Source organism: Dyella sp. CR10 (assembly GCF_055814425.1).
Window position 1 is genome coordinate 3459985 of record NZ_CP185986.1, and the last position, 906657, is coordinate 4366641.

A 906657-nucleotide genomic window follows, 5' to 3' on the forward strand; every position below is an offset into this window, starting at 1 on the left:
TCAAAAGCGCGGTGGACGGTGTGCTCTATCCATTTCCGATCAACCGGGACACGTTGAACCTGCTTTATGGCCTGAACCTCCGCGAGGTTGAAGCCGAAGCTTTCCTCGAGCGCGTACGGGAGCCACGCTCACCAACGGTCACTAGCGAAGATGTCGTGCTCAATAGCGTAGGAAGGGACTTGTACGAAAAGTTCTTCCTTAATTACACCCGCAAGCAATGGGGATTGGAGCCCTCTCAGCTTAAAGCCGGAGTGGCAGCGCGTATCCCCGTGCGAACCAGTTCTGATGATCGTTACTTCACGGATACGTTTCAGGCCATGCCTAAAGAAGGGTATACACGGATGTTTGAAGCGATGCTCAATCATCCAGATATCACCGTCGAACTGAATACGGATTTCGAAGATGTCCGGAGCATGATCAGCGCGACTCATGTTGTCTATACGGGACCAATCGACTCTTACTTTCGGTATTGCTTCGGTCGCCTCCCCTATCGCTCGCTTCGATTCGAGCACGAACACCTTCCCATTCCCCAGTACCAGGAAACCGGTACGGTCAATTACCCAAATGATTTTGCATATACGCGAATCACCGAGTTTAAGCACCTCACCGGCCAGCCCCATGAGGGCACCTCCATCGTCAAGGAGTATCCACAGGCTGAGGGCGATCCCTACTACCCCATTCCAAACACCGAGAACGAAGCGTTGTTCAAGCGGTACGAAGAGCTCGCCGCCGGCGAACCTGACGTCACCTTCGTTGGACGGCTAGCGCAATACCGCTACTACAACATGGATCAGGTCGTCGGCGCCGCGCTCGCTGCGGCTCGCCGACTGCTTGGCTGAGACTAACTATGCGCATTGCTTTTCTGTGCAAACGTTTCTATATGGCCAAGGACGTTATCCTGGATCGCTATGCGCGCCTGTATGAGATTCCTCGGCAACTTGCCCAGTTGGGGCACGACGTCCGCGGTTACTGCCTGAGTTACCAGGGCCATGAAGAAGGCCGCTGGTCTCACGAAGCATCCGACGGTCAGCTTGAATGGATATCGCGTTCCTTCGGAAGAAATCCGTTGAAGCTCGGCGCCTACCCGTTTGCATTGAAGCGCGACCTGTGCAGCTTCGCCCCCGATCTGCTGATCGGCGCCTCTGATATACCTCATATCGCGCTCGCCGCCTGGCTGTCTCGTCGCCTGGGAATTCCCTATGCGGTCGATCTCTACGATAACTTCGAAGGGTTCGGACAGGCAAAGCTGCCGGGCATGATCGGCGCTCTCCGCAAAGCCACACGCAACGCCTCGGTCGTCATGACCACCAGCGAGGCGCTGAAGGCCCATGTCATGGATACGTATCAGGCGCTCGGCCATGTCGTTGCCATGCCGAGCACCATCGACAGCAAGGTGTTCCATCGCAAGAACCAGGCCGACGCAAGGCGCACGCTCGACCTTCCCGACGACGCCATCTTGATCGGCACAGCCGGTGGCCTTTACCTCGACAAAGGGATCGGCACGCTATACGACGCATGGCATCGGCTAGCTCACGACTATCCGCGGTCACATCTCGTTCTAGCAGGCCCCCACGCTCCGCAAGCGCCTCCACCGTCCGGTTCCCGCGTTCACTACCTGGGCCAGCTGCCCCATGCAAGAACTGCCGACCTGTTCAACGCACTCGATCTTGGCGTGATCTATCTCCGCGACACGGTATTTGGGCGCTACTGCTTCCCGCAAAAGGCCTATGAGATGCTCGCCTGTGGCCTGCCCATCGTGTCCGCCAGAGTGGGGGCCATGACTGGCCTTCTAGGCGAAAGCGATCCAGGGCTTTATCAGGCCGACGATGCAGATGATCTGGCACGCGCAATCAAAGAGCGGCTCGATGGACAACGCCATACGCCTCCGCCGATCAAGGATTGGCAAGAGCTGATCCGGGATGTCGAACCCTTGCTACGCAAGGCAGCAGGAAACAACTCTAGAATCTAGCTTTCCTTCCCCAAGCCACATAGCCGTCGCCCAGATCCCAGCGATAGAACCATCGCTGTACCGTGCAAAATGGCGCAACCCATTTGTCGCTATACAGGGACAACGCCCTGGAAACCGCCTTTGGCTTGACTTGAGCGCTTTTTATGCTCCGCTGCTCGGGCGTCATGGCATCGTAGCTGCGATCGCCGCGTATCATCCAATTGGAAACGCGGCGAGTCACCTCAGTCACCGGATAACCATAATTCACTACTTCGACGTCCTCCGCACCTGACTGCAAAAGTAGGTCTTTCAATTGTTGCTTCTCGTAGCGACGCACATGCCCGACGATTTCGTCGGAACGACCAAATTTGCGGGCATGCGCCGGAACGGATAGAAGAATGCGCCCACCGGGCTTTAGATAGCGCATCCAGCCGCGAAAGACATCCAGGTCATCTTCGATGTGCTCCAGCACCTCGAATGCAAGCAGATAATCGAAGGACTCCGGAGGCAATTGATCCAGCGAATCCACCACCTTGATCCGATCTCCCGCGAAAGCCAGGTTCGCTCGCATCGCTTCGCGGCTATCCATACCCAGGTCATGGCAGGCGCCAGTAAATCCCTTTTCGAGGAACCAGCGGGTCATATATCCCGTACCCGCACCCATTTCGACGAACGTGCCCGCAGGCCACGAGCGAATTGCATCGCCGACACAACTCTCGCGGAGCACCAGCTTAGGTTGCTTCTTCATCTGGCCAACGCCTCATAAGTACTGGACGAATGCCAGCGCCAGGCTGATTCAATGATCCCGTAGATATCCCTCTGCTCAACCTGCCAGTCGAGTAATTCTCTCGCGCGCTCGCTGGAAGCCACCAGGGCGGCCGGATCGCCACTTCTGCGCGGCGCTGCGACGGAGGCAATGGGCCGGCCGGTGATTCGCCGAGCCGCTTCGAGTATCTGCAGCACACTGAAACCTTGACCATTGCCGAGATTCAGCACGTGCGCTCCTTCGTGCTCGCACAGGAATTTGAGCGATAGAAGATGAGCTCCGACCAGATCGCCGACATGCACGTAATCGCGCACGCAAGTCCCATCCGGCGTCGGGTAGTCGTTGCCGAAAATGCTGACCGTCGTTCCGTAAAGCGCCGCTCTTAGAATGTTAGGGATGAGGTGCGTTTCCGGCCAGTGCGCTTCTCCAATCACGGCGGTCCTACTCGCCCCCGCTGCATTGAAGTAACGCAGAGACATGGACCGCAACCCATAAGCGGATGCCGCATGGCTGAGCAGCCGTTCGATGGTTAGCTTGCTGCTTCCGTAGGGATTGACCGGCGAGAGCGCATGGGTTTCATCCACGCAGGCTGTAACCGGATTGCCATACACCGCCGCCGTCGACGAAAACACTAGACGGCCGACCTCGGCCTCGCGCATGGCCTCCAGCAGGTTGAGCGTGCCACTCACGTTGTTGCGGTAGTAGGCGTAAGGATCCCTGACCGAATCGCCCACAAGAGATAGCGCCGCAAAATGCAAGACGGCATCGATCTGCCGTCTTGCGAACGCGCTTCGCAACGCCTCGCGATCAAGAAGGTCGCCCACCAATAGCTCGCCCCACTGCGCAAGTTCACGATGGCCGGTCGAGAGATTGTCGAAAACAGTAACCCGATAACCTTCTTCGGCGAGCCGCTCGGACATATGCGAGCCGATATAACCCGCGCCACCCACGACGAGAATGTGAGTCATTCGTGCGTCCCCTCTTTTCCCGACTGAAAAGCAGCGCAGTCGCCTAACAATACGGCGTAGCTTTTAGCGATGTGGCGCCAATCGACCTTCCCGCTTACCAGACGATGGATGGCCGCAGCCGACTCTCTGGCACGTGAGGGCTCACGAAGCGTCCGGATCACCGATTCGGCCAGAGCTTGCGTATCTCGGGGGTTCACCACGACGCCGGCCATATCGCCGAGTAAATCCTGGACCCCAGCGACGTTGCCGGCCACGACCGGACACCCGCAACCTATAGCCTCCATCAGAGCCACCGGCAAACCCTCCTGGTCTCCCGCCGAATCGCGAACGAAGGGCGCCACGAAGACGCTGGCCCTCCGATAGAGTGCCGGCAGCTCCGCTTGCGGGACCGCACCGAGAAAGCGAATCGCTGAAGCAATGCCGAGCCTATCGGTTTGTTCCTTGAGTGCCCGCTCTTCGGGTCCAAATCCGGCGATCGTGAGAGTGGCTTCGGGATAGGCGGCCATGATGGAAGGCATGGCATCCAGGAGATGACGTAGTCCCTTTTTGGGCACCAGACGCCCGACGAACAGCAATTCGCTCGGGGATCGCACGGTGTCATCCGGTATGAAGCGCCCCTCCAGATCAGCGCCCATTGGCAGAATGTCGATGCGGCGAGGATGCAGCTGCTGCTGCGCCACTTCTTCCGCCATGGCGCTGCTCACTACCGTCATCGCAGCGGCATCGCCAGCCACGCGCCGCTTCAGGCGCCCTGCCAATTTGCCTTTCAGGCCGAAGAGATCGCCGCCATGAGAGGTCACCAAGAACGGTAGACCAAAGCGACGATACAAAAGGGAGGCCACCAGACCCTGCGGTATCAACCAATGTGCGTGGATCACTGCGATCCGTCGGTGCCGTGCAATTCGTCGCGCCGCAAAGTATTGGCCCAGCACGAAACCCGGTAAGAGCAACCATTTCCATCTCGCGCGACGCAGGTTGGCAGCGATACCGCCATCATTGACCAATGTTTGCAGAAGTCGCGGCGCATAGCGGTAGCGAATCACTTCTACGCCATCCAACTGGCCGCTTGCATCGGCACCAGGAGCATCCGGCACGACGGCGATGACGTCGAACGTCTCGACGAGACGCCGGCATAGTTCGTGAACAAAACCAGGCTCAGGATCACCGGCACAGCGAGGATAGGTGGAAGCCAGCACCAAGACAGCCGGCCGCGAGGTTTCAGTCATGGCGTCGATAGGTCAAGGCCGTGATCTGCTCAGATACCAGACCGATCAGGAACACGATGACCGCCGCGCTCCACATGAGTGTGCTCATGTTCGTCAGCCGACCTTCGCGCAGGAAAGTCCAGGCATAGTTCGCGCTACCAAGCAAAAAAAACACCACCGCCGTCGGCGCAAACAACTTCAACGGCGAATACAACGTCGCAATCTTGAAGATGATCAGCAGAAACCGGATGCCATCCTTCAACGGCTTGATGTGACTCTTGCCAACTCGCTGCGCCGCCTTGATCGGCAAATACGCCACCGGATACGCACTGCGGAAAAACGCCATCGTGCTGGTCGTCGGATAGGAAAACCCATTCGGCAACAGGTGCAGGAATTCGCGGAACCGATCGGCGCGCACCGCACGAAACCCTGACGTCAGATCAGCCACTTCGTGCCCGGTCATCCGCGTCGCCAGCCAGTTGTAGATCGTATTGGCCACGCCACGCCCGACGCCCGCCTGGCTGCTCCAGTCACGCGCGCCGACCACCATGTCATAGCCCTGTCCCAGCCGCTCGAGCATGCGATCGATGTCGGCGGGATCGTGCTGGCCATCGCCGTCCATGAACACCAGGATGTCGCCGCTGGCAGCGCGGGCGCCGCGCTTGATGGCCGCGCCGTTGCCCATCGAATAAGGGGAGGAAAGGCACTGCACGCCGGAAACGGCGCAGATCTCGCGGGTATCGTCCGTGGAACCGTCATCCACCACGATGATTTCCGCCTCCGGCTGCGCCGCCCGAAGGCGCGGCAGCAGATTCTTGAGTGCGGCGGCCTCGTTCTTGGCGGGCAAAACGATACTGATGCGGTCCAAAATGACTCCCCCGAGCGTAAACAGGAATGATAGCCCGCCATTCCTGCGGATGGCTGTGGTGGATTTGACGAAACGGCGACCTCCCAGCCGTCCGGTTCCGCTGTTTTTGTGGTTCGGGACTTGGACGACGCCTGGTTGCCATCCAAATGTGTGCCAGGAGTCACCATACCGTCACCCTGCCGCTCCGGCGGGTGACCCGCCGCGGCATCTGCGGTAAATTCCCCTCCAATCAGGGGGCTGGGCGACATTCAGGTTATGGCGACGCAAATGCAACCGTCACTGGCAGGCCTGTCGGGCATGGCCCGGCGGCTGGTGTCCGAAGGGGTGCTCCCCGAACCGGACGTGCGCAAGGCGGTCATTGATTCGGCCCAGCACAAGACCACGCTCACGAGCTGGCTGCTGGACAACGGCCTGGTCGACAGCGGCCGTCTCACCCAGATCGCTTCGGCCGAGTTCGGCATGCCGGCTATGGACGTATCCGCGCTCCAGCCCGCCAGCATGCCGCTGAACCTGATCAGCGAGGCATTGGTCAACAAGCATCACGCCCTGCCCCTGTTCAGACGCGGCAAGCGCCTATTCGTGGGTATCGCCGATCCGATGCAGTCCCACGCGCTGGACGAGATCAAGTTCCACTCCAACTGCATGGTGGAGCCGATCCTTGTCGAGCGCGCCCAGTTGCATCGGGTGATCGAGAACGCGCTCACGGCGATGAACGCCACCGTCCCCGACCTGGGCGGCGACGATCTGGAAGAGCTGGCGCTCGAGGCCGGCGACGATGACGGCGAAACCACCGGCATCGACGCGAACGCCAACGAAGACGCGCCGGTCGTGAAGTTCGTCAACAAGATCCTGGTGGATGCCATCCGCCGCGGCGCCTCGGATATCCATTTCGAGCCGTTCGAGACGCAATACCGGGTACGCCTGCGCATGGATGGCATGCTGCGCGCCGTGGCCAGCCCGCCGATGAAGCTCGCCGCGCGCCTATCGTCGCGCCTGAAGGTGATGGCCGGCCTGGATATCGCGGAGCGTCGCGTGCCGCAGGACGGCCGCATCAAGCTCAACCTGTCCAAGAGCCGCTCGGTCGACTTCCGCGTCAGCACGCTGCCTACGCTGTTCGGCGAGAAGATCGTGCTGCGTATCCTCGATGCATCCACCGCCAAGATGGGCATCGACAAGCTCGGCTATGAAGAGGTGCAGAAGCAGCTCTACGTCGATGCCATCCACAAGCCCTACGGCATGGTGCTGGTCACCGGCCCTACCGGTTCCGGCAAGACGGTGTCGCTCTATACGGCGCTCAATATCCTCAACACGGCAGAGCGCAACATCTCCACCGTCGAAGACCCGGTCGAAATCCGCGTCGAAGGCATCAACCAGGTCCAGCAGAACACCAAGCGCGGCATGACCTTCGCGGCGGCCTTGCGCTCTTTCCTGCGCCAGGACCCGGACGTGATCATGGTCGGCGAAATCCGCGACCTGGAAACCGCCGAGATCGCCATCAAGGCCGCGCAGACCGGCCACATGGTGCTGTCCACCCTGCATACCAACGACGCGCCGCAGACCATCGCGCGCCTGATGAACATGGGCATCGCGCCCTACAACATCACCTCGTCGGTGACCCTGGTGATCGCCCAGCGCCTGGCGCGCCGCCTGCACGACTGCAAGAAGCCCATCGACCTGCCACCGAACGTCCTCCTGGCCGCCGGCTTCACGCAGGAGGAGATCGACGCGGGCCTCACCCTCTATGAGGCGGTCGGCTGCGACAACTGCAACGAGGGCTACAAAGGCCGCGTGGGCATCTACCAGGTCATGCCGATGCTGGAGGAGATCCAGAAGATCGTGCTGCAGGGCGGCAACGCGCTTCAGATCTCCGAAGTGGCTCGCCAGGCCGGCATCAACGATCTGCGCGCCTCGGCCCTGCTGAAGGTCAAGCAGGGCGTCACGAGCCTGGCCGAGATCGATCGCGTCACCAAGGATTGAGGCCTGCCAGGCGTCCGGTTTTCGGGACGCCGGTAGCACTGGAGTTGCGCGCCAAGGCACGGATTGCCGGGGATTTTTGCACTAAGCTGCACCTAATTTGCGTCGGCCCGCAGCCGGCAGGTTCGAAGGGGGAATTTCCGTATGGCCACAGCAGTCACGGCAGCTAAAGACGCGCGCACCCGCGGTGCAGAGCGCGCCGCCGTCAGCCAGTTGACCATGTACGACTGGGTCGCGCTGGACAAGCGCGGCAAGCGCATGAAGGGCGAGATGCCGGCGAAGAACGCCTCGCTGGTGAAGGCCGAGCTGCGCCGCCAGGGCATGAACCCGCAGACGGTGCGCGAGCGCTCCAAGCCGCTGTTCGGCGCCAGCGGCAGCACGGTCAAGCCGCGCGACGTCGCCATCTTCAGCCGCCAGATCGCCACCATGATGGCCTCCGGCGTGCCGATGGTGCAGGCCTTCGAGATCATCGCCGACGGCCAGAAGAACATCCGCTTCAAGAACATGCTCGTCGATGTGAAGCAGAACATCGAGGGCGGCGCTGCCATGCATGAAGCGCTGGGCAAGTACCCGGTGCAGTTCGACGAGCTCTATCGCAACCTGGTCCATGCCGGCGAATCGGCCGGTGTGCTCGACACGGTGCTGGACACCGTGGCGACGTACAAGGAGCGAATGGAGGGCATCAAGAGCAAGATCAAGAAGGCCCTGTTCTACCCCGTGATGGTGCTGGTGGTGGCGCTGCTGGTCAGCATGATCCTGCTGCTGTTCGTGGTGCCCGTGTTCGAGCAGACCTTCAAGGACGCCGGCGCGGAACTGCCCGCACCGACGCAGATCGTGATCAGCGCCTCGCAATTCATGCAGAGCTACTGGTGGCTGGTGATCGGCGTGATCGTCGGCAGCGTCGTCGCCCTGGTCATGGCCAAGAACCGGTCGCAGAAGGTCGCGCACTTCCTGGATCGCCTGATGCTGCGGCTTCCGGTGATCGGCAACATTCTCCGCCAGTCCGCCATCGCCCGTTTCGCCCGCACCCTCGGCGTCACCTTCCGCGCCGGCGTGCCGCTGGTCGAAGCCATGGATGCCGTCGCCGGCGCCACTGGCAGCATCGTCTACGGCGACGCCGTACGGCAGATGCGCGACGACGTCGCGGTCGGTCACCAGTTGCAGCTGGCCATGCGCCAGACCGGCCTGTTCCCGAACATGGTGGTGCAGATGACCGCCATCGGCGAAGAATCGGGCGCCCTGGACAACATGCTGTTCAAGGTGGCCGAGTTCTACGAGGAAGAGGTCAACAACGCGGTCGATACCCTGTCCACCCTGCTCGAGCCGTTGATCATGGTGATCCTCGGCGTGCTGGTGGGCGGCATGGTCGTGTCCCTGTACCTGCCGATCTTCAAGCTCGCAGGCACGGTGTAAGCTTCCGCATCCGAGCCCCTCTCCCATCGGGAGGGGGGCTTTTTTTATCGCTATCGAGACGTCGCATGCCTGAGCTTCCTCTTTGGGCCTGGATCGCCGTGGCGGCCGTGCTTGGCCTGCTCGTCGGCAGTTTTCTCAACGTGGTGATCCTGCGACTGCCCGAACGCATGATGGCGATGTGGCGCGAGGAAGCGCGCGATGTGCTGGAAATCGGGGAAGAAGACGGCTCCGCTCCTCTTCCTCCCGGGATCGTCCGCGAGCCTTCGCATTGCCCGCACTGCAAGCATCGCCTGTCCGCGCTCGACAACATCCCGCTGTTCGGATGGCTGTTCCTGCGCGGCCGCTGCCGTTATTGCCAGGCGCCAATCTCCATCCAGTATCCACTGGTGGAATTGCTGAGCGGCGTACTGAGCGCCGTCATCGTGTGGAAGTTCGGGCCGACTTGGCCAGCCCTCGCCGGACTGGCCTTCACTTGGATGCTGATCGCGCTGGCCGGCATCGATTTCCGCACGCAGTACCTGCCCGACCAGATCAATTACCCCCTGCTGTGGATCGGCCTGCTGCTGAGCACGCTGCCGATGTTCGTCCATCCCGCTGCCGCGATCGTCGGTGCGGCCATCGGCTACCTCAGCCTGTGGAGCGTGTACTGGCTGTTCAAGCTGGCCACCGGCAAGGAAGGCATGGGCTATGGCGACTTCAAGCTGCTCGCTGCGCTGGGCGCGTGGATGGGGCCGGTCGCGCTGCTGCCGATCGTGCTGCTGTCGTCGCTGGTCGGCGCGGTGATCGGCGGAACGCTGATCGTGCTGCGCCGGCACCAGAAGGATGTGCCGATGCCGTTCGGTCCGTTCATCGCGATGGCGGGCTGGATCTGGTTCGTCGCCGGCGACGAACTGCTGCAGCTCTATCAGCAGTTGACGGGCCTGCGGTGAGCGAGCATCGCGCTTATGTCATCGCCCTGACCGGCGGCATCGCCGCCGGCAAGAGCGCCGTCACCCGCCGCTTCGAGGCGCTCGGTATCGCTGTCTACGACGCGGATATCGCCGCGCGAGAAGTGGTGAAGCCAGGCAGCGAAGGCCTGGAGGCGATCGTGCAGGCGTTCGGCCCCGGCGTGCTGGATGCGCAGGGCCAGCTGGACCGTGCCGCGATGCGCCGGCGCGTATTCGCCGATGACATGGCTCGCCACACGCTGGAAGGCATCACGCATCCCCGCGTGCGCCGCTGGCTGCGCGAGCGCGCCGATGCGGACCGCGGCCCCTACTGCCTGCTGGCCATCCCTTTGCTGGCGGAAAACATCGCGCATTACCGCTGGGTGGATCGCATCCTCGTGGTGGACGCGCCCGAACGCGTGCAGCTGGAACGCCTGACCCGCCGCGACGGCATCGACGAGGCTCTCGCCCGCAATATGATCGCGCGCCAGGCCAGCCGCGAGCAGCGGCTCGAACTGGCGGACGACGTCATCGTCAACGAGGGTGAAGAAGCGGCTCTGGATGCGGCCGTTACTGCCCTGCACGCGCGTTACCTGGCGCTTGCGGACGCCGCCCAGGCCTGAGGCTCAACTGCCCCAGAATCCCCGAATGCCAGCGACGCCCTGCCCGCCCAACGTCCTGGCCCGGGCCGCGTCGGCATCGCCCATCCCACCCAGCGCATAGACCGGCAACGAGGCCGCCTCGGCCAACTGGCCAAAGGCATCCCAGCCCAGCGGCGTGACGCCAAGATGCGTCATCGTCGCAGCCACCGGCGAGAGCGTGGCGAAGTCCGCACCCAGGTGCAGCGCCAGCGCCAGTTCGGCCGCGTCATGGCAACTCGCGCCGACCAGCTGTGTCCATGGCAACGGCCGTTCCGCCCAGGTAGCGAGCTGGGCGGCCTTGAGCTGCACCCCGACCCCTGGCCCCAGCGCACCCGCGCCGGCCACGTCGCCGTTGAGCAACAGGCAGGCGCCACGTGCGCGAGCCTCGGCCAGCAGTTCCGACGCCAACGCTCTTACCTGCGTTTGAGGCCAAGTCGGCAGGCGCAGCTGCAGCAACTGCTCACCACGCGCGAGCGCATCGCGCAGCATGAGCACGCAAGCATCAAACGCTTCTTCTGGAAGATCCGCCGGCGTGATCGGGTAGCGCACAGGCAGACGCAGCGCCTGCAAGATGGCGCGATCGGCCGGCGCCAGCGTGGCCAGATCCGCCTGCCAGGGGTCGATCCATTGCAGCGCCTGGTGTTCCAGCGTGGCCGGCACACCTTCCCAGCGATGCACCAGCCGCGCGTCGAGCAGCAAGCGCCGCTCGCCATAAGCCCAAGGGATGCGTGTCAGAGGATCGGCCACCTCGGCATCGATCCCCAGCTCCTCGCGCAGCTCGCGCACAAGCCCTGCATCGGCGGCTTCCCCCGGCTCCAGCTTGCCGCCGGGGAACTCCCACATGCCGGCAAGGTGCTTGCCGGGCGGGCGCTGGGCCAGGAGAACACGACCTGCGGCGTCCTGCAGGACGCCGGCCATGACGTGGATGACCGCAATTTCCTGCGAGGCACTCAAGCGCTGCGGATGTACTCGACCATGTCGAAATCGTAGGCGTGGTCGGCGTCTTTCTTGTGGTGCGTGCGCTTGACCTCGGTCCAGTCGCTGAAATGCACGCCGGGGAAGAAGGTGTCGGCGCCATCCACGGCGGCGTTCACCCAGGTCAGGTACAGCCGCTGCGCCTTCGGCAGCGCTTCGGCGTAGATCTCGCCGCCGCCGACCACCATGAGGCCGGTGCCGTCCGCGCGTGCCACGCCTTCAGCCAGCGAGCGCACGGTGACCTGCCCCGGAAAAGGCGCCTCGTGCTTGCGGGTAAGCACCAGATTGGTCCGTCCCGGCAGCGCCCGCCCCACCGACACGGCGGTGTTGTAGCCCATCAGCACGTACTTGCCGAGCGTCAGCTCCTTGAACCAGCGCAGGTCGTCTGGCAGGTGCCAGGGCAATTGGCCCTTGCGGCCGATGGCGAAATTTTCATCGAGCGCGGCAATCAGCGAAACGGCCATGGGGACTCCAGTTGTTGCGACCGGCGGGGAGGGGATCGGCACGGACCGGGGGGCGGCCCGCGTGCGCTAGCCGCGCATTCTACCCACGATCGCCATCATGGCGGTGAGCATTCGCCTGCTCGGGCCTGTCACACGGCGACCGGGGCCTTGATCGCCGGATGTGGCGCGTAGCCCTCGATGACGACGTCCTCGAAGCGGAAATCCTCCAGCGCTCGCACGTCCGGGTTCAACCGTAACGTCGGCAGCGTCCGCGGCTCCCGGGTCAGTTGCAGCCGGGCCTGCTCGAGGTGATTGTTGTAAAGGTGGGCATCGCCCAGCGTGTGCACGAAATCGCCCACGCCCAAGCCGCACACCTGCGCCACCATATGGGTCAGCAACGCGTAGCTGGCGATGTTGAACGGCACGCCAAGGAAGATATCGCCCGAGCGCTGGTACAGCTGGCAGCTCAAGCGGCCATCGGCGACATAGAACTGGAACATCGTATGGCAGGGCATGAGCGCCATCTTCGGCAGCTCGCCCACGTTCCACGCGTTGACGATGAGGCGGCGCGAATCGGGATTGCGGCGGATCTCCTCCACCACCCAGCGAATCTGATCCACCGTGGTTCCGTCAGCGGTGCGCCAGGCGCGCCATTGCTCGCCGTAGACCGGCCCCAGGTCGCCGTTGGCGTCGGCCCACTCGTCCCAGATGCTGACGCCGTGCTCGTTGAGGTAGCGGATATTGGTGTCGCCACGCAGGAACCAGATCAGCTCATGCACGATCGACTTCAGGTGCAGCTTCTTGGTGGTGACCAGCGGGAAGCCTTCGCGCAGGTCGAAACGCATCTGCCAGCCGAACACGCTGCGCGTGCCGGTGCCGGTGCGGTCGGCCTTGACGGTGCCGTGCTCCAGCACGTGGCGCAGCAGATCGAGGTAAGCGCGCATCTCTCACTCACTCCTTCGCCGGCATGGCGACGGTGTAGGGGCGCAGCGTCGGCGCCTTGCGGGACATCACCAGCAGCACCAGCCCCACCACGATCAGCGGCAGCGACAGGATCTGCCCCATGGTCAGCCAGCCGAACGCGAGATAGCCCAGCTGCGGGTCGGGCAGGCGCACGAACTCCACCGCGAAACGGAAGCAGCCGTACATCAGCGCGAACAGGCCCGACACCAGATAGCGCGGGCGCGGCTTCAGCGACACCAGCCACAGCACGGTGAACATCACCACGCCCTCGAGCAACATCTCGTACAGCTGCGAAGGATGGCGCGGCAGCCGGTCCGGCGCGTTGGGAAAGATCATCGCCCACGGCACATCGCCAGGCTTGCCCCACAGCTCGCCATTGATGAAGTTGCCCAGGCGCCCGAGCCCCAGGCCGATCGGCACCAGCGGCGCGACGAAATCCACCGTGTCGAAGAAATGCAGCTGATGGCGCCGCGACCACCACAGGCCCGCCGCCAGCACGCCGAGCAGGCCGCCGTGGAAACTCATGCCGCCGTCCCAGACGCGGAACAACGCCAACGGATCGGTCCAGATCCAGTGGATGTCGGTATAGAACAGCATGTAACCGAGGCGGCCGCCCACGATCACGCCCATCATCACGTAGAAGGCCAGGTCGCCGAGCGCGTCGCGCGACACCGGCAGGCGGCCCTGGCGACGGCGGTACTCGGCCAGCAGCCAGGCGCCGAGGAAGCCGCCCAGATACATCAAGCCGTACCAGTGGATCGCGAGGGGTCCCAGCCGGAAGGCCACGGGATCGATGGCAACGGTATACGGCATCGTCATGAGCAATAAGGCAGCTGGCAAAGGCCAAGTGTACCGGCCCCCGCCCGGCCCCGACAGGCGCCCTCGACGGGCTGCGTCCGGTGGCTATACTCGCCGTCGAACGCGGCCGCGGACTCGGGGGAGTCTCCTCGGCCCGCGCCGGGCCTGGATGCCGGCGACGTCGCGCGTTCGGTCCGGCGGGGGACGCTCCCGGCCACCGGGCCGATCACGGCAAGGGAGCGCTACAGGGGAGAAAACGCAATGTCGCATCGTTTCGCGCGGCCAGCGCTGGCCGCGCTGTGCCTGCTCATACCGGCGGCCATCCATGCCGCCGATCTGATTCCCGTCGAGGATTTCGCTCGCCATCCGCAGCTGCGCAATCCCAGATTGTCGCCCGACGGCAAGCACCTTGCGGTACGCATGGACGATCCCGCCAATGGCAGCTACGCGCTGGCGGTCTTCGCGGTGAACGACATGTCCAAACCGCTCAGCCTGCTGCGCATGCCGCGCTACCAGATCCCGATGGGCCTGGAATGGGTCAGCCCCACGCGGCTGGTCGTGCAGAAGGGCAAGCAGAGCGGCTCGCTGGATATTCCCACCTACTACGGTGAAGTCCTCGCCACCGATCTGGACGGCAAGCACATCGACTACGTCTACGGCTACGACAACGTCGGCAGCCGCGCCAGCACGCGCAACGGCGACAAGGGCTGGGGCTTCGTGGTCGGCAAGCCGTCGCCCACCAACGGTCACATCTACCTGGAAACGGAATCCTGGGACGACAAGGGCCATTACTCGCTGTACGACGTCGATACGGTGAAGAACAGCCGCCGCCTGATCGGCGACATCAAGGTCGACGGCATGAGCTTCATGGTCGGCGCCGACGGCGAGGTGCATTACGCCTACGGCAACGACGAGAACTTCGACTACGTGGTCTACCGGCGTGCCAACGGTGCCTGGAACGCCCTCGACACCAAGCACGACTATCGCAGCTTTGCGCCGCTCACTTATGCACCGGACAAGCAGCGCATCTACGCCCATTACTCCCAGAACGGCGGCCCCACCGAACTGATCGAGCAGAACGAGGACGGCAGCGACCGCAAGGTGCTCGCCAAAGATGCCTTCGCCAACATCGGCATGATCCAGTGGACGTCGCTGCCGACGCAGCCGTTCGCCGCCGCACCGAAGGCCGGCGTGCCCAAGCCCGTCTACATCGCGCCCGACCTGCCCGCCGCGAAGCTGCACATGGCACTCAGCCAGGCGTTCAAGGGCTTCGTCGATTTCATCGACTACAGCGAAGACGGCAGCCAGCTGCTGTTCTCCGTAAGCAGCGACCGCGATCCTGGCACCTATTACCTGATCGACACCAGGACCAACAAAGTCAGCAAGCTATTCAGCGCTTATCCGTGGATCGATCCCTCGCGCATGGCCGAACGCCGTCCGCTGCGTTTCAAAGCCAGCGATGGCACCGAACTGGAAGCCATCCTCACCCTGCCGCCCGGCAAGGGCGAGACCAACCTGCCGATGGTGCTGCTGCCGCACGGCGGCCCGCACGGCATCGACGACGACTGGTTCTACGACAACGACGCACAGTTCCTCGCCAACCGCGGCTACCTGGTGCTGCAGGTGAACTACCGCGGCTCCGGCGGCCGCGGCCGCAACTTCAACGAGAGCGGCTACCTGCAATGGGGTACGCGCATCCAGCAGGACCTGATCGACGGTGTGAAATGGGCGGTCGCCGAGAGCTACGCCGATCCCAGGCGGGTCTGCGTCTACGGCTCCAGCTTCGGCGGCTACTCCGCGATGATGACGGCCATCCGCGCGCCGGGCGTATTCAAGTGCGCCGTCGGCTACGCCGGCATCTACGATCTGGCCATGATGTACAAGAAGGGCGACGTGCGGGAGCAGAAGTCGGGGCGCAGCTATCTGAACACGGTCATCGGCAGGGATGACGCGGACCTCGCCGCCAATTCGCCGGACAAGCTGGCCGACAAGATCGACGTACCGGTCCTGCTGATCCATGGCGAGGACGACGAACGTGCCCCGTTTGCCCAGGCCAAGGCGATGCGCGCCGCGTTGGATGCGGCGCACAAGCCCTACGAATGGCTGTCCAAGCCCGGCGAAGGGCACGGCTTCTTCGCTGAGAAGAACAACATCGAGTTCTACAACACGCTGCAGGCTTTTCTGGACAAGCACATCGCCCAACTGGCGGCGACCCCATAGACCGTCCCTTGGTCGGACAAAATCATAAGAAAAAAGGGCGCCATGGCGCCCTTTTTTCTGTTTTGCCCCTACCCAAAAGCAGCAACGGCAAATACTTACGTTCACATAGATGACGCGACAGCAAGGTTGCACGAAGCTGTCACCTTGCTTTAACTTCGGGCTTACATCGCCCGCTCCCCGGCTTCGGCGATGCCGAGGCACGTCCGCTCCCCCAAGTGGGACATGCCATCCCAGATATCCAGGCGACCAGCATTTCGGGCTGGCGGCTGGCTATTTTTTGTTTGGAGTTCTCATAACAATGAAGCAAAAGACACTGCTGGCTACCGCCATCGCCGCAGCTCTCATGCTGCAGACGTGGTCGGTCGCGGCGCAGGATGCCGCCACTGCCCCTGCTCCCGCTGCTGACCAGTCCAAGGCCAAGAGCCTGGACACCATCACCGTGACCGGTTCGCGCATCCGCAGCGTGGATGTCGAAACCGCGCAGCCCGTCTTCTCGATGAGCCGCGAGGAAATCCAGAAGCAGGGCTACGTGAGCGTGGGCGACATCCTGTCGCACATCACCGCTTCGGGCGCGCCGGGCTATAGCCGTTCGGCCTCGCTGACCTCCAACACCTACGCCGGCAGCTCCACCGTCGAACTGCGTGGCCTGGGCGCCGCCCGCACCCTGGTGCTGGTCGACGGCCGCCGCTGGGGCACCAATGCCGACGGCTTCACCGATCTGGACACCATCCCGTCCTCGATCATCGAGCGCATCGACGTGCTGAAGGATGGCGCCTCGGCCATCTACGGCTCCGACGCCATCGCCGGCGTGATCAACATCATCACCCGCAACAACATCCAGGGCGGCGACGCCAACGTCTACTACGGCCAGTACGGCAAGGGTGACGGCGCGCGCCAGCAGTACGATTTCACCTGGGGCAACAAGATCGGCAAGCTGTCCTACGTGTTCAGCGGCACCTACGCCAAGGACGATCCGGTGTGGGCCAAGGACCGCGACTTCTCGCGCTATCCGAACGGTCCGCGCCATCCGAACTCCGGCCTGTCTTCGTTCGGTCCGGGCGGCCTGATCCTCAACGATCCCTCGGGCAACGGGCTGAAGCTCAACCCGGGCGGCAATCCGACCAACCTCGCCGATTACCACACCTACGATCGCTCCGTGGATAACTTCAACGCCGACCCGCAGATGATGCTGGTCAATGGCGCGAAGCGTAAATCGCTGTTCGGCAAGGCCAACTACGCGATCACCGACAACGTCACCGCGCACGTCGACGCCACCTACGTCGAGCGCACGGCGAACATCCAGATCGCCGGCTATCCGATCGGCACCGGCAACACCGGCGTGGCGCTGGATAAGGACAGCTACTACAACCCGCTGGGCAGCCAGCAGGGCTACGCCAATCCGCAGGACGTCGAATTCCTGCGCCGTGGCGTGGAGACCCCGCGCCTGACCAAGAACACCCTCAAGACCTACCGCTTCGGCGCGGGCCTCGACGGCGTGTTCCAGATCGGCGAGCGCAACTTCAACTGGGATGTCAGCGGGTTCTTCAACAAGAACAAGGGCGACATCTTCGGCACCGGCAACTACAACCTGATCAACCTCGCCAACGGCCTCGGCCCGTCCTTCATGGGCAGCGATGGTGTGGTCCGTTGCGGTCGCCCGGGCGCGGTGATCTCCGGCTGCACGCCGGTGAACATCCTGTCCGGCGCCGGCGGCCTGACGCCGGAAATGATGAATTACATCGGCGTCAACACCAACGGCACCTACGGCACCCAGACCGCCGGCTTCGCGGCCAACATCGGCGGTGACGTGGTCCAGCTGCCGGCTGGCATGATGCAGTTCGCCGCCGGCGTCGAATACCGCCGCGAGTCTGGCTACGACCGTCCGGATGCGTTCTCGCAGACCGGCAACTCCACCGACCTGGCCTCGGCGCCGTCCTCGGGCAAGTACAACACCAAGGAAGCCTACGCCGAGTTGAACATCCCGGTGCTGGCCGACCTGCCGTTCGCGAAGATGGTCTCGGTCGACCTGGCCAGCCGCTATTCGAAGTACAGCACCTTCGGCAGCACCACCAACAGCAAGTTCGGTCTGCAGTGGAAGCCGATCGACGACCTGCTGGTGCGCGGCAGCATCTCCGAGGGCTTCCGCTCGCCGACCATCAATGACTTGTTCGGTGGCCAGTCGCAGACCTTCGACGTGTACACCGATCCGTGCGATTCGCGCTTCGGCGCCGTGGCCAACGGCAACGCCAACGCCATTGCCGCCTGCCGCGCGGCCGGCCTGGCCCCGAACTTCGCCCAGACCGATGGTGCCGGCAAGCCGGTCGACTCCGCGCAGTCGGCGTCCACCACGCCGTTCCTGTCCGGTTCCAACGACAAGCTCAAGCCCGAAACCTCGCTCAGCAAGACCCTTGGCGTGGTCTACAGCCCGAGCTACATCGACGGCCTGAACGTGTCGCTGGACTGGTACAACATCCGCATCCGCAACGTGATCAGCAGCGTCACCTCCAACGACGTGCTGAACGATTGCTACCTGCGCAACATCGGCGCTTCCTGTGGCCTGTTCCAGCGTGACGCCAACGGCCAGGTCATCAACCTGGTGCACACGCTGACCAACCGCGGCCAGCTGGAAACCGAAGGCTACGACCTGAGCCTGTCTTACCGTCTGCCGAAGTTCTCGTTCGGCCAGTTCCGTCTGAACCTGGACGCGAACTACGTCGACAAGTACAACCAGACGCTCGGCAGCGGCGTGACGCAGTACAGCGCCGGCCAGTACTCCACCTGGCGCATTCGCAGCAACGCGAACCTCGACTGGACCTACGGCGACTTCGGCGCGACCTGGGGCGTCCGTTACTACTCGGGCCTGAAGGAAGATTGCGCGTTCGATATCGGCGGCGGTCCGGAGTGCAATCTGCCGAACTACTACGCACCGGGCGTGGGCATCACCCCGAAGCGTCAGGTCGGCGGCATCGCGTTCAACGACGTGTCGGTCCGCTGGACGGCGCCGTGGCAGGGCACCTTCTCCATCGGTGCCAACAACGTGTTCAACCGTACTTCCCCGATCTTCTACACCGCGTCGAGCAACTCGATCGGCAACAGCAGCTTCGTGGGTAACCCGTCGTACGACATTGGCCGCTTCTGGTACGTGCGTTACAACCAGAAGTTCTGATGCCCTTCATCGGGTAGCAAAAGAAAAAAGCCGCGGGGCAACCCGCGGCTTTTTTCATGCCTGCCGCCGCACGAAACAGACGGCGACCGATACCGTCGTCAGAGCAAGACCGGCCGGTCCGGCAGTTCGTCCGGCGTGTCCTTGTCGTTGCCCGGGAAATGCCGCGTCAGCAGTGCATGCGCATCCGCAATGCCCTGCAGGCAGCCTTCGCGCCAGTCGCCACGCGCAAAGCTCCCGCGCATGCGTGCGCAGACGGCATCCCACTCCGACGCCGGCACTTCGCGCGCGATACCGCGATCGGCCACGATCTCGATGCGGTGCTCTGCCAGCAGCACATAGAACAGCACGCCGCTGTTGTGCTCGGTATCCCACACGCGCAGCTGGGCAAAGACCTGCTCCGCACGCCTGCGTGCGTCGAGACCTTCCAGCACGTCCCACGGCGACAGCCGCGACTCCACCGCGAAGCACACCTCGCCCTTGTGCAGGCGCTCGCCCTCGCCGATGGCACGCGTCATCTCATCCAGTAGCGCAGACGGAAAAGCCCGGCGCATCTGGAACCAGCCAGCGCACAGATTGGTAAAGAAGCGTTGGGCGCGTCCCATCTCACCAGCTCCCCGAAGAACCGCCGCCGCCGAAGCTGCCGCCACCGCCGCTGAAGCCGCCGCCTCCCCCGCCACCAAAGCCGCCGCCGCCAAAACCGCCGCCGCTGCCCCAGCCACCGAAACCGCCCCAGCCACCGCCGCCGATCGAGCGGCCACTGCCCGCGGGAAGCAGCATCATCACGCCGCCGATGATCGCGCCGATCACCGCCGCGCCCGCCGTCGCCGCCAGCAGCCACAGCAAACCGCCGATCAGCCCGGCACCCAGTGGCGTGCGCAGCCAGATCCGCGCCCGACCCAGCACGCCGCGCAGGAACAGACCGGCGAACACACCGATGAGCAGCATCTCCTGCAAGCCCAGGCCGCGCGATTCACGGCGAGCCGGTTCCACCGGCGGTGGCAACGCTTCGTCGTTGATCAGCAGCGTGAGCGCGCCGATGGCATCGCTGATGCCGCCGTAGTAATCGTTGGTGCGGAACTTCGGAGCAATGTATTCGCGAATGATGCGGTTCGCCGCCGCATCGGGAATGGCGCCTTCCAGCCCATATCCCACCTCGATGCGCACGCGCCGGTCGTTCTTGGCGATCAGCAGCAGCACGCCATCGTCCGGCCCCTTGCGGCCGACCTTGTTGGCCTCGGCCACGGCCAGCGAGTACCCCTCGATATCCTGCGGCTGCGTACTGCCTACCATCAGCACGACCAGCTGCGCGCCCTTGCTCTTTTCCAGCGCGACAAGCTGACTGTCGAGCTGATCGATCTGCTGTGCGCTGAGCGTGCCGGTGAGGTCGGTGACGTGCCGTGCCAGCTTGGGTGGCGCATCGTCCGCGCGCACGAGCGAAGGCCCTGCCGCAAGAAGCAGCAGGGCCAGCAGGAGGAACGGCAGCCGCGCGAGGCGCCGCATGCTCATGTCAATGCGTCGCGGCCGGCGCGGGCTGCGGGCTGGTGCCGAAATCGACCGTCGGCGCGGTGGAGATCGCCTTCTCGTTCTCCACGGTGAAATTCGGCTTCACCTGGTAGCCGAAGATCTTGGCCGTCAGGTTGTTGGGGAAGGTACGGATCATCGAGTTGTATTCCTGCACCGACTGCACGTAGCGGTTGCGCGCCACGGTGATGCGGTTCTCGGTGCCTTCCAGCTGCGCCTGCAGGTTCTGGAACAGGCCGTCGGCCTTCAGCTGCGGGTAGTTCTCGCTGACCACCATCAGGCGCGACAGTGCGCTGGACAGCTCGCCCTGCGCCTGCTGGAACTGCTGCAGCTTCTGCGGATCGTTGAGCGCGTCGGGCGACAGCTGCATCGTGCCCACCTTGGCGCGCGCATTGGTCACCTCGGTCAGCACTTTCTCCTCGTGCTGCGCGTAACCCTTTACGGTATTGACGAGGTTAGGCACCAGGTCGGCGCGGCGCTGGTACTGGTTGATCACTTCCGACCAGGCGGCCTTGACGGCTTCGTCCTGGCGCTGGATCGCGTTATAGCCGCAGCCGGACAGGCCGAGGACGAGCAACAGCAGGGCGACTGCGCGAAGGAATTTCATGGGGTCGAGCTCCGATCCGGTGGAGCCCTCATTGCAGCATCCCGCAACAGCCTGCGCAATCTGGCCTTGCGCTCAACCGAGCCAGCGCGGTCCCAGGATCAGCCCCCAGCTCAGCGCCACCATCACCAGGAGCAGGAACACCGCCGCCGAGCCCATGTCCTTGGCGCGACCGGCCAGCTCGTGGAACTCGGGGCTGACTTTGTCCACGACCGCTTCCACGGCCGAGTTGAGCAATTCGGCCGACAGCACCAGCACCGCCGGCAGTACCAGCGCGATCTTCTCCAGCGCGCCGTGACCCAGCCACAGGCCGAGCGGAATCAGCACCAGCGCGAGGCAGGCCTCCAGGCGGAACGAGGCCTCGTGCCGCCAGCCGGCGCGCAGCCCCTTCATCGACCACTTGAAGGCGTTCCAGATTTGCTTGGGTCCGCGGATGCCGCTGGCAGCCATGATGAAGTCCGTGCGAAGCGCCGCCCGGGGCGGCAGACCATGCTGACCCGTTGCCGCGGAAGGGGTTCCGCGTCTCGAGTCGGCCACAAAACGGTCATGATGCCATAGCGTCCCCACGCAGCCTCCTCCTCCGCCGGAAGAACGCCGCAAGTGGCCGCCGTAACGCATTTTTTTGCGTCCCGTTCATGCCCCTCCGGCGCCACGGATGGACGGTGCCGCGGCCGGCTGCGCCTTCTCGCGAGACTCGCGCCGGGCCTTTCGTCGCAGGCAACTTAGAATGCGCGCATGAAACGCTCCCTCGCCCAGCAGCGCATCGGCCCCACCGCCCTCACCCGCACGCTTGCCTGGCTGCGCATCTGTGCCATCGCCGGGCAGAGCGTGGCGGTGCTGGTGTGCGCACTTTGGATGAAGCTCGACATCCCCCTGCTGCCGCTGATGGTGGGTATCGGCACGCTCGCCGTGTTTGCCGTCTATGCCGCATGGCGGCTGTCGCAGCCGTCACCCATGCGCGAATGGGAAACCATCCTGCACGTCGCGGCCGATACGCTGGAGCTGGGCTATCTGCTGTATTTCACCGGCGGCGCCAGCAATCCGTTCATCACGTTGCTGCTGGTGCCGATCGCCCTGACCGCCGCCGCCCTGTCGGTACGCGCGATCCTCGCCGTCGCCCTGCTCGCCGGCGTGGCCTACCTGGTGTTGCTGGGCTCGTATGTACCGTTGCCGGTGCCCGAGCATGCGTTCGGCCCTTCCGGCTTCAATCTACACGTCGCCGGCATGGGCGTGAACTTTGTTATTTCGGCGGTACTGCTGGCCTTCTTCACCAACCGGCTAGCACGTGCCGTACGTCTGCAGCAGGTGGAAGTGCAACGCGTGCGCGAACGCGCGCTGCGCGACGAAGGTATTCTCGCCATCGCCACCCAGGCAGCGGGCGCCGCGCACGAACTCAACACGCCGCTCTCCACCATGCGCACGCTGCTGCCGGAACTGCGCCGAGAACATGCCGGCGATACCGCGCTCGGCGAGGACCTCGCGCTGCTGGAGGGCCAGGTGGAGCGTTGCCGCACGATCCTTCGCGAGATGGTCGCCTTCGGCAAGGCGCAGCTTTCGCAGGTGCCCGAATGCACCACGCTGGACGGCTTCATCCATGGCTGCCTGGAGCGCTTCCAGTTGCTGCGCCCCGAGGCCGAACTCGACCTGCAGCTGGACGACGATGCGGCAGCCATCGTCCTGCGCACCCCGCCGGGTCTGCGCCACGCGCTGCTGAACCTGCTCAACAACGCATTCGAGGCTTCGTCACTCAACCAGTCGCAGGCCGTCGGCCTGATCGCGCGGCGCGAAGGCGGCTGGCTGGAGTTCGCGGTGCGCGATCACGGGCCGGGCTTCGTTCCCACCGGCGCGCCGGCCTCGCTGGGCCAGTCGCACAAGCTGACCGGGCTGGGCATCGGCCTGGCGCTGGCGGAGGCGACCGCAGAACGCCTGCACGGCGAACTCACCGCAACGGATGCGCCCGGCGGCGGCGCCGAAATGCAGCTGCGCTTGCCGCTGGCCGTGGTCGGCGCGCGGCGCGACGGCTGAGCGGGACACTTCGCCGCGCCCCCGGGCCTGCCGGTCAGGCTTGCGCGACAATACGCCCAGCACCCGTCCCGGAGGCCTCATGACCGACCAGCCCGCCCAGCCCCTGCTCATCATCGACGACGACGTGACTTTCGCGCGCGTCCTGGCCCGGGCCTTGAGCTCGCGCGGTTTCGAAGTCATCACCGCCGGCACCGCCGATGAGGCGCGCGCGCTGACTCGCCGCCATCATCCGCGCTATTGCGTGCTGGACCTGAAACTGGGCGAAGAGAACGGCCTGCGCCTGATTCCCGAACTGCGCTCGCTGGTGCCGGAGATGCGCGTGCTGCTGCTCACCGGCTATGCCTCCATTGCCACCGCGGTCGAGGCGATCAAGCGCGGCGCGCACGATTACCTGGCCAAACCGGTAGATGCCGACGCGGTGGTGCGCGCCCTGCTCGACGGCGACACCGCCCCGGCCATCGACGATGACGTGCTGGACGCGCCCGAAGCTCCGCTGGCATTGCGTCGCCTGGAGTGGGAACACATCCAGCGCGTGCTTACCGAATGCGACGGCAACATCTCCGAGACCGCCCGCCGGCTCGGCATGCACCGCCGCACCTTGCAGCGCAAGCTGAGCAAGCATCCGGTGCGCGAGCGTCCCGACCAGGAATGACCCGGCGGCGCTGCGACAACACGCCACCTTTCTCGTCACCGTGCCGCGGCTATCCTGCCAACCCTTGACCAGGGTCCAGGGTATGCCATTGAACCGTCCGCACCGCCGCCGTGCGCTTCCGCTGGCCCTGGCCGGGCTGCTTGCCGCTCCCGCCTTCGCCGGCCCTCAGCAGACCGCTGCGCCTGCCACGCTCGACGCTGTCCACGTCCATGCCAGCGACACGCAGGTCACGGAAACGCCCGCGGTGCAGGTGCGGGTCACCCGCGAGCAATTGCAAAAGCGCAATGTCACCGACAGCTCCGATGCGCTGAAGTACGCGCCCAATCTGCAGGTGCGCAAGCGCTATATCGGCGATCCCAACGCGGTGATCAGCGGCCGCAACGCCGGCACGCTGCAGAGCGCGCGCAGCCTGGTCTATGCCGATGGCCTGCTGCTGTCCAACCTGATGACCAACGGTTATGACGGCGCCCCGCGCTGGGGCATGGTCGCGCCGGAGGAAATCGGCGCCGTGGACGTGCTGTACGGCCCCTACTCCGCGCTCTATCCCGGCAATTCGCTCGGCACCACGGTGCTGATTCACACGCGCCTGCCGGAACAGCTGGTCGCCAGCGCCAGCGCGCAGTTCATGAGCCAGGACTTCAGCGATCGCTACGGCACCGGCGGCCATTACAACGGCCGCAACCTGGCCGCCACGCTGGGCAACAAGCAAGGCCGCTGGAGCTGGATGCTCACGCTCAACAAGCTCGACAACGACGGCCAGCCGATGCAGTACGCCACGGCCACCGCCGGCGGCAATGCCGCGCGCGCCGTGCCGGTGCAGGGCGCGACGCTGGATCGCAATCCAAATGGCAGTCCGCGCCTGGTCTATGGCGCCAATACTATCGAGCACACCGAGCAGACCCAGGCCAAGCTCAAGATCGGCGTGGATCTCACCGATCACATCGCCGCGCTGTTCACGCTCGGCTACTGGCACAACCATGCGGACGACCGCACGCGCAGCCTGATCCGCGATGCCGCCGGCCAACCGGTCTACAGTGGCGTGATCAATGCCTACGGCCGCACCTGGACCTTGCCCGTCAGCGGCCTGGCGCCGTCGGCGACGCGCGAGACGCACGCGCTCTACGGCCTGGAATTGAACGGCCGCTTCGACAACGGCTGGCGCTGGACCGCGGTCGGCAGCAAATACGACTTCGTGCGCTCGCAGACGCACAGCGCCAGCCTCGCGCCGCCCGTCGGGCCGCTCGGCGGTCCGGGCACCGTCGCCGATCTCGGCGGTTCCGGCTGGGAAACCTGGGACCTGCGCAGCTCCGGCCCGCTCGGCGACAAGCACATGCTCTACGCCGGCCTGCACGGCGACCGCTACGTGCTGGATTCGAACGTGCGCAAGGCCAGCGACTGGCGCGGCGATGCCGACGGTCCGCGGCAAAGCGCCTTCGGCGGACGCACTCGTACCTATGCCGCCTACGTGCAGGACGTGTGGAGTTTCGCGCCGGCCTGGGCGCTCACGCTCGGCGGCCGCTGGGAACAATGGCGTGCCTATGACGGCCTGCGCGCCAACGCGGCCACCGCAAAACGCTACGCCGACCGCCAGCGCACCGACTTCTCGCCGAAAGCCGCGCTCGCCTGGGACTTCGCCCAGGACTGGCAACTGCGCCTCGCCAGCGGCAAGGCGGTGCGCTACCCGACGGTGAACGAGCTGTTCCAGGGCAGCCTTTCCGCCAATGCCATCGTCAATAGCAACCCCGACCTGCGCCCCGAGCGAGACTGGTCCACCGATCTCACGCTGCTGCGCCAGCTGGCCAATGGACATTGGCGCATCTCGGTGTTCCAGGACCGTATCGCCGATTCGCTCTACTCGCAGACCGACATTACCGTCACACCTACCGTCACCAATATCCAGAACGTGGGCAAGGTGCGCATGCGCGGCATCGAGGCCGAGCTTGCGCTCAAGGATGTCTGGGTCAGCGGCCTGGACCTGCAGGCCAGCGTCGCGCTCAATCGCGCCAAGACGCTGGAAGACCGCCAGTACCCGCTCGCCGATGGCAAGTGGTTTCCGCGCATCCCCAAGGTGCGCGCCACGTTCGTCGCCGACTACCGCTTCGCGCCGGACTGGGACGCTTCACTGGCCGTGCGCCACTCCGGCCGCCAGTACGGCACGCTCGACAACAGCGATTTCGTGAACACCTATGGCGCGGTCAGCCACTTCACCGTGGCGGACGCGAAACTGCGCTGGAAGTTCGCGCCACAATGGACCGCCTCGGCCGGCGTGGACAACCTCACGAATGAGCATTACTGGGTCTACCATCCCTACGCCGGCCGCACCTGGTTCGGCGAAGTCCGCTGGGACTACTGACGGAAACCGCGCCATGCGCAAACACCTCGCCTTGCTGTTCTGCCTGCTCGCCCCAGCCGTGTCCGCGCACGAAGGACACGACATGCACACGGGCATGGCGATGCCCAAGGGTCCGGATCTCGGGGCCAGCGCCGCCATCGACGCCAAGGGCCGGCTGTGGCTGGTCGATGCCGCGGACGGCCACGTGCGCCTGCGCCATTCGGACGATTTCGGCCGGACCTTGAGCGCGCCGACGCCGGTGAACGTCGAGGCTGAGCCGATCTACGCGGAGGGCGAAAACCGCCCGAAGATCGCTTTCGGCTCGAAGGGCGAGCTCTACGTCAGCTGGTCGCAGCCACGCGCGAAACCGTGGACCGGCTTCGTGCGCTTCGCGCGCTCTATCGACGATGGCGCGCATTTCTCCGCGCCCATCACCGTGCATCATGACCGCGCCGAGATCACCCATCGCTTCGACGCGATGGCGGTGGATGGCCAGGGCCGCATCGTGATGGCATGGATCGACAAGCGCGACCTGGAAGCGGCCACCGCCAAGGGCAAGCCGTATCTGGGCGCCGCCATCTACACCAGCGTCTCCACCGACGGCGGCAAGACCTTCTCCGCCGAACGCAAGCTCGCCGATGAGACCTGCGAGTGCTGCCGCATCGCGATGGCGCTCACGCCGCAGGGCGAAGTCGCCGCGTTCTACCGCAGCATCTTCGGCGACAACATCCGCGACCACGCCTACGCCGTACTGCATGCCGACGGCCGCCCGCTCGAACCGCAGCGCGCCACCTTCGACGACTGGCACATCGCCGGTTGCCCGCATCACGGCCCGGGGCTGGCCATCGACGCGGACGGCGTGCGCCACGCCGTGTGGTACGAGGCCAAGGACAAGCCTGCCATCCGCTATGGCCAGCTCGAACCGGGCAAAGCACCGACCCATCTGCAGACCATGGCCGGCCCCGGCGCCAGCCATGCGGACATCGCCGTCAACGGCAAGCAGGTCTGGGTCGTGTGGAATCAGGTCGGCGCACAGGGCGCCGCGCTGATGCTGCGCGAATCGCGCGACGGCGGCCTGCATTTCGACGAAGCGCGCGGCATCGCCAACACGCCCGGCGCAGCGGCGTCGCCACAACTGCTGCTTTGGCAGGGCCGCGCCTTCGCCGCGTGGAACACCGCCGCCGGCTTCCGCCTGGTGCCGACGGAGGCACTGTGATCGGCCGCCTGCTGCTCGCCTGCGCATTGGCCCTGCCACTGTCCGCACAAGCCGGGGCACCGAGCGCGCTGAACGCCGAAGATGTGCCCGCGCTGCTCAAACCGCCGACGCACGGCGTGCGCGTGCTCGCGCTGTGGTCGCTGGATTGCGCCTATTGCGAACCCAACCTGCAGGCGCTGGCGAAACTGCAGCGCGCGCATCCGCGCGACATGGAATTGATCGCCATTGCCACCGACAGCCTCGACCAGCGCGATGCCATCGCCACCCGCCTGCACGATGCCGGCGTGGAAGCGCTGCCTGCGCGTGCTTATGCCGACGCCACGCCGGAGCGCATCAACTACCTGATCGATCCGGACTGGGGCGGCGAGCTGCCGCGCACGCTGGTGATCCGCGCCAATGGTCAGCGCACGGCAGTCAGCGGTGCACTGACGGCTTCGGTCTTGCGCGCCATCGCGCCCTGAGCGGGCGCCTCCAGCGACAGCTTGTCCAGCGCGATGACCGGCCGGCGACGTTCGGATGCCGGCGTCGTCCGCAGGACGACTTCATGGAAGCCCCGCGTCTGCGTTCCCGCGGAAATCAGCAGGCGCAACTGCCGGCACGAACCGTCGCCCCAGGTGCACGCCGCCAATGGCAAGTCGCCCATCAAGGCCTCGATGCGCAGACCGTTGGCCTCCGCTTGGTCGATGGCATGGAAGTCGAGGATCAGCACTCGATCCTTGTCGCGCGGCACGAACAACGTCGCGCGCGCGCCCTCCATGCCGGCACTGTTGGCCTCCTGTCGCCAACCCTCGCCCAGCAGTGGCTGCGCGGGCATGCCTTCGCCCACGCCGGAGGCAAATGGCAGCGACAGGACCGAACCCGCATGCTGCGCGCTGCCGCGCAGATCTGTCGCGCCCGCCGGCAATGTACCGGTCCAACCGGGCGCATAGACGCGATAGCCGTCCAGCTTGAACAAGGCGTCGCCGGGCCGCGCCGCGATGTCGGCCAGATCCGTGTACGGCTCGTCGACGACATACAGCGTGCCATCTTCCGGCCGGCCCTTGAGCAGGCCGATGCGCTGCGCAGTCCTCGCACGGTTGAAGGATTTCCAGTCGACACGCGCCAGCTGCACCGCATCGGTACCCATCCCGTGCCGCTGCGCGTAGAACGCGAGCGGTTCCCAGCCTGGTGCGAGCACGCGGGTCGGCAGCAGGCGCACACGCCGGTAGCGGGTGGCCGCGGCGTCCCAGAATCCGCCGGTCAGTGATACCCCGGCCGCCTGGTCCGCACGCGCCAGCTGCATGGCGCGCAGGTTTCTCACGCCAGCCTGGATGTCCACGGCCTGCAGTACCGCAAGCACCGCCAGCACGGCCACGAGCATGCGCGGCCGCAGCGCACGGGCCAGAACGAAAAAGGCGGCGGCCAGCAGCAGGTAGTACATCACCCAGAACAGCCGTCCGGTCGCCTGCACGGGCGAATGGGCCAGCCGCATCTCCAGACCGAAAGGCAGCGACAGATGCCATTGCGCCTGGCCGAACCCGATCGTGTTGGTGATCGCCAGCAGCGTAAACACCACGGCGAGCGTCCACAGCGGCCAGCGGATCGCCGGCCGCTCGGCCGATCGCCTGCGCACGAACAGCCATAGCAGCGCAGCCGCGACGCACAGGCCGATCCCGCCCAGCCCCAGGTAATTGAAGCCTTCGTATTCGCCGCCGCCGCCCGTGGGCGCGTTCCATCCCAGCGCCGACCAGCCGCCGCCATTGATCGGCGCCAGCAGGTTCATCTTGTAGAACCCGTAGCCATCCGCCTGCGCGGATTTTCCCGGCACCAGAAAGAACCCGGCGAGCCATGCCACGGCCGAAGTGAGCGCCGGTACCAGCACGATTTCCTTCAGCGGTACGGCCGCCCACCCCGTATTCCCCGCGCGGCGATCTTCGAGGATCCGGCGCAGGACATCCGCTGCCCAGATGCCTGCCACCATCAGGAACACATAGGCATGGATCAGAAAGCTCATCGGCACCAGCGCGAGCCACGCGGCCATCGAGCGGCGCCCTTGCAGCGATCCGCGCAGGTAAAGGTAGAGCGCGGCCAGCAACGGCCAGTGCGCGAACAGCGCGAGATGTCCGCCCAGGCGCTGAAGCATCGGTGGCGCAAGCACGAAGAACACCAGGCCGCACGCCTTCGCCCACCGGTTCTCCGTCGCCAGGCCGAGCAGGCGCCAGGCGAACCAGGCCTGCAGGATGAAGCACGCCAGCAGCCACACGCCGAAGTACTGGAACGGTTCCGGCAACCAGGCCGCCAGCAGCTTGAACGGCATGGCCAGCAGCGGAACCGAATCGGAGTAGAGCACCGACGAGTGGAACTCCAGCCCGTACGAAGGACTTGCGCCGAAAGGCAGCATCCACCGGTCGTGCCGATAGAAGGCCCAGCCGAGGTAACTCTGCGCGAGATCGCCCTGGGCAAGCCAGCGGATGTTGCCGAAGGACAAGCCGCCGCCGCCCATCACGATCCAGCAGGCGGCCAGGCCGAACAAGCAGGGAATCAACGCCTCCGCGCAAGCGCGGAGGCTGGGTTTACGGATAGGCACGTCCCTGGGCTTCCCTATATCGGCTTACGGATGGTTGTCGGACGCCGGCAACGGATCGCCCGCACCATCATCCTCGTCGCCGTAGATCGCCACGTGCGCGACGCCGTCGGCGCCCATCCAGCCACGGAACATGCCGTCGGTGTTGAACGGCATCGCCAGATTGCCGCTGGCGTCCAGCGCAATGGCGCCGCCGTTGCCGCCCATGGAAGGGATTTCCTGATTGATCACTTCGGCCGCGGCGCGCTTGAGCGGCACGCGCATCTGCGTCACGCGCATGCAGATCTCGTGCGCGGCGACGGTGCGGATATAGAACTCGCCCCAACCCGTGCCGGATACCGCGCAGCCGCTGTTGGCATAGGTGCCGGCGCCGATCAGCGGCGAATCGCCGACGCGGCCCCAGCGCTTGTTGGTCATGCCGCCGGTGGACGTGCCCGCGGCCAGGTGGCCTTCGCTGTCCAGCGCCACCGCGCCAACCGTACCGAAGTGCTTGGCGGTTTCCACGTCTTCGTGTGGGCGGTGCTCGGCGTCTTCCTTCAGCGCCTTCTGCAACTGCTGCCAGCGCTCTTCAGTGCGGAAGTACGACGGATCGACCAGCTCCACGCCATTGTCTTTCGCGAATGCCTCGGCACCGTCGCCGACCAGCATCACGTGCGGGCTCTTGTCCATCACCGCGCGCGCCAGCAGGATCGGATTCTTCACGCGATGCACGCCGGCGATCGCGCCAGCCTTGAGCGTGTTGCCATCCATCACCGCGGCATCCAGCTCGTTCTTGCCGTCGTGGGTGAATACCGCGCCCTTGCCCGCGTTGAAGTTCGGATCGTTCTCCAGCGCGGTGATCGCCGCCGTCACCGCATCCATCGCCGGCTTGCCCGCCTTGAGCTGGGCGTAGCCGTTCTGCAGTGCCTGCGTGAGCGCGGCACGCACGGCCTTTTCCCGGGCCGGACTCATGTCGCGCTTGATCACGCCGGCGCCGCCATGGATCACCAGCACCGGCGTCGTGGCATGGCTCATGGCGGACGCTCCGAGGACGGCAAGGGCGGCAAACAGGCGATGCAACTTCACGGTCGTTCTCCCCGGGATGGTCGCGGGCGAGTATAGCCAGGGGAGCGGCCGTACTCAGCCGAATGTCGCTTGCGGCCGCCCCTTTTTACGGACGAGCTCAACCGGCCTGCGCAATCCGGGCCTTCTCGCGCGCGGGACAGCCCGCTCTTGGCGTGATGTCGATGGCGTATCGATGCTTGCCGTCGAGCGCCATGCCTTCCACATGTGACGCCGAGTCCAAGGTGCCTCGCAGCTCAGGCCTGGCCAGCGACGCACCGGCACCGTCCTTCAGATCCAATGCCATACGGACATGCCCTTCCTGATCCGGAACAGCCGTGGCGTCGAGCGACCAGACATGCACGCTCACGCTGCCTTTCTCTCCCGGTTTCATGCACAAGGCCAGGCTGGCCTTGTCGGCGTGCCGCCGGCTGCCGTCGTCGCCGACGACGTCGACGGCCATGTCCAACTGGTATTCGTTCGCGACGGTCGCGGGCAGTGACCGAGCGGTCGATGCGGGCGCCGTCGCCGCATAGACAAAGCCGGATATCGCGGCGCAGGCACCAAGCATGGCGACGAACCCCGCACGACGAACGAGCGGACCGGGCAAAGGCAGATTCAACATGGCAATACGCTCCGAAAGTGGATGACGGGACGACCAAGAACAACCGGTAGGCAAGGCGAATGTCGCCTGCGGGGTTTTCAGCATTGCCAGCGCATAACTGCGCCGCCGACCGGCAAAACGGCGCAGGACGCGGGCGTCGCAGGCCAGTTCCTGATCCATGCGGAAGGCGCGCAGCGCCCACCAAGCCACAAGGCCCGGCCAGCAACACGCGGTGAAGACCAAGGCGCAAAGTGCCCACCATCCGTCCCGCCTTTCCGCGTGGGCTACTTCATGCGCAAGCACGAGCTCGCGCTCATGGGTCGTGTAGCGCTGTTCGAAGTCCCCCGGCAGGACGATGACGGGGCGCCATGCGCCAACCATCGACGGACCGACGGATGAGGAGATCGCGCGAATCACCGGCCATCGCCCATCAGGCATGACATAGCGGGTCGCATGACGCAGCTGCCGCGTATAGGCGCGCTGTGCCAAGCACGCGGCAAGCAGGATGATCACGACGCCAACCGCCCAGCCCCACAGCAGTGCAACATGCGCTTCGTTCTCTCCAGATCGGGTCGCCGCTGCCACTACCGGTCCGGCGGCGACGCGCCGCACTGCATCGGGCAGCGCGAATATCGCTGCGCTCGTCGAATGCGGCCACTGGCTGGCCAGCAGCGCGAACGGTGGCAGCAGCCAGAGCAGGAATGCCCGTTCCGCCCCTAGCCAGCGCCGACACGTCCGCCTCAAGGCGGCGACGGCGGCCATGCCGGCACATGCCGCCAGCTGTGCTATCCAAAGATGTGCCAGTCCATCAGAGCTGGTCATCGTCCAGCCCCTCCAGCAGCTTGCGCAGCTCGGCGACATCCTTGCGGCTCAACTTCCGCTGCTCCGAGAAATGCGCCACCAGCGGCGCGATGCGTCCGTCGAACAGCCGGTCCAGCAACCCCTTGCTCTCCTGCGACACGTACTGCTCGCGCGTCAGCCGTGGCGCGTAGAGATAACGCCGCCCTTCGCGCTCGGCCTTCACCGCTTTCTTTTTCAGCAGCCGGTTGAGCAGCGATTTCACCGTGCCCTCCTGCCATCCCTGCTGCGGCCCCACCTCGGCCAGGATCTCCTCGGCGCTGCGCGGCGCCTGGCGCCACAGCACCTCCATCACCACCGCTTCGGCTTCGCTGATCGACACGGCAAGGCTCCGTTTACATACGTAATCGCAATTACGATTACATGCGTAAACGAAATCGTCAAGCCGTTCCAGGAAACCCGGCTGCGACCTTGGTACAGCATGAGCCGCCATCGTTCCGTCGTATCCTAGGCAGCTGGCTCTCCCTGCTAGAAGGCATCGCAATGGACAAGGTTTACGCAAGCGCGGCGCAGGCTCTTGACGGGCTGCTGTTCGACGACATGACTATCGCCGCCGGCGGCTTCGGCCTGTGCGGCATTCCCGAGAACCTGATCGGCGCGCTGCTCGCGGCAGGTACCAAGGGGCTGACCATCGTCGGCAACAACGCCGGCGTGGATGATTTCGGCATGGGTCCGCTGCTCAAGACCCGCCAGGTCAAGCGCGTGTATGCCTCCTACGTGGGAGAGAACAAGGAGTTCGAGCGCCAGGTGCTGGCCGGCGAACTGGAGCTGCATCTGGTGCCGCAGGGCACCCTCGCCGAGAAGCTGCGCGCCGGCGGCGCCGGCATCCCCGGCTTCTACACGCGCACCGCCTTCGGCACCAAGCTGGCCGAGGGCAAGGAGACCAAGGTCTTCGACGGCAAGGAATACGTGCTGGAAGAAGCCATCCATGCCGACGTCTCCATCGTCAAGGCGTGGAAGGGCGATCGCCTGGGCAACCTCGTGTTCCGCAAGACCGCGCGCAACTTCAATCCGATGATCGCTACCTGCGGCAAGATCTGCGTCGCCGAAGTGGAGGAACTGGTCGAGGTGGGCACGCTGGAGCCGGACCAGATCCACGTCCCCGGCATCTACGTCGACCGCATCATCCAGGGCCCGTCGTACGAGAAGCGCATCGAATTCCGCACCATCGCCGGCGCCAACACCGGCAAGGAAAGCCCGATCCGCATCGCCATGGCGCAGCGCGCGGCGAAGGAACTGCAGGACGGCTTCTACGTCAACCTCGGCATCGGCATCCCGACGCTGGTTGCCAACTACATCCCGGCGGGCATCGACGTCACGCTGCAATCGGAGAACGGCCTGCTCGGCATCGGCCCGTTCCCGGACGACGCGCACGTCGACCCGGACCTGATCAATGCCGGCAAGCAGACCATCACCTCCCTGCCCGGCTCGAGCTTCTTCTCCAGCGCCGAATCGTTCGCGATGATCCGCGGCGGCCATATCGACCTGTCCATCCTCGGCGGCCTCGAAGTGTCCTGCACCGGCGATCTCGCCAACTGGATGGTGCCGGGCAAGATGGTCAAGGGGCCCGGCGGCGCGATGGACCTGGTCAGCGGCGTGAAGCGCGTGGTGGTGCTGATGGAGCACACCGCGAAAGACGGTTCGCCCAAGATCAAGAACCAGTGCGACCTGCCGCTCACCGGCAAGCAGGTGGTGGATCTGATCATCACCGACCTGTGCGTGTTCGAGGTCCAGAAGGGCAAGGGCCTCACCCTGATCGAGCTGCAGGACGGCGTCACGGTGGAAGAGGTGAAGGCGAAGACGGGCTGCGATTTCGCGGTGGCGTCGACGCTTGGCTGAAAACCTGGACCGCAGGTTGGGGTACGCCTTCGGCGCACCCCGACCTGTGTCAGGTGTTGCTCACTGGCAGCGGTTGCGGAAACCTTATTCGCGCCACGTGCTGATCCCCGTCGCGCGTCTGCAGCTCCATCGGCCAGGCGAAGCGTTCGCTGATGCGCTGCGCGATCGCCAGCTCGAAACCGTGGCGATCCACCTTGTCCGGCCCCATCGCCACCCGATTGGTCACCGTCACCGCGCCGGGGTGCACGGTGATCACGATGGTGCCCTCCTCCGCTTGCTGGCACGCATTGCGGATCAGCTGCCAGCACAACACCGCGAACACGCGCGGCGAACCGTGCAGGGCGAAGCGCGCCGGCTCTTCCAATTGCAGCGTCACGGGGCGCCCTTCCAGCAGCTCGCGCACATCGCGCAGCTCGCGCTCCAGCACGTCGTTGACGACGAAGTCTTCTTCGGTGAGGCCCTTGTCCGACTCGCGCGCGAGGATCAGCAACGCTTCCACCAAGGCTTCCATCTCGCGCGTGGCGCGCTTGATGCGTTGAACGGAGCGCTGGCCGAACTCGCCCAGCGCATCCTCGTCGGCCAGCATGTCGGCCGACATCTTGATCACCGTGAGCGGGCTGCGCAGCTCATGGCTGGCATCGCGGGTGAAATTGCGCTCGCGCTGGTTGTAGCCGGCGATGCGGCTGGCGAAGCCGTACAGGCCTTCAGCCAGCGTCGCGACATCCGCGTCGGTGCGCTGGGGCAGTTCGCCCGGCGACCATTCGCCCGCCTTGCGCTCATCCCAGGCCCGCACCGCCCTGGCCAGCCGGCGCACCTGCCGCCATTGCAGCCGTGCGATCAGCCAGGACAGCAGCGCAACCAGCACGATCGCTCCCAGCACCGCCGGCACCGGAAGCATGTCCGCAATGCCAAGCACGCACACGACGCCCACCGCCACGGCCTGCAGGCCGAACACCCAGGCCATGCGGCGATGAAAGGCGCCGCGGCGGACCACGTCCGCCGCCGTCGGTGAAAGCGCTGCGACCATCGAGCTACTTCGAGAAGGCCACCTTGGATGCGGAACCCGCCTCCAGCGTCGGCCGCGGCAGACCGCCCGACAGACCACCGGACTTGGACCCCGATCCAGGCGTCTCCGCGTCGAGATCGGCCAGGCGGTAGCCGGCCGAATGGATGGTGTGCAGCAAGGCACGGTCGAAGGGCTTATCGATCACGCGGCGCAGGTTGTACAGGTGCGAGCGCAGCGTGTCCGAATCCGGCAGCGTATCGCCCCAGATCTCCCGCTCGATGTCGCGCCGGCTCACCACCCGCGGCGATTCGCGCATCAGGATCGCCAGCAGCTTCAGGCCGATCGGCGACACGGTCAGCTCCTTGCCGCCGCGGGTCAGCCGCAGCGTGGCCGTGTCCAGCGTCATGTCGCCCACGGTAAGCACCTCGGTGGACACCTGGCGGCGGTCGCGGCGGATCAGCGCGCGCAGGCGCGCTTCCAGCTCGCGCACCTCGAACGGTTTAACCAGGTAGTCGTCGGCGCCCGATTCGAGGCCGACCAGCTTGTCCTCGAGAGTGTCTCGCGCGGTCAGCATCAGCACCGGCGTGGATTTCTTCGCCTCCTTGCGCAGCTTGCGGCACACCTCCAGGCCATCCATGCCCGGCAGCATCAGGTCCAGCACCACCACGTCGTAGCTGTTGGTCACCGCCAGATGCAGCGCGCTCACCCCGTCGGAGGCGTAATCGACCGAGTAACCCCGACGCTCCAGGAATTCGCCGACCATCTCGGCGATCTGACGGTTGTCCTCGACCAGCAGGATCAAACCAGATTGTTCGTCGCGTGAACTCATCCTTACCTCCCAGCACTTCACATAAGTGAAAGCTAACTTCGCCCGTGGTGAGCAGGGTGTGAAACGTTTTCGGGATCGTTCAGCGGAAGCCTCAAAAGACCTACGGGATCACTTTTTGGAGGTGGCGGGGCCAAGCAAGGGATGCAGGCCGCTCCACACATTCTCCAACACCTTGGGCTCGCCCGCCGCCTTCGGATGCAGGCCATCATCCTGCATCAGCGCCGGGTCCAGGGCCACGCCGTCCAGCAGGAACGGCACCAGGCCGGCACGCTTCTCCCTGGCCAGGTCCGCGTAGACCGCGCGCAGGCCGTCGCGGTACTGCGGGCCATAGTTCACCGGCAGCTCGATGCCCAGCAGCAGCACCTTGGCCCCGGCCTTCTGCGCGGCATCGATCATGACCGCCAGGTTCTCGCGCAGGGCCGCCAGCGGCAGGCCGCGCAAGCCATCATTGGCGCCCAGTTCCAGCACCACCACGCCCGGGCGATATTTTTCCAGCAGCGCCGGCAGCCGGTTGCGGCCGCTCAGCGAGGTTTCGCCGCTGATGCTGGCATTGATCGCCGTCCAGGCCGGCTCCATGTCGCTCAGACGTACTTCCAGCAGATGCACCCATCCCTGGGCGGTCGCAATGTTGTGCGCAGCCGAGAGGGAATCCCCCAGCACCAAGACGGTCTTCGTGGGTGCCGCCACCGCGGCGCCCGCCCAGCCCAGCCACAGCAGCACCAGCCAAAGGATCCGACGCATGACCGCTATTTCCCGTCCGCTTCTCGAGGCCCGCGATGTTAGCAAGTCGGTGCGCGGCCCCGAGGGACAGCTGGACATCCTGCGCGGCGTCAGTCTCCAGGTGCAGGCCGGCGAGAGCTTCGCCATCGTCGGCGCCTCCGGTTCGGGCAAGACCACCCTGCTGGGCCTGCTGGCCGGCCTGGACGTGCCGTCCGGGGGCCACGTCGCGCTGGACGGCCACGCGCTGGAAAGCCTGGACGAAGAAGCCCGCGCGGACCTGCGCCGGCGCCTGGTCGGCTTCGTCTTCCAGTCCTTCCACCTGCTGCCGGCGCTCACCGCCGAGGAAAACGTGATGCTGCCGCTGGAGCTGGAAGGGCGCGACGATGCGCGCGGCCGCGCCCGCGAGGCCCTGGAGGCGGTCGGCCTGGGCGCGCGGCGGCGGCATTACCCGGCGCAGCTGTCCGGCGGCGAACAGCAGCGCGTGGCGATCGCCCGCGCGTTCGTGCACGGCCCGCGCCTGCTCTTCGCGGACGAGCCCACCGGCAACCTGGACCAGCGCACCGGCCACCACGTCAGCGACCTCTTGTTCGCACTGAACCACGACCACCGCACCACCCTGGTGCTGGTCACCCACGACCCGCTGCTGGCCGAACGCTGCCAGCGCCGGGTGGAACTGCACGAAGGCCGCGTGATCGCGCGCGGCCCCGCGGAGCTCACCGCATGAGGCTGCTGCGCCTCGCCTTGCGCAGCCTGCGGCGCGAATGGCATCTGCCCGAACTGCGCACCCTGGCTGCGTCCCTCACCCTGGCCGTGGTCGCGCTGGGCGTGGTCGCCACGCTGGCCACCCGCATCGAGCGCGGCATGCTCGCCAACGCCGCGGAGCTGATCGGCGGCGACTTGGGCATCGGTTCGCCGCAGAAGCTTGCCGATGACTACGCCACTCGGGCGCGCGAGCGTGGCCTGGCGGTGTCGCGCGGCGCGGGCTTCCCCAGTGTCGCCTTCGCTCACGAACAGAGCCAGCTGCTCGACGTGCAGGCGGTGGACGCGGCCTACCCGCTGCGCGGCAAGCTGGAACTGCGCAACGCGCAAGGCGATGTCATCGGCCACGGCCCGACGGCGGGCGAGGTCTACCTGGACCACCGCGCCATGGTCGCGCTCAGCCTCAAGGCGGGCGACCACGTGCAGGTCGGCGGCCGCGACCTGCGCATCGGCGCCGAACTGGTGCGCCAGCCGGATGGCGGCGAACTGTTCGCCCTCGCCCCGCGCGCGCTGATGAACCTGGGCGATGCCGAACAGGCTGGCCTGCTTGGCACCGGCAGCCGCGCGCGCCATCGCCTGCTGGTCGCCGGCGAACCCGCGGAAGTCGCCGCATGGCGCCGCTGGGCACAGGCACAGAAGCTGCCGCAGGGGGCCGAGCTGATCACGCCCGAGCAGACCCAGGAACGCATGCGCACCGCCTTCGACCGCGCCAGCGCCTTCCTGCGCCTCACTGCCCTGCTCTCCGCGCTGCTGGCCGGCGTGGCCATCGCGCTGGCGGCGCAGCGTTACGCGCGGCGCAAGACCAACGAAGTCGCCCTGCTGCGCGCCCTGGGCACGCCTCGCCGGCGGGTGCTCGGCTTGTTGCTGGGCACGCTGGCCGCCCTGGCGATACCCGCCTCGCTGCTAGGCATCGTGCTGGCGCTGGGCATCGCGCAGGCTGCCTGGAGCTTCGCCAGCACGCTGTTCACCAGCGTGCCGGTGGCGTTGCCGTTGATGCCCGCCTTCGCCGCCGCCGCGATGGGCGTAGCGGTACTGGCCGGCTTCGCCCTGCCGCCGCTGGCGCGCCTGGCCGAAGTGCCGCCGGTGGCGGTGTTCCGCGAGAGCATGGCGCGCCGTGTGCGTCGCTTCGATGCGCTGTACCTGATCCCGGTGGCGGTAGCGCTGTTGCTGATCTGGAGCCAGAGCGGTTCGGCGCGCATGGCCGGCATCCTGGCCGTGAGCCTGGTCGGCGTGGCCGCTGTGGCCGCCTTGCTCGCGGCCCTGCTGCTGTGGGTAGCGCGTCGCGTCGCGCCCGGGGCACACCCGGCACTGCGCCTGGGGCTGGCCGCGCTCGCGCGCCGGCGCGGCATGAGCCTGCTGCAGGCCACCGCGCTCAGCCTGGGGCTGGTCGCGCTGTTGCTGCTGGCCATCGTCGCGCCCGCGCTGCTGGAAGGCTGGCGGCGCGAGCTGCCGGCCGACACGCCCAACTGGTTCGTGCTCAACCTGCAGGATGATCAGCGCGCCAGCTTCGAACAGGCGCTCGGCGGCCTCCGCGCGCAGCAGCTCAACATGCTGCCGCTGGCGGTAGGCAAGCTCACCGCGATCAACGGCCGCCCGATCGACCAGTTGCCGTTCAAGGACGAACGCGCCAAAGACTGGGCCGACCGCCAGCTGCGCCTGTCGTGGACGCAGGAACTGCCACCGTCCAACCAGGTCGTTGCCGGCCAGTGGACGGGTCCGAATCCGCCCGTGCCGGAAATCTCGGTCGACACCATGTGGCGCGACATGTTCGCGCTGAAGATCGGCGACACCATGAGCTTCAACATCGGCGAAGGTACGATCGATGCGCGCGTGGCCAGCGTGCGTCAGGTCGACTGGAGCTCGTTCCGGGTGAACTTCTTCCTGCTGCTGGATCCGGCGCACGCGAAGGACCTGCCGCACACCTGGATCGCCAGCTTCTACGTACCGCGCGGCAACGCCGAAGCGATGGCGCGGTTGTCGCGCGATTTCGGCAACCTCAGCCTGATCGACGTCGACGCGCTGCTCGACCGCGTGCGCGACATCGTCGACCGCGTCAGCCATGCCGTACGCTGGGTGCTGGCCTTCAGCCTGCTCGCCGGCGCGCTGGTGCTGGCGGCGGCGCTGGCTGCCAGTGCCGCCGAACGCCGGCACGAAGCCGCGCTGCTGCGCACGCTCGGCGCCCGCCGCGGTCAGCTGCGCCTGGCGGCGGCCTGCGAATTCGCCCTGCTCGGCCTGGTCGCCGGACTCACCGCCGCCTTCGGCGCGGCCGGCACTGGCTGGTGGATGGGACGCTCGGTGTTCCATATCGAGCATTTCGTGCCGCCCATGGGTCCGCTGCTGCTGGCGGCGCTGGGCGCAGCCGTCGTGGTGATGCTGCTGGGCCTGGCCGGTACGCGCAAAGTCACGCGTACGTCACCGATGCGATTGTTGCGCGAAGGCTGACGCGATTCGACAGCGACGATGCAACCTGTACCGTCGCTGCCGCTAAGATCGCGGCATCGTCATCCCGCGGACTGCGCATGTACACCCTCTACTACTCTCCTGGCACGGCCAGCATGGTCGTTCACCTGGCCCTGCTGGAAATCGGCGCGCCGTACCGGCTGGAACTGGTCGATTTCGACAGCGATGCGCAGCATTCGCCCGAATATCTGAAACTCAATCCCGGCGGCACCGTGCCCGTCGTCGTCATCGACGGCGAGCCGCGCTTCGAATCCGGTGCCCTGCTGATGGTGCTGGCCGAGCGCCATCCCGAAGCCGGGCTGATCCCGCCCCCGGGCACGCGCGAACGCGAGCTGTGGCAGCAATGGGTGGTGTACCTGAGCAATACCCTGATGTCGGCCTATCGCCTGTGGTTCTATCCCCGCGAGCTGGGCTACGAAACGCATACGCCGGAGATCCGCGCCGCCATCCAGCACCGCATCGAAGGCATCTGGGATCGCCTGGACGCGCATCTGTCCGCACACGGCCCTTACCTGCTCGGCGAGCGCTTCAGCGGCGCCGACCTGATGCTCACCATGCTGCTGCGCTGGTCGCGCAACATGCCGCGTCCGGCCACCGACTGGCCCGCGCTGAAGCGCCTGGCCGACCTCGTGCGTGCGCGGCCGAGCTGGAAGAAGCTCTACGAACTGGAAGGCCTTACCGAGTGGCAATGAGCAAACCCTTGCGCCAGCACCTGAAGGACGAATGGCTGCTGCTCGCCTTCGCCCTGCTCGCGCTGGTGCTGGCGCTGGCCGATCCGCACCCGGGAAGCGACTACCAGCGCTGGCTGCAGCTGCCCACGCTGGCCGGTCTGCTCGGCTTGATGATCGCGATCCAGGGCATCCGCGACAGCGGGCTGGTGCAACACCTGGCCGGCCTGCTGGTGGCACGGGCGCATTCGCAGCGCACCCTGGGCTTGTTGCTGGTGAGCATCACGGCGGTGCTGTCGATGGTGCTCACCAATGATGTGAGCCTGTTTTTGATCGTGCCGCTCACCGTCGCCGCGGGCGGGATCTCCAACCTGCCGGTGCTGCGTCTGGTGATCCTCGAAGCGCTGGCGGTGAACGCCGGTTCCACGCTCAGCCCGATCGGCAATCCGCAGAACCTGCTGGTGTGGCAGTACCTGCACCTGCCTTTCCTGCAGTTCGTCCGCGCCATGCTGCCCACGGCCGCCACCATGTTCGCCCTGGTTGCGCTGCTGACGTGGTGCTGGCTGCCGCGCGGACGCGTGGAGCTGCGCGCCGAGCAAGTCGATGGACACGCCGTCTCCGCCACGCAGGCCGTGCTGTCGATCGTCGCGCTGGCGATGATGGTGCTGATGATGGAGCACGGTCACGCCGAGATCGGCGCGCTGTTGCTGCTGGTCTCCTTCGCCGTGTTCGACTGGCGCCTGCTGGCGCAGCTGGACTGGCTGCTGCTGGCCACCTTCGCGGCGATCTTCGTCGGCCTGGGCCACTTCGCCGAGCTCGCATGGGTCAACCGGATGATGGACGCGGTGAGCCTCGATCATCCGCTGCATCTCTACGCCAGCGGCATCCTCGCCTCGCAGGTCATCAGCAACGTGCCGGCCACCGTCCTGCTGCTGGGCCGCGCGCCCGATGCGATGGCCTTGGCGGTGGCGGTGAATGTCGGCGGCTTCGGCGTGGCGATCGGTTCGCTGGCGAACCTGATCGCCTTGCGCCTGGCGAAACAGCCGCAGGGACTGCGGCTGTTTCATCGCGTGTCGATTCCGTTCCTGCTGGTGTGCGCGCCGCTGGTCTATCTGGTCACGCGCTGGCTGAGCTGATCAATCGTCATCGCGGTCGCGCGGCACGTTGACCTTGCCGCGCACGCCGGAGTGGTTCACGTCGCCGCTGCCCTTGGCGCCCAACGACAGGTCGCCGGCCACATCGCGCACCGTCAGGTCGCCCGAGCCCAGCGTATCGGCACGCACACTGCCGCCGACGCGCGTCACTGCCACGTCGCCCGAGCCGATGCTGCCCACGCGCACGTTGCCCTTGATGTCCGCGCCCTTGAAGTCGCCCGAACCGACCGCGCCTACGTCCACGCTGCCGACATTGCTCGCATCGACATCGCCCGAACCGATGCTGGCCGTTAGCGGGCCGTCGATGTTCTTGACGTGCAGGTCGCCGGAACCGACGTGCGCATCAAGCTGCTTCATGCCGTCCACCCAGCCTTCGCCCGAGCCGACGTTCAAGGCGACGGGCATCGATGGCGGCAGTTTCAGGTCGATCTTCAGTTCCGTGTAAGTGCGGCCGAAGCCCCAATGCGAGCGGTCGCGCCCCGCCTGGACGATCAGCGTGTCGCCCTCGCGGCGTTGCGTGACCACCAGGTCATCCAGCAGCTCCTGGCTGGAGGCGCAGGCCTGGCCAGTCAGCTCACCCACGCGCACGCCGCTGTCACCACGCAGGTGCAGGTCGTAGCTGCGCAGGTCGATCTGTACCGAGCGCACGCCATTGAGATCCAGCTGGAGATTGCGCGGGGCCTTGAACTTGCAGTCGTCGCCGGCGTGGGCGGCGAGAGGCAGCAACAGCAGGCCGGCAAGGAAGAGGTGACGCATCGGTATGGCTCCTGAGGGAAGTTCGGCGATGGGATGCGCCGGCACGCCAAAAGGTTGCAAGCCGCCCCGCGCAGGTCAACCGCCACAAGGCAGGGGCGTTGTCCAGACCCGACACCCGTCATGACCCGCCCCCTCTTTGCGCCGGCCGGCAACCGCATAACCACAACGACAACGCAAGAACCGCTGTTTGCCCAGCGATGGAACTTGAGGCGCGAGGACCCCAGACCTCGCGCCTCTCTCTTGTGGGGGCTAGTGGAGTCCTTCTCCCCTCCGGGGAGAAGGTGGCGGCAGCCGGATGAGGGGCGGGTGCTGGAGAAGGCGGTTCTACAGAGCGAGGCGCGCCTAAAAGAAAGCCCCTGCTTCTACGCTCCGTAGGCCCCCTCACCCCAGCCCTCTCCCCGGAGGGGAGAGGGGGTTAGAGGGCGCTACGACGTGAGCGTCTCGTCGCCCTTCACGCGCTGCCAGAGCGCCTCCTGTGCCTCCAGTCCACGCTCGGCCAACGGCATGCCTTCCTCGCGCGCGACGGCTTCCATCGCGCGGAAGCGCCGTTCGAACTTCGCGTTCGCATGCCGCAGCGCCTGGGAGAAATCCACCTCGGCATGGCGTGCCAGGTTGACCAGCACGAACAGCACGTCGCCGATCTCGTCCTGCAGGCGCGCCTTGTCGGCGCCCGCGGCGAACTCCGCACGCACTTCCTCGATCTCTTCCGCCAGCTTGTCCAGCACCGGCTGTTCGTCCGGCCAGTCGAAGCCGACTTTGGCCGCGCGCTGCTGCAGCTTCAGCGCACGCTTCCACTCCGGCAGGCCGCGCGATACGCCAGCCAGCGCGCTGTCGTCATGCGTTTCGCCCTTGGCGGCGCGCTCCTCGGCCTTGATCGCCTCCCACGCTTCGGTCTGCGCCTCGACATCGTCGTAGCTGACATCGTCGAACACATGCGGATGGCGGCGGATCATCTTGTCGCTGATCGCATGCGCCACGTCGCTGAAATCGAACAGCCCCTGTTCCTTCGCCATCTGCGCGTGGAACACCACCTGCAACAACAGATCACCCAGCTCGTCGCGCAGGTCGTGCCAATCCTTGCGGTCGATCGCGTCGGCCACTTCGTAGGCTTCCTCGATCGTGTACGGTGCGATGGTGGCGAAGTCCTGCTGCAAGTCCCACGGGCAACCGCCCTGCGGATCGCGCAGGCGGCTCATGATGGCTAGCAGGTCGTCGAGGCTGTGGCGCCTGGTGTCAGTCATGCGGTTCCACCTCGGCGTCGCGCAGGCGCGCGGCCCAGTCGATCGAACGATCGCCCACGGCGATGAATTCGGGGTTGATCAGGGAATCCTTGCGGTTGTAGCGCAGCGGGCGACCGGCCAGGTCCAGCACCAAGCCGCCGGCTTCCTCCACCACGCATTGCGCGGCGGCGGTATCCCACTCGCTGGTGGCGCCGCGGCGCAGATAGACGTCCGCATCGCCGCGCGCGACCAGGCAGAACTTCAGCGACGAACCCATCGGCATCTCGACGAAATCCTCGCCCACCAGATCGCGCAACAACGCGATGCCATGCCCGCCATGCGAACGGCTGCCCGCCACCACCGGCGGCTCGGCGACGCCGCGCGTGGCGATGCGCTGCCATGGCGCATCCGCCGCCATCTGACGCCACGCGCCACTGCCACGCTCGGCGGCGTACAGATCGCCCGTCACCGGCGCCAGCACCACGCCGAGCATCGCCTCATGGCCGTCGATCAGCGCGATGTTCACGGTGAACTCGCCATTGCGCTTGACGAACTCGCGCGTGCCGTCGAGCGGATCGACCAGCCAATAGCGCGTCCACGCCTGGCGCTGCGGCCACGGCGCGATGCGCGCTTCCTCGGACAGCACCGGCAGCTTGTCTGCCAGTCGTTGCAACCCCGCCATGATCACGCGCTGCGCGGCGAGATCCGCCTCGGTCACCGGCGAGTGATCCGCCTTGCGCTGCACTTCGAATTCCTGCGCGTAGACCACCAGGATCGCGTCGGCCGCCTCGCGCGCGATCGCGGCCACCTGCTCGAGCAATGCAGAGGCCGGCTGGCTCATGCCGGTTTGAACCGACCGGCCAGATACTCGCGGGCCATGAACAGCGCGGCGATCGAACGACCTTCGGTCACATCGTCGCGGGCGATCAGCTCGTGCAGCTCGGCGAGCTTCCACGGCACCACTTCGAGTTCTTCCGGCTCATCGCCTTCCAGGCGTTCCTCGTACAGATCCTGCGCCAGCACGATGTGCGCCATGTGCGTCATGTATGACGGCGACAGCGACAGGTTGTGCAGGATCTTGAGCTTGCGCGCGCCGTAGCCGATTTCTTCTTTCAGCTCGCGGTCCGCGCCCTGCTCGGCCGTCTCGTCCTGGTCCAGGCGCCCCTTGGGCAGGCTCAGTTCATAGCGGCCGACGCCGGCGCCGTATTCGCGCACCAGCAGCACGGTGTCGTCGTCGAGCATCGGCACGATGATCACCGCGCCCAGGCCGCTGCCTTTCAGGCGCTCGTAGGTGCGGCGCTCGCCGTTGGAGAACTCCAGGTCGAGCTGCTCCACGTGCAGGAAATGGCTGTCGTGCACGTCGCGGGTGGCATGGATGATCGGTGGTTTGCGCATCGGTGGATGTTAGCTCCGTAGGGCGGCGCGGAATCGCGCCAGTGCCTGCGCGTGCAAGGCGGGCGTGCCCGCCAGCACGCTGCGCGTGTCCAGGGTGAGCGGCTGGCCGTCCAGATCGGTGAACACGCCGCCGGCTTCGCGCACGATCACCGCCAGCGCCGCCACGTCCAGGATGTTCACGTCCGACTCGATCACCAGATCCAGGCCGCCGCGCGCCAGCAGGTGGTAATGGCAGAAATCGCCGTAGCCGCGGATGCGGTTGCTGTCGCGGATCAGCGCGCCGAGTTCGGCCCAGCGCGCGTCGCGCGTCAATGTCTTTACATTGCCGGTGGAAATCGAGGCCTGCGCCATCGCTTCGGTGCCGGCCACGCGCACACGTTCGCCGTCGAACCACGTGCCGCCGCCGGCGCTGGCCCACAGCGTTTCGCCGTAGACCGGTGCACTGGATACGCCCAGCACCAGCTCGCCCTTGTGCATCAGCGCGATCTGGGTGGAAAAGAACGGCGTGCGCCGCACGAAGCTTTTGGTGCCGTCCAGCGGATCGACCAGCCACATCAGCTCGCGCGCGTGGTCGTCCAGGCCGAACTCTTCGCCGTAGATGGCCGCCTCGGGCAGCGCTTTCTCCAGGATCGCGCGGATCGCCAGCTCGGCTTCGCGATCGGCCACCGTCACCGGCGTATCGTCGCTCTTGATCTCCACATCCACGCCGCGTCGCCAGTAATGGCGGATCACCTCCCCTGCCGCCTCGGCGGCTTCGCGCGCCGCGGACAGCGCCCGCGCCAGATCGGGTGCGCTCATCGATTCCCCTTGCCCATGATCGCGGCCAGTCCGCCGCTGCGTTGCAGATGCATGCTGCCGTCGGCCGCGAACCGGCCGAAGTTGGCCAGCCAGTCGCGCAGCGCCGGATCGGGCTCGCGCGGCCTGGCCTTGATGTCGTACTTCCAGCCCAGCGGGCTCAGCGCCAGATGGCCGGCCAGTTGCAGCGGGCCGTTGCCGTCGTCTTCCACGGTGGCATTGACCACCCCGCCGGCGCCATTGGCGCGCAACTGCAGGTTGCCGAAGGCCAGACCGCGCTCGACGCCCGCCAGGCGCGCATCGCTCCATTGCGCGGCGGCATCCAGTTCCAGCGGCCAGCGCCCCTGCATCACCACGCGAGCGCCGTCGATGACCAGCCGGCCTTCCACCGGCTGCGCCGCCGGTGCGACGCGGGCGGACAGCGCCGCCAGGTCGCCGTCCACGCGCACGCCGCTCCATTCGTCGCGCTTGGCGTCCAGCTTGTGCATGTGGCCGCTGAGATGGCCCCAGTCGCCCTGCAGGTTCACGTCCAGCCGGGTCTCGCCCAGCAGGGCGCGGCGCGAGAGCTGCCAGTCGAGCTGGCCCAGATCCGCGCCTTTCTCGGTGAGCACCCGCCCGGCATGGCCGTCCCACAGGGTGCCGCTGAGCCCTTCCAGCCGCAGCCCATGCAGGCGCGCCTCCAGCTGCGGGCGCACCCAGGCCGCCGGCAGGTACGCCACCAGCCAGGCCAGGGCGGAAACCAGCAACAGGAACAGCAGGATGGTGCGCAGCCGGATCAAAACGGGAGACTCCAACGGACAGGCGGGCTTGAGACAGCCGGCGCCGAGGTCCGATCATACCCGGATGAGTCCGAACGAAAGCCGCAATCGCACCCTCGCCGCGCGCGACCTCCGCCACCTCTGGCACCCCTGCACCCAGATGCACGACCACGCCGGCACCGTGCCGCTGCTGCCCATCGTCCGCGGCGAAGGCCCGTGGCTGGTGGACGCCGACGGCCGCCGCTACCTGGACGGCATCAGCTCCTGGTGGACCAACCTGTTCGGCCACGCCAACCCGCGCATCGGCGCGGCGCTCAAGGACCAGCTCGATACGCTGGAGCATGTGATCTTCGCCGGCTTCACCCATGAGCCCGCCATCGAGCTGGCCGAACGCCTCACGGCGATCACCCCGGCCGGGCTGGATCGCGTGTTCCTGGCCGATAACGGCTCCGCCGCGATCGAAGTGGCGCTGAAGATGAGCTTCCACTACTGGCTCAACCAGGGCCACGGCGAGAAGACCCGCTTTATCGCGCTCACCGGCAGCTACCACGGCGAGACCCTGGGCGCGCTGTCGGTCAGCGACGTGGCGCTGTACCGCAAGACGTATGCGCCACTGCTGCTCACCCCGATCCTGGCACCCTCGGCCGACACCTACGAAGCCGAGCCGGGCGAATCGCCCGAAGCCGTCGCCACGCGCCGCCTGGGCGAACTGCGTGCGCTGCTGGAGCAGCACGCGCACGAAACCTGCGCCGTCATCGTGGAACCACTGGTGCAATGCGCCGGCGGCATGCGCATGTACCACCCCAGCTACCTCACCGGCCTGCGCGCGCTGTGCGATGCGTTCGGCGTGCACTTCATCGCCGACGAGATCGCCGTGGGCTTCGGCCGCACCGGCACGCTGTTCGCCTGCGAACAAGCCGGCGTCGCGCCGGATTTCATGTGTCTCTCCAAAGGCCTCACCGGGGGCTTTCTGCCGCTGTCGGCCGTGCTCACCACCACGCCCGTGTACGAGGCCTTCTACGCCGAATACCACGCCGGCAAGGCGTTCCTGCATTCGCACAGCTACACCGGCAACCCGCTGGCCTGCCGTGCGGCGCTGGCGACGCTGGACATCTTCCGCGACGAACCGGTGCTGGCGCGCAACCAGGTGTTGGCGGCGCATCTGGCCAAGCGCCTGGCGCCGCTGCGCGATCATCCGCACGTCGCCGACGTCCGCCAGACCGGCATGATCGCCGCGGTGGAGCTGGTGCGCGACAAGGCCACGCGCGCGGCGTATCCGTCAGAAGAACGCCGCGGCCTGCGCGTGTATCTGCATGGACTGGAGCACGGCGCGCTGCTGCGGCCGCTTGGGAATGTCGTCTATTTCATGCCGCCGTACGTGGTGACCACGGACGAGCTGGATCAGCTGGTGGACGTGGCGATCGCGGGCATCGAGCGCGCTATCGCCGACTGAAAAAGCGCCCGGGTTCTCCCTGGCGCTTTCCAGACTCGTCATTCCATTCCGGCACAGGCCTGGCCAGCAACGACCACGCGCCCCCCGTCACTAGAACATCCAGGACGTCGGCATACGCACCGCCTCAATGCCCGCTCACACTCGGATCCAGCTTCCGCAACGCCGGCCCTAGCTGTCGCTCGCCGGTGCGGTCGATGTCTTCCTTGTTGTAGGCGCGCCCAGGCATGGGGATGCATTTGCCGTCCTTCGGCGGGATATGGCTGCCGGTCTGACGCAGGCAGTTGTGATCGTTGACCGGCCGCTGCGCCGACTTGGCGCTCGAACTGGCCGCCGGCGGCGTGTACGGCATGGTTTCCAAGCCCTCGACGCGACGGGTGCGCGCATCCTGCGTGGGCGGCGGTGTCTGTGGCGGGGTGTTCTGCGCCGCGATGGCCGCACTGGCCAGGGCGCCCACCAGCACGGTGGCGAACAGGATCGGTGACTTCGACATGGTTTCGGCCCTCATGCAGCCGTGGGTAACGACGATGCTGCGCCTGCCGGCGACCAACGGCAACCGCCGGTTGCGCGGCGCCTCGCCACGGTTCAGCTCAGCCGAGACGGGCGACGCGCGCCTGACGGAAATCCTCGCTGCGCCGCCCGCCAGCGGATGCGGCAAGCAGCCCGCGCCCCGCTTCGCTATCCTCCCCGCTCGTTTCCCGCTTCGTCAGCTGCACGCCATGCGCACCATCCGCATCTACGTCGACCAGCCTCTCGCCCTCGGCGCCGAATTCTCCCTGCCCGCCCAGGCCGGCGAACACGTCGCCCGCGTCCTGCGCATGAGCGCCGGCGATCCGCTGGTACTGTTCAACGGCGACGGGTGCGACTACGCCACCACCATCACCAGCGTCGGCAAACGCGACGTGAGCGTGCGCATCGACGCCAGCGAGCGCGTCCACAACGAATCGCCACTGCGCCTCACCCTCGCCCAAGGCATCGCCCGCGGCGAGAAGATGGACCTGATCGTGCAGAAGGCCACCGAGCTGGGCGTCGCACGCATCGTGCCGCTGCATACCGAACGCTCTGAAGTGAAGCTCGATGCATCGCGCGCGGAAAAGCGCCTCGCGCATTGGCGCGCCGTGGCGCAGAGCGCTTGCGAACAGAGCGGCCGCGCGTTCGTGCCGGAGATCGTGCCGGCGTTGCCGCTGAAAGCCTGGCTGCGCGATCTGCCGGCCGACGATGGCGCGTTGCGGTTGGCGTTATTGCCGGAGGGGACGGTGCAGGCGCGGGCGCTGGTGTTTCCGGCGAGTGGCGGCGTGCTGGTGGTGGGGCCGGAGGGTGGGTTGGGTGAGCGCGATATAACGGCGTTGGAAGCGGCGGCATTTCGCGGCCTGCGGCTGGGGCCGCGCATCTTGCGCACCGAGACGGCCGGACTGGCGGCATTGGCGGCGCTGCAGGCACTGCATGGCGATATTTGAGACATAACTGAGTTCTCGCCTGGCTCAACAACCCAAGCCCGCCCTCCTGATAAGCTCTCGCCAACGATTAAGCCGATAGGACATCGGGCATGAAGCGAACACTGCAATGGGCCGTGCTATGGACAGCCACGATCATCGGATCAGCCTTGCACGCATCACCCGCCACTGCATCTCAACCGTCCAACCTTCTCGTCAGCGCACCGTTCGCGCTGGACAAGGCTGGCGCTACGGCGCGCATCGACTTTCAGGTGAGCCCCGCACAGGTGCAAGGCAAGCGCCGCCTGATGATCGCTCTGGACTTTCCGCAGACCGAGCACGGCCAGATCGAAGATGCCATTCAACAGAATGATTTCCCGGTAGAGGTGGAGGTCTTTCTGGTGAGCAACGGCAAGTCCATCGCCGTGCCGACGCAAGACAATCAGGCCATTCTCCATTCCGCCCCCGGCGGGCAGGAGAGCACGAAGATCGCCCATCTGCATCTGTACGGCACCAACGGCGCGATTGCCAATGTGCTGATAACCGGCTTTCGCCCGAGCAGATCCGGCCACTACTACGCCCAAGTGAAGACAGTAGTGGATCTTCCGATCTTCGCGGGTGTGCACACGACTTTGAAGGTGGCACCGTTCTACAACACCGGTGAGTGAAGGAGCACTCGATGTCCGATCCGCAGAAATACTCGGTCACGATCTATGTGGCAGCACCGGGCACACCTCTGGCCAAGGAGGAGCCAGGAGCGACATCCACGCCAGGGCACATGTTCTATGCGATCAACGATGGCGTAGGAAAGCCGCAGAGTTTCGGCTTCGCACCCATCGAGCACGGCAGCATCGACGGCCCAGGCTTTATCTCGCGCGATGACGTGGAGAACTACAAGGACCCTCTGTACTCGCGCACCATGGAAATTTCCAAGGAGCAATACGAGAAGCTGAAGGAGTTCGGCGAGCGCCCGCAACAACATGGGTTCGATCTCAAGTACAAGGACGTGCGTAACAACTGCGTCGACTTCACCTGGGCCGGGCTCAATCACGCCGGCATCCAGCGCCAGAATCACATTGAGATTTCCGCACATAGCATCAGTACCACCACCGCCGGTCCAAGCATACGTATCCCCCTGCCGAGCCACAGTGATGGCAAGAGCGCTTTCCGACCAGCGCAGAACGTGGATGACGTAAAGAGCATCCAAGACCCGATACCCGGCAGCCAGCTCAATAAAGAACACGCCAATCCGATGCCGCATCGCAGGCCGCTGCAGTGGATGCTCAGTGATAGAGGGATGGATGACCCCAATCATCCAGGGTATGACATGTACAGGCAGGCCTATGCCGGCGTGGCCAAGCTCAACGCGCAGCACAACGTCGCGCCATCCGAGCGAGACAAGGATTTTGCCGCAGCGCTGGCCGTGCAGGCCAAGGCGCAGGGGTTGGACAGGATCGATCATGTACTGTTGAGCCCCGACGGCAGCAAGTCCTTTGCCGTGCAGGGAAATCTCAAAGGGGCCGGCATGGATCGGCAGATAGCAGGGGTGCTCACTGTAGAGGCCATCCATACATCCGCCCAGCAGAGCGCTCTTGCGTGGGATCAGGCAGCCGAGCAGGGACGGCAGGCGCAGGCTCAAGCCCAGCAGCATGGCGTGACGCAAAGCCAAGCGCAGCAGCAAGGGCCTGCGATGAAGCTTTCATAGTGCTGTGTTGACTATGGCGTGCTTGGCACGAGATTGTTCCGCCCATAGCCAGGCACCGCACAGGCTGGCGCGATAATGCGATTCCCGCGTCAGTCTTTGAACCATGCGACAGGCCAGCGGCCCCCGGCCCTCATAGGCGGCGGGATTTTCAAGTACGTCATTCGAGTGGATGGATGCGCCGAGCGGTAGCTACTCAATGCGGGCGGGATGCCAAAAAAGCCTGCCAGGTTGTGAAGCAAACTGGGTGGGAACAGTTTGCCGAATCGCCCAGCCTGGGGGCCGTGCCGATATCCGAATCGATGTAATCGATATAAGCCCCTTCCTTACAGCTCGCACATTGAGCCTCCACGCATCTATCAGCGATCCCTGACAGATTTCTTCGCCACGCTTCGCTAGCGTTGCTTTGTCGTTCGCGGTTTTCGCGACGACCACGGCCTCACCGCCGTGCAGCGCGGGCCGGATGGGGTGCAACCCATCCGACCCGCTGACCACAAACAACTTCAACGGAGTTGATCATGGCTGACATCGATCATAAGGCAGACCCGCGCCCTCTTCCCACCGAGGCGCTCCCCACCAACCCACTGGCTCGCCCCTACGACGTCCCAGACGACGTGGAAGATTCGCATCAACGCCTGCTCGCGCGCCTCGCCAGCATCAGCATGGCGGTGAACGTGCTCACCGGCTTGCTCGGCAATCACGAAGTCTTCCGCGATCAACAGGCCTGCGGCCAACCGACCGCACCCGGCGAATGGCCATTGCCACCCACGTGCGTCGAAGGCCTGCTCATGGCCGTCCACCACCTGAGCCAATACGCCGAATCGCTCAGCCTGGGGCCTGTACTGGTGGCCGAATCGGTGTAATCGATGCAAGCCCGCGGCGTGCCCTGTAAGCGGCACGCCGTGCTTCCGCCGCCCCACATACTTGCGGCCGAGAGGAATTATCTGGAGGAGTACGGCGAATTGAAGGGCAGCAGACTCCCCGTTATCGTCGATCACTCGAATCTAAAGCCATACCGGGTTAGTCGCTTCATCACCAAGGAGAGCTGAGATGGCTGAGAAGTTCTGCGAGCGAGCGATCTTCTTTTTGTTTGCAATCTGTCTAGTCGGCTCGGCAAGTGCCATCCCTCAAGCAACGGGCCCCGAGGCTTTGGCCGTACCTGACGCGATTCGATCCCTGCTTTCCCCCACTGATACGGTGCTGGCATTCAAGCGGCAGGACCAGTTGGACGGTACCCATACGGGGGCTGCCATGGTCGTTCGCCATGCATCGCACCAAGCTTCCACCGCCAATCCATGTGAGCTCGTGATCTTGCAAAGCAAGGGCACCGATTACCTCGTCGTAGATAAGACTGACAAGGCTGTGGATTGCCTCACCATCAGCTTTCCCAAGCGGGCCGGCGAGATGGACCTCAATGACAACCTCACGGTGAAGCCCAAGGAAATCGGCTACTTCAATGAGCGAGAGCGCGGCGGGCAAACCTATGTCTTCGCCTACTCCGCCAAACGATCAGCCTGGCACCTCACGCATGCAAGTTCGGTCTACACGCGACCTGGCGCAAGCAAAGTGGATGTCATTGAACTGACGGCCGACTATCCGGCCGACCTTGGCTGGATTCCCATGTCTTCGTTCGATCCTCGCCTTATCGCGAATGCTTTAGCCAAGCATCGCGTCGTTCATTGATGCCATAACGCAGGGATGCAAGATGCCGAAATTCAACGATAGCTCCGCCCTTTTATTCAAAGCCTGCATCGATGCGGGCATTACGTCACCCGCCGAGCTGGCCAACATCATGGGAAATGCATCCGTCGAAACCAAGGGCTTCACGACGATGCATGAGTCTCTCGGCTACACGACGGACGAAAATGTCGAAAGAGCAGTAAGCAGCGCTACACGCCGGAATACCAGGGAAGAAATCCAGGCAGCGATCGACAGCAAAGACCCCGAGAAAATGGCTCACATCCTCTACGGCGGCCGTCGCGACCTCGCCAACACCGAGCCTGGAGATGGCTGGCGTTATCACGGCAGGGGATATTTCCAATACACCGGTAGATACAACTACCGCACCTTCGGCGAAAAGTATGGCTATGACCTGGAGGGCAACCCCGATCTGGCTGCCGAGCCGGCGATTGCGACCAAGCTGGCTATTGCCTACTGGCGTGATGTTGTTCCGGAAACCGCGCGAACGGATGCGCGAGCCGCAGGACTGGCCATTAATGGCGGAGAGAATGGAGCCGACGATCGGGAGAAACGTTCGGCGGCTTGGGCTAAAACCATTACTCCAGAACTGGTCCAGGGCGTCCAGGACGGCACTATGACGCTGGAGCAACTTGCACAGGCCGGATTTGACGACGCACAACCACCCAAGGCTCGGCATCCAGATGGAACGCTGAGGCGGGGAGATTACGGTGACGATGTCCGAGACCTTCAGACTCAGCTCGCCAGGCTCGGATACACCGACCGGTCGGGAAATCCCTTGGAGGCAGACCGCCAATTCGGCCCCTCCACATACGCCGCAGTCGAAGCCTTCCAGCGCGATCATGATCTTAAAGTCGATGGCGTCGTCGGCCGGGACACCCGAGACGCTCTCAGCGAAGCCTCACAGCGCCTTGCCCCGCAGAGTTCCTATGCATGGCAATGCCCCGATCGCCTGGACGATCCCACCCATCCCGATAATGAGTTCTACCTCAGCGCGCGTGCCCTCGTTTATCAGCTGGACCATCAGAATGGCAGATCCCCCGACGCACGAAGCGACAACTTGGCTGCCGCATTGACCGTGTCCGCGCGCGCAAGCGGCTTGCAGAGGATCGACCAGATCGCCCTGAATGAAGACGCGTCAGTGCTATGGGGTGCCCAACGCCCATCCGGCGTCCGCGATCACTTCTTTGATCGGCATTGCAAAGTGGACACTTTGCAAGGACTCAACACTCCTATGGAACAAAGTGGAGCGCAGTGGCCACAAGCGATGCAGCAATTTCAGGTGCAGCAGGAACAGCGGGAGGCTCAACAAAAGCAAACCCAGCTGCAGAACCAACAGCAAGCCGACCAAGCACTCAACCGATAACGTCCCAAGTCAAACCTCTGAATTCCGGGCTCCTCCGATGCTCCGACAACGGTTTGGGCGCCGGAATGGCACTACTGCTATCGAGGGCCACATTGATCCGGAGATCATCGGCGTCTTTCGCGTTCTTGAAAGCTTCGTCCAGAGTCTCACCTGCAGAAAAGCAACCCGGAAGGTCCGGGACTACGAATACCCCAGGCGGCCACATCGCTCGATGTTTCAGTGGCAATGGGATATTTCATCGTTATCTCGTACACGAGCCAAGCCAACGGCACACCTAGAAGGTGCGCCGTTGCTGACATCCTCGATAACGCACTGTTCTCATCTCACGTGATAAAGCACCGCCGCGCCCGGCTTCGCCTCGAACGCCGGCACGGTGCGCTGCTTGAGCGCATTGCCCTTCGCATCCCACACAAGCGTCTCTTGCGGATACTCGTCCTTGCGCGTCATCGCATCGATCTGCTTCACGATCACCGCCGAACCTTCTTTCACCTCGGGGTTCCAGGTGAAAACACCGACCTCACCGTAGAACGCCGCCGGTGCATCCGCATCGAGGCGACGATCGGGACACATCACCAAGCCGCGTTCCAACATCACGCGCAATGCACCCACAGGCACCGCCTTCACCGTCGGCGTCGTGCGATCGGCACTATGCCCCGGGCAGACATTGGCGGAACGGGTAACCATGTCTTCGACGACTTCGCGATCCGATTGAGCGAAAGCCGGCATGGCCACAGCGGCGAGAACGAGGAAAGCGGCGGGGGACATCCTTTGCATGGTCTTACTCCTTGGCTGTTGGTGCCCCTGAGGGTAACAAAGGCGCGTTAAGTCGAATTAACGCAGATGTCACTTTTGAGACGGCTAAGCGATGAAGTAGACACCCTTATTGCCAGCCGTCTTGGACAGCGCCATCAATGATTGGATGATCGGCACGAGATCGCCAGGATCGCAATCGAGTTCATCGGTCTTCGACCATTGCATCGCTATGCCAGGAATATCGGCGTCTTCTTTCGCCGCCAGCGCCTTGACGAAGCGCACCGGGAGTTCGATCAGATCGAACGGCGCGCTTTCCTCGATCGGCAGCAGCTCGTGTCGATCGAAGTCGAATGCGTCGTCGGTGACGATCGAAAAGAGGTTGCTCAGATCGAGGTCGGTGATGCCTCCGAACTCGAACAAGTTATCAACTTCTTTGCGCTCGCCCGAGACATAGGCCATGGCTTCTTTGCGTGAAGCAGAGAAAAGTGAATTTGGACGAGACACGCGCACTCCAAGACAGCAATTTCATCGGCACCGAAAAAAGGGACCAGTGCCACTCAGGCATTCCGCGTCGAAAAATGCTGCCTACGCAGCACTTCTTTCGACACGCCGCCAAATATCCGACGTATCACGAGGCCACACTAAAGAAAGAGCTTTTTTGAACGCAGCGTCCTCTCGTGCCAATCGTTCAATTTCATCAACAACGACCGAACCGTTCTCAGCGATCACATTCTCCAATGGGCCAGCAGCCACATTCGAGAGAACAAGCTCTCCACTGTCTAAACGAATTACTTCAACGATCAAATCCAGGCAGACAGCAGGCTCTTCGTGAGCCAGCCGCCCCAGCTCCTTTCCCACACTTATGTGCTCTCGCGAAGCATTATCCGCTTGATGCGCATACTGAAGCGCCACCCAACCATTAGCGAGTTCGTCTTTAGTCATCTCTCACTCCTCTACTTGGGCGCGGGCTTGACGCTTTGCCATCGAACACCTCCGTGCGAGGATTGCCCTCGCTCCTAGGTGTCCGAGAAATCAGAGGTAGTCCATTCCGACCCCTTATAGTCGTGAAACCCAGTTTTCTTGCGTCAGCTATTTTGTGGCATCCAATTTCATCAAATCAGTGGCCAGCTTTCTATTGTAAGTGATTGCATATTTTTGTGCGGAACCCACGAGCAAGGAGTGCTCTTTGTCGCAAGGCGCATCAGTGGTTCCTTCAATGATCCTCTTGCCATGTTTGCGTACTAGCGGGTCTCCCTCTTCCATCCCAGGGACAACAACGACATACCCGTTGACCCCCACAAACCTATAGTCATGGGATGCGAAGGCCTTCGCCTCGTCTGCAATGGGGTCGCTCTTCTTGAGAGCGAGCAGGCCAGAGAGATCAACCCCCTGGCACTTCGATTTTTGTTCATTAGCGCAGCCGGATACGCCAAGGATTGCGGTAAGCACAATAAGGACGCGTAGATTAAGGCACTTCATACTTTATCCTTGAGGGTTGCCCCAAGTCATTGGCGACCGGATTTTCATTCTGATTTACGTTATTCATCCTGCCTGGGCCGTCATCATCCGTCGCAAAGATTAAATGTCCGAGTTCATGCGCGATCCCTCGCTCAAGAGAGCCACGTACGATACCTGCGGCTGTATACATGCAAGGAGAAAATGCAGGATCAATGTACATATTTTCTCCACCTAGGAACTCGGATTGGAATATATGCCCTGCTGTGATGTGGATCGTTTTTGGCGAGCCGTGTCTATACCAAGGTCCTTTGATGGCATCAAGCATCTCACCTCCTCGGCGAGTCGCAAACACTCTGTTGACCGCATCTATGACTCTCTGCTGCTCTTCGGGGGTGCCTCCCTCAACATATATCGGCTTCTCCCAGGGGAAAAGGAATAGGCCTAATGGATCGGAGAAGCGAAGCGGCGATGCAGCCACATAGCTATAGGTCGCCACTCCCGCGATCATCCCGAGTGGGTCACTTTGTACATAGCGACCTGCCGTTGAATCGAAGTCACGGTGGACGTTTTGATACAGCCCAGTCTCGAGATCGAAGTATTGGCCAGGGAATCGTAAGTTGAGGTTCTGCCCAGTGCTGGCGGCAGCCACCTCTCCAAACGGATTTGATCGAAATCCCCACTGCCAGGTAGACGAGCCGGTGGCATCACTAACTGCGCGTGGCGTGTTTAGCCCGTCCGCATGTACGTAGCTTACTGTCTTCGCAGTCCCGGTGCTGTCCACCATGGCAACCGGAAGATTGTCGAGCCAAATATAGATCCGATTTGCCACCCCGTATTCGCCAATAAGCTGACTGCCTTCGTTGTAGGCAAAGCGCTGATTGGCCGTGGCCACCTTGGCGACGCGTTGCCCCATTGCGTTGTAGGTATAGCTCGCTATGGTCTGGCCGTTACGCTGTACCACCGACATCCGATTACGGTCGTTGTAGCCATAGCCGAAGGCATCGCCGCCAGCCGCGCTACCCGTCGTGTTGCCATTGGCGTCATAGGATCGGGCACTGTTACCAATGCTCGTCAGCCAGTGTGTTCCCACTTGGTAGCCGTAGGTGCCGGCTGCCAATCCATTGGCTGTCTTGCTGAGGCGGTCACCGGTCTTGTTATAGGTGTACGCCTCAATGGTTTGCCCCTGCGCATCCTTGAGACCTGTGAGGCGATACAGCGGATCGTAGCTGTAGGTTTCGACAGCCGGATTGGCACCTGGCGCGTTGCCAAGCGCCGTGATGTTGCCCATTACATCCCGCGCAAAGTGCAGATTCAGCGCCGGGCTGACGACATCCGTCACCGCATAGTTGGCATCGTAGGTGCGCGTGATCGTCTGTCCATTGCCGAGCGTGTAACTGGCAATAGGCCCGAATGGCAGATAGCTGACATTGGTCACCACGTTGCCGGCGCCCGCACCGTTGGTGCCCGGCGGCAGCACGGTGACGGCGTTGATGCGGCCAGCGCCATCGCGCCCGTACTGGATGGCCGTGCCATCCGGTGTCCGCGTGCTCGCCAGACGGTCGGCCAAGGTGTAGGTGTAGCTCACCGCGTCGACATTCGTGCCCTGCGTCTGGGTCTTCTTCACCACATTGCCGCGGGCGTCATAGCAGTAGACCGTGGTGACGGCCGTTTCGACGATGCTGGTCAGGCGGCCGATCGGGTAGGAGCCGGCGCAGCCGGTGGCGCTGTCGGTTTCGTCATAGCGGTAGCTGACGTTGGCGTCGCTGTGCGGGTAGGTGGTGGCGGTGATGCGGTTGAGGGCGTCGTAGGTGCTGTTACTGACCACGCCGCGTGCGTCCTTGGCCTGGACGCGGTTGCCGGCGGCGTCGTAGACGTAGGTGGACGTGCCCGTGTCCGGGCTGTGCACGGCGGTGGTGTTGCCCAGGCCGTCGTAGTCATAGGTGGTGTTGAGGCCGTCCGGATCGCTGACGCCTTGCAGCTGGTCGCGGGCATCGTAGGCGAACACGCTCTGGGTGTTCTGCGTGGCGGTGTCGGTGCCGTTGTAGTTGTCGATGGTGGTGATCAGGCGATTGAGCGCGTCGTAGCCCTGCTTGCGCTGGATGCCCAGCGCATCGGCGCTGCGCACCAGATTGCCGTTGGCGTCGTAGCTGTCGCTGAAGCTGGCGTCGAACACCGTGCGGTTCAGGCCATCCTTGATGCCGGTGAGCTGCCCCAGCGTGTTGTAGCTGCGACCCAGCGAGCGGCGCAGGGTGCCGCTGGTATCGAAGGTTTCTTCCTTGGTCTTGTTGCCGGCCGCGTCCAGCGTGTAGTGGATGCGGTTGCCCAGGGCGTCGGTGATGTCGGTGAGGCGATGGGCGGCGTCGTAGGTGTAGGTAACTTTGACGTCATCCGGATCGGTGACCGAGGCCACGGTGCCGTAGGGGGTGTAGCCGATCTGGGTGACCGCGTCGTTGGACGAGGATGTGCCGTCGGTGTTGGCGCGGACCGTTCGGGTCAGCAACCAGCCGCGCGGGTGATAGGTGAAGTCGGTGAGGATGCCGTTGGCGTCGCGTTGGCGGGTGATGCGGCCGTTTTTGTCGTAAGCCACATAGGTGGTGACATGGCCCGCAGCGTCGGTGACTTGATAGAGATCGCCGGCGCGGTGACACGCACTGCCGGCCGTGCCGCAGCTGGATTCGTCGGTCCTCAGGTAGTAGCTGTAGTGCACCGTGCTGGTGAGATCGGTGCGCGGGCCGGTGACGCTGACTAGCAGGCCGGCGAGCGGACACTGCGTCGCGTCCACGGCATCGCAATAGGTATACGTCCAGCGACTCACGCCAGCGGGAGCCGTTCCCGATGCGGCACAGACATAGCTGGACGCCACGGATGGATCGATCTCGCAGCGAGCGATGACCTGTCCCGTGCCGTTGTAGGCCCAACCGCTGCTGGATACTGTGTTGCCGCCGGCATCGCTCACCTTGCGTGTCAGCGGAACGCGAAGCGTGGTGTTCCAGGCCAGCTGGGTGGTGCGCTGATTGGCCGTGCCTACCCCATCAACCTTCTGCTGCAACAAGCCCTTCGCGTCGAACGTGTAGCCGGTCGTGACGCCGTTCCAATCTTTGGCGGTCTGTAGAAAGCCCTTCGTGTCATAGGACATGCTCTGACCCATGCAATCGCTGCAGGCGGGACCGGTAACCGAGACCAGACGAGTTCCACCAGCGATATTCTGGAAGTTGTAGGTGCGTTGACTGCCGAGGTTGTCTGTCAGCGTGGTCGCATTGCCGCTGTAGCTGAGCGTGCTGGTGTCGACATTGCCGGCGAGGGCGCTGGCCGTGGCCATGCCGGTGGTGGTGTCGTAGATCCAAGTGGCGTAAGTCTGTTGGGTTTCATCGACCCAGGCCGTCAGGGCACGAGGAAAGGTGCTGTTCTCGTACTTGTAGCCGACCGCGCTGCCGTCCGCGTAGGTGACTGAGGTCAGTCTTCCCAACGGCTCATAGCCATACTTTACCGACGTGCCATCGGGCAATGTCAGTTGGCTCAGCAGCCCATTGTCGTTGTAGATGAAGGAAAGGGTTCGTCCGTGGTTGTCCGTCACGGCCTGGACGGTAGTGACATCACTGTTCGCCACAGTGTTATAGGTCACCGTCCGGGTATAGCCATCGCGTCCCACGATACGCAACAGATTGCCGTTGATGTCGTAGCTCTCAACATCCCCATTCTCCGCCGTGAGCGCGTAACCGTTACCCATGGGTGTCAACGTGATCTTGCTCTGCCCGTAAGATGTGCAGGCATCATGAAAGCAGGCGAAATAAAGGGATGTTCCATCGGGGCGAAGCACTGTCAGGCCGATACCCGCGTCACTGATACCTCCTGTGATGACCGACAAGCCATTCGTATTCAGGACAGGAACGACCTCACCGTTGGAGAGCTGGCATTGCCCACTGGCCGTGAACGTCGCGGTCACGCCGGCATAGGCGGTATTGGGGGGCGTGCCACCAAGACCCTGAGCGATATCCGCCACGCCTTGCACACATGCCGCAGAAGCCGATCCGTAGACACCGGATGTCGCCGAGCCTTGGGTGGTAACTCCATGAGGAGGTAACTTGGTAGCTTTGCCGATGGGGTAAAGGTGTCTTCCGGCGTATTCGTTCTGCCAGCCGGCAATGCCTACCTCGGGCGACAAGGGGTTGCTGTTGTAGTGGCGGGCGAACCGCAGCCGGCCGTCGCCGCTGCTGAAGTCCAGCGCCGACTCCGACATATTCCCTGTGCCGACTTCAATGGGGTAGGCCGTCGCGACGCGCCCCTGATCGCAATCGCAGTTACCTCCGCTGGCCGTGTCGCCTGGTAAGGCCAGGTAATAGCCAGCCTCGCAGGCCCATACACCGTAGTTCTTGTCATATATCCAGGCTGTAACGCTGTCGCAGCTATCTACTGTGTAGACGCCAAGAACGAACGTATCGCTTTTCTGCCCGAACGTGCACACCGAATTTGCGTACATCCAACGGGTGTACTGATGGTTGCTATAAGTTGACTGGACAGCGGCCATCTGCCACCCGGTCGGCACACAGGTGGGACTGCCATAGGGCCAGGTCGACGTGACATACGGTTGCCAGAACGCCTTCGCGTCGGCTTCCGACCACATGCCTTGATTACCTTCGCTGAGCTGAGTGCCAAGTTTTGCGGCGTTCCAATTCTGCGCATTAGCCGCAGGAGCCAAGGCCAATAGGCAGCATAAGAATGTAAGTAGCCAACATTTCATACGCAGTCCTTTAATGGTTGTTCTCTTCGCAAACAAAAAAAGGGCTGTGATCGCCAAAAGCGATCACAGCCCTTTTTGCATATAGATTCAGGAGCGGAAAGCTCGGAGAAAACCTCCAAGCATCTAGATCCGTCCATGGATATCCCCTAACCGCCGAACGGATCCCTACCGTTCAATAACATCTAAGATAGTTAGACACTCGTGAACTGGATGTCTTATCAGCCAACCAAGTCCAACATCTCACCGAGCTGCCCCTCAATCCCCTCAAGATCCGGAATCACCGCCACGTCATCCCGCACCAGCACCTGCGCCTTCACACCCGGCGGCAACGGCACGCCATCGTGCGTGGGAATGATCAGCTCTGCATTGAGCGTGGTCAGACGCGGAAAACCCTGCGTCACGACAGCCACGAACGGCAACTTCGGATTGCCACCAAGCGCCTTCAACACAGCAACACGCATCGCCAACGTCGGATCACCCTCTTCCGCGCCGGCCAGCTTGGTGAACGACACCAATGGCACGCGCCAGCCGCGCCATGAGATACGGCCGAGCAACCACTCCGGTGCATCCTCCACCGGCTCGGGCGTGGGCAGGGTGATGACTTCGGCCACGGTGGCGTTGGGCAGCAGCAGGCGCAGGTGGCCTACGGGGATCAGCACGCAACGGATTTCGCGCGGCAGGGGCTGCTCGCTCATCGCTGGAGTTCCTCTTCGATCAAACGTGCCGCCAGATCGGTCGGCGTTCCAGTGAAACTTGCCAGGCGCTCGGCTTCCACGCCGTGCACCATGTCGGCGTAGTGGTCGCCGGACGCCAGCTCCACCCACACCCTGCCGCCACGGTCGTGCACGGCTTGCGCGCCGGCAACCGCATCGGTACCGGGGCCGGCGAAGACGATGGCGACGGCGTCGCGGCCGAAGACGTTGGCGGCGGCGGTGAAGGTGACGTCGATCGACGGGTTCTGGAAGGAGAACACTTCGACCACTTCGGATTCGACGCGGCCGTCGCGCAGCAGGCGCACTTGCCGGTTGGCGGGCACCAGCAGCACTTCGCCGGCACGCGCGCGTTCGCCGTGGGCGGCAATGCGCACGGGCAATGCGGAGCGCTTGGCCAGCTTTTCCGCCAACGCATCCACCGAGGCTGCGCCTTGATGCTGCGTGAGCAGCACGGCCATGCGCAGGCTGGCCGGCAGCGCGGCGAGGAATTCGCACACCGAATCGGTGCTGTCCACCGTGGCGCCAAGCAGCAGCACGCGGCCGAGCGCGCTTTCCAGCTCGCCCAGCTGCATTTCGTGGCCGAAGGATTCGAAATCCGTCGGCGCGATGGCCTCTTCGATCGACACCAGCTCCAGCGTCATGCGCGGCTGCACAGTGGGCTCGACGGTTTCCACGTCGAGCGCGAGGTAATCCTCGGCGCTCATTTTCTCGATGCCGAAATCGTGCGTCTCCACGTCAGCGGGCATGCTGGTGGCGTCATCGTCCACCAGCGACCAGCCGGTATGCAGCGCCTCGGCGGCGGAGAGTTTCTCCACCTTGATGGGCGTGTCGGCGGGCATGAAGCTTTCGTCCAGCGGCGCGAGCGCGAGATGGTCGAGCTGGAACGCGGGACGTGGTGCGCTGGGCGGCGACGCCAGCGGCTCGGTCGGCACGCTCGCGGTGAGTTCGTCGGCCCGCGGCAGCGGCGCCGGGCCCTGGGTCATCAAGGCATCCGAGCTGAACTTGCTGCCAGGCAGCGGCGGCGGCTCGACGCGCTTGCGCTCCTCAGGGGCGCTTGCGGCGTGCTCGCCGAATGTGCCGTCGTGCAGCTCGGGCATCTGGTCGCCGAAATCCTTCAGGCCGCTGCCGAAGTCGTCCTCGGCGACGGGCTCGCCGGCATCATCGGCGGCCAGCAGTGCTTCGAGTTCCGCGGCGAGCGATTCGGACGCATCGGCCGCTTCGCCCATGGCGGGGGACAACAAGACTTCGGGCGACGCCTCGTCGTCGAGCATCGGCGCCACTGCTTCCGCGAAGGCAGGCCCCGCCTCCGCAACCGCCGCTTCGGGCGCTGCTTCGATGTCGGCGAACGCCATCGCCACCGGCGCCTCGGCGACAGCCGCCACCGCAGGCGCTTCGGCGGCGCGCGCCACCGGCGTTTCCACCGCCAGCGCGTCGGCCGGGCGCGGCGGATCGATATCGCCGTCGGCCAGTACTTTCACGGCGAGATGGCGCGCCCAGCGCGCGCGATCCCAGCCGTCCAGGCCGCGACTGGCCTGGGCGTCGTTGAACACGACGCGCGGCTGGTCGCCGTCGATCACGTCGTACAGGCGATCGATGTCGTCGGCCGCCTCATCGTCCAGGTTCACCACCACCACGTGAGCGCCCGTGCTTTGCAGCAGCTCGCGGCTCAACGTGGCGATGCCGCCCTCGTGCACGATACGGGCGCCGCGTTCACGCAGCGCCTCGCGCAGGTGGGACCCCAGTTCCGCATCGTCGAACAGCAGCGCAACGGCCGGGGCTTCAGCCATGGGCGGACTCCGTCGCCTGATCCTGCAGCGCACGCTGCTCCAGCACTTCGCTGATCTGCGCCAGCAGTTCGGCTTCCTGGTACGGCTTGCCGAGGTAGCGGTCCACGCCGATGTCGAACGCGCGCTGGCGATGCTTATCGCCGGTACGCGAGGTGATCATGATGATCGGCACGTTGCGCAGGCGCGGATCGCCCTTCATCTGCTCTGCCAGTTCGAAGCCGTCCATGCGCGGCATTTCGATGTCGAGCAGCATCAGGTCGGGCACGCGCTCGTGCAGTTTCTCCAGCGCATCCAAGCCGTCCTTCGCGGTGTGCACTTCGTATTCGTGGCGCTCCAGCACGCGGCCGGTGACCTTGCGCATGGTGATGGAGTCGTCGACCACCATCACCAGCGGACGGATGCGCTCCTCCTCGATGATCGGCAGCTCGACCGCGGTGAGGCCGCTGGCCAGACGCTCCTGGCGACGCACGATGCCGTGACGCACCAGTGGCGGCAGATCCAGAATCACCAGCACCGAGCCGTCGCCCATGATGGTGGCGCCGAGGATGCCCGGCACCGAACTCACCTGAGGGCCGACCGACTTCACCACGATTTCGCGCGAGCCGATCACGGCGTCGATGCGGATCGCGGCGCGCAGGTCGCCGGCGCGGGTCAGCAGCAACGGCAGCTGTTCGTCGCCCGGATGGCCGGCGGCAATGCCGAGCAGCTCGGCCAGGTCGTGGATGCCGTACTGCTCGCCGCCGTACTGGAAGGTCGGCTCGTACTCGGCCATGCGCGCAACCAGTTCGGCTGGGCTGATGCGGGCCACGCCCTGTACCGAGGTCATCGGAATGGCGAAGGTCGCCTCGCCGATGCGCACCAGGATGGCCTGGGTCACCGCGAGGGTGAACGGGAGGCGCAGCACGAAGGTCGTGCCCTGGCCCGGCTGCGATTCGACCGCGATGGAGCCGCCGAGCTGCTTGATCTCGTTGGCCACCACGTCCATGCCCACGCCGCGGCCGGCCAGCTGCGTGACGCTGCTGGCGGTAGAGAAGCCCGGCTGGGTGATCAGGGCGAGCAGCTGGTCGTCGCTGGGACGGCTGTCGGCGCGCAGCAGGCCACGCTCGATGCCGCGCTTGCGCACGGCCTCGCGATCGAGGCCGCGGCCGTCGTCGGTGACGCGCACCACCACCTCGGTGGCTTCGCGCGCCACGCGGATGCGCACCGCGCCTTCGGCCGGCTTGCCCGCCTTGCGGCGTTCTTCCGGCGTCTCGATGCCGTGCGCCACAGCGTTGCGCAGCATGTGCTCGAACGGCGCCTTGAGGCGATCGAGCAGGTTGCGATCCATTTCGCCGTGCGCGCCTTCCACGAACAGCTGGGCGCTCTTGCCCTGCTCCTGCGCGGCCTGGCGCAGCGTGCGGCGCAGGTTCGGCACCATCGTGTCGAACGGCAGCATGCGTGTGCGCAGCAGACCATCCTGCAGTTCCGAACTCACGCGCGACTGCTGGATCAGCAGCGTCTCGGCCTGACGGGTCAGGTCGTCCAGCATGCTCTGGATCGACACAAGGTCGGATACCGACTCGGCCAGCGCACGTGAGTACTGCTGCAGCTGCGAGTAGCGATCGAGCTCGAGCGGATCGAACACGCTCATGCCCGCTTCGCGATGCTCACGCTGGAAGCGCGCGATGATCTGCGCTTCGGTCTCGATTTCCAGCATGCGCAGCTGACTGCGCAGACGCTGCACGGTCTGATCCAGCTCGACCAGGTTGAAGCGGTAGCCGGCTACCTGCTGTTCGAGGCGCGAACGGTAGATCGCCACCTCGCCGGCATGATTGACCAGCGTGTCGAGCAGCTCGGAACGGACGCGGATCTGCTCCTGCGGACCGCGCGATTCGTCGAACTGGTTCTCTTCCGGCAGCAGTTCGGGCAGCTGCGGGGCACGTTCGGCCGGCGCGACGGCGCCGTCCATTTCGGCGGGCATCGTCGTTTCGCCGGCCATGCCGAGGAAGCGATCGATCAGTGCCTGCGGGTACTCGACGCCGCGGCCCTGCGACATGCGCTGCACCAGACCGTGCAGCGTATCGAAGCCGCTTTCCAGCGCGCGGATCAGCTCGCCGGTGCGCGCCGGGTCGTGGCCGACCGGGCTTTCCAGCAAGGTTTCGATCGCGTGGGTGAGATCGCCCACCGGCACCATGCCGGCAATGCGCGCACCGCCCTTGAGCGTGTGCAGATCGCGCTGCAGGCTGGCCAGGTGCTCCGCTTCGGTCGGCTCGGCGCGCCACTGCGCCAGCACGCCGTCGGAGTGGTCCAGGATCTCGCGCGCTTCCTCGGTGAAGATCTCCAGCAGATCCGGATCGATCTGGTCGTTGGTCCAGCTGCCGGCGTACTCGTTGGATGCCGTGTCGGCATGCGCCACGAGCGGAGCGACCTCGGGCGCTTCTTCGATCGGCGCCTCGACCACCGGCTCGGCCGCCGCGATCGGTTCCGGCGCGATGTCGGGCTCGGCCTCGACGGACGGCTCGGCGACATGCTCGTCCACCGGCTCGATCGTGTGCTCCACCGCCGGCACGTCGACGTGTTCGACGATGGGCTCGGCCACCGGCTCGATCACCGGCGCCAGATCGGCGAAGGACTCGGCTTCGAATACCGGGCCGACCTCGGCTTCTTCGACGTGCGCGTGAGCAGCGACAGGCTCATCGATGACAGACGGCGCTTCGGCAACCACCGGTTCCAGCGACACGTGCGTCGCCGGCGCATCCGCCAGCTCGGCCAGTTCGGCATCGACCAGCGCATGCGCGTGGACCAGCTGTTCGTCCGCCGGCTCGACCGAGTCGAGCGACAGTTCGATGTTCTCGCTGTCCTGGACGGCGCCGAGATCGACGCCTTCCAGTTCCATCGTCTCGATACCGGCCTCGTCGAACGCGAGGGTGTATTCCTGCGTCGTGGCGTGGGCGGCTTCGTTCGCCGGCAGGGCCTGCGCGGGCTCGTCGTCGACTAGGTCGCCGTACAGCGCGGCGAAATCGTCGATGCCGGTTTCGCTGACCGGCGCCGGCGTGGCGGCGACGCTGTCGTGCAGCGCTTCGGCGTCGTGCGTTTCCGGCTGGGCGGCTTCGAAGTCGCCCAGCGCCGCCATCAGCTCGGCGGTGAAGTCGTCCACCGGCGCTTCGGTCGTGGCCGGCGCGGCGTGTTCGCCGTGCGGCGAAGCCAGCTCGCCCGGCTGCACCGGCATGGCGGCATCCAGCGCCGCGGCCAGTGCACCTTCGTCGGCCTCGCCTTCGGCGGCCAGGTCGTCGGCCAGCGGTTCGAACAGCACGTGCGCGACCTGGGGTTCCGGCTGCGCGTCGCGCAGCTCGATCAGGCGCTGGATCAGCGCGTCCAGCTCCGGCAGCTGCGGATGCTCGGCGTCGAACTGGCCCATGATGTAATCGACGGCATCGGCACTCTTGCCGAGCAGATTCACGCCTTCCACCGACAGCGGCCGGTTGCCGGCGCGCAGGCGCTTGAGCAGGCTTTCCAGCGGCGACAGCAGCTGGGTCAGCAGCGGGATGTCGACCATCGCGATGGCGCCGTGCAGGGTGTGCACGGCGCGCAGCAGGCTGTCGTCCACGCGCAGCTCGCCGCTGACGCGGTTGATCGCGTGGCGGATGGTCTGCAGGTACTGCGCCACTTCGCTGCGCAGGATTTCCAGCAGCACCGGATCGACCGGCGGCAGCACCGGCGCAGCAATCGTCTCGTGCACTGGTGTGGGCGCCAAGGCTTCCGGCGCCGGCTCGATGTGCGCAAGCGTGGCGGCCGGAATGGCGTCGGCGGCCACCTGCGTGCGCGGCACGCGGCGACGCACGATGCGGCGCACCGTCTCGGTGGCGGCGGGCTTGAGATCTTCGACGCGGGCGTCTTCCTGGCCGCCGGCCAGGCGGTCTGCCGTTTCCATGATCGCGGCCAGCGGCGCGGTCGGCGCGCCCTCGCCCATCAGCGCGGCGCGCAACTGCGGCAGTGCGTCGATGGCGTGGCCGACCAGAGCCTGCACGTTGGGCGTCGTCGCGATGCTGTGGTCGAGCACGCGGTTGAGCATGTTCTCGATCTTCCACGCGTACTCGCCCAGCGCCGAGGCGCCGACCAGGCGGCCCGAGCCCTTGAGCGTGTGGAACGAGCGGCGGATCGAGGTGATGGCGTTCTGGTGTTCCGGATCGGCCAGCCACTTCTGCTGCGCTTCGCGCAGGTTATCGATCTCTTCCTGCATTTCTTCCAGGAAGATCTCGCGGATGTCGTCGTCGATGCCGTCGACGCTGACCTGGAAGCCGGCGTGAGCGTTGATGGCATCGGCTGCCGGCGCTTCTTCGACGACTTCTTCTTCGATCTCGATCCAGTCGTCTTCGTCGCTGGTGCCGGAAACGACCGGTGCGGACATGTGCTCGGTATCGACCAGGCGCAGGCCGGCCAGCTCGTGCGCGGAGGGCATGGGCGTGACGGCGTCGCCGACCACCAGGCCGCCGAGGTCATGACCCGGGGCGAGGCTGACGCTCTCGGTAAGCTCGTGCTCGGTGGTGATTTCCGGCGCGAAGGCCGGCGCGGGCGCGGCGGCTTCGGCTTCCGCCTCGGCCAGCGCGGTGCGCGGCGGCGGGGGCGGCCAGTAGCCGAGCGTGCTCAGGCTGTGCTCGGCCACGTCGAGGATATGTTCCAGGCCGCCGCGGTGTTCGCGCGCGGCTTCGAGGTAGTACTCCAGCGCAGCCAGCGCGTCGGCCAGGTGATCCATCTGCGCGCTGCTGGGCACGCGGCGGTCGCTCAGCAGCTCGTTGCCGACGAAGCGGCCAATGCCTTCGGCCAGCTCGGCCGGTCGCGGCGCGGTGAGCATGCGCATGGCGCCGGCCACTTCGTCCATCAGGCCCGGGACGTCGGCCAGCTCCTGGTGGCGCCAGCCCGACTCGATGAAGGCGACGATGGCCTCCTTCACCTTGCTGGTGTTGGCGGTGGCCTCGTGCATGAGCGTGGCGAGAATGTGCCGCGCCTCGCTGCGCGGCAACAGGTTCGCCGGCGTTTCCGGAGCGATTTCCTCTTCGGCGCCAAGGCTCTCGATGTGGTCGTCCAGCGAGGCTTCGACGTAGAGCAGCGCGCCGGCCACGTCGAGCAACAGCTCTTCGTCGGGCGCGCGCAGGCGGTTGGCAATGTCTTCGAGCACGCGGCGCTGCTCGGTCACCACGCGGCGCGGCACGCCGAGGGCGAGCATGCCCAGCGTGTCGCCCACGCGCTCGAGCACCTGCGTCTGCTCGCTGAGCGACGACGGGTCGGCGCCGGACTGGCGCAGGAACAGGTCGAGCGCTTCCTTCACGCGCAGCAGGTCTTCCTTGATCGCCTTGGCGACGGAATCCAGCAGCGCGCGGTTGTGGCCGGACATCGAACCACGGGCATGTTCCAGCTCGCCCGCGTCGGGCAGCAGGTGATCCAGACCGTAGGTACGGGCCAGCTGGTCCATGCGCGGGCTTCGCTGCTTGGACTGGGCCACCACGTAAAGCAGTTTGCGCGCCAGCTCGTCGGCATCGCCGCCGCGCATGGACGCTTCGCCCTGTTCGATCAACTGGCGGATGCTGCGATCGACCTTGCCGATCAGCTGGCGCACTTCGCCGGCCTGGGCCTTGAGCATGCCCTGCTGCAGACCTTCCAGTACGCCGGCGGTGATCCACCACAGGCGGCGGCCCGGCACGCTGTAGCAGCGCGCGGCGATCGCATCGAGCGTGCCGACCATGCCGGCCAGCTGCTGCTCGGCGGCCTGGCCACGGAACCACGCCAGCAGCTGCTGCTGGAAACGCAGGCGCAGCTCGGCGATACGGCCGTGCATGCGCTCGGCTTCGTCCTGGTTGAGCGCAGCGGGCGCGTTGTCCGGCAGCGCGGCTTCCAGGTTGGGCGAGAACAGCGCGGACTCGTGCAGCGCCTGCTGGCCGCGGCTGGCACGCAGCTCGTTGAGCAGCGGCAGCAGCACCACCGGTACGTCACGGTGGCCGCCGGACAGGCGTTCGAGGTAGTCCGGCAGCTGCATCAGGCCGCGCATCATCGCGGCATACGCTTCCTCGCGCTGGGTGACGTGGCCTTCGAGCAGCGCGATGGCGAGGTTTTCCATTTCCTCGGCCACCAGCGCGGCGCCGTACAGCTCCACCATGCGCAAGGTGCCCTGCACCTGGTGCAGGCTGTCCGCGCACGAGCGCATGACGCCGCGGTCGCCCGGGTTCTCGACGTAGGCCTCCAGCGCTTCGCGCGCGATGGACAGCGTCTCGTCAAGTTCGGGCTTGACCCACTGCAGGGTGGTGAAATCGATGTGGTCTTGAAGTCTCATGCGCCCCTCTCAGCGGCCGCGCAACACGCGTCACGCAACCGTCGAGGTTGCCCCCCTGTCCTCGGACGCGCCCTTGCCTGGCAAGCGCGCGCCCGTACCGTTGTGTCAGCCCGGCAGCTTGAAGTGAGCCACCGAACGTCGCAGGTCGCTGGCCAGCTGGGCCAGATAACCGATCGAGTCGGCCGTCTGGCTCGCGCCCTGCGAGGTCTGCGAGGTGATTTCCTGGATCGCGTTCATCGACTGCGAGATGTCCGTCGCGGCGATGGATTGCTCGCGCGCCGCGGCCGAGATGTTCTGAATCAGTGCGGACAGGTCGTGCGACACGCGTTCGATGTCGCCCAGCGCGCTGCCCGCGTCCTCGGCCTTGCGGGCGCCGGCCACCACTTCGGCGGTGGTCTGCTCCATGGAGTTGACCGCTTCGTTGGTGTCCGACTGAATCGCCTGCACCAGCGTTTCGATGCGCTTGGTCGCGCTGGCCGAGCGTTCGGCCAGGCGCTGCACTTCGTCCGCCACCACCGCGAAGCCGCGGCCCGCCTCGCCCGCCGAGGCCGCCTGGATGGCGGCGTTGAGCGCGAGGATGTTGGTCTGCTCGGCAATGTCGTTGATCAGTTCCACGATGGAGCCGATCTCCTGCGACGACTCGCCCAGCCGCTTGATGCGCTTGGAGGTTTCCTGGATCTGGTCGCGGATCGAGTCCATGCCCGAGATCGTCTCGCGCACCACCTCCGCGCCGTGTGAAGCGATGCGCACGGAGCGCTCGGCCACGTCGGCCGATTCGGCGGAGTCCTTGGACACGTTGTCCATCAGACTGGCGATCTGGTTGATCGCCGAGGTCGCGGTGCTGATCCGCGCCGCCTGGTGCTGCGCGGATTCGGCCAGGTGGCGGGCGGTGGTCTGGGTTTCCTGCGCCGACGACGACACCTGCTCGGAGGTCTCGTTGATCGTGGTCACCAGGGTGCGCAGCTCGTCGATGGCGTAGTTCACCGAGTCGGCGATGGCGCCGGTGATGTCCTCGGTCACGGTGGTCTTCACCGTCAGGTCGCCTTCCGCGAGCGAACCCATTTCGTCCAGCAGGCGCATGATCGCCTCCTGGTTACGCTGGTTCAGTTCCGCCGACTCCTGGAAGCGGCGGCGCTGGTCGCGCACCAGGGTGACCACCAGCAGGCCGGCGAAGGCGGCCGCGCCGATCGCTCCGAGCACGCCCCACCACACGTTGGGGAACAGGCGGCGCAGCGGCAGCTTGCCGATCTGCTCGGACAGTTCGTTCGCGCGCAGCAGCACGTTCTGCGAATCGAGCGAGGCCTGGTTGCCGGCGCGCTTCACTTCCGACAGGTTGCCGCCGGCGCTGACCAGCTTGGAGACCGGATCCTGCAGGCTGTCCCACTTGGTCTGCATGTCGCCGAGGATCTTGCGCGCGTTGGCGTCGTTCATCGAACGCACGCCGACTTCGGCATTGCCTTCCTGCAGACCCTTGAGCACCGAGCCGTACAGCTGGCCGTCGCGGGCCAGGCCGTCGGCGGCCGGCTGCGCGGCGTCGCCGCCCTGCAGGATCTCCTGCACGCGGCGGATCATGCGGTCGGCCAGCAGCATCTGGCGGGCGGAGGTGTAGGTCTGGTCCGCGCTGCCGCCGCGCTGCTGCAGGATGTTCACCACCTGCTCCATGCTGGAGTTCAGCACGGGCAGTTCGCGCGACAGGGTGCCGGCGCGCTGGGCCGAATCCAGCACCAGGGCCTTGTTGGAGAGGATCTTGCCGATGTCCGCGTCCAGCTGCTTCCACGCGCCACTCAGTGCGCCGACCGCTCGGCCCGCGGGCGAGGCGCTGTTGTCGGCGTAGGCCTGCATGCCGCTCTTGGCGTCGCCGGCATTCAGGCGCTGCACCGCCGAGTCGATGGCGTTGCGGTTGGTCTCCAGCTCCTTGAAGGAGTCGACGTTACCGTCGGACGCTTCCAGCGCGTACTTCGCCGTCTGCTGCGACAACACCTGGATCTGCGTGGTCAGGCCGATGGCCTGGCGGTCTTCGCTGTTCTTCGCGTTGAGCATGAAGAAGTCCAACGCCGCGAAGCCGATCGCCGCAACCAGCAAGACGATGAGGCCGGTATAGCCCCGTTCCTTGCCGACGCCCCCTGTAGTGCTCATGTTCGTTTCCTCACCCGTCTCGAAGCCGCGCCGGTCGCCCGGTGCGGCTGGGTCTGAAGCCCCTGATTCCGGCCGCGACCCGGCGCCGGTCCTACGTGATGCAGCGTTATGTCGTCAGGCCGCGGCCTGACGGAAGTCCGGCGCGCGTACCAGCCGCCCCATGCTGAATACCGCCAGCCGGGGCTCGCCCACCCTCTCGTCGACGAAGCGCGACAGGCGCGGATCGTCCTCCTGCTCGGCGGATCGGCGCGCCTCGGTATCGACCGTGCGCTGCCCGAACACTTCGTCCACCAGCAGGGCCACGTTGCCCGCACCCTGGCGTACCACCAGCAGGCGGCTGCGCTCGGTCTGCAAGGTGCGCTCGCCGAACAGGAAGCGCCCCAGGTCGACCACCGGCACCAGGTTGCCGCGCACGTTGGCCACGCCCAGCAGCCAGGACTGCGTGCCCGGCACGGGCGTCAGCGTCGGCACTGCCAGCAGCTCGCTGATCTCGTCGATGCCGCTGACGAACAGGCGGGCGCCGACGCGATAGCCGATGCCGCGCCACAGGCCCGGGGCCTCCAGCTTCTCCGGCGTATCGGAGGCGTGCGCCAGCGACAGGCGCTCGTAGCGCGCGAGGATCTCGAACGGGGAAAGGGTCTGGCTCATGGGGCGGACCTCATGCTGCGCTGGGCAGCAGGTCGTTGATGCATGCCAGGAGTTCCTTCTCGTTCACCGGCTTGGTGATGAAGGCGCGGGCACCCTGGCGCAGGCCCCAGACGCGATCGGTCTCCATGGATTTGGTGGTGATCATCACGATCGGTACGTCCTTGGTCACCGGGTCGCGCGTCAGCGTACGCGTCGCCTGGAACCCGTTCATGCCGGGCATGATCACGTCCATGATGACCAGGGCGGGCAGCTCGGCGCGCACGCGCTCGATGCCTTCCTCGGCATTGTTGACCGAATCGACCTTGTGACCGGCGCGCTCGAGCAGCGTGGTGAACACGCGCACGTCGGTCGGCGAGTCGTCGATGATGAGAATGTTGGCCACAGGTCCCCCTCAGCCCCTGTAGTCGGTGGTCTTACACCGTGACATGACGATGGATGGCTCCAAGCAGTTCGTCGCGGGTGAACGGCTTGGTCAGATACTGCTCCGCGCCCACGATGCGGCCCCGGGCCTTGTCGAACAGGCCGTCCTTCGAGCTGAGCATGATCACCGGCGTGGACCGGAACTGCGGATTGTTCTTGATGAGCGCGCAGGTCTGATAGCCATCGAGGCGCGGCATCATGATGTCGACGAAGATGATGGCGGGCTTCTGGTCAGAGATCTTGGCGAGCGCCTCGAAACCGTCGACGGCCGTAAGCACGTCGCAACCTTCCTTCTTCAGCAAGGTTTCCGCCGTGCGGCGGATGGTCTTGGAGTCGTCGATCACCATGACCTTGAGACCGGCCAGGCCATTTCCACTTATGTTCAAGTTCACACACCCCCCTGTGACCCGCCCCAGGCTCTCAGGTAAGACACGAAGCCGACAGCGCGGGGCCGTCGGCTCCATGTGGACGAATAAGAATCCCGCAAATGATTGCCCACCACATTGCCCGCTCGGTCGGCGGACAGTTGTGCGTGCTGTTTACCGCCTGCCCGGCGTGCCGTCAAGCCAAAATCCTCGTGGTTGAGCCGTGCGCCACGCCTTCAAGACAAGGCCGGGCAGCCTTGCCGCCTGTCATGCGCGTCGGCGAACATGCGCGCCATTCCCACCCCGTCGAGCCGAAGTGAAAGCGGCCACCCTACGGGACCCCCACTACCGGAGAATGACGATGGCCCTCTCGGTCGCCGTGCTGATGGATCCCATCGGCGCCATCAAGATTGCCAAGGACACCACCTTCGCCATGCTGCTGGAAGCCCAGCGGCGCGGCCATGCGCTCTTTTATACGGAACAGGGCGACCTGGCCGTGCGGGACGGCCGCGCCTGGGCCCGCCTGACTCCGCTCACCGTGAAGGACGACCCGTCCGGCTGGTTCAGCCTGGGCGAACCCCGCTGGCGGGACCTGGCGGAGATGGACGTGCTGCTGATGCGCAAGGACCCGCCGGTCGATTCCCAGTTCATCTACGACACCATGGTGGCGTCGCTGGCCCAGCGCGCCGGCGTGATGGTAGTGAACGACCCGCAGGCCCTGCGCGACTGCAACGAAAAGATGTACGCGCTGGACTTCAGCCAGTGCATGGCCCCCACCCTGCTGTCGCGCGACAAGGGCGAGCTGCGGCGCTTCGTGGCCGAGCACGGCGAGGTGGTGCTCAAGCCGCTGGACGGCATGGGCGGGCGCGGCATCTTTCGCGTGCGCAGCGGCGACAGCAACCTCAATTCGATGCTGGAAACCCTGCTGAGCGGCGGCCTGCACAACGGTGGCGGCCATGCCCAGTTCGTGATGGCGCAGAAGTTCATCCCGCAGATCAGCGCGGGCGACAAGCGCATCCTGGTGGTGGACGGCGAAGCGGTGCCCTACGCGCTGGCGCGCATCCCGCAGGGCGACGAGTTCCGTGGCAACCTGGCGGCCGGCGGCCGCGGCGAAGGCGTGCCGCTGACCGAGCGCGACCGCTGGATCATCAGCCAGATCGCGCCTGAGCTGAAGCAGCGCGGCCTGCTGTTCGTGGGGCTGGACGTGATCGGCGACTACCTCACTGAGATCAACGTCACATCGCCGACCTGCGCCCGCGAACTGGACAAGCAGTTCGGCCTTAATATCTGCGGCCAATTGTTCGACGTCATCGAACACCATATCCACGGAAAGCGGTCCGCGTGAGCCAGCCTGCATCTGCACCCCGGGGCGCCGATCTGATCGGCGCCACCTTGCTGTTTTCGCTGTTGCTGCACGGCGTGCTGGTGCTCGGCATCACCTTCGGCTACGTCAAGCCGCACCCCAGCCTGCCCACGCTGGACGTGACCCTGGTGGACGTGGCCAACCGCGAGCGGCCGGAGAAGGCCGACTTCCTGGCCCAGGCCAACAACAGCGGCGGCGGCGAAAGCGACAAGGCCGCGCGGCCGTCTCAGCCGTTCTCCGGCCCGCTGCCCAAGCCCGAGCCGGGCGTGGCCGAGCACGAACAGCAAGCCGCGACGATGCGCCCGCAGGAAGCCACTCCCGACAAATTGCTGACTACCACCGGCAACAGCCGCTTCAGCGTGAACTCCGACAGCGCCCAGCCGGACAAGACCGACAGCCCCTTGCCCACCGCCGATACCGATCGCGCGCGCATGGAGGCCGCCCAGCTGGCGGCCGAGAAGCGCCGCATGCAGGAGGCGTACGCCAAGCGCCCGAAAAGGAAGTTCATTTCCTCCAACACCAGCGAGTACGCCTACGCCGGCTACATGCGCAACTGGGTGGATCGGATCGAGCGCATCGGCAACCTGAATTACCCGGACGCGGCCCGCCGCCAGAAACTGCACGGCGACGTGCTGCTCACGGTCACCCTGGACCGCGAGGGCAAGGTGATGAACATCGAGGTGATCGGCAGCTCCGGCCAGAAGGTCCTGGACCAGGCCGCCGAGCGCATCGTGCGCCTCGCCGCGCCATTCCCGCCCCTGCCGCAGGGCGGCGACCGGGTGGACGAGCTGCACATCACGCGGACCTGGCAGTTCCAGGCCGACAACGTGCTGCATACGCGGTAGCCGGGCGGCAGCGCCAACTTCAGGTTGCGCGATCCGCGCGCCGCCGCTCCGCTTCACCCCCACCTAGCATCCCCAGCGCTTACAATGCCCGCATGAGCGCGCCCCGTCCTTCGTCCCTCGCCGGCCACTTCCTCATCGCCATGCCCAGCCTGGCCGAGCCGCCCTTCTCGCGCGGTGTCGCCTTCGTCTGCCAGCACGACGACGACGGCGCGGTGGGGTTGCTGATCAACCAGCTGTCCGAATACCGCATGGGCGACGTGCTCAAGCAGATGAAGCTTGAATGCGACGACCCCGAAGTGGCCGACCTGCCCGTGCTGATCGGCGGCCCCGTGCAGCAGGAGCGCGGCTTCGTGCTGCACCGCGAGCCGGGTCACTGGGAATCCAGCTACCGCATCGACGATCACTGGTCGGTGACCACCTCGCGCGACATCCTGGTCGCCATGGCGGCGGGCGAAGGTCCGCGCCAGGCCCTGATGGCGCTGGGCTACGCCGGCTGGAGCGCCGGGCAGCTCGAGCAGGAGCTGAAGGACAACACCTGGCTGACCGTGGAAGCCAACGAGCGCGTGGTGTTCCATACCCCGCTCGAGGAACGCTGGAGCGCCGCCGCCGGTCTGGTCGGGGTCAATCCGCTCCAGTTGCCGGGCTACGCGGGTCACGCATGAGCTGTGTGTTCGGTTTCGACTACGGCAGCCGCCTGCTCGGCGTCGCGGTCGGCAACCATTTCACTGGCCTGGCCCGAGCGCTCGCGGTAGTGCCGGTGCGCGACGGCGAGCCGGACTGGTCCCGCCTCGATGCCCTGCGCAAGGAATGGCAACCCGACACCCTGGTGATCGGCCTGCCGCTCACCCTCGAAGGCCAGGAACAGCCCGCCAGCCGCGGCGCCCGCCGCCTGGCCGAGCGCCTGCACGACCGCTACGGTCTGCCGGTCGCACTGGTCGACGAACGCCATACCTCGCAGGAAGCCGCGCGCCGGTTTGCCGGCGCGCGCGCCGCGGGCCTGAAGAAACGCAGCGACGCCGCCGCGATCGACGCAGAAGCCGCGGCGGTCATCCTGGAACGCTGGCTGGCCCAGCCCGCCGATATCCTTTCGCCGGCCGATCCGACGCCCTGACCTTACACTTTCGACGCCCCTATGACCTTGCGCCTGCGCCACCTGACCACCCTTGAAAACATGCCGCGCGAGACCATCGAGCGCCTGCTCGACCGCGCCGTCACCATGCGCGACGCCTGCGCGCACGGCACGCGCAAGCTCGACCTGCTCGCCGGGCGCACCATCCTCAACCTGTTCTTCGAGCCCTCCACGCGCACGCGCACCTCGTTCGAACTGGCCGCGCGCCGCCTCGGCGCGGACGTGATCAATTTCGACATCGGCTTCTCCTCCACCAGCAAGGGCGAGGAGCTGTACGACACGCTGCACACGCTCGAAGCGATGCACCTGGACGCGATCGTGGTGCGCCACAAGGCCTCCGGCACGCCGGAGGAACTGGTGCGCCACGCCATGAGCGGCGTATCGGTGATCAACGCCGGCGACGGCAACCGCGCCCATCCCACCCAGGGTCTGCTGGACGCGCTCACCATCCGCCAGCACCGGCCGGATTTCGCCACGCTGGGCGTGGTGATCTGCGGCGACGTGAAGCATTCGCGCGTGGCGCGCTCGGACGTGCATGCGCTCACCGCGCTGGGCGTGCGCGACATTCGCCTGTGCGCCCCGGCCGCGCTGATGCCGGACGAACACGAACTGCCGCAGTGCCAGCGCTTCACCGATTTCGACCAAGCCGTCGAAGGCGCCGACGTAGTGATCATGCTGCGCCTGCAGAAAGAGCGCATGGCCGCCACCGATCTGCAGGACGAGGCCGCCTACTTCCAGCATTACGGCCTGGACGCCCGCCGCCTCGCCCGCGCGGCGCGCAACGCCCTGGTGATGCATCCGGGTCCGATCAACCGCGGCATCGAGATCAGCTCCGACGTGGCCGATGGCGCCCAGTCGCGCATCCTGGAGCAGGTAGGCAACGGCGTATTCGTGCGAATGGCCGTGCTGAGCGAGATGCTGGCGCGACCCTGAGCTGCGCTCCAGCGAGGCCTGTGCCCGCTTTTCGCCCCGCACCGCCCGGGCGAAACGGGCATAATGTGCGGCGCAACAACCCACCTCTTTTATTCAGGGAATCGATATGCGAGTGAGTAAGCGCTACCTGGCGCTGGCTGTCGCCGGCGTGCTGCTGGCAGCCTGCGGCCACAAGGACAAGGATGCCCCGCTGGCCTTCGTGCCGGCCGATACGCCGTACGTGGTGGCCAACCTGGACGTGCTGGATGACGACACCCGCAAGGCGCTGCTCGCCCAGGCCGATGCCCAGCTGCCCAGCCAGCTGGCCCAGCTGAAGTCCGCCGCCGAAGAGATGAGCCAGAAGGACGCCGACACGGCCAACCTGCTCAAGGCCTTCATTGCCGAACTCGACGGCAAGAGCATCGAGGCATTCGCGCAGAACGCCGGCCTCGACATGAAGGGCCATTCGGCCATCTATGGCCTGGGCCTGGCTCCGGTAGTGCGCTTCGAACTGACCGACCCGAAGGCCTTCGACGCCTTCGTGGGCCGCCTCGAGACCGCCTACGGCAAGAAGCTCGACACCGCCACCGAAGGCAGCCAGAGCTACCGCAAGCATGTTTCCGCCGAAGCCGGCACCCAGGTGATCCTGGCCGTGGTCGGCAAGCAGGCGGTGGCCGCCGTGCTGCCGGCCGACGCGTCGCAGCCGCTGCTGCGCCAGGCGCTGGGCCTGGATCGCCCGACCAAGAGCATCCAGGACGACGACCGCCTGCAGAAGCTGGCCAAGGACAAGGGCTACAAGCCGTGGGCCGTGGGCCAGCTCGACCTGGTGCGCCTGCTGCCGCTGGTCGCCAGCGGCAAGGACCCGCTGTTCGCCGCCATGTACAAGGCGCACCAGCAGGCCGAATCGGCCAAGACCGGCGAGCCGGTGTCGACCCAGCCGGCCGTCTCGCCCGCCTGCGAGCCAGATGCCGCGCGCATCGCCGCGCGCATCCCCGCCATGAGCTTCGGCTACACCAAGCTCGACGCCAAGCATCAGGATCTGCGCTGGGACATCGCCCTGGCCAGCGACATCACCCAGGCCTTCGCCGGCCTCAAGGTGGAGCTGCCGGGCCTGGGCGCCGCCGGCGATGCGCCGATGGACGTCAGCCTCGCGTTGCCGATGGCCCAGCTGCGCACCTTCTGGGCCTCGCAGGCCGAAGCCGTGGCCGCCAAGCCGTTCGGCTGCCCCTCGCTGACCAACCTCAACGAAGGCTTCGCCAAGCTGGGCCAGGTGGCGCAGCAGGCGGCGATGCCGCCGTTCGGCGATCTGCTGGGCCTGCGCGTGTCGCTGGACAGCTTCGACGCCGGCACCGAGGGCGGCACGCCCAAGTTCACCGGCCGCGTGCTGGTGGGCAGCACCAATCCGGCCGGCCTGGTCGCGATGGGCAGCATGGCATCGCCCGCGCTGGCACAGCTGAAGCTGACGCCCGGCGGCAAGCCGGTCGCGCTGCCGCCGGAAATGACCGCCGCGCTCGGCCAGCCCGTGTGGGTGGCGATGGGCGACAAGGCGCTGGCGATGGCTATCGGCGAAGGCGAGGAAGGCAAGCTCGACGGCATGCTCAAGGCACCCGCCGGCGATGCCGGCCGCATGAGCCGCGTGCATCTGAGCGGCGACATGTACCTGTCGTGGATCAAGGCCATGGAAGACAAGTCGGACCGCCTCAAGGAGCTGACCGATTCCGTGAACCACGACGAGAACGGCGATGCCGAGGACGGCGACAAGGAAGAGACCGCCAAGGCCGCCTCCGCCGCCGAGCGTGCCAAGGCGCAGTTCGAGACCATGCGCAAGCAGGCCGAGCGCATCCAGTCGATCAGCGGCGAAGTGCATGTGGAAAACGCCGGCCTGGTGCTCACCAGCCAGACCGAGCTGAAGTAATCCTCAGCGAAAGCAAAGCAAGACCCGACGGGGCGCCAGCGGCGCCCCGTCTTTTTTTGCGCGCGGCACTTCTTTCACTGGCTATCCACGATTCGCCTACCTAGAATCCGACGCGCGCCATGACTCGATGAGGCGCCACTAGGCCGGACCCGGCGAAGAGGAAGGCAGGTTCCGGTTTCGAACTCGACATCGCTGTCCACACGGGGGGTGTGATGACTGCCGAGATCCGTCGCTGTTCGCAAGTCCACGCAGGCTTCGAGGGCTTTCGCCGCCGCCGCGGGCGATCGATCACGAAGCCTCCACGGTCGACCCTTATGCTCATGCCTGCGCGCGCAAGGCGCGTACGTTTTCCATTGCACAGGAGGTGTCAGATGGTCTTTGCACGATGGAACGCATCCGCGCCACGCTATCGCATCTGGTCGCCCCACGCCGCGGCGTCCGATAGCTGAAGTCGCTGCGACACGGCGGACTGATCCCGCCTTCCCTTTTTTTGCGCATCCGTTTCGACGCCAGCCAACTGGCCCCGTCGCACGCATGCGCCACCTGCACCAGCGCGGCTCATAGGAGAGCCGCGACATAAGCAGCGAAGCCGCCCGGCACCGGCCTTCACCTCAGGGGTACAACATGAATCGGACTTACCGGCTCGTCTGGAACCGCGCGCTGCGCGTGCTTCAAGTGGCTTCCGAACTGACGCGCGCGCACGGCGTCGACACCGCGCAGGCGACGAGGTCGCAACCGCGGCTCGCGCGTCGCGCACTGGCGCTGGCCTGTCTGGCCGCGTGCGGCGCCTTGCCGGTAGAGTCGGCGATGGCTGCCTGCTCGCCGATCAATCCGACCAATGGCGCCACGGTGACCTGCTCCGGTGCCGCCAATCCGCTCGCGCCTTCTTACGCGGCCAGCGCCGATAACCTCACCGTCAATCTTTCACCCGGCAGCACCGTCGGCGTGCTCCTCGGCCTCGGCGGCACCGCGATGTCGCTCTCCGGCAACGGCACGACGCTCAATAACAGCGGCACCATTGATCCTTCTCTGCTCGGCCTGCTCAGCCTGCTGTCTTCCGGCACGGTGATCGGCAACCCCATTCCAAGCCCGACGATCCCGGGCAGCACCGTGACCGTCAGCAATCAGGGCACGATGACAGGCACCACCGGCCTGCTTGGCTTGAATCTCGCCGACCTCACCGGCATGGCGCTGTCGGTGCAAAACGGCGTCGGCGGTACCACCACGATCGCCAACTCCGGCACCATCGGTTCAAAAAACCTGCTCGGCGTCACGGTGCTCGACGTGGATGCGCCGGTCATCGCCGTCTACGGCGGCGCCCAGGTCAACTTTGTCAACACCGGCACGATTACTGGCCGCACCGCGTTCGGGTCCTCCACCACCGGCAATACCTTCATCAACGCCGGCACGATCGGCGGCAGCGTGTCGATGGGCACCAACAGCACGAACACCTTCACCGCGGTGTCCGGGTCGAACGTCAGCAGCGGTACCAGCCTCGGGTTGAACCTGCTCGGCGTGCTGGGTCTCAGTATCAGCTTCGCGCCGACTGGACAGATCGACGGCGGCGCGGGCGGCAACAACACGCTGGTACTGCAGAACGTGCTGTCCGGCCCGGGCTCGGGCGCCGGTCCCACGGCGTCAGCGACGACTGTCTCGTCCAACACCTATGTCAACTTCCAGCATCTGACGGTGAACAGCGGCACCTGGAACCTGCAGGGGGCGCTGGTCAGCGGCGATGCCACGCTCAATGGCGGCGTGGCCATCTTCGACAACGACGCCAACTTCGGCAGCGCGTCGACCATCACATCCAACGGCGGCGGAATCGGCGCGAGCCTGAGCGGCGCGACGCTGAGCAAAGCGGTCAACCTCCATGCCGGCGGCCTCTACCTGGCCGGCGACAACAACTTCACGTTATCGGGCGTGCTGTCCGGCAGCGGCGCGCTGACCAACGACAGCACGCTCACCGGCAGCTCCCCCATCACGGTGACACTGGCAGCCGCCAACACCTACACCGGCGGCACCGTTATCAACAATGGCACCATCGCACTCGGTACGAACGGCTCGCTGGCCGCCACTGGCATGGTCAACCTCGCCGGCGCCACAAGTGTGTTCGACATCTCCGGCGCCAGCGCCGACCAGACCATCGGAGCGCTCTCCGGTGTTGTCGGCAGCACGGTCGCTTTGGGCGCACGCAGGCTCACACTGGGCGACGGCACCAACACTACCTTCGCCGGTTCCATCACCGGCACCGGCGGCATCGTCAAGCAGGACAGCGGCGTCTTCACCCTGAGCCACGCCAATACCTACACCGGCGGCACCAGCATCCAGGCGGGTACGCTGGCGCTCAGCGGCAGCGGCAGCCTCGCCTCCACCAGCGCGGTGACGCTTGGCGGCGCGACCTCGATCTTCGACATCTCCGGTGCCGCCACCGGCCCGACCATCGGCGCGCTCGCCGGCGTTGCCGGCAGCACGGTCGCTTTGGGCGCACAAAGCCTCACGTTCGGCGATGCGACCAACACGATCTTCGCCGGCGCGATCACCGGCACCGGCGGCATCATCAAGCAAAGCAGCGGCACGTCCACGCTGACGGGAACCAACACCTACACCGGCGGCACGACCATCAACGCCGGCACGCTCGCGCTCGGCCCCGGCGGTTCGCTTGCTTCGAGCGGAGCGGTGACGCTCGCCACCGGCAGCACCTTCGATATTGCGGCGGCCGGCCCGCAAAGCATCGACACCCTCGGCGGTACGGGCGGCACGGTGAACATCGGCGCGAATGCACTGACGCTCGCACCGACCGGCAGCAGCAGCTTCGCCGGCGCGATCGCCGGCAGCGGCGGCGTGGTGATCAACGGCAGCGGCACGCAGACGCTGACCGGAGCCAATACCTATACCGGCGGCACCAGCATCCAGGCGGGTACGCTGGCGCTGGGGGCGGGCGGGAGTCTCGCCGCGGGCAGTGCGCTCACGCTTGCCAGCGGCGGCACCTTCGACATCAGCGCATCAGGCAGCCAGACCATCGGCGCGCTCGCCGGCGCTGGCGGCACCATCAACCTGGGTGCGAACACGCTCAGCGTGAGTGGCAGCGGTGGCGGCAGCTTCGACGGCGTCATCCAGGGCACCGGCGGCCTGACCAACACCGCCAACACACTGGTGCTCAATGGCGCGAACACTTACACCGGCCCGACCCAGGTGCAGACCGGCAGCCTCATCGTGGGCGACGCGACACATACCTCCGCAACCGTAGGTGGCGATGTCAGCGTAGCCAGCGGCGCGTCGCTTGGCGGCTTCGGCACGATCGGCGGCAGCGCTTCGGTGCTGGCCGGCGGCCATCTCGCGCCCGGCAACCCCACCGGCACGCTCACGGTGAACGGCGATCTCACCCTGGCGCAGGGCAGCCTGCTCGACTTCTCGTTCGGCGCACCCGGGCCGAACTTCACCACGCCGGGCGTCGGCCACAACGTGGCCGTGGGCGGCAATCTCTCGATCAACGGGGCCACCATCAACCCGATCGATGCTGGCGGCTTCGGTCCTGGCTTGTACAACCTGTTCACTTACGGCGGCACGCTCACCGAAACCAATGGCGGCATCGCGCCACCGTCGGGCTTCACCATCCAGAACCTCACCGCCAGCAAGCAGATCAACCTGATCAACACCAACGGCCTGACGCTGAATTTCTGGAACGCCAACGGCTTGGCTACCAACAGCACCATGGGCGGCGGCAGCGGCACCTGGTCGCTGCCGCAGGCCAATTGGACCGATGCGGTCGGTTCGATCACGTCCACGCGCCAACCCGCCGACGCCTTCGCCATCTTCGGCGGCGCGCCAGGCACGGTGACCGTCGACGACGGTCCGGGCGGCTCGCAGCCGGTGACCGCGCTGGGCATGCAGTTCGCCAGCGATGGCTACCACCTCGTCGGTGGCACGCTCGCCCTGGTTCCACCATCGCCCAACGCGCTCAGCGAAATTCGCGTCGGCGACGGCAGTGCCGCCAGCGCGGGCTGGACGGCGACGATCGACAACACGCTGACCGGCCTGGGCCTCGACAAGACCGGCGCCGGCACCTTGGTCTTGAACGGCAGCAATGCGTACACGCAGAGCACCATGCTGAGCGCGGGTACCTTGTCCGTGAGCGCCGACGCCAACCTCGGCGCGACCAGCGCCGGCCTGGACTTCGAAGGCGGCACCCTGCGCGTCACCGGCACGACGTTCCAGTCCACCGCGCGCGCGATCACCATGGGCGCGGCCGGCGCGGGTTTCGATATCGCCGATGCAGCCAACGTATTCACTGTCAGCCAAGCCTTGAGCGGCAGCGGCGGCCTCACCAAACTCGGTGCCGGCACCCTGGTACTTATCGGCGCCAACACCTACAGCGGCGGCACCACGATCAGCGCCGGTACGCTGCAAGGCGACGCGACCAGCCTGCAGGGCAACATCACCGACGATGCTTCGCTGGTCTTCAGCCAGGGCGCTGACGGCAACTTCGGCGGCGCCATCAGCGGCACGGGCACACTGACCAAGCTCGGTACCGGCACGCTCACGCTCGGCGGCGCCAACAGCTATAGCGGCGGAACGACGATCAGCGCCGGCGCCTTGCAGGGCGACACGACGAGCCTGCAAGGCAACATCACCGACAACGCCTCGTTGATCTTCAACCAGGGTGCGGCCGGCAGCTTCGGCGGCATCGTCTCGGGCACCGGCTCGCTGACCAAGCTCGGTGCCGGCACGCTCACGCTCAGCGGCGCCAATACCTATAGCGGCGGCACCACGATCAGTGCCGGTGCGCTGCAAGGCGATACCACCAGCCTGCAAGGCAACATCACGGACAACGCCTCGTTGATCTTCAACCAGGGTGCGGCTGGCAGCTTCGGCGGCATCGTCTCGGGCACCGGCTCGCTGACCAAGCTCGGTGCCGGCACGCTCGCGCTCAGCGGCGCCAATACCTACAGCGGAGGAACGACGATCAGTGCCGGTGCGCTGCAAGGCGATACCACCAGCCTGCAAGGCAACATCACGGACAACGCCTCGTTGATCTTCAACCAGGGTGCAGCCGGCACCTTCGGCGGCATCGTCTCCGGCACCGGTTCGCTGACCAAGCTCGGTGCCGGCACGCTGACGCTCAGCGGTGCCAATACCTACAGCGGAGGAACGACGATCAGTGCCGGCGCGCTGCAAGGCGATGCCACCAGCCTGCAAGGCAACATTACCGACAACGCCTCGCTGATCTTCAACCAGGGTGCGGCCGGCAGCTTCGGCGGCGTCGTCTCCGGCGCCGGTTCGCTGACCAAGCTCGGTGCCGGCACGCTCACGCTCAGCGGCGCCAACACCTATAGCGGCGGCACCACGATCAGCGCCGGCGCATTGCAGGGCGATACCACCAGCCTGCAAGGCAACATCACCGATAACGCCGCGCTGATCTTCAACCAGGGCAGCAATGGCGTCTTCAACGGCTCGCTGTCGGGCAGCGGCACGCTGCTCAAATCCGGTGGCGGCAGCCTCACCTTCAATGGTGCCAATCCGTTCTCCGGCGCCACCACCGTCTCGGCAGGGACCTTGATCGTCGGCGACAACAGCCATCCGAGTGCCACGCTCGCCGGCGCGGTGACGGTCAACAGCGGTGCCACACTGGGCGGCATCGGCACCATCGGCGCACTCGATCTTTCCGGCACGGTGATCCCGGGCAACACCACCGGCACGCTGTCGGTGACCGGCAATGCAGTGTTCCGCAACGGCTCCAGCTACCAGGTCGGTGCAACGCCGACCGGCCAGGCCAGCCGCATCGCGGTCGGCGGCAGCGCGTCCATCCTCGGCGGCAGCGTGCTGGTGCTGGCGCAGCCGGGCAATTACGCGCCGCGCACCGACTACACCATCCTCACCGCCGCGCAGGGCGTCACCGGCCAGTTCGGCGCAGTGAGCGCGAACCTGCTGTTCCTGACGCCGACACTCAGCTATCTGCCCAATGCGGTGAACCTCCGGCTGCAGCGCAACGATGTCAGCTTCGAAAGCGTCGCCGACACCAGCAACCAGAAGAACACGGCCGGCGCGCTTGACCATCTGGACCCGTCCTCGCCGGTCTATGACGGCCTGCTCGGTCTTAATGCGCCGGACGCGCGGCACGCCTTCGACCAGCTCTCCGGCGAAATGCAGGCGAGCATCACCACCGCGCTGGCCGACGACAGCAGCTACGTACGCGACGCCATCAACAACCACCTGCTTGGCGCCAGCTACGGCGGCCAGAACGCCGAAGGCGCCACCGCCAACGGCACCATGGTATGGAGTTCGCTGTGGGGCCACTGGGGCGACCACGACAGCGACGGCAATGCGCACGACATGAAGGCCAATGGCAGCGGCCTGCTGGTCGGCGCGGACATGGGCTTCGACGAGCTACGCGTGGGCGGCGTGGTCGGCCACGGCCAGAACAGCCTCAACGTGCGCGAGGTCGGCTCCTCCGCGCATGCCAAGGCCAACTACGCCGGCCTGTATGCCAGCTGGAACCTGGGCAGCATCCGCCTGCGCGGTGGCGCGGCCTATGCCTGGCAGAAGATCGACACGACGCGCCGCATCGCCTACGGCCCGTTCTCCGGCACGGCCCAGGCCAGCTACGACGCCAACACCGCGCAAGCCTATGTCGAAGGCGGCTACGTCATCCCGTTCGGCCAGGGCACGGTCGAGCCCTACCTCAATCTCAGCCAGGTGCACGTGCGTACGGATGCGTTCACCGAACACGGCACGCCCGCGGCGCTCGCCGTGGACAAGAGTTCGTCCAATCTGTCCGCGGCGATCGCCGGCGTGCGCGGCACGCTGGACCTTGGCGCGGGCGGGCTGCATGCGTATGCCGGCGTGGGTTACCAGCACGCCTGGGGCGATCGCGTGCCGGAGCGCCGGCAGCGCTTCGTGGCCGGTACGGACGACTTCAATGTGTACGGCGTGCCGGTGGCGGACAACGCCGGCGTGGTCGACCTCGGCGTGCGCTTCCCGCTCAGCCACGTGGTCACGGTGGACTTCGGCTATCACGGCCAGTTCGCCAGCGACGCACGCGACCAGTCGGCGCGGCTGACGGTGAACGTGGCGTTCTGACCTGGGTGGCAGGGAGTCGCCGGATAACCGGCGGCTCCCTGCTCAGGGCGATGCCGTATCCGCATGGCGCACGCAGTTGCGCCCGGCGGATTTCGCGCGGTAAAGGGCCCGGTCCGCCGAGGCCACCAGGGGCTCGAAAGCCGGTGCCTCCTCGCCGACCGCCACGCCGATGCTGGCGGTGACGCGCAGGCGATGCCCGTTCAGCAGCACCGATGAATCGGCCAGCCCCGCGCGCAGCCGCTCAGCCAGCTCGCCGGCGTCGTGCCATCCCGCGCCCGGCAGGGTGAGCAGGAATTCCTCGCCGCCGTAGCGGCCGACCGCGTGCCCGGGCCATTGCACCACTTCGCGCAAGACCTTCGCCGCATGCACCAGCACGGCGTCGCCGCCTTCGTGCCCCCAGCGATCGTTGATTTGCTTGAAGCGATCCAGATCCAGGGCCAGCACGGCGAAAGGCCGCCGCTGCAGCATGCTGGCCGCCAAGGCACGGCGCCCTTCCAGCAGCATCGCGCCGCGATTGAGCAGGCCGGTCAGTGCGTCGGTGGAGGCCATGCGGCGCAGGTCCACCATCAGGCGCTCGGTGATCATCAACAACAGCGCAAAGTACGCAGCCAGGCTGATCACGATGCCTGCGACATAGGTCATCGCGACCGGCGCGCCCCCGCGGAACAGGTCGCCGCCCGCTCCGGGGCTCAAAGGCACGAACGGCCGGATCAGGAACAGCACGGCGTCGACCGCCATCACCAGGGCGAAGATGCGGCTGCTCAGCCGGATCTCGCGCGGGGCGAAACGCAGCAGGAGGGTGAAGCACCATACGTCCCAGATCACCGCCTGCACGCTGGCCAGGACGATGCGCGTGCGCAGATCGGGTACCGCGTAGGCGAACCAGGCGATGCCCGCGCCGTATACCAGGACGATCGCCAACGCCGCACCCCAACGGAAGCGCCGCCCAAGGTGCAGCGAAAGCCCCTGCACCATCAGGCTGCCGGCGAGCGCGATCGCCGTGTTGGCGACGACGATGGAAATGAAGTCCGGGATCTGTCCGCGCAACGAAATCAGCGTGATGCCCGCCGTCGACACCCACAGGCTGCCGACCCAGATACGCAGCGCCGGCTGCCCGCGCAGCACCAGCATCAGCGACGTGAAGCCGATGGATGCGCTGACAGCGGCCAGGAAACTGACGAAGATCAGGGTGGGGATATCGAGCTGCATGAGTGCCTCGCTCCGGCACCTGCCATGCCGGCCGCGTTCGATGGACGGTTGCAATACCGCCCCTTTAACGGCGGCATCTCGGGAAACTTGAACACAGTACTTGGCGCAGACAAGCATCGTCGGTGGTCCGGCGAGACGGCCAGGCCTGCCTTGCCACATTCCCGTTGACAAGATTCCAGCCCGGCGGCGTACGAACCATCCGATATCGCCACCGCGGCGCATCTACCTGCGCCAGGGCGTCAGCCATCATGTCCGCAACCGAAGTTTCTACCGGATGGGATGCCATGCGTTCGCTGCCCTCGCTTCATGCGCTCAAGATCTTCGAGGAAGTATCGCGCCATCCCAGCTTCAATCGCGCCGCCGAATCGCTGCACCTGACCCAGAGCGCAGTCAGCCGTCAGATTCGCCAGCTCGAAGATTTCCTTGGCGTGATCCTGTTCGTGCGCACGCCACAGGGTTTATCGCTCACCGACGCAGGCCGCTCACTGTCGGGCGAACTCAACAGGGCATTCGCCCACATCGAGCAGGCCGTGCACGTGCTGCGCATACCGGGCCTGCATGGCCGCCTGCGCATCCTCGCGCCGCCCACCTGGGCGACCCGCTGGCTCTCGCCGCGCCTGCACGTATTCTGCCGCCAGCACCCGACGCTGCTGTTGAGCGTGATCAATCCCGCGGCGGACCAGCCGCCAATGGACTTCGACTGCCGTATCCGCTTCGGCCGCGGTCCGGCCGCGCACGGTGACAGCCACCTGCTGGGCATGGAGCGCCACCTTGCCGTGGCGGCGCCTGCGCTGTGGCATGGCGGCGAGCTGGAGGCTTCGGCGCGGCTGCACATCCTGCATGAGGGCCGGCGCCTTTCGCTCTGGGAAGCCTGGCAACAGGCGGTGGGCATCGAACTGCCGGATGCAGGCAACCTGGAATTCAGCACACTGGACCAAGTGATCCATGCCGCCTGCGCCGGCGGCGGCATTGCTGTGGTGGATCGCACCATGATTGAACGAGAACTTCGCGACGGCGTCCTGCGGCCCCTGTCGCCGGTCGAAGTGGTCGGCCCTTACGGTTATTGGCTCGATGTCCCGCTGGACAAGCGCGGCCTGCGCAAGGTCGAAACGTTCTGCGCCTGGCTGCACCGGGACGCCATCGACGACACCTGAGCCGGAGCTGCTCAGGCCGTCGCGTTTTCCGTTCTCGCAGCCACCGGTCGCTCCGCGCTTGCGGGGTGCCCGCACTGCCCTGCTTCGCTCAGCGCGACGCCCTTGGTCTCCGGTGCCCACAGGAAGGAAATCGCCGCGCCGAACAAGAGCACGCCTGCAAGCACACCCATGGTGGCATTCAGGCCGAGCGCCGCGACGCTCACCGGCAGCAGGAAGGTGCTGGCCGCCGAACCCAGGCGGCTGGCCGCCGTGGCCAGGCCGATGCCGCAGGCGCGCACTTCGGTGGGAAAGCTCTCCGCCGGATAGACGCCAACCAGGTTACTCACCGCCGAAAGCACCAGGGTGAACAGCGCGAACAGCACCGCCGCCAGCCAGGTCATCGCCGGCGGCACCAGGATCAAGGCCGCCAGCGCACCGCCGAGCACGACAAATGAGCCGATCAGAAAACCCCGGCGACTGAAGCGCAACGTGCAGGCGATGCCGAGCAAGGCGCCCAGCACCAGCATGCCGTTGAGCGCCATCTCCGCGCCCAGCCCTTCGCTCAGGCCCATGCTGCTCAGGATCGACGGCAGGAAGGTGTAGATCGCGAAGTACGGCATCACGATGCAGATGAAGAAGGCGCAGTTGAACAGCGTGCGACGTCGATAGGCGGCGCCGAACAGACGGCCGAAACCGTGACGCCCGGGCTCGACGCGCTCGTCCAGCAGCACGTTCGCGCCCAGATGCTTGCGCACGACGCTGCGAGCCTCTTCCACTCGCCCCTTCTGCAGCAGCCAGCGCGGCGATTCCGGCGTGCCCGTGCGGGCGACCAGGATGCACACCGCCGGCACCGCCGACGATGCCAGCAGCCAGCGCCACGCATCATCGCCGAGCGGCAACACCGCCAGGCCGGCAAAGGTCGCGGCGACATAGCCGAAGGTCCAGATCACGCTGAACGAACCGAGCAGCGCGCCGCGGTTCCGCCGTGGCGCGAACTCGGCCAGCATCGCGTGCCCCACGCTGTAATCACCGCCAAGGCCCACGCCGATCAGCACGCGGACGAGGAACAGCTGCCATGCATCCTGCACGAAGAACTGCATGCCCGAGGCCAGCGTGATCAGTGCAAAACTCAGCACGAAGATCTTCTGTCGCCCGATGCGGTCGGACAGCCAGCCGAACACCAGGCTGCCGGCGAACAGACCGATCAGGGCGGAACTGCCGATCAAGCCCTGCCATACGGGGTCGAGCCCGAGCTGCGGCGAGAGCACTGCGAGCGCGCTGCTGATCAGGCCGAGAATGTAGCCGTCGGTCAGATGCGCACCGAAGGTGAGCGCGGCGATCTTCAGATGGAAACGGCCGATCGGCAGATCGTCGATCCTGACGGGCTGGACGGGCATGGCTCACCTCCGGTGTGGCGTGGATCCGGGAGCCCGACGGGCTCCATGAAAGCGCGGAGAAACCGCCGGCTATGTGGCCAGCCCACCCATCAGCAGGTACTTGATCTCCAGGTAGTCGTCGATGCCGTAGCGCGAACCTTCGCGTCCGGTGCCCGATTCCTTGATGCCGCCGAACGGTGCCACTTCGGTCGAAATGATGCCCTCGTTGATGCCGACCATGCCCGCTTCCAGGCCTTCGGCCATGCGCCACACGCGACCGATATCGCGCGTATACACATAGGCGGCCAATCCGTATTCGGTGTCGTTGGCCAGCTGCAGCGCCTGTTCTTCGTCGCGGAAACGGAAGCACGCCGCCACCGGCCCGAAGGTTTCCTCCTGCGCGATCAGCATCGAAGGGACCACGTCGGCCAGCACCGTGGGCTCGTAGAAGGTGCCGCCGAGCTCGTGCCGGCGTCCGCCACATAGCAGGCGTGCGCCGCCGGCCAGCGCGTCATGCACGTGACGCTCTACCTTTTCCAGCGCCGCGGCATTGATCAGCGGCCCCTGGTCGGTATCGCCGGCCTGCGCCGGGCCCACGCGCAGCTGGCGCACGGCTTTGGCCAGGCGCTCGGTGAAGGGCTCGAAGACGTCGTCTTGCACAAGGAAGCGGTTGACGCAGACGCAGGTCTGCCCCGTGTTGCGGAATTTGGACGCGATCGCACCCTGCACCGCCGCGTCGAGGTCGGCATCGGCGAACACCACGAACGGCGCGTTGCCGCCAAGTTCGAGGGACACCTTCTTGAGGGTGCCGGTGGCTTGCCGCGCCAGCAGCTTGCCGGTGCGCGTCGAGCCGGTGAAGGCGAGCTTGCGCACCAGCGGCGAGGACAACAGTGTCGCGCCGATCGCTGCCGCGTCTCCGGAGATCACGTTGAACACGCCGGCCGGTACGCCTGCACGCTCGGCCAGCACGGCCAGCGCCAGCGCCGACAGCGGTGTTTCCTCCGACGGCTTGAGCACCAGCGTGCAACCCGCCGCCAGCGCGGGACCGACTTTGCGCGTGACCATCGCAAGCGGGAAATTCCACGGCGTGATCGCTGCCACCACGCCAACCGGCTGCCTGGTCACCACGATGCGCGCGTCGGCGCGATGCGACGGAATCACGTCGCCGTAGACACGCTTGGCCTCCTCGCCGAACCATTCGAGGAAGCTCGCCGCATACGCCACTTCGCCGGCGGCCTCGGCCAGCGGCTTGCCCTGCTCGCGGCTGAGCAGCGCCGCGAGCTCGGCGCGATGCAGCAGCATCAGGTCCGCCCACCGACGCAGGCAGGCGGCGCGGTCGCGCGCCAGCGTCCCACGCCACGCCGGCAACGCGCGATGGGCCGCTTCGATCGCCAGCGCAGCTTCGTAGGTGCCGCCGCGGGCAACGTCCGCGACGACCTCGCCGCTGGCCGGATCGCGCACCGCATAGGTCGCGCCGCCGCGATGCCATTCGCCGCCGGTGTAATGCCCGGTTCTCAGCAGATCGTTCATGTCGCCTCCGTTGTCGCGAACGGCCCGCGCGCGGCGCCGGCGATGCGCGACAGACGCTTGCCCGCGGTGTAGTCGTTGATCAGGTCGCATGGCGTGTAGTTGCGTTCCAGTTCGTAGCGCTCGTCCTCGTCCAGGCGCATCGACAGCGCCGCCAACGCGCTGTCGAACTGTCCGGTGGAATCGGCGCCTACCAGCATGCAGTCCACGCCCGTGCGCGCCAGCACCCAGGCTTGCGCGATCTGCGCGCTGCTTACGCCGCGGCGTTGCGCGACGCGCTGCACCGAGCGGGCGATCGCCATCGAAGCCTCGTCGCCATACATCTCCCGCGTGAAACCGTCGGTCTGGTTGCGCGTAGATTGCGCATCGCCCGCCAGCAATCCGCGCGCCAGCGGACTGAACACCGATACGCCCAGGCCCAGTTCGCGGCAGAACGGAATCATCTCCCGCTCCTCTTCGCGATAGGCGCAGTTCAACTGCAGCTGCATGTTGATCGGCCGGTTCCAGCCATGCCGTTCGCAGGCGAGCAGGATCTTTGCCAGCTGCCCGGTGAGCATGGTGGACACGCCGATATAGCGCGCCTTGCCCGCGCGCACGATCTCGTCCAGCGCCTGCATGGTTTCCTCGACCGGCGTGCCGGTATCGAAGAAATGCAGCATGTAGATATCGACGTAATCCATGCCCGCGCGCGTCAGCGAGGCATCGATGCCGTCCATGATGTGCTTGCGCGAGTGGCCGCGGGCATTGATGCCCTCGCGCGTGCCATAGCCCACCTTGGTGGTCACCACGATGTCTTCGCGACGCACCAGCCGGCGCAGGATGCGGCCGACCACTTCCTCGCCGACGCCGGCCGAATAGAAGTCGGCCAGGTCGATGAAATTGACGCCGCGGTCGAGCGCGTGCCGCACGATCGGCTCGCTGCGAGCCTCGTCGAAAATCCACGGCTTCCATTCGGGCGTGCCCATGTTCATGGTGCCCAGGCATAGCCGCGATACCTGCAGGCCGGAGTGGCCCAGACGCACGTAATCCATGCCGGGCCCTCAGCCTTCGGGGGTGTAGAAGGGATTGCCGATGCGCGACGAGGCCGCGGCCACCGCCTCGCGCGAGGGCCGCGCCGCAAGCGCCGCGCGCAGCGCGGTTCGACAGGCCTCGACGTTGTGGCGGTAGACCGCGTCCAGGTCATCGCAGTCCGGGTTCACCCAGTTGGCGGTGACGATGGCCCAGTCGTCTTCCGCCTCTGGCGGCAAGGTGCCGTCCAGCAACGCGTCGGCCACGGCGCGGGCGATCCCGGCCTGCGAAGCGCCCCAGGTCGCATTCGCGTGCAGTTCGCCACGGATCTCAGCCTTGTTCACGTATAACGTCATCGGCTTGACCGGTACGCCCGGCTGCAGAATCACCATGAACGGGCAGTGCCCCTGGCTGGGCGAGGCCAGGCCGTTGGCAAAGGCCATGCCGGCCGGGCCGTTGCGCGGCCCGAGCAGGATGTTGACGTGAGCGGCATTGACGCCGGGGCCGGCAAAGCCTTCGCCGATGTAGAGGTCGCGAGGTTTCATGCGGGTAGAACACTCCATGAGGGCCGGTGGGGACCGGGCTGCGATGGAGGTTTAGCAGCGAGGACGAAGGCATCGCCAACGACGAAAGATCGGAAGGTTATGCTTCGAAATCGCATGACGGCGGCACTTCACCGCTGCTTCACATCGACCTGGGTGTGATCAACGCTTTGCACCAAGGTTGCGGCAGAGGTCAGACCAAGCATCCGGGGGAAAACAACATGCAGGCAGGACCGAGGGCGGGGGCCCTTTTTCGTCAAGCGGGAGTGACGGCGATTTACCTGATCGCACTGGTGGTGTTCCGCCAGATCTCCGTCAACCATTGGATCATCCTCACCGGCCTTCATCTCGCGGCGCTGTTGCTGGTGCCTTACCGGTACTGGCCGGCGCTGTTCGTCGGTGATACGGCGCGGCTCGCCTACGTCAGCTACACCTGCCTGGGCCAGTTCGGCCTGTTATGGGCGTTGGTGAACCTGATTCCGTTCGTCGCCTATGCGGCACCCATCGTGTGGTTCTTCCGGGAACGCTTGCGCCTGTTCCCCGATCGCGATGCGGTCAATGTGCCGGCGCTGATGGCCTGCTCACTGGCCGTCGCTGCGCTCGCCACCGCCGTGACCATCGGGCAGCTGCAGATCACGCCGCTGCCGCCAGGCTACGTGATCCATTACGGCGAAGTGATCGCGCGGCTGGTGCTCGGCAATTTCATGGGCGTGCTGACGGTGACCCCGATCGCCCTGGTCTGGCAACAGAGCGTTGCAGGCCGCTCCTGGCGGCAGTGGAGCCAGGGCCTGGCGGAAAGCCGGCTTTTCATCGAAAGCGTGTGCGCGCTCGTGCCCGTCGCCTTCCTCGCCTGGCTGGGCGCGCGCGATGCGCAGCTGCGCCCGGTCGCGCAGATGGCGATGTTCCTCCCCGTGGTCGTGCTGGCGATGCGCCATGGCTGGAAAGGCGCCGCGGTGGCCGGAACGATGGCCAGCCTCGGCATCGTGTTCCTGATGCCCGCCACCAACGACCTCGCGACATTGCAGGCCGAAACGCTGGTGGCCCTGGCGATCGGCACGATGCTGCTGATCGGCGCGCGCATGACGGTCAGCGACGGGCGCGCCGAGCAGCATCACGCGCAGATGCGCGTGGCTCTCGCGCTGGCGCAGCGCAACGTCTACCTGGGCGAAGCGCAGATGCGCGCCACCGCGCAAGGGCTGGATCACCTGCGCGGCTCCATCCAGGGCGTCTTCGATCTGATGCTGCGGCGATTGCGCCACCTGCAGCCGGTGGTGGACGAAGCCGGTTATCGGCAGCACGTCCAGCAGGCGCAGGAGCAGCTGTTCCGCCTGACCGATGCCATGCATCCATCACTGCTCGGCGAGCGCGGACTGCCCGCCGCCCTGGCGCACGGTGCCTTGCCGCGGCTGCTCAACGAAGCCGGCGTGAGGTACTGGTGCAATCTGCGCGGGCCCGTGAGCGGCTTCCCGCAGGCCATGCATCTGGCTGCCTATCGAATCGTGGCGGAAGCCATAGCCGCGGCTTGTGCCGACCGCGACGTATCGGACGTGCTGGTCAAGATCCGCTGCGGCACGCAGCATCGGCCATGGCTGGTGATCATGGTCGAGACGCGCAAGCAGCCGGCGCGGGCCTGCCAGGTGGATTGGGAAGGACTCCTGCCGAACCTGCGCCTGTGCGCCAGCGGCCTGGGCCACAAGGCCATCCGCGATCGTGCCGCGACGTTCGAAGGAAGCATGCGGGAACGGACTTCGCCCTATCGCAGCCGTCTCATGGTATCGCTGCTGGAACCGAACCATCTCCACGCCTGAGCGTGGAGATGGTTGGCATCGGGCTGCACGGACTCACTGCGCCTTGATGTTGCACTCCACCGGATCGCACGAGGCGTCGTTCGCGCGCATCGTACCGGTGCTGAGCGTCTGCACCTTGATATTGCATTCGACCGGATCGCATCCGGCGCCGTTCGCGCGCACGGTGCTCAGCGCCTGCACCTTGATGTTGCAGTCCACCGGATCGCATGTCGAAGCGGCGCTCAGGCGCAGGGTGCCGTCGCTCAGCGGCGTGGCCGTGATGGCGGTGGCGCCGTCGTTGTAGACCGTCGCCGGCGCGGCCGTGGCCGCCACCGCGACGGATGCCGCTGCCGGCTGGCTGGGCGTGGTCACCTGCGGCGCGAAACGGCCGATCGGCAAGGTAATGAACTGGCCGCCCACCGTACCCACGCTGCCGAGCACGTTGCCGTTGCTGTCGTTGACCTGGATATAGGTCACGCCACCCAATTCGAACCGGTAGACATGAAAGTGCGGATGGACGCTGACGTCCGCGGCGTTCGGCCAGGACTGGCCAAGACCGGTGGCCGGCGTGGCGGCGATGACGGCTCCGGAGGTAACGACGGCGAGCGACACTGCGAGAACTGCACGTGACATCAGACGCATGGTGAACTCCTTGGACTTGGTGGAAACGCAATCCTTCTCGACCGGAATCTAATCGTCCGGCGATGAAGAATAAGGCAAGGCAGAACGCCATATCCTGTGCCGTCCGGCCGCCAGGCACCATGAAAAAAAAGCCACCGGCTTGCGCCGGTGGCTTTCACGACTTGATCGGCCGGACCGGCATCTGACGATGCCGGTCCGTGTTTCGCAATTAGAAGTCGTAGCGGGCGGTGACACGGAAGTAACGCGGATCCGTGTAGTTCAGCTCGCGGTCGTACAGCGGGTTGACCGTGGTGCGGTTCAGCGCGTAACGATAGTTGTACATCGTCGGCGTCTGACGGTTCAGCACGTTGATCACGTCCAGCTGCAGGGTCAGCTTGTTGTCCATCCAGCCCGGCGTGTAGGCCGCATTGAGGTTCAGCTGGTAGGTCCACGGCGCGGTGCCGTGCGAGCCGCGCGGCGAGATCTGGTAATCAGCCGACGGTGCGGAGTAACCCTTCGAGCCCGGCGCCGTACCCGAACCGGCCAGGCCGCAGAACCAGTATGTGGAGCTGTTGTACAGGCCGGCGTCGGCGGTCGGGTAGTAGCTGGTGCAGTTCTTCGGACGGCCCGAAGCGGCGATCAGCGTCGCGCCGAAGCGCCACTCGGTGTTGAGCTGGTAGTAGCCGAACGCCTTGATCTGATGCGCGCGATGGTTCGGCAACGTGCCGTTGGAGCCCACCATCAGCTGCGGCAGATCCCAGTCCTGGGTGCGCGACACATCGGACTGGCCGCCGGCGCCGGTATCCAGGTCGGAGGCCAGCTGGCCTTCGGTGTTGCCGTAGTTGCGCGAGAAGGTGTACTCGACCTTGCCGTACCAGCTGTCGGCGAACGGATGCTCGACGAACAGATCGACGGCGTAGTACTTGCGCTTCAGATCGGGCAGCTTCAGATCCTGCTGGCTGTAATGCACTTCCTTCAGGCTGCCGTCGGCCTGCGGGATCAGGAAGGTGTTGCCGCGACCCGGGTTGAAGGTCAGGCAGCCGACGCCCTGGATGCAGGTGTCATCGATCGCGCTGCGCAGCTTGCGGTAGGTGAGCTTCGCGCCGTAGTTGAAGGTCGGCGAGATCTGCTGCTCCATGCCCAGGATGTACTCGTCCTGGAAGTGGGAGCGCAGGCCCTTGGCCGCCACTGTGCGCGGATCCGGCGCCTGGCCGCATTCCTTGTTGGTGGAGACGCCACCCGTGTTGGGGCAGATGGACGGGCTGGTCGGATCCACCGCGATCGGATTCAGGCCCTGCGGCACGCCGCTGCGCGGATCGACGCCGGCGTAGGTGAAGTACTGGTTGCTGATCAACGAGCCGGACACGCTGCGCACGGCGGCGTTGTTCGGCACGGCGAGGTGGTAGCGGCCAGCGTTGGCGAACACCTTCAGCGACGAGTCGCCGAACACGTCCCACGACGCACCCAGACGCGGCGCCAGCTGGTGGCGCTGCTTGATGTAGGCGTCGCCGTTCTTGTTGTAGTTGGTGAACTGCTCGTTGCGCAGGCCCAGCGACAGCAGCCAGCGATCGTTGATCTGCCAGCGGTCTTCGATGAACTGCGCCGCCTGGTCGGTTTCCACGCCGGCGCGCTGGGTGTTGTACGCCTTGTAGACGTAGTAGCCCTTCGCGCCGAGGCCGCCAGCCGAGGCCGGCGAACCGTACACGCCGTTGCTCGAATCGACCGCGGCGTTCGGGTCGGTCTGCTTGCCGTAGATCCACGCGTAGCCGCCGGCATATTCCTTGCCGGTGAACGACTTCGCGTTCTGCGCGTCGTAGCCGAAGCGGATGTCGTGGTCACCGAGGCGGTACTCGATGTCCAGGCGCCAGCCCTTGGTCTTGTCGTTCGCGCCGTCGAGCGGCAGGGTCGAGGTGGTGGCGGTCTGGCAGCTGTTGTACGTCTGGCCCGGCGCCTGACCATTGGCCAGCACCGAGATGTACGGACAGCTCGGATCGAAACCGTAATTGGTCTGCACGTGCTTGACGGTCTGCGTGCCGTACAGCGCCGACACGGTCAGGTCGTCGGTGATGTAGCCGGTGTACTTGGCGATATACAGGTCGCCGCCATCCTTGTTGTACACGCCGCCGGTCTGCGTGTTGCCGTGGCTCAGCGTCTTGTAGTCGTAGGCGTAGCGCTTGGAGGTGGTCTCGGTCTTGTCCGACACACCCGTGAATTCGAGGATGTGGTTGTCGGTGATGTTCCAGTCGATCTTCGCCGTCCAGCGCGGGATCTTGGTGGTGAAGTCGCTGTAGCCGATCTTCGAGGCCGAGGCCGCGGAGTTCGAGAACGAGCGCACTTCAGCGCCTTCCTGGCGGTTCACTTCGGCATTGATGTAGTAGAACAGGCGATCCTTGATCAGCGCGCCGCTGATGTAGGCGCCGACCGTGGACTTCCAGTACTGGTTGCGGTTGCGGTACTGGTACAGCGTGCCGTCGGTGGCCGCGTTGGTGGCCGCGCCGGTGTGCGGGAAGTAGTTGTTGCGCGGGCTGGCGCGCAGCGCTTCCGGTTCCCAGATGGTGTAGACGCCGCCCTTGGTCTGGTTCGAACCGCGCTTGGTGACGATGTTGACCACGCCGCCGGTGGAACGGCCGAACTCGGCGCCGTAGCCGCCGGTCAGCACCTGCTGCTGGTCGATCGCATCGAACGGCAGCTTGGTGAAGCCGATCGAGGTCAGCGGGTTGGTCACGGCGTAGCCGTTGATGAAATACGCGTTCTCCGACGACGCCGCGCCGCCGAAGCTGGGCGCGCCGGGGTAGCTGGAGTTGGGGATCACGCCCGGCGCCAGCAGCGCGGCGGCGGCGATGTCGCGGTCGATCGGCAGCTTGGCCAGCTGCTCGGAGGTCAGCACGGTGCGGGTGTCGACCGAGGACACGTCGATCGCCGGCAGGGCCGAAGCCACCACCGAGACGCCGTCGAGGTTCTTGGCGTCGGAAGCCGTCGCGGCGGACGCGCCGAAGGACACTTCCGTACCGCCGGCAATGCTCAGCTCGACGTTGTCGCGCGTGCTGACAGCCGCGTCGTTGTTCTTCAGCGTGACGGTGTAGCGGCCGGTCGGCAGCGAGCTGAAGCGGTAACGGCCCTGCGAATCGACCGAGGTCGTGCGGGTCAGGCCGGTGTCGACGTTCTTGATCTCGACGCTGGTGCCCGACTGCGGGGCGACTTGGCCGAAGATCGAGCCGGTGATGTTGGACTGAGCGAAGGCGCCGGTGCCCGCGAGGGCGAGGGCAACCGCCAGGGCCAGGGACGAACGCCCCTTAGGCCGCTTGGTGAAAGCAGCGAAATGACTCACGAGTTGTACTCCCATCAACTTGTTAGCAACGCAAGATCCGCAGTGGGTGCGGACCGGGGATGTGGGTCTTGCAAGCCCGGGGTGGGCCTTAGCTCAAAAGGACGAACGCTTGCTCCCGGACGGCTGACAGATCGCGGCCCCTCGATGGCGAGCCCCCCTCTCCTGGCCGTCCGGCCCCAAAGAGCAGCCGGTTGTATAGCGCAACATCGTACGAATCTCAACGAATTTGTAACGCCATTTTTTTGACTGTGTCACCAGTCATGCGTCGAGAAAATCCCCGGTTTTTTCGTAACTTGCTGTCGTCAAAGGCACGTTGACCATGCTGCGAAGCAGCACGCAAGCTTCGCGAAAGCTTACGAATGAGCAACCCCGCGCGCACGCTTTCTTCGCCTTGGTCATCGCGCCCTGAACGGTGCGCCAGGAATGGAAGCGATGTTCACGCCCGACCTGCTGGGATGGTCTCCGGGCATGCGAAAACGCGTCCCGACTGTCTCTCCGACAGCTTCCCCACTCTCAGGAGAGTTGCCATGCAGACTTCGACTTTGTTCCGCAAAACCCTGACCGCCGCAGGCCTGGCCGCCATCCTCGCCGCCATGCCGCTGGCCCAGGTCGCCGCGCAGGATGCCGGCGCAATGCAGAAGTCCACCACCAACCAGACCGTGCCCGACAAGGCCGCCGATGGCTGGATCACCACCAAGGTGAAATCCGAGCTGGCGACCACCAAGGGCATCAAGAGCGGTGACCTGTCGGTCACGACGACGGATGGCGTCGTCACGATCACCGGTACCGCCGCCAGCGCTCAGGAGAAATCGAAGATCGAGCAGGTCGCCAAGGCGGTGAAGGGCGTCAAGAGCGTCAACGCCGGCAGCGTAACCATCAGCGATACCGCCAAGTGACCGTCGCGCCGGTGACGCGGGAACAAAAAGAAAGGAGCCCTCGCGGGCTCCTTTCTTTTTGCATGCGTGTCGCGATGACGCGTCAGCGATAGAGCATGCCACCGCCGAACTGGTTGGAATCGCGCGACTCCTCCAGCTCAACGCCCTCCAGCCCCTGCGACAGCGTATGCGCATCGCCACCCTGAGCCAGCTTGATGCGCAGGCGTACTTCGTTGGAGCTGTCGGCGTGGCGCAGCGCGTCCTCGTAAGAGATCTCGCCGGCGTGATAGAGCTCGACCAGGCTCTGGTCGAAGGTCTTCATGCCGAGGTTGGTGGATTCCTTCATCACTTCCTTGAGCTTGTGGATCTCGCCCTGGCGGATGTAGTCCTGGACCAGCGGCGTGCCCAGCAGGATCTCCACCGCCACGCGGCGCGCCTTGCCGTCCGGCGTGGGGATGAGCTGCTGCGCGACCACGCCCTTGAGGTTCAGCGACAGGTCCATGAACAGCTGCGCACGGCGATCTTCCGGGAAGAAGTGCAGGATGCGGTCCATCGCCTGGTTGGCGTTGTTGGCGTGCAGCGTGCACAGGCACAGATGGCCCGTCTCGGAGAAGTTGATGGCGTGCTCCATCGTCTCGCGCGTGCGCACTTCGCCGATCATGATCACGTCCGGCGCCTGGCGCAGAGTGTTCTTCAGCGCGTTGTCCCAGCTGTCGGTGTCGATGCCCAGCTCGCGCTGGGTGATGATGCAGCCCTCGTGCTTGTGCACGTACTCGATCGGATCCTCGATGGTGATGATGTGCCCGGTCGAGTTGGCATTCCGGTAGCCGATCATCGAAGCCAGCGAGGTGGATTTACCGGTACCGGTGCCGCCGACGAAGATGATGATGCCGCGCTTGGTCATCGCCAGCTGCTTGATCACCGGCGGCAGGCTCAGCTCTTCGATGGTGGGGATCTTCGATTCGATCCGGCGCAGCACCATGCCCACGCAGTTGCGCTGGTAGAAGCACGACACGCGGAAGCGGCCCACGCCCTGCGCCGAGATGGCGAACTGGCATTCGTGGGTCTTTTCGAACTCTTCGCGCTGCGAGGGCGTCATGACGTTGAGCACCATGTCGCGCGACTGCTGCGCCGACAGCGGGCTCTGCGTGATGGGCACGATGCGCCCCTGCACCTTCATCGACGGCGCGACGCCGGCCGTGATGAACAGGTCCGAGGCCTTCTTGTGGACCATCAGCTTGAGGAAGGAGGTGAAATCGAAGTCGCTCATGGGCGGTCTCCTGCGGAGACTTGGATGGTGATCACTTGAACACGTCCTTGTTCCTGGCATACGCCGCGGCCTGCTGGCGCGTCACCAGGCCCCGCTTGACCAGGTCCTGCAGATTCTGGTCCAGGGTCTGCATGCCGTACTGCTGGCCGGTCTGGATGGACGAATACATCTGCGCCACCTTGTCCTCGCGGATCAGGTTACGGATCGCCGGGATGCCGACCATGATCTCGTGCGCCGCCAGGCGGCCGCCGCCGACCTTCTTCAGCAGCGACTGCGAGATGACCGCACGCAGCGACTCGGACAGCATCGAGCGCACCATCGGCTTTTCGCCGGCGGGGAACACATCGATGATGCGGTCGATGGTCTTGGCCGCCGAGCTGGTGTGCAGGGTGCCGAACACCAGGTGGCCGGTTTCCGCGGCGGTCAGCGCCAGGCGGATGGTTTCCAGGTCGCGCAGCTCGCCCACCAGGATGTAGTCCGGGTCTTCGCGCAGCGCCGAACGCAGTGCCTCGTTGAAGCCGTGCGTATCGCGGTGCACCTCGCGCTGGTTCACCAGGCACTTCTGCGAGGTGTGCACGAATTCGATCGGATCCTCGATGGTGAGGATGTGGCCGTATTCGTTCTTGTTGATGTGGTCGACCATCGCCGCCAGCGTGGTGGACTTGCCCGAGCCGGTCGGACCGGTCACCAGGATCAGGCCCTGCGGCTGCTCGATCAGTTCGCGGAAGATGCGCGGCGCGCCCAGGTCCTCCAAGGTCAGCACCTCGGAAGGAATGGTACGGAACACGCTGCCGGCGCCGCGGTTCTGGTTGAACGCGTTGACGCGGAAGCGTGCCAGGCCCGGAATCTCGAACGAGAAGTCGACCTCGAGGAATTCCTCGTAATCGCGGCGCTGCTTATCCGACATGATGTCGTAGATCAGCGAGTGCACCTGCTTGTGCTCGAGCGCGGGAATGTTGATGCGCCTGACGTCGCCGTCCACGCGGATCATCGGCGGCAGGCCGGCGGACAGGTGAAGGTCCGACGCCTTGTTCTTCACCGAGAAGGCCAGTAGTTCGGCGATATCCATGCATTCCCCTTCGAACGTTCAGCTTTGGCGCGATACGGGCGCGGGGAACGGTCGCAGGCGGCCGCCAAAACCTGGTTACTGCCACCCTGGCGGCCTTCCGGCCGGGTCCCCCTCGCAGCGGCCCGATACTACTCGCGGCGCGGCGACAGGGGCCAGTCTTTCGACTGGCCGATGTTTGAAAGTGATAACCAGGTGGGAGCGGGAAAGCGCGCCCTCAGGTGGCACTCCCCGCCCGTGCGCCTCTGGCATGTCGTGCGGCCCGCCACCCGCCTCCGCTAAGGTATGCGCCTCGTTACGTGGAAGGAGTCCTCATGACCCGCATCGCTTTCGTCGGTGGAGGCAATATGGCCCGCAGCCTGATCGGCGGGCTGCTCAAGACCGGCATTGCGGCATCCACCGTAAGCGTGGCCGAGCCGCGCGCGGACGCCCGCCAGGAACTGGGACGCGATTTCGGCGTGGCCTGCTATGCCGAAGCACGGCCGGCGGCGGCCGAGGCGGACGTGGTGGTGCTGGCGGTCAAGCCACAGGTGATGCCCGCCCTGCGCAATGAGCTGCAGGATGTGCTCAAGCAGCGCCGACCGATGCTGATCTCCATCGCTGCCGGCGTGCGCATCGACCAGCTCGAGCGCTGGTTCGGCGCCAGCCTGCCGATCGTGCGCTGCATGCCCAACACCCCGGCGCTGATCGGGGCCGGCGCCACCGGCCTGTGCGCCAATGGCCGGGTCAGCCCGCCGCAGCGGGCGCAGGCGCAGCACATCCTGGACGCCGTAGGCATGACGCGCTGGCTGGACGACGAGGCGCTGATGGATACGGTGACTGCGATCTCCGGTTCCGGCCCGGCCTATTTCTTCGCCTTGGTCGAGGCGCTGGAGGACGCGGCGGTAGCCCAGGGCATGCCGCGCGAGACCGCGCGCGCGCTGGCCGCGCAGACCTGCCTGGGCGCCGGGCGCATGCTGGCCGAGAGCGGCGAAGCGCCGGCCGAACTGCGCCGCCGCGTCACCTCGCCCAACGGTACCACCCAGGCCGCGCTGGAAAGCTTTGCCGCCGACGGCCTGCCGCGTATCGTCTCGCGCGCCGTCGCCGCCGCCACCCGCCGCGGCGAGGAACTGGCCGCTGCCCTGGATGACGCCTCGTGAGCTACCTGCTGACCGCCCTCGCCTTTCTGGTCGACCTCGCCTTCGGCGCGGTGGCCACGCTGTTCCTGCTGCGTCTGCTGGCCGAAGCCACGCGCGCGGATTTCAACAATCCGCTGAGCCAGTTCCTCTACCGCTATACCAATCCGGTACTGGCGCCGCTGCGCCGCGTGCTGCCGAACTGGCGGCGGATCAACCTGGCCGCCGTGCTGCTGTTGTGGCTGCTGATGCTGCTGCGGCGTGCGGTCGGCTACTTCCTGTCGGGAACCCTGCCCAATCTCCTGGGGTTGCTGATGCTGGGATTGGCCGATCTGCTGGATCTGGTGCTGCTGACCTACGTGATCCTGATCTTCGTCTGGTCGTTGTTCAGCCTGTTCTCGATGAATCACCGCCACCCCGTGCTACGCCTGGTCGGCAGCATCGTGGAGCCGGTGATGCGTCCGCTGCGCGGCAAGCTGGTCGCCGGCGGCCTGGATTTCTCGCCCTGGGTCGCCATGGTCGTGCTGATGCTGCTGCGGATTCTGGTAGCCGCACCCTTGACCGCGCTGGGCCTGCAGCTGGCCGCGTCGCACTGAGTGTTTTCCCAGGGAAAGCGCTCCGGGAAACCGGAGCGCTTTTCTTATGCGCGCCTCGCCCAGGCGGCGATGTGCCGGTGCAGCTCGTCCAGCCCGTCGAACAACGCGGCGGGGCCGGGCTGCAGGATGATCGGCGACTTGATCTCGTGGACGTCGCCGCTGCGTACGGCGGGGATCGCGTCCCAGCCCGGCCGCGCGGCAACGTGTTCCGGCCGGAAGCGCTTGCCGCACCACGAGCCGAAGATGATATCCGGCGCCTGCCGCACCACCTCCGCGGGATCCTCCAGGATGCGGTGCTTGGCCAGCGACTCGCCCGCCTGCCGCGGGAACACGTCCTCGCCGCCGGCGATGCGCACCAGCTCGGCCACCCAGCGGATACCGGTGATCAGCGGCTCGTCCCATTCTTCGAAATACACGCGCGGCCGCTTCGGCAAGGCCTCGGCCGCCGCACGGATCGCCGCGATGTGGCGCTCGGCCTCGCGCGCATACATGTCCGCCTTGTCGGCCGCACCCACCATGGCGCCCAGCCGGCGAATGTAGGCGAGGATGCCGTCCACGCTGCGGTGGTTGCTGATCCACACCTCCACGCCGGCCTTGATCAAGTCGCGCGCGATGTCCGCCTGCATGTCGGAGAAACCGATCGCCAGGTCCGGCTCCAGCTTCAGGATCTCGCCGATCTTCGCGCTGGTGAAAGCCGAGACCTTCGGCTTCTCCTTGCGTGCCCGCGCCGGTCGCACGGTGAAGCCGGAGATGCCGACGATGCGGTCCTCCTCGCCCAGCGCGTAGAGGACTTCGGTGGGCTCTTCAGTGAGGCAGACGATACGGCGGGGGAAGCTGTCGGCAGGCATGAGCGAAACGCGGCTATGGCGGAACGCGACAGTGCCATAGCGCGGTGGACCGCAAAAGCCGGGCGTCGGATCAATGCCCCAGCACGGTCACCGTGACACGCCGCTGGTGCGGATCGCGCCGATGCTCCCACAGGTAAATGCCCTGCCACGTACCCAGCGCCAGCTTGCCGCCATGCACCGGCAGGGTGAGGCTGACGCCGGTGAGGATGGAACGCACGTGGGCGGGCATGTCGTCCGGACCTTCGGCATCGTGCTTGAAGATCGCATCGCCGTCCGGCACGGCGCGCGCGAACCAGCGCTCGAGATCTTCGCGCACGGTCGGATCTGCGTTTTCGCCGATCAGCAGCGAGCAGCTGGTATGCGCGGTGAAGACGTGCGCGATGCCGGTGTGCACGCCGCTGGCCAGCACCGCCTCGGCCGCCTTGTCGGTGATGTCGCTGAAACCGCGCCCACGCGTATGCACGGTGAAGCCCTGCTGCGCGACGTGTCCGGCGGGTGCGGCGCGGGTCATGGCGGATTCCTCGGAGCCTCAGGGATACAGCATGCGATGGGTCCAGGTCTGCCCATGGCGGCTCCAGCGCACGCGCTCGTGCAGGCGAAACTGGGCGCCATACCAGAACTCGACCATGTCCGGCTCCACCACATACCCGCCCCAATGTGGCGGGCGCGTGACGTCGCGGCCTTCGAATTCCTGCTCGTAGCGGGCCACGCGCTGCTCGAAGGTGTCGCGGTCGGGCAGCGTCTGCGACTGCAGCGAGGCCCAGGCGCCGATCTGGCTCAGGCGCGGGCGGGAGGCGAAGTACGCATCGGACTCATCATCCAGCAGCTTGCGCGCCGCGCCTTCGATGCGCACCTGCACGCCTTCGCGCAAGGTCTTCCAGTGGAAGCACAGCGCCACCTGCGGGTGAACGCCCAGCTCGGTGCCCTTGTCGCTCTGATAATTGGTGAAGAAGCGGAAGCCGCGCTCGTCTGCTCCCTTGAGCAGCACGATGCGGGAACTGACCCGCCCGCCGGCATCGACGGTGGCGAGGGTCATGGCGGTCGGCTCAGGGTCGCCGCTCGTCCGGGCACCCTCCAGCAACTGTTGGAAGGTCTCGAGGATTTCGGGTTTCAGCATGGGTCTTGAATCGTGGCCGGCGCGCGTCATCATGCGCGGATGGTTAACGATGCTAGCACGCAGAATTCGACCCTGGCGGGTCTCCTGCTCGACCAGTACGCCGGACGCATCGCGCGCGCCAAGCGACCGTACCTGCTCGGGATTTCCGGCCTGCAGGGCAGCGGCAAGAGCACCCTGGCGCGGGAAGTGAAGACGCAGGCCGAGGCGCGCGGCTGGCCCACCGAAGTGCTGTCCCTGGACGATTTCTATTACAGCCGCAGCGACCGCGAGGCGCTCGCCCATCAGGTGCATCCGCTGCTGCGCACGCGCGGCGTGCCGGGCACGCACGAGATCGAACTGCTCATGTCGGTGCTGGCCGCACTTCCGCAGGCCTCGGAAAAGCTGCCGGTGACCTACCCGCGCTTCGACAAGGGACGCGATACCCGCGTGCCGCCGTCGCGCTGGCCCAAGGTCGCCCGGCCGCCCAAGCTCGTCATCCTGGAAGGCTGGGCGCTGGGTATCCGCCCGCAGTTGCAGTCCGCCCTCGAAGAACCCGTGAACGAGCTGGAGCGCACCGAGGATCCGGAAGGCGTCTGGCGCCATTGGGTCAACAAGCAGTTGCGCAGCTACCAGCCGCTGTGGCGCAAGCTCGATGCCCTGGTGGTGCTGCAGGCTCCCAGCTGGGAAGTGATCCGTCAGTGGCGCAGCCAGCAAGAACAAGAACTGTTCGCGCGGCACGCACCGCTGGCGATGGACGCCGGAGCGATGGTGCGCTTCCTCGCCCATTACGAACGGCTCAGTCGGCATGCGCTGGCGACCCTGCCGGCGATTGCAGATACCTGCGTTGAATACGACACACAGCGGCACGTGACCGGCCTCGCTCATTTCTGAGCCAGCCCCGCGCCTCCCGCCGATAGTGGATGCTCGCCAACCGCCGCTCGGCAATTAAGCCAGAATAAAAGCCGCGCTCCCCGAGCGCGGCCTAATGCATGCATTCCTTTATTTTAAATAAGCGGCTCATACCCCCATCCAAAAGCGTCATCCACAAGCAACATCTTATTTTCCCCAAAGCGCGAATTTCTAGATAGTTTTATTGACGAAGCGGAATACTCCACACTTAATTCGTATTAAGTTCGGGCACATCGACGAACGCCTGTTCGTCCCCGGCCTGAAAGTCGGCGAAATCGCCGAGCGCCTGCATCGCAGCAAGCAGACCGTCAGCACGCAGAAGCTCAGCGCCATGCGCAAGCTCGGCATCCAGCGCGACGCCGACCTGATCCGCTATGGCCTGGAGTCGAACCTGATCCCGCACGCCGCCGAAACGCTCACCGAGCGATCCGCGCCGCCGTCTTCCGGCAACTGACGTCGCACGCAGCACCTGCCGCGCTCAGCTGGCCCAGGCCCACCGCGCCACAGGGACATCGCCCTGCATTCCGCCAGCTCAGAAACTCCGGACCTCGAAAACCGGGACCAGCCTAGCCCGGAGCCAGCACCACGCACCACGACGGCCTGCTGGAAAGCGTGCCGTGGATCTGCCGGCATTGCGGCAAGGCGGACGTCGGGTCCGAACCGGTGGAGTACACGCAGGAACAGATGAAAGAGTTCCATGTCATCGCGTTCAACCTCAAGAGCGAGACGTTCTCGTTCGACGTCGGTCACGGCACGAACACGGCCCAGGCCGTGGAGCAGCCAGCGCTCAATGTCGCGGACCTGCTGGCCCAGCATGATGCTCCGCTGTTTGCGGAAGAAGCCAAGCCATGTACTAAAACGAGCGGCGCGCCCATGGCGCGCCGCTTTCTTTTTGTCGCCGCCTTGTTCGGGAAAGGCGAGCTCTATTCGACGATGAAGTTGACGCGCATGTTGACGCGCCACTCCGCGATGCTGCCATCGTCGTTGGTGACGACCTTGATGTCGTTCACCCATGCACCCTTGATGTGCTTGACCGATTTGGCCGTCTTGCTCAGCCCGTGCTTCACCGCGTCCTCAAGACCTTTGCTGGACGACGAACTGATCTCGATGATCTTCGCAACCGACATGGCTTGACCCTCCGGTTAGCCGCGCGGCGGCGCGGCGGCGCTCCCTCCGCGGAAAGCGGATGAGGCCGGCAGCCTCATCCTGACGAGGTCAAGGACATGTCAACGAAGCGCTCAGGCCTGAGGCTCCACCACCACCGCGGTGCCGTAAGCCAGCACTTCGGTCACGCCCTCGGCCACGTCGTTGGCGTCGTAGCGCATGGCGATCACCGCATTGGCGCCGTGCTCGGCTGCATGCTGCAACATCAGCTCGAAGGCCTCCTCGCGCGCTTTCTCGCACAGCTCGGTATAGATGGAGATATTGCCGCCGACCAGCGTCTGCAACGCCGCGCCCAGGTTGCCGATGACACTGCGCGAGCGCACGGTGATGCCGCGTACGATGCCCATCGGCCGGACGATGCGATAGCCGGGGATCTCGTTGCTGGTACTGACCATGGTGGGCTGGATGCGAGCGGTCATGACGGACTCCTGAAGTGGATGCGCGCCTGCATCCTCCCACACGCCCTCATCCCCGGCACCTGCCATCGGCTGGCCGAAGCTACTCCCCGGTGCCCTCGGGAAATTCGTCCTCCTGCAACGCGTAATCGCCATTGCGATAAGCCTGGAGAATCTCCCGCGCCCTCACGATGTCGGTCTCGTAGACCAGCACCCTGACACCGCCCACCGCCGTGGTCAGGAAGGGATTGGCTTGCACCAGATGAGCATCGCCCGCCACCGTCGCGATGCCTTCGGCCTCGAGCAGACCGCAGAGGATGTGCGCATCGGTGGGAACGAGAAAACGGGCCAGGCAGACGACGTCCATGCCCTCACGCCTTGCTTCCGCCGCGGCCTCGGCTTCCGGCGATGCCGATTCCAGCGGTGCCGGACCGATCATCAATTCGCGCGAACGCAGTTCTTCGAGCGCCACCTGCTTCGCTTCTTCCGTCATGTCGCCCGAGCGATAGCGGCGCAACAGCTCCTCGTCAGCCATCTGTTCGAAGCGTTGCTTGAGCACGATCCGATCCATGTCACGCCTCCTCCTGTGCGAGCATTGCAGGCAGCTTATAGCAGGGCGCGGTAACCCTCGCGCGCATCCGGCCAGTACGGTGCGAAGCCACTCGCCCGCAGGCGGCGGTTGCTCAGGCGCTTGCTGCCGATGCCGGCAGGCGCCGGCCCTTCCGCTGGCGGCGGGCCGCCTGCCATCGCGGCGAGCTGCGCATACAGCTCGTGCATCGGCAGCGGTGTGTCGTCCACGCCGACATAGACCGGCTCGATCCGCGGCAAGCCGAGCAGATGCGCGACGGCAGCCGCCGCATCGTCCACGTGGATGCGATTGGACCAGTGCGGCGGATGCCGCGGCGCTGTCGCCTGCCCTGCGCGCAATCGCTCCACCAGCTGCATGCGTCCAGGCCCATAGATGCCGGCCAGGCGCAGGCTCGCCGACGGCACCGCCCGCGCGGCGAGCCACCGCTCCGCTTCCAGCAGCACGCGTCCGTTGAAGCCAGGAGGGTCGGGCGGCGTGTCTTCATCCACCCACGCATCGCCATGCTCGCCGTACACCGCGCTGGAGGACACGAACAGCACACGTCGCGGCGGCTCGTCGGCAAGCGCATCGCACACGTGCCGCAGGCCATCGACGAAGACCGCGCGGTACGCTCCTTCGTCGCGCGCGCCGGGCGTGGGCGCATACACCACCTGGGTAATCCCGGCGGGCAGCTCGCGCAGCGTTTCCGGGCGGGTCAGATCGCCGCGCAGCCAGCGCGGCCCGTCCTTCGTCTCGGCTGCGGACGAACGCCGCAACGCCCACACTTCGTCCCCGCGCGCCAGCAGCCGGCGCGCCACGCGCAGGCCCAAGTCGCCGCATCCGGCCAGCAATACCCGCTCAGTCATGTCGGACCTGCTGTTAAAGTCGCCATATGAACCCCTCGAGCAACCTGTTCATCGTCGGTCCCACCGGCGCCGGCAAGACGTCGATCGGCCGGCGGCTGGCTGCGCATTATGGGCTGGCTTTCGTCGATCTGGACCAGGAGATCGAGCATCACTGCGGCGCCAGCGTGAGCACCGTGTTCGAAGTGGAAGGCGAAACAGGCTTCCGCCGCCGCGAGAGCGCTCTGCTCGATGCCTGCTCCGCACGTGACGGCGTGGTGCTGGCTACCGGCGCTGGCGCGGTGCTGGACCCGGCCAATCGCCGCCTGCTGACCGAGCGCGGCTACGTGTTGTGGCTGCAGGCGACGGTGGAACAGCAGCTCGAACGCCTGGCCCGCGACCGCAGCCGTCCGCTGCTGGCCGGCGAAGACCGCCGCGCGAAGCTCGAGGCTATGGCCGGCATCCGCACGCCGCTTTACCAAGACATCGCTGACCTGGTGATCCCGGGCGAGCACGAACTCGTCCAGGCCGCCAGCGAACGCAGCATCGCCCTGATCGACCAGCACTGGCAGCGCCAGCAAGCCGCATGAGCATGAACGACACGCACTCTCTCCGCACGATCGACGTCACCCTCGGCGAACGCAGTTATCCGGTCTGGATCGGCCCCGGCCTGCTCGACGACCGCGCACGCTGGCGCGCCATGCTGCGCGGCCGCCACGCGCTGGTGGTCAGCAACACCACGGTGGCGCCGCTGTATCTGGATCGCGTGGCCAAAGGCCTCGACGGCCTCAGCTGGTCCGCTTTCCTGCTCGACGACGGCGAGGCGCACAAGACCTTCGACAACGTCGGGCGCGCGCTGGACGCGCTGGCGCAGCTCGGCGCTACCCGCGATGCCTGCGTGGTCGCTCTGGGCGGCGGCGTGGTGGGCGATCTCGCCGGCTTCAGCGCAGCGTGCTGGATGCGTGGCATCGACTTCATCCAGATGCCGACCACGCTGCTGGCGATGGTCGATTCCTCGGTCGGCGGCAAGACCGGCGTCAATCTGCCGGCCGGCAAGAACCTGGTCGGCGCGTTCCACCAGCCACGCGCGGTGGTGGCCGACATCGACACCCTCGCCACGTTGCCGCAGCGCGAGTACCGCGCGGGCCTGGCCGAAGTGGTGAAGGGCGCGGCCATCGGCGAGCTGCCCTTCTTCGAATGGCTGGAGGCCCATGCCGACGACCTGGGTACGCGCGACACGGCCACGCTGATCGAAGCGATCGCGCGCAAGGTGCAGTACAAGGCCGGCGTGGTCGCTCGCGACGAAACCGAACAGGGCGAACGCGCCCTGCTCAATCTCGGCCACACCTTCGGCCACGCGCTGGAGACCGCCGGCAAGTACACCACCCTGCTGCACGGCGAAGGCGTGGCGGTGGGCATGCTGCTGGCCGCCCGGCTGTCCGAACGGCTCGGCATGAGCGATGCGGCCGCCACCGCTCGCCTGCTGCGCCTGCTCGAACGCCTGGGCCTGCCCACCGCGATCCCGCCGGGTATGGATCCGCAGGCCCTGCTGGCCCTGATGCGCCTGGACAAGAAGAACACCGCCGGCACGCTGCGGCTGATCCTGTGGCGAGGCATCGGCCGCGCCGAGATCGTCGGCGGCGTGGATGAGCGCGACGTACTGGCCGTGCTGCGCGAGGCGACAGCAGCGTGAAGACTCCTGCGACACCCGCGTACTCGCCGCCGGCCGGCCCGGCCTTCTAGAATGCGGGCCCTGCGGCCCACCGCACCCATCCACCATGCACCCTTCCATGCGCCTCTATCTGCAAACCGCGCCCAGCTCCGGCGAAGCGCCCCGCTATGCCCAGATCGTGCTGGAGCAGGATCTGCTCGGCGGCTGGACGCTGTACCGCGAAACCGGCGTGCAGGGCGGCAAGGCCACGCTCAAGCGCGAACAGTTCCTGGAGCGCGACGATGCCATCGCGGCATTCGAGAAGGCGCGCGACGCGCAGCTCAAGCGCGGCTACCGCCTGATGTTCAGCCAGGGCATGGACGGCCCGTACGGACGTTGAAATGACCGAATCCCTCAAGAACGACCGTTTCCTGCGCGCCCTGCGCCGGGAACCCACCGACACCACGCCCATCTGGGTGATGCGCCAGGCCGGTCGCTACCTGCCGGAATACCGCGCCACTCGCGCTCGTGCCGGCAGCTTCATGGCGCTGGCACAGTCGCCGGAACTGGCCTGCGAGGTGACCCTGCAGCCGCTGGAACGCTTCAAGCTCGACGCCGCGATCCTGTTCTCCGACATCCTCACCATTCCCGATGCGATGGGCCTGGGGCTCAGCTTCGCGCAAGGCGAGGGTCCGCAGTTCGCGCATCCGGTGCGCAATCGCGCCGACGTCGAGAAGCTCGCCGTGCCCGACATGGACGGGGAGCTGCGCTACGTAATGGACGCCGTGCGTCTGATCCGCCGCGAACTGCACGGTCGCGTACCGCTGATCGGCTTCTCCGGCAGCCCGTGGACGCTGGCCTGCTACATGGTCGAAGGCGAAGGCTCGCGCGATTTCGCCACGCTCAAGGCGATGTGCTGGAACGAGCCGAAGCTCGCGCACCAGCTGCTGGATACGCTGGCCCGCTCGGTGGCCGCCTATCTCGCCGCGCAGGCCGCCGCCGGCGCGCAGGCGCTGATGGTGTTCGATACCTGGGGCGGCATGCTCGGGCCCGCGCCGTTCCGCGAGTTCTCGCTGCGCTACATGGCGCAAGTGGTCGACGCGCTGAAAGCCGATGCGCACGCGCGCGAACTGCCGGTGATCCTGTTCTCCAAAGGCGCCAACCGCCACCTCGCGGCCATGGCCGACACCGGCTGCGCCGCACTGGGCGTGGACTGGACCATCGACCTGGCCGACGCGCGCGCCGCCGTCGGCGACCGCGTCGCGCTGCAAGGCAATCTCGACCCCGCCGTACTGCGCTCCAACCCCGACACCATCCGCCGCGAAGCGCGCGCGGTGCTGGACAGCTACGGCAACCATCCCGGCCATGTGTTCAATCTCGGCCACGGCATCACGCCGGAAGTCGATCCGGAGCACGTCAAGGTGCTGGTCGACGAAGTGCACGCCTACGGCCGGGCGCTGCGCGAAAAGGCGTAACAACCTGCCCCCTCTCCCCGCCGGGGAGAGGGCTGGGGTGAGGGGGCGGGCGGAGCGTAGAAGCGGGAGCGGAAAGCGCGCGTGGCTTCGTCGATCCGTTTTGGCGAGCCCCGGCCCCTCATCCGGCTGCCGCCACCTTCTCCCCCGGAGGGAGAAGGGTTCCCGATGCGAACCTTGCGCGGAGCCATGCCATGCTCACCAACCGCTCCATCCCCGCCTGCACCGTCATCCCCGAGCTCGCCTACCCCGACGTGCGCGAAGCCGCCACCTGGCTCATCCACGCCTTCGGCTTCCGCGAACGCCTGCGCATCGGCGGCCACCGCATCCAGCTGCATGCCGGGGATGGCGCCATGGTGATCACCGAGGGCGGCGGTACCGCAGCTATGGCCGGGCATGCAGTGATGATGCGAGTGACCGACATCGACGCCCATTTTGCCCGCGCCCGCGACGCTGGCGCCGTGGTACTCCGCCCGCCGGCGACCTACCCGTACGGTGAACGGCAATATACGGTGGCGGACCCGGGCGGCCACGTCTGGACCTTCACCGAGTCGGTGGCCGACGTAGACCCGGCCGACTGGGGCGGCGAACTGGTCGAGCCCTAGCTCTCGCGGACGGACCGCGGCGCCCCCATCTTTGGCAGGGCCAAGCCCCGGCCCTTACAATCCTGGGTCTTTACGCCCCGTTCCCACCCACGCGCCCGCCCCCGGGCGCGCCATGACGAGCCACCGATGGATAAGAGTTTCGAGCCCCGCCAGATCGAGTCGAAGTGGTACGCCCGCTGGGAAGCCAGCGGCGACTTCAAGCCGTCGGGGCACGGCGAGCCGTACTGCATCCTGCTGCCGCCGCCGAATGTCACCGGCACCCTGCACATGGGCCACGCCTTCCAGCAGACCGTGATGGACATGCTGGTCCGCTACCAGCATATGCGTGGTCTGAACACGCTATGGCAGGTGGGCACGGACCACGCCGGCATCGCCACGCAGAAGATCGTGGAGAACCAGCTGGCCGCCGCCGGCCAAAGCCGGCACGACCTCGGCCGCGAGGCCTTCGTCGAGCGGGTGTGGCAGTGGAAGGAGGAATCCGGTTCCACCATCACCAACCAGATGCGCCGCCTCGGTGTCGCGGCGGACTGGTCGCGCGAGCGCTTCACCATGGACGAAGGGCTCTCGTCCGCGGTGCGCAAGGTGTTCGTCGAGTGGTTCCGCGCCGGCCTGATCTATCGCGGCAACCGCCTGGTGAACTGGGATCCGGCGCTGGGCACGGCGGTGTCCGATCTGGAAGTGAACAACGTCGAGCGCGACGGCCACCTGTGGTCGATCCGCTATCCCACGGTCGACGGCACCGATAGCGTGGTGGTCGCCACCACGCGCCCGGAAACCATGCTGGGCGACGTCGCCGTCGCGGTGCATCCGGAAGACGAACGCCACGCGCACCTGGTGGGCAAGCTGCTGCGCCTGCCGCTGTCCGGCCGCGAGATCCCGGTAATCGCCGACGACTATGTCGACCGCGAATTCGGCACCGGCTTCGTCAAGATCACCCCGGCGCACGACTTCAACGACTACGCCATCGGCCAGCGTCACCAGCTCGCGCCGATCAACATCTTCACGCTGGACGCGAAGGTCAACGACAACGCGCCGGAGAAGTACCGCGGCCTGGACCGCTTCGAGGCGCGCAAGCGCGTGCTCGCCGACCTGGAAGCCGAAGGCCTGCTGGTCGAGACCAAGCCGCACAAGCTGCAGGTGCCGGTGAGCGAGCGCTCCGACGCGGTGATCGAACCGATGCTCACCGACCAGTGGTTCGTCGATCTGACCAGCGAGAAAGGCCGCAAGGCGATCACCGAGCCGGCGCTCGAGGTCGTGCGCTCCGGCGAAATCAAGTTCGTGCCGGAGAACTGGAGCACCACCTACACGCAATGGCTGGAGAACATCCAGGACTGGTGTATCAGCCGCCAGCTATGGTGGGGCCATCGCATTCCGGCGTGGTATGACGAGGCCGGCAACATTTTCGTGGGCGAGGACGAAGCCGACGCGCGCGCGCATGCCACCGTGCCGCCGGTGGGCGCGCTGCGCCAGGACGAGGATGTGCTCGACACCTGGTTCAGCTCCGCGCTGTGGCCGTTCTCCACGCTCGGCTGGCCGGCCGATGGCCCGGTCAAGAACGAGCGCGGCGAGATCGTGGCCGACTGGCAGCAGGACAAGATCTTCCTGCCCAGCGCGGTGCTGGTCACCGGCTTCGACATCATCTTCTTCTGGGTCGCGCGCATGGTGATGGCGACCAAGTACTTCACCGGCCAGGTACCGTTCCGCGAGGTGTACATCAACGCCATCGTGCGCGACGCCGAAGGCCAGAAGATGTCCAAGTCCAAGGGCAACACGCTGGACCCGCTGGATCTGATCGACGGCATCGAGCTGGAACCGCTGATCGACAAATCGACCAAGTCGCTGCTGCTGCCGCGCGACCGCGAGCGCGTGGAAAAGCGTATCCGCAAGGATTACCCCGCAGGCATCCCCGCCATCGGCACCGACGCGCTGCGCTTCACCTTCGCCGCGCTGGCCAGCTACAGCCGCACGATCAACTTCGACATCAAGCGCGCCGAAGGCTACAAGGCGTTCTGCAACAAGCTGTGGAACGCGGCGCGCTTCGTGCTGATGAACGTGGAGAACGGCGCGATCGCCGACGCCGGCAGCGCGCCGGCGACGGAAGCCGAGCGCTGGATCCTCACGCGCCTGAAGCAGACGCTGGCCGACGTCGAGCAGTACTTCGCCACGTATCGCTTCGACTTGCTCGCGCAGGAGCTGTACGAGTTCGTGTGGAACGAGTACTGCGACTGGTTCCTGGAGCTGTCCAAGCCGGCGCTCAGCGGCGACGACGCGAGCGCGGCCGCTTCCACGCGCCGTACGTTGCTGGTGGTGCTGGAGACGGTGCTGCGCGCACTGCATCCGATCGTGCCGTTCATCACCGAAGAAATCTGGCAGTCGGTGGCGCCGCTGCTGAGCCTGATGGACGAAGGCATCCTGCGCCGCGCCTGGCCGCAGGCCGGCGAGATCGTCGCGGACGAAGCGGCGACCGCCGAGATCGAATGGTTCAAGAACGTGCTCAGCGGCATCCGCCGCATCCGCTCGGAAATGAACATCGCGCCCGGCAAGACCATCCCGCTGCTGCTGGCCGATGGCGATGCGAGCGATCGCGCGCGCGCGGCGAAGTTCGCGGCGCAGATCGCCTTCCTCGCGCGCGTGGATGCGCCGCAGTGGATCGAAGCCGGCGCCGATGAACCGGCAGCCGCCGCGGCGGTCGTCGGCACGATGCGCGTGCTGATTCCGCTGGCCGGGCTGATCGACGTGGGTGCGGAAAAGGCGCGCCTTGCCAAGGAAATCGCCCGCATCGAGGGCGAGATCAAGAAGTGCGAAGGCAAGCTGGGCAATGCCAACTTCGTCGCCAATGCACCGGCGGAAGTGGTGGCGCAGGAGCGGCAGCGCATCGCGGACTGGGGCACGCAGGCGAATGCGTTGCGGGAACAGGCGCGCAAGCTGGGGTAAGGACCCTACCTGACTAGTGAACCCTTCTCCCCTTCGGGGAGAAGGTGGCGGCAGCCGGATAAGGGGCGGGTGCTCGCGATAGAAGCTCTACGGAGCATGGCCTGCTTTGGCGCTCCCTCTTCCATGCTCCGCAGGTTTCCCTGACCCCGACCCTCTCTCCGCAGGGGAGAGGGGGCAGGAGCAGCGTCATGGCGCGACCAGATCCAGCGCCATCACGATCGCATCCTCCCTGCCCTGCTTGGCGGGGTAGTAATTCGGCCGCCGGCCGATCTCTTCGAAGCCGATCGAGCGATACAGTGCCTGCGCCACCGGGTTGGACGGGCGCACTTCCAGAAAGACCCGCTCGGCGCCGTTCCAGCGCGCCACGTCCAGCAGGCGGCGCAGCAGGTGCCGGCCGAGGCCGAGGCCGCGATGTTGGCTGCCGATGCACAGGTTGAGCACATGGGCTTCGCCCGCCGCCACGGACAGCACGCCGTAACCTGCCATCTCGCCATCCACCCACAGCACCCAGCTCGGATGTCCGGCCCTCAGGCAATCACCGAAGATGCCTTCGCTCCACGGGAAGTCGTACGAGGCGCGCTCCATCGCCGCCACGCCGGGCAAGTCGTCGCGGCGCATGGCGCGGACTTCGGCATGGGGGCGTGCCACCGCCACCACGTCAGTGCCCCGGCTGCGCCAGCGCGCGGCGCAGACTGCGCAACGCGTTCCACAGGCGCCGCTTGCCGGCCCCATCCGCATGGATGCCGGCCGGCTCATCCGCCAGCACGATATGCGCCTGGTTGAGCACGGCGGCCGGCAGTTCGCGCCCCAGCGCACGGGCCTGGGTTTCGCCGAATACCAGGTAGGCACGTGCCAGCGGTGGCGTGGCGAGCTGGCCGTCGCGCACTTCGATGCGCGCGGCGCGCGCCAGCGCCGGACCGAAGGCGGTCAGGGCGCGGCCCAGCAGATCCAGCGCACGCGGCTCGCAACCGGCGGGCAGCACCACCACGCAGGCGCCTGCCGGCACATCCGCCAGGGGCGCCGGCACCACCGCCGGCGGCATCGGCGCCGCGCGCTGCACCCACGGCGTCACGCCGAGCGCGCGCAGCAGCCGCGCTCGGTGCGACGAACCGGAAGATACGGAAGCCACCGCGCTCATGCCGCCCCGCGGCGGCGGCGCCGGGTGGCGCGACCCCACAGAGTCATCGCCGGACCGGACAGCAAGTACAGCGTGAACACCACGAACAGCGCTCGCGGCGGATCCACGAAGAACGGAATCAGGACCAGCAGGCCCACGATGATCCACAGGAACGGCACGCGCTCGCCCTCGCCCATCGGCAGCGACTTGAAGCTGTAGTAGCGGAAGCGGCTGACCATCAGCATGCCGGCCACCACCGCCATGACCGGCGTGAAGAAACGCACCTCCGCGCCGGACACGCCGAACTTGTCCATGCTCCATACGAAGGACATGCACACCGCCGCGGCCGCCGGACTGGCCAGCCCCTGGAAATAACGCTTGTCGATCACGCCTACCTGGGTGTTGAAGCGCGCCAGGCGCAACGCTGCGCACGCCGCATAGACGAAGGCCGCCGCCCAGCCGATCTTGCCCCACAGCGGACCGTAGTCCTTCAAGGTCGACAGCGACCAGGTGTACATCACCAGCGACGGCGCCAGGCCGAAGCTGACCAGATCCGACAGCGAGTCGTATTGCACGCCGAACTCGCTCTGCGTGCCCGTCAGGCGCGCCACGCGCCCGTCCATACCATCCAGCAGGGCCGCCACGAACACCGCCACGGCCGCGTCGCTGTAGTTGCCGCCGATGCTGGTCACGATGGCGTAAAAACCGGCGAACATCGCGCCGGTGGTGAACAGGTTGGGGAGCAGGTAGATGCCCCGGTGCCGCGGAGGGCGGACTGGCGTGCTCTCGCTCATGGATCAATCCGTGACGGAATACGCGCAGTGTAAACCATCGCTTGAGTCCCATCCGTGCGGGTGCTAACTAGGGGCACCTGTGTTTTTCCCCTTTTTCCGGAGATGACCATGCGTCGCCCGTTGACCGCCGTCGCCCTGCTGCTGCTCGCTCCCCTGGCCCTGGGTCAGGCCTACAAGTGGACCGACGCCGGCGGCACCGTGCATTACTCCGATAGCCCGCCGCCGAAGGGCGTCCAGGCCAAGCGCATCACCACCACCGGCAGCGTGCAGCCGCTGGCCGAACCGGCCAAGCCCGCCGCCGGCAATACCTCGACCGAAAACCAGCCCGCGCAGGCGCAGGGTCAGCAGCCCGTGGCCGACACTCCGGAAAACCGCAAGAAACTCTGCGGCACGCTCAAGGGCAATCTGGAGATCCTGCGCGACAAGCGCCCGGTCGTGGTGCAGGAAGGCAAAGAGCAGAAGGTGCTGGACGACACCCAGCGCAAGCAGCAGCAGGCCACCGCCGAGGCCCAGTACAAGCAGTATTGCCCGAACGATTGACGCCATCGCCGGGCGGGCCGCCTGTCCCGGGCATGCGCCCGGGACACCATGCCGATCGCTATATAATCGGCTTATTTGCCCAACCGGAACGCCCCCGCATGCGCCTCAGCCATTACCACCTGGCCACCGTCAAGGAAGTGCCCGCCGACGCCGAGATAGCCAGCCATCGCCTGATGCTGCGCACCGGCATGATCCGCAAGCTCGCCGCCGGCCTGTACACCTGGGCGCCGCTGGGCCTGCGCGTGATGCGCCGGGTGGAGAAAGTGGTGCGCGAGGAAATGGACCGCGCCGGCGCGATCGAAATCCTCATGCCCACCGTGCAGCCACGCGAGCTGTGGGAAGAAACCGGCCGCTGGGAGAAGTTCGGCGGCCAGCTGCTGAAGATCCAGGACCGCAAGGAACAGGAGTTCTGCTACGCACCCACCGCGGAAGAAGTCGTCACCGACTTCGCGCGCAACGAGCTGAAGAGCTACAAGCAGCTGCCGGTCAACTTCTATCAGATCCAGACCAAGTTCCGCGACGAGATCCGCCCTCGCTTCGGCGTGATGCGCGCGCGCGAATTCCTGATGAAGGACGCCTACTCCTTCCATCTCACGCAGGAATCGCTGGGCCAGACCTATCAGGCGATGTACGACGCCTACACGCGCATCTTCACCCGCCTGGGCCTGAAGTTCCGTGCGGTGCAGGCCGACACCGGCGCGATCGGCGGCAACGCCAGCCACGAGTTCCAGGTGCTGGCCGACTCCGGCGAGGATGCGCTGGTGTTCTCCGATGGCTCCGAATACGCCGCGAACATCGAGAAAGCCGAGGCGCTCGCGCCCGCGACTACCCGCCCCGCCCCCTCCGCCGCGCTGACGCGCGTGGACACGCCCACGCAGAAGACCATCGAAGAGGTCGCCGCCTTCCTGAAGGTCGACCCCACGCGCTGCGTCAAGACCATCCTGGTGCAGGGCACCGATGGCCTGGTCGCGCTGTGCGTGCGCGGCGACCATGAAGTCAACGAGGTAAAGGCCGCCAAACTGGCGGAAATGCCGGGCGAATCCGTGCTCGCCAGCGAAGCGCAGATCCTCGCCGTCACCGGCACCCGCCCCGGCTTCATCGGCCCGGCCGGCCTGCCCGCGGAAATCCCCGTGATCGTGGACCGCAGCGCCGCCGTGCTGGCGGACTTCGTCTGTGGCGGCAACCAGAACGGCACCCACTACACCGGCGCCAACTGGGAGCGCGATGCGCGGGTCACCCGCGTGGAAGATATCCGCAAGGTCGTCGAAGGCGATCCCTCGCCGGACGGCAAGGGCACACTGCGCACCGCGCGCGGCATCGAGGTCGGCCATGTATTCCAGCTCGGCAACAAGTACGCCGAGGCGCTCAAGGCCACCGTGCTGGACGAGAACGGCAAGGCCCAGGTCATGCTGATGGGCTGCTACGGCATCGGCGTCAGCCGCATCGTGGCTGCGGCGATCGAGCAGTGCCATGACGAGGCCGGCATCATCTGGCCGGAAGCGATGGCGCCCTGGCGCATCGCCGTGTGCATGATCAACCCCAAGGGCCTGCCCGAGGTCACGGAAGCGGCCGAGACGCTGTACCGCCAGCTGCAGGAACGCGGCATCGAGGTGGTGCTGGACGACCGCGGCCTGCGCCCCGGTGCGATGTTCGCGGACATGGAGCTGATCGGCATCCCGCATCGCGTGGTGGTCAGCGAGCGCGGCGTGGCCGCCGGCACGCTGGAATACCGCGCGCGCCATGAAGCGGAAAGCCGCGCGATCGGCAGCGACGAGCTGTTCGCGCTGCTCGGCTGATTCCCGGTCCGCGCAACGCCCGAAACGGCCGCCCCAGGGTGGCCGTTTTCATTTGGACGGGTCTTATTTCACCCGGACCGGTGAATGGGCCGGCTAATACATACGTCGGCGTATTAATGACCCATTCGCGGCTCAATACCCGCCGGCCGGTATAGGCCTCATTCAAATTCCCTAAATGACCGCCATTAGCCCGTCGCAATACCGCGTATTTTGCAATTCCCGAGAAAATCCTACAGAATCCCTGGCGCATTGCGTTTAACACCGTGCACCCAGCATTTAAAACAATAGTGCCTACTAATGGCTCATCACCCCGGGAGTAGTCATGGCCGTCGATATCAAGAATCTCAACCATAACCAGCTCAACGACCTGATCGCCAAGGCGCAGGTACGCCAGACCGAACTGCGCAAGGAAAAGGTCGCCAAGCTGCGCGAAAAGATCCATGCGCTGGTGAAGGCCGAAGGCTTCAGCCTCGAGGACGTGTTCGGCCAGACCCGCGGCGGCGCCGGCAAGGCTCGCAAGAGCGGCGGCATCGTGCCGCCGAAGTACCGCAATCCCGCCGATCCGGAACAGACCTGGTCCGGCCGCGGCAAGCGCCCGCGCTGGTTCAACGATGCGCTGAAGGCGGGCAAGAAGGAAAAGGATCTGGCGATCTGATTTCTTCCTCGCCTTCGCAAAAAGAAAACGCCGGCCTTGCGCCGGCGTTTCTTTATTTCCAGTTCGATAATTCTTCCGAGCGTGCCCGGCGCGATGCGCCAACATCGCCGCAAGCAGCCCTTCCTTTTAAAGCGACCGCCGCGGCGCCACCAGCAAATCGCCGAACAGCAATCCTGCGACCAGTGAAATAAGCAGCGTCACCAGCAGTACGCCCGAATCGAAACCCAGCACCGTATCGCGCTCCAGCAGATAGGACACGCTGCGGAATCCCACGCTGCCGGGCACCAGCAGAATGATGCCCGGCTCGCGGATCACCGCGCCCGGCCGGTGCTTGTAGCGCGCGTAGACGTTGGCCAGCGCGCTGAGCATGAAGCCGCCGAGGAACACGCCGAACGGCGCGGCCGGCAGCGAGCCGGCGATCAGGCCGCCCCAGCGCGTGGCGAGATAGCCCAGGATCACCGCCCCCATCACTACTAGCCAGTCCCGAGGCGCTGCGCGGAACGCCATGGCGAAGGCGAAGGCCGCCACGAACAGCGCCGGCACCTCCGTCCATGACGCCAGCGGCGGCAAGGCGAAATCGCGCGGATAGAGGCCGAGCGCCGCGCACAGCTGCGCGCCGGCTACCGCGCCGAACGTCAGCTTGAGCAGCGTCGCCAGCGCGCCGCCCATCCTCGCCACGCCGGCCACCAGGTGCTGGCTGGAGATCTCGCGCACGCTGGTGGTCAATGCCATGCCGGGCATGAGCATGATCAGGCCGGCCAGGATCACCGACTTGATCGCCAGCGGCACCACCAGCGCGCTGATCAGGATCGCGAAGATCGTGCCTACCAGCGCGCAGATGGCCTCGCTCGCCACCGCCAGGCGCGGACGCGTCGCCGACAGCACGGTAATGGTGCCGATCATCAGGCCGATCACCGCCGTGGTGAGCAGGTCCGCCCACGAGCTGTGCAGCAGCAGCGCCACCACGCTGGCCGCGGCAAGGCCGTAGCTGACGATCACGCCGGCCTGTGCGCGGCGCGTATCCGGGCGACCCAGTTCGCGCAGCAGGCGGAAACCTTCGCGCAACTCCATCTGGCCGGCGATCACCTGGTCGGCGATCAGGTCGGCCTGGCACAGCCGCGCCAGATTCACGTCGCCAGGCGGCAGGCGCATCACCTGGGTGACCTGCGCCACGCCATCGTCGCCCTGCGCCTGATCGGCGAAGGAAATGATGATCGCGGTCGGACTGGACCACACCTCCGCCGCCAACCCCAGCCGCAGCGCGGAGCCGGCGATCGCCGTCTCCAGGCGCGGCGCCGACGTGCCGTACTGGTGCAACCGGCGCGCCAGCTCGACCAGGAAAGCGATGCGCGTGTTCAGCGCCGCGGTGGCGAACTGGTTCGGCGCCGGCTGGGTCGGCGAGGCGAAGCCGGTCTGGGAAGGAGGCGGGAAGCTCATGCCGCATTCTCACCCGGAAGCCGCTGGCTTGAATACGTTTGGCCGTCCGAACGCGCCCCTACATGAAATTGAGGTGGCAGCGCCCGTCGCCGAAACCGACGATCAAGCCCAACACCAGCATCGCCGCGGCCGCCCCGCCCAGCCAGGCGAAGCGGCGGCGCCAGCGATCCGGCGCGGGCTTCATCCATGCCGCCGCGCCCAATGCCGCCAGCACGACCGCCAACGTGACCGGCGCGCCCAGCAGCGCCGACAGCATCACGATAGTCAGCGCCCAGCCGAATGGATCGGCGTGCTCGCCGATGCACGCCATCAGGCTGCCGCCGAACACGAACGCGTAATAGAGGCCCGACGGCCAGGCCAGTGCGTACAGAAAGCGCCCGACAAAGGCGCCGACGCGCGCACCCGGAGAATCGCTCATGCCACCGGCTTCACTAGCAGGGTGTTGCCGTCCACCGCTACCACTTCGACCGTGCTGCCCGCCGGCAGATCCGGCCCGCTCACCAGCCACAGGCCATCGCCCACACGTGCCTTGCCGCGCCCGTTGACGATGGCTTCGGTCAGTACGTAGCGCTGGCCGATGTTCTGTTCGCCGCGGCGGTTGAGGCGCGGCGAACTGAGGTCCTCGCGCTGCAGGCGCGGCCGCAGCAGGTACCAGTAGGCCACGCAGGACAGGCAGGCGAGCACCACGAAGGCGATCGCCTGGGCGAGCATCGACAGCCCCGGCAGCAGCAGGGTCAACACCCCGACAGCCGCCGCGCCCAGGCCGATCCACAGCATGAAGTAGCCCGGCAACAGCACCTCCGCGCCGATCAGCAGCAGCGCGAGGATCCACCACAGGTAATGCGTTGCGATGTCAGCGAACATGATCGGCCCCCTTGCGTCCGCGTCAGACCGGCGGCGTGCGGCGCGCTGCGCCGGCCTTGTCCTGCTGCTGGCCCAGCGATTCCCTGGCCAGCTCGGCGATGCCCGCCAGCGAACCGATGATGCCGGTGGCCTCCACCGGCATCAGCAACATCTTCTGATTCGGCGAATGCGCCATCTCCTTCAGAGCCTCCACGTACTTGTTGGCAACGAAGTAGTTCAGCGCATTGACGTCGCCGCTGGCGATCGCGTCGGAGACCAGCCGCGTGGCCTGCGCCTCGGCTTCGGCCAGGCGGATGCGCGCCTCGGCCTCGCGAAACGCCGCCTCCTTCTTGCCGTCGGCGGCCAGGATGGCCGACTGCTTCTCACCATCGGCCTTGAGGATCGCCGACTGGCGCAGGCCTTCGGCCTCCAGGATCTGCGCGCGCTTCTCGCGCTCGGCCTTCATCTGCCGCGCCATCGAATCGACCAGGTCGCGCGGCGGCGCGATGTCCTTGATCTCGATGCGGTTGACCTTGACGCCCCACGGATGCGTCGCCTCGTCCACCACGCGCAACAGCTGCGCATTGATGGCGTCACGCTGGCTCAGCGATTCGTCCAGGTCCATCGAACCCAGCACGGTGCGGATATTGGTCATCACCAGTGCGAGCGCGGCCTGTTCCAGGTTGGACACTTCATACGCTGCCTTGGCGGCGTCCAGCACCTGGTAGAACACCACGCCGTCCACGCGCACCACCGCGTTGTCCTTGGTGATCACGTCCTGCGAGGGCACATCCAGCACCTGCTCCATCATGTTCATCTTGCGGCCGATGCCGTACATGAAGGGAATCAGGAAATGCAGGCCCGGCGTCAGCGTGCGGGTGTACTTGCCGAAGCATTCCACCGTCCATTCGAAGCCCTGCGGCACGATGCGCACCAGCTTGGCGATCACAATGATCGCGACGACGACCACGACTAGCGCTACAAGCGATCCCATTGCCTTAACCTCCCGTCCTGACGATGGGGCCGGAGTATAGGTGAGGTTGAAGAAAGCGGCGGTTACGTTATGTCGTACGCCATCACACCAGCTTGAGCGGCAGCAGCAGGCTGACGCGCAATCCGCCCTGTTCGCGGTTGGCGAGCGTGATGCGACCGCCGTGCGCCTCGACGATTTCGCGCGCCAGCGCCAGCCCGAGACCGGTCCCCGAACGCTTGGTGGAGTAGAACGGCAGCAACGCCTGCGCCAGCACCGTTTCGCTCATGCCCGGCCCGCGGTCGGCCACCTCGATGCGCACATCGCGGCCGATGATCGCCAGCGACAACGTTACGCCGTCCGCCGCGCTGCCGGATTCGTGCGCGTTCTTCACCAGGTTGATCAGCACTTGCTCGATCTGCGCCGCGTCGAACCAGCCCGGCTGTTCCGGCAGGCTGCCCTGCAGGCGGAACACGCAATGCAGCGAGAGGCTATCCAGGAATGGCCGCCACTGGATCGGCACCGGCTGCGGCGCCGGCAGCTTGGCGAAATTGGCATAGCCGGCGATGAAGCCGTGCAGATGCCGCGCGCGTTCGCCGATGGTGGCGAACACACCGGGCAGGCGCTCGGTCTGGCCACGCCGCGCCAGTTCGGCGCCGGAGTGCGCCAGCGAGGAGATCGGCGCCAGTGAATTGTTGAGCTCGTGGCTGATCACGCGGATCACGCGTTTCCACGTTGCCACTTCCTGCCGCGACAGCTCGCGCGTCATGCGCCGGAACAGCTGCAGGCGATGGGGCCTGCCTTGCAGGCGGAAACTGCGCTGCGACAGATGGAAGGTTTCCTCGCTGCCGTCCATCTCCACCGTGAGCAAGGCGTCCTCGCCGCCCTGTACCGCACGGCGCAGCGCTTCCGGCGCGTTCTCCAGCAGCTGGAGGAAATCCAGCCCGTGCAGGCTGCGCCCCTCGTTGAAAAGATGCCGCGCGGCGATGTTGGCGTAAGTAACGCGACCGATGCCGTCGGTGAGCACCAGCGCCACCGGCGTGTTCTGCACCACGGTATCGAGCAGCAGTTCGCGCTGCGCCAGGTTCTGCCGCTGCTCGCGCAGGGTCTGGCCCAGTGCGTTGTGCATGCGGATCAGCTCGCCCAGTTCGTCATTGCGCGTGGCGGCGATGGAAAAGCTGAAATCGCCATCACGATAGCTGGCCACCGCGCCTTCCAACGCGCGCAGCAGGCGACTGAGCGGATGCATCACCAGTCCGGCCAGCCAGATCGACAGCGGCACCGCCAGCGCCGCGCTTACCGCCAGCCCGCTCCACACGCCGAGCCCTGTCGGCTGCACGGTGACGCCAAGATCGTGCTTGAGCCACTGCAGCAGCTGCGGCAGTGGCCACTGTGTGAGCCCCAGATAGATCAGCGCGCCCAGCGCATAAGCCAGGAACAACAGCAGCGCGAGCCGCGCCTGCAAGCTGTTGAGGTGGCGCAGCACTCAGTTGCCCGTCGGCCGCGTGCCGACCGGTTGGCAGTTGGCGGCCGTCGGCCGGCTCGTGCACGTCGTGTCGGGGCGGCCGTTGAAGCGCGCGGGCGAGCTCGCGCGGATGCTCATGCGGCTGTTCTTGTCCTGGTCCTTGAAGCGGAAAGCGCCCTGCTGCCCGCGCGGGATCGCCGCGCTGCTGCCGTAGCTCACGCTGGACGCAGCCGCCGGCTTGCTCCAGCTGTCACTGGCGGCTGAGGCCGGCGGCGCCGACTGCGCCTGCGCCCATGCCGCCGTGCAGGCGACCGCCGCGGCTAGCCATCTCATCGATCGACGCATGTCGTTCCCCAGCGAAATTGGACCGGCGGCATCTTGATATGCGGCCGGTGAAGTGGGCAACCATCTTTAGGCATGGCTGCTTTTTTACTCCCTCCCCCCTCCGGGGAGAGAGTTGGGGTGAGGGGGCCGGGCGGAGCGCAGAAGCAGGAGCCTCTATGGGACTCCACAGCTCTACGTCCCCTGCGTCGCCAGCCCGTACCGCTCCATCCGCCGATATAGCGCCTGCCGCGACAAGCCCAGCGCCTGCGCGGCACGGCTGACCACGCCATCGGCCTTGTCCAGCGCGGCTTCCACCGCCTCGCGACTGGGCTCATCCAGGTTGCGATTGGCACTGGGCGCCGAGTGCGGCAGGTTGAGCTGCACCGGCGTCACGCGGCCATCGAAGGCCAGCAACGCGGCGCGTTCGATCGCGTTCTTCAGTTCGCGCACGTTGCCCGGCCACGCATAGGAAAGCAGGGCCTCGCGCGCCGTGTCGGTGAGCTCGGCCCGGCCATCCAGGAAATGCTCGGCCAGCGGCAGGATGTCGTCCACGCGATCGGCCAGCGGCGGCAGATTCACTTCGATCACATTGAGGCGGTAATACAGGTCCTCACGGAACGTGCCGGCGCGAATCATCGCCTTGAGGTCGGCATTGGTGGCGCTGAGCACGCGCACCTTGACCTGGCGCGTGCGGCCTGACCCCAAGCGCTCGAACTGGCCGGTTTCCAGCACGCGCAGCAGCTTCACCTGGCCCGACAGCGGCAGGTTGCCGATCTCATCCAGGAACAGCGTGCCGCCGTCGGCGAGCTCGAAGCGGCCCTCGCGTGCCTTGTTGGCCCCCGTGTAGGCGCCGGCCTCGGCGCCGAACAGCTCCGCCTCGATCAGCTCGCCCGGCAAGGCACCGCAGTTGACCGCCACGAACGCGCCGCGCTTGACCATGGAGTTGGCGTGCACGATCGCCGCGATGCGCTCCTTGCCGGCGCCGTTGGGCCCGGTGATCAGCACCGGCACCTCCGAGCGGGCGACCTGGCAGGCGAGCTCCAGCGTGCGCGCCATCGCCTCGGAGGCGAACACCAGGCCGCTGAGGTCGTAGCGACGCTGCAGATCCTCGCGGCGCTTGCGACGTTCGTTGCGCGCACGCGCCACTTCGCGGGTGGATTCCGACAGCTCCAGCAGGTTCTCCACCGTGGCCAGCAGCTTGGCGTCATCCCAGGGCTTGGCCAGATAGTCGGCGGCGCCGGCCTTGACCAGCTCCACCGCGGTTTCCAGGTGGGTCCACGCGGTCAGCAGGATCACCGGCAGGTCGGTATGACGCTGGCGAATCGCGCGGAACAGTGCGATGCCCTCCTCGCCCGACGTGGTGTCGGCCGTGAAGTTCATGTCCTGGATGACCACGTCGATACGTTCGTGCTCAAGCAGTTCCAGGCCCTGCTCCGGGGTCAGGGCGGTCAGCGGCCGGATTTCATGCAGGGAAAGCGCCAGCGACAGCGCCTCCCCCACGGCCGGGTTGTCGTCGATGATCAGAACAGTGCGCATGGGACTCTTGGGCATGCCGGAGTGGATGCATCCTGCCGGCAAAACGTTGCAATGACCATTGGCCTATACGGCGTCACGGGGCAGCGGCGGACGAAGCCGGCGTCTTGCCCGCGGCTTTCACACGGGCGATCCAGGCGTCGGTGCGCGCCTCCAGCACGTCCAGCGGCAACGCGCCGCCACCGAGGATCTCGTCGTGGAAGGCGCGGATGTCGAAGCGACTGCCCAGCTGGGTCTTGGCCCGCTCACGCAGCTCCAGGATTTTCAGCTGGCCCATCTTGTAGCCCAGCGCCTGGCCCGGCCAGGTGATGTAGCGGTCGGTCTCGGCCTGGATATCCGGCTCATCCTGGCTGGAATGGGCGTGGAAGAAGTCCACCATCTGCTGGCGCGTCCAGTGCTTGTAGTGCACGCCGGTGTCCAGCACCAGGCGATCGGCGCGCAGCAGCTCGTCCGACAGGCGGCCGTAGTCGGACAGCGGGTCCTTGTAGAAGCCGATGTCCTTGCCCAGCCGCTCGGCGTACAGCGCCCAGCCCTCGACGTAAGCGTTGTAGCCCGCCTGCTGGCGGAACGGCGGCAGCTTGGGCAGCGCCTGCGCGATGGAGATCTGCATGTGATGGCCGGGAATCGCCTCGTGGTACGCGGTCGACTCGATCGTCAGCGTAGTGCGGTTGGCGAAGTCGCCGGTGTTCACGTACACCTGACCGGGACGCGAACCGTCCGGCGTGCCCTGATGGTATTCGGCGCCGGGCGCTTCCTTCTCGCGGTACTCCTCCACCGGCATCACCTCGACCTTGCTCTTGGGCAGCAGGCCGAACAGCTTGGGCAGCTCCGGCTGCATCTGCGCGATGAAGCCGCGATAGCGGTCGAGGATGTCCTTGCGCGAAGTCGGATGCAGCTTGGGATCGCGCTTTAGCGCCTCGCGGAAGCTGGCCAGATCCTTGTAGCCCTGCCCCTTGGCGATGACGGTCATCTCGCCCTCGATGCGCTTGACCTCGGCCAGGCCGATCTCATGGATGCGCTGCGGGGTTTCCTTGGTGGTGGTCATCTGCTCGACGTCGAAGCGGTAGATCGCATCGCCGTTGGCCAGCTGCCACACACCGGGTTCGCTGCGGCCGTGCGGCGCGTAGTCCTTGGCCACGAACTGGCCGAGCTTGCGGTAGGCCGGCCGCACGTCGTTGTCGATGGCCGCGACGATGGCGTCGTGCAGGCGCTTGCGGTCGGCCTCGGACATGGACTTGGGGAAGCGCTTGAGCGGCTCGGCGAACGAGCTTTCCTCGCCGGCCGGCGTCGCGATGCTGTCGATCTGCGCGACCACTTTTTCCAGCAGGTAGCGCGGCGGCATCATGCCGTCCTTCAGGCCCTGGCGCGCGACTTCGGTGACCTGATCGAGCACCTGCGGGACAGCGTGCAGGCGCGCGAGGTAGTCCTCGTACTGCTTGGCGTTGTCGAACGGAATGGAGCTGACGAAGCCCGGCAGTTGCAGGTGCATGCCGTTCATCTGGTCCAGCGGCATCTCGTTGAGCTTCAGGTCGTAGCTTTTCAAGCCTTCCTTGAGCTGGCGCACCATCAACTGCTGGTTGAGCTTGTCGTCGTCGGAGAAGCCCGTCGTGTCGATCGCCTCGAAGCGCTTGAGGAAATCCGCATTGATCTTGCGCTCGGCCGCCTGGTGCGCGAGCGACGCATCGCTCCAGCGGTCGTTGTAGCGCAGGTCGCCCAGGATGGTGGCGAATTCCGGCGAGTTCTCCAGCGTGTGCTGCCACTGCTCGGCGAGCAGGTCGTTGAGCGCCTTGACCCGCGCGGCCACGCCGGCGGAAGGAGCGGTGGCGGTCGCCGCGGCGACCGGCTCGGCCAGCGTGACCGAGCCGAGCAGGCTCGCGCAGATCATCCAGGACACCAACTTCATTTCCAACCTCCGGGTGGCAAAGCGATCCGCGCACTGTAGCCGCCTTGGGGCTGTCCTGGCAGCCCTCAGCCGGAGCGCGTCGCCACCACCGGCGGTACCGCCGCCGCGCGTAACGCCGGCCCCAGCACCGCCAGCTGCCCCAGCCCCCACAGCACGACGGCGCCGACCGGCAGATAGAACACGGGCAGACGCGGCAGTTCGTAGTACTTCATCAGCACCAGGTTCAAGCCGAAGGCCAGCACCATGCCCAGCGCGATGCCGCCGCTGACGATCAGGAAGTTCTCGGTCTGGAAGTAATGCAGAATGTCGCCGCGCGTGGCGCCGATCGCGCGACGGATACCGATCTGCTTGCGCCGCTGCTGTACCCAGAAGCTGGTCAGGCCGACGATGCCCAGCGCGGTGACCAGCAGCAGCGCGCAGATCACGCCCACCAGCAGCATCGCCATCAGACGATCGTCGCGGAAATAGCTATCGCGCAGATCGCCCAGCGTCTTGCTGGCTTGCGTGTTGAGCACGGCGTCCGGCGCGATGCTGGCCATGCGCTCACGCGCCTCGCGCAGTACGCCCTGCAGCTTGTCCGGCGCGGCGCGCAGCAGATAGACGCCGGCTAGGCGCTCGCCCGGCTGCGCCTGCACGAACACCGACCACTCGCGCGTCTGCGCCGCGCCTTCGCCACCGCCCGGCCGGGCCAGGTGATCGACGACGCCGACGACGCGGTAATGCCGCGGGTCGCACCAGAACTCCTTGCCCAGCGGATCGGCGCCCGGCCACAGGTGCTCGGCGAGTGCGCGCGTCACCAGCACAGGGGCATCCTTGGGTGTGAAATCGGCGACCTCCGGGAGATCGCCCGGCCGCGGCGGGCTGCCGGCGACGACCTTGAGGCCCAAGGCCTGGAACGCGCCGGGTCCGGCCACGAAGAAATCGACCACGCCTGCCGCCTTCTGACTGGCCGGCTCCAGCGTGACACCGGCGGTGCCCGCGTGGTCGCCGAACGGCACAGCATTGATCACGCTGACCGACTCGACGCCGGGGATCCGGCGCACGCCTTCCAGCACACGGGCATTGAGATCGTTCGCCTTGGCCGGGTCGAAACCCGTGAGCGCCAGCTGCGCCAATGAGCTTTCGTCCACGCCGCTTTGCAGATGCGTCTGCTCCAGGCGATTGACGATCAGATAGAAGGCATTGCACAGCACCGCGCAAGCCAGGGCGATTTCCAGCGTGATCAGCAGCATGGCCAGGCGGTGGCGGCGCAAGGCGGCCAGAACGGGTTGGATGGGCATCGATGGCATCCGTATCGAAAGTTCGTCAGAGCGTCTTCAACTGCAGACCCGGCGCAACGCGGCTCGCCCGCCAGGCCGGTACGAAACCGGCCAGCAGGCTGGCGGCCACCGCCAGCGCAAACGTGGTCAGCAGCATCGGGCCATCCAGGTGCACCAGGTCGGCGTACTCCACCGGCTGGCTACGCACCACCCACAGGCCCAGCAGCGTCAGCATCCAGCCGCCTAAACCGCCGAGCAGCCCGATCAATCCGGCCTCCACCAGGAACTGCGCCAGCACCGTGCGCCGGCTCGCACCGAGCGCGCGACGCAGGCCGACTTCGCCGCCGCGGCGCAGGAATTTGGCCAGCAGCAGGCCCACCGTGTTGAACAAGCAGATCAGCAGGAAGGCGAACGCCAGCCACATCTGCAGGCGTGTATCGCTGGGCACCACATGGTTGAAGTCCAGCCACTGCATGAGGCCCATGACGCGCGAGTTGTCGCCGTGCACGAAGCGGCCGAGCACCTTCTGCTGCGCGGCGTAACCGGCCACGAAACGCGCGTAGTCGCTCACCTTGGCCGCATCGTTCAACTGCACCCACAGCATCACCCATACGCACGGAGACACTTCCAGATCAGGACCGGGCGTGCCCCAGCAGGTGAAGACATTGAAGCGGTCAGGCGCGATCTCGCGTGCGGTACTGAACGGCATGAACACATCTTCCGGGCGCGCGTAGAAACTCGCCGTCTTGCCTTCGGAGAAGCGTCCGCCGGCAACTTCGTAGAACTGCGGCGACGGACGCCACGCGCCGAGCACGCCGGCGATGCGCACATCCGCGCCGTTGAGCCGGAGCATGCGACCGGTGCTGTCGGCGCCACCGAACAGCTTGTCGTTGAGATCGGTGGAAATCACCACCGAACGGCCACGTCGTACGTCGTCGTCATCCGTCCATGCGTGCCCGTAGCGTAGCGGCACTGCGAACATAGGGAAGAAGTCCGCCGTGGTGGTCAGCACTCGCGCCATCAGCGGCGGCTGGTTCACATCCGGCGCGGTCAGCTTGAGCGCGAGGGACGTCACCAACGCCTGCCGGTCGGCGCGCTTGGCACTCCATAAATCCATCGCGGAGCGATAGTCCATCATGTCGCGCGGCTGGCTGGTCGGACTGGTGCTGTTGGTTGGATCCACCTGCGGGAAGAACAGCGTGCTGCTGCGCCCCGGCAGCGGATCGCCCGACAGCAGATGCACCACAGTCAGCGTAGTCATGCTGGCGCCGATGCCGACGGCGATCGCCAGCACCATCAGCGCCGTCAATACCTTGTTGCGCTTGAGACTGCGCAAGGCGAGATCGAGGTAATAGCCGAACATCATTTCTCCTTGAAAACGCCCCGCCCTGCGGCGGGACGCGCATTCAGACCGAGCGCGTCGCCACCACCGGCGGCACCGCCGCCGCGCGCAGCGCCGGGCCCAGCACGGCCGCCTGGCCGATCAGCCACAGCGCCAGCGCGCCGACCGGGAAGTACACCGCCGGCAGGCGCGGCAGTTCGTAATGCACCATCAGGAACAGATTGATGCCGTAGGCCAGCACCATGCCCAGCGCGATGCCGATCGTGGCAAGCAGGAAGTTCTCGGTCTGGAAGTAGCGCAGGATGTGCCCGCGCGTCGCGCCCAGCGCGCGCCGCACGCCGATCTGCCGGCGCCGCTGTGCCACCCAGAAACTGCCGAGGCCGACGATGCCGAGCGCGGTGACCACCAGCAACGCCACGCAGACGCCGATCAGCAGGCCGGTCATGGCGCGGTCGTTATCGAAGAACGCATGGCGCACCTCTTCCCAGGTGCGCTTCTGCCAGAAGATGCGCTGCGGATTGTTTTTCTTCAGCGCCGCCACCGCGGCCGTCAGCACGCGCTCGCGCTGATCGGGCGCGGTGCGGATCAGGTACTGGTTATCGTCGATCGACATCGGGATCATCATGCTGTACTGCCCTTCCGCATCGTTCCAGATCGAAGGGCGCACCAGATTCTTCACCACGCCGACGATCTGCAGCGGCACTTCCGAGCCCAGCCATATCGACTTTCCCAGCGCCGACTGACCGGGAAACAGGCGCTCGGCCATCGGCTGGGAGATCACCACGATGCGCGGCAGCCCTTCGGTCTTGCCTGCCCTGAAGGCTTTCGCCGCCTCCGACAGCTTGACGTAGTCCTCCGGCTGCAGCAGCCGGCCGGAGACCAGTTGCACGCCCAGGGTCTGGCCGATGTTCTCGCCGTAGTAGTTGGTGGCGTTGAGCGTCGGCTTGTTCTGCTTGGGATCGAGCTTGACACCGCTGTTGTTGGAAGAGCGGCCGAACGGCACCTGGTTCACCGACGCCACCTGAGTCACCCCGGGAATGGCGCGCAAGGCGGCCAGATCCGACATCGTGCGCGCGTGCTCGTCCGGCGTCTTGCCGATATCGGCCAGGGCGACCTGGATCAGCTCCTGTTCGGCCACGCCGCTGGGCATGTGGATGCGGTCGATGCGCTGGGTCACCAGGAACACCGCGTTGCACACGATGGCGCAGGTCAGCGCGATCTCCAGCACCACCAGCAGCGCCGTGGTCTTGTGACGGCGCAGGGTCGAAAGAATCGGACGTATGGCCATGGCCTCTCCTTACTGGCTCTTCAATTGCAGGGCGGGCGCGATCTGGCAGGCGCGCCAGGCCGGCAACAGGCCGGCGACGATGCTCGAGCCGACGGCCAGCACGAAGGTGACGCCGAGCATGGCCAGGTCCAGCCGCGCGAGCGAGGCGTAGTCGGCCGGCTGCTGGCGCACCAGCCACAGGCCCAGGAAGGCGAGCGCGAGACCGAGCACGCCGCCGGCCAGCCCCACGACGCCGGCTTCCATCAGCAACTGCTTGAAGATCTCGCGCCGGGATGCGCCCAGCGCCCGCCGCACGCCCAATTCGCCGGCGCGGCGCAGGAACTTCGCGAGCATCAAGCCCACGGTGTTGACCAGGCAGACCACCAGAAAGCCGATCGCCAGCCAGCTCTGCAGGCGCACGTCGCTGGGCACCACCTTCTGCTGGTCCAGCCATGCCATGACACTGCGAAGACGCACGTTCACCGGCCGCTGGAAGCGGCCAAGGGCCTTCTGTTCGCGCGAATAGTTCTCCAGGAAGGCCGTGTATCCGGCGGCCTGCGAAGGGCTCTCCAACTCCACCCAGAACTGCAGCCATACGCAGGTGGCACTCTCCAGCTGATCGCTATCGGCACCGCCGCGGCCCCAGCAATCCTGGCTGCCGTTGCGCGGCAGCTTGAGGTCGCGCGAGGTGGACAGCGGCAGAAACACCTCTTCCGATTCGGAGTAGTTGCCCACGTTGAGATCGTAAAAATGCGGATTGGGCCGCCACGTATCGAGTACGCCGATCACGCGGAACGCCGTGTCGTTCAAGCGCACGACCTCGCCGCGGCTGTCCTTGCCGCCGAACAGTTTCTCGTTGAGCTTGCGCGTAATCACCGCTACGCGCGCCTTGCCCTCGTCGTCCGCCTCGCTCCAGCCCTGCCCATACAGGAAAGGCACGTCGAACATCGCGAAGAAATCCGCGGTGGTGTAGCGCGAATCGCTGAAGAACGGATCCATATCCGCCGGTCCCGGCTGCACCGGCACCGCGCCGCCCGTCATCAACGCCTGCCGCGCCGCACGCTTGGCTTTGAGCAGGTTCATGCCGTCGATCCAGGTCAGCTGGAGGGGCGGCTCCTCACCTTCGCGATAGCCGTCCATGTCCTGCGGATCGAGCTGCGGATAGAACAGCCGCGCGCTCTTGGCCGGAATCGGATCCCCCGACAGCACGTGCAGCACCGTCAGCGTGGTCATGCAGGCGCCGATGCCCAGCGCGATGGCCACCACCATCAGCACGGTCAGCACCTTGTTGCGGCGGAGGCTGCGCAACGCCAGCTCCAGGTAATACGTGAACATGCCTTCTCCCCTTTCTGCCTTACGCCAGCCCCCGCGATCACACCGACCGCGTAGCCTCCACCGGCGACACCTTCGACGCACGGATCGCCGGCGCCAACACCGCCCCCTGCCCCAGCAGCAGCAACAGCAGCACCCCGCTCAACACGTAATCCATCGATAACCGGTGCATTTCGAAGCGCGTGACCAGCCACAGGTTCATCGCGATCGCCAGCACCACGCCCAGCACCACGCCGCCGCAACTGATCAACAGGTTCTCGGTCATGAAATAGCGCAGGATGTCCCGCCGCGTCGCGCCCAGCGCACGGCGCACGCCGATCTGCTTGCGCCGCTGACTCACCCAGAAGCTGGTGAGGCCCACGATGCCCGCCGCGGTGATGGCCAGCAGCACCAGCGAAATCAGGCCCATCAGCACGGCCATGCCGCGGTCGCCTTCGTAGGCCTGCTCGCGCACCTGGGCGAAGCTCATCACGCCTTTCTCGTCATCGAGCACGCGGCGCGGATTGAGGCGCAGCAGCGCGGCCCTTGCCTCGCGCATCGCCGAGTCCAGCTGGCCCGGTCGCACCCGTACGATGTAGCAGCTGTCGTAACTGCTGATCACTCGTTTGGGAATGATCACCCCGCGGTAAGCGAAGCCCGAAGCCCAGCGGCTCACGCTCTGTGCCTGAAGCAGGTCGATCACGCCGACGATGGTGGTCGGGCTGCCTGCGGTGTAGATGGTCTTGCCCAGCGCATCTCCGCCGGGGAACAGCTTGTCGGCCAGCGCGCGCGTCACTATCACCACCGGAGCGGCAAGAGGATCGCGCACACCCATGCTGCCGATTTCGTCGGCGCGGAAGTTGCGACCGGCGACCAGGCGCAGGCCCAGCGTGTCGACGAAACGTTCGTCGCCGAAATAGATGGTCGCTCCGGAAACGTCGTCCTGCTGGTCCGGCCGCAGCCGGATGCCGTCATCCCAGCCGCCGCCGCGCAACGGATACGAATTGCTGGGCGTCGCGTCCTGTACGCCTGGCAGCTGGCGCAGCGTGGCGAGGTCCGCGCGGATGTTGGCATCCAGCTGCGACGTGCTGGCCTTGCCGGCCCACTCGTTCTGCACGACGAAAATGTCCGGCTCGTCGATGCCGGTCGGCTCGGAGAGATGTGCAACGCGCTGTTCGATGATGAACAGCGCATTGCACACGATCGCCAGCGTGAGCGCGATCTGCATCGCGATCAGTACCGTACCGGCTTTGTGGCGACGCAGCGCGGTGAGGATGGGTTTGATGTCCATGTCGCTTCTCCCGCCCTCAGTTGGATTTGAGCTGCCAGGCCGGCTGCACCTGCGCCGCCCGCCAGGTCGGATAGAACGCGGCCACAACCGTGGCCAGCACGGCCACCAGCAGCGACAACGCCACCAGCGAGAGATCCAGATGCGCCAGCCGCGCGATCTGTGGCTGGAACACCAGGCCTACGCCCAGCATCCCCGCGCCGGTCAGCAGTACGCCGAGCGCGCCGCCGGTCAGGCCGACCATGCCGGCCTCCGCCAGGAACTGGCGGTAGATGTCGCCGCGCGACGCGCCAAGTGCGCGGCGCACGCCGATCTCCGACGAGCGACGCATGAACTTGGCCAGCAGCAGGCCGACGGTGTTGACCAGGCAGATGGCAAAGAAGCCCAGTGCGATCACCAGCGAGATGCGACTCTCCGGCGGCACAGCACGCTGGTAGCTCAGCCAGTCGTTGACGTCGCGCAGCCGTACATTCGGCGCCCAGGCGAAACGGCCGGCGCGGCGCATGTCTTGGGCATACGACACCAGGAACTGGTGATAGGCGGCCACGTCAGCCGCGCTGTCCAGCTGCACCCAGGGGCTGATCCACACGCATTCCCCGCGTAACCAGCCCTCGCGGCCGACGCCGCGCTTGCCGTCGCTGCCGCAATTGTTGTTGCCATAGGTATCGACGCCGTGTTCCACCGCGAAATGGAACGGGATATAGACCTGCGACGGATCGGCGTAGGCATTGTTGCTGAACATGTCGAAGAACCGCGGCTTCGGATCCCACTCGTCGGCGACGCCGACAACGCGATAGGCCTGATCGTCCAGCACGATCTCGCGCCCGACGCTGTTTTCGCCGCCGAACAGCTTCTGGTTGAGCTTGCGGCTGATCACGGCCACCGCCGCGCGCGCCTCGTCATCGGCCGGACTCCAGGCGCCGCCGTACTGAAACGGCACGTCGAACATCGGGAAGAAGTCGCTGAGCGTGGCGTAGCCCACCGCCTTGAATGGAAGCCGGTTGGCCTGTTGCGGCATCACCGACGGACCGACCTGGAACAGCACGGTCTGGCGCGCGGCCCGGTGCGCCTTCATCAACGCCAGCGCGTCGGTATAGGTGATCGCGTTCGGCGGCTCGCCCTTCAGGTTGTACTGCGGCCCGCGGTTGTCGATCAGCGGCACGAACAACCGGGACGACTTCTGCGGAATCGGATCGCCCGACACGGCGCGGAACACCGCGTAGGTAATCATCGATGCCGCCACGCCGAAGCCGATCGCCATCACCATCAGTGCGGTCAGCACCGGGTTCTTGCGCAGGCTGCGGGCGCCGAGCCGCAGGTTGTGGACAAACATTCCGCTCATGAGTCTCTCTGCAACGGGGGTGTCGGGGCGAACGCGCTCAGACCGAGCGCGTGGCTTCCACCGGGGGAACCTTGGCGGCGCGCATCGCCGGCGCCAGCACGGCCGCCTGGCCGAGCAGCAGCAGCGCGATCACGCCGACCAGCACGTAGGTGACCGATAGCCGGGCCATCTCGAACTGCGTGACCATCCACAAGTTCAAGCCGATCGCCAGCCCCGCGCCGATCACCACGCCGGCCGCGCCGATCAGCAGATTCTCGGTGAGGAAATAGCTGAGGATGTCGCGCTTGGTGGCGCCCAGCGCACGGCGCACGCCGATCTGCTTGCGCCGCTGGCCTACCCAGAAGCTGGTCAGGCCGACGATGCCGGCGGCGGTAATCGCCAGCAGGATCACGCAGATCACACTCATCAGAATCGCCATGCCACGGTCGTTCTTATAGGCGTCCTCGCGCACCTTCTCGTAGGTGCGCACGGCGCGCTCGCCGGAGATCACCCGCATGCGGTTGGTCTTGAGCAGGGTCGCCTGCGCATTCTTCACCACGTCGTCGAGCTGGCCCGGCTTGGCGCGGATCAGATAGATGGTGTACGTGCCGGTGAGCTGGATCGGCAGCAGGGTGACATTCTCGACGAAGTCGTTGGACCAGGTACCGGACCACGGCACCTGCAGCTTGTTGACGATGCCGATGATGGTGCTGGGCGGTATGTCTTTGCCTGAGAGGTAGACCTGCTTGCCCAGCGCATCGCCCTTCGGATATAGCTTGTCGGCCAGCGCCTTGGTCACGATGATCTGCGGCGCCGAGCGGACGGCTTTCGGATCGGTATCGATCACTTCGTCGGGCGTGAAGTTGCGCCCCGCGATCAGCTGCGCGCCATAGACCCCCAGTGCATGCGCATCGGCGAAGTACAGTGCGGTCTGTGCAGCCGGCTTGCCTTCGTTCTTGGGCACCAGGCTCACGCCGGTGGACCAGCCGCCCCCGCGCAGGGGGAACGAATTGGTGGCGATCGCGTCCTGCACGCCCGGCGTCTGCCGCAGCGCCTGCAGGTCGGCCTTGATCATCGGTGCGGTGTCCTTGTCGTCCGCCGACACCCAGCGATTGGCGATAGCGAGCACATTGTGCTCGTCCATGCCGGAAGGCCGCGACAGGCGTTCCACGCGCTGCTGGATGATAAACAGCGCGTTGCACACGATCGCCAGAGTCAACGCGATCTGCATGGCGATGAGCAGCGTGCCGGCCTTGTGGCGTTTGAGCGCGGCGAGAATGGGCTTGATCTGCAGCATGGTCGTCGCCTCGTCAGTTGGACTTGAGCTGCCAGGCGGGCTGCACTTGCGCCGCACGCCAGGTCGGATAGAAGGCCGCGATCACCGTGGCCAGGATGGCCACCGCCAGAGTCAGCAGCACCAGCGGAATGTCGAGCTTGGCCAGGCGCGCCACCTGCGGATCGAAGATCAGCGAGATGCCGTACACGCCCACGCCCGTGAGCAGCAGACCCAGCACGCCGCCGGCCAGACCGACTGCGCCGGCTTCGATCAGGAACTGCGCGTAGATCTCTTTGCGCGAGGCGCCGAGGGCGCGGCGCACGCCGATCTCCGAGGAACGCCGCAGGAACTTGGCCAGCAGCAGGCCGATGGTGTTGACCAGGCAGATCACCAGAAAACCCAGCGCGACCAGCAGCGAGATCTTCGCCTCCGGCGGCACCACCTTCTGGAAATCCAGCCACTGCACCACATTGCGCAGGCGTACGTTAGGCGCCCAGCGGAAGCGGCCGGCACGCTGCTGCTCGGCGGCATAGCCGGTCAGCCACTGGCGATAGGTGTCCGCGGCTTCGCTCGTGGGCAGCTCGACCCAGTAGCCCAACCAGATGCATTCGGAGCGCAGCCAGTTGTCCCAGCCCGGGCCCGGATCCTGGTTGCAGTTGTTGTTGCCGTTGCTGGATGTCTTCAGCTCGATCATACGGGTGAAGGGAACGAACAGCTGCGTGGGGTCGTCGAAGCCGCCCGTATTCACCGCGTCGAAAAACAGCGGCTGCGGGTCCCAATGATCCATCACGCCGACCACGCGGTAGTTGCGGCCGTCCAGCGTGATATTGCGGCCCACGCTGTTTTCACCGTGGAACAGCTTTTCGTTGAGCTTCTTGCTGATCACCGCCACCGCCGCGTGCGCATCGTCTTCCGCCGCGGTCCAGCCGCTGCCGTAGAGGAAGGGAATGTCGAACATCGGGAAGGCGTCGGCATACACGGCGTAAGTGTTCTCGCGGAACGGCAGCTGGCTCGCATCGGCCGGCACGATCGACACGCCCGCCGGATAGAGCGCCGTCTGGCGGAAGGCCTTGTGCGCGCGCATCAGGCCTATGGCGTCGGTATAGCTCATCGCCGCCGGTGGCTCGCCATTGTTGCGCTGGGCATCCTCGGGGCCCCAGTTATCGATCTGCGGCACGTACAGCACCGAGGACTTCTGCGGAATCGGGTTGTTGGAGGTGGCGCGGAACACCGAGTAGGTGGTCATCGAAGCGGCGACGCCGAAACCGATCGCCATCACCATCAGGGCGGTGAGCAATGGGTTCTTGCGCAGACTGCGCAGGCCGAGCTGGAAGTAGTAGGCGAACATCGTGGCGTCCGTCGCAGGGGGAAAGGGCCTCCCGCCGGAGCGGGAGGCGGCCTTGGACTGGCTTGCGGTCAGGCCGGCGCGCCGGCGCGCGCCTGGTGCTGATGGAAGCGCGGGTCTTCCGACAGATCGACCACCTGGCCGTCGATCACATGCACGTTGCGCTGAGCACGCGTGGCCAGTTCCGGATCGTGGGTGACCATCACGATGGTGGCGCCTTCGCGATGGATTTCTTCCAGCAGCTCCATCACGCCGCGGGCCATCTGCGTGTCCAGGTTGCCGGTGGGTTCGTCGGCGAGCAGCAGGCGCGGCGAGCCGGCCAGCGCACGGGCGATCGCCACGCGCTGCTGCTGGCCGCCGGAGAGTTCCGCCGGGTAGTGCTTGGCGCGCGAGGCCAGGCCCACGCGCTCCAGGGCATCCATGATGCGCTGCTTGCGCTCGGGCGCCTTCATGCCGCGATAGCGCAGCGGCACTTCTACGTTGTCGAACACATTGAGGTCAGGAATCAGATTGAACGCCTGGAAGATGAAGCCGATCTTCTCGTTGCGGATCTTGGAACGGGCGTTGTCGTTGAGGTTGCTCACCTCCACGCCGTCCAGGTGGTATTCGCCGCCGGTGAAGGTTTCCAGCAGGCCGGCGATGGTGAGGAAGGTGGTCTTGCCGGAGCCGGACGGACCGGTCACGGCGACGAACTCGCCTTCCTTCACGTCGATGTTGAAGTCGCGCAGCGCGTAGGTCTCCACCACTTCGGTGCGGTAGACCTTGGACAGGTGGGTCATCTTGAGCATGGTTGTTTCGTCCTTCGGTGATGGAGCTGGTGAATTAGCGGCTGATGGCGACGCGCGCCGCGTTCTTGAAACTGTCGGTACCGGAGATCACGATGCGGTCGCCTTCTTTCAGGCCGTCGAGGATCTCCACCTTGTCGATGCTGCTGGCGCCGACGCGGATCGGGTGCTTCTCGGCGATGCCGTCGCGCACGATGTAGGCATACGCGCCGCCGGATTCGTCGACGAAGGAACCGCGCTGCACGGCCAGCACGTTGTCGCGCTTGTCGAGCAGGATGCGCACGGACAGACGCTGGTTCTGGCGCAGCTGCTTGGGCGTGTCGCCTTCGAAGCGCAGGCGCGCAGCCACTTCACCGTTCACCACTTCGGGCGAGATGGCGCTGACCAGGCCCTTCCAGGTATTGCCGTTACCGCTGATCTCGCCGCCCATGCCGATGCCCAAGTCGCGGGCGAAGCTTTCCGGTACCTTCATTTCGACTTCCAGCTTGGACAGGTCGATCACGCTCAGCAGCTGGGCGTCCTTGGCGACGGTGGCGCGCTCGGCGATGAACAGCTGGCCGACCTGGCCGTCCACCGGCGACTTCACGTTGAGGTCGTCGACCTGGCGCTGCAGGTCCTTCACCAGCAACACTTGGCGGTCGTGTGCGAGCTTCTTGGACTTGATGTCGAAGTCGAGGCTGGCGCCGTCGTTGGCGAGGTCGGCCTTGGCGTGCTCGACGGTGATGCGCGCCTTCTCCACTTCGTCCTTGGCCTTGTCCACGTTCATGCTGGGCACGGCGCCTTGGGTGAAGGCCTTCTGGTAGCGCTGCAGGTCGCGCTGCGAGCTGGTCTGGTCGATGGTGGCGTTGTCGTAGGCCTTCTGCAGTTCGCCGCGCTTCTTCTTCGCATCGATCTGCGAACGCAGGAAGTCCACTTCCATCGCGTCGGCCGCGCTCTGTTCCTGCGCGAGCTTGTTGGTCAGCTCGGGACTGTCGATGGTGGCCAGCACCTGGCCCTTCTTCACCACGTCGCCGGCATGCACCTTCAGCGTGACCGCGCCGCCGGACGTGGCGTACAGGGTCGGGCTCACCGCGGCGACCACCTTGCCCTCGGCGGCGATGTCGCGCACGAACAGGCCGCGCTCCACGGTGCCGAAAGCCAGGCGCGAACCGCTGACCGAGGCGTCGGCGGAGAACAGGCGGCCGGCCTGCGGCAACACCAAGGCGAGCACGGCCACCACGGCCACGCCGGCCCCAATGACGATGGCCCGGCGCTTGCGGCTGGGCTTGACCTCGACCAGGCGGTCTTGAGCAGAGGTATCGCGAATCATCGATCGGTCCTTCGGCCACGCACATGCGCGGCCCCTGGACCGATATCAGCAAGCGGCGTGCCAAGCCGCGCGCCTGCAAATTCGCTCTATTTTTCAGTGGGTTGGAAAGAGCGTCCGCGGCGGATGGGCTGTCCGCGGACAGCGGCACGGACAGGCGGACAAGTGTCCGGACAGACGCGTCCGCCGGCTCAATCCAGGCGGGCGAACGCCAGCGCCTCGGCCCGTGCCACTTCCCGCGCGATGTCGTGACCGAGCGCCGAGAGCCGCGCGGCATCCCTGCCGCCGAGCACATCCATCTGGCCCAGGCGCCGCTGCGTGAAATGCAGCAGACGCGCGCCGGCGGCGCGGAACGGCCGCTGCACGCGATGGAAGACTGGTGCGTTCTCCGGCGTTGCGGCGCAAAGCAGGACGTCCCAGGCGAGGTAGTCGGTGTCCGGCAACAGGTGCAGGCGCGCGCGCAGGCGCCCTGCCGCGTCCACGCATTCGAGCCATTCGCGGGGACCGTCCACGCCGATCACACAGGACGCGAGCAACCAGTGCGTGTGCAGCAGCGGCGCGAGGTCTTCGCTTTCGGCCAGCCAGCCGCGCGCCGGATGATCGGGCGACCCGTCGCTGCGCATCGGCAGATAGAGCACCGTACCGAGCAGCGGCAGGCGCGAAGCCAGCGACGCCGGCGCGATACGCAGCCAGCGTGGCTGGCACGACGGCGCGAAGGCATGCGGACAGACCGCGGCGAGGGTATGGGCCAGCCAGCCGAACATGGCGCGCTCCTTGAAGAGGAGACCTTGGCTGGCGCGATGCGGGGAGCACGGCGCAACGCTGGCGACAGGCCTTGAGGAAAGTTGAAGAGTGCCGGCGGACGGCCGGCGGCAAGCGGCTTACTTGGTGAGGATCAGTTTGTCGTTGCGGGTGAGCCGCAGGTGGTACTCGCTGCCCTCGTGGGTGATCACCAGCTCGCGCTCGCCGGCCAGCAGGGCCTGACTGGAGACGCGGCGAGCCGAGGGCGCGGGTGAGGCCTGGGGTTTCAGGCGCAGCAGGCCGAGAGGACGAAGGTCGGCCGACTGGGGCAAGGCGGCAGGGTTGGACATGATGAGCGGACTCCGCATGGGTCAGAGGCGGAGTTGATGATAATCGTTCTCATTTACGTGTCAACCACCCGGTGCGGCGTGAGGCGGGGTGAGCCAACGGCGAACCCTGACGAACCCTTGCACGCTATCGCCGCGTTGGGGTTCGCCGCGCTCACCCCAACCTGCGCGGGCGGGTGGTGGGCCTGCCTCAGGCCACCGCCTGCTCGATCCGCGCCACCACCTCCGGCGTCAGCTGTGGCAGCAGCTCCAGCGCGTCGAGGTTGTGCTCCAGTTGCTCCAGCCGGCTCGCGCCCAGCATCACTGTGGACACCTGCGGGTTGACCAGACACCAGGCCACCGCGAGCTGCGCCTGGCTCGCGCCCAGCTCCGCCGCGATCGGGGCGAGCCGGCGCACCTTGGCAATGCGCTCGCCGCCCTCCTCCAGCACCGCCTTGCGCAGCCATTCGTAGCCCGGCTGCGCAAGGCGCGCGCCATCGGGTACGCCGTCGTTGTACTTGCCGGTCAGCAGGCCAGAGGCCAGCGGCGACCAGATCGTGGTGCCCATGCCGAAGTCGCGGTACAGCGAGGCGTATTCCTTTTCCACACGCTCGCGGTGCAGCAGGTTGTACTCGGGCTGTTCCATGCTCGGTGCGTACATATGGTTGTCCCGCGCCACGCGATGCGCTTCGGCGATCAGCGCGGCCGGCCATTCGCTGGTGCCCCAGTACAGCACCTTGCCCTGGCGCACCAGCGTGTCCATCGCAGCGACGGTTTCCTCCACCGGCGTATCCGGGTCGGGGCGATGGCAGAAGTACAGGTCCAGGTGCTCCACGCGCAGGCGCTGCAGCGCCTGGTGGCAGGCTTCGAGCACATGCTTGCGCGACAGGCCGCGCTGCGTCGGCAGCGGGTCCTGGCGCGCGCCGAAATACACCTTGCTGGATACGCAGTAGCTGTCGCGCGGAAAACGCAGGTCCGCCAGCACGTCGCCCATCAGCGTCTCGGCGACACCGTGGTTGTACACCTCGGCGTTGTCGAAGAAATTCACGCCGCGATCGTGCGCCATGGCGAGCATGTCGCGCGCGAGCGAACGGCCGACCTGCTGGCCGAAGGTGACCCAGGCGCCGAAGGACAGCGCGGAAAGCTGCAGGCCGCTCTTGCCGAGCCGACGATATTGCATGGGGATCTCCCGCGGAATGGAATCGCGCGAGCATGCCAAGAGCGCCCGGCCATCGTCCATGGGCGCGGCATGAAGAATGTTTCAGGTGAGCGGCCCCATCACACGGCAAGCGGTCTTGACCGCACGGCCGCACCCTGGACACTACGCCGACCCTTCCCGCGAACAGGCCTGTCCATGAGCAATTCCCGCGGCGCCCTCGCCACGTGGCGGAAACTTTCCCGGCTTCCGGCCGGCGCCTGGCTGTTCTCGCGCCTGATCTGCCTGAAGGCGCCCTACTTCGGCAGCATCCGCCCGCGCTTCGAGGAACTGCGCCCCGGCCTTTGCCGCATCCGCTTCGCCAAGCGCCGCGCGGTGCTCAACCATATCGGCACGGTGCATGCGATCGCGATGTGCAATCTCGCCGAACTGGCCGGCGGCACCATGACCGAAGTGACCATCCCGCCGACGCATCGCTGGATTCCCAAAGGCATGACGGTGGAGTACCTGAAGAAGGCCACCACGGATGTGGTCGGCGTCGCCGAGCCGCTGCTGCCTGAGGTTGGCGCCGAAGCGGCCGACTACCCGGTGCGGGTGACGGTGACCGACGCCAGCGGCGAAGCGGTGTTCCGCGCAACGATCACCATGTGGGTCAGCCCCAGGCGCTGACGCTCAACGCAGCCACATCAGTCCGACGCCGAGCACGATCGCGGCGAACACGCCGGCCACGACATCGTCGACCATGACGCCCAGGCCGCCCTTGAGGCGCCGGTCCAGCCAGCTGATCGGCCAGGGCTTGGCCACGTCGAACAGGCGGAACAGCACGAAGCCGACGGCCACCGCCCACCACGGCGCGAGCAAGGCCGGCAGCAGCGCGATCCACTGCCCGACGAATTCGTCCCACACCAGGCTGCGGTGATCGTCCACGCCCAGCGCGCGGCCGGCGACGGTGCAGGCCCACACGCCGAGCACGAAGGCCAGCGCGATCGCCAGCAGGTACAGCGGCAACGGCAGCTGCCGCAGCAACAGCCACGGCAGCAACGCGGCCAGCGAACCGAACGTGCCCTGCGCCTTGGGCGCCAGGCCGGACCCGAAACCGCAGGCGATCCAGCCGGCCACGGAGGAGGTAAGAATGCGGCGCTGCTCGCCGGTGAGGATCTTCTTGTCGCTCATGCGGCGAAATGATCCCAGCCCGCGGGCGTCGCTTCCAGCCAGGCGCCATCGTCGCCGCGTACGTGTACACCCTCGCCTTCCACGATGCGGCCGATCCGCGTGGCACCGCAGCCCAGGCGCGCGAGATCAGCCTGCACCTCCGCCGCGCGCGCGGCGGGCACGGTGAAGCACAGCTCGTAGTCGTCGCCGCCACCCAGGGCGAAATCGCGCGCCGTGGCGTCGTCGAACAACGCCAGCAGCGCGGGCGAACGCGGCAGCAGCGCGCTTTCGATCTCCGCGCCGACGCCGCTGGCCGTGCAGATATGGCCGAGATCGGCGACCAGGCCGTCCGACACGTCCAGGCACGCACTGGCCCGCTCGCGCAGCGCCAGCCCGGCGGCCACGCGCGGCATCGGGCGATGCAGCCGCTCCACCAGCCCGGCCGCCTGGGCACCCTCCGCGCCGCCGTGCTGCAACAGGTACAAGCCCGCGGCCGCATCACCGAGCGTGCCGGTGACCATCACCACATCGCCGGGCTTCGCGCCATCTCGGCGCAAAGCCTTGCCGGGCGGCACGAAACCATGCACCGCCACGCTGATGGCCAGCGGACCGCTGGTGGTATCGCCGCCGACCAGCGCCAGCCGATGCGGCTGCGCCAGCTGCGCAAAGCCTTCGGCGAAGGCCTCGACGAAATGCCGCTGCGCATCCGCCGCGCCGCCGCGCGGCATGGTCAGTGCCAGCAGGGCCCACGCCGGCGTGGCGCCCATCGCGGCGAGGTCGGACAGGTTCACCGCCAGCGCTTTCCAGCCCAGATCCGCCGGTGCCGTATCGCGCAGGAAGTGCACGCCCTCGACCATGGTGTCGATCGCCACGGCCAGTTCCTGCCCCTCCGGCACGGCCAGCACCGCGGCGTCGTCGCCGATGCCCAGGCGTACGTCGTCGCGCCCCTGCGCGGTGCGCTCGCGGATGCGGTCGATCAGGCGGAATTCCATGCAGTACCTGCTACGTCGAAAAACGCGGCAAGCAGAGCATCCGCATTCGCTTCGCGCAAGCGCCGCCCCTGCCGGTGGTCATGCAGGCGGCCACTGGCCACATCGCTAGAATCCGGCCGATCACAGCCTGAGGAGATCCGCCCATGCACGCCCGCCGATCCTTGCTGTTGCGCGCCCTGCTCCCCGCCTGCGCCGTGCTGGCCGCCGCGCCATTGCAGGCGGCCACGCCCGAAGAACAAGCGGTGCTCGCGCCGTTCCAGGCCCTGCTCGACGGCATCGGCAAGCGCGACCACGAGATGATGCGCGCCGCCCTGCTGCCCGGCGGCATGATCACGCTCAAGCGCGACGACAAGATCAATCAGCTGCATTTCGATGCATTCATCGAGCGTATTCCCGCCACGGGCACGCAGAAGCTGGAGGAGCGTATCCACGATCCGCTGGTGCGCATCGACAATGATGTCGCGGTGATCTGGACGCCTTACGAGTTCCTGATCGACGGCAAGGTCGATCATTGCGGCACCGATATCGCGCACTTGGTGAAGCGCGACGGCAAATGGCTGATCGCGGGGATCGGGGATAACCAGCGCAAGGAGTGCGGTCAGGCCAAGTGATCTGGAGGCGGGCCGGGCACCGCCCGACCCGCGGATGTTCGCGTCAGCGCGCGAAGACGATCGTCGGCTCGCCGTGATAGGTGCTGCGCTGCCATTCGCGGAAGCCGGCCTTCTCTGCCACGCGGATGGAGGCGAGATTCGCCGGCGCGATGATGCACACGGCGCGCATGTGCGGCAGCTCGGCGGATGCCCACGCGGTCGCCGCCGCCACCGCCTCGCTCGCATAGCCCCGGCCATGCACGGCCGAGGACAGGATCCAGCCGAACTCCAGCATGCCCCCCAGCGACGGATCGAGTTCGCGCCGGAAATCGGCGAAGCCGATGTCGCCGACGTAGCGGCCGCCGTCTTTCTCTTCCACGGCCCAGTAACCGTAGCCCAGCATGCTCCACAGGCCACGCCATGACAGCATGCGCCGCCAGGTTTCCTCGCTGGAGAACGCACGCCCGCCGAGGAAGCGCGTCACGTCCGGATCGGACCACAACGCGGCACAGGCGGGATGGTCTTCAGGCCGATGCGCGCGCAGCCGCAGCCGCGCGGTCTCCAGCACCGGCACGTCAGGGGCCGGCGCTGCTGTCATCAGTACTTCTTCTCCACCGCGCGCAGCTGGGCGGCCAGCTTGTCCAGCACGCCGTTGACGTAGCTGTGGCCGTGATCGGCGCCGAAGCGCTTGGTCACTTCGATCGCCTCGTTGATGATCACGCGGTAGGGCACGTCCGGACGGTACTTGAGCTCGTACCCGGCCAGGCGCAGCGCGGCGCGCTCGATCGGGTCGATTTGCTCGATCTCGCGGTCGACATAGGGCTTGAGGCTTTCGTCGATGGCCTGGACGTTGCGCTCCACGCCGTAGAGCAGATCCTCGAAGTACTCCTGGTCGGCCACTTCCATGTCCTGCTCATGGCGGAACTGCTCGATGACCGCCTTCATATGGCTGCCGCTGAGCTGCCAGGCGTAGAGCGCCTGCAGCGCGCGGCGGCGGGCGCGCGAGCGCGCGGCCAGGTCGATGCCGTCGGTGCGCTGGTTCATCCCAGCTTCCCGTAGAGGTTGACCATTTCCAGCGCCGCGATGGCGGCGTCGGCGCCCTTGTTGCCGGCCTTGGTGCCGGAGCGCTCGATGGCCTGCTCGATATTGTCGGTGGTCAGTACGCCGAAGGACACCGGCACGCCAGAGCCGTAAGCCGACTGGGCCAGGCCCTTGGCGCATTCACCGGCCACGAAGTCGAAATGCGGGGTCGAGCCACGGATCACCGCGCCGAGCGCGATCACCGCCGCGTACTTGCCGGAGTTGGCCGCCTTGTGTCCGGCCAGGGCGATTTCCCACGCGCCGGGCACGCGGATCAGGTCGATCGCCTCGTCCTGTACGCCGTGGCGCACCAGCGCGTCGCGCGCGCCGGCTACCAGCGCCTCGACGACGAAGCCGTTGAAACGGCCGGCGACGATGGCGAAGCGGCCCTTGGGCGTGGAGAAATCGCCTTCGATGATGTTCATGGGTATGCGTTTCCTGGGGCGTACGGCCCGTGTGGGCCGGTCATTTTACGGGATTTGCGGCAGCGTGCCCGGATCGGGCCGGGACGCGGCCCCGGCCAGGTGGGGATAACCGCCGAAAGACAGGGTGGCCTCGCCGCCGGCCACGCGCAGGCGGGCCGCGGCACCGAACGGCAAGGTGAACTTGTCCGGCTCGTGGCCGAACGGCAGACCGCGCACCACCGGCACCCGAGCCGTGCGGCCGATCTGCTCGAACGCGGCGCCGAGGTCGTAGCCGTTGTCGTAGGCTGCCGGCCGGCACTGGCTGAAATGGCCCAGCACCAGCGCCCGCTGCCGGTCCAGCACGCCGGACAGGTGCAGCTGGTACAGCAGGCGTTCGATGCGGTACGGCGGCTCGCCCACGTCTTCGACGAACAGGATGCCGCCGTCGATACGCGGGAAGTAAGCCGTGCCGATCAGGCTGCACAGCACGGCGAGATTGCCGCCCCACAGCGGCCCTTCCACGTCCAGCTCGCCTTCGGTCGGCGTCGTCCAGATCGCGGTGGATTGCGGCGCCTCGACGGTGCTCCAGAAGTGCTCCCACATCAGCGGGTGCAGTTCCGGCGCACCGAAATCCGCGCCCAGCATCGGGCCGCCAAAGGTGATCAGGCCGCTTTGCGCATAGAGCGCCAGCTGGATCGCGGTGAAGTCGCTGTGCCCGACCAGCAGCGTGGCGGTATCGGCCAGGCGCTCGCGCAGAGCGCCGTAATCGAGGAGCTCCAGCAACCGCGTGGCGCCGTAGCCGCCACGAATAGCCAGGGCGATGTCCGGCAGATGGTCCGCGCTGGCCAGCGCGTTCAAATCGGCGGCGCGCTGTTCGTCGGAACCGGCGTAGCGCAGTTCGGCACGCTCGAGCACGTTCTGCCCTTCCAGCGTGCAACCGGCAGCATGCAGGCGTGCAATCGCGCGTTTCATCGCGGCGCGGTCATGGGGATAGCCGGAGGGAGCGATCAGGCGGATGCGGGTCATGAGTGGTCTGGCAGCAGGAGGCGAGCGTCGAGTATGCCCGGCGCGCCGTGGCCGCCGGGTGGCGGCGCACGGGCGCTGGTCTGCTCACACGTACTCGGCCACTTCGAGCCCGAATCCGCCCAGGCCCACCAGCTTGCGCGGCGTGCCGAGCACGCGCAGCCGCTGCACGCCGAGGTCAACGAGCATCTGGGCGCCCAGGCCGAGCTGGCGCCATTCCTGCTGCTGCGCTTCCTCCGGCGCCTGTGTCGCGGGCTGGCGGTTGAGACGGCGCAGCAGCGCTTCGGGCGTGTCTTCGCCGGAGAGCACCAGCAGCACGCCGCGGTTTTCGTCGGCGATGCGGCGCAGCGCGGCGGTGACGGTCAGGCCCAGGTCGTCGCGTTGCAGATGCAGCACGTCGGACAGCGTGTTGCGCACGTGCACGCGCGTCAGCACCGGCGCGCCGTCGTCCACCTTGCCGCGCACCAGCGCGAAGTGCAGGCCGCGACGGATGGCGTCGCGATAGGCCACCAGCTGGAACGGACCGAACTCCGTCTCCACCTGCTCCTCGTGCACGCGCTCGATGGTCTTCTCGGTCTCGAGGCGGTAGCGGATCAGGTCGGCGATCGTGCCGATCTTCAGGCCATGCTTGCGCGCGAACACTTCCAGCTCGGGGCGGCGCGCCATCGAGCCGTCTTCGTGCAGGATTTCGATCAGCACCGCGGACGGCTCCAGGCCGGCCAGCGCGGCCAGGTCGCAGCCCGCCTCGGTGTGGCCGGCGCGGGTAAGCACGCCGCCGGGCTGCGCGGTGAGCGGAAAGATATGGCCGGGCTGGGACAGATCCTGCGGCTTGGCATCCGATTTCACCGCCACCTGGATGGTGCGCGCGCGGTCATGCGCCGAGATGCCGGTGGTGACGCCTTCGGCCGCTTCGATCGAGACGGTGAAGTTGGTCTGGTAGGGCGACGTGTTGTCGCTGACCATCGGGCGCAGGCCGAGCTGGCGCGTGCGCTGCTCGGTGAGCGTGAGGCACACCAGGCCGCGCGCCTCGCGCACCATGAAGTTGATGTCCTCCGGCCGCACCATCTGCGCGGCCATGATCAGATCGCCTTCGTTCTCGCGGTCCTCGTCGTCGAGGATCACGACCATGCGGCCGGCGCGGATGTCTTCGAGGATCTCGGGGATGGTGTTGAAGCTCATGGGGATTCCTTGGAAAGCGCCGCCATCGAGGGGCGGCGCGAAATATCAGGCGAAACCGTGACGCTTGAGGAAATCCGCATCCAGCCGCGGCGAGCCTTCGCCGCTGCCGATCAGCCGCTCGATGTAGCGCGCCACCACGTCCACTTCCAGGTTCACCGCATCGCCCGGGCGCCGTGCCTGGAAGGCGGTGTGCTCGACCGTATGCGGAATCAGGTTCACGCCGAACTGATGGCCGTTGACTTCGTTGACCGTCAGGCTGGTGCCGTCGATGCAGATCGAGCCCTTGGCCGCGATGTAGCGCGCCAAGTTGGCCGGTGCCTCGAATACCCAGCGCAGCGAGCGCCCGTCCGGCGTGATCGACACCACTTTGCCCACGCCGTCGACGTGCCCGGAAACCAGGTGCCCGCCGAGACGGTCGGCCAGGCGCAATGCCTTTTCCAGGTTCACCGGATCGCCCGCCTTGTGCTTGCCCAGCGTGGTGAGCGACAACGTTTCGTTGGAGACGTCGGCGCTGAAGCCGCGCGGCTCCAGGGTCACTGCGGTGAGGCAGACGCCGGAGACGGCGATGCTGTCGCCCAGCTGGACGTCGGCGAGGTCGAGATCGGCGGTATCGACGTACAGGCGCACGTCGCCGCCGCGCGGTTCGAGCCGCGCGATGCGGCCCACGCTCTGGATGATCCCGGTGAACATCAGCGCACCTCCTGCGCGGAGGCGGCGGTGGAACGAATTGTGTGAGACATGAAACGTTTCCCGCGTCGATGAGTCTGCGAAAAACGCCCCAAGGCGCATGGCAGGCGCACGCCCGCGAAGGCGTCCGCCATACCGTCTTCTCTCATCCGGACTTTCCGGAAGTCCCCTCGCCCAATCGCGCGAAGGCTTCCGACCGTCGGCTCCGGCATCGGACCGGATCTGCTGACCTTCCCCCTGGGGGAGGAAGCGCTCGCGGGCTCGTGTCGTACGCCCTTGCGGGCCTCCTTCACCTACCGCCGGTGGGGAATCGCACCCCGCCCTGAAGACGTCGTTGTGGTGTTCGCCGGGTTGCCCCGGCCGCGGGAGTCTAGCACCGGCAGGCGTTTCCCGGCGCGCACGCTGTGTCCGCCTACGGCGCCGCCGGTCGTGCGAGCCCGGCCGCCAGATAGTCGATCAAGGCACGCAGCGCCGGCGCCCGATCCGCGCCCGGCAACCAGACCAGCTGGATCGGCGAGGTGCTTATCTCCCACTCCGGCAGCACCCTGACCAGCTTGCCGCGCGCGACCAGGGCATCGGCCATGTAATCACCCTGGATGCCGATGCCGACGCCGGCCAGCAGCGCTTCGCGCGTCGCTACGGAGTCGTTGCAAGTGAGCACCGGATCGATTCGTACCGAACGCCGGCGGCGCCCCTGGCTGAATTGCCACAGCGTCCCCGTGCGCAGGCCGCTGAACGCGACGCAGCGCTGCGCCTTCAGTTCCGCGGGATCCGTCAGCGCGGGCGCCGCGGCGAGATACGAAGGCGATGCGCACAGATAGCGGCGCATGCCGTCGACGCGCCGTGCCACCAGCTGCGCATCGGCCAGCCGGCCCACGCGCACGGCCAGATCGATGCGGCCGGCGACCAGGTCGGCATACGCATCGTCGTACACCGCCTCGATGCGGATGCGCGGATGCCTGGCCATGAAACGCGCCAGCAGCGGCGCGACGCGCAGGCGGCCATAGGAGGCTGGCAGATTCAGGCACAAGCGTCCGGCCGGATCACCGCTGCGCGGCCGCAGGTCCGCGGCCAGGTCGAGCATCACCGCATCCAGCCGCTCGCAATGTGCCAGCAGTTGCTCGCCGCGCGGCGTCAGCGTCATGCGGCGCGTGGTGCGCAGGAACAGCTTGCCGCCGACGGCCGCTTCCAGCGAAGCGATGCGCCGGCTCAGTACCGATGGCGTGCAGCCGGCCTCATGCGCGGCGCGGGAGAAGTTGAGCCGCCGCGCCGCGATGGCGAAGCCGCGCAGCTCGCGCAGGCGGTTCGGGGTGAGCTCGAACGATTGATTCATAGCGCGAACAAAAGATGTGCGATATCGATGGATTATCACCTTTCGACGCGAAGGTCACCATGGTGCCATCTTCCCCGTCGAGGCATCGCCATGCGCACCTATCAGCTCTCCGCTTTCGGCCTCTCCGGCCTCACCCTCACCGACCAGCCCGCGCCGCGCCCCGGCCCCGGGCAGGTGCTGGTGAAGATGGAAGCGGCCTCGCTCAACTTCCGCGATCATCTGATGCTCAACGGCCAGCTGTACCGTGACGTGCCGCTGCCGATGGTGCCGGTCTCCGATGGCGCCGGCACGGTGCTGGAGGTCGGCGACGGCGTCACCCGCTTCAAGCCCGGCGACCGCGTCACCACGTTCTACAAGGCGCGCTGGCTCGCCGGCGCGATGCGCCCCGAGTGGGAAAGCGCCGACCTCGGCGGTCCGGGGCCCGGCGCGATGCGCGAGCTGGCTTGCTATGACGCTTATGCGCTGGCGCGTGCGCCATCGCACATGACTGCCTTGCAGGCCGCCACACTTCCGATCGCCGCGCTCACCGCGTGGACTGCGCTGGAACAGGCCCGCCTCACCACCGGTCAGAGCGTGCTGTTGCTGGGTACGGGCGGCGTGTCGCTGTTCGCCCTGCAGCTGGCGAAAGCGCGCGGCGCGAAAGTGATCCTGCTGTCGTCCAGCGATGAGAAGCTGGCACGCGCCAAGGCCCTGGGCGCCGATATCGGCGTCAACTACGCAAAGCTGCCCGAATGGAGCGCGGCGGTGCGTGAAGCGAATGGCGGACGCGGCGTGGACGTGGTGGTCGAAACGGTCGGCGCTTCGACCTTCGCGCAATCGGTGGAGGCGACGGCGATGCACGGCTTCATCGGCATCGTAGGATTCATGGGCGGACGCGAGGCTTCATTTCCCTTGGTGTCGGCGATCCTAAAGCGCGTGCATCTGCAAGGCATTTCCGTCGCCTCGCTCGAGGAACACGAGCGCATGGTCGAAGCGCTGGAAGCGATCCGGCTGGCACCGGTGCTGGATGCGGTCTACGGCTTTGGCGAACTGCATGAGGCGTTCGAGCAGCTCGCCGCCGGCAAGCACTTCGGCAAGATCGGCATCGATTTCACGAAGTGAAGCCGAGGGTCATTCCGGCGCAGGCCGGAATGACGCGCAGCCGAGCGCGTTACTCGCCGATCACCTGCCCCGTCTTTCGTCGGTACGCGCGCAGCACCTGGTCCATTACCCAGCTGGTGCGCGCGCCGCTCTCGGCGGTCGACGGACAGACGCCCTTTTCGCCGCGCAGCTCGCGCACGATGGTCTCGATCAGCGGCTGCTGGATATGTGCGGGATTGGCCACGCGGTGCTCGCGCAGGCCATCCTTCGTCTCCACCACGATCGGCCCGTCGCCGAACGTCGCAAAGCGCATGCTGCCGCGATCGCCGATCACTTCGATGCAGTCGTGGTGCTTGTAGCTGTCGAAGTTCCACAGGCCCGTGCCGAGCACGCCGCTGTCGAAGGCGAAGGACATCGCCACCGTGTCCTCCGGCGGATAGGCGCCCAGCTGATTGCCGGCACGCCCTTCGGCCGACACGATCGGCCCGAACAGCCAGTCGAGGATGTCCAGCGTGTGGCAGCCGATGTCCATGAACACGCCGCCGCCGGAGATCGCGGGCACCACGTGCCAAGGCAGATTCTGGCGGTCGTGATAGCGCGGATGGTGCGGTTCGTAGAGCACGCTGTTGACGATGCGCGGCGCGCCGATGACGCGCTCGTCGAACAGCAGCTCGCGCACTTTGTGGAAGCGCGGCAGCATGCGGCGGTAATACGCCACGAAGACCGCCACGCCCGCTTCGCGTCCCGCGCGCAGGATCGCCTCGCATTCAGCGTGGTCCAGCGCCATCGGCTTTTCCACGTACACCGGCTTGCCGGCGGCGATGCTCATCAGCGCGTACTGCTTGTGCGTGGACGGCGGCGTGGCCACATAGACCGCATCCACCTCCGGATCGGCGATCAGCGCAGCCGCATCGTCATACCACCGTGGCACCCCATGGCGCTGCGCATAGTCGCGCGCCTTGTCGCCATCGCGGCGCATCACCGCTACCAGCGCAGAGTGCGGCGCCTTCTGGAACCCCGGGCCGCTCTTAACCTCGGTGACGTTGCCGCAACCGATGATGCCCCAACGGATGACCTGCGTTTCGCTGCTCATCGGATCTCGAATTCCTTGCGGATGAATTGCTGGTGCCAAGCGTGGTACTGGTCCACTTCCGGATGGCGCGCGCGCTCGGCGATATGGTCTTCCAGCGCCGCGCGCACGACGGACTCCAGACTGGCCAGATAGTCCGGCGTGTATTGGCGATGGTCGAGCACGCCGAAGTGGCAGGTCGGCGCATGCCGCTTCGAATGGAAGCCCAGGTGGATGGTGATGCGCGGCTGCGCCAGCACGCCACCGTAGCCGCGGTGCACGGCGTAGTTGTTGTAGAACACTGCCTGCCCCGGTTGCAGCACCAGTTGCAGGCCTTGCTCCAGCTCGGGCTGCGCATCGACCGGCGCGATGCGCGGATCGTCGCCGAACAAGCGCCGCTCGGCCTCGTCCAGCGGCCGGCGATGGCTGCCCGGCACCAGCCACAGGCAGGGGTCCGGGGTGAGCGGGATGTTCACCTGCACGTAGTTGTAGTGGTACGCGTCGCTGAACCAGTGCGGGTCGATCTGATCGTCCGGGACCTGCATCAGGTCACGGTGCCAGCCCTGGCGATAGTCCACGCCGGCGTCCGCGCAGAACAGCGAGGCGCCGTCGATCACGATGTCCTCGCCGAGCAGATCGGCGGCGATGGCGCGCAAGGCCGGATGGCAGATCACATCCTGGATCGCGCGCACCTCCTTGCCGGGCTGCAGGAACTGCAGGTTCATCATGCGGCCGCGCTCGCCACGTTCGGCGCGCGTGGCTTCCACGCCGGCCGCATAGCGCGCGACGTCGTCCGCATCGAGCGCATCGCGGATCACGTAACCCTGGGTACGGAACTGTTCGCGCTCCGCTGCGGTGAGCATGCCGCGCACTCCTTCACTTCTCTGACGACAGGCGCCCGCGGCGCCAGGTCGGCGATTCTGGGTGCCCCTTCTGGAGCGGTCAAATGTGCTTCAAGCCGGGCGCAGGCGCAGGCGCAGGTCCTGGCCGAGCAGACGCTGGTCGATCAGCTTGAGGTTCCAGCGCGCGCCCATGTCCTCGAGCGCGGGCAGATGCAGCAAAGGCCGCGCGCTGTCGCCCAGCAGCAGCGGGGCGACATAGATCAGCAGTTCGTCCGCCAGCCCCTGCGCAAGCAGTGCGCCGCACAGCGTGGGACCGGCTTCCACGTGCAGCTCGTTGCAACCGCGCGCGGCGAGCATCGCCAATACGTCACGCAGGTCCAGTCCGTCGCGTTCCGGTTTCACCACGGCGCGCTCCACGGTCGCCAGATGCGCCGGCACGGCTGCGTCGGGAGCATGCAGCAGCAGCGTGGGTACCGCATCGTCCAGTACGTGGCTGCCGGCTGGCGTGCGCAGCGCGCGATCCAGCACGACGCGCAACGGCGGCGCGAAGGCCTCGCCTGCAGGCAGGCGCACGGTCAGCTGCGGATCGTCCGCCAGCACCGTGCCGCTGCCGGTGAGAATCGCCGAACTGCGCGCGCGCCAGCGTTGCACATCGGCGCGCGCGGCCTCGCCGGTGATCCATTTGGATTCGCCATTGGCGAGCGCGGTGCGGCCATCCAGGCTCATCGCCAGCTTCACGCGCACCCACGGACGACCGCGCTCGAAACGGCTGAAGAAACCGACATTGAGCTCGCGCGCTGCATCGCGCATCAGCCCGGAGGCCACCTCGATGCCGGCGTCGCGCAACTTGCCGATGCCGCGCCCGTCCACTTGCGGGAAGGGATCCTCCGCGGCGACCACCACCCGCGACACGCCGGCCGCGACCAGCGCATCGGCGCAAGGCGGCGTGCGGCCGTAGTGCGCGCAGGGCTCCAGCGTGACGTAGGCGGTCGCGCCGCGCGCCTGCTCGCCGGCGGCGCGCAGGGCAAACACTTCGGCATGCGGCTCGCCGGCGCGCGGATGAAAGCCTTCGCCCACCACGCGATCGCCATGCGCGATCACGCAGCCCACGCGCGGATTGGGCTGTGTGGTGAACAGCCCGCGCTCGGCCAGGCGCAGGGCCTGCGCCATCAGGGCGTGGTCGATGGGCGAAAAGCTGGCGGTCATGGCCGTCCTCTTGCGGTGGGACGGCACAGTCTATCGGTGCCTGCCCGGCGCGGCTCGCTCAGCGCCGTTCGTAATGCCCGGTGACGCCCTGCCCCAGGTGGGCGGTGAGACGGCCGGGGGCCAGCACTTCCAGCTCCATGCGCCGGAATACCGGCGTCGATGCGGCATAGCGATCCTCGCTGGCGCCATCGCTGCCGACGAGGAACAGGCGCCGGCCATCTTCCTCGTTATCGAACCAGCGCGCCGGCGCGGCTTCGCCCGGCATGGCCACGCCGATACGGCGCACCGCCGGCATGCCGGCGCGGGCGAAGCTCGCGCGGCCGTCGGGGCCGGCGGGCTGTCGCGCGCGATGGCCATCGGCGTACTCCAGCCACACCGGCGAGCCAGCCAGGGCGCGGGTCAGTGCCACCACGACGGTGTCGCCGGTGGCGCCCGCGTCGGCGTCCGTCGGCGGCACGGGCTGCATGCTTTCCGGACTGTTGCTGCCGTCGAGCGAGCGTCGCTTGACCAGGCGCAGCCCGGCCAGCGGCAGGCGGGCCGTCTCCAGCACGACCTGGCCGTCCTGGCGGCGCCAGCAGCCGTGCGCGCGCGCATCGGACGTACCGTAGGCGAGCAGGTATTCGAAGCGGCCGTCGGCCCGCAGCAGCAACTCGGAGCCGATTTCCTCGCCGTCGAGCACGTAGCGGCCGGCCAGCCCGGGGTCCGCCGGGCCGCAGCCCATGGCGGCCGCGTGGCCGGTGGCGAACAGAATCATCAGGGCGGCCGGGACGGCCTTCGACCAGAATGCGTGAACGCGCATGGTTCCTCTCCTTGGAAGCTGGCGGCGGGCGACCCTGCTCGCGCCTCGTTATTTCTTGCGCCGGGCTCCCGCTTCGCCCAGCAGCGACAACTGCAGGTTCTCCAGGCCGGGGAGATCGCGCTCGAGCTTCTCGATCTCTTCGCGGAACGCCTGCACGTCCTCGAATTTACGGTACACGGAGGCGAAGCGCACATACGCGACCTGATCGAGCTTCTTGAGTTCGCGCATCACCAGCTCGCCGATCTGCCGCGACGGCACTTCGCGCTCGCCGCTCTTGCGCAGGTCGTTGACGATGGTGCGCACCGCCACGTCGACCGCGTCGCTGGCCACCGGCCGCTTCTGCAGCGCGCGCTCGAAACTGACACGCAGCTTGCGCTCGTCGAAACTCTCGCGCCGCTCGCCGCTCTTGACGATCGCCGGCAGCTTCAGCTCCGCGGTTTCGTACGTGTTGAAACGCTCCCCGCATTGCGGGCATTCGCGCCGCCGCCGCACCGTGGTGCCGTCGTCGGCCAGTCGCGAATCGATCACGCGGGTGTCTTCATGCTGACAAAAGGGGCAATGCATGGGGCGCCATTAGACGTTCAGTCGGGCCGCCGTACAACCCGGCGCCGGCTCCTGCGCCCCGGAGCGAGGCGCAGGAAGCCCAAAGGGAGCGGCCTCGACCGACCTCGGCCTCAGCCGTAGACCGGGTACTTCCGGCACTGTGCGGTGACCTGCTCGCGCACCTTGGCCAGCACCGCTTCGTCGTTCGGTGCATCCAGCACGTCGCAGATCCAGCCGGCCAGGTCGATCACGTCCGCTTCCTGGTAGCCGCGGGTGGTGACGGCGGGCGTGCCGATGCGCAGGCCGGAGGTGACGAAAGGCTTGCGCGGATCGTTCGGCACGGCGTTCTTGTTGACCGTGATGTGCGCCTTGCCCAGCGCTTCTTCCGCATCCTTGCCGGTGACGTCGCGACCGATCAGGTCCACCAGCATGAGGTGGTTCTCGGTGCCGCCGGAGACGATCTTGTAGCCGCGCTGGATGAAGGTCTTGGCCATCGCCTTGGCGTTCTTCACCACCTGCTGCTGGTAGGTCTTGAAGGAAGGATCCAGCGCTTCCTTGAAGGCCACCGCCTTGGCGGCGATCACGTGCATCAGCGGGCCGCCCTGGATGCCGGGGAACACGATGGACTGCAGCTTCTTCTCGATCTCTTCGCCGGCGTCCTTGGCCACGATGATGCCGCCGCGCGGACCGCGCAGCGTCTTGTGCGTGGTGGAGGTGACCACGTGCGCGTGCGGCAGCGGGCTGGGGTACACGCCCGCGGCGATCAGGCCGGCGACGTGCGCCATGTCCACGAACAGGTAGGCGCCGACCTTGTCGGCGATGGCGCGGAAGCGCGCCCAGTCCATCACCTGCGAATAGGCGCTGAAGCCGGCCACGATCATCTTCGGCTTGTGCTCGAGGGCCAGGCGCTCGACTTCGTCGTAGTCGACCAGGCCCTGGTCGTTCACGCCGTACTGAACGGCATTGAGGATCTTGCCGGAGAGATTGACCTTGGCGCCGTGCGTGAGGTGGCCACCGTGGGCCAGGCTCATGCCCAGGATGGTGTCGCCCGGATTGAGCAGCGCGAAGTACACCGCCTGGTTGGCCTGCGAGCCGGAGTGCGGCTGCACGTTGGCGTAGGTGGCGCCGAACAGCTCCTTCAGGCGATCGATGGCGAGGCGCTCGGCCACGTCCACGTACTCGCAGCCGCCGTAGTAGCGCTTGCCCGGATAGCCTTCGGCGTACTTGTTGGTCAGCACGCTGCCCTGCGCCTCGAGCACACGCGGGCTGGCGTAGTTTTCGGAGGCGATCAGCTCGACGTGGTCTTCCTGGCGGCGCGCCTCGTCGGCCATCGCCTTGGCCAGCTCATCGTCGAAGCCGGCGATCGTCTCGTTCTTGGAAAACATCCTGACCTCTGCGGGTAGCGGGGGGATAGAGCCGGAAAGTGTAGCGCCCGGGGGGTTGGGGGGCCACCGCCGCAGGTCCGCAAAACCGCATACCGGCGCGTATCCGGGCGATCGGCCACCGCCGTTTTCCCGGCTTGCCGGGGCCCTCGCCCGGGCGCAGCATGGCTACCTTCTCCGCCCCCTGGAGTCCGCCCATGCAACAGCGTTCCCTCGGCAAGCAGCCCCTGCGCGTCTCCGCCCTCGGCCTCGGCTGCATGGGCATGTCGCCGGACTTCTACGGTGACGCGGATCGCGGCGAAAGCATCGCCACCGTGCACGCGGCGCTGGACGCCGGCGTCACCCTGCTGGATACCGGCGATTTCTACGGCATGGGCCACAACGAGATGCTGCTCGGCGAGGCCCTGAGCGGCCGACCGCGCGACGGTTACCAGCTCAGCGTGAAGTTCGGCGCCCAGCGCGGCCCCGCCGGCGACTGGCTCGGCTACGACGCGCGCCCGGTCGCGGTGAAGACCGCCTTGGCCTATTCGCTCAAGCGCCTGCGCACCGATTACGTGGACATCTACCGGCCGGCGCGGCTGGATCCGGCCGTGCCGATCGAAGACACCGTCGGCGCCATCGCCGACTTGGTCAAGGCCGGTTATGTACGGCATCTGGGGCTTTCCGAGATGAGCGCCTCGACCATCCGGCGCGCAAACGCCGTCCTGCCGGTCGCCGACTTGCAGATCGAATACTCCCTGGTCAGCCGCGGCATCGAGGAAGTCATCCTGCCCGCCTGCCGCGAACTGGGCGTGGGCGTCACCGCCTATGGCGTACTTTCGCGCGGCCTGATCAGCGGACACTGGAACACGGCACGCCAGACCGGTGCCCGGGATTTCCGCAGCCACAGCCCGCGCTTCCAGGGCGACAACCTGCGCCACAACCTCGATCTGGTGGAGCAGTTGCGCGAGCTCGCCGAGGCGCATGGCGCCAGCGTCGCCCAGATCGCCATCGCCTGGGTATTGGCCCGCGGCGACGACATTGTGCCGCTGGTCGGCGCACGCACCCGCATCCGGCTGCGCGAGGCGCTTGACGCCCTGAACGTGCGTCTCGGCGCGGAGGAACTGGCGCTGATCGAGCAGGCCGTGCCCAAGGGCGCGGTGGCGGGCGACCGCTACAGCGCGCAAGGCATGAGCTCGCTGGACAGCGAGCGCTGACTAGTCGCGCCGGCGCCGGTCCACGCGGTGGACGGCCGACACCATCACATAGCTGATGATCATCAGCAGCAGCCAGGAACCGAGCTTGCTCAGCGGGACGACGCTCCAGCCGTCCCGCTGCGCCGGATAGCGCCACGCGGCGGCGAAGGTGCCCACGTTTTCGGCCAGCCAGATGAAGGCGGCCACCAGCACGAAGCCCAGCAGCAGCGGCATGCGGCGGTGTTCGTGGCGCACGCGGAAGTGGATCCAGGTCGGGCCGAACAGCAAGGCCACCGCGACGAACAACAGCCAGCGCGCGTCCGGCAGAAAATGGTGCGCGAAAAAGTTGGCGTAGATCGCCAGCGCCAGCCACGCCGTCGCCGCGAAGGATGGATGGCGCGAGAAGCGGAAATCGAACAGCCGCCAGGCGCGCGCGATGTAGCTGCCGACCGCGGCGTACATGAACCCGGTGAACAGCGGCACGCCACCGATGCGCAGCAGCGAAGGCTCCGGGTATTCCCACGAGCCCATCGCGGTCTTGAACACTTCCATCGCCGTGCCGATCAGGTGGAACAGCAGGATGACCAGCGCTTCCTCACGCGTCTCCAGGCGCAGGCCCAGCAGCAGGCACTGCAGCGCCAGCGCGGCCAGGGTGAGGAAGTCGTAGCGCGCCAGCCAGGCGCTGCCTGGGTAGAACGCCCAGGTCAGCAGCAACAGGGCCAGCATGCCGCCGCCGAACAGGCAGGCCCAGGCCTGCTTGAGACCGAAGCAGACGAACTCGTGCAGCGCGCGGGCCCACGCGCCTCGCGCGGCCGCCCAGTCGTCCGCCCACGCATCCAGGCGCCACAGCTGGCGCGGCGGCATCGGAACCAGGGAATCCATGGCTGCGTTCTCCTTGAAATCGCGAGCGCGCAGCCTGACGTACGCAACTGGCCGGCCGGCTCCAAGGCATGGCTACGGTGAGGCGGCGACCGGCGGATACCCGGGCCGATACCGCCCCGCGACCGCCCGCGCCGTCACCGGGATGACCCGCCGACCCGCTATAATCTTGGGTTTAACCCAACGCCCTAGTGTCCTCGCCCACCCCCTGGGTCGGCGGCGCACGCCTCCGGAGGCTCCATGCAGTACATCTACACCATGAACGGGGTGAGCAAGATCGTTCCCCCGAAGCGCCAGATCATCAAGGACATCTCGCTCTCGTTCTTCCCCGGCGCCAAGATCGGCCTGCTGGGCCTCAACGGCGCGGGCAAGTCCACGGTGCTGCGCATCATGGCCGGCGTCGACACCGATTTTCAGGGCGAGGCCCGCCCGCAGCCCGGCATCAAGGTCGGCTACCTGGCGCAGGAGCCGCAGCTGGATCCGGAAAAGACCGTGCGCGAAGCGGTCGAGGAAGGCGTCTCCGTAGTGCTCGATGCGCAGAAGCGTCTGGAAGAGGTCTACGCCGCCTATGCCGAGGAAGGCGCCGACTTCGACAAGCTGGCCGCCGAGCAGCAGGAGCTGGAGAACATCCTGGCGGTGAACGACGCCCACGCGCTGGAGCGCCAGCTCGAAGTGGCCGCCGACGCGCTGCGCCTGCCGCCGTGGGACGCCAAGATCGGCCCGCTGTCCGGCGGCGAGAAGCGCCGCGTGGCGCTGTGCCGCCTGCTGCTGTCCAAGCCGGACATGCTGCTGCTGGACGAGCCGACCAACCATCTGGACGCCGAGTCGGTGGACTGGCTGGAGCAGTTCCTGCAGAACTACCCCGGCACGGTGGTGGCCGTCACCCATGACCGCTACTTCCTCGATAACGCCGCCGAATGGATCCTCGAACTGGACCGCGGCCGCGGCATTCCGTGGAAGGGCAACTACACCGAGTGGCTGGAGCAGAAGGACGCTCGCCTCAAGCAGGAAGCCAGCCAGGAGAAGTCGCGCCAGAAGGCGATCGAGAAGGAGCTGGAGTGGGTGCGCTCGGCCGCCAAGGGCCGCCAGTCCAAGGGCAAGGCGCGCTTGAACCGCTTCGAGGAGCTCAACTCGGTCGAATACCAGCGCCGCAACGAAACGAATGAGATCTTCATTCCGCCGGGCGAGCGCCTGGGCCAGGAAGTGATCGAGTTCAAGAACGTCAGCAAAGCGTTCGGCGACCGCGTGCTGATCGACGACCTGTCGTTCAAGATCCCGCCGGGCGCCATCGTCGGCGTGATCGGCCCGAACGGCGCCGGCAAATCCACGTTCATGCGGATGATCATGGGCAAGGAGCAGCCGGACTCGGGCGAGGTGAAGCTGGGCCACACGGTCAAGCTGGCCTACGTCGATCAGTCCCGCGACGCGCTCGATGCGAAGAACAACGTGTGGCAGGAAGTGTCTGGCGGTTCGGACATCCTCACCATCGGCAACTTCGAGATCCAGTCGCGCGCCTACATCGGCCGCTTCAACTTCAAGGGCACCGACCAGCAGAAGATCGTCGGCCAGCTGTCGGGCGGCGAGCGTGGCCGCCTGCACATGGCCAAAACCTTGCTGCAAGGTGGCAACGTGTTGCTGCTCGACGAACCGTCCAACGACCTGGACGTGGAAACCTTGCGCGCACTGGAAGACGCTCTGCTCGAATTCCCGGGCTGCGCCGTGGTGATCTCGCATGACCGCTGGTTCCTCGATCGCATCGCCACGCACATCATCGCGTTCGAAGGCGACTCGCACGTCGAGTTCTTCCCTGGCAACTACAACGAGTACGAAGCGGACAAGAAGCGCCGCCTGGGCGACGAGGCGGCGAAGCCGCATCGCGTGAAGTACAAGAAGCTGGCGTAAACGCCCGAACGCCCTCTCCCCTCGGGGAGAGGGCCTGGAGTGAGGGGCTGGGCGGAGCGTAGAAGCAGAAGCGGCAAGCACGCCACGCGCCATCGATCCTCTCCGGCGAGCCACCGATCCTCAGAAGAAGCACGTTTCAAACGACAGTTACCGCAAGACCCGCCCCTCACCCTGACCTCTTCCCGGAGGGAAGAGGGATGGATGGGTAAGGCAAGGGAGAAAGACATGCACTTCATGCAAGCCCTGCGAGCCGCATGGCAGCGCAACCACTCCCTGGTCTGCGTCGGCCTCGATCCCGAGCCGGCGAAATTCCCCGCTCATCTGCGCGACGACGCCGATGCCGTCTTCAAGTTCTGCGCGGCCATCGTCGACGCCACGGCCGACCTGGTCTGCACGTACAAGCCGCAGATCGCACACTTCGCCGCGCTGCGCGCGGAGGACGCGCTCGAACGCCTGATCGCTCACATCCACGACCGTCATCCGGGCGTGCCGGTGATTCTCGACGCCAAGCGCGGCGACATCGGCAGCACCGCGCAGCATTACGTCACCGAAGCGTTCGAACGCTTCGGTGCCGATGCGGTGACGCTCAATCCCTATCTCGGCCGCGACTCCATCCAGCCGTTCCTGGACCGCGCCGACAAGGGCGTGATCCTGCTGTGCCATACCTCCAACCCAGGTGCCTCGGACCTGCAGGATCTCGATGTGGGCGGCCGGCCGCTCTACCAGCACGTCGCCGAACTGGTCGCACGCGACTGGAACACCCACGGCAATTGCGCCCTGGTGACCGGAGCCACCTGGCCCGAGCAACTCGCCGAAGTGCGCGCCCTGGTCGGCGACGTGCCGCTGCTGGTGCCGGGCATCGGCGCGCAGGGCGGCGATGTGGAAGCGGTCGTCGCACACGGGCGCACCGCCGACGGCACGGGACTGATGATCAGCTCTTCCCGCGCCATCCTCTACGCCGGCAGCGGCGAGGACTTCGCGCAAGCCTCGCGGGAGGCCGCGCTGGACTTGCGCGACACGATCAACCGCTACCGGTAACGGCGCCGACGCAGTTCACTTCACGCCGCGACGCTGTCTTCCGCGCCGACGATCCGGTCGCGGCCTCGCGCCTTGGCCTCGTAAAGGCAGCGGTCCACGCGTTCGAGGCAGCCAACGTGATCGCCAGCCGCCGCCGGACGTGCGGCAACGACGCCGATGCTCACGGTGAGCCGCGGCGCGACACGCGATCTTTCATGCGGGATAACTGCCTCGGCCAGCCGGTCGCGCAGACGCGCAGCGCGCGCCTGGGCGGCGGCCGCATCGCTGCCTGGCAGCACCATCAGGAACTCTTCGCCGCCGAAGCGGCCGAGCAATTCCCGCGCACGCGAGGTTTCGCCGTCCAGCAGCGCGGCGACGCGGCGCAGGCACGCATCGCCGGCGAGATGGCCGTAATGGTCGTTGTATTCCTTGAAGCAATCGATATCGATCAAGATCAGCGACAGCCAGCCGTCCGCGCGCAGCGCGGCCTGCCATTCCGCATCGAGGAAGGCATCGAGCCGGCGCCGGTTGGCGACCCCGGTCAGGCCATCGCGGAAAGACAGTTCGGTCAGCTCGCGCTGGAGCCGCAGCAATTGTTCCTCGGCCTGTTTGCGTTCGCTGATGTCGAACATGAAGCCCACCAGCGCATCCACGCTGCCGTCCTCATGACGCACGACGTGGACGACGTCGCGAATCCATACGTACGCCCCTTCGCAGGTCAGGGCGCGATAGTCGGCTTCGTGATCCATGCCGGCCATGGACTGCGCGACGCAGAACTGCACGACCCGTTCGCGATCCTCCGGGTGGATGCGTTCGGCCCAGTCCTGCACCGTCGCCCAGCTGCTCTGCGCCCAACCTAGCAAGCCTTCGATCTGCGGCCCGATGTAACTGAAGCGTTGTGTGGCCCAATCGATCTTCCAGGGAATCGCGCGCGTCGATTCGAGCAGCGTCTTGTAGACGGCGCCATCCCATTCCATCCCGTTGTTCTGTGCAGCCATATGCCGCCCCTGCCCGGATACGATCGCATGGTCTAACCCCATGCCGTCCTGGCGGCTACCGGATCCGGTGCGAACTGCCGGCCCGATGCGCTCCTCGTCCCCCGCCGCCACCATACCCGAGCCGGACCGGGTTCGCGCAATCGCAAGGTGGCCGCCGAAGGTGAAGCTTCCACCCGGTGGTTGCCATACTGTCCCCGTGGTTCCACCCGTGGAAGACTTGCCATGCCTCGGTCCGATGTCATCGCGCTCTCTCGTCGCCGCCTGCTCCAGACGGCGGGGCTGGTACTGGCCGCGGGAGCACTGGCCCCGCTGCGGCTCATGGGTGACCCGGCGCCCCGCTCTCGCCTGATCCTCCTGGGCACCGCCGGCGGTCCCACGCCCAAACCCGACCGTGCCGCGCCTGCCAGTGCCATCGTCGTCGACGGCGTGGTGTACGTGATCGATTGTGGCAACGGAGTGGCGCGACAAATGGTGAAGGCTGGACTGGATCTCGGCGCGATCCGCCATGTCTTCGTCACGCACCAGCACTCCGACCACAATGCCGACTACGGCAACCTTCTTTGGCTGGCCTGGTCCGCTCGATTGCACACGCGCGTGGATACCTGGGGACCGCCGCCGCTGGCCGCGATGACGCGCGACTTCCTGCGCATGAACGAGTACGACATCCAGACTCGCATCAAGGACGAGGGACGTCCGCCGCTGGCACCGCTGATCGTGCCGCACGAGTTGAGCCGAGCCGGCCTGGTCATGCGCGATGAACGGGTCAAGGTCACCGCCGCGCTGGTGGCGCATCCGCCGGTGGCGCCAGCCTTCGCCTATCGCTTCGACTGCCCGGATCGTTCGATCGTGTTTTCGGGCGACACGCGCCCCACGCCCGCGCTGATCGAGCTGGCGCGCGGCGCCGACGTGCTGGTGCACGAGGTGATGTACGCACCCGCGCTGGAGAAACTCATCGCGTCCGAACCCAACGCGGAGCGCCTGCGCGAACACCTGCTGGCCAGCCATACCACCACCGAGCAAGTAGGCCGCGTCGCCACCGAGGCCGGGGTGAAGACTCTGGTACTCAACCACTTCGTCCCTGGCGGCGATCCGGCGCTGACCGACGAGGTCTGGCGCGATGCCGTGGCACCGCACTTCCAAGGTCGACTGGTAATAGGGCGCGACTTGCTGGAGCTGTGAATCAGTCCATCGCCGCCACGACGGTCCCGACGGAAGGCCTCGTGCGCCGCAGCCGCGCACGCAGCCAACGCTCGCATGGCGCCGACAGACAGCGCTCCACCGCGGCACCCAGCAACCAGCACAACAGCAACGCCGGCAGGTACCACAGCCATCCGCGCGCCATGTCGCCGCCGCTGGCCCGGAACAGGCGCACCACGCCGTACACCACGAACATGTGCGTCAGGTAGATCTCGTAGCTGAGCTGCCCCCAGCGGCGCAGCCAACCCAAACCGGGCAACGGCAGCGTCGCCTCGCGCTGGCGGCACGCCACCAGCACGCACAGCGTCGAGAAGGTGAGCAGCAACATCACGCCGTCCTGCAACAGCGGCCACCAGAACGGCATGGCGATGAACACTGCGAACAGGCCGATCGCGCCGACGACACCCAAGGTCCGGGTGGCCCAGCGCGGTGCCGTCCAATGCGCCACCGCCAGCGCGCCGAGTACGCCGGTGCCGATGGCGGACATGCCAGGCAGATACGCCTTCTCTTTCCAGATCTCGCTGGCTTGGTCGAGCGAAGACAGCAGCCACGGCAGGGCCACGGCGAACACGCACAGCAGCAGCGCCATCAGCGCATCGCGGCGCAACAGCAGGCACGCCAGCGGGAAGCCGAGGTAGAACACTTCCTCGATCGACAGCGACCAAAGCACATCCCAGTTGCCGGGCAGATAGCCGGTCTGCCCCTCGTACCAGTTCAGATGCAGGCCCATCGCAGCGAATACCGCGCGTGGCAACGACTGCCCCTCGCGCTGGATGACGTAATCCTTCACCCCTGCGAGATGCAGGGCACTCAAAACCACGACCAGCACCAGCAGACATGGCGCAATGCGCGCGAAGCGACGCGCATAGAAGTCGCGCACATCGATGCGCTCCAGCGCACCCCATCGGCCAATCGCATTGCCGGCAATCAGGAAACCGGAAATGACGAAGAACACGAACACCGCTTCGTAGCCGTTGAAGTTCAGCGCACTCAGCAGGCGCGTGGGCAGCACCTCGGCCAGCGCGGTTTTCTTGAGCGGAATGCGCAGCCCGATGTGATGCAACACCACCAGAAGAATGGCAAGGCCACGCAGCAGATCGATGCCGGGATTGCGAGTTGCCGGTGAAACGGAAGCTTTGAAGAGAGACATCGATCACTCGACGGTAGGGATAGAGATCGCGGCGGGATTCGCGCGCCAAGGTGCTGCGACTGGCCGCGCACTCATTCCTGCATGCGGGCCAATGCCGTACGGATCGCTTCGTGATCGGGTGCATCGAACGGCTGATAGATGTCGTCGCCGATCAGCCCGTAAACCTCCTGGAGATAGCGCTCGGCGCACTCGGGCAACGAAAGCCGGAGATAGGATCGGGCCAAGGTCAGCGATGGCAACGGCTGCCCGATCTTCAGGCAGCAGGGCCGCGGTCTCGGACACCGCGATGCTCTCCCGATACTTGCCTGCGGCGAACAGCGCCGCCTCCAAGCCGCTCTTGATCCGGCGATCGACATCCCGATCGGCAAGATGCCGGTCGGTGAATGCCGAAGCCCGTTCCCAGCGCTGCAATGCCTCGGCATATCGCTTGGCGGCGCCTAGGCCGATGGCTTCGTCGGCCAGTTCGAGCGCCTGTTCACCCACGGCCTTTTCGTCGTCCGGATCGCGCATGGCTTGGCCTCGTTCATCCCGTGCCGCATTAGAGCACGCTTCCCTCGTGCATCCGTGTCAACCGGGAGGATCGAGGCCGCCGCTATTGAAGCACGTGCACTAACTGGCGAAGGCTTTGACGATGGCCTCGGGCGAACGGCGCAGCAGGGTCAGGTTGAAGGTGAGCGCAAGGCGGCCGTCATGCGGCTCGCCGATGATGACGCCGGCTTTTTCCAGGCGAGCCTGCAAACCCTGGCGTCGCCCTTCGGCGATGTCGACGACATGGATATTGGTGCCGTTCTCGACGCGGCGCACGGCATAACCGTCCAGCTTCGCCAGGCCGTCGAGCAGCTTGTCGCCCGCGGCGCGCACTTTGGCGAAGCGCTCTTCGAAACCGTCGAGGCCGTCCAGCGCGAGCAGCGCTTCCTGCCAGCCGCGAAAGATGGTGCCACCGAAGATGTGCCGTGCATCGCGCGCCCTGGCGATCGTCGCTTTGGTGCCGGCGAGAATCGCACCGAAAGGCGCGCCCAGGTATTTGTAGAGCGATACGTAGACCGTATCGAACGGCGCTGCGTACGTCGCCGCGGAGAATCCTTCCGCACCACTGTTGAGCAACAGCCGCGCGCCATCCAGATGCAGGCCGATACCCTTGGCACGAGCGCGTTCGGCGATGGCCCGCACGGTGTCGAACGGCACCATCGCACCGTCGGCGCGGCGCACGGGGCTCTCCAGCGAGATCGCGCCGATCGGCAAGGGATAGGCCGCCTTCTCCGACACGGCGATTGCCGCATCTACTTCTTCCAATGTCGGCGCCGCGCGGCCCGGCGCCAGGGGCACGAGGTTGATCGCACTCAGCATGGTCACCGCGTCGCTCTCGTCGCAGTAGACATGGCTCTCCTGCTGCACGAGTGCGCGCTTCTTCTCGCCGCACAGCAACCGCAGGGCGACCTGGTTGGCCAGCGTGCCGGTGGGCAAGAAGGCGGCGTCTTCCTTGCCGAGCAGCTGGGCAAAGCGCTGCTCGAGTTCTGTCACCGCGCCGCCCTTGAGATAGAAATCACCAGCTTTGTCGCGGGCCTGCAGGATGGTATCCATTCGCGCCAGCGTGTCGCGTCCGTAGCGCGGGACATCGTCGCCCACGAGAAAGACGCTCTGATTGATGTGCTGCGGATCCTGCGGACTCTTCGGCGAAGCCGCCGCCCAAGCGGCCGGTGCGGCACCCGTACCCAGCGCGGCGAGCGAGCCGGCGACCAACGACGAACGGAGAAAGTCTCTACGGTCCATCACACGAGCCCCTGGCCTGGCGGATTGTCAGGGGCACCGTAGCATCGGTGCGAGGACGGTTTATCGGCCGAAGGTCATGGCTGTGCGGTCGCCGCGGGCAGGTCCGAGATCATCTGCCGTGCCAGACCTTCGTAGTCGTAATCGAAGTGATGGTCGCCGGGCTTCTGATAAACCTTGATCCACGCCGGCAGGCCGGCGGTGGCGCAGATGGTGTCGTCCTCGTCGTCCTTGCCGTAGTAGCACATCACGGGCGGATGCCCGTCCAGGGCGAGCAGCGGCGGGCGCGCATCGTAGTGCTTCACCGGGTTGAGCCACTGGAACAGGTTCTGCGTCTGCGTCTTGAACCAGCCCTCGACCATGTAGCCCTGCATCTCGATCTCGTAGCTGACGTCCTTGCTGGGCGACAGCAGCACCAGTTGCGCGACCCGCGCGCGGTTCTCCGGCTTCAGCCGCTCGATGATCGAAGGCAGCACGTCCGCGCCGAAAGAGAAGCCGATCAGCCACACACGCTGCTTGCCCAGCCTGGCGGTGGACTGCTCGATCAGCGCATCGAGATCGGCGGCCGAGGCATCGGCGTTGCTCTCTCGCCAGTAGTACTTCAACAGGCTCACGCCGATCACGGGCACGCCGTGCTTGGCGAGGATGGCGCCGAGCTGCTTGTCCAGGTCGCGCCAGCCGCCGTCACCGGAATAGAAGATGGCGACCACGTCGCCGCGCCCGGCCAACGGCTTCTCACCCGGCGCGGCGGGCACCTCGACCAGCGACTCGGCCATCGTGGCGTGATGCCAGGGTTGCCAGACGAGCACGCCGATGGCCGCGGCGGCGAGCACGATGCCGCCGATGACTTTGGTGATTCGTTTCATCGGCGCACCATACCCGATAGGCCGCCCGAGATCAGGCTGGCGATGTTGGCCAGCACCAGCGGCAAGGCGATGCCGGCGGGCACGGCCAGGTAGCGCGGCTCCCACTCCGGATCGAACTTGTCTTTGTACTTGTGCAGGCCGCGGAAGTTGTAGAAACGCTCGCCCCGGCCGAACACCAGCGCGCCCAGCCGGCTCCACAGCGGCGCGGTGCGCCGGTTCTGCAAGCCGGAGAACGGCGCCATGCCGAGATTGAACCAGCGATAGCCTTCCTGGCGCGCCCACAGCATCAACTCGATGAACAGGAAATCCATCACGCCGGCGGTGCCGTCCGGCAGGTGGCGCATCAGATCGACCGACGCTTCTTCCTTGCTGTCGGTGAGGAACAGGTTGGCGAATGCCACCAGCTCGTCACCCTTCCATACCAGCGCCATCCGCGTGCGGGCGAGATAAGCCGGGTCGAAGGTTCCCAGCGAGAAGCCCTTCTCGCGCACGCCCTTGTCGCGCATCCACGCGTCGGAGATGGACTTCAGGCGAGGAATCAACGCGGGCACGTCCTCCGCCGGCACGATCTGCAGGCGCATGCCTTCGCGGGTGAGCTTGTTGACGGTATTGCGCAGGACCTTCTTGGACTTGCCGTCGAGATTGAAGCTCTCCAGCGGCACGCGGGCCTCCTCGCCGATCTTCAGGAGGTTCATGCCCACTTCCAGATAGAGATCCAGATCCTGCGGCCGCACTTGGTAGAACAGCGGCCAGCCGCCGGCGCGCTCGCATTGTTCGCGGAAGGTCCAGACCAGTTCGCGGCGCGCATCTTCGTCCTCGCCCACGGGATCGCCCATGGCGACCCAGCTGCGGCCTTCCACGTCGTACATGATGAAGGCCTTGCTCTCGCCGTCGAACAGCAGGGTCTTGTCGCCCATCAGCGCCAGATGCCCCTGCGCCGAGGAATAGTGCTTTATCAGGGGGAGCGCGCGCGCCAGCTCTTCTTCGCCGGGCAGTTGCAGATGGGGCCGAGCGGGACGGATCAGGTTGGCCAGCGCGAACAGCATGCCCACCGCTGCCGCGCCCACCAGCGCGCGTAGCGCACGCGGCGCGCCGCCGTGATAGAAGCTGAATTCCCACCACAGGTTGGTGCTGTATTCGACGTGCTTGTAGCTGAAGGACACCAGCCATCCGGCGCAGCCGAGCACGGCGAGAATGGCGATGATCCAGCCCACCGAGAAGGTGGCACTGAACAGCGAAGCGCGGCGATAGAACAAACGGTGCGCAGGGGCGAGCCCCAGCGCCAGCAGCGACAGCAGAGTGGCTTCTTCGTAGTCGATGCCCTTGAGCAGCGACAGCACCGCACCGAGCAGCAGCAGCACCAGAGTCAGCACGTAGGCCGCGTCCAGTCGCCGCTGCAGTCCGCGCGCCAGGATCAGCAGCAGCATGCCCACCATGCTCGCCAGAAAGTGCGAGATCTCCAGCACCGGCAGCGGCAGCACGTGGCGCAGGATCTCCATGCGCCCAGGCAGCGCCGAGGTGGCCCCGGAGAACAGCAGCACCGCGCCGGAGACCAGCGTCAGGCCGGCGAAGAATGGCGGCAGCAGGCCGGTGAACCACGGTGCCAGCGGCACCTTGCCGGCGGCGCCGCGCGCTTCGCGCGCCAGCACCACTACGGTCGCCGCACACAGCGGCAGGAAGTAGTAGATCAGGCGGTACGCAGCGAGCGCGCCGAGGATCGGCGCCTCCAGGCCTTCGTTGCCGGTGGCGCCGAAGCCGGCCAGCATCACCGCCTCGAACACGCCCAGGCCGCCGGGCACATGGCTGACCAGGCCGGCGATCTGCGCCAGCACGAAGATCGCCATGAAGTGACCGAAGCCGGTATCGACCTCGTTCGGCATCAGCAGATACAGCACCCAGGCCGCCAGGCCCCAGTCCACCGCGCCGGTGAGGATCTGCCGCGCGGCGGTGACCGGTGATGGCCAGCTCAGCCGCCAGCGCCACAGTTTGAGCGGCTGGCGCAGCAGCTTGCTGCCGACCAGCCACAGCAGCGGGATCGCGGTCAGCACGATCGCCGCCGGCATGCGCAACGCCGCCATCGGCACGGTGGGTGGCACCGGCACCAGCAGCAGCGTGATACCGGTGAGCGCGAACAGGCCCAGCCAGAAGCTGGCCGTGCAGTACAGCACCACCTTGGCCACTTCCGCGGTGGACAGACCGGCCTGGATATAGAAGCGGTATCGGATGGAACCGGAGATCAGCAGCGCCATGCCCAGCGCATTGCTGAAGGCGTAGCTGATGAAGGAGATCAAAGTGACCTGCGCGCGCGGCAGCCTGCGTCCGATCGAGGCCAAGCCGAACCAGTCGTACAGGGTCATCACGCCGTAGCTGGCGGCGGTGAGCAGCACGGCCAGCACGATGCGATGGTTTTCCAGGCCGTGCACGTAGCGCGCGACCTCGCGGTAGCTCACCTCGCTGGCGAGCGAACGCAGCGCCCACAGGGCGAGGCAGAGCATGCCCACGGACAGCAGCGGACCGGCGAGCCGGCGCAGCCACGCCCCGCGGGGGCGCGTCAGGGCTTCTCCCGTCTCCGGAGCGTCCGCCCCTCTCTGCTCCACCACTCGACCCAAGGCCTCCACGACATGATTCAGGGCATGCGACGCATACCGGGCGTTCCTCAGCCGGTCCGCACACGTCATGCGCGACGGGCGGGCGCGAGCATGAGAACTCGTCCGCCACAGCCATCAAGCATAGCGTGTCGAACCTGTCTTAGGCCCGTCGTTTCCCCGCTGTTCCCCCTTGCCGCTGCGCGAACACCGGCACGACGGACAGACGGGCGCGGGACCGCGGCAGCGGTCGCGCCAGTGTAAGACGAACAAGGGAGCTGAAAATGACAACGGCCGGCAGAAGCCGGCCGCTATCGCCCAGGCCGCCGGACAGGCCGGCGGCGCGGATCCCGCAATTACGCGCCGCCGCGCGCCAGGCGGGCGACCCAGCGGTACAGCACGGCGACCACGGCGATGAAGGCCAGACCGCCCAGAATCTCCGCCATGTTCGCGAAGGATGGCGACACCAGCGCAAGTGGCGTCCCCTTGCCGGAGAACGCCACGATCGCCGCGATCACCACGCCGATGATGCTCTCGCCCACGATCAGGCCGGACGCGAGCAGCACGCCGAGCTGCTTGGTCGCCTCGGGCTTGGGGCCGCGATCCGCGCGGCGATCGAAGAACCAGCCGACCACCGAACCGACCACCACCATCAAGGTGCTGGCCGTCGGCAGGTAGATGCCCAGACCCACCGCCAGCGGCGGGATACGCATCTTGGTCGTGCGGGCGAGGATCGCGTCCACGGCGATCACGCCGACGCCGATCCAGACGCCGGTAATGATCAGGCTCCAATCGATATTGTTGGTGATCACGCCCTGGGCCAGCGCCGAGATCAGGCCGGCCTGCGGCGCGGGCAGCGCCGCCGGACCCGCGCCCGGCACGCCGGCGAAGCCATAGGCCTTGTTCAGCAGATCCAGCACCGGCGGGATCACGGCCGCACCGGCGATCACGCCGATCACCAGCGCCACCTGCTGGCGCCACGGCGTGGCGTCCACCAGCTGGCCGGTCTTGAGGTCCTGCAGATTGTTGTTGGCGATGGCGGCCACGGTGAAGATCACCGCGGTGGTGAACAGCGCGAAGGCGACCAGGGCCTTGCCCGCCTCGGCCGGCACATACGGCTTCACGCCGGCTACCAGCAGCAGCGCGGCGCCGATCACCACCAGGATGCCCACGCCCGAGAGCGGGCTGTTGGACGAACCGATCAGGCCCGCCATGTAGCCGCACACGGTGGAGACGAAGAAACCCATCAGCACCACATAGGCCACGCCGCCCACGGCCAGCACGGCAAGGTGATCGCCCAGGCCGCTGCTGTTGGCGAAATAGCCCAGCAGCCAGGCGATGGGCACGAAGCAGACCAGGGTGATCAGGCCCACGATGCCGATCGGGATGTCCTGCTCGGTGCGCGGCAAGGTGTCGGCCTTGCCGGCCTTGCGCACGCGCGAGGCTGCCATGGCCGAGGTCAGGCCGCTGATGACCGGCTTGACCAGCTTGGCCAGGGTCCAGATGGCGGAGATGCCGATGGCGCCGGCGCCGACGAAGCGCACCTTGTGGCTCCAGGTGGCGAGGGCCAGGTCGGCGACGTTGCCGGTGGCCGGTTCGAACGGCGAATAGAACGGTACGCCCCAGCCCCAGCCGATCAGTGCGCCGATCAGCATGGCGATGCCCACCGACAGGCCGACCAGGTGGCCGATCGCGAACAGCGCGAAGGAGAGATTGAAGTCGAAGCCGCTGACCGACCCCTTGCCGCCGACGCGGAAATAGCTGATCACGTCCGAGGCGAACACCTGGGTAGCCACCACCACGGCGAACACCGCCGACGTGATCGATCCCCACAGCACCGCCAGCAGGCCTGCCCTGCCCGCCTCCACGCCGTCGTCGGCACCCTGCTCGCCGGTGCTGCCGACCTTGAGCACCTCGGCGCACGCGATGCCTTCCGGATACGGCAGGTCGGAGTTGGTCACCAGCGCGCGGCGCAGCGGGATCGAATACATCACGCCGAGCACGCCGCCGAGCGCGCAGACCGCGAAGGAGGTCCAGAACGGGAAGCCGGTCCACCAGCCGATCATGATCATGCCGGGCAGCACGAAGATGATCGACGACAAGGTGCCGGCCGCGGATGCGATGGTCTGGACGACGTTGTTTTCCTGGATGGTCGAGCCGCGGAAGTTGCGCAGGATCGCCATCGAAATCACCGCCGCCGGGATCGAGGTGGCGAAGGTGAGGCCCGCCTTGAGGCCGAAGAAGACATTGGCGGCGGTGAACAGCAGCGTGATGACCACGCCGATGATCACGCCACGCACGGTCAATTCCTTGCGCACATCGGCGCCGGACGCGAGATGGGCGCTCACGAATGCTTTCCTTTCATCTGGAAACTCTCCCCGTTGGGTTGCTGCTATGGGCGGCATTGGAATGAATGCGGCGGCCGCTCGCCGAAGATGACCTGAATCGTCCTAGATTTGCCACATTTTCGCCCAGTAGCAAAGGGCGGTCGCGTCATCCCGCCTATTTTCGGAGCCCGTTGTGCATGCTTCTACGCCTGGCGCGGGCCCGCACCACTGCGCAACCGGCAAGCGCATCGCCTTGCCGGCGGCAGTCACCGCTTCAACTGCCCGGGTATTCGTCCCTGGCCAGGCTTTCCAGCAGCCAGCTGTGCGCGTGCATGCCCGCCAGCTGTCGGTGAGCGAGATAGCGCGCCGCGTATTCGGCGAGATGCCGCCAGCGCCGCGCGTCGTCTCGCAACTGGACAAGGTGCGCTCGCAGCACGCGGCCGGCCGGCGTACCCAGCCAGCCGGCACCCGCCCACTCCCGCGTGAACTGTCGCAACGCCGCCGCGGCGCAGACCGCCGCGGCAGCCTGCGCCAGCGCGTTCGCACGGATTTCGCGCAGACGCGCCGGCGCGAAGCGGGCCAGGCCCTCGTCCTCCAGCATCAACAGGCTGTTGCCCTGCAGATCGTTCAACAGGCGATCCAGATAGGTGCGCGGATAATTCCAGGCGGCATGCGCCTCCATGATCACTTCGCGCTTGCTCCGTGCTCTGATAAAAGTCGTTTTCACCTTGCTTTCCCTGCTTTCGTGAATTAGCGCCAAAACCCAGTAGGCACAATAAAATGCAACTATAAGTTGCACTCATAAACAATTCGAAATTGCCTACTTGCCCCGGCTGATCAACAACAATGGGAACTCGTCATTCGATCCCAGCGGATAGCGTCGTCCCGGCCGGCCGCCGCCCCAGCGAGAAGGAGTCTCCCTTGGCAATCAACGGCTTTGCACAGCGGCTGCACATGGCGATGGACTTGACCGGCATGAAGAAGGGCCGCGGGCGCGCGACCAAGCTCGCCGACATGTTCGGCGTATCACGCGAAACCGCGCGCAAATGGCTCAACGACATGGCGCGGCCGGAAACCAGGCGCATGACCGAGCTCGCCGGCCGCTTCGGCGTCGGCTTCGAATGGCTGGCCACCGGCCGCGGCGAGCCCAAGGGTTTCATGAAGGTGCAGGACGCGAGCGCGGCCTACCGTGTCGACAATCGCGAGCAGGCGCGGCTGTTCGGCCTGATCAGCCGGCTCACCCGCGAGCAGCGCCGCGCGCTGCTGATCATCCTCGAACAGATGGTTCGCAAGGACTAAGGCGCAGCCTAGTTGCCCTAAGAAAAAGCCCGCTCCGTAAGGAGCGGGCTGTGCTGTTTTTCGGACTGATGGCCGATGGTCAGTGATTGAGCACGATGTCCACGATCAGTCCCGTGGCCACGGCCGTCAGAAAGATTTCGCCATCGTCGCCGCGAATGTAGCGATAACCCGGCTCGGGTTGGCGCAAGTGATAGCGTTCGTAGTCGGTGACGTAATACGTGCGCTCGTAGTAGCGGTCCGGCAAGCGGTCGCCACGGCGATAGGCCTGCTTCTCCCAGCCGCGGTGCTTGCCATTGTCGTGGCGTCCCTCGTCCTTGGGGTTGTGACCGTGGCCATGATCGTCATCCCAGTCGTGATCTTTCGGCGCGGCCCACGAGGAGGCGCTCGCCGCGAGCAAGAAGGTGGCGGTGGCAGCCAAGGCCATTAGACGTTTCATGGCGACTCCGTACCCGTCAGGGTGTTGATGGAAAGGCGGCTGTTTCTGGCAGCCGACGCGATGCTAATGCCCGCAAGCGCACTTTCCGCTTAGCCAGGTGACTCGCAAATAAGATTATTCCTACGCCATGTGCCGCCGTTGGCAAAAAATAAGGACCCGCGTCGCCGCGGGTCCTTTCGATTGGTGGGCCGTGACAGATTCGAACTGTCGACCAACGGATTAAAAGTCCGCTGCTCTACCGGCTGAGCTAACGGCCCAAAGCATGAAGCCAAGCAGGCGATTTTAAGGTCAGCGTGCCTGGGGCACAAGCAAACGGTTCAGACGTAGCGCGTGGGATCAGGCAAACCGGCCTCGCGAAAACCCTGTGCGCGCAGGCGACAGGCGTCGCAGTGGCCGCAGGCCCGGCCCTGCGCGTCGGCCTGGTAGCAGCTCACCGTCTCGGCGAAATCCACGCCCAGGCGGTGGCCTTCGCGCGCGATGTCGGCCTTGCTCATCCGCATCAGCGGCGCGTGGATGCGAATGCCTGCTCCTTCCACGCCGGCCTTGGTGGCGACATTGGCCAGGTGCTCGAAGGCTTCGATGAAGGCCGGCCGGCAATCCGGATAGCCCGAGTAATCGACCGCATTGACGCCACACCAGATGTCGCTGGAACCGAGCACCTCGGCCCAGCCCAGCGCGATCGACAGCATGATCGTGTTGCGCGCCGGCACGTAGGTGACGGGGATGCCGCCGGTCTCGCCGTGCTCGTCCGCATCGAGCGGCACGTCGATGTCAGCGGTGAGCGCGGAGCCGCCGATCGAGCGCAAATCCACCTGCACCGTCTTGTGCTCGACCGCGCCAAGCAGTCGCGCCACTCGCGCGGAAGCCTCCAGTTCGGAGCTGTGCCGCTGGCCGTAAGCCACGCTCAGGGCATGCACCTGATAACCCTGTTCGCGCGCGATGGCGATGGTGACGGCCGAATCCATGCCGCCGGAAACGAGCACGACGGCTTTGCGGGGTGAGGTTTGAGACATGGGAAGCATCCACTCTTAGCGTCAGGCCGGTCACCGGCCGGAAAGCGCCACCGGCGACACAGGCCGGCGCGCGGAAACAGGCTGCATCAGCGAAGCTTCACGCGCCGACGCGACGGGGACATCAATGTCCCGGTGCGTCGTTCCACAGCAGCTTGTGCAGTTGCAGCTGGAAGCGCACCGGCAACTTGTCCGCGATGATCCATTCGGCCAGCTCGCGCGGCTGCATCTTGCCGTGCACGGGCGAGAACAGCACCATGCAGCGCCGGTCGATCGCCTGCTCGACGACCACGCCGCGCGCCCACTCGTAGTCGGCGCGACTGGCAATGACGATCTTGACCTGATCGTGCGGCAGCAGATGGTCGAGGTTCGACCACAGATTGCGCGCACTCTCGCCGGAGTCCGGCGCCTTCAGATCCATTACTTTGCGCACGCGCGGATCGACCGCCGCCACATCGAGCGCACCGGAAGTCTCCAGCGAGACTTCGTAGCCGGCGTCGCACAAGCGCTCCAACAGGATCAGGCAACGCTTCTGCGCCAGCGGTTCGCCGCCGGTCACGCAGACGTGGCGCGCGCCATGCGAGGCCACCTCGGCCAGGATGTCGTCCATGACGCGCCATTGCCCGCCGTAGAACGAATACTCGGTATCGCACCACACGCAACGGAGCGGACAGCCGGTGAGCCGCACGAAGACGGTGCGCCAGCCGATCGCGTCGGCTTCGCCCTGGATCGAATGGAAGATCTCGGTGATGCGCAGGCGTTCGGCCATGTCCGGCGTGGACGTGGTGGGCGCCACGTTCGCGTTGCCCTCGCTCACTGCCGGAACCTCAGTTGGCCGGCTGCAGCTGCAGGCGGCGCAGGCGCTCCTGGGCAAGGCCGGCAGCCTTGGAGCCCGGATACTTGGTGGTCACCGACTTCAGCGTGGCCTTGCCCGCATCGGCCTGTTTGAGTTCCAGCTGGCTGTAGCCGAGCTTGAGCAGCGCATCGGGCGCCTTGTCGCTCTGCGGATATTGCGAAAGCAGGCGCTGGAACGCCTCGACCGCGACACCGTAGTTCGTCGTCACGTAATAGGACTCGCCCAGCCAGTAGAACGCATTGGGCGTCAGCGGGCTGTCCGGATACTGCTGGATGAAACCGCGGAAGGCGCGCGACGCGCCCACGTAGTCGCCGCCGCGCAGCGTCTTGAACGCCGCGTCATAGGCAGCCTGGGCCGCGGCCTGGTCGGCCGGAGCGGCAGCAGGCTTGCCGTCCTTCTCCTTGCCCTTGCTCTTGGCATCCGCCGCGGCTGCGGCAGGAGCTGCCGGTGCGGCATTCGCACTGGCCGCCGGGGCGGGGGCTCCGCCGGCATTGGCATTGGCAGCAGCACTGCTGCCCGCGCCGCTTTCAAGACGACCGATACGCGAATCGAGATCCACGTACTGCGCCTTGTTCTTGTCCTGGGCCTCTTGCAGCTGGTGCTGCAATTCCTCGATCTGGCCTTGCATCTGCCGCACCTGCTGCTGCAGGGCCTGCATCTGATTGACCATGCCGATGCCGCCCTGGTCCTGATTCTGCGCCTGCTGCTCGAGCCGCGCGACGCGATCGGCGAGGCTGAGGCGAGAATCCTGTGCCGGTACGGGACCGGCAAAAAGCATGGCGGACGCGATCGCGCCCGCCATGCCTAGCCTGGCCGTGAAGCTGTTAGCCAGTCGCTTCATGCTTACTTCGCCGTGTAGACGATCTCGACGCGGCGGTTCTTGCCCCAGCAGTCTTCGTTGTGCTCACGGCACACCGGCTTCTCCTTGCCGTAGCTGATCACGTTCAGCTGGCTGGCCGAGCCGCCGGCGGCGGTCAGGGCACTGGAGACTGCGTTGCCGCGGCGCTCGCCGAGGCCGAGGTTGTACTCGCGCGTGCCGCGCTCGTCGGTGTTGCCTTCCAGGCGGACCTGAGCGGTCGGACGATCCTGCAGGTACTTGGCGTGGCACGCCATGATCTGCTGGAACTCCGGCTTGATCTCATCCTTGTCGAAGTCGAAGTACACGACGCGCTGACGCAGGCAGGCGTCACGGTCGAGATCTTCCGGGGTGTACTTGCCCGAGGTCGACGGCTGGGTGGTGGCCACCGGGGTCTGGTCAACCGGCTGCTGCGGCTTGACTTCCTGCTTCTTGGAGCAAGCGGCCGCGCCAACGCAAAGCAGGGCGACCAGGGCGACGCGAACGGTCTTATTCATGGTGAACGTTCCTTCAAACGGGTTTGAGTTCCGACAGTCAATAACGATTGCGGTTACAGGACAGTGATCGCCGGTGGACCGGCTGTTATTGTGACACCTTGGCGCCGACGCCGCGGTTTTCCGCGCCGCCGGCTCCGCCATCCGGACCCGAAGCCCAGTTGGCGACCGGGCCGACGAACGGGTTTTCCCCTTTCGCCGGCCCTGATCTTCGAGGCCTCCGCGCCCTGGGCGCGACCTGGCACTCAACGCTGCCGGTACGGTCCCCAGGAGGGTTCGCGCACATCGCCGTCGGCAAGCACGAGGCGCTGGCGAACCTGTCCATCGGCCGAAACGGCATACAGCACGCCGCGACGTCCTTCGGTAGCGGCATACAGCAGCATGCTGGCGTTGGGCGCGAAGCTCGGGGACTCATCGATCGGGCCCGGCGAGAGGAAACGCACCTGCCCACCCAGACTGCGGTCCATGACCGCGATACGATACACGTTCCCGTTGCCCTGCACCATGGCGACCTGCTTGCCGTCGTAGCTCACGTCGGCGCTCAGGTTGTTCTGCCCCTGGAAGCTGATGCGGTTGGCACCGCCGCCCGACGCGGGCATCTGATAGATCTGCGGACGGCCCGAACGGTCCGAGGTGAAGTAGATGCTCTGGCCGTCCGGCGACCAGACCGGCTCGGTATTGATGGCCAGGGTTTTGGTCAGGCGGGTCTCCTGGCGGCTGGCCACGTCCATCACGTAGATCTCCGGGTTGCCCGAGTAGGACAGGGAGACCGCCAGCTTGCTGCCGTCCGGCGACCAGGCCGGGGCGCTGTTGATGCCGCGCGGACGCGCCGATACCAGCTGGCGCTGACCGGTGGTGATGTCCTGCACATAGATGGCCGAGTTACCGCTCTCGAAGGAGACGTAGGCGATCTTCTTGCCATCCGGCGACCAGTGCGGCGACAGCAGGGACTCGCGCGAGCGAGCCACCACCTGCGGATTGAAGCCGTCCGAATCGGCCACGATCAGCGAATAAGTGGTGTTGTTGCCCAGGCCCACGGCGGTGATGTACGCGATGCGAGTCCAGAACGCGCCGCGCACACCCGTGATCTTTTCGTAGATCTGGTCGGCGATCTGATGGGCCACGCCGCGCAGGTCGCCGGCGGGGGCGGTGAAGGCCTGGGCCAGCAGGCTCTGCTGACGGTTCACGTCCCACAGCTCGTATTCCACCCGCAGCATGCCGCCGCCCGCATCGCTGATGCGGCCGATGGTGAGGAAGTCCTGCTTGAGCAGGCGCCAGGTGGGGAACTTGATGTCCGCACCGCGCGACGGCGTCTCGACGATCTCGCTCTTGGCCAACGAGCGGAATTTGCCCGAGCGGTTGAAATCGTTGCGGATGACGTCCGCGACGTCGGTCGGCAGCGGCGCGCCGCCCGCCTGGGCGAACGGCACCACGGCGATCGGGGTGGCGGTCTTGACGCCGCCGACGATATCGACGTTGAGCGACTGGGCTGCCACCGGACCGACGAATAACGCCGTGACCGCTAACAGGACGAGGGCGAAAACTGAGCTCAATTTGCGCATGGGCTTGGTCACTGCGGCCTGAAGGTAAAGTTGAGGGTGCGCTGGAACACGCTTTCGTAGCCCTTGTAGGGCAACGGCTGGGCGCGCAGCACGGCGTTCTCGATGGAGCGCTTGCCGGCATCGTCGTAAGGACAGCTCGCGTCGACCTTGGCGCTCATCACGTCGCCCCCTGGCAATTGCACGATATGCACGACGCACGGTGTGTTCGGCATGTTATCCGGGCGTGTCCAGTTCTGCGTGACCGCGTTCTGAATTGCAGCCAGGTACTGGCCCAGCAGGCCGGTATCGGGGCCATTGGTGCCGGTCTGGCGCTGCTCGGCATTCGGCAGGTTGGCCTCGCCGTCGTCCTTGGCGTTCTTCAGCTCTTCCAGTTGCTGCTTAGCCTGCTTGGCCTTGTTTTCCAGCTTCTGGCGCTGTATCTCGGCCTTGTCCATCTGAGCGAACAAGTCGTCGAGCTTCTTCTTCTCTTCTTTCTGCTTGGCCGCCTGGGCGTCCAGCTCCGACTGGCGCTGGCGCTGCTTCTCTTCCTGCTCGCGCTTGGCGTCCTCGGCCTTCTGGACGGCATCGGCCACGACTGGCTCCTGGTCCTTGATGTCCGGATGCTCGGGCGGCGGCGGCAGCGTCTTCACCACCGGCGCCTGTTCCTGCGGGGTCGGCGGGGGCACGGTGGGTGGCGGCGGCGTGCTGTCGGGCACCGGCTTGGTCTTCACGGCCTTCGGCGGCGGCGCACCGGTGGGGCCGACCAGGGTCGCCTCGATGATCTGGCCCGGCAGCTCCAGCGGCTTGGCGCAGGCGATCGGGTTCCAGCCCGCCGGCAGGTGCAGGGTCTCGAACAGGCTTTCGTAGAACGAGCACGGCACGATCGCGAGGGCCAGGAAGCCCACGATACCCAGGTGCAAAATGGCGGAAAGAACGACCGCCTTGGGCGTGCCTTTACGGTCTTCCATGCGTCCCGCTCGATTCGGGCTGGCTCATCAGGCCGATCTTGGACACGCCCGCCTCCTGCAGGATCGGCAGGATCAGGTACACCTTGCCGTAATTGGCGCGCTGGTCGCCCGCGACCAGCACCTGCAACTCCGGGTTGGCCTTCTGGAAGGCCGTGATCTTGGCCTTGAAGTCCTCGGCGCTGATCGGCTCACGCTTGGAGCCTTGCATGCTGAGGTAGATCTGGCCGTTCTCGTCGACCGAGACCACCACCGGGTCCTTCTTGTCCTGCAGCGACTTGGCCTTAGTCTGCGGCAGCTGGATGTCCACGCCGAGATTCATCATCGGCGCGGTCACCATGAAGATGATCAACAGCACGAGCATCACGTCGATGTACGGCACGACGTTGATCTCGGACTTGAGCTTGAAGCGCTTGTGGCGCGCGGAACTACGCATGAGGAAGCCCTCGGCTCAGGCCGCGTCGTCGGTCTGGATCTGGCGTTGCAGGACGGAGGAGAACTCCTCCTGGAACACCTCGTAGCGCGAAGCCACGCGATCGACCTTGTTGGCGTAGCGGTTGTAGGCCCACACCGCCGGGATCGCGGCGAACAGACCCATGGCGGTGGCGATCAGCGCCTCGGAGATGTGCGGAGCGACCACAGCAATGGTCACGTCCTTCATCTCGCCCAGACCCTGGAACGCGCCCATGATGCCGATGACCGTGCCGAACAGGCCCACGTAGGGGCTGATCGAACCGACGTTGGCGAGGAACTCCAGGTTGCGCTCCAGGCGCCCGATCTCGCGGGTGCCGGCCACGCGCATGGCGCGCTCGGTGCCATCGATCACCACGCGCATGTCGTGGGTGCGGCGCTGGCGCTGGCGCGCGAATTCGCGGAAGCCGGATTCGAACACGGTCTCCATGCCGCCGCCGCTGGCGTTGCGGCCGCTCACCTCGCGGAACAGCTGGGCCAGGTCGGCACCGGACCAGAAGCGCTCCTCGAAATGCTCCGCCTCGTCCATCGCGGACTTCAGCTGCTGGTGCTTGCGGATGATGATCACCCACGACAGGAAGGAGAACACCAGCAGCACGAGCATCACGAGCTGCACCAGGATGCTCGCTTCCGCGACGAGCTTGAAAATGTTCAGTCCACCGTTCATTGCTTGAGCGTTCTCCGCCGCGGGTTACTTGATTGGGGGTAGGCCGGGAATCAGGTCGGCCGGAATTTGGGTCGGGCGCATGCGGTGGAGATCCACGCAGGCCACGCGCACCTGCGCGCGGATCAGCTCCGTGCCGTCCGCCCGGCTTATCGTCTGGCCGAAAAGGATACTGGCTGCACGGCGCTCTTTGACCTCGACCGTCACGCTCAGTTCATCGTCCAGCACGGCAGCCCTGAGGAAATCCAGGTGCATCTCGCGCACCAGGAAGGCCAGCCCGGTGTCCGCCTTGACGGCTGACTGGTCGATGCCCTTGCCCCGCAGCCATTCGGTGCGGGCGCGCTCCATGAAGCGCAGATAGCTGGCGTGGTAGACCACGCCGCCGGCATCGGTGTCTTCCCAATAGACGCGAACCGGCCAGCGGAAGCTGTCCGGGACCGGAGCGAGCGGCGTTTCAGACATCGGTATCGTCCGTGGAGAACAGGTCGGCCGGCTGCGGCTGGCGTGGCGGCGGAGTAAGGCCCAGATGGCGCCAGGCCTTGGCGCTGGCCATGCGGCCGCGCGCCGAGCGGACCAGGAAGCCCTGCTGGATCAGGTAAGGTTCGACCACGTCTTCGAGCGTGCCGCGGTCTTCGCTGAGCGCTGCCGCCAGGGATTCCACGCCCACCGGACCGCCATCGAAGTTCTCGATGATGGTGATCAGCAGGCGGCGATCCAGCTCGTCGAAGCCCTCGGGGTCGACCTTGAGCATCTCCATCGCTGCCTGAGCGGCGGCGAGCGTGATCTGGCCGCCAGCGCGGACTTCGGCGTAGTCGCGCACACGGCGCAACAGGCGGTTGGCGATGCGCGGCGTGCCGCGTGAGCGACGCGCGATCTCGTGCGCACCCTCCGCTTCGCATGGGATGCCCAGGATCCGCGCCGAACGGCGCACGATCGCGGACAGCTCGTCGGGCGTATAGAACTCCAGGCGCTGCACGATGCCGAAGCGGTCACGCAGCGGCGCGGTCAGCAGGCCGGCGCGGGTGGTGGCACCGATGAGGGTAAAGGGAGGCAGATCCAGCTTGATCGAGCGGGCCGCCGGGCCTTCGCCGATCATGATGTCGATCTGGAAATCCTCCATCGCCGGATACAGCACCTCTTCGACCACGGGAGACAGGCGATGGATCTCGTCCACGAACAGCACGTCGTGGGGCTCGAGGTTGGTCAGCAGCGCGGCCAGGTCGCCGGCGCGCTCCAGCACCGGGCCCGAAGTGGAGCGCACATTAACGCCCAGCTCGTTGGCGATCACATGCGACAGCGTGGTCTTGCCCAGGCCCGGCGGACCGAAGATCAGCACGTGGTCCAGCGCGCCGCCGCGCTTGCGTGCGGCCTCGATATAGATCGACAGCTGTTCCCGCACCGCCTGCTGGCCGAGATACTCCGCCAGCCGCTTGGGACGGATGGAAGCCTCCAGGGCCTCGTCGTCCAGCTGGGCGGCGGACGTGATGATGCGGTGCTCGGCCATCGGGCGGGATAAGGAATGGGGGCGGGAATCGGTGGCGCGCGGCGCCGTCGGCGCATTCTACCCGTTCCCTCCCCTATTCCCTACCGCCGCGCGGCTTCCGGGCCGTAGGGCCCGGAGGCTCAGATCTCCACCTGTGCGCCCAGCTCGATCAGCCGATTGCCGGGAATCTGGAAGAAGGCCGTCGCCGGCAGCGCGTTGCGGGCCATGAAGGCGAACAGCTTGTCACGCCATAGCGCCATGCCCGGCCGGCGCTCGTCCGCGATGATGGTCTCGCGCGACAGGAAGAAGGTGGTGTCCATCATGTCGAAGGCCAGGCCGGCCTTCGAACAGCGCGACAAGGCCTGCGGGATGTTCGGGTCCTCGGCGAAGCCGAAGCGCAACTCCAGGCCGTAGAAATCGCCGCCCAGCGACGAAATCTGGATGCGCTCGTCAGCATCCGCCACCGGCGTTTCCAGCATCTCCACGGTCAACAGCACGTTGCGCTCGTGCAGCACCTTGTTGTGCTTGAGGTTGTGCAGCAGCGCATGCGGCACCGCGTGCTGGTTGGCGGTAAGAAACACGGCCGTGCCGGGCACGCGCAGCGGCGGATGCTCGCTGACGTTCTCGATGAAGGGTTCCAGCGCCAGGCCCGACTGCTTGATCTCGCGCACCACCAGCTCGCGACCGCGGCGCCAGGTGGTCATCACGATGAACACGGCCACGCCCAGCACCAGCGGGAACCAGCCGCCGTACTCGATCTTGATCACGTTGGCGCTGAGGAACGACAGGTCGATCGTCAACAGCAGCACGCCGGCGAATGCGACGGTGAGGCGGCTCCAGTGCCACTGGTATCGGGCCACCACCAGGGCCAGGATGGTGGTCACCGTCATGGTGCCGGTCACCGCGATACCGTAGGCCGCGCTCAGGTTCTCCGAGCTGCGGAAGCCCAGTACCGCGATCAGCACCATCACCAGCAGAAAGCTGTTGACCCACGGCACGAAGATCTGGCCGGACATCTCGCGCGAGGTGTGCACGATCGGCATGCGCAGGGAGTAGCCCAGCGACATCGCCTCGCGCGTCATCGAGAAGGCGCCGGAGATCACCGCCTGCGACGCGATCACCGTGGCGATGGTGGCCAGGCCGATCATCGGGTACAGCATGATCTTCGGCACCAGCTTGAAGAACGGGTTGTCGATCGCGTCCGGATGATCCAGCAGCAGCGCGCCCTGGCCGAAGTAATTCAACACCAGTGCCGGCAGCACGAAACTGAACCAGGCCAGGCGAATGGGCTTCTTGCCGAAGTGGCCCATGTCCGCATAGAGCGCCTCGGCGCCGGTCAGCGCCAGCACCACGCCACCCAGCGCGATGAAGGCCTGCATGCCGTGGGTCATGAAGAACTTCACGCCGTACATCGGGTTCAGCGCCAGCAGTACGTGCGGGTTCTGGGCGATCATGCTCACGCCCAGCGCGGCGATCACCAGGAACCAGATCACCATCACCGGCCCGAACAGCTTGCCCACCCGCTCGGTGCCATGCCGCTGCAACGCGAACAGCAGGAACAGGATCACCACCGAGGTCACCGGCACCACCCAGTGCGGCAGGTCAGGCACGGCCACCTTCATACCTTCCACTGCGGACAGCACCGAGATGGCCGGGGTGATCACGCCGTCGCCATAGAACAGCGCCGCCCCGAAGATGCCCAGAATGGCCAGGATCCAGCGCATGCGCGCATCGCCGCGCGCGCTGCGCAGGGCCAGCGCGAGCAGGGCCATGATGCCGCCCTCGCCCTTGTTGTCCGCACGCATGATGAAGACCACGTACTTCAACGAGACCACGATGATCTGCGCCCAGAAGATCAACGACAGCACGCCGAAGATGCTTTCCGGCGTGGGATGCATGTCGTCGTGGCTGAGCGTCGTCTGCAGCGTGTACAGCGGGCTGGTGCCGATGTCGCCGTAGACCACGCCGACCGCGCCCAGCGCGAGGGCGGCGAGGCGGCGCTTGGTGTCGGCATCGACGCCGTGCAGGGTGTCCTGACTCACTGGCTCAAGCTCCTAATGCGGCGCGCAGCGCCTTGCGGATAATGGCCTCGGCGCTGTCGCCCTCGGCGGCGACCTTCTGCACCAGCCGCGTGACTTCGGCAGGCTTGTAGCCAAGCTGCTGCAAGGCCACCGTGGCCTCGCCGGCGGGATCCAGCGGCGCACCTGCGCCCTTGCCGATCGCGCCGGGCAGGCTCACGGCCAGCCCGTCCACGCGGTCGCGCAGTTCCACCACCATGCGTTCGGCGGTCTTCTTGCCGATGCCGGGGATCTTGGTCAGCGCGACCACGTCGCCGGCCTGTACCAGCCGCGCGAAATCGTTGGTGGACACACCGGACAGCACCGACAGCGCGATCTTCGCGCCGATCCCGCTGACTTTCTGCAGATTGCGGAACAGCGCGCGCTCGGCCTCATGCAGAAAACCGTACAGCGCGACGCTGTCTTCCTTCACCGCGTAGTGCGTAAGCAGGGTCACTTCCTTGCCGGTGGGCGGCAGGTCGTAGATGGTGGACATCGGCGCCTCGAGCTCGTAGCCGACGCCCCCCACTTCGACCAGCAGCCACGGCGGCTGCTTGGAGACCAGCACTCCACGCAGGCGGCCGATCATCGGCGCCTCCAGGCAGTGCGGGGGATGCCGACGCGGGCGAGGCTCGCGCGGGTATGCGCGTGGGTCACGGCGATCGCCAGCGCGTCCGCGGCATCTGCCTGCAGAGGGCCCTTCAGGCCGAGCAATACGCCGATCATGTGCTGCACCTGGGTCTTGTCGCTGCGGCCACTGCCGACCACCGACTGCTTCACTTCCGTCGCCGCATATTCGTGCACCGCGATTCCCCGGCTGACTACCGCGCAGATCGCGGCCCCCCTCGCCTGCCCAAGCTTCAGGGCCGAATCGGCGTTGCGCGCCATGAACACGCGTTCGATGCCGCATTCATCCGGCCGATGGGCGGCGATGATGTCACACAGCTCGTCAAATATGCGTTTCAGACGGAGCGGAAAACTGGCCTCGCCCGCCACCGCCAGCGCGCCGTGGAATACGTGCGACAGCTTGCCCGCCGCATCCACGTCGATGATGCCCACACCGGTGCGCTGACTGCCCGGGTCGATGCCGATGATGCGGGTCATGGCGATGGCGTGACCACCGGCCGCCCGAGGGCGGCACGCGGCCTCACTCGTCTTCCGCGTCGTGCGGCAGCACGGCGTTGTGGTAGACCTCGTCCACGTCATCCAGGCCGTTGAGGCGTTCGAGCAGCTTCTCGAACTGCTCCAGCGCTTCGCCGGTGGGCGTCACCAGCGGTCCGTTCGGGCGCATCACCACGTCCGAGCTATCCACTTCGAAACCGGCCGCGACGATGGCCTTGCGCATGGCTTCGACCGCGATCGGGTCGGCAGCGAGCAGCACGGTGCCGACACCGTTCTCGATCACGATGTCTTCGGCGTTGTTCTCGATCGCCGACTCTTCCAGCTTCACCTCGAGCTCCGCATTGCCGCCGGTGTGCACCACCACCTGACCCACGCGGGTGAACTGGAACGCCACCGAATTGGTGGTGCCCATGTTGCCGCCGGTCTTGTTGAGCGCAGCGCGCACGTCGGCCACGGTGCGGGTCTGGTTGTCGGTGACGCAGTCGATGATCAGCGCGGTGCCGGCCGGGCCATAGCCCTCGTAGCGCACCTCGTGCATGTCGGCGCCGCCTTCGGCACCCGAGCCACGCTTGATCGCGCGCTCGATGGTGTCCTTGGTCATATTGGCCGCCAGGGCCTTGTCGACCGCCGCGCGCAGGCGCGGATTGCCGGCCGGGTCGGGCACGCCACCGCGCGTGGCGATGGTGATTTCGCGGATCAGCTTGGTGAACACCTTGGCGCGCTTGGCGTCTTCGGCATTCTTGCGACCTTCGATGGACGGGCCTCTACCCATGGCGTGTTCCTGGCTGCGATGCGTGCGGAAAGGGGCGGATTTTATCCCTTCCGCCCGGCGAACTGGCAAGGCGACCACTTCCGGGGCGCGGCGTCATGCCGCAGAGGCAGGCCCGACTCAGGCTGCGGGCGGGCCGAACCGGCCTTGCCTCAGGAAACAGGCGATCTGGCGTCCGGTCTCGGCGGAGAACAGCAATCCGGTGTGGTTGGCCTCGACCAGGCAGTGATCGGCGATGCCGGGCAACCGCGTCTCGGCTACTGCCACGGTACCGTCATGTTCGCCGTCAAGCTGCCCCAGCACGCGCCCCAGCCCGATCGGCAGGCGTCCGGCGATCACGCCGACTTCGCGCTTGCCGGTCCATTGGTCGAAGCCATATTCGAGCAGGGCGCGGTTGTGCCCGAGCAGCACGCCGCCACCGCGCCCCAGCGTGGCGAACGCGCGCGCCGCGGCACTGCCTTTGAGCGGCGAACCCAGGCAGACGATGCGTCCGCCCGGCAGGTCGCCGTCATCCACGCAGGCGCGCAGCGCCAGCAGGCCGCCGAGGCTGTGACCGACCAGATGCACCGGCCCGCCGTCAGGCGCCACCGTACGCATGCGCGCCTGCAGGCGCGCGATGGTCTGCTCCTGGGCGGCGGCCACGCTCATGTAGTCGAAGCGGTGCACGCGAAAGCCCGCTTCCATCAGGCGCCGGTGCAGCATGAGCAGCGCGAAGCCGCGCATCCACAGGCCATGCAGCAGGATCACGTGGTCGGTCATCAGGGACGGCGCGTCTTCAGAGCAGCGGGTTCCACAACAAAGAACGGCACGATAAACGGGGCCGCCGTCGCGGCGCCGCCCCGCCCATCACATATCCTCAAGACCGCAAAAACACTCAGCCGTTCGACGGCTCCACCGCCACCTTCACGTGCAGCTCCTTGAGCTGCACCTCCGGCACCGCCGACGGCGCATCCGTCATCAGGTCCTGCGCGCTGGTGGTCTTGGGGAAGGCGATCACGTCGCGGATCGATTCGGTGCCGGCCATCAGCGCCGCAATGCGGTCGATACCGAAGGCCAGGCCGCCATGCGGCGGCGCGCCGAATTTCAGCGCCTTGAGCAGGAAGCCGAACTTGGCTTCCGCTTCGTCCGGACCGATACCGAGCAGATCGAACACCGCGCTCTGCATGTCCGGCCGGTGGATACGGATGGAGCCGCCGCCGATCTCGTTGCCGTTGAGCACCATGTCATAGCCGCGGCTCACCGCGATCGCCGCGTTGGCGCGCAGATCGGCGATGTCGTCCACTTTCGGCGCGGTGAAGGGATGATGGAGCGCGACGAAGCGCTGCTCTTCCTCATCGTACTCGAACATCGGGAAGTCGGTGACCCACAGCGGCTTCCAGGCGTTCTCCACCATGCCGCGGTCCTTGCCGACCTTCAGGCGCAGCGCGCCCATGAAGTCGGTGACCGTCTTCCACTTGCCGGCGCCGACGAACACGATGTCGCCGTTCTGCGCGCCGGTGGCCTTGAGCATGGCCGTCAGCGCGGCATCGTCGAGAAATTTCGCCACCGGCGAATTGACGCCTTCGCGGCCCTTGGCCAGGTCGTCGATCTTGATCCACGCCAGCCCCTTGGCGCCGTACTTGGCGACGTACTCGGTCAGCTGGTCGATGTCCTTGCGGCTCAGCGCCGCGCCGTCCGGCAGGCGCAGCGCGGCCACGCGGCCGGACGGGTCGTTGGCCGGCTCGGCGAATACCTTGAACTCGACGTGCCTGAGCGCCTCGGCGACGTCGACCAACTCCAGCGCGATGCGCAGGTCCGGCTTGTCCGAGCCGAAGCGGCGCATGGCTTCGGCCCAGGTCATGCGCGGGAAGGTGGCGTCCAGCTCCACGCCCTGCACTTCCTGGAACACGTGGCGGATCAGCTCCTCCACGAAGTCCTGCACGTCCTTCTCTTCGACGAAGGCGAACTCGAGGTCGAGCTGGGTGAACTCCGGCTGCCGGTCGGCACGCAGGTCTTCGTCGCGGAAGCAGCGGGCGATCTGATAGTAGCGATCGAAGCCGGCCATCATCAGGATCTGCTTGAACAGCTGCGGCGACTGCGGCAACGCGTAGAACTGGCCCGCATGCACGCGGCTGGGCACCAGGTAGTCGCGCGCGCCCTCGGGCGTGGCCTTGGTGAGGATGGGCGTTTCGATGTCCTGGAAGCCGCGCGCGTCGAGATAACGGCGCAGCGCCTGTACCAGCTTGATGCGGGTGCGCATCATGCGCTGCATTTCCGGGCGGCGCAGGTCGAGGTAGCGGTAGGTCATCCGCATGTCCTCGTTGGGATTCTCGTGCAGCGCGAACGGCAGGTCCTTCGCGGCATTGAGGATTTCCACCTGGTCGGCCAGCAGTTCCACCGTACCGGTCTTGAGCTTGTCGTTGGCCGACAGGCGCTTGCGGATCGTGCCGGTCACGCGCAGGCAGTACTCGTAGCCGATCTCGCCGGCCACCGCGAACGCCGCGGCGTTGTCGCGCTCCACCACCACCTGAGCGATGCCCTCGTGGTCGCGCAGGTCGACGAAGGCGACGTGGCTTTGCAGGCGGAGGGTATTGACCCAGCCGCACAGGGTGACGGTCTGACCGATCAGCGCCTCGTCGATGAGGCCGCAGTAATGCGTGCGCATGCGCTTGAAACTCCGGGCCGCTTGGCGGCGTGATGCGTGAAAAGACCCGGAATGGTAACAGGGAGGGGCCGCGGCGCGCGCACAGGGAGACCGTCGCGACAGGGCGGAACCGGGACGCCCGCGACGATCCCGGCCCCGCCCGTGCCAATGCTTACCAGCGGCGATCCACCTGGAAGATGGCACGGCAGCCCTGATCCACCCAGATGCCGCGGCGATCCGTACCCCAGCTGTAGCCTTCCACGCAGCGCGAATCGGACAAACGCCGCACCAGCCTCACGCTGGCACCGCGCCCCAGATCCACCGGACACACCTGATAGCGCCCGCTGTTGCTGTCGCAGCGCACTTCGAATGGACGCCCCGCACCGGGGCCACCGCCCCAGCCCGGACCCTGGCCGGGATAGGGATAGCCGCCATCGTTCCAGCCCGGAGGACGCCCGCCGCCCCAGCCGCCACGCGCCGGGCCGAAGTTGGCGCGGCAGCCGCGATCGACCCATACGCTGCCCCGGTCGTTGCCCCAGGTCTGGCCGTACACGCAGCGGGTATCGGACACCTGCTTGACTAGCTGCGATTCGGGCCAGGGCGTGCGGCAGCGGACGAAACGGCTATCCGTGCTGGCGCAATAAACCGTCTGGCTACGGTCGTCCCAGCTCTGCGCGTGGACCACCGGCGCGCTCACGCCCCATCCGGCGACGATCACGGCCATCGCCCCTATTCCCTTGCTGATAGCGCTCATTGGATGCCTGTCCGATAGATATAAAAAGAAGGCGCCGCTCAGCGGCGACGTTCGACCTGAAAGATAGCTCGGCAACCCTGGTCGACCCAGATGCCGCGGCGGTCCCAGCCCCAGCTGTCGTCTTCCACGCAGCGAGAGTTGGACAGCTTGCGCGACATCCACACGTTGCCATCGCGCCCGATGCCCACCGGGCAGACCTGTTGCTCGCCGTGGTTGCTCTCGCAGCGCACTTCGACCGTTTCGACGTTGCCGCGGTCGTCATCGTCATCGTCGTCATCGTCATCGCGGCCACGCCCGCGCCAGCCGCCGCGCCCCGGACCGAAATTGGCGCGGCAGCCGCCGTCCACCCAGATGCTGTAGCGGCCATTGCTGCCCCAGTTCCGGCCTTCCACGCAACGGGTATTGGAAACCTGCTTGACCAGCGCCGACTCTTCCCACGGCGTCCGGCAATCGGACCGGCGGCCGTCGTTGCTGGCGCAATACACGGTCTGGCTGTTCTCGTCCCAGCTCTGGGCACGGACTGGCGACACCCCCGCCGACGCCCAGCCGGCGGCCACCAGGACGACCGCGAACATCCCCCTGCCGATAGCGCTCATCGCTTTCCACCCTGTGTTGAGGTGGGAGCCAAGCTAGCTCAGCCAGGGCAACGGCGATTGAATATCTTGCGATCTATCCGCAAGGAATTCACGGGCAGTCGCCCGGGGTTCAGTCGCCGCCCGAAGCCGCGGGAGCGTGGGCGGGAGCAGGTGCCGGCGCGCTGCCACCGCCGTCGCCGGCCAGGTTGCGCTTCTTGTCGCCGTCTTTCTTGAAGTCGGTCTCATACCAGCCGCCGCCGGCCAGGCGGAACTGCGGGGCGCTCACCCGGCGCTGCACCTTGTCCTGCACCGCGCACTCGGGGCACACGGAAGGATCGGGGTCGGACAGCTTCTGCAGCCGGTCGAAACGGTGACCGCAGCCGCTGCATTCGAATTCATAGATAGGCATGGTGACTCCGTCGTTCGGGCCGGCGCGGGCGCCGGCAACCCGCCATTATCGAGCCGAACCGGCCGATTTCAACGCCCCGGAGGGCTCTCGGGAGGCGGCCTCCGGGGCCTGGAGCCCGGCCATGGCGTGGGTTGCCACAGCTCGCCGGACACCGAAAAACCCGTCCAGATAAAACAGACTTGGACGTCTATACGGCTATTGACGCGGCATTCCGGCGAGGTCTAGCCTGCGATTGCTGCACTACAGCACGCATATTCTTAGATGGGGAGAACCGATGCACCAGCCTTACCGCAAGCTCGCGTACGCACTGTTGCTGGCCTTGTCGGCCGGCGCCGCCGGCGCACAGGACGCCGCGCCCGCCCCCGATAAAGCCAAGAACCTCGGCGAGGTGATCGTCACCGGCACACGCGCCGACAACCGTACCGAAAGCAGCTCGCTGACACCGATCGACGTGGTCTCGACCAAGGTGTTGCAGCAGACCGGCACCGCCGAACTGTCCACCGCGCTGGCGCGCATCATCCCCTCGCTCACCTTCCCGCGCCCCGCGGCGGCGGATACCGCCGATTCGCAGCGCCCCGCGCAGCTGCGTGGCCTCTCCCCCGACCAGGTGCTGGTGCTGGTCAACGGCAAGCGCTGGCATCCCGGCGCGATCATCCTCACCAACGGCGTGCTCGGCCGCGGTTCGCAGGCGGTGGATCTCAACACCATCCCGATGGCGGCGATCGACCATATCGAAGTGCTGCGCGACGGCGCTTCGGCGCAATACGGCTCAGACGCCATCGCCGGCGTCATCAACATCGTGCTGAAAAAGGGCGCCGAGGGCGGCTCGGTCGAACTGAGCGGCGGCCAGTACTCCGCCGGCGACGGCCGGCAATGGCAGGGCGCGGCCAGTTTCGGCTTGCCGCTCAACAACGACCAGGGCTGGCTGCGCTTCACCGTGCAGAACGGCCACCAGGACTACACCAACCGCTCGATGCCCAATCGCACCCGCGCGTGGGAAGGCACCACCCAGCGCTTCGGCGATCCCGAAGTGGGCGACCACAACCTGTTCCTCAACGGTCAGTACAACCTCACCCCGTCGGTGGAGCTGTACGCCTTCGGCCACGTGGGCAAGCGCGACAGCACCTCGCCGGCATTCTTCCGCAATCTCGCCAACAGCAACTCGGTGCCGTCGTTGTATCCCAACGGCTACCTGCCGCTGGAGAACGCCGATTCGCTGGATCGTTCACTCGTGCTGGGCATCCGCGGCAAGACAGCTGGCGGCTGGCGCTGGGACGTCAGCGCGAACTACGGCGGCAACCGCGTCTCCTACGCCACGCAAAACAGCGTGAACCGGGCCTTCCTGCACGACTTCGGCTATAGCCCGACGCGCTTCCACGACGGCATTCTCTCGGCCAACCAGCAGTCTCTCGATGTGGATCTCGCCAAAGAGTTCTCCACCAGCTGGTTGCCCAACCCGGTGACGCTGGCGTTCGGCGCGGAGTACCTGCGCCAGAGCTACAAGATCGATGCAGGCGATCTGCCTTCGTACTACACGGGCACCTCCGGCGTGTCCGGTGGCGCGCAGGGCTTCGGCGGTTTTCAGCCCGCCAATGCCGGCTCGCACTCCCGGCACGACGTGGCCGAATACGTCAGCCTGGAAACCAACCTCACCGACAAGCTCGGCACCTCGCTGGCCGTGCGCCATGAGGACTACACCGATTTCGGCAACACCACCTCCGGCTCGCTGGCCCTGCGCTACGACTTCACCGATCGCTTCGCCCTGCGCGGCAGCGCCTCCACCGGCTTCCGCGCACCGTCGCTGGCACAGCAGAACTATTCGTACATTTCCTCGCTGTACTACGGCGCCGGCAATTCGCTGGGCCTGCCGCCCGGCATCTACAACACCGGCATCGTGCCTTCCACCAGCAAGGTCGCCACGCTGCTCGGCGGCGAGCCGCTGAAACCGGAGAAGTCGCGCAACTTCACCGTGGGTGCAGTGTGGAATCCGATCGACCCGCTGAACCTCAGCCTCGATCTCTACCAGATCACCATCGACAACCGCATCGTGCTGTCCAGCAACCTCGCCACCAGCTCGGCGAAGGTGCAGAGCTATCTGGCCGCCAACGGCATCACCGGCCTCAATTACAGCGGCATCGCCTACTTCACCAATGCGGTGAACACGCGCACACGCGGCGTCGACCTGGTCGGCAGCTACTTGTTCGACCTGGGCAACGCCGGCACGCTGCAGACCACGCTGAGCTACAACTACAACAAGAACAAGGTCACCGACGTCAAAGCCAATCCCGCGGCGCTCGCCGCGCTCGGCCTCAACCTCAAGCGTATCGACCGCCGCGACCAGTACGGCCTGCTGGCCGATACCACGCCGCGCAGCAAGCTGATCCTCAGCAGCCTGTACAACGTCGACCACTGGAGCGTGAGCGGCACGCTTACCCGCTACGGCAAGTTCACGTCGTACAACTCGACCAGCGCGGCGCTGGACCAGAGCTTCGACGCGAAGTGGCTGCTCGACCTGGCGGTGAACTACAACCTCGACCGCTGGACCTTCACCCTCGGCGCGGACAACGTGTTCGACACCCATCCGGATCGCGTCATCCCCGCCAACGACAACAACGGCACCCTGCCCTATTCGGTGTTCTCGCCGTTCGGCTTCAACGGCGCCTACGTGTACGGCAAGCTGGCCTATCGCTGGTAACGACCGTCGGCGGCGGACGCCTCAGGCGTTCGCCGCCGACACCACGAGCACGGCCACCTCGGTCAGTTCGGCCAATGCGCCGCAGGTATCGCCGGTCATGCCGCCCAGGCGTTGAAGGCAGGCGCGCCGCCAAGCCGTGAACAGCACCATGGCGACAGCCAGGGCTTCGATGCCACGCAGGCCGAAACACAGGCATCCCACGGCCACCAGCGCCAACACTGTCGCGCACACCACGCGGGGCGCCCCGACCAGCGCTTCACCCAGGCCGCCAGCGCGCGCATAAGGCAACGCGAGAAACGCCGCCACCAGCACCGCACGCCCCAGCACTGGTGCCAGCCACAGTCCAGGCCACGCCGGTGCGCTGGCCAGTGCCGCGAACTTCAGCAGCAGCACCAGCATCAGCGCGACCACGCCCATCGGACCGCACGTCGGATCCTTCATGATCGCCAGCGTGCGCGCGCGATCGCCCATGCCACCGACCCACGCATCGGCGCTGTCGGCCAGTCCGTCCAGATGCAGCGCACCGGTCAGTGCCACCCATGCGGCGAGCACCAGCGCCGCGGCCAGCAACGGTGGCCAGCCGTGCACGGCCCAGGCCAATCCGCTCAACAGCGCTCCGAGCAACAAACCGACCGCCGGATACCACGCCAGCGAACGCGTGCGTGCCGCGGCATCGGCCAACGCCGTCGCCGGCACCGGCAGGCGCGTAAGGAACCCGATGGCGGCCAGCAGTCCGCGCATCAGGCCGCCGGCTCCGGCAGCCGCCAGGCAATGGGATGCAGCGACGCATGCGGCACGTCGATACCGGCCATGTCACCGTATGCGCGCCCTTCCACCAGGCAGCGCAGCAGGCGGATCGCACCACCATGCGTCACGACCAGCACCGGCCGGCCTCGTACTTCGCGCGCGACGTCGTCCAGTGCCGCGGCGAGGCGATCGCGAAACTGCGCGAACGTTTCCGCGCCCGGCGGCGGGTGCGCCACCGGATCGGCCCAGAAGCGAGCCAGCGCATCACCCTGGGTCTGCGCGATGTCTTCGATCGGCACGCCTTGCCAGGCTCCGAAGTGATACTCGGCCAGGCGCGCATCGATGCTCAGCGGCACACCGCGTGCCGCCGCCAGTTCGCGCGCGAAGTCCGCGCAACGCCGCAACGAAGACGACACCACCGCATCCCATTGCCGCTGTGCCACCGCAGCACGCAGCTGCGTCCAGCCCAGCGCGCTCAAGGGGTCGTCGAGCTGCCCTCGGTAACTGCGCTGTCCGGTGTCGCCATGCCGCAGCAGATCGATCGATGCGCTCATGCCTCCGATACCCCGGCCTGTTCGAACGTCGCCATGCCACCATGCAATGCGCAGGCGAGGCGCAGCAGCGGCAGCGCGAGTGCCGCGCCGCTCGCTTCGCCCAGGCGCAAGCGCAGATCGAGCAGCGGCTCCGCATCGAGCGCGCGCAGCAGGCTGGCATGACCGCGCTCGTGTGAGCGATGCGAGAACAGCATCCATGCGCGGCTGCCGGGTTGCAGCCTTGTCGCCGCCAATGCGGCGACAGTCGCGATGAAACCGTCCACCAGCACCGGCAGGCCCAGCTGCGCCGCGGCGATGTACGCACCGGCCAGCGCGGCGATCTCGAACCCGCCCACGCAGCGCAGCCAATCCAGCGCCGTCGCTGCCTCGCCATGCAAGGCCAAAGCGCTTGCGATCGCGCGGCGCTTGCGCGCCAAACCCTCTTCATCGACGCCGGTTCCCGCGCCAGTGAGAACCTCGGGCGGCTCGCCCAGCAGCGCGCAAGCCAGCGCCGCCGCTGCGGTGGTATTGCCGATGCCCATCTCGCCGCCGATGAACAGTTGCGCCTGCGCCGCATGTGCGGCTCGTGCACTGACGGCACCGGCCGCCAGCGCCATCTCCAGCTGCTCTGTCGTCATGGCCGCCTCCACCACGAAGTTGGCGGTCTGCGCCGCGATGATCGCCCGCCGCACGCCGGGAAGGTCGCCCGGATCGTTGACCGTGCCCAGGTTCACCACTTCCAGCGATGCGCCCAGCTCTCGCGCGAGCACGCTGATCGCCGCGCCGCCGGCGGCGAAATTGCGCACCATCTCGCCCGTCACCGCCTGCGGGAACGCGGACACGCCCTCGCCGGCCACGCCATGATCGGCGGCAAAGACGCTGATCCATACGCGCTCCAGCCCCGGTCGCGGCGTGCCTTGCAACGCGGCCAGGCGTACGGCGGCGTCCTCCAGCACACCCAGCGAGCCGGGCGGCTTGGTCAGCCGCGCCTGATGCGCGCGCGCCGCCGCGAAGGCGACTTCATCCACGGCGCGGCAGGACGCGCGCCACCAGGGCTTACTCATGGCAGATCTCCCTTGAGGGCCAGCGGCAAGCCTGCCGCGATGAACAACACGCGCTCGCAACGCGCCGCGAGGGACTGATGCAAGCGGCCGGCTTCGTCGACGAAACGACGACTGAGTTCGCCCAGCGGCACCACGCCGAGGCCGACTTCGTTACTCACCAGAATCACCGTGCCGGATAGCGCCGGCAGTACATCGAGCAAGGCTGTGCGCTCACGCATGAAGCACTCGCCATCCTCGTGGCCGAGCAGGTTGCTCAGCCATAGCGTGAGGCAATCCACCAGCACACAGCGGTCGGGGCGTGCATGCGCGCGCAAAGCCCCAGCCAGTGCGTGCGGTTCTTCAATGCTCAACCAGTGCGCGGGACGTTGTGCGCGGTGGTGGGCGATGCGCGCCGTCATCTCGCCGTCCAGCGCCTGCGCGGTGGCGATGTAGATCACCTCCTTGCCGGTCGCCGTCGCCATGCGTTCAGCCAGCGCGCTCTTGCCCGAGCGGGCACCGCCGAGGATCAGGCTGCGCACGGTGCGACTCCCAGCCACACGGCGAGACGGGCCGTATCCAGATGTGTTTCCACGGCATCGGCCAGGCGTTCCAGGCTCGCTTCGCGCAGCGCACGCACATCCACTGCTTCGGCGTCGCGCAGCCCGGCCCAGTGCAGCAACGCCGCCTGGGCCGATGGCTCGTCGAACAGGCCATGCAGATAGCTGCCGATGATCTGGCCGTCCGCCGATACCGCGCCATCCGCACGGCCGTCGTCGAGCCGACACAACGGCTGTCCCAGCGCGTCGCCGCGGGAGCGGCCGCAGTGAATCTCGTAGCCCTCCACCCCCGCGTCGTCGAACGCCAGCCGCCCGCGCACGCGATGAAGCTGTTTCTCGGCTTCCAGCGTGGTTTCCAGATCGAGCAGGTTCAACCCGGGACTGGAACCGGGCACACCCTCGATGCCGAGCGGATCGTGCACAGCGCGCCCCAGCATCTGGAAGCCGCCGCAGATGCCGGCGACCCGGCCGCCATAGCGCAGATGCCTGGTGATGGCCTCTTCCCAGCCATGGGCTCGCAGCCAGGCCAGGTCCGCACGAGTCGCCTTCGAACCCGGCAGGATGATCAGATCGCACGGCGGCGGCGCCTGGCCCGGCCCGACCAGACGTACATCCACCTGCGGGTGCGCGCGCAGCGCGTCGAAGTCGGTGTGGTTGCTGATGCGCGGCAGTGCCGGCACGGCGATGCGCAGAGCCGCATCGTCGCGCCCCGCATCGCGGGGCAACGCGTCCTCCGCTTCCAGATGCAGCCCGTGCAGATACGGCAGCACGCCGAGCACTGGCTTGCCCGTCTCCCTTTCCAGCCAGTCCAGCCCCGGCTGCAGCAGTGCAAGGTCGCCGCGGAAGCGGTTGATCACGAAACCCGCGACGCGTGCGCGCTCGCTCGGCGAAAGCAATGCCAGCGTACCGACCAGATGTGCGAACACGCCGCCGCGATCGATGTCCGCCACCAGCAGTACCGGGCAATCGACCGCCTCGGCGTAGCCCATGTTGGCGATGTCGCGGTCGCGCAGATTGATCTCGGCCGGACTGCCCGCGCCTTCCACCACCACCGCGTCGTAGCGCTGAACCAGCCGGCCATGCGCGGCGAGCACGGCATCCATGGCGATGCGCTTGTAAGCGTGATAGTCGCGTGCATCCATGCTGCCCACGGCGCGACCCTGCACGATCACCTGCGCGCCGATATCCGAGTTCGGCTTCAGCAGCACCGGGTTGAAATCGGTATGCGGCGCCACGCCGGCCGCCTGCGCCTGCACCGCCTGCGCCCGCCCGATCTCACCGCCATCCGCCGTCACCGCCGAGTTCAGCGCCATGTTCTGCGGCTTGAACGGCGCCACCGCCATGCCGCGACGATGCAACCAGCGGCACAGCGCGGCCACCAGTGTGCTCTTGCCCGCATCGGACGTGCAGCCTTGAACCATCAGTACGCGAGCGCTCATGGCGCGGCCTCCGCTGTCGTCGGTGCGCATTCGCTCAAGCTTGCCAGTGCAGCCTCCAGGCGCGCGAACGCCGCGTCGTCGCCCGGCAGGCCGAAGCGCAGGCTGGCCGGCTCGTCGAACAGGCGCACCAGTACGCCTTGCCGCGCCAGTGCGCGGTACAGCTGCGGCGCTCGCCGATCGAGACACCAGTGGAAGAACGCACAGCTCGCGCTCGGTGCGAGCCCGTACCGTTCCAGCAATGCCGCGAGCCTCGCACTGGTCATCCGCAGACGCTCGCGTTGCGCCGCCTGCCAGGCGCGATCGGCCAGTGCCAGCGCGAGCACGTGACGGGTCGGGCCGCTCAGCGTCCACGGCCCGAGCCGTTCGCGCAGCGCGGCCAGCAGCGCCGGGTCGGCGCTCACGAACCCCGCGCGCGCGCCAGCCAGGCCGAAGAATTTGCCCACCGAACGCAGCACGATCAGCCCCGGCCGCGCCGGCACCACGCAGAGACTTCGCTCGGGCGTGGCATCGATGAACGCCTCGTCCACTACCAGCCAGCCGCCGCGTCGCGCGAGCGCATCGTGCAAGGCGAGCAGATCGCGCCTCTCGAAACGCTCGCCGCCGGGATTGTTGGGATGGATCAGCACGATCACGTCATAGAGCGGCGCCTGCGCGAACAGCGCTTCGGCATCACGACATTCGACCGCGTGCCCGGCGCGCCGCCACGCCTGCGCGTGCTCGGCATAACCCGGCGCCAGCACGCCGACGCGCGAGCGATCGCGCAGCGCGGGCAGCGTCTGGATCGCGGCCTGCGAACCGGCAACAGGCAACCATGCGTCCTGGCCGTAATAAGCGCGCGCCGCGTCGATCAGATCATCCTCGTCTTCCGGCAGGCGATGCCATGCGGCCGCCGGCACCGGCGGCACGGGCCAGGCGAACGGACTGACGCCGGTGGACAAGTCGAGCCATGCCGCCGGCGCGATGCCGAACTCGCGCGCCGCGCGCCGCAACCTTCCGCCATGTTCAAGCATGCGAGTACCCCCGGTACAACCAGGCCACGATCCAGGCGACGACCAGCCACAGCACGACGCCGTTGCGCACCAGCCGCACCGCACGGCGGATCGTGTCTGCGCTTGGCGCGCCGCCCATTCCCAGCACCGGCCGCTCCTCCCACACGCCTTCGTAGGGCGCCGCGCCGCCGAGCTGTACGGCAAGCGCCCCCGCACCGGCCGCCATGACCGGCCCTGCGTTCGGGCTGTCCCAGGCGCGCGCCTGCATACGCCAGCAGCGCCACCCGGTCCGGGCGTGCCCGAGCACGACATAAGTCAGCGCGGTCAGGCGCGCAGGTACCGCATTGAGCACATCGTCCGTGCGCGCCGCCATCCAGCCGAAGCGGCCATAGCGCGCGTTGCGATAACCCCACATCGCGTCCAGCGTGTTCACGAGGCGGTACAGCACCGCCCCGGGCGCGCCCAGCAGCGCGAACCAGAACAACGCGCCGAATACCGCGTCGCTACCGTTCTCGAGCACCGACTCGGTTGCCGCCGCGGCGACCTGGCGCGCATCGAGCCTGTCGGTGTCGCGACTGACCATGCGCCCCACCGCCGCGCGCGCCGCGGCCAGGTCGCCTTGCTCCAACGCCGCGGCGACCGGCAGCGCATGCTCGCCGAGGCTGCGATGGCCAACCGCGAGATAGAGCGCGCCGACGCCGAAAGCCAGCTCGCCGGACGGAAGCCCCTGGAGCAGCACTGTGCACAACCAGGCCACGCCGGCGAACGGCAGCACCGCCAGGCACCAGGCGATAGCGCCCGCACCCCGCGCATCGCGATAGACGAACCGCTCCACCCGCTGCGCCCACCGCCCGAAGGCCACCAGCGGATGCGCGCGCCGCGGTTCGCCCAGCACTGCGTCCAGCAGCATGGCGAGCGTCAGCGCGAGCGCGCCGCTCATGGCAGGAACAGCCGCAGTGCCGCGTCCGGTGCGGAAGGGAAATAGACATGCACGAAGCTGGCCGTCAGCCGCTGCCGCCGATACACCGCTTCGCTCGCCGGTCCGCCGTCGGGATTGGCGGCGTAGGCGAGCACAGGTGCGTCGATCTCGGCGTGAGCGTAGTGGAAGGTGTGCCCGCGCAGCGTTCCTTCCGGCAGAGCCACCGATTGCATTCCCAGCCCGGCGAGCCGCTTGCGCACGACCGCCCAGCCGCGCAGCAATCCGGCCATCGAATGCGCATCGCCCTCACTCGCGGCCAGCGCATCGAGCAGGCTCAGCATGCCACCGCATTCGGCCAGCAGCGGTTTGCCCGCATCGACATGCGCGCGCAGCGCGGCATGCAGATCGGTCCGCTGCGCCAGGCGCGACAGGTGCAGTTCCGGATAGCCGCCCGGCAGCCACACCGCATCGCAATCGGGCAGCGCTTCGCCGGCCAGCGGCGAGAACCAGCACAGCGCCGCGCCAGCCTGCGTCAGGACGTCGAGATTGGCCGGATAGAGGAAACAGAATGCATCGTCTCGCGCGATGGCGATGCGGCGTCCACGCAACAACTGCGGCACCGCGGGTGCCGTCGCCGCGGCGAATGCGACCGGCGGCGGCAGCCTGACCGCGCCATCGGCCTCCACCGCGTCGGCCAGCGCATCGAGCCGCGCGTCCAGGTCATTCAACTCATCCGCCACCACCAGCCCGAGGTGGCGCTCGGGCAAAGCCAGCGCAGGATCGCGCGGCAGCGCGCCGAACCAATGCAGATCCGGCGGCAGGCTGCCGGCCAGCAGTTGCGCATGGTAGGCGCCGCCGATGCGGTTGGCCGCCACGCCGTGTACCCGCAATCCGTCGCGATAACGCGCCAGCCCGGTGGCGACGGCACCAAACGTCTGCGCCATGGCCGAGCCGTCGATCACGGCGAGCACGGGCAGGCCCAGGCGCTGGGCGAGATCGGCGCTGGATGTGCCGCCGTCGAACAACCCCATCACGCCTTCCACGAGAATCAGGTCGGCCTCGCCCGCTGCCGCGTATAGCCGCGAGCGCACGTCGTCTTCGCCGCCCATCCACAGATCGAGCTGGTACACCGGCGCGCCACTGGCACGCGCCAGCACCATCGGGTCGAGGAAATCCGGGCCGGTCTTGAACACGCGTACACGCCGGCCGCGCCGTGCATGGGCGCGCGCCAGCGCGGCGGTGAAGGACGTCTTGCCCTGGCCGGACGCCGGCGCGGAGACCAGCAGCGCCGGTGCGTGGCGCACGGCACTCACAGCTCGATCCCCTTCTGCGCCCGAATGCCGGCAGCGAACGCATGCTTGACCAGGCGCATCTCGGTCACCGTATCGGCGACCGCCACCAGCGCGTCCGGCGCGCCGCGTCCGGTGATCACCACATGCTGCCGCTCCGGCCGCGCCGCCAGCGCCGGCAGCACCTGCTCCAGCGTCACGTACTGCTTGACCAGGGCGATGTTGAGCTCGTCCAGCAGCACGAAGTCATGACGCTCGTCCGCCAGCATCCGCGCAGCGATGTTCCAGGCGGCCTGCGCCGCGGCGATGTCGCGCGCCTTGTCCTGCGTCTCCCAGGTGAAGCCCTCGCCCATCACGTGATAGTCGAGCATGTCCGGGAAGCGGCGGAAGAATGCTTCTTCGCCGGTGGAAAAACTGCCCTTGATGAACTGCACTACGCCGCAGTGGAACCCGTGGCCGAGCGAGCGCGCCAACATGCCGAAACCGGATGAGCTCTTGCCCTTGCCGTTGCCGGTGTTCACCACCAGCACGCCACGGTCGATGGTGGCGCGAGCGATCTTGCGATCGACCAGCTCCTTCTTGCGCTGCATGCGCTCGCGATGGCGCAGCACCTCCGGCGGCGTCGCGTCCATGCTCATGCGCGCGCCCCCGCGTGGCGCGACGCGGCAAGGCGAGCCACCGCCCAGTAGGCAACCAGCGCGACTGCCACGTAGCTCAGCGTAGTGCGCACGAACAGCGGACCCCATTGCCAAGCGCGGGCCAGGTACTCGCTCATGTGCGGCTGGGCATAGCGGCCGCCCAGCCAGTAGAAGGCCCCATTGGAGATCAGGAAGGACACCGACGCGGCCAGCGCCGCCAGCCCAAAGGCGCCGGCCAGCCTGCCCGGTGTCGGTGCCATCCGTATCGACCAGGCGCGGCCGGCGTACCACAGCGCCGCATAGGCCGGCAGCAGGAAGCTGTAGGCGGGCGTCACGCAGAAATCGCTGACACCCGCGTACGACACCGACACCCAGTCCAATGCCACCGCCAGCGCGATGAAGCCGGCGAATGCCAGGTGCCGGCGCAGCCACAGACCGCCGAGGAAGAACAGCGCCATCGACGCATCGGGCAGATGCAGCGCCGTGCCGAAGTGATGAAAACGCGTGGCGATCATCACCGCGGCGAGCGCGATGGCGAGCGGCGCGGAGAAACGCGGTGGCGTGGCGGTCATGGTTCGCTCCTGGAGGGATTCAGGTTCACTGCGCGGGCCGGTAGCTCACGCTCAGCATGGCGGTGCGGCCCGGCTGGTTGTAGAAGGCCGCGGTTTCGTAGTGCTTGTCGAAGGCATTGCGCAGGCTCAGCTGCAACTTCCATGCGTGGTCCAGCGCGTAGGCCAGGCGCAGGTCCGTCAGCGCATAACCGCCCAGTCGGCGCATATTGGCCAGGTCGTCGTAGCGGCGCCCCGCGGCGTACACGCTGGCGCCAACGCTGAAGGCGCCGAAGCTGCGGTCCGCATCGATGCGCGCGCTGCGTCCGGTGCGGCGCGGCAGCAGCTTGTCGCGATTGGTCGCGCTCCGGTTGCGCGGATCCAGCCAGGTGGCGGTACCACGCCATGTCCAACCCGCCAGCGTGGTCGACGCCACCGCCTCCGCGCCACGGATGCGCGCGCGCTCGACGTTGCCGGGGAGGCCGATCGAGGCGTCGTAGGCGATCAAGTCGCGGATCCGGTTCTCGAACGCGTTGACCGACCACAGGCCCCAGGCAGGCGTGCCGCGCAGGCCAAGCTCGTAGCTGCGCGAGCTCTCCGGGCGCAACGCGGCGCTGCCGTAGCCCGGGTAGTACAGCTCATTGAAGGTCGGCGCCTTGTAGGCGGAGCCGGCGCTGGCCGTAAGTCGCAACGCCGAAGCGAACTGCCAGCCCCACAGCAGACTACCGGTCGTCTTGCCGCCAAATTGCTGGTTGTCGTCATGGCGCAGGCTGGCCTGGAACGAGTGCGTGCCGAAGGTCTGCTGCCACTGGCCGAACACGCCGCGGTTGAGACGGCGATCGCGCGCGTAGGACGTACTGCTGTCCACGCGATCGCGCTGCCAGTCGTAACCCAGGCTCCACAGTCCGCCGCCCAGCGCAAGGTCGCCCTGCAGCGAACCCAGGTCGCGATGCGTATCGAATGTGCTGGTGTAGAGGCCGTTGAGATAGTTGTCGCTGAGGTCGGCGCTCTGTCCCGCGCTCAGCGTCATGGTGAACGCCTGATCAGGACGCCAATGCACGCGCGCACCGGCAACCTGCTGCACCACGTCGGCCTGATTGCTGGTCGATCCGTCGTACGCGTTGTAGCCCCAGCTGCGCAGCCATTGCGCGTCCGCATCCCAGGCTTCGTCGAAGCGATAGCCGCCCTTGAGCGACACGGAGCTGTCGCGGAAACCGTCGCGGTCCGGCTCGTCCACGAAACAACCCGCGCCGCGCGGCGATGGCTTGCCGCGGCAGGCGTTGATGCCGTCCGTGTCCTCGTGCGTGGCCTGCACGGCATACCAGCCATCGCCCACTTTGCCGCCGAGTCCGGCCGCGCCGCGGAAGCTGGCGTTGCTGCCGTAGCCCAATTCGAGATCGGGCTCGAACGCGCCGCGCGGGCGTCGCGTGAAGATCTGGATGACGCCACCCAGCGCCTCCGAGCCATACAGGCTGGAGAACGGGCCGCGCACGATCTCGATGCGCTCGACCTGCGCCACCGGGATGTTCTGGATCGACGGCTGGCCCAGCGTAGCCGAACCGATCTTCACGCCGTCGACCAGTACCAGCACGTGATCGGCTTCGGTCCCGCGCAGGAACAGCGAAGTCGCCTTGCCCGGCCCGCCGTTGTTGGCCATCGACAGGCCCGGCGTGCCCTGCAGCAGATCGGCCACGGACTGCGGCTGCAGGCGGTCGATGTCGGCACGGTCGATCACGGTGACCGATGCCAGCGTGTCGGCTTCAGTCTGTTCGGTACGGGTGGCCGTGACCACCACGCCGCGCAGATCGCTCGCCGGTTCGTCGGCGCAGGCAACAGCGGAAAACATAAGGAACGACGCGGCCGCGAGCGCGGACCGTCGCAACAACGGGAGAGGCAGTGACACTGGTGGCTCCTAGACCGCGCCAGCCCGCGCGGATCGCTTCGGGTCTGGACAGACGAAAGGAGCACACTGGACGGACGCACGGAGGCACGCTCGCCAGGAGCACGCCCACCGCATGTCCGGTTCACCTCGAGGCCGGTCTCCGGGCTCGCGAGCGAAGGCTGGTGCCTTCCCGGCCGGCGCCTTCCCATGCTCTTCAAGCACAGTGGCATTCGCTGGCCGTTGCTCGCCTACCGTTGCGGGGGCAGCTCCGGAATAGCCGTAAAGACGGCGCACCGGATTCCCGTTTCAACCACCGGCCAGGCCGGCGGTCACCTCAGGCGAGCGGCATCTTAGAGGTTCGCGACCGATGCGGCAAAGTCCGCGTCCCATCACCTCATCCATGCCGCGTGAAGAAGCATTAGACAGGCCGGCGCACCGGCCCCCTGCGTGTCCTGAAACTGTCCTGCCGGTTGCATCGGACTGAAACACCCATGCGGTGTCCTAGGCGGCGGTCATTCCACCCGCCGCCGGCCCGCCCATGCCGGCATCACCAGGAGTGCGGCATGAGCGAGAATCACGACGCCACCCGGCGCAACTTCCTCAAGATGGCCGCGGCCTCCGCCGGCGGACTGGCCGCGATATCGGCCCTGCCACCGGCCATCCGCCAGGCGCTGGCCACGCCGGCCGCCACGGTCAACGGCGATCTCAGCGATGTGCAGCACATCGTGATCTTCATGCAGGAGAACCGCTCCTTCGACCATTACTACGGCAGCCTGCGCGGCGTGCGCGGCTTCGGCGACCGCGTGCCGGCGCCGCTGCCCGGTGGCGCGCGTGATGTGTGGCACCAGCCATACAGCGGCAACACCGACGGCTACCTGCTGCCGTTCCGCATGGATACCTCGACCACCAGCGCGATCTGCGCCAGCGCGCCGGCGATGAGCTATCCGGTCGACACCGCCATCTTCAACAAGGGCAAGTTCGATGCGTGGAACACGGCGCGCGCAGCCGGCCTGGGCATGGGTCATTTCGAGCGCGCCGACCTGCCGTTCTATTACGCGCTGGCCGATGCCTTCACGATCTGCGACCACTACTTCGCCGCCACGCTCACCCAGACCAACCCCAACCGCCTGCACGCGATGACCGGCAGCAATGGCCTGTCGGTGGGCCAGGCGGCCGTGCTGGACAACACCGAGCCCAGCGCGGGCTTCACCTGGACTACCTATGCCGAGCGCCTGGAAAAGGCAGGCGTGAGCTGGAAGGTGTACCAGGAGAGCAACAACTTCGACGACAACGCGCTGGCCTGGTTCAAGAACTTCAAGCAAGCCAAGGCCGGCACGCCGCTGCACGACAAAGGCATGGCGACCGTGCCCGACCTGGTCGCCGCCTTCGCCGGCGACGTGGCCAACGACATGCTGCCGCAGGTGTCCTGGATCGTCGCCGCCGACTACCTTTCCGAACACGCCAGCTACAAGCCCGCTTACGGCGAGGATCTGAGCGCACGCCTGCTGGCCGCCCTGGCGTCGAATCCGGCGGTGTGGGCCAAGACCGCGTTCATCCTCAACTACGACGAAAACGGCGGCTTCTTCGATCACGTGCCGCCGCCGACGCCGCCGGCCTCGTCCGCCGACGGCCTGTCCACGGTAAGCGTGACCGGCGAGATCAACAACGGCCTGCCGATCGGGCTGGGTTTCCGCGTGCCGCTGATCGTGGTGTCGCCATGGACGCGCGGCGGTTGGGTGTGCTCGGAGGTGTTCGATCACACCTCGGTGCTGCGCTTGCTGGAGAAACGCTTCGGCGTGATGGAGCCGAACATCAGCGCCTGGCGCCGCGCGGTATGCGGCGACCTGCTCAGCGCGTTCGATTTCACCGGCACCAACACCAGCTGGCCCAGCCTGCCGTCGACCACCGGCTATACCGCCGCCGCGGACCAGCAATGCAAGAGCTTGCCCGCTCCGGCCATCCCGTCCGTGCAGGGCATGCCGGCGCAGGAAGCCGGCGTGCGTCCCGCGCGCGCGCTGCCTTACGTGCTGCGCGCGGACGGCCGCGTGGATGCCACGAGCGGACGCTTCTGGGTCGATTTCCATAACGACGGCGCGGCAGGCGCAGTGTTTCAGGTCTATGCGGCCAACCGCAGCGACGGTCCGTGGCGCTACACGGTGGAAGCGGGCAAGCAGCTGTCCGATTACTGGAGCGTGGCGCGCTATACCCAGGGCGTATACGACCTGGAAGCGCACGGGCCGAACGGCTTCCTGCGGCAGTGGCGCGGCAGCGTGACAACGGGCATGGGGCCGGCGCCGGAGATCGTCGCCGCCTACGATGCCAGCGCCAACCGCGTGCGCCTCAGCATGAGCAATACGGGCGGTGCGGCCTGCACGGTGACGGTCAGCAATGCCTATGCGAGCGGGGATGTGCGCATCTATGCGCTCGCTGCCGGCGCTACGGTCAGCGATACCTGGGCACTGGACGGCAATGCCAACTGGTATGACCTGAGCGCGACGGTGGCGGAGCTGGGCGGGTTCTGGCGGCGGCTGGCGGGGCATGTGGAGAATGGGCTGCCGAGCCAAAGTGAGCCGCGATAACGCGTTCCTTCTCCCCTCCGGGGAGTACGCGGGGAGAGCACATGGATGTGCTCTGCTCTGAGGAGCGAGGAAGGTGCCGGCGGGCGGATGAGGGGCGGGTGCTAGAGAAAGAAGTTCTACGTAGCGAGACATGCTTTGAGGAAAGGCTCCCGCTTCTACGCTCCGTAGGCCCCCCTCACCCCAACCCTCTCCCCGCAAGGGAGAGGGTGCAAAAAAAGCGCCCTTGCGGGCGCTTTTTCTCACTTCTTGCGAAACACCAGATGCCCGCCCTGCGCATCCACTTCGATGGTGTCGCCAGCGACGAAGCGGCCTTCGAGGATTTCCTTCGCCAGCGGGTTCTCCAGCTGCTGCTGCACCGCGCGCTTGAGCGGTCGCGCACCGTACACCGGGTCGAAGCCGACATTGCCCAGCAGGTCCAGCGCAGGCTCGCCGATCTCCAGGCCGAGATCGCGCTCGGCGAGGCGCTTCTCCAGGTTGGCCAGCTGGATGCGCGCGATGGCGCGGATTTGCTTCTTCTCCAGCGGACGGAACACCACCAGTTCGTCCAGACGGTTGATGAACTCCGGACGGAAGTGCGCCTGCACCACGCCGAGCACCGCCGCCTTCATCTTGGTGTAGTCCTCGTCGCTGTTGCCGCCGTCCAGTTCCTGGATCAGCTGCGAGCCGAGGTTGGAGGTCATCACGATGACGGTGTTGCGGAAGTCCACCGTGCGGCCCTGACCGTCGGTGAGACGACCGTCGTCCAGCACCTGCAGCAGGATGTTGAACACATCCGGATGCGCCTTCTCCACTTCGTCCAGCAGGATCACGCTGTACGGGCGGCGACGCACCGCCTCGGTGAGGTAACCGCCCTCCTCGTAGCCCACGTAGCCCGGAGGGGCGCCGATCAGGCGGCTCACGGAGTGCTTCTCCATGAACTCGCTCATGTCGATGCGCACCATCGCGTCCTGCGTGTCGAACAGAAACTCGGCAAGCGCCTTGCACAACTCGGTTTTGCCCACGCCGGTCGGGCCAAGGAACAGGAACGAACCATACGGACGGTTCGGATCGGACAAGCCGGCGCGCGCGCGACGGATCGCGTCGGACACGGCACGCACTGCCTCGTCCTGGCCCACCACGCGCTTGTGCAGCGCCGCTTCCATGTGCAGCAGCTTTTCGCGCTCGCCTTCGAGCATCTTGCTGACCGGAATGCCGGTCCAGCGCGAAACCACCTCGGCGATTTCCTCGTCGGTGACGCGATCCTGCACCAGCTTGAATTCGTGCTTCTCGGCCGCCTGCGCTGCGGCGAGCTGCTTCTCCAGTTCCGGCAGGCGGCCGTACTGGATCTCGCTCATCTTCGCGTAGTCCTGGCGGCGCTGCGCGCTTTCCAGTTCCACGCGGGCCTGCTCGATCTGCTCCTTGATCTTGGTCGCGCCTTGCAGCAGTGCCTTCTCGGACTTCCACACTTCGTTGAGGTCGGAGAACTCGCGCTCGAGCTTCTCGATATCGCTGTCCAGGTCGGCCAGACGCTTCCTGGAAGCCTCGTCGGTTTCCTTCTTGAGCATCTCGCGCTGGATCTTCAGCTGGATCAGGCGACGCTCCAGGCGATCCAGTTCTTCCGGCTTGGAATCGATCTCCATGCGAATGCGGCTGGCGGCCTCATCCATCAGGTCGATCGCCTTGTCCGGCAGCTGGCGGTCGGTGATGTAGCGGTTTGACAGCGTCGCCGCGGCGACGATCGCCGGATCGGTGATTTCCACGCCATGGTGCACCGAGTAGCGCTCTTTCAAGCCGCGCAGGATGGCGATGGTGTCTTCTACGCTCGGCTCGCCCACGAACACTTTCTGGAAGCGGCGCTCCAGCGCGGCATCCTTCTCGATGTACTTGCGGTACTCGTCCAGCGTGGTGGCGCCGATGCAGTGCAGCTCGCCGCGGGCCAGCGCGGGCTTGAGCATGTTGCCGGCATCCATGGCGCCGTCGGCCTTGCCTGCGCCGACCATGGTGTGCAGCTCGTCGATGAACAGGATCACGCGGCCTTCCTGCTTGGCCAGGTCGTTGAGCACGCCCTTCAGGCGCTCTTCGAATTCGCCGCGGAACTTGGCGCCGGCGATCAGTGCGCCCATGTCCAGCGCGAGCACGCGGCGATCGCGCAGGCCTTCGGGCACCTCGCCCTTGACGATGCGCTGGGCCAGGCCTTCGACGATCGCGGTCTTGCCCACGCCGGGCTCGCCGATCAGCACGGGGTTGTTCTTGGTGCGCCGCTGCAGCACCTGGATGGTGCGGCGGATCTCCTCGTCGCGCCCGATCACCGGATCGAGCTTGCCGCTCTCGGCGCGCGCAGTGAGGTCGACGCAGTATTTCTCCAGCGCCTGGCGCTGGTCTTCGGCGTTCTCGCTCTGCACCTTCTCGCCGCCGCGGAGCTTGTCGATCGCCGCTTCGAGCTGGGCTTTGGTGGCGCCGGCGGCTTTCAGCGCCGCGCCCAGCTCGCCTTTGTCTTCCAGTGCCGCGAGCACGAACAACTCGCTGGCGATGAACTGGTCGCCGCGCTGCTGCGCGAGCTTGTCGGTGAGGTTGAGCAGGCGCGTGAGGTCATTGCCGACGTGGATGTTGCCTTCCTGCCCGCTCACCCGCGGCAGGCGATCCACCGCCTCGGCCACGCGCTGGCGCAGCGTGGGCACGTTGACCTGGGCCTGGGTCAGCAGCGGCGCCGTGGTACCGCCCTGCTGGTCCAGCAGCGCGGTCATCACGTGCACCGGCTCGAGCATGTTGTTGTCGCGGCCGACCGCGAGCGACTGCGCGTCGGCCAACGCCTGTTGGAAACGGGACGTCAGTTTGTCCATCCGCATAAAGGTGATTCCCCGCAAGAAAAGGTTTGGCGGCCATGGCCGCTCACTGCCCGGCGAGATGCGGCCCGGCTCGCGCCGATTCAAGCGCCGCTCGGTTGTTTCGCGCCCCCGAAACCCCACTCCATGGGGGATTGTTCACACAGACTTATCCAAAGCTGATCTTCACACTTGCCCTGTTAGGCTCAATCCGATGTCTTTGTCCCTAGCCTCATCTCGCATGCCCGCCATGCCGACGCTGCCGGCGCCGCCCCTGCCTGGAACCGACGATCGCTGGGCGCTGCTCCTGGACGTGGACGGCACCCTGCTCGAGTTCGCCGATCGCCCGGACGACGTACGCGTCGACCCGGCGCTGTACGCCCTGCTGGCCGAACTGTACGCCCATCTCGACGGCGCGCTGGCACTGGTCAGCGGGCGCAGCCTGGCCAACCTCGACGCGCTGTTCGGCGGACCACCGTGGGCCATGGCCGGCCTGCACGGCCTGCAACTGCGCCATGCCGACGGCGAACGGCGCGAAATCCGGGTCAGTGCCAGCCGGCGCGGCCTGGTTTTGCACACGGCCGAATCGCTGGCGCGCCAGTACCCCGGCGTGCTGGTCGAAAACAAGGACCTGGCCGTGGCGCTGCATTGCCGCACCGCGACCGAACATTTCGATGCGCTGCACGAGGCCGTGCGCGCGCTGATGCCCGGCCTGCCCGGCTACGAACTGCAGACCGGCAACCTGGTCCTGGAGTTCAAGCCCGCCGGCATGGACAAGGGCAAGGCCGTGACCGAGCTGCTGGAACGCGCGCCGTTTGCCGGCCGCCTGCCGGTGTATCTCGGCGACGACCTCACCGACGAGCACGGTTTCGCCGCCACCAATCTGGAAAACGGCGTGAGCGTGCGCGTCGGCCATCGCGAGCCCACGCTCGCCCAATACACCCTGCCGGGCCCGTCATCGGCGCAAGCCTGGCTGCACCGTGTCCTGAATGTGCTCAAGCAAGGAGTCCAACCCCATGCCCATGCCTCTGGAGGAAATGCCTGAACAGACGACCAGGCCCGACGCTACCGGGCCTGGCGACGGCGGGACCGCGCAGCAGAGTCTCGCTCTGGGAGTGATCGGCAACGGCAGCATCGCCGCGCTGATCGATGGCCTCGGCCGCATCGTATGGTGCTGCCTGCCGCGCTTCGACAGCGACGCGAGTTTCTGCGCGCTGCTCTCCCCTGCCGCCGAAGGCGGCGACTGGGTGGTCGAACTGGAGCATCTGGTTCGCGCCGAACAGCAATACCTGCCCAATACCGCGGTGCTGGTCACCCGCCTGTACGATCGCCACGACAATGCCGTCGAGGTCGTGGATTTCGCGCCGCGCCATCGCACGCGCGGACGCTTCTACCACCCGGTCATGCTGTGCCGCCGCGTGCGACCGATCCAGGGCAACCCGCGCGTGCGCATCCTGATGCGGCCGCTATGCGGATACGGTAAGCGCAGGCCGGCGACCAGTTCCGGCAGCAATCACCTGCGCTTCATGCTCAGCGACGTGGTGCAGCGCCTGACCACCGACGTGGCGATACCGTTCGTCGAGCGCGGCCTGTTCTTTCACCTGGACCGTACCGCGCATTTCGTATTCGGCCCGGACGAGACCCTCGCCACCAGCCCGGCCGATTTCATTCACGGCACGCTGGAATACACCATCGCCTACTGGCGCGACTGGGTGCGCTATCTGTCCATCCCCTATGAGTGGCAGGAAGCGGTGATCCGCGCGGCGATCACATTGAAGCTGTGCCAGTACGAAGCCACCGGCGCCATCGTCGCCGCGCTGACCACCTCGATCCCCGAGGCGCCTAACACCAGCCGCAACTGGGACTACCGCTTCTGCTGGCTGCGCGACGCCGCCTTCGTCGTGCGCGCGCTCAATCGCCTGGGCGCCACGCGCAGCATGGAGGAATACATCCGCTACGTGTTCAACATCATCTCCGGCGAGGGTGACCAGGAAGTGGGCCCGGTGTTCGGCATCACGTTCGAGCGCGAATTGCTGGAACGCGAGGCGCCTGGCCTGGCCGGCTACCGCGGCATGGGGCCGGTGCGTATCGGCAACGACGCCTGGCGGCAGCGCCAGAACGACGTGTACGGTTCGGTGGTGGTGGCCTCGGCGCAGCTGTTCTTCGATCGCCGCCTGGAGAATCCCGGCGACGCGCATACCTTCCAGCGTCTGGAAAGCATGGGCCGCATGGCGCTGCGCATGGTCGAGGAGCCGGATGCCGGCCTGTGGGAATTCCGCGGCCGCGCCGCCGTGCACACCTACTCGGCGGCGATGTGCTGGGCCGCCTGCGACCGCCTGGCGCATATCGCCACGGAGCTGGGGCTCAGCGACCGCGCGCGCTACTGGCACGACGAAGCGGTGGCGCTGCACGCACGCATCTCCGCGCGCATCTGGAACGAACGGCTGGGGCATTTCGTAGACGCCTTCGACGGCGAGCACCTGGATGCCAGTCTGCTGTTGCTGGCCGACATCGGCTTCGTGCGCGCCCGCGACCCGCGATTCATCGCCACCGTCGACGCCATCGGCACGGCCCTGGGTCGCGGCGATTACCTGTTCCGCTACATCGCGCCGGATGATTTCGGCACGCCGGAGACCAGCTTCAACATCTGCACCTTCTGGTACATCGAGGCGCTCGCCGCCACCGGCCGCAAACGGCGCGCGCGGCTGATGTTCGAGCACATGCTGTCCAAGCGGAACCCGCTGGGCCTGCTGTCGGAGGACATCGCGCCGAGCTCCGGCGAGCATTGGGGCAATTTCCCGCAAACCTATTCGCTGGTCGGCCTGATCCAGACCGCGATGCGCCTGTCGCGCCGCTGGGAAGACGAGCTATGAATGTGCCGGCGCGCGCAGGACGCCTCATCGTCGTCTCCAATCGCGTGGCCTTGCCAAGGCAGACGGCCACCGGCGGCCTCGCCTCGGCCATGCGCGCCGCGCTGCAGGAAGCCGGCGGGCTATGGTTCGGCTGGAGTGGCCGCGTCGCCGCCGAGACCGCCGCCACCGTGCACCACCTCTACGACGGCCCGGTGCACTACGCCACCATCGACCTCTCGCGCAGCGACCACGACCATTTCTACGACGGCTACGCCAACCGCACGCTGTGGCCGCTGCTGCACTACCGGCCGGATCTTGTCGATTACAACCGCGGCCATCTGGACGGCTATCTGCGGGTCAACGACGTGTTCGCCGAGCGCCTGTCGGCGCTGATCGAGGAGGACGATACGATCTGGGTGAACGACTATCACCTGATCCCGCTGGCCTCGATGCTACGCCAGCGCGGCGTGCGCAACCGCATCGGCTTCTTCCTGCACACGCCGCTGCCGGCGGCCGGCCTGCTGATCGCGCTGCCGCGCCACCGCGAACTGCTGGAAACCCTGTCCGCCTACGATCTGATCGGCATGCACACCGCGCGCGACCTGCGATCACTGGAGGAATACTTCGTGTTCGAGACCGGCGCCCAGCTGCGCCACGGCCACCGCCTGCGAACGGCCGACCGGCGCCGCTTCCGCGTCGGCGTATTCCCTATCGGCATCGACACGCGCGACGTCGCCGACGCCGCGGCGCGCGCCGGCGCGCTGGAAGAGATCGAACAGCTGCGTGGAAGCCTGGAAGGGCGCGCCATGATCATCGGCGTCGACCGCCTCGACTATTCCAAGGGACTGCCGCAACGCTTCGACGCCTATGCGCGGCTGCTCGAACGCTCGCCCGAGCTACGCCGCCAGGTGAGCTTCCTTCAGATCGCCCCGCCCTCGCGCAGCACCGTGCCCGAGTACCGGCAGATCCGCCGCGAACTCGAGCGCAAGGCCGGCCACATCAACGGCATGTATGCGGCGCCGGACTGGGTGCCGATTCGCTACGTCAACAAGTCCTTCCCGCACAGCGTGCTCAGCGGCTACTACCGCAACGCGCGGGTCGGGTTGGTCACGCCGATGCGCGACGGCATGAACCTGGTGGCGAAGGAATACGTGGCCAGCCAGGACCCGGACGATCCCGGCGTGCTGGTGCTGTCGCGCTTCGCCGGCGCGGCGCAGGAGCTGGGCGAGGCACTGCTGGTCAATCCCGCGGATACCGAGGAGGTCGCCGACGCGTTGCAGGCGGCGTTGTCGATGCCGCTAGAGGAACGACGGCAGCGCTGGCGCACGATGATGGACGTGCTGGAGCGCCAGGACATCACCGCCTGGCGGCGCAGCTTCCTCGCGGCGCTGCGCGACGGATAAGCGGACGGGACAGCCCGATCAGGCTAGCCAGATCAGGCTGGCAAAGCGCCCGCTGTGCGCCGCGTCGCGGCGATAGGAATAGAAGCGCGGATCGACCAGGGTGTCGAAGCCGCCGCCGTAGATGGCGGACACGCCGGCCCGCGCCAGGCGGCGCCGGGCCAGTGCGGCCAGGTCGCACAGCCAGTGCCCCGGTCGCGTCGGCGCGAAACAGGTGGTGGCGGTCGCGTCATTGGCGATGAACGCCTGGCGCACTTCGTCGCCGACTTCGTAAGAAGCCGCACCGATGCAGGGCCCCAGCCAGGCCATCACCGCGCCCGCCGGCGTCCGCAGGTGACGCAAGGTCGCCTCGAGCACACCGCCGGCCAGCCCGCGCCAACCCGCATGGGCCGCCGCGATCTCGCTGCCGTCAGCGGCGCAGAACAGCACCGGCAGACAATCGGCGGTGAGGATGGCCAGCGGCTCCCCGCGCGAGCGCGTCACCGCCGCATCGGCCACAGGGGGCTGGTCCGCCGTGGCGCCGGTGACCTCGGCGACGTCGATGCCATGCACCTGCCGCAGCCAATGCGGTTCACCCGGCAGGGCCAGGGCCTGGCGCAACGCCTGCCGGTTGGCGAGCACGGCTTGGGGTTCGTCGCCGCAGTTCGCGCCCAGATTCAAGCGTTCGAACGGCGCAATCGAAACGCCCGGCCCCTGCCGGGTGCTGACGGCGGCCCGGACCTGCCCGGGAGCGGGCCAGTCGGGAACAAGCCAGGGGTCGGTCATGCGGAGGGTTTCCTAAGACGTATCGAGGGCAGCGTAAGGCCGGCTCAGGCCCTGGCTTCGCCGACCCCATGGATCAAGGCATACAGCACCCCGCCGTTCCAGGGCACCAGCCAGACAGTCCGCGCCTGCAGCAGGTCCAGCGCCATGGCCGAGCAGGACACCGGGAAGCGATCGTCGGCGCCATCGAGATCGACCTGCTCGCGCCACAGGACTTCCTTGCCCCAATCGGTCTCGCGCAGCGGCTGCAAGGACCGCGCCTCGTCCCGCCAGCGCGCCGGCAGCGCCGGATCCGCCCAGGCCCAGGTCCAGGTTTCCGGACCCGTCGCGGCAACCGTGGAACCGACCGGCACGATCGCGTAGGCGCATTCGGTACCGTCGGCGCGGGTCAAGTAAAGCGTCGGTAACACGGGATCGAGCGTGGCCGCCGCGTCGGACGTTACCCGCTCCTGGCGACAGAACGCCTCCAGCTGCTGGCGCATCTGCGCCTCCACTGCCGTGACCTTGGCGTGAATGCCTGCCACCTTGGGCATGGCGATGCGCATCATCCAGGCCTGCGCCTTGGGCAGGAAGAAAATCCAGGGCACGGCGACCAGCAGTACCAGCCAGAGCGGCGGCAACCCGCCGTAGAACAGGCTAGCCAGCAGGACCGGCGAGGCCAGGTAGGCCGCGGTCAGCAGCAAGAGAAGCAGGATGCGCATGCAGGATTCCTTTCGTGATGGCAGATCGGCGGGAACGCCAGGCCTAGTCTTCGTAGTCCGGATGGGCCTGGGTATCCGCGCGCAGTTCGGCGAGCAGTGCCTCCAGGTCGGCCGGACGCGGCGCGGCGACGTCGACCGGCTCGCCGCTCACCGGGTGCGTGAACGCCAGCCGCTCGGCATGCAGGGCCTGGCGACGGAAGCCGCGCAGGGCCGCGGCCAGCTCCGGCGTGGCGCCCTTGGGCAGGCGCAGGCCGCCGCCGTACAGCGGATCGCCCACCAGCGGGTGGCCGATGTGCGCCATGTGCACGCGGATCTGGTGGGTGCGCCCGGTCTCCAGGTTGCACTGGAGCAGCGCATGGGCGCGGAAGCGCTCGCGCAGTCGGTAATGCGTGACGGCGTGCTTGCCGTCCTCCTCGTCGCGCACGGCCTGGCGCAGGCGGTCGCCCATGTGCCGGCCGATCGGGGCATCCACCGTGCCGCCGGCCACCAGCCGGCCCATCACCACCGCTTCGTATTGCCGCTCCACCTCGTGGCGCGACAGCATGTCCACCAGCGCCGTGTGTGCGGCCAGGGAGCGTGCCACCACCATCAGGCCGGAGGTGTCCTTGTCCAGCCGGTGCACGATGCCGCCGCGCGGCAACTCGGCCAGCTTCGGATCGTGATGCAGCAGGGCGTTCAGCAAGGTGCCGGCGGGGTTGCCGGCGCCGGGATGGACGACCAGCCCCGCCGGCTTGTTCAGCACCAGGATGTGCTCGTCCTCATACAGCACGTCCAGCGCGATATCCTCCGGCGCCAGCTCGACCTCGGCCTCCAGCTCCGCCTCCAGCCGCACCCGTTCCCCGCCCCGCAACAGGTGGCGTGGCGGCACGGCCTGGCCGTCCAGGGTGACCGCCCCGGCCTTGATCCAGGCGGTGAGGCGGGACCGGGAGTAGTCCGGGAACATCTCGGCCAAGGCCCGGTCGAAACGCCAACCCGCGGCCGTCAGGGGCACGCTGCCCTCGTGGCGAATGGTGGTCATGGCCGCCCGCCCGGGACTTCGACGGTTTCGGCTATCATCCCTTTTCGATCAAACATCTGAACCCTTTCTCATGCGCGTAACCAAGCTGCAGGTCTTCAAGGTACTGATTGTGCTCGCCGTCGTCGCCACGATGAGCGCCTGCTCCATGTTCCGGAGCAAGAAGGAGACCATCGACACGATGCCGGTGGACAGGCTGTACGCGAATGCGCACGATTCCCTGGTCCATGCCGACTACGCCGCGGCCACCAAGGCCTACCAGCGCCTGATCGCGCGCTTCCCGTCCGGCGACTACAACGAACAGGCCCAGCTCGACCTGGCCTATTCGCAGTACAAGGACAACCAGCCGGACGACGCCTACTCCACGGTCAACCGCTTCATCAAGACGTATCCGACCCACAAACATGTGGATTATGCCTATTACCTGCGCGGCCTGATCAATTTCGACCGTACCGGCGGCTTCATCGAGCGCACGTTCGCGCGCACCGAGTCGCAGGCGCGCCGCGACCAGGGCTACAACCTGCAGGCTTTCGACGACTTCTCGGAGCTGACCCGGCGCTTCCCGGACAGCGCCTACGCCGCCGACGCCCGCCAGCGCATGATCTACCTGCGCAACGTGCTGGCCCAGTTCGAGATCAACGTCGCCGAGTTCTATCTGCGCAACAAGGCCTATATCGCCTCGGCCGACCGTGCCCAGTACGTGATCGAGCATTACCAGCAGGCGCCGCAGACCGGCGATGCACTGGCCATCCTCACGCGCAGCTACATCGGGCTGGAACAGCCCAAGCTGGCCGACCAGACCCGCCAGGTGCTGGCCCTGAACTACCCGAACCACCCGTACCTGACCGATGCGAAGTGGCCGCACGCACCATCCACCCTGCGCAAGCTGGTGCCGTTCTCCGGCCACCACTGAGCCAGCGCGGCAAGCTTCACCGAAAACGCCACGGCTTGCGCCGTGGCGTTTTCTTTTGCCCCTTCCTCCAGGGGGCGCCGCTCATCGCGTCACGCCGATCAGCTCGCCGAAGCGGTGGAAGCCGGCCCGCGCATAGACGCGGTTTTCGTTGCCGGCCGCCGTCATCAGGAACGGAAACGACACGCCTTGCGCGAAAGCGTGATCGGCCAGCAGCGCGCTGACCGCGCCGCCGATGCCGCGGCCACGCGCCTCCTCGCGCACGCCGATCGCGGCGATCTCCGTGACGCCCTCCAGCGGCGGCGAGTACAGGCCCGCGCCCAGTGCATCGCCGCCGCCACGGCGGCGGGCCAGCGCGACCGCGCCGCCCTTTTCCACCACGTTGACCAGCCGCTCCACATCGGCCTCGCCGGCGGCCGGTACGCCGTAGGCCGCATTCTGCACCTGCGCGGCGGCGTGCAGTTCGTGCTCGCGTTCGGCGAGCAGCCATTCCACGCCGTCCAGATCGCCGTCGGCCGCCAGGCTTTTCGGCGTGCAGGTCATCAGCGCCAACGGCTCCTCGCGGAAGAAGCCCGCGTCGAGCAGGCGCGGCAGCACCGCGGGGGCCAGCTCGTGGATGTACTCCAGGCGTGGCGTGCGCTGCCGCCGATCGAACAGATCGACCAGCGCGGCGATGTCGTCCGCGCCGGGCTCGGCGCCGTCCGTGGGCGTGGCGTAGTTCCAGCTCGGCTCGGCGCTGGTCGCGTCGAAGATGACATGGAAGGGTTCGAGGCAAGGGTTGCCCGACTGCAGCGCGATGCGGGCGCGCAGGTAGGCGGAGACACGGCCCAGGGCCGTGCAGTCATGCATTGTCATGTGTGAGGTACTCAGTCTCGTCCCGATGCGCGCAGCATCAGGACATGCCGGATCGCCCGAACCGAAGGTCCGGGAACGAATGCGGGGGCCGCCGAAGCGCGGCCGTCAGAACGGACTCGGGAGCCGGTCCAGAGGAAGAAAACCGATGGACGGCGTCAGCAGGCGGCGATCTGCACGGCAGCGGCGACGGCGAGCTTGCGTGAGGCGATGACAATCATGGGCGCAGCTCCTGTATCGGGAGGGCGCGGATCGTTCCAAACGGCATGGGGCGATGTCAAGCGCGAATCGCCCGACTGTGCCATTGGTTGGGCAAATATGTGCTCGCGGCGTCAACGCCACCCGGATGTAATCGGATAGCGCCGCTCGCGACCGAACGCCCGCGTGGTGACGCGCGGGCCTGGCGCCGCCTGCCTGCGCTTGAACTCATTGATCAGCACCAGGCGCACCACGCGCCGTACAGTATCGATGTGGAAACCCTGCGCGGCGATCTCCGCCTGCGACTGCTCGCCTTCGATGAACCGCTCGAGGATGGCGTCGAGTTCGTCGTAGGGCGGCAGCGAATCCTGGTCGGTCTGGTTGTCGCGCAGTTCCGCCGAGGGCGGGCGTTCGATCACCGCGGAGGGAATCACATCGCCGTCGCCGAACCGCGCCGCGTACACGTTGCGCCAGCGCGACAGGCGATACACCACGGTCTTGTACACGTCTTTCAGCGGCGCATACGCGCCGCACATGTCGCCGTACAACGTGGCGTAGCCCACCGCCATCTCGCTCTTGTTGCCGGTCGCCAGCAGCAAGCGGCCGTGCTTGTTGCTCAGCGCCATCAGCATCGCGCCGCGCGTGCGCGACTGCAGGTTCTCTTCGGTGATGTCCGCCGGCTTGCCGGCGAAGGCCGGCGTCAATGCTTCGACGAAGCTCTCGAACGTCTTCTCGATCGGGATGATGTGGTACTCCACGCCCAGCGCCTCGGCCTGCGCGCGTGCGCCGTCCAGCGAAAGCTGCGAGGTGTAGCGCGAGGGCATCATCACCGCGGTGACCCGCTGCGGCCCGAGCGCATCCACCGCCAGCGCCAGGGTCAGCGCCGAATCGATGCCGCCGGACAGGCCCAGCAGCACGCCGCCGAAACCGTTCTTCTCGATGTAGTCGCGAATGCCGCGCACCAGCGCGGCGTAAAGGATCGACTCGGTCGCGTCCTCGGCGATGGCCGGCCAGTCGTCGGCCTTCAGCGTGCGGGTTTCCGCATCGAAGTCGGCCCACAGCAGCAGATCCATGAAGGTCGGCGCGCGCGCGGCGATCCGTCCGTCACCATTCACCAGCAGCGAGCCGCCGTCGTACACCACTTCGTCCTGGCCGCCAATGAGGTTGAGGTAGATGACAGCGCAGCCGGTCTCCTGCGCGCGGGCACGCAGCACCGCTTCGCGCTCAGCCTGCTTGGCGCCGTCCCACGGCGAGGCGTTGATCACGACGATCAGTTCCGCACCGGCGCGGGCCGCCTGTGCGGCGGGTTCGGGCTGCCAGATGTCTTCGCAGATCAGCATTCCCACGCGCACGCCGTTGATCGTCGCCACCACCGATTCATGGCCCGGGCGAAAATAGCGCTTGTCATCGAACACGCCATAGTTGGGCAGCGCCTGCTTGTGCGCGGTCACTTCGATGCGCCCCTCGCGCAGCAGGCTGGCGGCGTTGTACACCTCACCCTCGCTGTGCGGATGACCGACCAGGGCGGCCACGCCGTTGGTGGTCGCGGCGATCGCGCGCAGCTCACTGTCGCAGGCGGCGAGGAAGCTCGGGCGCAGCAGCAGGTCTTCCGGCGGATAGCCGCTCAGCGTCAGCTCCGGAAACACCACCAGGTCCGCGCCGCCCTCGCGCGCCTGCGCCAGCAGGTCGCCGACGCGGGCAGCATTCGCAGCCACCGCGCCTACCGGGAAATCGAACTGCGCCAGAGCCAGACGAAGGGAGGACATGCGACGGAGATCCAGGGGGAAGGGGCCCGTATGATACCCCTGCGCGCGACCGGTCCGACCCGGTGCGACCGGCCCGACTCAGGCCACCGGCCGCAGCAACAGCAGCGCCGCCAATGCCAGCATCATCAGCGCCACCAGCACATCGAACACGCGCCACGCGACCGGGCTGCGGAACACTGGCAGCAACACGCGGGCGCCGTAGCCCAGACCGGTGAACCACAGGACGCTCGCCGTGCATGCGCCGGCCGCGAAGATCCACTGTCCCTGCCCTTCGAAGCGCGTCGACAGGCTGCCCAGCAGCAGCACGGTGTCCAGATAGACGTGCGGGTTGAGCAGCGTGAAGCCCAGACAGGCCAGCACGATGCGCAGGCGGCTGTGCATCGCCGCGCCCGACGGCTGCAAGCCGCTCTCGCCGCGCCACGCGCGCCGCGCCGCCATGCCGCCATAAGCCAGCAGAAAAGCGGCGCCAGCAAAGCGCAGCACCTGCAGCAGCACCGGCTGGCGACTCACGGCCATGCCCATGCCGGCCACGCCCAGCAGGATCAGCGCCATGTCGCACAGCACACAGATCAGCACGACTTCGCCCACGAAACGGCGCTGCAGGCCCTGGCGAAGCACGAAGGCATTCTGGGCGCCGATCGCGATGATCAGGCCCGCACCGGCTCCGAGACCGGCGAGATAGGCGGAGGCTTGCATGGAGATTCACCCTGAAAAGACGGCCAATGTCGCTTAGCCGGCCATTTCAGTAAAACTAAATATACTTACGTCAGATCAGATTATCTAAAGACCGCCATGAGCCTGCTCAATCCCCAGCTGGTGGCCTTCGCCGCGGTACTCAGCGAAGGGAGCTTCGACGGCGCCGCGCGCCGGTTGTCGCTGACGCCGTCGGCGATCTCCCAGCGGATCAAGGCGCTGGAAGATCGTCTCGGCCAGGTGCTGGTGCTGCGCCGCTCGCCGTGCGTCGCCACGGCCGCGGGCGAGCGCCTGCTGCGTAGCGTGCAGCAGATGCGCCTGCTGGAGGCGGAAACGCTGGAAGCTTTCGCCGTTGCACCCGCGGCGACCGATGCACCTACATCGGTCGCCATCGCGGTGAATGCCGATTCGCTGGCCACCTGGTTCCTCGCCGCGCTGGCCGAACTGCATCGCGTGCACAACCTGCTGTTCGACGTGCGGGTCGATGATCAGGATCACACCACCGACCTGCTGCGCGACGGCACGGTGCTCGGCGCGATCACCGCCGAGGCGCAACCGGTGCAGGGCTGCGCGGTGAAGAAGCTTGGCGTGATGCGCTATCTGCCGATCGCCTCGCCGGACTTCGTCAAGCATCACTTCGCCGGCGGACTGGATGCGGCATCGCTCGGGCGCGCGCCGATGCTGGTGTTCAATCGCAAGGATGCCTTGCAGTATCGCTTCATGCGCAGCGTGACGCGTGCGCGCCTCGATCCGCCAACGCATTACCTGCCTTCGTCGACCGGTTTCGTCGAAGCCGCCGCATTGGGCCTGGGCTGGGCCATGGCGCCCGAATCGCTGCTGCATCGGCCACTGCGCGAAGGTGCCGTGTGCGCGATCGCACCCGAACGCTGGCTGGACGTGCCGCTGTACTGGCAATACTGGGCGATCCGCTCGCGCACGCTGGCGCAGCTCACCGAAGCGCTCGTGCGCGCTGCCGGGCAGGAACTGCGCGTGCGCGGTTGAACGCGACACACGCGTCCACGCGTGGGCGGCTCCGACGCCGTCCGGAGCCCTGCGCAGACGCACCGTTATGCGCCGATCGTTTCTGGTCATTCCGAGCATTCGCTCGCTTGTCGCCGGTGCTCGATTCCCCGAGCTTGGCATCGCCGCCACGTCTGCCCTCGCGCAACGTCGTGGCATCCCTGCCCCCGCAACAACGGAATCGTTTTCCATACCTCCATACCGTCCTTACTCCAAGCCGCTGGCGATCGCGCTGATCGTCCTTGGCGTGATCTGCATCGTCGCGATCACCATGATCTTCGCCTGCGCCATCTTCGCCGCCGGTATCGCGCACCTGATCCTCGCCTTCGGCCACCAGCGTCCCGCCAGCCGCGTGTGGCACATCGTGGCGGCGCTCGTGCTGATCGTCGGTGGCGGCTGGCTGATCGCGCTGCCACTGGATGCCGCCGCTTCATTCACGCTGGTGCTGGCTTCGCTGTTCGTGCTGCCGGGCCTGATGCGTATCGCGGCATGGCTGGGCGAACCCGCGAAGGCCGCCCATCTGTGGACTCTGGTCGACGGCATCGTCACCACGATCCTCGGTGCCGCCGTCATCGCCATGTGGCCCGAGAGCAGCCTGTGGCTGATCGGCACGCTGGCCGGCGTGAATCTGATCTTCAACGGCATCGCCGCCCTGCAATCGCCGCCGCGCCTCGCGGCAACGTGACGCGCACCGTGCACGTCGTCGAAGGAGCCGCGCGACAGCGGCCCCTTCTCTTTGCCGCATGGGATTAAAGAATCGGCCGCCCCGGTCGATCTATCCGGAAGCCCCTCATCCACACTTTCGCCCCATGTTCCGCCTGTCGTCCCTGCTCGTCGTCCTGCTCCTGTCGTCCGCCGCCCTGTCCGCCACCGCACCGCTCGAAGTCAGCCTCACCGTGAAGGAAAGCTGCCTGGTCGAGCGGCGCGATGCACGTGCTTTCCAAGTCCCCGTGGTCAGCTGCGCGCTCGATTCGCCCTACCTCGTGCGCGGCGCCTCCGTCGAACGCTTCGATGTCCGAGACAAGACACCGACCCGGATCGCCGCACCACGCCCCGCCGCGTGGGAGGTGATGTTCTGAGCCAGCGTCAGAACTCGATGGTCGCGGTGATCGTATCGCTGTAGTTGCCCGGTGACGGCGTAGCCTGCGGCGGTACGCGTCCGTAGACGGTGACCGCCTGGCTCAAGCCGCTGCCCGTACCAGTCACCCGGGTCGTGCCCGCGCTGCCGTCGCCCCATGGCACGCTGCGTGCGGCGTCGGTATAGAGCTGATAGCTCACCGATCCTCCTCCGCCCTGACGCTGCATGTTGCGCGCCGCCACGTTGCCGCTGCCGCCGCCGTTGAGCGAGATGCGCCATGCGTCGCCGTTGGTGCAGGTCACGCTCAGGCTGCCCAGCGCATTGATGCCCGCGCCCAGCACGCCGGCCGTGCCGAAGCTGAGATTGGTGGCGCCGATGTTGCAGTTGTTGATCACGGTGGCGCTGACCGTGAAAGGGAAGCTGCCGTTGGCGGTCAGCGAAGCGCAGGTCGGCGCGCCCAGCAGGTAGTAGCCATAGGCCAGCACGGTCTCCGCATTGAAGCTTTGGCTGTATACCGTGCCGGCGTTGCCGGTGGTCGGCACGGTCGTCTGGCCCGCGCCGATCTGTCCGTAGAAGTTCACCATCGCGCTGGCCGTGGTACCCAGCAGCGGTTTGGCGATGGATACCGACAACGGCGTACCACCGGTGAAGCTGGAACCCCACACCTGGGTATGGCCTGCATCCTGGTACAGGTCGTACTGCATCGTGTTGCCGGCGTTGCTCAGCACGCGCGTCGCCGTGTTGCTCAGATTGAGGCAGACCAGTGCGTTCGGCGCCAGCGAAATCAGCGTCCAGTTGCAGCTCACGTTGATCGTCCCGCTGCGCGCCACGGCGGCGCCGCTGATCGGGTCGACATTGCCGAAATCCAGATTGCTGGGCGTGGCGCTGCACGTCTGCGCATGCACCGCGCCGCACCAGGGCAGTGCGCACACGAGCAACAGAGCGAGCCAGCGCTTCATCGTTCCTGCTCCGTCTGCCTGGCGCATCGCAGCGGACCGATGCGCGGCAACGAGTGGTCCGCCGGCGAGCGGTAATCGAAGGCGACACGGCAATGCCAGCCGTCGCCGGTCAGCTCCAGCCGATTGTGTTCGCGCAAGCCGCTGACAAAGGTGAGCCCGTCGTAGCCCACCACAGTGTCGGCGCCGCTTTGCTCGTGATGCACGCGGGTACCGGGCGGCACGGGATGTCCGGCGTCGTCCGTCAGCACGATGGTGGCCGCCGCGTAGCGCGAGAGCGGAAAGCGCACCAGCACGCCCGAACGCGCCTGCGGCACGACATCCTGCGCGACGGTATCGACCTGCGCATCGGCCGGCAGCGACAAGCTGTCGATCGAAAGCCGGTTGGACTGGTATGCGTTGAGATCCGTCACCAACAGATGGCCGCTCTGATCGGTGCGGCCGATCGGGCGGTTCTCGTGCTGCACGGGCACGTCCGGCACGCCGTCGGTGGACACCAGCGCGAAGCCGTCGTAGATACGCCGCGCGGGCTGCAGGCTGCCATCCATCCAGACCAGCGCGCCCAGCGCATCCAGAGAGACGGTGCGCTTTCCGTCCGTATCCTGCACCAGCCCCGTGAGCTGGCCGGCACGGCCGAGATATTGCAACTGCCCCTGGCGGAAACGCAGATCGCCGCTGCGTCCGTCCTGCACGCCCCAGCCCCAGCCGCCGGCGTAATCGGCCGGACGCAGCGCCTGCAGGTTGCGGTAAGGCTGGCCGCCCTGGCTGCCGCCCAGCGCGCTCGCGGTGAGCCGCCCATCCAGCGACAGATTGAGGCTGAGGAAGGCCCCGCTCGCCGCTGGCCGCGCGAAGTCGCGATAGGCGCTGAGGTTGAGTGAGGCCCAGCGTGTCAGCGAGCAAAGCCAGGTCAGCGCGCCGATGCGCGATGGGGAAGCGCCTGGCAGACGCAGGCCGATGTAGCTCAGTGCGAGGTTCTGCCCCGGCGCGAACGGCACCGATACGGTCAACCGCGCCAGCCGGCGCGGTGCGGGCGAACCTTCGCGCGCCGCCAGGTCGGCATAGCCGGCCGTGCGCTGGGTCAGCTCCGCGTCGATCGCCAAATCGGGCCGGACCCACTGGTAGCCGAGGCTCGCCTGGCGCCCCGTGTCGCGCCCGCCGCTCAGGGCCAGCGAGCCGCTCAGCACGCCGGCCTGGCCGAGCCGCACCAGCGCGCCGCCACCGCCATTGGCCAGTCCGGCGGAGGCTTCACCATGCAGCTCCAGCGTCAGCGCATCGTTCATCCCGTGCCGCCAGGAAGCGCTGGCCGACGGATGCGAGGCGTAGTCGAACGAGGTCAGCCCGTAGCGCCGGCGCACGAAACCCGCCTCTATGCCGTAGCTGTCCAGGCCCGGGGCGAGCATGCGCGCATCGATGTAGAGCGGCAGCGCCGTGGTCACGCTGCGTCCGAGCGCATCGCGCGTCACCAGCGTGGCCTGGCCCGCGCCGGTGATACCCGGCGCCTGGTTGAGCACGAACGGCCCGCTCGGCACATCCACGCTGGCGCGACGCACGTTGTTGACGTACAGATCCACCGCTGAAGGCACCGCGGCGGAGCCGCCCAGCGACGGCAGCGGAAAGGTGATCAGATCCGGCCGCAGGCTGAAGTCGCTGCGCCATTGCACGCCGGCGAAGCGCACCGGACGCGACCAGTTCAGCGCGGAAGTGATGCCGTCGCCGATCTGCAGGACGCTCAGGCTGGCCGGGTCCGAGCGCGTCCACGTGGTGTCGTAGCGCACGTAGCGGCGCGTACCGCTTCCCGCGTAGTAGGTGCCGGTGTGGTCGAACACGCCGGACGGCGCGAAGTAGCGCCACTCCGACCACAGCGCCAGGCGTGCTCCGTCGCCGCTCTGCGCGTAGGCGTCGTAATTGAGCACCACGCCCCGCCCGCTCTGCGCCGGCGGCGTGCGACCGAGCTGGCGCGCATCGGCCACGTAGGGCAGGCGCAGCGCGTCGGCCACGGTCAATTCCACCCGCTGCGCGGCCGCGTCGTAGCGATAGGCCAGGCCGGGCACATCATCCAGCCGCGTCTCGCCCGCCGTGCCCAGGCGTGCCGGATCCAGCCCCAGCGACGCCAGCTCGGCGGCATCGCAGGCGAGGCGATCGCCGGTGGCGCGGAAGCGCAGGATCCGTCCGCTGGGCTGGCCGTTGAGAATCACCTCGAGAAACACCTCCTGCGGCTGAGCCATGTCCAACGCTGCCGGCGCGGGCACGTCGCCACCACGCACCGGCGTGGCGGTGACCAGCGCACAGGCCAGCAGGCAACGGCCCGCGCCAGCGCGCCATTCATTACCGTGCGCCGATCCGCGGAAGCCGCGCGCCGGGCGCATGGGTCATGGCCGCGACGGCAGGCTCAGCTCGGTCTCGGTCGGCTGGGCGTTGATGTTGGTGCGGACCTTCAGCGGCGCGCGCGCAGCGACGTCCTGATCCAGCGCGATGGTCCATTGCCTGGTTCTCCCGGCCAGTACGTAGCCCAGCAATCCCGGATTCACCACATGCTCGGCGCCATCGGCGGTGACCACCCGCACCGCAGCGAGCTGGGCCCGGCGTCCGCCCTTATTGGCCACTTGCAGCCGCCATTGCGTGCCTTCCTGCCACAGCTCCCAGGTAAGCCGCGGCGCGGCCGGCGCGCCGGGTGGCTCGACGAATACGGGCACCGAGTAGCGCAGGCGGATATTGACGCCATTGCCCGGCGCCGCATCCAGGCCGGGCACCTCGTCGACGAGCACCCGATAGGTCAATTCTCCAGCCGCATCCGTGCCGGCACGGCGCACCAGCCGCACCAGTTGTTCGCCCTGCGGGTCGATGCGGATCAGCGGCGGGCTCGCCAGCAGGTCCTCGCTGGGCTCCAGCCGATCGTCCTCCACGGTCTGGTCCCAACGGAACACGCGCACCTGGCCGTAGATGATCTCCTTGCCGGGATTGCGCAGCATGAGCGCCGCGGCGCCCTGCCCCGGCGCCAGCTCCACGGTCACCGGCGAGATCTGCAGCGACGAGGCGTGTGCCGCCAGCGCGCAGCCGAGGGCCAGCGCTGCCGCTATGCGCCGCATGTCTCAGAAATAAACCGTAGCGGTGACGGTGGCCTGGTACGTGTCCGGACGCGGCGTGGCCTGGCTGGGCACCTGGCCGTAAACGTTGATCGACTGCGCCGAACCGGTGCCGGTGCCGGCTACGGTGTCCGTGCCCTGGGTGTTACCCCAGACGGTGCTGTGCCCGGCATCCTGGTACAGCTGGAAGCCCACCGTGGTACCGGTATTGCCGCTGGTCGTACCGGCCATCAGGCGGCCGGAGACAGTCGAGCCGGTGACCGTGCCGGCGTCGAGGCCGACGTTGTAGGGCGTGGTGTTGGTGCACGTCACCGCCACCGTGGTCTGCTGGTTGAGCGCGCTGGACAGCACGCCGGTGGTCCCGAAGCTCAGCGGATTGGCGGTGATGCTGCAGTTGGCCTGCAGCGTGAGCGAGACCGTGAAGGTCGTCGTCGCCGTGCCGTTGGAGTAAATGGCTGCCGTGGACGCGGACGCGACGACGGCGAGAAGACATGCGAAACCCAGCTGCTGCCAACGCTTCATGTGACCCCCTGCGGTCTGCGAGCGATGCGAGTGCTGTCCGGGCCGGCGCGAACGGCGCCGCCGTCCCGGGCGGTGTGCGGGCGTATGTGTAGACCCGAACCAAACGTTTAGTCAATTTTTTTCGGTGCGGCGCTGGAACTTGCCGCGGCCCGGCGATGCCTTTCGTCCGCCCAAAGAAAAAGGCCGCGGATGACCGCGGCCTTTTCGCCCTCCTCGGAAGGAGGCTTACTTCTTCAGCAGGCCCGCCAGGGTCTTGCCCAGGTCGGCCGGGGACTTCACCGTGGTGACGCCCGCCTTCTCCAGCGCGGCGAACTTCGCCGCCGCCGTGCCCTTGCCGCCGGAGATGATCGCGCCGGCGTGACCCATGCGCTTGCCGGCCGGAGCCGACGCGCCGGCGATGAACGACACCACCGGCTTGGTCACGTACTCGCCGATGAACTCGGCGGCGTCTTCCTCGGCGCTGCCGCCGATCTCGCCGACCATGATGATGCCTTCGGTCTGCGGATCGTCCTGGAACAGCTTCAGGCAGTCGATGAAGTTCAGGCCGTTGATCGGGTCGCCGCCGATGCCGATGCAGGTCGACTGACCCAGGCCTTCGTTGGTGGTCTGGAACACGGCTTCATAGGTCAGCGTGCCGGAACGCGACACGATGCCGACCTTGCCCGGCTTGTGGATGTGGCCCGGCATGATGCCGATCTTGCACTCGCCCGGGGTGATGATGCCGGGGCAGTTCGGGCCGATCAGCACGGTTTCCGGATGCTGGGCCAGCACGTTCTTCACGCGCAGCATGTCCAGCACCGGGATGCCCTCGGTGATCGCCACGATGACCTTGATGCCCGCATCGATCGCTTCGAGGATCGAGTCGGCCGCGAACGGCGGCGGCACGAAAATGACGGACGCGTCGGCGCCGGTTTCATCGACCGCTTCGGCCACGCTGTTGAAGACCGGCAGGCCGATGTGCTCACTGCCGCCCTTGCCCGGGGTGACGCCGCCGACGACCTTGGTGCCATAGTCCAGCGCCTGCTGGGCGTGGAAGGTGCCCTGCTGGCCGGTGAAGCCCTGCACGAGGACCTTGGTGTTCTTATTGACGAGAACGCTCATGGTTCAATTGCTCCTCAGGCCTTGGCCGCAGCCACGGCTTTCTGCGCCGCATCGTTGAGATCGTCGGCCGGCGTGATCGCCAGGCCGGAGTTGGCCAGCAGTTCGCGGCCCAGCTCCACGTTGGTGCCCTGCAGGCGCACCACGACGGGGATCTTCAGACCCACTTCCTTCACGGCCGCGATGATGCCTTCGGCGATCAGGTCGCAACGCACGATGCCGCCGAAGATGTTGACCAGGATGGCCTTCACCTTGTCGGAGGAGAGGATGAGCTTGAACGCCTCGGTCACGCGCTCCTTGGTGGCGCCGCCGCCGACGTCGAGGAAGTTGGCCGGCTCGCCGCCCGCCAGCTTGATCACGTCCATGGTGGCCATGGCCAGGCCCGCACCGTTGACCATGCAGCCGATGGTGCCGTCCATGGTCACGTAGTTGAGGTTGTGCTGCACGGCAGCCGCCTCGGCCGCGTCTTCCTGGGTCAGGTCGCGCATGGCGGCCAGGTCCGGATGGCGGAACTCGGCGTTGTCGTCGGAGTTGACCTTGCCGTCGAGCGCGGCCAGGTTGCCGTCCTCGAGAATGGCGAGCGGGTTGAGCTCGACCAGGGACAGGTCCTTCTCGTTGAACAGCTTGTACAGGCCCAGCATGATCTTGGTCAGCTGGCCGACCTGCTTGGCGTTGAGGTCCATCGCGAAGCCGAGCTGGCGGCACTGGTACGGCTGCAGGCCCTCGACGAAATCCACCACGATGGTATGGATGTCTTCCGGGGTGTCCTTGGCGACCTGCTCGATGTCCACGCCGCCGTGCTTGGAGGCGATGAAGGACACGGCCTTGGTGTCGCGGTCCACCAGGATCGACAGGTACAGCTCCTTGGCGATGTTGGTGGCGTCGGTGACCAGCACCAGGTTCACCGGCAGCGCGCGGCCGGCGGACTGGTAGGTTTCCATGTTGGTGCCGAGCATGCCCTTGGCGGCGGCACGGACATCATCGAGGCTCTTGCAGAACTTCACGCCGCCGGCCTTGCCGCGGCCGCCTGCGTGAATCTGGGCCTTGACCATCCACTGCGTGCCACCAAGGTGCTTGGCGGCGTCGACAGCGGCATCGGGAGAGTTGGCGACCTTGCCCGGGGGCACGGCGATGCCGTACTTCGCGAACAGTTCTTTGGCCTGGTACTCGTGGAAATTCATTCGATACCTCGAGCGAACGGGGAAAAACATGGCGGCCGCATCCGCACGGACGGATGGGCTTCGGGGGACGGACGGCGACGGTCACTCGGGTGGCGCTGCCGGGATGCAGTGCGCCGCCATGTCTCGACATGGCGAAAACCGCGCAATACGGCCCGGTATTTTCGCGGAACCCGGCCGGGATGGAAAGGGGCGCCGCCGCGCCGGGCCGCCAACCGCCACGTGACAAGCCGGTGACGACGCCCTTGTCCGCCACAAAAACCCCGCTGCATCAACGCCCCTGTGCGCGTCTATACTCCCGCCGACCGCGTTCCCGCCTTCGACGCAGAGTGTCCGGCCCCGTGCCCCATACCGCGCCACCCGCCTTCGCCCCTTCCCGCGCGGCCACCGAATCGGTGCGCCACGAGCTGTTCTTCCTCAATTACTTCCGGCTGGCCCAGGCACTGGTCTACACCGGCCTGGCCTTCAGCCCCCCTGCGCTGGGCTGGCCGCACCTGAGCGACGCCGGCACGGCGCGGGTGGTGGCGCTGGCCTTCCTCACCTTCGCCATCGCGGTGGCGGCGCTGACCCGGCGCACCATGCCGTGGACCCGGCTGGTCACCTCCGCCTCGCTGGTGGTGGATATCGTCGCCGCGGTGCTGGCCATCGGCTCGATGCAGGACGCGCGGATCGGCATCGCCATGATGCTGGCGGTGAACCTGGCCGCCGGCGCCCTGCTGCTGCCGCTACGCCTGGCGCTGTTCTTCGCCGCGCTGGCCACGCTGGGCATGCTCGGCAACTCGCTGTTCAACCCGCAGGGCGACTCCTCCACGGCCGATCGCCAGCTGCTCGAGGCCGGCCTGTTCGGGCTGGCCTATTTCGCCATCACCATGCTGTGCTACGTGCTGAGCCGACAGCTACGCGCCAGCGAGGCGCTCGCCGAACAGCGCAGCATCGACCTGGCCAACCTGGCGCAGGTCAACGAGCTGATCATCCGCCGCATGAAGACCGGTGTGCTGCTGGTGGACGATGCCAACCGCATCCACCAGATCAACGAATCGGCCTGGATGCTGCTGGGCAACCCCAGCGCCGACCAGCGCGACCTCGGCCGCGTCGCGCCGGAGCTGTCGCGCCGCCTCTATCACTGGACCACCTCCGGCAAGCTCGACGAAACCGCCACCCAGCTGGCCGACGGCACGCCGGAAGTGATCCCGCGCTTCAGCCGCCTCGCGCCGAACGACGACTCGCTGGTGCTGATCTTCCTCGACGACACCTCGCTGGTATCGCGCCGCGCCGAGGAACTCACGCTCAGTTCGCTCGGTCGCCTGTCCGCCTCGATCGCGCACGAGATCCGCAATCCGCTCGCGGCCATCCGCTACTCCGCGCAGCTGCTCGCCGAGTCGCACGATCTGGGTGCCACCGACCAGCGCATGGTGGAGATCATCAACAACCACTGCGTGCGCCTGAACGACATCATCGAGAACATCCTGCAGTTGTCCCGGCGCGAGCGCTCGCGCCCGGAAACGCTGGACCTGGGCCGCTGGGCGCAGAATTTCGTCGACGAATACCGCCAGGGCAACGACCTGGGCAACGACACCCTGCGCGTCATCAGCAACGGCAGCGAGCCAGTAGCGGCGGTGGCCGACCCGCAGCAGCTGCAGCAAGTGGTATGGAACCTGGTGCAGAACGCGCTGCGCTATGGGCGCATGCCCGGCGAGCCGGCGCGCGTGATGGTGGTGGCACGCCACGGCGAGCACGGCGTGCCGATCCTCGAAGTGATCGACCGTGGCCCGGGCATCGCGCCGAAGGTGGCCGCACAGATCTTCGAGCCGTTCTACACCACACACGAATACGGCACGGGCCTGGGCCTGTACCTCGCGCGCCAGATGGCGGAGGCGAATCAGTCTTCGCTGGAATACGTGCGCGTGGCCGGCGGCGGCAGCTGTTTCCGCCTGGTGCTTACGCCGCCGGCACGCGTACCTGGCCTGGACGGCGCGGGCAGCGCGATCGCCTGATCGCCGCGTTCCTGCCGCTTACGTAGAGCGTACGACCAGATCCACCGGCAGCATCTCCGATTGCGCCGGTTCGTCGTGAATCAGCGCCAGCATCTTACGCGCCAGCAGGCTGCCGCCTTCCTGCCAGTCCTGCCGCACGGAACTCAGCGGCGGCTGGAAGCTCGCCGCCAGCGGCATGTCGTCGTAGCCCACCACCGAGACGTCGCGCGGCACGCGACGGCCCAACGCCTCCAGCGCGCGCACCGCCCCCATCGCCAGCAGGTCGCTGCACGCGAACAGCGCATCGACCGGCACGTTGCGCGCGGCCAGCGACTGCACCGCATCCATGCCCGAGGCGAGCGTGAATTCGTCACGGCGGATCAGCAGCGGCTTCACGCCGTGCTCGGCCAGCGCATCCACGAAGCCGCTCAGCCGCTCGAAGATCTCCGGATGTCCGGGATTGCCGACGAACACCGGATTGCGCCGCCCCTGCGCGATGAAATGCTCGGCGACCGCCTTGCCGCCCTGGCGGTTGTCGCTACCCACCACCACGTGGCTGTCGTGCTCACCTTGCGCGCCCCACACCACCATCGGCAGGCCCAGCTTGTCGAAGCGGCGCACCGCATCCTGCCGCACACCCTGACCGAGCAGGATCATGCCGTCGGCCGCCTGCACCGCCGCGGCGCTGGCGCCCTGGCGAGTGGTCAGCAATACGCTGTAGCCGGCCGCGGTCAGCTCCTGCGAGATGCCGCCCAGCAGCATCAGCGGGTAAGGATCGAACATGGTGCGATCGCTGCTGGGCTTCATCTCCACAATCACCGCCACCGTATGACTGCGGCGCAGGCGCAGGTTGCGCGCGCTGACGTTGAGCTTGTAGCCCTGTTCGCGTGCCAGCTCCTGGATGCGCTCGCGCGTTTCCTGATTCACCAGCGGACTGTCGCTGAGCGCCCGCGACACGGTGATCTTGGAGACCCCGGCGAGTTTCGCCAGATCGGCCATCGTCAGGCTCGCCGAAACGGCCTCGCGCAGGTGCTTTCGTTTGCCTCGACTCAAAGCCAAGCCTCGACCATCTCCATAAGTGCCACTCCTGCGGCGGAATCGGCGGGCCCTCCCCTGGCCGCCATGCAGTGTGTCGATTTGCGAGCGATGCGTCCAACGGGACGCAAGACCGAAGGCCCGTGCCAACTGCGCGCCCTCGTTTTTTACCGCCTGCCAGCCTGTAGCAATGTTCGTCAAGAGCGCATGATTTTGCGCTGCAGCAAATGATATCGATACCTTGATATCGATATCATTTGCTGCGAAGCTCGCCCGCAACGTCGGCCGGCCCCGTCTTTGCCCCGCCGAATAACAACCACTATGTGCTGGGGAAAACATGCTGGACCACCACGTCTCCGCGCCCGCCGCGGCCACCGCAGCTGTGCCTCCGGCGGGCGCGCACCCCGATCCGTGGACCCTGCTGCGCCATGGCACCGACCCCGCCGGCTTTGCGCAGGACGAAAGTTTGTTCGCCCTGGCCAATGGCGCGCTGGGCGTACGCGGCGGCATGGAGGAAGGCGACAGCCCCAGCCAGGCCAGCTTCCTCTCGGCCGTATGGGAGCGCGTGCCGATCGAGTACCACGAGCGCTTCCCCGGTTTCGCCGCGCATACCGACACGCGCATCCCCGTCGCCGACGCCACTCGCATCCAATTGCGCCTGGGCGATACTCCGGTGCGCCTGACCGAAGGCGAATGGCTCGCCTTCGAACGCCGCCTCGACCTGCGCGACGGCAGTTACCGCCGCTTCCTGCGCTGGCGCTCGCCGGCGGGCGACACTCTGGAGATCGAAGCCGAGCGCATCGTCAGCCTGCGCGAACCCGGCCTGCTGGCTTTGCGCTACCGCGTGCGCTCCGTGGACTACGCCGGCCCGATCATCCTGGAGTCGGCCATCAGCACCGCGCGCGACGCGACCGAACAGGGCGACGATCCGCGCATCGGTACGCGCGTGGACGGCGGCCTGCACACCAGCGATGCCGCCGCGGACGAGCAGCTGGCCTGGGTCGCGCAGCACACCACCCACAGCGGCATCCGCATGGTCTGCGCGCAGGCCAATCGTCCGCAGGACGGCAGCCTGGACGTCCATCTTGCCAACCTCGCGCCGCACGGCGTGATGCAGAGCTATACCGGCGAACTGGCCCCAGGCCAGGCGGTGACGCTGGAGAAATACGTCGCCTACGCCTGGACACCGCCTCACGGCGACGAGCCGGACGAAACCCTGCTGGCGCGCACGCGCGCCATCCTCGACCAAGCCACCCGCCTCGGCTACGCCGCGTTGTTGCAGGGCCAGCGCGAAGCGCTCGCCCCGCTATGGGACGCCGCCGACCTCGCCATCGACGGCGATCCGGCCAGCGAGCAGGCGTTGCGCTTCAACCTGTTCCACCTGTTCCAGTCCAGCTGCCGCGACGGCCATGGCAGCGCCGCCGCCAAGGGCCTCACCGGCGAAGGCTATGAAGGCCATTACTTCTGGGACGCCGAGGCCTTCGTCCTGCCGGTGTTCGCCACGCTCGCGCCGGAACTGGCGCGCGGCATGCTGCTGTATCGCCACCGCACGCTGGAACGCGCGCGCCTGCACGCGCGCGAACTGAATCACGCGCGTGGCGCGCTGTTCGCGTGGCGCACCATCAGTGGCGACGAATGCTCGGCCTACTACCCCGGCGGCTCGGCGCAGTACCACATCAATGCCGCGGTGGCCTGGGCGCTTCGCCTTTATGTCGACGCCAGTGGCGATACGGATTTCCTGCGCGATCACGGCGCGGAGATTTTGTTCGAGACCGCGCGTGTGTGGATGGACATCGGCCACTTCAATGCGCGGCGCGGCGATGCCTTCTGCATCCATGAGGTGACCGGCCCGGACGAATACTCCGCACTGGTCGACAACAACCATTACACCAATCGCATGGCGCAGCGGCACCTGCGCGATGCGGCCGCCACGGCCGTCTGGCTCGCCGGCGCCGCGCCGGTCGAGTACGCCGCGCTGTGCGCGCGCATCGGCCTGGGCGAGGACGAAGTGGCGCAATGGCGCCGCGCAGCCGAAGCGATGTACCTGCCGGAAGACCCGCGCCTTGGCGTGTTCCCGCAGGACGACGGCTTCCTGGACCGCCCGCGCCTGCCCGATCACCTGGGCACGCGCCCGGGCGAAGCCAAGCATCCGCTGCTGCTGCGCCTGCATCCGCTGACCATCTATCGTCACCAGGTGTGCAAGCAGGCCGACACCCTGCTCGCGCTGATGCTGGCCGGCGATGGCATCGACCGCGCGGCCAAGCGACGCAACTTCGATTACTACGAAAGCGTCACCGTGCACGACTCCACCCTGTCGGCCTCCACCTTCGGCGTGATCGCCGCCGAAGTGGGCCTGGCCAGCAAGGCGTACCGCTATTTCCAGGACACCTTGCGCGTGGACCTGGACGACTCGCACGGCAACGCCGCGCACGGCGTGCACATGGCCGCGATGGCCGGCAGCTGGCTCGGACTGGCCTGGGGCTTCGGCGGTTTTCGCGCCGTGGATGGCCAGCTCACGCTGGCGCCGCGCCTGCCGACCGCATGGAACAGCTATCGCTTCGGCCTGCGCTGGGGCGCGACGCAATTGCGCGTGGATGTCGATGCCGCCGGCGTGACCTATACGCTGACGCGCGGCGAAGCGCTCGCCTTCCGCCACGACGGCCGCGAACAACATATCCGCGCCGGCCAGACCCTGCACCTGCCGCGCGCGGACGCCATTCCCAACCGCCGCGCGCCGCAACCGCCGTTGCGTGCGGTGATCTTCGACCTGGACGGCGTGATCGCCGATACCGCGGTCGTGCACGACGCCGCGTGGCGGCGCCTGGCCGGCGAAGAAGGGCTGCCTTTCGACAACGCCATGGGCGAACGCCTCAAGGGCGTGGACCGCATGGGCTCGCTGGACATCCTGCTCGAACGCGCCGCGCGCGCGTACAGCAACGAGGAAAAGCTCGCCCTGAGCGAGCGCAAGAACGATTACTACCGCGAACAGATCGGCCGCTTCGGACCCGAGCAGCTGCTGCCAGGCGCACGCGAAGCCATCGCGGCAGTGCGCGCGGCCGGCCTGAAAGTCGGCCTGGCCTCGGCCAGCCGCAACGCGCCGCTGCTGCTCGAACGCCTGGGCATCGACGGCCTGTTCGACTACGTGGTGGACGCGGCCCACATCCAGCGGTCCAAGCCCGATCCGGAAATCTTCCTGGCCGCGGCCGCCGGCCTGGGCGTGCCGCCTGCCGCCTGCCTCGGCATCGAGGACGCCGCCGCGGGCGTCGCCAGCATCCACGCCGCCGGCATGGCCGCCGTCGGCATCGGCCAGCCCGCCGCGCTGGCCCAGGCCGAGACCGTGCTGCCAGGACTGAGCGCGTTCCGCATCGAAGATTTTGTCAGCAGTGAAGAAGCGTCGTTCGCCGCGTCAGGGGAGGCGGCCAGCGATATCACCACATAAAAGCCCGATACCACGGGTGGGGAGGTTTTGATCATGCAACGCAAAGGCATCATCGCTCGACAGTTGCTCGCCGCCGCCATCGCCGGAGCGCTCTCGCTCGGCGCGGCCCACGCGCAGGACAGTACGCAGGCCCAGCCGGGCAGCGCCCAGCAGACGCCGGCGCCGCCCGCGCCACCAGCCCAGGAGAACGCGCCCGCCAAGGGCAAGCCCAAGACGCTCGAACAAGTGGTGGTCACCGGTACGCCCACGATCGGCGGCATCCGCAAGATCGACGCGGCCTACTCGATCACCGCGGCCGACGCCGAAGCGATCAAGCAGGCCAACCCCAAGAGCACGGCGGACCTGCTGAAGATCTCGCCCGGCCTGTGGCCCGAGTCCACCGGCGGCCAGACCGGCGCCAACATCGAGATCGCCGGCTTCCCGGGCGGCGGCGACGCGCCGTACTTCACCACGCAGATCATGGGCTCGCCGCTCTACGGCATGCCGACGCTCTCGTTCATGGAAACCACCTCGATGTTCCGCCTCGACGACACCGTCGAGCGCGTCGAAATCCTGCAGGGCGGCCCGTCCGTGGTGTTCGGCGACGGCCAGATCGGCGCTACCGCCAACTTCATGCTCAAGCAGGGCACGGCCAAGCCGTCCGGCAGCATCGGCGTCACCTACGGCAACGAAGGCCTGTGGCGCACCGATGGCTTCCTCGGCTTCAAGGTGGCCGACGACTGGTTCGGCAGCGTGGGCGGTTTCTGGCGCAAGTCCGATGGCGTGCGCGATCCGCAGTTCAGCGCGGACAAGGGCGGCCAGTTCACCGCCACCCTGTCGCACACCATGGAGAATGGCTCGCTGATGCTGTGGGGCCGCGTGCTCAATGATCGCAACCAGTTCATCACGCCGATCCCGCTGATCCAGCGCGGCAGCGACAACTTCTCCGCCTACCCCGGCTTCGATCCGCTCACCGACACGTACTACAGCAAGGAAATCCAGCACGTGAACCTGCCGGGCTATCCCGGCGGCGGCACCAGCGCCAATCTCGCCAACGGCCGCGGCGCGAAGATGCGCTTCTTCGGCGGCAACTTCGACTACGACCTGAGCGGCGGCTGGAGCATCTCCGACAAGTTCCTGATCAACCAGGGCGACATGGATACCAACGCCCTGTTCTCCGGCTCCAATCCGGACACGCTCAACAACATGCTCTACAACACGTCGACCGACCTGGGCGGCTTCCGGTTGCCGGCGGGCTCGGCGACGGCGACCTACGTCAACGGCGGAGGCGCGGTGGATCCGAATCAGAGCGTGATCCACCAGGGCTGGTGGTTCATCCACAAGAAGCTCAAGAACATCAACAACGACTTCCGCCTCAGCAAGGAACTGTTCGAGGGCAACACGCTCACCGCCGGCCTGTACTTGGCGCACTACACGATGGACGACAAGTGGGCACTGGGCAACCAGATGCTGATGACCAACACGCCCAACGCACGGCCGATCAAGGTCAGCTACGTCAAGGATGGCCAGACCCGGTATTACACCGATTACCAGGGCTTGCTCGACTACGGCTCCTACAACATCGCGCAGAACGGCAAGTCGACCAACAAGGCGTTCTACCTGTCCGATACGTGGAAGGTCGACCGCTGGCTGTTCGACGTGTCGGCCCGCGTGGAGAACCAGAATTCGACGCTGCACGTGTGCAACCGCCACGACGTCGACCTGGATGGCAACGACAACACCGAGTACGACAACAAGACCTCCGTGTGCGACGGCACCTTCGCCACCACCAAGTACGACAAGACCCATACCTCCTGGACCGTCGGCGCGAACTACGAGCTAGCCGACAACATGAGCGTGTACGGACGCATCAACAAGGGCGTGCACTTCGGCGACTTCGACAACGCACTGCGCGGCAACACCACGGGCAACACGCCGCCGCTGCAGAAGGTCCAGAACTTCGAGGCCGGCTTCAAGTACCAGTCCAAGCTGCTGTACGCCGACATCACCGTCTACCACCGCCAGTTCAGCGGCCTGCCGTACCAGCCGACCAATTCCGCCGGCGTGCCGGTAGGTACCACGCTGATCTACGGCTCCGACGCGAAGGGCATCAACCTGAGCGGCGCGGTGATGCCGATCGACAACCTGAAGCTGGCGGTGGTGGCCAATTACCTCGACGGCCACTACTCGCACTACTCCGCCTGCATCCCCTACGAGAACCAGGTGGTGGGCAACGGTTGCGCCTTCATCAACGGCAAGCAGCTGCAGCGCCAGCCGAAGGTCCGCTACATGTTCACGCCAAGCTACCGCTTCCTGTTCCCGTGGGGCGATATCACGGCCTTCGTGACCTACACCCATGTCGGCCCGCATACACAGGATCTGTCCGGGCTGCAGCAGCTGGGCAGCTACCACACGATCGACTTCGGCGTGGTCGCCAATGTGGAAGAAAACTGGGAGCTGCGCCTGCAGGGCACCAACATGACCAATGAGCTGGGCCTGACCGAAAGCAATTCGCGCATCTTCGGTTCGGCCGCCGGCGCCGGTGGCGTGATCCTGGCCCGTCCGCTGGAGGGCCGCGAGGTCAATTTCCAGGCCAAGTACAAGTTCTAAGCAGCAACGCGTTTCCCCGCATGGCGGTCCGGGCCCTTGCAGGCGACGGCCCGGATCGCCGTTTTTTGGCCGTACTATCCGTATCCGAAGCGAGGTGGCCGTGAACCGATTCCGCATGATCGCCGCACTGGCGCTGATCTACATGGTCTTCGCCATCCTGCTCAACAGTGTCGGCACGGTGATCCTGCAGTCGATCCATACCTTCGGCATCGACAAGCCGCAGGCCAGCCTGCTGGAGCTGTTCAAGGATCTGCCGATCGCCGTCACCTCGTTCCTGGTCGCCTCGTTCCTGCCCTTGCTCGGCTATCGCCGGGCCATGCTGATCGCGCTGGCCATCGTCGGTTGCGCCTGCGCGCTGATGCCGCTGTATCCCTCTTTCCATACCACCGAACTGTTGTTTACCTGCGTGGGCGTCGCCTTCGCGTTGACCAAGGTCTCGGTGTATTCCTCGATCGGCCTGCTCACCCGCGATCGCGTGGAGCACGGCCGCCTGACCAACACCATCGAAGGCTTGTTCATGCTGGGCGTGCTGCTCAGCGGCTGGCTGTTCAGCGCCTTCATCGATCACGGCGACCCGGCCAATCCCGTGTGGTTCCGCGTGTACTGGGCGCTGGCGGCGATCTGCGTGCTGGTGTTCGTATTGCTTTCCGGCGCGCGGCTGGACGAATCGGCCGCGCACAGTGCGCGCACCAGCACCCTGGGCGGCTCGCTGAAGGAGATGTTCCGCCTGCTGCTGCGTCCGCTGGTCTATGTATTCCTGCTCTCGGCCTTTCTGTACGTGCTGATCGAGCAAAGTTTTGGCACCTGGCTGCCGACCTTCAACAACGAAATCCTGCACCTGCCCAATGCGATGAGCATCCAGCTGGCCAGCATCCTGGCCGGCGCTACCGCACTGGGCCGCATCACCGCGGGCCAGGTGCTGCGGCGCATGCCATGGCACACCTTGCTCAACCTGTGCGTGGTGGGTATGGGTGCCCTGGTGCTGCTGGTGCTACCCCTGGCGCGGCACGCCGCGCCGAATCCGAACGCCGGCTGGTTCGACGCGCCGCTGGCCGCCTACCTGCTGCCGCTGATCGGCCTGCTGATGGCGCCGATCTATCCGGTGATCAATTCGGTGGCGCTGAGTTCACTGCCCAAGCCGCTGCATGCGGCGATGACCGGCCTGATCGTGATCTTCTCTGCGCTGGGCGGCACGCTGGGCTCGCGCATCACCGCGGTGGTGTTCGCCAGTTTCGGCGGCATCCATGCCTTCTATTTCTCGCTGGTGCCGATGACCCTGGTGCTGGTGACCTTGTTCTTCTTCAAGCGCGAAGCCGATCGCGCCGGCGTGGCAGTGCCTGCGCCGAGCGACCTCGCGCCGGAGTAATGCCCGTGTCGCACCGAATCACCAATGGATGGAGCCAATGATGGGAGTAGTCATGCCACGCAGCTGTCGCCGCCTGGGCCTCGCCGGCCTGCTGTTGTTCGCCAATGCCGTCGCCGGCCCTGCCCTGGCGCAAGCCGCGCATGACGATCCCAGCTTCATGCTGACGGGCACGTCGGCGGACTTCGACAGCTACTTTCCGGGCTATCTGGCCAATGGCTATTTCTCGGTGATGACCACCGCGCGCGGCACCGAGCCGGCGATGGGCTACATGGTCGCCTTCATGGACTACGCCAAGGACGACATCGCGCGCCCCGCGGCGGTACCCGGCTGGAGCGAGATCGACTACAACCCCGGCGGCGGCTGGCTCAACTCGACCCGCCTGGGCAAGGAGATCTTCACCGATTACGCGCAGACCCTGGACATGCGCGGCGCCACGCTCAGCACGCGCTACCGCTTCGCCTATGCCAACAAGGCGACCGACGTGAAGGTCACCACCTTCGTCAGCCAGGATGCAAACCACGTGGCCGCCACGCGACTGTCGATCACGCCGCAGTTCGACGGCAGCGTGCAGCTGACCTTCCCGATCCGCCTGTGGTCGGAACACCAGCCGCGCTTCCCGATCGCCAAGCTCAGCGGCGACCAGATGATCGAAGCGGTGATCGCCAGCGGCCAGAATCTCAACAACAAGCCGGTGCCCACGCCCGACCGCGCGGCGGTGTGGTACCACGGCGTCACGCGCATCCAGGCGGTCGATGGCGATACCAAAGACCTCACGCTCTGGCTCAATGGCCACGCCGAGCAAGGCCTGGACATGGCCGAAGCCGTGGCGGTCAGCCTGCCGGCCGGGCTGAAGATCGAAGACGTGAAGCTGGAGAAGTCGCCATACCGCATCTCCCTCAATGTCACCGCCCGCGTGCAGAAGGGGCGCACTTACGAGTTCACCAAGTACGCGGCGCTGTCGCGCCAGGGCTGGGGCGGCGACGCCAAGGCCACGCTGGCGCTGGCCAGGCAGGCGCGCGCGTCCGGTTTCGACAAGCTGCTCGCCGCGCATCAGGCGGCCTGGCATGAGTTGTGGAAGTCCGACATCGTGGTCGAGGGCGAGCCGGCGGTGCAGAAAGCGCTGCATTCGGATCTCTACTACCTGCTGTCCAACTCCACCGTAGGCACGGCCTGGGCGATGGGCGCCTGCGCGCTCACCCCGGGCTACGCCGGCCATGCGTTCTGGGACAGCGATTCGTGGGTGTTCCCCGCGCTTCTGCTGCTGCACCCGGAGCGCGCCAAGCCGATCGCGATGTTCCGCCACCGCACCATGCAGCCAGCGCGCGACCGCGCCAGGCAGTACGGCGTCAGCGGCACGATGTATCCATGGGAGGCCGATCCGGAAACCGGCGTCGATCACACGCCGCACTTCGCCTACGACGTGTACCGCGAGATCCACGTCAATGCCGATATCGCCATCGCGCAGTGGCAGTACTACCAGGTCACCGGCGACGAGGCATGGCTGAAGCAGTACGGCTGGCCGGTGATCCGCGAAATCGCCGCGTTCTGGACCAGCCGCGTCACCTACGACAAGGCGCACGACCGCTACGAGATCCATCACGTCACCTCGCCGGACGAGGCCTACAACGACGTGCCGAACGACTCCTTCACCAATGCCGCCGCGCGCAAAGCGCTGAGCATCGCGCAGGAAGCGGCCAAGAAGGTAGGCGAGACGCCCGATCCGAAGTGGGCCGACATCGTCGCCAAGATGTACATCCCGTTCGACGAGAAGAACCAGCGTCACCTCGATTTCGACGAGACGGTGCCGCACGACAAGATCACCTGGATGGGCTCGTCGCTGATCTGGCTGATGTATCCGAACCTGGACCTGCCGATGACCCCGCAGGTACGCCGCAACAACTTCGACTTCCAGCTGCACGAACTGAAGGTGCACGGCGACGACCCCAACGAGATGATGATGGTGATGCTCGCCGTGGGCGCGGCCGAGCTGGGCGACGGCAAGACCGCGGGCGAATGGATCCACCGCAACCTTGCCGGCTTCCTCAAGCCGCCGTTCAACGTGCGCACGGAGACCGTGGCCAACAACGCTGGCTACATTCTCTCCACCTCGGCCGGCTTCGTGCAGAGCTTCGTCTATGGCCTGACCGGCCTGCGCATCGACGACAACGGCCTGAGCGAGGCCTACGCACCGGTGCTGCCGCCGGAGTGGACCTCGCTCAAGCTCAAGCGCGTGCATTACCGCGGCAAGCAGTTCGACATCACCGTCGAGCGAGGCGCCGACGGCAAGGCGAAGCTCGTTCGCACGGCGCTCTAGCGAAACCCATGGCGGGGCCGGTCCGTGGCCCCGCCATCGCCGGCGCAGGGAAGATCGCAAGGCGGCATATCACATCGGCGTCACCGGGCGACCGGATGCTTGGGACAGGCTCCTTCGCCCACCACCGCCCCACCCTGCAGCGAGGTCTCCGTCATGAACCGTCCCGCCCGTCAGCTCCGCCTGCCATGGCGCGCCACCGCGCTTGCGCTGGCTTTCACCGTCGCGACCGCGTCCTACGCCGCCACTCCCGACCCGGCCAAGACCCGCGCCTACATCGACAAGGCCTGGACCACGCTGACCCGCTCGCAGGACCAGTGCAACGCGCTGACCGATCCGAAGATGGCGACCCATCCGGTGATCTACGTGCCCGCGCAGATGAGCGTGCCGGCCGCGCTGGGGGAAACCGGCAAGCGCTGCGGCGTGGAGATCCGGCCGCTGCCGCGGACGATCGCCCGCCTCGGCGACATCGATGCGACCACATTGCCCGCGCAGGGCCTGCTCTACCTGCCCCATCCCTACGTGGTGCCGGGCGGGTTCTTCAACGAGATGTATGGCTGGGACAGCTATTTCATCGTGCTCGGCCTGGTCGCCGACCAGCACGGCAAGCTGGCGCGCGACATGGTCGACAACGCGCTGTTCGAAGTGGAGCACTACGGCGGCGTGCTCAATGCCAACCGCACCTATTACCTCAGCCGTTCGCAGCCGCCCTTCCTCGGCGAAATGATGAGCACCGTGCTCGGCGACCCCGATGCCTTCGCCGACGATGCCGCGCGCCAGGCCTGGCTGGCCAAGGCCTATCCGCTGGCCGTGCGCGACCACGACATCTGGACGCGCGAGGAGCACCGCGCCGGCGACACCGGCCTGGCCCGCTACTACGACCTGGGCAATGGCCCGGTGCTCGAAGCGCAGAACAGTGACGACTTCTATCTGAAAGTCATCAAGTGGCTGCGCGCCCATCCCAAGGATGACCCGGGCTATCTGCTGAAAGGCGCGCAACGGCCCGACGATGCGGAAGCGGCACGACTGAAGCAGGAAAGCTGCGACGTGCGCGCTTCCAAGGTCTGCCTGGACAACTGGTACGACGGTTATCGCCTCACCGCCGACTACTACCATGGCGATCGCGCGATGCGCGAATCCGGCTACGACACCAACTTTCATTTCGGCCCGTTCGGCGGCTCGACTCACCACTACGCCTCGGTAGACCTCAACAGCCTGCTCTACCGCTACGAGCTGGACCTGGCGGCCTTCGCCAAACGCCTGGGCAAGAACGACGACGCCACGCGCTGGACCCAGGCCGCCGACGCACGCAAGCAGGCGATGGACAAGTACCTGTGGCGGCCGGATGAAGGCATGTATCGCGACTACGACTTTGTCGCCGGCAAGCCCTCGCCCCATCCCTACATCAATACGTTCTATCCCCTGTGGGCCGGCGCCGCCTCGCCGCAGCAGGCCGCCGCGGTACGCGGCAAGCTGGCGATCTTCGAACGACGCGGCGGGCTATCCATGGACAACCAGCCCAGCGGCGTGCAGTGGAACGATCCGTTCGGCTGGGCGCCGACCAACTGGCTGGCGATCAAGGGCCTGGACGACTATGGCTTCCACGACGATGCGCGCCGCCTCGCCGGCAAGTTCGCCGCCACCGTGGATCGCGGCCTCGCCGACGACGGCACCATCCGCGAGAAATACAACATGGCCAAGGGCAATGCCGACGTACGCGTGAGCGCCGGCTATGCCGACAACGTGATCGGCTTCGGCTGGACCAACGGCGTGTACCTGAAGCTGCAGGAGATCCTGCAGAAGAACGCCGCCGAGCCGGCCCGCAAGACACCGGCCGCAGAACCCGTGAAGTGATCGGCCGGCGGCGGGGTCGTCCTGCCGCCACGCTTTCGCCAGGAGGAAATGCCATGCGTGTGTTCCCTTTCCGTGCCACCGTCGCCGCATGGTTGCTTTGCATTGGCTTAGCCGGCGCACAGGCTGCACCGCCGCAGGCCGGCGTCAAGCCGGACGGCCGCGTGAGCGTCGGCGGCGACAGCGTGCCGTACTCGTCGTTCGCCTCGCCCGAAGCGCGCGCGTTCTTCCCCAAGATGCTCGCCGAAGGCGACAAGGCGCCCCCGCTGACCGCCCCGATTGCACAGAGCCGCGCCTTCTACGACCGCATGAACAGCGATCGCGTCGCGCGCATGCAGAAGCTCTACGCGGTGAAGATCCGCAGCGAGACGATCGCCGGCGTGAACACCGACATCGTGCTGCCCGCACAGGGCGTCGCCGCGGCCAATCGCTCGCGCGTGCTGATCAACCTGCATGGCGGTGCCTTCCTGTGGGGAGCGCACAGCGGCGGCCTGGTAGAGGCCATTCCGATCGCCGCGGTGGGCCGCGTGAAAGTGATCACGGTGGATTACCGGCAAGGGCCCGAGCACGTCTTTCCCGCCGCCACCGACGACGTGGTCGTGGTCTACAAGGAGCTGCTCAAGCAGTACAAGCCGGCCGATATCGGCATCTACGGCTGCTCGGCCGGCGGCGCGCTCACCGGCGAGACGGTGGCGCGACTCATCCACGACAAGCTGCCCGTGCCCGGCGCGATCGGGATGTTCTGTGCCGCGCTGGCCGATCTCGGCGGTGACTCGGCCTTCGTCGCCGCGCCGCTCAACGGCAAGGCGATACCGGTCAGGCCGCTGCAGCTGGCGGACCTGCCTTACTTCAAGGGCGCCAGCGCGGCCGACCCGCTGGTGACGCCGGCCAATTCGCCCGCGCTGTTGGCGAAGTTCCCGCCCACGCTGCTGATTTCCGGTACCCGCGACATGGCCATGAGCACGGTAATCCACAGCCAGACCCTCCTGGACCAGGCCGGCGTGGACACCGAGCTGCGCCTGTGGGAGGGCATGTGGCACTCCTTCTTCTCCGATCCGGAGCTGCCGGAATCCAAGGATGCCTATCGGGTGATATGGCGCTTCTTCGATCGCCACCTGGGGCGCTGAAAACGCGGGCACAAGCCGCCGCGCCAGGGAAAGTGGCGGCCTTTGCCCCTCAGGGAAGCGGCGGGTATCCTAGCCTCCGACCTGAAGCCAGCTTGACGACATGAGCCAACAGACCGTCCTCGTCATCGACGACGAGCGCGACATCCGCGAACTGCTCACCATCACCCTGGGTCGCATGGACCTGCAGGTCGATGCCGTGGGCACGGTCACGGACGCGCGCCGCGCCCTGGAAGAGCGCAGCTACGACCTCTGCTTCACCGACATGCGCCTGCCCGACGGCACCGGCCACGAGGTGATCGAGCTGATCGCGTCGAAATACCCCGATATGCCGGTGGCGATGATCACCGCCTACGGCAACGTCGACGCCGCGGTGAGCGCGCTGAAGGCCGGCGCGTTCGATTTCGTCTCCAAGCCGGTCGACATCCAGATGCTGCGCCAGCTGGTGCGCACCGCGCTGCGCCTGGCCGAGGAGAAGCGCGCCGGCGGCGGCGCGGCCAAGACGCTCAGCTCCAGCGACCGCCTGATCGGCGATTCGCCGGCCATGCAGCAGGTGCGCGCGACCATCACCAAGCTGGCGCGCAACCAGGCGCCGGTCTACATCGCCGGTGAATCCGGCGTAGGCAAGGAGCTGGTCGCCCGCCTCATCCACGAGCAGGGGCCGCGCGCGGCCGGGCCGTTCGTGCCGGTGAACTGCGGCGCTATTCCCTCGGAACTGATGGAGAGCGAGTTCTTCGGCCACCGCAAAGGCAGCTTCACCGGTGCGGTGAGCGACAAGGAAGGCCTGTTCCAGGCTGCCAACGGCGGCACGCTGTTCCTGGACGAAGTGGCCGAGCTGCCGCTGCACATGCAGGTGAAACTGCTGCGCGCGATCCAGGAAAAAGCGGTGCGCCCAATCGGCGCACGCGAGGAGATCCCGGTCGACGTGCGCATTCTCTCTGCCACGCACAAGAACCTCGCCGCCCTGGTCGAACAGGGCCAGTTCCGCCAGGACCTGTTCTACCGCATCAACGTGATCGAGCTGCGCGTGCCGCCGTTGCGCGAGCGCCGCGGCGACGTGCCGCTGCTGGCCGGCTACATCCTGCGCCAGCTCGCCGCCAAGAGCGGCGGCACTCCGGGCCGCCTGCTGCCGGGTGCACAGCAGGCGCTGGAAAGCTACGACTTCCCCGGCAACGTGCGCGAGCTGGAGAACATCCTCGAGCGCGCCGTGGCGATGTGCGAAGGCGACCAGATCGACCTGGTCGACTTGATGCTGCCGCAGCGCATGCCGCGCGTAGCCGAACCGGCACCGGCGTTCTCGCCGAATGCTCCCGCGCCCGCTCCGACACCCGCCGCCGCGCCGCCTCCGAGCGCCGACGGCGGCCTGGACGACTACATCAGCAATATCGAGCGCACCGCGATCATCAAGGCGCTGGAAGAGTCCCGATACAACAAGACCGCCGCGGCCAAGAAGCTGGGCATCACGTTCCGCGCGCTGCGCTACAAGCTGAAGAAGCTCGGGATCGACTAAAGCTGCAAGAACGAACTCTTCTCCCCTCCGGGGAGAAGATGCCGGCAGGCAGATGAGGGGCGGGTGCTCGAGAAAGCGCGTCCACGGAGCGAGGCAAGCTCCACCTTTCCCGCTTCTACGCTCCGCCCGGCCCCTCACCCCGACCCTCTCCCCGGAGCGGAGAGGGAGCTGAAGGCTAGGCTCCGCCTTCGCCTCTCCCCACTTCCAGCGCCTCGCGCAACGTCCGCAGCAGCTTGAACGTCGCCACCGGCTTGTCCACCAGATAGAGGTGCTCCACCTCGGGCATTTCCTCCAGATCCGGCGGTGCGTCGGGACGCGCCAGCAGCAGCACCGCGCGGCGGTAGCCGTGTTCGATCAGCGCGGCCAGCGTGCGTACGCCGGTGAACAGGTTCATGTCGGCGTCCATCACCACCAGATCGGGTACGCCGTGCGCCTCGATCCACTGCAACGCCGCGGTGCCGCTCTGGCTCGCATGCGCCTGGTAGCCCCAGGCATCCAGGGTGTCGACCAGCAGCGAAAGTTGCGCGGCCTCCTCGACCACCACGAGCACGCGCTCGGCGTTGCCGAGCAGACGCTCGTCATCCTCGCCCTCGACGGCTTCCTCCATCAGCTCGGTCAACGGCAGGTAGAGATGGAAATGCGTGCCCTTCCCTGGCGCGCTGTCCACGCGCATCACGCCGCCGTGGCTGGCCACGATGCGCTTGCACGACAGCAGGCCCAGGCCGGTGCCGCTCTCCTTGGTGGTGTAGAACGGCTCGTACAGATGGCCCAGCGTCTGCTCGTCCATGCCGATGCCGGTGTCGATCACGCTCAGGCGCAGATAACGGCAATCGCTCGCCGTTTCGCCGTCCTGGAAGAAATCACGCGCCAGCTGCTGCTGCGCCGTCTCGATGCTCAGCTCGCCGCCGCCGGGCATGGCCTGGATCGCATTGAGGCACAGGTTGAGCAGGCATTGCTGCAGTTCGGTGTGGTTGCCCGAGAAGCTCAGCTCCGGATCGTCCACGCGGATGTCGAGCCGGATATTGCGCGGCACGCTGCCTTGCAACAGCAGGTTGAGCGCATCCAGCAGCGCGCCCACGCGCACCTGCTCGGCACGGCGCGCGCCGCGGGCGAAGGAGAGCATCGACTGCACCATGTCCAGGCCGCGCCGGCCGCAATCGCGCACCAGCTTGCCCAGCCGCGCGAGGCGCGGGTCGTCCTGGTAGTCCTGCAGGCTTTCGCCTGCCAGCAGCAGCGGCTGCAGCAGGTTGCGCAAGTCGTGGCTGAGGCCGCCGGCCAGCATCGCCAGGCTCTCGAAACGCTGCGCGCGGATCAGCTCCGCTTCGGCGCGCCGCTGCGCCTTCTGCGCCTCGTGCTCGCGCAGCGCGCGGCGCACCGCACTGGCCAGGCGCGCGGGGTTCTGCTTGAGGATGTAGTCGGTGGCGCCGTTGCGCAGCGCGGCGATCGCGGCCTCTTCGCCCAGCGTGGCCGAGACGTAGATGAAAGGCAGGTCGCGGTCGCGATCGCGCAGCAGCTCCAGCGCGCGCTCGCCGGAGAAGCCCGGCATGCTCAGGTCGGACAGGATGATGTGCGGCTTGAAGGCTTCCAGTTCGCGCAGATAGGCGGTCTCCTCATCGACCAGGCGCACGTCGAAATCGAGCGCGTCGGCTTCCAGCTCCGAGATCACCAGCTCGGCATCGGGCAGGCTGTCCTCGATCTGCAGCACGCGGATCGGCTGGAACGGCAATGGCAGGGGAGCGTTGGGCTTGTCTGGCATGGTGACGTGATTCCGCGGCGCGCGCGGCCTCAATCGGGCGCGTGGTTGAGCACCGCCCAGAACTGGCCGAGGGTGCGTACGGCATCGAAGAACTGGTCCGCATCGACCGGCTTGATGACATAGGCGTTCACGCCCAGGTCCCAGCTGCGGACCAGGTCGCGCTCTTCGCGCGAAGAAGACAGCACCACCACCGGCACGCGCCGCAGATGTTCGTCGGCACGCATCGCGGTGAGCACTTCCAGGCCATCCATGCGCGGCATCTTGATATCCAGCAGCACCACCGCCGGGTCCTCCGGCGAGCGCCCGGCCCAGGCGCCGCGGCGGAGCAGGTAATCCAGGCAGTCCACGCCGTCTTCGACATGCACCACGGGATTGGCCAGATTGGCGCTTTGCAGCGCTTCCAGCGCCATCTCGGCGTCGGCGGGACTGTCCTCGGCCAGGAGAATGCTGCGCAGGGTGCCTTGTTTCATTGCCGCTCCTGCGCCAGCGCGTCGGCCAGGTCGGAGGCCGGCAGCGTGAAGTAGAAGCGCGCACCCTCGCCGGGGCTGCCCTCGGCCCAGATCTTGCCGCCATGGCGCTGCACGATGCGCCGCACATTCGCCAGGCCGATGCCGTTGCCAGGGAATTCGGAGGCGCGATGCAGGCGCTGGAACACGCCGAACAGCTTGCCGGCGTACTGCATGTCGAAGCCGGCGCCGTTGTCGGCGACCACGAACTCGTAATCGCCGTTCGGACCGCGCTGCATCTCCACGCAGATGCGCGCCTCGTCGCACTTGCCGGTGTACTTCACCGCGTTGCCCAGCAGGTTCTGCCATACGGTGCGCAACATGTTCTCGTCGCCGATCACGATGGGCAACGGCGCGATCGACCAGTCGATGCGCCGGCTGTGCACTTCCGATTCGGCCAGCACGCGCGCTTCTTCCACAAGCGACTGCATGTCCACCGGCTGCAGGCGCAGCGCGCCGCGACCCAGCCGCGAGAACACCAGCAGATCGTCGATCAACTGAGCCATGCGCCGCGCCGCGTCGCTGATCACGTCGATGTAATGGCGGCTCTTGTCGTCGGCGTCATCGCCCAGGTGCTGTTCCAGCTTGCTGGCGAAGCCGGCGATGTGGCGCAGCGGCGCGCGCAGATCGTGCGAGACCGAGTAGCTGAAAGCCTCCAGCTCGCGGTTGACATCGGACACCTGCGCCACCTTGCCTTCCAGCTGCCGGTTCAGCTCCTTGACCTGCTGTTCGACCAGGGCACGCGCGGTGACGTCGCTCACCGTCAGCAGCAGCACCGGGTCGCCGCCGTCATCCTGCTGCAGCCGGCGGGCGTTGATCACCACATGGCGATCCACGCCATCCACGGTGCGCTGGATCAGTTCGTAGTCCCACAGCTCGCGATCGAGCAGCAGCACGTCGTTGAGGCGCTGCAGCAGCGCGCTGTCGCGCCAGGCGCCGTCGCCGATCTCCGCCAACGGCAGCGAGTGGCGGTTGGATGGCGGTATGCCGTACAGCTCGCCGAAGGCCGCGTTGACCAGCAGCGTGCACAACTTGCTGTCGAGCAGGGCAATCGGTTCGCGTACGGCCTGCACGATCAGCTGCGAGCGCTGCACCGCCTGCCCTTCGCGCTCCTCGGCCTGCAGACGGCGGCTGATCTGCCGCTCGGAAACGATCACCACGATCGCCAGCAGCAGCACCTGCGCCGCGGCGGTGATGCTCAGGGCGAGGCTGCTGTTGCTGGACGCTTCGCGCGCCTGCCCGCGGCGCGCGAGCAGGGTGTCGTCCTCGCTCTGCACGATGCCGTCGATCAGGTCGTCCATCTTGAACAGCGTGCCGGAGTCGCGCAGCGCGTCATTGGCGCCGCGCACGTCGCCCTGTCGGTAACGCAGCATGGCCTGATCGAGCAGCGCCAGGCGCCCGCTCACCATGCTGCCAAGGGCGCCGATGCGTGCCTGCTGGTCGGCATTGTCCCGGGTCATATCGCGCAGCTGCGCGAGCAGCCCGGGAATCTCCTTGGTGGCGCGGGTGGCGCGCAGGCGCACCTGCGGGTTGTCGTCGCCGTCGAGCAGCCGATATAACGCCGCCTCGCCGTCACGGGTGACGTAGGCGATGCGATAGGTGAGCGACTTCACCTCGGAGGAATGGGTGACCCGGCCATTGGCGTCGAGCGCATCGCGCGAGCCGCTGCGCGTCACCATGTAGGGCAAGGCCACGATCACCAGTACGGCGAACAGCAGGCCGCCCAGGCGCCAGCGCAAGGCAACGCGGTCCCGCATCCGGGGACGAGTGACCGGCGTGAGTTTCCACGGCGAAGGCGGCATGCGCGCGATGGTTGCAGAATCGTCTCATGCCCGCCAGCGGCACCGTCACGTAATCCGGTGCCGCTGCGCTCTGCGCGCTTTTGCCTCAGGGGCTATAGGCGCTCATCGACACGGGCCGCGCGGCAGCGGCCTGGCCCCAGTTCCGGTTCGGCTCCGCCTGCATGCGGAAATGCAGCTCGCCCCCGGCCAGGATCTCGCCGTGGCGCAGATACACCCGATCCAGCGGCTTGCCGTTGAGGGTGACTTCGCCCACGTAAGGATGCGCATCGTCCAGCGGCGCGGCACTGACCGTGAAGGTCTTGCCGTCCTGCAGGTGCAGGCTGGCCTTCTTCACGAACGGGCGGCCAATCACGTACTGGTCGCTACCCGGCGCCACCGGATAGAAGCCCAGCGCGGTGAATACGTACCACGCCGACATCTGGCCCAGGTCGTCATTGCCCGCCAGCCCGTCCGGGCGAGGCGCGTACTGGCTGTCCATGATCTGCTTGAGGCGCTTCTGGGTCTGCCAGGGCGCGCCGGCGTAGGCATACAGGTAGGCCAGGTGATGGCTGGGTTCGTTGCCGTGGGCGTACCAGCCGATCAGGCCGGTGATGTCTTCCACGTGGGCGAACTGCTTGGGATCGACCTTGGCGTCGAACACGCTGTCGAGCTTGTCCACGAAAGCCTTGTCGCCGCCCATCGCGGTGACCAGCCCCGCCACGTCCTGCGGCACGTACCAGGAGTACTGCCAGGCATTGCCTTCGGTGTAGTCGGTGCCGTAGCCGGCGGCGGACGGGTCGAACGGTTCGCGGAACGTGCCGTCGGTCTTGCGCGCGCGCATGAAGCCGGTCTTCGCGTCGTAGGCGTTGCGCCAGAAACCGGCGCGCTTGTCGAACGTGGCGGCGACATCGTCGCGGCCCATCGCCTTGGCCATCTGCGCGATGGTCCAGTCGTCGTAGGCGTATTCGAGCGTCTTGGAGGCGCCTTCCGGCTCTTTGTCGATCGGCACGTAGCCGAGCTTCATGTAGTCGCCGAGGCCGCCGTAGGGCGCATAGGTGGCGCTGGCCACCATGGCCTTGAGCCCCGCGTCGGCATCGAAGCCGCGGATGCCCTTGACGTAGGCGTCGGCGATCACCGGCACGGCGTGGTAGCCGATCATGCACCACGTCTCCAGGCCCTGGTACGCCCATACCGGCAGGATGCCGAACGGGCTGGCCTCGCGCGCGGCGATCAGCGAACGCACGAAATCCACGCTGCGCCGCGGCTGCAGCAGCACCATCAGCGGCTGCTGCGCGCGGTACACGTCCCACAGCGACCAGGTGGAGTGAAACTCGAAGCCCTGCGCGCGATGCACCGCGTTGTCCGGGCCGCGATAGTCGCCGTTGACGTCCATGCTCAGCGTCGGCGACAACATGGCGTGGTACAGCGAGGTATAGAAGCTGGCGAGCGCGGTCTTGGGGGCGTCGACATCGATCACCGCCAGCGCCTTGTCCCAAGCGGCGCGCGCCTCGGTGCGGCGGGCGTCGAAATCCCAGCCCTGCCCTTCGGCGTCGAGATTGGCCAGCGCATTGGCCTCGCTGACGGAGGAAATGGCGACCTTCACCCCCAGCGGCTGCTTCAGCGCACCGAAGTCGAACACGCCGACCAGCGCGCGGCCCTGCTGCGCGTCCTGGTCGTCGGCCTGGTAGCCGGGGCCTTTGAAGCCCTTGTAGGTCACGTCGGTCTCGCGGTTGAGCAGGTGGCGCGCGGACAGGGGCTGCGAGAAGCGCATGGCGAAGCACAGCTCGCGGCCCGGCGCCCAGCCGCGTGTGGTGCGGCAGCCGGTCACCGCGCCGTCATCGCGCACACGCAGATGCGACCACAGCACCTTGCCCGGGTAGTCGTAGATGCTCGGGCGCAGGTCGAGCAGCAGGTGCGCCGGCTTGCCGGCCGGGAAGGTATAGCGATGCCAGCCCACGCGGCGGCCGGCCGTAAGCTCGGCGCGGACCCCGTAATCGCTGAGGGTGACGGCGTAATAACCGGCCTCGGCCTTCTCGCTGGCATGGCTGAAGCGCGAACGGTAGCCGCTGCCCGGCTTGGCCGGGTCGCCCTGCTCCAGCTTCACCTCGCCGGCGATCGGCATCACCAGCACGTCGCCGAGGTCCGAATGGCCCGAACCGGAGAAATGGGTGTGCGAGAAGCCGAGCAGGCTGTCGTCGCCATACTGGTAGCCGGCCGCCCATTTATAGGCGTGCTTGAAATCCGGCATCGCCGTATCGGGGGAGAGCTGGATCATGCCGAACGGGACGGTGGCGCCAGGGAACGTATGGCCGTCGCCGCCGGTGCCGATGCGCGGGTCGACCTCCGCGGCGTGGCCGGCGCTTGCAGCCTGGCCGGCGCCGGCGGCGAGGAACAGGGCCGCCGCCAGCGCGGCCGGCGCAAAGGAACGGGACCGGAACTTCGACATCGGCATTTCCCCCACTCGGATCGGCTTGTTGGACCGGCCAGTCGGAGCTGGCCGGTCGATGATTTCCCCAGCCGGCGGCGCCGGCCCGTTTGGATCGTTCCAAACTCGGCAAGCTAACACTGGACTTACGGCCGGTGCATGCTGCACTGCGAGATCACTATCCTTGGCGAATCGACTACTTTTGGATCGTTCTAATGTCCGCGAGCGCCATGGAAAGTTCCACTTCGATCCGCCGCAAGATCACCCTCAACGACATCGCCGCCGGTTGTGGCGTGTCGCGCGCCACCGTGTCCCTCGTTCTGCGCGGCAGCCCGCTGGTGAACAAGCACACCCGGGCGCGCGTAGAAGAGGAACTGCGCAAGCAGGGCTACGTCTACAACCGCGCCGCGGCGAACTTGCGCCGGCGCACCTCGTCGAGCATCGCGCTGGTGCTCAACGAACTGGCCAATCCGTTCTTCGCCGAATTCGCGGCGGGCGTGGACGAAACGCTAGGCGAGGCTGGCTTCGTCACCCTGCTCGGCAGCACCGGCGAATCGACGGAGCGCGAGCACGCAGTGCTCACCTCGCTGATCGAGCATGGCCCCGGCGGCATCATCCTGTCGCCCGCCGAAGGCAGCGATGCGGAACGTGTGCTCGCCGCGGTCGGCGCGCAGACGCCGGTGCTGCTGTTCAACCGCGAGCTCGGCGGCAACCTGCCCGAGTACGCGCACTGGGACCGCCTGATGCTGGACAACCAGCGCGGCGCGCGCCTGGCCACCGAGCATCTGATCGCGCAGGGACACAAGCGCATCGCGTTCTACGGCGGCCATGGCGACTCCAGCTCGTGCCGCCAGCGCCATGCCGGCTACGTGGATGCGATGAACGCGGCGGGCCTGCCCATTGCGCCGCGCTGGCGCGTGGAAACGATGCCGACCCGCATGGACGCCGCGCGCGCCTGCGGCGACCTGTTCGCGGCCAAGCCCGCGCCCACCGCGGCGGTCTGCTACAACGACGCGGTTGCGCTGGGCCTGATGCTGGGCCTCAACCAGCGCGGCATCCAGCCCGGACGCGATTTCGCCCTCACCGGTTTCGACGACGTGGCCGAGGCGGCCTTCAGCACGCCGCCCTTGACCACGCTCGCCACCGATCCGCGCGCGCGCGGCCGCCAGGCCGCGCAACTGCTGCTCGCCCGCCTGCGCAAGCCGCAAGCCGAAGCCACCACCACGGTCGCCCCGGTGACCCTGATGGTGCGCGAAAGCAGCGGCGCGCCGCATACCTGACATCCACCGAGGACTCACCCGCATGGCCTTCGCGTCACCGCCCGCCTCACCGAAAGGATCGCTCCCTGGGGCCGCCGACGAGCGCTACACCGATTACCCGCTGGCGATGGGCGTGCTTACGACCATCTTCTTCATGTGGGGCTTTCTCACCTGCCTCAACGACATCCTGATTCCGCACCTCAAGGCCGTGTTCAACTTGAACTACGCCGAGGCGATGCTGGTGCAGTTCACCTTCTTCGGCGCGTATTTCCTGATGTCGCTGCCGGCCGGCCGGCTGGTCGCGCATCTGGGCTACAAGCGGGGCATCGTCGCGGGCCTGGCCATCGCCGGAGTCGGCGCCGCGGGTTTCTGGCCCGCCGCGGCGCTGCATCTGTATCCGGCATTCCTCGGCGCGCTGTTCGTGCTGGCCACCGGCATCACGGTGCTGCAGGTGGCGGCCAACGCCTACGTCGCCTTGCTTGGCCCTGAGAAGACCAGCTCCAGCCGCCTGACCCTGGCGCAGGCGCTCAATTCGCTGGGCACGTATCTGGCGCCGAAGTTCGGCGGCCTGCTGATCCTGTCGACCGTGGTGCTGGGCGCGGACCAGATCGCCAAGCTGTCGCCCGCCGAGCAGCTCGCCTACCGCGCGCAGGAAGCGCAGACCGTGCAGGGCCCCTATCTCGGCCTTGCCGTGGTGTTGTTCCTGCTGGCCATCTTCGTCTACCTGTTCCGCCTGCCCACGCTGAAAGAAAGCACCGAGCAGGCCGACACCGGTCACCACACGCTGCTCGACGCGCTGCGCCACCCGCACGTGCTGTTCGGCGTGCTGGCGATCTTTTTCTACGTCGGCGGCGAAGTGGCGATCGGCAGCTTCCTGGTCAATTACCTGTCCATGCCCGACATCGGCAACATGAGCGAACAGGCCGCCGCGAACTGGGTGGCCTATTACTGGCTCGGCGCCATGATCGGCCGCTTCATCGGCTCGGCGTTGCTGGCCAGGCTGTCGCCGCGCAAGCTGCTGGCGATCTTCGCCGCGATCAACATGGTGCTGGTGCTGACCACCATGTCCACCAAGGGCAACGTGGCGATGTACAGCGTGGTATCCATCGGCCTGTTCAACTCGATCATGTTCCCGACCATCTTCTCGCTCGGCATCGAGCGGATGGGGCCGCTGACCGGCAAGGCCTCGAGCCTGCTGATCATGGCCATCGTCGGCGGCGCGATCGTGCCTTACGTGCAGGGCCTGTTCGCCGACCGCATCGGCGTGCAGCACGCGTTCTTCCTGCCGCTGCTGTGCTACGCCTACATCGTCTTCTACGGCCTCTACGGCTCCCGCATCAAGAGCGACACGCCCGTCGCCGCCACCCACTGAGACCCTTTTTCGATGCCACGCAATATCCTGTGCTTCGGTGAAGCGCTGATCGACTTCCACGCGGAAGGACGCGATCCGCACGGCTTCCCGCGCAGCTTCATCCCCTTCGCCGGCGGCGCGCCGGCCAACGTCGCCGTCGCGGTGGCGCGCCTGGGCGGCCCGGCCGCGTTCGCCGGCATGCTGGGCCAAGACATGTTCGGCGACTTTCTGCTGGACAGCCTGCAGCGCGCCGGCGTGGATACCGCCGCGGTCGCGCGCACCGGCGCGGCGAACACCGCGCTCGCCTTCGTCGCGCTGGATGCGCATGGCGAACGCAGCTTCAGCTTCTATCGCCCGCCGTCGGCCGACCTGCTGTTCCGGCCGGAGCATTTCCGCGAGGAGAGCTTCCGCGACGCGGCCGTGTTCCACGTGTGCTCCAACAGCATGACCGAGCCGGCGCTGGCCGAAGCCACGCGCGAAGGCATGCGCCGCGCGCACGCCGCCGGTGCATGGGTGAGCTTCGACCTCAATCTGCGCCCAGCGCTGTGGCCCGGCCAGAGCGCTTCGCACGACGAGCTGTGGCCAGCGCTGCACCTGGCCGACGTCGTGAAGTTCAGTGCGGAGGAGTTCGCCTGGCTGGCCGGCGATGAAGGCGAGGAAGCGACGCTGGATCGTCTGTGGGCGGGCCGCGCACGTCTGCTGGTGGTCACCGACGCCTCGCGCACGCTGCGCTGGTTCCATCCCGACGCCGCGGGCGAGATGCCCGTCTACAGCGTGCCCACCGTGGACAGCACCGCCGCGGGCGACGCCTTCGTCGGCGGCCTGCTGCATCGCCTGGCCACGCTGGACAAGGGGCCGGACCAGATCGACCAGCTCGTCGCCGAGCTGCCTCGCCTGCACGCGATCCTGCGCTTCGCCGCCGCCTGCGGCGCGCTCACCGTTACCCGCCTGGGCTCGTTCGCCGCCATGCCGGACGAAGCCGAGGTGCTCGCCTTCATGGATACCCACGCATGAATTCCCCCGATTTCCGCAGCGAAAGTTTTCTGCGCGAGCACATCGCGCACACCATGGCCTTCTACCATCCGCGCGCCATCGACCCGGCCGGCGGTTTTTTCCACTACTTCAAGGACGACGGCACGATCTACGACCGCAGCCACCGCCACCTGGTGAGCAGCACGCGCTTCGTCTTCAACTATGCGATGGCCGCGCGCGAATTCGAGGACAAGCGCGGCGAATACCTCGACGCCGCACGCCACGGCCTGCGCTATCTGCGCGAAGTGCACCGCGACGCCGCCAGCGGCGGCTACGCCTGGACTATCCGCGACGGCAAGTCGGAGGACCGCACCTACCACGCCTATGGCGTCGCCTTCGTGCTGCTGGCCTACTCCACCGCGCTGAAGGCTGGCCTCACCGAAGTGCGGCCGTGGATGGACGAGACCTGGGAGCTGCTGGAAAAGCGCTACTGGGACGCCGACGCAGGCCTGTACCGCGACGAAGCGGACGAGCACTGGCACTTCAGCGACTACCGCGGCCAGAACGCCAACATGCACATGTGCGAAGCGATGCTCGCCGCGTACCAGGCCAGCGACGAACCGCGTTATCTCGAACGCGCGCTCACGCTCGCCGACAACATGACGCGCCGCCAGGCCGCCAAGGCCGAGGGCCTGGTGTGGGAGCACTACGATGTCCACTGGAACATCGACTGGAAGTACAACCTCGACAATCCCAAGCACCTGTTCCGTCCCTGGGGCTTCCAGCCCGGTCACCAGACCGAATGGGCCAAGCTGCTGCTGATCCTCGAACCGCTGCTGCTGGAGCGCAACCGCGAAGAAAAGTGGCTGGTGCCCACCGCACAGCACCTGTTCGACACCGCACTCGACCGCGCCTGGGACAAGGAATACGGCGGCATCGCCTACGGCTTCGCGCCGGACGGCAAGGTGTGCGACGACGACAAGTACTTCTGGGTACAGGCCGAATCGCTGGCCGCGGCGGCGCTGCTGCACGCGCGCACCGGCGATGCGAAGTACGACGAGTGGTACCAGAAGCTGTGGGCCTACTCGTGGGAGCATTTCGTCGATCACAAGTACGGCGCGTGGTTCCGCATCCTGACGCGCGACAACCGCAAGTACGACGACGAAAAGAGCCCGGCGGGCAAGGTCGACTACCACACGATGGGCGCCTGCTACGAAGTGATGGAGTTGATTCGCACAGGCGGGAAGCCCTGAGCTCTCCCCTCACCGCGCCAAAAAGAAAACCCGCCGCAAGGCGGGTTTTCTTTTGATGCCAGGAAGGTTTGCGGCCGGAGCCGCGAGTGCCAGGCGCTGCCCGCATACCCGACCCGGGGTTTCCAGCCGCAAGCCTTCCGAGCATCGAAAACTGCGCGGGGAGAATCAATGAAGCGTATGGCGACGCCTGGACGCGACGGCATGCTTGACGCTGTCGCCGCCGCGCAAGGCGAGGCGGAACGCGACGTAGAACGAAGCCACGGCAGCGAACCGCCAGGCACCGGCCTCGTCACCGCTCCCCGCCGTCGTTTGCGCGACGGAGAACAGGAACACCAGGCCGCTCGCGATCACGCCCGCGAGGCGGAGCTGGAACGGAGGGGGTTGTGGCTTGCGAAGGATCGTTTTCATGTCGCCATCGTGCGCTTCGTGGGCGTAAAGAAGCGATATGGCGACGTGCGGCGAGGCATATAGATTGCGTAAAGAGCGGCCGGGCGTGGGCTGGGTGGATGGTGGCGGACACCCATGGGTGCCGTGCGCTTGCTGGCGTTCGCTGGCGCATAGATGCGAACTGCAGGCCCCAGGCAATCCAACGAGTGAACTCTTCTCCCCTCCGGGAGAAGATGGCAGCAGCCGGATGAGGGGTGGGTGCTCGAGAAAGGGGCTCTACGAAGCAAAGGCGTGCTTTAAAGCTTCCTGTTTCATCGCTCCGTAGGTGCCTCTCACCCCGACCCTCTCCCCGGAGGGGAGAGGGGGTAGGTCGCGGCTTCGTGTTATCTCGCCGCGACATCGACAGCAGGCTCGCCCATCGCCTGATACAGCGCCGCCGTATCTATCAGGCGCGACGCCGTGGCCTGGATCTCCTGCACCCGCGCGTTCTGCCAGCGCTGCTCGGTCGCCAAGGTGAGCGGGTACGACGCGGCACCGAGCGCATAGCGGCGCCTGGTGTCGTCGTGCGACTGCTTCGCGGAAGCCGCGCCGCTCTGCGCCGCCTGAAGCGCCAGCGCATCCTGGTCCAGCGCGGTCAGCGTATCGGCCACGTTCTGGAACGCACCCAGCACGGTCTGCCGGTACTGCGCGTTAGCCGCTTCGTACGAGGCGATCGCCGCCTTGCGCTGCGCCCACAGGGCACCGCCGTGGAAGATCGGCTGCGTCAGCGAAGCCGTGGCGCCCCAGATGGTGCCCGCGCCGGTGAACAGCTTCGCCTTGTCGAAGGCCGCCGAGCCCAGTGATGCCGACAGCGACAAGTGCGGAAACAAATTGCCCGTGGCGACGCCGACTTGCGCCGATGCAGCGCGCACCGCCGCCTCCGCCGCCAGCACGTCCGGACGCTGCTTCAGCAGTTCGGACGGCAGCGACACCGGCACGTCCGCGGGCAGATGGAAGCTCGCCAGTGGCAACGCTTCCGGCGCGCGATCCGGCGTGCGCCCCAGCAGCACGGCGAGCGCATGGCGTTCGCGCAAGGCCTGTGCGCGCAGCGGCGCAAGGCTGCCATCGATCGAAGCGGCACTGCGCTGCGCCGACAGCAGATCTTCGTGCGCCGCCGCGCCGAGGCGATAAGCCTTCGCCGTGAGGTCGACCTGCTCGCGCGCCAGCGCCGCCAGGCGCTCGGTGGACTGAACCTGTTCGGCCAGCGCCGATGCATTCACCGCGGTGATGACGATGTTCGCCGCCAGCGCACGCCGCGCCGCGTCAAACTGGTAGGACTGCGCGTCCACCTGCGCGGCGGCTTGCTTCACCTCGTTGCGCGACACGCCGAAAAGGTCGAAGTCGTAGCTCAGCTGCAACTGCCCGGCATACACGTTGTAGATGTTGGTCGGCTTGCCCAGGTTGGGCAGGCCGAGCGCGCGCTGTCGGCTCACCTGTCCGCCCGCGTCCAGCGACGGCCACAGCGTGTCGCCAACTACCGCGCGGTACTGCTGCCGCACCGATTCGAGCGTGTGGCGCGCGGCCTCCAGGGAAGGACTGTTGCGCAGCCCTTCGTCGACCAGTGCATTGAGGTCCGCCGAGCCGTAGGCCTTCCACCAATCCGGCACGGCACGCTGGCCGAGTGTGAAGCGCTGCACCACGCCCTGCGCTTCCGCGCTGGCCGAGGGCGTCGGCGCCACCGTGTAATGCTCGGGGTCCGGCACCTGGGGCGGCTTCGCCGGCGGCGCGAAGGAACAACCGGCCAGGCCGAGCGCGACGCTCAGGGCGGTGGCGCGAACGGGATGAAAACGCATCATGGGGCGATCTCCTTCGGCGCCTCGTCGGCCTTGACGCGGTACCAGGCGGCATAAAGCGCCGGCAGATAGAACAGAGTAAGGATGGTGGCTACGGTAATGCCGCCCATCAGCGACGTGGCCATCGGCCCGAAGAAGTTGCTGCGCAACAGCGGGATCAGCGCGAGCACGGCCGCGGCCGCGGTCAGCGTGATGGGGCGGAAGCGCCGCACCGTGGCGCCCACGATCGCTTCCCAGCGCGGATGCCCGTCGCGGATGTCCTGCTCGATCTGATCCACCAGGATCACCGAGTTGCGCATGATGATGCCGAACATGGCGATCGTGCCCAGCATCGCGACGAAGCCGAACGGCTGGCGGAAGACCAGCAGCGACACGATCACGCCGATCAAGCCGAGCGGCGCCGTGAGCACCACCATGAAGGTGCGTCCGATGCTCTGCAGCTGGATCATCAGCAACATCAGCACCGCGATCACCATCAGCGGCATCTGGTCGTTGATCGAACCCTGCGCCTTGGCGTTCTGCTCCACCGAGCCGCCCACTTCGATGCGATAACCGACCGGCAGGCCCTTGCGCAGCTCACCGAGCTTGGCGTCGATCGCGTTGGTCACGTCCAGACCCTGCGCGCCGTTGCGCGTATCGGCCTGCACGTTGATCGACGGCTGGCGATCGCGCGCCCAGATCACGCCGTACTCCAGGCCGTAATGCACCTTGCCGAGCTGGGCCAGCGGAATCGCCACGCCGCTTGGCGTAGGCAGCGCGAGATGCTCGATCTGGTCCGGATGCACACGCTCGTTCTTCGGCGCGCGCAGGTCCACCGCGATCAGCTTGTCGCGCTCGCGATACTGCGTGACGGTGGTGCCCGACAGCGACATGGCCAGGAAGTCGGCCACGTCCTGCGAGGTCACGCCCAGCCGGCGCGCGGCCGCCTGGTCGATGTCGAAGCGCACCGAGCGCTCCGCCGGCTCGTCCCAGTCGAACTGCACGTTGCGGGTGCGCGGATCGGCACGCATCACCGTAGCGACCTTCTCGGCGATGCCGCGCACGGTGGCGATGTCATCGCCGTTGACGCGGAACTGCACCGGAAAGCCCACCGGCGGCCCGTTCTCCAGCCGGCTCACGCGGCTGCGCACGGCGCTGAAATCGCGGGCGAGCACGCCGTCGAGCACCTTCGCCAGTGCTTCGCGATTCTCCACGTCCTTGGCGGTCACCACGAACTGCGCGAAGTTCGGCTGCGCCAGCTGCTGGTCCAGCGGCAGGTAGAAGCGCGGCGCGCCGCTGCCCACGAAGCTGACATAGTTGGCCACTTCCTTGCGCTCCTTCAGCACGTTCTCCATGCGCTTGACCTGCACCAGCGTGGCGTCGAACGACGCGCCTTCGGGCAGGCGCAGGTCCACCAGCAGCTCGGGGCGGTCGGAGCTGGGGAAGAACTGCTTGGGCACCAGACCGAAGCCGGCCATCGACACCACGAACAGCGCGACGGTGACGACCAGCACCAGCGTGCGGTGTCTGAGGCAGTAATCGAGCATGCCGCGGAAGCGCTGGTAGAACGGCGTGTCGTAGATCTCGATATCGCCGCCATGCGCCGGCCGCGTCTTCGCGCTGGCGCGGCGCGCCTCGCGCCAGCGCGCTGGCAGATAGCGGGCCCACCACTCGTCGCCAGGCTGCACGCGAGCATGGTGTTCCGGCAGCAGGTGATAACCCAGCAGCGGAATCACGATCACCGCCGCCAGCCAGGACAGCAGCAGCGCGATCGCCGACACCTCGAAGATCGAGCGCGTGTATTCGCCCGTGCCGGACTTCGCCAACGCGATCGGCAGGAAGCCCGACACCGTCACCAGCGTGCCGGTAAGCATCGGGAACGCGGTGCTGGTGTAGGCGAAGGCGGCGGCGCGCGTGCGGCTCCAACCCTGTTCCAGCTTCACCGCCATCATCTCCACCGCGATGATCGCATCGTCCACCAGCAGGCCAAGCGCCAGCACCAGGGTGCCCAGCGAGACCTTGTGCAGACCAATGCCCATCAGCTCCATGCACAGCGCCGTCGCGGCCAGCACGAACGGAATGGAGATCACCACCACCATGCCGGTGCGCAGGCCCAGGCTGAGCAGGCTGACCAGCAATACGATCGCCACCGCTTCGGCGACCGATTCCAGGAAATCATCCACCGAGTGCGCCACCGCATGCGGCATGCTGGTGACCTCGGCCAGTTTCAGGCCCGCGGGCAGGCGTTTCTGCAAGGCCACGGTAGCCTGGTCCAGCGCCTTGCCCAGGTGGATCACGTCGCCGCCGGGCTGCATGGTGATGCCGATGCCCAGCACCTGCTGCGACATGAAGCGCATCTGCTGCCCGGGCGGGTCGTCGTAGCCGCGCCGGATAGTGGCGATGTCGCCCAGGCGGAAGCTCTGCTCGCCCACGCGCAGCAAGGTGTTCTCCAGCGCGGCGACGTCATTGAACTGCCCGCTGGGACGCACGTACACGCGGTCGTCCGCGGTGCTCATCACACCGGCGGAAGCCACCGCATTCTGCGCATTGATCGCTTGCGCGACCTGCTGTGGGCTGATGCCCAGCTTGGACAGGCGCGCGTTGGCAATCTCGATGGTGATGCGCTGGGTTTGGTCGCCCAGGAAATCCACCTTGCCGACACCTGGTACGCGCAGCAATTCCGCGCGCAGCTGGTCGGCGTAGTCGTGCAATTGCGCCGGCGTGAAACCGTCGCCTTCGAGCGCATAGATATTGGTGTAGACGTCGCCGAACTCGTCGTTGAAGAACGGCCCCTGCACGCCCGGCGGCAGCTGGGCGCGGATGTCGCCTACCTTCTTGCGCACCTGGTACCAGGTGTCGGGCACGGTGGCAGCGGGTGCGGAATCCTTGATGTTGAAGAAGATCAGCGATTCGCCCGGACGCGAGTAACTGCGCAGGAAGTCGATCGAGGGCGTCTCCTGCAGCTTGCGCGAGATGCGGTCGGTGACCTGGTCCTGCACTTGCTTGGCGTCTGCGCCCGGCCAGAAAGTCTGGATCACCATCACCTTGAAGGTGAACGGCGGATCCTCCGACTGCGACAGGCGGCTGTACGACAACATGCCGAACACCGTGATCATCACCATCAGGAAGAACACGAAGGACTGATGGCGCAGCGCCCAGGCCGAGAGATTGAAGCGTCCCTCGGCGTGGCCGTTTTCGGGACTGCCTTGTGGATGAGCCGACTGCGTCATAGCGGGCTGTCCTCGGCATGCGGCGGGGCCATCGGCGCGACTTTCTCGCCGGCACTCACCGCGTGCACGCCCTGCATCACCACGCGCTCGCCCGCTTCCAGTCCGGTGGCGACCAGCACGTCGCGCTCGCCATAGCGCAGCACCGTCACGGGGCGCAGCTCCAGCGTGGAATCCGCCGGGCGCACGACCCACACCGCGGGCTTCTCGGCTTCGTGGAACAGCGCGGTAGCCGGCAGGCGCACCGCCTTGGCCGCAGCCATTTCGCCGGCAAGCGCGACGTCGGCGGTCATGCCCAGGCGCACGCGCGGATCGGGCGCGTCGAGGCTCAGCTTGACGCGATAGGTACGCGTCTGCGGGTCGGCGGCTGGCGCGATCTCGCGCACGTGCGCGGTCAGCGGCTGGCCGGAGACGGACAGCAGCGATACCTTGGCGGCCTGCCCGGGCTTGAGCGCAGCGACGCGATCCTCCGGTACATCCACGTACACGTCCCGCTCGCCGGACCAGGCGAAACCGAACACCGCCTGCCCCGCCGCCAGGACCTGCCCGACCTCGGCGTGCTCGCTGGTGATGGCGCCGTCGCGGTCGGCAATCAGCGCGTTGTAGCGACTCTGATTGCCTGCCAGCTCGTATTGCTGCTTCGCCTGCGTCTGGGCGGCCAGCGCGGACGCATAGGCGTCGCGGGTCTGCTCCAGCTGTACCCGGCTGATCAGGTTTTCCTTCGCCTGCGCCTCGTCGCGATCGCGCTGCTGGGTGGCGTAGGCCAGGCGGTGCTCGGCCGCCTCCAGCGCGGCACGCGCCGCGGCTTCGTTCTTGCCGGCGTCGGCATCGTCCAGGCGGGCCAGTACCTGGCCCTTCCTGACCGTATCACCGAGGCGCGCCTCGCGTGAGATCAGCTGACCGGGCACGCGGAAGGCCAGCGGCATCTCGTAGCGAGCGTGGATTTCGCCGGGGAAACGCAGGGTCTGCCCGCCGTCGGCCGCCGGGGCCGGAAGGGCGATGACGGGTCGGGCCGCTTCGGCCTCCGGGGCCTTGTGGCCGCAGCCGGACAGCAGCGCCAGCGCCGTCGCCACGGCCAGCCAAGCCGCGGAACGGCGCGCGCGCGCCGGAAATGCTGGATAAGTCACGAGCCAACTCCTGCTGGGGATGGGGAGCGCGCGCCGACCGGATCGCGGCCGACGCCCTGATACGTCGGCGCACTCTAATACAGTGCTGTATTTGAATACAAGAAAGCATTCAAATGATGACTTCCGGCCTACGTGGTACGATGCCTGCATGGCGCGCAAACGACTCACCCGCGAAGAAAGCCGAGACCAGACCTACCAGCGTCTGCTCGAAGCGGCCGCGCATGTGATCGCCAAGAAGGGCTTCGCGGCGGCGAGCGTCGAAGACATCGTCGCGCAGGCCGGATATACACGCGGCGCGTTCTATTCCAACTTCAAGAGCAAGGCCGACCTGTTCATCGCCCTGCTCAGCCAGGACCACCAGTGCGTGCGCCAGGATCTGCAGAAGATTCTCGACGCGCCCCTGTCCATGGCTGATATGCAGGAACAGATCTCGCAGTACTACGTGCAGGTCTACCGCGACGAGAAGAACTTCATCCTGTGGGCCGAAGCGCGCCTGCTGGCGCTGCGCGACGCGAAGTTCCGCGCCCGCCTCAACGCCTACTGCCTCGAGAAGCGCGACGACATCGCCCACATCATCGAGCAGTTCTTCAAGCTGCGCGGCACCGAGCCGCCCGCCCCGCCCAAGGACCTGGCCTTCGGCACCATGGCGCTGATCGACGGCATGCGGTTCTTCAATGAAACCGCTCCCAAGGAGCTGACGGACGAAGCCGCGCAGCACACGCTGGGCGTGATCTTCAACGCGACGTTCTTCAAATAGCTCTCGGTGCACGGCGCTGCCGCAGCGGAGGCCCCATGACGATCACCGCCATCATTCCGCAGCTGCGCACCACCGACATCGCCGCCACCGTCGACTTCTACACGCAGAAGCTGGGCTTCGCGGTCGAGTTCAACTACGAGGATTTCTACGTCGGCCTGCGCGCGGGCGACCAGCTCCTGCATCTGAAACGGGTGGATGAGAAAGACCCATCCATCGCGTACGTGGCGCAGAACGGGCATCTCCACCTTTATCTCCAGACCGAAGGCGTCGCCGCGGCCGCGGCCCGGCTGAAGTCTCTTGGCGTGCCCTTGGTGGAAGACGTGCACGAGACGCCCTGGGGCACGCGCGAAGTCGTCCTCCACGACGACCAGGGCCACACCCTGTACCTCGGCGAGCCGCTGTAAGCGCCATGTCGCGATCGATGCCTGCCGTGGTGGTGATGGGCGTGGCCGGTTGCGGCAAATCCACCGCGGGCGCCGCGCTCTGCTTGCGCACCGGCGCGCGGATGATCGAAGGCGACGCGTTCCACCCCGAGAGCAACATCCGCAAGATGAGCGCCGGCATTCCGCTAGACGACAACGACCGCGCGGGTTGGCTCGCACGCCTGGGCCAGGAATTGGCGAAAGCCGTCGCCGCCGGCGACACCGCTGTACTCACCTGCTCAGCACTCAAGCGCCGTTATCGCGACACCCTGCGCGCCGCCGTGCCCGACGTGGGTTTCGTCTACCTCCCACTGACGCCGGCCGAGGCCGCCGAGCGTGTGGCGCATCGTCCTGGGCATTTCATGCCGGCGACGTTGATCGACAGCCAGTTCCGAGACCTGGAGCCGCCGACCGGTGAGCCGGGCGTGTTGACGGTTCGTGCGACGGAGCCGCTGGCGTCGATTGTCGATCGCGTCACCGCTTGGTGGTGCGGATTCCGTTCTGACTGAACACTAATTCCGGCGACTACTGGACACCCCGCTGGTGCTGACCATGGGTGTGGCGGGGTGCTTACGGCTATATTCTGGAAAGGTCCGCTATCGACCCATTTCGGACCTAATGAAAGAGGCCGACCGATGCAGCTACATGTCGTCTATACAAAGGAAGGCGTCTACCTTTCCAAGCGCGACTACCCTTCTTGGCGGGAGATTCAAGACGCCTTTGAGGGCTACATGGCTTCCGAGGGGCCATGGAATACGGAGGCCATGGTGGAGGCGCTCACGCTCGAATACTCGGGTCTCCAGCCGTCGGCGCAACACCAGGTGGAAGCCTTTCTCGAATCGCCAGATATGGTGCGGTTAGTGACGTTCGGGGACGAGGGGCCGAATCACCCTCCGAGCCACAAGAGCTGAAGCGGTAGCAAAATGCGGCGTCCGCTCCCGACCCGAAGCGGACGTACCTTCATCTGGTCAGCACCTGGGAATTTGAAGATGTCGGATCTTGTGGCCGCGGTGGATAGATTCAGAGAATGGGCTGCTACGAACCCGACCACCGGCGGGTATGGCGAATGGGAGTGCGACTATCCGGAGTGGCCGGCGCTTCATGACGCCGTCCTTCACTTTGTCGCCAATCATCCGTTTGATGCGTGGGAACCGGCTGAGCGCGCTCAGGTCCTTTACGCCGTCGCCCGTAACAATGAGATTCAATACCTCGCCAGAGAAATTAGGAAGCGGCATCCGGGGTTATTGCAGCCGCTTGCCCGAGCCGCACTTGAGGTGGGCGAATGTGACGATCGCTGGCAACTGGCGGTTGAGTTGGGCTGGCTCGGCGAAGAATCTGAAGCGCTGTTGCTGACAATGGTTCGCGACGAAAATGAATACGTACGGCGAATGGCCCTCCAGTCACTTCTCCGGATCGGCTCTGCAGCCGTTGAGGAGCAGGCTCTAGCGATGTGGCACAAGCCAGATGCAGCGCAAGAATGGTCTCGAATGATGGCGCTCTATTGCCTTCACAGTATTGATTCGCCACAACTTCAGGAATTGTTGGCTGCGGCTGAAGCGGATGAGCGAGAGCCTCTCCGTGCGTATGCCGGTCGTATTCGGCGTGGAGAATCCCTTGACTAGTGTCCGCTTCCGACCCGAAGCTGACAGTTTTGGTTCTTGCGTATTCGCTTTGCACAAGGATAGTCGCGTGTCGCATCCATCCGACCAAATCAAGATGCTGATCGAAAGGAATTCCCAAGATGTACGCCGCCTTCATGGACGTATCCGTGAAACGCTTGCCCTTCGGAACCTAAGACCGGAGAAGCGTGAGGAGTGGAAGCGAGCTTGTGAGGTCTTTCACAGCCGATATGACGAACTGTCATTTCCGGGTGGTTTTAAAGGTGCAATGGATCGCCTTGTCGCTGGCGACCCGGAAACGATGGAGGCGGCCATTTGCTTTCTTGAGCTGAGGCCGTATTTCTTTCGATCTGGCTACATGTTTGAAGCGCTTCTCCGCAAGGCGAAACATGCCCCGCTCAATGTCGAGCAACGGGCGCGATTACAGTTCGTTGCCGAAAGCTTTCGAGCTTGGAAGGCCTCGAAACGTGAAAGAAGGCATCAGGACGAAGCGGGCGTTTAACTTATCAACCGGTATCCACTTCCGATCCGGAGTCGACCTAAGAAGCTTTGCTCTCAACTAGGAACCTCGCCTTGGATTCGCTCATGGACATTCCAGAAAGCACGCTTACACGCTGGGCCGATACATGTATCCATATGAATCATTTGTGCACCTTGATTCAAAGGGAGCTAAAGATCGGCAACCTTGAGCGCGCCACGGATCTCTCTGAGCGTGCGAGAAAAAGAGCGCGGGATCTTATCAACGAGCTTTTTGCTGTCGGCGCGAGCAAGCCAGAAGGTTATGCTGAGGCAGACAAAAGTGCCTAGCGGATGTCCTGGCGCGGGCTTTGGTTGGAATCGGCTGTCCGCGTCGACCGTAGCGGACGTGCCGAGAAGCACCAAATAGGACAGGCCATGGCGGCGGACCAGAAATCGATGGACGATGCACGGAAATGGAATTCGGAGCTCGATGGCACACTCCACGCCGAAGGCGTTGTCGACGAAACACTCTATCTGCGGCTCTTGGAGGCCTATCGATATGACGCGGCCTCATCTGTTGGTTGGGTCGAAGCGAAGATGGGAGTGCTGATGAACCGAGTGCGGCAAGGAAAAGAATTGAGCCTGTTTACCGCAACGACACGAGGGCAAACGCTGATTCGGAACGCACTAGAGCTTCGATCCTGGATTGATGAGAATTTCTCCGGGCTGAAAGCGCCGTAAGGTCTGCTTTCGACCCACAGCGGACCTTTCGGAAGTGCCCTCATTGAGCAACAACAGCAGAGTGACCAACACCAGCACGCTGTTCAAACCGTGCCGGAACCGCTGTTCAGTCATCGCCGGCGCCCGCATGGTGGCGTTGAAACGTCGCGGGCCAGCACGTCTGACGTACACGAACTTCGCAACACCTGCCTGAGCTCATGCCTCGCGATGAGCCCAGGCCAGGAATGCTGAAGATAGCGATGCGTCCGCTACGCCGCCGACGTCGAGCGCTCTGCCCTGCTCCGTACCGTTTGCCATTGCATCCGCAGATGTGCCTGCGTGGCGCTGCGCGTACCCATCTCAACGAACGCGGCGATGCCTTCCAGCATCACGGTCAACCGGCGAGCGTCCGGGGCGCCGCGTTCGTTGACCAGTTCCGTCAGCAACTGGAGGTTGTTGTGCGCGTAGTGCAACCACTCGGTGGCGTCGTTCAACAACGCTTCCGGGCCGGCATCGGGATCGGAAAAATAGCGGGTGTGGCGGGTGGTCCAGGGTTCGCCGAAGACGTTCATGGGTAATTCCTTGTCATGAAATGCCGCTCCCCGTTCCGAGAACGGCACGCCGCAGACAGCACGACGTGCCGCGATCACACGGACTCGAGGGTTCACCGACGGCCCATGCCTGGGCGCCGGGCGGCTGATTGAGGAAGTGGGTGCGACGTCAGTGCGTTCCGCCGTCGCGCAAGGCGACGCGCCGGGTTGCACGGCTAAGGACAATCCTTGCGAAAACCACCTGGGCCGCGGTTCTTCAACCGTGACTGCGAGGGGTGCAGACGGCCCGGATGAGCGGTGGGGGTGTCGCCGAGGGGATCGGCGGGCGTGAAGGTGCCGTATGATCTGGGGTAGCCATGATCAACTCCATGATAGTTGGTGATGGTCAGCGGGTCAGGGGTGTTCGCTGCACCCTTGGCCCGCGCTCTCATAGCATTGCTGCCATGGTTGCTCGCGACACGTCTGAAACCGCTACGCGGGCAACGGGATCGACACTAGCAAAATCGGTTTTGGTTGTCTGTAGGTGCATGCCTCATGTGCGCATGGTGCAGACTATGGGCGAAAAAAATTCATCGTCACGGCTTTTATACATGCCATTCAAGTTTGGCATCACCAGATTGGACTTGGCCAACTGACAAAGCGATCATCACGTCACCATGAGCGGCGCTCAGCACCGCTATATGTCGCCGCCCTTCTGATCTAAGTTCTCAGCTGCGTGCCAGTGATAGTTGTGCATTGTCTGCAAAGAGGTAATCGCGATAGCGACTGAGACCTCCTATGTAGCGTAGCGAAGATGCTTGCTTCCAATCGCGGCCCAGTTCCCGGCTCAACATCTGGCCAACTTCTTGGCGACTAGCATTTGGGTAAGTGGCAAAAAGTCGTTCCAGGATAACTATGGACCGAGCATTCTTTACTGCTTGCGCCATAGTTTTTACGAGTTCATCGATATTCCTCGGCAGTGTTGGTGCCAACGTAATGCCTTCCGATGTGCGCATGGCCAGCCCAAGCGCAACCAGATCCGAGGTTGGATTTCGCCAGACCCCGCTGATCTCGGCTGAAGGAAGCGCTCCATGATCAGCAAGGCGTGAAAGCAGTGAGATCGCCGCCTCGGGGGTGCCGCTCGCAAGAAAATCGCCCTGCCGATTTGTTCTCCCTCTTTCAAATTGCTTTCCAAACAGTGATCCAAAATTTTTTCCGGAGAGCACGCGAAGAGCATTGTGTTTTTGCTCAATGAGCCCGGCGTACTCAAGCCAAGGAACAAGACGTGTCAGATAATTATTTCGTGTCTCCAGCTTCACAGATGAGCCAGAATATGCCTCACTGACGATCTGGATAGCTTTTGCTCTCTCAATTAAGCCATCCGTGGTTCCGTCCAGAATCTTCTTGTATAAGAAATGTTCTTCAAACTGAGATCGCAATCGGAAGGGAACGCCCTGCATTTGAATGCCATCTAAAAGGGTGTGGTCACCACTTACAGATTTTCCAACCACCGCCAGGTTAGTAAGATCGGTAATGATGTTGACGACCGTACTTTCAGAGTATCCGAGTTCTTCGGCAAGGGTTCGAGTGTTACATGAGCCATATGAATCGATTACTCGACATGCGGCCAGCGCCATGCTTGCGGTGCAGTTTGGGATATAGGTCAAGGGTATATAAGGAACCTTTCCCTCATTAAGATAATCTCTGAAGATATCCCAATAGACGGCTAGCTTTTGCCCCGCCCTGATGGCGAGACGGCGCTCTATAAGACTATCAATTACTTCTTGGCCATATCGTTCTGCCGCGTCCAATGAATCGACTGGTGAGTTGCCTGCAATGTATCTCAGGCTTAGCACTTGATTTTCTGTGAGCGGCTCGATGTCTTCGTCAAACAGAGCGCCAACATTTAAGCGACTGCTAACGAGTTTTGTCTGCGACACTCCCTTTCTTATTTGGCTGTGCACATGTATGCATAGTTTTTTGAGTAACCAAGGCAATCCTTGCCCCTGTTCGAGAATCCTTCGGCGTAGCGGGGGAAGAAAGCGCGTTTTGAGAGTCGATTCGAACTGAGATATGACTCGGGAGGATTCACCAGCATCAAATCCTTCTAATATCTTGGTTAAACGGTGATCCCTAAGTCCACTCCAGACCTGATAGGCCGGGTTACTATCGGAGAAAGAGATGCCTGTACGCCAAGAGAAGCCGAGGACGATATTGGATTGGCGTGCCTGCACATCTAGCGCAAATCGGTGGAACGCCCTGAATACCGGCGCCAGCTCATCCTTCGTTAGTGTTTCTTCAAACTGATCGAAGAAAACGACCAGTACCTTCTCTTCCTGCTCAAGAGCACCGATGACAGATCCAATGGATGGACCTGCAAGCACATTGTCAAGATCCTCGACCTTGAGGTCGTGAAGGTGTGGAAGAAATTTATGTGCTTGTGCGGACCTGATTGCGGCGAGAAGTGCTTCTGCTACGAAAAGCGGCCCTCTGGCAGAGCGAACGTCAACAGAGAACAAGTGAAACTTGGACCTCCATTTCTTGTTCCGGAATCGCTCTGCGAGCTTGGCAACTAGCGAAGACTTCCCATAGCCCGATGCACCCGTAAGTGCAAGAACACGGGTCTGTGATTTCTTGCTTCGGACATCACCCAGGTAATCCCAGATCTCCTTCTGGAGGCCAACGCGGCCTACAAAGTCCTCTGGACGGCAAGGGCGATAGTCAATCAGATCATCAGCGGTTGTTACTTGGCTAACTACCTCGGGCTTCAAAAGACCGTGAGCTGGCAATGCATCGGTAACCCTAGATGTCGCGTTCTCCTGAAAGTGAGATACGGGCAATCCGTCGAGTACTCCATAGATATCGAGCAGCTGACGAACGTTGTCAGTATCCAGCGCCGGGCTATCGGCCGATTTCACTAGGAGCAGCCTACTCGGGCGGCCATCTGATTGCTGCTGCAGCAGCCAGAAGTAGTCATAGTCAGGATGAACAATTAAGGTCGCGTGCGAGATGCTCGCATCGAGCTTTGTTGGTAGCGGAGGGGCTAGATTCGCATCAACTAAAGACTCAACCAATTGATTGGGACCGTAGACAGAAAAACTTACGCGGTCATCCGCGATCAATTCTTCGTAAGCACCTTTTGCTTCCTTGGATAGCTCGCTTGCTGAGAAAAGGGCGAATTTGTCGAGTCTTCGCCGAAAGCCTTGACCGGTCATCAGGTCGAGAACGTTTGCCCCTACCGGACGATCAAGGAACTTGCACTCTATGTAGATATTGTCGCCGGAGGGCTTGTGGCGACCGAGCAGGTCTATTTCCATGCCCGTGAAGCGAATTCGCTTAATAATTTCGTAGGACTGCTTCGTCAATAGCCGGGAGGCCAGCTTTTCAAGGAATTCACCCTTTTGATCGTTGCTCCAATCGCTCGGAATTAGTATTCGAAGGGTTTGCTCTGCTTCCGTAGGGCGCACTCTGTTTCCTCCTTATACGTGAAAGAGTACCGACTAGCGACTGGCGCACCCGTATGGGCAACACTGTCAGTAGAGGGCATAGATTTTTGATTTCTTCGTCTTGACTGTCCGGTGCAGCCTATCAGAGCAACGCGAAAGGTAGGCGCCCTTTATCAAGGCTGGAAAGAACTCCCGATAAGGTGTCGGAGGTAATTAATTAAGAATCCGGCTCTTTCCAGGTCATCACCCTTAAGGCCGCTTTGTCATGTTTGAGGCCGGTATTCACTCAGGGCCTATCGTCTGCCGGCATCCCCCGATAAGCGCCAGATGTAAAGCGAGTCTTGGTGGACGGTCGCTGATTAGGGTGGGTGCACTCATCGCCGAACAACCACATGGTGCCAACGGCGCGAGTCGGCGTCGCTTGTTCTAGCGTGATGCGATTTCCTACAGAGCCCCCGGTCGCCAGAAGCTTCATCCCAACTGCCAACCCATCGTTAGCACCACGATCCAGTTCCAGCCGATATCGACACTCGAATTGGTCCGCATCCTTATCACGCAAGCGATTCACCGAAACCACGCCGACTTCCAACGGCACCTCGCGAATCAGCGACTGCTGAGCAGGTGGCAGATCAGGTACGCCGTCTACCTTCCGCTGCTCATCCCCCGTGCGCATGAGAAACGAGCCCTGCGCGTCTTTCCGCGGCTCGTCACCCAAATTCACGGCGCTGGCGAACGCGGGAAGTTCGTCCTGGGAAATCATGTACATGCGCTCGCCCCAGGCCACAGGTATTAAGTGGTCGGCAAAGCCGATCCCCCTCTGGTCGTTCGGCTGCTCATACTCCAGCAGCAGACTGCCGTCCGCCTGAGGAATCACCCTTCCCTTGTTTGCTGAGTAGGTACCAAGGCATCCCTGCCATGTGGCAGCGACGCCAGAAACGGGCGCGAGAGATAGGGACACGTTCTGGCCCAGACCATCGCCGAAGTAGTAGTCGCCCGCCCAGGCCACTTTCGGTGTCGCCAAATTCTCTTTGTCTATAGCAGCGCGCTGCGCCTCGACGGCATGCTCGAAAGCTCTTTGTGTTGCAATGTCCTGGGAGCTACCTGCCTGGGGTGAGGCTGATTGGGACGGGCATGCGTAGCCCAAGGACGCAGCGCCGAGCAGCGCCAGAGATAGCCCCCATTGGACAAGGCGGCGGCTTTGCGCAAGCGAGTACATCATCCATGTCTCCCCGTATGGCATGAAAGTAACAACGGCTCGGAACGACTCTTTCTAGTTGAGCGTAAGCCCTACTCGATACTGCGCAAGGCTACAGCCTCGATCTAGCGCCGAAACCCCACAGCGCGCCCGGCTCCGTCAGCTCCCGAGAATCGTGGCGCACCAAACGCTGCAACCTGAGCGTTGAAGCTCCCTGCCCCATGACCCGGATATTACCGATCCGCTCATGTCCGCGCCGGGTCTGGTGATCTGCGCTAGTAGGTAGCTCCCATCTGGCCGACTTTGACTTGATGCCCGGCAGCGACGACGGCCATGGCGAACGCCCCTCGATGCGGAAATGAGGCCTACCGCATCTTTTCCGCCCATGCGACGCACTCAAGGTGGAAACCGCTCCCGTCGATATGCTCAGATGCGACTCCTTCGCCGTTCCCTGCGCCCGCTGTCATTTACGCCGGGTGTAAGGCACGGCATCCCATTTCGCCGTTCTTTCATGCCAGGGGGCATACGAGAATGCATTCCAGCACCAGCCGGCAGGCGGGTTTCACGCTTATTGAGTTGATGATCGTGGTTGCGATCATCGCGATTCTTGCCGCCATCGCGATTCCGGCTTACCAGGACTACCTGATCCGAACCCAGGTGATGGAGGGTTTTTCCCTGGCCGAAGGGCCGAAGTTGTCCGTCACCGAGTACTACGACAACACTGGCGAGTTCCCAACCACGGAGGCTCAAGCCGGGCTGCTGGGCGCCAATGCCTACGCGGGAAAATACGTCAGCCGCGTGGATGCCATTACCCGGCCAGGCAACATCCTTGTGCACTTCGACAGCACCGGTGGCCAGGTGGCCAACAAAGCGATCGACGGGCTTCAGCTGGGCTTCTCGGCGATCACCGCGGAAGGTTCGATCAAATGGGTTTGCACCAATCGCAATATCAACGGCATTCCGCTGAGGTATCTGCCGACGAGCTGCCGCTGAGAGTTGCGCCCAGAAAAAACCGGCAGCGCCTGCGCGGCTAAAACCGGCTAAAGACAATGGCTAAAGATTCTGACAGCCCGGCTAGGCCGCCCCATGGTCTGCTTCACCTACCCGACGTGGGGTGAAAACACAGGCCAGGATCATGAATCGCGAGCAGAGAGCGCGTGCCGAGCTTCTCCATCGCCTGCATGCCGGCCCGACGCCACTGATGCTCCCCAACGCCTGGGATGCCGCCAGTGCACGGGTGATCGAGAACGCGGGCGCCAAGGCGATCGCCACCACCAGCGCCGGCATGGCCTGGGCGCTTGGCTATCCCGATGGCGAGCAGTTGCCCGTGCAGGATCTGCTGGACGCTTGCCGGCGTATTTGCGGAGTGGCCTCTGTGCCGGTCAGCGTCGATATCGAACGCGGTTATGGACAGGACACGCAAGCCACCAGCGACATGGTCGACGCACTGATCCAACTGGGCGTGGTGGGTATCAACATCGAGGACGGCACCGAGCCGGGCACGCAGACGCTGGCGAACCCGAGCGTGCTGTGCGAGCGCATCGCCTGTGTGCGGGCGATGGCGCGGCATCATGATCTGCCGTTCTTCATCAACGCGCGCATCGATACCTATCTGAGCAATCTCTCGCCGGAAGCGCGCCTGGAGGAAACGCGAAAGCGTGCACTGGCCTATATCGACGCCGGCGCCGATGGCATCTTCCTTCCTGGGCTCGCCAATGCCGAGGACATCGCAACGCTGGTGCAATGGCTACCGGTGCCGCTCAATGTCTACGCCGGCTACCCGGGCGCCCCGGCTGCGCAAATGCTTCAGCAACTCGGCGTGCGACGCATCAGCCTGGGTTGCGGCCCGATGCAGACCACGCTGGCACATCTGGGCGCCATGGCGGCAGAAGCGCTCGATGAGGGGTGTTACGACACGATGGGTGAGCGGATGTTGTCCCCGAGCGAAGCGAACGGTTTGTTCGCAAGGAGCGCACCTAAGGCAGAACGTATGCGCGAGGTCTCCACGCCGACATACTGATACTCGCCGACTGCCCGCCCGCAGCCTCACCGGCATGCCGGTGAGGCTTACAGTCATTTCCGGCGGATCACTTCGAGTCGTGACATCCCGGCTGCATAGCCGCAGCGACTAGAGCGCCAGCCACGCGTACATGTACAGCGTGTTGTTGTCGTGGGCGTTGCGTCCCGCACCGTCGATGTTGCGGACCGCCCCGGCGAAGCGCGTGTAGAAGGTGTATTGCGCTGCGAGACGCAGGTTGGCGAAGGGCGCGCCCCACGAGTCCGACTTGCCGAAGGGATTCCAGTCGAGCTCGACTACGCCGCCGTCGGTGTTGGGTTTGCCGCTGCCGGTATAAAGCAGGGCGTCGGCGCTGCCTTTATTGGCGAACGCGCCCAGGGTCGCGCCCCAGGTGTTCTGGTACCAGTAGCTGGCGTCGAGGTTCAGCACACGCAATGAGTTGTGCAGGTGCTCGGCGCCGCCAGTCGCGTAAGTGGCGTCCAGGCGCTGGCGCTCATCCATATAGAGCCCCTTGACGGTGACGACGTGGTCGGTGCCGTCGATGTGCTGGTAGCTCGCGTCGATGCCAAGATCGCGAAAATGGTCGGTCGGGCCGGGAAGGCCGATGGCATTGCCTTCCGCATTCACGCCGACAAGACCTTTGCGGGCGTCGAACAGCATGCCGCCGATTTCGATATTGCCGTCCGCCACGTTGTGCATATAGGCGATGCGCCCGTACGGCGCGACGCCGGCGAGGCGTCCGGCGAAGTCCACATTGACATGATGCAGGGCCGCCGGCGACAGCGAGCGATAGCCGCCGGCTTCGACGTACCACGCACCGTCGATCTGCGTATAAGCGCTGGCGCCGACCACATTCGCGGCCAAGCCTCCGAACAACAGTGGCGCGGCCGGCGCGCCCGGCGCGAGATCCGGCGACATGTAGGGGAATTGCCAGGCCGGCGTGGTGTTGAACACGTCGCTCATGCCTGGGTTGTTGTTCAACGAGATGCCCCAGAGACCGCTGTGTCCGGATGCCGTGAAAGTGCGGGCATAGCGCAGCTCGGTATTGTCCCAGCCCAGCTTGCCGCCGTTCTCGGAGTAGGTCGCCTGCGCGAACATGCCCAAGTGATCGCTGATGCGACCGGCCAAGAACATCGACGCCTGTTCAAGCTCCAGATTGTCGTTGCGTTCGAAGCCCTTGGCCGGCGAATCCCCCTGCGACTTACTCGTGCGGGTAAATGCCTCGACCAGCATCGCCGAAAGCGGAACCTTCGTGTCGTCGCCGACCTTGAGGGTATAGCCGAGCAGCTTGAACTGTCTCCCGAACGGCGTGAGCTGCGGACCGAAACCGCCGACGTGGCAACTTGCGCAGGCTTGATGCGTTTGCCGCGCGAAGGAAGGAACGGCGCGCGCACCGGATGGCGTGAAGGCCAGCCATAGCGCGATGAAGAAGACAGCGAGATGCGAAAGGTATCGTGGCACGTACGTGTGCCGTGGACGCTTGACCATCGTCATGTACCAACACTCCTGTTTGTTTGATTGAGCTATGAGCTATGGCCCGCGAACGCAGGCGCACTCCAACTCATGTCGCATGAAAATGCGGCATGAATAGACCTTGCGCGGGGCGCCGATGTTATCGGTGCGATACGGCTAGTGGGCGTGAAAGCATCGAGCGGCAAGAAAGCTTTAAGCAAGAAATAGCTAAGCAAGAATGCCTAAGCGCGCCGATGCAATCCGGAGCATTACGCCATTACCACTCAAAAAAATTTGGGAGCGGGTGCACATGATTCGACGAGATAAAACGAGGCGAGTTACTGGCAATCCAAGTTGACGCTAACGCCTCTCATCTCACTTCACGTTATTCGCTGGTTTTTTAGCAGTGCGCGATCTTGCACAAGCTGCTGGCAACGGCGAACACGTTTTGTTCACGCGACTTAGGCGGCGATCGACTTGTATAAACAAATCTTGGTCGGGTTCACTTATTACGAGCAGATTGGTGAGCTGAATGGATGTTTGCAGGCGTCGAGTCTTCGCTTCAATCATGGCTTCGGAGAGAGAGTGCAGCTACGTTGCTTAGAAGCCCCCTTTCTCGGGCTCAACGTTTCGCAAACATCCACCCAGCCACCGACCAGGCTGCAGTAAGTGAACCTGACGCCGATTTCTCGCGACGGCTCCGCTGCTTTCGATCGCCGATGCCATCGACGCCAGGTGGCGTTGACGCCACGCTGCCGCGACTTGATGCGGCCTTGATATCCGCGGGCAAAACTCATCGCCGTCTTTAGACGGCCATTCCTAGTATCCGCCGCAGTTTCCATCCGGTGCGCAAGAGCGTTTCGCGCACCGCTACCTGCGGATGAATCACCATGCGTCATGTTCTTCCTCTTGCCCTTGCCGCGCTGCTGCTCGGCACGGCTCATCCCCTTTCCGCGCAGCAGGCCATTGGCGCGCCGGTGTCCGAAGATACGGCACTGCCTTTGCCTCCACCGTCGAACATGCCCTCCGGCTGGCACGCCGCCTTCAACGTCGGCGCACAGACGGACTACGTCTTTCGCGGCATCAGCCAGACCAACGAACGCCCCTCCGGCTTCGCCGGCGTGGATGTCACCTATGGCAGCCAGTGGTATCTCGGCGCCTGGACCTCGAACGTCGACTTCTCGCCTTCGGGCGATACCAGTACCAGCCAGGAAATCGACCTTTATGGCGGCTGGCGCCCCACCGTCGCCGGCATCCAGTTCGATCTCGGCTACATCTACTACGGCTACCGCGATCAGCCGCGCGGGTTGCGCGAGTCCTACGCGGAAACCTATCTGCGCGCCTCGCACGCCTTCGGCGCGCTGACGCTCGGACTCGCCGCGTATCACTCGCCCAACTTTCCGGGCATATCCCGACGAGCGACTTATGGCGAAGCCAATCTGAGTTATGCGTTCGACACGTCGTGGAGCGTGTCCGGTGCCTGGGGGCGGCAGTCCATTTCCCACGCCACGGCGCATGACGACGGCCGCGTCAGCCGCTTCGCCTACAACACCTGGAATCTGGGCCTGAGCTGGGCGATCAACGACCACACCTCGCTCGACCTGCGCTACTGGGACACCAGCGCGCACAGCTCAGGCGATATCTACGGCTCACGCGTGGTAGCCGGCCTCAAGGCGACGTTCTAGCGCCGCCGGAGAGACCGCGGAGGTGGTGTCGCCTCGCTGCAAGCCTGCGAGGCGATAACCCACTTGCAGCTCGGTCATCAGGTGCCGGGGACGTGCGGGGTCCAGCTCGAGCTTCTGCCGCAGGTTATTCATGTACACGCGTACGTAGTGGGGGCGATCGGCGTAGCCCGGGCCCCACACGGCCAGCAACAACTGGCGATAGGTGATGACCTTGCCGCAGCCGCGGATCAGCGTCGCCAGCAGGCGGAACTCGATCGGCGTCAGGTGCACGGCGACCTCGCCGCGCCTGACCTCGTAAGTCGCCAGGTCCACCGCGACCTCGCCGAAGCGCACGACGGAAGGTTGTGCACCACCCCAGCCGAGCAGGCTGGCCCGCCGCAGATGCGCCCGCACGCGCGCAAGCAGCTCCGGCACGCCGAACGGCTTGGCCAAATAGTCGTCCGCGCCCGCCTCCAGCGCCGCCACCTTTTCCTGCTCGTGCTCGCGCGCCGACAACACCAGCACCGGCGCACTGGACCAGCCGCGCAGATCCACAATGACGTCCTTGCCGTCGCCATCGGGCAGGCCCAGATCCAGGATCACCAGTTGCGGCTGCCGCGTGGCGACCCCGACGCGCGCATCCCATGCACTGGTGGCCTCGAACACCGCCATGCCTTCGCGTTCCAGCGCGAGCCGAACGAAGTGCCGGATGTCGGCTTCGTCCTCGACGACCAGGATGCGTGGGCGAGTCATGGGCAGGACTCCGCCTCGATCGGCGGCGGACGACGCCGCGGCAAGCGTATCTCGAAGCGTGCGCCGCCCGACGCGCGCGAACACGCGCGCATCGTGCCGCCATGGGCTTCGACGATGCGCCGGCACAGCGCCAGCCCCAGTCCGGCACCACCGATGGCAGACGCATGCGGTCCGCGCGCAATTGGCGCGAACAGCGCATCCGGTGCGATATCCGGCGGCAGACCGGGACCATCGTCCTGCACATACACGAGCAAGTCGGGCCCTTCCGCACGCGCGCCGATCTCGATCCCACCCTCGCACACGGTGTACTTCGCCGCGTTGTCCAGCAGATTGGCGAGAACACGCTCGAACAAGCCCGCATCGAGCTCCACCAGCGCCAAGTCCGCGTCCATCCGCACATGGACGTGACGCCGCCCCAACGACGCTTCCGCACCGGCCAGGGCTGTCCCGATGATTTCGTCGAGCGCATGCCACTCGCGGCGCAGGTGAATCCCGTGCTCCTGCATGCGTGCCATATCCAGCAGGTTGACCACCTGGCGATGCAGCGCGTCGACCTGCTGCCGGATGGCACGCGCCACCTCGGCATGCTCGTCGGCCGGCAACACGCCGGGCGATTCCAGCATCTCGGCCATCCCGCGGATCGCGGTCAGTGGCGTCTTCAGATCATGCGATACCGCGGCCAGCAACGCATGCCGGAGCCGCTCGCCCTCCATGCGGACCCGCGCCTCGCGTGCGCGACACTCATCCGCTGCCGCCTTCGCCGCCGCCTCGCGCAACCGCTCGGCCAGCCGCCCAGTCACCCGCGCCACCGCGAACACCAGTGCCAGCGTGAACAGATACTGCGCATCCGACGGATGGAACGAGAACACCGGCGGGACAAAGAAGAAATCGAAACTCACCACGCCGATCATCGCCGCCACGGCACCCGCCGCACTTCCCCAGCGCAGAGCCACCAGCACGACGGTGAACAGGAACAAGGCGACGACGTTGGAAAGATCGAAGAACTGCAGCAGCAGCCCGGCAACGATTGTCGTCAGACCGCAGGCCACCAAAGCGGGAAACAACCCACGCAGCGCTGTGGTGCTCGCCGCCAGCTCTTGCGTCGGGGGCGGCAAGAACAACAGCGACAAGCGCGGCCACGCTGACCATCCGGCGCGCATGCAAGCGGTCAGCAGGGATCGAGGCCGTGCAGACACTTGTCGCACGCCCCTTCCAAGCGGACATGCCGCGCATTCGACCAGCGCGCTTCGTAATGGAAGAAAGTCATCGGCTTCATGTCGGCATTGTGCTGGCGAACCGCATAAAGTTGCGGTATGCGGCAGCGCCCTGGCCGTATAGAAGCCATAAAAAGTGGCTCCGCCCTTGCAGGGATCGTTCTAGCCGCTCATGCCGACCCGGTGTGCAGCGCAAACGGCTTGACGGTGCCGAACTTCCCGGCTTGATAGTCGGCGATGACCTGCTCGATATCCTCGTCGGTGTTCATGACGAAGGGGCCCTTCTGCACGACGGGCTCATGGATGGCCGGTCCCGCGATGGCGACAAAGCGGCTGGTTGCCTTGATCTCGCGGGCGGAGACGCGCAGTTGCACCGTGCCATCCGTCTCCGCGGCCATCGCCATGGCCGCGCCGGACGGCAATTCGATCTCGTTTTCCGGCATGCCGGGTTCGTGCACTTTCAGCTGGCCGTCTCGCGCGTACAGCCAGAGATTCCACCCCGCCGGCAAGGGAAGATTGACGCGCGCATCGGCATCCAGGCGCCCATCCACGATGAGAATGGGCTCCGGCGTGGGCAAGGGTGATGTTTTGCCGCCAAGCGAACCGGCGAGTACGCGCAGGCGTATGCCATGGCTTTCGATCACTGGCACATCGTCAGCGCGGATCAGCAAGGTAGCCGGATCGATACGCTTCAGCCGACTGGGCAGGTTGACGAACAACTGCAAGCCATCCAGTCGCGCTCCTGCGCCCTCCGGCTGCTGCGTATGCACGATGCCCCGCCCCGCCAGCGTCCAATGCAGGTCGCCAGGCTCGATGCGGTGGTCGTTGTGCACGCTGTCGTGGCTGCTCATCCAGCCCTGCGTGCTTTCGAACAACACGGTGACCGCGGACATGCCGGCATGCGGATGCACTTCGAATGTCGGCCCCGTCATCACGAAATGATCGGCCAGTACCAGGGGACTCATCGCCTGCCCGAAATCGGTATGGCGGAACTGACGAATATGGCAATGCTGACCGACCGCATGCGGCTCACGCATGACCGGCCCGAAGAAGCGCAGGCCGGCGGGCAAGATGACGGGAGTGGACATGGACTTCCTCTTGCAGGCGCTGCGCGATGGGAGGGCGGCGCACTGTATAAGCGCAGGCACATGCCATCCACCCAACTGAAGGCAGGGTGGAGGCAGGGCCATGACGGCTAGCGGTGCTAGCCTCGTCCGTGCGCAGGCCATCGAAACGACACCGTGAAGCGTGAAGCGCGATTGTCGCCGTGATGGCCCGCTGACGCCGCCGCGAGCACGTCTACGACGCCGCCGCTACCGCATTTGGACGTCCATACCTACGTCCACGGCGTCTCTCGATATTTCCGCACCATGAACCGAATCGGCATAGACATCCTCGTTGCCGTCATGGCGACTCATCCTCGACGCGTGTCCTGACGGCGGCGCCTGGAGCCCGACCGCTTCGTACACGCACGCTCTTCAGAGCACCAGTCAGCCGGCCCCTCTAGCGATATCAAGGCCGAGCTCAGTCCATTCACGCGCTTCACTCGACTCGTCGAGCAGAAGCACTTCCAGCGCATGTATGACATCAGGCGTAGCCCCCAGCCTTCCAAGTGAGATCGCTGCATTGACGCGAACCTCTGCGCTCGCATCCCATGCAGCCCCGAACAAAGCCTGTTTCCCCTCAATGGCGTGCAGATGGCCGTTCTCACGGTGCAGGCGAGAGCTCGGGACGGAGCGCGGCACGAAATCGTCCAGTCCTGAAAAAGAAAAACCCCCGACGAATCGGGGGTTTGTAAGTCATAACCGTACAAAGACGGTCTAAGGTGTCCTCTAGAACGGAATATCGTCATCGTCGAAGCTGTTGTTCTCGGCTGGTGCGGGCGAAGACGGACGCGAGCCGTAGTCGTTGCCGCCGCGTCCACCGCCACCACCACCGAAGTCGTTGCCGCCGCCGCGATTGCCGTAATCGCCGCCACCGCCGGCACCACCACCACGGTTGCCGTAGCCGCCACCACCGCCCTGGCGCTGACCGCCGCCTTGCGAGCGCTGAAAGCCGCCACCGCCACCACCGCCCGCGCCACCGCCTTCACCACCGCCGCCGAGCATCTGCATCTCGTTGGCGACGATGTCGGTGCTGAAGCGCTCGACGCCATCCTTGTCGGTGTACTTGTCGGTGCGCAGCGAGCCTTCGATGTAGACCTGGCGTCCCTTCTTGAGGTATTCGCCGGCGATCTCGGCGAGCTTGCCGAACAGCTTCACACGGTGCCATTCGGTGCGCTCCTGGCGCTCGCCGCTCTGCTTGTCGGTCCACTGCTCTGAAGTGGCGATGCGCAGGCTGGTGATCGCCGTGCCGTTGCCGGTGTAGCGGGTTTCCGGATCTGCGCCGAGATTGCCGACCAGAATGACCTTGTTGACGCCACGTGCCATGGATGGGTTTCCTCTGTTGGCCGGCCGTAAGTAAAGGGTAAGTACGGCCGGGGTTGATATGGCCGGGTATCATACCGAGCGGGTCGTCTCATGCCGAGCGACGACGGACGATTTTCGCGAGAGCCTCAGGCGGCGTGCTGCGTAGGCAGATCGCTGTCCAGTGCGTCGGCGCCTTCCGCCGGCAGGCGATGGACGGCGTAGCCCGCCGCCTCCCAGGCATCCAGTCCACCAAGCAACGGCCGCACGCGGCGATAGCCCTGCTGCATCAGGTTTCTGGCGGCGACGGCAGCCGAGGCCTCGTTGGGGCAGCTGCAATAGATCACCAGTTCGGCGTCCAGCGGCACATCGTGCACGGCGCGGTCGATACCGGCGGCGTCCGCCAGCAGCGCACCGGGGATGACCCGGGTGTCGACCATCCTGGCGGCCGGCGAGCGCACATCGACCAGCACGGGGGTCAGGCCTTCGTCGAGCGCCCGCTTCAGTTCGTCCACCGAGATGCGCGCCATGCGCAGGGTGGCGATCAGGCGGTGGCGCTGCCACCACTTGCCCACGATATAGAGCGCCAGCAGGCTGCCGACGATTTCCAGGGCGATGGTGCCGGCATTGCCCAGTGCCACCAGCACGTCGTCGATCTGCGGCGCCAGCAGGTAGCCCAGGCCCACGGCGGACCCGAGCCAGAACAGCGAGCCGAGCCCATCCAGCAGGATGAACGCCCAGGGCCGCAGCCCCAGCGCACCGACCAGCGGCGGCGCCACGGTTGACAGGCCCGGCACGAACTTGGCAACCAGCAGCACCTGCCCGCGCCAGCGCTGGAAGCGCAGTTCCGACTGCTTCACGCAGGAATCCGGCGACAACGAGATGCGGCAGAGGGTGCGCATCACCCCCGAGCCGTAGCGGCGTCCGGCCCAGTACCAGGCCAGGTCGCTGAGCAGACAGCCCAGCAGCCCCAGCGCCAGCACCCCGGCCAGCGGCAGTTGTCCGTTGGCCGCGAGCGCGCCGGCGACCACCAGGGTCGGCACGGCCGGCACCGGCGCGCCGGCCTGCTCCACCAGCACGTTGAGGAAGACGAGCACCAGGCCGTATTCGGCCAGCAGGGCAACGATTTCATGGGCCATGGGGACGCACCCTGGAGGGACCGGCGGGGCCGGCTTGAATACGCGCATGATTGGGGCGCCGCCGGCGGTTTGCAAACGCCAGTGATGCCCGCACTCAGGCCGTCGCGGAAGCGGCCTCGCCCACCACGATCCGGCGCGCGCCTGCCAGCACCAGAGGCAGCCAGAGCAGGGTCATGGCGGCCGCACAGGCGAACACGCCGGCGGTGCCCAGCCGACCTAGCGCGACACCACCGATTGCCCCACCGACGAAGGCACCGAGGAACTGGCTGGTCGAATAGGCCCCCATGGCGGCCCCGCGCAATGTCGCCGGCGCCAGCCGCGATACCAGACTGGGCAACGCGGCTTCCAGCAGGTTGAAGGCCGAGAAGAACACCGCCCCCATGGCGCCAAGCAGGGCGATATGGTCGCCGCCCAGGGCAAAACCGAGCAGGGACAGGCCAATGGCCACCACGCATACCGCCACGATGCGCAGGCTCTGCGCCACCTCGCGCATCCGATGCATGCAAGCGCCCATCACGAAGGCGGCGATGACCATCACCGGCAAGTACAGCTCCCAGTGGCGGTTCACCGGCAGATGCAGCTTGTCCGCCAGCAGCAGCGGCAGGCCGACGAAGCTCGCGGTCAGCAACGCATGAAGGAAAAACACCGAACCGTTGAGCACCAGCATGCGTCCGTCGCGCAGCATGCCCAGTACGTGCCCGAAAGAGGCGGCGGCCGGGGCTTGCCTGCGTGCCGGCGTCGGCACGGCGATCCACAGCAGCAACAGTGAGATCAGCGCCAGCACGGAGGTCGCGCCGAAAAGGCCGGACAGACCGCGCAGTGCCTCCAGCGGCGGCCCGAGAATCAGCGCGAGCAGAAAGGCCACGCCGATCGACACGCCGATGATGCCCATCACCTTGCCGCGGTTGTCTTCCTCCGTGAGGTCCGCCGCCAGCGCGGTGCCTGCCCCGGCCACCGCGCCCATGCCCTGCAAGGCGCGCCCGATCACGATGCCGAGCAGGGTCTGGGAAAACGCCGCGACCGCCCCGCCCAGCGCGAACACCAGCAGGCCCAGGGTGATCGCCGGCTTGCGTCCCACGCGATCGGACAGCAGGCCCAGCGGGATCTGCAGCAACACCTGCCCAAGACCGTAGACGCCCAGGGCAAGCCCGATCAGCAGCGGCTTGGCATCCGGCATGTGCTGCGCATACAGCGAGAACACCGGCATGATCAGGAACAGGCCGAACAGGCGCAGGCTGATCACGCAGGCCAGGGTCAGCGCGCTGCGCAGTTCGAGGCTGGAGAGTTTGCTCACCGGGGAACCACTGGACGGAAACGTGCCCGGCACCAGGCTGGCGCAGGGGCGAATCCGGAGTATACGGGCAGCCCGGCATGGCTCCCTGCGGCCCGGCGTCGCGCCACCGGTGCCGCGCGGCGGCGAAAATCCGCAGCGGGCCCCTATAATCGTTCGCTACCAAGCCGCGATAACGCCATGACCACGATGCCCGCCGCCGCCATCCGCCCGATCGACTTCGCCGCTGTACGCGCGCTGGCCGCCGACGACATGCAACGGGTCGACGCCCTGATCCGCCACCGGCTGTCCTCGGATGTGGTGCTGATCAACCAGATCGCGGACCACATCATCGCCGGCGGCGGCAAGCGCCTGCGCCCGATGCTGCACGTGCTGGCTGCCGGCGCCGCCGGCTATCAGGGCGAGCAGCAGATCAAGCTGGCGGCGGTGATCGAGTTCATCCATACCTCCACCCTGCTGCACGACGACGTGGTGGACGAGTCGGACCTGCGCCGCGGCCGCAAGACCGCCAATGCGCTGTGGGGCAACGCGGCGAGCGTACTGGTGGGCGACTTTCTCTATTCGCGCTCGTTCCAGCTGATGGTGGAGCTGGACGACATGCGCGTGATGCGCATCCTGGCCGACACCACCAACACCATCGCCGAGGGCGAGGTGCTGCAGCTGCTCAACATCGGCAATGCCGACGTGGACGAGGCCGCCTACCTGGCGGTGATCGAGCGCAAGACCGCCGTGCTGTTCGCCGCCGCCACCGAACTGGGCGGCATTCTGGGCGGCCTTTCCACCGAGCAGGTGGCTGCGCTGCGCCGTTACGGCATGGAGCTGGGCTACGCGTTCCAGATCGCGGACGACCTGCTCGACTACATCAGCGATGCGGATACGCTGGGCAAGAACATCGGCGACGACCTCGCCGAGGGCAAGCCGACGCTGCCGCTGATCTATGCGCTGCAGAAAGCCGATCCGGAGCAGGTGCAATCGCTGCGCCATGCGATCGAGCACGGCGGCCTGGATTCGCTCGATCGCATCATTGCGGCGATCCGCGATTCCGGCGCGCTGGACCGCACGCACGAGCGGGCCGTACACCATGCCAACGCGGCGCGCGAGGCGCTGGCGGTGCTGCCGCCGTCAGCCTATCGCGACGCGCTGGCGGCGCTGGCCGATTATTCAGTGCAGCGCAATTACTGAGCCGCGCCTTTTGCTCCCTCTCCCCTGCGGGGAGAGGGTTGGAGTGAGGGGGAACCTACTGAGCGCAGAAGCGGGAGCATCAAAGCATGCCCCGCTTCGTCGGCGTTCTTTCTCGAGCAACCGCCTCTCATCTGCCGTGACCGAAGGGAATCCCCGTGGGACCGGCATCTTCTCCCCGGCGGGGAGAAGGTCTCCATGCATGTCATTCAAGGCGTGTTGGTGAACGCCCCGCGCAGCCAATCGCCCATCATCCGATAGCTGCGCTGCGCTGCCCGTTCGTCGTAGGCGCAGCCTTCGCGGTGCTGATCCGTCTCGGTAAAGCAATGGACCGCATGGCCCAGCACGACGAACTGCCAGTCGGCCTTGCTGCCGCGCATCTCGTCCATGAACTTGTCGGCGTCGGGCATGGTGCCCTTGTCGTCGGCGCCGTTGAACACGAGCACGCGAGCCTTGATCTGCTTGGCCAGCTCGGGATTGTCGGTCGCCAGCCCGCCATGGAACGACACCACCGCGGCCACGTCGGCGCCGGCGCGCGCCAGGTCCAGCACGGCCGAGCCACCGAAGCAGAAACCGATGGCGGCGAGCTTGGACAGATCGATCGGTGCATCCTTGGCCTGCGCCTTGAGCTGGTCCAGCGCGTACGACACACGCTTGCGCATCAGGGCGCGGTCGCCATACAGCGGCTTCACCGCGGCCTGCGCCTGGGTATCGCTGGTCGGGCGCACGGTGGCGCCATACATGTCGGTGACCAGAATGACGTAGTCCTTGCCGGCGATGCCTTCGGCCTTCTTCAGCGCCATATCGTTGACGCCGTACCAGTTCGGCACCATCACCAGCGCCGGCCGTTTGGCCGCGAGCGCGTCGTCGTATACCAGCACGCTGTGGAACCTGGTTCCGTCGAGCGTCCACTCCACCGGCTTGTGCACCATCTTCGCCTGCGCGGCGAGGGACAGGCCGGACAACAACAGCAGACAACCGAGTCGAGCGATACGCATGATCTACTCCTTACGGCGTGCTTGTGGGGAAAATTTGCGGTGTCTTTCGGCTCAACGCCCCGCGGCATGCTCCGCGAGCCGGCGCTTCCATGGCGCCAGGCGATCGACCAGGCGCACACCGAGGCCGCGCGCGGCTACCAGCGGCGAGGCGCGCCAGCCGTAGATACGCGCCAGCGCATCGAATCCCAGGGCGTCCAGCGTGTCGGCACTGCGCCGACGGCGCGCATAGCGTCGTAGCACATGCGCGGCGGCGATGTCGCGTCCCGCCTCGCGCGCGGCCAGCAGGGTGTCGCGCAGCTCCACCACGTCGCGCAAGCCCAGATTCACGCCTTGTCCAGCCAGTGGATGCACCGCGTGCGCCGCGTCGCCGAGCAGCACGAAGCGTTCGGCCTGATAGACCTGCGCCAGCTGCAGCTTGAGCGGGAATGCCGCGCGCGGCGTGCTGCCAAATATGCGGCCAAGCCGGAAATCGCTGGCCGCGCCGAGCTCCGCCAGGAAGGCCGTGTCGTCGAGCGCCAGCACGCGTCCGGCTTCTTCATCGGGCAGCGACCACACGATGGAACTGCGTCCGTCCGCCAGCGGCAGCAAGGCGAGCGGACCGTCCGGGAGAAAACGCTGCCACGCGGTGCCCTGATGCGGCCGCTCCGTACGCACGTGCGCCACCACCGCACGCTGCGCATAGTCGCGCCCTCGCGTGTCGATGCCGGCCAGCTTGCGCAACGGCGAACCGGCGCCATCGGCAGCCACCAGCAGACGCGCGGCGATCGAGGACCCATCGGCCAGGTCGAGCTGGATGCGATCGTCCTGTGCCTCGAGACCCTTCACTTCGGCCGGACACAAACGCTGCACGCCAGCGGCGTCCAGCGCCAGCCACAGGCGCCACTGCACGAGGTTGTTCTCGACGATATGGCCGAGCAGGTCACGGCCTTCGTCGGCGGCATCGAAATGGATCGCAGCGCCGTTTTCCGCATCCCATACATGCATCTGCGCATACGGACTCGAACGCGATGCGCGGATCGACGCCCATACGCCGAGTTCGTCCAGCAGCGCGATGGACGACGGCGCCAGGCCGACCACGCGCAAGTCGACTTCTTGTTCGGACGACCACGGTGCCGGTTCGCGCGCTTCGATCAATGCGGTGGCGAAGCCCGCCCGCGCCAGGGCCAGCGCGGCGGCAGCGCCGACCATGCCGCCACCGACTACGGCGACATCCAGTGACGGACCACGACGGCGCGCTTCGCCGCGCGCGATGACCTGGTTCATGGCAGACGCTCCAGCACGGCACGTGGCGGTTCGGCGCGGAACCCCATGCCCTTTCGCGCAAGCAGGCTGCGCAACGGCGGCACGCGGTCGCAAGCCAGCAAAGCCAGCGAGCGCAGCGGGCCGAGCAACGGTTGTTCGAGGCAAGCCAGGCGCACCAGGCCATGACTCATGTTCATCGTGCCCGTTCGATCCGGCTGACGACGCGAGGCGTATTGCTCCAGCAGCGCGGGCGCGCCGGGATCCGGCGCCGCAGCCACCAGCTCGGCCAGGGTCAGGGCGTCGCGCAGCCCCAGATTGAAACCTTGCGCGCCGATCGGGTGCACGGTCTGCGCGGCGTTGCCGACGAGTACCGCGCGCGGACCGGTAAGCCGCCCCGCCGCAACGCGCTTGATCGCATAGGGATGGCGTTTGCCCGGCCGCGCCAGGCGACCGAGGCGCCAGCCGAAGCGCTGCTGCGCGAACGCGAGAAAACCGTCGTCGTCCAGCGCCGCTACCGCATCGGCCTCTTCCGTCGGCACGGTCAGGACCAGACCGCAGCGGCGCTCGGCCAGCGGCAGCATGGCCACCGGGCCGTGATCGGCGAAGCGCTCGTAGGCGCGATTGGCGTGCGGGCGCTCCGGGGTCACCGTGCAGACGAACAGGGTCTGCCGGTAGTCGTACGTCTGGGCATCGATCCCCAGGCGCTCGCGCACCCATGAATGGGTGCCGTCGGCGCCGACCAGCAAGGAGGCGTCGATCGTCTGCACGCCGTCGGCCGTGCTGATCTGTGCACGCCAGCCTTCGGCCAGCGGCTCCAACGCTTCCAGCCGGGCCGGCGCGAAGCGGCGCAGGCGCCGGCATTCGTCCAACCGGTGCAGCAATGCGTTGCCGAGTTCGCGGGCGGGCAAGGTCCAGCCGAGCGCATCGACGCTTTCGCGTCCCGCATCGAGGCGCACGCTGCCGAAATCGCCGCTGCGGCTGACATGGATATGCCGGATCGGCGTCGCCAGCGCGGCGGCGTGCCGCCATACGCCGATCGCCTCCAGCCCATTGACCGTGGCACGGGCCAGGGCGAGGTTGCGTTCGTCGTAGCTGGGCTGGGCCTCTGCGCGCGGTGCGGCGGCTTCGACCAGGACGGTGTCGACGCCGGCCGCGTCAAGCGCGATCGCCAGGCTGGCGCCGACCAGGCCGCCACCGACGACGAGCACCGGGGGCCGCGCGGAAGAAGGGGGAGTCTCGGTAGGCGAGGTCATCGAGGGTGTGGGGACCAGGCTGACAGTGGACCCGCATGATACGCGCTCGGCCGGCCCGCCCCATCAGGGGTGCGCCCTTTGCGATAGACTTCGCGTCTGCATTTTTGGCGACACCTTTCTCTTCTGGAGCAGCTCATGGCTACCACGCAATCCCAGCGCCTCGGCATTTTCGCGGCCCTCGCCCTGGTCCTGGCCGCCACCCGCGTGCATATCTCGATCCTGCATCACGACGTGTGGGATGCCTCCTGGGGCGTGTTCTTCCTGGCTGGCTTCTGGCTGCGCGGCTCCGCGCGCTGGGCGTTCCCGCTGCTGATGGCTCTGGCGGTGCTGGCGGACTACTTCGTGATCGCCGGCCAGGGCATCAATTTCTGGGAGCACTACTGCGTCTCGGCAGCCTACTGGTTCCTGGTGCCGTCGTACTTCGCGCTGTGGATGGGCGGCAGCTGGCTGGCGGCGCGCAAGCCGGACCTGAACCCGCGCGGCCTGGGCCTGGCAGCGGGCGCGCTGCTGGTGAGCTGGGCGGCCTGCTACGTGGTGTCCAACGGCAGCTACTACTGGCTGAGTGCCACCGTGCCGCAGCCGCGCAGCTTCGCGGCCTGGTTCGCCAACCTCGGCGACTGGTACCTGTTCTTCCTGGAAACCACCGCGCTGTGGGTGGGCCTGGGTCTGGTGGTCCACGCGCTGGCCGCCCAGCTGGCGCGCACGCTGGGTCATGCCGGCCAGTCCAAGCTGACGCGCTGAACATCGGCGTGGGCAATCGTCTTTCCAAGATCTACACGCGTACCGGCGACGACGGCAGCACCGGCCTGGGCGACGGTTCGCGCGTGCCCAAGGATTCGCTGCGCGTCGCCGCCTACGGCACGGTGGACGAACTCAACAGCACCATCGGCATGGTGCTGGCCAGCGACGGCGTGGACGACGCCGTGCGCGAGGCGCTGACCCAGGTGCAGCATGACTTGTTCGACCTGGGCGGCGAGCTGTGCATCCCCGGCATGGCGATGATCGAGGATCGCGACATCGATCGCGTGGAGCAGGTGCTGGACGGGTTCAACGAACCGCTGCCCGCGCTGAAGGATTTCATCCTGCCCGGCGGCGGCATGGCCGCGTCCTGCTGCCACCTGGCGCGCACGGTGTGCCGCCGGGCCGAGCGCGAGGTGATCGCGCTGGCCCGCGTCGAGGACGTGCGACCGCAGGCGCAGCGCTATCTCAATCGCCTGTCCGACCTGCTGTTCGTGATCGCCCGCGTGCTGGCGCGGGCCGGCGGCCACGGCGAAGTGCTGTGGCAGCACGAGCGCCGCCGCAAGCCCACGACCTGAGCGGCCGCATGCTGCGGCTGTATACCCATCCCGCCTGTCTGGCGCACGATCCGGGTCCGGAACATCCCGAATCCCCTTCGCGCCTGCGCGCGATCCTGCGCGCACTGGATCACGACCGCTTCGCCGCCGTGGACCGTATCGAAGCGCCGCGGGCAACGCGCGAACAGCTACTGCGCGTGCACACCGCGGAACACGTGGAACGCATCCTTGCGATCACGCCCGACGCAGGCACGGTGCGGCTCGACGAGGACACGCTGATGTCGTCCGGCTCGGCCGAAGCGGCGCTGCGCGCCGCCGGCGCCGCGGTGGCCGCCGTGGATGCGGTGGTCGCGAATGGCGGCCATGCGTTCTGCGCGGTACGCCCGCCGGGCCACCACGCCACGCACGACCGGGCGATGGGCTTCTGCCTGTTCAACAACATCGCGGTCGCCGCCGCGCACGCGATGGAGGAGCACGGGCTGCGGCGCATCGCGATCGCCGATTTCGATGTGCATCACGGCAACGGCACGCAGGACATCTTCGAACGCGACGGGCGCGTGCTTTTCATCTCCAGCCATCAGTCGCCGCTTTACCCGGAGAGCGGGAGCCCCGACGAATGCGGCGTCGGCAATATCGTCAACGCCCCGCTCTCGCCTGGCGATGGTTCTTACGAATTCCGGGAGCTGTGGGAAGGCGCGCTGCTGCCCAGGCTCTACGCCTTCAAGCCGCAGCTGGTGCTGGTGTCGGCCGGCTTCGATGCTCATCGCGCCGACCCCCTGGCGCAGCTGCGCCTCGGCGTGGAGGACTACGCCTGGATCACCGGCCGCCTGGTGGACCTGGCCCACGCGCACGCCGGCGGCCGGCTCGTGTCGACCCTGGAGGGCGGCTACGACCTCCAGGCACTGGCAGCCAGCGTCGGCGCGCACGTCGCCGAGCTGATGATCTGAGTCACTTTCCCGCGGGCACGAAATCCAGCGCCGCGGAATTGATGCAGTAGCGCAGACCGGTCGGCTTGGGGCCGTCCGGGAATACGTGGCCCAGATGCGAATCGCATTCCGCGCAACGCACTTCGGTGCGGCTCATGCCGTGGCTTTCGTCCTGGTGCAGGGTGACGGCCGCGCGGGCCAGCGGCTGGAAATAGCTGGGCCAGCCGGAACCGGAATCGTACTTGGCGTCGGATGCAAACAGGCGCGCGTGGCAGGCGGCGCAGATGTAGGTGCCGGCTTCCTTGTGCTGGTACCACTTGCCGGTGAACGGGCGCTCTGTCGCGGAACAGCGGCATACAGCGTATTGCTCTGGTGTCAGCTCGGCGCGCCACTCGGCGTCGGTCTTGCTCAGCTTGTTCTGGCTCATGCTGAATCCTCAGGGGCGGGGATGGGGGCTTGCCTGCCGTATATGGGGTCTTTCTGTTAGCTTAACGACCTTTCCGAACCAACAGACCGCCACCGTGACGCCCAAGCCGACCTCGCGCCACCTGCCCCCGCGCCGCCTGCTGGCGGTAGCCGCGGCCCTCGCCCTGATGGGCGGCCAGGCCGAAGCCCAGTCGACCTCCGACGGGACCCCGGAGGCGCCGGCCGCGAACCAGGCGCCGGTCACGCCGTCGTGCCCGCTCGGGTCGTTCCATTGCAAGCCGCGCGAGCTGAATTTCTCGATGTGCCGCCCCAATGCGCTGCTCGAGTTCTACGACCCGACGCTGACCAAGGACACCGCCCTGCGCGACACCTCGAACACCGAGGTCTACGCCGAGCAGGTCGACAGCTCAGACCAGACCGTCTACCACCTGCAGGGCCGGGTGCGGATCGAGCGCGCCGACCAGAAGATGCAGTCGGACACCGCCGACTACAACAACGACACCACCGACTACGACGCGCGCGGCAACGTGCGCTATCAGGAGGCCGGCCAGCTGCTGGCCGCCGAGCACATCAAAGGCAACACGGACGCCAGCACCGGCGTGGCCGACGACGTGCGCTATCAGATGCTTACGTCCCGCGGCAATGGCGTGGCCAAGCAGGGCCAGATGCTGGATGCCCAGCGCACCCGCTACAGCCAGGTGACCTATTCCACCTGCGATGTCGGCCACCATCTGTGGGAAGTGCGCGCGAAGGATCTGCGCATCGACAAGGAAACCGGCGTAGGCACGGCACGCGGCGCCACCATGCGCTTCGCCAACGTGCCGTTCATGTACCTGCCCTACTTCACCTTCCCGGTGGACGACCGGCGCAAGAGCGGCTTCCTGTACCCGACCTTCAGCAATTCCAACCGTTCCGGCTTCATGCTGGGCGCGCCTTACTACCTCAACCTGGCGCCCAACTACGACGCCACGATCGAGCCGCGCATCTACACCGAGCGCGGCCTGATGGTGGCCGGCGAATTCCGCTACCTCAACCTGATTCCCGGTACGACCGGACAGATCAATATCGAGTATCTGCACAACGACCGGGGCAACAACGACCCGGACAGCGTCGAGCAGACCAAGGGCGACGATCGCTACCTGGTGAAGTTCAACAACAACTCGCACCTGATCGGGCCCTGGTCGTTCTACACCAGCATCAACCGTGCTTCCGACCGCAACTACCTGCGCGACTTCGGCAATGACTTGTACACCGCATCGATCGGCACGCTGAACTCCAGCGCCTACGTCGTCGGCGGCGGCAACTGGTGGAATGCATCGTTCGGCGCCGACACATACCAGAATGTCGACCCGTTCCTCCCCGATTCCGCGGTGCAGTACAAGCGCTGGCCGCGCGCGACCTTCAACGTCAACCTGCCGCTCCAGAAGTGGCTGGAATTCGGCGCCGCCACCGAAGCCGTGGCCTTCCGCAAGGACGACGTGGTCGAAGGCAACCGGCTTGACCTGTATCCGTACCTGGCGGCGGATTTCCGTGGCGCGGCCTGGTTCGTGCGTCCGAAAGTCGCCTATCGCTACACGACCTACGAGCTGAGCGGCGGCTATGACCGTTACGGGTTCTATGGTCCGCTCGGCGCCGGCCAGGCGAGCCCCTTCACGAATCGCTCGCCCAGCCGCTCGCTGCCGATCGTGAGCCTGGACAGCGGCCTGGTGTTCGATCGCCTGACTTCGTTGTTCGGCAACAGCTATACGCAGACTCTGGAGCCGCGGCTGTACTACCTGTACGTGCCGTACCGGAACCAGAACAACCTGCCGCTGTTCGACACCAATCTGATGTCCTTCGACTACTGGCAGCTGTTCTCGCCGAACCAGTATTCCGGCGCAGATCGCCAGATGAACGCGAACAACCTGACGGCCGCACTCACCACCCGCCTGCTGGACGACAACGGCGTGGAACGCGTGTCGGCCAGCATCGGCCAGATCCGCTACTTCAACCAGCAGCGGGTGCAGCTGCCCGGCCTTCCCCCGACCGACTGGTCGGGCTCGAACTACGTCGCCCAGCTGAACATGCAGCTCAACGACGATTGGAAGCTGAGCACGCAGTACCAGTGGAACCCCCACAAGCGCATGGTGGGCGGTACCGACATCACCGGAAAACAGTATTTCGTCGGCCGCAGTACCGACCTGGCGGCCGTCGGCGTGCAGCGCCGTATCGGCACGGATGGCATCCTCAACTTCTCCTATCGCTATCGCCGCGGGCTGCTGGAACAATACGACGCCTCGGCGGTCTACCCCGTTTCGGACCGCTGGCGCCTGGTCGGCCGCTGGACGTATTCGGTGATGGAGAAGCGTACGGTGGAGGCGATGGGCGGCGTCGAGTACGACAGTTGCTGCGTCATCGTCCGCGTGGTGGGCCGCCACTACATCAACACCTACAACTTCGCCACGGCGAACGCCCGCGCCAACAACGCGATCATGTTCGAGCTGCAGTTCAAGGGTCTTGGCGCCTTCAACGGCCAGACGGAGGACGTGCTGCGCCGTGGTATCCTTGGTTATCAATAACTTCCCTGGTCGCCAGAGGCGATTGAAGGCCCTTTATCCATGAAACAGCCTCTCGCGTTGTTCCTGTTCGCGGTCGCCGCCGCGTCCGCTCTTCCCGTCCACGCCCAGCTGCTGCCGCAGGCCGCCGCCTCGGGCAAGCAGCCGCTGGACCGCATCGTGGCCGTGGTGGATGACGGCGTGATCCTGCAGAGCGAGCTCAACGAAGCCGTGCGCTCGGTGCAGCAGCAGTACGCCAGCCAGCCCGGGCAACTGCCGCCGATGGACGTCCTTCAGCGACAGGTGCTGGACCGCCTGATCCTGATGAAGCTGCAGGTGCAGCGCGCCAACGAGCAGGGCATTCGCGTTTCGGACGCGGACATCGACCAGGCAGTGGCCGCCGTGGCCCAGCAGAACAAGATGGCGCCGGAACAGTTGCGCGCCGCCGTCGAGCAGGAAGGCTCCAGCTTCGCCGCGTTCCGCCAGCAGCTTTCCGAGCAGCTGATCGCCCAGCGCCTGCACGAAAGCGTGGTGCGTGACTCGGTGAACGTCACCGACAGCGAAATCAATAACCTGCTCGCCAGCCCGACCTATAAGGCCGGCGAGATCCATCTGGCCCATATCCAGATCGGCATCCCCTCCGGCGGCGACGCATCGGCGATCCAGACTGCGCAGAAGAAGGCCGAGGACGCCATCGCCGCGATCCACGGCGGCATGGACTTCAACGCCGCCGCGATCCGCTTCTCCGATGCCCAGGACGCCCTCGAGGGCGGCGACCTCGGCTGGCGCCGCGTGGACGAAGTACCGCCGGCGTTCGCCGATGCCGTGGCCAACATGAAGCCGGGCGACATCAGCCCGGCCCTGCGCGGCCCGACCGGTTTCCATATCCTCAAGCTGATCGAGCAGCGCGCGCCGAGCCGCCAGGTGGTGCCGGAGTTCCACGCTCGCCAGATCCTCATCAAGCCCAGCGAAATCGTGACGCCCGAGCAGGCCCGCCAGAAGGCGCAGGACCTGTACGCCCGCATCGTCAGCAAGCATGAGGATTTCGCCAAGCTGGCCAAGGACGAGTCCAAGGACAACACCACCGCCAACAACGGCGGCGACATGGGCTGGTTCCCGCAGCAGGCCTGGGGCTCGGTCATCGGCCAGCAGATCGCGCAGCTGAAGGACAACGAGGTCTCGCAGCCGTTCCAGACCGAGGCCGGCTGGCACATCCTGCAGCGCCTGGGTGAACGCCAGAGCGACCTTACCGACCAGATCGAACGCGACCAGGCGCGCCAGGCCATCGGCAACCGCAAGGCCGAGCAGGCGTATGAAGACTACCTGCGCGAGATGCGCTCGAGCGCCTATGTGAACATCCTGGTGCCGGAGCTGAAGGAACCCGAGCAGCCGGGCAAATCCTCCTGAGGCATGCCTTGAACGCGAGCTCGCTTCCCCGGCTCGCCGTCACCGCGGGCGAGCCGGCGGGCGTCGGGCCGGAACTGCTGATCCGATTGGCCGCCACTCCGCTGGCGGCCAATTTCGTTGCAGTCACGGACCGTGCTCTGCTCGCTCGTGCCGCGGTCCGCTGCGGCGTCGAAGTTACGCTAATCGATGACGATGGCGCCCCGCTGGCCATACGCCCGGCAGGTACCTTGCGCGTCCGGCACGTTCCACTGGGGGCCGAGGAACACCCCGGGCGGCCAGATCCGCGCAATGCCCGGCACGTGCTCACCACGCTGGCAGACGCCGCGGACGGCTGCATGAGCGGCCGCTACGACGCCATCGTAACGGCGCCTCTGCAGAAGGCCTCCATCAACGATGCTGGTATCCGCTTTAGCGGCCACACCGAATTTTTCGCCGAACGCAGCCGCAGCGACGTGGTGATGATGCTCGCCAGCCCCGAGCTGCGCATAGCGCTGGCGACCACGCACCTGCCCCTGTCTCAGGTACCCGCGGCCATCACCGGCGAATCACTCACGCGCACGCTGCGTATCGTGCATGCCGAACTGCGCGCCAAGTTCGGCCTCGCCAGGCCGCGCATCGCGGTGCTGGGGCTCAATCCCCATGCCGGAGAAGGCGGCCATCTGGGCCGTGAGGAACTGGACATCATCATCCCCACCTTGGATGCGCTGCGCGGCGAAGGCTTCCACCTGCTCGGTCCTCTGCCGGCGGACACCGCCTTCGTGCCGGCTCAACGCGCGAGCTATGACGCGGTGGTGGCGATGTATCACGACCAGGCCCTGCCGGTGCTCAAGAGCGAAGCCTTCGACCGCACCGTGAACCTCACGCTCGGCCTCCCCTTTATCCGCACGTCGGTCGACCATGGCACGGCCCTGGATCTGGCCGGCACCGGACGCGCCGATCCCTCCAGCCTGATTGCGGCAGCCCGCATGGCGATGGAGCTCGTGGCCCGCCGCGCCGACCGCCGCGGCTGAGATCGTTTTCCAGGAATCCCATGAACGCCCGTCCCAAGAAAAGCTTCGGCCAGCACTTCCTGCACGAAAAGCGCTACATCGAGCGCATCGTGAGCGCGATCGCGCCTAAGCCGGAAGATGTCGTCGTGGAGATCGGCCCGGGCGAAGGTGCGCTGACCCTGCCGCTGCTGGCGGTGGCTGGCAAGCTGACGGCGATCGAGCTGGATACCGACCTCATCCCGGAGCTGCAGGCTCGTGCCGCCGCCGTGGGCGAGCTGCGGATCATCCATTCGGATGTGCTGAAAGTCGATTTCACGGCGCTGGCGCGCGAGCGGGGCGTCGAGCGACTGCGCGTCGCCGGCAATCTGCCCTACTACATCTCCAGCCCCATCCTGTTCCATTGTGTTGATCACGCGGCCGCCATCCAGGACATGCACTTCATGTTGCAGAAGGAAGTGGTCGACCGCATGGCCGCCGAACCGGGCAGCAAGGTATATGGACGTCTATCCGTGATGCTTCAGCTGGCCTGCCGGGTCGAGCCGCTATTCACGGTGCCACCGGGCGCGTTCCGCCCACCGCCGAAAGTGGACTCCGCCGTCGTGCGCCTGGTGCCGCTGCCGGCTGCGGAGCGCCATGATGCGGACCAGGATCGCGTGCATGCTGTGGTGAAGGCTGCCTTCGCGCAGCGGCGCAAGACACTGGGCAACGCGTTGCGCCAGCTGATGAGCAGCGAGGCGATCGAGGCGGCCGGCATCGATCCCAGGGCGCGTGCCGAGACCCTCGCACCGATGGACTTCGTTCGTCTGGCGAAGGCGCTGCCGTCGACCTGAGGCATCGGGGCGGCGTGGTTCAGCCGCTGGCGCGCACGCTTGCTCCATGCCTGTCGGCAAGCCTTACAATCGCGCCATGACTGAGAAAGCCTCCTACACGATCGACGTGCAGGTCGAAACACGCTTCGTCCCCGACCAGTCCAAACCCGGTGACAATCGCTACGTCTTCGCCTACACCATCACGCTGCGCAATGCGGGCGACATGCCGGCGCGCCTGATCAGCCGCCACTGGGTGATCACCGACGCCAACGGCAAGGTGGAAGAAGTTCGCGGCGACGGCGTGGTCGGCGAGCAACCGTGGATGCGCCCGGGCGACGACTACGAGTACACCTCCGGCGCGGTCCTGGAGACCGCTGTCGGCATCATGCAGGGCAGCTACCAGATGCTGGCGGACGACGGCACGCATTTCGATGCGCCAATCCCGCCCTTCACGCTGTCCATTCCGCGTACCCTGCACTGATGGCTACGTACGCTATCGGCGACGTGCAGGGCTGTCAGCCCGAACTGCAGCGCCTGCTTGACAAACTCCGTTTCGATCCCGCCAGCGACCGGCTGTGGTTTTGTGGCGACCTCGTCAACCGCGGCGGCCAGTCGCTGGAAACTTTGCGCCTGATCCATAGCCTGCGCGACCAGGTGGTGGTGACGCTGGGCAACCACGACTTGAGCCTGCTGGCTATCGCGCAACGGCGGCCGGAGGCGCAATCCAAGGTCAACCCCGAGCTGCGCGAAGTACTGTTCGCCGACGACGCACCGGTGCTGTTCGATTGGCTGCGCTCGCAGAAGCTGCTGCACCACGACGAGGCCTTGGGCTGGACCATGGTGCATGCCGGCATGGCACCAATATGGACGCTGCGCCAGGCACAGCGTTCCGCGCTGGAGGTAGAGCGCGAGCTGTCGGGGCCGCGCCACGCGCGCATTCTCAAGAATCTGTTCGGCAACCGGCCGGCTGCGTGGTCGAGCCGGCTGCAGGGCATCGAACGCCTGCGCGCATCGATCAACACGTTCACGCGGATGCGCTATTGCGACATCCACGGCCGCATCGACTTCGAAAGCAAGGGTGTACCGGGTACGCAGAAGCCTGGCATGTATCCCTGGTTCGAAGTGCCCGGTATGAAGCGTCGCGAGACGCGCATCGTCTGCGGCCACTGGTCCGCGCTGGGCCGCTTCGCCGGTTTGGGGATCTACGCCATCGATACCGGCTGCGTCTGGGGTGGCAAGCTTACGGCCCTGCGCCTGGACAGCGAGGAGCCGGAGTACATCACCGTAGACGCCGAGCCCTATCGCAAGCGCCTCCCAGGCGGGGATTGATAGGGGCCACAGCCCCAGAGCAAGACATGAAAAAGGGCGGCCATGGCCGCCCTTTTTCCTTGCCTATCCACCGATCGCTCAGCTCAGCTGGCCATGGCAGTGCTTGTACTTCTTGCCGGAACCGCAGGGGCACGGATCATTGCGGCCGACCTTCGGCCCACCCTGCCCGTCGGCGGCAGGCGCGATAGCGAGGCTGCCTGCCGCAATGGCTTCCGGATCGGCATTGAGTGCACCCACGGGCGCGCCGCCACCGGAAGCGTGCATCTGGCGAGCCATGCGCTCGGCCATGCGCTGCTGCTCGGCCTCCATCGCGGCGACTTCTTCCTCGCTGCGGATGCGGATGCGCGCGAGCATCTGAATCACTTCGGTCTTGATCCGCTCCAGCATGCTCGAGAACAGCTCGAACGATTCGCGCTTGAACTCCTGCTTGGGCTGCTTCTGTGCGTAGCCACGCAGATAGATGCCCTGACGCAGGTAATCCATGCTGGCGAGGTGTTCCTTCCACGCGTTGTCCAGCACGCTGAGCATGATGTGCTTCTCAAGCTGGCGCATGGTATCGGCGCCGATCTGCTCTTCCTTGGACTTGAAGAGCTGCTCGACCGCCTCGCGCACGTGCTCGAGAATCATGCCTGCGTCCACTTCCTGTTGCTGCTCGACCCAGTGCTTCACGTCGAGCGAGAGACCGAATTCGCTCTCCAGTTCGCGATCCAGGCCCGGCAGGTCCCACTGGTCGTCGATGCTGTCGGCAGGCACGTGGCGACGGACCATTTCGCTGACCACGTCGTCGCGGATATCGGCGATGGTGTCGGCGATGCCGTCGGTTTCCAGCAGCTCGTCGCGCTGGGCGTAGATCACCTTGCGCTGGTCGTTCGCCACGTCGTCGAACTCGAGCAGGTGCTTGCGGATGTCGAAGTTATGCTGCTCGACCTTGCGCTGCGCCTTTTCGATCTGACGGCTGACCATGCGGTCTTCCAGCGCCTCGTTCTCCTTCATGCCGAACATGCGCATCCAGCGGCCGACCCAGTCGCCGGCGAAGATGCGCAGGAGGTTGTCCTCCAGCGACAGATAGAAACGCGAGGAACCCGGGTCACCCTGGCGGCCCGAACGGCCACGCAACTGGTTGTCGATGCGGCGGGACTCGTGACGCTCCGTGCCGACGATGTGCAGGCCGCCGGCTTCCAGCACCTGCTCATGCCTTTTCTTCCAGTCGGCCTTGATCTTGGCGCGCTCGGCGTCGGTGGCGGTTTCCGGCAGCGCGGCCAGGGCCGCCTCCAGGCTGCCGCCCAGTACGATGTCGGTACCTCGGCCGGCCATGTTGGTGGCGATCGTCACCGAACCCGGTGCGCCGGCCTGCGCCACGATATGCGCCTCGCGTTCGTGCTGCTTGGCGTTGAGCACTTCGTGCGGGATCTTGGCCTTGTTGAGCAGCTTGGACAGCAGCTCCGACACTTCGATCGACGTGGTACCCACCAGTACCGGCTGGCCACGCTTGTGACAATCGGTGATGTCTTCGATCACCGCGTCGTACTTGGCCTGCTGGCCGAGAAAGACCATGTCCGGGTTGTCTTTGCGGATCATCGGCTTGTGGGTGGGGATCACCACCACTTCCAGGCCATAGATCTGCTGGAACTCGTAGGCTTCCGTATCCGCCGTACCGGTCATGCCGGCCAGCTTCTTGTACATGCGGAACAGATTCTGGAAGGTGATCGTCGCCAGCGTCTGGTTCTCGCGCTGGATAGGCACGCCTTCCTTCGCTTCCACCGCCTGATGCAGGCCGTCCGACCAGCGGCGCCCCACCAACGTGCGGCCGGTGAACTCATCCACGATCACTACCTCGCCGTCGCGGACGATGTAGTCCACGTCGCGGTGATAGATGGCATTGGCGCGCAACGCCGCGTTCAGATGATGGACGACAGCAAGATTCTTGGAGTCGTAGAGGCCACTTTCGCCCTCGATCACACCCGCCTGGCGCAGCAGGTCCTCGGCATGGGACATACCCTCCTCGGAGAGATGCACCTGCTTCTGCTTCTCGTCGACCCAGTAATCGCCCGGCGCGTCTTCCTTCTCCTGGCGGATCATCTTCGGCACGATCTTGTTCACCGCGATGTAGAGCTGCGGCGAATCTTCGGCCGGGCCGGAGATGATCAGCGGGGTACGGGCTTCATCGATCAGAATCGAGTCCACCTCGTCGACGATGGCGTAGTTCAGACCGCGCTGATAGCGCTGCTCCTTGCTCGACGCCATGTTGTCGCGCAAGTAGTCGAAGCCGAACTCGTTGTTGGTGCCGTAGGTGATGTCCGCGGCATAGGCTTCGCCCTTGTCGGCATGGTTCATGCCTGGCCACACCACGCCCACCGACAGACCCAGAAAATTGTAGAGCTTGCCCATCTGGGCCGAGTCGCGGCGGGCCAGGTAGTCGTTCACGGTGACCACGTGCACGCCCTTGCCTTCCAGTGCATTGAGATACACCGGCAGAGTACCGACCAGGGTCTTGCCCTCGCCCGTGCGCATCTCGGCGATGCGGCCGGAGTGCAGCACCATGCCGCCGATCATCTGCACGTCGTAATGGCGCATGCCCAGCACGCGCTTGGCGCCCTCGCGCACGGTGGCGAACGCCTCGGGCAGCAGCTTGTCCAGCGACTCGCCGGCGGCGATGCGCTGCTTGAACTCGTCGGTCTTGGCGCGCAGCTCGGCGTCGCTCAGTTTCTCGAACTCGGGTTCGAACGCATTGATGCGCGCGACAGACTTGGAAAGTTGCCGCAGCACGCGATCATTGCGGCTACCGAAAAGGCTGGTCAGGGCGCGATTGAGCATCGATCTTCCGGATCCTGGAGTCGTAGACGCCCGCCCCGGGGGATCGGTGGCAGGACGAAAGGATTGATGATACTAGGGTCGCCCGGCGATCCCAAAGCGATAACCCGGCCGGGATGCTCCCAGCCGGATGGTTCTGAGTGGCCCGCAATGTCCTGCGGCTGACCCCGTCATCCTTCCCGGGTGATTTCTGGCGGCACCGGGAAACCGTTTCAAGAGGCCGCGGGCCTCGGAAGAGCCCGGCTCAGCGATGATTGCGCACGTACGCGAGCGGATTGACCACATTGCCCTTGTACCAGACCTCAAAATGCACGTGAGAACCGGTCGAGCGGCCGGTGGAGCCGGCCCTGGCGATGACATCGCCGACGTGCACGCGCTGCCCAGGGCGCACGATCAGCGCGCTGTTGTGGGCGTAACGCGTCATATAGCCGTTGCCATGATCGATTTCGATCACGTCGCCATAACCGCTGCGAATGCCCGCGTAGGTGACCATCCCTTCGGCCACCGCATGCACCGGCGTGCCCGTGGCCGCTGAGATGTCCAGACCGGTGTGATACGCGGCGTGGCCGCTGAACGGATCCGGGCGGCCGCCGAAATAGGAGGAAATGTAGCCCTCGACCGGCATGCCGGTCGGCTTGAGGTTCGATTCGATCTTCGCGTCCAGCAACAGGCTCTGCAGCGCGGAAAGCTGGGCCTGCTGGCTGTCGAAGCGGCTGGCCAGCTGGTCGATGCCCGTGTCCAGCTTCTGCGGCAGCGCGTAGGCGCTGTCGGTAGCATCCTCGACGCCGCCAACCGCGGGCTGTTCATCGAAGTTGAATTCGTTGCTGTCCAGCTTGCCCATCTGAGCGAGGCGCTCGCCAAGCGCATTGAGGCGAGTGGACTGGGCCTGCAGCTGGCCGAGCTTCGCGGCAAGCGCGTCGACATCGCGCTGGGCATCCTTGCGGACATCACCCAGCTGCCCCTTTTGTTGCGTCACCTGCTGCCGGAGCCGCGTGATCTCGGCTAACGCACGATCACGCGGACTTGCCACCGCCAGTGCCACAGTGGCACCAAGACCCGCACAGACCAGTACGGCGGCCGCGGCCATCGCAATCAGCCGATAGCGCAGGCGCCGGTCGGCCAGATTGAAGGTTTTAGGCACCCGCTTGGTGCGTGACACAAGTATGATTTGCATGTTTTTCCACGTCGAAGATGTCGGCACCCATGCAGCGCGACGTTCCCTACGCTTCCCGCCGCACCGGCTCGGGACTGAAATCCCTCACCGAATGCGGCCCCTTCGCCGCACTGGCTCGCAAGGCCAGTGAGCTGGAGGCGCTGGACCGCGCACTACGCCAGACGCTGCCGTCTCCGCTCCGCGAACAGGTTCGCTTCGCCAACCTGCACGGCGGCCGTCTTGTGTTCCTGGCTCCTACGCCGGCGCTGGCTTCGAGGCTTCGCCTCATGCAGACGCAAATCCTCGCTGCCGCGCACGCTATCGGCGTGCGCGCCGGATACCTCAGCGTGAAAGTGGCCCCCCTTCCACCGGCCACATCCGAGCCGGATCGGTCAAAACCGCTTTCGCCTGCTGCCGCGGAACATCTGAAGGCCGCGGCGGCCTCGGTAACAGACAGCGAATTGCGCCGACTGTTCCTCGAGCTGGCGTCCATCGCCGAAACTGCTGATTCCCGAAAGACCTCAAGCGACTGATCGCAACCTGCCGCCCTTGTTCAGAATAAGTCGTCCTGCTGCCGAAGAACCCCTGCCCTCGATCAGCGATGGCGGGTTTATAGCATGCCCGCACGACCCCGAAAGACGTTGACATCTTCAGTACGTGAATCGCGGCAAGACGAAGGGGCGAGGTATATCACAAAACAAACGGCCGCGTCTTTCGACGCGGCCGTTCAGTTTGTTCAGCTTGGAAGACCGCCAGACGCTCAGATCGCCTGCGCCGGATGGGCGTAGGAGATCGGCGCCGTCGCCGGATCATCCTGGTAGCTGACCTCTTCCCACGCGGTGGCATCAGCCATCAGGGTACGCAGGAGCTTGTTGTTGAGCTCATGACCTGACTTGTGCGCGTAGTAGGCGCCGATCAGGCTATGGCCCAGCAGATAAAGATCGCCGATCGCATCGAGGATCTTGTGTTTGACGAACTCGTCCTCGTAGCGGAGGCCGTCTTCGTTTAGAACCCGGTAGTCGTCCAGCACCACCGCATTGTCCATCGAACCGCCGAGCGCCAGGTTGTGCTCGCGCAGCATCTCGATGTCGCGCATGAAGCCGAAGGTGCGCGCGCGGCTCACTTCCTTCACGAAGGAGGTGGTGGAGAAGTCGATCTCCGCCTTGGACGTGCGCTTACTGATGATCGGGTGGTTGAACTCGATCGAGAAGCCGACCTTGAAGCCCTCGAAAGGCTCGAAGCTGGCCCACTTGTCACCGTCCTGCACCTTGATCGGCTTCTTGATGCGGATGAAGCGCTTGGCGACATTCTGCTCTTCGATGCCGGCCGACTGCAGCAGGAACACGAAGGGGCCGGCGCTGCCGTCCATGATCGGCACTTCCGGCGCCGACAGATCGACGTAGGCGTTGTCGATGCCCAGGCCGGCCATCGCGGACAACAGATGTTCAACGGTGGAAACGCGGACGTCGCCGTTGACAAGCGTGGTCGACAGGCGAGTGTCGCCGACGTTGTTTGGACGCGCGGCGATTTCGACCGGCGGATTGAGGTCGGTGCGGCGGAACACGATACCCGTGTTCGGCGCGGCCGGGCGGAGCGTCATGTACACCTTATCGCCGGTATGCAGACCGACGCCGGTGGCCCGGATGATGTTCTTGAGCGTACGCTGCTTGATCATTTTTTTGGTACCTGCAAGGGGCAGCAGCCAACAGGAGACGGATGCTAACACAGTCTTAACCACTGAAAAAAGCAAACCGCTCCGTACAGTCTGTTCACGCTTTCATCCTTCTTTCATCCTTGAAAGGAGGTTCATAGCGCTCCGAGACGCCGAAATACCTCAATACCGTCATACACTTAGAACGACACAACGCCCCGCGCCGGGACGGGAAGCCGGCGGCGAGGCGTCGGACCGGACCCGGGCGAAACCGCTCGAGCCAGTCATGCGTCATCCAAGACGCACAGTCTTGTCATGTTCCTTCAGGAGCAAACAGACTGGCGTCAGTCCCTTCCCTGCCTCGACAGGGAACGCACAAGCGGCGAACTTTGCAGCACCCGCGAGGCGCGTTATGTGACTGACAAGTCAATCTGACGTTTGTTCACTCCTTTTTGAACATTTTTTTCTCAATCGGCCTGGCGGCGAAGGAAGGCCGGGATGTCGAGGTAATCGAAGCTCGGGTCGGCGCTCTTGGCCGGCGCGGCTTCGCCACGGATCGAGGTACCTTCCGGCTGGGCGTAATCCACCACCTCGTTGCCGGTGCCCGTGCGCAGCACCACCGGACGCGGACGCTGGCGCATTTCGACCTGCTGAGGCGCTGCCTGACGCTGCGGCTGGCGGGCGGCGGCGGCGCGGTTGAGGCCCGTGGCCACCACCGTAACGCGCACGTCGTCCTGCATTTCCGGATCGAGCGAGGTGCCGATCACCACGGTGGCGTCTTCGCTGGCGAAGTCGTGGATCACCCGGCCGATCTCGTCGAATTCGCGCATGGTCAGGTTCGGACCGGCGGTGACGTTCACCAGGATGCCGCAGGCGCCGTTGAGGTTGACGTCTTCCAGCAGCGGGTTGTTGATGGCGGCCTCGGCGGCGGCCTGCGCACGGTCGTCGCCGCGTGCGGTGCCCGAGCCCATCATCGCCATGCCCATCTCGGACATCACGGTGCGCACGTCGGCGAAGTCGACGTTGATCAGGCCCGGGGCCGTGATCAGATCGGCGATACCCTGCACCGCACCCAGCAGCACGTCATTGGCGGCCTTGAACGCATTCAGCAGGGTGACTTCGCGACCCAGTACCGAAAGCAGCTTCTCGTTCGGCACGGTGATCAGCGAGTCCACGTGCTGGGACAGGTCTTCGATGCCCTTCATGGCGACCTGCATGCGGCGACGGCCCTCGAAGGGGAACGGCTTGGTGACCACGGCCACCGTCAGGATGCCCTTTTCCTTGGCCAGCTGCGCCACCACCGGCGCCGCTCCGGTACCGGTGCCGCCGCCCATGCCGGCGGTAATGAACACCATGTCCGCGCCTTCGAGCATTTCTTCGATGCGCTCGCGATCTTCCAGCGCGGCCTGACGGCCGACTTCCGGATTGGCGCCCGCGCCCAGGCCCTTGGTGACGTTGGCGCCCAGCTGCAGGTGCGTGCGCGAGCCACAACTCTTCATGGCCTGCGCGTCCGTGTTGGCGACGACGAATTCCACGCCGTCGACGCTGGCATTCAGCATGTGAGCCACGGCGTTGCCGCCGCCACCGCCGACGCCGATGACTTTGATGACTGCGTTCGGTGCGAGTTTTTCGACCAGTTCAAACATTTCCCGTCCTCCGTAGAGCTTTCGTTGTCGTTGTAGCCCCGGGGTGCCGCTCCTGCAGCCCCTGGGGTGGTGGGCGACATCCCGTCACCCGTGGCGGCGCCTCCTGCGCCTCCATGCCGCCGAACGCCCGGGCCACGCGGCCCGTCCGTTCAGAAGTTCTTTGCCAGCCAACCGCGCAGGCGCTCCACCAACCCGCCGACACTGCCGCCGCCGGAGCCGCCCCCGCGCATGCCGCCGGCACGCGCGCCGTGCAGCAGCAGGCCTACGCCGGTGGAATGCATCGGATTGGAGACGACTTCGCCCAGGCCGGTGACGTGCTGCGGCACGCCGATGCGCACCATCTTGTGGAAGATCTCTTCGGCCAGCTCCAGCGCGCCCTCCATGCGGGAGGCGCCGCCGGTCAGCACCACGCCTGCCGCCACCAGGCTCTCGTAGCCGGAGCGACGCAGCTCGTCCTGCACCATCTCGAAGATTTCCTCGTAGCGCGCCTGCACGCTTTGCGCGAGCGACTGGCGCGCGAGGCGGCGCGGCGGGCGATCGCCCACGCTAGGGACCTGGATGGTTTCTTCCGCATGCGCCAGCTGAGCAAGCGCGCAGGCGTACTTGATCTTGATCTCCTCCGCATGCGCCGTCGGCGTATGCACGCCATAGGCGATGTCGTTGGTCACCTGGTCGCCGCCTACTGGCAGCGACTTGGTGTAGCGAATCGAGCCCTGCGTATAGATGGCAATATCGGTGGTACCCGCGCCGATGTCGACCAGGCACACGCCCAGCTCGCGCTCGTCGTCGGTCAGCACCGACTTGGCGCTGGCCACGGACGACGGCACCAGTTCGTCCACGGTCAGGCCGCAGCGCTGGATGCACTTGCTGATGTTCTGTACCGCCGCCGCAGCGCCGGTCACAAGATGCACGCTCGCCTCGAGGCGCACACCGCTCATGCCCACCGGCGAACGGATGCCGTCCTGCCCGTCGATGCGGTACTCCTGCGATTCCTTGTAGAGAACCTTGCGGTCGGCGGGAATCGCCACCGCGCTGGCGGCCTCCAGCACCTGGTCCAGGTCGCCCGGTGTCACCTCGCGATCGCGGATCGCCGCCGTACCGTGCGAGTTCTTGGTTTCGAGATGGCTGCCGGAGATCGAGGCATAGACCGAGCGAATATCGCAGCCGGCCATCAGCTCGGCTTCTTCGACCGCACGCTGGATCGAGTGCACGGTCGATTCGATGTCCACCACCGAGCCGCGCTTGAGGCCGCGCGACACGTGGGTACCGATGCCGATCACTTCGATCGGCTCGCCCGGCTCGTACTCGCCCACGATGGCGACCACCTTGGAGGTGCCGATGTCGAGGCCGACGACGAGTTGCTTGTCGTTACGGGTTTTCATGTGCGGGGCGTGCCTTTGGTAGTGACGGCGGCCGGTGCTTGCGCTTGCGGCCATCGCACGGCGAATCCGTTGGTGTAGCGAAGATCGGCATAGGCGAAGCCTTCCGGGCGGTTCGCCATGATCTGGGGGTAGACATCGAGGAAACGGCGCAGGCGACGGCCCGCCTGATCGCGATCGCCGATCACGATCTGCGCGCCGCTGGACGTGATGAGGCTCCAACTGCCGCGATCGGACAGCGAAACGCCCGCGATTTTCAGATGCGCGCTGCCGAACGCCTTCTGTGTTTCGGCATAGAAGCTCACCACTTCGGCAAGGCGTGCATCCGGTCCATGCAAGCTGGGCAGGCCGTCCAGGCCTTCGGCACCCGGCGCGTCGAAGACCAGACCCTGGCGACTGATGAGCTGCTTGTCGTTCCAGCGCGCGAAGGGCTGGCGCTCGTAAATGCGCAGGATCAAGGTGTCCGGCCAGCGCTTGCGCGCTTCGACCGACTCCACCCACGGCAGCGCGGCGACAGCCTTCTGTACGCTGTCCAGGTCCAGTGCGAAGAAGCCTTTGCCCAGTCGCGGCAGCACGGCGGCGCGGATGTCGTCCGCGTTCACGTGCTTGAACTCGGCCTGCACCGTCAGCTGGGTCACCGGCCAACGATTGGCCGCGAACCATCCGCGCAGCACGCCGACGATCGGCAGCGCCACGAGCGCGATGGCCAGACACCAGGCAACGAGGCGGATGGCTCCCCTCACGCGCCCTCCCGGAAGCTCGTTTCGAGCACGCGCCAGCACAGCGTCTCGTAGTCGATGCCGACCACTTTCGCGGCCTTGGGCACGAGCGAATGCGAGGTCATGCCAGGAGCCGTGTTGACCTCCAGCAGCCAGTTGCGCCCCTGCTTGTCGCGCATGACGTCTACGCGACCCCAGCCACCGCAAGCCAGCGCGTCGAAGGCCTGCAACGCCAGCGCCTGCATCTCGCGCTCGGCATCGCCGCTCAGGCCCGGGCAGATGTACTGCGTGTCCTCGGCGATGTACTTGGCGTTGTAGTCGTAGTACTCGCCCTTGGGCACGATCTTGATCGTGGGCAGCACCTCGCGGCCCAGGATGCCCACCGTGAACTCGCCGCCTTCGCGGACGTCGCCTTCGATCAGCGTCTCCATCAGCAGGTCGCCGGGATAGCGCCTTGCCAGCTCGACCGCCGCGTCCAGGTCCTTCTCGTCGAATACCCGGGTGACGCCGACGCTGGAGCCTTCCCAGGCCGGCTTGATCACCAGCGGGAAGCCGATCTCGCGTGCGGCAGCGTGCACGTCGGCACCGGGCGACAGCGCCTTGAAACGCGGCGTGGGCAGGCCCAGCGCCTGCCACACCAGCTTGGCGCGAATCTTGTCCAGCGATAGCGCCGAACCGAGTACGCCCGAGCCGGTGAATGGAATGCGCAGCGACTGCAGCGCGCCCTGCAGTTCACCGTTCTCGCCACCGCCACCGTGCAGGATGTTGAACACGCGCGCGAAGTGACCTGCGCGCACGGCGTCCAGCAGCGCCGGGATGCCGTCGATGGCTTCGGCGTCTACGCCCCGCGCCTGCAGCGCGGCCAGCACGCCGCGACCTGAGTTGAGCGACACCTCGCGCTCGGCCGAGCTGCCGCCCATCACCACGGCGACGCGACCAAACTGTGCGGGATCCGTGATCTTCTTCGTCACTTGTTCGTCCTCAGGTTGCCGGCCAGAGCCAGCTCCACCGCCGCCGCGCCGATATCGCCGGCACCCAGCAGCAGCAACAGATCGCCATCGCGCAGCAGCGCCGGCAGGGTTTCCTTAAGCTCGCGCGGGTGTTTGACCAGCACCGGATCGACCTTGCCTCGCGCACGCACGGCCCGCGCCAGCGCGTGACCGTCCGCGCCGGCGATGGGCGCCTCGCCTGCCGGATACACCTCGGTCAACACCAGTACGTCGGCCTCGGCCAGCACATTGGCGAAGTCGTCCAGCAGATCGCGCGTGCGGCTGTAGCGGTGCGGCTGGAAGGCCACCACCAGTCGGCGCTCAGGCCAGCCGCCGCGCGCCGCGGCAAAGACGGCGGCAAGCTCACGCGGATGATGGCCGTAGTCGTCAACCAGCAGCGCCGCGCCATGATCGAGCGCAATCTCGCCGCGTCGATGGAAGCGCCGGCCGACGCCCTCGAACTGCTGCAGCGCACGCGCAATGGATTCGGCTTCCACGCCCAGCTGCCAGCCGATGCTCGCCGCGGCCAGCGCGTTGAGCACGTTGTGGCGGCCCGGCAGATTGAGCTTGACGTGCAGTGCATCGTTGCGGCCTGGCAGCCACAGATCGAAGTGCATTTCGAAGCCGTGCTGCGACAGATTGCTCGCGCGCACGTCCGCGTCCTTGGCGTCGATGCCGTAAGTCATCACGCGGCGCGTGGTGCTCCTGGCCAGCGCAGCCACTTCCGGATCGTCCACGCACAGCACGGCCAATCCGTAGAACGGCAGCCGATGCAGGAAGTCGGCGAAAGCCTTCTTCACCAGCGCGAAATCGCCCTGGTAGTTCTCCAGGTGATCGGCATCGATGTTGGTGATCGCGGCCACCACCGGCGACAACATCAGGAAGGAGCCGTCCGACTCGTCCGCTTCGGCCACGATGTACTGGCCGGTGCCCAGACGCGCGTTCGCGCCCGCGGCGTTGAGCTGGCCGCCGATCACGAAAGTCGGATCGTAGTTGGCTTCGGCAAGCACACTGGCCGTGAGGCTGGTCGTCGTAGTCTTGCCATGCGTGCCGGCGATGGCGATGCCGCGACGGAAACGCATCAGCTCGCCAAGCATCTCCGCGCGCGGCACCACTGGAATGCGCGCCGCACGAGCTGCGACCAGCTCCGGGTTGTCCTGGCGGATCGCACTGGAGGTCACCACGACGTCCGCATCGCCGACATGTTCAGCGGCATGACCGATATGCACCACGATGCCCAGCTGCGCCAGACGTTGCGACGTCGGCGAGCTGGCGCGGTCCGAGCCGGATACCGCGTAGCCGAGGTTGTGCAGCACTTCGGCGATGCCACTCATGCCCACACCGCCGATGCCGATGAAATGCACGCGGCGGAAAGTGGTCATCAGGTCTTCATGGGCCAGCAGGCGGCGCGGCGTCATGCGCTCACCTCCATGCAGGCGCGGGCGATCGTCGCGGCTGCGTCGGGCTTGGCCAGGGTGCGCGCGGCCTCCGCCATGGCGAGGATCTTCGCGCGATCGTTCAACAGCGCGTCCAGGCGCTGCGAGAATTGCTGTAGGTCCAAATCACGTTCCTGTACGACTTCGGCCGCACCCGCGGCCACCATAGCCTCGGCGTTGCGGGTCTGGTGGTCATCCACCGCATGGGGAAAAGGCACGAGCACCGCGCCGAGCCCGGCCGCGGTGAGTTCGGCCACGGTCAGGGCGCCGGCACGGCATACCGCCATGTCGGCCCAGGCATAGGCACCGGCCATGTCTTCGATGAAGGGCACGATCTGCGCCTCCACATTGGCCTTGGCATAGGCCTCGCGCGCTTCGTCCAAGCCGCGACTGCCGCATTGATGCAGGATGTCTGGACGGCGCTCGAGCGGGAGCTGCGCCAGTGCCTGAGGCAAGGCGAGATTGAGCGCGCGCGCGCCGAGACTGCCGCCCAGCACCAGGAGGCGCCGACGACCCGCGCGGTTGGCCATGCGCGCGCTCGGCGCAGGCAAGGCGGCGATGGCCTCGCGCACGGGATTACCCACCCATTCGGCATCCGGCAGCACATCGCTGAAACCGGCCATCACGCGACGCGCGTGCGCCGCCAGCTTGCGGTTGGTGAAACCCGCCACGCGGTTCTGCTCGTGCACCAGTAGCGGCTTGCGCAGCAACCACGCAGCGATGCCGCCAGGTCCCGCCACGTAACCGCCCATCGACAGCACGCTGCGCGGCTTGACCTGGACGAGCACGCGCAGTGCGGCGAACAGCGCGCGCGCCAGCATCAGCGGCGCCAGCAGGCGCGTCTTGATGCCCTTGCCGCGCAGGCCGCCGACCGGGATGGTCTTCAGTGGCACGCCATGTGCCGGCACCACCTTGGTCTCCATGCCACCGAACGCCCCCAGCCACACCACCGGCACGCCCTGCATGCGCAGCGTTTCGGCCACGGCCAGGCCGGGGAAGATGTGTCCGCCGGTGCCACCGGCCATGATCAGGACGGGAGCCTGCATCGCGCTCATGCGCTCACCGCCTCGCGCTCGCGCGCACCTGCCGTGGCCACCGCCGTATTGGCGTCCGTGACCGCCATCGCCGGCATGCGCGTCGCCATCTGGCGCGCGTCGATCGCGCGATTGATTTCATAGGTCGCGCGCAACAGCACGCCGGCCATCGCGCAGGTCAGCACCATGGACGAACCGCCGTAGCTGATCAGCGGCAGGGTCAGGCCCTTGGTCGGCAACGCACCGAGATTCACGCCGATCGACACCATCGTCTGCAGGCCGATCATCAGCGAAATGCCGAAGGCGACGTAGCCGGCGAAGCGCTGCCCAAGCTCCACGCCCTTCAGGCCCAGATACAGCCCGCGTCCCACCGCCAGCGCGAACAGGCTCATCACGACCAGGATGCCGGCCAGCCCCAGCTCCTCGGAAATCACCGCGAAGATGAAGTCCGTATGCGCTTCCGGCAGGTAAGAAAGCTTCAGCACGCTGGAACCGAGACCGACGCCAGTCCACTCGCCGCGGCCGATCGCCATCAGCGACTGGGTCAACTGGAAGCCGTCGTTGAATGGGTCCTTCCACGGATCCATGAACGAGGTCAGGCGCTTCATGCGGTAGCTTTCGCTGGTCGCCGCGATCGCCAGCAGCGGCATCAGCGGCAGGCCCATACCGAACAGGAAGATCGGCCGCGCGCCACCGAGCCACACCATCGCGATGGTCACCGCGATGACCAGCGTCGCCGAGCCGAAGTCCGGCTGCGCCAACAGCAGCAGCACGATGATGCCCGCCACCAGGATCGGCTTCAGCAGGCCGAGGAAGCGCGTCTCCACGCTCTCGCGGTGCCGCACGAGGTAACTGGCGATGTACACCACCAGGATCAGCTTCACCGCCTCCACCGGCTGGAAGCTCGTGACAATCAGATTGAGCCAGCGCCGTGCGCCGTTGAGGCGCATGCCGAAGAACGGCAGAAAGACCGCCAGCAGCAGGATGAAGGCCAGCATCATCAGCAGGAAGGCGTTCTTCTCCAGCACCTTCAGTTCGGTGCGCATCGCCACGCCGGCCAACACCAGGCCCAGCCCAAGGAACAGCAGGTGCTTCTTGAGGAAATAGAACGCACCCAGATGCTGGCTGTCCGCGACGGCGATCGAACTGGAGGTGATCATCACCAGCCCCACGCAGGCCAGACCGACGAGTGCGACCAGCAGCGGCAGATCGAAGCTGCCCCGCGGTCCCTGTCGCCGTTTCGCCTGGGTGGTATCGAACAGCATCAGCGCACCTTCAACGTGGCGAGGCCGATCAGCACCAGCACGACGCTGATGATCCAGAAGCGCACGATCACGCGCGGCTCAGGCCATCCCTTCAGTTCGAAGTGATGGTGGATGGGCGCCATGCGGAAGATGCGCTTGCCGGTGAGCTTGAAGCTCGCCACCTGCAGCATCACCGACACGGTCTCCATCACGAACACGCCGCCCATGATCAGCAGCACGATTTCCTGGCGCACGATCACGGCGATCGCCGCCAGCGCCGCGCCGATCGCCAGCGCACCGACGTCGCCCATGAACACCTGGGCGGGATAGGTGTTGAACCACAGGAAACCCAGCCCCGCGCCGGACAGCGCGCCGCAGAAGATCGCCAGCTCGCCCGCGCCGGGAATGGAAGGAATGCCCAGGTACTCCGAGAACACCCGGTTGCCCGCCAGGTAGGCGAACACGCCGAGCGCTCCCGATACGAGCACGGTGGGCATGATCGCCAGCCCGTCCAGGCCGTCGGTGAGGTTCACCGCGTTGGAGAAGCCCACGATCATGAAGTAGGTGAGCACCACGAAGAACAGCCCCAGCGGCAACGCGACCTGCTTGAACAGCGGCACGAACAGCGCGGTCTCGGCCACTTCCTTCGCACAGACCGGCGCGGCGGCGAGCGGCTCCGTCGTCACATGACTGGCCAGCGGGGATGCGGTGGTTTCGACACGCTGGACCACGGCCGCGATCGGCTTGGCGCACGGCGGCGGCGCGGTGGGAGCGGTGAAGTAGAGGAACAGCGCTGCGATCAGGCCGAACACCGACTGCCAGAAATACTTCCAGCGCGAAGCAAGACCGCGACTGTCCTTCAGCACCAGCTTCTTGTAGTCGTCATAAAAACCGATCACGCCGAAGCTCAGCAGCACGACCAGCACCACCCAAACGTAGCGGTTGTGCAGATCCGCCCACAGCAGCGTGGCGATCGTCACCGCCAGCAGGATCATCACGCCGCCCATGGTCGGCGTGCCGGCCTTGGACAGATGGGTCTGCGGGCCGTCCTTGCGCACCACCTGCCCTGCCTTGAGGTCGGCGAGCTTGCGGATCAGCGCGGGACCGAACAACAGCGACATGGCCAGCGCGGTGAGCGCCGCCATGATGGTGCGGAAAGTGATGTACTGGAACAGATGCAGCGCCGTGAAGTGGCGAGCCATCCAGTCTGCGAGTTCAAGCAGCATCGGATGCGCCCTCCTCCGGCTTATCGTTGCGTAGCGCGGCGACCACCTGTTCCATGCCCGCCGAACGCGAGCCCTTGACCAGGCAGGTGACGCCACCGTGTAGGTGATGCTTGAGAGACGCGGCCAGCGCGGCCTTGTCCGGGTGGTGCTCGCCGTTCGCGCCGAACGCCGCGACCGTGGCGGCGCTCAGCGGCCCCACGGCGAACAAGCGATCGATACCTGCCTGCTTCGCCCGCTCGCCGATGCCGGCGTGCAGCGCCTTGGCATTCGGACCCAGTTCGGCCATGTCGCCCAGCACCAGCCAGCGCTCGCCGGCGGCCAGCGCCAGCGTGTCGATGGCCGCACTGACCGAGCCGGGATTGGCGTTGTAGCTGTCGTCGATCAACGTCCAGCCACCGGGCATCCGCTCCAGCTTCAGCCGTCCGGCAACACCAGGCACTTGCTCCAGGCCTGCGACGATGGTGTCGAGCGGAACGTCCAGCGCCAGCGCGATGGAGGCAGCCGCGAGCGCATTGGCGATGTTGTGGCGACCAGCCAGGGGCAGGTCCACTTCCGCGTCACCGACTGGCGTGCTCAGTACGAAGCGGGATCCATCCACACGCTGCTCGACGATGTCGGCGCCCACGTCCGCCTTGTGATCCAGCGCGAAGCGCAGCTGGCGCCGGCCGGCTGCAAGGCCGGCGAAGAAGCTGGCGAAGCTGTCGTCCGCGTTGATGATCGCCACGCCGTCCGCCGGCAGCGCCTGATACAGCGCGCCCTTCGTCTCGGCGACGCCTTCCACGCTGCCCATCCGCTCCAGGTGAGCCGGGGCAATGGTGTTGACCAGACCGATGTCCGGTCGCGCGATCGCGGCCAGGTAGGCGATGTCGCCCGGCTTACCCGCACCCATTTCCAGCACGGCGTACTCGGCATCCTGCGGCATCGCCAGCAGGGTCAGCGGCAGGCCCAGCTCGTTGTTGTAGTTGCCCGCATTGACGTGCGTGCGGCCGTGGCGCGACAGAATCGATGCCGCCAGCGTCTTCACGGTGGTCTTGCCATTGGAGCCGGTGATGCCGACGACGCGCACATTGCTTTGCGCGCGCACTGCACTTGCCAGATCGCCGAGGGCCAACTGCGTATCGTTCACCACCACTTGGGCGATAGGCGCATCCACCTTGCGTTCGACCAGCGCCGCCACCGCGCCGCTAGCAGCGGCCTGGGCGAGAAAGTCGTGACCATCGACGCGCTCGCCTTTGATCGCGACGAACAGATCGCCCTCGCGCAACTTGCGCGTATCGATGGCCACGCCGGTCACATCGACATCGGCACCGTGCAGGCGACCGCGGGTCCACAGCGCGATAGCGGACAAGCGCATCATGCGCGCACCTCCAGCGCGGCCCGGGCCACGGCCAGATCGTCGAACGGACGCTTGCCGTGCGCGCCCTCCTGATAGGTCTCATGACCCTTGCCGGCGATCAGCACCACATCGCCGGTTCGAGCCATGCGCAGCGCCTGCGCGATAGCCTCGGCGCGATCGCGCTGCACAAGGGCGTCGGCCGGCCGCGACAAGCCGGCAACGATCTGCGCGACGATGGCATCGCCATCTTCGCCGCGCGGATTGTCGTCGGTGATGATCGCCACATCGGCCAGGCGTTCGGCGATCGCGCCCATCAACGGCCGCTTGCCCGCATCGCGTTCACCGCCGCAGCCGAATACGCAGATCAGCCGGCCTTCGCAGTGTGCGCGCACCGCATGCAGGGATTGCTCGAGCGCGTCGGGCGTATGCGCATAGTCCACTACGACCAGCGGCTGGCCATGATGGCCACCGAGCCGGCTCATGCGTCCGTTCACCGGATGCAGCGCACAGACCGCATCGACGATGCGGTCGAAGGACTCGCCCAGTGCTCCCAGGCAGGCTACGACCGCCAGCAGGTTGTCGACATTGAAACGGCCGATCAGATGCGTTTGCAGCGGACGCGAACCCCAGGGCGTATGGAGGTCGAAGCGCAACCCCTCCGCAGAGGTAACAATGTTCGCCGCGCGGATATCCGAGGCCAGGTCACCGGCGGCGCTCACGCGCAGCTTGCGTACGCGATCGGGGGTGCGAGCCAGCAGCTCGCGCCCGAAAGCATCGTCCACATTGATGACCGCATGCGTCAGCGTGGGCCACGCGAACAGCTTGGCCTTGGCCGCGCCGTAGGCCTCCATGCTGCCGTGATAGTCGAGATGGTCGCGGGTGAGATTGGTGAACACCGCCGTGCCGAACGCCACTGCGCTCACGCGACCCTGCTCCAGCGCATGCGAGGACACTTCCATGGCGACGTGCGTAGCGCCCCGCGAACGGAACGAGGCCAGCAGCTCCTGCACATGGATGGCGTCCGGCGTAGTGCGCTCGCCTTCCTCTACGTGGCCGTGCAGGCCGGCGCCAAGGGTGCCGATCGTGGCCGAACGGTGGCCCAGATGATGCAGCGCCTGAGCGATCAGCTGCACCGTCGACGTCTTGCCATTGGTCCCGGTGACACCCACCACGTGCAGCGCTTCCGACGGACGCCCGTAGAAGCGCGATGCGACCTCGCCGACCAGGGCATGCAGCCGATCGACCCATACCACTGGCACGCCAAGCGTCGGCACCGGGCCCGCCGGCGCTTCGGCGAGCACCACGCGCGCACCACGCTCGACCGCGCCCGCGGCGAACTCGATGCCATGGCCACGGGTGCCGCGCAGCGCGAAGAAGGCATCGCCCTCGCGCACCCGGCGCGAATCGAGCGACAGCCCAGAAACGACGATATCGCCGGCATCAGCGGCGTCGGCGATTCCTTCCAGCAGTTGCTGCAGGCGCTGGCTCATGGTGTCGCTCCCTCGACTGGCGCATCCTCCACCACCGGCGCATCTGGTGGCTTGCTTCCGACCAATCCATTGTTGCCTTGCACGGGACCGCCGACGTACCAGCGGCCGATGTTGTCCGGCGGAACATCCAGCAGGCGCAGAGCGCCGTCCATCACCTTGGCAAATACCGGCGCGGAGACCAGGCCACCGTAGTAGCTGCCCTTCTTCGGATCATCGATCACCACCACCGCCGCCAGGCGCGGATTGGTGGCTGGCACGATGCCGGCGAAGGCCGCGCTGTAGTTGTTCTTGGCGTAGCCGCCGGCCTGGGCTTTGTGCGCCGTACCGGTCTTGCCCGCCACGGCGTAGTTGGCGATCCACGCATACGGCGCGGCGGTACCGCCCGGCTGAGTGGTGGACTCGAGCATTTTCACCAGCTGGCTGGCGATCTCCGGCGCAATGATTTGCCTGGTCTCGCCAGCCGCTCCCTTTACGAACGAGGGCTCATGCATCAAGCCGGCGTCGCCGATGGTCGCGTAGGCATTGGCCAGTTGCAGCGCGGTGACGTTCAAGCCGTAGCCGTAGGCCATGATCGCCTTTTCCAGTGGGCGCCAGTCGCGGCCAACCTTGAGGTAGCCTGACGCTTCGCCTGGAAAGCCGCTGTTGGTGCTGCTGCCGAAGCCGAACGCACGATAGGTGTCGTAGAGCAGGCCGGTATCCAGCGTCATCGCGATCTTGGCGGCACCGATATTGCTGGACTTCTGGATCACGCCGGTAGGCGACAGCGGGCCATAGGCATGCGTGTCGCGAATGTCATGGGTCATGTAATAGAAATGGCCGTTGCCTGTGTCGACCAGCGGGCCGTTCGGCGTGTATTTGCCGCTGGACAGGGCCGCGGCCATGACGACGGGCTTGATGGTCGAGCCAGGCTCCACCACGTCGGTCATCGAACGGTTGCGCCGCTGGGACGGCGTGCTGCTGCGCAGGGCGTTAGGGTTATAGGTGGGCAAGTTGACCATCGCCAGCACCTCGCCCGTCGGGATGTCGATGATCACCATCGAGCCCGAATCGGCCTGCGACTGCTCCAGCGTGTTCTTCAACTCGTTATAGGCGAGGAACTGGATACGGCGGTCGATGCTCAGCGTGAGGTTGCGGCCCGGCTGCGGCGCGCGCACCTGTTCCACGTCTTCCACGACATGGCCCATGCGATCGCGGATCACGCGCTTGGCGCCGGGCTTGCCGGCCAGCCAGTCATCGAAGGCCAGCTCCAGTCCTTCCTGGCCGTGGTCGTCGATGTTGGTGAAGCCGAGAATGTGCGAGGTGACCTCGCCCGACGGGTAATAACGACGGTACTCGCGCTGTCCGTTGACGCCGGGGATGCCCAGATCGAGCACGGTCTGCGCCGCATCCGGACGCATCTGGCGGCGCAGGTACACGAATTCGCGCTCGGAGCGCTGCATCAGATACTGCTTGAGTTCGCCCGCATCCATGCCGATCGCCCTGGCCAGCTGCGGGATGCGGTCTTCGCTCTCCAGCACTTCGGAGGGATTGGCCCAGATCGACATCACCGGCGTGGACACCGCCAGCGGCTCGCCGTTGCGATCGAAGATCGTGCCGCGCGACACCGCGATCGGCACTTCGCGCAGGAAGCGCGCATCGCCCTGGCTCTGATAGAACTCCTTGCGCACCACCTGCAGGTCGAACGCACGCGCCACCAGGCCCAGCGATGCCAGCGAAAGCACCGCCACCACGGCCACCATGCGGCGGCGGGGGCTGGGACCGTGATTTCGGCGGCGGGCGGTGGGCTGCGTCGGAAAGCGGGGACGCATGTTCATCGGCGCACCAGCTGGATGTCTTGCGGCTTGGGATTGACCATGCCGAGCTTCTGGCGCGCCTCGCTGTCCACGCGGCGCGGCTCGGCCCAGGTGGCCTGCTCCAACTCCAGCTTGCCGTATTCGATATTCAGCTCGTCGCGCTGGTTCTGCAGGCGACTGAGCTCGACGAACAGCACGCGACTCTCATGGCGCGTCCATACCACACCCACGGCGCTGACCAGCACGCCGCCGAGCAGGAGCAGGAGGAAGATCGCGCCGAGGATCTTCATGCGAGTTTCTCCGCCACGCGCAGCACCGCGGAACGGGCGCGCGGGTTGGCGTCCAGCTCGGCCTCGGACGGGAACTGGGCTTTACCCACTGCCGCCAGCCGCGCCGGCGCAGCAGCCACCGGCGGACCGCGCCGACTGCCTTGCACGCGGCCGGAGTGATCGCGGATGAATAGCTTCACCACGCGGTCTTCCAGCGAATGGAAACTGATGATCGACAGCCGGCCTCCCACGTTCAGGCGCTCCAGCGCCGATTCGAGACCGTGCTTGAGGGAGTCCAGCTCACCATTCACCTGGATGCGCAGCGCCTGGAAGCTGCGCGTGGCCGGATGCTTGCCCGGCTCGCGGCGACCGATCACACGCTCGATCAACGCGGCCAGCTCGCCAGTGCGGGTGAGCGGCTGCTCGGCGCGGCGCTCGACGATGGCACGGGCGATCTTGCGGCTGAAGCGCTCCTCGCCGTAAGTCCACAGCACGTCGGCGATCTCGCGCTCGTCGGCGCGAGCGAGGAAGTCCGCCGCGCTTTCGCCCTGGGTGGGATCCATGCGCATGTCCAGTGGGGCATCGGCCATGAAGCTGAAGCCGCGCGCGGCTTCGTCCAGCTGCGGCGAGGAGACCCCCAGATCCAGCAGTACGCCGTCGAGACCGGCGGCGGTCTCGTCCCACTCGCCCAACGTGGAGAAATTGGCATGGCGGATAGCGACGCGCGGGTCGCCGGCGAATTCGGCCTGAGCGGTGGCGATGGCGGTCGGATCGCGGTCCATCAGCAGGAGATGGCCATCCGGACCCAGGCGCGACAGCACGGCGCGCGCGTGGCCGCCGCGTCCGAAGGTGCCATCGAGATAACGCCCGCCAGCCCGCACGGCGAGACCCTCCACTGCTTCACCCAGCATCACCGGGATGTGCCGCAATTGCTGCTCGGCCATGCCGCACTCCCGCTCCCGTCCCGTTTACCGCTCTTCTTCTCTGCTTCTCCGCGCTGCCGGCAAAGCCGTTTACAGGCGCAAATCGGCCATTTCGTCAGTGATGTCGTCTTCGCCGATGGTCTGGCGGATCTTTGCCAAGTGGGCTTGTTCGCTCCAAAGCTCGAACTTGTTGCCCATGCCCAGCAGCACCGCCTTCTTCTCGATACCCGCCGCCGCGCGCTGGCTTGCCGGCAGCAGGACGCGCGCAGCGGAATCCGGCTCGACGATCGCCGCGGCGCCCACCAGCTTCATCTGCATGTCGCGATGGGCCGCCTTGACCTTGGGCAACGCGTTGACTTGGTCGCGCACCTGCTCCCATTCGGCGTACGGGAACAGCCACAGGCAGCCCGGCTCGAAGGGGTTGTAGGTGATCACCAGACGATTGCCGCACTCACCCGCCACCTGCTCCCGATACGCAGTCGGGATGGCCAGGCGGCCTTTGTCGTCGACAGTGATGGCGGTTTCGCCCTGGAACACGACCGGAAGACTCCACGAATTCCCACGATTTCACACGGGAACCCACGATAGTCTCGCCCCCTGAGACTGTCAAGGGATTTTTGCTTGTGAATCAATGAGAAAGGCGGAGGTGTGGCAGTAATTCCAGCCTTTTCTCAGGAAATACCCCGAGGTATTTGAATGGCCGGGATTTTTTGAAAAAGTTGCGAACCCCTTCGCAGTCTTTTCGCCCGCACAGGAGGGTGCCCGCATGAACCACTGTTCATGCGACGAATCCTTTCGATGAATTCCCGCCATTCCCACCGTTCCGGCAGCAGGGGAGCCGCCGGAACGGAAGGCACGGAAAGGGAGAAAAGGTGGAGTCGGCCTGTAAGCCGGGTTCTGTACGCCTTGCGGCGTGACAGTCATTCCTCTCGGCCTGGCGTCGCCGCCAGGCTCCAGCAACCTACCCGGGAACAACGCGGGCCGCGTTATCGTTCCCCTATTTGGTCTTGCTCCGGGTGGGGTTTGCCGTGCCACGCGGCGTTGGCCCCGCGCGCGGTGCGCTCTTACCGCACCGTTTCACCCTTACCACGCGCATCCGAAGATGCCGTTCGGCGGTTTGCTCTCTGTTGCACTTTCCGTCGGCTCGCGCCGCCCAGGCGTTACCTGGCACCCTGCCCTGTGGAGCCCGGACTTTCCTCGAAGCGCTCGTGCGCATCGCGACTGTCCGGCCGACTCCGCCGTCTATTGTAGCCGGATAGCAACGGCAAACGGCAGCAGAGCAGCCTCAGTCGCCGCCCTCATAGAGAGCGCGGCGCGGCGCTCTGGTAATGCTGGCGGCGAGCTTGGCGGCTTTCGTGGGAGGCAGCTCCTCACGCAGGATGGCGAAGATGCGCCGCCCCTCCGCGACCCGATCGTCCGTCTGCTCATCGCGGCCATGGACCAGGATCACGCATTCGCCGCGCTGCTGGTCCGGATCTGCGGCCACCCGCGCAGCCAGGCCGCCGAGCGGCTCGCCCAGAACGGTCTCGAACAGCTTGGTGAGTTCGCGAGCCAATACCGCTTCGCGCGCCTCGCCGAACACATCGCGCATATCGGCCAGGCTCTCGGCTACGCGATGCGAGGACTCATAAAAGATAAGCGTGCGCTCATCCCCCGCCAGGGCCTGCAGGCGTGCCCGCCGCGCCGCCGCCTTTGGCGGGAGGAAACCCTCGAACACGAAACGGTCGCTGGGCATGCCGGATACCGACAGGGCAGCAATGGCAGCGCACGCCCCCGGCACCGGCGCACAACGGATGCCCGCGGCACGCGCGGCACGCACGAGACGGAAGCCCGGATCGCTGATAAGGGGCGTTCCCGCATCCGAGATGAGCGCTACCGATTCCCCCTGCTCCAGGCGTCGCACGAGCGCATCCACCGCTTCGCGCTCGTTGTGTTCGTGCAACGCGGTGAGCGGCGTAGCGACGTTGTAATGCATCAGCAGCGGGCGGCTGTGCCGCGTGTCTTCGCAAGCAATCACGGCGACCGCGCGCAGAATCTCGATGGCTCGGGCGGAAATGTCGTCGCGGTGACCGATCGGTGTGGCGACCACCCACAGGCAGCCGGGCTGAACATGAGACATTGACGGCATTCCTCGGGAACAGGGCGACGATACGATCGGCTATGATCGCCCAACTGCTTACCGTGTCGACAGATCCAAGGACGTCCCCATGCGCCTGATTCGCGCCACAGGCCTCGGCCTGATGATCTCGCTGGCGCTCAGCGGCTGTGTTCCGCCGAGCGCGACCCGAACGCCCGCCGAAATCTCCGCCGAACAGGACGCCGCCGCCATGGCGCGCGACGGCCGCTTCGATCAAGCCGCCCATGCCTATCTCACGCTCGCCCAGAGTTCGAGCGGCAACGCCGATCATTACCGTCTGCTGGCGGCAGAGGCCTTCCGGCAGGAAGGACGACTGGATCAGGCCGCCCCGTTCCTCCCAACCATCAAGCGCCAACGCCTGACCGACGACGAACCGGTGCGCCTGGACCTGCTGCAGGCCGAGCTTGCCCTCAAGCAAAACGACGCGCCGCGCGCGCTGCATCTCGTCACGCAGCCGGGCGTCGCCGTGCCTGCGAATCTGCAACTGCGCCTGCTGGAGCTGCGCGCCAAGGCGATGGACGCCACCGGCGATACCTGGGGCGCGGCACGCAGCCGCGGCGAGATGGACGACAAGCTCAGTGGTCTGGATCAGACGCAGAACCGCAAGCAGCTTCTGTCCCAACTGACCAAGCTCGGGGTCGAACCCCTGAAGCAGCGCGCCGCCGCCATGCAGCAGGGCGATCGCATGCTGCCCTGGGTGAACGAAGCGCTCAGCCAGCTCGGCGTAGCGGTCGCGCGTCCGCAGCCCACGCTGGAGCAGCAGGTCGGCACCATGATTCCCGGGCAGGACGCCAACGTGCGCGAGGGCTACAAGATGCCCGAGCGCATCGCGCTGCTGTTGCCGGCAAGCGGCAATTTCGCCGCGGCGGGCACGGCCATCCGCGAAGGCTTCTTCGCCGCTTATGCCGATGCCGCACGCAATCATGCGCCGCGGCCGCCGGTGAAGGTTTACGACAGCGGCGGCACACCCTCCGGCGCGGTCAAGGCCTATCAGCAAGCGGTCAGCGATGGGGCCAAGCTGGTGATCGGCCCACTCACGCGCGGCGAGGTCTCCGCTCTGTTCGGCCAGGCCCAGCTGCCGGTGCAGTTGCTCGCGCTCAATCATCCCGACGACAAGAGCCTGCCCGCGAACGGCGTCGCCGAATTCGGCCTGCTGCCCGAGACGGAAGGCGCACAGGCCGCCGATCATCTGGTCGAGCGCGGCCTGCATACCGCCTACGTCATCGTCACCGGCGAGGACTATGGCCAGCGTGCCGCCAACGCCTTCAAGGCGGAACTGGAGGCGCGCGGCGGCAAGGTCGCCGCGATGGCCACGCTCAATGGCAATAGCGTCAACTACGCCTCCCTGATCGGCGGACTCCATGCCGCCGACGCCGGCGAGGACGCAGGCGTGTTCATCAGCATGCGCCCCCAGCAGGCACGCCTTCTGCTGCCACAGCTCAAATTGGCACGGGTCAATCTGCCGGTGTTCGCCACCTCGCATGTCTATGCCGGAGTGGACGATGCCGGCGCGAACCATGACCTGGACGGCGTGGAGTTCTGCGATGCGCCCTGGCTGTTCGACGCCCAGCCGGGCCTGCCGGATCATGGCGAGATCGCGGGTCAATTGCCCGCAGCGCGCGGCACGTCCGCGCGCCTGTTTGCCTTCGGCATGGATGCATGGAATCTCGCACCCTATGTCGATTGGCTGCGCGAGCACGCCGGCAGCTATCTGCCGGGCGCCAGTGGCCAGCTGACGGCCGACCAGTTCGGCCGCGTTCGCCGCGTATTGGTCTGGGCCAGATTCCAGGATGGCCTGGCACGGCCACTCAATGGCAGCTTGCAAATGGACAGCGCACCGGCCCAGACGCCACCCGCTCCTGCCGAGCCGCCCACCCAGAGCTGATGCGCGCGGCCGGAGCAGTTTTCGAACAGCGCGCCTGCGAGGCCCTGCAACAAGCAGGGCTCGTCCTGCTGGCGCGCAACTTCACCACCCGGCATGGCGAGTTGGACCTGGTGATGCGCCAAGGTGACACCGTCGTGTTCGTCGAAGTACGCCATCGCCTGCGCGCCAGTCATGGCGACGCAGCCGCGTCCGTCACCGCTTCCAAGCAGGCGAAGCTGATCAGTGCCGCACAGATGTGGCTGGCCGGGCATCCGCAGCACAGCCATCGCCCCTGCCGATTCGACGTGGTCTGTTATGACGGGCCGGCCGACCGTGCACGTATGTCCTGGTGGCGCAACGCCTTCGAAGCCGATTAGGACCAGCCTGAATCTCGCAGCGCAACATATTGCGCCCCTTGCAATTTAGACGTCTAAAAAACTGTCGTATGGCAGATTTGCGTCGTTGTTTCAAACGCGAAGCAAAGGTTGTACCCACACAGAATGTTGGCAATTTAGGCGCACTGCGTCACAATCTGCCGCACGGGGTCTGGCTCCCCGTATTTCAAGTGCGGTTTACTGAGAAGTACGAGTGCACGTCACTCAGCGGCACTTCAAAACGCCCGCAAAGCAAGGTTTAGGGACGGGTCGCAAGAAGCCAGACTAGACAGGGAGTCTGAATGGAATCGATGCATATCATCTCGCGGGCCTCCATACCGCCCGCCATCGCTGCGGCGCAACAGGGGCATCCCGGCGGTCACTCCGCCCTCCTTCGCTCCAGGCCCCTTCGGGCGCCTGCGCCAAGCCGCGCCCCAACGCTTCTGCTCTGACCTCCACGCCACCGGCCCGTGCCGGTGGAATCGGCGTGTCCGTCATCCGTAAGCCCGCGATCCGCGCGCTGGATAGGCCCCCGCACGATATCGGCTGTTTTCCATACAACTTGTGGGTACGACGTGAAAAAGGATTTCTTCAAACGGGCCCTGATGGGCACTTCGATGATCGCCATGCTGGCGTTGGCGGGGTGTGGCACGCCGGCGGCAAAGGATTTCGGGGGGCGCTGGAAGCCAGCCAATCGTTTCCAGGATGCGCCAACAGAAATTCCGCTGGCCAAGACCTATACGTATTACGCCTCGCCCATGGACGGCACGCTCAAGACCATGCTGACGCGCTGGGCTAAGGACTCCGGTATGCAGCTCTCCTATGACCTGCCGGCCGATTACACGCTGTACAAGCCCGTCAGCCAGATTCACACGACTGACCTGCAGTCGGCCGCCTCCGAGCTGAGTTCGATCTATGGCACCCAGGGCGTCTCCGTATCAGCAGACAACCGCCGCATCGTGGTACAGGCGGTCGGCCAGGCGCCCGCTGACTCCGCTGCGCAGTCGTCCACGACAAGCGCGAGTCCTGCCGCGCCCGCCAGCGCGAAGTAACCGGACATCACAGGGGAACCGAGCCGTGCAGATTTTCATGGATCTACGAACATGCTGAAGCGGACTTCCAGCAAGAAGATCGACGAGGCCGTCAGCAAATCGGTCAACTTCGAGATAACCGTGGCCGATCTCGCCCGCAAGAGCGAGCGGCGCGCGTGGTGGGTGGCGTTCGGCGCGATCGTGATGTCGCTGATCCTCGCTGGCGGCTATTTCTACATGCTTCCGCTGAAGGAGAAGGTGCCTTATATCGTCATGGCTGATGCCTACACTGGCACCAGTACCGTGGCGCGCCTGACCGAAGACTTCACCCAGCGCCGCATCACCACCAGCGAAGCGATCAATCGCAGCAATGTCGCTCATTTCGTTATGGCGCGCGAGTCGTTCGATGTGGCCATGATGAACTTGGGCGACTGGACCACGGTACTGACCATGTCTTCGCCGGATGTCGCGGCCGCTTATCGCGCGCTGCATTCGGAAGTTAATCCCAACAGCCCGTACAAGACGTATGGCCGCCTCCGCGCGGTCCGCGTGAAGCTCCTGAGTATCGTGCTTATCGGAGGGGGACCGAACCAGACGCCGACCGGCGCCACGGTCCGTTTTCAGCGCAGTGTCTATGACAAGCAGACCGGGATGACCCGTCCGCTGGACAGCAAGATCGCCACGATGCAGTTCACCTATAAGCCGAATCTGAAGATGGACGAGCAGTACCGCATCGAGAATCCGCTCGGCTTCCAGGTCACCGCCTATCGAGTTGATAACGATTACGCCACGGCTCCGCCGGACGAGGTGGAGGCACCCGCCGCCGCTGAACCCCAGCCGGCCCCGGCCGCTCCCGCCGAACAGCCGGAAGTCGCGCCTGCCGCAGCGGCACCGGGCACCGCCCAGCCGCAGACCGCCGATGAAGCCTTGCAGCCGGCCTCCGCGCGCGTGCCGCGCCCGCCGGTTTCCGAGCTCGAGCAACCCAGGACCACGGCACCGGCCGCGCCGGCGCCTCGTAATACCGCCAATGGAGTGGGCCGTCGATGAACCCAACGAAGAAACTAGCGCTGGCCTGCATGGTGTGCCTCGCGGCCGCCGGCATGACGCGTCCCGCCAGCGCGCAGGTCGTGCAGCAGTATGAGTACCAGCCCGACCGCATCTACCAGGTGCGCACCGGCCTGGGCATCACCACGCAGATCGAGCTCAGTCCCAACGAAAAGATCCTGGACTACAGCACCGGCTTCAGCAGTGGCTGGGACCTTACACGTCGCGAGAACGTCTTCTACCTGAAGCCGAAAAACGTCGACGTGGACACCAACATGATGATCCGCACGGCGACACACTCCTACATCTTCGAACTGAAGGTAGTGGCCACCGATTGGAAGGCGCTGGACCAGGCCAAGCGCGCAGGCGTGCAGTACAAGATCACCTTTACCTACCCGTCCGACGCAAGCTTCAACCAGGAAGCCGAGAAGGCGAGCGACACCCCCGAACTGAACACGACCCTGGTCAAGGGGCGCGTCTACAACTTCGACTATGACTACGCGGCGCGCAGCAGAACGGCGCCCTGGCTGGTCCCGGTCAATGTGTACGATGACGGCCAGTTCACCTATATCAAGATGAGCGACATGAAGCAGTTTCCGACCGGCAACTTTCCGGCGGTCTTCATGCGCGAGCGCGAACATGGCGAGGAAGCGACGGTGAACACCACCGTGGAGGGGAACACCATCATCGTCCATGGGACGTACCCCTATCTGGTCATCCGCCATGGCGACAACGTCGTGGGCCTGCGAAGGAACGCTAAAAAGTGAGCACGAACAATCCTTATCAGCCTGGTGACGACCAGGAACGCGGGAACGTCCCGAATCAGGAAAACCATGCCGGCGGCGCCGATCCGCTAGCTAGTAATCCTTATTCCGCGCAGCACCGCGAAGCACCGGCACCCGACCTGGATGCCGGCGCACCGCAGCTGCAGTCCAACGACATCAAGCGGATGAATCGGCGCGCGCTTGGCTTCCTCGCCGGCATCGTCGTGCTGGTGCTCGTGGTGGCGATGTGGATGCTGAAGGGCGTGGGCTCGCGCAACGAAGCCGCTCCCAAGCCGCGAGACGAAACCGTCAGCATTCCAGATGCGCCCAGGGCGATCGCGCCGCCAACGCCCAAGCTGCCCGACCCGATCCAGGTCACCCAGGCAGCGCCGCCGCTGCCGCCACCGCTGCCGCCGCCGACATCCATGCAGGCCGATGTGCCACGCGGCCCCACACTGATGGAACGTCGCATGATGACCGGCGACGCCGCTGCTCAGGCGGTGGCTCCGGGCGCGGGCGGCCAGCCGGGTGCTGCCGGCGTCCCGTACAACCCGTTTGCCGCCATGCAACCTCAGCAGCCCCAGGCGCCGCGCCCATACGGTTCCGAGGGCGTGCCCGACGTACCCACCACGGCCCAGCGCGTGAATAATCCCGACACGCTGCTGCTGCGCGGCACCTTCATCCGCTGTGTGCTGCAGACTCGCATCGTCACCGACGTCGCCGGCTTCACCTCCTGCGCGGTGACCGAACCGGTGTACTCGTTCAACGGAAAGCGTCTGCTGCTGCCCAAAGGCTCGAAGATGCTGGGCAAGTACGAAGGCGAGCCCAATGGCGACCGCGTCGCGGTGATCTGGGATCGCATCGTCACACCGACTGGCATCGACGTGAACATGGCCAGCCCTGGCGTGGACAACCTGGGCGGCGCCGGCCACCCGGGTTACTACAACGCGCACTGGGGCAGCCGCATCGGCGCCGCGCTGCTGATCAGCCTGCTAAGCGACGCGTTCAAGTACGAGGCCGCCGAGCACGGCCCGCGGCAGACCACCATCAGTAATGGTGTGGTCACGCAAACGCCATTCGAGAGCAACACCGCCCAGACGCTGCAAAACCTGGCCAACCAGGCGGTGCAGCGCGCCGCCAATCGGCCAGCCACCATCACCATCAACCAGGGCACCATCGTGAGCATCTACGTCGCCAGGGACGTGGACTTCAGCGGTGTGATCGCCCGTTTCTGATCGACACGAAGAACAGGACATGGACGACGCCATTGCCCAAGTTTCCAATGACTTCCTCGATTACCAGTACGAAGTGCTGGGCATCAAGGAGTTCATGGCCTCGCCGGAGGTCACGGAGATCTGCATCAATAAGCCGGGCGAGATCTATCTGGAAAGCCGCGGAGGCTGGCGTCGGGTCGATGTCCCCACGCTGACCTTCGACCGCGCGCGCCAGTTCTGCACAGCGGTCGTCAATGAGAGCAACACCGGCCAGCGCATCACGGACGTCGATCCCGTGGTGTCGCTGACCTTCCCCACCGGCCAGCGCGCGCAGTTCGTGATTCCGCCAGCCTGCGACGCCGGCAAGATTTCCATCACAATCCGCCTGCCTTCCAAGCAGACCAAGACACTGGCGCAGTACCAGGAAGACGGTTTCTTCGATCAGATCCTCGAAGACACCCGCGTCATCAGCGACGTGGACCGCGAACTGCTGGGGCTGCGCGCAGAGCGCCGTTATGCAGATTTCTTTCGCCAAGCGGTGCTCAACAAGAAGAATATCGTGGTTGCTGGCGCCACCGGCAGCGGCAAGACCACTTTCATGAAATCGCTGGTGCACCATATTCCGCACAACGAACGCCTAGTGACGATCGAGGACGCGCGCGAGCTTTTCCTCGACCAGCCAAACGTGGTGCACTTGCTCTATTCCAAAGGCGGCCAGAGCGCGAGCAACGTCACCGCCAAAAGCTGCATGGAAGCCTGCCTGCGCATGAAGCCGGACCGCATCATCCTGGCCGAGCTGCGCGGCGACGAATCGTTCTACTTCATTCGTAACTGCGCCTCCGGCCATCCCGGCTCGATCACCAGCTGCCACGCCGGCAGCACCGAGCAGACCTGGGATCAACTGGCACTGATGGTGAAGGCGTCGACCGAGGGTTCCGGCCTGGAGTTCGCCACCATCAAGCGCCTGCTGATGATGACCATCGATATCGTGGTGCATATCAAGGCACACGCTGGTCGGCGCTACATCACCGGCATCGACTTCAACCCTGCCCGCGGCATGGCCGCGGAAGCGGCCTGAGGAGACGACGCATGCTGCCGGGCTTAGAAATGATGGCTTGCCCGAACCTCGCCGTGCCGGCCGAGGTGATGCAACACGTTGTCAAGGTGGAATCAAGCCATAACCCCTTCGCCATCGGCGTCGTGGGTGGCCAGTTGGTGCGGCAGCCGCAGAATCTCGGCGAGGCCCTGGCCACGGTGCGGATGCTCGAAGAGAAGGGCTACAACTTCTCGGTGGGGCTGGCCCAAGTCAATCGCTCCAACCTGGGCAAGTACGGGCTCGATTCCTACGAAAAAGCCTTCGATGCCTGCACCAATCTCTCGGTCGGGGCCCGGATCCTGTCGCAGTGCTATGCCAGTTCCGGCAATGACTGGGGCAAGGCCTTCAGTTGCTACTACTCCGGCAATTTCGTGACTGGCTACCGTGACGGGTACGTCCAGAAGATCTACGATTCCATCAATCGCAGCATTCAGCTCGCCAGCAATGGGAGCGCTGCGATACCGCTGCAGCAGGCCATCGGACAGGCCGCCAACCGGACCGCACGGCAGATCGCCGGCGCGACCTCCGACGGCAGCGCTTACAGGGTAGCGATAAGGAGTGTCGCTTTGGATGCCGTCGCCAATTCGCTGGTTACGCCGGCCGTCGCCACGGCAGCCGGCCTGAATGTTCCGGCCGCCGAAGCTCAGGCGCAATTGCCGCGGGCTTCCGCAACCATGACCAATCCGACGCTCGTGCCCACCATGTCGGCCATGCAACAGTCCCCTCAGGGCGCCGTTGCCGCCGTGCAGTCAGCGCCCTCCGCCGGAAACACCAACGACATCTTCGTTCCGCAAGTACACGGGCCCAACGATCCGGTGAGTAGCGCCCCCGTGGCCACCGTGCCCGCCGTGGTTACGCCGCCTCCAGCGCAAGCGTTCCAGATACAGCGTCCCGGCGACCAGGCCGATTTACGTCAGGGAGGGCGTGACGATGCCTTTGTCTTCTGACGCGTTTCTTTTTCACCGGACTGGCCGTGCCGGCCCGGCATCTCATTCGCTTGCCTGGCCCACGAAGCCGGAAGCGAAGGCCTTCGGGCCACTCCAGCGTTCCGGACCAAAGGCCCGGGGCATTCGTCGTGACACGGGCGGCGTACCGAGTCGCTGCCTCTGACTCAGCAGCATGGCCGCACTGTTCTTGAACCAACACAAGGAAACCTCAGATGGATAAGAAACTGTACAACCCCAACGCTGCGACGCACTCCAAGAACATGTTTGCCTGGGCGGTCATGGGCCTCGTGCTGGCGGCCATGCTCACCCCGGGCTTTGCGCTTGCCGACGACTTCACCGAAACCGGCAAGAAAGTATGTGGCTTTTTCGACAACATCCACAGCATCTTGAACATGACTTCGCTCGCGGTTGTCACTGTGGCCGTCATCTTCTCCGGCTACCAGATCGCCTTCGCTCATAAGCGCATCGGTGACGTGGCCCCCGTCCTTCTAGGCGGCGTATTCATCGGCGCCGCTGGACAGGTTGCCAAGATGGTCATTGGTGATACCCCTGGATGTGGCGCCAGCGGCTCTCCGAGCACCATGATTCTGCACCTGCTGAATCACTATGCATAAAAACGCACTGTTCCGCGGTTGCACCCGCCCACCGATGTTCATGGGGGTGCCTTACATCCCCTTCTTCGTCGGTGCAGGCTCGGGCCTGCTGCTGTCGATGTACACCAACATGCTGTATCTGCTGACGATCCCGCCGGTGATCTTCGTCATGCGCCAGATGGCCAAGCGCGACGAGATGATCTTCCGCCTGTTGGGATTGCGCCTGCAGTTCCGCACCAAGGTGCGCAATCTGCAGCAGCACGAAGGCATGTGGGTGTTCACTCCCAACAGCTACCGCGAACAGCGATCGTCGAGCAAGTAATCGAGGGCCCTGGCCTTGTGCCAGGGCTTCCCTCGTTTCGAATGGAATCAAAGGCCCATGTTTACGCCAGACGCCCCCATCAGCGACTTCATCACGCTCTCCACCCACGTCTCGCCGACCGTGCTCAAGACGACGGGAGGCGATTTCATGATGGTGTGGCGGCTTGGCGGCCTCCCTTTCGTCGGCCGCGACGAGTGGGAGCTCGAACACCGGCACAATACCTTCAATCGCATGCTCCAGACGCTGCGCGCCCCGGACTTCGTCAATGTGGCCTTCTGGGTCCACGACGTGCGCCGACGGCGTCGACTGAAGGACCACAGCAAGTTCGATCAGGCGTTCAATCAGACCATGTCGGACGCCTACTACAACGCGCTGTCGACGCAGAAACTGATGCAGAACGAGCTGTACCTGACCATGGTCTACCGGCCGGTGGTCACGGGTAGGCGTTTCGTCGAGAAGTCCAGCGACCCTGTCCAGCTGGAAGCCGAACAGCGGCAAGCCATCTCCACCATCCAGGAACTGGCCGGCAACGTCGAAGCCGTGCTCAAGGACTATGCGCCTTATCGCCTGGGCATGTACGAGGCAAGCAACGGGATTGTCTTTTCCGAGGCGCTTGAGTTCTACGGCTACCTGCTGAATCGTATCGACGAGCCGGTACCGGTGCTGCAGGCGCCGGTCTACAACTACCTCCCGGTCAGCCGCCAGCGTTTCTCCAGCAAGACTGGCGACTTCGTGCTCACCACGCCGACCGGCATCAATCACTTCGGCGCCATCCTCAACTTCAAGGAATATCCGGACGGCACTTATCCGGGAATCCTCAACGGCTTGAAGTATCTCGACTTCGAGTATGTCATCACGCATTCCTTCAGCCCGATGGGCCGCCAGGATGCGCTCAAGGCGCTGGACCGCACCAAGGGCATGATGGTGTCGTCCGGCGACAAGGCCGTCAGCCAGATCGTAGAAATGGACCAGGCGATGGACCAGGTCGCGTCGGGCAACTTCGTGCTCGGTGAATACCATTTCATCATCGCGATCTACGCCCCGAGCCAGGAAGCCCTGTCGCAGCAGATTGCCACGACACGCGCGGAGCTTTCCAACGCCGGCTTCGTCACCGCCAAGGAAGACTTGGCGATCACGGCGTCCTTCTATTCGCAGTTCCCTGGCAACTGGAAGTACCGCACCCGTCTGGCCAACGTCAGCTCGCTGAACTTCCTCGGCCTCTCCCCGCTGCACAACTTCGCCAGCGGCAAGAAGGAAAACAATCCCTGGGGCGATTGCGTCACCACGCTGCAGACCACCAACGGTCAGCCCTACTACTTCAATTTCCACGCTACACACCCCGCCGAAAATTCGCTGGGTGAGAAGGCCATCGCCAACACCATGGTGATCGGCAAATCCGGTACGGGCAAGACGGCGCTGATTAACTTCCTGCTCAGTCAGGTGCAGAAGCTCAAGCCGACGCCGACGATCTTCTTTTTCGACAAGGACCGCGGCGCCGAGATCTTCGTGCGCGCCTGCGGCGGCAACTATCTGGCGCTGGAAAACGGCCAGCCTACCGGCTTCAACCCGTTCCAGTGCGAGCGCAACGAGGGGAACATCCAGTTCCTCGCCGACTTGATCAAGGTGCTAGCTGGCAAGAGTGTCTACAGCTCGCGCGAAGAAGAAGACATCTTCCGCGCGGTCGAAGCCATTCTCGACACCCCGATGCACCTGCGCACCATGACCAACTTCCAGAAGAGTCTGCCCAACATGGGCGATGACGGCCTCTTCGTGCGCATGCGCAAGTGGACCGCCGGCAACTCGCTGGGCTGGGTGTTCGACAATCCGGTCGACACGATCGACCTGACCAAAGCCAACATCATCGGCTTCGACTACACCGATGTCATCGACAATCCAGAAGTTCGCGCTCCGGTGATCAACTACCTGATCCACCGGCTGGAGGCGCTGATCGACGGCCGCCCGCTGATCTACGTGATGGACGAGTTCTGGAAGATTCTTGACGGCAAGGGTGGCCTCAAGGAATTCGCCAAGAACAAGCAAAAGACCATCCGTAAACAGAACGGTCTTGGCATCTTTGCGACGCAGAGCCCGGAGGATGCGTTGGCCAGCGACATCGCCGCGGCGCTGATCGAACAGACTGCCACCATGATCCTGCTGCCCAATCCCAACGCCAGCCGCGAGGACTATATCGAAGGCCTCAAGCTGACCGAAGCGGAATACCAGGTGGTGGTCAGCCTCGACGAGCGCTCGCGCTGCTTCCTGGTGAAGCAGGGCCACGGCTCCTCGGTCTGCCAATTGAATCTGCGGGGCATGGACGACGCGCTGGCGGTGATCTCAGCTTCCACGGACAACATCGAGATCATGCACGAGCTCATGCGAGAGCGCGCGACCGCCGAAGGGGTCACTGTGGACGATCTGCGGCCGGAGCAATGGCTGGCGACCTTCTACGAGAACCGCAAGGGTAGCGGCAAGGGTCGCCCCTCCGCGTCCTCGAACGCCGCGGCACGCTCCACCAGCCGCCCCGCTGCCATCTGACACTCAACTCAAGTCATGGAGAACGACACCATGAAGACCAACGCTCGCACGCTCAAGACCATCTCCCTGCGTCGCCTCGGTCGCCTGGGCGCCATCGCGCTGGCGCTAGGCTTGGCCGCTCCCATCGCGCACGCGGACTGGAATGTAGTGGACAAGGACGCCAACGATAAATTGAACGATATAAAGAGCAAGCTGGGCGATATGTACAACCAGCAGCGGATCGGCGGCTACGTGAAGCTTGGGGATATCGTTCCGGACCCGGATAAGATGGTCAAAAAGCAAGACACCAGCCAGGGTCAGGAGCAGTGCAACAGCCGGCCGGAGAAACAGCAATCCGTCTGCCAAGAAATTATTCAGACGCAGAATGCGCAGATATCGTATATGGCCACCATGTACGACTACGCCAAGAAACGCGATGAGCAGCTGCGAGCCATCCAAGACGAGCGCAGCAAAATTGGCTCGGACGACCTGGGAAAGCTTGAGGACAACACGAACAAGCTACTCGCTCTGAATACCCAGCTATCGATTGACCGGCAGCAGTTACTTGCTGCGATGTATGCATTCGACACGCGCCTAAAGTACCTGCAGGCCCAACAGACTCAGATGGCGCAAAGCGCTACGAATGGCGGCTCTGCCGACAAAGGCAACGGCGCACAACTGGGCGGTGTCAATGTCGGTGACATCGTGGGCGCGGTGGCATCGGGCGTCGTGCTCAAAGGTGCGCTTACCGTCATCAAGTCCTCGACGCCTGACGGCATGAAAACCCTTGGCATCGGAAAAAGCGATCTTTGACGGACATGGGTAATGCACGGACATTGCCAAACATTTGCTTCACTAAGGAAGGTGCTCCATGGTCGGCATGATCAGCAGCGTTCTTGATTCTGGCGTAGCCGGTTTTGCCGGGCCGACAGGCGACGCCACGAACTTTGTTTTCTTTCAGATCATCAACGATTTCCTTCGCGACGAAATCGACATCTTTCAATGGAACCTGCTGCAGCGCTCGACCATGCTGGTTGGCAGCGTCGCGCTGCTGCTCATGACCATCTGGATCATGTTCCAGGGCTACCGGATCGTCACCGGCCAGTCCCGCGAGCCGATGATGGCGCTGGTCGGCGATTCGCTTCGCGGTGTACTGATCATTGGCCTGGCCACCAGCATGGCTGCCGGCTCCTCCCAGTTGTACTGGACGCTCAGCGACGGCCTGGCCGGATCCATCGCCAGCTATGTGACAGGCGACAACAAGAGCCCATTCGATTCGATCGACAAGAACCTTGCGACCATGCAGCTGGCCCTGTCGACCATCAGCGCGCTGGATACTGGTGGTGACGCGGCGACTGACACTGCCAAGGATCGAGCCATGTGGTTTACCGGCATAGGCATCGCCGGCCCCGGCGTTATCGCCGGATCCATGCTTTTGCTCAACAAGATCGCCCTCGCCCTTTTCATCGGGTTTGGTCCATTCTTCATTCTGTGCTTGATGTTCCCGCAGACGAAGTCGCTATTCAGCAAATGGCTGCTATACGGCATAGGAACGATATTTTCCTTGGGGGTCCTGTCGGTCATGGTCACGTTGGCGATGCGCATGATCGCTGCGGTCAGCGTTGCATTCATTGCCAAGTACTACAGCACTCTTGCGCTGACCGGCGCTGCCGCAACTGAAGGTATCAACAGCATGGCATTGCAGCAGGGCGGCCTCGGCCTGGTGCTGTCGACGTTGATTGTCATGGCACCACCAATCGCCGCCACGTTCTTCCAGGGCACACTGGCACAGTTCTCTGCTTACTCGCCGTTCGGCAATATTGGAGCCCAGCAAGCGAATCGCCAGCCACCTGGTACCCCGGGATCCCAGGCAGCCCCGCCTATGAATACCGGCTCCAGCACGGATAGCCCAAACAAAGCAAACACAAATGCTGTCTTTGCCAGCCAATCAGCTTCCGCGGCGATACAGAACATCAACCAGCCGCACAAAGACGAGATTCGCAAGACCTAGAGTGAGCACTATGAAGCGCATCCTTCTCTTCTGCCTTGTTTGTCATGCGCCACTAGCGTGGTCTCAGTGCGCACCCGGCATTCCATCGGCAGGAAACCCTTCCTGCATCCCGCCAAATGCACCGGGCTCTCCCTATTACCAGCAAGGGGGACAGCAAGCACCTCAGCCTAAAGTGCAATGGGCGGACCGATGGGGCGCCATCGCTATTGATAGCGAAACTGGTAACGCGGGCACAGTTACTGCCTATCCCAGCAAGTCGGCCGCTGAAAATGCAGCACTGAACGATTGCGCGAAGAATGGAGCAAAGAACTGCACCCTCCGCAAGGTGTACTACAACCAGTGTGCGGCCGTGGCTTGGGGTACTGGATACAACACTACCGCGAGCGCCGGGAGCAAAGAAGATGCAGAAGCAAATGCTCTAGCCAGCTGTAAAACGGCCGTTTCGGACTGCAAAATCGTGTATAGCGACTGCAGTTACCCGGAACGAATGAACTGAATTCGATCGTTTTGCTGCAAAACCACGTAGGACATTTGCCCAAGCGCCATCAGAGGCACGGACGTCATATTCAGCCTGGTCTATCACGATCAATGTGTGTCGGTAGCTTGGGGTGAAAACACCAGAATTACGGCGAGGGCGTCACCGTTCCACTGGGTAAGTCCTTAGCTCCCAAATTAATCCAGCGATGTTCCGACACCTGAACTGGCAAGGATCTAGCAATTTCAGCTATCTGGAACGGGTAAATCAATCCGGCGCGGAAGTCTACGTACGGGGCTTAACGTTAACCTGGAGCTCCTCGGCGTTGCCAACCACTCTTCATACCAGTTATGCCAGTAATTGAAGGAGCGTTGTAGTGAGGAGAAAAGCATCTTTTCTAGCCGTCTCGGCACTGACTTTCACGCTTGCCGCATGCAATGCACAAAATCAGGCATCGTCGAATCCTGGTGCACTCCCTACCACCTCCACTACTGCAGCCTCAAAGGTTCCAGCCATTGCGTCATCGTGCCCAGCACAGGACTTCGACAAATTCCTGAGCGCGTTCATGAATGAGCCGCAGATGCAGAAGACCCAAATTGTCCTACCGCTGCAAAGCGAAGCCGTGGACCCCAACGCCGAACCGGAGCCAAGGCCGGTCACCAAAATGCTAGCTGAGGCGGACCTACAGTTCCCGCTGATGCCCTCCTCTCAGCAACAAGCAAAGGACGGGCTGCAGCTAAGCACGGTCGCTACGGATTCCGTCCACATGGAAGTCAAGCTGGTCAAGCCTGATACCGACTATCAGTTGATGTTCTTCTTTCAGAACGATGGATGCTGGAAGTTGTACCGGATCAGGAACGATTCGCTTTAAACGCAGGAGCACTAGCAATGTCATACCAGGACGTGATGAATACCATCCTGCCGAAGCAGGGCAATCATTCGGCCCACATCACTGGCCATTACGGCGAGCATCGCGCCAATGGCCCTCACGGCGGCTCGGACTTCAATTACCAAGGCGGCCAGCAGGGTGCGAACCTCGAACATCCTACCGTGCATACCCCGGTTGCCGGCGTGGTGACCTTTGCTGGCGGGCAGTACGGCACGATCAAGATCCGTGACGCCGACGGAAACAGTCACGAGATATTGCATACACAGAGTCAGTCGGTGGTTATCGGTCAACGGCTCGAAGCGGGAGACGCCATAGGCACCATGGGCGGACGCGGCCCCAATGGCGCGACTCAATACGCGCAGCACGTGCATTATCAGATGAAGGACGCGCAAGGACATCCGGTCAATCCGGAAACATATTGGGCCCAACATACCCATGATGCCCCGGCCCATTCGACGCCATCCATCGCCCATCCACACCTGTCGCATGCTTCCTCCGATGGGATCTTGCACCGAGGCGATCAGGGACAAGCCGTGCGTAACATGCAGCGCGAGCTTGCCCAGCTAGGCTATCGAGGACTGGATGGCGAGCACCTCAAGGACGATGGAAAGTTTGGTCCCAGCACCGTCCTTGCCGTGGAAACCTTTCAGCACGACCAAGGATTGAAGGTCGACGGCATCGCCGGCCCGGAAACTCTAAAAGCACTGGAGCAAGTCCAAGGGCGCGCTCAGCCTTCAAAAGCACCACAGCTCAATGACGCCGCACATCCAGATCACGCTATGTACCGTCAAGCGCTGGCTGGTGTCCATGCGCTGGACATCCAGCATGGTCGTACCCCTGATGTTCGCAGCGAACAGTTAGCCGCAGCGTTGACAGTATCCGCGCGGCAGGCGGGACTCCATAGGATCGACTCGGTTGCACTTGACGCTGACGCAAAGCACGTTTTCGCAGCACAGGGGCCGCTCGACTCGCCACTGAAGCGCGTGGCCAGCGTACCAACCATGGCCGCACTCGAGACGCCAGTGTCACACAGCAGCCAGCAATGGGAGCAGGTAACGCAGCAGACCTCGATCGAGCATGGACAGCGTCGCCAGCAAGCACAGCAACAACCTCACATCCATGCCATGTGAGTGACGGACATGCGAATTCCTTGGCACAGTCACCCCGCTCCCAGATTATTGCTGACATTGTTAATCGTTGGCGTCGGCCTGCCCTTTTCCGGATACGCAAGCGACAATGAAGACAAAGTCGCCACCCAGATCGCCGACAGCTGGCTCGGCCACGACGCCAGCGAATTGTTGACTCAGTGGCCCGTCGATAAGGGTTACCGCACCTACGAGCTGGACAGCTCGAACGAGACCGCCTATTCGTTCAATTTCGGCATCGATGCCTACTCTTACAGCCACGATGTCTACGACGGCCAGCAGATGGTCGGCCCCAACGTCATCCAGCAGAACTACCACGAAGAAGTCGTCAACGTGCCGAAGCAGGATCACTGCTTCATCACGTTCTACGCCAACGCGGACGGCATCATCGCCCGCTACGAGTACAGCGGCGTCAAATGCCGCCCCTATCTGAAAAGCTGGGGCCGACCGAAGGGCAAGTCCTGAGCCGGCATGTAGCTTGGGGCATCCATCAAGCGCGAAGAGGGAAGATATATGTCATCGAGGAAGATCACCTGGTTGTTCGCGGCCATCGCAATGACTCTGGCACTGGTGCCCGCGGTCCATGCACAGAACGTGCGGCACGGCACCATCGTCGAGCTGACCCCGATCGAAAATCGCGGCGCCGACGAGACCGACACCACCAAGACGAAGCGGAAAATCGGCGGCTTTCTCGGCCAGGTGGCCGGCAGCGCGCTCACCATCAAAGGCGGCGTAGCTGGTGCCGCCGTAGGCGGAGTCGCGCCACAGGTCGGGGAGAACGCCGCCGCCAAGATCGGCGACCAGGGGCCATCCGCCCACTACATGGTCAAGCTGAAACTGGACACCGGCAAGGTCGTGTCCACGACCCAGCGCCGTGAGGACATCCAGGGGCTCAGCGCCGGAAGCCGCGTCAGCGTGACCGGCACCGGCGGAGACATCCAGCTCCATGCGGAATAACACGGTGAGCCGGCAGGCGATCACTTCGACTGGACGCTTGGAACCGGTGCCGAGCACCCACTGAGGCCAAGCGACTCCAACCGGCAACCTGCTGCAATCCTAGTTATCGAGGAGTTTCCATGAGGCATAGAGCATCGCCGCTGATCGCCGCCATGACGGCGCTGGCACTCGTCGCGTGCAACGGCGCTCCGTCGGCATCGAATCAGCCAGCCCCCACCGGCGCGAGCACGCCCCCTGCCTCCGCAAGCACTACGGCACCGCCGGCTGCAGCCCATTCCGCCGCTTCGGCCCCTGCTCCCCAAGGATCCACCATGGATGATCTGAACGCCTTCGCCACTAACGGCGCCCGCATCATGGACACGCTCACGGGCGACCTCAACAACGACGGGCGCCCGGACGCCCTGCTGGTACTCGATCCGCCCGCCGACAGCTCGCAGAAGCTGGGCGAAGGGGCGCCGCGCACGGTGCTTCTGCTGATCCGCGGCGAGGACGGCAAGCTCCACCAGGCGGCCAGCAATCAGAAGGTCGTGCCGTGCGCTACCTGCGGCGGCGTGTCCGGCGATCCCTACGGCTTCGTGCAGCTGGAGCCCGGCCAGTTCACCGTACGCAACGGCGGCGGCGGCCGCGAGCGGTGGAGCGACGAATTCACCTTCAAGTATTCGGCCGACCGCAAAGACTGGCTGCTGGCCAAAGCCACACGCAGCGTCACCGACCAGGACAGCGACAAGCACAAGTCGCTCGAACTCACGCCGAAGGATTTCGGCGATATCGCTTTCAAGGACTTCGACCCGGCGAAACTGCCCGAGGCCGAATTGCCCTGAAAACATGCGCGCCACGAAGGCGGCATGACCGGAAAGACATGGAATGAAGTCGCCCTTAAAAAAGCCAACCAGGAGTTGTAACCATGGCTATGGATCGAGAAGCACAGGTATTGAGCGCCGCAGTCGCGGCAGGCATCACCTCGCCCCGCGAGCTGGCGAATTTCATGGCGCAGGTCACCCATGAATCGCACGGATTGAACCGCCTCGAGGAAGGCTTCCGTTACACCAAGAACGTCGAACAGATTCCCGTGCAATCCGCCTGGCGCCACGGCCGCGCCGAGCTGGAAACGGCACGCAAGGAAGCCCTGCAGGGCAAGCCGGAGCACCTGGCCGAGCTGATGTACGGCGGCCGCAACGGCAACAACGAACCCGGCGATGGCTTCAAGTATCACGGTCGCGGCTATATCCAGCTTACCGGCAAGGACAACTACCGCGCCGCGGGCGAAGCCTTGCACCTGGATCTGGTCAAGCATCCGGAACTCGCGTCCGAGCCCGAGAATGCCGCCAAGATCGCGGTGTGGTACTGGGAGAACCGCGTTCCCGAGAAAGCACACGAAGACGTTCGCGCCGCGACCCGCGCCGTCAACGGCAAGCTCAATGGCCTGGAGGATCGCGAGAAGCGCTTCGCCGACTGGGAGAAGAAGCTCACGCCGGAAGTGATGCAGCGCCTCGAAAAAGGCCAGGTCGGCGTACCGCACTCGCCGTCCGGCCCTGCGCATCCGAAGAACGAGCACGCCGCCGGCGGCACCTCGCTGCGCGAAAAGGATCAGGGCCTAGGCGTACGCGAGCTGCAGGACAAGTTGCACGCACTCGGCTATGACGGCAAGAGTCCGCCGCTGAAGGCCGATGGCCATTTCGGCCCGAATACCAGGCAGGCCATCGAGGCCTTCCAGCGCGATCACAAGCTGGTCGCCGATGGCGTGGCCGGCCCGCAGACACTGGCCGCGATCGACCGTCAGCTCAAGGAACACCAGACCCAGCGCACCGGCCAGCAGCTCGGCGATGCGGCGCATCCCTCGCACGGCGTGTTTCAGCAAGCGCTTGATGGCATGCAGAAGATCGATGCCGCTCACCAGCGCACGCCCGACCAGCTCAGCCAGAACGCTGCCGCTTCGCTGGTCGTCGCGGCCAACCGCGCGGGGCTGAGCCGCATCGATCACGTGCTGATGAGCGAGGACGGAAGTCGCCTCTATGCCGTGCAAGGCGATCTGAACTCGCCGCTCAAGCGCATGGCGGACGTGCCGACGCAGCAGGCGGTCAACACCACGGTTGAACAAAGCAGCCGCGAGCTGGCGCAGGTCGGCCAGCCACACACCGTGGGCACGACGCCGCAGCAGGCGCATGAAGCACAACAGACCCACGGAGCTGCGCAGCAAAGGTAATCACTCGCCTTGGCCGCGGCTCATCGTGAGCCTTCGGCCAAGGCATGCCACCGCTGCGAAAGTCCCGACAAGCTGTCGTACTCGCAAGCACCGTGGCGCCTAGATACCTCGGCGCCACGATGTGACTCGCACTACCGCATCACCGCGAACCCCGTCTGGAAGGAGCATCCTCATCATGGCCAGTATCCGATCCGTCATCCGCCTGCTGCCCTGCCTGTGGCTGGCTGCCTGCGGCAATCCGGCATCCGAAGGCCAGCTGCCGATCCCTTCCGGCGACGTGCCGACACCCGTTTCCGCCGCTTCCACTAAAAAGGCACAGGCAGCGACCGAAACGAAGTTCGAGGATCCGGCGGTGCCGCCCGACATGCCCATGAACCGCCCGCTCCCGTCCCCCGTGGCCAACCTGCCCGGCATCGCCTGTACCCAGAAGAAGAAGGACTGGGCACCCGAATGCACGGTCGGGGAGTACAGGATCACGGTGAACATGGAAGGGTGCAGTAGTGATGGCATCTACGGACAGATCCTTACCGGCGATCAGCCCTCAGCACAGCTGGCAACGGCCTTCCCTCCCTTCCCGTCCTCACCCGTGGCGAAGCTGCACGACATGCAATTCGTCTGCGTGGCTGCCGAGGCCAGGAAGCAGGTGGGCCAGCCGCTTTGGCATTACGTCATCGCCATTCCGGCGGAATCCGTCCCGGCCTGCAAGCACAGCGAGCTGTGCGGAGATCCAGGCACGCCCAAGGTGGAATGGGTCAAGGCGGCGCCGCACGGCACGTGCCGGCTGGAGGGTGGGAGATACATCGACTGTGCCGCCGGATGGGTCAGTGCGTCCGAGTACGCAGAATTCTCCATGGGACTGTAAGCAGCCATCGCTTTTCCGCAACGACCACAAGGAGGATATATGGGTCGCGAAATTCTGGATGAGGCTTACCGTCATTTCGAACTGGAAGGCCGCAAGTACGAGTATGGCCGCGGCGATCTAAGCCTGAAGAACAACACGCCCGGCGGACGCACCGATCCCAGCCGCACCGAGCAGGATCTTGACCATGACGGCTATTACGGCGTCGACTGCTCATCGCTCGCGTGGCGCGGATTGAAGAACGCCGGCTATGACGTCGGCGATACGCCATTCGCCACCTCGAAGCTGTACGACCGTGGCGACTTCACCGGTTACGCCAAACAACACTTCGATACCGTGCCTGCCGAAGAGGCACGCAAGACGCCAGGCTCGCTGCAGCCCGGCGACCTGTTGATGTTCGATAGCAAGCACGGACGGCATGTCGCCATCTTCAAGGGCTACGACACGCAGGGGAACATCGAATTCTATGGCTCTCAGGTCAGCACCGGACCGGCGCTGACCAAAGCCATGGCCCCTACCGATGCCAAGCTCGGCTATTGGAACGGCGGCGACTTCCAGATCGTCGGGGCGCTTCGCCCCAAGCCGGAATTCCAGACGCATCAGCCGTTGCACGGCCACGAAACGGTCGACATCCCCGGCGCACCCAACGGCCCGATGGTCGCGCGGCGCCATGTTGCTCAACACGCAGCCGGCGCGACATCCCACCCGAATGCTCCTGTCCAGCACGAACAGGAGAACTATCTCCACAAAGGCGCTCGCGGTGGCGACGTCCAGAGCCTCCAGCAAGAGCTGGCCAGACTCGGCTATCCCTCGCGCCAAGCCCCTTTGATACCCGACGCCCACTTCGGCACCAAGACCGACGAAGCGTTGCGCGCCTTCCAGCGCGACCATGGCCTGAAACCTGACGGCGTGGTTGGTCCGGAAACCAACAGAACGCTCCGGCAGCAACTGGAGCTGGCTCAGCACGCAGCGACTCCGAGCCACACGCCGATGCGCCTGGACAACCCGGCCCATCCGGACCATGCCATGTTCAAGCAGGCCTTGGACGCGGTGCATCGCCTGGATGCCCGGCAGCAGCGCCAGCCCACCGTGGAAAGCGGACAGCTGGCGGGATCGCTGGCAGTGAAAGCGAAGCAGGATGGCCTGCAGCGCGTCGATCACGCCGTGCTGAGCGATGACGCCGCGCGCACCTACGCGGTGCAGGGCGACCTGAACTCGCCGCACAAGCGTATCGCCGAAGTGCCCACCGCCCAGGCCGCCCATACGCCGCTGGAAAAGAGCAGCGCGCAATGGGAACAGGTCGCGGCAACGCAGGCGAACCACCAGACGCAGCAGCAGAATCAGCAGCAAACGCAGCAGCCACCCGGTCCTTCGAGGTAACCCCCGGCCCTTGCCGGCCTTCGCTGGCCGACAAGGGCTTCTCGAGGCATCGATGCCCATGTCATTGCAGAGGTCCAGCCATGTCGATCACCACCAGGGTTTCAGCCGGGCTGCTCCTGGCCCTGTGCGCCACCGGCGCATGGAGTGCTGCCCCAGGCGCGCAGACGGAACCGCCGTCGTCCGCCGACCACGCGCAAGTCAAAGAAGCCGCCGCATCAGCAACTACCGAAGCGACGGGCAAGACCGCCGCCACCAAAGACCCGGCGGCCAAAGAAATCGCCGCTCCGGCAGCGACGGATACCACGGTGCCCCAGGGCTTCTCCTCCTATGCGGCCGAGCCGCTGGGTGACGGCCGCCATTGCGTCGTCGGCGCCGTGGCTGACGAAGACGGCGTGAACCAGAAGCCATTCGTCTACCTCGAAGACACCAACGCCAATCGTGTGCTGTGGGCGCGCCCACTGGACCTGCCCGCCGACACCTACCAGGGCCGCGCGACGCACTGCCTGCGCAAGGGCGCCAACATGTACGTGTTGCTCCAGGCTGATACCCAACCCGCGCAGACGCTCTCGCAAACGCTGCTGCGCGTCGTCGAGCTGGATCTGGCCAAGGGCAGCGTCAGCGGCAGCCGCGACGTCGCCGTATCCGGCATTACCGACGCCTATTCGGCCTGGGTCGACAAAGGCGAGGACGCCTTCCGTCTGGCGGACAAGAACGGCCTGACCATCCAGGGCGAGTACTTCCGCCTGGCCGACCCCGACAAGCACCTTCCATTCAAGGCCGTCGTCCGCTGACCATGGCCGCGTACTCCCATCCGCGACGACGCGCGGCCTCATCCCGCGCTACCGATAGCGCCGCCGGCCTCGCATGGGCCATGCTCCTGGCTCTCACCTCCACCGCCGCTTTCGGTTTTCCCATGAACACTCCAGATATCAAGCAGAACCCGCATCCGCAGAAGCGCTACGAGCTCACGCTCAGCATCGAGGGCGCGCCGGGTCCGTTCGATTCGATCACGGGCACGGTGCACTACAAGGTGGAGAACGAGCGCTGCGTCCCCGCCACGCCGATCAGCGGCGCCACGTTGACGCCGGAAAAGAACGTCGCCATCGACTTCGTCCGCGTCAGCGACCATGAATACAAGGGCACGCTCTACGCCGATCTGTTGCAGGACGAGGACTACTACGGCATGGGCATCTGCCACTGGGCGGTCAATACCGCCTGGGCCACGCTCAAGATCAAGCATGTCGAGTTCTCGCCGGCGATGGATGCCAAGGAGCTGCTCGCGCAGAAACCGGTGCCGACATACTTCGTCCGCAGCGAATACTTCAACAGCAGCGAGGAGCGCAGCGCCTTCGGCACGCCGAATCGCGAACTGTTCCAGCCCACCTCGCGCACCGATATTTTCTCCATGACGTTGACCGCCAGGGAAGCCGGGCAATGACCATCCGCACCGAGGACTACGCGCTATTGGCGCGCGACGCCTATCGCGATCGCACGCCCAACGAAACGGTCGAACTCGGCGGCGTCAAATACCGGGTTCTGGATCACGTCGACAACCCGCACACCGGCTACCAGGCCAACGCTTACCAGCGCGTGGACACCGGCGAGGTAGTCATCGCCCATCGCGGCACCGAGTTCGACCGCGAACCGGTGCATGACGGCGGCGTGGACGCTGGCATGGTGTTGACTGGTCTCAACGCGCAAGCACCGGATGCCATGGCCTTCGCCGAAAAGGTCATGGGCGAGGCGCGACAGCAGTCGGAAAAACTGGGGATTCCCTACAACGTCACCGTTACGGGGCATTCCCTTGGTGGCACGCTGGCCGAACTGACTGCCGCCAAGCTCGACCTCAAAGGCGAGACCTTCAATGCCTACGGTGCGGCCGGCCTGCTGTATGGCGTACCCGAAGGCGGCCATCAGGTCATCGACCATATTCGTGCCGGCGACCTGGTGAGCGCAGCCAGCCCGCACTTCGGCGAAGTGCACATCTACGCCGCACAGCAGGACATCGACACCCTGAGCAAGGCCGGCTATCGCGACGACAGCGGTCCGCTCAGCCCGCGCAATCCGATCAAGGCGACGGACTTCAGCGCGCACGGCATCGACAACTTCATCGATGGCAACAAGCTGCTCGGCCATTCGATCATCGGGCCGGAGGGTGAGGCGCTTTACCAGCAGCACAAGGGCATGATCGACCGCTACCGCGATGATGTGCGCGACGTGCGCACGGTGTTGTCGGCGCCGTGGGAGGTGCCGCGGGCGATCGTGCACGGCGTGGAGTCGGCGGCACATACGGTCGGAGAAGCCGTGCAGCAGGCCGCCCATGAGGTCGGTGAGACCGTGGAAGCCGTCGGCGACCGAGCGTCGCGGGCGTTCCACACCCTCACTCACCCTAGCGAGTGGTTCGACGATAAGGCGCATGGGGCGCATACCCAGCTGGACAAGCCGGATCACCCGGACCATGCGATGTTCCAACAGGCTCGCGATGCGGTCCATGCCTTGGATGCCTCGCGTGAACGCACACCGGACCAGCAAAGCGACAACTTGTCCGCGTCTCTGGTCGTAGCGGCGCGCCAAGCCGGAATGGACAAGATCGACCATGTGGTACTCAGCGAAGATGGCGGCAAGGCCTACGCCGTTCAGGGTGACCTGGGATCACCGTTCAAACGGATCGCCGAAGTCCAGACGCAGGATGCTGTTAACAGGTCTGTTGAGCAGAGCAGCGCCAATTGGGAGCAGGCCGCCATGCAAAATCGTCAGGCCCAAGCTGATACGCAAAGGCCCCGTCAGGAGGCTAGCCAGACCGCAAAGCCGAGCCAAGTACCGTACCTGGGAGCCTGAGTCACCAGGTGGGGAGTTTCGGGATATTCGACACCTAGCACGCCACGAAACCCGTTTACACTAGACAAGCCAACGCACCACCGGTATGGACACGAAGGAGCAGGTATGAAAGGCAGGATGATCTTTATTGCGTTGATGTTCTGCGCTACCGCACAAGCGCAGCAGCAAGAGCTGGGAGACCTTCGGGCAAATGATCCATTTGTCTTCTGCAGGTATGGTCAGAAGATCAAGGATCCATGCTGGATTCCTATTGCACCCTACACGGGCCAGTGGGTGTATACCTGGCTGTGCGATGAGCCCAATGAAGACGCTAGGTCCTGGACTGGCGAAGACCGCGAAGCTCTACGTTTGTACATGGTTGTTTGTCGCGAAGCGAAGGACAGCGGCACCTGGGATGGCCGGAACGGCTCGCCCGAATCGTCACCCTTTGAACATTAGCGCTATCTAGGAAACCTTGACGTACCACAGGGGCTGAAGCCTTTCGCTTCAAAGCATCGGATGCGAGTCAGATTCTCATGAGCAAGTCGAAATGGTATTGGGCCGGCGGCCTGTTAGCCGCCGCCCTCGTCGCGGGCGTGTTCTTCGCAGGCTGGCTGGTCCGCCTGCTGATCAAGGTAGACATTCCGCTGTCGTGGAACACGTACTACCAATACGCCAGCGCGCTGAACCTGCCGGCGGTGCAGCCGTTCGCCACGAAGATCAAATGGTCCGGCTACATCGGTTTCGGCCTGCCGATCCTGCTCTGGCTGGTAGCGCTGTACTTCGTCTTGAAGGAACGCAAGCAGTCGATACATGGCGACGCCCGCTTCGCCGGTACCGGTGACCTGCGCAAGCACGACATGCTCAAGTCCTCGCCCAACGGCATCTTGGTGGGCAAGTTCAAGGGCAACCTGGTCCGCCTGCCCGGCCAGCAGTTCGTGATCCTCGCCGCCCCGACGCGCTCGGGCAAAGGTGTCGGCGTGGTGATTCCCAACCTGCTCGACTACCAGGAATCGATGGTGGTGCTGGACATCAAGCAGGAGAACTACGAGCTCACCTCCGGCTGGCGGGCCAGCCAGGGCCACGACATCTACCTGTTCAACCCGTTCGCCGAAGATCGCCGCTCGCATCGTTGGAATCCGCTGACCTACGTGTCGAAGGATCCGGCCTTCCGTGTGTCCGATCTGATGAGCATTTCCGCGATGCTGTATCCGGATGGCTCTGACGACCAGAAGTTCTGGGTGAGCCAGGCGCGCAACGCCTTCATGGCGTTCACCCTGTATCTGTTCGAGAAGTGGGAACACGACGAGAAAAATGGATTGCCGCTGATCCTGCGCGACAAGCCGACGCTGGGCGCGGTGTACCGCCTCTCCTCCGGCGACGGCTCGGACCTGCGCGAGCTGTACCAGTGGATGGCCAAGCAGCCGTTCCTCAGCCAAAACGCGCAGTCCGCTTTCGCCAACCTGCTGTCGCAGGCCAACGAGACTTTCGCCTCGATTCTCGGCACCTTCAAGGAACCGCTCAACGCCTGGATCAATCCGGTGCTGGACGCGGCCACCAGCGACGACGACTTCCTGCTCACCGACGTGCGCAAGAAGCGCATGACGGTCTACATCGGTATCCAGCCGAACAAGCTGGCGGAAAGCCGCCTGATCGTGAACCTGTTCTTCAGCCAGCTGATCAACCAGAACACCAAGGAGCTGCCGCAGAACAACAAGGCGCTCAAGCACCAGTGTCTGCTGCTGATGGACGAGTTCACCTCGATCGGCAAGGTCGACATCATCGCCAAGGCCGTGTCGTACATGGCCGGCTACAACATCCGCCTGCTGCCCATCATTCAGAGCGTGGCCCAGCTGGACGCCACCTATGGCAAGGAAGTGGCGCGCACGCTAATCACCAACCACGCGCTGCAGATCGTCTACGCCCCGCGCGAGCAGCAAGACGCCAACGACTACTCCGAGATGCTCGGCTATACCACCGTGCGCAAGGAGAACGTCACGCGCGGCAGGGACGTATCGCGCAGCGAGAGCGAGGAGCGCCGCGCGCTCATGCTGCCGCAGGAGCTGAAGGCGATGGGCATGGACAAGGAAGTGTTCCTGTACGAAGGCATCCCGCACCCGGTGATGTGCGAGAAGATCCGCTACTACAAGGACAAATACTTCACGTCCCGCTTGTCCCCAAAAGTAGACATCCCGGCATTGACCATTTGAATGAAGTGATGCAGCGAATTAAGACATCTGACCAACCGACATCACATCGATTCCCCGAAACGCATCAAGTATCACGCCTACGGTAGAGCTCTCATAGGAAGGAGACAAAATTATGTACGCAGAGCTAAAAAAACAAAGAACTCATAGGCGCCACAGCCCACTTCGTGCCGCTCTCTTGGGGGCTCTGCTTTTGTCTTTGGTAGAACCTGCGCTCGCCGTCGACAGCTGTGAAACAAATTTCAAAGCGGATGGAAATCCACAAGACGGCTTACGCTTCTCAACCTGGAAGATCATCCCAAACATCGACATCCACAGCACCCTGGAGCAGATGCAATACATCGCCCAGAAAAATGGCTTTCAGGTCGACCCCGTGTCCTACCAATCAACGGATGGCACGTTGACGATCCACCAGAAAGCAACTGCCTTCGCCCGTGGCTTCCCTTTACTTATAAGCGCCAAGAAGAGCGAGAATTCAGTTGCGATTTCGACCCAGCTACCCACCGGCATGCAGGCCAAACCGCAAGATGTTCGCAACAGCATGTGCGGCATGCTCGGTGGAATAGGCACAGACGGCAAAGGCGAATACGTCGCCTCGCATACGCCTGCCACTGCAGCTGGTAATGAAACGCAGGCATCATCTCAGCCGACATCGTCGTATCTGCCGCCCACCAAGCTCGCCTCGACATCAACGGCGTCCATCAACGAGACCTGCGATGCCAACTTCTTCGGCACGCTGGATACGACCATTGGCCGCAGCTTCACAACCTGGGTTCCCGTTGCCAACCCCGATCCGCGCGACACCATAGCGCAGTTCAAGCAAGCCGCAACGTTAGGTGGCTTTGAGGTCGGTGCAGAGGACTATCACGGCACCGAGGGCACCTTGACCGTCTCCTTGAAATCAACTGACAAGTCCAAAGGGTTCCCGTTTCACATTTATGTGGACAAGGCCCTCGGTGCAATTTCGATCGCGACGCGGGTGAACCCTAATCAGGAAACACCTATCGACGGCACTCGGCACCTCATGTGCAGCATGATAGCTCTCGCCACGGGGGCCCCGCTGCCAGCAACATCTTCACCATCGAGCGGCGCTTCCATCGGCGGAATCCATTTCCGCAATCCATTCAAAAAGCAGCAAAGTGTCATTGAACAAGGGGCACAGAAGCAGAACGAACGCACAAAAATCTATCGCGATGCCATGGACGCCCTGTTTCAACGCGCCTTGGCTGCTGGCAAGTCCATCGTGATCATTCCTTCGATTAATCTGGACAACAAATACGCGCCAGGTGAATTGAAGGACAAGCACCCAGAGTTCTGGGCTGATGAAACCTCCACCACGATCTGGCAGGGCGTCACTGACCCAAAGAATGTATTCAAAGTGGGATTTGACGCGTCCATCGACAAAACTGGTTTGCATGGATACGTCTACGAGTTCACGGCTGGCAAATCCTACTATTTGGCCTACATCGTCAACCCGGATACCTACACCGTGACCGGCAACACGCACGAGGTTGAACGCGCCTCCATGCCACAGGCGAGCTCGACTAAGAAATCGACGAAGCCCGAGCTCGGACAGGTGTCTCTCGCCGAGGCCAAGAACACGGAATTCTATGAGACGCAAGAATGGTTCAACGCGGTGTATCGGGACCGGACCATTCAAAGCGACTACTGCACGCTCGAGATGGTTGGCGGGCCCTGTGTCCAGTGGAACTCATCAACTCAGACAGTCAGAGACCAAGTCGACGCGGGTGGCTGGAAAACCGTCACCAAGTCAAGACTCGCCGACGGCCTGGTAGTTGCCACGAAGCTGACAAAGGAGTTCGCGTCCTTCAAGGTTGCGCCAGGCGAAGCTATCCTGGTTGACGGCTTCTTTGCTGAGTACCCGAACACTAGCTTTGACAATGAAGCCTGCCAGCAGGTGACCGAAAGCAAGCTCCAATGCGACATTACGCAGTACGGACTCATCCGAGTACCTGGCCGCATAGATGATCTCAAGAATCAAAATGTGGCTGCGGAAGAAACCGGGCTTCCCAACCTCGCGAAGATTCTGTCAGCCGTGAAATACCGGCCAATGAAGGTCACGGCAGTGCCAGGCTCCTTCGTTTCAGGATGGGGCCAGAATTACCTGCTGAAAGATCACTGATCCGGCATCGATAATGAGCGATCTGAACGCAAGGATCGCTCACTGATATCATCATGAGGCGTCCGGCCTGGCGCTAGACTTGGCGCATGACGCTGCCCGCCGCCCTGCCCGATCTCCTGCGCGCCATCTTCCCCGGCGACGCCCTGGCGCTGGGCGAGGCCGAGCGCCTCGCCTATGCCTACGACAACTCCCGTCGCAACGCGCTGCCCGACGCGGTGGTCTTTCCCACCGCGCACGAACAGGTGGAGGCGCTGGTCAAAGCCTGCCGGGAGCATCGTGTCGCGCTCGTGGCCCGCGGGCGCGGCACCAACACCACGGGAGCCACCGTGCCGGTAGCCGGCGGTGTGGTCGCGAGCTTCGAGCGGATGAACCGCATCCTGCGCATCGATCCGGACAATCGCTTGGCCGTGGTCGAGCCGGGGGTGCTCAATGGCGACCTGCAGCATGCCCTGAAACCGCACGGCTTCTTCTGGCCGCCGGATCCCACCTCCTCGCCGTGGTGCAGCATCGGCGGCAACCTCGCCTGCAATTCGGCGGGGCCGCGCACGGTGAAATACGGCAGCCCGCGCGAGAACACGCTCGGCCTGCGCGCGGTGGCCGGCACCGGCGAAGGCTTTCGCTGCGGCACCTACACCAGCAAGGGCTCGACCGGCTATGACCTCACCCGTCTGCTGATCGGCTCCGAAGGCACGCTGGCGCTGATCACCGAAGCCACGCTCAAGCTCACCCCCAAACCCAGCGGCCTGCGTACGCTGCGTGCCACCTATCGCGACGTGAGCGCCGCGGCGCGCGCAGTAGCGCGCATCATGGCTCAGCCGGTCACGCCCTGCGCGCTGGAGTTCATCGACGACGTCGCGCTGAAGCTCGCGCGCGACTACGGCGGCGACGGCGTGCCGGTGGCCGGCGCCATGCTGATGATCGAAGTGGACGGCGAACCGGACACGCTGCCTGGCGCGGTGGAAGCCGTCTCCCGCGCGGCGCAGGGCGAGGGCCTGGAAAGCCTGCAGGTCGCTCAGACCGCCGAGGAAACCCAGGCCTTGTGGTCCGCGCGCAAGGCGCTGTCACCCGCTCAGCGCACCATCTCGCCGAACAAGATCAATGAGGACGTAGTGGTGCCGGTCAGCCGCCTGCCCGAGCTGGTCGACGGCATCAAGCAACTGGCGGCCAAGCACGACGTGCTGATCGTCAGCTTCGGCCATGCCGGCAACGGCAACCTGCACGTGAACCTGCTTCCCCGCGACGAAGCCGAGCGCGAACGCGCCCACGCCTGCCTGGCCGAGGTCTTCGCGCTGGTCATCCGCCTCGAAGGCACGCTCTCGGGCGAGCACGGCATCGGGCTGGTCAAACGCGAATTCATGCCGCTGGCGCTGCAGCCGGAAACGCTGGCACTGATGCGCGGCGTGAAGACGGCCTTCGATCCGGACGGCATCCTCAATCCCGGCAAGCTGCTGCCTTGAAAAGGCGGGTCGGGGAGGCAGCGAACCCCAACGTCGCGATATCGGTCAGCGTTTCGCGTTGGGCGCTCACCCCAACCTACGGGCAGCCCTGTCAGGCCGACCGGTTGCCTGCCCCGCGCAGGATCAGATGCAGCCCGAACAGCACGAACACCGCGCCGGCGAAACCGTCGATCCAGCGCGCCAGCCGCAGGTAGCCGCGGCGCATCGCCGGCAGCGCGAAGAACGCAGCCACCAGCGCGAACCACAGGAAGGTCTCGGCGATGATCATGCCCCACAGCCCCCAGCGCGCGCCCGCGCCCACGCGGTCGCCCACAAAGGCCGAGAACACCGAGCCGAAGTAGACCACCGCCTTCGGATTGGCGAGATTGGTGAGCAGGCCGCTGCGCAGGGTGGCAAAGTCGCTGCGCTCGACCACCACCGTCTGCGCCGCGCCGCCCGCCGGCGCCTTCCACGCCCCGCGCAACATCTTCACGCCCATCCAGGCCAGGTAGAGGCCGCCGGCGACCGCGATCAGGCGCGACAGCCAGGCCAGCTTGTGCAGCAAGATCTGCAGGCCCAGCAGGGCCAGCGCCGACCACACCACCACGCCCAGCGTGATGCCGATGACGCCGAACAGCGCCTGCCGGCGCGTGCGGCTCACCGCGGTCTGCGAAACAAAGAAGAAATCGGGGCCAGGGCTGGCCAGGGCGATCAAGTGAATCGCGGCGATGGTGAGAAACAGGCTCATGAAACGCTCCCGATCAAGGGCAAGGCACGGGGATTTGCGGCTGCGCAACTTGTCCCAGCCGCGCCGATTCCTCTACGCTGACAGACGTTTGGCCGGGTCTGCAAGCAGTCCCGAGACCACCCGCGGGGGATCACCGAGCTCGCCGGAAGGGCAGCGCCAGCGGCGCTGGCTGCCCCGCCGGCCGTGCGCCTGATGGATCGCTCCGGGACATCAACGAATTACAGGGCCAAGAAAGACCGATGAGCATCAAACTCCGCCTCGTCATCATGTACTTCCTGCAGTTCTTCGTCTGGGGGGCGTGGCTGCTGACCATCGGGGCGTACTGGTTCCAGAACAAGCATTGGCCGGGCACGCAGTTCGGCGCGATCTTCTCCACCATGGGCATCGCCTCGCTGTTCATGCCCTCCATCGCCGGCGTGATCGCCGACAAGTGGATCAATGCGGAGAAGCTCTACGGCCTGATGCACATCGGCGGCGCGATCATGCTGTTCATCGTGCCGACCATCAATTCGCCCGGCCTGATGTTCTGGGTGATGCTGCTCAACATGATGTTCTACATGCCCACCATTTCGCTCTCGATCGCGGTGGCCTACAACGCGCTCAAGAGTGGCGGCGAGGACATCGTCACGGTGTTCCCGCCGATCCGCGTGTGGGGCACGGTGGGCTTCATCGCCGCGTTGTGGACGGTGAGCCTGCTGCATCTGGAGACCACCGAAGGGCAGTTCCACGTCGCTGGCGCCGCCGCGCTGCTGCTGGGCCTGTACGCCTTCACCCTGCCCAAGTGCCCGCCGCGCTTCGAGCGCAAGGAGCACCAGTCGCTGCTGGACACGCTGGGCCTGACCTCGTTCGCGCTGTTCCGCAATCCGCAGATGGCGATCTTCTTCATCTTCGCGATGCTGCTGGGCGCGGCGCTGCAGCTGACCAATGCCTATGGCGATACGTTCCTGCACGACTTCGCCGCGATGGACGAATACAAGAACCTGATGGCCGTGCGTTATCCGGCCATCATCATGTCGATCTCGCAGATCTCCGAAACGCTGTTCATCCTGGCCATCCCGTTTTTCCTGAAGCGCTTCGGCATCAAGACAGTGATGCTGATCAGCATGCTGGCCTGGACGCTGCGCTTCGGCCTGTTCGCCTACGGCGACCCGGGCGCGGGCCTGTGGATGATCGTGCTGTCGTGCATCGTGTACGGCATGGCCTTCGATTTCTTCAACATCTCCGGCTCGCTGTTCGTGGAAGGCCAGGCCGATCCGTCCATCCGCGCCAGCGCGCAAGGGCTGTTCATGCTGATGACCAACGGCATCGGTGCTGTGCTCGGCAGCTCGGTCAGCGGCTGGATGATCGATGCCTTCTTCACCCGCGTCGACGGCAGCAAGAACTGGCACGGCATCTGGAGCGCCTTCTCGCTGTATTCGCTGGTGGTGGCGGTGCTGTTCGTGTTCCTGTTCAAGCACAAGCATGACCGCACGGCGATGAGCGCGGCGGCCTCGCGCGCCGCCCACTGAGGCAGCGGCAAGCACTGGATCGGGCCGCGCGGGCGACCGCGCGGCCTTTTTCTTTGGGCAGATCCGTCGGCTGAGGTGAGCCGCAGGCGAACCCCGGCAGCCCTTGCTAGGTGATCGCCGCGCTGGGGCTCGCCTGCGGCTCACCCCAGCCTGCGAGAGGGCGCAAGTATTTGTGGTGAGAATTATTCTCATTTAACATGCCGTTTTTGACCACCGCCCCACCTCATGCGCCCACTCCCCCGTGCTATTGCTCTGGCCCTCCTGGCCAGCGCCTCCGCCGTCCACGCCTTCCCCGCCGACGACACCGCCGACGATAAGCGCGCCAAGGACCTGGAGGCCGTGCGCGTCACTGGCGACTGGCTGGGCGACGCCGCCGCACGCGACGTGCAGAACCATCCGGGCGCGCGCACGACGATCCGCCGCGAACAGATCGTCGAAACCGCCCCCACCCAGGTGCGCGACATCCTGCGCCGCATTCCTGGTGTGCAGATCCAGGAGAGCAATGGCACCGGCGGCAGCGACGTCTCGCTGAACGTCGGCGTGCGCGGCCTGACCGCGCGCCTGTCGCCGCGCTCGACCATCCTGCTGGACGGCATCCCGGTCGCGGTGGCGCCCTATGGCCAGCCGCAGGTTTCGATGATGCCGATGGCGGTCGGCAACCTGGAGGCGGTGGATGTGGTGCGCGGCGGCGGCTCGGTACGCTACGGGCCGCAGAACGTGGGCGGCATCATCAACTTCGTCACTCGCGAGATTCCGGAGAACTTCGGCGGCAGCGCCGGCGTGCTGCTGCAGGGCGGCGCCCACGGCGGCATCCAGACGCAGAGCAACGCCTTCGTCGGCGGCACCACCGCGCAGGGGCTCGGCGTGGCGCTGCTGTATTCCGGCACCAAAGGTCCGGGCTATCGCGAGCGCCAGAACCACACGAATATCGACGACGTGATGCTGAAGGCGCGCTATCGCTTCAGCGATACCGACACGCTCAGCGGCAGCCTGCATTACTACCGCGGACAGGCCGGCATGCCCGGTGGCCTCAGCCAGGCCGACTACGATGCCGATCCGTTCCAGTCGCGCCGCCCGTTCGACGACTTCCGCGGCCTGCGCAAGGACGCCGTGCTCAAGTACAGCCACGTCGACGATACCCGCAGCTTCGAAGTGCAGACCTACTACACCGACAGCTTCCGCGGCAGCCACATCGAGACGATCACGCAAAACGCAAAAACCGGCCTCTACACGCACCAGCTCAACGCCTACCCGCGCAATTACCACACCTTCGCGATCGAACCGCGCTACGCGCAGCTGTTCGACCTGGGCGGCTGGACGCACGAGATCGGCGTGGGCTATCGCTATCTCAACGAGGCGATGCACGAGCGCACCCTGCGCAACAACAAGTACGACTCGCCGCTGTACTACACGCCCTTCGACAGCAGCCCCTATGACGGCCCCTACGTGCGCTCCGGCAACAACGTCGGCGGCACCGAGGCGCATGCGCTGTATCTGGACGACACCATCAACATCGGTTCGTGGACCGTCACGCCGGGCCTGCGCTATGAGCGCATCGACACCTGGTGGCGCGCGCTGCCGGACGCGACGGTCATCGTGAAAGGCCCGACCTACCGGCGCGAGAAGTACTCCAAGCCATTGCCCTCGCTCAATCTGATCTATCACCTGTCCGAGCGCTGGAAGCTCTACGCGAACGCCGAGACTTCGTTCGGCAGCCTGCAGTATTTCCAGATCGGCCAGAAGAACGCGGACAGCCAGTTCGCCACCGGCCTCGCGCCGGAAACCGCGCGCACCTACGAGGCCGGCACGCGCTACGACAACGGCGCCTGGGGTGCCGAGGCCACCGTGTTCCGCATCAACTTCGACCATGAGCTGCAGCTGGTCGGCAAGATTCCAGGCGCGGCCGATTCGCATGACGGCTGGACCAACCTCGGCGCGACCACCCACAAGGGGCTGGAAACCGCCGGCCACCTGGATGTCGGCACCCTCGAACCCGGCCTGCGCGGCCTGACCCTGTGGGGGACGTTCACCTACACCAAGGCCACCGCGAACTACGGCTCCTTCGCCGGCCGCGACCTGCCGTTCTATTCGCGCCGCACCGCCAACCTGGGCGTGCGCTACGAGCGCGGGCCGTGGACCCTCAATCTCGATGCGTTCTCCCAGTCGCGCCAGCACTCCCCCGGCTCGCCCAGCTTCGATCCGGCCAAGCCGTCCGACTACATAACCATCGGCACCCCGGCGGGCGACTATGGCGACATTCCCGGCTGGACCACCTGGAACCTCCGCGGCGAGTACCGCTTCGGCCCGGCGCTGTCCTACCTGAAGCTCGGCGTGGGCGTGAAGAACCTGTTCGACCGCCGCTATTTCACGCGCTCCACCGACAACAACAACGGCCTGTACGTAGGCCAGCCGCGTACCTTCTTCGTGCAGGCATCCGTGGATTTCTGACCCGGCCCCTTGCTCCCGGCTAAAATGGCCGGATGCAGATCGGCCCCTATCGCATCGACCCGCCCGTGGTGCTCGCGCCCATGGCGGGGGTCACCGACAAGCCCTTCCGCCTGCTGTGCAAACGGCTGGGCGCGGGCCTGGCCGTGTCCGAGATGACCACCGCCGATCCTCGGCTGTGGCAGACGCGCAAGTCGCTGCGCCGCATGGACCATGCCGGCGAACCCGAACCGGTGAGCGTGCAGATTGCCGGCTACGACCCGGCCATGCTGGCCGAGGCGGCGCGCTACAACGCCGACCACGGCGCGCAGATCATCGACATCAACATGGGCTGCCCCGCCAAGAAGGTCTGCAACGTATGGGCCGGCTCCGCGCTGCTGCAGGACGAGCCGCTGGTGGCGCGCATCGTCAAGGCCGTGGTCGATGCGGTGGATATTCCGGTGACATTGAAGATCCGCACAGGCTGGGACCGCCAGAACAAGAACGCCCTGGCCATCGCGCGCATCGCCGAAGACGCCGGCATCGCCGCACTGGCCGTGCACGGCCGCACCCGCGCCGACAAGTACGAAGGCCACGCCGAGTACGAAACGATCGCCGCGGTCAAACACGCCGTGCGTATCCCGGTGCTCGCCAACGGCGACGTCACCTCGCCCGAGCACGCCAGGCACGTGCTGGACGCAACCGCTGCCGACGCAGTGATGATCGGCCGCGGCGCGCAAGGCCGCCCATGGATCTTCCGCGAAGTCGCCCACTATCTCGCCACCGGCGAACGCCTGCCCGAACCGGGCCCCGCGGAAGTGGCCGCGATCCTGCTGGCGCACCTGGAGCATCTGTACGCCTTCTACGGCGAGCAGTCCGGCGTGCGGATCGCGCGCAAGCACCTGGGGTGGTACGCCAAGGATCGCCCGGAGAACGCCGCCTTCCGCGAGGTGGTGAACCGAGCCGAGAGCGCGCAGGACCAGCTGCGGCTGACACGCGATTACTTCCAGGCGCTGGCCAGCGGCCTGGAACTCGCCGCCTGACACGCGCAACGCTCCGTCCGACGGCCGATTGAGAGCGTCACGGACGCGGCCTAAGCTGTCCCTCCCGCTCCGATGCGAAGGCCGCCTCATGGCCACCGATCCTTCCGGCGATTTTCCCTACATCCATGGCTTCTCACCCACCGAGCAGGCACGCCTGATACGCCAGGCGCGGATGTTCGAAACCAGCCTGTTCAGCCATGTGGATTTCAGCGACGCCACGCGCCTGCTCGAAGTCGGCAGCGGTGTGGGCGCGCAGACCGAAATCCTGCTGCGCCGCTTCCCGCAACTGCACGTGACTGGCGTAGACCGCTCCGAAGCCCAGCTGGCCGCGGCCGAGCGCAATCTCGGCGCCACCGCCTGGTGCACCTCGCGCTACGAGCTCAGGCAAGCCGACGCCACCGATTTGCCTTTCGGCGAACGCAGCTTCGACGCGGCCTACCTGTGCTGGGTGCTCGAGCACATGCCCAGCCCGGCACGCGTGCTGAGCGAAGTGCGCCGCGTGTTGAGCCCCGGCGCGACGATCTACGTCACCGAAGTGCTCAACGCCTCGTTCTTTCTCGATCCCTACTCGCCACACCTGTTGCGCTACTGGATGGCCTTCAACGACTACCAGTACGACTCCGGCGGAGACCCGTTCATAGGCGCGAAGCTCGGCAACCTGCTGCTGGCCGGTGGTTATCACGATGTGCAGACCGAGGTGAAAAGCTTCCATCTGGACAATCGCCAGCCGGGCCGGCGCAAGCACATGATCGAGTTCTGGGAGGAATTGCTGCTGTCCGCGGCCGAGCCGCTGCTGGCCGGCGGCAAGGTGGACGACGCGACCGTTGCCGGCATGCGCAAGGAACTGCAGGCCGTGCGCAACGACCCGAACGCGGTGTTCTTCTTTGCCTTCGTGCAGGCGCGCGCCAGCGTGTACTGAGCAATCCGCGCCTGCCCGGCGTCAGGGCGCGGCGGTCGCGGGCTGCTTTACCGGAAAACCGCATGAGGCCAGTACGGGCTTCAGCGCCTTGATCCACAGCGCATAGCCGGCCGGCAGCATGTGCAGGCCATCGTCGCGGAACAGCTCCGCGCGCGGCTTGCCCTGCGCATCGAGCATGAGTGGCGCGATATCGACGAAACGTATGCCACGCTGCGTCGCCGCCCAATCGCGGATCAATCCGTTCGCCTCGCTCATCACTGGCCACAGTGACCAGCGCGCCACGCTGGGCTTGATCGAGATGTACACGACCGGCACCTCGGGCAGATCCTTGCGCACGCGCGTCACGAAAGCCTTGAAGTCATCCGCCACCTGCGCGGCCGAATGCCCCTCGTATACGTCGTTGTCGCCGGCGTACATCACGATCAGGCGCGGGTGATACGGCGTGACGATGCGATCGGCGTAGTAAGTGCTGTCTTCGATAGCGGAACCACCGAAGCCGCGGTTGATCACCGGTACGCCGGGGAAATCCTCAGCCAGTGAATGCCAGTAATTGATCGAGGAGCTGCCGATGAACAGCACCCCATGCTGCGGCGGCGGATGAGCCTGGTCCTGCGCGGCGAAAGCATCCATCGCCTCGCGCCACTCCGATGGACCGCTCTCTTTCGCTGCCACGGCGGTCGTCGCCACCAGCAGCAACCACATCAGCACGCCTGTCGCACGGCCACCTGCGCTATGGAACCATCGCACTGTCGTCACCTCGTCGGCTCTTTGGACTCTCCGATCGATTATGCCCCGATGTCATGACCAGATCGCATGAGGCCAGACAACTGGCTTGCAACGCTCTCGACAGGTGGCAGCGAGCGCCTCTTTCGAGGAGGCGCTCGCACCCGGGATGCCTATTGCCCCCAGTACTTCGTCACGTAATCGTTGAACTTGCCGATGTCGAGGCTGCCCCAGCCGGAGCAAGTGTTCCAGCCTGGCACCGGACAGAGGTAATTGAATGCTCCCTCCGCCGGGTCATTGAAATCATGCAGCGGTCCGCGATCCAACGCGAAGTTCGCATACATCTGCGGTGTCGGCAGGCCCAACGCATTGCCGTGTGCCGATTCGACGCGCGCGAACAGCCCGGTGAAAACCGCTGTCGCCAGCTCGGTGCCGTTGAACAAGTGGTGCTCCACGCCACCCACGATGATGCGTGCCCCATTGGTCGGACCGGCAGGTGTGTCGCCGCTCGGCCAGTCACCGGGAATGGCCATGTGCGCATCGAACGCCAGGTCCGGCACATAGCGCTGGTTCGTCGGCAGCTGGACGGGCTGATTGGGCGTGGGCCTGACGGTGAGCGCCTGTGCCACCTGCCAAGGCGGCACCGGCTCGTGCAGGCTGTAACCGCCATTGGCGTACCAGTAAACCATTGCCAGCACCCCGGGATCGTTGTTCGTGGACAACTCGGACCACAGTGTCTCGCCGCTCCACTGCTTGCCGGCGTTCGTACTCACCTGCGAACCACCGATGGCCACGACATAGGGTGACGTCGCCGGCTCCGGCGGCATCTGGTACACGTTGGTGATCTGCCAGCCACCGTCGCTCTTTTCGCCGATCGGTGCGACGAACACCTGCCCCTGCGCCTGCGCCGCCATGAAGATCGCATCGTCCTGTTGCTGTGCGCCGGTCAGATAGGCGATGGGCTCCCACACCTGCCAGGAGCTCTGGATGATCTTCGCCGTGTCGTCCGCCACTGCGCGGTTGTAGGCCCAGGTCAGATCGGCCGTGGTCGGCGCGCTGCCGCGGTTGGGCATCGCGTAGAAACTCAGACCAGCCAGTCCGCCGGCGGCACCGACGATCGTCTGGCTTTCGTCATGCGCACTGCCCTCGCCCAGCGGTCCGGTGTCGGTGGGAATGATCGTGGTGGGCACGGCAGGCAATTGGTGATTTGCGACGAAAGTATTGAGATCGCTGATGGTCTGACTCATGTCACCCTGCGCGATGATCGCCACCAAGGTACGGGTGCCGGGGCCGACGCTGCCGGCGTTGTAGATCGTGGCGTAGTCCACCGGGCTATAGCCATTACCGGAAACCGGTGTCGACGGCGGCAACAGGGGAGCGTGATATTTACTGCCGGCTCCTCCAAGCGCCGCATTCGGCAATCCCTGCACGACATCCACGATGTCGCCGAGGATGGCAGGCACCTGGACGGGACCCGCCGTGCCGTAGCCGGTCGAAGCTCCCATCGTCCATTGCACCATCGGCACATTGAACGCCTTGCTGGCCTGGCCCGCGGTAGCGTCCGCGGCGATCAGCAACCGGTTCGGCGCCACCTGGATATGCGTGAAGCCGTTCTTCAAAAGATAGGCAGCGACCGCCAAGGCCTGCGCCGGCGTGGGCGCGTAGGTTTCCTGGAATTGCGAACGGCTCAGGTACTGCCCGTAGACCGCAGTGCCGGGCTGTACCACGTCACGCAGGAAGTCCTGCAACTGCGGCAGATGGCGAAACTTCAGCGAGATCGTCAGATGAAGCGGCGTGCCCGGATCGAGCGGCACCAGCGTGCCAGGATCCACGCAATCGGGAATCGAACCGCCGTAGAAGGCGTTGCCGTAGAACGAGCTGTTCAACGCCCAGAATGTGCTGCCGGCATAGTCGCAGCCGTTCCCTGGTGGAGGAATCACCGACTGTGGCGTGGTGGTCGACACCCAGCTCCCGTCGGCTCGAGCAGGCAGCGACGCAAGCGACAAGCCCAGCGCGACAGGCAAGAGAGCGAAACGGAAAGCGCGCGTACGCATCGAAAGAGACATGGCGAACTCCGTGGCTAGAGGTCGAGCGCGGGTCTCATGCAAGGACCCAAGCGCCTCCGCACATCGAATCGCCAAACGGGGATCGCGATGCGCGGCCTGATGGCCCGGCTTCCCCCTGTTCGCGGTGGGCGAGTCTATGCCCCCGACTTCGCGTTTTCCTGCGTGGCGCGCAGAAAAATGCAGGGCGCCGCGGAATCTGTGATCGGCATCGTGAAGGTCGCATGCCCGGCGAAGACGCTCGCCTGCACTGCCGCGCCCCACGGCATTTGGACGTCTGAATGAGCCTGCTTGCGCGCGCATCGATGTGTCGCGGCTCGCGCTCGGGCGGGCAAGGGACCCGTCGGCTCGGCATGGCCGTGGATCACGACCGGCCTGGCCGACCGCCGCCATCGCGGCCGCCCTGGGACCTGTCTGAGCTATTCTTCGCCACTTTCAGGCTCCGCCAGGCGGGCCGGAAGGACGCCCGTAACGGCCTCCTGGCCGTCCAAACGGCTGAATCGGCACGAAATCGTCACCTGCCGGGGTCATGCTGTAGCTGCAAAACCGGGGACGGGCATGTATCATGCCGCACCCTCTTTCATCTCTCTATCCGTAAGGAAGGATATAACCCGCGATGAGCAACTTCCTCTTCACCTCCGAATCGGTTTCCGAAGGCCATCCGGACAAGGTCGCCGACCAGATCTCCGATGCCGTCCTCGACGCCATCCTGGCCCAGGACCCGCGCGCGCGCGTGGCCTGCGAGACCCTGGTGAAGACCGGCGTGGCCATCGTGGCCGGCGAGATCACCACCAGCGCCTGGATCGACCTGGAAGCGCTCACCCGCAAGGTGATCGTGGACATCGGCTATGACTCCTCCGAGGTCGGCTTCGACGGCGAGACCTGCGGCGTGCTCAACCTGATCGGCAAGCAGTCCCCCGACATCAACCAGGGCGTGGACCGCAAGAAGCCGGAAGAACAGGGCGCTGGCGACCAGGGCCTGATGTTCGGCTACGCCACCAACGAGACCAAGGACTTCATGCCGGCGGCGATCTACTACTCGCACCGCCTGGTCGAGCAGCAGGCCAAGGTCCGCAAGAAGAAGAACTCGCCGCTGCCCTGGCTGCGCCCGGACGCCAAGAGCCAGGTCACCCTGCGCTACGAAGACGGCGTGGCGACCGCGATCGACGCCGTGGTGCTGTCGACCCAGCACGATCCGGACGTCAAGCAGAAGGACCTGGTCGAGGCCGTGCGCGAGCACATCCTCAAGCCCGTGCTGCCGGCCAAGCTGCTGCACAAGGGCACCAAGTTCCACATCAACCCGACCGGCAAGTTCGTGATCGGCGGCCCGGTGGGCGACTGCGGCCTGACCGGCCGCAAGATCATCGTCGACACCTACGGCGGCTGGGCCCGCCACGGCGGCGGCGCGTTCTCGGGCAAGGATCCGTCCAAGGTGGACCGCTCGGCCGCCTATGCGGCGCGCTACGTGGCCAAGAACATCGTGGCCGCCGGCATCGCCGACCGCTGCGAGGTGCAGGTCTCCTACGCCATCGGCGTGGCCGAGCCGACCTCGATCTCGGTGACCACCTTCGGCACCGGCAAGATCAGCGACGAGAAGATCGAGAAGCTCATCCGCAAGCATTTCGACCTGCGTCCGTACGGCATCATCAAGATGCTGGACCTGATCCACCCGATGTACCAGCAGACCGCCAGTTACGGTCACTTCGGCCGCACCCCGTACGAAGTGAAGGGTCCGGACGGCAAGACCTACACCGCCTTCTCCTGGGAGAAGACGGACAAGGCCGAGGCGCTGCGCGCCGACGCCAAGCTGAAGTAAGCGGATCGACGCATCCGCACCGTAAAACGGGCCGCGCAAGCGGCCCGTTTTCGTTTGGCCGGCCCGCGCAGCGGCTACAATGCGCACATGTCCCTGATCCAGCTCCAGCGCGTCGACTTCAGCGTCGGCGGCCCTCTCCTGCTCGAACACGTCGATCTGTCGATCGAGACTAACGAGCGCGTGTGCATCGTCGGTCGCAACGGCGAAGGCAAATCCACCCTGCTCAAGCTCATCGCCGGCGACCTGAAACCGGACGACGGCGAAGTGCGCGTCCAGGCCGGCACGGTCATCGCTCGCATGGCGCAGGAGGTGCCGCAGGACACCGCCGGCAGCGTGTTCGACGTGGTCGCCGCCGGCCTGGGCGATCTCGGCCAGCTGCTGGCCCGCTACCACCACCTGCTGGCCGAGCACGACCTCGACGCCCTCGGCGAGGTGCAGTCGCAGATCGAAGCGCGCCACGGCTGGGATCTGGACCGCCGCGTCGAAGAGGTCCTGGTAAGGCTGGAGCTGCCGGCCGATACCGATTTCGCCGCCCTCTCCGGCGGCATGAAGCGCCGCGTGCTGCTGGCCCAGGCGCTGGTGCGCAAGCCGGACGTGCTGCTGCTGGACGAGCCGACCAACCATCTGGACATCGAGGCGATCGGCTGGCTGGAGGGTTTCCTCAAGTCCTTCGCCGGCAGCATCGTGTTCATCACCCACGATCGCTCCTTTCTGCGCGCGCTCGCCACCCGCATCGTCGAGATCGATCGCGGCCAGCTGACCAGCTGGCCCGGCGACTACGACAACTATCTGCGCCGCCGCGAGGAGCGCCTGCACGCCGAAGCGCAGGCCAATGCGCTGTTCGACAAGAAGCTGGCGCAGGAAGAAGTGTGGATCCGCCAGGGCATCAAGGCCCGGCGCACCCGCAACGAAGGCCGCGTGCGCGCGCTCAAGGCGTTGCGCCGCGAGCGCGCCGAGCGGCGCGAGCTGGGCGGCAACGCGAAGATCACGCTGGCCAATGCGCAGGCCTCGGGCAAGAAGGTGATCGAGACGCGCCACGTGCACCAGGCCTATGGCGGGCGTGTGCTGATCGACGATCTCGATACGGTCATCATGCGCGGCGACCGCGTGGGCATCATCGGCCCCAACGGGGCCGGCAAGAGCACGCTGCTGAAAATCCTGCTCGGCGAACTGAAGCCGCAGCGCGGCGAGGTGGTCCTCGGCACCGGCCTGCAGATCGCCTACTTCGACCAGCACCGCAGCCAGCTCAACGACGCGCTCAACGCACTGGACAACGTCGCCGAAGGCCGCGAATACATCGAGCTCAACGGCCAGCGCAAGCACATCATCGGCTACCTGCAGGACTTCCTGTTCTCGCCCGAGCGCGCCCGCGCGCCGATCACCCGGCTGTCCGGCGGCGAACGCAACCGCCTGCTGCTGGCCAAGCTGTTCGCGCAGCCGTCCAACCTGCTGGTGATGGACGAACCGACCAACGATCTCGACGTGGAGACGCTGGAACTGCTGGAAGAACTGCTCACCGAGTACCAGGGCACCCTGCTGCTGGTCTCGCACGATCGCGAGTTCCTCGACAACGTGGTCAGCAGCACGCTGGTGCTGGAAGGCAATGGCAAGGTCGGTGACTACGTCGGCGGCTACAGCGACTGGCTGCGGCAGCGGCCGTCAACGCGCGTCGCGGAACCGGCGGCAGCTCCGGCGAAGCCCGTCGAGGCGCCACGCGCGGCGGAGCCCGAGAAGGCGAAACGCAAGCTCAGCTACAAGGACCAGCGCGAGCTGGAACAGCTGCCGGCGCGCATCGAGCAGCTGGAATCGGAGATCGCCGAGCGTTCCGCCGCCATGAACGATCCTGCGTTCTTCCAGCAGGACAACGCCGCGATCCAGCGCTACAACGACGCGCTGGCGAAGGCGCAGGCGGAGCTGGATGGCGCTTACGCGCGCTGGACCGAACTGGAAGGATAAACACCTTTCAACGTGGGACTCTTCTCCCCTCCGGGGAGAAGATGGCGGCAGCCAGATGAGGGGCGGGTGTTGGAGAAAGCGGCGCCAGCGCCGGCATCTGACTTTCGGTCTTCATCGAGCCATGGCCATCCGCGCTCCGTAGGAGCCCCTCACCCCACCCTCTCCCCGGAGGAGAAGAGGGAGCCAGGCGCTTGCCTCAGTGGTGCTCGTCTTTCTTGCCGTTCTGCATCAAACGGTCCGTGTACGCGATACCGATCGCCGACACGATGAACACCAGGTGGATGATGGTCTGCCACATCACGCCCACCGGCGTGAGCGTGGCGCACTTGAGCACGTTGCCGGGGCCGTTCTCGGCAATGCTCGCCAGCACTTCCGCCGAGCAGAACGGCAAGCCGCCCAGCGAGCCGGCCGCGATGAAGGTCTTCAGCAGATGGATCGACGAGATGCCGATGATCGCCATGGCCAGCTTGACCTTCAGCACCGAGGCGTTCACGTGTGACAACCACTCGGGCTGGTCGGGGTGGTCTTCCAGGCGCAGGCGCGACACGAAGGTCTCGTAGCCGCCGACGATCACCATCACCAGCAGGTTGGAGATCATCACCACGTCGATCAGGCCCAGCACGATCAACATGATCTCCTGCTCGCCCAGCGACGGCGCTTCGTGGATCAGGTGCCACAGCTCCTTGCCGAACAGGAACACGTAGACGCATTGCGCCACGATCAGGCCCAGGTACAGCGGCAGCTGCAGCCAGCGGGAGCCGAAGATCAACAGGGGCAAGGGGCCGAGGCGGCGGGGGGAAGGCTGCATAAAGTCGATTCGTTCGTGGTTGAAAAGTCACGAGCCTAGCGATTACGCAAGATTTTGCGCAAGCGCCTCAACCCGTATTCTGCAGACCCTGCGACACCCCGTTCACGCAGGCCACCAGAGCGCGCAACAACGCGTCGTCCTCGCTGCCGCCGGCGCGCCAGCGCCGCAGCAAGTCCACCTGCAACAGGCTCATCGGATCGACATACGGATTGCGCAGGCGGATCGACACCGCCAGCTTCGGCGCATCGCGCAGCAACTCATCGCTGCCCTTCAGGCGCAGCAACCAGCGCGTGGTGCGCTCGAATTCCTCGCGGATCAGCGCGAAGAACGGTTCGTGCAGCTCCCCGGCCAGGCGCGAAAACGCCTCGGCGATGTCCAGGTCGCTTTTGGCCAGCACCATCTCCACGTCGTCCAGCATGTTGGCGAAGAACGGCCAGTCGCGCGCCATCTCCGCCAACGCTGCCTCGCCGAACTCTTCCGCGCCCCGTTCCAGCGCGGTACCCAGGCCATACCAGCCGGTGATGATCGAGCGGCATTGCGTCCAGGCGAACACCCAGGGAATCGCACGCAGGTCTTGCACGCCGCGCATGCTGCGCCGGCGCGACGGGCGCGAACCGAGCGTCATGCGCTCGATGACGTCGATCGGCGTGGCGCTGCGGAAGTAGTCGATGAAGCCGTCGCGATCGACGAACGCGCGATAGGTCTGGCGGCTGGTGGCCGCGAGGCGGCCCATCCGTTCGCGCCACAGCTCTTCGCGCGCCTCTGTCTCGCGCGGGCGCAGGCTGGCGCGCAGCACGGCGCCGACGGTCTGCTCCAGATTGCGCAGCGCCAGCGCGCGAATGCCGTATTTGCGGTGAATCACCTCGCCCTGCTCGGTCACGCGCAGTACGCCGGCGACCGAACCGCGCGGCGAAGACATCAGCGCCGGCGCGATGCGCGCGCCGCCGCGGCTGGCCGATCCGCCGCGGCCATGGAAGAACGACAGCCGCACACCGGCCGCCTTCGCCACGTCCAGCAGCTCCACCTGCGCGCGCTGAAGCCCCCAGCGCGACGCCAGCGTGCCGCCATCCTTGCCGCTGTCCGAATAGCCCAGCATCACCCACTGGCGGCCGCCGCGCGCCTCCAGATGCGTGCGATAGACGGGATCGGCGAACAGCGCGCGCAGCGTCGCAGGCGCATTCGCGAGATCGTCGACCGTCTCGAACAGCGGCGCGATGTCCAGCGGTACGCAGGAGGCCTCGTCCTGCACTAGGCCCCCGTGCCGCGCCAGCGCCAGCACCGCCAGCACGTCCGCCGCCGAGCGCGCCATGCTGATGATGTACAGGCCCACGGCGTCGCTGCCGTAGCGCTTGCGTGCGTCGCGCAACGTGGCGAACACCGCCTGCAGCGATTGCGCACCGGCATCGTCACAGGCGGCGAAGGCTTGCTCGCCGCTGGCGTAAGGCTGCAGCGCCGCCGCGCGTGCCGCCGCGTCCCGCTCCGGCCAATCGCTCTGGCCGAGCAGCGCGGCCAGGGCATCGTCGTGTACGCGCGAGTCCTGCCGTACGTCGAGGCGGGCCATATGGAAGCCGAACGTGCGCACGCGCCAGATCGCGCGCTGCACGGCGTAGGCACCTGCGTGCAAGCCGCGGTGGTCGATCAGGCTGTCGGCGATCAGTTGCAGGTCGGCGAGCAGGTCCTGCGGCGATGCATAGGCCTCCGGATGACTGTCATCGTGAGTGGCCTGCAGACGCGCCTGGACCACCGTGAGGAAGCTGCGATACGGCATGTCCGCATGGCGCGGGCGCACCTGCGCGGCCGCCCCGGGAAAGCGCTCGCGGTACTGAGCCAGCCGCTGCTCCAGTCGTTCGTCCGTGGCCACGCGACCCTCGGTCTGGCTGAGCAGGCGCGCCAGTCCGGCAATGTCCTCGATGTAATGCTCCAGCACGTGCGCGCGCTGGGTGGCGAGGCTGGTGGCGATGGTATCGGCACCCACGTTGGGGTTGCCGTCCATGTCGCCGCCGACCCAGGTGGCGAAGGACAGCAGGCGCGGCAGGGCCACGGCGACGCCATAGACCTCCTGCAATGCGTCGGCCAGCGATTCGTACAGCGCCGGCACGATGCGGTAGATCGGATTGGCCAGGTAGAAGCCGACGTGATGATGCTCGTCCTGCACGCTGGGACGCACCGGCGACGCCTCCGCGGTCTGCCATGCGGACGACAGCGCCATGAAGATGCGGTCTTCGTCTTCCTTGCGCTCCTGCGGCGTGCGGCTGGGATCGAAGTTGTCGATCAGGGCGCGCACGATCGCCTGTTCCTTCTCCAGCAGCGAACGGCGCATCGCCTCGGTGGGATGGGCAGTGAACACCGGCTCCACGCGCAGGCGCGCCAGCCATTCCAGCAGCTCGCCCGCGCCAACGCCCTGCGCCTTCAGGCCGGCCAGCGCATCGAGCAGCGAATCGGGCTGGGGCGCGCGATTCTCGCGCTGGTAATCGCGGCGACGGCGAATGCGGTGCACCCGCTCGGCGATGTTGACCGCCTGGAAATAGGTCGCGAAGGCGCGCGCCAGCGCTTCGGCATGTGTGGTGTCGAGCCCGGTCAGGAGTTCCGCCAGCGGCGCCAGGGACGCGCCCTCGTGGCGGCGCGCGATGGCGGCCGTGCGCACGCGCTCGACCTCATCCAGAAAGGCCGGCGAGACCTGCTCGGCCAGCATGTTGCCGACCAGGGTGCCGAGCCGGCGGACATCCTCGCGCAGGGGCGCATCGTGCGGGGCGAACTCAGGACTGCGCTGCTGCTGGGTCATCGGAGCCATGTTTTGCGGATGTCTGGACGGCCAAGACTACCCGAAGATTCCGATGGATGATGCACTGCCGCATGAGCTCGCAACGGTTGCTTCTGAAACGAAGCGGGGTGCTCCGGCGCCCCGCTTCGTCTTGCTCATCTCAGGGTGCCGCTGCCTTGGCGGGCGTCGCCTTCGGTGCTTTCAGATATCGCTCCAGCCAGTCGTTCGATTCCGCCAGCATCTGCATGATCGACTCGCGCGCGCGGTAGGCATGCGCCTCGTTGGGCAGCATCACCAGCCGGGCGGTGCCGCCCAATCCCTTCACTGCCGCGTACAGGCGCTCGCTCTGGATCGGGAAGGTGCCGGAGTTGTTGTCCTGCTCGCCATGGATCAGCAGCAGCGCATCCTTGATGTGGTCGGCGTAATTGAACGGCGACATCGCGTTGTAGACGTCCTGCGCCTGCCAGTAGTTGCGCTCCTCGGACTGGAAACCGAACGGCGTGAGCGTGCGGTTGTAGGCGCCGCTGCGCGCGATGCCGGCCTTGAACAGGCGCGTGTGGGCGAGCAGGTTGGCGGTCATGAAGGCGCCGTAGGAATGGCCGCCCACCGCGATGCGCTCGCGATCGGCCACGCCGCGGCGCACGACTTCATCCACCGCCGCCTCGGCACTGGCCACCAGCTGCGGGATGTAGGTGTCGTTGGGCTCCTTGCTGCCCTCGCCGACGATCGGCACGGAGAAATTCTCCAGCACCGTGTAGCCCATCGCCAGGAACGCCTGCGGGCCCCAATAGCTGATGCGATTGAAGCGGTACGGGGAATCGGTCACCTGGCCTGCCGCATCAGCCGATTTGAATTCGGCCGGATAGGCCCACATCAGCATCGGGCGCGGACCATCCTTCTTCGGGTCGTAGTGCGGCGGCAGGTACAGCGTCGCGGTCAGTTCCACGCCGTCCTTGCGCTTGTAGCGGATCTGCTCTTTCTTCGCGTCCTTCAGCTGCGGCGTGGGATGCGGGAAATGCGTGAGCGCGCGCGGCGACGTGGCGGACGTCAGGTCACGCACGTAGAAGTTCGGCGGGTCGGTCGGCGTCTCGCGCGAAGTCAACGCGCGCCCGCCTTCGGCATCCAGCAGCACCTGCGGCGCCTCGTAGTACGGCGCCTGCGAGTGGAACAGCCGCTCGCTGCGGCCGCTGTCGAGGTCGACCCGGTCGACGAACGGTCGGTCGCCTTCCGGCGAAGCGCCCTTGCCGAGGCGATAAATGCTGTGTCCGTCGACGGCGAGCAGCAGACGCGACTGGCCACGCTCGTCCTCTTGCGTCGCCGGCACGCCCGGGTCCTTGTAGCGGTCTTCCGAGGAACCTTCGCGCACTAGTTTCGGCGCCTGCTCCGGGTGGTCCGGCGCCACGCGCCATTCCTTCACCTGGCGGGTCTTCCACCAGAACTCGTCGATCAGCGCCAGCTCGCCATTGCCCCAGTAGGCGCCGCGGTAGCGGCTGGAAAGCCGGGCCAACGTGACGGGCGCCTGCTCGAACGGCGCCGCCTGCATCTTCACCAGGTCGCGTACCTCGGCTGGCCGCGCGGGATCGCCGCCGTCCTGCGCTTCGGCCCACACCAGCGTCGCAGGCGCATCGGCACGCCAGTCAATGTCGCGCACGCCAGTCGGCACGGCATCGTTGCCGGTGGGCAGGCCCTCCATCAGCGGTAATTGCGCGATCTCCTTGACCCGCTTGCCGTCCAGATCCAGCACCTCGATGCGGCGCGGGAAATTCTCCACCGGCACCAGATAGGAGAACGGACGCTCGATGCGCTGGCGCAGCAGATACCGGCCATCCGGCGAAGGTTCCAGCGCGAGGGTGAGCGCAGGCTCGCCGAGCCTGCTCACCTTGCCATCCAGATCTAGCAGCGCGGCCTGCGTGCGCAGGTAGTGCTCGAACACGCGCGCGTCGTCCTCGTTGCGCAGCAGGTCCTGGTAGGTACGGATCGCCTTCACGCCGCCGCCCGTACGGGTCTCCTGCGTGTTGGGTCCGGCGGGAATGCCATTGGCCGCCGGCACCGCGCCCTGCCCTTCCGGCCGCAGCTGCACCAGCAGGCGCTTGCCGTCGGGCATCCAGCGGTAGCCGCGGCCAGCCACCGTGTTGAGCGGCAGCTCAGTGAGCTTGTGCGCCTGGCGCGTGGCGATATCGACCATCCACAGCTCGTTGCGGCCGGACGCCGCATCCACCTGGTTGAAGGCGAGATGGCGCTGATCGGGGGACCAGCTGGTAGTGGCGATCGACAGCGACGCGGGCAGTCCCTGGAAACGGATCTCCTTGCAGCTGGCCACATCGATCAGCCACAGGTCGCTGCCGAAGGCGAAGCGGCTCTGTGCATAGGTGCGCGGGTTGATGCGCAGGCCGGCCAGCTTCAGCTCCGGCTGCGCCACCACATCGATGCCGGGCAGCGCGGGCGTCTGGATCAGCGCCAGCAGGTCGCGCCGCGGACTGATCGACAGCTGCGGCGGCCGCGGCGCATCCACCAGCGCCTGCAGCGGCGCCGGCGGCAGCCGGTAGCCGCTGGCCGATGCGGCGGCCGGGGCTTCCGGCGTGCGCGCGGATACCGCCATCGGCAGGGCGGCGAGAAGGAAGGCGACGAGAGCGAGACGCCGGAGCGGGGTATTCATGGCAGGAGAGCAGCCTCTGGCACGTAGCAACTTGCGACCATAGCCGCCCCGCCACGACCCGGCCTAGGCCATCCGTCACGGTCCGCGGCGACGGCGGCCACTGCCCTGACGAAACGCCAACGGGCCTGCCGCTATACTTGCCAGCTCCCGTCGAGGGGCGCTGCGACCGCGGCTGCATGGCCCGCACCACCCGGTGCGTCGTGCAGGTCCACGGCCAGGCTCGGCGGTCTTTCTCTGCAAAACGGCGCCCGGTCAACGATGCGGCAGTCATGCCGCACAAACTTCCGGAGCTAAGCACCAATGAACGCAGTCAGCAAAGAAGCCGCCGGCCAGGACTTCAAGGTCCGCGACATCGCCCTCGCCGAGCTGGGCCGCCGCCGCATCCGCATGGCGGAAGAGGAAATGCCCGGCCTGATGCAGATCCGCGCCCGCTACGCCAAGGAGCAGCCGCTCAAGGGCGTGCGCCTGTCCGGCTCGCTGCACATGACCAAGGAAACCGCGGTCCTGATTGAGACCCTGAGCGCCCTGGGCGCCTCGGTGCGCTGGGCCTCCTGCAACATCTTCTCCACCCAGGACGACTGTGCCGCGGCCATCGCCGCCGCCGGCATCCCGGTGTTCGCCTGGAAGGGCGAGACGCTGGAGGAGTACTGGGATTGCACGCTGGACATGCTCACCCACCCGGGCATGCAAGGCCCCGAGCTGATCGTCGACGACGGCGGCGACGCGACCTTGCTGATCCACAAGGGTCTGGACATGGAGAACGGCGACGACTGGGTCAACACGCCCAGCGGCAACCATGAGGAACAGGTCATCAAGGACCTGCTAAAGCGCACTGCCAAGGAGCGTCCCGGCTTCTGGAAGAAGGTCGCCGCGGACTGGAAGGGCGTCTCCGAAGAGACCACCACCGGCGTGCACCGCCTCTACCAGATGATGGAAGCCGGCAAGCTGCTGGTGCCGGCGATCAACGTCAACGACTCGGTCACCAAGAGCAAGTTCGACAACCTGTACGGCTGCCGCGAGTCGCTGGCCGACGGCATCAAGCGCGCCACCGACCTGATGGTCGCCGGCAAGGTGGCCGTGGTGTGCGGCTACGGCGACGTGGGCAAGGGCTGCGCGCATTCGCTGAAGGGCTTCGGCGCGCGCGTGATCGTCACCGAGATCGACCCGATCAACGCGCTGCAGGCGGCGATGGAAGGCTTCCAGGTCACCACCGTGGAAGACACGCTGGGCACCGCCGACATCTACGTCACCACCACCGGCAACAAGGACATCATCACGCTCGAGCACATGGCGGCGATGAAGAACAACGCCCTGGTGTGCAACATCGGCCACTTCGACAACGAGATCCAGATCGACCGCCTGAACGGCGCCAAGGACGTGTCGCGCGAAACCATCAAGCCGCAGGTCGACCGCTACACCTTCAGCAAGACGGGCAACAGCATCTACATGCTGGCCGAAGGCCGCCTGGTGAACCTCGGCTGCGCGCACGGCCATCCGAGCTTCGTGATGTCCAACAGCTTCTCCAACCAGACGCTGGCGCAGATCGACCTGTGGAAGAACAAGGACGTCTACGAGAAGACTGTCTACCGTCTGCCCAAGCAGCTGGACGAGGAAGTCGCCCGCCTGCACCTGGAACAGATCGGCGTGAAGCTGACCAAGCTGACCCCCGAGCAGGCCGCCTACATCGGCGTGCCGGTGGAAGGCCCGTACAAGCCGGACCATTACCGCTACTGAGCGGCCGGCGGATCGGAACGAAAGGCGCGCGGTGCGAACCGCGCGCTTTTTTTGTGCCCCCAGCTGATGTTTCATCCATATATCGCTTCATCGCGACCAAGAGATATATACTCCCCGACACCCTTCTCCGAGAGCCCAGTGATGCCGGCGATCAGCTTCGAATTCTTCCCGCCCAAGACCGAGGAACAGCGCGAACAGCTCGACCGCACCGCCCGCCTGCTGAAGCGCCGTGGCCCCGACTACGTCTCGGTCACCTTCGGCGCCGGCGGCTCGACCCTCAGCTATACCGGCGAGACCGTGGCCCGCCTGCATCGTGAGCACGGGCTGGACGTGGCGCCGCACCTTTCGTGCATGGGCGGCACCCGCGCCGAGATCGCCGAGCTGCTGGACGGCTACCGCGCCGCCGGTTACCGCCGCATCGTCGCGCTGCGCGGCGACCTGCCCTCGGGCATGGCATCGCCGGGCGACTTCCGCTACGCCGCGGAACTGGTCGCCTTCATCCGCAAGCACAGCGGCGACCACTTCCACGTCGAAGTGGCGGCCTATCCGGAAACGCATCCACAGGCCGACGACGCGCTGGCGGACCTGCGCCACTTCAAGGCCAAGGTCGAGGCCGGCGCCAATGGCGCCATCACCCAGTACTTCTTCAATGCCGACGCCTACTTCCGCTTCGTCGACGATGTGCGCCGGCTCGGTGTGGACGTACCGGTAGTGCCCGGCATCATGCCGATCTCCAACTTCAGCCAGCTCAAGCGCTTCTCCGACGCCTGCGGCGCCGAGATCCCGCGCTGGATCGCCAAGCGCATGCAGGCGCACGGCGACGATGCCGAATCGATCCGCGAACTGAGCGCCGACGTGGTGGCAGGGCTGTGCCGCCGTCTGCTGGAAGGCGGTGCGCCGGGGCTGCACTTCTACACGCTGAATCGCGCCAAGCCGACGCAGGCGGTGCTGGACCGGTTGGCAATCTGACCCTCGGCGCGCGGGTTATCCTGCGCGGCATGCGTCTACTGTGGCTTTCCGTGTTCCTGCTGTCCGCTCCGCTCTGGCTGTTTTCCGGCGCCGTCGCCGCACAAGCGGGCGTGCACCGCTGCATCGGCCCCGACGGCAACCCGCTGTTCACCGACCAGCCCTGCGCCGCCATGCAGGCGACACCCGTGCAGGCCGCGCCGAAATCGACCACGCCTGCCTCCCCGGCCGCCGTGGTGCCGCCAACCTTGTGCGCCGCCAACGTCGCCGAGCTGCGCGAGAGCGTCGCCGATGCCTTCGCCGCGCGCGATCCCAACCGGCTCGCCGGTCTGATGCTGTGGAACGGCTACGGCCGTAGCAACGCGGTGTCAGACATTCGCGCCCTCGGCACGCTGGTGAAATATCCGCTGCTGGACTTCGGTGGCGAGAACGCACAAGCCTCGCCGGATCCGGATGCCGCGCCGGCGCCGGGCTCGGACCCCGTCGACCATCCGCCCCCGGCCGCCGAACGCGAACTGGTGCTGCACACTGCCTCCAACGATGCCAGCGGCGCGCCGCGCGAAACCCGTTTCGCCATCGTGCGCCGCTCCGGTTGCCTGTGGTTGCGCAACGCCGAATAACGCTGCAAGCCGGTTGAAAGATGGTCGCGTCCGCCAGCGGGTATCATGGCGGCCATTTTTCCGGAGAACCGACATGGCGCAGCAGTATCCCGAATGGATCTGGCAGAACGGCCAGATCAAGCCTTGGCGCGAAGCCACTACGCATGTGATGTCGCATGCGCTGCACTACGGCTCGTCGGTGTTCGAAGGCATTCGCAGCTACGCCACGCCGGACGGCGCGGCGATCTTCCGCCTCACCGATCACCTCACGCGCCTGTACCAATCGGCCAAGATCTACGACATGGTCCTGCCCTATTCGCGCGACGAAATCGCCGCCGCCTGCCGCGACGTGATCAAGAAGAACGAGCTCGGCGCGGCCTATCTGCGCCCTGTCGCCTACCGCGGCCTCGGCGGCTTCGGCCTGTCGGCGGAAACGCCGATCGACGTGGCCGTGGCCGCGTGGCCGATGGGCCCGTACCTCGGTCCGGAAGCGCTGGAAAGCGGCATCGACGCCTGCGTGTCGAGCTGGCAGCGCTTCGCGCCGAACACGATTCCGGCCGGCGCGAAGGCGGGCGGCAATTACCTGTCCGGCCAGCTGATCGCGCGCGAAGCGCGTCGCCTCGGTTTCGGCGAAGGCATCGCGCTGGCTTCCACGGGTCTGCTCAGCGAAGGCGCGGGCGAGAACCTGTTCCTGGTGTTCGACGGCGTGCTGCACACCACGCCGGCCAGCGCCTCGATCCTCACCGGCATCACCCGCCACACGCTGATGACGCTGGCGCGCGAAGACGGTATCGAAGTGATCGAGCGCGACATCCCGCGCGAATACCTGTATCTCGCGGACGAACTGCTGATGTGCGGCACCGCCGCCGAGATCACGCCGATCCGTTCGGTGGACGGCAAGAAGATCGGCTCCGGCAAGGCGGGCCGCGTCACGCGTCGCCTGCAGGAACTGTTCTTCGGCCTGTTCAACGGCAAGACCAACGATCAGTGGGGCTGGCTGGAGCCGGTCTGACGTTTCCAGGGGTGCGGCGGCGGCCGTCAGTCCGCCGCCATGCCCAATGCCCCCATCGCTTCGGCCGCGCGCGGGCGATGCATGGCCTGCTCCCGCAGCAGGCCCATGAACGCCTGCTCCAGCGCATCGACCTCGGCCACGCTCATGCACTGCTCTTCGCCCATGAACACGAAACGCAGTCGCCCGTGCAGCGCGAAGGCGACCAGGCCGAGCGGACGGATACCGAAGGAACGCACCGACAGGCTGAAATCCTCCAGCCGAAACGGCGCATTCTCATCCACCAAGGCGATCGGGCCCAGGTTGGAAAAGGAAAACTGATTCCAGTTGCCATTGCGGCTCAGCGCATCGCCCAGCCGCACGATGGAACGCAGCTTGCCTTCCGACGGTGGCTTGAGCATTTCGCAGAAATGGTACTTGCCGGGAATATCGCGCATTTCCTGCTCGATCTTCTCCCCCATCTCCCGATAGATATCGCGCGCCCTTTCCCACAGGTCCGCGCCGCGTTCGCGCCCCACCGCGATCTTGAAGCTGCCGCCCCCGAAGAACAGCATGTCGTCCTTGAGCTGGGATAGCCGGCCGCGCCGAGCATCTACCGGATTATCGATCCGCGTCGGCGCGCGTTTGCCGAGCGCCGTCTGCAAGGCCTGATCGAGCGCCGCCAGCAGTGCCGCATGCATCGATACTCCTTCGATCCGGCAGCGATGCTTGAGCACCGCCGTCAGGCCTGCATCCACCTGCCACTCACGCCGTATCGAATCGTGCCGCAATGGCCGGCGCGACGGCGGGATCAGCGCGATCAGGCCGTTGAGCACGCGGGCAACCAGACGCTGTCGGCGCTCATCCTTGCCGTCCGGCGCACGGGCGACATCCAGCGGGCTGATCGGCGCATAGGGCGGCAGTGGCGTTTCGCGATGCAGCGCGGACAGCAGCTCGCGCGCCAGCGTGAGGATGCTCATGCCGTCGCAGATGCGATGCGCGGTAGTGAGCAGCAGCACGCCGCCGCGTCCGGTGCGTAGCCAGGCCACGCGCAACAAGGGTTCGTCGGCAGCGAAGACGGTGGCCTCCTCGCGCGCGATCTCGCCCGCGAGCACCTGCTCCGAGGTGCAGATCGCCGCGCGCAGAGGCACCGGGCCGGCCGCGTCGAGCGCGTAGTACAGGCCATCGCGCTCGGACCGCAACAGCATTCGCAGCGCCGGATGCTTGCGCTGTATGCGATCCAGCGCGGCACGCAGGCGCTCCATCGGCAGCGCGCCATCGATGGTGAGGCGATAGGTGATATTGCCGTCTATCAGGTGCTCGATGGTGGAGAGCTTGCGCATCATGGTCCGGGTTCCGTGGCTGCCGCCGTGCCGGCAGACCCGGCGCTGCGCGCCGGTTCGTTTTTACAGACCGCGGCGACGCGCGGATGCAGGCTTTCGAACGTACCCAGGCGGCCGCGACGCCCGTCCAGATAGCCGCAGGCGATCGCCAGCACTTTGCGCAGCTTGTGCGGTTCGAACAGCAAGACGCACAGCGCCTGATGCAGTGCCAGCAGGCCGCCGAGCCGATACAGCGACCAGTGCTTCCGATACAGCCGCAGGGCGAAGACACCGTTGCGCGCGCCGTAGTAGCGCCGCCACGCCGCATGGTTGGTCGTGAACAGACGGCCGTGCCGTTCGATCTGGCCAGTGGTCTGGCGCATCGTCACCGCCGCGTTCATGCGCACGGGGACGCCCTGGCTGTTGGCACGCAGGCCGTATTCGATATCGATGTACTCGATGAAGAAGTCCTCGCGGAACGCGCCCAGCCGGCGATACGCCTGCGCCGAGATCGCCGAGCCCGAAGAGATCACGAACAAAGTGTCGAACACGCCCTCGGTCGGCTCGCGCATCTTCTGCGGCTTGGGCCAGCGCCGTCCCGGCGGCAGCACGACCATGAACTTTTCCAGATTGATCTCGTAGATCTTGGGCCCGAGGATGAACGTGTCGCCCTCCTCGCGCTCGCAGGCTTGCATCATGGCGTCGAAGAAGTCCTCGCCGATATCCGAATCCTGATCGAGCAGGAAGACCACCTCGCAGCCGCGCGCGAGCAGGATCTCGGCGCCCCGATTGTAGGCACCCGCGAGACCACCGCGATTGGCGTTGTGCACGACGGTGCAGCCCTGTCGCTGCAGCATCGCATGAAGCGTGGCGTCGGACTGTGGCGAGTTGTCCACCGCGACCACGTTCTGTCCCGCCGTCGTCGCCTTGTCCAGATTGCGCAGGAAGGCCTCGGTCGGGTGATAGAGCACGAAGATCACGCCGTAGCTTCTCATGGGCTTTCCACTTGCCTTGCATCCAGAAGTGCCGGCGCCGCGCCGGTGCCGACCGATGCCGCTGCCGGCACGGCCGCGGCCGCCTGCAGAAGCTCCATCGCCAGCTGACGGATCTGCGCGGCCTGCGCCTGCGGCAGCGAACTCTCGTCGGAGATGAAGGCGAACTCCAGCCGTTCGGCGAAACCGACAATGGTGATCAGATTGGCCGTCGTCGGCTCCAATTGCGCGGACGGCGCATGAATGGCCTCGAGACGGAAGCCGCCGTCGTCCCGCGCCGAAGCATCGAGTCGCCCCAGATACGACAACGACACGCTGCGGCCTCCGCGGTGCGAGCGCGAGTAGGCCACCAGGCGATCGAACAAAGGGTGCAGCCGTTCCAGTCCAAGCAACTGTTCGTAGAACGATGGCGCGAGGCGGTCGACCTTGCGGCGCAGATCGTCTTGCAACGCGCGCGCCATCGCCCAGAAATCCGCGTCGGCCTTGCGGCGGCCGAACGACAACCGGGCGGTAGGTGCCATGGTGAACAGTGCGCCGCCTTGCAGCGCGGGCAGATAACGGCGCGCATCGACGGGCGCGACGAACTTGTCCACGCCGCGGATGCCGCGTACCGACCAGAAGGCCAGCATGAACGCCGTACATAGCGCAGCGTACACGCCGACGCCCTCAAGCTTGCCGCGCCGGAGCAAGGCCTGCACGTCCGCGTGCTCGATCGACCAGCGCAGCGTATAGGCCGGTCCGTAATGCACCGGCGGACCGATCGTGCGAAATCGCACCAGCCCGCCGAACAGCGCGGCCTTCAAGCGCGCCCGGCGCTGCAACCGGCGATTGCCGCGTACTTCCGGCGGCAACAGATCCGCACCACCGTGCAGTGCAAAGCTCGGTCCGAGCGGCGCGTCCGGACGGCCGCATACGGTGAGAATGTCTCGCAGCAGCCCCACTGCCGACAGGCCGTCGCAGATGCAGTGATGGCAGCTCAGCAGCAGATCGCTGCGTTCTTCGCCGCGCAGCCAGAGCAGGCGCACCAGCGGCTCGCGCGCGCCATCGAACAGACGCGCGCACTCGATACGCGCCTGCTCCTGCCAGTCGCCGTCGCCCTGGCGTCGGACAATGCGCAGGGAGATCGGCGGCGGTGCCGCCTGTTGCGCGAACCAGGGACGTCCATCGGTATCGTGTTCAACCAGGCTTTGCAGCACGGCATGCCTGGCCTGCACGCGATCCAGTGCGCGGCGCAGGCGCTGCTCGTCCAGCGCGCCCATCAGCGTCGCGGGCAGCACGAGGGCTACCGGCCGCTGGCCGTCCAGATACATGCCGCGCTCGAACAGAGTGAACGGGCGCCGCGCGATCATGCCGCGCTCCGCTGCGGCATGCGCGCAGTCTCCGCCGCATCCGCTTCGCCCAGCAGGCCCCAGCGCCGCAGGTGCCGCAATGCTTCGCCCACGCCATCCTCCGCGCGCACCGCCCGGCCCAACGCCTCTGCTTCGGCCAGCATGGCCGGTTGCTGCACCGCTTTGAGCGCGCCGGCCAGCGCATCCGCGTCCAGCACGCGCCGATCCAGTGCCGCGGGAGCCACTCCGCGGCGGTGCAGGCAGCGCGCCCAGAACGGCTGATCGCCATAGAACGGCACGACGGCCGAAGGGATGCCCGCGCGCACTGCCGCCGCGGTGGTGCCCGCGCCGCCATGGTGTACGGCCGCGGCCATGCGCGGAAACAGCCAGTCGTGCGGCGCCTGGCGCAAACCGTAGATCTGTTCGTCGAGCGCGCCTTCGGCGATCTCCAGGCCGCCCCAGCCGGCCGCCAGTACGGCGCGCCGGCCACTCTTGCGCACGCCTTCCAGCACGGTGCGGGTGAAGGCCTCGGCTTGATGGCTGACCATGCTGCCGAAGCCGATGTAGACAGGTTTAGCTCCGGCGGCGAGGAAGTCCGCCAGTTCCGGCGGCGGAGTCCAGTCCGGCGGATCGAAGAACCAGTAGCCCGTCACTTGCGAGCTGTCGGGCCAATCCGCCGGCCGCTCCAGTACATGCCGGCTGAAACCGTTGATCACCTTGGCGTCCAGCGCGCCGCGCCCGAGATAGGGGCCGTGCCACGGATACCGCGGCAATCCCAGCCTTGGCCGCACGATGTCGTTGATCGCCGGCCGCATCACGTGCCACACCAGCAGCCACAGCAGCTGATGCGCGGCGAGGCTGAGCACCCCCGGCAGGCGCTCGCGCGAGCCGGCCAGCACCATCGGCGGCAGCAGGCGCGATGGCGTCAGCGGCTGCAGCCGCGCGATCGCGAACGGCACGCCGCGCCGCTCGGACAGCGCCTTGGCCAGCAAGGTGCTGTTGCTCACCCCGATCAGCAGACCGGCGCCTTCGCTCGCGGCCATGCCCTCATCGGCCCAATGCACGGCCCATTGCGCGTAGCGCTCGCGGAAGATGCGCGCCATCGCGCGCATGTCCAGGCCCTGGTCGGCGATGCTGCGGTCGGCTTCCAGCATGGCCTGGAAGTCGGCGGTGAGCGGGAAGAACTCCAGGCCTGCCTCGCGCACCAGTCCGGCGAAGTTGCCGCTGGTCGCGATGCGCACCGGGTAACCCGCGCGCCGCAACCCTTGCCCCAGCGCCACGCAGGGGCGCACGTCGCCCTGCGTGCCGATGGTGAAGATGACGATGGGCTTCATCGTCATCAGCCGTACGCCGCGGCGAGATCCGGCTGCGGCGCCAGCGGCGACAGCGGTACGCGCTCATCCGGGATGTCGGACAAGCGATGGCGCAGCACCGTGCCGATCTGCGCCGCCGGCGCGGGATCGAGCACGGCCTCGTGATGGCACGCCAGTTCGCGCACTTCGATACGCCAGCCGATGAAGGGCCGCCACGCCGAAGGACGATGATCCAGGATGCCGTCGAGGTCGCCCTCGCGCTCGGTCGCCTGGAAGAACAGCAGATCCAGGTTCACCCGTTGCGGCGTGTATTGGCGCGCCAGTTCGAGGTTGTTGCGCATCACCGCGAACAGGTGCTCGAGAAACTGCGGATGGCGACGGATGATCTCCTGCACCAGCGGGATCGAGCGCGCGTTGTAGCTGTGCAGCAGCAGCGTCGCCAGTTCCTTGAGGGTCTGCGGCGAATGCTCGCCGACATGCTGATGCAAACCCAGGAAACCCAGCGCGGCGCGCACTTCCCTGGCTTCCTCGCGCGGACGGGAGCGCTCGCCCGCGGTGAACAGGTAGCTGTCGATCATGGCCAGCAGCTCTACCCGCTCGCCCATCGCCAGCAGCTGCTCGGCGATGGCATGCCCGATCAACCCGCCAAGCGAACGGCCGACGAGGCGATACGGCCCCTCCGGCTGGATGCGCCGGATCTGCGCCAGATAGTCCGCCGCCACTTCCTCGATGCTGGCCGGCAACCGCACGTCCCCGCGCAGACCTCGCGATTGCAGGGCATACACCGGCATGGCCGGGTCCAGATGGCGCAACAGGCTGGAGAAGCCCAGGCCCAGGCCGAGCATCGGATGGATGCAGAACAGCGGCCGCGGCTGCACCTTGCCGACCTCATGCAGCTTGCGCGGCCCGCGCAGCACCAGCACCTCGCCCAGCGGATCGTCACCCGCGCCACCGGTCCGCTCGACGAAGGCGGCCAGACTGGCCACCGTGGGCGCTTCGAACAGACTACCCAGGGGCAGCTCCACGCCGAACTGCTCGGGGAAACTCGCCGCCATCTCGGCGGCGGTCAGCGAATCGCCGCCAAGCTCGAAGAAGTTGTCGTGCAGGCCGACCCGCTCCACGCGCAGCATGCGCTGCCACCATTCGGCCAACTTGCGCTCGGCTGGCGTACCGGGCTCGACGAAGGCGGCGCGGGCGACCCGATCCGGCGCCGGCAGCGCGCGGCGATCGAGCTTGCCGTTGGGAGTCAGCGGCAAGGCTTCCAGCACGGTGAAACTGGACGGCAGCGCCGGCTCCGGCAGGCGCCGGCCAAGGAAGGCGCGCAATGGCTCGGGATCGAACGCATGCACGTCGCGCGGCACCACGTAGGCGGCCAGCATGGTCACGCCGCCGGCATCGCGCAGCGCGACCACCGCCGCCGCGGCGATCCCGGGATGCTGGGCCAGCAGGTTTTCGATCTCGCCCAGTTCGATGCGGTGGCCGCGGATCTTCACCTGGTGATCGGCGCGGCCGATGAACTCCAGCAGGCCGTCGTCGCGCCAGCGCACCAGATCGCCGGTGCAATACATGCGGTTGCCGTCGGCGGCGAAAGGATCCAGCGGGAAGCGTTCCTCGGTCAGCTGCGGGCGGCGCAGATAACCCTTGGCCACGCCTGCGCCACCGATGCACAACTCACCGATCGCGCCCGTCGCCACCGGCCGGCGCGCGGCATCGAGCACGTACAGGCGCGTGTTGATGATGGGACGCCCGATCGGCGGCGTGCCGGAGCCGATCTCTTCCAGCTCGTAAGCCGTCGACCACACCGTGGTTTCCGTGGGGCCGTAGAACTGCGTCACGCGCGCCGCGGCGGCCTTGAGTCGCGCGGCAAGTTCCGCGCCGAGGGCCTCGCCGCCGACCAGCGCATGCAGCTTGTCCAGACGGGTTTCCGGGCTGGCCAGCAGGATGCGCCACAGTGACGGCGTGGCCTGCGCGTGCGTCACGCCGCTGCGCTGGATCAGCCGCGCCAGCTCCAGCGGCTGCTGCGCCGCGCCGCTGCCGGCCATCACCACGCAAGCCCCCAAGGTGAGCGGGAGATACAGCTCCAGCGCCGCGATATCGAAGGTCACGGTGGTCACGGCGAGAAAGCGATCGCTGGCCTGAGGCGCCAGCTGGCGCGCCATGCCATCCAGGAAATTGGCGAGATTGCCGTGCGTCACCTCGACGCCCTTGGGGCGACCGGTCGAACCGGAGGTATAGAGCACGTAGGCGACGCGATCGAACGACGCCAGATCCGGCTCTCGCTCCTGCAGGGGCGACGGCGCGTCGAACTGCTCCGGCAGCAGCCGCATGCTGCCGCCCAGCGCCAGGCGTTCGTGAATCGAGCCGGTGGCGATCACGGCGATCGGCGCGGCGTCGTCCAGCACCATGACGATACGCTCGGTCGGGCCATCGGGATCGATCGGCAGATAGGCGGCGCCGGTGCGCATGATCGCCAGCAGCACGATCAGCAGTTGCTCGCTGCGCGGCAGCGCCACCGCGACGATGTCGCCGGGCTTGATGCCATCGGCGATCAGTTGCCGCGCCTGGCGCAGGCTGCGCTGGTGCAGCTCGCGATAGCTCAGCGTGCTGTCGCCGTACACCACGGCGGGTGCATCGGGCCTCAGCGCGGCCTGGCGTGCGAGATGCGCCGGCACGCTGAGCGGCTCGACCGTCGCGGCCGTGTCGTTCCACGCCACCAGCAGGCGATGACGCTCTTCCTCGCCGAGCAGGTCGATGTCCTGCAACCGTCCTTCCGGGTCGGCCAGCACGCCTTCGATCAGGCGGCACAGGCGCCGGCGGTGCTCATCCAGCTCCGCCATGTCGTATAGCAGCGGGTTGGCATCCAGATCGAAGCGCAGACCGGCCTCCGTGCCGCGGTCGTAGACGAAGACCATCAAGTCTTCCGCCGAGCTGTTGGACATGTTGTGCGAAGACGTGCCCGCGCCGGCGAAATCGAGCTGATAGTCGAACGGTTCGATATTGATGCCCAGCCACGCCACGCTGCGCCCCTGCCCCACCACCCCGAGATCGCGGCGCAGGTCTTCGTAGCGGTACTGCTGGTGGCGCAGCGACTGCCGCACCGCACGGGACACCTGCGCGAACAGCTGGCCGGCCGTCATGTCCGGCGCGAAGCGCAGGCGGATCGCCACCACGTTGGCGAAGATGCCCGGCATCTGGCGCGTCTCGGCACTGAGGCGCGCCGCCACGGGCATGCCGAAGACCAGGTCGTCGGTACCGGTGATGCGGTGGTAGTACGCAGCGATCAGGCCGATCAACACCTGCGGCAAGCTCGCGCCGGTGGCCTTGCCCAGTTCGCCGAGCTGCCGCGCGGTTTCCGGGGACAGATGGCCGGTGCTGCGGCAAAGACGATCGCCCAGGCCGGGCCGGTGCTGGCGGCGCGACAGCGTGACCGCCTCGGGCAAGCCGGCGAGCTGCTCCTGCCAGTACTCCCGGTCGCGCCGCAGACGATCCGATTCGCGATACGCGGTTTCCGCCGCGATCGCGGTCGCGGCGGGCGTGAATTCGCACGGCGGCGCTTCCCGTCCGAGCGCCAGAGCCGTGTACAGCTCGGCCAGGCGCCGCGCGAGCAGGCCGCCGCCATAACCATCCAGCACGATATGGTGCGCGCGCTGGTACCAGACATAGTGATCGTCGGCGAGCTTGAACAACGCGCTGATCCACAGCGGGTCATGCTCCAGATCCGGATTGCGGGAGTATTCCTCCTGCATCCAGGCCTCGGCCGCGGCGCGCGGATCGGCCTCGCCGCTCATGTCGAAGAACGGGAACTGCCCTGCGTAGACCTGGCGAATCACCAGCTGCGGCTTGCCGTCGCGCTCGATCACGTTCGCGCGCATCATCTGGGCCTCGTAGACGAGGCGATACAGCGCCTGGCGAAACAGTGGCGGCTCGATGGGCCCGTGGATGTCCACCGCCTCGGCGATATTCATGATCGCGCCGTCGGCGCCGATCTTGTGATTCATCCACATGCCGCGCTGGGCGGTCGTCAAAGGCAGCAGCACGTCGTCGCGCTCGTCGTTCATCGCATTTTCCCCCTGCGGCGTCCGCCGCCGCATGCATCCGTGGCATCGCGAAAAACACTTCATCAAGAGCCCGGCATTATTTATCCGGGTAATGCATCGGGATTATCGATAAGCGGCTCGATAATCACGGCCGAGAGTGGCCGCCACGGTCGAATCGACCATGTTTCAAAATGCCGACATGACGCTGTTTTAATGCCGCAGAGCGTGCCCGGCGCCGCCACCTGTCGGGTGCGGTCATGAGCTGAGGCCGATCCGCTGGATGACTCCCGGCAACGGAGCGAGAGCTGCCCCGTTGCGCGCCAGATGGCGCGCCAAGGCCACATTTCTATCCGTTTCCGGCATCGAGTGTCCATGCCTGAACGGGAGCTTGTCCACTAGGCAACATGTGCGATACATCACACTTTGTGCGGCGCAACAACCGCGTGCCCGAAAATGAGAAATTAATGGCGAGGATTCGTCAACGAGACGCCTAATTAATACACAAGATTTTCAATACGGTGAAAATCATGTCAATGCACGCATTATCTCGCCACGCGTTATCAGAGCGGACATGAATCGCCCGTCAAATGCATTAATCCCCGGAGCTCTGGCGCGCGTTATCAGCGCGCCACCTTACTGAAATACGATGCTGGCGATGGCGCCGTTGCTGTCGACGCGCGGACGCATGGACACGTCCCAACCGTAGAGCTCGCACAGACGCCGCACGATGGCCAGGCCCAGGCCTGCGCCGCTGCCGCCCGCTCCTTCGCCGCGCACACCGCGCTGGAACAGGCGCTCGGCATCCTCCGGCTTGATGCCGGGGCCGGTGTCGATGATCTCGATGAGGTTCTTGTCCACCCTCACCGTGACCGTACCCTCGAGCGTGTACTTGATCGCATTGCCGATCAGATTGGTCAGCGCGACCGACAGCACCGAGGCCGGCGCGTTGATGCTCAGCGGAGCATTCACCACCAGCTCGACATCGAGCGGCTTGTCGCGCATCTGCGGGCGCTGGCTCTCGATCACATCGGAGGCGACCTTGGCCACGTCGGTGGTCTCGCCGCGCGTGGGGCCACGGCGCTCGGCGCGCGACAGCAGCAGCAGCGCCTCGATCAGCTCGGTGGCCTGGCGCGAGGCGCGCTCGATGCGCTTGAGGCGTTCGCGCAACTTGTCGGTGAGGTCCGGCGAACCCTGCAGCAGCTCCGTGGTGCTGGCGATGACCGCCAAAGGGGTACGCAGTTCGTGGCTCACGTCGGAGTTGAACTCGCGATCGCGCTCCACCATCGAGGTGAGGCGGTTGGCGTACTCGTCCAGCGCGAGCGCCAGCTCGCCGACTTCGTCGTCGGCGAAATGGTCGGCGAGCGGCTCCGCCTTGCCGTTCTTGCGGAACTCGCGCAGGCGCTGGGCCAGTTCGCTCACCGGCTTGAGCACCTTGCGCGACAGCCACAGGCCCAGCGCAAGGGACATCAGGCCGAACAGGAACACCGCGGCGATCACCGCGGTGATCAGCTGTCGCTTGCCCAGCTCCTCGCGCGACACGTCGTAGCGGATGAAGCTGATGATGCCGTTCTCGCGATACACCGCCAGCTTGTAGTGGTGCATCTGGCCGTCTTCACCCGGCTCGTTGATGTCGTGCACGCCGGTGTCGAGGTTCTGCCAGGTCAGCGGCGCCTTGTAGAGCGTGCGCTCGCTCTTGATGCTGCCGGTGAGCAGGCGCGACCCGGCGGGCTGGTCCGGGTGCTCGTAGGCCTGCTTGGCGGCCCATCGGGCCTCGTCAAGCAGGCTGTTGTTGACCAGTTGGTCCTCGACGCGGGTGCGGATGTTCAGCGCCGCGAACGCGAACAGCGCACTCAGCCCGAACCCGAACAGCGCGAAGGAAACGACCAGGCGAAAACGCAGCTTACGTCTGGACCGCATCCGGCTCGACCATCCGATATCCGATGCCGTGCCGCGTATGGATCAGCGGCTTGTCGAAAGGCTTGTCGATCGCCGCGCGCAGACCATGGATGTGCACGCGCAGGCTGTCGCTGTCGGGCAGTTCCTCGCCCCAGACGCGCTGCTCCAGGTCCTGGCGCGTCACCACCGAAGGACTGGCCTCCATCAGCGCCTGCAACAGCTTCAGGCCGATCGGGTTGAGCTGGATCGACTTGCCGTCGCGGGTCACCGTGAGGGTGTCCAGGTTGTAGGTGAGATCGGCCACTTTCAGCACGCGGCTCTGCGGACCCTTGCCGCGGCGCGCCAGCACTTCCAGGCGCGCAGCCAGTTCCTGCAGCGCGAAGGGCTTGGTCATGTAGTCGTCCGCACCGGATTCGAAACCGGTCAGCTTCTGCTCCAGCGCATCGCGCGCCGTCAGCATCAGCACCGGCGTCTGCTTGTGCGCTTCGTGGCGCAGCTTGCGCGCCACATCTAGGCCGTCCATGCCGGGCAGGGTCAGGTCCAGCACGATCACGTCGAAATCGTGCACCACGGCCAGATGCAACCCGGTGACGCCGTCGCCGGCGAAATCGACCACATGGCCGCGATCTTCCAGGTAATCGCCGATATTGGTCGCGATGTCGCTGTTGTCTTCGATCACCAATACGCGCATACGCCACTCCGTGTCGCCGCCGGCTCGGGCCGGCCGATGGCGCCAAGCTTAACAATTTGGATCGGGAAAAGTGGGGACAGCTCGCCAGCCGGTCGTCCTGCGCGGGCAAACCGGCGAAACGCGGCCAAAGAAAAGGCCCGGAGGCGCGACGGATGCCGCTCCAACCGGGCCCAAGCTACTGCCCCGATACCGTAATCTGCTGTCACTAGACCTAGCGGTTGAAGTGCCGAGCAAATTGCAGTGGGACCTTTATAGGGTCGCCGTAGTTACGGTGTAGTTAACCGGTACTCACGCCACTGTTAACCGTTCACGTTGCGGTTTGCCGCGCGACGCGCCTGGATCATTTCTTCGCGTGCTGCTCGAGATGGCGAATGATGTGGCCGGACACGTCCACGCCGGTCGCCGCTTCGATGCCTTCCAATCCCGGCGACGCGTTCACCTCGAGGATCAACGGACCGCGCTTGGAGCGCAGCAGGTCCACGCCGGCGATACCCAGGCCGAGCGCCTTCGCCGCGCGCACCGAGATCTGCCGCTCCTCGGCGCTGAGCGTCGCCGCCTGCGCGGTGCCGCCGCGATGCAGATTGGCGCGGAACTCGCCGGCGCTGGCGTCGCGCTGCATCGCCGCCACCACCTTGCCGCCCACCACGAAGCAGCGCAGGTCGCTGCCATTGGCTTCGGCGATGAACTCCTGCACCAGGAAGTTGGCGTACAGGCCGCGGAACGCCTCGATCACGCTCTGCGAGGCGCTGCGTTTTTCCGCCAGCACGACGCCGGTACCCTGGCTGCCTTCATTGAGCTTGATCACGTGGGGCGGGTCGCCCAGCATGGCCAGCACGTCGGAGGTGTCGTCCGGGTTGTCGCCGAACACCGTCACCGGCATGTCCAGACCTTGCGCCGCCAGGATCTGCAGAGCGCGCAGCTTGTCGCGCGCGCGCAGCACCGCATCGGATGGATTGGGCGTGTACACCCCCATCATCTCCAGCTGGCGCAGCACCGCCGTGCCATAGAACGTGCTGGTGGTGCCGATGCGCGGGATCACCGCATCGATGTCCTTCAGCGGTTTGCCCTTGTAGCGGATCGCCACGTCGCCCGGCGCGATGCGCACGTAGCAGCGCAACGGATCGAGCACGCGGACCACGTGGCCGCGCTCGCGCGCCACCTCGACCAGGCGCTGGGTGGAATACAGGCGGGCATTGCGGGAAAGGATGGCGATCTTCATGGGACGTCCATGGCCGCGATGGGGTGGCGCGGTTGGGTGTAGGACAGGGCCGGGTCCACCGCGAAACGCGTGTACAGCGCCGTGCGGCCCAGCAGCATGGGAAACAGCATATGCCGGCGATCAGTCAGGTTGATGTCGACACTGAAGCGCCGTCCGGCCAGCACCACGTCGCTGCGAATGAACCAGCGCTCGGTGCGCCGGCCACCGGTATCAGTCACGGCGCGGCGGTACAGCGCGGGCGCTTCGCAAAGCGTGCTCACCGGATGGCGACGGCCGATGCTGACGACGAAGCGCAGCCAGGTGGCGCCGTCGCGCTCGAAGCTCTCCAGTTCGTCCACGTGCAGCGAACTGCTGCGCGCGCCGGTATCGAGCTTGGCCTTGAGCGAAGGGATGCCGAGATCTGGCAATGCCAGGCGCTCCCGCCAGCCGAGGGTGATCACGTCCGCCATCTTCAGCGCGCTGTCGGGAGGGGAAAGGCTCGGTGGGCGGGGGAAAGCGGGAATGGAGCGGGTGAAGGGAATCGAACCCTCGTCAGTAGCTTGGGAAGCTACAGCTCTACCATTGAGCTACACCCGCAACGTCGGCGGATGGTAACCGGGCGGCGCGCGCTTGGGAACAACCCCTCGACGGTATGGACGCGGGCATGGACGGTCGCTGTCGGAGGCGGCGGCCGAACGCGCGGTGAACCGCACATGGCGGCCCGCTGAATCGCTTCGCGCAAGGAGCTTCGCCGCCCACGCGGCGCGCTCGGGCGCATGCTCATAATCGGCTCGTCGGCGCCGGACAACTCAGTGCGTTTTTGTCGGAAGCCGATCCTCGATGCGCACGCTCCGGAGAATGTCATGCGTATTTCCCCACGTTTCACGCCACGCGCCTGGCCGCTGTTCGCCGTCGCGCTGTTGTGGTGTGCGGCAGGCCTCGTGCAGGCCCAGTCGCAGCCCGACGGCGATGCCGGCGATCCGCCCTCGCGGGTGGCGCGCCTTTCCTATCTTTCCGGCGACCTGGGCCTGCTGCCCGCCGGCGCGAAAGACTGGAGCGACGCCAGCCTCAATCGCCCGCTGACCAGCGGCGACCGCCTGTCCACCGGCGCGGATGGCCGCGCCGAACTGGAGCTTGGCGGCACCAGCCTGCGCATGGCGCAGAACACCGATTTCGGCCTGCTGGACCTCAACGACCAGCTCGGCCAGGTAGAGCTCACCCAGGGCACGCTCAACCTGACCGCACGCAACCTCGAACAGGGCCAGAGCTACGAGATCGACACGCCGACGGTGGCGGTCGTGGTCGACCAGCCGGGCACTTTCCGCGTCGATATCGATCGCGACGGGCGTACCACCGACGTCACCGTGTTCCGCGGCCGCGCCACCGTGTACGGCGAGAACAACAGCCAGCGCACGGTCAACGCAGGCACGCGCTACGTGTTCGCGGACTCGTCGCTCGGCAATGTCACGCTCGAGGATCTGGGCGACCGCGGCGATGCGTTCGACGACTGGTGCTACCAACGCGACCAGCGCTACGAGACGTCGCAGAGCCGGCGCTATGTCTCCGAAAACGTGGTCGGCTACCAGGACCTGGACCAGTACGGCGACTGGCAGAACGATACCGATTACGGCGCCGTGTGGTACCCCGCGCACGTGGCGGTGGACTGGGCGCCCTATCGCGATGGCCACTGGGCCTGGGTCGCGCCGTGGGGCTGGACCTGGGTGGACGATGCACCGTGGGGCTTCGCGCCCTTCCATTACGGCCGCTGGGCCTATGTCGGCAGCCGCTGGGGCTGGATCCCGGGGCCGGTCGCGGTGCGCCCGGTGTATGCGCCGGCGCTGGTCGCCTTCGTTGGCGGCGGCGACTGGAACGTCTCCATCGGCATCGGCGGCGGCGCGCCGGTCGGCTGGTTCCCGCTGGGACCGCGCGAGGTCTACAACCCGTGGTACCGCGCCAGCCGCAATTACTACACCAACGTCAACGTCACCAATATCTATGTGCGCAACGTCAACCGCACCACGGTGATCAACAACATCAACAATCAGTACAACTTCTTTCGCAACGGACGCCCCGCGCCCGGCGTGGCCTACGCCAACCGCGAGGTACCTCACGCGCTGACCGCCGTGCCGGGCCGCAGCTTCGTCTCCGCGCAGAACGTGCGGCGCAACCTGGTGCAGGTCGATCCGCGTCGCTTCTCCGCCGCGCCGGTGCTGCCGCGCGGCGTGCCGATGCAACCCACGCGCGCCAGCTTCGCACCGCCGCGCCCGGCCGATGCGCGCCCGCTGCCAGCGGGCGGCTTCCAGCGCGAAGTGGTGGCGCGCCGCGCACCGCCGGGCAACGCGGTGGACCGCCAGGTCATCCCCGACAACACACGGCCGAACCGCTTCGGCCAGCGCGCCCCGGCGCCTGTCGCGGCAGCCGCTCCGACCAATGTGCGCGTGCTTGGCAACGGCCCGGGACGCCCGATGCCCGGCCGCGATGAAAGCGCCGCCTCCGTGCCCGCGCGCCTGCCGCCAGTCGGCGCACGACCGGGCAATGCCGCCGCGCCGAACATGCCCGCTTCCGTGGACAACGGCCCGCGCCGCTTTGAAGCCAACCCGGGCAACCCTGCGAACGCGCGACCGGATCAGCCAGGCGCGCGCCCTGACCTGCGGCCCAACGAACTCCCCTCCGCGCGCTTCGCCCATCCGGACTTCAACGACCGCGCCGGCCTGCGTGACCGCCAGCCGCCACCGGGGCGGAACGAAGCACCGCGCCCAGGGGTGAGCTACATCCCCGGCCCCGAGCAGGATCGCCGCGCCGCTCAGCCGCAGGCGGCGCCGCAACCGCAGCCGCAGCCGCGCAACTTGCCGGACGTACCGCGCTACGACCGCCGCGATGAACCGGGCGCCGCGCCGGCACCCGCACCTCGCCAGCCGCGCATGGAGCAGCCGGCCTACCGCGCGCCGGAAAACCCGCAGGCCCAACCGGACTATGGCCGTCAGCGCGAGATGCGCGAGCCGCCGCAGGATTTCCGCCCGCAACGCAGCGAACCCATGCAGCAGCCGCGCATCGAGCGTGCGCCGCCGCAGCGGGCCGAGCCGATGCCGCAGCCGAGCCTGCGCGAAAACCGCCCTGCCTTCGAACGCCCCAGCCCGCCGCCGCGCCAGGAAGCCGCGCCGCCGCCGCGCCCTCAGCCCGCCCCTCAAGGCCAGAATCGGGGCGGCGATCGGCATCCACCGCACAACAACAAGGACGAGCGGCAGAACTGAGCGACGCAACGAGCCCGGCCACTGCGCCGGGCTCTTTTTTCCCCGCGACCGGGGCATCCCCGGCCGCAGCCCCGCTACAATAGGCGGATGCAGATCTCGCTCAATGGCAGCCCTCGCGACTGCGCCACCGGAATCACCGTCGCCCAACTGCTGCAGGAAGCCGGTTACGGCGACCGCCGCGTGGCGGTCGAAGTGAACCGCGAAATCGTTCCCCGCAGCATGCATATCCGCTGGGTGCTCGCCGAAGGCGACCAGGTGGAAATCGTGCAGGCCATCGGCGGCGGCTGAGCCGCCCGCCCTCCCCGCCCCGAGACCCCATGAACACCAAGACCCTCGATAGTGCCGATCCGCTGGTCATCGCCGGCAGGAGCTACGCCTCGCGCCTGCTCACCGGCACCGGCAAGTACAAGGATTTCGACGAGACCCGCCGCGCCACTCAGGCTGCCGGCGCGGAGATCGTCACGGTGGCGATCCGCCGCGTGAACATCGGCCAGGACGCCAGCCAGCCGAGCCTGCTCGACGCGCTGCCGCCCGATGAATTCACCCTGCTGCCCAACACCGCCGGCTGCTACAACGCGGTCGATGCGGTGCGCACCTGCAAGCTCGCGCGCGAACTGCTGGACGGACACAAGCTGGTGAAGCTGGAAGTGCTGGGCGACCAGCGCACCCTGTTCCCCGATGTGGTCGAAACCCTCAAGGCCGCCGAAACACTGGTTGCCGACGGCTTCGACGTGATGGTCTACACCAGCGACGATCCGATCCTGGCCAAGCGCCTGGAAGAGATCGGCTGTGTCGCGGTGATGCCGCTGGCCGCGCCGATCGGCTCGGGGCTGGGCATCCAGAATCGCTACAACCTGCTGGAGATCATCGAAAACGCCAAGGTGCCGATCATCGTCGACGCCGGCGTGGGCACGGCCTCCGATGCGGCCATTGCGATGGAGCTGGGCTGCGATGGCGTGCTGATGAATACCGCCATCGCCGGCGCCAAGGATCCGGTGCTGATGGCGCATGCCATGAAGCTGGCGATCGAGGCCGGCCGTGCTGCGTTCCGCGCCGGCCGCATCCCGCGCAAGCGCTACGCATCGGCATCCAGCCCAATCGACGGCACGATCGGCTGAGCATGAGCGACCGCAGCGACGACTCCGCCCCGCATCTGCGCCGCATCCGCAGCTTCGTCCTGCGCGAAGGGCGCATGACGCCGGCGCAGCAGCGAGCCTTCGACGAACACTGGGCGCGTTTCGGCATCGACTACACCGGCACCGCCCAGGACTACGCCGTACGCTTCGGCCGAACCGCCCCGCTGGTGATGGAGATCGGCTTCGGCAACGGCGAAGCGCTGGCCTGGGCCAGCGAGCACGATCAGGCGCGCAACTACCTCGGCATCGAGGTGCATGGCCCCGGCGTGGGCCGGCTGATGAATGCGCTGGCCGCGCGCGATGCGGCCAACGTGCGGCTGTACAAGCACGACGCGGTGGAAGTGCTGGAAAACGAAATCGCCCCCGGCACGCTGTCCGAGGCCCGCATCTGGTTCCCCGATCCCTGGCACAAGAAGCGCCACAACAAGCGCCGCATCGTGCAGCCGGCGTTCGTCGCCCTGCTCGCCTCGCGCGTCGCCCCCGGCGGCCTGCTGCACCTGGCGACCGACTGGCAGCCCTATGCCGAGCACATGCTCGAGGTGATGGAAGCCGCACCGGACTGGCGCAACGACATCGGCCCCGGCCAATACGCCGAGAAGCCCGCGTGGCGCATCGAAACCCATTTCGAACGCCGCGGCCTGAAGCTTGGCCATGGCGTGTGGGATCTGCTGTACCGGCGCGTCTGAGCACCGCCGGATTCACCGGGGACGGCTTCGATTCACCAGCTGCCTCGCCGCCCCGCTTATACTCGCCGACCAGAACAGGGACGAGTCTTCGCAGCGTGACGCAAGCACTGCCCAACTGCATCCACCATCGTCCTCTGGTCCGACAGGAAGCCAGCTAGTGGGACTCTCGCTCACCCCCGAAATGATCCTGGTGCTCGGGCTGGTGGGCTTCACCATGCTGATGCTGGTGCTGGAGTGGATCCGCGCCGACATGGTGGCGCTGCTGGTGGTGGTGGTGATCGGCCTCACCGGCCTGATCCCTTCCGACCGCGTGTTCAACGGCTTCGCCGGCAACGCGGTGATCGCCATCATCGCCATCATGATCATGGGCGCAGGCCTGGACCGCGCCGGCGTGCTCGGCCTTACCGCCAATTTCGTGATGCGCATGGCGCGCGGCGTGGAATCGCGCCTGGGCGTGGTGATCAACCTGGTCACCAGCCTGTTCAGTGCGGTGATCCCCAGCCAGGCGCTCGCCGCGCTGATGATCCCGGTGACCAGTCGCCTGGCCGCGCGCACCGGCGTGCCGCTGTCGCGGCTGCTGCTGCCGATGGCGTTCTGCATCCTCACCGCGACCAACACCACCCTGATCGCGAACTCGCCGCTGATCGTGCTCAACGACCTGATCGCGAGCGCGAACGCCAACCTGCCGCCCGGCGCGCACACCATTCCAAAGTTCGGCCTTTTCAGCGTGACCCCGGTGGGCCTCGCGCTGGCGCTCGCCGGCGTGCTGTTCTTCTATCTGTTCACGCCCAAGCTGCTGCCCGAGCGCGAGGACGAGCGCCTCAAGGTGACGCCCGGCCGCACCGAGAGCTACTTTGCCGATACCTACGGCATCGGCGGCGAGACGGCCGAACTCACCGTGACGGCGGAGAGCCCGCTGGTCGGCATGAGCATCGGCGAAGTCGAGCAGCTCTATGGCGCGCCGCTGATCCTGGCGATCAAGAGCGGTACCGAGGCGCGCATGGCGCCGCCGGTGGATCACGTGATCTGGGTAGGCTCGGTGCTGGGCGTGCTCGGCCCGCGCGATCAGCTCAATCAGTTCGCCAACAACCAGCTGTGCAAGCTGTCGCCGCGCATGCGTCAGCTGGGCGAGCTGTTCAATCCGACGCGTGCGGGCATTTCCGAAGCGGTGATTCCACCCAGCTCGCGCTTCCTCAAGCAGACCGTCGGCGAATTGCGCCTGCGCAAGCGCTACGGCATCTCGGTGCTGGCGGTGAACCGCGGCGACCAGGTGTTCCGCGACGACGTGCGCTCGGTCAGCCTGCGCGCAGGCGACACCCTGGTGCTGCACAGCAGCTGGCGCGACCTGAGCCTGGCCACCGAGGACAAGGACCTCGTCGTGGTCACCGACATCCCGAAGGAAGAACAACGGCCCGGCAAGATCTGGCAGGCGGTGGGCTTCTTCGTGCTCGCCAAGTGCCTGGCCCTGTTCACCCACCTGGACCTGTCCGTGGCGATGATGACCGGCGCCATCGGCATGCTGCTCACCGGCGTGCTGAACATGGATGAGGCCTACAAGGCGATCAACTGGAAGACGATCTTCGTCACCGCCTGCCTGATTCCGCTGGGCTGGTCGATGGACGCCACCGGCACGGCCGCGTGGCTGGCGCAGGAGGTGCTGCAGCACCTGGGGCACGCGTCGCCCTACGTGCTGCAGGTATCGCTGGCGATCCTCACCCTGCTGTTTTCGCAGGTGATGTCCAACGTGGGCGCCACGGTCATGATGGTGCCGATCGCGATCAGCGTGGCCGTGGCCACCGGCGGCAACCCGTCGGCGTATGCACTGATCGTGGCGGTGTCATCGTCCAACACCTTCCTGCTCAGTTCCGGCCATCCGGCACTGATGATGGTGGCCGGACCCGGCGGCTATCGCGGCAAGGACTTCCTGCGCGTAGGCCTGCCGCTCACCGCGATGGTGCTGGTGATCACCCTGGTGGCGATCAACCTGATGTTCCGCTAGCCGGTGATCCGCCACCGCCTCAGCCGAGGCGCACCTCGCCGTCCACCACGTCCACCGGCACCGCGCGCAGGTGCTCGCCCCGGCACGGGCCACCGATGCACAGGCCGTCGCCGGCCTGGAAACTCGCCCCATGCGCCGCGCAGACCAGCACGTCGTTCTTCAGCAGAAACTTGCCCGGCGCCCAGTCGAGGCGGCGACCCGCATGTGGACAAATATTGAGGTAAGCCCGCACTGTCTCACCCTTGCGCATCACGATGAGGTTTTCTTCGCCATCGCGCAGGGCGGCGTCCACGGCGATCGCCTCCCCGTCGGGGATGTCGTCGAGGCGGCAAAGGGGCTGGGCGGGGGTAGCAGTATCCATCGGCACTTGTCTCATGGGCCCGGAAGCCCCATCGTTACGCACGTAAGTCGTTGATTTTACCATACGGATTTTTAACACATGCGCTTCACGCTGCCTTCTCCGCGTCGCTCCCGCCATCCGCTGGTCCGTGCCCTGTCGCTGCTGATCGGCATGGCGCTGGTGGGTTTGCTGCTGGTGTTCGGCCTGGTCGTGGCCGGCGTGCTGCTGGTCGGCGGCGGCGTGCTGCTGGCCCTGCGCCAGTGGACCCGCAAGCGTAGCGCGCCGCGGGCCGCCGCGGGTACGCGCCAGCCGGAAGTACTGGAAGGCGAATTCGTCGTACTGCGCGATACGCACCACGCCGCGCACTGATCCACACAGCAATATCCGGATAGCCCCGACCCGCCGGGGCACCTAACCTGACGGCATGGATACCCGCATCGCCGCCATGAACCACCGCCGCCGCACCGAGGACGCCCTGGAACAGGTCCGCGCACTGGTCGAGCGCGCGGAACAGGCGCCCAGCCTCGACTCCCTAGCCAAGGCCGCCGGCCTCAGCCCGACCTATCTCCAGCGCGCGTTCCGGCGCCGCTACGGCGTCAGTCCCGCCGAATATCATCGCGCCCTGCGCTTCGGCCAGTTCAAGGCCTCGCTGCGCGAAGGCGCCGGCGTGACCGAGGCGGTCTATGACGCCGGCTTCGGTTCCGGCAGCCGTGTATACGAACACAGCGACCGCCTGCTCGGCATGACGCCGGCCAGCTACCGCGCCGGCGGAGCTGGCGCCAGCATCCGCTACACCACCGTCGCTACGCCGCTGGGACGCCTGCTGGTCGCCACGACCACGCGCGGCATCTGCGCGGTAACGCTGGGCGAGCGCGATGCAGAGCTCGAGCAGCAGCTCAAAGAAGAATTTCCCCGTGCGGAACTCGAGCGCGTCGACGCCGGCCGCGAGGAATGGCTGGACGCGGTGATTGCGCGGATCGCCTCGGAGCTGGGCTGGAGCGAGGCGGCCGCCCCTGCCCCGCCGCCCCTGGACATCGCCGCCACCGCCTTCCAGTGGCGCGTGTGGGACGCGCTAACGCGCATCCCAGCCGGCAGCACTCGCAGCTATCGGGAGATCGCGGCGGCCATCGGCATGCCGAAGGCGGCCAGGGCGGTCGGGCAGGCCTGCGGCAACAACCGGGTGGCGCTGATCGTGCCCTGCCATCGCGTCGTGCGTGAGGACGGTTCGCTGGGCGGCTGGCGCTGGGGTGTCGAGCGCAAGCGCGAGCTGCTGGCACGGGAACGGCGGACCCAGGCTGGCTGAGCCCATCAGAGGACGATACAGGACGTATCGGGTCCGCCTTGATTCCACCTCAAGCCTGACTTGCAAAGGGCTCACTACTCGACTTGCCGACCACGAATTATCTTGATGGGCCATTAGACTAGTCGCCGCGCCCACGACGCGCCTTTCCCCGCCCATGACCGACCAGTCCGTTACCTCTGCCGCTGATGCGGCACCGAAGCCATTCGCCGACCCGCGCGTGATGATTCCGCTCGCGATGTTCGCGCTGTACATCATCTGGGGTTCCACCTACCTGGGCATCCGCTACGCGCTGGAGAGCTATCCGCCGTTCCTTCTCGCCGGTGTCCGCTTCGCTTTCGCTGGCGTGCTGCTATTCGGTTTCCTGCGCCTGCGCGGCATCGCCGCGCCCACCGGGCGGCAATGGCGCAACGCGGCGGTCACCGGCGTGCTGCTGCTGGGCTTCGGCAATGGCCTGGTGTGCTTTGCCGAGCAGAGCGTGAGCTCCGGCGTGGCCGCGGTGGCGGTCGCGAGCATGCCGCTGTTCGCGGCGATGTTCTCCGGCCTGTATGGGCAGTGGCCCTCCCCGCGCGAGGCGATCGGCCTGGCCATAGGCTTCGCGGGCGTCGTGGTGCTCAATCTCGGCAGCAGCCTGTCCGCCTCGCGGCTAGGCGCGATCGCGTTGATCGTGGCGGCTGCGAGCTGGGCCTTCGGCTCGATCTGGAGCAAGCGCCAGGATATGCCCGCCGGACCGATGAACACCGCCGCGCAGATGCTTTGCGCCAGCGCCGCCCTGCTGCTGGTCGGTTTCGGCACCGGCGAACACGTGTCCGCGCAGCCGACCCTGCGCGCGACGTTCGCGGTCGGCTATCTGGTGGTGTTCGGCTCGCTGATCGCGTTCAGTGCGTATCTGTATGTGCTCAAGCACGCGCGCCCCGCCGTCGCCACCAGCTATGCCTACGTGAACCCGCCGGTGGCAGTGCTGTTCGGCGTGCTGTTCGCGGGCGAGCATGTCGGCCCGTACGACCTCGCCGGCATGGCCGTGATCCTGATCGGCGTGGCCACCATCACACTGTTCAAGCAGCGCGCGAAGGCCTGATCCACGCGCCGGCGCGTGCGACCAAGATCGTATTGCCGCCCCTACGCGCATCGCGCACCATCCGTGCCTATTTGGGGAGGCTGGCGATGGCGACCGCGAACGAAGGCGTATTGGCCCGGGCCGCGTTGCGCAGTTCCGCGTGGGCCGAACGCTGGTTTCCCGATGCGTGGGTGTTCGCCGCATTGGGCGTGGTGCTGGTCGCTGCGGCGGCCATGGCGTTCGGCGCGACGCCTGCCGTCACCGTCAATGCGTTCGGCGACGGATTCTGGAGCCTGATCCCTTTCACCATGCAGATGACCTTCGTAGTGATCGGTGGCTATGTGGTAGCCACCGCGCCGGTGGTCGCGCGCTTCATCGACGTGCTGGCCCGCGTGCCGCGCAGCGGCCGCGGCGCGGTGTGCTACGTCGGTCTGGTCAGCATGCTGGCCTCGTTGCTGTCGTGGGGTTTCTCGCTGGTGTTCGGCGGCCTGCTGGTGCGTGCGCTGGCGCGTCGCGAAGATCTGCGCATGGATTACCGCGCCGCCGGCGCGGCCGCCTATCTCGGGCTGGGCGCGGTATGGGCGATGGGGCTGTCTTCGTCCGCGGCGCAACTGCAGGCCAACCCGAAGAGCATGCCACCGGGTCTGCTGAACATCACTGGCGTGCTGCCTTTCAGCCAGACGATTTTCCTGTGGCAGTCGATCGTGCTGACCGCCGTGCTGATCGCGGTCTCGCTGTTGATCTGCTGGTTCACCGCACCCTCCGGCGCGAACGCGCGCACCGCGCAAGATTTCGGCGCGAACGAAACCACCGCCACGCCGCCGCTGCCGCCACGTACCCGCCCTGGCGAATGGCTGGAATACAGTCCGCTGCTATCGGTGCTGATCGGCCTGCTTGGCCTGGGCTGGCTGGGCTACGAGTTCGTGAGCAAACCGGCGGTGACCGCCATCGCCAACCTCAACACCTACAACTTCCTGTTCCTCACCCTCGGCCTGCTGCTGCACTGGCGGCCGCGCAGTTTTCTCAACGCGGTGGCGCGCGCCGTACCCAGCACGGCCGGCGTGCTGATCCAGTTCCCGCTGTACGGCGGCATCGCAGCGCTGCTCACGCATGCGCCGGGTTTCGGCGGCGATACGCTGGCGCACCGTTTGTCCGGGCTGTTCGTGCAGGTCGCTTCCACCGACACCTTCACGCTGGTGATGGGCGCTTACTCGGCGGTGCTCGGCTTCTTCGTGCCCTCGGGCGGCGGCAAGTGGCTGGTGGAAGCGCCGTATGTCATGCAGGCGGCGAACGACCTGCACGTGCATCTGGGCTGGGCCGTGCAGGTCTACAACGCGGCCGAGGCGCTGCCGAACCTGATCAATCCGTTCTGGATGCTGCCGCTGCTGGGCGTGCTCGGACTGAAGGCGCGCGACGTGGTGGGCTTCACCTTCATCCAGCTGGTGGTGCACGTGCCGCTCGTGCTCGGACTGCTGTGGCTGCTGGGCCTGACGCTCACGTACGTGCCGCCAGTGATGCCGTAGCGGCGACGCGCGCCTTCAGTGCGGCGACTAGAATGCGCACCGCCTCGCGCGTGCGCGGATCGCCGCCGCGCTGGTGCAGCACGATCGGCGTCAACGGCATGCGCGGCAAACCCAATCGCTCGCCCACATCGACGATCGCCGGCGGGCACACCCGTCGCGGCAACGGCGCCACCGCCAGGCCCGCGCAGGCGGCGGCGACCAACGCCGGCAGGCCGCCGCCGATGAAGACCTCGGTCCACGCCACCTCCGCATCGTCCAGCGCCTTCAATGCCATCGCGCGCACCGCGCAGGGCGAGGCAAGCGTGGCCAGACGCAGCGGTTCGCCGGCCGGCTGTTTCCAGTCCGGCTGTGCATACCAGGCGTAAGGCTCGGTGAACAGCAGCTCGCCGCCGGCACGGCCGTCCACATCGCAGACGATGGCCGCATCCAGCTCGCCGTTGTCGTAAGCGTCGATCAGGCCGGCGGAGGAACCGATGCGCACCTCGATGCGCAACGAACGATCGTAGGCGCCCACCTTCGCCAGCAGATGCGGCAACTCGGTACCCGCCGATTGATCGCTGATGCCTACGCGCAAACTCAGGCGCGTTTCGACCCGGCCATGCAATGCCCGCTCGTGCGCCTCCAGCAGATCGCGGGCCGCATCGAGAAACGCCGCCCCTTCCTGCGACAACCGCACGCGCCGCGGAGTACGTTCCAGCAAGCGCCGCCCCAGCCGTTCCTCCAGTCGCTTCAGCTTGAGGCTGACGGCCGATTGCGTGGTATCCAGCGCCTCGGCCGCACGCGTGAAGCTGCTCAGATCGGCAACCAGGACGAAGGCCTGGACCGCATCCAGATCCAGCGGCCTCATCAATGATCCATTTTCGATCGTCATGATTGAAATATTTTTCGATCAGTTTTTCTCATCTTAGGTCGGCACTACCATTCTGACCATCCCCACCGTTCCAAGCCTCGAGGACTTTCCCCCATGACTGCGACCGACGCGGGCGACCCGCGGCGCTGGCTGGCCTTACCCGTACTGCTCACCGGCGCCTTTCTGCCGCCGCTGGATTTCTTCATCGTCAACGTGGCCCTGCCTTCGATCCGTACTGCGCTGCACGCCACCGCGGCGCAGACCCAGTTCGTGATCTCCGCTTACGCGGCGATCTATGCGGTCTGCCTGATCACCGGCGGCCGCCTGGGCGACCTGTTCGGGCGGCGACGATTGTTCCTGCTGGGCATTGCTGGCTTCGTGCTGGCCTCCCTCCTGTGCGGGCTGGCCTGGTCGGCGCCCGCCCTGCTGGCCGGCCGCCTGTTGCAGGGGCTGGCGGCAGCCGCGCTGGCGCCGCAGGTGCTCGCTTCGATCCGCGTGATGTTTCCGAGCGCGGAACAACCGCGCGCGCTGGCGCTGTACGCGGCGACCTTCGGGCTGGCCGCGACGCTGGGGCAGGTGCTCGGCGGCGTACTGATCGCTGCGAACTGGTGGGGTCTGGGCTGGCAATGGATCTTCCTGGTCAACCTGCCGGTAGGCGTGGCCGCGCTCGCCGGTGGCTTGTTATTGCTGCGCGAATCGCGCGAGGCGCACGCCAAGACGCTCGATCTCGGCGGCATGGCGCTGCTCTCGCTCGCGCTCGCCGCGCTGGTCTACCCGCTTGTCGAAGGCCGCGAGCAAGGCTGGCCGTGGTGGACCTGGGCGATGCTCGCCGCGTCGATGGTGCTGTTCGCGCTGTTCCTGCGCTTCGAGGCGACACTCGCGCGGCGCGGCGGCGCGCCGCTGGTCGATGTGCACCTGCTGCGCCACGGCGAATTTATGCTCGGCATCGTCGTCACGCTCGGCTTCTATCTGACCTCGGCTTTCATGTTCACCTATGCCGCGTATCTGCAAGGCGGCCTCGGCCGCGATGCCTTGCACACGGGCCTGGCGACGCTGCCCTTCACGCTGGGCTATCTGCTCGCCTCGGTGACCGCCGCACCGGTGATGCGCACGCTCGGTCGCGCTGCATTACCGCTGTCGCTGGCCGGGCAGGCAGTCGGCTTCGCGTTGATCATCGGCGGGGTCAAGGCGCTGTGGCCTGCTGCCGCGATGGAAGCAGGCCTTGCCGTCTCCGGCGTCGGTTTCGGTATCGCCTTCCCTTCGTTGATGCGCGCGGTGCTCGGCAGTGTCGACGCACGCCACGCGGGCCTCGCCTCCGGCATGGTGATCACCGCGTTGCAGATCAGCGCAGCGCTCGGCGTCGCGATCATCGGCGGCGTGTTCTACACCACGCTGGGCACGGCACGCGATACCACGGCTTACGCGCATGCATTCGCCACCGGCCTGAGCTGCAACGTCGCCGCGCTGGCCATCGTCGCGCTGCTGTCGAGCCTGCTCGGAAGGCGCGGCCTGGCCAGCACGATGGTCGCGCCGGAGGCATAAAAAAGGGCCGCGAATGCGGCCCATTTTTTTTCTGCCCGTTCGAGTGCGACGCCTTACAACTCGCGCAATGCCGTCGTCACCGGCAGACGCGCCGCGCGCACGGCCGGGAACAGGCCGCCCACGAAACCGATCGCCAGCGCCCACTTCACGCCGGTCCACAGCAGCGCCGGCGAAACGTGGAACTCGAAGGTGAGCTGACCCACCGTGCCTTGCGCCAAGGTAGAGGCGGTATAGCCGTTGAAGATCAGCCAGGCCAGCGCACCGCCGATCACGCCGCCGAGCAGCGCCAGCAGCATCGTCTCCAGCATGATCGCCACCACCACCGGCAGGCCGCGGAAACCGATCGCGCGCAGCGTGGCGATCTCCCTCGCACGCGTCGCCACTGCGGCGAACATGGTATTGAGCGCGCCGAACAGTGCGCCGATCGCCATGATCGCGCCCACCGTGATGCCAATGCCGCGGATCACCTTGCTGGTGCCTTCGGATTGCTTGCTGAAGTAGTCCAGCGTGGTACTCGTATCCACCTTCAGGCGCGGATCGGCGGCGAGCGCGGACTCGAAAGCCTTGAAACCGCTCGGATCGGCCAGCTTCACCGTCACCGAGGCGCGGCTGCTGCCACGCCGGTACGTGTCGGCCACGACACTGGCGTCGCCCCAGATTTCCGACTCCAGCGCATCGCCGCTGGCGAACACGCCGACCACCGTCCACGCCTCGTTGCCCAGTTTGATCTCGTGGCCCGGTGCCAGGCCCGCGAACTGCCGGGTCGCACCCTTGCCAACCACCAGCTCGCGCATGCCGGGCTTGAACATGCGGCCCTCGACGATCTTCAGGTTCGGCCGCAGCGTCCAGGCATGTTCGCCGACGCCACGCAACTGCACGCTGCCCTCGTCGTCTTCGCCCTTGCCACCTTTGACCGGCAGATTGGCGGCGACCACGATCTCCGGCGAGGCGATCGGCTCGCCCTTGGCATCGCGTACGATGCCGGCTGTCTGCGGAATCACCACCACGCTGTCGTGGTCGAGTACCGACATCACCTCGCTCGCCGAACCGCCGCGCATCACGATGGCGGTATCGGTGCTGCCGGTCTTGCGCAGCGTCTCGGCATAGCCTTCGCCCATCGCCAGCAGCGCGACCAGCACCGCAACGACGCCGGCAATGCCGACCACCACCACAGCGGAAGAACCAAGTCGCTCCTTCAACGTGCTGATGCCCACGCCGGTCACCGACGCCGCCTGACGCCCGCGCCGGGTGAAGGCCATCCACAGCGCGAACAGCAGCACCAGCAGCCCGACCAGCGGCAGCGGCAGATTGATCCACACCGCCAGGCAGATGATCACCAGCGCGAACAGGCCGAGGCCCACCAGAAAGTTCTTTGATTTGGACATGGCGGCGGCTCCTCAGCGTCCTGCCAATGCATCGACGATATTCAGGCGCATCGCGCGCAAGGCCGGCAGCGCACCCACCAACAGACCGATCAACACCATGAAGCCCAGGCCCAGCATCCAGCTTCCCGCGGTCACGCCGGGCAAGTTGAGCATGCCGCCGCTGCCCTTGCTTACGATGGGGATCAGCAGCGAGGCGAGCCCCAGCCCGATCGCGCCGCCGATCAACAGCAACAGCACCGACTCGGCCAGCACCATCGCCAGCACCGAAGCGCTGGAGAAACCGATGGTCTTGAGCACGGCCAGCTCCGACGTGCGCTCGCGCACCGCCTGCATCATGGTGTTGCCCGACAGCAGCAACAGGGTGAAGAACACCGCGCCCATGATCGACCCGACGATCAGGCCGATGTCGGCCAGCTGCTTCATCCATGACGCGGTGGCGGCTTGCTCGGTCTGCGTGCGCGTCTCATGGTCGGAATTGGCGGAGATCGCGTCGATCGCCTTGGCCACGCGGTCGGCCTGGTTCACATCGGCGACGCGGCTGACATACCAGCCGACCATGCCGCGGTTGTACGACGTGCCTTCGTCGAAGTACTTCCAGTGCATCAGCACGAGCTGGTCGTACCATGCGGCGCTGTTGTCCTTGGCCTTCATGGTGCCGACGATGTCGAAGCTCCAGTTCTTGCTGCCGTCGCGCAACGGAAAGATGGTGGACTGCAGCGGAATCTTGTCGCCGACCTTCCAGCCGAAGCGCTGCGCCAGCTTCTCGCCCACGATGATGCCGGTGCGGGTGCTATCGAACGCCTTGCGCGCCTCGGCGCTCACCGCGACTTCAGGGTACTGGTCCAGATAGTTGTCGCTGACCGCAAAGCTGAAAACCTGGTTGTGCGGATCCTGATAGGCGCCGCCGAACCAGTTGGCGTAGGCAACCGACTTCACGCCGGGCACCTGCTCGATCTGGGTGTTCAATCCCTGCGGCAGGGTCTGGATGAAGGATAGGCGCGAGCCGGTCTGCAGGCGCTGCGCGCCGTTGGCGCTCTGGCCGGCCTGGTCGAACGAGATGCGCACCGCATCGAGCATGCCGAACAGCAGGAACGCGGTGACGATCGACACCAGGGTGAGGATGGTTCGGGTCTTGCGCCGGAACAGCGCCGCCCAGATGAGATGGAGATATTTCATCGCGGCATCCTCACGCCAGGGCCTGCTCGACCAGGGTGCCCTTGTCGAGGTGCAGCGTATGGTTGGCGTACTCGGCGGCCTTGGGATCGTGGGTGACCATCACGATGGTCTTGCCGTGTTCGCGATTGAGCGTGCGCAACAGGGTCAGCACTTCTTCCGCGGATTGGCGATCCAGGTCGCCGGTCGGCTCGTCGCACACCAGCAAGGTGGGATCGGACACGATCGCGCGGGCGATCGCCACGCGCTGCTGCTGGCCGCCGGACAGCTCGCTCGGCTTGTGCGAAGCGCGCTCCTCCAGCCCTACCAGCTGCAGCGCGATGCTGGCGTTCTTGCGACGCTGCGCCGCGGAGAGCCTGGTCAGCAGCAGCGGCAGCTCCACGTTTCGTTGCGCCGTCAGCATCGGCATCAGGTTGTAGAACTGGAACACGAAGCCGACGTTGGCCGCGCGCCACTTCGCCAGCGCGCCGGCGCCGAGCTGGTCGATGCGCTGGCCGCCCACGGCGATGCTGCCGCCGCTCGGCGAATCCAGGCCGCCGATCAGGTTGAGCAAGGTGGTCTTACCCGAGCCGGACGGCCCCATCAGGGCCAGGAAGTCGCCTTCGGCGATATTGAGATTGATGTGATGCAGCACTTCCACTTTCTGCTTGCCGCGCTCGTACACCTTGGAGAGATCGCGGACTTCGATCAGCGTGCCCATGCTCATGCCTGTTCTCCTGAAACTGCGTTGACGTTCGAAAAGGTCGTTGGCGGCGATCGCCGCACTCAGGGATTGGCGGCGCTCTTCACGCGCGCGCCGTCTTTCAGTTCCGCCGGTGGCGACACCACCACCGTCTCGCCGGCCTGCACACCGGCCGGCAGCAGACGCATCTCGCCGTAGGCCTGCCGCGCCGGCTCGACCGCGCGCTGACGGGCCATGTCGTCGCTCACCACGAACACCGCATCGTGACCGTCGCGCTGCGCGATCGCGGCGGCCGGCACCAGCACGCCCTTGGGCGGCTCGGCGGCCTGCTTTGCCGCGGCCTGTTCCAGGAACGACACGCGCACGCCCATGTCGGGCACGATGCGCGGATCCTTCTGGTCCAGCGCCACGCGCACCTTCACCGTCGCCTTGCCGCGATCGGCGGCCGGCACGATGGCGATCACATGCGCGGGGATCTTCCAGTCCGGATACGCATCGAGCACCGCTTCGGCCGGCATGGCCGCCTTGACGCGGCCGATGTAGGCCTCGTTGACGTCCACGTCGATCTCGAGCGAATCCATGTCGACGATCGTGCCCACGCCCGTGCGGGTGAATCCGCCACCAGCCGACAGCGGCGAGATGATCTCGCCCACCTGCGCGGCCTTCACGGTGATCACGCCGGTGAACGGCGCGCGCACCACGGTGTAGTCGAAGTTCACCTTCGCCTGCGTGGCCTGCGCTTGTGCCGCAGCCGCCAGCTTGCGCTGCGAGTTGAGCTGGGCCTGGGTGGAGTTCACCAGCGTGCGCGCCTGCTCGTCCTGCTGCTTGGAGACCAGCCCGGTAGCGGCGAGGGTATGCATGCGCACGGCGTCGTGCTGCGCCTGGTCGAGCTGCGCCTGCAGCTGCAGGATCTGCGCCTCGGTGGCGCGGGCGTTCGCTTGGGCGGCGTCGAGCGCGGCGCGATAGGCGTTGTCGTCCAGGCGCGCCAGGACTTGATCCTTCTCCACCCGGTCGCCTTCCTCGAACAGCACATCGGTCAGCGTGCCGGTGATCTGCGCCGAGACGGTGGCCTGGCGTCGCGCAGTGATGTAGCCGGTCGCCTGAAGCACGGCACCCGGTCCCGCCGCCGCGCTGGGCGCGACCGCGACTGCGGTTTTCACTTCCAGGGGCCGCTTGCCCCACAGCATCCAGCCGGCGGCGCCGGCTGCCAGCAGCAGCACCAAGGCGCCGCCGACGATCCACGGCCAGCGGCCGGGAGCATGGCCCTGGTCCTCGCGCTGGTGGCGCTCGATCCGCAATTCCTTAAGCAGTTCCGCGTTCTTCACACCCGCTCCCCTACCGGCTATCCGATGGACCGGCACGATGGGGCAAGGCTGCAAATCCTTGCAGGGCGCCTCATCAGCCGATGGCAATGACAGGTGTCATCCGGGTACAGCCGGTGACCCGCCGTCTCCCTTGACGTCGAACCACGCGGTCCGAAATCGACACGGATATAGCGCCGCGGACGTCGGCGCGATAGCTGACGCGGCACGTATTCCCGCCGCGAGCTGCTAACCTTCGGCGCATGTCCTACGTCATTCCCGCCCCGCTCCAGCCCAGCCTGCCGGTATACGGCAGCGACCTGCGTTTTCCCGTGCGCCGCGTGTTCTGCATCGGCCGCAATTACGCCGACCACGCCCGTGAAATGGGCGCGACGGTGGAGAAGGACACGCCGCTGTTCTTCTGCAAGCCGGCCGACGCGATCGTCGCGGACGGCGCGGACGTGCCCTATCCGCAGGCCACCGCCGACCTGCACCACGAAGTGGAGATGGTGGTGGCTCTCGGAGCCGGCGGCCGTGATATCCCCGCCGACCGCGCCGCCGCGCTGGTCTGGGGTTACGGCGTGGGCCTGGACCTGACCCGCCGCGACCTGCAGGCGGTGGTCAAGGCCAAGAGCCATCCCTGGGAGGTGGCCAAGGCTTTCGACCACTCCGCCCCGATCTCGGCGCTGCGTCCCGCGGCTGACGCGCAGCTGTCGGCGACGACGCGCCTGCGCCTGGACATCAATGGCGCGATGCGCCAGCAGGCTGTCCTGGGAGAGATGGTCCACGACGTGCCCGGGATCATCGCGATCCTGTCCAAACTATTCGAACTGAAGGCCGGCGACCTCATCTTCACGGGCACGCCGGCCGGTGTCGCGGCGCTCCAGCGCGGGGATCGCTTTCACGCCGAACTGGAAGGCATCGCCACGCTCGAGGGCCGCATCGCGTAAACGGCTTCACCACACCGGCGGCGGCAAGCTGCAGCACGGGGAACGGCTGAGCTGGATCCGCCCTTCCTGGGGGCAACACCAACGAGAGAAAGAGGGAGAGCAGCATGGGCATGATCAAAGAGTTCAAGGAGTTCGCCATGCGCGGCAACGTCGTCGACCTGGCGGTCGGCGTCGTGATCGGCGGCGCGTTCGGCAAGATCGTCACGTCGCTGGTCGACCAGATCATCATGCCGCCGATCGGCATGCTCACCGGCGGCGTCGATTTCTCCGCGATGAAATGGGTGCTCAAGCCGGGCGACGACAGCGATCCGAAACACAAGGTCGCCGAAGTCGCCATTCAGTACGGCTCCTTCATCAACGTCGTGATCCAGTTCGTAATCATCGCCTTCGCGATCTTCCTGGTGGTCAAGGCCATCAACCGCCTGACCCGCCGCCAGGAAGCCGCGCCGCCGGGGCCGACGCCCACCGAAGCACTGCTCACCGAGATCCGGGACCTGCTGAAGAAGCAACCCTGACGACCGCAAGGCATCACGGAGAACGGGGAACACGGCACCGCCGGTTCCCCGTTTTTGTGGCTGCAATCAGGGCATAAGCGGGCGTGCCGGCGAGCGCATCGCGAGGGTTGGCATTTTTCTCGCACGCATGCGCCGCACTCGTGACTTCTGGCCTAAGCGGCTGACTCACGCGGCGCGATAATCGACGTTTACTCAGAGGAGTCCCCGATGCGCCGTCTGCCTCTCACCCTGCTCGCCGCCAGCCTCGCCCTGGCTACCGGCGCCTCCAGCGCCGCCGACAAGGCCACCACCATTCCGCAGTCCGCCGTAAAGACGGCCGAACAGCTGCGCGATAAGGCGATGGGCGACGATACCGGCTACAAGATCGTCGAATCGCTGACCACCGAGGTTGGCCCGCGCATCGCCGGCGGCCCGAACGACCAGCGCGCGCGCGACTGGGCCGTGGCCAAGTTCAAGGAACTTGGCTACGACAAGGTCTACACCGAGACCGTTACCTATCCGCTGTGGGAGCGCCGCAGCGAGCACGCCGCCATCGTCGGCCCGTTCCCGCAGCCGCTCGCCGTGATCGCCCTGGGCTACTCCGCCGGCACGCCCAAGGGCGGCCTCACCGCCGAGGTGGTGAAGTTCGACAGCCTCGATGCGCTGAAGAAGGCCGATCCGGCCAGCGTCAAGGGCAAGATCGTCTACGTCGACGCGAAAATGCAGCGCCACAAGGACGGCCACGACTACGGCATCGGCTCGGCCGTGCGCGTCGGCGGCCCGGTGATCGCGTCGAAGATGGGCGCCGCCGGCTTCCTGCTGCGCTCCGCCGGCACCGACGAGCACAGCCGCACGCCGCACACCGGCGTCACCGGCTTCCAGGATCCGAAGGACGCCATCCCGGCCGCCGCGCTGTCGCTGCCGGATGCCGACCAGCTCGACCGCGTGCTGGCCTATGGCAAGCCGGTCAGCATCAAGCTCGAACTCGACTGCGGCGTCACCGGCAGCTACACCGGCGCCAATGTGATTGGCGAAATCACCGGCAAGAAGTATCCCGACCAGGTCGTCGCCATCGGCGGCCATCTGGACTCGTGGGATCCGGGCACCGGCGCGATCGACGACGGCGCGGGTGTGGCGATTGCCATGGCCGCCGGCAAGATGATCCATGACCTGCCGCAGCGTCCCGACCGCACCATCCGCGTGATCGCTTTCGCCAACGAGGAAATGGGCCTGTGGGGCGGCCGCGCCTACGCCGACAAGCACGCGGCGGACGTGGCCAAGCATGTGCTCGGTACCGAGTCCGACTTCGGCGCGCGCAAGATCTGGCGCATGACCGCCAGCGTGAAGCCGGAGGCGCGCGGCGCCATCGAGCAGATCGCCAAGGTCATCGAGCCGGTCGGCGTGGCCTACGACCCGCAGAAGCCCGGCGGCGGCGGCTCCGACCTGTCGCAGATGCACGGCAAGGGCATGGCCGCCCTCACCCTCACGCAAGACGGCACCGATTACTTCGACTACCACCACACCGCCAACGACACGCTGGACAAGATCGACCCGCGCGAGCTGGCGCAGAACGTGGCGGTGTATGCGGCGTTCTCGTACATGGCGGCGCAGGCGGATGGCAACTTTGGTTCGGCGCCGGATGCGTTCAAGAACGATGGGGCGCATGACTGATCCGTGCGCTTGCGGTGAGTGAAAGAAAAGGGCGGCCCGTGGCCGCCCTTTTTTATGCCTCCAACCGCGGATTCCTTCTCCCTGTCGGGGAGAAGCTGCCGGCAGGCGGAAGAGGGGTGGGTGCTCGCAAAGGAAGCTAGACGAAGCGAGGCACGCTTCAAGCTCCCTCTTCCACGCTCCGCCCGCCCCTCACCCGCCCCCCCGAGAAGGAGATGAAGGGCTTCGCATCAATCCGCTTCGAGCGGCTTGCCGGGCTTCTGCTTCTTCGAGAACCGCGTCTGCACCCGATCCAGACACAGATAGATCACCGGCGTCAGATACAGCGTCAGCACCTGCGATACCGCCAAGCCGCCCACCACCGCCAGACCCAGCGGCCGGCGTGTTTCCGCGCCCGCGCCGATGCCCAGCGCGATCGGCAAGGTGCCGGCGAAGGCGGCCATCGTGGTCATCATGATCGGGCGGAAACGCACCTTGCAGGCTTCGTAGATCGCCACCGCCGGCGCCATGCCTTCGTCGCGCTGACGTTCCAGCGCGAAGTCGATCATCATGATCGCGTTTTTCTTCACGATGCCGATCAGCATCACGATGCCGACGAAGGCGAACAGGTCCAGCGAAGCGTTGAAGATCACCAGCGTCAGCAGCGCGCCCACCGCGGCGGCAGGCAGGCCAGAAAGAATCGTCAGCGGATGGATGAAGCTCTCGTACAGAATGCCCAGCACCAGGTAGATCACGAACACGGCCAACAGCAGCAGCAGGCCCATGCCCTGCATCGAATCCTGGAACGCCTGCGCCGTGCCCTGCACGCTGCCGCTGATCGTGGCGGGCAGGCCGATCCGGTTCATCGCCGCATCAATGCTGCCTACCGCCTGACTGAGACTGACGCCCGGCGCGAGGTTGAACGACACCGTCACCGCTGGCAGCTGGCCCTGGTGGTTCACCGTCAGCACCTGCGGTTTGCGCTTGAAGGTGGCTACCGTGTTCAACGGCACCAGCGTGCCGGCGTTCGAGGTGACGTAGAGCTGCGACAGCACGTTGGGGTCGTTCTGCAGCGAGCGCGACACCTGCAGGATCACCCAGTACTGCGTCGCCGCGCCGTAGATGGTGGAAATCTGGTTCTGGCCGAAGGCCGAACCCAGCGCCGATTGAACCTGCGCCATGGTCAGGCCAAGCGTGGCGAGCTTGTCGCGGTTGACTTCCACCATGATCGACGGACTGTTGAGGTCCAGGTCATTGGTGACGTCCTGAAAGCCCGGCAGCTGCTGGAAGGCCTGGGTGATGCGCGCGCTCCAGTCGTACAGCAGCGGCAGGTCGATCGACTGCAGCGTGTATTGGTACTGCGCCTTGGACTGGCGCCCGCCGACCTGGATCGACGGAGGATTCTGGATGTAGGTGCGGATGCCGGGCACCTGCGCGAACTTCTTGCGCAGCTCCTGGATGATCCCGCCGGGATTGAGGTCGCGTTCGCTGGCCGGCTTGAGCAGGAGCAGCAGCGAGCCGTTGTTGACCGTGCTGCGCGGGCCGCCCGCGCCCACGCTGGACATGTAGCCGGCGATATTGGGATCGTCCGCGACGATCTCGGCCAGTTTCTGCTGACGCGCCACCATGCTGTCGAAGGAAACGTCCTGCGGGCCTTCGGTGGTGACGCGCAGCTGACCGCTGTCGCCGGCGGGGATGAAATCCTTCGGCGTCACGTAGAACAGCAGCGCGGTCGCCGCCAGGCTCAGCGCAAAACCGGCCAGCACCAGCAGCGGCCGGTCCATGCACCAGCGCAGGCTGGACGCATAGCCGTTCTGCACCGCATTGAAGCCGCGATCGAAGCCGGCGATCAGCCAGTTCTTGTTCTCGTGGTCGTGCGCGCGGATGAAACGGCTGCACAACATCGGCGTGAGCGTGATCGCCACGATGCCGGAGATAAGGATCGAAACGCTGATGGTCACCGCGAATTCGTGGAACAGGCGCCCCACGATGCCGCCCATGAACATCACCGGGATGAACACCGCGATCAGCGACAGCGTCATCGAGAAGATGGTGAAGCCGATCTCGCTGGCGCCCTTGAGCGCGGCTTCGTACGGCGGCAGGCCAGCCTCCATGTGGCGCACGATGTTTTCCAGCATCACGATCGCATCGTCAACCACGAAGCCGACCGCAAGCGTGAGCGCCAGCAGCGAAAGGTTGTCCAGGCTGTAGCCCAGTCCGTACATCACGCCGAAGGTGCCGATCACCGAGATCGGCAGCGCGACCGCGGGAATCAGCGTGGCGGAGAGATTGCCCAGGAACAGGTAGATCACCAGCACCACCAGCACGCCGGCCAGCACCAGGGTGAACTGCACGTCTTCCACCGATGCGCGGATGGAGATGGAGCGGTCGTACAGCGTATTGAGTTTTACCGACGGCGGCAGGCCGGCGGTGAAACCCGGCAGCAGCGACTTGATGCGGTCCACGGTCTCCACCGTGTTGGCGCCCGGCTGGCGCTGGATCGCCAGCACGATCGCTCGCTCGCCGTTGTACCAGCTCGCCGCCTGGTCGTTCTGCACGCTGTCGAACGCGCGACCCAGGTCGCGGATGCGCACCGGCGCGCCATTGCGATAGGCCACTACGATGTCGTTGTACGCCTCGGCGCGCAACAGCTGGCCATCGCTGCGGATCGGCAACTGCTGGCGCGTGCCGTACAGCGAACCGGTGGCCTGGTTGACGTTGGCCGAAGCGATGGCGTTCTGCACCTGGTCGATGCCCACGCCGGTGCCGACCATGCGCTCCGGTTCCACGCTCACGCGCACGGCGTACTTCTGCGAACCGTACACGTTGACCTGCGCGACGCCATCGACCATCGACAGCCGCTGCGCCAGTTCGGTCTCGGCGTACTCGTCCACCTGCGACATCGGCAAGGTCGACGAGGTCATGGTGAGGAACAGGATCGGCGCGTCGGCCGGGTTCACCTTGCGGAACGTCGGCGGCGTGGTCATCTCCTTGGGCAGCTGGCGCTGCGCGGCGGAGATGGCCGACTGCACGTCCTGCGCGGCACCGTCGATGCTGCGGTCCAGCTCGAAGGTAAGCGTGATGCTGGTCGAGCCCAGCGCGCTGGTCGAACTCATCGAGCTGATGCCGGCGATGGTCGACAGCTGCGCCTCCAGCGGCGTGGCCACCGCCGAGGCCATGGTTTCCGGCGACGCACCCGGCAGGTTGGCGCTGATGCTGATGGTGGGGAAGTCGACGTTGGGCAGCTCGTTCACGGGCAACCGCGGATACGCGGCGATGCCGAACACCAGCAGCGCCGCCATCAGCAGCGTGGTCATCACCGGGCGGCGGATGCACAGCTCGGGCAGATTCATGACATCAGCCGCCCGTCTTGACGCGCGCGCGGGCGCCGTCGACCAGCAGCATCTGGCCTTCCGTCACCACCTGCTCGCCCGCCTCCAGCCCCTTGTCGATGACAAGCCGCGGACCGGCGACCGGCCCCGGCGTGACATAGCGCTGCTGCACCTTGCCGTCATGGCCGAGCACGAACACGAAGCTACCCTTGGCCGAGCTCTGCAATGCCTCTACCGGTACCGTCACCGCGTTGGCGATGCGCGTCGTCGGCAGCGTGACCTGCACGAACTGGCCTGGGGTGAGGCGATGGTCGGCATTGTCGAAGCGGCCTTTCACCACGATGGTGCCAGTGGTGGCATCGACCGCGTTGTCGATGAATTCCAGTACGCCCTTCGGTGCTTCGCCCTTGTCGCCAGGCACGGTCACTTGCACGGGCACGTCGCCGCGCGCCTGCGCGGCGCGCACGGAAGCGAGGCTCTCCTCGGGGATGCTGAAGGCGACACGCACCGGTTCGATCTGGTTGAGCACGACGAGGTCGGTACTGTCGGCGGTCACCTGCGCGCCGGGCCAGACCAGCGGCGAGCCGATCACGCCGTCGAACGGCGCGCTGATGTGGGCGTAGTCGAGCTGGGTCTGCGCCGTTTCCTGCGCGGCCAGGTCGCTCTGCAGCGTCGCCTTGGCGATCGCCAGATTGGCTTGGTAAGTGTCGTAGTCGGCTTTGGACACGAAGCCCTTGGCAAGCATCTCGCTATAGCGATGCTGATCGGCCTGCGCCTTGAGCAACTGCGCCTGGTCGCGCGCCACCGCGCCGCGGGCCTGGTCGAGCTGCGCCTTGAGCAGGCTGGGGTCGATCTGGATCAGCAAGTCGCCCTTCTTCACCTGGGCGCCGGGCTTGAAGGCAAGCGTCTGCAACTGGCCGGACACGCGCGAACGCAGGGTCACCGTGTACCAGGCCTCGGCGCGGCCCACCAGCTTCAGGCTCAGATCCACGTCGCCGCGCGCGGCGGTCGCTACTTGCACGGGTACTTCGCTACCTTGCGCGGCGTCGGCCTTGCCCAGCGATGGCGTGGCATCGTGGCGGCCACGGAACACGATCATGGCGACACCCAGCAGCGCCAGCGCCAGCACGATCAGGAGCAGTTTCTTCCAGGGCATGGTGACTCACTATGTCGTTCGGGCCGCCCCCGATTCCGGCAGGGACGAGGCGCGGACTGCCCGCGATCCTTCGCAGGGCACGAGGCCGTGCGTCATGCACGCCAAAAAGACCCGTACTATGCCGGCTGAATTCCCTGCCATGACAAGGACTGATGGCACTGGTCAGCCGGCCGTCACCATGCGGACCGACGGCTAAGCCTCCGGCGGTTCCTCGCCTTCGGCCGTCTGGTCCAGCGCCTGCAGGTTTTCCTTGATGCGGTTGAGCACGTCCATCGCCTGCTGCATTTCATGCAGCTCGATGCCCTTAGTGGCGTCTTTACGCAAGCCGCGGCCGATCAGTTCCATGTCGGCGATGACGCCGCGCGCCTGCTCGGTGACGTAGAGGCGCCAGGCGCGGCGATCGCGCGGATCCGGGCGGCGCTCCACGAAACCGGCGGCCTGCAGGCGGTCGATCACGCGCCCCACGGCGATCGGCTCCATTTCCAGGAATTCGGCCAGCTCGGTCTGCCGCAGTCCTTCGCGGTGATACAACACCTTGGTCGCGCGCCACTGGGCGCGCGTCAATCCGAATTTCACCGCGCGCCGATCGAAATGCTTGCGGAACAACAAGGTGACGTCGTTGAGCAGGTAGCCGAACGAGATGTCTTCTGTCTTCATGCGAGTCCAAGAACCTCCGCCCCGGCGGCAAGCATAAGGCGCAAAAACCTGCGAAACCACGCGGAGCACTTTCCCATGGCCATCGACGTGATCATCGCCGATATCACCCAGCTCGATGTGGACGCCATCGTTAACGCGGCCAACCCCGCCCTGCTGGGCGGCGGCGGCGTAGACGGTGCGATCCACCGCGCCGCCGGCCCTGCCCTGCTCGAAGCCTGCCGGGCCCTGCCGCAGCTGCGCTCAGGCGTGCGCTGCCCGACAGGCGAGGCGCGCATTACCCCGGGGTTCGCGCTGCCGGCGCGCTATGTGATCCACACCGTAGGGCCGGTGTGGCGCGGCGGGAGCGAGGGTGAGCCGGCCCTGCTGGTCAGCTGCTATCGCCGCTGCCTGGAGCTCGCCGCGGACCGCCGGCTGGCGAGCGTGGCTTTTCCGGCGATCAGTTGCGGCGTCTACGGCTATCCGCCGGAACAAGCCGCCCCGGTGGCCGTGCGTGCGGTGCGCGAGGCATTGACCTTACTCGGGGATCGCCAGGTGCGGCTGTGCTGCTTCGACACGCGCATGGCCGACATATGGCGTACCGCGCTCATTCCAGCTTGAAGGGATAGAGCGGCGGCAGGCGGCTATCCCCGGCGGGCGGTCCGCCGGTCGCGCGCCACTGGAAGCCCTCGCGGAACGCTTCGGCCAGCCGGTCGCCCGGAACCGGCGCGGCATCGCCATACAGCCGACGCTGCAGTGCTTCGATCGCCGCCTGCTGCGGCGCGGACGCCAGCGCGTCGGCGACTGCGCCAAGATGCGTGAGCGCCGGCCGTTCGGCGCGAGCCCAGGCGAGCAACGCCCGGGCCTGTGCGCCGGCATCGCCGCCGCGTGCAGCGGCCAGGAAGGCGGCCCGCAGCTGGCGGTCGGAGGCCGGCGCGGGCGCGCGCGGCGGTGAAGCTTCGCCCGCGCGCCGCCGGCGCCACCACCAGGCAAGCATCGTTACCAGCCACAGGCCAAGGCTGCCCAGCGCGATCCAGCGCCATGGCGTGCCTGCACCCGTGCCTGCGGGCGTGGTTTCCGTCGCGATCGTCTCGTCGGCGGCGAGCGCGACGGCCGGGGCGGATCCGGCCGCCGCAGGAGCGCCGGATGCCGGCAGTACGGTGAAGCGACGCTCGGGGATGCGTGCCACTTCCGCCTTATCCGTCTGGACGTTCCACCAGGTCAGCGTGGTCTCGGGAATCACCAGTTCGCCGGGTCGGCTCGGCACCACGGCGAACGCCTGCTGGCGCCGTCCGACCAGCCAGCTGCCATTGAGGCGCGTGCCGGTGACCGGCTTGTCCGGATACACGGTGGCGCCATCGATGCGCGGCAGACTCAGCGCGGGGAGCGTCTCGTAGGGAAGGCCGGTGGCCTGCACCGTCATGGTGAGATTGAGCGGCTGGCCCACCCGCAGCTGGCCGTGCTCGGCCTCGCCTTCGAGGGTGAGCGAGAGTTCGCGCGCCGGCAGCCAGGCCGTCTTGTCGGCGCCGGCGGGCACGGGCCGCACGTCGATCGCCACCGACGGCGACGCCGCGCTGACGGCGCGCGTGCTGCCGAAGAAACTGTTCGGGTCGGCCATGTCGATCAGCTCGCCCTGGAACGACACCGGCGCGATCTCGATGTGCCCGGCGCGCTGCGGGATCAGCGCGTAGCGGCGCTCGATCACGTTGTAGCGGCGGCCGTTGCGCTCGGCCTGGTAATTGGCGTCGTCGCCGAGCTTGTTGAGCTCCGCGCCGTCGGCGTGCGGATCGTCCATCGCGCCATTGCTGAGGCTGGCGGCAAAGAACAGCCGCACCGTGTACGTCATCTGCTGGCCCACATAGGCCTGCCGCGGCTCGGCCTGCGCTTCGACGAACAGATCCCTGCCTGCGGTCGCCGCCGCCTGCGGGTCTGGCGCGGTCACTTCCAGCGACAGCGGCGCGGTGGTTTCGCCGGCGAGCGACAGCGGCGGAATCGTGAGGCGCCCGACATGCTTGGGCCGCAGCGCGATGCCATAGGTGAATTCGGAGGTGCGGCGGCCGTTGACGATGCTGACGCTGGTGTTGTTCGACGTGCCGAGCACGTCGAAGTCGGTGGCCAGCGCGCCCAGATCCGGCGTGCCCACGGAGCCACCGACGATGCGCAGGTTGAGCGTGACGGTCTCGCCCAGCTGCACCTTGTCGCGATCGAGCACCGCCTGCACGTCGGCCGCGCAGGCCAGCCACGGCAGGCAGCACAGCAGCAGACCCAGGTACCAGCGCAGGCGGAACGGCAGCATCAGTCATCCTCCCCGGCCGCGCCGTGGCGCTGCCGGTATTCCAAATCGAACTTGCGGCGCAGCAGCGCGCCGGGGTCGTCCGGCACGCGTTGCAACGCACGGCGTACATCGGCCGGCAGCTTCGCCTGCGGATCGTCGGCAGCGATGGCACCGAGTTCGTGCTGCGCATCCTGCGCCGGCTTGCCATCGCGCAGGGCCTGATCCATCTGCTGGCGCAGCGCCTGGCGCGCCTGTTCGGCCTGCGCCTTCTGCTGCGCCTGCTCCTCCGCACCCGGCGGCTTCGCCTCGCCGGGTGCGGAGGCGTTCTGCGCCGACTGTTGATCCTTGCCGCTGCCGGCGGGATCCTGCGATGCCTTGGACGGCTGGCTCGGCGCGCCGTTGCTGCCGTTCTGCTGCTCGCCCTGCTTCTGCTCGCCGGGCTTCTGCTCGCCTTGCTCTTGTTTCTCGTCGGACGGCTTGCCTTCGTCCTTGCCGTCACCCTTGCCGCTGCCGCGCTTGTCCTGTTTGTCCTTGGGCTTCTGCGGCGGCGGCTGCTTGCGCAGCCAGTCTTCCACCGCCTGCCGGTTGGCCTTGGCGTCGGCCTGCGCTGGATCGGCCCTGAGCGCGCGGTCGTACGCGGCGATCGCTTCCTGGTAATGGCCCTGCTTCGCGAGCGCATTGCCGAGGTTGTACGCCGCATCGGCGCCCGGCACGTCCTGCAACGCGGCGGCGGCGGTCGCGTAATCGCCGGCACGATAGGCGGCCGCACCGCGCAGCGCCGGATCGCGCGCCAGCGCTTGCGCCTGCGCGGCATCGCCCCGATGCAAGGCCGATGCGGCCTGCTGATCGGGGCGGCGCCATAGATCGCTCCAAGTGCCGGCCTGCGCGGTGGCGGGCAGCAGCGGCAACAGCACGAGCGGCAACAGCAGCAGCCAGCCCCGCCGGAAGGCCAGCGCGGTCAGCACGAGCAGCGGCGGCAGCAGCCATGGGCCACGGTCCTGCCATTCGTCGCTGTGCTGGCCGTCGGCCTGCACGATCGCCTGACCAGGGCGGCCTGCCGGCTTGAGTGCAGCGATGTCGCGCTCGTCATCGCTCATCGGTACGAAGCGCCCGCCACCAGCCTCGGCCAGGGCACGCAGCGAGGCGTCGTCGCGCCGGGCCAGCACCACGTCGCCGTCGCTACCGCGCAGCAATCCGCCTTCACCGTTCGGCACCGGACTGCCCTGCGGCGTGCCGACGCCGAGCACCGAGACGCGGAGGCCTTCCGCGCGCACCTTGCGCGCGGCGGCCTCGGCGGCCGCGTTCGCCGCATCGGTGATCAGCACGATGTCGCCACCGCCCGCCTTGGCGTCACGGATGAGGCCCGCGGCGCGCTCGATCGCCTGTGCCGCGTCGTTGCCGTCGACTGGCATCGTGTCGGGCGACAGCGCGTCGAGCAGATCGTCCAGGCTGGCCGCATCGCTGGTCAGCGGCGCCACGGTGAAGGCTTCGCCGGCATAGGCGACCAGACCGTTCAAGCCGGCGCGGTTGGCGGCGAGCAGGTCGCGCGCCTTGTAGCGCGCGCGATCGATGCGGCTGGGCGCGGCGTCCTTGGCCAGCATGTGCTGGGACAACGAGACCGCGATCACCTGTGCGGAGCGGCTGGCATACAACGGCGACGCCACGCGATCCCAGGCCGGACCGGCGAATGCCAGCGCGCACAGCACGACGCCCAACGCGGCGAGCGACGATGGCCAGGCATGCCGATCGCTCCGTCCTCGCAGCAGGTGCGGCAACAGCTCGGGATCGACCAGGCGCGCAAGCTCCCGGCGCTCCTGGCCGCCGCGCGCGATCAGCGCATACGCCAGCGGCGTGAGCAGCAGGCCCAGCAGCCACCATGGACGCAGGAAATGGAAGTCGTGCCACCACGCGATCATGCGGCGGCTCCCGCGCGGCGGCGTGCCAGCGGCAGCGCCGCCAGCAGGAAGCACAGCGCCGCGGCGAACAGCGGCCAGCGAAACAGTTCGTGGCGCGGTCGCAACTCCGGCCCTTGCTGCGGCATCGGCTCCAGCGCATCGATGGCGTGATAAGCCGCCGCCAGTTCGCTGGTGTCGGTGGCGCGGTAGTAGCGGCCGCCGGTCTGAGTCGCGAGCGAGCGCAACATGCCTTCATCCAGATCGGCCGACGGATTCACCACCCGCGTGCCGAAGAAATCCGGCACGCGCATCTCGGTGGCACCGACGCCGATGGTGTAGATGCGCACGCCAGCCGACTTCGCCGCGCGCGCGGCATCGAGCGGCGCGATGCTGCCGGCGTTGTTGACGCCGTCAGTGAGCAGCACCAGTACGCGTGCATCCTCGGGCTGTGACGACAGGCGCTTCACCGCCACCGCGATCGCGTCGCCGATCGCGGTCTCGGTGCCGGCAAGGCCGACCGTGGCGCCTTGCAGCTGCGCGCTGACCGCGCCGAGATCGTAGGTGAGCGGCGTGACCAGGAAGGCGCGGGTGCCGAACAGGATCAACCCCATTTCATCGCCCGTGCGGCGCGCGATGAAATCGCTGGCGATGGCTTCCACCGCGCCGAAGCGGCTCACCGCCTGGCCGGCCAGCTGCATGTCTTCCAGGCGCATGCTGCCGGAGAGATCGACTGCCAGCATCATCGCGCGGCCGCTGCGCTGCTGCGGCTGCGGCGGACCGACCCATTGCGGTCGCGCGGCGGCGGCGACCAGGCAGAGCCACGCCAGCACCATCCACCAGGCGCGGCCGCGCCATGGCGAGCGCTCGGCCACCGCGGCCAGATGCAGGCCCGGATGCGGCAGATGTAAAGCCTGTCCCGGCGCGGCCGGGCGCAACCAGCGGCGCAGCAGCCAGGGCAATGGCAGCAAAAGCGCGATCCAGGGCCAGGCGAACTCAGGCATGGGCCGACTCCACCGCACGGCGCTGGCGGCGCACGCCCTGCTCCAGCGCCCGCGCCAGCCAGGTGCGTACGGCGGCGGTGCCGCCGTCGAGACTCTCGGCAGCTTGCGGGCGATACATCGCATCTTCCAGCGCCATCAGGCGCTCGATCGTCACCGCGTCGACCGGCACCTTCGCCAGGCATTGTCGCCAGGCCTCGCCACGATGATGGGTGGCGCCAGGGTCGTAGCGCCGCGCCGCGCGACGCAGCAATTCGTGCAAAGCCGCCGCGAGCCGCGCCGGTTCGCCGGCGTGCCGGCGCTCGAGCGCTTCGACATCGGCCAGCAGTTCGGCGATGCGCTCGCGGCGTTGCCGCCGTCGCCACACGAACCACGTCGCCAGCGCCAGCAGTGCGAGCAACACTCCAGCCAACAGCCACCAGCCCGGCGCGGGTGGCCACCACGAAGGATCGGGTGGCAGATGGATGTCGCGCAGCAGCGGTCCTTCCTGCGCTGGCGTGGCCGGCATCATGAGCTTGTCCTTTTGCCGGCCAGCAAGGCGGCGACCGGATCCAACGGGTCGCTCGCGGTATCGATGACCTGATGCGCGATGCCCAGGGCACGAGCCATCGCGCCCAGGCGAACCTGGCCGGCACCCAGGGTCTGCTGGAATTCGCGGCGCTGGCGCTCGGCCAGCAGGACGACCTCGCGGCGTACGCCGGCATGCTCGAGCGGATAGCGCCCTGGCGGCGCGCTGGCCAGTTCCAGCGCATCGCCCACGATGAGGATCGCGACGTCGGTGCGCCTGGCCAGGTCGAGCAGGCGGCCGCGTGCGGCTTCGTCGCAGCTGAGGCCGTCGCTGATCAACAGCACGCGACTCGCGCCATGCAGCAGCCTGCCTGCGCGCAGCAACGCTTCCGACAAAGGTTCGGCGCCGGCCACGCCGGGCCCGGCGTCCCACGCGGCCAGCGCGCCGCAGAGCGCGAGCGCGCCGCGCGTGCCGCCCTGCGGACGCAGGAGGTGGCGGCGTTCGCCGAATGCCAGCGCGCCGGCACGCTCGCCCGCGCGTATCGCCAGCCATGCGGCGGCGGCGGCGGCGCGTGCCGCCTGCACCGACTTGAATCGCGCACGCGTACCGAAGCGCATGCTCGCATGCGTGTCCAGCAACACCAGCAGGCGGCCTTCGCGTTCTTCCTGAAACAGTTTGGTATGCAGCCTTCCGCTGCGCGCGGTGAGGCGCCAGTCGAGCCGGCGCACGTCGTCGCCCGGCTGGTAGGCGCGCGATTCGGCGTAATCCATGCCGCGCCCGTGGAGGCGACTGGCCTGCTGGCCGGCGGGCGCCATGCGGCTTTCCCGCGGGGGCAGCGCCTTGCGCGCGACGCGCGCGCGCAAGGCCAGCAGCTCGGCCAGCGCGACGGAGACGCGGCCGTCGCCGTCCGCGGCAGGTGGCATCACGGCATTCACGGCAGCGGCACGAGCTCCAGCAGGCGCGTCACTACTTGATCGCTGCGCACGCCTTCGGCCTCGGCCTCGTAGCTCAGCAGAATGCGATGGCGCAGTACATCGTGGGCCAATGCATGTACGTCATCCGGCAGGACGAAGTCGCGTCCCGCAAGCCATGCCTGCGCGCGCGCGCAACGATCCAGCGCGATGGTGGCACGCGGGCTCGCGCCCCAGGCGATCCAGCGCTTGAGCTCGGAGCCGTACGCGCCGGCATCACGGCTGGCGAGCACGAGCTGGGCGATATAGGTCTCCAGCGCTGGCGCCATGTGTACTGACAGCACCGCCTCGCGCGCGGCGAACACGTCCGACTGGCTCAGCGTCGGCGGCGGCGCCGACTGCGGATGCAGGCTGCGCCGCGCCTGCTCGCGCGCCAGGCGCAGAATGGCCAGTTCGGACTGGGCGTCCGGATAACCGATGGTCACGTGCATCACGAAACGATCGAGCTGCGCCTCCGGCAGCGCGAACGTGCCTTCCTGTTCGATCGGATTCTGCGTCGCCATCACCATGAACAGTTCGGGCAGGCGCCAGGTGCTGCGGCCGATGGTGATCTGCCGCTCGGCCATCGCTTCGAGCAGCGCGGACTGCACCTTGGCCGGTGCACGGTTGATCTCGTCGGCCAGCACGATGTTGTGGAACAGCGGACCGCGCTCGAACTCGAAACTGCCGGACTGCGGCCGAAAGATGTCGGTGCCGGTCAGATCCGCGGGAAGCAGGTCGGGCGTGAACTGGATGCGGTGGAAATCCGCCTCGATGCGACCGGCCAGCGCCTTGACCGCCGTAGTCTTGGCCAGGCCGGGCGCGCCTTCCACCAGCAGGTGGCCATCGGCGAGCAAGGCGACCAGCAGGCAATCGATCAGATGCGGCTGGCCGACGATGCTTTGCTGCAGTTCCTCGCGCAGCCGCGCGAAGGCCTGCTGCAGCGGCGAGAGGGCTTGAATCTGGGGCATGTCCATCGGGATTCCATCCGGCGTCGTGCGCCCATAGACATCGGCGCGTCCCGGAAGTTTAGCGATCCCCGGCGCAGCCATGCCCGCGACTGATGGCACGGGGCGGCGCGCCAAAGAAAAAAAGGGCGGCCGGAGCCGCCCTTTTTCCGTTGCCTGATGCGAGCTTCAGCGCAGGCTTTCGCTCAGGATGCGTGGCGTCACGAAGATCAGCAGCTCGGCCTTGTCGTTCTGACGGCTGGTCTTGCGGAACAGCATGCCCAGGCCGGGGATGTCGCCAAGGCCGGGCACCTTGGTGATGGTGTTCTGCTTGGTGATCTCGTAGATGCCGCCGAGCACCACGGTCTGGCCGTTGTCCACCAGCACGGAGGTGTTGATCTCGCGCGTATCGATCTGCGGCACCTTGCCGTTCGGCGTGTCGACGAACTGCGCCAGGGCGTCCTTCTTCACGTTGATAGCGAGATAGACGCGGTTGTCGGCGGTGATCGTCGGCGTGACCTTCAGTTCGAGCACGGCGTCCTTGAACTGCACCGACGCGGTGGGCGCGGCGCCGCCGGTCGCACCGCCGTTCTGGTAGGTGACGTAGCCGATTTCCTGGCCCTGGCGGATCACTGCTTCCTGCTGGTTCGCCGTGATGACGCGCGGACTGGAGATCACTTCGCCGCGGCCTTCGGTCTGGGCGGCCGAGAGTTCCAGGTCGACCAGGTAATTGCGGCTGAGGATAGCCAGGCCGATCTGGCCAGCCGGGTTGGCGATCGGGAGATTGACGTTGTAGCCGCTCTGCCCGCCGGTCTGGTAAGTGATGGTGCCCGGCTTCGGCGGGTTGCCCACCATGCCGCCCTTGACCCAGTTGTTGTAGTCGTACAGGTACTGGTTGCGGACGTTGTTGGTGTTGATGCCCAGGCCCGCCGCGTTATCGCTGCCCGGACTGGTCGAAATCACATTGCCACCGTCGGTCGTATGCGTGGCCTGCACACCCCACTTCACGCCGAGTTCGCGAGTGAAGTTGTCGGTGGCCACCACGATGCGCGACTCGATCAACACCTGCTGCACCGGGCGGTCGAGCACCGAGATCAGCTCGCGCAGCTCGCGGATCTTCTGCGGGTTGTCGTTGATCAGCAACGTGTTGGTGCGCTCGTCGAAGGAGACGCTGCCGCGCCCGGAGAGGAAGCCGCGGGTACCGCCGCCGCCACCCTGACCACCGCCGCCCGCCATGCTGCCCTGGGTGAGCAACTTGGCGATGTCCTGCGCCTTGCCGTAGCTGATCGGCACGTAGTCCGTTACCAGTTCGGCGGTGTCCTCGGCCTTCAGGCGCGCCTCGGCGACGCTCTGCTCATACTTGGCGAGTTCTTCCTGCGGCGCGATCCAGATGACGTTGCCGTTGCGGCGCTTGTCCAGGCCCTTGGCGCGCAGCACCACGTCCAGCGCCTGGTCCCACGGCACGTTGACGAGGCGTAGGGTAATCGCGCCGCCCACCGTGTCGGAAGCGACCAGGTTCTGTCCGGACATGTCGGCGATCAGCTGCAGCACCGAGCGCACCGGGATGTCCTGGAAGTTGAAGGTCACGCGGTTGCCGTTATAGGTCGGCTCCTGGCCGCGCAGCGGCTTGCCGTCCGGACCGGTGCCCGGGGCCTGCTTCTTCGGTGCCACCTCGACCACGTACTGGTCGCCGGTCTGGTAAGCGGAGGTCTCGACGGAGCCCTTGGTGGCAATCTCCATGCGGGCGCCACCGCGCGCGCCGGCCTTGGTGGTGATCGACTGCACCGGCGTGGCGAAGTCGAGCACGTCCAGGCGCTGGGCCAGGTTCGACGGCAGGTTCACGTGGTCGAGATTGACCACCACCTTGTCGTTCTCGCGCTTCATGTCGGCGTTGGCGCCGGCGCCGCTGAAATTGATCAGCACACGACCCTCGCCGTTCGGGCCGCGACGGAAATCGATGTTGGACACCGCCGGGCCGCTGGCCGACGACGGCAGCGCCTTGGACGGGTCGATGGTCGAGGCCGTGGTCGTGGTCTGCGCCTCGGTGCCGTTGTTGACGGTGAACACCAGGCTGTTGCCTTCGACACGCGAGCGGTACGAGGAATCGCGCACCAGCTCCACCACCACGCGGGTGCGGCCGCCTGCGGCGATCGCGGACACGCCCATGGTGGAGCCCTTGTTGATGTCCACGTGGCGCGCCGCCGAGTTCTCGGTATCCGGGAAGTCGATGGCGATACGCGGCGGATTGCCGGTGGTGAAGATTTTCGGCTCCGGCACCGGCCCCTGGGCGAAGTTCAGGTGCAGCTCCACCTTGCCCCCCGGCAGGGTGTCGTAGCTGATCTCGCGCAAGGTGCTGGTGGCCGCGGCGGCGAGGCCCGACCAGGCGGCGCCGGCGATCAGCAGTGCGGTGAACAGGCGACGACTCGCATGGCGCATGACACGGCCCTGGACTGGTTGATTGAGGTTCGTCATTGCATCAGCCCCTGTGATTCTTATTTCTCGCCAAGCGCGATGCTGGCCGAGCGTTCCATCCAGCCGCCGTTGCCATTGGAGACCAGCTCGGTCAGCTCGATGTGGTCTTCGTCGATGGCGGTGACGTGTCCGTAGTTCTGGCCCATGTATTCGCCGCGGTGGACGCGATGGATCACGCCGCCGGGATCCTTGATCAGAACCTCGATGCCTTTGCCGGTACCGACCGTGCCGACCATCTTCAGGCTGTCCAGCGCGAACGCTTCCAGCGGCTCCTTGGCACGGTCCTGGTCCGGACGTGGCCCGTTGGAAGCGCTGTTGTCGAGTTCCGCGGTGCTCGGCGCGAACGGGTCGCGGCGGTCCTGGTCGTTGTAGAGGAAGGTTTCGAAGGTCTTGATCACGGGCAGGGCCGGGATCGGCGCACCCTTTTTCTGCTTCTCCTGGGAAACCCAGTCGCGCAGATCGGACATGCCACGGGTGCAGCCTGCCAGGGTGAGGACGACGCCGACGGCCAGGGCCACGCGGGCGGCGCGGAGGGCGGTGCTCTTGCTCATTTCTGCCCCCCGTTCTTGGCACCGGCCGGCTTGGCATTGGCCGCCTTGGCTTCGGCGCTTTCGTCGTCTTCCAGATAGCGGTAGGTCTTTACCGTGCCCTGCAGCACCAGCGTGCCGCTCTTGTCCTTGGGCGTCAGCGAGACGTCGTGCAGCGTCAGGATCACCACGCGCGGCAGCGAGGCCACGCCGCTGATGAAGGTGCCGAATTGATGGTAGTTGCCCACCATGCGCAGCTGGATCGGCTTTTCAGCGTAGAAGTCCTTCGGGATTTCCGCACCCGGCTGGAACAGCTCGGTCTCCAGGCCCGCCGACAGCGCGGTCTGCGAGATATCGACCAGCAGCTCCGGCATCTCGGTGCGGCTGGGCAGCTGGCGCAGCAACTGGCGCAGCATGTCCTGCATCTCGTCGAGCTGCTGCTGCAGCGCTTCGAGATTTACCGCCTTGGCCTGCTTTTGCGAGAACTCCTGCTTGAGCTGCTCTTCCTTGTTGGCGAGCTGCTCGAGGCTGTCCTGCTGGTCGCGCACGAACAGATACCAGCCGGCGCCGACGACGAGAAGGAACAGCAGCACCGTGAAGGTGATCTTGGCCGACTTCGGCCAGCCGCCGACATTGTTGCGATCGAGGTTGCGCAGGTCGTTGAAGAATTTCATGGCTTGGCCCCTCCGTTCGCCGGAGCAGCCGGCTTCGAAGCCTGCGGCGGCGTGGTCTGCGGAGCGGCGGGCTTGGCCGGCGGGGCGGTCAGCGCCTGGGCGGCCGCACCGAGCGCCTGGCGAGCCGCGGCGGAACCGGCGGGCGCCGGTGCGGCCGGAGCCGCCGTGCTGCCGGCAGCGGCCGGGAGCACCGGCGTCTGGCCGTCGGCGTTCTCATCGGGCTTGGGCTTGGCCAGTGCCACGTCGAGACCGAACACGTACGGCATACGCGAATCACCGTGGGTGTTCTCGGTCTTGCGCAGATCGGCGTGCCCCATCCACGGCGAGGACTCGAGGTTGCGCATGTACTCGGCGACGCTGGCGTTGGACTGGGCCAGGCCATCCAGCGTCATCGACTCGCCGCTCTGCTTGAGGCCGGTGAGGCGCGCGCTGGCGGGAATCGTCTTCACCAGCTCGTCGAACAGATGGACCATCTGCGAACGATTGGCCTGTAGCTGCTCGATGATCTGCTTGCGTGCCAGCAGGCGCTCGCGGACCTTCTCCAGGTCCTTGATCTTGGCGATGCGCTCGTCGAGCTGCTTGATCTCGCCCTGCAGGTACGTGTTGCGGTTGTTCTGGTTGTCGATGCGCTGGTCCATCCAGGACACCCACACGAACACGAAAAGAATCGCCGCGACCGCCGCCGCGCCGAGCTGCATGTAGAACTCGCGCTCGCGCTGCTTGCGGCGTTCGGTACGCCATGGAAGTAGGTTGATGCGTGCCATCAGTCGAAACTCCTCATGGCGAGGCCGACCGCGATCATCAGCGCGGGCGCGTCCTGGGCCAGCTGCTGCGCCTGCACGCGCGGCGACAGCGACATGCGCGCCAACGGATTGGCGACCACGCAGGACACGCCGAGCTGCTCTTCGAGCATCGGGCCCAGGCCCTCGATCGAGGCGCAGCCGCCGGCGAGCACCACCTGGTCGACCTTGCTGTATTCGCTGCCCGCGAAGAAGAACTGCAGCAGGCGGCTGATCTGCTGGATCAGCGATTCCTTGAACGGCTCCAGCGCCTCGGATTCGTAGGATTCCGGCAAGCCGCCCTTACGCTTGGCGCGACCGGCTTCTTCATATGAAAGGCCATAGCGGCGCATGATCTCGTCGGTGAGCTGCTTGCCGCCGAACACCTGTTCGCGCGAATAGATCGTGCGCTGGTTGCGCAGCACCGACAGCGTCGTCATGGTGGCGCCAATGTCGACCACCGCGACGAGCGCGTCGCGGCCGACGTTGAGCTGGTCGGCCACCATCGCGAAGGCGTTCTCCATCGCGAAGGCTTCCACGTCGACCACCTTCGCGGCGAGGCCACCGAGATCGAGCGCGGCGACGCGCATGTCCACGTTCTCGGTGCGCGAGGCCGCGAGCAGCACATTGTTCATTTCGGGGTTGTCGCGCACCGGTCCCAGCACTTCGAAATCGAGACTGACTTCCTCGATCGGATACGGGATGTACTGGTTCGCTTCGACCTGAATCTGTCCTTCGAGATCATCCTCGGACAGATCGCTGGACATCGGAATGATGCGCGTGATCACCGCCGAACCGGCCACGGCTGCAGCGGCGTGCTTGAGCTTCGAGCCCGATCGCGCGAGTGCACGCCGGATCGCTTCGCCCACCGCCTCGACCTCGACGATGTTCTTTTCGACCACGGCATTGGGGGGCAGTGGCTCGACCGCGTAATGCTCCACGCGATAGCGGCCACCGGCCTGGCTGAGCTGCAGCAGCTTGACTGCCGTCGAACTGATGTCGACGCCAATAAGCGGCGGCTTCTTGGGTGTGAAGAGCCCCACGATTTTCCCCCTTGCCCCTGGGCGCCTGCACCGTATTAGGAGTGGCGAGTGCGCGTCGGCATTAAATCCAAAAATTAACGTATTGGCAACGGCCTACACGAACTAGCTCGACCTTTTTGGCGTGACGGCATGCACAGTTAGCGCCTATCACATCCCGGTCATTTTTGTGACGTAACGATGGTCCATCGACGGCAATGTGCCGGCCGGTACCCGTTAAGCGAATGGTGCTACATCTATACTCTGTCGTGTTTTGACTCAGGTCTCGCAATATTCACACCATGCAAATTCTCAAGCGTCTGCTGCGCTGGGTACTGATCCTTGCTTTCACCGGATTGCTGCTGGCTGTCGCCGCGGTCGGTGTGGCGTATTGGCTGGTCTCGCCGCGCCTCCCCTCCGTCGCGGCTCTCAAGGACTATCACATGCAGGTGCCGCTTCGCGTGCTCAGCGCGGACGGCAAGCTGATCGCCACCTTCGGCGAAACCCGGCGTATCCCGGTCAGCATCACTAACGTGCCAGAGCGTCTGAAGCACGCGGTGCTGTCGGCCGAGGACAACGACTTCTACCGCCACCCGGGCGTGGACTGGCACGGCATCGCCCGAGCGGGCTGGCACGTGGTCGTCTCTGGTGGCGACAAGGGGCCGGGTGGCTCGACCATTACCCAACAGGTTGCGAGAAACTTCTTCCTCAGCCCCGAGAAGTTGTACTCGCGCAAGCTGACGGAGATCTTCATCGCCCTGCGCATGGAGAACGAGCTGTCCAAGGATCAGATCCTGGAGCTCTATCTGAACAAGATGTTCCTGGGCCACCGCTCGTACGGGGTCGCCGCGGCCGCTTCGTACTATTACGGCAAGACCCTGGATCAGCTGACCAATGCCGAGAGCGCGATGATCGCCTCGACCTTCCAGCTTCCCTCGGTGGTCAACCCCCTGAACAACCCCAAGCGCGCCCTGGCCCGCCGCAACTGGGTGCTGGGCCAGATGCTGCAGAACCGCTTCATCACCAAGGCCGAGTACGACCAGGCGATCGTCGAACCGAACGACGCCTTCCCGCACGAGCCGCCGATCGAGCTGGACGCCCCCTATCTGGCCGAAATGGTCCGCCTGCAGGCGCTTGACCGCCTCGGCAACGAAGCCCTTACCGAGGGCTACGTGATCAAGACCACCGTGCAGAGCCACCGCCAGCAGGCTGCCGTCGATGCGCTGCGCGCTGGCCTGATCGACTACGACCGCCGCCATGGCTGGCGCGGCCCGGAGGATCATCAGGAACTGGCCGAGGGTGCCGGTAACGAGGAACTGGACCGCGTCCTCTCCAGCTACACGGATATCGCCGGCATGCGCCCGGGCGTCATCACCGGCGTGACCGGCAGCGAAGCCACGGTGTATCTGTCCAGCAAGGAACAGGTGAAGCTCGGCCTGGATGCGGTGGCCTGGGCCAAGCCCTATGTCAACGAAACCCGCGTCGGCGCGCCGCCCAAGAACGTGGCGGCGGTACTCAAGCGCGGCGACGTGATCCGCGTGTCGCGCACCGAAAAGGGTGAGTGGGAGCTGGCGCAGATCCCGAAAGTGCAGGGTGCGCTGGCTTCGGTCAATCCGGAGGACGGCTCGCTGCAGGCGCTGGTGGGAGGCTTCAATTTCTTGCGAAGCAAGTTCAACCGCGCCGTGATGGCCGCCCGTCAGCCTGGCTCAAGCTTCAAGCCCTACATCTACTCGGCCGCCTTCGAGCGGGGCTTCACGCCGGCGTCCATCGTCAATGATGCGCCGCTCGCCCTGCCTGACCCCTCGCGCCCCGACGGTCTGTGGACACCGTCCAACGACGACGACAAGTTCGACGGCCCAATCCGCCTGCGCGAAGCGCTGGTGAAGTCGAAGAACCTGGTGTCGGTGCGCCTGCTCGATGCCATCGGGGTGCGTTTCGCGCGCGACTACGTCACGCGCTTCGGTTTTTCGATGGACGCACTGCCGCCGAACCTGTCGATGGCGCTGGGCACCGCGTCCGTATCGCCGATGGGCATGGCGCGAGGTTATGCGGTGTTTGCCAATGGCGGCTATCTGGTGACGCCGTACTTTATCAGCGAGATCGACGACCGCGACGGCAAGCCCGTGTACGTCGCCAACCCGGCGCGCGCCTGCCGCACCTGCCAGGAACGCCTGCTCGATACGCGCCCGCCCGGCCCGCCGCCGGCCAATGCGATCGCGCCCGCCAACTCGGTGGCCAGCGCCGCCAGCGCGCCGGCAGCAGCCGGCAGCGCCGCCGTGGGTGAAGCGGTGCTGCCCGCAGACGCACATGGTGCCGGTGAGCATCCGCCGGCGCTGGCGCCGCAGGTGATCGACGTGCGCAACGATTTCCTGATCACCTCGCTGATGAAGGACGTAATCAAGCGCGGCACCGGCTCCGCGGCCATGGCGCTGGGCCGCGACGACCTCGCCGGCAAGACCGGTTCGACCAACGAGCACCGCGACGCCTGGTTCGTCGGCTTCAACGGCGACCTCTCGACCGCGGTATGGGTCGGCTTCGACGACTTCAGCTCGCTCGGCCGTGGCGAGTTCGGCGCCAAGGCGGCGTTGCCGATCTGGATGGATTACATGGGCGCGGCCCTGAAAGACCTGCCCTCTTCCACGCTGTCCATGCCGCCTGGCATAACCACGGTGCAGATCAACCGCTCCAGCGGCCTGCCGTCCGAGGCAGGCGACCCCAACGGCATGCCCGAGATGTTCAAGGTGGAAGACGTCGACCGCCTGCGCCAGCAGGCCAGCCAGCAGCAGGAGGACTCCGAACAGCAGCACGCGTACGACATCTTCTGAGCGCGTCCGGCGGACGGCTTCCGGCCGTCCGCTCCGCGTGGCCGCACGATGCGGCCGCACCTCCCACACGAGAGTCCGCATTACCGACCGAGGAGGGATACAAGACCATGGCCCGAGGCGAGCATCACCGCATCCACGCGCAGGACCGCGTCCAGCGCAACCGCCTGCGCATCGCCCAGGAAGCCGCACGGCTCATGAGCGAGCACGGCATCCGCGATTACCACCACGCCAAACTCAAGGCGGCCGAGCGACTGGGCATCCTCGAAGCGCAGGCCCTGCCTCGCAACAACGAGATCGAGGACGCGCTGCGCGAGCACCAGCGCATTTTCCACGCCGATAGCCAGCCCCAGCTGCTGCAGAAGCGCCGCGAAGCCGCGATGGAGGCAATGCGCTTTCTGAGCAACTTCGAGCCGCGGCTGGTGGGCGCCGTACTGGACGGCACCGCCGACAGCCATTCGGCTGTCTGTCTCCACGTTTTCAGCGACGACCCCGAAGCCGTGGTGTTGTTCCTGCGCGAGCACGGCGTGCCGGTGGAAACCCAGACCCGCCGCTTGCGTGTCAGCCGCGACGAACAGGTCGAGTATCCCGTGCTGCTGTTCGCGGCCGACGAGCTGCCCTTCGACATCACCGTGCTGCCGACGAACGCCTTGCGCCAGCCGCCGCTGGACCGCGTCGATGAGAAACCGATGCGTCGCGCCTCCCTCGCCACGGTGGAAGCCATGCTCGCCGAGGACGAAAGCGATACCGACGACTTCGAAAGGAAACTCACCGCCGCCCTTCGCTGAGCCAAGGGGCCCCGGAAACGAAAACGCCCGGCTTCGCCGGGCGTTTTCGTTCTGCCTGTCGCTACGGGCTCAGCGCTTGTCGGCCGGCACGTAGTCGCGCACGTTGGCGCCGGTGTAGATCTGGCGCGGACGGCCGATGCGCGAACCGGGGGTTTCGTGCTGCTCGATCCAGTGCGCGATCCAGCCGGCGGTGCGGGCGATGGCAAACATCACGGTGAACATCTCGGTCGGGATGTTCAACGCCTTGTAGATGATGCCCGAGTAGAAATCGACGTTCGGATACAGCTTGCGCTCGACGAAGTAGTCGTCCTTCAGCGCCGCCTCTTCCAGCTTCAGCGCCACTTCCAGCAGCGGATCGTTGACGCCCAGCTCGCCAAGCACCTTGTGGGTCATCTCGCGGATGATCTTCGCGCGCGGATCGAAGTTCTTGTACACGCGATGGCCAAAGCCCATCAGGCGGAAGTTGTCGTTCTTGTCCTTCGCGCGCATGACGGCGGTCTCGACCTTGTCGGCCGTGCCGATCTCCTCGAGCATCTTCAGCACCGCTTCGTTCGCGCCGCCGTGCGCCGGACCCCACAGCGCGGTGATGCCCGCGGCGATCGAGGCGTACGGGTTGGCGCCGGTCGAGCCGACCAGGCGGACGGTGGAAGTCGAAGCGTTCTGCTCGTGGTCGGCGTGCAGGATGAACAGCAGGTCCAGCGCCTTGGCGGCGACCGGACTCAGGGTCAGCGGCTCGCTCGGCACTTCGAACATCATGTGCAGGAAGCGATCGACGTATTCGAGGTTGTTGCGCGGATAGCGGAACGGCCAGCCGATCGAATAGCGGAAGCAGGCGGCGGCGATGGTCGGCATCTTCGCGATCAGGCGGATCGCAGCCAGCTTGCGGTCCTCGGCGTTATCGACGTCGATATCGTCGTGGTAGAAGGCCGACAGCGACGCGACCGAGGCAGCGAGCATGGCCATCGGATGCGCATCGTGGTGGAAGCCCTTGAAGAAGTCCTTCAGGGACTCGTGCATCATCGTGTGATGCGTGATCTGGTCTTCGAACTTGGTGAACTCGTCCTTGCTCGGCAGCTCGCCGTTGAGCAGCAGATACGCCGTTTCGAGGAAGCTCGACTTCTCGGCGAGCTGCTCGATCGGGTAGCCGCGGTACAGCAGCACGCCCTGGTCGCCGTCGATGTAGGTAATGGCGCTCTTGGTGCTCGCGGTGCTGCCGTAGCCCGGGTCGTAGGTAAAGTGGCCGGTATCCTTGTACAGCGTGCCGATGTCGACGCAGGCCGGACCGAGCGTACCGCTCAGCAGAGGCAGCTCGCTGCTGCGGTTGTTCGACTCATCCACCAGCTTGACGGTCTTGGTATCGGACACGGAAACCTCCTTCGCGAATGTCGCCGCCGGTCACCGAGGGTGGCGGCCATGGCGGGGGAATAGACGCATCGCGCTGGGGATGGCGCGATGCAACGCCGCCCATTATCACACATCACCCGCCGAACATCCCTTGGCGAATGGTCGGATGGCGGAAACGCAAAAACGCATGGGGCGAGCTTTCGCTCGCCCCATGCGTGCCTGTGACCAGCACGGCGCTGCGCGCCGCGGCAAGCAGTCCGCGCTTACTTCTGCGCGTAACGGCGGCGGAACTTGTCCACGCGGCCGCCGACGTCGAGCGTCTTCTGCTTGCCGGTGTAGAACGGGTGCGAATGGCTGGAGATATCCACCTTGATCAGCGGGTACTCGTTGCCGTCTTCCCACTTGACGGTTTCCTTGGTGGCAATCGTCGAACGCGTCAGGAACGCGAAGTCGGACGACAGGTCCTGGAACACCACCGGGCGGTAGTTCGGATGGATATCGGGCTTCATGACGGACTCAAAGCGGTGGGTGAAAAGAGCGGCAGTATAACGACACTTCACCGCCGGAGGCAAGCCGGTCAGTCACTTGCCGGCGCATGGAGCCCATTCGCGGCCTCCACATGCCCGGCGCCGGCTCAGGCGGCGCCCAGCGCGCGTCTCACCATGGCCGCGAAGCGGGCCTGATCGACCTCCAGCACGATCCGGGCGTTGGCGGGATGGCCCAGGCGGCCGGCCCAGTCCACCACAGTCGCGCCGCGCGTCAGCCTGCCGTCCAGCTCCACCGCCGCATGGCGCTCCTCGCTGCCAGTGACGATAGACGGATCGATCGCCACCGCCATGGCCAGCGCGTCCGCCGCGATGATGCCGCGGCGCTTGCTGCCCGCATTGAAGGCCCGGGCGGTGCGGAACACTTTGCCGAAGAAGTCGGCGCGCTTGTCGCCCGCAGCCAGCCAGGCATCGAATTCCTCTTCCTCGAAGGCATGGCGCAGGGTCGCTTCCCAGTCGACCAGGTCAAACTGCGGAAAGGCTTCGAACACCACGTGCGCGGCCTCAGGATCGAAACCGATATTGAACTCCGCCGGCACCTTGCCGGTGTTGCCGTGGCCGGTCACTGCGCCACCCATCACCACCAGACGCTTTACGCGCTGCGGCAAGGTCGGGTCCAGCCGCAGCGCCAGGGCGACGTTGGTCAGCGGCGCGAGCGCCACCAGGGTCAACTCGCCCGGACGCTCGCGCGTCAGTCGCAGCAGCGCCAGCGCGGCCTGCTCGTCCGCCGCCGCGGTCGCGGGCTCGGGAAAACCGACGTCGCCGAGACCGTCTTCGCCATGCACGAAGGCGGCGTCTTCTTCCGGCAGCCGCACCAGCGGCGTCGGGCAACCCGCGAACACCGGCACGCCGCCGCCGACCAGGTCGACCAGCGTGCGTGCATTGCGCACGGTGTGACCCAGGCCGACGTTGCCGGCGGCGATGCTGAGACCGGCGATATCGGCATGTGCATGCGCCATCAGGATGGCGAGGGCGTCGTCCACGCCCGGATCGGTGTCGATGAGGAGTTGCGGCTTGGTCATAGGCATCGCGAAATCAGCGGAGTCATGCCTCATATCACTTCCCGTGAGGCGAGGTACGGGCGAAACGTCGAGTATGCAGCCCCGTCGCGCGATTCTCCATGCCTAGGCGCGCTAGGCATGCGCGTAACGCGCCGCGCCACCGATCCAGCGTTCGATCAGTTGCTCGGCCCGCTTCGGGTGGTGCCGCAGCAGTTCGGCGCCGACTTCCTGCACGGCGGGAAGCAAGTGCGCGTCGCGGGAGAGATCGGCGATGCGGAAACTGAGCTGGCCGGTCTGCCGCGTGCCGAGCACTTCGCCGGGGCCGCGCAGCTCGAGATCTTTCTCGGCGATGCGGAAACCATCGTTGGTATCGCGCATGACCTGCAGTCGTTCGCGCGCCAGCTGGCCCAGCGGCGGCTGGTAGAGCAGCACGCAATTGGACGCCACCGCGCCGCGGCCCACCCGACCGCGCAGCTGATGCAGCTGGGCCAGGCCCAGGCGCTCGCTGTTCTCGATCACCATCAGGCTGGCGTTGGGCACGTCCACGCCGACCTCGATCACGGTCGTCGCCACCAGCACCGCCAGTTCGCCCTGCTTGAAGGCGTCCATCACGGCCTGCTTTTCCTTGGGCTTCATGCGGCCGTGAATCAGGCCGACGCTGCAGTGATCGAGCGCGGCGGAGAGTTCCGCATGCGCGACTTCCGCCGCCTGCGCGCGCAACTGCTCGGACTCCTCGATCAGCGTGCATACCCAGTAGACCTGCCGCCCTTCGAGACAGGCTGCATGAATGCGCTCGATGACGTCGATGCGACGCGCGTTCGAGATGGCGATGGTCTGCACGGGCGTGCGTCCGGGCGGCAGTTCGTCGATCGAGGAGACATCCAGATCGGCATAGGCGCTCATCGCCAGCGTGCGCGGAATCGGCGTGGCGGTGAGCACCAGCTGATGCGGTACCTGATCGCCTTCCAGCCCTTTGTCGCGCAAGGACAGGCGCTGCTGCACGCCGAAACGGTGCTGCTCGTCGACGATGACCAGGCCCAGCCGCGCGAATGCCACGCCTTCCTGCATCAGCGCGTGTGTTCCGATCACGATCGGCGCGCCGCCAGCCACCCGTTCCAAGGCGTGTTGGCGGGCCTTGCCGGTGACCTTGCCGGCGAGCCATTCGACTTCCACATCCAGCGGCTGGAGCCAATGGCGGAAATTGCGCAGGTGCTGCTCGGCCAGCAGTTCGGTCGGCGCCATCAGGGCGACCTGATAACCGGCCTCCACGGCGGCCAGCGCAGCGAGTGCGGCGACGATCGTCTTGCCGCTGCCGACGTCGCCCTGGACCAGACGCAGCATCGGGTGCGTCTTCGCCAGATCCGCTGCCACGTCGTCCGACACCCGACGCTGTGCGCCGGTGAGCGCGAAAGGCAAGCTGTCCAGCAGGCGCTGCCGCAGATGTCCGTCGCGACCCAACGCGGGCGCATGCCGCCGCTTCACCGCCGCGCGCATGCGCTTGAGGCTGAGATGCTGGGTCAACAATTCTTCGAAGGCCAGACGCTGCTGTGCGGGATGACGCCCCTGCAGCAGTTCACCGACCGACGCATCGGGCGGGGGCCGATGCGCGTACAACAGCGCTTCGCGCAGCGAGGTCAGCCCGTGCGCCGCGCCGAGTTCCGTCGGGATGAGTTCCAGCTCGCGGTCGGAGGGCAGCACGGCCAGGGCCTTGGCGATCACGCCCGCCAGCCGTTTCTGGCCCAGGCCTTCGGTCGTCGGGTAGACCGGCGTCAGCCGTTCTTCCACGGCAGCTTCCGCCTCGTCGACCAGGCGCTGGTACTGCGGATGCACCATCTCCAGCCCCTGCGCGCCATGGCGCACCTCGCCGTAGACCAGCAAACGGCAGCCGGGCTTCAGCAACTCGGCCTGGGCGCGATGGAAATGGAAGAAGCGCAGCAGCAGGGTGTGGCGGGAATCGTCGCTGATCGCCACCTTCAGTTGCGGCCGGTAGCGGAAGCCGCGTTCCACCGCCTCCACCACGCCCTCGACCTGGGCGCGCTCGCCCGCACGCAAGTCGGCGATGGCCGCAATCTGCGTGCGATCTTCGTAACGGAGCGGCAGGTGGAACCAGAGATCCTGCATGCGCTCGAGGCCGAGTTTCGCCAACGTCTCGGCGAGCACCGGCCCTACCCCGGGCAGCGTGGACACCGGCGCCAGCCCGGGATCGCGGGAGGCGTCGGAAGCGGATCGTGAAGATGAGGCGGGCATGCCGCACAAGCCTAGCGGAGCATGGAGCGCACGCGTAGCGGTGGCGCCGACGGGATTCGTCGGCGCTCCGCCATGGGCGATGTCAGTCGAGCACCATCACGGCATCCACCTCCACCTCGGCGGCCTTGGGCAGGGCCGACACCTGGATGGTGGAACGCGCCGGATACGGTGCCTGGAAGTACTGCGCCATCACCTCGTTGACGGTGGCGAAATTGGCCAGGTCGGTAACGTAGATGCCTACGCGCACGATCGAAGACAGCGAGCCGCCCGCCGCTTCCGCCACCGCCTTGAGGTTGTCGAACACGCGGCGGGTCTGGGTGGCGATGTCACCTTGCACGAGGCTGCCGGTCGCCGGGTCGAGCGGAATCTGGCCGGAGAAATACACGGTGTTGCCTGCGCGCACGGCCTGCGAGTACGGACCAATCGCGGCAGGAGCCTGTTCAGTGGAAATGATGCTGCGGGACATCGCGCGGACCTCGGGCGAAGAAAACCCAAGTGTAGGGCGCGCGGACCGGAAGTCTACAGGGGATAGCGGTACGCGCCGCTCACCACGCCAGTGCGGCGCACGCGGCGGATCACGTCGGCCAGATGCTTGCGGTTCTTCACTTCGAGAGCGAACAGCAGCGTTGCCGCCGCGCTGTCGCGCTCGACGTACTCGACGTTCTCGATGTTCGAGTTGGCGGCGGCGATCGCCGCGGCCACGGTGGCGAGCACGCCTGGGCGATTGATCACCTCGATGCGCAACTCCGCACGGTAGTCGCCTTCGACATCGCGGTCCCATTCAATCGCCACGCAGCGCTCCGGCGACTTGCGCAGCTCCACCACGTTCGGACATTCGACGCGGTGCACGACGATGCCCTTGCCGGTGGAGAGGTAGCCGATGATTTCGTCGCCCGGCAGCGGATGGCAGCAGTTGCCGAAGCTCAGCACGCCGCGCTCGGCGCCGGTGATGCGGATCTTTTCCACCACGTGCTGCGACGGCGCGGCGGCGCCCTTCTGCTTGCCGCGGGCGGCGAGCAGCTGGCCGGCGACCAGGTCCGGCATGCGATTGCCCAGCGCGATGTCCGCGAGCAGCTCTTCCAGCCGCTTGAGCTTGGACATCTCAAGGAAACGATCCAGCACCCCCGCCGGAATCGCATCCAGGCTCGAGCCCTGTGCGTCGAGCGCGCGGTCGAGCATGCGGTGCCCGAAGTCCACCGCATCCTCGTGCTGCAGATGCTTCAGGTACTGGCGAATCGCAGTGCGCGCCTTGCCGGTGACTACCGATTCGAGCCACGACGGATTCGGCACTGCCGACGGCGCGGTGATGATCTCCACCAGCTGGCCGGACTCCAGGCGTGTGCGCAGGGGCAGCAGCTTCTTGTCCACGCGCGCCGCCACGGCGTGGTCGCCCACGTCGGTGTGCACGGCGTAGGCGAAATCCAGCGCAGTCGCGTTGCGCGGCAAGGAGAGAATGTCGCCGCGCGGGGTGAACAGATACACCTCGTCCGGGAACAGGTCGATCTTGACGTTCTCGATGAACTCCGACGATGACGCCGTGTTGGCCTGGCTGTCGGCCAGCGAGGAAAGCCATTCGCGCGCACGCGCCTGTGCGCTGTTGGCCGGACCGCTGTCGGTCTTGTAGGCCCAGTGCGCGGCTACGCCACGTTCGGCGACCGAGTCCATCTCCGCCGTGCGGATCTGCACCTCGATCGGTGCGCCGAACGGCCCGAGCAGCACGGTGTGCAGCGACTGGTAGCCGTTGGCTTTCGGAATCGCGATGAAATCCTTGAAGCGCCGGTCGACCGGTTTGTACAGCGAATGGACCGCGCCGAGCGCCATGTAGCAGCTCATCGCGCTCTCCACCACCACGCGGAAGCCGTACACGTCCATCAACTGCGCGAAAGTCTTGTGCTCGCTGCGCATCTTCGAGTAGATGCTCCACGGCGACTTGATGCGACCGATCACCTTCGACGGCAGGTGCTCGCTGCCCAACCTGGCCGACAACGCCGCTTCGATCTTGCCCATCGCTTCGCGGCGGTTGCCCAGCGCGGCGCGGATGCGCTCGCTGATGACACGGTAGCGGTCCGGATGCAGGGCCCGGAAACCGAGATCCTGCAGTTCCGCCTTGAACTTGTTCATGCCCAGGCGTTGCGCGATTGGCGCATAGATCTCCAGCGTCTCGCGCGCGATGCGGCGGCGCGATTCGTGATCCTTCGCCCCGAGCGTGCGCATGTTGTGCAGGCGATCGGCCAGCTTGATCAGGATGACGCGCAGATCGCGCGCCATCGCCAGAAGCATCTTGCGGAAGCTTTCGGCGTCCGCCTCCTGCCGACTGCGGAACTGCATCTTGTCCAGCTTGGTGACGCCGTCGACCAGTTCGGCGACCGCTTCGCCGAATTCCGCAGCCAGTTCGGTACGGCTGAGGGAGGTGTCTTCCAAGGTGTCGTGCAGGATCGCCGCGATGATGGTTTCGGCGTCAAGGCCGAGTTCGGCGAGGATGCCGGCCACGGCGACCGGGTGGGTGATGTACGGCTCGCCGCTCTTGCGCGCCTGACCCTCGTGGGCCTGAGCACCGACCTCGTAGGCGCGGAGCACCCGGTTGATCTGGTCTTCCGGCAGGTAGGCCACGCGCTCCTTGAGCGCCAGCACATAAGGCGGCAGCGACAACGTATCCACGGTCCCGGGATGCGTGGCCGCATTCATGGGGCGTTGGCCGCCGCTCAGGCAGCCACCTCATGAAGAGAGAGGGACATGAAGCGCTCGACCAGAACGACGCACCAGAGCAATACGCCGGCGGAGCCGGCGTGCGTGGAGCGTCGTTTACAGCCGGCGCCGTCCATCTCAGTCGTCGCCGCCCTTGGACAGGTCGTCGTCGACTTCCGCCGCGGCCCACTCCAGCGCCTCTCGCTCCGCACGCTCGCGCTCGGCGCGGTCGATCTCGTCGATCGTGGCCTGGTCGATGCGGCGGTCGGCGATTTCGCGCAGGGCGACCACGGTCGGCTTGTCATGGTCGGGATTGACCGCCGGCTCGGCACCCTTGGCGAGCTGGCGGGCGCGCTTGGTCGCCATCAGCACCAGCTCGAAACGGTTGTCGACTACCTCGAGGCAGTCTTCCACGGTAATGCGTGCCATATGAAATCCTTAGGGAATAAAGCGACTTATAGGTCGCCAGTTTAGCCAGAGGGCGCTTTCCTGGCAATGCAGCATGGCCGTATCATGCACGGTTCAGCCGGCCTGCAGCGCCGACCGGCGAGACTTCCGCGGTTGGTACACAATATAAGAACCAAGCAGTACAATTAATCCTTTCCCGTCAATCTCGCAGCGGAACAGGACCCGATGCCGATGTCATCCAGCTTTTGCCGCTCCCTGTTGCGTCCGCTGCTTCTGCTCGCCGTGGCTATCCTGGCCGGCTGCAGCATTGCCAAACCGCGCACGGACGATCCGCACGAGCAGTTCAATCGCAAGGTCTACGCCTTCAACGATTCAGTCGACCAGGCGGTGATCCGCCCGGTGGCGGTGGGCTATCGCAAGATCACCAATCCACCGGTACGTCGCGCGGTCAGTGATTTCTTCACCAATATCCGCATGCCGATCACGGTGGCCAACGACCTGCTGCAGGCCCGGCCGATGCAGGCGGCACGCAGCACCGGGCGCTTCCTGGTCAACCTGACCCTGGGCGTGGGCGGCTTCTTCGATCCGGCCAGCCAGCTGGGCCTGCCGCTGGAAGACAACGACTTCGGCATCACCCTCGCCCGCTGGGGCATGCCGGAGGGCGACTTCCTGATGCTGCCCCTGGTCGGCCCGACCACGGTGCGCGACGTCTGGCGCCTGCCAGTGGACAGCTATTTCTTCGATCCACTGAGCTATTACGCGCGTAACAACCATTACGACTACGGCCAGCAGTACATCCCTCAGGTGCTGTACCTGGTCACGCTGCGCTCGCGCGCGATCGATGCCGAGAACTTCCTGAAGTCGGCCTACGATCCTTATGTGTTCATGCGCGACGCCTATCGGCAGCAGCGGCTCTACCAGATCTACGACGGCAATCCGCCGGCCGACGTGATCGAACAGATGCAGGGCCTGAAGGAAAAGGACTTCGATCCCGACGAACTGCTCAACGAGCAGCATCAGTGGGAAAAGACGCAGCAGTCCCAGCAGAAACCCGCCGCCGGCGAGCCGCCGCAGAAACCCGCTCAGAACTGAGTCAAAAAAAGAGGGGCCGCGAGGCCCCTTTTTCATGGACGCGCGACGCGTCAGGCGATCAGCGCGTCCACCTCGCAGACCTGCGCCAATACGCGCATGCCCTCCGGCACGTTGCTGAGGGCCAGCTTGCGTCCGCGCGAGGCTGCCTCGGCCAGGACCGCCAGTACGCAGGCCAGGCCCGCACTGTCGCTCCGGCTCACCCCGGCCAGGTCGACCCGGCGACAACCATCGGACGCTACCGCGGCATTGATCGCCGACAGGGCCTGCGCCGCGGTGGCGAACGTCAGCGCGCCGGATACCACCAGGGCATCCGGCGCGGCGCGCGTCACTTCGAAGGCGTCGCTCATCCCTGCGCGGCCTTGCCGTCCTTGTCCATTTCCTTGAGCGCGTCGGCACCCTTGTTCTTCAGGTCGGTAATCAGCTTGTCCAGACCGCCCTTCTTGATCTCGGCGTCGACCTGATTGCGATAGTTGGTGATGTACGAGATGCCTTCGATGATCACGTCGTAAGCCTTCCAGTCGCCGTCGCGCGACTTGCGGAATGCGTAATCCACCGCGACGGTCTTGCCATCGTCCAGCACGACCTGGGTGCGCACCACCGTGCGCTTGTCGTTGAGGTCGCCGCTGAAGGGCAGCACCTTCACGCGGCCCTGCGTGTAGCTGAGCAGGCCTTCGGCATAACGGTGGGTGATCGAGTTGTAGAAGGCCCTGGCGAATTCCGCCCGCTTCTCCGGCGTGGCTTCGCGTGCATGCTGGCCCAGCACCAGGATCGAGGCGTAGTCGATATCGAAGTGCGGCAGGAACACATCGTCGATCACCGAGATGAGCTTTTCCTTGTCCTTCTTCAGCTCGGTCTGGTGGCCTTCAATCGCCTTGCCCAGCTGGTCGACGATGCTTTGGGCGACCTGCTGCGGCGACTGACTGGCGGCCGGCGCCTGGGAGACGGCCTGAGCGAAAGCCGGAGCGGCGACGAAGCCGGTGAATGCGATGGCGGTGGCGAAGGCCAGACTGCGCAGCATCATGGGAGAACTCCTGGGATCGACCTTGAGTGACGACCGGCTCAGTGCTTGCCGGCCTGGGGGGAGGAAGAGGAAGAAGAGGAGGCGGCGCCATCGGCCTTCTTGTCGCCCGAGCCGCTGACCAGGAACTTGCCGATCAGATCCTCGAGCTGCAGCGCCGACTGCGTCAGCACCATCTCGTCACCGTCCTTGAGCATGTCTGGCGAGCCGCCGGGTTGCACCGCAACATACTGAGTGCCGATCAAACCGCTGGTGAATACCGCCGCGGCCGAATCGTCAGGAATCTGGCTGTATTTCTTGTCGATCGACAGCTCCACCTCGGCGTCCAGCTTCACCGGATCGGCCTTGACCGACTTGACGCTGCCAATGGCCACACCGGCCATCTTCACCGGGGCACCGGTGGACAGCGCGCCCACATTGGTGAAGCGGGCCTTCACGGTATAGCTACCGCCCAGGTTGTCGGCGGCGCCACCGGCGCCAAAGAACTTGCCGAGCATTTCCTCCAGCTGCTGCGCCGGTCGCGTCAGTGCCAGGCTGCCGCCGTCGGCCAGCGCCTTGGGGGAGTTGCCGTACTGGATGCCGACGTACTGGTCGCCCAACAGGCCGCTGGTGAAGATCGTCGCGACCGAATCGGCCGGAATCTTGTCGTAGCGCTTGTCGATGGCCAGCTTCACATCGGCCGTCTCCTTGCCCGGGTCGAGCACGATCGACTGCACCTGGCCAACGCGCACGCCCGCCACTTTCACCGGCGCCCGCTCCTTGAGCTGGCCGATGTTGGCGAAATGCGCCTCGACGGTATAACTCGGCCCGCGACTGGTATTGGCCACGGAGGTGGTCTGCGTGGCGAGGTAGCCCAGCGTGGCGAAGCCGAGCACGATGAACAGGCCGGTGCCGACGGCGTAGGAGGGTCTCTGGCTCACGGCACGATCCTCGAGGTCGAATGGATGGAGAGGTTGTTCATGAAGGCGCTCACATCAGGAAGGCGGTGAGCACGAAGTCGAGCGCCAGGATAGCGATCGACGAGGCCACCACGGTGCGCGTCGTGGCATACGCCACGCCCTCGCTGGTCGGTGGCGTGGTATAGCCCTGGAATACGGCGATCAGCGAGACCACGGCGCCGAACACGGCGCTCTTCCACAGCACGCCGTTGATCACGTCCTTGCCCACCTCGACGGTGGCGGTCATGTTCGACCAGAAGGTGCCGTTGTCGATGCCCAGCCAGCTCACGCCGACCAGGTGGCCGCCGAAGATGCCCATCGCGCAGAACACACAACACAGCAGCGGCATCGCAATGAGGCCGGCGAGGAAGCGCGGCACCGCGACGTAAGCGATCGGATCGACCGCCATCATTTCCATCGCGGCGATCTGGTCGGTGGCGCGCATCAGGCCGATTTCCGCCGTCACCGAAGTGCCCGCCCGGCCGGCGAACAACAGCGCGGTCACGACCGGGCCCAGTTCGCGGTAGATCGCGATCGCCACCACGGTGCCGGTCGCCGAGGTGCCGCCGAAGATCGACAGCACGTCGTACAGCTGCAGCCCCAGCACCATGCCCACGAACAGGCCGCAGACCATGATGATGATCAGGCTCATCGCGCCGACGAACCACAGCTGGCGCACCGTCTCGCGCATATGGCGCAGGCTGCGCGGCACCGCGGCCAGGATCTGCAGCAGGAACAGCCCGCACTCGCCGATCTGGGTCAGCGAGCGGGTCACGATGTTGTCGCGCGCGGCGCTCATGCGCCCCCCTTGAAACCGAGCGAGGCGGCGTAATCGCCGGCCGGATACTGGAACGGTACCGGACCGTCGGCATCGCCACCGAAGAACTGCTTCGTCCAGGGCGAACCGTCGCTGGCGATGGTCTTCGGATCGCCCTGCGCCACCACTTTGCCGTTGGCGATCAGGTACACGTGATCGGCCACCTGCTGCACCGCCGCCAGTTCGTGGGCCACCAGCACGCTGGTGATGCCCAGGGTCTGGTTGAGCGTGCGGATCAGCTTGAGCACCTGATTCAGTGCGATCGGATCGAGGCCGACGAACGGTTCGTCGTAAAGGATCAGCATGGGGTCGAACACGATTGCACGGGCCAGGGCCACGCGCCGCGCCATGCCGCCGGAAAGCTCACTGGGCATCAGCCGCGAGGCGCCGCGCAGGCCGACCGCCTGCAGCTTGGTCAGCACGATGTTGCGGATCAGCACTTCCGGCAGCTCGGTGTGCTGGCGCAGCGGGAAGGCCACGTTCTCGAACACGTCGAAGTCGGTCAGCAGCGCCGAGTTCTGGAACAGGTAACCGATGCGCTCGCGCAGCTCGAACAGCTGCTCGCGATTGAGCCCGGACACATTCATGCCGTCGACCTGGACTTCGCCGGCCTGGCCACGCATCTGCCCGGTGATGTGCTTGAGCAGGGTGGTCTTGCCGGTGCCGCTGGGCCCCATGATGGCCGTGACCTTGCCGCGCGGGATATCCAGGTCCAGCGCGTCGAAAATCGTCTTGCCGTTGAGCACCGTGGTCAGGCCACGGACGCGCACGATGGCGCTGTCGTCAGGCTTGGCGCGAACGGAGTCGGTCATGGGCGAAGTTGCCAAGGGAAAGGCGTCCAAAGTAGCCGAAGACGGGCATGAAGGCTACGCGAGCCCGCTCCGGGCCAGGCCCGATCGTTAACGCTCAGGCCAGCAATTCGGCGATCAGCGTCTCGTGCCGGCGCCACTGCAGCCCGGCGCGCTGCCGCACCGCTCGCACGATCGCCTGGAGGTCGCCGAGGGCATCCTCGAACCGGTCGTTGACGATGATGTAGTCGAACTCGTGCGCGTGGGCGATCTCCTCGCGCGAGTTGTGCAGCCGGCGCTCGATCACTTCGGCACTGTCCGAACCGCGGCCGCGCAGGCGGCGCTCCAGCTCGCCCCGGGACGGAGGCAGGATGAACACGGTGACGCAATCGGGCTTGCTCTTGCGGATCTGCCTGGCGCCCTGCCAGTCGATCTCCAGCAGCACATCGCGCCCCTGGCACAGCAGGTCCGCCACGGTCGTGCGCGAGGTGCCGTACAGGTTGCCGTGCACTTCCGCGTGCTCGAGGAAAATGCCCTCGGCGATCTCCCGCTCGAATTCCGTGCGCTCGACGAAGAAGTAATGCCGCCCGTACTGCTCGCCCGGCCGCGGCGGCCGCGTGGTGTGCGAGATCGACAGCGAAATCGCCGGCTCGCATTCGAGCAGCGCATTGACCAACGTGGACTTGCCCGCGCCCGAAGGCGCGGCCACGACGAACAGGGTGCCTTCCAGCGGCGCGGCGTCAGGCGTACTCATTCGATGTTCTGCACCTGCTCGCGCATCTGTTCGATCAGCACCTTCAGCTCCACCGCTGCATTGGTGCTGCGCGCGTCGATCGACTTGGAGCCTAGCGTGTTGGCCTCGCGGTTGAATTCCTGCATCAGGAAGTCGAGACGGCGGCCGACCGGCTCCTTCAGGCCGAGCACGCGGCGCGCTTCGGCGATATGGGTGCTCAGGCGATCGAGTTCTTCGTCCACGTCGGTGCGGGTGATCTGCAGTACCAGTTCCTGCTCCAGGCGGCCGGGATCGGCCGGCTGCTTGAGGTCCGCCAGGCGCTGCTCGAGACGGGCACGCAGGCCTTCGCGAATCTGCGGCATCCAGCTGCGTACGTCGGCCACGATGCGCTCGATGCCGTCGAGACGCTCCGTGAGAATCTGCGCCAGCTTGGCGCCTTCGCGCTCGCGAGTGGCGGTGAGCGCGTCCAGCGCCTGGTCCAGCACGCCGAACAGCGCGGCCTGCAGTTCGTCCTGGTCCACCTCGGCCTGCTGCATCACGCCGGGAAAGCGCAGCAGCTCGGTGAATTCGATGCTCATGCGCGGGAAGCGCGATTCCAGATCCAGCGCCAGCTCGGACAGGCGACCGAGCACGCCATGGTTCACCTGCAGCGCATCGCTGCGCGTGTCGCCGCGCAGGCGCACGGTGAGATCCACCTTGCCGCGCGACAGGCGTGCGGCGATGCGTTCGCGCATGGCGCTCTCGAAGCCGCGCAGGTCGTCCGGCAGGCGCGGGCTCAGTTCGAGATAACGGTGATTGACCGTGCGCAGTTCGCAACTCAGCGTCCCGAGGGGGCCGCTGGTCTCGGCGAAGGCGTAGGCAGTCATGCTGCGGATCATGGAAAACCCTGTGCCGCGGGCGGCTGGAAAGGGCGCAATGGTAAACTCTCCAGCCCTGCCTTGCCCAATCAGGCCTCCGCGCACCATGAATGCCTCCGCCCGTCCCAGCGGCCGCGCCAGCGACCAGCTGCGTAACGTCTCCATCGAACGCCACTACACCCGCCACGCCGAGGGCTCCGTCCTGGTCAGCTTCGGCGACACCCGCGTGCTGTGCACCGCCAGCGTCGAGGATCGCGTGCCGCCGTGGCTGCGCGGCAAGGGCGAAGGCTGGGTGACGGCCGAATACGGCATGCTGCCCCGCGCTACCTCCAGCCGCACCCAGCGCGAAGCCGCGCGCGGCGGCCAGGGCGGCCGCACCATGGAAATCCAGCGCCTGATCGGCCGCAGCCTGCGCGCCTGCGTGGATCGCCAGGCCCTGGGCGAGCGGGTGATCACCCTCGACTGCGATGTGATCCAGGCCGACGGCGGCACCCGCACCGCCGCCATCACCGGCGCCTATGTGGCTCTCGTCGACGCGGTGAACGTGCTGATGAAGCGCGAGAACCTGCGCCGCAACCCGGTCTTCGGCGCCGTGGCCGCAGTTTCGGTCGGCATCTATCAGGGCGTGCCAGTGCTGGATCTCGACTACGCGGAGGACTCCAGCTGCGACACCGACATGAATGTGGTGATGAACGACGGCGGCGGCTTCATCGAGGTGCAGGGCACCGCCGAAGGTCATGCCTTCCGCCGCGAGGAAATGGACCAGTTGCTCGCGTTGGCCGAAAAGGGCGTCGCCGAACTGGTCGCTGCGCAGCGCGCGGCACTGGCCCAGGACTGATCCGTGCTCACGATCCGGCCACCCGTTGCTGCCGAACAAGACGCGATCCTTGCCGTCCATCGCGCTGCCTTCGGGCGCGAGGACGAAGCGCGTCTCGTCGACCAGCTCGCGGCAGCCGGCCGGAACGTTTTCGAATGGCTGGCGGAACAGGACGGCGCAATCGTCGCTCACACGCTTTTCTCGCCAGTCCGGATCGAACATGGCGACGACGGCCGTGTTCTCGGCCTCGCGCCGGTAGCGGTGACCCCGGCCTGGCAGCGGCGCGGCGTCGGCACGGCATTGCTGCGCGCCGCATTGAGCGACCTTGTTGCCACGCCCTGGCGCGCCATCGTGGTGCTCGGCGATCCCGCCTACTACGCTCGATTCGGCTTCGCGCCCGCGTCGAAGACCGGCTTGCACGACACCTACGGCGGCGGCGACGCCTTCATGGCCCTGGCCCTGCGCGACAGCGGCCTGGACGGCTACCGCGGCCGGGTCGACTACGCCCCCGAATTCGCCAACCTATCCGAGTGATCATGTCCCGCATCGTCCTGGCCAGCAGCAACCGCGGCAAGCTCGCCGAATTCAACGATCTGTTCGCCGACACCGGCTTCGAAGTGGTCACCCAGGGCAGCCTGAGCGTGGAGGATGCCGAGGAAACCGGCCTGACCTTCATGGAAAACGCGCTGCTGAAGGCACGCAACGCCGCCGCGGCAACCGGCCTGCCCGCGCTGGGCGACGACTCGGGCCTGTGCGTGGACCATCTGCATGGCGCGCCTGGCCTGTATTCGGCGCGCTACAGCGGCAGCCATGGCGATGCCGCGGCCAACAACGCCAAGCTGCTGCGCGAGCTGGAAGGCGTGCCTGGCGCGCGGCGCGGCGCGTTCTTCATCTGTGTGCTCGCGCTGGTGCGGCACGCCGAGGATCCCGCGCCGCTGATCGCCGAAGGCCGCTGGTATGGCCGGGTGCTGGAAGCACCGCGCGGCACCCAGGGTTTCGGCTACGACCCGCTGTTCCTGCCCGAAGGCATGGAACACAGCGCTGCCGAGCTGGATCCGGCGATGAAAAATCGCATCAGCCACCGCGGCCAGGCGCTCGCCGCGCTGCATGCGCGCCTGACCGACTGGGCGCACGACCGGGCCTGAGCATGTCCATGATCGCGCCGCCGCTGTCGCTGTACGTGCACATGCCATGGTGCGTGAAGAAGTGCCCGTACTGCGACTTCAACTCGCACGGGCTGCGCGGCGAACCGCCGCCGTACGAGCGCTACGTGGAACTGCTACTGGCCGATCTGGACGCCGACCGCGCCGACTTCGGCGCAGCGCTGGCCGGCCGCACGGTGCACAGCATCTTCTTCGGCGGCGGCACGCCGAGCCTGTTCGCGCCCGAGCTGATCGCGCGCTTCCTGGACGGCGTGCGCGAACGCCTGCCGCTGGCGGGCGATGCGGAAGTCACCCTGGAGACCAATCCGGGCACGGTCGAGCATGGCCGTTTCGACGGCTATCTCGCCGCTGGCGTCAATCGCCTCTCCTTCGGCATCCAGAGCTTCGACGACGACAAGCTGCGCCGCCTCGGCCGCATCCATTCGGCTGGCGAGGCCGAGGCCGCGGTGAAATCGGCGCAGGACGCCGGCTACGCCAATATCAATCTCGACCTGATGTACGCCCTGCCCGAGCAGACGCTCGACGGTGCGCTTGCCGATGTCGCCCGGGCGATCGCCCTCGCACCGACGCACATTTCCCACTACCAGCTCACGCTGGAACCGAACACGGCCTTCGCGGCCAATCCGCCGCCGTTGCCGGACGACGACCATGCCTGGGCCATGCAGGAAGCCTGCGAACAGATCCTGGCCGACGCCGGCTACGGCCAGTACGAGGTTTCGGCCTACGCGAGCCCTGGCCGCCGCTGCCTGCACAACCTCAATTACTGGCGCTTCGGCGATTACCTGGGTATCGGCGCCGGCGCGCACGGCAAGCTCAGCGACACCGCCGCGGGCATCGTCCGGCGCCGCTGGAAGGCTCGCCATCCGCGCGCCTGGATGGACGCCGCCGGCGGCCCGGGCCGGATCGGCGGCGACGCCGCGGTGAGCCCGGCCGAACTGCCCTTCGAGTACATGCTCAACGCCCTGCGCCTGATCGACGGGGTCCCGATGGCGGATTTCGCGGAGCGCACCGGCCTGCCCCTGGAGCATCTGGCCGCCCCTCTGGCCCAGGCCCGCCAGCGCGGCTGGCTGACCGACGAGAGCGCATGCCTGCGCACCACCCCGCTCGGCCAGCGCTTCCTCAACGACGTGATCGCCAGTTTCCTGGACTGAGGCTCGCACCTTCGGCCGATGGCGAGCGCGCCAGCGGCCGGCCTAGACTCGCTCCCACCAACAGGGGATTACGGCGGGGCCATCCCATGGATGTCGAACAACAGGGTCGACGTCAGCCGCTTGCGCCCGACCAGGGCGGCCACAGTGACGGCGGTGAGCCGTGGAGCCCGCGCTCGCGCCGGCTGATCGACGAGACCCAGGCTCTATGCGAAAGCTGGCTCGAAGCGCCGGTGCGCGCCTGCCTGCTGGAGGCCGGGCATAAGCTGCTCGGCCTGGCCGACCAGGCCCGAAACCATATGGATCAGCAGCTGCACATGAACATGCGCCAGCAGCTACAGAACCAGCGCGAAGCACTGGAACGGCATTTCCTCGCCGCAGTAGCCCAGCGCTTTGTCCACCTCGGCCAGAAGAGCGGCAGCGACGTGCCGGCCGCCTTGGCGCTGCTGGACGTGGACGAGCACGAGGAAACGGCCGCACTGGAACAGGCCAGCGCCCGCAGCGAGGCGCGGCATGCGCCGCTGCTGTTCGAACTGAGCTACCGCTTCGCCGCGCTGGCCAGCCTCCCGCCGCTGGAAGGCGAGGATCTGCCGCTGGGCGCGCAGGCGCTGGCCCATGCCTTCCTCGACAGCCTGCGCGATCACGACATCGCGATCCGGCATCGCCTGCTGTTGCTGGACAGCTTCGACCACACGGTGGTGCGCCACCTGGCCTCGCTGTACGAAACGGTGAACCAGCATCTCGCCTGCGAAGGCATCCTGCCATTCCTGCATGCCTACCGCATCGCGCGGCCCGGCGACGAACGACGTCCACGTGCGCCGGCCTCGGTCGAAGGCCCGGCCGCCGCATCGCTGGGGGCTGCGCCTCCGCCGGCCGGCGACAGTGTGCTGGACACCCTGCGCGCCTTGCTTACCTTGCATCGCGGCTACGCGACGGCCGGGTCAGCGCATGCGCGCGTGGCCAGCGACGAACAACTGCAGCGGGCGCTCGCGTCACTGCAGGAACACCTGGCCGGGACCTTCCGGCGCGTCGCGGATGGCAGCCAGGATGCACAGCGCCTGCGCGCCGAATTGCTGGCGCATCTGAACGCGATGCCCGACGCGAAAGGCGCGGGACTGAGCGAAGAGCAGGAAGACACCGTGCAACTGGTGGCGCTGCTGTTCGAACAGATGACCACGGCCGTGCAACGCAACAGCCACGCGCAGCGCCTGCTCGGTGAACTGGAGTTGCCACTGCTGCGGCTGGCGCTGACCGACCGCGGCGTCTTCGAACAGGGGGAACACCCCGCCCGGCGCCTGCTTTCGGCCATGGCCGACACCGCCAGTGAATGGCTGGATAGCGGCGATGCCGACACGGATCGCTCGATTGCGCTGAAGCTCACGCAACTGGTAGAACAGGCGCGCCGCGAACCGCCGAGCGCGTCGCTCTATACCAAGCTGTTGACCGACATCGAGCAGCATCTGTCCTTGCTCGCGCGCAAGGCGCAGGTCGCCGAACGGCGGCAAGTCGAAGCCATGCAAGGCCGCGAGCGTCTGGAGCATGCACGCAGCCGCGCCGCTCAGCTCATGGCCGAGCGCTTCCAGGCTGCGCCGCCACGCGGCCTGCTGCGCACGCTGCTGGAGCGCGCCTGGTCGGACGTGCTCGCGCTCACCGTATTGCGCAACGGCGAAGAGAGCGACACCTTCATCGCGCGCCTGCGCATCACCGATCAATTGCTCGGCCTCGCGGCCATCGACGATCGCACACGCCTGCTGATGGACATCCAGACCGGCCTCCAGCAGATCGGCATGCAGGCGGAGGAAGCGGCACAGGTCGCGCAGCGCTTGCTCGGCACACCCGCGCCGGACGAGGCGCCGGCCGCCGATGCCGGCCTCAGCGCAACCAGTGCGGCCTGGAAACTGAAACAGCACCAGCGCCTGGGCGAACAAACGGCGGCGGCGACTGTCCCGCCACCCGCCCAATCTCCCGCGCCGCTCAGCAGCGACGAACAGCGCATCCATGCGCGCCTGCTGGGATTGCCGTTCGGCACCTGGTTCGAATTCGCCGACGCGTCCGGGTCGCACGCGTCCATGCAGAAGCTGGCCTGGTATTCGTCCGTGTCCGGCCGCTGCCTGTTCGTCACGCGGCGCGGCACGCGCGGCGAGGAACTGACGCTCGAACAGCTGGCGCGCGACATCGCGCGCGGCCGCGCACGCGAAGCGACCGGCGAGCGCGAAAGCTTCTTCGACCGCGCGTTGCACGCGCTGTTCGGTCGCCTGCGCCGCGAAGCCACGCTGCCTGCGGGGAGCCGCCCATGAACACGCGCATCGCCTCGATCGAGCAGCGCCGCGCACAACGCAAGCGCGCGAACTTCACCGTAGCCGTCACCGACGTCATCCAGGGACGCGTGCTGGGCTACCTGGGCAACCTTTCCGCTTCCGGCATGCTGCTGATCGGCGACTGGGCACCGCGCAGCGAAGCGGTTCACCAGGTCAGCCTCGCCCTGCCCGGCCTGGGCGTTTCGCCGATGACCGTCGAGCTCGGCATCCAGGAGCAATGGCACGATGCGGCTGCCACGCCGGGGCAGGTCTGGTCGGGCTTCCGCATCCTGTCGGTCAGCCCGGCGGATGCGGCCCTGCTGGACGCCTGGCTGGCGCTGCCCGGCGGCAAGGACTAGTGGCGGCGCGCGGAGCCGCGCGCGATCATGAGCGTTCCCCCGGCGCCGCGCAGACGGCGCGCCCCACCGGGCTGCCAGCGGCACGCGGCGCCCGCCAGCCAGGAAGCCTCATGATCGATCGCCTCGCTTCGCTCTATCCCCAGCATCTGGCCACTGTGCGCGAGTACGCCGACAAGGCTCTCGCTGCGACCGGCCATGACCATCTGCTGATCGCCGCCGGCCTGCCGCCGCGCAAGTTCCTCGACGACCAGGACTATCCCTTCATCGCCAGCCCGCATTTCCGGCATTGGCTGCCGCTGACCGACGCGCCCGGCAGCTGGATCGTGCATACGCCGGGACAACGACCACGCCTGATATTCCTGCAGCCGCGCGATTACTGGCATGTCGTGCCGGAAGCGCCGCGCGGCTACTGGGTGGAGCATGTCGATATCACGGTGGTGCGCACGGTGGAGGAAGCCGTGGCACAGCTGCCCGCATCCGCGCGCCGCGCCGTGATCGCCCCGGCCCAGCCGGCGCTGGCCGGCATCGAGCCGAACAACCCGCAGGACGTGCTCGACTACTTGCACTGGTACCGCTCGTACAAGACGCCGTACGAGCTGGAACTGATGCGCGAGGCCAGCCGAATCGGTGCACGCGCGCACCGGGCCGCCGAACAGGCCTTCCGTGCGGGCGCGAGCGAGCTGGGCATCCATCAGGCTTATCTCGCGGCCGTCGGCGCGATCGATGCGGAACTGCCGTACGCGAGCATCGTCGCGCTCAACCAGCACGGGGCGGTGCTGCATTACACGCATTTCGACCGGATCGCGCCGGGCTACCACCGCTCCTTCCTGATCGACGCCGGCGCCAACGCGCTGGGCTACGCCAGCGACATCACGCGCACCTACGCTGGCCACGGCGAGGACGAATTCCAGGCGTTGATCAACAGCGTGGAAGCGGCCCAGCTCAGCTTCGCCGCCAAGGTGCGCGCGGGCCAGAGCTATCCGGAGCTGCACATCCATGCGCATCACGTGCTGGCGAATGTGCTGCGCGAGCATGGCTTTCTGCGCATGAGCACCGAGGCCGCGGTGGAAAGCGGCGTCACCGCGGCATTCTTTCCGCACGGCCTGGGCCACCCCATCGGCCTGCAGGTGCATGACGTGGCAGGTTTCCAGCAGAACGAGCGCGGCGGCAGCATCCCTCGCCCGGCCGGCCACCCCTACCTGCGCATGACGCGCACGCTGGAGCCCGGGATGGTGGTGACCATCGAGCCGGGCCTGTACTTCATCGACATGCTGCTCGCGGAACTGCGCGACAAGCCCGTGGCCAAGGACATCGACTGGGAACGCGTCGAGCTGTTCAAGCCCTACGGCGGCATCCGCATCGAAGATGACGTGGCATGCACCACGGGCGAGCCGGAGAACCTCACGCGCGACGCCTTCGCGCAGCGGTAAGAACGCATGTGCGGGAGCGGCAGTCGATCGCTCCCGCACATGACTCCACCGCCCCCCCCCAGGCGCCACCGCGCCCGGTCGGCTTGCGCCGGATCAGGCGCCTGCGGCAGCCCGCCGCGCGACATTGCTTCGCAAGACATCCACACGGGCGCGGCGTATCCTGCCCTGCAGCTGACGCAGGGGAACAACGGATGTCTACACCGCCGTCCCAATCCGGCTTTCCGCCGCACGCCCGGCCGCTGCGCCGCCTGGCCCGCGAACTCATCTTCATCGTCATCGCCAAGATCGTGCTACTCACCTTGATCTGGTGGGTGGCGATCGCGCCGCATCCCCGTCCCGACACCCGCCCTGCCGCGATCGAGCATCTGCTGGCTCCGGCAGCTTCGTCTTCCACCGCGCACAAAGGCCATCCATGATCATCGATGCCGAGGTCGTCACCCTCTCGCGCCTGCAGTTCGCGCTGACGGCGCTGTATCACTTCCTGTTCGTGCCCCTCACGCTGGGCCTGGTGTGGATGCTGGCCATCATGGAGAGCGTCTACGTCATGACCGGCCGCGAAGTGTGGCGGCGCATGACCCAGTTCTGGGGCGTGCTGTTCGGCATCAATTTCGCCATGGGCGTCGCCACCGGCGTCACCATGGAGTTCCAGTTCGGCATGAACTGGGCGTACTACGCGCACTACGTCGGCGACGTGTTCGGCACGCCGCTGGCGATCGAGGGCCTGATGGCCTTCTTCCTGGAGGGCACGCTGGTCGGCCTGTTCTTCATGGGCTGGAAGCGCATCTCCAAGGTCAAGCACCTGCTGGTCACCTGGTTCCTCGCCCTGGCCACCAGCCTTTCGGCGCTGTGGATCCTGGTGGCGAACGGCTGGATGCAGAACCCCGTCGGCTCGGCCTTCAATGCGCAAACCATGCGCATGGAGGTGACCTCGTTCTCCGAGGTGTTCTTCAACCCGGTGGCGCAGGCGAAGTTCGTGCATACGGTCAGCGCCGGCTACGTGATGGGTGCGATGTTCGTGCTGTCGATCAGCGCCTGGTACCTGCTGCGCGGCCGCAACGTGGATTTCGCCAAGCGCTCCATGACGGTGGCGGCAAGCTTCGGCCTTGCCGCCTCGCTGTCGGTGGTGGTGCTGGGCGACGAGTCCGGTTATGCGGTATCGGAAAACCAGAAGATGAAGATGGCCGCGATCGAGGCGATGTGGGAAACCGAGCCGGCGCCCGCCTCCTTCACCGTGTTCGGCATTCCCGACGTGGAGAACCGCACCACGCATTACGCGCTGCAGCTGCCGTGGGTGATGGGCCTGATCGGCACGCGTTCGATCGACAAGCCGATTCCCGGCATCGCCGACTTGGTGGAGGAAACCAAGGGCAAGATCGGCACCGGCATCCAGGCCTATGACGCCATGCTGGTGTTGCGCGAGGACAAGAACAACGCGCAGGCCAAGGCCATCCTCGCCGCGCACGACAAGGACCTGGGCTACGCGCTGCTGCTGAAGCATTTCATGGAAGACCCGCGCAAGGCGACGCCCGAGGACATCCAGAAGGCGGCCGACAGCACCATTCCGAACGTGCCGGTGCTGTTCTGGTCGTTCCGCATCATGGTGGCCTGCGGCTTCTACTTCATCGCGCTGTTCGCCTATTCCTTCTGGCAGGCCAGCAAGCGGCGGCTGGACGACAAGCGCTGGTACCTGAAGCTCGCCCTGTGGAGCCTGCCGCTGCCGTGGGTGGCGGCCGAGCTGGGCTGGATCGTCGCCGAATACGGCCGGCAGCCTTGGGCGATCGAAGGCATCCTGCCGACCTCGCTGGGCGTGTCGTCGGTCACCGCAGGACAGGTATGGACGTCGCTCGCCGGCTTCGTGCTGTTCTACACCGCACTGGCGGTAGTCGATGCCGTGCTGATGGTGAAGTTCGCCCGCAAGGGCCCGGACGGCCTCGGCCTCTGGCCCGCCGCCCGCCCGACCAAGGCCTGAGGAGAACGCCATGTTCGATTACGAAACCCTGCGGGTGATCTGGTGGGCGCTGCTGGGCGTACTGCTGATCGGCTTCGCCATCATGGACGGCTTCGACTTCGGTATCGCCGCACTGCTGCGCGTGCTGGGCCGCAACGATGACGAGCGCCTGGTGCTGCTGGAAACCATCGAGCCGACCTGGGAAGGCAACCAGGTGTGGTTCATCCTGGGCGGCGGCGCGGCGTTCGCGGCATGGCCGGCGCTGTATGCGGTGTCGTTCTCCGGCATGTACCTGGCGATCTTCCTGGTGCTGGTCGCCTTCATCCTGCGGCCGGTGGGCTTCAATTTCCGCGGCAAGATCCACGATGCGCGCTGGCGCAGCCTGTGGGACTGGGTGCTGGTCGCGTCAGGCGTGGTGGTCATGCTGATTTCCGGCGTGGCCTTCGGCAATCTGTTTCTCGGCGTGCCGTTCCAGTTCGATGGTGACCTGCGCATGAGCTGGCATGGCAGCTTCTTCGAGCTGCTGCATCCCTTCGCCCTGGTGGCCGGGCTGGTCTCCCTGAGCATGCTGCTGACGCACGGCGCCTGCTGGGCGGCGCTGAAGGCCGACCGGAGCATCGCGACGCGCGCCGCCATTTTCGCGCGCTGGTTCGCGCTGGCCTACGTGGTGCTTTATGTGATCGCCGGCATCTGGCTGGCCTATGGCGTGGCGGGCTATGCCATTGTCGGACCGGTGGTCACCGACGGCGTGTCCAATCCGCTGCTCAAGCAGGTGGCGCACGGCAGCAGCTGGTTCGCCAGCTACATGCAGTATCCCGCCTTCTGGCTGGCGCCCGTCGTCGCGATCCTGGGTGCCGTCGGCGTACAGCTGACCGTGGCCAAGGGCGGCCTGGGCGGCTTCCTCAGCAGTAGCCTCATGGTGGCCGGCACGATCCTTTCCGCCGGGTTCGCACTGTTCCCGTTCCTGCTGCCGTCACGACTCGATCCGCGTTCGAGCCTGACCGTATGGGACGCCTCGTCCAGCCGCGGCACGCTGGGCCTGATGCTCGGCGCGACGGTCATCTTCATGCCGCTGATCATTCTCTACACCAGCTGGGTGTACCGCGTACTGCGCGGCCGCGTGACGCTCGAGCACATCCGCGATTCCAGCCATACCTACTGACCGGAGTCTTAGACCATGTGGTACTTCTCCTGGATTCTCGGCCTCGGCCTGGCCTGTGCCTTCGGCATCCTCAATGCGATGTGGTACGAGCTGCACGCCACCGACGAGGCTCACGGGCGCGTCGAGCCCGACGATCACTGAGCCATGCAAAACGAAGGGCCCGCACAAGGTGCGGGCCCTTCGCTCGTGTCTCGCGCATTACCGGGCCGCCAGCAGCGCTTCGATCTCTTCCGCTTGTTTCGGCACCGCCGCCGTCAGCACGTCATGACCGTCGCGGGTCACCGCCACGTCATCTTCGATGCGGACGCCGATACCGCGCCAGCGCTCGGCCACGGAGCGCTCGTTCGGCGACACATAAATGCCGGGCTCAACCGTCACCACCATGCCCGGCTCCAGCATGCGCGGCTCGCCATCGATGCGGTAATCGCCCACGTCATGCACGTCCAGGCCCAGCCAATGCCCGGTCTTTGCCGGGAAGAAGCGCTTGTAGCTGCCCTCGGCGATCGCCGCATCGGCGTCGCCCGGCAGCAGCCCCAGCGAACACAGACCCTCGGTAATCATCCGCACCGCAGCGTCGTGCGCCGCGCCGAACGAGCGGCCGGGAAGGACCTCGTCGATCGCCGCCTGCTGCGCGGCCAGCACAACCTCGTACAGGGCGCGCTGTTCACGGCTGTAGCGGCCGTTGACGGGAAAGCTGCGGCTGATGTCCGAGGCATAGCAGTCCAGTTCCGCGCCGGCATCGATGAGCAACAGGTCGCCGTCGCGCAGCGGTGCCCGGTTCGCCTGATAATGCATCACGCAGGCGTTGACGCCGGCAGCAACGATGGGCGGGAAGGCCGGCACGGCGCCGCGCGCGCGCATGGCGCGCACCAGCTCGGCTTCCACTTCGTATTCGTGGCGCCCGGCCACCGCCGCCTGCATGGCCGCCAGATGCGCCTCGGCGGCGATCGACGCGGCCGCGCGCATCAGGCGCAGCTCGGCCTTGGACTTGTACAGGCGCAGGTCGTGCAGCAGATGCCCCAGCGCGACAAATTCCTTGGGCACCACTCCGCCGCCTCTCAGCTGGCGCAGGCGGCGCATCCAACCGAGCAGGCGCGCGTCGAATTCCGGCTCGCGCCCGAAGTGGCAATAGACGCGCGCACGCCCTTCGATCATGCCGGGCAGGATGTCGTCGATATCGTCGATCGGGAACGCATCGTCCATGCCGTAGTCGGCCACCGCGCGCTCGGTGCCGATCGATTCGCCGTGCCAGCGCTCGCGCTCATCGTCGCGCTCGCGGCAGAACAGCACGACTTCGCCGTGCCGGCGACCCGGCAGCAGGGCCAGCACCGTGTCGGCCTCGGGGAAACCCGACAGGTAATGCAAGTCCGAATCCTGCCGGTAAGGCCACGCGGCATCGGCGTTGCGAATGCGCTCAGGAGCCGCGGCGATCAACAGCACGGCATCTTCGCCAGCCATCTTCATCAGCTGGCGCCGGCGGCGTGCGAATTCGTCTTGCGGAATGCTCAATGCACGGTATCGCTGTTGGGCTTGTTGCGACCGCCGACGCATTCGGCGTGCAGCAGCATGGCGGCGACGCGCACGAACTCGTGCAGTTCGATCAACGCGTCCTCGTCGTCGTGGCTGTCACCGAATTCGAATTCGGAACCGGCGATGGTGTTGAGGTCGCGCAGGATCTCCTGTGCCTCCTCGGACAGCCTGGCATGCTTCTCCGGACCGGCCAGGCCGAAACCGCCGAGGAAGCCGCGGCACCAATCGCCCAGCGCATCGGTCCGCTCCTCCAGCGAGCGGTCGTCTGCAGGGAGGAGCGGCTCGAAGCCCAGTTCGGGATCGGCCAGTTCTTCCTCGCTCTGGCGCACCAGCCGGTGAAGCAAGGCATCGTCGTGCGCGGAAGGCTTCACCTCTTCGCCATCCAGCTGCAACGCGGCGAACAGACCCTCCTGACCGACCCGTCCGCCGCCGCTGAGGTAGCCGCACAGCGAACCATGCAGCTCGCTGGCGTCGACGGCGAGTTTCAGGCGTGCCGCGACGCCGTCCAGTTCCTCGTAACCGATCGGCTCGGCAGGCGTCATGGCGGTACTCCTCAAAGGTTCAATGTTTCAGTTTAAGGCAACGCTGCACAAAGCGCCGAAGGCGCCTGCTGACAGGCTCGGACCTCCTGCTATAGTTCGGCGTCATGAGCACGCCCGACCCGTCCAGGACCGACCCCGTGAAGCAGGAACTTGCAGCGCTCGGCGAACAGGTGGACCGACTGCTGGAACTGGTGCGCCGCCTGGGCGAGGAGAACCGCAGCCTGCGGCATAGCCAGGAGCAGCTGGCCAGCGAGCGAGCGGGGCTGATGGCACGCAACGAGCAGGCGCGCAGTCGCGTCGAGGCAATGATCCAGCGCCTGAAGGCGCTCGAGAACAACGGCTGAGCATCCGATGAGTACCACCAGTGAACCGGTCGCGCTGCGACTGATCGATCGCGAATTCCTGATCGCCTGCGCACCGGAGGAGCGGGAGGGCCTGCTGGAATCGGCTGCCTACCTCGACCGCAAGATGCGCGAACTGCGCGCCAACGCCAAGACGCCCGGCTTTGACCGCCTGGCTGTCCTGGCGGCGATCAGCGTCACCCATGAGTTCCTGGCCCTGCGCAAGCAACATACCGGCCAGGACCAGAGCGTCGGGGACACCCTTGCGGCAATGCGCCGCAAGCTTGAAGCGGCCCTCGACGCACAACTAAAATAGTCCTCGGCGTTTTCTGCGGTGTGCGCCAGCACACTCTTACATTTGCCTTGTTCCTAAATACGGCCCCGGGTCGGCTTTTCATCGGCTGTTGTGCATGTCCGCTGCGTGCGGAAAGCCTTGAGGCCATGTAGCCCTCCCACCTGATCCATCGTGGATCAAGGTCGTTTGGTGGGCAGCGGCATCGCGGTTGACGCCACCCTTTTTACCGCTACGGCCGAGCTTGTTCCGACATCGGCCGGGCCCGCGGAACCGCCCGCAGCAACCGCTGCGGGCGTTCTCTTGAGGAGATGCGTCACCGTGGACGCCACCGCCCAGCGACGCGAGCTACGCCAACGGTTGGCCGAACGCCGCCACGCGCTCTCCCCGCCCCAGCGCATGGCCGCCGCCCAGGGGTTGCGCAGCAGCCTCGAGCAGTTGCCCGAATACCACACCGACATGCGTGTCGCCGGCTACTGGGCGACCAACGGCGAGCTGCCGCTGAACCTGGCGATTCCCCCACTGGCTCAGCGCGGCCAGCAGTTCCTGCTCCCGGTGATCGGCTCCGGTACCCGCCTGCGCTTCACGCCCTGGCAGGCCGGCCAGGAGGTGCAGCCCAATCGCTACGGCATCCCGGAGCCGGCGGCGCCAGCCGAACTGCTGGAGCCCTTTCAGCTCGACCTGGTACTGGTGCCGCTGCTGGCGTTCGATCGCCGCGGCCACCGTCTGGGCTACGGCGGCGGCTATTACGACCGCAGTTTCGCCTTCCTGAAGGACCAGGCGCGTCCGACCGAGCCCCTGCTGGTGGGCATCGGCTACGCCTTTCAGGAACTGCCGGCGATCGAGCCCGCCGAATGGGACGTTCCACTGGACTACATCGCCACCGATCAGGAACTGATCGACTGCCATGCCACCGGCCAGGATGGCGACGGAGAAACGCACGCATGAACCATTGGCTGATGAAGTCCGAGCCGGACACGTTCTCGATCGACGATCTCAAGCGCAAGGGCAAGGAAGCCTGGGACGGCGTGCGCAACTACCAGGCGCGCAATTACATGCGCGACGGCATGCGCAAGGGCGACAAGGTGTTCTTCTACCACTCCAACTGTGCCGAGCCGGGCATCGTCGGCGTCGCCGAAGTGATAACCGAGGCGTATCCGGACCCGACCCAGTTCGATCCCAAGAGCAAGTATTTCGATGCGGCCAGCTCGCACGACAATCCGCGCTGGATGCTGGTTGAAGTGAAGTTCGTGAAGAAGTTCAAGCGCACGATCACGCTGAAGGAGCTGCAAGGCGATCCCGCGCTCACCGACATGCCACTGGTGCGCAAGGGCAATCGACTGTCGGTGATGCCGGTGGACTCCGCCGAGTGGCGGCACATCCTGACCCTGGAGTAATCGACACCCTGAGATCGGTGCGCAGCAGCGCGAGTCCGCCCGCGGCCAGCAGCAGGGCCAGCATGGCGTGCACCGCACACCGCGCTCCGTCCGCCATCGCCGGGCCAGCGCGCCTAGGGGGGTCTCGGATTCGTTGCAGCCACTCTCGTGGCATGGCGCTCCTCTAGTCTGTCGCCCGTGGGCGCACAAAGGACGCCATCGCGCCTCGCCGCCCCGACGGCAGATGCGGGTGGCGGACAAATCAACGATCATTGCGTATTTCCCTATACATGGTGACGTCATGAGCAACCCCCAGGAAAAGCGCCTGGCCGGCGAAGCCGCCATCCGCTACGTCGAAGACGGCAGTATCGTCGGCGTGGGCACTGGCTCCACGGTCGCGTTCTTCATCGATGCACTGGCGGACCTGAAGGACCGCATCCAGGGCGTGGTATCCAGCTCCGAGCAGTCCACGGCACAGCTCAAGCGCCACGGCATTCCGGTACTGGATCTCAACGCTACCGGCCCGCTGTCGCTCTACGTCGACGGCGCCGACGAATGCGATCCGTACAAGCGCCTCATCAAGGGCGGTGGTGCCGCATTGACGCGCGAGAAGATCATCGCCGCCGCCAGCGACAAATTCGTGTGCATCATCGATTCCAGCAAGCGTGTGGAACTGCTGGGCAAATTCCCTCTGCCGATCGAAGTGATCCCGATGGCACGCAGCCTGGTGGGTCGCGAGATCGTCAAGCGCGGCGGCAATCCTGTTTGGCGCGACGGCGTCGTCACGGATAACGGCAATTGGGTGATCGACGTACATGGCTGGCAGATCGCCGATCCGGTTGCATTGGAGAAGGATCTCAACCAGATTCCCGGCGTCGTCACCGTCGGCCTGTTCGCGCAGCGTCCCGCCGACGTGGTACTGATCGGCGACCGCGAGATGTAAATCGCGTACGACCGCGCCCTTCCACGGGCGCGGTCGATGTCGGCGCTTCAGTGAATCGCTGCCTTGCTCATCGCGACATGCGCGGCGAAGGCGCCGGATACGGCATCACCGGCTTTGGCGTTGTTGAGCAACGCTCCGTAGACCGCATTCAATTCGGTCTGCAGTTGCTTCTTCGCTGCGGCACTGAGCGCGCCGTTCCGGCCAGGGCCCATCGGCACGATCACATCCCATAGCGCCGGATTGCGCAATGCCGCGAGCGCAGCGATGCCGTATTTCTCCACCAGCCCTTCGAGCGTCAGGGCCTGTCTCTTCTGCGTAGCCATGTTCGCCTCCTGGTCGCGCCCTATGCGCGGACGGCGGGCAGGCAAACTACATCTGGCAACGGTGCGCCACAGCTAGCCAGGGGCGATAGGCCTTACGGATCAGGACCTCGCTTCGCCACTGTGCGCGTGATCACAGTGCAAGGAAGAGATTCAGCGGCGGAATGAGTGGTTTTTGTCGCCACTCTGCCTGCCCGATCAGTCCAAGCAGACCCGCGTCTGTACCGCGTAAAAGAAAAGCCCCTGGATGACCAGGGGCTTTTCGGTGTTGGCTGGGAGACTAGGATTCGAACCTAGATAAACGGAGTCAGAGTCCGTTGTCCTACCGTTAGACGATCTCCCAACATTCTGCCGATACGAAGCGCTCTGACCTGCGTGCTTCGTACCGTTGAAACGAAACTCCAGAAAGGAATTAGCGCTTCGAGAACTGCGTCGCGCGACGTGCCTTGTGCAGACCGACCTTCTTACGCTCGACTTCGCGGGCGTCGCGGGTCACGAAGCCAGCCTTGCGCAGCTGGGTCTTCAGGCTTTCGTCGTACTCGATCAGCGCGCGGGCGATGCCGAGGCGGATCGCACCGGCCTGGCCGGTGATGCCGCCGCCGGCGACAGTGACCTTGACGTCGAACTTGTCGGTCGCCTCGATCAGCTCGAGCGGCTGGCGCACGATCATGCGCGAAGTCTCACGACCGAAGAACTGGTCGAGCGGCTTGCCATTGACGGTGATGTCGCCATTGCCCTTGCGCAGGAACACGCGAGCGGCGGAGGTCTTGCGGCGGCCGGTGCCGTAATTCTGCTGGATCGCCATGATGATTCCTTAGATTTCCAGCGCCTGCGGCTGCTGTGCGGTATGCGGATGCTCGGCACCGCCGTAGACCTTGAGCTTGCGGTACATGGCGCGGCCCAGCGGGTTCTTCGGCAACATGCCCTTCACGGCGATCTCGATGACGCGCTCGGGATGGGTCGCCAACATGTCCTTCAGACTGGTGGTCTTCAGGTTGCCGACGTAGCCGGTGAAGCGGTGGTACATCTTGTCGTCCAGCTTCGCGCCGGTGACGGCCACCTTTTCGGCGTTGACCACGACGATGTAGTCGCCGGTGTCGACGTGCGGGGTGAACTCCGGCTTGTGCTTGCCGCGCAGACGACGGGCGATCTCGGTCGAGAGACGACCGAGCGTCTTGTCCGTGGCGTCGATCACGAACCAGTCGCGCTTGACGCTTTCCGGCTTGGCGCTGAACGTTTTCATTTCGGAATACCTAGTCTGCCGCCACACTGGCGGTTGGCATAATCGGCGGTGCAAAGGCGCGAGATGATAGCGGAACTGTCATCGATCGCGCAAGCCCACCGACCGGCGGGCTGCGAGCTGGCGATGATAGCATGACGACCATGCCCGATGAAAAGCCCCCCATGCGCATCGCGGCACTGGCCGACCAGTGCGTGCAGTGCGGCCTGTGTCTGCCGGTCTGCCCGACTTACGCGCTCGATCGCAGTGAGGCCGAGTCGCCCCGGGGACGTATCGCGATTGCCGCCGCACTGGCCAGGGGCCACGCCTCGCCCACGGACGACCTGCGCGAACACCTCGAGCACTGCCTGGGTTGCATGAGCTGCGAAAAGGTCTGTCCGGCCAACGTGCAGTACGGCGAACTACTGATGGAAACCCGCGCGCTTCTGGGACCATCGAAACGGCGACCGGAACGCGAAATCGCGCTCATCAAGCAGCCGGCCCTATGGCGCCGATGGCGCCGGCTCGGCGACTGGGTCGGCCTGCCGCGCTGGGCGTCCCGCCTCGCCCGGCGGCTGCCCGCACACTCCACCCTGCGAGTCGCGCTTTCCCTATGGCCACGCGCGGCATTGACGTCCACGCCCCCCACCATCCCGGCCATGCCCACCAAAGCTGCAACTGAAACGGTTGCGCTCTTCCCCGGCTGCGTCGCCAGCGTCGAGGATGCACAAGCCCTCCATGCCGCCGGCGTCCTGTTGCGAGCCGCAGGTTATGGCGTCGTCGAATGGCCGGCCTTCTGTTGCGGCGCCATGGACCTGCACAGTGGCGCCTCCGCAGCGGCCGAGCAAGCGGCAGAACACATCCGGAAGGTCTGGCTGGAGACGGGTACCACTCATCTCGTTACGGTCACGCCCGGCTGCATTGGCACGCTTCGCCACGCGCTGCCCGACGTCCGTGTCACCGACCCTTTCGCTTTGCTGGCGGCGCACGCCGAGCGCCTGAATTTCCGGCCGCTGCATGCCCGCGTCGCCGTCCACCTGCCCTGCACGCAAAGCAATGTCGCGCGCAGCGACGGCGCCCTTCTGCAGCTGCTCAAACGCATTCCCGGGCTGGAGGTCGCCCCCATGCCCAAGCCCCCGCATTGCTGCGGAGCGGCCGGCGCGCACATGCTGGAATTCCCGGAGCGCGCCGCACGCCTGCGCGAGGACACCCTGCGGCAGGCCGCCGCCTTGGCGCCGACCATGCTGGTGTCGTCCAATATCGGCTGTCGGCTGCATCTCGCCGCAGGCATGGATGACGCCGGCGGAAGCTGGCCGCATCTGCACCCGCTCGCCCTGCTTGCGCAACAACTGGAAGCCTGACGGAGGCCCGCCATGAACGCCCGCACCCTGTCCCCGCTCGACCGCCTGCTGATCGGGCTGGAGCGCGCTTTCGAAACCGTGGCCGGCAACCCAGAGGCCGCCCGGCCCTCACCCGCCATCGGTATCGACGAGGCGGAGCTGGACGACGCCGAGCGCCGCCACGCCGCCGGCCTCATGCGCATCAACCATACCGGCGAGGTCTGTGCCCAAGCGCTCTACGACGGCCAGGCCGCCCTGGCCCGCACCGAAGAGAATCGTGATCACCTTCGCCACGCCGCCGACGAAGAGACCGATCACCTTGCCTGGTGCGCCGAGCGCCTGAAAGAACTGGACAGCCGGCCCAGCCTCCTCAACCCGCTGTGGTATGCCGGCAGCTATGCGATTGGTGCACTGGCCGCGCTGGCGGGCGATCCGGTGAGCCTGGGCTTCGTGGTGGAGACGGAGCGCCAGGTGGAAGCCCACCTTGAAGAACACCTGGAGACGCTGCCGCCGCAGGACGAACGCTCACGCGCCATCCTCGCGCAGATGCAGACCGACGAAGTGCGCCACGCCGAGAACGCCAAGGCGCGCGGCGGTATCGACCTGCCGTTCCCCATCCCCGGCTTGATGCATCTGAGCTCGATGGTGATGAAGAAGGTGGCCTACCGAATCTGATCGGCGACACCAGACCCGGGAAAGACAAACCCGCCTTCCGGCGGGCACCAAGCCTCGAGAAAAAAAAACCCGCCTTCCGGCGGGTTTTTCGTCACATCAGGTTGCGGCCGTGGAAGAGCTCTTCGATCTCCCGGCGCAGCAGCGACTCGATGCGCTGGCGCTCCTTGAAGGACAGATCGTCCGCATGCGCCTCGAACAGGTAGGTATCGAGGTCGAAGTCCTTGATGTGCATCTTCGTGTGGAACATGTTTTCCTGGTACACGTTGACGTCGAACATCTCGTACTTCTGGCGGATGTGCTTGGCCAGGTAATCCTGCACCGAGTTGATCTTGTGATCGATGAAGTGCTTCTTGCCCTTCACGTCGCGAGTGAAGCCGCGCACGCGATAATCGGCGATCACGATGTCCGACTCGAAGCTGTCGATCAGGTAGTTCAGCGCCTTCAGCGGGGAGATCACGCCGCAGGTAGCCACGTCGATGTCCGCACGGAAGGTCGCGATGCCGTTGTGCGGATGCGTCTCCGGGTAGGTATGGACGGTGATGTGGCTCTTGTCCATGTGCGCCACCACGGCACCGGAGATGGTGTCGCGGCCGAGCTTCTCCACCACCGGCTCCTCGGAGATGAGGATGGTCACGGACGCACCCTGCGGGTCGTAGTCCTGGCGGGCGATGTTGAGGATGTTCGCGCCGATGATCTCCGCCACATCCGTGAGGATCTGCGTGAGTCGGTCGGCGTCGTACTGCTCGTCGATGTACTCGATGTAGCGCTGGCGTTGTTCTTCCGACACTGCATAACAGATGTCGTAGATGTTGAAGCTCAGGGCTTTGGTCAGATTGTTGAAGCCCTGCAGGCGCAGGCGCGGGAGTGGTTTCACCACAGCGACTCTCCATGGCCGGGGAAGGCCAGCAAAAGAGGCGGGTTAGCGACAAGGGTCCCCGCTGGAAAATACGACGCGGAGGACGAGCCCCCGCGACCCTTGTATACGGTCTACGTTACGGTTTGACCGAAAGACCGTGAAGTATGCGGCAAAAATCCAAAAAACTGAACCTTGGCAGGGCCAGCTTGTTTGCCATAATGCCGCGGGGATTCATTAAGCACGGAAGTCGGGCCGCCGCCCCGCGGTCACGACCGTGACCCTCTACCAAGCTGGGACTGATCGTGGCGCAACTCAAATACCAACTCCAACAAGCTTTTGAACGCTCCCAGGCTCCTGCCAGCTTCGCGCCAGACCCGGCGTCCATGGAGCGCTTCCTGGCCCTCTGCCACCGCCGGCGCTACCCCGGCAAGACGGCCATCATCCGGCCCGGAGACCCCGCCAACACCTTGTATTACATCGTCGACGGCTCGCTCGCGGTCTGCACCGAGGACGAGCAGGGGCGCGAACTGATCCTGGCCTACCTGAGCCGCGGCCAGTTCATCGGCGAGATGGGACTGTTCGTCGAGCAGGCCCAGCGCGAGTCCATGGTGCGCACACGCACCCCCTGCGAAATGGCCGAGATCAGCTACGAGCGCCTGTTCCATCTGATGGAAGGCCCGCTCCGCGAGGAATGCCCGAAGATCCTGTTCGCCATCGGCTCGCAGCTCACCCACCGCCTGCTGCGCACCTCCCGCCAGGTCAGCCGCATGGCCTTCATGGACGTCACCAACCGCATCTCGCGCACCCTGCTGGACCTGTGCCAGGAGCCGGACGCGATGAGCCACCCGGACGGTACACAGATCCGCATCTCCCGCCAGGAAGTCAGCCGCATCGTCGGCTGCTCGCGCGAGATGGTCGGCCGCGTGCTCAAGCAGCTGGAGGAGCAGGGCATGATCGACGTGGCCGGCAAGACCATCGTGGTGCGTGGCACGCGCTGACGCGCCCCGCTCTCCCGCTCGTCTCCCGACGACCCCGGCTCCGGCCGGGGTCGTCGTTTGGGCCCCTCAGCCTGCCAGCCGCTCGGCCGGAGGCTGGTAGATCATGTAGACGTCCGCCCGCTCGTAGTGCGAGCCGGAGCGGGTACCCGGCTGCAGCACGAAGCCGACCTGCTCGTACATTCGCAGCGCCGTCTTCAGCACGCTGTTGGACTCCAGGAACAGTTCACCGCCGCCGCGGCAATGGAACTCGTGGATCGCGGCATCCAGCAGCTTCCGCCCTACCCCCAGGCCCTGGAAGCTCTCATCCACGCACATCTTGGAAAGCTCGTAGACCCCAGGCGCCTCGCACAGTAGTGCGCAGGTACCGATCGCCTGTCCGCCCAGGCGGGCGAAGAACAATGCCCCGCCGGGCGCCAGCACGTAGCGCTCGGGGTCCAGCAGCATCTGCCGGTCGATCTCCTCGAGGCGAAAATAGCGCTCCAGCCACTGAGCGTTGAGCCGATAGAAGTCTCCGGCCAGTGCGGGCTCGTAGGGCACGATGTCCAGCGGCATCGCACGCAGCGCTGCATGCTCGGCGAGGATCGCCGGCACGATCGGCCGTTCCTGCAGCGCCTTCTCACACGCCTCCATGGCCGCCAGCAGCCTGGCTCCGTCCTCGCCGAGCGAAGCGACCACGCCACGGCGAATCGCCTGCCAGATCGGCCCGAGCTGGCCCAGCGCACGGCGCGCTTCATCGGTGAGCACCAACACGCAGCGGCGCCCGTCCTGCGGATCGCGGTCGCGCCGGACCATGCCTGCGGCCTCAAGCTTGTCGGCCAGTTGGCTGACCGCCGAATGAGTCTGGCCGATCGCCACGGCTACCTCGCCCACCGTGCCTGGACCATGTCCCCACAAGTAGCGCAGCACTGGGAACCAGCGCGATTCGATGGTCGCGCCGCAGGCACGGTAAACCTCGTCCGCAGCTGCATAGAAATGGTCGCTGAGCGCCTTCAGGCGGCTGCCAAGCGCCAGCTCGGCCAGGGTAGAGAGATACATCGGATCAATCCGTCGGAATTTATGTAAGCACTAACATAATCCTCGACAAATCCGATCCACAAGCCCCCGCATCGACACCGCTGCGACCATTCGCCCAGCACACCTTCCTTTGCCTGGATGGCCTCCCCGCCTGGCGTCAATTCTTCGGTTTTTGCTCTGGCCGCTCTTCTGGCTCAGCTCGTCGATGGCGCGCTCGGCATGGCCTGTGGGCAGGTATCGAGCTCGATCCTGCTGGCCCTCGGCTTCAGAACCACTCCACGCGCGTCACGCTGCGGCCCAGCACTTTCTCCAGCCGCTTGCACACCTTCGGCGTGCCGTTGACCAGCACCGCCTCGGCGGCACCCTTGAGCATCGGGATATCAGCCAGCGAATCGCTGTAGGCCAGCTGCCACTGGGCGACGCCATGGGTCGCCAGCCGCTCCAGCTTGCGTCGCCCCACGTTGTGAAACTTCACGCGCATGCCCAGCAGTCCCGGCTTGACCTCCGAGGCGAGCAATTCAAGCCCCTCCAGGCCGAGTTCGTCGAGAATCCCCTGCACCACAGTGCGCTCGCAGCCCGTCACTACGATCACGCGATCGCCCTCCGCCTGATGTCGGCGCAGCGCATGCAGGCCATCGCGATAGAACTGCTTCGGCCGCCGCACCAGCGCGGCGGCGAAAGCCCGCGCCTCGGTGGCATAGCGGCGCTCGCCCACACCCAGCAGCCCGATGTGCACCAAGGTACGCACGCCATGCCGCCACGATATCGGCCACACCAATGCCAGCCACGGCAGCATGGCCACGGCGAGCAGCTTGCGTAGCGGCGAGCGCGCATAGCGCTCGGTCATGAATTGGCGATAGCTGTCGCCCTGGCACAGCACCCCGTCGAAATCGAACAGCACCACGCGCGGGCCCACGGGCTGCGCGCCTGCCGTCTCCGGCAAGGTCTCGTCTTCCCCTGTCAACGTCATCGCCTTATGTCGTAGCGAACAGCCGCTTCAGTTCCGCGCCCGGATCCTGCGCGCGCATGAAGGCCTCGCCGACCAGGAACGCGTTGATGCCGGCATCACGCAGGCGCTCCACGTCGTCCGGCGTATGGATGCCCGATTCGGCGACCAGGATGCGGTTGTAGTCCATCAGCTCGCGCAGCTCGATCGAGGTGTCGAGCGTCGTTTCGAAAGTGCGCAAGTTTCGGTTGTTCACGCCGATCAGGCGCACGGGCAGAGCCTGGGCACGCTCCAGTTCTTCGGCGTCGTGCACTTCGCAGAGCACGTCCAGGTCCAGCTCCGCGGCCTGCATGGAGAGGTCTTCCAGTTCCGAATCCTCCAGCGCCGCGACGATCAGCAGGATGCAATCGGCACCGATCGCCCGCGCCTCGTAGACCTGGTAGGGATGGATCACGAAATCCTTGCGCAGCACCGGCAGCGCGCACGCTGCGCGAGCCTGGCGCAGGAATTCCTCACTGCCGTGGAAGAAGTCCTTGTCGGTCAGCACGGAGAGGCAGGCCGCCCCGGCCAGCTCGTAGCTGCGGGCGATCGCGGCGGGATCGAAGTCCGGCCGGATCACGCCTTTGCTCGGACTGGCCTTTTTCACCTCAGCGATCACCGCGGGGAGGTCGGCCTCGATCTTCGCCTCGACGGCGTCGGCGAAGGGGCGTGTCTCGCCGGCATCGGCGACGCGCATCTTCAGCTCCGCCAGCGGCAGCCTCGCGCTGCGCTCGGCGATCTCTTCCGTCTTGCGCGTCAGGATGCGTTGCAGGATGTCGGTCATGGGTCGCCTGAAATCGTGCTTGGGTCTCGGGGAGGGGCGGCTCAAGGGTACAACGCGATCGCGTCGCCACGCGCACGGCCCGATCGCCTAGGGCCTTCGGCCTAGGCCTGCGCGAGCCGGCGCGTAGCCGCCACGAAAGCGTCCATTTTTGCACGAGCCGCGCCGCTGGCAATGGTGGCACGCGCCAGCTCGATCCCGTCATCGATGCTCGAGGCCACATCCGCGGCATACAGCGCCGCGCCGGCATTGAGGCACACGATGTCGTGAGGCACGCCGCGGTGTCCCTCCAGCGCCTCCAGCAGCATCGCGCGCGACTCGCCCGCGTTCTCCACCCGAAGGTTGCGGCTGGAAGCCATGGCGAGGCCGAAATCCTCCGGCTCCACCTCGTACTCGCGCACCTCGCCGTTGCGCAGCTCGCCCACCAGGGTGGCTGCGCCCAGCGAGATCTCGTCCATGCCGTCGCGCCCCCACACCACCAGGGCGTGCCTGGCACCCAGTTGCTGCAGCACGCGGACCTGAATGCCCACCAGGTCCGGATGGAACACGCCCATCAGGATGTTCGGCGCACCGGCCGGATTGGTCAGCGGCCCCAGGATGTTGAACAGCGTGCGCACGCCCATTTCCTTGCGCACCGGGGCCACCACCTTCATGGCCGGGTGGTGATTGGGCGCGAACATAAAGCCGATGTCCGTCTCCGCCATGCATTGCGCCACCTTCGCCGGCGGCAAGTCGATCGAGGCGCCCAGCGCCTCCAGCACGTCGGCGCTGCCGGATTTGGAGGACACGCTGCGTCCGCCGTGCTTGGCGATCCGCGCGCCCGCCGCCGCGGCCACGAACATCGAGGCGGTGGAAATATTGAAACTCGACGCGCCGTCGCCGCCGGTGCCGACGATGTCGACGAAATGCGGGTGGGGCGGCGCATCCACCTTGGCGGACAACTCGCGCATCACGCGCGCCGCACCGGTGATCTCGCCGATCGTTTCCTTCTTCACGCGCAGGCCGGTGACGATCGCCGCGGTCATCAGCGGGCTTACCTCTCCACGCATGATCTGCCGCATCAGTTCGATCATCTCGTCGTGGAAGATCTCGCGATGCTCGATCGTCCGCTGGAGCGCCTCCTGCGGGGTGATGGTGATGTTGCGCCCCGTACCGTTCATGCGGCGAGCTTCAACGGCAGTCCGAGGAAATTGCGCAGCAGGTCGTGGCCGTGCTGGGTGAGGATCGACTCGGGATGGAACTGCACGCCTTCGATCGGCAGCGTCTTGTGGCGCAGGCCCATGATCTCGTCGATCGAACCATCCGGGTTTTCCGTCCAGGCGGTGACCTCCAGACATTCGGGCAACGACGACTGCTCCACCACCAGCGAGTGATAGCGCGTCGCCTCGAACGGATCCGGCAAGCCGGCGAATACGCCCAAGCCGCGATGCCGCACCGGCGAAGTCTTGCCATGCATGATCTGCTTGGCCCGAATCACCTTGCCGCCGAACGCCTGCCCGATCGCCTGGTGCCCCAGGCATACACCGAACACCGGGATTTCCCCCGCCATCCCGCGCAGCACGTCCAGCGACACACCCGCGTCATCCGGCGTGCCCGGCCCCGGCGAGATCATGATGTGCGACGGCCGCAGCGCGCGGATGCCGGCCACGTCCAGCGCATCGTTGCGCACCACCTTCACTTCCTGTCCCAGCTCGCCCAGGTACTGGACGAGGTTGAAGGTGAAGCTGTCGTAGTTGTCGATCATCAGCAGCATGGCAGCCAAAACTCTTTGATTTTCAAATAAAACCCAGGAACCACTCGGTCACTGGCACGGCACCCCGAGGATGGTGAGGCACAGAATAGCGTGCAGTGCAGCATCACTGGAAATGCAATGCCAAGGCCTATCCCGATCCCCAATAGCCGAGCGGGCAAAAAAGAGCCCGCATCGGCGGGCCTTTTCGAGAGATCAGATCCGAACTACATGGACGTGAACAACTTCGACCCGAGATCCTTGCTGAAATCGGTCATCGCCATATCGAAAGCCTGGGCGATGTTGCGCTCGCCCCCAGCTTGCGTGATATGCGCACCATAACCATTCACGCTGATGGTCCGACTTTCCCCCTGGTTCGCAATGGCGATATCGGCCGCTACCCAGGCTTTCATCTGCAACGTCCAGGTCAACGCACGACCGAAACTCATCGGCGTGTAGCACCAGAACTCCTTGACCGTCACCTTCATGCGCGGGGCCTCGGCTGGCGCGTCTGCCGCATCCACGACGTGGTAACCGCGTTGCGTCAGCGAAGTGACGAGCAATGTCCGCATTTCATCCACGACAGTGCGGTCATGTGCCGCCACCCACATCAGCGGACCCTTGGATGCGCCACTGATGACCTTGGCTCGACCTGCTTCGCCAAGCTGCCGAGAATAATCCGGGTCCACTCGCGGAGTGTTGTCGTCCGGCAGTCTGGAAAAGTCCCTCGCGTCAGTGATGTCGACGATGACGATCGGCTTGCCTGCGGGTGCGATCTCTGCCTGTGTCTCCCTACTCCTGGTCAGATCCACCGGCTTCGTCGTCATGCTGCACCCGGCCAATACCAGCATGGCCAGCAATCCAATTGCTGTACGCATTTGTCACCCCCCTGTAACCATAACTCCTCGCAGTATTCCAGAGAGGATGAGGCCGGCCAACGTATTCCTCGCTCATCAAGTTGGAGCCGGAACGATGCGATAGAACTCATTGCACGCCCCCAACGCGGCTGAGGCATCATGCCCCCATGCGCAACCTCGACTTCAGCTCCTGGCAGACACTGCTCACCACGTTCCTAGGCCTGGCGGTCATCACGCTGATCGGTGTGGGCATCCGGCTGCTGGCGATGCAGACGGTGCAGCAACGACGGGAGCGGGCGAATCGGCAGATCAACGAGCGGCTGCGCACCTTGATCGCCGCCTACAAGACGCTGGGCGGCTCGTTTACCGGCAACCTCGAAGTCGACCCCACACATCTGCGCCAGCTGCGCGAACGCGGCGAATCCGACACTGCGGCGACGGCCGGCGAGCGGACCCGGCGCATGCGTGATGCGGTCGAAGCGGCACTCTCGGACATCATCCTGCTGGGTACCGAGCGGCAGGTGGAGCTGGCGGCGCGTGCCGCGAATGAACTGGTCGCCGGACACCCGATCCATACCGATGAACTGGTCATTTCGCTGCGCGATTTCATCCGCGAGGTGCTCGACCTGGACCCGATTCCCTCCGACGTCGCCATCCCGAAGCAGGGGCCGCGCAGCGCGGCAAGGGCGAAAGCGCCAAGGGCGAAGGCAGCAGTGGCGGAAAAGACGGCAGCGCGATGGGAGGAGGCATGGCCACTGGTGCGGGCCTTGGTCTCGGCAGCGGGCTGAGTATCGACGACGACACTCAGCATCACCGCTGACGTTCGCGGCATCCCACTTCCGCCGCGGATAGCGCGCGATGGCTCAGGCCAGCTGACGCGGCGCCAGCATCGCCGCCGTCAGCCCCGCATCCTGCAGATGCCCCGGCAACGACCGTCCAAGCGCCAGGCTCGCGCACGCTTCGCCCATCGCCGCACTGGTCTGGATGCCGTATCCCCCCTGCCCCGCCACCCAGAAAAAACCGGCCGCATCCGGCGCGAAGCCGCCGACCAGATCGCCATCGGCCACAAACGAGCGCAACCCGGCCCAGGTACGCGTCGGCCGGCGGATGCTCAGCGTGGTGGCTTCTTCGATGCGGTAGATGCCCATCGCGATGTCCAGCTCCTCCGGCTGCACATCGTGCGGCAGCACGGGATCGGCATTGGCCGCGGAGCCGAGCAGCAAGCCCGCGTCAGGTTTGAAATAGAAACTCTCGTCCGCGTCGATCACGAACGGCCAGCGCGCCGTATCCAGACCTGCGGGGCCCTCGAACAGGAAGGCGGAACGCCGTCGCGGCTCGATACCCAGCGGCTTCACGCCGGCCAATCCGGCCACCTGATCCACCCAGGCGCCGGCGGCATTGAGGACCAGCGGCGCGCGATACACCACCTCGCCCGTATCCACGTACCAGTGGCCCGGCCCGCGCTCGATCGCGCCGATCTCCACGTTCGTGCGCAACTGACCGCCGCGCACGCGCAGGCCGCGCAAGAATCCCTGGTGCAACTCGTTCACATCGATATCCGCGGCGCCGGGCTCATGCAGGCCAATGCACGCGGCTTCAGGACGCAGCACCGGCACCATCGCCAACAGCTCGCGTTGCGACAGTAGCGTCAAATCGCTGGTATACGGCAGCATCGCATCGCGCATGGCCGTCACGGCGTCCACCTTGTCGGCGCCGCCGATGATCACGGTGCCGCGCGGCGCAAGAATGGGATGGGCGGCGAAACCTTCCGGCGGATGATCCAGGAACGGCCGCGTCGCGCGCGTCAGCGCGCGCACCTGCGCCGAACCGTATGTTTCGGAGAAAAGGGCAGCCGACCTACCTGTTGCATGCACGCCCGCATGCGCCTCGCGCTCCAGCACCACGACGCGCGCATGCGGCGCGAGGAAGTACGCGACGGACGCGCCCGCCATCCCGGCGCCGATCACCACCGCGTCGATGTCCATCACCCGGCTCATGCGCCCTCCCCCACGGCATCACTCGCCGATTGCCTCGCCACGACGCAGGTGGCGGTCAGGTCTCCGGTGACGTTGCCCAGCGTAGCCAGCGCATCCGGCAGCGTGTCCACCGCCAGCATCAGGCCCAACGGCCCCACCGGCACGCCCATCGCCTGCGCCACCGGCAGATTGGTCGCCATGAAACTCACCTGGCCCGGCAGGCCCACCGAACCAAGACTGATCACCACCGCCAGCAAGGCGCCCAACACCAGCTGCGCCGCACCCAGCTCGATGCCGAAGGCCCAAGCGATGAAGCAGGCCGAAGTGACGTACTGCACCGGACTGGTCAGGCGGAACAGGCTCACCGCCATTGGCAGCACCAGTGCGTTGACGTGCGCCGGATAGCCCAGCCGCGCACCCGCGCTTTCGAGCATCGCGGGCATCGACGCCAACGACGACTGCGTGCTCAGCGCCACCACCTGCGGCGGCAGCAGCGCGGCGATGAAGCGGCGCAGCCGCTCGCCACCCCAGAACACTGCCACCGGCAGCATCAGCACCGTCACGCTGAGGTACAGCAGGCATTCCACCAGCACGTAGATGCCCAGCGCCCCCAGCATGTGCAGCCCCGCCCGGGCGCACACCGCCAGGATCAACGCGAACACGCCCAGCGGCGCCATCCAAAGCACCCAGCGCACCACCACGATCATCGCGTCGGCGATGGCCTGGAAGAAGTTCACCACCAGCGCGCGCCGCTGCGCATCGATGCGGGTCAGCGCGAAACCGAAGAACAAGCCGAACACCACCAGCGGCAGCATGGCGCTTTGCGCCGCGGCCATGATCGCGTTGCTCGGCACGATGCCATTGAACCAGTCGGCCCAGCCCATCGTCGCCACCGTGGCGGCCGGCGTGGCCACCGCCGCACCCAGTGCGGCGGTCAACCCCGGGTTGCGCGGGAACAGCGCGAAGATCGCCGGCGCGGCGAATGCGGCCAGCAAGGCGCCGGCGACGAGAATGGCGATGAACACGCCGATCGCCCGCCGCGCGACCCGACCTGACGCCGCCGCATCGGTGGCCGTGTTCACGCCCACCACGATCAGCGCCAGTACCAGCGGCACCACCGTCATCTGCAACGCGTTCAACCATAAATGCCCGAGCGGCTGCGCCACGTCCGCCACGCGCACGGCCAGTGCTGGATGCAACGCATCCAGCGCCAGCCCCAGCATCGCACCGGCCGCCAGGCCGGCCAGCACCCGCGCCGTCGGGCTCATGGCGCCACGTCCGGCGCGGGCAAGGCCCAGTCGCGTTGCAGACTTACATAGGCCGCGCGCGGCAACAGCACGAACACCGGCTGCTCTTCGGGCTTCAGCCAGCCGAGCAGCTGCCGCATCGCTGCCTCGTCCATCGCGGTGCAACCGGCGGTGTTGTCGGTCGGCGAGCGCCACAGATGCGCGAAGATGCACGAGCCAGCGCCATGCTTGCCGTCGGGATTGTGTTCGATGACGAAGCCGAGCTTGTAGCGCTGGTCGCCGTCCGCATGCAGATCGCGCCGCATCGGCTCGGTGGAACCGGCCACCGCCTGCTCGCCCACCTCGCGCGCGTCGACGATACGGTTGTACAGCGGCGAACCGTCCACATCGATGCAGTAATCGGAAATCTGCAACGCCCGATACGGCAGGGCGGTGGCCGCGTTTTCCGCGTACCCGAACGCCGGCCCGATGCGGAACACACCAGCGGCGCTGCGTCCATCGCCTTCGTGCTTCACCGGTCCATCGCTGCGCGCCGCATGCAGCCCTATGCCCCACGCCGCGCCGGAACGGCCGATGGTGACCGGCACCGCCGCGCTGCTCGGCCGCCAGACGCCATCGCCGTCACGCTCGTATCCGCGCAGCCGGCCGTGATCGACGCCCCAGCCGTCAGTCACTACCAGCACCATTTGCCGCGCACGGCGCCACGCAGCGGCTTCATCGCCTCGCCTCGTCGAAGGAGCGGCGCAACCCGCCAGCAAGATGGCCAGCGCGAGACTGGCAAGAACACGTCGAATCCACGGTCGAAAGGCGAAGTTCATGCGGCCCCATGCGTACGCTGAGATGCGATTCAAGGCTCCAGCAGCAGCTGAAGCCGCTCCAGGCTGGTGAGCAGCTGCGCGTGGCGCTTCTCGTCGCTCTCGCACAACCGGATGAACAGCCCGTCCAGCAGATGCTGTAGAGCGGACTGGTAAACGATCGACTGGATATACGGCCGCTCGTCGTGCGCCGACACCAGCAACGCGATATCCGCCAGCGCGCGCAGCGGATTGGAGGTATGCCGCGTCACCGTGAGCAGGCGTCCGCGCTGCTCGCGGAACAACCGTCCCATCTTGCACAGCGCCGGATGATTGCCGTGCTCGGAAAAGACCATCAGCACATCGCCAGGGCTGCCGGCCGAGATGCTGGCCATCATCCGCGCCACATCGAAGCTCTGCACCGTGGCGATGCCCAGCATGGAGAGCTTCAGCGCGAAGCCGCGCGAATAGACATCATCCTCGCCCACGCCGATCACGAACACCTTGCCGGCGCCGGCGAGCGCATCGACCGCCAGCTGCAGCGTCTCCGGCGGGTTGATCAGGCGCGTGGCCTCCTCCGCCTCGGACTTGCGCCGCCACAGGCTGGTGGCCTGCGGCTCCGCGTCGCCACCGGGCACTATGCTCGCGGCGACAGCGGCCTCGCCATTGTCGGCGCGCGCGATCGCCTCGCCGACCGAGTACTTCAGATCCGGGTAGCCCTTGAAGCCGAGCTTCTGGGTGAATTTCACCACGCTGGATTGACTGATCCCCAGCGCGTTCGCCAGCTGCTGCGACGAGTAGTCGCGGAGCAGCTGTGCGTTCTCCAGGATGAAGTCGGCGATACGCCGCTCCACCGCCGACATCTGGTCCCGTTCGGAGCGGATCTTCACCAGGGGCGACATGTCAGCCACCGAGCGGTTGCAGCCCGCGGATCTCGCGGATACCCAGGCCGGGCGCGTCGCTCACCGAGATCTCCGATTCGTTGAAATTCACCCCGCCATCCACGGGGTCGTACTGGCACAGCGACGGCCCGTCCAGGTCGATCTTGGTGATCACGTCGGCCTTGGCCACCGCCACGTGGACTGCCGCAGCGACGCTGATGCTGCTTTCCAGCATGCAGCCGATCATGCACTCGATGCCGTGGAGACCCGCGATGTCCGCGATGCGGATCGCATTGGAAATGCCGCCGGTCTTCATCAGCTTGATGTTGATGATGTCGGCCGCGCGCAGGCGGATCAGCTCGATCACCTCCATCGGGCCGAACACGCTCTCGTCGGCCATCACCGGCGTATGCACCCGCTCGGTGACGTAGCGCATGCCCTCCAGGTCGCGCGCCTTCACCGGCTGCTCGACCAGTTCGAGCTTCACGCCGGCGTCTTCCAGCGTCTGCAGCGCGTACACGGCCTGCTTGGCCGTCCAGCCCTGGTTGGCGTCAAGGCGCAGCAGCGCGCGGTCTTCCACCGCGGCGTAGATCGCCTTGACGCGCTCGATGTCCACACCGATGTCCTTGCCCACCTTGATCTTCAGCGATTCGAAGCCGCGTTCCACGGCGCTGATCGAATCGGCCACCATCTTGTCGATGTAGTCCACGCTGATGGTGATGTCGGTGGTGATGACCGGATCGCCGCCGCCCAGCAGCTTGTACAGCGGCGCGCCATAGAGCTGGCCCCAGAGGTCGTAGACGGCGATCTCCACCGCGGCTTTGGCGCTGGTGTTCTTCTCCATCGAACCCTGGATCAGCTGGGTGATCCGGTTGAGGTTGGCGATGTCCTGGCCGATCAGCCGCGGCGCAATGTAATGGCGGATGGCGTCGACGATGGAGCCGTGCGTATCGCCGGTGATCACCGCGGTGGCCGGCGCCTCGCCGTAACCCACGTGCCCGGTGTCGGTGTGCACCATCACCACGATGTCCTCGACGCGCTCGACCGTGCGCAAGGCCGTCTTGAAAGGCGTCTTGAGCGGCACCCGCAGCATGCCGAACTGGATGTCGGTGATTTTCATGGAGGTCCGTCTGTCCGTTGTCTTGTCGTGTCTTGCCGTGGAAAGCGTCAGCGGATGCGCACGATGCTGGTCATCCGATCGATGTAGCGCTGTGTATCGTTGAACATCAGCGGCCGCAGCGGCGTCACCGAAACTTCGTTGAGCTTGACCCGGCGCATCGATCCGCCATCGCGATAGCTCAGCCCCTGGGTGTCGTGAATCACATACGGCTCGCCGTCGATGCGGCCGAGCATCATCATCACGTGTCCGGGGATATAGATCAGGTCGCCGACCTGCAGCTGCTCGACGGCGCGTTCGCGCGCTTCACGGCTGTCCTTGTCGGTGAATACGGTGTGCTCCAGCCCCGGGCTCACCGCCTGCGCGCTGGTGTTGCGCGGCATCTGCACCCCCATGCTGCGGTACACATCGGACACGAAGCCGCTGCAATCACGCGCGTCATAGGCGTGGCCCCAGCCGTAGCGTTCGCCGAGGAACTTGAACGCCTGGCGGATCAGGTTCGCGCGGGTCAGCGGCAGGTAGTCCGCGGCGGTATCGGTGTTCTTCTGCAGCAGCGCGGGGCTGAAAGCGACCGAGCCGTCCGCCCGCCGGATCGGCAACTCCAGGACGTAAGAGCTGTAGGCATGCTGTCCGTTCACCGGCTGATCCGGCGCCAGTCCCTCGGCCAGCGGCAGGCGCACGCCCATGTCCAGCGACAATTGCGACACGGCCGGCTGCTCGCGCGTATAGACGGTGCGTTCCACCGCGCCGGTGATGACACGATACGGTGCCTTGCCGGCATAACCGAGCACCTGCTCGCGGCTGCCTTCAGCGATGGCCTCGCGCTCCACCCAGGCCGCATAGCGCGGACTCACCACGAACAGCCAGCGGCCGTCCGCGCTGGCATGCGCGATGACGACCGGCGTGCCGGGGAATTCGGCCGTTTCCTGGAAGCGATCGATGTCGGTATCGCCTCGATGGCTGAACACGCGCAGGTTGGTCGGGAACGAGCGCAACGCCGCGCGCCGCACCACCAGGCCATAGCGCGTCTTCTGCGTCGGTGACACTTGGTCCAGCGCCAATGCCGGCATCAATGCATCGAGGGTGGCCGCAGGTACCGGCTGGCCGGCCTCGTCGTAAAGCTCGCGCGACGGCCGCTTGGAAATGTCCTGGATCCACGTCAGCACCTGTGCACGGTCCAGCGTAGCCGGCAGCGCACTCAAGTCGTGCATGCTCGGATCCACCTGAAGCAGCGTCGCGTTGTGCGCGGCAATGGCGTGCGCATTGAGGATTACGGCATCCGGCGACGGCGCCTGGCGGATCCAGAACGCGGGATCGAGCTGCTCCGGCCCCACGCCGATCACGCCTGAGGGCGGCACCGCCAGCGCCGACGTGTCGCGCGCATGCAGCGCGGCACCCCATGGCAACAGCACGAGCAGACAGGCGATGGCGAGCGGGTGGCGCATGGTCGGCTTCCTCATCGAAAACGGCTCCTCACGAGGCCAGCATGGACAGCACCGACGCCACCAGCAGCCCGAAGCCGGTGCCGAGGATATAGCCCAGCAGCGCGAGCAGGATGCCCACCGGCACCAGCGGCTTGGCATAGGTGGCCGCCAGTACCGGCGTGGCCGCCACACCGCCGATATGCGCCAGCGACGAGATCCCGCACAGATACAGGTCAAAGCGGAACAGCTTGGCGAACATGGCCAGCAGCACCGCCTGGATCGCAATGATGCAGACGCCGCAAAGCAGGTACAGCGGCGCGCGGCCCATGCCTTCGAAATTGCTTTGCGATGCGAGCACCGCCACCACCGCGATCAGCAGCGTGCTGGAAATCTTGCTCGCGCCAGGCAACCGCGCCATGGGCGTGTGTGCGGCCACCAGACCGAAACCGGTGGCCAGCAGAATGGTCCAGGTAGTCGGACTGACCATGCCCGACGCCGGCAGGCGATCGCCCAGCCACGCGGAACCCGCAGCCACCAGCAGGGCGATGCCCAGCCACAGCAGCACGCTGTCCGGCGTCGGCGCGCTGCCCGCGCGCGTGTCGGCCACCAGCAGTTCCGCACTGGACGTTGCCTTGGTCCAGCGGTTGAAAGCCGGCGCCAGCCGCGCAACCGAGAACAGCACCACGACCCACATCGAATAGCACAGGGCATCGGTGAGCAGGCTCATCGCCAGGTGCGTGTCGGACATGCCTATGGCCTGCTTCACCGCGATCATGTTCGCCGTGCCGCCCATCCAGCTGCCGCTCAATGCCGCCAGCGGATGCCACGCATCGCCCGGCAGCCAGTGGCGGAACAGCAGGTAGGTGACGACGAAGGCGGTGAACAGGCTCACCGAGGTGCAGGCGAACACCGCCAGCACGCGCGGACCGAGCGCGAAGATCGCGCGCAGGTCGCAGTTGATCATCAAAAGGAACACGAGCGCCGGCACCATCCGCTCGACCAGCGTGCCTTGCGCCGCCTGGATCGCCTCGGTGTTGCGCCACAGCCCGGATACGGCAAGGGCCGTCACCAGCAGATACGTCAGCACGATCGGCGGCAGGACATTGAAGATCCGCCAGCCGAACTGCCGCTCCAGCGCGGGGAATAGCCCGGCCGCCAACAGCATCAGCGCCAGGTAAGGCCAGACCGTCTGGATCATCGCACCCCCTCGTGAGTGGCCGCCGGGCGGCGAGCCCGGGGCGGACCAACAGGATTGGAATAGCTAATTCCTGTCAATTTCGCTTGAAGCATAAATTATTGACCAGGGATTGCAAGCATGCTACACAGCGCTTTCAACAACTTCTTGCGGGGGAGTTTTCGTAGTGAAAACGGCTGGCTCCCAACTCGCTGTCTCGACCGTGCGGCGCTTTCGCCGGACTGCCCTCGCGCTGGCGCTGGCCGGTGCGAGCCTCGCTCTCGCTGCAGCGGCTGACGCGCCTGCCACCCTGCCCCAGACCATCTCCCTCATCGACGGCGGCCACTTCAAAGAAGCCGGCACCTCGATCGACAGCGCACTCGCCCAGTCTGGCTTGTCAGCGCAGGCGCGCGAGGATTGGTTGTTCCAGCGCGAGCGCATGCGCCGCATCCTGCTCGACTTCACGCTGGCCGCGGATGCGGTGAAGACCCGCGTGCGCAAGCAGATTCCCGACCTGACCGACGCCGAGTTCGCGCGCTGGGACAACGCCGGCCTGTTCGAACACCAGACCATCGATGGCCGCACGCTGTACTTCAAGCGCTCGCCGGCCAACCTGTTCCGGCTGAGCGCGGAAGCGCGCGAACGGCGCCAGGACAAGACGCCGCTCACCGACGGCCCGATGGAGTCGCTCAACGATTACCACCGCCAGGTGCGCGCCGCCGCGCTGGCCGAGCACAAGACCAGCGTGCTGCCGCATCGCGTGCGCATGACCCAGACGCTCACCGTCAACGCCGACGCGGTCCCCGCCGGCGAAACGGTGCGTGCATGGATTCCCTATCCGCAGGAGCTGCCCGGCCAGCAGGACGATGTGCGCTACGTCGCCAGCGTGCCGGCGAAGCACGACATCGCGCCAGTCGCCGCGCCGATGCGCACGGTGTACCTGGAGCAGCCGGCGAAGGCCGGCGAGAAGACGGTGTTCTCGGTGACCTACGAGCTGACCCTGTCCGCGCAATACCGGGAAATCGACCCGGCCAAGGTCGTCACCACCCGCATCACGCCCGAACTGGCGCCCTATGTGGCCGAGCGTGCGCCGCATGTGGTGTTCACCGACGATCTGCGCAGGTTCTCCCGCGACGTGGTCGGCGACGAAAAGAACCCCTATCGCATCGTGCAGAAGCTGTTCGCCGCGGTGGATCGCATTCCGTGGGCCGGCGCACGCGAGTACTCCACCATCAGCAACATCAGCGACTACACGCTGCATGCCGGCCACGGCGATTGCGGCCAGCAGACGCTGCTGCTGATCACCTTGCTCAGGCTCAACGGCATCCCGGCGCGCTGGCAGTCCGGCATGGTGTTCGCCCAGAACGGCTACGACAACATCCACGACTGGGGCCAGGTCTATCTCGCTCCCTACGGCTGGGTCCCGATGGATGTCACCACCGGCCAGCTGCATCCGGCCACGGCGGCGGATGCGCCGCTGCAATGGTTCTACCTGGGCGGACTGGACGCCTGGCGCATCGCGTTCAACCGCGACTTCGGCCAGCCCCTGACGCCGCCCAAGACGCATTTCCGTTCCGACAACGTCGACTCGCAACGCGGCGAGGTCGAGTGGAAAGGCGGGAATCTCTATTTCAATCAGTGGGACTACCACTTCCAGTGGCAGCTGCTGCCGGATGCGCGGGGGCGCGCTGGCGGCTAGTCGTTTCATTTCGCACACGCATCGACATCACGTTGGGGAGACGGGGAGATGGGGGACATGAGCAGTCGATATCTACGCAAGACCGCGCTTTGCCTTGGCCTTGGCATGGCCCTCGCGCTACCCGCCTGGCAGGCGCACGCCGCCAACAATGACGGCACCATCGTGGGCCGCACGCAGGCCGGCGCCGTGGTCACCGTGCGTGACCCGGCCACGGGGCTGTCGCGCACCACCACGGCGGACGACAAGGGCAACTACCGCATCCCGTTCCTGCCGGTGGGCAAGTACGTTCTGGAAAGCCGCAAGGACGGCAATCTCACCACTGAGCCGACCGAAGTGACCGTCACCCTGGGTAACGCCACCACGGTGAATCTCGGCGTGAAGGAACTGGAGGGCGTCAGCGTCAGCGCCACCAGCGTCATCACGGCGGTGGACGTCACCTCGACCGAGTCGGCGATCAACATCAGCCGCGAGGAACTGCGCCGCCTGCCGGTGGACCAGAACATCGCCTCGGTCGCCCTGCTCGCGCCGGGCGTCAACAAGGGCAATGCCAGCTTCGGCGGCATCAGCTTCGGCGGCTCCTCGATCGCCGAGAACGCGATCTACGTCAATGGCCTCAACGTCACTGACTTCTATAACCGCAATGGCTATTCCGAAGCGCCGTTCGCGTTCTACCAGGAGTTCCAGGTCAAGACCGGCGGCTACTCGGTGGAGTTCGGCCGCACCACCGGCGGCGTGATCAATGCCGTGGCGCGTTCGGGCACCAACCAGTTTAAGTGGGGCACCGAGCTGACCATGGAGCCTGGCGCCTGGCACGCCAAGCCCAAGAACCGCTACGACGCGGACGGCAACCGCTACCTCGCCTCCAGCGAGGACCGCGACTCGCTGATGAAGACCAACGTGTACGCGTCCGGCCCGATCGTGAAGGACAAGCTGTTCTTCTTCGCCATGTACGAGGCGCGCGGCAGCTCGCCGCGCAACACCAGCGACGACGGCACCACCTTCACCAGCAACGGCGCGCACAACGGCTTCTGGGGCACCACCATCGACTGGCATATCAACGACAGCAACCTGCTCTCGCTGATGGCCTTCTCCGACAAGACCAAGAACACCGGCGACGTCTACGACTACACCTTCGATACCCGCACGCTCGGCGCCAAGACCAATCAGATCTTCAACGATACCGGCGGCAAGAACTGGGCGCTCACCTACACCAATTACCTCACCGACGACCTGTCGATGAAATTGCTTTACGGCAGCAACAAGCGCAACGCGTTCACGCGCTCGCTCAGCGACATCGATTGCAACCGCGTGGTGGCCGAGACCAAGGTGACCAACGCCGTGCCGGTGCCCGGCGGCGTGCCGCTGGGCTGCACCACCAACTCCACCGTGGAGAAGCGCGACGACACCCGCAAGGAGGCCCGCGCCGACTTCGAATGGAAGCTCGGCGATCACCTGGTGCGCTTCGGCTACGACCACGAGAAAGACACGTCGATCTACCAGCGCCACTACACCGGTCCCGGCGCGCTCTACTACAACGTCTACTTCGCCACGCCAGGCTCGACCATCAACAACACCGGCGGCGTACTTCCTCCGGGCTATACCGCCTATGTCCGCGCTCGCCGCTATGAGATCGCCGGTACGTTCGAGACCACCAATTCGGCCTACTACCTCGAAGACAACTGGCAGATCACGCCGACCTTCCTGCTGAGCGCCGGCGTCCGCAACGACGGCTTCGACAACAAGGCCGCCGACGGCACCAGCTACATCAAGATGAAGAACATGTGGGCGCCGCGCTTCGGCTTCTCCTGGGACATCAAGGGCGACGGCACCACCAAGCTGTTCGGCAACCTCGGCCGCTACTTCCTGCCGGTGGCCAACGTCATCAACATCAAGCAGGCCGGCGGCCTGCTCGACCAGCGCACCTTCTACGCCTTCGACGGATGGCAGATCGTCGACCGCAACGGCACGCAGTACGCGATTCCGAAACTGGGCCCGCAGCTCGGCGGCGTCGACACGTCCCAGGGCGACGGCAAGGTCGGCGACCTGCGCTCGCAGGTGAATCGCGACATGGACCAGGTGTTCCAGGACGAGGCCATCCTCGGCTTCCAGCAGATGCTGGACAAGAGCTGGTCCTGGGGCGTGAGCGCGACGTATCGGCGCCTGCACAACGCCATCGACGACATGGAGATCAGCGCCACCGGCAAGTGCGGCGGCGACGGCTATATCGGCTGGGTAATGGGCAATCCCGGCAAGAAGAACACCGTATGGGGCGATACCAACTGCGACGGCGTGGCCGACGGCTGGGTCACCGTGGATACGTCCAAAGAAGGCTGGGCCATGTACGACGCCGACGGCAAGTACCTGGGCCAGCGCGGCTGGGTGAAGCCCAAGCGCACCTATACGTCGGTAGAGTTCCAGCTCGACCGCGCATGGGACAACAAGTGGGCGTTCAACGCCTCCTATACGCTGTCGTGGAACCGCGGCAACGCGGAAGGCCCGGTCAACTCAGACACCAACTTCGACGACACCGGCCGCACCGAGAACTTCGACAACCCGTGGGTGAACTACGGCGGCGACGGCTATCTGCCGAACGATCATCGTCACCAGCTGAAGCTGCGCGGCACCTACGCGCTGACGCCGAACTGGCAGTTCGGCGGCGATCTCACGGTGCTGTCCGGCGGACCGATCACCGGTTTCGGCGTCGGCGACCCCTTCGACGCAACCAACTACCACAGCTATTACATCTGCGTGGCCAACTGCTCTTCCGATCGCTCGGAGGACCGCGTCTACGAGCGCTCGCCGCGCGGCAAGTACGGCACCATGCCGTGGACCTACAACCTCGGCGCCAGCGTGACCTACCTGCGCTCGCTGGGTGACACGGGCCAGCTGCGCGTGAAGTTCGCGGTGTACAACCTGCTCAACCAGCAGCGCACCGTGGCCGTCGACCAGGATCTGCAGACGTCGATCGGCGAGGGCACCAATTCCACCTTCCGCCAGCCGCTGCGCTTCCAGGCGCCGCGCTTCGCGCAGCTGACCGTATCGCTGGATTTCTGACAGCCGTACTCCCCAAGGCGGCCCGCGTTATTTCGGGCCGCCTTTTTTTATCTGGCGCCTCTTCCCCATGCCGCACATAGCTACGCCGCCCACCACCGGCGCACCGCATCCCGACGCGACGTTCGATGGCGTCGATCTACGCCGCCTCGCCGAGCGCATTCCCACGCCATTCCACGCCTATGCCGCCAGCGCGATCCGCGCGCGCATCGCGGGCCTGCAGCAGGCCATGCAAGGACTGGATGCCCTGCTCTGCTACGCGGTGAAGGCGAACAGCAATCTCGCCATCCTCCAGCTGATGGCCGAAGCAGGCGTCGGAGCCGACATCGTCTCGTCCGGGGAGCTGTGGCGCGCCCTGCATGCCGGCATTCCGGCCCGGCGCATCGTGTTCTCGGGCGTGGGCAAGACCGCGCCGGAAATCGCCGAGGCGCTCGCGGCGGGCATCCAGCGCTTCAATCTCGAATCCGCGGACGAGCTCGACCTGTTGCAGGCGCTCGCCGCGAAGCGGGGCGTCACCGCTCAGGCCGCGGTACGCATCAATCCCGACGTGGATGCGCAGACCCACGCCAAGATCTCCACCGGCAAGGCGGAGAACAAGTTCGGCGTGAGCATCGCACAGGCGCGCCGCTGGTTCGCCGACGCCACGCGCTGGCCAAACGTGCGTCTCGACGGGCTGCATGTGCATATCGGCTCGCAGATTCTCAGCGTCGAACCGATCCGGCAGGCGCTGCACCGCGTGGCTGCGTTCTGGCGTGAGCTGGAGGATGCCGGCCATGCCATCGCCAGCATCGATGTCGGCGGCGGCCTGGGCGTGCGCTATCGCGAGGGCGACGTGCCCGTGGCTCCGGCGGACTACGCGGCGGCGATCCGCGAGGCGCTTGCCGGATTTCGCGGGCGCATCCTGCTCGAACCCGGGCGTTACCTGGTCGCCGAGGCCGGCGTGCTGGTGACCCGTGTCATTCGCGTCAAGCGTGGCGAACGACGCGACTTCCTGGTGCTGGATGCGGCAATGAACGACCTGCTCCGCCCGAGCCTCTACGATGCCTGGCACGACATCGTGCCGCTGGTCGACGAGTCCCGTCCACGCCGCCGCTATGACGTGGTCGGACCGGTCTGCGAAACCGGCGACACCTTCGCGGTGGAACGCGAACTGCCGGCGCTGCAAGCCGGCGACCTGGTGATGATCCGCGCTACCGGCGCCTACGGCGCCTCGATGGCCTCCACCTACAACTCGCGCCCCCTGGCCGCCGAGGTGCTGCTCGATCGCGGCCGGCATGCCATAGTGCGGCGCAGGCAGAGTTTCGAAGATATGGTCGCCGGCGAGCAGCCGGCCACGCACTGGGAAACCGCATGAAGGCATGGCGTCCGCTCGGCGCGCTCGCGCCGTTACTGATCCTGGCAACCGGCGTGGCGGCGGCGCAGGATCCCCCCGTCACCATCGACACCCATGTCGATATTCCGCTGAACTACATGCGCGAGCCGCGCTTCGACGCCGGCAAGGACACGCCGCTGCAGGTGGACCTGGGCAAGATGGAACGCGGCGGACTCCACGGCGCCTTCTTCGTGATCTACGTGGAACAAGGGCCGCTCGACGCGAAAGGCTACGCCAAGGCGGTGGCACAGGCGAAGCGCAAGTACGAGGACATCCACCTGCTGGTGCAGCGCTATCCTTCGCGCATCCGCCTCGCCACCACGCCCGAGCAGGTGCTGGCCAACCGCAAGGCCGGCGTACTGTCGGCCATGATCGGCATCGAGAACGGCTATTCGCTCGGCCACGACCTGAAGAACCTGGACTGGGCGTTCGCCCAGGGCGCGCGCTACATCGGCCTGACCCATGTAGGCCACAACGACCTGTGCACCAGCTCCATGCCCACCGCGGAACTGGGCGATCCGCCGCTCAGCGACGCCGGACTGAGCGCGTTCGGACGCAGCGTGGTGGAGCGGGCGAACCGGCTGGGGATCATGGTCGATGTCTCGCATAGCTCCGATGCCTGCGTGCGCGACGTGTTGCAGACATCCAAGGCACCGATCATCGCCTCGCACTCCGGCGCGCACGCGCTGGTGAACCATCCTCGCAACCTGCCCGACGACCTGCTGCGCGCGATCGCCGCCAAGGGTGGCGTAGTGCAGGCGGTCGCCTACAAGGGCTTCCTAAAACTCGACCCCGGCCGCGAACTGGCCGAGAAGGCCTTGCAGGCAAAGGTCGCCAGGCAGGCCGGGGACAAACAGTACGACAGCGAAAAGCACGACTTCCTGTCGGCCTACGTGGATGGCATGAAGCGCATCGACGTGGCCTTCCCCCTGCCCACCTTGGACGACTATGTGGCGCAGATCCGCCATATGGTCGATGTGGCCGGCATCGATCACGTCGGCATCGCCTCGGACTTCGACGGCGGCGGCGGCATCGAGGGCTGGCGCGACGCCAGCCAGACCCGCAACGTCACTGCCGCGCTGCGCCACGCCGGCTTCAGCGATGCGGACATCGCCAAGCTATGGGGCGGCAACCTGCTGCGCGTGTGGCAGGCGGTGGAGCAGGCGGCCGATGCGAAGGCTCGCTAAGGCTTTCGCCTGTGCCTGCGCCCTGGCCGCCGGCGCGGCAGGTGCGCAGACGCCCCAGCAACGCTTCGATCCGTTGATCGACGCGGTGGTGGCGCGTTACCGCCTGCCCGGCATCGCGGTGGGCGTGATCGAGAACGGCAACATCGTCTATCGCCGCACGACAGGCGAGCTGGCGCTGGGCTCGGGTCAGCCGGTGACGCCGGACGCGCTGTTCAAGATCGCCTCCAACAGCAAGGCCATGACCGCCACCCTGCTCGCCCGCCTGGTGCAGCAAGGCAAGCTGCGCTGGGACGACCCGGTGAAGCGCTGGCTCCCCGCTTTCCGCATGTATGACCCCTGGGTCACCGAACAGATGCAGGTCGGCGACCTGCTCACCCATCGCAGCGGGCTGGGCGAAGGCGCGGGCGACCTGATGCTGTGGCCGGAACCGAACCGCTTCACCCGCGGGGACATCGTTGCCGCGCTGGCCTACCTCAAGCCGCGCTACAGCTTTCGCGCCAGCTACGCCTACGACAACCTGCTTTACGTCGTGGCCGGCGAGGTCGCCGCCGCGGCCGGCGGCGCGCCTTATGAAACCTTGCTGCGGCGCGAAGTGTTCCAGCCGCTTGGCCTGTCGCGCTGCCAGGTAGGCGAGTGGCGACGCGACGCCTTGGCTCCAGTCGCCCTGCCGCATGAGCGGCGAGGCGACGGCTACGCGGTGCTGCCGCCGGCCGACCCTGTCGTGCATCCCACCACCATGGAAGCGGCCGGCGGCGTGCAGTGCAGTATCGACGACATGCTCGTCTGGGCTCGCCAATGGCTGACGCCGACGCCCGCGCAACTGGCCTGGCTGCCGCAGGCGCAGCGCGACCGCCTGTGGACGCCATACACCCCGATGCCGATTTCCGCGCAGCGCCGCGCCTGGGACGGCACCCGCCTGTACGCCTACGGCTATGGCTGGCGCATCGCCGACGTGGATGGCGCGCTCACCGTCTCGCACACGGGCACGCTGTCGGGCATGTATTCGGCGCTCTATCTGCTGCCGGACCGCCGCAGCGGCTTCGTGGTGCTGATCAATGGCGATGCCGAAGATGCGCGCAGCGTGCTGATCGAAGTACTGCTCAAGCAGTTCACCGCACCGGAGCGCGCGCGCAGCGTAGCCAGCTATGCGGACGAACTTGCCGCCAAGGAAGCGCAGCGGCATGCCTCGCGCGTACCGGATACCTCCACACGCCGATCCGCCACGCGCAAGGAACTGGCCGGAATGCTCGGCATATGGCGCGATCCATGGTTCGGCGACATCCACCTGTGCCCGCGCGGCGACGGCGTGACCTTCGAGGCCGCCAAGTCACCCCGCCTGCGCGGACCGGTGATGCGCGTGGGCGCGGCATATCTCGTGCAGTGGGAACATGGCGACGCCGAAGCGTGGCTGCATGCGCCCACCAGCAAGCTCGGCAATCTGCATATGAGCAAGGTCGATCCCGATGCCGATTTCAGCTACGACTTCGAAGATCTCGCTTTCAAGCGCGTGCGCGATTGCGACTGACTGGCCGCGCCGAGTGGTTCTGCTGACCGCCGCGCTGCTGTGCGGCTGCGCGTCGCTCACGACAAAACCGCCGGTCGCCTCCGGCACGCTGGAACAGGCGGGACTGGTAGATGTCCGCACGCTGGCGCCCGATATCGCCGAGGACATCAAATACGCCGGCAACGACAACTTCGTCGGCGCGCCCGTCGACGGTTACGATGCGCCCAAGTGCTATCTGCTTCGCCCCGCCGCCGACGCCCTGGTGAAAGTGGAACGTGAACTGCGGGAACGTCATCAGCGCCTGCTCCTGTGGGACTGCTACCGACCCGCGCGCGCCGTGCGGCACTTCGTGCGCTGGGGTGGCGACCTCGCCGATCAACACACCAAGGCCGCGCATTACCCGAACCTGGACAAGCGCGTGCTGCTCGGCGATTACATCGCTCCACGTTCCGGCCACAGCCGCGGCGCAACTACCGACCTCACCCTCATGCAATGCGATAACCGCGGCGAACACTGCGCGCCGCTCGACATGGGCACGCCCTTCGATTACTTCGATCCATCGGCCAATACGGACTCCGCGGCGGTGACGTCCATGCAACGCGCCAACCGCGAGCTGTTGCGCGAGGCGATGAAGCGCGGCGGCTTCCGCAACTATCCGTTTGAGTGGTGGCATTACACCCTCGAGCCGGAACCCGCGCCCGATACCTACTACGACCTGCCGATCCGCTGAGCGAGGCTCCGCCATGCGTTCTATCGCCGTCCTGTTCGCCACCTTGCTCGCCGCCCTGACGCCCGGAGCGCGCGCTGACGATGCCGACACGTTAATGAGCCGCTACGCCGGCAAGGTACCCGGCGCGTCGCTGCTGGTGCTCAAGGACGGCAAGCCGGTGCTGCGCAAGGCTTACGGTTACGCCGACCTCGAAGGGGGCATCGCCGCCACGCCCGCCACCGATTACCGCCTCGCCTCCGTCAGCAAGCAGTTCACCGCTGCCGCGATCCTGCTGCTGGCCGAGGACGGCAAGCTGAAGCTCAGCGACCCGGTGCGCCGCTGGCTGCCTTCGCTGCCAGCCACTGACCAGGCAATCACCATCCACCATCTGCTGTCGCACAGCTCGGGTTTGATCGACTACGAAGACCTGATCCCGCCCGGCACCACCCGGCAGCTCGACGACCAGGACGTGCTGCGCATGCTCTCCACCGAGACACGCAGCTATTTCGCGCCGGGCACCGCCTATCGCTACAGCAACAGCGGTTACGTGCTGCTGGGGCTGATCGTGGAACGCGCCTCCGGCCAGCGCCTGCCCGACTTCCTGCGCAAACGCATCTTCCAGCCGCTGCACATGGAGCACACCCTGTTGCGTGAGCCCTCGGGCCCGCAGCCGCCGAACCGCGCCTATGGCTACAGCGAGCAGAACGGCGCCTGGGTGCGCACCGACCAGGACCTGACCAGCGCCACGCGCGGCGATGGCGGCATCTATGCGTCGATCGACGATCTGGCTCGCTGGGATGCCGCGTTGTACGACGGCCGCCTGCTCAAGGACGCCTCGCGCAGACTGGCCTTCGCGGCGCAGAACAAGGTGACGGGAGAAGACGATGTGGATGCGTACGGCTACGGCTGGCGCATCCACGGCGACGTGCTGTGGCATTCGGGTGAGAGCATCGGGTTCCGCAACGTGATCGTGCGCTGGCCGAAGCAACGCGTCACGGTCATCCTGCTGAGCAACCGTAACGACCCTGAGCCGTACAAGACGGCGCTCGATATCGCCAGGCCATACCTCCAGCCCTGACATCCGGCCGGCGACTAGCCGGACGGGCATTTCCGATCATTCCCTCCGCTGCCTTCCCCGTCGCCCGCTTGCGACGGGGATCACGCCGCGTGCACCCTACCTCCCGAGACGCTGGCCCCGCCGAACGCGGCGGCTAAGTAAGATGGCCGGCAAGGACAGTGAGTCGAACGTCGCACAGGATGGGACATGCAACACGGGAATCAACGCTTTGGCAGGGGCTGTGTCCTGCGTCGGCTCGGCGCGACGCTGTGCTTCGTGGCGCTCTTTGCCTGCACGAAGATTCAGGCTGAGCCGGATGGCCCCGCGGGCGAGATCGAGCCCCCCAAGGAAACCCTGAACACGCCGCTGCGTTTCAAGCGGCATGCGTTCCAGGCGCTCTGCTACGACACGCTCGATTGCAGCGTGGCCTACAACGGGCGGAATCAGGTCCGCCAGTTGCCCGGCGATGCCCCCAACCCGAAGCCCGCCGGCGACTACCGCAAGACCTGGGGATCGGTGGAACTCGATATCCGCAACTTCCCCGCACCCGCAGAGATTCACTGGCGGTCCCTGGATGGCCAATCCCACAACGCGCGGATCGACATGCGCCAGATCTTCAAGGATGAGCTTGTCTGGCACCGCCTTCGCAAGGACCAGATGACCGACTTCTACAAGGGCCCCGTCGCGGGCACGCCGGACATCTATCTGGAAGTCGACGACCACACCATCAATGTCTATATGGCGATGTTCATTCCGACCAGGGAGGAGCAGGTTCCGGGTAACAAAGACAGCGACTTCCGGAAGGATGTGTTTTTGGTTTGGCGTCGGAGTTACTAGTTGCTAGGAAACCAAACGGACGTCCGGCAAAGATTGATCAAGCAGGCCAAGGACTTTGTAATGCCCACACTACCGGCACCACGCCGCATAGCGATTTCCCTGTGCATGATGTTTTCGCTTTCTACAGGATGTTTTTCCATGACAGCCAGCAGCGTTGAGAAGATCGATCCGCCTGCACCAACCAAAGAGGTTCCGCTTCGCTTCAAGCGGCACAATTTTCAGGCGTTCTGCTACAACGCCATTGGCTGTCATGTCATCTACGACGACCACAATTTCTCACCAATCGCTGCCGAGAGCGAGCCGGACAGCTATGTCTCCCCGCCCCCCAAAGGCCCCGATTACAGACAGGATTGGCTCGGCAGAGCTTACGTCGACATCCCCAACTTTCCAGGTCCGGTACGCCTGACATGGAGGTCCATGGATGACCGAAAGCACGAAGCAAGCATCGACTTGTCGGCAATCTTCAAGGACGAGCTGGTTTGGCATAACGTCCCCAAGGATGAGATGACGCACTTTTTCAACGGCCCTGTTGCCGGATCTCCAGATATTTTTCTGGAGGTCAACGATAGAACGGTCAATGTGTACATGACCATGTTCATTCCGACCAAAAAAGAACAAGTACCCGGCAACAAGTACAGCGCCTTCCGCAACGACATCATCCTGGCCTGGACTCACACCTACTGATTAGTCGATCAAGGACGATGCGATGAATGAGGAAAAACATAAGAACGGACATGATGGCGTTCTGGAAGACGGTGTCTCGTACTACCCAGCTTCGGATGCGCAGATGCGCTCCTATCAGCAAGCTCAGAGCGCGTTATCTGCATTCAACGCCCCTATCCTGATTCGTTCAGACGATCCGCATGCGAGATTGTTTGTGGCATCGTTCGACGGCACGGGAAATGATGCCATCAACGATCCCGAGCATCGGACCAATGTTTTCAGGATCAATGATGCGATCAATCGCAATGGCGATGCCCGAATTCACTCTGAGTACTTAGCCGGGCCCGGCACTCAAAGAGACTTTGCGTCTCGCATATGGGATGGCGCCACGGGTTACACCTACGACAGGCGCACCGAGGAAATGTATCGCCGATTCATCGAGCAGGCAGCGCGCTGGAAGGCGGCCGACCCCCAGGCTGATATCCGGATCGTCGAGACGGGTTTCAGTCGAGGCGCTGAGCAAGCCGCAGGATTTGCGCGCCTGGTGCATGAACGCGGCATCCAGGATCCTATCGGCGCCGTTTATACCCGCAGCGGCGATGGCCTGATTGCCAGCGTCACCTATACCCATCCGCCGATCGTCCCTCCGGGCCAAGTTCCCCAAGTCGAAGCCCTCTTCGACGCCGTCAACACCGGCCGCCCAGAAGACCGCGATCGTCGCCCGCCGCCCTCGGTCATTTCAGGCTTCCAGATCATCGCCGAAGACGAGCGACGCAATAAATTCAAGTCCGATCACATCATGGATCCTGGCCTTTCTCCTGACGGCCGCTTCCTCGCCGTCACCGTGGCCGGCGCACATTCGGACATCGGTGGCAGCTATCACCGCGATGGCCTGGGGATACGCAGCGGCAATCTGATGATCGACTACCTCAATGCGCTGAGCGACAAGCCGTTCTTGCAGAAAGGCATCGAACCGGACGACCCGCGGCTGAACGTGGTGCACCGCTCCGAGGAAGGCATGCTGCTCTACCGCATCGATCGCAAGGTCGACCGGAACACGCCTGGCGGTTACAACGAGTTGCTGGTGCCGCGCAGCGACAGGGACAAAGTGGCCGATCCGTACAACGCCGAGCCGCGCGACGAAACGCTGAACAACCGCTTCGCGCACCAGTCCGTGTACAGCGGCGCCCAGACGCAAGGGCTGCGGGACGTGCCGGCACATCCGATCACCGTGCACAGCTCCAACAGCGACATGTTCGAGACGCTGTGCGCCGCGGCAGCGAACAAAGACGATGCAGCCTCGAAGCAGGTCGCTCAGGCCTATGCCCAGTCGCCGCAGGGCCAGGCCCTGCTCGCACAGGGGCAGGAAGCCAATCGGCAGGCGGCGGCACAGGAACAGCAAGCGGCGCTGGCAGCGGCCATGCGTGCGCAGCAGCCAGCACAGGCCCAGCAACCTCAAGGCCCCGTGATGCGGCATTGACCCAAGGGAGAAAAGCATGACCCAGGACGACATCAAGGCCATGGCCGTAAAGCTCTCGATGCTCATCGACAGCTTCGAAACACGCGGCGACAAAGTGGTGCAGCAGAATACGCTGGCCGCGGAAGCGATCGGCCGCGCGGCACAAGGCGCTGCGCAAGTTGCAAGCCAGGTTTCCGCCCGGGCCATCGAGGACTTCCGGCAGGCCGCGGGCTCCGCGCTGAACCAAGGCCTGCGCAAACCGCTCGACCAGATGGATCAGCAACTGCAGGCATCCATGACGGGCGTACGCCAGGCCACGGACGAACTGGAGCGACGCATCCAGACGGCCGGACGAGTCCATACGGCGACGGCCTGGAAAATGTTCATCGCCAGCGCATTCGCTTCGCTGACCGTGATCGCGGTGGCGGCCTACGTGGCGCTGCACGCCCGTACGGAACTTGCCAACGCACAATGGGCGGGGCAGATCAATGCCGCCATCGCCAGCGGCAACCTGGCGCCATGCGCGAACGGCGGGCTGTGCGCACGCGTGGACGGCATGCGCTGGGTGCGGCTCGACCAGACGCCGCAGGCCGCGTCGAAGCAGTGAAGCGGCGCGGGCCACAAGCGAAGCACGCCCGACCCGCCGTCGACGCTACGGCGTCGGCTCCAGCACCGCCGACGGCATCGCCAGCACATTGGACGTGTAACTCTCCACCACAAGGCTGAAGGGACGATTGTCCTGCGCCACCAGCACGGCGCGATGCTGCAGCACGTGCGCGGGGATCTCCAGCGGCTGGCGCGAACCCGGCGGTACGGGCGCACCGGCGTCCCAGCCCGGCGGCAGAGGCGACCACAGCAATTCGGCCGAAAGCGTTTCGCGCCGGAAATGCAGCGACTGCACCACCTTGCCGAACGGCGTATCGCTGTCTTCCAGCGTGTGGTTCATCTCGGCGCTGAGGCGCGCCGGCACATACCAGTTGTCTGCCTCCGACAGCACCAGACCGCCGCACACCAGCTGCACCTGCCGGTAATGCACGGCCTCGTCGGGACCGATGCCGAGTTGTTCGCGCGCGCCGTCGGGCAGCGGCTTGGCCGCGCCCTTGACCACGCGCGCCACCACCTTGGCGTTCTGCGCCAGGTGATGCGTACCGCACCAGCGCTCCAGCGTGAGCGTGGCGCTGGGGTGGCTCAGCAGATCAGCATTGAGCGATTGCAGCATCGCCATGGCCTTCATGCGACTGTACGCATCGTCGGTCCAGCGGGTTTCCGCCGGTTCGCGCGCGGACGCGCTCAGCGAGTAAAGCAGCGGCAACGCGAGCATGCCGTAGCGCGTGATGGAAGGACTCACCCTGTCATCCCTGTCGATCGAGATCGCGGCGGCCGTTCAAAGGCCCTTCGCCGCCTGTGCCACCGCGCGGAACAGCGCGCGCCCCTTGTTCATGGTCTCTTCCCACTCGGCGGTGGGATCGGAGTCGTACACGATGCCGGCGCCGGCCTGCACGTGCAAGCGGCCGTCCTGGATGACCGCGGTGCGGATGGCGATGGCGGTATCCGCATCGCCCCACCAGCCGATCCAGCCGATCGCGCCGGCATAGATGTTGCGCTTGTACGGCTCCAGCTCCTGGATGATTTCCAGCGCGCGGATCTTCGGCGCGCCGCTGAGCGTGCCGGCGGGGAAGGTCGCCTTGAGCACGTCCATGTAGTTCACGCCGTCGCGCACCCGGCCCTGGACCTGCGAGACGATGTGCATCACGTGCGAGTAGTGCTCGATCACGAAGGACTCGCTCACTTCCACGCTGCCGGTTTCGCTGATGCGGCCGATATCGTTGCGACCGAGGTCGATCAGCATCACGTGCTCGGCGCGCTCCTTGGGATCGGCCAGCAGTTCGGCCTCCAGTGCGCGATCTTCTTCCTCGGTGGCGCCGCGCTTGCGCGTGCCGGCCAGCGGGCGCACGACCACCTTGCCGTCTTTCAGGCGCGCGAGGATCTCCGGCGAGGAGCCCACGATCTGCGTGCCGCCGAGGTCGACGAAGTACATGTACGGCGACGGGTTGAGCGCGCGCAGCGCGCGATATACGTCCACCGGGCGCGCGTTGAAGCCCACGCTCAGACGCTGCGACGGCACCACCTGGAAGATGTCGCCGGCGCGGATGTATTCCTTCGCGCGCTCGACCATCGCCTCGAATTCCTCCTTGGTGAAGGAGGATTTGAAATCGCCCTCGTCCAGCGCGACCGACTGGGTCAGCTGCGGATACGAGGCACCGCCCTGGCGCAGCCGATAGACCAGCGCGTCGAGACGGCGCTGCGCTTCGGCATAGGCGTGCGGCTGCGCGGGATCGGCGTGCACGATCAGGTACAGGCGACCCTTGAGGTTGTCGAAAACCGCCACTTCCTCGGCCAGCATCAGCAGCACGTCCGGGGTACCCAGCTCGTCGGCGCGGTCCCAGCGGGCCAGGCGCGGCTCGATGTAGCCGATGGTCTCGAAACCGAAATAGCCGACCAGTCCGCCGCTGAAGGCGGGCAGCTGCGGCAGGCGCGGCACGTCGTACTGCCGGCGCAGCCGCTCGATCTCGCCCAGCGGGTCATCCAGGTGGCGGCGCTCGGTGACCTCCCCGCTGTCCTCCACCTCCAGCTCGTGGCCGCGCAGGCGGTACACGCGACGCGCCGGCAGGCCGATGATCGAATAGCGTCCCCAGGTGGCTCCGCCCTCGACCGATTCGAACAGGAAGGTGTACGGGCCATCGGCCAGTTTCAGGTACACCGACAGCGGCGTGTCGAGGTCGGAAAACACCTCGCGCACCAGCGGGATGCGCGTGTGCCCCTGGGCGGCCAGCGCGTCGAATTGCTCTCGGGAAATCACGTCGGGGGAGTCCGGGAAGCCATGCGGAAAACGTAAAGGCGAGCATTGTAGGCACAGCCGCGCGGCGAACCGAAGAGGCGCCTTGCTCGCGCTTGTGGCCCATCGGCGTCGCGCCTAACCTTGGGCGGGTCGGCGCATGGTGTCTTGCGCCTGGGGGATGGTTATGGACCAGTACTGCCTCGTGCTCACCGGCCGCCTGCTCGAAGGCCAGGATCCGGCGACGGCGCACGCGCGGATGGCCGAGGCCTTCGGCATGGAGGGCGCCGACTTCCGCCAGCGGGTGTTCGAGCGTGCGCCGCTGCTGATCCGGCGCGAACTCACCCTGGAAGAGGCCCAGGTCCAGGTCGCTCAGCTGGCGCAGATGGGCGTAGAAGCCCGCGTCGAACCCGACGAGGCGCCGCTGGTATGGCTGCTGCGCCGCGGGCAGATCCGCGGCCCGGTTCCCGAATCCGCGCTGTCCCGCTACGCCGAGGACGGCGATCAGTGGTGTCACGACGGCGGACAGCAGTGGTTCCCCTGGACGCCGCCCGCCGCGGATGCTTCGCCCTTGCCACCGCCGCTGCCGGAAGCGACAACGGCAATGCATGCCGAGCCGCCCCCGATGCCGCCCGCACGCCCTTCCTCGCCACCGCCGGTATCGGGCTGGGCGATCGCCGCTTTAGGCCTGGCCGTGCTCGGCCTGTTGTGGCATGCCGTGGCGCCGATCGCGCTGCTGCTTGGCCTCGCCACGCTGCTATGGCTGCTGCGCCGCCCCGCAGCGCGCGGCCGCGGCTGGGCGATCGCCGCGCTGCTGATCGGCGCGGTCGGCCTGGCCATGTGGCTGCAGCGTCCCGCGCCGCCGCCGGCCGCCGCCGTGGCCCAGCCCTATATCGCACGCCCGCTGCAGCCGCTGGGGCGAGCCGGCGATGAGGAAGGCGAGCAGGCATCCGCACGCGCCGAAGCCGGTCAATGCTCGGCCGCGGCGCCCGCACCGCGCAGCGACGAAGACCGCTTTCTGCTGACCGGCGGCCAGCGCCTCCTCACCGGCCGCGCGCAGCGCAAGGGCGACACCTATGTGGCCGAGGCGGCCGCCAGCTTCGATGGCGCTTGCCATCCGGAGAGCCTGCAGCTGTATGTGTTCCGCAGCGGCGTATTCGTCGGGACGGCGCTGGAGAACGCCGTGAGCGCGGCCAGCGCGAAACTGGCGGACTTCCAGCTCGCCGATGATCAGCACCTCAACGTGACGCTGGTGCCGTGCAAAGGCGATGCCTGCGGCGCGCCGAGCACGCAGCAGGTGCAGCTGCTGCACGATGCGGGCGGATGGGTGGTGCGGCAGGTGACGCAGCGCTGACGCTTTAGAGCCGCTGACGCGGCATGCCCTGCAGGCGCAGGGTGAACGCGACGCCGCTGCCGTCCTCCAGGTTGCGCGCCGAGGCCACGCCATGGTGGCGCTCGGCCACCAGCCGCACGACGTACAGACCCAGGCCCAGATGCGGCACGTCGCCGGGCCTGGCCTTGTCGCGCAGGCTCACCAGCGAATCGAACAAGCGGCCCTGCATCGCCGCCGGCAAGGGATCGCCCTGGTTGGCCAGTTCGATCTCCGCGCCATCGCCGGCCGGGCGCAGGCTGAGCCGCATCCAGCCGTGCTCGGGGGTGAACGACAGCGCGTTGTCGAACAGCTTGTCCAGCGCCTGCGCGATCAGCTCGGGCGCGCAATGCAGACGCAGCGGGCCATCCGACAACACGCAGTCGAGCCGGCGCGTGCCGGCCAATGGCCGGTACGCCTCGGCGCAGCCGCGCACCACTTCGGCCAGATCCACGTCCTCCGGCTCGGCGGCGGCGATGGCGCGCTCCATCCGGCTGGCCTCGCTCATCGCGCGCACCAGCGTGCCCAGGCGCGCCACGCCGTCGCGCGCGCGCGCCAGGTAGGGCGCCGCTTCCGGCGGCATCGCGTTGCTGTCGAGCAACGAGTGCTCGAGGTTGTCCAGCGAGGACTTCACGATCGCCAGCGGCGTGTTCAGTTCATGGGAAAGCTTGGAGGCGAGCGTGCGCAAGTAGTCGGTGTAGCCGCCCACCACTTCGAACAACCGCTCGAAGCTGCGCGCCAAGTCGCCGATCTCATCCTGCGCCTCCGTCATCGGGAAGCGCGCCAGCATCTGGCCATCCAGACGGCCATCGTTGGCCTGCGCCCGCTCCGCCGCATCGCGCAGGCGCGACAGGCGGAAGCTCAGCCGCGTAGCGAAGGCCAGCAGGATCGCACCGGCGACCAGCAGGACGCCGAAGCTGGTCGCCAGCAGGCCGAGCAGCGCGCGGTTGGCCAGCAGCGGTACGGCACGGCTGGATTGTTCCAGCAGCAGCACACCCTGCACCTTGTCGCCCTGCTCCACCGGTACCGCCGCGGCGAGCACCACGCTGCCGCGCGCCTCGCCCTGCCGCCATAGCGTGGTGGGCGCGCCGCCGCCGGCAACCTTCACCTCGTCCACGTCCAGGCGCGGCGCATCGTCCGTCCAGGGCTCGGCATCCTCCAGCTCGTTAGCCAGCAGCGAGCGGTAAACCAGCGATGCGAACCAGCCCGGCTGCTCGCCAGCGCGCATCGCGGTGTTGCCCAGGCGCCCGCTGCGCGCCAGCAGCCAGCCCTGAGGCGACAGTACGCGCGCGCGCACGTTGTCCGGAGCCAGTTCGGCGAGCTCTTTGCTCAGCGCGGACGAATAGCCGAGCAGCGGATGCATCGTGACCGCCTGCGGATCGCCATCCGGCGCGGCCGCGTCGTAGATGCCGACACCCAGCGCATCGAGGCCCAGCGAGCGAGGCAGGCGTAGCTCCACGCGATAGCCGCTGCCGTCCTCCTGCCACTGCGCCACGATCAGATCAGGGAAACGCTGCACGGACGGATCGAGCGGGAGCGCCGTCACCGGTCCCGGCGCGGCGCTGGCCAGCAGATAGCGCCGCTGCTCGGCGCCCTTGCGCAGACCGAGCACCAGGTGATCGGCGGCCAGCGCGTTGGCGTCACTGGCGTCGGCGCGCGTGCGGTGCGTGCTGCGCACGTCGACGTAGAGGTAGAGCCAGTCCTTGTCCTTGGCCAGCAGAAGTTTGCCGCGCCCCTCCAGCGGCTGGCCCCACGGCGTCAGCGGCGCCCAATCGTCGCCGTAACCGTCCACCGTGATCGGATTGACCGCCTCCTGCACGTACCAGCCCGGCCCCGGCGGCGGCAGCGGCGCATGCGTGACCACGAGGCTGCGCGCCACCGCGCGCGCCGAGGCCACCAGCGCCTGAGCCTGTCCTTCGCGCAGCAGCGTCTCCATCTGCCGCACGTACAGCCAGCCGGCCACGGGCAGGGCCAGCGTGCAAAGGGCAACGAGGAGGAGCTTGCGGCGGAGGGTCATGGATGTTGAGCGGGAGCGGGAGCCGGGGAGCACGGCATAGTGGCGGCACGCAGCGTGGACGCGCCACCCCTATGCCTGATTCATTGTCCCCATGCCCTCAGGGACGCCAACGATATCCCACGCCGTGCACCGTCTCGATCGCATCGAACTCCGGTGCCACCGCGATGAACTTCTTGCGGATGCGCTTGATGTGCGAGGTGATGGTGGCGTCGTCCACCACCAGCTCGGCCTCGCGCATCAGCTGGTCCCGGTTCTTCACGTGACCGGGGAAGCGCACGAGCGTGTGCACCATCCAGAACTCGGTGACGGTCAGCGGAATCTCCTCGCCGTTCCAGGTCACGCGCATGCGCTCGGATTCGAGCTTCAGCGGACCGTGCTCGATCACCGTTTCGCTGGAAGCCGGCGCCTTCATCGACTCGATGCGGCGGAACAGCGCGGCGATACGCGCCGCTAGCTGATGCAGGCTGGTGTCCTTGCTGAGATAGTCGTCGGCACCCAGGCGCAGGCCGGAGATCACATCGAAATCCGAATCGCGCGCGGTGAGGAAGATGATCGGCAGCGTCGCCGACTTGGCGCGCAGCTCGCGGCAGAGGTCGAAACCGCCCTCCGGCTCATCGCCCAGGCCGATGTCGATGATCACCAGTTCGGGCAGCCGCGCGGCAAACGCGCTGGAGGCATCCTGGCGGGAGCCGTAGCCGCGGGTGTCGTAGCCGAAACGGTTGAGCGCCTCGACGTAGTTGGCGCGGATGAGCGGTTCGTCTTCGACGATGGCGATGTGGCGGCCCATGGGTCACTCCCTGTCTGACAATGGTGCGCAGCGTGCATGGCGGGCTCGCGGCGCGCAAGGCGGGGGGGCGTGCTGCCCGCGTTTTGTCAGACGCTGTCGCGGGCGTGCCCGTTCCGTGCCGCGCGGCGCGCAGGGCGCGGGCGCCTCATACGCAGCACCTTCACCCAGGCTGCGCTGTCATGACCAAGCCCGAACCCACCGATCCCAATGCCGAACTGCGCGGCTTCGAACCCCTGCGCGTGGTGCTGGCTCTCGGCGCCCTGCTGCTGGGCCTGGTAATGAGCATGCATTGAACCCCTTCTAACCGTGGAAGGCGGCGGATGCAGACGGAGTTGCACCGCCGCCGGGGACAGGACGCCCCACTTGCGACCCCGCCCCTGGCGGGGTGTTTTTTTGCTCAGTGCTTTTCGCCGGCGGCGGCCGCGGGCACCACCGGCGCATCGCCAGGGCTCTCTTTTCCGACGGTCACCGTGCCGCGCCAGTCGCCGAGATTCTTCATGGCGGCGTTCTGCAGCATGTTGGTCGCCGTCTGCGCGCTGCCGCCGACGTACTGGTTGCCGATCGCCATGCCGGCCATGCCGTCGATATAGATGGAGCCGCCGAACGCCGCCAGGTGCTGCAGCGACCGCATCTCGCGCGTGAACCGGCGATAGGCCCGCTTCGCCGCCACGTCATCCGCATACGTGCCACGCATGCGCTCCCATAGCTGCGTCGACGTGCTGCGTTCCTGCGGCGTGGCCTTCTGGTAGGCGGAGACGAACACCGCCTCATAAGTGGGGTCATGACGCTCCGCGGCCAGACGCAGCCAGGTCAAGCCCAGCGGGCGGTCCACCGGCGCGATGTCGCCGTTGAAATAGGCCACGCCCAGCGCATATTGCGCGGCCTTCTGCCCCCACTCCGCCGCCAGTCGGGCTTGCCAAAGGGCACGCTTGAAATCGCCGCCCTGCGCGCTGCGCACGCTTTCGCAAAAGTAGTATTGCCCGGGCAGGAAACGCTCCAGTCCGCCGGGACAGAACACCGGCCCGCTGTCTTCCGCGGTAGCCGGACCGCCGAGGGCGCCGAAGCCGAACAGCAGGAGTATCGCGACGATCTTGCGCATCACCCGCTCCCTCAGGTCCACGTAAGTTCGTGCGGCATGTTGCGCCTCGCCAGATCTGGGCGCAATAACTCGGGAACCTTTCCGAAACAGGCCGGTCAGAACTTGCGGTCGGCGCCGTCTCCATTGCCGTGGATTGCGCAGGAGCGCGGGGTGCCGGCCAGTGTGGTCTCCTCTGAACGTCGTTCCGACGTCTTATCCCGGCGCTTCCCCGCGCCGGGATTTTTATTGCGCGGAAGCCTCCGCGCCGCCTCGCGCTCAGCCCAGCCGGGTCCGCATCGCGTCGATCACGGCGCGGTAGTCCGGTGCGTTGAAGATGGCCGAGCCCGCCACGAAGGTGTCCGCGCCGGCCGCGCCGATCTCGCCGATGTTGTCCGCGGTGACGCCGCCGTCGATTTCCAGACGGATGGCGCGGCCGCTCTCGTCGATGCGCCGGCGCACCTCGCGCAGTTTCTCCAGCGCGTGCGGGATGAACTTCTGCCCGCCGAAACCGGGATTGACCGACATGATCAGCACCAGGTCGAGCTTGTCGAGCACATGATCGAGCCAGTTCAACGGCGTGGCGGGATTGAACACCAGGCCGGCCTGGCAACCCGCTTCCTTGATGAGCCCGATGGTGCGATCGACGTGTTCGCTGGCTTCCGGGTGGAAGCTGATCAGGCTGGCGCCGGCCTTGGCGAAGTCCGGCACGATGCGGTCCACCGGCTTGACCATCAGATGCACGTCAATCGGCGCGGTGACGCCGTAATCGCGCAAGGACTTGAGCACCATCGGCCCGATGGTCAGGTTGGGCACGTAATGGTTGTCCATCACGTCGAAATGCACCCAATCCGCGCCGGCGGCCAGCGCCTTGGCGGTGTCCTCGCCCAGGCGGGCGAAGTCGGCGGAGAGGATCGAGGGAGCGATGACGTTGGGCTGTTTCATGGGAACCGGGAATCGGGAATGGAGAATCGGGAATAGGAAAAGCCTAGCATCCGGCCTGCTTGCAGCCTGTCGATGCGGCAACGCCCGGCGATGGCGGGTAGAACGGAAGCGCCCGCCTCCGGCTCTCACTTGAACCCGCGTTCGGCCTTGATCCGCTCGTACGCCGCATTGATCTCGCTGGCCCGCGCTTCCGCCCGCTTGCGCATGTCCTCCGGCAGATCGCCGAGACGGTCGGGGTGGTGTTCGGAAATCAGCTTGCGATAAGCGCGCTTCACCGCGCGATCGTCGACGCTGCGCTCGATGCCGAGCACTGTATAAGGATCCGGACCGTTGGTATTGCGCTGGGGCGGCACATAGCCGCCATTGCCCGCGCCACGGCCGCGATAGCCGGCGCCGGCGTTCCAGGCATAGCCCTTCATCGCCATCAGCGCCATCAATTCCATGTCGCTGACACGCAACGCGAATGCAAGCTGGCGCAGGATGGCCATTTTCTCCGGCGGCGGGTTGCCCTCGGCGAGCACGGTCTCGATCACCACATCCAGCACGGGGAACGCATGATCGCGGCGCATGCCCACCCACTGGCGCAGGCCGTCGATGGCGGGCGTCACGTCGAATTCGGGCTGCTTGCCGGCATTGAACGCGCCGATAGCTTGCTTGCGCTGTTCGGCATCCAGGCCCATGCGCGACATCACGCGCTCGGCGATGGCGATTTCCGCCTCCGACACGCGTCCATCCGACTTGGCCACCGCGCCGAGCAGCGCGAACAGCGGCCCGATGTAGCCGCCGGCCTCGGGCGCACGCTGGCGGCCCTGCTGGCGCATGCTGTCGATCACGAAGCCGATCACGCCGCCCACCACCAGGCCCGGCAGGCCGTGCCCCAGGAACAGGCCGACGAAGGCCAGCAGCAGGGTCCAGGAGATGTTCATGGCTGCGCCTTGGCCGGTGGCTGCGCGCTGTACCAGCGGGCCAGTTCGTCCAGATCCGCCTCGCTCACCGGGCCGATCGCCGCCTGCATGATCGGCGCCTTGCGCCGGCCGTCGCGGTACTGGCGCAACGCTTCGCGCAGGTAGTCGGCCTTCTGGCCGGCCAGATGCGGCGCGCCGGGAATCTGCGCGATGCCGTTCTCGCCGTGACAGGCCGCGCACAAGCCGAGCCGGGCAGGCTTCGCAGGCGCGGCGGCATGGGCACAGAAACTGGCGGCCAGGGCGAGCGCCGCAATCGTCACGATTCGCATCGGCAACACGTGGGGGTCAAAGGGGAGCGATTCTAGCAGGCCCTTCGGGCCATCCCGGCCGGGCCACCGCTACAATAGACGGCTCGCCCCGCCCAGACCGTCCCAGGAGCCCGCCGTGCCCACCACTTTGCTGCAATCCGACCTGCCCGGCCTGGAGCTGATCCATCGCGGCAAGGTGCGTGACGTCTACGCGCTGCCCGGCAACCGCCTGCTGATCGTCGCCACCGACCGCTTGTCCGCGTTCGACGTGGTGCTGCCCGATCCGATTCCCGGCAAGGGCGAGATGCTCACGCAGATCTCCAACTTCTGGTTCGCCAAGACCGAACACCTGGTGCCCAACCACTTGCTGCACACGCCGCTAAGCGAGGTGCTGCCAGCCGGCACGGACCTCGCGCTGTACGAGAAGCGCGCGGTGGTGACGCGCCGGCTCAAGCCGGTGCCGGTCGAGGCGATCGCCCGCGGCTATCTGATCGGCTCGGGCTGGAAGGATTACCGGGCCACCGGCGCGGTGTGCGGCATCGCGTTGCCGGCGGGCCTGCAGCAGGCGCAGCAGCTGCCGGAGCCGATCTTTACGCCGTCCACCAAGGCCGCCGTGGGCGACCACGACGAGAACGTCAGCTTCGATGCGGTGGTGGCTGCCGTGGGCGCCGAGCTCGCCGAGCAGGTGCGCGAAGCCACGCTGACCATCTACAAGTGGGCCGCCGCCTATGCTGCCGAGCGCGGCATCATCCTCGCCGACACCAAGCTGGAGTTCGGCACCGACGAGCACGGCAAGCTGTACGTGATGGACGAGATGCTCACGCCGGATTCCTCGCGCTACTGGCCGGCCGACGAGTACCGGGTAGGCATCAGCCCACCGAGCTACGACAAACAGTTCGTGCGCGATTACCTGGAGACGCTGGACTGGAACAAGACGGCACCTGGCCCGCGCGTTCCCGCCGACGTGATCGCCAGGACCGAGGCCAAGTACGCCGAGGCGCTGCGCCGCCTGGCCGGCATCACGCTGGATTGAGCGACGCAGCGATGTCTTCCGCCGCCCGAACCGGCATGCGTCCCTGGCTGGACAGCTACGCCGACGATCATCGGCATCCGCTGAACCAGCGTCTGCACGAAATCTGCGTGCCGCTGATCCTGTGGAGCGCCATCGCGCTGCTGTGGACCGTGCCGGTGCCCGCCCTGCTCGGCCGGCCGGGCTTCTGGTCGGTTGCCGCGCAGGTGCTGGCGTTCGCGTGGTACTGGAAGCATTCGCGCCGCCTGGGCGGCGCGATGTTCGCGCTGTTCGTCGCGCTGGACCTGCTCACCGCCTGGATGTTCGGAACCTGGGGAGCGTCCACGCTGCGCTGGAGCGCGCTGGCCGTGTTCGCCGTGGCGTGGGTCGGGCAGTTCGTCGGCCACGCGGTCGAAGGCCGCCGCCCCAGTTTCCTGACCGATTTGTCGTATCTGCTGGTCGGCCCCGCCTGGCTGATGGACAAGCTGCTGCGCCGCCTTGGCCTGGGCGAAGAGCCCGCCGCATGAATACCCTCCTCATCCTGGTCAGCAGCCTGTTGTGGTGGGTGCTCTACAGCAGCATCGGCGCGCTGTTCGTCGCCATCGTCGCGTGGGCGGTGCTGCGCTGGATCGAGCGCTGCGCGGTGGTGTTCAACCGCACCTACATGGCCTGCCTGCTGTGGATGCTGCTGGATGTGATCGTCGTCGGCGCGGTCTTCATGAAGCATGGCGGCGCACCGGTGCAGGCCGACCCTCTTGCACTGATGCAAACGGCAGGCTGGCGCGCCTTCCTGGTGGTGAACATGCTAGTCGGCGCGGCTTTGTTATGGCGCCTCGTGCCGCGCGTCGATGCGCGGCGGATCAAGCCGACCAGCGCATGCCTCGCGGTGGCCGTCATCATGCTGGTCGCTTTCGGCATCGCCACCAGCCTGCTGGGCTGACGTAGATGGGGTAAGCGCAACGAATCCCAGGTTCGCCGCACTCACCCCAACCTGCACTAATGTGCGTTCGCCGCGTCGTTCGCTTTGCGCACCGCGTCCACGAAACTCTTGAACGGCAGGTCGGTGATGCCGACCAGACCGATGTGCGAGTTCTCGCCGTCGAGAATCCGGCCGCTGGGCGGCTGGTCGGTGTATTCGAACCAGTGTGCGCCCACGATGTCCGGATCCTGCGCCGCGGCCTGCACATAGCGCGCGTAGGCTTCGCCTCGCTGCGCTTCGTTCCACACTGACGCAACGCCCTTGCCGAACGGGCCGCGATCGTCCGAGCCGAAATGGAACTCGGTCATCATCGCCGGCTTGCCGAGCTTGGCGAGCGCGGCCATGTCCACGCCGTGCTGCGGCACGTCGACATAGGCGTTGAAGCTGATCACGTCGCAGTAGCGCGCGCAGGCGGCCACCGCCTCCGGCGTGTTCACCGCGAAGCGGCCGCCGAGGAACAGGTGATGAGGATCGTGCCGGCGCAGCGCTTCGGCGACGACACGGAAATACTGCTGCGCATACTGCGTGAGCCATGCGCTGTAATCCGCGCCGATCGCCGGATACGCCTCGCTCGGCAACGGCGCGGCATAACCGGTCGCCTGCATGGCATCCCAGGAAGCCAGCTCGATGCCCCACGCGGCGGCGAGCTTGGCCGGCTCGCCGTATTTGCGCATCAGCGCGGCGAGGAAGGCCTGCTTCGCATCGCTGCGCGCTTCGCCGCGCAGCGTGCCCAGCGCCAGGCCCCAGCGCCCCTGCGGGCCGCTGCCGCCCCAGGGCAGTTCGTTGTCGGCGAAGTAGCCCAGCAGCCAGGGATCGTCGCGCACATCGCGTGCCGCATTGGCCGCGGCGATATCCGCTGCCTGTGCGAAACGCGGGTCGAACGGATCGGGCATGCGCCCCCAGTAGTCGTAGCCGCTGGAGACATTGCCGAACACGCCCGCTACCTCGATCGAGCGCGTATAGGCCAGTCGATGCGCGCGCGCCAGCGACTCGTCGCTCCAGTTGCCCAGCGTATTGAAGCCCCAGGCCTGAAGGCGCGCGAGCGTGCGCGTACGCCAGGCGTCTTTCCAGTTCGCGCCATCGAGGCGATAGAGATTGGCCGCGTAGAAGTCGAACCAGCGTCCATGGTTGTAGCCGATGCCCGACGTGGCCGCCGCATCGGCCGAGCGGTTGTCGCCCGTGCCGTAGAACGCGCGCCACGCGCCGCTGTCGGGCGGCAACCCGACAAACATCCACTCGCGTCCCTCGACGTAACTGCGCTGCTCGGTCACCACCGCGTTCACGCCGAGCGAGAAGAACGCATGACCTTCCGGCGTCACCAGGTGCCAGCGGCCATCGCGCCGTTCGGCGCGAAACCAGCCCGTAGCCTTGAACGTCGGGACATCCAGGCGTCCGCCGTAGCGATCGCGCTGCGCGGCGGCCGGTGCAGAAGCCAACGACGCCTGGGCTTTCGCCTGCGCCGCGCGCAGGGCTGCGTCGCCGTCGATCTTCTCCGGCCATTGCCCTCGTGTGTACTGGCCGTAGCCATCGACGATGCCCGTATACGCGGCGCGCAGTGCCGCATCCGCGACGACCGTTTCCACGCGGCCGAACAGGAACGTCTGCGCCGCCTGCGGCGCCGGCACCGTCAGCCGCACGGCGGCCACCTTGTGCAGTTCAAGTTCGCCGCCGACCGTGGTCGCCACCAGCAGCCGCTGGCCGCCTGCCTCATATGGCATTGGTGGCGCTACCTGCATGCCCTGCCTGCGCGGCGAGGCGGCATGCAGCGGCACGATCACGGTCTGCGGCGGGCCTGCGGGCACGCCGACCGTTGCGTGCAAGGCCTGCTCGGCACCCACGCCTTCGATATCGATCTGCAACGTCACCGCCCACGCCATGCCGTTCTGGACGCGCAGGCGCAGCTCGCCCTGGCCCGACCAGTCCCAGGTGCCCTGTGCGGGTGCGATGCGCAAGTTAGGTGCGGCTGCGGGCTGGAAGATATACGGCAGCAAGTCGACCGCGCTGCCCGGCGTGCCACGCTGCACATGCTCCAAGGCGATGCGCGCGGAAGGCTGTCCAAGATCGTCCAGCTCTCCCGCGGCCGCCGGGGCTGCGCACAGGCAGGCCATGCTCCAGGCGATCAGCCGTTGCCACCGCTTCACAGGTATCTCCTACACCGGGGAAAGTGTGCCGGCCCTATTCATGCCAGACCGCGCCGCTGCCACGCGCGCCAGATGTAATACACCGGCGCGCCGAGCAGCACCAGCAGCAGGCTCATGCCTGCATCGCCGGGCGAATCCAGCGTGGTCGCGGCGATCACAGCCAGCACCGTTACCACGAACAGCAGCGGCAACAGCGGATAGAACGGCACGCGATACGGCGCAGGCTGCATCGCGAAGCGGCGCCGGTACCAGAACAGCGTGGCGATGCCGAAGGCGTGGAACAGCCACTCGCCCACGGTCGTGTAGTTGAGCAGCTGGCCGAAACTGCCGGACAGCACCAGCACGATCGCCCAGCCACCGAGCACCGCCAGCGCCACCTGCGGCGCGCGTGATTGCGGCTCGATCCGACCGACGGCGCGGAAGAACATGCCGTCGGCACCCATCGTCTGCAGAACGCGCGCACCACCAGCGATGGCGATGCTGCAGTAGCCGAAGGTGGAGCATGCGATGCCTACCGCCATGATGCGCGCGCCCGCTTCGCCGAACAGCCGGTGCATCAGATCCGCAGCCGGCGCGCGGCTGCCGGCCAGGCCCGCGTGGCCAAGACCGGCCAGATAAGCAAAGTTGACCAGCACATAGCACACCACCACGGCAGCCAGTCCGAGACCTAGCGCACGCGGCAGCGTGCGCTGCGGTTCGCGCACTTCGCCGGCGAGGTCGTTGAGGTAATGGAAGCCGCCATAGGTGAACAGCACTGGCAGCAGCGCGCCGAGGAAATCCCGCGGCCTGGCCGCGTGGGCCGGATCCGGCTCCAGCGCCGTACCCAGGTGCCCGCGCGCCAGCACCAGCGCGGTAGCCACCAGCATGGCGATGGCCGCGAGCTTGAGCACGGTGAAGACATTGAGCATGCGCGAACCGGCACGGATGCCGAAGAAATTCACGCCGACGATGAAAGCGATCGCGGCCGCAGCGACCGGCTTGACCCAGTACACCGGCAGGCCGGTCGCGGCGCAGAAGTAATCGGCGAAAGTGGTCGCCACTGCGGCCACGCTGCCGGGGTAGTTGATCAGCGCCATGGTCCAGCCGAACAGGAAGGCCGGCAGCTGACCGAAGGCCTCGCGCAGATAGATGTAGATACCGCCTGCCTGTGGCCTGCGTGCGCCCAGCTCCGCGTAGCACAGCACGCCGGTGAGGGTGAGCAAGCCGCCCACGGCCCACAGCGTCAGCAACTCCCAGCCCGATGAGGTGCGCTCGGCCACGGTGGAGGCGCTGCGGAAGATACCGCCGCCGATCACGCCGCCGATCACGATGGCGGCGGCGTCCCAGGTGCCGAGGCGGCGCAGATAAGAAGGAGAGGTGTCGGTCATGGCACCGACGATAACCCGGGAAGGCGCCTGATAACCGATGACCTGTGCCCTATGTGGCACAGCTATGGAGAGGAAGGGCGCCACGCGCGCCCTTCCTCCGGTACGGCATCAGGCGCTCAGCCGTCGGCGCGCAGCAGCGACAGCACGGCCTTGGCCGCCTCCACCGAGGACGCCGGATTCTGGCCAGTCACCAGATTGCCGTCAGTGATCGCGTAGGGATGGAAGTCGGCCGCCTTCGAGTACTCGCCGCCGGCCGCCTTGAGCATGTCCTCGACCAGGAACGGCACCACGTCGGTCAGGCCGACCGCGGCCTCCTCGCCGTTGGTGAACCCCGTGACGCGCTTGCCCTTCACCAGCGGCTCGCCCTTCTGGCGCGCATGGCGAAACACACCCGGACCATGGCAGACCGCGCCGACCGGCTTGCCGGCCGCGTAGGTGCGCTCGATCAGGTCGATCGAGGCCTTGTCCTCGGCCAGATCCCACAGCGGCCCGTGGCCGCCGGGATAGAACACGGCATCGTACGTGGCTTTCGCCGCTTCGGTCAGCGGCAACGTGCTGGCCAGCGCCGCCGTGGCCTTGGCGTCGGCGCGGAAACGCCGGGTCGCCTCGGTCTGCGCGTCCGGCGCGTCGCTCTTCGGATCGAGCGGCGGCTGGCCGCCCTTGGGCGAGGTCAGCACCACGTCGGCGCCGGCATCTTTGAATACGTAGTACGGCGCGGCGAATTCCTCCAGCCAGAAACCGGTCTTGTGGCCGGTGTTGCCGAGCTGGTCGTGCGAGGTCAGGACCATCAGTATCTTCATGGCAGCTTTTTCCTTGTTTCAGAAAGCCATCCTTGCAGGGTGGCCGGTAAGCGCGCGTGATCTGCGGGCGACACGCCCCCGTTCAATGCCGTCGCCGGATATCCGCAGGAATAGGCAAGCCCGCCGGGGGATCGAGCATGCCGCGCCATTCCATGCTTAACTTTCGCCGCCGCCACGTCCCCGACCCGCTCTACGTTCGTGTCCCCCGTCCAGCGCAAGATCATCCACGTCGACATGGACGCGTTCTACGCGTCGGTGGAGCAGCGCGACGACCCGTCGCTGCGCGGCAGGCCGGTGGTGGTGGCGTGGCGCGGTGCGCGTTCAGTGGTGTGTGCCGCCAGCTACGAAGCGCGCAAATTCGGCGTGCGCTCGGCCATGCCGGCGGTGCGCGCGGAACGGCTATGTCCGCAGGCGATCTTCGTGCCGCCGGACTTCAGCCGCTACAAGGCGGTATCGCGGCAGGTGCGCGAGATCTTCGCGCGGCACACCGACCTCGTCGAACCGCTCTCGCTGGACGAGGCCTACCTCGACGTCACCGCCACCAAGACGGCCCTGCCGTCGGCCACGGCCACGGCGGAAGCCATCCGCACGGCGATCCGCGAGGAAACGCAGCTGACGGCGTCAGCCGGCGTGGCGCCGAACAAGTTCCTGGCGAAGATCGCCTCGGACTGGAACAAGCCCGATGGCCTGTTCGTGGTTCGCCCGCAGCACGCGCTTGAGTTCCTCGCGCCGCTGCCCGTCGGCCGCCTGCCCGGCGTAGGCAAGGTGATGGAGGGCAAGCTCACCGCGATGGGCATCGCCACGGTGGGCGAACTGCGCACGCTCGCCGCCGAAGCGCTGGAGCAGCGCTTCGGCCGCTGGGGCCGGCGGCTGCATGAGCTGTCGCTGGGCATCGACGAACACTCGGTCGAACCGGATCGCCCCACCCTGCAGGTCTCGGCCGAGGACACCTTCGAGCACGATCTGACGCTGGACGAACTGGAGCCGCACATCCGCCGGCTCGCCGAAAAGACCTGGGCCGCACATCAGCGCGAAGCGGCAGGCGCACATGGCCGCATCGCACGCACCGTGGTGCTCAAGCTCAAGACCGCCGATTTCCACACGCTCACGCGCAGCCTCACGCCGCCGGTGTTGCCCGCCTCCGCGACCGATCTGGCCAATCTGGCCTGCGCGCTGCGCACCCGCGTGGCCCGCGACACCGCCAGCCGCTACCGACTGGTCGGCGTGGGCCTCTCCGGCTTTGTCGAGCGGGAGAGCTACGTGGCGCAACACGACCTGTTCGACCCGTCCTGAAAGGACGCCTCGGCGATCGATCCAGGACGCTCCCGGGGCTTTCGTGGTCTTGACGGACGCCATTGCAGGTAGTTTCGATCAAACAGCCATTTCGAAAAAAATTAGCTGCCGGTGTAGCCAGGGATAATCGAAAACCTGGAAAAAGAAGACCGTTTTTAAAATCGCCATTTCTTGCGCCTCGCATAATCGCCAGCAAGTAATTGCCGTTATTTCTGAAAAGTCAACGTCACCTAAAAATAACCATTGCGTCACGATTGTTTCTCTCGCTACTGTCGGCGCGCCCGCAGCGGCTAGCTTGCTTCTGGCTTGCATGCGGGATGGGGAGACTGACGCAGCCAATACGTTGTTAATCGACAGCCATCCGTGCGGCTCGAGCCCGCGGAACGGGATGCTGTTGCCGGTTCGTCAGGAGCAGAAACGATTGCCCGCCGCCACCGTGGTCACCGGGCTAACACCTAGGAGGGGAATAAATGTCGTACCGCAGTCATTACCGGGCTCTGCGCCAGCACCGTGCAGCCCTCGCCATCGCGGTAGCTCTCGGCCTCGGCACTGCAGCCGTCCACGCGCAAAGCACCGTAGGTTCCGTCTACGGCACCGCCGATCCGGGCGCCAAGGTGGAACTGGTCAACCTCGGCAGCAATCAGTCACGCGAGGTCACCGTCGACAAAGACGGCAAGTTCAACGTCAGCTCGGTACAGCCGGGCACCTATCGGGTGAACGTCACCGAGAACGGGCAGTCCACCAGTCGCGATATCCGCGTGGTGGCGGGCCAGGGCTTCAACCTCAACCTGGCGACGACCGCAGCCACGCCGGGCAATGCGCAGCAGCTGGGCGTCATCAGCGTGGTGGCCAATGCGCTGCCGGCGATCGACGTATCGTCGGTGCAGACCACCACGGTGCTCACCTCCGAGCAGATGAAGACCTTGCCGATCGCGCGCAACCAGACCTCGGTCGCGCTGCTCGCGCCGGGCGTGTCGCGCGGCGACAGCGCCTTCGGCAACCTCGCTTCGGTGAATGGCTCCTCGGTTGCCGAGAACAGCTACTACGTCAACGGCTTCAACGTCAGCAACATGTTCCAGAGCCTGACGTATTCGGCCGTACCGTTCGAGGCGATCGACCAGGAAGAAGTGCAGAACGGCGGCTACGGCGCCGAGTACGGCAACTCCACCGGCGGCGTGATCTCGGTGCAGACCAAGCGCGGCACCAACGAATGGAAGGGCGGCGCCGACATCACCTGGAATCCGCACTCGCTGCAGTCCTCGCAGAAAAACATCTACGAGAACAACGGCACGCTTTACCAATCCAACTCCGGCAACCGCAACTTCGTGGTGGGCAACGTGGCGAACGCCGGCGCGGGCGGCGGCGGCGGCGGCAACGCCACCGACTTCGACAGCCGCTGGAACGCCTGGCTGGGCGGCCCACTGATCAAGGACCAGCTGTTCCTGTTCGCCCTGGTCGGCGGCACCCGCACCACCGATGCCTCTTACGGCAACGCCCAGAACCTGGGCAGCCCGGGCTATACGGCCAACAAGTTCACCAACCCCACCTACCTGGTGAAGCTGGACTGGAACATCAATTCGAGCAACGTGCTGGAGTACACCGGCTTCGACAACACGACGCGCCAGACCAGCTCGATCTACCAGTACAACTACGACAGCAACAACCATCCGTATCACTACGGCTACCTCGGCCAGGTCCTCAACAAGACCGGCGGCATGAACAACATCCTGAAGTACACCTCGTATATCACGGATGACTTCACCGTATCGGCCATGTACGGCCAGACCGTCAACCATCGCTCCAACCGTGCCGTCGCCGCCAATGGCGTGCAGGAGTCGTACGACGGCAACATCTACAACGCGGTGAACGCGCCCGGTTGTCCCGGCATCACCGACAACCGCGACGCGGTGCTCAACGGGGTTCCCGGCGTCACGCCGTACACCGCCTACAGCTGCAGCTTCGCCGGCAATCTGGGCATCCCCAACAGCAAGGACACCACCAAGAACGCGCGCATCGATTTCGAGTACAAGCTCGGCGACCATGACCTGACCGCCGGCTGGCAGGAAACGCGCTTCAAGACGTTCAGCGGCCAGGCCCTGGAAGGCGGCGCCAACTTCAACTACTTCTCGATTCCGGCCGACTATCTGGGCTACGCGCCGACCGCGGCGCCGAGCGACAACATCGTGCAGGCGCTGCAGTTCTCCACGGGCGCCAAGGCCACGCTGCAGCAGAAGGCCTTCTACCTGCAGGACAAATGGCAGGTCACCAATAACCTGATGGTGCGCATCGGCATCCGCAACGACGGGTTCAAGGACCAGAACGGCCTGGGCCAGACCTACGTGAAGATGACCAACAGCTGGCAGCCGCGCCTGGGTTTCTCGTGGGACGTGCACGGGGATTCGTCGCTGAAGGTCTTCGGCAGCGCCGGCGATTACTCACTGCCGCTGGATGCCGAGGTATCGCTGCGCGGCGCGTCCGCGTCGATCTACGGCTACCAGTACTTCACCTACACTGGCGTCGACACCGCGACCGGCAAGCCGACCGGCCTGGCCCCGTTGCCGGCGTCGCTGCTCGCGTTCGATCCGTCGCTGGCGCCGACGTACTTCAACGGCGAAACCGGCGCCACGCCCAACCCGCATTCGTCTGCCGCGACCAACCTGCGTCCGTTCAAGCAGCGCGAGTTCATCCTGGGCGCGCAGCAGCAGGTGCAGAACTGGACCTTCGGCGCCAAGGCCACCTTGCGCAAGGTCATCAACGGTACCGACGACTCCTGCGACCTGCGTCCGGTGTACGCGTACGCCAACGCGCACTTCGGCACCAGCCTGCCGACCGACCAGCTCGGCTCGGTGGATCCCGGCTCCATCCCGGGCGGCTGCTTCATCTTCAACCCGGGCAGCAGCGCCAGCGTGCTGTTTCCGATCGATGCCAGCGGCAAGCTCTATCCGATCAACCTCACCGCGGCGCAGATCGGCGAGCCGAAGTACAAGCGCAAGTACGAGTCGCTGGAACTGACGGCCGAGCGCGCCTTCGACAACCAGTTCTATGTGAAGGTGTCGTACGTGTGGGCGCGCCTGTGGGGCAACACCGAAGGCCTGGTCAACTCCAACAACAAGCAGTCCGATACCGGTACGTCATATCTGTTCGACTACCCGGAACTGATGATCGGTTCCAACGGCTACCTGCCCAATGACCATCGCAACACGGTCAAGGCGTACGGCGCATGGCAGATCAACGACGAGTGGACCGTCGGCGCCAACGGCATGTTCCAGACCGGCCTGCCGATTAGCTGCTATGGCTACAACCCGGTAGACGCCAGCATCGTCGGCAGCTACGGCACCGGCAGCTACGACTACTGCGCCGGCAAGGTGGTACCGCAAGGCAGCGCCGGCCGCACGCCCAACATCTGGGAGCTGGACCTCAACGCGGCCTACAAGCCGCGCTGGATGAAGGGACTGACGCTGCGCGCCAACGTGTTCAACGTGTTCAACAAGCAGGGCGTCACCTCGGTGAACCAGCAGGGCGAATCCGGCCCGACCGGCGGCAACTCGCTGGTGCCCACCACCTACCGCATGCCGACCGCCTACCAGGCGCCGCGCTATGTGCAGCTGAACGCCGAGTACGACTTCTCGCTGTAAACGCACAAGCTGTCGCGTGGTACGGCGGCTCGCCCGCCGTACCACGGATCTCCCCTTTGGCCGCCGGCACCCCGGCGGCCTTTTCTGCTTCCCGGCGATCCAGCCGCGTGCGCGGAGAAAGGGGGATCGGGTACGCTCCGCGTTCGCCGCCGATGCGCGCTGGAGCACCTCGCATGCACTTCGAAGTACCCAAGCTTCCGATGCACTCGTTCAAGGATTTCGCCAAGCACTATCTGATGATCGTGCTCAGCATCCTGACCGCGCTCGGGCTGGAGCAATGGATCGAGCGCAGCCACCATCTGCACGCCGCCGAAGCGGCCAATACCTCCATCCGCGCCGAGCTGGAGGCCAACCTGGCCGACGTGCGCACCTCGATCAAGGTCAACCGGGACTTCATCGTGCCCTTGCAGCAACTGGACGACGCGATCAGCCAGGATCTGCGCCAGGGCGTATCCGCCGCCGTGATCAACCAGCACATCCAGGCGCAGAAGAAGGCCTTCAAGCTCAGCCTGAACTGGCCGACGTTCGCCTCGCAGGCCTGGGATGTGGCGGTGGCGGACCAGTCGGCCAGCTGGCTGGACGCGGCGCGGCTGCAGCGCTATGCGGCGGCTTACGCCAATATGCGCGATGCCTCCAGCTGGATGACCCACGACAGCGTCACGCTGCTCAATGCGCCCAGCATGGGTGCGCTGCATACCCGCATCAATCTCGATGTGCCGGTGGACCCGATGGAATTCATCATCGCGCTGCGCGGCATGATCATCACCTCGCAGGAAACCCAGTCCCACCTGCAGCAGCTGGAATCGCACCTGGTCGACTCGCTGGCTGAGGACAAGGGCGCCAAGGCGCGCGGCTGATCCGCGATTAAAGCTCCAGCACCTTGTCCAGGCCCCGATGCACGCCGGGGGCCAAGGTCCCGACCCGGCGGATAGCCAGCAAGGCGCCGTCCACATAGGGCCTGGCGCTGCTGCCCGCGTTATGGCGCAGGGTCAGGGTCTGGTCCGGCATGCCGAAGATCACTTCCGCACCGAGCACGAAGCCCGGCAAGCGCACGGCATGCACCTGGGCGCCACCCAGCGTGCCGCCACGCGTCTCGCGCACGCCACGCGTCTGCTCCAGCGGCAGGCCGAGCGCCGGCTGACGTACCTGGCCGAGCCGGCCGGCCAGTTCGCGCACCGTGCCGCTGGGCGCATCGGGCTTGCCTTCATAGGCGTAGTCGATGATTTCCCAGCTTGGGATGTACTTCGCCGCCTGCTCGGCAAACTTCTGCAGCAGCACCATGGTGAGCGCGAAATTGCCGCAGGCCAGCACGCTGCGTTGCTGCGCGTGCGCCACGCGATCGATATCCGCGTAATCCTCGTCGGACAGGCCAGACGTGCCGACCACGACGTGCGCGCCATGCTCCAGCGCGGCGAGGATGTTGCCCTTGGCGCTATCGGGCCTGGTGTATTCCATGAACACGTCGACCGGCTGCTTGGCCAGCGCTTCGGTTGCGGTGGCGAACACGGGGACCTGCAGGCGTTCGTCGCCGAGTGCCTGCGCAAGCAAGCCGCCTGCGTGGCGGCGCGATACCGCGCTAACCAGCGTGAGGTCATCGGCAGCAGCCAGGCCGCGGGCGAGTTCGGAACCGGCCCAGCCGGTGGCCCCTGCCAGACAGACATGAAGAGTCATGAAGCACCTTCGAGAAATGAAAGAGACACATCACATGCCGCCTATCCGGCACTTTGCAAGCCGGCGAGCGCCAGCGTAGCCGGCTTCGGCGACCGAATCGGACTTCTACTTCCGCGCCCGCACCTGCCTTGTCCCGCGCACGGACGGCCTGAGCCGCGCCACCGGCGCGACGTCCACCAGGGATGCTCCGCGCCTGGGAAATCGACATAACCATCCATCACGTCCTCGCCTGGTTCGTGGCGCTTGCCGTGCTACCTGCGGTCGGCCTCACTTTGTTCGTGCTGATGCGGCGCGACTGCCGCGGCGCGCCCAGCTTCGCGCTGGCACTGCCGGCCATGGCGCTGACCTTCGTCTTCGTCCTTGCACTTGAATGCTCGTTGCGCGAACTCGATCGATGCGCGGCTGACGGCACCGCATGCACGAATCGGAAGCGATTGAACTCGTCACGCGCGAAACCGCGTGGCGTTCACGCGGCCATCACCCGCGCGTTTTTTCGAATACACGAATCGTTGAACATCATGAAAAGCGCAACGATTTCGTCGTCGACCACTTAAATTCAAGACTCGCACGCCACACACCCATGCACGTTTGAGTTGCTTTTCGTCGCAGATGCTTGACGCAGTCTTTTTCGATTTGCAATGCGCTCGCCTATGCATTACCTAAGCCGCCGGAGCATTCGCGTCTGGACGGCCGAATGTTCTCTCAAGGGGATGCATCATCGTTCGACTCTCCGCGAAGGATCCCGCGGGAGACATGCAGCTGCGTGAGATGTCGCCGCCAACGAAAGCTGGCCGGCGCAGAGGTGGGTTGTCGTCAAAAAAAGCCGGCGCCTGGATAGTCCAGCACCGGAACCCGATAGCTTCGTGTACCAGGGAGAATTTCAATGCGTGCCAAGTTGAACCTTGTTCTGGCAGCCGGCGTGCTCGGCGCCCTCTGCCTTTCCGCGGCGCATGCCGCACCGCCCGCGGACGTTTCCGCGCAAGCCGGCACCGAGATCGTGGGCCCGCTCGAAGCGCAGGCGCGCGAGCAGTGGCGTCATGACATCTCGCATATCGCCACGCCGTCCGAAGGCTGTTTCCATGCCACCTATCCCAGCATCATCTGGCAACGCACGGCGTGCAAAGAGGCCATTCCTCGCGTGACGCCCACGCCGCGCTGGCGCAGCTTCGGCGCCGCGCAGAACGCCGGCAACGGCAACGACTACACACTGCAGTCCTCGACCCTGATCACCAAGGCCGTCGGCAGCTTCCCCTCGGTGACCGGCGTGACCTCCGAGTCGGGCGTCGGCGTAGCGGCTTATGGCGGCGGCGGCATCCTCGGCCCGAACGAGTACTCGCTGCAGATCAACTCCAGCTTCGACGACACCACATCGGCCTGCCGCGGCCACTCCGGCTGCACGGTGTGGCAGCAATACGTCTATGCGCCCGACTACAGCGTCAATGGCGAAGCGGCGGTATTCATGCAGTACTGGCTGATCGGCTACGGCGGCAGCACCTGCCCGAGCGGCTTCGGCAGCGACGGCGCCGGCGACTGCTACAGGAACAGCGCCGCCGCGACCGCGCCGGACGTTCCGGCCACGCAGCTCGCCAATGTGAAGCTCACCGGCACCGTCACTGCCGGCGGCAACGACACCGTGGTCTTTACCAATGGTACCCAGGCCTATAGCTCCAGCGGCAAGGACAGCGTGCTCTACCTGGCGCAGGTGTGGAAAGTCGCGGAATGGAACGTGATCGGCAATGCCGGCGGCTCGGAAGCCCAGTTCAACAGCGGCTCGTCGATCACGGCGAAGCTGGCGGTGACTAACGGCTCGACCTCGGCCCCCTCCTGCGTGGCCAACTCCGGCAGCACCGGCGAGAGCAACAACCTCAACCTGGGCAGTTGCAGCACTGGCGGCGGCTCGACCCCGTATATCCAGTTCACGGAGTCGAACTGAGCCCAGCCCGTCGTTCCGGCGCAGCCGGAATGACGCCTGCAAACAAAAGAGCCCGAGGCAAGCTCGGGCTCTTTTGCAACACGGACACTTCCGACCGAGTTACTTTCGCTTGGGGATGTACAGGTCGGTGATGGTCCCTTCGTACACCTCCGCCGCCATGCCCACCGATTCGCTCAGCGTGGGATGCGGATGGATGGTGAGCCCGATGTCCGCTGCCTCGCTGCCCATCTCGATGGCATGCGTGATCTCGGCGATCAGGTCGCCCGCGTGCGGGCCGACGATGGCGCCGCCGATGACGCGGTGGGTTTCTTCGTCGAACAGCAGCTTGGTGAAGCCCTCGGTGCGGTCGATGCCGATGGCGCGGCCGCTGGCCACCCACGGGAATTTGCCCACGCCGACCTTCAGGCCCTTATCCTTCGCCTCGCGCTCGGTCACGCCGACCCATGCCACCTCAGGATCGGTGAAGGCGACGGACGGGATCACGCGCGCGTCGAAATAGCTCTTCATGCCGGACACCACTTCAGCGGCCACGCGCGCCTCGTGCGTGGCCTTGTGCGCCAGCATCGGCTGGCCGACCAGATCGCCGATGGCGAAGATGTGCGGCACGTTCGTGCGCATCTGCGTGTCGACGTTGATGAAGCCGCGCTCGGTCACCGCGACGCCGGCCTTGTCGGCGCCGATCTTGTTGCCGTTGGGCGAACGGCCCACGGCGACCAGCACGCGATCGAACAGTTTGGTCTCGGGAATGCTGTCGCCTTCGTAGGCGACCTCGATGCCCTTCTTGGTGGCCTTGGCCTCGACCACCTTGGTTTTCAGGTGCACGCCCTTGAGCTTGCCGCCCAGGCGCTTGGCCAGCGGCTTGATCAGGTCGGCATCGGCGCCGGGAATCAGCTGGTCCATGAACTCGACCACGGTCACTTCGCTGCCGAGGGCCGAATACACCGTGGCCATCTCCAAGCCGATGATGCCGCCGCCCACCACCAGCAGCTTGGCGGGCACGTCCTTCAGCTCCAGCGCGCCGGTGGAATCCACCACGCGCTCGTCGTCCCACGGGAACGCCGGCAGCTTCACCGACTGCGAGCCGGCGGCGATGATGGCGTACTCGAAGCGGATCAGCTTGGGGCCTTCGGCCGTCTGGACTTCCATCTCGTGCGGCGACACGAAGGTGCCGGTGCCCTGCACCGTGCGCACCTTGCGCTGCTTGGCCATGCCGGCGAGGCCGCCGGTGAGCTGGCCGACGACCTTGGTCTTGAAGCCGCGCAGCTTGTCCAGGTCGAGCTTGGGCTTGCCGAAGCTCACGCCGTGGGCGGCCATGGCCTCGGCCTCGTCGATGACGGCGGCGGCATGCAGCAGCGCCTTGGACGGAATGCAGCCGACGTTGAGGCAGACGCCACCGAGGGTGGCGTAGCGCTCCACCAGCACCGTGTCGACGCCAAGGTCGGCAGCGCGGAACGCGGCCGTGTAGCCGCCCGGACCGGAGCCGAGCACCACCAGCTTGCATTCGATATCGGCCTGGCAACCCGATGCACCCGCAGCCTGCGGCGCGGGTGCCGGAGCCGCCTTGGCCGGCGCCGGCGCTGGCGCGGCGGACACCGCGGCCTTGGGCGCTTCGGCCTGGGGCGCGGCGGCGTCGCTGGCTTCCAGAATGGCGATCACCGCCCCTTCCGACAGCTCGTCGCCCACCTTCACCTTCACTTCCTTGATGATGCCGGCAGCGCTCGACGGAATCTCCATCGTCGCCTTGTCCGACTCGAGCGTGATCAGGCTCTGGTCCTTGGTCACCGTGTCGCCGGCCTTCACCAGCACTTCGATCACCGGCACGTTGTCGTGGCCGCCGATGTCGGGGACTTTCACTTCGATCGTATTAGCCATGTCGTCGGTCCTCCCGCGTCAGAGCAGCAGGCGGCGAATGTCGCCGAGCTGCGTGGCGAGGAAGGAGGCAAAGCGCGCGGCCAGCGCGCCGTCGATCACGCGGTGGTCGTAGCTCAGCGACAGCGGCAGGATCAGGCGCGCGGCGAATTCCTTGCCGTTCCACACCGGTTTGGTCTGCGCCTTGGAGACGCCGAGAATCGCCACTTCCGGCGCGTTGACGATCGGCGTGAACGCCGTGCCGCCGATGCCGCCCAGCGAGGAGATCGAGAAGCAGCCGCCGGACATGTCGTTGGGGCCGAGCTTCTTCTCGCGCGCCTTCTTGGAAATCTCGCCCAGCTCGATGGCCAGGTCGAGCAGGCCCTTCTTGTCGCAGTCGCGGATCACCGGCACCACCAGGCCATCGGGCGTGTCCACCGCGATGCCGATGTGGAAGTACTTCTTGAGGATCAGCTTCTCGCCGGTCTCGTCCAGCGAGGCGTTGAACTGCGGGAACTTCTTCAGCGCCGCGACCACCGCCTTGATCTGGAACACCAGCGGGGTGATCTTCAGATCCTTGTTCTCTTCGCCGAGCTTCTTGCGGAAGGCTTCCAGCTCGGTGATATCCGCGTCTTCATGCTGGGTGACGTGCGGGATCATCGCCCAGTTGCGCGCCAGGTTGGCGCCGGAGATCTTCTGGATGCGGGAGAGCGGCTTCTCCTCGATCGCGCCGAACTTGGCGAAGTCCACCTTCGGCCACGGCAGCAGGTTGAGGCCGCCGCCGGAAGGCTGCGGGGCACCGCTCGGACGCGCGCCGGAGGCGAGCGCGTGCTTGACGTAGGAGGAGATGTCCTCGCGCACGATGCGGCCGCCGCGGCCGCTGCCCTTGACCTGGCGGATGTCCACGCCCAGCTCGCGTGCGAACGCGCGGATGGCGGGGCTGGCGTAGGGCGCGTCGCCGGGCATGACGATGCGCGAGTCGAACGGCGGACGGGCGGTGGGCGCCACGTCGCCTTCGGGGGCGTTGCCCGGGAGCACGCCGCGGCCACCGATCGGGGCGGGCTTCTCCTCGACCTTCGGCGCTTCGACCTTGGCAGCGGCCGGGGCCGGTGCGGGAGCCGGGGCCGGTGCGCCCTCGGCGCTTTCGATCAAGGCGATCACGGCGCCCTCGGAGAGCTCGTCGCCCACCTTGACCTTCAGTTCCTTCACCACACCGCCGAACGCGGCGGGAACTTCCATGGTGGCCTTGTCGGATTCGAGCGTGATCAGGCTCTGATCCTTGGCGACGGTGTCGCCGACCTTCACCAGCACCTCGATCACCGGCACGCCTTCGTGGCCGCCGATGTCGGGCACCAGGGCCTCGCGCACACCGCCGCCGGCCGGCGCGGGTGCCACACGGGCGGGCTCGGCCGCCTTGGCGGGTGCCGGTGCAGGGGCGGGAGCCGGCGCGGGTGCGGCGGCCTTGGGCGTCTCGGCCACGGCACCAGCCTCATCGGCCTCGATGATGGCGATCACGGCGCCCTCGGAAACCTCGTCGCCCACCTTGAGCTTGACTTCCTTGACCGTGCCGGCGAACGGCGCGGGCACTTCCATCGTCGCCTTGTCCGACTCCAGGGTCACCAGGCCCTGTTCCTTCGCGACCTTGTCGCCGGGCTTCACCAGCACCTCGATCACCGGGACATTGTCGTGCCCGATATCCGGTACACGGGCTTCTTTCAGGTCGGCCATGGTTTCTCCTGCGGATGGCGATGGCGCAGCGCCCGGGGATGGCGGCGCGCAAGAGTCCAATCATAGCGAAGGCTCGCCGGCCCGTCTGGATCGATCTTGGTCGCAGGGGACCATGCGCATACGTATGCACGGGGAATCCTGCTCCCCGCCGGGGAGAGGGTGGCGGCAGCCGGCTGAGGGGCCGGGGCTTGCAAGGGAGGAGCAACGGAGCGCGACTTGCTTTCCGCATCCGCTTCTACGCTCCGCCCGGCCCCTCACCCCAACCCTCTCCCCGGAGGGGAGAGGGAGCAATGGCATCAGTCCGGGAGCTTGCCCTGCACTACGCGCAGCTCGCGCTGGGGGAACGGGATGGTGATGCCTTCGGCGTCGAAGCGCTCCTTGATCCGGCGCAGCAGGTCTGTCTGGGTGCCCCAGACGTCGCTGCTGCGGGTGTAGGCACGGATCACCAGGTTCACCGAGCTGTCGCCCAGCGATTCGGTCCAAACGCCGGGCGCCGGATCGCGCAGGATGCGCTCGTCGCCGCCGAACAGCTCGCGCACCGCGGCCATGGCCTTGCCGATGTCGTCGCCATAGCCGATGCCCACCTTCAGCTCGAAGCGGCGGGTGCCGCGACGGTTGAAATTGACGATGGCATCGGCGCCGATCTTGCCGTTGGGCACGATCGCCTCGCGGTTGTCTGGCAGCACCAGCAGGGTGTGCATCAGGTTGATCGAGTCCACGGTGCCATCGATGCCGCCGGCGGTGATGTAGTCGCCGACGCGGAAGGGCCGGAACACGATCAGCAGCACGCCCCAGGCGAGATTGCTCAGCGAGCCCTGCAAGGCCAGGCCGATGGCCAGGCCCGCGGTACTGAGCGCGGCGATCAGCGGGGCGGACGGCACGCCCGCCTGCTGCAGCGCCATCACCACCAGCAGCACGATCAGCACGCCATTGATGAGATTGCGCAGGAAACCACTGAGCGTCGGATCGAATTTCGCCCGCTGCATCGCGCGCAGCGCGAAGTTGGCGACGCGCGCGGCGACCCAGACGCCGACCAGCAAAATCAGCAAGGCGGCGGCGATGTCGAACAGATGCTGGATGGCACCCTCGGAGAAATGCATTCGCACCAGAAAATCATGCATGGCCTGGGATCCGTCGAAAAAAACCACACGAAGCCTAGCAGGGCTTCATGGCAGCGCGTCGCAGACGGCGCGCTGCCGAACCGATCCATAGGCATAAAAAAGCCGCGCCCGGGGGAACAGGCGCGGCGTCAGGGAGACCCCTAGCGAGGGAGTAGACGGCGGGTCTCCAGGGGCAATCGCGCTCACCGCGATGCGACGTCCTGCTCCTTTTTGGCGGGCGCCTTGTTGTTGTCTTCCTTCTCGTGCGTGACCAGTTGCAGGCGCGAGCCGTCGGCGAGGCGAAACTGGAACTGCTGCTGCAGCTCGTCCAGAGCCTGCAGTCTCGGGCACAACGCGCGGGCGTGTTCGCTCAAGCGGTCGGCACGCGCGTTGATTTCCTTGTCGATGGATTTGTCCAGCGAATCGGCACGCGCCTGCAGCGCGGCCACTTTGCTCTGGTCGCCGCTCAGCGCCGCGGTCACGGCTTCGCCGGTGACCTTGCCGACCAGGTCGCCCACGGTTTCCTGCACGCTGTCGCTCAGCGCCTCGCTCGCCGCACCGTGCTTCCACACGCCGCGGCCCAGCGAGCCGTCGATGCCGGCCAGGGCCTGGGCACGGCGGCGGTCGAGTCGCCCGGTCAGCTCGCGGCGCTCGCTTTCGTTCTGCGCGAAGGTGGCCATCACCACGCGCATCGCGGCGAAGCCCACGTCGACGCCTTCGCGCGCCACGCCGGCCACTTCCGGCAGCAAGCTGCGCACGTTCTCCTCGTACTGGCGCAGGCGCGCCGCGTCCGCGCCCGACACCGCGACGTCGCGGCCATCCACGCGCAGCTGCCCGTCGTGCATGAATACCTTGGCGGGCTTGCCGTCGTCGCGTTCGAAATGGATGCCCGAGGTATCGACCTGGACGTCATAAGGCGTCGCATAACCGCAGTTGGCATGATCGATGTGGATTTCGCGGGCCGACGCCGGCGTGGCCAGCATCAGGCCGAGCGCGAGCGTGCCCGCAGTCGCGACGAATGTCGTACGCATGATTTGCTCCCTCGTGGCGCGGCCGGCCCTCCGCCGGCCCATGGCGCCACGATGCGGCGCGGCACCGGCGAGCGGCATGGGCCAGCCGTCATGCCCTGCCATCGGTCACATGTGGCATTGCGCATAGGCAGGAGCGCGCAGCTCGATTAACGTCTGGAACGTCACAGCCCCCGGGGGAGCGAACGCATGCGGGACGGTTTCGACGTAATCGTGATCGGCGCCGGCCTCGCCGGCCTCGCCGCCGCTACCGAGCTGGCCGATGCCGGCCGCCGGGTGCTTGTGCTGGAACAGGAACCGGAGCAGAGCCTCGGTGGCCAGGCGTTTTGGTCGTTCGGCGGGCTGTTCTTTGTCGACTCGCCGGAACAACGGCGCATGGGCGTACGCGATTCGCATGCGCTGGCGCTGGCGGACTGGATGGGTACGGCCGCGTTCGATCGGCCCGAAGACCACTGGCCGCGACGCTGGGCCGAAGCCTACGTGGATTTCGCCGCGGGCGAGAAACGCGCCTGGCTGCACGCCATGGGCATGCGCTGGTTCCCGGTGGTCGGCTGGGCCGAACGCGGGGGGCACGGCGCCTACGGGCACGGCAATTCGGTGCCGCGCTTCCACGTCACCTGGGGCACCGGCCCCGGCGTGCTGGAGCCGTTCGCGCGCCGCGCGCGCGCCGCCGAAGCGAAAGGGCTTATCCGCTTCGCCTTCCGCCATCGCGTAGACGAACTGCTGGTGGAAGGCGGCGCAGTGGTCGGCGCGTGCGGCATCGTGCTCGCGCCCGATAGCGTGGAGCGCGGACGGCCGAGTTCGCGCGAGACGGCAGGCGAATTCGAGCATCGCGCGCAGGCGGTGATCGTCGCTTCCGGCGGCATCGGCGCCAATCACGAGCTGGTGCGGCGCCACTGGCCAAGCCGGCTCGGCCAGCCGCCGGCACATATGTTGTGCGGCGTGCCCGCGCACGTGGACGGACGCATGCTCGCGATCAGCGAAGCGGCCGGCGCGCAGCTGATCAATCGCGATCGCATGTGGCACTACGTCGAAGGCATCGAGAACTGGAACCCGATCTGGCCGCAACATGCGATCCGCATCTTGCCCGGCCCTTCTCCGCTGTGGTTCGACGCCACCGGCAAGCGCCTGCCCGGCCCGTTGTGGCCCGGCTTCGACACCATGGGCACGCTGGCCTATCTGCGCCACACCGGGTACGACTACAGCTGGTTCGTGCTGGACCAGCAGATCATCCGGCGCGAGTTCGCGCTGTCCGGCTCCGAACAGAATCCGGACCTCACCAACAAGAGCTGGCGCCAGGTAGCCCGGCGTGCGATCGGCAAGGGCGCGCCGGCGCCGGTGGAGGCGTTCAAGCAGCACGGCAGGGATTTCATCGTGCGCGACACGCTCGAAGACTTGGTGGCTGGCATGAATGCGCTGGCCGGCAACGGCCTGCTCGACGTGAGCGAGCTGCGCCGGGAGATCGAGGCGCGCGACCGGCAGTTCGATCATCCATTCGCCAAGGACGCGCAGGTGATGGCGATCCACAACGCGCGCCGCTACCGCGGCGACAAGCTGGTGCGCGTGGCCAGACCGCACCGCCTGCTCGATCCGGCCAACGGCCCGCTGATCGCGGTGCGCCTGCACATCCTCACCCGCAAGACGCTCGGTGGCCTGGAGACCGACCTGCAGGCGCGCGTGCTCGGCCCGGATGGCCATCCGCTGCCCGGCCTGTATGCCGCCGGCGAGGCCGCCGGCTTCGGCGGCGGCGGCCTGCACGGCTACCGCGCACTCGAGGGCAGTTTCCTCGGCGGCTGCCTGTTCTCCGGGCGCATCGCCGGACGCGCAGCTGCGGCGGCGGTGGCGTGAGCGCACAGCCCGACATCGTCATCTACGGTACCGGCAGCGTCGGCGGCTATCTCGGCGGGCGGCTGCACGGCCACGCCGCAGTGCGCTTCATCGCGCGCCCGCGCATGGCCGACACCTTGCGCACGCACGGCATCACGCTGACCGACCTGCATGGTTTTCGCCGGATCATTCCCGGCGATGCGCTGGACCTGTCGCCCACACCGGTCGATGCCCATGCGCCTCTGGTGCTGGTCACGGTGAAATCCGGCGACACCGCGCAAGCGGCGCGCGAACTGGCCGGTGTACTGTCTCCCGGGAAGGTGGTGATCAGCTTCCAGAACGGCCTGCGCAACGCCGATGTGCTGCGCGAAGCGCTGCCCGGCTGCATCGTGCTGGCAGGCATGGTGCCTTTCAACGTAGTGCAGCGAGGCCCCGGCGCGTTTCACCAAGGGTCCGGCGGTGCCCTGATGGTGGACGACCATCCAGCGCTGGCGCGCTATCTACCTGCATTTGCCGCCGCCGGGCTACCGCTGGAAAGGCGGGGCGATATGGCTGCCGTGCAGCGCGCGAAGCTGCTGTTCAATCTCAACAACGCGATCAATGCGCTGTCCGGCCTGCCGCTGCGCGAGGAATTGTCGCAGCGCGGTTGGCGTCGCTGCCTGGCGCTGGCGCAGCGCGAGGCGCTCGACAGCTTCGTCGCACTGCAACTGCGGGTCGCCAGGCTCACGCCACTGCCGCCGCACTGGCTGCCGTGGGTGCTCTCATTGCCAGACGCGCTGTTCGCACGGATCGCTCCGCGCATGCTGGCCATCGACCCGCTGGCGCGCTCATCCACGTGGGAGGACCTGCAGGCTGGCCGGCGTACCGAGGTGGATGCCCTGCACGGCGCGATCGTGGCGCTGGCCGAAGAGGCCGGCCGGCGCGCGCCGGTCAACGCGCGCATCATCGAACTGGTCCGCGCGGCCGAAGCTGCGCCGGTGACTTGGACCGCCGCGCGATTGCTCGCCGAGTTGCGCTGCGCTCAGTGAGCAGCGTCGGCCAGCTGCCGGCGCACTGCACGTAGAGACAGCGCTTCCCATAGCGCGACCAGCAGCAGCACCGCCGTGGTCAAGGCGGACAGCCAGAACACCGACAGCATGAGCGCCGGCGCCACCAGGAAAATCAGCAGCACCAGCCCCGCCAGGTGCGACAGCGGGAAATTCGACTGGCCGACGGTCATCTTGAACAGGGCATTGCCCAGCAGATAGAGCATCGGCCCGCCGATCAGCACGATCACCGTCGGCATGTCGCAGCGCGCATGCGGATGACTGAGGGTCAGCTCGTCGCCGACCGCACACACCACGATGCCGGCGACGATCGGCAGGTGCAGATAGGTGTAGCCCAGGCGTGCCGTGCGGCCGGGATCGGCGGAGTGCCGGATGGCGCGGCTGCCGCGTTCGGCGCCGAGATCGAAATAGATCCACCACATCGCCACGCAGCCGAGAAAGGCCACGGCGAAAGCCGGCACGGCGGCGGTGACCGGGTGAGACTCGGCGAACGTCGATCCGGTGACGACCAGCGACTCGCCCAGCGCGATGATCACGAACAGACTGCAGCGCTCGGCCAGATGGCCGCCTTCCACGTCCCAGTCCACCGTCGTGGAACGCCCGATGCCAGGCACGAAGAAGCCCGCGGCCGGCCCCATGTATTCGATTCCCAGGGCGAGGATCCACCACAGGAAACGCGCGTCGCTTTCGTGCTCCGCGCCGATCAGCCAGAACACGCCGGCCAGCGCCAGCCAGGCGGCGATGCGAACGAAGTTGTTCCGCTGCGAACGCGTGCCGCCGCGCCACATGGCCCAGACCCCGAACAGCGTGCGGCCCACCTGCATGGCGACGTAGGCGCCGGCGAACAGCCAGGCGCGCTCGCCGAAGGCTTCCGGCAGCGAGGTCGACAGCAACAGGCCGGCGAAGGTGAGCGCCAGCAGCATCGCGCGCACGGCGATCCGCTCCGGATCCAGCCAGTTGGTCACCCAGCCGGTGAAGATCCATACCCACCACACTGCAAGGAACAGCAGAAGCACGTGCGCCGCGCCCAGCAAGGTCAGGTCGTGCAGCAAAGCGTGCGAGAGCTGGGTGACCGCGTAGACGAACACCAGGTCGAAGAACAGCTCGATGTTGGTGACCTTGCCGTGGCCGCCTCCGGCACGGGAGCGCAGCAGGCCACGATGGGCGGCGTGGGAGGAGACGTGCGGTTCGGGCATGGGCGGCTTTTCCTTGGACCGCCGTATTTATGGCATGCCGGCGCGCCGACGACCATGCACGAACGGGTGCCTCACTCGATGCGTGCCACCCGGCCATCCACCAGCACCACGGTCACCGTGCGGTGACCACGCCGGTACTGCCAGCGCTCGCCGGCTGGCCCACCCACCACGCGGGCGCCTGCGACCTTGCCGGCCCTGGGCTTTTTGCCATGCTTTCCCGTGGCCTTGCGCTGGGGCTGGGTGCTGTCGCGGGCTTTGTGGTCCGGTTTGCCCATCAGCTGGACGACCCGCGCGGCGCTGTCGCCCGTCGTCAGCACCTGGTTACCGACGCGCAAGGTATCGGCCTGCACGCCCTCCGCCAGGATCAGCATCAGCGCCAGACATATGGAAATCCGCATGACTCTTCCCTTCCGGCGCGACCGGCGCCATCCGGGCAAAAACTAGCCTTGGCCGACAGACCGCGGCATCGGTTGATGACGCGGCGGCACGTAAGGGGAAGCCACCGCCGCGTGAGCGCCTCGGTCAGCGCTCGTGATCCTCGATCGAGCCCACCTTGCCGCCGACGACGGTAATGGTGGTGATGCGGCCATCCTGGCGCTGGAACTGCCAGCGCTCGCCGACATAGCCGCCGCGCTCGCTCTCGATCGGCTCCTTGAAGGACGGCTCGCCGAGCAGCTGGATGGCGCGGGTAGCGCTTTCGCCCGTGCTGAGCACCTGGCTGCCGACGCGCAGCGTACTGGCGGCGTGCGCGGCGAAGACGGCCAGCGCCAGGGCAACAAACAGAATCGCGCGATGCATGGTGGAACTCCTTTCCTGAAGACGTTCGATCAGAAACCGGCGCCGGGCTGGGTCAGATAGTGCGTCTCCTCCGGCGAGGAGGCACGGCCCAGCGCCGCGTTGCGATGGGGAAACCGGCCGAAACGCGCGATCACCGCCTGGTGGCGGCGCGCATAGTCGAGATAGTTCGCATACGGCGCGTGCCCAGGATAGCTATCGGACAGGCGACCGAACAGTTCCACGCAGCGCAGCTGCAATCCGGGGTGCTCGGCATGCTCCAGCGGCAGATAGGCGAAGACGCGGCGCTCAGGCGGTAATGCCTCATCGAAGCCGCGATCGATGCCGTCCAGCGCAATGCGCTGCGCCTTCGGGTCGCCATCGAAGGCGCGCGGGTCGTCGCGATAGAGATTGCGGCTGAACTGGTCCAGCACGATCAGCAGCGCCAGCCACCCGGCCGGCTCCAGAGACCAGTCGTCCAGTTCGCCGCGCGCTGCGCACGCATGCAGTTCCCCGAAGCGCTCGCGAATGGCCGTATCGAAGGCCTCGCTGCGTTCGAACCAGGACGCCTCGTGTGCCGGATGGAACCAGAAGGACAGCACGTCCTGCGCCGTGGGCATATCGCCGTCTCTCAGCCGTGGGTGGTACCGGCCAGACAATGCATGTCGCGGTGCATGCCGTAAAGACGGTCCAGCTGCCGCCCGAGCAGGGAATCCCGTCTGGCGTCCGGTTGTTTGCCGGCGCGCCGCAGGCAGCGCTCGAAACTGTGCAGCAGCCCGCATTCGTGCCGAGCCAGGCACTGCACCCAGGCAGCGTCCCGGTGCGCGGAAAACCGCGTGGAGAGGTCGGCCGCGACGATGCGCAGCGCACCCGCCATGGTGCCGTGCCCGGCGGGCTCGCCACTATTCGCACGGACCTGCGCCTGCAGGTCGGTGATCAGCGAATCGAGCGTCTGCAGGTTCTCGAAAAGCAGGATTTGCAGGGCAGGATCGCGCACCTGCTCCAGCGCCCGGCGATGCAGGTCGCGATCGTCGATGCCGCGACGGATCAGGGCGTTGTACAACGAGGAATCGGAATGCGACACGGCGACCGCCTCCGGGCGGTTCGAAACGAGCGGCAAGACAGGGCGGTTAGCGCTGCCGCTATGCTCGGACCCGCCTGCTTAGCCGAGCATTAATTTCGCCCGGCCCGGCTCGTCCACGCTCAGCTGCGGTTGACCGATGTCACTGGGCGATCTGCAGAAGGTTCAAAGTTTGTCCGTTGCCGCCGCGCACCCCCTGCTGCAACTCGGCGAGGCGCCGTATCGACGGGCACAGCGCCTGGATCTGCGGACGCAGGGCCTGCATGCGACGCTCCAGCCGAGGGCGCAGCTGCGTGGCCAGGTCGGCGCCACGGTCACGCAAGCTGGCCGCCGCCTGCATGTCGCCGCTCATCGCAGCCTGGATGGCCTGCTGGCCCAAGTCTCCGGCCAATACCGGTAGCAGATCGCCCGCCACCTGGCTGGCGTACTGGTCGGCCATGTCGCCCTGCCAGTCGTGCGTGCTGTTGCTGGCATCGATACGCTGCTTGAGTTCCGCTACGCGAGCGTCCAGGCGCTGGTTCAGCTCCGCCATCGACGATGCGCCGAGGCCGAGGTTGCCGGCCTCTTCCCGCATGGCCTGTGCCAGAAGGTCGACGCCGTTGCGTGCGACCGCCTTGGCGCGCGGCGCCAGCGCGCGCAGTTCGCGCTCGAACAAGGCCAGGCGGTCCTGGTCCTCGGCTCGCAGCGCTACTGCGGAGCCGTCGGTACGCAGCGAGCCGTCATGCAGTTCGACATGGAAAGGGGCCGGCTGCGGCCGGTCGAACAGCAGTTCCGACGAGCGCAGGGTGAGGTCGTAGCTGCTGCTGGCCTGGCAGGTCGTGGCGAGATCCTGCGCCCGCAAGGCGCAGCTGGCGCCTCCCAGTAAAATCAGCGAACAAAACAGAGGCAGGGACCGGCAGCGCATGCGACTTCCTCGGATAACGAAGCGCAGCGATAGCGCGCCGCCGGACAACCCGGGCTGAATCCGGACGCCGCCGATCAACGCCGGCGCGTGTGGAACTGGGCTGCCACCTCGGGCCGTCCCAGTCGCCAGGCCAGCCACAGCAGCACCGGTACGGCGACCGCCTTGATCCCGATGACCACCTGGTAGGTGCGGCGCGCGCGCTCCACCATCATCAGTGCGACTTCGCCCAACTGGGGCTGCGCCAGCGCCGCCTGGCGAGCTGCGTCGAATCGCTCGCGGTCCATCCACATCAGCACGCCGGTGTAGGCCGCCCAGCAGGCCAGCAGTACCGCGACCGCCCGCATGGCCTGCCGGGCCCATGCCTGCCGCAACACGCAGCCGGCGCAGACGACGATCACCGCCATGGCGGCGGCGAGGTAATCGAACCGCCCGAAACGCAGGTACTGCACCCCGCCGAACGCGGCCAGCAGAAGCAACAGCCACACCGCGATCGGCCACGCGGCGAACTCCGTACGGGAGCCCGCCGCGTCCTTGCGCACTTTCAACAGCATCAGGGAGCCTTGTCCGACTTGAACGAGGACAGGTCGGCCTGCACCTGGCTAGAGTTCTTCTCCGGATCGACATCCTGATAGACCTTGGCCACGTTGCCCTCCGGATCGATCAGGAAGGTCGTGCGCTTGGCGTACTGCATGCCCATCTTGGAGGTGAGCACGCCATAGGCGGCAGCGACCTTCTTGTCGCTATCGGCCAGCAGCGGAAACGGCACGTGATACTTGGCGGCGAACTCGGCGTGCGACTTCACGTCATCCAGACTCACGCCCACTACGTCGGCACCGGCCTTGCGCAGCTTGGCGACGTCATCGCGGAACGTGCACACCTGGGTGGTGCAGCCCGGCGTGAAGTCCTTCGGATAGAAGTACAGCACCAGCCAGCGGCCGTGGTGATCGGCCGGCGTATGCCACTTGCCGTTCTGGTCCTGCAGGTGGAAATCGGGCGCGGGCTGTCCCACCTGCGGGAGCGCCGACGGCGCGTCGGCGGCGAACGCCGGGGCGAACAGCCCGGCCAGCAAGGTCAACATCAGCAACAGAGCGGTACGGCGCATGACGACACTCCTGGGGAGGGGGAAACGGCCGAAGTGTACGCGCATGCACGACGAAGGGCGCCCTGAGGCGCCCTTCGCGAATGACGGCAAGGTCTTACGGCCGCTTGATGGTGAACTTGCCCACCGAAACGCCGAGGTTCACGCCCTCGCCCGTACCGGCCAGCGCCAACGAGGTGGTGCCCTTGGTCAGCACCTGCGCCTGGCCGCTCTTGACCACACCCGCCTCGGCACCAGCCTGCGCGTAGTCGCCGAACACGTCGTCGATAGAACGCACGTGGCTGATATCGCCCTTGCCGTCGTCGATGCGGTACTTGCCCGCGGTCAGCCCGCCGCCGATCACTTCGATCTTGACGTTGGCCTTCTGTCCGTTGTCGCAGGTGATCGTGCCGTTGCCTTCGGCATGTTTGTAGATGATCGACCAGCCGGAGAGGTTGAACCGCAGCTTGCAATCGACGTTCGCGTCGGCGGCCCGTGCGCTATCCGCCACGGCCATGCCGCCCGCCATCGCCAGCACCAGCGCCATCACTCCCATCGAACGCTTCATCATGATCGCTCTCCTTCTTCGGTAGGGTCATTGCCCGGCTGCCATCGTAGGCGCTGCCGCTGAACGGCCAGGAAAGCCGGGCGGTGACATTCAGCCTTGGGCATGGGGCGTGATCGCGGCGTCGAAGCGGCGTCGTTTTTGATGTGGCCGTAACAACTGGGCGCGCAAACTTGCGTCCACCACTACGGAACAAGGGAAGCGTCGTCATGAAACCGGGAATTGCGTTCGCCGTCGGTTTTTCCATGCTTCTCCTGGCGGGCGGTCCGGCTTATGCCGGGGGGCCGGCCAGCACCGGCAGCTCGGCCGGGACTCTCCTGGCGCAGAGCACCACGACCAAGAAGAAGGCCACTACCCAGCACAAGACACGTACCGTCTGCGAAGACGTCACCGTGCAGGACGAGCCAAAGGACAAGAACCAGATCGCCGGCATGGCGGTCGGCGCGGTGGCCGGCGGTCTCCTGGGCAATCAGGTCGGCGGCGGCAAGGGCCGTACCCTCGCTACCGTGGCAGGCGCCGTGGGCGGCGGCTATGCGGGCAAGAAGATCCAGGAAAACCAGCAGTCCAAGAACACGCACGTGGAACGCCGCTGCCGCCAAGTGACCGATTGAACGGCCGTCACCAAAGGGGGGATGACGCCATGATCAAGTATGCGCTGGTCGGCTATGACGGCTCCGCTTCGTCTCAGCGCGCGTTCCGCTTTGCGATCGGGCTCGCTCGCGCCTGCGGTGGCCGCGTCCGCGTGGTGAACGCGGTGAAGCTGGTGGAGGGCGCGGCCGACACCTGCGCCCTGGTGATGGCCGACGACGGTGCGCGGCGCGCCAACGAACTGATGGCCGAGCTGCGGGAAATGACGCCGGAGGCCGCAGGATGGTTCGACGTCGAGGTCGTCTCCGGCAGCCCCGGCGACATTCTGCTGGACCAGGTACGGCGGCACGGCATCGACCACGTGGTGATCGGTCACACGGAGCGTGGTGCGCTCGCGCGATGGCTGCTGGGCTCGGTATCCGACGACGTGCTGGCCCGCTCGCATGTGCCGGTCACAGTGGTGCGCTGAGGCGGGTGGATGAGCCGGCTCCGCCGCGGATAAAGCGGGTGAAAGACGGCGTTCGTTCAGTGTGGCCTTAGTCCCTCTGCGCGGTCTCGTCGTATGCTGTTGTCACAGAACAGTCATGCCAGGCCGGCGCGCGCCCCGCGCGGACGGCCCGGGCCCGCACAGGAAATCCCGCGTGAGCTACAACACCTCGTTGCCCTGGACTCTGGAAAGCCTGGACCTCGACCGCATCGAATTCGACCGCGTGCGCCACAACGAAGACCTGTTCTTCCTGCTGTGCAGCGCCTCCTTCGTCGAAAGCGGCTCCGATCTCTACACGCATAATCTCGTCGATCACTTCGCCGGCGACGAGGCGCTGCAGACCTGGCTCAGCCAGCATTGGGAACATGAGGAACTGCAGCACGGACGCGCGCTGGCCGCCTACGTCAGGAAGGTGTGGCCGGAGTTCGACTGGGAACGCGGCTTCCAATCGTTCTGGGACGAGTACGGCAAGGTGTGTACCGCCGACGAACTGGAGTCCAGCCGCGGCCTGGAGCTGGCCGCACGCTGCGTGGTGGAGACCGGCACGGCCAGCTTGTACCGCGCCCTCAACGACATCACCGACGAGCCGGTGCTCAAGCAGCTCACCAACCACATCAAGAGCGATGAAGTGCGCCACTACAAGCACTTCTACCAGCACTTCCGGCTGTACCGCGAACGCGAGGGCTTCGGCCGCTACAAGGTGTTCCGCGCCATCCTGCGCCGGGTCAACGAGATCAAGAGCGAAGACAGCGACATCGCGCTGCGCCACGTATTCAACCAGTGTTATCCGCAGCACAAGGACAACCAGGAAGAGTTCAAGCGCATCACCGGGCGCGCGCAGGCGCTGCTGCGCCGGAACATTCCGGCCGAGATGACGGTGAAGATGCTGCTCAAGCCATTGGATCTTCCTGCGCGCCTGCAGGACATCGTGGAAAAGCCGCTCGCCAAGATCACCGAGAAGCTGTTCCTGCATTGAAACTTTCCCCGCACTGATGCCGCACGGGCATGGCACCTCGCACGCCATGCCACCAGTCATGCGGCGAGCAAAACATCGCTGATGCATCCTGTTTCCCGATCCACACGGGGAATCGCGTCATGCTCCTTCGCATAATCGGCCTGCTGCTCGCCTGTGCCGCCTGTCAGGCCGCGCGCGCCAATGACTGCCCTGCACCGGACGTCCTGCGGCAGGCCGGCGTACCCGGCGCGGTGATCGTCGATATCGCCGGCAGCCATGTGTCGACCAGCAGCTGCGGCCTCGCCGACGTCAAGCGCCAGCGCGCGATGACGCCTCGTACGGTGTTCCAGGCCGCATCGCTCAGCAAGCCGGTATTCGCGATGCTGGCGCTCGATCTCGTGCGCGAAGGCAAGCTCGATCTGGATCAACCGATCGCCCGCTACTTGAAGTCGCCGTATCGCCACGACCAGAGCCCCATGGCCCCCGCACCGACCTGGGATACCGACGCCGATCCGCGCTTGGCCAAGGTCACCGCACGCATGGTGTTGAGCCATCGCGGCGGCATGCCTAACTGGGCTTTCGGCGAACCGCTTAAGTTCGTTGCCGAACCGGGAGCGCGCTGGAATTACTCCGGCGAAGGCTACGCGTATCTGGCCGCCGCGCTGGAGGCCATCACCGGCAAGCCGCTGCCGGCCCTGGCCGAGGAACACGTATTCAAGCCACTTGGCATGCGCGACAGCAGCTATGTATGGCGCGATGACTACGCCAACCGCCTTGCTACCGGTTACGACGCGAAGGAAAAAAGCATCGACGCCGCGCCGTTCCGACGCCCGATCGCCGCGGCGTCGGTCTACACCACGCCGGCGGACTATGCGCGCTTCGTGCAGGCGATGCTCGATGCCGCGCCTGGCTCGCCGCTGGCGCGCGAACGCGAAAGCCAGGTCGTGGTGAACGACAAGTACGCGCTGCACTGGGGCCTCGGCGTGGGACTGGAAAGGCAGGATGACGTCAGCTGCGCTTTCCACCACGGCATCAACGATGGCTACCAGTCGTTCTTCATGATCTGCCCGGCCCGCAAGCGCGGCATCCTGTGGTTTACCAACAGCGATAACGGCCTGAGCCTCGCTCCGGCCTTGCTGAAAGCACACCTGCCCGGCCCGCATCCGGTACTCGACTGGCCGGTGCTCCATCCCTAGGCAGGTATGTCAGCCAATCGCTACCGCTCAATCTCGGCATGCCGCTCGTGCCCGGTGTCCTGCGTTTCCGGCCAGTGGTACCAGTCGCGATGCGGCGAAAACCGCTTGCAGGCGAGGCAGGCGGTGATTTCCCACCGATAGCCGCAGCCGGGGCACATGCCGGCGGTCCAAAAGGTGTTCCATGTCGTGCCGCAGCCGCCCATGCGTGGCGAGCACTGCCAGCGGCTACTGCCCAGCGGCCGCCATTGGCAATGCGGGCAGTAGATTTGCGGCTCCTTCATGCGCCGGGCTTGTCGCTCGTCTGCGCCGGCCGGTCGGCGGCCTGGATCTTGCGCTGCTCGTGCTCGACGGCCTTGAGCTTGCCCAGGTCTACCGGACGGATCTCGCCGATGGTGCACGGGAAGTCGCTCCGTCCGGTGAGCACCTTGTCGAAGCGCACCTGCACCTCGCGCAGATTCGAGGTGAGGCCGATGACGTTGGTGAACTCCAGGTCCGGGCACGGCCCCATCACGCTGACGAGATAGGCCTCATTAGGCCGCGTATAGACGGCCAGCTGGCTATTGCCCAGCGGCTCCCATGAGTACAGCTCGAAGAAGCGGAAGCTGCGCACGGGTTCGCCCGCCGCGGCAGCGTAAGCGGATTGGCGTGCACTGATGCGCTCGGCATAGGGCACGCTGGCGCACGCGCTGAGCAACGCGGCGGCGGTAGCGATAGCAAAAAGACGCTTGGCGGACATGACCGATCCTCCGTGGAGGGGAGACTCGCACACCAACGCGCGACGGCGCACGGGGTGCACGCGTTACTTCTTCTTGCCGCCCTTGCTCACCGGCTGCCACTTCGCCGGATCGAAGCCACCGACTTCGTACACCAGCGTGAGCTTCTTCTCGCCGTCCTGCATGGTGACATCCATGGAAATCTTCTTGGCCTTCTCCAGCATCGCGATGAAGGCCTTGTCGTCGCGAATCATCAGCGCCGGCTCGCCGGTGCTCGGCGCGAACGCCTTGATGCCCGTCTCCTTGCCATCGACCACGGTCTTGAGCGTGCAGTTGGCCTTGCATACGAAGCCATGTTCGCCGCTGGCATAAAGGAAGGCGTTCTGTCCCCACTCGGTATGGCGGCGCAGCACCAGGCGCACGCGGTCGTTGCCGGACGGCTGGCTGCTGTAGATGGTGGCGGTGGACTGCGTGCCGCCGGCCATCGGCGACACCTGGTACAGCCACAGGCCCTGCAGGCGGTTGTTCTCGCTGGTTTCCTTCCAGCGCTTTTCCACCTCCGGCAGGGTCTGCTGCACTTCCTTGGCGGCATCGCTGTCCGGGTAGCGGCTGACGATCTCCTTGCCCATCGAGGTCGCCATCTCGTCGTTGTGGATGCGCAGCAGCTGGCGATAGGTGTCCAGCTTCTTGGCGGCCTCGTCGGCCTGGGCCTGGGCGGGCGCCTGCGCCGGCGCGGACTGATCGCCCGACGGCGAGCAGCCGGCGAGCACGAACAGAGCGGCCAGGGCGGCGGCGGAGCGAAGGCGCGTCGGGTTCATCGGCGGATATCCGTGGGTTGGAAAGGCTTAAGAGTGAAACGCCGCGCACAGGGGCGCAACCGCTCAGGCACCGGCCGGCGCCTCGCCGAAACGCTCGCGCAGCTGCGCACGATAGCGGCGGCTGCACGGCACGACGGCGCCGTCGCGCATGCGCAGGCGCGCCTCGCCGGCTTCCAGCGGCTCGATTTCGGCCAGGTAGTCCAGGTTGATCGCATAGCTGCGATGCACCCGGACGAAGCGGCGCGCGTCCAGGCGCTCCTCGATGCCGGCCATGGTGCTGCGCAGCGGATAATCACGACCGCGCACGTGCAGGTTGACGTAGTTGCCCGAGGCCTGCAGCCATTCGATCTCGCTGGCATTGACCAGGAATTCCTTGCCCAGCTTGCGCACCAGGAAACGCTCGGGTCGCTCCACCGGCTCCACCGGCGGGCCTTCGTCCGGCTCGGCCAGCAGGCGCGCCTCGCCCTGCCAGCGCATCAGCCACAGCCGCGACAGGCTGACCAGGGCGATGATGAGGAAATAGGTGCGGATGTCCTTCAGATACTCGTAGCCGAAGTTCGACCACCAGGCGCCGAAGTCGTAGTGGCGATCCATCGCGGCATACACCAGCCGGCGCAGGGCGACCATGCCGCCGACATGGATCAGGCTGAAGGGGATACTGGCCAGCAGGTGCCAGGGCAGGCTGGTGCGCCAGCTGTCGAGGCGGAAAGGCCAGCGGCGCTCGACCGCAAGCACGGCCGGAATCAGCGCGAGGATCAGCAGGCCGCTGCTCCATTCCCAGGTCCATGGCTCCCAGGCCGGCAGGTGCGGGTTGTCCATCCGCGCCACGACGGCGTTGACCACCGTGTTGAGCAGGGTGACCAGCACCCAGAACGCCCTCCCGAGCGGTCGGCGCCAGCGCTGGAAATCCTGATAGTCGAAGCCGGGCCGGATTTGCATGGCGGGCATTCTAAGCGCGCCGCCAGTCATCACCAGGGTCCGCCATTCGTCCCTTGCGCCCCGCCATCAATCACTTGGCGCTGGGATGCATGCCGCCAGCGTCACAGCATGCGGGGCATCCGGCGCCGCCGCGCCTTCCACGAGCCTCCCCATGAATCGCCGCGACCTGCTCAAAGCTTCCCTCGCCCTCCCGCTGCTGCCGCTGGCCCTTCGTGCCGGCGCGAGCTCACCGGCCAAAGCCCTCCATGCGCTGGCCGGCCCGTTGACGTTCCGCCGCGTCCGCCCCGGCCAGCCGGGCTGGCCTGCGGCGGCCCGATGGGACGAGCTGAGCCGGCAGGTGGGCGGCCGCCTGTTGCAGCCACGCTCGCCGTTCGCCGAGTGCCCCTCCGCCGCGTGCAATGAGGCGATGAAGCGCCTCGACAACCCGTTCGCCCTGGGCGACGACCCGGCGCTGACTCAGACCAGCGGCTGGGCCGATGCCTGGATCTCGCAGCCCAGTGCCTACGCCGTGGCCGCCGAGAGTGCGAGCGATGTCGCCGCCGCGGTGAACTTCGCCCGCCAGCACCGTCTGCGCCTGGTGGTCAAAGGCGGCGGCCACAGCTATCAGGGCACCTCGGAGGCGCCGGATTCGCTGCTGGTATGGACGCGCCCTATGAATCGGATCGAGCTGCACGACGCTTTCGTGCCGCAAGGCGCCATCGGCCGCGCCACGCCGTTGCCGGCGGTCAGCGTGCAATCCGGCGCGCTATGGATCGACGCCTATGACGCGGTCACCACCCAGGCCGGGCGCTACGTGCAAGGCGGCGGCTGCGCCACGGTGGGCGTCGCCGGCCTGATTCAGAGCGGCGGCTTCGGCAGCTTCTCCAAGGGCTTCGGCAGCGCCGCCGGCAATCTGCTGGAGGCGGAGATCGTTACCGCCGACGGCAAGGTGCGCGTGGTCAATGCGTACAACGACCCGGAACTGTTCTGGGGCATCAAGGGCGGTGGCGGCGGCAGCCTGGGCGTCATCACGCGACTGACCCTGCGCACCTTCGAACTGCCGGAGTTCTTCGGCGCGGCGATGGGGCGGATCCTCGCGTCCTCGCCCGAGGCCTATCGCACGCTGGTGCGCCGCTTCGTCGGCTTCTACCGCGAGGCACTGTTCAACCCGCACTGGGGTGAGCAGGTGAGCTTCCGCGACGGCAACGCGCTGCAGATCTCCATGGTGTTCCAAGGCCTGACCCAGGAGCAGGCACAGCAGACCTGGGAGCCCTTCCTGGCCTGGGTCAAGGCGCACCCCGAATACAGCATCGTCGAGCCGATCCACGCCATGGCCCTGCCCGCCCGCCATTTCTGGGACGCGGCATTCTTCCGCCGACACGCACCCCAGTACATCGTGCCGGACGACCGCCCCGGCGCCCCGGCGCACCACATGATCTGGCGCGGCGATCACGACCAGGTGGGCTGGTTCATCCATGGCTACCAGTCGGCCTGGATGCCTGCTTCGCTGTTGCAGCCCGGGCGACAGGACGCGCTTGCCGATGCGCTGTTCGACGCTTCCCAGCATTTCGACTACGCACTGCATTTCAACAAGGGCCTGGCCGGTGCGCCGGCCGATGCGATCGAACGTGCACGCGATACGGCGACGAACCCCGGCATGCTCGAAGCGTTCGCCTTGGCGATCTGCGCCGACGGCGGCGAGCCGGCATTCGTCGGCATGCCGGGGCGCAGCCCCGAACTGGCCAAGGCTCGCCAGCAGGCGCACAAGATCGACCAGGCCATGAAGGCTCTGCTGAAGGTCGCGCCCGATGCCGGCTCCTATGTCTCGGAAAGCGACTACTTCCTGCACGACTGGCAACAACGCTTCTGGGGCACCAACTATCCGCGACTGGCGGAGGCGAAGCGTCGCTACGATCCGGACGGCCTGTTCTTCGTGCGCCACGGCGTGGGCAGCGAAGGCTGGAGCGAGGATGGCTTCACGCGCCTGACCTGATCAGCACTCGCTGCCCAGCGTGGAGTCCAGGTGCTCCACGCGCGCGATCTCGTCCAGCCATATCCAGCGATGCCAGTCCGGTTCGCCGGGGCGCTCCAGGCACAGCTCGCCATTGATACCCTCGCGCTGCTCGCCGGGGTCGAGATAGAGCTGCACATTGGGGCGCTCCACGATCACGCCTTCGCAGCTCTCACCTCCCTTCAAGGCCAGGCGCACATGGCCGTTGGTCGGCAGCTCGCGTACCAGTGCTTCCAATGCCTGGATGCTGGCCGGATCGGTGTACACATGTTCGGCGGACCTGCCCATCGCCGTCGTCCTCCACGCCAGAACCTGCGATCACGCTATCGATGCGCGCGGCAAACCCGGGTCAAATCGACGGCACGACGGCGTCAAGCGCGCCGACGATGCCGCACTGCCGCGGATTACAATGCACGCTCTCCGGCAAGGACTCCCATGTCGACCCCCATCTCGTCCGCCGCGCTGCTGCGGCAACATCCGGCGTTCGTGCAATTCTGGTTCGCGCGCATCGCTTCCAGCTTCGGCTTCCAGATGCTTTCCGTGGCGGTGGGCTGGCAGATCTACGAGATCACCGGACGCGCCTTCGACCTGGGCTTGATCGGCCTGGTGCAATTCCTTCCCTCGGTGGTGCTGGCCCTGCCCGCAGGACACGTGGCGGATCAGTTCGAGCGTCGCCGCATCGTGCTGCTCGGGCAGCTCGTCGATCTGGCCGCCATCGTCGTGCTCGCCGCCTTGAGCCTGCTGCATGCCGCGCACGAGGCCGGCATCCTGGCCCTGGTGTTCGTGATCGGCGTCGCCAAGGCCTTCGAATTTCCCGCCATGCAATCCATGCTCCCGGCTCTGGTGCCGCCGGAGCTTCTGGCCCGCGCCATGGCGGTGAACGGCTCGGCCGGCCAGGCGGCGATGATCATGGGTCCGGCGCTGGGCGGTCTGCTGTATATCGCGGGCCCCGGCGTGGTGTATGTGGTCTGCGCGGCGCTTTACCTCGCTTCCGTCGTCCTCATGCATCGGCTGCGTTACGAGCAGGCACAACCGAAACGCGAGCCGGCCACGTTGAAGACGCTATTCGCCGGCGTGCACTTCATTCGCGCACGACCGGACGTGCTCGGCGTGATTTCGCTGGATCTGTTCGCCGTGCTGCTGGGCGGCGCCACCGCGCTCCTGCCGATCTTCGCCAAGGATGTGCTCCATACGGGGCCATGGGGGCTGGGCCTGCTCCGCGCCGCGCCAGCGGTGGGCGCGCTGCTGATGTCGCTTTGGCTCGCACGGCACAGCCTCGAACGCCGCGTAGGCTCGATCATGTTCGCCTCGGTGGCGGGCTTCGGCGTGGCGACGCTGGTCTTCGCGCTGTCGACGCAGCTGTGGCTGTCGCTGGCGGCGCTGTTCGCGCTGGGCGCGTTCGACATGGTCAGCATGTTGATTCGTGGCGCGCTCGTGCAGCTGGATACGCCGGACGACATGCGCGGGCGCGTCAGCGCCGTCAATGCGATCTTCATCAATACCTCCAACCAGCTGGGCGAGTTCGAATCCGGCCTGCTGGCCGCCTGGGTGGGCGCGATCCACGCAACGCTGATCGGCGGCGTGGGCACACTGATCGTGGTGGGGCTATGGATGTGGATGTTCCCGACCCTGCGCCGCCGCCAACGCCTGCATGCCGAACCGGGCGAACCCGGCGAACTGAGCGAACCGGCGGCCGATACGCTGTAAAGGCGCGTCGATACGATCCAGATGCCCGGTCTGCCCGGCCGCGGGCGCCCATCGGAAGGAAGTCCCATGATCGTCGTCCATCACCTCGACAACTCTCGCTCGCAACGCATCCTCTGGCTGCTGGAAGAACTGCAGCTTCCCTACGAAATCAAGCACTACACGCGCGATCCACGGACGCTGCTGGCACCGCCCGAACTGCGTCGCGTGCACCCGCTGGGCAAGTCGCCGGTCGTCAGCGATGGCGAACAGGTGCTGGCCGAATCCGGCGCGATCATCGAGTACCTGGCCGATCGCTACGGCGGCGGGCTCCTGCTGCCGGCGCCGGGCACGCCGGAGCGGCTGCGCTGCACGTATTGGCTGCACTATGCCGAGGGCTCGGCGATGCCGCCGCTGCTGTTGAAGCTGGTGTTCGCGCGGCTGCAGCACAGCCCCGCGCCGTTTTTCATCAGGCCGCTGCTGCGGACCATCTCGGCCAAAGTGCAGCGCACCTTTGTGGATCCGCAGCTGAAGACGCACCTGGCTTACCTGGAAGCCGAGCTTGGCAAGTCGCCATGGTTCGGCGGCGAGCAATTCAGCGTGGCCGATATCCAGATGAGTTTCCCGCTGGAGGCCGCCGCATCCCGCGCAGGCTTGAACGCCCAGGCGCATCCACACCTGTGGGACTTCCTGCAACGCATCCATGCCCGCCCCGCCTATCGGCGGGCGATCGAACGCGGCGGCGCTTACGCGATGGTGCAATGACGCCGCTCCACCGGTAACTGAATCGTGACAGTGCTATTTACGCGTCGCTCACGGTCACGCTGGCATGTTTTCACCCTGGCTGAAAGGAGACAGGACATGGGTCGGAACCGCGATATCGAGAACACGTTCAACGGCCTCGGCGAGCAGGTCCGGGAACGGGCGCGCCATTACGCCGACGTGGCCGGTGATCACGCCGATGGGCTGATCGAGCGCGGCCGGGACATGCGGCGGCGCTTCGGACGCCAGAAAGTCGATTACGCCAAGCGCCTGTCGCACGCCGCCGAGGACTTCGCGGACGAGGCCAACTATCAGTATCGCCGCCTGCGCCGCCAGGTGAGCCGCCATCCGGTGGCGACCGCGGCGATCGTCGCGGGCACGATCGGCGCTTTCCTGCTGCTGCGCCGTGCATTCCGCAGTGACGAGGACTGAGTTCTCCGCAACGGCGCATCGGACGTCGAGACGTCCATACAAGAAACCCGCCTTTCGGCGGGTTTCTTGTTTCTCGTCCATCAGACGTATAGCGGATTCGGCTTGTCGGAATCGAGCTTGTATTCCTTCATCGCGCGCGCGACGTCCTTGGGGTTGACCTTGCCTTCCTTCGCCAGCGCGGACAACGCCGCCTGCGCGATCCAGTAGCGATCGACTTCGAAGAAGCCACGCAGATGCTCGCGCGTGTCCGAACGGCCGAAGCCGTCGGTGCCCAGCACCGTGTAGCGCATGCCGTCGGGCATGAAGGCACGGATCTGGTCGGCGAACTCGCGCACGTAGTCCGTGGCGGCGACGGCCGGGCCCTGACGGCCTTGCAGCAGCGCGGTCACGTGCGGGACGCGCTGTTCCGCTTCCGGATGCAGGCGGTTCCACCGCTCGGCGTCGAAGCCGTCGCGGCGCACTTCGCTGAAGCTCGGCACCGACCAGATGTCGGCGGTGACGCCGAAATCCTTCTCCAGCAGTTCGGCGGCGGCGATCACTTCGCGCAGGATGGTGCCCGAACCCAGCAGCTGCACGCGCGGCTCGCCCTTCTTCGGCTTGCCGGCATCCTTGAACAGGTACATGCCCTTGATGATGTGTTCTTCCACGCCCGCCGGCAGATCCGGATGGCTGTAGTTCTCATTCATCACGGTGATGTAGTAGTACACGTCCTCCTGCTCCTGGAGCATGCGGCGCGTACCGTCCTGCATGATGACCGCCACTTCGTAGGAGAAGGTCGGGTCGTACGACTTCACGTTCGGGATCGCGCCGGACATCAGGTGCGAGCTGCCGTCCTCGTGCTGCAGGCCCTCGCCGTTGAGCGTGGTGCGGCCGGAGGTACCGCCGATCAGGAAGCCGCGCGCGCGCATGTCGCCGGCCGCCCAGGCCAGGTCGCCGATGCGCTGGAAGCCGAACATCGAGTAGTAGATGAAGAACGGCAGCATCGGCACGTTGCTGATGCTGTAGCTGGTCGCCGCGGCCATCCAGGCGGCCATGCCGCCGGCCTCGGAAATGCCTTCCTGCAGCACTTGGCCCTTCTGGTCTTCGCGGTAGTACAGCAGCTGGTCGGCGTCCTGCGGACGGTATTTCTGGCCGAACGGCGCATAGATGCCGATCTGGCGGAACATGCCCTCCATGCCGAACGTACGCGCCTCGTCGGCCACGATCGGCACGATGCGCTCGCCGATCTGCTTGTCGCGCAGCAGCAGGTTCATGCCGCGCACCAGCGCCATGGTGGTCGAGATCTCGCGCTCGCCGGTGCCCTTGGTGATCTGCTCGAACGCCGACAGCTCCGGCGCCTTCAGCTTCACGTCCGAAGTGCGGCGGCGCTGCGGCAGCGAACCGCCCAGCGCACGGCGGCGCTCGAGCATGTACTGCACTTCCTCAGAGTCCTTGCCGGGGTGGTAGTACGGCACATCCTTGAGCTTGTCGTCCGACACCGGAATGTTGAAACGGTCGCGGAAGTGGCGCACGGCCTCGTCGTCCAGCTTCTTCTGCTGGTGGGTCGGGTTCTGCGACTCGCCGGCCGCGCCCATGCCGTAGCCCTTCACCGTCTTGGCCAGGATCACCGTGGGCATGCCCTTGGTGTTCACCGCCTGGTGGTAGGCCGCATAGACCTTGTGCGGATCATGGCCACCGCGGTTGAGGCGCCAGATGTCGTCGTCACTGAGGTTGGCGACCATCTCGCGCGTCTCCGGATACTTGCCGAAGAAATGCTCGCGCGTGTACGCGCCGCCGAAGGCCTTGCAGGCCTGGTATTCGCCGTCGATGGTTTCCATCATCAGCTTGCGCAGCACGCCGTCCTTGTCGCGCGCCAGGAGCGGATCCCAGTAGCTGCCCCAGATCACCTTGATGGCATTCCAGCCGGCACCGCGGAACACGCCCTCCAGCTCCTGGATGATCTTGCCGTTGCCGCGCACCGGACCGTCCAGGCGCTGCAGGTTGCAGTTGATCACGAACACCAGGTTGTCCAGGCCCTCGCGGCCGGCCAGCGAAATGGCGCCGAGCGACTCCGGCTCGTCCGTCTCGCCGTCGCCCATGAAGCACCAGATCTTCCGGTCGGACTTCGGGATCAGGCCGCGGTGCTCCAGGTACTTCCAGAACTGCGCCTGATAGATCGCCTGGATCGGACCCAGGCCCATCGACACGGTCGGCACCTGCCAGTAGTCCGGCATCAGCCAGGGATGCGGATAGGAGGACAGGCCGCGGCCCTTGCCGGCCACTTCCATGCGGAACAAGTCGAGCTGGTCCTCGCCGATGCGGCCTTCCAGGAAGGAGCGCGCATAGATGCCCGGGCTGGAATGACCCTGGTGGAATACCAGGTCGCCCGGATGGTCGGCGCTCGGGGCGCGCCAGAAATGGTTGAAGCCCACGTCGTACAGCGTGGCCGAGGAGGCGAAGCTGGCGATATGACCGCCCAGCTCGCCCGGCTTGCGATTGGCGCGCACCACCATCGCCATCGCGTTCCAGCGGACCAGGGTGCGGATGCGCCATTCGATCGCGGCGTCGCCCGGGCTCTTGGCTTCGCGGCTGGCCGGGATGGTGTTGACGTATTCGGTAGTCGGATCGAACGGCAGGTAGCCGCCGGCACGACGGGTCGAGTCGACCATCTTCTCCAGCAGGTAATGCGCGCGCTCGGTGCCGTCATGGTTGATGACCGCATTGAGCGAATCGACCCATTCCTGGGTTTCGGTGGGGTCGAGGTCCTGATGGACGATATCGTCGAGCTGATCCATGGGGAGTCTTCTCTCCGCGACGCCGGGAACCGGCGCGGCTGCAGGTGGCGCATCGGGGATGCGGGGAACCGGCCGAGTTTAGCTCCGGCGGGGTCTGGCCGCCAATTCGACCCACGTCGATACGGCGCCGAATGGGGCTTCGGGCGGTTTAGAAATGGCAAAAAAGAACCGGCGGTCGCCCGCCGGTTCTCGTCATCCGCTCTGGCACCCGCGGATCGGGCGCCTGGTGGCTCAGCGCGCCATCTGACCGCGGATCTGCGCATCCACCGCGGCGATCGCCGTCATGTTGACCACGCGGCGCGGCGTCGATGCCGGCGTCAGGATGTGGGCCGGCTTGTCGATACCCATCAGGATCGGGCCGATGGCCACGCCGTCGGTCATTACGCGCACCATGTTGTAGGTGATGTTGGCCGCATCGAGGTTGGGCATCACGAACAGATTGGCGCGGCCGGTCAGCGTGGTGTGGGGGAACATGCGCGTGCGCAGCCCTTCGTCCCATGCCGTGTCCGCCTGCATTTCGCCGTCCATTTCCAGCTTCGGCAGGCGCGACTTCAGCAGCTCGTAGACCTTGCGCATCTTCGCCGCGCTGGGGTTGTCGTGGCTGCCATAGTTGGAATGCGACAACAGCGCCACCTTCGGCTCGATGCCGAACAGCTTGAGGCGATAGCTGGCCTGCAGGGTGGCCTCGGCGATCTGCTCGGCCGTGGGATCGACCTGCACATGCGTATCGAGGAAGAACCATGCGCCCTGATCGTTGATCACGCCGGTCATGGCTGAGGTGCACTGCACACCAGGATCGAGACCGAACACGCTGCGCATGTAACCGAGCTTCTTGTGGAAACGACCCACCAAGCCGCAGATCATCGCATCGGCTTCGCCGCGCTCGACCATCAGCGAAGCGATGAGCGTGGGCCGCGAGCGCAGCAGGTTCTTGGCCGCCGCCGGCGACACGCCGCGACGCTCGGTCAGGGCGTGATACTGCTGCCAGTAATCGTTGAAGCGCGGATCGTCGTCGATGTTGGTCATCTCGAAATCCACGCCGACCTTCATGCGCAGGCCCAGGCGCTGGATGCGCGTCTCGATCACGCTCGGGCGGCCGATCAGGATCGGGAACGCGAGGCGCTCGTCGATTACCGTCTGCACCGCGCGCAGCACGGTTTCCTCTTCGCCTTCCGCATAGACCACGCGCTTGCGGTCGGCACGGGCGCGCTCGTACACCGGCTTCATCAGCAGGCCGGTGCGGTAGATGAACTGACCGAGTTTTTCCTTGTACGCGTCCATGTCGTGGATCGGTCGCGTGGCCACGCCCGAATCCATCGCCGCCTGCGCCACCGCCGGCGCCAGCATTACCAGCAGGCGCGGATCGAACGGGCGCGGGATCAGGTATTCGTCACCGAAGGTCGGCACGTCGCCGCCGTAGGCACTGGCCAGGTCGCCGGCTTCCATGCGCGCCAGCTCGGCGATGGCGCGCACGCAGGCGAGCTTCATCGCTTCGTTGATGCCAGTGGCGCCTACGTCCAGCGCGCCGCGGAAGATGTAGGGGAAGCACAGCGCATTGTTGACCTGGTTCGGATAGTCCGAACGGCCGGTGGCAATGATGCAATCCGGACGGACCTTCTTGGCGTCTTCCGGGAGGATCTCGGGATTAGGGTTGGCCAGGGCCAGGATGATCGGCTGGCGCGCCATCGTGGCGACCATCTCCGGCTTGAGCACGCCGCCGGCCGAAAGGCCCAGGAAGATGTCTGCGCCATCGACGATCTCGGCCAGCGTGCGCGCCTTGGTGTCGCGCGCGTAACGCTGCTTGTCCGGATCCATCTGGTCGCGGCCGGTGTACAGCACGCCCTCGCGGTCGTAGGCGAGGATGTGCTCGGGCTTCAGACCCAGCGCCACCAACATGTCCAGGCAGGCGATGCCGGCTGCGCCGGCGCCGGCCGTGGCCAGCTTCACGTCCTCGATTTTCTTTCCCACCACTTCCAGTGCGTTGAGCACGGCGGCGCCGACGATGATGGCGGTGCCGTGCTGGTCGTCGTGGAATACCGGGATCTTCATGCGCTCGCGCAGCTTGCGCTCCACGATGAAGCACTCCGGCGCCTTGATGTCTTCCAGGTTGATGCCGCCGAAGGTCGGCTCCAGGCTGGCGATGATGTCCACCAGCTTGTCCGGATCGCGCTCGTCGATCTCGATGTCGAACACGTCGATGCCGGCGAATTTCTGAAACAGCACGCCCTTGCCTTCCATCACCGGCTTGCCGGCCAGCGGGCCGATGTCGCCCAGGCCCAGCACGGCCGTGCCGTTGGTGATCACCGCGACCAGGTTGCCGCGCGCGGTCATCTCGCTGGCGGCTTGCGCATCTTCCACGATGGCTTCGCAGGCATAGGCCACGCCGGGCGAATAGGCCAGCGACAGGTCGCGCTGAGTGACCATGGCCTTGGTGGCGGAAACCTTGATTTTGCCGGGGCGCGGCAGGCGGTGGTATTCGAGAGCGGCGAGGCGAAGTTCTTCGGGGAGGGCCATGGGTGCGCGATCGCTGAAGGTGCGGAGGGAATGGAGTGCCGCTTCCGGCGGCATCGCGGCATGGTAGCACCGCGCCGACGCCGTTCCCCGCCGCGATGCGCAAGAACGCACGCGTATGGCTTGCGCGGACGTGCGGCATAAAGCCGCTCATCCACGCGACTAGCCGGAATGTATTAGAGGCTCAGCGACAGGCTTTCCGCCTGCACCCGCCCCATATGGATGCGGTTGACGAACAGAGAGAACGCCAGCTTCCCCGCCAGCCCGTGCACGTGCTGCATCCACGGCGGCAGCCAGCGCGGCGGCGCGATGGCGCCGCTCTCGAAATGCGGTTCGAGGCTGATCACGTCGTGCAACGCCAGCTTGCCGGCGAACAGGCGCTTGAGCATGTCCATGCGCCGCTGCTTGAGCGCCCAGCGGAAGAATGTGTGCACCGTGAGCAGCCCGCTCAGGTACACGTTGTCCTTGGCGAATGCTGCGCCACCGCCCAGCGGCACGCCGCGGAACACGCGCTGCGCCGAGTGGAAGCTGTCGAACGTGTTCTGCCCGCAGCTGGCGAAGTACTTGTAGACCTCGACGAAATCCGCGCCGTTGAGCGCCATATCGATGGCCAGGATGCGCAGGCTGATGCGCTTGAGGCGCGCGATGTCGATGGCGCCGGACATCAGTTCGGCGAACACCGCCAGCCCCTCCTGCGTCGCGGTGACCCGCGGCGAGGTGCGGGCGAGCGAGGCGAGTACCGGCTGCGCGCGGCCGTTGAGCGCGGTCAGCGAGTGTACGTAGGCCTCGTGCGCCAGCAGCTGATGGCGATCGTACTCGCTGAAGGTCGTGCCGCCGCGCAGGCGGATGCGGGTGGCGCCAGCCGCGGCCTTGGCGGTGAGTTCGTCGTCCACTTCCACGTGGATGACACCGCTGCCGAAAAACTCATCCAGCGTCTTGGACAGGTCGGCACGCAGTACGTCGGCCTGGATGTCGTTGGCGATGTCGTCGGCCAGCAGATCCGAGCCCAGTTCGTCCGACAGCTCCACGAAATAGCGCGCGGCATCGAGATTGCTGCGATCGCTGCCGGGAATCGGATCGCCGGGCCGGCCATACAGCACGATCGACGGCGCGGTGACCGCGTCGGTGCCCACGGCCTCCAGCATCTCGGCAGCAATGCGCCACGACTCGGCGGTGCGGCACAGATACTCGCCCATCGGATCGTCGTGGCCCGCCTCGCGCTCGATCGCGGCCAGCTCGGCGCGCGCCTCGGAGAGGTCCGGGCGCGTGTAGTCGATCGTCGGCAGGCTGTAGTCGCCCTTGGCGAACGCGCCGATCAGGCGGTTCTCCACGGTGGCCGGCCACGCCACGGTAGGCAGGATGCGGATGCCCTTCACCGCCGCCAGCAGGCGCTGATCCAGTTCGGCGTAGCGTTGCAGGGAGGGCGCGAGCGGTGCGGTGGCGTTCATGGCTGGCTCCTGACCCGGTGGCTCGATCATTCGCGGTCGCGCATGCCGCGCGGCCCATGGGGCTTGGTCGACGGCCTTCCCCCACGCTGGCGGCGCAGGCGCGCCTCCAGCGTGGCCGCCTGTTCCTCACGCTCGTCGCGCAGCTTCAGATAGTTGCGCCAGCGCTCGGCCGACAGGTCGCCGCTGTCCAGCGCCGCCTGCACGGCGCAGCCCGGCTCGCTGCCGTGGCCGCAATCGGCGAAGCGGCATTGCTCGGCCAGCGCGTCGATGTCGGCGAACAGGTCGAGGTTCTCGTCGCCGGTGAGCTTGAGCTCACGCATTCCCGGCGTATCGATCAGACAGCCGCCGCTGGGTAGCTGCAGCAGCGCACGGTGGGTGGTGGTGTGGCGGCCGCGACTGTCGTGCGCGCGCACCTCGCCGGTGGCCATGCGCGCCGTGCCGAGCAAGGTATTGGTCAGCGTGGACTTGCCGGCGCCGGAAGAACCCACCAGCACCGCGCTGTCGCCCGGCTGTAGGTAGCGCGCGAGCGTCGCCACGCTGGCCGGATCCTTGCCGTTGATGGCGTGGATCGGCACACCGGCCGGCAGCCGCGCGCGCAGGGTCTCGACCAGTTCGTCGGCGTCTTCGCGGATATCCAGCTTGCTCAGCAGCACGACAGCCTGGGCCCCGGAATCCTCGGTAAGCGAGAGATAGCGCTCGATGCGGGCCGGGTTGAAATCGCCGTCCAGCCCCGTCAGCACCAGCACGTAATCGATATTGGTGGCGATGATCTGCCGCTCATAGCGCTCGCCCGCGGCGGCACGCGACAGCACCGTGCGGCGCGGAAGCACCTTGACGATATGCGGCGGCGAGCCAGGCTCCAGCTCTACGAAATCGCCCACGGCGGGGCGTTCGGACGGGTCGAGGCTGCGCTTGAGGAAGTGGCCCGCCGGCTGGGCGCCGAACAGCGCAACACCGTCGTGCAGTTCGTAGCCTGCCCGGTGCTGGGCCACCACGCGGGCGAGCCGCAGCTGGCCTTGCGGCAGGGCGTCGCCGCGCCAGCCGACGCGGCGCAGGCGTTCGATGGTCTCGGCCGGGGTCATGACGGGCGATTATGCCCTGCCTGCACGCCGCCCGGAATCAGGCCTGGCCTCGCCTCGCACGCCCAGGCAGGCGCTGCTAGCATGCGGTCACACCCCAAAGACGCCGCCACGCGCGGCGCCAGGCATAGCAAGGATCCCGACGTTGGCCTCGATCAAACCCAGTGCGCACCTGGCGGAAGTGCGCTATGAAATCCGTGGCGCGCTCACCCGGCGTTCGCGCGAACTGGAGGCCGCCGGCCTGCCGATCATCAAGCTCAACATCGGCAACCCGGGCCGCTATGGGTTCGAGACTCCCGCCCACCTGCGCGATGCCATCGCCGCCCATCTGCGCGATAGCGAAGCCTATGGACACGAACAGGGCCTGGAAGAAGCACGCGAAGTGATCGCCACCCAGCAGCGCGCCCGCGGCGCCCGCGGCGTGGATGTGGAGCGCGTCTTCGTCGGCAACGGCGTGAGCGAGCTGATCGACCTCAGCCTGCGCGCCCTGCTGCAACCGGGTGACGAGGTGCTGCTGCCCAGCCCGGACTATCCGCTGTGGAGCGCCGCCACCATCCTCAATGACGGCAAGCCGCGTTACTACCGTTGCCTGGCGGAGAGCGGCCACCTGCCCGATCCGGACGAGATCGAGGCACTGGTCACGCCCCACACGCGCGCGATCGTGCTGATCAACCCGAACAACCCGACCGGGGCCGTTTACCCGCGCGAGCTGCTGGAGCGCATCGTGCGCATCGCCGAGCGCCATCACCTGCTGCTGCTCAGCGATGAGATCTACGACGAGATCCTGTACGACGGCGCACAGTTCGAGCCATTGGCCAAGGTGGCCGGCGATGTTCCCTGCGTGAGCTTCGGCGGCCTGAGCAAGGTGCACCGCGCCTGCGGCTACCGCGTAGGCTGGATGAGCCTGTCCGGCGACCCGGCGCGCACGACGGAATACCGCGACGCGTTGCAGCTGCTCGCCGCGCTGCGCCTGTGCGCCAATGTTACCGCGCAGTGGGCGGTACGTCCGGCGCTGGAAAGCAAGCCGACGATCGGCGCGCTCACCGGCCTGGGCGGCCGCCTGCACGAGGCGCGCCGGATGATCGTCGAAGGCGTGGGCGCCAGTGCCTTCCTCGACCTGGTCGCGCCCGGCGGCGCGCTGTACGCCTTCCCGCGCGTGCGCGCCGACCGTTTGCCGCGTTTCGACGACAACGCCTTCGCGCTGCGCCTGCTCGAGGAGGAGTCGGTGCTGGTCGTGCCGGGCAGCAGCTTCAACGTGCCGGAAAGCCGCCACCTTCGCCTCACCCTGTTGCCGCCGCCGGAGCAGCTGCGCGAAGTGTTCGTACGCATCGAACGCGTGCTGGCGCGCATGGCCGACGAGCAGCTCAAGACGCGCGCGGTCGCCTGACCTTCCATGTCGAGCTATCTCGCGCTGGGCGATTCCTACACGATCGGCGAAGGCGTCCCCGCCGAGGGACGCTGGCCGATGCGCCTGGCCGCCGGCCTGCGCGCGCAGGGCGTATCGCTGGCCGATCCGACCATCCTCGCCACCACGGGCTGGACTACCGACGAGCTGCGGGCGGCGATGGACGGCGCTTCGTTCGCGCCGCCTTACGGACTGGTCAGCCTGCTCATCGGCGTCAACAACCAATACCGGGGCCGCGCCGCGGACGAGTACCGCGGCGAGTTTCGCCGCCTGCTCGAACGCGCGACCGCCTTGGCCGGCGAGCGGGCCGACCGGGTGCTGGTGCTGTCGATCCCCGACTGGGGCGTCACGCCGTTTGCCCACGACAGCGGTCGCGATACGACCCGCATCGCCGCCGAACTGGATGCCTATAACCAGATCGCCCGCGAGGAAAGCGGGCACGCCGGCGCCGCCTTCGTCGACATCGCGCCGATTTCCCGCGCCCATCCCGCGCTGCTCGCCGACGACGGGCTGCATCCCTCTGCCGCGCAGTATCGGCTTTGGGCAGAAGCGGCCCTGCCGGTCGCCCGCCGTTTGCTCGCCTGAGCGTCCCGCGCCGCAACAAACCTGCAACCCTCGCGCCATCGTGCGGTGACGTAAGCGGCCGACACTGGCATCCCGGATGAACCACCGGGAGAGACCGCCATGGCGACCTTTCACTACCGCAGCGCCTTCATCTCCGACGTGCACTTGGGCACGCCTGACTGCAAGGCCGGCTACCTGCTCGATTTCCTGCGCAGCCTGCGCTGCCAGAAGCTCTATCTGGTCGGGGACATCATCGACATGGAGTCGCTCGCGCGCCGCACCTGGTGGCACGCGGACCACGGCGCGGTGCTGGCCGAAGTGCTGGACATGGCCCGACGCGGCATCGAAGTGATCTATATCCCCGGCAACCACGACGCTCCGCTGCGCGGCTTGGCCGGGCAAAGCTTCGGCGGCGTGCGGATCGAACTGGACGCGGTGCACGAGGGAGCCGATGGGCGACGCTACCGCGTCAGCCACGGCGACGAATTCGATCCGGAACAGATCGGCCGCACCTGGATGCTGCACCTGGGCGAAGTGATGCATCGCTTCATCTGCTGGACCAACCGCCGCGTGCACGCGATGCGGCGGCGCATGGAGCTGCCCTACCTGCCGCTGTCGATCATCGTGAAGTCGCACATCCGCAAGGCGCTGGCCTATATCCGCGCCTACGAGCGGCGCGTCGCCGACGACGCGCGGGAACGCGGCTTCGACGGCCACATCTGCGGCCACATCCATTTCGGCCACGTGCGCGAAATGGACGGCGTGCTGTACCTCAACGACGGCGACTGGGTGGAGCACTGCACGGCACTGGTCGAAGACCACACCGGCGCGATGGAGCTGATTCACTGGAGCGAGCAGCCGGCCGCGCTGGGCCGCGCCAGCCGCGAGCTGGTACTGCCCTCGCCGGCCGCCGGACTCGCGCTGGCGCCACTGGCGCGGCACCAGCGCAGCCTGGCCGAACTGCGCCCCGCGGCCTGAGGCGACGAACCCATCAGGGATGAGCGGCGAGGGCGCGGGGGCGACGGGATGCGCCATCGCAGGAGGCGGGCCCGCGTCCTCGCCGCTCGCCCCTGATCCGCCGGCCGCTTGAAGCGCTGCGGGGGCGCCGGCATATGGAGGGGGTATCATTGACCCTCTTTGCCGGAGTCCTCCCTGATGTCCCTCGACAGCGCCACCCGCGAACGCATCGAAATCCTGCTCAAGAACCACCGCGTGGTGCTGTTCATGAAAGGCACGCGCCACCAGCCCATGTGCGGCTTCTCCGCCGCCGCGACCAATACCCTCAATGAGCTGCTGCCCGACTACCACACGGTGAACGTGCTGGAAGATCCGGAGATCCGCGAGGGCATCAAGGCCTATGGTGACTGGCCGACGATCCCGCAGCTGTACGTCGAAGGTGAGCTGGTCGGCGGCGCCGACATCATTCGCCAGATGTACACGAGCGGCGAGCTGCACCAGCTGTTCGGCGCCGCCCCGCCGGACCGCACGCCCCCGCAGATCACCATTACCGACAAGGCCGCCGAGGCGATCCGCCAGGGCACGGCCAACGCCCAGGGCCTGGCCCTGCATCTGGAAATCGGCCCCGACCACAGCGCCGGCTTCCAGCTGGCGCCGGCCGGCGATCACGACATCGTCGCGGCCAGCAATGGCCTCGAAGTGCACTTCGATCCGTCGAGCGCGCAGCGCGCCAAGGGCATCGTGATCGACTGGGTGTCCACCGTGCAGGGCGAAGGCCTGAGCCTGAAGTTCCCCGGCGCGCAGGAGATCAAGAGCCTCACCGTGCAAGAACTCAAGGCACGTCTCCAGGCCGGCGATCTCGTGCTGGTCGACGTGCGCCCCGCCCACGGCCGAGCCCAGGCCGCACCGCTGCCACAAGCCCGTGTGCTGGATGAGGAGGGTTACGACGCGTTGGCGGCCCTGCCCAAGGACACTGCGATCGCCTTCATCTGCCACCACGGCATTTCCAGCCGCGGCGTGGCCGAGCGCTTCGCCGCGCATGGCTTCAGCAACGTCTATAACGTGCAAGGCGGCATGGATGCGTGGGCCGCGGAGATCGATGCGAGCGTGCCGCGGTACTGATTAACGGATTATCCGCCGCGCTAAGCGTTTCAAAAGAAGACGGGGCCCCGCCCCGTCTTTTTTCGTTATTAGGGCAAAAAAAAGCACCCGATTAACTTTTTCATTTATTCGCCATTTAGAAAATGGCTGTGACGTTTTCACATTTGTGTCCCGAAGGACACGCCTACCTTTCGCCAGCAGAATTTCGAGCGGCCATATTTCGCAAGAACAGGCGAATACCTTGCCTGTGCCTGACAAATAGCTATTTATTCGAGCATTATCGCGATGCGCATAAACCGCGCCATTTACCCTTGCGCAACTTTTTGCGCATAGTGCGTAACCATTGCATAACAAATCCCCCCTTTCGTAGTTTGGCTCTCAGGTCATTAGTCACGGCGAATGCCGCGTCAGGGGCCTCCGGGTGTGGGGACATCCGGCGAATCGGGGGAGTAGGTCGCCAGGGTCGGTCCGCGGGGAGTAGCGCTACTTATTAGACGCGCGGCCGCCCCTTGAGCGGCATTCCGGTTCGATGAACATTCGCTCAGTTCGAAGCATCGTCATCATCAACCGAGGTTCGACCATGACTTCCAGCAACGCCAAACGCTACGGTGGTTATTCGCTGCCGCGGCGCCAGCTCGCCCTCGCCCTGGCCCTTGGCCTGGGCCTGACGAGCGGCGTCTCGCTTGCCCAGTCCAACGCGACAGGTGTGATCTACGGCCAGGCCGCGCCGGGAGAAACCATCCACATCGAGAGCACGCAGACCGGCCTCAAGCGCGACCTGACCACCGACAATCAGGGCCGCTACCGCGCCGCCTCGCTGCCGATCGGCCTCTACAACGTCTCCGTGATCAAGGACGGCAAGACGGTAGACAGCCGCAGCAACGTGCAGACCACCATCAGCAGCGGCACCGAGGTTTCCTTTGTCGCCGCCAGCGCGGCCAATGCCCAGACGCTGGGCGCGGTGCAGGTAGTAGGCAATGCGCTACCGGCGATCGACGTATCTTCGGTGGACTCGCGTGCCGTCGTCACCGCCGACCAGCTCGCCAAGCTGCCGATCGCGCGCACCTCGATCAGTTCGGTCGCACTGCTTGCACCTGGCACAGTCCCTGCCGCGCGTGGCTACGGCAACGCGTTGTCGTTCGGTGGATCGTCCGCCTCCGAGAACTCGTACTACGTCAACGGTTTCTCCGTCACCAATCCACTTACGGGCGTGAGCTCCCGCCAGCTCCCATATGACGCCATCGACCAAGAACAGGTGCTCATCGGCGGCTACGGCGCCGAGTACGGCCGCTCCACGGGCGGTGTCATCAACGTCGTGACCAAGAGCGGCACCAATCAGTGGAAGGGCGACGTCCAGGTCTTGTGGTCACCGAGCGCCCTGGCACAGCAACCTCGCGACGTTCATCGCCGCAATGGTCAGCTCTACCAGCTCGGCAATGGCTTTGCCGGCCGGGATCGCGACGAACTGCAGTACTCCGGATCGATCGGCGGCCCGCTGATCAAGGACAAACTGTTCTTCTTCGGCGCAGCAGACGCCGTTCGCTCGACCGATCAGGCCTTCACCCCCAGATTCGGCGCCGCGCCCAATAACACTGTCCAGAACGACACGAACAAGATCAGTCGTTGGCTGGTCAAGCTCAACTGGAACATCACGGACAACCATATCCTGGAGTTCACCGGCATCGGCGACGACGAGACCACCGACTCGCAGATCTACGGCTACAACTACGCGACCGGACAGAACACCGGCTTCCGCGGCCATCAGTACACCAAGAACTTCAACGGCACGCAGACCAATGGCACTCCGGGCGGCAACGTCTATATCGGCCACTACACCGGCTATCTCACCGATAACCTCACCATCAACGCCATGTACGGAAAGAGCAGCTCCGATCATGTGCAGACGTTGAGCGGCCTCTCTTGCCCGGCCATCGTCGACAACCGCAACAGCGCTCCGCCGGTCGCCAACTGCCAGTTCGGCAACTCGACGACACTCAACCCCGGTTCCACCGATAGCACCACAGGCTGGAGCTTCAATATCGAGTACCGCCTGGGCGGCCACGACCTGCGCGCGGGCATGGACAACTACCAGTTGCGCGCCACCTGGGGCAGCGCTCCGGTCACCGGCACGCAGTGGCGCTACAACGACCTCGGAGACGGTTCGGCCATCACCAACCGTCTCTCCAACCTCGGCCTTGACCCGGCGCTGTTCAACCCCGCCGATTTCGCTAACGGTTACTACGTGGAGGCGACGGGCCTGACCACCGGTTCGTCTGCGCGCACGGCGCAGCGCTCGGAGTTCATCGAAGACAACTGGCAGATCACCGACCGCTGGCACGCTTACCTGGGCCTGCGCAACGAGCAGTTCACCAACTACAACGGCGCCGGTCAGGCTTATGCGAAGGAGCGTAATCAGCTCGATCCGCGCCTTGGCTTCAGCTGGGACGTCTACGGCGACAGCAGCCTGAAGATCTACGGCAACGCAGGCCGCTATCACCTCGGCTTGCCCACCAGCGTGGCGCTGCGCGGCGCCGGTCCGTCGACCTTCCCGTCCACCTACTACGCGTTCACCGGCATCGACCCGGTGACCGGCGCCCCGACCGGCCTGAGCATCGGCAAGCCGTACTCGCAGACCTTCTACAACAACGGCGCAAACGGTGTGCCGCCGGATGCTAGGACCGTCTCCATCGCCAATCTGAAGACGTATTTCCAAGACGAGTACATTCTGGGCTTCGACAAGCAGCTGCCCAATAACTGGACGGTTGGCGCCAAGGCCATGTTCCGCATCCTGCGCAACCTGATCGACGACTCCTGCGATCCGCGCCCACTGCAGACCTGGGGTGCTGCGCATGGCCTGCTGGATCAGGTCAACGCCGGCATCGGCAATGGCACCGGATGCTGGCTTTACAACCCGGGCAATCACGCTACCTTCGTGCTGTCGCCCGCGCCGGGCCAATACCTGTCCGTGCCGCTCACCGCCGCCGACATCGGCGAGCCGCACGCGAAGCGCCGCTACTACATGCTCGACCTGTACGGCGAACATCAGTTCAGCGACAAGTGGTACGGCAAGATCGAATACACGTTCTCCCGCAGCTACGGCAACTCGGAAGGCCAGCTCGATTCGGACATCGTCCAGGCTGACGTCTCCACCACGGAAAGTTGGGACTTTCCCGAGATCATGGAGAACACCAACGGCCCGCTCGCCAACGACCAGACGCACCAGCTGCGCATCCTGGGCACCTACGAGCCCACACCCGAGTGGCGTCTGTCCACCGTTACCCGCATCGCTTCAGGCACGCCTATCAGCTGCATCGGCGCGCGCCCGAATTCGGTAGGCGGCGATCCCTTCGGCTATGGCGCCGCCTACTTCTGGTGTAACGGTCAACCGTCGCCTCGCGGTTCACGCGGCCGCACGCCCTGGACTTATACGTTCAACGTGAGCGCGGCCTGGCAGCCCGCCTTCCTCGACCACAAGCTCACGCTTTCGGCCGATGTATTCAACTTGCTGGGCAAGCAGCGCGTGACTCAGGTCTTTGAGAGCTGCGAGAACGGCTCGGGCGTGCTGAGCTCCAATTGCTTTCGCCCCCGGTCGTTCCAGGATCCCCGCTACGTCCGTCTCGGAGCGCGCTACGACTTCTCGCTCTGATGCATGCCATCACAAAAGCGCGCGGGATTCCTTGGATGGAGAATCCCGCGCCCAAAACAGCTGGTATCTCCCCCTATGGGCCGTCGAGAGACGGCCCCTTTTTTTGGGCCGCGAGACCGCTGGCATCCATCTGCCAGGCATCCTCGATGAACTGCGCATGCTGCTTGACGCGGGCGCTGGCGGAGTTCGAGTAGATGACCTTGGACACGTAGTAGCCTGCGCCGCCCGGCGCGCCCGCGCCGTTGCCCGCCAGGGTGGCGATCGGCACGTTCGGCTTGCCCTGGGCGTAGACCCAGTAGTACCTCGGACCCGAAGGGGTGGTGCCGATGTCGATCGAATTCACGTTCAGGTTGTCGATACCCGCCGTGAACGAGTGGCTGCCGATCTTGTAGTTGACATCGAAGCGCAGGTTCGAGGTCTTGTCGTGCGCGCGCGGATCGTCGACGGTCTGGTTGATCTGCGGACCGGGACTGCTTCCGTCAGTGCTCCTTCCAGGATCCGCGTTACACCCGCCGGCGGCAGGCTACGACTTCTCGCCTTGAGGATTTGATCAGCACTAAACGTGCAGAGCTCTTTGGATGACGAAACTCCGCACCCACAAGTTGGAATCTCCCCACATTGGGCCATCGCCAGGCGCCCCTCCTTTTTTGAACCGCACGGAAGACCCCCGCCGAGGCGGGGGTCTCTTTGGTGCCAAACCGAAGCCGAGACTGCAGCCGCTCACGGAAAAGCACGCGCCGATGAACACCGGTTCGGGCAACTTGTGCCGAACACGCCATGAGCCGCAACGGCTAGGCGCTATCTCAACTGAGGCGGAAGGCTGGAGTTCGTAAGATCCGACTGCGGCGCTGTCGTCCATTGTCCGAGGAACTGATCGGGCCTGTTGCATCCCACCTTGGCGCAGGACTGCTCCAACGTCATCCCGGGCGGCAGATATTGCTGGGAGGTCTGGATCGGTGGACTCGGCTGACCGTAATTGACGATCGGATTGCAGTACCAGCCGCCGGTGGGATAAACCGATGTGCCGTCAGGTCCGTTCTCCGCCGTCCATGTGCAATACCAGCCATTAAGCGTCGAATTTTCGCAATTAATGCTGTCCTCTCTCCAATAGATGCTGGTCGTTCCTTCGTACTGTCGTATGGAGTTAGTGCAGGACTTGATGGATTGGCCAACCACGTTGCCCTGCGCATCGAAATACACGAACGAATTAGCTGATACCCAGATAGCCCAGGCGGGCGAACTAAGAAATAAAAAGACAAGCGCCACCAAAAACGCAAAACGAAACGATTTCATAAGCCAGGCTCCTTTGACATGAATTTCGTCGGGACCGCTCTTCACCCACGGAAATGCGCTGCACGAGACGACAATATGAATAATGTCTGCAGTCATTGCCGGCCAAGCCGACGCCTGGCTGCGTCGACGCTATCGCGAGCCCGTAGCTCCGACAAGAAGCAAGATATTTCCGCGTTATCTCACGAAAATGGACATCAAAAAACTTACGGGATCGCCCGCACAATTGCCGCACTGGTGACATTAGCCTTCAAATCACTACCGCGAACCATAATCGCGATGGCGCAAAAATACGCAAAAAAAAAGCGCCGCTTCAGGCGGCGCTTTTTGAATGAACCGACGCGACGCGCGGCCGTTACGTCACTCCACGCCGTCTTCGAAGCGCAGATGCTTCACGCTGCGCCCGTTGCGCCGTACCAGCTTGAGCGCTTCGATGCCGATGCGGATATGGCGTTCGACGAACTGCGCCGTGACACTGCGATCGCTGGCCTCGGTCTTCACGCCTTCCGGGATCATCGGCTGGTCGGAGACCAGCAGCAGTGCGCCACAGGGGATCTCGTTGGCGAATCCGGCGGCGAAGATGGTGGCGGTCTCCATGTCCACCGCCATGCAGCGCGTGCGACGCAGGTATTCCTTGAACTGCTCGTCGTGCTCCCAGACGCGGCGGTTGGTGGTGTACACCGTGCCGGTCCAGTAGTCGTAGCCGAGATCGCGGATCATGGTGGATACGCCGCGCTGCAGCTGGAATGCCGGCAGCGCGGGCACTTCGGGCGGCAGATAGTCGTTGGACGTACCCTCGCCGCGAATCGCCGCGATCGGCAGCACCAGATCGCCGATCGCGTTCTTCCTCTTCAGGCCGCCGCACTTGCCCAGGAACAGCGCCGCCTTCGGTGCGATGGCGCTGAGCAGATCCATCACCGTGGCGGCATTCGGGCTGCCCATGCCGAAGTTGATCAACGTGATGCCGTCGGCGGTGGCATTGGGCATGGGCCGGTCGCGCCCCTGCACTTCCACGCCATGCCACTGGGCGAACAGATCCACGTAATGGCCGAAATTGGTGAGCAGCACGTACTGGCCGAACTGCTCCAGTGACGTGCCGGTATAACGCGGCAGCCAGTTGGAGACGATTTCCTGTTTGTCTTTCATGGGACCCTTCGAGGTCATGCGCGGGCTTCCCGCGCTGCGTTACCGGCGACGCCACGCCGGCGATGTGCCAATCCATGGGCAGCTATCTTACCGGTTGCGCTCGTTACTCTCTCCGGAAGACTTGCACCCAACGTCAAGCTGACGGCGCGCCGTCGTTCTGTGAACCAGTCGGCAGCGACCCCGGCCCATGCTATGGTGCCGCCGCATTCGATCGGAGGGGGTGACGTGATGCGCATGGGGCTGGCCATCGATGCGTCCTGCGATGTCCCGCAGGGCTTCCTGGAAGAGCATGGCGTCACGGTGATGCCGATTACCGTACGCGTCGACGGCGAAACCTTCCTCGACAATCGCAGTCCGGCTGAAATACAGCGCTTCATCGACCGCAAGCTGGGCGACCGTGGCCACTCCGCCGAGACCGAACCGTGTTCGGTGGAAGAGATCCAGAAGCTGTTCCTGGACAAGCTGGTGCTGGAGCAGGACTGCGTGTTCTGCCTGACCGTCACCGCGACTCGCAGCCCCATCAACGACCATGCGAACCGGGCCAGCTTCGCCGTGCTCAAGCATTATCGCGAGGCGCGCGAGAAAGCCGGCATGGCCGGCCAGTTCCTCATGCGCGTGATCGACACGCGCAATCTGTTCGCCGGCACCGCGCCCGCCATCGTGGAGACGGCGCGCCTGATTCGCGCCGGCGAAACGCACCAGGCGATCCGCGAGCGGGCCACCTATATCGCCAACCATTCCTACGGCTACATGTTGCCGCGCGACCTGTATTACCTGCGCGCGCGCGCCAAGAAGAAGGGCGATCGCAGCGTGGGCCTGTTCAGCGCCGTGCTCGGCTCGGCCCTGGACATCAAGCCGCTGCTGCGCGCCCATCGCGGCGAGACCGGACCGGTAGGCAAGGTTCGCGGCTTCGAGCATGGTGCCGAGACCTTGCTGGGCTACGCTGCACAGCGCGTGCGCGCGGGGCTTCTGGCTCCCGCCATGTGCGTCAGCTATGGCGGCGACCTGGCGGAGCTGGACAAGCTGCCTGGCTATGCCGCCCTGCGCCTTGCCTGCGCCGAGCATGGCGTGGATCTGCTGGAAGCGCCGATGAGCATCACCGGCATGGTCAACGTGGGCGAAGGCGCGCTGACCATAGGTTTCGCCGCCGAGGAACACGCGGCCGAGTTCTGAGTTTCCGCACCGGGCTGGAACTACAATCCGGACGATGCGCCGCCGACCGCTCCTGCTTCTCCTGTTGCTGCCGCTGGGCCTGCCCGTGGCTGGTGCCACCACGGTCTATAAATGCACCGGCAGCGACGGCCGCGTGACCTTCCAGGACAGGCCCTGCGCCCGCGCGCAGCGCCAGGACACCATCGAACTGGCCACGCCGGCGCCGGCACCACCCCCGGTACGCGCGCAGCCGGAGGAGCGCCGCGACGAGCCCCGTTCAGCACCGCCCGCGCCACCGCCGGAACCGGCAGCCCCGCTGCCGCGCCTGTATGCGTGCACGCGCGCCACCGACGGCAAGGCCTACCTCAGCCAGAACGGCTATCCGGAACCCTACCTGGCTCCCTTCGGCGTGCTCGGCGCCGTGCAGTTGCCGCTGGCGCGCGTCTATGGGCCGGGCGGAGGCGGCGGCATCTCCGCGCCTGAAGCCAATCGCGGCAAAGTCACCGCGGGCATGGTGTCTGGCAGCTATGTCTGGGTGCAGGACCAGTGCCGGCCGCTCGGCTTCGACGAAACCTGCCACGCCCTGCAGGACGACTACGACGACAATGCGCGCAAGCTGCGCCGGGCATTCAAGAGCGATCGCCCGCCCCTGGAGCAGCGGGACGAGACCTTGCGCGCGCAGCTGAGCAATTGCCGCTGAGCCAGGTCGCGCCAGCCCGCGCTAGAACCCGTAGTTGAGGAATCCCCCATCCACCGCCAGCACCTGCCCGGTGATGTAGCTGGCGGCCGGCAGGCAGAGGAACGCGATCGCCGCGGCGACCTCTTCCGGCTCGCCGATGCGGCGCAGCGGCGTGCGATCTAGCACTTCGTCCAGGTAGTCGTCGTCGGCCAGCGCCGGCTCGGAGCGTTGCGTGCGGATGTACCAGGGCGCCACCGCGTTCACGCGGATGCCGTCGGTCGCCCACTCGACGGCAAGGTTGCGCGTGAGCTGGTGCAGGGCTGCCTTGGTCATGCCGTAGGCCGAGCCGGTGCGCACGTGAGTGACACCGGAAACCGAACCCACGTTCACGATGGCCGCATTGGCGTGCTGCACCAGCTGCGGATGCGCGAGCCGGCACATTTCGAATGCCGAGAACAGATTCAATTCGAAGATCGCGCGGTAATCGCGCTCGCCGTAGTCCAGCGTCGCCGCCGGCAGGTTGCCGCCGGCGTTGTTGACCAGCAGCGACAGCGGCGCGCCGAGGTCGGCGATCCAGTCGAACACGGCGAGGCGATCTTCCTGCTCGGCGAGGTCGGCGGCGAAAGCCAGCACCTCGATGTTCTCGAAATCGTCGGCCAGTTCCACGCGCACCTGCTCAAGATAATCGGCGTCGCGGGCCACCAGCAGCAGGTTGGCGCCGAGGCCGGCCAGTTCGCGGGCGGTGGCGTAGCCGATACCCTTGCTGGCACCGGTGACCAGCGCGGTATGGCCCTGCAATTGCCAGGCGTCGATGCGGTTGTTCATGGCTGGCGAGCTTAGAGCCTGCATCACATCGCGACCAGTCCGCGGTTGCCGCCACCCCACTTGCGCGGGACACTGCGGTTCCGGTCCCTCTCGGAGCACCCGCATGAAGTGGCTCATCCTCCCGCTCAGCCTGCTCGCCCTGGCCGCCTGCTCGGGCAAGCCGCCCGCGCCCAAGGCCGAGGTCGCGGCGCCGCCGCCGCGTGCCGCCACGCCGTGGGACGACCTGAAGAAGCAGGAACAGAAAGCCAAGGATGTGCAGAAGACCGTCGACCAGCAGGCCGAGGAACAGCGCAAGCAGATCGACGCGGCGGAGCACTGACGCATGCAGCAGGAAGCCACCGCGCTGGCCCGGCGTCCGGTCATCGCGCCGGATGCGCCCGTGCTGGAACTGGAGCGCGCCAGCGTGCTGCGCGGCGATCGCCTCATCCTCGATGAGCTCAGCCTGCGCGTGGAGGCCGGCCAGCACACGGCGATCCTGGGTGCGAACGGCTCAGGCAAATCGACGCTGGTGAAGCTGGTATCGCGTCAGCTGTATCCGCTGGCGCGCGACGACGGACGCGCCAGCGTACGGGTGTTCGGCCGCGACCGCTGGCATGTCGACGAACTGCGCAGCCTGCTTGGCCTGGTCTCGCCCGCGCTGCAGCTGGACTACACCACGGACACCTCGCTGGAAGTGTTCGACGCGGTGGTGTCCGGATTCTTCAACGCGCGAGGCCTGGGCCCGGACCACCGCGTCACCGCGGCTATGCGCGAGCGTACGCACGAGGCGCTGGCGCTGATGGGCATCACGCACCTGATCGGGCGCGACATGTCCACGCTTTCCACCGGCGAGGCACGGCGCGCGTTGATCGCCCGCGCCCTGGTCCATCGCCCGCGCGCTCTGCTGCTGGATGAGCCCAGCGCGGGGCTGGATCTGGCCACCCGCCGCCATTTCCTGGAAAGCCTGCGCACGCTCGCACGCCAGGGCACCACGCTGCTGCTGGTGACACATCACATCGAGGAGATCGTGCCTGAGATCGGCGAAGTGCTGTTGCTGCGCGACGGCAAGACGCTGCGGCATGGCGACAAGGCCGGTGTACTCACCGACGATGCGCTCACGGAAGCCTTCGGCATGCCGGTGCGCGTGCGGCGCGAAGGCGATTACTTCAACGCGGCGCCGGCTTGAGCCGGAACGGGAGCTCGCAGCGACGCGCTCCCGTTCCCTTGCTGATCAACGCGGCTCGCAGAAGCAATACGCGTACACGTTCGCCTTGCCCGGCTGTGCATTGCGCACCAGCTTCAACTCCGGCGCCATCGCCGGCAGCTGGACCAGCCACGACGGCAGGCGCACGCCGTAGGAGCGCAGGGCCACGGTCGCTGCACTGTCGTTGAGCCCGACCAGGAACTGCTCGAAACCGCCCAATGGCGCCTCGACGTAATGCACTGGCGGATTCTTGCCGAGCTTGGCGCGCTCGCCGGCATCGGCGATGGCCTCGCGCAGACCGCCCAGCTCGTCGACCAGGCCGCGCTCCAGCGCTTGCTGGCCGGTCCACACGCGACCCTGCGCAATGGTGTCGATCGCGTCGTATTCCTTGCCACGCGCTTGCGCGACGTTGCCGACGAAATCGCGGTAGCCCTTCTCGATGATCGCCTGGATCAGCGTACCCACCTTCGGATCCAGCGGGCGGGTGAGGTTGAACGCGCCGGCCAGCGGACCGGTGCCGACGCCGTCGCTCTTCACGCCCAGTTTGTCCAGCGTGCCCGGCACGGTGAAGTACATGCCGAAGATGCCGATCGAGCCGGTGATGGTGTTGGGCTCGGCGTAGATGCGATCGGCATTCATGGAAATCCAGTAGCCGCCGCTGGCGGCCACGTTGCCCATGGACACGACGACCGGGATGCCGGCGGCCTTGGTCAGCGCCACTTCGCGGCGGATCTGCTCGGCGGCATAGACCTCCCCGCCCGGCGAATTCACGCGCAGCACCAGCGCCTTGGTGCGGCGATCCTCGCGTGCGGCGCGCACCAGCGCCGCGGTGGATTCGCCGCCGACGGTGCCCTGCGGCTGCTTGCCGCCGACGATTTCGCCCTCCGCGACCACCACCGCCACCCCCGACGCGAATACGCCGTCCGACGACAGCCCAGCTGCATAGCGGCGCAGCTCGACCTGGCGGAAACCCTCGCCCTTGCGGCCGGCCGGTACGCCTTCCTTGCGCATCATCGCTTCGAGTTCGCCGTGGGTAGCCAGCCCGTCGACCAGGTGCTCCTTCAGCGCGAGCTGGCCGAGGTCGCCCCGGGTGCCGGCGATCGCTTCGGGCAGGCCGTCGATGTCGGCGCGCAGCGCCGCCGGTTCCAGCTTGCGCAATTTGGCCACTTCATCGAGGTAGCGATCCCACAGACCGCCCATCCAGTAGGCATCGGCTTCCTTCGCTTCGGGCGAGGCGTGGTCGAGGATGTACGGCTCGGCCGCGCTCTTGAACTGGCCCACGCGGAACAGGTGCACGTCCACGCCGAGCTTGTCGAGCAGGTCCTTGTAGAACAGGCGGTAGTTGGCCAGGCCGGTGAGCACCACGCCGCCCATCGGGTCGAGCAGGATGCGATCCGCATGCGCGGCCAGGTAATACTGGCCCTGGTCCATGTTGGACGCCCATACCACCACCGGCTTGCCGGTGGCGCGGAAACGGTCCAGCGCCGCGCCTACTTCGCGCACCGCGGCGAAGCCGCCGGCGTTGAGCTCCTGTGGCTCGAGCAGAATGCGGCTGATGCGGTTGTCGGTGGCGGCGGCATCGATGGCCGCGACCAGGTCGCGCACCTGCACCTGCTTGGGCGCGTTGCCGGACAGACCCTGCAGCGCGCGCTGCAGCGGCTCGATGCTGAATTGCTCGACCAGCTCGCCCTGCGGCTTGAGCACCAGCACGCTGTCGTTCTGGATGCTGCGCTCCATGTGGCTGCCGGCCCAGAAGCCGAACACCAGCAGCAGGAACAAGCCGAGGAAGACGAAGAAAACCAGGTTGACGATCACCAGCCTGACCACGTTGATGCCGCGCCCGATGACGCGCAGAAAGGCCCAGAAACCGTTGGTGCGGCGCTCCGTCATTCGATCATTCCTCGACAGTGGACCGGCAGCGTACTCCGACGCCCCGGGTCAGGTCATGTGGTAGAAGTCGGCCCTTCTGGGCGTCATGCCGGGTACGTGGAATAGATCAGCGGCTCCCTTGCCGGCGCCAGCGTTCCGTGGCCGAGCTGCGCCAGAAACGGGTGAACAGCAGCACCGCGGCCACGCTCAGGCCGGCCACCAGGCCCATCCACATGCCACGCGCGCCCAGCCCGTGGCGGAACGCCAGCCACCAGCCCACCGGCATGCCGATCATCCAGTACGCGAACAAGGTCATGGCCATCGGCGCGCGGGTGTCCTTCAGGCCGCGCAGCGCGCCGTTGGATGCGACCTGGATGCCGTCGGAGAACTGGAAGACGCCGGCCAGCACGATCAGCTGGGTGGCCAGCGCGATGACCGCCGCGTCGCGCGTGTACAGCGCGGCGATCAGGTTCGGCAGCCCCAGCATCAGGCCAGCCGACACCATCTGCGTGACCAGCGTGAGGCCGATGCCGCAGAAGCCCGCATAGCGCACGCCCACGGCATCGCCGCGCCCCACCGCATTGCCCACGCGCACGGTGATTGCCATGGCCAGGCCCAGCGGGATCATGAAGAAGAACGAGGCGATGTTCAGCGCCACCTGATGGCTGGCCACGACCGTTTCGCCGAGCGTGCCCAGCGCCAACGCCACGGCGACGAACAGGCCGCCCTCGGCCAGCAGGGTTACCGCCATCGGCAGGCCGACCCACAACAGCTCGCCGATGCGGCGCAGGTTCGGCGGATCGAAACGCTCGCCCAGGTTCAGCCCACGGTAGTTGCGGTGGCGGGCCACGTAGAAGGCGAAGCCCAGCATCTCCATCCACAGCACCAGCGCCGTGGCGATGCCGCAGCCGCGCGCGCCCTGGGGCTGCAGACCGAACTTGCCGAACATCAGCACGTACCCCAGCGGCGCCAGCACGCACAGCCCGCCCAGGCTGAAGTACATCGAGGGACGGGTCATCGACAGGCCTTCGGACAAGCCGCGCAGCGCGAAGTAACAGGTCAGCGCGGGAGCGCCCCAGCTGATCGCGCGCAGGAATTCGCCCACATCGGCACGCAGGCCGGGAGTGACGCCGATTACGTCGATCAGCGGCTCCGCATGGCGCACCCCGAACCACAGCAGCACACCCATGCCCATCGCCAGCCACAGCGCCTGGCGAAACACCGCGCCCACTTCGGGTCGGCGGCCGGCGCCGTCAAGCTGCGAGACCGAAGGGGGCACCGCCATCATCATGCCGATGCCGCTGACGATGGCCAGCGCCCAGATGCTCGCGCCCACCGCCACCGCCCCCAGCACGTGCGCGCTGTAGTGGCCGGCCAGCATGGCGTCGACCACGTTGGTGCCCACCGCGGCGAGCTGAGCAGCGATGAGAGGCAGCGCGAGGCGAATCGTGGCGCCGATCTCGTGCGCCATGCGGGCGCGATCGGAAGCGGTCAGTGTCATAACGGGGACTCCGGGAACTTGCGATTCTATCGCACCCCGCGGCCCGGGCTCGGGCGGACGGCCATCCCGCGCGCAGACGTGGGCGGAGTCTTATGACAACATCGCCGGCTTCCAAGGGGAGGGGTCCCGGTATGCAGGTGCAGGACAAGGGGAAGAAGGACATCGTCTCGTACGACGGGGTGCATTGCGCGAACTGCGCCACGCCGATGCAGGGCGAGTTCTGTCACGAGTGCGGACAGTCCATCCACACCGTGCTCAAGCCGATGCACCACATGATGGAAGACACGCTGGAGACCTTTCTCCACGTGGACGGCCGCATGCTGCATACCATCCCGCCGCTGCTCACCAAGCCGGGCTTTCTGACCCTCGAGTATTTCGCCGGACGCCGCCAGCGCTACATCGCGCCATTCCGCCTGATGTTCGTGCTGTGCCTGCTGGCGTTCTTCATCACGCACATCGCGATCGACTCGCTGAGCGAGAACGGCCACTCGATCACCCCGGCGGCCCACGTCGACGAAGACGAATTCGAGGACCAGGCGACGCCGGCCGCAGTCCAGCAGGCGCTGGACGCGAAGCTGGCCGAACTGCACGAAGGCCGCGCCAAGGTGGCCGGCATCCCCGGCGCTGCCACTGGCTTCGACGAAGCCGAGAAGGAACTGCGCAAAGCGGCTTCCGCGCGCATGGCCACGTTGGCGGCGGACGCCCAGGCAACATCCGGACAACAGGCGCCGGCGACGTCCGCTTCGGCGTCGATCCCCGCCGCGGCCTCGACGGCACCGGCAACCGCCGCTTCCACCGCGGCGACTTATGAGGAAAGCAGCGCCAGCAGCGGGAAGAAGAAAGACCGCCACGGCAAGGAAAAACTCAAGGGATGGCTCAATGGCCACGACCCCGTGCACGTGGCCTGGCTGCCCGGCTTCATGAATGCGCGGCTCAATCATGCGGTCGACAACCTGCGCGAGAACGTCAAGGACTGGAACAGCCCCGACCCGCAGGTCCGCGACCGCGCTACCGAACGCTTCAAGGCCGGCGTCTTCGGTGCCTTGCCGCAGACCATGTTCGTGCTGATGCCGGCCTTCGCGCTGCTGCTGAAGCTGTTCTATCTCTTCAAGCGCCGGCTCTATATGGAGCATTTGATCGTGGCGCTGCACAGCCATGCCTTTCTGTTCGCGATCCTCCTGCTGTGCGTGGCGCTGGCCATGCTCAACGCCTGGATCACCCCGCACGCGGCATGGGCGGGGCACGTCCTGGGCTGGCTGGAAACCGCGCTGGCGCTATGGGCGCCGGTATACCTGCTGCTGATGCAGAAGCGGGTCTATCGGCAAGGATGGATACTCACCGTGCTCAAGTACCTGGTGATCGGCTGGTGCTATCTGTGGCTCTTCACGATCGCCCTGACCTGCGCCGTCGCGCTGGGCATTTCGCACTGACGGAACACCCCTTTTTTTTGTGATGCCCATCACGGCAGTGCCGTGCACTGGCCGGCGCGTCGCGGCTGGCCAGGAATGGGCTGGCGAGGGTTTTGCACAGCATCATCGGACTGTCAACTCTTTGACTGGTCGCATTTCAATTGCATGAACACCAGCCAAGCGATGATTGCAACTGATTGATATAAAACAACATTACGAGCTGGCTAAAACTTCGACAGCGCGTCGCGAAGGGCCATTTTCCGGGCCTGAAGGGCCTCCTTCCCCGGCACATCCACAGACTTATCCACAGCTCTTGTGGATAAGAGGATTTTTCTCAGCGAGTTAGCCACTTACCCGGGCTTCCTCGACCAGCGCCCAGCAAGCGCCGCCAAGTCCGGCCAGAGCAGGCGCGACCGGGCGGTCGCGGCTCATCCGTCCATCCGGAAGCGACTCCTCGGAAGCCGATCGGGATGATTTCCCGGACAGCCGGGTACACTGGCCCGCCACGAGGTCCGCATGCCTGTCCTTCGCGTCGCCCTGCCCGTTCCCCTGCCGACCCTGTTCGACTATCTGCCGCCTGCCGCGGGCGAAGCGCAGGCTGGCAGCCGCGTGCTGGTGCCGTTCGGACGAGGCAAGGCGGTGGGCGTGGTGGTGGAGACGGACGCCGAGCCGGCGGTGGGCGGCTCGCGCCTGAAGCGCGTGCTGCGACTGCTGGACGACGCGCCCTTGCTCGACGCCGAGCTGATGAAGACCTTGGCCTGGGCTGCCGACTACTGGCTGGGCGCACCCGGCGAGGCCTACGCCAACGCCTTGCCGCTGGCCCTGCGCGAGGACAAGCCGCTGCCGGACACCCACGAAGAAACGTGGGCCCTGAGTGTGGCCGGGCGCAGCGCCCTGGACGCGGGCAGCCGCAAGGGTGGCAGTCGCCGCCTGCTGGAAACCCTGGCCGCCGCGCCGCTGAGCGCCGCCGAATTGCACGAACGTCTGCCGGGCTGGCGCAGCGCCGCGCGCCGGCTCGCCCCCACCGGCCTGATCGAGCGGGTGCGGCAAGCCATCGATGCCGTGCCGCGACCGGCGGTCGAGCCGCCCGCGCTCAGCCCCGAACAGCAGCAGGCGGTGGATGCCGTCGCCGCCGACTTGGGCGGCTTCCAGCCGTTCCTGCTCGATGGTGTCACCGGCAGCGGCAAGACCGAGGTGTACCTGGCCCTGATGGAGCACGTGATTGCCGAGGGCAAGCAGGCACTGCTGCTGGTACCGGAGATCGGCCTGGCACCGCAGACCGTGCGCCGCGTGCGCGAGCGGCTCGGCGTGCCGGTGGAGGTGCTGCATTCCAACCTTTCCGAAGGCGACCGCGCACGCGCCTGGCTGCGCGCACGCAGCGGGGAGGCACGAGTGATCCTGGGCACCCGTTCGGCCGTGTTCACGCCGCTGCCGCGGGCCGGCCTGATCGTGGTCGACGAAGAACACGACACGGCCTACAAGCAGCAGGAAGGCTTCCGCTACCACGCGCGCGATCTGGCCCTGCTGCGCGGTCGCGCGCTGGGCGTCCCGGTGCTGCTGGGCTCGGCCACGCCGTCGCTGGAATCGCTCGCCAACGTGGAGGCCGGCCGCTACCGCGCACTGCACCTACGCGCGCGGCCTGGCGCGATCCGGCCGCCACTCGTGCAGATCGTGGACATGCGCGCGCAGCGCTTGGAGCACGGCCTGTCCCCCACTCTGCTTATGGCGGTCGGCGAAACCGTGGCGCGCGGCGAGCAGGTGCTGGTGTTCCGTAATCGCCGCGGCTATGCACCGGTGCTGCTGTGCCACCAGTGCGGCTGGCATGCCGAGTGCCCGCGCTGCGAACACCCGCTGACCCTGCACGCCGGCCGGCGCCAGCTGATCTGCCACCACTGCGACTACCACGCGCGCGTGCCGGAGCAGTGCCCGGCCTGCAACGCCCCGGATCTCAAGCCGCAGGGCCAGGGCACGGAGCGGCTGGAAGAAGCCCTCGCCGCTCAATTCCCCGATGTGCCGGTGTTGCGCATCGATCGCGAGACCACGCGCCGGCGCGACGCCTTCGAGAGCCTGCTGGACCGATTGCGCGAGGAAGGTCCGGCGATCCTCGTGGGTACGCAGATGCTCGCCAAGGGACACGACCTGCCCAACCTCACCCTGGTCGCCATCGTCGGCGTGGACGAGGGCCTGCACAGCGTGGATTTTCGCGCCGGCGAGCGCCTCGCCCAGCTCACCGTGCAGGTGGCCGGTCGCGCCGGCCGCGCAGCCAAGCCCGGCCGCGTGATCCTGCAGACCCATCATCCCGACCACGCCCTGCTGCGCCAGCTGCTGGCGCAGGGCTATGGCGCCGCGGCGAAGGAACTGCTGGCCGAGCGCCAGATGCTGCAATTGCCTCCGTATCACCACCAGGTGCTGCTTCGCGCCGACGCGCACCAGCGCGAGCATGTCGACACCTTCCTGCGCGAAGCGCACGGGTCGCTGCACGGCGAGGGCCTCCAGATCGCCGGCCCTATGCCCGCGCCGATGCCGTTGCGCGCCGGCCGGCATCGCGGCCAGCTGCTGATCGAAGGACCCAGCCGCGCCGCGCTGCACGCAGCGCTGCGGCCATGGTCGCGCGCGCTGTCGGCGCTTCCGTCGGCGCGCAGAGTACGCTGGTCGCTGGATGTGGATCCGGTCGACCTCTACTGAGAAGGGGCATAGGGAATGCGTCATCGCGAACAGGAAAGGCAAGGCACCGCCCTTCTTCTTCGCGATGCCTCATTCCCGATTCCCTTTGTCACTTCCGGAGCTTCTTCGCATGGCCACTACCGATACCCGGCCCCGCGTCGTCATCCTCGGCGGCGGCTTCGGCGGCATGTCCGCCGCCCGCCAGCTCGACGATCCTTCGCTGCGCGTCACCCTGGTCGACCGGCGCAACCACCACCTGTTCCAGCCGCTGCTTTACCAGGTCGCCACGGCGGGATTGTCGGCGCCGTCCATTGCTGCGCCGCTGCGGCAAATCCTGCGCAAGCAACGCAACGTCACCGTGCTGCTCGATGAAGCGCAGGACATCGACCTGAAGAACAAGCGCGTGCAGCTCGCGCAGGGTCCGCTCGACTACGACTACCTGATCGTCGCCACCGGTGCGACACACGCGTATTTCGGCCATGACGACTGGGCGCGTCACGCGCCGGGCCTGAAGACGCTGGACGATGCGTTCACCATCCGCCGCCGCGTACTGCTCGCCTTCGAACATGCCGAACGCGAGGACGACCCGGCCAGACGGCAGGCCTGGCTCAACTTCGTCGTCGTCGGCGGCGGCGCCACCGGCGTGGAGCTGGCCGGCACGCTGGCCGAGATCGCCCGCCACACCCTTCCGCGCGAGTTCCGCCGCAGCAATCCGCACGACGCCAACATCCTGCTGGTGGAAGCCGGTCCGCGCCTGCTGCCGGCGTTCGCGCCGGATCTGTCGGCGAAGGCGCAGCGGCAGCTGGAGAAGCTGGGCGTGCAGGTGCGCACCGGCACTGCGGTGACCGCGATCGGTGCCGACCACGTGACGCTGGGCGACCAGACGCTGGATTCGCGCACGGTGCTTTGGGCCGCCGGCGTCGCGGCCTCGCCGCTGGGCCAGCGACTGGGCGTGCCGCTGGACCGGGCCGGCCGGGTACAGGTGACCCCCGAGCTTGCCGCGCCCGGTTATCCGGACGTGTTCGTGATCGGCGACCTGGCCAGCGTCACCCAGCCCGACGGCAAACCGGTGCCCGGCATCGCGCCGGCGGCCAAGCAGATGGGCCGTTATGCCGCCGACGTCATCCTCGACCGGATCCACGGCAAGAACGCGCCCAAACCGTTCCGCTACCGCGACGACGGCACCCTGGCCACTATCGGCCGCATGGCCGCGGTGGCTCAGTTCGGCAAGGTGAAGCTCTCCGGCCTGCTGGCCTGGTGGGTCTGGCTGATCGCCCACGTGTATTTCCTGATCGGCTTCCGCAACCGCCTGGTGGTGCTGCTGGACTGGGCCTGGTCGTACTGGACCTACCAGCGCCACGCACGCATCGTCACCGGTTCCGACAAGACAGACGAAAGCTGATCGCGCTTTGCCCGGCGCCGCGGTGCGGCGACAATAGGCTGTTCCTTCCGACGGATTCCCTTCGTGTCCAACCAACTCGAACAACTGCGCCAGTACACCACCGTAGTCGCCGATACCGGCGACATCGAAGCGATCGCCCGCTACCGTCCGGTGGACGCCACCACCAATCCCTCGCTGTTGCTGAAGGCGACCGAGCTGCCGGCCTACGCGCCGCTGATCGACGAAGCCGTGCGCTGGGCCAAGGACCAGGGTCAGTCGCGCGAACAGCAATTGATCGACGCCAGCGATTACCTCGCGGTAGCCGCCGGCCGCAAGATCGCCGAACTGGTGCCCGGCCGCGTATCCACCGAAGTGGATGCGCGTCTGTCCTTCGATACCGACGCCACCATTGCCAAGGCCGAGCGGCTGATGGGCCTGTACGAAGCAGCGGGAGTGAAGCGCGAGCGCATCCTCATCAAGATTGCCTCCACCTGGGCCGGCATCCGCGCCGCCGAGACGCTGGAGCGCCGCGGCATCCAGTGCAACCTCACCCTGCTGTTCTCGTTCGAGCAGGCCGTGGCCTGCGCTGAAGCCGGCGTATACCTGATCTCGCCGTTCGTCGGCCGCATCATGGATTGGTACGTGGCCAACACCGCCACCAAGAGCTACGCGCCGGAGGAAGACCCGGGCGTACTGTCGGTGCGCCGCATCTACGACTGGTACAAGCTGCACGGTTTCGACACCGTGGTGATGGGCGCAAGCTTCCGCAACATCGGGCAGATCCAGGCGCTGGCCGGCTGCGACCGCCTGACCATCAGCCCCGATCTCCTGGAGAAACTCGAGGCCACGGATGCCCCGCTGCCTCGCGCCCTGCAGGAAGACGGTACGCGTGGAGCGCGTCCGCAGCCGATCAGCGAAGCCGTCTTCCGCTGGGGTCACAACGAGGACGCCATGGCCACCGAGAAGCTGGCCGACGGCATCCGCAAGTTCGCCGCGGATCAGCGCAAGCTGGAGGCGATGCTGGCGGCGAGGCTCTGATCCTGATCGACAAGGCTGACGCGGCCACGCATTTCCTCGGGTCGCGTCAGCCGGCAAACCTTACGGGCCGTAGGCAAATACCGGCGGATCACCGCAGATATCGGCGCCATAAGGACTGGTCGCCAGGATGTGGCAGGCCTGATCCTGTGTCAGTCCGGGCGGCAGTGTCGAGGTGACGGAGGGCGGATCGACGTTGGGGTCGGGATAGCACGGATACGACTGCACCACCGAGTACTGCGTGACGGTTCCGCCACTGATGTTTCGGTTGTCGCAGGTCCAGAGATTCTGGCCGACGAACTGTCCGCTGCTGTTGAAGTAGGCATAGGAAATCGTGTACGTGCGCGCCGCCATGGCCGGCGCCACGAACCCGCCCGCCATCAGCACCAAAGCCACGCATGCAAGCTTCCGGATCGAGAGCATGTCAGTCCTCCTGCCTCGTTCGAGGCAGTTGCTGTGGAATACGCATTTCCCCAGGGTTGGCCGGCGGCCAACCGTTTCATGCTTGCACCGCATTCATCAGCGTCCCGTGAAAGAAGACGAGTCGCAGTGGCCGAAAGAGCGACGCATCTTCTTGCGGATCGGCGAGCCTGGAAGAGGACCGGCGGTCGGTACCGGGCGCACGGGCGAAACGCCGTGCGGCTGGCTACGGCTCCGTGGCCACCGCCTCTGGCGCGGTCTTCGCATCGCCGATCCAGCCGCCGCCAAGTGCCTTGACCAGCTGCACGCTCGCTCGCAGCTGGCGCGTATCCAGGTCCAGCAGGCTGCGCTGTGCATCCAGCGCGACCGTCTGCGCCTGTACGACATCGAGATAACCCACCGCACCCTGGCGGTAGCGGTCCATCGCGATGTCCAGCGAGCGCTTCGCCGCGTCCGAGGCGTCCTTCTGATCGTTGCGCGCGACACCATAGTGATCGAGCTGGGCGAGGTTGTCCTCGACCTGCTGGAAGGCGTTGAGCACCACGCCGCGATAGCGCGCGCCGGCTTCTTCCGTGGCCGCCTTGGCGGCCTCCACGCCGGCCTTGCGGCGACCACCGTCGAACAACGTGAGCAAGGCGGTCGGACCGATGGCCCAGAAGTGGTTCGGTGCCGTGAGCAGACCGCCGTAGCGATCGCTCTGGAAACCGCCCGTCGCGCTCAAACCCAGCGACGGGAAGTACGCCGCGCGCGCGATACCGATGCGTGCATTGGCCGCCGCGACGCGCCGCTCGGCGGCCGCCACGTCGGGACGCCGCTGCAGCAGCGTCGAAGGCAGGCTCACCGGTACCGTCGGCAACGGTAAGGCCGTTGTGTCGGCAGGCAGGCTGAAATTCGAGGCCGACTCGCCGACCAGCGAGGCGATCGCGTGCTCGACCAGCGCGCGTTGCGCTTGCGTCTGAGACCACTGCGACTTGGCCGACGACAGTTGCGTCTGCGCGCGCGCCACGTCCAGGCCCGAGGCGATGCCGCCCTGATGCCGCGTCTGCGTCAGCTCCAGCGCCTTCTGGTAGGCCGCGATGCTTTCCTTCAGCAGCTGGACCTGCTGATCGAGGCCACGCAGCAGGAGATAGTTATCGGCCAGCTGGGCCTGCAGGCTGAGGCGCGCGGAAGCGAGGTCCGCCTCCGCAGCGAGCGCATCGTCCTTGCCGGCTTCAACGGTGTTGCGCACACGACCCCACAGGTCGACTTCGTAGTCGACCTCGGCGCCCAGCGTGTAGCTGTCGTAGTTGGCCGGCGAGGTGGCGCCGCGCAGCGGACGCGTATCCGATTGCCGGTCGCGCTGCGCATTGGCATTGATACCGGCCTGCGGGAACAGGCCCGCGCGCGCCTGCTGGCTGAAGGCTTGCGCCTGCCGGTAATGCGCGAGCGCGGCGGCCAGATCGGCGTTGTTCTTCAGCAGGCGCTGCTGGAGCTCGCTCAAGCGCGCATCGCCATACAGCGTCCACCAGCCATCGCGCGGCAGCTGGTCGGACGGCTGCGCCGCGACCCAGCTCTTGCCGTAGGCCTCGCCATGTTCCTGGTACTGCTCGGCCACCGGCACCTCGGGCGTCTTGTAGGCCGGCGCCAGCGAGCAACCCGCCAGCGCCGCCGACAGCGCCAGGGCCAGCGCGCGCTCAGGCCTTCTTTTCATTGGGACGTCCCTGCGCCTTGGCCAGTTCGGTGTCTTTCTCGGCCGTCTGCACGCGGTCGCCGTCGGCGAGGCCGTCCGGCGGGCTTTCGATCACGCGGTCGCCCGCATCGAGGCCGGAACCGATCTCCACCGATTTGCCGTAGTCGCGCAAGATGCTGACCTTCTTGAACGCGACCTTGTTGTCCGTGCCCAGCGTGGCGACACGCAGGCCGTGGTCGTCGAAGATCAGCGCGCTGGCGGGCACGCGTAGCGCGGTGGCGTCGGCTGGCCGGTCGAGCTTCACGCTAGCGAAGCTGCCGGGCATCAGCTTGCCGTCGGCGTTGTCCACCGCCAACTGGATCAGCGTGGTGCCGGACTCGGCCGCTACCGCGCCGGCGGAAGCCTCGACACGCGCCTGGAACGTGCGCCCCGGATACTCGGGTACGCTGAGCGTGGCGATCGCGCCCGGCCGGATCGACGGTACGTAGTTCTGCGGCACGCGCACGTATACGCGCAGCTTGCGCATGTCCGAGACCACGAACAGCTCCGGCCCGCTGCCGCTGCCGGCGTTGATCAAGGCGCCGACGTCGGTCTCGCGCGCGGTCACCACGCCGTCGAACGGCGCGACGATGCGGGCGAAGCCCTTCAGTGCCTCGATACGATCCACGTTTGCCTTCGCCGCCTTGGCGATGGCTTGCTTGGCGGTGTAGTCGCCGGTCTTCTCGTCCACTTCCTGACGCGACACCGAATCGGAACCGAGCATGGCCTGCCAGCGCTTGGCGGTGGTGGCCGCCAACGCGGCATTGGCCTCGGCGCTGGCCAGATCGGCCTTGGCCTGCAGCAGCTGCTGGTCCACATCCGGCGTCTCGATCTCGGCGAGCAGCTGACCCGCCTTGACCGGCGTGCCAATGTCCACCTTCCAGGATTTCAGGTAGCCGCTCACCCGCGCATAGATCGGCGCGCGTGCATAGGCTTCCAGCCGACCCGGCAATTCGAGCGAGGAGCCCTGCTCGCTGCGCTCGACCGGCACCACGCTGACCGTGGGCACGGCCTGCGCGTCGGTCCAGTCCTTGAGCTTGCGCGCATCGTTGGCACGCGTGGCCACGCCCGTAGCGACGATGGCGATGAGGACGATGGCCGTGACCGCACCGGCGCGCCGCAGGCGGCGGGGGGAGCCGGGGTTCGGCGTGTGAGAAGTATCAGGCGACATGGACAGGCTCTCCGGAAACCGATGCCGGGTCGGATGCGCGGCCATGCCGCGCGTGAATGATGCGGAACACCACGGGAACGAAGAACAGCGTGGCGATGGTGGCGAAGATCAGGCCGCCGATCACGGCGCGGCCCAGCGGTGCGTTCTGCTCGCCGCCCTCGCCCAGGCCCAGCGCCATCGGCGCCATGCCGATGATCATGGCCAGCGCGGTCATCAGCACCGGGCGGAAGCGCACGAAGCCGGCCTCCAGCGCCGCCAGGTGCGCATCACCGTGCTCGGCCAGGCGCTCGCGGCAGAAACTGACCACCAGGATCGAGTTGGCGGTCGCCACGCCCATGCACATGATGGCGCCGGTCAACGCTGGTACCGACAGTGTGGTGTGCGTGGCGAACAGCATCCACACGATGCCGGCCAACGCGGCGGGCAGCGCGGTGATGATGACGAACGGATCGCTCCAGGACTGGAAGTTCACCACGATCAGCAGGTAGATCAGCACCGCCGCGCCGAGCAGACCGAAGATCAGGCCCGAGAACGCGCTGTTCATGGTCTGCACCTGGCCCAGCAAGGCGGTAGACGAACCCTTGGGCAGTTCCTTCGCATGCGTAGCGACGATCTTCTGGATATCCGCCGCGACCGCACCGAGATCGCGCCCCTGCGTGGTGGCGAAGATCTCCACCATCGGCTGGATGTTGTACTGGCTCACCACCGCGTTGCTGACGCCGCGCCGGACCGTGGCCAGGCCGCCGAGCAACTGCGAGCTGCCGCCGCCGCTGGACGTGACCGGGATGTTTTCCAGCGACGATAGCGAGTCGAGCTTGTATTGCGGCGTCTGCATCACGATCGGGTAGGAGATCTGGTTCTGCGGATTGAGCCAGAACGTCGGCGCCACCTGGCTGGAGCCGGCCAGGTTGACCACCAGGCTGTTGGTGACGTCGCGCTCTGTCACGCCAAGCAGTTGCGCGCGCGTGCGATCTACATCCACATAGAAGGTGGGATTGGCCTGCGACTGCTGAATGCGCGCGTCGGCGACGCCCGGCACGCGGCGGATCTCGCGCAGCAGCGTGCTGGCATAGGCGAAGTTCTTCGGCAGGTTGTTGCCGCGGATCTGCAGATCGATCGGCGCCGGCGAACCGAAGTTGAGAATCTGGCTGATGATGTCCGCCGGGGGAAACGAGAAGGTCACGCCGGGGAACTGGCGCGGCAACTCCTCGCGCATGCGCCGGACGTACTCGGCGGTGGGCCGGTGGCCTTCCTTCAGCGAGAGCTGGATGTCGCCATCCCACGAACCCGTGGTGCCGGTGTTGTTGTAGGCGGTATTGATGCCGCTGATCGACTGGCCGATGTTGTCGACCACCGTGCCCAACTCCTCCGGCGGAACGATGCGACGGATCGCCGCCTGCACGTTGGCGAACAACGTGGCGCTTTCCTCCACGCGCGTGCCGATCGGTGCACGCACATGCATCAGTATCTGGCCGGCATCGACCGCGGGAAAGAAGTTGCGCCCCAGGAACGGCACCAGCGCGAACGACGCCACCACGAAGGCGAGGAAACCGCCGACGAAAACGCGGCGATGCTCCAGCGCCATCGCGAGAAGGTCATGGTAGGCCGAACGAACGCGTTCGAAACGCGCCTCGAAACCGCGCTGGAAGCGCACCAGCGGATTGCGCGACGGCGGCAGTGATGCGCTGGTGCCATGTTCGTCGGTATGCGGCGCATGTGGCTTGAGCAGGTACTTGGCCATCGTCGGCACCAGCGTGCGCGACAGGATGAACGAGCAGATCATCGCGAACATCACCGCTTCGGCCATCGGCACGAACAGGAAGCGCGCCACGCCTTCGAGGAAGAACATCGGCACGAATACGATGCAGATGCATAGCAGCGAGACGAAGGCCGGCGTCACGATCTGGCGCGCGCCGTCCATGATCGCGGTCTCCACGTCCTTGCCGTGTTCCAGGTGCCAGTTGATGTTCTCGATGGTCACCGTGGCGTCGTCCACCAGGATGCCCACCGCCAGCGCCAGGCCGCCCAGGGTCATGATGTTGAGCGTCTCGCCCACCGCCGACAACGCGGCGATCGAACCGAGGATCGCCAGCGGGATCGAGGTGGCGATGATTACCGTGGAGCGCCAGCTGCCGAGGAACAGCAGAATCATCAGACTGGTCAGCGCTGCGGCGATGATGCCCTCCTTCGCCACACCGCCGATGGCCGCGCGCACGAAGATCGACTGGTCGCCGATGGGTGCGATCTGCAGCGTGTCCGGGAAGGAATCCTTGGCCTGCGCCAGCTTCTGCTTAACGCCTTCGATGATCGCCAGGGTCGAGGCCGAGCCGTTCTTCAGCACCGTCATCAGCACCGAGCGGCCGCCGTCCACGTGCACGATATTGGTCTGCGGCGGATTGCCGTCGCGCACATGGGCGACGTCGCGGATGTAGACCGCGGTGCCGTTGACCATGCGCACCGGCAGGTCGCCCAGCGCCTGGATGTCCGACGGCGCATTGTTGAGCTGCAGGGTGTATTCGTACTCGCCGATCTTCTGCGTGCCTACCGGCACGATCAGGTTCTGCGCGGCGAGCGCGTTCGCCACGTCCTGCGCCGACAAGCCGCGTGCCTGCAGGGCCGCGGGATCGATGTCGATCTGCACCTGGCGAGTCTTGCCGCCGAACGGATACGGAATCGACGCACCCGCCACCGAGGTGAGCACCGGACGCACCGCGTTGATGCCGAGGTCGCCCAGGTTCTGCTCGCTCAGTCCCTTGCCCGACAGCGCCAGCTGGATGATCGGCACGGTAGAGGCGTTGTAGTTGAGGATCAGCGGCGGCGTGATGCCCGGCGGCAGCTGGCGCAGCAGCGTCTGCGCGACGGCCGTCACCTGCGCGTTGGCGGTGCGGATGTCCACCGTGGGCTGGAAGAAGATCTTGATCACGCCGAAGCCGGCGATCGACTGCCCCTCGATGTGCTCCACGTCGTTCACCGTGGTGGTGAGCACGCGCTCGAACGGCGAGGCGATGCGGCCGGCCATCTGGTCGGGCGGCAGGCCGGTGTACTGCCACACCACGCTGATCACCGGAATCTTGATGTCCGGGAAGATATCGGTCGGCGTCCGCATGGCGGACAGCGGCCCGATGATCAGGATCAGCAGGGCGAGAACGACGAAGGTGTAGGGCCGCGAGAGCGCGATCCGGACGATGCCAAGCATGCGGGGGATTCCGAGCGCGAATGTTGCGTCGCGAAATTTTGACACGCGACGCCGCGCCGGGACCCGCTCAGGCGCATGAAGATATTTTCATTTTGGCCGTCCACCCGGGCAGTACCGCCCGGAAAGCGTTCGTCAACCGGCAGTTGCCACTGGCGGGATACGCTCGACGGCCGGCTCGGGCACGACCGTGCGCGACAGGCAGGTGCCTGGCACTTCGCCGGGCTTCACCGTGTAGCCGTAGAGTGTGATGCGCGAACCGGGACCTTCCTTCGGCTCGCCGATATCCAGCGCGAAGCCATGCAGGCGCGCGATCGCGCTGACGATACTCAGTCCCAGGCCGGAACCGGGCATGGTGCGGCTGTTGTCGCCGCGGTAGAAGCGGCGCGTGACGGCGTCGCGCTCGTTCGCAGGGATCCCCGGCCCCTGGTCGAGGATGATAATACGCGGGCCGCGGCTATCCATGCGCGCGCGCAGGCGCACCTCGCCGCCGGCCGGCGTGAACTTGATGGCGTTGCCGACCAGGTTGGCCAGCGCCTCGAACAGCAGGTGCGCATCGCCGCGCACTGACACGGTGGGTTCGATGTCGAGTACGAACGGCTGGCCGCGATCCTCGGCCACTGGCGCGTAGAACTCGTACACCTGCTGCAGCACGCTGCCGAGATCGACTTCATCGAAGCAGGCATTGCGGCGCCCGTCCTCCAGCTCGGAAACGCGCAGCAGCGCGCGGAAGCGGCCGAGCACCTGGTCAATGTCTACGATGCTCGCCTCGACCAGCGCCGCTTCCGGCTGTTCGGCCAATTGCTGCTGTGCGCGGTACAGGCGCGCGCGCAGGCGCGTCAGTGGTGTCCGCAGGTCGTGCGCGATGTTGTCGCAAACGCCTTTTACTTCGTTCATCAGGCGCTCGATCTCGTCGAGCATGGTGTTGACGATGGCGGCGAGCACATCGACTTCGTCGCCGCGGCGGCTCACCGGCAGGCGCTTGGTCAAGTCGCCCTGGCGGATCGGATCGGTGGCCTGCTGCAGCGCGCGGATGCGCTTCTCCGGACCACGGCGCAGCAGCAGGCCGCCGAGCAGACCCGGAATAACGGTGAGCGATACCGCCCACAGCAGCGCGCGCCACACCACCGCGCCGAGCCCATCGACGGTGCTGTTGTCCTTGGCGATGACCAGCACGCGGCCGTCGGCGAGCCGGGTGGCCAGCGCGCGAGCGCGCACGTGGCTGCCGTCGCGGTCGGGACGCGGCAGGCCTTGCGCGAGCAGGCGCACCTTACTGTCCGCCGCCAGCTCCACCGGTATGCGTGCGATATTGCCGGCCAGCGCTTTGCCGGCAGCATCGAATAGGCCGACCGACATCACGCCGTGCGGATCGATGGTGATGGCGGCATCCACCGTGGCGGGCAGGCGCGAGGCATCGGTGTTCGCCAAGTAGTGCATGCGCTGTTCCAACATCTGGTCGATCACGGTGTTGAGATAGCGCGTGGTCTCCCACTGGATCACGCCGACCAGCACCAGACCCCACGCGGCGAACAGCGCGCCATAGATCAGGATCAGGCGGGAGGTGGCGGAACGCCAGGCATTGGGGCGAGTCATGGTTGTGCTGCCGCGTTCTGGGGAGCCGAGGTGATCATGTAGCCGGTGCCGCGCACGGTGCGGATCAGCGGCGCCTGTCCGGTGCCGTCGATCTTGCGCCGAAGCCGGCCGATGTGCACGTCGATCACATTGGTGCCGGGGTCAAAGTGGAAGCCCCATACCGCCTCGAAGATCATGGTGCGGGTCAATACCTGGCCGGAATGACGCATCAGGTATTCGAGCAGGCGGTATTCGGTGGGTTGAAGGGTCAGCGGCTGGCCTTGGCGGTAGGCGACGTGGCGTACCAGGTCCAGCTCCAGTTCGCCGACGCGCAGGCGCGTCTCGTGCTGCTGCGGCTGGCGGCGGCGCAACAGCACCTCGGCGCGGGCCGCCATCTCGTCGGGGGCGAAGGGCTTGGTGAGGTAGTCGTCGCCACCGGCACGCAGGCCGCGGATGCGGTCGTCGACTTCGCTGAGTGCGCTGATCATCAGCACCGGAGTGTCGATCTGCTGGCGGCGCAGCGCCTCCACCACGGCGATGCCCTCCATGCCGGGCAGCATGCGGTCCAGCGTGATCAGGTCGTAGGCCTCGGCGCTGGCGCGAGCCAGGCCATCGCGACCGTCGGATGCCCATTCGACGGTCATGCCGTGCACGCTGAGCTCGGCCACGATCTCGCGGGCGGTGACCTCGTCGTCTTCGATGACCAGGACTCGGGGCATGGGCTTGGACGTCCGGACGTCTCGACTATGCTGCGCAAAAACCGACGGCCCCGATCGGGGCCGTCGGCGATAGTAGCGCTATCGAAGAATCAGGCGGCAAACAGGCCGCGCATCTTCTTCATCGCGTTGGCCTCGACCTGGCGGATGCGCTCGGCGGAAACGCCGTACTCGTCGGCCAGATCCTGCAGCGTGGCCTTCTCTTCGTTGAGCCAGCGGCGCTGGATGATGTCGCGCGAGCGACCGTCCAGCTTCTGCAGTGCCTCGGAGAGCGTTTCCAGCTGATTGTCGGCCTGGTCGGCATCGGCGATGTTGTCGTACGGATCGGCGCCCTCATCGACCAGGAACGCTTCCGGTGCCGGCTTGGCATCCTCGTCCGCGTCGGCCGGGGCCTCGAAGCCGATGTCGCGGCCGGAGAGGCGGGATTCCATCTCGCGCACGGTCGCTTCCGGCACGCCCAGATCCTTCGCCACGACGCGCACTTCCTCGGCATTCATCCAGCCCAGGCGCTTCTTGCTCTTGCGCAGGTTGAAGAACAGCTTGCGCTGCGCCTTGGTGGTGGCCACCTTGACGATGCGCCAGTTGCGCAGGATGAACTCGTGCATTTCGGCGCGGATCCAGTGCACCGCGAAGCTCACCAGGCGCACGCCCTGGTCGGGGTCGAAGCGCTTCACCGCCTTCATCAGGCCGATGTTGCCTTCCTGGATGAGGTCGCCCATCTGCAGGCCGTAGCCGCTGTAACCGCGGGCCACGTGCACCACGAAACGCAGATGGGACATCACCAGCTTCCTGGCCGAGGCCAGGTCTTCTTCTTCGTTGTAACGGCGCGACAGCGCCTGTTCCTCGTCCTGGCTGAGCACAGGAATACGATGCACCGCCGAGATGTAGGCATCCAGACTGCCGACGACGCTAGGAACCGGCAGATTGGCGGTTACCAAGGCTTGAGACATGTGTGGAATCTCCTGAAGTTGGGTTCAGCTTAGCACTCTGGGAGTATGAGTGCTAAAGCGGCGAGGAGTTCCCGTCGCTTTAGTGAACCGAATCGTACAGGAATTTGGAGTGCACGTCCAGTTGTCGCCCCCCCCCCCCCCTAAGTGCCAAGACCCTTCTGACTATTATTTAGAGCCGCCAACAAAACCGATCCATGAAGCGTAGGCAGATGATGGAGCAAGCCAGACGCAGAAGCGCTGGATGAGTCGTCAATCGTCTTTCGAAACGAATGCGCAGTTTGCCAAATCCGGCCAGCCAGGCATGGGTTCGCTCAACGACCCAGTGGTGACGCCCCAAGCGTTCGGCGCTGTGAATACCTCGCCGAGCGATACGAACCTGGATGCCACGCCGACGCAGGCGCCGCCGACAACGCGCAAAGTCATACCCTTTGTCGGCATGGAGCATGTCGGGTCGATGCCGTGCACGACCCGACAGTCCTTTCATGGAGGGCAACGCGTCGACCAGACGTTCAAAGACCATCGAGTCATGGCGGTTAACACCGGTCACATCGAGCGCCAAAGGCAGCCCTCGCCGGTCCACGATGAGGTGTCGCTTACTGCCTAACTTGCCACGATCCGTCGGGTTGGGGCCGGTTTCTTCGCCCCCCGGGGGCTGGAAACACTCGCTCCATCGATACTTGCGCGGCTCCAATCGATCTGGTCGTACTCACGCAGCCTCCCCAACAGAGCCAGGTGCAAGCGCTCCCATGCGCCCGCTTGCTGCCAGACGACGCCAGCAGGTCATGCCGCTGCCATAGCCCAGCTCCTGAGGAAGGTCCTCCCAGGGAATGCCCGGGAACAGCACGAACAAGATGCCATTGAAAGCCGCATGGTCCGACCGAAGTGGCCGACCACCCTTGGGCGATGCGGATACTTCCGGCACCAACACCCGCAACTCTTCCCACAATTTCTGGCTGATCAACGATCGCTTCATCGGGCATGGGATCGACCATTTCATCAGGCGCGGCTAGGTTTTGTTAGCGGCTCTTACTTGTCTGATAAGGAGTTCGGGGCGGTCCTTGCGCCATTGGGCGATGGCTTGCCGAGGGGTGCGATGGTCGAGTGCACGTTGTGGCAGGTGGTCGTTGTAGAGCGTGGCGTTCGCCGCGCTTGGTGATCTGCACGGTGACGTCTTCGCTTAGCACGACGATGCGGTTTAGCGATGATGTCGACACACTCTTTGATCGCACAAGACACTGTTTTTTTTTTGCGCTTCCAGCCTCTGTGTCACACCGACTCGAACCTAGCAACTAAGTTCCCATCAGATCGCGTACATCACGTATGGCTAGTTTGTTGTAGCCATTGCTTGTCTCTATTCCAGTGACGATTCCAACGCGATCGCTGCTTGATATAGGTTGATGGTTTATGCAGTGAATGGGCGAAAAAAAGCCGGTGTCCGAAGACACCGGCTTTGCACACATGTTGCGGAAACGATGTTACCAACCCACCGCGAGACCCGCACCGACCGACACGTCGTTCGCCGAAGCGGAGCCACCGAACGAGAGGTTCATGTTCGGTTTGAGCTGGCGGGAATAACCCACCGCGATCGCGGACCGGCCGTTCTGAGCGCCCACACCCACGCCGAGGCGGTTCTGCTGCTTCAGACCCTGTGCGCTGAACGCCATCTGGCCATACGCCGCGCTCATCGCACCCATGGCATCGATGCGCTTGTTGACCTGCGTGAACTGCTGGTTCGCCCAGTCCTTCACACCGGCCACGGCATCTTGCACCTGGCCCCAGTTGGCCGCGTCCGTACGCTCCGTACCGGCTGCGACGTTGGTGATCTGACGCTCGTTGCCTTCCGAACCCACCGACACGGTGTTGTCGCGGTCAGCCACCGAGCCCGCACCCAGCGCGACGGAGTCGTTGCCCGACGCGGTGGAGTTGGAACCCAGCGCGGTGCTATCCATACCGGTTGCCTTCGCACCTTCGCCTAGCGCCGTGCTGCCATTGCCCGAAGCGACCGAACCCTGCCCGGTAGCCGTGCTGTTGCTGCCCGACGCGGTCGACTGATTGCCGATGGCCGTGCTGTTGCTGCCCGAGGCATTGGCGCCATCGCCTACTTGCAGGCTGTTGTCGCCGCTACCCGAACCACCGGGGACATCGCCACCGTTACCGCCGCCGCTGCCCGCACCCACTTGGCTGCTGAGGTTGTCGAACTGCTGGCTCAGGTCGTTGTACTGGTTGCCCAGGTTGCTGATCTGACCCTGCAGGTTGTCCTGCAGCGCAGCGATCTGCCCACCGTTCACCGCCTGCATGCTGCCCGCGGCGATCAGGCCCGGAGCCACATTGTTCAGCACGGTACCATTGGTGCCGCCGAAGGTGACCGAATCCAGCGAGATGTCGTCATAGACCACCGCCGCCATCGGATCGCCAATCGGATCGACCAGGCCAATCGCCTTCAACTGCGCGATGGTCACCGCGTCGGTATCCTGCGTACCGTTGGCTAGGCCGCTGAGCACACGGTTACCCGCCATGCCGGCGATGTTCACGCTGGTACCACCGGTGCCGGAAGCCATCGTGATGTTGCCGGTGACGGCATCCTGCTGCACCAGACCCACGTTGCCGCTGTTGATTTGATCTTGCAGCGACGTGATGTTGGTGGTGTTGCCGGTCACGGCCGTGTCCAGCGTCGAGAGCGCGCCGCCCACGGTGTTCGCCGTCTGACCCTGCACCGTATACGTCGGACCCGTCACCGCACCCGTCGTCGGGTCGATGCTCGCGCCGCCGCCCAGCGCCGTAACGACCGGCTCAAGCTGGCTCACGTTTACCGCATCGTTCGCGCCGACACCGTCGGCCACGCCACTCAGCACACGGTTACCCGCCGTACCGGCGAAGTTCACATGGGTGCCACCCGTACCCGAGGCCACGGTGATATCACCGGTGGCGGCATTCTGCTGTACCAGACCAACGGAACCGCTGTTGATCTGATCCTGCAGCGAGGTGATGTTGCCTGCGTTGGTGGTCACGGCCGAGTCCAGCGTCGAGAGGGCGCCGCCCACGGTGTTCACCGTCTGACCCTGCACCGTATACATCGGACCCGTCACCGCACCCGTGGTCGGATCGATGCTCGCGCCGCCGCCCAGTGCGGTAACCACCGGCTCAAGCTGGCTCACGTTCACGGCATCCGTCGGAGCAACGCCGGCCGCCATGTTGACGATCTTGCGCTGTGCGGTGCTGCTACCAACCGAAATGGTGTTGGCTGCATCAGCGACCGAGTTCGCGCCCAATGCAACAGATTCTGCTGCCGTCACAGAAGCGTTATATCCCAGTGCAACAGAGTTGTTGCCGGCCGCAGCGACATTAGTATTGCTGCCCAAGGCGAGCGACCCATTACCAGCTGCAGCGCTTTGCCAACCCAGTGCGGTGGCGCCGTCACCCGACGCATTGCTGAGGATACCGACCGCCGTGGCGTTCTGACTGGTGGCCTGAGCGCTGTAGCCCGCCGCCATGGCGCCGGTCTGTGTCGCGGACGAATTGTTGCCCATCGCGATGGAGTTTTGCGCAGCTGCCGATGCAAAGCTGCCCACAGCGAGCGAATCACTGCCTGCCGCAGACGAATTGGATCCCAACGACTGAGCATTCGCACCGGTAGCTTTCGCTCCCGTGCCGACAGCTGTCGCGTTGATCTGGGCGGCATGTGCTTCGTTACCCAGCGCCGTCGAGGCAGCGCCCGACGCAGTGGAAAGATTGCCGTACGCCGACGCATCTTGTGATCCAGAAGCATTTGCGCCGGGGCCGTATTCCGTGTTGGTAGCGGCGATCATGATGGAAGCACGGGTGCCTGCAGCCGCCGACGTCGCGGTGCACTGACCCGCTGCATCAATCTCGCTGCTCGTGCCATTCGCGGTAACGCAGGCGTCGCCCGTCGCAGCGAAAACGGAGCTGAAAGGTGCGGCAAGCGCCAAGGCAAGTGCCGTGACGAGCAGCTTGGATTTCTTGCGGCCCTTGGCCAATTCGGAGGCGACGACCCACCTGTTGGTCGCGGTGTTGAAAACGATACGATAAATAGTGTTCATAAAAGATTGCCTTCGGTTTGGTGAGTGTTGGTTGCAGCACCTCTTCTCCCTACGCGATCGATTCGCGCAAGAAGTCCGTTCGATGGTGTGGATCGCTTCCCTGGAGGCACCGACAGCGCGCCGCGCCAGCCGATGGAAAAATTCTATAAATTGTCCGAAGTGCGATATATAAGATGGGTCCTAAAGAAATACCCCCAAAATGCGTTGCCCGAAGTGCAATACATAAGACTCATCCTAAAATGCATTAGTACTAGCAGGCTGTTGAGAAACCACCATCCATCGGTATCGCGATAGAGCAAGTTGGTCGTAAAGCGGCAGCAGTCGTCTTCTCATGCCGTCCGCCTGAAGCACATTCCCTCGGGTTGGCAGGGATTGAAGCGTCCTCGTTGATTCGAACCAGATAGGAGTAGAGCTTCCCAGCCAAGGGGCTCTACATGAAGAAGTCGAAATTCAGCGAAGAACAGATCGTGCACATCCTCAAAGAGGTCGAGGCGGGTGCGAAGGTGGCCGAACCGTGCCGTAAACACGGCATCGGCGCGCCGGCGTCCTGCGCTTGAAACAACAAGTACGCTGGTATGGAGGTGCCGCAATTGCGGCATCTGAAGGATGTGGAAGCCGAACTGACGCGCCTCAAGCGTATGTACACCGACTTGGCATTGGAGCATCACCCGCTGAAGGGCGTTCTGTCGGGTTCGGCGCGCCACTATTGCCCGCGAGCGCGTGACGATCGTCCGGCCCGCTCTGGCCGAAGTCCGACGCATAACTGAGGACTGGCAACACCGCTACAACCATGACCGACCGCATCGCTCTCTCGGCGGCCTGTCGCCTATCCGTTATGCCATCGCACCATCCAAACCTCTACGTCCGGATGACTCGAAAGTACGAGGGCGTTTCACGTATGCCTTCGCATCGCTGCAATTGCTTAGAAAAGAAGGTGCCATCTTACGAAGGCACCCATCGAACACCGCTTTTTTATTGTTAGTTGTATGTCGCTGTCACGGTCGCTTTGGCTGACACGGTACCGGCACCGACTGCAGCACTCGCCTTGTAGTACTGCGCACCCAGCGACAGCACCGCTCGTCCACCACTGACGTTGACTCTTTGCACGTTGTTTGTGCCATTGGCGCCGATCGTTTGACTGGTATTGCTGGCCGGATAAATACGCACACCTACGCCTGTCGCTGTTCCCGTGTTCTTGAACAGCACAGGATTCGCCGCATCGGATGTTCCAGCGAATGTAAAGGTTGCTGCATTAGCGCTCTGACAATTACCAGCAGTAATCGTAAAAGGCGTATCTCCTGCGCTTTGACTGTTTTGGAAAACCAAGCTATTGACAGTCGGTAGCGTCACTGTCTTGGTGACGTCGCCAGCGATAATTTCGCAAGTGGGATTTTGGGCCACGATAGTGCAGGTGACATTTTGTAACGTATAAACCGGCGTGCCATTAGCAGTTTGCGATGCTACGGGCTGAGCCATTTGACAGGCCCCGGATTGAATCGGGCCTATTTTTATGAGTGCGGCGGTGAATTGGGTCGGGTGCCCATCAACTGCATCACATGTGGACGGCCATGTAATGCTGAAAGGTAGTGTAACAGGCTGATTGTAGTTGCTCGGCAGACAGCTATCAACAACCAACTGGTAAGGTGTTGCTGTAAATAGAATGCCTACGCCGGGTATGTTTGTTTTGTAAACGGTCCCACCAGGGGGAACCGAAGCAACCCCAGATGGGGTGAGGGAGCTCTGTGCACTAACACCGTATCCACTAGGCCAGTAAGTACAGGGCCCACCAGTATGGCCAGGATAGGCCGTTGGTGTGGACACGACACGACTTATAGGGTAACCAATAGCAGTCGACGGTTTAACCTCTATGTATCCGAAATCAATCGATGCCGTTAAACCTATTATGTTATTCGCACTACAAGGAGCGTTGCGCGCCATGCCTCCACCAAACGTGCTCGGGTTCCCTGCACCGATGGCGGGCATGACTGCCAACGAAGCAAGAAGAACAGAAAGCATTAACGCCGAGAAGACGATTTTCGGGAATAGTGATTTCATTTGGAAGCATCCGAATTAGCTTGGCTTGAACCGGCACTAAGGTAAGTATTCACGCGCGAATCCTTGCGCGCATCCGGTTGTTCTTTGATCCGCGGCGCCCACAACACGCCGTCCGCTGATTCCGATTCTGCTGTGACCTCTATCGTCCAGCAGCAGAAGTGGCAAGAGAACTTGCCAAAATCCACGTTTTCTCAATAGGGAAGTCCTATAAGTGGATCCGATGGATTTGTTGATCCATCAAGTGGATTGATGTCGGGGCGTGGCTTTAGTTGTAGGTCGCATTAACTGTTGCAACCGCCGACACTGTTCCTGCCGTGGCGGCCATTCCCGTCAAGTGCCAGAGCGCTGCCTGCAAATTGATAACGGCCTGACTACCCGATATCTGAACGCTGCGCATGTTGTTGGTACCGTTGGCGCCTATGTTCACGCCGTCCGCCGATTCCAGTTCCACGGCCATGCCGGTAGCGGTACCGGTATTCTTGAAGCGCAGGGGATCGGTGCTATCCGACGTGCCGGTGAACGCAAAGTCCACACGGGTCAAACCCGCGTCGCAGTTCTCGACTGTTAGCGTGAACGGCACGAACGTCGCTGCACCGCTGGCCGGCAACGAAGAAACAGGCAGCGTTCCCAAATTGACGACCTTGTTGTCGTCGCCCGCCGCGAATTGACAAGTACCCTGCTGAATGTTGCCTTGTATGGTGACGTTCGACGTATCGGCATGTACAGCACCGCTCAACGCGCAAAACGCCATGCTCAGCGAAAGCACAAGGAGCGCGCGACGCGAGGTTGCTTTGTGCGAAATGATTCGTTGGTTCATGAGCGTATCTGCCTTTCGATCATTGCGCGTTCGATGAATTGGATAACCCGAGGCCAGTAGCGATGACTGCGCTGACGATCTGATTACCGATGCTAGTGCGATCGAGCGCGGCGGCTTCCTGTTGCGGGGCATTGGCGACCGCAGGATCGCGATGTCGTCGCCGATGCATTGCCTTGCGCACACGACAACTCGAACTTTTCCATCGTTGTATGAACGCCCGTGGCTGAGTTTCATGGCGCTTCTCCTGATCAGCGCTGGACGGCGGCTTGGCTCGGATAGCCCAGACCGGCATAGGTGACGGCACTGACGATGTCCCGCCCCTTCTGTTGGAGGCTTGCTGTATCCGTGGACGTGGCGGATGACTTGGCGACTGGCGCGGTCGCTGTCGGGGCCGCACCCAGAGCGCAGGGCAGCTGCATTTTTTCGTAGTCGGTATGCGCACCCTTGACACGCGGCCGCAGGTCGACCTGGATGTGGCAGCTGTCGTCGGCACCATCGCCCCAGCGCACGGTCAAGGGTCCCGACTTTTCGACGCCGCGTACAAAGATGCGGCTCGCCTGGCCGGCGACACCCACGCTGTTGCCGTTTTCGTCGAGCACATCCGCTCCAAACGGCACTGGCGTGCCGTCCGGCAGAGCGGTATCGATCAGCAGGGCGCGGCCGGCCTTGGTCTTGTACTTTAGGCGCACGATCGACGCGGCGCGCGGCGCCACCTTCTGTGAAGTGCCATCCAGCTCCACGTCGGTAGACGTACCCTTGGGATCGAGTTCAACGGTGTTGAGCTGGTACGGCATCATATTGGTGACAACGCCATAACCGTGCGAATCCACCGTGGCGCCTCGCGGGCCATTCACGCCAGCACCCGCGCCATCGGGTGCGTCGATCAAACCCACCGTTTCACCGGTGGGCGGCGACAATGTGACGCCGCCCGAATGCACCACCAGCGCACCGGTTGCGCCGGCGCTGACCTGGTTATAACCGCGACCGTGGCTATAGCCGGCCGATACGTTGCCCTGGCCGCCGGTGTACTGACCGAACAGGCCGGCGTTGGTGCTGCCGCTCGCATGCGAGAGCGAGGCGCTGTAATTGAAGCGGCGGTCTTCGTCCACCGAACCACTGATGCCTAGCTGGCTGTTGCTGCCATTCAAGTCGGAATGGCTGAGCGAGCTGTTAAGCATCGGCGACCTGGGAGCAGCACCCAGCGGCACGCTGAGGGTGAACCACAAAGTTGTATCCCGACGCGTATTGAAGACGGGCCTGTTGGGCAAGTTCAGCGCACCTGGGATGCTGTCCACTGGGCCGATATTGGATACGGGTGCGTAGGCGATGCTGTCGCGCGTACGCTGCGCGGTAAAACTGTAGGACACCGATTTCCACTGGTTGCTGTAACCCGCGGAGAAACTCACCTGGCGCCCGTTCTGGTTCCAATAATTACTGGCCGAGCCCGAAAAGTAGAGCTGACCGTAACGGTTGCCCAAGCTCTGATAGATGCTGGCATCGATACGGCTGCGTGGACGCGCTACCACATTGGCATCGACGCCGTGCGCCACCGCGGTACGCATGCTGACGGCGTCGTTGAGACTGACGAAACCACTGGTGGAGTAGCGATACGCCGCCACCGCAAAGTTGGTGCCGGTCGATTCGATGTTCTTGTTATAGCCGAGACGGAAGCTGAGGCCGGTCGTGCCGGTTTGCCCCGGCACCTTGTTGCGGCCCTGGGTAAGATCTGCCGAGAAGGCACCCAGGTTCGTGTTGAGTGCGGCGCCAGCCAGGATCGCATGATATGCCGTGGCGAACGTCGCACCGCCATAGGCGGTCACCCGGTTGGTCAAGCCACGCCGATAGGTGAGTTGCGCCATATATGGCGTATTGAGTGTGCCGGTCTGCTCGATTTTGCCCGTGGCTGCCTCCCAGCGACTCTGCCCGGGACGCAGCAACTGTGGCACTGAGGCAAAAGGCACCGAGAAGCGCACGATACGGCCGTCGGCCTCCGTTACCTCGACATCGAGATCGCCGCCGTAACCAGTCGGGTACAGGTCATCGATGACAAAGGGACCGGGCGCCACCGAGGTTTCATAGATGATGTAACCACGCTGCTTGACGACGACCTTGGCATTGGTCGCAGCCACGCCGCGCACGATGGGAGCAAAGCCGCGCAGCGAGTTAGGCAGCATGCGTTCGTCGGTGTACAGGCGCACACCACGCAGGCGCACACTGTCGAACATATCGCCGGACGTATAGACGTCGCCCGCCTGGATCTGCGTCTTCCAGGCCGGAATGTCGTGTTGCACGTAGGTAGCGCTGTTCTGGTACCTGACGCCCTGATGCTCGGTCCAGGTGGCCGAACCCATATGCATCAGATGCCAGGAACCCAAGCTCAGGTTGGCATTGATGCCCAGGTAAGCGCTGGTCTGTGCGTTGCCCCGGTTGTCACTGCGATAGGCATTGGCGGTGTAGTTGAGTACGCCGCCATCAATGCCCGCATCCCATTGCGAAGGGTCGACATAGCCCTGCGCGTCGCGCAGGGTGTAGATCTGCGGTACCGAAAGCGTTAGCGACTGTTCGCTACTGTCGAACTCCTCGGTCGCGCCAGGGATGTAATCGCCGATCGGGCCACAGAACTGCCCGGTGGCCGGAATGGGGCGACTGGGCAGCGCGCCGGGATCGGCGTGCGAGGCAACCTTCCGGAGATCCACACCGTATTGCGTGAGCAGGGCCGCGTCGAAACAAGGTTGCGCACTATCTTTGCCGGCGACATTGGCCAGCACAATGTCGGCACGCGCCCGCCATTTCTTGTTGAGGTAGACGTCGCCGCGATAGGTGCCCGGAAGCGCCACATTCCCCTTCTCGAAACGGGACAAGTCCACCTTTGGCGCGTGACCTACCGGGAAAAAGTCCTGATCGAAACTGACCGCGGGCGAAGCGGGATCGGCGGGATCCACGGGGTCGACCGGCGCCGGATCGAGTACCGCCGCATAGGCGGGCTGCATAAGTGCCCCCATGACCAGGGCAGGCAGCAGAACCAAGCGCAACCCATCCCTTGCCTTCAAGGATGCAGCGTCGTTACTGGGGTCCATACGAGACACAGAACTCTCCTGCTTGCCATCCGGCGGCAAGCACCCTTGCCACGGTCACAAAGACCAGTAGCGCGTTGAAAACATTCAATGACTTGATCGGTAAAAGCTGGGTGGCGCGCACTCAGAACGAGAGCGGCGTTCCCTTTTTGTTGACCGCACCGTAATCGGTGATCACCGAGAACTCAGCCTTCGCGTCGGCACCAGGGCGTGCGGTGAGCTGCTTGATCGGGAAAGTGGACGTAGCGCCCGGAGCCACCATGCCGCCTCCTTGCTCGTCGATGCTGCGGTCGCCGACCTTGATACCCACCTGGGCAAAGTTCACGTAATAAGGCGTCGGATTGCTGACCTTCAGCGCATAACCCTTGCCGTCTTCAGTGCTCACCAGTTTCCAGGTGAGCTGATCCGGTGCCTCTTCCACTTTGCCAGGCAGGCCGCTCGGACGGAAAAATACCTTGATGCGAGTACGGAAGGCGAACTGCAATTGGTTGCGCTGTTCGGGGTTATTCGACTTTGGTGGCACTTCGAGCACATTGAGCCAGAACAGGGTTTCCTTGTCCGTCGCCAAAGGCTCCTTCGTGTACACCATGCGCAAAGCCTGACCCTTGCCCGCGTCGAGACGAAAAATCGGCGGCGTCAAGGTGAAGGGTACGCGAGCCGAATCGGGGCTGGCCTTTTCATTGCCATCGTCCATCCAGACCTGGACCAGCGACGGCTTGGTGCCCTGATTGGTGAGCTTGACCGTGACCTCTCGCTCCTGAGACGGATACACCACGCGCGTACCGCCAATAATGACGCCCGCCTCACTCCGCCCGGCATGAAAACCCGTGACGAGCAACAGACACACCATGGCATAACGTAATACGTTAGACATACATAACCTCAAGAGGGATAGGTGGCATTGGCGGCCGTCTGGACGGCCGCCAATGCTTGAAACGGACAGCGGTTGTTGCTTAGTTGTAGGTCACGCCGTAGAGCACGCTGGTGCTGATCAAACCCGGGGTCGCCGTACCCGTGGCCAGGTACTGAGCATTGAAGTTGATCAGGGCAGTGTTGTTCGCGATGGCCGGCGACATCACACCATTGGCCGGATCGCGCAGATCGATCGCAGTGCCCGCTGCGTCGAGGACCTGGATATCAGCCATCGTGGCCTGACCGCTCAGAGCGTTCATCAGCGCGCCGTTGGTGGCATCGATGCGCGGGCTCGAGGTCAGGAACGACAGCGTGGCAACCTTGCCATTCTGGCAGGTGGCGTCGGTCGGACCGCCGATCTGCACCGTGAAGGCCTTCTTGCCCGCCGTTGCGCCTGCGGTGGTCAGCTGCGACTGGTCGACCGGCTGCAGAGCGACCGTGAAGTTGCCTTGGCCACCGTCGGTACCCGGGCCACCCGTGATAGTGCAGGTGGTGTCGTTGATCTGGCCGGTGAAGGTGATGGTGCCGCCACTGGCGGCGGCAGCGCTGGCCGAGCCTGCAACGGCGAGACCCATGGCCAGGGCGATCGCGGAAGCAATCTTGAAATTGTTCATTGGTTGAATCCTTTAAGTGTGTAAACCACGCGAAGGTGGGACATAAATCTCGGGCCAGGGGCGACCCGCTGCCTGCTGCTGGAACATCGACTTGACGGCATGCACGGGTAAGCGCTTTAGGTGTTCCATCCCATGGGTTGCACCTGAAGCGTTTGAGCTACTCCAGCAGCCATCCCGCGCATGTCATCAACTGCCGCACCCGTTCCTTGAGTGCGGCGCCAGTCTATGCAGCGCTCATTCGCGCTCATATAGAAAAACTTTTAAAGTTTGTTAGAGAGCAGTGCTCTCTCCAATTCGAATGACACAACGCGTTACAGTGATCGCTCTTCCACGAACGCTAAAGGAGATCGAACATGAGGAAACGCTTTTCGGAAGAGCAGATTCTGAAATTTTTTCGCGAAGCCGACGCCGGCATGACCGTCAAGGATCTGTGCCGCAAGTACAGCTTCTCGGAGGCCAGCTACTACCTGTGGCGCAATAAATACGGCGGCACACAGGCATCCGAAAGCAAACATTTGCGCGAACTTCAGGCAGAGAACACACGCCTGAAGCGCTTGCTGGCCGAGGCCATGTTGAAGGCCGAAGCGGCGTGCGAATCGCTCAGAAAGAAGCGCTGATTACCTCGACGAATGCATGAAGGCATGGCCTTTTGGCCGCCATCGCCTGCACGGATATCGGAGTGCTTCTAATTCCATTAGGACGACTAGAGTTAGCTGACCCAGCCCTCGCCTGAAGGACGAGCAACAACAGCACATCTCGACCAAACCCCTTAGGGCAGGCGCTGCGCAAATTCGAAAAAAACGAAAGGCACATCGGCTTTCGTATTTTTTTAATGTCCACGGTGCAACGCCGTACTCAAGCTCCATAACCACTGTCGATGCATCCCGCATATGGCGGGACCGCGTATTTGAGCGTCGATGCATTCCATATAGAGAATCTAAGAGTGAACTCAAATATTTCCGGTGAGGTGGCGGCGCAGCGCGTCGACGTGCAAGCACGTGCAGCCGTAATGGATACGTTAATGAATAGCCTTACACGGCTATGCAAGCACCATGGCATCAGCAAGTGCGCTCAGGCACTGAAGGCTAGCTTGCCGACTGGCGGCGTGATGGATCCTTCAATCGCGGTGGCAACGCTGCAACAGGCCGGCATGTCTGCCGCGGTGGTGGAGCGCAAGGCTGCGCAGATTTCCGAACACCTGTGGCCGGTCGTGCTACTGCGGAAGGATTACGGCGGCTGAGTGTTGCTGAGCCATCACAAGACCGACGATGGCATGCGCTCATCCGACCTTGCGCGGCACCGCCTCGCCGTACGGCGCGATTTCGGTGTACGTGGACGGCCACGCCGTGGGCACTGCCTATGCCGATCGCTCCGGCAACTGGTCCTATCGCGTGGAAGGCAACCTGGGTACGGGCGAGCATTCGATCCAGGCTCAGGCCCAGGGCGGTAACAGTGCGATGACGGAACCCATCGTCATCCATGTCGATACGCACGTGCCCACGCCCACCGTGCCGGTGATCGGCTATTTCAGCGACGATGTCGGCACGTCGCAGGGCAACTTCCAGAACGGCGCCACCACGGACGACCGGCTCCCCACAATTCACGGCGCGGCCGATCCCAATACCTGGGTCACGATTTCTATCGACGGCGTGGCAAAGAGCGTGGTCTACGCGGGTGCCAACGGCCAGTGGACCTATACGCCGTGGAGCGCGCTCAGCGATGGCTAGCACGCGTTTACCGCGACCGGTTCGGGCACCTTCGATGGTTCAGGCGCCAGCAGCCCCAGCCCCTCGCTTGTGGTCGACGTCGCCGCGCCTCCGTCGCAGACGCCTAGCTACAGCATCACCTACCCCTCGTCGGAGCACGGCAACGTGGGTGATGACGGCCATACCGACAGCACGACTCACCTCGTGTTGCATGGCACGACGCCGCGGCCTGGCATGCTGGTGTACTTCTACGACAATGGCCAGATCATCGGTGCAGGCAAATCCGATGAGCAGGGCAACCTGACGTTTAACGTGCCTTCCAACTATTCGGCCGATGGCGAGCATCACTACTCCGTGGGTCCGCGCAGCCAGGCCAGCGTCGGCGAGTCGTTCGATCTCACGATCGGCCATGCGGCGGCAACGCGGAACGAGGCGGAGCGCCTGTTGTCGAACCCGCCGGCAGCGAACTGTCCGTAGCCGGTCACGTGCTGCATACGGCTTCGCCGGTCGCAGCCACCGATGGATCCAATGCACCGCATGCGGCGGGCGAAGCACTTGGCACGCAACCGCGCGGCAACGATCTCGGCCCGAGTTATATCGCCGATGGCGGCACCACGGACAACGGCTTCCCGCGCCTGGTAGGTGCCGTCGACATCCGCGCCCCCGGCTTCGAGGGCGGAGAGCGCTGGATCACCATCATGGATAACGGCGTCGAGATCGGCCGTGTGCAAGCGGATTACTTCGGCGACTGGAGCTATCAGCCCGAGGTTGCGCTGAGCCAGGGCGAGCATCACTTCACCGCGAAGCTCACCGACTACCCGACGGGTCTGGGCGAGAGTCCGACGAGCCAGCCGTATGACATGAATGTGCAGCCGGCCCCTGCGGCAGCCAGCGCGGCCGGGGCGAGCGAGCAGCACGTCAGTGCTCCGGAAGCGTTCACGTTCTATGTCACGGGCGAGAACGGCATTCTGTTCGGCGGCGAAATGATCGGCTCACTCCATCCGGTGCTACGCGGCGTTGACGAACCCGGCAGCTGGGTGACGCTGATGGACAGCGGCCACGAAGTGGGCAAGGTACAGATGCGTGCCGATGGCAACTGGGGCATTTCCCTGCCGCTGGGCGAGGGTCAGCATCACCTGTCGGCGGTGAGATACCGGCTAGACCAGTGCCACGGCGGGCTTCAACACCAACGTTGCGCTGAAGGTTCTCGGCGTGGGCGACGATTTCGGCGGCTCGCACGCTCAGGGTTACATGATCGCGGACGGCTCGCACGACACCCATCATGCACTACTCGCATCAGGCATTGTCCGGTCAGTCGTACCCCCGCAGCACGGTCGAGATCAAGGATGGCGACCGCGTGCTAAGCACAGTGCAGGCCGATGGCGAAGGAAACTGGACGCTCGCGTACGACATGAATTCGGTCGCCGGCGTGCATCACCTGAATGTGCAGGTGGTGGGTAGCGAGGAAAGCTTCGGCGTCGATATCAATTACCGCCCGGCGTCCGGCACGCACAACGGCGCGTCTTCGCTCTCGTTGAACGACGTACTCAGCGGTGGCCAAAGCGAACTGTTCGCGACGGACCATGCGCTCGAGAACGCCACGCTGAACCTGCAGGACGTGCATGCGGCAGTAGCGGACAACGCCACCACCCATGGCATGAGTGTCGCCACGCCCGATGTCGCCTCCGTCAACACGCGTCTGGTGCTGCCGCAGGAGCAGGTGCACGCGGTGATGTAAGGCAAGTAGCGATAACCCGCACGCACTGGCTGTCGGCCGCCGCCGCGCCGTCTCTTTTGGCCACGGATGCTGATTGTCTGGGGCTTTTTTACGTTATGCCTGACGACCATTTCGATGGTCTCAGGCACTCCGCTTCATTCCGGCAAAGGACCGAATGGCGAGTGAATTTTCGGATTATCCCTACGCGACTCATGCCTCACTCGGCGAATCGCCGTCAATTGGTAAAACCGGCGCCTCGCAGATAGTCGAACAGCTCAGCGTCGGTGCGAACACCCAGCTTGCGCATCGCATCGCTCTTTTGCTTGCTGATGGTGGTGACGCCGCGACTCAGGTGGTCGGCGATCTGCTTCACTTTCAGACCAGAGGCTATAAGCCGCAGCACTTCCATCTCGCGTGGCGACAGCGACCTATTGCCGCCGCCCGACATGCCAGGCGAGCTCATGTCGGAAATGAGCCTTTTCAGCGTCGCACTGATATAGGAGCCACCCTTATGCACCGCCTGAATCGCAAACGGCAATTCGTTCAGCGATGAACCTTTGTCGATCAGACCCAATACGCCGAGGGACGACACCATCCGAAGAATGCCCACGTTACTCGAGGTACTGAGCATCAAAATAGGAAGATTGGGATGGCTCCTTCGGATTCGTTCCATCATCGTATAGCCATCGGAATGCTTGCTGCCTGGCATCGAAAGGTCCGTCACTAGGACATCGCAAGAGCACCTCTTCAGCAGATCGAGCAGCTCGTCCACATTGCTGGCCTCGGCCACGATGTCCCCAACGCCACTGGATTCAATGACCACTCGGGTGCCAATGCGCACTACGGGATGATCGTCGGCAAGAATGATGCGAATAGACATGAGATACGACTCGGAACGTAATGGGATTGCGCTCAAAACATCGAGCGCGTCGGCACATCTGTACAACCTGCCGCGCATACGCTGCCGACCGGTCATGCACCTCCTGTGGATCGTCCTGGCGTTGCTCGCCGTCTCGCGCGGCGTGGATGCTTCGGACGTAGCGCTCACTCCCCAGCAAGCGCAGTGGGTGAAGAATCACCCCGTGATGAAGGTCGGATTGTATAGCACCGATTCACCGCCTTTTGAAATATTTCGTGAAGGACGCGCTGAAGGTTTCAGCTACGACTACCTGTCGGCCATCGCCGCAAGCCTCGGCATGCGTATCGAAGTGCACAAGTACGGCAATCTGGCCGAAGAACTGGATGCGGCATGCCGTGGCGAGGTCGATGTGATCATGAATCTGATGATCACGGCGCAGCGAACGAAGTGCATGGCCTTCACGCAGTCCTATTTTCAGTCACCCGTGGCATTAGTGGCGCGCCTCGACGATGAGCGCCCCACCGCGAACCCCAATCTCGCCGGTCTGCGCGTGGCGTTGGAGAGCGGCTTCTACACTGGCGAGGGCGTGCGGGATCGTTATCCGCACGCCATCCCGCTCGAGGCCGACAACACCGTTGCCGCGCTTGAGATGGTGGCGAATGGACGTGCAGACGTCTATATCGGCACACCCTACCTGATCATCGCCTTGCTTCAGGAGCATGCCATCAAGGGCCTTGGCCTGATCCAGCAGAACGAAATCCCTCTGATAAAGATGCATTTCGGCGTGCCGCACGCGCGAGAGAACCTTGTCGGCGCAATCGACGCGGCCATGAATGCCATGCCGCATGCGCAATCGCAGGCAATCAATGCGCGCTGGCTTCCGGTGCTGGCGTGGACAGCTGGAGGGCAACCTTCACTGACGCCATCCGAAGTAGCGACCCTTGCAAAGCCGTTGCGCATCGGTTTTCTCGGCAACTTTCCGCCGCTGTCGTTCCTGGACTCCAAGGGCGAACCCACGGGAATTGCCGCGGAATACCTGCGCCGCTTCCGCGATGCCGGAGCAAAGTTCGACGTGGTGATAGGGAAGGACCTTGCCGACATGAAGAGCAAGATCCGCCAGGGCGAGGTCGACGCCGTCATGGGCATGCCCGTGGGTACGCCAACACCCGGCAACGCGTGGGTATTCAGCAAGCCATTCCTGACCGTGGCCGATGTCATCGTGACTCGCCATGGCAGCCAGTCGATACGCGATATCCACGACCTTAGCCGTGGCCGCATTGTTTTATCCGACCCCGATCGCATGGCCGCGTCGGTACTGGCCCAGGCGCCGAGCGCAAGGATCGTTGCCACACGCAGCGTCTATGAGGCTCTGGCCATGCTTAACAGCGGAGACGTGGATGCCTATATCGGCAATCTCGCGGTGGTCGATCGGCTGGTACAGGAGCACTACAGCGGCAGCTTGCGCGTAGCGGCGCCGGCGAGCATCAACGATGAACTCGCGTTCGCGACACGTCCCGAATTCGCATCGACCACCGCAGTGTTCGACCGCATGCAGAGCATGATGTCCCAGCGCGAGCGCGCGGCGCTGCGCGGCGCATGGATGGGGGTCGAGTACCGGAGCGGCATCGATTGGCGCATCACGCTGCGTTGGCTCCTGCCCGTACTGCTGGCACTGCTGGCTGCGGCCCTGATCGCCGCAATCGGCTATGGCCGCTTGCGGCGCGAAGTGGCGGAGCGCCGCCGTGTCGAAAAGCGACTGGCTAAAGTGACGGACAACTTGCCTGCCGTGGTGTACCAGCTGCGGCGGACTCCGGATGGCACCTTCTCGTTTCCCTTCATCGCTGGCGACATGCCATCCATGTTTGGCGCTACCGCCGATGAAGCCATGCGCGATGAGCGCTACCTGTTCTCGCTGATCCATCCCGACGACCAACCCGCCCTGCAACATGCGCTGGAGAAGGCCTCAATCCAGCAGAACGATCTCTCTGTCGAGTTTCGTGCCAAGTCGGCCCACGGCTGGCGCTGGATTCGCTCGCGCGGGCGACTGCACGAAACGGATCACAACATGCTGCTATGGAGCGGCTTCTGGATCGACATGACCGAGGCGCGCGCTCAATCCGAGGCACTGGTGGCCGCCAAGGCCGAGGCCGAGCGCGCCGCGGCGGCCAAGGCCGAGTTCCTGGCCACCATGAGCCATGAAATCCGCACACCCATGAGCGGCGTGCTCGGCATGCTCGAAGTGCTCGCACATACAGGGCTCGACGGCGAGCAGCAGCGCGTCCTGGAAACCATCGAGGACTCCGCCCAGATGCTGCGCCAGATCATCGACGACATCCTGGATTTCTCCAAGATCGAGGCGGGTGCATTGACGCTCGATGCCACCCCGGTGCACCTGCGCAATGTCATCGACAATGTGCAGCAGATGTTGTCCGCGCAAGCCGCGAGCAAACAACTGCGGATCATCAACAACATCGATCCCCGGATTGCGCCAATGCACTTGGCGGATGGCATTCGCCTGCGTCAGATCTTGTTCAATCTCCTCAGCAATGCGATTAAGTTCACTCAGCAGGGCGGTGTGACCATCATGCTGACCCTCTTGCACGATCACACGCACGCTCAACAGCTTCGCCTGTCGGTGATCGACACAGGCATCGGCATTTCGGACGAACAGAAGGAGCGCCTATTCCGTCCCTTTACTCAAGCCGAAATATCTACGCAACGGCATTACGGTGGCACAGGGCTGGGTTTGAGCATCTGTCAGCGGCTGGTGCAGCTGATGGATGGCGAGATCATCCTGCATAGCGCCCCCTATCAAGGCACGCGCGTCGATGTCACGTTCACGCTTCCTGTCCATGTAGCGGATGGCCAGTCCGCGCAGAATGATGTTCCATCCGCGCACCGGCCCGAGCAGAGCCCACGACAAATCGATTGGTCCGGCAAGCAGATATTGGTGGCTGAAGATCACCCGACCAACCAGACATTGATGAAGTGGCGCATGGGGCAGCTGGGCGTCGCCTGCGACGTGGTCGCCGATGGCGAAGCTGCGCTGGCCGCTCTCCGCGCCAAACACTACGACCTGGTGATTACCGATTGCCACATGCCAGTGATGGACGGCTATGCCTTTGCCCTCGAGCGTCGGCGCGAGGAAGCCGCGACGGCGACAGCGCGCCTGCCGATCATTGCACTGACCGCCAGTGCGGTCAGCGGCGAAGCCGAACTGTGCAAGCAGGCCGACATGGACGACTTCCTGGTCAAGCCGGTCAGCTTGGTGGAGCTGCGAGAAGCCATGGGGCGCTGGTTATCTTCGCTCAAGGCGAAGCGCCTCGAGCAGATCGAGCCATCGGACAACACGGCCTTGCCTGCCGCTGACTTGCCCATGCGGCAGGTGTTGCTCCAGCGGTTCGGCTCCAGCGACCTGGTCGACCAGATTGTGGAAAGCCTCGCCCCAGCCATGCACGAAGACCTGATCGCCCTGCGCCACGCCAACGAAAGCGGTGATACGAGGACGATATGCGAGAGGCTTCATCGCATTGCCGGCGCGGTCGATACGATCGGTGAGGCGGACCTTGCCGAACACGCTAAAGACCTGATGCAAGCGATCGAAACGAAGGGGCTCGAACCGCACGGCGAAGCTTTGGCGACATTCATGCGTATTTCGGATTCGTATGCGCGCCAGCTGGAAGCCTAGGAACCCTCAGATCCGACAAGCTGCCGGCGCGGCGGCAGGGACCAATCGACCGCCGCCTGGCCATGTTGTTCCAGATACCGGTTGGCCGACGAGAAGTGGCCGCACCCCAGGAAGCCCCGGTGTGCGGACAACGGTGACGGATGCACCGATTTGAGAATGCAATGCCGGTTCCTGTCGATAAGCTGGCCTTTGCGCTGGGCATAGGATCCCCACAACAGGAAGACCAGCCCCTTCCGCTCGCGATTCAACGCGTCGATGGCGGCATCGGTGAAACCTTCCCATCCCTTGCCTTGATGCGATGCCGCCAGCCCACGTTCCACGGTCAGCACGCTGTTGAGCAACAGCACGCCGCGATCGGCCCAGGGCGTGAGACAGCCATGGTCCGGCGGAGCGATGCCCAGGTCGCGCTGGATTTCCTTGAAGATGTTCTGCAGCGAGGGCGGCGGCGGCACGCCCGGACGCACCGAGAAACACAGCCCGTGCGCCTGGCCCGGGCCGTGATACGGATCCTGTCCCAGGATGACCACGCGCACCGCATTGAACGGCGTGTGATCGAACGCCGCAAAGATTTCCGGGCCCGGCGGGTAGATCACCTTGCCGGCGTGTTTCTCCGCGCGAAGAAACTGCGACAGCACCTGCATCTCGGGCCGCTCGAGATAACCGCCGATGCGTTCCTTCCACGAAGGTTCGAGCTTGACGCGCCCCCCGGTCATACCGCTTGGTCGCGCTGGCGCAGGTGCCGGGCGACCCGCAGCTGGAACAGGAGTTTGGTGATCAACAGCTTTTCCTCGATGGGCTTCTCGACCAGGTCGTTGGCGCCCGCCCGGAGCAACGCGGCCTGATTGGCCGGATTCTCGTCGCCTGTCATCACCAGCACGGGGAGGCGCCCCTTGCCGTAACCGTAGTCGTGACGAATGCGTTCGAGCAAGTCGCCGCCAGTGAGTTCGCCTTTGAGGCTGACATCGGTGAGCACGATGTCGGCGCCCACCCGTCCTTGCGAACGCGCCGTATCGAGCCAGGCCAGTGCGTCCTCGGCGCTGATCACATGACGCACCGTGAGCCCGTATTTTTCCAGCATGCGGCGCGTCGCTAGCGCCACTACGCGGCTGTCCTCGACGTACAGCACTTCGCCTTCGGCCGAACTTTCCGGCTTTACATACCCACGGATAAATTCCGCCAGCGCCTGGAAGCCGAGCGACTTATCGAAATAGTCGGTGACATGCTCGCCCAGCGTGCGTCTATGCAGACGATCGTCGACATCGCCCGACACCACCACGATGGGCACATAGATCTGCGGTGCCGATTCGCGCACGTAGCGCGCCAGCTCCAGGCCGTCCATGTCCGGCAGCCGCAGGGCGATGGTGATGAAGTCGAACACGCCGCCCTCGAGCAGCTGGTGCGCTTCCGTCCCGGTAGCGCAGCCCACCACCTCGGCATCCGGCAGTTCCGCCTGCAAGACACGGGTGATCAGCTGCCGGACCACTTTCGAACCATCCACCACCAGCACGCGCGGCGCGGCGCTGACGATGCGGTTGCTGAAACCTTCATTCATTGACCGATCCATCCACGCTCAACAGGGCACTCCATGCCGAATCATCGATGGACGCCCCCTGCGCCCCATGCGTCCGGGCATCTTGCCCTGCCGCAATGACAGTTGCCTGCGACTGGCGTCACTTCGCCGCAGCCGGACCGGCGCTTCAGGCCGCCTTGCGCAACTGCCAGGCGCTGACCAGGCGCGCGCCCAGCCAGCCGAGCACCGCCGCCGAGACCGGCACCGCGCCCAGTAGCCATAGCGGCAGCGTGCCGACCTGCAGCTTGCCGTCGTACACGTGGCTGAGTCGTGTCACCGGCTCGGCCAGCGCCATCTCGACCAGCACCGAGATGCCAACCGCCAGGGCGCCACTGAACAGCCCGTACCAGATGCCGGCATAGAGATAAGGCCGGCGCACGAACGCACGACTCGCGCCGACCAGCATGAGCACGCCGATCTCCTCGCTGCGGCTGGCGATGTCCACGCGCACCGTATTGCCCACGACCAGCAGCACGGCCAGCGCCAGCAGCGCGGCCAGAATCAGCACCACGCGATTGCCCACGCCAAGCAACGCATCCAGGCGCTGGCGCCAGGTGCCACTGTCCTGCACCAGGTCCACGCCCTGCAGGCCCCGCAGCTCAGTGACCAGCCGGTTGACGGCATCGGCATCGAGGCCGGGCGTCGGCAGCACTTCCAGCGCGTAAGGCAGCGGATTGCTGTCCAGCGTGTTCAGTGCGCCGGAGAAACCCTGCATCTTGGCGAGTTCGTCCATGCCTTGCTGCGGCGTCTTCACCACCACCGAGGCCACATCCGCGCGCTCGCGCAACTTGGTGGCGACCAGGTCGACCGCCGGCCCGGTCTGTCCCGGCTGCATGAACACCGAGACGGTCTGGTTCTGGCCCAGCACGTCGCCGAGCTTCTGCACGTTGCCCAGCAATAGATAGAACGTCAGCGGCAGCGCCAGCGCCAGCGCCATCACCGCCACCGTGAGCAAGGTGCCCACCGGGCGCGACATCAGGCGGCGCAGACTGGCGGCCGCGCTCCAGCCGTGATGCTCGCGCCAGCTGGCGACCGGGCGCGGCCGGCTGCGCTCCACGCGCTGCGGCGGCTCGGCCACGATGGGCGCGTCGTTGGGAAATTCCGGCTGCGCGCTCACAGCACTTCCTCCGCTGGGATGTCGGCCACCAGGCGGCCATGGTCCAGCACCACCACGCGCTTTTTCATGCGCTTGATCAGCGGCAGGTCGTGGCTGGCGACCAGCACCGTGGTACCCACCTGCTGGAACTCCGCGAACAACCCCATGATCTCGACCGCGAGCTGCGGGTCGAGATTGCCGGTGGGTTCATCGGCGATGAGCAGGGTCGGCTTGGCCACGATTGCGCGGGCGATGCCCACGCGCTGTTGCTCGCCGGTCGACAACGTGGCCGGCAGTTGCCTTTCGTACGCCAGCAGGCCGACCTTCTCCAGCGCAGCGCGTACGCGCCGGCCGCGCTCGACCGGGGCGATGCCGCCGATCACCAGCGGCAACTCCACGTTGGCGAACACGGTGCGGTCCATCAGCAGACGATGGTCCTGAAACACCATGCCGATCCGCCGCCGCAGCTTGGGAATCCCGCTGCGACCGATCTTGGCCAGGCTTTGCCCGTCCAGGGTGATGCTGCCGTGCGAGGGGCGCTCGATCAGGCCGAGCAGTTTCAGCAGCGTGCTCTTGCCCGCGCCGGAATGACCGGTGACAAAGGCCATCTCGCCCGCCGCCACCTGGAAGGAAAGTTGCGAAAGCGCCTCATGGCCGCCTTCATAGCGTTTGCTGACTTGGTCGAAGCGGATCACCGCGTATCCTCGATCCCTGATCCCGCACTGGCGGCAAGGATAAGGGATGCGCGCGCCAATGCGATCCCCGCCGAAGCCGCCACGGCGCGATCGGCGCGCCGCGGCGGAAACGAGTTCAGCGTCCGGTGAACAAACGCGCGAGGCGGCGGAAGAAGCCAGGCTTCTTCGGCTCGCTCTCCGCCGCGCGGACGGCGGTGGCGGCTACCTGGCGCGACGGGCGCGCACCGGCGGAGTCCATGCCGCCGCGCTCGCGCGACGGACGATGGTTTTCTCGAGTACCGCGATTCCCTTCGGAAGCCACGGCAGTCGCGGCGGCGGCGCCCTCGGCCGGCACGCCTTCACGGCGCCGCCCACGTCCGCCGCGGCGGCGCCGACGCTTGCGCGAACCTTCCTCGCCGGCGGCGTGCTCGCCCGGCGTGGGCTGTTCGCGCACCACTTCTTGCGCGACGTCCTGCTCGACGACCGCTTCCGGACGGGATTCGGTCCGCGCCGGCTTGCGCGAGCGGCCTTCGCCGGCCGGGCGCTCGCTCTTGCCGCTGCCGTCGCGGCGCGGGCGGCCGCGCGAGCCGCCTTCCTTCTTCTCCCGGCTCTCCCGGTTCTCGACCTTGTCGCCGAAGGCGGCGCTGTCAGCCGCCGCATCCGCCACGTACTGGGCGTCGATCTCGCGCGGCTTGGGCATCACCAGCATGTCCGGCTCGATGCTCGCCACCGGGATGCGCTGGCCGATGTAGGTCTCGATGTCCGGCAGCGACATCGCGTAGAGATCGCAGGCGAAGCTGATCGCGTCGCCCTCGGCGCCGAGACGCGCGGTGCGGCCGATGCGGTGCACGTAGTCCTCGGCGTCCTGCGGCAGGTCGTAGTTGAAAACGTGGCTCACCGCCGGGATATGCAGGCCTCGCGCGGCTACGTCGGTGCACACCAGGATGTCCAGCTGGCCATCCTGGAAGCGCTGCAGCAGTTTCTGGCGCTTGAGCTGCGGCACGTCGCCGGACAGTGCGCCGACGCGATAACCCTGGCGCTTCACCCGGTCGGTGACGCGCTCGGCGGCCATCTTGGTGTTGACGAAGATGATGCTGCGGCTCGGATTGGTGCGCTCGAGCAGGTTCAGCAGCAGCGGCATCTTCTCCTCCTTGGAGGGGAAGAAGACCTGCTGGCGGACTCGGTCGGCGGTGACGTTCTCGGTCTCCACCACCAGCTTCTCGGCATCGTGCATATGCTCGTAGGCCAGCTCCAGCACGCGATGGCTGAGCGTGGCAGAGAACAGCAACACCTGGCGCTGCTCACGTGCCGGCAGGCGGCGGAAGATGAAGCGCACGTCCTTGATGAAGCCGAGGTCGAACATGCGGTCCGCCTCGTCGATCACCATCGTTTCGACGCCGTTGAAGCCGAATACGTGCTGTTTGTAGTAGTCGAGCAGGCGGCCTGGCGTGGCGATGATGATGTCGCAGCCGTCCTGCAACTGCTGGCGCTGCTTGTCGTAGTCGACGCCGCCGTAGATCAGCGCGGTCTTCAGGCCGGTATAACGGCCGATGTTGCGCGCATCCTTGTCGATCTGGATGGCCAGCTCGCGGGTCGGCGCGATCACCAGGGCGCGCGGATCGCTGTCCTTGCGCTCGGCCACGGCCGGGCGGGTCAGCAGGCGATTCATCATCGCGACCAGGAAGGCACAGGTCTTGCCCGTGCCGGTCTGGGCCTGCCCGGCGACGTCGCGACCGGTGAGGGCCACCGGAAGCGTCAGCGCCTGGATCGGCGTGCAGCGCGTGAAGCCGGCCTCGTCGAGGCCCTTCTGCAGCAGCGGGTGAAGTTCAAAATTGGTGAAAAAAGTATCGGTAAGAACAGTTTGGGACATTGATGTCAGGTCAGCGGTGGGCGCGGGAGCGCGCCGTGTCCCGCGGCGGTCGGAAGCCTTGGGACGGGTTGAGGTGCGGCGCTGGCCAGGCGATGGATTGGCCGGTCAGCGGCGAAGGCGCGCGGAATACCGCGGTGCGCTTCGCGACTGGCGCCGAGGTGGCGGGCTCGCAGCCGGCAGTCCCGCTGACATAGGGAAAAAGGCGTACACGAACCCCTTTGCCTATATCAACGGAACTGCCGCGATGGCGGCCCTTGAATCGCTTGAATCGTGCCCTGAGTTACGCTGGAATGGAGGCCTGCCGCAACGGCATCACTTCCTTTTTCCGGTCCGACCCGCGCTTCATGGGCGCCCCAGTGTAGCCGATGCTGGCCGCGCGGTCGTCAAACCATCCCCCGCCTGTCAATCGGAGACCCCGGTGAGCGACCTGATTACCCATGTGAACGACGACGACTTCCAGAAGGAAGTCCTGGACTCGGAGACCCCCGTCCTGCTGGACTTCTGGGCAGAGTGGTGCGGCCCCTGCAAGGCGATCGCCCCCATCCTGGACGAGCTGTCCAAGCAATACGAAGGCAAGCTGCGCATCGCCAAGATCAATATCGACCATAACCAGAAGACCCCCCGGGACTACGGCGTGCGCGGCATTCCGACCCTGATGGTGTTCAAGAATGGCAAGGTCGAAGCCACCCAGATCGGCGCCGTCAGCAAGGGCGCGCTGACCCAGCTGATCGACAAGACGATCTGAAGCCCCTCCTCGCACCCGCCGCCCCGCTTTACGACGTTGCGCGGCGGGTGTTAGATTCCTCTGGCCTGTCGGGACTCTCGTCCCCCGCGCCCTCCGCGCCCTGCGCGCACCCTCCCTCCTGTGATCAACGGCGCCCCGTGAGGTTTGCCCGTGTCTGATATCGAAAGCCAAGACCAGAACGACGCCAAGAGCGCCGAACCCAAGACTGCGTCCGAAACGCCCCGCACTCGCGCGCCGCGCAAGTCCGCCGCAGCTGCTGCGACAGCGGCCGAGAGCGCGCCCCGTACGGAGAAGCCCGTGAGCGAAGCGCCTGCGCGCCCGCCACTGCCACCGCTGGATACGCCGGTACAGGCCAGCCTGCCGGTCGAGCCGCCAGCCGCACACCACGATGCCGCGCCGCGCGATAACGCGCCGCAGCAGGCGCGCGAAGGCGGTCAGCCTCAGCAGGGTGGCAACCCGAACGGGCAGAACCAGAACAACAACGACCGCCGCAATGACCGCGACGGCCGCGGCCGTCGCCGACGCCACGAGCGCAACCAGCAGCGCGGTCAGGGCGGTGGCGGCCAGGGTCCCCAGCAGCATCCGCGCAACAACAATGGCCTGCCGGTGGACGACGAGTACGCCGATGCCGGCAGCAACGATCGGCTGATCAATCTCACCGAGCTCAAGCGCAAGAACGCGATCCAGCTGCTGGAATTCGCCGAATCGCTGGGCATCCAGGAAGGCGTCGCCCGCGCGCGCAAGCAGGACGTCATCTTCAACATCCTCAAGGCCCACGCCCGCTCCGGCGGCGGCATCTGGGCCGAGGGTGTGCTGGAGATCCTGCAGGACGGCTTCGGCTTCCTGCGCTCCGCCGACGAGTCGTACCTGGCCGGCCCCGACGATATCTATGTCTCGCCCAGTCAGATCCGCCGATTCAACCTGCGCACCGGCGACTACATCACCGGGCGCGTACGCCATCCGAAAGAAGGCGAGCGCTACTTCGCGCTGCTGAAGGTCGACGACATCAACGGCGATCCGCCGGAAGCATCGAAGAACAAGATGCTGTTCGAGAACCTGACGCCGCTATTCCCGCGCAAGGCGTTCCATCTCGAGCGCGGCAACGGTTCGACCGAAGACATCACCGGCCGCATCCTGGACCTGGTCGCCCCGATCGGCCGCGGCCAGCGCGGGCTGATCGTCTCCCAGCCGAAGGCCGGCAAGACGATGATGTTGCAGAACGTCGCGCAGGCGATCCAGTACAACCATCCGGACGTGCACCTGATCATGCTGATGATCGACGAGCGTCCGGAAGAAGTGACCGAAATCGCGCGCACCGTGCGTGCCGAAGTGATCAGCTCCACCTTCGACGAGCCGGCCGCGCGTCATGTGCAGGTCGCCGAAATGGTGATCGAGCGCGCCAAGCGCCTGGTCGAGCACAAGAAGGACGTGGTGATCCTGCTCGACTCCATCACCCGCCTGGCCCGCGCCTACAACACCGTGGTGCCCAGCTCCGGCAAGGTGCTCACCGGCGGCGTGGACGCGAACGCGCTGCAGCGCCCGAAGCGTTTCTTCGGCGCCGCGCGCAACGTGGAGGAAGGCGGCTCGCTGACCATCATCGCCACCGCGCTGATCGATACCGGCAGCAAGATGGACGAGGTGATCTACGAGGAATTCAAGGGCACCGGCAACATGGAAGTGCACTTGAACCGGCGCATCTCCGAGAAGCGCGTGTATCCGTCGATCGACATCAACCGTTCCGGCACCCGCCGCGAGGATCTGCTGATCGACCCGGACATGCTTTCCAAGATCTGGATCCTGCGCAAGCTGCTGCATCCGATGGACGAGCTGGCGGCAATGGAGTTCATGCTCGACAAGATGAAGAACACCAAGACCAACGACGAGTTCTTCAATTCCATGAAGCGCTGAGCGCTTGCGCACTGCACCATCCACAAAGGCCGGCACCATGCCGGCCTTTGTTTTTGCTTAGCTTGCGGCCGACTGTTTCACCCGGGCATGCGCCTGCTAGCATGCGTGCAAACCGTTCACTGTGTCCCGTATGCGCATACTGCTTGTCGAAGACGATCCGCTCGTAGCGGATGGCATCGTCCGTGGCCTCACCGGCGAAGGCTATGTGGTCGACCACGTGGGCACCGCCGAGCCGGTCTCCGGAATGATGGAGAGCGCCCACTACGACCTGGCCATCATCGACCTGGGCTTGCCCGGCGAGGATGGACTCAGCCTGGTGCGCCGGCTGCGCCGCTCCGGGCAGGGCCTGCCCCTGCTCATCGTCACCGCCCGCGACGGGCTGGACGACCGCGTCAGCACGCTGGACCTCGGCGCCGACGACTACCTGGTCAAGCCCTTCGCCCTGCCGGAACTCGCCGCCCGCTGCCGCGCGCTGATCCGCCGCGCCAGCGCCGCCAGCGCCAACGAACTCACCGTGGGCCGCCTGCGCATCGACCTGGCCGGCCGCCGCGCGATCAACGCCGCCGGTGAAGCGCTGGAACTGACCCGGCGCGAATGGTCCATCCTCGAATGCCTGGCGCATCACAGCGGCAAGGTGGTGAGCAAGGAACGCCTGACCCAGGCCATCGCCGGCTGGAGCGAGGACATTTCCGGCAACGCGATTGAAGTGCACGTTTCGCGCCTGCGCAGCAAGCTGGGCGAATCCGCTTCGATCCGCGGCATCCGCGGCCTGGGCTACCGGCTCGAGGACGGCTGATATCAAGCGGCCGCGCCCCAGCGTCCGCCGCCGCCTGTTGGGCTACCTGCTGGCGCCCCTCGTGGTCATGCTGGTGGTCGGCGTCGCCATCGACCACCATGCCATCGTCAGCCCGGTCTACGCCGCCTTCGATCGGTCACTGTCGCGCTCCGTCCTGGCCATCGCCGCGCAGATCCATCGTCAGCCCGGCGGGCAGTTCGACATCATGCTGCCGGATCATCCGCCGCCGCCGCTGCGGGCCCTGCCGGAAGAGCGCTTCTTCTACCGGGTAAGCAACGCGAAGGGCGAGACGTATGCCGGGTCCGCCGATCTCCCCATCGTCCCAGCCACCCAGGACGATGAATTCGCCTACCAGGACGCCGCCTATCAGGGCATGCAGCTGCGCCTGCTGAGCTATCGCGTCATCGAGGGCGGCGAACCGCTGGTGATTACCGTGGGCGAGACCCCGCATCGCCGCGACGCGGCCGTGCAGCACATGGATGTGTCGTTTGGCGTGAACGACAGCATTCAGATGCTGCTGGTCTTCGGTATCGCGCTGTTCGGCATCAGCATCGCGCTGCGTCCGCTGCAACGCCTGCGCGACCAGATCGCCAACCGCCCCTCGCACAATCTCACGCCGCTGCCTACCGACAACGTGCCAGGCGAAGTACTGCCACTGGTCGAGTCGCTCAACGCGCTGCTTGCCACCGTGCGCGAATCGGCGCTGTCTCAGCAGCACTTCCTCGCCAACGCCGCGCACCAGCTGCGCACCCCGCTGACCGGGCTGAAGGCCCAGCTGGACGTGCTCGGCCGCGATACCGTCGGCACGCCGCTGCACGCACGCATCGCGCTGCTGCACGGCGGCGTCGACCGGCTCGCGCATACCGCCAACCAGTTGCTCGCACTGGCGCGCGCCGAGCCGTCGGCGCATGGCTCCAGTCGCTACCTGCCGGTCGACCTGCCCAAGCTCATCGCCCAGGTCGTCGGCGCATCCCTGGACCGGGCCCTGACCCACGACATCGACCTTGGCGCCGATTGCCGCCCGGCCAAGGTCGCCGGCGTCTACTGGGTCCTGCACGAGCTGCTGATGAACCTGGTCGACAATGCGCTTCGTCACACGCCGGCCGGCGGACACGTCACCATTCGCTGCGGCATCGACCAGGATCACCCCTTTCTGGAAGTGGACGACACCGGCAGCGGCATTCCCCCGGAAGAGCGCGAGCGGGTGAAGGAGCGTTTCTACCGGGGCCCGAACAGCAGCGCTGACAGCTGCGGCCTCGGCCTGTCGATCGTGGAAGAATCCGCCCGCGCCCATGGCGCCAGTTTCAGCATTCTTGACGGCAGCTGCGGCCGGGGCACGCGCATGCGCATCGATTTTCCCATCCCCGGCCCCGATCACCAACGCCCATCGACAAGCGCCTGACACACGGCACTTTGAAAATGGCGGGGACACCCCCAAAGTGGGTCGATTCACGCAAGGAGCCGACCGTGTCCATACCCAGTGCCGTCAAGAGCACACCCATTGGCGACCGCCAGCAGCTGGTCGATTACCTCGCTGCCGGCGAGAAGCCCCGTGAAGCCTGGCGCATTGGCACGGAGCACGAGAAGTTCGGTTTCCTTACCGACGACCTGCGCCCGCCGACGTTCGAAGGCGACCGCGGCATCCGCGTCCTGCTCGAGCGCCTGGCCGAGCGGTATGGCTGGGACATCGCCCGCGAAGGCGACAACCCGGTGGCGCTGTCGCGCGACAAGGCCTCGATCACACTGGAGCCGGCCGGCCAGCTCGAGCTTTCCGGCGCGCCGCTGGAAACCATCCACCAGACTTGTTGTGAAGTGAACACGCACTTGAACGAGGTGCGCTCGATCGCCGAGGACCTCGGTATCGGCTTCCTCGGCATGGGTTTTCAGCCCAAGTGGCGCCGCGATGAGATGCCGTGGATGCCCAAGGGTCGCTACAAGATCATGCGCGAGTACATGCCCAAGGTCGGCTCGCTCGGCCTGGACATGATGACGCGCACCTGCACCGTGCAGGTCAATCTCGATTTCGCCACCGAGGCGGACATGGTGCGCAAGTTCCGCGCCAGCCTCGCGCTGCAGCCGGTGGCCACGGCGCTGTTCGCCGATTCGCCGTTCACCGACGGACGTCCGAACGGCTATCTCTCATACCGCTCGCATGTATGGACGGATACCGATCCGAATCGTACGGGCATGCTCGACTTCGTATTCGAGGACGGCTTCGGTTATGAGCGCTACGTCGACTACCTCCTCGACGTACCGATGTACTTCAGCTACCAGGATGGCCGCTACATCGACCTGGCCGGGCAGGACTTCAAGCGCTTCCTGCGCGGCGAGCTGCCCGCGCTGCCCGGCACGCACGCGACCATGAAGGACTGGGCCGACCATCTCACCACCGCGTTCCCCGAGGTGCGCCTCAAGCAGTACCTGGAAATGCGCGGCGCCGACGGCGGCCCATGGAATCGACTGTGCGCGCTGCCCGCTCTCTGGGTGGGTCTGTTGTACGACGATGAAGCGCTGCAAGCCGCCTGGGATCTGGTCAAGGACTTCAGCCGTGCCGAACGCCACGCCTTGCGTGATGGCGTACCGAAGCACGCGCTCAAGCTGCCGTTCCGCAGCGGCACCGTGCGCGAGCTGGCGGCGGAAACGCTGAAGATCGCCGCACACGGCCTCAAGCGCCGCGCCAGGCTCAATCGCAACGGCGCCGACGAGAGCATCTTCCTCGAACCGCTGATCGAAATCGTGGAGGCCAATCAGACGCCGGCGGAGCGCAAGCTGGAACTGTTCCAGGGCCCGTGGAACGGCAACGTCGATCCAGTGTTCCGCGAATTCGCCTACTGAAGTCGCCTGTCGTAGCGCGGCATGCGGCCGCGCTACGACACACTCAATCGCGCGTGCGGATGCCCAGTCGGCGCGCGAGCAGCGTATCCAGGCTGACCTTGCCCGGACCGGCCATCAGCAGCCAGAACAGGATCAGGATGTAGGTCAGCTCGGAGCTTTCGACATATTCGTCGAGACCTGAAAGATCCTGCGACACCACCAGCGCCAGCGCGACGATCATATTGATGATCATCGGTACGCTGACCAGGCGCGTGAACAACCCCAGCATCAGTAGCGCACCGCCGATCAAATCCGTCCACGCGGATACCGCCGCGCTCAATGCCGGAAAGGGAATACCCCAGCCGGCGAAGCGCTCGGCGAAGCCGTCGACGTGCTGCACCTTGGCCAGGCCCGTCTCCAGCCAGAAGTAGCCGAAGCCCAGGCGCATGACCAATGGCCCCAGCCAGCGGCTGGCGTGGAGCGCATCGAGCAGGCGCGATGCCGGGGTGGCGATGAGCTGTCGCATCGTAATGTCCTTTCGAGGCAAGAGACCGCATCTTCGACTGTGCCCCGAGGTTGCCGCCATGCCCCGCCGTCCATGCTTTCTTGCCCGTCATCCGGCGTCGCGCCGAACCGTTCCGTCACCGGACGATCGGGCATGAAGCGGGGATGCGCGGATGCAGCTGCCTGCCCGCCCTCACTGCACAATGGCCACCGTCGAGACCGCCCCGCGCCATCGGCGCACGGACTGGACGCTTCCGCCGCAGACGCGGCTCCCACGATGAGGAATGAGACCATGAAGAAGACTTTCCAGAACGGTGCGATGGCTGCGATGGTCGCCGGCCTGTTCGCCATGACCGCAGCCTCCGCGGCGATGGCCGCCGACAACGCCAAGGGCGAGAAGGCTGAGGTGAAGTGCATGAACTCCTCGGCCTGCAAAGGCCACGGTTCCTGCAAGCAGGCCAGCAATGCCTGCAAGGGCAAGAACGCCTGCAAGGGTCAGGGTTTCACCATGCAGAAGAGCCAGCAGGATTGCGAAAAAGCCCAGGCCGAAGCCAAGGCCTGACCTCGCGAGGCGGGGCCGCGCTTCATCGGCCCCGCCCGTTTCGGCATCCCAAGCTTCCCTTGATCGTCGAGGAACCCCGATGAGCCAGACGCCCCTTCCCGCTCCTGCGGAACCACAGCGCCCGCCGTACCTCGGGTATGGGCTGGGCCTGCGCGTCGAGCATTACCAGGCATTGCTGGAACAGCCGCCGGGCGTCGAATGGCTGGAGATCATCTCGGAAAACTACATGGTGCCCGGCGGCCTGCCATTGGTTTGGCTGGAGCGGTTTCGCGAACGCTTCCCGCTGGCGATGCACGGCGTCTCGCTTTCCATCGGCGGCACCGATCCACTGGACGAAGGCTATCTCGCCAGGCTCGGCGCACTGGCGCGGCGCATCGAACCGGCTTGGGTGTCCGATCATCTGTGCTGGACCGGAGTGCAAGGCATCAACTTGCATGACCTGATGCCGCTGCCCTACACCGAGGAAGCACTCGAGCACGTCGTCGCTCGCGTTCGCCAGGTGCAAGACCGCCTCGGGCGCCGCATCCTGCTGGAGAACGTGTCCAGCTACATCCGCTTCGCCGATGCCCAGCTCGAGGAGTGGGAGTTTCTCGCCGAGGTGGCCGCACGCGCGGACTGCCTGGTCCTGCTGGACATCAACAACGTCTACGTCAGCGCCACCAACCACGGCTTCGACCCGCTGCACTATCTCGAAGGCATCCCGGTCGAACGCGTGCAGCAATTCCATCTCGCCGGCCACGAGCAGGGCGATGCCCTGCTCGTGGATACGCATGACGCTGCCGTGCCTACGCCGGTGTGGGAGCTTTACCGGGCGGCTGTGCGCCGTTTCGGCGCCATCTCGACCATGATCGAGCGCGATGACCACATCCCGCCGCTCGATGAACTGGTCGCCGAACTGGCTTGGGCGCGCAGGCTCGCCGAACCGCTGCTGAGGGCTGCCGCGTGAAGGACCTGCATGCGCTGCAGTTGAGACTGCAACGAGCCGTGCTGGCATCGTCCGCCACAGCGCTGACCGAGCTGGTTGGCGACGAGCGGGCGGACGCGAAAACCCGGCTTGCTGTCTACCGTCACGGCTATCGCATCCGGCTTCGCGATGCGCTCGCGGGCGAATTTCCAACGCTCGCCTGCCTCGCCGGGCGTCGCTTTGCTCCGCTCCTGGACCGCTACATCGACGCCTGCCCGTCCGAACACTACAACCTGCGCTGGCACGGCGCGGGACTGGCCGCGTTCCTTCGCTATGCACAACCCTGGCGTGACCGGCCTGCATTCACCGACGCGGCCGCACTCGATTGGGCGATCTCCACCTGCTTCGACGCCGCGGACGAACCGGCCATCGACGCGGGCGAACTCGCAAGCATCGCGCCGGAGAGCTGGGCGCACCTGCAGCTCGTCCCGCAGAACCATCTGCAGTGGCTGCTCCTGGAAAACAATGTCGACGTCTTCCGCGCCGCCGCAGATCGCTCCGCGGCACGGCCTCGCCTGCGTCGCCTCCAGTCCCGGTCGCTGATCGTATGGCGACAGGCCACGACCGTCCGCTATCGATCGCTGGAGACCGCGGAGGCCGCCTTGCTGGCGGCGGCCGCACGGGGCGAGCCGTTCTCCGCGCTATGCGAGATCGCCACGACGCGCTGGCCGTCAAGGCAGGCCATCGTTCGCCTGAGCTCCATGCTCCGCAGCTGGGTGGATGCCGGCCTGATCCGGGAACTGCGAGCGGCTCCCTGCGCGATCGAGGGGTCATTCGCTTAGGACTCATTGGTGTAACCGCTGGCGGCGGCCGACCGAAGCTGATGGGCAAGCCTTCGAAAAAAGGAACGCCCATGTCCGTATCGCCCATCCCAGCGGCGAATCCCGCCGGAGCGGTCACTCCCGCCCTGGAAGCCCTGCTGCTGCAGTCGAATCTGCGGGTCGATATCGTTGCGGAACAGCAGCATTGCGGCTCATGGTTTCTCGATGAGCCGCGCTATCACTGCGGCCTGTTCCATCTCGTCGGCGAAGGCTCCTGCCGCGTGGAAAGCAGCGCGATCGACGTCGTCATGGAGCTGGCGGCGGGCGATCTGGTCGTCCTGCCGCACGGCGACGCGCACTGCCTGCGCGCCACCTCGCCATCGTCCGACACGGACGATGCCACCAGCCTGATCTGCGGCGAGTTGCACTTTCCCGTCCATACGCGTCATCCCTTGAGCCACGCGCTGCCGCCCTGCTTTGCCGTGCGTTCCAGCGAGGCTGGCAACACGTTCCGCCAGCTGGCCTCGATGATGGTGGAGGTATCGCAAGCCGGCCATGCAGGCCGCCAAGTGCTGCTCAACAAGCTGGCCGATACCTTGTTCGCCCTGGCCGTATGCGATTACGCCAGCCGCAGCACCGAGCGCCAAGGGCTGTTCGCCGCCCTTGCCGACGCGCGCATCTGCAAAGTCCTGCACGCCGTGCACGAGACACCGGGCGATGCCTGGACGATGCAGTCGATGGCGGCGCTGGCTTGCATGTCGCGCTCCGCCTTCGCCGAGCGCTTCACCCAGCTGATGCGCATGCCGCCGATGCAATATGTGACGCAGTGGCGCGTCAGCGTGGCTGAGAAACTGCTGCGCGAGCGCAAGCTGTCCGTTGCCGCGATCGCCGAACGCCTGGGCTATGCAAGCGAAGCGGCCTTCCGCCGCCTGTACAAGCGCGTCAGCGGCATGAGTCCCGGCAGCGTGCGCGCCGCTGGGGAATCCGCATGAGCGCATGGCGCGCACTGATCTGCATGCTTGCCCTCGCGCCCGTCATACCCGCCGCACGAGCTTGCTCCGGGCCGGTCGCATGGCAGGTGTTAGGCAGCGGCGGCCCGGAATTGAATCAGCGCGCACAAAGCGGCCACGTGCTGTGGCTGGACGGCCACGCGCGGGCCGTCTTCGACGCCGGCGCGGGCACGGCCGTGGCCTTCGGCCAGGCACATGGCCGCCTGGAAGATCTCGATCTGATCGCCCTCTCGCATCTGCATACCGACCACAGCGCGGATCTGCCGGCTTATCTCAAGGCCGCTTTCTTCAGCGACCGGCAGAGGGATCTTTCCCTGCTGGGACCACCGGCCGGCGGCGCGTTTCCTTCGACCGAAGCCTGGATCGCCGCCCTGGCCGGCCCGGATCATGCTGCCTATCCGTACTTATCCGGCTTCCTGCCGCCGGGAGGCGCAGCGTTCCAGCTCAGAGCGGCTTCATTGCCGCTGCAGGAGGGCCGCATCGCCACGGTATTCAGCGCTCCGGGTTTCACCGTCAGGGCCACGCCGGTGAAGCACGGCCCGGTGCCGGCACTGGCCTGGCGGATCGATGCGAAGGGACGATCCGTGGTGTACCTGGGCGACACCGATGCCACGGCACCCGCACTGACCGAACTGGCGGCACGCGCCGATCTTCTCATCGCCAACCTCGCGATCGGCGAGGACAGCGAGGACGCCGTCGCCCGCGCACTGCATGCACCTCCCTCGCGCATCGCAGACCTGGTCGAGCGCGCAGGCGTGCGGCATCTGCTGCTATCGCACCTGATGCGACGCTCCGAACAAACGCTGCCGGCATCGCTGCGGATCATCCGCAGCATCTATCACGGCCAGGTCAGCGTTGCGCATGACGGCCTGTGCGTACCGATGCCGGAAGCCCGTGCCGCGCAAAACAAAGGGCCGACATAAGCCGGCCCTTCGAGTTCCGCGCACCGATGCGACTTAAATGTCGCCCGGCGAGCCGTTGCAGACCGCTCCGGCCGACGCTTCTCCGATGTATGCGCCTGTCGCATCCAATGCCGTCACGTGCATGATGATGTGATCCTGATAAGGCTGCAGGCACTGGAATGTGCACTCGGCCTTATGGCCAAGCAATCCGCTGTTATTGCAATGGAATGGCGCGCTCAAATGAGCCGTGCCACTGAACGACCAGTTGTAAGTGAACGGCGTCGGCGAGCCTGGACTCATCGCCGTGGCGTCACAGACATTGACGCCACACGACAGGGCTACGCCCGTGGACTGTGCATGCGCCGCGGGAGTCATCGTGAACAACCCGAACATTCCCGCCAGAACGATGGATGCAAGCATGGACGGCAGTTTTTGCATGACTCTTCTCCTTAAGTGAATGCGAAAAACTTTGTTTGAACCGCACAACCTCTGATCCGTACGACCACTGCAGCAATCGCGCCCGCCTTGCCGCGGCACGCAGTCCGACCAACCGGCGCGCCTTACGGCGCGCCGGCTTGCCATGACACCGGTTTACTTCTTCACCGCCGAGTCGGCCTTCAAGCCACGGTCGATCAGCATCGGCTCCACGCTCGGATCCTTGCCGCGCCAATCGCGATAGAGCTGGCCCAGCTCCACCGTATTGCCGCGCGAAAGAATCATCGCGCGGAAGCGGTCGCCGTTCTCGCGGCTCAGGCCACCGTGTTCCTTGAACCACTCGAAGCCATCGTCCGCCAGCATCTGCGTCCACAGGTAGGCGTAATAACCGGCGGCGTAGCCGTTGCCCCAGATGTGCTGGAAATAGCTGGAGCGATAGCGCGGCGGCACATACGACAGATCGATCTTGTCCTTCTTGAGCGCCTCGGCCTCGAACTTGTCGGCGTCCTGCTTGGGCGCATCGGCGCCCAGGCTATGCCAGTTCATGTCGAGCAGGGCGGCGGCCACCAGCTCGGTCATGTCGTAGCCCTTGTTGAAGGTGCCGGCCTTCTTGATCTTGTCCACCAGCGCCTGCGGCATCGCCTCGCCGGTCTGATAGTGCTTGGCGTAATGGGCGAAGATCTTCGGATCGGTGGCCCAGTGCTCGTTGAACTGCGAGGGGAACTCCACGAAGTCGCGCGCCGTACTCGTGCCCGACAGCGTCGGGTACTTCGAATCGGCGAACAGGCCGTGCAGCGCGTGGCCGAACTCGTGGAACATGGTGATCACATCGTCGAACGACAGCAGCGCCGGCTGGCCCGCCGCCGGCTTGGTGAAGTTGGCGACGTTGTAGATCACCGGCTTGGTGTCCAGCAGCTTCGACTGTTCGACGAAGTTGCTCATCCAGGCGCCGCCGTTCTTGTTGTCGCGCTTGAAGTAGTCGCAATAGAACAGCGCCATCGAGGTGCCATCCTTGTCGAATACCTCGAACACGCGCACATCCGGCTGGTACACCGGAATATCCTTGCGCTCTTTGAAGGTCAGGCCATAGAGCTGATTGGCGGCGTAGAACACGCCGTTCTGCAGCACGTTGTCCAGCTCGAAGTACGGCTTGATCTGCGCCTCGTCGAGGTCGTACTTGGCCTTGCGCACCTGCTCGGCGTAATGGCTCCAGTCCCAGGCCTCGACCTTGAAGCCGCCCTTCTGCTGGTCGATGACGGCCTGGATGTCCTTGGCCTCGGCCTGCGCGCGCGCGGTGGCCGGCTGCACCAGGTTGTGCATGAACTTCAGCGCCGCGTCCGGCGTCTTGGCCATCTGGTCCTCGAGCTTCCACGCCGCATAGTTCGGGAAGCCCAGCAGCTTGGCCTGCTCGGCACGCAGCTGCGCGATGCGCTCGATGATCGCGCGCGTGTCGTTGTCGTCACCATGCTCGGAACGGTCCCACGAAGCCTTGAAAAGCGCCTCGCGCGTGGCGCGGTCAGTCAGGCTCTGCAACTGCGGCTGCTGCGTGGTGTTCTGCAGTGGCAGCACCCATTTACCGTCCAGCTTGCGGTCCTTGGCGGACTGCTCGGCGGCGGCGATGTCGCCGTCGGAAAGGCCGGCGAGCTTGGCCTTGTCGTCCACTACCAGCGCGCCGGCCTTGGTGGCGGCGAGCAGCTTGTTGGTGAATTGCGTGCTGAGCGTCGACTCTTCCTTGTTGAGCTCCTTGAGCTTGGCCTTGTCGGCGTCGGACAGCTTGGCGCCGTTCTGCACGAAGTTCTTGTAGACCACCTCGACCAGGCGCAGCGATTCCGGATCGAGCGCCAGCGACTGGCGCTGCCCATAAACCGTCTCGACGCGCTTGAACAGCTTGTCGTTGAGATAGATCGCATCCTGATGGGCGGCCAGCTTCGGCGCCTCGTCTTCCTGCACCTTCTGCAGCGCGTCGCTGGTATTGGCGCTGGTCACGCCGTCGAACGCATGCATCACGCGGTTCAGCAGCGCGCCCGACTTCTCCATCGCGACGAAGGTGTTGTCGAACGTCGGCGGCTCGGGGTTGTTGGCGATCTTCTCGATCTCGGCGAGGTGCTGCTTCATGCCCTCTTCGATCGCCGGCTGGTAATCGCTTTCCTTGATCTTGTCGAACGGCGGCGCCTGGAACGGCAGCGTGCTGGCCGCGAAGAACGGATTGGCGGACGACGCCTCGGCCGTTGCCGGCGCCGTTGCGGCGGCGGCTGGATGATCGGCGGACTTGGCGTTGTCGTTGGACGGCTGCGAGCAGGCGGCGAGGGCGAGCGAAGTGGCGATCGCCAGAGCGCGGAGAGGCGGCATGGAAGCTCCCTTTTTGTTGCGTGAAGATTTTCGACTGTAACCACAGCCGCCACGCGCTTCCAAGGGCCGGAAGTCAGCGGAGCGATCGCACGGAAACCGACCGGCCGCTCAGGCGGCGCGCATGTCGCGCAGTTTCCAGCTCGGCCCGATCAGCAGGTTCAACCGGTGCCGCACGATGCTCATCGGCAGGCTGGTCACCAGGTCCACCTCGGTATGCAGATCCGCTACGCGCGCGCTGGCCTGCGCCGACGGATCGGTCGCGCCCAGCGCGGGGTCGACTTCGTCGGGCTCCGGCTGCTTGGCCCGCCAGCGTTCGAACAGGCCGGGATCGCGCAGCGCCTGCTCGAGCGCCGCGGCGAAATCGTTGGGACCGGCGCCGTCATAGCTCAGGCTTGGCTCCGGTCCGCGGGCATGACCAAGATCGTCGATGGAAAGGTAGAAATGGCTGCGGCTGGCCATGGCGTCTCCGTGCGCGGCAATTGAGTGGCCAAGCATGCCGCATGGGTCCACAGCCGCCTATGGGCCGATGATCGGCCTCACATCCAGTTCACGGGCCGCTTGCGCGGGTTCGAGACCATGCGGCAACACGCCCAGGCAGGGGGCCGGCAGCAGCTCGCGCAATGTCGCGAGGTTCTCGTCGGCGGCTTCCATGGCGGGGTCCACGCGGTTGGCGATCCAGCCCAGCAGGCGGCAGCCATCTGCCTCGATCGCTCGCGCCGTCAGCAGCGCGTGGCTGAGGCAGCCCAGGCGCAGGCCGACCACCAGGATCACCGGCAGGCCCCAGGTTTTGGGGATGTCCGAGGCGAACAATGCCGGCGCCAGCGGCACCAGCCAGCCGCCGACGCCTTCCACTACGACGCGGTCATGGCTGGCGCACAGCGCATCGAAGGCCTGGCGCAAAGGCGGCAAGGCGATGACGACGCCTTCGCGAGCCGCGGCAAGGTGAGGCGACAACGGATCGCGCAGCGCGATCGGGTTCACCAGCTCGTAGGGCAAAGGCACGCTCCCCGACGCGAGCAAGGCGAGTGCATCGTCGTTGCGACGCCCATCCGGCGTATCGGCGCACCCGCTGGCCACCGGCTTCATGCCGCAGGCGGACTCGCCGGCATCGCGCAGGGCATGCAGCAGCGCACAGGCCGCGTGCGTCTTGCCGATACCGGTATCGGTGCCGGCGACGAATACGGCGGGCGCGTTCATGCCGCACTCCGGCACAAGCAGGGATGACTCTGGCGCATGGGCGACGCTCCTCGCGGAAGTCGGCGCATAATACGGACTTTGCTGCCGGATCCACCGCCATGTTCGATGTCGCCACCGCCACCTATGCCAGCAAGCGCGAACACTACGACGACCTGTGCGCGCAGGCGCGCGGCATTCTCGACGGCGAGCCGGACCTGATCGCCAACGCGGCCAACTTCTCGGCCCTGGTGTTCCACAGCCTGCCGGATCTGAACTGGGCCGGGTTCTACCTGTTCGATGGCACCGAGCTGGTGGTCGGCCCCTTCCAGGGCAAACCGGCGTGCGTGCGCATCGCCATCGGCCGCGGCGTGTGCGGCACCGCCGCGCAGACGCGCCAGACCCAACTGGTGCGCGATGTGCACGAGTTCGCCGGCCACATCGCCTGCGACGCAGCCTCCAACTCAGAAATCGTCGTGCCGCTGGTGAAGAAAGACGGCAGCCTGCTCGGCGTATGGGACGTGGACAGCCCGCTCGTCGCCCGCTTCGACGAGGACGACCGCGCCGGCATGGAAGCGCTCTGCGCGATCTTCATGGCCGCCGTGGAACGCTGAAGCGGCCAGGCGCCCTCAAATGCCTTTCACTCGTTGACGCGCCCGCTGCGCAGCAGCGTCATCACCGCTTCCCGCGCCTCCTCCACGCCGGTGCCATCGGCGGAGGAAAATACCTGCGCGGTGACCGGCAGCCCTTCGGCCGCGCACTGCTTGCGCATCGCCGCCAATGCCTGTGCGGCCTGGTTGCGCGAGAGCTTGTCGGCCTTGGTCAGCAGTAACTGGCAAGGCAACTGCGTGTCCTGGCAGAAGGCGAGCATCATCCGGTCGAACTCCTTGAGCGGATGACGGATGTCGGCGATCAGCACCACGCCGCGCAGACTGCGCCGATGATGCAGATAGGCATCGATCTCCTGCTTCCAGTGTTCACGCAACGGCTCGGGCACCTTCGCGTAGCCGTAGCCAGGCAGGTCGATCAGGCGGACCTCCAGTGGCGGCCGCCCTTCGCCCTGCGCCAGCGGCGGCAGCGAAAAAGCCACCATCTGCTGGGTGCGCCCCGGTGTCTTGGAGGTGCGCGCCAGGCCGTGGTGGCCGGTGAGAGCGTTGAGCGCACTGGATTTGCCGGCGTTGGAGCGGCCGGCGAACGCGACCTCGGCGCCGCTGTCGGCGGGAAGCTGGCTGATGCGGTGGGCGGCCAGCACGAAGCGGGCGCCCTGGAGGGGATTCGGGGCCATGGAGTGTGTGATTCTTCTGGTTTGACCGGCCCCGGTGGGGCAGGGATAATTCCAAGGTTTCTGCCAGTTGCGGGCGGCACTCGGCGCGCTCGCGCAGCCACAGCAGTTCTTCTGGAGACAAGTGTATGAGTTTTCGGCCCGCTGGTTCCCGGCCTGCTGTACTCGGATATGCCGTAGCCCTCGTGTTCGCGCTGTCCGCCAGCGTGGCCACGGCGCAGGAAGCCAAGCCCGCCGCCGCCGCGACGACCGCGGCCGCACCGGCTGCCGCAGCCCCCGCCGCGCAACCTGCTGCCGAAAAGGCGCCGGCCGCCGAAGCCGCCCATGCAGGCGTGAAGCTCGGTGATGCCGCCGCCGGCCAGGGCAAGGCCGCCGCCTGCGGCGCCTGCCATGGCATGGACGGCAACTCCAGCGATGCGCAGTACCCGAAGCTGGCCGGCCAGAGCGAGCAGTACATCGTCCAGCAGCTTGCCAACTTCAAGAGCGGCAAGCGCCAGAACCCGATCATGATGGGCATGGCCGCACCGCTGTCCGAGCAGGACATGCGCGACATCGGTGCTTACTTCGCCACCAAGGCGGCACTGCCGGGCGTGGCCGACGAAAAATATGTCGAGCACGGCCAGAAGCTGTACCGCGAAGGCGACAGCAGCCGCGGCATTCCTGCCTGCATGGCCTGCCACAGCATCGACGGGCGCGGCAATCCGGGCGCGCTCTACCCGCAGCTGACCAGCCAGCACGCCCAGTACATCGAGGCGACGCTGAAGGCCATGCGCGGCGGCACCGCCTGGGGCGAGGACGCCCACGCGAAGATCATGCCGAGCATTGCGCAGAAGCTCGACGACAAGGATATCCAGTCGGTAGCCAGCTATATCGAGGGCTTGCACGCCCCCGAGGGCGGCGCCAGCGCCAAGCCGGCCACCCCCTGACCGACGACGCCGGCCCCTGGGCCGGCGTTCTGGTCTTTCACTTCCCCATTTTCATAAGCCTGCCCCGAGGTTCCTCATGCTGAAGCGCCTGCCGTTCCTGTTCGTCTCCGTGCTGGCGATCGCCGCCTGCAGCCAGGGCAGCGACAATGGCGGCGCCGCCCAGCAACCCGCGCCCACGCCGGCACCCGCTGCGAGCGCGCCGGCACAGCAGCCGGCGCCCGCCGCACCCTCCACCGCCGCCGCACCGGCAGCCGCCGCCAGTGCCGCCGGCGACAGCGCGAAGACCGAAACGCCGGCCGAGACGCCTGCGCCTGCTGCCAAGGCCGAGCCGTTCGTGGACGAGGGCAAGTGGGTCGAGGGCAAGCACTACTTCCGCATTGAGCCGGCGCAGCCGAAGGTCACCAATACCGACAAGATCGAAGTGACCGAGGTGTTCTCGTACGGCTGCCCCGCCTGCAACCAGTTCCGCCCGACCATGGTGCAGATGGTCAAGGAACTGCCGGCCGGCACGCAGGTGGCCTACCTGCCTGTGTCGTTCAACCCGGCGGAGAACTTCCCGATGTTCCAGCGCGCCTACTACGCCGCCGAGGCGCTGGGCGTGGCGGAGAAGACCCACGAGCCGATCTTCGATGCGATCTGGAAGAGCCGCGAGCTCACCTCGTACAACGCCGCCGGCAACGGCTTGCGCCCGCTCACCGAACTGCCGACCATCGACGACGCCGCCAAGGTCTACGCCAAGTACGGCGTGGATCCCAAGGAATTCATCGCGGTCGCCAACTCCTTCAGCATCAACACCAAGATGAAGCGCGCCGATGAACTCGTGCGCTCTTATGGCGTCGAATCCACGCCGACGATCGTCATCGACGGCAAGTACCGTTTCACCCCCGGCAGTGCTGGCGGCTACACGCAGAGCATCGAGCTGGCCCGCTGGCTGGTCTCGAAGGAAGCGGCCGGTAAGTAAGGATTCGTCACGGCGGCCAGACCGCCGGTTCCACGGAGAGCACCCATGTTCAAGCGTTTCGCCCGCCTGCGCGTCGTCGCCCTGCTTGCCGGCCTGGCCCTGACCAGCGCCTGCACCGCATCCAATTCCAACGCCGCCGCGCCGTACACCGACGGCAAGGAATACGTCACCCTGCCCGCTCCCGCTCAGCGCTTCAGCCAGGACGGCAAGGTGGAAGTGGTCGAGGTGTTCTCCTACGGCTGCATCCATTGCGCTCACTTCGCGCCCAAGGCCGAAGAGCTGCGCAAGCAGCTGCCGCCGGGCGTGACGTTCAAGCTGCTGCCGGCCGCCTTCAGCGATGCCTGGCTGCCGTACGCGCGCGCCTACTACGCCGCCGAGAAGCTCGGCGCGGTCGAGAAGACCCATCTGGATCTGTTCGACAAGAAGTTCAACCAGCACTACCCGATCTCCACGCTCGACGAGCTGGCCGATTACTACGCTACCCAGGGCGTCGATCGCGCGAAATTCCTCGCCATCGCCACCTCGCCCGAGGTCACCGCGCAGATCAAGAAGGATCTGGAGCTGGTCCAGAAGTGGGGTGTGGATGGCACGCCGACCATCGTGGTCGACGGCAAGTACCGCAGCAATGAGGTCAAGACGCTCGACCAGCTCTCCGCGCTGACCCAGTGGCTGGTGCAGCGCGAACTGTCCGGCAAGTAAGTCCTCCCGGGGGCCGCCGATGGCGGCCCCGCGTTCACATCCGCGCGGGCATGCTTGCCGGGTTTCCCGAACCATCGTTCCCCGCCTCGCACCGATGACCGCCGCCCCCGCCCCTGCCGCTTCCGAACGCCGCCTGCGGCTGCTGAGCTGCAACATTCTTGCGGGCGCCAGCGTGCAGCGCTACAGCGAGTACTTCACGCGCAGCCTCAACGCCGTGCTGCCCGGCCGCAGCAAGCTCGACAATCTCGACCGTCTCGCCGAGGTGCTGCCCCAATTCGACGTGATCGGCCTGCAGGAAGCCGACGCCGGCAGCCTGCGCTCGGGCTTTCTCAATCAGACGCGCTACCTGGCCGAGACCTCCGGCATGCCGTTCTGGAGCCATCAGCCGAACCGTCCTGTGGCACGCCTGTCCCATACTGCCAACGGGCTGATCAGCCGGCTCGAACCGAGCAGTGTGCTCGACTATCCCCTGCCCAGCCGCATTCCCGGCCGCGGCGCTCTGCTGGCGCGCTTCGGCGAAGGCAGCGACGCACTGGCCGTGATGATCGCCCATCTCTCGCTGAGCGCCACGGCGCGCGCGCGGCAGCTGGCCTTCATCGCCGAAGTGCTGCAGGACTACCCGCATGCAGTGCTGATGGGCGATCTCAACACCGATACCGACAGCGCCGAGATGCGCCACCTGTTCGCCAGGTCGCCCCTGGTGCCACCGATGCAGGCGACGCCCACTTTCCCCAGCTGGAAGCCGCGCAAGGCGCTGGACCACATCCTCACCTCCGAAGCGCTGCACTTGGAGAAGCTGTGGGCGCTGCCGCAGGCGTTTTCCGATCACCTGCCGGTCGCCGCGGAAATCCGCCTGCCCGGCCACGTCGCCCCCCGCCCGCACCGACTCCGCCGATGACCGCTTCCGCTCGCACGATCCTCTCCTGGCTGCTGCTCGGCGCCGTCGGCGCCCTGGGCGTCGCGCTGCGCTACGGCGTGATCGAACCGGCGGCCATCGGCCACCTGTGCGAAGGCGCGGCCACCGCACCGGCGTGGTGCCAGTGGCGCCAGTGGCTCGTGCTCGGCTTTCTCAGCTACGGCTACGGTTGGGCGGCACTCGCCCTCGCGCTGCTGGCGCTGGCGTGGAAACACCCGGCCAGTGCCTGGCTGGCCGCAGCCGCTGGTGTGCTGGCGCTGCAGCTGTACTGCTACGAAGCGGGCGCCTTTGCCCTGCTGGTGGGCTGCCTACGCCTGATCCGCCTGCAGGCGCCAGCCAATGAGAACGGGGACGGCCAGGGCCAGGTTCAAGCCCAGCCATAGCCACGTCACCGGGTTCAGGCCGATGTCCTGCGCCACCACCACGGCGGCGAGGATCGGCAGCAGCACGGCCAGGAAGCGTTCTTCGCGCCGCAGCCCCGGCGTCTGCGCCCAGCCGCTCAGCCAGCCGGCGAGGCCGAACCCGACGCACGGCAGCGCAGCCAGGCCCAACGGGAAATCGCGGTAACGGCCGTCGAAGACCAGCAACAGGCCTTCCATCGCCAAAAGGAACAGCCAGGCGAAACGCAGCCAGCTACCCGGCAACGCTTCTCGGCCGCCACCGGTCAGACGGGCCGCGATCCAGCGCGCCAGCACGATGGCCGTCCATAGACCAGCAGCACAGCCAAGCAGGGACAGGCCCCACTCCAACGCATCGCGGCAGGCATAGAGCATCTGCCGGTATTGCCAGGCCAGCGCCGTGCCGGTGGCGAAGCCGCTCATGGCGAGCACGCCCCACCCGGCAGCGCCGCGCCAATTGCGCCGCCACGTACCGGCGAGCAGGAACAGCGAGAGGCCGCCCGCACCGGCAAGCCAGCCCAGCCACCAGCGCGACTCTTCAGTTACCGGGCCTTCCATCGAGAACTTGGGCCTGGCGTCCACGTCGTAGATGCCCCAGTAGCCGCCGGTCGTGCCTTCCTGCGCGCGCTTCCATGGCTGATCGAAGGCCTCGATCACGTTGTAAGGCATGTCCACGCTGCCGGCGTACTGCAGGAATTCGCGCAAATAGCGCGCCTCGTTCACCACACTGGCGCGCGCCGCGCGTCGCGGCTTGCCCGCGCTGGGCCAGCCGGTCTCGCCGATCATCACCTCGCGCCCCGGGAAAGCGTGCTTCATACGTTCGTAGACGTCGGCGACATGGCGCACCGCGTGCTCGGGCGGCACCGGCTCGTCCTCCCAATAGGGAAGGATATGGATCGTCAGGTAATCCACCGCGCCGGCCATTTCGGGATAGCGCAGCCAGAACTCCCACACGTCCGCATAAGTCACCGGTACGGAGGCTGGAATCGCCGCGCGTACTTCGCGCGCGTAACCGGCCAGCGCCTTCGGCGACAGTTCGCCGCGCAGCAGCACCTCGTTGCCCACCACGACGCCGCGCAGCACGTCGGGATGCGCCTGGGCCGACGCGATGCCCAGCCGCACCTGCTCCGCGTTCGCCACCGGATCGCGCCCCAGCCAGATACCCATGATCACCTTCATGCCGTAACGGCCGGCGATCTCGGGAACCGCGCTGAGGCCCTGCCCCTGCGAGTACGTGCGCACGCAATCGAAGCGCTGCGACAACGCGCGCAGGTCGGCATCGATGCGCTCGGGGCCGACAAAGGCCTTCAGGTCGTACGGCGTCTCACCCGGCGCGCGGAACGGCGCGTAGGACACGCAGGCAATGCGCGCGCCAGGCGCATCGGGCAGCGCCACCGGCCGGCCGAGCAGCCACCACCACAGCGCGCCCGCCGCGGCGCAGAACACCAGCACCAGCCTGACCAGAAGACGCGCACGGGACGAAAGCGACGGCGTGGACGACATGCGCTACCTGTAGAGGGAAGTGCGCCGCATGAGGCGCCGGAAGCGCGCAAGTCTAGCAGGGCGGCACGCAAGGCCGGCGCGCCGGAGGGCCCGCTTTAACGCCAGGCTCAGCGGAGCTTTGCCACGCTGCCGGGCTCTTTCACCGCCGCGACCGGGAGCGGTCCGGCCTACACTGCGTACCGATCGGCTCAGCGCACCGATCGGCCAAGGAGTCGTCATGCCACGTCACGCAGCACTGCGTAAGCTTCTCGTCCTCGCCGGCGGCCTGCTGCTCGCCGGCCTCACGCACGGCGCCGAACCCACCGAGGCGCAGCGCGCCGCCTTCAAGCAGGCCTACGCCACCGCGCAGCAGGGCGGTGATGGCTGGCGCGCGCAGGCGCGCGGCCTCGCCGACTATCCGCTCTACCCCTATCTCGAAGCAGCCGCGCTCACGCACGACCTGCGCCAGCTCGATCGCGCACCGGTCGATGATTACCTCAAGCGCTATCCCGACCTGATCCCCGCCACCGATCTGCGCCGCGACTACCTGCTCGAACTCGCGCGCCGCAAGGACTGGCCCACCTTTCTCTCGTTCTACCAGCCGGGTATGGGCGACGCACTCGCCTGCGACGCCCTGCAGGCGCGGCTGGCACAAGGCGCACAGCTCGATTTCGAACGGGATTTCGCCGCGCTGTGGGCCAAGCCCAATCTGCCTAACGCCTGCGACCCGGTGATCGCCGCGGCGCACGACCAGGGCCTGCTCACGCCACAGCGCCTGTGGGAGCGCATCGATCGCGCCGCCGATGCCAACCAGCCCGGCACCGTCGCCGCGCTGGCCGCATGGCTGCCCGTCGACGACACCCCGGTCGCGCAGCGCATCGCATTGGCGCTGCGCGATCCGGGTGGTGCCGTGGCCAAGGCGGGCACCTGGCCCGATACCCCGCGCAGCCGCCAGGCCGCCATGCTGGCGCTGGAGCGCCTCGCGCGGCGCCAGTCGCTTGCCGCCGACAGCGCGTGGGATCAGCTGCGCGGCCACTTCAAGTTCACGCCCGAACAGCAGCGGCGCGTGCTCGCCGCGCTCGCCCTGTTCCACGCCACCGACTACAACGACGACGCACTGGAGCGCCTCGCCGCCCTGCCACAGGCCGCGCAGACGGACGCCACCCGCGAATGGCGCGTGCGCGTCGCGCTCTCCCGGCAGAATTGGAAGGCCGTGCTGGACGCGCTCGACGCGCTGACGCAGGAGCAGAAACAGGACGGCGAATGGCGCTGGTTCCGCGCACGCGCCCTGGAGACGCTGGGCCGCCAGGCCGAAGCCCGCAAGCTGCTCACGCCACTGGCCGAAGAACCGACGTTCTTCGGCTTCCTCGCTGCCGACCGTCTCGACGTGCCCTATGCGATCTGCCCGCTGTCGTTGCCCAGCGACGCGCAGCGTGAGCAGGCATTACTGGCCAACCGCGGCCTGCAGCGCGCCTTCGAGCTCTATGCGATCGGCCTGCCCAGGCAGGCGCGCCGCGAATGGACGCAGGCGCTGGACGGCGCCGATCCGGCCACGCTCAGGCGTGCCGTCGACCTTGCCTATCGCCGCGGCTGGTACGACCGCGCCGTCTTCACCTTCAACAAGGGTGAAGCACTGCGCTACTACGAGCAGCGCTTCCCGCTGGCCAGCCAGGATGGACTGGTGCCGCAGGCGGCCGAAGCCGGCATCGATCCCTCCTGGGCTTACGCGATCCTGCGCGCGGAAAGCGCCTGGGCCAGCGATGCGCGGTCCGGCGCCAACGCACGAGGGCTGATGCAGCTGCTGCCCGATACCGCGGCCGAAGTGGCGCGACGCAATGGATTGACCTGGGCCGGCGCCGAATCGCTGTACGACCCGATCACCAACATCATCCTGGGCACGCGCTACCTCTCGCAGGTGGCCGCGCGCTTCAACGGCGCGCCATGGCTGGCCAGCGCCGCCTACAACGCCGGCCCCGCGCGTCTGAGCCAGTGGCTGGCCGCGCGCGGCACGCTGGCACCCGATCTGTTCGTCGCCAGCATGCCGTTCAAGGAGACGCGCGAATACGTGGCGCGCGTGATGTCCTTCGCGGTGATCTACGACTGGCGCCTCAACGGCACCGCGGCGCCGCTGGCCACTCGCCTCACGGCGATCGGCGAGCCATACCAGCTGCCCGACAAGAACACGCCGCGCCGCCCCGTGACCTGCCCGGCCAGCGCAGCCGCGGCAGCGCCCGCGACGCCGGCGGACGCAGCCACCGTGGCGACACCGCCCGCACCGGGCGAAGCGCCCACCAACTCGCCGCGTTGACCGGAGCTCGATTCCCATGACTGCCAAACGCCTCGTCATCCTCGGCGGCACCGGTTTCCTCGGCAGCTATCTGGTGCCGCGCCTGGCTGCCGACGGTCACCGCATCGTGCTGCTGTCGCGCAACCGCGAACGCCGGCGCGCGCTGGCGGTCGTGCCTGGCGTGGAGATCCGCAGCACCGACGTGTACGACGGCAACGCGCTGCGCCGCCATTTCGAAGGCGCCGACGCGGTGATCCACCTGATCGGCATCCTCCATCCCTCCGGCCGCAACACGTTCCAGGAAACTCACGTGGAACTGCCCCGCCGCGTCATCGCGGCATGCCAGGCAGCCGGCGTCGGACGCCTGCATCTGATGAGCGCGCTGAAAGCGGGTCAAGGCCTGTCGCGCTATCTGAAGACGCGCGGCGAAGGCGAGGCGGTGGTGCGCCAGTCCGGCCTGGACTGGACGATCTACCAGTCCAGCGTGATGTTCGGCGCCAACGATGGCCTGGTCAGCCGCTTCGCGGCCCTGCTACGCATCCTGCCCGTGCTGCCGCTGGCACGCACCGGCTCGCGCCTGGCACCGACCTATGCGGCCGACGTCGCCGAAGCGATCGCACGTTGCGTGGCCGACGACAAGCTGGGTATCGACCGCACGTTCGAGCTGTACGGCCCCGAGGTGCTGACGCTGGGCGAGATCGTGCGCAAGATCCGCGACACGCTCGGCCTGCGCACGCCGATCCTGCCGCTGCCGGACAGTCTCGGGCGCCTGCAGGCGCAGATCGCCGAACTCCTGCCGGGCAAGCCGTTCACCGTCGACAATTTCCTCACCCTGCGCACTGACTCGGTGGGCAAGCAGGACGGCTACGCCGCACTGGATATCCGCCCGCAACCGTTGACGCCCTGGCTGCCGATCCTGCTGCAGGGGTCGCACCGTCAGCGGCGCCTCGACCGCTTCCGCAGCAGCCGCTGACGCCGGGTGCCACGGCGGCCCGTGGCAGAATCGCCGCCATGCGTACCTATCTCGTCGGCGGCGCCGTCCGCGACAAACTGCTCCAGCGTCCCGTCACCGACCACGACCACGTCGTGGTCGGCGCCACCCCCGACGACCTGCTCGCGCGCGGCTACAAGCCCGTCGGCAAGGATTTCCCGGTGTTCCTGCATCCGGACACCGGCGAGGAGTACGCGCTGGCGCGCACCGAGCGCAAGACCGGCCGCGGCTATCACGGCTTCGCCTTCCACGCCGACGCGGGCGTGAGTCTGGAAGAGGACCTGGCGCGCCGCGACCTCACCATCAACGCGATCGCCGAAGACGAACAGGGCCGCCTGGTCGATCCCTACCACGGCGTCCGCGACATCGAGCAGCGCGTACTGCGGCACGTCTCGCCGGCTTTCGTGGAAGACCCGGTGCGTCTGCTGCGCGTTGCGCGCTTTGCCGCGCGCTTCGCGCCACTCGGCTTCCGGGTAGCCGAGGAAACCATGGCACTGATGCGCACGATGGTGCGCGACGGTGAAGTGGACCATCTGGTGCCCGAGCGCGTGTGGCAGGAAACACGGCGCGCCCTGGGCGAACCGCGGCCTTCCGCCTTCTTGCAGGTGCTGCGCGAGAGCGGCGCGCTGGCCGTCCTGTTTCCGGAGATCGATGCGCTGTACGGCGTACCGCAGCGCGCCGAGTTCCATCCCGAAATCGACACCGGCATCCACGTGGAAATGGTGGTGGACATGGCCGCGCGCCTGGCGCCCGGCAACGAGCTGGTCGGCTTCTGTGCGCTCACCCACGACCTCGGCAAGGCGCTGACGCCCGCCGAGGTGCTGCCGCGTCACATCGGTCACGAGCAAGCCGGCGTGGCGCCTCTGCGCCGACTGGCCGCGCGCCTGCGCGTACCCACCGAGTACGCGGCCCTGGCCGAACAGGTCTGCCGCGAGCATCTCAACGTGCACCGCGCCTTCGAACTGAAGCCGGCGACCGTGCTCAAGCTGCTCGGCGCCGTGGATGCGCTGCGCCGGCCCGAGCGGCTGGAGGTGCTGCTGACCGCCTGCGAGGCGGACAAGCGCGGTCGCCTGGGCCAGGAGGACAGCGCCTACCCTCAGGCCGGCTATCTGCTCGCCGCCCGCGATGCGGCGGCAGCCATCGGGGCGGCGGCGTTCGTCGCCCAGGGGCTGGAGGGTCCGGCAGTGGGAGCTGCGCTCGAAAAGGCCAGAACGGCGGCCATCGCCGGGGTAAAAACCAGCTTCACCTAAGCCAATCCGTTGTATAAGGGGCGGATGCCCGCCGAAGTTCTCGTTGAGACGGGCCTGTAAGCACGTTTTTTGCGCCCGGAGCCGCCCCTTGCCTGCCGTTGATTTTTCCGCCTCGCCTCTGCGCCAGCGCTTCCGCCCCCTTTGGTGGCTCGCCATCGCCTACGTCATCCTGGGCGCCGTCACTCGCGTCGCACTGCTCGTCATGTCCGGCAAGGGCGTGCCGCATAACCCGCTGTACTGGGCTTACGCCTTCGGCGTGGGCTTGGGCTATGACCTGATCACTTTCATCTACGTCGCCTGGCCGCTGGTGCTGTTCCTGTGGCTGATGCCGCGTCGCGCCTACGTCTCGCGCGGCGGCCAATGGGCGCTGTACCTGCTCGGCGCGGTGACGCTGTACTGGCTGATGTTCGTGGCCGCGTCCGAACTGGTGTTCTGGAATGAATTCGGCACGCGCTTCAACTTCATCGCGGTCGATTACCTGGTCTACACGACCGAGGTGATCGGCAACATCCGCGAATCCTATCCGCTCGGCACCTGGCTGAGCCTGCTCGCGCTGGTCGTCGTGGTGGCGCTGGTGCTGAGCCGCCGCGGCCTGCGCACCCAGGATGGCGGCACGCGCTTCCTGCAGCGTTCGAAGGTGGTGCTGGCATGGTTCGCCATCACGGTGGTCACCGTGGCCGCCTTCAAGGGCACGCTGAAGGACCGTACCGACAACGCCTTCGTCAACGAGCTGTCCGGCAACGGCATCTACGAGTTCTTCGCAGCCTTCCGCAGCAGCCACCTCGAGTACTCGCGCTTCTACAAGACGCTGCCGGACGAACAGGCGTATCGCGACGTGCGCGCCATGCTGAAGACGCCGGACGCCACCTATATCAGCGACGATCCGCGCGACCTCACGCGCGAGATCCGCCATGCCGGCCCCGAGAAGCGCCTCAATGTCGTACTGATCAGCATCGAGAGCTTCTCCGCCGATTTCATGAAGACCTTCGGCGACGACCGCGGCATCACGCCCAACCTGGATGCGCTCGTCGACCAGAGCCTGTTCTTCGACAACCTCTACGCCAACGGCACGCGCACGGTGCGCGGCCTGGAAGCGCTGTCGCTGGCCATCCCGCCCACGCCGGGCGATTCGCTGGTGAAGGCGCACAACAACGAGAACCTGTTCTCGGTGGCCAACGTGTTCAACGACCGCGGCTACCAGTCCGACTTTGTCTACGGTGGCTACGGCTACTTCGACAACATGAACTACTTCTTCAGCCACAACGGCTACCGCGCCGTGGATCGCAACGACATCTCCAAGGAGGATCCGATCCACCACGAGAACGTCTGGGGCGTGGCCGACGAAGACCTGTACACGCTGGCGATGCGCCAGATGGACAGCATCCATGCCGAAGGCAAGCCCTTCTTCCTGCACATCATGACCACCTCCAACCACCGGCCCTTCACCGTGCCGGCGGATCGCGTGCCGCAAAAGAACGGCACGCGCGAGGCGGCCGTGGCGTACACCGACTGGTCGATCGCCGATTTCCTCAAGCGCGCGCGCAGCAAGCCGTACTTCGACGACACGATCTTCGTGATCACCGCCGACCATTGCGCCTCCAGCGCCGGCCGCACCAGCGTGCCGATCAACCGATACCACATCCCGCTGTGGATCTATGCGCCCAAGCACATCCCGCCGCAGCGCGTGCATCGACTGCTGAGCCAGGTGGACATCATGCCTACCGTGTTCGGCCTGCTGAACTTCAGCTACCGCAGCCGCTTCTTCGGCTACGACATTTTCCAGTTGGAACCCGGCCGTGAGCGCGCATTCCCCGCCACCTACGAAAAGCTCGGCTACCTGCATGACGACGTGCTCACCGTGCTGGAGCCGCAGCGCCGGCTCGAGCAGATGCGCCCCGACTACGACACCGGCGACGGCGACCCCGTGCATCCGGTGCAGCAGGACAAGGTGGACCAGGCGGCGGCGTACTACCAGGTGGCCGCGGAGCTCTACAAGACGCGGCAGCTGGGACGCCGGCCGGAGGACAACACGCCGGTGCGGCCGCTGGACGTCCCGACCAGCCAGAGCGATAGCACGAACGCTTCCCTGCAATGACCGATCGGCCAGGCACGGAAGCCGCGCCTTCATGGTGGCGCCGCCCGGAGGTGGCGCCTTATCTTGTGTTGGCGCTGGCATGGTTCGCGCTGAACTCGTCGCTGCTGCTCGGCAAGCGCGTGCTGCCGTGGGACGCGATGGACCAGTTCTACCCGACGGTCTTTTTCAATGCGCATAGCCTCCGCCACGGCCTCGCGCCATGGTGGAATCCCTACGTCTACAGCGGATATCCACAGATCGCCGATCCACAGGGCATGCTGTTTTCACCGCTGCTGATGACGTGGATGTTGATCCCTTCGTCGCCGGGGGCCACCTGGTTTGCCTGGGGCATCCTGCTGCATGTCCTGCTTGGCGCCTGCGCCATGCTGGCACTGCTGCGGGGATGGCGGGCCAATACCTTCGGCGCGCTCGCGGGCGCGCTGGTCTATATGGCAGGTGGCGTGGCGGCATCGCGACTGGAGCATGTTCCCATCGTGCTCGCTTACGCCTATGCGCCTGTTGCGCTGCTGATGATCCGGCGTTTCATCGATGCGCCGGGCTGGCGCCGAGGACTGGTGCTCGGCGTCGCCATGGGCGCCCTGCTTACACACTTGGTGCAGCTGACTTATCTGCTGACCTTCGTGCTCGCGGCCTACGGCGCGATCGCCACCGCACGCCGCTGGTCCGGTTATGGCCGCGGCGAACGCGGGCAATGGCTGCTGGGACTGTGCCTGGCTGCGGTCGTCGCTCTGGCCATGAGCCTTCCACAGCTGCTCTTCAGCCTCGCATTCGTATGGCTTTCCAACCGCGCCGAGCTGCCCTTGAGCGCGGCCAGCGGCGCATCGCTCGATGGGCGCGCGTTCCTCACGCTGTTCTCTCCGAATGCGCTGCACGCATTGAGTGGCGCCTACAGCGGTCCGGCCGATCTGGTGGAGGCCTTCCTTTACATCGGTGCCGTGCCGATGCTTTTGCTCCTGTGGCTTGGCAAGGCCTGGCGCCAGCCGGAGCAGCGCGCGACCCTGCTTTTCTTCACCGGCCTGGCTGCCGTGGCGATCCTGTACATGCTGGGCACGCACACCGGTTTCTACGGCTGGCTCTATGGCTGGCTTCCCGGCATGAAGCAGTTCCGGCGGCCTTCCGATGCGGCGTATCTGCTGAATCTCGCCCTGGCCGTACTCGTGGGGCTGGCCGCCAGCCATCATCGACTCGATTCGCGTCACCATAACCTCGTGCTGCTCGGCGTCGCCGGCGCGTGGCTTTTGTTCTCCTGCCTGGCCTTGCATGAGCCAGGCTCGCGCTGGAAGGCCGCGATGTTCGCCGCGCCGCTATTCGCACTGGTCGCCGCATGGCTTGCGGCGCGCCGCGCATCCACCAGCGCTGCGATAGCACTCGCGCTACTGGCGCTTGTCGTGATCGATTACCGGAGCTTCAACCTCAACGGAAGCTTCAACGAGGGGCGGGATGGCGCACGTTCATTGCTGCGCGAAGACGCGGTCAAGCTCCTGGTCAAGGAAAGCGAGGATCGCTCCAGGCTTCTCCCGCCGCGGATCGAGCCCGTCGATATCTTGCCGGGGTGGGACAACCTGATCGTGCTTCCGGGCCTGCGCTCCACGCAGGGGTACAACCCCTTGCGCTACAGCCTGTATGCCTCGTGGTACGCACCGCGCGACAACGGCAACCAGCCCTGGCAGACCACGCCTTATCACCCTGGTCCGGGTTCCGTCATGAGCCGGCTGCTCGGCGCCGAATATGTCGTGCGCGATACGCGGCTGAAGCGGTCGCTGTTGCCGCCTCCGGCGGGCTATGAACGAATCCTTCAGGGCGATATCGAGGTCTGGCGCAGTCTCCAGCCAGCTCCCCGCCTGCTGAATCCCACCATCGCCCGCCTCGCCGATGCTCCGCCGGCCCCCGAAATCTTCGGCGCAACGGACTTCAATGAAACGCTCTGGTTGATGCCGCGCGACGCAGACGCTCGCAACGATGCGGTTCGCGACAGCGTCCGCTGCACAGGACGCCTGCAGCTGCTGCAAGCCAGCGCCACGCCGACCCGGCTGAGCGTGAAGACGCAATCGGAAGCGACACCGGGATGGCTGGTCCTCAGCGAGCTTGATTTCCCAGGCTGGCGCGCCAGCGTGGATGGCGCGGACCTGCCCATTCATCGCGCCAACGGCATGTTCCGCGCCGTCTGTGTACCCGCTGGCGAGCATGTGGTGGAGTTTCGTTTCCATCCCTGGCGGATGGTCGCCGACGCCTGGCGCCAGCGGCATACGGTGCAAACGCTATAAGCGGTCGCCCTGGTCGGCCTCGAGCAGCTCCGCCGGCAACGGCACCACGTCCATGCCGCGCGCCAGCACCATGGCCTGGAAGCGTTCACCCATCTGGTCCGGCAGGGTGAGCTTCTTCACCTGCTGCGACAGGCGGTAGCGCGCCGCTTCGTCAGGCGCGTAGGCGTAGGCGGCTTCGAAAGCTTGCTGCAGGCCGGCCGCGATGAGGAAGTGCGCCTGCGGGAGGTACGCGGCGACGCCGAAACCTGCCTGGTTGCCAGCCTCGGCCAGCGCGGTGAAATCCACCGAGGCGGTGAGGTCGTTGAGCCCCGGCAGGAACAAGGGGTCGGCATGCGCATGATGGCGGTAATACGCCATCAGCGTGCCGTCGCTACGCTCCGCCTGGTAGTACTCGCGTCGCACGTAACCGTAGTCGACGAACAGCATGATGCCGGCGACGAGCGAACCGGCAATGGCTTGCATCCAGTAAGGCAGCTGCGGCAGCACTTCGGAGCGGTAGCCATCGGCGAAATGGACGTCCATATCCCGCTCGACGTGGCGCACGGCACCGGCAACCAATGCGTCGGCGGGCCGGTCGACCCGCATCAGGCGGCCCTCGCCATCCAGGGCCACGTACTCCTCGTACACCTCGCCGGCACGCATCGCGAAGCGCGTGGTCGGCAGGGCGTCGATCACTTCATTGGCGAACAGCACGCCGCGCCAGTCTTCTTCCGGCGGACGGTCCAGCCATTGCACGCGCGCCGACAGTTCGGCCGGCAACGCTTTGGCGAGCCGCTCGCGCTGACGTTCGCGCAAGTCGGCGCTGGGCTCGAGGATCAGATAGCGGCGCGGCGCCCGCCCTTCGACGTGCAACGCCAGCAAGGCCGTTTCGGCAAACGCACCGCTGCCGCCACCCAGTTCGAGGAAATCGGCACCGTCGCCGAGCATCTCCAGCACCGGCCCCGTTACCTGCGCCACGCAACGGGCGAACAGGTCGCCGAGCTCCGGCGCGGTGATGAAGTCGCCGGCTTCACCGAACTTGGTCGCGCCCGCGCTGTAGTAACCCAGCCCAGGGGTGTACAGGCAGCGTTCCATGTACTGGGAGAACGGCATCGGGCCGTGCGCGGCAATCTCTTCGCGCAGGCGAACCAGCAAACGGTCGGAATGGGCACGCTCGTCGGTGCCGGGTTCGGGGAGATGGGTAAGGCTCGGTTTCATCGGCCAAGGATAGCCGATGCGCCCGTCCCGCCCGAGACGCGCCCGCGCCGCCATGCGGCGCAGGCGCAGGGCTCAGAAGTCCTTCTGCACCGTGGCGTACAGCCCCCGGCGCGGCCCGAACTGCGGCGCGCCCACGCCGATGCCGGTGCCGTCGCGCAACTCGTAGCTGCGATCCAGCGCATTGATCACAGCCAGCTGGGTGTGCAGCTTGCCCGTGCTCTGGAATTCGAAGTCGTGCGAGACGCTGAGGTTGAGCTGGAAATAGGCCGGCATCGACGCGCCGTTCGGCACGCTGCCGTCGCGACGCAGGCCGCTGCCGAACAAGTAATTGGCGCCGACGCGAGTGGCCGGGTCGATGGCATAGCTGACGCCACCGGAAGAGGCGATCTTCTGGTCGTGGTCCAGGTGGATGTAATGGTCGGCGACGTAGGCCAGGTCGTCCGGCGCAAAGTTGTACTGGCTGGTGATCACGCGTTCGCCCAGCGCCTGCGAGACCGCCACGTTGAAATAGGCGGACCACGGGCCGTTGTCGTAGTCGGCGGTGAACTCCACGCCGCGAACCTTGCCCTTGGCGTAGTTGAAGGTGGAGTACACCAGCGCCGTGCCGAACTGCCCTTCGTCCTGCAGGCGGCGCACCTTGCGGTAGTAAGCATCCAGGCCCAGCGTCAGCGAGGAGCCGACGCGTTGCTGAATGCCCGCGTCGAAGTAATCGCTACGTTCCGCCAATGGCGTGTTGTTGCCGTTATCGGGCAACGCGTTGGTGGTGCCATCGAACTTCCGGATATTGCTGGTGGTGATCGCCTCGGTGGCCGGCGGCGTGAAGTAGCGCGCATAGCCGGCGTGCAGCGTGGTGTCGTCGCTGGCCTGGTACACCAGACCGAGGCGCGGACTGAGCTGGCTCTCGGTGCGGAAGGCCTTGTACACGTCGCCGCGCAGGCCGTAGTTCACGGTCAGCTTGTCGCCGATGCTCCATTCGTCCTGCAGGTAGCCGGACCAGGTCTTGGCGGTGAGACGGTTGCCGTCGAGGATATTGATCGGCGTGGTGCTTGCCTGGTTGCCGTTGGCATCGGCGGGAAACACCCAGGCGTCGTTGCGGCTCGGCGCACGCTCGAAGCTGCCGTAGATGCCGTAGCGCAGCGTGTGTGCGTCGCCCAGCGGCGTGGCGAAGTCGGCCTGCAGCGTGCTGGAACGGTTGCTGCGGTTGATGCCGGACGCCACGCCGTTGAACATCAGATCGCCGACCAGGTCAGGACTGAAGGCGAGGCTGGAATAGCGCTGGCCGAGCGATACCTGATAGTCCGTCGCACCCAGCTTGCCCTGCAGGGCGAGTACGCCGAAGCGGGTGTTCTCGCGCTGGCGGTCGTCGAGCCTGGCGGAGTCGAAATCGGTCTGGTCCAGATAACCGAAGCTCGGCGTCTGGCCCGGCCGGTTCGGGATCTGGAAGCGGCTATTGGCCATGCCGAACAGGAAGCTCAGGCGCGTCTGGTTGTCGATCAGATAGGAGATGTCGCCGAACGCCTTCACCTGATTGGAGTGGTCGTGGATCGGCTTGCGGCTCGAGGTGGGATTTTCGATGCCGACGTCGCTCTCCAGGTAATTGGCCGTGAGGAAATAGCTCCAGCGATCATTGCTGCCCCACAGCGAGGCGTTCGGATTGAGCGTGCCGAACGAACCGCCGGTCACGCCGACGCTGCCGCCATTGCCCAGGTCGTGACCGCCTTTGGTGCGGATATCCACCACCGCCGCGGTGCGCAGGCCGTACTGCGCGGGCAGCGCGCCGTCGAGCAGCTTCACGTTCTTGATGGTGCGCGCATCGAGCGTCTGGCCGAAGCCGGAAATCGATTCGGGAATGATCACGCCGTCGATGCGGTACTGCAGGTTGGCATGGTCGCCGCGCACGTGCAGGCCGCCGTACGAGTCCTGCACTACGCCCGGCGCCTGCAGCAGCACCTGGTTCACCGGCGTACTGTCGCCCAGCGGCAGCTGGGCGATCGCCTTCTGGTCGATCACGTACTGGCTGCTGCCGGTATCCGGCGACAGCGCATTGCGCGACTGGTCCAGCTGCGCGCTCACGTCGATCGCGCCCAACTGCTGCACCTTCGCCGGCGGCTTGTTGCGGGTACCGCCATTGCTGTCGGTGATATCGGTCATCGGATTTTCGTCGGCGTGGACTGCCACGGAAAACAGCGCGGCAGCAAGGCTGATGGCGAGCAAGGTGTGCTTCATCGGGTCACTCGGGAAAGGGAGGCGGGGCGTTTTCGATACGTTATAACATTGCCATCATCACCTTTCGCTTACCTGCCCCGAAAGTCATGCCCGAAGACGCAATATTTTTCGAAAACAGATGGTTGCGAACATGCCCAGCGATCGGCGCCGGGCATGTTCGCAGCCGCTTCATCAGAGCGGCCTAGACTGCGCAACGCCACCAGCGCCCGCCACGAGGTCCGCATGAGCGACGAGAACAAGCAATTGCCCGCGGTGATCTCCGCCGAAGACCACAGCCGCGTCACCCAGGCGATCCTGGATTTCGTCAGCGAAATTCCAGGCAGCAAGGTGGGCACCAGCAGCGCGCCGGAAGCAGACGCGCGCCGCATCGCCAACCGCGCCGCGCAGCGCGCGGCGCTGACTGCCGGTTCGCTCGCGCTGCCGCCGGGCCCGCTGGGCTGGCTCACCGTGCTGCCGGAGCTGGTGGCGATCTGGAAGATCCAGGCGCAGATGGTCAGCGACATCGCCGCCGCTTATGGCCGCCATGCCGAACTCGGGCGCGAGCAGATGCTGTGGTGCCTGTTCCGTCACACCGCTGCCCAGGCTTTCCGCGATCTCGTGGTGCGCATGGGTGATCGCCTGCTATTCCGCCGCGTGTCCTACACGGTTGCCGAGCGCGTGGCCAAGCGCGTGGGCATGAAGGTCACTCAGCGCGCCGTCGGCAAGGGCCTCGCACGCTGGCTGCCGGTGGTGGGCGCATTAGGTGTGGGCGCCTATGCCTACTACGACACCGGGCAGGTGGCCAGCACCGCCATCGCGATGTTCGGCAGCGAATTCCATACCGAAGGCGAAGCCGACGCATCGCGGCAGATACCGGCCAAGCCCGGTCTCGCCCGCCGCGCGCGCAACGCCGTCGTCGAAAAAACCGTCACGGGCGCGGCCCGCGCGGTGGAACGCATGGCGCGCAAGTCGCGCCGCGACGACCGCCCGAACGAGTGACGACCTTTCGCCGGATGACGTTGCAGCGCCTTTGCGGCAAGCTGCCCGGCACCTTCGCACGCAGGAGCCGCGCATGCCGCCTCAGCAGGAACGCCCCGTCGCACTGATCACCGGCGGCGCCAAGCGCGTGGGTGCGGAGATTGCACGCACCCTGCACGCCGCCGGCTACGACCTGGCGGTGCATTTTCGCCGCTCGCTCGACGAAGTTGCGGAGCTGACCGGCGAACTGGAAGACCAACGCTCGGGCAGCACCATCGCCATCCAGGGCGAGCTGGCCGGGCCCGAGGGCTGGCCAGTCATGATCGAGATGACGATGGACCGCTACGGCCGTCTCGACGCCCTGGTCAACAACGCTTCCGCGTTTTACCCGACGCCGGTGGGCAGCGCGACCATCGAACAATGGAACGAGCTGTTCGCCTCCAATGCACAAGCTCCGTTTTTCCTTGCGCAAGCCGCCGTTCCCGCGCTTCGCGCCACCCGCGGCGCCATCGTCAACCTCATTGATATTTACGCCGAGCGTCCGCTCGCCAACCATCCGATCTACTGCATGGCCAAAGCCGCGCTCGCCGCGATGACCCGCTCGCTTGCGCTCGACCTCGGCCCTGACATCCGCGTCAACGGCGTCGCCCCCGGTGCAGTGATGTGGCCCAGTGACGGCAAGCCTTACGACGACCAGCAGGCGATGATCGCGCGCACGCCGTTGCAACGCGCCGGCTCGCCGCAGGACGTGGCCGGCGCCGTACTGTGGCTGCTGCGCGATGCCCCCTTCGTCACCGGCCAGATCATCCGCATCGACGGCGGTCGTACGCTGTCCGTATAACCCACGAAAAAGGGCGGCATCGCTGCCGCCCTTTGCCCGGAAAAATATCGCCGGACTTACTGCTTGGGCCGGAACGCCTGCTCCAGCAACGCCTGGTCGAACCCCATCCCCACCCGGCCCTCTTCCGCGTACTGATACAGCGCCGCCGCGTAGATGCCCTGCAGCGAGGCCTGCACCAGTGCCAGCAGGCTCAGGCCGACCACCGCCACGGCGATCGCCGCCACGATCAGCGGCATCGATTGCGTGCTGACCGCACCCGCCACGAGCACACCTGCCACCAGCACCGCGACGAAAGTCAGCACGCCGAACACCACGCCGATACCCGCGTTGCCGATCAGGTTCTCGCCCCAGGTGCTCTTGAGCAGTTCCACGCTGCGCTTGACCGCATCCATCGGCCCGACGTTTTCGCTGGCCAGCACCGGCACCACCAGGAAGGCAGCCACCGTCCAGGCCAGGCCGAGCAGGCCCGCGACGATACGGCCGACGAAGCCCAGGCGCTCCTGCAGCGCGCGCAGGAACAGGCCTACGGTGGCGGCGATCAGCGCGTAGCCGAAGATCGCACCCACGCGCGATTTCGCCACCGCGAAACCAGCGCCGACACTGGTCGGCTCGCCGCGCAGGCGCTGCAAGGCGGCGCCGGCCAGCGCCGTGTTGAAGAAAATGATTACGAAGTACTGCACCAGATAGAAAGCGAACAGCGCCACATAACCGGCCGCCGACAACCCCTGCCGTCCTTCGTGCTCCGCGCCGATCGCGACCATGGCGATCGGAATCAGGAAGCTCGCCGCCACCAGCATGCAGCATAGGCCCGACAGCAACGGGAACATCAGCAACGACTTGTCAGAACGCAGCACCGCCGCGCTCGCCTTCATCAATTCCCAACTGCGTGCGAACTTGCCTGCCATACCCCCTCCTCGGTAGCGATATCCAGAAGCGCCTTTTAGCACATGAGGCGGCGTCGCTGAGTCCGTTCCGCCTCTTCGGAGGTCTGGTTCAAGCTATTCATTCGGTCATCCGTGAAGCCAAGGAATCCGTTTCGGTCCGCCCGCTTTGGCTGTTCATCGCTGGCGGCCCGCCTAACCGGCCGAGATGAGCGAGGGGAACCTCGCGCCGGCAGATAGATATCCGCGGCTGGCTACAGCGGCTCGGGCAGCAACGGCTCGCGCTCGGCCGGAAACGCCGTCCACAGCTCGGCCAGGGTCCGGCCATCGATCGGGTGGCGCGTCGCGGGCGCGATGTCGGCAAGCGGTTTCAACACGAAGGCGTGCCTGAGCTCCTTGCGCGGAATCTGCAGGTGTCCCTCCCCGCTGCGCACCAGGTCGTCGTAGAGCACGATGTCCACGTCCAGCGTGCGATCCGAATAACGCGGCACGTCGCGGCGGCGGCCGTGACGGTCTTCCAGCGCGTGCAGCCAGTCGTTCAATGCCTCCGGCGACAGCTCGGTATCCAGACCCACGGCGAGGTTGACGAAGTCCGGGCCGTCGAAACCCACCGACTTGCTGCGGTAAGCAGGCGATACGTCGATCCCGCCGAAGCGCCCGCGCAATTCGTCCAGCGCCGCGCGCAGGTGGCGATGGGGGTGGACGTTCGAGCCGAGGCTCAGGTAGACACGGGCCATGCAGCTTGCTTTCCGTTCGGCGCGGGAAGCTGCGATTCTGCCCGCGCCATGCCCGCACCCGCCAGCGCCTCGCGCACATCGTGGCCGGACGGCTGCTGGTACAGATGCAGACCGAACGCCGGCAGCAAGGCGATGAGATGATCGAAGATGTCGCTCTGGATCGTCTCGTACTCCGCCCAGGCCGTGGTGTCGGTGAAGCAGTACAGCTCCAGCGGCACGCCCTCCGGCCCGCCTTCCATCTGCCGTGCCATGCAGGTCATGTCCTTGCGGATGCGCGGATGGGCCGTCAGGTACGCGTTCACATAGGCGCGGAAGGTACCCAGGTTGGTCAGGCGGCGGCGATTGAGCGGCGCGACGGCATCGTCGCCGAGTGCGCGGTTCCACTGTTCCAGATCGTGCTGCTTGCCGGCGAGGTAGTCGCGCAGCAGGCGGGAACGCGACAGCGCCGCCAACTCCTCCGGCTCCAGGAAATGCACGCTGCCGGCATCGATGCGCAGTGCGCGCTTGATGCGGCGCCCGCCCGACTCGGCCATGCCACGCCAGTTCTGGTAGCTCTCGGCGATCAGTTTCCAGGTCGGCACGGTGACGATGGTGTTGTCGAAATTGCGCACCTTCACCGTGTACAGCGCGATGTCGATGACATCGCCGTCCGCGCCCGCCGCGGGCATGGTGATCCAGTCGCCCACGCGCAGCATGTCGTTGGACGACAGCTGCAAGCCGGCGACGAAACCCAGCAAGGTGTCTTTGAACACCAGCATCAGCACCGCCGACATCGCGCCCAGACCAGACAGCATCCAGCCCACGCTGCGGCCGGTGAAGCTGACTACCACCACCAGCGCGGCGACCGCGAACAGCACCAGCTTGCCCAGCTGCACCATGCCCTTGATCGAGCGCTGTCCGTCGGACGAACGGTGATACAGATCCTCCACCGCCGACAGCGCCGAACTCACCGCCATGACGCCGAAGCACACCATCAGCGCGGTGGCCACGTCGACCGTCATGCGGCGCACTTCGGCCGGCAGTCCCGACACGAGCGCGATGCCGAACTGCACCACCACGGTCGGCGCCATGCGCGCCAGCCATTTGAACGCACCGTGGTCGAACAGCGCCGAATCCCAGCGCCACGCGGTACGCCTGGTGACGCCGCGCATGACCCGAAAGAGCATGAAATGCGCGACGGTCCCGACCAGCCAGGCCACCGCCAGCAGCGTCGCCGCGCCGGCCGCCGTGTGGGTCCACGGTTCGCGCCAAAGGTCTTGCCACCAGGTCATGTTCGCTCGCCTCCTCGCCGGCGGATCCGCACGACGAACAGGCCATACGAATCACGGTGGCCGCGGCGCGGCCGGATCAAAAGCGGCAAGGATAGCCCAGGGGTCCCCGATGCTGGATCGGAGGATGACTATTGTGGGCGCGCGCCACGCTCGATGCGCACGCCCACCGCGCGCGAGCCGCGCACCGCGCCGGGCTTGGAGAGCTTCAGCCGAACCCAGCTCACGCCGAACTCCTCGCGGATGATTGCCGCGCAGCGCTCGGCCAGCGTTTCGACCAGACCGAAACTCGATGCCTCGACGTATTCGACCAGGCGCTTGGATACGTCCTTGTAGTTGAGCGTGTCGGCGATATCGTCGGTGGCTGCGGGCCGGGTGTTGTCGAAGGCCATCTCGATATCCAGCGACAGCGTCTGGCGCACCCGGCGCTCCCAGTCGTAAATGCCGATGACGGTATCGATGCGGAGGTCTTCGATGAAAACGATGTCCATGATGCGGAACGTCGGAAGCGGGAAAGGATGAAAGCGTAGCGCTTCGCTCCGCCGGTTGCCGCCATGTCCGCGCACTGCTCGCGCCTGCTCGGACGCGAGCGCCTGCCTCACACCGCCGGCAGAGTCTCCAGATCCCAGCGCGGGAATACCTGCACGCTCTCGTCCTGCTGCTGTCCGGCGGCCAGGCGGATCGCACCGGCCAGGGCGATCATCGCCCCGTTGTCGGTACAGAACGCCAGGCGCGGGAAATACACGCGAAAACCTTCCTTCGCGCCCGCCTCCGCCAGCTCCGCGCGCAGGCGCTTGTTGGCGCCCACGCCGCCGGCGATCACCAGGCGCTTCGCGCCGGCGGCCTGCAAGGCGCGGCGACACTTGATCGCCAGGGTGTCGACAATGGCTTCTTCGAAGGCGCGGGCGATGTCGGCGCGGGTCTGCTCGCTCTGATCCGATTGCTGCCAGGCCAGCAGGACCTGGGTCTTCAGACCCGAAAAGCTGAAATCCAGGCCTGGCCGGTCGGTCATCGGGCGCGCGAAGCGGAACACGCCCGACCGGCCCTGCTGGGCCAGTGCCGCCAGGGCGGGACCGCCCGGATACGGCAGGCCCATCAGCTTGGCGGTCTTGTCGAAAGCTTCGCCGGCGGCGTCATCCAGGGTGTCGCCGAGGATCCGGTAGCGCCCGATCCCCTGCACCTCCACCAGCATCGAATGGCCACCGGAGACCAGCAGGGCTACGAACGGAGGCTCCGGCGGGTCGTCCTCCAGCAACGGAGCCAGCAGGTGCCCCTCCATGTGGTGCACGCCGATGGCCGGCACGCCCAGCGCCCAGGCCATGGCGCGGGCGGCCGCCGCGCCCACCAGCAAGGCGCCGACCAGGCCGGGGCCGGCGGTATAGGCCACGCCGCCCAGGTCCGCCGGGGTCAGGCCGGCTTCGGCCAGGGCTTCGCGCACCAGCGGCAGCAGCTTGCGCACGTGGTCGCGGCTGGCCAGTTCCGGCACCACGCCGCCATAGTCGGCGTGGAGCTTGATCTGGCTGTACAGGGCGTGGGACAGCAGCCCCTGGCCCGGCGCGGCCGGCTCCCAGCGCAGCAGGGCTACCCCGGTCTCGTCGCAGGACGTCTCGATGCCCAGTACGGGCTTTGAAAATTGCTTCGTGTCCACGTTATACTTCGCGGCTCGCCCGATCAGATGGGCCAGTTTACCATTCGGAGTTTCCATGCCCAGCGTAAAAGTCCGCGAGAACGAGCCGTTCGAGCTTGCCCTGCGTCGCTTCAAGCGCACCTGCGAAAAGGCCGGCGTCCTGGCCGAGACCCGCAAGCGCGAGTTCTACGAAAAGCCGACCCAGGAGCGTAAGCGCAAGCGCGCCGCCGCGGTGAAGCGTCACCTGCGTCGCCTGTCGCGCGATACCTCGCGCCGCACCCGCCTGTACTGAGCCTTTCGTCCGCTCCACGCGGACACGATGGGGATATGGCGCCTGCGGCGCCGCCCCGCAAGGTTCGACCCCCAGGCATGGGATCCGGCAGCCGGCGCGTACATTCGCTGCCGCTGCCCATCGCTCCAGCATAGGCCGGCGTTGCCCTGCGCAACGCCGGCTTCATGCGTTTCCTCAACGCGTTCATGGAGATGTGGCATGTCCCTCAAGCAGCAGCTCACCGAAGACATGAAGACCGCCATGCGCGGCGGCGACAAGCAGCGCCTCGCGGTGATCCGCCTGGTCCTGGCCGCGATCAAGCAGCGCGAAGTGGACGAGCGCATCGAACTGGACGACGCCCAGACCCTGGCCGTGCTGGAAAAGATGCTCAAGCAGCGCCGCGACTCCATCACCCAGTTCGAGGCCGCCAGCCGCCAGGACCTGGTCGACGTCGAGCGCGCCGAGATGGTCGTGATCGAGGCTTACCTGCCCGCCAAGCTCAGCGAGACGGAGATCGATGACCTGGTGGCCGCTGCCATTGCCGCGACCGGCGCCAGTTCTCCGCGCGATATGGGCAAGGTAGTCGCAGCCGTCAAGGAAAAGGCCGCCGGCCGCGCCGACATGGCCGTGGTCTCCGCCCGCGTGAAGGCCCGCCTCGCCGGCTGACGCCATGACAAGCCTGTTCGCCCTCTCCCGTGGAGAGCGCGAACAGGCTCCAGGTCAGCCGCGGTGGCCCAGGCCACCGGCCGCACGCAGCCAGAACAGCAGCAACACCAGCGCCACGATCGCCACCACCATCACCCAGGCGTGATGGCGGCGCTTGCTGATCACCTGCTCCCAGCGCGCCTGGTCCAGGAAATAACGCCCCTCACCCGGGCAGCGCAGCACGCCCCGCTCCACCAGCTGGTACCAGGCGATGCCCGGCGTCAGCTTCAACTCATCGGCGCCGCGCGCCGCCTCGGCGCTCGTCGCGCCCGCTTCCGCGAAGCGGCGCACGATGGCGCGCTGCGCATGCAACATCATCGCCGTCAACATGGCGTGTTCTCCGAACTAAATCGATCCCAACCCGATGCGGAACCGCGGCGCAGCATGACGCCGTCCACCCATTATCCAGCCAGCGTCTTCACATCGGCACGCCCAACCTCGTGGGCGCCGTCCATGCGGCCGACACGAAGGAGAGATACATGCTCAGGTGGGCCATCATTTTTGCCATCGTTTCGCTAGTCACCGGCTGGCTGGGCTTCTACTCGGTCTCGGGCATCACCGGCACCATCGCCAAGGCCCTGTTCGCCATCTTCCTGATCCTGTTCCTGATCGCGGTGCTGGCAGCCATCGGCTTGTTCCACATCGCCTAGGAGCGCTCCATGCGCCGGTGCGGGGGCACATGCCCCCGCGCATTAGCCAGGCTGGATGGCCGCTCTCCCGTGACCACGAAGCCACATCGCTCGTACAGCGCCTGCGCCCGCGGGTTGGTAGCGGCCACATCCAGTACAAGCCTGCCGCGCCCCAGCGCACCTGCCTGCTCGGCGAGATGATCGATCAGCGCCCGCCCGATACCCTGCCCGCGCAGCGTCGGGTCGACCCCCAGGTGCGCCAGGTAATGCATGTCGCCCGAAGGCGGCGCGATCACGCGCTCGACGCGCAGCCCACGCGCAATCACCCCCGGCGCGTGCCGCCAGCCGAAGTACCCCAGGATCTGCCGTGCCGCCGCCAGGGTGAACGCGCCATGCGTGTCGGCACCAAAGCCGGCGCCCACCGCGACCACCCGTCCGTCCAGCTCGCCCACGCAATGGTTGCGCCAGCCGAACTCCCCCGCCCCGTCGACGAAGGCGTGCCGCAGGAACGCCTGGGCATCGCCACGCCCCGGCAACGCGAACACGTACTCGAACGCCGCCGGCCCGGAACTGTGGATCAGCGGCACGGCTGCCGCCACATCCGCCGCCTCTGCCGGCCTGAAACGCACCCGCGCACTTGCCGCCATGCCCCGCCTCCCCGAGTATCCCGCCAGCATAGGACGATCCGCCGCCCTCTTGACCGCCCCCGTACACTAAGGCGCTTATGCGCGGCCGTATCCCCGATACCTTCATCGACGAACTGCTCTCCCGCGTCGACATCGTCGACGTGATCGAGCGGCGCGTACCGTTGAAGAAGGCGGGACGCGAGTGGACGGCGTGCTGCCCTTTCCACAACGAGCGCACGCCGTCGTTCTACGTCAGCCCCGCCAAGCAGTTCTTCCATTGCTTCGGCTGCGGCGCACACGGCAGCGCGATCAAGTTCCTGATGGACTACGACCGCCTGGAATTCCCGGACGCGGTGGAGGAACTGGCCCAGTCCGTCGGCCTGAAGGTGCCTTACGAGGGCGGCCGCGACGCGGCGCCGCGCGAGGACAAGACCGACCTCTACGGCCTGCTCGATGCCGCTGCGCGCTGGTACCAGGACCAGCTGCCACGCAGCCCCGAAGCACAGGCCTACTGCAAGAAACGCGGCCTCGACGCCGAAACCATCGCGCGGTTCCGCATCGGCTGGGCGCCGGCGGGCTTCGACGGCGTGATCAAGGCCCTGGGCAACGACCAGCGCCGCATGCAGCTGCTCAATGAAGCGGGCATGGTGGCCAGCAACGAGCGCGGCAACAAATACGACCGTTTCCGCGAACGGCTGATGTTCCCCATCCTCGACCGCCGCGGCCGCGTGATCGCGTTCGGCGGGCGCGTCCTGCAGTCCGAGCAGGGGCCGAAGTACCTCAACTCGCCCGAGACGCCGCTGTTCCACAAGGGCCGCGAGCTTTTCGCGCTGTGGCAGGTGAAGCAGGCCAACAGCAGCCTGGCGCGCATCGTCGTGGTGGAGGGCTACATGGACGTGATCGCCATGCACCAGGCCGGCCTGCCCATCGCGGTGGCCACCCTGGGCACGGCCACCACGCCGGACCATACCGAAGTGCTGTTCCGCGCCGCGCCCGACGTGGTGTTCTGCTTCGACGGCGACCGCGCCGGCCGCGCCGCCGCCTGGAAGGCCCTGGAATCGGCGCTGCCGCGCCTGCGCGACGGTCGCCAGGCCTATTTCCTGTTCCTGCCCGAGGGCGAGGACCCGGACACGCTGATCCGCAAAGAAGGCAAACAGGGCTTCGAGCAGCGCCTGAAGAACGCCACGCCGCTGTCGGAGTACTTCTTCGGCGAGCTGTCGCACGAAGTGGACGTGGGTAGTCTCGACGGTCGCGCCCGCCTGGCCGAGCGCGCGCGCCCGCTGATCGCCAGGCTGCCCGATGGCGCCTTCCGCGATCTGATGGCACAGGAGCTGGAAAAGCGCACCGGCGCCCGCGCCGTGCTGCAACCCGAAGCCGGGGCGCGCCGCGCCGTACAGCGACCCGTCGCGGTGCAGCGCAGCCTGGTGCGCAGCGCCATCGCCCTGCTGCTGGCCCAGCCGGGCATGGCCGACGAGGTGGAAAGGCCGTACGCGTTCCTGCGCCTGGACAAGCCGGGCGTCGACCTGCTGGCGGAACTGATCGATCTGGCGCGCTCGCGCCCCGGCATCAACCCGGTGGTGCTGGTGGAGCATTTCGCCGAGCGGCCCGAATATCCCGCACTGCAAAAACTGATGGCGGCCACCGTCGTAGGCGAGCCGGAAACCCAGCGCGTGGAGTTCTTCGACGCGCTGCAGCGCATGCAGCAACAGGCCGTGGAACAGCGCCGTGACTGGCTCACCGCCAAAAGCCGCGAAGGCACGCTCGACAGCGCCGAGAAAGCCGAGCTGCGCGAACTGCTGGCCGCCCGCGTACAGCAGCCCCCGGCCTCTTCGAACTAACCCCTATGCGGTTATGCTTGACCGTTCCGCCCCCGCCGGCCGGCGCCCATGGATTGGCCCGCCTGTGGGATCATCGCCCCTCGCTTTCTGCCGGGGCTCGACCAGGCAAGGACGTCGATGGATCTGCTTGAACGACTGGTAACGCTGTTCGCCGAAAACGGCTATGCCGCCGTCTTCATCGCACTGCTGCTGTGCGGTGCAGGCGCGCCGTTGCCGGAGGACATCACCCTGGTCGCCGGCGGCGTCATCACCGGCCTGGGCTACGGCAACGTGCACATCATGTTCGCGGTCGCGATGGTCGGCGTGCTGCTGGGCGACGCCGGCATGTTCCTGCTGGGCCACCACTACGGCGCGCGCATCCTGCAGTGGCGGGTGGTCGCGCGCGTGCTCACGCCGGAGCGCTATGCCAAGGTGCAGGAAAAGTTCGAGCGCTACGGCAACCGCCTGATGTTCATCGCGCGCTTCCTGCCCGGCATGCGCACCGCGGTATACATCACCGCCGGCACCACCCACCGCGTGTCGTTCCTGCGCTTCTTCCTGCTCGACGGCTTCGCCGCGCTTATCAGCGTGCCGATCTGGGTCTACCTGGGCTACTTCGGCGCCAACAACCACGAGTGGCTGGTGATGTGGATCCGCCGCGGCCAGAGCAGCCTGTGGGCGCTGGGCGGCATCGTGCTCACGGTGGTGCTGGTGTTGTGGTGGCGGCACCGGCGTCGGGTGGCGCGCGAAGGCGCCGGCCCCTGAGCCAGCGCGAGCGCCCGTGGCAGACGACCCCTTCGAGCGGCGCGACCACAGCGGACAACGCTTCCGCGATCTCCACCGCGTCGGCGCCACGCTGGAAGGCCTGCGCTTCGAGGATTGCCGCTTCGAACACTGCGACTTCAGCGACGCGACGCTGCGCGACTGTCGCTTCCGCGACTGCGAATTCGCCGACTGCAACCTGAGTCTGGCGCGGCTTTCCGGCAGCCAGTTCGATGCGCGCTTCGTCGACAGCAAGCTGGTTGGAGTCGACTGGACGCAGGCGCACTGGCCCACGATCCGCGTCGGCGGCGCGCTGGCCTTCGAGCGCTGCGCATTGAACGACAGCAGCTTCTTCGGCTTGTCGCTGCGCGAGCTGGCCGTGGTCGAATGCCGCGCACACGACGTGGACTTCACCGAGGCCGACCTGGAGGATGCCGACTTCCGCCATAGCGACCTGCGTGGCGCGCTGTTCCGCCGCAGCCGGCTGGCACGCGCCGATTTCCGCGAGGCGCAGAACTACCGCATCGACGTCTTCCTGAACGACATCAGGCAGGCGAAGTTCTCCTTGCCCGAAGCCGTCGCCCTGCTCTACGGCCTCGACATCGACCTGACCGAATGAAAGGGCCCATCATGTCCGACGACGTCGTCGTGCGCCCCGCCGAAGCGGATGACTATGCCGCCTGGAAGCCGCTATGGGATGGCTACAACGCGTTCTACGGCCGTGCCGGCACCACCGCGTTGCCGGATGACATCACGCGCATCACCTGGTCGCGCTTCCTCGATCCCGGCGAACCCATGCATGCCCTGGTAGCCGAAAGCGGCGGCCAGCTGCTCGGACTGGCGCATTACCTGTTCCATCGCAGCACCATCTCGGTCGGCCTCAACTGCTATCTGCAAGACCTGTTCACGGTAGAGGCCGCGCGCGGCCGCGGCGTGGGGCGACAGCTGATCGAGGCGGTGTATGACCGCGCGCGCCAGGCCGGCTCGCCGCGCGTGTACTGGCAGACCCATCACAGCAACGCTACCGCGATGCGGCTGTACGACCAGGTGGCTGAACACTCGGGCTTCGTGGTCTATCGCAAGCCGCTCTGACGGGCCTGCGACCCGTCCGGGCGCGAAACAAATGTGCGCCACATCACTTTTTGCCTTTGCTGCGGACCGGAGCCATCCGGCGGGGCCGACGGAAGCCGCGCCGTCATCGGCTGGAAGGTAAACTGCGCGTCCAGGAGCCCCATCGCTTCAGGAAGAACAGGGAACCCCATGCATCATCACACCATGCCGCCCGCCGGCCGGCGTTCGGGCGCGAGCCACGCCTTGGCGCGCGGCGCCAGCCTCGCCCTCGCCGCCACGCTCAGTCTCGCCGCCGGCCTGCCGGCACAGGCCCGGCCCGCCGGCGGACCGCCGACGCTGGAGCGGGCACTCGAAGAGATGCAGGCGCAATCGGTGCTGCCCGGTTATTGCGTTGCCGTGGTGGACGGCGGTGGCGTGCGCTACGCCAAGGGCTTCGGCTACGCCGATCTCGCCGCCCGCCAGCCGTATACCGCCGACACCGTCCAGCCGGTTGCCTCCATCAGCAAACCCGTGCTGGCCGTGGCGCTGATGCAGCAGGTACAGGCCGGCACACTGTCGCTGGATGCGGACGTCAACAGCGAACTGCCGTTCGCCGTGCGCAACCCGCATGTCGCCAACGTACCGATCACGCTGCGCCAGCTGGCCACGCACAGCTCCGGCATCGTCGACCGCGAGCCTTTCTACACGCAGAGCTACGCCAAGGGCTCGCCGGCCGCGTTCGACATCAAGAACTATCTCGCCGACTATCTCGTACCCAAAGGCGCCAGCTACCAGGACGGCAACTTCATCAAGGCGCGGCCGGGTTCTATCTATCGCTACAGCCATCTCGGCACCGCGCTGGCCGCGCTGGCGGTGGAAACCAAGGCCGGCACTTCGTACCGCGCGTATACGCGCGAGAAGATCTTCACGCCGCTGGACATGCGCGGCACCGGCTGGAGCCCGGCCGATGCGGAAGGTCCGCAGGCCACGCTCTACGACAAGAACAAGAAGCCGCTGGCCCCCTATGCCTTCCCTGCCTACGCGGCGAGCGGCCTTTATTCCACCTGCAACGACGTGGGCAAATTCCTCGCCGCGATGATCCGCGGCTACCAGGGCCGCCCCGGCCTGCTTTCGCCGACATCGTTCCAGGCGATGTTTTCCCCGCAGTGGCCGAAGAGCCAGCAGCCCAAGGGCGTGCGCGCGGGTGACGGCCTCGACCAGGGGCTGTTCTGGCAACGCACCGACCGCGGCGAACTCGGCCACACCGGCGGCGACCACGGCCTGACCGTGCAGATGGCGTTCAATCCGGTCGGCGGCACCGGCCGCGTGCTGATCACCAACATCGGCGACGGCGACCGCCCGGACGTGACGCGCGAACTGGCCAGGCTGTGGCAGACGCTCGGCAAGTACGAGCAGAATCCCGAACCCTGAGGCTCGCGGAGATCGCGCGAAACCGCTACAACAGCGGTTCCGCCATCCGGACGTCCAGACGGGAACACGCCGTGCACGCCATGCCTTCTGCTCTGTTCACGCTCGCCCTCGCAGGCGCCACCTTCGGCGCGCCCGTCGAAGCCCAGACGGGGCCCTCCGCGATCGATCCGCTCTATACCATGCCGCCGTCCGCGCTCTCGGCCAGCGACATCGCCTCACTGCAGCAGCGCCTCGCCGACTGGCCACAGCTGAACCGCTACCGCGAGGACAATGCGCGACTGGGCCCGCCCAAGGCCGGCGAGCGGCGCGTAGTCTTCTACGGCGATTCGATCACCGACAACTGGGGCCGCCAGGAAGGCAGCACGTTCTTTCCGGGCAAGCCATACGTGAACCGCGGCATCAGCGGCCAGACCACGCCGCAGATGCTCGTGCGCTTCCGCCAGGACGTGATCGACCTGAAGCCGGCCGCGGTGGTGATCCTCGCCGGCACCAACGACATCGCCGGCAATACCGGCATCTCCAGCCTCGGCATGATCGAGGACAACCTGCGCTCGATGGCGGAACTGGCGCGCGCCAACGGCATCCGCGTCATCCTCGCCTCCGTGCTGCCGGTGAGCGACTACCCCTGGCGCCGCGGCCTGCGCCCGGCCGGCAAGGTGCGTGAGCTCAATGCCTGGATCCGGCAGTACGCCGCCGCCACCGGCGGCATCTATCTCGACTACTACGGCGCGCTGGCCAACAAAGAGGGCGGCCTCGACGCCGAACTCGCCGAAGACGGCGTGCATCCCACGCCGGCTGGCTATGCGCGCATGGCGCCCCTGGCGGAAAAAGCCATCGCGCAAGCTCTGGGAAGGTGACCTCCACACAAGCGCCGCACTGCTTCGAACGCTGCGCGGCAAATGGCGTGAATCGGACGTCTATACGTCTCAGGCATTTCATCGAAGCAATCATGGCGATTGCGATGCCCATCACAACTCGCCGCTCTTCTCGTCGTCTTTCACGCGGACGTCATAGCTGGCCGCCTGACGCGAGCGTATAAGGCAAACCCCTCGACCTATCGCGCGAGGAAGGGGCAGCGCGAGGCCGAGCGTCTTCTCACGGGGGTTTTTGCCATGACCATGCGTTCCGCGTGTGCTCGAGGTTCGTCTCCGTTCCCCTTCGGCGCACACTTCCACGCGCCGCCCCTCATAGCTCTCTGAGCGCGCCTTTGGCGCATCTGCCGTCGACGCGCACCGCGTCGCGCCCCTCGCTGTCCCTGCGCTCGCACAGGAGTGTGTGATGGCCATCCTTTGCCGCCCGTCGGTCGCGGTCCCCGAGCACGTCATCACGCAGGAGCACACGCTGGCGCTGGCGCGCCGTCTTCACGCCGATCACGAACAGCTGCCACTGGCGCTCCGCCTCATCCGCAACACCGGCGTGCGCAAGCGGCACATCGTGCAACCCATCGAAGCGACGCTGCGCCATCCGGGTTTCGAAGAGCGCAACCGCATCTATGTGCGTGAAGCCAGGGCCCGCCTACCCGCCGTAGTGGAACAGGCACTTCGCCACGCGCGGCTCGCCGCCGACCGCATCGATGCGATCGTCTTCGTCTCCTGCACCGGCTTCACCATGCCCTCGCCCATCGCCTGGATGATCAACGAGCTGGGCTTTCGCAGCGACGTGCGGCAGTTCCCGATCGCGCAGCTCGGCTGCGCCGCTGGCGGCGCGGCGATCAATCGCGCACACGATTTCTGCCTGGCCTATCCCGGCGCGCATGCACTGATCGTCGCCTGCGAGTTCTGTTCGCTGTGTTACCAGCCGGACGATCTCGGCATCGGCAACCTGCTTTCCGATGGACTGTTCGGCGACGCCGTCGCCGCCGCGGTGGTGCGCGGCGAAGGAGGCACCGGCCTGCGCCTGAGCGGAAACGGATCGCGCCTCGTGCGCGGCACCGAGGACTGGATCTCCTACGCGGTGAAGTCGACTGGCTTCCACTTCCGCCTCGACCGTCGCGTGCCAGGCACCATGGAGCAGCTCGCACCGGAACTGCGCGCCGTCGCCATGGAGTTCGGCTGGAACGCGGCTGACCTGGATTTCTACATCATCCACGCAGGCGGCCCGCGCATCCTGGACGATCTCTCGCATTTCCTCGGCGTGGCGCCGGAGATGTTCCGCTACAGCCGCGCCACGCTCACCGAGTACGGAAACATCGCCTCGGCCGTGGTGCTCGACGCGCTGCGACGCCTGTTCGAAGACGGCGGTGCCGGCGACGGCGCGCAAGGCATCGTCGCCGGCTTCGGGCCTGGCATCACCGCCGAAATCACGCTCGGCACCTGGGCCGATCGTCCCTCGCAGAAACACTTGGCCGACCTGCTCGACCTCGCCATGAAGGAGGCGATGACATGAACGCATACCTCACTCCACCCAAGCAGCTCGTTCTCGGCGGCGACCTGATCGTCAACCGCCTCGGCTACGGCGCCATGCATCTCACCGGCTACGGCATGTGGGGGCCGCCGGAGGACAAGCGCGGCGCGATCCACCTGCTGCGCCATGCCGTGCTCGAACTGGGCATCAACTTCATCGACACCGCCGATGCGTACGGCCCCGGCGACAACGAAGAGATCATCCGCGAAGCGCTTCATCCCTATCCGGAAGATCTGGTGATCTCCACCAAGGGCGGCATGCTGCGTTCGGGCAAGCTCGACTGGATCCACGGCGCGCCGGGTGCGCCCTACATCATGCCGCTGGGCCGGCCGGAGTATCTGCGCCAGCAGGTGGAGATGAGCCTGCGGCGCCTGGGCGTTGAGCGCATCAGCCTTTACCAGCTGCACAGCATCGATCCGACCGTGCCGCTGGCCGACACACTGGGCGAACTCGTGCGCCTGCAGCAGCAAGGCAAGATTCATCACTTGGGCCTGTCAAACCAGCCGGGCGTCAGCGTCGCGCAGCTGGAAGAAGCCCGCCGCCACGCCGATATCGTCGCCGTGGAGAACCTCTACAACATCGCCGATCGAGCCGACGACGACGTGCTGCGTTACGCCGAAGCGCACGGGATCGCCTTCATCCCCTGGTTCCCACTCGGCCATGGCGGCCTCGTCGGCGAGGACAGCGTGCTCAAGCCCATCGCGCACCGCCATGGCGTCACGACCTCGCAGCTGGCCCTGGCTTGGCTGCTGCACCACTCGCCGTCCACCCTGCTGATTCCCGGCACCACCTCCATCGCGCATCTGGACGAGAACGCCGCTTCGCTCGACGTCGAATTCGCGTCGGCAGATCTGCAGGCCATCGTCGAGGCCGTGGATCGCGCAGGCCTTCCGACCTGGCGACCGGACCCGGCCGCGGCACGCGCGGCGACGCTCGCCGACGGCCATGGCCACCACACGAGCCAGTAAGCGCGAACGGCAAGCCGAACCGAACCGTGAAGCCCTCTCCCTCCAGGAGTCCAGCATGTCTGCACTGCATCCCAACATCGACATTCTGCGCGCTGTCTACGCCGACCTGCGCTGCATCGATCGCTATACCGCCGACGACGTCGTGCTGCACACCGCCGACCGCGGCGCCTCCGGCGGACCGGCCCAGGTTTGCGGCCGGGCGGCCGTCAAGGCGAAGGAGCTGGATCTGATCCGGCTCAGCGGCGACACGCTGGTGATGGAGGTACACAGCATCGTCGCCAACGATTATTTCGGCGCCGTGCTCGGCGTGCTGCGGGCGCGACGCGATCAGCGCGCCGTCGGCATGCCCTTCTGCGGCCTGTGGCGATTCCGCGACGGCCTCATCGTCGAACATTGGGAAAACGCGTACGACGCCGGCGCGCTGGGCGGTTTTCTGACCGGCCGCGACGACGGAGACTGGACGACGCTCGTCGCGTCCCCGAGCGATGCGGCCCTTTTGCGCGACGTCGCCAGGCCGGATTCGGGCCTGGATGCCCACTGACGCGTGCCGTCCACCGGCGCATCGTCTCTCTGGATGCCACAGCGCCGCACGGCACCGGCGCGTCCGCGATCGCACGGAGCGTGCCGATCCGCATGGACGTCATCAACCCGCGTCCCTCAACCTCGGAGACCGTCATGTCCACCTTGCGCTTACTGAAAACCGTTCTCGGCGCCCGCGCGTCGATCATCACGGCCATCGTGCTCAGCCTCGCCGCCGGCCTGTCGACGGCGCCGGCTGTCCGCGCGCAGGCGATCCTGCCTATCGTCAACTGCACAGGCAATCACGCCGCCACCTGGTCGCCTGGCGTGACCAACACCACCGCGCTGCACACGGTGACCACCGATACCGCCTGGAGCTGTACACAGTTGATCGCCTTGCCGCTGCTCACCAGTGCGTCGTCGCACGAGCAGTTCACCGCGCCGTTCAACTGCACCAACCTGTTCTCCACCGCGCCCATCACCTGGACGCTGCACTGGAGCGATACCCGCGGCCCGGCGACGAGCACGTTCACCTTCACCGCCACCGTCGCGCCGGTCGACGGCAACCTGGTGGTTACGGCGCCCGGCAGCATCACCGGCGGACGCTATGCCGGGCGCAGCGCGACGGCGGTCTTCACTCTGCTCAACCTCGGCGCCACCTTGAACGACCAATGCAATTCCGCCACCGGTGTCACCAGCGCGAGCGGCCCATCGACCTTCCTTATTCTCTGACCGCCACCGGCGCCGGCCCGCACCCTGTGGGCCGGCGCTTCCTGCTTGAGCACCACGACGACCGGCACACACATCCGCTATACGGCTCGGCTAGCATCCTGCCCCCGGGACGCAGAGGCGTGTCCCCACAGGGGGGAAGGCATGGCGGCAAAAGTCTGGTTCATCACCGGCGCGTCGAGCGGCTTCGGCGAAGCGTTTGCGCGCTACGCGCTTTCTTGCGGCGACAGCGTGGTGGCCACCGCGCGCGACACCGCGCGCCTCGCCCCGCTGGTCAAACTGGCGCCGGACCGCGTACTCGCGCAACGCCTGGACGTAGCACGCTCCGGCGAAGCCGATGTCGCCGTGAAAGCCGGCGTAGAGCGCTTCGGGCGCCTGGATATCGTGATCAACAATGCCGGCTACGGCGTGGTCGGCGCGGTGGAAGAAACCGGCGACGATGAACTGCGCGCGCTGATGGACACCAACTTCTTCGGCGCCGCGGAAGTCATTCGCGCCGCACTGCCCACCCTGCGCGCCCAGCGCGGCGGCGCCATCGTCAACATTTCCAGCATGGGCGGACAGATGTCGTTCGCCGGCTTCGGCGCCTACTCGGCCAGCAAGTTCGCGCTGGAAGGCCTGTCCGAAGCGCTCGCGGCGGAAGTCGCGCCGCACGGCATCAAGGTGCTGATCGTGGAGCCCGGCCAGTTCCGCACCAATCTCGCCGGCGCCGGCATGCGTCATATGCCGGAACTGGAAGCCTATGCCCAGACCGTCGGCCCCACGCGCGGCTTTGCGCACAGCATGCACCAGACGCAGGAAGGCGATCCGCTCAAGGCCGCGGCCGCCATCGCCAATGCACTGGAAGGCGCGACGACGCCGCTGCGCCTCGCGCTCGGCAAGGATGCGGTCGATGCGATACGCGCGCATGCCGAAGGTTTGCTTGCCGATCTGGCCACCTGGGAAACCGTCTCCGTCGATACGCGCATCGATTGACTCGCCCGCACGCTGCGCCGACGGACCGCATCCGCGGCGCAGCGTGCCACGCCACATCACGGAGAACCTCACCGGATGTCTTCTGCCGATTCCCTCGACACCAGCGCTGGCGCCGCAGTGTATTCGCCGTTCGTGCTCAGGCTCTACGACGCCTGGGTGCTCGGCATCTCCAACCGCTTCGCCTGGCGTTGCCCCACGCGCGGCGTACTGCTGCCCTACTACCGCGAGCATGCGGGCAAGCGGCATCTGGACGTGGGTGTCGGCACCGGCTACTACCTCGCGCACGCCGGCTTCGCCGCGGACCAGCAGGTCGCCCTGCTCGATCTCAATCCCACCAGCCTGCACACGGCTGCGCGCCGCATGGGTCTGGCGCATCACGGGCTATACGCTGCCGACGTCATGCAGCCGCTGGCCCTGCCCGGCCAGCCCGCTTTCGATTCCATCGCAATGTTCTACCTGTTGCACTGCCTGCCTGGCGGCATGGACGACAAGGCCAAGGTGTTCGAACACCTGAAGGCCTATCTGGCCGACGGGGGCGTGCTTTATGGCGCCACCATCCTCGGCGATGCGGCCGGCCACAACGGCTTCGGGCGCAAGCTGATGGACGTCTACAACCGCAAGGGCATCTTCGGTAACCGTGGCGACACGCTGGAAGGACTTCAGGTCGCGCTGCGGCGGCATTTCGCACAGGCAGAGGTACGCCAGCACGGCGTGGTGGCGCTGTTCCAGGCCAGCCAGCCGCTGCGGTCGCGCGACGACCGCTAGTGAAGCTGCATGGCGGAAGGCCAAAGCCTCCCGCCATGCGCACTTGCGCTTTACTGCGCCTTCACGCTGACGTCGTCGATCACGAACGAGGTCTGGTTGGAGCTGTCTTCCACGCCGTAGAAATTGATCTGGATGGTCTGGCCGATGTAGGCCGACAGGTCCACGATGTGTTCCTGGTAGCCCGTCGCAGCGTTCGCGTTGGACCAGGTGGCCAGCGTCACGTACTTGCCGGCGGAGGTGATCACCTGCGCGCTCAGCGTGTCGTACGCCGTGCTGCCGGTCTCAGCCGTGTCGATGTGCATCCAGAAATCGAGCGTCGCCTTGGTCGCCGTGGCGGGGATGGTGATGGACTGGCGCACATAGTCGGTGTGCGCGGAGCCATAGCCGTCGAGCCACGCCTTGTAGCTTCCGGTGTGCGCGGCTTCGCCGGCGGTGTTGTTGATCACGCCGCTGGTCTGCGTCCAGGACGTGGCGCCGCTCTCGAAGCCGCCGTTCTTCACCAGCTCGGTGGCCGTACCGCCGTTGGAGACACTGAAGCTCACCGTCGAGCTCGTGCCGACATTGCCGGCCGCGTCGTACGCCTTCGCTACCAGGCTGTGCGTGCCGTTGCTCAGCGTGGTGGAATCGAGCGAGGCAGTGTAGGGCGAGGCCGTGTCGGTGGCCGTCAGCGCGCCGTCGACGTAGAACTCGACCTTGGTCACGCCGACATTGTCGCTGGCCGTGGCCGATAGCGTAACGCTGCCGGAACTGCCGCTTTCCGACGCGCTCACCGTCGGCGGCGTGGTATCGCCACCGGAGCTGTTGGACACGCTGAAGCTCACGGTGCTGCTGGTCCCGACATTGCCTGCCGCGTCGTAGGCCTTGGCCACCAGGCTGTGCGTGCCGTTGCTCAGCGTGGTGGAGTCGAGCGAGGCGGTGTAGGGCGAGGCCGTGTCGGTGGTCGTGAGCGTGCCATCGACGTAGAACTCGACCTTGGTCACGCCGACGTTGTCGCTCGCGCTGGCCGACAGCGTGATCGTGCCGGAGCTGCCGCTTTCCGACGCGCTCACCGTCGGCGGCGTGGTGTCGCCGCTGCCGGCACCCTGCGTCACCCATACCGGTGCCGACCACAGCTGCTTGCCGTCTTCCTGAGTGATCTTGGCGTAGTAGAAGTGATCGCCGTTGGCTGGCGTGATGGTCGTGGTCGCCGTGCTGGAGGTGGTCGCCACCGTGCCGTTGCTGCCCGGCACGCCTTCGAACACCTGCACGCGCTGCGCGGTGTGGCCGGCCGTGCTGGCGTAGTTGACGGTCAGCGTCAGCGCGCCGCTGTTGCTGAAGCGATCGCCCATCAGATGGCCGTTCGCGGTGAGCACGATCTGCCCGGTCTTGTCCTCGGTGGCGAACACATGGCGCGCACGGATCGCATCGAGGAAGGCGTTGAGACTCAGCGCCGTGCCGTTGGGAATCAGCACCGCGGTGCGGTTGGTGTAGCTGGCGCCCCAGTTGGCGCAATGATTGTCCTGGTCGGACGACGGCGCCACGTGATAACCGCGTTCGAGCAGGATGTTGTACGCGGCCTCGTAGCTGGTATGGCTGGTCTCGGTCTCGGTCGTGTTATGCGAGAACGCCGAGCTGTTGAGCACTTCCGCCAGCACCATCACCTGATCGCCGTCGGCGGTATAGCCCAGGTCCTGCCCGCCCGCGTTGAACTGGCCGCTGGTCGCCGGATGATTGAACTGGCCGACCCAGCCGTTGCTCTTCATCAGCGTGTACAGCGAGGCATAGTCGCTCTTGGCCGTGAACACGTCGCCGATCAGCTGGTTGGAGCTGTTGTACTCCCACTCCAGCAGGCTGGGCGTGTTGAAGATATTCAGATGGCCGCCATTGCTGATCACGCCCCACTCCAGGCCGTAGATGGCCAGGAAGTTCGAGTGCGCCGCGTTGAAGCTGGTGGCCGCCTGCAGGCCCGACTGGTACAGGTTGTGCGCCGTGGTGGGACTGGCCGAGGTATTGGTGCCGGTCGAGCCGTCGTACATATGGTTGTGCTCGGACGTCATCAGGATGTCCAAGCCATCGTTCAACGCGTACTGGTAGGCGTCCGACGGGCCGTACGGCGCGCTCTGCGGATTCTGCGCATCCACGCAGGTGGAAACGTCGCCGCCGCCGTCGCTGTGATTGGTCTGGCTGTGCAGATTGCCGTAGTAGATGGTGTACGGCAGGCTGCCGCCCGCGCTTACGGACTGCGTCTGCAGCATGCTCCCCGTGCCGGCGCCGCCGGCATGGCGCAGTGCCTTGAACGCCGGCATCGCGGGCGTACCGATGTCGCCCACCAATACGTCATAGCGCTGCTCTTCGATCAGCTGCGGCGCGCGCGCCTGGGCGGCCGCCATGGCCTGGCCTGCGAGGCCCGTGCCGATGCGCGCGACGACGTCGCTGTCCAGCGCGATCGCGCGCAGGCGCACCGTGTAGTAGCCGGACGCGAGCGTCCTGCCGTTCGCGCCCAGTCCGTCCCACGCCACCTGTGCCTGCGTACCACCGGTGCGCAGCGCGGCCTGTCCCTGCCAGCTGCGCAGCACGGCGCCGCGCGCGTCCAGCAGGTCCACCGCCCACGCCACCGGCGTGCCGGATGCCGCGCCCGGATAGGAGAAGTACAAACCGATCGCGCGGCTGCCCTGCGCCTTGAACGGCACCTTGAGTGCCGCGTCGAACTCCTCATGATCGGGCAACGTACCCGCCATCACCGGAGCCAAAACCATCATGCCCGCGGCCAGCAGGCTGCCGGCCACCATCCGTTTCCATGCCATGTCGTGTCCACCCCTCTATGGTGAATGTGTTCCCCCAGGCGCCATCTTCCGCGCCCAGCTGACAAGGGTATGACCACTTGTCACGCAGCTCGTGACAAGACGCACAGAAACAGGACAGGGATCCTCGAAAGTTATTGCGACAGCCTCGCGCAAGAAAGAGCATATGAACGTCTAGACGTCCATATGCTCATACGCTACTTTCCGGCGAAGGCAACATCGTCGCGATGCCACCATCCGCCGCCGAGCGCCTGGAACAGCGCCACCGTATCGGCATAGCGAGCCGCCTGTGCCTGCACCAGGGCGATACGCGCCTGCTGCCAGCTCAATTGCGCGTTCAGCAGTGCGTTTTCGCTGATGTCGCCCAGCGCGAGCTGGCGGCGGGCAATGTCTAGGCTGCGCGCCGCCGCCTGCTCGGCCTGGCGGGAGGCCGCCAGCGCGTCGGCATCGGCCTCGATCGCATGCAGCACATCCGCCACGTTCTGCAAGGCATTGAGCACGGTGCTCCGATACTGCGCGGCGGCCTGCCGGTAACCGGCTTCCGCGGCGCGCTGCTTGTGCTTGAGCGTGCCGCCGTCGAACAGCGGCTGACTCAGGCTGGCGCCGAGATTCCAGAAGCCGTTGCCGGCACTGAACAGCTCGCCGGCCTTCTCCGAGGCGCGTCCGAAGCTGGCGTTGATCTGCAAGTCCGGCAGGCGCGCGGCGATGGCCACGCCTACCCCGGCGCTGGCCGCGTGCAGCTGCTCTTCGGCAGCGCGCACATCGGGACGCTGGTCCACCAGCTGCGCAGGCAAGCTCAACGGCAGCTCGGCAGGAAGTTGCAGGCTGGCCAGATCGAAACGCGCGTCGATGCCGATGTCCGGCGAGCGCCCGCTCAGCGCCGCCAGCAGGTCGCGCTGCTGGGCCAGCTGCTTTTGCAGCGGAGGCAAGGCGGACCGGCTCTGCTCCAATGCCGCGACCTGCGCCGCCAGCGCTGCCTCGGACACGTCGCCCAGCGCGTGCTGTCGCCGCACCGTAGCGAGGATTGCCGACTGTTCCTGGACAATCTCCTGCGTGGCCTGGATCTGCGCACGCAGTGAAGCTTCCTGGATCGCCGCGTTGACGAGGTTGCTGGTCAGCGTCAGGTAGGTCGCCTCCAGCTGGAACCGCTGCGCATTCGCCGCGGCCACCAGCGACTCCACCTGCCGACGCGTACCGCCCCACAGGTCCGGCGCATACGCCACGCTCACTTGCGCCGTGGTCAGGCTGTACAGGCTGGCGCCCGATTGCGCCGGGCTGGCCAGATCCTTGGCGATATCCTGCCGCGTCGGGTTGTAGCTGCCGTCTACCTGCGGAAAGTACGCACCACGCTGCGCGTATACGTTCTCCCACGCCGCCCGCAGAGCGTGGTGGGCGGCTTCGACGTCCGCATTGTGGCGCAAGGCGTCGTCGATCAGCGCATTGAGCGGTGCGGAATGGAACAGCGTCCACCATTGCCCCGGGATATTCATCGAGGCGACCAGGCGCTGCGCCTCGTCATCGCGCGCAGAGCTGTCGGCCGTCGCCTCCGGCGCATAGCGAGTGGCAGCGGGTGCGTCGGGGCGGTGGAAATCCGGGCCGACGGTGCAGGCGCCCAGCGCCAGGCAAAGGCCCGCGGCCAGCGTCTTGAAAGCGATACGCATGGTCAGATCTCCTGCGCCGGCCGCGCGTGGCGGCGCTTGCGGCGCTCGACGAAGCGCTCGAGCACTTCGTAGAGCGCGGGAAGGATGAACAGGGTCAGCAGGGTAGCGATCACCAGGCCGCCGACCACCACGGTGGCCAGGCCGCGCTGCACGTCCGTACCGATGCCGGTGGCGAGGGCCGCCGGCAGCATGCCGACGCTGGCGACGGTGGCGGTCATCAGCACCGGGCGGAAACGCTCGGTCGCGCCAAGCAGTACCGCATCGCGCACGCCGTGTCCGTCGCGCCGCATGCGGTTGAAGTTGGCCACCATGATGATGCCGTTCTGCACCGCCACGCCGAACAGCGCGATGAAACCTACCGCCGTGGCGATGTTCAGCGTCTCGCCTTTCACATGCAGCGAGATCAGACCACCTAGCGTGGCCAGTGGTACCACGCCGAGGACCAGCAGCGCCTGGCGCAGATTGCCGAACTCGGCGAACAGCAGCACCGCCATCACCGCCAGCACCAGCCCCATCACCAGCACGAGGCGCGCCTGCGCGCGCTGCTGGTTCTCGAACTGGCCGGCCCATTCCAGGCGATAGTGCTGTGCATCGAACTTCACCTTGGCCGCGATGTTCCGCTGCGCGTCGGCGAGATAGTCGGACAGCGCGCGATCGCGGTTGTCGATGCGCACGGTGATCTGTCGCTTGCCGCTCTCGTGCGCGATGGTGCTTTCGCCGGTCTGCAAAGTTATACGGGTCACCATCGCCAGCGGCACGCGCGCGCCGGAAGGCGCGGTCAGCACCAGCTGCCCCAAGGCCTCGGGATTGGCCGCGACCGCGTGCGGAACGCGCGCGGTGACGTTGTAGACGCGGTCCTCCACGTAAGCCTGGGTGATGGGCGAACCGCCCACGCCGGTCTGGATCAGCGTATTGATATCGGCCACGTTGATGCCGTAGCGCGCGGCCGCATCGCGATCCACCTTCACGGTGAGCTGTGGAATCGGCGGCTCCTGAAAGATGGAGGCGTCCGCAGTCCCGCGCGTGTCTTTCAGCACGTCCACGATTTCGCCGCCGATGCGGCGCAGCTCCTTGAAGTCGTCGCCGTAGATGCGCAGCACCAGCGGGCTGTGCGCGCCGCCCACCATGTCGTTCTCGCCATCGATGATCGGTTGGCTGATGCCGACACTGATGCCGGGAATCTGCTGCAGCCGCTGACTGAGCCGGCGCACGAACTCGGCCTTGCCCTCCCCGGCGGGCCATTCGTCGTAGGGCTTCAGGCCGACGCCGGATTCGATGTGCGAAGGCGTCCACGGATCGCTGCCGGTGTCGTTGCGGCCGAGCTGGGTTACCACATAGCTCACCTCGGGGAACTCGCCCACCGCGCGGCGATACTCGCTGGCCATCTCGCTGGCCTTCTCCAGCGACAGACCGCTGGGCAGCTGCACCTGCACCCATAGCGAGCCCTCGTCCAGCTCGGGCAGGAACTCGCGGCCGATGGTCGAGCCCAGCCAGAGCACCGCGGCGAGCGCGCCGAGTGCGATGGCATAGGTCACGCGCGGCCGGCCCAGCAACGCATTCAACGTGCGCCGGTAGGACACCTGCAGGCGCTCCAGCGGTTTGTTGTGGAAGATCTTGCGCGGCTTGCGCAATGCCAGCCACGCCAGCGCCGGCACCAGGGTGATGGCACACAGCAAGGCGCCCAGCAACGCATAACCCACGGTATGCGCCATCGGCGAGAACAGCTTGCCTTCGGCATGCTCGAACGCCAGCAGCGGCGCGTACGCGGTAATGATGATCAGCGTGGCGAAGAAGATCGGACGCGCCACCTGACGGGTGGCGCCCAGCACATCGGCCTCGTGCAGGTACGCGTCCGGCCGCGCCTCGCGCTTGCGCAGAATGGCCTCGGTTACCACGATCGCGCCGTCCACGATCACGCCGAAATCGATCGCGCCCAGCGAGAACAGGTTGGCCGGCATCTTGAGGAAGTGCATCACGATGAACACCGTGACCAGCGCGAACGGAATGGTCACCGCTGCTACCAGCGCGCTGCGCGGGCTGCCCAGGAACAGGATCAGCACGATGCACACCAGCCCCACGCCTTCGATCACGGTGTGCGAGACCTTGCTCACCGTGGCCTGCACCAGATCGTCGCGGTCGATGAAAGGCACGATGCGCACGTCCTGCGCCGCGAGCTGGCGATTCAGCTCGTCGACCTTGGCGTGAATGCCTTCGAGCACTTTCGACGGATTCTCGTACTTGAGCAGGTCGACGATGCCTTCGATGGTGTCGGGGTTGTTGTTCTTGCCGAGGATGCCTTCGCGGATCTGGTGCCCGTATTGCAGCTTGCCCAGGTCGCCCACGCGGATGGGATTGCCGTTGTGCTGGATCACTACGATGTCGCCCATGTCCTTGAGCGAACGCATCAGGCCCTCGCCGCGGATCACGTACGATTGCTCGCCGCGCGTCACGCGCCCGCCACCCGCATTGGTGTTGTTGGCGCTCAACGCGGTGATGACATCGTTCATGCCCACGCCGAACTGCAACAGCTTCTGCGGATCCACTTCCAGCTGGAATTCCTTGGTGAAGCCGCCGAAGTTGTCGACATTGGCTACCCCGGGCACCTGCTGCAGGGCCGGTATCACTTTCCAGCGCTGCAACTCCGACAGCTCCATCAAGTTGCGCGTGTCCGACTCCAGGGTATAGCGATAGATCTCTCCCGCTGGCCCGGACACCGGATCGAGCGTCGGCGTGACGCCCGCCGGCAAGGTGACGCCGGCGATGCGCTCCATCACGCGCTGGCGCGACCAGTAGTCTTCGGCACCGTCGCGAAACACCAGGGTGATCAGCGACAGGCCGAAGGTGCTGCTGGAGCGCGTGGACACCACGCCGGGCGTGCCGGCCAACGCGCGTTCCAGCGGAATGGTGATCTGCTGTTCGATTTCTTCCGCGGCCAGGCCCGGCACCTGCGTGGTGACCTGGGCGGTGACGTCGCTGAGTTCGGGGTAGGCCTCCACGGCCAGCTGGGTCCAGGCGTAGTGGCCGTAGATCATGACCAGCACGGCCACGCCGAATACCAGCGCCCGCTTGTGCAGGCACCAGGCGATGAGCTTATCAATCATTGATCAGCACTCCGCCGGCCGTGACCACGCGCTCGCCGGGCGCGAGGCCTTTGACGATGCGCGCCTGACCGCCTTCGTCCAGGCCGAGCTCCACCTCGCGGCGCACGAACGCCCATGGCGAGACTTCGACGAATACGGTAACGCTGTCGTTGTTCATCAGCAGCGCCGACTGCGGCAGCAGCAGCGCCTTGGGCTGCGGCACCTGGAAGGTCGCGGTGGCGAACATGTTGGCCTTGAGCGCACCGTCGGCATCGGGCACTACGATGCGCGCCTTGACGCGGCGCGAGTCGGCATCCAGCACATCGCTGACCGATTGCACCGAACCCTGGAAATGCCGGCCCGGCAGCGCCGGCAGCACCACGTCGGCATCGATGCCCGGCTTGATCAGCGCCGCTTCGTTCTCGGCCACGTTGGCGGTGACCCACACATGGCCGAGGTCTGTCACGGTCATCAGCGCGGCGTTGGGATCGTTGACGTAGGCGCCCACGCCGGCGGAGAGCGCGGTAATGCTGCCATCGGTGGGCGCTACCACCGCCATGCCATGCGCATCTCCTTTGACGCCGTTCGCGCCGAGCGAGGCCAGCCGCGCCTGCGCGCGGCCGTCCTCCGCGCGAGCCTGGTCGTAGGCACTGCGTGCAGCTTCCAGATCCTTCTGCGCCGCGCCACCGGCCTGCTGCACGCCGACGGCGCGATCGCGCGCCTGCTTCGCCAGCGCCAGAGCATCGGCGGCCTTCTGTGCGTCGGCAACGGCCTGGGCGTAATCGCCCGAGGCGATGAGGGCCAGTACCTGCCCGCGTTTCACGCGGTCGCCAAGCTTCACTTTCAGCTCGACGACGCGGCCAGTCACCGGCGCGAGCACATTGACGGTATGACTGGGATCGGCCTCGATCATCGCCGGCGCCATCAGGGCATGCGACAGCTCGCGCTGCTCGACCGTCTGTACCTTCAGGCGCTTGCGCAGCGGAGAGGATTCGGGAATGCGCAGCACACCATGGTCGTCGACGACGGCCGGCGCGTTTTCTTGCGCATGCTCCGTGCGTGAGCACGCGGGCAGCAACAGCGATGCGGCCAGCGCAAAGATCAGCGCGGACGAGCTTTTCTTGATTTGGAACAGCATGGGTTTTCCCTGGATGGCAGCGCGCAGCCATCATGACCATCGGCCATGACGACTCGCTTTCGGCAGGGAAAAACAGGCAACGCCGAAGGCGTCGCCGGCCTGGCCCGGCCGCGGTCGGAACGACACTGTCCGCCGCGTACGGGCCACGCGAAGCGCGTGGACCTGGAAGACGACGTCAGTGCAGCGGGTGATGCTCGGCTGAGTGGCTAGACGGGTCTGGGTCCAAGGTCGTGGTTCTCCTGGGTGATGGTTCGGCGTTCAGACGGCCGAACGCGGCATGGGTTGTTCGTTCACCAACCGGCCCTGCAGCAGGCCGGCGCGCTCCAGCGGAAGATAGGCCAGCGCCGCCAGATGCGAGTGGATGCGCTTGAGGTCGCGCAGGATACGCAGGTAGACGTCGCCGCCACCGCCGCCGTCGCGGCGCTCGCGCAGGGCGCGGATGTGCCGCTCGGAGGCTTCGTTTTCCAGACGCCACAGGGCCTCCTTGCGTGCGACCAGCTGCTGCGCCGCGCGCAGATCGCCGCGCATGAACACGGCCAGGCTCAGGCGCAGGCTTTCCATCACGTGCGCGTGCATGGCGGCGAGATCCTGGATGTCGTCGGCGCTAAAATCCTGGCCGCGCTCGGCCTTCTTGGCGGCGAACTCCATCAGGTTATTGGCGGTGATATCGCCGATGTGCTCGATATTGATCACGAAGGCGAGGATCTCCTGGCTGCGCTCGCCGTCCTCTTCGTTGAGCGCTTCGCCGCCGAGGTCGGTGAGGTATTCGCGGATCGCCATGCCGAGGCGGTCGAGCCACGGATCCATGCGGCTGATCGCGGCGGCGCGGGTGCGATCGTCCTTGCCGAACACTTCCACCAGTCCCTTGAGCATGCCTTCGACCATATCGGCCATGCGCATGGATTCGCGCGCGGCGTTGGCCAGCGCGACGTTGGCCGAATCCAGCGCGCCCTCGTCGAGGTACTGCGGCACGCCGGGATCGTCCGGCCGCGGCGGATCGGGCAACAGGCGCACCAGCAGTTGCGCCATCCTCTCCACCGGCAGCAGGAACAGCACGGCCAGCCCAAGGTTGAAGGCAGTATGGAAGTTCACCGCGATGCGCGCCGGCGTATCGCCGATCGGCGCGAGCCACGATGCCAGCGGATGCAGCAGCGGCAGGCACACCACGCAACCGAAGGCGCGCACCAGCAGATTGCCCAGCGGCAGGCGGCGCGCGACTGGCGTGTGCGCCTCCAACAGAGCCGGCAGCGTACCGCCCAGGTTGGCGCCCAGCACCAGCGCCAGCGCGCCGGGCGCATCGACCACGCCGGCATTGGCCAGCGACGCCACCAGCAGCACCATCGCCACGCTGGAATGGAACAGCCAGGTCATCAGCGCCGCCACCAGCACCGCCAGCACCGGCTCGCTGGCCAGGCTCTGCAGCACCGCGCGCAGCGCCTGCGCGTTCTCCACCGGCGCCAGCGCGAGCACCAGCAGGTGCAGCGACAGCAGCATCAGGCCCAGGCCGATGCACACGCGGCCCAGGTTCTCGTAGCGCGCGTCGTCGCTGCGACGGTGGATAGTGAAGCCGATCAGCACCAGCACTGGCGCGATCACCGAGATGTCGAACGACATCACCTGCACGATCAGCGTGGTGCCCACGTTGGCGCCCAGCATCACCGCCAGACCCGGCGCGAGACCGAGAAACCCGCTGGCCGCGAACGACGTGGCCATCAGGCCCGCGGCGGTACTGCTCTGCAGCAGCGCCGTAATGCAGATGCCAAACGCGAACGCGGTCGGTCGATGGCCGAGATAGCGGCCCAGCCAGCGGCGCAACGCGCTGCCGTAGCCGCGCAGCACGCCACTGGTGACCATGTGCGTGCCCCACAGCAGCAGGGCGACGTAGCCGGCGATATCGAGGAGAGCGAAGGTGCCTTTCATGGCATGGCTCCTCCCTGGTTGGGTGGAATGGAACGGAGCGACCGCGGAGGTCCTGTCCGGACCTCCGCCGACGCTGCTCAGGCGGACCGGCTCAGAGCCAGCGTCCGTAGCGGCGGATATACACCAGCTTGACCAGCTGCGTGAGCACGCAATAGGTCAGCACGGTCAGCGCGATCCAGGCGAAGTACACCGGCGGCAGCGGCACCATGCCGATCTTCGTGCCCAGCCCCGTGTACGGGATGATCAGGCCGATCGCGATGATCGCCGTGGTCAGCCCCAGCACCGGCGCGGCCGCCACGCTCTGCAGGAACGGGATGCGCTTGGTGCGGATCATGTGCACGATCAGCGTCTGCGTGAGGAGGCTCTCCACGAACCAGCCGGAATGGAAGAACGACTGGTGCTCCGGCGCGTTCGCGCCGAACACGTACCACAGCAGCAGGAACGTGGTGATGTCGAAGATCGAGCTGACCGGGCCGATCCACACCATGAAGCGGCCGATGTCGCTGGCGTCCCACTTGCGCGGCTTGCGCAGGTATTCGTCGTCCATGCGGTCGAACGGAATCGACAGCTGCGAAATGTCGTACAGCAGGTTCAGCACCAGGATCTGCAGCGGCAGCATCGGCAGGAACGGCAGGAACGCGCTCGCCACCAGCACCGAGAACATGTTGCCGAAGTTGGAGCTGGCGGTCATCTTGATGTACTTGATGATGTTGCCGAAGGTGATGCGCCCTTCGATGACGCCCTCCTCCAGCACCATCAGATTCTTTTCCAGCAGGATGATGTCGGCCGATTCCTTGGCGATGTCGGTGGCGGTATCCACCGAGATGCCCACGTCCGCCTCGCGCAGCGCCGGCGCATCGTTGATGCCGTCGCCGAGGAAGCCCACGGTGTGACCCTGCCGCTGCAGCGACTTGACCACGCGCGCCTTCTGCAGCGGCGACATCTTGGCGAACACGGTGGTGCGCTTGACCAGCTCGTCCAGCTCCGCATCGTTCAGCGGCTCGATGTGCTTGCCCTGCGCCGAATGCTGCACGTCCAGGCCCACCTCACGGCAGATCTTGCGCGTCACCGCCTCGTTGTCGCCGGTGATGACCTTCACGTCCACGCCGTGGTGATGCAGCGCGGCGATGGCGGTGGCGGCCGAATCCTTCGGCGGATCGAGGAAGGCCAGGCAGCCGACCGCGGTGAGCCCGGCCTCGTCCGCCACGCCATAGGCGCGTCCGGCCGGCGGCTGGTGCTTGATGGCGACCACCAGCACGCGCAGGCCATCCTCGTTGAGGCCACGCGTCATCGCCTTGATGTCCGCGCGCATCGCGTCGGTCACCGGCAGGATCTCGTCGCCCGCCTTGGCGTAAGCGCAGATCGACAGCATCTCCTCTACCGCACCCTTGCACACCAGCAGCTCGTCGCCGTCGCCATGGCGCACCACCACCGACATGCGCCGGCGCTGGAAGTCGAACGGGATCTCGTCGACGATGCGGTACTGCTGCGCCACCGTCTCCAGGTCGCGGTGCTCCAGCACCGCCTTGTCCATCAGGTTCTTCAGGCCGGTCTGGAAGCGGCTGTTGAGATAGCCGTACTCCAGCGCTTCGTCTGACTCCTCGCCGTACAGGTCGAGATGGCGCTCCAGCACGATCTTGTCCAGCGTGAGCGTGCCGGTCTTGTCCGTGCACAGCACGTCCATCGCGCCGAAGTTCTGGATCGCATTGAGGCGCTTGACCACCACTTTGCGCTTGGACATGGCGATGGCGCCCTTGCCCAGGTTGGCGGTGACGATCAGCGGCAGCATCTCCGGCGTGAGACCCACGGCCACCGAGATGGCGAACAGGAAGGCCTGCCAGAAATCGCCCTTGTCATACCAATTGATCGCGAAAACGATCGGCACCATCACCAGCATGAAGCGGATCAGCAGCCAGCTGACGCTGTTCACGCCGCGGTCGAAACTGGTCTGCACGCGCTGGCCGACGATGGTGTGCGCGAGCGAACCCAGGTAGGTGCGCGGGCCGGTTGCCACCACCACCGCGCTGGCGCTGCCGCTGACCACGTTGGTGCCCATGTAGCAGATGGTCGGCAGGTCCAGCGGATTGTCCTGCGCGCCCGGCGCGGCCTCGTCGGAGACCTGCGCAGGCGTCGGCGCGGCCTTCTCCACCGGCAGCGATTCACCGGTAAGGATGGCCTGACTGATGAACAGGTCCTTGGCGCTGAACAGGCGCAGGTCCGCGGGCACCATGTCGCCCGCGGCCAGATGCACGATGTCGCCGGCGACCAGTTCGCCCACCGGCACCTCGATGCGCTCGCTGTGTCCGTCGGAAGCGCGGCGCGTCACGGTGGCGGTATTGCGCACCATCGCCTTGAGCTTCTCGGCGGCCTTGGAGGAGCGGTACTCCTGGGTGAAGCTCAGCAGCACGCTGATACCCACCATCACCGCGATGATGACCGGGCCGGTGAGGTCTTCGCCATCGGTGAACAGCTGCACGCCGGCCAGCACCAGCAGCACGATGATGAAAGGGTTCTTGAACGCGCGCAGCAGCTGGCGCGACCAATGCGGCGCCTTCTCGTGCGAGACCTCGTTGATGCCGTCGCGGTCCAGGCGCTCGGCGATCTGCTCGGCGTCGAGGCCGGCGGCGCTGGTGTCGAGCGCGGCGAACAGCGCCTCGTTATGGCGGAATGCCTCCAGCGCGACGGCCACGCGCACGGGCGCGCCGGCGCTCTTGCCGGGCGCCTTGCCGGCGACGGTGTGGGTGGAATGCTTGATCATGACTCGCTTCCGGGAATGGCGTTGAACCCAGGCGGACCAGCGAGCCGGCGGGCGCTGCCCGCAGAAACACTGAAACCGCGCTAGGGCCGCGTGTGCGGCCCGCGCTCGCGGCCTGGCGGAGGCCAGCCTTTGCGGAGCACGCTGCGCTTCATGGTTTCATCCCCGTGTTTCAGGCTTGAGATACCAGCTGAAAATGACCGGGGCCTTTCGGCGCGACGGATTCGTGCCGATGCTCGACGGCCGGCTGGGCCGGCGCGTTCAGCGGCGCGGGGACGGTGATGGTCCAGGTACGGCGGGAAGCGGCACGGCGGCCCGGCAGGGAACGGCCCGCGATGTGCAGACGAAGGATGTCGCGAAGGAGCTTCATAGCCCATCTCCTCGTTACGGCCCTTGGCGGCCGTCAGGAGTGGGCCGGTCTTCCCTAGTCGAGGAAAGCGCCGGCCGACCGCAGGCGGTCGCCGCAGACAATCAGCTTGTTATGCAATGCCGGCACCCGATGCTCGCGGATGTCGACGTTGCGACTAGGGTAGACGTCCATATGCCTTGGTTGGTCGGACAGGAATGCCTTCGGGCGCAGCGCGCCGGAGGGCGCGCGCATTGTCTTGCTGCGGTGCGGGAGTGTCAACCATAACTGGCTGACCGACGTGCGAAAGTTTTTGCGGAGCGGGCTGATCGGGATTCGCCCGCGACCGCAGCCTCGACCTAGGCGGTGCGCTGGAACACCACGCCCGCCTGCTGCACCAGCGGGTCCACCAGCCAATGATCGGCCAGCAGGAAGGCGAACAGAGCCATCAGGTACACGATGGAGTAATTGAATACCTTCATCGCGAACAGCTCGTCCGGCGGATTGAGCAGGCGGATCGCGTAGTAGAGGAAGCCGCCCCCCAGCACCACGGCGCCCCCCAGATAGATCAGCCCGCTGTACCCGGTGAGGGCCGGCAGCAAGGTGACCAGCACCAGCAGCACGGTGTAGAACAGCACGTGCCAGCGCGTGTACACCACGCCGTGCGTCACCGGCAGCATCGGCACCTGGGCGCGCGAGTAGTCGTCGCGGCGGAAGATCGCCAGCGCCCAGAAGTGCGGTGGCGTCCACACGAAGATGATCAGGCACAGCTGCAGGGCGAAGGCGTGCAGCTCCCCGGTCACCGCGGTCCAGCCAAGCACCGGCGGAATCGCGCCGGCGAGGCCGCCGATCACGATGTTCTGCGGCGTCGCGCGCTTGAGGTAGGCGGTGTAGACCAGCGCGTAGCCGATCAGGCCGCCGAAGGTGAGCAGCGCGGTGAGCGGATTGACCAGCAGCACCAGGATCAACATCGACAACATGCCCAGCGCCAGCGCGAACGTCAGCACTTGATGCGGCGCGAGGTGCCCGGTGGCAAGCGGACGGTGTGCGGTGCGCGCCATCAGCTTGTCGATACGCTGGTCGATCAGGTGATTGAACGCGGCCGCCGAGGCCGAAGCCAGCCAGATGCCGAGCGTGCCGAACACCAGTGCACGCCACGGCGGCACGCCGGGTACGGCCAGGAACATGCCGATCACGGCGCAAAACACCAGGAGCGCGACGACGCGCGGCTTGGTGAGCTCGAGGTATTGATTGAAGCGGCTCATCAGGCGCGTCCCAGGCTCTGGAAGATGCCATCGTCGTGCCGCCGCTGCGTGCGCGCCAGTGTCGCCAGCAGGACGCACAGCAGCAGCGCCGCGACGCCATTGTGGGCGGTGGCCACTGGAAGCGGCAGGCCGAAGTGCACGTTGCTGATGCCCAGCAGCACCTGTGCGACCAGCACGATCGCGATGGCGAAGCCGTAGCCGCGCAAGCCGCGACGCGTCGCGGCGAGGGCCAGCCAGGCGAGATAGCAGAACACCACCAGCGCGCCGACGCGATGCGCGATCTGGATGGCGCTGCGCGCGGCCATGTCGAGCACGCCGCCTTCATAGTTCACGCCAATGCCGCGCCACAGTACGAAGCCTTCCTTGAAATCGGTCGGCGGCGCCCACTGGCCCAGGCACTTGGGGAAGTCGGTGCCGCAGGCGAGTGCGGCATAGTTGGCCGAGGTCCAGCCACCCAGGGCGATCTGTGCCAGCAACAGCACGATGCCGAACGTGACCAGGCGGCGCAGCGCGGCGTAGCTGCCGTCGCGCGCGCCGACGCCGGCGAAGCGCAGCGCCGCGTACGCGAGCAGCGCGAACGTGGTGATGCCGCCGAGCAGGTGGCCCATCACCACGATGGGCTTGAGCAGCAGAGTCACCGTCCACATGCCGAGCATGGCCTGGAAGATGATCACGCCGAAGGCCAGCACGCTGATGCGCCAGGCGCCCGGACGCCCGAGCCCCGCCGCGGCCAGCAGCGGCAGGCCGATGGCGAACGCCGAGACCACCGACGAGATCGTGTGCTCGCCGCGCATGTACATGCTCACGCCGATCGCGGCGAGGATGGCCGACACGATCACCGCATAGCGTGCCCACGGACGGCGCCAGCTGGCCAGCAGCGCCAGCGCGAACACCAGCATGCCCAGCGTACCGGCAAGGAAGCGGTGCACCTGCTCGCGCCAGGCCTTGTGCGTTTCGTACGGGCGATCCGGAAAGGCTTCGTTGGCCTGGGCGATTTCGTGCTGATGCTGCGGCCAGCTGGCCTTGCCGTAGCAGGTGGGCCAGTCGGGACACGAGAGTCCGGCGTTGGACAGGCGCACGAAAGCGCCGAACATCACCACGCCGAAGGCGAACACCGCGGCGAGCAGCGCCAGGCCACGCAGGAGTTTGACGGAACGGGACATCAGCGAATCACCTTCTGCAGGTCCTTGCGCAGGCCGGTCGGATCGAAGCCAGCGGGATAGTAGGACAGCGCCGTGCCGTTGGATTCCACCAGCAGCGCGGCGGCGCTGTCCGGCGCGGACGGGCGCCAGGCGGCGAGCTTGCCGTCGGCGTCGGTGCCGATGCGCCAGTAGGTCTTCATGCCGTCGCTGCCCGCATCGGCGGGCGGCTCCCCCACGTAGAGCAGGCGCAGGCGCGGTGCGTTGCGGTTGAGGGTGATGCGTGCGGCGGCGATCTTGGTCAATGCGTCGATGCATTGTGTCGCGCAGCCGGGGCCGGGCAGCGCCACCAGCGTCAGCTGCGGGTCTTCCGCCTTCCACGCCCACGCCGTGCCGTCAGGCAATGTCACGCGCAGCTTCTCTTCAGCGAAATTGCGCTGCGGCTGGACCGGCTGGCCGTAGCCCTTGCCGCTGGGCTGCCAGCCACCGAGCGTGAGCAGGCCCGCGGCGATGATGGGCGCGGCGAAGATGGCCATGATCAGCAGCAGTTTCAGACGGCCGGCGCGCTGCGCCGTGGGTGTGGGCTGATTCATCGCGCGTCCCCTGGAGTCGCTTTGCGCTTGCGGTGCAGGAACAGGAACATCACCACCGCCACCACGGCGAAGGTGAACCACTGAAAAGCGTATGCACGGTGCCGCGCCGGCGGCATCGCGCTGAAATCGGGCGTGTGCTCGCGCACGTAGATCGACGAGGGTTCCGCCTCGAGCGCCAGCACGCGCGGATACACGGTGCCGCCCAGATCCTTCGCCACCTGGTCGAGATCCAGATAGATGGTCGTCTTCGGCCAGCGCTGCTGGCGCGCCAGCGCATCGCCGCCCATCTCGAAACCGACACCCGGAGGCGGCTGGTAGAACCCGGTCAGTTCGCGCTCGCCCGTGGGCAGCGGCGGGAGCTGCGGCGCCTGCTCAGTGCCATTGCCCGGCAGGAAGCCCTGATCCACCAGCAGCAGGCGCTCCCTCCCCTGCGGGCGGAACGGCGCATAGACTTCCACGCCGCCGCGCTGGTCATGCTTGGGATTGTCCAGCAGGTAGACGCGGTCGGGCAGGTATTCGCCTTTCACGCGCACGCGCGGAAACGCGTCGCCGGGAGGCGTTTCGCCCACCGCGGCAAATTCGCGCACAGGCCCCTGCGCCGCTGCGGCATAGCGACGCAGAAGTTCGTCCTTCTCGTCGGCGCGATGCAGCTGCCAAGCGCCAAGGCGCAGGAAAAGCGCGACGCCGGCCAGCAACAGCAGCACGGCCCACCAGCGCGGGCGCCGGAGCAGGCTCATGCGGAGCCGCCTCGGGCCGCCGCTATACTGCGGTTGTCATCGTCCTTCGGGCCAATCACGTGGAAACCATCTACAAGTACGCGCTGGTGATCCTGCTGCTGGTGGTGCTGTTCAATCTCGGCCAGGCGCTCTATTTCATGATGACCGACAAGGACGGCAGCAAGCGCACGGTGTGGGCTCTGACCCGCCGCATCGGGCTCTCTGTGCTGCTCATCCTGATGGTCGTCTTCGGCATCTGGATGGGATGGCTGCACCCGCACGGCGTGGGCCGCTGATTGTAGCGGTCCGCCGCGACCAGCGCCCGGCCCCGCGACGTTCCGGCACGCGACGTGCGGATGGCTGGACGTCCCGACCGAGACCGCCTCCCGGATCACATCATGCCGCATCGGCGCCCATGACCCGGTCAAAAAAAAGCCCGCCTCTCGGCGGGCTTTTTGCTGGGGCGCCGGCGCCTCAGAGGATGTAGACGAACATGAACAGGCCGAGCCAGACCACGTCCACGAAGTGCCAGTACCAGGCCACCGCCTCGAAGCCGAAGTGGTGCTCCTTGCTGAAGTGGCCCTTGGCGCAGCGGAACCAGATGATCGCCAGCATGATCGTGCCCAGCGTCACGTGCAGGCCGTGGAAGCCGGTGAGCATGAAGAACGTGGAGCCGTAGACGCCACTCTGCAGCGTCAGGTTGAGCTCCTTGTAGGCCTCGATGTACTCGTGGGCCTGGAAGTACAGGAAGGTGGCGCCCAGCAGCACGGTCAACGCCAGGAACACCAGCAGCTTGCCGCGGTGGCCGGCCTTCAGCGCATGGTGCGCAATGGTGACGGTGATGCTGGAGGTCAGCAGGATCAGCGTGTTCAGCAGCGGCAGGCCCCACGGCGCCACGGTCTGGAAGTCGCCGCCGATGCGGGCCGGACCGCCGCCGCCGTTGGCGCCCCACGCAGCCGCGTAGTCGCTCCACAGGAACTGGTGGGTCAGCACGCCGTGGCCTTCGCCGCCCAGCCACGGCACCGAGTACATGCGGGCGTAGAAGAGCGCGCCGAAGAAGGCGCCGAAGAACATCACCTCGGAGAAGATGAACCACATCATGCCCATGCGGAACGAGGTGTCCACCTGGGCGTTGTAGCTGCCGGCCAGCGATTCGCGGATCACCGAGCGGAACCAGCCAAAGAACATGCCGAGGATGCCGACGAAGCCGATCAGGAGCATCGTCTTGCCGAAGCCGGCCTCGCCGGGCTGCGCGTTCAGCCAGTGCGCGGCACCGAACACGGTGACGAACATGACGACCGCGGCCACGATGGGCCAATAGCTCTTGGTCGGTACGAAATAAGCGCCTTGCTGCTGACCCATGGTGAGATTCCCGTGGATTTCCTCGTTACTTCCACCCGCCGGACTGCGCGGGAAATTCGAATCGCTTGCCGCCTTACGAGATCTTCAGCATCTGCAGGATCGAGAGCAGGAAGATCGCCACCGCGATCACCGCGACCGCCAGAGCGGTACGTCGGGCGCCCCTGCGGCGCGCTGCCTTCTCGGTTTCCGTCAGTTGCCGATTCATCGAACGCGGTCGGCGCCTTCCGCCTCGCGGCGGCAGGCGCCTTTCATCTTCAGTCTTCCACGTGCCCGTGGGCCAGCTCGTCGTCGTGGATCACCGGCGGCAGCTCGAAGGTGTGGTACGGCGCCGGCGACGGCACGGTCCACTCCAGGCCCTTCGCGCCTTCCCACACGCGGTCGGCGGCCTTCTTCTTCGAGAACCACACGGCATGGATGATCACGCCCAGGAAGATCAGCTGCGAGGCGCCGAACAGGAAGCCGCCGATCGAGCTGATCATGTTGAAGTTGGCGAACGCGACGTTGTAGTCCGGGATGCGGCGCGGCATGCCGGCCAGGCCCAGGAAGTGCTGCGGGAAGAACAGCACGTTCACCCAGATCACGCTGTTCCAGAAGTGCACCTTGCCCCAGAACTCGCTGTACATGTGGCCGGTCCACTTCGGCAGCCAGTAGTACGTGGCCGCGATGATCGCGAAGATCGCGCCGGTCACCAGCACGTAGTGGAAGTGCGCCACCACGAAGTACGAGTCGTGGTACTGGAAGTCGGCAGGGGCCAGCGCCAGCATCAGGCCGGAGAAGCCGCCGATGGTGAACAGGATCACGAAGGCGATCGCGAACAGCATCGGGGTCTCGAAGGTCATCGAGCCGCCCCACATGGTGCTGACCCAGTTGAACACCTTCACGCCCGTCGGCACAGCGATCAGCATCGTGGCGTACATGAAGAAGATTTCGCCGCCCAGCGGCAGGCCCACCGCGAACATGTGGTGCGCCCACACGATGAACGACAGGAAGGCGATCGAGGCAATCGCGAACACCATCGCCTTGTAGCCGAAGATCGGCTTGCGGGCGAACGCCGGGATGATCTCCGAGACCAGGCCGAAGGCCGGCAGGATCATGATGTACACCTCGGGGTGCCCGAAGAACCAGAAGATGTGCTGGTACAGGACCGGGTCACCGCCGCCGGCGGCATTGAAGAAGCTGGTGCCGAAGTACTTGTCGGTGAGCAGCATGGTCACCGCGCCGGCGAGCACCGGCATCACCGCGATCAGCAGGAACGCCGTGATCAGCCAGCTCCACACGAACACCGGCATCTTCAGCAGGTCCATGCCCGGGGCGCGCATGTTGAGGATGGTCGCGATGATGTTGATCGCGCCCATGATCGAGCTGATGCCCATCAGGTGGATGGCGAACACCACCGGCGCCACCGAATCGCCCTGCAGCGACAGCGGCGGGTACATGGTCCAGCCGCCGGCGGGACCGCCGCCCGGCATGAACAGCGTGGACAGCAGCAGGGTGAAGGCGAACGGCAGGATCCAGAACGACAGGTTGTTCATGCGCGGCAGCGCCATGTCCGGCGCACCGATCATCAGCGGGATCATCCAGTTGCCCAGGCCCACGAAGGCCGGCATCACCGCGCCGAAGATCATGACCAGCGCATGCATCGTGGTCATTTCGTTGAAGAAGTACGGCTGCACCAGCTGCATGCCGGGCTTGAACAGCTCGGCGCGGATCACCATCGCGAAGCTGCCGCCGATGAAGAACATCAGCAGCGAGAACACGAGGTACAGCGTGCCGATGTCCTTGTGGTTGGTGGACATGCACCAACGCACGAAGAAGTTCTTCGGCGCGCCGTGATGATCGTCGTGGTGGTCGTGGGTGGCTGCGTGGGCCATGGCCTTGCACCTCTACCTTAAGCGGAATTCTGTGGACGGCGCGTACGCCGGAATCAGCCCTTGTGATCCTGCGCTGGCGCGGCGACCTGCGCGGTCTTCGGCGCGGCGGCGCTGGCGGCAGGCGCGGGGGCGGCCGGCTGCTGCTCGGGCTGCGGCGGCTGCGCGGCCTGCTGCTTCTGCGCCAGCCACTGCTCGAATTCGGCCTTCGGCACCGCCTTCACCACGATCGGCATGAAGCCGTGGTCCTGGCCGCAGAGCTCTGCGCACTGGCCGCGGTACACGCCCGGTTCCTTGATGTTGGTCCAGGCCGCGTTGACGATGCCGGGGATGGCGTCCATCTTCCAGCCCAGCGCGGGCACCCACCAGGAATGGATGACGTCGCCGGCGGTGATGACGAAGCGGATCTTGGTGCCGACCGGCACGACCAGCGGCTCGTCGACATTGATGAGGTAGGTGTTGTAGCCGTCGACCTTGACGGCGTTCGGGTCCATGCCCGACTTCAGCTGGCGAGTCTCGTCGCTTTCCTTGTCCAGCTTGGACATGAAGCCGACCTTGTCGATCGCCTTGCCCTGGTACTCGACGTAGTCGTAGCGCCACTTCCACTGGTAGCCGGTGACCTTCACGGTCATCTGCGAGCCGGTGGTGTCGGCGAAGGTCTTCAGGCCGCCGGTGGCCAGGTAGGCCAGTACGATCAGGATGACCACGGGGATGGTGGTCCAGATCACTTCCAGCGTGGTGTTGTGCGACCACTTCTCGGCCACGGCGCCGCGCGATTTGCGGAAGCGGAACATCGCCACGAACATCGCGCCGAACACCACGATGCCGATGACGACGCAGACACCCAGGGCGACGTTATTGAGGAAGTACGGCTCCGAAGACCACTCGGTCACGCCGCGCGTCATGTTCAGCTGACCGGGTTCCGGGTTGGCCCACGCTGCGCTACCGAACAGCGCGCAGACCATTGCCACCCATGCCTTGATCCTGATGCCGCCAGATGTCATGTCTTGCACCCTTGTTGAACCTACCTGCGCGGCCGGCGGTTGAGGTCTGCCAGCAGCACCATGAGTTTCCTCGACAGCTCGGCGCGCTCCTCGTCGGTGAGGAAGGCCCCGATTTCCAGCTCTTTCCCGTGCGACGTCAGCAGCAGGCGATGGCGTCCCTCCCCCTCCTGCAGCCTCACGCGCACCCAGTAGGACTGGAAGCACGCGCCGCGCCGTCCCGGCAGGGACCGCACCTCCACCGACGTGGCGTCGAGGGTGATGCGCTCACTGCGGTCACCGGCCCGCCAGGCCACGCCTAGGGCGAGAGCCACCGCGGTGGATTCGACCAGCGCGAACAGCGGAGCGAACACATTCCCCTGCCACGCGCCCAGTCCGGCCGTCGTCAGCGCCAAAACCGCCAATACCCCGATCAAGCGACGCAAGTCACGCCGGCTGAGAGCGCGATTGGGCTTGAGCCATATCGTCGCGCACGGCAGGCCGGCCGCAGCTGGTCGAAGCACGATCATGGAATAACCGGCGTGCCTGGAACCCGCGAATCATAGGCCGCCGCGTCCGGGTTGGGCAAGAATGACGCAGGGGCTTGACCGGCATCAGGCGCATGCAGCAAGCACCTGCCCGGGCAATACGGCGTTCTCATTCGCCGCGTACGCGTGCGTCCGTTCTCGGGCACCGCGTACAATCGGCGACTTCCCGCGCTCCCCATCCCTCGTGATCTTCCTGTGACCCAGCCCATCCTCAGCCCCGAACTCCCGACCGGCGCGGAGCCGGCCCGTGCGCGCATCACCGCCGCCTGGCTGCGCGACGAGACCGAAGCGGTCAACGATCTGCTCACCCAGGCCACCTTGCCGCCGGCCGAACGCGAAAAGGTGATCGACCTGGCAGCCGACCTGGTGACTCGCGTACGCGCGCGCGCCAAGGATCAGAGCGCGGTCGAATCCTTCATGCGCCAGTACGACCTGTCCAGCGAGGAAGGCGTGCTGCTGATGTGCGTGGCCGAAGCCCTGCTGCGCATCCCGGACAAGGCCACCGCCGACAAGCTCATCCGCGACAAGCTCGGCGATGCCAACTGGAAGAAGCACCTGGGCCAGAGCGAGTCGCTGTTCGTCAACGCCTCGACCTGGGGCCTGATGCTCACCGGCAAGCTGGTCAACCTGGCCGAAGACACCCGCCACGACTTCACAGGCGCCCTGCGCCGCCTGGTCGGCCGCGCCGGCGAGCCGGCGATCCGCCTGGCCGTGCGTCAGGCCATGCGCATCATGGGTCATCAGTTCGTGATGGGCCGCACGATCGGCGAAGCGCTGGACCGCTGCGCGCAGAAGGAATATGCGGTCTACCGCTACTCCTACGACATGTTGGGCGAGTCCGCGCTCACCAGCGAAACCGCCGAGCGCTACCAGCAGGATTACCGCAACGCCATCGCCGCCATCGGCGGGCGCGGCCCGTTCGCCAACCACACCGACGCGCCCTCGATCTCGGTCAAGCTTTCGGCGCTGCACCCGCGCTACGAAGTGGCCAAGCGCGAGCTGGCCCGCCGCGACCTCACCGCCAAGCTGCTGGAGCTGTCCCAGCTGGCGATGAAGCACGGCATCGCGCTGTCGGTGGATGCCGAAGAGGCCGACCGCCTGGAGCTGTCGCTGGATATTCTCGGCGACGTCTTCGCCGATCCCTCGCTGCAAGACTGGAACGGCCTGGGCATCGTGGTGCAGGCCTACTCCAAGCGCACCCCGTTCGTGATCGACTGGCTGATCGAGACGGCCCGCGCCACCGGCCGGCGCTGGTACGTGCGCCTGGTGAAGGGCGCGTACTGGGACGCCGAAGTCAAGCGCGCGCAGGAAAACGGCCTGCCCGGCTACCCCGTCTATACGCGCAAGCCCAACACCGACGTCTCCTACCTGGCCTGTGCGCGCAAGCTGTTCGATGCCGGCGTGGAGCTGATCTACCCGCAATTCGCCACGCACAACGCGCACACCATCGCCGCGGTGCATCACCTGTCCAAGGGACGCCCCTACGAGTACCAGCGCCTGCATGGCATGGGCACCGACCTGTATGCCGAAGTGATCGGCAAGCAGAACCTCGACGTGCCCTGCCGCGTGTATGCCCCGGTCGGCACGCACGAAGACCTGCTGCCGTACCTGGTGCGCCGCCTGCTCGAGAACGGCGCCAACACCAGCTTCGTCAACCGCGTGGTGGACGAGAGCCTGCCGGTGCGGGAGCTGGTCGCCGACCCGTGCGAAACGGTGCGTTCCTTTGCCTCCATCCCCCACCCGCGCATTCCGCTGCCGGTGAATCTCTACGGTGAACTTCGGAAGAACTCCATGGGCGTCAATTTCTCCAATGACAACGAACTGAAGGCCCTCGCCGAGACGGTCAACGCGAAGTCCGGCCCCTGGACCGCGGCCCCGCTGGTGCCGGGCGCCAGCAGCGCCGGCGCCACCGTGCAGGTGACCAACCCGGCCGACCGCCGCCAGGTGGTGGGCAGCTACGTCAGCGCCGACTCCGCCACGGTCGAGAAGGCCCTGGCCAACGCCGTCGCCGCGCAGCACGGCTGGGACCGCCTGCCGGCCGCCAGCCGCGCCGCCATCCTCGAGCACGCCGCCGAGCAGCTCGAAGCGCGTCGCGGCGAGTTCATCGCCCTGTGCGTGCGCGAAGCCGGCAAGGGCCTGCCCGACGCCATCGCCGAGATCCGCGAGGCGGCCGACTTCCTGCGCTACTACGCCACCATGGCGCGCCGCTATTTCGGTCAGCCCGAGCAACTGCCCGGCCCGACCGGCGAGAGCAACCAGCTGTTCTTGAACGGCCGCGGCGTGTTCGTGTGCATCAGCCCGTGGAACTTCCCGCTGGCGATCTTCCTGGGCCAGGTCGCCGCCGCGCTCGCCGCCGGCAACAGCGTGATCGCCAAGCCGGCCGAGCAGACCAGCCTGATCGGCTATGCCGCGGTCAAGCTGCTGCACGAAGCCGGCGTGCCGGCCGATGTGCTGCAGTTCCTGCCGGGCGACGGCGCCACTGTCGGTGCCGCGCTCACCCGCGACCCGCGCGTGGCCGGCGTGGCCTTCACCGGCTCCACCGAAACCGCCTGGGCGATCAACCGCGCCCTAGCCGCACGCAATGCCCCTATCGCCGCGCTGATCGCCGAGACCGGCGGCCAGAACGCGATGATCGCCGACTCCTCGGCTCTGCCCGAGCAGATCGTCAAGGACGCCATCTCCTCCGCCTTCCAGTCCGCCGGTCAGCGCTGCTCGGCCGCCCGCGTGCTGTACGTGCAGGAAGACATCGCCGACAAGGTCTGCGCGATGCTGGCCGGCGCCATGGCCGAGCTGAAGGTCGGCGACCCGTCGCAGCTGTCCACCGACGTGGGCCCGGTGATCGACGAGGACGCCCGGAAGATCCTGGTCGACCATGCCGCACGCATGGACAAGGAAGCGAAGAAGATCGGCGAGGTCGCGCTCGACCCCGCCGCGACCGGCAACGGCACCTTCTTCGCGCCGCGCGCCTACGAAATTCCCGGCCTGGCCACGCTGACCCGCGAGATCTTCGGGCCGGTGCTGCATGTGATCCGCTGGAAGGGCAGCGAGCTGGACAAGGTGGTCGACGAGATCAACGCCACCGGCTACGGCCTCACCCTCGGCATCCACAGCCGCATCGACGACACCGTCGAGTTCATCCAGAGCCGCGCGCGCGTGGGCAATTGCTACGTCAACCGCAACCAGATCGGCGCGGTGGTCGGCGTGCAGCCGTTCGGCGGCGAAGGCCTCTCCGGCACCGGCCCGAAGGCCGGCGGCCCGCACTATCTGTTCCGCTTCGCCGGCGAGCGCACGCTCACCGTCAACACGACGGCCGCCGGCGGCAACGCTTCGCTGTTGACCATCGGCGAATAAGCAAGACCTTCCGAGGGGCGCGCAACGCGCCCCTCGCGTTGTGCGCCGCGCAAGCGGCGCCGCGGCCCGCGTGCTATAGAAACGCCTTCGCCGCCGGCTCCGCCGGCCCCGCTGGAGTTCCTGGCACGATGGCACGCCCCGCCGCCCTGGTCGGTTCCTCCTCTCATGCCGCCGGCCCCGCGCTGGCCGCGGACGATCCGCGCTACACCGCGGCGGAGTTCCCGCCCAACAAGCTGCTCTACCTGACCCAGATGGCCGACGCGCTGGGCGTGGACAGCCGCCCGTGGTTCGCCGGCCTCGCGCTGAGCCGGGCCCAGATCGCCGATCCCGCGCTGCGCGTTTCCTATCGCCAGGCCAGCCTGTTCGTACGCCGTGCGCTGCAGGCGCTGGACGTGCCCGACGCGGGCCTGCGCATCGGCCGCGAAGGCACCATTGGCGGCTTCGGCCTGCTCGGCCTCGCCATGATGACCTCGCGCACCTTGGGCGATGCAATGCTGGCCGGCATCGCCCATCACAAGATCTGCGGTTGCCTGCTGGCGCTGAATTTCGAACAGCTCAGCGAGCGCGAAGTGGCGCTGGTGGCGTGGCCGCGCTTCGGCGATACCGAACTGCTGCCGTTCTTCTGCGAGGAACTGTTCGCCAGCTGCCTGATGATCGCGCGCGAACTGGTCGGTCCGGAGCTGCGTCCGGTGCGTGCGGAATTCAGTTTCCCGCGCCCCGCGTATGCGCGCGCGTACGAAGAACTATTCGAGTGCGAGGTGCGCTTCGGCACACCGCAATGCCGGCTGCTGATCGGCACCCAGTGGCTGGCTCGCCCGCTGCCCGGCCACAACCCGCTGACCGCGAAGCAGGCGCTCGCTCTATGCGCACAGCAGCTCACGCCGGATGGCGGCGAGCCGCACCAGGAGATCGTCGCCGCAGTGGAGCGCCTGCTGCGCGGCCGGCTGCGCCAGCAGCCGAGGCTGCAGGACGTGGCGCGCACGCTCAACCTCAGCGAGCGCTCGCTACGGCGCAAGCTCGCCGAGAGCGGGCGCATCTTCCGCGAGATCCACGACCGCGTGCGCGCCGAACGTGCGCTGGAACTGCTCCAGGCCGGCGCGCTCAGCGTGGCCGAGATCGGCAGCGAACTGGGCTTCAGCGATCCGCGCGAGTTCCGTCGCGCATTCAAGCGCTGGACGGGCATGCCGCCGCAGGCGGCGCGACGCGCCGCCTGAAGCGCGGAAAGCGCGCCACCTTGGCCGCTCTGCCCCCCATACCCTGGCCGTTTCCCCCTCCCCGGAGGCCGGCGCTTGCGTAACAGTGGGCCGTCGTGGCGACCTGCGATCCCGTCGCCATTCGGTTTACTTGGGGAGGTTCACCGGACATGCGCAAGTTGCTTTTCATCACCTCGCTCGCGGCCGGCCTGACCGCCTGCGGCGGCCACGACCAGCCGGCTGCCCAGGGCGGCGACGAAGCCTTCCAGGCCAAGCTGCAACAGCAGTTGCTGGACGCCAAGCCGGGCAGCGTCATCGAGATACCCGCCGGGCACTATCACCTCAATCGCGGCCTGAGCCTGCGCACCGACGGCGTCACCATCCGCGGCGCCGGCAAGGACAAGACGGTGCTCTCGTTCAAGGGCCAAGTGGTCGGCCCCGAAGGACTGCTGGTGAACGCCAGCGACTTCACCATCGAGAACCTGTCGCTGGAAGACACCAAGGGTGATGCGCTGAAGATCAACCAGGGCAAGAACATCACCATTCGCGGCGTACGCGTGGCCTGGACCGACGGCCCCAAGACCACCAACGGCGCCTACGGCCTGTATCCGGTGAAGACCGAAAACGTGCTGATCGAGGATTCCTCGGTCACCGGCGCATCCGACGCGGGCATCTACGTGGGCCAGTCGAAGAACATCGTGGTGCGTCGCAACCGCGCCGAGCAGAACGTGGCCGGCATCGAGATCGAGAACTCGATCGACGCCGACGTCTACGACAACGTCGCCACCGGCAACACCGGCGGCATCCTGGTCTTCAATATGCCCAACCTTTCGCAGGCCGGCAGAGCCACACGCGTGTTCAAGAACCAGGTCAATGCCAACAACCTCGACAATTTCGCTGCGAAGGGCGCGGCAGTGGCGAGCGTGCCGGCAGGCTCCGGCGTGGTGGTCAATTCCAACGACAAGGTGGAAATCTTCGACAACGACATCGCCGAGCACCGCACGGCGAACGTGATCATCTCCAGCTACTTCTCCACCAACTACTACAACACCAAGGGCGTAGCGGCCGACTACAACCCGTACCCGAAGGGCATCTTCGTCTACGGCAACCGTTTCAAGGGCGGCGGCGACTCGCCCGACGGCATGAAGCTGAAGATGCTCAAGACCGCCGTGTACGGCATGAGCGGCAAGTTCCCCGACGTGCTGTGGGACGGCTACGCCGATACCAGGCACGGAACGCTATCCGATGAAGACCGCATCTGCATTCAGGGCGCCAGCGGCGTGCTCAATGCGGACGGCCCCAACGACTACAAGAACCCCAGCACCGACACCAAGCCGTTCGAATGCACGCTGCCCAAGCTGCCGCCGGTCGTGCTCGACGCAGCGAAGTCCTGAGGCGTGGCGATGCGCAAGCGGTTCTTCATGAGCGCATTCGCGCTGCTGGGCGCTGTCGTTCTCGTCGGCTGCCAGCAGGGCATGGCGCCGGTGGCTTATCACGCCGACGGCCGGCCACCGAAGCTCAGCGAGTGGCACGTGGTGGAAGCACGCGACGGCAAGTTGATGCTCAATCAGGGCGTGGTGCCCTACGACCTCAACACGCCGCTGTTTACCGACTACGCGCACAAGCTGCGCACCGTCTGGATGCCCAAGGGCACCGCGGCGAAGTACGACGCCACGGACACCTTCGACTTCCCGGTCGGCACGGTGATCAGCAAGACCTTCTATTACCCGAAGACGGCGGACGGCAAGACGGGCGACGTAGCGCGCACCTATGACAGCTCGCACGATTTCGCCGGCGAAGGACTGGATCTGTCCAAGGTGCACCTAGTCGAAACGCGCATCCTGGTACATCGTCCCGACGGCTGGGCGGCGATTCCTTATGTCTGGAACGACACGCAGACCGAGGCCGATCTCGCCCGTACCGGTGCCGTGCTCCCGCTCACGCTGGTTGCCGACGACAAGTCGCGCGAAGACTTCAACTACGTCGTGCCCGACGAGAGCCAGTGCTCCAGCTGCCACGCGCAAGACTGGGTCACGCGGAAGATCCATCCGATCGGCCCGAAAGCGCGCCATCTCAACCGCGATTACCACTACGCAGACGGCACGCAGAACCAGCTCGAGCACCTGACCAAGGTCGGCTACCTGACCGGCGCGCCCGCCTCCGCCCAGGCGCCGCGCAATGCCAACTGGATGGACGAGCATGCCGCGCTGGACGCCCGTGCGCGCGCCTACCTCGATATCAACTGCGGCCACTGCCACAACGCCAAGGGCGCGGCCAACACCACGGCGCTCACACTGGATGCGAGCGCGGCGGAGGACCGCCACCTGGGTATCTGCAAGCCGCCCGTCGCGGCCGGCCGCGGCACCGGCGACCACTTGTTCGACATCGTGCCCGGCCAGCCGGACGACTCGATCATCGCCTACCGCATGGCCTCGGCCGATCCCGGCGAGATGATGCCGGAGCTGGGCCGCAGCACCGTCCATCGCGAAGGCGTGGCGCTGATCAAGGCCTGGATCGCCGCGCAGCAAGGGGGCTGCGTGACCGTGCGCTGACGCGCGCCGCTTACACAAGAACCACAGCACGGCGATCGCGTGGGGACGCGGCGCTGTCCACGAGGGGAGAACCGCTGATGAGCATCCGTCCACGTCCGCTGTCCGCGAGCCTGCGCCAGCTGCTGGGAGGCACCGCATTGCTGCTGTGCACGCAGGCCGCGCTGGCCGACGAGCAGAACGCGCCCGCCGGTCCGCAGAGCGGCACGCAAGACCAGAAGGCCGATCCGGGCAAGGCCAAGCTGCTGGACAACATCACGGTGACCGCGCAGAGCCGCAGCCAGGAAATGCAGTCGGTGCCGATCCCGCTGCAGATCGTCACCGCCAAGCAGGTCGATACGCTGGCGGCGACCGATCTGAGCAAGATGGACTTGTTCGTGCCCGGCCTGGTCATCACCCAGGATCAACCTACCCAGCCCAATTATCAGTTGCGCGGCATTGCCACCAGCGACTTCGGCATCGGCACCGAACCGGCCGTGGGCGTGTATATCAACGGCGTGTACGCGGCGCGCTCCGGCGGCGCACTGCTGGCCTTCAATGATCTGGCCCGCGTGGAAGTGCTCAAGGGGCCGCAGGGCACGCTGTTCGGACGCAACGCCGCGGCCGGCGCGATCTCCATCGTGACCAACGAGCCGACCGACCGTTTTGAAGGCAAGGCGCGCCTGCGCGTGGGCAACTACGGCAAGGTCTATGGCGACGCGCTGTTGAATGTGCCGATCAACCGTGACATGGCGCTGCGTGTGAGCGCATACGACAACCAGAGCGACGGCTGGGTCAAGGATGCCGCCACCGGCAAGCGCTATGGGGAAGACAACGACTGGGGCACACGCGCGGTGTTCCGCTGGAACCTCACGCCCGACACCCGCATGCTGCTGTCGTGGGATCACGAGAAACTCAACCAGCCGCCACATCCTGCGTTCGGGCTGGTGCCGCTGTCGAACGACACCAATCAACGGCCGCCGTTCCCGCCGGATCCCACGACCTATCTCAACCCGCTGCATGCGCCGCTGTACAACGACGCGGTCGGCGGCGGCGAGTCGCGCACCTTCGACGGCGTGACGCTGAGCTTCGACCACTCCTTCAGCTGGGGCAGCCTGGTCTCGACGACGGCGTGGCGCGGCTTCGACACGCTCAATCGCGGCGATTACGACGGCACCAACCACATCGTCTCGTACCTGGACACCGCCAACATCGAGCACAACAACAGCTGGTACCAGGAATTCAAGCTATCCGGCACGACCGGCATCGCCGACTGGGTGGCGGGCGCGAGCTATTACCAGGAGCAGGCGCGCCAGACCAGCCAGACCAACATCTTCACCGACAGCCTGGACACGCTGGCCAACAACGTGATGGGCGTGGGCACGCCGCTCACCGACATCAGCAACGCGCTGGGAGCGATGGGCCTGCCGTACACACTGCTGGGCGATCCCTGGCACGAGGCGATCAGCAACGTGGGCAAGTTCAAGGCGTATGCCGCATTCGGCGACGTGATCTGGCACATCAACGATCGCTTCAACATCACCACCGGCATCCGCTACACGCGCGACCAGAAGACGTTCTCCTGGTACAACATGCCGCGCAGTGCTCCGCAATTCGACGGCACCATCCAGGCGCTGGACCAGGCCGGCGTGATCGCAATGCTGCCACCCGAAGCGCAGATGGCGCTGGCGGCGTTCGGTAACAACATCATCTTCACCGATGCGGTCGGCGTGCCGGTGCGCTTCCACAACACCTGGAACGACGTCAGCCCGCGTCTGGTGCTGGACTACAAGTTCACGCCGGACGTGATGGGCTATGCCTCGGTGACCAAGGGCTACAAGGCCGGCGGCTACAACAGCGTGCAGGTCGGCTCGCGCTTCGCACCGGAGAAGGTGATCAATTACGAAGCGGGTATCAAAACCACCTTTCCCGAGCACAATCTGCTGCTCAACGGCTCGGTGTACTACTACCGCTATGACAACAAGCAATCGCTCAGCCTGGATCCGAACAGCGCCGGTTCCGGCGTGCCGCGCTACCTGGTCAACAGTACCGACCAGGAGGCCAAGGGCTTCGAACTGGAAGCGCTGTGGCAGCCCGTGCGCGATCTGCGCCTGAACTTCACCGGTGCGTATATCGACTCCACCTACCGCAGGGCAGTCGCCGATTCCGGCGCGGTGCTCACGGGCCAGCCCACCGGTGAACCGCGTTTCTCCTACACCGCGGGATTGGCGTATACGTGGCGCAACGTCGTCGGCGGCCAGCTGGAGTTCGACCTGAACTATGCCTACCGTGGCAAAACCCGCTGCAACAACGATTCACGCCTGCAAGGCGAATGCGTCATCAGTCCGAACTTCAAGGTCGGCGAAGCGCAGCACCGCACCGATGCGCGGCTGGACTGGCATGCGCCCGGCGACCGCTGGGGCGTGGCGCTGTACGCTAGCAATCTTTTCAACGATCGCTACGTCACCGGCGTGAACAACATCAGCACCACCGTGTTCGGCACGCCATATGCCAGCATCACGCCACCGCGCATGTGGGGCGTGGAACTTCGCGCGAAATTCTAAAAGCCGATGAACGCCGCCGACTCGCACGACCTCGATTCGCTCGAACTTGAGCTGCTGCGCATGCGCGACGCCCACGCACGCAACCCCATGCCGGACTGGCCTGCGCGCGCGGCACGGCTGCGCGCACTGCAGGCACTGATCACGGAGCATCGCGGCGATATCGTCGACGCGATCGATCAGGACTTCGGCGGCCGGCCCGCGCAGGAAACCGACCTGCTGGAGATCTTCCCCAGCCTGTCGGCGATCCGCCACGCGCTGCGCCACGGCCGCCGCTGGATGCGGACGCGCCGCAGCCTTCCCGGCCTGCTGTTCATGCCCGCGCGCAACGAACTGCATCCGCAACCGCTGGGCGTGGTCGGCATCATCGTGCCGTGGAACTATCCGCTGTACCTGGCCGCCGGCCCGCTGATCGACGCACTCGCGGCGGGCAACCGCGCGATGGTGAAGATGAGCGAGTACACACCGCATTTCTCCGCGCTGTTCGCACGGCTGGCGGCGCGCTATTTCAAGCCCGAGGAACTGCGCATCGTCACGGGCGACGCGGACGTGGCGCAAGCGTTCTCCGCGTTGCCCTTCGACCATCTGCTCTTCACCGGCTCCACCGCGGTGGGTCGCCACGTGATGCGCGCCGCGTCGGCCAACCTTACGCCGGTGACGTTGGAGCTCGGCGGCAAATCGCCAGCCATCGTCGGTCCTGGCGCGCGTTTCGACAACGCGGTGGAACGTATCCTGGTGGGCAAGCTGTTCAATGCGGGACAGACCTGCATCGCGCCGGACTACGTCCTGTTGCCGCGCGAGCGCGTGGCCGAGTTCGTCGCCGCCGCACGCGCCACGGCCGCGAAGCTGTTTCCGCGCCCGGTCGACAACGCGCAATACGCCAGCATCATTTCCGAACGGCAGTACCAGCGGCTGGCCGCTTTGCGCGACGATGCGGCGCGCGCAGGCGCGAAGATCGAGCCGCTGGGCGACGGTGGCGACGACGTAGTGCGGCAGCGCATGTTGCCGGTATTGCTCACTGGCGTGAATGAGAGCATGGCCGTGATGCAGGAAGAAATCTTCGGCCCGCTGCTGCCGCTGGTGCCATACGACGACATCGACCAGGCCATCGCCTACGTGGCCGCCCACCCGCACCCGCTGGCGCTATATCTGTTCGAGCAGGATCAGGCGCTGATCGAGCGCGTGCTCGCGCACACCAGCGTCGGCGGCGTCACCATCAACGACACGCTCTACCACATCGCCCAGCACGACCTGCCGTTCGGCGGCGTGGGGCCATCCGGCACCGGCGGTTATCACGGCGAAGCGGGCTTCCGCACGTTCTCGCACATGAAGCCGGTATTCCGGCAGGCGCGGCTCAACGGGGCTGGGTTGCTCAATCCGCCGTATGGAGAGCGGTTCCGCAGGATGCTTCAAATCATGCTCAAGCGTGGCTGAGCCGGTTGATCCGTCGCGATCACGGCGCACCGCCACCACGCAGCGTCGACCTCAGGGCCGGACGATCGAATGTGTAAGGCACTTCCCAGCGTAGAGGTTGCCCGCGCGCATCCGTGCAAGGCACGCCCGCCATGGGAAGGACGGATAGGTCATCGGCGATCCGGGCTATCGCCCGCTGGATACGCGAGGGTTCGAGCTCGGGCTGATTTGCAGTCAACTCGGCGCGGCGTGAGCAGCCTTCAAAACGGATGACAGTCGAGTAATAAATGGCGCCAAGGCTCAAGCGCTCGCGCATCGTGACCAGCAGCGCCGGGTCCTGTTCAAGCAGGTTCAGCGCCGCCTTCTGGTACGCAATCACACGCTCGACTTGATCATCCGCCAGTCCGCTGTCGGCACTTAGAGTGGAACGCTTCTCCGACAACTGGCTATCCGACCGTGCATACCAGCGATAGGCTTCGCCATAGTCCTGCGGCGCGATCAGGCCGCGCGCATGCAGCAGACCAAGCTTGGACGCCGATCGTTTATCGCCGCGCTCCGCGCTGTGCCTGAGGTAGGCGAGCACTCGGTCGCGCTGCGAGTCCGTCATGGGCTGGCCGTGACCATAGCAATCCATCCAGTCATCGGCGATCCGTGCCATGGCCGCCGGGTCTCCTTGCGCTGCCCGTTGGAACTCCGTCTGGCGATCACGTGCCTGGGTGTCAAACCAGGTCCGCGCGGGCCCGCTCAACTTCTCATCGACCCGCGCGATGGCAACGGCCAGCTCGCTCTCGTCAAGGCAGCCTAGCTGCTTGTCGCTTTCCTGGACGCCGACCTCCGTCGCTGGCGGCCCAGCAGCCGGCTCCTGCGCGCAGAGCGCACCACTGGCGAGCATCCACCCTGCGAGGAAACATCGAGTAAGCCAACTTCTCACCTGCGAGCGGGCGCGGCACGCCTCGACAACCGCTTCAATGGTCATTTTCATCAACACCTCCTTGAGCAGCGATCGCGCCAGCGATGTACGCGTCCGGCCCATAAAAAAACCTCCCCGCTCACACGGGGAGGTCTTTAGATGCGACAACGACGCTTAGAACTTGTACTGCGCCGAGAGGCTCAGCAGGTTGCCGTAGTCGTCGAAATTGCCCGCCAGCACGTCGCCCGTCGAGCTCGACACGCCATTCATGTGCGCGTTGTTGACGAAGATGTGCGTGTAGGAGGCATTGATCTCGAAGTTCTGGCTGGCCTTGTAGCCCACGCCGAACGAGAGGAACTTGCGGGTCGAATCCGGCACGCGCGGGCTGCGGGTGCTCGCATGGGTAGGCGTGGTGTCCACGGACACACCGGCGCGCAGGGTCACCTTGTCGTTGAGGTAATAATCGCCACCCACCGCCGCGTACCAGGTGTTGCGCCAATCGTACTGCTCGATGCTCGGCGGCTGGGCCGGGTTGCCGTAGTCGACGCGCAGCTGCTTGAACACGTCCCACTTGGTCCAGGCCAGGTCGAAGCCCAGGCCGAACTTCTCTTCCTGGTGCCAGAAGCTGGCGGTGGCCGTGGCCGGCGTGGTGAAGTCGGCCGTGCCCGTGGTGTGGGTGAACGGCACGCCGCCGGCACCGGCGAGCAGCGCGGCCACGGTCGGGTTGGCCAGCAGGGCCTGCACGTTGGTCGGCACGGTGAAGTTGCCGGTGCCTTCGAGCTTGTGCGAAATCTTGGAGCGGTAGTTCAGCGCCAGCTTGTCGTTCGGGGTCAGCTTCCAGTAACCGCCCAGCTGCCAGCCGTAGCCCCAGTCGTCGCCCTTGATGCGGGCCAGACCATCGCTGCTGCCGCCGGCCGGCACGACCACATTGACCTGCTGGCCCAGCGCCTGCGCCTGCGCCGGGGTCAGCTTGCCCGCGGCGGCGGCCTGCTGGATCAAGCCCAGGCCCACGCTGTTGAAGTTGATCGCGCTGGTCAGCTCGGCGCTGGTGCGCTGGGCGATGAAGCTCGCGCCCACGGTGAAGGTGTCGGTCACGTCGAACGAGGCGGACAGCGTGCCGTCCAGCGACTCGAACTTCGACTTGATGCCGTTGTAGCGACCCACCCAGTTCTTGTCGTACTCGGTCAGGAAGCCGAACGGCACCGAGAAGCCGGCGCCGATGTGCCACTTGTCGCCGAGCTGAGTGGCGAAGAACAAGGCCGGGACCGGCATGGTGGTGCCGGCATCGCCGCCATTGCCGCCGCTGATCGGGCGGCCAAGCGCGTCATTGGCCGAACCCTTGAACTTGGCGCTGAAATTGATGGCAGTGACGTCGGCCTGGAAATAGGTGCCCTTCAGGTCGGTCATCGCGGCCGGGTTGTTCACCACCACGGATGCGTCGCCGCCGGCGGTGACCGAGCCGGCGTAGGCGCGACCCATGGACTTGGCGCTGTTTTCCTTCAGCTGGAAGGCGCTGGCTTCAGCGCTCTGCGGCGCGAGCAGCGCGCCGGCGACAGCCAGGCTCAGCGCGGCGAAGGCGAGCGGGCGCGCCGCACGCGGAAAGGAACGGAGAGAACTCTGCATCGGAAGCTCCTGCTTATCGTTAGTCCGAATCGGGGCACAGTAAGGGGCTGACCGGCAAGCAAATTCATACGCGCGTTTGACATCCCCGGCGGGCACTGTGCCGGCTTAACGAAACCCTTGCAAGTGCGGTCGCAGCAATTGACAAAAGCGCGACCGATCAACGCCGTTCGACCATCAATGACGGGAGATCGCCGCTGTGTGCGTTGACCATCGCGGCCAAGGCGCGGACCATTGCGGGTCGATATTTCTTCGCGCGCGCTCGCGCGCCGCCCTCGCATCCAGGTCCTGCCTATGCACTGCTTTGTCTACGCCAGCCTGCGCAAGGCCGATACCTATGTCTGGCTCGCCCGCCACGACGACTTCAGCGTGCTGCCTGAATCGCTCGCGCTCATGCTCGGCGACCTGCGCTTCGTGCTTGAGGTGGAACTCGACGCGCAGCGCAAGCTGCCCAAGGAAGACGCGGCCGCGGTGCTGGCCAATCTGCAAAACCAGGGTTGGCACCTGCAGTTGCCGCCGACGCATACGGTCGCGGTACCCCAGCCGGTGATCAAGGACACGCCGCTCGGCGGTGCTGGTCAATAGCGCCAGGCGTTGGCGTACCCCGGCGTCTGGTTAACGCCGGATTACCTTCTGCCGTTCTAACGATTCCTATACTCCCTCGCCATGTCCTATTCCAAAACGCGCCGCCCGACGCCTTTCCTGCAGAGTCTGCTCTGGTTCGTGCCAGGCCTGCTCGCCGTCGCCGCCGCCGCTCTGAGCGCCAGCCCTCTATCGCTGATCCCCCTGCTGCTGGCCAACGCGCTGACGATGGCTGCGGTGTGCCACGCGATCGGCTTCGATCCGGAGCCGCGCTTCATGCGCACCGTGCTGCGCCGCGGCGCCGCGCATCTGGTGATGTTCACCGGCTATGTCGTGCTGGTGTTCCTGCTGGTGGCGTGGCCGATGTTGCGGCTCAACCAGGCGCACAGCCTGGGCGCGGCTCTGCTGCTGGCCGGCGCCCTGGTGGTGGCGCTGGCTGCGCTGTGGCGCATGTGGCCGGCGTTCGGCCTGGTCTACGTGTGGGACGATGCTTATCCCCCGCAGAGCGACGGCTCGTGGATCTTCACCGCCACCGCCCGCAGCATCGCGTTCGGCCGACATTTGTCGCGCGAAGAGCGCTTCTTCACCCATTACCTCCCGGCCGCGCTCGCGCTGCTGGTGCTGGCGTTCGCAGCGATCGCCCTGGCCGGCCTGTACGGCGTATTGCCGCCAGAGCTGCGCATCATGGCGCTCGCTATCTATGGCGTGGTGCTGCTGCCGCTGGGCTGCCTGGTGATCGCCAACCGCACGCTGCGTGCCTTGCTGTGCGAAGCGCGCCGTCCCGCCCGCGCTCCGGCTGAGTCTGCACCGCTCGCTCCGCCGCCGAAACCGAAGCCCGCGCCAGTGCTCAACGAGCAGGAGCGCACCGCCGGCACGCCGGAACAGGCCCAGGCGCTGCTCGCCGCGACACGCGATGGCGATATCGAGCGCGCGCTGGCGCTGATTGAAGCCGGCGCCGATCCGAATACCGTGCCGCCATCGGGCGATCGCGACCAGCGCCCCGTGCTGATGCTCGCCGCCCTGCTGCCCGACACGCGCCTGCTGCGCGCGCTGATCGCCAAGGGCGCCGACGTCAATCGCGCCAGCGGCGGGCTCACCCCGTTGCTGGCGGCCACGCGCGACAGCTGGCACGGCCGCCCCGACGCGGTGATGACCTTGCTCGCCAACGGGGCCAGTCCGCTTGCCACCGATGCCGAAGGCAACACCGCGCTGCACGGCGCAGTACATAGCGGCGAACCGATCGTCGCCGCCATGCTGCTCGACGCCGGTGCGCCCGTGAACGCACTCAACCGCGCCCGCGTGAGCCCGCTCGCCACTGCTTGCCGCGCGGCCAACTGGCCGCTGGTGAAGTTCCTGCTCGAGCACGGCGCCAAGCCCACCCCGCCGGACGGCGAGCCGGCCCTGGTCGCCGCTGCCGGCATCGCCGAAGACGACGCCGAGGGCGTGCGCCTGCTGCTCAAGCACCGCGCCGCGGTGAACGCGGTGGATTCGCGCCACCGCAGCGCGCTGATGGAAGCGGCGGCCGAAGGCCACGACCAGATCGCACGCGCGCTGCGCAGCGCCGGCGCCGATGTCACCCTCGCCGACCGCCACGGCCGTACCGCGCTGATGGAAGCGGCACGTGCGGGCGCCGTCGGCATCGTGCAGCTGCTGGCGGAAGCCCAGCCGGACGCACGCGTGCGCGACGTGCATGGCCGCGATGCGCTCACCCTTGCCTGCCAGTCGCCGCACGCGCATGCCGAAACCGTGCGCGCACTGCTCGCACTCGGCGCCGAGCCGAAGACGCCGGGTGCCGATGGCCGCAGCGCACTGGATCACGCCGCTGCCGCCGGCCGCTGGGACCTGGTCGCGCTGCTCGACCCGGATACGCCGCTGCCCACCAACCTGCGCTTCGACGAGGCGCTCGCCGAAGGCGCGGACACGCCGGCGCATCTGCTCGATGCGCTGCGCTTCGGCCATTGGGCCATCGTTTCCAGCTTCACTCAGCGCGTGAAGGAATGGCCGGCCGCACAGCTGGCCCAGCTGTACCTGGATCTGGCCGCGCCCGGCCATGGCGCCGCGCGACGCTGGCTGCTCGAACACGCTCTCTCGCCGGAGGCCCGCCTGCAACCGCAGCTGGTCGACGACGCCGATATCGCCGAAGGCACCGAACCGGTGCTGCCGCCGCTGGGCCGCCGCCTGTTCGACGCGCTGCTGCCGCAGCTGCCGGCCGCCGCCGAAGCGATGGACGATCTACTCGCCGCTGGCGCCAGCCCGGCCGGCGCCGGCCTGTTCGCACAGGCGCTGCAGCGCCTGGACGAGAGCCGCGCCAGCATGACGCTCGCGCTGGACCTGCTCGAACGCGGCGCCGATCCGTTCGGCCCCGATGCGCGCGAACGCACGCCGGTACACGTAGCCGCCGCGCAAGGCCAGCTGCCGGTGCTGCAGGCGCTGCTCGCGCGCGGCTGTCATCCGAACACACGCGATGTGCAGGGCCGCACGCCGCTGTTCGCGGCGCTGGAACATGGCGAAAAGGCGCTGCCGCTGGTGCGCGCCCTGGTCGCGCACGGCGCTGACGCCGAGGCCACCGATGCCAACGGCGAAACGCCGCTGGGCCTGGCTTTCGATCATCCTGAGGTCGAACGCTGGCTGGACTGGGGCGCCTGGGCGCGCCCGCGCCGGCCGCTGCGCGCCGACGATCTGCCGGCCGCGGCTGCCGCTGGCGCGCTGGCCGCGGTGGAACGGCTCATCGAGCTGGACTTCTCCGTCGATACGCAGGACCGCCAGGGCGCCACCGCACTGCTGCACGCCTGCGGCATGGGCCATCGCGACGTGGCCGCGCGCCTGCTCGACGCCGGCGCCGACACCGCACTCGCCGCCGCCAATGGCATGACCCCGCTGGCCGCTGCCGTGGCCGCGCGCCGCGACACGCTGGTAGCGCTGTTGCTGGAACACGGCGCCGCGGTCGATCAACGCCTGCCCGGCGACGCCACCGCGCTGATGGTGGCCGCCGCGATGGGCTATCCGGAAATCGCCGAGCAGCTGCTCGACGGTGGCGCCGACATTCAGGCCGTGGATGCGCGTGGCCATGGCGCGCTGCACGCCGCCGCGCAGTTCGGCTTCGAACACAACGACAGCCTGCGCGCGCGCCGCCTGTTCGACGTATTGCTCAAGCGCGATGCCGATGTGAACCGCGCCGACAAGGAAGGCTACACGCCGCTGCTGTTGCTACTGGGTGCGCACCAGCGCCCGGGCAGCAACAGCGACGCCACGCATATCGGCGCCCTGGTGCCGGTGCTGCTGGATGCCGGTGCGCGCCTGGAGCACGCCGACCAGCGCGGCGTGACCGCGCTGCACGCCTGCGCCATGCATGCCCTGCTGCCACCGGCGCGCGTACTGCTGGCCCGCGGCGCCGATCGTGCCGCCGCCGATGCGTTCGGCCGCACCGCGGCCGACGTCGCGCGGCAGCTCGGCCTGGTCGATATCGCGCACGAACTGGCCGCGCGCGTCGGCACGGTGATGCCCAGCGTGCGGCAGACCTTGCGCCAGCCGGCTCAGCCGGCGGAGTGAACGACCTGCCCCGGCACGAGCGCCCGCCGCATGGTCGCTGCGGGCGCGACGCCTTCCGGACGGGGCGGTAGCCGCCACCAGGCCTGCGCCACTTCCTCTACACCAATGCGGTCGACCCTCGGCGTGTGCGGCAGACCGCCCAGGACGGTGACGGCGCTGCCGGAAGCGCTGCGCGGTTCCCACATCGATGGCCAGCGGTTGCCGAACAGCACCACCAGCGGGCATCCCGTCGCAGCGGCCAGATGCGCCGGCCCGGTATCCACCGACACCATGCTGTGCGCCAGCTCCATCAATCCGCGCAGCCGCCCCAGCGGCAAGCCGCTGGCGGGAGCGATGACCCGCGCCAACCCGGCTTCCGCACGAATGCTGGTCAGATAGCCGGCCTCGGCGGCGCAACCGCACAGCAGCACCCGCGCTTCCGGCTGCCACTGCAGGATGGCGCGCGCCAGCGCCGCCCAGCGCGATACCGGCCAGGATTTGTCGTCGTCGGATGGATCCCGCACGCCGTTCCAACGCATCGTGCGCTTGTTGGCGGGCTGCATCAGAACCAAAGGCTGCGATGCATCCCACCCTTGCGCGACCAGCCACGCACGCGCCTCGGCGCGTTCGGCCGGCGTAGCGCGAATGGATGGTGCGCGGAGTTGTCGCGATGGATCGAGCGCCGGCGTGCCGGAGAACGCAGCAGGCGCGAGGTCGGCGAAACGCAGCAGCCAATCCGCCCAATGCTCGCCCTCATTCATCGGCGTGTCTTCGATGAACACGCAGTGCGACGCCGCCACACCCGCCAACGCAAGCATCGGGCGCACCTTGGTGCGCGTGCGCACATCCGGCTCGCAGATATAGAACGGCGCCTCGCGCATACCACGCAGCGCCAGCGCGACCGCCAGCCGCCGCGGGTTGGTCCACAGCCAGCCATGCTGGCTGTGGAACCAGTGGACCTGGGCGACATCGTCGTGGTCTTGATACAACGCACGCGAGCACTCGCCCAGCGATACGAGGCGACACGGGGCGCCATAGCGCAGATGCAACTTGCGCAGCAGCGGCGCCAGCAGCACGGTATCGCCCAGGCGGCCGAAACGGATGACCACCGGTGATGAAACGGGCAAAGCCATAAGCGGCGCCGACCTCGAAGCATGGCCTGGCGCGGCCCGCCCCCCGGCGGCACGGCTCCAGTGCGACGCATCTTTCCTTATCCGCGTCGAAATGAGTTGCGCCTGCGACGACGCAAATTAAAACGTTCAGTTCGAACGGCGAGAACATGCGACGCGATTTCCACCGCACCGGACGACCGCGGCATCACGACCGAATGGGCGACCGGTCTGTCGATCGCACCGTGCATGGTCACAGCCACTTCACGCCTGGCATTCACGACTGTCTTCAGTCGCGTTGCCGTTGGCAATAAAAAAAGGCATCCCGCAAAGGATGCCTTTCTTCCGCGCAACGCATTTACCAGTGCCGGCTAGTTCGAATCCTGCACCGGCGTCACCGCCGCTTCCTCGCGCTCGCGCTTGGCGATCGGATCGTCGTCCGCATCGAACAGATGCAGCAGATCGTTGAGCGCTTCCTTCGAGGTCTGCACCAGGCGCGTTTCGTCGTCGTACACCAGGTACTGTGCCTTCAGCAGCTTGATGTCGTGCTGGCGGAAGCGCTCCACGCGGTCGGCCGCCAGCTCGCTGGACAAGCCCAGCGACTCCAGTGTCTTGCGGGTCATCTTGAGACCGGAATAGAAGGTTTCGCGCACTGGTTCTTCCACGCCGAGGTCCATCAGGCGGAATACGTGCTGGCGATTGCGCGCACGCGCGATGATCTTCAGGTGCGGGTATTGCCGGCGCACCAGCCGCGCGATGCGCAGGTTCGCCTCTGGATCATCGGTCGCCAGCACGAACACTTCGGCCTGATCGGCCTGCGCCGCGCGCAGCAGGTCCGGGCGAGCGGGATCGCCGAAGAACAGCGAGGTGTTGTTGAAGCGGCGCAGCGTGTCCATCTGTTCGACCGAGGATTCCAGCGCCACGAACGGGATGCGCTGCGCGCGCAGCACGCGGCCGACGATCTGCCCGACGCGGCCGAAACCCGCGATGATCACGCGCGGCGGCGCTGTCTCGATGGTGTCGTATTCGCGGTCCGGCTTCTTCGCCTTTACGTCGGTCGCCTTGGCCACGATCGCCACCACCAGCGGCGTCACCGCCATCGACAGGGTGATGGCCAGCACGATCAGGCCTTGCTGGTTGTCGGTAATCAGGCGCTGCTCGCCAGCCTGTTTCAGCACCACGAAGGCGAATTCGCCGCCACAGGCCAGCAGCACCACCATGCGCAGCGTATCGGCCCGGTTCAACGCACCGACGATGCGGCCCAATGGCCAAAGCAACAACCCTTTCACTGCCAGCATCGCGAGAGTCAGGCCGAGCACCAGCAGCGGCTTGTGCAGCAGCAGCGAGATGTCCATCGACATGCCCACGCTGATGAAGAACAGGCCCAGCAGCAATCCCTTGAACGGCTCGATGTGCGATTCCAGTTCGTGGCGGTATTCCGAATCGGCCAGCAGCACGCCGGCGAGGAAGGCGCCCAGAGTGGACGACACGCCGACTTCCTCCATCAGCCAGGCCGTGCCCATCACCACCAGCAGCGCCGTGGCGGTGGACACTTCCTGCGTGTTGGCGCGCGCCACGAAGCGGAACACCGGACGCAGCAGATACCGACCGCCCACCACTACCACCACGATCGCACCGACGGTGCGCAGGATGGCCTGCGGATCTACGCCGTGCGGCGACGCGCTGCTGGCCAGCAGCGGCACCGCGGCGATCAGCGGGATCGCGGCGAGGTCCTGGAACAGCAGCACCGCGAAGGTGAGCCGGCCGTAGGCCGAACCGGCCTCCTTGCGCTCGGCCAGGATCTGCAGGCCGAAGGCGGTGGACGACAGCGCGAGGCTGCCGCCGACGATGGCCGAAGCGTTCGCGGTCAGGCCGAACAGGTAATAGCAGGCCGCACCGATCACCAGGCTGCATGCAGTCACCTGCAGGAGGCCCGCGCCGAACACCGCGCGCCGCATCACCCACAGACGCTGCGGCGACAGCTCCAGGCCGATGACGAACAGCATCAGCACCACGCCGAACTCGGAAATGGTCGCGATGCCCGCCGTATCCGCGACCAGGCCCAGCACCTGGGGACCGATCACCACGCCGGCGATCAGGAAGCCGAGCACCGCACCGAGGCGGAAGCGCTTGGTCAACGGCACGGCGATCACCGTCGCCAGCAGGAACACCAGCGCGGTGTTGAGAAAGGAATGGCTTTCCACGAGCGCATCCGGCAGTGGCGGGGATGCGTTGGATTATTTCACGCGGCATGCCGCGGCGAACGCGTGCAGGCAGGAAATTTCGGCGCGCTCACGCGCCGGGCACATGCTCCAGCCGCTGGCGCAGAATGTCTTCCAGACGAGCGATCGCCGGCGCCGGTTCGGCTTCCGCGCGATGCAGGCACAGCCCCAGCGCGGGCAAGCGCGGCAAGCCGCTTTCCTCCGGCGACAGGGTGCGCACTGTCGACGGCAGGCCGATGCCGGTGCGCAAGGCGACGCCGAGCCCTGCTGCCACGGCGGCCCAGATGCCGGCGAGGCTGGCGCTGGTGAAGGCGATGCGCCAGGCAATGCCGGCGCGATCCAGCGCCGCCGTCGCGGCGGTGCGCATCAGGCAGGGCGCGTCGAGCGACACCAGCGGCAACGGTTCGCCGCTGTCGGCGGACCAGCCCGGCGACGCGGCCGCCGGCCCGATCCAGCACATCGGCGTCTCGCCGAGGCGATCCATGTGCGGCGTCCCGTGGCCGGCCTCCCAGGCGAGCGCGAGGTCCAGCCGGCCGCTGCCGACGCGCTCCAGCAATTCCACACTGCGTGCGATGCGTGCTTCGATGCGCACCTTCGGATGCGCGCGTGCGAAGCGGCCCAGCACGTCCGTCAGCAGCGCTTCGCCGAAGTCCTCCTGCAGGCCCAGGCGAATCCAGCCTTCCAATTCTCCGCCCTGCACCGCAGCTACCGCCTCGTCGTTGAGATCGAGCAGGCGGCGCGCGTAGGCCAGCATGATTTCGCCGGCTTCGGTCAACGCCATGCCGCGCCCTTGCCGGCGCAGCATCGGCGCGCCGGCCTGCTCTTCCAGTTTCTTCAGCTGCGCGCTCACCGCCGAGGTGGAGCGACCCAGCCGGTCGGCCGCCTTGGCGAAGCTGCCCAGCTCGACGCCCAGCGCGAAGCTGCGCAGGACGTCCAGATCGAGGTTCACGCGACGCATGGCCATCATCCCGTTTTAATGGACTGAGAGTTTCGTATTTCCCGATTTTCAGGACGTTATTGTGACGCTACGTTAGGCCGCGTCAACCATCGGGTGTACCGCCATGCTCGCCATGCAATACAGCTTCGTGCTCCCGGCCGATTACGACATGGCCATCGTCCGCCGCCGCATCGCCGAGAAAGGCCATCTGCTCGACGGCTTCCCCGGCCTGCGCTTCAAGGCCTATCTCAGCGCAGACCGTCGCGGCGCCCGACTGCCGACCCGACACAACCTGTATGCGCCGTTCTATCTCTGGGAGGACACCGAAGGGATGAGCCGCTTTCTGGGCGGCGACGGTTTTGCTGCGCTGACTCAGGCCTTCGGCTGGCCGGAAGTGAAAACCTGGGCGGTATGGCACGCCCATGTTTCGGCCGACGCCGCGCAGGCCGTCTGCGCCTCGCGCGAAGTGCTGCCTATCGCGCCGTACGCCAAGCTCGACGAGCTGCGCCGACAGGAACGCGAAGCGGCGCTGGACGATGTCGTTCGCGGTGCCCTGGTCGCCATCAGCGCCTTCGAACCCGCGCAGTGGACCTTGATCCGCTTTCGCCTATGGGGCGAACTACGCGCGGAACTCGCCCACGGCCAGCGCCAGCTTTACGACGTCGGCCACGTCTCGTTGCCCCAACGCCACCACGCGATGCTCCCCGCCTAGGAGAACCCCATGCCCCTCGTCCGTATCGCCCTGCGCCGCGGCAAATCGCCCGCCTATATCGCCGCTCTGCGCAACGGCATTTACCGTGCCATGCGCGAAGCCTTTGACGTGCCTGAGAACGACCGCTTCATTCTGGTCCACCAGTACGAAGCGGAAGAGTTCGACTTCGATGCCCATTACCTGGGTATCGAGCGCGACGATGACCTGGTGATCGTGCAGATCGCCTGCAACAACACGCGTACGACGGAGAAAAAGCAGGCGTTCTACAGGCGCATGGCCGAGGTGCTGGCGGACGATCCCGGACTGCGACCGGAGAATCTCTTCATCAATCTGCTGGAGACGGCGAAGGAGAACTGGTCGTTCGGCCTTGGCATCGCGCAGTACGTTTAGCACTTCCTTCTCCCGTCCGGGGAGAAGGTGCCAGTCTCGCGGATTCCCTTCGGTCACATGCAAATGAGAGGCGGGTGCTCGCGGGAAAGGCCCTGCGAAGCGACGTCTGCTTCGAGGTTCCTGCTTCTACGCTCCGCCCGGCCCCTCACCCCAGCCCTCTCCCCGGAGGGGAGAGGGGGCAAAAAAAGCGAGGCTCACTCGCCGTGCAGCCAGCGCGCTGCGTCGATCGCGTAATAGGTGAGGATGGCATCGGCGCCGGCGCGCTTGAACGCGGTCAGTGACTCCAGCACCACTGCCTTTTCGTTGAGCCAGCCATTCATCGACGCCGCCTTCAGCATCGCGTACTCGCCACTCACCTGATACACGAAAGTCGGCATGCCGAACGCGTCCTTCACCCGGCGCAGCACGTCCAGATACGGCATGCCCGGCTTCACCATCACGGCATCGGCGCCTTCGCTGATATCCAGCTCCACCTCGCGCAAGGCTTCGTCGCTGTTGCCGACATCCATCTGGTAGGTGTGCTTGTCGCCCTTGCCGAGATTGGCGGCCGAACCCACCGCGTCGCGGAACGGCCCGTAGAACGAAGAGGCGTACTTGGCCGAGTAGGCCAGGATGCGCGTGTGGATGTGGCCGGCGGCTTCCAGCGCCTCGCGGATCGCGCCGATGCGTCCGTCCATCATGTCCGACGGCGCGACGAAATCCATGCCGGCCTCGGCCTGCGCTAGCGACATCTTGATTAGCGCCTCGACGGTCGGCTCGTTCATCACGTAGCCGTGGTCGTCGATCAGGCCATCCTGGCCATGCGTGGTGTACGGATCGAGCGCGACGTCGCCGATCAGGCCCAGCTGCGGATATTTCGCTTTCAGCGCCCGGGTGGCCCGCTGCATCAGACCGTCCGGATTCCAGGCTTCGCGCGCATCCTCGGTCTTCACGTCCTGGCCCGGCGAGGGGAACAGCGCCAGCGCGGGGATGCCCAGGCGTACGCATTCGCCGGCGAGGTCGAGCAGCAAGTCCACCGACAGGCGATCCACGCCAGGCATCGACGGTACCGCCTCGCGCTGGCCCGTGCCTTCGATCACGAACGCGACCATGATCAGGTCGCTCGGCAACAAGGTGTGCTCGCGCATCAGCGCACGGGAGAAGGCGTCGCGACGCATGCGGCGCATGCGGATGGCGGGAAAGCTCATGGCGGACTCTCGCAGGGCGAAAGCGCGCATTTTAGCGCCGCCGCGCCGGCACGCCGGACGGCCCGGTCACTTTGTCGCGGCTCGCACTCAGGCGCCGATGCGGGTGCCTTCGGCCGCATCGAAGAAATGCAGCCGCTCCGGCGCGAAGCCGAAATGCAGCGTGCTCCTCGGCGCCGGCAGCTCGCGCGGCGGGGTGCGCGCGACCAGGGACAGGTCGCCGTGGCGCAGATTGAGGAAGACCTCGTTGCCCACCGGCTCTAGCACTTCCAGTCGCGCGCTGAGCGCGGCGCCGGCGGCATCCGCACGCGGCAGCAGGTCCTCCGGACGCAGGCCGACCACCACTTCGCGGCCACGCCAGGCTTCCAGCACGGAGGCCTGCGGCAGCTCGCCCAGCTTCAGCTCGCCCTGCGGCATGGCCAGGGTCCAGCCGCCGTCGGCATGCAGCGTGCCGCGCAGCAGGTTCATCGCCGGGCTGCCGAGGAAGCCCGCGACGAACAGATTGGCCGGCCGGTCATAGAGATGCATCGGCGTGTCGATCTGCTGGATCACCCCGCCATTGAGCACGACGATGCGCTCGCCCAGGGTCATCGCCTCGATCTGGTCATGGGTGACGTAGACCATGGTGGCGCCCAGGCGCTGGTGGATGCGCGCGATCTCCACGCGCATGGACAAACGCAGCTTGGCGTCCAGATTGGACAGCGGCTCGTCGAGCAGGAACACCTTCGGGTCGCGCACCAACGCGCGGCCCAGCGCGACGCGCTGGCGCTGGCCGCCGGACAGCGCGGCGGGACGCGAGCCCAGGCGCGGCTCCAGCTCCAGCATCTTCGCCGCCTCGGCCACGCGGCGATCGATCTCGGCCTTGGGCATGCCGCGCAGCTTGAGTCCGAAACCGAGGTTCTCGGCCACCGTCATGTGCGGGTACAGCGCGTAGTTCTGGAACACCATGGCGATGTCGCGATCCTTCGGCGCCACGTCGTTCACCACGCGGTCGCCGATGGCCAGGGTGCCCCCGCTGATCGATTCCAGTCCCGCGATCATGCGCAGCAGCGTGGTCTTGCCGCAGCCCGAGGGCCCCACCAGCACGAGCAGCTCGCCATCGGCGATCTCGAAGCTGGCATCCGCCACGCCGACGTGGCCGTTGGGGTAGACCTTGCGCAGCTTGTCCAGGCGAACCTTGGCCATCGATACGTCTCTCTTCTTCAAGGCACGGTGGATCGAACCATGCGGGCGGGATGCCGGCCAGCCGGGCAGGCTGCACAAGCGGGAAACATTCGGATATTCTCCAATGTAAACGTTTACATCAAGCCGCGATGCGGCATCCGGGACTTCCACCATGACCAGCTACCGCTTTCCCGAAGGCTTCCTGTGGGGCGCCGCCACCTCCGCCTACCAGATCGAGGGCTCCCCGCTCGCCGACGGCGCCGGCCCCAGCATCTGGGAGCGTTTCGCCCACACGCCCGGGATGATGGTCGGCGGCGATACCGGCGACATCGCCTGCGATCACTACCGTCGTTACAAGGACGACGTGCAGTTGATGAAGGCGCTGGGCCTCAAGGGCTACCGCTTCAGCATCGCCTGGGCGCGCGTGCTGCCGGAAGGCACCGGCCGGGTGAACCAGAAGGGCCTGGATTTCTACAAGCGCCTGGTCGACGAGCTGCTGGAAAACGGCATCGCGCCGAACGCCACCCTGTTCCACTGGGACCTGCCCGCCGCCCTGGACGACCGCGGCGGCTGGCTCAACCGCGACAGCGCGCACTGGTTCGCCGAGTACGCCGAAGTGATGTTCAAGGCACTGGACGGCCGCGTGCAGCGCTGGGCCACCCTCAACGAGCCGTGGGTGGTGACCGATGGCGGTTACCTGCACGGCGCGCTCGCCCCGGGCCATCGCAGCAAATACGAAGCGCCGATCGCCGCGCACAACCTGATGCGCGCCAGCGGCGCCGGCATCCAGGCTTACCGCGCGCACGGCAAGCATGAGATCGGCGTGGTGTTCAACATCGAGCCGAAGTACCCGCACTCGCAGAGCCCCGAGGATCTGGCCGCCACGCGCCGCGCCCATGCCTACATGAATGAGCAGTTCGCCGACCCGGCCCTGCTTGGCAGCTATCCGCCGGAACTGAAAGAGATCTTCGGCGACGCCTGGCCGGACTTCCCGCAAGACGATTTCCAGTTGACGAAGCAGAAGGTCGACTTCGTCGGCATCAACTACTACACCCGCGCCGTGGTGAAGAACGATCCCGGCCAGTACCCCCTCAAGGCCTCGCCGGTGCGCCAGCCGAACAAGACCTACACCGAGACCGGCTGGGAAGTGTTCGAGCAGGGGCTGACCGACACGCTCACCTGGTTCAAGGACCGCTACGGCGACATCCCGCTGTACATCACCGAGAACGGCTCGGCTTTCTACGACCCGCCGGTGGCCGAGAGCGAGATCCTCGACGACCCCCTGCGCACCAGCTATCTGCGCAAGCATCTGAAGGCACTGCGCAAGGCGATCGATGCCGGCGTGAACCTCAAGGGCTACTACGCCTGGTCGCTGATGGACAATCTGGAATGGTCCCTGGGTTTCTCCAAGCGCTTTGGCCTGTACCATGTCGATTTCGCCACGCAGAAGCGCACGCCCAAGGCGACGGCGAAACTCTATTCCCAGGTCATCGAAAGCAACGGGGCGGTGCTGGACGACTGAGGCCGCACCCGTCAGGCTTGCGTGACCCGTTGCCAGGACCGTTCATGAGCTCGACCTCCAGCGCCAAGACCCTGCTCGCCGACCTCGGCGGCACCAATGTCCGTTTCGCCCTGGCCGACCCGGCCCTGCCCAACCCCCTGCTGCTGGACAGCGTGCGGCGGTACCGGGTCAAGGACTTCCCGTCCATGGCCGACACCATCCGCCAGTACTTCGCCGACAGCGGCTTGTCGGCGTCGCGCGCGGTGATCGCCGCCGCCGGCCGCATCGTGGACGGCGAGACGGTGAAGGTGACCAACAATCCCTGGCAGGTGTCCGCGCACGGGCTGGCCGCCGACCTGAAGTTCGACTCGGTGCGCCTGATCAACGACTTCGCGGCGCAGGGCATGGCTGTGCCTCTGCTGGCCTCTGGCGAACTCAAGCCGGTCGGCGCGCCGCAGCCGCCGAAGATCGGCGCGCACCATGCGCAGACTTTCGTGGTGGTAGGCCCGGGCACCGGCCTGGGCGTGGCCGGCCTGCTGCTGCGCGACGGCCGCTGGACAGTGCTGGAAACCGAAGGCGGCCATGCCGGCTTCGCCGCGCATACCGCCGAGGACGTGGAGATCCTGCACCGCCTCAACGCGCGCTTCGGCCGCGTCTCCAACGAACGCATGATCTGCGGCAACGGCCTGGTGAACCTCTACCTCGCCCTGGCCGACATCGAAGGCCTCAAGGCCGAGGAATACACCCCCGAAGACATCACCGACCGCGCCAACGCCGGCACCGATCCGCTGTGCGTGCGCACGGTGGAAACGCTGGCCGGCATCTTCGGCAGCGTGGCCGGCGACCTGGTGCTGAGCCTGGGTGGCTGGGATGGCGTGTTCCTCACCGGCGGCGTGTTGCCGATCCTGCTGCCGTGGCTGCAGCACGGCGGTTTCCGCGAGCGCTTCGAGGCGAAGGGCCGCTTCAAGGAAACGATGGAGCAGGTGCCGACGATTGCCATGGTGCACCCGGAAACCGGGCTGCTCGGTGCCGCGGCGTTCGCGGTGCTGGAGAGCGGCAGGCCTTTGGTACCTGCCGCCGGTTGATGACTGAATCCCTTCTCTCCTCCGGAGAGAGGGTGATGGCAGCCGGATGAAGGGCGGGTGCTTGAGAAAGAGGCTCCCGCATCTGCGCTTCGCAGTTCCCCCTCAGCCCAGCCCTCTCCCCGCGGGGGAGAGGGAGCTCAGGTTCCGCGCGGCTTGGCGCGATGCGTCGGCGTCGCGCTCCATGGATCATCCGGCCACGGGTGGCGCGGATAACGGCCTTTCAGTTCCTTCTTCACTTCCGGATACGTCCGCTCCCAGAAGCCCTTCAGGTCCTGCGTGACCTGGATCGGCCGCCCGGCGGGCGACAGCAGGTGCAGCGTCACCGGCACGCGGCCATTGCCGACGCGCGGCGTGTCCGCCAGGCCGAACAGTTCCTGCAGCTTCACCGCCAGCACCGGCGGCTCGCCGGCGGCGTACTCGATGCGGCGGCTCATGCCGCTGGGCACGGTCAGGCTCTCCGGCGCGTGCGCGTCCAGCGCGCGGCGCTGCTCGTAATCGAACAGCGAACCGAGCGCCTGCGACAGTTCTTCCGCGCTGAGCGCGTCGAAGCGCCGCTTGCCGTCGAGATACGGCGCCAGCCAGGATTCCAGCGCGTCCAGCAGCGCCTGATCGCCGACGTCAGGCAGGCCCAGTTCCGGCATCCATTCGCGCAGCGCCTGCATGCGTGCGCGCAGGCGGCGCGCGTTATCGCTCCAGGGCAGCGCATCCAGCCCCTTCGCGCGGATCGCGGCAAGCAGCGCCGGCAAGGCGTCTTCGGCCTGCACCGGCACGCTGCGGCGTGACAGCACGATCGCCGCGAAGCGTTGCTCCTCGAATGCTTCCACCGCATTGCGCTCGTCGTTCCAGCGCAACGCGCGCTCGCGACGGAACTGCGCGGCGTAATCGCGCTCGAGCACACGCGGATCGAGCGGTGCCGCGGCGAGGATCAGGCTGTCGCGCGCCTCATAGCGCAGGTCCAGCGCGACCAGCCACGGCTCGCCTAGCAACGCGGTGTTCTCGTGCAGTCGCGCGCCGCGGCCGTTGGCCAGCGTGTAGCGCAGCGGGTTGTTGTCGTCACGCCGCGCCACCCGATCGGGAAAGGCGTGCAGCAGCAGATCGCCGACCGCATGACTGTCCGGCACGCCGCTCGCCGCGGTGCGCACGTCCAGGCGCCTGCGCCAGCCCTTGCTGGCCTGCTCGATGGCTGCCAGCGCGCCCGCATCGGCACCGCCACGCGCACCGGCAGTGCGGCGATCGCGCCAGGCATGCAGCGCCGTGACGCGCGCGCGAAAGTCGTCGCTGCGCGCCTGCTCGCCACGCAACGGCGAGCGCGCTTCCATCAACGCCAGCAGATCGGCGACCAGCGCGTGCAGTTCCGGCGGCGCGCGCAGCGCGGCGGCGGCCAGGCGCGGCGTGGCGCCGAGTTCCAGCATGCGGCGGCCGAGCGCGGTGATGCGTCCGGCCAGGTCCAGCGCACCCAGCGACGCGAGCAGCGCGCGCGCCTGCGCCAGCGCGCCGGCCGGCGGCGCGTCCAGCCACGGCAGCCCGCCGCTGTCGGCGGCGACGCCCCAGGCGGCCAGTTCGAGCGCGAGACCGGACAACTCCGCCTGCGCGATTTCCGCGCTGCGTGACGGTTCCAGTCGCTTGCTCTGCGGCCACAGGCGATACGCGGTGCCTTCCGCGACGCGGCCGGCGCGACCGGCGCGCTGATCGGCGGACGCCTGCGAAATCGTCACCGTTTCCAGCCGCGTGAAACCCGAGTTGGGATCGAAGCGCGGTTCGCGCGCGAGGCCGCTGTCCACCACCGCGCGGATGCCGGGCAGCGTCACGCTCGACTCGGCCACATTGGTGGCCAGCACAATGCGCCGCATGCCCGGCTCGGCCGGGCTGAGCGCCGCCTGCTGCTCGGCCATCGACAGCTCGCCGTGCAGCGCCACGACCTCCACGTCGCCCCGCTCCATCGCTTGCGCCAGCACCGCTTCGACACGCGCGATCTCGCGGCGACCGGGCAGGAACGCCAGCACGTCACCGTCGTTTTCTTCCAGCGCCAGGCGCGCCACGCGGGCGAGATGGTGTTCGGTGCTTTCCTGCGCACGCGCCGGCGGATAGTCGATGCGCACCGGGAAGCTCCGGCCAGGGCTGCTGATACGCGGCGCATCCAGCCATTGCGCGATGCGCTCGCCGTCGAGCGTCGCCGACATCACCACCAGGCGCAGCTCCGGTCGCAGCGTGGCTTGCACGTCCAGCGCGAGCGCCGCACCGAGATCGCCGGCGAGATGCCGCTCGTGGAACTCGTCGAACAGGATGGCGCCGACACCGCTCAGTTCCGGATCGTCCTGGATCAGGCGGGTGAGGATGCCTTCGGTCACCACCTCGATGCGCGTGGCCGCGCTCACCTTCGACTCGAAACGGATGCGGTAGCCGACCGTCTGCCCCGGCTCTTCGCCCAACTGCCGCGCCATGAATTGCGCCGCTGCGCGCGCCGCGATACGGCGCGGCTCCAGCATCAGCACCTTGCCGGCACCAAGCCAGCTTTCACCGAGCAGGGCCAGCGGCACCTGCGTGGTCTTGCCCGCGCCCGGCGGCGCTTCGAGCACGAGGCGCGGGTGCGCCGCGAGCGCGGCGCGGATGTCGGGGAGCAGCGGGGTGATCGGAAAGGCGGGAGTCATCATGACGATGATAACGGGCGTGCTCCGAAGGAACCCTTCTACCCCGCGGGGAGCTTCCGCTTCTACGCTCCGTAGCTCCCCCTCACCCCAGCGCTCTCCCGGAGCTGCACCCCGATTGCGCTACTTCGTCGGATACGGCGTCGTCTGCGTCGCCTGTCCCGCCCCCTGCCGCAGCGGCGCCAGCGATTCGAACTTCTGCTGATACTCGTCGGTGATCTGCTTGGCCTCTTCGGCGCTGCCGATCACCTTCGGCGTGATCAGCACGATCAGCTCGGTGCGCGTGCGGTTGCGGTTGGTCGAACCGAACAGCCGGCCCAGCACCGGGATGCGGTTGAGGCCGGGAATGCCGGTGTCGGTGGTGCCGTCGTTTTGCGAGATCAAGCCGCCCAGCAGCACGGTCTGCCCGCTCTGCACCGCGACCTGCGTACCCATCGAGCGCTGCGAGATGGTCGGGTTGGTGGCGCCGGCAGGATAGGTGGGGTTGCTCACCTGCTGCTGCACGTTGAGGTACACCAGCCCGCCCGGATTCACGCGCGGCTGCACATTGAGGATCACGCCGGTGTTGAGGTAGTTGACCTGGTTATACGTCGCCGTACCCACGCCCGGATTCACGCTGGTCTGGTTGATCGGCACCTGGTCGCCGACCTGGATCTGCGCGATCTGATTGTTCAGCACGACCAGCGACGGCGCCGACAGCGTCTTGGTATTGCCGTTCTGCTCGAGCGCGCGCACCGCCACCTGCAGGTTGTGGTTGATGAAGGAATAGAAGAACGCATCGCCCGCCGACGTGGCGGTGCCCGGGTTGTAGGTGACGCCACCCTGGCCCAGCGCCCATTGCTGCTGATTGCCCGGCTGGCCCGGCGTATAGGTGCCGTCGCCGTTGTTCTTGCCGCCGATCAGTCCTTCCAGGTACCACTGCACGCCGAACTGGAACTGGCCGGTGAGCTTCACCTCCAGGATGCGCGTCTCGATCTGCACCTGCAGCGGCGTGTTGTCCAGGCGCTTGATCGCCGATTCGATCTCCGCCCACTGCGATGGCCGCGCGCGCACCATCAGCTGGTTGTTCGCATCCACCGAGCTGATGCGCACGCTGCCGTCCTCGGAGGTGTACTGCTGCGGCGCCTGGTTGCCGCCGCCGCTGCTTTGCGGCGAACCGAAGGTACTGCCGATCGATGCGCCCGGGCCGCCGAAACCGCTGGTCTTGCTATCCGTGCCGTTGTTGAAGCCCGCGCCCGAATTGATGCCGCTGTTGATGCCGCTGTTCAGGCCGCCGTTGCTGCCGCCCAGGCCGCCGCCGATGCCGCCGGTCGGGCTGCTGCCGAAACTGCCGGCGGTGCTGCCCATGCCGGTGGCGTTGGTGTTGTCGGCACCGCCCAGCGTACCGGCGTTGAGGCCAGGGCCGACACGGCCGCCGGAGCTGCCGCCACCACCGCCGCTGGCGTAGATCTGCGCCAGGTACTGCGCGAGATCCGACGCCTTGATGTTGCGCACGTCATAGACGAACAGCTGCGGCTCGTTGCCGCCACCGCGGTCGATCTTGTCGATCCACTGCCCCACTTCCTGCAGGTAGTTGGGCTGCGTGCTGATGATCACCAGTGCATTGGTGCGCTCGATCGGAATGAAGCGCAGCATGCCCGCCAGCGGCGTATCGCCCTTGGGCCCGAACATGGAGTCGAGCTTGGGCATCAGCTCACCGACGTTGGCGTGCTGCAAGTTGAACACGCCGACCGACATGCCGCGCAGCCAATCCACGTCGAAGGTGTTGACGGTGCGCTGGTAGTTGGCCAGATCCTGCGGCGAGCCCGCCAGCACGATCAGGTTGCGCGACGGATCGACCAGCAGGATCGATTCGGGCCGCGCGAACGGCTTGATCAGCTTCTGCATCTCCGTCGCGGAGATGTAACGCAGCGGGAACAGCCGCGCCTGCATGCCCGCCGGCGGCGCCGCGGCACCCAGGCTCGGCACCAGATTGCCGGCTACGGCTTCCTTGGCCGGCATCACCACGTAGCCGCCGTTGCGCTTGACCAGCGCATTGCCGGTCCACGCCAGCAGCGTCTCCAGGATCGGCATGGCCTGGCTCGAATCCACCGGCGCGGCGGTGGCGAAGGAAATATTGCCCTGCACGCCAGGCGCGATGGTGTAGTTCTGCTTGAGCAGATCGCCCAGGATCGCCTTCACTACCGCCTGCACCGGCTGGTTCTCGAAGTTGAAGGTGACCGCGCCGTCACCCGTCGCCGGTGCGCGCGGCGTGGCCAGCGCGGAAGGACGGATGAAAGCGCCGCTGCCCTCGGTGATCTGCGGCGCGGCAGTCGCGGCGTCAGGCGCCTTGAAGTTGCCGTTGAGGGGCAGCGGCTGCGGCGCCGGTTTTTCGGTGCCGGCCATGGCTTCGCGCTGCAGCGCTCCATCATCCTTCGGCGGCGGCATCGAGGAGCAGCCGGCCATCCAGACGGCCAGGGCCAGAGTGCCGATGCGCAATGCGGGCTTAGTGACGTGACCGGTCATGAATCAATGTGCTCCTTCAGGATTGCCCGCGGCCTGCTGCTGCTCGGCGCGACGTTTCTGGATGGCGGCCTTGAGCTGGCGGATGCGCTCGGCCTGCAAGCTGCTCTCGTCCTGCGGCGGACGCGGCGCGTTGCTGTCGTTGGGCGGCGTCGGGACGACGCCGGGCGCGTTCTCGCTCATGCCCATGCGCGCGGCCGGCCCGACTCGCTGGACGGCGCCAGGCGGCACGGCGATGGGTCCGGGCATCGCGCCGGGCTGCGCGGGCGGTGGCGGCTGCGTGTCGTTCTTGGGCGCATCGATCGGCGCGCCTGCGGGCAGTTCCAGTTCGGTACGGCCACTGCCGGATTCGAACACCGCCGAACGCGGCTTCACCTCCACCAGCTTCCAGCTGCCGTCCGGCAGCGTGGCGCCTTCGGCGACGCGCACGTCGGCGTCCTGGCCGCGCGTATGCAGCAGGGCCATGTGCAGGCTGGAAGTGAGGATGATGCCGGTCAGCTGCATCTCGCCCAGGCTCGCGCCGCCCTTGGCGGCGCGCGTGATCGGCTTGCGGTCGGGACTGAACAGCGGTTGCTGCCACACCGTGGCGAACTGTTCCATCGGCCGCGCCACCGGCAGGTCGGCCGCGCTGGCGTGCAGTGCGGGCAGCGGCGCGGGCGGTCGCGCCGCATCCCAGCGCACGCCGCGGCCGACGCCGGCGAAAAGGGCGAACAGCAGCAAGGCCAGCACGGCGGCCACGCCGGCGAGCGCGGGGGTGAGACGACGCTGCGCGGCGGCGTTCATGCGCCCTCCTCGTCGCCCGTGGAGGGCGGCGCGGACGGCGCGGCACCGCCGGAACGGGACTGGCGCACGTAGCCGCTGAGCGTGAACTGCACCTCCAGCGGCGGCGGCGCGGACGCCTGCTGGCCGGCCTGCTGCGCGGCGACCGGGTTGCGATAGATGGTCAGGTCGTCGATGAACAGATATGGCGTGCCCTGCTCCAGGTCGTGCATCACCGCGGCCAGCGGCTGCATGTCGCAGCGCAGGCTGATGCTCACGGCGACCTTGCGGTAAGGCTCGTTGTCCGAGGCCGGCGGATTGGGCACCGGCATCTTCTGGCTCACCTCGCAGCTGCCGCCTTCCGGATGCGCGCCCACGACGTCGACCACGCGCTGCATCAGGCCTGCGGCGGCGGCGCTGGGATCGTCCTCCGGCAGGAAGGCGTTGTCGGTGGCCTGTCCCTGGCCGAGCGAGGCGATGCGCTGCTGCAGCTGCGGCTTCTCGGCGATAGCCGAGGCGAAGCGCGATTGCGTGTCGCGCAGGTCCGCCATCTGCGCATTCACATCGAGCATCGGCGCGACGAACCACCAGTGCAGCAACGCGAAGTACGCGATCACCAGCACGATCAGCAACAGCAGGACCGCCGCGATGCGGCTGTCGCGCGGCTTCATCGCGGCAAGCTTCACGACTTGCCTCCGCTGGTGCCCGGCGCGGCCGGCGCCGGGCCGGCGGGCTTGGACTGAGCCTGCTTGCGCAGCTGCGCGACCATGTAGAAGCGTTCCTTGCCGGTCTGAGGGTCGGCCTGGATGGTGCCCTGGAAATTCGGATTGCTGATGACAGTGGAGTCCTTCAGCGCATCGACCAGCCGCGCGGCCTGCGGGCTCTGTCCCTGGAAGCCGACCTGGCCGGTGTTGTCGATGCTCATGCGTTCCAGCCACGCGGTATTGGGCAGGCGCTGGCTGAGATCCTGCAGCACGGCGAGCGCACCGACGGTGTTCTTCTTGCGCTCGGCCAGGAAGCCGGCGGCACCGGCGTTGTCCTGCAGCTGCTGACGCAGCGCGGCGACCTGCTGGGCTTCGCCGCGCATGGTCTCGACCTGGGCCTGCATCTGTTCGAGCGCGCTGCGGCGGTTGTGCAGCCATTCGCCCAGCGACATCACCGCCAGCACCACGATGGCGGCGGCCAGCGCCATGTTGAGCCGCTGGCGCGGATGCGCGCGGCGCGGCGCCTGTTCCGGCGGCAGCAGGTTGACGCCGGTGCGGCCGTCGCCCGCAGCGAGGTCGACTGCATCCACCGCGATGCCCAGCTGGTGCAGCCGCGCCAGCAGCGGATCGAGCGTGCCGCGCGGCACCGCCACCAGCTCGGCGGCGAGGCGGCCGGCTGGCGCCGGCGCGTCCAGCTCGCGGATGTCGTAGCGCACCTGCTCGGCGCGGAACGGCGTCTGCCGATCCATCTCGAACGCGCCGACCTGGCGCAACGTGTCGCGCGCCGCGGCAGGCAGCAGCAGCGAACGGCGCAGCACGATCGGCGGCGGCAGGCACAAGGCCAGGCGCAGGTCCTCGCGATCGACGCCGCGCAGGCCATCGGCGAGCGCCACTTGCTGAGTGGGTGCGTCCAGCTCGTCGCTCCATTGCGCGAGCACCTCGGGCGAACCGTCGCGGCGCAGGCGCCATTCGCCGTCCACGCGCTCCAGCAGATGCCAGGCTGCGCCGCCGCCGAACCAGCCGCGCCAGCGCGCCGGCGCGAGCGCCGCCAGCTCGCCGCCCCACCAGGCGAAGAACGACGGCAACGGCGAAGCGCGCCAGGCACGGCGCACTTGTTCGAGCTGCGGTCGCAGCGAACTGGTCATGCTCATTCCCCGTCACCCTCCTGCCAGCGGAGCACCGCATACGGCTGTGCCCCGGCCCTCGCTCCCTGTAACCGGACGGTGGCGCGCAATACCGCGCGCGTTCCGTCCGGCAGCGTCGCTTCCGAACGAATACTATGCGTCACGCCCTGACTGGCGCCTAGGCCCGGCTTCGCGCCAGGTTGCTGTCTTGCGGCGTACAGCGCGTTCGCCTGCTCCGGCGTCATGCCGGGAATCGCCTGCAGCGCCAGCGGCTGGGCGTAGTTCGGGTCCGGTGCATTGCGGCCCGACCAGAGGGTGATCTGAGACGAGATCTTGCGATACACCGACGGCTCCATGCCCAGCACCATCTGCAGTTCCTCCAGGCTCGCGAAGGGACCGTGCCGCGGGCCGTAATCGCGCCCCGCCGCCAGATACGCCGCGTTGTTGTTCAGATCCCCGGGCCGGCCGAAGCTGCGCCATTCGACCACGTGGCCGGCCAGTTCGTTCGCCGCGGCGTCGTTCATGCCGGCAGCCTTGAAGAAGGCCTGCAGCACGGTGGGCGAAGCGGCATTGATGTCGACCTTTCCGCTTTCGTCAGTCACGCGCAAGTTGACCTTGGCGTCGTCGAACTGGAACGGATAGTCGCGTCCGTCCGGCACCCAGTGTCCGTTCGGCGACGCATCGAGCATGGCGTAGATCGCGCGCGTCACCCCGGCCTCGGCGGCGTAGTGCGCGCGCACCTGGGCGAACTGGTAGCGCGCCTGCAGGCCTTCGGTGCGCGCGAGCATGGCGTAGCCGCCCAGCAGGATCGCCAGCAGCGTGCAGGCCCATAGCACCACCAGCAGCGCGACGCCGCGCTGGCCGGCACGGGCGCGCCGCCGCGTCATCGCACCACCTGCGGACGGCGCAGGCCGCGCAGCAGATCCATCTGCTGGCCCAGGCCGGCAGATGGATCGATACGCAACGGCGCGTCGAGGCGCGGCCAGTCGTGCAGGCCGTCCAGCGTCATGTCCACGCGCACGATGCGCGGCAGCAGGCGCGGGTCCTGCCATGCGGCCTGCCAGCTGCCGGGCTGGTCAGCCGTATCCGGCGTGCGGTAGCTGAAATGGCCATCGCGCACGTCTTCCATCAGTACTTCGGGCTCACCCAGCGGCTTGGGCGCCGAACCGTCCGGCGGCAGCAGCGCGAAACGCACTTCCAGCCGCGAGCCGCCTTTGCCGTTGGAGACCAGCTTCCACTCCTGCAGCTGCGGCCCGAGCTTGCCCAGGTAACCCGGCAGGGGCGCGACGAAGCGCATGCTCTGCGCGTCGCCGACGAAATAGATGTTGTCGCCGTTGGCATCTTTCGCCTGCGGCACCGCCTGGATCTGCGCCAGTTCCTGGCGCATGAACTGCTGGGCCGAGCGCAGCCGATCCAGTTGCTCCACCGCCACGCCGCCGGAACGCACGCTCTTGGTAGCGGTGCGCACGCCGGAATAGACGCCGAGCAGGAGCAGCGCCATCAGGGCAAGGGCACCGAGGACTTCGAGCAGGCTGAAGCCCTGCGCGCGCCGCTCCCCATGGCTCGATGTCCCGCGCATCACTGCTGGCCGGCCTGGGGCGCGGCCATGCGCAGGGTGCTGAAGCGCGCCGAACGCTCGCCGCGTCCCTGCCCCCACAGCACATCGAGATCGAGCTTCATGATCTGCATCGGGAGTTGCTGCTGCGGATCGGAGTCGGCCGGACGCCACGGCGTCACGGTGAGACGCCAGCGGTACTGACGGTCGAACTGCCCCTCCGTGTGGCCGGGCCGCAGCGGCCCCTGCGCGTCGGCCGTATCGAGCAGGCTGCGCGCCCACAGCGCCGCGCGCGTGTAGTCGGCTGCGTTGTTGGTGAGCCCGATGGAGCCTCCCGCGACCCGCATGAGCGCGGTGAAGGCGATCGCCAGCAGCAAGATCGCGGCGATCACTTCCAGCAGGCTGAAACCCCGCGCACGGGAAACGGAGGGGATCACGACGCCACCACACTCACGGCGCCCGTCAGCCACGACACGTTGACCTGCCACTTGCGCTGCTCGCGCTGCAGCGTGATGTGTCCGCCGGTCGAGCTGCCGTCCGGAAAGAAACGGATGCGTCCGGTGGTGGCGTTGGGCTGGTCTTCCTTGGCGCTGGTGATGCCGAGCTTCATGCCCGCGGGCAGGCGCACCTCGCGCTGGTCGGCGCCGCGGTACACGTTCTTGCGGATGTCCACGTCGAACACCTGCTCCTTGCCACGCACGATCGCCTGGGCGCGCGTGGCGCGCAGCGCGGCGGCCATCTCCACGCTGGCCGCGTTGACGCGTGCGCTGGCCAGCCCCTGCGATACCGAGACGGATACCGCCGCCGCCGCGATGCCGATCAGCAGGATCACGGCGAGCATCTCGAGCAGGGTGAAGCCGTGGGCGCGCGCAGCGCGCAGGGAACGGGCGGCCGAGGACGGGCGAGGGGGAAAAGCAAGGCGTCGCGCCGCTTCCTCCCGTTGCCTGCTCTCCGTCGCACGCTCCCCGTTCATTACTGCCAGTTTCCGTAGTCGGCGTTGTAGCCGTCGCCGCCGGGCTGGCCATCCTGTCCGTAGAAGATCAGGTCGAAGTTGCCATGGTCACCCGGGTACTTGTAGCCGAACGGATGACCCCACGGATCCTTCAGTTCCGATTCCTTCGCATACGGGCCCTGCCAGTTGCGCGCGTTGGCCGGCTTGGCCAGCAGATCCTGCAGCTGCTGCGGCGGGGAGCCGTTATCCAGCGCGTAGTTCTCGATCTTCTGGCTGAGCGTGGTGAGCTGCGCCTTGCCCGCGCCGTACTTGCCCTTGTCGACATTCTTGCCGACCTGGGTGACCACTACCGCGCCGATGATGCCGATCAGCACGATGACCGCGAGCATCTCCAGCAGGGTGAAGCCGCGCGCACGCGCGGCGCGCAGGGAGCGGGGAACGGAGCGCGCGGAGCGGGAAGATACCGCGACGTTCGACGTTTCCATCCGTGCCTTCTTCCCTGTTTCCGGTTCCCGCTTCATCAATACAGCCATGGCTTTCTCTCCGTTCGAAATCACTGGATATTGCTGGTAAGACTGAGCAGCGGCAGCAGGATCGCCGCCATGATGATGGCCACCAGGATGGTCATCACAATGGTCAGCGCCGGCACCAGCGCGGCGAGCAGGCGATCGATCGCGCGCTTGCTCTCCAGCTCGAAGGTGTCGGCCACCTTCAGCAGCATGGTGTCCAGCTGTCCGGCCTCCTCGCCCACCTGCACCATCTGCAGGGCCAGCCGCGGAAACCGCTGCGACTGGGCCAGCGCAAGGCTCAGACCCGCGCCGCCTTTGACTTGTTCCGCAGCCTGCTCCAGCGCCTGGTCCAGGGCCCGGTTGGAGGTGACCTGGCGGGCGATGCCCAGCGCCGACAGCAGCGGCACGCCGTTCTTGAGCAGAGTGCCCAGGGTGCGGGCGATGCGCGCGGTCTCGACCTTCAGCAGCAGCGGCCCGACCAGCCGCTTCTGCAGCAATCGGCCGTGCCAGGCCAGCCGCGCGGCGGGATCGCGCAATCTTGCGCGCCACAGGAACAGGCCGCCGCCGATCACCAGCGCCAGCAGCCACCACCACGACTGGATGAGGTTGCCCAGCGCCAGCACCGCCTGCGTAATCAGCGGAATCGGCACCTGCATGTCTTCGAAGATCGGTACGAACTGCGGCACTACGTAGGCCAGCAGCAATACCAGCGAACCGAGCACACCCACCATCAGGAAGGCGGGATAGATCAAGGCGTTGACGATGCTGCCGCGCAGCTGCTGCGAACGCTCCAGATAGTCGGCCAGGCGGCGCAGGGTGTCTTCCAGCGAGCCGCCGGCTTCTCCCGCGCGCACCAGGCTGATGTAAAGCTTGGGAAACACCCCGTGCTCTTCGTCGAACGCCTGCGACAGCGGCGCGCCGCCGCGCACGCGGTCGCGCACGCGCTCGACCAGCTTCTTCGCGCGCTCGCCCTCGGGCAGGTCCATCAGGATGCCCAGTGCGCGATCCAGCGGCTGGCCGGCGCCGAGCAACGTGGCGAGCTGGTGGGTGAACTGCGCCAGCTGGTCGCCGGTGAACGGTCCGCGCTTGAGCAGGCCGCCGAAGCCGCCGCTCACGCCCGCTTCGTTGGCGAGCCGCGCTTCCAGCGGCGTGTGGCCCTGGTCTTGCAGGCGCGAGATCACTTCCTCGACGCTGCCGGCCTCCATCTCGCCCTGCACGATGTCGCCGCCATCGCTGACGGCGCGGTAGTGGAACTGGCTCATAAGCGACCGTCGCTGCGTGCCACGTGCCGATGGGCGTCAGCCCTCCTGCGTGACACGCAACACCTCCTCGATGGTGGTGATGCCCGCCACAGCCTTGGCGATGCCGTCCTCGTACATGGTGCGCATGCCCTCGACGCGCGCCTGGCGCTCGATCTCGCCGGCATCGGCGCGCTTCATCACCAGGCGGCGCAGCGGATCGCTCATCACCAGGAATTCCATGATGGCGCGGCGGCCGCGGTAGCCGGTGGGATTGGCCGCGCTGCTGCCGGGCTTCCACAGGCGGATGGGGCGTTCGTCGGTGTACTTGTGCAGCTCGAACTGCTCGATCACCTCGGGCATCGCCTCGTAGGGGATCGCCGTTTCCGGATCCAGCCGGCGCACCAGGCGCTGGGCCAGGATGCCGTTGACGGTGGAGCCGAGCAGGTAGTCCTCCACGCCCATGTCCAGCAAGCGCGTGATGCCGCCGGCCGCGCTGTTGGTGTGCAGGGTGGACAGCACCAGGTGGCCGGTGAGCGCGGACTGGATCGCGATGCGGCAGGTTTCCAGGTCGCGCATCTCGCCGATCATGATCACGTCCGGGTCCTGGCGCACGATCGAGCGCAGGGCACCGGCGAAGTCCAGCCCGATCTGCGGCTTCACCTGGATCTGGTTGATGCCTTCGATCTGGTACTCGACCGGATCTTCGACGGTGATGATCTTGACGTCGGGCGTATTGATCTTGCCCAGCGCGGTATACAGCGTGGTGGTCTTGCCCGAGCCGGTGGGTCCGGTCACCAGCAGGATGCCGTGCGGGCGCTCCAGCACGTCGACGAAGCGCGACTGAAAGGCGGACGTGAAGCCCAGCGTGGAGAAATCGAACACTACCGATTCGCGGTCGAGGATACGCATCACCACCGACTCGCCGAAGCTGGTCGGCACGGTGGACACGCGCAGGTCCAGTTCCTTGCCCTGCACGCGCAGCTGGATGCGGCCGTCCTGCGGCAGGCGGCGCTCGGCGATGTTGAGCTTGGCCATGATCTTGACGCGCGAGATCACCGCCGCGGTGGAGCTGGACGGCGGCGCTTCCACTTCGTGCAGCACACCGTCGATGCGGTAGCGCACCTTCAGCCGGTTCTCGAACGGCTCGATGTGCACGTCCGACGCGCGCTGTTCCACCGCGCGCTGCAGGATCAGGTTGACCAGGCGAATGACAGGCGCTTCGGAAGCGAGGTCGCGCAGATGTTCGACGTCGTCCTCCACCGCGCTGCCGCCGTCGAGGTTCTCCACGATGGTGCCCATCGCGGAGCGGCCGGAGCCGTAGTAGCGCTCGATCAGGTCGTCGATTTCCGAACGCAGTCCGATGCGCAGGGTCACCGGCCGCCCGGCGGCCAGTTCGACCGCCTGCAGCGGATACGGATCGGCCGGGTCGGAGACCAGCAGGGCGAGGCCGTCTTCGCCGTCGCGCACCGGCACCACATGGTGCAGCTTGAGAAAGCGCACGGACACGTCCAGCTCGGCCGGCGGCAACTCCGGCGCCTCGCGCGCGGCGAGCAGCGGGGTGGCGAGCAATTCCGACCAGGCCTCGGCCAGGTCGCGTTCGGACACCAGTCCCAGTCGCGCCATCAGCGCGGTCAGGGTGCCCTCCGGCGATTCTTCGTGCAGCCGGCGGGCGCGCTGCAGGTCGCTGTCCTTCAGGCGTCCGCGCGCAACCAGCAGATCGCAAACCGCCGCCTCGCGGCCATGCTCTGCCATCCCTGCCTCGCCGGCCGCCGGCCTTGCCACTGCCGACATGCACTCACCCCGCTTTCCAGTTCCAACATTCCGCCCGCGATGCTCGCGCATCGCCCGTGCCGGGCGCGTGAGTCCACATTCGTAGCACATCCTCCAAGACAGTTGCGAGGGCGCCCGACTGCACACCGCGGCACGGCGGTCATCCTACCCAGCGCACAAACGTGCGGCAGCGCACTAAAAAAGACCGGCGCCCGGAAAGCGCCGGTCTTTTCGCCGCACCGGGCCGGCGAGCCGGCCCGGCTTCTTCAGGGTTGCGCGCCTGCCGCCTGCACCGCGGCATAGGCATTGAGGATGCCCGCACCGATCGGCTTGCTCTTGCTCGGCTTGACCTGGGGCGCGGTGGCCGTCGACTTCAGCAGCGACGTGACCTGCGTGGAATTCAGCAGCGCCTTGCCCAGCGCGAGGCGATAGCTCTGCATCAACGCCACCGCGCCGGCGACGTGCGGCGTGGCCTGCGAGGTACCGGCCATGCCGCCGTAGGTCGAGCCCGACGGCGTGGTGGTGCCCGAGTCGATGGTCGACCAGATGAAGCCGGTCGTCGCCTGGGAACCACTGGAGCCATCGTTGGCGTACACGCCGCCGCCCGGCGCGGCCAGCGTGATGCCGGCACCGTAGTTGGAGTAGTACGCACGGCGGCTGGTGATGCCGGTGGCGGCCACGGCGATCACGCCCGGGCAGCTGGCCGGCGAGAAGCCGGACACGTTGGCGTTGCTGTTGCCTGCCGCTACCACCACGGTGGCGCCGCGGCCGATCGCGCCGCTGATCGCACGACCGGTGACGGTGCTGGAGGTGCAGGTGCCGCTGCCGCCCAGGCTCATGCTGATCACCTGCGCCGGATGGGTGTTGTCCGGCACGCCGTCCACGTGGCCGCCCGAGGCCCAGGTGATGGCATCGGCGATGTCGCTGTCGTAGCCGCCGCAATGGCCCAGCACGCGCACCGGCAGGACCTTGGCGCCGAACGCGGTGCCGACCATGCCGGTAGTGTTGTTGGTCTTCTCGCCGCCGGCGGTGCCGAACACGTGCGTGCCGTGCCAGCTGCTGTCTTCGGCCGGATGGGTGGAATCCACGCAGCCGCCGTTGCTGGCGAGGTACTTGCTGCCGGTGGTCCAGTCACCCGTATCCCAGCCGCCCGCAGCGCGACCGTCGGCGGAACGGCCGGATACCAGCGCGGTGCTGATGAAGTCGTAGCCGGCGTCGGCCAGGGTGAGGTCGAGGTCCGGGTGGTTGGTCACGCCGGTATCGAGGCTGGCGATCACGATGCCGCTGCCGTCGGCCAGGCTCCAGGCCTGCTGGATATTGGCGCCGCCCCAGTTGGCCACCGAGGTGCCCAGGCTCTTGTCGGCAAAGGTGGCGCCACTGGCCGCCAGGTAATCCCACTGGTAAGTGGCGTAGTACTGATCGTTCGGCGTGGTGAAGGTCGCCGCGGCCTGCGGCTGCGCCTTGGTCGGCTTGTCCAGCGCATGGCGCAGATAGTCGGGCTGCACGAACTCCACCGCCGGATCGGCCGCGATCTGCTGCACGAACTGCCGCGTCTGGGCCGCGTCGAGGCGGCGGGAGGTGGTCACCAGATCGCCGCCGCTGGCGAGCTTGCGCTTGTAGTTGAGGCCCAGCGCGCGACCGCCGACATGCAGGCTGCTGGCTTTGCCGGCGGCCGCCGACAGCGCCTGCACGGCCGCACCGGGACTGGTGCGTTCGGTACTGCCGTTGCGGTAGACCACGATGAAGCGGTCATAGGTGCTGTCTTCCTGCACCGAGCTGAGGTCGAAACGGGTGTTGCCGGAAATGTCATCGGTGGCGATGGCGGTGGCAGGCAGGCCCAGGGCCAGCAACAGCGATGCGGCCAGCAGCTTCACTTGCGAACGATTCATTCGAACTCCCTTCTTCGTCTGGATGGATTGAGAGGCCCCCAAGGGATGCCGGGCGGCGCGCACTCCCCAGAACGCGCCCATCCGGTTGCCAGGCTCACGCACCGGCTCCCCCTCAACGTGTCGGGTCCGCCAGATACGGCGAACCCGGATTGACGCTAGCAATACAAATGCGCAGGAAATGTCGACGGCGTGCTAAAACTTGCGATTCGCTACTAGGACTTTTTCGCCCCCTGGAGCCAGGCTCTTTTGCCCCGGCCGCGAGGCTCGGGGACAATGCACGTTTTTGCGGACGCTCTTCGATCCATGCAGCTGCTCGACATCGGCGCCAACCTCACCCACGAATCCTTCCGCCACGACTTCGACGAGGTCATGGCGCGGGCGCGCGAACATGGCGTGACCCGCATGGTGGTCACCGGGGCCTCGCGCGAAGGCAGCGTCCACGCGCTGGAGCTGGCGCAACGCCATCCCGGCGAGCTGTACGCCACGGCGGGCGTGCATCCGCACCACGCGGTGGACTACGACGACGAGACCGACGCCCTGCTGCGCCAGTTGCACACTCACCCGCAGGTGCGCGCCGTCGGCGAGACGGGCCTGGACTACCACCGCAACTATTCGCCTCGCGACGTGCAGCTGGCCGTATTCGAACGCCAGCTGCGCATCGCCGCGGACCTGGGCAAGCCGCTGTTCCTGCATCAGCGCGACGCGCACGACGATTTTCTCGCCCTGCTGCGCCGTTACCGGGACAAGGTACCGGCCGCGGTGGTGCACTGCTTCACCGACACCGGCGAGGCCTTGCGCGACTACCTCGCGCTGGATTGCCACATCGGCATCACAGGCTGGATCTGCGACGAACGCCGCGGCACCCACCTGCGCGAGCTGGTGAAGGAGATTCCCGCCGACCGCCTGATGATCGAGACCGACGCGCCCTACCTCCTGCCGCGCACGGTGAAGCCGCAGCCCAGCCATCGCCGCAACGAACCGATGTACCTGCGCCACATCTGCTACGAAATCGCGCGCGATCGCGGCGAGCCGGTGGAGGTCACCGCGGCACGCAGTACGGCGACGGCGGAAAAGTTCTTCGGGCTCTGAACTCCCCAACAAAAAAAACGGCGCCCGAAGGCGCCGTTTTTCATCACGCGTTTGCATGAGCCACGTCAGGCGCTGGCCGCATCCAGCCGCGCGATCTCGTCCTGGCCGAGTTGCAGTCGCACCGCGCCCATCAACTCATTCAGCTGCTCCACGCTGGTGGCGCTGGCGATCGGCGCGGTGATGCCGGGCCGGGCGATCAGCCAGGCCAGTGCCACCTGCGACGGCGTGGCGCGATGCGCCTTGGCGATCTCGTCGAGCGCAGCCAGCACGCCCATGCCACGCGGGTTGAGGAACTTCTGCACGGCCGCCGCGCGCGCCGCGCTCTTGCCCAGGTCCGCCTCGCTGCGGTACTTGCCGCTGAGGAAGCCGCTGGCCAGGGCGTAGTAATTGATCACGCCGATCTTCTCCTTGAGGACCAGCGGCTCGAGCTGCTTCTCGTAGCCGCCGCGCACCATCAGGTTGTATTCCGGCTGCAGGCTTTCGTAGCGCGGCAAGTTGTGGCGCGCGGAAACCTGCAGCGCTTCGGCGAAGCGATCGGCGCCGTAGTTGGAAGCGCCGATCACGCGCACCTTGCCCTGCTCGATCAGGCGCGCGAATGCACCAAGGGTTTCGTGCAGCGGCACGCTGGCGTCGTCCTCGTGCGCCTGGTACAGGTCGATGTGATCGGTCTGCAGGCGCTTGAGCGAGCCTTCCACCGCCTGCTGGATGTTCATCGGCGACAGGCCTTTGTGCTCGGCCCACTTGGCCACCTTAGTGGCGATCAGCACGCGATCGCGCTTGCCGCTGCGCTTGAGCCACTTGCCGATGATCGTTTCCGACTCGCCGCCATGGTTGCCCGGTACCCAGGCCGAGTACACATCGGCCGTATCGACCAGGTTGAAGCCGGAGTCCACGAACAGGTCCAGCAGTTCGAACGAACGCTTTTCGTCAGCGCTCCAGCCGAATACGTTGCCGCCAAAGGCGAGCGGGGCGACAGCGAGGGGCGAGCGGCCCAGTTGGCGATGTTGCATGGGGACGGTTCCTTATGGCGGGAGACTTGGAAGGCCGCCAGCGATCGACGGCGAGTCACCCGCAAACGTGCCGGTCGGCCAGCGCCAATTCAAGCCGGCCGGCCGAACCCATCGCCCTTCGATCCTTCAGGTCGTCGCGCAGGCTCCACCGCCGCAAGGCGGGATCCGCGAAGGCTCGACGCAAGCGGTCTGCACCGCTTCCTCGCGCTGCCGCCGACCGCGCGGCTTCTCCGCGGGCTTGGGCGCGTCGGCCAGGCGGCGCGCCAGACCCACGTCGGTGATGTGGCCATGCAGGAACAGCAGGTTGGTCCAAAGCGAACTCATGACAGCCCTCCCACGGGTTCCGCCATGTGGCGGGAGGCTCAAGATAGACATTCGGCAGCCCGCGCCAAAGCGATATATTCGCAAGCCAGACTTGAGGGATATTCAAGATGGCTCGCATCTCGCTGGATCTCTTGCAGCAGTTCGTCGCCGCCGCGCGGCTGGGCAACCTGTCGCGCGCGGCGGAACAGGCCAATCTCACTGTGAGCGCGCTCAGCCATCAGATCCGCCAGCTGGAACAACGGGTGGAGCGCAAGCTGTTCGACCGCGGCCCGCGCGGCGTACAGCTGACCGCCGAGGGACGCCGCCTGCTGGAAGCCGTAGGCCATCACTTCGAAGGCATCGACCGCGCGATGAGCACCTATCGCTGCCGGCGCGAGGAGGCCCTCACGCTCAGCGCCAGCCCCGGCGTGATGAGCAGCTGGCTGGTGCCGCGCCTGGCGCGCCTGGTGGCGGCGCATCCGGAGCTGGAGCTCAATCTGCAATCCAGCTCGCTGCTGGTGGATTTCGAGCGCGATCCGGTGGATGCGGCCGTGCGCTACGGTCGCGGCGCTTGGGACGGCGTGGAAAGCGAGCATCTGTTCGGCGAATGGATCGCGCCGGTGGCCTCCACCGCGTTGCTGGAACGCATGCGCGGCACGAGTCTGGACGACCTCGGCGCCTGGCCGCTGCTGGGCGACCCGGGCAACCGCTGGCGCGACTGGTTCGAGCTGTTCGGTGGCACGCCGCCGCCCCGCTACGTGGCGCAGTTCGATACCACCGACGCCTTGCAGCGCGGCGCACTGGAAGGCATGGGCGTGGCCCTGGGCCGCATGGTCACCGCGCGGCCGCTGGTCGAAGCCGGCCTGCTGCACGTGCTGGGCGAGCGCTACATGCACATTTCCGAGGCCTATTACCTGGTGTATCCGCCGCGCTCGCTCGGCCATGCGGGGCTGCGCGTATTCCGCGACTGGATCCTCTGCGAGGCCTCGGCTTACGCACAGACCATGGCCTACGCCGCGGGCACGCGTGCCGCCACCGGGTGAAGCAGCGCGACGCCTTGCCTTAAAATCCCCGCGCCGGCCGCTATGGGCCGGCGCTTTTTTCATGATCCGACGCGACACCGACCATAAGGATTTCCTATGTCCAGCACCGCCATCCTCGTCGACGGCGCATTTTTTCTTGCGCGTTACCGCAAAGTCTGGGGCGAGCGCGACGCCAACGACGCCCGCACCGTGGCCAAGACCGTGTTCGGCATGGCGCTCGAGCACCTCAAGGCGCTGGATCGTCCGCGCGAGGCGCTGTACCGCATCTTCTTCTATGACTGCCCGCCGCTGGAAAAAAGCTTCGTGCGTCCGATCAGCGGCGACAGCTACGACTTCTCGCGCACCGGCGCGGCCGCATTCCGCCGCGACCTGCACGACCAGCTGCGCCGCCAGCGCAAGATGGCGCTGCGCCTGGGCCGCCTGGCCGAGCGCGGCGAATGGAAGCTCAAGCACCAGACCTACCAGCAGCTGCGCGACGGCGCACTGCAGTGGAACGAGCTGGGCGACGAACACTTCGAACCGGACATGCGCCAGACCCAGGTGGACATGAAGATCGGCATCGACATCGCCGCGCTCACCTATAAGAAGCTGGTGGACCAGATCGTGCTCGTCGCCGGCGATGCCGATTTCATTCCGGCCGCGAAGCTAGCCCGCTACGAAGGCATCGACTTCATCCTCGACCCGATGTGGCAAGGCATCGCGCCGGATCTGCACGAGCACATCGACGGCCTGCAATCGGTGTGCCCGCGACCGTTCTGATCGGGCCGCGTGCACGCCACGCTCACTGTCCATCCACCAAACGTATACATGGCGGGCGCGAAAACGCGTGCTAGCCTCACCTGGCACTTTCCGGAAACGCCCCTCATGACGACGATCCGTCACTTCGCCCCCTTGCTGGCCGCCGTCGTTCTGGCGGCTTGCACCGGCAACTCCATGCCCGCCGCTGCGCTGGATGCGCAGCAGGACCAGCCGTCCAATGGCCTGGTGCCGCCCACCACCGCCAGCGACTTCACCGCCGCCCAGCTGGACAACGTACTGGCCGGCAGCTGGCGCTCGGAAAAGAATCGTGCGCGCGACGTGTACCGCCATCCCAAGGGCACGCTGCAATTCTTCGGCATCCGGCCTGACCTGAAGGTCATCGAGATCACCCCCGGCAGCGGCTGGTACAGCGAGATCCTCGCTCCGTTGCTCAAGGACAACGGCAGCTACACCGCTGCCGTGAAGAAATCCGGCAGCGAAGCGGGCGATGGCGGCCTGCGCGCGAAGTTCGCCGCCGACCCGGAGCATTACGGCAAGGCGCAGATCGTCGAGTACGACCCCAAGGCACCCTCGTTCGGCCCGGCCGGCCAGGCGGACATGGTGCTGACCTTCCGCAACGTGCATAACTGGGTGGAAGACGACAGCGCGGCGGCGATGTTCAAGGCCTTCTACGCCGCGCTGCGCCCCGGCGGCGTGCTCGGCGTGGTCGACCATCGCGCCGCCGATGGCGCCAAGCTGGAGGACGTCAAGGAAAGCGGCTACCTGCCCACGCCCTTCGTCATCAAGCTCGCCACCGATGCCGGCTTCAAGCTGGAAGGCCAGAGCGAGGTCAACGCCAACCCGAAGGACACCAAGGACTATCCCAAGGGCGTATGGACGCTGCCGCCGACGCTGACCCTGGGCGAGCAGGACAAGGCCAGGTACCTGGCCATCGGCGAATCCGATCGCATGACGCTGCGCTTCGTGAAACCGGAAAACCCGGCGACGGCTGCCGCGCACTGAGCGCGGCGCATGCTGCTCGCGCTCAACAAGCCGTTCAATGTGCTGTGCCAGTTCAGTCCCGAAGGGGGCAAGCGCACGCTGGCCGAGTTCGTGCGCCAGAAAGACGTCTATCCCGCCGGTCGCCTCGACTACGACAGCGAGGGCCTGCTGCTGCTCACCGATGACGGCCGCCTGGCGCACCGGCTCACCGACCCGCAGCACAAGCAGCCGAAGACATATCTGGTGCAGGTCGATGGCGCGATCACCGACGAAGCGATCGCGCGCTTGCGCACCGGCGTCGCACTCAACGACGGCCCTACCCTGCCCGCCGGCGCCGAACATGCGAACGAACCGGCATGGCTGTGGCCACGCGATCCGCCGGTGCGCTTCCGCAAGAACATCCCTACCAGCTGGATCGAGATCACCCTGCGCGAAGGCCGCAACCGGCAGGTGCGGCGGATGACGGCGGCGGTAGGGTTTCCGACCTTGCGCTTGATACGGGTGAGTGTCGGTGGGTATGCGCTGGACGGGCTCGCGCCCGGGGAAACTCGATTGATCACCTAAGTGAACGCTTCTCCCCTCCGGGGAGTACGCGGAGAGGGCACATGGATGTGCTCTGCTTTGAGGAGCGAGGAAGATGCCGGCGGGCAGATGAGGGGTCGGGGCTCGCGGAAGACGTTCTGCAAAGCGACGCTCGCTTTGAGGCTCCCGCGTCTACGCCGCCCGGCCCCTCACCCCACCCCGCTCTACCGAGGGAAAGGCAGCAATATGTCGCATCAATTCGAAGGCTGCGGATCTTCCTCATCCGGTGCCGTCACCACGTAGCCCCGCGCCTTCAGCTTCGCGAGCAACCCCTTCGGCGACAACACCTCTTCCATCGGCACCAAAGCGAACGTCTGTGCATTCGCCGCCAACGCGCGATCAACCGCTGCCATCCAAGCGTCCTCCACCTTGCGCGGCACATCCTTGAAGCCGAGCTTTTCGGCAAAGCCGGCGCCGGTGATCGCCTCGATGCACGCCTCGCGCTGATCGTTCATCGGCAGATTGCGCAGCGCATCGATATCGCCCACCGCCCACGCGTTCGCACGCGCGGTGACGCCGCCCAGGCCGCGCTCGACCGTATCCAGAGTCTGGCTGAAGCACTGCTTGTCTTGCATGCCGGAGGTCTTGAACGTCTTCAGCGCGGCGCGCGGTTCCTCGATCAGCATTTCGTAGCGCGTGGCGCTGAACTTCACGCCGTGCTTCTTGGCCAGCTCGCGCACCGTGTCCTTTACGCCGCCGGAGGCGTTGAGGCCATTGCGCTTGATCGCCTTTTCGTAGAGTTCCAGCGCCGCGAAGATCGGGCGCCAGCTTTCCACGCCGCGGTCGCCGCCGATGTACTTCTGCTTGAGCGTTTCCCAGCGCGCGTACTCGTCCGGCGGCAGCGCTTCTTTCAGCGTGACGCCATCCGGATTCTTGCGCGCGCCGATCAGCGAGGGCAGCAGGAACAATTTGCCGAAGAAACCCGCCTTGGGCTTGATGCTGACCGACGGCGGGCCGAGTACCTCCTGCGAAGCGGCGATCGCTTCCTCCACCTCGTCGGTCTTCCACTGCATCCGCTCGGGCAGCGGCGACAGCGTGCCCAGCACGTACATCACGTGATCGCCCTTGCGCACCTTCCACAGGCCGGGGCCAGGCAGCACCCCGCTGACCGCGACCGGCGCCAGGTCGGTGACCGACGAAGCCGACGGCGGTGCGGCGGGCGCCTGCTGCGCGAACGCCGGCGCGGCAGCGCACAGCGCCAGCCAAAGCACAACGGGAACCAGACGCATACGCTCTCCATGGATGGGCGATCGGCCGGGGCGCGAAGAACCGCCCTGGGCCGTGACCGCGGGGACGGTCGTCGGACTCAAGGATCGCATGAAAGGTTCAATATTCTTACTGAATAGTCACCGCCTGACCGGCCCCGTCCCTGCGCTGGTTCCGGGTAAAAATTTACGCGTTCTATACGCCGGCCCGGGGATTCGCTACCCCTTTCTTATGCCTGCATTCCGACAATGCACACCGTTGCACTGACGGTACTTCGCACGCCATGGATGCCCTCTATCTGCTGTTCGCCTTTGTGCTCTTCGCGGCCTCGATCGGCTTCCTGCTGATCTGCGACCGCCTGGGCCGGCGCCCCTGACCGCCGCCGCCCCGGCGGCGGCCTCTCCCGATCGCGCTTACGCGGGACCCTCCTCATGACCTTCCTCTACGCCGCGGCTGCTGCGATCGCAGTGGCCCTGCTGGGCTACCTGTGCGTGGCCCTGCTCAAACCGGAGTGGTTCGAATGACCACCAACGATCTCCTCCAGATCGCCGTTTTCCTCGTCGTGCTCCTGCTGCTGGTCAAGCCGGTGGGCAGCTACATGGCGCTGGTGTTCGGCGAGACGCCCAACCGCGTCACGCGTTTCGGCGCTCCCGTGGAGCGCCTGCTGTATCGCCTGTCCGGCATTCGCGCCGACGAGGACATGGGCTGGCGCCGTTACGCGCTGGCGATGCTGCTGTTCAACATGGCCGGGCTGCTGGCCGTCTACCTGCTGCAGCGCGTGCAGCAGTGGCTGCCGCTCAATCCCCAGCACTTCGGTGCGGTGACGCCGGATTCGGCGATCAATACCGCCATCAGCTTCGCCACCAATACCAACTGGCAGGGCTATGGCGGCGAAAGCACCATGAGCTATCTGACCCAGATGCTGGGCCTGGCGGTGCAGAACTTCCTGTCGGCGGCCACCGGCATTGCGGTGCTGGTCGCAGTGGTGCGCGGCTTTTCGCGGCGCAGCTCGTTGTCGATCGGCAACTTCTGGGTCGACATGACGCGCAGCACGCTCTATGTCCTCATGCCGTTCTCGCTGATCCTCAGCCTGCTGCTGGTCTCGCAGGGCGTGGTGCAGAACCTCAAGCCCTATGTCGAGGTGCCGCTCACCCAGCACATCACGCAGGTCGAGCAGCTCAAGGATGCCGACGGCAATCCGCTCAAGGATGCCAAGGGCGACGCGGTGACCAAGGAGTCGCCGGTGGCCACGCAGACCCTGCCGATGGGTCCGGCCGCTTCGCAGATCGCGATCAAGCAGCTGGGCACCAACGGCGGCGGTTTCTTCAACGCCAACTCGGCGCATCCGTACGAGAACCCGACCCCGTTCGCCAACTTCCTCGAGATGCTGGCGATCTTCATCATCCCCGGCGCGCTCTGCTACACCTTCGGCGTGCTGGTCGGCGACCGGCGCCAGGGTTGGGCGATCCTCGCCACGATGCTGCTGATCTTCGTGCCGCTGGCGATCGGCGCGGTCGCCGCCGAGCAGGCAGGCAATCCGGCGCTGCATGGCCTGGCGGTGGACCAGCAGGCCAGCGCGCTGCAGTCCGGCGGCAACATGGAAGGCAAGGAAACCCGTTTCGGCATCGCCGCCAGCGGCCTGTTCACGGCCATCACCACGGCCGCCTCCTGCGGCGCGGTGAACAACATGCACGATTCGCTCACGCCGCTGGGCGGCCTGGTGCCGATGTGGCTGATGCAGCTGGGCGAAGTGATCTTCGGCGGCGTGGGCTCGGGCCTGTACGGCATGCTCGCCTTCGCCGTGGTGGCGGTGTTCATCGCCGGCCTGATGGTGGGGCGCACGCCCGAGTACCTCGGCAAGAAGATCGAAGCGCACGAGATGAAGATGGCAAGCCTGGCCGTGCTCATTCCCTGCGCGCTGGTGGTGGTGGGCACTGCGGTCGCCGCGATGGCGCCGGCCGGCGTGGCGGGCGTAGCAAATCCGGGTGCGCATGGCTTCAGCGAGTTGCTTTATGCGGTGACCTCCGCCGCCAACAACAACGGCAGCGCGTTCGGCGGCCTGTCCGCGAACACCCCGTTCTGGAACGTGCTGCTGGGCGTGTGCATGTTCTTCGCCCGCTTCCTGCTGGCCATCGCGATGCTGGCGATGGCCGGCTCGCTGGCCGCCAAGCGCCACGTGCCGCCCTCGGCCGGCACCTTGCCCACGCATACGCCGCTGTTCGTGACGTTGCTGGCTTGCATCGTGATCGTGGTGGGCGCGCTGACCTTCCTGCCTGCGCTGGCGCTCGGCCCGATCGCCGAGTTCCTGATGTCGGCTCACTGATTCGAAGGGATAACGTTTCATGACTTCCCATGCTCATTCGGGACACGCCCATGCGGTCCGCACGTTCGACCGCGAGCTGATCCTCAAGGCCATCGCCGATTCGTTCCGCAAGCTGTCGCCGCGCCAGCAGTTCCGCAACCCGGTGATGTTCGTGGTGTTCGTGTGCAGCGTTCTGACCACCTTGCTGTGGGCGCAGGCGCTGACCGGCCACGGCGAGGCGCCGACCGCCTTCATCTTCTGGGTGACGGTGTGGTTGTGGTTCACCCTGCTGTTCGCCAATTTCGCCGAAGCGGTGGCCGAAGGCCGCGGCAAGGCGCAGGCCGCCGCGCTGCGCGGCACGCGCAAGGACGTGGTGGCCAAGAAACTGGCCGGCCCGCAGCGCGATGCCGCGATCACCTTCGTGCCGTCCAGCGACCTGCGCACCGGTGACCACGTACTGGTCGAGGCCGGCGAGCAGCTGCCTGGCGATGGCGAGGTGGTCATCGGCGCGGCCAGCGTGGACGAGAGCGCGATCACCGGCGAATCCGCGCCGGTGATCCGCGAGTCCGGCGGCGACCGCAGCGCCGTCACCGGCGGCACCCGCGTGCTGTCGGACTGGCTGGTGGTACGCATCACCGCCAATCCGGGCGAAAGCTTTCTGGACCGCATGATCGCGATGGTCGAAGGCGCCGCGCGGCGCAAGACGCCAAACGAGATCGCGCTGACCATCATGCTGGCCAAGTTCACGCTGATCTTCCTGCTCGCCTGCGCGACGCTGCTGCCGTACTCGATCTACAGCGTGCAGGCCTCGGGCCACGGCAACCCGATCACGCTGACCGTGCTGATCGCCCTGCTGGTATGCCTGATCCCGACCACCATCGGCGCCCTGCTTTCGGCCATCGGCATTGCCGGCATGGACCGCATGATCCGCGCCAACGTGATCGCCACCTCCGGCCGCGCGGTCGAAGCGGCCGGCGACGTGGATGTGCTGCTGCTGGACAAGACCGGCACCATCACGCTCGGCAACCGCCAGGCGGTCGCCTTCATGCCGGCGCCGGGCATCGAGGAGGCGATCCTCGCCGACGCCGCGCAACTGGCTTCGCTGGCCGACGAAACCCCGGAAGGCCGCAGCGTGGTGGTGCTGGCCAAGGAACGCTTCGGCCTGCGCGAGCGCCAGCTGGAAGAGGCGCACGCGGTATTCGTGCCGTTCACCGCGCAGACCCGCATGAGCGGCGTGGACATCGGTGAGCGCCGCATCCGCAAGGGCGCGCTCGATGCGGTGGAGCGCTACCTCGACGCGGCCGGCAGCCACCTGCCGCCGCTGGTCAAGCGCATGGCCGAGGACGTCGCGCGCCGTGGCGCCACGCCGTTGATCGTGGTCGAAGGCGCCACCGCGCTCGGCGTGATCGAGCTGAAGGACATCGTCAAGGGCGGCATCCGCGAGCGCTTCGCCGAAATGCGCCGGATGGGCATCAAGACCATCATGATCACCGGCGACAACCCGCTCACCGCCGCCGCCATCGCGGCCGAGGCCGGCGTGGACGACTTCCTCGCCGAAGCCACCCCGGAAGCGAAGCTCAAGCTGATCCGCAAGATCCAGGGCGAGAACCGGCTGGTGGCCATGTGCGGCGACGGCACCAACGATGCGCCGGCGCTCGCCCAGGCCGACGTGGCGGTGGCGATGAACACCGGCACCCAGGCCGCCAAGGAAGCCGGCAACATGGTGGACCTGGACTCCAACCCGACCAAGCTGATCGAGGTGGTCGAGATCGGCAAGCAGATGCTGATCACGCGCGGTGCCCTGACCACGTTCTCCATCGCCAACGACATCGCCAAGTACTTCGCGATCATCCCGGCGGCATTCGCCACCACCTATCCGGCGCTCAATGCGCTGAACGTGATGCGCCTGGCCACGCCGCAGAGCGCAATCCTCTCGGCGGTGATCTTCAACGCGCTGATCATCGTGTTCCTCATCCCGCTGGCGCTCAAAGGCGTGAGGTACCGCGCGCTGGGCGCAGGCGCACTGCTGCGCCGCAACCTGCTGGTCTACGGGCTGGGCGGCATCGCGGTACCGTTCGCCGGCATCAAGCTGATCGACCTGCTGCTGGTCGTGCTGGGCCTGGCCTGAGCTCCCGCCGACAGACACTCATCGGACCCCATGGAGGTTCCGTCTCATGCAAACCCTGAAGCTCTCCGTTTCACTGCCCGACGACACCCATCCCGATATGGAGCTGCGCCTGACGGCCAGCGAGGCAGCCTGCGACGTGGTCATCGCGCTGCCGCTACCGCCAGGTCGCGCGATGAGGGTCCGCCGGCCGGTGCACGAGGCGACGGGGCCGTGCGACGAGAGCGACGACTACGTGCTGGGCGGCTACGCCGGTATCTGAAGAGCAGCCGCGGCGACATCTTTTTCAACCAAGACAAGGCGGTCCCTCGGGACCGGTTCTCACAGGACTTTATGCAACACAACAAGGCACTCGCGTTCGCGGTTCTGCTCGCGCTGGCGCCAGCCGGCGAAGCCATGGCCCACCAGGCCGCCTCGGACCTGGGCCCGGCTCCCGCCGCTCCCGTCGCCGCTAGCGGCGACTGCTCCGTCGGCTTCTTCTCGCGCCTGGCCGCGGCCTATCGCGAGGACGCGCAACCCGCCGATCCGAACGCGCCGGCGCCCAAGCGCCGCGGCATGGATTCGCCGTTCTCGTCGCCACCGTTCCCTTCTGCCGAATGGCAGCTCGGCGGCGTGGAGTATCCGATCGGCGTACCCAACGAGAATTCGCAGTATCCGCTGGAGAAGGCCCTGTCCTGCACGCGCCTCGGCCATTGGATGCAGGACCATCGCATCGAGGTATACGGCTGGATCAATCCGTCGATGAACATCAGTTCGTCGAGCCAGACCAACTATCCGCTGTCGTACGCGACGCGTCCCAACCGCGTGGAGTTCGACCAGTTCCTGTTCCGCATCCAGCGCGTGCCCGACACGGTGCAGACCGATCACATCGACTGGGGTTTCCACTTCGACGATCTGTATGGGTACGACTACCACTACACGACCATGAAGGGCATCACCAGCGATCAGCTGCTGCACCACCCGCGCCCGAACAGCGCGCTCAACGGCAAGATCTACGGCAACGACCCGATGATCGCCTACGTCGACCTGTACATCCCGTGGGTGGCGCAGGGCATGGTGATCACCGCCGGCCGCTACCTTTCGCTGCCCGACATCGAGGCGCAGTTCTCGCCCAACAATTACCTGCTCACGCACTCGATCCTCTACACGGTCGATGCCTACACCAACATGGGCGTGATCACGACCACCAAGCTCAACGACCAGTGGACGCTGCAGCTGGGCGTGCATGGTGGCGACGACTCGGCTATCTGGGACCGCACCAGCAAGCTCTCCGCGCAGGCGTGCGTGCGCTGGGTGTCCAAATCCAACGACGACATGCTCTATCCCTGCGTGGAGTCCTACAACCACGCCAGGCAGACCTACAACAACCTGCAGGAGTTCGTGCTCACCTGGGGCCACCGCTTCACGCCGCAGGTGCACATGCTCACCGAGACGTACCGCATCTATGTGCGCGACCAGGCGCTGGCGACCGACCCGTCGCAGTCCCACGCGCCGATCGGCAAGCCGGGTTATCCGCTGGGTGAGGCGCCCGATTTTCCGCTGGGACGCAGCTCGGCCTTCGGCATCGTGAACTACCTGAATTTCGAGTTGAATCCGAGCAACATGCTCTCGGTGCGCAACGAGTTCTATCGCGATCTGCAGGGCCAGCGCACCGGTTTCGCCACGCGCTACTCCAGCCACACCGTGGGCCTGACGCACTGGGTTTCGCAGGACCTGGAGATCCGCCCCGAGATCCGCTACGAGCACGCCTACGATTTCCCCGCCTATGACGGCGGCCACAAGAATCATCAGACGACCGCGCTGGTCGACGCGATCTTGCACTACTGAGGTTTCCGCCATGGGCAAGCTGATTCGCAACTCCCTGGTCATGCTGCTGCTGATGACCCTCATTACCGGCGCGGCCTATCCGCTTCTCGCCACCGGGCTGGCCCAAGTGCTGTTTCCGGCACAGGCCAACGGCAGCCTGGTGACGAAGGACGGCAAGGCGGTCGGATCCAGCCTGATCGGCCAGTCCTTCACCGAGCCGAAGTACTTCTGGGGACGCCCGTCGGCGACGTCGCCGATGGCCAACAACGGCGCCTCGTCGACCGGTTCCAACCAGGGTCCGACCAACCTGGCGCTCACCGATGCCGTCAAGCAACGCATCGATGCGCTGCGCGCCGCCGATCCGGGCAACACCGCAACTGTGCCGGTGGATCTGGTCACCGCCTCGGGCAGCGGCCTCGATCCGGAGATCAGCCCCGCCGCCGCGCAGTACCAGCTGGTGCGCGTGGCGAAGGCGCGCGGACTGGATCCGGCGAAACTGCAGTCACTGGTGGCGCAGTTCACCAGCGGCCGTCAGTTCGGCCTGCTGGGCGAGCCGCGCGTGAACGTGCTGCAGTTGAATCTGGCGCTGGATGCGCTCGACAAGCGGTGACACCGTGCACGCAAGTCGGGAAGAGCCAACAGCCCATCCCGACCTGCGGCGATGCGGCGCGCTACATTACGCACCACGCCTCCAGGACGATCCGCCTCCATGTCCGACCTTTCCAGGGAACTGCGCGCCGATGCCCTGCTCGACAGCGTGCAGGAGGAGCGCGGCAGCCGCCTGAAGATCTTCCTGGGCGCCGCACCCGGCGTGGGCAAGACCTTCGCCATGCTGTCGGCCGCGCGCGAACTCAAGCGCCAGGGCGTGGACGTGGTGATCGGCCTGGTGGAGACCCATGGCCGCGCCGAAACCGAATCGCTGATCGAAGGACTGGAGGTGCTGCCGCGCCGCCGGGTCGAATATCGCGGCCGCGATTTCACCGAATTCGACCTGGATGCCGCGCTCGCGCGCAAGCCGGCGGTGATCCTGGTCGACGAACTGGCCCACCGCAATCTCCCGGGCGGACGCCACGAGCGACGCTGGCAGGACATCGCCGAACTGCTCGATGCAGGCATCGAGGTATACACCGCGCTCAACGTGCAGCACCTGGAGAGCCTCAATGACCAGGTACGGCGCATCACCAACGTCACCGTGCGCGAGACCGTGCCGGATGCCTTTCTCGATCGCGCGCGCGACATCGTGCTGGTCGACCTGCCGCCGCGCGAGCTGATCCAGCGCCTCAAGCAAGGCAAGGTCTACGTGCCGGAAACCGCGGCCGCCGCGCTGGATGCCTTCTTCTCCCCGAGCAACCTCGCCGCCCTGCGCGAGCTGGCGGTGGATACCGTGGCCGGCCATGTCGACAGCGACTTGCGTGGCCACATGCTCGCGCGCGGCGGCGCCATGCCGGTGCGCCGGCGCGTGCTCGCGGCGATCGACGGCCACGGCCAGAGCGAGTACCTGGTACGCGTGGCGCGCCGCATTGCCGAACGGCGTGGCGCGCCGTGGAGCGTGGCCTTCGTGGACACTGGCGCGGACCTGGACGGCAAGCGGCGCGAACAGCTCGACGCCGCCATGCGACTGGCCCGCCGGCTGGGCGGCGACACCGTGATACTGCGTGGCCACGCCGTCGCCGAAGAGCTGCTGGCGCATGCCGACCGCGAGGGCGTCGGCCAGATCCTGCTCGGCCGGACGCGAGAACGGCCGCTCGCGCGCATGCTCGGGCTGTCGCTGACCCAGCAACTGCTGCGCCGTGGCGCGCACCTGGAGCTGACCATCATCGCCACGCCGGCCGAGCGCGCGCAGTCGCGGCTGCGGCTGCGCATGCCTGGCGGCCGCGGCAAGCGCGACGAATATGTCTATGCCACCCTCGCCGCCCTGGCCGCGTTCGGCCTGGCCTTCCTCGCCGACCGCTACCTGTCGGTGGCCAACCTCGCGCTGATCTTCCTCACTGCCGTGCTGATCGTCGCGGTGCGCACGCGCATGGCGGTGGCGGTGTACACGGCCACGCTGTGCTTCCTCGGCTACAACTTCTTTTTCGCGCCGCCGCGCTACACCTTGATGATCGCCAACTTCGACGATGTGCTGGCGGTCTGCCTGTTCTTCGTCGCGGCGCTGGTGTGCAGCCGGCTGGCAACGCGGCTGTCCAGCCAGGTGCAGTCGATGCGCGCCGCGCATGCGCATATGCGCGCCCTGCTGCGGCTGGGCCAGCGACTGACCGCCAGCACGGATGCCTCCGCCGTGCGCGACGCGGGCGCCGCCGCGCTGGCACAGGCGCTGCGCTGCGACGCCGCGATCCTGATGCGCGATCCCGGCCGCGTGCTGCAGGTGGCCGCGGTGTCGCCGCGCGATTTCCACCTCACTGCGCAGGATCTGGGCGCCGCCGATTGGAGCGAGGCCCACGCCGAACCTGCGGGCCGCTATACCGACACGCTCAACGCCGCGCCCTGCTGGGTATTGCCGCTGGGTGGCGAGAACCGCCACCTGGGTGTCGCCGCGATGCGCTTCGCACCGGAACAGAAAGATCTCTCGCCCGACCAGCGCAGCCTGGCCCTGGCGATGGTGCAGGACATCGGCCAGGCACTGGAGCGCGCACGCCTTGCCGACGAACTGGAAGGCGCGCGCGTCCAGGGCGAGACCGAGCGCCTGCGCAACGCGCTGCTTTCCTCCGTCTCGCACGACCTGCGCTCGCCGCTCGCCTCGATGATCGGCTCGGCCGGTACGTTGTCCGCCTATGGCGATCAATTGCCGGCGGGCGAGCGCAAGGAGCTGCTCGAGGCCATCCTCGGCGAAGGCCAGCGCCTGGACCGCTATATCCAGAACCTGCTGGACATGACGCGGCTGGGCCACGGCACGCTCAAGCTCAACCGCGACTGGACCGACGTCGCCGAGATCGTCGCCGCGGCCGTGACGCGGCTGCACAAGCTGTTCCCCGAGCTGAAGGTGGATACCGTGCTGCCGCCGGGCACGCTGCTGCTGTACGTGCATCCGGCGCTGATCGAGCAGGCGTTGTTCAATATTCTGGAGAACGCCGCGCGCTTCTCGCCGCCCGATGAGGCCGTCCGCGTAATGGTCCGCGCGGATGCGGACAAGCTCATCGTCGATGTGAGCGATCGCGGCCCCGGCATTCCCGAGGACGAACGCGCGCGCATCTTCGACATGTTCTATTCGGTGTCGCGCGGCGACCGCGCTCCGCAGGGCACCGGCCTGGGCCTGGCCATCTGCCGCGGCATGATCGGCGCCCACGGCGGCTCGGTGGAAGCCTTGCCCGGCGACGGCAAGGGCACCACCATTCGCATCACCCTGCCCTTGCCCGCGCCGCCCGAAGCCTCATGACCGCCGCCGCTCCCTGTGTCCTCGTAATCGACGACGAGGCGCAGATCCGCAAATTCCTCGATATCGGCTTGCGCGCCGAGGGCTACGACGTCGTGCTGGCGGCGAACGCCGAGGAAGGTCTGGCCAAGGCGGCCACGCGCTCGCCCGATCTGGTGATCCTCGACATCGGCCTGCCCGATCGTGAAGGTCACGAGGTGCTGGCCGAGCTGCGGCAGTGGTCGCAGGTACCCGTGCTGATGCTGTCCGTGCGTGACGCCGAGAGCGAGAAAGTGCGCGCGCTCGACGCCGGCGCCAACGATTACGTGACCAAGCCGTTCGGCATCCAGGAACTGATGGCGCGCCTGCGTGCGCTGCTGCGCAACCGCGCCGGCGACCCCGAACCGCCGGCGCAGCGCTACGACGACGGACGCCTCGTCATCGACATCGCCCGCCGCGAAGTCCACCTGGATGGCCAGCCGCTCGCGCTCACCCGCAAGGAGTACGCGGTGCTCGCCATGCTGCTGCGCCATGCTGGCCGCGTGGTGACGCAACAGCAGCTGCTGCGCGACATCTGGGGCCCCACCCACGTGCACGACACGCATTACCTGCGCATCGTGCTCGGCAAGCTGCGGCAGAAGCTGGGCGACGATCCGGCCACGCCGCGGTGGCTGAAGACGGAGGCGGGTGTGGGGTATCGGTTCTTGGCCGATTGAGGCCGATCGGCGGTTGCCACGATGTCCCCCGTATGCGGGGCCGACGGTGCTTAGCATCGTCCTGGCGGATCGGCGACACTTGATCCCTCTCGCCCCGGAGACTCCCCATGTCCCGCAGCAGCACCGCCTTTCTGTTCGATCTCGACGGCACCCTGGTCGATAGCGTCTATCAGCATGTCCTGGCGTGGAAGGAAGCACTGGATGCGGAGGGCGTGGAGCTCTCCGTATGGCGCATCCACCGCAAGATCGGCATGAGCGGCGCGTTGTTCACCAACATCCTGTTGCGCGAGACGGGGCTGGAGATCACCGAGGAGCGCCTGGCGCGGTTGCATCAGCGCCACGTCGAAGCGTTCAACCGGCAGCACACCCAGGGCCTGGTGCGGCCGCTGCCCGGTGCGCGCGAACTGCTGGCCTATCTCACCGAGCAGGGTTATCCCTGGGCGATCGCGACCAGTGGGCGCATGGCCACTGCCGCCCACAACATCGAGGCGCTCGGCGTCGATCCGTCCAAAGTGCCGGTGATTACGCGCGACCAGGTGAAGCATGCCAAGCCCGATCCCGACCTGTTCCTCGCGGCCGCCGAGAAGCTGGGCGTGGATATCCAGCAGTCGCTGGTGATCGGCGACAGCATCTGGGACATGCTCGCTGCCCAACGCGCCCGCGCGCTGGGCGTCGGGCTGCTCTCCGGAGGTTATGGCGAGGACGAGCTGTCGCGTTCGGGCGCGTTCCGCGTGTACGACGATCCAGCCGACCTGCTCAGGCATATCGATGAAGTGGCCGCGCGGCCCTGAGCTCTGCCATGACTGAGCTGGACGAAGTGCGCGAAGCGCTGCGCCAGCGGGAGCCGATCTTTCACCGCGAGGCGTTCGGGCATGCGCGCGCCGACTTCGAGCGCATGACGGCTGCAGGCTTCCATGAAGTCGGTGCGTCCGGTCGGCGTTACAGTCGCGAGTACGTGCTCGCCATGCTGGAAGAGCGCCATCGCGATGGCTGGCTCGACGAACCGCTGGAAGTCGAAGACTTTCATTGCATGCCGATCGACGGGCAGGCCTACCTGGTCACCTATACGCTCCGCCAGGCGGAACGGATCACGCGCAGAGCAACGATCTGGCGACGCGACGGCGATGACTGGAAAATCCTCTATCACCAGGGCACCGTGGCGCTCGACGGCGCCTGAGCGTCCCTGGCGTGTCAGGGACGATTCACCGCCACGCCAGCTTGCGGGTTTAGGCTCAACCCCTTGGAATTCCTCGGGGTACTTGTCATGCGTCGACTCGCTTTCCTGCCTCTGGCCGTGCTCGTGGCCGCCTGCTCGTCGCCACAGGCGCCACAACCGGAGAAAAAGCCCGAACCCCGGGCATCTGCCGCCGCTGCAGCGCCGAACAACGCCGCGCTCGGCTCGCACGAGTGGTATCAATGGGTAGACCAGCGACTGGGGATCAGCGACGAGCAGAAGCATGGTCCCGATTTCGGCTCCGCCGAATGGAACGATGCCGTGCAGCGCAAGCTGGGCCAGGAAGCACCGCAGACCCAGCCGGGCTCGCCGGAATGGCAGCAGGCGGTGGATTCATTGCTGCGCGTGCGACCGCATTGACGCGCGACCGCAGGCGCTGACGCTCAGCCCGGCGCGAGCAGCGCGTCGAGATCTTCCTGATCGAAGCTCAGTTTCTCGCGCGTACCGCCGCCTTCGAGTACGGCTTCGGCCAATTCGGCCTTGCGCGCCTTCAGCTCTTCGATGCGCTCTTCGACCGTGCCAGCAGTAATCAGGCGGAACACGAACACCGGCTTGTCCTGGCCGATGCGGTGCGCGCGATCGCTGGCCTGCGCTTCGGCAGCAGGATTCCACCACGGGTCGTAATGGATCACGGTGTCGGCGGCGGTGAGGTTGAGACCCACGCCACCGGCCTTCAGCGACAGCAGGAACAGCGGCACGTCGCCTTCCTGGAATTGCCGCACGGGCTCGGCGCGATCGCGCGTCTCGCCGGTGAGGGTGACGTAGGAGATGCGGCGGCGGTCCAGTTCGTGCGCGATCAGCTTGAGCATCTCGGTGAACTGCGAGAACAGCAGTACCTTGCGTCCTTCGGCCAGCAGCGCCGGAAGCATGTCCATGAGCAGGTCGAACTTCGCGGAATCGCGCACGCCGCGCGCCGCTTCCAGCTTCACCAGCCGCGGATCGCAGCAGACCTGGCGCAGCTTGAGCAGCGCGTCGAGCACGACGATGCCGCTGTGCTGGATGCCGCGCTGCGCGATCACCTCGCGCAATTCCTCGGCGAGCGACAGGCGCAGGCTTTCGTACAGCTCGCGCTGGCGGCCTTCAAGCACCACGCGGCGGGTGATCTCGGTCTTCGGCGGCAGCTCCGACGCGACCTGAGCCTTGGTTCGGCGCAGGATGAAAGGCGCGAGGCGACGGTTGAGACGGTCCTGGCAATCGGTGTCGCGCTGCTTCTCGATCGGCACGCGATAGTGACGGCGGAATGCGCCCTCGTCGCCGAGCAGGCCGGGCACGGCCAGGTCGACCTGCGACCACAGCTCGCCCAGGTGATTCTCCAGCGGCGTGCCGGTGAGGCAGATGCAGCGCGGGGCGCGCAGGCTCAGCACCGCGCGGCGCGCCTGCGTGCGCGGGTTCTTCACTTGCTGCGCCTCGTCCAGCACGATCAGCGCGAACGGCTGCTTGCGCAGCGTGACCACATCGCGCGGCAGCAGCGCGTAGCTGGTCAGCACGATGTCCTGCCCGCCCAGCTGGGAGAAGTCGCCGCCACGCTGCGGCCCGTGCAAGGCCAGCACCTTGAGCGCGGGCGCGAAGCGCGCGATCTCAGCCTGCCAGTTCGGTATCAGGCTGGTGGGCACCACGATCAGCGCCGGCAGCGTGAGCGCGCCGCGCTCCTTCAGCGCCAGCAGATGCGTGATCAGCTGCAGGGTCTTGCCCAGGCCCATGTCGTCGGCGAGCACGCCGCCGACGCCGGCCTCGGCCAGCGCGTTCAACCAGCGCAGGCCCTCGCGCTGATACGGGCGCAGCTCCACCGTGAGCCCTTCCGGGATCGCATCGCTGGCGCGTTCGGCCGCATCGCGCAGGCGCGCGGTGAAGCCGCGCAGCTGATCGGGCGCTTCGAGGGCGGCGCCGGTGGGCAACGCATCGACGATTTCTTCGAGACGGCCGGCCTGCACGCGCGGCAGGTGCAGCTTCTTGCGCGGCTTCTCCAGGTATTCGGCCAGGGGCGCGAGCAGGCCGCGCAGCTCCTTCAGGCGCACCGGCACGCGGCGGCGCTCGTCGACCGGCGCGTACCACACGGCATCTTCCGGCTCGTTGGGCGCGGGGCTCAGGTTGAGCTGGTGCTCGGCCAGCGCCTGCGCCACGGCGGGCAGCAGGTTGTGGCGCTTACCCTCGACCTCGATGCCGATCTCCAGATCGAACGCGTGGTCGTCGGCGTCTTCCACGGCGTTGCCGTACCACTGCACCGGGCCCTCGAGCACTTCGAACGGGAAGCTGGGAGCGTACTCGAGCAAAAAACCCTCGGCCTCCAGCTTCGGACGCAGCGCCAGCCAGCGCGCAGGCGTGTTCACCTCCAGCGCTCCGGCATAGCCCTTGCCGGGGAACAGCCAGGCGTCTTCCGGCAGCGTGTCGGCCAGATCCCACGGCAAACCTTCGGTATCCACGCCCGGGGTGAGGCCGGCGCGCTCGAGCTGCTCCATCGCGGTGAGTTCTTCCGCGCGGCGGCGCGCGATCTCCACCAGGACACCGTGCCGCACGCGCCGCACCAACGGTTCGCCGCCGCGGCCGGGAAGGCGCTCGCCGGCGTAATCGAAGGCCAGCTGCGCATAGGCCAGCGGCGGCGTGCCGGCGGCCAGGCGCGCGTGGCGGGTGAGCGCGTGCAGGATCAGCACCGGACGCGGCGCCAGTTCCGCGCGGCGCAGTTCGTCGAATACTTGCGGCGACGGCACGCGCTGGGCCAGGCGGGTATGCGGCAGTACGTCGCGCAGCACGCGGCTGTATTCGTGCTTCAGCGGCGGCAGATCCAGCCACTGGGTTTCCTCCGCCTGCGCCTCCAGATGACCCAGCTCGGCGCGCTCGGGATCGAAGTACCAGAGGCCATCGATGCGCACCAGGCGCAGGTTCGCCGGCAGCGAGGGGAACAGGCGCTGACTGCCGTCCTTCTCCAGGTGCCAGTGCCAGTTGAGCAGGTGCGCCTTGCCGCGCGACAGGCGCAGCCCGGCCAGGCCGCCCAGGAAGCACGGCGCGGTGTCGAGGATTTCGGCCAGCAGCGTGTCGCCGACATGGCCGGCAAGCCGTGCGTAGCTGCGGCTCTTGCGGACCGTCTGCGGCAGGCCCAGCACGGTGGCGGCGAGACGCTGCTCGTGCGGCTCCAGCGGCAATTGGGCGAGATGACGGCTGTCCAGCGGAGCTGGACGCGCGAAACGACCCTGGTCGGCCACGGCGAGCAAGACCGGAGCCACGTCCAGGCGCACGTAGGTAGCGCCCTCTTCCGGAATCGGATCGAGGAAGAAGCCGAGCACGCCGCGCTCCGGCGCGGCGGCCGCGCCGCCGTCTTCCAGCAGGCGGCGCCACACGGGCGGCAGCGATTGCGCGCTCTCCTCGCGACGCTGCGGGGTGTCCTCGGCGAGGCCTTTCTCGTCGGTTTGCTGCATGCGCGTGCGGTCCGGCGGGGCGACCAAAAGACCGAGCTTAGCAAGGCCCGTGTGGAGATGCGCGCCTCCGCGCCCGATTTTTTTCAGGCGACCGCGGAAGCAGGAAATGCAGCACTCAGGCGGGTTCGAACAAGCCTTGTGGATACTCCGGCTTCTGTTCGCGCGACATCAGCGCGCGCAGACCCTCCACCGGCGTGACTTCGCCGTGCAGCACGGCGCGCACGCCGTTGCTGATGGGCAGATCCAGGCCGTGCTTGGCTGCCAGGCGCGCCACTTCGTCGGCGGTAACCACGCTTTCCACCACCTGTCCGATCTGGCGCACCGCCTCGTCGATGGCGATGCCACGGCCCAGCGCGAGGCCTAGGCGGCGGTTGCGCGACAGATCGCCGGTACAGGTGAGCACCAGATCGCCCAGGCCGGAAAGGCCCATCAGCGTCTCCGGCTTGGCGCCGAGCGCCACGCCCAGGCGCAGCATCTCGTTCATGCCGCGGGTGATCAGGCCGGCGCGGGCATTGAGCCCCAGGTCCATGCCATCGGCGACGCCGGTCGCCACCGCCAGCACATTCTTCATCGCACCGCCGAGCTCGGCGCCCAGCACGTCGCCACCGGAGTAGGCGCGGAAGTTGGGCGCGTGCAGCATCGAGGCAAGCTGCTGCGCAAAGGCGTCGTCATCCGAATGCACGGTGACCGCGCTGGGCAGGCCCAGCGCCACTTCCTTGGCGAAGGACGGACCGGTCACTACCGCGGCCGCGCGGCCAGGCAGCTTTTCGGCCACCAGTTCGTGCAGGAAGCGGCCGGTACCCGGCTCGAAGCCCTTGGTCGCCCAGGCGATGCCTGCACCCGGATCGAGCAGGGGCGCGATCTCGTCCAGCATCGCGGCGAAGGCGTGGCTGGGCACCACGATCAGCACGACGCCGGCGCCGCGCAGGGCGGCAGCCAGGTCGGGCTCGAAACGCAGTTCCGCCGGCAGCTGGATATCCGGCAGGTAGCGCTGGTTCTGGCGGGTTTCCGCCATCGCCGCCAGCGCCCTCGCGTCCCGGCCCCACAAACGGGTCGGCACGCCATTGCGAGCGGTCAACGCGGCGAGCGCTGTCCCCCACGAGCCGGCTCCCAGGACCGCCAGGGTCGGACGTTCAGCCATGACAGGAGGCTCAGCTATTGAGTGCCGGAGTCTCGTCGCCGCCAGCGATGCGGCGCTGCTGCTCGGCGTACAACGCGTCGAAGTTGATCGGCTGCAGCAGGAACGGCGGGAAGCCGCCCTCCATCACCAGCGAGGAGATCACCTGGCGGGCGTACGGGAACAGCAGGTTCGGGCAGTAGCTGCCGATGATGCCGGCGTGGTCCGCCTCGCTGAAACCGGCCACGCCGAACACGCCGGCCTGCTTCACTTCGGCTAGGTAGGCGGTGCGATCGCCCAGGGTGCAGGTCAGGGTCAGGCTAAGCACGACCTCGTACAGGTCGCCGCCGAGTTCCGAAGCCTGCTGGCCCAGGTTCAACTGCACCTGCGGCTGCTCGTTGGTCTCGGCGATCTGCTGGAAGATGTGCGGGGCGTGCGGCGCCTCGAACGACACATCCTTCACATAGATCTTCTGCAGCACCAGCTGCGGCTGGCCGGCCTGCTCGGCGTGCCCGTTGGCTTGAACGTCTGCCATCTCTGAACCCTCACTCTCTCAATGCGGAAACGGACAAAGAGGCCGATTGTTCCATACATCCCCGCAGGCCGCCATGAGACGACCGAGGGCGGACCATGAAGCCGCGGGGTGCGCCTGATGGGGGTCGGTCGCCGCCCGATCCGGCGTCCGGGCTGCTCAAAACTTGCGCAACCCTGCGGTTTCCTGGGAGAATGCACGGCTCGGCCATGCCGGCCCGGCCTTACGGGCACGTCCGCGACGCGATGCGGACCTCACGGCAGCCCCCGAAAGCAGCACCCTCCAGCATCGCGTGGCGCATCGGCGCCGCTGGGCCGATGTCGCCCTGGCCAACGGGCGGTACACCAATTACGGAGGTCATCATGGCCCGTGTATGCCAAGTCACCGGAAAGGGTGTGCAGACCGGCAACAACGTCTCGCACGCCAACAACAAGACCCGTCGCCGCTGGTTGCCGAACCTGCACGAGCGCCGCTTCTGGGTCGCCAGCGAGAACCGCTGGGTGAAACTGCGCGTCTCCAACCAGGCGCTGCGCACCATCGACAAGAAGGGCATCGAGGCCGTGATCGCCGACCTGCGTGCCCGCGGCGAGAAGATCTGAGGAGCCCTAAGCCATGTCCAAGAGCAAGAGCGACAAGATCCGCCTGATCTCCTCGGCCGGCACCGGTCACTTCTACACCACGCAGAAGAACAAGAAGAACACGCCGGACAAATTCGAGTTCAAGAAGTACGATCCGGTTGTCCGCAAGCACGTGATCTATAAGGAAGGCAAGATCAAGTAATTGATCCGCTTTCCATGAAAAACCCGCCCTCCGTGGCGGGTTTTTTTTCGCCTGCGCCGCGGCGATCTCAAGGCGCCGCCTTGCCCTGCGCCTTCGCCTTGGGCGCGGCGTTCTTCACGTATTTGTCGAACCAGGTCAGCATCTCGTACACCTCCTGCTCGTTCGACTCCATCGCGGTGTACCAATGCGGCTCGTGCGGCAGCATCACCAGTCGCGTGGTGCCACCCAGACCGCGGATGGCCTGAAATAGCTTGGGCGACTGGACCGGCTCGGTGCCCGGGTTGGCGTCGTCCATGCCATGCATGATCAACAGCGGCGACTTGATCTTGTCGGCGTGGAAGAAAGCCGAAGCCTGCTCGTACACCCTCGGCGCCTGCCACAGCGAACGCCGCTCGTTCTGGAAACCGAACGGCGTCAGATCCTTGTTGTAGCCGCCGCTGGTCGCCACGCCCGCGCGGAAGAGATCCGTATGCGCCAGCAGGTTGGCGGTCATCAGCGCGCCATGGCTGTGACCGGTGACGCCAATCCGCTCGCGATCGACCACGCCCAGCTCCACCGCCTTGTCCACCGCGGCCTGCGCATCCATCACCAGTTGGTCGACATAGGTGTCGTAGGCCGTGCGCGGATCGCCGACGATCGGGAAGGAAGCGTTGTCGATGACGGCGTAGCCCGACAGCAGCAGCAGGCGGTAGCCGCGCAGGATGTCGAACTTCTGCTGCGAGCCGCTCACCTGCCCGGCCTTGCTCGGGTCTGCGTAATCGAGCGGGTAGGCGTAGAGGATGGCCGGCAGGCGCGTGCCCTCCTTATAGCCCGGCGGCGTGTACAGGGTGAACGACAGCTCCACGCCGTCCTTGCGCTTGTAGGTGACCAGCCGCTTGCCGATGCCGCGCACCTGCGGCGTGGGATCGGTGATATGGGTAATCGCCTCGCTGCTGGAAACGAACGCAGCCTCACCGGGCTTGGCGTCGGCCACCGGCGCGCCGAGCGCATGCAGGAACAGGTTCGGCGGCTCTGCCGGCGACTGCCGCGCCGTGATGAAGCGCTCGCCCCCGGGCAGCACCGCCAGCGCGGCTTCGTAATGATCCGCGCCATCGCCACGGAACAAGCGCTCGGTGCGACCGCTCGACAGCGCATAGCGATCGAGGAAAGGACGATCGCCCTGCGGTGTGCCGCCGGTGCCGGCCAGGTAAACGTCATCGCCCTCCTGCCGGATCACGCGCGCCCCGTTCGGCAACTGCTGCATCAGCAGCGAGCCAGGCTGCTTGTAGTTCTCGTCCATCGAGTAGTCCCATACCGTGCGCGCCGGCTTGGACGGATGGGCGACATCGATACGCGAGATGTGGATCCAGCGCTTGTTGGCGTCGTACTCGTAGACGAACGGCTCATCGCCCTGCGCCAGCCAGCGCATGCCACTGAAGCGCTGCGTGGTGCGCGCCACTTCCTGCGGCTTGCCGCTGAACGGCGCGCTCCACGACATGACTTTGTCGCGCTGCGGGACATTCACCTTCCAATCGCCCTGGTCCAGCGCCTCGGGCCACACCAGCGTCGCCGGCGCATTGGCGCGCCAGTCGAAATCGCGCGGACCCGTCGGCACGCCGCGCACCGGCACGCGATCGGCCACCGGCAGCGAAGCGATCGCCGTGGATTGCCCGGTGCGCACATCGAGCACGCTGACGTCGCGTGCGAAACGCTCATAGGTGGTGACATACGAGTACGGCTTCTTCAGCGTCTCGACCAGCACGTGCTCACCGTCGGGCGCGCCGGACACGCCGGCAAGGACGCCCGGCTTGCCCACCGCCTTGACGCTGCCGCTGGCCGCATCGACCACCGCCAGCTGGGCGGTGCCGTAGTACTCGAACAAGGCTTCGTCATCGGGGCTGCCCAGCGTGTCGCGAGCCTCGTAGGTGCTGCTCTCGCCCTTGCCACCGATCGACTCCTTGATCTCCGGGCCGGCGGTCTCGCTGACCTTGGGCGCGGCGCCAAGATTGGCGGGCACCTGCTTGACCAGCAGCGAGTCGCTGCCGTGCAGCCATTGCACGTCGTCTTCCATCACCGGGTTGAGCCATACGCCCTCGACGCGCCGCACCTGGCCGGTCAGCGCATCGCCCAGCCAAAGTTCGGTGCGCTCCTTCGTCGTATTGGCGAAAGCGAAGCGGCGGCCATCGGGCGACCACTGCGGCTGGCTCGGACAGGCATCCGCCGGCAATGCCACCGGCAGCTGCTTGTGACTGGCCACGTCTTCCACCGTGAAGCGCTTCAGGCAGGTACGGATGCCGTAGCCGCTCGACGCGTCATGCCGGGCGTGATTGGCCGGCTCGATGCGCAAGCCCGCCAGCTTGAGGTACGGCTCGGCCACGCGCGCGATCGGCGGGTACTGCGACTGCTCGACGAGCAACATGCGCTGGCGCGTGGGATCGAGCATGGGCACCGCCGGAAGCGGCGCGTGCATCACCCCGAGCAGCGGTTCGGGCGGCTTGTCATAGCCGGCCAGCGCCAGCGCGGGCAGGATGGCGATCAGGCCGGCGGCGAGGGGCAGCCGGGCAAGTCCCTTCAATGAAGCGGCGGACGGCATCGTGCGGTCTCCTTGGGTAGGCGTACTGCGCAAATAATTGCGTCGACGTTACACCGTTCCCCGGCCCCGCCGCCCTGCTGCAAGTCATGCCCCCCGCACGCCGGCTTTGCGCCGGCCATCCCAAGGCAAGAGCTCACATCCGCTTGCTGCCGCCCTTGCCGCTCAGTGGGTGGGCACCAGCTCGAATTCGATCCACGCAGGATGGTCTTGTGTCTGGCCCTCGACGGCTCTGACGATCAGCACCGCCTTGCCGATCTGCAGGCGGTCGCCCGGCCTCACCGTCTGCTGCATGATCTGCTGCGGTGGCAGGCTTTCACGCGGATAGGCGGCCGTCAGCCACTCCACGGTAGCGCTCTGCGGCGCATGCTTGTCGGGTGACCACGACAACACGCGCAAGTCGAACGCATCGCTGACCTTGGGACCGCCGATGCGCAGGCGGCCCTCTTCGCTCGCGAACACGGTACCGGGAGAAGCCGCGCGAGCGACTTCGCCGTCCACGATGATGTGGCCCCTGGGATCGGTTTCGCCCGGCGTGGCGAGCTTGTTCACGCGGTGCAGGCCATCGGCCAGCGGCAGCAGCATCTTTTCATGCACGACCAGCGTGCTCTCCACATGCATCGGCGTTTCGCGCATCTCGATGAGCGTGGCGCGCGCCCCCGGCAGGGCACCCTGGAACGGCGGCGGCGTTGCCGCAATGGCCGATACGCCGACGCGCGAACGGCCGATCACGCCGGCGGCGCCGCGGGCGATTTCCACTTCGGCCGAAGCGGCCTGTTGCTGATCGCTGGAGCTGGACATGGGTTTTCCTGCCTGCGTCGACCATGCGGAAGTGCCGCCGGCCGAAAGTAGCAGCAGCGCCGCGGACAGGACAAGGCGCCCCGGGCGGGGGCACCTAGTCGTCGCGTGGCGCGCTTGATCGATGGTTGCCATGGCGCGAGCTTGCCACGCCGTTCTCCGCCGCCGGATGACGGCGATCACAGCGTGACGGAGCCGGATCAGGCGTTGCCGATCTCGACCTCGGCTACCGAGCCGTCGTTCAACTGGTCCAGCGGGATGTTCTGCGGATCGTCGAAGCCCCAGGGGTTACGCAGCTCGACGTACTGCTTGCCATCCGGCCCGGTGCAGACGCCAGTCACCGTATAGGCATGCTCGCCCACCAGACCATGCGGATTCTGGCCCGCCTCCATGCCCTTCTGATCGCCGTCGGACTTGGGCGTGAGAATGGTGACGAGCTTGCCGTCCTTCAGCGCCTGCTCGATCTTCCCCGCGCCGTCCTTGGGCGAGTAGTAATCGGCGCTCTTGCCGGTGAGCGCGTTCATCGCGTCGGTGGGATTGCCCCCGTTGCCGATCTTGTCGTAACCGCCATGCAGCTTGGCGTACGCCGCTTCCAGCACCTCCGGCCACTTGGGATTGGTGTCGCCGGCGTTGGTGGCGTTCTTGGGCAGATCCTTGTCGCTCACGGTGATCTTCACATCGTGATAGTCGTCGCCGAACAAGCCCCACAGGTTGCCCGCGCCGTTGTCCTTCTGGTGCGGGAAGGTCACGGTAAACGTACCGTTGCCGTTGTCGTGGATCATGTTCTTGATCTGATCCGGATGCTGCTGCGCCAGCGCGGCCAGGCTCGAATCGAAATAGCAGTCGCCGTACCCCTCTTGCTTGACGTCGTCGGGATGGGGCTGACTGCTGTTGGAGAAGTCCGGATTGCCGCTGGCGTCGTTGTAGAGCGAACGATTCGGCGCCGTGGTGTCGGGGCCGATCTTCGGATCCTGCACCGGATTGCTCTCCAGCATCCCGAGGTAACGCTGGATGTCGGCACCGGCGAAAGCGACGTTGACGCTGGACATGATCGTTGGCTCCGGAACAGTGGGGACGTTGGCCGTGCGCCGCGGCGAGCGGCGCCTGACGACAGATGAAAACCCGCCGAGGCGCGCATGGCCTAGCTAGGTTCGTCCCTACCTAGGGCCGGCCCTAGGTGCAGGTTGCGAGCCGCCTGGGTGGCGCGATGCCCTCGGCACTCTGCTGTAATGCCTGCCTTCCAAAGAGGACTTTCCAGGGATGGCCTTGCGAGTAGTGGTGATCGGCGCCACGGGTGTGTTTGGCTCTCGCGTGGCGCGTCGGCTGGCGCGCGATGCGCGCTTCGAACTGATCGTGGCCGGACGCAGACGTGATGCGCTGGAAGCACTGCGCGCTTCTATCGCCGACCCATCGATGCGGGCGGCCCGGCTCGATGTGGACGATGCGGAGTTCGCCGACACACTTGCCGCGCTGCGCCCCCAGCTGGTGATCCACACCGCCGGCCCGTTCCAGGGCCAGGACTATCGGGTGGCGGAAGCTTGTCTCGTGGCAGGCTGCGATTACATCGATCTCGCCGACGGTCGCCACTTCGTCACCGGCATCGAACGTCTGCACGAGCGTGCTTGCGCGGCAGGGCGCCTGCTGGTCGCCGGCAGTTCCAGCGTGCCGGCGCTGAGCACGGCCGTGGTGGACGCGTTGTTGCCGCGCTTCGCCAAGCTGGACACCATCGAACATACGATCAACCCGGGTAACCGCACGCCTCGTGGTGACGCGACGGTCGCCTCCATCCTCGGCTACTGCGGTCGTCCGATACGCGTGTGGCGCGACGGGCGCTGGCAGGTGGCGCACGGCTGGATGGACAGCCGCGTGCAACCCTACCCGTTCGGCAAACGACGCGTCGGGATTTGCGAGATTCCGGATCTGGACCTGTTTCCCGCGCGCTATCCGCAGGTGCGCACGGTCATCTTCCGTGCCGGTCTCGAGCTGCCTCTGCTGCAGTCCGCCACATGGTGCGCGTCCGCACTGGTGCGCCTGGGCCTGATTCGCAACCTCGCCGCCTATGCGCCCGCGCTACGCCGGCTCAGCGAGCGTTTCATCCGCTTCGGCTCCGACGTAGGCGGCATGACGGTGGAGTTGAGCGGCACGGATACGGCCGGCCAGCCGCTAAAGCTGCGCTGGTGGCTGAGCGCGGATGCCGGCGACGGTCCGCAGGTGCCGGTGACTCCCGCCGTCGTGCTGGCCCGGCGCATCGCTGACGGCGCGATCGCCACCAAGGGTGCGATGCCTTGCACGGGCTTGCTTACGCTCGAACAGATCGAGGCCGGCTTCGACCGCTATGCGTTGCGCACCGGCATTGAGCGGTTCGCGTAAGTCAGTCGATCTCCAGCCAGCCGCGATAGGCGATCAGCTGGCCGAGCAATGGCAGGCGCGTATCGATATGGAACACATAGCGCTCCGCTTCGGCGAGGCTGCGTGAGAGCACGCTGCCGAACCATTTGCGCGGTAGCGGCAGGCCCAGTAACCGGCCTTCGCGCAATTGCCAATCGATCGCCGCACCGTCGCGGCGCAGCTCGAAGTACAGCGATACCGGACCGAGGCGCTCGCGCAGGTGCATGCCATCCGCGGCAGGCTCCAGCGTGGAACGCATGCGCCCGTTCGCGAAGCTGCGGGTCCAGGTTTCGCGCCTACCTTGCCGCTCGATATTCAAGGCAATGGCCTGGTCCATACCCGGCTCGGGCAGGCCAAGCAAACGCCGCAACAGGCGCGCCGGCACATGACGTGCACCCTCGACCTGCGCCACGCCATGCGCGCTCAGCGAAGCGGTGCCGCCGTGCATGCGTTGCACCGGCGCGGCCAACAGCGGCCAATCGGACGGCCCGATCAAGGCGGGAAAAAGAACCTCGGACATGGCGCGATCTTGCGTGGCGCATGCGAGGCGGACAAGCGCCGCAAAAAAAAGCCCGCCGGAAGGCGGGCTTTTTCGTTGAAGCGTGAAGCTGTTGGCTCAGGCTGCGCTGACTGCGTAGCTCTTCAGGCGCTGGGCGAAATCCTGCAGCACGCGGATGCCGCTCTGCTCGGCCTCGGCGATCCACTGCTGCAGACCCTTGAGGGCCTGGTCGGCGCCACGCTGCTCCATCAGTTCGGCCAGGCGTGCGCGGAAATCGCACACCACGCGCAGCGTCGGGCGCTTGGCCAGCACGGCCTGCAGGCGCTCTCGGCCTTCGTTGTCCAGCCAGCGGCCGCCATCGGCCAGCGCGCGGCGCAGACGGCGCGGCGTGCCCTTGATGCTCTCGCCGGCATGCAGCGCTTCGTCGCGCAGGGTCGGCACGATCACGCCGCGGTAGTAGTCGGTCATCGCGTGGAAACGATGAGTCAGCACGGCCTTCAGGGTCTCGGCGTCCGGCAGGTGCACGTTCGGGCGCACGTCCAGGGTCGGCGCCACGCGCAGCACCTTGGCCAGGCCCAGGGCGCGCAGGCCGCAGATCGCCGCCCAGCCGATGTCGAACTCCCACTTGCGCAGGGCGAACTTGGCCGAGCTGGGGAAGGCGTGGTGGTTGTTGTGCAGCTCTTCGCCGCCGATCCAGAAGCCCCACGGCGACAGATTGGTCGCGGTGTCGGCGCTCTCGAAGTTACGGTAGCCCCACCAGTGGCCGATGCCGTTGACGAAGCCGGCGGCCCAGAACGGAATCCAGATCATCTGCACGGCCCAGATGGCCGCACCGATCACGCCGAACAGTGCCAGGTCGATCAGGAGCATCAGCGTCGGGCCCCAGTACGGATGGCCGCCGAACAGCTTGCGCTCGATCCAGTCATCCGGGGTGCCACGACCGTACTTTTCGAGGTCTTCCTTGACGTAGCTGGCCTCGCGGTACAGCGACACACCGTCCCAGAACACCTTCTTGATGCCGTAGATCTGCGGGCTGTGCGGATCTTCCTCGGTCTCCACCTTGGCGTGGTGCTTGCGATGCACCGCCACCCATTCCTTCACCACCATGCCGGTGGTCAGCCAGCCCCAGAAGCGGAAGAAGTTGGCCAGGGCGGGGTGGAAGTCCACGCCGCGATGGGTCTGGCTGCGGTGCAGGTACAGCGTCACCGTGAAGATGGTCAGCTGCGTCATGACCAGCAGGTAGACCAGCATGGCGACCCATCCGGCCCCGGTGAGGCCGTTGGATAGGAAATTCAGCACTGCGTCGAGCATGGGAAACACTCAGTAGGGTGAAAAACGAGTCTAATCGAGGGTTTCCGTACCCACCAGCATGGGAAAGCGATCCGCGGCAAGCTGTCACGGAACGTGTTTTGGCGCGCAAGAACCGCCCCCACCGGTTGTCACCGTAGTGGAGGCGCCATGACAATCTTGCAATGACTCTGCCACACCCCCTGTTAAGGCTCGATCAGATCGGCCGGCGACGTGCCGGACGCCCCGCCGTGGAGCGTCTCAGCCTGGCGCTGGACAAGGGGCAGATCCTTGGCCTGCTTGGCGTCAACGGGGCCGGCAAGTCCACCACGCTGGCCATGATCGCCGGCGCGCTGAGCCCCGACGGAGGGCGCATCGAACTGAACGGGCAGGACTTCGCCGAGCACCCCGAACTCGCCCGCCTGGTCGGCTGGCTGCCCGAACGTGCCCCGCATTGGCCGGAACTGACGGTTTTGGAGCATCTGCAGGCGCATGGCCGCCTGCGCGGCCTGCGCTCGAGCGCACTCAAGCAGGCCTGCGGCGCGACCATCGAGCGGCTGGAACTGCAGCCGCTGCTGCGCCGCCTGGCCGGCGTGCTCTCGCAGGGCCAGCGCCAGCGCCTGGGGCTGGCCTGCTCCCTGCTGCACAAGCCAGCCCTGCTGGTCCTGGACGAGCCGGCCAACGCGCTGGATCCGGTGCAGGTGTCGTCCCTGCGCCGGATCATCCGCGAAGAGGCTGCCGCGGGCACCGCCGTGATCCTCTCCACGCACCTGCTGGCCGAAACCATCGCGGTCTGCGATCGCGTGGCGATCCTGCACGAGGGCCGCCTGCGACACGATGCCGCGCTCAGCGGCGACCATCGCGTGCTCGAACAGACCTTCTTCGACATCGCCATGAACGGAAAGGCCCACGCTGCATGAGTCCGGTTGCATGAGTTCGATTCTTTCGGTGGCCCGGCTCGAATTGCGCCGCCTGCTCGTGCGACCGCTGGCCTGGGTGCTGGCTGCGCTGTCGCTGGCGCAGCTCGCCTGGCGCTTCACGCTGCTGCTGGGCAATTTCCTCGACAACCAGGTCAAGCTGGCCGCCCTGCCCGGCGGGCCGGGTTATACCGACCTGGTCGGCGTGCCATTGCTGAGCAGCGCGCTTACCGTCGGCATCCTGCCGTTCGGCCTGGTGGAGCTGGCCTTGCTGGTCGTGCCGCTGCTGACCATGTCCACCCTGGCTGGCGACCGGGTCAACGGCACCCTGCCGATGCTTTCGGCCAGCGGCGTGTCGCCCGCATCCATCGTGCTGGGCAAATACCTCGCGATACTGCTGTGGCTGATGGCCTGGCTGGCGCTGACCGTGGCGATGCCGTTGAGCCTCGCGCACGGCACCCATCTGGACTGGGGCAAGTTCGCCGCGGCCATGCTGGGCCTGGCGCTCGCCCTGGCGGCGATCGGAGCGGTCGGCGTCGCCTGTTCCGCCTTCGCCTCGCTGCCGGCAGTGGCTGCCACGGCCAGCCTGATGCTGGGCCTGGCGCTGTTCACCGTGAATCTCGCCGCGCAGAAAGCCGGCATCGGCAACGGCATATCGAACTGGCTCGCGCTCGGCACGCACCTGGAAACCATGCTGCGCGGTCTGGTCGCGAGCAGCGATGTGGCCTGGTTCGTGCTGGTCGTCGCGGTCGCGCTGATCCTGGCGACGCGCCGGATCGCCACCGACAAGGAGCGCGGCTGATGCGCTGGTTCAGACGTCTGGACGGCTGGCTGTTCGCGCTCGGCCTGCTGGCGGCAGCTGGGGCGCTCGGCTACCTGAGCTGGCGCCACGACTACGTGGCGGACTGGAGCCACGATGGCCGCGCCGGTCTCTCGCCGGAGAGCCGCGCGGTGCTCGATGCGCTGAAGGGTCCGGTGGAAATCGTCAGCTACGCCAATCCGCAGGGCGACCTGCGCCAGACCGTGAGCGCCTTCGTCCAGCGCTACCGGATGGTGAAGCCCGATCTCTCCCTGCGCTTCGTCGATCCGCAGCAGGATCCGGCGAAGATGCGCGAGCTCGGCATCACCGTCGACGGTGCGCTCATCCTGCATTACCAGAATCGCGAACAGCGGCTGGACGAGCTGTCAGAACGCAGCCTCACCAATGCGCTGGAGCGCCTCACCCGCGGCGGCGAACGCATCGTCGCCTTCGTCAGCGGCGACGGCGAGCGCCGCGCGGATGGCAAGGCCAACGCGGACCTGGGCATGTTCATGACGCAGCTGGAAGGCCGCGGCATGCGCGCGGTGCCGCTGAGCTTCGCGCAGGTCACCGCCGTGCCGCAGCACACCGACCTGGTGGTGCTGGCCAGCCCGACCCTGGCGCTGCCTCCGGGCGCGGTGAAAGCGCTTACCGATTACGTCGCCGCGGGCGGCAACCTGCTGTGGCTGACCGAGCCGGGCAATGAGGATCTGGGTCTGCAGCCGCTGGCCGATGCGCTGGGCGTGCACGTGCTGCCGGGCGTGCTGGTGGACGGCCAGGGCGCCGTGCTGGGTCTGAAGGATCCGCGACTGCTCGCGCTGAGCGGCTATCCGCCACACGCGATCACCCGCGGCTTCATGCTCACCACGCTGTTCCCGCAGGTTTCCGCGCTGGCACTGTCGCGTCGCGGCGAGTGGGACGCGCAGGCCTTCCTGCGCTCCGGTCCGCAAAGCTGGACGGAATTCCAGCCCATCGACAACGCGGAGAGCTCCAGCATCCGTTACGACGCGGACGCCGGCGAGTTGAAGGGTCCGCTGGATTTCGGTCTCACCCTCACCCGCCTGTCGCCCAGTCCCGACAAAAGCGAACAGCGCGTGGCAGTGATCGGCGACGGCGATTTCCTCTCCAACACCTTCCTGGGCAACGGCGGCAACCGCGCGCTGGGTGAACGCGTGTTCGACTGGCTGCTGGGCGACGACGCCCTGGTGAACCTGCCGCCGCGCGGCGCGCCGGACCGCGTGCTGACGATCAGCCAGGGTCAGCTCAATGCCGTGAGCCTCGGTTTCGTCGTTGCGCTGCCGCTGTTGCTGCTCGCACTCGGCGGCCTGATCGCATGGCGGCGGCGCCGCGCATGAAGCGCGCCACGCGCCAACGATTATGGCTGCTGGCGCTGGCTCTGCCGCTGCTTGTCGCCGCCGGCTGGCAATGGCGGCGCGACCGCCAGGATGATCCAGGCACCCTGCTGGGCCTGGATCCGGCCACCATCCAGCGCATCGACCTGCAGCTTCCTGGCGGCGACGCGGAGCATTACGCCAGGCGCGACGGCCGCTGGCAGGCCGTGGATGGCACGGCGTCGGCGACAGACGAAGGCCGCCTCGCCGACCTCGCCGCCACCGCTGCCGCCCCCGTGCTGAGCTGGCGTCCGCTCGCCGATTTCGACCCGGCGCGCATCGGCCTGGCGCCGCCGGTCGCCGTCCTCAGCCTCGATGGGCAGGCGCTGGCCTTCGGCGAGGTGTCCGTTACCGGGCCGCAGCGCTACGTGCGGGTCGGCGATCGCGTCGCCCTGATCTCCGTGCGCTTCACGCCGCGCGCAACGCGGACGACCCGGGCGCCATGATCGCCCGGCGGGCGTCGCCTCCGCGGCACCTTGCATGCCCCCGCCCTTTCCCCATATTCATGCCATTCCCGTCACTCCCCAAGGGAGCATCCGCATGAGTCGTCCCCCGCTCGAGCAACCCGTCATCGGCGTCGTCGGCATGGCTGTCATGGGCCGCAATCTCGCGCTCAACATCGAGAGTCGCGGTCACACGGTCGCCATCTACAACCGCAGCCGAGAGAAAACCGATGAGGTGATCGCCGAGCATCCCGACCGGCGCCTGGTGCCCACGTATTCGATGCAGGCGTTCGTCGACGCACTGCAGAAGCCGCGGCGCATCCTGTTGATGGTGAAAGCCGGCGACGCCACCGACGCCACCATCGCCGAACTCAAGCCCCTGCTGGACAAGGGCGACGTGCTGATCGACGGCGGCAACACCTTCTTCCAGGACACCATCCGGCGCGAACGCGAGCTCGGCGCGGCCGGCCTTCATTTCATCGGCACCGGCGTGTCCGGTGGCGAGGAAGGCGCGCTGCACGGCCCGTCGATCATGCCGGGCGGTCCGCGCGATGCGTATGACCTGGTGGCCCCTGTGCTCACCGAGATCGCCGCGCGCGCGCCAGACGGCGAGCCCTGTGTGGCCTACATGGGCCCGAATGGCGCGGGCCACTATGTGAAGATGGTCCACAACGGCATCGAGTACGGCGACATGCAGCTGATCGCCGAGAGCTATGCGGTGCTCAAGCAGGTGCTCGGCCTGTCCAATGAGGAACTGGGCAAGGTCTACGCCGATTGGAACCAGGGCGAGCTGGACAGTTATCTCATCGCGATCACCGCCGACATTTTCGGCAAGAAGGACGCGGACACCGGCAAGGACCGGGTCGACATCATCCTCGACCGCGCCGCGCAGAAAGGCACCGGCAAATGGACCAGCCAGAGCGCGCTGGACCTGGCCGTGCCGCTGCCGCTGATCACCGAATCGGTGTTCGCGCGCCTGCTTTCGGCACTGAAGGACGAACGCGTCGCTGCCAGCAAGGTGCTTGCCGGCCCGCAGCAGAAGCCGTTCGCCGGCGATCGCGCCGCTTTCGTCGAAGCCGTGCGGCGCGCGCTGTACCTGAGCAAGATCGTGTCCTACGCGCAGGGCTTCGCCCAGCTTCGCGCGGCGTCCGATACGTACCAGTGGAACCTGCCCTACGGCACCATCGCGAGGATCTTCCGCGCGGGCTGCATCATCCGCGCACGCTTCCTGCAGAAGATCACCGACGCCTACGCGCACGATCCGGCACTGGCCAACCTGTTGCTCGATCCGTATTTCCGCGATATCGCCGCGCAGTACCAACAGGCGTTGCGCGATGTGGTGAGTGCCGCGGTGCAGGCTGGCGTACCGGTGCCGGGCTTCGCATCGGCGATCGCGTACTACGACAGCTATCGCGCGGAACGGCTGCCCGCCAACCTGATCCAGGCGCAGCGCGACTATTTCGGCGCGCATACCTTCGAACGCATCGACCGGCCCGGCAGCTTCCATGCCGACTGGACGTAAGCGCGCGTGCCTGAGCTGCCTGAAGTCGAAACCACCCGGCGCGGCATCGCTCCGCACCTGATCGGCCGCAGCGTTACTGGAGTGACGCTGCGCCGGCGCGACCTGCGCTGGCCGATTCCGCCGGAGATCGAGCAACTTCTGCCAGGCCAGCGCATCGAGTCGATCGAGCGACGCGCCAAATACCTGCTGCTGCATACGCAGGCCGGCAGCGCGTTGCTGCACCTTGGCATGACCGGCGTGCTGCGCGTGCTGCCGCCGGATGCGCTGGTGGGCAAGCACGACCATGTGGATATCGCCCTGGAAGTTCGCGCGAACGAGGGTCCGCGCATCCTGCGCTTCACCGATGCGCGGCGCTTCGGCTGCCTGCTGTGGCAACCGCCGGGAACCACCCATGAGCTGCTGGCGGACCTGGGACCCGAACCGCTCACCGACGCCTTCGACGGCGACCTGCTCTGGCATCTCTCGCGCGGTCGCACGGCGGCGGTGAAGCTGTTTCTGATGGATAACGCGGTGGTGGTCGGCGTGGGCAACATCTACGCCAGCGAAGCGCTGTTCGCCGCCGGCATCGATCCGCGCCGCGCCGCCGGCGCGGTGTCGCGGGCCCGCTATGCGCGCCTGGCCGCCGAGGTGAAGCGCATCCTGGCCTGGGCGATCGAGCGCGGCGGCACCACGCTGCGCGACTTCATCAACCCGGACGGCATGCCCGGCTATTTCGTGCGCGAACTGATGGTGTACGGCCGCGAGGGCGAGCCGTGCCGCGTGTGCGGCACCGCGATCCGCCAGGCCGTGCTGGGGCAACGCTCGACGTTCTGGTGCCCGAGGTGCCAGAAGTAAGCAGCCTGGGGTTCGCTGAGCTCACCCCGACCTGCGCCGCTCAATCGGGCCAGCGAAACTCGACGAAGCGGTTGTAGAACGGCGGCTCTTCCTCGCCCCCGCCCAGCGTCGCGACGAGACCCGGCAGACCGTCCACCTCCAGCGGCTGCCCGTCGGCGAAATGCGCGCCCAGCGCCTGCATATCCGCCAGCCGTTCGCACAGCATGCCGGCGCGGTCGGTATCGCTGTCCGGCACGTGGCGCAGGCTGACATCGGGGCGTCCGAACTTGCGCATGCCGCGCGTGCTGACCCAGCTGCCATCGCCGTCTTCCTCGCCGTTGCGCAGGATCAGCAGGTGGTTACGGATCGGCGCGCCATCCGGCACCAGGTAGCGACGGCGCCAGGCATCGGCGTCGAATAGCGAAACGATCTGCGGGTCGAGCACGGCGACGCCGCCGATATCCAGCAGGCCGGCGACCACGCCGAGCGTGTCGCGCAGATAACCCACGTCGCCCTGGTCGGCGATGCGCCCGCGCAGCACCATCACCTGCGGCGCATCGATGGCCGCGCGATAGGCGTCCGGCGCGTCTTCCTTGAAGATGCGGCCCAGCTCGCCGCGGAGCGGATAGCCGTCCCACTGGCGAAGCGTGGCGTGGTGATGGTTGGTCGCCTCGATGCCGCGCGGCAGGCCATCGCTGCCGTAGGGCGCGGACGGCACCCGCACGTTCTCGAAATTGCCGAACACGTAGAAGTGCAGGTAGATGTCCTCGCCGCCGGGCTGCCAATGCGGACGCTGCCAGGCGGGGATGCGGATCGGGGTGGCCATGTCTTGATTCCTTGTGGATGCCGGCCGGCACGGGGCCTTCCGGGAGCGCGGCGCACCGCGCCCGGTGAATTCGTCAGGATTCGCCCAGCGGCAGCACGGGCTGCTGCAGTTCGATGCGGCCGCGGCCTTCAGTGATCTTCTTGAACTCCGCTCGGCTCACCGAGACATAGCGGTCGTTGCCGCCGATCTCAACCTGCGGGCCTTCCGTCACGGCGCGCCCCTGCTCGTCTACGCGCACCACCATGGTGGCCTTGCGGCCGGTGTGGCAGATGGTCTTGATCTCTTCGAGGTTGTCCGCCCAGGCCAGCAGATAGCGGCTGCCCTCGAACAGCTCGCCGCGGAAGTCGGTACGCAGGCCATAGGCGAGCACCGGGATGTTGAGCCGGTCGACCACATCGCTGGCCTGCCACACCTGGGCCTTGGTGAGGAACTGCGCCTCGTCGATGAACACGCAGTGCAGCGGCCCGCGCGCGCTGATGTCGGCCTCGACCAGCGCCAGCAGGTTCTGTTCGCCACCGAAACGGCGGCCATTCGCCTTCAGGCCGATGCGCGAGGCCACTACGCCCTCACCGAAGCGGCTGTCCAGCGCCGGCGTAAGGATCAGCGTGCGCATGCCGCGCTCGTGATAGTTGTAGGCGCTCTGCAGCAGCGTGGTGGTCTTACCGGCGTTCATCGCCGAGTAGTAGAAGTAGAGCTTGGCCATGGCTAACCGGGAAAAAGTGCAGGCGCGCATCGTACCGCGCGCCACGCCGCGGTTGGCATCGCGCGGTTACTGCTTGGCTGCCTGCGCCGGCACGCCACGATTCAGGGCCAGGCCCTTGAGCACGTTCAGCGCCTGCGACAGCGCGTAGTCCTCGGTGGCGAGCTTGGCATTTTCTGCGCTGCCGTCGTTGTCGATGGCCTTGCGATCCCGGCTGCCGTCCTCGTTGGCAAGGTGATTGCGCAGGTCCGCTTCGGAACCGATCAGCGTGGCGGCGCTGTCGGCCTTGTTGACCGCCAGGTCAGCCAGCGCGATGTCGGGCTTGATGCCTTCGGCCTGGATCGAGGTGCCGGCTGGCGTGTAATAACGCGCGGTGGTGATCTTCACCGCATGCTCGGCATCCAGCGGCAGCACGGTCTGCACCACGCCCTTGCCGAAGGTGCGGCGGCCGATGATCAGCGCGCGGTGGTTGTCCTTCAGCGCGCCGGAGACGATTTCCGCGGCGGATGCCGTGCCGTTGTCCACCAGCACCACCATCGGCGCTCCATTGAGCAGATCGCCCGGATGCGCGGAGAAGCTGAGGTTGGCATCCTGCAAGCGGCCGCGCGTGGTGACGATGGTGCCGCTGTCGAGGAAGGCATCGCTCACGCCCACCGCAGCGGTGAGCAGGCCGCCGGGGTTGGAACGCAGGTCCAGAATGGCGCCGCGCTGCGGTCCGTTCTTCTTGATCAGTTCGCCCAGCTTCTTGTCCAGATCGGCCGCGGTGTCTTCCTGGAACTGGCTGAGGCGGATGTAGGCGTAGCCGGGCTCCAGCTCGCGCGCCTTCACGCTGGTGACGGAGATGCGCTCGCGGGTGAGCGTCATGTCCACCGGCTTGTCGCTCTTCTCGTGCAGGACGGAGAGCGTGATCTTGCTGCCGGGATCACCGCGCAGCTTCTTGAACATGTCGTCGATGTTCTCCGCGTCCACGGCGTTACCGTCCACCTTGACGATGGTGTCGCCCGGCTTGATGCCGGCGCGCGAGGCGGGCGTGTCGTCGATCGGGGAGACGATGCGCAGCGTGCCATCCACCTGCAGCACCTCGATGCCGAGGCCGCCATACTGACCGGTGGTGTCCTCGCTCAACTCGTCCAGGCCTTCCTTGTCCAGGTACTCGCTGTGCGGATCCAGGCCCGTGAGCATGCCGCTGATGGCGGCCTTCATCAGGGTCTTGTTGTCGACCTTCTCCACGTAGGCCTGGCGGACCATTTCGTAGACGCGGCTGAAGTTGCGGATGTCGTCCAGGTCCACCGCGTCAGCGGCCGCGCTGGATGCCGCCTTGGCCGGCTCGGCGGCCGGCTTGGCGACCTTGGCGGGCAGGGCCTGGAGCGGCAGCACGGGGGCGGCCAGCAGCAGCGCGACGAGGACGGGGGACGAAAACCTCGGTGAGGAAAACCGCATGAACTTGCTCCGGGAAACCTTGGGGACGCGCCGCTGGGGCGGTACGGCGCCGGGTTGCTTGGACCGCGGCGGCGCGCCGGAATTCATAAGGGCTAGCCTGCGGCGGCGCCGACGCCGCGTCAACGCTGGCGAGCCAGCCAGCTGCGCGGATCCACCGGCTTGTTGTTCTGGCGCAGCTCGAAATAGACGCCGGTATTGACGCCGGTAGGCGCCGCCGCGGTGCCCACCGACTGGCCGGCGTCGACCTCGTCGCCCACGCCGCGCAACAGTGTCTCGTTATTGCCGTACATGCTGAGCCAGCCGCCGCCGTGGTTGAGGATCAGCAGCATGCCGTAGCCACGCAGGAACGCCGCGTAGACCACGCGTCCGCGCGCGACCGCGCGCACCTCGCTGCCGCCCGGTGCCTTGATCAGCACGCCGTTGCCGTAGGTATTGACCACGCCATTGGCTGGCCATGGCAGGTTGCCGCGGATATTCGCGTTGCCCTTGCCCGGCGGTCCGCTGGGGCCGGCGGGATTGGCCTTGGCGGCCTTGGCCGCTTCGCGCGCCGCCTCGTCGATGGCCTTCTGCAACTTGTCCACCAGCGCGTTGAGCGATTGCGCGTTCTGCTTGAGCTGGGCCAGGCGTTCGCCCTGGTCCTTGTACTGGGCATCGGTCTGCGCGGCCAGCCGGGCCTGCTCCGCGCGCTGCTGCTCCAGCGTCTTGGCCTGCTGTTCGCGCTGCGACTTGGTGGTCTGCAGGGCTTGCTGCTCAGTGGCGATGCGCGCCTCCACGTCCTGCAGGTGCGCCAGGTCACCCATCAGCTTCTGCACGCGTTGCACGCGGTCTTCCTGAAAGTACTTGGAGTACGCCAGCGCGCGAGCCACGCGCGAGACATCCTCGTCGCCCAGCAGCAGGCGCATGTCGGAGCCGCGTCCCAGGGTATAGGTCGCGCGCAGCAGGTCGGCGATGGCGGCACGCTGGCCATCGAGATTCTTCTGCAGTCCGGCGCGCTCCTGCTGCAGTTTGTCCAGTTCGCGCTGCTTGGCGGCCAGGTCGGCATCGGTCTGGCGTACCGCCTTGGCGGCGCCGGCCACGGCGTTGGCGCGCTTGGCCAGCTCGGCGTTCGCGCTGTCGCGCTTGGCGGCGGTTTCGGCCTGCTCTTTCGCCAAGGCTTCCATCTTGCTGCGCACGTCGGCCAGTTTTTTCTGCGCCTCGGCCTGCTCGGCCTTGGTCTTTTCCTGTGCGAATGCGGGCGTGGCCGCGAGCGCGGCGAGGAGAATGGCGGCGCCGGCCAGGCCGCCGCGGCGATGGACGAAGCGGAGGAAATTGGGCATGGGCGGATTATGGGGGGCCGACGCAGATCGGGGAACGGGGAACGGGGAACGGGGAACGGGGAACGGGGGAACAAGATACCGGCCCGGAGGATCTCCTTCTCGTCACGGCTCATCTACCATCGTGCGCTTCCATCTCCCGGGAGCGACGATGCGCGGTGGCGGCAGGGCAATCGGCATGTATGCGCTCTGCATGAGTGCAGCGTTTTCGGCATGCGCCGACGACGCGACGCAACTGCCGCCGGTGCAGGTGAATGCGACGCGCCTGGCTATCCCGCCGTTCGATCTGCCTGCCTCGCTCAGCGTGCTCACCGTAGCGCCACAGGACACCGGCAAGCCCGGGGTCAATCTCTCCGAAACCCTGATCGGCGTACCCGGCGTGCTGGCGCGCAACCGGCAGAACTACGCCCAGGACGAACAGATCTCGCTGCGCGGCTTCGGTGCGCGCTCTACCTTCGGCGTGCGCGGCGTGCGCCTCTACGCCGACGGGATCCCCGCGACGATGCCGGACGGACAGGGCCAGGTGTCGCATTTCAGCCTCGAGGCGGCAGAGCGCGTGGAAGTGCTGCGTGGTCCGTTCTCTACGCTGTACGGCAATGCCTCCGGCGGCGTGGTGCAGCTGTGGAGCGCCGAGGGAGGCGACCCGCCGGTGACGCGAGTGGGTTTGTTCGGCGGCACCCAGGGCACGGCGCGCGTGGGGTTGTCCACACGCGGACGCGATGGCGGCTTCGACTACAACCTGGCGCTGTCGCACTTCCAGACCGCTGGTTATCGCACGCACAGCCGCGCGCAGCGCGAGTCGGGCAATGCGCGACTGGGCTTCGAGCTGGGCACAGGCGGGCATCTGACGGTCGTGCTCAACACGGTCGCCCTGCCCCAGGCACGCGATCCGCTCGGTCTCACCCGGGCGCAGGCCGCGGCCGATCCGCGCCAGGCGATTGCGGCGGCCACGCAGTTCGATACGCGCAAGAGCGTGCATCAGACCCAGGGCGGCGCGGTGTACGAGCTGTCGCCCGATGCCGACACGCAATGGCGCCTGATGGCCTATTACGGCGAACGCGGCGTGCAGCAGATGCTGGCCGTGCCGGTGGCCGCGCAGCGCAATCCGCTCAGCGCCGGCGGCGTGGTGGACCTGGATACCGCCTATGGCGGCCTCGATGCGCGCTGGACCCGGCGCGGCGAGTTCGCTGGCCAGCCATTGGAGGCCGTGCTGGGCTTCAGCTACGACGACCAGCATCAGCAGCGGCGCGGCTACGAGAACTTCGCCGGCAACGCGTTGGGCGTCGCCGGCCGGCTGCGCCGGGACGAAGACGATCGCGTGCGGAACCTCGATCCCTACGCCCAGCTCTACTGGCACTTCGCCGAACGCTGGTCGCTGCTGGCGGGGATGCGTCACAGCGAAGTGCGCTTCCGCGCGCGCGACCACTATGTCGTGCCCGGCAATCCCGACGACAGCGGCGGCATCAGCTATGGCGCGACGACGCCGGTGCTCGGTCTCCAGCACCGTCCCTCGGATCGCCTGCGGCTTTATGCCAGCTATGGCGAAGGCTTCGAGACGCCCACCTTCGCCGAGCTGGGCTATCGCGCGGATGGCGGCGCAGGCCTGGCTTTCGACCTGCGCCCCGCGCGCAGCCGCCAGGGCGAGCTCGGCGCGAAATGGCAGGGTGCGGGCTGGCAGCTCGAAAGCGCGTGGTTCCGTGCCGATACGCGCAACGAACTGGCCGTCGCCAGCAACAACGGCGGGCGCTCCAGTTATCGCAACATCGGACGCAGCCGCCGACAGGGTGCGGAGCTGTCGCTGCGCGGCGATCTCGGCGATGGCTGGCGGCTCGCCCTCGGCGCCACGCATTTGCAGGCCCGTTTCCGCGATGCCTTCCTGAGCGGTACGCCGGCCGTACGCATCCGTGCCGGCACGCGCATTCCCGGCGTACCGCAGGACTATGGATCGCTGCGCCTCGAACGCAGCGGCGCGCTCGGCTGGCTCGCGGGTATCGAGTGGCAGGGCGTTGGCGCGGTGACGGTGGACGATCGCGGCAGCGAGCGCGCCCCGGGCTACGTACTCACCGGCATCGACGCCGGCTACGGACTGGCGCTGGGGGCGGCGACGCTGCACCTCAGCGCGCGCGTGGACAATCTGTTCGACCGACGCGTGATCGGCTCGGTGATCGTCAACGAAAGCAACGGGCGCTACTACGAACCCGCGCCGGGACGCACCGCGATGCTCGGCGCGCAGCTGGAGTTCTAAGCGAGGCTCAGCCCGCCTCGATCTGCGCGGCCGGCTTCACCAGCCAGCGTACCGCCAGCAGACCGATTTCGTAGAGGAAACACATCGGCACCGCCAGCATGATCATCGAGGTGATGTCCGGCGGCGTGATGAAGGCGGCGATGGTGAAGGCGCCCACGATGGCGTAGCGCCGGCCATCGCGCAGCTGCTGCAGGTTCACCACGCCGATCGCGGCGAGAATCACTACCGCCACCGGCACCTCGAAGCACAGGCCGAAGGCGAAGAACATCAACATCACGAAATCGAGGTAATGCGTGATGTCCGTCATCATCTCCACCCCTTCCGGCGTCACCGCCGTCAGGAAGCGGAACGCTGCTGGCAGCACCAGGAAATAGGCGAAGGCGCAGCCGGTATAGAACAGCACCAGTGCCGCCGCCAGCAGCGGCCGCGCCAGGCGCTTCTCATGTTTGTACAGGCCGGGGCTGACGAAGGCCCACAGCTGGTACAGGATCATCGGCATGCTGATGAACAGCGCTGCGTAGAAGGCTAGTTTCAGCGGCGTGACAAACGGACTGGCCACCTCGGTGGCGATCAGGTGCGCCCCCTGCGGCAGGCGCGCCACCAGGGGCGCGGCCAGTTCGGCGTACAGGCGATTGGCGATCGGAATCAGCGCCACCAGCACCAGGGCCACGGTCACGATCGCCCGCAGCAGGCGCGAGCGCAGCTCGATCAGATGGGAGAACAGGCCTTCTTCGAGGCCTTCGTTTTCCTGCTCAGGCGCCGCCATGCGTGGGGTCCTTCGGGGGCGTCTCGGGGGCCGGGGCAGGTGCGTCCCCGGCGATGGACTGTGGCGTGCCGGCGTCGGGCGCCGGCGCGGCTGGTGTCATGGTCGCGGGCCCGACCGTTTCCGCGCCGGCATCGCGCACCTTGCGCAGCGTGGCATCCAGCTCGGACTGCGCCGCCTGGGCTCGCTCCGCCGCTTCGCGTGCCTGGCGCTTGATTTCCTCGATCTGAAGCTCGCGCTCGACCTCGGCGCGCACGCTGTCCCAGCCCGAACGCACGCGGCGCAGCAAGGCGCCCGCGGTGCGCGCGGCGTGGGGCAGCTTTTCCGGGCCGAGCACGATCAGCGCGACAAGCGCCAGCAGCACCAGCTTGCCGAAGCTGATCTCGATCATCGCCTGCGATCCGCCTTGCGCTTACTTGGCTTCGGTCTTGTCTTGCTGGGTCTGCGTACTGCTCGAGGCCGGCGGATCGGCCTGCAGGCGCTCGCTCTTGGCCTTGTCGCTCTCTTCGCCGCCGTCCAGGCCTTTCTTGAAGTCGCGCACGGCGCCGCCGAGGTCCGAACCGATGTTGCGCAGTTTCTTGGTGCCGAAGATCAGCACCACGACGACTAGCAGGATGAGGAGGTGGGTCATGCTCATGGAATGGCCTCGAATGCGGATGAAGACCGGAAAACGTTCGCGCGGGTCGCGCGCCGGCCTTTCCGAATCATCGCTGAGTGTACTCCTCCAGGCGGTCGCGGAAATCGACCACCTGGGTAGGAACGTTGGAAACGCCGCCCTCGAAGATCCGGCGGGGGGTGATGCCCTTGCCGTAGACGGCCTCGTTGGCATCGTAGTCGATGCGCAGCGCCGAACCGTCCAGCGCCACGCCGGCGAACAGGCCGCGCGAGCGCGAGTACGAATAGATCTCGGCCTTGAACTGGGCGTCGGTGGAGGCGGTGGCGGTACGGCCGACCGGGCCGGCCGCGGCGGCGGCATCGGCGCCAAGGGTGAACTTGCCGTTGACGATGGAATCGACGCCGCGCTGGGTGCGGAACACCAGGATCACATCGGTGGACGAGACGCCTGCCTGGAAACCCACGCTGCCGCCGGTGAGAGTGACGAAGCTGGGGTTGGACCACGTGCCGTCCGGTCCCTTCACGGAGATCAGGCCCTCGCCGCGGCGGCCGCCGAAGATGAAGCCGGCCTTGATCATGTCGGGAATCACCGCGATGGCATGGGCTTCCTTGAGCAGGTCGACCGGGATCGACTTGTCCGGCGCCTCCATGATTTCCTTGAGCACCCGCACCGAGTTCTCCGCGCGCACCAGCGGCGGATCTTCGGCATGGACGGACATGGCCGGCGCCAGCAGGACCAGGGCGGCGAGCAGCAGACGGCGCAGCGATGCTTTGAACATGGATGACTCCTGTTGCGGGATTCCTCAGGGATGCCCCGCGACAGCGGGTCACGCGGGGCGCCGCATGGCTTGTGGCAGACTTCGGGGCCGCATTCGCCACGACGCCACCATGCCTCGCAGCCACTATACCGGCCTGGCCGGGCTTTCCGATGACCACGCCGTTAAGGCGACACCCAAGGCGGGTGTACTGCTGGTCAACCTCGGCACGCCCGACGCCCCTACCGCGCGCGCAGTGCGTCCGTACCTGGCGGAGTTCCTCGGCGACCCGCGCGTGATCGAGTATCCGCGCTGGCTGTGGTGGCTGATCCTGCATGGCGTAATCCTGCGCATCCGCCCACGCCGCTCGGCGCATGCCTACCAGCGCATCTGGACGACCGAGGGCTCGCCCCTGCGCGTCGGCAGTGAGGCGCTGGCCGCCGCACTTCAGACGGAGCTGTCGCGCCGCATGCCCGGCCCGGTCCGCGTGGCGCTGGCCATGCGCTACGGCGCGCCGTCGGTCGCGACGCAGATCGAGCAACTGCAGCGCGAAGGCGTGAACCGGCTGCTGGTGCTGCCGCTCTACCCGCAGTACTCGGCGACCTCGACCGGTTCGGTACTGGACGCGGTCGCCGACAGTCTCAAGGCCCTGCGCTGGCCGCCCGAGCTGCGCGTGGTCAACGACTATCACGACGACGCCGGCCATATCGAGGCGCTGGCGCGCAGCATCGAGGACTGGTGGAGCGCTCACGGTCGCGGCGAGCGTCTGCTGCTGTCCTTCCACGGCATTCCGGAGCGCTACGCCGCGGCAGGCGATCCGTACTTCCTGCAGTGCCAGGCCACCGCGCGGCGGCTGCGCCAGCGCCTGGGCCTGGACGAAACGCAGCTGCTGGTGAGCTTCCAGTCGCGCGTCGGCCGCGAGCAGTGGCTGCAGCCCTATACCGACGCCACCGTGCGCGCGCTTGCCGCGCAGGGCATCAAGCGCCTGGACGTGGCCTGCCCGGGCTTCGCAGTGGATTGCCTGGAAACACTGGAAGAGATCGCCATGCAGAATCGCGACTTCTTCGTCGAAGCCGGCGGCGAGGCGCTGCGCTATATCCCGGCGCTCAACGACAGCCCGGGCCAGGTCGCCAGCCTCGCCGATCTGGCACTGCGTCACATGCAAGGCTGGCCGGAGCGCGACGGCGCATGAGCATGCCCGCCGAACGCGCGGTCGAACTGCCCGGCTTCACCCTGCGCGCACTGGTATGGGGCCATGACGATCGCCCGCCGCTGCTCGCACTGCACGGCTGGCTGGACAACGCCGGCAGTTATGCCCTGCTCGCGCCGCTGCTGGCGCAACGGCGCCAGGTCATCGCGCTGGAACTGCCCGGCCACGGCCATGCCGATCATCTGCCCCCGGGCATGCGCTATCACTTCGTCGATTACGTGCGCAGCGTGCTGTCCGCCACGGCGGCGCTGGGGCTGGAACGCTTCGACCTGCTCGGCCATTCGCTCGGTGCCGGCATCGCCTCGCTGCTGGCCGCCGCCGCGCCCCAGCGCATCCGCCGGCTGCTGCTGATCGAAGGATTGGGTCCGCTGGGCGATGACGGCAGCCACACCTTGCAGCGTTTCCGCGACGGCCTGGCGCCATCGTCGAACGGCAAGGGCTTGCGCGTCTTTCGCGACATCGACCAGGCGATCGCCGCACGCGCCATCGCCGGTGGCCTGCGCGCGGCGCTGGCGCGCCCGATCGTCGAACGCGGCCTGCGAGAAGTCGCCGACGGCTGGTGCTGGCGCAGCGACCCGCGCCTGACCCGCACCTCGCCGCTGCGCCTGGCCGAAAGCCAGATCCACGCGCTGCTCAGCGGCATCGCCACGCCCACGGCGCTGCTTTTCGCCCGCCCCGCCACGCCCTATCTGCCCAGCGGTCCGATGGCACGCCGCGCCGAATGCGTGGCCGACATCGCGATCAGCCACATGGACGGCGGCCACCATTTGCACCTGGAACATCCTCAGGCCGTCGCGGACTGGGCGCTCGCTCATCTGGGCGATCCCTGACCAACGGCACGCGGCGGCGCGCGGCGCGGCCCTACACTGGCGCCATGCAGCATCTCGGCCGCACCAACTTCGGATCTCCGCAGCACCGCCTGTCGATCGGCGACGTGCTGGTCACCGCGACCACTTATGCGGGCGCCGATACGCTGCCCTTGCATGAGCACGACGATGCCTATCTCTGCCTGGTGGCCGGTGGCGCCTATACGCAACAGTCCCCCAGCGAAGAAACCGCATGCTCGCCGGGGTTGCTGCTCGCCCATCCGCAGGGACATCGCCATGCCAACCGCTTCTCGCCGCACGGCGCGCGCTGCCTGAGCATCTTCCCCTCGCGCGAACTGGCCGCCGATGGCGGCATGCGGCGCCTGCTGGGCGACTATCGCGCGCTGCGTCTGCCCGATGCCGCGCGCCTGCTGGCGCGCATCGAAAACGAGCTGGCGGCGGACGACGACGCCGCGCCGCTCGCGCTGCAGTCGGCGGTGTTCGAGCTGGTCGCGCTGGCCTGCCGCAGCGGCAGCCCGGAAAAGCGTCCGGCGTGGCTGACCAGGGTGATGGAACGGCTTCACGACGAGCCCATGGCGGCGCTTTCGCTGGCCGACCTGGGCCGGCTCGCCGGCGTGCATCCGGCGCATCTCGCGCGCAGCTTCCAGCAGGCGCATGGCATGTCGATCGGCGATTACCGCCGCAGCTTGCGCATTCGCCAAGCCTGTCGCGAGCTGGCGAACGGCGCCCGGCCGATCGCCGAGATCGCCGCGGACGCCGGCTTCGCCGACCAGAGCCATTTCGCGCGCGTGTTCAAACGGATCACCGGCGCAACGCCCCGTGACTACCGGCACAAAACGCAAAGCGCGTCCTGAAACCTCACGTTCGTCCTAGTCGCCGCGCGACGAGCCCGGCAGCATGCCTCCCGCACGCCAAGGAGACGAACCTCATGCTCAAGCCTTCCCTGCCCCGCCTGCTCCTGCTCGCCGGCCTGCTGCTGCCGGCGCTCGCCAGTGCCGACGATGCCGACACCTTGCTGCGCCAGTTGCGCGAGGCGCATGGCGCCGACGCCTGGCGACGCCACGGTGCACTTGCCGCCGAAGGTCGCCAGGACGCCGACGGTCTCGCCGGCGAGTGGCGCATGACCGTCGACCTGCGCAACGGCCACTACGCCGAGCAGGCGCGCAATCCGCTATTCGTCCGCGCCGAGGGACGGGACGCGGATGGTGTCTGGCGTCGCGATATTACCGGCCTGACTCACCCCCTCGATTCGCCCGAAGCCCGGGTCGTGGCCGCCAGCGAGACCTGGCTGCGCCGGTTCGGTTTTCTCGCCGCCGACGACGGCACGCGCTATCGCCGGCTGCCGGATGGCGAAGCGGACGGACATCGCTATGCACGCCTCGAAGCCACGCCGCCGGAGGGTCGCGCCGTCACGCTATGGATCGACCCTGCCACGCACCGGCTGGATCGGGCGACGTGGCAAAGCTCCTTCCTGCTGGCCACCCAGACCTATGCCGACTACCGCGACGTGGACGGCGTGCGCCTGCCGTTCCGCATCGTCGCCAGCGCAGCCACCGCCGGCGGCGGGCAGGACAATGCCAGCACCGATCAGGTGGAACGCTACCGCTGGCTCGATCGCGCGCCGGCCGATGCCTTGGCACGTCCCGACAACAAGGTCCGCGACGTGACCATGGCGGACGGTGCGCGCACGACGACGGTCCCGATGCAGCTGGAAGGCGGCATCCTGCTGGTCGAAGCGAGCATCGACGGCAAAGGGCCCATGCCCTTCATCCTCGATACCGGCGGCCACGCCATCCTCACCGCCGATGCGGCGAAGAAGCTCGGCATGACGACGCAGGGCGCCGGCGTGAGCACCGGCTCCGGTCCCGGTTCGATGGAAACCGCGTATGCGCGCGTCGGCCACCTGGGCCTTGGCGGCGCAGACATCCGTGACATCCCGTTCCTGGTGATGCCCTATCCGCACGAGTTCTATGAGCGCGGCGAAGGCCGCGAGCCCGTCGCCGGGATCCTGGGGTTGGAAGTCTTCGAGCGCTTCGCTGTCACGTTCGATTACGACAAGCACCAGCTGGTACTGCAACCCTATGATCGCGGCGACGCACCGGCCGCGGTGCCGGGCGAGCGGATCGCGCTGACGTTCACCGACGACATGCCGCTGGCCGAGGCCAGCCTCGATGGCAAGCGCGGCGTGTTCGGCATCGACACCGGCAACAGCGGCTTGACCCTGGTGTTTCCGCAGTGGGCTGCACGCAACGGCATCGCCGCGCATTACGAGGGCGGTGCGCCGGCGCCTACCGGTGGCGTGGGCGGGTTGTTCACCGCGCACTTCGCGCATGCCCGCAGCCTGCAGCTCGGCGGGCAGCGGCTGGATAACGTCGTGGCAATGCTCACCCGCGCCGACGCCGGCGCGACCGGCAATCCGTCCGAGGCCGGCAATATCGGCCAGGACGTGCTGTCGCGTTTCAACGTGCATTTCGATTACCGCCGCGCCGAGATGGTGCTGATGCCGCGCACGGGCTCCGCCGAGCGGAATTACGCGATGGCCGGTTTCCGCGCGAGCAAGTCGGCCGCGCAACCGGATCGTTACAAGGTGATCTGGGCATTGCCCGGCGGCCCCGCGGCCGAGGCCGGTCTGAAGGCCGGCGATTTCATCGTCGCGGTCAACGGCAAGCCGGCGCGTACGATCGGCGTGGGCGAACTGCGCGAAGCCAGCATGGCGCGACCGGAAGGCACGCCGCTCGAACTCACGCTGGACGGCGGCAAGGTGCTGAAGATGCGCCTGCGCGATGTAGCGCCGCGTTGATCCGCTGCCGCTTCAGGGGCGAGCTGTCGCCCCTGGAGCGAGCCGGTCAGTTCACCGGCTTGCGTCCATCCGCGCGCGGCTGCACTTCGATCGTCGCGGTCATGCCGGCGGCGATCAGCACGTCCGGCGGCAGGTGTTCGGTGTCGATCGCGATGCGCACCGGTACGCGCTGGGCGAGGCGCACCCAGTTGAACGTGGGGTTCACGTCAGCGAGCAGGTCGCTGCCGGTAGGATTGTCGCGGTCGGTGATGCCGCGCGCGATGCCGGTGATCTGGCCTTGCAGGCGCGCGCCGCCCGCCATCAGGCGGATCTTCACCGGATCACCCACGCGCAGGTGCGGCAGCTTGGTTTCCTCGAAGTAGCCATAGATGTAGTAGCTATGGCTGTCGATCAGCGCCAGGCGCGGCGATCCGGTGGAAGCGTAGTCGCCCACGCGGATGTCCAGGTTGGTCACGTAGCCATCGACCGGCGCGCGCACGTCGGTGCGCTCCAGATCGAGCTTGGCGCGATCCAGCGCCACTTGCGCCTGCTCCACGGCCGCTTCGGCCTGCTGGCGCGACGCGCTCGCCTGGTTGCCACTCGCCTGTGCCTGTTGCCAGGTGGCTCGGGCGGCGTTGGCCGAGGACAGCGCATCGGCGCGCACTTCCTGCGACACGACATCGCCGAGACGCTGCCGGCGCTGGGCCTGCTGCGAGGCCATGTCATAGTCGGCCTTGCGCGCGGCGGCACTGGCCAGCGCGGCGTTGATATTGGCGCCGGCGGCGCGCGCGCTGGCTTCGGCCGCGGCGAGGTTCGCCTGGGCCTGACCGACGGCGTATTCGAAACGGGCCTTATCGATCGAGAACAGCAGGTCACCTCGCTTGACCTGCTGGTTGTCGAGCACCGCCACGCGCGTGACCAGGCCGGACACATCCGGTGCGATGCGCACCACTTCGGCGCGCACGCGGCCGTCGCGCGTCCACGGCGAATACATGTAATGGCGCCACAGCGCGTGGCCGAGCAGTGCAGCCGCGACGACGACGATGGCGGTGATGGCGAAACGGAGCAGCGAAGTGATTTTCATGGTGGTGGCTCAGGGAAACAGCAGCAGTCCGGCCGCGCCGAACATGCAGACGAACAGGGCAAGCCGGAACAGCGGCGGATGCCACACGAAGCGGTAGAGGCCGAAGCGGCCCACCAGGGTGTCGGCCACCCACAGCGCCAGCAGGCAACCGATGAAGACGAGCAGCAGGCCCGGCACCAGCGCATCGGCGAGAGCGATTTCATTAGGCATGGGGAGACTCCGCGGCGGTCTGGCTGGCCTGGATGTAGGGGGCCATCGCCGATTCGTCGTCGCGCAGCGCGCTGCGCAACAAATACAGATGGGTCAGCGCCGCCTCGCACGCCGAGGGGGACTGCGCCAGGTGAGCCGAGGTCAGGTCGATCGCGCGAACCACGGCCGTGTCCGCGGCCCGCCAGCGTTCGGCACCGGGCTGCGCGTACAGCGCGCCGATCGCATGCACCGCGTCCTGCACGGTGCCGATCACCGACAAGGGCATGCCGCTGCGCGCGATGTCCTGGCGCAGTTCGATCACGGCACGGCCGCATTCGTGCACCGACAGGGCCCAGGCCAGCAGGCTGCGCGACTCGTCCGTATCCGGACGGGTAAAGGTCACGACCTGCTGCACGATGTCGCGGTTGACACTCTCGAAGCGAGAAAGCAGACCTTGCAGCGGCGCGGTGGCGGCGATCACCACCTGGCGCCGCAATTGCGCCAGCTGGCGCCTGCGCTGCCACACCGATCCGGTGACCGCCGGGACGAAGATGAAGAAAACCGCCGTCATGCCGATGCCAACGACCTGCGCGATCGCATCGTTGAGGAAGCGCGTGGGGTCGTACACCATCGGGTTCTTCAACGCCAAGATGTACACGTAACCCAGCGTGTAGCCGGCGCCCACGCCGGGCAGCGTGTTGCGCGTGGTGAGATACGCACCGATCAGCAGCGGCGGCAGCGTGGCGACAATCAGCATCGTGAAGCCGTCGCCGCCCGGCAGCGCCCAGAACGTCACGAAATAACCGCCCACCATGCCGGCGACGTAGCCGACCAGCGTGTTGGTGACGGCGCCCATCGGGTTGGCCGAGGCCGCGAACAGGCCGCTGAAGATCGTCGCCAGCAGCATCGCACTGGAGCCGTACGTCCAGCCGCTGCTCAGCCAGAACACGCTCAGTACCGACATGGTCAGGAAGGTGCGCAGCACGCTCACCGCCGAACCGAGGACATCGTTGCCGCGACGGAAGTGAACGACTTCGACAGAACCCTTGAGCTTGCCCTCGCGCAGCGATGCTTCCAGCGCAGTGAAGTCGCGCATCTCGCTGCAGAAACGGCGCAGCAGGCCGGCGCCCGTATCGAACTCCAGCCAGGCGTCCTGCGGCAGCTCGGCGCGCAGACGTGCCGCCAGCGGCGGCAGGACATCCTCGCAAGCGCGCAGTCGCGGCGCCAGCACGGCGGGATCCTGCTGCTGCGCCGGGTCGGGCGAGAGCGCATCGCCGATCGGCGCGTACAGGGCGATCAGCGCAGCGGCCACGTTGTCCCGACCGGCGCGCTGCAGGCGGTTGATCAAGTGATGGGCCGACTGGAAGCTGGTGGACGCCGCCATATAGCGCTGATTGAGCAGGCGCATGCGGCTGCTGCGGGCACGCGCTTCCGGATCCTCGAAGATCACCGAGGAGCGCAGGTCTTCCAATTGCACCGCGGCGCGCACGAAACGCAGGTGCGCTTTCTCCATCTCGCGGCGCGGAATGGTGCCGCCGGTGCTGCCGCGGGCGAAGTCGATGAAGTGCGCGAAGTGCTCGCGCGCACTGCGGCGAAGCAGCGGGCGCAGACGCTCGGGCAACACCACGTCACTGATCACGCCGGAAACGATGATGCCGAGCAATACCTCGCTCACGCGCATCACCGCCGAATCGAACACGTTGAGCGGATTGCTTACCGCCGGCAGCGTGACGATCGCGGCGGTGTAGCCGGCGAGCACGAAGCCGTAAGCGGCGAAGTTGCGGTACAGCGTGGCGCCGCCGGCGCACAGCGCGACCCAAAGCGACAGGCTCAGCAGGAACAACTCGCGCTGCTGCGGGAACAGGCTCATCAGCACCAGGCCGAACAGGCTGCCGGCGAGCGTGCCAAGCGCGCGGTAGAAACTCTTGGCGAGCACCATGCCACTTTGCGGATGCATGACGATGGAGACGGTAATCATCGCCGTGGCCGGCTGCTCCAGCTGGAACAGCATCGCCAGCCAGCAGGTGACGTACATGGCCAGCACGGTCTTGGCCACGAAGATCCAGGCCACGCGCTCCTCGGCCAGGAAGGCCGGAAGCCACGGCCAGCGCGGCGCGTTTACCGGGGCGCTCGTGTCCACGGGCGACATGGCGTCACGCCTGATCCAGGTGTTCGAGGAATTTTTTGAGCAGCCGCTCCAGTTGTGCCGATTCGCGCGGATTGAGGCCGCCAGCCTCGCGCTCCAGCAGGTCGCATACGTCGGGCAGGAAGCCTTCGATCATCGACAACCCCTTCGACGTGAGGGTGAGCGTGACCTTGCGCCGGTCTTCGTCGCTGGCCGTGCGTTCGATCAGCCCCTTATCGCACAGCTCGTTGGTGAGCCGCGTGATGTTCGCCGACTTCTCTCCCGCAGCATCCGCCAGCTGCGAGGGATTGAGCGTATAGCCCTCGGTGCCGTACAGCATCATCAGGAGGTTGTATTCCGGATGGTTGATGCCCCAGGGCTTGAGCATCGCGTTGGCATCGTCGTGCACGCGCTTGTAGATGTGCTTGACCAGGCGCACCAGCACGGCCGGCTCGCGCGGAAACGCGGGATAGCGGCGGCAGGTAACGGCCAGGCGTTGCTCGGTGGGCGTGAAACTGCTCATGGAAGACCTCGATGCGGTCTGACATTTAGTCCATTTATGTACAACTTATTTGTGAATATTATGCTTGTGCAGCATGCGGCGCAAGAGGCGCGCATCATCGGCATAAAAAAAGCGCCCCTTGCGGAGCGCTTCTCTCATTCCGGAAGACCAGCGAGCCGGTCAGTTCTTGATCGGGAATGTCTCCGTGTTGCCTGGCGCTGAGGACGCCTTGGCGGGCTGCGCCGGCGTACGCCCGGAAGCCGGTCGATTGGCGCCGCACTGGTAGGCGCCCCACGGCTGCGAGCCATCGGCCGGCTCGGCCAGCGGCTTGACGGTGTCGGCGCGCATCTTCGCGGCCTCGTTGCGCGCCATCACTTCCAGCTCGTCGCGCACTTTGATGTCGTTGCGGTTGATCGGCCCCACACGGTCCATCACCGACACGGTGACCTTGCCCAGCTCGTGGCAGGAGGACACATCCCCACTCCATACCGTGCGTACGTTCTTGGCGGCGTCGTCCAGGGTGATGCCCCAGGTGCAGGCACCGAGCATCAGGGCCACGGGGACGAGCAGCAGGGTCTTGCGCATGGGTAGCTCCATGGTGTCAGCCATATAAAAGAAAAGCCGGGCATCGACTGCCCGGCCCACATCCTAGCTTGCGGCGCGACCGACGGCTCGCGCCAGACTGAACGGCGGGAACGAAAGCGTTCCCGCCGCTCGCCACCGGCTTACTTGCCGGCGCCGGCCTTGGTTCCGCCCGCCTTGTTTCCCTTGGCCTTGGCGGCCACCGGCTTGCCATCGGCGTCGATTACCTGCAGCTCGCCGAGATTCAGCGCGCGCACCGGCTGCTCGATCTTCTTCAGATCGCCCACGATCACCCAGGTGAGCGCCTTCGGCTTCACGATCTCCGTGATCGCTGCCTGTGCGCTGGGCTGGCTGACCGCTTCGGTGTGCTGCTTGAGGGTCTGCACGTAATCGTCCGGACGGCCGTACTGCACGATCTCGCTCACCGCATGCAGCACCGCGGAGGTGGTCTCGAAGCTACCCGGCAGGCCGCGCACGTTGGACGACTTGATCTTGTCCACTTCCTGCTGAGTGAGCGGCTTGGCACCGATCACGGCCGCGGCTTCCTTCTGTACTTCCTGCGCGGACTCGGCGGTCTTGTCGGTCTGCACCGGCGCATACATCAGGAACGGCCGCTGGCCCAACGCATCGCGCAGGAAGCTGAAAGCGCCATACGCCCAGCGTTTGTCCTCGCGCAGGTTCATGTTTAGGCGCGAGGTGAAGCTGCCGCCGAACGCGCCGTTGGCGACGTCGATGTCGATGTCGTTGGGCGCCTTGCTCGACGGCGCGAGCAGGCCGGCGAGGATCAGCGACTGCGGCGCGTCGGGCCGGTCGATCAGAAACACGCGGGGCTTGGCCTGGGCCGCGACCTTGGCGATGTTCTTCTTCGGCAGCGGCTCGGCCGGGGCCTTCCAGTCGTCGAACACCGCATCGAGCTGCGGAATGATCTGCTCCAGCGTGGTGTCACCGGCGACCAGGATCTTGACGTTGTCCGGACGCAGCCAGTCGCGCTGGAACGCAGCCAGATCGGCAGCCGTCAGCGATTTGATCGCCGCCTCGGTGCCCGTGCCGGTGAACGGAATGCCATAGGCGTGCCCGCTGCCGTACAGCAACGGCGGCAGCGTGCGCAGGGCCAGGCCGGTCGGCTGGGTCTTTTCCTGCGCGATGCTGGCCAGCCACTGGCCACGGATGCGTTCGATGTCGTCGGCCTTGAACGCCGGATTGCGCACGATGTCGGCGAACAGCTCCAGCGACGGCTTCAGCTGATCGTTGAGCGCATTGAGCGACGCCGTGCAGGTATCCAGGCCGCAGCCGACGCTGGTGATCGCACCCAGGTGCTGCTTGCGCTTGGCCACATCCACCGAATCGAGACTCTTGGTGCTCTCGTTCATGAGGGTGGTGGCGAAGCTGGCGGTGCCGAGCTTGTGGCCCTGGTCGGCGGCATAACCGGCATCGAACTGCAGCTGCACCTGTGTCACCGGAATCGTGTGGCGCTGCGCGAGCACGACCTCGATGCCGTTCTTGAGCTTGCCGCGCTCCAGCTTGGGGAAACTCAGATCGGGAAACTGGCTGACCTGCGGTACGCCCTTGGCGCGATCGACCTCGTTCTTGCCCACCGAATACTGCTGCGCGGTCGGCAGCTTGGCTTCGGGGCGGCCCTGTGCGTCAGGCAGCGCGGCGACCTTGGCGTCCTCCGCCTCCGGGTCGAACTTGTCGCCGGCCGGCAGCACGGTGAGCAGGTAATCGCCCTTGGTCAGCCATTGGTCCGCCGCCGCCTTCACGCTGGCCACCGTAGCCGCGTCGCTGCGCTCCAGATCCTTCTTGTAGGCGGCCGGATCGCCGCGATAGACCTGACCCTCGGCGAGGATCACTGCCTTGCCGCCGAAGCCGCCGACTTTTTCCAGGCCACGCACGAACGAAGCGCGGTTGCCCACCTTGGCGCGATCCAGCTCGTCCTGGGTCGGCCCCTGGGCGAGGAATTTCTTCAACTCGTCGGCGATGGCCGCCTCGACCTTCGCCGGATCCACGCCCTCTTTCACGTCGGCCTGGATCTGGAACTGGCTGGCAAGCGCGAACGGCGCCACGCTGGCGGACACGTCATCGACCAGCTTGTCCTGATAGACCAGGCGCTGGTACAGCCGCGAGGTCTTGCCGCCGCCGAGCACGGTGGAGGCCAGGTCCAGCGAGATCATGTCGTCCGCGCCCAGCTGCGGCACCACCCAGGTACGGTAGATGCGTGGCTGCGAGACGTGGTCGTGCTGCACGCCGCGCGTGGATTTGGCCAGCGGCGTGATCCACGGTTGCTGGCGCGGCACCGGCGGGCCGGCCGGGATGTCGCCGAAGTACTTGGCGACTTTCTCCTTTGCCTGCGCCACTGTGATATCGCCGGCCAGCACGATCACCGTGTTGGCCGCACCGTAGTAATCGTGGAACCACTGCTTCACGTCACCCAGCGAAGCGGCATCCAGGTCCGCCATCGAGCCGATGGTGTCGTGCTGATAGGGATGGTTGGCCGGATAGGTATGGGACAGGATGTTCTGGTCCACGCGGCCATACGGGCGATTTTCGCCCTGGCGCTTTTCGTTCTGCACCACGCCGCGCTGCGTATCGAGCTCCTTCTGGCCGATCGCGCCGAGCAAGTGGCCCATGCGGTCCGATTCCATCCACAGCGCCATGTCCAGCGCGGTGGTCGGCACCGTTTCGAAGTAGTTGGTGCGGTCGAACCAGGTGGTGCCGTTCATGTCCGTCGCGCCTGCCAGCTCGAACGGCGCGAAGTAGGTGCCTTTATGGTTCTCCGAACCGGAGAACATCAGGTGCTCGAACAAGTGGGCGAAGCCGGTCTTGCCCTTCGGCTCGTCGCCGGAGCCGACGTGGTACCAGATGCTCACCGCCACGACCGGCGCCTTGTGATCCTCATGCACCACGACCGTCAGGCCATTGGGCAGGGTGAAGCGGGTGTAGGCGATCTCGGGGATGGTCTGCGTGGCCGCGGCGGCCGCCAGGGGCGGCGCGGTCATGGCTGCCCCGGCGGACAGGATGCCGGCAACGAGCAAGGCAAGGGGTTTTCGCACGGGTGAACCTCCTGTTTCACGGAAACCTCCGAGGCTAGTCATGCGTGAAGGGAACCGCAAATGACCATCGGCACGGATGGTCGCGGCGCCCGGACAGTGTCCGGCGGGCTGTCCGGTGTCGGGCTTCCACTGTCCGCGGACAGCAAAAGCCTCCCGGAGGCTCATAGTAAATCCCAGTAAATCAAGCTCTTGTGATCCGGCTCGGTTTGGCACGGCGCTTGCCAAACATGGGGTGCAGGAATCCCACCCTCTTTGCTTGTCGGAGACAGCCATGAAATTCGAAGCCCTGATGCTGCGCGGCCTGTTCGGCGCCTGCCTGCTGGTATGTGCCTTGGTGCTCGGCGCGATGGTCAACGCCTCGCCCGAAGCGATTCGCCTGGCCGCCAGCGGCAGCGCCGGCCAGCTCACCCCGGCGCACGCGCAATGCCTGCTGCCCCCGGACGGCGTGGTGTGTCCGCGGCTCGGCGGCTGAACTGTCGCCGGATATCTTTCCGGCGGCGTGCATCCCCCGGGGCTTGGCGGATAATCGGCGGATGCTGCACGTCATCCTGTTCAATCCGGAAATTCCGCCGAACACCGGCAATGTCATCCGCCTGTGCGCCAATACCGGCGCTTCGCTGCACCTGATCCGGCCCCTGGGCTTCGAGCTCGACGACGCGCGGCTGCGCCGTGCCGGCCTGGACTATCACGAGTACGCCAGCCTGGCGGTACACGACGACCTGGGTGCCTGCCTTGAGGCCATCGGCCGGCCGCGCGTGTTCGCCTTCTCCACCCGTGGGCGCGTGGCCCACGTGGACGCCCGCTTCGCCGCCGGCGACGCGCTGTTGTTCGGTTGCGAGACGGCCGGCCTGCCCGCGGCGATACTCGATGACATTCCCGAGGCCTGCCGCCTGCGCCTGCCGATGCGACCGGGCAGCCGCAGTCTCAATCTCTCCAACACCGTCGCGGTGGCGGTTTACGAAGCGTGGCGGCAACTGGACTTCGCGGGAGCCGGCATGAGCGAATCGCTCCCTGCCGGATAAAGCCCCCCCGGAATTCCGACCATTCCTATATCGAACTGACCTCCTTCCCGGTGGAATAGTCCTCCGTCGCTGCAAATTCCTCGCGGCGCCGGCGCTCAGGCACTGAGTCGCCTCCCCCTTACGTCCGACAACACGCCCAACCCATCGGGCGGCGATCGCGCGCGGCCGCGGAGTGAACTCATGTCACCGTCCCATCGATTCGCATCCCTCCGGCCTGGCTCCTGCGTGCTGCCAGCGATCCTTATGGCCCTGTCGCTCACCGCGTTGGCGATGCCGGCGGCGCGGGCGGACTTCACCCGGGTGGCCTCTACCGCATCCACACACGTACACGCGCCCGACTTGCCCGTGAACGAGCACACGGATGCCGACGAACCCCTGGAATTGACGCAGCTGGCCCGGCTCGATCCCATCGTCACGTTGATGCCGGTGGATCTGGCGCGGGTGACCTCCCAGTTCGGCCACCGCAGCGATCCGTTCTGCCGCAAGCGCGCTTTCCATGCGGGCATCGATTTCGGCGCACCCCGGGGCACGCCCATTTACGCCGTCGCGGACGGCAAAGTTGTCCTGGCGGGCAGGCGTGCCAGTTATGGAAAAGTCGTGGTGGTCGAACACGCGACCGGCTACCGCACGCTCTATGCCCATGCCTCCGAACTGCTGGTGCGCGCGGGCCAGAAGGTCGGTGCCGGCGACACGATCGCCAAGGTCGGTACCACTGGCCGCTCTACCGGCACCCATCTGCATTTCGAAGTGCATCGCAGAGGCGAGCGCATCGATCCGGCGCCTTACCTCACCGGTCTCTAGGCGCTTGCGCCGCAGGGCAGGCCGCGGCGGGCTGCCGCTACAATGCCGGCCCATGACCGCTTCCTCCCCCCGCCCCTTGCTGCCGCGCCCGCTGCGGGTGATCGCCGGCCGCGCACTCGAGACCGCGCTGAACCATGCGCTGTCGCTCGATCCCGACACCGTCCAGCGGCTGTCCGCGCTGGATGGACGCAGCGTGCAACTGCACCTGGAAGGACCGGAGCTGACCCTGGCCATCACCGTGGCCGGCAGCCGGCTTCAGGTCGGTCCGGCTCGCGACGACAGCCAGCTGCGCGTGCGCGCCACGCCCGGCAGCCTGCTGGCGATGGCCTTGCGGCGCGATGACGATGGCGTGGCGCCTGGCAAGGTGGACATCGCCGGGGATGCAGAGCTGGCGCGCCGGCTGGAAAAGCTCGCCTCCAAGTTCGCCCCCGACTTCGAGGAAGCCTTCGCACGTACCTTTGGCGACGTGCTCGGCGTGCCGCTGGCCAGGGCGGTGCGCAAGGCGATGACCCAGGCACGCGAGAGCGGCGGCCATCTGGCCGAGGACACCGCCGACTGGCTGCGCGACGAGGTCCGCGCCGCGGCCGCGCCCGGCGAAGTGGAAACGTTTCTCGATGGCGTGGATACCCTGCGCGAGCGCAGCGAACGCCTGGAAGCGCGCCTGGCCCGGCTCGAACAGAAGCTCAAAGGAAGCGCCGCGTGACGCCGCTGAAAATCGTGCCGCGCGTGCTGCGCGTGGCCTCCGTGCTGCTGGCCTATCGGCTCGACGAACTGGTCGATGCGGCCCACCTGTTCCGCCCGCTCAAGCTGCTGCGTCCGTTCCTGGCGCGGCCGCGCGCCGACGTGGCGCAGCTGCCGCGCGGCGAACGCATCCGCCTTGCGCTGACCGAGCTTGGCCCGATCTTCGTCAAGGCCGGACAGGTGCTGTCGACCCGGCGCGACCTGGTGCCGGGCGACATCGCCGACGAGCTGGCCCTGCTGCAGGACCAGGTGCCGCCCTTCCCCGGCACCGAGGCGCGGACGATCGTGGAGCGGGAGCTGAAGGCACCCGTCACGAACCTCTTCGCGCACTTCGACGAAACACCGCTGGCGTCCGCCTCCATCGCGCAGGTACACGCTGCCACGTTACCGGATGGGCGCGCTGTGGTGGTCAAAGTGCTGCGCCCGGGCATCGACGCGCGCATCGCGCGCGACATCGGCCTGCTGCGCTCGCTAGGCGAACTGGCCCAGCGCTGGCATCCCCATGCCGACAAGATCCGTCCGCTCGACGTGGTGGCGGAAGTCGAGAAGATGCTTGAGAACGAGCTCGATCTGCAGCGCGAAGGCGCCAGCGCCAGCCTGTTGCGGCGCAATTTCGAGAGCGGCGTGGACCTCTACGTGCCGGAAGTGCATTGGGAGCTGACCGCCGAACGCGTGCTGACGCTCGAACGCGTGAGCGGCGTGAGCTGCGACGACATCGCCGCGATCGACGCCGCCGGCGTGGATCGCAAGGCGCTCGCCGTGAAAGGCGTGCGCGTGTTCTACGAACAGGTGTTCCGCGACAACTTTTTCCACGCCGACGCGCATCCGGGCAACATCTGGGTAGACGTGACGCGGGCCGCCGAGCCGCGCTTCATCGCACTGGACTTCGGCATCATGGGCTCGCTGCCGGAAGCGGACCAATACTGGCTGGCACAGAATTTCATCGCGCTGTTCGAGCGCGACTACGCGCGCATCGCGCAGCTGCATGTCGACGCCGGCTGGATGCCCAACACCGTGCGCATGGACGAACTGGAAGCGGCGGTGCGCACCGTATGCGAACCGTACTTCACTCGTCCGCTGTCGCAGATATCTCTCGCCGAACTGGTGGTGAAGCTGTTCCAGACCGCGCGCCGGTTCGAGCTGACCTTGCAGCCGCAGCTGATCCTGCTGCAGAAAACCTTGCTCAACATCGAGGGCGTCGGCCGCATGCTCGATCCGCAGATCGACATCTGGGCCGTGGCGCATCCGGTGCTCAAGCGCATCCTGCGCGAGCGCTACAGCCCGCGCCGCACGCTGCGCGAGGTACGCAAGCGGCTGCCCGAGTGGTTCCATGCCGCGCCGCAGTTCCCCGAGCTGATCCGCGACGCGCTCCGGCAGACCGCGCGCGGCGAGCAACGCCACCTGGCCGATCCGCTAGAACTGGCCCAGCGCCAGGAAGCCTCGCGCCGACAGCAGCGGGCGATCGGCACGGGGCTGCTCGGCGGTGCGCTGCTGGTCAGCGCCACGTTGTTGTGGACGCAGGCCCCGCAGCACGGCATGTGGTTGCCGATCGCCGCGGCGGTCGCCAGCCTCTTCGCCTTCGTCGCCGGATGGCCGAAACGTTGATGGCAGCAGCGCCGCAGCACGCATGACGTTTCTCCAACTCATCTATCAGGACGATGCGCTGATCGCGGTGAACAAGCCCGCGGGCCTCGCCGTGCATCGCTCCAAGCTGGTCGGCCCGGCCGACGAGTTCCTGATCGACCTGCTGCGCGATCAGGTCGGCGGCACCGTTCACCTGGCGCACCGGCTCGACCGCGCCACCAGCGGTGTGCTGCTGGTAGCGCGGTCTGCCGAAGTGGCCGCCGCGATGGGCGAACAGTTCATGGGCCGCGACGTGCACAAGCAGTACCTCGCCGTGGTGCGCGGCTGGCCCGAACCGGAAGAAGCGCTGATCGACTATCCGCTGCCCGGTTCGCGTGACAGCGGCCCGCGCCGCGACGCCCGCACGCGCTACCGGCGCCTGGCCACCGTGGAGGTATCGATCCCACTTGGCCGCTATCCGCAGCAGCGTTATGGGCTGGTGCTGGCCGAGCCGGAAACCGGCCGCTTCCGCCAGATCCGCAAGCACATGGCGCATGTCCACCATCCGGTGATCGGCGACTGTCAGCACGGCCGCAGCGACCATAATCGCCTGTACAAGCAATACTTCGGCTGCCACCGCATGCTGTTGCACGCATGGCGGATAAGTTTCGCGCACCCGGTCAGCGGCGAACCCATGCGCCTGGAGGCGCCACTGGACGCGGCCTTTACCGGCCTGCTCGGGCGCTTCGGCTGGATGCTTCCGGCCGAACCCTGAGGCCGGTCAAGCGCGGCGCCCCGTCGCCCCGCTAAACTGCGCGCCATGCTTATCGTCAGCCGATCCCTAGCGCTGCCCGAGGCCGAGCTGACCGAGCGCTTCCTGCGCGCCGACGGCCCCGGCGGCCAGCACGTCAATCGCACCGAGAGCGCGGTGGAACTGCGCTTCGATGTCGCGCACTCGCCATCGCTGCCCGAGCCGGTGCGCGAACGCCTGCTCACTCGTCGCGACCGCCGCCTCACCGACGACGGCGTACTGGTGATCCAGGCCCGCCGCTTTCGCGACCAGGGACGCAACCGCGAGGACGCACGCGAACGCCTGGTCGAGATCATCCGCGCCGTGCTGGTACCGCCCAAGCCACGCGTCGCGACCAAACCCACGCGCGCCTCCAAGGAGCGCCGCCTGGCGGGCAAGCAGCAACGCGGGAAGATCAAGCAGACGCGCTCGCGCAACTGGAGTTCCGAATGAGTCACCCCGTCGTCCCGCCGACTCCGCCCGCGGCGCCCCAGCTCAAGAGCCGCTTCTGGCCATGGCTCTCGCGAGGCGTGCTGCGGCTGTGCGGCTGGCGTCTGCTCGGCCAGCTGCCGGACGTGCCGAAGCTGATCATGATCGGCGCGCCGCACTCTTCGTACTGGGATGGCCTGTGGGGATTGCTGATGAAGATCGGCGCCGGCATCGAGGTCAACATCATGATCAAGCGCGAGGTGCTGGACGGCCCGCTGGGCATCATCCTGCGCCCGATCGGCATGATCCCGATCAACCGCAAGGCTGCGCTCAACGTGGTGGGACAGATGGTGGAGCGCTTCCGCGAACGCGAGCGCATGTGGCTGGGCATCACCCCGGAAGGCACGCGCAAGAAGGTCAAGGAATGGAAATCCGGCTTCCTGCGCATCGCGCACGAGGCGGACGTGCCGATCCAGACCATCTTCATCGACTATCCGACCAAGACCTTCACCCTCGGCCCGATGGTGCGGGCCACGGGCGATCACGATGCGGACATGGAGAAGATCCGCGCGCTGTTCCGTCCCTATCGCGGCAAGCACCGCAACACGGAGTGATACCGATGGACGCGCTCGGCATTCAGCATTTCGGCGCCTTCGTCCTCGCTTGCATCGCGCTGGCGCTGACGCCGGGCCTGGACACGTTCTACATCCTCGCTCGCAGCGGCCGGGAAGGACGCGCCGTGGGCATGGCTGCGGTACTGGGCATCAATGCCGGCTGCATCGTGCACACGCTGGCAGCGGTGCTGGGCATCTCGGCGATCCTGATGACATCGGCGCAGGCTTTCGCCGCACTGAAGTACCTCGGCGCGGCCTATCTGGTGTGGATCGGCCTGCGCATGCTGCTGTCCAGGCAAGGCACGCGCGCACCGACAGCCACGCGTGGCCGCGGCCTCGGTGCGGCCTTTCGCCAGGGCATGCTCACCAATGTGCTCAATCCCAAGGTGGCGCTGTTCTTCCTGGCGTTCCTGCCGCAGTTCGTGTCCATGCAGGCGCCGCATCCGCAGCTGGGCCTGGCGGTGCTGGGGCTGAGCTTCATCGCCGTCGGTTTCGTATGGTCGATGGTGCTGGCGCTGCTCGGCGGCCAGGTGCATCGCGTGCTGGACACGCGTCCGCGCGCGGGGCAGTGGATGGATCGCGTCTGCGGCACGGTGCTGCTGGGCTTCGGCATCCGGCTCGCGATGCAGCGCCAGCAGTAATTTCCGCAAGGCGCGGCCCGCTTCAGCGCTCCGAATGTCCCGGCTCGTCGTAATCGCGGTGCGTGAGTAATCCTGGGCGGATCAAATCGATGAACGCCCGCGCTTCGGCGCTGAGGAATTTGCCCTTGCGCATCACCACGCCATAGGCGCGTTGCGGGAAGTACTGGCGCAGATTGCGCACGGCCAGGCGCGCGCGATCGGCGCCGGTGATGCAGATGCCGGTGACGATGGAAATGCCCAGGCCCATGGCGACGTATTCCTTGATCACGTCCCAGCCGCCCACTTCGATCGCCACGTGGTACGGCACCTGGCGTTGCTGGAATACCAGGTCGACCAGCCGGTACGTGGACAGGCGCTGCGGCGGCAGGATGAGTCCATAAGGGGAGAGATCCTCCAGCCGTATCTCGGCCTTGGCCGCGAGCGGATGATCCGGCGGCGTGATCAGCATCGGATCGTAGTGATAGACCGGCGCCCAGGCGATGTCATTGGGAACGTCCAGCATCGAGCCCACGGCGAAATCGGCCTCATCCGCCCGCAGCAGGGCGAGCCCATCCTTGCCGGTGACATTGGCCAGTTGCAGTTGCACGGCCGGGAACCGCTCGCGATAGCGGCGCACCAGATCCGGCAGCAGGTACTGGATGGTGGAGGTGCCCGCGGCGATGGTCAGCCTGCCACTCTGCAGGCCTTTCACCTTGGCCTGGAAATCGCGGTCCAGCGATTCCCAGCCCTCCACCAGCGGCCGTGCCAGCTCGTATAGAGCCTCGCCCGCATCGGTGAGATTGATGCGCCGCCGGCTGCGCTCCAGCAACCGCATGCCCAGTTCCCGCTCCAAGGCCTGCAACTGCAGGCTCACACTGGGTTGAGACAGATACAGCGCCTCTGCCGCGCGGGTCAGCGTGCCCAGCTTGACCGTATAGACGAACGCTCGCAGTTGCTTCTGCCGGTTGCCCTTGTAGTAGAAGCGCGCCGCCCCTTCGGCGGCAACATCGCCGGCGCGACGTCTCGGGACCGTCTTGCGGCCCTTACGAGGCTTGTTCAGCTTGTCTGACGCTTTCGACAAGGCTTATATCTCAATAAGTTATATAAATCATTAGCATTGCCAATATCTAAGATTGAAACATTCGCTTTGTCAAAGCCAGCCTCCGCGACCTAGTGTCATCCCAACGTCATCACGGAGGTCGCCATGGCTGTCCCACAAGAACGCCTGTCCGAGCTGCCCGCTCGCATCCTGGGCCGGATCGGCGCCGGCCACGAGAAGATTCTCACCCCTGAGGCCCTGGCCTTCCTGGCCGGCCTGCACCGCCGTTTCAACGCGCGCCGGCTCGCCTTGCTCGCGGCCCGCCGCGAGCGCCAGGCCCGCTACGACGCTGGCGCGCTGCCGGATTTCCGCGCCGATACCGCCGCGATCCGCGAAGGCCATTGGACCGTCGCCCGTATTCCGTCCGCTCTGCAGGACCGCCGCGTGGAGATCACCGGCCCGGTGGAGCGCAAGATGATCATCAACGCGCTCAACTCCGGCGCGAAGGTGTTCATGGCCGACTTCGAGGATTCGAGTGCGCCGACCCTGGCCAACCAGCTCGATGGCCAGATCAATCTGCGCGACGCCGTCGACGGCACCATCGGCTACACCTCCCCCGAGGGCAAGACCTACCGCGTGGGGCATGATCCGGCGGTGCTGGTGGTCCGGCCGCGCGGCTGGCATCTGCCGGAGCGCCATCTCACGGTGGACGGCGAGCCGATGTCCGGCGCGCTGGTCGATTTCGGTCTGTATGCCTTCCACAACGCACGCGCCCTGCAGGCACGCGACCGCGGCCCGTACTTCTACCTGCCCAAGCTCGAGGCCATGGAGGAAGCCGCACTGTGGGACGACGTGATGTCCGCCGCCGAGGACGAACTGGGCCTGCCGGCGCACTGCATGAAGGCCACCGTGCTGATCGAAACGCTGCCGGCCGTGTTCCAGATGCACGAAATCCTGCATGCGTTGCGCGAACGCGCGGTGGGTCTCAACTGCGGCCGCTGGGACTACATCTTCTCGTACCTGAAGACCTTCCGCGCCCATCGCGACCGCCTGCTGCCGGAGCGCGGCCAGGTGCAGATGACCGTGCCGTTCCTCAAGGCCTATTCGGAATTGCTGATCCAGACCTGTCATCGCCGCGGCGCGTTCGCCATGGGCGGCATGGCCGCGCAGATCCCGATCAAGGGCGACGACGCGGCCAACGAGGCGGCGATGGCCAAGGTGCGCGCCGACAAGCTGCGCGAGGTACAAGCCGGCCACGATGGCACCTGGGTCGCGCATCCAGCGCTGGTGCCGGTGGCGCGCGAAATCTTCGACAAGTACATGCCATCGGCGAACCAGGTCAACGTGACCCGCGCCGACGTGCAGGTGACGCGCGACCAGTTGATCGCGCCCTGTGCCGGTTCGATCAGCCGTGCCGGCTTCGACAACAACGTAGAAGTGGCCCTGCGCTACACGGCGGCATGGCTGGACGGCCTGGGCTGCGTGCCTATCCATCACCTGATGGAGGATGCCGCCACCGCCGAAATCGCCCGCGCGCAGCTGTGGCAATGGCTGCATCACGGCGCCGTCGAGTTCACCGATCACGCGCCGATCGATATCGCGCTGTTCGAGCAGGCGCTCGCCGCCCACACCCATCGCCTGCGCGCCAGCACGCATCCCGGCGCGGCGCGTGCCGACGAGGCGGCCGACCTGTTGGCCACGCTCACGCATGCCGATCAGCTGGGCGACTTTCTCACTCTGCCCGCCTACGACCGCCTCGCCTGAACGGCGATCGCCTTGAAGCCATTAGCGACTGGAGTCATCCCATGAAGAACGCTCTTCCCACCGCCGAACAGATCGCGCTCGACTGGACGAACAACCCGCGCTGGAACGGCATCCGCCGCCACTACAGCGCCGACGACGTGGCACGCCTGCGCGGCACGGTGCCGGTCGAGCACTCGATCGCCCGGCACGGCGCCGAGCGGCTGTGGAAATCACTGCAGCAGGACGATTTCGTCAACGCGCTCGGCGCATTGACCGGCAACCAGGCCATGCAGCAGGTGAAAGCCGGCCTCAAGGCCATCTATCTCAGCGGCTGGCAGGTCGCGGCCGATGCCAATCTCGCCGGCGAGATGTACCCGGACCAGTCGCTGTATCCGGCCAACTCCGTGCCGCAGGTGGTCAAGCGCATCAACAACACCCTGCTGCGCGCCGACCAGTTACACCACGCCGAGGGCAACGACGAGATCGACTGGATGGTGCCGATCGTGGCCGATGCGGAGGCCGGTTTCGGCGGCGTGCTCAACGCTTTCGAACTGATGAAGGCGATGATCGAGGCCGGTGCCGCGGGCGTGCACTTCGAGGACCAGCTCGCGTCCGTGAAGAAGTGCGGTCATATGGGTGGCAAGGTGCTGGTGCCGACCCGCGAAGCCGTCGACAAGCTCACTGCGGCGCGTCTGGCAGCCGACGTGCTGGGCGTGCCGACGCTGCTGGTGGCGCGCACCGATGCCGATGCAGCGGATCTGCTCACCTCCGACTTCGACGACAACGACAAGCCGTTCATCACCGGCGAGCGCACCGTCGAAGGCTTCTTCCGCGTGCGCCCGGGACTGGAGCAGGCGATCAGTCGCGGCCTGGCGTATGCGCCTTACGCGGACCTCGTGTGGTGCGAGACCAGCAAGCCGAATCTGGAGGAGGCGCGCAAGTTCGCCGAGGCGATCCACGCCAGGTTCCCGGGCAAGCTGCTCGCCTACAACTGCTCGCCGAGCTTCAACTGGAAGAAGAACCTCGACGACGCGACCATCGCCAGGTTTCAGAAGGAACTGGGCGCGATGGGCTACAAGTTCCAGTTCATCACGCTGGCCGGCTTCCATAGCCTCAACTACGGCATGTTCGACCTCGCGCACGGCTATGCGCGTCGCCAGATGAGCGCCTTCGTGGAGTTGCAGGAGCGCGAGTTCGCCGCGGCCGAACGCGGCTTCACCGCGGTGAAGCACCAGCGCGAAGTGGGTACCGGCTACTTCGATCAGGTGACGCAGGCCATCCAGCAGGGGCAATCGTCTACGACAGCGCTGAAGGGCTCCACCGAGGAAGCGCAGTTCCACGCGACTCGCCACGCCTCCGCCGCCTGACTCCCCGTCCGGACCAGCATATCGCCGGCATGGAGGCTGGCGCGAGCGCCGACAGACTCATCCTGTCGGCGCTCGCCGCGCAGGGGCCCTGCACTCAAGCCTCAGGTGTCTGCGGCGCCTCCGGCAGCACCAGCGCGATGACCAGCCAGCCCTGGCGCGGCTCCAGCCGGCGATGCGCGCTGGCGACGCGCAATGCGCCCTTGTCGTCCACCCCGAACAGCAGCACCGTGCCGGAGCCGTACTGTTCGATGAAATGCGGCCAGTCGAACGTGGCGGTCAGGCGCGTGGACTTGATGCGCCAGCCCTGCTCCAGCAGCTCGGCGAAACGCGCATGGGTCATCTCGTCGTCGAACAGTGGAGGCGCCAGCAGGTTGCCGGCCAGCGCGGCGCGGGTGTGGGTGTCTTCCGGAGGAAGATTGCGCAACAGATAGATCTTGTCGCGCCCGAACTCCTGGCGGTAATGCACGCACACCAACGAGTTGCGCTCGCGATGCGTGGACAGCGCCAGCAGCACGCCGATGCCGGTCAGATCCAGGTTGCGCTCGGCATAACTGGATGCCGGGTTGCCGTAGAAGGTGTTCAATCCCTCCATGCGTGCGGCGCGCACACCATCCCATTCGTCGTCCGCCAGCACCACCCGGAAGCCGGCGTCGCTCACCGCCTTGGCGATCGCGCGAGCGATGTCGTCCGAACCGAACACCAGTACACCATTCGGATCGGGTTCGGCGACTTTCAGCCAGCGCGCCAGTGGCCGTGACGTCGCGCTCTGCAGTACCACCGTGCCGATGATGAGGATGAAGACCAGCGGTACCAGCGCGGTGGCATCCTCCATGCCCAGGGCTTCCAGTTTCAGCGCGAACAGCGCGGACACCGACGCCGCCACGATGCCGCGCGGCGCCACCCAGGCGATCAGCGCGCGCTCGCGCCAGGTGAGCGCGCTGCCGATGCTGGACACGACCACGGTCACCGGACGCACGATGACCTGCGCAACCACGAAGATCGCGATACCCGCCCAGAGCATGCCGTCCGGCAAGGGCCATTCCAGGCGCGCCGCCAGCAGGATGAACAGGCTCGACACCAGCAGCGTGGTGAGGCTTTCCTTGAAATCGAGGATGTCGTCGATGTGCACGCCGCGCATGTTGCCCAACGCGATGCCCATGATGGTGACCGTCAGCAGGCCCGATTCGTGCGCAATCGCGTTGGAGATGCAGAAGGCCAGCAGCACCGCGGCCAGCACGCCGTAGTTCTGCAAGTAGTCGGGGATGAGCTGGCGGCGCAGCAGAATGCCCATCACCCACGCCGCCACCGCGCCGACCACGCTCCCGCACAGGATGGTGGCGAGGAACACACCAATGGTGCGCCCTTGATGGTGCGAGACGATGGCTTCGTAGATCAGCACCGCGAACAGCGCCCCGAGCGGATCGATCACGATGCCTTCCCAGCGCAAGGTGTTGGCGATGCGCGCATTCGGCCTCACCGTACGCAGCATCGGCGCGATCACCGTCGGGCCGGTCACGCAGGTGAGGGCGCCGAACAGCCAGGCGATCTCCCAGCGCAGGCCGGCGAGGTAATGGCCCGCGGCCGCCAGCAGCACCAGCGCCACCACCGCGCCGTAGCTGACCAGGCCACGCACGGCATGGCCAATGCCGGGCAGCTCGCTGAAGCGGAGAGTCAGGCTGCCTTCGAACAGGATCAACGCGACGGCCAGCGATACCACCGGAAACAGCAGATCGCCGAGCAGCTTGTCCGGATGCAGCACACCGCCGACCGGACCGAGCAGGATGCCCGCCAGGAGCAGAAACAGGATCGCTGGAAGGCGCACGCGCCAGGCCAGCCATTGCGCCAGGAAGCCGATGCCGAGCATGCCTGCGAGCATCAGGCTGAGTTGGAGCGTACTCATTCGCGATCCCTCATCGAGTGGCTGGCGCCTGCGTTCGGCCGCGCCGCGGGGCGCGCAGTGTCCCGACAGCACCTGGAACGACGCCATCGGAGATATCCGAAACCCTGACGAGGGTAAAGCCTCAAGAAAAAGGCCAGCCCCCGGTATCGGACGGGGGGAGGGAGGGAGGGACCGATACCGGGGGGGCGGGGACGGAGTCCATAAGAGAACTCGTCGGTGCAGATATTACGGACTGACTCGGACGAGTCAATACTTGCCGGTACAAAAATTCCTGTTTTCAAGATGAATCTTTTTTAATCCGGGGCCGCGACCGCGAGGGCGCGATCACCCAAGGGCGCTCAGAAACGCCGGTATTGCAAGGCTTCGGCCAGATGGGTCCGCTGCAGGGACGCTGCGCCCCCGTCCAGGTCAGCGATGGTGCGAGCGACCCGCAGAGTGCGGTGATAGGCGCGCGCGGACAGCCCCAGGCGCTCCAGCGCGCTTTCGAACCAGGCCCGTTCGGCCGGCCCCAGCGCGCAGTCGCGTTCCAGCTCACGGCTGCTGATCTCCGCGTTGGCGCGGCCGGCACGCTGCAGTGCCTGCTGGCGCGCCTGCGCCACGCGGGCGCGCACGGTGGCGGAGTCCTCGTCCTGCTCGCCGCGCGCCGCGCTCAGTTCGCTGAGCGGCTGCCGCGGCACGTCCACGCACAGGTCGATGCGATCCAGCAAAGGACCGGACACGCGTCCGCGATAGCGCTGGATCTGGTCCGGCGTGCAGCGGCAGCGCTCGCGCGGGTCGCCGGCATAGCCGCATGGGCAGGGATTCATCGCCGCCACCAACTGGAATTGCGCGGGAAACGTCGACTGCCGCGCCGCGCGTGAAATCACGATGGACCCCGATTCCAGCGGCTCGCGCAGCACGTCCAGCACGTGGCGGGTGAACTCAGGCAACTCGTCCAGGAACAGCACGCCGTGGTGTGCCAGCGAAATCTCCCCGGGCCGAGGCTGCGAGCCGCCGCCGACCAGGGCGACCGCCGAGGCGGTATGGTGCGGCGCCCGGAACGGCCTGCGGCGCCAGCGCGAGGGATCCACCGGCTGCCCGGCCACCGACAGCACGGCGCAGGTCTCCAACGCTTCGGACTCTGTCAGCGGGGGCAGGATGCCGGGCAGACGTTCGGCCAGCATGGTCTTGCCGGTGCCGGGCGGCCCCATCAGAAGAAGATGGTGACCACCGGCGGCCGCGATCTCGAGCGCCCGGCGAGCATGCCGCTGGCCGCGCACATCGATCAGGTCGGGACCATCTCCGGCGTCATCCGCCAGCGCGGCCGCCGTGGGCGTCGGCAAATCCTCCGCGCCACGCAGCCAGCCGCACACTTCGGCCAGCGTGTCGGCCACGCGCACGTCGGCATCCTGAATCAGCGCGGCCTCGGCGGCATTCGCGCGGGGCACCACCACCTTGCGGCCGCGGGCGCGGGCACGCAGCAACGCCGGCAGCACGCCCGAGACGCCACGCAACGAACCGGACAGCGCCAGTTCGCCAAGAAACTCGCAGTTATCCAGCCGCTCCCGCGGCACCTGGTTGCCGGCAGCGAGGATGCCGAGGGCGATGGCCAGATCGAAACGGCCACCGTCCTTGGGAAGCTCCGCCGGCGCCAGATTTACCGTGACCCTGCGATTGGGGTATTCGAACGCCGTGTTCTGGATCGCCACCCGCACCCGGTCGCGCGCCTCGCGCACAGCCGCCTCGGGCAGCCCGACGATGTTGGTGCCCGGCAGTCCGCCGGAAAGGTGTACTTCCACCATCACCTGGGGCGCTGCCACACCCTCCTGGGCACGGCTGAGGGTGACGGCAAGACTCATGCGGCGGACAGTTCCCGGGGCTGGCGCCAGTCGCGGCCGGATTGGAACATGGGCGACTCCCTTCGGCAGACGCAGAAAATGACCGCCCCCGGTCGTTCTCGGGGTGAGGGTGACGGACCGGGGACGGCTCCCGGGAGGGAGATGGACTAGCCCCCGCGCGATGCGGCGTGCGCCTCCAGATCGGCGACGCGCCGCTCCAATTCCTCCACCCTGGCTCGCGTACGTGCGAGCAGGAGGCTCTGGACGTCGAACTCCTCGCGGGTGACTAGGTCGAGGCGGCGCAATCCTTGCGCCAGGACATCTGAAAAGTTGGCGCGGAGGTCCTCATGCGCCTGTGCCAATCCTGGCGAAACCAACGAGGCAAGTCGTAGGGCAAGCTGATCAATGTCCCGCCGATCCATCATGGACGGCACCTCGAACTCGTCGGGGAGAAGTCTAAGTAAATGCTCAGTTTGTGCGCCATCGGCCTGCTCCGCTGAAATCTGTAGGGATTTTCCTACACGCCGTCATCACAGGCGACAAAGCCGCCCGGCGACGGGCAAAATGCGCTTTTTCCGGCCCGGAATCCGCCCGGCAGCCCTGCAACGAGGAAAACCCATGAAGCTGGTGGTGGCGATCATCAAACCCTTCAAGCTCGACGACGTACGCGAGGCGCTGGCCGAGGTGGGGGTGCAGGGCATCACCGTGACCGAAGTGAAGGGTTTCGGCCGTCAGAAAGGCCATACCGAGCTCTATCGCGGCGCCGAGTACGTGGTCGACTTCCTGCCCAAGATCAAGCTGGAAGTCGCCGTGGCGGACGAGCAGCTGGACCGTGTTGTCGAGGCCATCTCCCAGGCCGCCCGCACCGGCAAGATCGGCGACGGCAAGATCTTCGTCAGCGCGCTGGAGCAGGTCATCCGCATCCGCACCGGCGAGCTGGACAACGACGCGCTCTGAGCGCCCGTTCAATCCGCGGCCACGGTGAGGCCGCGTTCGCGCTGGAAGCGTCCGTGATGCACCAGCAACCCGGCGTAATAGACCAGGTAATAGCCCACCATCAGCCCGAATACCGCCAGGGTGAGCGGGCTGTTGCCCATCGGCGGCGCGTGGGTGGCGATGGCGGGATCATGCAACTGCGGCATCGCCACCAGGAAGCGCCAGGCCAGGCGGCCGATCAGCAGCACGGTGAGCGCGCCGCCGATCCATGGATTGGGGATATACACATCGACCCCGCGCTCGTTCTGCCCGAAGCGGGTCAGGCGCAGGCCGGCCATGCCCAGCGCCGCGCCGCCGGCGATGCCCGCCGCCAGCCCCACCAGCAGCATGGGGTTGTACAAGCCGGTCAGCGCCAGCAATCCAGCGAGGACGACGAAGACGACGATGCGCGCGATCATGCGCTTGCGCCGGATCGGCTGCGGCCCGAAGTTGCCGCGCACGCGCCGGTACATCGCGAATGCCATCAACGGAATCATCAGGGCGGGAATCACATTCGGGGCCATGGCGGATCGCTCGCGGTGAAGATGGAGACAGCCTAGCCGTGGCCCGGTCGCGCGGCGATTGACGCGGCGCAGCCATCGCGGGTGACGCGTGTCACCCGCACGCGCCCTTACTTGGCTTTGCCCTGGTTGGCCACGGCGGCCATCTTTGCCGCGATGGCGTCGGCGTCGCCCAGGTAGTAGCTGCGCAGCGGCTTGAGCTGCTCGTCGAATTCGTAGACCAGCGGCACGCCGTTGGGGATGTTCAGCTCGACGATCGCCTCGTCGGAGATGTTGTCCAGGTACTTCACCAGCGCGCGCAGCGAGTTGCCGTGCGCGGCCACCACCACGCGCTGCCCGGCTTTGATCGCCGGCGCCAGCACTTCGTGCCAGTACGGCAGCACGCGCGCCACGGTGTCCTTGAGGCATTCGGTATCGGGGATGTCTTTGGGATCCAGCGACGCATAGCGCGGGTCGTTGACCGACTCGTTCTCGCTCCGCGCCAGTGCCGGCGGCGGGATGTCGTAGCTGCGGCGCCAGATCTTCACCTGGTCCTCGCCGAACTTGGCCGCGGTCTCGGCCTTGTTGAGGCCGGTGAGCGCGCCGTAGTGGCGCTCGTTGAGACGCCAGTCGGTGACCACCGGAATCCACATCAGGCCCATCTCGTCCTGCACGCCCCACAGCGTGCGCACGGCGCGCTTGAGCACGGAGGTATGCGCCACGTCGAAGCTGTAGCCGGCTTCCTTCAGCAGGCGGCCGGCCTCCTTGGCTTCGTCCATGCCCTGCGCGGTAAGGTCGACGTCGGCCCAGCCGCTGAAGCGGTTGTCGAGGTTCCACTGAGACTGGCCGTGGCGGATCAGAACGAGCTTGTGCATGGCTATCGGGTGGCTGCGGGAAAGACGTGGAATGGTGAAGGCCGGCCCGGTGCCCGTCAAATCCGCCCCTGTCGAAGGTCATGCTCAACCCTTGGGAGCCGGGGCGCATCCTACGTAGGACATTCACCCAAGGGAGTTCCCCGTCATGCGCCGTACCTTGCTCACCCTGGCTCTCGTCCTCGCCCTGCCCTTGGCGGCGCATGCGCGGGACAACGACATCGACAAGATCAATGGCGCGGTCCGCGTCGAGGCCGGCCAGCAGGCTGGCGACGTGAGCTCGGTCAACGGCTCGGTGCATGTCGGCGAGCGCGCCGTGGTGCAGAAGGCCAGCACCGTGAACGGCTCGGTGGAGCTGGGCGCGCAGGCGCAGGCGACCTCGGTCGAAACCGTCAACGGTGCGGTGACGCTCGGCGCGGGCACGAAAGTCAGCGGCGAGGTGAGCACCACCAATGGCGCCATCCGCCTCGAGAAGGGTGCCGATGTGGCCGGCAAGCTCGGCAACGTCAACGGCCGGATCAGCCTGGATGGCGCGCATGCTGCCCGCGGTATCGAAACCGTCAGCGGCAGCATCTATGTCGGCGCCAACTCGCGTGTCGAGGGCGGCATCCTGGTGGACAAGCCCGGCGGCTGGTTCAACAGCAGCAGCAATCGCCCGCCACACGTCGTGATCGGCCCGCACGCCGTCGTGCAGGGCACGCTGGAATTCCGCCGCGAAGTGATCCTGCAGGTGAGCGACAGCGCGCAGATCGGCCCGGTCAAGGGGGCGACGCCGACGAAGTTCTCCGGCGAGGTGCCGCCGTCGGACGACTGACGATGCCGTGGCGGACGGCCACAGTGCCGTCCGTCGCTCAGACCCAGTCGCGCGGCTTGAGGTATTCCGCCAGCCGCGCTTCCGGCGAGCCGGTCTCGGGTGCGTACGCATATTCGAAGCGCACGCGCGGCGGCAGGCTCATCAGGATCGATTCGGTGCGTCCACCCGATTGCAGGCCGAACAGCGTGCCGCGGTCGTAGACCAGGTTGAACTCCACGTAGCGTCCGCGGCGGTACAGCTGGAATTCCCGCTCGCGCTCGCCATAGGGCGTGTCCTTGCGGCGCTCGGCGATCGGCAGGTACGCATCGAGGAAGCCCTGCCCCACCGCCTTGGTGAAATCGAGGCAGCGCTCGAACCCGCCCTCGTTGAGATCGTCGTAGAACAGGCCGCCGACGCCACGCGTCTCGCCGCGGTGCTTCAGATAGAAATACTCGTCGCACCACTTCTTGTAGCGCGCGTAGACGTCGTCGCCGAACGGTGCGCACAGGTCGTGCGCCACCTTGTGCCAATGCATCACGTCTTCGTCGAACGGATAGAACGGCGTCAGATCGAAACCGCCACCGAACCACCACACCGGCTCCAGGCCGTCCTTACCCGCCTCGAAATAACGCACGTTCGCATGTGTGGTCGGCAGATAGGGATTGCGCGGATGCAGCACGAGGGACACGCCGGTGGCCACGAAACTGCCGCCGGTCAGTTCCGGGCGGTGCGCGGTCGCGCTGGGCGGCAGCTGGTTGCCGTGCACGCGGGAAAAATTCACGCCGGCCTGTTCGAACAGCTTGCCTTCGCGCAGCACGCGGGTGCGACCGCCGCCGCCGGCCGGACGCGTCCAGGCGTCCTCGACGAACGTTGTCCCGCCATCGAGCCGTTCGATCGCGGCACAGATACGGTCCTGCAGTTCGCGCAGGAAATGTTCGGCTCGGTCGGCTTGCTGACTCATCGCATGCTCGCTTGGCGTGGGGACCGGCAGAGCTTAGCAAGCCGCCACGCAAGCGCCGATGCGGCCTGGCGTCGCTGCTCAGCGCATCCGCAGGCCCAGGCGGGCATGGCCGGCCAGGCGTGCCCAGCGCAAACCCAGGTCGATCCACATGACGTAAGCCGATTCGGCCAGCAGACGGAAGGCGATGCGGCGATCCACGCGCAGGCGGGATTCCGCCGCCACCGGCACGCTCGCCGCAAAACCCAGCCAGCGCGCCAGCAGCAGGCAGCGCGGCAGGTGATAGCGGCTGGTGATCAGCGCGACCGGCGGGAGCCCTTCGCGCCCTTCTTCGCGCAGCAGGCTGCGTGCGTGACGCAGGTTGTCGAGCGAATCGGTGGAGGCTTGTTCCAGCGTCAAGGCGATGCCGGCAGGCAGGCCGTGCGCGCGCAGCCAGGCCGCGCCAGCGGCGGCCTCGCTGAGACGTCCGCCGCTGCAGCCGCCCAGTAGCAGCAATCGCCCGGCCAGGCCGGCGTCGGCCAAGGCCAGCGCACGCTGCAGGCGCTGCTGGTAATCGTGTTCCGGCCGATCTCCCACCAGGCGACGTCCGAATACCAGCAGGTCGCGCCGGTCCGGCGGAGACACCGGGCTGCGCGCGGCAATGCGCCACACGTAGACCAGGTAAGCCAGCCAGACCAGGCCCAGGCTGAGCACGACCGCCAGCGCCGCGACCACTGCCGCATGCAGCAAATCGCGGTCGCGCAGATGGCGCCACGGACCGCGCTTGAGGGAGGCGAGCAGGGAGGACACGGCTTCCGATCCGCAAAGGGCGCCAGTGTGGGCAAGGCTTATGAAAGCCGCAATGGATTAAAAAGGGCGCAAAGATGAACGCAAGAACCAGCCGCACTAGGCACTGCCAGCGGCCCATCGTTAGGCTCCCGCGATGCCCGCACCCATTCAACCACTCGCCGTCAGCGCTTATACCGCGACGTCCTCGCTGGGCCGCGGACTCGATGCTCACCTGCGCGCGCTCGAGCGCTTCCAGACCGGCCTGCGCCCCAACGATTTCGGTAGCGAGCCGCTGGCATGCTGGATCGGCCGGGTGGATGGCATCGAAGGCGCCGCCTTGCCCGCGCCCCTTGCCGCATGGGAATGCCGCAACAACCGCCTCGCCTGGCTGGGGCTGCGGCAGGACGGCTTCGCCGAACGCGTAGCCCAGGCAGTGGAGCGCTACGGTGCGGATCGTGTCGCGGTGGTGCTGGGCACCTCCACGGCAAGCATCGGCGCCACCGAGGAGGCCTACCAGCGGCTGGACAACGGTCGCGTCCCGGCGGATCTGCGCCGTGCAGGGGTGCACGTGCCGCATTCGCTGGTGGCGTTCGCCGCGGGTGCCCTGGGCCTGCGTGGGCCGGCGCTCACCGTCTCCACCGCCTGCTCTTCCAGCGCCAAGGTGTTCGCCAGCGCCGAGCGCATGATCCGTCTCGGCCTGGTGGACGCGGCGGTCGTCGGCGGCGTGGATACGTTGTGCGGCAGCGTGCTGTACGGCTTCAATGCCTTGGAACTGGTCTCACCCGATGCCTGCCGTCCGTTCGACCGTGCGCGACGCGGCCTTTCCATCGGCGAGGCGGCCGGTTTCGCTCTCCTGGAGCGCGCCGAAGCGAACGCCGCGGCGCCGCGCCTGCTCGGGTACGGCGAATCCAGCGATGCACACCATATGTCCACGCCGCATCCGGAAGGGCTCGGCGCGGAACTCGCGTTGCGCGACGCGCTGCAGCGCGCTGGACTGCAGCCGGCGCAGGTCGATTACATCAATCTGCACGGCACGGCCAGCCTGAAGAACGACGAAGTAGAGGCCGCCCTGGTCGCGCGCCTCTTTCCCGCCGCCACACGCGCCAGCTCCACCAAGGGATTCACCGGACATACCCTGGGTGCCGCGGGCATCGTGGAGGCGGCGGTGGCGCTACTGGCGATCGAGCATGGCCTGGTGCCCGGCAACTTGGGCGCCGACGATCCCGATCCGGCCTGCGGTCCGCAATTCGCGTGGAGCAACGAGCATGGCGACGTGCGCATCGCCTTGAGCAATTCTTTCGGCTTTGGCGGCAACAACGCCTGCCTGGCGTTCGGAGCCGCGGCATGAACACGATGCGCGTCCATGTCGAAGGCGTCGGCCTGTGGTCGCCCAGGCTGGCGAATTTCGCCGCGTTGCGCGCACGACTGGATGGTGCATCCGCGCCGGAACCCGCCGCACGTCCCGCCGCCGTGACCCTGCCGCCCAACGAACGGCGCCGCGCCCCCGAGAGCGTGCTGCTGGCCGTCGAAGTGGCGGGCCAAGCCGTCGCCATGAGCAGACGCGCGCCCGATGAACTGGCGTGCGTATTCGGCTCGGCCTTCGGCGACCAGGCCATCACCGATTACATGTGCGAGACGCTGGCGCGCGCGCCGTCCGAACTTTCGCCCACGCGCTTCCATAACTCCGTGCACAACGCGCCGGCCGGCTACTGGACCATCGCGACGGGCTGCCACGCTCCGTCCTCGGCCGTCTGCGCATGGCGCGACAGCATGGGAGCAGGACTGCTGGAAGCGGCGCTGCAGGCCATCGCCGACGAACGGCCGGTGCTGCTGGTCTGCAGCGACGTGGCGGGCGCCGGCGCGCTGGCGGAAATGACCGGCAGTACCGAACCCTTCGCCTGCGCGCTCGTGCTCGCCCCGCAAGCCTCGGCGCGCAGCCTCGCTCATCTGTCCCTCACCCTTTCATCGCATGCGGCGTCCGAAGCTGCCGTGGCGCGGCCACCGCGCGGCGAGCTCGAAGCCAACGCAACGGCGGCGGCGGCTTGGCCGCTGCTGGCGCTGCTGGCCGGTCACGGACGCCATTGCCTCATGGCCGCGGCAGGAACGCTCGGCCTGGATATTCACCTGGAGAACGTCGCTTGAATTCCCTGGCTGCACGCTGGTGCGTGCTCATCCCCTGCCTCAATGAAGAGGCAGCCATCAAGGACGTCATCACCTCGGCGCTCGCACTGGGTGTGCCGGTGCTCGTAGTGGACGATGGCTCCGACGACCGCACGCCGCAGATCGTCGGCGAACTGCCGGTCACCCTGCTGCGTCATCCGCAGCGCCGCGGCAAGGGCGAAGCTCTGCGCACCGGTTTTCGCGAAGCACTGCGCCAGGGGTTCGATGCCGTGGTGACCATGGACGGCGATGGCCAGCACCTGGCCAGCGACGTGCCGCGCATCGCCGCCGCCGCGCAGCGCCATCCCAATCACATCGTGATCGGCGCACGCCTGCTCGACAAAGCGCAACAACCCAAGGCGCGCCGCTTCGCCAACGCGTTCGCCGACTGGGGTATTTCCTGGGCCTGTGCCCAGCCGGTGGTCGACACACAGAGCGGCCAGCGCTGGTATCCCCGTGCCGCGCTCGACCTGGTCGATCTGCCGGCGGAGAACTTCGTGTTCGAAGCGGCCATCCTCATCGCCGCCTGCCGCGAGAAAGGCCTGAACGTGGCGTCGGTACCCATCGCTTCGCGCTATCAGGGCCATTTCCGCATCAGCCATTTCAACCCGGTGCGCGACGTGCTGCGCATCACCAGCTATACGGTGAACCGCGTGCTGCACTATGGCGATGTATGGTCGAGCTACCGGCGTTCACGCGCTGGCGGGCCGGTCGTTTTCGACGCAGCCGTGACCTGAGGAAACTCGCGCATCGGTCAGCGCGCGGTGCCGCGTCACGCGGCACCGCGCGATCCCGCTTACTCCAGGTCGCCCAGCATGGCGTCCATCTTCGGCTGCGCCAGCCAGCCGGCGATGTCTTCACCCAGGGCCTGGTTCGCGCGATCCAGCACCGAACAGTTGCCCTTGAAGCCGGCGAATGCGCCACCCATGGTGACGCGCCTGGCCTTGAAGCTCGCCGCGAGCTGACCGTCCTGGTACAGCTTCCCTTTCACCGACATCGACTTGTGATGGCCCATGAAGGCGTTGCCGTCGGACACGGCACCGGTGATCTCCATGACCAGCACGCGGCCGGCACCGCCAGAAGCTACCTCTGGTGCGGTTTCGACCTTGACGCCCCTGGCACTGCCGTACTTGACCACATATTCGGCGAGGTGCTCGTCCAGCAGGCATTCGTGCTTTACCGACGCGGCGATTTCCGCATCTTCGTTATACGGGATCTTCTGCTGAATGGTGACGGCGTCGGCGGCGTGCGCGGACTGCCACAGGCCGAGCACGGCGGCGGCCACATAGAACGACTTGCGCATGGTGTTGCTCCCTGTCCTGAAAACCCCGGATCGTCCCGGGCGTGCAAGTATGCAGCAAGCCTATGACGTGGCGTACAGAACGGCCGCGCGGCCGCTGGCGAGCTGGCGCGCCCCCTGCAGGATGCGAAACGCATACTGCGCGCCGGAGCCGTCCGCATAAAGGCGCTCGGCATGCACCTCCAGCTGTCCGTTCTCCGCTGCCACGTATTCGACCTCCAGCGCCACGTCACGCAGGCTGACCAGGCGTCCCGGCCGCGCCGACTCCACACCTTCGGCCCGCGCCAGCAGCGCACCGTGAACCGCCATCGCTTGCGCGCCATATTCCGCCAGATGCACGGCGTGCAGGCCTTGCGCGGAACGCAATGGATGGGTGGCTTGCGCATGACTCGCGCTGATCGCGTGAATGCGGTGCTCGTCCCAGGCGAGCACTGCATCGAGCAGGCACATGTCGCCCGCGTGCGGAATCAGATGGGCCCAGTCAGTCTTGTCGAGCATGGTCGGCATGCGGCGCCATCAGGGTGGAAAGACAGAAGTGGAAAGCGACGCCAAGGCTCACCGTCAGGCCGATCGCGCGCAATACCGGAATGCTGCTCCAGGCGAACATGCCAAACACCAGCAGGGCCGACGCCACGCACACCAGCGTGGCATGCAACGTGCGCCGCTGCTCCGCCGCGTCGCCGGTATCGCGTTCGAAGAACAATGCGTAATGCAGTCCCAGGCCGGCGGCGAGGATCAGCGCCACCAGGTGGAACAATGAAATCTCCACGCCCGCCAGACGCTCCACCGCCAGCACCAGAAAGGTTGCCAGCGTCATCGGCGCCAGCACATGCCAGGCACGCCGCAGACCACGCAGGGCGAACGCGATCGTCAGCACCAGCAACACCGTGGCGATGATCAGCGCGTGCAGGATGCGCGTGCGGTAATCGGCCACCAGCGATTCGGAAGCCTGTTTCAGATCGAGCAGTTGCACGGCGCCGCCGCTGCCTTTCGCCAAGGCCTCCAGCGCGACGACATCATGCACGCCGCTCACCGTCCCCAGGCCAAGCCACTGGCCTTCGCGTGCCACGAGCATGCTGCCGAGACGCTGCCCCACGGCACTTCGGGCGAAGGCATCGGGCGTCAGCGGCGCAAGGCCTCGCGCCCTCTCCACGTCATCCACGAACGGCGCGAACAGGTCCTTGCGGAACGGCATGCCGTGCGATGCCTGTTCGAGCGCGGCTTGCAGTTCGGCACGCCCAGGCAATGCGCGCTGACGCGCCTGCTGCGTCGCGATGCTTGGCAGGTAGCGTGAAGGCAGCTCGATCGCATCCACGGCACGCTGTGCCACCAGTGCATCGACCTTGGGCTCGAGTCGCTCGGACAAGCGCAGTACGTCTTGCGCATCCGGCGCGCGCAACACCAGGAGGTAACGCACATCCGGTGCACCGAGCGCTTCGCGCAACCGCCCGTCGCGCTGCAACAGGTCCTGCGGCAGCGGCGTCAGCGCAGCCAGATTGTTCTGCCAGAACGGACCGGGTGCGAACGCCAGCACCAGCACGATGGCGGCGGCCACCGCGGCAGGCAGCCAACGCGGACGCGGCAAGCGGTCGAAGAAGCGGCGTGCGCGCACCAGCCATGGCATGTCCGCTACGTCGCGAACGCGCACCGGCAGCAGATGCGGCAGCAGATAGCGCGTACAGAACCCGGCCACCAGCAGCCCGGCGATGGTGAACGCGGCGAGCTGTTTCAGGCCATTGACGCCTGAGGCATAGAACGCGAGATAGGCGATGCAGGCCGACGCGATCGCCGTCAGCAGCAATGGCCACAAGCCGCGCACGCTGGCCACGGCGTCTTCACCCGCGCGGCGATGGCTAAGCAGGCGAATGGGGTATTCCTGTGCGACGCCGAGCAAGGTGAAGCCGAAAGCCAGCGTAATCCCGTGCACTTTCGAAAACAGCAGCACCAGCGCGGCGATACCCGCCAGCGCCGCGCTGGCGATCGGCAAGGCCAAGAGCAGCAGCGAACCGATGCTGCGGTAAGCCAGCAGAAGCAGCAGGACGAAACCGACGGTGGAAACGTTGCCGATCCACTCGGCCTGCGTGCGCGTCTGCTCGCTTACCACCACGCTGAAATAGCCCGGACCACTGACGATGAGCCGCGCGCCCGAGCTGCCCGGCAAGGCATGAAAACGGCGTTCGATGCCGGCCACCGCTTCGCTTTGCGCGGCAGGATCGAAGCCGGCGGCATGCGTCTGCACCACCAGCAGCGCCTCGCCCTGCGGCGAGAACCACACGCCGTCGCGCATCGGCGGCGAACTCGCTGGGGTCCAGCGCTCGGCGAGTTTCAGCGTCTCCAGGGTAGGATCGCGCGGCAGCCAGCCTTTGAGCAGGCTGGCCGCCGGCGAGGAGAGGTCGTCCAGACGCTGCGCCAGCTGGTCGGCGAGGAACGATTCGTCGTAATGCTCCGTATCGAGCGTCGGGGACAGCAGATAGCGGTAGGGCAGCAGACTTTCGTCGAGGGCGGCGAGATCGAAGCTGCCGTTGAGCGCCTGCGCATAGCGCGGATCCTGGCGCAATGCCGCCGCCAGCCCCTGGCTGAGCGCCGCGAGGGTGGCGTCGTCCTTGCCGTCGATTGCCAGCAGCAGCAGGCGCGAACCCGGGCCGTCGCCGATCTGCTCCATCAGCAGGCGTTGCTCGAAAGTGGCAGGCGTGGGCATGAAGTCGCGCAGGTCCGAGCTGACTTTGAGCCGTTGCGCCACCAGCGCGCCAAGCCCGGCCAGCGCCAGCAGCCAGACCGCGAGCAACAGCGTCCTCCCCCTGCGCGACATGCTCAGCCGCCCTTGCACAACGCGGACAAGGCATCCCGCGTCGGCGCTGCCGGCATGCGCCCGGCGAGTTCGCCGAGCAGATCGACCGACAGATCGCCGTCCGCCTCTTCCATGCGCATGCAACGAGGCTCCTTGCCTTCGCCATCGACCTGGATACGCGCAATGGCCTTGGCTACGCGCGCATCGCGCGGCGTCAGCGTGAGCGTCCAGCGATCGGCGCGGTGCTCGACGCCCACGTCGAAGGCCTGGTTCAGCCGCGAGGCATCGCCTCCGAGCAGCGCCACGAAGCTATCGAGCAATACCTGCAGCTGCGGCGCGCGCTTCAGCGAGAAACTGCGCGGTTTGCGTCCTTCGCGCTGCTGCGTGACCTCGCCATCGGCGATCGTGGAGACCTCCTGGCTCGGACGCTCCACGCGGCGCTCCAGGCGATCGCCGCCGAGCCAGGACAGCTCGCCCGACACGACCAGCGGCTGATCCAGCACCTTCATGAAGCGGGCTTCCGCGAAGGCGGTACGCGAGGGCGCGGGACGCCCCAGCGAGGCGATCAGCGCCTGCGCCTCGCCCTCCCCTTCAGCCGCCGCCGTGCCCATCCAGCACGACAGGCTCAGGCCGAGCAGGAGCGCGCGTGTCTTGCTGCCAGAAGTCATAGAAGTTGAACCAGTTGTAAGGGGCTTCATGAATGTAATGCTCGACGCGGCGTGCGTAACGCGCGATGACCGCGTCCAGCGCCGCGGCACGATCCTGGCGCGGGATCGCCACGCGATCGGCGAAGGCCTCGAACACCAGCCGGTAGCGATTGCCGCCCAGGTACAGGCCGAAGCAGAGCACCACCGGCACCTGCAGCGTATGCGCGAGCAGCCACGGACTGACCGGAAACGGCGCCGGCTGGCCGAGAAGATCCACGCGTCGCAGCACCTCATGCTCGCGGCCGCGGTCGGCCAGCAACGCCACCATCGCACCCTGCGCGCAGGCTTCGGCCATCTGCAAGGCCACGGATGCGCCGTCGCGCGAAGCATCGATCACTTTGTCGCCGATATCCGGCGCCAGTGCTTCGAGCAGTTCGGTGAGGGCCGGCGTCTTCTGCTTGTCCAGCAGCACGCGCAAAGGCACGTCGGGCCGGCGCGAACTGATCGCGCGCAATGCCTCGAAACTGCCCTGGTGCGAACCGAACAGCAATACGCCCTGGCCGCGGCCGATGCGTTCGGTCAGTGCGTCCAGTCCTTCGATGGCGATGTTGAAGCCCCGCTCGCCGCGCGCGAGCAGGAACACTCGATCCAGCATCGTGGCGGCAAAGCAGTGGATATGGCGCATCACCTGCCAGATGCTCACGCGGCCTGGCAGCACGCGCGCGAGAAACTGGCGCGAAGCTTCGCGTTCCGGCTTGCGACGCAGATAGAAATAGAGGGTGATCGGGTGAAGGAACAGGCGCGCAAAGCCGCGGCCGCCATATAGCGCGATACTGCGGATCAGCCAGAGCGCGAAACGGCCGCCGCCCTCCGGACGGCTCTGCCAGTGCACGCTCACGGCGCGCCCTCGATCACGCCACGCGCCAGCACGGTATCGTCGCGGCGGATGTCGAAGCGCACGCGCGTGCCGTTATCGCTCAAAGTCACTTCCGCCATTTCGCCGGGCAACAGCGGGGCGACGAACTTTGCTTCGGCCACCCGCGCCACTCGCTGCCCGCGCCAGGCGCGCAGGGCCTGCGCGACCTGCTCCAGCAGCAGCACGCCGGGCACCAGCGGATGGCCGGGGAAATGCCCAGGCAAACAGGGATGTTCGGGGTCGATCTGGAAGGAAGCGCGGTAGGACGAGGTCATACGGCCACCGGCAGGCGCCTGGAGAGCGACGGAGGAATGATGCCTTGCACGCCGGGCATCATGGCGACGCTCAGACCGTGCGGTGCGTCTGGATGTGTTCGGAAAGCGAGCGCAGGTTGGCGAAGATCTGCTGATTGTCCGGGTTGTCGGAACGCAGCTGGAAACCGTACTGCTTGGACACCGCCAGCGCGATTTCCAGCGCATCGATGGAATCCAGGCCAAGATCGCCGCCGAACAACGGAGCCTCCGGGTTGATCTGAGCGGGCTCGATCGCGTCCAGGTTCAGGCTCTTGACGATCAGGGTCGCCAGTTCATGTTGTGCCGTGGTCTGTTCTGCCATGCTCGTTCCGTACTGCGCCGTGCTTGCTGTCGCGGTCATGCCTCCCCTGAGCGGCATGGCCGGCGAGTGTAACATAGCGCCCCTGTCGTCCCTGGTTAGGTGCATGGCTACCGGTTCAGAAAGCGCACAGTCGACGTCTCTCGCGCCGCGGGCTCCCCGGGTCTCCTATCGCCACGAAGCATTGGCTGACGTGCTGGCCGATGCCGGCACGCTGGCGGTCTTCGGTTTCGGCGCCGGCGCGCCGCGCGGCGACGACCCCCGCTATCTCACCGTTCCCCTCGAATGTCTCGACGCCCTGGCGCCGCTGGAGGTATGGCAGGTGGACGGCCCCGTCGAACATGGCCGCGCCGGCGACCTGCGCTGGTCCGCCGGCGCGGGCTGGCTGTTTCTCGCGGCGGAACTGGACGAGCGCGAGCATGGCGGCCCGCTGGCGACGGCGCGCGCGGCCTATGACCAGTTGCGCGACTTCCTGGCGCAGCGCGGTGAGCGTCATGTGCAGCGCATCTGGAACTACCTGGACGACATCAATCAGGGCGAGGGCGACGCCGAGCGCTACAAGCTGTTCTGCGAGGGGCGCGCCACTGGCATGGACCAGTTCTTCGGCGAGGGTTTTCCGGCTGCGACCGCCATCGGTCATCACGCCGGGCCGCATTCGCTGCTGGTCTATCTGCTGGCCTGCGAGGTGCCCGGCGTCCGCGTGGAAAATCCGCGCCAGGTCAGCGCTTGGCAGTATCCGCGCCAGTACGGGCGCACGCCGCCGAGCTTTGCGCGCGCCATGGCCTTGCCGGCGCAGGACGTGCTGGCCATTTCCGGCACCGCGGCGGTCGTGGGCCATCGTTCCGCGCATGTCGACGACCTGGATGCGCAGCTGGCCGAAACCATGGCCAACCTGGAAACGCTGCTGGCCCATGCCGGCCTGCCTGCGGGCTTCGATACGCATTCGCCGCTGAAGGCCTATGTGCGACACCCAGTGGATGCTCCGGGCGTGCTGGCGTTCCTGCGCTCGCGCTTGCCCGGTGTACCGGTACTGCTGCTGCACGGCGACGTCTGTCGCCGCGAACTCCTGGTGGAGATCGACGGCTGGCGCTACGCGTAAGCGGCGTTGCCGCTTCCAACAATGCCAGCGGCGATGCACCGCGCGCCGTCTGACAAGTACGGTGCCGCGGCTTATTTCTTTGTCGGCCGTGTCCAGCCATGCAGCGTCGACTGCCGACCGCGTGCGATGGTCAGTTCGCCAGCTGGGGCGTCCTTGGTGATCACCGAACCCGCGCCGATGGTCGCGTTCTCGCCCACGCGCACCGGCGCTACCAGCGAGGTGTTGGAGCCGATGAATGCACCATCGTCGATCTGGGTGACGCTCTTGTTCACGCCGTCGTAGTTGCAGGTGATGGTGCCGGCACCGATGTTGACCTTGCTGCCGATGACCGTGTCGCCGAGATAGGTCAGATGGTTGGCCTTGCTGCCCTCGCCCAGGCGCGCTTTCTTGGTCTCGACGAAGTTGCCGACATGCACGCCGGCGGCCAGTTCGGTGCCAGGGCGCAGGCGGGCGAATGGGCCGATGGTGCAAGGTCCATGGGTGACTACGCCTTCCAGGTCGCAGTGCGGCTGCACCACGGTACCGGCGGCAAGGCGCACGTCTTTCAGGCGGCAGAACGCGCCGATGCGGACGTCTTCGCCCAAGTGGACGTCGCCTTCCAGGATCACGTCGATGTCGATATCGACGTCGTGCTCCACGGTCACGCTGCCGCGCACGTCGATACGCGCGGGGTCGGCGATGCGTACGCCCTCCAGCGCCAGCGCCTTGGCCGCGCGTTGGCGGTAGACCGCTTCGAGTTCGGTTAGCTGCCAGGGATTGTTGGCGCCGGCCGCTTCCATTTCGTCGTCGCATTCCACGCACAACGCCGGGCGGCTTTCCGCCGCGGCCATCGCAAAGATGTCGGTGAGGTAGTACTCGCCCTGCGCGTTGTTGCGGTCCAGCTTCGCGGTCCAGCGCTTCAACGACGTGGCGTCCGCGGCGACGATGCCGGTGTTGATCAGGTCGAGCGCACGCTGTTCGTCGTTGGCGTCCTTCTCTTCGACGATGGCGCGCACGAAGCCCTGTTCGTCGCGCAGTACACGGCCATAACCCTTCGGGTCGGCCACGCGCGTGGCGAGCACGGTCAGCGCCTGATCGGTGTCCACCAGCCGGCGCAAGGTATCCGGCCGGGTGAGCGGCACGTCGCCATACAGCACCAGCACCGCGGCGTTGTCCGGCACGTCGCGCAGCGCCTGCGCCACCGCATGGCCGGTGCCGAGCCGCTCTGCCTGCAGCACCCAGCGCAGATCCGGCTGACCGTCGAAAGCGGCGAGGACCTGGTCGCCGCCGTGGCCGTAGACGACGTGGATCTGTTCCGAGGACAGCGCGCGCGCGGCGGCCAGCACATGCGCCAGAAGCGGCCGGCCTGCCAGAGGCATCAGCACCTTCGCCTTCTTGGATTTCATGCGCTTGCCCTCGCCGGCGGCGAGGACGATGACGTGCAGGGGCATGTTCTTCATGGCGTTACCGTCGGACCTGGTCAGCGGGGCAGGATAGCAGCGGACTATTTCGATCCATGACCGGCGGCTGACGGAGCATCGCCACTCGTGACGCGCGCCGCACCCGCGTGGCATTCGAAGCGGAAATCGTAGGCGAGGCTGAACGGCCGCGTTTCGCTGTCGACCACGTGGCTTTCGCCATTGGCGTCCGCCGCCCAGCGGTCGACCTTCAAAGGCATGAACTCCCACTGCCTTGCCGCCGTCTTCACCGCATCGATAAAGAGGCGCCGATCCGCATCGACCGCGGCCTCGCCATCGACGCGCACGTCATCGACCTTTCCGGCGACATCGACGATCAGCAAGGCGCGCACTTCCGCCGGCGGCGGGCAACGCTGGAGCAGCGACGGCGGATAGACCGGCGTAACGCGGTGCTCCGCCACCGCGCCGCTGGATACCTGGCCGATCGCGAGCTGGTACCGGCTCGTGCCCTCAGGCAGCACCGGTCGCCAACTCGCAGCGCCTGAGGAAGGAGGCGGCGGAATCCGCGACGGCGCATGGCCGCAGCCGCACAGCGCCACCACGAGCGATAGGGCAACGGCACGAAACGTCCTGGTCATGCGCAGTTCCTTCGTGGGCACGAGCCCAGAACATGCCCAAACGAAAACGCCGGCACAAGGCCGGCGTTTTGGCATTTTCCTGAGCCGCCGGGACGGCTTCAGGTTCAGTGCTTGAGGTTCTTGCGCAGACGCTCCAGCGCCTGCAGTTGGGTAAGCGCCTGTGCCAGCTTGGCCTGGGCGTCGGCGATCTCCTCGGCGTCGGTGCGGTTGGCCAGTGCTTCCTCGGCCTCCTGCTTGGCGCGCTGTGCAGCGGCCTCGTCCAGGTCCGCTGCGCGGGCGGCCGTGTCGGCCAGGACCGTGACCACCTGCGGCTGCACTTCCAGAATGCCGCCGGACACCCAGAACTGCTGGCGCTCGCCATTGGCCAGCACCACGTCGACGTGGCCCGGCTTCAGGCGCGTGATCAGCGGCGCGTGGCGGGGCGCGATGCCCAGCTCGCCCATTTCGCCGGTGGCGATCACCATCGTCGCCTCGCCGTGGAAGATTTCGGCCTCGGCGCTGACGATGTCGACTCGAAGGGTATGGCTCATGTCTGTCTCGCTCTGCTCGACGGGAACTCGGGATCGGGGGTCAGGGAACGGGGCGCGACGGCGCTCCGCTCCCCTGGCGCGGTCCCTGTCCTCAGGCCGCCTTCTTCGCAGCCATGTCCTCGGCCTTCTTGATGGCCTCGTCAATGCCACCGACCATGTAGAACGCCTGCTCCGGGATGTGGTCGACCTCGCCGTCCACGATCATCTTGAAGCCGCGGATGGTCTCCTTCAGCGTCACGTACTTGCCCGGAGCGCCGGTGAACACTTCGGCCACGTGGAAGGGCTGCGAGAAGAAGCGCTCGCACTTGCGGGCGCGGTACACCACCTGCTTGTCCTCTTCGGACAGCTCGTCCATGCCGAGGATCGCGATGATGTCCTTCAGTTCCTTGTAGCGCTGCAGCATGCCCTGCACGCGGCGAGCCACTTCGTAATGCTCCGCGCCGACCACGTTCGGGTCGAGCTGGCGGCTGGTGGAATCCAGCGGATCCACGGCCGGGTAGATGCCCAGCGACGCGATGTTACGCGACAGCGTGACGGTCGAATCCAGGTGCGCGAAGGTGGTGGCCGGCGACGGATCGGTCAGGTCGTCCGCGGGCACGTACACGGCCTGGATCGAGGTGATCGAACCGGTCTTGGTCGAGGTGATGCGCTCCTGCAGCACGCCCATTTCCTCGGCCAGGGTCGGCTGGTAGCCCACCGCCGACGGCATGCGGCCCAGCAGCGCTGACACCTCGGTACCGGCCAGGGTGTAGCGATAGATGTTGTCCACGAAGAACAGCACGTCGCGGCCCTTGCCGTGCTCGTCCTTCTCGTCGCGGAAGTACTCGGCCATGGTCAGGCCGGTCAGCGCCACGCGCAGACGGTTGCCCGGCGGCTCGTTCATCTGGCCGTAGACCATCGCCACCTTGGACTCGGGCAGGTTGTCCAGGCGCACGACGTTGGCGTCCTGCATCTCATGGTAGAAGTCGTTGCCTTCGCGGGTACGCTCACCCACACCGGCGAACACCGACAGACCCGAGTGCTGGGTCGCGATGTTGTTGATCAGCTCGAGCATGTTCACCGTCTTGCCCACGCCAGCGCCGCCGAACAGGCCGACTTTGCCGCCCTTGGCGAACGGGCACACCAGGTCGATCACCTTGATGCCGGTTTCCAGCAGCTCGTTGGCGAGCGCCTGCTCGTCATAGCTGGGGGCTTCGCGGTGGATGACCCAATGGTCCTGGGCTTCGATCGGACCGACTTCGTCGATCGGGTTGCCCAGCACGTCCATGATGCGGCCCAACGTGGCCTTGCCGACCGGCACCTTGATGCCTTCGCCAGTGTTGCGCGCCACGAGGCCGCGCTTCAGGCCGTCGGTGGAACCCAGGGCGATGGTGCGCACCACGCCGTCACCCAGCACCTGCTGGACTTCCAGCGTGATGTCGGTGCCGTCGATCTTCAGCGCGTCGTAAACCTGCGGCACCTGATCGCGTGCGAACTCGACGTCGATGACCGCGCCGATGATCTGTACAACTTTACCCTGGCTCATGGAAATGCTCCGGATGGATCTTTGAATGTCTGGTTTCACCGCGCCCGTTCTGGTCGCGTGGTTTTAGTGAAGAGTGCGGCGATGAATGGCCGCCCATTTGATCTTAGCGATCATGGATGATCGCACTCATACCGCCGCGGCACCGCCGACGATCTCCGAGATTTCCTGGGTAATCGCCGCCTGACGCGCCTTGTTGTAGACCAGCGTCAGTTCGCCGATGACCTTGCTCGCGTTGTCCGACGCCGCCTTCATGGCGACCATGCGGGCCGCGTGCTCGCTGGCGAGATTCTCCAGCACACCCTGGTACACCACCGACTCGACGTAGCGGCCCAGCACGTGCTCCAGCACGGTGGCGGCGTCCGGTTCGTAGATGTAATCCCAGTCGTGCGCCTGCTCGAGCTTGATGCCCGCGTAGGCCGACTCACCCGCCGCCTGGTGCGCTTCCAGCTCCGCGGCCACCAGCGGCAGCGGCAGCAGCGCATCCATCATCGGCTTCTGCGTCATGGTGTTGACGAAGTCGTTGTAGGCCAGGAACACGCGATCGAGCTTGCCCGCGATGTACGCGTCCAGCACGACCTTGATGACGCCGACCAGTTGCTCGACCTTCGGCTTCTCGCCCAGATGGGTCACGCTGCCCACCAGGTTCACGCCCTTGATGCGGCGGAAGAACTGGGTCGCCTTCTGGCCTACGGCGACGATGTCGACTTCGACACCCTTCTCCTGCCAGTCGCGGATGGCCGGCAGCAGACGGCGGAACAGGTTGGAGTTCAGGCCGCCGCACAGGCCACGATCGGTGGAAACCACCAAGTATGCGACGCGCGCGACCTTCTCGCGCTGCACCAGGAACGGGTGGCTGAAGTCGGTGCTGGCCTGCGCGACGTGCGCGATCACCTTGCGCATCTGGCGCGCGTAGGGGCGCGACGCCTTCATCAGATCCTGCGCCTTGCGGATCTTCGAGGCCGAGACCATTTCGAGCGCGCGCGTCACCTTGCGCATGTTCTGCGTGCTCTTGATCTTGGATTTGATTTCGCGTCCGCCTGCCATCTCTTTCTCGCTCGCTGTGCTCGCTCGGGTACGGGGGACGGGAACGGCGTGCCGTTCCCGTGCCCTGCTTACCAGCTACCGGTCTTCTTGTACTCGTCCAGGCCGGACTTGAAGGTGGCCTCGATGTCGTTATTCCAGTCGCCGGTGGCGACGATCTTCTTCATCAGCTCGCCGTGGTTCTGGTGGAAGAACGCATGCATGCCCTTCTCGAACGGCAGCACCTTGTCGACCGCCAGGTCGTCCAGGTAGCCCTTCTCCGCGGCATACACCGACAGCGCGAGCTCGGCGATCGACAGCGGAGCGTACTGCTTCTGCTTCATCAGCTCGGTCACGCGCTGGCCGCGGTCCAGCTGGGCGCGGGTGGCCGGATCGAGGTCCGAAGCGAACTGCGCGAACGCGGCCAGCTCGCGGAACTGCGCCAGGGCCAGCTTCACGCCGCCGGACAGCTTCTTGACGATCTTGGTCTGCGCCGAACCACCCACGCGCGACACCGAGATACCGGCGTTCACGGCCGGACGGATACCGGCGTTGAACAGGTCGGTCTCGAGGAAGATCTGGCCGTCGGTGATCGAGATCACATTGGTCGGCACGAACGCGGACACGTCACCGGCCTGGGTCTCGATGATCGGCAGCGCGGTCAGCGAGCCGGTCTTGCCCTTCACTTCGCCGTTGGTGAACTTCTCGACGTATTCCTCGGAGACGCGGGCGGCGCGCTCGAGCAGGCGCGAGTGCAGATAGAACACGTCGCCCGGGTACGCTTCGCGGCCCGGCGGGCGCTTCAGCAGCAGCGAGATCTGGCGATAGGCCACGGCCTGCTTGGACAAGTCGTCATAGATGATCAGCGCGTCTTGGCCGCGGTCGCGGAAGTACTCGCCCATGGCGCAGCCGGAGTACGGCGCGATGTACTGCAGCGCGGCCGACTCGGAGGCCGAGGCGACCACCACGATGGTGTTGGCCAGCGCGCCGTTCTCTTCGAGCTTGCGCACCACGTTCGCGATCGACGAGCGCTTCTGGCCGATGGCCACGTAGATGCACTTAATGCCGGAGTCTTTCTGGTTGATGATCGCGTCGATGGCCAGCGCGGTCTTGCCGGTCTGACGGTCGCCGATGATCAGCTCACGCTGGCCGCGGCCGATCGGAATCATCGAGTCGACCGACTTGTAGCCGGTCTGCACCGGCTGGTCGACCGACTTGCGCCACACCACGCCCGGCGCGACCTTCTCGATCGGCGAGGAGAGCTTGGCGTTGAGCGGGCCCTTGCCGTCAATCGGGTTGCCCAGCGAATCCACCACGCGGCCCAGCAGCTCCGGACCGACCGGTACTTCGAGGATGCGGCCGGTGGTCTTGGCGGTATCGCCTTCGCGCAGGTGCTGGTACTCGCCGAGCACCACCGCGCCGACCGAGTCGCGCTCGAGGTTCAGCGCGAGCGCGAACGAGTTGCCCGGCAGCTCGATCATTTCGCCCTGCATCACATCGGCCAGGCCGTGGATGCGCACGATGCCGTCGGACACGCTGATGATCGTGCCCTCGTTGCGGGCTTCCGCGCCGAGCTTGAACTGCTCGATGCGGGTCTTGATCAGCTCGCTGATCTCGGACGGGTTCAAGGTGGTGCTGGACATGGTCGTTATCCTGGGATTTTTTTGAATTCGCTTGTCGAGGTCCGGTCCGTTCCGCGCTGGCGCGGGCCGGCCGGGCTGGCTCTGCGCGTACTCAGGCCGTCAGCGCACCGGAAAGGCGCGCCAGGCGGCCGCGTACGGAGCCGTCGATCACTTCGCTGCCGGTATCGATCACCACGCCACCGAGCAGCGACGGATCGACCTGAGTCTCCAGCTCGATGTCGCGCTTGAAGCGGCGCTTGAGCGAAGCCTTCAGCTGCTCGGTCTGCGCGGCGTCGAGCGCCATCGCACTGGTCACCTTGACCAGCAGCTGCGACTCGGCCTCACGCTTGTACTGCTCGAACAGGTCAGCCACTTCCGGCAGCAGCGCCATGCGGCGGTGCTCGGCCAGCTCGGCCAGGAACTTCGCGAACGGCGCCGCGTCATCCATGCTCTGCGGCAGGTGCAGCGCGACCAGCTGGGAGGCCAGCACGCGCGGATCGTTGCCGAGCGACGCGACGCGCGAATCCTTCGCCACCGCAGCGGCGAAGGCGAGCGACTGCGACCACGCCGGCAGCGCGTCGGACGCGCGCGCCAGCTCGAAAGCGGCGCGGGCGTACGGACGGGCGAGAGTGATTGCCTGCGTCATGGCTCAGATCTCAGCGACGAGCTGATCGAGCGCGGCCTTGTGGGCCGAAGCATCGATTTCGCGCTGGACGATCTTCTCCGCACCCTGCACGGCGAGACGGCCGACCCAGCCGCGCAGCTCTTCGCGAGCGCGCTGCTGCATGCTGGCCACTTCCTCGGCGGCGACGGCCTTCAGGCGCGCGGTCTCGGCCACGGCGTCTTCGCGGGCCTTGTCCACGATCTGGTTGGCCTGCTGCTGAGCGCGCTCGATGATCTCGGCCGCCTGCTGGCGAGCCTGCTTGATCTCGATGGCGACCTTGGCGTCGGCGTCCTTCAGCTCGGCGCGCGCCTTCTCGGCGGCGGCCAGGCCGTCGGCAACCTTCTTCTGGCGTTCTTCGATCGCCGCATTGAGCTGCGGCCAGATGAACTTGGTGGTGAACCAGACCAGGATGGCGAAAGAAACCATCTGGCCCAGGAAAGTCAGATTGATATTCATGAGCTTTCCAAATAACTCCGGTAACGCGTGGGACCGCCGATTCGCCGCGGCCTGAGAGCCGCGGCGACTTGTCGCGCCGGCAACTAAAGAATTAGTGGCCGAAGTTGGAGATGACCTGCGCGGTCAGCGGGTTCGAGAACGCGAACAGCAGCGCCACGGCCAGGCCGATGATGAACGCCGCGTCGATCAGGCCGGCGAGCAGGAACATACGGCCCTGCAGCAGCGGAACCAGTTCCGGCTGACGGGCAGCGGACTCGAGGAACTTCGAACCCATGATGGCGATGCCCAGGCAAGCGCCCAGGGCGCCCAGACCGATGATGACGCCGATGGCGATCGCGGTCAGGCCCTGCACATGGGAAATGAGTTCGGCGAGGTTCATGGGTGTTCTCCTGTGAATCTTCTAAAGGTTGGTTAAAGCGAAGCGGATTAAAGCGAAACCGGATGGAACCTGAGACTCAGTGATGCTCACGCGCCGTCGCGATGTAGACGATGGTCAGCATCATGAAGATGAATGCCTGCAGCAGGATGATCAGGATGTGGAAGATCGCCCATGCGGTGTTGAACAGCACACCCGGCAGGAAGCTGATCCAGCCCGCGAACAGGCCGGCGATCAGCATGAACACCAGCTCGCCGCCATACATGTTGCCGAAGAGTCGCATCGCGAGCGACACCGGCTTAGACAGGTATTCCACGACGTTGAGCAGGAAATTGAACGGCACCAGCACCGCCACCACGACCGGGTTGTGCGCATGGAACGGCGCCGTCAGCAGCTCCTTGCCGAAGCCGAAGCCGCCCTTGGCCTTGATCCCATGACCCAGCACGATGAAGAACACGCACAGGGCCAGGCCCACGGTGGTGTTGATGTCGGCGGTGGGCACCCAGCGGAAATAGGTGTGGTGCGCGGTCTCGGCGCCCGCCGCCGCGGTGACGGCGAAGCTCGGCGCGTCCAGCGGCAGCAGGTCCATCGCGTTGAGGAAAGTCACCCACATGAAGATCGACAGGGCCAGCGGCGTCACCGTGCGGCGGTCGCCGTGGAAGGTGTCTTTGACCTGGGTGTCGACGAACTCGACGATCAGCTCCACCAACGCCTGGCCCTTGGACGGCACGCCCGAGGTCGCCTTGCGCGCCTTCAGCCAGAACCACAGGCAGAACAGCGCGCCGAGCGCGAAGGCCACGACGATGGAGTCCAGGTGCAGCTTCATGAAGGCGCCATCACCAAAGCTCACCACGTTGTGGTGGAGATGGTGCTGGATGTATTCGGTTAAACCGCCCTGAGGCTCGCTTGCCATGTCTCAGCCCTTGAATCGGAACGCCAGCAGATTTATTGCGTACGCAGCCACCAGCCCCGTGATAGCGGCCAGTGGCGGCAGTTTGAATTGACCCATGATCACGATCAGCCCTCCAGCGATCGCGATCCATTTCAGGACCATGCCTGACACCATCCGGCCCATGGTCGTGCCGCCCCCGCCGATTCCCGCGAAGGTACGCGCCGCCAGCAGCGCGGTACCCAGCGCCACGATCGCGGCGCCCGCAGCGCCCGCGATCGCGTCGCGAATGCCCTGCGTCAGGAAGGCGAGGCCAACGATCGCCGCCATGCCCAGCTGCAGCATCACGATGCGCAGCGCGAGACGACGTCCGGAGGCAAGACTGTTGAGCACGTGAAGTCCCCGCGCGGCTTCGCACTAGGCGGCACCGATCCAGCTGCGGGCCACGGTCCAATCTTAAAAAGTATATCAGCGGGGTATTTAGACGGACAAGCCGCGTCGCTGCGGCAAGCTGCCCCGTCCCCGCGCCGCGCCGCCCGCCACTTTGCCCACGCGGATGTGTGCAAAGCGTCCATGCCGGCGCACATGAAAAAGGCCGGACTGGCGACCAGTCCGGCCTTAAGTACGTCGCCGCGGAAGGGCGACGCCGGGACGCTTACTTGGCGGCGGCCACTTTCTTCGCCGCGGCAACCGGAGCGGCCACGGCATCGTTGGCGGCCTGCTGCTGCTCCTGCGCCAGCGCGGTCAGCGACTCGGCGGTCTTCTGGGTGACGGCGATGATTTCCTGGGTCACGGCCACGGCGCGCTCGGCGTTCTCGCGGCTGAGGGCGGCGCCCTTCTCCCACAGGGTACGCAGGCCTTCAGCGTCGCGGGTCTCCAGCGCATCGGCGATGAAGTCGGAAGCCACCTGGGACTGCTTCTCAAGCGCCTGGATCTGCAGCTCGGCGATCTTCTCCAGGCCCTTCAGGGCCACCGACTGAGCCTTGAAGGCGTTGTCGGTCAGCTGCTTGGCGTAGGCGAACACCTGGACATTCAGTTGCTGGGTCATGGCTTGGCTCCCTCGGCGGGAATAGGGGTAGTGAAGCAAGCCTAGCAAGTCATTTGGTGCAGTGCAATATATTTTTTGTGAAGACGGATTGATGTCAAGAAAATTTCACATGAAACAGTTGTTTATGACGAAACAACGAAATGCCGCGACGCGTCAAAAACTGTCACGGCTACAACTCGCTCCCGATGTGCAGGTCTCATGCACCACGACCTGGTCCAAGCCCGGCAGACGCGGCGCCAGGCGCTGGAAGATCCATCGCGCCAGGTTCTCGCTGGTCGGATTCTCCAGGCCTTCGATGTCGTTGAGATAGTGATGATCGAGCTGGTCGTACAGCGGGGCGAACGCCGTCTTGAGATCAGCGAAATCCATCACCCAGCCGAGCGCGGGATCGGGCTCGCCGGCGACGTGGATCTCGATGCGGAAGGAGTGCCCGTGCAACCGGGCGCACTTGTGCCCTGGCGGCACGTTGGGCAACCGGTGGGCCGCCTCCAGATGGAAGAGCTTGAAGATACGCATCCACGCATTCTAGCGCCCGGCCCGTTACCGGCGCCCGGCACCGCTGGGGAAAACCCCAGGTCCGACGAAGCCGGTGCGGCGGCATACTCGCTACGACGCCTGCCCCTGGCGCCCGGCAACGAGCCTTAGCCATGCGCCTTCCCGCCCTACTCCTGCTGAGCCTGACCGCCATGAATGCCACTGCCCAGTCCATCCAGACGCCCACCGCCGGCAGCCCGGAACGCAAAGCCCTGCTGGACGCGGCTCGCGCTCCACTGGAGCAGCGCTTGCATCAACCGGTGCTGTTCGTGGTGGACCGGCTGAGCCAATCCGGCGATTGGGCTTTCCTGCAGGCGCACATGCAAGGCGCCGGCGGCCGGCCGCTCGACTTCACCGGCACCGAGTTCGCCGAAGCAGCTGCCCAAGGCGGCATGTCGCACATCTACGCCGCTCTGCTGCAACGCAAGGCCGGCCACTGGACAGTGAAGACCGAGGCGATCGGCCCCACCGACGTGGCCTGGGCCAACTGGGCCCAGGAGGCCGGAGCGCCGGCGGCGCTCATCGGCCACTGATCCGGGCATCAGGTTCTCCGCAAAAACGAAGGGCGGCCTCCTGGCCGCCCTTCACGCATCCCTGCGCGTCCCCGATTACGCCGGCGTGAGATACCACGCGCCACCATAGGGATGGCCATAACCCACTTTCTGCGTGCCGTCGGCGTTGGTGTTGTTCGAACCGATCAGCTGGATGTTGCCGTTCTGATTGCTCGCGACCAGCTCGACATGCCCGCCGTTGTTGAGAATGCACACGTCGCCCGGCTTGGCGTGCGCCGCGTCCACGACCTTCCAGCCATGGTCCTTGAGGATGCGTCCGATCGAGCCGGGCGCGCCGCGCCCGTCGCGGCTCGAGCCCGAAACCAGATCGGTATGCGCGTTGAGCACGCCCGCCTTCTGCAGCACGGCCGAAACGAAATTCGCGCAGCACACGTCCGACGGCACGTTCGGGTTCATGGGCAGCGCGCCGCTGCGCTTGAGTTCCGATGCATTGCGGCCGAGGAACTGCTTGGCGATATCCACCACCTTGCTGCCGCTGGCGCCACTGCTGCCGCTCGGCCCCTGCACGCCGCCGGTCCCCTGCGTGCCGCCCGTGCTTCCGGCGCCGGGGATGTGGATCACCTGGCCCGGATAGATGCGGTTCGGATTGCTGATCTGCGGATTGGCCTGCTCCAGCGCCGCGAGGGACACGCCATGACGCGTAGCGATCGCGCCGAGCGTGTCGCCGGAGCGCACGGTGTAATCGTGGCTCGCCGGCGCCGAGGTCTGCCCGCCACCGGAACCGCCCGGCACATGTACCACCTGCCCCGGATAGATGCGATTCGGATTGCCGATCTGCGGATTGGCCGCCAGCAACGCGGACAATGACACCCCATGGCTGGATGCGATGCCCGACATGGTGTCGCCCGAACGCACCGTGTAATCGCCACCCGCAGCCGCCTTGCCACCCTGGCCGTCCGGCAGATGGATCACCTGGCCCGGATAGATGTGGTTGAAGTCGCGGATCTGCGGATTGGCCGCTTCCAGCGCCTTCAGCGACACGCCCTGCCGCGACGCGATCCCCGACATCGTGTCGCCCGGCTGCACGGTGTAGTTGCCCCCATGGGAACCGCCGGACGGCGGCGGCGACGGTGGCGGCGCCGACGGCGTGCCACCCGGCGCATCGCTGCCGAACAGTTCGGCCTCCTTCGCGCGACGATTCACCAACCCCTGCAACACGTGGCCGCCGGCATGCACGTACTGACCGAACATCGCCTGCGCACCCTTGTAGTCGCCGGCGTTGAGCTTGGCCAGCAGACCCGGATAGCCATTGGCGCCAAGGTTGTAGGTGAGGCTCACCAGCGCATCGAACTGGTTCTGGTTGATCGGCACGTGCACGTTGCGGCGCACGGCGTCCTGCGCCCAGGAGAGGTCTTCCTTGAGGTATTGCTCGGCCTGCTCATGGGTGATGGTCTGGCCCGGCTGCACACCGCCGGTGTGGCCGTAGCCGATGGTCCAAGGCGCGCCGCCGGTGCCAGGATCCGGATAGGCCGTGGCGCTGTAGCCCTCGAAGCCTTCGATCATCTTGACGCCGTTGTCGCTGATGCTGAAACCGGATGCCGGGCCACCCTTGCCGGCGGCGGCCGGTGCCGCGCCTTCCGCCGACGTCGGCGCCGATGCCTGTGCGCCGCCGTCGCCCGCTCCCGCAGGCAGGTGGATGCTGTCGCCCGGATAGATCCGGTTCGGATTGCTGATCTGCGGATTGGCCGCTTCCAGCGCTGCCAGCGACACGCCGAAGCGCTGCGCGATGCCGGAGAGCGAATCTCCGTGCTGCACGGTGTAGCTGGACGGCCGGTCGCCTTCCGCGGCGAGGGTCGGAGTGGAGCGCACAGCGCTGACTGCGGTCATGGTGGCCTCTGGCTCGATGGGAAGAAAGCGGCCCGGATGGGCAGCGGCGACCGGATTGCAGCACCGTGACAGCGCACGCTCCCATTGGGGCTTTCCCGAGCTAGGTGAAACCCTAGATAGCCATCCATACGGCCGACCGACCTGGGGAAAACCCCAGGCTAGGGACCGACCTAGCTGACGCGCGTGACGCCCCGGCGGCTATGGTCCGGAACGTCACCATGGGAGGTGGAAGCGATGTACCTGGAACTGCAATCCCATCGCAGCAGCGCGGCCCTGCCGGCAGATCGCCCAGGTACGTCGACGCAGGCCGCGGCCGCCGGCCTCGCGCACCCGGACGCCCACGTCTCGCAGCCGCAGCTCACGCTCCATCCGCAGCTGGCCAGCCTCACCCGCGCCATGTTCGGCAATCCGTCTCCCGCGGCGGCGCCGAGCTTCGACGCGCAGGTGCGCGGCACCGACGCGAAGGCGATCGATCTGCAACTGGCGCGCATGGCGCAGGATGTCTACGACCCCAACAGCAAAGGCATCGAGGGCTGGACCCGCCTGACCGGCGACCAGCTCACGCAGGCGGGCATCGATCCCGCCTCGCTGGAAGACCCGAGCACCGGCTTCCGCGCGGCGATCTACCAGGACAAGAACGGCGACCGCGTACTGGCCTTCGCCGGCTCCAACGACATCAAGGACTGGCTCAACAACGCCGAGCAGGGCCTGGGTATCTCCGCCGCGCAATACAACCAGGCCGTGGCGCTGGCCACTGAGGCGAAAGCCGCCTTCGGCGACAGCCTGGCGATTACCGGCCATTCGCTGGGCGGCGGCCTCGCTTCCATCGCCTCGCTGGCTACCGATTCGGCCGGCGTTACCTTCAACGCTGCGGGCCTCAACGACGCGACCATCCGCCGGCTGGTGCCCGAGGGCGATCCGGCAGCGCTGAAGCAGCAGGCGGAGAACGGCCTGATCCGGCGCTACGCGGTGAACGGCGAAATCCTCACCACCACGCAGGAACACACGCCACTGCCCGACGCCGTGGGCCACAAGATCACGCTCAACGATCCCGATCCGGTCGCCAAGCCGGACATCCACTGGTACGACTGGCTCACCGGCAAGGCCGAGGTGCTCGAGGCGAAGTACGCCGTGGATGTGGCCAAACATTCGGTGGACCTGCACATGGACGACGCCGTTCTCGCGGCGATGCAGAAGGACCATCCCTGGTCGTCCTGATCGCAATACCCGCGCGCTTCGCCATGAAACCGTGACGCCCGGCATGCTTTACTCGTTTGCGTCGACGCCGCCTCGCGCGGCGTCTGGCGCTGGGCCGATACGGGAGAACCCGGCATGATGCGTATCCGACGTCCCAGGCCTGCCGCCTGGTGCCTGCTGGCGGGCCTCGCGCTCGCCGGCCCCGCCGCGGGAACCGAAGCGATGAACGACACGGATGCAAGCAAGGTATTCGCCGATCCGCGCGTCGTGGCGCTGGTCGACGCGGCGATGCGCGGCGATGCCGCGCGCACCGCGACACTGATCAAGGAAGGCGCCGATCCCAATGCGCAAGGCCAACGCGGCGTGACGCCGCTGGAGTGGGCCTTGCTGCACAAGGATCTGCGCGGCATGGACGCGCTGCTGCGCGCCGGTGCCGATCCCGCGCGCCCCGGCATCGGCGGCGCCACCGCGCTGCATCTGGCGGCCATGGCGGACGACCCGGCCTATCTGCGCAGCCTGCTCGATCACGGCGCCGATCCGAACGCGCCGCACGGCGTCACCCAGGCTCCGCCGCTGGCGGCCGCGCTGATGAACCCCAAGGACGACGCCTTCGATCTGCTGCTGGCGCACCACGCCGACCCCAACCGTGCCGACCGCCTCGGCAATACGCCGCTGCACGTCGCAGCCAAGGTGCACAAGACGCACTGCGTGCAGCGCCTGCTCGAAGCCGGCGCCGATCCTGTTCGGCGCAACCATCAGGGTGCCACGTTCCAGACCTACTTCAACATCCTTCCCGCCGGCGGCCTCAATGCCACGGCACGCGCCGAACACGAGCAGGTGCACCAGTGGCTGCGCCAGCACGGCGTCGAGGTGGAACAAGGCGTGCAGTGACCGCTTCGCGGCACCCTGGGAATGACCCCAGCTAGGGCGTTCCCCAGGCAAGGGTTTTCCCAGATACCGCGTGCATGCGCGGCGTGATCATGATCACGCACCACTTACCGCACACGCGAAGGGGAAGGACATGACGACCATTGCCGACGCAGGGAACACCGGGCTTTTTCGCAGCCATCTCGAACACCTACTGGACCGTGCCGGACCGGGGCTGGGCGCGGCGCGCGTCCATGCCGCGCTGAGCTCCGCGGATCTCAAGGAGATCTCTTCCGGCGAACGAAACGTGCTGCTCAACCTCGCCGGCTCGCTCAGCGCCGACGGTTACGTCAGCCACACCGATGCCGACGCGCTAGTCAGCCTGATCCACGGCTACGCCACGCCGGGCAGCAGCTTCACGCCGGCGGGCATGCATACCGCGCCGATACGCATGCCGACGACCGACCAGGTCGGCAGCTATCCCGGCAGCGGCATCTTCGCCGACTTGTTCAGCCGCCTCGTGCACCAGGCCGTGGAGACCCTCCGCAACGCCGCCTTTCTCGGCAGCGCGGCCAATCTGCTGATGCACACCGACGAAGGCACGCAGGCCCAGCGCATCGCGCAGGCGCTGAATGACGCCGATCTGTCGCGCTTCACGCCCGGCGACCGCCGCTTCGTGCTCAGCATGATCGGGTTCGCGACGGCCGACAGCCACGTCAATCGCGCCGAAGCCAACGCCATCGTCGACTACATCCGTTTCGCCAGCGGACAGGCCAGCGGCGTCACCGCGCAGCCGTGGCAGGTGCAGTCCACCGACGGCAAGCTTGCGCATATCGATCTGGGCAAGTACACGCTCGACATCGACCAGAGCGACTCGCAGTTCGTGCTGATCAACAAGGCCAATGGCGAGACCACGCGCATTTCGGGCGATCCGCATTTCGACAACGACGGCAAGAGAATCGGCACCTTCAAGGGCACGCTCACGTTGTGCCTGGACGACGGCACGAAGCTCACCATCAACACGGTACCGGCCGGTAACGGCGAGCTGTATTCGAGCAAGTTGACCATCACCCAGGGCGATCAGGCACTGGTGGTCGATCACCTCAACCAGAACAGCGGGCAACCGTTGAGCATCGCCACGTCGGGCGTGCTTGGCCGCGAACTGGACTGGGCGACGGACGACGGCACCCGCGTCTATGAAGACGTGGCCACGCGGCAATGGGTACGCCTGGATCCGTTCGGCTGGACGCAGCCGATCGACGGCGATTTCCTCTCACACGTCTGAACGGTTTCGCCGGACCCGCACCGGCATCGGCGGCTCCCATCGCGGGGCCGCCTTTTTTGACGATCAGCGCTGTTCCGGCGCCTCCCACAAATAGCGAGGCGGCTGGCGACTGCGGAACTCGGCCCAGTCCACCGCCTTGGGGTAGCGCCCGCGACCCGGCTCGCGCAAGGGCGTGCGTGGGCCCTGGCGGGGACGGCAGCGCGCGCTGAGCTGGCGACGGCGGCGACGCATGGCCGCTTCGGCCGCGCGCCGGCGCCGCTGCTCGTCGCGGCGATCGCGGCTTTCCTGCGACTCCTCCGTCTCGGGCCGCTTGTCGCGCGCCGACTTGAGCGCCGCATCGGCGCTGCGCCGGCCACCGAGCGTGCGTTCCTCGTCGCCGATCGCGCCGACGCGGCGCATGCGGTCGGGCGCCAGCGTGAATTCCAGGGTGCGGCCCGCGCCAAGATCGACGGTACGGCCGGCACGCATGCTGGCGGCGTACGCGGCCACCGCCTGCGGATCGACGAAGCCGGGCGTCTGCACACCGCCAACGCCCGCGGCGGCACCGGCCGCGGACTGGCCCAGCTGAGCCATCAGCAAGGCCATGATCTGCAGCTTCGCTTCGTTGCCATCGACCGCCGCCGCGGCCACGCTCCAACTGGGCTGCGCGGACGGCGCCAGCGCACCAGCCGGCCACACCATCGGCGTGCCGGCAAGATTGGGTCGCGTGCCGTCCAGCCACGGCATCGGCGGCGGAGGCGGGATCGACTCGGAACCACGCTGGTCGTTCATTGCCGCCTGCGCCATCACGCCGACGGCCTGCGCGAAGCTCAACACGACACCATCGGCACGCGCCGCGCCCAGCGCGGATGCCGGCATGCCGGTAGCGACCGTGCCGCCCCGATCCGCTGCGGGTACGTAGTTCACCGGCGCGCTGCCCGGTGCCGTGCCCGCCGGCCAGGCCGAGCCGTTCAGCGCCTGACCGCGGCCGGCCATCAGCGCGGCATCGGCGCTGTTGAGTGCGCCGGCGGCGATCAACGGGATCGATTGCGCATTGGCACCCAAGGTCCCGATCGACACCGTCAAGCCCAGTTGCAACGACTCCAGTCGCGCGGTGCCGCGCACCGCATCGGGCAGATCCGGCGGCAACGGCAGTTCTCGCTGCCCAGGCGGGACGTTGTTGTTGCCCTGTCCGTTGTTGTTGACGTTGTTGTTGCCGTTGCCGTGATCGCCAAGACCGTTGCCGCGCAGGTCGCCGAGATTGGAGATCGGCAACTGCACGGTGAGGCCGGCGGTCAGCGGCGTATTGGCATTCATGCCGGGATTGGCTTGCAGCAGGCTGTCGAGCGGCAAGCCGAGCTTGTCGGCGATGGTGCCCACCGTATCGCCGGGCGACATCGGAAAGCTCAGCTGCACATGTCCGTTGCCCTGCGCGCCATGCCCGCCACCACTGAGCAGCTGGATGACCGGGTCATGCTTGAGAATGCTGCCGATGCCCATGCGTCACCCGTGCCAGACCGGATCGATTTCCAGCTCGCCCAGATGCTTGTCGGCAAAACGCTCGACCAGCTGCGGCGCGCCTTCCAGCAACTGCCGGTAAGTCTCCGGCGTATGCGTATCGACGCGCAGCTTCCAGCCCTTGTCGGTGCGGCTCAGCCACAATTCCGCGCCGGGCAGCACGCCATCCTTGAGCGTGATCATGATCTCGCGCGACTGCGCCGAACTGCGCGCGTCCGGCACCAGCAGCTGCTTGACGTGCCGCTCGATCAGTTCGGCCAGAGCCGGCGCGAGCGCGGCCTGCGCCGCGGGCGCCGGCTGTTCGGCCCCGTGCATCACGATCTGCTGCGCCTGGTGCCAGGCCTGTGCGCCGGCGGTCGGCAGGGACTGGTCGCCGGAAGAACCGCCGTCGGACGACGAGTCCTGACCGTCGCGTTCGTCGCCACGCGCCGGCACGCCCGGCGCGTGCTCGGCGGCAGCGTCGAGCTGCCGCTGCAGCAATTCGCGCAATGCCTGTTCCTGCTCGCTCACGGACAAGCCACGCTGTCCACCGGATGTCCCGGCCGCGGCTTCCTGCCCCTGATCCTTGCCGGGGCCGTCCATCAGCTTGCGGAAACGCTGTACTTCCTCGCGACCGCGAGCCGGCTCCTGCTTGCCGCTCGCGTCGCGGGGACGCGCATGATGGATGGGCGGCGTTTCGCGCGAATGAACCGAATCGTTGCGCATGATGACCCTCAGTGCGTCGATGCCTGGCGCAGGAACAGTTCTTCCAGGTTCCGTTCCTCGCTCGCTTCGGCCTGGCCGCGCCTCTCGCGCAGCCACTCTTGTTTCATCTGGTCCACCGCGTCGAGCTTGTTGTGCGCGCGCCGCCATGCGGCGGCGGCCAGCTCCAGCGCAGCCTGCGTCTCGGCGGCCGCCTGAACGCACACCTCCAGCTCGCCCTGGCGCTGCACGATCTGCTGGTCCAGCAGGGCGAGATGGCGCTCGTAGCGGTCCATCGCCAGCGCCGTCGGCGTGCCGGCGGCAAACATGCCGCTCCACGCGCGCTCGGCGAAGTCCTGGCGCGCGAAGGTAGCCTGCCGCACGTGCTCTTCGGCGGTTTCGCGTGCCCGCTCGGCAACGGCGTGGCGCTCGCGGCACTGCTGCAGCGCGCTTTCCAGCGCGCGCAGGCGGATGCCGCGCACCGTGCGCAGCGGTTCCAGCGGAAACGTGCCGCTGCTCATGTGCACACTCCGGTCAGGCGCGTGCGCGTGCCGGCGAAATCGGCGGCCTCATGCGTGCCCTGGCGCAATAGCTGGTTGATCGCGTCGATGCGCGCAATGGCCGTATCGGCGTCGCGATCGCCGCCGGGCTTGTACTCGCCCAGCTGCAGCAACATCTCGATCTCGCGGTACTTGCTCACATAGCGACGCAGCAACGCGGCAGCGCGCTGGTGCGCGGGCTGCGTGACGCGCGGCATCAGGCGGCTCGCGCTGGTCAGCACGTCGATCGCCGGGTAATGCCCGGACTGCGCGAGGCGACGCGACAGATAGATATGACCGTCGAGGATCGAGCGCACTTCCTCGGCGATCGGATCGCTGCCGTCCTCGTCTTCCATCAGCACGGTGTAGAACGCGGTGATCGCGCCCTTGTCATTGGTACCCGCACGCTCGAACAGACGCGGCAGCGCGGAAAACACCGATGGCGTGAAGCCGCGCCGCGACGGCGGCTCGCCCATCGCCAGGCCAACGTCGCGCAGGGCACGGGCGAAGCGCGTGATCGAATCCATCATCAGCAGCACGTTCATGCCGCGATCGCGGAAGTACTCGGCGATGGCGGTGCCCAGCCAGGCGACACGGCTGCGTTCCAGCGCAGGACGATCTGAGGTGGCACATACCACCACGCTGCGCTTGAGTCCTTCCTCGCCAAGGCTGTCGTGCAGGAACTCGCCCACTTCGCGGCCACGCTCGCCCACCAGCACGATGACGTTGACGTCCGCCTGGGCGTTGCGCGCCAGCATGCCGAGCAAGGTGCTCTTGCCGCCGCCGGCGACGGCGAAGATGCCGGTGCGCTGGCCGCGGCCGATGGTCAGCGCGGCGTCGATCGCGCGCACGCCGGTGGGCATGGCTTCGTCGATCGCCTGGCGACTCAGCGGATTGGGCGAAGCGGCGTACAGCGGTACGCGTTCCACGTGCTCCAGCGGACCCAGCCCGTCCAACGGGTCGCCGTGCGCATCGATCACGCGTCCGAGCAGGCTCATGCCCGCCGGCGCGGTGGCCTGCTTGCCGGTGGCCGTCACGGTGGTCGCGGTGGAGATGCCTTCGAGCGGACCCAGCGGCGTCAGCAGCGTCTGATGCTGCGACACGCCCACCACTTCCGCCGGCAGGGAGAAATCGCTGTCGGCCTGCTCCAGCAGGCACAGCTCGCCGATCGCCGCACGCACGCCGGTGGCGCGCACCAGGGTGCCGTAGGCCTCGGCCACGCGGCCTACGCGCTGCAGCGTGTCGCGCCGGCTCAGCGCGCGCAGCAGCGGATCGTCCGCGGGCACGACGATGGGTTCAGGCGTCGGACCGTTCACGGCGTCCTCCGCTCTGCTCGGCGGCGGCGAGGATCACGCGCGCCTGTTCGAGTTGTTCGTTGAAACCGGCGCGGACCATGCCGCCGGCGGATTCGATGATGCAGTCGAAGCGGTCCAGCTCGGGGTCGCCGATGATCTCGGTATCCGGCGCCGCCGCCGCACCCAGCGCGGCCACTTCGGCGCGCGCCTGCTCGGCCACGTCCGGATGCACTCGCACCAGCAGGTGCGGTTCGAAGACCAGTTTCTGCATTGCCTCGGCCACCAGCGCGGCGACCAGCCGCTCCGCGCCGATCGCCGGCGCGATGTGCTTGACCACGGCAATGGCGATTTCGCTGGCGCGACGGCGCAGCTCCACGGTGGCGGCGGCTCGTGCCACCACCAGCGCTTCCAGTGCCCGCGCGCAATCGCGCAGGCCACGCTCGCGGCCTTCCACCAGGCCTTCGAACTTCGCCTGCGCGCGGATCTGCTCCACTTCCGCCTGCGCCTGGCGCAGGATCGCGTTGGCCTCGTCCAGGATGCGCTGGGCTTCCTGCAGCGGCGCCCAGGCGGCGGCGGGTACCACGCCCGCATCCAGATGCAGCAGGAAGCGCTGCTGGTCGACGAACATCACCTGCGCGTTCATTCGGGCTGCGCCTCCGTCGCGGACTCGTCGGCCGGCGGCGCGACGCGCGCAGCCAACAGCGCCGGCACGGTGCCGGCCGGCAGCCAGGCCTCCTTCGCGCAGGGCAGCGCCGGCGCCGTGGCATAGGCCAGCGCCAGGCGCTCGGCGAGCCGCGCGTCGCGGCGGCCCGCGTGGCCCAGGAATTCGATCTTGCCTCTTTCAGCGACCGCATCGCGTAGCGCCGCCGCGTCGCGCTCGCAGCGCTGGATCAGCGCGCGCCCCATGTTCCGCACCGCCTCCGGCGCGGGCCCGCGCCAGGGATCGGCGGCCTGTGCGCGGCGGCAGTCGTCCAGACCCAGCGCCTCGCGCAGGAACAGTACCTCGCCACGCTCCACCGTGACGCGCACGGCCGGACCCAGCGCGATCGCGCCGAGCTCGCGAGTGAAGGCGTCCAGCGCGGATTGCGGCCAGAACAGCCAAGGCTCTTCCACCGCCCAGGCCTCCCAGCGTTCATGACCCGGCGCGAACACCCGTGGCTGTGCGCGCAGGGCCGCTCGCGCCAGATGGCGGCGGCCCAGGGGCGACGTGCGGGCGCGCTCGAGCAACGCCGCTGGCGGGGCGCCGCAATGCGCCGGATGCAGGCCATCCAGCGCGGCCTGCGCGTGGCTCCGGCGCAGGGCGCATTCAGCGCTCACCGGAAGCCTCACGCCGCATCACCGCGCGCGATGGATGCCCCATCAACGCACCGCGATTGCGCCACAGCAGCAGGCCGGCCAGCAGCACCGCCAGTGCCGCGAAACCAATCAACAGCAGCGAAGCGACGTCGCCGCGCATGCCGCCGGCGATCACGCCGACTCGCGCCGGGGCAGCCGGTACCTCGCTCGGCGCGCGCTGGAAGAACTCCACCGTCACGCGGCTGGGATCGGTTAGCCCTTCGGTGCCGGTCATCACCGCTGCCTTGATGTCCGGTGCGCGGCTTTCGATGCCGGCGTTCGGACGGGCGATGATTACCACCGACGCCGAGCCGCTGACCGGCTTGTCGTCGATCGGGCTCTTGTCGGGAATGGACAGGTAAACGTACGCATCCACCACGCCGTCGAACTGGCGCAACGTGTTGCCCAGCTGCTGCTCGCGCGCGTAGATGAAGCGCTGCTTGTCCTCCATCGGCGAGGACACGAAGCCGTCCTTCTTGTACATCTGCGCGATATTGGTGATGCCCTGGTGCGGCAAACCGGCGTCGCGCAGCACGGCTACCGCCGCCGGCATGTCGTGACGGTCCAGCAGCACCTGCCAGCCTTCGCCGCGCTCAGCCGGCCGCTTCTGCGCATCGATGCCGGCATTGATCAGCGCGGCCACCACTTCGTTGGCCTGCTGTTCGTCGAGCTTGGTGTACAGCACGTCGCGGCTGCATCCGGCCAGCAGCCCCAGCACACAGGCCAGGGCCGCCAGCCGCAGCGCCATCATCGCGAAACGCTTCGCCATCGCGGAGGCCTCAGGATTGCTGGCGGAACAGCTGCTGCACGCCTTCCGAACTGCGGTTGGCGACGTTGCTGGTCAGCTCGGCCTGGAACACCAGCTCATGGCACTTCAGGGTCATGTCGATCACCTGGCTGGGCGACAGGTCGCGGCCGTTGGCCTTCATCGCTTCGGACAGCCGGCCCAGTTCGTTGGCCCGCCCGTTGAGCGAGTCGAACTGGTTCAGTACTGCCTTGAAGCCCGGCGACAGCTCCTGCGGCACCGGTTTGACCTGTTCGGCCTGCACGGCATTGGCCGGCGCGGCGTCGGCGAAGCTCTGGCGGAACTTCGCCACGTCGTCGACGTGCGCCGGCGTGACCGCCTTCGGCTCGGTGGGTGCGAACTGGCCCACGTTGACCATCTGGGTGGGTAGCACGTTCATGGTTCTCGTTCTCCTGGCGCGCGGCCGGATTACTGCTTGCGTCCGAGAGTTTCCAGCGCCTGGCCCACCGCATTGTTGGAGGTGGCCGCGTTGGTCGACAGGAACTGCATCTTCAGGCTCTCGGCGGTCAGCTGGGTCATTACCGAAGGCTGGTCCGAACCGTTCTCGCTGACCTGCGCGGACAGCTCGGTGACCTTGGACGCCTGATGGTCCAGCGCATTGCCCCATGCCTTGGCCATGGCTTCGAACCAACTCTTGGACTGGTCGTCGCTGACCGTGCGGCCAGCCGCTGCGGCGCCGCCGGCGATGGTGGTGTTGATGGTGGGGAACTGGCTGCTGCCGCCCGTGCCGTTGATGGTGTTGTTGCTGCTCATGCTCGTCTCCTGCTTGTGTTGAGGGTGGAGCCGCGCCGCGACGGTGGACTCCGTTGACGGACCTCGCGGCCCGCCTGCTGCTCGCTTCACTGTCGGCCCGTAGCCGGGGCCTTCGCTTCCGTCGTTGCGATGGTTTTGCCGGCCGGTAAGGCCGGCTCCTGCGCCGAGGCCGCCGACGCCGGTTCGGCCGGCGGCAGCAGCACCGTCGCAGCCGCTTCATCCAGCGGCTGCGGGGTCTGGTAGTCGTCGGCACGGTTCAATTGCATGTAGCGGTTGTCCGGCATGCGCATGAGGATGGCGCCCTCGGCGCTGACGGCGAGGAACACGCCGCCCTGCGGCAGCTTGTTCCCTACGTAGTAGCGCGACTCGTCGCGCGTCACGAGATACGGATCGCGCCCGCCCACGACGTGGCGAACGCGCTTGCCAGGGTCGGGTTTGACCGGCTCCGGTGCGTGCTCGTCGTAGTTCTTCAGCGCCAAGGTCAGGCCGAGCGCCTCGGTGTTGAGGTTCTGCATGTCGTTCGAGCCGAGTACGTCCTTGGTGGCTTTCGCACCCTTGGCCGCATCACCGAAATGCCCGGCGACTTCGATACCGCCCTGGTCGAGCAGCGTCGTCTCCACCGTGTAGCCGTGCATGGCGAAAATGTCGTTGACCTGCTTGGCCACGCTGGGCCAGTCGCGCACGGTCAGCTCGGTGACCAGGCCCGACTCGGACAGCTTGCGCTTGAGCTGCGGCAACTGCGCGGCATTGCCTACCACGCCGCGCACCACCACCCGACCACCTTCGCCGGCCAGCGCGCTGACATGACGCAGCGAGAGGCCGCGCAGGATGCCGCGCACCTGGTCCAGCTGGTCGGCCATGCTTATCGCGCGTACCGGCACGGATGGATGGGTAACTTTCCAGCTGCCCACCAGCACCAATGCCGCCACCGCCAGCAGCAGCCCGGCCATGGCGAGCACGCCGCGGCGGCGACCGGCCAGCTGGCGCTCGGTCATGGCCGGCATGGCTGTGCCGCCGACATCGGCCAACGCCTGCCAGCGTTCGCTCCAGTGCGGACCGACCGCGAACTGCACCTCGCCCAGGCGCACCACGGCGAAGTGCTCCAAGCTCACGTTCTCGCCCACCGCGATGCGGCCGTCGTGCGTTTCCACCTCGCCATCCATCGCACGCAGCAACACCTGGTCGCCGACCACGGTAAGCACACAATGATGATTGGCGATGCCGCTGTCGCTGAGGATCAGATCGCAGTCGTCGGCCTGGCCGATCATCAGGATGCCGCGTTGCGGCAGGCGGATCTCCGCACCCGCGTGCAAGCCGCTGAACACGCGCAAGGCCAGCTGCACTTTCGGCGGCTGGCTCGCGCGGTTTCTGGTGGCCGGCAGGGCGCTCATGTCATGTCATTCCGGCAGGCGCTTTTTCGCAGCGGCGGGCGCCGGCGCGACCGGCACGTCCTGCACGACCACCGGCAATGGCGCCGGCTGCTGCACCTGGCTCTTCTTGTGGTTCCACCACGCCTCGTCGCTGGCCTGCTTCTTGTCGAGCTGTTCCTGGCTCTCCATGCTCACCTGCGGCGAGCTGGGTGTCTGCTGGCCGTTGATATGGTTGAGCATCACCAGGCGCGGCGTGATCAGGAACAGGCGCTCGGTGTGCTCGCGCTGCTTCTGCACCGTCTTGAACAGGTAACCCAGCAGCGGGATGTCGCCCAGCACCGGAATCTTGTGCTCATTGTTCTGCGACTGGTCCTGCACCAGGCCGCCCAGCAGCAAGCCCTGGCCATCCTGGATCACCGCCTGCGTATTGACGGCGTTCTGGCTGATGATGGGGTACCGGATGTCCTGCGCGTCCTTGGGCGAGTAGGTGATGTTGCCGTCTTCGATCTGCACCATCATGCGGATGTGCGAGGTGCCGTTCTCGGTGACCAGGTGAGGCGTGACGCGCAGCGTGGTGCCCGCGGTCACGTTGTACAGGTCGGAGTTGTAGGCACCGGAGACCGGCACGTACACCGTCTGGTTGCTCTGAATGATCGCCTCGGCGTCGTTCATGGTGATCACTTGCGGATGGGTGACCACGTGCGCGACGCCGTCGTCTTCCAGCGCATTGATGTTGGCCACGAACTTGGCCGGATTGCCCAGGATGGTGCCGATCTGCAGGCCATTGTTGAACAGGCTGGGCAGGCCGCTGGTGTCGCCCAGGCCGAGCGCGGCCAGCATCGCCAGCTTGGCGGTGGCGGCGTCCTGCGGAGTCTGGTTGCCGCTGAAGAAACCGACCGAGGTGCGGCGGTTGCGATAGAACCAGTTGATGCCCAGCTGACGCGCCTTGGACTTGTCCACATCGATGATCGTGGCTTCGATTTCCACCATCTGCGGCGGCACGTCGAGCTGGCGGATCAGCTCGTCGTACATCGGCAGCCGGTCGGGCGTGTCGCGCACGATGATCGCATTGCGGAAGCTGTCGGCGACGATGCGCGTATCCACGCCGCCGGCGACCGCTTCGATGCCGCCGCGCTGCGTGGTGGGCGCCAGCTGGGCATTGGGCGGCGTCAGGCCGTCGTCGCCGTTGTCCTGCGGCGGCACCGTGTAGTTGCCCAGCGGCGGCGGCGGTTGCTGGCCCTGACCGGCCAGGCCCTGGCCACGCAGGCCGCGCATGCGCGGCGAGGCGAGCCGCTCACTGGCGCCGCCGAACTGACCGTAACCGGGGTCGCCGACCAGCGCGCGCAGCACGCTGGCCACGCCGGGCACGGTCACCTGGCGATTGCCCAGGGTCATGGTGGTGTCCGAGGCCCAGGCGTACTTCAGCGAATAGAACTTGAAGCGGGTGGTCTCGTGCTGGCCCAGCCCGGCGATGGTCTGCGACATCTGCTTCACCTGCTCGGCGAAGCGCTTGGTGCCGGTGATGGTGACCAGGCCAGTCGTCGGCTCCAGCCGCCATACGTTGCCGGTCGCGGCATCGGCCCAGTTCACGCTGTTCATGGCGGAGATGAATTGCTGCTCCACCGGCAGCGGCACACTGGTGTAGTCGGTGACGCGCTCGGCATCGAGATAGACGTAGACGGCCGAACCGTCCCAGTAGGCCAGCAGGCCGTTGCTGTCGGCGATGCGGCGCCACACTTGCGCGTAGGTGCCCTTGAAGCTGCCGTTGATGGTGCCGTTGCGCGCAGCTACTTGCGGGCTCAGCACGACCTCCAGGCCCTGGTCGTGGAAGAAATCCGGGAGGATCTCGCGCAGCGTCTTGTCGGTCTGGATCTCCGTGGTGCTCTTCTTGAACGGAATCGCGGCTGCCTGCGCCAGCGTGGCGCATAGCATCAGGCCGAGCGCGACCAGACAGGCCATCGCCTGCCGCGTGCTCCTGCCGACCATCTTGCCCCTGTCATAGCCCATCTGTACGGGTTCCTTGCCTGTCGATGTAGTGGCCGCGCTCAGACGGCCAGTTGTCCCACCGGCACCAGACGCAGGTCGGGTACCAGCTCCTGATAAGAAAGCACCGGGATATCGGCGTACTCCGCCTCGGTGAGCTTGCGCAGGTGGCGGCGCACATCCATGGAGCTGAGCAGCACCATCGATGCGCCATGCTCGCCATGAGCGTGCTCGCCGATCTGTGTCAGCAGGCGTGCGGCCAGATCCGGTTCCACCGCCAGCTGCGTGCCGGCCGGCCCGGTATGGACCGAGCGGCGCAGGCGCTCCTCCAGCTCCGGACGCGCCACCAGCACGCGCAGCACGTGTTCGTTGTCCGCGTAGCGGTAGCTGAGGTGGCGACGCAGCGCCATGCGCACGTACTCGGCCACGAGCACGATGTCCTTCTCGCGACTGGCCGCGTCGGTGATCGCCTCAAACACGTCGCGCAGCTGGCGGATCGGCACGCGCTCTTCGACCAGACGCTTGAGTACTTCGGCCACGCGCTGCGGCGAGACAACGCGCAGCATCTCGCGCACCAGATCCGGATAGTCGCGGCTGAGCCCATTGGAAAGATTGGAGGTTTCCTGGATGCCCACGAACAGCGCGAGGTGGCGCTCCAGCGCCATGCGGATGTGTTGGTGCAGCATCTCCGGCGCTTCCAGCGCCTTGGCCTGGCGCGCGCCATCGCGCGGCACCCAGCGGCCGGGAAAGCCGTTGATGCCCTCCGGCGCCAGCGCGCCCGGCTCGACGGACGGCGGCGGGGCGGGCAAGGCCGCGCGCCCGGGCAGGAACAGCTGGCCGGGACGGATCACGCCGTGAGCGATACGCACGCCATAGGCGTACAGCGCATAGCCGTACTCGGGCAGGTGCAGGCCCGCGCGCAAGGCCGGCTTGGGCAGCGGCACGCCGTACTCCTCGCGCAGGCTGCCCACCACCTGGCGGAACAGATTGCGCACCTGGGTGCTGCCCAGCGCCTGCAGCGCGGACATATGCACCTCCAGCATCAGCGGCGCCGACGGCAGCAGCACGTCGCTGTCGGCCACGTCCGGCGGCAGCAGCTCGGCCTGGCTTTCCGGCACTTTGAACAGCCGGCGCAGGAAACCCACGCGCTCGCGCATGCGCCAAGCGGCGAGGCCGACCAGGGCCAGGCCTAGCGGCAGGAACACCAGCGCGGGGAATCCCGGCACCAGCATCATACCTAGCGCGATGCAGCCGATGATCATCGTCACGCGCGGCTCGCCGGAGATCTGCCGCGCGATGATCGCGCCGAGGTTGCGGTCCTCCTCGTCGCCGGCCGTGCGCGTGACGATCAGGCCGGCGGAAATGGAAGCGAGCAGGGCGGGGATCTGCGCGACCAGGCCGTCGCCGATGGTCAGCACGCTGTACGTATGGACGGCATCGCCCAGGCTCATGCCATGCATCATCACGCCGACGCCCAGACCGCCCAGCAGGTTGATCACGATGATCACGATGCCGGCGATGGCATCGCCCTTGACGAATTTCATGGCGCCGTCGAGCGAGCCGTGCAGCTGGCTCTCGATCTCCAGCAGGCGACGGCGACGGCGCGCCTCGTCCTTCTCGAGCAGCCCTGAACGCAGATCCGAATCGATCGACAGCTGCTTGCCGGGCATCGCATCCAGCGAGAAGCGCGCCGCCACTTCGGCCACCCGCTCGGCGCCCTTGGCCACCACGATGAACTGCACCACCGTGATGATCAGGAACACCACCAGGCCGACGATCAGGTTGCCGCCCACCACCATATTGCCGAAGGTGTCGATGATGTGGCCGCCATCCGCATTGAGCAGGATCGAGCGGGTGATGGCGATCGACAGCGCCAGGCGGAACAATGTGGTCAGCAGCAGCACGCTGGGGAAGCTGGAGAACGCCACCGGCGCGGGAATATAGATGGCGATCAGCAGCAGGCCGACGCCGATGAGCATGTTGAGCGCGACCAGCGCATCGATCGCCACCATCGGCAGCGGCAGGATCATCAGGCCGATGATTGCCACCACGCCGGCAACCAGCACCAGGTCGCTGTAACTGCGCGAGCCGCCGGCGCCGGGCGCCAGCCGCGAGAGAATGGCTTCAAGCGCCATGGCACACCACTGCGGCACGCAGCGCACGGCCGCCGTCGCGCATCGCGACGCGATCACCGGCGACTCGCCACCTTGTTGGTCTCGCCACGCTAACCACGAATACCACTCCGGCAACCGGACACACTCGTCCCATGAGCGAATGGAAACGCCCTTTCCACTGCCGTTGCCGATGACGCCGCGCATGAAAACGCGCGATCCACTTCAGCCTTACGCCCCCTGTCGGCGCTCGGTGAAGTGGCAACCTACCAGTACCCCCGAAAATCGGTACCTAGGGAAAACCCTAGGTTTTTGGATTCACTTTCGTGAAAATGAAATTCACATGCGCCATATAATCGAAACGTTCGCTTGAATCACGCCCTCATCGTGATTTTCATCACGCTATTTCGCATTGTCATCACGCCGTAATTCGGCAATCAGTTCTACCCGGTTCGCGGTGACCCCCAGCACCAGCCTGCGCTCGGCCGCATCCAGCACCACGACCCGCTCGCGCGCGCCCACGGCCACCGCCTGCACCACTTTGAGAGGGCCGCCCGTGCCGCGCAGGGACTGCCCCTTGCGCAACCACCAAAGCCATCCGAGCAGGGCCGCGCTGACCGCAACGAGCGGTAATAAAAGGCCCAGCCAGAGACTGCCGCCTTCCGGCGTATCGGCGGCGAATGCGACGGTCGGCCAAGATAATCCGGCCATGACGTTGCGCAGTAATCTCTTCATGGCATTATTCCTATTCGAAACACATTGAAACTTGGCCGCTGTGTCGATCGTCAGGGGGACGAGCCGCGACACGCGAGACAAATCAGGAACCGTCACGATGCCTGTGACCCGGATCGACCGCAAGCCGACCTCCGCAGGGACTGCGGTCGTCGAGGCAACGCACGGATACGCATGGATCGATGCGGTGCCGTGGCCTTGCATCGTGCTCGATCGCCGCAGCGGCAGCGCGCTCGCGCACAACGATGCCTTCCGCCTCGAATTCCCGCAGTTCGACGGCGCGCCGTCGCGCGAGCGATTCGATGCCGCTTTCGAGGGCACCTGCGGCCAGGGCGGCAAGCCGATCTACTACGCCGCGCAGACACGGCGCTGGTACCGCATCGAGAACGGCCAGCCACCGTCGGGGGCGCCGGCCGAAGCCTTGTTCATCACCAACATCAGCGAGTGCATCGACCTGTTGCGCCGCCACCAGGCGCAGCACGAACAGCTGCTGTCGACTTCGCGCATGATGAGCGTGGGCGAGATGGCCACCACGCTGGCGCACGAGCTCAACCAGCCGCTGGCGGCGGCGGTCAATTACCTCACCGGCTGCGAACAGCTGGCCGACGGCGGCGGGAACGCTCACCTGCTGCAGGGCATCCGGCTGGCGCGACGGCAGACCGAACGCGCGGCGCAGATCATCGGAAGCATCCGCGAGTTCGTGCGCAGCCGCGAGCCACACCGGCAGATCCTGGACGCGCGCGCGCTGGTGCACGGCGTCACCGAGCTGCTGCGGCTGGAAGCCGAGCAATTCCAGGTAGCCATCGTCAACGCGCTTCCGGACGATCTCCCGCCGATCTTCGCCGACCGGGTGATGATCGAGCAGGTGTTGCTCAACCTGATCAAGAACGCGATCGAGGCAATGCGCGAGACGCCCCCGGCACGACGCAGCATCTGCGTCACCGCGCGGCTGGATTACGACGGCATGGTGGAGATCCGCGTGGTCGACCAGGGCTGCGGCCTCGGCGCCGCCGACATGCAACGGCTGTTCACTCCGCTGTACACCACCAAGCCGGACGGCCTGGGCATCGGCCTGGCCATCTGCCGCTCGATCGTCGAATACCACGAGGGACGCCTGTTCGCCGAGCCGAATCCGGAAGGACACGGCGGCTGCGCCATGGTGTTCACCGTGCCACGAGGGAACGCTGCATGACTTCCGCCAATGGCACCCGCATCTACCTGGTGGACGATCACCAGGAGTTTCGCGATTCCTGTGTCTGGATCCTGGAGCAGACCGGTTTCGAGGTGCACGCTTTTCCCAGCGCCGAGGCGCTGCTGAAGGAACTGTCCCGCACCGCGCCGCCCGCGCGCAGCTGCGTGGTCAGCGACATCCGCATGCCCGGCATGAGCGGGCTGGAGCTGCAGAGCGAGCTCAATCACCGCGGCCTGTCGCTGCCACTGATCTTCGTCACCGGCCATGGCGACGTGCCGCTGGCGGTGGATGCGATGCGCCACGGTGCGGCCAACTTCATCGAGAAACCCTTCGATGCGCCCTTGCTGATCGAGGCGATCCAGGGCGCGCTGTCGGCGCATGCGCCGCAGGCGGCGTCCGGCGCGCTGGCCAACCTCACGCGGCGCGAGCGCCAGGTACTGGACGGCATCATGAGCGGCAAGCTCAACAAAGTGATCGCGGATGACCTGAAGATCAGTCCCAAGACGGTGGAACTGCATCGGGCCAACCTGATGGCGAAGCTCGGCGCACACAACGTGGTCGAGCTGACGCGCGCCGTGCTGGGCCAGGGCTGACGTGGCGACCGTGGAGGCCGTAACGGCCGCGGTACCACCGGGCGATGGCCTGCTTGCCGCCGCCCGCGCACTGCTCGCGCGCGGCAACGTGCTGGCACAGTCGCTGGCGACGGGCACGCTGACACTGCATGCCGGGCGCGGCCAGCGCCATGCCGCCGGACTGCCCTGCGTTCGCCTGGACCACACCGGCGGCTCGGCGTGGCTCGCGCTCGAACAGGAACAAGGACCCAGTCCGCTGGGCGATGCACGCTGGCAGGACTATGACGGCGATGCGCGCCTGCTCGCATGGTCTCTCTCGCACGAATCCTGCGTCGCCGCGTTGGCTGGCCTGCTCGGCCAGGAGCTGCTGCCGGCGGCGTTCCTGCCGCTGGGCGGCGAGCGCGACAAGCTGTGGCTGGGTGTCGCCTGGCAGGACCACGACGGCGCCGCCGCGCGCGGTTGGGTGGGGCTGGGCGAAGCGGATCTGCGCGCACTGGCGGCGCGGCCAGGCTGGACCCGCGATCCGGCCTATCCCGCCCTGCTCGGCGACGTCGCCTCGCTCACGCTGCGCCTGGTGATTCCCGGCCGCACGCTAGATGCGGGCACGATCGGCACGCTTAAACCCGGCGACGTGCTGGTGGTGGGCCAGGAGGCCGATTGCGAAGCACGCTTGCAGCCGGACGACGAAGCCGCGCGCCACGTGTTCGGCTTGCCCGAGGGCTGGGCCGTGCAGCGCCTGCAGGGCGAATGGACGGTGTCGCCGCGCCCGTTGCTGACGGTAGGCAATGACACCTCGCGCCCGCTGTTCCTGCTGACCCGTCTCAGCCTCGCTCTCGATGAACTGGGCGCGCTGCGCCCCGGCAGCGTGCTCGCCCACGACGGCGCGCTGATCGGTGCCACCGTGGGGATCATGCTCGGCGGACGGCGTTTCGGCGAAGGCACGGTGGTGCGGCTGGGCGAGTGGCTGGGCGTACGTATCGCACAGAGGGAAGGTGAGCATGGACTTCAATAGCTTCTCGCCCGCGCTCGTCATCACCATGGTGGTGGCGCTGGCGATGGCGCCGTTCGTCGCGGTGATGGTCACCTCGTTCACCAAGATCGTGGTGGTGCTCAGCCTGCTGCGCAACGCGCTCGGCCTGCAGCAGGTACCGCCGAACGTGGTCATCAACGGGCTGGCGATCATCCTGTCGATCTACGTGATGAACCCGGTGATGAGCGACAGCTTCCGCGACGTGCAGGCGCAGATGAGCACGCAGGCGCCGGGACCGATGACCATGGAGAAGCTCGGCCAGCTGGTGCAATCGGGCAAGGAGCCGTTGCGGCGGTTCCTGATCCGGCACAGCAACGAAGGCGAGCGGGCCTTCTTCCTGCAGAGCGCCAAGCGGCTGCTGCCGCCGGACCGGCAGGCCGAACTGAGCGCCGAGGATTATCTGGTGATCGTGCCGGCGTTCACCGTGAGCGAACTGACCCAGGCCTTCCAGATCGGCTTTCTCTTGTTCCTGCCGTTCCTGGTGATCGACCTGGTGGTGTCCAACATCCTGCTGGCGATGGGCATGATGATGCTTTCGCCCACCATGGTATCGCTGCCGTTCAAGCTGCTTCTATTCGTGCTGCTCAGCGGCTGGGCCAAGCTCGTCCACGGCCTCGTGATGACGTACCAATAGGAGGGCTGGCCCATGTTCGATCAGGAAATCCAGCTCGCCCGCGAAGCCCTCTGGCTGGTGCTGGTGCTGTCCGCGCCGCCGATCATCGCGGCGGCCATCGCCGGCCTGCTGGTCGCCTTCCTGCAGGCGGCCACGCAGATCCAGGAGCAGACCTTTCCCTATGCGGTGAAATTCGTGGTGGTGGTGATCGCGCTGCTGGGCACCGCGGCGATGCTCGGCGGCACGCTCTACAAGTTCGCGGACCGGCTGTTCAGCGGGTTCCCCGGCATGCTGCATTGAGCGCGCGATGACTGGGGATGTCTTCTCCGTCCAGTACCTGGGCGACCAGCTCACCGGCGTGGCGCTGACCTTGCCGCGCATCGTCGCAGCCTTCCTCGTGCTGCCGCTGATGACGTCGGAAACGGTGCCGGCGCTGGTACGCAACAGCTTCTACGTGAGCCTGGCGATCCTGGCCTATCCGCTGGCTGCCGCGGCCAGTCCGACCATGACGGTGATGACCGGCACCAACTGGATCGCCGTGCTGGGCAAGGAAGTCTTCATCGGCCTGCTGATCGGCTTCTGCTTCGGCATGGTGTTCTGGGCACTCGGTGCGGCGGGCGCGGTGATGGATACCAAGGCCGGTTCGTCCATGGCGATGGACATGGACCCGATCGCCGGCCAGCAGAGCACGCTGACCAGCGTGTTCCTGATGCAGCTGGCGACGTGGCTGTTCATGGTGAGCGGCGCGTTCACCGTATTTCTGGATCTGCTGATGTCCAGCTACGCACTGTGGCCGGTAGCCAGCATGCTGCCGCCGCTGAAGGCCGGCGGCATGAACTTCTTCGTCGGGCAGTTCAGTTATTTCATGACCGCGGTGCTGGTGCTGTCGGCGCCGGCGCTGGTGGTCATGACGCTGGTGGACCTTGCGCTGGGCCTGGTGAACCGCTATGCGCAGCAGCTGAATGTGTTCTCGCTGGCGATGCCGATCAAGGCCTGGCTCTCCAGCTGGGTGCTGCTGCTGGCGCTGGGCGCGATGGTGGAAGTGGTGATGCGCAAGCTGTACGAGAATCGCGGATTGCTCAAGGCGCTGCAGGCGATTCTCTAGCTCAGGCAATCCACCAGCTCACTTGCCGTCGCGCGACTCGCGGATCGACTCGGCCCAGCGCAGCAGCTCGGCGACCGCCTCGAAGAAATCGGACGGCAGGTAATCGTCCACCTCCACTTTCTCGTACAGGCCGCGCGCCAGCGTCACGTTGCGCATGATCGGCACGCCGGCCTCCTCGGCGGCCTGGCGGATCAGCGCCGCTTCGTGATCCTCGCCCTTGGCCACGATCACAGGCAGATCATCTTCGCCCTGCTGGTAGCGGATCGCCACGGCCAGGTGAGTGGGGTTGGTCACCACCACGCTGGCGCTGCGCACGCCGGCCAGTGTGTTCTGCTGCGACCACTCCTGGTGCAGCTGGCGCCGGCGGCCCTTGATCATCGGGTCGCCCTCGTTGTCCTTGAGCTCCTGCTTGATCTCGCGGCGACTCATTTTCATTTTCTTGGTGTACGCATAGCGCTGGTAGAACGCATCCAGCACCGAGACGAAGAAGAAGACGAAGATCACCCCCGCCGCCAGCCGCTTGACCGCCACCCAGTGCGCTTCGCCCATCGCCTCGGGCGAGGCGTACGGCAGATGCACGAACTGGCCGATCAGGTCGAACAACACCCAGGCGAACAGGCCGATCAGCAGACCGCTCTTGGCGACGGCCTTGATCACCTCGACCAGGTTCTCCTGCGAGAACAGCCGCTTGATGCCTTCGGCCGGATTCAGGCGGCTGGCGTCGGGCTTGAGCTTCTTGGGCGCGAACACCGGGCCCACCTGGAGGAATTCCACCATCACGCCGATCGCCACCGCACCGAGCAGGAAGGGCAGGGTGAGCCAGACGAAACCCTCCAGGGTGGCCAGCCCCACCGTGTGCAGGGCCTGGCCAAATGGCTGATTGAGGCCGAGCAGGGCGGTATCGAACAATCCGGTGAGGCGGGCACGGATCAACGGCATGCCCATCATGATCATCAACAGCCAGGCCAGCACCAGTACCGTACTGGTCAGCTCGCGACTCTTGTGGACGTCGCCTTCCTTGCGGGCGTCGCGCAGACGTTTCGGAGTCGGTTTTTCGGTGCGGTCACCGCTGTCCTTGTTCTGTCCGGCCATGAAGGATTCGCCTAGCTAGTACGCGTCGCGTCAACTCATGCTACGACCATGCGTTGGCACGGCACCGTGAACTAGTGTGGAGAGGCCCGCGAGCCCCGGCCACCTAGGGATTACCCCAGCTGATTCAGCTCCGTGCGAGACCTAGACTGATGCCAAGCATCGAACCCACCATAGGTGCCATGAACCTTGCCGAGCTCCAGTCGCGTCCGCTAGCGCCATCCCTCGACGGGATCGGCGGCGCGTCCGCGCTGATCGGACAAGGCTTGGCGCAGCGTCTGCCTGCCAGCCACGGCAACCAGCTGCTGGGCCTGGACGTGTGGGCCGGCACCAGCGCCGCCGAGCGCCTGCTGGGACAGGCCGCGGGTGCGAGCCAGCGGGCGGACGGCGCGCATCTGGATCAGATCGTCAGCCACATCCTGGCCCCGCTCGGCTGAGCCGGCGACGCGCGCGCCCATGAGCGCCCAGCTCCAACCCCTGGCCGCTCCGTTGCTGGAAACGACCCGACGACTGGTCGGCGCCCTGCAGCACGAACCGTCTACCGATCTGCGCCTGGCCCTGGCCAAGCGCATGGTGCGTCAACTGGGCGACGACGCGTATCCGGTGTTCCTGAAGATCCTGATGATCGTCGCCGAAAGCGAGGATGCCGCCGCCAAGCAGCTGGTGGCCGACCTGCTGGCCGCCGCCGCGCAGCGCATGGATCTGCCCAGCGGGCCGCTGAGCGCCTGGGGCGGCTCCAGCGACGGCAGCGCGCCCGGCCCGTCGGGCCGGCGGCGCCTGCTCGGCCCCATCGAGTACCTGACCGTGTGGCATTGCCAGCAGACTCAGCGACCATTGCTGGAAGAAGCGCTCTACGCCGATGCGGTACGCAAACTGCTGGCCCTGTTCGATCTCAATCCGCAGTTGCGCTCGCTGTATGCGAGCAAGCTCGGCGCGGATGCGGGCAGCGAGCTCGAAGGCACATACACGCGCGACACGCGCGACATTCTCAATCGCCTTGCGCAGCGCTGGCAGCGGCCGGACAGCACGCCGGACGAAGTGGTGCGCGCCGCATTGCGCGGCGACGCACCGGACCTGCCCGTACCGCCGGGCTGGATCGTGCATCGCCTGTAGCATCAAAGCGCCTAGAGCCGCGTTACCGCCGCTTCGTTGGCACCCCACGAGGCCGCGTCCAGCTCGAAGCGACGAGCCGGTTTGCCGGCGTAATCGCAGCGTGCCGTTTCGCGGAAGCCGATGCGCGTGAGGATATGCGCGACCGCCTCGTTGTCCGGGTGGAAATAGCCCACCAGGCTCGGCAGGCCGAGCGCGGCGAACGCGTGGCGACACAGCAGCCGTCCACCCTCGATCGCATACCAGCGACCCCAGGCTTCGGGTTTGAGGCGCGCGCCGATTTCCACTTCGCCGCTCGCTTCCACCGGCATCAGCGAGAACGTGCCAATGAACTCGCCATCGGCCGTATCCGCCCGCCAGATGCCGAGGCCGCGGTGCTTTTCGTAGACCTGCTGCACCCAGGACACCAGCGCCGCCACCTCGAAAAAGCGGGTTGGACTTTCGTCCAGCAGCAAGGCCTGCACCTGCGGTTGGGCGTATAGACGGCTGAGCCATGGAATGTCCGCGAAGGTAAGCTCGCGCAACCGGATGCGCCTGCTTCGCGCCACTTCCACGCCAGCGCGACCCGGCGCCGCCGGACGCGCTGCGATGTGCCGTTCCGCCATTTCGCCCATGGCCGCCTGCTCGCTCTACCTGCGGCGACTCTCGCGCGCACGGCCGGCGTTGCCTAGCTGGGGATTTCCCTAGTTCGCGCCGAGATGTGCGCTACAGCGCGACGAAACCCTGCGAGGTCATTTTGATCGTGCGAAGGTTCACGCCCATTTTCTGCGCGGTGCTGTTCACGCCGTCCTGCAATCGAGCCAGACCCATCTGATCGCCCTTGCGCTGCAGCGCGTTGCGCGTGGAGGTCGCGATCATCGCCAGATAACCGAAGGTCTCGGCCATCTCCTGCTTCTGCGCGTCGGGCATCGCGGCGAAACGCGGATTGCCGGCAAGCGCGCGCTGCATGTTCCGCCGCACGGCATCGACACCATCGCGGTTCTGCGCCGCATCGCTGTTGTTCACCACGTCCCACGACAGCACCAGGTACGCGGTGAAAGCGTCGGCAACGTTGTGACTGTCGTAGCCGTGCTGGCGCAGCAACGCATCGAACTTGTCCAGTACGCCGTCGCGCACGAGGGCCTGCCGATAAGCGTCCGGCTGGCGGCCGCCGAATTGCCGTGCGATGCGCTCCAGCACCGCCTCGCTGACTTGCGAAGACGCGTGGAACTGCAACGCCGCGACGCTGGCTGCGCTCACCTGGCCCAGACCGCGCGAACCGCTGGAGCCCTGGCGCCCCTGCTGCAGGATCACGTCGCCCATCACGTTGGAGCCGATGATCCCGTTGTTGAGCACCATGCCCTGGCCCATGCCCACCGTGGCGCCGGCGTCGTACTGCGCGTGCGCGCAGGTCGCCAGGAACAGCAGCAGGATCGTGGTCGAAAACCTTTGCATAGGCACCTCTCCCGGAACGAAAACAGCGCGGGGGCATGGTAGCCCCCGCGCGTGAACGACCGGCGAAATCGCAAGCTCAGTTCTTGCGGGCGATGGTGGTGAGGCCGTCGCCGATGGTCTTGATGGAGTTGCTGAAGGAGTTGGACAGGATGCCGAACATCTGCGATTGCGCGGAGAACTCGGCATTGAGCTGCTGGAACACCTGCGCATCGTTCTTGCCGGTGTGCTGCGACATCTCGTTGGTGAGATCCACCAACTTCTGCGCCTGGTTGCCCAGCATCTTGCCCATCGCCTTGGCGATCGCCACCAGCCAGCTGTCGCCGCCGCCGGTCGCATCCTTGTCGGAACTGCTCTTGAGCTGGCGCATCAGCGACTCATTGTTGATGACGCTCTGGATGTCCTTGGACATGGCGTCTTCCAGATCGCCGCGGAAGCGGTCGGCGTCGCCGGTGTACGCACCGTTCGCGCCCTGGTGATTGGCGGCGTTGATCACGTCATTGGCCTGCTGCGACAGCGCGTTGCTGTCCCAGCCATTGAGCGACGCGGTGTCATCGCTGGCGAACGACGAGCGAAACGCGTCGCTGGCCTGGGTACCGGCCTCGGGGCCGAACTGGCGGCTGATGACGTTGGTGAACGCTTCGGTCGCCAGCTGGCGCGCTGCCGTGGTGAACACCAGCGAGGTACCGCCGCTGGCGTAGGCGGAAGCCGCGTTCAGGGCAAGGTTGGCGATCGAGTTGAAGTTGATTCCGTGCGACATGGCGATACCTCTGCGTCGATGGGTATGGGAAGGAATAGGCCCTCCGGCGCGCCCCTCGACGCTGGATGGCCTCGCCCCGTGCAGACAGGATCTCCTTCTCCGCGTCCTGCCATAGCCCCCGGGCCGTAGCCGAAGTATCCGCGGGCACGCCCGGACGACCAGCTAGGTCGATCCCTAGCTAGGGATATCCCCATGGCCGGGGCGGGGCGATTGCAAAGCGGGTGTCACGCAAACATGCTCGTGGCGGACGCCAGGCACAAAAAAACCGCGCAATGCGCGGTTTCTTCGCCGTTTCGCCACTGGGGCGAAAAGAAATGGTGGCTAGAGGCGGGATCGAACCGCCGACCTCAGCATTATGAGTGCCGCGCTCTGACCAGCTGAGCTACCTAGCCACGGTGAGTCCGTCGCCGACCGGGCGGGGAAGCACCGGGGCGGGGGCGCGGAAGTTTAGTCGGCCAGGCGAATCCGTTCAAGCCTCGGCTTGCCGCTGCTTCCGGGGCTGTGGTTGAATCGGTCGCGGGAACAAGGTGTTGCCGGCTTCATGGCGCACCCGCCTGCCCGAGGAGAAGACATGATCGACGTCGATGGCTACCGTCCGAATGTGGGCATCGTGCTGCTGAACGCAGACGGCCGCCTGTTCTGGGCACGCCGCGTCAATCGCGACGGCTGGCAGTTCCCCCAGGGCGGCATGCGCAGCGACGAAACCCCGCTGGAAGCCATGTACCGCGAACTGGCCGAGGAAACCGGCCTGTCTCCCGGGGACGTCGAGGTCATCGGAGCCACCCGCGGCTGGCTCCGCTACAAGCTGCCCAGCCGCTATATCCGCCATCACCAGCGTCCGACCTGTATCGGCCAGAAGCAGGTCTGGTTCCTGCTGCGCCTGGTAGGCGGCGAGGACGCCTTGCGTCTCGACGCTTGTGAGAAGCCTGAATTCGACCTGTGGCGCTGGGTGGACTTCTGGTACCCGGCCGACCACGTGGTGAATTTCAAGCGCCAGGTCTATGAACGGGCGCTGCGCCAGTTCGCCCCGATGGTGGAGGCCCTGCTGAGCATCCATGTGGGCAACCTCCCGCGGCGGGATGACGATTCCGGCCATCAGGGCGGCGGCCCGCGACCCGGCTGCCAGGCTGCCTGAACAGGGGCACCGGGCCCCCATCTGGATTGTTGACAATCATTCGCATTTGCGTTCCCATACTTGGCATGTACATCTGCATGTGCAATGCCGTCACCGACCATGACATCCGCCGCGCCGCGGCGGATGGCGTGCACACCTTCGCCGAACTGCAGGCCCGCACGGGCTGCTCCGACTGCTGCGGCTGCTGCGAGCAAGAAGCCCGCGCGACCCTGGGCAAGGCAGTCGAGCAGGTGATGCTGCAGCTGCCCGTCGTCACGGCCTGATTCCATAGCCGCACTTATCCTGACGCCCGCTCGCTCGCGGGCGTCTTCGCGTGAGCGAAGCATTCCCATTTACGTTCCGTCATCGCATGGACGGAATCCGTATAGTCGCCGGCTGACTGCATAGGGAGACCAGAACCATGAAGGGCGACGCCAAGGTCATCGAATTCCTCAACAAGGTGCTCTACAACGAGCTCACCGCCATCAACCAGTACTTCCTGCATTACCGTATGTTCAAGGACTGGGGCTACGGCGAACTGGCCGAACACGAGTACAAGGAATCGATCGAGGAAATGAAGCACGCCGATCACCTGATCGAGCGCATCCTGTTCCTCGAAGGCCTCCCCAACCTTCAGCACCTGGGCAAGCTGCGCATCGGCGAGAACGTGCTCGAGTGCATCCAGGGCGATCTCGACCTGGAGATGATGGCGGTGAAGGACCTGCGCGAGGCCATCGCCTATAGCGAAGGCATCGCCGACTACGTCAGCCGCGACATCTTCAAGGGCATCCTCCACGACGAGGAAGAGCACATCGACTGGCTCGAAACCCAGCAAAGCCTGGTCAAGGACATCGGCGCCGAGCGGTACCTGCAGAGCAAGATGTCGAGCTGAACGTCGCCGTTCAGTCACATTCCAGGGATCGATCCGAACGGTCGCCGAAGCGTGCGGCCGTTCCTTGACGCTCCGATCACGGCGCGGCTATACCGTGGCTTTTCCCGGGAAGGCCCCGCATGGCTTCACGTCCACCACCGCGCTTCATCGTGCGCCCGCACGATCAGGCCGGCCAGCACCGCCGCTGGCTCTGGCTGGGCGCGGCGTGGCTGATCAGCGTGGTGCTGGTCGCCCTGGTCACCGGGCTGAGCGTGCGGCACGCCACGCCAGCGGCCACCGAGCACCGCCAGCTCGAAGCACTCAACACGCAGAACGATGACCTGAAGCAGCAGGTTTCCAACCTGCAGCGCGCTGCCCAGGTCAACGACATCGCCACACGTTCCTTGCGCAGCACGCTGGCCGAGCGCGAGGAAGAGATCAGCGGCCTGCGCACCGATCTCGATTTCTATGCCCGCCTCGTCGGCGGCGACGCCCAACGGGGCGGCCTGCGCGTGCAGGACGTGCGGCTGCAGCCGATCGAAGGCACGCCGGGCTGGAACCTCACGCTCTCGCTCACCCAGAACGCCAAGCGCGGCGAGGAAACCAGCGGCAAAGTGCTGGTGAGCGTGGAAGGGCTGCGTGGCGACAAGGTGGTGCGGCTGGACTGGCCCGCGCTCGGCGACGCCGCGCAAAAGGACGGCATGCCGTTCCGGCTCAAGTACTTCCAGGAACTGCACGCGACCATCGTGCTGCCGGCCGATCTCCGCCCCAATCGCATCTACGTCGACGCGCAGCCCGCCGGAGACGACGCGGTCAGCCGCACGGTCGCCTGGGGCGACGCCGTCAACGGAACTCTCAGCAAACAAGGGGACAACCATGCTCAGCCGTAAGCGCAACGAACGCGCCAGCAACGCCCACGACACCAGCCTGATCGCCCGTGGCACGGTGATCCAGGGCGATCTGCGCTTCAGCGGCGCGCTGCACCTGGACGGCCGCATCGAAGGCGCCGTCCTGGGCGAAGGCCCGGATGCGGTCTTCACGTTGAGCGAGCACGGCCAGGTGCAGGGCGACGTCCGCGTGCCGCACGCGATCATCAACGGCCACGTGCAGGGCGACATTCACATCGAAGAACGCCTGGAACTGGCCCCCCAGGCCCGCGTCCATGGCGACGTGCATTACAAGACCCTGGAGATGTCGGCCGGCGCTCAGGTGAACGGCCGCATGAGTCACCGCGACGGCGACGCCAAGCGCGAATTGCCCGCTCCGGAGCTGGAGGATGCGGTGCCGGCCTGAGCGGCTCCCTCGGCGCCTACCTGCGGAAGGGAGCGCGGAACGCGCTATCCTTGAGCCCTTGCCGCCGCGCCCCCATAGATCAGCGATGGATACCGTCGTCCCTCTCCCCACCGTTCCCGATTACCGCAGCGCCGGCGCCCCGCTGGTCTTCACCGAAGCGGCCGCGCGCAAAGTGAACGAGCTCATTCAGGAAGAAGGCAATCCCTCCCTGAAGCTGCGCGTATACATCACCGGTGGCGGCTGCTCGGGATTCCAGTATGGGTTCACCTTCGACGAGGCCCAGGCCGAGGACGATTTCGCGCTGCAGCGCGAGGGCGTGACCTTGCTGGTGGATCCGCTGTCGCTGCAATATCTCACCGGCGCCGAGATCGATTACTCGGAAAGCCTGAGCGGCTCGCAATTCGTGATCCGCAACCCCAACGCCAAGACCACCTGCGGCTGCGGCTCCTCCTTCTCCACCTGAGGCCATCCCGGGCATGGACAGCGCTTCACTGCCTCGCCCCAACACCTTTTCCGGCCTCAGCCTGATTCTCGACCGCATCGCCGAGCGGCGTGAGGATCTGGCGTGGGTTGCCGAACAGGCGGCATCGCCGTTCGCGCGCTACCTCCTGCTGAACGGCCTGGGCGAGGCCTATCTGCGCAACGACGGCGACGCCCTGCGCTGGCTCGATGCCGGCGAGCGCGAACGTCTCCTCGGCGATGTCAAGGCCAGCCTGCTCGGCTTCGCCAACGGACGCCCGCATTTCATGCTGGCCGTGGACGACGCCGACCGCGCCGCTGAACTGGACGCACCGCTCGACGCACACCGCGCGGGCCTGCGCGACGCCGGCCTGCGCCTGCCCGCGGACGAAGCGGGCCTGTTCGCCTACGCCAAGGGCCTCGCCCACTGGCAGCGCGAGACGCAGTTCTGCGCGCGCTGCGGCGCGCCGCTGGTGCTGGTCGCTTCCGGCCATCGCGCGCAGTGCACCAACGAGGCCTGCGGCCGCCTGCATTTCCCGCGCACGGATGCCGCCATCATCGTGCTGGTCGAGCATGAAGGCGCCTGCCTGCTAGGCCGACAGGCCGGCTGGCCCAAGGGGCGCTACTCCACGCTCGCCGGCTTCGTGGAACCGGGCGAAGCGCTGGAAGACGCGGTGCGCCGCGAGGTCGCCGAGGAATCCGGCGTGATCGTGGGCGAGGTGTACTACCACTCTTCGCAGCCGTGGCCGTTGCCTGCGTCGCTGATGGTCGGCTTTTTCGCCCAGGCGGTGGCACCGGCGATCCACCTGCGCGACGACGAGCTGGAGGAGGCGCGCTGGTTCACGCCGCAGCAGATCGTCGACGGCCTGCACGACGGCAGCTTCCTGCCGTCATCGCGGCTATCGGTGTCCTATCACTTGTTGTCGGACTGGCTGCGGCAGCGCGGCTTCGATCTCGACGCGCTGGTCGAACAGGCAAGCATGCCGCGCATGGCACCGGCGCGCGGCTGAGAGCACGCGACCAAGGTCATAGAAAGAAAAGCCGGTCGTCGCGGCACCCGGCTGACGCACGCTCCTCGCTACAATGCGGACAACGCTAGGAGTCCGCATTCATGGCCGTCAGCCTGCTCACCGCCCTCATTGCCCTCGGCCTGCTGCATTTCCAGCCTCAGCTCGCACATTGGCGCGGCGATGGCGGTTTCCGCCGCTGGGTCGCGCAGCTTTCCGATACCAGTGGAACGGGCCGCACCCTGCTTACGCTGGCGGTGCCGGTGGCGCTGTGCCTCATCGTGGTATGGCTGATCGGCCTGCTGCCGATGCACGACCTGCTGCGGCTGATTTTTTCGCTGGTGGTGCTGCTGTACTGCTTCGGTCCGCATGCCTACGAAGGGGACCTCGAAGCCATCCTCGGCGCGCCCGACGGCGCCAGCCGGCACGCGGCCGCACAGGCCTTGTCCGACGATGGCGAACCGGTGGCCTGGAACGCCGTCGCAGTCGGCGAAGCCGTCGCCTACGCGGCGTTGCGGCGTCGCTTCGGCGTGCTGTTCTGGTTCTTCGTGCTCGGTCCTGCCGGCGCCCTGCTGTATCGCCTCGCCCAGACGCTGGGTCGCGACGCCTCGCTGCGGCTGGACGACGGTGCGCGTTCGCTCGCGCGCGCCATCGCGCACGGCCTCGACTGGCTGCCGGCGCAGCTGCTGGTCTTCACCCTGGCCCTGGTCGGCCATTGGGACGCGGTAATCGGCGCATGGCGCCAATGGCATCGGCAAGCCATTCCCGGCAGCTGGCTGCGCGAAGGTCCAGGCTTCCTCGGCGCCGCGGCGCGCGCCGACATCGAAGTGGATATCGAAGCCGGCGACGGCTATGTCCAGGAGCGCAGCGACGTGCTCGGCGAACTGCGCCGCCTGCGCAGCGCACTGGTGCGCGCGCTGCTGGCGTGGCTGAGCGTGGTAGCGCTGATCGTCGTCGCCGGATGGCTGCACTGACGCGAGGCGTCTTTACGCTTCAGGCCAGATCGCCACGCAGCTCACGCACACGCGTTTCCAGCGCAGGCAGTGTCACCTGCTCCGGCGCGACCGGCTCGTCCACCACCAGCTCCACCCGTGCACGGAAACGCCGCGGCAGGCGCGCGCGCCGCAGCATGGTGTCGCGCCGGCTCCACACGCTGCCCCACAGGCCGCGCAGGGCCATCGGCACCACCGGCACCGGCCGGCGCTCCAGGATGCGCGATACGCCCGGCCGGAACGGCGCGACCGCGCCGTCGGGCGTCAGGCCGCCCTCCGGAAAGATGCATACCAGTTCGCCATCGGCCAACGCCGCATCCACCGCGTCGTAAGCCTGCTGCAGCACGGCAGGATCTTCCTTCTGCCCTGCGATGGGAATCGCCTTGGCGGTGCGGAACACGAAGTTGAGCAACGGAATATTGAAGATCTTGTAATACATGACGAAGCGCGCCGGCCGGCGCAGGCTCGCCATCAGCAGCAACGGATCCATGAAACTGACGTGGTTGCACACCAGCAGCGCCGGCCCCTCCTCCGGAATATGCCGCGTACCGTCCACGCGCACCCGATACAGCGTGTTCACCAGCACCCAGGTGATGAAGCGCATCAGGAATTCGGGCACGAGAGTGAAGATGTACACCGCTACCGCGACGTTGAGCAGCGCGGTGGCCAGGAAGATCTCCGACGGCTTCAGCCCCGCCGCGCTCAGGCCCAGCCCGAAACCCGACGCAAGGCAGATCAATAAGGCATTGAGGATGTTGTTGCCGGCGATGATGCGCGACAGCTGCTCGCGCGGCGCGCGGCTCTGCACGAAGGCGAACAGCGGCACCACGTAGAAGCCGGCGAACATGCCCACCAGGGTGAGATCCAGCGCAATGCGCCAACTGCCCCCCGCATGCAGGAACGACAGCCAATCCAGCCCGTGCGTTGCGGCGAGACCGGAGCGGGCGAAGTACAGGTCTACCCCGAACACGGTCAGTCCGAACGCACCCAGCGGCACCAGGCCCACTTCCACACGACGCCCGGACATGCGCTCGCACAGCAGCGAACCGAGACCGGTGCCGATCGAAAACAGCGTCAGCACCAGCGTGTTCACCGAACCGTCGCCGCCCAGATTCAGGCGCGTGTAGTTCGGCAGTTGCGAGATCAATACCGTGCCGAAGAACCAGAACCAGGAAATGCCCAGCACCGCGTTGAATACCGCACGGTCGGCGCGGGTCAGCTTCAGTACCTTGGCGGTTTCGGTGTAAGGGTTCCAGCTGAAACGCAGATCCGGTGCGGTGGCCGGCGCCGCCGGAATCTGCTGTGATGCCCCGTAGCCGATCAGTGCCACCGCGATGGTCAGCCCCGCCGCCGCGAGCGGCCCGAATCCGGCAATCAGCATCAGCGCATTGCCTGCGATCATGCCCACCAGCATCGCCAGCTGCGTGCCCATCTCCACCAGGCCATTGCCGCCGACCAGTTCCTGCGGTTTCAGCGCCTGCGGCAGGATGGCGTACTTGATCGGCCCGAACACGGTCGAATGCAGCCCCATCAGGAACAGCACCACCAGCAGCAGCGAGATATGGTGCGTATAGAACCCCACGGCGGCCAGCAGCATCGCGCCGATCTCGAACAGCTTCACGAAACGGATGATGCGCGTCTTCTCGTACTTTTCGGCTAGCTGTCCCGCCGTCGCGGAAAACAGAAAGAACGGCAGAATGAACAGCGCCGGCGCCAGACTGGTGTAGAGCGACACGGTGCGGTCGTCCAGCCCCATCTGGAACGCCACCAGCATCACCATGGCGTTGCGGAACGCGTTGTCGTTGAACGCGCCCAGCGCCTGGGTCCAGAAAAACGGCGCGAAACGGCGGCTGCCTAGCAGGGCGAACTGGCTCATGCGGGTCCTTGGCCTGAGAGCGACGGCATAGCCTAGCCGGAAACCGGCTGGCGCAAGGCAACGCCTCAGTGGTTGCCGCTGACGAAGCTCATACGCCCCCCCAGCCAGGCGCGGACGATACCGTCGGCCGCCGTGGCCGCGTCCGCATCGTCGAAGCCGCGCTGCGACCTGAGCCAGCCGGCGGTCGCGTGCGTCGCCGGCGCCAGCGCAGCCAGCACGGCTTCGCGCTCCTTGGCGGGCCAGGAATCGCTGTCCTGCCAGTCGCGGATGTCCTGCTCCGGATCGTCCTCTCTCTGCCCGGACAGCGGCTTGAGGAAATCGCGGGGCGACATCGTGGCGCGGAGCTCCTGGATCGACCACTCGGCGTAGTAACCGTACCGGATGGTGCCCGTCCTGGCCGCCTCGCGGTCGAGTTCAGGCTCAATGGCTTCCCTCAGACGCTGCCATGAGGCGAGTTCGAACAGCCCGCCCTGCGGTGGACAAACGGGTGCCTGGCCGTCGCGCGAAGATCCGTAGAGCGGACCGAACGCACGATAAGCCGCCTCGCCCTGACGAGCGAAGATGAAGCAATGCACGTAGGGCCGCGCGTTGCCGTAGTTCTGGTAGCCCGCGCGCTCGATCAGCATGCGCAGCAACGTGAGCGGCGCATTGCCGTCCTTGCTGTACTTCTTGCTTTCTATGTCGAGGTAAAGGTCCCGGGAATAGCTGTCGCCGTCCAGGCCGGCCAGCGCCACGGCAAGGCGCTGGTGCGCCTCGTCGGCGGTAACGCCCGCCTCGGGTTCGTACTCGTGCAGATAGATCAGCCATGCCGACGGCAACGGCCCGCCATAGCCACGCAACGCACGCGCCGCTGCCGCCGGATCACTCGGGATACCGACAATGACATGGTCCAGCGCCACTTGTTCGTCGGCGATCGACGCGTCCAGCGCTTTGACGCGCTGCTTCATCGCATCGGACAGGCAGGCATCCAGATCGGCGGCGGCGCACTGGTTGCGCTGCTTCAGCCAGCCACGCTGTGCCTCGCGCAAGGCGGGCAGACTCGCGGAAGGTGCGTTGTCGAGCAGTGTCCTGTAGCTGTCGCGCAGCTGCTCGTCCCATCTGCCCAGTGCCTGGTCGCTGCAGATGGCCTTCTCCACGGCGGTAGCCGCCTTCGCGCAGTCGAACGAGGCGGCATGCGCGGGCACGGCCGCGAACCCGGCGAGCATCAGCAGAACAGAAGCCAGCCAAACCCTGGCGGAAAGCAGCGAGATCATCCGTTATCTCCTTTTTTCGATTTTCGTATCGGTCAGTGCCGATGCAGCGCCCGGTGTGCGATGTCGCGGCGGCAGAACGCGCCGTCGAAGTGGATTTTGGACACGGCGGTATAGGCATGCTCGCGCGCAGCGGCGATGTCCTTGCCCAGCGCGCACACGGTCAGCACGCGGCCGCCCGCGGTCACGGGGGCGCCTTGCGCATCAAGCCTGGTGCCGGCATGGAAAACCTTCACGTCGTCGCCGAAGGCTTGATCCATGCCGGTGATCACGTCACCGCTGCGGACCTTGCCCGGATAGCCGCCGGCCGCCATCACTACGCCGATCGAGGGCCGTGGATCCCACTGCGCCTGCGTGTGGTGCAGCTCGCCGTCGAGTGCCGCCTCGATCAGTTCAACCAGGTCGGACTTCAGGCGCAGCATGATCGGCTGGGTTTCCGGATCGCCGAAGCGCACGTTGAACTCGATCACCTTCGGCGCGCCGCTCTTGTCGATCATCAGGCCCGCGTAGAGGAAGCCGATGAACGGCGCACCTTCCGCGGCCATGCCATGCAGGGTCGGCTCGATCACTTCCTTGAGAATGCGACGCTCCACCTCCGGCGTGACCACCGGCGCCGGCGAATACGCGCCCATGCCGCCGGTATTCGGGCCCAGATCGCCCTCGTCGCGGCGCTTGTGGTCCTGGCTGCTGGCCATCGGCAGCGCATGGCTGCCGTCGCTCATCACGATGTAGCTGGCTTCCTCGCCTTCCAGGAACTCCTCGATCACCACGCGCGCCGACGCATCGCCGAAGCTGTGCGCGCCAAGCATGTCGTGCAGCGCGAGCTCGGCGTCTGCCTGGGTCAGCGCCACCACCACGCCCTTGCCGGCGGCCAGACCGTCGGCCTTGATCACGATCGGCGCGCCGTGCTTGCGCACATAGGCGAGCGCGGGTTCCAACTGGGTGAATACCGCGTAGCGTGCGGTGGGAATGTTGTGGCGAAGCAGGAAATCCTTGGCGAAGGCCTTGGAGCCTTCCAGCTGCGCGGCGATCGCGCGCGGTCCGAAGATGCGCAGGCCGGCGGCACGGAACTTGTCGACCACGCCCGCCACCAGCGGCACCTCGGGACCGACCACGGTCAGTTCGACTTTCTCTTCGCGCGCCAGCTTGAGCAGCCCGTCGAGGTCGGTGACGGCGACGTCGGCATTGCGCAGTCCGCGCTCGTGCGCGGTGCCCGCGTTGCCAGGGGCCACGATGACTTCGCTGACACGCGGCGATTGCTTCAACTTCCATGCCAGCGCGTGCTCGCGACCGCCGTTGCCGATGACCAGAACCTTCATGCCTTGCTCCGCTTGGAATAGGGTGCGCGCGCGGCGCAGCGCGCCATTGTAGCGGCAGCGGCGGGCCCTCCGGCCCGGCCGGAGGGGGAATGTCCACAGCGTGGGTCGGTCTCAGCGGCCGATCAGCTCCAACAGCGACGCGCGCGGCAGCTTGCCGGTTTCGTTGCGGGGCAGGGATTCGACCAGGCGCAGCGGGCGAGGCAGAAACACCGGCTCGACCGAGCGGCGCAGGACCTCGAGGATGGCCGCTTCGTCCAGGCCCGGCGCCACCGCGAGCGCAGCGATACGCTTGACGCCGATGACGTCGCCATCGAGCTGGAAGACCACCCCGTCGCGCACGCCCGGCACCGCCAGCAACTTGCGGGTGAGATCACCCAGCGAGGCGCGCTTGCCGGCGATCTCCAGCAGATCGGCATGGCGGCCGCACAGGCGGAAGCGCCGGCCGTCGTCCTGCAGGCTCACGATGTCCGCGAGGGTCAGCGGCTGGGCCAGCTGCGGCGCCTCCACCGAGGTGCCGTCCGGCTGCGGATGCAAGCGCACGCCTTCGTACAGCGACCAGGGCTCGTCCAGCGCGGCGCGGCGCGAGGCAATCACACAGGTTTCGGTCGAACCGAACACTTCCAGCAGCGGCGCGCCGAAACGCTGTTCGGCGGCCAGCGCCAGCTCCCCCGGCATCGGCGCGGTGGCCGAGACCATCGCCGCGAGCGGCGGCAGGCTGATGCCCGATTCGAGCAGCGCGCGCAGATGGATCGGCGTGATCACCAGCACGCGCGGCCCCGGCGCCTGTGCCAGGGCGGCCGCGACGTCGGCCGGAAAGAACGGTCGCGCGGCGTGCACGCCCACGTTGCCCAGCAAAGGCAGCAGCACCGACGTCTCCATGCCGTACATGTGCTGCGGCGGCACCGTGGCCACCACGTCGAAGCGATCGCCCACCAGCGCGCGCAACGCCCGCAGATTGCCGGCCGTGCTGGCGTGGAAGCTGCGCCAGGTCTTGGGATAGGCCTTGGGCACGCCGGTGGAACCGGAGGTATAGCCGATCGCCACCACCTGGTCCGAAGGAATCTGCGGCATGACTGCGTCACCGTCCAATGCGGGAGCATCCAGCACCGGCATGCGGCGGAAACCCGGCGGCGCCGGATCCAGCGCCAGCTCGCCCAGCGCATAGCTGCCCGGATGCGACGCCATCACATCCATCACCGCCTGCGGCGCGCGCGAGGAGGGCAGCAGGTTGGCCTGGCCGCGCAGGGCGATCGCGCAGAACGCTACCAGGAATGCATAACGGTCTTCGCACAGATTCACCGCCGCCGTGGCGGTGGGCAGCTCTGCCGCGACCTGCTGCACATGCGCCAGGAACTGCGCGGCGCTCACCGCCTCTCCCTCGCGCCAGGCCACCGTGCGCGCGGGGCTGCCGGCGGCCAGCAGCGGCAGGCAGGCGGCGGCCAGGTCGTGGCGGTAGTTGTCGTAGACAATGGCCAAGCGGTGATCTCCCTGTTGCCCTGACAAGCGGCAATAAATCGTATGCGTCGGTCCGGGGCCGGACCGGCGAAAGCATGGTCGGACGGAACCGGCGAGGTCCCCATCCTCGCGAGCGCCGCTGAATGCCTCCCCACCGGGCCTGCAGGCGTCAGCGACGCCTCGCTCGGCCCGGCCGCACCGCGGCACGGATCAGGCGCGGATGATAGCGCCGGTCAAGGCGTCGCGGATGGCCGTGGGACGTTCCAACCCGCCGAGGGGTCCGTCCAGCAGGCCGTCCAGCGCGTCGCCGAAATAGCGGCGCACGGTATTCGCGGATCGCGCCGCGGGTTCGCCGTGCGGGTTGGCGCTGGTGGAGACCAGCGCCCCGCCGTAGGCCCGGCACAGCATGGCGGCCGGCGTATGCGCGGTGACCCGCAGCGCGATGCCGGCATGGGCACCCGCTACCCAGGCCGGCACTTCGGCCGAGCGCGGGAAGATCCAGGTATTCGGCCCGGGCCAGCTGGCGCGCACCTGGGCGAGCACATCCGCAGGCACCGCAGCCAGATCGATATAGCGCTCGACTTGGCTGAACTCCGCCGCGATCAGCAGCACGCCCTGCGTAGGCGGCCGCTGCTTGAGCGCGAACAGGCGCTCGAATGCCACGCGATCATGCGGATCGCAACCGAGCCCGAACACCGCCTCAGTGGGATAGGCGAGCACGCCACCGCCGCGCAGCAGCACGGCGGCCTCGTCCACCTGATCGAGCGAGAACGTGCGGGTCACTCAGGCATCCGCGCGGCCGGCCGTGGTCTTCTTGGCGGTCGCCTTTTTCGTCGCGGTTTTCTTGGTGGCCGTCTTCTTCGCCGCCGTCTTCTTGGTCGCTACCTTCTTGGCGGCCGGCTTCTCCGCCGGCGCCTTCTTGGCGGCGGCTTTCTTCGCAGCGGCCTTCTTGGCCGCGCCGCGACCCTTCTTGGCCGGTGCGGCGGCAAGCAGTTCAACGCACTGCGCCTCGGTCAGGGTCTTGGGATCCTGGTCCTTGGGAATGCGCGCGTTCTTTTCGCCGTCGGTGATGTACGGACCGAAGCGGCCGTTGAGCACCTGCACGCCGTTGCCGAAATCCTGGATCACTCGATTGGCGAGCATCTCGAGCTTTTCGCTCACGATCTGCAGCGCGCGCGGCAGTTCGATGGTGTACGGATCGTCTTCCGCCTTGAGCGAGGCGTAGGTGCTGCCCTGCTTCACGAACGGACCGAAGCGGCCGATGCCGACGGACACCTCGTCGCCGCTCTCCGACACGCCGAGCTTGCGCGGCAGCTTGAACAGCTCCAGCGCCTCATTCAGCGTGATGGTGTGCATGCTCTGGCCCGGACGCAGGCTGGCGAACTGCAGCTTCTCGTCCGTGTCCTTGTCGCCGATCTGCGCATACGGCCCGTAGCGGCCCAGGCGCACCGACACCGGCTTGCCGGACTTCGGATCGCTGCCCAGCTCGCGCGCGCCGGTGGCTTCGCTGCGGTCGACCGTCTCGGTCTTCTCTTCCACCTGCTGCTTGAACGGCTGCCAGAAGCGCTCCATCAGCGGCACCCAGGCTTCCTCGCCGCGGCTGACCGCATCCAGCTCGTCTTCGAGCTTGGCGGTGAAGTCGTAGTCGACGTAACGGGTGAAGTGCTGGGTGAGGAACTTGCTCACCGCGCGGCCCACGTCGGTGGGCTTGAAGCGGCGGCTGTCCAGGAACACATACTCACGGTTGAGCAGCACCTGGATGATGCTGGCGTAGGTGGAAGGACGGCCGATGCCGTGTTCTTCCAGCGCCTTCACCAGGCTCGCTTCGGAGTAGCGCGGCGGCGGCTCGGTGAAATGCTGATCGGCGAGGATGTCGTGCAGCGCGATCTGCTCGCCCACTTCAAGCTTCGGCAGGCGGCGGCCCTCGTCATCGTCTTCGGCGGTTTTCTGATCGCGGCCTTCCTCGTACACGGCGAGGAAGCCAGGATCGACCACCGTGGTGCCGGTAGCGCGGAACGCTGCATCCCCGCCGGCGGTATGCGGCAGGGCGAAATCCACCGAAACGGTGTTGAGGGTGGCGTGGATCATCTGGCAGGCGACGGTGCGCTTCCAGATCAGCTCGTAAAGCTTGCGCTGCTCGTCGTTGAGGAACGACGCCACTTCGCGCGGCGTGCGCATCGCCGAGGTCGGGCGGATCGCCTCGTGCGCTTCCTGGGCGTTCTTGGACTTGGACTTGTAGGCCTGCGGATGATCGGGCAGGGCCTTGTTGCCGTAGTCCCGCGCGATCAGCTGGCGCAGCTCGCCGACGGCGTCCTCCGACAGCGCAACCGAGTCGGTACGCATGTAGGTGATCAGGCCGACGTTGCCCTCGCTGCCCAGCGAGACGCCCTCGTACAGCCCCTGGGCGACCTTCATGGTACGGCTGGTGGAGAAGCCGAGCTTGCGCGCCGCTTCCTGCTGCAGGGTCGAGGTGGTGAACGGCGGCGCCGGGCGGCGCTTGCGCTCCTTGCTACCGACCTCGCTGACGGTGAGGCGGCCGTGCGCGGCTTCCTTCAGCGCGGCGCGGGCGGCCATCGCGTCGGCCTCGTTGGTGAGGTCGAACTGCTCGAACTTCTTGCCGTACAGGCGGGTGAGGCGGGCGGAGAAATCGCCGTCGGGATGACGCAGCGCCGCTTCGACCGACCAGTATTCGCGGGCGACGAAGGCTTCGATCTCCTCCTCGCGCTCCACGATCATGCGCAGCGCGGGGCTCTGCACGCGACCCGCGGACAAGCCGCGCTGCACCTTGCGCCACAGCACCGGCGACAGATTGAAACCGACCAGGTAATCCAGGGCGCGACGCGCCTGCTGCGCGTCCACCAGGTCGTGCGACAGCTGGCGCGGCTGCGCCACGGCGGCCTTGATCGCCTTGGGCGTGATCTCCGAGAACACCACGCGGTGCAATTGCTTGCCCTTGGTCAGGCCGCGCTGCTTGAGGATCTCGCTGATGTGCCAGCTGATCGCTTCGCCTTCGCGATCCAAGTCGGTTGCCAGATAGATGTCATCGGCAACCTGGGCGGCCTTGGCGATGGCGTCGACGTGTTTCTGGTTACGTTCGATGATCTCGTAGGCCATGGCGAACCCGTGATCGGGATCGACCGCGCCCTCCTTCGGCTTCAGGTCACGCACGTGACCGTAGGAGGCCAGGACCTGGAAGTCCTTGCCGAGGTACTTGTTGATCGTCTTGGCCTTGGCGGGCGACTCGACGATGAGCAGATTCTTTGCCATGCAGCGGGGTTTCCAGAAGCCAATGGCCCGCCACATGGGCGGGCCTTCTTTATTTAGTTAAAGGCATGCCGGGCGAACGCCGTCAAGCTCCGCCTCGTGAAAACGAGGCGCAGGCCAGCTTGTCCGGCTAGCCGGCGAGGCGCTGGTAGCGGTTGCCCGCCAGGCTGCCCACCACGCCTTCCAGCTCCAGCATCAGCAGCATGGATGACAAGACTGAGGCAACCTGCCCGGTACGTTCGGCCAGCTCGTCCAGCGTCGCCGGGTCGTGGCCCAGCGCCGCCAGCAATGCCTGGTAGTCGGGATCGCCGGCCCAGCCTTCCGCGACGGACGCTCCGGAAGCCGGGTCGCCGTCGCCCAGGCGGGCCGCCAGTTCGGCACCCAGTGCCCGGGCCTGGGGGGCCAGGACCTCGATCACTTCGCTGGCGGTTTCCGCCAGCCGGGCACCGTCGCGGATCAGCCGGTGGCAACCGCGGGCGAGCGGATTATGGATGGAGCCGGGCAGGGCGAAAACCTCCCGGCCCTGCTCGCCAGCCAGACGCGCAGTGATCAGCGACCCGGATTCCAGGTCTGCCTCCACCACCAGAGTGCCCAGGGCCAGACCGGACAGGATGCGGTTGCGCCGCGGGAAGTGGCCGGCCCGTGCCGACGTGCCAAGGGGAAATTCGCTGATCAGAACGCCCTCCCGGGCGATCCGGCGCGCCAGCGCCAGGTGCTTGCCCGGATACACTCGGTCCACGCCCGTGCCGACTACAGCCACGGTCGGCCGCCCCGCGTCCAGCGCCCCTTCGTGGGCCGCCCCATCCACGCCATCGGCCATGCCGCTGGTCACCACGAAACCCGCCAGCGCCAGCTCCCGCGCGAACGCCCGTGCGTGCGCCAGCCCCGCCGGCGTGGCGCTGCGCGAGCCGACGATCGCGACCTGCGGCAGCAGGAGCCACCCGGGGTCGCCAGTGGCGAACAGGGCGACCGGCGGATCGGGGATGGCCTCGAGCAGGGGCGGAAAATCGACCTCCGTGCAACACAGCAGCCGGTGTCCCGGCTGGGACAGCCACTCCAGATCGGCCGCGAGCCGCGCTTCGTCGGGCTGTTCCAGCCAGGCCACTGCCGCCGCCCCCAGGGCGGCGGCACGGCGCGGCGCATGCGCCAGCACCGCGCCGATGCGCCGGTCGTGGGCCAGCAACCACTGACGCAGCGTGGCCGGCCCCAGGCCCGGGGTGCGCAACAGGATCATCCAGGCGCGCCATTCGTCGAGTTCGCTCATGCCGCGAGTCTAAACAGCGGTACGAACGAAAACGGCGCGGACAAGCCGCGCCGTTCTGTCAGCCGATGCCGACCGCGAAGGTCGGCACGGTTTATTCACCTAGCTTATTCCGGCATCGTCAGGCGATCGCCCTTCGCGATGGGCTTGATGCCGTCCATCACCAGGCCATAGCTGACCCGGTCGAAGGTGCGGAACACCATCACGTGGCCGGCGAATTCCTCCGGCAGCGTCACCTGCTTGCCCACGCCGCGGTTCCAGCTGTTGTTGGCGACGTCGTCGTGAATGGTCTCGCCCGGATGCACGATCGAGTAGGTCTGCCCGTTCTCCACGCCATCCTTCGCGCCGATCGACAGCGCCACCACCTGCCGCGGGCCGACGGCGTCCAGCGCATCGGTGAAGGCGATTACGCGGGCGTTGTCCGGCACCGACTTCGGCGCATGCGGGTAGTAGTAGGCGTCGTAGGGCTTGTCGTCGATCGGCATGATGCGATCGCCCTTGCGGATCTCCTGCGTCGAATCGAGCAGCAGCAGCGTGGACGGGTCGCCGGTGCGCAGCGTCTCGGCCGTGCCGATCACCGTCACTTCCACGCCCAGATCCTTGCCGCGGCCGTAATGATGGTCTTCGCGGAAATCTTCCTTCCACGGGCTGTTGATCATGGAGGCGTCACTGTCCAGCTCGTGTCCGACCAGGCCGTACGGTTCGCTGCGATCGTCCTCGTTGAAGCCGCGGAACACGTGCGTGGGACGCACGATCGCCCAGCGCTGACCCGGATCGCCGTTGAGGTTGCGCACGTAAATGTTCTGGCCGACCGTACCGCGCAGGCGCGCCTCCTCGAAGCCGACCACGTATGGCGCGTCGCTGACCTCATTGGAGTTCATCACGCGCGTTTCCTTGAGGAACATGCGCAGCTCGGACAGCGGAATCGCCGGAATCGGCTCGCCTTCGGCACGCACGCGCGGCTGCAGGCCGAGGCGCGGACCGTTGATGAAGGAGAGGTTGAGCACATCGCCCGGGTAGATCAGGTGCGGGTTCTGCACCTGCGGGTTGGCCTGCCAGATTTCAGGCCACAACCAGGGCTTGGAGAGGAACCGCGCCGAGATGCTCCACAGCGTGTCGCCCTTGCGGACGGTATACGAGTCGGGATGGTCGGCACGCAATTGAGCGCCAGCGGCGTACACGGCGACCGTGACCAGCATGCCGGCCAGCAGCCCGATGGACTTTCTGATCATAAACGGGAATCCCCCATCCCCCGATGCTCGGCGGAGTTTAACCGAAGGTTTTACGGCCGCAACCAGCGCCAGTTGGCAGATTCGCCTGCCAGACACGGGGTTGCCGACGTACAATGAGGTTCATTCTAGATCGCGCCCGGGCTGGGTTTTCACCGATTCGCCCGCATTTTTGGCGCCGAGGTATTTGCGATGTCGACCCTGACCATTATCGAATTTCCCGACCCCCGCCTGCGCACCAAGGCCGAGCCCGTACGCGTGTTCGACGCCGAGCTGAAGCAGTTCGTGGCCGACATGTTCGAAACCATGTATGCCGCCAACGGGGTCGGCCTGGCCGCCACCCAGGTCAACGTGCACAAGCGCGTGCTGGTGGCCGACATGAGCGACGAGCGCAACCAGCCGCTCGCGCTGATCAACGCCGAAATCATCGAAAAGGACGGCGCCCAGGTGTACCAGGAGGGCTGCCTGTCCTTCCCCGGCATCTACGCCGACGTAACCCGCGCGCTGAAGGTCAAGGTCAAGGCCAACGACGTCGACGGCAACGAGATCGTGGTCGAGGCCGAGGGCCCGCTGGCCGTATGCATCCAGCACGAGATGGACCATCTGGCCGGCAAGGTCTTCGTCGATTATCTGTCGCCGCTCAAGCGCTCCATGCTGCTCAAGCGCCTGGAGAAGCAGCGCAAGCAGGCGGCCAGCGCTTGATGCGGGTCGTCTTCGCCGGCACGCCCGAGTTCTCCGTCCCCTGCCTTGAAGCCTGCCGCGCCAGCGGCGCCGAGGTAGTCGCCGTCTACACCCAGCCGGACCGCCCCGCCGGGCGCGGCCGCAAGCTCACGCCCAGCCCGGTGAAGCAGGCGGCGCTGGCCGCCGGCATTGCAGTCGAGCAGCCCGAATCGCTCAAGAGCCAGGAAGCCCGCGACACGCTCGCCCGCTGGCAGCCGGATCTGATGGTGGTGGTGGCCTATGGCCTGATCCTGCCGCGCAAGGTGCTGGCGATACCGCGCCTGGGCTGCTGGAACGTGCACGCCAGCCTGCTGCCGCGCTGGCGTGGCGCGGCCCCGATCCAGCGCGCCATCCTGGCCGGCGATGCCGAAAGCGGCGTGGATCTGATGCAGATGGAGGCCGGCCTGGATACCGGCCCCGTGCTGCTGGAGCGCCGTACGCCGATCCAGCGCGAAGACACCGGCGGCAGCCTGCACGATCGCCTCTCCGCGCTTGGCGCCGAGGTGCTGGCCGAAGGCCTGCGCCGCGCGATGGCCGGCGAAACGCTGGTGCCGCGCACACAGCCGGAAGAAGGCGTCACCTACGCGCACAAGCTGGACAAGGCCGAGGCGAAGCTCGACTTCCAACGCGACGCGCTCGCGCTGGAACGCCAGGTCCGCGCGTTCGATCCCTGGCCCGTCGCCGAAGGCGACATCGCCGGCGAGTCCCTGCGCATCTGGGCCGCCGAAGCGGTGGAGCGCGAGCACCATGCCGCCCCCGGCAGCGTGCTCGCGGCCGGCCGCGACGGCATCGAGATCGCCTGCGGCCACGGCGCCTTGCGCGTCACGGCCTTGCAGCGCGCCGGCGGCAAGCGCATCGGCGCGGCCGACTATCTCAACGCACGCCCCGAGCTGCGCGGTACCCGATGACCGATACGCGTGCTCTTGCCGCACAGGCGCTGGCCGAGGTGGCGCTGCGCGGCGCCTCGCAGCGCGACGCCATGGAACGCCATGCGTCGCGGCTCGCCGATCCGCGCGACCGCGCACTGTTCACCGCGCTGCTCAGCGACGGCGCGCGCTGGTGGCTGCGCTTCGACGCCGCGCTGGACCGCCTGCTCGACAAGCCGCTGCGCCAGAAGGAGCCGGCTATCCACGCCCTGCTGGTGCTGGGCCTGGTGCAGCTGGAAATCCTCGAGCTGCCCGACTACGCCGCCGTCGCCGCCACCGTGCAGGCGGCCCGCGCGTTGCAGCGGCCGCGCCTGGCCGGCCTGGTCAACGCCATCCTGCGGCGCTGGCAGCGCGAACGCGCCGAACTGCTGGCCGCGCTGGACGCCAAGCCGCAGACACGCCATGCGCATCCGGCCTGGCTGGCCAAGGCAATCGCGTCCGACTGGCCGGATCAGGCCGATGCGGTGATGGCGGCCGACAACATCGAACCGCCCCTGATGCTGCGTGCCAACCGCCGCCGCACCACGCGCGAAGCCCTGCTCGAACGCCTGCGCGAAGCCGGCTATACGGCCGACGCGCATGCCTGGCTGGCCGACGCCATCGTGCTGCCGCACAGCACCGACGTCACGCGCATGCCCGGCTTCGCCGAGGGTCATTTCGCCGTGCAAGACGGCGCCGCCCAGATCGCCGCCGACCTGGCCGAAGCCCGCGACGGCCAGCGCGTGCTCGATGCCTGCGCCGCGCCCGGCGGCAAGGCCTGCCATCTGCTCGAGCGCGCGAACGTCGCGCTCACCGCGGTCGAGTTCGACGCCGGCCGCACCCGGCGCATCCAGCAGAATCTCGATCGCCTGGGCCTCGCCGCGCAGTTGATCGTCGGCGACGCCGGCGAGCCCGCCGGCTGGTGGGATGACCAGGCGTTCGATCGCATTCTGATCGACGCGCCCTGTTCGGCCACCGGCGTCCTGCGCCGGCGCCCGGACGTACGCTTGCACCGCCGCGACAGCGACATCCCCGCGCTGGCCGCGCAGCAGCGGCGCATCCTCGACGCGCTGTGGCCGCTGCTGGCGCCCGGCGGCCGTCTGGTCTACGTCACCTGCTCGCTGCTCAAGGCTGAGAACGAAGCGGTGGTGCAGGGCTTTCTCGATGCACGGCCGGACGCGCGCGCCGTGCCCTTCACGCTGCCCGCCGGACAATCCGCCGGTGCGGGCTGGCAGATCCTGCCGGGGGATGGGGACCTCGACGGCATGTACTATGCCGTGCTCGAACGGGCCTGATCGGACCGGACCGGCTGTCCTCTAAGCGCCGGATAAGGCGCCGGACCTACAACGCTTTCCCGAACCGCCACGCAGTCGCGGCGCCGCCGCCGGAATTTCTCGCATGTCCGCAGCTTCGCAAGCCACTTCCCAGGAACGCCGCTATTTCTGGCTCCTGCTGATCATCGCCGTCGTGGTGATCGGCGCCGGCATCGGCCTGCGCGATCCCTGGCCGTCGGACGAACCGCGCTTCACGCTGGCGGCCAAGCAGATGGTCGAGAGCGGCGACTGGCTGTTCCCTCACCGCGGCAGCGAACTGTATTCGGACAAGCCGCCGATGCTGATGTGGACGGAGGCGGCCAGCTACACGATCACCGGCAGCTGGCGTCTCGCCTTCCTGCTGCCCTCGCTGCTGGCCGCGCTGGGCACGCTGGTGCTGGTCTACGACCTCGGCCGCCGCCTGTGGAACCGGCAGGCCGGCCTCTACGCCGCCGCCGCGCTGCTGGTGACGTTCCAGTTCGTCTATCAGGTCAAGCGCGCCCAGATCGATCCGCTGGTGATGTTCTTCATCACCGCGGCGAACTGGGGCTTGCTGTTGCATCTGCTCAAGGGGCCGAACTGGCGTGCGTTCTGGTTCGGCTGCTTCTGCGCGGGCCTGGGCGTGATCACCAAGGGCGTGGGTGTGCTCGCGCTGTTCATGCTGCTGCCGTATCTGGTCGCCTGGCGCGGGCAGTGGGACGGTATTTCGCGCATGGGCGCCGGCGCGTGGTGGCGCTGGCCGCTGGGCCTGGTCGCGCTGCTCGCCGCCATTGCGGTGTGGCTGGTGCCCATGCTGCTCGGCGCCAAGGCGCACTCAGGCGATCCGGCGTACGCGGCCTACGTCAACGACATCCTGTTCCACCAGACCGCCGGTCGCTACAGCAAGTCGTGGGACCACCACCACTCGCCGCTCTATTACGTGCCGATCGTGCTGTTCAGCTGGCTGCCGCTGTCGCTGACCTACCCGGGCACCTTCGCGCGCTGGTGGCAGGGCCTGAAGGCGAAGGATGCGCGCATCCTGCTGCCGCTGGGCTGGGTGGTACTGATCCTGATCTTCTTCGCCATCCCCAAGGGCAAGCGCGACGTCTACATCATGCCGGCGCTGCCGATGGTGGCGCTGCTGACCGGCCCCTTCCTCGGCGAGTTGCTGCAGAAGCGCTGGCTGCGCCTGGCCGGCCTGCTGTTCATCGGCACGATGGGCGCGGCCATGCTCGGCGTCGGCGCGGCGGCCCTGATCGCGCATCCGAAGTTCGCCACTGAATTCGCCACCGCGCGCGGTTTCGACGATGGCGGCCATGCGCTGTGGTGGATGTTCGTCGCCATCGGCGGCGCGCAGCTGGCGCTGATCGCCGCGTTCCGCCTGCGCCGTGCGGCATGGGCCGTGTGTGGCGGCATGGCCGCGATGTGGCTGGCGTGGAGTCTGTGGGCTTACCCGCTGCTCAACGATTCCAGCTCCGCCGCCGCCCTGATGCAGGACGTGCGCGAGCGCGTCCCCGCCAACGAAGAGTTGGGCCTGGTCGCCTGGAAGGAACAGAACCTGCTGATGCTCAACCGTCCCGCCACCGATTTCGGCTTCACCGTGCCCTGGCACGAGCAGTACGCCGCCGCGGTGAAGTGGCAGGCGCAGGATCCTGCCCGCCGCTGGCTGTTCGCGCTGGATGGCGTGATGGACAAGTGCGTGGACCGCAGCAAGGCGATCAGCCTGGGCCACGCCAACCGCCGCGAATGGTGGCTGTTCAAGGCCGATGCGGTGATTCCGGGCTGTGAGCCGGGCGAAGATGTCGATCGCGTGCCGGCCGCGGCGCTGGAATAGACGCTACGCCAGCAGCTGGCGATACACCGCTTCGGTACGCTCGACGAAACGTTCCAGCCCGAATTCCGCCTCGGCATGGGCGCGCGCCGCGCGCCCCATCGCAGGCAAGCCGTCACGCGCGCGTAGCAACTCGCGCACCGCACCGGCAATGGCCTGGCGGTTACGCACCGGCACGATCCAGCCGTCCTCGCCGGCATGGATGTTCTCCGGCAGGCCGGCGTAATCGCTGACCAGCACCGGCTTGCCCATCGCCATCATTTCGCGACAGGCGAAGGAGATCGTCTCCACGTCCCAGGACAACACGAAGCCCGCGTCGAGCGCCGCCACCACCGGCCGCACATCGGCCAGCAGGCCGGGGAACCGCACGATCGCGTCCATCCCCAGTGCCGCGATGCGTTGTCGCACGGCCTCCTTCGGCGGCGTGCCTGCCACCAGCACACGCAGGCGCGCGCGCTCCTCGGGCGCCAGCAAGGCCAGCGCCTCGACCAGATCCATCCAGCCTTTGTAATCGGCGGTTCCGGCATTACTGCCGAGCAACAACGCGGCATCGCCGGCCCATTCGGCGCGCACCGAGCGGGTGGCTTGATCCGTCCAAGGCCGGTAATGCCCGATGTCGACGCCGTTGTAGACGGTCGCGAGCATGCAGCGCCGGTAGGCGGTCTTCGCCAGCTGCCGGTGCGTGTACTCGCACACCGCGATGACCGCATCGGTATGCCGGGCGCGCCACCAGTGGCCCAGGCCCGTCATGGGCTTGGAGTTGTGTTTGGTCAGCACGATGCGCGGCCGCCGGCGCGGCATGGACGCCAGTACCAGGCGGTGATCCGCCGAGCCATTGACGTGCACGACGTCGAACGACTGCTCCCGCAGGTAAGCCGCCAGCTGCCGTCGCGCGGCGGCGCGTGCGGCCAGCTTGTTCAAGCCGTTCGGGAACGGCTGCTCGACCGCCGTGACGCCAGGCAAGCGCCGCGCCTCCTCGAGCAGGCGGCTTCCGGGTGGCGCGGCGACGTGGATTTCATGGCTGCCGGCCAGGCCCGAGGCGAGCCAGCGCACGTACGTGGTGTGGCCGCCACCATCACCGGTGTGGAAATTGGTGTAGAGGAGCTTCACGTTTCGCCACCGCCCGACAGCTCGGCATGACTGGCAATGCCACGCTCGCACCAGGTGACGCCCTGCGTGCGCGTCGCATGGAAGAGCACGTTGTTGGGCAGGCTCATGTCATCCACGTCCGGCGGCGAGCGCGAGGGGTGCCACAGGTGCACGGCCAGCGCCGCCCATTTCAGCGCGCGCCGGTGCAGGCCAGCGTTCTCCAGCCGCGCCGCCAGCTCGCGGTCTTCGGCGCCGTAGCCTTCCATGCGCTCGTCGAAGCCGTTCACGCGCAGCAAGTCGTCGCGCCAGAAACTCATGTTGCAACTCATCACGCGACCGCCGTTGCGCGACCGCGCCTTCCATCGCGCCAGTGCCGGCGCATGGAAGGCGTACAGACGGCGCGTGCCGTCGAACTCCTCGAAATCGGCACGCGTCCACGGCGCGAAGACCGGCGCACCACCGGCGAGCAGGCGCGCCGACTCTTCCTTGGTGGCCTTGAGCCGCCCGCCCTGCAGGAAATAACCCGGTTCGGCGAGCATGACGTGGTCGGCGATGAAGGACGGATGCAGCACCATGTCGCCGTCGAGCAGAATCACGTAGTCGCCACGGCTCGCAGCGATGCCGCGATTGCGCGCGCGTGCGGCGCGGAAGCCCTGGTCCTCCTGCCAGACATGGCGCAACGGCACCGGAAACGACGCCGCCATCCGTTCGATCAGGCCGCGCGTCTCTTCCCCGGAGCCATCATCGGCGACGATCACCTCCAGCGGCAGCACGCTCTGCGCCGCGAGGCTTTTCAGCACCAGGGCCAGCGCCGCCGGCCAGTTGTAGGTCAGCACGACGACGCTGATGCGACCTGCCTCAAGCTCTTTCATGCGCGAGCAGCCTTCACGCGGACGCCTTGCCGGATCCGCCGCGCCGCCCCTGCCGCAGGATCGACAGCGTGCGGTCCACGCGCTTGGGCCAGCTGGCCGTGCCGAGGCGGTAGGCCATGCGCGCGTAGCGCCAGGTTTCCTCCTTCGACGGCGCCGGCTTGCTGCGGAATTCGGCCTTGACCAGATCCAGCGTGCGCTCATCCATGTGCATGCGAGCGGCGTAATGGTTGATCAGCACGCGCGAACGAAACAGGTTGGCGAACTGGTTCTCGCGATGACGCGCGTGCCACCAGCCATTGGCCCCATGCACGCGGTAGCGCACCATGCCGGTCGGCAGGAAATACTTGCGCGCGCCCAGCACGCTGGCACCGAACACCAGACAGTTGTCGGCGGAAATGCGCCAGCTGCGCACGAACTCCGCCGGCAGATCGAGCGTGCGCTGCGCCCACGCCCGGCGCATCGACAGCGCCGACGTCGCCGCGCCATACCAGTAGGCCGTCACCCAGGTGCTGATCGCGGTATAGCCCAGATCGACCGCGCGCTCGGCATAGCCCTGGATGCCCTCTTCGTTGCCAAACAGGCGCACGTCGGTAAACAGAAAGTCGACGTCGCGGCGGCTGTCGTAGAGCGCGCCGATGGTGGCCAGGTACGTCGGCTCCCACACGTCGTCGGCATCGAGGAAGCACACGACATCGCCGGTCACGCCCTCCATGCCGCGGATGAAGGCGGACAGCTGTCCGCCGTTTTCCACACAGCGCAGCGTCACGCGCGGATCATTGCCATAGCGCTCAGCCAGCCAGGCCGGCGAGCCGTCGGTGGAACCGTCGTCCATCACGATCACCTGCGCCGCCGCCCGCGTCTGCGCCAGCACGCTGTCCACTGCCGCGCCCACGTAGTCACGGTAGTTGTAGTTGGTGACGACGACGCTGAAGCTCACGCCGCTCATCAGGCGGCCTCGCCCTGCAGAAGGTGGCGGAAGTAGGCGATCGTCTCGCGCAGGCCGTCGTCCAGGCTCACCCGTGGTTCCCAGCCGAGCTTCTCCTTGGCCAGGGCGATGTCCGGCTGGCGCTGACGCGGGTCGTCCGACGGCAGCGGGCGGAACACCAGCTTGGAGCGACCGCCGACCAGCTTCAGCACGTGCTCGGCCAGCTCCAGCATGGTGTATTCGGCCGGATTGCCGATGTTGACCGGGCCGGTGAAGCCCTCGCTGTCCATCATGCGCACGATCACTTCGATCAGGTCATCCACGTAGCAGAAGCTGCGCGTCTGGCTGCCGTCGCCGTAGATGGTGATGTCCTCGCCGCGCAGCGCCTGCACGATGAAGTTGCTCACCACGCGTCCGTCATTGGGATGCATGCGCGGGCCGTAGGTGTTGAAGATGCGCACCACCTTGATGTCCAGCTGGTGCTGGCGGTAGTAGTCGAAGAACAGCGTCTCGGCGCAGCGCTTGCCTTCGTCGTAGCAGCTGCGGAAACCGATCGGGTTGACCCGGCCCCAGTAGTCTTCCGTCTGCGGATGCACTTCCGGGTCGCCGTACACCTCGCTGGTGGAGGCCTGCAGGATGCGTGCCCGCGTGCGCTTGGCCAACCCCAGCATGTTGATCGCGCCATGCACGCTGGTCTTGGTCGTCTGCACCGGGTCGTGCTGGTAATGCACCGGCGAGGCGGGGCAGGCGAAATTGAAGATGCGCTCCACTTCCACGTACAGCGGGAAGGTCACGTCGTGGCGCATCAGCTCGAAATAGGGATGGCTCAGCAGGTGCGCGATGTTCTGCTTGCTGCCGGTAAAGAAGTTGTCGACGCACAGCACGTCGTGCCCGTCGCGCACCAGGCGATCGCAAAGGTGCGAGCCGAGAAAGCCCGCACCGCCGGTAACCAGCACCTTTTTATTCATCGGGAACCCTGACCCGGTTGCCCGGGGAAATCATTGGATATCGCGGAAACGTCGCCTCGCCTGCGCCAGGCCAGCCCCAGGGAAAGCGCGAACGGCAGCCACACCAGCAGCCAGGCCGGACGCGGGCTGTCCAGCATCTGCGGCATGTCGAACTGCAGCACCACCGAGGCGAACACCCACAGCGCCAGGATCAGCCGGCCCTGCAGGGTGGCACGGGCCAGCCAGCCCTGCCAGGCCACCATGCACCACAGCACGACGGTGAGCAGCAGACCCGGCAACCCCAGCTCGACGGTCACCTGGGTCAACAAGTTATGCGTGTGCACATAGACCTGCCCATTCACCGGCAGGTTGAACGGCGCGCCCTGGCCCAGGCCAAGCAATGGATGCTGCGCGATCAAGTGCAGCGATTGCATGAACAGCTCCGGCCGCAGCGACGTGCCGCGCTCGGTCAGCACCTCCACCGGACGCACCACCAGGTACAAGCCGATCAGCAACACGCCTGCCGCCAGCCAGCGGAACGAACGCCCGGCCTGCCAGGCCGGCATGAGCAGGATGGCCAGGCCCAGCGCCAGCCATACGCTGCGCGATTGCGTCAGCAGCACGAACACCAGCAGGAAGCCGATCGCCACATGCCGCAACACGGACAGGCGTACGGCAGGAACGGGCAGCTGGCTCAGGTACAGCGCCGTCGCCCCCATCAGAGCCGCCGCATAGTTGGCGGTGGCGATAGTGCCTTCGCCGACGATGCGCCCGTCCTCCGATGGCGTGGTCAGGAAGCGCACGCAATAGAACAGCGCGCAAACCGACACCAGCAATCCCACCGGCAACAACAGGGCGCGGATGCGCCGCGGCTCGTCGGCCGCGTAGACGTGCCAGCCGAGCACGAAGGCCAGTACGCTCAGCAGCCGCCCCACTTCTTCCGCCGGCCTGGCGATCGTGCTCCAGCTCAACGACAGCGCGGCCCAGGCGAGCAGCACCAGGAACACGCGGAACGCCGGCAAGGGCCACAGCTGCCGCCAGACCCGGGCGCGCCCGGTGAAGGTGAGCACCAGCGCCGGCAGATAGAGCAGCAGCGTCAGGCTGTATTGGTAGATCCGGCCGGGATTGAAGGATGCGCCGGCGGGCATGACCACCAGCCCGAGCATCATCCAGGCGATGCCGATCCCGACGATCCAGCGACCGACGCGGCGCTCTTCGGCCGGGGGCCGCGCATTGGAGGGACTTGCCTTGTTCTCCATCACTACCTGCTTGTCTCGTTACGGCCTGGGGAACGCCGCGGCGCATAGTCTCGGGGTTGGCACCCGCATTGTCAGCAGGTAGGGTGCGCCCCCCATCCCGGATGGGACCTGACCCGCTTCCCAGCTTTCGACGTCCGGGTCGCCCGATCTTGAAAAAGGCCGTTGCGGCTAGAATCGCCCCCATGCCTACGCACCCCGTCACCCTCGTCGTCATGACCTACAACGAGGCGAAAACCATTGCCCGTTGCCTGGACAGCGTGCCGTTCGCGGCGGAGAAAGTCGTGATCGACAGCGGCAGCACCGACGACACCGTCGCCATCGCCCAGGCCCACGGCGCGAAGGTGGTGCACCAGGATTGGCTGGGCTTCGGGCCGCAGCGCAACTTCGCCACCACCCAGTGCAGCCACGACTGGATCCTGGCGCTGGACGCCGACGAGTACCTCACACCGGCCCTCGCCACCGAACTGGAACGGAAGCTGCCCGGCCTGATGGCCAGCGATGCCTGCGCCGCCTGGCTGCGCCGCGCCACCATCTATATGGGTAAGCCGATGCGCTTCTACCTGCCCTCGATGGGCGAGAAGATGGCCCGCCTCTACCACCGCGACCGCGCCCGCTGGGCCGACGTGCGCGTGCACGAATCGCTGCGCTTCGACGGCCCCTCGGTCACCTTCGACGCGCGCTTCAACCACGAGAACAACCCCAGCCTGCCGGAGAAGCAGATCAAGGTGCTGCGCTATGCGGAGCTGAAGTGCCGCGACTGGCTGGAAAAGGACAAGCCCGTGCGCATGTGGCAGACGCCGTTCGTGTTCGCGCTGGCTTTCCTCAAGGACTACGTATTTCGCCTGGCCTTCCTCGACGGCTGGCGCGGCTACGCCGTCGCGCAGACCGCGGCGTCTTACGCGGTGTACAAGCGCATGCGCTACTACGAGATGCGCCACAACCCCGCCTCCATCGATAGCGCCGCCACCGCGCTCCATCGCCACGGAATCGACCGCTGATGCCCAAGCACTACCTTCTCTACGGCTCCGAGCGCTACGCGCTGGCCATTCTCCGGCCGGTGCAGGAAGCGATCCGCGCGCGCGGCGACGAGGCGGCCTGGTTCTTCGACGGCCCCGGCGCGGAAGACCTGGTCGAAGGCGAGAAGCTGCTCAGCGTGGCCGAAGTGCGCGCCTGGCGCCCCATCGCCTGCATCACCTCGTCCAACCACCTGCCGCACTTCTTTCCCGGCGTAAAGGTGGAGACCTTCCACGGCTTCGATGCCGGCAAGCCGCGCCATATCTATATCCGCGGCTTCTTCGACCTGTATTGCACCACCGGCCCGCGCGACACCGCGCAGTTCCAGGCGCTGTCGGACCAGCTGGGCCATTTCGCCGTCGCCGAGACCGGCTGGCCCAAGCTCGATCCTTTCATGAAGGAGATCGCCGGCCCGCTGCCACCCGTGCGCGAGAAGCCGGTGATCCTCTACCACTCCACCTTTTCGCCCTCCTGGAGCGCCGCCGAGACGCTGTACGAGGAAGTGAAGCGGCTGTCGCGCAGCGGCGAGTGGCGCTGGATCGTCACCTTCCACCCGAAGATGAACCCGGAGACGGTGGCCAAGTTCAAGGCGATCGAAGGCGAGAACCTCCGCTTCGCCGAGAACGACAACATCCTGGAGCTGTTCCCCCAAGCCGACATGATGTGTTCGGACACCTCGTCCGCGCTCAACGAGTTCCTGCTCACCGGCAAGCCGGTGGTCACCTTCAAGAACCGCCGGCCCGGCCCGCAGCTGATCGATATCGATGACGCGGCCCAGTTCGAGCTAGCGATCCGCCGCGCGCTCAGCCGCCCGCCCGAGCTGATGCAGGCGATCCGCGAGTACGCCGACGCCATCCACCCCTACCGCGATGGCCATTCGAGCGAGCGCGTGCTGGATGCGATCGACGCCTTCATCGCCAAGGGCGGCCGCAACCGTCGCCCCAAGCCGGGCAACTGGTGGCGCAAGCTCAAGCTGCGCCGGCGCATCGGCTACTGGGGCCCGGCCCGCCTGCCCAGGGCCTGATCGCCCCGGCGGCGTGAACGGCACCGCCGCCCACCAAGCCCCCGACAGCTTGTCCGCACTAGAATCGCAACACCTCTGAGAAGAAAGCCGCCCCGTGCCCTCCAGCGCCTATAGCCGTTCCGAACATCTGCGATCCCTGTGGCCCTGGCTGCCGCTGTGGGGCCTGGTCGCCCTGCTGGCGATCTTTTCGCACGGCCCGATGCCGCTGTACTCCACGCGTACCCTCGCGGTGGCCTGGGAAATGTGGAGCCACGGCCACTGGCTGGTGCCGCACATCAACGGTCAGCCCTACAGCGACAAGGTGCCGCTGCTGTTCTGGATGATCCACGCCGGCTGGTTCGTGTTCGGCGTCAATGACGTGTGGCCGCGCATTCTGGAAGTGGTTTTCGGCGGCACCCAGCTGGTGCTGCTGGCGACGCTGGCGCGGCGCCTGTTCCCGGATCGCCCATGGGTGGCCAAGGGCGCACCGTGGATGCTGCTGGCGCTGAGCTACGCCTTCCTGTTCGGCCTGCAGATCATGTACGAGGTGCTGCTGGCCGTGTGGGTGCTGGCGGCCCTGCTGTGCCTCACGCCCAAGGCCGGGCGCGAGGAGCCGCGCTGGCTGCTGTTCGGCCTGTGCATCGGCGCCGGCCTGATGACCAAAGGCCCGGTGATGCTGCTGCACGTCGCCTTCCCCTGGCTGCTCGGCCCGCTGTGGAGCGACTGGGCGAACCGGAACCGCGCGCGCTGGTACGGTCGCGGCGTGCTGTCCGTGCTGCTGGGCGGCGCGATCCTGCTGGCCTGGGCGCTGCCGGCCGGCTTCAGCGGCGGCGAGGCCTATCGCCAGCGACTGTTCTTCACCCAGACCGCCGGCCGCGTGGTGGATGCGTTCGACCACGCCCGCCCGTTCTGGTGGTACCTGCCGATGGTGCCGGCGCTGCTGTTCCCCTTCAGCGGCTGGCCGCGCGCCTGGGCGGCCCTGCTGACCTTGCGTCGTCCGCTCGATCCGGGCCTGCGCTTCGGCCTGTGCTGGTTGCTGCCGATCCTGTTCGCGTTCTCGCTGATCAGCGGCAAGCAGCTGTACTACCCGCTGCCCGAATTCGCCGGCGCCACCTTGCTGGTGGCCGGCGCCATCGCCGTGCTGCGCGAGAAGCGCCCGGCGCTGGCCAGCACCGCCTGGCTGGGTACCTGGCCGCTGGGCGTGGGCGGGCTGCTGTTCGCGGTGTTCCTGTTCGCGCTGCCCAACCTGGTGGAACACAACCTGCTGCACGGCGAATTCATCGATGCCACCTCGCAGCACAGCCGCGTGTTCAGCGTGGTGTTCGTGGTGCTCGGCGCGTTGCTGATGCTGCGCGGCCGCGGCGAGCTGCGTCGCCTGGCGGTGGCCGGCCTGATCGGCACGCTGGCGCTCAACACGCTGTTCACCCTGACCATGTGGCCCAACTTCGACCTGCGCCCCGCCGCGCACCTGCTCGGCGCGGCCGATGCCGAGGGTCGGGCGATCGGCTACGTGGGCAACTACGAGGGCCAGTTCCATTTCGAAGGCCGCATCACCCGGCCGATCGAGCGCTTGAACGAGGGTGAGTCGATCCAGACCTTCGCCCGCCAGCATCCCGACGGCCTGATCATCACTCGCCCCGAGAAGCTCGCCGATAGCGACCTGCGCTACCCGCTGCTGGTACAGCCGTTCCGTTCCAGCTGGGTGGTGATCTGGCCGGCCGCCTCGCTGGCCGCCCAGCGCGCCGGCCACACGCCGCCGGAACCGCCGCACCCGACCCGCATCTATCAGGTCGACGCCTGGCGCTACCGCACGCTGCCATGAGCAACCCCGCTCTCGTCGCCGGCCTGCGCGCCCAGTGCGGCGGCCCGCGCGATGGCGCGCTGCTGCGCTTCTCCCTCGGCAACGCGCTGCTGAGCCAGGGCGACACGGCCGAGGCCGCGGACGAACTGCGCCGCGCTGTGCAATTCGACCCGCACTACTCCGCCGCCTGGAAGCTGCTGGGCAAGGCCCTGCTCGCCGGCGCGGACCGCGCGGGCGCTGCCGACGCCTGGCGGCACGGCATCGAGGCCGCGCAATTGCGCGGCGACAAGCAGGCGGAAAAAGAGATGACCGTGTTCCTGCGCCGGCTGGATCGAGAAGAACCGCCTGCGAGCTGAGCGTTACCGCCCCTGCTCCAGGATCTCCGGATGGTCGTACGGACTGGTCCGGTCATTCGCCGTGTAGCGCTTGTAGTGCCACTGGTACTGCGCGAAGGCCAGCTCCACGCACCCCTCCACGCCGCGGTTGAGCGCTGTGCACGCCACGCGCTGGTCAGCATCGGCCAACCCTTCCGGCGCCGGCTGCAGATGGATGCGGAAGCCCGCCCCTTGCGGCAGCCGCTCCGCGAAAGCGAACAGCACCGTCGCTCCCGTGCGCGCCGCCAGTCGCGGCAGCAGCACCATGGTCAGCGCGTCGCGACCAAAGAACGGCGCGAACTGCCCTTCGCCCTCGCGCGGCTTCTGGTCCGGCAGGATGCCCACCGTGCCGCCCGCGCCCAGGCGCTTGAACAACGTGCGCACGCCGGCGCCTTCCGCACGTACCTGCTCCGGCGCCAGCGCGCCGCGCGCCTTGCGCAGCAGCCCCTCGATCGCGGCGATGCGCGGCGGCCGATACAGGATCGCCATCGTCGTCTTGCGGCACAGCCAGTAGTTGAGCAGCTCCCAGCAACCCAGGTGCGGCGCCGCGATGATCACGCCCTTGCCCGCCGCCAGCGCCGCATCGAACAGCGCCTCGCCGCGCACCTCGCGCACCAGGTCCAGCGCGCGCTCGGCGTCGCTGCCCCAGATCTTGGCGATCTCGGTAATGGACTTGCCGCTCTCGATCATCGTCTCGCGCAGCAGCGTCGCGCGGGCGGCGGCGTCCAGGTGCGGGCGAGTGATGCGCAGGTTCACATCGGTGTTGCGCACGGCCTTGCCGTCCAGGCGCAGGGACAGGCGGCCGATCAGGGCGCCGAGGCCGTGCAAGGTCCGCAGCGGCAGCCGGCCGACCAGGCGCAGCAGGAGGTAGAGAAGGTAGATGTCGAAGCGCATGAGCCGGACAGTGTAGCCGCAGACCCCGCGCCGCCGGCCCGCGCGCGGCTCAAGCCGTGCACGCGCCGGCCGCTATGCCGTTTTGTGGGTAACCTTTGCGCCCGTCCGCCTTCCTGCCCAGTCGCTTATCGATGATTGCCCTGATCCAGCGCGTCCTTTCCGCCCGTGTAGAAGTCGACGACGAAACCGTCGGCGCCATCGGCCCCGGCCTGCTCGCCTTGGTGGCGGTGCAGCCGGCCGACGACGAAGCCAGCACCCGCCGCATGCTCGAACGCCTGCTCGGCTATCGCGTCTTCGCCGACGAGCAGGGCCGCATGAACCGTTCGCTCAAGGACACCGGGGGCGAGCTGCTGCTGGTCAGTCAGTTCACCCTGGCTGCCGACACCCGCTCCGGCATGCGCCCGAGCTTCACCACCGCCGCCTCGCCCGAACAAGGCCGCCGCTGGTTCGATCGGCTGGTGGAACTGGCGCGCGATGCGCACCCCAGGGTGGAAATCGGGCGCTTCGGTGCCCATATGAGAGTCCATCTGGTCAACGACGGACCAGTCACCTTCTGGCTCGAAACGCCATGACCGCGGATGCACAGGGCACCTGCGACGACTTTCGAAAAAAATCCCCCAACGGCGGGTGTTTGGCGCGCTTTTTGCCTGTGCCGGGTACCCAGTTTTTTCACTTGAAAACTGGTCAAAAAAGCATCACATCGCTATACTGACCGGTTCCTGCATATGCGGCGGTAGGTATGAACAACAAAGCTCCCGAGCAACAGTCTGAAATCAAGGCGCTCATCTCCAAAGGCTTGGAGCAGGGCTACCTGACCTACGCCGAGATCAACGATCACCTGCCCGACGACATCGTCGATCCGGAGCAGATCGAAGACATCATGGCCGTCCTCAAGGGCGTGGGCATCGAAGTGCACGATGCCGCCCCGGACGCCGACCCGCTGGCCGACACCGCCAGCGGCACCGCCACCGATGACGAAGCCGCGGCCGAAGAAGCCGTCGCGCTGCTGTCCGCCGTCGACTCCGAAGTCGGCCGCACCACCGACCCGGTGCGCATGTACATGCGCGAGATGGGCACCGTCGAGCTGCTCACCCGCGAGGGCGAAATTGCCATCGCCAAGCGCATCGAAGAAGGCCTCGGCCAGGTGCAGACCGCGCTGGCCAGCTTCCCGCTCACCATCGAGATGCTGCTGGAGGAATACGACCAGCACCTGGACGGCAAGCGCCGCCTGAGCGAGATCCTGGCCGGCTTCGCCGACCTGGAAGAAGCCGCCGACGCCGCCCTCGCCGCCGCCGAGGAAGTCGCCACCGACAGCGACGCCGAAGCCGACGAAGACGAAGAAACCGAGGGCGCCGCCGAGGACGAGGAGGCCGGCCCGACCGGTCCGGACCCGGAAGAGGTCAAGCGCCGCATGGAACTGCTGCGCGACTACTACGGCAAGTTCCAGAAGGCCTCGGCCAAAGTCACCGACATCAACGACAAGAAGATCATCAAGCTGCGCGAGCAGATGGCCGAGGAGTTCCTCAAGCTCAAGCTGCCGTCCGCGCTGATCGACAGCTTCGTGCGCAAGCTGCGCGAAGTGGTCAACGACATCCGCCACCACGAGCGCGTGCTGATGGACATCTTCGTCAAGCATGTGAAGATGCCCAAGGCCGAGTTCATCAAGACCTTCCCCAGCAACGAGGGCAACCTCGAGTGGGCGAACGAGCTGGGCCGCAAGCGCCAGAAGTGGTCGCCGAACATCAAGACCCACAAGGAAGCGATCGACGCCGAGCAGGAGAAGCTCGCCGCCATCGAGCACAAGCTGTTCCTGCCGCTCACCGACATCAAGGAAATCAACCGCACCATGTCGGTCGGCGAGGCCAAGGCCCGCCGCGCCAAGAAGGAAATGGTGGAGGCGAACCTGCGCCTGGTGATCTCGATCGCCAAGAAGTACACCAACCGCGGCCTGCAGTTCCTCGACCTCATCCAGGAAGGCAACATCGGCCTGATGAAGGCCGTGGACAAGTTCGAATACCGCCGCGGCTACAAGTTCTCGACCTACGCCACGTGGTGGATCCGCCAGGCCATCACCCGCTCCATCGCGGACCAGGCGCGCACCATCCGTATCCCGGTGCACATGATCGAGACGATCAACAAGCTCAACCGCATCTCCCGCCAGATGCTCCAGCAGTTCGGCCGCGAGCCGACGCCGGAGGAGCTGGCCAAGGAGATGGAGATGCCCGAGGACAAGATCCGCAAGGTGCTCAAGATCGCGAAGGAGCCGATCTCGATGGAAACCCCCATCGGCGACGACGAAGATTCGCATCTGGGCGACTTCATCGAGGACACCAACGCCAGCTCGCCGATCGAATCGGCGACGGAAACCGGCCTCATGGAGACCGTGCGCGAAGTGCTCGCCGGCCTCACCCCGCGCGAAGCCAAGGTGCTGCGCATGCGCTTCGGCATCGACATGAATACCGACCACACCCTGGAAGAGGTCGGCAAGCAGTTCGACGTCACCCGCGAGCGCATCCGCCAGATCGAAGCCAAGGCCCTGCGCAAGCTGCGCCACCCGAGCCGCTCGGAGCAGCTGCGTTCGTTCCTCGACATCGACTGATCGCTTCGGGCGAACAGCACCGATAAAAAAAGCCCCGCGCAAGCGGGGCTTTTCTTTTGCGGCCGGGCGAAAACGCCTCAGCCGCCCATGTCGTAGAAGAACTGCTCCCGGTCGATCTTGCCGTCCTTGTTCACGTGGTACACGCAGATCTCCGTCATCGGCACGCGGCCGTATTCCTTCATCGTCACGTCCATCGTCATTTCGCAACTGAACCAGTTGCCCGCCACGATCGGATCGCTGACCCGGCTGCTATGCACCTCGATGATCGACGCCTTGAACTGGCGCCCCTTCTCGAAGATCGCCTCCAGCCCCTTCACATTGCCCATCGCGCCACCCGGCGCGCCTTCCGGCTCGATGCTCACCGCATCCTTGGCATACAGCTCCTTCTGCGCCTCTTCGTACTTACCCTCGCGACACAACGCCAGCAACCGCTTCGCCACCGATTCCGTGCTCATCGCACTGCCTCCACGCGCCAAAGGGCTTACCAGCCTACGCCGATACACCCCAGCCCGAATGTGCCTTCCACCCGGCCCCACCCTCGACGCTCCACCCGGCCGCGGCTACCATGAAGGGCTTCCGCAAGGCCGGCACGTGCAATGCGCGCCGGCAAGTTTGAAGGGCCTATAGCTCAACGGTTAGAGCAGGGGACTCATAATCCCTTGGTTCCAGGTTCGAATCCTGGTGGGCCCACCAGCCGTGTGCCGTGAGCGTAATCAGCGTTGGTGCTACCAGCGATTAGTGGCAGCTTTGACACTTCTTGCTGGTAGCGCTATTGACAGTTCTTGCTGGTATCTGCTTCGCACCTACTGATTGTTAAAGCATAAATTGGCCAACATGGCCTGGTCGCTGCTTCGTGAGCGGCGAACTGAAGCGTTGAGTTGCTCTTGGCGACCCGGGGGCGACCCCGTTTTGGGGCGAATGCGGACCATTCCCTGGTTAGCTACGCCTGCTGCGTCCAGACGCTCCTTTTCACGCTTGGAGACCTTCCAAGCTCGAAGGCGATATGCGTTCGGGTGATCTTTGACTATCGATCCGGAGCATTGACTTCTAAGTTCAGTTGCACGGTGACGATGGAATGCGAGGGACGGCCTCGATCACATCTTCGCTCTTTCATGGCGAGGTGCATCGCTGTCTCTAGACCTTTCTGTCGCACCGGTTGGAGAAAAAACTTGCAAGACGCCCAAATAAGCATCGGGGAGTCTTGAACACGTGCCCGAATGTTCACGCATCGATCGAATTGAGCCGTGTGGGTAAATGCCCGCAAAACCAATGGCGAACGAGCTGACGGTAACTCGCTACCAAATTCGCAAGATTGCCTAGGTAATGGACAGCTTCGGGCCTGTATCGCACCAAAGATTTATCAATCCACAAGGAGCCCATCATGAGCAACGCCAACGTGGCCGCTGTTCGCAACGCATATGAGGTCGCAGAACGGAAAGATCTGGAAGGCTGGATCAGCCTGTTCACGCCGGAAGGAGAGTTCACCGACAATTCTGTAGGCGTGACCTACCGTGGCCGAGCGCTCGCCGACCCGGTTCGCAACTACGGAGCAGCGTTTTCCAATATGCATCGGGAGCTATATCGTGTCTATGTCGATGGCAACATCGTCGTGGTGCAGCTTGCCCTACAGGGAACGCACGACGGAACGCTCGAGCTTCCTTTCGGCAAGCTGCCTGCAACGGGAAAGCGAATGGACGCGCCCTGCTGCGATGTATTTGAACTCGAGAACGGCAAGATCAAACGCTTCGACTGCTATCCGGAAGGAACGGTCATCTTTGCTCAGCTCGGCGTCTTGAACAATCTCGTCGCGGCGCTGATCCCCTAAAGTCTACTTAGACAACGCTAGCACGCCCAATGCACTTGAATTGCAGTCGTGTAGAAGCGCCTTAAAGCAAAAGCCCTGGCAGTGATCTGCCAGGGCTTCTATATGACTGTATGTGCCTGGACTGACTCCAGCTTCTCTATTGAACGCCAGAGTCCTGCCGTTGCACCACTTTGCCTGGCTTACCGTCAAGTGCCTCGGCAATCACCACCCAGCGCGGCTTGTCCGCACCATCGGTGGTCACCAGCTGGCGTATAGGGCCCGTCGCGTTGACGATGGCCGCTCCAGCGGGATTCGCCTTGAACGATGCCAGCGGTTCGAGCTCTCCGCTGCCGTCCGCCTGCGCAGCCAAGGCGATGACGTAGGTTTGACCGGGCCGCAGATGCGTTGCCGATGCCTGCAGTATTTGCACCAGCCCCTGATCGAACAGAGTTACGCGGGTGACTGCGCGATCTCCGCCATTGGTACCGCTCAAGGAGAGTTTGGCGACCGAGCCAGCCACGCCAAGCGGTTGCAGGTTTGCCGTCGAGGCGTCGATGTCGCTCACTGCGTTCACGACGTAGGCAATGGCCTGTGGCGCCTGGCCAATGTCAATGTTGGCAACCAACTTTCGCGTCGCTGTATCAATGACGGCCAGCTTGTCATCGTTCTCCAAACCGACATAGATCCAACGTCCATCGCCCGATGGCCACACGCCATGTGGAAGCGCCCCCACTGGAATGGTCGCGACTTGTGCAAAATCGGACGTGCGGAACACCTTGACCTGGTTCAGGCCGCCGACCGAGACGTAGGCAAACTGTCCTTCTTCAGTAAGGACGAAATTGACATGATTGGTGATGGGCCCGGTATCGATCACCTTAAGGACATTGAAGGGCGGCTTCGCATTGAAAGCCACGGCTTTGCCCACGTCCTTGAGCGTAAACCAGACCTGCTTGCCGTCCGGACTGGCCGCAATATTGGGGCAGAACGGACTGGGCTGGACGACCTGCCCGACCTGCTTTTGCGTTTCGACATCAAATACAACTGTGAGCGGATTGAACGACGAACAGATGTAGGCGTACTTGCCGTCCGGCGAGAAGATGGTCATGCCCGGACCGCCAGGTGTCCTGACGCGACCGGTCTCTTCAAACGTCGCCGCGTCCAGCACCGAAATGTAGTCCTCACCGCGGACAGTGACCCACACCTTCTTTCCGTCCGGAGTGAAGAACGCTTCGTGCGGTGACCGACCCACATACGTAGTGTGCTTGACCGTATTGGTCTGCGTATCGACGAACGAAACGGCATTGGAACCGATCGACACCACGGCCAGCATGTGCCCATCGGGCGAGAAACCCATGCCGTGTACCAACACTTGTCCTCGGTAAAGCGGCGAGAAATTGGCCGGCTGTGGATCGCCCAGGCGAATCACACCTAGCAAGCGGTTGTCCACCGGATCCGTAACGGACACCGTGTTGGAAAACTGTTCCGCGGCATACATCCGGTCATGGTGCGAGATGGGTACGTTCCTGGCGGCCCAAGGGGCTTGCTGCGCATGCAGCGCAGTGGCCCCGAGTATTAGAGGAGCGGCCAGGAGCGGTGTCACCTTGAATGTCATTGTAGTTCCTCGGTGCGTGGCGCTTCGGCGCCGCGATGGGTTGCCTTTTGGGAAGCGCCCGTAGGGCCGCCGACAGCGATGCGCATCACCGCGATCTCCTGTTGCTGATCGACGATGATTTCCTGGGCGATGCGTCGAAGCTGTTCGCTCTTTCCTTGCTCAAGCTCTGCCCTGGCCATGTCGATGGCAGCTTGATGATGCGGCACCATCATTTGCACGAAGTCGCGATCGACATCGTTTGTGGATGGCGCCGCCATAGCGTTCATCATGCGATCCATGGCGCGGCCGCACACATCGCGAAACTCGATGACAGCTGAATCCAGCGACGGTGAAGCCGCATGGAGCACGCCCACCAACGCAGCGGCCGGGATAGACATGGCCAAGAAACCGTGAAGTTTGTTCATGTGATTCTCCTGTGCTCGCCCGCATTGCCAGACAGCGACACCCCTTGGCAGCTTTCATAGCCGGACGTCGTCGTTTCTCACTTTGAGATGTTCACCAGCGCCCCGAGCGATCCCAGATGGTGTTCTCGCCAGGCCGGCATGGATAGGAAGCATTTCTTCCAAGCTGGACAATGGCGTCTTCATCCATAACCCGACTGGCAGACGCAGTCCGAGGGAGCCCGCCGTTTAGGTATTGAAATGGAAGCGAAGACTCAATAGCTTCGGCCGGATCGGGCCCATCTCAACCTTGCCCGGGGAGCCTTTTCGGTGCCGACCGCCTCAGACAACTACAAGTCGATCCGCGTCATGGTGTGTGATGATCATCCGATCATGCGGCACGGCTTGCGGGCGGCCATAGAACCCGTCGACGACATGACCGTCATCGCCGAGGTCGAGGATGGCGAAGAAGCCATCGCTCGGTACGCCGCATTGCAGCCCACGGTGACTTTGGTAGACCTGCAGATGCCCAAGGTCGATGGCTTAGAAGCCATCCGCGTCATACGCGACATGGACCCGAAGGCCTGCATCGTTGTCCTGACGAGCTACCCGGGAGATGCACGGGTTGTTCGAGCACTAGCCCTTGGCGCTACGTCTTACCTGTTGAAATCAGCCCCAGTCCCGGAAGTAATCCGCGCCATTCGAGCCGCCGTGCATGGCCGAGCGATCATCTCTCCGGAGCTGGCCCATCAGGTGGCCGTGCAGGCCGGTACGGAGAGACTTTCTGAAAGGGAGACCACGGTGCTGCGCTACGTTTCGTTGGGCCACAGCAATAAGGAAATTGCCAAGGTTCTCAGCGTATCCGAAGACACCGTGAAGTCGCGTCTGAGCAACGCCATGGCCAAACTAGGCGCGGCCGACCGTACGCATGCTGTGATCCTGGCCGTGCAGCGCGGCTTCCTTGATACCGAGAGTTTGAATTAACTGCTGACGGCGCTCCGCTTTTTCCGATTCGCGTAAGCCTGTCTCGCCGGCACGCGCATATGCAGGATGGTTCCTTCATCTGGCGAGCTCTCTGTCGTGATCTCGCCACCTAGGCGAGAAACACGTTCGCGCATACCGACAAGGCCGAACCGGGGCCTTTCGCCAGGCGACATTTCAAGATCCTTTGGCATGCCGTTTCCATCATCCGCCACAAGAAGCCAGAGTGCGCGCGGCGTGTAGTTGATGGTCACGGTCACGGCCGTTCCCCCTGAATGCGCGAAAGCGTTGCGCATACCTTCAATGGCCGCATCGCCCAGTTCGTGCTCGCAAGCAACCGTCAGTGCCCGAGGGGATCCCATGACCTGGATGGTAAATTGCAAGGTATAGCGATCGCGCAGCTGCTCTGCCTCGCGCAACAGACGATCGTAAAGAAGAAGGCCAGGATCCTCGCCGTTCCGCAGCTTAAGGACGCGCTCCCGGCCCTCGAGCATGGCATCGCGGGCCTGCGATGATATGCGCAGCGCTTCGGCCCGCTGCTTCGAGGGAATGCGCTCATCCAGCGACCACGCCTGCACCGTCATGATGACACCCTGAAAGCGCTGCAGGAGCGTGTCGTGAATGTCCCGGGCAACCGCTTCACGCTCATCCGACCGGATGCGCTCGTTGCGAATCATCACCTGCATTCTCAGCTTGAAGAGCAGCCAGATCAGAATGGCAATGGGAAGCAGCGCCAGCGATTTGAACCACCACGTCTCAAACGGACCAGGATGCCGATACAGTGAAATCGATGCGGCCGAAAGGACGGTACGACCATCCGTGGCTACCATCCGTACTTCGAACCGATAGTGGCCAGGCGGCAAGGAGTTGTAATCGGCCCGATAACTCGTTCCGGCATCGCGCCAATCGCTCTCCAGTCCGACGAGGCGGTACGAGAAGCGAGCCAGGTCTGGCCTCGCCAGGACTGGGCTCGCGAAGTTGATTCGAATTTCCGCCTGTTTGCCTTTGAGTTCAACTGAGCCGTCTGTCGGCAACAGCACACTACCGCCACTCTGGACGCTTTCTATGTAGATAGCGGGACTCTTGGCGGGAGCAAGCGGTTTGGCCGGATCGATCCACGCTAGACCCGACACGGACTGGGCCCATATCCGCCCTCGGCCGTCGAGTCGCAGGCTAGGGAGACCGATATCCGGATCTGGAGGGGCAACGATGCCATCAGGGAGCCCAAAAGCTTGAGGGTGTAGCTGTAGCCCAGGCGTTCTGAGGGCGGCACGGATGTCGGCGTTGCCGACACGGAATACGCCGTCAAGGGATTGCACCCATAGGTTTCCCTCCGCGTCCCTCACTACGCCGGTGACGGGCTCCATCTGTTCCGGCTGCGCGAACTGGAGCGTATGAAAACGCGTGCCGTCGAACAGCCGTATGCCGTGCTCACCGCCGATCCACACACCGCTTCCATCGGGAAACATAGCCTTGATGCGGCCGATCCGGGGATTCTGCCCATCAAAGCTTTGAAGGTTTCCTTTGTCCCAAAGGACGACCTGGCCATCCGCACCTCTTCCCATCCAGATTCGGTCGGCATCATCAACCGCGATGGCGCTGACATCGCTTCTGGGTAGCCCAATCGGGCGCCATGCCTTCTCTCTCCAGATGGATGGCCCTCTGTTCTCTGCATTGCACGCCACCACCTCTCCCGCGTGATTCATGGCAAAACAGAGGAGTCCCGTTGTACCGGTGAGGGCGGAACGGGGTTGGTCTGCGATCTTCGTTACGCTCCCTTGGTTAACTTGGTATACCCCAGATGCAATAGATACGATGATCTTGGAGGAATAGGGATCGCGATGAATGCCGAGCGCAAACTTGGATTCATCAAGGAAAGTCTTCCATGGCCCAGAGGCCATGCCATGCAGCAAGGACATGGTCTCGCTACCCACCCACAACGAGCCATCGTCGTCCGCGGCCGCAGTTACCTCATGAAGGTTGTAAGGAAGGCGTACGGCCGTGAAGGCCGAGCGCGTAAATCGATCGAGACCTGACTCCGAGCCAATCCAGATCGTTCCATCGCGATCTTGGAAGATCACAGCCTCAAATGAGCCGCTGAGCCCGTCCGCTTTGGTCATGGACTCCAGCTCGGGCGCTGAATGCGTACGCTCGGCCGCTGCAAATGCCTGCGCGGAGATATAGCTCACGCCGATGCTGGATGAGGTGATCCAGACCGCTCCATCCCGGTCTTGGTAGATTCTGTTGGCGAACAGCTTGAGGGGAGCCATGACGGGCGTCACCCTGGCTCCCGTAACTCGATAGAAGTGGATGGAATCTTGGGTGGCGGCGATGATGATGCCGTTCCTTCCCGCATAGACCTTGATGATTCCTGACACCACGCCGTCCACGCGCACGGGTGTCATGGTTCCCTTTGCGACGAAAAAGACTTTGTCGTCGCAGTCGTACCAGATGTTCCCCACCTCATCAGAACTGCCAAAGCCGCATCCGGCTTTTCCCTCGGAGGTCGGAACCTCTACCCATTGCCGACCTTTCAGCCTGAGCAGGCCATGGCTGCTTACTGCCCAGACGTTACCCATCGCGTCGACGAAGGGACGCGCACGTCCGTCCAATCCGGAAGTAAGGCCATTGGTAAGCCGCCCCTTGAAGAGGTAGCTCGGCGGGTTATGCACGTAGCTGAGCCAAAGCCCACCATCGGGAGCAGCGACCATATGGTGGATCTGAGCTTCACTGAAAGAATCGCCGCTAGGAGCGGACTGCACGAACGTCCGGCCATCGAAGCGTGTGACTCCTCTGGAACCGATGACCCAGAGAAAGCCGTCCTTATCCTGAGCGATATCTCCGATATCGGACGGGGCCCCGTCCTGTTGCCTGAACGCCGTATGGTGGTAGGCGCCCAAGGACTCAGCTGGACTTTGCGCGGCCGCGCCCGTTGCGCTCACGGGAGCGAACGCCGTAATTAACAGAAGGAGCAAAAACACGTATGCCTTGCGCTGCATGCAAGCTCTTTCCCCAGGATGCTGCCCGCCGGGTGTCGCTCGCCCGTGAGAATTCGAAGTCTTGAGCGGACTGTGCATCCAACGCATGGGCATGGCAAGGATTAGCCATGGAAGCCTCAGAAGCCTCGGTCGCGGTCCCTGGCTTGAACGGACTGCAAGAACCGTATGACTTCCTCGGCGCGTCCGCAGGCGATCAATTCGGCCGCTGTCTGGTTCCCCAGTTCCCGTATTCGGGTTTCGAGTAGCCACTCGCGGACCCGCTGCGGATCCGGTTCGATCTGGAGGGCCAAATGGAGAACCGAGAAGGTATCCGAAGATACCGCCCCCCACGAGAGGACGCGTCGAACCGCCTTCCCGGGAAGATGATATTTCAGCGCTTTCGGGGAAGTCGTCATGCAGAAGATCGCTCGTCGCCGTGATGTGGCCGAGCATGCGGCAGCCCGACGCCCGTACGCTTGACCATAGACGAGCTGGCCTCACACGTATTGTCCGATCGTCCACGGTATCGTCCATTGCCTGCGACAGGATTCCAAATGGAATGCCCATTGCCCTATGAGCGTTGAAAGGTAGAGATGCAGTCACGCCGGAGAGCCGGTAGTCACCTGACTGCTCCTCCGGAGAAGGCGGCTCGCGTGTATAGCGGTATCTGAATCACCGGGCGAACGTTGCGGTATGGCGCCGAACAATCCGGCGCTCACCTCGTTCGCAAGTACATGCATCCATCACGAGAACGCCCGTCGTTTTTCATGGAAAGACACCCGCGTTCCTCCGCCACTGTCCCGGCGTCATTCCTACCTGATGACGGAACACCCGAGAGAAATGCGATGCATCTGTGAAACCCAGTCGACTGGCGATCTCCTCCAACCCCAGCGATCGCTTCCGCAAAAGATCGAAAGACCGGTCAATCCGTGCGTGCATCTGCCACTGGTGCGGCGCCTTGCCAGTGGCTTTGCGAAAGGCCCGGCTGAAGTGCGCCGGTGAGAGACCCACACACTTCGCCATTTCCATGACCGACACGGATTCCGGCAGCCTGGCGAGGACGAGATCCAGTACCGAAGAGACCAGACGGGGCGCAAGATCAGGACCTGGATGCCTGCGATTGTCCTTACGTCCAAACAGAATCGCCGCTGCCGAGCACATCAGGCCCTCACCATAGGGCTCCGCCGCGGGATCGGATTGACCGATCGCATCCACCAACAGTCCAACGATCGAGAACAGCCGTTCATCCTGGTGCGCAATGAGCGGGACCGTCATCAGATGGGGATCCAAGGCATCGCCGAGCAACCTTTCGATCACGGGTGCCTCAAATGACAACACCGCATCCCTTACATAAACCATCGACTCCGAGTAGCCCCATAGAGGCATTCCCGAGCTGATCAGGTTCAAGCTTCGCTGACCCTGGACGACGGGAAACGCCTTGCCGGCAGATAGCCGGGGCTGGGGTACACCGCCCCAGGCGTCAAGCGCTGTCACCAATCGAATGGCACCGGTTACCGGGAACTCATGCAACGCGGGCGCCGGAGCATGGCGCCAGGTTTCCGACACTAAGGACACGCCAGCCCAGCTACGCTCAAGACGTGCAAGACGTTGCCCTTGGCCGGGCGCGAGAGGAGGGCGCTGTTCCTTCGTCATCTCGGATTGCCAGGGATGCGATTCTGAGTAGCTACGAAATGCTTGGCGCTAAGGTACCCCAGACCCGGATAGGGCTGTCCCAGGTCACTTGAACCTGATCGACCAGTGGTTTCGTCGCCGCCAGATAGGCTTTGCGATACGGCCGGGTTCCCTGAGTCATCGCAAACTCCTCCTTGGTTCCGCGCCAGAGTTCGTACAGGGTGAACTCACGGGGACGCTCCGGCGTTCGATGAAGAACGGCCGTGATGAAGTCATCCTCCTTGGCGCATGCATCAAGGATCTGTTCGATATGCTCCAGAAGTTCCGCCTCCTTTCCCTCTTTGACGACATAGTGGAGGTAGAGCGCGCACGTCGGTCTGCTAAGCATAGTTCTGCTCCTTGGCCGGCTCAGGGCGCGTGGCCATCAAGAAAGACGATGGTGCTTGCGATGCGGCCATCGGCGATGGTAACGACGTCTTCGCCCGTCACCATGTCCGGGTGGTTTCCGGGGCCGTACTGCCAGCGGACGCGCACGTTGCCGTGCTGCACGTAGGGTTTGCCGACCGCTTTGAACGCCCATCCCTTATTGGCGTCCTGGAGCTTTCCAAGCAAGGTATTGAGCTGCTCCCTACCGACCACCAGACCTTCGGGATCATTGAACACGGTGTTTTCGGTGTAGTGTTTTTCAAGGAAGGCACGACGATTTGTTTCCAACGGATCGTTCAACATGGCGACATAGCCTTGAACGAGGCTGTCGATAT

Annotated in this window: 818 protein-coding genes, 5 tRNA genes, 2 other RNA genes, 4 pseudogenes and 3 riboswitches (2 of these 832 cut by a window edge); of the genes and pseudogenes, 361 read left to right on the forward strand and 468 right to left on the reverse strand. The window is 66.4% G+C overall.

Features of this window, described 5'->3' with window-relative positions; translation table 11 throughout:
• Together glf and ACNR9O_RS15645 are read left to right on the forward strand one after the other, a co-directional pair.
• Window positions 1–839, forward strand: partial view of a UDP-galactopyranose mutase gene (glf, locus tag ACNR9O_RS15640; protein WP_473687212.1) — the 3' portion only. 259 nt of this gene lie to the left of the window's left edge; only the last 839 of its 1098 coding nucleotides appear in the window; its start codon lies off the left edge, out of view; it ends in the stop codon at window positions 837–839.
• A gap of 8 nt (window positions 840–847) precedes the next feature.
• A complete protein-coding gene (locus tag ACNR9O_RS15645; RefSeq protein WP_473687210.1) occupies window positions 848–1969 on the forward strand; it encodes a glycosyltransferase family 4 protein in 1122 nt (373 codons plus the stop codon).
• Here ACNR9O_RS15645 and ACNR9O_RS15650 read toward each other — a convergent pair.
• From ACNR9O_RS15650 to ACNR9O_RS15665, 4 genes are read right to left on the reverse strand one after another with little or no spacing between them, the layout of a single operon-like run.
• A complete protein-coding gene (locus ACNR9O_RS15650) occupies window positions 1959–2696 on the reverse strand; it encodes a methyltransferase domain-containing protein (protein WP_473687208.1) in 738 nt (245 codons plus the stop codon). The two genes, ACNR9O_RS15645 and ACNR9O_RS15650, sit on opposite strands and share 11 nt — an antisense overlap.
• Window positions 2693–3682 (reverse strand): UDP-glucose 4-epimerase GalE, encoded by a 990-nt coding sequence (gene galE, locus ACNR9O_RS15655; RefSeq protein WP_473687206.1) that lies wholly within the window; start codon window positions 3680–3682, stop codon window positions 2693–2695. The genes ACNR9O_RS15650 and galE overlap by 4 nt, the downstream gene beginning before the upstream one ends.
• Complete coding sequence (locus tag ACNR9O_RS15660) at window positions 3679–4908, reverse strand: glycosyltransferase (protein ID WP_473687204.1); 1230 nt, start codon at window positions 4906–4908, stop codon at window positions 3679–3681. The genes galE and ACNR9O_RS15660 overlap by 4 nt, the downstream gene beginning before the upstream one ends.
• The gene (locus ACNR9O_RS15665) at window positions 4901–5755 is read right to left on the reverse strand and encodes a glycosyltransferase family 2 protein (protein WP_473687202.1); all 855 of its coding nucleotides are present in this window, start codon (window positions 5753–5755) and stop codon (window positions 4901–4903) included. Before ACNR9O_RS15665 ends, ACNR9O_RS15660 begins: the two co-directional genes overlap by 8 nt.
• 255 nt (window positions 5756–6010) lie before the next feature.
• On the opposite strand from ACNR9O_RS15665, the gene pilB reads away from it, so the two are divergent.
• The 4 genes from pilB (at window position 6011) to coaE (ending at window position 10691) form a co-directional block, all read left to right on the forward strand.
• The gene (gene pilB, locus ACNR9O_RS15670) at window positions 6011–7732 is read left to right on the forward strand and encodes a type IV-A pilus assembly ATPase PilB (RefSeq protein WP_473700652.1); all 1722 of its coding nucleotides are present in this window, start codon (window positions 6011–6013) and stop codon (window positions 7730–7732) included.
• 141 nt (window positions 7733–7873) lie between these two features.
• Complete coding sequence (locus tag ACNR9O_RS15675; RefSeq protein ID WP_473687199.1) at window positions 7874–9142, forward strand: type II secretion system F family protein; 1269 nt, start codon at window positions 7874–7876, stop codon at window positions 9140–9142.
• Window positions 9143–9207: 65 nt separating this feature from the next.
• Window positions 9208–10071: a prepilin peptidase gene (locus tag ACNR9O_RS15680; protein ID WP_473687197.1), complete on the forward strand. Its 864-nt coding sequence runs from the start codon at window positions 9208–9210 to the stop codon at window positions 10069–10071.
• Window positions 10068–10691, forward strand: a complete 624-nt coding sequence (gene coaE / locus ACNR9O_RS15685; RefSeq protein ID WP_473687195.1) for a dephospho-CoA kinase — start codon at window positions 10068–10070, stop codon at window positions 10689–10691. The genes ACNR9O_RS15680 and coaE overlap by 4 nt, the downstream gene beginning before the upstream one ends.
• A 3-nt stretch (window positions 10692–10694) precedes the next feature.
• Here coaE and ACNR9O_RS15690 read toward each other — a convergent pair whose 3' ends face one another.
• The 4 genes from ACNR9O_RS15690 to lgt all read right to left on the reverse strand — a co-directional run bounded on the left by ACNR9O_RS15690 (window position 10695) and on the right by lgt (window position 13909).
• Entirely contained in the window at window positions 10695–11663 is a 969-nt protein-coding gene (locus ACNR9O_RS15690; RefSeq protein ID WP_473687193.1) for a Nudix family hydrolase, read from the reverse strand.
• Window positions 11660–12148 carry a dihydrofolate reductase gene (locus ACNR9O_RS15695; protein WP_473687191.1) on the reverse strand — a complete coding sequence of 163 codons (489 nt, stop codon included), beginning with the start codon at window positions 12146–12148 and terminating at the stop codon, window positions 11660–11662. Before ACNR9O_RS15695 ends, ACNR9O_RS15690 begins: the two co-directional genes overlap by 4 nt.
• 128 nt (window positions 12149–12276) lie before the next feature.
• Window positions 12277–13071: a thymidylate synthase gene (locus tag ACNR9O_RS15700; RefSeq protein ID WP_473687189.1), complete on the reverse strand. Its 795-nt coding sequence runs from the start codon at window positions 13069–13071 to the stop codon at window positions 12277–12279.
• Between the two features lie 7 nt (window positions 13072–13078).
• Window positions 13079–13909, reverse strand: coding sequence for a prolipoprotein diacylglyceryl transferase (lgt, locus tag ACNR9O_RS15705; protein ID WP_473687187.1), 831 nt, complete (start codon window positions 13907–13909; stop codon window positions 13079–13081).
• A gap of 240 nt (window positions 13910–14149) precedes the next feature.
• On the opposite strand from lgt, the gene ACNR9O_RS15710 reads away from it, so the two are divergent.
• Together ACNR9O_RS15710 and ACNR9O_RS15715 are read left to right on the forward strand one after the other, a co-directional pair.
• Window positions 14150–16108 carry a S9 family peptidase gene (locus ACNR9O_RS15710; RefSeq protein WP_473687185.1) on the forward strand — a complete coding sequence of 653 codons (1959 nt, stop codon included), beginning with the start codon at window positions 14150–14152 and terminating at the stop codon, window positions 16106–16108.
• A gap of 298 nt (window positions 16109–16406) precedes the next feature.
• Complete coding sequence (locus ACNR9O_RS15715; RefSeq protein ID WP_473687183.1) at window positions 16407–19274, forward strand: TonB-dependent receptor plug domain-containing protein; 2868 nt, start codon at window positions 16407–16409, stop codon at window positions 19272–19274.
• Between the two features lie 98 nt (window positions 19275–19372).
• Here ACNR9O_RS15715 and ACNR9O_RS15720 read toward each other — a convergent pair whose 3' ends face one another.
• The 4 genes from ACNR9O_RS15720 to ACNR9O_RS15735 all read right to left on the reverse strand — a co-directional run bounded on the left by ACNR9O_RS15720 (window position 19373) and on the right by ACNR9O_RS15735 (window position 21849).
• The gene (locus ACNR9O_RS15720; protein ID WP_473687181.1) at window positions 19373–19876 is read right to left on the reverse strand and encodes a TPM domain-containing protein; all 504 of its coding nucleotides are present in this window, start codon (window positions 19874–19876) and stop codon (window positions 19373–19375) included.
• Between the two features lies 1 nt (window position 19877).
• Window positions 19878–20774 carry a TPM domain-containing protein gene (locus tag ACNR9O_RS15725; protein ID WP_473700796.1) on the reverse strand — a complete coding sequence of 299 codons (897 nt, stop codon included), beginning with the start codon at window positions 20772–20774 and terminating at the stop codon, window positions 19878–19880.
• A gap of 7 nt (window positions 20775–20781) precedes the next feature.
• Window positions 20782–21402 (reverse strand): LemA family protein, encoded by a 621-nt coding sequence (locus ACNR9O_RS15730; protein WP_473687177.1) that lies wholly within the window; start codon window positions 21400–21402, stop codon window positions 20782–20784.
• Window positions 21403–21474: 72 nt separating this feature from the next.
• Window positions 21475–21849, reverse strand: coding sequence for a diacylglycerol kinase (locus tag ACNR9O_RS15735; protein WP_473687175.1), 375 nt, complete (start codon window positions 21847–21849; stop codon window positions 21475–21477).
• Window positions 21850–22134: 285 nt separating this feature from the next.
• On the opposite strand from ACNR9O_RS15735, the gene ACNR9O_RS15740 reads away from it, so the two are divergent.
• The 5 genes from ACNR9O_RS15740 to ACNR9O_RS15760 all read left to right on the forward strand — a co-directional run bounded on the left by ACNR9O_RS15740 (window position 22135) and on the right by ACNR9O_RS15760 (window position 28085).
• The gene (locus tag ACNR9O_RS15740) at window positions 22135–23424 is read left to right on the forward strand and encodes an ATP-binding protein (RefSeq protein WP_473687173.1); all 1290 of its coding nucleotides are present in this window, start codon (window positions 22135–22137) and stop codon (window positions 23422–23424) included.
• Between the two features lie 79 nt (window positions 23425–23503).
• Entirely contained in the window at window positions 23504–24076 is a 573-nt protein-coding gene (locus ACNR9O_RS15745; RefSeq protein WP_473687171.1) for a response regulator transcription factor, read from the forward strand.
• An 82-nt stretch (window positions 24077–24158) separates the two neighbouring features.
• The gene (locus ACNR9O_RS15750) at window positions 24159–26429 is read left to right on the forward strand and encodes a TonB-dependent receptor (protein WP_473687169.1); all 2271 of its coding nucleotides are present in this window, start codon (window positions 24159–24161) and stop codon (window positions 26427–26429) included.
• Between the two features lie 13 nt (window positions 26430–26442).
• Complete coding sequence (locus tag ACNR9O_RS15755) at window positions 26443–27624, forward strand: sialidase family protein (RefSeq protein ID WP_473687167.1); 1182 nt, start codon at window positions 26443–26445, stop codon at window positions 27622–27624.
• Window positions 27621–28085 carry a thioredoxin domain-containing protein gene (locus tag ACNR9O_RS15760; RefSeq protein WP_473687165.1) on the forward strand — a complete coding sequence of 155 codons (465 nt, stop codon included), beginning with the start codon at window positions 27621–27623 and terminating at the stop codon, window positions 28083–28085. Before ACNR9O_RS15755 ends, ACNR9O_RS15760 begins: the two co-directional genes overlap by 4 nt.
• Here the strand turns inward: ACNR9O_RS15760 and ACNR9O_RS15765 are convergent.
• The 4 genes from ACNR9O_RS15765 to ACNR9O_RS15780 form a co-directional block, all read right to left on the reverse strand.
• On the reverse strand, window positions 28025–30190 hold the full coding sequence (locus tag ACNR9O_RS15765) for a DUF6311 domain-containing protein (protein WP_473687163.1): 2166 nt from the start codon (window positions 30188–30190) through the stop codon (window positions 28025–28027). The genes ACNR9O_RS15760 and ACNR9O_RS15765 overlap by 61 nt on opposite strands.
• 24 nt (window positions 30191–30214) lie before the next feature.
• Window positions 30215–31201, reverse strand: a complete 987-nt coding sequence (locus tag ACNR9O_RS15770; RefSeq protein WP_473687161.1) for an isoaspartyl peptidase/L-asparaginase family protein — start codon at window positions 31199–31201, stop codon at window positions 30215–30217.
• Window positions 31202–31349: 148 nt separating this feature from the next.
• Window positions 31350–32693 (reverse strand): M56 family metallopeptidase, encoded by a 1344-nt coding sequence (locus ACNR9O_RS15775; RefSeq protein WP_473700653.1) that lies wholly within the window; start codon window positions 32691–32693, stop codon window positions 31350–31352.
• Window positions 32641–33012, reverse strand: a complete 372-nt coding sequence (locus ACNR9O_RS15780) for a BlaI/MecI/CopY family transcriptional regulator (protein ID WP_473687157.1) — start codon at window positions 33010–33012, stop codon at window positions 32641–32643. The genes ACNR9O_RS15775 and ACNR9O_RS15780 overlap by 53 nt, the downstream gene beginning before the upstream one ends.
• 161 nt (window positions 33013–33173) lie before the next feature.
• On the opposite strand from ACNR9O_RS15780, the gene ACNR9O_RS15785 reads away from it, so the two are divergent.
• A complete protein-coding gene (locus tag ACNR9O_RS15785; RefSeq protein ID WP_473700654.1) occupies window positions 33174–34529 on the forward strand; it encodes a 3-oxoacid CoA-transferase in 1356 nt (451 codons plus the stop codon).
• Between the two features lie 49 nt (window positions 34530–34578).
• Here ACNR9O_RS15785 and ACNR9O_RS15790 read toward each other — a convergent pair whose 3' ends face one another.
• The 3 genes and pseudogenes from ACNR9O_RS15790 to ACNR9O_RS15800 form a co-directional block, all read right to left on the reverse strand.
• The gene (locus ACNR9O_RS15790) at window positions 34579–35556 is read right to left on the reverse strand and encodes a sensor histidine kinase (protein ID WP_473687155.1); all 978 of its coding nucleotides are present in this window, start codon (window positions 35554–35556) and stop codon (window positions 34579–34581) included.
• A 109-nt stretch (window positions 35557–35665) separates the two neighbouring features.
• Window positions 35666–36364 (reverse strand): annotated as a pseudogene (locus ACNR9O_RS15795) (response regulator transcription factor); the annotation flags it as partial.
• 108 nt (window positions 36365–36472) lie between these two features.
• Window positions 36473–37105, reverse strand: coding sequence for an arylesterase (locus tag ACNR9O_RS15800; RefSeq protein ID WP_473687151.1), 633 nt, complete (start codon window positions 37103–37105; stop codon window positions 36473–36475).
• Between ACNR9O_RS15800 and ACNR9O_RS15805 the strand changes: the two genes are divergently transcribed.
• From ACNR9O_RS15805 to ACNR9O_RS15820, 4 genes are all read left to right on the forward strand, one after another.
• Window positions 37104–37808, forward strand: coding sequence for an ABC transporter ATP-binding protein (locus ACNR9O_RS15805; RefSeq protein ID WP_473687149.1), 705 nt, complete (start codon window positions 37104–37106; stop codon window positions 37806–37808). The two genes, ACNR9O_RS15800 and ACNR9O_RS15805, sit on opposite strands and share 2 nt — an antisense overlap.
• On the forward strand, window positions 37805–40285 hold the full coding sequence (locus ACNR9O_RS15810; protein ID WP_473687147.1) for an ABC transporter permease: 2481 nt from the start codon (window positions 37805–37807) through the stop codon (window positions 40283–40285). Before ACNR9O_RS15805 ends, ACNR9O_RS15810 begins: the two co-directional genes overlap by 4 nt.
• Window positions 40286–40362: 77 nt before the next feature.
• The gene (locus ACNR9O_RS15815; protein ID WP_473687145.1) at window positions 40363–40995 is read left to right on the forward strand and encodes a glutathione S-transferase family protein; all 633 of its coding nucleotides are present in this window, start codon (window positions 40363–40365) and stop codon (window positions 40993–40995) included.
• Window positions 40992–42107: an SLC13 family permease gene (locus ACNR9O_RS15820; protein WP_473687143.1), complete on the forward strand. Its 1116-nt coding sequence runs from the start codon at window positions 40992–40994 to the stop codon at window positions 42105–42107. Before ACNR9O_RS15815 ends, ACNR9O_RS15820 begins: the two co-directional genes overlap by 4 nt.
• Here the strand turns inward: ACNR9O_RS15820 and ACNR9O_RS15825 are convergent, their stop codons facing one another.
• The 6 genes from ACNR9O_RS15825 to ACNR9O_RS15850 form a co-directional block, all read right to left on the reverse strand.
• Entirely contained in the window at window positions 42108–42881 is a 774-nt protein-coding gene (locus tag ACNR9O_RS15825) for a DUF4097 family beta strand repeat-containing protein (RefSeq protein ID WP_473687141.1), read from the reverse strand. It lies immediately after the preceding gene.
• Between the two features lie 425 nt (window positions 42882–43306).
• Window positions 43307–44122, reverse strand: coding sequence for a nucleoside triphosphate pyrophosphohydrolase (mazG, locus tag ACNR9O_RS15830; protein WP_473687139.1), 816 nt, complete (start codon window positions 44120–44122; stop codon window positions 43307–43309).
• Window positions 44115–44942, reverse strand: a complete 828-nt coding sequence (gene cysQ / locus ACNR9O_RS15835) for a 3'(2'),5'-bisphosphate nucleotidase CysQ (RefSeq protein ID WP_473687137.1) — start codon at window positions 44940–44942, stop codon at window positions 44115–44117. The genes mazG and cysQ overlap by 8 nt, the downstream gene beginning before the upstream one ends.
• On the reverse strand, window positions 44939–45496 hold the full coding sequence (nudE, locus tag ACNR9O_RS15840) for an ADP compounds hydrolase NudE (protein WP_473687135.1): 558 nt from the start codon (window positions 45494–45496) through the stop codon (window positions 44939–44941). Before nudE ends, cysQ begins: the two co-directional genes overlap by 4 nt.
• 9 nt (window positions 45497–45505) lie before the next feature.
• The gene (locus tag ACNR9O_RS15845) at window positions 45506–46294 is read right to left on the reverse strand and encodes an inositol monophosphatase family protein (protein ID WP_473687133.1); all 789 of its coding nucleotides are present in this window, start codon (window positions 46292–46294) and stop codon (window positions 45506–45508) included.
• Window positions 46291–47070 (reverse strand): type II secretion system protein N, encoded by a 780-nt coding sequence (locus tag ACNR9O_RS15850; RefSeq protein WP_473687131.1) that lies wholly within the window; start codon window positions 47068–47070, stop codon window positions 46291–46293. Before ACNR9O_RS15850 ends, ACNR9O_RS15845 begins: the two co-directional genes overlap by 4 nt.
• Before the next feature lie 64 nt (window positions 47071–47134).
• Here ACNR9O_RS15850 and ACNR9O_RS15855 point away from each other — a divergent pair, with 64 nt between their 5' ends.
• The gene (locus tag ACNR9O_RS15855; protein ID WP_473687129.1) at window positions 47135–48502 is read left to right on the forward strand and encodes an adenosylmethionine--8-amino-7-oxononanoate transaminase; all 1368 of its coding nucleotides are present in this window, start codon (window positions 47135–47137) and stop codon (window positions 48500–48502) included.
• Window positions 48503–48626: 124 nt separating this feature from the next.
• Here the strand turns inward: ACNR9O_RS15855 and ACNR9O_RS15860 are convergent, their stop codons facing one another.
• A complete protein-coding gene (locus ACNR9O_RS15860) occupies window positions 48627–48992 on the reverse strand; it encodes a hypothetical protein (protein WP_473687127.1) in 366 nt (121 codons plus the stop codon).
• A gap of 226 nt (window positions 48993–49218) precedes the next feature.
• On the opposite strand from ACNR9O_RS15860, the gene ACNR9O_RS15865 reads away from it, so the two are divergent.
• The 6 genes from ACNR9O_RS15865 (at window position 49219) to ACNR9O_RS15890 (ending at window position 54698) form a co-directional block, all read left to right on the forward strand.
• Entirely contained in the window at window positions 49219–49956 is a 738-nt protein-coding gene (locus tag ACNR9O_RS15865; protein WP_473700797.1) for a 16S rRNA (uracil(1498)-N(3))-methyltransferase, read from the forward strand.
• A gap of 89 nt (window positions 49957–50045) precedes the next feature.
• Complete coding sequence (locus ACNR9O_RS15870) at window positions 50046–50600, forward strand: hypothetical protein (protein ID WP_473687123.1); 555 nt, start codon at window positions 50046–50048, stop codon at window positions 50598–50600.
• 11 nt (window positions 50601–50611) lie between these two features.
• On the forward strand, window positions 50612–51637 hold the full coding sequence (locus ACNR9O_RS15875) for an XVIPCD domain-containing protein (RefSeq protein WP_473687121.1): 1026 nt from the start codon (window positions 50612–50614) through the stop codon (window positions 51635–51637).
• 515 nt (window positions 51638–52152) lie between these two features.
• Window positions 52153–52497, forward strand: coding sequence for a hypothetical protein (locus tag ACNR9O_RS15880; protein ID WP_473687119.1), 345 nt, complete (start codon window positions 52153–52155; stop codon window positions 52495–52497).
• Between the two features lie 187 nt (window positions 52498–52684).
• Window positions 52685–53317 (forward strand): hypothetical protein, encoded by a 633-nt coding sequence (locus tag ACNR9O_RS15885; RefSeq protein WP_473687117.1) that lies wholly within the window; start codon window positions 52685–52687, stop codon window positions 53315–53317.
• Window positions 53318–53339: 22 nt separating this feature from the next.
• Window positions 53340–54698, forward strand: coding sequence for an XVIPCD domain-containing protein (locus ACNR9O_RS15890; protein ID WP_473687115.1), 1359 nt, complete (start codon window positions 53340–53342; stop codon window positions 54696–54698).
• Here the strand turns inward: ACNR9O_RS15890 and ACNR9O_RS15895 are convergent.
• The 13 genes from ACNR9O_RS15895 to ACNR9O_RS15955 all read right to left on the reverse strand — a co-directional run bounded on the left by ACNR9O_RS15895 (window position 54688) and on the right by ACNR9O_RS15955 (window position 74002).
• Window positions 54688–54903: a type II toxin-antitoxin system HicB family antitoxin gene (locus tag ACNR9O_RS15895; protein WP_473688363.1), complete on the reverse strand. Its 216-nt coding sequence runs from the start codon at window positions 54901–54903 to the stop codon at window positions 54688–54690. The genes ACNR9O_RS15890 and ACNR9O_RS15895 overlap by 11 nt on opposite strands.
• A gap of 113 nt (window positions 54904–55016) precedes the next feature.
• The gene (locus ACNR9O_RS15900) at window positions 55017–55472 is read right to left on the reverse strand and encodes a hypothetical protein (RefSeq protein WP_473700655.1); all 456 of its coding nucleotides are present in this window, start codon (window positions 55470–55472) and stop codon (window positions 55017–55019) included.
• A gap of 84 nt (window positions 55473–55556) precedes the next feature.
• On the reverse strand, window positions 55557–55910 hold the full coding sequence (locus ACNR9O_RS15905; RefSeq protein ID WP_473687111.1) for a hypothetical protein: 354 nt from the start codon (window positions 55908–55910) through the stop codon (window positions 55557–55559).
• A 126-nt stretch (window positions 55911–56036) separates the two neighbouring features.
• Window positions 56037–56393 (reverse strand): DUF6869 domain-containing protein, encoded by a 357-nt coding sequence (locus ACNR9O_RS15910; RefSeq protein ID WP_473687109.1) that lies wholly within the window; start codon window positions 56391–56393, stop codon window positions 56037–56039.
• A 147-nt stretch (window positions 56394–56540) separates the two neighbouring features.
• On the reverse strand, window positions 56541–56930 hold the full coding sequence (locus ACNR9O_RS15915; protein ID WP_473687107.1) for a hypothetical protein: 390 nt from the start codon (window positions 56928–56930) through the stop codon (window positions 56541–56543).
• The gene (locus ACNR9O_RS15920) at window positions 56917–61530 is read right to left on the reverse strand and encodes an RHS repeat-associated core domain-containing protein (protein ID WP_473687105.1); all 4614 of its coding nucleotides are present in this window, start codon (window positions 61528–61530) and stop codon (window positions 56917–56919) included. The genes ACNR9O_RS15915 and ACNR9O_RS15920 overlap by 14 nt, the downstream gene beginning before the upstream one ends.
• A gap of 335 nt (window positions 61531–61865) precedes the next feature.
• Window positions 61866–62342, reverse strand: a complete 477-nt coding sequence (locus tag ACNR9O_RS15925; protein WP_473687103.1) for a chemotaxis protein CheW — start codon at window positions 62340–62342, stop codon at window positions 61866–61868.
• Entirely contained in the window at window positions 62339–64147 is a 1809-nt protein-coding gene (locus ACNR9O_RS15930; protein ID WP_473687101.1) for a chemotaxis protein CheB, read from the reverse strand. The genes ACNR9O_RS15925 and ACNR9O_RS15930 overlap by 4 nt, the downstream gene beginning before the upstream one ends.
• Window positions 64140–70451, reverse strand: a complete 6312-nt coding sequence (locus ACNR9O_RS15935) for an Hpt domain-containing protein (protein WP_473687099.1) — start codon at window positions 70449–70451, stop codon at window positions 64140–64142. The genes ACNR9O_RS15930 and ACNR9O_RS15935 overlap by 8 nt, the downstream gene beginning before the upstream one ends.
• Window positions 70452–70556: 105 nt before the next feature.
• Window positions 70557–72587 carry a methyl-accepting chemotaxis protein gene (locus ACNR9O_RS15940; RefSeq protein ID WP_473687097.1) on the reverse strand — a complete coding sequence of 677 codons (2031 nt, stop codon included), beginning with the start codon at window positions 72585–72587 and terminating at the stop codon, window positions 70557–70559.
• A 114-nt stretch (window positions 72588–72701) separates the two neighbouring features.
• The gene (locus ACNR9O_RS15945; RefSeq protein ID WP_473687095.1) at window positions 72702–73235 is read right to left on the reverse strand and encodes a chemotaxis protein CheW; all 534 of its coding nucleotides are present in this window, start codon (window positions 73233–73235) and stop codon (window positions 72702–72704) included.
• A gap of 10 nt (window positions 73236–73245) precedes the next feature.
• Window positions 73246–73617 (reverse strand): response regulator, encoded by a 372-nt coding sequence (locus ACNR9O_RS15950; RefSeq protein ID WP_473687093.1) that lies wholly within the window; start codon window positions 73615–73617, stop codon window positions 73246–73248.
• Between the two features lie 31 nt (window positions 73618–73648).
• Complete coding sequence (locus tag ACNR9O_RS15955) at window positions 73649–74002, reverse strand: response regulator (RefSeq protein ID WP_026633542.1); 354 nt, start codon at window positions 74000–74002, stop codon at window positions 73649–73651.
• Between the two features lie 140 nt (window positions 74003–74142).
• On the opposite strand from ACNR9O_RS15955, the gene ACNR9O_RS15960 reads away from it, so the two are divergent.
• The 8 genes and pseudogenes from ACNR9O_RS15960 to ACNR9O_RS15995 all read left to right on the forward strand — a co-directional run.
• The gene (locus tag ACNR9O_RS15960) at window positions 74143–74340 is read left to right on the forward strand and encodes a hypothetical protein (RefSeq protein ID WP_473687089.1); all 198 of its coding nucleotides are present in this window, start codon (window positions 74143–74145) and stop codon (window positions 74338–74340) included.
• A 41-nt stretch (window positions 74341–74381) separates the two neighbouring features.
• Complete coding sequence (gene gshB, locus ACNR9O_RS15965) at window positions 74382–75365, forward strand: glutathione synthase (protein WP_473687087.1); 984 nt, start codon at window positions 74382–74384, stop codon at window positions 75363–75365.
• Window positions 75362–76228, forward strand: coding sequence for an energy transducer TonB (locus tag ACNR9O_RS15970; protein WP_473687085.1), 867 nt, complete (start codon window positions 75362–75364; stop codon window positions 76226–76228). Before gshB ends, ACNR9O_RS15970 begins: the two co-directional genes overlap by 4 nt.
• Before the next feature lie 92 nt (window positions 76229–76320).
• Window positions 76321–76890: a YqgE/AlgH family protein gene (locus ACNR9O_RS15975; protein ID WP_473687083.1), complete on the forward strand. Its 570-nt coding sequence runs from the start codon at window positions 76321–76323 to the stop codon at window positions 76888–76890.
• Window positions 76887–77339, forward strand: a complete 453-nt coding sequence (gene ruvX / locus ACNR9O_RS15980) for a Holliday junction resolvase RuvX (RefSeq protein WP_473687081.1) — start codon at window positions 76887–76889, stop codon at window positions 77337–77339. The genes ACNR9O_RS15975 and ruvX overlap by 4 nt, the downstream gene beginning before the upstream one ends.
• A 21-nt stretch (window positions 77340–77360) precedes the next feature.
• Window positions 77361–78290 (forward strand): aspartate carbamoyltransferase catalytic subunit, encoded by a 930-nt coding sequence (locus ACNR9O_RS15985; RefSeq protein ID WP_473687079.1) that lies wholly within the window; start codon window positions 77361–77363, stop codon window positions 78288–78290.
• Window positions 78291–78396: 106 nt separating this feature from the next.
• Window positions 78397–80184, forward strand: coding sequence for a hypothetical protein (locus tag ACNR9O_RS15990; RefSeq protein WP_473687077.1), 1788 nt, complete (start codon window positions 78397–78399; stop codon window positions 80182–80184).
• Between the two features lie 636 nt (window positions 80185–80820).
• Window positions 80821–87261 (forward strand): annotated as a pseudogene (locus tag ACNR9O_RS15995) (autotransporter-associated beta strand repeat-containing protein); the annotation flags it as partial.
• A gap of 42 nt (window positions 87262–87303) precedes the next feature.
• On the opposite strand, the gene ACNR9O_RS16000 reads toward ACNR9O_RS15995, so the two are convergent.
• Window positions 87304–88470, reverse strand: a complete 1167-nt coding sequence (locus tag ACNR9O_RS16000; protein ID WP_473687073.1) for a GGDEF domain-containing protein — start codon at window positions 88468–88470, stop codon at window positions 87304–87306.
• 284 nt (window positions 88471–88754) lie between these two features.
• Here ACNR9O_RS16000 and ACNR9O_RS16005 point away from each other — a divergent pair, with 284 nt between their 5' ends.
• The gene (locus ACNR9O_RS16005; protein ID WP_473687071.1) at window positions 88755–89624 is read left to right on the forward strand and encodes a LysR family transcriptional regulator; all 870 of its coding nucleotides are present in this window, start codon (window positions 88755–88757) and stop codon (window positions 89622–89624) included.
• A gap of 11 nt (window positions 89625–89635) precedes the next feature.
• Here the strand turns inward: ACNR9O_RS16005 and ACNR9O_RS16010 are convergent, their stop codons facing one another.
• The 4 genes from ACNR9O_RS16010 to fae all read right to left on the reverse strand — a co-directional run bounded on the left by ACNR9O_RS16010 (window position 89636) and on the right by fae (window position 94059).
• On the reverse strand, window positions 89636–91000 hold the full coding sequence (locus tag ACNR9O_RS16010) for an MFS transporter (protein ID WP_473687069.1): 1365 nt from the start codon (window positions 90998–91000) through the stop codon (window positions 89636–89638).
• A gap of 69 nt (window positions 91001–91069) precedes the next feature.
• Complete coding sequence (locus tag ACNR9O_RS16015) at window positions 91070–92509, reverse strand: NAD-dependent succinate-semialdehyde dehydrogenase (protein ID WP_473687067.1); 1440 nt, start codon at window positions 92507–92509, stop codon at window positions 91070–91072.
• Window positions 92506–93537 carry an aldo/keto reductase gene (locus ACNR9O_RS16020; protein WP_473687065.1) on the reverse strand — a complete coding sequence of 344 codons (1032 nt, stop codon included), beginning with the start codon at window positions 93535–93537 and terminating at the stop codon, window positions 92506–92508. Before ACNR9O_RS16020 ends, ACNR9O_RS16015 begins: the two co-directional genes overlap by 4 nt.
• 9 nt (window positions 93538–93546) lie before the next feature.
• Window positions 93547–94059: a formaldehyde-activating enzyme gene (fae, locus tag ACNR9O_RS16025; RefSeq protein WP_473687062.1), complete on the reverse strand. Its 513-nt coding sequence runs from the start codon at window positions 94057–94059 to the stop codon at window positions 93547–93549.
• A 263-nt stretch (window positions 94060–94322) separates the two neighbouring features.
• Between fae and ACNR9O_RS16030 the strand changes: the two genes are divergently transcribed.
• The gene (locus ACNR9O_RS16030; protein WP_473687060.1) at window positions 94323–95864 is read left to right on the forward strand and encodes an MASE1 domain-containing protein; all 1542 of its coding nucleotides are present in this window, start codon (window positions 94323–94325) and stop codon (window positions 95862–95864) included.
• 33 nt (window positions 95865–95897) lie between these two features.
• Here ACNR9O_RS16030 and ACNR9O_RS16035 read toward each other — a convergent pair whose 3' ends face one another.
• Together ACNR9O_RS16035 and ACNR9O_RS16040 are read right to left on the reverse strand one after the other, a co-directional pair.
• Window positions 95898–96485 carry a hypothetical protein gene (locus ACNR9O_RS16035; RefSeq protein ID WP_473687058.1) on the reverse strand — a complete coding sequence of 196 codons (588 nt, stop codon included), beginning with the start codon at window positions 96483–96485 and terminating at the stop codon, window positions 95898–95900.
• Between the two features lie 208 nt (window positions 96486–96693).
• On the reverse strand, window positions 96694–99792 hold the full coding sequence (locus tag ACNR9O_RS16040) for a TonB-dependent receptor (RefSeq protein ID WP_473687056.1): 3099 nt from the start codon (window positions 99790–99792) through the stop codon (window positions 96694–96696).
• 527 nt (window positions 99793–100319) lie between these two features.
• Between ACNR9O_RS16040 and ACNR9O_RS16045 the strand changes: the two genes are divergently transcribed.
• Window positions 100320–100688 (forward strand): BON domain-containing protein, encoded by a 369-nt coding sequence (locus ACNR9O_RS16045; RefSeq protein WP_473687054.1) that lies wholly within the window; start codon window positions 100320–100322, stop codon window positions 100686–100688.
• An 82-nt stretch (window positions 100689–100770) separates the two neighbouring features.
• Here ACNR9O_RS16045 and ACNR9O_RS16050 read toward each other — a convergent pair whose 3' ends face one another.
• Together ACNR9O_RS16050 and ACNR9O_RS16055 are read right to left on the reverse strand one after the other, a co-directional pair.
• Complete coding sequence (locus ACNR9O_RS16050; RefSeq protein ID WP_473687052.1) at window positions 100771–101937, reverse strand: PilT/PilU family type 4a pilus ATPase; 1167 nt, start codon at window positions 101935–101937, stop codon at window positions 100771–100773.
• A 31-nt stretch (window positions 101938–101968) separates the two neighbouring features.
• Window positions 101969–103006, reverse strand: coding sequence for a type IV pilus twitching motility protein PilT (locus ACNR9O_RS16055; protein WP_473687050.1), 1038 nt, complete (start codon window positions 103004–103006; stop codon window positions 101969–101971).
• A 311-nt stretch (window positions 103007–103317) separates the two neighbouring features.
• Between ACNR9O_RS16055 and proC the strand changes: the two genes are divergently transcribed.
• Together proC and ACNR9O_RS16065 are read left to right on the forward strand one after the other, a co-directional pair.
• The gene (proC, locus tag ACNR9O_RS16060; RefSeq protein WP_473687048.1) at window positions 103318–104142 is read left to right on the forward strand and encodes a pyrroline-5-carboxylate reductase; all 825 of its coding nucleotides are present in this window, start codon (window positions 103318–103320) and stop codon (window positions 104140–104142) included.
• A complete protein-coding gene (locus tag ACNR9O_RS16065) occupies window positions 104139–104714 on the forward strand; it encodes a YggT family protein (protein ID WP_473687046.1) in 576 nt (191 codons plus the stop codon). Before proC ends, ACNR9O_RS16065 begins: the two co-directional genes overlap by 4 nt.
• Window positions 104715–104758: 44 nt before the next feature.
• Here the strand turns inward: ACNR9O_RS16065 and ACNR9O_RS16070 are convergent, their stop codons facing one another.
• The 3 genes from ACNR9O_RS16070 to pdxH all read right to left on the reverse strand — a co-directional run bounded on the left by ACNR9O_RS16070 (window position 104759) and on the right by pdxH (window position 106679).
• Entirely contained in the window at window positions 104759–105562 is an 804-nt protein-coding gene (locus ACNR9O_RS16070) for a cobalamin-binding protein (protein ID WP_473687044.1), read from the reverse strand.
• 70 nt (window positions 105563–105632) lie between these two features.
• The gene (locus tag ACNR9O_RS16075; protein ID WP_473687042.1) at window positions 105633–106073 is read right to left on the reverse strand and encodes a secondary thiamine-phosphate synthase enzyme YjbQ; all 441 of its coding nucleotides are present in this window, start codon (window positions 106071–106073) and stop codon (window positions 105633–105635) included.
• Window positions 106074–106091: 18 nt separating this feature from the next.
• Entirely contained in the window at window positions 106092–106679 is a 588-nt protein-coding gene (pdxH, locus tag ACNR9O_RS16080; protein ID WP_473687040.1) for a pyridoxamine 5'-phosphate oxidase, read from the reverse strand.
• A 39-nt stretch (window positions 106680–106718) separates the two neighbouring features.
• On the opposite strand from pdxH, the gene ACNR9O_RS16085 reads away from it, so the two are divergent.
• Window positions 106719–107549: a hypothetical protein gene (locus ACNR9O_RS16085; RefSeq protein ID WP_473687038.1), complete on the forward strand. Its 831-nt coding sequence runs from the start codon at window positions 106719–106721 to the stop codon at window positions 107547–107549.
• Window positions 107550–107751: 202 nt separating this feature from the next.
• Window positions 107752–108021: a LuxR C-terminal-related transcriptional regulator gene (locus tag ACNR9O_RS16090; RefSeq protein WP_473687036.1), complete on the forward strand. Its 270-nt coding sequence runs from the start codon at window positions 107752–107754 to the stop codon at window positions 108019–108021.
• Between the two features lie 469 nt (window positions 108022–108490).
• Here the strand turns inward: ACNR9O_RS16090 and ACNR9O_RS16095 are convergent, their stop codons facing one another.
• The 4 genes from ACNR9O_RS16095 to ACNR9O_RS16110 form a co-directional block, all read right to left on the reverse strand.
• Complete coding sequence (locus ACNR9O_RS16095) at window positions 108491–108694, reverse strand: dodecin family protein (protein WP_473687034.1); 204 nt, start codon at window positions 108692–108694, stop codon at window positions 108491–108493.
• Between the two features lie 111 nt (window positions 108695–108805).
• Window positions 108806–109150: a YbjQ family protein gene (locus ACNR9O_RS16100; protein ID WP_473687032.1), complete on the reverse strand. Its 345-nt coding sequence runs from the start codon at window positions 109148–109150 to the stop codon at window positions 108806–108808.
• Between the two features lie 79 nt (window positions 109151–109229).
• Entirely contained in the window at window positions 109230–109697 is a 468-nt protein-coding gene (locus ACNR9O_RS16105) for a putative signal transducing protein (protein ID WP_473687030.1), read from the reverse strand.
• A gap of 35 nt (window positions 109698–109732) precedes the next feature.
• Window positions 109733–110560, reverse strand: a complete 828-nt coding sequence (locus ACNR9O_RS16110) for an NAD-dependent epimerase/dehydratase family protein (RefSeq protein WP_473687028.1) — start codon at window positions 110558–110560, stop codon at window positions 109733–109735.
• A 26-nt stretch (window positions 110561–110586) separates the two neighbouring features.
• On the opposite strand from ACNR9O_RS16110, the gene ACNR9O_RS16115 reads away from it, so the two are divergent.
• The 6 genes from ACNR9O_RS16115 (at window position 110587) to ACNR9O_RS16140 (ending at window position 117198) form a co-directional block, all read left to right on the forward strand.
• Window positions 110587–111126, forward strand: coding sequence for a shikimate kinase (locus tag ACNR9O_RS16115; protein ID WP_473687026.1), 540 nt, complete (start codon window positions 110587–110589; stop codon window positions 111124–111126).
• A 2-nt stretch (window positions 111127–111128) separates the two neighbouring features.
• On the forward strand, window positions 111129–112229 hold the full coding sequence (gene aroB, locus ACNR9O_RS16120; protein ID WP_473700798.1) for a 3-dehydroquinate synthase: 1101 nt from the start codon (window positions 111129–111131) through the stop codon (window positions 112227–112229).
• A 97-nt stretch (window positions 112230–112326) separates the two neighbouring features.
• Window positions 112327–112587, forward strand: a complete 261-nt coding sequence (locus ACNR9O_RS16125) for a hypothetical protein (RefSeq protein ID WP_473687022.1) — start codon at window positions 112327–112329, stop codon at window positions 112585–112587.
• 1 nt (window position 112588) lies between these two features.
• Window positions 112589–113662 carry a uroporphyrinogen decarboxylase gene (hemE, locus tag ACNR9O_RS16130; RefSeq protein ID WP_473687020.1) on the forward strand — a complete coding sequence of 358 codons (1074 nt, stop codon included), beginning with the start codon at window positions 112589–112591 and terminating at the stop codon, window positions 113660–113662.
• Between the two features lie 191 nt (window positions 113663–113853).
• Window positions 113854–114264: a VOC family protein gene (locus ACNR9O_RS16135; RefSeq protein ID WP_473687018.1), complete on the forward strand. Its 411-nt coding sequence runs from the start codon at window positions 113854–113856 to the stop codon at window positions 114262–114264.
• 126 nt (window positions 114265–114390) lie between these two features.
• The gene (locus ACNR9O_RS16140) at window positions 114391–117198 is read left to right on the forward strand and encodes a valine--tRNA ligase (protein WP_473687016.1); all 2808 of its coding nucleotides are present in this window, start codon (window positions 114391–114393) and stop codon (window positions 117196–117198) included.
• 186 nt (window positions 117199–117384) lie between these two features.
• On the opposite strand, the gene rimI is transcribed toward ACNR9O_RS16140, so the two are convergent.
• From rimI to ACNR9O_RS16155, 3 genes are read right to left on the reverse strand one after another with little or no spacing between them, the layout of a single operon-like run.
• Window positions 117385–117855, reverse strand: a complete 471-nt coding sequence (gene rimI / locus ACNR9O_RS16145) for a ribosomal protein S18-alanine N-acetyltransferase (protein ID WP_473700656.1) — start codon at window positions 117853–117855, stop codon at window positions 117385–117387.
• A 1-nt stretch (window position 117856) separates the two neighbouring features.
• Complete coding sequence (locus ACNR9O_RS16150) at window positions 117857–118336, reverse strand: hypothetical protein (protein WP_473687012.1); 480 nt, start codon at window positions 118334–118336, stop codon at window positions 117857–117859.
• Window positions 118333–119109: a CDP-alcohol phosphatidyltransferase family protein gene (locus ACNR9O_RS16155; protein WP_473687010.1), complete on the reverse strand. Its 777-nt coding sequence runs from the start codon at window positions 119107–119109 to the stop codon at window positions 118333–118335. Before ACNR9O_RS16155 ends, ACNR9O_RS16150 begins: the two co-directional genes overlap by 4 nt.
• A gap of 108 nt (window positions 119110–119217) precedes the next feature.
• On the opposite strand from ACNR9O_RS16155, the gene ACNR9O_RS16160 reads away from it, so the two are divergent.
• The 3 genes from ACNR9O_RS16160 (at window position 119218) to ACNR9O_RS16170 (ending at window position 122100) form a co-directional block, all read left to right on the forward strand.
• Entirely contained in the window at window positions 119218–119649 is a 432-nt protein-coding gene (locus ACNR9O_RS16160; RefSeq protein WP_473687008.1) for a DUF4124 domain-containing protein, read from the forward strand.
• Between the two features lie 98 nt (window positions 119650–119747).
• Complete coding sequence (locus ACNR9O_RS16165) at window positions 119748–121445, forward strand: proline--tRNA ligase (protein WP_473687006.1); 1698 nt, start codon at window positions 119748–119750, stop codon at window positions 121443–121445.
• 322 nt (window positions 121446–121767) lie between these two features.
• Window positions 121768–122100 (forward strand): H-NS histone family protein, encoded by a 333-nt coding sequence (locus ACNR9O_RS16170; protein ID WP_473687004.1) that lies wholly within the window; start codon window positions 121768–121770, stop codon window positions 122098–122100.
• 126 nt (window positions 122101–122226) lie between these two features.
• Here the strand turns inward: ACNR9O_RS16170 and ACNR9O_RS16175 are convergent, their stop codons facing one another.
• The 21 genes from ACNR9O_RS16175 to ACNR9O_RS16275 all read right to left on the reverse strand — a co-directional run bounded on the left by ACNR9O_RS16175 (window position 122227) and on the right by ACNR9O_RS16275 (window position 145322).
• Window positions 122227–123537: a threonine/serine exporter family protein gene (locus ACNR9O_RS16175; protein WP_473687001.1), complete on the reverse strand. Its 1311-nt coding sequence runs from the start codon at window positions 123535–123537 to the stop codon at window positions 122227–122229.
• A 58-nt stretch (window positions 123538–123595) separates the two neighbouring features.
• Complete coding sequence (locus tag ACNR9O_RS16180; RefSeq protein WP_473686999.1) at window positions 123596–123955, reverse strand: hypothetical protein; 360 nt, start codon at window positions 123953–123955, stop codon at window positions 123596–123598.
• Window positions 123952–124401: an NfeD family protein gene (locus ACNR9O_RS16185; RefSeq protein WP_473686997.1), complete on the reverse strand. Its 450-nt coding sequence runs from the start codon at window positions 124399–124401 to the stop codon at window positions 123952–123954. Before ACNR9O_RS16185 ends, ACNR9O_RS16180 begins: the two co-directional genes overlap by 4 nt.
• Window positions 124402–124423: 22 nt before the next feature.
• Window positions 124424–125374, reverse strand: a complete 951-nt coding sequence (locus ACNR9O_RS16190) for an SPFH domain-containing protein (RefSeq protein ID WP_473686995.1) — start codon at window positions 125372–125374, stop codon at window positions 124424–124426.
• 82 nt (window positions 125375–125456) lie between these two features.
• The gene (locus tag ACNR9O_RS16195) at window positions 125457–126836 is read right to left on the reverse strand and encodes a sensor histidine kinase (protein WP_473686993.1); all 1380 of its coding nucleotides are present in this window, start codon (window positions 126834–126836) and stop codon (window positions 125457–125459) included.
• Complete coding sequence (locus ACNR9O_RS16200) at window positions 126837–127148, reverse strand: hypothetical protein (protein WP_473686991.1); 312 nt, start codon at window positions 127146–127148, stop codon at window positions 126837–126839.
• A gap of 183 nt (window positions 127149–127331) precedes the next feature.
• Window positions 127332–128675, reverse strand: coding sequence for a sigma-54-dependent transcriptional regulator (locus ACNR9O_RS16205; protein WP_473686989.1), 1344 nt, complete (start codon window positions 128673–128675; stop codon window positions 127332–127334).
• A gap of 73 nt (window positions 128676–128748) precedes the next feature.
• Window positions 128749–130575 carry a DUF885 domain-containing protein gene (locus tag ACNR9O_RS16210; RefSeq protein ID WP_473686987.1) on the reverse strand — a complete coding sequence of 609 codons (1827 nt, stop codon included), beginning with the start codon at window positions 130573–130575 and terminating at the stop codon, window positions 128749–128751.
• A 65-nt stretch (window positions 130576–130640) separates the two neighbouring features.
• Window positions 130641–131855, reverse strand: a complete 1215-nt coding sequence (locus ACNR9O_RS16215) for an ABC transporter permease (protein ID WP_473686985.1) — start codon at window positions 131853–131855, stop codon at window positions 130641–130643.
• 25 nt (window positions 131856–131880) lie between these two features.
• Window positions 131881–133197: an ABC transporter permease gene (locus ACNR9O_RS16220; RefSeq protein WP_473686983.1), complete on the reverse strand. Its 1317-nt coding sequence runs from the start codon at window positions 133195–133197 to the stop codon at window positions 131881–131883.
• Window positions 133198–133240: 43 nt separating this feature from the next.
• Window positions 133241–134464 carry an ABC transporter permease gene (locus ACNR9O_RS16225; protein ID WP_473686981.1) on the reverse strand — a complete coding sequence of 408 codons (1224 nt, stop codon included), beginning with the start codon at window positions 134462–134464 and terminating at the stop codon, window positions 133241–133243.
• A 9-nt stretch (window positions 134465–134473) separates the two neighbouring features.
• On the reverse strand, window positions 134474–135778 hold the full coding sequence (locus ACNR9O_RS16230) for an ABC transporter permease (RefSeq protein ID WP_473686979.1): 1305 nt from the start codon (window positions 135776–135778) through the stop codon (window positions 134474–134476).
• A 37-nt stretch (window positions 135779–135815) separates the two neighbouring features.
• Complete coding sequence (locus ACNR9O_RS16235) at window positions 135816–137045, reverse strand: ABC transporter permease (RefSeq protein ID WP_473686977.1); 1230 nt, start codon at window positions 137043–137045, stop codon at window positions 135816–135818.
• 16 nt (window positions 137046–137061) lie between these two features.
• On the reverse strand, window positions 137062–138375 hold the full coding sequence (locus ACNR9O_RS16240) for an ABC transporter permease (RefSeq protein WP_473700799.1): 1314 nt from the start codon (window positions 138373–138375) through the stop codon (window positions 137062–137064).
• A gap of 46 nt (window positions 138376–138421) precedes the next feature.
• Window positions 138422–139660, reverse strand: a complete 1239-nt coding sequence (locus ACNR9O_RS16245) for an ABC transporter permease (protein ID WP_473686973.1) — start codon at window positions 139658–139660, stop codon at window positions 138422–138424.
• Between the two features lie 13 nt (window positions 139661–139673).
• Window positions 139674–140987, reverse strand: a complete 1314-nt coding sequence (locus ACNR9O_RS16250; protein WP_473686971.1) for an ABC transporter permease — start codon at window positions 140985–140987, stop codon at window positions 139674–139676.
• Window positions 140988–141055: 68 nt separating this feature from the next.
• Window positions 141056–141772 (reverse strand): ABC transporter ATP-binding protein, encoded by a 717-nt coding sequence (locus tag ACNR9O_RS16255; RefSeq protein WP_473686969.1) that lies wholly within the window; start codon window positions 141770–141772, stop codon window positions 141056–141058.
• Window positions 141773–141806: 34 nt separating this feature from the next.
• Window positions 141807–143078, reverse strand: coding sequence for an efflux RND transporter periplasmic adaptor subunit (locus ACNR9O_RS16260; protein WP_473686967.1), 1272 nt, complete (start codon window positions 143076–143078; stop codon window positions 141807–141809).
• A 188-nt stretch (window positions 143079–143266) separates the two neighbouring features.
• Window positions 143267–143839, reverse strand: a complete 573-nt coding sequence (locus ACNR9O_RS16265; protein WP_473686965.1) for a hypothetical protein — start codon at window positions 143837–143839, stop codon at window positions 143267–143269.
• A 117-nt stretch (window positions 143840–143956) separates the two neighbouring features.
• Complete coding sequence (hemP, locus tag ACNR9O_RS16270) at window positions 143957–144166, reverse strand: hemin uptake protein HemP (RefSeq protein ID WP_473686963.1); 210 nt, start codon at window positions 144164–144166, stop codon at window positions 143957–143959.
• 187 nt (window positions 144167–144353) lie between these two features.
• Window positions 144354–145322 (reverse strand): potassium channel beta subunit family protein, encoded by a 969-nt coding sequence (locus ACNR9O_RS16275; protein WP_473686961.1) that lies wholly within the window; start codon window positions 145320–145322, stop codon window positions 144354–144356.
• Window positions 145323–145496: 174 nt separating this feature from the next.
• Here ACNR9O_RS16275 and ACNR9O_RS16280 point away from each other — a divergent pair, with 174 nt between their 5' ends.
• Entirely contained in the window at window positions 145497–145967 is a 471-nt protein-coding gene (locus ACNR9O_RS16280; RefSeq protein WP_473686959.1) for a hotdog fold domain-containing protein, read from the forward strand.
• 3 nt (window positions 145968–145970) lie between these two features.
• Here ACNR9O_RS16280 and ACNR9O_RS16285 read toward each other — a convergent pair whose 3' ends face one another.
• Together ACNR9O_RS16285 and thiL are read right to left on the reverse strand one after the other, a co-directional pair.
• Complete coding sequence (locus ACNR9O_RS16285; RefSeq protein ID WP_473686957.1) at window positions 145971–146471, reverse strand: phosphatidylglycerophosphatase A family protein; 501 nt, start codon at window positions 146469–146471, stop codon at window positions 145971–145973.
• Window positions 146468–147442 (reverse strand): thiamine-phosphate kinase, encoded by a 975-nt coding sequence (gene thiL, locus ACNR9O_RS16290; RefSeq protein WP_473686955.1) that lies wholly within the window; start codon window positions 147440–147442, stop codon window positions 146468–146470. The genes ACNR9O_RS16285 and thiL overlap by 4 nt, the downstream gene beginning before the upstream one ends.
• 143 nt (window positions 147443–147585) lie before the next feature.
• Here thiL and ACNR9O_RS16295 point away from each other — a divergent pair, with 143 nt between their 5' ends.
• A complete protein-coding gene (locus tag ACNR9O_RS16295; protein ID WP_473686953.1) occupies window positions 147586–148053 on the forward strand; it encodes a nuclear transport factor 2 family protein in 468 nt (155 codons plus the stop codon).
• Window positions 148054–148096: 43 nt separating this feature from the next.
• Here ACNR9O_RS16295 and ACNR9O_RS16300 read toward each other — a convergent pair whose 3' ends face one another.
• The 7 genes from ACNR9O_RS16300 to ACNR9O_RS16330 form a co-directional block, all read right to left on the reverse strand.
• The gene (locus ACNR9O_RS16300; RefSeq protein WP_473686951.1) at window positions 148097–148630 is read right to left on the reverse strand and encodes a GNAT family N-acetyltransferase; all 534 of its coding nucleotides are present in this window, start codon (window positions 148628–148630) and stop codon (window positions 148097–148099) included.
• Entirely contained in the window at window positions 148630–149076 is a 447-nt protein-coding gene (gene nusB, locus ACNR9O_RS16305; protein ID WP_473686949.1) for a transcription antitermination factor NusB, read from the reverse strand. The genes ACNR9O_RS16300 and nusB overlap by 1 nt, the downstream gene beginning before the upstream one ends.
• Window positions 149073–149537: a 6,7-dimethyl-8-ribityllumazine synthase gene (gene ribH / locus ACNR9O_RS16310; RefSeq protein WP_473686947.1), complete on the reverse strand. Its 465-nt coding sequence runs from the start codon at window positions 149535–149537 to the stop codon at window positions 149073–149075. The genes nusB and ribH overlap by 4 nt, the downstream gene beginning before the upstream one ends.
• 45 nt (window positions 149538–149582) lie before the next feature.
• A complete protein-coding gene (gene ldcA, locus ACNR9O_RS16315; RefSeq protein WP_473686945.1) occupies window positions 149583–150542 on the reverse strand; it encodes a muramoyltetrapeptide carboxypeptidase in 960 nt (319 codons plus the stop codon).
• 84 nt (window positions 150543–150626) lie between these two features.
• Complete coding sequence (gene ribBA / locus ACNR9O_RS16320) at window positions 150627–151718, reverse strand: bifunctional 3,4-dihydroxy-2-butanone-4-phosphate synthase/GTP cyclohydrolase II (RefSeq protein ID WP_473686943.1); 1092 nt, start codon at window positions 151716–151718, stop codon at window positions 150627–150629.
• Window positions 151719–151763: 45 nt separating this feature from the next.
• Window positions 151764–152408: a riboflavin synthase gene (locus ACNR9O_RS16325; protein ID WP_473686941.1), complete on the reverse strand. Its 645-nt coding sequence runs from the start codon at window positions 152406–152408 to the stop codon at window positions 151764–151766.
• Window positions 152409–152538: 130 nt separating this feature from the next.
• Window positions 152539–152739, reverse strand: a riboswitch (FMN riboswitch).
• 78 nt (window positions 152740–152817) lie between these two features.
• Window positions 152818–153738 carry a LysR substrate-binding domain-containing protein gene (locus ACNR9O_RS16330; RefSeq protein WP_473686939.1) on the reverse strand — a complete coding sequence of 307 codons (921 nt, stop codon included), beginning with the start codon at window positions 153736–153738 and terminating at the stop codon, window positions 152818–152820.
• Between the two features lie 90 nt (window positions 153739–153828).
• Here ACNR9O_RS16330 and ACNR9O_RS16335 point away from each other — a divergent pair, with 90 nt between their 5' ends.
• Window positions 153829–154839 (forward strand): zinc-dependent alcohol dehydrogenase family protein, encoded by a 1011-nt coding sequence (locus ACNR9O_RS16335; RefSeq protein WP_473686937.1) that lies wholly within the window; start codon window positions 153829–153831, stop codon window positions 154837–154839.
• Between the two features lie 49 nt (window positions 154840–154888).
• Here ACNR9O_RS16335 and ACNR9O_RS16340 read toward each other — a convergent pair whose 3' ends face one another.
• The 6 genes from ACNR9O_RS16340 to glyA form a co-directional block, all read right to left on the reverse strand.
• The gene (locus ACNR9O_RS16340) at window positions 154889–155911 is read right to left on the reverse strand and encodes a Gfo/Idh/MocA family protein (RefSeq protein WP_473686935.1); all 1023 of its coding nucleotides are present in this window, start codon (window positions 155909–155911) and stop codon (window positions 154889–154891) included.
• Entirely contained in the window at window positions 155908–156750 is an 843-nt protein-coding gene (locus ACNR9O_RS16345; RefSeq protein WP_473686933.1) for a phytanoyl-CoA dioxygenase family protein, read from the reverse strand. The genes ACNR9O_RS16340 and ACNR9O_RS16345 overlap by 4 nt, the downstream gene beginning before the upstream one ends.
• Before the next feature lie 90 nt (window positions 156751–156840).
• Window positions 156841–157935 (reverse strand): bifunctional diaminohydroxyphosphoribosylaminopyrimidine deaminase/5-amino-6-(5-phosphoribosylamino)uracil reductase RibD, encoded by a 1095-nt coding sequence (gene ribD / locus ACNR9O_RS16350; protein WP_473686931.1) that lies wholly within the window; start codon window positions 157933–157935, stop codon window positions 156841–156843.
• 58 nt (window positions 157936–157993) lie between these two features.
• Entirely contained in the window at window positions 157994–158734 is a 741-nt protein-coding gene (locus ACNR9O_RS16355) for a hypothetical protein (RefSeq protein ID WP_473686929.1), read from the reverse strand.
• 48 nt (window positions 158735–158782) lie between these two features.
• Window positions 158783–159298 (reverse strand): transcriptional regulator NrdR, encoded by a 516-nt coding sequence (gene nrdR / locus ACNR9O_RS16360; RefSeq protein WP_473686927.1) that lies wholly within the window; start codon window positions 159296–159298, stop codon window positions 158783–158785.
• Between the two features lie 110 nt (window positions 159299–159408).
• Complete coding sequence (glyA, locus tag ACNR9O_RS16365) at window positions 159409–160662, reverse strand: serine hydroxymethyltransferase (RefSeq protein WP_473686925.1); 1254 nt, start codon at window positions 160660–160662, stop codon at window positions 159409–159411.
• Window positions 160663–160856: 194 nt separating this feature from the next.
• Here glyA and ACNR9O_RS16370 point away from each other — a divergent pair, with 194 nt between their 5' ends.
• Window positions 160857–161855 carry an aldo/keto reductase gene (locus ACNR9O_RS16370; protein WP_473686923.1) on the forward strand — a complete coding sequence of 333 codons (999 nt, stop codon included), beginning with the start codon at window positions 160857–160859 and terminating at the stop codon, window positions 161853–161855.
• Here the strand turns inward: ACNR9O_RS16370 and ACNR9O_RS16375 are convergent, their stop codons facing one another.
• Entirely contained in the window at window positions 161856–162716 is an 861-nt protein-coding gene (locus ACNR9O_RS16375) for a DUF817 domain-containing protein (protein WP_473686921.1), read from the reverse strand.
• Between the two features lie 237 nt (window positions 162717–162953).
• On the opposite strand from ACNR9O_RS16375, the gene ettA reads away from it, so the two are divergent.
• Together ettA and pyrF are read left to right on the forward strand one after the other, a co-directional pair.
• Window positions 162954–164615: an energy-dependent translational throttle protein EttA gene (ettA, locus tag ACNR9O_RS16380; RefSeq protein ID WP_473686919.1), complete on the forward strand. Its 1662-nt coding sequence runs from the start codon at window positions 162954–162956 to the stop codon at window positions 164613–164615.
• A 225-nt stretch (window positions 164616–164840) separates the two neighbouring features.
• Complete coding sequence (gene pyrF, locus ACNR9O_RS16385) at window positions 164841–165653, forward strand: orotidine-5'-phosphate decarboxylase (RefSeq protein ID WP_473686917.1); 813 nt, start codon at window positions 164841–164843, stop codon at window positions 165651–165653.
• A gap of 20 nt (window positions 165654–165673) precedes the next feature.
• Here pyrF and ACNR9O_RS16390 read toward each other — a convergent pair whose 3' ends face one another.
• Window positions 165674–166744 carry a GGDEF domain-containing protein gene (locus tag ACNR9O_RS16390; protein ID WP_473700657.1) on the reverse strand — a complete coding sequence of 357 codons (1071 nt, stop codon included), beginning with the start codon at window positions 166742–166744 and terminating at the stop codon, window positions 165674–165676.
• Between the two features lie 204 nt (window positions 166745–166948).
• Between ACNR9O_RS16390 and ACNR9O_RS16395 the strand changes: the two genes are divergently transcribed.
• Entirely contained in the window at window positions 166949–167809 is an 861-nt protein-coding gene (locus ACNR9O_RS16395; protein ID WP_473688359.1) for an MBL fold metallo-hydrolase, read from the forward strand.
• 1 nt (window position 167810) lies between these two features.
• On the opposite strand, the gene ACNR9O_RS16400 is transcribed toward ACNR9O_RS16395, so the two are convergent.
• The 7 genes from ACNR9O_RS16400 to ACNR9O_RS16430 all read right to left on the reverse strand — a co-directional run bounded on the left by ACNR9O_RS16400 (window position 167811) and on the right by ACNR9O_RS16430 (window position 177249).
• On the reverse strand, window positions 167811–168977 hold the full coding sequence (locus tag ACNR9O_RS16400; RefSeq protein ID WP_473686915.1) for an acyltransferase family protein: 1167 nt from the start codon (window positions 168975–168977) through the stop codon (window positions 167811–167813).
• A 3-nt stretch (window positions 168978–168980) separates the two neighbouring features.
• The gene (locus ACNR9O_RS16405; RefSeq protein WP_473686913.1) at window positions 168981–169487 is read right to left on the reverse strand and encodes a hypothetical protein; all 507 of its coding nucleotides are present in this window, start codon (window positions 169485–169487) and stop codon (window positions 168981–168983) included.
• Window positions 169488–169586: 99 nt separating this feature from the next.
• Window positions 169587–170747 carry a threonine aldolase family protein gene (locus ACNR9O_RS16410; RefSeq protein WP_473686911.1) on the reverse strand — a complete coding sequence of 387 codons (1161 nt, stop codon included), beginning with the start codon at window positions 170745–170747 and terminating at the stop codon, window positions 169587–169589.
• 74 nt (window positions 170748–170821) lie between these two features.
• The gene (locus ACNR9O_RS16415) at window positions 170822–171610 is read right to left on the reverse strand and encodes an AcvB/VirJ family lysyl-phosphatidylglycerol hydrolase (RefSeq protein ID WP_473686909.1); all 789 of its coding nucleotides are present in this window, start codon (window positions 171608–171610) and stop codon (window positions 170822–170824) included.
• Window positions 171607–174228, reverse strand: a complete 2622-nt coding sequence (gene mprF / locus ACNR9O_RS16420) for a bifunctional lysylphosphatidylglycerol flippase/synthetase MprF (protein WP_473700658.1) — start codon at window positions 174226–174228, stop codon at window positions 171607–171609. The genes ACNR9O_RS16415 and mprF overlap by 4 nt, the downstream gene beginning before the upstream one ends.
• A gap of 323 nt (window positions 174229–174551) precedes the next feature.
• Window positions 174552–176543, reverse strand: a complete 1992-nt coding sequence (locus ACNR9O_RS16425; RefSeq protein ID WP_473686905.1) for an OPT family oligopeptide transporter — start codon at window positions 176541–176543, stop codon at window positions 174552–174554.
• A 253-nt stretch (window positions 176544–176796) separates the two neighbouring features.
• On the reverse strand, window positions 176797–177249 hold the full coding sequence (locus ACNR9O_RS16430; RefSeq protein WP_473686903.1) for a hypothetical protein: 453 nt from the start codon (window positions 177247–177249) through the stop codon (window positions 176797–176799).
• A gap of 194 nt (window positions 177250–177443) precedes the next feature.
• Here ACNR9O_RS16430 and ACNR9O_RS16435 point away from each other — a divergent pair, with 194 nt between their 5' ends.
• Window positions 177444–177821: a helix-turn-helix domain-containing protein gene (locus ACNR9O_RS16435; protein WP_473686901.1), complete on the forward strand. Its 378-nt coding sequence runs from the start codon at window positions 177444–177446 to the stop codon at window positions 177819–177821.
• Between the two features lie 79 nt (window positions 177822–177900).
• Here the strand turns inward: ACNR9O_RS16435 and ACNR9O_RS16440 are convergent, their stop codons facing one another.
• From ACNR9O_RS16440 to ACNR9O_RS16540, 21 genes are all read right to left on the reverse strand, one after another.
• Window positions 177901–178257, reverse strand: a complete 357-nt coding sequence (locus ACNR9O_RS16440) for an RcnB family protein (protein ID WP_473686899.1) — start codon at window positions 178255–178257, stop codon at window positions 177901–177903.
• Between the two features lie 181 nt (window positions 178258–178438).
• Window positions 178439–178514 (reverse strand) — tRNA-Lys (locus ACNR9O_RS16445).
• Between the two features lie 60 nt (window positions 178515–178574).
• Window positions 178575–179270, reverse strand: a complete 696-nt coding sequence (queC, locus tag ACNR9O_RS16450; RefSeq protein ID WP_473686897.1) for a 7-cyano-7-deazaguanine synthase QueC — start codon at window positions 179268–179270, stop codon at window positions 178575–178577.
• A 121-nt stretch (window positions 179271–179391) separates the two neighbouring features.
• Window positions 179392–180036 (reverse strand): 7-carboxy-7-deazaguanine synthase QueE, encoded by a 645-nt coding sequence (gene queE / locus ACNR9O_RS16455; RefSeq protein WP_473700800.1) that lies wholly within the window; start codon window positions 180034–180036, stop codon window positions 179392–179394.
• Between the two features lie 58 nt (window positions 180037–180094).
• Complete coding sequence (gene ybgF, locus ACNR9O_RS16460) at window positions 180095–180964, reverse strand: tol-pal system protein YbgF (protein ID WP_473686893.1); 870 nt, start codon at window positions 180962–180964, stop codon at window positions 180095–180097.
• Window positions 180965–180966: 2 nt separating this feature from the next.
• Window positions 180967–181476, reverse strand: coding sequence for a peptidoglycan-associated lipoprotein Pal (pal, locus tag ACNR9O_RS16465; RefSeq protein WP_473686891.1), 510 nt, complete (start codon window positions 181474–181476; stop codon window positions 180967–180969).
• Between the two features lie 242 nt (window positions 181477–181718).
• The gene (tolB, locus tag ACNR9O_RS16470) at window positions 181719–183035 is read right to left on the reverse strand and encodes a Tol-Pal system beta propeller repeat protein TolB (protein WP_473686889.1); all 1317 of its coding nucleotides are present in this window, start codon (window positions 183033–183035) and stop codon (window positions 181719–181721) included.
• An 8-nt stretch (window positions 183036–183043) separates the two neighbouring features.
• Window positions 183044–183982, reverse strand: coding sequence for a cell envelope integrity TolA family protein (locus ACNR9O_RS16475; protein WP_473686887.1), 939 nt, complete (start codon window positions 183980–183982; stop codon window positions 183044–183046).
• Window positions 183969–184415, reverse strand: coding sequence for a protein TolR (tolR, locus tag ACNR9O_RS16480; protein ID WP_473686885.1), 447 nt, complete (start codon window positions 184413–184415; stop codon window positions 183969–183971). The genes ACNR9O_RS16475 and tolR overlap by 14 nt, the downstream gene beginning before the upstream one ends.
• A gap of 15 nt (window positions 184416–184430) precedes the next feature.
• Complete coding sequence (tolQ, locus tag ACNR9O_RS16485) at window positions 184431–185117, reverse strand: protein TolQ (protein ID WP_473686883.1); 687 nt, start codon at window positions 185115–185117, stop codon at window positions 184431–184433.
• 24 nt (window positions 185118–185141) lie between these two features.
• Window positions 185142–185576 carry a tol-pal system-associated acyl-CoA thioesterase gene (gene ybgC, locus ACNR9O_RS16490; protein ID WP_473686881.1) on the reverse strand — a complete coding sequence of 145 codons (435 nt, stop codon included), beginning with the start codon at window positions 185574–185576 and terminating at the stop codon, window positions 185142–185144.
• Window positions 185569–186618, reverse strand: coding sequence for a Holliday junction branch migration DNA helicase RuvB (gene ruvB / locus ACNR9O_RS16495; RefSeq protein WP_473686879.1), 1050 nt, complete (start codon window positions 186616–186618; stop codon window positions 185569–185571). The genes ybgC and ruvB overlap by 8 nt, the downstream gene beginning before the upstream one ends.
• Window positions 186619–186737: 119 nt before the next feature.
• Window positions 186738–188639, reverse strand: coding sequence for a potassium transporter Kup (locus ACNR9O_RS16500; RefSeq protein ID WP_473686876.1), 1902 nt, complete (start codon window positions 188637–188639; stop codon window positions 186738–186740).
• Between the two features lie 4 nt (window positions 188640–188643).
• Window positions 188644–189243 (reverse strand): Holliday junction branch migration protein RuvA, encoded by a 600-nt coding sequence (gene ruvA, locus ACNR9O_RS16505; RefSeq protein ID WP_473686874.1) that lies wholly within the window; start codon window positions 189241–189243, stop codon window positions 188644–188646.
• Window positions 189240–189758, reverse strand: coding sequence for a crossover junction endodeoxyribonuclease RuvC (ruvC, locus tag ACNR9O_RS16510; RefSeq protein ID WP_473686872.1), 519 nt, complete (start codon window positions 189756–189758; stop codon window positions 189240–189242). Before ruvC ends, ruvA begins: the two co-directional genes overlap by 4 nt.
• A gap of 43 nt (window positions 189759–189801) precedes the next feature.
• Window positions 189802–190548 carry a YebC/PmpR family DNA-binding transcriptional regulator gene (locus ACNR9O_RS16515; RefSeq protein WP_473686870.1) on the reverse strand — a complete coding sequence of 249 codons (747 nt, stop codon included), beginning with the start codon at window positions 190546–190548 and terminating at the stop codon, window positions 189802–189804.
• Window positions 190549–190665: 117 nt separating this feature from the next.
• Window positions 190666–191304, reverse strand: coding sequence for an esterase/lipase family protein (locus ACNR9O_RS16520; protein ID WP_473686868.1), 639 nt, complete (start codon window positions 191302–191304; stop codon window positions 190666–190668).
• 115 nt (window positions 191305–191419) lie between these two features.
• On the reverse strand, window positions 191420–193189 hold the full coding sequence (aspS, locus tag ACNR9O_RS16525) for an aspartate--tRNA ligase (RefSeq protein WP_473686866.1): 1770 nt from the start codon (window positions 193187–193189) through the stop codon (window positions 191420–191422).
• Window positions 193190–193340: 151 nt separating this feature from the next.
• Window positions 193341–193922: a DUF3011 domain-containing protein gene (locus ACNR9O_RS16530; RefSeq protein ID WP_473686864.1), complete on the reverse strand. Its 582-nt coding sequence runs from the start codon at window positions 193920–193922 to the stop codon at window positions 193341–193343.
• Between the two features lie 38 nt (window positions 193923–193960).
• Complete coding sequence (locus tag ACNR9O_RS16535; RefSeq protein ID WP_473686862.1) at window positions 193961–194518, reverse strand: DUF3011 domain-containing protein; 558 nt, start codon at window positions 194516–194518, stop codon at window positions 193961–193963.
• A 109-nt stretch (window positions 194519–194627) separates the two neighbouring features.
• Window positions 194628–194906, reverse strand: coding sequence for an FmdB family zinc ribbon protein (locus tag ACNR9O_RS16540; protein ID WP_473686860.1), 279 nt, complete (start codon window positions 194904–194906; stop codon window positions 194628–194630).
• Window positions 194907–195180: 274 nt separating this feature from the next.
• On the opposite strand from ACNR9O_RS16540, the gene ACNR9O_RS16545 reads away from it, so the two are divergent.
• Window positions 195181–197601 (forward strand): TonB-dependent receptor plug domain-containing protein, encoded by a 2421-nt coding sequence (locus ACNR9O_RS16545; RefSeq protein ID WP_473686858.1) that lies wholly within the window; start codon window positions 195181–195183, stop codon window positions 197599–197601.
• Between the two features lie 21 nt (window positions 197602–197622).
• On the opposite strand, the gene ACNR9O_RS16550 is transcribed toward ACNR9O_RS16545, so the two are convergent.
• Genes ACNR9O_RS16550 through btuB form a run of 11 tightly spaced genes read right to left on the reverse strand, consistent with a single transcriptional unit; the run spans window position 197623 to window position 208149 of the window.
• Window positions 197623–198345 carry an adenosylcobinamide-GDP ribazoletransferase gene (locus ACNR9O_RS16550; protein ID WP_473700801.1) on the reverse strand — a complete coding sequence of 241 codons (723 nt, stop codon included), beginning with the start codon at window positions 198343–198345 and terminating at the stop codon, window positions 197623–197625.
• Window positions 198342–198902 (reverse strand): histidine phosphatase family protein, encoded by a 561-nt coding sequence (locus ACNR9O_RS16555; RefSeq protein WP_473686854.1) that lies wholly within the window; start codon window positions 198900–198902, stop codon window positions 198342–198344. Before ACNR9O_RS16555 ends, ACNR9O_RS16550 begins: the two co-directional genes overlap by 4 nt.
• Window positions 198899–199945: a nicotinate-nucleotide--dimethylbenzimidazole phosphoribosyltransferase gene (gene cobT / locus ACNR9O_RS16560; RefSeq protein ID WP_473686852.1), complete on the reverse strand. Its 1047-nt coding sequence runs from the start codon at window positions 199943–199945 to the stop codon at window positions 198899–198901. The genes ACNR9O_RS16555 and cobT overlap by 4 nt, the downstream gene beginning before the upstream one ends.
• Window positions 199942–200463, reverse strand: coding sequence for a bifunctional adenosylcobinamide kinase/adenosylcobinamide-phosphate guanylyltransferase (gene cobU / locus ACNR9O_RS16565; protein WP_473686850.1), 522 nt, complete (start codon window positions 200461–200463; stop codon window positions 199942–199944). Before cobU ends, cobT begins: the two co-directional genes overlap by 4 nt.
• Window positions 200451–201920 carry a cobyric acid synthase gene (locus ACNR9O_RS16570; RefSeq protein WP_473686848.1) on the reverse strand — a complete coding sequence of 490 codons (1470 nt, stop codon included), beginning with the start codon at window positions 201918–201920 and terminating at the stop codon, window positions 200451–200453. Before ACNR9O_RS16570 ends, cobU begins: the two co-directional genes overlap by 13 nt.
• Window positions 201917–202930, reverse strand: a complete 1014-nt coding sequence (cobD, locus tag ACNR9O_RS16575) for a threonine-phosphate decarboxylase CobD (protein WP_473686846.1) — start codon at window positions 202928–202930, stop codon at window positions 201917–201919. Before cobD ends, ACNR9O_RS16570 begins: the two co-directional genes overlap by 4 nt.
• A complete protein-coding gene (gene cbiB / locus ACNR9O_RS16580; RefSeq protein WP_473686844.1) occupies window positions 202923–203849 on the reverse strand; it encodes an adenosylcobinamide-phosphate synthase CbiB in 927 nt (308 codons plus the stop codon). The genes cobD and cbiB overlap by 8 nt, the downstream gene beginning before the upstream one ends.
• Window positions 203846–205141, reverse strand: coding sequence for a cobyrinate a,c-diamide synthase (locus tag ACNR9O_RS16585; RefSeq protein WP_473686842.1), 1296 nt, complete (start codon window positions 205139–205141; stop codon window positions 203846–203848). The genes cbiB and ACNR9O_RS16585 overlap by 4 nt, the downstream gene beginning before the upstream one ends.
• Entirely contained in the window at window positions 205138–205749 is a 612-nt protein-coding gene (gene cobO, locus ACNR9O_RS16590) for a cob(I)yrinic acid a,c-diamide adenosyltransferase (RefSeq protein WP_473700802.1), read from the reverse strand. The genes ACNR9O_RS16585 and cobO overlap by 4 nt, the downstream gene beginning before the upstream one ends.
• Before the next feature lie 2 nt (window positions 205750–205751).
• The gene (locus ACNR9O_RS16595; RefSeq protein ID WP_473686838.1) at window positions 205752–206327 is read right to left on the reverse strand and encodes a hypothetical protein; all 576 of its coding nucleotides are present in this window, start codon (window positions 206325–206327) and stop codon (window positions 205752–205754) included.
• A 25-nt stretch (window positions 206328–206352) separates the two neighbouring features.
• Window positions 206353–208149: a TonB-dependent vitamin B12 receptor gene (gene btuB, locus ACNR9O_RS16600; protein WP_473700803.1), complete on the reverse strand. Its 1797-nt coding sequence runs from the start codon at window positions 208147–208149 to the stop codon at window positions 206353–206355.
• A 169-nt stretch (window positions 208150–208318) separates the two neighbouring features.
• Window positions 208319–208537: riboswitch (cobalamin riboswitch) on the reverse strand.
• 211 nt (window positions 208538–208748) lie between these two features.
• On the opposite strand from btuB, the gene ACNR9O_RS16605 reads away from it, so the two are divergent.
• Window positions 208749–210764 carry a phosphocholine-specific phospholipase C gene (locus ACNR9O_RS16605; protein WP_473686834.1) on the forward strand — a complete coding sequence of 672 codons (2016 nt, stop codon included), beginning with the start codon at window positions 208749–208751 and terminating at the stop codon, window positions 210762–210764.
• A gap of 239 nt (window positions 210765–211003) precedes the next feature.
• On the opposite strand, the gene clpB is transcribed toward ACNR9O_RS16605, so the two are convergent.
• Entirely contained in the window at window positions 211004–213589 is a 2586-nt protein-coding gene (clpB, locus tag ACNR9O_RS16610; protein WP_473700659.1) for an ATP-dependent chaperone ClpB, read from the reverse strand.
• 226 nt (window positions 213590–213815) lie between these two features.
• Here clpB and otsB point away from each other — a divergent pair, with 226 nt between their 5' ends.
• Genes otsB through otsA form a run of 3 tightly spaced genes read left to right on the forward strand, consistent with a single transcriptional unit; the run spans window position 213816 to window position 217820 of the window.
• Entirely contained in the window at window positions 213816–214610 is a 795-nt protein-coding gene (otsB, locus tag ACNR9O_RS16615; protein ID WP_473686830.1) for a trehalose-phosphatase, read from the forward strand.
• A complete protein-coding gene (locus ACNR9O_RS16620) occupies window positions 214582–216438 on the forward strand; it encodes a glycoside hydrolase family 15 protein (RefSeq protein ID WP_473686828.1) in 1857 nt (618 codons plus the stop codon). Before otsB ends, ACNR9O_RS16620 begins: the two co-directional genes overlap by 29 nt.
• Entirely contained in the window at window positions 216435–217820 is a 1386-nt protein-coding gene (gene otsA, locus ACNR9O_RS16625) for an alpha,alpha-trehalose-phosphate synthase (UDP-forming) (protein ID WP_473686826.1), read from the forward strand. Before ACNR9O_RS16620 ends, otsA begins: the two co-directional genes overlap by 4 nt.
• A gap of 18 nt (window positions 217821–217838) precedes the next feature.
• Here otsA and pgeF read toward each other — a convergent pair whose 3' ends face one another.
• The 3 genes from pgeF to rluD are packed head-to-tail and all read right to left on the reverse strand — an operon-like array spanning window position 217839 to window position 220298.
• Window positions 217839–218582 (reverse strand): peptidoglycan editing factor PgeF, encoded by a 744-nt coding sequence (gene pgeF, locus ACNR9O_RS16630; RefSeq protein ID WP_473686824.1) that lies wholly within the window; start codon window positions 218580–218582, stop codon window positions 217839–217841.
• 44 nt (window positions 218583–218626) lie between these two features.
• Window positions 218627–219280, reverse strand: a complete 654-nt coding sequence (locus tag ACNR9O_RS16635) for a DUF6882 domain-containing protein (RefSeq protein WP_473686822.1) — start codon at window positions 219278–219280, stop codon at window positions 218627–218629.
• 43 nt (window positions 219281–219323) lie between these two features.
• The gene (gene rluD / locus ACNR9O_RS16640; RefSeq protein ID WP_473686820.1) at window positions 219324–220298 is read right to left on the reverse strand and encodes a 23S rRNA pseudouridine(1911/1915/1917) synthase RluD; all 975 of its coding nucleotides are present in this window, start codon (window positions 220296–220298) and stop codon (window positions 219324–219326) included.
• A gap of 70 nt (window positions 220299–220368) precedes the next feature.
• Between rluD and ACNR9O_RS16645 the strand changes: the two genes are divergently transcribed.
• Window positions 220369–221208, forward strand: a complete 840-nt coding sequence (locus ACNR9O_RS16645) for an outer membrane protein assembly factor BamD (RefSeq protein WP_473686818.1) — start codon at window positions 220369–220371, stop codon at window positions 221206–221208.
• A gap of 81 nt (window positions 221209–221289) precedes the next feature.
• Here the strand turns inward: ACNR9O_RS16645 and ACNR9O_RS16650 are convergent, their stop codons facing one another.
• The 3 genes from ACNR9O_RS16650 to ACNR9O_RS16660 all read right to left on the reverse strand — a co-directional run bounded on the left by ACNR9O_RS16650 (window position 221290) and on the right by ACNR9O_RS16660 (window position 224717).
• A complete protein-coding gene (locus ACNR9O_RS16650; RefSeq protein ID WP_473686816.1) occupies window positions 221290–222060 on the reverse strand; it encodes a GNAT family N-acetyltransferase in 771 nt (256 codons plus the stop codon).
• A 329-nt stretch (window positions 222061–222389) separates the two neighbouring features.
• The gene (locus ACNR9O_RS16655; RefSeq protein ID WP_473686814.1) at window positions 222390–224021 is read right to left on the reverse strand and encodes an NAD+ synthase; all 1632 of its coding nucleotides are present in this window, start codon (window positions 224019–224021) and stop codon (window positions 222390–222392) included.
• 78 nt (window positions 224022–224099) lie between these two features.
• Window positions 224100–224717 (reverse strand): LysE/ArgO family amino acid transporter, encoded by a 618-nt coding sequence (locus tag ACNR9O_RS16660; protein WP_473686812.1) that lies wholly within the window; start codon window positions 224715–224717, stop codon window positions 224100–224102.
• A gap of 96 nt (window positions 224718–224813) precedes the next feature.
• On the opposite strand from ACNR9O_RS16660, the gene ACNR9O_RS16665 reads away from it, so the two are divergent.
• The 3 genes from ACNR9O_RS16665 to ACNR9O_RS16675 all read left to right on the forward strand — a co-directional run bounded on the left by ACNR9O_RS16665 (window position 224814) and on the right by ACNR9O_RS16675 (window position 226813).
• Complete coding sequence (locus ACNR9O_RS16665; RefSeq protein ID WP_473686810.1) at window positions 224814–225716, forward strand: LysR family transcriptional regulator ArgP; 903 nt, start codon at window positions 224814–224816, stop codon at window positions 225714–225716.
• A 67-nt stretch (window positions 225717–225783) separates the two neighbouring features.
• On the forward strand, window positions 225784–226419 hold the full coding sequence (locus ACNR9O_RS16670) for an HdeD family acid-resistance protein (protein ID WP_473686808.1): 636 nt from the start codon (window positions 225784–225786) through the stop codon (window positions 226417–226419).
• Between the two features lie 124 nt (window positions 226420–226543).
• Window positions 226544–226813, forward strand: a complete 270-nt coding sequence (locus ACNR9O_RS16675) for a hypothetical protein (protein WP_473686806.1) — start codon at window positions 226544–226546, stop codon at window positions 226811–226813.
• Between the two features lie 7 nt (window positions 226814–226820).
• Here ACNR9O_RS16675 and ACNR9O_RS16680 read toward each other — a convergent pair whose 3' ends face one another.
• From ACNR9O_RS16680 to sucC, 6 genes are all read right to left on the reverse strand, one after another.
• Window positions 226821–227771 carry a Csu type fimbrial protein gene (locus ACNR9O_RS16680; RefSeq protein WP_473686804.1) on the reverse strand — a complete coding sequence of 317 codons (951 nt, stop codon included), beginning with the start codon at window positions 227769–227771 and terminating at the stop codon, window positions 226821–226823.
• The gene (locus tag ACNR9O_RS16685; protein ID WP_473686802.1) at window positions 227768–230134 is read right to left on the reverse strand and encodes a fimbria/pilus outer membrane usher protein; all 2367 of its coding nucleotides are present in this window, start codon (window positions 230132–230134) and stop codon (window positions 227768–227770) included. The genes ACNR9O_RS16680 and ACNR9O_RS16685 overlap by 4 nt, the downstream gene beginning before the upstream one ends.
• 3 nt (window positions 230135–230137) lie before the next feature.
• Window positions 230138–230854, reverse strand: coding sequence for a fimbrial biogenesis chaperone (locus tag ACNR9O_RS16690; protein WP_473686800.1), 717 nt, complete (start codon window positions 230852–230854; stop codon window positions 230138–230140).
• A 3-nt stretch (window positions 230855–230857) separates the two neighbouring features.
• Window positions 230858–231373, reverse strand: a complete 516-nt coding sequence (locus ACNR9O_RS16695) for a Csu type fimbrial protein (protein ID WP_473686798.1) — start codon at window positions 231371–231373, stop codon at window positions 230858–230860.
• 225 nt (window positions 231374–231598) lie between these two features.
• Window positions 231599–232474 (reverse strand): succinate--CoA ligase subunit alpha, encoded by an 876-nt coding sequence (sucD, locus tag ACNR9O_RS16700; RefSeq protein WP_473686796.1) that lies wholly within the window; start codon window positions 232472–232474, stop codon window positions 231599–231601.
• Between the two features lie 14 nt (window positions 232475–232488).
• Entirely contained in the window at window positions 232489–233652 is a 1164-nt protein-coding gene (sucC, locus tag ACNR9O_RS16705) for an ADP-forming succinate--CoA ligase subunit beta (RefSeq protein ID WP_473686794.1), read from the reverse strand.
• A 338-nt stretch (window positions 233653–233990) separates the two neighbouring features.
• Here sucC and ACNR9O_RS16710 point away from each other — a divergent pair, with 338 nt between their 5' ends.
• Window positions 233991–235643, forward strand: a complete 1653-nt coding sequence (locus ACNR9O_RS16710) for a sensor histidine kinase (RefSeq protein WP_473686792.1) — start codon at window positions 233991–233993, stop codon at window positions 235641–235643.
• A gap of 18 nt (window positions 235644–235661) precedes the next feature.
• On the opposite strand, the gene ACNR9O_RS16715 is transcribed toward ACNR9O_RS16710, so the two are convergent.
• Window positions 235662–236621, reverse strand: coding sequence for a LacI family DNA-binding transcriptional regulator (locus ACNR9O_RS16715; protein WP_473686790.1), 960 nt, complete (start codon window positions 236619–236621; stop codon window positions 235662–235664).
• 373 nt (window positions 236622–236994) lie between these two features.
• Here ACNR9O_RS16715 and pgmB point away from each other — a divergent pair, with 373 nt between their 5' ends.
• From pgmB to ACNR9O_RS16750, 7 genes are all read left to right on the forward strand, one after another.
• Window positions 236995–240096, forward strand: coding sequence for a beta-phosphoglucomutase (pgmB, locus tag ACNR9O_RS16720; RefSeq protein WP_473686788.1), 3102 nt, complete (start codon window positions 236995–236997; stop codon window positions 240094–240096).
• 33 nt (window positions 240097–240129) lie between these two features.
• Window positions 240130–242685: a TonB-dependent receptor gene (locus ACNR9O_RS16725; RefSeq protein ID WP_473686786.1), complete on the forward strand. Its 2556-nt coding sequence runs from the start codon at window positions 240130–240132 to the stop codon at window positions 242683–242685.
• A gap of 115 nt (window positions 242686–242800) precedes the next feature.
• On the forward strand, window positions 242801–244051 hold the full coding sequence (locus ACNR9O_RS16730) for an MFS transporter (protein WP_473700804.1): 1251 nt from the start codon (window positions 242801–242803) through the stop codon (window positions 244049–244051).
• Window positions 244052–244103: 52 nt separating this feature from the next.
• Window positions 244104–246365 (forward strand): glycosyl hydrolase family 95 catalytic domain-containing protein, encoded by a 2262-nt coding sequence (locus ACNR9O_RS16735; RefSeq protein WP_473686781.1) that lies wholly within the window; start codon window positions 244104–244106, stop codon window positions 246363–246365.
• A gap of 153 nt (window positions 246366–246518) precedes the next feature.
• Entirely contained in the window at window positions 246519–248216 is a 1698-nt protein-coding gene (locus tag ACNR9O_RS16740) for a trehalase family glycosidase (protein ID WP_473686779.1), read from the forward strand.
• 53 nt (window positions 248217–248269) lie between these two features.
• Window positions 248270–249340, forward strand: coding sequence for an alpha/beta hydrolase (locus ACNR9O_RS16745; protein WP_473686777.1), 1071 nt, complete (start codon window positions 248270–248272; stop codon window positions 249338–249340).
• A gap of 100 nt (window positions 249341–249440) precedes the next feature.
• Complete coding sequence (locus ACNR9O_RS16750) at window positions 249441–250847, forward strand: sigma-54-dependent transcriptional regulator (RefSeq protein ID WP_473686775.1); 1407 nt, start codon at window positions 249441–249443, stop codon at window positions 250845–250847.
• A 175-nt stretch (window positions 250848–251022) separates the two neighbouring features.
• On the opposite strand, the gene ACNR9O_RS16755 is transcribed toward ACNR9O_RS16750, so the two are convergent.
• The 4 genes from ACNR9O_RS16755 to ACNR9O_RS16770 all read right to left on the reverse strand — a co-directional run bounded on the left by ACNR9O_RS16755 (window position 251023) and on the right by ACNR9O_RS16770 (window position 257336).
• On the reverse strand, window positions 251023–252603 hold the full coding sequence (locus tag ACNR9O_RS16755) for a sensor histidine kinase (protein ID WP_473686773.1): 1581 nt from the start codon (window positions 252601–252603) through the stop codon (window positions 251023–251025).
• A 29-nt stretch (window positions 252604–252632) separates the two neighbouring features.
• Window positions 252633–253073: a response regulator gene (locus ACNR9O_RS16760; protein WP_473686771.1), complete on the reverse strand. Its 441-nt coding sequence runs from the start codon at window positions 253071–253073 to the stop codon at window positions 252633–252635.
• A complete protein-coding gene (locus ACNR9O_RS16765) occupies window positions 253070–254866 on the reverse strand; it encodes a sensor histidine kinase (protein ID WP_473700805.1) in 1797 nt (598 codons plus the stop codon). The genes ACNR9O_RS16760 and ACNR9O_RS16765 overlap by 4 nt, the downstream gene beginning before the upstream one ends.
• 130 nt (window positions 254867–254996) lie before the next feature.
• A complete protein-coding gene (locus tag ACNR9O_RS16770; protein WP_473686767.1) occupies window positions 254997–257336 on the reverse strand; it encodes a GH92 family glycosyl hydrolase in 2340 nt (779 codons plus the stop codon).
• Window positions 257337–257530: 194 nt separating this feature from the next.
• On the opposite strand from ACNR9O_RS16770, the gene ACNR9O_RS16775 reads away from it, so the two are divergent.
• The 4 genes from ACNR9O_RS16775 to ACNR9O_RS16790 all read left to right on the forward strand — a co-directional run bounded on the left by ACNR9O_RS16775 (window position 257531) and on the right by ACNR9O_RS16790 (window position 262150).
• Window positions 257531–258595 (forward strand): LacI family DNA-binding transcriptional regulator, encoded by a 1065-nt coding sequence (locus ACNR9O_RS16775; RefSeq protein ID WP_473700660.1) that lies wholly within the window; start codon window positions 257531–257533, stop codon window positions 258593–258595.
• A 106-nt stretch (window positions 258596–258701) separates the two neighbouring features.
• Window positions 258702–259946, forward strand: a complete 1245-nt coding sequence (fucP, locus tag ACNR9O_RS16780; protein ID WP_473700806.1) for an L-fucose:H+ symporter permease — start codon at window positions 258702–258704, stop codon at window positions 259944–259946.
• Between the two features lie 12 nt (window positions 259947–259958).
• On the forward strand, window positions 259959–260939 hold the full coding sequence (locus ACNR9O_RS16785) for a carbohydrate kinase family protein (protein WP_473686761.1): 981 nt from the start codon (window positions 259959–259961) through the stop codon (window positions 260937–260939).
• Window positions 260936–262150: an AGE family epimerase/isomerase gene (locus ACNR9O_RS16790; protein ID WP_473686759.1), complete on the forward strand. Its 1215-nt coding sequence runs from the start codon at window positions 260936–260938 to the stop codon at window positions 262148–262150. Before ACNR9O_RS16785 ends, ACNR9O_RS16790 begins: the two co-directional genes overlap by 4 nt.
• Window positions 262151–262315: 165 nt before the next feature.
• On the opposite strand, the gene ACNR9O_RS16795 is transcribed toward ACNR9O_RS16790, so the two are convergent.
• From ACNR9O_RS16795 to ACNR9O_RS16810, 4 genes are all read right to left on the reverse strand, one after another.
• Complete coding sequence (locus ACNR9O_RS16795; RefSeq protein ID WP_473686757.1) at window positions 262316–262558, reverse strand: hypothetical protein; 243 nt, start codon at window positions 262556–262558, stop codon at window positions 262316–262318.
• Window positions 262559–262920: 362 nt separating this feature from the next.
• Window positions 262921–264372, reverse strand: coding sequence for an efflux transporter outer membrane subunit (locus ACNR9O_RS16800; protein WP_473686755.1), 1452 nt, complete (start codon window positions 264370–264372; stop codon window positions 262921–262923).
• The gene (locus ACNR9O_RS16805) at window positions 264369–267578 is read right to left on the reverse strand and encodes an efflux RND transporter permease subunit (RefSeq protein WP_473686753.1); all 3210 of its coding nucleotides are present in this window, start codon (window positions 267576–267578) and stop codon (window positions 264369–264371) included. Before ACNR9O_RS16805 ends, ACNR9O_RS16800 begins: the two co-directional genes overlap by 4 nt.
• The gene (locus ACNR9O_RS16810) at window positions 267575–268702 is read right to left on the reverse strand and encodes an efflux RND transporter periplasmic adaptor subunit (RefSeq protein WP_473686751.1); all 1128 of its coding nucleotides are present in this window, start codon (window positions 268700–268702) and stop codon (window positions 267575–267577) included. The genes ACNR9O_RS16805 and ACNR9O_RS16810 overlap by 4 nt, the downstream gene beginning before the upstream one ends.
• 148 nt (window positions 268703–268850) lie before the next feature.
• Between ACNR9O_RS16810 and ACNR9O_RS16815 the strand changes: the two genes are divergently transcribed.
• From ACNR9O_RS16815 to ACNR9O_RS16850, 8 genes are all read left to right on the forward strand, one after another.
• On the forward strand, window positions 268851–269459 hold the full coding sequence (locus ACNR9O_RS16815) for a TetR/AcrR family transcriptional regulator (RefSeq protein WP_473686749.1): 609 nt from the start codon (window positions 268851–268853) through the stop codon (window positions 269457–269459).
• 35 nt (window positions 269460–269494) lie between these two features.
• Entirely contained in the window at window positions 269495–269863 is a 369-nt protein-coding gene (locus ACNR9O_RS16820) for a VOC family protein (RefSeq protein WP_473686747.1), read from the forward strand.
• Window positions 269864–269880: 17 nt separating this feature from the next.
• Entirely contained in the window at window positions 269881–270390 is a 510-nt protein-coding gene (locus ACNR9O_RS16825; RefSeq protein ID WP_473686745.1) for a gluconokinase, read from the forward strand.
• A 126-nt stretch (window positions 270391–270516) separates the two neighbouring features.
• On the forward strand, window positions 270517–270792 hold the full coding sequence (locus tag ACNR9O_RS16830) for a hypothetical protein (RefSeq protein ID WP_473680714.1): 276 nt from the start codon (window positions 270517–270519) through the stop codon (window positions 270790–270792).
• Window positions 270793–270870: 78 nt separating this feature from the next.
• Window positions 270871–271503 (forward strand): HEAT repeat domain-containing protein, encoded by a 633-nt coding sequence (locus ACNR9O_RS16835; RefSeq protein ID WP_473686743.1) that lies wholly within the window; start codon window positions 270871–270873, stop codon window positions 271501–271503.
• A 67-nt stretch (window positions 271504–271570) separates the two neighbouring features.
• Complete coding sequence (locus ACNR9O_RS16840; protein ID WP_473686741.1) at window positions 271571–272002, forward strand: hypothetical protein; 432 nt, start codon at window positions 271571–271573, stop codon at window positions 272000–272002.
• Window positions 272003–272085: 83 nt separating this feature from the next.
• Entirely contained in the window at window positions 272086–272307 is a 222-nt protein-coding gene (locus ACNR9O_RS16845; protein WP_473686739.1) for a hypothetical protein, read from the forward strand.
• Between the two features lie 87 nt (window positions 272308–272394).
• A complete protein-coding gene (locus tag ACNR9O_RS16850; RefSeq protein WP_473686737.1) occupies window positions 272395–272700 on the forward strand; it encodes a hypothetical protein in 306 nt (101 codons plus the stop codon).
• A gap of 248 nt (window positions 272701–272948) precedes the next feature.
• On the opposite strand, the gene ACNR9O_RS16855 is transcribed toward ACNR9O_RS16850, so the two are convergent.
• The 3 genes from ACNR9O_RS16855 to ACNR9O_RS16865 all read right to left on the reverse strand — a co-directional run bounded on the left by ACNR9O_RS16855 (window position 272949) and on the right by ACNR9O_RS16865 (window position 277874).
• Complete coding sequence (locus tag ACNR9O_RS16855) at window positions 272949–273251, reverse strand: hypothetical protein (RefSeq protein WP_473686735.1); 303 nt, start codon at window positions 273249–273251, stop codon at window positions 272949–272951.
• A 686-nt stretch (window positions 273252–273937) separates the two neighbouring features.
• Window positions 273938–276676 (reverse strand): nSTAND1 domain-containing NTPase, encoded by a 2739-nt coding sequence (locus ACNR9O_RS16860; RefSeq protein ID WP_473686733.1) that lies wholly within the window; start codon window positions 276674–276676, stop codon window positions 273938–273940.
• A 265-nt stretch (window positions 276677–276941) separates the two neighbouring features.
• Window positions 276942–277874 carry a hypothetical protein gene (locus tag ACNR9O_RS16865; protein WP_473686731.1) on the reverse strand — a complete coding sequence of 311 codons (933 nt, stop codon included), beginning with the start codon at window positions 277872–277874 and terminating at the stop codon, window positions 276942–276944.
• 507 nt (window positions 277875–278381) lie between these two features.
• Here ACNR9O_RS16865 and ACNR9O_RS16870 point away from each other — a divergent pair.
• Window positions 278382–278843, forward strand: coding sequence for a pilin (locus ACNR9O_RS16870; protein WP_473686729.1), 462 nt, complete (start codon window positions 278382–278384; stop codon window positions 278841–278843).
• A gap of 142 nt (window positions 278844–278985) precedes the next feature.
• Window positions 278986–279870, forward strand: coding sequence for an isocitrate lyase/PEP mutase family protein (locus tag ACNR9O_RS16875; protein WP_473686727.1), 885 nt, complete (start codon window positions 278986–278988; stop codon window positions 279868–279870).
• Between the two features lie 108 nt (window positions 279871–279978).
• On the opposite strand, the gene ACNR9O_RS16880 is transcribed toward ACNR9O_RS16875, so the two are convergent.
• Complete coding sequence (locus ACNR9O_RS16880; RefSeq protein ID WP_473686725.1) at window positions 279979–281361, reverse strand: hypothetical protein; 1383 nt, start codon at window positions 281359–281361, stop codon at window positions 279979–279981.
• A gap of 848 nt (window positions 281362–282209) precedes the next feature.
• Here ACNR9O_RS16880 and ACNR9O_RS16885 point away from each other — a divergent pair.
• Complete coding sequence (locus ACNR9O_RS16885) at window positions 282210–283004, forward strand: TorF family putative porin (protein WP_473686723.1); 795 nt, start codon at window positions 282210–282212, stop codon at window positions 283002–283004.
• Here ACNR9O_RS16885 and ACNR9O_RS16890 read toward each other — a convergent pair.
• The 6 genes from ACNR9O_RS16890 to ACNR9O_RS16915 all read right to left on the reverse strand — a co-directional run bounded on the left by ACNR9O_RS16890 (window position 282969) and on the right by ACNR9O_RS16915 (window position 289788).
• Window positions 282969–283736 (reverse strand): response regulator, encoded by a 768-nt coding sequence (locus tag ACNR9O_RS16890; RefSeq protein ID WP_473686721.1) that lies wholly within the window; start codon window positions 283734–283736, stop codon window positions 282969–282971. The genes ACNR9O_RS16885 and ACNR9O_RS16890 overlap by 36 nt on opposite strands.
• Window positions 283733–284866, reverse strand: a complete 1134-nt coding sequence (locus ACNR9O_RS16895) for a sensor histidine kinase (RefSeq protein ID WP_473686719.1) — start codon at window positions 284864–284866, stop codon at window positions 283733–283735. Before ACNR9O_RS16895 ends, ACNR9O_RS16890 begins: the two co-directional genes overlap by 4 nt.
• A 254-nt stretch (window positions 284867–285120) precedes the next feature.
• Entirely contained in the window at window positions 285121–286038 is a 918-nt protein-coding gene (locus ACNR9O_RS16900) for a pirin family protein (protein ID WP_473686717.1), read from the reverse strand.
• Window positions 286039–286782: 744 nt separating this feature from the next.
• On the reverse strand, window positions 286783–287379 hold the full coding sequence (gene ssb, locus ACNR9O_RS16905; protein WP_473686715.1) for a single-stranded DNA-binding protein: 597 nt from the start codon (window positions 287377–287379) through the stop codon (window positions 286783–286785).
• A gap of 125 nt (window positions 287380–287504) precedes the next feature.
• Window positions 287505–288494: a DedA family protein/thiosulfate sulfurtransferase GlpE gene (locus tag ACNR9O_RS16910; RefSeq protein WP_473686713.1), complete on the reverse strand. Its 990-nt coding sequence runs from the start codon at window positions 288492–288494 to the stop codon at window positions 287505–287507.
• 94 nt (window positions 288495–288588) lie between these two features.
• Window positions 288589–289788, reverse strand: a complete 1200-nt coding sequence (locus tag ACNR9O_RS16915; RefSeq protein WP_473686711.1) for an MFS transporter — start codon at window positions 289786–289788, stop codon at window positions 288589–288591.
• A gap of 177 nt (window positions 289789–289965) precedes the next feature.
• Here ACNR9O_RS16915 and ACNR9O_RS16920 point away from each other — a divergent pair, with 177 nt between their 5' ends.
• Complete coding sequence (locus ACNR9O_RS16920; RefSeq protein WP_473686709.1) at window positions 289966–290967, forward strand: polyprenyl synthetase family protein; 1002 nt, start codon at window positions 289966–289968, stop codon at window positions 290965–290967.
• Window positions 290968–291173: 206 nt separating this feature from the next.
• On the opposite strand, the gene ACNR9O_RS16925 is transcribed toward ACNR9O_RS16920, so the two are convergent.
• From ACNR9O_RS16925 to ubiH, 3 genes are read right to left on the reverse strand one after another with little or no spacing between them, the layout of a single operon-like run.
• Window positions 291174–291962 (reverse strand): dienelactone hydrolase family protein, encoded by a 789-nt coding sequence (locus ACNR9O_RS16925; protein ID WP_473686707.1) that lies wholly within the window; start codon window positions 291960–291962, stop codon window positions 291174–291176.
• A gap of 51 nt (window positions 291963–292013) precedes the next feature.
• Window positions 292014–293225 (reverse strand): UbiH/UbiF/VisC/COQ6 family ubiquinone biosynthesis hydroxylase, encoded by a 1212-nt coding sequence (locus tag ACNR9O_RS16930; RefSeq protein WP_473686705.1) that lies wholly within the window; start codon window positions 293223–293225, stop codon window positions 292014–292016.
• Window positions 293222–294457, reverse strand: a complete 1236-nt coding sequence (gene ubiH, locus ACNR9O_RS16935; RefSeq protein WP_473700661.1) for a 2-octaprenyl-6-methoxyphenyl hydroxylase — start codon at window positions 294455–294457, stop codon at window positions 293222–293224. The genes ACNR9O_RS16930 and ubiH overlap by 4 nt, the downstream gene beginning before the upstream one ends.
• A gap of 135 nt (window positions 294458–294592) precedes the next feature.
• Between ubiH and ACNR9O_RS16940 the strand changes: the two genes are divergently transcribed.
• Genes ACNR9O_RS16940 through ACNR9O_RS16950 form a run of 3 tightly spaced genes read left to right on the forward strand, consistent with a single transcriptional unit; the run spans window position 294593 to window position 296699 of the window.
• The gene (locus ACNR9O_RS16940; RefSeq protein WP_473686701.1) at window positions 294593–295198 is read left to right on the forward strand and encodes a hypothetical protein; all 606 of its coding nucleotides are present in this window, start codon (window positions 294593–294595) and stop codon (window positions 295196–295198) included.
• Window positions 295199–295206: 8 nt separating this feature from the next.
• A complete protein-coding gene (locus tag ACNR9O_RS16945) occupies window positions 295207–295773 on the forward strand; it encodes a cob(I)yrinic acid a,c-diamide adenosyltransferase (protein ID WP_473686699.1) in 567 nt (188 codons plus the stop codon).
• Between the two features lie 11 nt (window positions 295774–295784).
• Window positions 295785–296699, forward strand: a complete 915-nt coding sequence (locus ACNR9O_RS16950; protein ID WP_473700807.1) for a histone deacetylase family protein — start codon at window positions 295785–295787, stop codon at window positions 296697–296699.
• Between the two features lies 1 nt (window position 296700).
• Here ACNR9O_RS16950 and msrB read toward each other — a convergent pair whose 3' ends face one another.
• The gene (gene msrB, locus ACNR9O_RS16955; RefSeq protein WP_473686695.1) at window positions 296701–297105 is read right to left on the reverse strand and encodes a peptide-methionine (R)-S-oxide reductase MsrB; all 405 of its coding nucleotides are present in this window, start codon (window positions 297103–297105) and stop codon (window positions 296701–296703) included.
• A 94-nt stretch (window positions 297106–297199) separates the two neighbouring features.
• On the opposite strand from msrB, the gene ACNR9O_RS16960 reads away from it, so the two are divergent.
• The 6 genes from ACNR9O_RS16960 (at window position 297200) to ACNR9O_RS16985 (ending at window position 304172) form a co-directional block, all read left to right on the forward strand.
• Window positions 297200–299662 (forward strand): LPS-assembly protein LptD, encoded by a 2463-nt coding sequence (locus tag ACNR9O_RS16960; RefSeq protein WP_473686693.1) that lies wholly within the window; start codon window positions 297200–297202, stop codon window positions 299660–299662.
• Window positions 299663–299701: 39 nt separating this feature from the next.
• The gene (locus ACNR9O_RS16965; RefSeq protein WP_473686691.1) at window positions 299702–301045 is read left to right on the forward strand and encodes a peptidylprolyl isomerase; all 1344 of its coding nucleotides are present in this window, start codon (window positions 299702–299704) and stop codon (window positions 301043–301045) included.
• Window positions 301046–301053: 8 nt separating this feature from the next.
• A complete protein-coding gene (gene pdxA, locus ACNR9O_RS16970) occupies window positions 301054–302055 on the forward strand; it encodes a 4-hydroxythreonine-4-phosphate dehydrogenase PdxA (RefSeq protein WP_473686689.1) in 1002 nt (333 codons plus the stop codon).
• A gap of 20 nt (window positions 302056–302075) precedes the next feature.
• On the forward strand, window positions 302076–302864 hold the full coding sequence (gene rsmA / locus ACNR9O_RS16975; RefSeq protein ID WP_473686687.1) for a 16S rRNA (adenine(1518)-N(6)/adenine(1519)-N(6))-dimethyltransferase RsmA: 789 nt from the start codon (window positions 302076–302078) through the stop codon (window positions 302862–302864).
• A gap of 76 nt (window positions 302865–302940) precedes the next feature.
• A complete protein-coding gene (gene apaG, locus ACNR9O_RS16980; protein ID WP_473686685.1) occupies window positions 302941–303324 on the forward strand; it encodes a Co2+/Mg2+ efflux protein ApaG in 384 nt (127 codons plus the stop codon).
• Window positions 303324–304172: a symmetrical bis(5'-nucleosyl)-tetraphosphatase gene (locus tag ACNR9O_RS16985; RefSeq protein WP_473686683.1), complete on the forward strand. Its 849-nt coding sequence runs from the start codon at window positions 303324–303326 to the stop codon at window positions 304170–304172. Before apaG ends, ACNR9O_RS16985 begins: the two co-directional genes overlap by 1 nt.
• A gap of 78 nt (window positions 304173–304250) precedes the next feature.
• Here ACNR9O_RS16985 and secA read toward each other — a convergent pair whose 3' ends face one another.
• Entirely contained in the window at window positions 304251–306986 is a 2736-nt protein-coding gene (gene secA / locus ACNR9O_RS16990) for a preprotein translocase subunit SecA (protein WP_473686681.1), read from the reverse strand.
• 241 nt (window positions 306987–307227) lie between these two features.
• Window positions 307228–308157: a M23 family metallopeptidase gene (locus tag ACNR9O_RS16995; protein WP_473700808.1), complete on the reverse strand. Its 930-nt coding sequence runs from the start codon at window positions 308155–308157 to the stop codon at window positions 307228–307230.
• A gap of 29 nt (window positions 308158–308186) precedes the next feature.
• Here ACNR9O_RS16995 and ACNR9O_RS17000 point away from each other — a divergent pair, with 29 nt between their 5' ends.
• Window positions 308187–308669, forward strand: coding sequence for a DciA family protein (locus tag ACNR9O_RS17000; RefSeq protein ID WP_473686677.1), 483 nt, complete (start codon window positions 308187–308189; stop codon window positions 308667–308669).
• 227 nt (window positions 308670–308896) lie between these two features.
• Here the strand turns inward: ACNR9O_RS17000 and lpxC are convergent, their stop codons facing one another.
• The 17 genes from lpxC to rsmI all read right to left on the reverse strand — a co-directional run bounded on the left by lpxC (window position 308897) and on the right by rsmI (window position 327390).
• Complete coding sequence (lpxC, locus tag ACNR9O_RS17005) at window positions 308897–309811, reverse strand: UDP-3-O-acyl-N-acetylglucosamine deacetylase (protein ID WP_473686675.1); 915 nt, start codon at window positions 309809–309811, stop codon at window positions 308897–308899.
• Between the two features lie 443 nt (window positions 309812–310254).
• A complete protein-coding gene (gene ftsZ / locus ACNR9O_RS17010; RefSeq protein ID WP_473686673.1) occupies window positions 310255–311433 on the reverse strand; it encodes a cell division protein FtsZ in 1179 nt (392 codons plus the stop codon).
• A 149-nt stretch (window positions 311434–311582) separates the two neighbouring features.
• Window positions 311583–312815, reverse strand: coding sequence for a cell division protein FtsA (gene ftsA / locus ACNR9O_RS17015; RefSeq protein WP_473686671.1), 1233 nt, complete (start codon window positions 312813–312815; stop codon window positions 311583–311585).
• Window positions 312812–313555, reverse strand: coding sequence for a cell division protein FtsQ/DivIB (locus ACNR9O_RS17020; RefSeq protein WP_473686669.1), 744 nt, complete (start codon window positions 313553–313555; stop codon window positions 312812–312814). The genes ftsA and ACNR9O_RS17020 overlap by 4 nt, the downstream gene beginning before the upstream one ends.
• Entirely contained in the window at window positions 313552–314502 is a 951-nt protein-coding gene (locus tag ACNR9O_RS17025; RefSeq protein WP_473686667.1) for a D-alanine--D-alanine ligase, read from the reverse strand. The genes ACNR9O_RS17020 and ACNR9O_RS17025 overlap by 4 nt, the downstream gene beginning before the upstream one ends.
• On the reverse strand, window positions 314499–315938 hold the full coding sequence (gene murC / locus ACNR9O_RS17030; RefSeq protein ID WP_473686665.1) for a UDP-N-acetylmuramate--L-alanine ligase: 1440 nt from the start codon (window positions 315936–315938) through the stop codon (window positions 314499–314501). The genes ACNR9O_RS17025 and murC overlap by 4 nt, the downstream gene beginning before the upstream one ends.
• Window positions 315935–317011 carry an undecaprenyldiphospho-muramoylpentapeptide beta-N-acetylglucosaminyltransferase gene (gene murG / locus ACNR9O_RS17035; RefSeq protein ID WP_473686663.1) on the reverse strand — a complete coding sequence of 359 codons (1077 nt, stop codon included), beginning with the start codon at window positions 317009–317011 and terminating at the stop codon, window positions 315935–315937. Before murG ends, murC begins: the two co-directional genes overlap by 4 nt.
• On the reverse strand, window positions 317008–318255 hold the full coding sequence (ftsW, locus tag ACNR9O_RS17040) for a putative lipid II flippase FtsW (protein WP_473686661.1): 1248 nt from the start codon (window positions 318253–318255) through the stop codon (window positions 317008–317010). The genes murG and ftsW overlap by 4 nt, the downstream gene beginning before the upstream one ends.
• Entirely contained in the window at window positions 318255–319460 is a 1206-nt protein-coding gene (mraY, locus tag ACNR9O_RS17045) for a phospho-N-acetylmuramoyl-pentapeptide-transferase (RefSeq protein WP_473686659.1), read from the reverse strand. The genes ftsW and mraY overlap by 1 nt, the downstream gene beginning before the upstream one ends.
• A complete protein-coding gene (locus tag ACNR9O_RS17050; RefSeq protein ID WP_473686657.1) occupies window positions 319450–320817 on the reverse strand; it encodes a UDP-N-acetylmuramoyl-tripeptide--D-alanyl-D-alanine ligase in 1368 nt (455 codons plus the stop codon). Before ACNR9O_RS17050 ends, mraY begins: the two co-directional genes overlap by 11 nt.
• Entirely contained in the window at window positions 320814–322286 is a 1473-nt protein-coding gene (locus ACNR9O_RS17055) for a UDP-N-acetylmuramoyl-L-alanyl-D-glutamate--2,6-diaminopimelate ligase (RefSeq protein WP_473686655.1), read from the reverse strand. Before ACNR9O_RS17055 ends, ACNR9O_RS17050 begins: the two co-directional genes overlap by 4 nt.
• Window positions 322283–324100 (reverse strand): peptidoglycan D,D-transpeptidase FtsI family protein, encoded by a 1818-nt coding sequence (locus ACNR9O_RS17060; RefSeq protein ID WP_473686653.1) that lies wholly within the window; start codon window positions 324098–324100, stop codon window positions 322283–322285. The genes ACNR9O_RS17055 and ACNR9O_RS17060 overlap by 4 nt, the downstream gene beginning before the upstream one ends.
• Window positions 324097–324369, reverse strand: a complete 273-nt coding sequence (ftsL, locus tag ACNR9O_RS17065) for a cell division protein FtsL (RefSeq protein ID WP_473686651.1) — start codon at window positions 324367–324369, stop codon at window positions 324097–324099. The genes ACNR9O_RS17060 and ftsL overlap by 4 nt, the downstream gene beginning before the upstream one ends.
• Window positions 324366–325292 (reverse strand): 16S rRNA (cytosine(1402)-N(4))-methyltransferase RsmH, encoded by a 927-nt coding sequence (rsmH, locus tag ACNR9O_RS17070; protein ID WP_473686649.1) that lies wholly within the window; start codon window positions 325290–325292, stop codon window positions 324366–324368. Before rsmH ends, ftsL begins: the two co-directional genes overlap by 4 nt.
• Window positions 325293–325361: 69 nt before the next feature.
• The gene (gene mraZ, locus ACNR9O_RS17075) at window positions 325362–325808 is read right to left on the reverse strand and encodes a division/cell wall cluster transcriptional repressor MraZ (protein WP_473686647.1); all 447 of its coding nucleotides are present in this window, start codon (window positions 325806–325808) and stop codon (window positions 325362–325364) included.
• 333 nt (window positions 325809–326141) lie between these two features.
• Window positions 326142–326508, reverse strand: an RNA gene (gene rnpB, locus ACNR9O_RS17080) — RNase P RNA component class A.
• A gap of 48 nt (window positions 326509–326556) precedes the next feature.
• Entirely contained in the window at window positions 326557–327390 is an 834-nt protein-coding gene (gene rsmI, locus ACNR9O_RS17085; protein ID WP_473686645.1) for a 16S rRNA (cytidine(1402)-2'-O)-methyltransferase, read from the reverse strand.
• Between the two features lie 88 nt (window positions 327391–327478).
• Between rsmI and ACNR9O_RS17090 the strand changes: the two genes are divergently transcribed.
• The 29 genes from ACNR9O_RS17090 to ACNR9O_RS17230 all read left to right on the forward strand — a co-directional run bounded on the left by ACNR9O_RS17090 (window position 327479) and on the right by ACNR9O_RS17230 (window position 357714).
• A complete protein-coding gene (locus ACNR9O_RS17090) occupies window positions 327479–329293 on the forward strand; it encodes a penicillin-binding protein activator (RefSeq protein WP_473686643.1) in 1815 nt (604 codons plus the stop codon).
• Complete coding sequence (locus ACNR9O_RS17095) at window positions 329293–329649, forward strand: YraN family protein (RefSeq protein WP_473686641.1); 357 nt, start codon at window positions 329293–329295, stop codon at window positions 329647–329649. The genes ACNR9O_RS17090 and ACNR9O_RS17095 overlap by 1 nt, the downstream gene beginning before the upstream one ends.
• 602 nt (window positions 329650–330251) lie before the next feature.
• Window positions 330252–330698, forward strand: a complete 447-nt coding sequence (locus ACNR9O_RS17100) for a TcpQ domain-containing protein (RefSeq protein ID WP_473700809.1) — start codon at window positions 330252–330254, stop codon at window positions 330696–330698.
• Window positions 330699–330749: 51 nt separating this feature from the next.
• On the forward strand, window positions 330750–331724 hold the full coding sequence (locus ACNR9O_RS17105; protein WP_473686637.1) for a VirB8 family type IV secretion system protein: 975 nt from the start codon (window positions 330750–330752) through the stop codon (window positions 331722–331724).
• Entirely contained in the window at window positions 331721–332488 is a 768-nt protein-coding gene (locus tag ACNR9O_RS17110; RefSeq protein WP_473686635.1) for a TrbG/VirB9 family P-type conjugative transfer protein, read from the forward strand. The genes ACNR9O_RS17105 and ACNR9O_RS17110 overlap by 4 nt, the downstream gene beginning before the upstream one ends.
• The gene (locus ACNR9O_RS17115) at window positions 332485–333720 is read left to right on the forward strand and encodes a TrbI/VirB10 family protein (RefSeq protein ID WP_473686632.1); all 1236 of its coding nucleotides are present in this window, start codon (window positions 332485–332487) and stop codon (window positions 333718–333720) included. The genes ACNR9O_RS17110 and ACNR9O_RS17115 overlap by 4 nt, the downstream gene beginning before the upstream one ends.
• A gap of 19 nt (window positions 333721–333739) precedes the next feature.
• Complete coding sequence (virB11, locus tag ACNR9O_RS17120) at window positions 333740–334777, forward strand: P-type DNA transfer ATPase VirB11 (protein WP_473686630.1); 1038 nt, start codon at window positions 333740–333742, stop codon at window positions 334775–334777.
• Between the two features lie 11 nt (window positions 334778–334788).
• A complete protein-coding gene (locus ACNR9O_RS17125) occupies window positions 334789–335742 on the forward strand; it encodes a lytic transglycosylase domain-containing protein (protein WP_473686628.1) in 954 nt (317 codons plus the stop codon).
• 278 nt (window positions 335743–336020) lie between these two features.
• Window positions 336021–336356, forward strand: a complete 336-nt coding sequence (locus tag ACNR9O_RS17130) for a TrbC/VirB2 family protein (protein WP_473700810.1) — start codon at window positions 336021–336023, stop codon at window positions 336354–336356.
• Window positions 336349–336657: a VirB3 family type IV secretion system protein gene (locus ACNR9O_RS17135; RefSeq protein ID WP_473686624.1), complete on the forward strand. Its 309-nt coding sequence runs from the start codon at window positions 336349–336351 to the stop codon at window positions 336655–336657. The genes ACNR9O_RS17130 and ACNR9O_RS17135 overlap by 8 nt, the downstream gene beginning before the upstream one ends.
• A 57-nt stretch (window positions 336658–336714) precedes the next feature.
• Window positions 336715–339192 carry a VirB4 family type IV secretion/conjugal transfer ATPase gene (locus ACNR9O_RS17140; RefSeq protein WP_473686622.1) on the forward strand — a complete coding sequence of 826 codons (2478 nt, stop codon included), beginning with the start codon at window positions 336715–336717 and terminating at the stop codon, window positions 339190–339192.
• Between the two features lie 30 nt (window positions 339193–339222).
• Entirely contained in the window at window positions 339223–339984 is a 762-nt protein-coding gene (locus ACNR9O_RS17145) for a hypothetical protein (RefSeq protein ID WP_473686620.1), read from the forward strand.
• Window positions 339985–340042: 58 nt separating this feature from the next.
• Window positions 340043–341182: a TrbL/VirB6 family protein gene (locus ACNR9O_RS17150; RefSeq protein WP_473686618.1), complete on the forward strand. Its 1140-nt coding sequence runs from the start codon at window positions 340043–340045 to the stop codon at window positions 341180–341182.
• A gap of 10 nt (window positions 341183–341192) precedes the next feature.
• Window positions 341193–341678 (forward strand): DUF4189 domain-containing protein, encoded by a 486-nt coding sequence (locus ACNR9O_RS17155; protein ID WP_473700662.1) that lies wholly within the window; start codon window positions 341193–341195, stop codon window positions 341676–341678.
• Window positions 341679–342222: 544 nt separating this feature from the next.
• On the forward strand, window positions 342223–342528 hold the full coding sequence (locus tag ACNR9O_RS17160) for a hypothetical protein (RefSeq protein ID WP_473686614.1): 306 nt from the start codon (window positions 342223–342225) through the stop codon (window positions 342526–342528).
• Between the two features lie 17 nt (window positions 342529–342545).
• On the forward strand, window positions 342546–343676 hold the full coding sequence (locus ACNR9O_RS17165; RefSeq protein WP_473686612.1) for an XVIPCD domain-containing protein: 1131 nt from the start codon (window positions 342546–342548) through the stop codon (window positions 343674–343676).
• 48 nt (window positions 343677–343724) lie between these two features.
• Window positions 343725–344156 carry a hypothetical protein gene (locus tag ACNR9O_RS17170; RefSeq protein ID WP_473686610.1) on the forward strand — a complete coding sequence of 144 codons (432 nt, stop codon included), beginning with the start codon at window positions 343725–343727 and terminating at the stop codon, window positions 344154–344156.
• A 72-nt stretch (window positions 344157–344228) separates the two neighbouring features.
• Window positions 344229–344648, forward strand: coding sequence for a hypothetical protein (locus tag ACNR9O_RS17175; protein WP_473686608.1), 420 nt, complete (start codon window positions 344229–344231; stop codon window positions 344646–344648).
• 311 nt (window positions 344649–344959) lie between these two features.
• On the forward strand, window positions 344960–345469 hold the full coding sequence (locus tag ACNR9O_RS17180) for a hypothetical protein (RefSeq protein ID WP_473686606.1): 510 nt from the start codon (window positions 344960–344962) through the stop codon (window positions 345467–345469).
• A gap of 83 nt (window positions 345470–345552) precedes the next feature.
• Window positions 345553–346851, forward strand: coding sequence for an XVIPCD domain-containing protein (locus ACNR9O_RS17185; protein WP_473686604.1), 1299 nt, complete (start codon window positions 345553–345555; stop codon window positions 346849–346851).
• 175 nt (window positions 346852–347026) lie between these two features.
• The gene (locus ACNR9O_RS17190; RefSeq protein ID WP_473686602.1) at window positions 347027–347713 is read left to right on the forward strand and encodes a hypothetical protein; all 687 of its coding nucleotides are present in this window, start codon (window positions 347027–347029) and stop codon (window positions 347711–347713) included.
• Window positions 347714–347752: 39 nt separating this feature from the next.
• Window positions 347753–349090 (forward strand): XVIPCD domain-containing protein, encoded by a 1338-nt coding sequence (locus ACNR9O_RS17195; protein ID WP_473686600.1) that lies wholly within the window; start codon window positions 347753–347755, stop codon window positions 349088–349090.
• An 80-nt stretch (window positions 349091–349170) separates the two neighbouring features.
• Complete coding sequence (locus tag ACNR9O_RS17200; RefSeq protein WP_473686598.1) at window positions 349171–349881, forward strand: hypothetical protein; 711 nt, start codon at window positions 349171–349173, stop codon at window positions 349879–349881.
• A 122-nt stretch (window positions 349882–350003) separates the two neighbouring features.
• Entirely contained in the window at window positions 350004–350528 is a 525-nt protein-coding gene (locus tag ACNR9O_RS17205; RefSeq protein ID WP_473686596.1) for a hypothetical protein, read from the forward strand.
• The gene (locus ACNR9O_RS17210; protein WP_473686594.1) at window positions 350525–351928 is read left to right on the forward strand and encodes an XVIPCD domain-containing protein; all 1404 of its coding nucleotides are present in this window, start codon (window positions 350525–350527) and stop codon (window positions 351926–351928) included. Before ACNR9O_RS17205 ends, ACNR9O_RS17210 begins: the two co-directional genes overlap by 4 nt.
• Before the next feature lie 105 nt (window positions 351929–352033).
• Complete coding sequence (locus tag ACNR9O_RS17215; protein ID WP_473686592.1) at window positions 352034–352366, forward strand: hypothetical protein; 333 nt, start codon at window positions 352034–352036, stop codon at window positions 352364–352366.
• Window positions 352367–352443: 77 nt separating this feature from the next.
• Entirely contained in the window at window positions 352444–354117 is a 1674-nt protein-coding gene (locus ACNR9O_RS17220; protein ID WP_473686590.1) for a type IV secretory system conjugative DNA transfer family protein, read from the forward strand.
• Window positions 354118–354229: 112 nt separating this feature from the next.
• Window positions 354230–356257 (forward strand): hypothetical protein, encoded by a 2028-nt coding sequence (locus tag ACNR9O_RS17225; protein ID WP_473686588.1) that lies wholly within the window; start codon window positions 354230–354232, stop codon window positions 356255–356257.
• A gap of 86 nt (window positions 356258–356343) precedes the next feature.
• Window positions 356344–357714, forward strand: a complete 1371-nt coding sequence (locus ACNR9O_RS17230; RefSeq protein WP_473686586.1) for an FAD-binding oxidoreductase — start codon at window positions 356344–356346, stop codon at window positions 357712–357714.
• A 91-nt stretch (window positions 357715–357805) separates the two neighbouring features.
• On the opposite strand, the gene rhtC is transcribed toward ACNR9O_RS17230, so the two are convergent.
• The gene (gene rhtC / locus ACNR9O_RS17235) at window positions 357806–358441 is read right to left on the reverse strand and encodes a threonine export protein RhtC (protein WP_473686584.1); all 636 of its coding nucleotides are present in this window, start codon (window positions 358439–358441) and stop codon (window positions 357806–357808) included.
• A 239-nt stretch (window positions 358442–358680) separates the two neighbouring features.
• On the opposite strand from rhtC, the gene ACNR9O_RS17240 reads away from it, so the two are divergent.
• The 4 genes from ACNR9O_RS17240 to ACNR9O_RS17255 all read left to right on the forward strand — a co-directional run bounded on the left by ACNR9O_RS17240 (window position 358681) and on the right by ACNR9O_RS17255 (window position 364335).
• Entirely contained in the window at window positions 358681–359949 is a 1269-nt protein-coding gene (locus ACNR9O_RS17240; RefSeq protein WP_473686582.1) for a nucleoside permease, read from the forward strand.
• 225 nt (window positions 359950–360174) lie between these two features.
• Entirely contained in the window at window positions 360175–362397 is a 2223-nt protein-coding gene (locus ACNR9O_RS17245) for a TonB-dependent receptor family protein (RefSeq protein WP_473686580.1), read from the forward strand.
• A gap of 32 nt (window positions 362398–362429) precedes the next feature.
• Complete coding sequence (gene dusB / locus ACNR9O_RS17250; protein WP_473686578.1) at window positions 362430–363416, forward strand: tRNA dihydrouridine synthase DusB; 987 nt, start codon at window positions 362430–362432, stop codon at window positions 363414–363416.
• An 88-nt stretch (window positions 363417–363504) separates the two neighbouring features.
• On the forward strand, window positions 363505–364335 hold the full coding sequence (locus ACNR9O_RS17255; RefSeq protein WP_473686576.1) for a class I SAM-dependent methyltransferase: 831 nt from the start codon (window positions 363505–363507) through the stop codon (window positions 364333–364335).
• 21 nt (window positions 364336–364356) lie between these two features.
• Here the strand turns inward: ACNR9O_RS17255 and ACNR9O_RS17260 are convergent, their stop codons facing one another.
• Together ACNR9O_RS17260 and ACNR9O_RS17265 are read right to left on the reverse strand one after the other, a co-directional pair.
• Window positions 364357–365091: an SGNH/GDSL hydrolase family protein gene (locus ACNR9O_RS17260; protein WP_473686574.1), complete on the reverse strand. Its 735-nt coding sequence runs from the start codon at window positions 365089–365091 to the stop codon at window positions 364357–364359.
• A 140-nt stretch (window positions 365092–365231) separates the two neighbouring features.
• Window positions 365232–367124, reverse strand: a complete 1893-nt coding sequence (locus ACNR9O_RS17265) for a S53 family peptidase (RefSeq protein ID WP_473686572.1) — start codon at window positions 367122–367124, stop codon at window positions 365232–365234.
• A gap of 613 nt (window positions 367125–367737) precedes the next feature.
• Between ACNR9O_RS17265 and metK the strand changes: the two genes are divergently transcribed.
• Window positions 367738–368937 carry a methionine adenosyltransferase gene (gene metK, locus ACNR9O_RS17270; protein ID WP_473686570.1) on the forward strand — a complete coding sequence of 400 codons (1200 nt, stop codon included), beginning with the start codon at window positions 367738–367740 and terminating at the stop codon, window positions 368935–368937.
• 87 nt (window positions 368938–369024) lie between these two features.
• Window positions 369025–370893, forward strand: coding sequence for an ATP-binding cassette domain-containing protein (locus tag ACNR9O_RS17275; RefSeq protein WP_473686568.1), 1869 nt, complete (start codon window positions 369025–369027; stop codon window positions 370891–370893).
• 196 nt (window positions 370894–371089) lie between these two features.
• Here the strand turns inward: ACNR9O_RS17275 and ACNR9O_RS17280 are convergent, their stop codons facing one another.
• The 3 genes from ACNR9O_RS17280 to ACNR9O_RS17290 form a co-directional block, all read right to left on the reverse strand.
• The gene (locus ACNR9O_RS17280) at window positions 371090–371701 is read right to left on the reverse strand and encodes a TIGR00645 family protein (protein ID WP_473686566.1); all 612 of its coding nucleotides are present in this window, start codon (window positions 371699–371701) and stop codon (window positions 371090–371092) included.
• Between the two features lie 67 nt (window positions 371702–371768).
• A complete protein-coding gene (gene ppc, locus ACNR9O_RS17285; RefSeq protein WP_473686564.1) occupies window positions 371769–374483 on the reverse strand; it encodes a phosphoenolpyruvate carboxylase in 2715 nt (904 codons plus the stop codon).
• A 139-nt stretch (window positions 374484–374622) separates the two neighbouring features.
• Complete coding sequence (locus ACNR9O_RS17290; RefSeq protein ID WP_473686562.1) at window positions 374623–377118, reverse strand: S9 family peptidase; 2496 nt, start codon at window positions 377116–377118, stop codon at window positions 374623–374625.
• Between the two features lie 146 nt (window positions 377119–377264).
• Window positions 377265–377375, forward strand: a riboswitch (S-adenosyl-L-homocysteine riboswitch).
• A 43-nt stretch (window positions 377376–377418) separates the two neighbouring features.
• Between ACNR9O_RS17290 and ahcY the strand changes: the two genes are divergently transcribed.
• The 4 genes from ahcY (at window position 377419) to ACNR9O_RS17310 (ending at window position 381429) form a co-directional block, all read left to right on the forward strand.
• Window positions 377419–378852 carry an adenosylhomocysteinase gene (gene ahcY / locus ACNR9O_RS17295; RefSeq protein ID WP_473686560.1) on the forward strand — a complete coding sequence of 478 codons (1434 nt, stop codon included), beginning with the start codon at window positions 377419–377421 and terminating at the stop codon, window positions 378850–378852.
• Between the two features lie 141 nt (window positions 378853–378993).
• On the forward strand, window positions 378994–379821 hold the full coding sequence (metF, locus tag ACNR9O_RS17300; protein ID WP_473686558.1) for a methylenetetrahydrofolate reductase [NAD(P)H]: 828 nt from the start codon (window positions 378994–378996) through the stop codon (window positions 379819–379821).
• Window positions 379822–379850: 29 nt separating this feature from the next.
• Window positions 379851–380438 (forward strand): DUF4124 domain-containing protein, encoded by a 588-nt coding sequence (locus ACNR9O_RS17305; RefSeq protein WP_473686556.1) that lies wholly within the window; start codon window positions 379851–379853, stop codon window positions 380436–380438.
• A gap of 73 nt (window positions 380439–380511) precedes the next feature.
• Window positions 380512–381429, forward strand: coding sequence for a branched-chain amino acid transaminase (locus tag ACNR9O_RS17310; protein WP_473686554.1), 918 nt, complete (start codon window positions 380512–380514; stop codon window positions 381427–381429).
• Between the two features lie 26 nt (window positions 381430–381455).
• Here the strand turns inward: ACNR9O_RS17310 and ACNR9O_RS17315 are convergent, their stop codons facing one another.
• From ACNR9O_RS17315 to ACNR9O_RS17360, 10 genes are all read right to left on the reverse strand, one after another.
• The gene (locus tag ACNR9O_RS17315; RefSeq protein WP_473686552.1) at window positions 381456–382751 is read right to left on the reverse strand and encodes a condensation domain-containing protein; all 1296 of its coding nucleotides are present in this window, start codon (window positions 382749–382751) and stop codon (window positions 381456–381458) included.
• Window positions 382748–383722, reverse strand: a complete 975-nt coding sequence (locus ACNR9O_RS17320; protein WP_473686550.1) for a glycosyltransferase family 2 protein — start codon at window positions 383720–383722, stop codon at window positions 382748–382750. Before ACNR9O_RS17320 ends, ACNR9O_RS17315 begins: the two co-directional genes overlap by 4 nt.
• Window positions 383719–385068, reverse strand: coding sequence for a condensation domain-containing protein (locus ACNR9O_RS17325; protein ID WP_473686548.1), 1350 nt, complete (start codon window positions 385066–385068; stop codon window positions 383719–383721). Before ACNR9O_RS17325 ends, ACNR9O_RS17320 begins: the two co-directional genes overlap by 4 nt.
• Window positions 385065–386387: a glycosyltransferase gene (locus tag ACNR9O_RS17330; RefSeq protein WP_473700663.1), complete on the reverse strand. Its 1323-nt coding sequence runs from the start codon at window positions 386385–386387 to the stop codon at window positions 385065–385067. The genes ACNR9O_RS17325 and ACNR9O_RS17330 overlap by 4 nt, the downstream gene beginning before the upstream one ends.
• On the reverse strand, window positions 386387–390418 hold the full coding sequence (locus ACNR9O_RS17335; protein WP_473686544.1) for an amino acid adenylation domain-containing protein: 4032 nt from the start codon (window positions 390416–390418) through the stop codon (window positions 386387–386389). Before ACNR9O_RS17335 ends, ACNR9O_RS17330 begins: the two co-directional genes overlap by 1 nt.
• 612 nt (window positions 390419–391030) lie before the next feature.
• Window positions 391031–392314 carry a sensor histidine kinase gene (locus ACNR9O_RS17340; RefSeq protein WP_473686541.1) on the reverse strand — a complete coding sequence of 428 codons (1284 nt, stop codon included), beginning with the start codon at window positions 392312–392314 and terminating at the stop codon, window positions 391031–391033.
• Window positions 392298–392984 (reverse strand): response regulator transcription factor, encoded by a 687-nt coding sequence (locus ACNR9O_RS17345; RefSeq protein WP_473686539.1) that lies wholly within the window; start codon window positions 392982–392984, stop codon window positions 392298–392300. The genes ACNR9O_RS17340 and ACNR9O_RS17345 overlap by 17 nt, the downstream gene beginning before the upstream one ends.
• 340 nt (window positions 392985–393324) lie before the next feature.
• Complete coding sequence (rimK, locus tag ACNR9O_RS17350) at window positions 393325–394203, reverse strand: 30S ribosomal protein S6--L-glutamate ligase (RefSeq protein WP_473686537.1); 879 nt, start codon at window positions 394201–394203, stop codon at window positions 393325–393327.
• On the reverse strand, window positions 394200–394652 hold the full coding sequence (locus ACNR9O_RS17355; protein WP_473686535.1) for an ATP-dependent zinc protease family protein: 453 nt from the start codon (window positions 394650–394652) through the stop codon (window positions 394200–394202). Before ACNR9O_RS17355 ends, rimK begins: the two co-directional genes overlap by 4 nt.
• 53 nt (window positions 394653–394705) lie before the next feature.
• Window positions 394706–394779 (reverse strand) — tRNA-Gly (locus ACNR9O_RS17360).
• 266 nt (window positions 394780–395045) lie between these two features.
• Here ACNR9O_RS17360 and ACNR9O_RS17365 point away from each other — a divergent pair.
• The 5 genes from ACNR9O_RS17365 (at window position 395046) to ACNR9O_RS17385 (ending at window position 401254) form a co-directional block, all read left to right on the forward strand.
• Window positions 395046–397433 carry a DUF6600 domain-containing protein gene (locus tag ACNR9O_RS17365; protein ID WP_473686533.1) on the forward strand — a complete coding sequence of 796 codons (2388 nt, stop codon included), beginning with the start codon at window positions 395046–395048 and terminating at the stop codon, window positions 397431–397433.
• 87 nt (window positions 397434–397520) lie between these two features.
• Window positions 397521–397721 carry a sulfur carrier protein ThiS gene (thiS, locus tag ACNR9O_RS17370; RefSeq protein WP_473686531.1) on the forward strand — a complete coding sequence of 67 codons (201 nt, stop codon included), beginning with the start codon at window positions 397521–397523 and terminating at the stop codon, window positions 397719–397721.
• A 29-nt stretch (window positions 397722–397750) separates the two neighbouring features.
• The gene (locus ACNR9O_RS17375) at window positions 397751–398551 is read left to right on the forward strand and encodes a thiazole synthase (protein WP_473686529.1); all 801 of its coding nucleotides are present in this window, start codon (window positions 397751–397753) and stop codon (window positions 398549–398551) included.
• Window positions 398552–398553: 2 nt separating this feature from the next.
• Window positions 398554–399255, forward strand: a complete 702-nt coding sequence (trmB, locus tag ACNR9O_RS17380; protein ID WP_473686527.1) for a tRNA (guanosine(46)-N7)-methyltransferase TrmB — start codon at window positions 398554–398556, stop codon at window positions 399253–399255.
• Between the two features lie 181 nt (window positions 399256–399436).
• Complete coding sequence (locus ACNR9O_RS17385) at window positions 399437–401254, forward strand: SLC13 family permease (RefSeq protein ID WP_473700811.1); 1818 nt, start codon at window positions 399437–399439, stop codon at window positions 401252–401254.
• 19 nt (window positions 401255–401273) lie between these two features.
• Here the strand turns inward: ACNR9O_RS17385 and ACNR9O_RS17390 are convergent, their stop codons facing one another.
• The gene (locus tag ACNR9O_RS17390; RefSeq protein ID WP_473686523.1) at window positions 401274–401615 is read right to left on the reverse strand and encodes a Rieske (2Fe-2S) protein; all 342 of its coding nucleotides are present in this window, start codon (window positions 401613–401615) and stop codon (window positions 401274–401276) included.
• Window positions 401616–401693: 78 nt separating this feature from the next.
• On the opposite strand from ACNR9O_RS17390, the gene ACNR9O_RS17395 reads away from it, so the two are divergent.
• The 4 genes from ACNR9O_RS17395 to ACNR9O_RS17410 all read left to right on the forward strand — a co-directional run bounded on the left by ACNR9O_RS17395 (window position 401694) and on the right by ACNR9O_RS17410 (window position 405474).
• The gene (locus ACNR9O_RS17395; protein ID WP_473686521.1) at window positions 401694–401963 is read left to right on the forward strand and encodes a hypothetical protein; all 270 of its coding nucleotides are present in this window, start codon (window positions 401694–401696) and stop codon (window positions 401961–401963) included.
• Between the two features lie 55 nt (window positions 401964–402018).
• Window positions 402019–402897, forward strand: a complete 879-nt coding sequence (locus ACNR9O_RS17400) for a methylated-DNA--[protein]-cysteine S-methyltransferase (protein ID WP_473686519.1) — start codon at window positions 402019–402021, stop codon at window positions 402895–402897.
• A 154-nt stretch (window positions 402898–403051) separates the two neighbouring features.
• Window positions 403052–403972 carry a drug/metabolite exporter YedA gene (gene yedA, locus ACNR9O_RS17405; RefSeq protein WP_473686517.1) on the forward strand — a complete coding sequence of 307 codons (921 nt, stop codon included), beginning with the start codon at window positions 403052–403054 and terminating at the stop codon, window positions 403970–403972.
• A gap of 86 nt (window positions 403973–404058) precedes the next feature.
• Window positions 404059–405474 (forward strand): short-chain fatty acid transporter, encoded by a 1416-nt coding sequence (locus tag ACNR9O_RS17410; RefSeq protein ID WP_473686515.1) that lies wholly within the window; start codon window positions 404059–404061, stop codon window positions 405472–405474.
• Here ACNR9O_RS17410 and ACNR9O_RS17415 read toward each other — a convergent pair.
• Entirely contained in the window at window positions 405446–406321 is an 876-nt protein-coding gene (locus ACNR9O_RS17415) for a LysR family transcriptional regulator (protein ID WP_473686513.1), read from the reverse strand. The two genes, ACNR9O_RS17410 and ACNR9O_RS17415, sit on opposite strands and share 29 nt — an antisense overlap.
• Before the next feature lie 117 nt (window positions 406322–406438).
• Here ACNR9O_RS17415 and ACNR9O_RS17420 point away from each other — a divergent pair, with 117 nt between their 5' ends.
• Window positions 406439–407866: an MFS transporter gene (locus ACNR9O_RS17420; RefSeq protein ID WP_473686511.1), complete on the forward strand. Its 1428-nt coding sequence runs from the start codon at window positions 406439–406441 to the stop codon at window positions 407864–407866.
• Between the two features lie 53 nt (window positions 407867–407919).
• On the opposite strand, the gene ACNR9O_RS17425 is transcribed toward ACNR9O_RS17420, so the two are convergent.
• The 4 genes from ACNR9O_RS17425 to ACNR9O_RS17440 form a co-directional block, all read right to left on the reverse strand.
• Window positions 407920–409251 carry an ABC transporter permease gene (locus tag ACNR9O_RS17425; RefSeq protein ID WP_473686509.1) on the reverse strand — a complete coding sequence of 444 codons (1332 nt, stop codon included), beginning with the start codon at window positions 409249–409251 and terminating at the stop codon, window positions 407920–407922.
• A 12-nt stretch (window positions 409252–409263) separates the two neighbouring features.
• Window positions 409264–410427, reverse strand: coding sequence for an ABC transporter permease (locus ACNR9O_RS17430; RefSeq protein ID WP_473686507.1), 1164 nt, complete (start codon window positions 410425–410427; stop codon window positions 409264–409266).
• Window positions 410428–410437: 10 nt separating this feature from the next.
• On the reverse strand, window positions 410438–411124 hold the full coding sequence (locus ACNR9O_RS17435; protein WP_473700812.1) for an ABC transporter ATP-binding protein: 687 nt from the start codon (window positions 411122–411124) through the stop codon (window positions 410438–410440).
• 65 nt (window positions 411125–411189) lie between these two features.
• A complete protein-coding gene (locus tag ACNR9O_RS17440) occupies window positions 411190–412431 on the reverse strand; it encodes an efflux RND transporter periplasmic adaptor subunit (protein ID WP_473686503.1) in 1242 nt (413 codons plus the stop codon).
• A gap of 239 nt (window positions 412432–412670) precedes the next feature.
• On the opposite strand from ACNR9O_RS17440, the gene ACNR9O_RS17445 reads away from it, so the two are divergent.
• The 3 genes from ACNR9O_RS17445 to ACNR9O_RS17455 all read left to right on the forward strand — a co-directional run bounded on the left by ACNR9O_RS17445 (window position 412671) and on the right by ACNR9O_RS17455 (window position 415522).
• Window positions 412671–413357 carry a fumarylacetoacetate hydrolase family protein gene (locus tag ACNR9O_RS17445; RefSeq protein ID WP_473686501.1) on the forward strand — a complete coding sequence of 229 codons (687 nt, stop codon included), beginning with the start codon at window positions 412671–412673 and terminating at the stop codon, window positions 413355–413357.
• A 104-nt stretch (window positions 413358–413461) separates the two neighbouring features.
• Window positions 413462–413872 carry a large-conductance mechanosensitive channel protein MscL gene (gene mscL / locus ACNR9O_RS17450; protein ID WP_473686498.1) on the forward strand — a complete coding sequence of 137 codons (411 nt, stop codon included), beginning with the start codon at window positions 413462–413464 and terminating at the stop codon, window positions 413870–413872.
• Between the two features lie 207 nt (window positions 413873–414079).
• On the forward strand, window positions 414080–415522 hold the full coding sequence (locus ACNR9O_RS17455; RefSeq protein ID WP_473686496.1) for a M20/M25/M40 family metallo-hydrolase: 1443 nt from the start codon (window positions 414080–414082) through the stop codon (window positions 415520–415522).
• 227 nt (window positions 415523–415749) lie between these two features.
• Here the strand turns inward: ACNR9O_RS17455 and ACNR9O_RS17460 are convergent, their stop codons facing one another.
• The 3 genes from ACNR9O_RS17460 to ACNR9O_RS17470 all read right to left on the reverse strand — a co-directional run bounded on the left by ACNR9O_RS17460 (window position 415750) and on the right by ACNR9O_RS17470 (window position 420643).
• Window positions 415750–418851 carry an efflux RND transporter permease subunit gene (locus ACNR9O_RS17460; protein ID WP_473686494.1) on the reverse strand — a complete coding sequence of 1034 codons (3102 nt, stop codon included), beginning with the start codon at window positions 418849–418851 and terminating at the stop codon, window positions 415750–415752.
• 4 nt (window positions 418852–418855) lie between these two features.
• A complete protein-coding gene (locus tag ACNR9O_RS17465; RefSeq protein ID WP_473686492.1) occupies window positions 418856–419986 on the reverse strand; it encodes an efflux RND transporter periplasmic adaptor subunit in 1131 nt (376 codons plus the stop codon).
• 192 nt (window positions 419987–420178) lie between these two features.
• On the reverse strand, window positions 420179–420643 hold the full coding sequence (locus ACNR9O_RS17470) for a MarR family winged helix-turn-helix transcriptional regulator (RefSeq protein WP_473686490.1): 465 nt from the start codon (window positions 420641–420643) through the stop codon (window positions 420179–420181).
• Window positions 420644–420718: 75 nt separating this feature from the next.
• Between ACNR9O_RS17470 and ACNR9O_RS17475 the strand changes: the two genes are divergently transcribed.
• Complete coding sequence (locus ACNR9O_RS17475; protein ID WP_473686488.1) at window positions 420719–421240, forward strand: O-acetyl-ADP-ribose deacetylase; 522 nt, start codon at window positions 420719–420721, stop codon at window positions 421238–421240.
• Here ACNR9O_RS17475 and ACNR9O_RS17480 read toward each other — a convergent pair.
• The 11 genes from ACNR9O_RS17480 to ACNR9O_RS17530 form a co-directional block, all read right to left on the reverse strand.
• Window positions 421227–422915: a BatD family protein gene (locus tag ACNR9O_RS17480; RefSeq protein WP_473686486.1), complete on the reverse strand. Its 1689-nt coding sequence runs from the start codon at window positions 422913–422915 to the stop codon at window positions 421227–421229. The two genes, ACNR9O_RS17475 and ACNR9O_RS17480, sit on opposite strands and share 14 nt — an antisense overlap.
• On the reverse strand, window positions 422915–424810 hold the full coding sequence (locus ACNR9O_RS17485; RefSeq protein WP_473686484.1) for a VWA domain-containing protein: 1896 nt from the start codon (window positions 424808–424810) through the stop codon (window positions 422915–422917). The genes ACNR9O_RS17480 and ACNR9O_RS17485 overlap by 1 nt, the downstream gene beginning before the upstream one ends.
• Entirely contained in the window at window positions 424807–425790 is a 984-nt protein-coding gene (locus tag ACNR9O_RS17490; RefSeq protein ID WP_473686482.1) for a vWA domain-containing protein, read from the reverse strand. The genes ACNR9O_RS17485 and ACNR9O_RS17490 overlap by 4 nt, the downstream gene beginning before the upstream one ends.
• Window positions 425783–426298, reverse strand: a complete 516-nt coding sequence (locus tag ACNR9O_RS17495) for a DUF4381 domain-containing protein (protein WP_473686480.1) — start codon at window positions 426296–426298, stop codon at window positions 425783–425785. Before ACNR9O_RS17495 ends, ACNR9O_RS17490 begins: the two co-directional genes overlap by 8 nt.
• On the reverse strand, window positions 426295–427218 hold the full coding sequence (locus ACNR9O_RS17500) for a DUF58 domain-containing protein (protein WP_473686478.1): 924 nt from the start codon (window positions 427216–427218) through the stop codon (window positions 426295–426297). The genes ACNR9O_RS17495 and ACNR9O_RS17500 overlap by 4 nt, the downstream gene beginning before the upstream one ends.
• A gap of 8 nt (window positions 427219–427226) precedes the next feature.
• Complete coding sequence (locus ACNR9O_RS17505) at window positions 427227–428222, reverse strand: AAA family ATPase (protein WP_473700664.1); 996 nt, start codon at window positions 428220–428222, stop codon at window positions 427227–427229.
• Between the two features lie 159 nt (window positions 428223–428381).
• Complete coding sequence (locus tag ACNR9O_RS17510; protein ID WP_473686474.1) at window positions 428382–430628, reverse strand: type IV pilus secretin PilQ; 2247 nt, start codon at window positions 430626–430628, stop codon at window positions 428382–428384.
• Between the two features lie 56 nt (window positions 430629–430684).
• Window positions 430685–431215, reverse strand: coding sequence for a pilus assembly protein PilP (locus ACNR9O_RS17515; RefSeq protein WP_473686472.1), 531 nt, complete (start codon window positions 431213–431215; stop codon window positions 430685–430687).
• On the reverse strand, window positions 431212–431865 hold the full coding sequence (locus tag ACNR9O_RS17520; protein WP_473686470.1) for a type IV pilus inner membrane component PilO: 654 nt from the start codon (window positions 431863–431865) through the stop codon (window positions 431212–431214). The genes ACNR9O_RS17515 and ACNR9O_RS17520 overlap by 4 nt, the downstream gene beginning before the upstream one ends.
• Entirely contained in the window at window positions 431862–432629 is a 768-nt protein-coding gene (locus ACNR9O_RS17525) for a PilN domain-containing protein (protein WP_473686469.1), read from the reverse strand. The genes ACNR9O_RS17520 and ACNR9O_RS17525 overlap by 4 nt, the downstream gene beginning before the upstream one ends.
• Entirely contained in the window at window positions 432629–433687 is a 1059-nt protein-coding gene (locus ACNR9O_RS17530; RefSeq protein WP_473686467.1) for a pilus assembly protein PilM, read from the reverse strand. The genes ACNR9O_RS17525 and ACNR9O_RS17530 overlap by 1 nt, the downstream gene beginning before the upstream one ends.
• 278 nt (window positions 433688–433965) lie before the next feature.
• Between ACNR9O_RS17530 and ACNR9O_RS17535 the strand changes: the two genes are divergently transcribed.
• Window positions 433966–436488 carry a penicillin-binding protein 1A gene (locus ACNR9O_RS17535; protein WP_473686465.1) on the forward strand — a complete coding sequence of 841 codons (2523 nt, stop codon included), beginning with the start codon at window positions 433966–433968 and terminating at the stop codon, window positions 436486–436488.
• Between the two features lie 107 nt (window positions 436489–436595).
• Complete coding sequence (locus tag ACNR9O_RS17540; RefSeq protein ID WP_473686463.1) at window positions 436596–437273, forward strand: hypothetical protein; 678 nt, start codon at window positions 436596–436598, stop codon at window positions 437271–437273.
• A 69-nt stretch (window positions 437274–437342) separates the two neighbouring features.
• Here ACNR9O_RS17540 and ACNR9O_RS17545 read toward each other — a convergent pair whose 3' ends face one another.
• From ACNR9O_RS17545 to rpoZ, 7 genes are all read right to left on the reverse strand, one after another.
• Window positions 437343–438638 (reverse strand): citrate synthase, encoded by a 1296-nt coding sequence (locus ACNR9O_RS17545; protein ID WP_473686461.1) that lies wholly within the window; start codon window positions 438636–438638, stop codon window positions 437343–437345.
• 242 nt (window positions 438639–438880) lie between these two features.
• On the reverse strand, window positions 438881–439126 hold the full coding sequence (locus tag ACNR9O_RS17550; RefSeq protein ID WP_473686458.1) for a type B 50S ribosomal protein L31: 246 nt from the start codon (window positions 439124–439126) through the stop codon (window positions 438881–438883).
• 125 nt (window positions 439127–439251) lie between these two features.
• Window positions 439252–440184, reverse strand: a complete 933-nt coding sequence (locus ACNR9O_RS17555) for a nucleoside hydrolase (RefSeq protein WP_473686456.1) — start codon at window positions 440182–440184, stop codon at window positions 439252–439254.
• 111 nt (window positions 440185–440295) lie between these two features.
• The gene (gene recG, locus ACNR9O_RS17560) at window positions 440296–442410 is read right to left on the reverse strand and encodes an ATP-dependent DNA helicase RecG (protein WP_473686454.1); all 2115 of its coding nucleotides are present in this window, start codon (window positions 442408–442410) and stop codon (window positions 440296–440298) included.
• Window positions 442411–442492: 82 nt separating this feature from the next.
• Window positions 442493–442876, reverse strand: coding sequence for a RidA family protein (locus tag ACNR9O_RS17565; protein ID WP_473686452.1), 384 nt, complete (start codon window positions 442874–442876; stop codon window positions 442493–442495).
• A gap of 53 nt (window positions 442877–442929) precedes the next feature.
• Window positions 442930–445095, reverse strand: a complete 2166-nt coding sequence (locus ACNR9O_RS17570) for a RelA/SpoT family protein (protein ID WP_473686450.1) — start codon at window positions 445093–445095, stop codon at window positions 442930–442932.
• A gap of 138 nt (window positions 445096–445233) precedes the next feature.
• Window positions 445234–445524 carry a DNA-directed RNA polymerase subunit omega gene (gene rpoZ / locus ACNR9O_RS17575; RefSeq protein ID WP_026633813.1) on the reverse strand — a complete coding sequence of 97 codons (291 nt, stop codon included), beginning with the start codon at window positions 445522–445524 and terminating at the stop codon, window positions 445234–445236.
• A 210-nt stretch (window positions 445525–445734) separates the two neighbouring features.
• Here rpoZ and ACNR9O_RS17580 point away from each other — a divergent pair, with 210 nt between their 5' ends.
• A complete protein-coding gene (locus ACNR9O_RS17580; RefSeq protein ID WP_473686448.1) occupies window positions 445735–446595 on the forward strand; it encodes an MlaA family lipoprotein in 861 nt (286 codons plus the stop codon).
• Between the two features lie 50 nt (window positions 446596–446645).
• Here ACNR9O_RS17580 and ACNR9O_RS17585 read toward each other — a convergent pair whose 3' ends face one another.
• The 7 genes from ACNR9O_RS17585 to ACNR9O_RS17615 all read right to left on the reverse strand — a co-directional run bounded on the left by ACNR9O_RS17585 (window position 446646) and on the right by ACNR9O_RS17615 (window position 451767).
• Window positions 446646–446942 (reverse strand): STAS domain-containing protein, encoded by a 297-nt coding sequence (locus ACNR9O_RS17585; protein WP_473686446.1) that lies wholly within the window; start codon window positions 446940–446942, stop codon window positions 446646–446648.
• Window positions 446939–447613 (reverse strand): MlaC/ttg2D family ABC transporter substrate-binding protein, encoded by a 675-nt coding sequence (locus tag ACNR9O_RS17590; RefSeq protein ID WP_473700813.1) that lies wholly within the window; start codon window positions 447611–447613, stop codon window positions 446939–446941. Before ACNR9O_RS17590 ends, ACNR9O_RS17585 begins: the two co-directional genes overlap by 4 nt.
• 41 nt (window positions 447614–447654) lie before the next feature.
• Window positions 447655–448533 carry an outer membrane lipid asymmetry maintenance protein MlaD gene (mlaD, locus tag ACNR9O_RS17595; protein WP_473686442.1) on the reverse strand — a complete coding sequence of 293 codons (879 nt, stop codon included), beginning with the start codon at window positions 448531–448533 and terminating at the stop codon, window positions 447655–447657.
• Window positions 448534–448582: 49 nt separating this feature from the next.
• A complete protein-coding gene (mlaE, locus tag ACNR9O_RS17600; protein ID WP_473686440.1) occupies window positions 448583–449350 on the reverse strand; it encodes a lipid asymmetry maintenance ABC transporter permease subunit MlaE in 768 nt (255 codons plus the stop codon).
• A complete protein-coding gene (locus tag ACNR9O_RS17605; protein WP_473686438.1) occupies window positions 449347–450180 on the reverse strand; it encodes an ABC transporter ATP-binding protein in 834 nt (277 codons plus the stop codon). The genes mlaE and ACNR9O_RS17605 overlap by 4 nt, the downstream gene beginning before the upstream one ends.
• Before the next feature lie 94 nt (window positions 450181–450274).
• Entirely contained in the window at window positions 450275–450910 is a 636-nt protein-coding gene (gmk, locus tag ACNR9O_RS17610; RefSeq protein WP_473686436.1) for a guanylate kinase, read from the reverse strand.
• Window positions 450907–451767 (reverse strand): YicC/YloC family endoribonuclease, encoded by an 861-nt coding sequence (locus tag ACNR9O_RS17615; RefSeq protein ID WP_473700665.1) that lies wholly within the window; start codon window positions 451765–451767, stop codon window positions 450907–450909. The genes gmk and ACNR9O_RS17615 overlap by 4 nt, the downstream gene beginning before the upstream one ends.
• Window positions 451768–451852: 85 nt before the next feature.
• Between ACNR9O_RS17615 and rph the strand changes: the two genes are divergently transcribed.
• The 11 genes from rph (at window position 451853) to cydX (ending at window position 462211) form a co-directional block, all read left to right on the forward strand.
• A complete protein-coding gene (gene rph / locus ACNR9O_RS17620) occupies window positions 451853–452584 on the forward strand; it encodes a ribonuclease PH (protein WP_473686432.1) in 732 nt (243 codons plus the stop codon).
• A gap of 3 nt (window positions 452585–452587) precedes the next feature.
• Window positions 452588–453097: a GNAT family N-acetyltransferase gene (locus ACNR9O_RS17625; protein ID WP_473686430.1), complete on the forward strand. Its 510-nt coding sequence runs from the start codon at window positions 452588–452590 to the stop codon at window positions 453095–453097.
• Window positions 453098–453099: 2 nt separating this feature from the next.
• Window positions 453100–453708: an RdgB/HAM1 family non-canonical purine NTP pyrophosphatase gene (rdgB, locus tag ACNR9O_RS17630; RefSeq protein WP_473686428.1), complete on the forward strand. Its 609-nt coding sequence runs from the start codon at window positions 453100–453102 to the stop codon at window positions 453706–453708.
• Between the two features lie 2 nt (window positions 453709–453710).
• Window positions 453711–454877 carry a radical SAM family heme chaperone HemW gene (gene hemW / locus ACNR9O_RS17635; protein ID WP_473686426.1) on the forward strand — a complete coding sequence of 389 codons (1167 nt, stop codon included), beginning with the start codon at window positions 453711–453713 and terminating at the stop codon, window positions 454875–454877.
• Between the two features lie 86 nt (window positions 454878–454963).
• A complete protein-coding gene (locus tag ACNR9O_RS17640; protein WP_473686424.1) occupies window positions 454964–457171 on the forward strand; it encodes a DUF1631 family protein in 2208 nt (735 codons plus the stop codon).
• Window positions 457168–457530, forward strand: a complete 363-nt coding sequence (locus tag ACNR9O_RS17645; RefSeq protein ID WP_473686422.1) for a hypothetical protein — start codon at window positions 457168–457170, stop codon at window positions 457528–457530. The genes ACNR9O_RS17640 and ACNR9O_RS17645 overlap by 4 nt, the downstream gene beginning before the upstream one ends.
• Window positions 457531–457640: 110 nt before the next feature.
• On the forward strand, window positions 457641–458960 hold the full coding sequence (gene pepQ / locus ACNR9O_RS17650; protein WP_473686420.1) for a Xaa-Pro dipeptidase: 1320 nt from the start codon (window positions 457641–457643) through the stop codon (window positions 458958–458960).
• 191 nt (window positions 458961–459151) lie between these two features.
• On the forward strand, window positions 459152–459376 hold the full coding sequence (cydP, locus tag ACNR9O_RS17655; RefSeq protein ID WP_473686418.1) for a cytochrome oxidase putative small subunit CydP: 225 nt from the start codon (window positions 459152–459154) through the stop codon (window positions 459374–459376).
• The gene (locus ACNR9O_RS17660; protein WP_473700814.1) at window positions 459376–460929 is read left to right on the forward strand and encodes a cytochrome ubiquinol oxidase subunit I; all 1554 of its coding nucleotides are present in this window, start codon (window positions 459376–459378) and stop codon (window positions 460927–460929) included. Before cydP ends, ACNR9O_RS17660 begins: the two co-directional genes overlap by 1 nt.
• A gap of 10 nt (window positions 460930–460939) precedes the next feature.
• On the forward strand, window positions 460940–462070 hold the full coding sequence (cydB, locus tag ACNR9O_RS17665) for a cytochrome d ubiquinol oxidase subunit II (protein WP_473686414.1): 1131 nt from the start codon (window positions 460940–460942) through the stop codon (window positions 462068–462070).
• Between the two features lie 15 nt (window positions 462071–462085).
• Window positions 462086–462211, forward strand: coding sequence for a cytochrome bd-I oxidase subunit CydX (gene cydX / locus ACNR9O_RS17670; protein WP_473686412.1), 126 nt, complete (start codon window positions 462086–462088; stop codon window positions 462209–462211).
• A 57-nt stretch (window positions 462212–462268) separates the two neighbouring features.
• On the opposite strand, the gene ACNR9O_RS17675 is transcribed toward cydX, so the two are convergent.
• Both ACNR9O_RS17675 and ACNR9O_RS17680 read right to left on the reverse strand, forming a co-directional pair.
• Complete coding sequence (locus ACNR9O_RS17675; protein ID WP_473700666.1) at window positions 462269–463621, reverse strand: aminopeptidase P N-terminal domain-containing protein; 1353 nt, start codon at window positions 463619–463621, stop codon at window positions 462269–462271.
• Window positions 463576–464142 carry a UPF0149 family protein gene (locus ACNR9O_RS17680; RefSeq protein WP_473686408.1) on the reverse strand — a complete coding sequence of 189 codons (567 nt, stop codon included), beginning with the start codon at window positions 464140–464142 and terminating at the stop codon, window positions 463576–463578. Before ACNR9O_RS17680 ends, ACNR9O_RS17675 begins: the two co-directional genes overlap by 46 nt.
• A 104-nt stretch (window positions 464143–464246) precedes the next feature.
• Here ACNR9O_RS17680 and ACNR9O_RS17685 point away from each other — a divergent pair, with 104 nt between their 5' ends.
• The 6 genes from ACNR9O_RS17685 to rpiA all read left to right on the forward strand — a co-directional run bounded on the left by ACNR9O_RS17685 (window position 464247) and on the right by rpiA (window position 467094).
• Complete coding sequence (locus ACNR9O_RS17685) at window positions 464247–464486, forward strand: TIGR02449 family protein (protein ID WP_473700667.1); 240 nt, start codon at window positions 464247–464249, stop codon at window positions 464484–464486.
• A gap of 7 nt (window positions 464487–464493) precedes the next feature.
• A complete protein-coding gene (locus tag ACNR9O_RS17690; protein WP_473686404.1) occupies window positions 464494–464799 on the forward strand; it encodes a cell division protein ZapA in 306 nt (101 codons plus the stop codon).
• Window positions 464800–464806: 7 nt separating this feature from the next.
• Window positions 464807–464993, forward strand: a non-coding RNA gene (gene ssrS / locus ACNR9O_RS17695) — 6S RNA.
• A gap of 103 nt (window positions 464994–465096) precedes the next feature.
• Window positions 465097–465723, forward strand: a complete 627-nt coding sequence (locus tag ACNR9O_RS17700) for a 5-formyltetrahydrofolate cyclo-ligase (protein WP_473686402.1) — start codon at window positions 465097–465099, stop codon at window positions 465721–465723.
• Window positions 465720–466172: an EVE domain-containing protein gene (locus ACNR9O_RS17705; protein WP_473686400.1), complete on the forward strand. Its 453-nt coding sequence runs from the start codon at window positions 465720–465722 to the stop codon at window positions 466170–466172. The genes ACNR9O_RS17700 and ACNR9O_RS17705 overlap by 4 nt, the downstream gene beginning before the upstream one ends.
• Window positions 466173–466452: 280 nt before the next feature.
• Complete coding sequence (gene rpiA, locus ACNR9O_RS17710) at window positions 466453–467094, forward strand: ribose-5-phosphate isomerase RpiA (RefSeq protein WP_473686398.1); 642 nt, start codon at window positions 466453–466455, stop codon at window positions 467092–467094.
• A gap of 47 nt (window positions 467095–467141) precedes the next feature.
• Here rpiA and ACNR9O_RS17715 read toward each other — a convergent pair whose 3' ends face one another.
• The 4 genes from ACNR9O_RS17715 to rplM form a co-directional block, all read right to left on the reverse strand.
• Complete coding sequence (locus tag ACNR9O_RS17715; RefSeq protein ID WP_473686396.1) at window positions 467142–467417, reverse strand: hypothetical protein; 276 nt, start codon at window positions 467415–467417, stop codon at window positions 467142–467144.
• Between the two features lie 266 nt (window positions 467418–467683).
• A tRNA-Gln gene (locus ACNR9O_RS17720) sits at window positions 467684–467757 on the reverse strand.
• A gap of 69 nt (window positions 467758–467826) precedes the next feature.
• Window positions 467827–468219 carry a 30S ribosomal protein S9 gene (gene rpsI / locus ACNR9O_RS17725; protein ID WP_473686394.1) on the reverse strand — a complete coding sequence of 131 codons (393 nt, stop codon included), beginning with the start codon at window positions 468217–468219 and terminating at the stop codon, window positions 467827–467829.
• Window positions 468220–468228: 9 nt separating this feature from the next.
• Complete coding sequence (gene rplM, locus ACNR9O_RS17730; protein ID WP_019463923.1) at window positions 468229–468657, reverse strand: 50S ribosomal protein L13; 429 nt, start codon at window positions 468655–468657, stop codon at window positions 468229–468231.
• A gap of 131 nt (window positions 468658–468788) precedes the next feature.
• Between rplM and ACNR9O_RS17735 the strand changes: the two genes are divergently transcribed.
• Both ACNR9O_RS17735 and coq7 read left to right on the forward strand, forming a co-directional pair.
• Window positions 468789–469994 carry a (Fe-S)-binding protein gene (locus ACNR9O_RS17735; protein ID WP_473686392.1) on the forward strand — a complete coding sequence of 402 codons (1206 nt, stop codon included), beginning with the start codon at window positions 468789–468791 and terminating at the stop codon, window positions 469992–469994.
• 12 nt (window positions 469995–470006) lie between these two features.
• Window positions 470007–470648, forward strand: a complete 642-nt coding sequence (coq7, locus tag ACNR9O_RS17740; protein ID WP_473686390.1) for a 2-polyprenyl-3-methyl-6-methoxy-1,4-benzoquinone monooxygenase — start codon at window positions 470007–470009, stop codon at window positions 470646–470648.
• A gap of 91 nt (window positions 470649–470739) precedes the next feature.
• Here coq7 and speD read toward each other — a convergent pair whose 3' ends face one another.
• Window positions 470740–471525, reverse strand: a complete 786-nt coding sequence (gene speD / locus ACNR9O_RS17745) for an adenosylmethionine decarboxylase (protein ID WP_026633844.1) — start codon at window positions 471523–471525, stop codon at window positions 470740–470742.
• Window positions 471526–471800: 275 nt separating this feature from the next.
• Between speD and crp the strand changes: the two genes are divergently transcribed.
• Window positions 471801–472502 carry a cAMP-activated global transcriptional regulator CRP gene (gene crp, locus ACNR9O_RS17750; protein ID WP_311842327.1) on the forward strand — a complete coding sequence of 234 codons (702 nt, stop codon included), beginning with the start codon at window positions 471801–471803 and terminating at the stop codon, window positions 472500–472502.
• Window positions 472503–472568: 66 nt separating this feature from the next.
• Here crp and ACNR9O_RS17755 read toward each other — a convergent pair whose 3' ends face one another.
• On the reverse strand, window positions 472569–473537 hold the full coding sequence (locus tag ACNR9O_RS17755; RefSeq protein WP_473686386.1) for a bifunctional helix-turn-helix transcriptional regulator/GNAT family N-acetyltransferase: 969 nt from the start codon (window positions 473535–473537) through the stop codon (window positions 472569–472571).
• Window positions 473538–473654: 117 nt separating this feature from the next.
• Between ACNR9O_RS17755 and ACNR9O_RS17760 the strand changes: the two are divergent.
• A pseudogene (locus ACNR9O_RS17760) lies at window positions 473655–473780 on the forward strand (sulfite exporter TauE/SafE family protein); the annotation flags it as partial.
• Between the two features lies 1 nt (window position 473781).
• Here ACNR9O_RS17760 and ACNR9O_RS17765 read toward each other — a convergent pair.
• The 5 genes from ACNR9O_RS17765 to ACNR9O_RS17785 form a co-directional block, all read right to left on the reverse strand.
• The gene (locus ACNR9O_RS17765; protein WP_473686384.1) at window positions 473782–474486 is read right to left on the reverse strand and encodes an HAD family hydrolase; all 705 of its coding nucleotides are present in this window, start codon (window positions 474484–474486) and stop codon (window positions 473782–473784) included.
• 4 nt (window positions 474487–474490) lie between these two features.
• A complete protein-coding gene (gene trpC, locus ACNR9O_RS17770; RefSeq protein ID WP_473686382.1) occupies window positions 474491–475285 on the reverse strand; it encodes an indole-3-glycerol phosphate synthase TrpC in 795 nt (264 codons plus the stop codon).
• A 101-nt stretch (window positions 475286–475386) separates the two neighbouring features.
• The gene (gene trpD / locus ACNR9O_RS17775; protein WP_473686380.1) at window positions 475387–476442 is read right to left on the reverse strand and encodes an anthranilate phosphoribosyltransferase; all 1056 of its coding nucleotides are present in this window, start codon (window positions 476440–476442) and stop codon (window positions 475387–475389) included.
• A complete protein-coding gene (locus ACNR9O_RS17780; protein ID WP_473686378.1) occupies window positions 476439–477035 on the reverse strand; it encodes an anthranilate synthase component II in 597 nt (198 codons plus the stop codon). Before ACNR9O_RS17780 ends, trpD begins: the two co-directional genes overlap by 4 nt.
• A gap of 203 nt (window positions 477036–477238) precedes the next feature.
• Window positions 477239–477889, reverse strand: coding sequence for a hypothetical protein (locus tag ACNR9O_RS17785; protein WP_473686376.1), 651 nt, complete (start codon window positions 477887–477889; stop codon window positions 477239–477241).
• Between the two features lie 146 nt (window positions 477890–478035).
• On the opposite strand from ACNR9O_RS17785, the gene ACNR9O_RS17790 reads away from it, so the two are divergent.
• Window positions 478036–478656 carry a hypothetical protein gene (locus ACNR9O_RS17790; RefSeq protein WP_473686374.1) on the forward strand — a complete coding sequence of 207 codons (621 nt, stop codon included), beginning with the start codon at window positions 478036–478038 and terminating at the stop codon, window positions 478654–478656.
• Between the two features lie 75 nt (window positions 478657–478731).
• Here the strand turns inward: ACNR9O_RS17790 and ACNR9O_RS17795 are convergent, their stop codons facing one another.
• Genes ACNR9O_RS17795 through ACNR9O_RS17825 form a run of 7 tightly spaced genes read right to left on the reverse strand, consistent with a single transcriptional unit; the run spans window position 478732 to window position 486505 of the window.
• Complete coding sequence (locus ACNR9O_RS17795; protein WP_473686372.1) at window positions 478732–479865, reverse strand: NAD(P)/FAD-dependent oxidoreductase; 1134 nt, start codon at window positions 479863–479865, stop codon at window positions 478732–478734.
• A complete protein-coding gene (locus tag ACNR9O_RS17800) occupies window positions 479862–481112 on the reverse strand; it encodes a dicarboxylate/amino acid:cation symporter (protein WP_473686370.1) in 1251 nt (416 codons plus the stop codon). Before ACNR9O_RS17800 ends, ACNR9O_RS17795 begins: the two co-directional genes overlap by 4 nt.
• Window positions 481109–481909 carry a L,D-transpeptidase family protein gene (locus ACNR9O_RS17805; protein ID WP_473700668.1) on the reverse strand — a complete coding sequence of 267 codons (801 nt, stop codon included), beginning with the start codon at window positions 481907–481909 and terminating at the stop codon, window positions 481109–481111. The genes ACNR9O_RS17800 and ACNR9O_RS17805 overlap by 4 nt, the downstream gene beginning before the upstream one ends.
• Window positions 481910–481938: 29 nt before the next feature.
• Window positions 481939–482787 carry a MurR/RpiR family transcriptional regulator gene (locus ACNR9O_RS17810; RefSeq protein ID WP_473686366.1) on the reverse strand — a complete coding sequence of 283 codons (849 nt, stop codon included), beginning with the start codon at window positions 482785–482787 and terminating at the stop codon, window positions 481939–481941.
• Window position 482788: 1 nt separating this feature from the next.
• Window positions 482789–483886: a dipeptide epimerase gene (locus ACNR9O_RS17815; RefSeq protein WP_473686364.1), complete on the reverse strand. Its 1098-nt coding sequence runs from the start codon at window positions 483884–483886 to the stop codon at window positions 482789–482791.
• A 47-nt stretch (window positions 483887–483933) separates the two neighbouring features.
• Window positions 483934–485328, reverse strand: a complete 1395-nt coding sequence (locus tag ACNR9O_RS17820; protein ID WP_473686362.1) for a C40 family peptidase — start codon at window positions 485326–485328, stop codon at window positions 483934–483936.
• 28 nt (window positions 485329–485356) lie between these two features.
• Entirely contained in the window at window positions 485357–486505 is a 1149-nt protein-coding gene (locus ACNR9O_RS17825; protein ID WP_473686360.1) for a DUF819 family protein, read from the reverse strand.
• A gap of 163 nt (window positions 486506–486668) precedes the next feature.
• On the opposite strand from ACNR9O_RS17825, the gene ACNR9O_RS17830 reads away from it, so the two are divergent.
• The 11 genes from ACNR9O_RS17830 to ACNR9O_RS17880 all read left to right on the forward strand — a co-directional run bounded on the left by ACNR9O_RS17830 (window position 486669) and on the right by ACNR9O_RS17880 (window position 500626).
• Window positions 486669–488180, forward strand: a complete 1512-nt coding sequence (locus ACNR9O_RS17830; protein ID WP_473686358.1) for a transglutaminase-like domain-containing protein — start codon at window positions 486669–486671, stop codon at window positions 488178–488180.
• A gap of 57 nt (window positions 488181–488237) precedes the next feature.
• Window positions 488238–491234: a TonB-dependent receptor gene (locus ACNR9O_RS17835; protein WP_473686356.1), complete on the forward strand. Its 2997-nt coding sequence runs from the start codon at window positions 488238–488240 to the stop codon at window positions 491232–491234.
• Window positions 491235–491301: 67 nt separating this feature from the next.
• On the forward strand, window positions 491302–492585 hold the full coding sequence (gene lysA, locus ACNR9O_RS17840; RefSeq protein ID WP_473686354.1) for a diaminopimelate decarboxylase: 1284 nt from the start codon (window positions 491302–491304) through the stop codon (window positions 492583–492585).
• Complete coding sequence (locus tag ACNR9O_RS17845; protein WP_473686352.1) at window positions 492582–493790, forward strand: dipeptidase; 1209 nt, start codon at window positions 492582–492584, stop codon at window positions 493788–493790. Before lysA ends, ACNR9O_RS17845 begins: the two co-directional genes overlap by 4 nt.
• On the forward strand, window positions 493774–495315 hold the full coding sequence (locus tag ACNR9O_RS17850) for a serine hydrolase domain-containing protein (RefSeq protein ID WP_473686350.1): 1542 nt from the start codon (window positions 493774–493776) through the stop codon (window positions 495313–495315). The genes ACNR9O_RS17845 and ACNR9O_RS17850 overlap by 17 nt, the downstream gene beginning before the upstream one ends.
• Before the next feature lie 13 nt (window positions 495316–495328).
• Window positions 495329–496024, forward strand: a complete 696-nt coding sequence (locus ACNR9O_RS17855; RefSeq protein ID WP_473686348.1) for a M15 family metallopeptidase — start codon at window positions 495329–495331, stop codon at window positions 496022–496024.
• A gap of 13 nt (window positions 496025–496037) precedes the next feature.
• Window positions 496038–497081 carry a serine hydrolase domain-containing protein gene (locus tag ACNR9O_RS17860; protein WP_473686346.1) on the forward strand — a complete coding sequence of 348 codons (1044 nt, stop codon included), beginning with the start codon at window positions 496038–496040 and terminating at the stop codon, window positions 497079–497081.
• A gap of 186 nt (window positions 497082–497267) precedes the next feature.
• A complete protein-coding gene (locus ACNR9O_RS17865; RefSeq protein ID WP_473686344.1) occupies window positions 497268–497897 on the forward strand; it encodes a hypothetical protein in 630 nt (209 codons plus the stop codon).
• A 138-nt stretch (window positions 497898–498035) separates the two neighbouring features.
• Window positions 498036–498581, forward strand: coding sequence for a hypothetical protein (locus tag ACNR9O_RS17870; protein ID WP_473686342.1), 546 nt, complete (start codon window positions 498036–498038; stop codon window positions 498579–498581).
• 22 nt (window positions 498582–498603) lie between these two features.
• Window positions 498604–500040: a T6SS phospholipase effector Tle1-like catalytic domain-containing protein gene (locus tag ACNR9O_RS17875; protein WP_473686340.1), complete on the forward strand. Its 1437-nt coding sequence runs from the start codon at window positions 498604–498606 to the stop codon at window positions 500038–500040.
• Between the two features lie 16 nt (window positions 500041–500056).
• Window positions 500057–500626 carry a hypothetical protein gene (locus ACNR9O_RS17880; protein WP_473686338.1) on the forward strand — a complete coding sequence of 190 codons (570 nt, stop codon included), beginning with the start codon at window positions 500057–500059 and terminating at the stop codon, window positions 500624–500626.
• 45 nt (window positions 500627–500671) lie between these two features.
• On the opposite strand, the gene ACNR9O_RS17885 is transcribed toward ACNR9O_RS17880, so the two are convergent.
• Both ACNR9O_RS17885 and trpE read right to left on the reverse strand, forming a co-directional pair.
• The gene (locus ACNR9O_RS17885) at window positions 500672–501367 is read right to left on the reverse strand and encodes a hypothetical protein (protein WP_473686336.1); all 696 of its coding nucleotides are present in this window, start codon (window positions 501365–501367) and stop codon (window positions 500672–500674) included.
• A gap of 36 nt (window positions 501368–501403) precedes the next feature.
• On the reverse strand, window positions 501404–502879 hold the full coding sequence (gene trpE / locus ACNR9O_RS17890) for an anthranilate synthase component I (RefSeq protein WP_473686334.1): 1476 nt from the start codon (window positions 502877–502879) through the stop codon (window positions 501404–501406).
• A 163-nt stretch (window positions 502880–503042) separates the two neighbouring features.
• Here trpE and ACNR9O_RS17895 point away from each other — a divergent pair, with 163 nt between their 5' ends.
• On the forward strand, window positions 503043–504209 hold the full coding sequence (locus ACNR9O_RS17895; RefSeq protein ID WP_473686332.1) for a hypothetical protein: 1167 nt from the start codon (window positions 503043–503045) through the stop codon (window positions 504207–504209).
• 4 nt (window positions 504210–504213) lie between these two features.
• Here the strand turns inward: ACNR9O_RS17895 and ACNR9O_RS17900 are convergent, their stop codons facing one another.
• The 6 genes from ACNR9O_RS17900 to ACNR9O_RS17925 form a co-directional block, all read right to left on the reverse strand.
• On the reverse strand, window positions 504214–506241 hold the full coding sequence (locus ACNR9O_RS17900; protein WP_473686330.1) for an ATP-binding protein: 2028 nt from the start codon (window positions 506239–506241) through the stop codon (window positions 504214–504216).
• A gap of 97 nt (window positions 506242–506338) precedes the next feature.
• Entirely contained in the window at window positions 506339–507028 is a 690-nt protein-coding gene (pdsR, locus tag ACNR9O_RS17905) for a proteobacterial dedicated sortase system response regulator (RefSeq protein WP_473686328.1), read from the reverse strand.
• Window positions 507029–507425: 397 nt separating this feature from the next.
• Window positions 507426–508127 (reverse strand): hypothetical protein, encoded by a 702-nt coding sequence (locus ACNR9O_RS17910; RefSeq protein WP_473686326.1) that lies wholly within the window; start codon window positions 508125–508127, stop codon window positions 507426–507428.
• A 255-nt stretch (window positions 508128–508382) separates the two neighbouring features.
• A complete protein-coding gene (gene rpe, locus ACNR9O_RS17915) occupies window positions 508383–509048 on the reverse strand; it encodes a ribulose-phosphate 3-epimerase (protein ID WP_473686324.1) in 666 nt (221 codons plus the stop codon).
• Between the two features lie 125 nt (window positions 509049–509173).
• Complete coding sequence (gene djlA / locus ACNR9O_RS17920) at window positions 509174–509974, reverse strand: co-chaperone DjlA (RefSeq protein WP_473686322.1); 801 nt, start codon at window positions 509972–509974, stop codon at window positions 509174–509176.
• A complete protein-coding gene (locus tag ACNR9O_RS17925; RefSeq protein ID WP_473686320.1) occupies window positions 509971–510282 on the reverse strand; it encodes a c-type cytochrome in 312 nt (103 codons plus the stop codon). The genes djlA and ACNR9O_RS17925 overlap by 4 nt, the downstream gene beginning before the upstream one ends.
• Window positions 510283–510397: 115 nt before the next feature.
• Here ACNR9O_RS17925 and ACNR9O_RS17930 point away from each other — a divergent pair, with 115 nt between their 5' ends.
• Genes ACNR9O_RS17930 through ACNR9O_RS17940 form a run of 3 tightly spaced genes read left to right on the forward strand, consistent with a single transcriptional unit; the run spans window position 510398 to window position 512210 of the window.
• Complete coding sequence (locus ACNR9O_RS17930; RefSeq protein WP_473686318.1) at window positions 510398–511294, forward strand: phosphoribosylaminoimidazolesuccinocarboxamide synthase; 897 nt, start codon at window positions 510398–510400, stop codon at window positions 511292–511294.
• Window positions 511295–511329: 35 nt separating this feature from the next.
• Window positions 511330–511797, forward strand: coding sequence for an Mpo1 family 2-hydroxy fatty acid dioxygenase (locus ACNR9O_RS17935; RefSeq protein WP_473686316.1), 468 nt, complete (start codon window positions 511330–511332; stop codon window positions 511795–511797).
• The gene (locus tag ACNR9O_RS17940) at window positions 511794–512210 is read left to right on the forward strand and encodes a hypothetical protein (protein ID WP_473686314.1); all 417 of its coding nucleotides are present in this window, start codon (window positions 511794–511796) and stop codon (window positions 512208–512210) included. Before ACNR9O_RS17935 ends, ACNR9O_RS17940 begins: the two co-directional genes overlap by 4 nt.
• Before the next feature lie 56 nt (window positions 512211–512266).
• Here ACNR9O_RS17940 and ACNR9O_RS17945 read toward each other — a convergent pair whose 3' ends face one another.
• The 3 genes from ACNR9O_RS17945 to ACNR9O_RS17955 form a co-directional block, all read right to left on the reverse strand.
• Entirely contained in the window at window positions 512267–514390 is a 2124-nt protein-coding gene (locus ACNR9O_RS17945; RefSeq protein WP_473686312.1) for a hypothetical protein, read from the reverse strand.
• A 38-nt stretch (window positions 514391–514428) separates the two neighbouring features.
• Complete coding sequence (locus ACNR9O_RS17950; RefSeq protein WP_473686310.1) at window positions 514429–515757, reverse strand: APC family permease; 1329 nt, start codon at window positions 515755–515757, stop codon at window positions 514429–514431.
• 116 nt (window positions 515758–515873) lie between these two features.
• Complete coding sequence (locus tag ACNR9O_RS17955; protein WP_473686308.1) at window positions 515874–516557, reverse strand: type 1 glutamine amidotransferase domain-containing protein; 684 nt, start codon at window positions 516555–516557, stop codon at window positions 515874–515876.
• A 198-nt stretch (window positions 516558–516755) separates the two neighbouring features.
• Between ACNR9O_RS17955 and dinB the strand changes: the two genes are divergently transcribed.
• On the forward strand, window positions 516756–517850 hold the full coding sequence (gene dinB / locus ACNR9O_RS17960) for a DNA polymerase IV (protein WP_473686306.1): 1095 nt from the start codon (window positions 516756–516758) through the stop codon (window positions 517848–517850).
• Between the two features lie 78 nt (window positions 517851–517928).
• Here the strand turns inward: dinB and ACNR9O_RS17965 are convergent, their stop codons facing one another.
• The gene (locus ACNR9O_RS17965) at window positions 517929–518162 is read right to left on the reverse strand and encodes a hypothetical protein (RefSeq protein ID WP_473686304.1); all 234 of its coding nucleotides are present in this window, start codon (window positions 518160–518162) and stop codon (window positions 517929–517931) included.
• Between the two features lie 158 nt (window positions 518163–518320).
• Here ACNR9O_RS17965 and ACNR9O_RS17970 point away from each other — a divergent pair, with 158 nt between their 5' ends.
• Window positions 518321–521485, forward strand: a complete 3165-nt coding sequence (locus ACNR9O_RS17970) for a TonB-dependent receptor (RefSeq protein ID WP_473686302.1) — start codon at window positions 518321–518323, stop codon at window positions 521483–521485.
• Window positions 521486–521658: 173 nt separating this feature from the next.
• The gene (locus ACNR9O_RS17975) at window positions 521659–522342 is read left to right on the forward strand and encodes a hypothetical protein (protein WP_473686300.1); all 684 of its coding nucleotides are present in this window, start codon (window positions 521659–521661) and stop codon (window positions 522340–522342) included.
• 7 nt (window positions 522343–522349) lie between these two features.
• On the opposite strand, the gene dapB is transcribed toward ACNR9O_RS17975, so the two are convergent.
• Window positions 522350–523156 (reverse strand): 4-hydroxy-tetrahydrodipicolinate reductase, encoded by an 807-nt coding sequence (gene dapB / locus ACNR9O_RS17980; RefSeq protein ID WP_473686298.1) that lies wholly within the window; start codon window positions 523154–523156, stop codon window positions 522350–522352.
• A gap of 182 nt (window positions 523157–523338) precedes the next feature.
• Between dapB and ACNR9O_RS17985 the strand changes: the two genes are divergently transcribed.
• Window positions 523339–523710, forward strand: coding sequence for a hypothetical protein (locus tag ACNR9O_RS17985; protein ID WP_473686296.1), 372 nt, complete (start codon window positions 523339–523341; stop codon window positions 523708–523710).
• Window positions 523711–524039: 329 nt separating this feature from the next.
• Window positions 524040–525089 carry a hypothetical protein gene (locus ACNR9O_RS17990; RefSeq protein WP_473686294.1) on the forward strand — a complete coding sequence of 350 codons (1050 nt, stop codon included), beginning with the start codon at window positions 524040–524042 and terminating at the stop codon, window positions 525087–525089.
• A 99-nt stretch (window positions 525090–525188) separates the two neighbouring features.
• Here the strand turns inward: ACNR9O_RS17990 and lpdA are convergent, their stop codons facing one another.
• From lpdA to ACNR9O_RS18010, 4 genes are all read right to left on the reverse strand, one after another.
• Entirely contained in the window at window positions 525189–526961 is a 1773-nt protein-coding gene (gene lpdA / locus ACNR9O_RS17995; protein WP_473686292.1) for a dihydrolipoyl dehydrogenase, read from the reverse strand.
• Window positions 526962–526979: 18 nt separating this feature from the next.
• On the reverse strand, window positions 526980–528665 hold the full coding sequence (aceF, locus tag ACNR9O_RS18000; RefSeq protein ID WP_473686290.1) for a dihydrolipoyllysine-residue acetyltransferase: 1686 nt from the start codon (window positions 528663–528665) through the stop codon (window positions 526980–526982).
• A 296-nt stretch (window positions 528666–528961) separates the two neighbouring features.
• The gene (locus ACNR9O_RS18005) at window positions 528962–529786 is read right to left on the reverse strand and encodes a mechanosensitive ion channel family protein (protein ID WP_473686288.1); all 825 of its coding nucleotides are present in this window, start codon (window positions 529784–529786) and stop codon (window positions 528962–528964) included.
• 182 nt (window positions 529787–529968) lie between these two features.
• Window positions 529969–530796, reverse strand: coding sequence for a DUF2884 family protein (locus ACNR9O_RS18010; protein WP_473686286.1), 828 nt, complete (start codon window positions 530794–530796; stop codon window positions 529969–529971).
• A 186-nt stretch (window positions 530797–530982) separates the two neighbouring features.
• Between ACNR9O_RS18010 and ACNR9O_RS18015 the strand changes: the two genes are divergently transcribed.
• Complete coding sequence (locus tag ACNR9O_RS18015; RefSeq protein WP_473686284.1) at window positions 530983–532641, forward strand: FAD-binding dehydrogenase; 1659 nt, start codon at window positions 530983–530985, stop codon at window positions 532639–532641.
• Window positions 532638–533648 carry a 2-dehydropantoate 2-reductase gene (locus ACNR9O_RS18020; protein ID WP_473686282.1) on the forward strand — a complete coding sequence of 337 codons (1011 nt, stop codon included), beginning with the start codon at window positions 532638–532640 and terminating at the stop codon, window positions 533646–533648. Before ACNR9O_RS18015 ends, ACNR9O_RS18020 begins: the two co-directional genes overlap by 4 nt.
• Here ACNR9O_RS18020 and ACNR9O_RS18025 read toward each other — a convergent pair.
• The 9 genes from ACNR9O_RS18025 to ACNR9O_RS18065 all read right to left on the reverse strand — a co-directional run bounded on the left by ACNR9O_RS18025 (window position 533642) and on the right by ACNR9O_RS18065 (window position 539270).
• On the reverse strand, window positions 533642–534862 hold the full coding sequence (locus tag ACNR9O_RS18025; protein ID WP_473686280.1) for a low temperature requirement protein A: 1221 nt from the start codon (window positions 534860–534862) through the stop codon (window positions 533642–533644). The genes ACNR9O_RS18020 and ACNR9O_RS18025 overlap by 7 nt on opposite strands.
• Window positions 534863–534933: 71 nt before the next feature.
• Window positions 534934–535260: a DUF2845 domain-containing protein gene (locus tag ACNR9O_RS18030; RefSeq protein ID WP_473686278.1), complete on the reverse strand. Its 327-nt coding sequence runs from the start codon at window positions 535258–535260 to the stop codon at window positions 534934–534936.
• A 124-nt stretch (window positions 535261–535384) separates the two neighbouring features.
• Entirely contained in the window at window positions 535385–535660 is a 276-nt protein-coding gene (locus tag ACNR9O_RS18035) for a hypothetical protein (protein WP_473686276.1), read from the reverse strand.
• Window positions 535661–535689: 29 nt separating this feature from the next.
• Window positions 535690–536256, reverse strand: coding sequence for a DUF924 family protein (locus ACNR9O_RS18040; RefSeq protein WP_473686274.1), 567 nt, complete (start codon window positions 536254–536256; stop codon window positions 535690–535692).
• Window positions 536257–536267: 11 nt separating this feature from the next.
• Window positions 536268–536699, reverse strand: a complete 432-nt coding sequence (locus ACNR9O_RS18045; protein ID WP_473686272.1) for a PA2169 family four-helix-bundle protein — start codon at window positions 536697–536699, stop codon at window positions 536268–536270.
• A gap of 160 nt (window positions 536700–536859) precedes the next feature.
• Complete coding sequence (locus ACNR9O_RS18050; protein ID WP_473686270.1) at window positions 536860–537621, reverse strand: DUF2884 family protein; 762 nt, start codon at window positions 537619–537621, stop codon at window positions 536860–536862.
• Between the two features lie 74 nt (window positions 537622–537695).
• The gene (locus tag ACNR9O_RS18055) at window positions 537696–538172 is read right to left on the reverse strand and encodes a hypothetical protein (protein ID WP_473686268.1); all 477 of its coding nucleotides are present in this window, start codon (window positions 538170–538172) and stop codon (window positions 537696–537698) included.
• The gene (locus ACNR9O_RS18060; RefSeq protein WP_473686266.1) at window positions 538172–538723 is read right to left on the reverse strand and encodes a peroxiredoxin; all 552 of its coding nucleotides are present in this window, start codon (window positions 538721–538723) and stop codon (window positions 538172–538174) included. The genes ACNR9O_RS18055 and ACNR9O_RS18060 overlap by 1 nt, the downstream gene beginning before the upstream one ends.
• Before the next feature lie 94 nt (window positions 538724–538817).
• Window positions 538818–539270 carry a hypothetical protein gene (locus ACNR9O_RS18065; protein WP_473686264.1) on the reverse strand — a complete coding sequence of 151 codons (453 nt, stop codon included), beginning with the start codon at window positions 539268–539270 and terminating at the stop codon, window positions 538818–538820.
• A 203-nt stretch (window positions 539271–539473) separates the two neighbouring features.
• Between ACNR9O_RS18065 and ACNR9O_RS18070 the strand changes: the two genes are divergently transcribed.
• The 4 genes from ACNR9O_RS18070 (at window position 539474) to ACNR9O_RS18085 (ending at window position 542490) form a co-directional block, all read left to right on the forward strand.
• Window positions 539474–539875, forward strand: coding sequence for a glycine zipper 2TM domain-containing protein (locus ACNR9O_RS18070; RefSeq protein ID WP_473686262.1), 402 nt, complete (start codon window positions 539474–539476; stop codon window positions 539873–539875).
• Between the two features lie 29 nt (window positions 539876–539904).
• Complete coding sequence (locus tag ACNR9O_RS18075) at window positions 539905–540321, forward strand: universal stress protein (protein ID WP_473686260.1); 417 nt, start codon at window positions 539905–539907, stop codon at window positions 540319–540321.
• A gap of 172 nt (window positions 540322–540493) precedes the next feature.
• Window positions 540494–541315, forward strand: a complete 822-nt coding sequence (locus ACNR9O_RS18080) for a ferritin-like domain-containing protein (RefSeq protein ID WP_473686258.1) — start codon at window positions 540494–540496, stop codon at window positions 541313–541315.
• A 119-nt stretch (window positions 541316–541434) separates the two neighbouring features.
• Window positions 541435–542490: a serine hydrolase domain-containing protein gene (locus tag ACNR9O_RS18085; protein WP_473686256.1), complete on the forward strand. Its 1056-nt coding sequence runs from the start codon at window positions 541435–541437 to the stop codon at window positions 542488–542490.
• 20 nt (window positions 542491–542510) lie between these two features.
• On the opposite strand, the gene ACNR9O_RS18090 is transcribed toward ACNR9O_RS18085, so the two are convergent.
• From ACNR9O_RS18090 to ACNR9O_RS18105, 4 genes are all read right to left on the reverse strand, one after another.
• Entirely contained in the window at window positions 542511–542771 is a 261-nt protein-coding gene (locus tag ACNR9O_RS18090) for a hypothetical protein (RefSeq protein ID WP_473686254.1), read from the reverse strand.
• Window positions 542768–543226 (reverse strand): DUF6491 family protein, encoded by a 459-nt coding sequence (locus tag ACNR9O_RS18095; protein WP_473686252.1) that lies wholly within the window; start codon window positions 543224–543226, stop codon window positions 542768–542770. The genes ACNR9O_RS18090 and ACNR9O_RS18095 overlap by 4 nt, the downstream gene beginning before the upstream one ends.
• A gap of 63 nt (window positions 543227–543289) precedes the next feature.
• Window positions 543290–544021 carry a hypothetical protein gene (locus ACNR9O_RS18100; protein ID WP_473686250.1) on the reverse strand — a complete coding sequence of 244 codons (732 nt, stop codon included), beginning with the start codon at window positions 544019–544021 and terminating at the stop codon, window positions 543290–543292.
• 63 nt (window positions 544022–544084) lie between these two features.
• Window positions 544085–544990: a LytTR family DNA-binding domain-containing protein gene (locus ACNR9O_RS18105; RefSeq protein ID WP_473700669.1), complete on the reverse strand. Its 906-nt coding sequence runs from the start codon at window positions 544988–544990 to the stop codon at window positions 544085–544087.
• 121 nt (window positions 544991–545111) lie between these two features.
• Between ACNR9O_RS18105 and ACNR9O_RS18110 the strand changes: the two genes are divergently transcribed.
• Window positions 545112–546932: an FAD-binding oxidoreductase gene (locus tag ACNR9O_RS18110; protein ID WP_473686246.1), complete on the forward strand. Its 1821-nt coding sequence runs from the start codon at window positions 545112–545114 to the stop codon at window positions 546930–546932.
• On the opposite strand, the gene ACNR9O_RS18115 is transcribed toward ACNR9O_RS18110, so the two are convergent.
• Window positions 546933–547238 (reverse strand): DUF3247 family protein, encoded by a 306-nt coding sequence (locus ACNR9O_RS18115; protein WP_473686244.1) that lies wholly within the window; start codon window positions 547236–547238, stop codon window positions 546933–546935.
• A 147-nt stretch (window positions 547239–547385) separates the two neighbouring features.
• Here ACNR9O_RS18115 and ACNR9O_RS18120 point away from each other — a divergent pair, with 147 nt between their 5' ends.
• The 3 genes from ACNR9O_RS18120 to ACNR9O_RS18130 all read left to right on the forward strand — a co-directional run bounded on the left by ACNR9O_RS18120 (window position 547386) and on the right by ACNR9O_RS18130 (window position 549827).
• Window positions 547386–548657 carry an MFS transporter gene (locus tag ACNR9O_RS18120; RefSeq protein ID WP_473686242.1) on the forward strand — a complete coding sequence of 424 codons (1272 nt, stop codon included), beginning with the start codon at window positions 547386–547388 and terminating at the stop codon, window positions 548655–548657.
• Between the two features lie 66 nt (window positions 548658–548723).
• On the forward strand, window positions 548724–549398 hold the full coding sequence (locus tag ACNR9O_RS18125; RefSeq protein WP_473686240.1) for a glutathione S-transferase family protein: 675 nt from the start codon (window positions 548724–548726) through the stop codon (window positions 549396–549398).
• 96 nt (window positions 549399–549494) lie between these two features.
• Entirely contained in the window at window positions 549495–549827 is a 333-nt protein-coding gene (locus ACNR9O_RS18130) for a hypothetical protein (protein WP_473686238.1), read from the forward strand.
• An 80-nt stretch (window positions 549828–549907) separates the two neighbouring features.
• Here the strand turns inward: ACNR9O_RS18130 and aceE are convergent, their stop codons facing one another.
• From aceE to rsgA, 4 genes are all read right to left on the reverse strand, one after another.
• Entirely contained in the window at window positions 549908–552601 is a 2694-nt protein-coding gene (gene aceE, locus ACNR9O_RS18135; RefSeq protein WP_473686236.1) for a pyruvate dehydrogenase (acetyl-transferring), homodimeric type, read from the reverse strand.
• A 231-nt stretch (window positions 552602–552832) separates the two neighbouring features.
• Complete coding sequence (locus ACNR9O_RS18140; RefSeq protein ID WP_473686234.1) at window positions 552833–555115, reverse strand: NADP-dependent malic enzyme; 2283 nt, start codon at window positions 555113–555115, stop codon at window positions 552833–552835.
• Window positions 555116–555288: 173 nt separating this feature from the next.
• Window positions 555289–556560, reverse strand: a complete 1272-nt coding sequence (locus tag ACNR9O_RS18145; RefSeq protein ID WP_473686232.1) for a flavohemoglobin expression-modulating QEGLA motif protein — start codon at window positions 556558–556560, stop codon at window positions 555289–555291.
• Window positions 556561–556586: 26 nt separating this feature from the next.
• On the reverse strand, window positions 556587–557642 hold the full coding sequence (gene rsgA, locus ACNR9O_RS18150; RefSeq protein ID WP_473686230.1) for a ribosome small subunit-dependent GTPase A: 1056 nt from the start codon (window positions 557640–557642) through the stop codon (window positions 556587–556589).
• Window positions 557643–557784: 142 nt separating this feature from the next.
• Between rsgA and ACNR9O_RS18155 the strand changes: the two genes are divergently transcribed.
• The 5 genes from ACNR9O_RS18155 to ACNR9O_RS18175 all read left to right on the forward strand — a co-directional run bounded on the left by ACNR9O_RS18155 (window position 557785) and on the right by ACNR9O_RS18175 (window position 565312).
• A complete protein-coding gene (locus ACNR9O_RS18155; RefSeq protein ID WP_473686228.1) occupies window positions 557785–559026 on the forward strand; it encodes an aminotransferase class I/II-fold pyridoxal phosphate-dependent enzyme in 1242 nt (413 codons plus the stop codon).
• A gap of 6 nt (window positions 559027–559032) precedes the next feature.
• Window positions 559033–559629, forward strand: a complete 597-nt coding sequence (locus ACNR9O_RS18160; RefSeq protein ID WP_473686226.1) for an SGNH/GDSL hydrolase family protein — start codon at window positions 559033–559035, stop codon at window positions 559627–559629.
• Window positions 559630–559728: 99 nt separating this feature from the next.
• Complete coding sequence (locus ACNR9O_RS18165; protein WP_473686224.1) at window positions 559729–560586, forward strand: UDP-2,3-diacylglucosamine diphosphatase; 858 nt, start codon at window positions 559729–559731, stop codon at window positions 560584–560586.
• Window positions 560587–560763: 177 nt separating this feature from the next.
• On the forward strand, window positions 560764–561687 hold the full coding sequence (gene grxD, locus ACNR9O_RS18170; RefSeq protein WP_473686222.1) for a Grx4 family monothiol glutaredoxin: 924 nt from the start codon (window positions 560764–560766) through the stop codon (window positions 561685–561687).
• 559 nt (window positions 561688–562246) lie between these two features.
• A complete protein-coding gene (locus ACNR9O_RS18175; RefSeq protein WP_473686220.1) occupies window positions 562247–565312 on the forward strand; it encodes a TonB-dependent receptor in 3066 nt (1021 codons plus the stop codon).
• A 73-nt stretch (window positions 565313–565385) separates the two neighbouring features.
• Here the strand turns inward: ACNR9O_RS18175 and ACNR9O_RS18180 are convergent, their stop codons facing one another.
• The 3 genes from ACNR9O_RS18180 to ACNR9O_RS18190 all read right to left on the reverse strand — a co-directional run bounded on the left by ACNR9O_RS18180 (window position 565386) and on the right by ACNR9O_RS18190 (window position 567748).
• Window positions 565386–565655: a hypothetical protein gene (locus tag ACNR9O_RS18180; protein WP_473686218.1), complete on the reverse strand. Its 270-nt coding sequence runs from the start codon at window positions 565653–565655 to the stop codon at window positions 565386–565388.
• Between the two features lie 455 nt (window positions 565656–566110).
• Window positions 566111–566605, reverse strand: a complete 495-nt coding sequence (locus ACNR9O_RS18185; RefSeq protein WP_473686216.1) for a hypothetical protein — start codon at window positions 566603–566605, stop codon at window positions 566111–566113.
• A gap of 357 nt (window positions 566606–566962) precedes the next feature.
• Window positions 566963–567748: an AMP nucleosidase gene (locus ACNR9O_RS18190; protein ID WP_473686214.1), complete on the reverse strand. Its 786-nt coding sequence runs from the start codon at window positions 567746–567748 to the stop codon at window positions 566963–566965.
• A gap of 228 nt (window positions 567749–567976) precedes the next feature.
• Between ACNR9O_RS18190 and ACNR9O_RS18195 the strand changes: the two genes are divergently transcribed.
• Together ACNR9O_RS18195 and ACNR9O_RS18200 are read left to right on the forward strand one after the other, a co-directional pair.
• Window positions 567977–568921 carry a DegV family protein gene (locus tag ACNR9O_RS18195; RefSeq protein WP_473688357.1) on the forward strand — a complete coding sequence of 315 codons (945 nt, stop codon included), beginning with the start codon at window positions 567977–567979 and terminating at the stop codon, window positions 568919–568921.
• Window positions 568922–568955: 34 nt separating this feature from the next.
• Window positions 568956–569600, forward strand: coding sequence for a DUF4124 domain-containing protein (locus ACNR9O_RS18200; protein ID WP_473686213.1), 645 nt, complete (start codon window positions 568956–568958; stop codon window positions 569598–569600).
• Window positions 569601–569621: 21 nt separating this feature from the next.
• On the opposite strand, the gene ACNR9O_RS18205 is transcribed toward ACNR9O_RS18200, so the two are convergent.
• Window positions 569622–570404: an SDR family oxidoreductase gene (locus tag ACNR9O_RS18205; protein ID WP_473686211.1), complete on the reverse strand. Its 783-nt coding sequence runs from the start codon at window positions 570402–570404 to the stop codon at window positions 569622–569624.
• 103 nt (window positions 570405–570507) lie between these two features.
• Between ACNR9O_RS18205 and ACNR9O_RS18210 the strand changes: the two genes are divergently transcribed.
• Window positions 570508–570723 (forward strand): hypothetical protein, encoded by a 216-nt coding sequence (locus tag ACNR9O_RS18210; protein WP_473686209.1) that lies wholly within the window; start codon window positions 570508–570510, stop codon window positions 570721–570723.
• Between the two features lie 3 nt (window positions 570724–570726).
• Window positions 570727–571569, forward strand: coding sequence for an ABC transporter ATP-binding protein (locus ACNR9O_RS18215; RefSeq protein WP_473686207.1), 843 nt, complete (start codon window positions 570727–570729; stop codon window positions 571567–571569).
• Window positions 571570–571614: 45 nt separating this feature from the next.
• On the opposite strand, the gene sppA is transcribed toward ACNR9O_RS18215, so the two are convergent.
• The gene (gene sppA / locus ACNR9O_RS18220; protein WP_473686205.1) at window positions 571615–573477 is read right to left on the reverse strand and encodes a signal peptide peptidase SppA; all 1863 of its coding nucleotides are present in this window, start codon (window positions 573475–573477) and stop codon (window positions 571615–571617) included.
• A 106-nt stretch (window positions 573478–573583) separates the two neighbouring features.
• Window positions 573584–574957, reverse strand: coding sequence for an MATE family efflux transporter (locus ACNR9O_RS18225; protein ID WP_473686203.1), 1374 nt, complete (start codon window positions 574955–574957; stop codon window positions 573584–573586).
• Window positions 574958–575088: 131 nt separating this feature from the next.
• On the opposite strand from ACNR9O_RS18225, the gene ACNR9O_RS18230 reads away from it, so the two are divergent.
• The 4 genes from ACNR9O_RS18230 (at window position 575089) to tal (ending at window position 581449) form a co-directional block, all read left to right on the forward strand.
• Window positions 575089–576387, forward strand: a complete 1299-nt coding sequence (locus ACNR9O_RS18230) for a DUF3667 domain-containing protein (protein ID WP_473686201.1) — start codon at window positions 575089–575091, stop codon at window positions 576385–576387.
• A 495-nt stretch (window positions 576388–576882) separates the two neighbouring features.
• Window positions 576883–579051, forward strand: coding sequence for a primosomal protein N' (locus ACNR9O_RS18235; RefSeq protein ID WP_473686199.1), 2169 nt, complete (start codon window positions 576883–576885; stop codon window positions 579049–579051).
• 109 nt (window positions 579052–579160) lie between these two features.
• Window positions 579161–580432: an NAD(P)/FAD-dependent oxidoreductase gene (locus tag ACNR9O_RS18240; RefSeq protein ID WP_473686197.1), complete on the forward strand. Its 1272-nt coding sequence runs from the start codon at window positions 579161–579163 to the stop codon at window positions 580430–580432.
• A 63-nt stretch (window positions 580433–580495) separates the two neighbouring features.
• Window positions 580496–581449 carry a transaldolase gene (tal, locus tag ACNR9O_RS18245; RefSeq protein WP_473686195.1) on the forward strand — a complete coding sequence of 318 codons (954 nt, stop codon included), beginning with the start codon at window positions 580496–580498 and terminating at the stop codon, window positions 581447–581449.
• A 60-nt stretch (window positions 581450–581509) separates the two neighbouring features.
• Here tal and ACNR9O_RS18250 read toward each other — a convergent pair whose 3' ends face one another.
• From ACNR9O_RS18250 to ACNR9O_RS18295, 10 genes are all read right to left on the reverse strand, one after another.
• Complete coding sequence (locus ACNR9O_RS18250) at window positions 581510–581869, reverse strand: DUF6289 family protein (protein WP_473686193.1); 360 nt, start codon at window positions 581867–581869, stop codon at window positions 581510–581512.
• A gap of 223 nt (window positions 581870–582092) precedes the next feature.
• A complete protein-coding gene (locus tag ACNR9O_RS18255) occupies window positions 582093–583556 on the reverse strand; it encodes an efflux transporter outer membrane subunit (RefSeq protein ID WP_473686191.1) in 1464 nt (487 codons plus the stop codon).
• Window positions 583540–584745, reverse strand: coding sequence for an efflux RND transporter periplasmic adaptor subunit (locus tag ACNR9O_RS18260; protein WP_473686189.1), 1206 nt, complete (start codon window positions 584743–584745; stop codon window positions 583540–583542). The genes ACNR9O_RS18255 and ACNR9O_RS18260 overlap by 17 nt, the downstream gene beginning before the upstream one ends.
• The gene (locus tag ACNR9O_RS18265; protein WP_473686187.1) at window positions 584735–587941 is read right to left on the reverse strand and encodes an efflux RND transporter permease subunit; all 3207 of its coding nucleotides are present in this window, start codon (window positions 587939–587941) and stop codon (window positions 584735–584737) included. Before ACNR9O_RS18265 ends, ACNR9O_RS18260 begins: the two co-directional genes overlap by 11 nt.
• Window positions 587942–588073: 132 nt before the next feature.
• Complete coding sequence (locus ACNR9O_RS18270; RefSeq protein WP_473686185.1) at window positions 588074–589531, reverse strand: sensor histidine kinase; 1458 nt, start codon at window positions 589529–589531, stop codon at window positions 588074–588076.
• Entirely contained in the window at window positions 589528–590229 is a 702-nt protein-coding gene (locus ACNR9O_RS18275; protein WP_473686183.1) for a response regulator transcription factor, read from the reverse strand. Before ACNR9O_RS18275 ends, ACNR9O_RS18270 begins: the two co-directional genes overlap by 4 nt.
• An 89-nt stretch (window positions 590230–590318) precedes the next feature.
• Window positions 590319–591176, reverse strand: a complete 858-nt coding sequence (gene rpoH, locus ACNR9O_RS18280; RefSeq protein ID WP_473686181.1) for an RNA polymerase sigma factor RpoH — start codon at window positions 591174–591176, stop codon at window positions 590319–590321.
• A gap of 169 nt (window positions 591177–591345) precedes the next feature.
• Entirely contained in the window at window positions 591346–591867 is a 522-nt protein-coding gene (locus tag ACNR9O_RS18285) for an IS5 family transposase (protein WP_473686179.1), read from the reverse strand.
• 15 nt (window positions 591868–591882) lie between these two features.
• The gene (locus ACNR9O_RS18290) at window positions 591883–592173 is read right to left on the reverse strand and encodes a transposase (RefSeq protein ID WP_473686177.1); all 291 of its coding nucleotides are present in this window, start codon (window positions 592171–592173) and stop codon (window positions 591883–591885) included.
• 478 nt (window positions 592174–592651) lie between these two features.
• Window positions 592652–595234 (reverse strand): ESPR-type extended signal peptide-containing protein, encoded by a 2583-nt coding sequence (locus tag ACNR9O_RS18295; RefSeq protein ID WP_473686175.1) that lies wholly within the window; start codon window positions 595232–595234, stop codon window positions 592652–592654.
• Window positions 595235–595668: 434 nt separating this feature from the next.
• On the opposite strand from ACNR9O_RS18295, the gene ACNR9O_RS18300 reads away from it, so the two are divergent.
• Together ACNR9O_RS18300 and ACNR9O_RS18305 are read left to right on the forward strand one after the other, a co-directional pair.
• On the forward strand, window positions 595669–595791 hold the full coding sequence (locus ACNR9O_RS18300) for a transposase (RefSeq protein WP_473686173.1): 123 nt from the start codon (window positions 595669–595671) through the stop codon (window positions 595789–595791).
• Between the two features lie 163 nt (window positions 595792–595954).
• On the forward strand, window positions 595955–596248 hold the full coding sequence (locus ACNR9O_RS18305) for an integrase core domain-containing protein (protein WP_473686171.1): 294 nt from the start codon (window positions 595955–595957) through the stop codon (window positions 596246–596248).
• Here the strand turns inward: ACNR9O_RS18305 and ACNR9O_RS18310 are convergent.
• The 5 genes from ACNR9O_RS18310 to ACNR9O_RS18330 form a co-directional block, all read right to left on the reverse strand.
• Entirely contained in the window at window positions 596213–597289 is a 1077-nt protein-coding gene (locus ACNR9O_RS18310; RefSeq protein ID WP_473686169.1) for a fimbrial protein, read from the reverse strand. The two genes, ACNR9O_RS18305 and ACNR9O_RS18310, sit on opposite strands and share 36 nt — an antisense overlap.
• 265 nt (window positions 597290–597554) lie before the next feature.
• Entirely contained in the window at window positions 597555–598340 is a 786-nt protein-coding gene (locus ACNR9O_RS18315; protein ID WP_473686167.1) for a fimbrial protein, read from the reverse strand.
• 14 nt (window positions 598341–598354) lie between these two features.
• Window positions 598355–601132, reverse strand: a complete 2778-nt coding sequence (locus ACNR9O_RS18320; RefSeq protein WP_473686165.1) for a fimbria/pilus outer membrane usher protein — start codon at window positions 601130–601132, stop codon at window positions 598355–598357.
• A 172-nt stretch (window positions 601133–601304) separates the two neighbouring features.
• Window positions 601305–602054, reverse strand: a complete 750-nt coding sequence (locus ACNR9O_RS18325; RefSeq protein WP_473686163.1) for a fimbrial biogenesis chaperone — start codon at window positions 602052–602054, stop codon at window positions 601305–601307.
• Window positions 602055–602133: 79 nt separating this feature from the next.
• Complete coding sequence (locus ACNR9O_RS18330) at window positions 602134–602706, reverse strand: fimbrial protein (protein ID WP_473686161.1); 573 nt, start codon at window positions 602704–602706, stop codon at window positions 602134–602136.
• Window positions 602707–603059: 353 nt separating this feature from the next.
• Between ACNR9O_RS18330 and ACNR9O_RS18335 the strand changes: the two are divergent.
• From ACNR9O_RS18335 to ACNR9O_RS18360, 6 genes and pseudogenes are all read left to right on the forward strand, one after another.
• Window positions 603060–603317, forward strand: a pseudogene (locus tag ACNR9O_RS18335) (transposase); the annotation flags it as partial.
• Window positions 603318–603613: 296 nt separating this feature from the next.
• On the forward strand, window positions 603614–603946 hold the full coding sequence (locus tag ACNR9O_RS18340) for a cysteine peptidase family C39 domain-containing protein (protein WP_473686159.1): 333 nt from the start codon (window positions 603614–603616) through the stop codon (window positions 603944–603946).
• Window positions 603947–603974: 28 nt separating this feature from the next.
• Window positions 603975–604433, forward strand: coding sequence for an Ig-like domain-containing protein (locus ACNR9O_RS18345; RefSeq protein WP_473686157.1), 459 nt, complete (start codon window positions 603975–603977; stop codon window positions 604431–604433).
• 69 nt (window positions 604434–604502) lie between these two features.
• A complete protein-coding gene (locus ACNR9O_RS18350; RefSeq protein WP_473686155.1) occupies window positions 604503–604889 on the forward strand; it encodes a hypothetical protein in 387 nt (128 codons plus the stop codon).
• 8 nt (window positions 604890–604897) lie between these two features.
• Window positions 604898–605776 carry an Ig-like domain-containing protein gene (locus ACNR9O_RS18355; RefSeq protein WP_473686153.1) on the forward strand — a complete coding sequence of 293 codons (879 nt, stop codon included), beginning with the start codon at window positions 604898–604900 and terminating at the stop codon, window positions 605774–605776.
• On the forward strand, window positions 605770–606150 hold the full coding sequence (locus tag ACNR9O_RS18360; RefSeq protein ID WP_473686151.1) for a hypothetical protein: 381 nt from the start codon (window positions 605770–605772) through the stop codon (window positions 606148–606150). The genes ACNR9O_RS18355 and ACNR9O_RS18360 overlap by 7 nt, the downstream gene beginning before the upstream one ends.
• A gap of 214 nt (window positions 606151–606364) precedes the next feature.
• On the opposite strand, the gene ACNR9O_RS18365 is transcribed toward ACNR9O_RS18360, so the two are convergent.
• A complete protein-coding gene (locus tag ACNR9O_RS18365) occupies window positions 606365–607009 on the reverse strand; it encodes a response regulator (RefSeq protein ID WP_473686149.1) in 645 nt (214 codons plus the stop codon).
• Here ACNR9O_RS18365 and ACNR9O_RS18370 point away from each other — a divergent pair.
• Window positions 607008–610676, forward strand: coding sequence for a transporter substrate-binding domain-containing protein (locus ACNR9O_RS18370; protein WP_473686147.1), 3669 nt, complete (start codon window positions 607008–607010; stop codon window positions 610674–610676). The two genes, ACNR9O_RS18365 and ACNR9O_RS18370, sit on opposite strands and share 2 nt — an antisense overlap.
• Here the strand turns inward: ACNR9O_RS18370 and ung are convergent.
• The 5 genes from ung to ACNR9O_RS18395 all read right to left on the reverse strand — a co-directional run bounded on the left by ung (window position 610673) and on the right by ACNR9O_RS18395 (window position 615886).
• Entirely contained in the window at window positions 610673–611389 is a 717-nt protein-coding gene (gene ung, locus ACNR9O_RS18375; protein ID WP_473686145.1) for a uracil-DNA glycosylase, read from the reverse strand. The genes ACNR9O_RS18370 and ung overlap by 4 nt on opposite strands.
• The gene (locus tag ACNR9O_RS18380; protein ID WP_473686143.1) at window positions 611386–612228 is read right to left on the reverse strand and encodes a response regulator; all 843 of its coding nucleotides are present in this window, start codon (window positions 612226–612228) and stop codon (window positions 611386–611388) included. The genes ung and ACNR9O_RS18380 overlap by 4 nt, the downstream gene beginning before the upstream one ends.
• Before the next feature lie 145 nt (window positions 612229–612373).
• Entirely contained in the window at window positions 612374–613363 is a 990-nt protein-coding gene (ftsX, locus tag ACNR9O_RS18385; protein WP_473686141.1) for a permease-like cell division protein FtsX, read from the reverse strand.
• Window positions 613360–614037 carry a cell division ATP-binding protein FtsE gene (gene ftsE / locus ACNR9O_RS18390; protein WP_473686139.1) on the reverse strand — a complete coding sequence of 226 codons (678 nt, stop codon included), beginning with the start codon at window positions 614035–614037 and terminating at the stop codon, window positions 613360–613362. The genes ftsX and ftsE overlap by 4 nt, the downstream gene beginning before the upstream one ends.
• A 115-nt stretch (window positions 614038–614152) precedes the next feature.
• Complete coding sequence (locus ACNR9O_RS18395; RefSeq protein WP_473686137.1) at window positions 614153–615886, reverse strand: DEAD/DEAH box helicase; 1734 nt, start codon at window positions 615884–615886, stop codon at window positions 614153–614155.
• A 418-nt stretch (window positions 615887–616304) separates the two neighbouring features.
• Here ACNR9O_RS18395 and trxA point away from each other — a divergent pair, with 418 nt between their 5' ends.
• The 5 genes from trxA to ACNR9O_RS18420 all read left to right on the forward strand — a co-directional run bounded on the left by trxA (window position 616305) and on the right by ACNR9O_RS18420 (window position 622170).
• A complete protein-coding gene (gene trxA, locus ACNR9O_RS18400) occupies window positions 616305–616631 on the forward strand; it encodes a thioredoxin TrxA (protein WP_473686135.1) in 327 nt (108 codons plus the stop codon).
• Window positions 616632–616781: 150 nt separating this feature from the next.
• Window positions 616782–618539: a transcription termination factor Rho gene (gene rho, locus ACNR9O_RS18405; RefSeq protein WP_473700670.1), complete on the forward strand. Its 1758-nt coding sequence runs from the start codon at window positions 616782–616784 to the stop codon at window positions 618537–618539.
• Window positions 618540–618669: 130 nt separating this feature from the next.
• On the forward strand, window positions 618670–619335 hold the full coding sequence (locus ACNR9O_RS18410) for a response regulator (protein ID WP_473686131.1): 666 nt from the start codon (window positions 618670–618672) through the stop codon (window positions 619333–619335).
• Between the two features lie 67 nt (window positions 619336–619402).
• A complete protein-coding gene (locus ACNR9O_RS18415) occupies window positions 619403–620737 on the forward strand; it encodes a sensor histidine kinase (protein ID WP_473688355.1) in 1335 nt (444 codons plus the stop codon).
• Between the two features lie 65 nt (window positions 620738–620802).
• The gene (locus ACNR9O_RS18420; RefSeq protein ID WP_473686129.1) at window positions 620803–622170 is read left to right on the forward strand and encodes a glutamate--cysteine ligase; all 1368 of its coding nucleotides are present in this window, start codon (window positions 620803–620805) and stop codon (window positions 622168–622170) included.
• Between the two features lie 43 nt (window positions 622171–622213).
• On the opposite strand, the gene ACNR9O_RS18425 is transcribed toward ACNR9O_RS18420, so the two are convergent.
• Window positions 622214–622675: a DoxX family protein gene (locus tag ACNR9O_RS18425; protein ID WP_473686127.1), complete on the reverse strand. Its 462-nt coding sequence runs from the start codon at window positions 622673–622675 to the stop codon at window positions 622214–622216.
• Between the two features lie 270 nt (window positions 622676–622945).
• Here ACNR9O_RS18425 and bufA2 point away from each other — a divergent pair, with 270 nt between their 5' ends.
• The 5 genes from bufA2 to ACNR9O_RS18450 all read left to right on the forward strand — a co-directional run bounded on the left by bufA2 (window position 622946) and on the right by ACNR9O_RS18450 (window position 626873).
• Window positions 622946–623215 carry a BufA2 family periplasmic bufferin-type metallophore gene (gene bufA2, locus ACNR9O_RS18430; RefSeq protein ID WP_473686125.1) on the forward strand — a complete coding sequence of 90 codons (270 nt, stop codon included), beginning with the start codon at window positions 622946–622948 and terminating at the stop codon, window positions 623213–623215.
• A gap of 79 nt (window positions 623216–623294) precedes the next feature.
• Window positions 623295–624161: an MNIO family bufferin maturase gene (gene bufB / locus ACNR9O_RS18435; RefSeq protein WP_473686123.1), complete on the forward strand. Its 867-nt coding sequence runs from the start codon at window positions 623295–623297 to the stop codon at window positions 624159–624161.
• The gene (locus tag ACNR9O_RS18440; RefSeq protein WP_473686121.1) at window positions 624158–624961 is read left to right on the forward strand and encodes an HvfC/BufC family peptide modification chaperone; all 804 of its coding nucleotides are present in this window, start codon (window positions 624158–624160) and stop codon (window positions 624959–624961) included. Before bufB ends, ACNR9O_RS18440 begins: the two co-directional genes overlap by 4 nt.
• A gap of 71 nt (window positions 624962–625032) precedes the next feature.
• Window positions 625033–625932 (forward strand): AraC family transcriptional regulator, encoded by a 900-nt coding sequence (locus ACNR9O_RS18445; RefSeq protein ID WP_473686119.1) that lies wholly within the window; start codon window positions 625033–625035, stop codon window positions 625930–625932.
• Entirely contained in the window at window positions 625929–626873 is a 945-nt protein-coding gene (locus tag ACNR9O_RS18450) for an MBL fold metallo-hydrolase (RefSeq protein WP_473686117.1), read from the forward strand. The genes ACNR9O_RS18445 and ACNR9O_RS18450 overlap by 4 nt, the downstream gene beginning before the upstream one ends.
• A 33-nt stretch (window positions 626874–626906) precedes the next feature.
• Here ACNR9O_RS18450 and ACNR9O_RS18455 read toward each other — a convergent pair whose 3' ends face one another.
• The 4 genes from ACNR9O_RS18455 to bioD form a co-directional block, all read right to left on the reverse strand.
• Complete coding sequence (locus ACNR9O_RS18455; RefSeq protein ID WP_473686115.1) at window positions 626907–627290, reverse strand: hypothetical protein; 384 nt, start codon at window positions 627288–627290, stop codon at window positions 626907–626909.
• A 153-nt stretch (window positions 627291–627443) separates the two neighbouring features.
• A complete protein-coding gene (gene dcp, locus ACNR9O_RS18460; protein WP_473686113.1) occupies window positions 627444–629636 on the reverse strand; it encodes a peptidyl-dipeptidase Dcp in 2193 nt (730 codons plus the stop codon).
• A gap of 108 nt (window positions 629637–629744) precedes the next feature.
• The gene (locus ACNR9O_RS18465; RefSeq protein WP_473686111.1) at window positions 629745–630095 is read right to left on the reverse strand and encodes a hypothetical protein; all 351 of its coding nucleotides are present in this window, start codon (window positions 630093–630095) and stop codon (window positions 629745–629747) included.
• A 57-nt stretch (window positions 630096–630152) separates the two neighbouring features.
• Entirely contained in the window at window positions 630153–630833 is a 681-nt protein-coding gene (gene bioD, locus ACNR9O_RS18470) for a dethiobiotin synthase (RefSeq protein WP_473686109.1), read from the reverse strand.
• A 98-nt stretch (window positions 630834–630931) separates the two neighbouring features.
• Here bioD and ACNR9O_RS18475 point away from each other — a divergent pair, with 98 nt between their 5' ends.
• Complete coding sequence (locus tag ACNR9O_RS18475; protein ID WP_473686107.1) at window positions 630932–631423, forward strand: GAF domain-containing protein; 492 nt, start codon at window positions 630932–630934, stop codon at window positions 631421–631423.
• 26 nt (window positions 631424–631449) lie between these two features.
• On the opposite strand, the gene yihA is transcribed toward ACNR9O_RS18475, so the two are convergent.
• Window positions 631450–632094 (reverse strand): ribosome biogenesis GTP-binding protein YihA/YsxC, encoded by a 645-nt coding sequence (yihA, locus tag ACNR9O_RS18480; protein ID WP_473686105.1) that lies wholly within the window; start codon window positions 632092–632094, stop codon window positions 631450–631452.
• A 125-nt stretch (window positions 632095–632219) separates the two neighbouring features.
• Here yihA and ACNR9O_RS18485 point away from each other — a divergent pair, with 125 nt between their 5' ends.
• From ACNR9O_RS18485 to ACNR9O_RS18505, 5 genes are all read left to right on the forward strand, one after another.
• Complete coding sequence (locus ACNR9O_RS18485) at window positions 632220–633017, forward strand: c-type cytochrome (RefSeq protein WP_473700671.1); 798 nt, start codon at window positions 632220–632222, stop codon at window positions 633015–633017.
• Between the two features lie 76 nt (window positions 633018–633093).
• Window positions 633094–633978 carry a thiol:disulfide interchange protein DsbA/DsbL gene (locus tag ACNR9O_RS18490; RefSeq protein ID WP_473686100.1) on the forward strand — a complete coding sequence of 295 codons (885 nt, stop codon included), beginning with the start codon at window positions 633094–633096 and terminating at the stop codon, window positions 633976–633978.
• A 45-nt stretch (window positions 633979–634023) separates the two neighbouring features.
• Window positions 634024–634677, forward strand: a complete 654-nt coding sequence (locus ACNR9O_RS18495) for a thiol:disulfide interchange protein DsbA/DsbL (protein ID WP_473686098.1) — start codon at window positions 634024–634026, stop codon at window positions 634675–634677.
• Between the two features lie 94 nt (window positions 634678–634771).
• Window positions 634772–635575: an endonuclease/exonuclease/phosphatase family protein gene (locus ACNR9O_RS18500; RefSeq protein WP_473686096.1), complete on the forward strand. Its 804-nt coding sequence runs from the start codon at window positions 634772–634774 to the stop codon at window positions 635573–635575.
• Window positions 635572–635976 (forward strand): hypothetical protein, encoded by a 405-nt coding sequence (locus ACNR9O_RS18505; protein WP_473686094.1) that lies wholly within the window; start codon window positions 635572–635574, stop codon window positions 635974–635976. Before ACNR9O_RS18500 ends, ACNR9O_RS18505 begins: the two co-directional genes overlap by 4 nt.
• On the opposite strand, the gene ACNR9O_RS18510 is transcribed toward ACNR9O_RS18505, so the two are convergent.
• A complete protein-coding gene (locus tag ACNR9O_RS18510; RefSeq protein ID WP_473686092.1) occupies window positions 635902–637494 on the reverse strand; it encodes a glycoside hydrolase family 17 protein in 1593 nt (530 codons plus the stop codon). The genes ACNR9O_RS18505 and ACNR9O_RS18510 overlap by 75 nt on opposite strands.
• Before the next feature lie 217 nt (window positions 637495–637711).
• On the opposite strand from ACNR9O_RS18510, the gene ACNR9O_RS18515 reads away from it, so the two are divergent.
• The 5 genes from ACNR9O_RS18515 (at window position 637712) to ACNR9O_RS18535 (ending at window position 646360) form a co-directional block, all read left to right on the forward strand.
• Window positions 637712–639781 (forward strand): transglycosylase SLT domain-containing protein, encoded by a 2070-nt coding sequence (locus tag ACNR9O_RS18515; RefSeq protein ID WP_473686090.1) that lies wholly within the window; start codon window positions 637712–637714, stop codon window positions 639779–639781.
• 16 nt (window positions 639782–639797) lie between these two features.
• The gene (locus ACNR9O_RS18520; protein WP_473686087.1) at window positions 639798–640733 is read left to right on the forward strand and encodes a complex I NDUFA9 subunit family protein; all 936 of its coding nucleotides are present in this window, start codon (window positions 639798–639800) and stop codon (window positions 640731–640733) included.
• Between the two features lie 38 nt (window positions 640734–640771).
• Window positions 640772–642001, forward strand: coding sequence for a multifunctional CCA addition/repair protein (locus ACNR9O_RS18525; RefSeq protein ID WP_473686085.1), 1230 nt, complete (start codon window positions 640772–640774; stop codon window positions 641999–642001).
• Between the two features lie 88 nt (window positions 642002–642089).
• Window positions 642090–644096 carry an LTA synthase family protein gene (locus ACNR9O_RS18530; protein WP_473686083.1) on the forward strand — a complete coding sequence of 669 codons (2007 nt, stop codon included), beginning with the start codon at window positions 642090–642092 and terminating at the stop codon, window positions 644094–644096.
• Window positions 644093–646360: a YfhO family protein gene (locus ACNR9O_RS18535; RefSeq protein ID WP_473686081.1), complete on the forward strand. Its 2268-nt coding sequence runs from the start codon at window positions 644093–644095 to the stop codon at window positions 646358–646360. Before ACNR9O_RS18530 ends, ACNR9O_RS18535 begins: the two co-directional genes overlap by 4 nt.
• On the opposite strand, the gene ACNR9O_RS18540 is transcribed toward ACNR9O_RS18535, so the two are convergent.
• Complete coding sequence (locus tag ACNR9O_RS18540; protein WP_473686079.1) at window positions 646355–647557, reverse strand: class I SAM-dependent methyltransferase; 1203 nt, start codon at window positions 647555–647557, stop codon at window positions 646355–646357. The two genes, ACNR9O_RS18535 and ACNR9O_RS18540, sit on opposite strands and share 6 nt — an antisense overlap.
• A gap of 72 nt (window positions 647558–647629) precedes the next feature.
• On the reverse strand, window positions 647630–649783 hold the full coding sequence (locus ACNR9O_RS18545) for a TonB-dependent receptor (protein WP_473686077.1): 2154 nt from the start codon (window positions 649781–649783) through the stop codon (window positions 647630–647632).
• 222 nt (window positions 649784–650005) lie between these two features.
• Between ACNR9O_RS18545 and ACNR9O_RS18550 the strand changes: the two genes are divergently transcribed.
• Both ACNR9O_RS18550 and ACNR9O_RS18555 read left to right on the forward strand, forming a co-directional pair.
• The gene (locus ACNR9O_RS18550; protein WP_473686075.1) at window positions 650006–650761 is read left to right on the forward strand and encodes a hypothetical protein; all 756 of its coding nucleotides are present in this window, start codon (window positions 650006–650008) and stop codon (window positions 650759–650761) included.
• 73 nt (window positions 650762–650834) lie between these two features.
• On the forward strand, window positions 650835–651581 hold the full coding sequence (locus ACNR9O_RS18555) for a pteridine reductase (protein ID WP_473686073.1): 747 nt from the start codon (window positions 650835–650837) through the stop codon (window positions 651579–651581).
• 56 nt (window positions 651582–651637) lie between these two features.
• On the opposite strand, the gene ACNR9O_RS18560 is transcribed toward ACNR9O_RS18555, so the two are convergent.
• The 5 genes from ACNR9O_RS18560 to tsaD all read right to left on the reverse strand — a co-directional run bounded on the left by ACNR9O_RS18560 (window position 651638) and on the right by tsaD (window position 656115).
• Window positions 651638–652486, reverse strand: a complete 849-nt coding sequence (locus ACNR9O_RS18560) for a DUF6159 family protein (protein WP_473686071.1) — start codon at window positions 652484–652486, stop codon at window positions 651638–651640.
• 230 nt (window positions 652487–652716) lie between these two features.
• On the reverse strand, window positions 652717–653199 hold the full coding sequence (gene folK, locus ACNR9O_RS18565; protein WP_473686069.1) for a 2-amino-4-hydroxy-6-hydroxymethyldihydropteridine diphosphokinase: 483 nt from the start codon (window positions 653197–653199) through the stop codon (window positions 652717–652719).
• Entirely contained in the window at window positions 653181–654470 is a 1290-nt protein-coding gene (locus ACNR9O_RS18570; RefSeq protein ID WP_473686067.1) for a mechanosensitive ion channel family protein, read from the reverse strand. The genes folK and ACNR9O_RS18570 overlap by 19 nt, the downstream gene beginning before the upstream one ends.
• A gap of 128 nt (window positions 654471–654598) precedes the next feature.
• Window positions 654599–654958 carry a dihydroneopterin aldolase gene (gene folB / locus ACNR9O_RS18575; protein ID WP_473686065.1) on the reverse strand — a complete coding sequence of 120 codons (360 nt, stop codon included), beginning with the start codon at window positions 654956–654958 and terminating at the stop codon, window positions 654599–654601.
• 107 nt (window positions 654959–655065) lie between these two features.
• Entirely contained in the window at window positions 655066–656115 is a 1050-nt protein-coding gene (tsaD, locus tag ACNR9O_RS18580; RefSeq protein WP_473686063.1) for a tRNA (adenosine(37)-N6)-threonylcarbamoyltransferase complex transferase subunit TsaD, read from the reverse strand.
• Window positions 656116–656170: 55 nt separating this feature from the next.
• On the opposite strand from tsaD, the gene rpsU reads away from it, so the two are divergent.
• Window positions 656171–656386 carry a 30S ribosomal protein S21 gene (gene rpsU, locus ACNR9O_RS18585; RefSeq protein WP_014404075.1) on the forward strand — a complete coding sequence of 72 codons (216 nt, stop codon included), beginning with the start codon at window positions 656171–656173 and terminating at the stop codon, window positions 656384–656386.
• Window positions 656387–656584: 198 nt separating this feature from the next.
• On the forward strand, window positions 656585–657031 hold the full coding sequence (locus ACNR9O_RS18590) for a GatB/YqeY domain-containing protein (protein ID WP_473686060.1): 447 nt from the start codon (window positions 656585–656587) through the stop codon (window positions 657029–657031).
• 54 nt (window positions 657032–657085) lie between these two features.
• On the opposite strand, the gene ACNR9O_RS18595 is transcribed toward ACNR9O_RS18590, so the two are convergent.
• Window positions 657086–657400 (reverse strand): hypothetical protein, encoded by a 315-nt coding sequence (locus ACNR9O_RS18595; protein WP_473686058.1) that lies wholly within the window; start codon window positions 657398–657400, stop codon window positions 657086–657088.
• Window positions 657401–657549: 149 nt separating this feature from the next.
• Between ACNR9O_RS18595 and ACNR9O_RS18600 the strand changes: the two genes are divergently transcribed.
• Window positions 657550–657720 carry a DUF1328 domain-containing protein gene (locus ACNR9O_RS18600; RefSeq protein WP_473686056.1) on the forward strand — a complete coding sequence of 57 codons (171 nt, stop codon included), beginning with the start codon at window positions 657550–657552 and terminating at the stop codon, window positions 657718–657720.
• On the opposite strand, the gene ACNR9O_RS18605 is transcribed toward ACNR9O_RS18600, so the two are convergent.
• Window positions 657717–658346: a GNAT family N-acetyltransferase gene (locus ACNR9O_RS18605; RefSeq protein ID WP_473686054.1), complete on the reverse strand. Its 630-nt coding sequence runs from the start codon at window positions 658344–658346 to the stop codon at window positions 657717–657719. The two genes, ACNR9O_RS18600 and ACNR9O_RS18605, sit on opposite strands and share 4 nt — an antisense overlap.
• Window positions 658347–658423: 77 nt before the next feature.
• Here ACNR9O_RS18605 and dnaG point away from each other — a divergent pair, with 77 nt between their 5' ends.
• The 12 genes from dnaG (at window position 658424) to ACNR9O_RS18665 (ending at window position 669744) form a co-directional block, all read left to right on the forward strand.
• Window positions 658424–660163 (forward strand): DNA primase, encoded by a 1740-nt coding sequence (gene dnaG, locus ACNR9O_RS18610; RefSeq protein ID WP_473686052.1) that lies wholly within the window; start codon window positions 658424–658426, stop codon window positions 660161–660163.
• Between the two features lie 117 nt (window positions 660164–660280).
• Window positions 660281–660907, forward strand: a complete 627-nt coding sequence (locus tag ACNR9O_RS18615; protein ID WP_473686050.1) for a DedA family protein — start codon at window positions 660281–660283, stop codon at window positions 660905–660907.
• 16 nt (window positions 660908–660923) lie between these two features.
• Window positions 660924–661523, forward strand: a complete 600-nt coding sequence (locus tag ACNR9O_RS18620) for a pentapeptide repeat-containing protein (RefSeq protein WP_473686048.1) — start codon at window positions 660924–660926, stop codon at window positions 661521–661523.
• 11 nt (window positions 661524–661534) lie between these two features.
• Window positions 661535–661996 (forward strand): GNAT family N-acetyltransferase, encoded by a 462-nt coding sequence (locus ACNR9O_RS18625; protein ID WP_473686046.1) that lies wholly within the window; start codon window positions 661535–661537, stop codon window positions 661994–661996.
• A 168-nt stretch (window positions 661997–662164) separates the two neighbouring features.
• Window positions 662165–663385 carry a serine hydrolase domain-containing protein gene (locus ACNR9O_RS18630; protein ID WP_473686044.1) on the forward strand — a complete coding sequence of 407 codons (1221 nt, stop codon included), beginning with the start codon at window positions 662165–662167 and terminating at the stop codon, window positions 663383–663385.
• An 80-nt stretch (window positions 663386–663465) separates the two neighbouring features.
• Window positions 663466–664242, forward strand: coding sequence for an SGNH/GDSL hydrolase family protein (locus ACNR9O_RS18635; protein ID WP_473686042.1), 777 nt, complete (start codon window positions 663466–663468; stop codon window positions 664240–664242).
• A gap of 421 nt (window positions 664243–664663) precedes the next feature.
• Complete coding sequence (locus ACNR9O_RS18640) at window positions 664664–665770, forward strand: type III polyketide synthase (RefSeq protein ID WP_473686040.1); 1107 nt, start codon at window positions 664664–664666, stop codon at window positions 665768–665770.
• The gene (locus ACNR9O_RS18645) at window positions 665767–666756 is read left to right on the forward strand and encodes an aldo/keto reductase (protein ID WP_473686038.1); all 990 of its coding nucleotides are present in this window, start codon (window positions 665767–665769) and stop codon (window positions 666754–666756) included. Before ACNR9O_RS18640 ends, ACNR9O_RS18645 begins: the two co-directional genes overlap by 4 nt.
• Before the next feature lie 55 nt (window positions 666757–666811).
• On the forward strand, window positions 666812–667297 hold the full coding sequence (locus ACNR9O_RS18650; protein ID WP_473686036.1) for a nuclear transport factor 2 family protein: 486 nt from the start codon (window positions 666812–666814) through the stop codon (window positions 667295–667297).
• A 134-nt stretch (window positions 667298–667431) separates the two neighbouring features.
• On the forward strand, window positions 667432–668007 hold the full coding sequence (locus tag ACNR9O_RS18655) for a hypothetical protein (RefSeq protein WP_473686034.1): 576 nt from the start codon (window positions 667432–667434) through the stop codon (window positions 668005–668007).
• Window positions 668008–668148: 141 nt separating this feature from the next.
• Window positions 668149–668979 carry an oxidoreductase gene (locus ACNR9O_RS18660; protein ID WP_473686032.1) on the forward strand — a complete coding sequence of 277 codons (831 nt, stop codon included), beginning with the start codon at window positions 668149–668151 and terminating at the stop codon, window positions 668977–668979.
• A gap of 75 nt (window positions 668980–669054) precedes the next feature.
• On the forward strand, window positions 669055–669744 hold the full coding sequence (locus ACNR9O_RS18665) for a class I SAM-dependent methyltransferase (RefSeq protein WP_473686030.1): 690 nt from the start codon (window positions 669055–669057) through the stop codon (window positions 669742–669744).
• Window positions 669745–669794: 50 nt separating this feature from the next.
• Here ACNR9O_RS18665 and ACNR9O_RS18670 read toward each other — a convergent pair whose 3' ends face one another.
• The 12 genes from ACNR9O_RS18670 to ACNR9O_RS18725 form a co-directional block, all read right to left on the reverse strand.
• On the reverse strand, window positions 669795–672527 hold the full coding sequence (locus tag ACNR9O_RS18670) for an Ig-like domain-containing protein (RefSeq protein ID WP_473686028.1): 2733 nt from the start codon (window positions 672525–672527) through the stop codon (window positions 669795–669797).
• Between the two features lie 194 nt (window positions 672528–672721).
• A complete protein-coding gene (locus ACNR9O_RS18675; protein WP_473686026.1) occupies window positions 672722–674185 on the reverse strand; it encodes an efflux transporter outer membrane subunit in 1464 nt (487 codons plus the stop codon).
• Between the two features lie 2 nt (window positions 674186–674187).
• Complete coding sequence (locus tag ACNR9O_RS18680) at window positions 674188–677286, reverse strand: efflux RND transporter permease subunit (protein WP_473686024.1); 3099 nt, start codon at window positions 677284–677286, stop codon at window positions 674188–674190.
• On the reverse strand, window positions 677279–678403 hold the full coding sequence (locus tag ACNR9O_RS18685) for an efflux RND transporter periplasmic adaptor subunit (RefSeq protein WP_473686022.1): 1125 nt from the start codon (window positions 678401–678403) through the stop codon (window positions 677279–677281). Before ACNR9O_RS18685 ends, ACNR9O_RS18680 begins: the two co-directional genes overlap by 8 nt.
• Window positions 678404–678661: 258 nt before the next feature.
• On the reverse strand, window positions 678662–680323 hold the full coding sequence (locus ACNR9O_RS18690; protein WP_473686020.1) for a Na/Pi cotransporter family protein: 1662 nt from the start codon (window positions 680321–680323) through the stop codon (window positions 678662–678664).
• 91 nt (window positions 680324–680414) lie between these two features.
• Window positions 680415–683081 (reverse strand): magnesium-translocating P-type ATPase, encoded by a 2667-nt coding sequence (gene mgtA / locus ACNR9O_RS18695; RefSeq protein WP_473686018.1) that lies wholly within the window; start codon window positions 683079–683081, stop codon window positions 680415–680417.
• Between the two features lie 169 nt (window positions 683082–683250).
• The gene (locus tag ACNR9O_RS18700) at window positions 683251–683448 is read right to left on the reverse strand and encodes a hypothetical protein (RefSeq protein WP_473686016.1); all 198 of its coding nucleotides are present in this window, start codon (window positions 683446–683448) and stop codon (window positions 683251–683253) included.
• Window positions 683449–683502: 54 nt separating this feature from the next.
• Window positions 683503–683679 carry a hypothetical protein gene (locus ACNR9O_RS18705; protein ID WP_473686014.1) on the reverse strand — a complete coding sequence of 59 codons (177 nt, stop codon included), beginning with the start codon at window positions 683677–683679 and terminating at the stop codon, window positions 683503–683505.
• 104 nt (window positions 683680–683783) lie between these two features.
• Window positions 683784–684689 carry a heme o synthase gene (gene cyoE / locus ACNR9O_RS18710; RefSeq protein WP_473686012.1) on the reverse strand — a complete coding sequence of 302 codons (906 nt, stop codon included), beginning with the start codon at window positions 684687–684689 and terminating at the stop codon, window positions 683784–683786.
• A complete protein-coding gene (locus ACNR9O_RS18715; RefSeq protein WP_473686010.1) occupies window positions 684689–685852 on the reverse strand; it encodes a COX15/CtaA family protein in 1164 nt (387 codons plus the stop codon). Before ACNR9O_RS18715 ends, cyoE begins: the two co-directional genes overlap by 1 nt.
• The gene (locus ACNR9O_RS18720; RefSeq protein ID WP_473686008.1) at window positions 685852–686421 is read right to left on the reverse strand and encodes a hypothetical protein; all 570 of its coding nucleotides are present in this window, start codon (window positions 686419–686421) and stop codon (window positions 685852–685854) included. Before ACNR9O_RS18720 ends, ACNR9O_RS18715 begins: the two co-directional genes overlap by 1 nt.
• A complete protein-coding gene (locus tag ACNR9O_RS18725; RefSeq protein ID WP_473686006.1) occupies window positions 686418–687158 on the reverse strand; it encodes an SURF1 family protein in 741 nt (246 codons plus the stop codon). Before ACNR9O_RS18725 ends, ACNR9O_RS18720 begins: the two co-directional genes overlap by 4 nt.
• 59 nt (window positions 687159–687217) lie before the next feature.
• Between ACNR9O_RS18725 and ACNR9O_RS18730 the strand changes: the two genes are divergently transcribed.
• Window positions 687218–687433 (forward strand): twin transmembrane helix small protein, encoded by a 216-nt coding sequence (locus ACNR9O_RS18730; protein WP_311840884.1) that lies wholly within the window; start codon window positions 687218–687220, stop codon window positions 687431–687433.
• A 178-nt stretch (window positions 687434–687611) separates the two neighbouring features.
• Here ACNR9O_RS18730 and ACNR9O_RS18735 read toward each other — a convergent pair whose 3' ends face one another.
• From ACNR9O_RS18735 to ACNR9O_RS18755, 5 genes are all read right to left on the reverse strand, one after another.
• Window positions 687612–688499, reverse strand: a complete 888-nt coding sequence (locus ACNR9O_RS18735) for a cytochrome c oxidase subunit 3 (protein WP_473686003.1) — start codon at window positions 688497–688499, stop codon at window positions 687612–687614.
• A gap of 73 nt (window positions 688500–688572) precedes the next feature.
• On the reverse strand, window positions 688573–688704 hold the full coding sequence (locus tag ACNR9O_RS18740) for a hypothetical protein (RefSeq protein ID WP_473686001.1): 132 nt from the start codon (window positions 688702–688704) through the stop codon (window positions 688573–688575).
• A 49-nt stretch (window positions 688705–688753) separates the two neighbouring features.
• Window positions 688754–690370: a cytochrome c oxidase subunit I gene (gene ctaD / locus ACNR9O_RS18745; RefSeq protein WP_473685999.1), complete on the reverse strand. Its 1617-nt coding sequence runs from the start codon at window positions 690368–690370 to the stop codon at window positions 688754–688756.
• 53 nt (window positions 690371–690423) lie between these two features.
• Window positions 690424–691371 (reverse strand): cytochrome c oxidase subunit II, encoded by a 948-nt coding sequence (coxB, locus tag ACNR9O_RS18750; protein ID WP_473685997.1) that lies wholly within the window; start codon window positions 691369–691371, stop codon window positions 690424–690426.
• Window positions 691372–691391: 20 nt separating this feature from the next.
• Window positions 691392–691877, reverse strand: a complete 486-nt coding sequence (locus ACNR9O_RS18755) for a DUF2244 domain-containing protein (RefSeq protein WP_473685995.1) — start codon at window positions 691875–691877, stop codon at window positions 691392–691394.
• Window positions 691878–692090: 213 nt separating this feature from the next.
• Here ACNR9O_RS18755 and putA point away from each other — a divergent pair, with 213 nt between their 5' ends.
• From putA to ACNR9O_RS18785, 6 genes are all read left to right on the forward strand, one after another.
• Window positions 692091–695246, forward strand: coding sequence for a bifunctional proline dehydrogenase/L-glutamate gamma-semialdehyde dehydrogenase PutA (gene putA, locus ACNR9O_RS18760; RefSeq protein WP_473685993.1), 3156 nt, complete (start codon window positions 692091–692093; stop codon window positions 695244–695246).
• A gap of 128 nt (window positions 695247–695374) precedes the next feature.
• Complete coding sequence (locus ACNR9O_RS18765; protein ID WP_473685991.1) at window positions 695375–696460, forward strand: AraC family transcriptional regulator; 1086 nt, start codon at window positions 695375–695377, stop codon at window positions 696458–696460.
• A gap of 149 nt (window positions 696461–696609) precedes the next feature.
• Window positions 696610–697833, forward strand: coding sequence for a parallel beta-helix domain-containing protein (locus tag ACNR9O_RS18770; RefSeq protein WP_473685989.1), 1224 nt, complete (start codon window positions 696610–696612; stop codon window positions 697831–697833).
• A 9-nt stretch (window positions 697834–697842) separates the two neighbouring features.
• Window positions 697843–698991, forward strand: coding sequence for an SO2930 family diheme c-type cytochrome (locus ACNR9O_RS18775; protein WP_473685987.1), 1149 nt, complete (start codon window positions 697843–697845; stop codon window positions 698989–698991).
• Between the two features lie 77 nt (window positions 698992–699068).
• On the forward strand, window positions 699069–701531 hold the full coding sequence (locus tag ACNR9O_RS18780; RefSeq protein ID WP_473685985.1) for a TonB-dependent receptor: 2463 nt from the start codon (window positions 699069–699071) through the stop codon (window positions 701529–701531).
• 6 nt (window positions 701532–701537) lie between these two features.
• Window positions 701538–702962: a coniferyl aldehyde dehydrogenase gene (locus ACNR9O_RS18785; RefSeq protein ID WP_473685983.1), complete on the forward strand. Its 1425-nt coding sequence runs from the start codon at window positions 701538–701540 to the stop codon at window positions 702960–702962.
• Window positions 702963–702981: 19 nt separating this feature from the next.
• Here ACNR9O_RS18785 and ACNR9O_RS18790 read toward each other — a convergent pair whose 3' ends face one another.
• Together ACNR9O_RS18790 and ACNR9O_RS18795 are read right to left on the reverse strand one after the other, a co-directional pair.
• Window positions 702982–703923: a hypothetical protein gene (locus ACNR9O_RS18790; protein WP_473685981.1), complete on the reverse strand. Its 942-nt coding sequence runs from the start codon at window positions 703921–703923 to the stop codon at window positions 702982–702984.
• Window positions 703924–704025: 102 nt separating this feature from the next.
• Window positions 704026–705474, reverse strand: coding sequence for an OmpP1/FadL family transporter (locus ACNR9O_RS18795; protein ID WP_473685979.1), 1449 nt, complete (start codon window positions 705472–705474; stop codon window positions 704026–704028).
• Window positions 705475–705765: 291 nt separating this feature from the next.
• On the opposite strand from ACNR9O_RS18795, the gene ACNR9O_RS18800 reads away from it, so the two are divergent.
• Together ACNR9O_RS18800 and ACNR9O_RS18805 are read left to right on the forward strand one after the other, a co-directional pair.
• The gene (locus tag ACNR9O_RS18800; protein ID WP_473685977.1) at window positions 705766–706056 is read left to right on the forward strand and encodes a YcgL domain-containing protein; all 291 of its coding nucleotides are present in this window, start codon (window positions 705766–705768) and stop codon (window positions 706054–706056) included.
• Window positions 706057–706137: 81 nt separating this feature from the next.
• Window positions 706138–709602, forward strand: coding sequence for an ankyrin repeat domain-containing protein (locus tag ACNR9O_RS18805; protein ID WP_473685975.1), 3465 nt, complete (start codon window positions 706138–706140; stop codon window positions 709600–709602).
• Here ACNR9O_RS18805 and ACNR9O_RS18810 read toward each other — a convergent pair.
• The 3 genes from ACNR9O_RS18810 to ACNR9O_RS18820 all read right to left on the reverse strand — a co-directional run bounded on the left by ACNR9O_RS18810 (window position 709587) and on the right by ACNR9O_RS18820 (window position 713870).
• Complete coding sequence (locus tag ACNR9O_RS18810) at window positions 709587–710714, reverse strand: glycosyltransferase family 9 protein (RefSeq protein ID WP_473685973.1); 1128 nt, start codon at window positions 710712–710714, stop codon at window positions 709587–709589. The two genes, ACNR9O_RS18805 and ACNR9O_RS18810, sit on opposite strands and share 16 nt — an antisense overlap.
• 347 nt (window positions 710715–711061) lie before the next feature.
• A complete protein-coding gene (locus ACNR9O_RS18815; RefSeq protein ID WP_473685971.1) occupies window positions 711062–712894 on the reverse strand; it encodes a monovalent cation:proton antiporter-2 (CPA2) family protein in 1833 nt (610 codons plus the stop codon).
• An 88-nt stretch (window positions 712895–712982) separates the two neighbouring features.
• Entirely contained in the window at window positions 712983–713870 is an 888-nt protein-coding gene (locus ACNR9O_RS18820; RefSeq protein ID WP_473685969.1) for a LysR substrate-binding domain-containing protein, read from the reverse strand.
• A gap of 103 nt (window positions 713871–713973) precedes the next feature.
• Here ACNR9O_RS18820 and ACNR9O_RS18825 point away from each other — a divergent pair, with 103 nt between their 5' ends.
• Together ACNR9O_RS18825 and ACNR9O_RS18830 are read left to right on the forward strand one after the other, a co-directional pair.
• On the forward strand, window positions 713974–714561 hold the full coding sequence (locus tag ACNR9O_RS18825) for a DUF4865 family protein (protein WP_473685967.1): 588 nt from the start codon (window positions 713974–713976) through the stop codon (window positions 714559–714561).
• 9 nt (window positions 714562–714570) lie between these two features.
• A complete protein-coding gene (locus ACNR9O_RS18830; RefSeq protein WP_473685965.1) occupies window positions 714571–714951 on the forward strand; it encodes a tautomerase family protein in 381 nt (126 codons plus the stop codon).
• Between the two features lie 194 nt (window positions 714952–715145).
• On the opposite strand, the gene hemB is transcribed toward ACNR9O_RS18830, so the two are convergent.
• Together hemB and ACNR9O_RS18840 are read right to left on the reverse strand one after the other, a co-directional pair.
• Window positions 715146–716138 carry a porphobilinogen synthase gene (hemB, locus tag ACNR9O_RS18835; RefSeq protein ID WP_473685963.1) on the reverse strand — a complete coding sequence of 331 codons (993 nt, stop codon included), beginning with the start codon at window positions 716136–716138 and terminating at the stop codon, window positions 715146–715148.
• A gap of 87 nt (window positions 716139–716225) precedes the next feature.
• Complete coding sequence (locus ACNR9O_RS18840) at window positions 716226–717320, reverse strand: ABC transporter ATP-binding protein (protein WP_473685961.1); 1095 nt, start codon at window positions 717318–717320, stop codon at window positions 716226–716228.
• Window positions 717321–717471: 151 nt separating this feature from the next.
• Between ACNR9O_RS18840 and ACNR9O_RS18845 the strand changes: the two genes are divergently transcribed.
• Both ACNR9O_RS18845 and glk read left to right on the forward strand, forming a co-directional pair.
• Window positions 717472–718821, forward strand: coding sequence for a GH1 family beta-glucosidase (locus ACNR9O_RS18845; RefSeq protein WP_473685959.1), 1350 nt, complete (start codon window positions 717472–717474; stop codon window positions 718819–718821).
• A gap of 44 nt (window positions 718822–718865) precedes the next feature.
• A complete protein-coding gene (glk, locus tag ACNR9O_RS18850) occupies window positions 718866–719885 on the forward strand; it encodes a glucokinase (protein WP_473685957.1) in 1020 nt (339 codons plus the stop codon).
• Between the two features lie 137 nt (window positions 719886–720022).
• Here glk and hrpB read toward each other — a convergent pair whose 3' ends face one another.
• From hrpB to ACNR9O_RS18915, 13 genes are all read right to left on the reverse strand, one after another.
• The gene (gene hrpB, locus ACNR9O_RS18855; protein WP_473685955.1) at window positions 720023–722536 is read right to left on the reverse strand and encodes an ATP-dependent helicase HrpB; all 2514 of its coding nucleotides are present in this window, start codon (window positions 722534–722536) and stop codon (window positions 720023–720025) included.
• 117 nt (window positions 722537–722653) lie between these two features.
• Window positions 722654–725035: a type II secretion system secretin GspD gene (gene gspD / locus ACNR9O_RS18860; protein ID WP_473685953.1), complete on the reverse strand. Its 2382-nt coding sequence runs from the start codon at window positions 725033–725035 to the stop codon at window positions 722654–722656.
• Window positions 725036–725038: 3 nt separating this feature from the next.
• Entirely contained in the window at window positions 725039–725815 is a 777-nt protein-coding gene (locus ACNR9O_RS18865) for a hypothetical protein (protein ID WP_473685951.1), read from the reverse strand.
• The gene (gene gspM / locus ACNR9O_RS18870) at window positions 725812–726477 is read right to left on the reverse strand and encodes a type II secretion system protein GspM (protein WP_473685949.1); all 666 of its coding nucleotides are present in this window, start codon (window positions 726475–726477) and stop codon (window positions 725812–725814) included. The genes ACNR9O_RS18865 and gspM overlap by 4 nt, the downstream gene beginning before the upstream one ends.
• A complete protein-coding gene (locus tag ACNR9O_RS18875; RefSeq protein ID WP_473700672.1) occupies window positions 726474–727646 on the reverse strand; it encodes a PilN domain-containing protein in 1173 nt (390 codons plus the stop codon). Before ACNR9O_RS18875 ends, gspM begins: the two co-directional genes overlap by 4 nt.
• Entirely contained in the window at window positions 727643–728506 is an 864-nt protein-coding gene (locus ACNR9O_RS18880) for a type II secretion system minor pseudopilin (RefSeq protein WP_473685945.1), read from the reverse strand. Before ACNR9O_RS18880 ends, ACNR9O_RS18875 begins: the two co-directional genes overlap by 4 nt.
• Window positions 728503–729198, reverse strand: a complete 696-nt coding sequence (locus ACNR9O_RS18885) for a prepilin-type N-terminal cleavage/methylation domain-containing protein (RefSeq protein ID WP_473685943.1) — start codon at window positions 729196–729198, stop codon at window positions 728503–728505. The genes ACNR9O_RS18880 and ACNR9O_RS18885 overlap by 4 nt, the downstream gene beginning before the upstream one ends.
• Window positions 729198–729611: a prepilin-type N-terminal cleavage/methylation domain-containing protein gene (locus tag ACNR9O_RS18890; protein ID WP_473685941.1), complete on the reverse strand. Its 414-nt coding sequence runs from the start codon at window positions 729609–729611 to the stop codon at window positions 729198–729200. The genes ACNR9O_RS18885 and ACNR9O_RS18890 overlap by 1 nt, the downstream gene beginning before the upstream one ends.
• Window positions 729608–730054: a GspH/FimT family pseudopilin gene (locus tag ACNR9O_RS18895; protein WP_473700815.1), complete on the reverse strand. Its 447-nt coding sequence runs from the start codon at window positions 730052–730054 to the stop codon at window positions 729608–729610. The genes ACNR9O_RS18890 and ACNR9O_RS18895 overlap by 4 nt, the downstream gene beginning before the upstream one ends.
• A 92-nt stretch (window positions 730055–730146) precedes the next feature.
• A complete protein-coding gene (gspG, locus tag ACNR9O_RS18900; RefSeq protein WP_473685937.1) occupies window positions 730147–730611 on the reverse strand; it encodes a type II secretion system major pseudopilin GspG in 465 nt (154 codons plus the stop codon).
• Window positions 730612–730679: 68 nt separating this feature from the next.
• Window positions 730680–731897 (reverse strand): type II secretion system inner membrane protein GspF, encoded by a 1218-nt coding sequence (gene gspF, locus ACNR9O_RS18905; RefSeq protein WP_473685935.1) that lies wholly within the window; start codon window positions 731895–731897, stop codon window positions 730680–730682.
• Window positions 731898–731933: 36 nt separating this feature from the next.
• On the reverse strand, window positions 731934–733667 hold the full coding sequence (gene gspE / locus ACNR9O_RS18910) for a type II secretion system ATPase GspE (RefSeq protein WP_473700673.1): 1734 nt from the start codon (window positions 733665–733667) through the stop codon (window positions 731934–731936).
• Between the two features lie 245 nt (window positions 733668–733912).
• Window positions 733913–735535: a S8 family peptidase gene (locus tag ACNR9O_RS18915; RefSeq protein WP_473685931.1), complete on the reverse strand. Its 1623-nt coding sequence runs from the start codon at window positions 735533–735535 to the stop codon at window positions 733913–733915.
• A gap of 303 nt (window positions 735536–735838) precedes the next feature.
• Here ACNR9O_RS18915 and ACNR9O_RS18920 point away from each other — a divergent pair, with 303 nt between their 5' ends.
• Window positions 735839–736624, forward strand: a complete 786-nt coding sequence (locus ACNR9O_RS18920) for a TatD family hydrolase (RefSeq protein WP_473685929.1) — start codon at window positions 735839–735841, stop codon at window positions 736622–736624.
• A 65-nt stretch (window positions 736625–736689) separates the two neighbouring features.
• Here ACNR9O_RS18920 and ACNR9O_RS18925 read toward each other — a convergent pair whose 3' ends face one another.
• Both ACNR9O_RS18925 and ACNR9O_RS18930 read right to left on the reverse strand, forming a co-directional pair.
• Window positions 736690–737634 carry an aldo/keto reductase gene (locus tag ACNR9O_RS18925; protein ID WP_473685927.1) on the reverse strand — a complete coding sequence of 315 codons (945 nt, stop codon included), beginning with the start codon at window positions 737632–737634 and terminating at the stop codon, window positions 736690–736692.
• 126 nt (window positions 737635–737760) lie between these two features.
• Window positions 737761–737958 (reverse strand): hypothetical protein, encoded by a 198-nt coding sequence (locus ACNR9O_RS18930; RefSeq protein WP_473685925.1) that lies wholly within the window; start codon window positions 737956–737958, stop codon window positions 737761–737763.
• Window positions 737959–738065: 107 nt separating this feature from the next.
• Between ACNR9O_RS18930 and ACNR9O_RS18935 the strand changes: the two genes are divergently transcribed.
• The 4 genes from ACNR9O_RS18935 (at window position 738066) to ACNR9O_RS18950 (ending at window position 741284) form a co-directional block, all read left to right on the forward strand.
• Window positions 738066–738980 carry a LysR substrate-binding domain-containing protein gene (locus tag ACNR9O_RS18935; RefSeq protein ID WP_473685923.1) on the forward strand — a complete coding sequence of 305 codons (915 nt, stop codon included), beginning with the start codon at window positions 738066–738068 and terminating at the stop codon, window positions 738978–738980.
• A gap of 96 nt (window positions 738981–739076) precedes the next feature.
• Window positions 739077–739739 carry an NYN domain-containing protein gene (locus ACNR9O_RS18940; protein ID WP_473685921.1) on the forward strand — a complete coding sequence of 221 codons (663 nt, stop codon included), beginning with the start codon at window positions 739077–739079 and terminating at the stop codon, window positions 739737–739739.
• A 105-nt stretch (window positions 739740–739844) separates the two neighbouring features.
• Window positions 739845–740741, forward strand: a complete 897-nt coding sequence (locus tag ACNR9O_RS18945; RefSeq protein WP_473685919.1) for a class I SAM-dependent methyltransferase — start codon at window positions 739845–739847, stop codon at window positions 740739–740741.
• Window positions 740742–740750: 9 nt separating this feature from the next.
• The gene (locus ACNR9O_RS18950; protein ID WP_473685917.1) at window positions 740751–741284 is read left to right on the forward strand and encodes a pseudouridine synthase; all 534 of its coding nucleotides are present in this window, start codon (window positions 740751–740753) and stop codon (window positions 741282–741284) included.
• Window positions 741285–741496: 212 nt separating this feature from the next.
• Here ACNR9O_RS18950 and ACNR9O_RS18955 read toward each other — a convergent pair whose 3' ends face one another.
• On the reverse strand, window positions 741497–742531 hold the full coding sequence (locus ACNR9O_RS18955) for a TraB/GumN family protein (RefSeq protein WP_473685915.1): 1035 nt from the start codon (window positions 742529–742531) through the stop codon (window positions 741497–741499).
• A gap of 408 nt (window positions 742532–742939) precedes the next feature.
• Between ACNR9O_RS18955 and kdpF the strand changes: the two genes are divergently transcribed.
• The 11 genes from kdpF to ACNR9O_RS19010 all read left to right on the forward strand — a co-directional run bounded on the left by kdpF (window position 742940) and on the right by ACNR9O_RS19010 (window position 754400).
• Window positions 742940–743032 carry a K(+)-transporting ATPase subunit F gene (gene kdpF / locus ACNR9O_RS18960; RefSeq protein ID WP_473685913.1) on the forward strand — a complete coding sequence of 31 codons (93 nt, stop codon included), beginning with the start codon at window positions 742940–742942 and terminating at the stop codon, window positions 743030–743032.
• The gene (kdpA, locus tag ACNR9O_RS18965; protein ID WP_473685911.1) at window positions 743029–744831 is read left to right on the forward strand and encodes a potassium-transporting ATPase subunit KdpA; all 1803 of its coding nucleotides are present in this window, start codon (window positions 743029–743031) and stop codon (window positions 744829–744831) included. The genes kdpF and kdpA overlap by 4 nt, the downstream gene beginning before the upstream one ends.
• 19 nt (window positions 744832–744850) lie before the next feature.
• Window positions 744851–746938 (forward strand): potassium-transporting ATPase subunit KdpB, encoded by a 2088-nt coding sequence (gene kdpB, locus ACNR9O_RS18970; RefSeq protein WP_473685909.1) that lies wholly within the window; start codon window positions 744851–744853, stop codon window positions 746936–746938.
• Window positions 746939–746984: 46 nt separating this feature from the next.
• The gene (locus ACNR9O_RS18975; protein ID WP_473685907.1) at window positions 746985–747197 is read left to right on the forward strand and encodes a hypothetical protein; all 213 of its coding nucleotides are present in this window, start codon (window positions 746985–746987) and stop codon (window positions 747195–747197) included.
• Between the two features lie 71 nt (window positions 747198–747268).
• Complete coding sequence (locus tag ACNR9O_RS18980; protein WP_473685905.1) at window positions 747269–748762, forward strand: outer membrane beta-barrel protein; 1494 nt, start codon at window positions 747269–747271, stop codon at window positions 748760–748762.
• 10 nt (window positions 748763–748772) lie between these two features.
• Complete coding sequence (gene kdpC, locus ACNR9O_RS18985; protein WP_473685904.1) at window positions 748773–749351, forward strand: potassium-transporting ATPase subunit KdpC; 579 nt, start codon at window positions 748773–748775, stop codon at window positions 749349–749351.
• 99 nt (window positions 749352–749450) lie between these two features.
• Window positions 749451–752114 (forward strand): ATP-binding protein, encoded by a 2664-nt coding sequence (locus tag ACNR9O_RS18990; RefSeq protein WP_473685902.1) that lies wholly within the window; start codon window positions 749451–749453, stop codon window positions 752112–752114.
• A complete protein-coding gene (locus ACNR9O_RS18995) occupies window positions 752111–752806 on the forward strand; it encodes a response regulator (RefSeq protein WP_473685900.1) in 696 nt (231 codons plus the stop codon). The genes ACNR9O_RS18990 and ACNR9O_RS18995 overlap by 4 nt, the downstream gene beginning before the upstream one ends.
• A gap of 107 nt (window positions 752807–752913) precedes the next feature.
• Entirely contained in the window at window positions 752914–753597 is a 684-nt protein-coding gene (locus tag ACNR9O_RS19000; protein ID WP_473685898.1) for an HAD family hydrolase, read from the forward strand.
• Window positions 753598–753605: 8 nt separating this feature from the next.
• The gene (locus ACNR9O_RS19005) at window positions 753606–753983 is read left to right on the forward strand and encodes a nuclear transport factor 2 family protein (RefSeq protein ID WP_473685896.1); all 378 of its coding nucleotides are present in this window, start codon (window positions 753606–753608) and stop codon (window positions 753981–753983) included.
• An 87-nt stretch (window positions 753984–754070) separates the two neighbouring features.
• On the forward strand, window positions 754071–754400 hold the full coding sequence (locus ACNR9O_RS19010) for a hypothetical protein (protein ID WP_473685894.1): 330 nt from the start codon (window positions 754071–754073) through the stop codon (window positions 754398–754400).
• Between the two features lie 23 nt (window positions 754401–754423).
• Here ACNR9O_RS19010 and ACNR9O_RS19015 read toward each other — a convergent pair whose 3' ends face one another.
• The 3 genes from ACNR9O_RS19015 to secB form a co-directional block, all read right to left on the reverse strand.
• Window positions 754424–757450, reverse strand: coding sequence for a DEAD/DEAH box helicase (locus ACNR9O_RS19015; protein ID WP_473685892.1), 3027 nt, complete (start codon window positions 757448–757450; stop codon window positions 754424–754426).
• Window positions 757451–757565: 115 nt separating this feature from the next.
• The gene (locus ACNR9O_RS19020; protein ID WP_473685890.1) at window positions 757566–758591 is read right to left on the reverse strand and encodes an NAD(P)H-dependent glycerol-3-phosphate dehydrogenase; all 1026 of its coding nucleotides are present in this window, start codon (window positions 758589–758591) and stop codon (window positions 757566–757568) included.
• 10 nt (window positions 758592–758601) lie between these two features.
• Window positions 758602–759102 (reverse strand): protein-export chaperone SecB, encoded by a 501-nt coding sequence (gene secB, locus ACNR9O_RS19025; RefSeq protein WP_473685888.1) that lies wholly within the window; start codon window positions 759100–759102, stop codon window positions 758602–758604.
• Between the two features lie 359 nt (window positions 759103–759461).
• Between secB and rpmB the strand changes: the two genes are divergently transcribed.
• Entirely contained in the window at window positions 759462–759698 is a 237-nt protein-coding gene (rpmB, locus tag ACNR9O_RS19030) for a 50S ribosomal protein L28 (RefSeq protein ID WP_026635436.1), read from the forward strand.
• 13 nt (window positions 759699–759711) lie between these two features.
• A complete protein-coding gene (rpmG, locus tag ACNR9O_RS19035) occupies window positions 759712–759879 on the forward strand; it encodes a 50S ribosomal protein L33 (protein WP_026635435.1) in 168 nt (55 codons plus the stop codon).
• Between the two features lie 67 nt (window positions 759880–759946).
• On the opposite strand, the gene ACNR9O_RS19040 is transcribed toward rpmG, so the two are convergent.
• The 3 genes from ACNR9O_RS19040 to ACNR9O_RS19050 all read right to left on the reverse strand — a co-directional run bounded on the left by ACNR9O_RS19040 (window position 759947) and on the right by ACNR9O_RS19050 (window position 764295).
• On the reverse strand, window positions 759947–762451 hold the full coding sequence (locus tag ACNR9O_RS19040) for a S9 family peptidase (protein WP_473685885.1): 2505 nt from the start codon (window positions 762449–762451) through the stop codon (window positions 759947–759949).
• Window positions 762452–762613: 162 nt separating this feature from the next.
• A complete protein-coding gene (locus ACNR9O_RS19045; protein ID WP_473685883.1) occupies window positions 762614–763249 on the reverse strand; it encodes a hypothetical protein in 636 nt (211 codons plus the stop codon).
• A 197-nt stretch (window positions 763250–763446) separates the two neighbouring features.
• On the reverse strand, window positions 763447–764295 hold the full coding sequence (locus tag ACNR9O_RS19050; RefSeq protein ID WP_473685881.1) for a C2 family cysteine protease: 849 nt from the start codon (window positions 764293–764295) through the stop codon (window positions 763447–763449).
• 211 nt (window positions 764296–764506) lie between these two features.
• Here ACNR9O_RS19050 and ACNR9O_RS19055 point away from each other — a divergent pair, with 211 nt between their 5' ends.
• Window positions 764507–765616, forward strand: coding sequence for a saccharopine dehydrogenase family protein (locus ACNR9O_RS19055; protein WP_473685879.1), 1110 nt, complete (start codon window positions 764507–764509; stop codon window positions 765614–765616).
• 1 nt (window position 765617) lies between these two features.
• On the opposite strand, the gene ACNR9O_RS19060 is transcribed toward ACNR9O_RS19055, so the two are convergent.
• Window positions 765618–766154 (reverse strand): DUF4166 domain-containing protein, encoded by a 537-nt coding sequence (locus ACNR9O_RS19060; RefSeq protein WP_473685877.1) that lies wholly within the window; start codon window positions 766152–766154, stop codon window positions 765618–765620.
• A 96-nt stretch (window positions 766155–766250) separates the two neighbouring features.
• Window positions 766251–767444, reverse strand: coding sequence for a DesA family fatty acid desaturase (locus ACNR9O_RS19065; RefSeq protein WP_473685875.1), 1194 nt, complete (start codon window positions 767442–767444; stop codon window positions 766251–766253).
• A gap of 161 nt (window positions 767445–767605) precedes the next feature.
• On the opposite strand from ACNR9O_RS19065, the gene ACNR9O_RS19070 reads away from it, so the two are divergent.
• The 6 genes from ACNR9O_RS19070 (at window position 767606) to mutM (ending at window position 773326) form a co-directional block, all read left to right on the forward strand.
• Window positions 767606–768340, forward strand: a complete 735-nt coding sequence (locus ACNR9O_RS19070; protein ID WP_473700674.1) for an ABC transporter ATP-binding protein — start codon at window positions 767606–767608, stop codon at window positions 768338–768340.
• Window positions 768341–768350: 10 nt separating this feature from the next.
• The gene (locus ACNR9O_RS19075) at window positions 768351–769139 is read left to right on the forward strand and encodes an ABC transporter permease (protein ID WP_473685871.1); all 789 of its coding nucleotides are present in this window, start codon (window positions 768351–768353) and stop codon (window positions 769137–769139) included.
• Window positions 769139–770491 (forward strand): GldG family protein, encoded by a 1353-nt coding sequence (locus tag ACNR9O_RS19080; RefSeq protein WP_473685869.1) that lies wholly within the window; start codon window positions 769139–769141, stop codon window positions 770489–770491. Before ACNR9O_RS19075 ends, ACNR9O_RS19080 begins: the two co-directional genes overlap by 1 nt.
• The gene (locus ACNR9O_RS19085) at window positions 770488–770973 is read left to right on the forward strand and encodes a hypothetical protein (RefSeq protein WP_473685867.1); all 486 of its coding nucleotides are present in this window, start codon (window positions 770488–770490) and stop codon (window positions 770971–770973) included. Before ACNR9O_RS19080 ends, ACNR9O_RS19085 begins: the two co-directional genes overlap by 4 nt.
• Before the next feature lie 94 nt (window positions 770974–771067).
• Complete coding sequence (gndA, locus tag ACNR9O_RS19090) at window positions 771068–772492, forward strand: NADP-dependent phosphogluconate dehydrogenase (protein WP_473685865.1); 1425 nt, start codon at window positions 771068–771070, stop codon at window positions 772490–772492.
• Between the two features lie 6 nt (window positions 772493–772498).
• The gene (gene mutM, locus ACNR9O_RS19095) at window positions 772499–773326 is read left to right on the forward strand and encodes a bifunctional DNA-formamidopyrimidine glycosylase/DNA-(apurinic or apyrimidinic site) lyase (protein WP_473685863.1); all 828 of its coding nucleotides are present in this window, start codon (window positions 772499–772501) and stop codon (window positions 773324–773326) included.
• A 40-nt stretch (window positions 773327–773366) separates the two neighbouring features.
• Here mutM and ACNR9O_RS19100 read toward each other — a convergent pair whose 3' ends face one another.
• From ACNR9O_RS19100 to ACNR9O_RS19115, 4 genes are all read right to left on the reverse strand, one after another.
• The gene (locus tag ACNR9O_RS19100) at window positions 773367–774131 is read right to left on the reverse strand and encodes a hypothetical protein (RefSeq protein WP_473685861.1); all 765 of its coding nucleotides are present in this window, start codon (window positions 774129–774131) and stop codon (window positions 773367–773369) included.
• Between the two features lie 73 nt (window positions 774132–774204).
• A complete protein-coding gene (locus ACNR9O_RS19105; RefSeq protein ID WP_473685858.1) occupies window positions 774205–774834 on the reverse strand; it encodes a thymidine kinase in 630 nt (209 codons plus the stop codon).
• Window positions 774835–774900: 66 nt separating this feature from the next.
• Window positions 774901–776271, reverse strand: coding sequence for a S41 family peptidase (locus tag ACNR9O_RS19110; RefSeq protein ID WP_473685856.1), 1371 nt, complete (start codon window positions 776269–776271; stop codon window positions 774901–774903).
• A gap of 119 nt (window positions 776272–776390) precedes the next feature.
• A complete protein-coding gene (locus tag ACNR9O_RS19115; RefSeq protein ID WP_473685854.1) occupies window positions 776391–777587 on the reverse strand; it encodes a murein hydrolase activator EnvC family protein in 1197 nt (398 codons plus the stop codon).
• A 190-nt stretch (window positions 777588–777777) separates the two neighbouring features.
• Between ACNR9O_RS19115 and ACNR9O_RS19120 the strand changes: the two genes are divergently transcribed.
• The gene (locus tag ACNR9O_RS19120; RefSeq protein ID WP_473685852.1) at window positions 777778–779829 is read left to right on the forward strand and encodes a TonB-dependent receptor domain-containing protein; all 2052 of its coding nucleotides are present in this window, start codon (window positions 777778–777780) and stop codon (window positions 779827–779829) included.
• Between the two features lie 7 nt (window positions 779830–779836).
• Here ACNR9O_RS19120 and tatC read toward each other — a convergent pair whose 3' ends face one another.
• From tatC to ACNR9O_RS19140, 4 genes are all read right to left on the reverse strand, one after another.
• Entirely contained in the window at window positions 779837–780595 is a 759-nt protein-coding gene (gene tatC, locus ACNR9O_RS19125; RefSeq protein WP_473685850.1) for a twin-arginine translocase subunit TatC, read from the reverse strand.
• Window positions 780582–780983, reverse strand: coding sequence for a Sec-independent protein translocase protein TatB (gene tatB / locus ACNR9O_RS19130; protein WP_473685848.1), 402 nt, complete (start codon window positions 780981–780983; stop codon window positions 780582–780584). Before tatB ends, tatC begins: the two co-directional genes overlap by 14 nt.
• 21 nt (window positions 780984–781004) lie before the next feature.
• Window positions 781005–781229: a Sec-independent protein translocase subunit TatA gene (gene tatA, locus ACNR9O_RS19135; protein ID WP_473700675.1), complete on the reverse strand. Its 225-nt coding sequence runs from the start codon at window positions 781227–781229 to the stop codon at window positions 781005–781007.
• A 67-nt stretch (window positions 781230–781296) separates the two neighbouring features.
• Window positions 781297–781986, reverse strand: coding sequence for a lipid-binding SYLF domain-containing protein (locus tag ACNR9O_RS19140; protein WP_473685844.1), 690 nt, complete (start codon window positions 781984–781986; stop codon window positions 781297–781299).
• Between the two features lie 109 nt (window positions 781987–782095).
• Here ACNR9O_RS19140 and hemH point away from each other — a divergent pair, with 109 nt between their 5' ends.
• The 4 genes from hemH to ACNR9O_RS19160 all read left to right on the forward strand — a co-directional run bounded on the left by hemH (window position 782096) and on the right by ACNR9O_RS19160 (window position 786799).
• Window positions 782096–783154 carry a ferrochelatase gene (hemH, locus tag ACNR9O_RS19145; RefSeq protein ID WP_473685842.1) on the forward strand — a complete coding sequence of 353 codons (1059 nt, stop codon included), beginning with the start codon at window positions 782096–782098 and terminating at the stop codon, window positions 783152–783154.
• Window positions 783151–784002, forward strand: coding sequence for an alpha/beta fold hydrolase (locus tag ACNR9O_RS19150; RefSeq protein ID WP_473685840.1), 852 nt, complete (start codon window positions 783151–783153; stop codon window positions 784000–784002). Before hemH ends, ACNR9O_RS19150 begins: the two co-directional genes overlap by 4 nt.
• Window positions 784003–784046: 44 nt before the next feature.
• Complete coding sequence (locus ACNR9O_RS19155; RefSeq protein WP_473685838.1) at window positions 784047–784853, forward strand: helix-turn-helix transcriptional regulator; 807 nt, start codon at window positions 784047–784049, stop codon at window positions 784851–784853.
• 74 nt (window positions 784854–784927) lie between these two features.
• Window positions 784928–786799 (forward strand): aspartyl protease family protein, encoded by a 1872-nt coding sequence (locus ACNR9O_RS19160; protein WP_473685836.1) that lies wholly within the window; start codon window positions 784928–784930, stop codon window positions 786797–786799.
• 46 nt (window positions 786800–786845) lie between these two features.
• Here the strand turns inward: ACNR9O_RS19160 and ACNR9O_RS19165 are convergent, their stop codons facing one another.
• The 6 genes from ACNR9O_RS19165 to ACNR9O_RS19190 all read right to left on the reverse strand — a co-directional run bounded on the left by ACNR9O_RS19165 (window position 786846) and on the right by ACNR9O_RS19190 (window position 794310).
• Entirely contained in the window at window positions 786846–787862 is a 1017-nt protein-coding gene (locus ACNR9O_RS19165; RefSeq protein WP_473685834.1) for an HlyD family secretion protein, read from the reverse strand.
• 9 nt (window positions 787863–787871) lie between these two features.
• Entirely contained in the window at window positions 787872–788072 is a 201-nt protein-coding gene (locus tag ACNR9O_RS19170) for a DUF1656 domain-containing protein (RefSeq protein ID WP_473685832.1), read from the reverse strand.
• Window positions 788065–790200, reverse strand: a complete 2136-nt coding sequence (locus tag ACNR9O_RS19175; protein ID WP_473685830.1) for an FUSC family protein — start codon at window positions 790198–790200, stop codon at window positions 788065–788067. Before ACNR9O_RS19175 ends, ACNR9O_RS19170 begins: the two co-directional genes overlap by 8 nt.
• A 4-nt stretch (window positions 790201–790204) precedes the next feature.
• Window positions 790205–790699 (reverse strand): MarR family transcriptional regulator, encoded by a 495-nt coding sequence (locus ACNR9O_RS19180; RefSeq protein WP_473685828.1) that lies wholly within the window; start codon window positions 790697–790699, stop codon window positions 790205–790207.
• 159 nt (window positions 790700–790858) lie between these two features.
• Window positions 790859–791263: a DUF4156 domain-containing protein gene (locus ACNR9O_RS19185; RefSeq protein WP_473685826.1), complete on the reverse strand. Its 405-nt coding sequence runs from the start codon at window positions 791261–791263 to the stop codon at window positions 790859–790861.
• Between the two features lie 140 nt (window positions 791264–791403).
• Entirely contained in the window at window positions 791404–794310 is a 2907-nt protein-coding gene (locus tag ACNR9O_RS19190; RefSeq protein WP_473685824.1) for a M16 family metallopeptidase, read from the reverse strand.
• A gap of 271 nt (window positions 794311–794581) precedes the next feature.
• Here ACNR9O_RS19190 and ACNR9O_RS19195 point away from each other — a divergent pair, with 271 nt between their 5' ends.
• From ACNR9O_RS19195 to ACNR9O_RS19235, 9 genes are all read left to right on the forward strand, one after another.
• Window positions 794582–794782 (forward strand): hypothetical protein, encoded by a 201-nt coding sequence (locus ACNR9O_RS19195; protein WP_473685822.1) that lies wholly within the window; start codon window positions 794582–794584, stop codon window positions 794780–794782.
• A gap of 61 nt (window positions 794783–794843) precedes the next feature.
• A complete protein-coding gene (locus ACNR9O_RS19200) occupies window positions 794844–795332 on the forward strand; it encodes a tRNA (cytidine(34)-2'-O)-methyltransferase (RefSeq protein ID WP_473685820.1) in 489 nt (162 codons plus the stop codon).
• A gap of 243 nt (window positions 795333–795575) precedes the next feature.
• Window positions 795576–796133 carry a M23 family metallopeptidase gene (locus ACNR9O_RS19205; protein WP_473685818.1) on the forward strand — a complete coding sequence of 186 codons (558 nt, stop codon included), beginning with the start codon at window positions 795576–795578 and terminating at the stop codon, window positions 796131–796133.
• A 52-nt stretch (window positions 796134–796185) separates the two neighbouring features.
• The gene (locus ACNR9O_RS19210; protein ID WP_473685816.1) at window positions 796186–796836 is read left to right on the forward strand and encodes a ubiquinone biosynthesis accessory factor UbiJ; all 651 of its coding nucleotides are present in this window, start codon (window positions 796186–796188) and stop codon (window positions 796834–796836) included.
• On the forward strand, window positions 796833–798479 hold the full coding sequence (gene ubiB / locus ACNR9O_RS19215) for a ubiquinone biosynthesis regulatory protein kinase UbiB (protein WP_473685814.1): 1647 nt from the start codon (window positions 796833–796835) through the stop codon (window positions 798477–798479). The genes ACNR9O_RS19210 and ubiB overlap by 4 nt, the downstream gene beginning before the upstream one ends.
• A 22-nt stretch (window positions 798480–798501) precedes the next feature.
• The gene (locus ACNR9O_RS19220; protein ID WP_473685812.1) at window positions 798502–799212 is read left to right on the forward strand and encodes a pseudouridine synthase; all 711 of its coding nucleotides are present in this window, start codon (window positions 798502–798504) and stop codon (window positions 799210–799212) included.
• A gap of 45 nt (window positions 799213–799257) precedes the next feature.
• On the forward strand, window positions 799258–799680 hold the full coding sequence (gene arfB / locus ACNR9O_RS19225; RefSeq protein ID WP_473685810.1) for an alternative ribosome rescue aminoacyl-tRNA hydrolase ArfB: 423 nt from the start codon (window positions 799258–799260) through the stop codon (window positions 799678–799680).
• The gene (locus tag ACNR9O_RS19230; RefSeq protein ID WP_473685808.1) at window positions 799677–800270 is read left to right on the forward strand and encodes a 1-acyl-sn-glycerol-3-phosphate acyltransferase; all 594 of its coding nucleotides are present in this window, start codon (window positions 799677–799679) and stop codon (window positions 800268–800270) included. Before arfB ends, ACNR9O_RS19230 begins: the two co-directional genes overlap by 4 nt.
• Window positions 800271–800275: 5 nt before the next feature.
• Entirely contained in the window at window positions 800276–800911 is a 636-nt protein-coding gene (locus tag ACNR9O_RS19235; RefSeq protein WP_473685807.1) for a LysE family translocator, read from the forward strand.
• Between the two features lie 22 nt (window positions 800912–800933).
• Here the strand turns inward: ACNR9O_RS19235 and ACNR9O_RS19240 are convergent, their stop codons facing one another.
• Window positions 800934–801842, reverse strand: a complete 909-nt coding sequence (locus tag ACNR9O_RS19240; protein WP_473700816.1) for a LysR family transcriptional regulator — start codon at window positions 801840–801842, stop codon at window positions 800934–800936.
• 252 nt (window positions 801843–802094) lie between these two features.
• On the opposite strand from ACNR9O_RS19240, the gene aceB reads away from it, so the two are divergent.
• Together aceB and aceA are read left to right on the forward strand one after the other, a co-directional pair.
• Window positions 802095–803693: a malate synthase A gene (gene aceB / locus ACNR9O_RS19245; RefSeq protein WP_473685804.1), complete on the forward strand. Its 1599-nt coding sequence runs from the start codon at window positions 802095–802097 to the stop codon at window positions 803691–803693.
• 41 nt (window positions 803694–803734) lie between these two features.
• Window positions 803735–805039, forward strand: a complete 1305-nt coding sequence (gene aceA, locus ACNR9O_RS19250) for an isocitrate lyase (RefSeq protein ID WP_473685802.1) — start codon at window positions 803735–803737, stop codon at window positions 805037–805039.
• 94 nt (window positions 805040–805133) lie between these two features.
• Here the strand turns inward: aceA and ACNR9O_RS19255 are convergent, their stop codons facing one another.
• The 3 genes from ACNR9O_RS19255 to ACNR9O_RS19265 form a co-directional block, all read right to left on the reverse strand.
• Window positions 805134–806939, reverse strand: a complete 1806-nt coding sequence (locus ACNR9O_RS19255) for a cation:proton antiporter (RefSeq protein WP_473685800.1) — start codon at window positions 806937–806939, stop codon at window positions 805134–805136.
• Window positions 806940–807277: 338 nt separating this feature from the next.
• Window positions 807278–808777 carry a YifB family Mg chelatase-like AAA ATPase gene (locus ACNR9O_RS19260; protein ID WP_473685798.1) on the reverse strand — a complete coding sequence of 500 codons (1500 nt, stop codon included), beginning with the start codon at window positions 808775–808777 and terminating at the stop codon, window positions 807278–807280.
• Window positions 808778–808923: 146 nt separating this feature from the next.
• Window positions 808924–809181: an accessory factor UbiK family protein gene (locus ACNR9O_RS19265; RefSeq protein WP_473700676.1), complete on the reverse strand. Its 258-nt coding sequence runs from the start codon at window positions 809179–809181 to the stop codon at window positions 808924–808926.
• A 193-nt stretch (window positions 809182–809374) separates the two neighbouring features.
• Here ACNR9O_RS19265 and glnK point away from each other — a divergent pair, with 193 nt between their 5' ends.
• Window positions 809375–809713, forward strand: coding sequence for a P-II family nitrogen regulator (gene glnK, locus ACNR9O_RS19270; RefSeq protein ID WP_473685796.1), 339 nt, complete (start codon window positions 809375–809377; stop codon window positions 809711–809713).
• 8 nt (window positions 809714–809721) lie between these two features.
• Here glnK and ACNR9O_RS19275 read toward each other — a convergent pair whose 3' ends face one another.
• On the reverse strand, window positions 809722–810255 hold the full coding sequence (locus tag ACNR9O_RS19275) for a CcdC protein domain-containing protein (RefSeq protein ID WP_473685794.1): 534 nt from the start codon (window positions 810253–810255) through the stop codon (window positions 809722–809724).
• A gap of 107 nt (window positions 810256–810362) precedes the next feature.
• Window positions 810363–811106, reverse strand: coding sequence for a 2,3-diphosphoglycerate-dependent phosphoglycerate mutase (gene gpmA, locus ACNR9O_RS19280; protein ID WP_473685792.1), 744 nt, complete (start codon window positions 811104–811106; stop codon window positions 810363–810365).
• A 145-nt stretch (window positions 811107–811251) separates the two neighbouring features.
• On the opposite strand from gpmA, the gene ACNR9O_RS19285 reads away from it, so the two are divergent.
• Window positions 811252–811917, forward strand: coding sequence for a DUF4097 family beta strand repeat-containing protein (locus tag ACNR9O_RS19285; protein WP_473685790.1), 666 nt, complete (start codon window positions 811252–811254; stop codon window positions 811915–811917).
• Between the two features lie 37 nt (window positions 811918–811954).
• Here the strand turns inward: ACNR9O_RS19285 and hemF are convergent, their stop codons facing one another.
• Both hemF and ACNR9O_RS19295 read right to left on the reverse strand, forming a co-directional pair.
• Complete coding sequence (gene hemF, locus ACNR9O_RS19290; RefSeq protein ID WP_473685788.1) at window positions 811955–812857, reverse strand: oxygen-dependent coproporphyrinogen oxidase; 903 nt, start codon at window positions 812855–812857, stop codon at window positions 811955–811957.
• 78 nt (window positions 812858–812935) lie between these two features.
• Window positions 812936–813643 carry a YdcF family protein gene (locus tag ACNR9O_RS19295; protein WP_473685786.1) on the reverse strand — a complete coding sequence of 236 codons (708 nt, stop codon included), beginning with the start codon at window positions 813641–813643 and terminating at the stop codon, window positions 812936–812938.
• A gap of 133 nt (window positions 813644–813776) precedes the next feature.
• Between ACNR9O_RS19295 and ACNR9O_RS19300 the strand changes: the two genes are divergently transcribed.
• Genes ACNR9O_RS19300 through ACNR9O_RS19310 form a run of 3 tightly spaced genes read left to right on the forward strand, consistent with a single transcriptional unit; the run spans window position 813777 to window position 816519 of the window.
• Window positions 813777–814970: a beta-ketoacyl-[acyl-carrier-protein] synthase family protein gene (locus ACNR9O_RS19300; RefSeq protein WP_473685784.1), complete on the forward strand. Its 1194-nt coding sequence runs from the start codon at window positions 813777–813779 to the stop codon at window positions 814968–814970.
• On the forward strand, window positions 814967–815764 hold the full coding sequence (locus tag ACNR9O_RS19305) for a beta-ketoacyl synthase chain length factor (RefSeq protein WP_473685782.1): 798 nt from the start codon (window positions 814967–814969) through the stop codon (window positions 815762–815764). Before ACNR9O_RS19300 ends, ACNR9O_RS19305 begins: the two co-directional genes overlap by 4 nt.
• Entirely contained in the window at window positions 815761–816519 is a 759-nt protein-coding gene (locus ACNR9O_RS19310) for a glycosyltransferase family 2 protein (RefSeq protein ID WP_473685780.1), read from the forward strand. The genes ACNR9O_RS19305 and ACNR9O_RS19310 overlap by 4 nt, the downstream gene beginning before the upstream one ends.
• A 59-nt stretch (window positions 816520–816578) precedes the next feature.
• Here the strand turns inward: ACNR9O_RS19310 and ACNR9O_RS19315 are convergent, their stop codons facing one another.
• The 7 genes from ACNR9O_RS19315 to ACNR9O_RS19345 form a co-directional block, all read right to left on the reverse strand.
• Entirely contained in the window at window positions 816579–817085 is a 507-nt protein-coding gene (locus tag ACNR9O_RS19315) for a hypothetical protein (RefSeq protein ID WP_473685778.1), read from the reverse strand.
• Window positions 817086–817145: 60 nt separating this feature from the next.
• Complete coding sequence (locus ACNR9O_RS19320; RefSeq protein ID WP_473685776.1) at window positions 817146–817580, reverse strand: hotdog family protein; 435 nt, start codon at window positions 817578–817580, stop codon at window positions 817146–817148.
• Window positions 817564–819891, reverse strand: a complete 2328-nt coding sequence (locus tag ACNR9O_RS19325; protein WP_473685774.1) for an MMPL family transporter — start codon at window positions 819889–819891, stop codon at window positions 817564–817566. The genes ACNR9O_RS19320 and ACNR9O_RS19325 overlap by 17 nt, the downstream gene beginning before the upstream one ends.
• A gap of 2 nt (window positions 819892–819893) precedes the next feature.
• Complete coding sequence (locus ACNR9O_RS19330) at window positions 819894–820538, reverse strand: LolA-related protein (protein WP_473685772.1); 645 nt, start codon at window positions 820536–820538, stop codon at window positions 819894–819896.
• Window positions 820462–821415, reverse strand: coding sequence for an LpxL/LpxP family acyltransferase (locus ACNR9O_RS19335; protein WP_473685770.1), 954 nt, complete (start codon window positions 821413–821415; stop codon window positions 820462–820464). The genes ACNR9O_RS19330 and ACNR9O_RS19335 overlap by 77 nt, the downstream gene beginning before the upstream one ends.
• On the reverse strand, window positions 821412–821708 hold the full coding sequence (locus ACNR9O_RS19340) for an ApeI family dehydratase (protein WP_473685768.1): 297 nt from the start codon (window positions 821706–821708) through the stop codon (window positions 821412–821414). Before ACNR9O_RS19340 ends, ACNR9O_RS19335 begins: the two co-directional genes overlap by 4 nt.
• Window positions 821709–821778: 70 nt before the next feature.
• Window positions 821779–822048, reverse strand: coding sequence for a phosphopantetheine-binding protein (locus tag ACNR9O_RS19345; RefSeq protein WP_473685766.1), 270 nt, complete (start codon window positions 822046–822048; stop codon window positions 821779–821781).
• A 103-nt stretch (window positions 822049–822151) separates the two neighbouring features.
• Between ACNR9O_RS19345 and ACNR9O_RS19350 the strand changes: the two genes are divergently transcribed.
• On the forward strand, window positions 822152–823144 hold the full coding sequence (locus tag ACNR9O_RS19350; RefSeq protein ID WP_473685764.1) for a chorismate transformation FkbO/Hyg5 family protein: 993 nt from the start codon (window positions 822152–822154) through the stop codon (window positions 823142–823144).
• A gap of 71 nt (window positions 823145–823215) precedes the next feature.
• On the opposite strand, the gene glmU is transcribed toward ACNR9O_RS19350, so the two are convergent.
• From glmU to queD, 13 genes are all read right to left on the reverse strand, one after another.
• Window positions 823216–824583 (reverse strand): bifunctional UDP-N-acetylglucosamine diphosphorylase/glucosamine-1-phosphate N-acetyltransferase GlmU, encoded by a 1368-nt coding sequence (glmU, locus tag ACNR9O_RS19355; protein ID WP_473685762.1) that lies wholly within the window; start codon window positions 824581–824583, stop codon window positions 823216–823218.
• A 44-nt stretch (window positions 824584–824627) separates the two neighbouring features.
• Window positions 824628–825179 (reverse strand): hypothetical protein, encoded by a 552-nt coding sequence (locus tag ACNR9O_RS19360; protein WP_473685760.1) that lies wholly within the window; start codon window positions 825177–825179, stop codon window positions 824628–824630.
• 104 nt (window positions 825180–825283) lie between these two features.
• Window positions 825284–825709: a F0F1 ATP synthase subunit epsilon gene (locus ACNR9O_RS19365; protein WP_473685758.1), complete on the reverse strand. Its 426-nt coding sequence runs from the start codon at window positions 825707–825709 to the stop codon at window positions 825284–825286.
• 91 nt (window positions 825710–825800) lie between these two features.
• Complete coding sequence (atpD, locus tag ACNR9O_RS19370; RefSeq protein ID WP_473685756.1) at window positions 825801–827234, reverse strand: F0F1 ATP synthase subunit beta; 1434 nt, start codon at window positions 827232–827234, stop codon at window positions 825801–825803.
• A 126-nt stretch (window positions 827235–827360) separates the two neighbouring features.
• Window positions 827361–828278 (reverse strand): F0F1 ATP synthase subunit gamma, encoded by a 918-nt coding sequence (gene atpG / locus ACNR9O_RS19375; protein WP_473685754.1) that lies wholly within the window; start codon window positions 828276–828278, stop codon window positions 827361–827363.
• Window positions 828279–828346: 68 nt separating this feature from the next.
• On the reverse strand, window positions 828347–829897 hold the full coding sequence (gene atpA / locus ACNR9O_RS19380) for a F0F1 ATP synthase subunit alpha (RefSeq protein ID WP_473685752.1): 1551 nt from the start codon (window positions 829895–829897) through the stop codon (window positions 828347–828349).
• A 91-nt stretch (window positions 829898–829988) separates the two neighbouring features.
• On the reverse strand, window positions 829989–830522 hold the full coding sequence (locus tag ACNR9O_RS19385; RefSeq protein ID WP_473685750.1) for a F0F1 ATP synthase subunit delta: 534 nt from the start codon (window positions 830520–830522) through the stop codon (window positions 829989–829991).
• A gap of 3 nt (window positions 830523–830525) precedes the next feature.
• Window positions 830526–830996 carry a F0F1 ATP synthase subunit B gene (locus ACNR9O_RS19390; protein WP_473685748.1) on the reverse strand — a complete coding sequence of 157 codons (471 nt, stop codon included), beginning with the start codon at window positions 830994–830996 and terminating at the stop codon, window positions 830526–830528.
• A gap of 91 nt (window positions 830997–831087) precedes the next feature.
• The gene (gene atpE / locus ACNR9O_RS19395; RefSeq protein WP_473685746.1) at window positions 831088–831375 is read right to left on the reverse strand and encodes a F0F1 ATP synthase subunit C; all 288 of its coding nucleotides are present in this window, start codon (window positions 831373–831375) and stop codon (window positions 831088–831090) included.
• Window positions 831376–831451: 76 nt separating this feature from the next.
• Window positions 831452–832285 (reverse strand): F0F1 ATP synthase subunit A, encoded by an 834-nt coding sequence (gene atpB, locus ACNR9O_RS19400; RefSeq protein WP_473685744.1) that lies wholly within the window; start codon window positions 832283–832285, stop codon window positions 831452–831454.
• Between the two features lie 3 nt (window positions 832286–832288).
• Window positions 832289–832654, reverse strand: a complete 366-nt coding sequence (locus tag ACNR9O_RS19405) for a hypothetical protein (protein ID WP_473685742.1) — start codon at window positions 832652–832654, stop codon at window positions 832289–832291.
• Between the two features lie 262 nt (window positions 832655–832916).
• The gene (locus tag ACNR9O_RS19410; RefSeq protein WP_473685740.1) at window positions 832917–833309 is read right to left on the reverse strand and encodes a phasin family protein; all 393 of its coding nucleotides are present in this window, start codon (window positions 833307–833309) and stop codon (window positions 832917–832919) included.
• 153 nt (window positions 833310–833462) lie between these two features.
• Window positions 833463–833825 carry a 6-carboxytetrahydropterin synthase QueD gene (gene queD, locus ACNR9O_RS19415; protein WP_473685738.1) on the reverse strand — a complete coding sequence of 121 codons (363 nt, stop codon included), beginning with the start codon at window positions 833823–833825 and terminating at the stop codon, window positions 833463–833465.
• Between the two features lie 131 nt (window positions 833826–833956).
• On the opposite strand from queD, the gene ACNR9O_RS19420 reads away from it, so the two are divergent.
• Window positions 833957–834376 (forward strand): hypothetical protein, encoded by a 420-nt coding sequence (locus ACNR9O_RS19420; protein WP_473685736.1) that lies wholly within the window; start codon window positions 833957–833959, stop codon window positions 834374–834376.
• Window positions 834377–834451: 75 nt separating this feature from the next.
• Here ACNR9O_RS19420 and ACNR9O_RS19425 read toward each other — a convergent pair whose 3' ends face one another.
• Window positions 834452–836242, reverse strand: a complete 1791-nt coding sequence (locus tag ACNR9O_RS19425) for a LysM peptidoglycan-binding domain-containing protein (protein WP_473685734.1) — start codon at window positions 836240–836242, stop codon at window positions 834452–834454.
• Window positions 836243–836476: 234 nt separating this feature from the next.
• Here ACNR9O_RS19425 and ACNR9O_RS19430 point away from each other — a divergent pair, with 234 nt between their 5' ends.
• From ACNR9O_RS19430 to ACNR9O_RS19440, 3 genes are all read left to right on the forward strand, one after another.
• Window positions 836477–837460 carry a Tle-like phospholipase domain-containing protein gene (locus ACNR9O_RS19430; RefSeq protein ID WP_473685732.1) on the forward strand — a complete coding sequence of 328 codons (984 nt, stop codon included), beginning with the start codon at window positions 836477–836479 and terminating at the stop codon, window positions 837458–837460.
• 114 nt (window positions 837461–837574) lie between these two features.
• Window positions 837575–838330 carry an ankyrin repeat domain-containing protein gene (locus ACNR9O_RS19435; RefSeq protein WP_473685730.1) on the forward strand — a complete coding sequence of 252 codons (756 nt, stop codon included), beginning with the start codon at window positions 837575–837577 and terminating at the stop codon, window positions 838328–838330.
• Between the two features lie 130 nt (window positions 838331–838460).
• On the forward strand, window positions 838461–839591 hold the full coding sequence (locus ACNR9O_RS19440) for a DUF1521 domain-containing protein (protein ID WP_473685728.1): 1131 nt from the start codon (window positions 838461–838463) through the stop codon (window positions 839589–839591).
• A 63-nt stretch (window positions 839592–839654) separates the two neighbouring features.
• Here ACNR9O_RS19440 and ACNR9O_RS19445 read toward each other — a convergent pair whose 3' ends face one another.
• The 13 genes from ACNR9O_RS19445 to ACNR9O_RS19505 all read right to left on the reverse strand — a co-directional run bounded on the left by ACNR9O_RS19445 (window position 839655) and on the right by ACNR9O_RS19505 (window position 852695).
• A complete protein-coding gene (locus ACNR9O_RS19445) occupies window positions 839655–841070 on the reverse strand; it encodes a LysM peptidoglycan-binding domain-containing protein (RefSeq protein WP_473685726.1) in 1416 nt (471 codons plus the stop codon).
• Between the two features lie 3 nt (window positions 841071–841073).
• Window positions 841074–841793, reverse strand: coding sequence for a type III secretion HpaP family protein (locus ACNR9O_RS19450; protein ID WP_473685724.1), 720 nt, complete (start codon window positions 841791–841793; stop codon window positions 841074–841076).
• An 8-nt stretch (window positions 841794–841801) separates the two neighbouring features.
• Window positions 841802–842290, reverse strand: coding sequence for a hypothetical protein (locus ACNR9O_RS19455; RefSeq protein WP_473685722.1), 489 nt, complete (start codon window positions 842288–842290; stop codon window positions 841802–841804).
• Entirely contained in the window at window positions 842287–843594 is a 1308-nt protein-coding gene (locus tag ACNR9O_RS19460) for a FliI/YscN family ATPase (protein ID WP_473700817.1), read from the reverse strand. The genes ACNR9O_RS19455 and ACNR9O_RS19460 overlap by 4 nt, the downstream gene beginning before the upstream one ends.
• A gap of 10 nt (window positions 843595–843604) precedes the next feature.
• On the reverse strand, window positions 843605–844246 hold the full coding sequence (locus ACNR9O_RS19465) for a FliH/SctL family protein (RefSeq protein WP_473685718.1): 642 nt from the start codon (window positions 844244–844246) through the stop codon (window positions 843605–843607).
• The gene (locus ACNR9O_RS19470; protein WP_473685716.1) at window positions 844243–844920 is read right to left on the reverse strand and encodes a hypothetical protein; all 678 of its coding nucleotides are present in this window, start codon (window positions 844918–844920) and stop codon (window positions 844243–844245) included. Before ACNR9O_RS19470 ends, ACNR9O_RS19465 begins: the two co-directional genes overlap by 4 nt.
• Window positions 844910–845707, reverse strand: a complete 798-nt coding sequence (gene sctJ / locus ACNR9O_RS19475) for a type III secretion system inner membrane ring lipoprotein SctJ (RefSeq protein WP_473685714.1) — start codon at window positions 845705–845707, stop codon at window positions 844910–844912. The genes ACNR9O_RS19470 and sctJ overlap by 11 nt, the downstream gene beginning before the upstream one ends.
• 10 nt (window positions 845708–845717) lie before the next feature.
• Complete coding sequence (locus ACNR9O_RS19480; protein WP_473685712.1) at window positions 845718–846122, reverse strand: hypothetical protein; 405 nt, start codon at window positions 846120–846122, stop codon at window positions 845718–845720.
• Between the two features lie 29 nt (window positions 846123–846151).
• Entirely contained in the window at window positions 846152–846496 is a 345-nt protein-coding gene (locus ACNR9O_RS19485) for a hypothetical protein (protein WP_473685710.1), read from the reverse strand.
• Between the two features lie 86 nt (window positions 846497–846582).
• The gene (gene sctD, locus ACNR9O_RS19490; protein ID WP_473685708.1) at window positions 846583–847887 is read right to left on the reverse strand and encodes a type III secretion system inner membrane ring subunit SctD; all 1305 of its coding nucleotides are present in this window, start codon (window positions 847885–847887) and stop codon (window positions 846583–846585) included.
• Window positions 847888–847893: 6 nt separating this feature from the next.
• On the reverse strand, window positions 847894–849873 hold the full coding sequence (sctC, locus tag ACNR9O_RS19495; RefSeq protein WP_473685706.1) for a type III secretion system outer membrane ring subunit SctC: 1980 nt from the start codon (window positions 849871–849873) through the stop codon (window positions 847894–847896).
• A 38-nt stretch (window positions 849874–849911) separates the two neighbouring features.
• Window positions 849912–851984 (reverse strand): type III secretion system export apparatus subunit SctV, encoded by a 2073-nt coding sequence (sctV, locus tag ACNR9O_RS19500; protein ID WP_473685704.1) that lies wholly within the window; start codon window positions 851982–851984, stop codon window positions 849912–849914.
• Between the two features lie 378 nt (window positions 851985–852362).
• The gene (locus ACNR9O_RS19505; protein ID WP_473685702.1) at window positions 852363–852695 is read right to left on the reverse strand and encodes a FliO/MopB family protein; all 333 of its coding nucleotides are present in this window, start codon (window positions 852693–852695) and stop codon (window positions 852363–852365) included.
• Between the two features lie 97 nt (window positions 852696–852792).
• On the opposite strand from ACNR9O_RS19505, the gene ACNR9O_RS19510 reads away from it, so the two are divergent.
• From ACNR9O_RS19510 to sctT, 6 genes are read left to right on the forward strand one after another with little or no spacing between them, the layout of a single operon-like run.
• Window positions 852793–853884, forward strand: a complete 1092-nt coding sequence (locus ACNR9O_RS19510; protein ID WP_473685700.1) for a sensor histidine kinase — start codon at window positions 852793–852795, stop codon at window positions 853882–853884.
• Window positions 853881–854477, forward strand: a complete 597-nt coding sequence (locus ACNR9O_RS19515; protein WP_473685698.1) for a response regulator transcription factor — start codon at window positions 853881–853883, stop codon at window positions 854475–854477. Before ACNR9O_RS19510 ends, ACNR9O_RS19515 begins: the two co-directional genes overlap by 4 nt.
• A gap of 10 nt (window positions 854478–854487) precedes the next feature.
• Window positions 854488–855468, forward strand: a complete 981-nt coding sequence (locus ACNR9O_RS19520) for a FliM/FliN family flagellar motor switch protein (RefSeq protein ID WP_473685696.1) — start codon at window positions 854488–854490, stop codon at window positions 855466–855468.
• A complete protein-coding gene (gene sctR / locus ACNR9O_RS19525) occupies window positions 855455–856120 on the forward strand; it encodes a type III secretion system export apparatus subunit SctR (protein ID WP_473685694.1) in 666 nt (221 codons plus the stop codon). Before ACNR9O_RS19520 ends, sctR begins: the two co-directional genes overlap by 14 nt.
• A gap of 12 nt (window positions 856121–856132) precedes the next feature.
• Complete coding sequence (gene sctS, locus ACNR9O_RS19530; RefSeq protein WP_473685692.1) at window positions 856133–856399, forward strand: type III secretion system export apparatus subunit SctS; 267 nt, start codon at window positions 856133–856135, stop codon at window positions 856397–856399.
• 7 nt (window positions 856400–856406) lie between these two features.
• Window positions 856407–857204 (forward strand): type III secretion system export apparatus subunit SctT, encoded by a 798-nt coding sequence (gene sctT / locus ACNR9O_RS19535; protein ID WP_473685690.1) that lies wholly within the window; start codon window positions 856407–856409, stop codon window positions 857202–857204.
• 18 nt (window positions 857205–857222) lie between these two features.
• Here the strand turns inward: sctT and sctU are convergent, their stop codons facing one another.
• Window positions 857223–858296 carry a type III secretion system export apparatus subunit SctU gene (gene sctU, locus ACNR9O_RS19540; RefSeq protein ID WP_473685688.1) on the reverse strand — a complete coding sequence of 358 codons (1074 nt, stop codon included), beginning with the start codon at window positions 858294–858296 and terminating at the stop codon, window positions 857223–857225.
• Window positions 858297–858475: 179 nt separating this feature from the next.
• Here sctU and ACNR9O_RS19545 point away from each other — a divergent pair, with 179 nt between their 5' ends.
• Together ACNR9O_RS19545 and ACNR9O_RS19550 are read left to right on the forward strand one after the other, a co-directional pair.
• Window positions 858476–858730 carry a hypothetical protein gene (locus ACNR9O_RS19545; protein WP_473685686.1) on the forward strand — a complete coding sequence of 85 codons (255 nt, stop codon included), beginning with the start codon at window positions 858476–858478 and terminating at the stop codon, window positions 858728–858730.
• A gap of 19 nt (window positions 858731–858749) precedes the next feature.
• Window positions 858750–859406, forward strand: coding sequence for a hypothetical protein (locus tag ACNR9O_RS19550; protein WP_473685684.1), 657 nt, complete (start codon window positions 858750–858752; stop codon window positions 859404–859406).
• Window positions 859407–859417: 11 nt separating this feature from the next.
• On the opposite strand, the gene ACNR9O_RS19555 is transcribed toward ACNR9O_RS19550, so the two are convergent.
• The 4 genes from ACNR9O_RS19555 to ACNR9O_RS19570 all read right to left on the reverse strand — a co-directional run bounded on the left by ACNR9O_RS19555 (window position 859418) and on the right by ACNR9O_RS19570 (window position 861986).
• Entirely contained in the window at window positions 859418–860017 is a 600-nt protein-coding gene (locus tag ACNR9O_RS19555) for a GNAT family N-acetyltransferase (protein WP_473685682.1), read from the reverse strand.
• A gap of 91 nt (window positions 860018–860108) precedes the next feature.
• Window positions 860109–860837: a DUF6683 family protein gene (locus ACNR9O_RS19560; RefSeq protein WP_473685680.1), complete on the reverse strand. Its 729-nt coding sequence runs from the start codon at window positions 860835–860837 to the stop codon at window positions 860109–860111.
• A gap of 76 nt (window positions 860838–860913) precedes the next feature.
• Entirely contained in the window at window positions 860914–861594 is a 681-nt protein-coding gene (locus ACNR9O_RS19565) for a hypothetical protein (protein WP_473685678.1), read from the reverse strand.
• Window positions 861595–861909: 315 nt separating this feature from the next.
• Window positions 861910–861986, reverse strand: a tRNA-Met gene (locus ACNR9O_RS19570).
• A gap of 179 nt (window positions 861987–862165) precedes the next feature.
• Between ACNR9O_RS19570 and ACNR9O_RS19575 the strand changes: the two genes are divergently transcribed.
• The 8 genes from ACNR9O_RS19575 (at window position 862166) to ampE (ending at window position 867312) form a co-directional block, all read left to right on the forward strand.
• Window positions 862166–862729, forward strand: coding sequence for an RNA pyrophosphohydrolase (locus ACNR9O_RS19575; protein WP_473685676.1), 564 nt, complete (start codon window positions 862166–862168; stop codon window positions 862727–862729).
• 65 nt (window positions 862730–862794) lie between these two features.
• Complete coding sequence (locus ACNR9O_RS19580; protein ID WP_473700677.1) at window positions 862795–862992, forward strand: (2Fe-2S)-binding protein; 198 nt, start codon at window positions 862795–862797, stop codon at window positions 862990–862992.
• A 137-nt stretch (window positions 862993–863129) separates the two neighbouring features.
• On the forward strand, window positions 863130–863600 hold the full coding sequence (gene bfr, locus ACNR9O_RS19585; RefSeq protein WP_473685672.1) for a bacterioferritin: 471 nt from the start codon (window positions 863130–863132) through the stop codon (window positions 863598–863600).
• 119 nt (window positions 863601–863719) lie between these two features.
• The gene (locus ACNR9O_RS19590; protein WP_473685670.1) at window positions 863720–864469 is read left to right on the forward strand and encodes a DUF6776 family protein; all 750 of its coding nucleotides are present in this window, start codon (window positions 863720–863722) and stop codon (window positions 864467–864469) included.
• Complete coding sequence (locus ACNR9O_RS19595; RefSeq protein WP_473685668.1) at window positions 864456–864872, forward strand: bactofilin family protein; 417 nt, start codon at window positions 864456–864458, stop codon at window positions 864870–864872. The genes ACNR9O_RS19590 and ACNR9O_RS19595 overlap by 14 nt, the downstream gene beginning before the upstream one ends.
• Before the next feature lie 85 nt (window positions 864873–864957).
• On the forward strand, window positions 864958–865335 hold the full coding sequence (gene erpA, locus ACNR9O_RS19600) for an iron-sulfur cluster insertion protein ErpA (RefSeq protein ID WP_473685666.1): 378 nt from the start codon (window positions 864958–864960) through the stop codon (window positions 865333–865335).
• Window positions 865336–865348: 13 nt separating this feature from the next.
• On the forward strand, window positions 865349–866341 hold the full coding sequence (nudC, locus tag ACNR9O_RS19605) for an NAD(+) diphosphatase (RefSeq protein ID WP_473685664.1): 993 nt from the start codon (window positions 865349–865351) through the stop codon (window positions 866339–866341).
• A gap of 101 nt (window positions 866342–866442) precedes the next feature.
• Window positions 866443–867312 carry a regulatory signaling modulator protein AmpE gene (gene ampE / locus ACNR9O_RS19610; protein ID WP_473685662.1) on the forward strand — a complete coding sequence of 290 codons (870 nt, stop codon included), beginning with the start codon at window positions 866443–866445 and terminating at the stop codon, window positions 867310–867312.
• Window positions 867313–867331: 19 nt separating this feature from the next.
• Here the strand turns inward: ampE and ACNR9O_RS19615 are convergent, their stop codons facing one another.
• The 8 genes from ACNR9O_RS19615 to ACNR9O_RS19650 form a co-directional block, all read right to left on the reverse strand.
• Window positions 867332–869206, reverse strand: coding sequence for an MFS transporter (locus ACNR9O_RS19615; RefSeq protein ID WP_473685659.1), 1875 nt, complete (start codon window positions 869204–869206; stop codon window positions 867332–867334).
• A 65-nt stretch (window positions 869207–869271) separates the two neighbouring features.
• Window positions 869272–870459, reverse strand: a complete 1188-nt coding sequence (locus ACNR9O_RS19620; protein WP_473685657.1) for a lysozyme inhibitor LprI family protein — start codon at window positions 870457–870459, stop codon at window positions 869272–869274.
• 32 nt (window positions 870460–870491) lie between these two features.
• The gene (purD, locus tag ACNR9O_RS19625; RefSeq protein ID WP_473685655.1) at window positions 870492–871775 is read right to left on the reverse strand and encodes a phosphoribosylamine--glycine ligase; all 1284 of its coding nucleotides are present in this window, start codon (window positions 871773–871775) and stop codon (window positions 870492–870494) included.
• A 111-nt stretch (window positions 871776–871886) separates the two neighbouring features.
• The gene (locus ACNR9O_RS19630; RefSeq protein ID WP_473685653.1) at window positions 871887–873251 is read right to left on the reverse strand and encodes an AMP-binding protein; all 1365 of its coding nucleotides are present in this window, start codon (window positions 873249–873251) and stop codon (window positions 871887–871889) included.
• A gap of 189 nt (window positions 873252–873440) precedes the next feature.
• Window positions 873441–874013: an L-threonylcarbamoyladenylate synthase type 1 TsaC gene (gene tsaC, locus ACNR9O_RS19635; RefSeq protein WP_473685651.1), complete on the reverse strand. Its 573-nt coding sequence runs from the start codon at window positions 874011–874013 to the stop codon at window positions 873441–873443.
• Entirely contained in the window at window positions 874014–876497 is a 2484-nt protein-coding gene (locus ACNR9O_RS19640; RefSeq protein WP_473685649.1) for a DNA topoisomerase I, read from the reverse strand.
• A 127-nt stretch (window positions 876498–876624) separates the two neighbouring features.
• Window positions 876625–877758, reverse strand: coding sequence for a DNA-processing protein DprA (dprA, locus tag ACNR9O_RS19645; RefSeq protein ID WP_473685647.1), 1134 nt, complete (start codon window positions 877756–877758; stop codon window positions 876625–876627).
• Between the two features lie 104 nt (window positions 877759–877862).
• Window positions 877863–878987, reverse strand: a complete 1125-nt coding sequence (locus ACNR9O_RS19650; protein WP_473685645.1) for a LysM peptidoglycan-binding domain-containing protein — start codon at window positions 878985–878987, stop codon at window positions 877863–877865.
• A 189-nt stretch (window positions 878988–879176) separates the two neighbouring features.
• Here ACNR9O_RS19650 and def point away from each other — a divergent pair, with 189 nt between their 5' ends.
• From def to ACNR9O_RS19670, 4 genes are all read left to right on the forward strand, one after another.
• Window positions 879177–879686, forward strand: a complete 510-nt coding sequence (gene def / locus ACNR9O_RS19655; RefSeq protein ID WP_473685643.1) for a peptide deformylase — start codon at window positions 879177–879179, stop codon at window positions 879684–879686.
• Window positions 879686–880612, forward strand: a complete 927-nt coding sequence (fmt, locus tag ACNR9O_RS19660) for a methionyl-tRNA formyltransferase (protein ID WP_473685641.1) — start codon at window positions 879686–879688, stop codon at window positions 880610–880612. The genes def and fmt overlap by 1 nt, the downstream gene beginning before the upstream one ends.
• Window positions 880609–881904, forward strand: a complete 1296-nt coding sequence (gene rsmB, locus ACNR9O_RS19665; protein ID WP_473685639.1) for a 16S rRNA (cytosine(967)-C(5))-methyltransferase RsmB — start codon at window positions 880609–880611, stop codon at window positions 881902–881904. Before fmt ends, rsmB begins: the two co-directional genes overlap by 4 nt.
• 103 nt (window positions 881905–882007) lie before the next feature.
• On the forward strand, window positions 882008–883735 hold the full coding sequence (locus ACNR9O_RS19670) for an ArnT family glycosyltransferase (protein ID WP_473685637.1): 1728 nt from the start codon (window positions 882008–882010) through the stop codon (window positions 883733–883735).
• Between the two features lie 3 nt (window positions 883736–883738).
• Here the strand turns inward: ACNR9O_RS19670 and ACNR9O_RS19675 are convergent, their stop codons facing one another.
• Genes ACNR9O_RS19675 through ACNR9O_RS19695 form a run of 5 tightly spaced genes read right to left on the reverse strand, consistent with a single transcriptional unit; the run spans window position 883739 to window position 888824 of the window.
• Entirely contained in the window at window positions 883739–884842 is a 1104-nt protein-coding gene (locus ACNR9O_RS19675; protein ID WP_473685635.1) for a glycosyltransferase family 4 protein, read from the reverse strand.
• The gene (locus ACNR9O_RS19680) at window positions 884839–885693 is read right to left on the reverse strand and encodes a glycosyltransferase family 2 protein (RefSeq protein WP_473685633.1); all 855 of its coding nucleotides are present in this window, start codon (window positions 885691–885693) and stop codon (window positions 884839–884841) included. The genes ACNR9O_RS19675 and ACNR9O_RS19680 overlap by 4 nt, the downstream gene beginning before the upstream one ends.
• Window positions 885694–885706: 13 nt before the next feature.
• Window positions 885707–886639, reverse strand: coding sequence for a glycosyltransferase family 2 protein (locus ACNR9O_RS19685; RefSeq protein ID WP_473685631.1), 933 nt, complete (start codon window positions 886637–886639; stop codon window positions 885707–885709).
• The gene (locus tag ACNR9O_RS19690; protein WP_473685629.1) at window positions 886639–887586 is read right to left on the reverse strand and encodes a UDP-glucuronic acid decarboxylase family protein; all 948 of its coding nucleotides are present in this window, start codon (window positions 887584–887586) and stop codon (window positions 886639–886641) included. The genes ACNR9O_RS19685 and ACNR9O_RS19690 overlap by 1 nt, the downstream gene beginning before the upstream one ends.
• Window positions 887583–888824, reverse strand: a complete 1242-nt coding sequence (locus ACNR9O_RS19695; protein WP_473685627.1) for an O-antigen ligase family protein — start codon at window positions 888822–888824, stop codon at window positions 887583–887585. Before ACNR9O_RS19695 ends, ACNR9O_RS19690 begins: the two co-directional genes overlap by 4 nt.
• A gap of 182 nt (window positions 888825–889006) precedes the next feature.
• Here ACNR9O_RS19695 and ACNR9O_RS19700 point away from each other — a divergent pair, with 182 nt between their 5' ends.
• The 4 genes from ACNR9O_RS19700 to ACNR9O_RS19715 all read left to right on the forward strand — a co-directional run bounded on the left by ACNR9O_RS19700 (window position 889007) and on the right by ACNR9O_RS19715 (window position 892998).
• Window positions 889007–889822: a glycosyltransferase family 2 protein gene (locus ACNR9O_RS19700; RefSeq protein ID WP_473685625.1), complete on the forward strand. Its 816-nt coding sequence runs from the start codon at window positions 889007–889009 to the stop codon at window positions 889820–889822.
• Window positions 889822–890862, forward strand: coding sequence for a CDP-glycerol glycerophosphotransferase family protein (locus ACNR9O_RS19705; RefSeq protein ID WP_473685623.1), 1041 nt, complete (start codon window positions 889822–889824; stop codon window positions 890860–890862). The genes ACNR9O_RS19700 and ACNR9O_RS19705 overlap by 1 nt, the downstream gene beginning before the upstream one ends.
• A 94-nt stretch (window positions 890863–890956) precedes the next feature.
• Window positions 890957–892663, forward strand: coding sequence for an ArnT family glycosyltransferase (locus ACNR9O_RS19710; RefSeq protein ID WP_473685621.1), 1707 nt, complete (start codon window positions 890957–890959; stop codon window positions 892661–892663).
• Window positions 892660–892998, forward strand: coding sequence for a tetratricopeptide repeat protein (locus tag ACNR9O_RS19715; protein ID WP_473685619.1), 339 nt, complete (start codon window positions 892660–892662; stop codon window positions 892996–892998). The genes ACNR9O_RS19710 and ACNR9O_RS19715 overlap by 4 nt, the downstream gene beginning before the upstream one ends.
• Before the next feature lie 3 nt (window positions 892999–893001).
• Here the strand turns inward: ACNR9O_RS19715 and ACNR9O_RS19720 are convergent, their stop codons facing one another.
• The gene (locus ACNR9O_RS19720; RefSeq protein ID WP_473685617.1) at window positions 893002–893910 is read right to left on the reverse strand and encodes an LpxL/LpxP family acyltransferase; all 909 of its coding nucleotides are present in this window, start codon (window positions 893908–893910) and stop codon (window positions 893002–893004) included.
• Window positions 893911–894041: 131 nt separating this feature from the next.
• On the opposite strand from ACNR9O_RS19720, the gene dtd reads away from it, so the two are divergent.
• Together dtd and rpoD are read left to right on the forward strand one after the other, a co-directional pair.
• Window positions 894042–894482 (forward strand): D-aminoacyl-tRNA deacylase, encoded by a 441-nt coding sequence (gene dtd / locus ACNR9O_RS19725; protein ID WP_473685615.1) that lies wholly within the window; start codon window positions 894042–894044, stop codon window positions 894480–894482.
• Window positions 894483–894649: 167 nt separating this feature from the next.
• Window positions 894650–896509: an RNA polymerase sigma factor RpoD gene (gene rpoD / locus ACNR9O_RS19730; RefSeq protein ID WP_473685613.1), complete on the forward strand. Its 1860-nt coding sequence runs from the start codon at window positions 894650–894652 to the stop codon at window positions 896507–896509.
• Window positions 896510–896586: 77 nt separating this feature from the next.
• Here the strand turns inward: rpoD and ACNR9O_RS19735 are convergent, their stop codons facing one another.
• Entirely contained in the window at window positions 896587–896964 is a 378-nt protein-coding gene (locus ACNR9O_RS19735; protein ID WP_473685611.1) for a SnoaL-like domain-containing protein, read from the reverse strand.
• Between the two features lie 162 nt (window positions 896965–897126).
• On the opposite strand from ACNR9O_RS19735, the gene ACNR9O_RS19740 reads away from it, so the two are divergent.
• Both ACNR9O_RS19740 and ACNR9O_RS19745 read left to right on the forward strand, forming a co-directional pair.
• A tRNA-Ile gene (locus tag ACNR9O_RS19740) sits at window positions 897127–897202 on the forward strand.
• 688 nt (window positions 897203–897890) lie between these two features.
• Complete coding sequence (locus ACNR9O_RS19745; RefSeq protein WP_473685609.1) at window positions 897891–898334, forward strand: nuclear transport factor 2 family protein; 444 nt, start codon at window positions 897891–897893, stop codon at window positions 898332–898334.
• A 136-nt stretch (window positions 898335–898470) separates the two neighbouring features.
• Here ACNR9O_RS19745 and ACNR9O_RS19750 read toward each other — a convergent pair whose 3' ends face one another.
• Complete coding sequence (locus ACNR9O_RS19750) at window positions 898471–899925, reverse strand: YncE family protein (protein ID WP_473685607.1); 1455 nt, start codon at window positions 899923–899925, stop codon at window positions 898471–898473.
• On the reverse strand, window positions 899922–900329 hold the full coding sequence (locus tag ACNR9O_RS19755; protein ID WP_473685605.1) for a DUF305 domain-containing protein: 408 nt from the start codon (window positions 900327–900329) through the stop codon (window positions 899922–899924). Before ACNR9O_RS19755 ends, ACNR9O_RS19750 begins: the two co-directional genes overlap by 4 nt.
• A gap of 345 nt (window positions 900330–900674) precedes the next feature.
• Between ACNR9O_RS19755 and ACNR9O_RS19760 the strand changes: the two genes are divergently transcribed.
• Window positions 900675–901289 carry a response regulator gene (locus ACNR9O_RS19760; protein WP_473700818.1) on the forward strand — a complete coding sequence of 205 codons (615 nt, stop codon included), beginning with the start codon at window positions 900675–900677 and terminating at the stop codon, window positions 901287–901289.
• Here the strand turns inward: ACNR9O_RS19760 and ACNR9O_RS19765 are convergent.
• The 4 genes from ACNR9O_RS19765 to ACNR9O_RS19780 form a co-directional block, all read right to left on the reverse strand.
• Window positions 901286–904285, reverse strand: a complete 3000-nt coding sequence (locus ACNR9O_RS19765) for a sensor histidine kinase (protein ID WP_473685601.1) — start codon at window positions 904283–904285, stop codon at window positions 901286–901288. The two genes, ACNR9O_RS19760 and ACNR9O_RS19765, sit on opposite strands and share 4 nt — an antisense overlap.
• A 744-nt stretch (window positions 904286–905029) precedes the next feature.
• Entirely contained in the window at window positions 905030–905671 is a 642-nt protein-coding gene (locus ACNR9O_RS19770) for a helix-turn-helix domain-containing protein (protein ID WP_473685599.1), read from the reverse strand.
• A gap of 277 nt (window positions 905672–905948) precedes the next feature.
• A complete protein-coding gene (locus tag ACNR9O_RS19775; RefSeq protein ID WP_473685597.1) occupies window positions 905949–906284 on the reverse strand; it encodes a putative quinol monooxygenase in 336 nt (111 codons plus the stop codon).
• Window positions 906285–906304: 20 nt separating this feature from the next.
• Window positions 906305–906657: the 3' portion of a VOC family protein gene (locus ACNR9O_RS19780; protein ID WP_473685595.1), read on the reverse strand. 649 nt of this gene lie beyond the right edge of the window; the window shows 353 of its 1002 coding nt (coding positions 650–1002); the start codon falls outside the window, past its right edge — the gene reads right to left on this strand; the stop codon is at window positions 906305–906307.

What these genes read in the sequence shown, in the direction of transcription:
- ACNR9O_RS15645 (WP_473687210.1), top strand. Translation starts at nt 848, where the DNA reads ATGCGCATTGCTTTTCTGTGCAAACGTTTCTATATGGCCAAGGACGTT.
- ACNR9O_RS15650 (WP_473687208.1), bottom strand. Translation starts at nt 2,696, where the DNA reads ATGAAGAAGCAACCTAAGCTGGTGCTCCGCGAGAGTTGTGTCGGCGAT.
- galE (WP_473687206.1), bottom strand. Translation starts at nt 3,682, where the DNA reads ATGACTCACATTCTCGTCGTGGGTGGCGCGGGTTATATCGGCTCGCAT.
- ACNR9O_RS15660 (WP_473687204.1), bottom strand. Translation starts at nt 4,908, where the DNA reads ATGACTGAAACCTCGCGGCCGGCTGTCTTGGTGCTGGCTTCCACCTAT.
- pilB (WP_473700652.1), top strand. Translation starts at nt 6,011, where the DNA reads ATGGCGACGCAAATGCAACCGTCACTGGCAGGCCTGTCGGGCATGGCC.
- ACNR9O_RS15675 (WP_473687199.1), top strand. Translation starts at nt 7,874, where the DNA reads ATGGCCACAGCAGTCACGGCAGCTAAAGACGCGCGCACCCGCGGTGCA.
- ACNR9O_RS15680 (WP_473687197.1), top strand. Translation starts at nt 9,208, where the DNA reads ATGCCTGAGCTTCCTCTTTGGGCCTGGATCGCCGTGGCGGCCGTGCTT.
- ACNR9O_RS15695 (WP_473687191.1), bottom strand. Translation starts at nt 12,148, where the DNA reads ATGGCCGTTTCGCTGATTGCCGCGCTCGATGAAAATTTCGCCATCGGC.
- ACNR9O_RS15700 (WP_473687189.1), bottom strand. Translation starts at nt 13,071, where the DNA reads ATGCGCGCTTACCTCGATCTGCTGCGCCACGTGCTGGAGCACGGCACC.
- lgt (WP_473687187.1), bottom strand. Translation starts at nt 13,909, where the DNA reads ATGACGATGCCGTATACCGTTGCCATCGATCCCGTGGCCTTCCGGCTG.
- ACNR9O_RS15710 (WP_473687185.1), top strand. Translation starts at nt 14,150, where the DNA reads ATGTCGCATCGTTTCGCGCGGCCAGCGCTGGCCGCGCTGTGCCTGCTC.
- ACNR9O_RS15715 (WP_473687183.1), top strand. Translation starts at nt 16,407, where the DNA reads ATGAAGCAAAAGACACTGCTGGCTACCGCCATCGCCGCAGCTCTCATG.
- ACNR9O_RS15720 (WP_473687181.1), bottom strand. Translation starts at nt 19,876, where the DNA reads ATGGGACGCGCCCAACGCTTCTTTACCAATCTGTGCGCTGGCTGGTTC.
- ACNR9O_RS15725 (WP_473700796.1), bottom strand. Translation starts at nt 20,774, where the DNA reads ATGCGGCGCCTCGCGCGGCTGCCGTTCCTCCTGCTGGCCCTGCTGCTT.
- ACNR9O_RS15730 (WP_473687177.1), bottom strand. Translation starts at nt 21,402, where the DNA reads ATGAAATTCCTTCGCGCAGTCGCCCTGCTGTTGCTCGTCCTCGGCCTG.
- ACNR9O_RS15735 (WP_473687175.1), bottom strand. Translation starts at nt 21,849, where the DNA reads ATGGCTGCCAGCGGCATCCGCGGACCCAAGCAAATCTGGAACGCCTTC.
- ACNR9O_RS15740 (WP_473687173.1), top strand. Translation starts at nt 22,135, where the DNA reads ATGAAACGCTCCCTCGCCCAGCAGCGCATCGGCCCCACCGCCCTCACC.
- ACNR9O_RS15745 (WP_473687171.1), top strand. Translation starts at nt 23,504, where the DNA reads ATGACCGACCAGCCCGCCCAGCCCCTGCTCATCATCGACGACGACGTG.
- ACNR9O_RS15750 (WP_473687169.1), top strand. Translation starts at nt 24,159, where the DNA reads ATGCCATTGAACCGTCCGCACCGCCGCCGTGCGCTTCCGCTGGCCCTG.
- ACNR9O_RS15755 (WP_473687167.1), top strand. Translation starts at nt 26,443, where the DNA reads ATGCGCAAACACCTCGCCTTGCTGTTCTGCCTGCTCGCCCCAGCCGTG.
- ACNR9O_RS15770 (WP_473687161.1), bottom strand. Translation starts at nt 31,201, where the DNA reads ATGAGCCATGCCACGACGCCGGTGCTGGTGATCCATGGCGGCGCCGGC.
- ACNR9O_RS15775 (WP_473700653.1), bottom strand. Translation starts at nt 32,693, where the DNA reads ATGTCGCCGAGCTGCGCAAGCTGCTGGAGGGGCTGGACGATGACCAGC.
- ACNR9O_RS15785 (WP_473700654.1), top strand. Translation starts at nt 33,174, where the DNA reads ATGGACAAGGTTTACGCAAGCGCGGCGCAGGCTCTTGACGGGCTGCTG.
- ACNR9O_RS15790 (WP_473687155.1), bottom strand. Translation starts at nt 35,556, where the DNA reads ATGGTCGCAGCGCTTTCACCGACGGCGGCGGACGTGGTCCGCCGCGGC.
- ACNR9O_RS15805 (WP_473687149.1), top strand. Translation starts at nt 37,104, where the DNA reads ATGACCGCTATTTCCCGTCCGCTTCTCGAGGCCCGCGATGTTAGCAAG.
- ACNR9O_RS15800 (WP_473687151.1), bottom strand. Translation starts at nt 37,105, where the DNA reads ATGCGTCGGATCCTTTGGCTGGTGCTGCTGTGGCTGGGCTGGGCGGGC.
- ACNR9O_RS15810 (WP_473687147.1), top strand. Translation starts at nt 37,805, where the DNA reads ATGAGGCTGCTGCGCCTCGCCTTGCGCAGCCTGCGGCGCGAATGGCAT.
- ACNR9O_RS15815 (WP_473687145.1), top strand. Translation starts at nt 40,363, where the DNA reads ATGTACACCCTCTACTACTCTCCTGGCACGGCCAGCATGGTCGTTCAC.
- ACNR9O_RS15820 (WP_473687143.1), top strand. Translation starts at nt 40,992, where the DNA reads ATGAGCAAACCCTTGCGCCAGCACCTGAAGGACGAATGGCTGCTGCTC.
- ACNR9O_RS15825 (WP_473687141.1), bottom strand. Translation starts at nt 42,881, where the DNA reads ATGCGTCACCTCTTCCTTGCCGGCCTGCTGTTGCTGCCTCTCGCCGCC.
- mazG (WP_473687139.1), bottom strand. Translation starts at nt 44,122, where the DNA reads ATGACTGACACCAGGCGCCACAGCCTCGACGACCTGCTAGCCATCATG.
- cysQ (WP_473687137.1), bottom strand. Translation starts at nt 44,942, where the DNA reads ATGAGCCAGCCGGCCTCTGCATTGCTCGAGCAGGTGGCCGCGATCGCG.
- nudE (WP_473687135.1), bottom strand. Translation starts at nt 45,496, where the DNA reads ATGCGCAAACCACCGATCATCCATGCCACCCGCGACGTGCACGACAGC.
- ACNR9O_RS15845 (WP_473687133.1), bottom strand. Translation starts at nt 46,294, where the DNA reads ATGAGCGCACCCGATCTGGCGCGGGCGCTGTCCGCGGCGCGCGAAGCC.
- ACNR9O_RS15855 (WP_473687129.1), top strand. Translation starts at nt 47,135, where the DNA reads ATGAGTCCGAACGAAAGCCGCAATCGCACCCTCGCCGCGCGCGACCTC.
- ACNR9O_RS15860 (WP_473687127.1), bottom strand. Translation starts at nt 48,992, where the DNA reads ATGTCGAAGTCACCGATCCTGTTCGCCACCGTGCTGGTGGGCGCCCTG.
- ACNR9O_RS15865 (WP_473700797.1), top strand. Translation starts at nt 49,219, where the DNA reads ATGCGCACCATCCGCATCTACGTCGACCAGCCTCTCGCCCTCGGCGCC.
- ACNR9O_RS15870 (WP_473687123.1), top strand. Translation starts at nt 50,046, where the DNA reads ATGAAGCGAACACTGCAATGGGCCGTGCTATGGACAGCCACGATCATC.
- ACNR9O_RS15875 (WP_473687121.1), top strand. Translation starts at nt 50,612, where the DNA reads ATGTCCGATCCGCAGAAATACTCGGTCACGATCTATGTGGCAGCACCG.
- ACNR9O_RS15880 (WP_473687119.1), top strand. Translation starts at nt 52,153, where the DNA reads ATGGCTGACATCGATCATAAGGCAGACCCGCGCCCTCTTCCCACCGAG.
- ACNR9O_RS15885 (WP_473687117.1), top strand. Translation starts at nt 52,685, where the DNA reads ATGGCTGAGAAGTTCTGCGAGCGAGCGATCTTCTTTTTGTTTGCAATC.
- ACNR9O_RS15890 (WP_473687115.1), top strand. Translation starts at nt 53,340, where the DNA reads ATGCCGAAATTCAACGATAGCTCCGCCCTTTTATTCAAAGCCTGCATC.
- ACNR9O_RS15895 (WP_473688363.1), bottom strand. Translation starts at nt 54,903, where the DNA reads ATGTGGCCGCCTGGGGTATTCGTAGTCCCGGACCTTCCGGGTTGCTTT.
- ACNR9O_RS15900 (WP_473700655.1), bottom strand. Translation starts at nt 55,472, where the DNA reads ATGCAAAGGATGTCCCCCGCCGCTTTCCTCGTTCTCGCCGCTGTGGCC.
- ACNR9O_RS15905 (WP_473687111.1), bottom strand. Translation starts at nt 55,910, where the DNA reads ATGGCCTATGTCTCGGGCGAGCGCAAAGAAGTTGATAACTTGTTCGAG.
- ACNR9O_RS15910 (WP_473687109.1), bottom strand. Translation starts at nt 56,393, where the DNA reads ATGACTAAAGACGAACTCGCTAATGGTTGGGTGGCGCTTCAGTATGCG.
- ACNR9O_RS15915 (WP_473687107.1), bottom strand. Translation starts at nt 56,930, where the DNA reads ATGAAGTGCCTTAATCTACGCGTCCTTATTGTGCTTACCGCAATCCTT.
- ACNR9O_RS15920 (WP_473687105.1), bottom strand. Translation starts at nt 61,530, where the DNA reads ATGTGGTCGGAAGCCGACGCGAAGGCGTTCTGGCAACCGTATGTCACG.
- ACNR9O_RS15925 (WP_473687103.1), bottom strand. Translation starts at nt 62,342, where the DNA reads ATGAGCGAGCAGCCCCTGCCGCGCGAAATCCGTTGCGTGCTGATCCCC.
- ACNR9O_RS15930 (WP_473687101.1), bottom strand. Translation starts at nt 64,147, where the DNA reads ATGGCTGAAGCCCCGGCCGTTGCGCTGCTGTTCGACGATGCGGAACTG.
- ACNR9O_RS15935 (WP_473687099.1), bottom strand. Translation starts at nt 70,451, where the DNA reads ATGAGACTTCAAGACCACATCGATTTCACCACCCTGCAGTGGGTCAAG.
- ACNR9O_RS15940 (WP_473687097.1), bottom strand. Translation starts at nt 72,587, where the DNA reads ATGAGCACTACAGGGGGCGTCGGCAAGGAACGGGGCTATACCGGCCTC.
- ACNR9O_RS15945 (WP_473687095.1), bottom strand. Translation starts at nt 73,235, where the DNA reads ATGAGCCAGACCCTTTCCCCGTTCGAGATCCTCGCGCGCTACGAGCGC.
- ACNR9O_RS15955 (WP_026633542.1), bottom strand. Translation starts at nt 74,002, where the DNA reads ATGGTGATCGACGACTCCAAGACCATCCGCCGCACGGCGGAAACCTTG.
- ACNR9O_RS15960 (WP_473687089.1), top strand. Translation starts at nt 74,143, where the DNA reads ATGATTGCCCACCACATTGCCCGCTCGGTCGGCGGACAGTTGTGCGTG.
- gshB (WP_473687087.1), top strand. Translation starts at nt 74,382, where the DNA reads ATGGCCCTCTCGGTCGCCGTGCTGATGGATCCCATCGGCGCCATCAAG.
- ACNR9O_RS15975 (WP_473687083.1), top strand. Translation starts at nt 76,321, where the DNA reads ATGAGCGCGCCCCGTCCTTCGTCCCTCGCCGGCCACTTCCTCATCGCC.
- ruvX (WP_473687081.1), top strand. Translation starts at nt 76,887, where the DNA reads ATGAGCTGTGTGTTCGGTTTCGACTACGGCAGCCGCCTGCTCGGCGTC.
- ACNR9O_RS15985 (WP_473687079.1), top strand. Translation starts at nt 77,361, where the DNA reads ATGACCTTGCGCCTGCGCCACCTGACCACCCTTGAAAACATGCCGCGC.
- ACNR9O_RS15990 (WP_473687077.1), top strand. Translation starts at nt 78,397, where the DNA reads ATGCGAGTGAGTAAGCGCTACCTGGCGCTGGCTGTCGCCGGCGTGCTG.
- ACNR9O_RS16000 (WP_473687073.1), bottom strand. Translation starts at nt 88,470, where the DNA reads ATGCAGCTCGATATCCCCACCCTGATCTTCGTCAGTTTCCTGGCCGCT.
- ACNR9O_RS16005 (WP_473687071.1), top strand. Translation starts at nt 88,755, where the DNA reads ATGCGTTCGCTGCCCTCGCTTCATGCGCTCAAGATCTTCGAGGAAGTA.
- ACNR9O_RS16010 (WP_473687069.1), bottom strand. Translation starts at nt 91,000, where the DNA reads ATGCCCGTCCAGCCCGTCAGGATCGACGATCTGCCGATCGGCCGTTTC.
- ACNR9O_RS16015 (WP_473687067.1), bottom strand. Translation starts at nt 92,509, where the DNA reads ATGAACGATCTGCTGAGAACCGGGCATTACACCGGCGGCGAATGGCAT.
- ACNR9O_RS16020 (WP_473687065.1), bottom strand. Translation starts at nt 93,537, where the DNA reads ATGGATTACGTGCGTCTGGGCCACTCCGGCCTGCAGGTATCGCGGCTA.
- fae (WP_473687062.1), bottom strand. Translation starts at nt 94,059, where the DNA reads ATGAAACCTCGCGACCTCTACATCGGCGAAGGCTTTGCCGGCCCCGGC.
- ACNR9O_RS16035 (WP_473687058.1), bottom strand. Translation starts at nt 96,485, where the DNA reads ATGCGTCTGATGTCACGTGCAGTTCTCGCAGTGTCGCTCGCCGTCGTT.
- ACNR9O_RS16045 (WP_473687054.1), top strand. Translation starts at nt 100,320, where the DNA reads ATGCAGACTTCGACTTTGTTCCGCAAAACCCTGACCGCCGCAGGCCTG.
- ACNR9O_RS16050 (WP_473687052.1), bottom strand. Translation starts at nt 101,937, where the DNA reads ATGAGCGACTTCGATTTCACCTCCTTCCTCAAGCTGATGGTCCACAAG.
- ACNR9O_RS16055 (WP_473687050.1), bottom strand. Translation starts at nt 103,006, where the DNA reads ATGGATATCGCCGAACTACTGGCCTTCTCGGTGAAGAACAAGGCGTCG.
- proC (WP_473687048.1), top strand. Translation starts at nt 103,318, where the DNA reads ATGACCCGCATCGCTTTCGTCGGTGGAGGCAATATGGCCCGCAGCCTG.
- ACNR9O_RS16070 (WP_473687044.1), bottom strand. Translation starts at nt 105,562, where the DNA reads ATGCCTGCCGACAGCTTCCCCCGCCGTATCGTCTGCCTCACTGAAGAG.
- ACNR9O_RS16075 (WP_473687042.1), bottom strand. Translation starts at nt 106,073, where the DNA reads ATGACCCGCGCCGCACCCGCCGGACACGTCGCGCAGCAGGGCTTCACC.
- pdxH (WP_473687040.1), bottom strand. Translation starts at nt 106,679, where the DNA reads ATGCTGAAACCCGAAATCCTCGAGACCTTCCAACAGTTGCTGGAGGGT.
- ACNR9O_RS16085 (WP_473687038.1), top strand. Translation starts at nt 106,719, where the DNA reads ATGGTTAACGATGCTAGCACGCAGAATTCGACCCTGGCGGGTCTCCTG.
- ACNR9O_RS16095 (WP_473687034.1), bottom strand. Translation starts at nt 108,694, where the DNA reads ATGTCGGTTGCGAAGATCATCGAGATCAGTTCGTCGTCCAGCAAAGGT.
- ACNR9O_RS16100 (WP_473687032.1), bottom strand. Translation starts at nt 109,150, where the DNA reads ATGACCGCTCGCATCCAGCCCACCATGGTCAGTACCAGCAACGAGATC.
- ACNR9O_RS16105 (WP_473687030.1), bottom strand. Translation starts at nt 109,697, where the DNA reads ATGGATCGGATCGTGCTCAAGCAACGCTTCGAACAGATGGCTGACGAG.
- ACNR9O_RS16110 (WP_473687028.1), bottom strand. Translation starts at nt 110,560, where the DNA reads ATGACTGAGCGGGTATTGCTGGCCGGATGCGGCGACTTGGGCCTGCGC.
- ACNR9O_RS16115 (WP_473687026.1), top strand. Translation starts at nt 110,587, where the DNA reads ATGAACCCCTCGAGCAACCTGTTCATCGTCGGTCCCACCGGCGCCGGC.
- aroB (WP_473700798.1), top strand. Translation starts at nt 111,129, where the DNA reads ATGAACGACACGCACTCTCTCCGCACGATCGACGTCACCCTCGGCGAA.
- ACNR9O_RS16125 (WP_473687022.1), top strand. Translation starts at nt 112,327, where the DNA reads ATGCGCCTCTATCTGCAAACCGCGCCCAGCTCCGGCGAAGCGCCCCGC.
- hemE (WP_473687020.1), top strand. Translation starts at nt 112,589, where the DNA reads ATGACCGAATCCCTCAAGAACGACCGTTTCCTGCGCGCCCTGCGCCGG.
- ACNR9O_RS16135 (WP_473687018.1), top strand. Translation starts at nt 113,854, where the DNA reads ATGCTCACCAACCGCTCCATCCCCGCCTGCACCGTCATCCCCGAGCTC.
- ACNR9O_RS16140 (WP_473687016.1), top strand. Translation starts at nt 114,391, where the DNA reads ATGGATAAGAGTTTCGAGCCCCGCCAGATCGAGTCGAAGTGGTACGCC.
- ACNR9O_RS16150 (WP_473687012.1), bottom strand. Translation starts at nt 118,336, where the DNA reads ATGAGCGCGGTGGCTTCCGTATCTTCCGGTTCGTCGCACCGAGCGCGG.
- ACNR9O_RS16155 (WP_473687010.1), bottom strand. Translation starts at nt 119,109, where the DNA reads ATGAGCGAGAGCACGCCAGTCCGCCCTCCGCGGCACCGGGGCATCTAC.
- ACNR9O_RS16160 (WP_473687008.1), top strand. Translation starts at nt 119,218, where the DNA reads ATGCGTCGCCCGTTGACCGCCGTCGCCCTGCTGCTGCTCGCTCCCCTG.
- ACNR9O_RS16165 (WP_473687006.1), top strand. Translation starts at nt 119,748, where the DNA reads ATGCGCCTCAGCCATTACCACCTGGCCACCGTCAAGGAAGTGCCCGCC.
- ACNR9O_RS16170 (WP_473687004.1), top strand. Translation starts at nt 121,768, where the DNA reads ATGGCCGTCGATATCAAGAATCTCAACCATAACCAGCTCAACGACCTG.
- ACNR9O_RS16175 (WP_473687001.1), bottom strand. Translation starts at nt 123,537, where the DNA reads ATGAGCTTCCCGCCTCCTTCCCAGACCGGCTTCGCCTCGCCGACCCAG.
- ACNR9O_RS16180 (WP_473686999.1), bottom strand. Translation starts at nt 123,955, where the DNA reads ATGAGCGATTCTCCGGGTGCGCGCGTCGGCGCCTTTGTCGGGCGCTTT.
- ACNR9O_RS16185 (WP_473686997.1), bottom strand. Translation starts at nt 124,401, where the DNA reads ATGTTCGCTGACATCGCAACGCATTACCTGTGGTGGATCCTCGCGCTG.
- ACNR9O_RS16190 (WP_473686995.1), bottom strand. Translation starts at nt 125,374, where the DNA reads ATGGGATCGCTTGTAGCGCTAGTCGTGGTCGTCGTCGCGATCATTGTG.
- ACNR9O_RS16200 (WP_473686991.1), bottom strand. Translation starts at nt 127,148, where the DNA reads ATGAGATGGCTAGCCGCGGCGGTCGCCTGCACGGCGGCATGGGCGCAG.
- ACNR9O_RS16205 (WP_473686989.1), bottom strand. Translation starts at nt 128,675, where the DNA reads ATGCGCACTGTTCTGATCATCGACGACAACCCGGCCGTGGGGGAGGCG.
- ACNR9O_RS16210 (WP_473686987.1), bottom strand. Translation starts at nt 130,575, where the DNA reads ATGAAGTTGGTGTCCTGGATGATCTGCGCGAGCCTGCTCGGCTCGGTC.
- ACNR9O_RS16215 (WP_473686985.1), bottom strand. Translation starts at nt 131,855, where the DNA reads ATGCCCATCCAACCCGTTCTGGCCGCCTTGCGCCGCCACCGCCTGGCC.
- ACNR9O_RS16220 (WP_473686983.1), bottom strand. Translation starts at nt 133,197, where the DNA reads ATGTTCGGCTATTACCTCGATCTCGCCTTGCGCAGTCTCAAGCGCAAC.
- ACNR9O_RS16225 (WP_473686981.1), bottom strand. Translation starts at nt 134,464, where the DNA reads ATGGCCATACGTCCGATTCTTTCGACCCTGCGCCGTCACAAGACCACG.
- ACNR9O_RS16230 (WP_473686979.1), bottom strand. Translation starts at nt 135,778, where the DNA reads ATGTTCACGTATTACCTGGAGCTGGCGTTGCGCAGCCTCCGCCGCAAC.
- ACNR9O_RS16235 (WP_473686977.1), bottom strand. Translation starts at nt 137,045, where the DNA reads ATGGACATCAAACCCATCCTCACCGCGCTGCGTCGCCACAAAGCCGGT.
- ACNR9O_RS16240 (WP_473700799.1), bottom strand. Translation starts at nt 138,375, where the DNA reads ATGTTTGTCCACAACCTGCGGCTCGGCGCCCGCAGCCTGCGCAAGAAC.
- ACNR9O_RS16245 (WP_473686973.1), bottom strand. Translation starts at nt 139,660, where the DNA reads ATGCTGCAGATCAAGCCCATTCTCGCCGCGCTCAAACGCCACAAGGCC.
- ACNR9O_RS16250 (WP_473686971.1), bottom strand. Translation starts at nt 140,987, where the DNA reads ATGTTCGCCTACTACTTCCAGCTCGGCCTGCGCAGTCTGCGCAAGAAC.
- ACNR9O_RS16255 (WP_473686969.1), bottom strand. Translation starts at nt 141,772, where the DNA reads ATGCTCAAGATGACCCACCTGTCCAAGGTCTACCGCACCGAAGTGGTG.
- ACNR9O_RS16260 (WP_473686967.1), bottom strand. Translation starts at nt 143,078, where the DNA reads ATGATTCGCGATACCTCTGCTCAAGACCGCCTGGTCGAGGTCAAGCCC.
- ACNR9O_RS16265 (WP_473686965.1), bottom strand. Translation starts at nt 143,839, where the DNA reads ATGTTCGGCTGGCTGGCCCATACCCTCGCCGCGGTCTGTCCGCATGCC.
- hemP (WP_473686963.1), bottom strand. Translation starts at nt 144,166, where the DNA reads ATGTCCAACCCTGCCGCCTTGCCCCAGTCGGCCGACCTTCGTCCTCTC.
- ACNR9O_RS16275 (WP_473686961.1), bottom strand. Translation starts at nt 145,322, where the DNA reads ATGCAATATCGTCGGCTCGGCAAGAGCGGCCTGCAGCTTTCCGCGCTG.
- ACNR9O_RS16280 (WP_473686959.1), top strand. Translation starts at nt 145,497, where the DNA reads ATGAGCAATTCCCGCGGCGCCCTCGCCACGTGGCGGAAACTTTCCCGG.
- ACNR9O_RS16285 (WP_473686957.1), bottom strand. Translation starts at nt 146,471, where the DNA reads ATGAGCGACAAGAAGATCCTCACCGGCGAGCAGCGCCGCATTCTTACC.
- thiL (WP_473686955.1), bottom strand. Translation starts at nt 147,442, where the DNA reads ATGGAATTCCGCCTGATCGACCGCATCCGCGAGCGCACCGCGCAGGGG.
- ACNR9O_RS16295 (WP_473686953.1), top strand. Translation starts at nt 147,586, where the DNA reads ATGCACGCCCGCCGATCCTTGCTGTTGCGCGCCCTGCTCCCCGCCTGC.
- ACNR9O_RS16300 (WP_473686951.1), bottom strand. Translation starts at nt 148,630, where the DNA reads ATGACAGCAGCGCCGGCCCCTGACGTGCCGGTGCTGGAGACCGCGCGG.
- nusB (WP_473686949.1), bottom strand. Translation starts at nt 149,076, where the DNA reads ATGAACCAGCGCACCGACGGCATCGACCTGGCCGCGCGCTCGCGCGCC.
- ribH (WP_473686947.1), bottom strand. Translation starts at nt 149,537, where the DNA reads ATGAACATCATCGAAGGCGATTTCTCCACGCCCAAGGGCCGCTTCGCC.
- ldcA (WP_473686945.1), bottom strand. Translation starts at nt 150,542, where the DNA reads ATGACCCGCATCCGCCTGATCGCTCCCTCCGGCTATCCCCATGACCGC.
- ribBA (WP_473686943.1), bottom strand. Translation starts at nt 151,718, where the DNA reads ATGAGCTTCAACACCATCCCCGAGATCCTCGAAGACATCCGCGCCGGC.
- ACNR9O_RS16325 (WP_473686941.1), bottom strand. Translation starts at nt 152,408, where the DNA reads ATGTTCACCGGGATCATCCAGAGCGTGGGCCGCATCGCGCGGCTCGAA.
- ACNR9O_RS16330 (WP_473686939.1), bottom strand. Translation starts at nt 153,738, where the DNA reads ATGAATCAATCGTTCGAGCTCACCCCGAACCGCCTGCGCGAGCTGCGC.
- ACNR9O_RS16335 (WP_473686937.1), top strand. Translation starts at nt 153,829, where the DNA reads ATGCGCACCTATCAGCTCTCCGCTTTCGGCCTCTCCGGCCTCACCCTC.
- ACNR9O_RS16340 (WP_473686935.1), bottom strand. Translation starts at nt 155,911, where the DNA reads ATGAGCAGCGAAACGCAGGTCATCCGTTGGGGCATCATCGGTTGCGGC.
- ACNR9O_RS16345 (WP_473686933.1), bottom strand. Translation starts at nt 156,750, where the DNA reads ATGCTCACCGCAGCGGAGCGCGAACAGTTCCGTACCCAGGGTTACGTG.
- ribD (WP_473686931.1), bottom strand. Translation starts at nt 157,935, where the DNA reads ATGACCGCCAGCTTTTCGCCCATCGACCACGCCCTGATGGCGCAGGCC.
- ACNR9O_RS16355 (WP_473686929.1), bottom strand. Translation starts at nt 158,734, where the DNA reads ATGCGCGTTCACGCATTCTGGTCGAAGGCCGTCCCGGCCGCCCTGATG.
- nrdR (WP_473686927.1), bottom strand. Translation starts at nt 159,298, where the DNA reads ATGCATTGCCCCTTTTGTCAGCATGAAGACACCCGCGTGATCGATTCG.
- glyA (WP_473686925.1), bottom strand. Translation starts at nt 160,662, where the DNA reads ATGTTTTCCAAGAACGAGACGATCGCCGGCTTCGACGATGAGCTGGCC.
- ACNR9O_RS16370 (WP_473686923.1), top strand. Translation starts at nt 160,857, where the DNA reads ATGCAACAGCGTTCCCTCGGCAAGCAGCCCCTGCGCGTCTCCGCCCTC.
- ACNR9O_RS16375 (WP_473686921.1), bottom strand. Translation starts at nt 162,716, where the DNA reads ATGGATTCCCTGGTTCCGATGCCGCCGCGCCAGCTGTGGCGCCTGGAT.
- ettA (WP_473686919.1), top strand. Translation starts at nt 162,954, where the DNA reads ATGCAGTACATCTACACCATGAACGGGGTGAGCAAGATCGTTCCCCCG.
- pyrF (WP_473686917.1), top strand. Translation starts at nt 164,841, where the DNA reads ATGCACTTCATGCAAGCCCTGCGAGCCGCATGGCAGCGCAACCACTCC.
- ACNR9O_RS16390 (WP_473700657.1), bottom strand. Translation starts at nt 166,744, where the DNA reads ATGGTGGCGGCGGGGGACGAGGAGCGCATCGGGCCGGCAGTTCGCACC.
- ACNR9O_RS16395 (WP_473688359.1), top strand. Translation starts at nt 166,949, where the DNA reads ATGGGTGACCCGGCGCCCCGCTCTCGCCTGATCCTCCTGGGCACCGCC.
- ACNR9O_RS16400 (WP_473686915.1), bottom strand. Translation starts at nt 168,977, where the DNA reads ATGTCTCTCTTCAAAGCTTCCGTTTCACCGGCAACTCGCAATCCCGGC.
- ACNR9O_RS16405 (WP_473686913.1), bottom strand. Translation starts at nt 169,487, where the DNA reads ATGCGCGATCCGGACGACGAAAAGGCCGTGGGTGAACAGGCGCTCGAA.
- ACNR9O_RS16410 (WP_473686911.1), bottom strand. Translation starts at nt 170,747, where the DNA reads ATGGACCGTAGAGACTTTCTCCGTTCGTCGTTGGTCGCCGGCTCGCTC.
- ACNR9O_RS16415 (WP_473686909.1), bottom strand. Translation starts at nt 171,610, where the DNA reads ATGAAACGAATCACCAAAGTCATCGGCGGCATCGTGCTCGCCGCCGCG.
- ACNR9O_RS16440 (WP_473686899.1), bottom strand. Translation starts at nt 178,257, where the DNA reads ATGAAACGTCTAATGGCCTTGGCTGCCACCGCCACCTTCTTGCTCGCG.
- queC (WP_473686897.1), bottom strand. Translation starts at nt 179,270, where the DNA reads ATGTCTCAAACCTCACCCCGCAAAGCCGTCGTGCTCGTTTCCGGCGGC.
- queE (WP_473700800.1), bottom strand. Translation starts at nt 180,036, where the DNA reads ATGGCCGAACGCCTGCGCATCACCGAGATCTTCCATTCGATCCAGGGC.
- ybgF (WP_473686893.1), bottom strand. Translation starts at nt 180,964, where the DNA reads ATGAAGCGACTGGCTAACAGCTTCACGGCCAGGCTAGGCATGGCGGGC.
- pal (WP_473686891.1), bottom strand. Translation starts at nt 181,476, where the DNA reads ATGAATAAGACCGTTCGCGTCGCCCTGGTCGCCCTGCTTTGCGTTGGC.
- tolB (WP_473686889.1), bottom strand. Translation starts at nt 183,035, where the DNA reads ATGCGCAAATTGAGCTCAGTTTTCGCCCTCGTCCTGTTAGCGGTCACG.
- ACNR9O_RS16475 (WP_473686887.1), bottom strand. Translation starts at nt 183,982, where the DNA reads ATGGAAGACCGTAAAGGCACGCCCAAGGCGGTCGTTCTTTCCGCCATT.
- tolR (WP_473686885.1), bottom strand. Translation starts at nt 184,415, where the DNA reads ATGCGTAGTTCCGCGCGCCACAAGCGCTTCAAGCTCAAGTCCGAGATC.
- tolQ (WP_473686883.1), bottom strand. Translation starts at nt 185,117, where the DNA reads ATGAACGGTGGACTGAACATTTTCAAGCTCGTCGCGGAAGCGAGCATC.
- ybgC (WP_473686881.1), bottom strand. Translation starts at nt 185,576, where the DNA reads ATGTCTGAAACGCCGCTCGCTCCGGTCCCGGACAGCTTCCGCTGGCCG.
- ruvB (WP_473686879.1), bottom strand. Translation starts at nt 186,618, where the DNA reads ATGGCCGAGCACCGCATCATCACGTCCGCCGCCCAGCTGGACGACGAG.
- ruvA (WP_473686874.1), bottom strand. Translation starts at nt 189,243, where the DNA reads ATGATCGGCCGCCTGCGTGGAGTGCTGGTCTCCAAGCAGCCGCCGTGG.
- ruvC (WP_473686872.1), bottom strand. Translation starts at nt 189,758, where the DNA reads ATGACCCGCATCATCGGCATCGACCCGGGCAGTCAGCGCACCGGTGTG.
- ACNR9O_RS16515 (WP_473686870.1), bottom strand. Translation starts at nt 190,548, where the DNA reads ATGGGTAGAGGCCCGTCCATCGAAGGTCGCAAGAATGCCGAAGACGCC.
- ACNR9O_RS16520 (WP_473686868.1), bottom strand. Translation starts at nt 191,304, where the DNA reads ATGACCGACCACGTGATCCTGCTGCATGGCCTGTGGATGCGCGGCTTC.
- aspS (WP_473686866.1), bottom strand. Translation starts at nt 193,189, where the DNA reads ATGCGCACGCATTACTGCGGCCTCATCGACGAGGCGCTGATCGGTCAG.
- ACNR9O_RS16530 (WP_473686864.1), bottom strand. Translation starts at nt 193,922, where the DNA reads ATGAGCGCTATCAGCAAGGGAATAGGGGCGATGGCCGTGATCGTCGCC.
- ACNR9O_RS16535 (WP_473686862.1), bottom strand. Translation starts at nt 194,518, where the DNA reads ATGAGCGCTATCGGCAGGGGGATGTTCGCGGTCGTCCTGGTGGCCGCC.
- ACNR9O_RS16540 (WP_473686860.1), bottom strand. Translation starts at nt 194,906, where the DNA reads ATGCCTATCTATGAATTCGAATGCAGCGGCTGCGGTCACCGTTTCGAC.
- ACNR9O_RS16545 (WP_473686858.1), top strand. Translation starts at nt 195,181, where the DNA reads ATGCACCAGCCTTACCGCAAGCTCGCGTACGCACTGTTGCTGGCCTTG.
- ACNR9O_RS16555 (WP_473686854.1), bottom strand. Translation starts at nt 198,902, where the DNA reads ATGAGCGCATCGATCGATCTGCTGCGGCATGGCGACACCGGACAGCGC.
- cobT (WP_473686852.1), bottom strand. Translation starts at nt 199,945, where the DNA reads ATGAGTAAGCCCTGGTGGCGCGCGTCCTGCCGCGCCGTGGATGAAGTC.
- ACNR9O_RS16570 (WP_473686848.1), bottom strand. Translation starts at nt 201,920, where the DNA reads ATGAGCGCTCGCGTACTGATGGTTCAAGGCTGCACGTCCGATGCGGGC.
- cobD (WP_473686846.1), bottom strand. Translation starts at nt 202,930, where the DNA reads ATGCTTGAACATGGCGGAAGGTTGCGGCGCGCGGCGCGCGAGTTCGGC.
- cbiB (WP_473686844.1), bottom strand. Translation starts at nt 203,849, where the DNA reads ATGAGCGGCGCGCTCGCGCTGACGCTCGCCATGCTGCTGGACGCAGTG.
- cobO (WP_473700802.1), bottom strand. Translation starts at nt 205,749, where the DNA reads ATGGACGCGACGCCGCCGGAGGTGCTGCGCCATCGCGAGCGCATGCAG.
- ACNR9O_RS16595 (WP_473686838.1), bottom strand. Translation starts at nt 206,327, where the DNA reads ATGACCGCCACGCCACCGCGTTTCTCCGCGCCGCTCGCCATCGCGCTC.
- btuB (WP_473700803.1), bottom strand. Translation starts at nt 208,149, where the DNA reads ATGTTTTCCGCTGTTGCCTGCGCCGACGAACCGGCGAGCGATCTGCGC.
- ACNR9O_RS16605 (WP_473686834.1), top strand. Translation starts at nt 208,749, where the DNA reads ATGAGCGAGAATCACGACGCCACCCGGCGCAACTTCCTCAAGATGGCC.
- clpB (WP_473700659.1), bottom strand. Translation starts at nt 213,589, where the DNA reads ATGCGGATGGACAAACTGACGTCCCGTTTCCAACAGGCGTTGGCCGAC.
- otsB (WP_473686830.1), top strand. Translation starts at nt 213,816, where the DNA reads ATGCCGACGCTGCCGGCGCCGCCCCTGCCTGGAACCGACGATCGCTGG.
- ACNR9O_RS16620 (WP_473686828.1), top strand. Translation starts at nt 214,582, where the DNA reads ATGCCCATGCCTCTGGAGGAAATGCCTGAACAGACGACCAGGCCCGAC.
- otsA (WP_473686826.1), top strand. Translation starts at nt 216,435, where the DNA reads ATGAATGTGCCGGCGCGCGCAGGACGCCTCATCGTCGTCTCCAATCGC.
- pgeF (WP_473686824.1), bottom strand. Translation starts at nt 218,582, where the DNA reads ATGACCGACCCCTGGCTTGTTCCCGACTGGCCCGCTCCCGGGCAGGTC.
- ACNR9O_RS16635 (WP_473686822.1), bottom strand. Translation starts at nt 219,280, where the DNA reads ATGCGCATCCTGCTTCTCTTGCTGCTGACCGCGGCCTACCTGGCCTCG.
- rluD (WP_473686820.1), bottom strand. Translation starts at nt 220,298, where the DNA reads ATGACCACCATTCGCCACGAGGGCAGCGTGCCCCTGACGGCCGCGGGT.
- ACNR9O_RS16645 (WP_473686818.1), top strand. Translation starts at nt 220,369, where the DNA reads ATGCGCGTAACCAAGCTGCAGGTCTTCAAGGTACTGATTGTGCTCGCC.
- ACNR9O_RS16650 (WP_473686816.1), bottom strand. Translation starts at nt 222,060, where the DNA reads ATGACAATGCATGACTGCACGGCCCTGGGCCGTGTCTCCGCCTACCTG.
- ACNR9O_RS16655 (WP_473686814.1), bottom strand. Translation starts at nt 224,021, where the DNA reads ATGTCCTCCCTTCGTCTGGCTCTGGCGCAGTTCGATTTCCCGGTAGGC.
- ACNR9O_RS16660 (WP_473686812.1), bottom strand. Translation starts at nt 224,717, where the DNA reads ATGCAAGCCTCCGCCTATCTCGCCGGTCTCGGAGCCGGTGCGGGCCTG.
- ACNR9O_RS16665 (WP_473686810.1), top strand. Translation starts at nt 224,814, where the DNA reads ATGAGCCTGCTCAATCCCCAGCTGGTGGCCTTCGCCGCGGTACTCAGC.
- ACNR9O_RS16670 (WP_473686808.1), top strand. Translation starts at nt 225,784, where the DNA reads ATGCGCCGATCGTTTCTGGTCATTCCGAGCATTCGCTCGCTTGTCGCC.
- ACNR9O_RS16675 (WP_473686806.1), top strand. Translation starts at nt 226,544, where the DNA reads ATGTTCCGCCTGTCGTCCCTGCTCGTCGTCCTGCTCCTGTCGTCCGCC.
- ACNR9O_RS16680 (WP_473686804.1), bottom strand. Translation starts at nt 227,771, where the DNA reads ATGAAGCGCTGGCTCGCTCTGTTGCTCGTGTGCGCACTGCCCTGGTGC.
- ACNR9O_RS16685 (WP_473686802.1), bottom strand. Translation starts at nt 230,134, where the DNA reads ATGCGCCCGGCGCGCGGCTTCCGCGGATCGGCGCACGGTAATGAATGG.
- ACNR9O_RS16690 (WP_473686800.1), bottom strand. Translation starts at nt 230,854, where the DNA reads ATGCGGCGCATAGCGGCAGCGCTGGCCCTCGGCTGCGCGCTGGCGGCA.
- ACNR9O_RS16695 (WP_473686798.1), bottom strand. Translation starts at nt 231,373, where the DNA reads ATGAAGCGTTGGCAGCAGCTGGGTTTCGCATGTCTTCTCGCCGTCGTC.
- sucD (WP_473686796.1), bottom strand. Translation starts at nt 232,474, where the DNA reads ATGAGCGTTCTCGTCAATAAGAACACCAAGGTCCTCGTGCAGGGCTTC.
- sucC (WP_473686794.1), bottom strand. Translation starts at nt 233,652, where the DNA reads ATGAATTTCCACGAGTACCAGGCCAAAGAACTGTTCGCGAAGTACGGC.
- ACNR9O_RS16715 (WP_473686790.1), bottom strand. Translation starts at nt 236,621, where the DNA reads ATGGCCGATCTGGCGAAACTCGCCGGGGTCTCCAAGATCACCGTGTCG.
- pgmB (WP_473686788.1), top strand. Translation starts at nt 236,995, where the DNA reads ATGCTGGACCACCACGTCTCCGCGCCCGCCGCGGCCACCGCAGCTGTG.
- ACNR9O_RS16725 (WP_473686786.1), top strand. Translation starts at nt 240,130, where the DNA reads ATGCAACGCAAAGGCATCATCGCTCGACAGTTGCTCGCCGCCGCCATC.
- ACNR9O_RS16730 (WP_473700804.1), top strand. Translation starts at nt 242,801, where the DNA reads ATGATCGCCGCACTGGCGCTGATCTACATGGTCTTCGCCATCCTGCTC.
- ACNR9O_RS16735 (WP_473686781.1), top strand. Translation starts at nt 244,104, where the DNA reads ATGCCACGCAGCTGTCGCCGCCTGGGCCTCGCCGGCCTGCTGTTGTTC.
- ACNR9O_RS16740 (WP_473686779.1), top strand. Translation starts at nt 246,519, where the DNA reads ATGAACCGTCCCGCCCGTCAGCTCCGCCTGCCATGGCGCGCCACCGCG.
- ACNR9O_RS16745 (WP_473686777.1), top strand. Translation starts at nt 248,270, where the DNA reads ATGCGTGTGTTCCCTTTCCGTGCCACCGTCGCCGCATGGTTGCTTTGC.
- ACNR9O_RS16750 (WP_473686775.1), top strand. Translation starts at nt 249,441, where the DNA reads ATGAGCCAACAGACCGTCCTCGTCATCGACGACGAGCGCGACATCCGC.
- ACNR9O_RS16755 (WP_473686773.1), bottom strand. Translation starts at nt 252,603, where the DNA reads ATGCCAGACAAGCCCAACGCTCCCCTGCCATTGCCGTTCCAGCCGATC.
- ACNR9O_RS16760 (WP_473686771.1), bottom strand. Translation starts at nt 253,073, where the DNA reads ATGAAACAAGGCACCCTGCGCAGCATTCTCCTGGCCGAGGACAGTCCC.
- ACNR9O_RS16765 (WP_473700805.1), bottom strand. Translation starts at nt 254,866, where the DNA reads ATGCGGGACCGCGTTGCCTTGCGCTGGCGCCTGGGCGGCCTGCTGTTC.
- ACNR9O_RS16770 (WP_473686767.1), bottom strand. Translation starts at nt 257,336, where the DNA reads ATGTCGAAGTTCCGGTCCCGTTCCTTTGCGCCGGCCGCGCTGGCGGCG.
- ACNR9O_RS16775 (WP_473700660.1), top strand. Translation starts at nt 257,531, where the DNA reads ATGTCCGCGAGCGCCATGGAAAGTTCCACTTCGATCCGCCGCAAGATC.
- fucP (WP_473700806.1), top strand. Translation starts at nt 258,702, where the DNA reads ATGGGCGTGCTTACGACCATCTTCTTCATGTGGGGCTTTCTCACCTGC.
- ACNR9O_RS16785 (WP_473686761.1), top strand. Translation starts at nt 259,959, where the DNA reads ATGCCACGCAATATCCTGTGCTTCGGTGAAGCGCTGATCGACTTCCAC.
- ACNR9O_RS16790 (WP_473686759.1), top strand. Translation starts at nt 260,936, where the DNA reads ATGAATTCCCCCGATTTCCGCAGCGAAAGTTTTCTGCGCGAGCACATC.
- ACNR9O_RS16795 (WP_473686757.1), bottom strand. Translation starts at nt 262,558, where the DNA reads ATGAAAACGATCCTTCGCAAGCCACAACCCCCTCCGTTCCAGCTCCGC.
- ACNR9O_RS16800 (WP_473686755.1), bottom strand. Translation starts at nt 264,372, where the DNA reads ATGATGCGTTTTCATCCCGTTCGCGCCACCGCCCTGAGCGTCGCGCTC.
- ACNR9O_RS16805 (WP_473686753.1), bottom strand. Translation starts at nt 267,578, where the DNA reads ATGACGCAGTCGGCTCATCCACAAGGCAGTCCCGAAAACGGCCACGCC.
- ACNR9O_RS16815 (WP_473686749.1), top strand. Translation starts at nt 268,851, where the DNA reads ATGGCGCGCAAACGACTCACCCGCGAAGAAAGCCGAGACCAGACCTAC.
- ACNR9O_RS16820 (WP_473686747.1), top strand. Translation starts at nt 269,495, where the DNA reads ATGACGATCACCGCCATCATTCCGCAGCTGCGCACCACCGACATCGCC.
- ACNR9O_RS16825 (WP_473686745.1), top strand. Translation starts at nt 269,881, where the DNA reads ATGCCTGCCGTGGTGGTGATGGGCGTGGCCGGTTGCGGCAAATCCACC.
- ACNR9O_RS16830 (WP_473680714.1), top strand. Translation starts at nt 270,517, where the DNA reads ATGCAGCTACATGTCGTCTATACAAAGGAAGGCGTCTACCTTTCCAAG.
- ACNR9O_RS16835 (WP_473686743.1), top strand. Translation starts at nt 270,871, where the DNA reads ATGTCGGATCTTGTGGCCGCGGTGGATAGATTCAGAGAATGGGCTGCT.
- ACNR9O_RS16845 (WP_473686739.1), top strand. Translation starts at nt 272,086, where the DNA reads ATGGACATTCCAGAAAGCACGCTTACACGCTGGGCCGATACATGTATC.
- ACNR9O_RS16850 (WP_473686737.1), top strand. Translation starts at nt 272,395, where the DNA reads ATGGCGGCGGACCAGAAATCGATGGACGATGCACGGAAATGGAATTCG.
- ACNR9O_RS16855 (WP_473686735.1), bottom strand. Translation starts at nt 273,251, where the DNA reads ATGAACGTCTTCGGCGAACCCTGGACCACCCGCCACACCCGCTATTTT.
- ACNR9O_RS16865 (WP_473686731.1), bottom strand. Translation starts at nt 277,874, where the DNA reads ATGATGTACTCGCTTGCGCAAAGCCGCCGCCTTGTCCAATGGGGGCTA.
- ACNR9O_RS16870 (WP_473686729.1), top strand. Translation starts at nt 278,382, where the DNA reads ATGCATTCCAGCACCAGCCGGCAGGCGGGTTTCACGCTTATTGAGTTG.
- ACNR9O_RS16875 (WP_473686727.1), top strand. Translation starts at nt 278,986, where the DNA reads ATGAATCGCGAGCAGAGAGCGCGTGCCGAGCTTCTCCATCGCCTGCAT.
- ACNR9O_RS16880 (WP_473686725.1), bottom strand. Translation starts at nt 281,361, where the DNA reads ATGACGATGGTCAAGCGTCCACGGCACACGTACGTGCCACGATACCTT.
- ACNR9O_RS16885 (WP_473686723.1), top strand. Translation starts at nt 282,210, where the DNA reads ATGCGTCATGTTCTTCCTCTTGCCCTTGCCGCGCTGCTGCTCGGCACG.
- ACNR9O_RS16890 (WP_473686721.1), bottom strand. Translation starts at nt 283,736, where the DNA reads ATGACTCGCCCACGCATCCTGGTCGTCGAGGACGAAGCCGACATCCGG.
- ACNR9O_RS16900 (WP_473686717.1), bottom strand. Translation starts at nt 286,038, where the DNA reads ATGTCCACTCCCGTCATCTTGCCCGCCGGCCTGCGCTTCTTCGGGCCG.
- ssb (WP_473686715.1), bottom strand. Translation starts at nt 287,379, where the DNA reads ATGGCACGTGGCGTCAACAAGGTCATTCTGGTCGGCAATCTCGGCGCA.
- ACNR9O_RS16910 (WP_473686713.1), bottom strand. Translation starts at nt 288,494, where the DNA reads ATGGCCCATGAAATCGTTGCCCTGCTGGCCGAATACGGCCTGGTGCTC.
- ACNR9O_RS16920 (WP_473686709.1), top strand. Translation starts at nt 289,966, where the DNA reads ATGACCACGATGCCCGCCGCCGCCATCCGCCCGATCGACTTCGCCGCT.
- ACNR9O_RS16925 (WP_473686707.1), bottom strand. Translation starts at nt 291,962, where the DNA reads ATGCGTATCGCTCGACTCGGTTGTCTGCTGTTGTTGTCCGGCCTGTCC.
- ACNR9O_RS16930 (WP_473686705.1), bottom strand. Translation starts at nt 293,225, where the DNA reads ATGAACCAGGTCATCGCGCGCGGCGAAGCGCGCCGTCGTGGTCCGTCA.
- ubiH (WP_473700661.1), bottom strand. Translation starts at nt 294,457, where the DNA reads ATGACCTCGCCTACCGAGACTCCCCCTTCTTCCGCGCGGCCCCCGGTG.
- ACNR9O_RS16940 (WP_473686701.1), top strand. Translation starts at nt 294,593, where the DNA reads ATGGCTACCACGCAATCCCAGCGCCTCGGCATTTTCGCGGCCCTCGCC.
- msrB (WP_473686695.1), bottom strand. Translation starts at nt 297,105, where the DNA reads ATGAGCCAGAACAAGCTGAGCAAGACCGACGCCGAGTGGCGCGCCGAG.
- ACNR9O_RS16965 (WP_473686691.1), top strand. Translation starts at nt 299,702, where the DNA reads ATGAAACAGCCTCTCGCGTTGTTCCTGTTCGCGGTCGCCGCCGCGTCC.
- rsmA (WP_473686687.1), top strand. Translation starts at nt 302,076, where the DNA reads ATGAACGCCCGTCCCAAGAAAAGCTTCGGCCAGCACTTCCTGCACGAA.
- apaG (WP_473686685.1), top strand. Translation starts at nt 302,941, where the DNA reads ATGACTGAGAAAGCCTCCTACACGATCGACGTGCAGGTCGAAACACGC.
- ACNR9O_RS16985 (WP_473686683.1), top strand. Translation starts at nt 303,324, where the DNA reads ATGGCTACGTACGCTATCGGCGACGTGCAGGGCTGTCAGCCCGAACTG.
- secA (WP_473686681.1), bottom strand. Translation starts at nt 306,986, where the DNA reads ATGCTCAATCGCGCCCTGACCAGCCTTTTCGGTAGCCGCAATGATCGC.
- ACNR9O_RS16995 (WP_473700808.1), bottom strand. Translation starts at nt 308,157, where the DNA reads ATGCAAATCATACTTGTGTCACGCACCAAGCGGGTGCCTAAAACCTTC.
- ACNR9O_RS17000 (WP_473686677.1), top strand. Translation starts at nt 308,187, where the DNA reads ATGCAGCGCGACGTTCCCTACGCTTCCCGCCGCACCGGCTCGGGACTG.
- lpxC (WP_473686675.1), bottom strand. Translation starts at nt 309,811, where the DNA reads ATGATCAAGCAGCGTACGCTCAAGAACATCATCCGGGCCACCGGCGTC.
- ftsZ (WP_473686673.1), bottom strand. Translation starts at nt 311,433, where the DNA reads ATGTTTGAACTGGTCGAAAAACTCGCACCGAACGCAGTCATCAAAGTC.
- ftsA (WP_473686671.1), bottom strand. Translation starts at nt 312,815, where the DNA reads ATGAAAACCCGTAACGACAAGCAACTCGTCGTCGGCCTCGACATCGGC.
- murC (WP_473686665.1), bottom strand. Translation starts at nt 315,938, where the DNA reads ATGACGCCGCGCCGCCTGCTGGCCCATGAAGACCTGATGACCACTTTC.
- murG (WP_473686663.1), bottom strand. Translation starts at nt 317,011, where the DNA reads ATGAGCGCGATGCAGGCTCCCGTCCTGATCATGGCCGGTGGCACCGGC.
- ftsW (WP_473686661.1), bottom strand. Translation starts at nt 318,255, where the DNA reads ATGCTGTTCGATACCACCCAGGCGAAACGGCGACAGGGACCGCGGGGC.
- mraY (WP_473686659.1), bottom strand. Translation starts at nt 319,460, where the DNA reads ATGCTGCTTGAACTCGCAGACTGGATGGCTCGCCACTTCACGGCGCTG.
- ACNR9O_RS17050 (WP_473686657.1), bottom strand. Translation starts at nt 320,817, where the DNA reads ATGATGCGCTTGTCCGCTATCGCGCTGTGGACCCGCGGTCGCCTGCAC.
- ACNR9O_RS17055 (WP_473686655.1), bottom strand. Translation starts at nt 322,286, where the DNA reads ATGAGCCAGCGCCTGCAGCAACTGCTGGAAGGAATCGCCGACGCCGCT.
- ACNR9O_RS17060 (WP_473686653.1), bottom strand. Translation starts at nt 324,100, where the DNA reads ATGAACATGCGTCCCCGCTTTCCGACGCAGCCCACCGCCCGCCGCCGA.
- ftsL (WP_473686651.1), bottom strand. Translation starts at nt 324,369, where the DNA reads ATGAAGATCCTCGGCGCGATCTTCCTCCTGCTCCTGCTCGGCGGCGTG.
- rsmH (WP_473686649.1), bottom strand. Translation starts at nt 325,292, where the DNA reads ATGGCCGAGCAGCAATTGCGGCACATCCCGGTGATGCTGGGTGAAGCA.
- rsmI (WP_473686645.1), bottom strand. Translation starts at nt 327,390, where the DNA reads ATGTCTCATGTTCAGCCCGGCTGCCTGTGGGTGGTCGCCACACCGATC.
- ACNR9O_RS17090 (WP_473686643.1), top strand. Translation starts at nt 327,479, where the DNA reads ATGCGCCTGATTCGCGCCACAGGCCTCGGCCTGATGATCTCGCTGGCG.
- ACNR9O_RS17095 (WP_473686641.1), top strand. Translation starts at nt 329,293, where the DNA reads ATGCGCGCGGCCGGAGCAGTTTTCGAACAGCGCGCCTGCGAGGCCCTG.
- ACNR9O_RS17100 (WP_473700809.1), top strand. Translation starts at nt 330,252, where the DNA reads ATGGGCACTTCGATGATCGCCATGCTGGCGTTGGCGGGGTGTGGCACG.
- ACNR9O_RS17105 (WP_473686637.1), top strand. Translation starts at nt 330,750, where the DNA reads ATGCTGAAGCGGACTTCCAGCAAGAAGATCGACGAGGCCGTCAGCAAA.
- ACNR9O_RS17110 (WP_473686635.1), top strand. Translation starts at nt 331,721, where the DNA reads ATGAACCCAACGAAGAAACTAGCGCTGGCCTGCATGGTGTGCCTCGCG.
- virB11 (WP_473686630.1), top strand. Translation starts at nt 333,740, where the DNA reads ATGGACGACGCCATTGCCCAAGTTTCCAATGACTTCCTCGATTACCAG.
- ACNR9O_RS17125 (WP_473686628.1), top strand. Translation starts at nt 334,789, where the DNA reads ATGCTGCCGGGCTTAGAAATGATGGCTTGCCCGAACCTCGCCGTGCCG.
- ACNR9O_RS17130 (WP_473700810.1), top strand. Translation starts at nt 336,021, where the DNA reads ATGGGCCTCGTGCTGGCGGCCATGCTCACCCCGGGCTTTGCGCTTGCC.
- ACNR9O_RS17135 (WP_473686624.1), top strand. Translation starts at nt 336,349, where the DNA reads ATGCATAAAAACGCACTGTTCCGCGGTTGCACCCGCCCACCGATGTTC.
- ACNR9O_RS17140 (WP_473686622.1), top strand. Translation starts at nt 336,715, where the DNA reads ATGTTTACGCCAGACGCCCCCATCAGCGACTTCATCACGCTCTCCACC.
- ACNR9O_RS17145 (WP_473686620.1), top strand. Translation starts at nt 339,223, where the DNA reads ATGAAGACCAACGCTCGCACGCTCAAGACCATCTCCCTGCGTCGCCTC.
- ACNR9O_RS17150 (WP_473686618.1), top strand. Translation starts at nt 340,043, where the DNA reads ATGGTCGGCATGATCAGCAGCGTTCTTGATTCTGGCGTAGCCGGTTTT.
- ACNR9O_RS17155 (WP_473700662.1), top strand. Translation starts at nt 341,193, where the DNA reads ATGAAGCGCATCCTTCTCTTCTGCCTTGTTTGTCATGCGCCACTAGCG.
- ACNR9O_RS17160 (WP_473686614.1), top strand. Translation starts at nt 342,223, where the DNA reads ATGAATGAGCCGCAGATGCAGAAGACCCAAATTGTCCTACCGCTGCAA.
- ACNR9O_RS17165 (WP_473686612.1), top strand. Translation starts at nt 342,546, where the DNA reads ATGTCATACCAGGACGTGATGAATACCATCCTGCCGAAGCAGGGCAAT.
- ACNR9O_RS17180 (WP_473686606.1), top strand. Translation starts at nt 344,960, where the DNA reads ATGGATGATCTGAACGCCTTCGCCACTAACGGCGCCCGCATCATGGAC.
- ACNR9O_RS17185 (WP_473686604.1), top strand. Translation starts at nt 345,553, where the DNA reads ATGGCTATGGATCGAGAAGCACAGGTATTGAGCGCCGCAGTCGCGGCA.
- ACNR9O_RS17190 (WP_473686602.1), top strand. Translation starts at nt 347,027, where the DNA reads ATGGCCAGTATCCGATCCGTCATCCGCCTGCTGCCCTGCCTGTGGCTG.
- ACNR9O_RS17195 (WP_473686600.1), top strand. Translation starts at nt 347,753, where the DNA reads ATGGGTCGCGAAATTCTGGATGAGGCTTACCGTCATTTCGAACTGGAA.
- ACNR9O_RS17200 (WP_473686598.1), top strand. Translation starts at nt 349,171, where the DNA reads ATGTCGATCACCACCAGGGTTTCAGCCGGGCTGCTCCTGGCCCTGTGC.
- ACNR9O_RS17205 (WP_473686596.1), top strand. Translation starts at nt 350,004, where the DNA reads ATGAACACTCCAGATATCAAGCAGAACCCGCATCCGCAGAAGCGCTAC.
- ACNR9O_RS17210 (WP_473686594.1), top strand. Translation starts at nt 350,525, where the DNA reads ATGACCATCCGCACCGAGGACTACGCGCTATTGGCGCGCGACGCCTAT.
- ACNR9O_RS17215 (WP_473686592.1), top strand. Translation starts at nt 352,034, where the DNA reads ATGAAAGGCAGGATGATCTTTATTGCGTTGATGTTCTGCGCTACCGCA.
- ACNR9O_RS17220 (WP_473686590.1), top strand. Translation starts at nt 352,444, where the DNA reads ATGAGCAAGTCGAAATGGTATTGGGCCGGCGGCCTGTTAGCCGCCGCC.
- ACNR9O_RS17225 (WP_473686588.1), top strand. Translation starts at nt 354,230, where the DNA reads ATGTACGCAGAGCTAAAAAAACAAAGAACTCATAGGCGCCACAGCCCA.
- ACNR9O_RS17230 (WP_473686586.1), top strand. Translation starts at nt 356,344, where the DNA reads ATGACGCTGCCCGCCGCCCTGCCCGATCTCCTGCGCGCCATCTTCCCC.
- rhtC (WP_473686584.1), bottom strand. Translation starts at nt 358,441, where the DNA reads ATGAGCCTGTTTCTCACCATCGCCGCGATTCACTTGATCGCCCTGGCC.
- ACNR9O_RS17240 (WP_473686582.1), top strand. Translation starts at nt 358,681, where the DNA reads ATGAGCATCAAACTCCGCCTCGTCATCATGTACTTCCTGCAGTTCTTC.
- ACNR9O_RS17245 (WP_473686580.1), top strand. Translation starts at nt 360,175, where the DNA reads ATGCGCCCACTCCCCCGTGCTATTGCTCTGGCCCTCCTGGCCAGCGCC.
- dusB (WP_473686578.1), top strand. Translation starts at nt 362,430, where the DNA reads ATGCAGATCGGCCCCTATCGCATCGACCCGCCCGTGGTGCTCGCGCCC.
- ACNR9O_RS17255 (WP_473686576.1), top strand. Translation starts at nt 363,505, where the DNA reads ATGGCCACCGATCCTTCCGGCGATTTTCCCTACATCCATGGCTTCTCA.
- ACNR9O_RS17265 (WP_473686572.1), bottom strand. Translation starts at nt 367,124, where the DNA reads ATGTCTCTTTCGATGCGTACGCGCGCTTTCCGTTTCGCTCTCTTGCCT.
- metK (WP_473686570.1), top strand. Translation starts at nt 367,738, where the DNA reads ATGAGCAACTTCCTCTTCACCTCCGAATCGGTTTCCGAAGGCCATCCG.
- ACNR9O_RS17275 (WP_473686568.1), top strand. Translation starts at nt 369,025, where the DNA reads ATGTCCCTGATCCAGCTCCAGCGCGTCGACTTCAGCGTCGGCGGCCCT.
- ACNR9O_RS17280 (WP_473686566.1), bottom strand. Translation starts at nt 371,701, where the DNA reads ATGCAGCCTTCCCCCCGCCGCCTCGGCCCCTTGCCCCTGTTGATCTTC.
- ppc (WP_473686564.1), bottom strand. Translation starts at nt 374,483, where the DNA reads ATGACCCAGCAGCAGCGCAGTCCTGAGTTCGCCCCGCACGATGCGCCC.
- ACNR9O_RS17290 (WP_473686562.1), bottom strand. Translation starts at nt 377,118, where the DNA reads ATGAATACCCCGCTCCGGCGTCTCGCTCTCGTCGCCTTCCTTCTCGCC.
- ahcY (WP_473686560.1), top strand. Translation starts at nt 377,419, where the DNA reads ATGAACGCAGTCAGCAAAGAAGCCGCCGGCCAGGACTTCAAGGTCCGC.
- metF (WP_473686558.1), top strand. Translation starts at nt 378,994, where the DNA reads ATGCCGGCGATCAGCTTCGAATTCTTCCCGCCCAAGACCGAGGAACAG.
- ACNR9O_RS17305 (WP_473686556.1), top strand. Translation starts at nt 379,851, where the DNA reads ATGCGTCTACTGTGGCTTTCCGTGTTCCTGCTGTCCGCTCCGCTCTGG.
- ACNR9O_RS17310 (WP_473686554.1), top strand. Translation starts at nt 380,512, where the DNA reads ATGGCGCAGCAGTATCCCGAATGGATCTGGCAGAACGGCCAGATCAAG.
- ACNR9O_RS17315 (WP_473686552.1), bottom strand. Translation starts at nt 382,751, where the DNA reads ATGATGCGCAAGCTCTCCACCATCGAGCACCTGATAGACGGCAATATC.
- ACNR9O_RS17320 (WP_473686550.1), bottom strand. Translation starts at nt 383,722, where the DNA reads ATGAGAAGCTACGGCGTGATCTTCGTGCTCTATCACCCGACCGAGGCC.
- ACNR9O_RS17325 (WP_473686548.1), bottom strand. Translation starts at nt 385,068, where the DNA reads ATGATCGCGCGGCGCCCGTTCACTCTGTTCGAGCGCGGCATGTATCTG.
- ACNR9O_RS17330 (WP_473700663.1), bottom strand. Translation starts at nt 386,387, where the DNA reads ATGACGATGAAGCCCATCGTCATCTTCACCATCGGCACGCAGGGCGAC.
- ACNR9O_RS17335 (WP_473686544.1), bottom strand. Translation starts at nt 390,418, where the DNA reads ATGAACGACGAGCGCGACGACGTGCTGCTGCCTTTGACGACCGCCCAG.
- ACNR9O_RS17340 (WP_473686541.1), bottom strand. Translation starts at nt 392,314, where the DNA reads ATGCGGTCCAGACGTAAGCTGCGTTTTCGCCTGGTCGTTTCCTTCGCG.
- ACNR9O_RS17345 (WP_473686539.1), bottom strand. Translation starts at nt 392,984, where the DNA reads ATGCGCGTATTGGTGATCGAAGACAACAGCGACATCGCGACCAATATC.
- rimK (WP_473686537.1), bottom strand. Translation starts at nt 394,203, where the DNA reads ATGAAGATCGCCATCCTTTCCCGCAATGCCCGCCTGTATTCCACCCAG.
- ACNR9O_RS17355 (WP_473686535.1), bottom strand. Translation starts at nt 394,652, where the DNA reads ATGGCGGACGTGATCACCCTCGGCTGGCGGGAGCGCCTGGCATTGCCA.
- ACNR9O_RS17365 (WP_473686533.1), top strand. Translation starts at nt 395,046, where the DNA reads ATGCGTATTTCCCCACGTTTCACGCCACGCGCCTGGCCGCTGTTCGCC.
- thiS (WP_473686531.1), top strand. Translation starts at nt 397,521, where the DNA reads ATGCAGATCTCGCTCAATGGCAGCCCTCGCGACTGCGCCACCGGAATC.
- ACNR9O_RS17375 (WP_473686529.1), top strand. Translation starts at nt 397,751, where the DNA reads ATGAACACCAAGACCCTCGATAGTGCCGATCCGCTGGTCATCGCCGGC.
- trmB (WP_473686527.1), top strand. Translation starts at nt 398,554, where the DNA reads ATGAGCGACCGCAGCGACGACTCCGCCCCGCATCTGCGCCGCATCCGC.
- ACNR9O_RS17385 (WP_473700811.1), top strand. Translation starts at nt 399,437, where the DNA reads ATGATCCTGGTGCTCGGGCTGGTGGGCTTCACCATGCTGATGCTGGTG.
- ACNR9O_RS17390 (WP_473686523.1), bottom strand. Translation starts at nt 401,615, where the DNA reads ATGGATACTGCTACCCCCGCCCAGCCCCTTTGCCGCCTCGACGACATC.
- ACNR9O_RS17395 (WP_473686521.1), top strand. Translation starts at nt 401,694, where the DNA reads ATGCGCTTCACGCTGCCTTCTCCGCGTCGCTCCCGCCATCCGCTGGTC.
- ACNR9O_RS17400 (WP_473686519.1), top strand. Translation starts at nt 402,019, where the DNA reads ATGGATACCCGCATCGCCGCCATGAACCACCGCCGCCGCACCGAGGAC.
- yedA (WP_473686517.1), top strand. Translation starts at nt 403,052, where the DNA reads ATGACCGACCAGTCCGTTACCTCTGCCGCTGATGCGGCACCGAAGCCA.
- ACNR9O_RS17410 (WP_473686515.1), top strand. Translation starts at nt 404,059, where the DNA reads ATGGCGACCGCGAACGAAGGCGTATTGGCCCGGGCCGCGTTGCGCAGT.
- ACNR9O_RS17415 (WP_473686513.1), bottom strand. Translation starts at nt 406,321, where the DNA reads ATGAGGCCGCTGGATCTGGATGCGGTCCAGGCCTTCGTCCTGGTTGCC.
- ACNR9O_RS17420 (WP_473686511.1), top strand. Translation starts at nt 406,439, where the DNA reads ATGACTGCGACCGACGCGGGCGACCCGCGGCGCTGGCTGGCCTTACCC.
- ACNR9O_RS17425 (WP_473686509.1), bottom strand. Translation starts at nt 409,251, where the DNA reads ATGTCCAAATCAAAGAACTTTCTGGTGGGCCTCGGCCTGTTCGCGCTG.
- ACNR9O_RS17430 (WP_473686507.1), bottom strand. Translation starts at nt 410,427, where the DNA reads ATGAAATATCTCCATCTCATCTGGGCGGCGCTGTTCCGGCGCAAGACC.
- ACNR9O_RS17435 (WP_473700812.1), bottom strand. Translation starts at nt 411,124, where the DNA reads ATGGGCACGCTGATCGAAGTCCGCGATCTCTCCAAGGTGTACGAGCGC.
- ACNR9O_RS17445 (WP_473686501.1), top strand. Translation starts at nt 412,671, where the DNA reads ATGTCCTACGTCATTCCCGCCCCGCTCCAGCCCAGCCTGCCGGTATAC.
- mscL (WP_473686498.1), top strand. Translation starts at nt 413,462, where the DNA reads ATGGGCATGATCAAAGAGTTCAAGGAGTTCGCCATGCGCGGCAACGTC.
- ACNR9O_RS17455 (WP_473686496.1), top strand. Translation starts at nt 414,080, where the DNA reads ATGCGCCGTCTGCCTCTCACCCTGCTCGCCGCCAGCCTCGCCCTGGCT.
- ACNR9O_RS17460 (WP_473686494.1), bottom strand. Translation starts at nt 418,851, where the DNA reads ATGAATCTGCCCGAGCTGTGCATCCGCCGCCCGGTGATGACCACGCTG.
- ACNR9O_RS17465 (WP_473686492.1), bottom strand. Translation starts at nt 419,986, where the DNA reads ATGCCCTGGAAGAAACTGCTCCTGATCGTGCTGGCGCTGGCGCTGCTG.
- ACNR9O_RS17470 (WP_473686490.1), bottom strand. Translation starts at nt 420,643, where the DNA reads ATGAAGACAGAAGACATCTCGTTCGGCTACCTGCTCAACGACGTCACC.
- ACNR9O_RS17475 (WP_473686488.1), top strand. Translation starts at nt 420,719, where the DNA reads ATGGCCATCGACGTGATCATCGCCGATATCACCCAGCTCGATGTGGAC.
- ACNR9O_RS17480 (WP_473686486.1), bottom strand. Translation starts at nt 422,915, where the DNA reads ATGCTGCCGTTCCGCCTGCGCTGGTACCTGGGTCTGCTGCTGTGCTGC.
- ACNR9O_RS17485 (WP_473686484.1), bottom strand. Translation starts at nt 424,810, where the DNA reads ATGATCGCGTGGTGGCACGACTTCCATTTCCTGCGTCCATGGTGGCTG.
- ACNR9O_RS17490 (WP_473686482.1), bottom strand. Translation starts at nt 425,790, where the DNA reads ATGCCTGAGTTCGCCTGGCCCTGGATCGCGCTTTTGCTGCCATTGCCC.
- ACNR9O_RS17495 (WP_473686480.1), bottom strand. Translation starts at nt 426,298, where the DNA reads ATGATGCCGGCCACGCCAGCGCAGGAAGGACCGCTGCTGCGCGACATC.
- ACNR9O_RS17500 (WP_473686478.1), bottom strand. Translation starts at nt 427,218, where the DNA reads ATGCCACCTGCCGCGGACGGCGACGGCCGCGTCTCCGTCGCGCTGGCC.
- ACNR9O_RS17505 (WP_473700664.1), bottom strand. Translation starts at nt 428,222, where the DNA reads ATGGACATGCCCCAGATTCAAGCCCTCTCGCCGCTGCAGCAGGCCTTC.
- ACNR9O_RS17510 (WP_473686474.1), bottom strand. Translation starts at nt 430,628, where the DNA reads ATGCGCCATGCGAGTCGTCGCCTGTTCACCGCACTGCTGATCGCCGGC.
- ACNR9O_RS17515 (WP_473686472.1), bottom strand. Translation starts at nt 431,215, where the DNA reads ATGAGCAAGAGCACCGCCCTCCGCGCCGCCCGCGTGGCCCTGGCCGTC.
- ACNR9O_RS17520 (WP_473686470.1), bottom strand. Translation starts at nt 431,865, where the DNA reads ATGAAATTCTTCAACGACCTGCGCAACCTCGATCGCAACAATGTCGGC.
- ACNR9O_RS17525 (WP_473686469.1), bottom strand. Translation starts at nt 432,629, where the DNA reads ATGGCACGCATCAACCTACTTCCATGGCGTACCGAACGCCGCAAGCAG.
- ACNR9O_RS17535 (WP_473686465.1), top strand. Translation starts at nt 433,966, where the DNA reads ATGCAAATTCTCAAGCGTCTGCTGCGCTGGGTACTGATCCTTGCTTTC.
- ACNR9O_RS17540 (WP_473686463.1), top strand. Translation starts at nt 436,596, where the DNA reads ATGGCCCGAGGCGAGCATCACCGCATCCACGCGCAGGACCGCGTCCAG.
- ACNR9O_RS17550 (WP_473686458.1), bottom strand. Translation starts at nt 439,126, where the DNA reads ATGAAGCCCGATATCCATCCGAACTACCGCCCGGTGGTGTTCCAGGAC.
- ACNR9O_RS17555 (WP_473686456.1), bottom strand. Translation starts at nt 440,184, where the DNA reads ATGACCAAGCCGCAACTCCTCATCGACACCGATCCGGGCGTGGACGAC.
- recG (WP_473686454.1), bottom strand. Translation starts at nt 442,410, where the DNA reads ATGCCCGCCTCATCTTCACGATCCGCTTCCGACGCCTCCCGCGATCCC.
- ACNR9O_RS17565 (WP_473686452.1), bottom strand. Translation starts at nt 442,876, where the DNA reads ATGTCCCGCAGCATCATTTCCACTGAACAGGCTCCTGCCGCGATTGGT.
- ACNR9O_RS17570 (WP_473686450.1), bottom strand. Translation starts at nt 445,095, where the DNA reads ATGAATGCGGCCACGCATCCCGGGACCGTGGATACGTTGTCGCTGCCG.
- rpoZ (WP_026633813.1), bottom strand. Translation starts at nt 445,524, where the DNA reads ATGGCACGCATTACCGTGGAAGACTGCCTCGAGGTAGTCGACAACCGT.
- ACNR9O_RS17580 (WP_473686448.1), top strand. Translation starts at nt 445,735, where the DNA reads ATGTCATCCAGCTTTTGCCGCTCCCTGTTGCGTCCGCTGCTTCTGCTC.
- ACNR9O_RS17585 (WP_473686446.1), bottom strand. Translation starts at nt 446,942, where the DNA reads ATGAGCGACGCCTTCGAAGTGACGCGCGCCGCGCCGGATGCCCTGGTG.
- ACNR9O_RS17590 (WP_473700813.1), bottom strand. Translation starts at nt 447,613, where the DNA reads ATGCTGCGCAGTCTGGCCTTCGCCACCGCCATCGCATTCACCGGCTTC.
- mlaE (WP_473686440.1), bottom strand. Translation starts at nt 449,350, where the DNA reads ATGAGCGCCGCGCGCGACAACATCGTGACCCGCTCGCTGACCCAGATC.
- ACNR9O_RS17605 (WP_473686438.1), bottom strand. Translation starts at nt 450,180, where the DNA reads ATGACCGACTCCGTTCGCGCCAAGCCTGACGACAGCGCCATCGTGCGC.
- gmk (WP_473686436.1), bottom strand. Translation starts at nt 450,910, where the DNA reads ATGAGTACGCCTGACGCCGCGCCGCTGGAAGGCACCCTGTTCGTCGTG.
- ACNR9O_RS17615 (WP_473700665.1), bottom strand. Translation starts at nt 451,767, where the DNA reads ATGATCCGCAGCATGACTGCCTACGCCTTCGCCGAGACCAGCGGCCCC.
- rph (WP_473686432.1), top strand. Translation starts at nt 451,853, where the DNA reads ATGAATGCCTCCGCCCGTCCCAGCGGCCGCGCCAGCGACCAGCTGCGT.
- rdgB (WP_473686428.1), top strand. Translation starts at nt 453,100, where the DNA reads ATGTCCCGCATCGTCCTGGCCAGCAGCAACCGCGGCAAGCTCGCCGAA.
- hemW (WP_473686426.1), top strand. Translation starts at nt 453,711, where the DNA reads ATGTCCATGATCGCGCCGCCGCTGTCGCTGTACGTGCACATGCCATGG.
- ACNR9O_RS17640 (WP_473686424.1), top strand. Translation starts at nt 454,964, where the DNA reads ATGGATGTCGAACAACAGGGTCGACGTCAGCCGCTTGCGCCCGACCAG.
- ACNR9O_RS17645 (WP_473686422.1), top strand. Translation starts at nt 457,168, where the DNA reads ATGAACACGCGCATCGCCTCGATCGAGCAGCGCCGCGCACAACGCAAG.
- pepQ (WP_473686420.1), top strand. Translation starts at nt 457,641, where the DNA reads ATGATCGATCGCCTCGCTTCGCTCTATCCCCAGCATCTGGCCACTGTG.
- cydP (WP_473686418.1), top strand. Translation starts at nt 459,152, where the DNA reads ATGTCTACACCGCCGTCCCAATCCGGCTTTCCGCCGCACGCCCGGCCG.
- cydB (WP_473686414.1), top strand. Translation starts at nt 460,940, where the DNA reads ATGTTCGATTACGAAACCCTGCGGGTGATCTGGTGGGCGCTGCTGGGC.
- cydX (WP_473686412.1), top strand. Translation starts at nt 462,086, where the DNA reads ATGTGGTACTTCTCCTGGATTCTCGGCCTCGGCCTGGCCTGTGCCTTC.
- ACNR9O_RS17675 (WP_473700666.1), bottom strand. Translation starts at nt 463,621, where the DNA reads ATGCGTCGGCGGTCGCAACAAGCCCAACAGCGATACCGTGCATTGAGC.
- ACNR9O_RS17680 (WP_473686408.1), bottom strand. Translation starts at nt 464,142, where the DNA reads ATGACGCCTGCCGAGCCGATCGGTTACGAGGAACTGGACGGCGTCGCG.
- ACNR9O_RS17685 (WP_473700667.1), top strand. Translation starts at nt 464,247, where the DNA reads ATGAGCACGCCCGACCCGTCCAGGACCGACCCCGTGAAGCAGGAACTT.
- ACNR9O_RS17690 (WP_473686404.1), top strand. Translation starts at nt 464,494, where the DNA reads ATGAGTACCACCAGTGAACCGGTCGCGCTGCGACTGATCGATCGCGAA.
- ACNR9O_RS17705 (WP_473686400.1), top strand. Translation starts at nt 465,720, where the DNA reads ATGAACCATTGGCTGATGAAGTCCGAGCCGGACACGTTCTCGATCGAC.
- rpiA (WP_473686398.1), top strand. Translation starts at nt 466,453, where the DNA reads ATGAGCAACCCCCAGGAAAAGCGCCTGGCCGGCGAAGCCGCCATCCGC.
- ACNR9O_RS17715 (WP_473686396.1), bottom strand. Translation starts at nt 467,417, where the DNA reads ATGGCTACGCAGAAGAGACAGGCCCTGACGCTCGAAGGGCTGGTGGAG.
- rpsI (WP_473686394.1), bottom strand. Translation starts at nt 468,219, where the DNA reads ATGGCGATCCAGCAGAATTACGGCACCGGCCGCCGCAAGACCTCCGCC.
- rplM (WP_019463923.1), bottom strand. Translation starts at nt 468,657, where the DNA reads ATGAAAACGTTCAGCGCCAAGCCGGAAAGCGTCAAGCGCGACTGGTTC.
- ACNR9O_RS17735 (WP_473686392.1), top strand. Translation starts at nt 468,789, where the DNA reads ATGACGACCATGCCCGATGAAAAGCCCCCCATGCGCATCGCGGCACTG.
- coq7 (WP_473686390.1), top strand. Translation starts at nt 470,007, where the DNA reads ATGAACGCCCGCACCCTGTCCCCGCTCGACCGCCTGCTGATCGGGCTG.
- ACNR9O_RS17755 (WP_473686386.1), bottom strand. Translation starts at nt 473,537, where the DNA reads ATGTATCTCTCTACCCTGGCCGAGCTGGCGCTTGGCAGCCGCCTGAAG.
- ACNR9O_RS17765 (WP_473686384.1), bottom strand. Translation starts at nt 474,486, where the DNA reads ATGACGTTGACAGGGGAAGACGAGACCTTGCCGGAGACGGCAGGCGCG.
- trpC (WP_473686382.1), bottom strand. Translation starts at nt 475,285, where the DNA reads ATGACCGACATCCTGCAACGCATCCTGACGCGCAAGACGGAAGAGATC.
- trpD (WP_473686380.1), bottom strand. Translation starts at nt 476,442, where the DNA reads ATGAACGGTACGGGGCGCAACATCACCATCACCCCGCAGGAGGCGCTC.
- ACNR9O_RS17780 (WP_473686378.1), bottom strand. Translation starts at nt 477,035, where the DNA reads ATGCTGCTGATGATCGACAACTACGACAGCTTCACCTTCAACCTCGTC.
- ACNR9O_RS17785 (WP_473686376.1), bottom strand. Translation starts at nt 477,889, where the DNA reads ATGCGTACAGCAATTGGATTGCTGGCCATGCTGGTATTGGCCGGGTGC.
- ACNR9O_RS17790 (WP_473686374.1), top strand. Translation starts at nt 478,036, where the DNA reads ATGCGCAACCTCGACTTCAGCTCCTGGCAGACACTGCTCACCACGTTC.
- ACNR9O_RS17795 (WP_473686372.1), bottom strand. Translation starts at nt 479,865, where the DNA reads ATGAGCCGGGTGATGGACATCGACGCGGTGGTGATCGGCGCCGGGATG.
- ACNR9O_RS17800 (WP_473686370.1), bottom strand. Translation starts at nt 481,112, where the DNA reads ATGAGCCCGACGGCGCGGGTGCTGGCCGGCCTGGCGGCCGGTGCGATG.
- ACNR9O_RS17805 (WP_473700668.1), bottom strand. Translation starts at nt 481,909, where the DNA reads ATGAACTTCGCCTTTCGACCGTGGATTCGACGTGTTCTTGCCAGTCTC.
- ACNR9O_RS17810 (WP_473686366.1), bottom strand. Translation starts at nt 482,787, where the DNA reads ATGTCGCCCCTGGTGAAGATCCGCTCCGAACGGGACCAGATGTCGGCG.
- ACNR9O_RS17815 (WP_473686364.1), bottom strand. Translation starts at nt 483,886, where the DNA reads ATGAAAATCACCGACATCCAGTTCGGCATGCTGCGGGTGCCGCTCAAG.
- ACNR9O_RS17820 (WP_473686362.1), bottom strand. Translation starts at nt 485,328, where the DNA reads ATGCGCCACCCGCTCGCCATCGCCTGTCTGCTCGTGCTGTTGCCATGG.
- ACNR9O_RS17825 (WP_473686360.1), bottom strand. Translation starts at nt 486,505, where the DNA reads ATGATCCAGACGGTCTGGCCTTACCTGGCGCTGATGCTGTTGGCGGCC.
- ACNR9O_RS17835 (WP_473686356.1), top strand. Translation starts at nt 488,238, where the DNA reads ATGAGCAGTCGATATCTACGCAAGACCGCGCTTTGCCTTGGCCTTGGC.
- lysA (WP_473686354.1), top strand. Translation starts at nt 491,302, where the DNA reads ATGCCGCACATAGCTACGCCGCCCACCACCGGCGCACCGCATCCCGAC.
- ACNR9O_RS17845 (WP_473686352.1), top strand. Translation starts at nt 492,582, where the DNA reads ATGAAGGCATGGCGTCCGCTCGGCGCGCTCGCGCCGTTACTGATCCTG.
- ACNR9O_RS17850 (WP_473686350.1), top strand. Translation starts at nt 493,774, where the DNA reads ATGCGAAGGCTCGCTAAGGCTTTCGCCTGTGCCTGCGCCCTGGCCGCC.
- ACNR9O_RS17860 (WP_473686346.1), top strand. Translation starts at nt 496,038, where the DNA reads ATGCGTTCTATCGCCGTCCTGTTCGCCACCTTGCTCGCCGCCCTGACG.
- ACNR9O_RS17865 (WP_473686344.1), top strand. Translation starts at nt 497,268, where the DNA reads ATGCAACACGGGAATCAACGCTTTGGCAGGGGCTGTGTCCTGCGTCGG.
- ACNR9O_RS17870 (WP_473686342.1), top strand. Translation starts at nt 498,036, where the DNA reads ATGACAGCCAGCAGCGTTGAGAAGATCGATCCGCCTGCACCAACCAAA.
- ACNR9O_RS17875 (WP_473686340.1), top strand. Translation starts at nt 498,604, where the DNA reads ATGAATGAGGAAAAACATAAGAACGGACATGATGGCGTTCTGGAAGAC.
- ACNR9O_RS17880 (WP_473686338.1), top strand. Translation starts at nt 500,057, where the DNA reads ATGACCCAGGACGACATCAAGGCCATGGCCGTAAAGCTCTCGATGCTC.
- ACNR9O_RS17895 (WP_473686332.1), top strand. Translation starts at nt 503,043, where the DNA reads ATGGACCAGTACTGCCTCGTGCTCACCGGCCGCCTGCTCGAAGGCCAG.
- ACNR9O_RS17900 (WP_473686330.1), bottom strand. Translation starts at nt 506,241, where the DNA reads ATGACCCTCCGCCGCAAGCTCCTCCTCGTTGCCCTTTGCACGCTGGCC.
- pdsR (WP_473686328.1), bottom strand. Translation starts at nt 507,028, where the DNA reads ATGGGCCGCCACATCGCCATCGTCGAAGACGAACCGCTCATCCGCGCC.
- ACNR9O_RS17910 (WP_473686326.1), bottom strand. Translation starts at nt 508,127, where the DNA reads ATGCGCAAGATCGTCGCGATACTCCTGCTGTTCGGCTTCGGCGCCCTC.
- rpe (WP_473686324.1), bottom strand. Translation starts at nt 509,048, where the DNA reads ATGAAACAGCCCAACGTCATCGCTCCCTCGATCCTCTCCGCCGACTTC.
- djlA (WP_473686322.1), bottom strand. Translation starts at nt 509,974, where the DNA reads ATGAACATCTCCTGGACCCTGCTGCTGGCCTTCGTCGGCCTGTTCCTG.
- ACNR9O_RS17925 (WP_473686320.1), bottom strand. Translation starts at nt 510,282, where the DNA reads ATGCGAATCGTGACGATTGCGGCGCTCGCCCTGGCCGCCAGTTTCTGT.
- ACNR9O_RS17935 (WP_473686316.1), top strand. Translation starts at nt 511,330, where the DNA reads ATGCGTCCCTGGCTGGACAGCTACGCCGACGATCATCGGCATCCGCTG.
- ACNR9O_RS17940 (WP_473686314.1), top strand. Translation starts at nt 511,794, where the DNA reads ATGAATACCCTCCTCATCCTGGTCAGCAGCCTGTTGTGGTGGGTGCTC.
- ACNR9O_RS17950 (WP_473686310.1), bottom strand. Translation starts at nt 515,757, where the DNA reads ATGACCGACACCTCTCCTTCTTATCTGCGCCGCCTCGGCACCTGGGAC.
- ACNR9O_RS17955 (WP_473686308.1), bottom strand. Translation starts at nt 516,557, where the DNA reads ATGAAGATACTGATGGTCCTGACCTCGCACGACCAGCTCGGCAACACC.
- ACNR9O_RS17965 (WP_473686304.1), bottom strand. Translation starts at nt 518,162, where the DNA reads ATGCAAGCCAGAAGCAAGCTAGCCGCTGCGGGCGCGCCGACAGTAGCG.
- ACNR9O_RS17970 (WP_473686302.1), top strand. Translation starts at nt 518,321, where the DNA reads ATGTCGTACCGCAGTCATTACCGGGCTCTGCGCCAGCACCGTGCAGCC.
- ACNR9O_RS17975 (WP_473686300.1), top strand. Translation starts at nt 521,659, where the DNA reads ATGCACTTCGAAGTACCCAAGCTTCCGATGCACTCGTTCAAGGATTTC.
- dapB (WP_473686298.1), bottom strand. Translation starts at nt 523,156, where the DNA reads ATGACTCTTCATGTCTGTCTGGCAGGGGCCACCGGCTGGGCCGGTTCC.
- ACNR9O_RS17985 (WP_473686296.1), top strand. Translation starts at nt 523,339, where the DNA reads ATGCTCCGCGCCTGGGAAATCGACATAACCATCCATCACGTCCTCGCC.
- ACNR9O_RS17990 (WP_473686294.1), top strand. Translation starts at nt 524,040, where the DNA reads ATGCGTGCCAAGTTGAACCTTGTTCTGGCAGCCGGCGTGCTCGGCGCC.
- lpdA (WP_473686292.1), bottom strand. Translation starts at nt 526,961, where the DNA reads ATGGCTAATACGATCGAAGTGAAAGTCCCCGACATCGGCGGCCACGAC.
- aceF (WP_473686290.1), bottom strand. Translation starts at nt 528,665, where the DNA reads ATGGCCGACCTGAAAGAAGCCCGTGTACCGGATATCGGGCACGACAAT.
- ACNR9O_RS18005 (WP_473686288.1), bottom strand. Translation starts at nt 529,786, where the DNA reads ATGCATGATTTTCTGGTGCGAATGCATTTCTCCGAGGGTGCCATCCAG.
- ACNR9O_RS18010 (WP_473686286.1), bottom strand. Translation starts at nt 530,796, where the DNA reads ATGCGTACGACATTCGTCGCGACTGCGGGCACGCTCGCGCTCGGCCTG.
- ACNR9O_RS18015 (WP_473686284.1), top strand. Translation starts at nt 530,983, where the DNA reads ATGCGGGACGGTTTCGACGTAATCGTGATCGGCGCCGGCCTCGCCGGC.
- ACNR9O_RS18025 (WP_473686280.1), bottom strand. Translation starts at nt 534,862, where the DNA reads ATGCCCGAACCGCACGTCTCCTCCCACGCCGCCCATCGTGGCCTGCTG.
- ACNR9O_RS18030 (WP_473686278.1), bottom strand. Translation starts at nt 535,260, where the DNA reads ATGCGGATTTCCATATGTCTGGCGCTGATGCTGATCCTGGCGGAGGGC.
- ACNR9O_RS18035 (WP_473686276.1), bottom strand. Translation starts at nt 535,660, where the DNA reads ATGCATCGCGCGATTCTGTTTGTTGCCCTGGCGCTGGCCGTCTTCGCC.
- ACNR9O_RS18040 (WP_473686274.1), bottom strand. Translation starts at nt 536,256, where the DNA reads ATGCCCACGGCGCAGGACGTGCTGTCCTTCTGGTTCCATCCGGCACAC.
- ACNR9O_RS18050 (WP_473686270.1), bottom strand. Translation starts at nt 537,621, where the DNA reads ATGCGCTGCCGGTCCCTGCCTCTGTTTTGTTCGCTGATTTTACTGGGA.
- ACNR9O_RS18055 (WP_473686268.1), bottom strand. Translation starts at nt 538,172, where the DNA reads ATGCTGTTGAAAGTGCGCAAGGACGCGGCGGGCTCCCGTACGGAGTTC.
- ACNR9O_RS18060 (WP_473686266.1), bottom strand. Translation starts at nt 538,723, where the DNA reads ATGCGCCGTACCGCTCTGTTGCTGATGTTGACCTTGCTGGCCGGGCTG.
- ACNR9O_RS18065 (WP_473686264.1), bottom strand. Translation starts at nt 539,270, where the DNA reads ATGATGAAGCGTTCGATGGGAGTGATGGCGCTGGTGCTGGCGATGGCG.
- ACNR9O_RS18070 (WP_473686262.1), top strand. Translation starts at nt 539,474, where the DNA reads ATGAAACCGGGAATTGCGTTCGCCGTCGGTTTTTCCATGCTTCTCCTG.
- ACNR9O_RS18075 (WP_473686260.1), top strand. Translation starts at nt 539,905, where the DNA reads ATGATCAAGTATGCGCTGGTCGGCTATGACGGCTCCGCTTCGTCTCAG.
- ACNR9O_RS18085 (WP_473686256.1), top strand. Translation starts at nt 541,435, where the DNA reads ATGCTCCTTCGCATAATCGGCCTGCTGCTCGCCTGTGCCGCCTGTCAG.
- ACNR9O_RS18090 (WP_473686254.1), bottom strand. Translation starts at nt 542,771, where the DNA reads ATGAAGGAGCCGCAAATCTACTGCCCGCATTGCCAATGGCGGCCGCTG.
- ACNR9O_RS18095 (WP_473686252.1), bottom strand. Translation starts at nt 543,226, where the DNA reads ATGTCCGCCAAGCGTCTTTTTGCTATCGCTACCGCCGCCGCGTTGCTC.
- ACNR9O_RS18100 (WP_473686250.1), bottom strand. Translation starts at nt 544,021, where the DNA reads ATGAACCCGACGCGCCTTCGCTCCGCCGCCGCCCTGGCCGCTCTGTTC.
- ACNR9O_RS18105 (WP_473700669.1), bottom strand. Translation starts at nt 544,990, where the DNA reads ATGACTGGCGGCGCGCTTAGAATGCCCGCCATGCAAATCCGGCCCGGC.
- ACNR9O_RS18110 (WP_473686246.1), top strand. Translation starts at nt 545,112, where the DNA reads ATGAATCGCCGCGACCTGCTCAAAGCTTCCCTCGCCCTCCCGCTGCTG.
- ACNR9O_RS18115 (WP_473686244.1), bottom strand. Translation starts at nt 547,238, where the DNA reads ATGGGCAGGTCCGCCGAACATGTGTACACCGATCCGGCCAGCATCCAG.
- ACNR9O_RS18120 (WP_473686242.1), top strand. Translation starts at nt 547,386, where the DNA reads ATGTCGACCCCCATCTCGTCCGCCGCGCTGCTGCGGCAACATCCGGCG.
- ACNR9O_RS18125 (WP_473686240.1), top strand. Translation starts at nt 548,724, where the DNA reads ATGATCGTCGTCCATCACCTCGACAACTCTCGCTCGCAACGCATCCTC.
- ACNR9O_RS18130 (WP_473686238.1), top strand. Translation starts at nt 549,495, where the DNA reads ATGGGTCGGAACCGCGATATCGAGAACACGTTCAACGGCCTCGGCGAG.
- aceE (WP_473686236.1), bottom strand. Translation starts at nt 552,601, where the DNA reads ATGGATCAGCTCGACGATATCGTCCATCAGGACCTCGACCCCACCGAA.
- ACNR9O_RS18140 (WP_473686234.1), bottom strand. Translation starts at nt 555,115, where the DNA reads ATGGCCCTCCCCGAAGAACTTCGCCTCGCCGCTCTCGAATACCACCGC.
- ACNR9O_RS18145 (WP_473686232.1), bottom strand. Translation starts at nt 556,560, where the DNA reads ATGAACGCCACCGCACCGCTCGCGCCCTCCCTGCAACGCTACGCCGAA.
- rsgA (WP_473686230.1), bottom strand. Translation starts at nt 557,642, where the DNA reads ATGACCCCGGCCGAGACCATCGAACGCCTGCGCCGCGTCGGCTGGCGC.
- ACNR9O_RS18160 (WP_473686226.1), top strand. Translation starts at nt 559,033, where the DNA reads ATGTCGAGCTATCTCGCGCTGGGCGATTCCTACACGATCGGCGAAGGC.
- ACNR9O_RS18165 (WP_473686224.1), top strand. Translation starts at nt 559,729, where the DNA reads ATGGCGACCTTTCACTACCGCAGCGCCTTCATCTCCGACGTGCACTTG.
- grxD (WP_473686222.1), top strand. Translation starts at nt 560,764, where the DNA reads ATGTCCCTCGACAGCGCCACCCGCGAACGCATCGAAATCCTGCTCAAG.
- ACNR9O_RS18175 (WP_473686220.1), top strand. Translation starts at nt 562,247, where the DNA reads ATGACTTCCAGCAACGCCAAACGCTACGGTGGTTATTCGCTGCCGCGG.
- ACNR9O_RS18185 (WP_473686216.1), bottom strand. Translation starts at nt 566,605, where the DNA reads ATGAAATCGTTTCGTTTTGCGTTTTTGGTGGCGCTTGTCTTTTTATTT.
- ACNR9O_RS18190 (WP_473686214.1), bottom strand. Translation starts at nt 567,748, where the DNA reads ATGAAAGACAAACAGGAAATCGTCTCCAACTGGCTGCCGCGTTATACC.
- ACNR9O_RS18195 (WP_473688357.1), top strand. Translation starts at nt 567,977, where the DNA reads ATGCGCATGGGGCTGGCCATCGATGCGTCCTGCGATGTCCCGCAGGGC.
- ACNR9O_RS18200 (WP_473686213.1), top strand. Translation starts at nt 568,956, where the DNA reads ATGCGCCGCCGACCGCTCCTGCTTCTCCTGTTGCTGCCGCTGGGCCTG.
- ACNR9O_RS18205 (WP_473686211.1), bottom strand. Translation starts at nt 570,404, where the DNA reads ATGAACAACCGCATCGACGCCTGGCAATTGCAGGGCCATACCGCGCTG.
- ACNR9O_RS18210 (WP_473686209.1), top strand. Translation starts at nt 570,508, where the DNA reads ATGAAGTGGCTCATCCTCCCGCTCAGCCTGCTCGCCCTGGCCGCCTGC.
- ACNR9O_RS18215 (WP_473686207.1), top strand. Translation starts at nt 570,727, where the DNA reads ATGCAGCAGGAAGCCACCGCGCTGGCCCGGCGTCCGGTCATCGCGCCG.
- sppA (WP_473686205.1), bottom strand. Translation starts at nt 573,477, where the DNA reads ATGACGGAGCGCCGCACCAACGGTTTCTGGGCCTTTCTGCGCGTCATC.
- ACNR9O_RS18225 (WP_473686203.1), bottom strand. Translation starts at nt 574,957, where the DNA reads ATGACACTGACCGCTTCCGATCGCGCCCGCATGGCGCACGAGATCGGC.
- ACNR9O_RS18230 (WP_473686201.1), top strand. Translation starts at nt 575,089, where the DNA reads ATGCAGGTGCAGGACAAGGGGAAGAAGGACATCGTCTCGTACGACGGG.
- ACNR9O_RS18235 (WP_473686199.1), top strand. Translation starts at nt 576,883, where the DNA reads ATGCCTGTCCTTCGCGTCGCCCTGCCCGTTCCCCTGCCGACCCTGTTC.
- ACNR9O_RS18240 (WP_473686197.1), top strand. Translation starts at nt 579,161, where the DNA reads ATGGCCACTACCGATACCCGGCCCCGCGTCGTCATCCTCGGCGGCGGC.
- ACNR9O_RS18250 (WP_473686193.1), bottom strand. Translation starts at nt 581,869, where the DNA reads ATGCTCTCGATCCGGAAGCTTGCATGCGTGGCTTTGGTGCTGATGGCG.
- ACNR9O_RS18255 (WP_473686191.1), bottom strand. Translation starts at nt 583,556, where the DNA reads ATGAAAAGAAGGCCTGAGCGCGCGCTGGCCCTGGCGCTGTCGGCGGCG.
- ACNR9O_RS18260 (WP_473686189.1), bottom strand. Translation starts at nt 584,745, where the DNA reads ATGTCGCCTGATACTTCTCACACGCCGAACCCCGGCTCCCCCCGCCGC.
- ACNR9O_RS18265 (WP_473686187.1), bottom strand. Translation starts at nt 587,941, where the DNA reads ATGCTTGGCATCGTCCGGATCGCGCTCTCGCGGCCCTACACCTTCGTC.
- ACNR9O_RS18270 (WP_473686185.1), bottom strand. Translation starts at nt 589,531, where the DNA reads ATGACTCGCCCCAATGCCTGGCGTTCCGCCACCTCCCGCCTGATCCTG.
- ACNR9O_RS18275 (WP_473686183.1), bottom strand. Translation starts at nt 590,229, where the DNA reads ATGCCCCGAGTCCTGGTCATCGAAGACGACGAGGTCACCGCCCGCGAG.
- rpoH (WP_473686181.1), bottom strand. Translation starts at nt 591,176, where the DNA reads ATGTCTCAAGCCTTGGTAACCGCCAATCTGCCGGTTCCTAGCGTCGTC.
- ACNR9O_RS18290 (WP_473686177.1), bottom strand. Translation starts at nt 592,173, where the DNA reads ATGAAATGGTCGATCCCATGCCCGATGAAGCGATCGTTGATCAGCCAG.
- ACNR9O_RS18295 (WP_473686175.1), bottom strand. Translation starts at nt 595,234, where the DNA reads ATGAACACTATTTATCGTATCGTTTTCAACACCGCGACCAACAGGTGG.
- ACNR9O_RS18300 (WP_473686173.1), top strand. Translation starts at nt 595,669, where the DNA reads ATGAAGAAGTCGAAATTCAGCGAAGAACAGATCGTGCACATCCTCAAA.
- ACNR9O_RS18310 (WP_473686169.1), bottom strand. Translation starts at nt 597,289, where the DNA reads ATGAAATCACTATTCCCGAAAATCGTCTTCTCGGCGTTAATGCTTTCT.
- ACNR9O_RS18315 (WP_473686167.1), bottom strand. Translation starts at nt 598,340, where the DNA reads ATGAAACTCAGCCACGGGCGTTCATACAACGATGGAAAAGTTCGAGTT.
- ACNR9O_RS18325 (WP_473686163.1), bottom strand. Translation starts at nt 602,054, where the DNA reads ATGTCTAACGTATTACGTTATGCCATGGTGTGTCTGTTGCTCGTCACG.
- ACNR9O_RS18330 (WP_473686161.1), bottom strand. Translation starts at nt 602,706, where the DNA reads ATGAACAATTTCAAGATTGCTTCCGCGATCGCCCTGGCCATGGGTCTC.
- ACNR9O_RS18345 (WP_473686157.1), top strand. Translation starts at nt 603,975, where the DNA reads ATGGCATGCGCTCATCCGACCTTGCGCGGCACCGCCTCGCCGTACGGC.
- ACNR9O_RS18370 (WP_473686147.1), top strand. Translation starts at nt 607,008, where the DNA reads ATGAGATACGACTCGGAACGTAATGGGATTGCGCTCAAAACATCGAGC.
- ACNR9O_RS18365 (WP_473686149.1), bottom strand. Translation starts at nt 607,009, where the DNA reads ATGTCTATTCGCATCATTCTTGCCGACGATCATCCCGTAGTGCGCATT.
- ung (WP_473686145.1), bottom strand. Translation starts at nt 611,389, where the DNA reads ATGACCGGGGGGCGCGTCAAGCTCGAACCTTCGTGGAAGGAACGCATC.
- ACNR9O_RS18380 (WP_473686143.1), bottom strand. Translation starts at nt 612,228, where the DNA reads ATGAATGAAGGTTTCAGCAACCGCATCGTCAGCGCCGCGCCGCGCGTG.
- ACNR9O_RS18395 (WP_473686137.1), bottom strand. Translation starts at nt 615,886, where the DNA reads ATGTCCCAAACTGTTCTTACCGATACTTTTTTCACCAATTTTGAACTT.
- ACNR9O_RS18410 (WP_473686131.1), top strand. Translation starts at nt 618,670, where the DNA reads ATGCGCATACTGCTTGTCGAAGACGATCCGCTCGTAGCGGATGGCATC.
- ACNR9O_RS18415 (WP_473688355.1), top strand. Translation starts at nt 619,403, where the DNA reads ATGCTGGTGGTCGGCGTCGCCATCGACCACCATGCCATCGTCAGCCCG.
- ACNR9O_RS18425 (WP_473686127.1), bottom strand. Translation starts at nt 622,675, where the DNA reads ATGCGACAGCTCATCGCCACCCCGGCATCGCGCCTGCTCGATGCGCTC.
- bufA2 (WP_473686125.1), top strand. Translation starts at nt 622,946, where the DNA reads ATGAAGAAGACTTTCCAGAACGGTGCGATGGCTGCGATGGTCGCCGGC.
- bufB (WP_473686123.1), top strand. Translation starts at nt 623,295, where the DNA reads ATGAGCCAGACGCCCCTTCCCGCTCCTGCGGAACCACAGCGCCCGCCG.
- ACNR9O_RS18445 (WP_473686119.1), top strand. Translation starts at nt 625,033, where the DNA reads ATGTCCGTATCGCCCATCCCAGCGGCGAATCCCGCCGGAGCGGTCACT.
- ACNR9O_RS18450 (WP_473686117.1), top strand. Translation starts at nt 625,929, where the DNA reads ATGAGCGCATGGCGCGCACTGATCTGCATGCTTGCCCTCGCGCCCGTC.
- ACNR9O_RS18455 (WP_473686115.1), bottom strand. Translation starts at nt 627,290, where the DNA reads ATGCAAAAACTGCCGTCCATGCTTGCATCCATCGTTCTGGCGGGAATG.
- dcp (WP_473686113.1), bottom strand. Translation starts at nt 629,636, where the DNA reads ATGCCGCCTCTCCGCGCTCTGGCGATCGCCACTTCGCTCGCCCTCGCC.
- ACNR9O_RS18465 (WP_473686111.1), bottom strand. Translation starts at nt 630,095, where the DNA reads ATGGCCAGCCGCAGCCATTTCTACCTTTCCATCGACGATCTTGGTCAT.
- bioD (WP_473686109.1), bottom strand. Translation starts at nt 630,833, where the DNA reads ATGAACGCGCCCGCCGTATTCGTCGCCGGCACCGATACCGGTATCGGC.
- ACNR9O_RS18475 (WP_473686107.1), top strand. Translation starts at nt 630,932, where the DNA reads ATGTTCGATGTCGCCACCGCCACCTATGCCAGCAAGCGCGAACACTAC.
- yihA (WP_473686105.1), bottom strand. Translation starts at nt 632,094, where the DNA reads ATGGCCCCGAATCCCCTCCAGGGCGCCCGCTTCGTGCTGGCCGCCCAC.
- ACNR9O_RS18485 (WP_473700671.1), top strand. Translation starts at nt 632,220, where the DNA reads ATGAGTTTTCGGCCCGCTGGTTCCCGGCCTGCTGTACTCGGATATGCC.
- ACNR9O_RS18490 (WP_473686100.1), top strand. Translation starts at nt 633,094, where the DNA reads ATGCTGAAGCGCCTGCCGTTCCTGTTCGTCTCCGTGCTGGCGATCGCC.
- ACNR9O_RS18495 (WP_473686098.1), top strand. Translation starts at nt 634,024, where the DNA reads ATGTTCAAGCGTTTCGCCCGCCTGCGCGTCGTCGCCCTGCTTGCCGGC.
- ACNR9O_RS18500 (WP_473686096.1), top strand. Translation starts at nt 634,772, where the DNA reads ATGACCGCCGCCCCCGCCCCTGCCGCTTCCGAACGCCGCCTGCGGCTG.
- ACNR9O_RS18505 (WP_473686094.1), top strand. Translation starts at nt 635,572, where the DNA reads ATGACCGCTTCCGCTCGCACGATCCTCTCCTGGCTGCTGCTCGGCGCC.
- ACNR9O_RS18510 (WP_473686092.1), bottom strand. Translation starts at nt 637,494, where the DNA reads ATGTCGTCCACGCCGTCGCTTTCGTCCCGTGCGCGTCTTCTGGTCAGG.
- ACNR9O_RS18515 (WP_473686090.1), top strand. Translation starts at nt 637,712, where the DNA reads ATGCCACGTCACGCAGCACTGCGTAAGCTTCTCGTCCTCGCCGGCGGC.
- ACNR9O_RS18520 (WP_473686087.1), top strand. Translation starts at nt 639,798, where the DNA reads ATGACTGCCAAACGCCTCGTCATCCTCGGCGGCACCGGTTTCCTCGGC.
- ACNR9O_RS18525 (WP_473686085.1), top strand. Translation starts at nt 640,772, where the DNA reads ATGCGTACCTATCTCGTCGGCGGCGCCGTCCGCGACAAACTGCTCCAG.
- ACNR9O_RS18535 (WP_473686081.1), top strand. Translation starts at nt 644,093, where the DNA reads ATGACCGATCGGCCAGGCACGGAAGCCGCGCCTTCATGGTGGCGCCGC.
- ACNR9O_RS18540 (WP_473686079.1), bottom strand. Translation starts at nt 647,557, where the DNA reads ATGAAACCGAGCCTTACCCATCTCCCCGAACCCGGCACCGACGAGCGT.
- ACNR9O_RS18545 (WP_473686077.1), bottom strand. Translation starts at nt 649,783, where the DNA reads ATGAAGCACACCTTGCTCGCCATCAGCCTTGCTGCCGCGCTGTTTTCC.
- ACNR9O_RS18550 (WP_473686075.1), top strand. Translation starts at nt 650,006, where the DNA reads ATGAGCGACGAGAACAAGCAATTGCCCGCGGTGATCTCCGCCGAAGAC.
- ACNR9O_RS18555 (WP_473686073.1), top strand. Translation starts at nt 650,835, where the DNA reads ATGCCGCCTCAGCAGGAACGCCCCGTCGCACTGATCACCGGCGGCGCC.
- ACNR9O_RS18560 (WP_473686071.1), bottom strand. Translation starts at nt 652,486, where the DNA reads ATGGCAGGCAAGTTCGCACGCAGTTGGGAATTGATGAAGGCGAGCGCG.
- folK (WP_473686069.1), bottom strand. Translation starts at nt 653,199, where the DNA reads ATGGCCCGTGTCTACCTGAGCCTCGGCTCGAACGTCCACCCCCATCGC.
- ACNR9O_RS18570 (WP_473686067.1), bottom strand. Translation starts at nt 654,470, where the DNA reads ATGACCTGGTGGCAAGACCTTTGGCGCGAACCGTGGACCCACACGGCG.
- folB (WP_473686065.1), bottom strand. Translation starts at nt 654,958, where the DNA reads ATGGACATCGTTTTCATCGAAGACCTCCGCATCGATACCGTCATCGGC.
- rpsU (WP_014404075.1), top strand. Translation starts at nt 656,171, where the DNA reads ATGCCCAGCGTAAAAGTCCGCGAGAACGAGCCGTTCGAGCTTGCCCTG.
- ACNR9O_RS18590 (WP_473686060.1), top strand. Translation starts at nt 656,585, where the DNA reads ATGTCCCTCAAGCAGCAGCTCACCGAAGACATGAAGACCGCCATGCGC.
- ACNR9O_RS18595 (WP_473686058.1), bottom strand. Translation starts at nt 657,400, where the DNA reads ATGTTGACGGCGATGATGTTGCATGCGCAGCGCGCCATCGTGCGCCGC.
- ACNR9O_RS18600 (WP_473686056.1), top strand. Translation starts at nt 657,550, where the DNA reads ATGCTCAGGTGGGCCATCATTTTTGCCATCGTTTCGCTAGTCACCGGC.
- ACNR9O_RS18605 (WP_473686054.1), bottom strand. Translation starts at nt 658,346, where the DNA reads ATGGCGGCAAGTGCGCGGGTGCGTTTCAGGCCGGCAGAGGCGGCGGAT.
- dnaG (WP_473686052.1), top strand. Translation starts at nt 658,424, where the DNA reads ATGCGCGGCCGTATCCCCGATACCTTCATCGACGAACTGCTCTCCCGC.
- ACNR9O_RS18615 (WP_473686050.1), top strand. Translation starts at nt 660,281, where the DNA reads ATGGATCTGCTTGAACGACTGGTAACGCTGTTCGCCGAAAACGGCTAT.
- ACNR9O_RS18625 (WP_473686046.1), top strand. Translation starts at nt 661,535, where the DNA reads ATGTCCGACGACGTCGTCGTGCGCCCCGCCGAAGCGGATGACTATGCC.
- ACNR9O_RS18630 (WP_473686044.1), top strand. Translation starts at nt 662,165, where the DNA reads ATGCATCATCACACCATGCCGCCCGCCGGCCGGCGTTCGGGCGCGAGC.
- ACNR9O_RS18635 (WP_473686042.1), top strand. Translation starts at nt 663,466, where the DNA reads ATGCCTTCTGCTCTGTTCACGCTCGCCCTCGCAGGCGCCACCTTCGGC.
- ACNR9O_RS18640 (WP_473686040.1), top strand. Translation starts at nt 664,664, where the DNA reads ATGGCCATCCTTTGCCGCCCGTCGGTCGCGGTCCCCGAGCACGTCATC.
- ACNR9O_RS18645 (WP_473686038.1), top strand. Translation starts at nt 665,767, where the DNA reads ATGAACGCATACCTCACTCCACCCAAGCAGCTCGTTCTCGGCGGCGAC.
- ACNR9O_RS18650 (WP_473686036.1), top strand. Translation starts at nt 666,812, where the DNA reads ATGTCTGCACTGCATCCCAACATCGACATTCTGCGCGCTGTCTACGCC.
- ACNR9O_RS18655 (WP_473686034.1), top strand. Translation starts at nt 667,432, where the DNA reads ATGTCCACCTTGCGCTTACTGAAAACCGTTCTCGGCGCCCGCGCGTCG.
- ACNR9O_RS18660 (WP_473686032.1), top strand. Translation starts at nt 668,149, where the DNA reads ATGGCGGCAAAAGTCTGGTTCATCACCGGCGCGTCGAGCGGCTTCGGC.
- ACNR9O_RS18665 (WP_473686030.1), top strand. Translation starts at nt 669,055, where the DNA reads ATGTCTTCTGCCGATTCCCTCGACACCAGCGCTGGCGCCGCAGTGTAT.
- ACNR9O_RS18670 (WP_473686028.1), bottom strand. Translation starts at nt 672,527, where the DNA reads ATGGCATGGAAACGGATGGTGGCCGGCAGCCTGCTGGCCGCGGGCATG.
- ACNR9O_RS18675 (WP_473686026.1), bottom strand. Translation starts at nt 674,185, where the DNA reads ATGCGTATCGCTTTCAAGACGCTGGCCGCGGGCCTTTGCCTGGCGCTG.
- ACNR9O_RS18680 (WP_473686024.1), bottom strand. Translation starts at nt 677,286, where the DNA reads ATGATTGATAAGCTCATCGCCTGGTGCCTGCACAAGCGGGCGCTGGTA.
- ACNR9O_RS18685 (WP_473686022.1), bottom strand. Translation starts at nt 678,403, where the DNA reads ATGCTGTTCCAAATCAAGAAAAGCTCGTCCGCGCTGATCTTTGCGCTG.
- ACNR9O_RS18690 (WP_473686020.1), bottom strand. Translation starts at nt 680,323, where the DNA reads ATGAAAGGCACCTTCGCTCTCCTCGATATCGCCGGCTACGTCGCCCTG.
- mgtA (WP_473686018.1), bottom strand. Translation starts at nt 683,081, where the DNA reads ATGATCAAGCATTCCACCCACACCGTCGCCGGCAAGGCGCCCGGCAAG.
- ACNR9O_RS18700 (WP_473686016.1), bottom strand. Translation starts at nt 683,448, where the DNA reads ATGAAGCTCCTTCGCGACATCCTTCGTCTGCACATCGCGGGCCGTTCC.
- ACNR9O_RS18705 (WP_473686014.1), bottom strand. Translation starts at nt 683,679, where the DNA reads ATGCGCGCGCCCTCCGGCGCGCTGCGCCCGAAGGCATTCCTGTCCGAC.
- cyoE (WP_473686012.1), bottom strand. Translation starts at nt 684,689, where the DNA reads ATGAGCCGCTTCAATCAATACCTCGAGCTCACCAAGCCGCGCGTCGTC.
- ACNR9O_RS18715 (WP_473686010.1), bottom strand. Translation starts at nt 685,852, where the DNA reads ATGTCCCGTTCCGTCAAACTCCTGCGTGGCCTGGCGCTGCTCGCCGCG.
- ACNR9O_RS18720 (WP_473686008.1), bottom strand. Translation starts at nt 686,421, where the DNA reads ATGAATCAGCCCACACCCACGGCGCAGCGCGCCGGCCGTCTGAAACTG.
- ACNR9O_RS18725 (WP_473686006.1), bottom strand. Translation starts at nt 687,158, where the DNA reads ATGAGCCTGCTCCGGCGCCCGCGCTGGTGGGCCGTGCTGCTGTTGCTG.
- ACNR9O_RS18735 (WP_473686003.1), bottom strand. Translation starts at nt 688,499, where the DNA reads ATGGGTCAGCAGCAAGGCGCTTATTTCGTACCGACCAAGAGCTATTGG.
- ACNR9O_RS18740 (WP_473686001.1), bottom strand. Translation starts at nt 688,704, where the DNA reads ATGAATCGGCAACTGACGGAAACCGAGAAGGCAGCGCGCCGCAGGGGC.
- ctaD (WP_473685999.1), bottom strand. Translation starts at nt 690,370, where the DNA reads ATGGCCCACGCAGCCACCCACGACCACCACGACGATCATCACGGCGCG.
- coxB (WP_473685997.1), bottom strand. Translation starts at nt 691,371, where the DNA reads ATGACATCTGGCGGCATCAGGATCAAGGCATGGGTGGCAATGGTCTGC.
- ACNR9O_RS18755 (WP_473685995.1), bottom strand. Translation starts at nt 691,877, where the DNA reads ATGATCGTGCTTCGACCAGCTGCGGCCGGCCTGCCGTGCGCGACGATA.
- ACNR9O_RS18765 (WP_473685991.1), top strand. Translation starts at nt 695,375, where the DNA reads ATGGCACGCCCCGCCGCCCTGGTCGGTTCCTCCTCTCATGCCGCCGGC.
- ACNR9O_RS18770 (WP_473685989.1), top strand. Translation starts at nt 696,610, where the DNA reads ATGCGCAAGTTGCTTTTCATCACCTCGCTCGCGGCCGGCCTGACCGCC.
- ACNR9O_RS18775 (WP_473685987.1), top strand. Translation starts at nt 697,843, where the DNA reads ATGCGCAAGCGGTTCTTCATGAGCGCATTCGCGCTGCTGGGCGCTGTC.
- ACNR9O_RS18780 (WP_473685985.1), top strand. Translation starts at nt 699,069, where the DNA reads ATGAGCATCCGTCCACGTCCGCTGTCCGCGAGCCTGCGCCAGCTGCTG.
- ACNR9O_RS18785 (WP_473685983.1), top strand. Translation starts at nt 701,538, where the DNA reads ATGAACGCCGCCGACTCGCACGACCTCGATTCGCTCGAACTTGAGCTG.
- ACNR9O_RS18790 (WP_473685981.1), bottom strand. Translation starts at nt 703,923, where the DNA reads ATGAAAATGACCATTGAAGCGGTTGTCGAGGCGTGCCGCGCCCGCTCG.
- ACNR9O_RS18795 (WP_473685979.1), bottom strand. Translation starts at nt 705,474, where the DNA reads ATGCAGAGTTCTCTCCGTTCCTTTCCGCGTGCGGCGCGCCCGCTCGCC.
- ACNR9O_RS18800 (WP_473685977.1), top strand. Translation starts at nt 705,766, where the DNA reads ATGCACTGCTTTGTCTACGCCAGCCTGCGCAAGGCCGATACCTATGTC.
- ACNR9O_RS18805 (WP_473685975.1), top strand. Translation starts at nt 706,138, where the DNA reads ATGTCCTATTCCAAAACGCGCCGCCCGACGCCTTTCCTGCAGAGTCTG.
- ACNR9O_RS18810 (WP_473685973.1), bottom strand. Translation starts at nt 710,714, where the DNA reads ATGGCTTTGCCCGTTTCATCACCGGTGGTCATCCGTTTCGGCCGCCTG.
- ACNR9O_RS18820 (WP_473685969.1), bottom strand. Translation starts at nt 713,870, where the DNA reads ATGCGTCGCGTGAACCTCGATCTGGACGTCCTGCGCAGCTTCGCGCTG.
- ACNR9O_RS18825 (WP_473685967.1), top strand. Translation starts at nt 713,974, where the DNA reads ATGCTCGCCATGCAATACAGCTTCGTGCTCCCGGCCGATTACGACATG.
- ACNR9O_RS18830 (WP_473685965.1), top strand. Translation starts at nt 714,571, where the DNA reads ATGCCCCTCGTCCGTATCGCCCTGCGCCGCGGCAAATCGCCCGCCTAT.
- hemB (WP_473685963.1), bottom strand. Translation starts at nt 716,138, where the DNA reads ATGAGCTTTCCCGCCATCCGCATGCGCCGCATGCGTCGCGACGCCTTC.
- ACNR9O_RS18840 (WP_473685961.1), bottom strand. Translation starts at nt 717,320, where the DNA reads ATGGCCAAGGTTCGCCTGGACAAGCTGCGCAAGGTCTACCCCAACGGC.
- ACNR9O_RS18845 (WP_473685959.1), top strand. Translation starts at nt 717,472, where the DNA reads ATGACCAGCTACCGCTTTCCCGAAGGCTTCCTGTGGGGCGCCGCCACC.
- glk (WP_473685957.1), top strand. Translation starts at nt 718,866, where the DNA reads ATGAGCTCGACCTCCAGCGCCAAGACCCTGCTCGCCGACCTCGGCGGC.
- hrpB (WP_473685955.1), bottom strand. Translation starts at nt 722,536, where the DNA reads ATGATGACTCCCGCCTTTCCGATCACCCCGCTGCTCCCCGACATCCGC.
- gspD (WP_473685953.1), bottom strand. Translation starts at nt 725,035, where the DNA reads ATGACCGGTCACGTCACTAAGCCCGCATTGCGCATCGGCACTCTGGCC.
- ACNR9O_RS18865 (WP_473685951.1), bottom strand. Translation starts at nt 725,815, where the DNA reads ATGAACGCCGCCGCGCAGCGTCGTCTCACCCCCGCGCTCGCCGGCGTG.
- ACNR9O_RS18875 (WP_473700672.1), bottom strand. Translation starts at nt 727,646, where the DNA reads ATGAGCATGACCAGTTCGCTGCGACCGCAGCTCGAACAAGTGCGCCGT.
- ACNR9O_RS18880 (WP_473685945.1), bottom strand. Translation starts at nt 728,506, where the DNA reads ATGACGCGGCGGCGCGCCCGTGCCGGCCAGCGCGGCGTCGCGCTGCTG.
- ACNR9O_RS18885 (WP_473685943.1), bottom strand. Translation starts at nt 729,198, where the DNA reads ATGCGCGGGACATCGAGCCATGGGGAGCGGCGCGCGCAGGGCTTCAGC.
- gspG (WP_473685937.1), bottom strand. Translation starts at nt 730,611, where the DNA reads ATGGAAACGTCGAACGTCGCGGTATCTTCCCGCTCCGCGCGCTCCGTT.
- gspF (WP_473685935.1), bottom strand. Translation starts at nt 731,897, where the DNA reads ATGAGCCAGTTCCACTACCGCGCCGTCAGCGATGGCGGCGACATCGTG.
- gspE (WP_473700673.1), bottom strand. Translation starts at nt 733,667, where the DNA reads ATGTCGGCAGTGGCAAGGCCGGCGGCCGGCGAGGCAGGGATGGCAGAG.
- ACNR9O_RS18915 (WP_473685931.1), bottom strand. Translation starts at nt 735,535, where the DNA reads ATGAATCGTTCGCAAGTGAAGCTGCTGGCCGCATCGCTGTTGCTGGCC.
- ACNR9O_RS18920 (WP_473685929.1), top strand. Translation starts at nt 735,839, where the DNA reads ATGCAGCTGCTCGACATCGGCGCCAACCTCACCCACGAATCCTTCCGC.
- ACNR9O_RS18925 (WP_473685927.1), bottom strand. Translation starts at nt 737,634, where the DNA reads ATGCAACATCGCCAACTGGGCCGCTCGCCCCTCGCTGTCGCCCCGCTC.
- ACNR9O_RS18930 (WP_473685925.1), bottom strand. Translation starts at nt 737,958, where the DNA reads ATGAGTTCGCTTTGGACCAACCTGCTGTTCCTGCATGGCCACATCACC.
- ACNR9O_RS18935 (WP_473685923.1), top strand. Translation starts at nt 738,066, where the DNA reads ATGGCTCGCATCTCGCTGGATCTCTTGCAGCAGTTCGTCGCCGCCGCG.
- ACNR9O_RS18940 (WP_473685921.1), top strand. Translation starts at nt 739,077, where the DNA reads ATGTCCAGCACCGCCATCCTCGTCGACGGCGCATTTTTTCTTGCGCGT.
- ACNR9O_RS18945 (WP_473685919.1), top strand. Translation starts at nt 739,845, where the DNA reads ATGACGACGATCCGTCACTTCGCCCCCTTGCTGGCCGCCGTCGTTCTG.
- ACNR9O_RS18950 (WP_473685917.1), top strand. Translation starts at nt 740,751, where the DNA reads ATGCTGCTCGCGCTCAACAAGCCGTTCAATGTGCTGTGCCAGTTCAGT.
- ACNR9O_RS18955 (WP_473685915.1), bottom strand. Translation starts at nt 742,531, where the DNA reads ATGCGTCTGGTTCCCGTTGTGCTTTGGCTGGCGCTGTGCGCTGCCGCG.
- kdpF (WP_473685913.1), top strand. Translation starts at nt 742,940, where the DNA reads ATGACCTTCCTCTACGCCGCGGCTGCTGCGATCGCAGTGGCCCTGCTG.
- kdpA (WP_473685911.1), top strand. Translation starts at nt 743,029, where the DNA reads ATGACCACCAACGATCTCCTCCAGATCGCCGTTTTCCTCGTCGTGCTC.
- kdpB (WP_473685909.1), top strand. Translation starts at nt 744,851, where the DNA reads ATGACTTCCCATGCTCATTCGGGACACGCCCATGCGGTCCGCACGTTC.
- ACNR9O_RS18975 (WP_473685907.1), top strand. Translation starts at nt 746,985, where the DNA reads ATGCAAACCCTGAAGCTCTCCGTTTCACTGCCCGACGACACCCATCCC.
- ACNR9O_RS18980 (WP_473685905.1), top strand. Translation starts at nt 747,269, where the DNA reads ATGCAACACAACAAGGCACTCGCGTTCGCGGTTCTGCTCGCGCTGGCG.
- kdpC (WP_473685904.1), top strand. Translation starts at nt 748,773, where the DNA reads ATGGGCAAGCTGATTCGCAACTCCCTGGTCATGCTGCTGCTGATGACC.
- ACNR9O_RS18990 (WP_473685902.1), top strand. Translation starts at nt 749,451, where the DNA reads ATGTCCGACCTTTCCAGGGAACTGCGCGCCGATGCCCTGCTCGACAGC.
- ACNR9O_RS18995 (WP_473685900.1), top strand. Translation starts at nt 752,111, where the DNA reads ATGACCGCCGCCGCTCCCTGTGTCCTCGTAATCGACGACGAGGCGCAG.
- ACNR9O_RS19000 (WP_473685898.1), top strand. Translation starts at nt 752,914, where the DNA reads ATGTCCCGCAGCAGCACCGCCTTTCTGTTCGATCTCGACGGCACCCTG.
- ACNR9O_RS19005 (WP_473685896.1), top strand. Translation starts at nt 753,606, where the DNA reads ATGACTGAGCTGGACGAAGTGCGCGAAGCGCTGCGCCAGCGGGAGCCG.
- ACNR9O_RS19010 (WP_473685894.1), top strand. Translation starts at nt 754,071, where the DNA reads ATGCGTCGACTCGCTTTCCTGCCTCTGGCCGTGCTCGTGGCCGCCTGC.
- ACNR9O_RS19015 (WP_473685892.1), bottom strand. Translation starts at nt 757,450, where the DNA reads ATGCAGCAAACCGACGAGAAAGGCCTCGCCGAGGACACCCCGCAGCGT.
- ACNR9O_RS19020 (WP_473685890.1), bottom strand. Translation starts at nt 758,591, where the DNA reads ATGGCTGAACGTCCGACCCTGGCGGTCCTGGGAGCCGGCTCGTGGGGG.
- secB (WP_473685888.1), bottom strand. Translation starts at nt 759,102, where the DNA reads ATGGCAGACGTTCAAGCCAACGGGCACGCCGAGCAGGCCGGCCAGCCG.
- rpmB (WP_026635436.1), top strand. Translation starts at nt 759,462, where the DNA reads ATGGCCCGTGTATGCCAAGTCACCGGAAAGGGTGTGCAGACCGGCAAC.
- rpmG (WP_026635435.1), top strand. Translation starts at nt 759,712, where the DNA reads ATGTCCAAGAGCAAGAGCGACAAGATCCGCCTGATCTCCTCGGCCGGC.
- ACNR9O_RS19040 (WP_473685885.1), bottom strand. Translation starts at nt 762,451, where the DNA reads ATGCCGTCCGCCGCTTCATTGAAGGGACTTGCCCGGCTGCCCCTCGCC.
- ACNR9O_RS19045 (WP_473685883.1), bottom strand. Translation starts at nt 763,249, where the DNA reads ATGTCCAGCTCCAGCGATCAGCAACAGGCCGCTTCGGCCGAAGTGGAA.
- ACNR9O_RS19050 (WP_473685881.1), bottom strand. Translation starts at nt 764,295, where the DNA reads ATGTCCAGCGTCAACGTCGCTTTCGCCGGTGCCGACATCCAGCGTTAC.
- ACNR9O_RS19055 (WP_473685879.1), top strand. Translation starts at nt 764,507, where the DNA reads ATGGCCTTGCGAGTAGTGGTGATCGGCGCCACGGGTGTGTTTGGCTCT.
- ACNR9O_RS19060 (WP_473685877.1), bottom strand. Translation starts at nt 766,154, where the DNA reads ATGTCCGAGGTTCTTTTTCCCGCCTTGATCGGGCCGTCCGATTGGCCG.
- ACNR9O_RS19065 (WP_473685875.1), bottom strand. Translation starts at nt 767,444, where the DNA reads ATGCTCGACGCAGTGCTGAATTTCCTATCCAACGGCCTCACCGGGGCC.
- ACNR9O_RS19070 (WP_473700674.1), top strand. Translation starts at nt 767,606, where the DNA reads ATGACTCTGCCACACCCCCTGTTAAGGCTCGATCAGATCGGCCGGCGA.
- ACNR9O_RS19075 (WP_473685871.1), top strand. Translation starts at nt 768,351, where the DNA reads ATGAGTTCGATTCTTTCGGTGGCCCGGCTCGAATTGCGCCGCCTGCTC.
- ACNR9O_RS19080 (WP_473685869.1), top strand. Translation starts at nt 769,139, where the DNA reads ATGCGCTGGTTCAGACGTCTGGACGGCTGGCTGTTCGCGCTCGGCCTG.
- ACNR9O_RS19085 (WP_473685867.1), top strand. Translation starts at nt 770,488, where the DNA reads ATGAAGCGCGCCACGCGCCAACGATTATGGCTGCTGGCGCTGGCTCTG.
- gndA (WP_473685865.1), top strand. Translation starts at nt 771,068, where the DNA reads ATGAGTCGTCCCCCGCTCGAGCAACCCGTCATCGGCGTCGTCGGCATG.
- ACNR9O_RS19100 (WP_473685861.1), bottom strand. Translation starts at nt 774,131, where the DNA reads ATGGCCACCCCGATCCGCATCCCCGCCTGGCAGCGTCCGCATTGGCAG.
- ACNR9O_RS19105 (WP_473685858.1), bottom strand. Translation starts at nt 774,834, where the DNA reads ATGGCCAAGCTCTACTTCTACTACTCGGCGATGAACGCCGGTAAGACC.
- ACNR9O_RS19110 (WP_473685856.1), bottom strand. Translation starts at nt 776,271, where the DNA reads ATGCGGTTTTCCTCACCGAGGTTTTCGTCCCCCGTCCTCGTCGCGCTG.
- ACNR9O_RS19115 (WP_473685854.1), bottom strand. Translation starts at nt 777,587, where the DNA reads ATGCCCAATTTCCTCCGCTTCGTCCATCGCCGCGGCGGCCTGGCCGGC.
- ACNR9O_RS19120 (WP_473685852.1), top strand. Translation starts at nt 777,778, where the DNA reads ATGAGTGCAGCGTTTTCGGCATGCGCCGACGACGCGACGCAACTGCCG.
- tatC (WP_473685850.1), bottom strand. Translation starts at nt 780,595, where the DNA reads ATGGCGGCGCCTGAGCAGGAAAACGAAGGCCTCGAAGAAGGCCTGTTC.
- tatB (WP_473685848.1), bottom strand. Translation starts at nt 780,983, where the DNA reads ATGATCGAGATCAGCTTCGGCAAGCTGGTGCTGCTGGCGCTTGTCGCG.
- tatA (WP_473700675.1), bottom strand. Translation starts at nt 781,229, where the DNA reads ATGAGCATGACCCACCTCCTCATCCTGCTAGTCGTCGTGGTGCTGATC.
- ACNR9O_RS19140 (WP_473685844.1), bottom strand. Translation starts at nt 781,986, where the DNA reads ATGTTCAAAGCATCGCTGCGCCGTCTGCTGCTCGCCGCCCTGGTCCTG.
- hemH (WP_473685842.1), top strand. Translation starts at nt 782,096, where the DNA reads ATGCCTCGCAGCCACTATACCGGCCTGGCCGGGCTTTCCGATGACCAC.
- ACNR9O_RS19150 (WP_473685840.1), top strand. Translation starts at nt 783,151, where the DNA reads ATGAGCATGCCCGCCGAACGCGCGGTCGAACTGCCCGGCTTCACCCTG.
- ACNR9O_RS19155 (WP_473685838.1), top strand. Translation starts at nt 784,047, where the DNA reads ATGCAGCATCTCGGCCGCACCAACTTCGGATCTCCGCAGCACCGCCTG.
- ACNR9O_RS19160 (WP_473685836.1), top strand. Translation starts at nt 784,928, where the DNA reads ATGCTCAAGCCTTCCCTGCCCCGCCTGCTCCTGCTCGCCGGCCTGCTG.
- ACNR9O_RS19165 (WP_473685834.1), bottom strand. Translation starts at nt 787,862, where the DNA reads ATGAAAATCACTTCGCTGCTCCGTTTCGCCATCACCGCCATCGTCGTC.
- ACNR9O_RS19170 (WP_473685832.1), bottom strand. Translation starts at nt 788,072, where the DNA reads ATGCCTAATGAAATCGCTCTCGCCGATGCGCTGGTGCCGGGCCTGCTG.
- ACNR9O_RS19175 (WP_473685830.1), bottom strand. Translation starts at nt 790,200, where the DNA reads ATGTCGCCCGTGGACACGAGCGCCCCGGTAAACGCGCCGCGCTGGCCG.
- ACNR9O_RS19180 (WP_473685828.1), bottom strand. Translation starts at nt 790,699, where the DNA reads ATGAGCAGTTTCACGCCCACCGAGCAACGCCTGGCCGTTACCTGCCGC.
- ACNR9O_RS19185 (WP_473685826.1), bottom strand. Translation starts at nt 791,263, where the DNA reads ATGCGCAAGACCCTGCTGCTCGTCCCCGTGGCCCTGATGCTCGGTGCC.
- ACNR9O_RS19195 (WP_473685822.1), top strand. Translation starts at nt 794,582, where the DNA reads ATGAAATTCGAAGCCCTGATGCTGCGCGGCCTGTTCGGCGCCTGCCTG.
- ACNR9O_RS19200 (WP_473685820.1), top strand. Translation starts at nt 794,844, where the DNA reads ATGCTGCACGTCATCCTGTTCAATCCGGAAATTCCGCCGAACACCGGC.
- ACNR9O_RS19205 (WP_473685818.1), top strand. Translation starts at nt 795,576, where the DNA reads ATGGCCCTGTCGCTCACCGCGTTGGCGATGCCGGCGGCGCGGGCGGAC.
- ACNR9O_RS19210 (WP_473685816.1), top strand. Translation starts at nt 796,186, where the DNA reads ATGACCGCTTCCTCCCCCCGCCCCTTGCTGCCGCGCCCGCTGCGGGTG.
- ACNR9O_RS19220 (WP_473685812.1), top strand. Translation starts at nt 798,502, where the DNA reads ATGACGTTTCTCCAACTCATCTATCAGGACGATGCGCTGATCGCGGTG.
- arfB (WP_473685810.1), top strand. Translation starts at nt 799,258, where the DNA reads ATGCTTATCGTCAGCCGATCCCTAGCGCTGCCCGAGGCCGAGCTGACC.
- ACNR9O_RS19230 (WP_473685808.1), top strand. Translation starts at nt 799,677, where the DNA reads ATGAGTCACCCCGTCGTCCCGCCGACTCCGCCCGCGGCGCCCCAGCTC.
- ACNR9O_RS19235 (WP_473685807.1), top strand. Translation starts at nt 800,276, where the DNA reads ATGGACGCGCTCGGCATTCAGCATTTCGGCGCCTTCGTCCTCGCTTGC.
- aceB (WP_473685804.1), top strand. Translation starts at nt 802,095, where the DNA reads ATGGCTGTCCCACAAGAACGCCTGTCCGAGCTGCCCGCTCGCATCCTG.
- aceA (WP_473685802.1), top strand. Translation starts at nt 803,735, where the DNA reads ATGAAGAACGCTCTTCCCACCGCCGAACAGATCGCGCTCGACTGGACG.
- ACNR9O_RS19255 (WP_473685800.1), bottom strand. Translation starts at nt 806,939, where the DNA reads ATGAGTACGCTCCAACTCAGCCTGATGCTCGCAGGCATGCTCGGCATC.
- ACNR9O_RS19260 (WP_473685798.1), bottom strand. Translation starts at nt 808,777, where the DNA reads ATGAGTCTTGCCGTCACCCTCAGCCGTGCCCAGGAGGGTGTGGCAGCG.
- ACNR9O_RS19265 (WP_473700676.1), bottom strand. Translation starts at nt 809,181, where the DNA reads ATGATGGATCGGCGGGACATTGATCAGCTTGCCCTACGACTTGCCTCG.
- glnK (WP_473685796.1), top strand. Translation starts at nt 809,375, where the DNA reads ATGAAGCTGGTGGTGGCGATCATCAAACCCTTCAAGCTCGACGACGTA.
- ACNR9O_RS19275 (WP_473685794.1), bottom strand. Translation starts at nt 810,255, where the DNA reads ATGGCCCCGAATGTGATTCCCGCCCTGATGATTCCGTTGATGGCATTC.
- gpmA (WP_473685792.1), bottom strand. Translation starts at nt 811,106, where the DNA reads ATGCACAAGCTCGTTCTGATCCGCCACGGCCAGTCTCAGTGGAACCTC.
- ACNR9O_RS19285 (WP_473685790.1), top strand. Translation starts at nt 811,252, where the DNA reads ATGCGCCGTACCTTGCTCACCCTGGCTCTCGTCCTCGCCCTGCCCTTG.
- hemF (WP_473685788.1), bottom strand. Translation starts at nt 812,857, where the DNA reads ATGAGTCAGCAAGCCGACCGAGCCGAACATTTCCTGCGCGAACTGCAG.
- ACNR9O_RS19300 (WP_473685784.1), top strand. Translation starts at nt 813,777, where the DNA reads ATGCCCGCACCCATTCAACCACTCGCCGTCAGCGCTTATACCGCGACG.
- ACNR9O_RS19305 (WP_473685782.1), top strand. Translation starts at nt 814,967, where the DNA reads ATGAACACGATGCGCGTCCATGTCGAAGGCGTCGGCCTGTGGTCGCCC.
- ACNR9O_RS19315 (WP_473685778.1), bottom strand. Translation starts at nt 817,085, where the DNA reads ATGCGCAAGTCGTTCTATGTGGCCGCCGCCGTGCTCGGCCTGTGGCAG.
- ACNR9O_RS19320 (WP_473685776.1), bottom strand. Translation starts at nt 817,580, where the DNA reads ATGCTCGACAAGACTGACTGGGCCCATCTGATTCCGCACGCGGGCGAC.
- ACNR9O_RS19325 (WP_473685774.1), bottom strand. Translation starts at nt 819,891, where the DNA reads ATGTCGCGCAGGGGGAGGACGCTGTTGCTCGCGGTCTGGCTGCTGGCG.
- ACNR9O_RS19330 (WP_473685772.1), bottom strand. Translation starts at nt 820,538, where the DNA reads ATGACTTCTGGCAGCAAGACACGCGCGCTCCTGCTCGGCCTGAGCCTG.
- ACNR9O_RS19340 (WP_473685768.1), bottom strand. Translation starts at nt 821,708, where the DNA reads ATGACCTCGTCCTACCGCGCTTCCTTCCAGATCGACCCCGAACATCCC.
- ACNR9O_RS19345 (WP_473685766.1), bottom strand. Translation starts at nt 822,048, where the DNA reads ATGGCAGAACAGACCACGGCACAACATGAACTGGCGACCCTGATCGTC.
- ACNR9O_RS19350 (WP_473685764.1), top strand. Translation starts at nt 822,152, where the DNA reads ATGGCTACCGGTTCAGAAAGCGCACAGTCGACGTCTCTCGCGCCGCGG.
- glmU (WP_473685762.1), bottom strand. Translation starts at nt 824,583, where the DNA reads ATGAAGAACATGCCCCTGCACGTCATCGTCCTCGCCGCCGGCGAGGGC.
- ACNR9O_RS19360 (WP_473685760.1), bottom strand. Translation starts at nt 825,179, where the DNA reads ATGACCAGGACGTTTCGTGCCGTTGCCCTATCGCTCGTGGTGGCGCTG.
- ACNR9O_RS19365 (WP_473685758.1), bottom strand. Translation starts at nt 825,709, where the DNA reads ATGAGCCATACCCTTCGAGTCGACATCGTCAGCGCCGAGGCCGAAATC.
- atpD (WP_473685756.1), bottom strand. Translation starts at nt 827,234, where the DNA reads ATGAGCCAGGGTAAAGTTGTACAGATCATCGGCGCGGTCATCGACGTC.
- atpG (WP_473685754.1), bottom strand. Translation starts at nt 828,278, where the DNA reads ATGGCAGGCGGACGCGAAATCAAATCCAAGATCAAGAGCACGCAGAAC.
- atpA (WP_473685752.1), bottom strand. Translation starts at nt 829,897, where the DNA reads ATGTCCAGCACCACCTTGAACCCGTCCGAGATCAGCGAGCTGATCAAG.
- ACNR9O_RS19385 (WP_473685750.1), bottom strand. Translation starts at nt 830,522, where the DNA reads ATGACGCAGGCAATCACTCTCGCCCGTCCGTACGCCCGCGCCGCTTTC.
- ACNR9O_RS19390 (WP_473685748.1), bottom strand. Translation starts at nt 830,996, where the DNA reads ATGAATATCAATCTGACTTTCCTGGGCCAGATGGTTTCTTTCGCCATC.
- atpE (WP_473685746.1), bottom strand. Translation starts at nt 831,375, where the DNA reads ATGAACCTCGCCGAACTCATTTCCCATGTGCAGGGCCTGACCGCGATC.
- atpB (WP_473685744.1), bottom strand. Translation starts at nt 832,285, where the DNA reads ATGGCAAGCGAGCCTCAGGGCGGTTTAACCGAATACATCCAGCACCAT.
- ACNR9O_RS19410 (WP_473685740.1), bottom strand. Translation starts at nt 833,309, where the DNA reads ATGACCCAGCAACTGAATGTCCAGGTGTTCGCCTACGCCAAGCAGCTG.
- queD (WP_473685738.1), bottom strand. Translation starts at nt 833,825, where the DNA reads ATGCGTATCTTCAAGCTCTTCCATCTGGAGGCGGCCCACCGGTTGCCC.
- ACNR9O_RS19420 (WP_473685736.1), top strand. Translation starts at nt 833,957, where the DNA reads ATGCGCCTTCCCGCCCTACTCCTGCTGAGCCTGACCGCCATGAATGCC.
- ACNR9O_RS19425 (WP_473685734.1), bottom strand. Translation starts at nt 836,242, where the DNA reads ATGACCGCAGTCAGCGCTGTGCGCTCCACTCCGACCCTCGCCGCGGAA.
- ACNR9O_RS19430 (WP_473685732.1), top strand. Translation starts at nt 836,477, where the DNA reads ATGTACCTGGAACTGCAATCCCATCGCAGCAGCGCGGCCCTGCCGGCA.
- ACNR9O_RS19435 (WP_473685730.1), top strand. Translation starts at nt 837,575, where the DNA reads ATGATGCGTATCCGACGTCCCAGGCCTGCCGCCTGGTGCCTGCTGGCG.
- ACNR9O_RS19440 (WP_473685728.1), top strand. Translation starts at nt 838,461, where the DNA reads ATGACGACCATTGCCGACGCAGGGAACACCGGGCTTTTTCGCAGCCAT.
- ACNR9O_RS19445 (WP_473685726.1), bottom strand. Translation starts at nt 841,070, where the DNA reads ATGGGCATCGGCAGCATTCTCAAGCATGACCCGGTCATCCAGCTGCTC.
- ACNR9O_RS19450 (WP_473685724.1), bottom strand. Translation starts at nt 841,793, where the DNA reads ATGCGCAACGATTCGGTTCATTCGCGCGAAACGCCGCCCATCCATCAT.
- ACNR9O_RS19455 (WP_473685722.1), bottom strand. Translation starts at nt 842,290, where the DNA reads ATGAGCAGCGGCACGTTTCCGCTGGAACCGCTGCGCACGGTGCGCGGC.
- ACNR9O_RS19465 (WP_473685718.1), bottom strand. Translation starts at nt 844,246, where the DNA reads ATGAACGCGCAGGTGATGTTCGTCGACCAGCAGCGCTTCCTGCTGCAT.
- sctJ (WP_473685714.1), bottom strand. Translation starts at nt 845,707, where the DNA reads ATGGCGAAGCGTTTCGCGATGATGGCGCTGCGGCTGGCGGCCCTGGCC.
- ACNR9O_RS19480 (WP_473685712.1), bottom strand. Translation starts at nt 846,122, where the DNA reads ATGAACGTGCTACCCACCCAGATGGTCAACGTGGGCCAGTTCGCACCC.
- ACNR9O_RS19485 (WP_473685710.1), bottom strand. Translation starts at nt 846,496, where the DNA reads ATGAGCAGCAACAACACCATCAACGGCACGGGCGGCAGCAGCCAGTTC.
- sctD (WP_473685708.1), bottom strand. Translation starts at nt 847,887, where the DNA reads ATGAGCGCCCTGCCGGCCACCAGAAACCGCGCGAGCCAGCCGCCGAAA.
- sctC (WP_473685706.1), bottom strand. Translation starts at nt 849,873, where the DNA reads ATGGGCTATGACAGGGGCAAGATGGTCGGCAGGAGCACGCGGCAGGCG.
- sctV (WP_473685704.1), bottom strand. Translation starts at nt 851,984, where the DNA reads ATGGCGCTTGAAGCCATTCTCTCGCGGCTGGCGCCCGGCGCCGGCGGC.
- ACNR9O_RS19505 (WP_473685702.1), bottom strand. Translation starts at nt 852,695, where the DNA reads ATGAAGAGATTACTGCGCAACGTCATGGCCGGATTATCTTGGCCGACC.
- ACNR9O_RS19510 (WP_473685700.1), top strand. Translation starts at nt 852,793, where the DNA reads ATGCCTGTGACCCGGATCGACCGCAAGCCGACCTCCGCAGGGACTGCG.
- ACNR9O_RS19515 (WP_473685698.1), top strand. Translation starts at nt 853,881, where the DNA reads ATGACTTCCGCCAATGGCACCCGCATCTACCTGGTGGACGATCACCAG.
- sctR (WP_473685694.1), top strand. Translation starts at nt 855,455, where the DNA reads ATGGACTTCAATAGCTTCTCGCCCGCGCTCGTCATCACCATGGTGGTG.
- sctS (WP_473685692.1), top strand. Translation starts at nt 856,133, where the DNA reads ATGTTCGATCAGGAAATCCAGCTCGCCCGCGAAGCCCTCTGGCTGGTG.
- sctT (WP_473685690.1), top strand. Translation starts at nt 856,407, where the DNA reads ATGACTGGGGATGTCTTCTCCGTCCAGTACCTGGGCGACCAGCTCACC.
- sctU (WP_473685688.1), bottom strand. Translation starts at nt 858,296, where the DNA reads ATGGCCGGACAGAACAAGGACAGCGGTGACCGCACCGAAAAACCGACT.
- ACNR9O_RS19545 (WP_473685686.1), top strand. Translation starts at nt 858,476, where the DNA reads ATGAACCTTGCCGAGCTCCAGTCGCGTCCGCTAGCGCCATCCCTCGAC.
- ACNR9O_RS19550 (WP_473685684.1), top strand. Translation starts at nt 858,750, where the DNA reads ATGAGCGCCCAGCTCCAACCCCTGGCCGCTCCGTTGCTGGAAACGACC.
- ACNR9O_RS19555 (WP_473685682.1), bottom strand. Translation starts at nt 860,017, where the DNA reads ATGGGCGAAATGGCGGAACGGCACATCGCAGCGCGTCCGGCGGCGCCG.
- ACNR9O_RS19560 (WP_473685680.1), bottom strand. Translation starts at nt 860,837, where the DNA reads ATGCAAAGGTTTTCGACCACGATCCTGCTGCTGTTCCTGGCGACCTGC.
- ACNR9O_RS19565 (WP_473685678.1), bottom strand. Translation starts at nt 861,594, where the DNA reads ATGTCGCACGGAATCAACTTCAACTCGATCGCCAACCTTGCCCTGAAC.
- ACNR9O_RS19575 (WP_473685676.1), top strand. Translation starts at nt 862,166, where the DNA reads ATGATCGACGTCGATGGCTACCGTCCGAATGTGGGCATCGTGCTGCTG.
- ACNR9O_RS19580 (WP_473700677.1), top strand. Translation starts at nt 862,795, where the DNA reads ATGTACATCTGCATGTGCAATGCCGTCACCGACCATGACATCCGCCGC.
- bfr (WP_473685672.1), top strand. Translation starts at nt 863,130, where the DNA reads ATGAAGGGCGACGCCAAGGTCATCGAATTCCTCAACAAGGTGCTCTAC.
- ACNR9O_RS19590 (WP_473685670.1), top strand. Translation starts at nt 863,720, where the DNA reads ATGGCTTCACGTCCACCACCGCGCTTCATCGTGCGCCCGCACGATCAG.
- ACNR9O_RS19595 (WP_473685668.1), top strand. Translation starts at nt 864,456, where the DNA reads ATGCTCAGCCGTAAGCGCAACGAACGCGCCAGCAACGCCCACGACACC.
- erpA (WP_473685666.1), top strand. Translation starts at nt 864,958, where the DNA reads ATGGATACCGTCGTCCCTCTCCCCACCGTTCCCGATTACCGCAGCGCC.
- nudC (WP_473685664.1), top strand. Translation starts at nt 865,349, where the DNA reads ATGGACAGCGCTTCACTGCCTCGCCCCAACACCTTTTCCGGCCTCAGC.
- ampE (WP_473685662.1), top strand. Translation starts at nt 866,443, where the DNA reads ATGGCCGTCAGCCTGCTCACCGCCCTCATTGCCCTCGGCCTGCTGCAT.
- ACNR9O_RS19615 (WP_473685659.1), bottom strand. Translation starts at nt 869,206, where the DNA reads ATGAGCCAGTTCGCCCTGCTAGGCAGCCGCCGTTTCGCGCCGTTTTTC.
- ACNR9O_RS19620 (WP_473685657.1), bottom strand. Translation starts at nt 870,459, where the DNA reads ATGATCTCGCTGCTTTCCGCCAGGGTTTGGCTGGCTTCTGTTCTGCTG.
- purD (WP_473685655.1), bottom strand. Translation starts at nt 871,775, where the DNA reads ATGAAGGTTCTGGTCATCGGCAACGGCGGTCGCGAGCACGCGCTGGCA.
- ACNR9O_RS19640 (WP_473685649.1), bottom strand. Translation starts at nt 876,497, where the DNA reads ATGGCAAAGAATCTGCTCATCGTCGAGTCGCCCGCCAAGGCCAAGACG.
- dprA (WP_473685647.1), bottom strand. Translation starts at nt 877,758, where the DNA reads ATGAGCGAACTCGACGAATGGCGCGCCTGGATGATCCTGTTGCGCACC.
- ACNR9O_RS19650 (WP_473685645.1), bottom strand. Translation starts at nt 878,987, where the DNA reads ATGATCAGAAAGTCCATCGGGCTGCTGGCCGGCATGCTGGTCACGGTC.
- def (WP_473685643.1), top strand. Translation starts at nt 879,177, where the DNA reads ATGTCGACCCTGACCATTATCGAATTTCCCGACCCCCGCCTGCGCACC.
- fmt (WP_473685641.1), top strand. Translation starts at nt 879,686, where the DNA reads ATGCGGGTCGTCTTCGCCGGCACGCCCGAGTTCTCCGTCCCCTGCCTT.
- rsmB (WP_473685639.1), top strand. Translation starts at nt 880,609, where the DNA reads ATGACCGATACGCGTGCTCTTGCCGCACAGGCGCTGGCCGAGGTGGCG.
- ACNR9O_RS19670 (WP_473685637.1), top strand. Translation starts at nt 882,008, where the DNA reads ATGTCCGCAGCTTCGCAAGCCACTTCCCAGGAACGCCGCTATTTCTGG.
- ACNR9O_RS19680 (WP_473685633.1), bottom strand. Translation starts at nt 885,693, where the DNA reads ATGAAAGAGCTTGAGGCAGGTCGCATCAGCGTCGTCGTGCTGACCTAC.
- ACNR9O_RS19685 (WP_473685631.1), bottom strand. Translation starts at nt 886,639, where the DNA reads ATGAGCGGCGTGAGCTTCAGCGTCGTCGTCACCAACTACAACTACCGT.
- ACNR9O_RS19690 (WP_473685629.1), bottom strand. Translation starts at nt 887,586, where the DNA reads ATGAATAAAAAGGTGCTGGTTACCGGCGGTGCGGGCTTTCTCGGCTCG.
- ACNR9O_RS19695 (WP_473685627.1), bottom strand. Translation starts at nt 888,824, where the DNA reads ATGGAGAACAAGGCAAGTCCCTCCAATGCGCGGCCCCCGGCCGAAGAG.
- ACNR9O_RS19700 (WP_473685625.1), top strand. Translation starts at nt 889,007, where the DNA reads ATGCCTACGCACCCCGTCACCCTCGTCGTCATGACCTACAACGAGGCG.
- ACNR9O_RS19705 (WP_473685623.1), top strand. Translation starts at nt 889,822, where the DNA reads ATGCCCAAGCACTACCTTCTCTACGGCTCCGAGCGCTACGCGCTGGCC.
- ACNR9O_RS19715 (WP_473685619.1), top strand. Translation starts at nt 892,660, where the DNA reads ATGAGCAACCCCGCTCTCGTCGCCGGCCTGCGCGCCCAGTGCGGCGGC.
- ACNR9O_RS19720 (WP_473685617.1), bottom strand. Translation starts at nt 893,910, where the DNA reads ATGCGCTTCGACATCTACCTTCTCTACCTCCTGCTGCGCCTGGTCGGC.
- dtd (WP_473685615.1), top strand. Translation starts at nt 894,042, where the DNA reads ATGATTGCCCTGATCCAGCGCGTCCTTTCCGCCCGTGTAGAAGTCGAC.
- rpoD (WP_473685613.1), top strand. Translation starts at nt 894,650, where the DNA reads ATGAACAACAAAGCTCCCGAGCAACAGTCTGAAATCAAGGCGCTCATC.
- ACNR9O_RS19735 (WP_473685611.1), bottom strand. Translation starts at nt 896,964, where the DNA reads ATGAGCACGGAATCGGTGGCGAAGCGGTTGCTGGCGTTGTGTCGCGAG.
- ACNR9O_RS19745 (WP_473685609.1), top strand. Translation starts at nt 897,891, where the DNA reads ATGAGCAACGCCAACGTGGCCGCTGTTCGCAACGCATATGAGGTCGCA.
- ACNR9O_RS19750 (WP_473685607.1), bottom strand. Translation starts at nt 899,925, where the DNA reads ATGACATTCAAGGTGACACCGCTCCTGGCCGCTCCTCTAATACTCGGG.
- ACNR9O_RS19755 (WP_473685605.1), bottom strand. Translation starts at nt 900,329, where the DNA reads ATGAACAAACTTCACGGTTTCTTGGCCATGTCTATCCCGGCCGCTGCG.
- ACNR9O_RS19760 (WP_473700818.1), top strand. Translation starts at nt 900,675, where the DNA reads ATGGTGTGTGATGATCATCCGATCATGCGGCACGGCTTGCGGGCGGCC.
- ACNR9O_RS19765 (WP_473685601.1), bottom strand. Translation starts at nt 904,285, where the DNA reads ATGCAGCGCAAGGCATACGTGTTTTTGCTCCTTCTGTTAATTACGGCG.
- ACNR9O_RS19775 (WP_473685597.1), bottom strand. Translation starts at nt 906,284, where the DNA reads ATGCTTAGCAGACCGACGTGCGCGCTCTACCTCCACTATGTCGTCAAA.